A 913,002-nucleotide genomic window follows, 5' to 3' on the forward strand; every position below is an offset into this window, starting at 1 on the left:
AACAGCAAGTGGCGGGCCAAGTGCTGACGTCGCCAACGGTGATCTTCAGCGCGTCCGGCATGATGGTGGCGCTGGCCTTGATCCCGGGCATGCCGTGGTTCATGTTCATGACCTTTGCCGGCGTGCTGGCCTTCGTGGCCTGGCGCCTGACCAAGCGCGTGAAGGGGCCTGATACGGCCGGCATGGCGGCCATCGAGGCGGCCTTGCGCGAGGACAAGCCTGCCGAGATGGAGTGGCAGCAACTGCCTGCCGTGCAACCGCTGATGGTGATGCTCGGCTATAAACTGGTGGGCATGGTGGATAAGACACAAGGCGAACCCTTGACCAAGCGCGTCAAGGGCGTGCGCCAGAGCCTGTCCGAAGCGATGGGCTTGCTGCTGCCGAACATCGGCGTGCGCGACGACCTGGCCCTGAAGCCGTCGCAGTATGCCATCGTGCTGTCGGGCACCGTGGTGGCGCAGGCGGAAGTGCAGGCCGACCGCCTGATGGCGATCCCGTCGCCGAACGTGTATGGCCAACTCGATGGCATTCCCGGCATCGAACCGGCCTACGGCATGCCCGTCACCTGGATCGAACCCGGTGAAAAGGCGCATGCGCTGGGCCTGGGCTACCAGGTCATCGAGGCGCCCAGCGTGATCGCCACGCACTTGTCGAAAATGGTGCGTGAATACTTGCCGGAACTGTTCCGCCACGAAGACGTCTCGAACATGATGGAGCGCCTGACGGCCTTGTCGCCCAAGCTGGCCGGCGCGCTGGACAAGGCCCTCACGCACACGCAGCTGCTGCGCGTGTTCCGCGTCTTGCTGGCAGAAAACGTGTCACTGAAGGATATCGTGCCCATCGCCACCACCTTGCTCGACAGTTCGGAAACCACCAAGGATCCGATCCTGCTGGCGGCCGAAGTGCGCTGCGCGCTGCGGCGCCAGATCGTCAGCGGCCTGTTTGGGCAGAAGATGGAAATGCAGGCGTTTAATCTCGGCGGCGAGCTGGAAAACATGCTGCTCGGTTCGCTGAACCAGGCGCGCCAGTCGGGCAAGGTGACCCTGGATAATTACCCGATCGACCCGCACCTGCTGTCGCAACTGCAGGTGAACATGCCGGTGGCGCGCGAGCAGATGAAGCAGCAGGCCACGCCGCCGCTGCTGCTGGTGCTGCCGCAGATCCGTCCGCTGCTGGCCCGCTATGCGCGCCTGTTCGCGCCGGGCCTGCATGTGTTGTCGTATAACGAAATCCCGGAAAACCGCGAAGTGAGCATCATCGGCACGGTGGGGTAAACGGTGGAATAAACAAAAAACGGCGCTGCGGGCGCCGTTTTTTTATGCTGTATCAATTATGTTGTATCAATCTTGCCGTATCAATCCTGCTCGTCGATGGGCGGCAGCAGCTCGTGCTCCTGACCATTGGCCAGCAGCAGCACGGTGCGGCCTTGCGCCGTTTCTTCCTCTTCGCCATAGTCGTAACCGAGCGGCGCCGCCACTTCCTTCGAGGCGATGATGGGCTCCTCTTCGGCTTCGGCGGCGTGTGCCGCGGGCGCTTCGGGATCGGCCGCCACTTCCGCTTCCGGCTGCGTCAGCAGCAGTGCCACTTCGGCCATGGCGCGGAACAGGGGCAGCGACAGCGAGGCGGCGCCCGCCTGCATCGGATAGTTGCCGTGCACGCGCTGCGCGTGCAACTGGCGGTTCAGGCGGCAGCGCACCAGGCGCAAGCCCGCGCGCCGCACGGCGGCGGCAATCTCGGGCAGGGCCAGGCGCAAGTGGCGCAGCGCGGCTTCCTCGTCGGCCGCCAGTTCCAGCAGCACGCCGTCGCCGGACGGTTCCATCTGGATCACCACCCGGCCGATGCCGGCAATCAGCAGTTCGACGCGCAGCGCCACCTTGCCGCGCCGCCTCGGCGTTGCCTCTTCGTCTTCGTCGCTGGCCAGCACGCGCAGCAGCAGGCGTTGGCCGCCCCAGCCATACACGGCAAAGCGCCACGCTTCGCTGTCGACCGTCAACGGTGGACGGGCACCTTCGCGCAGCAGGGCCGGTTGCTGCTCGGCCATGAACAGATTGCCCGGCACGTGCTGGCCGCGCGCCTGTTCCTGCAGGGCGGCATATTGCTCGCCATACGTCTTGACCATCACGCGCCACGAGGCGGCCAGCTGCGCCGCGTCGGGCGGCTGCCACACCAGCTGGCGCGTAAAGAATAATTGATTGACCTGCATGGCGCTGCTGTCGCGCGGCATGGCGCCGCCCGTACCATCGGCATTCGGTTTGATCAGGGATGCCAGGCTGTCCTGGCCTTTTTGCGCCAACTGCGCGGGCAGGGTGCCGGCGTCGGGCGCCGGTGCCATGTAGGGGCCGATGGGCACCAGCGGCTGCACCACGCCCGGTGTCATCGGCGTAGCAGGGCTGACGTCGAAGCGCTGGGTAATCAGGGGCAGGGGATTGCCTGCGGACACACGCTCTATCGCCATTGCTGCTCCTCCCGCATGGGATGAATAAAAAAAAGCCAACTGCTTGCGCAGTTGGCTCTGGTCGGCCTGACCTGAGCCAGGTCAGGACGCGCTTACTATTATTGCAGCAGGGACATGACCATCGAGGACATGCTGTTGCTTTGTTTCAGCATTGCGGTACCAGCTTGCAGCAGCATTTGCGAAGCGGTCATGTTCGAGCTTTCGGTCGCGAAGTCGGTATCCATGATGCGGCCCGTTGCGCCCTGGGTGTTGGTGCTGACGTTGGCCAGGTTGGTGGCAACGTGGTCCAGACGGTTACCCGCTGCGCCCAGTGCCGAACGCGAGGTACCAACAGCGTCGATCGCCGCTTGCAGTTTGTCGATGGCTGCCGATGCGCCGCCGACGGCGGTCAGTTCGGTGCCAGGCGTCGATGCTGCCGCGCCGAAGGTGTTGTATTCCGAAGTCGCGCCTTTGATGGCGGTGTGCATGGAGTCCAGTTGCGACGACAGGTCGAAGCTCATCGATTCGCTGGTCGACGCGCCGATCTGGAAGTCCAGGTTGGCGGCGAACTTGCCGTCGCCTGTACCTGCAGGGCCGGCGTTGCTTGCCGTTGCCAGTGCTTTGAATGCGGTCGACGCGGCCAATTTGGCTACAGCAACATCGTGGGCTTTGTCGGCATTGACACTGGCCGTCGATGCATTGGTCAACGCCAGGGCAGTTGCGGTGGTTGGCGTGGCGGTGTAGGCCGCTTGTGCCGAGACCAGCGTGGCGGCTGCGGCAGCTTTGGCGCCGGTGGTACCGGTGGTGCCAGCGCCGACAGCGGTTGTGTCGTTGGTGACGGCAACGGTCGCGTTGGCAACGTCGGTCGCGGTGGCCTGTTTCGACATCAGTTTTGCGCCAGCGAACGAGGTGTTGCCCAGAACGTTGCTCAGTTCGTTGGTCAGCGTGTCGAATTCAGCTTGCATTGCATCACGGTCATCGGCCGTCGACGAACCGTCGGCAGCTTGCGTGGCCAGATCTTTCATGCGGACCAGGATATTGACGGTCTCGCCCAGCGCGCCGTCGGCGGTCTGGATCATCGAAGTAGCGTTCTGGGTATTGCGCATGGCCATGGCCATACCGCTGGTTTGTGCTTTCAGACGGGTTGCAATTTGCAGGCCGGCAGCGTCGTCCATTGCCGAGTTGATGCGGTAGCCGGTGGAGAGGCGCGTCATCGAAGTCGACAGCGATTGTTGGGTTTTCGAGATCGACGATTGGGCGGACAGGGCCGCTGCATTGGTGTGAAGGCTCAGCATGAAGGTGCTCCAGTTAGGTGGTTACGGTGCGGAGCAGCAGTTTTTGCGCTCTCACAAGTACAAGACGACCATTGCCACAAGAAAATTAAATTCTTTTAAGAAATTTTTGAATTTATTTTCAAGTTGCTGAAAACCCCCCTGTGCGCGCCAGTTGGTCCGCCGCCAGAAAACACGCGCTGGCCTCTTCCTCCAGCCCTTGCAGCTGCAATGCCGCACCCAGTTCGCGCTGCAATTGCGCATCGCCGGGAACCAGCGCCAGCGCCAGGCGGTAATGCGCGGTGGCACCCTGCAAGTCACCCATTGCCAGCAGGACCGTAGCCAGATTGGCGTGCGCCAGGGCGTAGCCGGGATCGATCAGGACCGCCTCGCGCAAGCTTGCCGCCGCGCCGGCCATGTCGCCAGTGGCATGCCTGGCGCTGCCCAGGTTGCCATGCGCCTCGGCAAAGCCGGGCTCCAGTTCGAGCGCACGCAGGTAGCAGGGGATGGCGGCGGCATGTTGGCCGGCACCTTGCCACGCATTGCCGAGGTTGGCGTGCGCCTGGGCATCTGCCGGCGCCAGTTGCACCACTTTCCCGAGCGCCCCCAGGGCATCTTTTCCTTGCAGTTGCAGCGCGGTGCCGAGCACGCTCCAGCCGAAAGCCGAGGCTGGATGCTGCGCCACCAGCGCATGCGCAGCCTGTTCCATCTCCGCATATAATCCGGCATGGAACAACTCGGCGATATGGTTTGCGCTGGCCTCGGGCACAGTGTCGGCTTGTGCTACTGGCGCGCCTTGGGCGCGCGCCAAGGCCGCCTGCATCGCCGGCGTGTCGAAGCCGCGTCCGATGGCGCTCGCCAGCACTTCGGCGGCCGCTTGCGCCTGCGCTGACTGCAGCAATCCCTGCGCGTAAGAAAGAATGAATTGCACCTCACCGGGGGCACTCAGCATCGCTGCGCGCAAGTAAGGCAGCGCCTTGTCGGGAAAACCCAGTTGCGCTGCCAGCAAACCCATGTTGTGATTGGCGATCGCATGGTCTGGCTGGCGATGGATAATGGCCAGGTACAGCGTTTCTGCTTCGACAAAACGGCTGGCCTGGTGATGTTCGATCGCCAGTACCAGCGCCGTATCGACATTTACCGAATGCAGCGCTTTCATGCTGTTCGCGCGCCGGGCCAGCGAGCTTTGCGCAGGGTCGGCTTCAAAAGTTGCGGTGGGCAAGCCGGCGCACCAGCGCTGCCATATGCTTCGCAGGGCGTTTTCCAGGCCTGCGGCGATCAGCGCCGGCTGGCCTGCGGCGGAGTTGTTCAGCCGCGCGCGCATGTCGGTTCGCAACTGGCCGAGTGCGGCAATGTCACTGGCGATAGCGACGCCTTTTTGCATGAAATCGGCCTCGTCCTGGGCGATGAACTGATCCAGTCCCAGGTGACCCAGAATGGCCGCACCGACCCGGCTCGGCAATGTCTGGCCGACCATGGTCAGCGTCGGCACGCCCATCCACAGCGCATGCAAGGTGGTGGTGCCGCCGGTATAAGGCCAGGTGTCGACGCAGACATCCACCAGCCGGTGCATGACGAGATAGTTTTGAATGTCGGTCACTGCATGAAAACTCAGGCGCTCGGCAGCGATGCCTTCTTCATCGAACCAGCCGCGCAGCATCGCCGTGATTTGCTCGCTGGGCATGCCGGCAACCAGCATCCTGGCTGTCGGCACGGCGCGCAGCAGGCTTGACCAGCGGGCGACCACGTCACGGCTTATCTTGTTGGCACGGTTGAAACTGCCAAACGTGACATGGCCGTTGACCAGCGCCGGCGCGGGCGAGATGGCTGGCGCCTCCGGTGAAGGGACATAGGGTGCGCAAGCTGGCAGTAACAGCAACTTTTCGGTAAATTGCTCATCGAGCAGGCCTGGCGGTGAAAAATGGCGGTCCGTCAGGTAGTAATCCATCGCCAGCATGCCGGTGGTCATCGGGTAGCCCATCCATGTTGCTTGCAACGGGGCTGGCTTGCGCGCGAATGTCAGCAGGCGGTTATAGCCGGTGTGGCCGGACAGGTCGATCAGGATGTCGATGCCATCCTGGCCGATCTGCCGTGCCAGTTGTTCATCTGATAAGGCCTGGACATTGTGCCACCGGCCCACCACGGCGCGCAAATGGGCGGTGATGTGATCGTCCACTTTGTTGTTGCAATAGATGAATACTTCCAGTCGTGTCGCGTGCATCAGGTTTTCCAGCACGGGCGTAATGAAATTGGCCATCGCGTGGTTGTTCAGATCAGCCGAAACAATGCCGATGCGTAAGGTGCGTTCCGGATCAGGCTGGTTTTGGTGGCGCGGCCACAGGGCGCGCAACGGTGCTTCGAATTGCTGGCCGAAACGCTGGTGCTCCTTGAACAGCGTGTCCGGATGGGTGCTGGCGCTGTGCGTGAGTGCGAACAACATATTGCTGTGCATCTCGTTCCATGCGGGATTGATGCCGATGGCATGGCGGCATGCCGCAACGGCTTCGTCGATCCGTCCCAATTTGCTCAATGTGGCACTGAGATTGTTGTGCGCCGCATAAAAGTGCGGATCGTACTGGATGGTATTGGAAAAATGGATCAGTGAATCGTCTAGCTTTTCCAGCAACAACTGGACCGTGCCCAGATTGAAATGGGCGGAGGCGAAATGCGGGTTGATTGCCAGCGCGCGCTGATATTCCTGCGTGGCCAGGTCGATTTGTCCTCGCGCCTGCAACACCGAGCCGATATTGTTGTGTGCGTGGGCATGATCAGGTTCGATCGCCTGCATCTGGCGGTAAGCCGCCATCGCTTCATCGAGTTGGCCCACCGCCTGCAATGCATTGCCCAGTTCGTTAAGGGTCTGCACATCGCATGCATCGAGCAGTAATGCGGCCTGGTAACTGTCGATGGCTTCGTCGTGACGTCCGCTCTTTGTCTGCAGTTCAGCCAGTTTTTTCCAGGCTGCCGGCGAGGCGGGCGCCAACATGATCGCACGCCGGTAAGCTGCCTCGGCGTCCGTCAGCTTCTCCATGGCCAGCAGTGCAGTGCCGATGCTGAGGTGGATGGCCGCGTCAGCGGGCAGCGTTGCCTGGACCGCCTGGTAGTCGGCCAGCGCCGCATCAATTGCCTGGTCTGCCTGGCGTTTGGTGGCGGAAGTGAGGTGCTGCTGGCGGCGTGTTACGGATGAGGCAAACTTCGGGCGCATAGTGGATTCAGTTGGAAGAAGGATAGGAGCTGTCGGCACTGATTGTAATGGATTAGTGTGCGCTAAAGAAACGCGCTACTGCGATTTCTGATAGCTGGCCTCTGATAAAAGGCGGTATGGCAAGGCATGTCGCTGGTTTGCATGTCGTTATGCACGAGCGCCAATTGCCGCGTATTGTCGCACAGCGGATGCACACAGCAAAAACAAGCTGAAAAATCCATTCGGGCGGCGGAGACGCCGCCACATGGTGGCTGGAGTGCCCATCATGAAGAATGTCTGGCGCGACAGGGCAGGGGCATTCGGACAGGCGAGAGGCAGGCGCCTGCCTTCGCACAGTCTGGCCTGCTGGATGCGTTTCAAGCGGTTCAGCGCAACTGCAGGAAGAGGGCGGTACCCATCACAAATGCCGAGCCGATCCTTTGTTGCTGTTGCGCCAGGAACTCATCGCCGGCACGCTGCGGCCCGTCGCCATACGGCCAGACATAATCATCAATGATGATCCAGCCGCCGGCCACCACATGCTTCTCCCAGGCGGCGATATCGGCCTGGGCTGCCTCGTAGGCATGGTTGCCGTCAATGTGTAGCAGTGCAATACTGCCGGCATAGTTGGTGGTGCCGAAGGACGGGCTATGCACGGCTGCCGTCTGGCGGTACTGCTGTTCCGCCGCGACCGAGGGCAGGCGCAGATAGTTGATATCGTTGGCGCTGTATGGCAGCAGGTTCATCTCGAACACGCGCAGCGCTTCATCGTAATCGTAATGGTGGATGCAGTTGTCGACCAGGCCGCCAGTGTCGTTCTGCACCACGTAGTCACTTTGCCAGGGGTCGATGCACAAAGTGTGGCCGATGTCATGCAGGCGTGCCAGGCGTGCCAGCACAAACGCCGACTTGCCCCATGCGCTGCCGATTTCCACCACGTCGCCGCGCACGCTGTGGCGGGCAATTTCGTAGAGGGCGCTGATTTTCTCGTCATCGCACATGCCTGGAATCACATTGGCATGGCGGAAAAGGGTGGCCAGTTGCAGTTCCGGCAAAGCCGGCTTTGTGTCGACCACCGAGGCGATCGGCAGTGGCGTAGCCAGGGTCTTGCGGGCATGCGCCATGGCAGAGCGGTAGCCGCTCATTTCATCATGTACCGGTGAAGCGTTGACCAGGGGAATGGTCGGTTGCAGGTCCTTGAGTACCTCATTCAGATAGCTCCAGACGACCGGATTTGGGGTATAAATGCCGCCAATGCCACGCTGCGCGATCAGCAGTTGCAAGGCCTCCAGGAAACCCGGATCATTTACATACGGCAGGAAGGCCCATTCCGGATAGGCCGGCTTGCTGACATCGTAAGCGAGCGACGAGGCGCCGATCACGCTTTGTCCATCGCGCTTGCAGCGCTCCAGATAGTCGAGCGAGCGAGGCATGCCTGCAGGAAAAATCAAGATCGGTTTGTTGAGGGCCGTGGGCGAGGCATGCATGGAGATTCCTTGTTGGGTAAATCGGACGTTACTGAAGGGCGCGGTCAGCCTAGGTGCGCGGCGGCAAGGCCGAGGCGCTCTCCTGTTGCCGCTTGATGGCGGCGATGTCGCGCAGCAGGGCGCGCATGCCGCGCGATGCCGGCGGCAGGTCGTGCTCAATCTGGCCGCGCAGCGCTTTCAGCTGGTAGAACGGTACCGCCGGGTACATATGATGTTCGATGTGGTAATTCATCTGCCAGTACAAAAAAGCCAGGAAAGGGTGCAGCAGGACCGTGCGGCTGTTCAGGCGGAAATCGTCGACATCGGGCTGCATGCCGAAGTGCTGCGCCAGCGCCAGGGTCTTGTTGAGCCAGTCCGCGATAAAGGTGGCGAATGTGACAAGCAATAATAGCGGCCAGTGGCCACTGGCAACAAAGGCGGCGGCCATGGCAAGATGGCCGAACAGGATGATGCGGGCAAACCGGATGACGGCACGGCGCGATGCCTGGTCCGGGAACAGTTGGGCACCCCACTGGCCGCGAATGATGCCCAGGCTGTTTTCCACCACGATCTTGATGGCCCGGTAGCAGGCCGGCAAGTCGAACGACAGCGCCCAGAACCATTCCCTGTAGCGCAGCGTCTGCGGCAAGCGGACTTCACCGTCCTGGCCGCTGAGCACGGTTTTCTGGTGATGGCGGATATGGCTGGCCCGGAAATACACATAGTTATTCCAGGTCAGGAACGCGAACAAGGCCAGGAAGACATCGTTGTACACACGCGTCTTGAAGACAGTGCGGTGTACCAGTTCATGCCCTGCCCCAGCCCAGCCCAGGAAGGAAAAAAAGCTGCCATGAAGGAAGAGTGCTGCCAGGGCCAAGCCATGATGGCCGTTCAGGAAGGCACAGTACGCCAGCGTTCCGGTGCCGCAGAGCAGCAGCAGATGGCTGGCGACATGCAATGCACCCTGCATGTCGCTGCGTCGCATCAAGGCCGACAGTTCGGTGCCTGTCAGCTTGCTGCGGTACCAATTGACACGGGTTGGTGGCTTTGCACCGATTTTTTCTGTCATGTTATTGTGTGAGCAGGTGCTTGAAGTTGCCATTCAGTATAAAGGCCAGCATGGTATTTTCAACATGGATCACGGCCCGGTCGCCACTGAAATCATCGACAAAGCGGGTCACGTCGCCATGGATCTTCGAGCGGTAGTCGTGCCACAGGATAACGGAGTCAGGCTTGGCCATGGCCAGTGCGTTGGCGGTATCGATCGTCACCGTCTCGTAATCATGGCCGCCATCGATGAAGATGAAATCGAATTGACCGCTCAATTGCTGCGCTTGCGGATCGAGCTTGCGGCTGTCCAGGTGCAGGCGGGTAATTGCGGACTGGACGTCGGCTGGCGCGCGGTCGATGTAGAACGCGCCTTTTTCCGCAAACTGGCGGCGCAGGTAATTGTCGTTTTCCGTGTCATTTTGCAGGATCAGGGCGGCCGTGTCGCCGCTGACGGCGGTCAGGTCGATCTCGGCAGGCGGCAGGTCCAGCGTGGTGACATGGGCGCCGGGCGGCGCGTTGCTCGCCAGTAAAACCGAGGTGGCGCCCATGTAGGTGCCGAATTCAAAAAAAGCCTGCGCCCCGGTCAGCTTCGCAAGGCTGACCAGGATCGAGCTTTCCAGCAGCGTCATGCCGCCGATGGCGCTGCTGGGGATGCTGACGCTGAACATGATGTTTGCGTCGGGAAAGGTCGTTTCAACCTTCTGGAAAAGAACTTTGGGGCGTATCGCGCTGACCTGGGGGGCGCTGGTGGTGGTAGGCATGATGGATCCTGTTATTGTTAAGCTGCTGATTCCGCGGTGGTTTGAGCGGTATTGCGGCGTGGCACGAAGTACATGATCGTTTCCGACCAGCCCTGCGTGTAATGGCGCAAATACAGGTCGTAGTCCTGGCGGATGCTGGCGATATAGTCGGGAATGCGATGGAAATCGGCGGCGCTATGGTAGACGGAAATGGCCAGCTTGGGATGCTCGTCGCGGATATGGCGCTGCGAGCCGGCCAGGGCCTGCATTTCCCAGCCCTCCAGGTCCATCTTGATGAAACTGACTGCCTGCGTGATGGCCAGGTCGAGGGTGGTTACCTCGATACTGCTGGAGCCGGCCGCACTGACTGCGCTGGCCGAACCTGCATCCGGATTGAACCACAAGGTACCGGCCTGGTCGGAAATGCCTTGTTCGATGAAGCTGATGCCGTGCCGCTGCGCCAGGCGCGTTTTTGCGTCCTGCATGTTCTTCGCTGACGGTTCGAATAGGAACACGGCCCGGTAGTCGGGATAGCGTTCGCAGAACAGCTCGGTCGTATCGCCGTCGAATCCGCCGGCGTCGACAAACACTTCGCCCGACAAGCACAGGAAGTCCTCGAAATACTGCTCCGAGAATCGCACCTCGTAGCTTGCCATGTGGCGCGGATCGGCAGTGAGCCGGTATTGCACCACATGGTCGAAGACCGCCCTTGACTCCTCATCGGCAAATTGGGCGCGCAAGTGGTCCCAGCGGGGACGGTTGGCGGCGACATCGGCACGCATTTGCGCGACGAAGGCGGGTACCGGCACCAGGTCGGGACGCGCTGCCAGCAGGTCGGCATAGCTGAGCCTAGCCTTCACCGGCTGCTGCGCCAGCTTGCGGGCGGCCGCAACCGGTGCAATCGACATGGCGCAATTGACCACCATGGCATCGGACGGGAGTTGCTGCATGGCGATGACCGGCTTGCCATGCCATTGCGTGCCACTGGCGCCGTCGTCGACGATGCCGTCAATCGGGATGTCCAGCGTCGACAGCAGGGCCAGCGCATGTTCATTGCGTCCCAGCAGGAAGCGCGGCGCGCTCACCAGGGCCGATAGAAACGCCTGTGCCTGTTCTTTCGCGACGGCGTGCCGCGTGATCGGTATTGCTGTAGCTGACATGGTTAATCTCCGTGCATGGGATGCTCGATGTGCATCTCTTCAGGCGGTTTTGTTGTCGATCAGGGCAAGCAAGCCCCGCACCGAGCGGAATTGTTGCGACTCGATATCATCGTCGTCCAGGGTGATATCGAAGCGCGCTTCCAGTTCCAGGATGAACTTGATGATGGCCATCGAGTCGATGATACCGGCGGCAAGGAAGTCGTCGTCGTCGGTGAAATCAGCAGGCAACGGTGATTTCCTGGCCAGCAGGGTGAGGATGAATGCACGGATATCGTCTTGCATGGTGTTGCTTTCTTTGTGGGTTCAGGCCTGGATGGTTTCCCAGCGGCGGCTTTGCGAGGATGCGACCATGGCTTCCAGGAAATGCATGCCTTCCAGGGCCAGTTCCGCACTGTACACAGCGCCGCCCTGCCATGGCAGGCCTTGTTGAAATTGCCTTACTCCAACGGCTATATCGCCGTACAAATTGGCGAAGGCTTCGATGAAACCCGCCGGGTGGCCGGCCTTGAAGCGGTTGTAGCGCAGGGCGTTGGTGACTTCGACCTGGCCTGCCCGGTCGATGATCTCGCGTCGGCCGTCGACATGCGACAGGGTCAGTTCCTCAGGTTGTGCCTGATACCACTCGGCAGCAGCCAAGTCGCCATAGATGCGGATGCGCAAGCCGTTGCGATGGCCCAGCGCCGACTTGCTGAACCAGAATTGGCCTTGAATGTTGCCGCTGTACTGGCACAGGCAGCCCGCGTTGTCGACCACCCCGGCGAACCAGCCATAGTGATTCTGGTCCGATACCAGTTCCAGCGGCTTTTCGCCTGTCAGGTAGGCTACCATCTGGTGCAGGTGGACGCCGAGATCCAGATGCAAGGTCGGGATGGCGCCATCGGCCAGTCGCCACGCCTGCGGTGTCGGCTTGTTGCCCCTGGCGTCGACGCGGACAAAGCCTTCCTGCGGCATTTCGGCCTGGAAGTGCAGGATCTTGCCCAGTTTTCCATCGCGGATCTTGCGCTCGAGTTCGCGCAACATCGGATAGCCAGCATAGTTATACGTCACTGCCAGGAAGGCCTGGTGTGCGTCGCGTACGGCGATGATCTGGCGCGCCTGCTCACTGCTGACGGCAAGCGATTTTTCGCAGATGACGGCGATGCCGGCACGCATGCAGGCCAGTACGCTGTCGACATGTGACGGGGTCGGGGTCAGGATCACGACAGCATCGATGTTGCCCTTTTCGCTGGCCAGCAATGCTTGCCAGGTGTCGTAGATGCGTTCCGGATGGACGCCGTACACCTGTCCGCTTTCCTGGTTGGACTCGGCATGGCGGCTGAAGCAGCCAGCCACCAGCGTCCACAGCCCATCCATGGCGCTCGACACAAAATGTGAATAGCCAACGGCGGAACTGCGCGAGCCGCCGATAAACGCCAGCCGCAGCGGTGCCAGGGGCACTGTGTTTGTATTTTCCATGTTCTATTCCCGCTCCGGGGAGCTTGCGTATGTCTGGACAAGTTGAAATTTCATCAGTTTGCCCATGCTGTTTTTCGGTAGCTGCTCAACAACAAAAAAGCGCCGCGGCTGCTGGAAGTCCGCCAGCGCATGGGCGCAGTGAAAGCGCAGCTGGCGCAGGTCGAAGCTGGCGGGATCGCTGGCGACCAGGGCCACGGCCACCACTTCGCCCAGCCTGGCGTCGGGAAAGGCAAAGGCGGCGCTTTCCGTGACGGAACCGTGCGAGCCGATCGCTGCCTCGATGTCCGCAGGATAAATATTGATGCCGCCGCTAATGATGACGTCTTTTTTTCGTCCCAGAAAGTACAGATAGCCGTCTTCGTCCAGCTTGCCGATATCGCCGGTACGGAAATATTCGCCACACATCGCCGCGCGGGTCAATTCGGGCAGTTGAAAGTAGCCGCCAAACAACATGGTGGTCTTGCAGACGATTTCGCCAGCCTGGCCGGACGGCAATTGCTCATCGTTTTCACCCAGGATGCGCAGTTCGACCCCGGGCGCAGGTCGGCCCACCGATTGCAGTTTGGTGCGCGCCGCATTGCCATCGAGATTGGTGGCGATAGCGATTTCCGAGGCGCCATAGCATTCATGGAAATCGCAGGAAAAGCGCGCCAGCAGATCGATTTTTACAGCGTTTTCCAGCAGGGCCGACGATGACACCAGGCAGCGCAAGCTGCTGACGTCGTGTTCGTCCTGCGCCATGTGGGCGGCAATCTGCTTGAGTTGTGACGAGACCGCAATCGTGAAGCTGACCTGTTGCGCCTGCACGCAGCGTAACCAGGCCTGGGCCGAGAAATGGGGCATCAGCACGGCGCTGCCGCCGGTCAGCAGTGGCAGCAGTACCAGGCGCTCGGCCAGGGAGTGATACAGCGGCGTGGCGGCCAGGGTGCGATCCTGCGCCGTGATGCCGTAAAGCTGTACCGCCGCGCGTAGACGGTTGAGTTTGGTGCGCTGGGTCAGCACGATGGGCTTGGGGCTACCCGTCGAGCCGGAGGTCATGGTCAGGATCAGGGCGTCATCTGCCCGGCCCGCGTACAAAGGCCGTGCATCGGCCGGCGCCGCCTGCAGCAGCTGCTCCAGCGTGATGGTGCCGGCGCCGGCGGCATCGATGCTGAGCCAACACCCATGCACAGCGTCGCTGCCTGGCTCTGCGCGCAGGGCCGCCAGTTGTGGTGACGTTGACACCAGGTGCCTGGCCTGCGCTGCCTGCAAGGAGTGCAGGGCGACCGCCGGCGGCAAGGCCGGACTGAGCGGTACCAGCCCGGCGCCAAGGTCGGCGGCCACCAGTATCAGGGCAACAAATTCCACATTGTTGGGCAAGATGACGCCGATCTGGTCGCCGCGTCGCACGCCGTTGGCCGCCAGCGCGTTCGACCAGCGCGCCACCAGTTGCGCCAGCGTCGCGTAACTGATTTCCCGGCCTTCGCAGGCAAGCGCGATTTTTTCCGGCGTGGCTGCGGCGTGGGCAAAGAAAATACCGCTGATGCTCTCCGGTACTGACTCTCGAGGCTGCATCATTCCTGTCCCGCCATGCCGGAAAATTTAAGGAAGGAACTGCTTTTCAGGCGGAACAGCTGGCCCGCTTCGGACAGGTAGACCTGGTCGTCGAGGGTGTCCCGGTTGATCAAGGTATTGGCGGCAATGAAATTGCGCGCACCCAGCCGCAAGCCGTGCGCGGTCGAGGAGTTGACGCCGAAAAAGCAGGCGTCACCAATGCTGCAGCCACCTGCGATAGCGATGCCGGCGTTGATCCAGTTGTAGGCGCCGATCACGCAATCGTGGCCGAGATTGACGTTGCTCGAAATAAAAGTGCCACGTCCGATGCGGCAGCCGGGATGGATAGACACATGGTCCAGGATGATGCAGCCGTCCTCGATCAGCACGTCATCGTGACGCAGCACGGAGGCGTGCACAAAACTGGCCAGGTGGTAGCCTTTTTCCTCGGCTTCGCGGTGCTTGCGCGCCCGTAAGGCATTCATTTCCAGGAATCCCACCGCGATCAGCATATCGTGCTCATCGGGTGGCAGCTGCAGCGCAACCTGGCTGAATGGCAGCAATGGCAAGCCCAGGAAGCTGGTCGTGGCGTCGTCGATACAGGCATCGTCGACTGTGAAGGCGACAATGTCCATGCTGTGGCGTGCGTAGGAATATAACAGTCTGGCAATGGCGCCATTGCCGTAAATAATGGTTTTCATGATGGCTTGGTCATGCAACTTGCCAGGCGAATGACGTCGACTACGCGATCTTGCTGCTCCGCCTGCAGCTCGGGATAGATCGGCAGACAGATGACCTGGCTGGCCACTTCACCAGCCAACGGCAGATTCGCGCGGGCTGCCGAGGGCATGTTGCGGTACATTGGAAAATCGCTGATCAGGGGATAAAAGTAACGGCGTGCAATGATGCCGGCCTGGCGCAAGGTGTCGAACAGGGCATCGCGCGACAGGGCGTAGCCCGGCTGCACCAGAATCGGGAAGTACGAGTGGTTGGCGCTCGTCTCGGGCGCATCGGGCGGGCAATAAATGCCGGCGATGCCTGCCAGCTGTTCGCGATAGCGGCGTGCAACCTTGCTGCGTTCGCGCAGCGCGGTGTCGATGTTTTTCAACTGCAGCAGCCCGAACGCGGCGCTGACCTCGTTCATCTTGCCGTTGATGCCGGCCGCGACCACCGTCACTTCATCGATAAAGCCGAAGTTTTTCAGATGGTCGATATGGCGCTTCATCTTGGCGTCGCTGCAGACGATGGCGCCGCCTTCGAAGGTATTGAATACTTTGGTCGCGTGAAAGCTCAGTACCGACAGGTCGCCATGCGTGAGCAGGCTGTTGCCCTGGTAGTTGACGCCGAATGCATGGGCCGCGTCATAGATCACTTTCAATCCATAATTGGATGCAATTTCATCGATCGCAGCGACGTCGCATGGCCTGCCGTAGCAGTGCACGGGCATGATGGCGGTGGTCTGTGGCGTGATCGCCGCTTCGATTTTCCTGGGGTCGATATTGAAGGTGCCTGGTTCAATATCGACAAATACGGGCTTGATGCCATTCCATAGCAGGGAGTGCGCAGTGGCGACGAAGGAATATGGCGTGGTGATCACTTCTCCCGTGATACGCAGCGACTGCAAGGCGGTCATCAGCGCCAGGGTACCGTTGGAAAACAGCGAAATGTATTTCACACCCAGATAATCGGCCAGCGCCTGCTCCAGCTGGCGATGGAAAGGCCCGCCGTTGGTGAGAATCTTGTTATTCCAGATCTGCTCCAGGTAAGGAATAAATTCCTCCAGGGGCGGCAGCGTGGGCTGTGTAATGTAGACAGGCGTATTTTTATCTTCTTGGGTCATGGTTGACCTTCCTCTTGCGGTTCCCCAACAATACCGCTACTTGTCGCTTCAAAACTAGCCGGCATCACTCCCGCACACCAGCGTTGCCACATATGACGCAGGGCGACTTCCAGCCCCTGGGCAATCTCGTCCGGCCGCCCGCTGGCCGCGTTGCGCATCCGTTCGCGCATTTCCTTGCGCATGCCGGCAAGCCGGCCGGGATCGCTGGCGTGCGCCACTCCTTTGGCGAGGAAATCTTCTTCTCCGTAGGCGATGAAATCCTGTAATCCCGCATGCGACAGGATGGCGGCACTGACGTAGCCTGGCAAGGTGGAACCCACCATGGTCAGGGTGGGCACGCCCATCCATAAGGCGTGAAAGCCGGTGGTGCCGCTGGTGTACGGGTAGGTGTCGAGGCAGAGGTCGACCTGACTGTGCAATGCCAGGTAGTCGTGCATATTGGTGTAGCCATGAAACGTCAGCCGCCCGGCGTCGATGCCCTCGTGGGCAAACCACGAACGCAGCTTGTCGCTGGCCTGCTTGTTGGGCATCGCTGCGAGCAGCATTTTTGCCTCTGGCACCATACGCAACAATGCGGACCAGCGGGCGATGACTTCGCGGCTCAATTTGCCCGCCCGGTTAAAACTGCCAAAAGTGATGTAGCCATTTTCGCTCGCCGGTGCCGGGCTGACCTCCGGCGCTTCGGGATATGGCAGAAAAGGCGCGGTAGCAGGCAAGCGCACCAGCTTCTCGGTGAACTGGTCGTCAAGTTCGCCGGGCGGTGAAAAATAGCGATCCGTCAGAAAATAATCCATCGCCTGCAAACCTGTCGTCCCTGGGTAACCGATCCAGGTAAGTTGCAACGGTGCCGGCTTGCGCGCGAAAGTGGGCAGGCGATTGAAGCCGGTATGGCCCGACAGGTCGATCAGGATGTCGATCGCGTCACTGGTGACCAGCTGCGCCAGTTCCGCATGGCTCAGTTTTTCAACCTGGCGCCAGACCGCGAACAGGCCGTGCAGGTGCCGGCTGACATGGTCATCGTGAAAGCTGTTGGCGTAGGCCACGATTTCCACTTGCCGGGATTGGCTCAAGTATTCGAGAATGGGCGTGATGAAATGGGCTACCGCATGGTTATACAAGTCGGCGGAAACGAAGCCGATACGCAGGCGGCGCTCGGGATCGCGCGTGTTGCCGTGCTGCGGCCAGGAGGCGCGCAACGGCGCCTCGAAATGCTCGGCATAGCGGACATGTTCCGCAAACAGGGATGCAGCATCGAGATCCTGGCTATGCGTCAGGTAGAACAGCAGGTTGCTGTGCAATTCATCCCAGTCCGGATTGATCTTCAGTGCCTTGCGGCAATGCACGATGGCTTGGTCGATACGGCCCAGGCGGTTCAATGCTGCACTGATATTGACATACGCCCGGCGGTGATGCGGATCGAGTTTGACCACGGTTTCAAAACTGTTGACGGCTTCGCTCAGGCGGCCCATCTCCATCAGGCAAGTGCCCAGGTTGACATGCGCGGCGGTCGATTTTGGCCCCAGCTTCACGGCGCGGCGGCAGCTTTCCAGCGCGGCTTCCCGCTGTCCCATATCGTTCAGGGCGGCGGCGATATTGCTGTGGGTGACAGGATTGTCCGGTGCCAGCAGGGCCACTTGCCGGAACGACGCCAGCGCCGCCTCCAGTTGGCCGTCTTCCTGCAGGGCCATGCCGAGGTTGTTGAGGGCGTCGATATTATCGGGTTCCAACAGTAGCACCGCCTGGTAGATGGCGATGGCTGGCTCCTTGCGCCGGGTTTCACGCAACAGGTCGGCGTAATGCAGCATGGGTGCGGCGAGCGAGGCGTCGAGCGCGATCGATTGCCGGTACGCGCTCTCGGCATCGGCCGTTGCGCCGAGCGCATGCAAACTGCGCCCCAGGCCATGGTAGTGTGCCGCGTTTGCCGTCGGCAACGCCGTGGCGCTGCGATAGCTGGCCGCCGCCTGCGCATTGCGATCCAGCCGGAACAGCACATTGCCCATGCCGCCATGCGCCATGGCGTTTTCAGGATCTATCTCCAGCGCTGCTGCATAACTTTGCAGTGCCGCATCCGGCCGGTTCAGGGCGACGTGCACGTCGCCGAGCTTGCGATGAATGTCGGCTGCGCCCGGTTCCAGTGTCAGCGCCTGGCGATAGCTCGACTGCGCCGACTGAAATTGTTGCTGCGCCACCAAGACATCGCCCTTGCCACGATGCGCCATGGCCAGTGCGGGATCGATCTCCAGCGCGCCGCCATAGCATTCCGCGGCTTCCTTCAGATGCCCTTGCGCTTGCAGCACGTCGCCCAGGCGGCTGAGCGCTTCGGCAAAGGCTGGCGCCAGTTCCAGGGCGCGCATGAAATACGGCATGGCCAGGTCGGGATGGCCGCCATCCATATGGGCATTGCCCAGGTGCAGATGGGCTTCGGCGTCGTCGGGTGCCAGTTCCACCGTCTTCTGCAGGGCTGGCAAGGCGTCCTTGCCCTGCAGCCGCAAGGCCATGCCCAGCACGCTCCAGGCCAGCGCCGATACGGGGTAGGCGTCCACCATGGCGCGTGTCGCCTCCTCCATTTGGACCTGCTCACCGCTTTCATACAGGCGCACGATGTGATCGATTTCCTGTTGACTCGGCTGTTGAACGTCGCTCGGCGGCGATGTTGCGGGATCGGTAGCGTGCATGAGAGGAGGGGAGAGTGTATGCCACCTTCAATTGTAACGGTTGGCAGTGCTTTATAGAAACATCTTCTTCAGAAAGTTCAGTTTGAAAAAAATGGCGTGGACATCTTGCGACGCCCACGCCATTTTACATAGCAGCTTGCCAGGAATCAGCAGTTTACATATTCGGATAATTCGGTCCGCCGCCGCCTTCCGGCGTCACCCACACGATGTTCTGCGTCGGGTCCTTGATGTCGCAGGTCTTGCAGTGCACGCAGTTCTGCGCATTGATCTGCAGGCGCTCGGCGCCGTCCTCATTCTTCACGAACTCGTACACGCCGGCAGGACAGTAACGCGCTTCCGGCCCCGCATACATGGCCAGGTTGACGTCGACGGGCACACTGGCGTTCTTCAACGTCAGGTGGATCGGCTGGTCTTCCGCGTGGTTGGTGTTCGAGATGAAGACGGACGACATCTTGTCGAAGGTCAGCTTGCCATCGGGTTTCGGATACGCGATCTTTTTCGACTGGGCCGCCGGTTTCAGGCATTCGTGGTCGCCATGCGTGTGGTGCAGGGTCCATGGCGCCTTGCCGCGGAAGAGCATCTGGTCGACGGCCGTCATCAAGCTGCCCAGGTACAGGCCTTTCGACAGCCAAGGCTTGACGTTGCGCGCCACGTGCAGCTCTTCATGCAGCCAGGATTGTTCAAACGCGACAGGGTAGCTGGCCAGTTCGTCGTGCTGGCGCTGTTCGCCCAGCGCGCCGAAGGCCGCGTCCGCCGCCAGCATGCCGCTCTTGATGGCGGCGTGGCTGCCCTTGATGCGGCTCATGTTCAAAAAGCCCGCATCGCAGCCGATCAGCGCGCCGCCGGCGAACACGAGCTTTGGCAGCGATTGCAGGCCGCCGGCCGTGATCGCGCGCGCGCCGTACGAGATGCGCTTGCCGCCTTCGAAGAACTTGCGGATTTCCGGATGCGTTTTATAACGCTGGAATTCCTCGTATGGCGACAGGTACGGGTTTTCGTAGTTCAGGCCCACCACATAACCGACCATGACCTGGTTGTTTTCCAGGTGGTACAGGAAGGAGCCGCCATAGGTCTTCGCGTCCAGCGGCCAGCCGGTGGAGTGGATCACCAGGCCCGGCTGGTGCAGGGCAGGGTCGATTTCCCACAATTCCTTGATGCCGATGCCGTACGATTGCGGATCCTTGCCGGCGTTGAGGTCGTATTTGGCCATCAATTGCTTGCCCAGGTGGCCGCGCGCGCCTTCGGCGAACAAGGTGTACTTGGCGTGCAATTCCATGCCCAGCTGGAAGTCGGGACCCGGTTCTCCATCGCGCTTGACACCCATATTGCCGGTTGCCACGCCTTTCACGGAGCCGTCGTCGTTGTAGAGGATTTCCGCGGCAGGGAAACCGGGGAAGATTTCCACGCCCAGGTTCTCCGCCTGCTGGCCCATCCAGCGCACCACATTGCCCAGCGAGACGATGTAGTTGCCATGGTTTTCAAAGCAGGCCGGCACGGCGAAGTTCGGCGTTTTATACGCTTTGGTTTCCGTCAGGAACAGGATGCGGTCTTCCGTCACCGCCGTGTTCAGGGGCGCGCCCAGTTCTTTCCAGTTCGGTATCAGTTCGCTCAGCGCTTTCGGGTCCATGATGGCGCCGGACAGGATATGCGCGCCCAGTTCGCCGCCTTTTTCCAGCACGCAGACGGACACTTCCTGGTTTTTTTCAGCGGCCAGCTGTTTCAGGCGGATGGCCGCCGCCAAGCCTGCGGGGCCGCCGCCGACGATCACCACGTCATACTCCATGGTCTCGCGCGGTCCGTACTGTTCAACTAAGTTATTAGGCTGTGTCATGGTCTCGATTGTTAGTCACTAAATGGGTGGGTGAGGAATCTTCGGATAAATTTAAGCACGAGTGTGCTTGTTTTTGGCGAGGATTGCAACTTTGGCGCCATTTTGCGTGACATTGCCCCTCGCCGCAATCTAAATCCAGCCATTTTGTGTAATGATGGCGTTTACCTTTGCTCAAGTGTGACGCGGGGTATTTTGCCCCTGTGCCAGTGGCACGGTGTAAAGTGTTGTCTAAAATAAAACAGGAGTAGCTCGTGGGCATAGAAGTCAATTTCGAGGGCAAGATTGCCCTGATTACCGGCGCATCGAGCGGCCTCGGCGCGCGCTTTGCGAAAGTGCTGGCCCAGGCCGGCGCACAGGTCGTGCTGGCGTCGCGCCGCACCGAACGCCTGAAGGAATTGCGCGCCGAAATCGAAGCCGATGGCGGCGCCGCGCACGTGGTGTCGCTCGATGTGACCGACTTCGCCAGCATCAAGTCGGCCATCGCGCATGCGGAAACGGAAGCGGGCCCCATCGATATTCTCGTCAACAATTCCGGTGTCTCCACCACGCAACGCCTGGTCGACGTCACGCCCGAAGATTACTCGTTCGTGATGGACACCAACCTGCGCGGCTCGTTCTTCGTGGCCCAGCAGACGGCCAAGCGCATGATCGCGCGCGCCAAGGGCGACCCGAAGAAACAGCACCGCATCATCAATATCGCCTCGATGGCGGGCTTGCAAGTGTTGCCGCAGATCGGCGTGTATTGCATGAGCAAGGCGGGCATGGTGCACATGACGCGCGCCATGGCCGTGGAGTGGGGCAAGTATGGCATCAACACCAACGCCATCTGCCCCGGCTATATCTCCACCGAGATCAATGAAGATTATTTCGCCACCGAGCAGGGCAAGAAGCTGATCGAGATGCTGCCGAACAAGCGTCCGGGCAAGCCGGAAGATCTGGACGGGCTGCTGCTGCTGCTGGCGGGCGAAGATTCGCACTTTATCAACGGCGCGATCATTTCCGCAGACGGTGGAATGAGCACGTTTTAAGCACCGCGCTGAAACCGGCAGCTGCGGTCCCTAGCGCTGCAGCTGCAGTCCCACCAGCTTGTGCACCAGCTCGGATGAGGTCGCGGCGGCGAATTTGCGCATCAGCTTGGCGCGGTGCATTTCCACCGTGCGCGGGCTGAGGTCGATCTGGCGGGCGATGACCTTGCTGGTCTTGCCTTCCACCAGCAGGGCGGCGATTTCGCGCTCGCGCGGGGTCAACTGGGCCGTCACGGGGCGTTTCTCGCTGACATCCTCAAACGTCCAGATGCCCGCTCCCAGTGGCTGGCCCGGCAGCATGGCGTGGCCCGTCACATGGCACCAGAACAATTCACCATTACTGCGGCGCATGATGCGCTCGTCCGAATAGCGGCCCTTGGTGTTCATGATGGGGATGATGCGGTCACCCGTGCGCAGGAATTCGTCGTGCGTGGGGTAGAGTACTTCGAAGGACTGGTCGTCGAGCTGGGCGCGTGCATAGCCGAACATGGATGCCAGCGCCTCGTTGCAGCTGCGCATGATGCGGTTTTCCGACATGCACATGCCCACGGGCGCGTGCAGGAAGATACTTTCATAATCGATGGCTGACGCGGCGTTCATCTGATACGTATCACTCTCACAGGGGGATTGCCGGCACGGCGCCGGTAGTTCTACGGTATTGTACTTTCCACTCGCGTATTTTATGCTGAGTCGCTGCCTGAGTCATGGACTCAAGACCAAAGCTTAACAAAAGATAGAGGGACACCCATGAATAAAGTTTATCCTGACGCCGCCTCTGCGCTGGCCGGTATCGTCCAAGATGGCCAGACCATCGCCGTCGGCGGCTTCGGCCTGTGCGGCATTCCCGAAGCCCTGATCGGCGCCTTGCGCGATTCGGGCGTGACGGGCCTGACGGCCATTTCCAACAACGCCGGCGTGGACGGCTTCGGCCTGGGTCAGCTCTTGACCACGCGCCAGATCAAGAAAATGATCGCCTCCTACGTGGGCGAAAACAAGGAATTCGCGCGCCAGTACCTGGCCGGCGAACTGGAACTGGAATTCACGCCGCAAGGCACCCTGGCCGAGAAACTGCGCGCCGGCGGCGCCGGCATTCCGGCCTTCTTCACCAAGACGGGCGTGGGCACCATCGTTGCCGACGGCAAGGAACTGCGCGAGTTCGACGGCGAACAATACGTGATGGAACGCAGCCTCGTGGCTGACGTATCGTTGGTGAAAGCCTACATGGCCGACCGCGCCGGCAATTTGGTTTACCGCAAGACGGCGCGCAATTTCAACCCGAACGTGGCCATGGCGGGCAAGATCACCATCGTCGAAGTGGAAAAACTGGTCGAAGTGGGCGAGATCGACCCGGACCAGGTGCACACCCCCAGCATCTTCGTGCACCGCATCGTGGTCAACGCGAACCCGGAAAAACGCATCGAGCAGCGCACCGTGCGCTCTGAAGCATAAAAAAGAATACGGAGATTATCATGGCTTGGACACGTGACGAAATGGCCGCGCGCGCGGCAAAGGAATTGCAGGATGGCTTTTATGTGAACCTGGGCATCGGCTTGCCGACCCTGGTGGCGAACTATGTGCCGGACAATATGGAAGTGTTTTTGCAGTCGGAAAATGGCTTGTTGGGTATCGGCCCGTTCCCCACCGACGCGGAAGTCGATGCCGACCTGATCAACGCCGGCAAGCAGACGGTGACGGCCTTGCCCGGCGCTGCCTACTTCAGCTCGGCTGACTCGTTTGGCATGATCCGCGGCGGCAAGATCAACCTGGCCATCCTGGGCGCCATGCAAGTATCGGAAAAGGGCGACCTGGCGAACTGGATGATTCCAGGCAAGATGGTCAAGGGCATGGGCGGCGCGATGGACCTCGTCGCCGGCGTCAAGCGCGTCGTCGTGCTGATGGAGCACGTGGCCACGGCCAAGGATGGCACGACGTCGCATAAATTGCTGAAACAGTGCGACTTGCCGCTGACGGGCGTGGGCGTGGTGGACGTCATCATCAGCGACCTGGGTGTCATCGACGTGACGGAAAACGGCCTGAAGCTGGTGGAATTGGCGCCGGGCGTGACCAAGGAGCAAGTGCAGGCGGCCACGGGTGCAGAGCTGGATGTTTCCGCCGTGTAAGCGGAACATAAGCGGATTGTCGTATTGAAGCAGGGCGGACAGCGATGTCCGCCTTTTTTTTATGCGCCCGCCTTGCCGCGCAAGCCGTCCAGGCTGCAGGCGCCGGCGCCCGCAGCGGCGAAGTACAGGAAGGTGAAGCAGTACATCACGGCCATTTCGCCGCCGTTCAGGATAGGCAGGAAACCGTTTGGCGCGTGCGCCATGAAATAGGCGGCCGCCATCTGGCCCGACAGGATGAAGGCGACGGGGCGCGTGAACAGGCCCACCAGCAGCAAGCTGCCGCCGACCAGCTCGATGACGCCGGCCGCGCCCATCACGGACAGCAGTTGCAAGCCATCGAACATGGCCACATGCGGCGCGCCGAACAGTTTTGCGGTGCCGTGCTGCAGGAAGAGGAAACCGAGGATGATGCGAAGCAGGCCCAGCAAGCGTGGGGACCAGGTGGCGTAGAGGGCGGGCGAGAGGGACATGGCGTACTCCATTCAAAAAGTGGATGGTTCGGTGTCAGGCTTGCATTAGCGCAATGTCATTATGCGGGAGCCTGGCGGCGAACAGGTGACAGCACTGTAATGGTTTTTTATTCATTGATCATCATGATAAATATTGATGCATGATTTACTACTGGTTAATGATGCGGTAAAACTTGCGCGTAATGAAAAAAGCCCCGCGGATCGCTCCGCGGGGCTTTTCCAGTGAATGAGGCGCTTACTTGACGATATTCACGGCCGGTGCGACGTAGGCGTCGTCGGTCGGGTGGGTGGGATGGGCCAGCTCGCTGTGCAGCTTGTCCATGTCCAGTTCTTTTTCCCATTTCGACACGACGATGGTGGCCACGCCGTTACCGACGAAGTTGGTCAGCGCGCGGCATTCGCTCATGAAGCGGTCGATGCCCAGGATCAGCGCCATGCCGGCCACGGGAATCGTCGGCACTACGGCCAGGGTGGCGGCCAGGGTGATGAAGCCGGCGCCCGTGATACCGGACGCACCTTTCGAGGTCAGCATCGCCACGCCCAGGATGGTCAGTTCCTGCCAGATGGTCAGTTCCGTGTTGGTCGCTTGTGCCACGAACAGAGCTGCCATGGTCATGTAGATGTTGGTGCCGTCCAGGTTGAACGAGTAGCCGGTAGGCACGACCAGGCCGACCACCGGTTTCGAGCAGCCCAGGCGCTCGAGTTTTTTCATCAGGGCCGGCAAGGCCGATTCCGACGAGCTCGTGCCCAGCACGATCAGCAGTTCTTCCTTGATGTACAGCAAGAAGCGGCCGATGGAGAAGCCCGTGTACCTGGCGATCAGGCCCAGCACGACGAAGACGAACAGGAAGCAGGTCAGGTAGAACGAACCCATCAGTTTAGCCAGCGGGATCAGCGAAGCCAGGCCGTATTTGCCGATGGTGAAGGCCATCGCACCGAACGCGCCGACGGGAGCGACTTTCATGATGATGTTGACCATGCCGAAGATGGCATGCGACAGCTCGTCGATCAGCTTGGTGACCGGACGGCCGCGCTCGCCCAGCAGGGACAGCGAGAAGCCGAACAGGATGGCGATCAGCAGCACTTGCAGGATGTCGCCCTTGGCGAAGGCGTCGACGAAGGTCTTCGGGATGATGTTCATCAGGAAGTCCACCGTCGTCAAGCCTTCAGCGTGCGTGTATTGCGCGATCGACTTGGCGTCCAGGTGGGCGGGATCGGCGTTGAAACCGGCGCCCGGTTTGAGAATATTGGCAACCAGCAAGCCGATGGCCAGCGCGAAGGTGGAGACCACTTCGAAGTACAGCAGCGCCTTGCCGCCGACTCTGCCGATCTTCTTGACGTCCTGCATGCCGGCGATGCCGGAGACCACGGTACAGAAGATCACCGGGGCGATGATCATCTTGATCAGTTTGATAAAGCCGTCGCCCAGCGGTTTCATGTCGACGGCGTTCGATGGGTAGAACACCCCCAGCAGCACGCCTGCCACGATGGCGAACAGCACCTGGACATACAGGATTTTATAGAATGGTTTTTTCACGAGTGGTCTCCTCTTGCGGGTTGATGCTGCGATCATCCGCCCATTGCCGGGCCGGCTCAATTGTGGATAACCGCAGATATGCAGTTTCGCTATATCGGGTATTGCGCCATGGCGAAGGTGCCAGTGCTGTGCTGCGGCGCAGCATTTCAGCCGTGCGCTTGGAGCATTGCCCGCGCTGCGCTACACTGCCGTAGCGTCGCGCGCGGGACACCCCTTGGCAGGCAGAAAGCGGTGCTCTTTTTATATCAAATAAGGAATTGGCATGATCGAAGCGAGCATCAAATCCGTCCAGTGCATCTCCCCCGCAGGCTTGCATACCATGTCGTACAAGGAGTGGGGGGCGCCCGACAATCCGAACGTGCTCGTCTGCGCCCATGGCGTGACGCGCGTGGCGGACGACTTCGACAACCTGGCACGCGCCATGGCCAGCGATTACCGCGTCATCTGCCCCGACGTGGTCGGGCGCGGGCGCTCGGGCTGGCTGGCCAATCCGCAGTTCTACCGCGTACCGCAATATGTGAGCGACATGGTGACCCTGCTGGCGCGCGTGCTGGCCAATGGCGAGCGCCAGACGGTGGACTGGTTCGGCACCTCGATGGGCGGCTTGATCGGCCTGGGCCTGGCCTCGTTGCCGGACAGCCCGATCAGCAAACTTGTGCTGAACGATATCGGCCCGACCCTGGCGCCGGAAGCCTTGCAGCGCATTGGCGACTACATCGGCCAGGACTTGCGTTTCGAAACCTTTGAGCAGGGCGCCAGGTTTGTGCGCGACGTGTCCGCCAGCTTCGGCCCGCACACGGACGCGGAATGGCATAAACTGGCGGTGGATGTGTTGCGTCAGGATAAGGATGGCCATTGGCGCCGCCACTATGATATGGGTCTGGCCATGCCGTTCCGTTCGGCCACGCCGGAATCGGCGGCCAGCGACGAAGCCATGCTGTGGGCCGCGTATGATGCCGTGCGCTGCCCCACCTTGCTGGTGCGCGGGTCGGAGTCCGATTTGCTGTCGCACGCGACGGCGCAGATCATGCTGGGCCGCGGCCCGAAGGCGCAGCTGGTGGAAATCGCCGGCGTGGGCCATGCGCCCACCTTCGTGCACGACGACCAGATCGCCATCGCGCGCAAGTTTTTGCTGGGCAAGTAATAATCAGTAACGCTGTACAGATTTTGAAACAACCGAAAGAAGAAGCATGGAAATTACACGACTGCACGTAGGCAAACGCCTCTCCGAAGTAGCCATACACAACAACACCATCTACCTGGCTGGCCAGATCGCCGAAGACACCACACAAGATATCGTCGGCCAGACGCGCGAAGTGCTCGGCCATGTCGACCGTTTGCTGGCGGAAGCGGGCAGCGACAAGACCTGCATCCTGTCGTGCCAGATATACATTGCCGACATGAAAGACTTCGATGGCATGAATGAAGTATGGGATGACTGGGTCGCGTCAAGCCACACCCCGCCGCGCGCCACCGTCGAGGCGAAGCTGGCCAATCCGGCATGCCTGGTTGAAATCGTCATCATCGCTGCAGAGCGCTAGGTTATTCAGTTATTTAGTTTATAAGGCATTACATGGTTTCCATCTCGGCCCCGAATAGCGTCACCTCGGAACAACTGGTAGAGGGCTTGAGTGCGCCGGACAGCGCGCGCGTGCTGGACGCGTTCGCGTATGCCACCGAAGCGTATGGCGACAAGCAGACCTTTGCCGGCCGTTCAGCGCTGGAATTCGCCATCGGCGTGGCCACTACCTTGGCTTTCCTGCGCAGCGATGCGGAAACGCGCATTGCCGGCCTGATGTTCGAGCTGACCCTGCTGGAGCCGGATACGGCGGCCGATATCGAGCCGCGCTTCGGCAAGCAGGTGTGCGACCTGGCGACAGGCGTGCGCCAGCTGATCCGTTTGCGCGCGCTGACCCAGGCGCAGCACGGCAGCGCTGCCGGTCGCGGCAAGAATGCGGCGCAGCAAGCCGTGGCCCAGGTGGAAACCTTGCGCAAGATGCTGCTGGCGATGGCTTCCGACATGCGTGTCGTGCTGGTGCGCCTGGCCGCTTGCGTGACGACCTTGCGTTACTTTGCCGAACTAAAACTGTTCAACGAAATGACGCGCGAATACGGCAAGGAAACGCTGGATTTGTACGCGCCGCTGGCCAACCGCCTCGGCATCTGGCAGCTGAAGTGGGAACTGGAAGACTTGTCGTTCCGCTTCATCGAACCGGAAGCGTATAAACGCATCGCCAAGATGCTGGAAGAAAAGCGCATGATGCGCGAGGGCTTTGTTTCCTCGGCGATTCTGCGCCTGCAGACGGAACTGGCTGCGGCCGGTATTCAGGCCGAAGTATTTGGCCGCCCGAAACACATTTACAGCATCTGGAACAAGATGCGCGGCAAGGAACTCGATTTCACGGCCCTGTACGATGTGCGCGCCTTCCGCGTCATCGTTTCCGACGTGAAAACCTGCTACACGGTACTGGGCGTGGTCCACAATATCTGGACCCCCATCCCGAAAGAATTCGACGATTACATTTCGCGGCCGAAACCGAACGGGTATCAGTCGCTGCACACGGTGGTGACGGCCGAGGATGGCCGCCCGCTGGAAGTGCAAATCCGCACGAATGAAATGCACAGCTTTGCCGAATACGGCGTGGCTGCGCACTGGCGCTACAAGGAAGAGGGCGGCTCGAACTTTGCCGGCCAGAAATACGACGAAAAGATCGCCTGGCTGCGCCAGTTGCTGGCGTGGAAGACGGAAGTGGCCGACGCTGTCGTGGGCCAGGAAGAAATCCAGCGCGAATGGGTGGAAAAGCTCAAATCGGCCACCCTGGACGACCGCATCTTCGTCATGACGCCGCAGGCGCGGGTGCTGGAATTGCCCGTGGGCGCCACGCCCGTCGATTTTGCCTATCACCTGCACACGGACGTGGGTCACCGCTGCCGCGGCGCCAAGGTCGACGGCATCATGGTGCCCCTGAATACGCAATTAAAGAATGGCCAGACCTGCGAAATCATCACAGCCAAGGGTGCGCCGGGTACGGCCGGTCCATCGCGCGACTGGCTGGGCGCCGGCTATGCCGTCAGCACGCGCACGCGCTCGAAGATCCGCGCCTGGTTCCACGCCATCGACATGCAGGAAACCCTGGCCCACGGCCGCGCGCTGGTGGAAAAATCCTTGCAGCGCGAAGGCAAGACGGCCGTCAATCTGGAAGCGCTGGCGCAAAAGCTGGGCTTTGCCAAAGTCGATGAGTTGTTCCTGTCGGTGGGCAAGGATGAATTCAGCCTGCGCCACGTGGAGCAGGCGCTGCACGACAATGGCGAAGTGGTGGTGCCGGAAGACGCCGTGCTGGTGGGAAAAAGCCGCGCTTCCAGCGTGGAGCAGGGCGCCAAGTCCGGCGTGCTGGTGGTGGGCACCGAGGGCTTGATGACGGTGCTGGCCAAGTGCTGCAAACCGGCGCCGCCGGACAGCATCGTCGGCTTCGTCACGCGCGGCAAGGGCGTGTCGATACACCGCGCCACCTGCAAGAATTTCGAGGAAATGCGCGCCAAGGCGCCCGAGCGCGTGATCTTCACGGAGTGGGGCAGCACGGGCGGCCACGATACCGTGTACCCGGTCGACATCTTTATTTTGGCCGGCGACCGCCAGGGCTTGCTGCGCGACATCTCCGAAATCTTTTCGCGAGAGAAAATCAACGTCATCGGCGTCAACACCCAAAGCGCCAAGGGCCAGGCCCGCATGACCTTTACGGCCGAGATCAGCTCGACGGCGCAGCTGTTGAAGGCGCTGAATGTGATTAAAGATGTCAGTGGCGTGTTAGAGGCGCGGCGTAGCTGACGCCTGACCAAACCTACTGCGCGTCGGTACAGGCGGCCTGCGATGCTCACCGTACTAGAGTACGGTTGCGCTTCTCGACCACCTCTACCTTCCGCTCGCTACGGTTTTGTCAGGCGTTGGGATGCTTGTTGAACCTGGTGTTAATGCGTCTTGTCACTCGCATGCAAGCCCGCCATCGCCGCCGTCTCCGGCTGCAAAGTAATATGATCGATGCCATGCTTGGCCAACAGCATCTTCTTGATCGCGCGCAAGACCTTTGGCCAATGGTCGAGGTGTTCGATTTCCACGTGGCCGATCAGGGCCGGCTGGCCCGGCGACATGTCCCACACATGCAGATCATGCACGGCAATCACGCCGTCCACTTGCTCCACGTCCGTGCCCACGGCGATGTAGTCGATGTGCATGGGTACGCCTTCCATCAGGAAGTGATACGACTCGCGCAGCACGCCGAAGGTCGATTTTAAAATCAGCAGCGACACCAGCACGGACAGCAGCGGGTCGATCTGCATCCAGCCCGTAAAGTAAATCACGGCGCCGGCGATGATGGCGGCAACCGAACCGAGCAAATCGCCCATCACGTGCACGAGGGCGGCGCGCGTGTTGACGCTTTGCTTGTCTTTCGACAATACCCACGCCACCACCACGTTGATCGCCAGACCGATGAAGGCGACGACGAAGACCATGCCGCCCTTCACCGGTTGCGGGGCGGAAAAGCGCAGCGCGGCTTCATAGCAGATCCAGCCCACCACGCACAGCATGGCCAGGCCGTTGACGAAGGCGGCCAGCGCCTCGGCGCGGCCGAAGCCGAACGAGTGGCGCGGCGACGGCGGGCGGCGCGCGATGATCTGCGCCAGCAAGGCCAGACCCAGCGCTGCCGCGTCCGTGACCATGTGTCCCGCGTCGGAAATCAGGGCCAGCGAATTGGACAGGAAGCCGGCGATGACCTCGATGCCGGCAAATGACAGGGTCAGCCCCAGCGCCCACGCGAGGATGCTCTGGCTGCGCCCCTCGAACGAGTGGGTGTGCTGGGCGTCGCCCTTCAGGTGGGCGTGCAAATGGGTGGCGTCGTGTTCGGTGTGCGTCGGCGGCATGGAATGCTTTGTGGAATGAGGTTGCCGTCAGTGTAATTGAAAAGCAACAACATAGTCGGCACGTAAAAAAACCTGCAGGCTTGATGGCGCTGCAGGTTTTTCCTTAAGCAAACATTTTTACTGTGCCGCCGTCTCGCCAAACTTGCCTTCACGGAAGTCCTGCACGGCCTGGAACACTTCCGCCTGGGTATTCATGACAAACGGACCGTACTGCGCGATCGGCTCGTTCAAGGGCTGGCCGGCGACGAGAATCACGCGGCCGCCTTGCGCCGCTTCGATACGTACGCCGTCGCTGCCCGGCGTGTTGGCGAAGATCGCCATGCGCAGGGCGGGCACGGCCTTGCCGTCCACCTGCACTTCGCCACGGAAAGTGTAGAGGAAAGCGTTATGGCCTGGCGGCAATGGCTGCTCGAAGCTGCTGCCGGCCGGCAAGTCGATGTCGAGATACAGCGGTTCCGTCAGCTCGCGCTGCACGGCGCCCGTCACACCATGGCTGGCGCCGGCGATCACTTGCACGGCCACGCCGTCGTCCGTCGTGTAGCGGGGGATTTCGGCGCTGGTGAAATCGCGGTACCACGGCGTGCGCATCTTGTCGCGCGCGGGCAGGTTCAGCCATAGCTGAAAACCTTCCATCACGCCTTCTTCCTGTTCCGGCATTTCCGAGTGGATCACGCCGCTGCCGGCCGTCATCCATTGCACGCCGCCCGAAGTCAGCAAGCCTTCGTGGCCCGCACTGTCCTTGTGGCGCATGCGGCCCGTGATCATGTACGAGACCGTTTCAAAACCCCGGTGCGGATGCTCGGGAAAGCCGGCGATATAGTCGTTCGGCTTGTCGCTGGCAAAATTGTCGAGCATCAAAAACGGGTCGAGGCGGCGCTGCAGCTGCTGCGTCAGCACGCGGTTGATCTTCACGCCGGCGCCATCCATGACGGCCTGGCCGGCGATCACGCGCTCGACGCCGCGTGGCTTGTTGACGGTGGTGGTATCGCTCATTGTGTTCTCCGGTTGGGAAGAACGGCGCTCGTGCGCCGCCCCGGTTTGATGCCCATCAATCTTTGACTTACACCAGGATCGCGTTGATTTCGGCGTCCGCTTGCGCCTGCGCCTTGGCCACGGCTTCCGGGCCCATGCCCATGCCTTCCGAATACACGTATTGCACGTCCGTCAGGCCCAGGAAACCGAACATGGTGTTCAGGTAAGGCACCTGGCTATCGTTGGCGCTATCGCGGTGCAAGCCGCCGCGGGACAGGCCCACGTAGACTTTCTTGCCGGTCAGGAGGCCCACGGGGCCGTTTTCCGTGTACTTGAAGGTGACGTTGGCGCGGGCAATCGCGTCGAACCAGCTTTTCAGTTGCACGGTGATGCCAAAGTTGTACATCGGTGCGCCGATGACGATCACGTCCGCTGCTTGCACTTGCGCAATCAGGGCGTCGTCCAGGGCGATGCGGGCCGCTTGCTCCGGCGTGCGCTTGTCGGCCGGAGTGAACAGCGCTTGCAGGGTTGGCTCGTCGAGCACGGGGTGCGGTGCGGCAGCCAGGTCGCGGCGCGCCAAGGCGGCGCCGGGGTTGGCGGCTTGCACGCGGGCAACGATGGCGTCAGCCAAACGGGTCGAGGCGGAACCGGTGCTGCGGGCGCTGGAATTGATTTGCAGGATGTTCATCTTGTTTCTCCGTGTGAGGTGTCTTGCGATGGATGAACTATAGCAATTCCAAAATTGATGCGGAAGCCGTTAAAATGGATAACATTAATCCACTCATGCAACAATCAAAAATATGGATATCGATCCCGGAGATTTGCTGCTGTTCGCGCGCGTCGTCGAGTGCGGCAGTTTTTCGCGTGCCGCCGAGCGCGTGGACTTGCCTAAGTCGACCCTGTCGCGCCGTATCTCGCTGCTGGAAGCGAAATTGGGCGAACGGCTGCTGCTGCGCACCACGCGCAAGCTGGCGCTGACGGAATTTGGCGCCAGCCTGCTCGAACATGCGCGCAAGGTGGTCGAGGAAACGGAAGCGGCCGGCGCGCTGGCTCAGCACCGCCAGGCGGGTCCCAGCGGCTTGCTGCGCATTTCCATGCCGGCCGACTTCGGCGACGCGCTGATGCGCCAGGTGCTGGCCGAGTTCGTGCGCCGCTACCCGGCCATTTCGCTGGAGCTGGACTTGTCGGCGCGCCGCGTGGATTTGCTGGAAGAAAATTTTGACCTGGCCATCCGCATGGGCAACCTGCCCGACGATGCCAGCCTGGCCGCGCGCCGCGTTGCCTTCAGCACCCTGGCCCTGTATGCCTCGCCGCAATACACGAGCGTGCACGGCTTGCCTGAGCATCCCGACGATTTATACGGCCATGATTTGCTCAGCTTGCCGCGCGCCGTGCATGGCCTCGTGCACTGGACTTTGATCCGTGGCAAGACGACGTGGGAGCGCGATTTACCCGTGCGCCTGCTGGCCAATTCGCCGGAATTGCTGGTGCGCATGGCCTGCACGGGCGTGGGCATCGCGGCCAGCACGGACCGCTTTGCCAAGGCCTATGTGGAGACGGGGGAATTGGTGCGCGTGTTGCCGGAGTGGAGTTTCCCGCTGGTCACGGGCTGGGCTGTGTTTCCCGGCCGGCGGCTGATGCCGGCCAAGACGCGCGCATTCCTGGACTTGATGGAGGAAATGTACCGCACGGACGCGCCCGTGTAGGCGCCCATTCCGCTCGCTTACTTGGGTGCGTTGCCCATGACTTCGCCCAGCTGCACGGGGCCGGCTGGTTGCCAGTTTGCATTGAATTGCACGGTGTCTTTCGGGAACAGCATGACGACGGTGGAACCGAGCAGGAAGCGGCCCAGCTCTTCGCCCTGTTTCAGCACCACATTGTCGTTCGCATAGCTCCAGTCGCGCACCTGGCCCGTGCGGGGCGGGTTGACGACGCCGTGCCAGACGGTGGCCATGCTGCCGACGATGGTTGCGCCGACCAGGGTCATGACGAAGGGGCCGTTGGCCGTGTCGAACACGCAGACGACGCGCTCGTTGCGGGCGAACAGGCCGGGAATGCCGCGCGCCGTCGTGGGGTTGACGGAGAATAATTCACCAGGGACATAAATCATGCGCGTCAAGCGGCCATCGCACGGCATGTGGATGCGGTGGTAGTCGCGCGGGCTCAGGTACAGATTGGCGAAGCTGCCGTGTTCGAACTGGGCCGCCAGGGCCGCATCGCCGCCCACCAGGGCCGTGGTGCTGAAGTTGTGGCCCTTGGCCTGGAAGATCTGGTCCTTGTCGATGCTGCCGAACTGGCTGATGCGGCCATCGACGGGGCAGACGTAGTCGGCCTGCGCCAGCGGACGGGCATCGGGGCGCAGCGCGCGCGTGAAAAAGTCGTTGAAGCTCGTGTAGTGCGTGATGTCCGGGTCCAGCGCCTCATCCATGTTGACGTTGTAGCGGCCGACGAACCAGCGGATCAAACGCGTGGTCATGGCGCCGCCTTTGGCGCCAGCGATGCGGCCGGCAAAATTGGTCAACGCTCCTTTTGGAAGCAGATATTGAGGCAAAACGGCAAGACGGTCAGACACGATGGGAAGCCTTTGACGGGGGGATGGGAACAATGGTGAAAACGCATTATAGCGGCGATGTGGCGCGCAATGATATGCGCCGTATGCAAGGGTGCGTATCACAGCCTGCCGCCGAATTTAATTTGCTATAGGAAATATTTTCAGGAAACTGTGCCAGTCGGAAAAAATTGCAGCACAATATAGCGGCCTGTTTTTTAGCATTTAGCCATTTTTATTCAGCCAACTTTTTTTAGCCAGGTCATGATGCCACGCCGTTGCCTCCGTCTTACCGTCCTTTGTTCCGCCGTTTTACTTGCCTTGAATGCCCAGGCCCAGCAATCCGAAACGCTCGCCACCGATAACGCCGCCGCGCCGCTGAAGGCTGAAAAGCCAGCTGCGCCCGCCATGCAGAGCGTCGAAGTCAAGGGCAGCGGCTATGATCCGCGCCGCGACGATACGGCCAGCAAGATGGTCGTCGGCAGCGAGGAAATCCTCAAGTATGGCGACACGAATGTCACCGACGTGCTCAAGCGCTTGCCCGGCATTACCGTGTCCGGCGCGGCCGGGCGCTCGGGCGGTGAAATCCGCATGCGCGGCCTGGGCAGCGGCTATACGCAGATATTGCTCAACGGCGAACGGGCGCCGGCCGGCTTCTCGCTCGACACCCTGTCGCCCGACGTGATCGAGCGCATCGAGATTTTGCACGCGGCCAGCGCCGAATACAGCACGCAATCGATCGCCGGCACCATCAACGTGGTGCTGAAAAAGGCCGTCAAAACAGCGCAGCGCGAGCTCAAGCTGGGTGTACAGGGCAGCGACGTGAGTTTCTCGCCCAGCGTCAATCTGCAATTGTCCGACCGAGACGGCAATTTCTCGTATTCGATGGCCGGCTCGCTGTTCCGCTACGATTACCACTACGACAATCCCGGACTGGAACTGGGCTATGCACCTGACGGCCGGCAAAACCTGCTGCGCCGCACGAATGGCACCGGCGATGGCCGTCCGGAGGGCATCAATCTGTCGCCGCGCCTGAACTGGGTGCTGGCCGGCGGCGACAATCTGACGGCGCAATTCTTCTTCAATGGCGGGCGCTCGAATCATCGCAATATCAGCCGCGCGCAAACAGAGCAGGGCTTGCGCCCCGACTACGACACGAATACGGGCAGCTCGAGCAACCACAACGCTTTCGGCCGCAGCGACCTGACGTGGATGCACAAGCTGGCTGGCGGCGCCAGGCTGGAACTGAAAATCGGCGCTTCGGCCGCCCGCAATACGTCCGACAGCCTGCAGCAGGGCTTTATCGACGGCAGCGGCCTGGCGCTCGAGCGCCAGGTGGGCGTGAAGGCGACGGAAAACGGCGTCAGTTCCACCGGCAAGTATTCCACGCCCTTGCTGCCGGGCCATGCCCTGTCCATGGGCTGGGATGGCGCGCACACGCAGCGCGACGAAACGCGCCGCCAGCGCGAAGCGGCCCTGGGCGCGCGCCCGCCCGTCAACAGCGACGAGGGTTTCGACGCCACCATCAAGCGCCTGGCCCTGTTTGTGCAGGATGACTGGGAAATCACGCCGCGCTGGTCCATGTATGCGGGCGTGCGCTGGGAAGGCATCGATACGCGCAGCGCGGGCGATACCTACGACGAAGTGAATCAGCGCACCAGTGTGTGGAGTCCGTTGCTGCAAACCCTGTGGAAGTTACCCGATACCAAGGGTGACCAGGTGCGCCTGGCCTTGACGCGCACCTACAAGGCGCAGCCTACGGCGAGCCTGATTCCGCGCCGCAATACCTCGACCAATAATAGCCAGACGGACCCCGATCGCGAAGGCAATCCGTATCTGAAACCGGAGCTGGCGCTGGGCATCGATGCTTCGTACGAACATTACTGGGCCGAGGGCGCCTTGCTCAGCGCGCGCGCCTCGGCCCGCCGCATCGACGGCTATACGCGCCAGGGCTTGCTGTTCATCAATGACCGTTGGGTATCGACGCCCGTCAACGATGGCCGTGCGAATACGCAGACACTGGAGCTGGAAGCGAAGTTTCCGCTGCGCGCCGTATTGTCCGCGCCCGTGCCGGCCATCGACTTGCGCGCCAGCGTCAGCCGCAACTGGTCGCAAGTGGAGCAGGTACCGGGGCCAAACAACCGGCTCGACCAGCAAACCCCCGTCAGCGGCAACTTCGGTCTCGACTACAAGACGCCCGATGGCGTGCTGACCACGGGTGGCAGCTTCAATTTCCGCAATGGCGGCCCGGTGCGCATCACCGAGCGCCAGAGCGCCTATACGTCGCCGCGGCGCGACCTCGATATTTATGCGCTGTGGAAATTCGATGCGAAGAACCAGCTGCGCCTGGCCGTGTCGAACTTGCTGGCGCAAGACTTCGAAAGCGACACCATCTACACGGATGCCAGCGGCACGATAGCCCGCAACAGCATTTCGCCGAGTTCGCCGCAGGCGCGCGCGACCCTGGAAATGAAGTTTTGACGCGTTTGTTTTAACGGTGAAACCCCGGCCGGCATCCCCGCTGGCCTATAATCTCGGCAATTGCGCGCACGGCCCGTCCGTGCGCGTCACCTTTTACTTTGCCAAGATTGCTTCCCCATGATGTTTTCCTCCCTCGGCCTGATCGATCCCCTGGTCCGCAAACTCGATGAGCTCGGCTATGCCAAGCCCACGCCCGTGCAGGCGCAAGCGATTCCTGCCGTGCTGGCCGGCCGTGACCTGATGGCCGCCGCCCAGACGGGCACGGGCAAGACGGCCGGCTTTGCCGTGCCGCTGCTGCAGCGTTTGGCCCTGGAAGGCGTGGTGGCGCCGCAGTGCGTGCGCGTGCTGGTGCTGGTGCCCACGCGCGAACTGGCCGAGCAAGTCTATGCCAGTTTCCGCAGCTATGGCGGCAACCTGCCGCTGCGCAGTTTTGTCGCCTACGGCGGCGTGCCCATCGAGCCGCAGATCAGCAAATTGCGCAAGGGCCTGGACGTACTGGTGGCCACGCCGGGCCGCTTGCTGGACTTGCAGACGCAGGGCGCCGTCAAGTTCGAGCAAGTGCAAACCCTGGTGCTGGACGAGGCGGACCGCATGCTGGACCTGGGCTTCGAGCGCGAGCTTGATATATTGCTGATGACGATGCCCAAGCAACGCCAGACCCTGTTGTTCTCGGCCACCTTCTCGGACGCCATCCGCGCCATGGCGAAAACCATGCTGAAGGACCCCGTCTCGGTGGAAGTGAGCGCGCGCAACAGCACGGTCAAGGCCGTGAAACAGTCGGTCATCGTGTGCGACAAAAAACGCAAGCCGGAACTGTTTCTGCACTTGCTGAAGAAAAAGCGCTGGGGCCAGGTATTGGTCTTCGTCAAGACGCGCAAGGGCGTCGAGCTGCTGGTGAATACCTTGCTGGAGCAGGGCGTGCGCGCCGATTCGATCCACGGCGACAAGACGCAGCCGAACCGCCTGCGTGCGCTGGCCCGTTTCAAATCTGCCGAGGTGCAGGTGCTGGTGGCCACCGACGTGGCCGCCCGTGGCCTGGACATCGAGCAATTGCCCGTCGTCGTCAATTTCGACTTGCCGACGGTCGCCGAAGACTATATCCACCGCATCGGCCGCACGGGCCGCGCGGGCGCTTCGGGTGTAGCGATCTCGCTCGTCTGTGCCGACGAGGTGGAATTGCTGTCGGCCGTGGAAGCGCTGACGCGGCAAACCCTCAAACGCAACGAGGAGCCCGGTTTCGAGGCCGAGCACCGCGTGCCGGGCACGTCCGCCGGCGGCACCATCGAGAAGAAGGCCGTCAAGGTGCTGGCGCCGAAGGCGGCCGAGCGGGCCAAGAAAAGGCGCTTTTACAAGTAATCGGCGCAGTCAGGCTGACTAGGCAAGCGCGCAGCACGGATATGCCATTCGTGCCATCATGCGCCTATGACCTCGATACCTTTGTTCCCGCTCAATACGGTGCTGTATCCCGATGGCTATCTGCCCCTGCAGATCTTCGAGGTACGCTACCTGGACATGATACGCAAGTGCATCATGGGCGAGCAGCCGTTCGGCGTGGTGCAGCTGCTGGACGGCGCGGAAGTGCGCAAGCCGGGCCAGCAGGAAACGCTGGCCCCCGTGGGCACGCTGGCGCGCGTCATCGACTGGGCCGCGCCCTTGTCGGGCTTGCTGCAAATCAAATGCATGGGTATGCAGCGCTTTCACATCGTGTCCAGCGAGCAGCTCAAGCACGGCTTGTGGATGGCGCAGGTCGAAACCTTGCCGCCCGATAAGACCATTCCCATTCCGCAAGAGCAGCAGAACGTCGCCGACGCGCTCGGCGCGCTGATCCGCACCTTGCAGGAGCAAAAGATCCCGCCCGAGCAAATGCCCCTGCAGCCTCCTTTCCGCCTCGACGAGTGCGGCTGGGTGGCGAACCGCTGGTGCGAGCTGCTGTCCCTGAGCGCCATGCAAAAGCAATTGCTGCTGAGCCAGGATAATCCCGTGCTGCGCCTGGAACTGGTGCAGGACATGCTGACGGAAAATGGCCTGCTCGAAGAGTAAATCAGCTGAAGCCGCATGTTTTCTCACGCTTGCGTTGTGCAATTGCAATCACTATTGAGAAATACTTTACGCTTTGCCCCCGCTGGCATAAGATAGTGCCCCTGGGCAAGATTGCCTCGGGCAACATTCAAGAGCACACGACATGGCAAAAGTAAGCGCGGAACAGATCAATGCGGCAATGGAAGCGATGGCGGGCGCAGACCAGGCCATCACGGTGCGCGCCTTGCGCGAACGGCTGGGTAACGGCGCCTGTCTCGGCACCATCAGCAAGCTCTTGCTGCGCCGCAAGGCGGGTGCGCAACGCCAGATCGCTGCCGCCGCTGAACTGTCGCCCGTGCTGCAGCAAGCCATCCTCGATTATGTAGGACAGGAATTAAGCGCCAGCCACAGCGCGCACGAAGCCGAGATGAACGACAATCAACAGGAATTGATGGACCTGGCCAGCGAGAACGAGCGCCAGCAAGAGTTGCTCGACCTGCAGGCGGGCGAACTGGAAACCTTGCGCGGGGAACTCGAACGCGAGCGGCAAGTGGCGAACCAGGCGCGCACGGACCTGGCCAAGGCGCAGCTGCGCCTGGAAGGCTTGCCACGCCTGGAAGAGGCGGCCGAGCAGGCGCGCATGGATCTGGCCAAGGCGCAATTCAAGCTCGAAGGTATCCCGCGCCTGGAAGAAGCGGCTGAAGCGGCGCGCGCCGAACTGATCCAGGCCCAGCTGAAGCTGGAAAGCCTGACCCGCGTGGAAACGGAACTGGCGGCCGCCCGCCTGGAACTGGAAGCGGAACGCGAAGAGCTGGGCGAAACACGCGCCGAGCTCGACGAAGAGCGCACCCTGCGCATCAAGGCGCAGCAGTTCATCGTCGATCCCATCTTCAAGACCCCTGTCTGAGGACACCTGACCAAACCTGCTGCGCGTCGCGCTTTGCGGCTTGCGATGCTCACCGCGCCTCAGTGCGGTTGCGCTTCTTAGCCACAAATCACTGCCGCTCGCGACGGTTTTGTCAGGTGTCGATGCGTCGTAGGGAATCTGTCATGCGTGCTGAACGGGCCTTGCTGGCTTAGAATGGCGCACTGTCGCGCCATGCCGCGCGACGCCCTGATCGCAAAGAAGGTTTATGTCCGTAGAAAAAGAAGTGCCGCCCGAGCTTGCGGCCACCCCCATCGCGCCGCGCGCCTTGCCGCCCAGGCCACCAGTCGAATTCAGTTCGCCCGAAGCGGCACTGGCGCGCAAGCAGGCGCGCGAAGACAAGGATGCGCAGGTGCGCGGCGTCACCTCCATCGATGCCATGCGCGAGGCCATCAAGCAGACGGCGCGTGACTTGCCTGGCATCACCGAAGTGCCGCGCCTGGGCATGCAGGGTGCCGCCGCCTTCCGCGCGCGCGCCGCGCTCGGTTTGCCATTCCTGATGCGCGGGCTGGTGCAGCGCTGGCCCTTGTCCGGGATGGCGCCCGACGTCTTGCGCCAGCAGTTCAGCCACGTGCCCGTGCGTGCGCGGGTGGGCGACTACGTCAACACGGCGTTTGCGGCCGACCGCGCCATGCAGGATATGTCGATGGGGCAATACCTGGACCTGGTGGCAGAGGGCAAGTATGCGCTGCCGCCGTACCTGGGCAACCTGGAATTGCGTGAGCTGAACCGCCTGTGCCACTGGCCCACGTATTTCGACAAGATGGGTCCGCCACGTTTCTGGGTCGGCCCGGCCGGCACAGTGACACCGTTGCACTGCGATTACGACGACAATATCTTCGCGCAAGTGTGGGGCCGCAAGCGCATCTTTTTATCGCCGCCGCACCACGATGTCTTCCTGTATCCCAGCGAGGCGAACGCCATCCTGTTCGGTTCGCCCTTCGACCCGGAAGCGCCCGACTTCGAGCGTTTTCCCCTGGCGCGCCAGGCCAGCATGATCGAATGCCTCGTCGAGCCGGGTGACATGCTGTACGTGCCCGCCGGCTGGTACCACCAGGTGCGTGCGCTGACGTTTTCGCTGTCGTCGAACCGCTGGGCCAGGGCCGTGCCGCTGGCGCTGCATGGAGATATGGCGCTGCGGCGGGCCGAGGCCTAGAACGCCTATCAAAACCTACTGCGCGTCGTAATTTGCGGTCTGCGATGCTCACTGACTCGGCGTCCCCGTACCTTCGTACAGTTGCGCTTCTCAAGCCAACGGGGGCGCCGAGCCTTCCTTCCGCTCGCTACGGTTTTGTTAGGCGTTGTTAATCTGCTGGTGCGATGGCCTTGCCATCGGCACGCAGGCGCTTCGGCCGCCACTCGCTGAGGATGCCAGCAGCGATGATCAATATCCCTCCCACGATGGCCAGCGCGGGCAGGCGTTCACCGGCAATGCGCCCGATCACCCCGGCCCAGACAGGCTCGCCTGCATAGATCAAGGTGGCCTTGGTGGCGGAAATGCGCTTTTGCGCCCAGTTCATCACATACTGGATCAGTGCACTGGCGCAGCCCAGGGCCAGCACGCTGAGGATGAAAGTCTGGCTCAGGGCTGGCGGCGCTTCGCCCATGACGGGCATCAGCAGCAGGGCGATCAGGGATGCGGTTGCCAGTTGCACGATGGTCACGCGCAAGATGTTCAGTTGCGGCGAGACGCGGCTGATCAAAATAATTTCCAGCGCGATCGCGATGGCGCCCACGGCCGTCATCAGCTCGCCTTTGCCCAAACTCATGCTCAAGCCATCCGTTCCCGTGAGCAACAGCAAGCCCACGAAAGCCAGCACCACGGCCGCCCAGACGGCGGCGCGGGGCCGCTGTTTGAAGACCAGCCATTGCACCAGCGGCACGATGGGCACATAGAAGGCCGTGATGAAGGCCGATTTGCTGCTCGTGATATGCATCAGGCCATAGGTTTGCAGCGCGTAGCCGCCAAAGATGCTCACGCCGATGGCCATACCCGTCAGCAACTCTGCCTTCGTCAACTGGCGCAGCTGGCCCCGGCAAACGAGGGCGCCGATGCTGGCGGCCACGGCAAAGCGGGCGGCGACAAAGGCCAGCGGCCCGCTGACCGTCACGGCATGCTGCACGACAAGAAAAGTGCCGCCCCAGATGAAGGTAATGGCGATCAGGGCCAGCTCGGGCAGGCCGAGAGCGGGCGGGGGACTTGCGTGTGTTTTCATGGGAGGCTATGCTATGAGCAAAATATTTCCCATCATGATAGGAGCAATATATTGCGCAGTCAAGCCGAGGCCGGTGGCGTGCTGGCACACCTGGCCGCAAATCTGCGGCGCTTGCGCGTCGCTGCCGGCCTCAGCCAGGAAGAGCTGGCGCGCCTGTCTGGCCTCAGCCGGCGCATGGTCAATGGCGTCGAGGCGGGCAGCACCAACATCAGCTTGGCCAACCTCGACCACGTGGCCGCCGCCTTGAAAGTAGCCTTTGTCGACCTGGTGCGGCCGCCGCAGCAGCCGCACGACAGCCTGCGCGTGCTGATGTGGCAAAGTGCATCGCAAGCGAGTCAGGCCGTGCTGCTGGGCGCGGCGCCCGCCAGCCGCCAGGTGGAACTGTGGTCGTGGACCCTGGCGCCGGGCGAGCGCTATGATGCGCAAGCCGATCCGGCGGGATTCAGCGAAATGCTCTACGTGCTGGAGGGGGAATTACAGCTGGTGCTGGCGGCGGAAACCAGGCTGCTGGCCATGGGCGACTTTTTCGTTTTCAGCAGCGCGCAAGCGTATGCCTACGTGAATGCGGGTGCATCCACCCTGCGCTTTACGCGCAACGTGGCCAGCTAAGAGTCAATGGAAACCATGAATACGTCAACTTTGCACAACCGTTATCTGGGCGCCATGCTGGCGCTGGCCTGTGGCGATGCCGTCGGCACGACCGTGGAGTTTTCTCCGCGCGGCAGCTTCGCGCCTGTGACGGACATGACTGGCGGTGGGCCATTCGGCTTGCAGCCGGGACAATGGACGGACGATACTTCAATGGCGCTGTGCCTGGCCGAAAGCCTGGTCCAGAAAGGGGCGTTTGATCCGGCGGACCAGATGGTACGGTATCTGAACTGGTGGCAATGGGGCTATCTGAGCTCCACCGGCACCTGCTTCGATATCGGTGGCACGGTAAGAAGCGCGCTGGCCAGTTTCCAGGAAACGGGCAACCCCTGGAGCGGTTCCACGGCGCCTGACACGGCGGGCAATGGTTCGCTCATGCGCCTGGCCCCGGTCGTGTTGTTTGCTTATCCTGATACCGAGGCGGCCGTGGCCTATGCCGCCGATAGTTCCCGCACCACCCATGCGGCACCCGAGGCGGTCGAAAGCTGCCAGTTGTTTGCCGCCTTGCTGTGCAGCGCGCTGGCGGGCACGGCGAAAGAAGAGCTGATCGCGAGTATCGCGTACCGGCCTGCCGAACCCAGGCTGGTGGAGCTGGCTAGCGGTAACTTCATCGCCAAAACTGAGCAGCAGATACGCGGCACGGGTTATTGCGTGGAGTCGCTGGAAGCGGCACTCTGGTGCTTCTTCCATACCGACTCCCTGGAAGAGGCGGTGTTACGCGCCGTCAATCTGGGCGAAGATGCCGATACGACTGGCGCCATCGTCGGCCAGCTTGCCGGCGCCTATTATGGGGTCCAGGCAATCCCGGCGCGCTGGCTGGAAGTGCTGGCCATGCGCGGCGATATCGAAGAGCTGGCGGGCAAATTGTTCGAGCGCGCCCATGGCTAGCGCAGGCTACAGCCCACCAGCAACAGCATCGGCCGTTCCAGCTCTTCCGCCAGGGCCGGCTGCTGTGCTACCTGTTCGTCTGTCGGCCCCCATTCTTCCACGTGTTCCAGCTGGAAACCGGCGTGTATCAATGCGTTCAAGGTCGTGCCGAGGGTGCGGTGCTGCTTGATCACGCCCGGCGCCAGCCAGTCCGAGACGCGCGGGCCTTGCTGCTGGTAACTGTCGACGGGCCAGCGCTTGCGGCCCTGCGCATCGGCCAGCCAGCCAGGCTGGCGCGGCGCCATGAAGACCGGATGCTCGATGGAAAACACCAGCTTGCCGCCCGGCTGTAAACTCTGGCGGATGGCGGCCAGCAGGTTGGTGTAGCCTTCGATGTAGTGGAAGGCCAGCGAGCTGTAGACGAGGTCGTAGCTGGCCGGCGGCAAAACCAGTTGCTCCAGGTCCCGCCGCACATACTCGACTACCGCGTACTCCCCTATGGCACGCTATCGAGGCCGCCTACGGAGCAGGGGGAAAGGCGCCGTTGCCGTAGATATTCTCGGTCATGGTCCGAGATCCTTGCTGGCCGTGCGCTTGGCGTGGCCGCTGCGTTGCGCCCGGTAAATGCCTGCGTGGCCGGAAAACAGGTAGGCCACGACGCAGGCGATGGCCGCGTAGACGCCGATCTCCGCGCCGAACAGTTCCATCGCCATCAGGGTCGAGGCGATTGGCGTGTTGGCGGCGCCCGCAAACACGGCGACGAAGCCGATGGCGGCCAGCAAGGCGACGGGCTGGTGCAGCAGCGGCCCCAGCGCATTGCCCAGGGTCGCGCCGATGAAGAACAATGGCGTCACTTCGCCGCCCTTGAAGCCGGTGCCGAGTGAAACAATGGTAAATGCCATCTTGCCGAGGAAATCCCAGGCGGGCAGCGGTTCCTGCAGCGCGTCGACGATGGTGGGAATGCCCAGGCCGATGTAGCGATCCGTGCCCAGCAGCCACACGGCCAGCGCGACGACGAGGCCGCCTATCAGCGGGCGCAGTGGTGCGTAGCTGATCCAGCGTTTCATCAAGGCACTCAGGCCGTGCGTGGCTTGCGCGAATATTTTGCCGGTCAAGCCGAACAGCACGCCGGCGATCACCATGGCGCACAAGGTCCAGGCGGAAAGGGCGGGGATCAAAGGCACGGCGTAATGCGTATGCTGAATGTTGAATAACTGCCCCCACAACAGGCCCACCTGGTCGGCGATGACGGCGGCAGCCAGGCAGGGCAGCATGGCTTCGTAGCGCAGGCGCCCGATGGCCAGCACTTCCAGGCCGAAGAGGGCGCCCGCCAGCGGCGTGCCGAAGACGGAGGCAAAGCCGGCGCTGATGCCGGCCATCAGGATGATGCGCCGGTCTTCATTGTTCAAACGAAACATGCGGGTCAGCTGGTCGGCCAGCGCGCCGCCCATCTGCACGGCCGTGCCTTCGCGCCCGACCGAGGCGCCGAACAAATGCGAGAGTACCGTGCCGCCCAGCACCAGCGGCGCCATGCGCAAGGGGATGATTTTTTTCGGGTCGTGGATTTCATCGATGAGCAGGTTCGCGCCGCCTTCCACCGAGCTGCCATAACGCAGATACAGCCAGCCGACGGCGAAGCCCGCCACGGGCAGCAGCCAGATCAGCCAGGCGTGCGCCAGGCGCGTGCGCGTGGCCCAGTCGAGGGCGAACAGGAAACCGGCCGAAGCCGACCCCGCCAGCGCGGCCACGATGCTCGCGAGCAGCAGCCATTTCAACAGATGCCGTAACAGGTCGGTGAGCGCGCTCAGGCGGTGCATAGTGCATCCAGTCAGGGCTGATGGGTGAGTGTTTTACAGGCCCAGTTCCGCCACCAGCGCCTGGCCGATGGCGCGCTGCTCGGCCAGGATGGCGCGCAGGTGGTGGGGGCGCGTCTTGACATTCGTCATGACCACACGCAGTACATTGGTCGGGCCGGGGTAGCGCGTCGATTCCAGCACGGTGCGCGAGACAAAGCTGTGGCCTTGCGCCTTTTGCCGGTTTTGCAGTTTGGCGGTCAAGGTGTTCAGCTGCTGGTTCAGTTCCGTCGCCGCATCCAGCTGGCCGCTGGCCAGCAAGCTTTCCATGCGCTGGCGCAAGTGCGCGGGCACGTAGCGGTAAGTCAGAATGAAGGTGTCGGAACGCGTGACGAGTTCAAAATCCTGCTGGTCGGCCAGTAAGTCCTGCAGCTGGCCGGACAGGGTGGCTGCCTGCTGCAGCAGGGTGGTGTAGCCGGACACGCCGAGCACCTTGAACGAAGTCCACAGTTTCAAGGCGTCGAAGCGGCGCGAGCCTTCCAGCGACGTCTGGCCCAGGTCGCCCGAGTTGTCGCGCAAGATGTAGTTGGCGTTGTGTTTCAGCACGTTCAGGCTGGCGCTGTCCTTGAACAGCACCATGCTTTGCGCCATCGGGACCCACAGCAATTTATGCCCGTCGATGACGACGGAGTCGGCCAAGGCAATCCCGTCGTACAGCGTGCGGTATTGTTCGGCGATCAGCAGGGCTCCGCCCCAGGCGGCATCCACATGGAACCAGATGCTTTCGCGTGTGGCAATCGCCGCCATGGCGGCCAGCGGGTCGATGGCGCCCGTTTCCGTCGTGCCGGCGATGCCGATCATGGCAACGACCTTGATCTTGCGCAGTTTTAAATCGGCAATCGTCGCTTCCAGCGCGGCGACATCGATGCGGTTGTCGCGGTCGACGGCCACCAGGTGCAGGGCGTTTTCGCCGAGGCCCAGGGTCGCCAGCGCCTTTTTCACGGAATAGTGGCTGCGGGCTGAGCCGATGACGGCCAGCCCCGCATGGCCAGAATCCTGCATGGCGGCAAACAGGCCCCGCTTGCGCGTGCCCGGTAATTGTTTTTCGAGCGCCACGGCCAGCGCCGTCAGGTTGCCCATGGTGCCGCCATTGACGACATTGCCCAGCGCGCCGCTGGTGGCGGCCATCGCCTGCGTGTAGACCGCATCCGGTTGCTGGTAGACCTGGCGGTGCAGCCAGCCGAGGATCTGCTTTTCGATCAGGGTCGAGACATACGCCGTCTCGATCTTCACCTGGTTCTGGTTCAGGGTGGCCGTAAACGCCTCGGCCAGCACGCTGATCCAGGGCAGGGCCTGCGTCATGTGGCCGATGTATTGCGGGTGGTTCAGCTGGGCCGTGTTGGCCAGCACGGTGGTATCGAGTTCTTGCAGGAATGCCGCCACGGGCATGCCGTGTGCGGGCAGGCAAGTGTCGGACAGTTGCGTCAGCAGTTCCGCGTACGGCGTGTGCGGATAGGCCGTGTCGCGCTCGGCGGCCAGCCAGCCGCCCAGCATGCGCAGCGCCTGCTGCAGGGGCGCAGGCGAGCGTTGCAGCGCATCGATGGAAAAATGCTGCTGCAGCAGCTGTTCGACAGGGGTATCGGTCATGGCGCTTTGTCTTCTCTACGGATTGCTGGTGCCACGGTGACAAACGAATTGCGCCCAGGCGAAAGCGGGATTTTACCCGACTCCGCCTGGGCGCATCAGTTTGCCATTACTGCCCGTGATCAGAAGTAGTTCAGGCCCAGTGCCGACTTGACTTCATCGGCCGTGCGGGCCGCCACTTCGCGTGCCTTGAAGGTGCCTTCTTTCAACATTTGGATGACTTGACCCTTGTCCTTGGCGAACTCTTCGCGGCGGGCGCGGATCGGCGCCAGCATTTCCTGCAAGACCAGGTCCAGGCGCTTCTTGACGATGCTGTCGCCCAGGCCGCCGCGCACGTAATGGGCTTTCATTTCGGCCAGCGCCGTTTTTTCCGGGTCGAACGCGTCCAGGTACGTGAAGGCGATGTTGCCTTCCAGGTGGCCCGGGTCTTCCACGCGCAGGTGCAGCGGGTCTGTGTAGACTTTTTTCACGGCAGCCGTGATTTCGGCCGAGGTCGCGCCCAGGTTGATGGTGTTGCCCAGCGACTTGCTCATCTTCGCCTTGCCGTCGATGCCGGGCAGGCGGCCGATGTCGGGCACCAGCGCCTTGCATTCCATCAGCACTTCGCGGTTGTACATGCGGTTGAAGCGGCGCACGATTTCATTCGTTTGCTCGATCATCGGGATCTGGTCTTCGCCCACGGGTACCACGCCGGCCTTGAAGGCCGTGATGTCGGCCGCCTGGCTGGCTGGGTAGGTCAAAAAGCCGGCCGGAATGTCGCGCTCGAAGCCGCGCAGGCGGATTTCTTCCTTGACGGTGGGGTTGCGCTCGAGGCGCGCCACGGTGACGATGTTCAGGTAGTAAAAGGTCAGCTCGGCCAGTTCCGGGATTTGTGACTGGATGAAGACCGTGGTTTTCGTCGGGTCGATGCCGACGGCCAGGTAATCGAGCGCCACTTCGACGACATTGCGGTGCACCTTGTCGATGTCATCCATATTGTCCGTCAGCGCCTGCGCGTCGGCCAGCATGATGAATTGTTTGTAGCTGTTCTGGTAGCGGACGCGGTCGCGCAGGCTGCCCACATAGTGGCCCAGGTGCAAGGGGCCGGTCGGGCGGTCGCCCGTGAGGATCACGGATTGCGAAGCGATGGCGGCAGCCGACAGCGGTGCTGCCGGGGTGTCGTTCTGGTCTTGGGTATCTGGGGTGTTAGGCAAGCTCATCAAGTTTCCTTTTGAGCCGCCTGCATCGGGGATGATCCAGGCTGGAGCCTGTTACGCCACCGATCGAGGCGGCGTGGATCAAATTCACATCACTATAGAGTGGCCGCGCGAAAGTGAGCGGGACCACCAATTCAAGCAGGCGTGTTGTGACGGGATAAATTTCATGGCGTTATGGTTGCAGTTCGTACGCGTTCTGTCAAGTTGCGTGCCGTTTTATCTGCTGCTGCGCGTCAGAGGCTTGCCTTATGCAAAACTTGCTTTCCGGGTACTATTGCCGTTCGGCCACTTTTACGTGGCATGAATCATTGGAGAACAGTATGCGCGTGTCGTCCCCCGTCCGGCTCACCGGTCTGGCCTTGGTATTGAGTACCACCTTCAGTTCCTTGTTTGCAGTACCGGCGCTGGCGCAAACGTCGCCGATGACGCCCGATATCGGCGCCAGGCTGGTGATGCCCGACGTCAATGATTACGTCAAGCGCGTGGTGATGATCCCCATGCGCGACGGCGTCAAGCTGTACACGGTGATCGTCGTGCCGAAAGGCGCGCAGCGCGCTCCCATCATGCTCACGCGCACGCCCTACAATGCGGCCCGCCGCGCCCAGCGCGCCGCCAGCCCCAGCATGCTGGCCACCTTGCCGCAGGGCGACGATACCCTGGTGGAAAACGGCTACATCCGCGTGTTCCAGGACGTGCGCGGCAAGCATGGCTCGGAAGGCGATTACGTGATGACGCGCCCCGTGCGCGGTCCGCTCAACCATACCAAGGTCGATAACGTCACCGATGCGTGGGACACCATAGCCTGGCTGGTGAAAAACGTGCCGGAAAGCAATGGCAAGGTGGGCATGCTGGGTTCCTCGTATGAGGGACATACGGTGCTGATGGCCTTGGTCGACCCGCATCCGGCGCTGAAGGTGGCCATACCCATGAGCGCTATGGTCGATGGCTGGCGCGGCGACGACTGGTTCCATAACGGCGCCTTCCGCATGCCCAGCTTGTCGTACATCGCGGGGCAGACGAGCGTGCGCGGCGGCGGCGAATCGCCGGTGCTGGGCGTCTACGACGACTACGACGCGTATCTGCGCATCGGCTCGGCCGGTGACTACGCGAAGAAATTTGGCATCGACAAGCTGACCTACACGAAAAAGCTGTTTGAGCACCCGGCCTACGACAGTTACTGGCAGGAACAGGCGCTCGACAAAATCCTCGCCAAGCGCCAGCTGATCGTACCCACCATGCACGTGGTGGGGCAGTGGGACCAGGAAGACATCTACGGCCCCTACGCCAGCTACACGGCGATGGAAGGGCGCGACACGCGCAACAACCTCAATTACCTGGCCATCGGCCCATGGCGCCATAGCGGCGTCAACTATGACGGTTCCAGCCTGGGCGCCCTGAAGTTTGACGGCGACACGGCGCGCCAGTTCCGCGAAAAAGTCATGCAGCCATTCCTCAATCAATACCTGAAGGATGGCGCGCCGGACGCGAACACGGCGCCCGTGGTGTCGTACCAGAGCGGCACGAACCAGTGGCAGCGCCTGCAGCAGTGGCCGCTGGCCTGCGAGACCTGCGACACCAAGCTGACGCCGATCTACCTGCAGGATGGTTACAAGCTGGGCTTTGCGGGGCCATCGGGCGCTGCGGATGCGGCGCAAGGCGCCTTCGACGAATACGTAGCCGATCCGGCGAAACCTGTGCCGTTCGTGGCGCGTCCCGTGCGCCTGAACGATGGTGACGTGTGGAAGCCATGGCTGGTCAGCGACCAGCGCGGCTATGCCGACCGCACGGACGTGCTCAGCTATGTTTCCGAACCGTTGAAGACGGCCGTGCGCATCGCCGGCGCACCGATGGTCAAGCTGTTCGCCGCCACCAGCGGCACGGATGCCGACTGGGTGGTGAAACTGATCGACGTGTATCCGGACGAAGTGCCGTCACAGCCGGCCATGGGTGGCTACCAGCTGGGCGTGGCGATGGACATCTTCCGCGGCCGTTACCGCGACAGCTTCGAGCACCCGACGCCGATTCCTGCCGGCAAGGTCGAGCGCTACCGTTTCGCCTTGCCGAACGCGAATCACGTCTTCCTGCCAGGCCACCGCATTGCCGTGCAGGTGCAGTCGAGCTGGTTCCCCCTGTACGACCGCAACCCGCAAACCTTCGTGCCGAACATCTTCCTGGCCCAGCCGGGCGATTATAAAAAGGCCACGCAGCGCGTGTATCACGCGGCAGGGGCGGCCAGCGCCATCGAGTTGCCGATCGCGCCGCTCGACGCCCGCTAGCCCACGCGCATCAGCATTGCACCTGCCGCGATCAGGGCGATGGCCAGGTAGCGGCGGGGGCTGATTTTTTCGCGCAGGAACAGCGCGGCAATGGCGATGGCGAACAGAATCGACGTCTCGCGCAGGGCCGCGATGGCGGCCACGGGCGCCTGCGTCATGGCCCACAGGGCCAGGCCATACGAAGCGAGGGTGCCGAAACCGCCAAACGCGGCCAGCCGCCATTGCGTTTGCGCATACGCCAGCAGGCCGGCGCGGCGGCGCAGCAAAGTCCACAGCAGCAGCCCCGCGCCGTTCAAGACAAAAATCCACATCGTGTAGGCGGCTGGCGCACCGGACAGGCGCACGCCGATGCCGTCGATCAGGGTATAGCTGGCGATGACGCAGGCGTTGCCCAGCGCAAAGGCAGTGGCGCGTCCCGTGTTTTGCGCGATGCCAGGCGTGGCGGGCGTGCGCGTGGCGAAATACAGGCCGAAGATGCCTGTGCAGATGCAGGCGACGGCGCCCATCTGCATGGCGGACAGACGCTCGCCGATCAGCGGCCAGCTGGCCAGCGCCACGAGCAGCGGCGCGCTGCCGCGCATCAAGGGGTAGGCGTGGCTCATGTCGCCCGCCTTGTAGGCGGCCGCCAGCAGCGAGTAATACGCCAGCTGCGCCACGGCCGAGGCGGCCAGGTAGGGCCAGCTGGCGGGGGAGGGAGCATGAACAAAGGGCAAGACGGCCAGCGAGATCAGGGCCGCGCCGACGGACACCAGCACGGTCGTGAGGAAAGTATCCTTGCCCGACTTGACGATGGCGTTCCAGCTGGCGTGCAGCAGGGCGGCAAATAAAACGACGGCGACGACCAGACCCGACATGCAAGCCTTAGCGCGGGCGTATGCTGAGCGAGAGCAGTTCCTGGCGGTGATGACGCTGGAAGGCGTCCATCACGGTGCCCGAGCGGCCCGCCTTGTCCAGCAATTCGCGCAGCGTGGCCTGGTCTTCCGCCGTCAGGGACTTGCGCGACAGGTAGACGCCGCTCATGCCCCACGGCAGCTCGGGCAGCGCTTCCAGGCGCAGGCGGTCGGCCAGGCCGTACACGCGCGCATCGTTTTGCGCCACGCCGGCGAGGATAGTCGGACTCATGATGGTGGCGTCGATGAAGCCGCTTTGCATCAAACGCGCCACGGAGAGTGCATCGACTTCGTAGAACAGGCGTCCCTGGCTGCTCAGCTCCTTCGCCAGCGCCTGGTACTGTGCGCCATAGTCGTAGCCGCGCACCAGCGCCACGCGCAATTCGCGCCGCTCGATGAGTTCCTGCATGGTGTTGATGGACGTGCGCGCGCCCTGCAGCGAGATCAGCAGGGGGCGGCTGCCCAGCATGGGGATGAACAGGCCATGCTGGTCGCGCCGCGGCGTGCTGCTGGCCGGAATCAGCAAGTCTGCCTTGCCCGCCTCGAACATCGCTTCCAGGCGCGCGCGCGGCACGGGCGTGAAGATGAAATTGCAGCCCAGCTTGGCGCCCATGCTGCGCAGCATGTCGGGATAGATGCCGCTGATGCTGGCGCCATTGACTACCACGCTGGCGCCGATGGCCGAGACGGGGACCTGGATGTCGCGCGAGCATTGCGCGCCTGCCAGCGATGGCAGCGCCAGCGCCAGCAGGGCTACGGTTCGGCGCCAGGCGCTGGAATAAAAGTCAGTCATACCCATCCTTGCTTGCCATCGAATCGCGGGCGTCGGCAACGCCCGCTTGATTCTCTCATTCTCGCCTATTTATTTCCTAAGTGCAATATTATCTTGCCGACTACTTTGTGGTGGAAACCGCAAGTCTGGCCTGGCGTTGTGCCTTGAAGTAGCGCCAGGCCACCACGATGCCCAGGGTTTGCATGATGGCGCACAGATAGAAGGTGCTGCCGATGCGCCAGTCTTGCGGCGGCAAGTGGCTCACTTCACCGAGGATCATGCTGCCGAGCAAAGGCATGATGATGATGCCCAGGCTGCTGATCGACTGCAGAGAGCCCATCAGTTCTCCCTGTTCGCTGGCGGCGGATGCCTTCGAGATGATGCCTTGCAGGGCCGGGCCGGCGGCAAAGGCCAGCAGGTTGCACAGGATCAGCGCATACATCATCCAGCCCTGGGTGGCCAGGCCGTACAGCAAATAGGTCAGGGCGCCCGAAGCCATGCCCAGCAAGGACAGGCGCACTTCGCCAAAACGCTTGATCAAAATGCCCAGCAAGCCCGCCTGCACCACAGCCGCGCACAGGCCCACGCAGAACAGGGCGATGCCGTTCTGGCGCGGCGTCCAGTCGAAGCGGAAATGCGTGTACAGCACCCAGGTGGTGTTGAGCATCATTTGCGCAAACGTCATCAGGCCGAAGGCCAGCACCAGCCCGCGGATCTCCACGCGGCGCACCAGTTTCAGCAGGGCGGCAAACGGATTGATGCGCGTCCAGGTAAATGGCGCGCGTGGCCCCGGCTGCAGCGATTCGGGTACGCAGAAATAGCCGTAGATGAAATTGGCTGCCGACAGGCCCGCCGCCACGTAAAACGGCAGGTGCAGATTGATCTCGCCCAGCAGGCCGCCCAGCATGGGGCCGCAAATGAAGCCCAGGCCAAAGGCGGCGCCGATCTTGCCGAAGCTCTTGGCGCGGTTGTCGTGCGTGGAAATGTCGGAAGCATAGGCGGACGCGACCGACATGCTGGCCGACGAGACGCCGCCGATGATGCGGCCGATGAACAGGCAGGCCAGGTTCGGCGCCCAGCCCGTGGCGAGAAAATTGACGCCCATGCCGGCCATCGAGTACAGCAGCACGGGACGGCGTCCCACGCGGTCGCTGATGGCGCCCAGCATGGGCATGAAGATGAACTGCAGCAAGCCGAAGACGGCCGCCATGATACCGTACCAGAACGCCTGCGCCTCCTTGCCGCTGACAAAGTCGCCGATCAGGATAGGCAATACGGGCACCACCAGGCCGATGCCCAGCATGTCGATGAAGACGCAGACGAGGATGAAATTGAGGTTGCCGGCGCTCTTTAGGGCGGGGGCTGACGGGGAATGGCTGTCGTGGCTGGTTTTATCGGACATGCATGCTTTCGGCGCGATAGCTGAGGCTTGCATTATAGACAGCATGCGCTCTGCTGGCTATCGCCACCAAGCTTATGCGCTTATTCCCCATTCGTCGGCAAAGGCGGCGCGAAAATCCGTCAGCACGGCCAGCCGCTGTTCGGCCAGCGCGCGGCCCGCCGCTGTCTGCATCTTGCCGGGCAGTTTGTCGAGCTTGGTGACTATATGGTCGAGCGCGTAGGCCTTGTCGTCGAGTTCACGATGCTGCGCCAGCGGGTCCGCGCCATGCGCCAGCGCGCTATCCATGCGCGCCGCTGTATAGAACAGGCGCGCCAGTCCCACGGCGCCCAGTGCGTCGATGCGGTCGGCATCCTGCACGATGCGCGCTTCGATGGTGTGCGGCGGCAGATTGGCAGAAAAGCTGTGCGTTTCGATGGCGTGGCCCACGCCAGCCAGTCTTTCTGCAGGGAAATCCAGCTCCGCCAGCCGGCGGCAAGCCAGCGCGGCTGCCTGGCGCGAAGCCAGGTGGCGTTCGGGATGGCTTTTCGGCAGGTTGACCAGGTCGTGCAGATAGCAGGCGGCCATCACGGTGAGGGCGTCGGCCTGCGCATGGTCTTGCAGCAGGACGCTGGCATTGCGCCAGACGCGCTGCAGGTGGTTGATGTCGTGGGCGCTGTCGTCGCCCAGGCCGGCCGTGGCCAGTGCCAGCAGGCGTGGTTGCCATTGAGAAAGCAAAGAATCCATGGTTCAAGGTCGTAAAAAGCAGGGGCCGCCAGTGTGGCATAAAACGCCGCCACAGGTGGCCGGGAGCGTGGCGCCCCGGCGTGCCGCGTTAGCCACATAAAAATGCATTTTGCAAAAGCATCGGCCCGGCGATCGCTCTTTTTTAGTGCATGTAAAATTTACATGGGGTAACATTGCCGCACGGAAATTAGAAACATAAGCTAATTGCTAGAAAGTATTTGCAAAAAACATACAAGTGTCGGCCATTCATTGCATTGTGGATGGCTCGTCACGTCCAGGCTCGCGTACAGCGTGTCCTGGCCTGCGCCCCAGGCGAGTTAACGAAAGGATTATCATGAACACCATTTCCAGCGACACTGGCGCAACCGTTGCCAAGGCTGCCGAATACCTGGCCTTTACCCTGGGCCAGGAAGAGTATGGCATCGACATCCAGAAAGTCAGCGAAATCCGCAGCTATGAAACGCCGACCCGCATCGCCAACGCGCCCGAGTTCGTCAAGGGTGTGGTCAACTTGCGCGGCATCATCGTGCCGATCGTCGACATGCGCATCAAGTTCAACCTGGGCACGCCCAGCTATGACCAGTTCACCGTCGTCATCATCCTCAATATCGGCAACCGCGTGGTCGGCATGGTCGTCGACCGCGTCTCCGACGTTACGACCCTGATGCCGGAACAGATCAAGCCGGCGCCGGACATGGGCCGCTCGATCAATACGGAATATGTGATCGGTCTGGGCACCATCGACGAGCGCATGTTGATCCTGGTCGATATCGACCAGCTGATGTCCAGCGCCGACATGGGCTTGATCGAGAAACTGGCGGCGTAATGCCGTAGTGATGAGAATTTCCCTGCATATTGTCAAAAACTATTGACATTAAGTATTGCATATCGTTTCCGCAGGGAGCACGCTAGCGCACTTTCCTGGCGCACGGTTCAACCGAACCGTGCGCCAGTTTACTTGGCGGGACAGATTTGGCGGCGTCCGCCATGCTGTTCCAGGCGCTGGCTGCAGGGCCTCTCTTCAGGATATTAGGATAGTCACATGAATTTGTTAAGAAACGTCAGCATCGGGGTCCGTCTGGGACTGGGCTTTGCCGTCATTTTGCTGTTTTCCATGATCATCACCGGCATCAGTGTCTGGCGTCTGCATGACGTGGCCAGCGCCACGCGCACCATGATGGAAGAGCCGCTGGCCAAGGAACGGTATATTTCCGACTGGTATACGCGCATCGACAGCGCCGTGCGGCGCACGATCGCCATCGCCCGCAGCAGCGACACCTCGCTGAGCGGCTTTTTCGCCGAAGAGTCGAAAGTGTCGAGCGCCAGTTCGGCTGTCCTGCAAAAGAAGATCGCGGCGCTGCTGAAGGACCCGAAAGAACAGGCCATGTTCGCCAGTTTGCTGGAATTGCGCGAAGTGTATGTCGGCTCGCGCGACCAGGTCTACAAGCTCAAGGGCGAGTCCCAGTCCGAGGCCGCCAATGAAGTGTTTGAAAAAACCTTCGTGCCCGCCGCAGCCAAGTACCAGAAGATGGTCTACGGCTTGCTGGAGCACCAGCGCGCCACCATCGACGCCACCGCGCGCCAGATTGATGACATCGCCAGCACCAGCCGCAACCTGCTGTTATTGCTGTCGACGCTGGCGCTGGCTTTTGGCGTCGTGTGCGCCTGGCTGTTGACGATGGGCATCGTGCGTCCGCTGCGCACGGCCGTGGCCATCGCCCGCAAGGTGGCCGATGGCGACCTGACCGCGCAGATCGACGCCAGCGCCAAGGATGAAACGGGGCAACTGTTGCTGGCACTGAAGGACATGAACACCAGTCTGCTCAACATCGTCGGCGAAGTGCGCAGCGGCACCGACAGCATCGCGACGTCCTCGACGCAGATTGCCGCCGGCAACCAGGACCTGTCTTCCCGTACGGAAGAGCAAGCCGGTTCGCTGGAAGAGACGGCGTCGTCGATGGAAGAGCTGACCAGCACCGTGAAACAAAATGCGGACAATGCGCGCCAGGCGAATCAATTGGCGGCGTCGGCGGCGCAAGTGGCCGTCAAGGGCGGCGCAGTGGTGGCGCAAGTGGTGGGCACCATGCAATCGATTAATACCTCGTCGAACAAGATCGTCGACATCATTTCCGTCATCGACGGCATCGCCTTCCAGACGAATATTTTGGCCCTGAATGCGGCCGTGGAAGCGGCGCGCGCGGGCGAGCAGGGCCGCGGCTTTGCCGTCGTGGCCTCGGAAGTGCGCAACCTGGCACAGCGTTCCGCTTCGGCTGCAAAAGAGATCAAGACCCTGATCGGCGCGTCCGTGGAGCAAGTCAACGCGGGCAGCATGCTGGTGGCGCAAGCCGGCTCGACCATGAATGACATCGTCGACAGCGTGCAGCGCGTGAGCGACATCATCACGGAAATCACGGCGGCGAGCAGCGAGCAAAGCGTGGGCATCGACGAGATCAACCGTGCCATCGGGCAGATGGATGCCGTGACGCAACAAAATGCGGCGCTGGTGGAAGAGTCGGCGGCCGCCGCCGAATCCATGCAGCACCAGGCGCACAACCTGGCGCAAGTGGTCAGCGTGTTCAAGCTCAATGGCCAGCAGGCCAAGGTGAGTGGCGCGAGCACGCTGAAGCAGCCGGCAGCGCCGCAAACTGCCTTGCGCCTCGGCGGACGCTGAATGCCGCTGCGGCTGCCCCCTGCAGCCGCAGCTTTCAGCTCCTTTTATATAGTCTGGTTCCGATTTTTCAGGATATTCACATGAATTTGTTAAGAAACGTCAGTATTGGTGTGCGACTCGGCCTGGGTTTTGCCGTCATTTTGCTGTTTTCCCTGGTCATTACCGGTATCAGCGTCTGGCGTTTGCACGACGTGGCCACCGCTACGCGCACCATGATGGAGCAGCCGCTGGCGAAGGAACGCTATATTTCCGACTGGTACAGCAAGATCGACAGCGGCATCCGCCGCACCACGGCCATCGTGCGCAGCGCCGACACTTCGCTGGGACCGTATTTTGCGGAAGAGGCGAAACAGTCGTCCGTCGTCTCGGGCGAGCTGCAAAAGAAGATCGAAGCCCTGATTTCCGGCCCACAAGAAACGGAACTGTTCCGCCAGGTCAGCGAAATGCGCAAGGTATATCTGGATGCACGTGAGCAAGTATCGAAGCTGAAGGCGGCCGGCCAGACGGAAGAAGCGGAAAAGGCCTTCCAGGCCGTGTTCGTGCCCGGCTCGACGAAATACCAGAAAGTCATCATGAACATGCTGGAGCACCAGCGCGCCAGCATCGACGCCACCGCGCGCGAGATCGATGCCGTCGCCAAGACCAGCCGCAACCTGCTGCTGGCGCTGGCCGCGCTGGCGCTGGCTTTTGGCGTCGTCTGCGCCTGGGTCTTGACGATGGGCATCGTGCGTCCGCTGCGCACGGCCGTGGACATCGCCCGCAAGGTAGCCGATGGCGACTTGACGGCGCAGATCGACGTCAGCGCCAAGGATGAAACGGGGCAACTGTTGCTGGCACTGAAGGACATGAATACCAGTCTGCTCAATATCGTCGGCGAAGTGCGCAGCGGCACGGACAGCATCGCGACGTCCTCGACGCAGATTGCCGCCGGCAACCAGGACCTGTCTTCCCGTACGGAAGAGCAAGCCGGTTCGCTGGAAGAGACGGCGTCGTCGATGGAAGAGCTGACCAGCACCGTGAAACAAAATGCGGACAATGCGCGCCAGGCGAATCAATTGGCGGCGTCGGCGGCGCAAGTGGCCGTCAAGGGCGGCGCAGTGGTGGCGCAAGTGGTGGGCACCATGCAATCGATTAATACCTCGTCGAACAAGATCGTCGACATCATTTCCGTCATCGACGGCATCGCCTTCCAGACGAATATTTTGGCCCTGAATGCGGCCGTGGAAGCGGCGCGCGCGGGCGAGCAGGGCCGCGGCTTTGCCGTCGTGGCCTCGGAAGTGCGCAACCTGGCACAGCGTTCCGCTTCGGCTGCAAAAGAGATCAAGACCCTGATCGGCGCGTCCGTGGAGCAAGTCAACGCGGGCAGCATGCTGGTGGCGCAAGCCGGCTCGACCATGAACGACATCGTCGACAGCGTGCAGCGCGTGAGCGACATCATCACGGAAATCACGGCGGCCAGCAGCGAGCAAAGCGTGGGCATCGACGAGATCAACCGTGCCATCGGTCAGATGGATGCCGTGACGCAACAAAATGCGGCCCTGGTGGAAGAGTCGGCGGCCGCCGCCGAATCCATGCAGCACCAGGCGCACAACCTGGCGCAAGTGGTCAGCGTCTTTAAATTGAATGGCCAGCAGGCCAGTGTCAGCGGCTTGAAGGGGATGCAACGCCCGGCGGCCAAAACGCCGCAAGATGCCTTGCGGATCGGCCGCGCCGCTTAAGTTGCTTACCCCGGTATTTAAGCCTCTGGGGTAAAGCCGGCGATCGCCAGCTGCGACAGCCGGTCCGCCTCGCCATTCCTGTGGCGCGGCAGCCAGCGCAAGCTCACATCATTGAATTGTTCCAGCAGGGCCACTACGGTGGCCCTGTGCGTTTCCAGCCCCTTGGCGCCGACCGGCGTCGTTCCCAGCACATCATTGATCACCACCTGGCTGTCGCCGAACAGCAGCAGTTGCTCGGGCGGCGGGCGCACGGCCTGCGCCGCCTGCAGCACGGCGATCAGGGCCGCATATTCCGCGTCGCTGCTGCTGCCATGGCCGGCCGCCTGACTCACTTCGATGCGCTCGCCCTCCGGCCCCAGCAGCAGGGCGCCTATGCCCAGCTTGCCGGGGTTCGGGTGGGCGGAGCCGTCGAACCAGCCGCGCCAGGCCTGCGGGCCGCCATGGTCCTGGCGGCTGAGCGCCAGTTGCGCGCGGCGCGCCTGCATCTTCGCTTCCTTGCGCAGTTTTCGCGCCTCTGCTTCCGCCGTCATGGCTTGAGGAACCATGTGTCGATCAGGCTGCCTATCCAGCAGGCCACCAGCACGCTCATGGCCACCGTCATGGCGGGGCCGTCGTTGGCGGACAGCGCATCGACTTTTTCCACGATCAGCTGCACGTCGAGGGGCAGGGCGCCACTGTCGATCTGTGCCATAACTTGGTCCAAACGTGCCATGATCTGGCGCAATACGAGCAGCAGCGCGACCAGCGCCGGCACGAGGAAGAGGCAGCCGCGCGCCTTGCGACCGAGTACGAAATGCCCGCTGCCGGGAAACACCAGCGCCGACAGCAGCAGGGCGAGATTACGCTTGGGAAGGCGGGAAACGCTCATGCGTGCCTTTGTGGGGAGAAAGAGCGTTCCATCATACTATTGCCAGCCGAATTTGCGCAGGTACACGCGTTTCATGAACGTCGTCAGCACGGTGTAGCAGACGAGGATGCCCAGCAGCCAGGGGAAGTAGCCCAACGGCAAGGCCTGCAGCTTGAAGTAGGTGGCCAGCGGTCCCATCGGCAGGAACACACCCACGGCCATGATGGCGGTGGTGGCCACCAGCAGGGGTACGGACGCGATGCTGTCGATGAAGGGCAGCTTGGGCGTGCGGATCAGGTGCACGATCAGGGTTTGCGTCAGCAAGCCCACGACGAACCAGCCGGACTGAAACAGGGTCTGCTGTTCTGGCGTATTCGCGCCAAACACATGCCACATCAGGATAAAGGTGCTGATGTCGAAGATCGAGCTGATGGGACCGAAGAACACCATGAAGCGGCCGATGTCGCGCGGGTTCCAGCTCAGCGGCTTCTGGATCAGTTCGGCGTCGACGTTGTCGAAGGGAATGGCGATCTGCGACACGTCGTACAGCAGGTTTTGCACCAGCAAGTGCAGCGGCAGCATCGGTAAAAACGGCAGGAAGGCGCTGGCCACCAGCACGGAAAACACATTGCCGAAGTTCGAGCTGGCCGTCATGCGGATATATTTGAGCATGTTGCTGAAGGTGCGCCGGCCTTCCAGCACGCCTTCTTCCAGCACCATCAGGCTCTTTTCCAGCAGGATGATGTCGGCCGCTTCCTTGGCGATATCGACGGCCGAATCGACGGAAATGCCGATGTCGGCCGCGCGCAGGGCGGGCGCGTCGTTGATGCCGTCGCCCATGAAGCCGACGATGTGGCCATTGCCGCGCAGGGCGCGCACCAGGCGCTCCTTGTGCAGCGGGCTGAGCTTGGCAAACACGGTATTCTCTTCAGCCGCGCGGGCCAGGGTGGCGTCGTCCATCTCGTCCAGTTGCGGGCCTTGCAGCACGCCATGCACGGCCAGGCCCACTTCGCGGCAAATCTTCGCCGTCACCAGGTGGTTGTCGCCCGTCAAAACTTTCACGGTGACGCCATGTTCCGCCAGCGCGCGCAGGGCGGGCGCCGTCGATTCCTTCGGCGGATCAAGAAATGCCACATAGCCGATCAGGGTCAGCGCCGTTTCATCGGCCACGCCGTACACGGTCTTATGCGGCGGCACTTCCTTGACGGCCACCGCCACCACTCTCAGCCCTTCCGCATTCAGGCCGTGCGTGGTTTCCAGCACCTTGGCCAGCAGGGCGGCGTCGAGCGGCACGTCCACGCCATTCAGGCGCAAATGGCTGCAGGAGGAGAGGATTTCCTCGACGGCGCCCTTGCAGATCAGCTCATGGTGGTCATTCTTTTCGGAAACGACGACGGACATGCGGCGGCGCACGAAATCAAACGGGATTTCATCGACCTTGACGTAATCGCGCGCCAGCTGCATTTCCGTCTGCAATTCGACATGGTCGAGCACGGCGCGGTCCAGCAGGTTTTTCAGGCCCGTCTGGTAATGGCTGTTCAGGTAAGCGAATTGCAGCACTTCATCGGACGGCTGGCCGAACACGTCCGTATGGCGCTCGAGCACGATCTTGTCCTGCGTCAAGGTGCCTGTCTTGTCCGTGCACAGCACATCCATGGCGCCGAAGTTCTGGATCGCATCGAGGCGTTTCACGACGACTTTCTTTTTCGACAGTTTCACGGCGCCCTTGGCCAGGGTGCTGGTGACGATCATCGGCAGCATTTCCGGCGTCAGGCCCACGGCCACGGACAGGGCGAACAGGAATGCTTCCATCCAGTCGCCCTTGGTCCAGCCGTTGATCAGGAACACCAGCGGCGCCATCACGAGGGCGAAGCGGATCAGCAGCCAGCTGACGCTGTTCACGCCCGCTTCAAACGCCGTCGGCGTGCGCTCGGTGGCCGTCACGCGCGTGGCGATGGTGCCGAAATAGGTGCGGTTGCCGGTCGCCAGGACCAGCGCCGTGGCTGCGCCCGAGATCACGTTGGTGCCCATGAACAGCAGATTGGCCAGCTCCATCGGGTCTTTACCATGGGCATCGGCGAGTTCCGCCATCTTTTCCACGGGCAAGGATTCGCCCGTCATGGCGGCCTGGCTGACGAACAGGTCTTTCGCGGAAAGCAAGCGGCAATCGGCGGGGATCATGTCGCCGGCCGACAGCACGATGATGTCGCCCTGCACCAGCTGGCGGATGGGCAGTTCGATCTGCTGGCCATTGCGCAGCACGGTGGCCGTATTGCTGACCATGGCTTTCAGGCGCTCGGCGGCCCGGTTCGAGCGGCCTTCCTGCACGAAGCGCAGCAGGGTCGACAAAATCACCATGGTGCCGATGACGATGGTGGCCTTCGGGTCTTCCGTCAGGTAGGAAACAATCGCCAGCACGGTGAGCAGCAGGTTGAACGGATTCTTGTAGCACAGCCACAGGTGCTGGTACCAGGCCAGCGGTTTTTCATGCTCGACTTCATTCGGACCCGTTTGCGCGCCGATGACTTGCGCCTCGGCATCGCGCAAGCCTTCCACCCGCGTATGCAGGCGGTTCAGGGCGCTGTCCAGGTCTTCGTGGGCGGCGGCCAGCAGCTGGCGCGCCAGATGGTCGGGCACGGGGCGGGCCGTGCTGTTTTCCAGCGGCATGGCGCGGCGGCGGAAATGGCCGGCCGTATGGCGCTTGCGCAGGAACGATTCGAATAAGCGGGTGAAGAGATTCATGGCTCTTCCTTTCACGGCGAGGTGTTGACGGGCGGCGCAGCCGCAGGCAAGACTTGCATGCCGCCAAGACACAATAGTGCTGGCGAGCAATCCGGGTCAGTAGCCGGTCGCGATCGGAAAGAGGGGGGAGAGACGCACGGCCAGACTGGCCGCGAGACACCGCACCTTGCTCAGCAAGGCACGGAGGAAAGAGTGTTCCGCGTTGCTTGCTGTTTAGCTGCCGAGGCAATCACCGATACAAGATCGGCTACTGTCACTAGAACAAGTACCCACGTGGGACTCCGTAAATGAATAATGGGGGCATCTTATGGATGGGCTGCGAGGGTGTCAACTGAAGAAACCTTAGGTTTCCAAAGTGTAATGTGGGTGTGGACGAAGACGAAAGTAAGTTGTCAAATAATAAGGCTTGATACCAATAGTGTGGGCGGACATGCTCTGCCAAACCGTTGATGCGCTACGCCCAATACGCCGCGCGATCTCTCGTATTCCGACGCCCTGGCACGAAAGAACTCCAATCTCTTCTCGCTCAGAAAACGACAAGTACCTTCCAGATATTGGGTTCAACATAGAAAGTGGCGTGCCGGCATTAAGACGAAACCAACGAGTCCCGACTGCCTGCGACACGCCGGTCTACCCATAAACACCTCCTCGATTAGAGGTGTTGCGAGGATCGGTTGAATCCGCCTTGGCTGCCACGGTCAGAGCGCAGAATCAATCCCGGCGCTGGCCGTTTTCCTCGAACGGCTCGCCACCGCGCCTGCACCGTCAACTCCTGCGTCATCCGCAGGCCGAGTGCGCAGCCCACCATCTCGCACGTGAAGACGTGCCCGGTAGAGTCATCCCTCGTCGGTGGCGACGTAAGTGGTATCGCTAATCCAGGCCGCGTTGGGGCGCGTCGGTGCGAAGGCCTGCTTCAACAGGTTCGGCGCCACCGGGAAGCTATGGTTCGAATTGCTCGTTGCCTTGAACTTGCGCTTTTGCTTGCAGCGCGGGCTTGATTGCCTCGGCCCGGAATTGCGGCGTGTATGTCGTTGATTTCATGTGTTCACTCCCTTTGACAAGTTTATCAAATGGAAGAGTCCATTAATGCCAGCTTACCTCAAGTCCTACAACCCCTCCTTAGTTGGGCATCAACGAAGCAAAATTTAGCCAGTGTAATGCCACCAAAAATCACCAAATATGTTACACAATGTAGGGATGGTCAGTGAAAACAGAATCATATTCCGACGAATCTTGTCATCCACCCAAGGATATAATGCAAGCACCCTCCGTTCCGGTCGATGAAATCGAACGCCTCGAAGCCCTCGTTGCTTTGGACGTCCTCGATTCGCCAAAAGATGAGCGTTTTGACCGTGTGACAAGACTGGCGCGCGGACTCTTTTCGGTCCCCATCGCCCTAGTTTGTCTGATCGATAGCGACCGCCAGTGGTTCAAGTCGCGGCAACGCCTGGCGGCCGCAGACACGGCGCGCGATATCTCGTTTTGCGCGAATGCGATCGCGTCCGACTCCCCGTTCGTAGTCGCCGATGCGCTCGACGATCCCCGCTTTGCTGACAATCCGCTGGTCATTGGTGCACCGCATATCCGCTTCTATGCGGGTATTCCCCTGCTCTCGCGCAAAGGTTTGCGAGTCGGGACATTTTGCATCATTGATCGGCGGCCGCGTACCATGTCGGGGCAACAGATCGCGCAATTGGCCGACCTCGCCAGCATCGCCCAAGACGAACTGCACCGCAGCCCCGACGATTTCACGGGGCCGCCGCCCGATACGATGTCGCCCCATTTGCCCGGCAGCGCTGACCTGTTCCGCACCATCGCGGAACATACCCCCGGCATGCTCGGCTACTGGACCAGCGAGCTGCGCTGCCTCTATGCCAATAGGGAATACCTCACCTGGTTTGGCCGAACTTCTGCGCAGATGCTGGGGATACGGATCGAAGACTTGATGGGTGAAGTCCTCTTCAAGAAGAACGAGCCGTACATCCGCGCCGTGCTCGCCGGCCAGGACCAGCAGTTTGAACGCACGCTGGTCAAGCCCGGTGGCGAAACGGGACACACACTGGCGCGCTATATCGCGCACAAGATCGATGGCCAGGTACGCGGGTTTTTCGTGTTGGTGAGCGATATCACGGCCATCAAGCGGGTCCATGACAAGCTACGCGAAAGCAAGCGTCGCGTCCACGCCATGATCAGCGCGATTCCCGATACGATTTACACCCATGGACGCCACGGGAAATTTCGGAATCGCCAGGCGGCGAGCAGGGTCCAGCTCGATTCCGAGCTGGACGCGCTCGATGAGAGTCCGGCCGCCGATCCGCTGCCGGCGGAAGCCATGGAGGTGCTCACTTCGGCGTGCCTGCGTGCCCTCGACGGGAAGGCCTTGCAGGAGGTCCGCTATTCGTTGCCGCAGCAAGACGGCGGCGAGCATCATTTCGAGGCGCGGGTGGTTCCCTTCTCGGACGCCGCCGTCATTTCTATCGTGCGCGACGTGACAGAGCGCGAGCGCGACCGCCGCAGCAGGGAAACCTATACGGCGCTGCTATCGAGTCGTTTGCGTCTGAGCGAGGCCGACGTGCGCGAACAGGAGCAGGTACTCGTACTGGCCGCCGATGCCGCCAACCTGGGAGTGTGGATACTCGATTGCCGTTCCAATGAAATGCGTCCGTCGGAGCGCTGGCGCACCTTGTTCGGTTTTTCCCCGATCGAAAGTCTCAATGCGGGCAGTCTGACGCTGCGCATACATGCCGACGATGCCACTCGCGTGGGTGACTTGCTTCGTTCTTCCCTGCGCTTACAGGTTTTTTGCGAATGCGTCTACCGCATCGTGATGCCCGATGGGCAGCTGCGCTGGATATCGTCGCGCTGGCGGGGCGAGTCCGATTTCGCTGGCACGGCGCTCGCCATTCGCGGGGTGTCGATCGATATCACCGTGCACAAGGTGGCCGAACTCGATCTGCAGCAAAAACAAACCGAGCTCGCCCATCTGTCGCGGGTGACGATGCTGGGGGAACTGTCCGGCGCGCTAGCCCATGAATTGAACCAACCACTGACGGCGATCCTAAGCAATGCGCAAGCGGCGCAGCGCTTCCTGGCACGGGATACGGTCGACCTGGAGGCAGTCAGGGAGATTCTGCAGGATATTATCGACGCAGACAAGCGGGCTGGCGAGGTGATACGGCGTCTGCGCAGGCTGTTCGACAAGAAGGCATCATTTCGTCAGGATATCGATGTCAACGCTGCCGTGACCGAAATAGGTCAAATCCTGCGCAACGATTTGCTTAACCGTGGCGTCACCTTCCATAACGCCTTGGCCGCTGACCTGCCGATGGCCTGCTACGACGGCGTGCAACTCCAGCAAGTGTTAATCAACCTGATCATGAACGGTTGCGACGCGATGCTTGGTTCGACGTCGCCCGATCGGCGCAGCCTCGTCCTCACCGCACGGGTGAACGACGGGTTTATGCAAATCAGTGTGAGCGACCGGGGCATCGGCTTGTCCCCCGAAGTCCTGGAGCGCGTCTTCGAGCCGTTTTACACGACGAAGAAAGATGGCATGGGCCTGGGTCTGTCGATCTGCAGGAACATCGTCGCAGCGACCGGTGGCCGCTTGTGGGGGGAGAACAATCCCGATGGCGGCGCCAGCTTCCATGTGCTGTTGCCGCTTTCGGCTACGGCGGCGAGCGGCGCATGACGGAACAAGTTTTTTTGGTCGACGATCAGGCCGCCGTGCGCAAAGCCATGAAACGCCTGCTCGCCTCGGCCGGCTACGACGTGGTGGCCTACGAATCGGCGCGCGCCTTCCTCGACAGTGGAATGGCCGATGCCGCCGGCTGCCTGGTGCTCGACCTGGAGATGCCGGACATGAATGGCCTGGCATTGCAGCAGGCGCTGGCGGGTAGCCTGTTGCCGGTCATTTTTCTAACCGGGCACGGTGACATTGGCAGCGGCGTGCGCGCGATGAAGGCCGGTGCCAGCGACTTTCTAACCAAACCGGTCGACGGCGCAATCTTGCTGGCTGCCGTGCAGGGAGCGCTCGACCAAAACCGCGTCGCGCGCGCGGAGCAGGCGGAATGCGATGAGCTGCGCGCCAGGCTGGACAGCCTGACCCCACGCGAGCGCGAAGTGCTGGCCTTGCTGGTTGAAGGCAAACTCAACAAACAAATCGCCGACCAGCTCGGCATCGTCGAAAAAACCATCAAGGTGCACCGGGCGCGCGTGCTGGCCAAGATGAAGGTACGTTCGTCGACCGCGCTGGTGCGCCTGGTCGACCGGGTGCAGCGCGCCGCCGGTGACCGAACGTAGGCCTAAGGTCCAATAGCGCCGCGATGGCCGTCACGTTACTGTGGCGGCCATGAATACACAACTTCCCTGGATAGCAATTGTCGATGACGATCTGGCCGTACGGCGGGCCTTGCTGCGCCTGCTGCTCTAGGTCGGCATTTGCTTGAAGAAGGGCGGGACGTCCTTGCGGTCGCCATGACCGCTCAGCATACGGCTGAAAGCCGGGTGCGCATGATGCTGGCTGGCCCGCCAGCGCTCACCGAAGAGACTGCACAAATGGATAGCGGTCGACTGACCGGATAAGAGGTGGATGGCGCGTGAGAGATGATTTCCCCTCCATCGTCAACTTCATAGTGAGTGAAGCAACAAAAATTGATACAAGGAAAATTACTGTGAACATTCGCAATTGGAAGATTGGAACCCGCTTGGGGGCTGGCTTCGCGCTCCTGCTGATCATGCTGGCCGCGGTTGCCATGCTGGGCATCCAAGGCTTGAACCGATCCAACGATGCCTTGCACCATATCGTGGACGTGAACCTCAAGAAGATCAATCTGATCGATGAGATGGAGACCTCGATCCACATCGTTGCGCGCGTCACCCGCACCATTGCCCTGTTGTCCGAGGACGCCGAGGCGGCCATACAGCATGACAAAGTCGACAGCGCCCATCTGAAGTTCAACGCCGACTACGAGACGCTGGACAAGATGCCGCTCGACGAGGCCGGCAAGGCCTTGATGGCCAGGATCAAGGACGAACTCGCCGCGACGCGCGCGGCGAACAAGCGCTTCTCTGCTCTTGCGAAGTCGAACAAGGACGAGGCTATCGTCCTGCTGCTCAGGGAGGCCATTCCGACCACGTCCAAATTGCAAAATACATTGGAAGAGTTTAGCGATGTGCAAAAGATGAAAAGCCGCAAGGACGAGGAGGCGGCCGAGGAAGCTTTTCACAGTGCGCGCCAATTGATGCTAGGCTTGGCGGCCTGCGCCCTGGCCTTGGGTGGCATAATCGCCTGGGCTTGTACCCGTTCGATCACCGTCCCCATGGCGGAAGCGGTGACGATCGCCAGGACTGTGGCTGCGGGCGACTTGACCGGGCAGATCGAAGTGCGCTCGACTGACGAAACGGGCCAATTGATCCAGGCGCTCAAGGAGATGAACGATAGCCTGGTTGGCATTGTTAGCAGGGTGCGCAGCGGCACGGACACGATCGCCACGGCATCGGGACAGATCGCCAGCGGCAACCTGGACTTGTCCTCCCGTACGGAACAGCAGGCCAGTTCTTTGGAGGAAACAGCGTCCTCAATGGAAGAGTTGACCAGTACGGTCAAACAAAACGCCGACAATGCCCGCCAGGCGAACCAGTTGGCGATCAGCGCCTCCTGGACCGCCGTCCAGGGGGGCTCCGTGGTGGCCGAAGTGGTTCAAACCATGGGGGCGATCAACGCCTCGTCGAAGAAGATCGTCGATATCATTGGCGTGATCGACGGCATCGCCTTCCAGACGAATATCCTGGCCTTGAACGCGGCGGTCGAGGCCGCGCGCGCCGGCGAACAGGGCCGCGGTTTTGCGGTCGTGGCCACTGAAGTGCGCAATCTAGCCCAGCGTTCCGCTACGGCGGCCAAGGAAATCAAGATCCTGATCGGCGACTCGGTCGACAAGGTCGACCTTGGCGCAAGGCTGGTCGATCAGGCTGGCTCGACCATGCAGGCGATCGTCCATAGCATAAAGGGGGTGGCCGACATCATGGGCGAGATCACGGCCGCAACGCAAGAGCAGACCGCAGGCATCGAGCAGATCAATCAGGCGATCACCCAAATGGACGAAGTCACGCAACAGAATGCCGCTCTCGTGGAAGAGGCGGCAGCAGCGGCAGGCTCCCTGGAGGACCAGGCCGCGAGCCTCGTGGAAACGGTCAGCGTATTCAAAATTCCCCACTCCCAGAAATCGCAAGCCATCGCCTCCACGTCGGCGCGGTGGGTGGACCCAATTGAGAGTGGCGTTGCCAAGCAAAAAGTCTGCCCCCCCATTCGTTTGGCGTATGCCGCAGCAACGGCGGGAGGCGACTGGGACGAATTTTAATTGGAATTTACGCATACAACAGACCAATGATCGCAAAAAGGTCTTGAGCATAATGTGCTCTGGTGCCAGAAACCAGCGGAGCCTGTTACGCGGTTCTCCATCTCGCTGCGTCAGTTGCAGGCACTGGTAGGCACGCTCAGTTGCAGTTAGTGCTGGTCGAATTCCGGCGGGTATGTGGTTGATTTCATGTTTTCACTCCGTTTGACAAGTTTATCAAATGGAAGTGTCCATTAATGCCAGCTTACCTCACGCATCAGGCCGATTGCGCCGCCATCGCCAGCGAATCGGACAGGATGTGCCACAAGGCCGCATGGCGCTGCTGCAGGGCGGCGCCGCCCGCGTAGATCAGTTCCACGTGCAGGCTGTCGACGATGCCCAGGTAGGCTTGCGCGTACAGGTCGACGCGCTGCGGCGCCAGGGCGGGGGCCAGGCGGCCCAGGCTGGCCACAAAGTGTTGCTGCAACTGTGCCAGCAAGGCTTCATAGCCTGTGCCAACTTCGATGCGCAGGGTGGCGGGCGGCAAATACGCCGTGCGCAGCAGGAAGCGCAAATGGGCTGAATCGGCATAGCGCTGGGCCATACGGTCGCAGTACAGGGCGCCAGCTTGCTGGCCGCCGGGCGCCGCCAGCGCCGCTTCATCGGCGAAGCAGGCGTCCATGAAGGCTTGCTCTTCGGCCAGCGCGTCGGCAAACACGTCGAGGAACAGGGCGTCCTTGCCGGCGAAGTGCGAGTACAGCGAAGCCTTGCGCATGCCGGCCTGCTCGGCGATGTCGCTGAGGGACGAGGCGTCGTAGCCATGTTCCGAAAAATGTACGACGGCAACGGCGCAGATGTTATCGGCCGAGGCCGAGCGTTTCTTCATATGAGGGTAGTGGTTGGGTGAAGCGTCAGTGCGCGCCCGGTCTCGTGGCGGGTGCCGGATGGACGCGCGCAGTGGCCAGGGTCAGCCATGATACCAGCAGGCCGGCCACGGTCAAGAACAGCAGCCAGGGCAACGGCCCCCATTCGGACAGGCTGGCCGCCAGCGGCGTGGCCAGCGATGACAAGGTCATCTGGATGGCGCCCAGCAATGCCGCCGTGGAACCGAGCGCACGCTGTTGCGAACCCATGGCCATGGCCATCAGCGCCGCTTCCGCGATGCCCAGGCCAAACAGGGCCACGAACATGCCGGGCACGACGGCGACGATGCCGAAGTCCGCCCACGCACCGAGCAGGGCCAGTACGGCACCGCCCAGCATGGCGGCGCTGCCTGCCACGCAGAGGCGCGCCACGCCGTACCTTTCCACCAGGCGGCCGCTGGCCATCGCGCCCAGCAGCACGGCCACGCCCGTGGCGCCAAACACCAGGCCGAAGCTGCCGGCGGACAGGCCGAAATCGCGCTGGTACACCAGCGACGCCCCGCCAATATACGCAAACAGGAAAAAGAAAGTGGCGGACAGGGCCAGCGCGGGCAGCAGGAAGGCGCGGTCCAGCGCGATGCGCGCATACGTGCGGTGCAGGCCGCGCGGCGAGACGCGGCGGGCAGGCGGTAGCGTTTCCGGCAGGAACAATGCGCTATTGAGCAGGGTCAAGGCGCCCAGCGCGGCCAGGGCCAGCATCACGGCGCGCCAGCCGTAGTGCGCATCGAGCAAGCCGCCCACGGCGGGTGCCAGCACGGGCGCCAGGCCCACGATGGTCATCAACAGGGCAAACAGCTGCGCCGCTTTAACCCCATCGGCCACGTCGCGCACCATGCTCATCACCACCACCAGGGTCAGCGCCGCGCCCAGGCCCTGCAGCAAACGCGCCAGCAGCAGGGTGGCCAGCTGGTCCGCCTGCGCCGCCCACATGGCCGCCACGATGTAGACGGCGATGCCGGCCAAGAGCGGACGGCGCCGGCCCAGCATGTCCGTCAGGGGGCCGCACAGCAACTGCCCTGCGCCCAGGGCCAGCAGGAAAACGGTCAGGCTCAGCTGCACGTTTGCATACGAGGTGTGCAGTTCGCGCGCCATGGCGGGCATCGAGGCCAGGTACATGTCGATGCCGGCTGGACCGAGCACGGCCACCAGGGCCAGGGAGGCCGCCAGCCCAAGACTGGCGGCGGGGAGAGTGGTTTGCTGCTGCATTGCGCTTCCTTCATGTCGTCAAAAAAACGGGGCATGGACGCCGCCGTGTTTTTTATTGTACACTTACTGCCTACCGGTAGGTAGCTTGTTCAATAATTTGAAAAGGATGAGAGCAATGAAGAAAGAAACAATGACGGGAGAACGGGCATGACAGAAGTGGGAATTTCGCTCAGCGGCGTGGCTGTCGCGTTGCTGTTTGCCGCCTGGAGCTCGCACCGCAGCCGCTGCGAGCGGCGCGATGTCATGTTGCTGACGATACTGGGCACCGTGCTGGGGCTGCCGGGTGCCGTCCTGCTGGCGTTGCCGGTTGCGTAGGTCGGATTAGCGTAGCGTAATCCGACAACATTGTTGGCGAGGCCGGTGGTGGTGTCGGATTACGCGCTCACGCGCTAATCCGACCTACCCTTGCGGGCATGAAAAAAGGCAGGCCGTCTGGCCTGCCTTCCTGTCGCTGGCACGCCCGCGAAAGCGGGCGCGTGGCGTTTACTCTTCTTCGTACGAACTGATGGGCGCACAGCCGCAGAACAGATTGCGGTCGCCGTAGACATTGTCGGCGCGGCCGACCGGTGGCCAGTATTTGCGCTGGCGCAGGGAAGCGACGGGGTAGGCCGCAATTTCACGGCTGTACTTACGTTCCCAGTTGTCCGACATCAACACCTGCGCCGTGTGCGGCGCATGTTTCAGCGGGTTGTCGTCGTGGTCGAATTCGCCGCTGGCGACCTTGGCGATTTCCGCGCGGATGGCGATCATGGCGTCGATGAAGCGGTCGATTTCCACTTTCGATTCGCTTTCCGTCGGCTCGATCATCAGCGTGCCCGGCACGGGGAAGCTCATGGTCGGCGCATGGAAGCCGAAGTCCATCAAGCGCTTGGCCACGTCTTCGTTGCTGATGCCGGTGGCGTCCGTGATCGGGCGCAGGTCCAGGATGCACTCGTGCGCGACCAGGCCGTCGTGGCCCGAGTACAGCACCGGGTAGTGCGGCGCCAGGCGGCGCGCGATGTAGTTCGCCGCCAGAATCGCCGTCTCGGTCGCTGCCGTCAAGCCTTCCGCGCCCATCATGGCGATATACATCCACGAAATCGGCAAGATGCTGGCCGAGCCGAATGGTGCGGCGCTGACGGCACCGATGCCGGCAGCGTCGCGCTGGTAGCCACTCGAACGCTGGTTCGGCAGGAATTTCGCCAGGTGCGCGCCGACGCCGATCGGGCCGACGCCTGGTCCGCCACCGCCGTGCGGGATGCAGAAGGTTTTATGCAGGTTCAGGTGCGACACGTCGCCGCCAAACGAGCCGGGAGCGGCCACGCCGACCAGCGCATTCATGTTGGCGCCGTCGATGTAGACCTGGCCGCCGTGCGAATGGATGATTTCGCACAGTTCCTGGATGCCTTCTTCAAACACGCCGTGGGTGGACGGGTAGGTGACCATCACGCAAGCCAGATTGGCGCTGTGCTTTTCCGCTTTCGCTTTCAGGTCGGCCAGGTCCACGTTGCCGTTGGCGTCGCAGCTGGTGACGACCACCTGCATGCCGACCATGTTGGCCGATGCGGGGTTGGTGCCGTGCGCCGACGACGGGATCAGGCAGATATTGCGGTGGCCTTCGCCGCGCGACTCGTGATACGCCTTGATCACCAGCAGACCCGCGTATTCACCCTGCGAGCCGGCGTTCGGTTGCAGCGAGACGGCCGCGTAGCCGGTCAGCGCGCACAGCATTTCTTCCAGCTGCGAGATCATTTCGCGGTAGCCGACCGTTTGCGCGTCCGGCGCGAACGGGTGGATGTTCGAAAATTCCGGCCAGGTGACGGGAATCATTTCGCTCGTCGCGTTCAGCTTCATGGTGCACGAACCGAGCGGGATCATGGTGCGGTCCAGCGCCAGGTCCTTGTCGGCCAGGCTGCGCAGGTAGCGCAGCATTTCGTGTTCCGAGTGGTAGCTGTTGAAGACGGGATGCGTCAGGTAGGCGCTCTCGCGTGCCAGGCTGGCTGGCAGTGCGCTGCTCACATTCGCTTCAACGGCGTCCAGGTCAGGCGCGGCAGGCGCGTTGGCCAGGCCGTGCGCGAAGACCTTCCACAGCAGCGCGATATCGTCGCGCGTGGTGGTTTCGTCGAGCGACACGCCGACATGGGTAGCATCCACTTTGCGCAGGTTGACGCCGTACTGCATGGCCGTCGCATGCAGTTGCGCCGCATCGGCGACATGGATGGTCAGGGTGTCGAAGTAGCTCGCATTGACGACGCCATAGCCGAGGGTTTTCAGGTTGGCGGCCAGCACGCCCGTGAAGCGGTGCACGCGCTGGGCGATCTGCAGCAGGCCGGCAGGGCCGTGGTAGACGGCGTACATCGAAGCCATCACGGCCAGCAGTACTTGCGCCGTGCAGATGTTGGAGGTGGCTTTTTCGCGGCGGATATGCTGTTCGCGCGTTTGCAGGGCCAGACGATACGCCTTGTTGCCTTGCGCATCGACGGTCACGCCCACCAGGCGGCCCGACATATTGCGCTTGAATTCATCGCGCGTGGACAGATAGCCCGCGTGCGGGCCGCCGAAACCGAGCGGCACGCCGAAGCGCTGGCTGTTGCCGACGACGACGTCGGCGCCCCATTCGCCCGGTGGCGTGAGCATGGTCAGGGCCAGCAGGTCGGCCGCGACGATGACCATGGCGCCATTTGCGTGCAGTTTTTCCACGCCGGCGCGGTAGTCGCGCACGACACCGTTCACGCCAGGGTATTGCAGCAGCACGCCGAAGCAGGCGTCCAGCGACTCGATTTCAGCCGGATCGAACGTGCGCACTTCGATGCCGATCGGCTGGGCGCGCGTCTGCACCACTTCCAGCGTTTGCGGCAGCACGTCGTTGGCGACGTACAGCACGTTCGACTTCGACTTGCCCACGCGCTGGATCAGGGTCATCGCTTCGGCGGCGGCCGTGCCTTCGTCCAGCATCGAGGCGTTCGAGATGCCCATGCCGGTCAAATCCGTGATCACTTGCTGGAAGTTCAAAATGGCTTCCAGGCGGCCTTGCGAAATCTCCGGCTGGTAAGGCGTGTACGCCGTGTACCAGGCCGGGTTTTCAAAGATGTTGCGCAGCACGACGCCTGGCGTGAAGGTGTTGTAATAGCCCTGGCCGATCAGCGATTTCAGAACCTGGTTCTTGCCGGCGATGGCTTTCAGGCGCGACAAGGCTTCCTGTTCCGGCATCGGCTGCGAGTAGGCGCCCAAGGGCAGGGCGCCCTTGTTGCGGATGTTGGCCGGTACCAGGGCGTCGATCAGCGCGGCGCGCGATGGATAGCCGAGGGTCGCCAGCATGGCTTGCTGTTCGGTGGCGGAAGGGCCGATGTGGCGGGCGATGAAGGCATCGCGTGCTTCGAGTTGGGTCAGGCTGGTGCGGGTCATGATATAGAGGCCAAAAAAGACTGAAAAACCGGGAGGCGGCGCGCGGGCGCTGCTGTAATTTATTGCAACTAAAGCAAACGGGCCGCAAACGCGGCCCGTGAGTCAAACGCGATTACGCGCTGGTGGTGGCGCCATAGGCGGCAGCGTCGAGCAAGCCGTCCAGGGCCGACACGTCGGCTGGCTTGATCTTGAACAGCCAGTTGGCGTAGGCGTCGGCGTTGATCGACTCAGGCGAGTTGACCACGTCGTCGTTGACGGCCACGACTTCACCGGCGATCGGCGCGTAGATGTCGCTCGCAGCCTTGACCGATTCCACCACGGCGGCGTCGTCGCCGGCGCCATAAGTGTTGCCCACGCTTGGCAGTTCGACGAAGACGATGTCGCCCAGGGCGTCCTGCGCGTACTCGGTGATGCCGACGGTGACGGTGCCGTCGCCTTCAAGGCGTACCCATTCGTGGGAGGCGGTGTACTTCAGGTCTGCAGGAATGTTCATGTGTGGCTCCAGATGGTAAGTGTTCGTTATTGATGATGGTTGTTCGGTCTTGCGGGCGGTGGCTCTCTATCGCGAATCGCTTACGCAACCAAGATTTTACCGTTACGCACGAAAGGCAGCTTGACGACGGAGGCGGCCAGTTGCTTGCCGCGGATTTCCACGTGCACGCTGTCGCCTACAGCTACGCCGTTGGGCACGCGCGCCAGGGCGATCGCTTCCTGCATGGTGGGGCTGAAGGTGCCGCTGGTGATTTCGCCCGTGGCGTCGCTGCCGGCGATGATGACTTTTTGATGGGCGCGCAGCACGCCGCCTTTTTCGCGCAGGATCAGGCCGACGAATTGCGCGTTCTGGCCTTTGGCCAGCAGGGCGGCCTTGCCGATGAAGTCACGCTCGCTGACCAGGTCGATGGTCCATGCCAGGCCCGCGTCGAGCGGGTTGACGCTTTCGTCCATGTCCTGGCCGTACAAGTTCATGCCCGCTTCCAGGCGCAGGGTGTCGCGTGCACCGAGGCCGGCGGGCTTGACGCCGGCGGCGATCAGGGCGTTCCACAGCGCTTCCACCCGGGTGGCGGCCACGCCGATTTCAAAGCCGTCTTCGCCCGTGTAGCCGGTGCGCGCCAGCATGACTTCGCCGAACGCGGTGTCCTTGACGATGACGACGTTGAACGGCTTGATGGCTTCGGACGCCGCTTGCGTTTCCGGCAGCACTTGCCACACTCTGGCGCGCGCGTTCGGGCCTTGCACGGCCACCAGGGCCATCGGCTCGTTGGCATTGCGGCGTTCGGTAATCGTCAGGCCGCTGTTGGTGGCGGTATTTTGCCGCTGCATCCAGGCCACGTCTTTTTCCGCCGTGCCTGCGTTGACGACCAGGCGGAACCAGTTTTCATTGAAGAAGTAGACGATCAGGTCATCGATGACGGTACCTTCGGCATTCAACATGCACGAGTACAGCGCCTTGCCCGACACTTGCAGCTTGTCGACGTTATTGGCCAGCAAGCCGCGCAGGAAGGCGCGCACGTTCGGGCCTTCGATATCGACCACGCACATATGCGACACGTCGAACATGCCGGCGTCGCCGCGCACGGCGTTGTGTTCTTCGATTTGCGAGCCGTAGTTGACGGGCATGTCCCAGCCGCCGAAATCGACCATGCGGGCGCCGAGGGCACGGTGGGCGTTGTTGAGTGGGGTCGCTTTGAGCGTCATGGATTCCTCGGGACGAAGGTAAAGGGGGAAGTTAACAGAACACAGAATATCGAGCGCCAAAACGGCACTCCATCGTGATCACTGACCCCCCTGTCCTTTGTACCTGAGAGATTACGGGGGCTTGCCCCGTGCGCCCCTTCGGTGGGCCGCCGGCAATAGCCGCGGCCGCTCTCCAGAGTTGAGCTAAAGATGTCGCCAAAGCAACAGCTTCAGTCCGCCTGATCGGTCCTTTTGCCTGAGAGTTTTTGGGTAGTGCCCCTTCGGCGGCAACGCTGGGTTGCCCTCTCCCGATCAAGTGTGAGGAATATATGTCAGCAGGGGTATTCTGTCAATCTGTAAAGACGTTGCCAAATTGCCGCAAACCCCCCGATTTGCGGGGCTGGGCAGGGGGCGGATCCGTTGCAAAAGGGCGCCCGGCCGCGCGGGAATGGACTATGATGAAAGCTCGGCTTTCTTGCGGGTGGCTGCCATGAACACGACACAGAGCGGGACACAACACGAGACACAAAACAACACCGAGCAGCACGGTTACTTTACCCTCTCGGGCGACGTCAACAGTGACATGGTGCGGCGCGTCTTCAACGCCGTGGCCGACATCACGGAAGACAAGCTCACCACCGCGCACATCCTGATTCAGTCGAACGGCGGCTATGTCAGCGATGGCATTTGTCTGTATAACTTCCTCAGTAAGTTGCCGCTCGACATCATTACCTACAACGCAGGCGCCGTGGCGTCCATCGCCGTCACCCTGTTTCTGTCGGGGCGACATCGCCATGCCAGCGACACGGCCCGCTTCATGGTGCACAAGTCGCATGCGACCGCCTCGCCCGGTTCGCGGCCCGATGCGCTCAGCATCATCGTCGAGGGCTTGCGCGCCGACGACATGCGTACCGAGCGCATCCTGCGCAGCCAGGTCAACCTGACGGACGAGCAATGGCAGGTGCATGCGTATTCCGACCTGCACCTGACGGCCGACCAGGCGCTGGAAGTGGGCATGATCGAATCGATCCGCGACTTTGCGCCGCCCAAAGGCAAGCGCCTGACGAATATCTGACGCGTGCCTCGTACTTGCCAAGTGGATAGTTTTGGCGCGGAAATTTTGTAATGGAATGTAATTCTTTGCTGCGGCACAGCAAAAGCCGCGCGAAACAGGGCCGAGTCGTGGCATAGTGCACGCTGATCATGAAATAAGCGCAGGCACGATGACTTGGTGGAATGGAATTTCTTTTGCGGCAGACATGTCCGTGATGGGGCCGGCTGGCGTGGCGATTGCCCTGTGGCTGCTCGTCTCGCGCCAGTGGCGCCTGGTGCTCAGCTGGAGCTTGTGGTACGGCGGCGGCCTGGCCCTCGTGGTGCTGTCGAAGCTGGCCTTCATGAGCTGGGGCGTGGGTAGCAGCACGCTCGATTTTACCGGCTTCAGCGGCCACGCCATGCGCGCCGGCGCCGTGTTTCCCGTGCTGATGTATGTGCTGCTGCAGCGGGCCGAACCGCGCTGGCGTCATGCTGGCGTGCTTGTCGGCGTGGCGTTTGCCGTGCTGGTGGCCATTTCCCGTGTCATCGTGCATGCGCACAGCGTGTCGGAAGCCGTCAGCGGCTGCGTGCTGGGCCTGGCGCTGGCGCTGGGCTTCATGTGGAATGCCCGCGGCGCCGTCAATTTTGCCGTCAGCCATGCGCTGGCGCTGGCCAGCCTGGTGCTGATGGTGGCGCTGAGCTTCAAGGCCGAGCCCATGCCGACCGAGCAGTGGCTGCAAAAACTCGCCATGGTGTTGTCCGGCCATGAGCGCGTTTTTTCCCGTGAAGACTGGAAACTGGCGCAGGATGGCCGTCCAGCCCCTTGAGCTGCTGCCGGCTGGCGCTCGATGCCGCTGTTTTTTGGCCAGAAAAGCATCAGGAAATGGTATGATGAACCACTTTTTTGCGGTGAGCGGCCAGACTGCCGTCGCCATGGTGCATTTGAACTGAATATGAGCCGGGTTCGCCGATCTCAACCGCCAGCATAGGCCAGGAACTCTAAAACACGTGCGTCTCTCTTCCATCAAGTTGTCGGGATTTAAGTCTTTCGTCGATCCCACCAATTTCCAGGTGCCAGGCCAGCTCGTGGGCGTGGTTGGGCCGAATGGCTGCGGCAAGTCGAACATCATCGATGCCGTGCGCTGGGTGCTGGGCGAATCGAAAGCGTCGGAATTGCGCGGCGAATCGATGCAGGACGTCATTTTCAACGGCTCCACGCATCGTAAACCAGCCGGGCGCGCTTCCGTGGAACTGGTGTTCGACAACAACGATGGCAAAGCCTCAGGCCAGTGGGGCCAGTACGCCGAGATCGCCGTCAAGCGCACCCTGACGCGCGATGGCACGTCCACCTATTACATCAATGGCCAGCCCGTGCGCCGGCGCGACATCCAGGATATTTTCCTCGGCACGGGCCTCGGCCCGCGCGCCTACGCCATCATCGGCCAGGGCATGATTTCGCGCATCATCGAATCGCGCCCCGAAGAGTTGCGCGTCTTCCTGGAAGAAGCGGCGGGCGTGTCGAAATACAAGGAACGCCGCCGCGAGACGGAAAACCGGCTGCAGGACACGCGCGAAAACTTGCTGCGCGTGGAAGATATCTTGCGCGAACTCAATGCCAACCTGGAAAAGCTGGAAGCGCAGGCGGCCGTGGCCACGCGTTTCCACGCCTTGCAGGCGGACCAGGAAGAAAAGCAGAAACTGTTGTGGCTGCTGCGCAAGAACGAGGCGTACAACGAGCAGACACGCTATTTCCGCGAAGTGGAACAGGCGCAGACCGACCTGGAAGAACAGACGGCCAAGCTGCGCAACGTCGAGCTGACCCTGGAACAGATGCGCCAGGCGCACTTTGCCGTGGGCGATCGCCTGCATACGGCGCAAGGCCATCTGTACCAGACGAATGCGGAAATCGGCAGCCTGGAAGCGCAGATCAAGTTCGTCATCGAATCGCGCGCCCGCCTGCAGGCGCAGCTGGCGACCCTGACGGCCCAGCGCGACCAGTGGACGCAACAGGGTGGCGAATACCAGGAGCAGATCGAAGAGGCGGAATTCCATCTCGAAGAACTGGCCGCCAAGGTGGAACAATCGCAAATGATGGCCGAGCAGAAGGGCGAGCAATTGCCCGAGCTGGATGCCGCCTGGCGCGCCGCGCAGAACAAGAGCACGGAATCGCGCGCGCGCATCATGCAGGCGCAGCAGCAACTGGAACTGGAATCGGCACACCAGCGCAACGCCTCGAACATCCTGGCCAGCCTGTTGACGCGCCGCGAGCGCCTGCAGCAGGAAAAGAACAGCCTCAGTTTGCCCGACAGCAGCCACCTGGAAAACCTGAAACTGCAGCTGGAAGAAAAGCAGCAGACGCTGGAAGAGCAGGGTTTCTACCTGGAAGAGGCGCTGGAGCAGCAACCGAAGCTGGAGCAGGAACGCGCTGAAGCCCAGGCGCAGGTGAATGCCGAAACGGCCGCCAACGCCCAGCTGGAAGCGCGTCTTTCCGCCTTGAAACAATTACAGGAACGGGTGCAAACCCAGGGCAAGGTCCAGCCGTGGCTGAAAAAGCACGAGCTCGACACCTTGCCGCGCCTGTGGCAAAAGCTGCAGATCGAGGCGGGCTGGGAAGCGGCCATGGAATCGATCTTGCGCGAGCGCACGTCGGCCCTGCAATTGTCGAATATCGACTGGGCCAAGGCATTCTTTGCCGACGCGCCGCCCGCCAAGCTGGCCCTGTACGCGCCGTCCACGGTGGCGCCGCTGCCGATGCCGGACGTGCCAGGCCTGAAGCCGTTCCTGAACTTGTTGAAACTCAATGATCCGGGCTTGCGCGGCTTGCTGCAGGACTGGCTGTACAACGCCTACGCCGTGGAAGACGCGGCCGAGGCGCTGGCCGAGCGCAGCAAGTTGCCGCCGGGCGGCTATTTCGTCACGCGGCTTGGGCACGTGGTCACGGCATCCAGCGTGCGCTTCTATGCAGCCGATTCGGAACAGGAAGGCATGCTGGGGCGTCAGCAGGAAATCGAAAATATCGGCAAACAATTGCGCGCCCAGCAATTGCTGGCCGAAGAGGCGCGCGCCCGTTCCGTACGGGCCGACGCGGCCGTCGCCACCCTGACGCGCAACCTGTCCGAGTTGCGCCTGCGCATACAGCAACTGACGTCGTCCGTGCATACTCTGCAACTGGACGTGGTGAAACTGTCCGAGGTGGAAGCGCGCTTCAACCAGCGCAGCACGCAGATCGGCGCGGATCTCGCCGAAATCGCCGCGCAGGAAGCGGAGCAAATGCAGACCAAGCTGGAATCGGAAGAAAAATTCGAACAGCTGGACATGGAACTAGGCAACTTGCAGGAAGCGCACGAAGACGGCCATACCGATTTCCTGTTGAAGGAACAGCGTCTGGCCGAAGCGCGCGAAGCCTTGCGCGACCTGGAGCGGGCTGCCAAGGATACGGAATACGCGGAAAAAGCCCACCGCGCGAAGATCGAGGAATTGCGCCGCAATATCGCCACGGCCAGTACGCAGGCGCAGCAAGTGACGGCCAGCCTGCAGGCCGGTGAACTCGAACTGGCGAATCTGGAAAGCGGCGCGGCGGCCGATGGCTTGCAGGACTTGCTCGAGCGCCGCACCACGCAGGAGCGGGCGCTGGCGGACGCGCGCCATGAACTCGATCAAATTACGCAGCAGCTGCGCCTGTCCGAAGATGCGCGCACGCAATCGGAGCGCAGCTTGCAGCCGCAGCGCGACAAGATCATGGAAATGCAGCTCAAGGAACAGGCCGCGCGCCTGAACCAGGAGCAATTCGCCCAGCAATTGCTGGAATCGGGTGCCGACGAGGCCGCCTTGACGGAAAAGTTGCATCCGGACATGCGTCCCTCGTATCTGCAGGGCGAAGTGACGCGCCTGACGAACGCCATCACGTCCCTGGGCGCCGTCAACCTGGCCGCGCTGGACGAGCTGGCGCAGGCGTCCGAGCGCAAGAATTTCCTCGACGCCCAGAATGCCGACCTGACGGAAGCGATCAATACGCTGGAAGACGCGATCCACAAGATCGACAAGGAAACGCGCGACTTGCTGCAAGACACGTTCGACAAGGTCAACCATCACTTTTCCGAGTTGTTCCCCATCCTGTTTGGCGGGGGGCAGGCCAGGCTGACCATGACGGGCGACGAGATTCTCGATTCCGGTGTACAAGTCATGGCGCAACCTCCCGGCAAGAAAAATGCCACCATCCACCTGTTATCGGGTGGAGAGAAGGCGCTGACCGCGACCGCATTGGTGTTTTCCATGTTCCGCCTGAATCCGGCGCCGTTCTGCCTGCTCGACGAAGTCGATGCACCGCTGGACGATTCGAACACGGAACGCTTCTGCCGCATGGTTAAGCGCATGTCCGACCAGACCCAATTCCTTTTCATTTCGCATAACAAGATTGCGATGGAAATGGCCCATCAATTGATCGGTGTGACGATGCAGGAGCAGGGCGTATCGCGCATCGTGGCGGTGGACATGGAGTCCGCCGCAAATTTTGCAACCGAGGCACAAGCAGCATGACAGACTTACAAATTACCTTGTTCGGCGCCGGCGGCGTCTTTATCGTCGGTGTTTTCTCGTACAACAAATGGCAGGAATACAAGGCCAAGAAAAGCGTGGAACGGGCCTTTTCCACCGATCACGACGATGTGCTGATGCGCGAGGGCGACGCCCCCGTGACGGATGCCCAGGAACCAGTGCTGCGCCAGGAGCCGCGCTTTGACGCCGCGCCAGCCGCCAAGGCCGAGCCGTCGTTCGGCGCGCCGCCAGCCGCCCCCGTATCCGATGCCCCCGTGCATGCGGAACCGTCGCTGGGGGATATCCCTGCCGAGACGGTCGCGGCACCAGCCGCCGAGCCCGTGCAAGAAGTGAGCGCCGCCAGCGAACAGGCGACCAGCCTGGTCGACCCGCTGATCGACTGCCTGCTGCCTTTGTCGCTGGAAGCGCCCGTGCGCGGCGACAAGATCCTGCCCGTGTTGCAAACCCTGCGCCTGGTGGGCAACAAGCCGGTGCACTTCATCGGTTTGCACGTGAATGGCGACTGGGAGCCGATCACGCATGGCGGTGTCTACACCAAGATGCAGGGCGGCGTGCAGCTCGCCAGCCGCAGCACGGCCCTGAATGAACTCGAATACTCGGAACTGGTCACGCGCTTGCGTGGCGTGGCCGACGAGATCGGTGCCGAGCCGGAAGTACCCGACATGATGGAAGTGATGGCCGAAGCGCGCAATCTGCACCGCTTCGTCGCCGGCCACGATGCGCAACTGGGCGTCAACCTGCACACGAACGGCGCGCCGTGGGCCATTTCTACCTTGCTGTTTGCGCTGGAAAAGCAGGGCTTCGACGTGCGTCCGGACGGCCGTTTTGTCATGCCCGACGGCGACGGCAGCTATCTGTTTTCGCTGTCGACGAATGTCACCCTGGCCGAGGAAACCACGTCCCGCCTGACCCTGTTGCTGGACGTGCCCTGCGTAGCGCCCGCGCGCGACGGCTTCGGCGCCATGGTCGCTTGCGCCAAGGCACTGGTGGGCCGCCTCGACGCCACCATCGTCGACGATTACAACCAGGCCTTGTCCGATGCGGCGCTGGCCGAGATCGCCGGCCAGGTGCAAGAGTTTTACCAGGAAATGGACGCGGCCGACATTTCGGCCGGTTCCACCCGCGCCCTGCGTTTATTTAGCTGAAGAATCCCGCAATAATGACTGATCTGACCAACCAGGACGCCGCTGCCCGCGTTCTGGCACTCACTGCCGAGCTCAATCGGCATCTGTACGCCTACCACGTGCTCGACAATCCCACCATTCCCGACGCCGAGTATGACAAGCTGTTTGTCGAACTGCAGGCGCTGGAAACGGCGCATCCTGAACTCCGGGCACCGGATTCGCCCACCTTGCGCGTGGGTGCGGCGCCTTTGCCGCAATTCGAGCAAGTCACGCACACGGTGCCGATGTTGTCGCTGAACAATGGTTTTTCCGATGACGATATCGTCAACTTCGACCGCCGCGTACGCGAAGGCCTGGACCTTGACGGTGCAGAAGTCGACTACGCCGCCGAAGTGAAATTCGATGGCCTGGCCATCAACCTGCGCTATGAAAATGGCCTGTTCGTGCAGGCCGCCACGCGCGGCGATGGCGCCACGGGCGAAGACGTGACGGCGAATATCCGCACCATTTCCGGCATCCCCTTGCGCCTGCATGGCGAGAATGTACCGGCGCTGCTGGACGTGCGCGGCGAGGTGATGATGTTCAAGGCCGATTTTGCCCGCCTGAACGAACGCCAGCGCGAGGCGGGGCAGAAGGAATTCGCCAACCCGCGCAATGCGGCCGCCGGCAGCCTGCGCCAGCTCGATTCGCGCATCACGGCGCAGCGCAAGCTGCGTTTTTATGCGTACGGCATTGGCGCCCTCGATGGCGCCGCCATGCCTGTGTCACATTCGGCCTTGCTCGACTGGTACGAAACCCTGGGCATACCCGTGTCGAAGGAGCGCCGTGTGGTGCCGGGCGCGCAGGGCTTGCTGGCCTACTACGCCGATATCGGCGCGCGCCGCCCCGCCTTGCCCTACGAAATCGATGGCGTGGTCTACAAGGTGAACGCGACGCAAGACCAGCAGGAGCTGGGCTTTGTCTCGCGCGCCCCGCGTTTTGCCCTGGCGCACAAGTTCCCCGCCGAAGAAGCCTTGACCGTGGTGCTGGGCATCGATATCCAGGTGGGCCGCACGGGCGCCATGACGCCCGTGGCGCGCCTGGCGCCCGTGTCCGTGGGTGGCGTGACGGTGACGAATGCCACCTTGCACAATGAAGACGAGGTGCTGCGCAAGGATGTGCGCGTGGGCGATACCGTCGTCGTGCGCCGCGCCGGCGATGTGATCCCGGAAGTGCTGTCCGTGGTGCTGGAGAAGCGCCCGGAACCGGCGCCGCTGCCGTTCAAGATGCTGGAGCGCTGCCCTGTCTGCGATTCCCACGTGGTGCGCGAAGAGGGCGAGGCGATTGCCCGCTGCTCGGGCGGCCTGTTCTGCTCGGCGCAGCGCAAGGAAGCGTTCCGTCACTTTGCCGGCCGGCGCATGATGGATATCGAAGGTCTTGGGGAACGTTATATCGATACCCTGGTCGAACTGGAATACGTGCATGGGCTGGCCGACCTGTATAGCCTGACCCTGGATAAATTGCTGGAAATGAAAGTGCGCGCCGACGAGCGCGATGGTTCGACGCCAGAAACAGTGCAACAAGGCAAGATTCCCACCAAATGGGCGGAAAACCTGCTTGCTGGCATAGAGGCGAGCAAGCGTCCACCGCTTGAACGTTTCCTGTTTGCGCTGGGTATTCGCCACGTAGGCGAATCGACGGCCAAGACCCTGGCCGAGTGGCTCGGCAGCCTCGATTATGTGCGCCGCGCGCCTGCGGCCTTGCTGCGTGTGTTGCCCGACATCGGCGGCACCGTGGCCGTGTCCATCGCCGATTTTTTTGCCGAAGAAAAGAACCAGCAGGCGCTGCAGGCATTGCTGGACGCTGGCGTCACGCCGCAAGGCGAACACGCGCCCAGCGCCAAGCTGCGTACGCAGCTCGAGCAAACGACGTTGCTGGCGGCCATCGGCATCCCCAAGCTGACGGAACCGCGCAGCAAGCAGCTGGTGGAGCGGGGCGTGACCCTGGCCAGCCTGGCGGCGCAAGGCGCCAGCTTCCACGCGGGCTTGCCCGCCGCCGTCGCCGAGTCGCTGGCGCAATGGCTGGCCGACGAGAGCAATGTCAAGCGGCTTGCTCAACTGGACGCCCTGCGCAATGAATTACTGTCACAATTGCCTGAAATGTCAGCCGCTGGCGGCAAGCTGGACGGCAAGACTTTCGTCCTGACGGGCACCTTGCCCAATATGAGCCGCGACGAGGCTGCGGAGCTGATCGAGGCGGCTGGTGGCAAGGTCAGCGGTTCCGTGTCGAAGAAGACAGGCTATGTCGTGGCCGGTTCTGACGCCGGCAGCAAGCTGGCCAAGGCGCAGGAACTGGGTGTGGCCATACTCGACGAGGCTGGTCTGCTGACCTTGCTCGCGCAAGACTAATCGTTCAACATATTACAGAAGACCCATGAAAAAAATCAGAAAAGCAGTTTTCCCCGTCGCCGGTCTGGGCAGTCGTTTCTTGCCTGCAACCAAGGCGCAGCCGAAGGAGATGTTACCGATCGTCGACAAGCCATTGATCCAGTACGCAGTGGAAGAAGCGGTGGCGGCGGGCATCACGGAAATGATCTTCATCACGGGCCGCAATAAACGCGCCATCGAAGACCATTTCGATACCGCCTATGAGCTCGAGTCGGAGCTGGAAGCGGCCGGCAAGCGTCTGTTGCTCGACATGGTGCAAAACGTCATTCCCAAGCACATCAATTGCATTTACATACGCCAGTCGGCACCGCTGGGCCTGGGGCATGCCGTGCTGTGCGCCCGTCCCGTGATCGGCGACGAACCGTTTGCCGTCTTGCTGGCCGACGATTTCATGGATGTGGAAGAGGGCATGCGCCCCGTGCTGGCGCAGATGACCGATGTCTTCCAGTATGAAAACTGTTCGCTGCTGGCGGTGCAGGACGTCCCGCGCGCGGAAACCAGGCAGTACGGTATCGTGTCGGCAAAGAATTATCAGCCTGACCTGGAACTGGTGTCGGCCATCGTCGAAAAGCCCGCGCCCGAAGAGGCGCCGTCGACCCTGGCCGTGGTGGGCCGTTATGTGCTGACCAGCCGTATCTTTAACCACTTGGAAAATATCGGCACGGGTGCCGGCGGCGAAATCCAGTTGACGGACGGCATCGCCGCCCTGATGCGCGAAGAGCGCGTGCTGGCTTACCGCTATCAGGGGCAGCGCTATGATTGCGGCTCCAAGCTCGGTTATCTGAAGGCAACGACGGCGATGGGCTTGAAGCATCCGGAAACGGGTGCCGCTTTCCGCGCTTACCTGCAACAACTGCAATCGACACTGGAAGCAAAATGACCGTACGCGAGATTCTGAAGATGGGTGATCCGCGCCTGCTGCGCATGGCCGAGCCCGTGCGCGAATTCGATACGCCCGAATTGCATGCGCTGATCGCCGACATGTTCGATACCATGCATGCGGCCAATGGCGCGGGCCTGGCGGCGCCGCAGATCGGCGTCAACCTGCAGCTGGTGATCTACGGCTTCAAGCAGAATCTGCGTTATCCCGATGCGCCGCAAGTGCCGGAAACCGTACTGATCAACCCTGTGCTGACACCGTTGACGGAGCGCAAGGAAGAGGGCTTTGAAGGCTGCCTGTCCGTGCCTGGTTTGCGCGGCAGCGTGCCGCGCTGGAGCGAGCTGCACTATGAAGGCGTGGACCAGTTCGGCCAACCCATCAGCCGCGATTGCGACGGCTTCCACGCCCGCGTGGTGCAGCATGAAGTGGACCACTTGCACGGCATTTTGTATCCGATGCGTATCGTCGACTTCACGCAATTCGGCTACACGGAAGTCATGTTTCCCGACCTGGACCCGAACGACGACTGATCGGCGCCTGAGAAAACGTCCATGGCGGCGTTGCATTGCCTCGCAGTACGATTCGTACCGTCTTCGGCAAGGCGCCTTGCCCTGAACGTTTTTCAGGTGCCTCGCGAGTTTGACTGTCAAAAAAAATGGCCGCGCAGCATCAGCTGGGCGGCCATTTTTTATGGGCGAAGCGAGTTTAGCGCACCTTGCGGCTGCTGCCCAGGTGATCCAGCAGCGCTTTCAATTCATCCTGCATGGCATCCGTCAGGTTCAGGAAGCGGCAGCCGATCTGCACCTGTTCGCCCAGCAGGAAGGAGCGGAAGGTGCGCGAGAGGCGGATTTCCAGGTCGGCGATCATGACCTTGTCCGGCCCCAGTTCCAGCCGTACGCGCGACAGCTTGCGCCCCACGTACAGGCCGACCGTATCGCGCGGGTGGGCACGCATGCCGATGCCGCCGGCCGAGAAATCATACAGCTGCAATTCATACGGTCGGCCCTCCAGCACAAAGGCGGCCAGGTAGTACACGCCCAGCGGCGTTTCCAGGCGCGCCGATTCGCGCCGTTCCAGCACCAGGCAATGGCTGGGGAAGTTCGTCAGGTAGACATTCGGCCGCTCGGGATACGCCTCCCATTCGCCATTGATGGTAAATTGCAGCTTGGCGTTTTGCACCCACGACACAAACGTGGCGCCGCCTTCGGGCAGGGTGGTCCCCTCATTGAGTTCCAGCACGAATTGCGGCAAGTCGTCGTCGACGGACAAGATGCGCGCCATGATGACGTCTTCGCCGCCTGTCGGGTAGATGGAAATGGCGTCGCCGTTATCAGCCAGGCTGCACAGGGTTTCGCCGATATCCCACGGATCGCTCATATGGTGCGGCTTGGTGCCTGGCTCCATCGGCTCGGCCACATCGGCCAGGCTGGGCGCGCCTTTGCGCAGGGGATTGGGGATGGGATCGTTCACGACAGCGTATCTCTTTTGTTCTAATGGGGAATAGTGTATAGGTTTAAGGCAATATTTGCTAACTAAATCACAATAATTACCTTTTTTGCACTATTTTTGTTGCCTGTTGGATATAGAACTCGGCACGCTTAAAACTGTTCGTCCGCGCTCAGGTAACGCCACTGGCCCGTCGGCAAGTCGCCCAGCTTGACCTTGCCGATGCGCACGCGTTTCAGGCCCAGCACTTTCAGGCCGACCGCTTCGCACATGCGGCGGATCTGGCGTTTCTTGCCTTCGCGCAGGGTAAAGCTCAGCTGGTCTTCATTTTGCCAGCGCACCTTGGCCGGCAGCAGCGGCTTGCCGTCGAGCCACAGGCCGTGGTTGAGCTTTTTCAGCTCGCTGTCGGGCAGGACGTCGCCCTTGGTGTAGCTCACGCGTACCAGGTATTCCTTGTCGATATCGGTATCGTGGCCGATCAGCTGCTTGGCCACGCGCCCATCCTGCGTCAGGACCAGCAAGCCGACGGAATCGATGTCCAGGCGCCCGGCGGCCACCAGGCTGCGCAGCTGGGTCGGGTGGAACTGTTCCGGGCTGCGGTCTTCCGCCCAGCGGTTTTCCGCCTTGATCAGAGCCACGGCGGGCGTGTAGCCATCTTCGGCCTGGCCGCTGACGTAGCCGACCGGTTTGTTGATCAGTACGGTGACGCGTTTCGATTGCTCGGCCGCCGCCTGGCGTTCCACGGTGACTTTCTGGCTCGGGTATACCTTGCTGCCCAGCTCGGACACCACCTTGCCATCTACGCGGACCCAGCCGCGCGCAATCCATTCATCGGCTTCGCGGCGCGAGCTCAGGCCCAGTTCGGACATGCGTTTGGACAAGCGTAATAATTCTTCGGTCATGTTGTTTCAGTTTCAGTAAGGGTAGGCGCTGCGCGCAAGGTTTACACCTTCAGCGCATCGAGTAAATCGGTTTCCAGCAATATCTGGTTGCGGGCATTGTTGAGCGCGGGACCGTCGACGAGGAAGACGTCTTCGACCCGCTCGCCCAGGGTCATGATCTTGGCCGTGTGCAGGTTGATGCGGTACTTGGTCAGCACATTGGCGATCGCATACAGCAGGCCCGTACGGTCGTTGGCGGCCACCGACAGCAGGTAGTACTGGCCCTTTTCATCGGGCCGCAAGTCCACCGTCGGCTGGAAAGGGAAGGTGCGCGACAGGCGCGACAGCCGTCCTTTGCCCGGCTGCGGCAGCGGCGTTTGCGACTGCAGCAGTTCGCCCAGCTCATGCTCGATCAGGCTGATGATGTCGCGGTAGCTCTTGGCGAAGTTCTGCTCGGTGACGAGGAAGGTGTCGAGCGCATAGCCATTCCTGGTCGTGTGGATCTTCGCGTCGAGGATGCTGAAATTCTTGCGGTCGAAATAGCTGCAGATGCGCGCGAACAGGTCAGGCTGGTCGGGAATGTACACGGCCACCTGCAAGCCTTCGCCGATGGGCGCCAGCCGGCATTTTACCACTGGCAACTTGCTGTCGAGTTTGTCATACAGCGAGCGCGTCTGCCAGGCGATGTCGGAGGCGTCGTGGCGCAGGAAATACGCCACATCGAGTTGCTGCCACAGTTTCAGGTGGGCATCGGGCGGCAAGCCGTACAGGCGCAGGGTGGCCAGTGCTTCCTGCTGGCGGTTCTTCAGCTCGCGGTCGGCCGTGTGCGGCTCGCCGCCCAGCACGCGCAGGGTGATCTTGTACAGGTCTTCCAGCAGCTTGCCCTTCCACGCGTTCCACACTTTCGGGCTGGTGCCGCGGATGTCGGCCACCGTCAGCAGGTACAGGCCCGTCAGGTGGCGCTCGTCCTTGACCACTTTCGCGAACGCGGCGATGACGTCGGGGTCGGACAGGTCCTGCTTTTGCGCCACTTGCGACATGGTCAGGTGATTTTCCACCAAGAAAGCGACCAGTTCAGTGTCTTCTGCCGACATGCCGTGGTCCTGGCAGAACTGGGTGGCGTCGGCCACGCCCAGCTTGGAATGGTCGCCGCCGCGGCCCTTGGCAATGTCGTGGAACAGGGCCGCCACGTACAGCAGCCACGATTGCGAGAAATCGGCCATCAGTTGGCTGCAGAACGGGTATTCGTGCGCATGTTCGCTCATGGTGAAGCGGCGCATGTTGCGCACCACCATCAAAATGTGCTGGTCGACCGTATACACGTGGAACAGGTCATGCTGCATCTGGCCCACGATGCGGCGGAAATTCGGCAGGTAGCGTCCCAGGATGCTCATCTCGTTCATGCGCCGCAGCGCGTGGATGATGCCCACAGGCGCCCGCATGATGCGCAGGAAGAGGGCGCGATTGACTGGGTCCTGGCGGAAGGCGGCGTCGATCTTGAAGCGCGCGTGCCACAGCGCCCGCGTGGCGCGCGAGGTCATGCCTTTCAGGGCCGGGCGCTCCGTCATCAGCACGAAGATTTCCAGCACGGCCGACGGGTATTGTTCGAATGTATCGTCGGCGCTGATGTCGATCAGGCTGTTGACTTCATTGAAGCGTTCGTTGATGGGTACGGCCACGTCGTCTTGCGGAAACAGCCGTGCCTCGATGTTTTGCAGCAAAATCGTGTTGAGCTGGGTCACCGTCTTGGCGGCCCAGTAATAGCGCTGCATCAGGTATTCGCTGGCGCGGCGCATGTGCGGCCCGCTGCCTGTGGCTTGCAGGCCCAGCGATTCGGCGATCGCCGTCTGCACGTCGAACACCAGGCGGTCTTCGCGCCGTCCCGCATGCAGGTGCAGGCGCACGCGGATATCCTTGAAGGCGCGCTCCTTTTCCATCAGCTGGCGCGCTTCCGTCAGGGTGATCAGGCCGCCTGTGGCCAGGGTGCGCCAGGAATTGGCCAGGCCGGCCGCCTTGGCCACCCACAAAATCACCTGCAAGTCGCGCAGGCCGCCCGGGCTTTCCTTGCAATTCGGTTCCAGGCTGAAGGCCGTGTCTTCGTATTTTGCATGGCGCTGGCGCATTTCCGCCGTTTTCGCCTGGAAAAACGCCTGCGGGTCCATGGCTGCCTCGTAGCGCTGCTGCAGTTGCGCGAACAGGTCCGCGTTGCCGCACACGAGGCGCGCTTCGAGCAGGCTCGTTTGCACGGTGATGTCGGCCTTCGATTCAACCATGCATTCATCGACCGTGCGGATGCTGTGGCCGATTTCCAGGCCCAGGTCCCACAGCAGTTGCACCAGTTCCTCGAGCTTTTCCTGCGTCGCCGCGTCCGGCGATTGTTGCAGCAGGATCAGCAGGTCGACGTCGGAATACGGAAACAGTTCCCCGCGGCCGTAGCCACCCACGCCCACCAGTGCCGTGCCGGGCGGCAAACCCGCTTCCTGCCAGGCGCGCGCCAGCACGCCATCGACGCTGTGGCGCAGACTGCGCAGCAGTTTTTCAGGCTTGCCGTCGGCCTGGAAGGCCGCAATGACGACCTGGCGGTCGGCTTTCAGTTGCTGTTTCAGCTGTTCCCGAATCTGCTTTTTCATCTGGGCCCTGGGGTGGCGGTGCGTGGGATGGAAGAATCAGGCTTTGTTCAGGATCAGGGCCGGCGGTGGCGGCATGCCTGGCGAGACGGTCAGCACTTCATAACCCGTTTCCGTCACCAGCACCGTGTGCTCCCATTGCGCCGACAGGCTGCGGTCCTTGGTTTTGATGGTCCAGCCATCGTTCATTTCGCGGATCTCGCGGCGGCCCGAGTTGATCATCGGTTCGACGGTGAAGATCATGCCTGCTTCCAGGCGTTCCAGGGTGCCTGGTTTGCCGTAATGCAACACTTGCGGCTCTTCATGGAAGACCTTGCCGATGCCGTGGCCGCAGAATTCGCGCACCACGCTGTAGCCGGCTTTTTCCGCATGTTGCTGGATGGCGTGGCCGATATCGCCCAGGTGGGCGCCCGGCTTGATCTGGTCGATTCCCAGCCACATGCATTCATAGGTGATTTCCGACAGGCGCTTGGCCAGTATGGTGGGCGTGCCAACGAGGAACATGCGGCTGTTGTCGCCGTGGTAGCCATCCTTGATGACGGTGATGTCGAGGTTGACGGAGTCGCCGCTCTTCAAGACCTTGTCGCCGGGAATGCCGTGGCAGATGACGTCGTTGACGGAGGTGCAGATGGCCTTCGGGTAAGGCGTGTAGCCTGGCGGGCAGTAGTTCAGCGGGGCAGGGATGGTGCCTTGCACGTTGACCATGTATTCATGGCACAGGCGGTCCAGTTCGCCGGTCGTGACGCCGACCTTGACGAAGGGGGTGATGTAATCGAGTACTTCGGCGCCGAGCTTGCCGGCAACGCGCATGCCTTCGATGTCGGCGGCGCTATTGATACGGATGGTGGACATGGTGTGATTCGCAATCTGCAAGATGTTCGGGTGAAAAGCACAGACGAATCTCAGCGTATGAGGAAACGTCTGCAAATATGTCGAAATTATAAACGAGGCGCCCGGCATCCGCCGCCTCCTTCCTATGGCAGGCAGGCGATTTTTGCGGGAAAGGCCATGGTGGATACGCCTTGCACCAGTGTGGTGCAAGGCTTGCCGTCGCTGCGCGCGCGATTTGCGCCGTGGACTTGATGGAATGGGCATTTCGGTGTAGAATCCCGGGTTGCTTGAATTCTCTTTTGGGCAATGCAGTAAAACAGTGTCTTTAATTTATATAAACACGCGAATCCGGTCGACAAGGGTGCCTGTATGGTGACTGATCGGATTCCAGACCCAACCCTGGAGTTAATAATGTCCGTAACAATGCGCGAAATGCTGGAAGCCGGTGTCCACTTTGGTCACCAAACCCGTTTTTGGAATCCAAAAATGGCACCGTTCATCTTCGGCCATCGCAACAAGATCCACATCATCAACCTGGAAAAAACCATGGCGATGTACCAGGACGCAATGAAGCACGTGCGTCAACTGGCTGCAAACCGTGGCACCATCCTGATGGTTGGCACCAAGCGTCAAGCTCGCGAAATCATCGCTGCTGAAGCACAACGCGCTGGCGTGCCTTTCGTTGATCAACGTTGGTTGGGCGGCATGCTGACCAACTTCAAAACGATCAAAACCTCGATCAAGCGTCTGAAAGACATGGAAGTCATGGTTGAAGACGGTTCGATCGAGAAGCTGTCGAAAAAAGAAGCGCTGATGTTCTCCCGCGAAATGATCAAGCTGCAAAAATCGATCGGCGGCATCAAGGACATGGGCGGCATTCCTGACGCAATCTTCGTCGTCGACGTCGGCTACCACAAAGGTGCGATCACCGAAGCAGCTAAACTGGGTATCCCGGTCATCGGCGTTGTCGATACCAATCACTCCCCAGAAGGCGTGAACTTCGTGATCCCAGGTAACGATGACTCCTCGAAAGCCATCATGTTGTACGCTCGCGGTGTTGCTGATGCAATCATCGAAGGCCGTGCAGCTGCCGGTAACGAAGTTGTTGAAATGGTTAAAGCAGCCGCTGGCGACGAATTCGTCGAAGTAAACGAACAGGCTTAATGGCCAGGCTATCGCGAGATAGCCGTTTGTAAGCACAGCAGTAAGGGAAAAGGGGTGGCAGCAGCTCCCCCTTTTTTTTAACAAAAAAACGATAGTGACCGCTGGCGAGGCAGATCTGCCCGGCCGCGACTGTCGACTCACCGAATCAGGAGAAACACATGGCAGCGATTACAGCAGCGATGGTAGGCGAATTGCGCGGCAAAACCGACGCACCAATGATGGAATGCAAAAAAGCACTGACCGAAGCCGATGGCGACATGGCGCGTGCGGAAGAGATCCTGCGCGTCAAACTGGGCGGCAAGGCATCGAAAGCATCGGCACGCATCACCGCTGAAGGCGTCGTGGCAACTTACATCGCCAATGGCGTAGGCGCCCTGGTCGAAGTGAACTCGGAAACCGACTTCGTTGCGAAAAACGACGATTTCCTGGCACTGGCCAACAACGCTGCCCGTCTGGTAGCAGAACACAACCCGGCTGACGTCGCTGCCCTGCTGGCCTTGCCACTCGATGGCAAGACCCTGGACGAAGTGCGCGCTGCCCTGATCGGCAAAATCGGCGAAAACATGACCATCCGTCGCTTCCAGCGTTTCGAAACCAGCAACAAGCTGGCGTCGTACCTGCATGGCGCGCGCATTGGCGTGATCGTCGAATTCGACGGCGCCGATGAGCAAGTCGGCAAAGACGTGGCCATGCACATCGCTGCCATGAAGCCAGTGTCGCTGTCGTCGAATGAAGTTCCAGCGGAACTGATCGAAAAAGAGCGTTCGGTTGCCCAACTGAAAGCCGAAGAAGACGCAGTCAAAGCGGCCGCCGAAGGCAAGCCAGCGCAATCGCCGGAAATCCTGGCCAAGCGCCTGGAAGGTTCCGTACAGAAGTTCCTGAAAGAAGTATCGCTGCTGAACCAGGCTTTCGTGAAAAACGACAAGCTGTCGGTTGAGCAAATGCTGAAGGCGGCTAACACCAGCGTCAAAGGTTTTGCCATGTACGTGGTAGGCGAGGGCATCGAGAAGAAACAAGACGACTTCGCAGCAGAAGTCGCAGCACAGATGGCTGCCTCCCAGGGAGCGTAAGTAAAGCGGGCCGAGAGGCCCGTTTTTTTGGCCCGCCCGCACCTGTCGTGCCGGGCGGCGGCATGGGCAGCCCCGCGCGCCTATCCGGCGCTGCAAGGCGCTGCGCCATGTCATACTCGAATAACCTCATTTATGGAGCCCCAGCTCATGTCAAAACCAGCCTACAAGCGCGTCCTCCTCAAGTTGTCCGGCGAAGCCCTGATGGGCGATGATCCCTACGGCATCAACCGTGCCACGATCGAGCGCATGGTGGCCGATGTGGCCGAGGTGGCGAAATTGGGTGTGGAACTGGCAATCGTGATTGGCGGCGGCAATATCTTCCGTGGCGTCGCACCTGGCGCGCAAGGCATGGACCGTGCCACCGCCGACTACATGGGCATGCTTGCCACCGTGATGAATGCACTGGCCCTGGCCGATGCCATGCGCCACGTCGGCATCGTCGCACGCGTCATGTCGGCCATCGGCATCGAGCAAGTCGTCGAGCCGTACGTCCGTCCGAAAGCCCTGCAATACCTGGAAGAAGGCAAAGTGGTGGTCTTCGCCGCCGGTACCGGCAATCCGTTCTTCACCACCGACACGGCAGCTGCCCTGCGCGGTTCCGAGATCAGTGCCGAGATCGTCCTGAAGGCCACCAAGGTCGACGGTGTCTACACGGCCGATCCGAAGAAGGATCCGAACGCTACCCTGTTCCACACGATTACCTTCGACGACGCCATCGCCAAGCACCTGCAAGTGATGGATGCCACCGCATTCGCCCTGTGCCGCGACCAGAAACTGCCAATCAAAGTGTTTTCGATCACCAAGCCAGGCGCGCTGATGCGCGTCATCATGGGCGAAGATGAAGGCACGCTGGTTCACGTATAGAAATAAGGAGCACCGAGAAACCGTCCATGGCTGCGTTGCAGCGCCTCGCCGTACATTAAGTACTGTCTTCGGCGCTGCGCCTTGCCCTGAACGGTTTTCGGCACTCCCGGCTGCGCGAACATTTACACTGCAGTGAATAATTGTAATACCCATTTATTATCAAGATATAGGAGGGCGTATGTCCTTAGCTGACGTTAAAAAGAACACCCAGGAACGCATGACGAAGTCGCTGGAAACACTGAAGGCCGACCTGGCCAAAGTGCGTACCGGCCGCGCCCATACGGGTATCCTGGACCACGTGATGGTCGATTACTACGGTTCGCCGACGGCGCTGACCCAGGTAGCCAACGTGACCCTGATCGACGCGCGCACCATCGGTGTGCAGCCGTACGAAAAGAAGATGGCCTCGACCGTCGAAAAAGCCATCCGTGACGCCGACCTCGGCTTGAACCCATCGGCACAGGGCGACATGATCCGCGTCCCGACGCCGCCGCTGACGGAAGAGCGCCGCAAGGAAATGGTCAAGCTGGTCAAGAGCGAAGCGGAAGATGCGAAGATTGCCGTGCGTAACATTCGCCGCGATGCCAACGAGTCGCTGAAGAAACTGGTCAAGGAAAAAGCATGCTCCGAGGACGATGAGCGCCGCTCGTCGGAAGAAGTGCAGAAACTGACGGACAAGTTTATTGCCGACATCGACAAGATGGTGGTCGACAAAGAAAAAGAAGTGCTGACGGTCTAGTTTTCACTCCTTTTGACGCTGCCCGGGAAAGCATGGCTTTTCCGGGCAGTGCTATTTGGCGCATAATAGTTATCTTTTATTTTTGGTATTCGTGTTTTCATGATCTATTCGAGTTCGACAACGGCAGTACCTGAGGTTGGCACTGTGCCGCGCCATGTGGCAATCATTATGGATGGCAATGGCCGCTGGGCAACCAAACGCTTCCTGCCGCGCGTGGCTGGCCACGTCAAGGGCGCTGACGCCGTGCGCGGTGTCGTCGAGACCTGCCTCGAACGGGGTGTCGAATATCTGACCCTGTTTGCCTTCAGTTCGGAAAACTGGCGCCGCCCGGAAGAAGAGGTGTCGATGCTGATGCGCCTGTTCGTTACCATGCTGGAACGCGAAGTTGTGAAGATGCATGCCAACGACATCCGCCTGAAAGTGGTGGGCGACCTGTCGCGCTTCAACGAACAGCTGCAGACCCTGATCGCCAATGCCGAGCGCAAGACGGCGCGCAACACGCGCCTGACGGTGACGATCTGCGCCAATTACGGCGGGCGCTGGGACATCATGCAGGCAGTCAACAAAATGACGGTCGAGGCCGCTGCCAACGGCCAGCCTGCCGGGCAGGCTTACACGGAAGAGCAACTGGCGCCGCACCTGGCCATGGCCTATGCGCCCGAGCCTGACTTGTTCATCCGCACAGGCGGCGAGCAGCGCATTTCCAATTTCCTGCTGTGGCAACTGGCGTACACTGAGCTGTTTTTTACCGAGACTTTCTGGCCCGACTTCAATGACGAGTGCCTCGACGCGGCAATCGCGTCTTACCAGCAGCGCGAACGGCGCTTTGGCCGTACCAGCGCGCAATTAACTGAAAAGACAAACTGATGCTGAAAACACGGATAATCACCGCCCTGGTCCTCTTGGCGGTCTTGCTGCCGGTTCTGTATCTGAATTATTTCCCCGCCTTCGCCGTGATCGCCACGGCGTTCTTCGGCGCCGCCGTCTGGGAAAGCTTCCGCATTTTCAAAAATCGCCAGGCGCTCTTGATTGCTGCCGTCTGGACTGCCGCCTTCGCGTATACGTTTTTTGTCGGTAACGGCATGGCGCAGCTCAATTTCTGGTTCGCCCTGTGCGTGGCCATCTGGCTGATCCGCTTCGTGCCCTCGCTGGCGACGGGCTTGCCGCCCACCGAAGGCCTGGGCAATACCTTGCTCAGCCTGGTGTACCCGGTGACCATCGTCGGCTGCTTCGTCGCCATCATCGCCTTGTTCCTGCATAGCCCCTTGTACCTGCTGTCCGTCATGGCGCTGGTGTGGATCGCCGATATCGGCGCGTATTTTTCGGGCAAGGCGTTCGGCAAGCGCAAGCTGGCGCCCAGCATTTCCCCGGGTAAATCCTGGGAAGGCGCCATCGGCGGCGGCATCGCCGTGCTCGTCATCGCCGCCATCACCATCGTCGCCGCGCCATCGTTGCCGGTGCTGCAAGACACCTTCGCCGTGCAGCTGCAATTGCGCCGCGGCTGGTTGGTGGCCCTGCTGGTGCTGCTGCTGGTCGTCGCGGCCAGCATCGTCGGCGACCTGTTCGAATCCCAATTGAAGCGCCGCGCCGGCATCAAGGACAGCAGCAACCTGCTGCCTGGCCATGGCGGCGTACTTGACCGTATCGATGCGCTGATCCCGGTCCTGCCATTTGCCGCCCTCGTGGCCAGCTGGCTTTAAGGAAACTCATGCAATACATCACCATCCTTGGCGCGACCGGCTCGATCGGCGTGTCTACCCTGGACGTGCTCGCGCGTCATCCCGAGCAATACAGCGTGTATGCGCTGAGCGCGCACAGCCGCGTGGCCGAACTGGCCGCCCAGTGCCTGCAGTTCCGTCCGCAGCGTGCCGTCGTCGGCACGGCAGACGGCGCCCTTGAGCTGACGCGCTTGCTGCGCGGGCAGGGCGTCGCTACGCAGGTCGAGTACGGCGTGGAAGCCCTGTGCGCCATCGCCAGCGCACCGCAGGTGACGGGCGTGATGGCGGCCATCGTCGGCGCGGCCGGCCTGGCGCCCACCCTGGCGGCGGCACGCGCCGGCAAGAAAGTATTGTTGGCCAATAAAGAGGCGCTGGTCATGTCCGGCCAGCTGTTCATCGATGCCGTGCACGATAACGGCGCCGTGCTGCTGCCTATCGACAGCGAGCATAACGCCATCTTCCAATGCATGCCGCACGCGCATGGCCGCGCGCCAGGCGCCGCGGGCGTGGCAAAAATCGTGCTGACGGCTTCCGGCGGCCCCTTCCTCACGCGCGACGTCGAGACGCTCGACACGGTCACGCCGGACCAGGCCTGCAAGCATCCGACCTGGGCCATGGGACGCAAGATTTCCGTCGATTCGGCCACCATGATGAACAAGGGCCTGGAAGTGATCGAGGCGCACTGGCTGTTCGGCGCGCCGGCCGAGCAGATCGAGGTGCTGATCCATCCGCAAAGCGTGATCCATTCGATGGTGTCGTATGTCGACGGTTCCGTGCTGGCCCAGCTGGGCAACCCGGACATGCGCACGCCGATCGCCCATGCACTGGCATACCCGCAGCGTATCGCTTCCGGCGTGGCACAGCTGGACCTGGCGCAAGTGGCCACCCTGCAGTTCGAACGTCCCGATTTTCGCCGTTTCCCCTGCCTGGCGCTGGCGTTCGACGCCTTGCGCGCTGGCGGTACGGCGCCGGCCCTGCTCAACGCGGCCAATGAAGTGGCGGTGCAAGCCTTCCTCGACGGGCAGATCGGCTTCCGCCAGATCGACAGAGTCATCGCCCACGTGATCGAGACGGTGCCGCATGGCGCCGCCTCCAGCATCGAGGCCGTGATGGAGCAGGACCGCCTGGCCAGAGCGGCCGCGCACGCGTATATCGCCCAGAGGCTGGCCGCATGACGCTGATTACTACCTTGCTGGCCTTTATCGTCGCGCTCGGTTCACTGATTACCCTGCACGAGCTGGGCCACTACCTGGTGGCGCGCTGGTGCGGCGTGAAAGTGCTGCGCTTCTCGATCGGCATGGGAAAAGTGGTGTATTCGCGCAAGTTTGGCAAGGACCAGACGGAATGGGCGATTTCCGCGCTGCCGCTGGGCGGCTATGTGAGCATGCTCGACAGCCGCGCGCAAGACCTCAGCGATTTGCCGGAAAGCGAATTGCGCCGCGAATTCACGCGCCAGAGCGTGTGGCGCCGCATCGCCATCGTGGCCGCCGGCCCGCTGGCCAATTTCCTTGTCGCCATCGTGCTGTACGCGGGCCTGTTCATGCATGGCATCGAAGAGCCGTCGAGCAAGCTCGGTCCCGTGGCCGAGCAGACGGCCGCCTACGCGGCCGGCTTGCGCAGCGGCGACACGGTTGAAACGGTGAATGGCAAGGCCGTAGCGAGCTGGTCCGAGCTGCGCTGGGAATTGATCCAGGCCACCCTCGACAAGCGGCCGGCGCGCATCGAAGTGCGCCGTCCCGACCGTGGCCAGCAGGAGGCGACCTTGCCGACGGCCAGCCTGACGGAGACGGACCTGGAAGGCGACGTGCTGGGCAAGCTGGGCCTCACCCTGGCCCGTTCCGCGCCGACCCTGATGGAAATCATGCCCGGTGGCGCCGCCGCGCGCGCCGGTCTGCAGAAAAACGACCAGATCCTGGCCATCAACGAGCAGCCCGTGCACGACGTGGCGGCCGTCATCGCCACCCTGAGCCAGGCGCCGGGCCGGACCTTGCAATTGCAACTCCTGCGCCAGGGCCAGGACCTGAGCTTGCCCATTACGCCGGAGGCCGTGCCGGGTGCGGGGGCAGAGGGAGCTGTAACAGTTGGTAAGATCCAGGCAAAGCTGGGGCAGGTGCCGGATATGATCAATGTGGCCTCCGGACCGTTCTCTGCCGTAGGCAAGGCGTCCACCAAGGTCTGGGATACCAGTGTCATGAGCCTGAAAATGCTGGGTAAAATGATTACCGGCCAGGTTTCGCTGAAGAATGTGACGGGGCCCATTACCATCGCCGATTATGCGGGCCAGACGGCGCGCACCGGCCTGGTAAGCTACCTGAGCTTCATCGCCTTCATCAGTATCAGTCTGGGCGTGATGAATTTGCTACCCATTCCTGTTCTGGATGGCGGGCATTTGCTGTATTATTCGCTGGAAGTTTTGACCGGACGCCCCTTGCCGGAGCGCGTAGGCGAGATTGCCCAGCGCCTGGGGATCGGTTTGTTGCTGACCTTGATGGTGCTTGCCGTCTTTAATGACGTGTTGCGATTGCTGAATTAGGGCGGTGGTTGATGCCATTGCGTGAGTCGCACAAGCAATCTTTTGTGTATGTTGTCCATTGATTTACCCATTGAATAACCCCAATGAAATTACATTCTGCTCGTTTTGCCTTGCCTTCCTTTCGTCGCAGCCTGATCGGCGCCGCCGTCATGGCCTTCTGTGCCGGCCATGCGCTGGCCGTCCAGCCATTTACTGTCAAGGACATCCGGGTCGAAGGGATCCAGCGTACTGAAGCGGGTACTGTTTTCAGCTATCTGCCGGTGCGCGTCGGCGAAACGTTCTCCGACGAGAAGAGTATCGCCGCCATCAAAGCCCTGTACGCGACGGGTTTTTTCAAGGACGTGCGCCTGGAAGTCGATGGCGACGTGCTGGTGGTGCTGGTCGAGGAGCGCCCGGCCATCGCTGCCGTGGAATTCACGGGCACCAAGGAATTTGAAAAAGATGTGCTGGTCAAGGCCTTGAAGGAAATCGGCGTCGGCGAAGCGAAGATTTTCGACAAGGCCTCGGTCGACCGCGCGGAGCAAGAGCTCAAGCGCCAGTATCTGTCGCATGGCCTGTACGGCGTGAAGATCACCACCACCGTCACGCCGATCGAGCGCAACCGCGTCAACGTGGTGTTCGCCGTCGACGAGGGCGACGTGGCCCGCATCAAGCAGATCAACATCGTCGGCAACAAGGCCTTCACGGACAAGGAACTGCGCGAACAGCTGGCCCTGAACACGGGCGGCTGGTTCAGCTGGTACACCAAGGCCGACCAGTATTCGAAGACCAAGCTGACGGGCGACATCGAGTCGCTGAAGTCCTACTACCTGGACCGTGGCTATATCGAGATGCAGGTCGACTCCACGCAAGTGTCGATCACGCCCGATAAAAAAGACATTTACCTGACGATCAATATCACCGAAGGTGAAAAGTACAAGATCGCCGGCACCAAGTTCGAAGGCGAGATGTTCGGCCGCGAAGAAGAGCTGAAAGCGCTGAACCTGATGCGCGAAGGCGAGATTTACTCGGGTGCGCGCCTGACGGCCACGAATAAACGCATCCAGGACCGCCTGGCCACGTTCGGCTATGCCTTTGCCAACGTCAATGCCAATCCCGAAATCAACCGTGACAAGCATGAAGTGGGTTTTACTTTCTTCATCGATCCGGGCAAGCGCGTGTACGTGCGCCACATGAATATCGCCGGCAACACCACCACGCGCGATGAAGTCATCCGCCGCGAATTCCGCCAGTTCGAATCGTCCTGGTACGACAGCAACAAGATCAAGCTGTCGCGCGACCGTGTCGACCGCCTGGGCTACTTCAAGGACGTGACCATCGACACGCCGGAAGCGCAGGGCACGACCGACCAGGTCGACGTCAACGTGACGGTGGTGGAAAAACCAACGGGTAACTTCCTGATCGGCGGCGCCTTTTCGCAGTCGGAGAAGTTCACCCTGTCGGCATCGATTTCGCAGGCCAACTTCGCCGGTAGCGGCAACACGGTTGGTATTGAACTCAATACCAGCCATTACAGCCGCACGATTGCGTTTTCGCAAACCAATCCGTATTTTACGGACGATGGCATTTCGCGCAGCTTTGAAGTTTACCTGCGTACGACGGAACCGCCGGCGCTGAACATCGGCAGCTACAAGATCAAGCAAACCGGTGGCCGCGTCAGTTTCGGCGTGCCATTCTCGGAAGTCGACACCGTTTTCTTCGGCATCGGCGCCGAGCGCTCGCGCATCGAAACCGACATCACCAGCCCGGTCCGCTTCAAGCAGTACGTGAAAGACAATGGTGGCCCGTCCGACGGTATCGGTTCGGCTACCACCAATTCCATCCCGTTGACGGCGGCATGGCAGCGTGACAGCCGCGACAGCGCCCTGACGCCATCGATCGGCCGCTACCAGCGCGTCAACCTGGAGGCTGACCTGATCGGCGACCAGAAGTACTTCCGTGCCATCTATGAGCACCAGTATTTCCGTCCGCTGTTCAGCAAGGTTACCCTGGCGCTGAAAGGCGAGATCGATTACGGCCACGGCATCGGCAATCACGTGTACCCGGTCTTCAAGAACTTCTACGGCGGTGGCATCGGTTCGGTGCGCGGCTACCTGAGTTCCTCGCTGGGCGCGGTAGAACCGAGCACCAACGATGCCCTGGGCGGCGCTTCGCGCCTGATCGGTAACGCCGAACTGCAGATGCCATTCCCCGGTTCGGGCAATGACCGCAGCCTGCGCTGGTTCGGTTTCCTTGACGGCGGCCAGGTTTACCAGGAAGGCGAAAAAATGCGGATCTCGCAATTGCGCTATTCTGCTGGCTTGGGCATCAGCTGGATTTCACCGGTGGGCCCGCTCAAGCTGAGCTATGCCAAACCGCTGAACGCCAAGCCGACGGACCGCCTGGAGCGCTTCCAGTTCCAGATGGGCACCGGTTTCTGACCGGCCATCTGAACCGGGCCGACAGCTTTTACCTTTTGACCATGGAGTATCATGAACACCGCATCCGCTACCCTGCCCAAGTCCCTTGCCGTGATCGCATTGTGCTGGAGTTCGCTGTTGCCGGTGCAGGCGCAGGCTCAGGAGTCGAAGATCGCCTGGATCAGCAGCGAACGTATTTATAACGAATCGAGGCTGGCCAAAGCGGCCAGCGCCAAGCTGGCCGAAGAGTTCCGCTCGCGCGAAAAAGCGGTGCAGGAACTGGGCAGCCGCTTCAAGGTGGCCAACGAGGCCCTGGAAAAGGATATGCCCACCCTGAGCGAGGCCGAGCGCGCCAAACGCCAGCGCGAATTCTTCGAGCTGGACAAGGAGCTGCAACGCCGCCAGCGCGAATTTCGCGAAGACCTGAGCCAGCGCACGAACGAAGAGCGCAGCGCCATCGCGGAAAAAGCCAACACCATCATCCAGCAGATGGCGCATATCGAAGGATATGACATCGTGCTGCAGGAAGCCCTGTGGGCCAGCCCGCGCATCGACATTACCGACAAGGTCTTGAAGGCGCTGGACAAGTAACAGTAACGGTTTTAAGCCTGACAGTGCCGTAGCGAGCGGATGTGAGTTGTGGTTGAGAAGCGGAGCTGTGCGAAAGCACGGGGCCGCCCGAGGCAGTGAGCATCGGAGACCGCAAGTCGCGCCGCGCAGCAGGCATAGTCAGGCGTTTTTATAAGGGTATATCGATGGGCACTCGACTAGGAGATTTGGTCGAACGCTTCGGTGGTCAATTGGCGGGCGATCCCAACCTGGAAGTCACAGGGATCGCGCCGCTGGCCGACGCCGGCGCTTCGCACATCAGCTTTCTCAGCAATAGCAAATTTCGCGCGCAGGCCGCCCAGAGCGGCGCTGCGGCGCTGATACTCACGCCGGCCGATGATGCGCTGATCGGTGCCGAGTACGCCGGCGCGCGCATCGTCACACCGAATCCCTATGTGTATTTCGCGCGCGCGGCGCAGTATTTCGCCGCCCTGCATGAGATCAAGGCACCGGTCGGCATACATCCGGGCGCCTTTGTCGACGCCAGCGCGCAGGTCGATGCCAGCGCCTCTGTCGGCGTGCACGCGGTAATCGAGGCCGGCGCCATCGTCGGTGCCGGCTGCGTCATCGGCCCTGGCTGCGTGGTGGGGCGCGACGCCGTCATCGGCGCGGGCACGCAATTGCTCGCCAACGTAACCTTTCACGCGCGCTGCGTGATCGGCCAGCGCGGCATCATCCATTCCGGCGCCGTGATCGGTACCGACGGCTTCGGCTTCGCCAACGAAGGCGGCGTGTACATCAAGATTCCGCAGACGGGCAGGGTGGTGATCGGTGACGATGTCGATATCGGCGCCAATACCACCATCGACCGTGGGGCACTGGCCGACACCGTCATCGAAGATGGCGTCAAACTCGACAACCAGATCCAGATCGGCCACAACTGCCGCATCGGCGCGCATACGGCCATGGCCGGCTGCGTCGGCGTGGCCGGCAGCGCCATCATCGGCAAGTACTGCACCTTTGGCGGCGCCGCCATGGTGCTCGGTCATTTGACGATCGCCGACCGCGTCCATGTCGGCTCGGGCAGCATGGTTTCGCGCTCGATCGCGGAACCGGGGCAGTACACGGGTTTTTATCCGCTGGCCAAGAATGCCGACTGGGAAAAGAGCGCCGCCATCGTGCGCAACCTGTCAAGCATGCGCGAGAAGATCCGCACGCTTGAAAAAACAATTAAAACACTGACCACGCAAGACGAAAAATGACTACTGAAAAAAAGACCCTCGACATCCTGGCTATCAAATCGCTGCTGCCGCACCGCTATCCGCTGCTGCTGGTTGACCGCGTGCTGGACTGGGAAGCGAACAAAACCATCACCGCCATCAAGAACGTGACGGTCAACGAAGAGTTCTTCCAGGGCCATTTCCCGCACAAACCGGTCATGCCCGGCGTGCTGATGATCGAAGCGCTGGCGCAAACGGCGGCCTTGCTGTCGTTCCTGTCGATGGGCGTCAAGCCCGACGAAAACTCGGTGGTGTACTTTGTCGGCATCGACAATGCGCGCTTCAAGCGTCCGGTCGAACCGGGCGACCAGCTGAAGATGGATGTGGAAATCCTGCGCGTCTCGCGCGGCATCTGGAAATACAAGGCAGTCGGCTCGGTCGACGGCAAAGTGGCGCTGGAAGCGGAATTGATGTGCACCATCCGTAGCGCCCAGGATGCGAGCCAGTCTGCGAGCCAGCCAGCGGTGCAGTGATGGCGGCCATCCACTCTACGGCAGTCATCGATCCGAAGGCTGAGCTCGATAGCTCGGTCGAGGTGGGTCCGTATACCATCATCGGTCCGCACGTGCGCATCGGCGCCGGCACCAAAGTTGGCCCGCACGTGGTCATCGACGGCCACACGACGATCGGCAGCGACAATCACCTGTTCCAGTTTTCCTCCATCGGCGCGCAGCCGCAGGATAAAAAATGGGCGGGCGAGGCGACGCGCCTGGACATCGGCGACCGCAACACCATCCGCGAATTCTGCACCTTCAATACGGGCACCGTGCAAGGTGGCGGCGTGACGCGCCTGGGCAATGACAACTGGATCTCGGCGTATGTGCACCTGGCGCACGACTGCCTGGTCGGCAACAACACGATTTTCTCGAACAATGCCCAGCTGGCGGGCCATGTGGAGATCGGCGACTGGGTCATCATGAGCGGTTTCGCCAATGTGCACCAGTTCTGCAAGATCGGCGCGCACGCCTTTGTCGGCATGAGCACCAGCCTGACGCAGGACGTGCCACCGTTTGTCCTGTTGAATGGCAATCCGGCGCAGGCGCATGGCGTCAATATCGAGGGCTTGAAACGCCGCGGCTTTACGCGCGAGCAGATCAACGGCATCCGCGCCGCGTATAAACTCATCTACCGCTCGGGACTGACCCTGGAAGAATCCAAGGCAGCCCTGTTCGAAGAAGAGCAGGCCTCGTCGCCGGAAGTGGCGCAACACATTCGCGCCATGCGTGAATTTTTGGGCGTGGCGTCGCGTGGCATCGTCCGCTGACCAGGCCAGCGGCCTGTCGGTCGCCAACGTCGCCATCGTCGCCGGCGAGGTGTCGGGCGACCTGCTGGCCAGCCGGCTGCTGTCCGGCCTGGTGCCGCAGCTGCCCGGCGCGCGCTTCCACGGCATCGGCGGCGAGCACATGGCCAAGCAGGGCTTTGTGTCCGACTGGCCGCTCGACAAGCTGACCGTACGCGGCCTGTTCGAGATCATTCCCCGCTACCGCGAAATCAAGGGCATCCAGAACGCGCTGCGCGACCAGCTGCTGGCCGAGCGTCCTGCCGTCTTCATCGGCGCCGACTATCCCGGCTTCAACCTGGGGCTGGAACAGCAACTGAAGGAGGGGGGCATCCCCACCGTGCACTACATCGGGCCGCAGATCTGGGCCTGGCGCGGTGGACGGATCAAGAAAATCATCAAGGCCGTCTCGCACATGCTGGTGATCTTCCCCTTCGAGGAAGAAATCTACCGCAAGGCGGGCGTGCCCGTCACCTATGTCGGCCATCCGCTGGCTGAAATGATCCCCCTGCAGCCTGACGAAGCGGCTGCGCGCCGCACCCTGGGCTTGCCGGAAGACGCGAATGTCGTGACCCTGATGCCGGGCAGCCGCATGGGCGAACTCAAATACAATACGGTGGCCTTTGTCGGCGCCTGCAAGCTGCTGCTGGCGCGCGACCGCTCCTTGCGTTTCGTCGCACCCATGGCCGGCGCGAAGCAGCGCCAGTACTTCCTGCAGCTGATAGCAGAAGCTGGCTTGCAGGACGTCGAGATATTGCTCACCGATGGCGGCTCGCACACGGCCATCTGCGCCGCCGATGCGGTATTGGTGGCATCCGGCACGGCGTCGCTGGAAGTGGCGCTGTACAAGAAGCCCATGGTCATCGCCTACAAGATGATGCGCGCCTCGTGGGAAATCATGCGCCACATGGGCTACCAGCCGTGGATCGGGCTGCCCAACATCCTGGCGCGCGATTACCTGGTGCCCGAGCTGCTGCAAAACGCGGCCAGCCCGGAAGCACTGGCCGAGGCCGTGTGGCAGCAGCTGAGCGACGTGCCGGGCCGTTTGCGCCTGGTGCAGCGTTTCACGGACATGCACCACAGTCTGCTGCGCGACAGCGCGCGCGAGAGCGCCAACGCCGTCATGCAAGTCATCGCCGCCAACCGCAAGTAACTCCGATCACCGCTTCAAGCGCATTACCAACCAAAGATTCAACGTGAAAAATATCTATCCCGGCCTGTTTGACGACTTGCCATTCTCGCTCGATGAAATCATCTGCGGCGTCGACGAGGCAGGCCGCGGTCCGCTGGCCGGCCCCGTGTTCGCCGCCGCCGTGATCCTCGACCCGAACCAGCCGATCGACGGCCTGCGCGACTCGAAAAAGCTCACTGAAGCCAAGCGCGACCTGCTGGCGCCGCAAATCAAGGCCAAGGCCCTGGCCTGGGCCATCGCCGAAGCATCCGAAGAGGAAATCGACCGCCTGAACATTTTGCAGGCGTCGATGCTGGCCATGCGCCGCGCCGTCGAGGCGTTGAGTACCGTGCCGACCCTGGCCCTGATCGACGGCAACCGCTGCCCCGTGATGCCGATACGCGGCATGGCCATCATCGGTGGAGACGACAAGGTCGATTCGATTTCCGCCGCCTCGATCCTGGCCAAGACGGCGCGCGACGCGGCCCTGGTGCACTTGCATGCGGCCTATCCCGAGTACTGCTTCGACCAGCACAAGGGCTATGGCACCAAGCTGCACCTGGAGCGCTTGCACCTGCACGGCGCCTCGCCCGTGCACCGCCGTTCGTTCGCGCCCGTGCGCAACGTGATCGCCCTGTTTGGCGCGCAGGAGGTGGTGGCATGAAGACGATTACCTCGCGCGACAATGTGCAATACAAGGAGCTGCTGAAGCTGGCGGGCAGTTCGCAGGCGCGCCGCAAGTCCGGCCGCACCTTGCTAGACGGCGTGCACCTGTGCCAGTCCTACCTGCAGCTGCGCGGCATGCCGGAGCAGTGTATCGTCAGCGAAAGCGCCTTGCGCAATCCGGAAGTGATGGAGATCGTCGGCCAGCTGGAAAGCCAGAGAGCGCACGTACTGGGCTTGCCCGATGCGCTGTATCACGCGGTGAGCCAGGTCGAACACGGCGTGGGCGTGATGTTCCTCATCGAGACGCCGGAACGGGCCGTCACGCAGCCCCTGAGCGTGTCGGCCGTGCTGCTCGATAACCTGCAAGACCCGGGCAATGTGGGCTCCATCCTGCGCAGCGCGGCCGCCGCCGGCATCACGCAGGTGTACTGCAGCGCCGGCACGGCCTTCTGCTGGTCGCCGAAGGTGCTGCGCGCGGCGATGGGAGCGCACTTCGTGCTCGATGTCTTTGAAAATGTCGACCTGGCCGCACTCGTTTCCGGCGCGAAGGTGGCGACGCTCGCTACCAGCGGCTACGCCACCCAGCGATTGTACGACGTCGACCTGCGCCAGCCCGTCGCCTGGCTGTTCGGCCATGAAGGGCAGGGCGTGGCCGACGACCTGCTGTCGATGGCGACGCACCAGGTGGTCATTCCCCACTTGGGCCAGATCGAATCGCTGAACGTGGCTGCCTGCGCCGCCGTGTGCTTCTTCGAACAGCTGCGCCAGGGCCAGGCCTGAACAGGGTCGCCATGTCTTTCCCTGTGCTCGCTGACGGTGCCGCACGTGACGAGGCCTGGTGGCGCCAGGTCGCCGCGTTTTATCCCGCGCCGCCGGACGCCATCGTCAATCTGGAGCATGGCTATTTCGGCGCCATGGCCGCGCCCGTGCAAGCCGCCTTCGAGCAGGCCGTGCGCTACACGAATGAGCAGCTGAGTCCATTCGTGCGCGGCGAATTCACGCGCACGCATGTGGATATTGTGCGCCGGCGCCTGGCCGCGCTGATCCACGCCGAGCCGCACGAGATTCTGCTGACGCGCAGCGGCACCGAGTCCATGCAGGTGCTGATCACGCAATACCATAGCCTGGCGCCCGGCGATACCGTGTTGTGGAGTAATCTCGACTATCCGGCCACGCGCACGGCCATGCGCTGGCTGGCGCAGCGCCGTGGCGTCACCAGCACGCAAGTCACATTGGGCTTGCCCATCAGCGATGACGAGATCATCGCCCGCTATGCGCAAGCCATGCGCCAGGCCGTCCGGCCGAAACTGCTGCTGTTGTCGCAGGTGACGCCTGCGAATGGCCAGCAGTTGCCGCTGCGCGCCTTGATTGCGCTGGCGCGCGAACACGGTATCGATGTCGTGCTCGATAGTGCACATGCCCTGGGGCAGGTGGCGCTCGATGTGCGGGCGATGGATGTCGATTTTGCCGGTTTTAATTTACATAAATGGCTGGGTGCTCCGCCGGGGCTGGGCTTTGTGTATATCCGCGCCGCGCAGCTGCACAAGATCGAGCCGCATTTCGGCGACGATGATTATCCATTGGACGATATCCGCTGTCGTCTGCACATGGGCATGCCGCCGATCGGCGCCATCCTTGCCGCGCCCGCCGCGCTCGACTTTCATGAACGCCTGGGCGGCACGCCAGCCAAGACGGCACGCCTGGCCTGGCTGAGGAATTACTGGGTCAGCCGCGCCGCGCAACTGCCTGGCGTACGCCTGCTGTCGCCGCAGGATGCGCTGCGTGGCACGGCGCTGGTGGCCTTTGCCGTCGATGGCATGGACGCACGCGCGCTGCAACAGGCCTTGCTGCACCGTTTCGGGGTCTTTACCGTGCAGCGCAATATCGGCGACATGGACGTCGTGCGCGCCACGGTGGCCGTCACCACCGCCACCGCTGAACTGGATCAACTGGTCGCCGCGCTGACGGTGCTGTCCAGCGAGGCGAACTCCAGCGAGAGGAACGCCTGACAAAACCGTAGCGAGCGGAAGGAAGAGGTGGCCGAGAAGCGCAACCGTACTTCTAGTACGGTGCGCATCGCAAGCCGCCTATACCGACGCGCAGCAGGTTTGGTCGGGCGTTCTAGTAATCGCGACGGTTCGGCTTGATCTCTTGCAGGATCGTGGTGGAGATCTCTTCGATCGACTTGGTGGTCGAGGAGAGCCAGCGGATGCCTTCGCGTTTCATCATTTTTTCCGCCTCGTTGACCTCGTAACGGCAATTTTCAATGGCCGCATACTTGCTTCCAGCGCGTCTTTCGTTGCGTATTTCCGACAAACGTTCGGGCGTAATGCTTAATCCGAAAATTTTATTCTTAAATTCCAGCAGGGCGGAAGGCAGCTTGTCGCGCTCGAAATCGTCGGGAATCAGCGGATAATTGGCCGCCTTGATACCGTATTGCATGGCCAGATACAGGCTGGTCGGGGTCTTGCCAGAGCGCGAAACACCCACCAGAATGACATCGGCCGAGGACAGGTTCTTGTGCGACTGGCCATCGTCGTGCGCCAGCGAATAGTTGATCGCCTCGATGCGATTTTTGTATTCTTCGCTGTCGACGATATTGTGCGAGCGCCCGATGGTGTGGGTCGACATCACGCCCAGTTCCTGCTCCAGCGGGGCGACAAAGGTCTGGATCAGGTCCATGTGCATGCCGCTGGACTTGCGGATCACGGCCGACAGGTCGTTCTTCACCAGGGTGGAGAAAATGATCGGGCGCTGGCCATCGGTGACGAAGGCTTCGTTGATCTTGCGCGCCGCCTCGTAGGCCTTGTCCATGGTATCGATGAAGGGCAGGCGGATCTGGCGGAAACGCAGATCGAACTGCGTCAGCACCGAGTGGCCGAAGGTCTCGGCGGTGATGCCGGTGCCGTCGGAAACGAAGAAGACGGTGCGCGCCGCGGAGGGCAGGGGGGGGCGTGGATCTTGTGTCATGGGTTTTCTGATCAAGATTGTGCGTCGTCAATTTGCGCCGCACAAGGTAAAATGGCTGCAACGGTATGATTGTGCTGCACGACGCCAAGAATAACAAGAAGACTGTCCGTGCACCGCGCGTAAAGATTTCTATCATCAGTAAGGGTGTCATTATGACCAACGCAGTATCGCAACAGCAGGAAGACAAGGACGCGGTGTATGTTGCCTCGTTCGAGCATTTGCGCATGACGGATGTCGAATCCGTCGGCGGCAAGAACGCCTCACTGGGCGAAATGATCAGCCAGCTGGCGGAAGCCGGCGTGCGCGTGCCCGGTGGCTTTGCCACCACGGCGCAGGCATTCCGCGATTTCCTGTCGTATAGCGCCAACGGCGGCTTGCCGCTGGCCGAACGCATCGCCCAGCGCCTCGAAGGGCTGAACATCGATGACGTGCGCTCGCTGGCGCAAGCCGGCGCCGAGATCCGTCAATGGATCGTGGAAACGCCATTCCAGCCACGCCTGGCCGCCGAAATCGACCAGTTCTACGCCAAGCTGGTGGCCGATTCCGACACGGAAATGTCGTTTGCCGTGCGTTCCTCGGCCACGGCGGAAGATTTGCCGGATGCGTCTTTTGCTGGTCAGCAAGAAACCTTCCTGAACGTGGTCGGCATCGACAACGTGCTCGACGCCATGAAACAGGTGTTCGCGTCGCTGTACAACGACCGTGCCATCTCGTACCGCGTGCACAAGGGCTTTACGCACGCGGAAGTAGCCTTGTCGGCCGGCGTGCAGCGCATGGTGCGTTCCGACCTGGGCGCGGCTGGCGTGATGTTCACCATCGACACGGAATCGGGCTTCAAGGACGTGGTCTTCGTCACCTCCAGCTATGGCCTGGGCGAGACCGTGGTGCAGGGCGCCGTCAATCCCGACGAATTCTATGTGCACAAACCGATGCTGGAAAAAGGCAAGTCGCCTGTGATCCGCCGCAATATCGGCTCGAAACTGCTGAAAATGGAATTTACGAACGAAGCGAAAGCTGGCCGTTCCGTGAAAACCGTCGACGTGCCCGTCGAAATGCGCAACCGCTACTCGCTGAACGACAGCGAAGTGGTGGAACTGGCAAAGTACGCCGTCATCATCGAGAACCACTACGGCCGTCCGATGGACATCGAGTGGGGCAAGGATGGCCGCGACGGCAAGCTGTACATCCTGCAAGCGCGTCCTGAAACCGTCAAGTCGCAGCAAAAGGCGACCGATGTGCAGGAACGCTTCAAGCTGAAAAGCACGGGCACCGTGCTGACCTCGGGCCGCGCCATCGGCCAGAAGATCGGCGCCGGCCCTGTGCGCGTGATTCACGACCCGGCCGATATGGAACGCGTGCAGCCAGGCGACGTGCTCGTTGCCGACATGACGGACCCGAACTGGGAACCGGTCATGAAGCGTGCATCGGCCATCGTCACCAACCGTGGTGGCCGTACTTGCCACGCGGCAATTATTGCGCGTGAACTCGGCGTGCCTGCCGTCGTCGGCTGCGGTAACGCCACCGATGTGCTGAAAGACGGTACCTTCGTCACCGTGGTGTGCTCCGAAGGCGATGAGGGCAAGATCTACGATGGCTTGCTGGAAACGGAAGTGTCGGAAGTGTCGCGCGGCGAATTGCCGAAGCTCGATACCAAGATCATGCTCAACGTGGGCAATCCGCAACTGGCGTTCGACTTCCAGTCCGTGCCGAATGCCGGCGTGGGCCTGGCCCGCCTGGAATTCATCATCAATAACAATATTGGTGTGCACCCGCGCGCGATCCTGGAATACCCGAACATCGACGCCGACCTGAAAAAGGCCGTGGAATCGGTGGCGCGTGGCCACGCTTCGCCAAAAGCGTTCTATATCGACAAGCTGGCCGAAGGCATCGCCACCATCGCCGCCGCGTTCTGGCCGAAAAAAGTCATCGTTCGCCTGTCCGACTTCAAGTCGAACGAGTACAAGAAGCTGATCGGCGGTTCGCGCTACGAGCCGGACGAGGAAAACCCGATGCTGGGCTTCCGCGGCGCGGCGCGCTACCTGTCGGCCGACTTCTCCGAAGCGTTCAACATGGAATGCGAAGCGATGAAGCGCGTGCGCAATGACATGGGCCTGACGAACGTGGAAATCATGGTGCCGTTCGTGCGCACCCTGGGCCAGGCCGAGAAAGTCATCGACCTGCTGGCGAAAAATGGCTTGAAGCGCGGCGAGAACGACTTGCGCGTCATCATGATGTGCGAAGTGCCATCGAACGCCATTCTGGCCGACCAGTTCCTCGACCATTTCGACGGCTTCTCGATCGGTTCGAACGACCTGACCCAGCTGACCCTGGGCCTGGACCGCGATTCCGGCATGGAATTGCTGGCCGCCGACTTCGACGAACGCGATCCAGCCGTCAAAGCACTGCTGTCGCTGGCCATCAAGGCTTGCCTGGCGCGCGGCAAGTACATCGGCATCTGCGGCCAGGGTCCTTCGGATCACCCTGACTTCGCCGTCTGGCTGATGGAGCAGGGCATCGAATCGATGTCCCTGAATCCGGACTCGGTGATCGACACCTGGCAAAAGCTCGCTGCGCTGAAAGCGTAAGCGTCTTTCCGGCCCTCTGAAAACCCGCTGCCTCACCCGGCAGCGGGTTTTTTTATGCCTTGCTCATTCACATCAAGCCCATGGCGGGCGGCGCACGCGCCTGAATGATGAGGTGGCGCAAGATCAGCTAAAATGATTCCACCAACACATTGACGGGAGTTCATATGGCAAGCAAGAAACCGAGCAAAGCAGCAAAGATCGACATCGGTATTTCCGAGGCGGACCGCGCGAAGATCGCGGAAGGCCTGTCCGGCCTGCTGGCCGACAGCTATACCCTGTACCTGATGACGCACAATTTCCACTGGAACGTCAAAGGACCGATGTTCAATACGCTGCACCAGATGTTCATGACGCAATACACGGAGCAGTGGGGCGCGCTGGACCTGATCGCCGAGCGCATCCGCGCCCTCGGCTATCCGGCGCCGGGTACCTACAAGGAATTCGTCAAGCTGGCCTCGATCAAGGAAATCGACGGCGTGCCGCCGGCGCTGGACATGGTCAGCCACCTGGTGGCGGCACAAGAAGCGACCGCGCGCACGGCGCGCCGCTTGTTCCCGCTGCTGGAAAAAGCCAATGACCAGCCGACGGCCGACCTGATCACGCAGCGCCTCGATTTGCATGAAAAGACGGCGTGGATGCTGCGCAGCCTGCTCGAGGAGTAAAGGCCGGGCCGGCGGCGCTAATTCGCCCCCGGCTATTGACGCCATCAGGAATTGCGTTAGACTGTTTGCATATAGGTGTTTGGCAAGAAGAATATCAGGCAGTACTGCGCATTAAACCCCGTCGCTTATATAGGCCGCGGGGTTTTTTATTTTTGGAATCGCAAGGGTGGAGGCATCATGGCTGAATGGGTAGGCTGGTTTGTAGCGGCTGGCGCGGTATTGATCCTGGAACTGTTTACGGGCACGTTTTATTTGCTGATGATCGCCATCGGTATCGCTGCCGGAGGACTGGTGGCGCTGGCGGGCGGCAATGGCAGCTGGCAGGCCGCGACAGCCGCCATCGTCGGCGTGGCGGCCACGCTGTTATTGCGGCGCAGCCGTTTTGGCAGGGCGGCGCGGCGCGATGCAGCACAGGATCCGAATGTGAACCTGGATATCGGCCAAAGCGTGGCGGTCGCGCATTGGGTTGATGGCGCGGCGCGCGTCATGTATCGCGGCGCCTTGTGGGATGTGGAACTGATTGCCGGCAGCGATACGCAGGCCGGTCATTACACCATACGTGCCGTGCGTGGCAGTCGTTTGATTGTTGGATAACCTGGAGAGTAGATTATGGAAGTAAGCATCGGAAGCATGTCGCTGATCTTGTTATTGCTGGCATTGGTATTTGTCTTCAAGACGGTCAATGTGGTGCCGCAGCAGCATGCCTGGGTGGTGGAACGCCTGGGCAAGTTCCACGCGGTATTGGGTCCTGGCCTCAATATCGTTGTGCCTTTCGTCGACCGCATCGCTTACAAGCACGTGCTCAAGGAAATTCCACTCGACGTGCCGCCGCAGGTATGCATTACGCGTGACAATACGCAATTGCAGGTCGATGGCATTCTGTATTTTCAGATTACCGATGCCATGCGTGCTTCGTATGGCTCGTCGAATTATATTGCCGCCATTACGCAGTTGGCGCAAACGACCTTGCGTTCGGTGATCGGTAAAATGGAACTCGACAAGACATTTGAAGAGCGCGACCATATTAATACTGCCATCGTGAATGCCATCGATGAATCGGCGGCGAATTGGGGTGTCAAGGTATTGCGTTATGAAATCAAGGATTTGACGCCGCCCAAGGAGATTCTGCATGCGATGCAGGCGCAAATTACGGCCGAGCGCGAAAAGCGTGCACTGATTGCCGCTTCGGAAGGACGCAAGCAAGAGCAGATCAATATTGCCAGCGGTGAGCGCGAAGCGAACATTGCCCGCTCGGAAGGCGAAAAGCAGGCATCGATCAACCGCGCCGAAGGCCAGGCTACTGCCATCGTCGCGCTGGCGCAAGCCAGTGCCGAGGCGCTGCGCCAGGTGGGCGCCGCCATCCGCGAGCCGGGCGGTGAAGATGCCGTCAATCTGAAAGTGGCCGAACAGTATGTGGGCGCGTTCGCGCAATTGGCGAAAACGAATAACTCGATTATCGTGCCGGCCAATCTGGGCGATATGAGTGGTTTGATCGCCACGGCGATGCAGGTGGTGAAAACGCAGAAGCCGAAAAGCAGCGTGACTATGCCCTGATTACCGTGCTGGCTGGGTGAATAGCAAGCTCGTAGCAATGTTTTGTCAATACTGCCCGCTGTATAGCGGGCAGTTTGCATTTGCGGGCCTGGAATAGCTGGCGGCGCCAGGGCTGGAGTATCGGCGACTGAATGAATGGCGTTGAAAATATTTTCTTCATGCTATGCTATGCGCACTTTCAGGATTATGTGCTGTCGTGCGGCGCTTATTTCTTTGATTGACGTAACATCTGCCGCGCAGGATCGCGGGTAGCGTTTGCAGGCGATGTGCAATTGGCGATAGTATTGAAGCCATGTATATTTTCAATTGCCATTTATAGTTGTTATAAATTGCAATGAAACAGAAAGTACTGCAAAATAAATATAGCCGGTGGTGCTGGATTGAATCGTCGCCGCACAAAGCAGGGGATCGCGCAGGCGGTCCATGGCCGATGTGCGCTCCCATGATTGAAGGCTTGCATCGTTTGACAGCCCGGAAAACGGAGTTTTTGGTAAAAGAATTGTAAAAAACAATCAAATCTTCAGAAAAATCACCTCAGCCGCGTTACAATTGGATAGAATTTAACTGTCCAGTTATATTTTTCAACTCACTCAAGGAAATACCATGGATCTGTCGAACTTATCCCTGTCCGAACTGCGCACCTTGCAGGACGACATCAAGAAGCAAATGAAGAAACGCGAACAGGATGATCTGTCCAAAGCACGCGAGCAAATCCTGGCGATTGCCCAGAGCGTCGGTGTTTCCGTAAAAGATCTGGTTGGTACAGGGATTCGCGCTAAAACGGGGACGGTCGCTGTGCGCTATCGCAATCCGGATGATGCGACGCAGCAATGGACTGGCCGTGGCCGTCAACCGAAATGGGTCAAAGAGTGGACCGATTCTGGCAAGTCGCGCGATCTGCTGAAGGTGTAATACTGAAGGTTTAAAAAACCGTTCATTCGGATGCTTGTCCTGTGAAGTGGTACAGGTGTAGTACAAGGCAGCATGCAAGCATCCGGAACTTTCCTGATTTATCGTCTTTGGCCAGACAGGCAAAGCTGATTCACATCGTTTATCTCCACGGTATTTTCACCAATACCCGTCTTATTCCCGCCGTATCTCTTCCTTTCCCTGTTTTTATCCCGTTGCGCTGTGCTTTTCCGCTTGCCGCAGGCACCGGCAAAAATAAAACCCGGCATATAGCCGGGCTTGTTGATATGCTCGCAGCACGCTGCGCTTCATGGCGGATCAACGGCGGTGTGACTTCATTGCCGCCTGCACTTCGCGCGCGCCATCGCGGTCGCGCTCGGCTGCCCGCTTGTCGTGCTGTTTCTTGCCCTTGGCCAGGCCGATTTCGCATTTCACGCGGCCGCCCTTGTAGTGCAGGTTGAGCGGCACCAGCGTGTAGCCGGAGCGTTCCACCTTGCCGATCAGTTTATCCATTTCCGTGCGGTGCAGCAGCAGCTTGCGCGTGCGTACGGCTTCCGGATGGATATGGGTGGAGGCGGTCGGCAGGGCGCTGATATGCGCGCCGAACAGGAAGAGTTCATCGCCGCGGACGACGACGTAGGCTTCCTTGATTTGTACGCGGGCGTCGCGGATGGCTTTGACTTCCCAGCCTTCCAGCACGATGCCCGCTTCGTAGCGATCCTCGATAAAGTAGTCGTGGAAGGCTTTTCTGTTGTCTGCTATGGTCATGAGATGGTAAATGTGCGCGGGTCGGTTAAACTACTGTCTCGCGCAAGCGCGATCAAATCAAATGTATCCAACATCATAGCAAATGGTTCTTCAATGGCAGTAGTACATAAATCAGTTTTTCTCGGTTATAGCGCCGAACAAATGTTCGCGCTGGTGGCGGCGGTGGAGGATTATCCCAAATTCCTGCCCTGGTGCGGTGCGGTCGAGGTTCGCGAGCGGGGCGAGAACACGGTTGTCGCCAGCGTGGGCATACATTACCACGGCGTGCGCCAAAGCTTCACCACGTCCAACGAGAACGTGCCGCCGACCTCCATCAAGATGAAGCTGGTGGACGGTCCTTTCAAGACCCTCGATGGCGTGTGGACCTTCAAGGCCCTGCGTGAAGATGCCTGCAAAATCGAACTGGACCTGCACTACGAGTTTTCCAGCCGCGTGCTCGAACAGATCATCGGCCCCGTCTTCGGCATGATCGCCAACAGCATGGTCGACTCCTTCTGCAAGCGCGCGGAGACCGTGTATGGCTGAAGCGGGCATCACGGTGCAGGTTTGCTACGCGCTGCCGGACAGCACCTTTCTGCGCTCCGTGTGCGTACCTGCAGGCACCACCATCGAGCAGGCGGTGGCGCAGAGCGGCTTGCTGCAGGCTATCCCCGGCATCGACCTGGCCGTGAACATGGTCGGCATCTATGGCAAGCGCAAGCCGCTCGATAGCGTATTGCACGAGCATGACCGGGTTGAAGTGTACCGTCCCTTGCAGGCCGACCCGAAAGAGGCGCGCCGACGCCGTGCCAGTGGCAAGTCAGCGAAGGATTGAGCGGGCAGGGCGGCGGCGTGCGCGCCGTCCGGCGAGCGCGATTTTTTGCTATTTTCAAATATCTTTTCTATGCTGCAAGGACGGAGGGTGCTTTTTTCTGTATAAGTTGCTTTTGTCCGTCGCAAGCAAGAATCCATGCGGGTTCCAGCCATTTCGCAATACGCATGGGCGAAACGTGGGCGAAAATCTAGGCAGCCCCTGCCTTTAGCCCATCAGTCATTTTGCAATACTGATCAGGCAACACGCCGCCTTCCTGCTCAACCCAGCGACCGTAAGTTCTTGTGATCATCGTCGTATCGGTATGCCCCATTTGCTTTGCCACGTACATTGCATTGGTGCCCGTCGATAGCAGCGTCGACGCGAATGTGTGCCTCGTTTGATACGGATTTCGGTAGCGGACCTGGGCCTTCTTGATCATTGCCGCCCAGAAGAGGCTCAGGCGCTGTGTGTTGTCCCAGCCTTGGCCTGTGGCCGGATCAAGGAACACAAGGCCACCAGCAAGGAAGCTATGTTGTTTCTGTGCAACCAGCGCCGCGACAGCGCCGCGCCGCAGGTCGACCAAGCGGCGCCCGGCGCGCGTCTTTAGTTCCTCGCGCGATTCACCCATCACGCGCGAACGCTCCACCTTCGCCTTGAATCCGGCCCAATCGATCGATTCCCAGCGCAGCGCGATGTATTCACTTGGGCGCATGCCCGTGTAGAAGGCAAACTGAAAGACATTGCGGGCCTGGCCCTGGGCGGCATCGAGAATGGCCGCAATCTCCTGCGCGGAAAAAGGATCCACTTCGTATTCAGCCTTGTAGGCGTCGCGGTCCAGCGTTTTTTGCAATTTCACCCGGTCGAGCGGGTTGGAATCAATCAGGTCGTCGTTTATCGCAAGCTCCAGCGCGCCGCGCAGCGGGATGAGAATTTGTCTGACGGAGGTGGCCTTCAGCGAAAGATCGACAATCCATGTGCGCAGCGCGGCGGGCGTAAGCTCAGTGAGCAGCGTGTCGCCCCATTGTTCCAGTAGTATTTTGTTGAGCACCCGTTTGTAGCTCTTCAACGTGCTGGGCGCGAGGATCCGCTCATAGATTTCGAACTGCTGTTTAAGCAGGTCGCCAACGGTTACATCCTTGCCCCGAGGTTGCAAGCCGAACTTCTTCAGTTGCGTCGATTCGGGGAAGTACTTGGCATAGCTAAAATTGCCCAGCGCAATTGCGTTCAGGATCTCGCCGCGCAGCCGCTCGGCGTATTTGATGTTTGCCTTGCTGTGCGCGAGCTTCAGCGTTTCCCTGCACTCAGTGCCCCGGTACATGAATTTTATGCGGATCGATTCGCTTTGGACGCCCGACCGGAGTTCGACGCCTGGCGGACTGGACTTGTTTGTTCCCATTTTGCTACCCATTCTTCTACTGCCGGCAAGTTGATCCACAGCCGACCATCCACAATTTTGCATTGATTGCCGTCGAGCCACTTGCCAGCCTTGCGGCGGGCCTGCACGGAATCGACGGAATCACCTGATATTTCGACGTAACGCTCAAGCTTTACCCAAGTAAGGGGCTGGTGCGCACGCTCGATTGCGGCAACCATCCTGGCCACCACGTCGTGCTCGTTCATGTTCATGGTGCGCTCCCGGCCGCCCTGCGGGCAGCGATAGCAGCCAAGCCAACAATTCGCGTTGGCGTCTTTATGTAGCCGCTGTTCATTTCCACGTTTTCCAGGTTCTCGTGGCTGTAGACGACGCGGCCATTCAGATCTAACGCGGCGTAAAGGACTGCATGCGGGTTTGCGTCGCACTGAATCGCTGGGGCGACCGGTGCCGCGGCGAGCATGGCGCGGAACACAGCATTACCGGTCCAGATTTTATTGAGTGCCATGGTGTCAATCCGTACCGCCTGCGCGCCAGCGGCTTGCATCGCGTCATTTGGCTCGGCCGGCACCGGCCTCCAACCATCCGGCACGGCGGCGGGCTGCTCCGACGGGGCAGCCATGCACGGAACGGCCAGGCCATCGCTGGTATAGCCGCGCTCTACGCAGGCCTGGCGCACGCTGGCCAGCAGTGGCGAGCCTTGGCTGCAGGGGGAGGGGTAGTGCTTGTTTTCGGCAGCGCGCGCCGCGGCGGCGGCAATGCTGCGGACAATGTCTAAGAGGTCGATCATTCTGCTTGCTCCACAAAGGTTACATCGCTGGGCTGGCGCGGTGTCGCGTCGCCCATCAGGTAAATCACGGACGACACGCCGCCGCCCAGCACCTGGGCGCCCATGGCGCGCAGATGGTGCTGTTTGCCGTCGAATAGCACGGGCTGGCAGGTGTGGATCGCGCGCAGCACGGCGCGGTCCAGCTTGTAGGCGGCCTCCGCCGGGGTTTCCGGCTGCGGCGCCGGGCTACGGCTATTCACGTCGCCGCCGGCGCTGGGCGGACGAAGTACGCCACGGGACCATCGTCCTCGGTGTCGAAGATGGCCAGCAGGAACCAGTCTGCGCCGGCTGGCGTGGTGGGCTGCCACTCCTTCAGTGCGTCGGTATCGTCGTCCATGTAGCGCCCGCAAAGCGGTGCGGCATCGATCTCCATCCAGACGCGGGTGACTTCGACGCCGCATTCCGCCAACCAGGCGCTGAAAGCTACGGCGCTGTCATCGTCCGGCGAATTGGCCAGGGCGGGGTGGAAGTAGCTGCCATCCTCACGGCGATCGACTTGCACGGCTTCGATAATTGTTTTCATATTTGCCTTTCAGGTTGTCGCGGCCAAGACGCCCGCCAGGGTCGCCGCCACGTAAATCAGGATCAGGGCTGCCGCCACGCGCGCGGCTCCGGGGCTGCGCTCGCTGTTCGGCACTTCGTCGTTGTCAGTCATGCTGCCTCCGTGGTTGGCGCCTGAATGCCGCGCCAGGTGTAATACGCAGGCAGGTCGACCACCGTTACCCGCATGCGATCTTCGCCAAACGTGAACGTTGCGCTGTGCTGCGCACCAGGGAACTTGAAATAGAGCAGCGCCTGCGCGTGGCCCAGCCTGTCCGGCCCCTGCAACGGCGCGCGGCTGACCCATACGCTTTCGATCAAGCAGTCTGGATATGTGGCCGAAAAGAACTCGATCAGGGCAACTTCGGCAGCCTTGCGGGTGCGCCGCTCGACAAACTCCCCCATTACGCAGCTTTGGCTGCAGTAGACGGCATCGCCATCGGTGACAACTTGCAGGTGCTCGTGCTCTTCACCTTCATCCTCGGCTTCTTGCAGCATGGTTTCGTTGACGCGCCGGCTGCAGTGGTGGCACTCGAACCACCAGCCATGTTCAATTAGCACGGTCTTCGGTACCGGCCCGGGCGCGTACTGATCGAACTGCGGGCGGCGGTTGCAGGATTCGACTTCGTTGAAGGAGCAGTTCAGTTCATTTCCACCCTCGCGCCGCGCGGTGGCGCTGTTGCTTGCGAAGGCGATGACGCAATGACCCTCGCCGGGCTCGCGCACTTCATAGGCAAGCAGGCGCTTCATGGCGTCACCCGCTTAAAGGTAATGGCCCAGCACCACGGATTTGCATCCCAGTCGCCGCCGGTCGATTCCCACAGCTCGCGCCAGGTCGAGCGCTCGGTTGCGCGACCGCTGGCGCCAGATCCTTTGCACACGATGTCATAGCGATCCTGCGACTCCGCCAGCGCTTCCATATCAATGCCCTCGGCAACAATGTCGGCATCGCTGATATCCTGCAGGCGCTCGACGCGCACAGACACGATTTCCAATTGGATCCGGCTGGCCCAGCGCGGCATGTGGATGCTTGGTCGCCAGCGTTCAACGTCGTATTCGCATTCTCGATCTGCTCGATAAACGGCGCGGCGCACCGTCTCCGGAAAGTCCGGGTGTGGCGCCCATGTTTCGCGTACCCACAGCCGGTCGCCATGCCCGCCATGTGGGCATGCATCGCCGGCCATGCCGTGGGCGCCAGGCGCACGCGTATTCGCAACGCTCACCATCGATTGGAACACGTTGCAAGGCCAATGGTGGTCGCCTGGACGATGCGGGACAGGCTGCGGCTGCGGCTTCATCACGCGCCGCGTCTGCGTCTTGCTGCCGTCGAGCACGGCGCGCACCATGGCTCCGTTCATGAGGATAGGGCGTTCTTTGGTCATGCTACTATTGCCTTTCAATTAATGGAGGTGGAATGCTGTCCAATTATTATTTTGATATTGCAAAGTTCGGGAAATGCATGGCTGTAGCGGAGCCAAAAAGCGCTCATTTCGGCATAAATATTTGGCACGGCCCCGATGATCGCCGTAGCAAGATCACCTACGAAATCACGGTCACAGGCGGCCCCGCGCAGAATCAGATCCCATTCGATGCCGCACTTGAAGATGCGGTCCGAATTGCCGTAGGTCATTTCGAACAAAGCAGCGGCTCCAATCACGCCGACTTCCGATTCCAATGCAGCCCCGTCACCCATCGATGGCAGGGTATTTTTGCGCGCCCGCTCGGCGGGTAGTTCAGGCGTGTAGCAGGCTACTTGCTGGCATTGAGATTGGCGGCGCTCATGTTGCTACTACCTGCTCCAGCACCTCGCGGTGGCCGTTCGGCTCCATCGCCCCGACAACTCCCAGTTGTTCCAGCGTTTCGATCAGCCGGGCTGCACGGTTGTAGCCGATGCGCAGGTGGCGCTGCACCAGCGATATCGATGCTCGCTGCTGCGTGCGCACGACTTCGACGGCTTGGTCGTACAGCGGATCGGTCGTGCTGCCGTCACCGGGAGGTACGGCGTCGGCGGCCCTGGGCTCCAGGTCGTGCATCGTGAGGCCTCGCTGTGCGAGTTGGCCGGCGATATGATCATTCAGCGACAGCACCTGGCGCTGTTCGCGCACGGGCTCATGGCCTTTGGCTGGCCGTGGGCTAGGTTCCATGATCTCAACGGCGGCTACCAGCAGCAGGTCGGCGGATTGCGAGCCGCCAGGCAGCTCCTTGGCCAGCGTCAGCGCCGATTTAATCGCGCCCTCGGCGGTTTCCGCCATGTGCTCGCGCACGCGGGCAACGGCCGGCTGCACGGTGCTGTCATACAGCTCGTTGAGCACATCGCGGTAACGGGTGCGAAGCTTGTACAGATCGGCAGTCAAGTTCACGGCGCGCTCGATCTTCTGCTGGCCGGCAGCAGCTGGGCCCGGCGCCTGCGTCTCCACGTCGGCCTCGCCACCCAGCGCCTCCACCAATTCGGCCAGCAGCTTCGCCAGTTCGCCCGACATCAAGGCGAAATCGCTGTCGAACCGCTCGTCGTCGTTACGTGTGGCGCTTTCCTTGATGATCTCCAGCGGCTTGACGGACTTGATGGCCAGCGACTCGTCCAGCACGAAGCTGATCTTGTCGCTCCACGTCATGGCCAGGCGTGTGCACTGCTTGCCGGCGGCGATGTGGCGGCGGATATCGTCCGCTTCCAGCGTATGGCGCTTGTACGCCACCTGGGCCTTGCTTTCGCCCGTGGCGCGCATGATCGCGTCCTGGTCGACCGTGAAGCCGGCCGGGGATTCGTCGGCCTGCAGCCATTCCGTCATCGCGCCCACTGGCGAGCGCTGCACGCGCAGGCTTTCCAGCGGCAGCTTGTCGACGGATTTCAGCAGCAGCTTGATTACCTCGTCGGCCTTGGCCGGGCTGGCCGCGTCCACCACCAGCCAGCCGTTGACCGGATCGATCCACACGGCCGTGGTGCTGAGGATGGCGAACGCGCGCGGCAGCAGCTCGTCTGTGACGCGCTCCTTCAGTTCTTTCATGGCTTTCTTGCCGGGCGCGAAGCCCTGGGTTTCTTCCATTTCCAGCGCGCGGGCGGCGGCTACCTGGTTGACCACGGTCGACGGCAGCAGTTTCTTCTCGGTTTTCAGCTGCAGCAGGAACTGGCCGCCGACGGCGTGCACCAGCGGCGCGCCGGCGCCGCGAGGTGCGGCCCAGCCCTGGCGTACCAGGTCCATGCTGGTCGCCGGCGTGAACTGTTGCGGCGCCAGCGCCTGCTCGAGCACTGCGGCCGTCATGGCCCAAGCGGCGGGCAAACGGTAAATCTGCAAATTCTTGAAAAACATGGCGCTTCCTTATTCTGAGAACACGACGCCGCGCGCGGCACCGAAGGCATACAAAAATTCAATGAACTGAGCGGCTTCCTTCACGTAGAAGTCGCTGGTCTGTACGCCCAGCTGCACGATGCGGCGCCCGTCGAAGCTGGGTGTCACGCGCCCGTCGTGGTGCAGTGGCGTGCCGGCCAGGCGCATTTCGTCGGCAAACTCGTCCACCAGCAGCCGCTTCATGTCGTCCGCATCCCACTTGCGCCCGATGTGCTCGACCTGCTTGGCGATCTCGCCGATCATCGCGTGGTACTTTTCTTCCTGGGCGCGCTTCTTTTTCGGCTCGGAAAACACCACCATCCAGCCGGGCGGCGCGGTTTTGGCAAATTCGACCGCCCGGCGCCGCGCTTCGTCGTGCACGAGGAAGTAGGTTTGCTTCGTCATGGCGGCGATCCTGCGGCCGTGCTGGTTGGCGCCAGCGGCGTCACGCGTTCCAGGTCATAGCTGCCTCTGATGCCATCCAGCCAGATGACTGCGGTGTGGCCGCTGAGAACCTGGGCTACGCTGACGGTGATCGTCTCGCGGACCTCGCCACTGTCCAGCTTGACGCTGACTGCGGCGCCGATCTGGTGCGCGGCGTTGAACTTGTCGCATGCGGCCTGGAGCTGCGCGGTCGCCTTTGCCTGGCGTTCGGCGCGGCTGCTCACGCTGCCCCGCCCAGGTCGGCCACGTCGATCACGATGCCGCGGCAGTACGGCTCGCCGCCTTCCACGATTTCGAAGGTGGCGTGCGGCACGTCGGTGCGGTAGGTCCAGCTGTAGCCGTCTTCCTTGGCCCAAAGGGCATCCACGGCGCGCACCTGCGGCGCCCGGGCGAAATAGTCTTTGAGCGCATCGTCGTCGTGCTGAACATCCTCGCGGAACGGCAGCAAGCCCTTGGCGTCAATCAGAGCGATGGTCGGCGCGCCGCGCTCGTCGTCCACGAAGCCACGGAACTCCATCAGGTCGTCGCTGGCGCCGAAGATCACGATCAGGCCGGCGGCCTTGGCCTGCATTTCTTCTTCCTTCGCCATTTCCTTGCCGTATTCGCGGCCAGTCAGCAGGCCGGCCAGCAGTTCTTTGCTCAGCTTGACTGGGGCGGCTTCGGCCAAGCTGGCCGGTTTGACGGCCGGCTGTGGCGCGGCGTGGTTGAAAGCCGCCTGATCGATCTTCGAGTAGGGAAACTGAGCAGCAAACTTCTTAATGCGCTGGATAAAGAACGAGCCTTGCGATTCGGCGCCCAAGAATTCGGCGAACAGATCGGCGCTGAAATTCTGGTAGTGGTAAATGTCGCTCTGGCCGGTTGACTTCTTCGGGTGGAACTGGATGGCCAGCACGTTCAGTTCTGGCACGTGGCCGATGGCTGCAAATTGGCTGGACTCGACCTGGTGCATGACGATTTGAGGTGTGGTGCTCACAATGTTCTCCTAGTAAAGGTTGGGGCGGTGGTTATGCGGCTTCGGTGACCAGTCCGGCGCGCGCGGCGGCAAAGTCGAACTTGGCCAGGCGATCGATGGCCTCGGCCGCCGTCAGGCCGAACTGGTCGAACATCACATCGAGGATGTCGCTGTCGGATGGGTAGAGGTCATCGGCAGCGGCGTCGAGCAGGTCAGGTGCTGGCGCTGGGCGGCTCGCGGCCGGCGCGATGGCGGCGGGCGCGCGGCGGATGCCGATAGGAGCCGAGGGGGCTGGCGCGGCAACCTGGGCGGCTTGCTCGGCTTGCACAGCTGCATTGGCCAATCGGTCGGCGTCGACCTGGGCCAGCCGTGCGGCTTCTGCTGCAGCGGTTTGCATGTCCAGCAGTTCCTGGCGCTGGCGTGCGATTTCCGCTTGCTCCAGCCGGTTCTGCTCTGCTTGGGCGTTTGCCTGCTTTTTCAATGCAGCGGCCTGCGCCTCGCGTTGGCGCAGCGCCTCGGCTTCCTGCTCGGCGACCAGCGCCGCGCGGCGGTCGTCTTCGGCTTGGCGTTCGGCAGCGATACGTTCAGCTTCCACCTGGGCGATGCGCCGGGCCTCGGCAGCCGCTTCGCGCAGCTGCGCCAGTTCGGCGCGCTCGGCGGCAATGCGGGCGGCCTCTTCTTCGTTGGCCAATGCTGCGGCGTGCAGGCTGGCCAGCTTGGCGCTCACTTCGGCAACGACCTTGGCAGCGTCCTTCTCGAATTCGGCAAAGCGCGCCTTGTCCACGACGATGGCAGCCACAGTTGCTGCGGCCACCTGGATATCGGCAGCGGACTTGCCCACCAGTTCCAGCGGCGTATCATGGATTGCCGCAATATCAGCCTGGATCGCAGTAATGCGTTCGCGCTCCTTCGCAATCGCAGCTTGCTTTTCGGCCTCGACCTTGGTGTCGTAGGCGTCGCGCAGCTCGAACACGCGATTTTCTTCGGGCGTGATCAGCGCAATCAGGTCTTTTTCCTTGGCAATCACCGCCTTGCTGAAGTCGGTTGCGTCTTTGCGTGCGGCCTCGCCGACGGCCTTGATGCCGGTGCGCAGTTTCAGCAGGTTCATTCCGATGCGGTGCGCCTGCTCGCGGCCGGCGGGATCGATGACGGTGGTAATATCGGTCGAGGCGGCAACCTGTTCCTTGATTTTTGCCTCATAGTCCACGGCGCCCAGCGCGACGGCAGCGCGCTGCGGCAGGGTGAGGGCGGTGGTAGCCGGCGTGGCCTGGGTGGCTTCGGTGATCATGCTGCCTCCTTCATTCGTAAAATTGTTTCGTTTTCAGTAACCAGTTTTTCAAAATCGACCAGGTCGAGCACCATCGCGTCGATGTAGGCGTCGTCGCGCTCGACGCGACGGAACCACAGCTCTTTGCCGACTGGAGCCAGAGCAGGGCAGTACAGGCAGAAATCCCACCAGCGGCGGCCCGTGATCCACATGCAGCCCTGCACCTGGTCCATGAATTCGCTGAAATCGCCGTTTATCAGAACGTCGCGGAGGCGTTCGGGTGAGATCAGGCATTTGTATTCGCTGCCTCCGTCATCGCCGATCAGCCCGTCCGCACTGGCTCCAAACAAGCGATCTTCGGTAAGGACAAAGCCAGCGCGTTCAACAACGTGACCGCTTTGCACCTCGTGCTCATGGCGTGCGGCCGGCTCCAAGTCATGGCCGCGTCGCATGGCATAGGTTTCGAATCCTTCGTCGAGCGGCATGCCGCTGATGCGCTCGATGGCCAGGCGGAAGGCGTAATCATTGGCTGCTGACGTGGGCTGGCCTTTGTTTGCACCCGATTTCAGCTTGGCACGCGCCACCACAAACATGCTGGCGGTGATTACCCCGGCTCGGGCGGCATGCCATTCGGGGCTTCCTTGCTCGCAGGTAAGGATGATCATTTGGACACCTCGACAGCTTCTGCGCGTGCCTTCATTGCAGGGTAGGCGCCGGCCAACTTGTCCTGCGTGGTCTTGGAGAGCCGATCCCAAGCGCCAACAAATGCTTCCAGGCCCTCGTCAGCGACCGCGCCAAGGTCGGCAGCCAACTCTTCCATTTCAGGCGAGAGTGGGGGAGGGGTTGCACTGGCCACCGGCGCCGCATCAACCGTACGGCTTTGATCGGCAGCCACAGCTTTTGCTTTCAGTCTTTCGTGATCGGCAGCCAGGGCTTTCCGGTTCGGTACGCCAGTGTCAGTCCAGAATTTTTGATACGCAGTTACGCCTTTGCCTGCGGCCGCTTCGGCCGCGTCGATCAATGCTTGCGATGCCTGGGCTGGCGCTGGTGCGCGCATGCCTCCGGTATCCGGCGTAATATCGCGCGCCTCGCGGTTGCCTTCGTCCAGCTCGTCGGGGGTGTAGACACCCAGGATCACATCGGGGGAGTAGAGGCGGGTCCAGCGTTTCACGGCCAAGTACGCCAGCTGCTGTTTCGGGTCGGTCGCCCACAGCGGGGAATTACGCACACTGGCCTGCACCAGCAGCAGTTCGAGCACGCGTGGCTCAGCTTCACCGCGTAACGTCGCCCAGATGCGCACGCCCAGGCCATCCTCATCCTTGAGGTCGTAGTCCGGCACGCGGAACTGATATTCTTTCTTGTAGTCAGCAGCGCCCTTCGTGCCCTTCGCCGGCGCGGTGCAGACCTTGGATTTACCGATGATCTTTTCCCAAGGGCCATACCATTCGTAGTTGAAGCGGTCCCGCGTGACACCGCTCGACTGAATCACGGCATTTACCAGCTGCGCCTCGTAGCCCAGCGCGCCGTTGACCAAGTGCGTTTTCTGCGCCACTGCAAAGGGATTCATGCGCCACTGGATGGCCTGCATGATGACGGCGGCGCAGTCGGCCGGGCTGCCGCGCAAGTGCTCCGGGATAGTGGCGCGGCCTTTGGCCATGATGTCGGCCAAGCGCATCATGCTGTCCATACTTGCGCTGTCCAGAATCAGCGCGGCGCTGCTGGTGGCCACTACGGGCATGTCGCCCTGATCGTATTGCGTTGCCTGCATGACGGTGCGGCTTTCTTGCGTAACTGCGTTCATGACTTTTTCCTTGTGAGTTTTATGATTTCTGCCTTCAATAGCGCCAGGCGAACGGCGTAGACGATGGCGTGGCCGGCATGCCAGTTGCGCAGGGCCTGGCTGGCCACGTCAATCACGGCTTGGCTGACGACGTCCACTGCGCCTCCCTGTGGGCGCGGCCCAGGCGCTGTGCTCGCGCGGCGGATGCGTCCAGGTCGATCAGTGCTTCGATCTGCGCGGTGATCAGTTCCTTGCGCATTTCTTCCAGCCCGGCCAGCTCGCGGCGCACGCCGGCCAGGCGCATCTTGTTCATGCGGTGCTGGTGCTGCGCCTGGTAGTGGCGATGTGCGGCCAGTAGGCGGTGGAAGAGGGCGATCATTGGCGCACCATTGCGGTCACGCCCAGGGCGCCGTCGTCGTAAGCGGCATCGATCAGCGCGCCCAGGTTGCCGATGGCGGCGAAGCTGTACACCGTGCTGGCGGTGCGGATGGTGATGATGTAGCTCATGTCCTGATCCTCTGGTTAAATGGGGTGCTGGCGACCCGGTCAATCCGTCGGGCGTGTGATTCCTGCGGCTGGTGAGCCGCCAACACATGACCATCGAGAATCCCTCGCGGGACGCCGACACCAGGTGATTAATCTGGCCGTACCTGCTCGGCAATCACCCCGGCAGATTCGATGGTCATGTCTTGGCCGCCGGTTACGCCGGCGAAACGGGCCAGGGCGACTGGCCGGGGTAAAACTAGGCTGCCGACACCTGCGAAGGGCGGAACTTGGCCGTTGCCGTCGAGCCGTCCAGCAGCACTTCCAGGAAGTCGCCGCGAGCGCCTGGGTGCGTCTGCACGAACTTGCCAGGGCGCGCCGCTGGGTCGGTCTTCGTGCCCTTCACATTCACCTTCTGATCTTTTTTGAAATTCGACATGCTGTATTTCCTTCAAGGTTGGTTGTGGCGCCGGGCTTCCCCGGGCGCCTGATCCTCACGAAGATCAATCGGGGCATGCTGATCCCACAGGGCATTTATCCGGCCCGCCGGCCTGTCCCGCCTTGAACTACGGCGCGGGCGACCGCTAAATCTGCAATTTCTCCAGCGCAGCAACTTGTGCGCGGGTCTTGGCCTGGAAGTTCGCCGGATCGTCGCGCGCCAGCTGCGCGGCACCGTCGATTTCCCGTGTCGCACTGGCCTGCGCATCGGCGTAGATTGTGCTGGCGACAAATTCCCGGAACGCGTTGCCAGCGGTGGCCGCATCGCATGCCAAGGCGGTGCGCGCCAGCACATTCATGGCGCCAGGCGCTGCCAGCCGTTCGAGCAGCAGGTTGGCGATCCCGCTGGCGCCGGCGCCGCCGGTCAGCAAGACGGTACGTGCGACTGCATTCTTCTCGGCTGCCAGGGCGGTGATCATTTCTTCGCGCAGTTCGGCTGCATGGTGGTCGCGGGCGCTCATGGCGATTCGCCGCGCGCTGGGATGGCGATTGCCGGGATCACTTCGCCGTGGGCGACGAGGACCGCTTCGAGTGCTGCGAGCTCTGCTGGGGACATGTCGTACTCCTGTGTTTGCTTTCGATGAATGAAGTATTACACATATTGTGTATTAATAGCAAACAGTTTGTGTAATTATTTTGTGTGTCGGGAGACGATAGGATTTGACGGACGAAAAAAAGCCTCGAATCGTCGAGGCTGGTGTGGATGCTTAGAATGGGAGTTCGGGCGCCGGTGGCGGCCGGTAGGCCTGCCATTCGATTTCGTCAGCGTTGATCTGGCCGATCAGGGGCGCGATATCGAAGGCGGCGTAACTGCGCGAGAATCCGCCGACGCGCGGGGATAATAGGATAATGGGGTAGGTAGGGAAGTAGCGCTGCGCCTGAAGGATCAGGCGAGCGCCCGGCGTCGGATAGGTCTGGTCTGGATCGACCAGGATCGCTGCGAGGGTGAGGCGGTTGACGCGGATGATCGCGGAAGTGTATTGCATCACACGCTAGTTAGAGCACAATCGAAAAATCCAGCGGTAATTGAATTATCGAAGCGCGAATTCCCAGAAAAAGCTGCGCTTTAATCAACTAAGCTCAAAACCGAATTGGCGGCCTGTTGAACTGACTCCACTAAATCGAGGGTCACCTTGCTCTCTAGTGACTCCTGCTCAAGTTCCTTAATGGCTCGCCGCGTTGCCTCCTGCTGTTTGTCCGACCACATAATATCGTCGGACCGCGGTATTCCTGCGACCAGCTTGGTCTTCAACAAACTCATAGTTTTAGATGCAGTTCGAAGCTCTTGCAACTTGCCACGTGCCAGGCGCATGCTATGAGAAATACTATGGGGTGCGAGGTTCGAAAAGTGTGCGGCGGCACTCGGCATCAAGAACCCGAATTTGGCTGTATCAGAATATAACATTCCGTGCTTTTCAAAATATGGGGCCAGATCAGGCCTAACTAACGTGACTTGCTCCCGTACTCTAGTACTCCAAAATCTAGAATCCTCCTCCGCTGAGACCGACTCCGCTGGCGCATCCGAATCTTCCATGTTATAGAATATAGTGGATTGTTGCGCCGCTGATCTCATGGCATCCAACCGGCCATGTAGCGCATAGGCAGTCTTCGTCTTTGTTACCGCAAACCCTTCAATCGGCACCAGCCACTCCTCTAGACTTCCATCGGCCGCGAGGTACGCAGTAAGCGACTCTTCAATAAACTCAAGGAGAGACTGGAAATGTTTGTGATGAATGCCAAACAGTGCCCTCATAAGCTGTGGGCGTATAGTCTGTTTTACAAGGAAGCCGTCAGGATCGACGCAAGCGATATGGCTTGTTACCCACTCGCCAGTGTGTGGGCGAAGTTCTAGCCGTATGGCACGCCACTTAGAGGAGTATGACGGTATGGCAGGAAATCCGTCCGGTATTTCGAAAAAATTGCGACGCTCACTCATATCGTTGCTCCAATTAATAATCCTTGCTGCCCAGGGAAACGATTCTGTAAGTGAGTGTTCAAATTGGAAAGCCTGTTTTCCACAAAATCGAAGAAACGCTCAGCTGAGACTGTGTGAGTGGCTATCCCTGTCGACTCCAAACTTGCACGGGTTACTTCTGCGTTCATGATATCAAATGCCGCACTTTCGCGGAAAAGAGTTCGCAACAGCGCGCGTACTTCCTTCGTGCTGGTGCAGTCTGCCGCAAGGAGGTTGCAAAGGACGTTTTGGCTGGGATAGCTAGGATCGATGTCCAATGCTTTACCGTGATCGATGATCGCGAACTCTTTTGGCCCAACGAAAAGCAAATTTCCTAGATTTCGATCCCTGTTGTCAATCCACTCATCGAAAGCAGCAACCTCATTGATCTTTGGCCATGCCAAGAGAGCTTGCTCTAAAATTTTTCGGGCGGCCGGATTATAAGTGGGCGGAGTTACATTAAAGGCCCTAAGAGAATTGGGATACTCGAGGTCCACGCACCCATAAAGGATTTCTCCTGCCACTGGGTCATAAAGCAAAATTGGTTCAGGCGCTGGCAAGCCAAGGTTTCTCGCTAAATCGGCACAGAAAATTTCAGCAGCCAACTCGGGTTCGGATAATTTTTTGAAGATAACCTGAATCTGGTCGGTGCGCGTCACTGCTAGACCTCGCCTTGCAGCATTAATCCCGGTGCCTACAGGCTCAGAATCGGGAAGTAGGGTGCCTTTTCGTATCTTCATTTTGACTTCCACGGGATAAATTTTGTGGCAAATTATAAACTTTATTAATAATTGGAAATATATCGAATTGTTGCGTTATTTTATCAACCTCAATCCGCTTGTTGGCGAAGCAATACCCATCAACTTACCCTTGCGGTAGAACATGATCTCCCGTGCAGCACCGCCTAGGCACGCATCCATATCTGCATAGGTCGCGACCATCTGCAGGCGCTTCGCCTCAGGCTGCTTCTCGATTGCGTAGACCCAATGAACGGCAAGGTGATCACCTTCGATGTGCCACTTGGCAAATTCTCGGATACCGAACTGCACGTCCTGGGCAGCCTCTTTGTTGCAGGACTGCTGCCTACGCATAGATACAGGAACTGGCTGCTCACTAACCGCTGGGCCTGTGAAGTGCGGATTCTTCAAGCTGCTGACCAGCTTGCAGGAGTCCGCTGGCACGGCCTGGCTGACGGTGTAGACGCGACCAGATGCTGCGTTCGTGCATTGCCAAGTCTCAGCGTGGGCCACCGGCGCAAGCATTGCGCCGAGGACGAATATCAAGACCTTCATTTATAGCCGATCCTTGAAATTGCGCGCCTCGAAGCGCACGACGCGACCGATGACGTCACAATCACCAGGGCGACAAGGCTCTTGCGGGAAGTCTGGATTTTCAGATGTTAGATACCACTCGCGGCGCTCATATTTGAGGCGCTTCACGACCGGCTCTCCCTTGAAATTCAGCGCAAATACGCTGCCGTTCACCCGATTCTTGTCAGTGACGTTCACGACAACTACGTCCCCCTCGAACATCAGCGGTCGCATGCTGTCGCCCCTAACTTTGATTGCCAGCAATGCGCCTGGTGCCAAGTCTCGCTCTTCCAGCCAAAGGCGCGGGATATGGAAGTGGCCGCCGTCCTCGAATATGTGATCTGCTCCGAAGCCCGTAATTCCGGCGCGCACATGCTCTGGCACCATGCGAATGGCGACCGTGGAAGGTGCCATGCTTTCATCATCGGTTACGGGACTGCCGTCGGCAATATGGGATGAGCTGTCGAGGCCCAACAGCTGATCTGTGGTCAGACCCAAGGCGCGTGCCACCGGCACAGCTTTGCCAACAGGCGCTCCCCGTGATTTCCAGTTCGTCAATACAGCGGGCGCAATGCCCAGCGTTTCGCGCAGCCATTGCTGGTCTTTTTGGAGTTCCACCAGTCGCGCTTCAATGCGCTCCCAAGGGATATTGTTTGCCTTTTTGTTCATCATCAAAGAATAGCTAAACATTCACAGAGTGTGTTACACAAAATGTTTGATCGAAATACACAAGTCGTGTAATATGATCTTCATGAATCCACTAGATAAAGCAATCCAGTTGTGCGGCGGCCTTTCAGCCTTGGCCAAGGAGATCGACGTCAGCTCCGCACGGCTCGGCAATTGGCGCTTGCGCAGCGTACCCATCGAATACTGCCTCGCTATCGAAACGGCAACCGCAGGGGAGGTTTCCCGCAAAGATCTGCGCCCTGACGACTGGCATAAGATTTGGCCTGACTTGGCTGCTGCGTCCGCACCGCGCCGCGCCACTGACCCGGCCCCAGCGTTAGGCCACGCCGGCCGCCAGCCGCCCACCACCAACGCCATCTTCGACACCGTACCGCTGCGGGCCGCCGTCGGCATCGACGGGGGCGCAAAACCATGATCCGCCTGATCCCAATCTCCCTGCCGCGTCCGGCGGAAGACTTCGTGCGCATCCCGCTGCTCGAACCGCACCAGTTGCCTTGCGGCGTGCCGCTTGAGGAGTGCGCATTGCCAGCCTGCGAGCGTCCACCGTAAAACAGCACCAAGTACCAACCTGCATTTCGCTGTACCCAAACCCTGTAACACCGACCACCAGGAGAAAACCATGAAACAGAAGCAAAAACGTACCGCGCTCGTCAAGGGCTACATCACGGACGACAACAAGGATGCCTTGCAAGCCGCGTGCACTGCGATGCGCAAGACCGTCAGCGACGTGCTGAACGAATGCACGATCGTAATCATCCGCAATCACCTGGACGCCAGGCCGAAACGGAATGATACGCCGCCGTTTTCCAGCGGAGCTAGGCCCAAATCAATAAATAACAGGGCCCAGTTTATCCCGGCACCGCGCCCGTGCTTCGGCGTCGTCCCGCGCGTCGTGCGGATGCGGGTTTAACGGCATGGAGGCAGCTATTGAATAAACAAGCCGAGGTCACAGCCGAGGAAAAGGAGCTGATCTTCCAGCGTTCGATGATCTACCGCCAGGCCGAGAAAGACTTGCAGGGCGCCAAGGACGGGGAGGGCGAAGACGCGGCGAAGGCCGCGCACAAGGAAGCGCGCCAGAAATGGCGCGATGCCACCGACAGGGTGGCGAAGAAATACGAGGTGCCGCGGCGCGAGCCGCCATAACGAACCCGCACCCGACAGCTACAGCATCGCATGGCTGGAATCTGCCACTTTATTCACCATCAATATGGAACATGACATGACGCAAACAACTGCAATTACGCCGTATCGCTCGCTGGACAACGCTGCTGGCAACAACGAATTGCTCGACATGCTGCTGGCCAAGGGCCCAAAGAACGACGCCGCCCTGGCCCGCGCGCTGGAAGTGGCGCCGCCAGTGATTTCCAAGATTCGCCACGGCCGCCTGCCGATCGGCGCCTCGTTGCTGATCCGCATGCACGAGGTGTTCGACGTGTCGATCCGCGAACTCAAGCGCATCGCGCGCGCCGAGGTGGCGGTCTGACCTGGACGACTATGCGGCCCGAAAGCGGCGCGCCGGCGCAGCCCGAGCAGGGCGCCCAGCAGCAAGAGCACGTCGAGCGCGAATTGCCGGTCGACCCCGGCCATGTCCGGACGCGCCAGCACTACGAAGCAATGCTCGAAGAGCAGCGCGCCAGCCAATAAAAAAAGCCCGCTGGCAGGCGGGCTTCCTTAAAACACTACGTGAGAACACACGATGGAAATGATTATACCGCAGTCATTGCTGATGACCAGCAGGGAGATCGCCGAGCTGACCGGGAAGGAACACCGGAACGTTGCGCGCGATACCAAGGCTATGCTCCAGGCGCTGAAATTGAACCCGCTCAGTTTTGAGCAGGTCTACAGGGCCGGAAATGGCCAGTCGCAGACGGAGTATCTGCTCCCGAAGGACCTGACGTTGACGCTGGTTTCCGGCTACAACGTAGTCATGCGCAAGCGTATTATCGACCGCTGGCTCGAACTGGAAGTGGCGCCTCAGCCGTTTGAGCTGTCGCGCATGGACCTGATCCAGCTGGCGCTGCGCGCTGAAACCGAGAACATCGCGCTGGCGGCCAAGATCGCCATCGACGCGCCGAAAGTCCGTTTTGCAGAAACCATTCGTGCCATTGATGGCGTGTGCCATATCGAAAAGGTAGCCAAGACCATCGGTATCGGCCGCACCAAGTTTTTCCGCCGCCTGCGCGAGGATCATATTTTGATCAGTGGTAGCAACCTGCCATATCAGAAATACATCGACAAGGGCTATTTCACAGTCATCGAAGGCAACCCCTTTCGCGACAGCAAGGGCGTCGAGCATCCCACCTTCACCGCCATGGTGACCGGTGCTGGCCAGGTCTTCCTGGTGCGCAAATACGCGAAAGCCGGGGAGGCGGAATCATGAATGACCGCTCAAATACTAAAGCGGCGTGCTTGCTTGGCGCGCAAGCTGACATAGCCTCCACGCGCAATTCCGCCAACGCCGACCGCGCCGCCGATATCCTGGCCACGGTCAAGCGCTGTGGCGCCGCAACCATTGGCGACATCGCCCTGGACCTGACTCTTCACCGGGAAACCGTGCGCAAGCGCCTGGCCAAACTGGTCAAGGCCGGGCACCTCGTGCTGATCGAGGCCGCAGCAACCCATTCGCGCGCCCTGTACGGCATGCCCGACCTGGACGACCAGGACGAATTCGACCTGTATAGAAATCGCAGCAGCAACTGGCCGCGCGGTGAGCACGGCCGTGATCCGCTCGTTGCGGCCATGTTTGGCGCGCCAGTGACAATGATCACCACCAGTCCGCCGTGCGCTCATTTTGCTCCAGAGTTTGCCGGGGTGCGCCCATGAAGCGCGACGCATTCACACTCTCCCTCGACCTGGGCACAGAGTTGATTATCGACAACTTTGCGGGTGGTGGCGGAACGTCGACCGGCTTGGAGCAGGCATTCGGCCGCCCGGTCGATATCGCAATCAATCACGACCCCGAAGCGCTGGCCATGCATGCGGCGAACCATCCGCACACCACGCACCTATGCGAAAGCGTATGGGACGTCGACCCGATCAAGGTCACGAACAACCGCCCTGTGGGCCTCGTCTGGCTGTCGCCGGACTGCAAGCACTTCAGCAAGGCCAAGGGCGGCAAGCCCGTCGAGAAGCGCATCCGTGGCTTGGCCTGGGTGACGCTGCGCTGGGCGGCCAAGTGCAAGCCGCGCGTGATCATGCTGGAAAACGTCGAGGAATTCAAAACGTGGGGCCCTCTGCTGGTCGAGGCTGATGGCAGCGCCAAGCCGGACCCGGCGAAGAAGGGCAAGACGTTCGATTCGTTCATCCGCCAGCTGCGCGCGCACGGCTACACTGTTGACTACCGCGAAATGCGCGGTTGCGACCACGACACGCCCACGATCAGGAAGCGCTTCTTCCTCGTGGCGCGCCGCGACGGCATCACCATCGAGTGGCCAGAGCCTACCCATGGCGCACCGGACAGCATCGGCGTGCGCGCGGGCAAGCTGCTGCCGTACCGCACGGCGGCCGAGTGCATCGATTTCAGCCTGCCATGCCCGTCGATCTTCGAACGCGACAAGCCGCTGGCACCAGCCACGCTGCGCCGCATCGCCAAGGGCATCATGCGCTATGTGGTCGACGCGGCCGATCCGTTCATCGTCGGCGCCGGCGGCCCAGCACGTGCTGGCGAACCGCGCCCGACGGCCCGGCCGTTCGGCACGCTGCTGGCTCGCAACGACAGCTATTTCTGCGCACCAACCATCGTCCCGGTCACGCACCAGGGCGGTGATCGCACGGAATCGATCGGTGAGCCATTCCGCACCATCACCGGCGCGCACCGTGGTGAGAAGGCGCTGGGCGTGGCCACGCTGGTGCAGGTGGGCTACGGGGAGCGCGAGGGCCAAGCGCCGCGAGCGCTGGACATTGAGAAGCCGCTGGGCACCGTCGTCGGCGAGAGCAAGCACGCGCTGGTATCTGCCGTGCTGGTCGATGCCGCCCATGGTGAGGTATCGCCTGGCGGTGTGAAGCGCTGGGGGACTGGTGCGCACGACGTCGAGGCACCGCTCGGTACCGTGACGGCCAGCGGCAACAAGGCCGTGGCCACGGCGTTCCTGGCCAAGCATTACACGGGCGTAGTGGGTTCCGACTTGACCGATCCTATCGGCACGGTCACCGCATGCGACCACCACAGCCTGGTGACGGCGTTCTTGACCGAGCATGCCAACGCGAGCAATCAGCGCGTGATGCCGGCCGACGAACCGCTGCGCACCATCTGCGCCCAGGTGAAGGGCGGCCATTTCAGCATGGTGTCGGCGCACATCACGAAGTTCCGCACCGGCGCCACCGGCAGCGCGATGACGGAGCCGCTGCCGACGATCACGGCCGGGCCGAAGGAAAAGCCTGCCGGCGCGCCGCATGCGCTGGGCATCGTAACCAGCAATCTGGTCAAGCTGCGCGGCACCAGCACGGCGGCCGGTACCGATGAGCCGCTGGGCACGGTCAGCGCCGGCGGCCAGCATCACGCCGAGGTGCGTGCCTTCTTGCTGAGCTATTACGGCACGGACCAGGCACCGGAGATCGACGGGCCACTGGCCACCGTCACGAGCCGCGACCGCTTCGGCCTGGTGACGATCCACGGCCAGGATTACCAGATCGTGGATATTGGCCTGCGCATGCTGCAGCCGCGCGAGCTGTTCCGCGCCCAAGGCTTCCCGGACGATTACATCATCGGCGACGACCCGGCCCAGGGCCTGAAACTGACGAAGAGCGCCCAGGTGCGCATGTGCGGCAATTCAGTTTGCCCGCCCATGGCCAAGGCCTTGATCCTCGCCAACTTCGCGCATGAACGCGAGATTGCGAGGGTAGCGTAATGCTGCTATCCCTGTTGATCCGGGAAGTTTACGACGCGCATTGGAAGCGCAACTTCACCTTTCAAAAGCTTGGCCAGTCCTATTCTAATTGCCTCTTGATCAAGTTCGATCGCTCCATGAGCAACTGGGCTATACACGGCGCGCCGCAGGTCAACAGAATCAAAGTCAAAATTTTGGGCTGTAGCAATTGCTGCAAGCAGCGCGTAAAACTTCTCATCTCTGTTATGTGCCCATTGGTCCGCCTTAGATTCGCTCAATGCTTTCACATCGACGTCCAAAGCATCGAAGTATGCACGACGGGCGAGACAAACCTGGCGCTCTCCGTTGGTTTGTCGCTGCCTACCGAACGACCGCTTCCCGTAGAACGCAATGTCAATCATGTTGAGTGCTTGGACGTGTTCTGGCGCGAGTCGAGCGGCTCGGGTCGCCATGAGCGTGCGAAAGATTCCGTCCTTCATCCCTTTTTTTGCTTGCCCGCGCTCGATCCATTTTTGCGCTTGTACCGCAAGAATGGGGCCGATCAAAACCGCTGCGATCGTAAGCCATTCGCCAATTCGAATTGCCGGTTCTTCTACAGCCATATTTTGTCCGTTATTGCAAAAAGGAAAATAATATCATGATGTACGACTTAGCAAGAGCTGATCGGCACCATCTGGCCAACCAGGCCGCGCCTGCCTATTCGCTGATCCGCAAGGTCTGCGCCTGCGGCAAGGCCAGCACTGCCAAGCAGCTGGCCCAGCACGGCAAATGCGCCACTTGCGCGCTGGCCGCCGTCCGCGACGCGATCATGCCTGGCGACTACGCCAAGCTGCAGCACATGCTCGGCGCCGTGCAGCAATATCCGAAGTCCAAGTGGGGATGGCGCAATTACTTTGCCGCCGGCAGCGGCCAACAGTACGAGGCCATGCAGCGCCTGGTGGCCGCCGGCTTGGCCACGGCTGGCCGCGCAACCGGCGACATGACCTATTTTTACGCTACCCGCTTGGGCTGCAAAGCTGCGGGCCTCGATGGCGCTGGCATCAAGCGCGCGATGGAAGTGCAATGACTTTCGCAAAAATTCATATGTTAATTATCCAGCCTGGGATCTTGGTTGTTACTCAGCTTTTCCACCCCTTTCAGATAAATAGAATAAGCAATTTTGCTTCGCAGCTTCGAGTATCCAGCCGCTCTAACGATTGCATCGACGTTCCATTGCTGGGGATCGGTTTGTCCGTTGTCAAAGATTGTTTTTGCTTCGTTGAGAAGATCGCTGAGCGTATTAGCGGCTTCCTTAATTTCCATGAACCCGCTCACCATTTGAGCGGATCCAAGAGCATGCACGGGGACTGTATTCAATACGTGGCTTGTCTCGATGAATATTTTCGCGTCCTTCCACTCAAGAAGGCTTTGCGCAGCTGTTTGACGATCCATAAGGGCGGGTGTGATGCTAGAAATCTCCGTAAGCATTTTGTCCAAAATAATACGGACGGAATTTGCTTGCCGCAGCAACGATCTGAGCTCGATATCCCTCGCAAGAGTTTCAGCCCGCGTAGCTTGCATATGCATTACAAAAATTGCCACCCCGAGTGCGGCGACGGAACCAATTGCTTGAGCCCAGCCCGAATCCAACTCGGTCCATGCGATGAAATTAATCGCCCAACGGATCGCGATCACGGCGCAGATAAAAATAATTACTGCCATGGCGCAGAGTCCGAGCCACTTGAGTATATTGTTGTGCATGAGTTTCCTTGTCAAAAGGAAATCTTATCATGATGCGCCACTCGCCCATGAAGCCAGGCAAGCCCCTGGCACGCACGCCATTCAAGCGCACCTCGCCGATGCCCAGCACCGGCATGCTCTCCCTGCAGTCCTACCAGCGCACGGCACCGAAGCGCAAGGCCGGCTTGAAGTCGAAAGAGCGCACTGTCACGGCCGCCGAGAAACTGCTGTGGACCCGCCTGGCCGCGCTGGGCTGCGTCGCCTGCAAGAAAGACGGCAAGTTCAATACACACGTCAGCATCCATCACGTCGACGGCCGCACGAAGCCTGGCTGCCACCAGCTCGTGTTGCCGCTTTGCGCCGGCCACCACCAGGACGGTACCGGCGAAGACAAAACCCTGATCGCGGTTCATCCATGGAAGGCGCGTTTCGAAGCGCGCTACGGCACGCAGGCCGAGCTGATGGATGAGTGCGCGCAACTCTTATTTGAACAGTGGGACGCTGCAGCAGCACCTGCCACCACACAACCTACATTGGAACACCCATGAGCGCCTTTAGCCCGCAAGAGCAAAAACACCTGAAAGAAGCCGCGTACAGCGATTTCCTGCGCGCCAAGATCAAACTGGCCCAGCGCAAGGGCTTCGACGTGCCGCTGGCCGATATCCACCCCGGCCTCAAGCCGCACACCCGCGACATCGTGCGCTGGGCCCTGGCTGGTGGCCAGCGCGCCATCTTTGCCTCGTTCGGCCTGCACAAGACCAGCACCAACCTGGAGGTGATGCGCCAGATCGGCATCCACCGGCCAGGCCTGCGCCTGATCGTGCTGCCGCTGGGCGTGCGCCAGGAGTTCATCCGCGAGGCCGCGAAGCGCTTCACCGGCGAATATGAGGTGCAAGTGCGCTTCATCCGCACGGATGTCGAGATCGATGGCCAGGACGTCGTCTACCTAACGAACTACGAATCGGTGCGCGAGGGCAAGATAGACGTGCGCAAGTTCCGGGCCGTCGGCCTGGACGAAGCCAGCGTGTTGCGCAGCTATGGCAGCAAGACCTATCAGGAGTTCCTGCCGCTGTTCGAGCAGGTCGAGTTCAAATTCGTCTACACGGCCACGCCGTCGCCGAACCGCTTCAAGGAACTGATCCACTATGCCGGCTTCCTGGGCGTGATGGATACGGGGCAGGCCCTGACGCGTTTCTTCCAGCGCGATAGCGAGAAGGCGGGCAACCTGACGCTGTATCCGCATAAGGAACAGGAATTCTGGCTGTGGGTGGCCAGCTGGGCCGTCTTCATCCAGCGCCCGAGCGACCTGGGCCATTCCGACGAGGGCTACGACCTGCCGGCGCTCGACGTGCGCTTTCACGAGGTGCCGAGCAATTACAGCACGGCCGGCGCCGAGAAGAACGGCCAGGGCCTGCTGATCCCGAACGTTGCCATGGGCCTGTCGGCGGCCGCCGGCGAGAAGCGCGACAGCATGGCCGCGCGCGTTGCCAAGGTGGCCGAGATCATGGCGGCGGATCCTGACGATCACTTCCTGATCTGGCACGACCTGGAAGACGAGCGCCACGCTATTCAGGCGGCGGTGCCGGGCGTGGTCAGCGTGTGGGGTACGCAGGACCTGGACCAGCGCGAGCAGCGCATTGCCGATTTCAGCGACGGCAACATCAAGTATCTGTCGACCAAGCCGGTCATTGCCGGCAGCGGCTGCAACTTCCAGGTGCATTGCCACCGCGAGATTTTCGCGGGCATCGGTTTCAAGTTTAATGATTTTATACAAAGTATCCATAGGGTAAAGCGGTTCGGGCAGACCCATCCTGTGCGCATCGACATCATCCACACCGAGGTCGAGCGCAAGGTGCTGGCCGACCTGATGGAGAAATGGCGCCGCCACGACGAAATGCAGGCCAAGATGGGCCAGATCATCCGCGCCTATGGCCTGGACCAGCTCTCCATGCAGGATTCGCTGGCGCGCACCATCGGCGTCGAGCGCGCCGTGGTGGCCGGCGAGCGCTTCTCGGTGGCCAATAACGACTGCGTGCTCGAAGCCATGCAGCAGCCGGACAACTCGGTGGGAATGATCATCACCAGCGTTCCTTTCGCCAACCATTACGAATACACGCCGAGCTATAACGACTTCGGCCACACCCAGGACAACGATCACTTCTGGGCGCAGATGGACTTCCTGACGCCCGAGCTGCTGCGCATCCTGCAGCCTGGCCGGATTTACGCCTGCCACGTCAAGGACCGTATCAACTTCGGCAACGTCACCGGCGCGGGCGTGCCAACGGTCAGCCCGTTCCATGCCGAGGCGCTGTTTCACGGCATCAAGCACGGCTTCGACTACATGGGCATGATCACGGTCGTGACTGACGTGGTGCGCGAAAACAACCAGACCTACCGCCTGGGCTATTCCGAGGTGTGCAAGGACGGCACGAAGATGGGCGTCGGCTCGCCGGAATACATCCTGCTGTTCCACAAGCCGCAGACGGACCGCAGCCGTGGCTATGCCGATACGCCCGTGACCAAGGCCAAGCCAATGTGCCTGGACGATGCCGGCGACCGGATCCCGTTTGACCGCAAGGCCGTGCCGATTCCTGGTACTGGCTACAGCGTGGCGCGCTGGCAGGTCGACGCGCATGCGTTCTGGCGCTCCAGTGGCGATCGCCTGCTGGGCGCGGCCGAGCTGGCCAGCTTCGGCCCGGGCAAGCTGGCGAAGCTGTTCACCAGCATGTCGCTGGAGAACGTCTACAACTATGAATATCACGTCGAGGTCGGCGAGGCGCTGCTGGCCAACAAGGCGCTGCCTGCGGATTACCTCAGCCTGGCACCAGGCAGCGCCGATCCGGCCGTGTGGCACGACATCGTGCGCATGCGCACCCTGAACGGCGAGCAGTCGGCGCGTGCTGTCGAAAAGCACGTTTGCCCCTTCCAGATCGATATCGTTGATCGCCTGATCGGACGCTACAGCAATTCGGGCGAGGTGATCTACGACCCGTTTTGCGGTCTGGGCACCGTGCCCGTGCGCGCGGTGAAGCTGGGCCGGCAAGGTCGCGGCAGCGAGCTGAACCCGGCATATTTCGCTGACCAGGTGCACTACTGTCAGGCGATGGAGCGCGAAGTCAGCATGCCCACGTTGTTCGATATGGAACTGATGGACGAGGAGAACGCCAAGTGACGCGCGCAAATTTCAGTGAATTCGTGCTGGGCGCCATGCCCGGTACCAAGGCCGAGATCGTCATCAAGTCGGGCGTCAGCCAGGCAGCCGTGTTGCGGTGGGTGGGCCTGCTGCACGCCGACCGCAAGATTTACATCGCTAGCTGGAAGCCGCACCCGCGCGCAGGCGCCGCTATGGCCGTGTATGCCGTCGGCGACCTTCCAGACGCACCATGCAAGCTACCGCACTTGAGCAAGCGCCAGATTCGCTTGCGCTTCGAGGCCAAAGCCAAGCAGGATGGCCGCTGGGACTCGATGAAGGCGCGCTGGCGCAGCAAGTACTGGATCCGCAAGGCGGGCGCCGTGGGCGACCCGCTGGTGGCGGCGCTGTTCGGCGCGGCGCGCGCGCAGGAGGCCCGACCTTGAACTACTTCGAGCACCATATTGGCGACTATGACAAGAATACCTCGCACCTTTCGGCCTGCGAGGACGGGATCTATTGCCGCATGATTCGACGCTACCTCGACAAGGAATTGCCACTCGATTCGGACGTCGAGGAGATAAAACGTGTCGTCCGCGCACGCAGCCGCGAAGAAAAAAAAGCGGTTGACGTCGTTCTCAAAGAGTTTTTTTCTCTCGCTGCCGATGGCTGGCACCACAAAACGTGCGACGAAATTATCTTCGCATTTCAGGCCGGCGAGCCAGAGCGAGAGGCAAAGAAAGCGAACGAGGAAACACGCATGAGGCGGCATAGAGACGAGCGTGCAGCCCTGTTTGCCCAGCTTACGGCTGCTGGACAGCACGCTGCTTGGAATATCGGAATCAAGGAACTCCGGGCGATGGCGGGTGCGTTGCAGGCCTCAAAAAGCCCGGAACCTGAAACGCCACCTGTAACGGCACCTGCAACGCCTGCAACGGCTACCCAAACACCAATACCCAATACCCAATCACCAATATATAAAACCTTGTCGGAGAAAATCCCCGACGCGGCGATTCCAACGGTGCCTGTGGTCGATATCAAGGAAGCCAGGGAGAAGCGCAAGCACAGCGCTGACGACGAGAAGTGCGCCCGTTGGCTGTTCGGCCGGGTGCTGGCGAACAATGCCGCTGCAAAGCAGCCGAACTTCGAGGGCTGGGCCGATGACGTGCGTCTGCTGCGCGAGCGGGACAAGCGCACCCACGCGGAAATCTGCGAGCTTTTCCAATGGGCCCAGGGAGACGCGTTCTGGTGCTCGAACATCCTCTCGCCGGCAAAGTTGCGCGAGAAGTGGGATCAACTGACGATGAAACGAACGCCTTTGGGCGGAAGGACGGCACAGCATGGAAACTTTGGCAAGCAGGATTACCACAAGGGCGTTGGGGCAGATGGCACCTTTTGAAGGCAAGAAGCGCTTCGTCAGCGCGCAGATCGAGCGCTGCCCGATGCACGGCGAGTACACGGCCATGCTGATTCGCGGCGCCTGGTCCGGCTGCCCGGATTGCATGAACGTCGAGGACCAGGTGCGCGAGGCAGAGCAGCGCGCCGCGTGGCGCCAGGAGCTCAAGGCGCGCGAATGGAGCGCAAAGCTCGGCCGTGCCGCTATTCCCGAGCGCTTCGCTGATCGCCGCCTCGAATCGTACCGGCCGGACTGCCCTGGCGCCGAGCGCGCGCTGGCCGTGGCCACCCGGTACGCCGAGAACTTCGAAGATGCACGGGCCACTGGCGCCTGCCTGATCTTCGCTGGGGATGTCGGTACCGGCAAGACGCACTTGGCCGTGGGAATCGCCCACCACATCATGGGGCACGGCCGCCAAGCGGTCTTCACCTCGGTGATGCGCGCCGTGCGGTCCGTCAAGGAGACCTACGCCAAGGGCGCGGGCCGCACCGAGGCGCAGGCCATCCGCGACCTAGTCGACCCTGATCTGCTGATCCTCGACGAGGTGGGCGTGCAGCACGGCAGCGACACGGAAAAGCTGATCCTGTTCGAAATCATCAACGGCCGCTACGAGGCGGCGCGCCCGACCATCGTCATCAGCAATTTGGACGCGGCCGGCCTGGAGCAGTTCCTGGGTGCGCGGGCGTTTGACCGATTGCGCGAGGGCGGCGGCAGGCTGGTGGTCTTCGATTGGGAGTCGCACAGGGGGAAACGCCCGAGCGTCCAGGCTGCGAATGCCGCTCAGGATTTGCCAGAGGCACCGCCGCACTGCGCAAGGGCCATGGCCGCTACGAAGTGACGTACCCATCAGAAAAATCGGCTTAAAAGGCTTCAAATGAAAAATCAAGAAAACGAAATCGCAACAAACAAACGCCTGGCCGAGCTGCTGGGCTGGACCAGGATTGTCGAGGTGGGCGGCGCCCTGGTCGGCACGCCGCCGGCCGGCGCTGCCGCAAGTCGCGGCCAGGCGCTGGTGCCGGACTGGCTGGGCGACTGGGCGGCGGCCGGGCCGTTGATCGGACAGTTCTCGATGAGCGTCGGCTTCACAGGGCTTGACGCGGTGGCGACCGCACGCGATTACGAAAAGGGCGCGGCATTTGAGGCGATCGCGGACCACGCTACAGCCGATGCGGCTGCGCGGGTCGCCATCGTGCGAGCAATTATCCGTGCGCTGGAGGCGGGCCAATGATGGCCCGTGGCTTGCAGGCGCTGGGTCGCCTCAAGGTCGGCGCCATGAACAAGACCGAAGCCGCGTATGCGCAGACGCTGGAACTGCGCAAGGCCGCTGGCGAGGTGGTCTGGTACAAGTTCGAAGGCCTGAAATTCCGCCTGGCCGACAACACTTTCTACACGCCGGATTTCGCCGTTCTCTTGGCTGGCGGCGCCTTGGAGGCGCACGAAGTAAAAGGCCACTGGCAAGACGATGCACGCGCGAAGATCAAGATCGCGGCCGACATGTACCCGCTGCGCTTTGTCGCCGTGCAAGCGCTGCCGAAGAAGGCGGGCGGCGGGTGGAAAGTTGAGGAATTTTGATGGGCGCGAACAAGAAGCCGCGTAAGCGGTATATCCCGAAGCCAGCCGTGCTGCCACCAGGCGCCCGCCCGGCCATGGCATTCGAAATGCCCGGCTTCCAGGCCAGCGAGGCGATGGGCAAGGAGCATTTTCAAGAGCAGCACGTCTATGACCTGCTTAGCAACGCCGACATGACGCGCCGTATTGCGCCAGCTGGGCATGCCATCCTGCCGGTGGCTCAGGCCATGGTCGAGGCGATTGCCGAGATCCAGGCGCGCGCCCAGCGCACGGGCACCTTCGGCGTCAACGGCGACGAGATGCGCGTGCTGCGCGAGGGCGTTGGAAAGACGATGGTCTTCCTGCGCTGCGCCTCGAATGTCGAGATTGCGCGCGCTGGCCTGGCCGCAGTGCGCGAATTCAACCGGACCGGCGTGCTGCGCGTATGAGTGGCGCAAGAGATTGGCAGGGCTAGCACAGGTCAAAAAAGGGTGTTAACGTTGACGTACGGAATGAAAGGGAATTCATGGGCTTCGCAGAAAAGTATATCGCATCGATCAACTCGTCCAACCTGAAAGACGATGAGCGGCATCACCTCACGGAGGCGCTTGCGGCTGCGGCACTGGCTGATCGGTCTGGCTCTGGCCTGGGCGCTTTGCTGTCGCGTGTGAAGTACGCGGACGGTGCAGCGCGCCAGCTCTTCGAAAGTGGCTCGTCGAATTTGGCTCAGCTGCTGCGCATCTGGACTGCGGCTGTAGCAGAGAAAGGTCGCTCGCGTGGCTGGGTGAAGGCGAATACTGCATGGGACCAACAAGCCGCCCAGGCTCTGTATCGCCGCGTCGCGCACGCGTCGCTTGCGCATTGGCTCGATGGTAAATGCGTTGCTTGCCATGGAACGGGCGTGACGAGCAATCGGCAGTTCTGCGTGCCTTGCAAGGGGGGCGGCAAGGGGGAAGTGGAATGTGCTGGCGGGTTTGAGCGCGAGCGGATTGTTGACATGGTCAGCGAACTGGAAGGGCTAGCGCAAGCTCACAATGCACGTGCGGCACGCCGATTAAGTAGCGCTTTAAAATATTAGGTGTTGTGCGTTAAATTTGATGGGTATAATGGCAATAGAAGTGGTTTTTTTATAATCCGGTATGAGGCTCAACTCCTAAGATTGGAAGTGACATGCTACCCACCACCCGCTTTATCATACTTGTTCTTCTTTCTGGCATGATCGGTCTTTTGCCAGCGCCCGCCACAGCAAGTGCTAAGTTGGCTTTTGATAAAAATTGTATGGCTTGCCACAAAGCAGTTGGGAGAATGATTGGGCCGGGCTTTGACCAAATTGCTCAAAAATACGCTGGACAGCCTGATATTGAAACATTTCTCGCCACCAAGATAATTGAAGGGGGCAAGGGTTCTTTCGGCCAGGTGCCAATGCCTCGGAGCCCCGGAGTTTCTCTATCAGAAGCCACTCAACTGGCACACTGGATTTTAACGGGCGAGGAGGGCACGCGTGGTGCCGCTTCACCGAGCGCACCAAGGGCGGTGCCGTCGCCAAATGAAGGGAGTAACGTTGCAGCGCTTTTACAAGAGGCTATTGTCGCGAGAAATGAGCTTAGGCATCCTAATGCTCGACAGCAAGCCCCATCATCTACTGCAAGTCAGCAGTTATCCACCACGCGGTCAGCATCCCCCTCTGGACCTGCAGACGCTGGCAGCGTCGTAATGGCATGTTTGCAGCATAGAGAGGCGCCTCGGAAGCAATCGCCTGATTATTATTATAATGTTGGTGAAATATTTACCAATGGATGTAACGAGCCAATACGTGCTAGGTGGTGCAATGCGAAGACTCGTGACACTTGTGACGATGCCGGTCATTATGGATATGACCTCCAGCCAGGTGCCTCAAAGACTTTCTATCGAAACTCCGAGAAGACGGTTGGGTTCATATTCTGGGCATGTAAACTGAGTGAAGGTGGGAGAAAAATCCGGATGGACTTTGAGGGAAGATGCCTGTTTGAGTAGTATCAACTGGTGATGTTTGTATGCTTTTCAAAATTCGTGTATTATTAATTACCACTCCCTGCACTCGTAATGATCGCGTAAGCGGCACCGATAGCAGGGATTCGCTTAGCATCCATAAGTTGATGGATCTGCTCGCGGTAAATTTGCATAGCTAACGATGCAGATTGTTATTGAAGAAAAATTAAGCCACCCTAGAGGTGGTTTTTTTTACACCTAAAGTTTTAATAATGCTAAGATTCTTAGCATTATTAAAACTTCTAGGGGTCTTCCATGTTTAAACGAATTGCTGGCGTCGTCGTCGCCGCTTCTTTGCTCTGCGGTGCTTCGGCGCAAGCGGCTGATTAGCGATTGGATTTCACGGCAACGAGCTTCGTCCCATTTTATGACGCAGCTGGTCCGGCGCCGTTCAATTTTGCCACGGGTTACGCCATCTTCTCGGCGGATTCACTTGGCTCGAATTGGACCGCAGTAAAAGATTTCGACCTTACGATAGGTAACGCGCACTACACTCGGTCCGATGTGGGTGTCGACCTCCGGGCTAGGGGCGCTTTCGTCGGTGGACTTCTGAATGACTTTCGCACAATAAACAATGGGACTAACGATTTTTGGATTGACTTAAATAATACGCAGTCGACCGGGCTTATATACGCGAGTGTGAGTAAATCCGGATACTGGGAAAGTTACGACATTAAGCAGACCGTGTCTGCCGTCCCTGAGCCGGAGACGTACGGCATGTTCCTCGCAGGCTTGGGTCTGCTAGGCGTTGTAGCGCGCCGCCGCAAGGCATAAACACCATTGCGGCCCTGGCCGCGCAATAAATCGAAGCCCGCCCCGAAAGGATCGCGGGCTTTTTTGTTTTCTGGCCACGTAGCGAGGCAATGATGGCTGTAGCCGAGTTGTTCAGCCGCCTTCGTTGGCGCCGTACGCCGCCGGAATTCAGCCGCCTTCGTTGGCGCCGTACGCCGCCGGAAATGACTGCCATCGTCACCGACATGGCGCCAGTCGAGCCACCCACGCAACAAGAAATTACCGACCAACTCGACATCGACGTGGTGCGCCAGTTTCAGCGCTTGCTGGACGTGGATGTCGATTGATCGATTTGGAATCTGACTCGGCCCTTCATGCAGGGATTAATTTACCAATTTGTAGCGGTAACCCTTGCCTTGCATGCATAAATCACGAAGCTCTTTCTGCTCGGAAGCTGGCGTCTTGTTGAGCTTGATTTGATATTGACACTCTGAAAGTGCGTCTGTTTTTTGGTCAAAAGTGGAGCCTTTTTTTACATAGTCATAGCTCGGAGATGCGCAGGCGCTAAGTATTAATGTCCCGAAAAAAACTGTGAATAGCTTAATCATGGTTATATCGATTTAAAGGATGATGTAGATGTGGATGTATGTTTATGCACGTGCATTGAGTGCACCGCATAAAATGTTACCACTTGACAAGAAAATATCGTAGCAAATTATGAATATTTCTTATTAATTTTTTAATTTCGGCGAGTAATATCAAATTCAGCTCAAATTCAAGGCAAGTCACTTGGCAGCTAACTTCGCCATTCATGGCAGTGCGGGTGTAGCTCAAGTGGTAGAGCGCGGGCCTTCCAAGCCGGCGACGCGGGTTCGAGGCCCGTCACCCGCTCCAGTTCTCCTCGCCTGGCATGCCGGGTTTCGCCGCCAGCCGCATCACTGCGCTGGCGGCTTTTCTATTTGAGGTGCAGCATGTTCGATATCGACTTTCGCCGGATGATCATCACCATCGCACTGCTGGGTGCGGTAATCGGTGGCGCCACTATCGCACTCGTGCTGCTGGCCTGGCCCTCGTTGTGGGCGCTGGCCAAGCCGACGCTACATTCCTGGACTACCTGACACTTGCGACTGCCAGCGCGCTCCAGTGGCAGGGCTTTGAAAAACGGGCGCAGTCACCGACGCATCATGGCCAAGAGGCTCCACCGCAATTCATCGCGGCCCTGCTTGGCACGGGCGGTGACACAGATTATCCGCGATAGGGGGAGTTGCGGGTGGGTGCCGGCTAACGCCTTGAGCTTGAAGGTATCCTTCTGCCGCGTCTAAGCCTTCCTCTATGACCAGTTGCACGGCGGTCTCGATAATTGCATTGAGCGCGCTGTCTGGATGGCAACTCCGGCCAGGCGTAAGCAGGTAGGTTGTCGGCATCACATCAGATCCTTGTTCGAAATCAAATGATGTCAAAGCCACCTGATTGGGTCTTGATTTGCGTCAACAAATTGGCGAATAAGTGAAATGAAAAAAATTCAACATCCGTCGAACAACGGCGTGCTCGGCGCGCCTGCAGGCTGGGATCAAGCCGAGTTGCCATGCAACGCGCTACCGATAACGCGCACGCAAGTGGGCGATCTGCCTGCCGTGGTGTCGTACTGGCACCCAGATGCCGTGGAGCTGGCAGCACTGAATGCCGGTGGTGCCGTCCGGCTGTGGGTGGTGGGTGCAACGATGACTCCCGTGATGCTCGACGTGGAGCCATCCCCGTAGCAAAGAAATGGAATACACATGGGGCGCAAATCAGCACTGACCGAAAAGCAGTGGGCAGCGGTAGGCCAGCGACTCCTCAAAGGGGAGGCGGCCCGGGCGCTTGCTCGGGAATTCGGCGTATCCGAAGCCGCGATCAGAAAACGCTTTGGTGCGCAGACGAAACAGATAAAAGATGTTGCAAATCAATTGGTTGCGGCAGAGTCGGCATTTAGTGCGCTACCGATAGGTGCGCAGATAAGTGCGCGCACTTTGGCCGATGAGTTGAAAGAAATCTCGATGCACCTGGCTGGAGCCGCACGATATGGCGCTGCCACCGCGCACCGGCTGTCCGGCATCGCGCACAACAAGGCTGGCGAGATCGATGACGCCGAGCCGCTGGACGACAAGAGCCGCTTGGCTTTGGGTGATATCGCCGTGCTGACCAGGATGGCCAACGGCGCCGCCGAGATCGGCATGAACCTGCTCAAAGCCAGCAAGGACGTGAAGCCGGACGACGACTCGCCCACACCTGTCGCCATCACCTTCGGCGTGAAAGACGCCAAGCGCCATGACGACAATCCAGTTTGACCTGAACGTCCCGCAGTCGAGCTTCCTGCAACTGCCGCACAAGTTCAAGGCCTACGTGGCCGGGTTTGGCTCCGGCAAGACGTTTGTGGGCTGCGCGGGCATCTGCGCCCACTTCTGGCAGTGGCCGGGCATCAACCAGGGGTACTTCGCGCCGACCTATCCGCAGATTCGCGACATCTTCTATCCCACGATGGAGGAGGTTGCCTATGCGATGGGCCTGCGCATCAAGGTGAAGCAGGGCGATCACGAGGTCGAGGTGTACGAGGGGCGGCGCTATCGCGGCACGGTCATTTGCCGCTCGATGGAAAAGCCGGAAACCATCGTCGGCTTTAAGATCGGCCACGCGCTGATCGATGAGCTGGACGTGATGCCGCTGAAGAAGGCGCAGATGGCCTGGCGCAAGATCATCGCCCGTATGCGCTACAAGGTGCCTGGGCTGATGAACGGCATCGACGTGACGACGACGCCCGAGGGCTTCAAGTTCGTCTATCAGCAGTTCGTCAAGGCTATTCGGGACAAGCCTGAGCTGGCCAGCCTGTACGGCCTGATCCAGGCCAGCACCTTCGACAACGAGCTGAACCTGCCCGACGACTATATCCCGTCGCTGATGGCCAGCTACCCGCCAGCGTTGATTGATGCCTACCTGCGCGGCAAGTTCACCAACCTGACCAGCGGCAGCGTGTATGCCGACTTTGACCGCGCGCTGAACCACACGAACGAGATCATCCTGCCCGGTGAGCCGCTGATGGTAGGCCTGGACTTCAACGTGCAGAACATGACTGCCTGCATCAATGTGGTCCGGGAAGGGCTGCCGCGCACCCTGTCCGAGCGCGTGCAGGTGCGTGATACGCCGGCCATGGCCAAGATCCTGAAAGAAGACTTCAAGGACAAGGGCCACCAGGTGAAGATTTTCCCGGATGCGTCCGGCCAGAACACCAGCAGCAAGAACGCGAGCGAGTCCGACCTGTCCATTTTGCGGCAGGCGGGCTTCTTGCTCGAAGTGAACCACTCAAACCCTGCGGTCAAGGACCGGGTCAACGCCTATAACGGGATGATCCTGAATGCCCAGGGCGAGCGCCGCTGGAAGATCAACACCGACCAATGCCCGACGACGACCGAGGCGCTGGAGCAGCAGGTGTGGGGCGCCGACGGCCAGCCAGACAAGAAATCTGGCCATGACCACCCGAACGATGCGAATGGCTACTTTCTCGTGAAGCGCTACCCGATTGTGAAGAGCACGACGACCACCGCGCCGCTGCGCATGTAACAACAAGGATTCCCATGACCGATGTACGCACACAATCAGCCGAAGCGGCCAAGCTGAACGAGGATTGCGCGCTGATCGCCGCGCTGCTGGGCGGCACGAAGACCATGCGGGCCGCTGGCAAGAAGTATTTGCCGCAGTGGCCAGGCGAGGACAGCGAAAGCTACGATCTGCGCCTGGCCGTCGCTACGTTGTTCCCGGCCTACGCCCGCACCATCGACGTGCTGTCGGCCAAGCCGTTCAGCAAGCCGGTGACGCTGGGCGAGGACGTGCCGGAACGGCTCAAGCTTTGGCTGCAAAATGTCGACCTCTCCGGCCGCGACCTGCACAGCTTCCTATCGGAGATCACGCAGGAGGCGATGGGCTACGGCTTCGCTGGCATCCTTGTCGACTTTCCCAAGGCGGGCAACCTGGTCACGAAGGCCGACGAGCAGGCCGCCGGCGTGCGTCCGTACTTCGTTCAGGTGCATGTGCAAAACGTCCTAGGCTGGCTGCCGAAGAATGCGACCAGCCTTGATGGGCTGACCCAGTTGCGGCTACTGGAAAGCGTGTCCGAGCCGAATGGCGACTTTGACACCAAGGAAATCGAGCAGGTGCGCGTCCTGGGGCGTGGCACTTGGCAGACCTGGCGCCAGAGCGAGACCGGCAGCAAGAAGGAGTGGGCGTTGTACGAAGAGGGCATCACCAGCCTGAAAATCATCCCATTCGTGCCCGTCTACGGCAAGCGCCTGGGCTACATGCAGGCCACACCGCCGCTGCTGGAACTGGCGCACAGCAACGTGGAGCACTGGCAGAGCAAGAGCGACCAACAGAACATCTTGCACGTTGCGCGCGTGCCAATCCTGTTCGCCAAGATGCTGGGCGAGGGCGGCATCACGGTCGGCGCCGGCAGTGCAGTTAAGTCGGAATCGCCTGATGGCGACCTGAAATTCGTGGAGCATGGCGGTAAGGCCATTGAAGCCGGTCGTCTGTCGATCCTCGACCTGGAAGACCGCATGCGCCAGGCTGGCGCCGAGCTGCTGGTGATCAAGCCAGGCAATGTGACCGAATCGCAAACCTTGGCTGACAACGAGCAGGGTGCGTGCGCGCTGCAGAAGATCGCGGGCAACGTCGAGGACGCCGCGGACCTGGCGCTGCAGTTCATGGCGCAATGGGTGGGTGAGGCCGAAGGCGGCCATATCACCATTTTTAAAGACTTCGGTGCCGCGTCGCTGGCCGAGGCCAGTGCCGAGCTGCTGTTCAAAAGCGTGGCCAACAACCGGATTTCCGACGAAACCTACTTCAATGAACTGCAACGCCGCGGCATCGTGTCGCCAGACCTGAAGTGGGAGGATGAGCAGGAGCGCATCCAATCGGCTCCACCTGACCTGGCGGAAGCATAAATGGGCGCGCTCGAAGAGTGGATTGCCGAGATGTTTCTCGTGCATTCGCTGAACCTGCTGCGATTTTCATCCGGCGCGCAAGAGAAGATCCTGCTGCTGATGGCCGCCATGTCGAAGGAATTGACGGCCAAGCTGAACGAAGGCGAGATATCGACCTACGGCAAGCAGCGCCTGGGGGCACTGCTGCGCGAGTCGAATGCGGTGATTTCGTCCCACTACACCGGAATGCAGGCGGAAATGACCCGCAACTTGACCGGCATGGTGCGCATCGAGGCCGATTACACGGCCAAGGTGTTGACGCAGGGCCTCAAGATCGAACTGGGCGCGAAGCTTCCGCCGGCCACCTACCTCGAAAAACTGGTCGGCGACACGCTGATCAAGGGCGCGCCGTCGGCCGACTGGTGGAAGCGCCAGGCACTTGATACGCAATTCCGCTTCGCCAGCCAGGTTCGGCTCGGCGCAGCGCAGGGCGAAACGACGTCGCAGATCGTGTCGCGTGTGCTGGGCAAGAGCGCCAAGGCGGCCGATCTGGCGCCCAGCACGCCTGCCACGCCACCGATGCCGGCCGGGACACCAGGCGCGTCAGCCGCCCCGGTAGCCAAGGGGCCTGCGCCTGCGCCGGATCCTGTTGCTCCGGGCGAGCAGGGCATTTTGAAAACGTCAGCCGCAAACGCGCGCGCGCTGGTGCACACCTCGGTGCAGGCCGTGGCCAATGCCGCGCGCCTGGCGTCGTTCCAGCAGAACGCCGACCTGATCGAGTGCCTGGTGTGGCTGTCGACGCTGGATTCGCATACCTGCCTGCTGTGCGCCATGCGCGATTTGCACGAGTACTCGCTGCACGACCAGGAACCGATCAACCACACGCGCGAATGGGCGGGCGGGCCCGGCGCCATCCATTTCAGCTGCCGATGTGTGCTCAGTACGCGCACCAAGTCTTTCAAAGACCTGGGCATCGAGCTGGACGAGCCGGGCGAGAGCACGCGCCCCAGCGACGGCGGCCCGGTCAGTAGCAAATTGAATTTCAAGGACTTCTTGGCCAGCAAGGACAAGGAGTGGCGGGCTGAGTACCTGGGCCCAGGTCGCGCTGAGATGTACGAGGCGGGCAAGATTACGCTGAATGACCTGATGAATCTGAAGGGGCGTAAGTTGACGCTGGAGCAGTTGCACTCCAAGTATAAGTGAAATTCTCTGTGAATATGTGCAAGATAAATGGTCAATATCCCAACATCGCGAGTATTGATAGTAAGATATGTTTTTTGAGATGGAATAATACCTATGCTCCGTATCGTAATTGCAGCTGTATTCGCCGCCTTTGTCTCCGGTTGCGCAACATCACCAGTTTCACCTTCGCAGGCTAAGCCTGTACCAAGGGAAAGGCTCTTCGCTTTCCAAGAAAAGTTGCCAAAATCTACGGCAACTATTTCTGTTACGCGTGATTCTGGGCTTCTAGGCAGCGGATGCTTCCTTGCGTTCAGTTTGGACGGTGTGCGCGCAGGGCGTTTCGATCCTAGTGAAACCGCTCGGTTCTATGTCGAGCCTGGGGAGCACCTGCTTTCAGTACGCCCTGATGCGGAAGGGAGTGGCCTCTGCCATTTCGCAACAATTCAAAATAACGCCCGGGAGACTATCATGCGGGAAAATGAGAATAAGAATTTCAGGATTATGATGGATCCAAACGGTACTGCCGATATTCAACGCGCCGAGTAGAACCAAACTCCATTCCTCATCGCTCGCTTCGGCGGGCTTTTTTTACGACCATTTCAGGCCGCCCGGGCAACCAGGCGGCTTTTTTATTGCCGCAAGCGGACGCGACGCGGTGCACGGCCGGAAGGCCATCGATAGGGCGGATGCCCGGAAAGAACGACCATGCCATTTAAATATGACGCAAACGGCAATATCGCCATGGATGCCGATAAGAAGCCGATCTTCATCAATGCTGATGGTGTCGAAGCGCCGTTCGACGCTGATGCTACCGTCGCCACCATTGGCCGCCTGAATGGCGAAGCCAAGGCGCACCGCATCGCCAAGGAAACCGCCGAAGCGGCATTGAAGCCATTTAAGGATGCCGGTATCGAAGATGCGGCAGCCGCAGCCCAGGCGATCACGTTGGCCAAAAACATCAAGGACGGCGACCTGGTCACCGCAGGCAAGGTTCAGGAAATCAAAGACGCCGCCACGCGCACCGCGCAAGAGCAAGTCGCAAATGCCACGCGGGCCGCAGAAGAAAAGCAGCGCGCACTGACCGAGCAGAACGAAAAGCTCACGCAGAACCTGAACAACCACATCATCGGCGGCAGTTTCGCCAGTTCCAAGTTTATTTCCGAAAAGCTGGCCATTCCTGCGGACATCGCGCAGAAGGTCTTCGGCGACCGCTTCAAGGTCGACAACGGCAAGCTGGTCCCGATGGGGCCGGATGGCAACCCGATTTTTTCCGCCACCCGCCACGGCGAACATGCCGATTTCGAAGAAGCACTCCAGGTCATGGTCGGCCAATACGCCAACAAGGACATGATCCTGAAAGGTAGTGGCGCCTCCGGTGGCGGCGCGACGGGGGGCGGTGCAGGCGGTGGCGCAGGCAAGACCATGACGCGCGCCGCTTTTGATGCAGCGACGCCGGCCGCCAAGGCGGAATTTGCCAAAGGCGGCGGCGCCGTTACCGATTAATTACTTCCGGCATTCCGCAAATGCCGGCGATACGCGCGTCCTTTCCATTTCTGTAGTACCGCAACGCATAGCCAACGCCTGGATGGGGGTTGGTGCTTTGGGCTGGATGGCCTGTCTGTTTTAAAAATTCCAAATCACCAACTTTTGAAGGCTCTACCATGAAGAAAACCTTGATGTCGGCCATGGCCCTGTGCGCCATGGCCCTGTTCTCGACCGCGTCGACCGCAACCGCGATGGCCCACAAGGCTGTCGAAATGTTGACGGCTGTGCCGGCAAAAGCCGATTTCGCCAGTCGCGTGCTGGTCGAATTGGCATATCGCTATATCACCAACTACGCTGCACGCACCGGCGTGATCCTCGGCGCCAACTCGCTGAACGGCCTGGTCACCACCATCTACAGTGCATCGGACCAGGTTGCACGCGAGCTGGTCGGCTTCATCCCGGCAGTTTCCGCAGATATGAACTTTACCCGAGCGGCGGTCGGGCAGGAGGTTACGTCGCCAGTCGCACCTGCCGCGACTGCTACCGATATCGCCCCCGCGGTGACGCCGCCGAATGACGGCGACCAGAACATCGGCAAAAAGGGCGTGGTCATCACCAAGGCGCGCCGCGTGCCGATCCGCTGGAATGGCGAAGAGCAACTTGCCCTGGATAACAACGGCGCGAGCTATAACGTGATCCTGCGTGATCAGATTTCGCAGGCCATGCGTACGCTGGTGAACGAAGTCGAGAGCGATCTGGCCGCGCTGTATGTCAAAGCGTCCCGCGCGTGCGGCACTGCCAACGTCGCTCCGTTCGCTACTGCCGGCGACCTGACCGACACCGCTGGCGCGCTGCGCATCCTGGAAGAGAATGGCGCTCAAGGCCTCGACTTCCAGTTGGTGCTGGGCTCGGCCGCCATGGTCAACCTGCGTGGCAAACAATCGGGCCTGTTTAAGGTGAACGAGGCCGGTCGTGAAGATATGCTGCGCAACGGTATGACTGACCGCCTGCAGGGCTTTGCACTGCGCAACAGCTCGGGCATCAAACTGCATGCCAAAGGCACCGCTGCCGCTGCAACCACCAATGCCGCAGGCTATGCAGTTGGCGCCACTGTCATCACCCTGGCGGCAGCTGGTACCGGCACTTCACTGGCTGGCGACACCATCACCTTCGCTGGCGATACCAATCAGTACGTCGTGTCGAGCGGCGATGGCGATGTCTCGAACGGCGGCACGATCACCCTCGCAGCACCAGGCCTGCTGAAAGCCATTCCGGCTGCCGCCACCGCCATCACCGTCGCTGCGTCGGGCTTCCGCAACATGTTTTTCGCGCGTTCGGCCATCCAACTTGCTACGCGTGCGCCGGCGTTGCCGAAGCAGGGCGACTCGGCCGTCGACCGCATGCTGGTCACCGACCCGCTGACCGGCCTGACCTTCGAGATCAGCATGTACGCCCAGTACCGCCAGATGCAGTACGAAGTGGCGCTGGCATGGGGCTGCGGCTCGGTCAAGGATGAATTCATCGGCATCCTGCACGGCTAACCATCAACCCGGCCCGGCCTGCACTGAGGTGCTGCCGGGCCTCACCTGGACTTCCCCATGGATACCATCAAAATCGTATCGACGGACCCGCACACGCAGGGCCCGTTCGTCGTCATCAACAAATCCGACTTCAACCCCGACGTGCACGAGCTGTACGGCGACGACCAAGACCTGGGCACGCCCACCGAGCGCGTGCCGACTATGGCCGAACTGCTGGCCGCGCGCGATCAGCTTATGGAGCGCGAGCGCTCACTGGACGCCGAGAAGGAGCGCATTGCCGCGCAGGAGCAGCGCCTGGCCGATCAAGCTCAGGCCAACGAAGTCGAAGCGCAGCGCCTGCGCGACGAAGCCGCGAGCCTCCAGGCTGCCAAGGACGCTGCTGCCGCACAGTCGCAAGTTGCACCAGCCACGGCTGCGGCCGAAAAGCCAGCGAAGGCCGCCAAGGCGTAATTTCTGGCCATCACCGCCCCGCGCGCCGGGGCATTCCATAAACCGCATTCCCGAAAGTCACTATGCCAACCATCACCGCCGGCGGTACGCCGCAAACCATCACCCTGCCTGAGGGCCAGGTCCTGAATATCAGTGGCTCGGTCGGTGTGGTTGGTGTCGTCTATCGTCTTGATCCGGCCCTGGGCGGCACGAACTCGCTGGAATCCTGGACTGTTGGAGCCGGCGCATTGGCAGCGATCGGCCCCTATGCTGGGGAGCAGCGTTTCCTGGCGACCTGCTCGACGGGGAGTATGGATCTGGCCATGAAAAGTGCTTTGTCCCAGATAAAGCCGCAATCTGCAAAGACACTGCCAGTAATCGTTTGGTTAGGTGATTCAACAACTGCGTACTCTAACGCGCAAAGTGGAAATGCGTCGTCGCTCGTCTACAACGGTAATGGCACTGCAACCATTACGTTCAGTGGCGATCAAGGCATCCGGGTCGGCGACCTGATGACCGTTCAGGGGGCCGCTGATGCCGCTTACAATACATCGCGCCCGACGGCATGTGTCGCGCAGGTAGGCAATGCATATACTTACGCGATCAACAACCCGACCATGCCGGTGACGACGCCAGATACCGGGACCTCGATTCTCTTGTGTTACCCACTCAAGGCGAGCGCTGCCGGCCCTATTGGCCTGACGCACAACATGACGGGACGCAAGCTTCGCCACATCAATGCAGGCCGGAACGGCGATACGATCCCGCAGATGCTCGCCCGTTTCGGGACTGACGTTGCCAGCTGGAACCCTGATCGCGTTGTCTTCTGCGGCGGCATCAACGACGCTTATGCTGCCAGCTACTCCTTGGCACAAATGAAAGCAAACGTCACAACTCTGCTGCAGTATTGCCAGCAAATCGGTGCAAAGCTGGACATCGTGACACCATTTCCACAAATTAACACGCGGGGAAGTTGGAGTAGCGCAAAGAACTTGGTGTTCCTGCAGTGGTGCCGGTGGCTGCCCCAGTTCGCCACGGCAAACAGCCTCATATGCGAGAGCTGGGGCGCGGCTGCAGCTGGAACTGTCCAGGTGCAGGACCCTGTCAGTGCTACGGGAAACCCGACGGCGACGATGTATAACTCGGACCTAGTTCACCCAAAAAATTCCGCAACCTATTGCCTTGCCAAGCGCATGGCGGCGGCCTACAACACCATTTACCCCACGGGCGGCAGCACCAGCGGCCGGATGGTGACCGATGGTGGCTTGCTCTCGAACCCTACGATGCTAGGTTCCGGCGGCACGCCCAGCGCTGGCACGGGCACCATCGCTGCCGGCCCCATCGCGAATGGGCTGGGACTGGCGATTACCGCAGGCTCTCCGACCATAACGCCGTACCAAACGGCGCGCACTGTTGCAGCTGATGGCGATCTCGGGGGGAACTGGCAGGGGTTTAGCATGGCCGCCGCAGCATCCGGGGATCAATTCACCGTCACGTTTCCGCCGATGCACACATTAGTGAGCAACGGCGACGTGGTGGACTTTAAAGTCCAAGCGCGCCTGGCGGTTGGCGGCAACCTTGTGAAAGAGTTTTACTTTTTCTGTAATAGTCAAACGGCTATATCGGGCAACAACCTGGTGACGGACATGCAGTTGGCGACAGGGCAGATGGCGCCATATCCTGAAAACTTTTCGGTATTGATGGGGGCCGACATTCCAGTCCGGGGTCCGCTTTCCGTGCATGGCGCCCCTCAAGTCTTCCAGCCCACGATCCGTATCACCGCGAATGTGACCGGGACGATGGCGCTGGAAATCGCCTGTGCATCCGCTGATAAATTGTGAACATGACTATTACAACCGAAACCAGCCAATGTCTGGCTGGTGCTCGCTTTGATTAAACCGATTTGGCGTTGCGACGCGCAGCAAAACCGATCAGGCCCAGGCCTGCCAGCAGCATGCCATATGTCTCTGGCTCGGGAACAGCGCTCACGCTGAGGGACCAGCGAGCTGCTATACCCGCCGGATCGCGATCGCGGTGGAAGCTGTTTATAAGTCGAAGGTCAGTGGAATCTGCGATTGTCGAAAATCGATTCAGCGGCGAGATTGAGAAATAACGGCTGACATTGTACGCATCGGAGTCGGCGAGAATAAAATTATTTAAACTTGCATCAAATGATGCGACCGCGTTATGTCCCCAGACAATGATGCCAGGCTCCGCTAAATTGTTATACGAATAGGCCTCTAAAGGGGAGCCTCTTGTCATGTTGATGCCATTAACGTACACCGAGATGTGGTTCAGTCCCGAGACTAGATTGCCATTGGGTGAACCATTAAACGTGCCTGTTACGGCTGTGCCATCTAACATGCTGTAAGTGAAACTGTAAGCTTCTGCATGTGCTGCGGCGCTGGCCATCAGGGCCGCGGTAATTGCAGCGGAAGCGATGATTTTTTTCATGATGCTCCTAATGTGATGTGGTTTTTTAAAAAACAAACTTATAACATAAATAACTGCAATATTTGCAATGAATTTGCCAAATAGCCCGTCGCGTACGGGCTTTTTCATAGGATAACCATGCTCATCATTGAAACCGGCACCGGCGCACCAGACGCCGAATCCTATGCCAGCATCGCCGCAGCAGACGCGCGTTGCGCCAGCCTGGGCCTGACAGCTTGGGCGGCGCTGGCGGAAGCTGATAAGGAAATCGCGCTGCGCAAGGGCATGATCTTCATGGCCACCTACCGCACGCGCTGGGCAGGCCGCCGGGTGTATCAGCACCAGGCGCTGGACTGGCCGCGCTACAACGTCGAGGTCGACGGCTTCATCGTGCCCAGCAAGATCGTGCCGGCAGACGTGGTCAATGCCTGCATCGACTTGGCCGTGCGAGCAGGGCGTGGCGAGGATCTGCTGCCCGACCTCGACACCGGCTCGAATGCTATTAAGCGCGACAAGGTGGGGCCAATCGATACCGAGTACTTCCAGAACACCACGGACGCGCGCGAGCGCTTCGTGGCCGTGGATGCGCTTCTGGTACCGTACTTCGGCTCGGCCGGCGGCGGTAATTCGATCAAGGTGACACGAGCATGAGCGCATATCCGGCAGTGAAGATCGACGGCTGTTTCGTCGCCGATAACACCTACAGTTCGGATGGAAAGGTATGGACCGTCACAAACCTGATCGCGCGCGCCAAGGATCTGGAGCCGTTCGATTTGCCGCTGGCGGCGATCTACTCCGGTACCGAGGTCTGGACGCCGGTCGGCTCGGCCTATGGCATCGCGCACCACGTGCGCCGCGCGTTGGACGTCAACACCGAGTATCCGATCATTCTGTGCCAGCAGGGTTTCATCATGGACGGCTGGCATCGCGTGCTGCGCGCCCTGATCGACGGCAAGACCACGATCAAGGCCGTGCGCTTCGTGGAGACGCCGCCGTATGACTACTTGAAAACGCCATAGGCTATGACCGATTACAGCAAAACCGCCGTGCGCGCCGATCAGTCCCTGCGCCGCAAGGGCGGCATCGTGGTGCTGCGCCAGGTAGTGACAGGCAATTACGATCCGGACCTGGGTACAGCGCCCAGCACCACCACGGACTACGAAGGCACGGGCGTGAAGATCGCCTACGAGGCCGAGAACATCGACGGCACGCTGATCCAGGCGGGCGACCAGAAGCTGCTGCTGTCGCCGCTGCAGCGGAATGGCCAGGCCATGCCGGCACCGACGGCGGCCGACCTGGTGCTGTTCGGCGGCGCCATCTACACGGTGAAGGCCATCGAAACTACGGCACCGGTCGATGTGGCCGTGCTGCACACGCTGCAACTGCGGGGGCTTTGATGGCGAACATGTCGTTTTCGATGCAGATTGCCGAGTTCATCGCCAAGACGAAGGCCAACCAGGATCTGGTGGTACGCTCCATCACGAAGAAGATTGACGACAAAATTGTAGGGAGATCACCGGTTGGTGACGCTAAATACTGGAAGAGCAAACCACCACCTGGCTACGCGGGCGGCCGCTTCCGCGCGAATTGGCAGCTTTCGATCGGATCGCCGACGGCCGGCGTGCTCGACCTGATCGACAAGGACGGCAGCGCCACAATCGCCGCCCACGGCAGCACGATCAGTGCTGCAAAGGCGGGCGACGTGATCTATCTCGTGAACAACTTGCCGTATGCGAAGCGCATCGAGGAGGGCTGGTCGCGCCAGGCGCCCGTCGGCGTGGTGATGCTGACGGTCGTGGAATTTCGCACCATTGTGGACAATGCTGTGAACGGCGTGCGCGACGGCACCACCGCAAGCGATTTCGCCCAAGGCTATTCGAGCTATAAATTATGAGCCAACCAACAATACGAGCGGCGCTGGAGGCGGCCTTGGACAGCCTCGCGCCAGCCATCGACACCGCTTGGCAGAACGTGCCGTACACACCAGTCACCGGCCGGCCTTATCAAGCCGCCTACCTGCTGCCGGCGGAGCCGAACAACCATTCCTTGGGCGACGGCTCGCGCCAGGAGCGCGGCATCTTCCAGGTCAGCTTGCTGTATCCACCGGGGCAGGGCACCGCCGCCGCCGGCGCGCGCGCTGAAATGATCACGGAGCTGTTCCGCCGAGGTGCAAGCTTCACGAAGGGCGATGTGACCGTGCAGATTGAGCGCACACCTGAAATCGCCGGCGGCCGCGAGGACGGGGACCGCTGGATGGTTCCGGTCAAGATTCGCTGGTTCTGCAACCTGTAACCCGCATCACCCCACACAGATCGCCTCGGCGGTCTTTTTTTTCGACCAAAGAAAGGCAATCCACACCATGACCACTGCAAACGGCATCGACAGCCTGCTCGTTATCGGCAAGCAAACAGCGGAAGGCACGAAGGCGCTGGCCGCCGCCGGCCGCCTCTATCCGCGCGTGACCGCGACGTTCGATACGGACGCCGACAAGTACTCGAGCAATGAGATCGACCCAAGCCAGCAGCAGAGCGATACGCGCCTGGGCAACTTCCGCACCTCCGGCGCCATCAAAGGCGAAGCCAGCTGCGGCACCTACGCCGCGCTGCTGGCCGCGCTGCTGCGCCGCGACTTCACGGCGGGCGGCGTCACTGCAGCGCAAAACACCATCGCATCGGGCGCAACGGGCCTGACGCGCAGCGCCGGTTCCTGGCTGGCCGACGGCCACCGCGCCGGTACCGTGGTGCGCATCGCTGGCTTCCTGACCACCGGCGCCGCCAACAACGGCAAGAACTTCTTCGTCACCTCGGCCACCGCGCTGAAGCTGACGGGCCAGTTCATGGACGGCAGCGCCATGACGGTGAAGGTCGAGGGCGACCCGGTGACCGTGACCGCGACCGGCAAGCGCAGCTTCACGCCGCTGACCGGGCACACCACGGACTGGTTCACCGCGGAAGTTCAGGATCCGGGCATCGCCGTGAATCGCTGCTTCATCGACCAGCTGGTCAGCAAAGTCGACATCTCCGTGCAGCCGAATGGCATCACGAGCATGGATTTCAGCTTGATGGGCAAACTGGAAGGCGCGACCATGCAGGCTGCCTACTTCAACGCGCCCGCCGCCACGCCCGGCACCGGCAAGTTCTCTGGCGCCACCGCGATGCTGTCGGTCGCCGGCATCCCCTCGCAAATTTGCACCGGCATGTCGCTGTCGCTGGACGGCCAAGTCAAGATCGATCCCGTGATCGGCTCCAAGTTCGCCACGGCCGCCTCGCGCGGCAAGGTATTGGGCAGCGGCCAGTTCACGGTGCTGATGCAGGACTCGACATACATCGACTACTTCAAGCAGGAAGTCGAACTGCCGCTGGCCTACGCCATGGCAGCCAGCACGGCGCCGCTGGCCGAAGTCATGGCGATCGCCATGGGCCGCATCAAGATCACCTCGGCCAAGGTCGATGATGGCGAGAAAAACAAGATCGTCACCTGCGCGTTCGACATCCTGCGCTATCAGGGCGCCGATGCGCAGCACGAGGCCACGACCGTGGCATTCCAGGACACGAGCCTGTAATTGTCAGGCCGTCAGTTTGGGAACGGCCTGACGGTACGCTATTTTTGCTTCATTTTCGCCCGGCCACGCGCCGGGCGTTCCTTTTGGCGCAAGCGCCACCCCAGCACCGACCGGTCGCTGTCGCCTTCGTGGGCGCAGCGGCCGGCACGGGCACTTATCAAAACCCACGAAAAGGCAATACACATGAATACCACCAACGCATCGCTGAATATCGCTCAAACCCTGGCCGTCGCCGGCTTCGACATCGCTAACCTGTCCGCGCCGGCCGCGCGCGTGACCTTCGACGTGCCTGTGATCTTCGACGCCGACGGCGAGCCCGTGGCCGGCATCAAGATCGTCGGTAAAAATTCCGACGAGTTCCGCAAGGAAAGCCACGCCGTGCGCGCCGAAGGCTACAAGAAGTCGGCCAAGCGCAAGACGGCCATCGACGCTTCCACCGACGAAGGCGCGGATCAGCTGGTACACGTCATCGATGAAAATCAGAAGCGCCTGGCGCTGGCCGTGGCTGTCGACTGGTACGGCTTCACCAGCAACGGCGCGGCGGTGCCGTTCGACAAGGCGCTGATCGCCACAGCCTTCGACAAATACCCGACCTGGCAGGACCGCGTCACGACCGCCCTGGAAAACGACGCCAATTTTTTGAAGGTCTAACCCAGGCCCTGCTGCTGTACGCCGATCACCTGTTTGATCGCGCTGCAGCGGCAGGCGACGGCAACGCCAAGGGCGATCACCTGGACACTGCCCGGCGGAACCCGCTTTATCGGGCGCCCGAGGCTTCGGCGGTACCACAGCTGCCGCCCGAGCTGGCCTATATCTGGACCTGGTTCACCCAGCTGAACCAGAAACGTCAGTGTGGCATGGCCGTGAATTCGCTGACCAGTGCCGAGATATTGGCCTGGCAGGCGCGCCACGGCATCCGCTTCGATCCGTTCGAAGAGGGCGTGATTGATCGCCTTGACGTGCTCTTCATGCACCATCAAAACAAGAAGGACAAATAAATGCCTGATATCGCCCAACTTGGACTTTCCATCGATACGCGCCAGGTAGTCGAGGGCAGCAAAGCCCTGGATTCCCTCGGCGAGGCGGCGGTGCGCGTCGAGCAGAAGACTGCTGGCGCCACTGCTGCTGTCGACAAGTTGGGCGAGGCCAGCGCTGGTGCCAAGGCCAAGGCCACTGAAGGCGCAGCGGCTGTCGATGCGCTGGGTGATGCTGGTGCGCGCGTTGCGCCAAAGGTTGGTGGCGCGACCACGTCCGTTGACTCGCTGAGCGCGGCGACGGCGCGCGTGCGCTCGACATCGACCGAGGGCGTCAGCGCGCTTGACAACTTCACCAATTCGTCGGCCGGTGTGTGGCGCCGCGGCAGCGATGCCGCCAAAAGCGTCGAAGCGCTCGGCGATGCCACGCAGCGCACCGGCCAACGTGCAGCCATCAGCAATGGCCAGATGGATGATACGTCCAAAATCATGCGCGCTCAGGCTGAGCAGGCGCGTCAGGCGGCACAGGCCACGACGGCGCTTGGCGGTTCCACCACGCAATTGACGCTCGGCCAGCAGCAGCTGATTGAGCGCATGCGCGAGCAGGCGGCCACAATTGGTATGAGCCGCACCCAGCTGCTTGCCTATCAGGCAGCGCAGATGGGCGTGACTCAAGAGACGCAGCGAGCAATTGCAACAATCAAGGCGCATGAGGATGCACTCAAAGCCGCCGCCAAGGCAAAAGAGGATGCGGCACGCTCGTCCAGCGTTCTCGCTGATGGACTCAAAATGCTTGGCGCGGCGTATGCAGCGTTGAAGGTATGGGATTACGTGAAGGAAACGGCTCTCCTGGCGGCTCGGTACGAGACGCTTGGTGTCGTGATGACAGTAGTGGGCCGCAATGCTGGATATACCAAGACGCAGATGATTACCGCCACGGAGGCAATCGCGGCGCAGGGCATCACGATGATCGAGTCGCGCGAGTCGGCCGTCAAGCTGGTGCAGGCGCACGTAGACCTGAAAAACGCCACCGTGCTGGCGCGCATTGCCCAAGATGCGGCGGTAATCGGACACCTGAATTCTTCCGACGCATTCGATCGCCTGGTCAATGGCATCGCGCGGGGCAACGTGCTGATCTTGCGGAATATCGGTATTAACGTGAACTTGCAAAGCGCATATCGCCAGATGGCCGATGAGCTGGGCAAGACCACCAAGGAGCTGACGGAGAACGAGCGCGTGCAGGCGCGCCTTAATGCCGTGATTGATCGCGGTTCCGATATTGCTGGGACCTATGCCGCAAGTATGGACACAGCCGGTAAGCAGATCACTTCGATGCAACGCTACGTGACGGACTTGAAAACACGCTTTGGCGAAACGTTCAACGAAGTGCTCACTGTTTCTGTGATGGCACTTACGCGCTCCCTGAAAGATGCTAACGGAGAGGTAAGTGAGTTATCTAAAAATAATCAACTAGAGGATTGGGGGCATAACCTTGCCGCGACCTTTGTTTGGCTTGCGAATACTGTAAGCAATGCAAATACAGTGTTGGTTAAAGCGTGGGCATGGGCAGATCACCGTGAGGCGCGCGACAACCTGGTGGGCAAGTTTCGCCTTCAGGCGCGGGCAAATGATGCCGACAGCTCAATTCAAGAGCCGGAGCGCGTGCGTCGCGCGGCGCGAATTGAGTCAGGCTTGCAAAGCGAGTTGGCGCAAGAGTATGTCGACTATGTGAGTCATCAGGCCAAACTAACAGGTGAGTTCGATAGATTTGCGATCGCTGAGACTGAGCGCAATGCAACCCGGACAGCGAGGCGCAAATCGGAAGCCGACGCGCGTTTGAAGGTAGATGCAGACTATGCCAAAGCCGCGTCAGACATTCTCCTGAAATCAGCCTCAGAAGGCGCGGTCGCTCAAGAATCGGCGCGCAAGAAAGTTCTCGCTCTTTACGAGAAAACCTATGTCGGCACGCCCACCTACCGCGACACCGAAGGTCGCGAGCCAAAGCCAAAGGCCGACCAGGTCGAAAACACGCAACTCGCCGACCAGATCAAGCAGTATGAGAAAGTGGCTGCGGTAGCCAAGGCGCACTATGACGCCTTGGGCAAGCTTGACGATATGTATCTAAAGGGCGGAGAGTTATCAGTTCAACAGGCATACGAGAACAAGCGCTCGTATGCAACCAAAACATATGAAGCCCAGATTGATGCGTATGACCTGGAGCTCGATGCATTGACCAGCCACAACAGCCGTACCAGCGGCGAGGCTGCGAAACACGAAAAGCAGATCAACGAGATCCTCGGGAAACGTGACGCGGCCGAGAAAGCCTTCTTTGACGAGAGTTTCCGTCGGGACGAAGAGGAGCGCTTGCGCCAAGCGGCAATCGCCACCGCCGCATCCGATGCTGCAAACAAGGAAATCGCCGCCATTAACGCCCAGGTCGCCGCTGTTGAGGAGCAAATTCGCACCTACGGCTTGTTGCCGGCGCAAAAAACCGCTTTGGCAGTCGCTGACCTTGAAGAGCAAAAGGCTGCTCTTGCAAACTTCGAAGGCAATGAGAAGGTCATCGATGGCATCAATCGCAAAATCGAAGCGATGAAACGCCTTGGCATTGTACAAGGCAAGGCTTCGACGCAAGAGCAGGGCGGCGACGTGGCCAAGGCCAAGGAGCTGCTGGACATCCTGACGGCTGTCGACACCGCAACGAAGTCGGCAGCGCAAGGCATGGCTGCGTCGTTCGGCGCGGTCGGCACCGCCATCGGCGGACTGACGACAGCATTGTCCGGCTATGCCGTGCAGCAGCAGGCTATCGTTGCCCAGTTGGCAGCTGCCACTAAAGATGCCTATGGTGACCCGACCAAGGTCGCCAAGGCCCAGGCTGCTGCGGCCCAGCAGGGCGCGCAGGCCCAGATCAAATCCTATGGCGACATGGCCAGCTCGGCCAAGGGCTTTTTCAAAGAGAACACCGCTGGCTATCGGGCAATGGAAGGCGCTGAAAAAGCTTATCGCGCCGTGGAAATGGCTATGGCGATTGAATCGATGGTCAAGAAGCTGTTTGCCGTCGAGGTCGTGACGACTGCAACATTGGGGGCGGAAGCTGCTAAAGCGGTGGCCGTCCAGGCCGGCACAGCAACGCAACTTGCTGCTGACACGGTGAAAGGCACATCCGCTGCCGCCGTGGCGGTCGCTACGCAAGCGCAGGGCGATCCTTACAGCGCTTGGATTCGCATGGCAGCGATGGCTGCGGCAATGGCAGCGCTGGGCTTTGCAGTATCTGGCGGCGGCGGCTCGGACACGACTGCCAGGGACCGCCAGGCCGCCACCGGTACCGGATCCATCCTGGGCGACTCATCCGCGAAATCGGAATCGATCGCCCACAGCCTGGCCATCATGGAGAAAAACTCCGGCCTGGGCCTGGCGCACACCATTTCGATGGATTCGTCCCTCAAGCAGATGGTGGCCGGCATCGGCAACTTATCCAGCCTGCTGGCGCGGTCTGGTGTGACTGCTGCTGGCGGCGGTGCGGCATCGGGGGTGCAAACTGGCACGACCACGCTGGGTGGCAGCCTGGGCATGGCTGCCGGCACGCTGGCTGGCGGCGTCGGCGGCGCGGCACTCGGCACTTATCTGGGGATGGGCATGGCGGCCATTGGCGGTCCGCTGGGCTTGGCAGTTGGGGCTGTGCTCGGTTCTGTGCTCGGTGGCGTCGTGTCGAAACTGTTCAACACCTCGACCTCGATCAAGGACCAGGGCATCACCGGCAAGGCCATGTCGCTGGGGAATGTCGATGCGCTGGGCTTTACGGCCCAGGCGTATGCCGACGTCAACACAAAGAAAAAGGCCTTCGGCATCAGCTACAGCAGCAAGGACAGCACCAAAACGGCTGCGCTGTCGGACGAAATGAACGACCAGTTCACCATGATCATCACCAGCATGGGCGACACCATCCGCAGCGCAGCTGACGTGCTGGGCCTGGGTGGTGCTGCGTTCAATGCGCACCTCAATTCGTTCGTGGTGGACCTGGGCAAGATCTCGCTGAAAGACTTGTCGGGCGAAGAGCAGCAGAAAGCCCTGGAGACGGCGTTTTCCAAGATGGGCGACGACATGGCCAAGTTTGGCGTGGCCGGCCTGGCGCAATACCAGGCGGTGGGCGAGGGCTATCTGGAAACGCTGGTGCGCGTCACCAATGATTTCATGCAGGTGTCCGACGTGCTGGCCGTGCTGGGCAAGTCCTTCAACACCACCGGCCTGGGCGCTGTGGCGCTCAGCGAAAGCCTGATCTTGGCGACCGGCGGCCTGGAGGCGTTGACGAACAATACCGGCTATTTTGTCGAGAACTTCCTGACGGAAGCGGAACGCATGGCGCCGATCACCAAGTCGGTGAACGATGCCATGGGCAAGTTGGGCGTTTCAGGCGTGACCACGGTCGACCAGTTCAAGGCTCTGGTGCTGGCGCAGGACCTGAACACGGCCGCTGGCCAGTCCATGTATGCGCAGCTGATCGCCATCGCTGAGCCGTTCAAGAAAGCAGCCGACTACGCGGCCGAACTGGCTGCTGCAACTGGCGATTTTGCTGCTGTGGCAAAAACCGCCAGCGAGATCGCCAGCGAACACCGCGACCTGCAGCAGCAGCTCAATGAATTGACGAAAAGCGAAACGGAACTGCTGGCCATCCAGCGCTCCAGCATCGCCGCCGTCAACCGTGCGCTGTTCGACCAGGTACAGGCGGCCAAGGCCGTGGTATCGGCCAAGGACGCACTGGGCAAGGCCTACGACAGAGAGGCGACAGCGGCCCAGACGGCGCTGGATAAGTCGAAGTCGTGGGTGACCACCCTCAACGGGCTGAACCCAAGCCTGGCCTTGGGCGCCCAGTCGACGCTGACGCCGGAGCAGAAGTACGCCGAGGCGCGCGCCCAGTTCGAGAAGACCCTGGCGGCGGCCAATGCCGGCGACACGACGGCGCAGTCCGGCCTGTCGGCTGCCGAGCAGGCCTTCCTGACGGCGTCCCAGGTGGTCAACGCCTCGGACGCCCGCTACGCGGCAGATTACGCCCGCGTGCTGGCGGCCAATGACGAGGCGTTGAAATGGGCTTCGGCCCAGGTCGACGTGCAGCAGGCCAGCCTGGATGCCCTCAAGGCCCAGGTGTCGGGCCTGATCACCATTAACGACAGCGTGCTGACGGTGGCGCAAGCCATCGCCAACCTGCATGCGGCGATGGGCACGGCGACCGGGCTGGGCGTCAAGTTCGACGGTTCCCATGCCGGCGGGCTGGTCAGCACTCCCTATGACGGCTATATCGCCGAGCTGCATGCAGGTGAGCCGGTGATTGATGCGCCGGCGGCCGCTGCGCTGCGCCGCTACTTTGGCGGTACCGGTCCAAGCCAAGGCGGCGGCAATACAGCTGCCTTGGTAGCTGAGATAAAAGGCCTGCGCGAAGAGGTGAAGGGCTTGCGCGCCGATCAGGCGAAGCAAACCGGCGCCACCATCCAGGCCACCGTCGAATCGAACGACAAAGCGGCCCAGACGGTCGTGGCTGGTGTCGACAAGTCAGCAAAGAGCTCAGCCTGGGCCAATACAGTGAAAGGTGAATACGCATGACTGATGCGCAATTTTTAGCATGGCTGCAAAGCCCGTCCGCCATTCGCATGGTGCTGATCGAAGCCCAGGTGAACGTGGCCGGCGAGGAGGTGACGCGGTATATCGCCTCCCGGCCGTATGTAACCGGCCCGACCGAGGTGCCGGCCAATACCGAGTACCTGCCGCTGGCCACCGACGGCCTGGCCTTCACGGAACAGGTCAGCTTGACGGGTGAAGCTGGCTTGTCGGGTGGCGACATCGAGCTGGACAACGGCGATGGCGCACTCGACAGCTGGCTGGACGACGTCTGGCGCAACTGCGTCATCAAAGCCTGGGTTGGCGACCCCAGTTGGCCGCGCGCCGACTTCCACCTGAGGTTTAACGGCACCATCGACGACATTGGCAGTTCCAGCCGCGAGACGATCAACCTGGTGCTGCGCGACAAGATGCAGCGCTTAAATACACCCATCACCGAGGTCAAGTTGGGCGGCACGACGCCGAACAAGGACGCAATCTTGCCGATTCCGTTCGGGGAATGCCACAACGTCACGCCGCTGCTGACCGATCCGGTCACGCTGGAGTATGGTTTTCTCGGTGCCGTCGAGTCGAGTTTCGAGGTGCGCACCAACGGCAAGCCGATTGCCGTGGCCTTGAATGACCAGGCCGGGCGCTTCAACCTGACCACGCCGCCGTATTCGGCTGCGATCACCGTCAGCGTGCAGGGCGACAAGGGCGGCGGCTATGCGCCGCGCATCGCGCCACTGGTGCAGCGCATCGCCACTGCCTACGGCAAGGATGCCGACCGCTTCACGCTGGCCGATCTCGACCTGGACAATCTGGCCGCCTTCGATGCCGCCCACCCGCAACTGGTGGGCCTGTACGTTGCGGACCGGACGAACCAGGCACAAGCCATCCAGCAGCTGGCGGCCAGCGTGGGCGCCCAGGCGCTGATGTCGCGCACCGGCCAGCTGCGGCTGGTGCAGATCGCGCTGCCCGCCGCCGGCGTGCCGGTGCAGATTGGCCCCGAACACATGAAACTCGATTCCTTGCGCCCGGTACAGCGCCTGCCGGTGGTGGCGGCCGTCAAGATCGCCTTCGACCGGAATTACACGGTGCAGGCCAGCCTGACCACCAGCATCCCGCCAGCGCATGCCGATCTGTACGCGACGGAATGGCTGACGGAAACCGCTGTCGATGCCGTGGTAAAGGCGCGTTACCGCCTGACGGATGACCCGCCGCAAATCGAAACCTGCCTCAAGACCAACGCGGACGCGCAAGCGGAAGCGGCGCGGCGCCTGGCTCTGAACAAGGTGCAGCGCACGATTTACGAATTTGACGGAGAGCCTGAGATGATGATGCTGGAACTGGGGCAGCCGGTGGTGCTGCGCGATGACCGCTTCGGCCTGCAGGACGGCGTGCCTGGTGTGGTGGTGCTGCTGTCGCACCAATGGCTGGCCGGGCGCGTGACGGTGGGGGTGCTGGTATGACCGCCATCGGCGGCGCGCGCGATACGCTGTTGCAGGCGACAGCGGAGCGTTTCAGCACGACGGCAGACGGCAAGGCGATCCTGCTGGCTGGCAGCACGCCTGTTTTCCGCGTGAACAGCGACGGCGCGGGTGCGCCCGGCTCGATCGCCATTACCGCCAAGCCGGTGAACGTGGTGGGCGATATCGTGTTTTCGGTATCCGCCGGCACGCAGATCGCAGTCGACGGCAACGTGGCCACGGTCGACTTTGCCAGCATGACTACGGATACGGCCCTGGTGCAGGCGCGTATCCGTGAATTTGGTGTCGATTACGTCGCCAACTACATGATCAGCAAGGTCTTCGACGGCGTCAGGGGCGACACCGGCCTGGCCGGCTTGAACACGGGCCAAGCGTTCGCCTACAAGCGCGCGGCAGTGGCGCCTGATGATTCGCCGGGTGACGTGATCTTTACTTTTGCCACGGGCAGCATCACGACGCCTGCCGGCAACGACCTGGCCAATGGCTGGTCAAAGAATATCCCGGCTGGTTCGACGCCCCTGTACGTGCGCGTGTCCGCCGCCAGCTCGCGCAATGCCACGGACAATATTGTCGCCAACGAGTGGTCGTCGGCCGTGCAGCTGGCCAGGGACGGCGCCACCGGTGCTGATGGCACGAACACGGCACAGGCCTTCGCTTATAAGCGGGCGGCATCCGCGCCCGTTGACTCGCCCGGCGATGTGGTCTACACGTTCTCCAGCGCAGCCATCACCACGCCGGTCGACAACGACCTTGCCAATGGCTGGACCAAGACCATCCCGGCCGGTACGGCACCGCTGTACGTGCGCGTAGCAGCGGCCAGTTCGCGCAGCGCCACGGATGGCATTGCCGCCAACGAATGGACGGCTGCCGTACTGCTGGCCCAGGATGGCACGCCTGGCCAGAACGGTGTGAACGTGGCGCCCGTTCGTATTTATCAGCGTGCCGCCGTCAATGTGGCGCCAGCGCTGCCAAGCGCTACTTGCACGCTCACCTTTGCAACAGGCGTACTCACAGGCTTGAATAATGGCTGGTCGACGCAGGTGCCGACAGCGGGTGGCGCTTATTTGTTTACGTCGGGCGCCGCAGCCGCGTCGAAGGCCGCTACCGATGATATCCCTGCCAGTGAATGGGCGGTGGCGACGCGCATGGCGGCTGATGGTGAAAATGGCATGGATGGCCTGAACGTGGCGCCCGTGCGCATCTACCAGCGCGGCGCGACCAGCATTGCGCCGGCGCTGCCGAGTGCGGCGTGCACGTTCACCTTTGCCACGGGAACGCTCGCCGGCTTGAACAACGGCTGGTCGACGCAGGTGCCGACGGCGGGCGGTGCATACCTGTTCACCTCGGGCGCCACAGCAGCGTCGCGCGGCGCCACCGATGACATTCCCGCCAGTGAATGGTCGGCGGCAGCGCGCTTGGCTGCCGATGGCGCCACCGGCCAGCGCGGTACCGTGACGGTGACGGCGCCCGGCTATTCCACTTGGTCGGATGCCTCGGCCGTGTATGAGTTGGGCCATGCCGGCTATGGTGCGCCGATCAACCGCGATGTGGTGACACTGTACGACGCCACGCATGCGGTGACGAAGTATTTTGACAACGGTGCATGGCTGGCCCTTGGTACGGTGCTAAACGGCAATCTGCTGGTCGATGGCAGCGTAGCGGCGAAGGCGCTGTCGGTGGATAACCTGGCGGCAATCACCGCGATTCTGGGGAATGTGAGGGCTGGCGATTTGTACGGAACGACGCTGCATGGCGGCCCAGGGTATCCGACCAATGCCTACAACTGGCCTGGCTCCGCCGAAGGCAGTGGATACCATTTGAGCGCTCAGGGGCTGCTTATCGGGAATCGCAATGCCCCAGGAGGATATTTCCAGCTGTCGAGTACTGGATATTTTGAGATGCCAGGACTTACCGTGACGCCTGGAACTGCAGGAACCCCTCCGGTTGCGAGATTCTCCGGCGTACTGTCGGGCGTTGTCGGCTCCTTTCAGTTGATCCAGAGCCCCAACCGCCTTGCCGGTAACAATGAAGGATACGACCAGGCCGGTACAGGTCTCTATTTTTACAATGCTGATGGCAGTATCTCCATGGCCTTGGGACAGTGGCCGCGACCGCTATGACAGGCATCTGGACTTTCAAACCCGACGGCAGGCCAGTCATCACGCCTACCGTGGCCGGCGGTGTATTCCTTGGGATGCATCAGCAAAAGAGCGGTGACCCGCTCATCAAGACGTTTCTTGGAGTGGCTGGTCTTAAGCTGCGTGTCTATCAAGTAGGTACCGGCAGTTTTGTCTGGGACACCGGGAACGACGCCGATGGAAACCCAACGATCACGTTCTACGAGCAGTCCACCCCCTTTGGCGAACGAGACGCGTTATTACTGGTATTTGCAGTATGAGTATTTTCTTTAATACAGCGACGGGCAATCGCCTGATTGATAACGTCAACATCGTGCCGGAGTTCATTGGCAAGGTGACCCTCAGCAACTCACCATCCGTCGGAGACGTAGGCTCAGAGTCTGGCTACAGGTTGCATCGCTACGCAGGCAGAATGCCTGCAACTAACGGGCGCCCCTACATGGTGTTTTGGAGTATTCCAGCATCATTTTCTGATGTTTGGTGGTTGCCTGTAGAGGTTGTTGGTTTTTCTGGCTCCGCTCAAGTATCAGCAGTCATCGATGCCTTTTTCGCGCCAGGAACGCCTATGCCTGCGGTATTGCCAGAGGCCTATGTTTTCTCTCTAGGCCCGGTCGAGATTTCCCCCTTGAAGATGGCCGCCCGTGTGTGGGATAACGCCGGGCGCCTGCTGTTCGACAGCGGAAAAATGCATCTTGCGTTGCAGCATGCAGTCGGCGGGATGCGCGTTGACTTCAGTACCTCAGTACTGGCGTTGCCCTCGTTGTCCAGCAAGGCCGCATTCCTGGTGCCATCGGTTTTCCATCGACGGGAGGTTTACGCGGAAGGTGATCAAGAGGCCATTGTCACGGACTGGTACGCCTGCGTGCGATTTACAGGGGGTGAAATGATTGCCCGTCTGGTGCAGGTGTATCGGACTGGCGTAACACCAAGTCAGGAATGGTCCTATCAACAGGATCATACCTACGGCAACACCACCGGCCTGGTGCTGCCAGTTATTGATGCCAGCATTTACGATTAGGAGTGGTATGCCCAATTTACGTATCGTCTACGACAACGCCGCCGACCGCGCGGCGCTCGCCGCATCCAGTCAGGCCGGCGCGTTGGGCCCGGCCAGCCTGCAGCGCGAACGCAAGTCGGCGGTGCTGCGTGCTACCGGCACGGCGCAAACGATCACCGCCACCTGGCCCACACAAGAGTCCATTGCCTGCGTGGCACTGATCTTCACCAACATGACCAGCAGCGCGCGCATGCGCGTGCGCGGCTACGGCCAGCCAGGCGACGCCGCGCCGGCGATCGACACGGGCTGGATGATGCCGTGCCCCGAGGCGCCGCTGGAATCCTACCCGTTCGGCGAACTGCCGTTGGGCTGGAATGCCTACAAGTGGGGCGGGACGAACACCTGGGCGCGCGGTGGCGGCGCTGACGCGGTGGCCTGGTTCGCTGCGGTATTCGTGCGCCAGCTGGTGGTCGAGGTGTACTGCCCGGACCTGCCGGAGGGTTATATCGAGATCTCGCGCTTGGTGGTCGGTAATTACTGGTCGCCCGAGTACAACGCTGAGTATGGCGCGTCGCTATTGCCGCAGGACAGCACGGAGAATTACCGTACCAGTGCCGGCGAACTGAAAAGTGCCATTGGCACCATGCATGACGGCATCAGCATCAACCTGCCCCACCTGACGCCGATGGACCGCGCCCGCTTCATGCGCATCCTGCGCGAGAACGGTAAAGAGCGCGCCATGCTGTTCAGCTTGTATCCGGAAAACGCCGACCCACTGCTGGAGCAGGACCACATGCTGTATGGCAAGGCAAGCAACCTGGACGCTGTGTCCACGCCGTACTACGAAACATATTCCGCACCACTCCAAATCGAAGGAATCTAAAAAATGGCAAGCAAATTTACGGCAGGCATGAAAAATGTGGTCGATGTGTTGAACCAAATGTGGGATGCATATGCGGCCGGGCCTTACAACGCTGTGCCATTGACGGGCGGCACGATGACCGGGTCATTGACGACGCCGCTTGTCCTGACAGATAAATTGGGCAATTACACCGGTCCGGTGGTGCTTTCATCGGGAGCTGGACAGGTCCGTCCGGACGGTGACGGAACCCATACCATGGGCACCGGCAATTTTCGTTGGTCTGTCCTCTATGCCTCCAGTGACACCATTGCGACCTCAGACGCCAACGAAAAGGAGCAATTTCGGCCATTCAGCGCCGACGAATTGGCGGTGGCCAAGGCGCTGGCCAGCATCATCGGTATGTACAAATGGCGTGAGGCAATCGCACGTAAGGGTTTGGATGCGCGCTGGCACGCTGGGCCGTATGCACAGGAGGTAATCGCGGTGTTTAGCGCCCACGGCCTCGATGCATTCGAGCATGGCGTGGCGTGCTATGACGAATGGCCAGAGGGCGCTATCGAGCACCCGGCAACCCCTGATCGAGCCGCGTGGACCGAGATTATTCCCGCTGGCAGCCGTTACGCCTTGCGCTATGCCGAGCTGAATTTGTGGCTGGCAAGGGGCTTCGATGCGCGCCTTGCGGCACTGGAGGCTGCAGCCAAGGCCTGATATATAAATTTCCTCACCACAAACCCGCTTCGGCGGGTTTTTTCATTTCCACCACCTGAAAGGCATTCATGGCCATCGAAACGACCGCCGCTGGCGGCGCACTGATTAAAATTTTTGGCATCCCGGTTCTTGCCGGCGCTGCCGCAACCTCACTGGGATTCATGTTCATGTGGCCAAAAACTGCAAAGGAAGCGGGCGTGCGCTTCTTCGTCACCATTCTCTTCTCCGCCCTGATGGGCCCGGCCCTAGTCGTGGTCGTGCGCAACTGGATGCCGGGCTTGTTCGACAGCGCGCGCGCAGTCGCCGTGCTATACGGCAGCGACCCGGCCCTGGGCTTCTTGTTCATCGCTGCGCCGCTGATGGTTGCCGCCGGCTTGCCCGCCTGGTGGGTGCTGGGCGCCACGGTGCGCTGGTTCGACAAGCGCCGTGACAAGGACATCGGCGAGCTGGCGCGCGATGCGGCTGCCGTCGTCAAGGATGTGCGGGGTGGCCTGTGAACCTGAGCCCGCATTTCAGCCTGGCCGAACTGGTCTCCTCGCAGGTGGCCACCCGTAAGGGCATCGACAACGCGCCGGCGCCCGCCATCGTCGCCAACCTCACGCGTCTGGCGGCGCTGCTCGAGCAGGTGCGCGCTCTGGTGGGCGCGCCCATCACCATTTCCAGCGGCTACCGCTCGCCCGCGCTCAACAAGGCCGTGGGCGGTGCCAGCAGCAGCGCCCACGTGCTGGGCCTGGCTGCCGATATCGGCACGGCCAAGCTGACGCCCAAGGCGCTGGCCCTGGTGATCCGGCAAAGCGATATCGCCTTCGACCAGCTTATCTACGAGGGAACGTGGGTGCATATCGGCTTATCGACGGGCGCGCCACGCCGCCAGGTGTTGACGGCCAAGTTTGCCGGCGCCGGTGTCAGCTACGTGGCGGGCATCGTATGAGCGCCCTTGGCACGCTGGCGGGCGCCGCCGTCAGCGGCATCTGGAAGGTGGCCGCCATCGCGCTGGCCGCCGCGCTGCTGTTGGTGGCCAGCTCCACCGGTACCGGCTGGTGGCTGGCCGCCGGCGACCGGGATGCCGCGCGCGCGGCGCTGGCGAAAGAGCAGGGCGTCAGCGCTGCGTTGCGGGCCTCTATCAGCGAGCAAAACCGCGCCATCGACGGCATGGCCAAGGCAACCCTGGCGGCGCAGGAGCGCGGCACAGCTGCGCAGGCGGCCGCCGCTGCCAAGGGCAAGAAGTATGACGCTGCCCTGGCGCAGATCGCGGGCGCGCGCGCCAATACCTGCGACGAAGCTATGTCGGCCGTCAGGCTACTGCTGGAGGGCGTGCGATGAAATGGATGCTTGTATTAATGCTGGCCGGCTGCGGCAGCGCGCCACTGGCGCTGCAGCGGGTCGAAGTTCCCGTCTTTACACCATGTGTAAAGTCGGTGCCGCAGCGGCCGGCCTATGAGTTTGCCCAGCTGGCGCCAGCGGCAACGGATGGTGAGATCGTCCTGGCGCTGGCGCGGGATTGGCCGCGCGGGCGGAAGTACGAGGGGGAACTGGAGGCGGTAATTGCAGGTTGCGCTCATTCAGCGGCCGATGTCGGTCACTGAGTGAATCCTGCCTATTCCGGACTCTCATCATGCGGTATATGCGTCCTGATCGCGTCCGTAAGTATTAGCTGATGCGCTAGGGCTGATGCCTCGATTCTTGCAGCTTGATCAGTTCGAAAATTGGTGGGGGTCGGGATCTTGATGGCTGGGGAGAACGGCGTTCCGGAAAATGCTACAAGAAAAATTAACCCTCGATGGCTGCCTTGTGGTGTTGGATATGCACCTAATTTGTAATCATATCCGGCTAGGCAGTACAACTGACTCGTCTCCATGAGCTTTTCCGTAAAATATGTTTGCACGACCTAATGTTGGTAGTCATTTGTTAATTATAGGTTACTTGATTGAAATTTCTATTGCAAACTATACGAGCGGCTTAATGCATATTTTCACGAAAGCCCATTGCCCGTGTTCGCCCGCCTTGCTGCTGATCGCATGCGCAAGCCCTCCTTCGGTGCCAGTGGCGCCGAAGGAGGCGCTGCGGCCGATACCGCCAGCGAGCTACTTCCTGACGCGGTGGCGCGAGATGCTTAAACCTTGATACTGCGCACGGAGGAGGCGGCCGCGACGGGGCGGGCGTGTCAGAGGTTCGTGCGAGAAAATGGCATGGCACCATAGAAGAGATGGCTGATCGTCGCTGCGCTAACAGCAGCAATCAGCCGGTGGAGCCTGGTGAGTAGGCTTGGATTGCCTCATGGGAGGAATTCGACTTTACCACTAGGAGGTACACATTTTGGCACTGCCCATCATTCCCTGGATCGGCGGCAAACGACGCCTGGCCGACCGCATCATCCCGCAATTTCCACCCCACACTTGCTACGTTGAGGTTTTCGCTGGCGGCGCCGCGCTTTACTTCATGCGGCCGCCGGCCGAGGTGGAAGTGCTCAACGACGTCAACGGCGAGCTGATCAACCTGTATCGCGTCGTGAAGTGCCACCTGGAGGAATTCGTGCGCCAGTTCAAGTGGGCGCTGTCGAGTCGCGAGGTATTCAAGTGGCTGCAGGACACGCCTCCGCATACCCTGACGGATCTGCAGCGCGCGGCCCGATTCTTCTACCTGCAGCAGCATGCCTTCGGCGGGAAGGTCGACGGGCAGAACTGGGGCACGGCCACCACCGCGCCGCCGCTCAACCTGCTGCGCATCGAGGAAAACCTTTCGGCCGCACACCTGCGCTTGTCCGGCGCCTACATCGAGAACCTGGACTGGTACAAATGCATGGAGCGCTACGACCGGCCGCACACGCTGTTTTACCTGGACCCGCCGTACTGGGAGACAGCCGGTTATGGCGTGGAGTTTGAATTCGCTCAGTACGAGAAGATGGCCGAGCTGATGGGCAGGCTGAAGGGCAAGGCCATCTTGAGCTTGAATGACCACCCGGACATCAGACGGGTGTTCGCGCGTTTCCAGATGGACACAACCGGCATCCAGTACAACGTGGGCGGCGGCGGCATGGCTGTTGAGCGAAAGGAATTAATCATTTACTCTTGGGATAGGGCTGCGGAGCCAGCTGGCCTATTCTAAGGACTGCTTCAGGACGGGGCAGCGGCCATGGACGGCGAGATCGTCCTGGCGCTGGAGCAGGATTGGCCGCTTGGCCGGAAGTACGAGGTGGAACTGGAGGCGGTAATTGCCGGATGCATTCCGCCAGATGAAAAAACAGAGCACTGATTGTCGCGGCGCCTGTTCACGCGCTTCCACCTGCGCTATAGAAAGAACGCAGACTCCTCCGGCCAAGAACTGGTTTTGCCATCCTCTGGCACAAGAGTAAGCATCGCGCCAGTTTCTATAAGGTGGTATGCGAGTGCCGAAGCCTCAATCGTCGCCCCTCGCTCAGTTTTGAATACACTAGGCGTCGGGATTTCAATAATCGGAGAGTACTGGAGGCCTGCATTAGCACAAAGCAGTATCATTCCCTGATACATTCCGTTCGCCTTTCTGTAACTGACTATCTGGTACTCATATTCACCATGTTGCATTTTTCAATTGGTCTCCATGCGCTTCTCCTTCAAGTCGGATGACAGTGAATAGATTCGCAGAGGTAGATTTTAGCTCCAACTTTGGCCAGCGAAAAGTATAGTTTTGCAATCATTGCGCAATCGAACCCTTCTATAAAACCATTATAGTAGCGGCATGTGTGCTGACCACACCTCTCGCCGTAAAGAGCAGATCGAAGCTCGTTTCGATGTTCGATCAGCTCAACTCGATTTGCCGCCAGAGGCATGGCCCGGCTATATGGCGCCGATCCTGCGAGGTTCGCAGGAGGCGCCCGGTGAACTGGAAGTGGCGCCGACCATGTTCGGCACGGTGCCCCATAGTACCGACCACAAGCTAGCTCTCAGACCTACGCGAGCACGGAGACAGTAGCTTGTATGCCGTCCTTCCGCAGCGCCTAACCCTTGCGCCCGCAGTCACCGCAGAAGCCGCCTTTGGGCCGGCTTCCTCACGTCCCGAGGAATGACGTTGCTATAGAACTAAGGAAAATCCTCATTTTGCCGTGGTTCAAGGTGGTGCGCCAAACGCTCTCCAATTTTTGGCCGGATTGGCCCCGTAACTCAATTTCAACAGGGGTGGGACCTCTCGGCATTCATTTATGACTGTGGCGAGGCAGTGTTGTTTTTTAACTTTTTCACATCTTATTTGTTACGATTCGTGAGTATTTTCGGGTGTATTCGGTGCACACTTTACACAATTAAAACCCGGAGATGTTCGATGAGTGCTTCAAACCAGCTGCTGCAGCGTCTGATGGGCACAAGCTTTAAGCGTTTTTCCTTATTTCCATTGGCGATTACATTTGTCGTCGTGGTTTGTCTGGCACTTCTTGCAACTCAGCTATGGACGATATGGCGTGCAAGAGAGGTGCAAATAAGCGAGGCAGGTCTGGCAAGCGCTAATCTGGCGCAGTCCGTGGCTCAACATGCCTACGACACGATCAAAGAGACTGATACCGCATTGGTTGGATTGGTGGAACGTTTAGAAAATGACGGACTCTCGGCCATTGAACTGTCGCGAATTCATAACTTGCTGGTTTTGCGTGTAGGTGAATTACCCCAATTGCAAGGGATTTTCGTCTATGCAAAAGATGGAAGCTGGCTGGTCAATTCTCAAAAAGTGTTGCTGAAGAATTTGAATAATTCCGATCGAGAGTATTTTAAGTACCATCAGAATAACAGCGACCGCAGCCCTTACATAGGCCCCCCTATACGGAGCAAGTCGACAGGGGACTGGATTATTACGGTGTCGCGTCGTTTTAATCTTTCCGATGGCAGTTTTGGAGGGGTTGTTCTTGCTACAATTAATATGAACTACTTTAGATCGTTTTATGATAGATTTTCTATAGGGGAGCGAGGTGCAATTTTCATTGCAAATGGGAGTGGAACACTTTTGCTAAGAAGGCCATTTGAAGAAAAAATGCTTGGACAAGATATATCGAAATTTCCGCTATTCAAAGACCACTTATCGAAGGCCCCTGTAGGCACCGCATTAATAAAATCAAAATTGGATGGAGTTACACGTATCAATAGCTATAGGAGAGTAGAAGAATATCCCTTGGTCGTCTCCGCCGCATTGTCCCAAGATGAGGTTTTGGCTAGTTGGCGGGCTGAGTCGTATTTGCAAAGTGTGGTGGGAGGAGTTTTGGCACTAGTTATTGGATTCCTTGGCTATCGTATGGTGAAACAAATAGATTTTCGATCAAGGGCCGAAGGAAAGCTCTTGGAGGCCAGCAAGGAATTGGAGCAAATCAATGAAACTTTGGCCCGTCTTGCCAGCCAGGACGGCTTAACAGGCCTAGGTAATCGGCGGCACTTCGACGAGTCGTTATTTTGTGAGTTTAGTCGTGCGCAGCGCGGTGAAACTTCTATCGGCTTGGCCATGATAGATGTCGATTTTTTTAAACAATACAACGACATCTACGGCCATGTTGCTGGTGATGAGTGTCTTAGAAAAATCGGCAAGGTGGTGTCCTATTGCATGCGCCGGCCCGGTGATGTTGCTGCTCGTTATGGTGGCGAGGAGATGGCCGTGCTGTTGCCCGGAACAGACCTTCTCGGCACCTCGGAGGTTGCTGAGAGTATTCGTAATGCCATTCAATCTATGGGAATTGAACATACTGGAAACCCGATCGGTGTTGTGACGGTCAGCATTGGCATCGAGGCTTTTTCCCCAATTTATTTAGAAAACCAGCCTATTGAATTGGTCGAGGCCGCCGACAAAGCATTGTATAAAGCGAAAGAATCTGGGAGAAATCAGGTTTGTTGTGCGACTTCGTGCCGGGGAGCTCGCGACGAGAGAGCCTCTCTTGTCCTTTAGTTGACAACTTTGCTTTTCAAATTTGATGGGAGTGTGGGAACGTTCGCAGATTATGATGGACGACAGCAATTCTTGCATATGGTTTAGTTGCTTAATGGTAAATATTTCAATCACGCCAAGCCATCCTTAAGATGACTGTCGTTAACTGTTCGCCAAGCAGTAAGATAAGCATGTCGACGATGCTGGTATCAAGCGAATGTACCGTAGCGCGAGGCGAGGGCGAAGTTGTCTATTTTTAGTAGATCACCTCCACGGTGTTCGATAATGCCGCTGGACTTGCAACTGCACAGTGCAAGCAAGAGGAGGGCGCACAGCGCGAGCTTCATTGCGACCCTTTTGTTTGGGTTATGCTTACGGATGGCGGTGCCTTCTATTATGTTGGGGCCTACTTACCTGATCTTGTGCAGCCGCAGAAAGAGGCGAAGAAGCCGGCAAAACAGGGGCGAAATTTGGGCGAAAACGTAGACATTTCCAGACTTTTCCAGACATTTATAGCAAAGCGGAAATGGCATTCCCACTATGTCTACAGAGGTTTGCGAATGTTTAAGACAGGAATCAAGAATTTCTGTATAATCTGCTTTTGCGCCAATAGGAAATGCTATGCGTCTACTTCAAAAAGCACTCACATTCGATGACGTGCTGCTCGTCCCAGCCTACTCCAACGTTCTGCCCGCCGATACGTCCCTCAAAACTCGCCTGACCCGCAATATCACCCTGAATATTCCCTTGCTGTCCGCAGCCATGGATACGGTGACGGAAGCCCGTCTGGCGATCGCGATGGCCCAGGAAGGCGGCATCGGTATCATCCACAAGAATTTGAATCCGAAGGACCAGGCACGTGAAGTGGCCCGTGTAAAACGTTTCGAAGCTGGCGTGCTGCGCGATCCGATCACGATTCCGCCGGACATGAAAATCCGCGACGTGATCGCGCTGACGGAACAATACGGCATCAGTGGTTTCCCTGTCGTCAAGGGCAAGGAAGTGGTCGGTATCATTACCAACCGCGATTTGCGCTTTGAAAAGGAACTCGACGCGGAAGCCTCCGCCAAGATGACCCCGCGCGAAAAACTCGTCGTCGTCAATGAAGATGCCGATACGGCCGAAGCCAAGCGCCTGATGAACAAGCACCGCCTCGAGCGCGTGCTGGTGGTCAACGACGCGTTTGAGCTGCGCGGCCTGATCACCGTCAAGGATATCCAGAAGTCGACTTCCCACCCGTTCGCGTCGAAAGACAGCCAGGGCAAGCTGCTGGTCGGCGCTGCGGTCGGCGTCGGTGCCAAGGATGAAGAACGCATCGACCTGCTGGTCGCCGCTGGCGTCGACGTGCTGGTGGTTGACACGGCCCACGGCCACTCGCAAGGCATCCTGGACCGCGTACGCTGGATCAAGACCAAGTACCCGCAAGTGGAAGTAATTGGCGGCAACATCGCTACCGCCGCCGCCGCCAAGGCGCTGGTGGAATACGGCGCCGACGCGGTCAAGGTCGGCATCGGCCCGGGCTCGATCTGCACCACGCGTATCGTTGCCGGTGTGGGCGTACCGCAAATCACGGCCATCTCGAACGTCGCCGAAGCACTCGAAGGCACGGGCGTCCCATGTATCGCCGACGGCGGTATCCGCTTCTCGGGCGATATCTCGAAAGCGCTGGCCGCTGGCGCCTCGACCGTCATGATGGGTTCCATGTTTGCCGGCACGGAAGAAGCGCCAGGCGAAGTGATCCTGTACCAGGGCCGCAGCTACAAGTCGTACCGCGGCATGGGCTCGCTGGGCGCGATGTCCGATGGTTCGGCTGACCGTTATTTCCAGGACGCCACCATGAAGGCCGACAAGTTCGTGCCTGAAGGTATCGAAGGCCGCGTAGCCTACAAAGGCAGCGTGCTGGCGATCATCTTCCAGCTGGTGGGCGGCGTGCGTCAATCGATGGGTTACTGCGGTTGCGCCACCATCGACGAACTGCGCGAAAAAGCGGAATTCGTGGAAATCACCTCGGCCGGCATGCGCGAGTCGCATGTCCATGATGTGCAGATCACGAAAGAAGCACCTAACTACCGTTCAGAGTAATTAGCGACAGACCAGACCGGCGCCTAGTGCGCCGGTTTTGTAATGACCTCAGATAAAGTCCCCATCATGCATTCTAAAATCCTCATTCTCGATTTCGGTTCCCAAGTCACCCAGTTGATCGCCCGCCGCGTGCGCGATTCCGGCGTGTTTTCCGAAGTCTTCCCGTATGACGTCAGCGACGAATTCGTGCGCAACTATGGCGCCGCCGGCGTGATCCTGTCGGGCAGCCACAATTCCACGCTGGACGGCGATTCGCCGCGCGCGCCGCAAGCCGTGTTCGAGCTGGGCGTACCTGTGCTGGGCATCTGCTACGGCATGCAAACCATGGCGGCCCAGCTGGGCGGCAAGGTGGAAAACGGCCTGGTACGCGAATTCGGCTACGCCGAAGTGCGCGCCCGCAGCCACACCAAGTTGCTTAACGGTATTGCCGACTTCGTCACCGACGAAGGTCACGGCATGCTGAAAGTGTGGATGAGCCACGGCGACAAAGTGCTGGAAATGCCGCCAGGTTTCAAGCTGATGGGCAATACCCCAAGCTGCCCGATCGCCGCCATGGCCGACGAAGAGCGCCAGTTCTACGGTGTGCAATTCCACCCGGAAGTGACGCACACGGTGCAGGGCAAGGCCATGATCGGCCGCTTCGTGCATGAAATCTGCGGCTGCAAGTCGGACTGGAACATGCCGGACTACATCAGCGAAGCGGTGGAAAAAATCCGTGCGCAAGTCGGTACCGACGACGTCATCCTGGGCCTGTCCGGCGGTGTCGATTCGTCCGTCGCCGCAGCCCTGATCCACCGCGCCATCGGCAACCAGCTGACCTGCGTCTTTGTCGACCACGGCCTGCTGCGCCTGGACGAAGGCAAGATGGTGATGGACATGTTCGCCAAGAACCTGGGCGTGAAAGTCATCCGCGTCGATGCGGAAGAGCAGTTCATGGGCCACCTGGCCGGCGTCACCGACCCCGAGCAGAAGCGCAAGATCATCGGCCGCGAATTCGTCGAAGTCTTCCAGGTCGAATCGGGCAAGCTGGTCAACGCCAAATGGCTGGCGCAAGGCACGATTTACCCGGACGTGATCGAATCGGCGGGCAAAGGCAAGAAGGGCCAGACCATCAAGAGCCACCACAACGTGGGCGGCTTGCCGGACACCATGAAGCTCAAGTTGCTGGAACCCTTGCGCGAACTGTTCAAGGACGAAGTGCGCAAACTGGGCGTGGCCCTGGGCTTGCCGCACGACATGGTCTATCGCCACCCGTTCCCGGGCCCGGGCCTGGGCGTGCGCATCCTCGGCGAAGTCAAGAAAGACTACGCCGACCTGCTGCGCCGCGCCGACGCCATCTTCATCGAAGAACTGCGCAACACGCCGTACGAGCCGGTAGTGGTTCCTGGCTTCGATCAGGACAGCGTGCCGACCAACTGGTACGAAGCAACCAGCCAGGCCTTCGCCGTCTTCCTGCCCGTCAAATCGGTGGGCGTGATGGGCGATGGCCGCACCTACGAATACGTGGTGGCCCTGCGCGCCGTGCAAACGCAGGACTTCATGACGGCCCACTGGGCGCACCTGCCGCACAGCCTGCTGGGCAAGGTCTCCAACCGCATCATCAATGAAGTGCGCGGCATCAACCGCGTCGTCTACGATATCTCGGGCAAGCCGCCGGCGACGATCGAGTGGGAATGATTTGATGTCTGGCAACTGCTGGCACTGATAGGCAGTAAACCACACCTAAGCCCGTGATTTCACGGGCTTTTTTGTTATTTCATCCGGCACTGTCTGGCAACGATTAGCATGGTTAAGCAAGGTTTTTTCATGGCATTCTTAATGGTATGATCTAGCAACGATGCCATGATCGGTAATCGATACCATGCGAGGGCGTTGGATGCTGTCATGGTATCGATTTTGTATAAAGGCTTTAAATTCAAGGCTTTACATGCAAATTTGACGCACTTTTTGATCATGGTATTTCTAGCCACTTATTGAACAGATGTCATGCTTACTGATACCAAACTTCGCAATCTCAAGCCTCAGGAAAAGCTCTACAAGGTGAATGACCGGGATGGCCTGTATGTAGCTGTCACAAAGGCCGGCTCGATCTCGTTCCGCTACAACTATTCAATCAACGGCCGCCAAGAGACTCTTACCTTCGGCCGCTATGGTGCCGGCGGCATTACGCTGGCGGAGGCACGCGAGCAGCTGGGCGAGGCAAAAAAGATGATCGCGGCAGGGAAGTCGCCGGCGAAAGAAAAGGCGCGGGACAAGGCCCGCGTCAAGGACGCGGAGACATTCGGTGCCTGGGCGGAAAAATGGCTGCGCGGCTACCAGATGGCAGACTCGACGCGAGACATGCGCAAGGCCGTCTACGAGCGTGAATTGAAGCCGAAGTTTGGCAATCAGAAGTTGGCCGAGATCACGCACGAGGACCTGCGGGCATTGACCGACGCCATCGTGGAACGCGGCGCGCCGGCGACGGCGGTACATTCCCGTGAGGTGGTCCTGCAGGTCTACCGATGGGCCATTGAGCGCGGCCAGAAGGTCGAGAACCCCGCCGATATGGTGCGACCTACCACCATTGCCAAATTCGAGCCTCGGGACCGTGCATTGACGCCAGATGAGATCGGGTTGATGTACCAGTACATGGAGCGGATCGGCACGACGCCTTCAATCAGGGCAGCGGCCAAATTGCTGCTACTGACACTGGTGCGCAAGAGCGAGCTGACCAACGCGACCTGGAGCGAGATCAATTTCAGCGAGGCTCTTTGGACGATCCCGAAAGAACGCATGAAGCGACGTAATCCGCACATGGTGTTCCTGTCGCGGCAGGCGCTGGACATTTTCATCGCGCTAAAGACCTTCGCTGGCGGATCGGAATTCATTTTGCCGTCGCGGTATGACACAGATTTGCCGATGAGTAGCGCTACACTCAACCAGGTACTGACGCTGACTTATAAGCTGGCGCAGAGGGAGGGGACGCAGCTCGGTAAATTCGGACCACACGATCTGCGTCGGACAGCCAGCACGCTCTTGCACGAGGCCGGTTACAACACTGACTGGATTGAGAAGTGCCTTGCGCATGAACAGCGCGGCGTGAGAGCGGTCTACAACAAGGCCGAGTACCGTGAGCAGCGCACGGCTATGCTGCAGGATTGGGCTGACATGATCGACGAATGGTCGATCAGGCGGCTAAAGCCGGCGGCATGAGCCCAGGGCGCGTTGCCTGAGCGCCGGATGATCGGCGAGTTTCGATCCATACTTCAATCTCGGCTAAGTCCCAAGCGACGTTTCTACTAGTCAGAGCAATGCGGCGCGGGAATTCTCCGCGCTGCTCCAAATTGAAAATGGTGCGATCAGAAAGCGGGATCATCGCCAACAGCCTCTTGCGATTAATGAGCGTCTTGCCCTTTGCTTGGATTTCCATACGGTGGCTTTCATTCGATTACGGATGTTGATCGAAGAATGCCTGATCGAGCCCGGATTAAGGCTTCAAAAATTTAGAATAATGTTGTCATAGTTCGGCGGCTTGTATCTAAAAAGAACGCGTGTACACGTTCTGGTTGGGGGGGGGGCTTGCTGGCTGAATCAGATTTCGCTGAATTTGCACATCCGCCCTTCAGCATCTGCAATTAGCAATCTGAGTGAAACCCCTGATTGCCGTGCTAAATCTACCGCGCCACTGCTATATCCGCTGGTTGTGACGACCATCCCGAGTGTGCCGGGTGGATAAGCTGCAAGCGCACCGATCAGTTCTCTGATAACCGAAGGTCCAACTTTTCTTTTGGGCGCATAACACTTGCACTGAATCGCCCAGAATTCGGTGCCCGTCGAATTGGCGGCGAACACGTCTATGCCGGCGTCCCCGTTTTTGGATGAGGCGACGTGATCTACTTTGAAGCCGGCGCGCATCATTGCGTCGTGAACGTCACGCTCAAATTGGAACCAGTTCGATGTCCCATTGCTTTCGATGGACGCCTCGATACCATACAAGGATTAAGTCGAGGGAATTTCATAGATCGATACCACCCTTGTAAGATTTAGGATCGAATTTCTAAGCTACAAAAGAAGGGGAGCGCCAGCTCCCCTTCCTTTCAGTTCCGCGAGATTTGTAAGGCGGAACTGGTGGGAGCATCACATCTTGTCACATCAGGCTCGTGTACGGCGAAATTCAAGATAGTTCAACGCCGAATTTCAGTTGCGTAAGCCACTCTCGAAAAATGGTCGGCGTCAGTTGGTAGCCTTTGAGAACGATGTCCTTTTCGTCGATAAAAGTTTCTGAATTCTTTTCCAGAGACTTTGCACTTGGCGCACCCTCATACGTGATTCCGACGTACGCATAACGATCCTCTGTGGCATGTGCGACCAATACTGGTCCTCCGCTGATTCCGCTAAATCCCCAGCCATGTTCGCTCGTCAAAGTTGAGCATAGCGTATAAGTGGGCTTGTCCGGTGAGGGAATGGATGACGCCAGCTCGACTGCTATGCGCGGCATGGGGGCAGCTATTTTGTCGTCCGTTTGGTACTTGTGGCCATCGGGGAAACCGTAGGCCATCCATACAGGCTGAATGACAGACCAGTCCGGTTCAACCCAATCATTTAAATTGATCGCATCTGCATTGCGTAGCGTGCTTATTGTGTTCCAGGTATCTGTCAGGTCCGCAATTGCAATATCGGGCCGCTCCAGGTTTCGGCGCTCTAGTTCTGCAAGTTTGCGCTGATCATTGATGTTGTCGTTTGACGGAAAGTCACGGCAGCTATTGAAAGTCCAACGATATTGCCCCTGAGGACCATAGGCGTGGAACTGATGAATGGATCGGCCAGAGTGGATCGAAGGAGCGATTCGACGGCCGGTTTTGAGTGCTTGGCTCAGGAATGCCGAGAGTACATGGTGACAGGTAACAGCGTAGATACGGGATTCAAATTTTACGAATGTCACCGTTGCGTTGATTGTCGCCTCGTTGTGTCCGTTTTGCAAGAATTGGCCGGTGGCAAACAATGGCGCACATACAGATTTGACCTTTTGATCGATCGTTGCGTCTATTGCATCAATGAATATCATATTGGTTTACCATCAAGTGTAATGTGGAGTGGTGATTGTGGCTGTAGCTCTTGCAGTGGCAATTCGTACCTGGTATCTACGTCGGCGCGACGCATTCAACGCGACGCATTCAAATTTCAGCGTCGCGTCCTCGAATCCAATCGTGATCGGGGATAACCAGCGATCCTATTAGGCCAGCCGTCCGCTGTGTCAAGCCTTGTTCGTGTTGCGAAATTGAAAGCGCGAGCATTTGGATCGCCGACCTAACAACACGCAAAGCACTCAATACTTCATGAACAAATGGCTCCCTTTGGTGATGTTCGATTTCTGCTGCCGGTCTGCTGCGGGCTGGGTCGCCAAAGTCATGTAGCACCACAAATCGATGTGTGCCTGCGTTCCGGAGGTCCTTTTGTGAACGCAGGATACCCGCGCTACTGTCATAGTCGTCGGCAAGCTCCACAAGGCCATAGAGGGCAAGGACTCCCCCGCGAATTGCCTTCTCCACCTTTTCGGCAAGTGGGCGTAGGCCAGTCGCCTTGTCAACGTTTCCTCGCCACAGTTTGCCAAAGTAGACTTTATCTGGCGGTTGTCCAAACTCGAAGTAATGATTCGCCGTTACTGCGATCTTGTCGAGCAAGTCTAGTGCCGTACGATGTGCCAGGATAAGCGCTGACGCATCTGGGCCGTAGGTAGCGTAGTCAAGAGTATCACCATATCGCCCTGTCGCTGGCCACACGGCGTCGTCGGCAGCCCGCCAAGCCAGGTCGCGCGCAAGGATGAAATCGCTCTTGAGCACGTTAAACATGGCGAATACGGGGGGAGGCATTCCGCGTGCGTCTGATTCGCGTTCAAGAATCCCAGGAAGCATGAGCCAGTCCAGCTTGCCCAAGGAGGGATCAACGAGTTCGACCGCTGGTGCAAGCGTCAGGCGCTGGCGCTCGACCCAACTGATGAATGGATCTGTGTGCGGTGATCTCGGTGGTGGATCTTCAAGTTCGTTGGCAAACGCTGCGGTCTTCTCAGCGGCCTGTGCGCCAGCATATTGAATGACCCGATCTCGACGCCGATGTGCAATTTTGGCCAACATGATCGCTTCGATCCGGGTAAGGTCTGAGCAGCCGCCTTGCTCATATAGCCATAACAAGTTACGGGCTGCGGAACTAGCTGCAACTCCATTTTCCGGATCGATTTCCAATGCGGCAAGCCACGCATCATGAGCTTCGCCAAGTCGATAGCTGCTACTGAATTGGTTAGCAAGGTTGCTCCAGGCCTGGGTTCTCAGCTCCGAATCGACATCTAGGTCTTGCGCTACTTTCCAAAAGCATCGACGCGCTTCGGCACGGTGCTCTCTAGTGCGTTCTTGATGATCAATCCAACTGGGGCCGCGAGGCGGAATGCCTGTCGCCGCAACCAACCCATTTGCCAGGTTGTAGGTGATGTCAGCAGTAGGGAATCGACTATGCAATTCACGAAACAACACCAATCCTTCTTCAATCGCGTCTTGCTGTTGAGTCAAGGCACCGCCATCCACCAAGGCGCTTGCTCGCAGAACCATCAGATTGAAGCGCTCGGGTTCAGAGGTATCAAGACTGATCTCCCTGGCCTGCTTTACTGCCTCTGCAGGATCGCTATCCAATAAGGCCCTCAAATGAGCCGACTGTTCGTGAAACCTGCCTTGCATTGACGACATAACTGGATTCCTTGTTTGTGCGGCTCTGGCCACCAGACCCTGCCTTAACCATGTCTAGCCTATTTTGTGTCGAGGTGGCAAGATTTCAAGTTGTCAGAATCCTGTTGGCAACAGGTTAAATATACTGTATAAATGAACAGTGTAAGAATGTTGCGTGTCTTCCTAGTTCGCCGGGACATCTAGACTCATCCAGTCGCGATGACCTGATCTAGTTCCCGCGCATTGATGAGATTGCTGTGGAGGATAAATGAAGGAAATCAAGTTTCGTACCATTGATGAAGCGAAGCAGTTGGTGTTGCCAGACGCATCTGCAGCTACAGTTCAACGATTTCGACAAACCACAGAGTTTGTCGTGAAAGACGGAGCGAGTCGCTGGTCAAAGTTGAAAGCAATCTATGAAGCTGCCGACGCGATAACAGCGGAAATTGCGCCCGTCATGGTTTGCCAAAAGGGCTGTCATCACTGTTGCAAGATCGATGTTGGTCTCCTGGATGTTGAGGCGGAATACATCGGGCGAAATATCAAGCGATCAGCTCGCGTGAATCCGCCAACCACTAACGGCTACAGCGAAAATCGGACGCCGTGCACCTTCCTCTCCTCTGATGGAACTTGCGGCATCTACGAGTACCGGCCGTTCGCGTGCAGAACGTTCTATACGTTGGACTCTCCCGCCTACTGCGAACAGGTGTCCGTCGAACATGCTACCTACGATTTTAAGGGTAACGGGATGCTTAAGACATTGGGGCAGTTGTTGGGGCAGTTGAATGGAGCGGGGCGTGGGCATGACATCCGTGACTATTTTTCAGCCGAGTAGCAAAATAAGTTCAACATGGTATTTTTCATGGCATTGAATCGCAATTCGTCCAGTATGCTTATGATATATAAGGAATTTTTCTCCTTGTTGATAACTGAATGGGAGTGACGAGCCCGCTTTAACTGATTGATTTAACGCGAAAAATATATGGTCGTTGATAATTAAAAAAGAATTATCAACGGCCATTTTCTTTCTTGCGTCCGGTTGATCATCTCAGCGCACAGGCACTGAACTGGGCCCAAGCATCGGTTTACCTGGTCTTGTCGACCTCAGGCCAACGCCAAGGCCGAACGCGACACTCCATTGGCGCTGCACGAATGGGTTTACGGTTTTGTCTGCCAGAACTCGCGGGCGCGTTTGCGTATGCTCACTGAAGGGAATCATCACTGCAACTGGCGCCGCCCACCTCTACTTCATCTGGTGCAACTGAACCAGCAAGCCATTGAGCGCACCTTGCGCCAGGGGGCTCAGTTCTGGTGAGCGCCGGTCGATTTCATTGGCCAGGTCGGATGCCAGCCACTCCAGTTCGTCGAGCATGCGGTGCAAGTCTCGCAACATATCGGCGTCGTCCTGGGCAATGACAAGCATGCCAGTTGCATTGCTGGCCAGGCGCATTTCCTGTGCGTCGTTTGTGGTGATGTGCAGCAGGTCGCGCAAGGCATTGACGATGCTGGCGTCAAAGCGCTTCTGACCTAGCCTGAACAGCATCTCGACACGCAGAAGATCAAAACGCCGGATGGCGGTCTCCGCAACGTCGGCGACAGCCAACACTCTTGCCAGCACCGTAATGCTGTCACCCTGCAGTGCATTGGGATAACCGCTGCCGTCGAGTCGTTCATGATGCTGCAATATGGCCAGTGTGGCATCGCTTGAAAAACCGAGCAAGCCTTGCACCAGTACTTGAGCTGTGATGGGGTGAACATGGATGTAGCGGCGTTCGTATTGCGTAATGTTATGCTCCGCAGCAAGTATTTCGGGGTCGGTATGCATCTCGCCGAAATCGTGGCAAAGTGCTGCCAGCAGTATCGAGTCACGTTGCCCCTCGGGCAGACCGAGGCTCTGCGCCAAGGCGAAGGCGATCAGTGCGGTGCGTATCGCATGCATGAAAAGCTCGGGCCGGCACTCGCGCATGACCGTCAGACGCAGCATGACTTCTGGTGCCAGCTGCACGCTGGCGGGGGCTTGTTTCATGGCGTGCGGGTCGCCCGTCCGCGTCAATATGCGCCGATAGACAGCTTCATGTCTGATGATGCTGTCCAGTTCCACTACAAGGCTGTGCGTATTGACCGGATGCTTCGCCGTGAGCATGCTGTCCAGCGGTGCCGCGAGTCGGTACTGGGCAAGCTGGTGAACAGGCGGCTGTCAATGCGCGCGCCCTTTGCAACCAACTTTATGCCATTGCTTTCGAAAATGTCCGCATGGGCGATCACTTCCTGCACATCGCCCACTTGCGTGACGGCGCGAATATAGTGAGGATTTTCGTCTGGCGGGTAGGCGAGGCGGATGTCAGGAACGTTTTTGTTCATCAAGGCATCCCCGTGTAGAAAGAAACTTACAATCCGGACACTTGCGAGTCTCTGCCTTGCATGGCTCCTGTAATTATTTCCAGTAGGACACAGTATGAGCTAGCAAGCGCTCTCCAGACACTGGATAAACTCCCAGCATTGTGTGGTCATTGCAGGGCGCTCAATGTTGGGGGAATCCCTGCATGCGGCAGAAACTTGTTGGAGGCAGTACCAGGGGGGGCCGTTCAAGGCGCCGTTGAATTTTCGTCAGATGCGGGCAGGGCTGGCTTGCCTGCGGATGCGGCGCAAGCCAAGGCCTTCTGGTGCATGGCTTCGAGTCCTTGATGCACGAGGTCCAGCAGTTCCATCTCGACGGTGCTGCCATTTTGCATGGCCAGCCGTTTCACGGCGAAGGCGAGCGCGGGGGGAAGTTCCAGGAATTTCAGGATCAGCCCCCCTCCGGCCGGCACTGGCGGGTCAATTTGCATTCCTCTGGCAACGGGTAATGTCCCATGCACAAGCCAGGCGGTGCTGACGCCGAGGGCCGCGGCAATTTTCTCTGCCGCTTCCGTACGAAGTTTTGTCTTTCCTGATTCGTAACGATACAGTTGCGTTGGATTGATGCCTGCCAGTTCGGCAAGCAGCACTTGCGAGATACGAAGATTTTCGCGGCAGTTCTTGATCCGCTCAGAAACATGGGTGTCGCCAGACATACATTTTGCCTTTCAATAGACAGCGTTCGTGAATGACCGGATGTCGCGCACTTGTCACCGCAGTGATGCACGGTAAGGACGCGTTTTTCCAGCGACAGCCTGGTCACCAGTATGGATTTTACCGCCTGGGCGTGCGACTGCGGCGTCCCCTTGTTTCAAACTCCATCCACTCAGCCTGGGTGGATGGAAACTGCTGGCTTGCCAGGAACAACTCATGGCCTGAGGCTGGGTACCAGGACGGCGGCGCCGTCGAAGCGCCCGGCGCGCAAGTCTGCCAGCGCCTCGTTGGCCTGCAGCAGCGGATAGGCCAATGGCGCCGTCTTGAGGTTGAAACGTTCCGCCAGCGCCATGAATGCCAAGCCGTCGGCGCGCGTCAGGTTGGCCACCGAGCGCACGCTGCGTTCTCCCCACAGCAAAGAGTATGGCATGGCGGGCATGTCGCTCATGTGGATGCCGGCGCAGACTACCGTGCCCCCTTTGGCGCAGGCGGCCAGCGCCAGTGGCACCAAAGCGCCATCCGGGGCGAACAGGATGGCCGCATCCAGCGCTACGGGGGCCGGCCCTGTCGATGCGCCCGCCCATGCGGCCCCCAACGAGCGGGCGAAACGCTGCGTGCGCATGTCTCCATCGCGCGTGAAAGCGTAGACCTCGCGCCCTTGGGCTAGCGCCAGTTGCGCCACGATGTGTCCGGCAGCGCCGAAGCCGTAAATGCCGAGCCTGCGCGCTGCACCCGTCATGGCATAGGCACGGTAGCCTATGAGTCCTGCGCACAGCAGCGGTGCTGCATGCACATCGTCATGACTATCGGGTAGCGGCAGGCAGTAGCGGGCGTCGGCCAACACGTACTCGGCATAGCCGCCATCGCGGTCGTAGCCGGTGAAACGGGCGGCATCGCACAGGTTTTCCCGGCCAGAGCAACAATACGCGCAGGCGCCACAACTGCCAGCCAGCCAGGGCACGCCCACGCGCGCTCCGATCCGCAGATTGTTTACTCCGGCTCCGACGGCAACCACCGCGCCGACAATTTCATGTCCTGGCACGACTGGCCTGCGGTGCGCGGGTAGTTCACCATCGAGCAGGTGCAGATCCGTGCGGCAGACGCCACAGGCCAGCACGCGCAGGAGCACATCTTGCCCCATTGGTGCGGGTACCGGGCGGTCCAGTGCCTGCAGCTGCGCGCCAGGGCCACCGTGTTCCAGCACCATTGCCCGCATGGCAGCTCCTTCCGTTCAATCTCAGGCATTGTGGACTTATTTCGGCATTGCCGACGCTTCGCTCAGCGCTTGTTGCAAGGGCAGGGCGTGCGGATCTTCAATGTTTCCTGCAGCAAAATCCTTTGGCGACAAGCTGCGTCCGTAAAAGGCATCGGTCAACTGCTGGTTGAATCGGATGTCGCTCAGTCCCACGGCCACGACATCGCCAAACAGGCCTTTTGTTCCGCTCCAGGCCACGACGTCGCCGATGCCGACCGTGCCCTGCGCCATTTTCCTCCAATTGACCACGGTCAGGCCCGCTGCGGCGTTGAGGGAAAAGTTATTTTTCTTCATGACCGCGTTGATGGCTTTATCATTGTTCAAGACCATCACGAGGGGGCCGCCTTCGGCGCCGGCCTGTAAACCCAGCGTCAAGCCGCCCAGGTTGTAGAAGGCGGGTCCGCCCCAGCTGCCATCGGGACGCCTGACGAGCAGCAGTCCGCCGCCCCCTTGAGCACCCACCCCCAGCGCGGCGCGGCCATACGACGGAATGATCAACATGCCCTTGGCTTGTTGCAGCAATGGCTGTATGCGCGCATCGGCCTGCAACTGGTGTACCACAGGAATGGCGGCTTCAACGCGCTTGTTGGCGCTCTCCATCGCCTTGCTGGCGAGATCGGGCGCACTGCTTTGCTTGCTGTCGCTTTGCGCCACAGCGCCCCCCGACGCCAGCAGCATGAACAAACAGGCAGCGGCGGCCTGGCGATAGTGATTCTCGATGGACATGGCAATTCCCTCCGTAGTGGGTGCTGATTTGTGCTCACGATGTGACCGTTCATCATGCTAGCGCCGCTTGTCCATCATTGACCATGATCCAGATCACTGTTCCTGGTCGAGCAAGGCCGTGCACCGCATGCGCCGGGGGCATTTCTCTAGATTGCAAGGTCTTCAGATCCGCTCGATATTCGAGCGTTCCGGATAGGCTTGTCAAGCGGTGTCATCCTGATAGTGGCGGTCTTCGCACTGCCAGTCGGAGACCGGTCACAAGCGCTACCGCATCTCGCATCATGACGATGCCCCTTGTGATCAGGGCCTTGAAGATTGCCCCATGCCGCCGCGTATTGCCCGTGCCGTCAGGCCGCGACCAGTCCATTTAGTCTGAGAGGGATTGATCTATGTCATACAGCGCCAGTGACGTGACTGCCCGCAGTCGCGTACATTGGATGGCAGTCGCTCCGTTTGCCTGCATGAGCGCGTCGAGCGAAGCTGGCCTAACATTGACCGGATTGCCTCCATGGGAGTAGTCTTCATGCAACGAACCGCACTCGTCACTGGTGGCACCCGAGGCCTGGGCAAAGCCATCTCCCTCGCATTGCAAGCGGGCGGCCACCGGGTCGCCGCCGTCTACCACTGCAATGCGGACGCTGCCAGCACCTTTTCCGAGGCGACAGCGATTCCCGTGTTCCGATGGGATGTCAGCGATTTCAACGCCTGCCGCGACGGCATCGCCACCGTGGAACAGCAACTGGGCCCCATCGATATCCTGGTCAACAATGCCGGCATCACCAGCGATGCACTGTTGCACCGCATGGACCCGGATCAGTGGTGGCAGGTCATCAATACCAATCTCGGCTCGATGTTCAATATGTGCCGCCATGTCATGGAAGGCATGCGGGCGCGCGAGTTCGGCCGTATTGTCAATATCAGCTCCGTCAATGGCGAGAAGGGGCAGCTAGGGCAGGCCAATTACGCCGCCGCCAAAGCCGGTATTCTCGGCTTTAGCCGGGCGCTGGCGCTGGAGGGGGCGCGCAAGCAGATCACGGTCAACGCGGTCGCTCCCGGCTATTGTGATACCGACATGGTGGCCGAGGTCGCCCCCGATGTCTTGCAAAAAATTATCGCTGGCATCCCCGTTGGCCGGCTCGGCACGCCCGAGGACATCGCGCGCCTGGTCGCATTCCTGGCCGACGACGCCAGTGGCTTCATCACGGGGGCAACCTTTGATGTCAATGGCGGCCAGTACATGGGCTAGCGTTAGCCGTCGCCGGGCAAGCGCCCGGACGCGCTGCAGCGGCATTCTTGCTGTGCGCGGGGAGTGGTTCGCATGATCTCGCTGACGGTCAATGGACGGCCTGTTGACGTCGAAGAAGGCGCGACCTGCCTCGATGCCGCGCGGCACGCTGGCGTGCATATTCCCACGCTTTGCTACTATCCGCGCTTGCCCACCCATGCCGTGTGCCGCATGTGCCTCGTGCATGTGGCCGGCCAGCCGCAGTCGCTGCCGGCCTGCATCACGCTGGCAAAAGCAGGCGACATTATCGAAACGGCATCGAACGACCTGCTCGCCTTTCGCGCCATGGATGCGCAATGGCTGCTGGCGCGCCATCCGAACGATTGCCTGCGCTGCGAAGTCAACGGGTCTTGCCGCTTGCAAAGCCTGATCAGTGAAAATCAATGGGAAGAGCGCTGGGAAAAGATGCCGCGCGGCTCGGTGACGCATCCCGGGCACCGCTTGATCGATCATACCTCGCCGAGTATCTGGCGCGACTTGTCAAAATGCATCGAATGCGGCCTGTGTGTGGAAGCGTGCGGCGCGTCGGGACAGCAGCAATACGTGATCGGCTTTGCCGAACGCGGCTCGGGGCGCTTGCCGGTGACGGTATTCGACCATACCCTGGCCAATACTCAATGTATTTCCTGCGGTCAATGTACGCTGGTCTGTCCCGTCGGGGCGCTCGTCGAGACGCCGCACTGGCATGCGGTGCTGCACACCCTGGATGCGCACAAGCGTGTTTGCGTGGTGCAAGTGGCGCCCGCCACCCGCGTTGCCATCGGCGAAGAATTCGGCATGCAGGCCGGCACGGTCAGTACGGGAAAAATGATCAATGCCTTGCGACAACTTGGTTTTGACTACGTGTTCGACACCAATTTCGGCGCCGACCTGACGATCATGGAAGAAGCCAGCGAGTTGCTGGCGCGCATCAAAGGGCAGGCAGGAAACGCGCAGCCCTTGCCCCTGTTCACTTCCTGTTGCCCGGGATGGGTGAACTGGGTGGAAATCAACCGGCCCGACCTGCTGGCGCACCTGAGCACGACCAGGTCGCCGCAGCAAATGCATGGCGCCCTGGCGAAGCGCAGCGCCTTCGCGCGTTCGCTCGGTCCCGCCTTTGCCGAGGGCAGGGAGGAGCCTTATGTGGTCAGCGTCATGCCCTGCACGGCCAAGAAGGACGAGGCGGTCCGGCCCGGCTTGTCCGGCGACGTCGACCATGTCCTGACCACGCGGGAGCTGGCCAGGATGATCAAGTCGCGCGGCATCGCCTTCCATGCGCTGGCCGACGATGGCGCATTCGACGATCCTCTGGGGGAAAGCACGGGCGCCGCGCAGATCTTCGCCGTGTCGGGTGGCGTGATGGAAGCGATGCTGCGCAGCGCCGCCCATTTGCTCGGCAGGCCGGAGGCGCTGGCGCTGGAATGGCAGCCACTGCGCGGCATCGGGCCGGGGATCAGGACAGCGCAGATCGCCGGCTTGGGGACGGTCGCCATTTGCAATGGCATCGCTGCGGCACAGCATCTGCTGGAGGGGGAAGCCTGGCGCGATCAATTCGTCGCCATCGAGGTCATGGCCTGCGTCGGCGGCTGTCTGGGGGGCGGTGGCGAGCCAAAATCGATGGATCCCCAGGTGCTGGACAAGCGCATGCGGGCGATTTACGAACTCGACAGGCAGGCGGCGCGGCGCAGTGCGCATGAAAACCGGGCCGTGCAGACCTGGTACGCCACTGAGCTGCAGGAACCGCATGCCGTCCAGGCGCGCGCGCTGCTGCACACAAGCTATGCCGCGCGCAATTCCCGGCGCCTGCTGCTGATGCAATTTCTCGATTGCGTGGACCGGCGTGACGGCGCGCAGGCGGCGGCCCTGCTGCATCCCGATGCGTCGTGGTCGACGGCGTCACCATTCGGCGACGTTCACGGCGCCAGCGCGATCCAGGCGCTGATCGAGACCCAGTTGCCTCCACGCAAGTTTGGACCGGCGTTCGCGCGGCACCGGATGGTAGCGGCTGCCGATGTGGACGACCTGGCCGTCATCACCCCGACGGGCGAGCTGTGCAGTTTCAGCGTGGAGGTCGATCGCAGCCGGTCACCGATGGTGATCAGCAGGCTGGTGCGCACTGTACTCTAAGGAACGATGGCGTTGCTAGTGCGGGTGCAGGCCATCGGCGGTATACGTATTGCGCGGGCTCCAGAGCATCCACCCATCGCTGCCGGCCGATTCGGCAGCGTCGATCTGTGCCCTTATTTCGGCCGCGCCGAACACGCGCTTGTCAAACGCATAGTCGCGGAAAGCCTGCCGCCATGGGCGGAACCGCAAGGGAGAGATGCGGGTGCGCGCGATGGCATGGCGCAAGGTCAGGTAGACGATTTCGCCCGGATGCGCGACGGGATCGGGATAGCCGGGAATGCCGAATTGATAGCCGGAGGGGTACCGCATCGGTGCGAGGTAGTCGACAACGCCGGCCAGGCTCGTCAATTCCTGGCCTATATTGGTGTCGTTCTTGTTCCACGCGACATAGCCGAAGATGTCGACCGAGAGGAAGACACTGTAGCGCGCCAGGCGCTTGCGGGCAGCTGTCACATCGACACCAGGAATGGTGGGACGACAGGCCAGTCTATCCATTCGCGTGGCGTGGCTCACTGACTTGAATCACGGTCTTGCGAGCGAAATGGTGGTATGCGGCATGCTCGTTGCACTCAAGCCATTGCCACGCAGGCAAGGCGTCAGCCGCATGTCCAGGTATTTCTTCACGGCATCGCACGTGACGAGCACCTTGCTGGGGTAGCAGAATGATACGCGCGCCGTTTGATGTGCATCATTCATTTTCCTGTGGAAAATCAATATCATAAGTTCACGCACCTATCCCGGTGCCGGTAACCACGGAGGGAACTTTATCATGGCTAACCATCTGACTCGATTCGATCCATTTTCTGACATCGCCCGCTTCGAAGCCCTGAACGGCATCGAGGACTGGTTCCGCGATTTTCAGCTTCGGCCCGCCCTGCGCGATTGGAACGTGGAGCCGCGTATCAAGCTCGATGTGTCGGAAACGGATGTGGCGTACACCGTGAAGGCGGAGATTCCTGGCGTGAAAAAGGAAGACATCAAGGTGGATGTGGAGGGCGGTGTCGTGTCGATCACGGCCGAATTGAAACACGAGAGTGAAGTGAAAACCGGCAAGCTGCTGCGTACGGAGCGCTCGTACGGCGAACAGCGCCGCAGTTTTACGCTGGCGCATGATATCGACGATGCCAAGGTGGTCGCCAGTTATGCCGACGGCGTGCTGAGCCTCAGTTTGCCGAAAAAGAGCGGCAAGGAAAGCAAGCACATCCCGATCAGCTAGTGCTGTTGCCCGGCTACCGCAGGACTATCCCGGCATGCATGCCAGCGCACATTCCTGTGACCAATGTGGCTACGGCTAGCCACCGTGCCCTTCGGATGATGCTCACTCCCGCCTTCGCCGCGTATCGTCACCGTCTTCGTGTTGCTGCATGTCCATACCGAGTAAAAAGGGCGAGTCTATGTCTGCTACGGTGCGTTCCGCCGCCCATCCAGGGTGGCTTGTTTTCCGGAGTTTTTCCCTGGTCGCGTTGGCGACTGGATGTGTAGTGCTGGCATGCCTGTTTATCCTGGCAATCCAGTTGTCGACGATATGGCACGCGCGCGAAGTGCGCTTGCACGAAGCGGGCGACGCGGCTGCGAATGTCAGCCAGGCTGTCGCACAGCATGCCTACGATACGCTCAAGGAGGTCGATACGCTGTTGCTTGGACTGGTCGAGCGCGGCGACATATTGGGGCCATCAGACGTCGATCGTTCCCGTCTGCAGGCGTTGTTGAGCAGCCGTGTCGCTGAACTTCCCCAATTGCAGGCAATCATCGTGTATGCCGATGACGACAGGGTGCTGATCAGTTCCGGTAGCGGCATGCCAGCCTATGCCGATAGCGCCGGCAATGAATATCTTGGCCACCATCGTCAGCATAGTGAGTTGCAGCCGTATATAGGGATGGGGGCGGGAAAGCAGGCAAATGGTGACTCGATTATGGGGGTGTCGCGCAGAATCAATCTTCCCGACGGGCGCTTCGGCGGCGTTGTGCTGGCAACCGTCCGCCTCGACTATTTCAGGAAGTTCTACGAGGAGTTTTCCATCGGTGAGCAAGGGGCGATCCTGATGCAAAGCGCTGCTGGCCGTATCGTGCTGAAAAGGCCATTTGATGGAGACGTGTCAGAAATTGAGACACGGCCATCGCCTTTTTTTTCGGAAGCCCTGGCGGCGGTGAAGATCAAGGAAACGCGCGCCAGCCAGGGACAAGATGGGAAATCAAGGATCATCAGTTATCGTAAAATCACCGAATATCCATTGGTCGTGTTGACTGCCTTGTCACAGGATGAAGCCTTGAGGGGCTGGCGTAATGATGGCTGTTTGCAAATTTCGGCGTTGAGCGCCCTGATCCTGCTCATCGGATTTTTGGGCTGCCGCATGATCAGGCAGCTGACTTCGCGCCTGATCATCGAGGAGGAATTCAAGGAGTCGAGCGATGAATTAAAAGAATCGAACCAGTTGCTGACGCACCTCGCCCTGCAGGATGGCTTGACGGGCCTGGCAAATCGACGCAGTTTTGATGACGCATTGCTTGTGGAGTTCAGCCGTGCCCAGCGCGCAGGAAATTCCCTGGGCCTGATGATGATCGATGTGGATTTTTTCAAGCAATATAACGACATTTATGGCCATGTGGCTGGCGATGAATGCTTGAAAAAAATTGCCCGCGTGGTCGCGACGGGCATGCGCAGGGCGGGCGATCTGGCGGCACGCTATGGCGGCGAGGAAATGGTCCTGTTATTGCCAGGATCGGATATCGACGGAGCCGTATCGCTTGCGGAAACCATACGTCATGGCATAGAGAATGTAGGCGTTCCCCATATCGGCAGTCCCCTGTGCAAGGTGACGGCAAGTATCGGGGTGGCGGTGTTCTCCCTGATCAAAATGGAAACGATGGCCGTTACGCTGCTCAATGCCGCCGACCATGCCCTGTACAAGGCCAAGGCCTCGGGGCGCAATAACGTCTGCACCTGCGATTCGCGCGAAAAGAAGTTCTCCCGCACAAATGCCGTTGAAATCAATGAGAACTGGTGCCAGGAATATGTGGGACAGGCAGACGCGCGCCTGGAGCATTAGCGACGGTTGCCAGGCTCAGTTATTCACCTCATTGATGTAGATCATTCATCCCCCGTGACTGTACCTGGTGGTAACGATACAGTACACATCAGCAAGCACCACATTCTCCCTTCGCCGGCAAAGGCGTGGGTCGACCCAAGGCAGCGTCCGGCTTACCGGGCAAATGCACAACGACAGGAAGCTCTCCATGCATGCAGATATCTGGATAGTTCGGAACGGTAGTGATTATCTCTTGTTGCACGGCCATTTGCGCCTGCATTCCACCTTGAACGGTAGCGGCGCCGCCTTTGTCGAGGTGGCGCACGAAGGTGTCGTCAAGATTACACGCGTCTCGGGCTGTCTTCAGGTCGATTCTGGCAATGCACTGTCGCCACTTTGTATCCAAAAAGCAACAGTCAATGCCATGTGGGAAAACTTGTCCAACGCTTGGTGACGGGCAGGGGCCTGGCGCCCCGCAGCGCCGGGCGATTGTCTCGATCCACGCTGCGCATTCTGGCTGCCTGTTGGGCAAAAAAAACGGCGTTTTTCTTTCGCTACTATTACTCAGCTCGCTATTGCGCTAATATAAATTATGATTGTTGGTTAGTACACACCATCCACGAGCCTTGCCAAGACGTGATGCTGCAGGGGGAGACAACTTGTTAATGATGGGTATGGTCAACTAATTATGGGTGCGAAGCGAAGAAAGTATTTTGCCGTACCGTTTCAGACTGAGCAATATTGGCTTTCATTGCGTCAGCATGCGGAGCAGCGGCTGAAAGTAAAACAGGGATCGTCCAGGCGTCTCTCGCATGAGCGTTATCCCGCGTCTCTGCAAGCAACGCAGCGCGAGATGAGCGTGCGCGAGATCGAGCTGGAAATGCAGAACGATGAGCTGCGCGTGGCGCAGGCTGCCTTGAAAAGTACTGGCGAATTGTATAACCGCTTGTATGACCAGGCGCCCGTCGGCTATGTCAGCATGGATGCCCGCGGCATCATCATCCAGTCGAATCTCACCGCCTCGGTCCTGCTGGACATTGCGCCGGAAATGCTGCCTGGCCAGCCGTTCACGCGATTCATTTTTCCTGATGACCAGGATATCTTTCACTTCTTGCGCCAGCGCCTGCGCGACGGCAGCGCATCGTGCTCGGCCGTACTGCGCATGAAAAAGGGCGAGGGTGCCACATTTTCAGCCATGGTGGAGGCCAAGCTGAGCCAGGAACATTTCGGGCCAGGCGTCGTGTTGTTGGTACTCACTGATATTACCGAGCGCACCGTGGCGGCGGCGCAACTGCATGCCAGCGAAGAGCGATTTCGCGGGGTGTTTGAAAACGCCACACTTGGCATGATCATTGCTGACATGCAAGGCAGCTGGGTGAACGTAAACCGTGCGCTGTGCGAGATGCTGGGCTACACGGGGCCGGAACTGCTGGAGAAGGGCTACCTGAAACTGACGCATCCCGACGACGTTGCCAACAGCGTGCAGTTCGGGCAACGCCTGTGCAGCGGCGAGATCGGCAGCTATCGCATCGAGAAACGCTACCTGCACAAGGATGGTACTGCCATCTGGACCGTGCTCAGCGCCACGACGGTGTGCGATGCAAGCGGGCTTACCCGGCAGTATGTGGGCATGGTGGAAGATATCAGCGCGCGCAAGCTGGCATTGGACACGCTGGAACTCTCGCATGAGAAACTGCGCCAGTTTATTGTCCACCAGGAGCGCGTGAAGGAAGGGGAGCGTATTCGCGTTGCCAGGGAAATGCACGACGAACTCGGTAGTGTCTTAACTGGGGTCAAGGCCCACCTTTCCGTTGCCCGGATACATGACCAGCGCAATGGCGGCACTTTGCAACCCCGGCTTGATGATGCCTGTTCCTTGCTCGATACGGCGACCGCCGCCGTGCGCAGGGTGATTACCGAACTGCGGCCCAGCGTACTCGACCAGCTTGGTGTCTGGGCAGCGCTGGAGTGGCACGCGGAGGAGGTCTGTGCCAGAGCGGGACTCATTCTCCACATCCGCATTCATCCTGACACGGCGCTGCTGGAGATCGACCCCGAGCGCAGTACCGCCTTGTTCCGTATCTTGCAGGAAGCGCTCACCAATGTCGTCCGCCATGCCTGGGCAACACGGGTCGATGTGCGTGTCAGCCATGCGTCTTCATCGATCCGCATGGAAGTGGAGGACGATGGCAAGGGCATGGATTGCGACAGTCTGTTGACGGCCAACTCCTGGGGATTGGCGGGCATGCGCGAGCGCGCCCATCATTTTGGCGGCGATATCCGTTTCATGGCCGTCGCGCATGGCACCTTGCTGGTCTTGCAGTTGCCGATACGGGAGGGCGCATGAGAAGCGGAAAAATCAGGGTGCTGCTGGTGGACGACCATGTCGTTGCCCGCAACGGCATTCGGCTGATGCTGGGCACGGATGATGGCATCGAAGTCGTGGCCGAGGCCGAAACTGCGCGCGCGGCCTTGTACATGCTGCAGGCACAGGCATTTGACGTTGCGATTGTCGACATCGGCCTGCCCGATCAGAATGGCTTGCAGTTGCTCAAGCAAATGCGCCGCGAACAGCCACGCCTTGCCGTGCTGATGCTGTCCATGTATGCCGAGACGGTATATGCTGTGCGAGCCCTGCAATACGGCGCCGCCGGCTATCTGACCAAGAACTGCAATGCGTCCGTACTGCTTGGGGCGGTACACAAGGCCGCCTCCGGAGGGAAATACGTCAGCTCGGCGGTGACGGAAGATCTCGCCGACATGATCAGTGGCAGCAGAATGGCCTGGCACGAGACACTGTCGGACCGCGAACTGGAAGTCCTGCGGCTGCTTGCCGCTGGAGAAGACCTGGCTGATATCGCGAAAATATTACATTTGAGCATTAATACCGTGGGCACTTACCGGACCCGCCTGTTGGAAAAGACGCGCGCCAAGAACAATGTGCAGCTGACGCGCTTCGCCATCGAGCATGGCGTCGGTCCGCCGATTCTTGGCGGCGCTTAGCCAGCGCTGCTCAAGCCTGGTTCGCTGTCCTTGACATGGCAGTCAGTATCGCCGTGGTCTGCTTCGTGAACGATTCCAGGCTCGCCACTGTTGCCATGCTTTCGCCGTTGGCCAGCGCCACGATGGCGGCATGGTTGAGGATATGCAGATCTTTGCCGTCCGTGCTGATCCAGCCCTGGCGGCGGAACTTCGACATCAGGCGGCTGACGCTTTCCATCGTCAAGCCTATATAGTTCCCGATGTCTTCACGCGACATCAGCACCGTGAAGTCATGGCGCGAGTATCCCCTGGCAGCGAAACGGCTCGACAGATCCAGCAGGAAGGTGGCAAAACGATGCTCGGCCGAGCTGCCCAGGAAGCGCATGACGCGCTGGTCGCGATTGATTTCCTCGCTCAATAGACGGTGGAAATGTTGTTGTAGCGCTGGAATGCTGGCGCATAGTATCTGCAGCTGGGCAAAGGGAACTTCGCAGACCTCGCTATCCTCGAACGCCATCGCATTGCTGTCATGAATGCCGGTACTGATGGCGTTCAATCCCAGAATTTCGCCTGCCATATGAAAGCCCATCACATGCTGTTTGCCATGGGCGTTATCGCGGAAGGTCTTGAACTGGCCGCCGTGAATAATGTACAGACAACGAAAAGGCTCGCCTACCCTTAGCAGCAACTCATTGCGCTCCACCCAGTGCCGTTTGCCTATTATTCTATCGACCTGAGCGACGCTACGCTCGTCCAGGCCGTATGGCAGGCAGCGCTGCTTGGAACTGCATTTCGTGCAGGTGTTGCCGCTAGTGTAATTTTTCGCTGGTACCGATTGACTGGTCGAGAGTTGGGTGTTCATGTCTTCCCCTTATTGTTGTTCATGGTTTGCATCAATGTTTTGTTTTTCTGACTACATGCTTAATAGTATGTGCGCGCACATGCACCGTGCATATCAGACTTACCCCCTGCCTTGCGTAGCAATTTCCTCACACGATTGTGCAGGGGAACCCCTACGCGCGTTCTTTGCCGGTACGCATGGGCTTTGTCCGCCGCGCAGTTGCGGCGGTTTCAGCCGTGCGTTGACGCCGCCAGCCGTTGGGCGCAGAATCAAATGCATGAGAATCATCGACTCGCGCTAGGTTAGGCATGTTCAGGACGTCAGTCATGGAAGCGAAAAACATTCGGGTGCTCTTGGTTGACGACCATGCCATCGCGCGCAATGGCGTGTCGCTGATGCTGGGCACGGCAGCGGACATTTGCGTTGCCGCCCAGGCGGCATCGTTTGACGACGCTACGGAACGCATTGCTTCCGAGGAATTCGATGTCGCCCTCGTTGACATTGCCATGCCCGGGAAGAGCGGTTTGCAACTGTTGCAAATGCTGCGCTTGACCAGGCCGCGCATGCCAGTGGTGCTACTCAGTCATTACTCGGAGGAAGTGTATGGCTTGCGGGCGCTGCATTTGGGGGCAGCTGGCTACCTGACCAAGGATGTTTCAGCCGAAGTGCTGGTGCAGGCCGTGCGCAAGGTGGGATCGGGAGGGAAATATGTCAGCGCGGCAATGGCGGAACGGCTGGGAGTGCTGGTTGCGCAGGGGGCGCTGGTTGCGCACGAAGAGCTGTCCGAGCGCGAACTGCAAGTGTTCCAGCGCATCGCTGCGGGGCAGTCGCTGGTGCAGATCGGCGCGGCATTGAATTTGCGCCCGAATACCGTCACGAGCTACCGCGCACGCGTTCTGAAAAAGATGAACATGGCATGTAACGCCGAGTTGACCCGCTATGCGCTGGAACTTGGCATGCTGTAGGTTGCCCAGGGCTCTGTGGGGAAAAGAACCCGCGTGACACGCGCGCCATGGGGCCGGACGTTCAGTAGCGACTGGACGTTGTGCGGGTAACTTGGGGGCGATGATGAAACTGACGTTTTTGGGCGCGACGGGGACGGTCACTGGTTCGAAATATTTGCTTACCAGCGGGAATGAGCGGATTTTGGTCGATTGCGGCCTGTTTCAGGGGTATAAGCAGTTGCGCTTGCGCAACTGGGCGGGCTTGCCGCTGGCGCCCGCCGAGATCAGTGCGGTCGTGCTCACGCATGCCCACCTGGACCACAGCGGTTACCTGCCGCTGCTGGTGCGCGACGGCTTTCGCGGCAAGATTTATGCGAGTGCCGCGACGTGCGACCTGTGCCGCATCATCTTGCCCGATAGCGGCCGCCTGCTGGAGGAGGAGGCCGAGTACGCGAATCGTCACGGCTTCAGCAAACATCATCCCGCCTTGCCCTTGTACACCGAGGCCGATGCCATGCTGGCGCTGGAGCAGCTCTCCCCCGTGGCGTTCGGCCAGCCCTTCTGCATCGGTTCATCCTTGCGCGTGGAACTGCAGCATGCCGGGCATATCCTGGGCGCGGCCAGCGTGCTGCTGCAGGGGGAGGGCATCCGGGTGGTCTTTTCCGGCGACCTCGGGCGTCCGAACGATGTGCTCATGGCGCCGCCCGAACCCTTGCCGCAGGCTGACTATCTGGTGGTGGAATCGACCTATGGCGACCGGCGCCATGACGCCAGCGACGCCATCGAACTGCTGGGCAAGACCATCAGCGAGACTGCCGCGCGCGGCGGCGTCACGATCATCCCCGCCTTTGCCGTCGGACGCGCGCAGACGATACTGTATGACGTGCATCTGCTCAAGCAGCGTGGCGTCATCCCGGCGCTGCCCGTTTACCTGAACAGCCCCATGGCGGTGGATGCCACCATGCTGTACCGCCGCTATCCGCACGACCACCGCCTGACGCCGGCGCAGTGCGAAGCCATGTCGCATGCGGCCACGATCGTCAACAGTGCGCAGGAGTCGATCGAGCTGAACCAGCGTCGCCTGCCGATGGTGATCATCGCCGCCAGCGGCATGGCGACGGGCGGGCGCGTGCTGCACCATCTGAAGGCGTTCGCGCCGGATCGCCGCAACAGCATCCTGTTTGCCGGTTTTCAGGCTGGCGGCACGCGCGGCGCCACGCTGGTCGCTGGCGCTGACGCCGTCAAGATCCATGGCGAGTATGTGCCTGTCCGTGCCACCGTGCGACAAATCAGCAACCTGTCCGCGCATGCCGATGGCGATGAATTGATCGCCTGGATGGCGCCATTGCGCCACGCGCCGCGCCACACCTTCATCACCCATGGCGAGCCGGATGCCGCCGAAGCGCTGCGCCGGCGCATCGGCGAGCAACTGGGCTGGGCATGCAGTGTCCCGGCGTATGGCGATGAAGTGACGTTGTCATGACGCGCCGCGCTCCGTCCCTGCGGCGCACAGCGGCGGCGGCATCGGCGTTGCGCTTGCGGCGCCTCGGCATCGACACCTACCAGGAAGCCATCGCCTATATCCGCAGCGATAGTCCTGTGTGCAAGGCGGAAGGCTTCGAAGCGCGTTCGCGGCTGGAACTGTGGTGCGGCGAGCGCCGGATCGTCGCGACCCTGAATGTCGTGCATTTCCCGTTGATCGACATGGATGAAATCGGCCTGTCGGAGGCCGCCTGGGCGGCATTCGGGCAGGCGGACGGGCAGTTGGTGCAGGTTGGCCATGCGCCGGCAGTGGAATCGTTCTCGGCCGTACGTGGCAAAATCTATGGCCGTCCCTTCGGCAACGAGGCTATCACGGCCATTATCAATGACATCGCCGCTGGCGCGTATTCGGACATCGAACTGGCGACGCTGATCACGGCGTGCTCGGGAAGCCGGCTCGACCTGGCCGAAACGGCGGCATTGACCATGGCCATGGTCCGCGCGGGGCAGCGCCTGCAGTGGGATGCCCCTGTCGTGGCGGACAAGCATTGCATCGGCGGCTTGCCGGGCAACCGCACCACGCTGCTGGTGGTGCCCATCGTTGCAGCCTGTGGCTTGCTGATACCCAAGACGTCCTCGCGCGCCATCACCTCGCCGGCAGGGACGGCCGATACGATGGAAACCCTGGCGCCCGTCGAATTGACGGCCCAGCAGATGCACCGCGTGGTGGAGCAGGAGGGCGGCTGCATCGCCTGGGGCGGGGCGGTATCGCTGAGCCCGGTGGATGACCTGCTGATCCGCGTGGAGCGGCCGCTGGGTCTCGACAGCGACGGCTTGCTGGTGGCGTCCATCCTGTCGAAGAAAGCGTCGGCGGGCGCCACGCATGTGCTGATCGACATGCCGGTGGGGCGCACCGCCAAGGTCCGCTCGCCCGAGGCCGCGGCGATCCTGGCCGCGCGCCTGGTGGAGGTTGCCCGCAGCCTGGGCATGGTGCTGCGCGTGCAGATGAGCGATGGCGCGCAGCCTGTTGGGCGCGGCATCGGTCCGGCGCTCGAAGCGTTCGACGTGCTGGCCGTGCTGCAAAATCACGGCGGTGCGCCGGAGGATTTGCGCCAGAGGGCCCTGGCGCTGGCCGCAGGCTTGCTGGAGCTGGCCGGCAAGGCGTCCCAGGGCGCTGGCATGGCCATGGCCTCCGCGGCCCTGGACAGTGGCGCCGCCTGGCGCAAATTCCAGGCCATCTGCGCCGCCCAGGGCGGGATGCGCGAGCCGCCGCGCGCAGCCTTTACGCAGCCATTGTGCGCGCTGCACGCTGGCACGGTCATGGCCATCGACAACCGCCTGCTCGCCCGGACGGCCAAGCTGGCCGGCGCGCCCAAGACGCCGGCGGCAGGCATGGTGTTTCATGCACCGCTGGGCACGCTGGTGGCCGTGGGGCAGCCGCTGTTCACCCTGCATGCCGGTTCCCCCGGCGAACTCGCGTATGCACTCGCCTATGCGCAGGCGCAGGATAATCTCGTCACGATCGGCGAAGCGGGGTAAGCGCCAGCCAGGCCGGCGCTGGACAAGGCTTCCGCCTGCGCTCAGGCGGCGCGAAAGACCAGTACCGGTAGCGGGCTGTGCACGAGGACCTTGTGTGTTTCGCTTCCCAGCAGCACACCTCTCAAGCCGAATTTGCTATGCGTGCCCATGGCGATCAGGTCGCAGCCGTTTGCCTCGGCCGTCTCGAGTATTTTTTCGTGGGGGTGATCGGAGCGCGTCAGGAAGGTACCGCATTCGACGCCGGCTTCGCGCGCCTGTCCGCAGACGAAATCGAGCACTTTCTTGCCGTTCTCCATGCTTTCTTCCTGATAAGTTGCGCGGGTCGCCTCCAGCATCTCCGTATCATGGCTGAGGACGTGAAATTCGGGCACCACATGTAAGGCAGTAATGCGCGCGCCGCACGAGCGCGCCAGCGCGATAGCCGACAGCAGCGCAGGCCGCGAGGCGGGCGAACCATCCGTTGGAACCAGTATGTGCTTGAACATGGTGCTCTCCCCGAACGTGTTGTGGAGCGTCCAGTGTGCCGTTGCTACTGCAGAGTAACCATGATCCAGATCATTCTGGCGATAGCAAATGTATGCCGGGCATGGTCTGTCATGCCGGCTGATGCGCGGCATTGTCGCTTGCGGTGCCCGCGCCTCCCTTCGATGCAGGATGCTGCCCTGCGGCAATCTGATGCAGGCCAGGGCGGTCGAGCAGGCGAAGCTGACGATATCGGACGCCGATGATGCCGAGTCCCTGCAGGCGCGAGATCATGCGCGTGACGGTGGCATGCGTCACGTCCAGGTAGTCGGCAATTTCCTGGCGTGACAAGTCCAGGTGCAATTCAAGCATGTGATCGTCCTGGTAGCTGCGTTTCCAGGCCTGGTGCGACAGGAACTGCGCGAATTTCTGTTCCGCATAATCACACCGCACCAGCAGCGCCTGCTGTTGCGCCAGTTGCTTGCTCAGCCGGCATTCCAGCGAACGCGCAAGGTCAGGAAAGTGCCGCGCCGCCTCAACGAGTTGCGGATAGGAAAACTCGCACACCGTGCTATCGCAGAGCGCCGTCGTTGAGTCGGTGTAGCGATCGAGGTCGAGGCTGTCGAGTCCCAGCAGTTCGCCTGCACTGGCGAATCTGGTAATGCACGGTTTTCCATGCTGGTCTGCCTGAAAGGACTTGAACTGGCCACTGCGAATGGCGTACCAGCGACCGTGCACCGGTTCATTGACACCTTGCAAGGCATCTCCCCGCACCAGGCGATGCTGCTGCAGCACCAGGCCGCTGACCCTGGCGCAATCCGCGTCGCTCATGCCTGCTGGCAAACATACGCCGCGCGCATTGCACTCGCAGCATGAAAGAGGAGAGGCCGCATCGCTGGCGGAACTGGAGGTCTCGTACATGATTAACTCGTCGAAGAGTGGCTGAAGGCCAGCGGATGCTGGGCGGCATGCAGGGGGGCGGGGTGCGCGGCAGTGGCGATCAGTTCCATTGCGCTGGCGTCGAGGAGCGCAATGTAGCGGTTTTCCAGCAAGATGAGGCCGGTCTGCTTGAAGTGATGCATGACCCTGCTGACGCTCTCCGGCGACAGGTGCAGGTGGTTGCCGATGTCACAGCGCGACATGGGCAAGCGATAGCGTGGCGGCGCGCCCTCCAGCCTGCTGTGCCGCCTGGCCCGGTCGAGCAGAAAGGCGGCCAGTCGCTGTTCGGCCGTGGTGTTATGCCATTGCACGGTGCTCGTGCGCATTTCCCGAATGCCGAGTGCGAGCAGGCGATGCAATATGGTCAGCTGTTGGCGCAAGACGGCGCAGCTGATCGCATACACTTCACTGTCTTCCAGCGCCACTGCAGTACAGGCATGCCTGTCAAGCCCGATACTGTCGAGCGCAAGGAAGTCCCCGCTGGCAGGGAAACCGGTGATTTTTCTTTCCCCCGTCTCATCCGTACGATAGTGCTTGAAACTGCCGGCGTGTATGAAAAACACATAGTCGGCGACGGGATCACCGGCGCGATACAGGCTGGCATTGCGCCTGAGCCACTGGCGCTGGCCACCGACGGCGTGATCGGGCAACAGCTGCGCATGGGGAAATGCGCGGGCGGCAAGTGTCGTGTCGTTATGCATCAGATCCTCGCATGCCAGGGCGCGCAACCCTGCGGCCTGAGCACCAAGATAGTGAGGGAAGTCATGGCCTCATGCTCCTGCCGCTAGCGGTCCGGCGCACTGGCTGTCGCAAGCGCTTGCTGCAGCCCTTGTGCCTGGTCATTGCTGACATGGTCCGCCAGCACGTCGCTGGCGGACAGCGTACGGTGGTAGTAGGCGTCGGTCAATTGTTCGTCGTAGCGGATATCGTCCACACTGACTGCGACCGCATCGGCGAACAGGCCTTTCGCGCTCGACCAGGCGATCACATCGCCCTTGCCAACGGTTGCGCGTGCCACTTTTTTCCAATTGCGGACAGTCAATCCTGCATCCGCACTGACGGAAAAGCTGCTGCGCTGCAGGAATTGCTGCATGGCACGGTCGTTGAGCAACACGAACACGAATGGTCCCGCTTCCACGCCGGCCTGCAGCCCGATGCCCAATGTGCCCAGTTTGAAGAATGCGGGAGCGCTCCAGCTGCCGTTCTCCCGCTTGCGCAGCAGCACGCCGGTGCCGCCGCTGGCGCCAATGGCCAGCGCCGCGCGGCGGTAGGAGGGCAGAATGAAGACTCCTTTCGACCAGCGCAGCGCTTCCGTCATCAGCGTATCCTTTTCCAGCAAGGCCACGGCAGTGCGCGCGTTGTCGACATGCTGATTTGCCATCGCTTGCAATTGCACTTTTGCGATTTCCTGGTCGGACGCAAGTCCCTCCTTCGGCTGGGTCAGGGCGAGCATGGGAGCGCAGGCGAGCAGGGTGCCGCACAGCAGGCTGCCAAGCGGTTTCATATGGGCAATCATGGCCTTACTCCTGTTTTAGAGGGACAACTGTCTTTCACACTACAGGCAGGCAGCCACCACTTGCCATGATCTGTATCAATCCCGTGCTCGAATCGTGTCGGGCAGCCGCTGTGCCATCGGCGATGGCTGTCAACTGCGCCCGGCCTGCGTCCGCAGATTAGCGTCGCTCTTGATATCGATCATTTTTCAAGCAGACAGGCGCAAGCTGGCCCTTTATAGTGACTTTGGGTACACGCTTGCCGCTGCCCGGATTTCACTTGCGGCATCAATTTTTTCAGGAGGCAAAGAGATGGCTCACCATATGACGCATTTTGATCCGCTCAGCGACATCGCAAGGTTCGATCCCTTGCGCAGCATGGATGATTTCTTCAAGGATATGGGTTTCAAGGATGCGCTCAAGGATTTCGCCCGCCCGTCGCCGATCCGGCTCGACGTCACGGAAAACGAGCAGGCTTACCTGATCAAGGCTGAATTGCCAGGCTTTAAGGTGGAAGACATCTCGGTCGATATCGATGGCAACCGCGTTGCGATTTCGGCCGAAGCGAAGCAGGAACACGCCGAGGGCAATGGCCAGAAAGTCGTGCGCCGCGAGCGCTATGTGGGACAGTATTTCCGCAGTTTCTCCCTGGGACAGGACATCGACACCGCCACGTCCACCGCCAGATACCGTGACGGCGTGCTCGATCTGGAGCTGCGCAAGCTGGTCGGCGGCAGTGCGAAGCGCCTGCAAATCAGTTAAGGCAAGAATGGACAGCCGATTTTCAGGTAAGGGAGGGAAAGTGAAAAAAAATGTACTCACAAGCGAACCTTTGCCGTTGATGGGGCCGGGAACGTTCGAACTCGATGCCGACATCAGTGCCCTGGGCATGGCCTTCATCGAGGTGTTGAAATTGCGCCAGTCGCAGCGCGATTTCAGCGAGCGCGAGCTGTCCTGGTACCGGCTGTCGCGCCTGCTGTGGGCCGCCGATGGCTGCAACCGCCCCGGCACGGGCCATCGAACGGCGCCATCGGTCTGCAATGCGCAGGAAATTGACATCTATGTCGCCATGTCCAGCGGCCTGTACCGATATGATCCGCTTGCGCCGTCATTGCGCCAACTGAGCGGCGTCGATATCCGGGCCGTAACGGGCAAGCAGGATTTCGTGGCGACGGCGCCCGTCACCCTGCTGTACGTCGCCGATTTGTCGCGCATGCCGCCCGAGGAGCAGGCCAGGCAGTTGCTGTTTGCCGCCCTCGATGCGGGCCACATCAGCCAGAACGTGTACCTGTTTTGCGCCGCCGAGGGTCTGGCGGTGGTATCGCGTGGCTGGTTCGACCAGGGGGAGCTGGCCGCGGCCATGGGTCTGACGGATGGACAGCACGTGATGCTGGCGCAATCGCTAGGCTATCCGCTGGCTGTCGCGGCGCCACCGCGCTACTCCTGAGTAGCGGGCCGGCTGGGGCGGGCATGCCGCCCAGGCCTAGGGCGCACCGATTTTCTGCCACTGTTTGTAGCCGTCATAGAGGGATGAACTGCCGCCTTCCACCATGTTGCGCTGCATGTCGAGCAGGATGGCGAGCAGATTGACGCGGTAATCGTTGCCCAGCGTACACTGCGCTTTCAGACTGGCCGGATCGAACGCGGACAAGTGGGTGGCGCCTTTCTGTTGCACGCACTGCAGCAGCGTGTTCATGTTGGCCTGTGACAGGTCCTGCAGATAACGCAGGGACAGGCGCGCTGCGTCGGCGCCATTGTCGAGCGTGTGCTGCGCCATCGCATTGTAGCGATCAAGCAAGCTGCTGCTGCCCGAAGTGAGCAGGTTGGCAAATTTGATGTTGATGTCGGGCATGTTGGCTCTCCGGCGTTGGCGTGTCGCGGCACGCAGGGTCTGCAGGAAACGCAGTGATGACGTCAGTGTAGTAAACGCCATCCTTAGCGGAAGGCAGGCAATTGATGCGTATCAAGCGCAGCAATAATCTGCAAGGCCCGGTGACGCACCATGTTTCAGCTGACGGCAAATAATTCGGTGTGGCCGAAACCCAGTTCATAGTTCAGCAAGGAAATGACGCTTGGCTTGATGCGCAGGAAGACGAGGCCCGGCCACGGCGCGGCTGTGCTGGCCCCCATGACGTCGCGCAGCTGCGGAAAGCGAAACAGCATCAGGTCGGCCACCTGCTCGGTTTCGCTGGCGCTGTCAACCAGGGCAGCCGTGCCCGCCATGGACAGGCCGCGGATATGCTGCCAGTCCTGGTACGCGGGGGTAATGGCCAGCGAGACCTTGTCATGCTGGCGGATATTGTGCGCTTTCTGGCTGTCCAGCCCGATGCAGCAATACAGCGTCAGCTTGTCGTGCACGTAACTGACCACCGTCGTCTGAGGATAGCCATCCGGACGCACGGTGGCCAGGGCCATGTCCGGCGTGGCAGCGAGGACATCGGCAATGAACTGGCGATGGGATGAGTCCAGCGGCATCATGGTAATTCCTTCACGCAATGCACGGTGGGCGCGTTGCGCCCGTACTTCCAGAGTAGGAAGTTGCACAGCGTTTGGCAATGCGCCAGATCATGTGCCTGCGACATTGTCCGCACAGAAATACCGCCGATGCCAGCGATTTGTAGCGCCTATGTTGATATGCCTCAACTGGCCCGGCAGACAACGTTATACGGACGCGCTACAGTGGACAGGTAGCAGCGTACACATGCTGCCCTGACTACATTGAGGTGCGGCAGCCATGACACAGCGTAATCGCGAACGGCAGGCGCGGATCGAGCAGCTGGAGCAGGCGCTGCGACACGATGGGCGGCAGCGGGAAACCGTAGCGCCGTGCGCTATGACGCACTGCCGTCTGCTCGATGCCAGTGTGCCGGCGCAGCAGGCGGAGCGTGTGCAAACGGGGCTGCTTGCCTATCTGTGGCATGCCGAATGGCGCCATATGCTGTCCGTGCCGTTCATTTACCTCGTTGCCGTTCCCCTTGGCATGCTGGACCTGTCCATCAGCCTGTACCAGCTGGTCTGTTTTCCGCTGTACCGCATCCCCCGTGTACGGCGGCGTGATTTTTTCGTGTATGACCGCGGCAGGCTGGCTTACCTGAATGTGCTGGAGAAACTCAATTGCCAGTACTGCGCCTATGCCACCGGCTTGCTCGCCTATGCCCGCGAAGTGGTAGGGCGCACCGAGCAATACTGGTGCCCGATCAAGCACGCCAGGCACGCGGACGGCGCGCTGCCAGGGCATGCCCATGTCTGCCGGTTTGTCGCCTTTGGCGATGCGGATGCCTATCGCCAGCAGCTGGAACCGCTGCGCCAGGAGCTGGCAGATCCCGGCAAGGTCGATAATGCATGACGCCGGCCACTGTGGCCAGGCGCCACGCCAAGCGTGCGGACGCTTCAGCTGCCAACCTGAAGCTGGTTCGTGACGGCGGTGATGCCGGGCGCCATCCAGGCCGCGCGCTCGACCTCGTCGCGCTCAGTCCAGGAACGCACCTTGCCGCTCAGGATGACCGCATCGCCTTCCGCCTCGACCTTGATGCCGCTGGCCTCGATGAGGGCGCTGCGCTTGAGGGCCGCCTGGATGCGCGCCTTGATATCGGCCGGGATGGCCTTGTGGCTGATCTCGATGGCGCTCTCGATGCTGCGTATGCCATGGACATGGCGCAGTGCCAGTTGCGCGTGCTCGCGCTGGTAGTTCCAGTCCACCGTGCCTTCCAGCCTGACATGGCCGTGTTCGACGATGACCTTGATCGTTTTCGACGATACGGGCAGTTGCAGCGCGATGGCGGCGATGGCATCGTGGGCAATTTCCGCGTCCAGCCGCGAGTGGGGGCGCACCTCGATGTCGTTGGCCACGCCCAGCACGCCAGACAGGCATTGCGTGTCGCGCTCGGCGTGCAGCTTGTGGCTGTAGGCGTGCACAAAGCCCGATAGCGTGACGACGTGGTCGTTGACCGAGACGCCGATATGAGTGGGATCAAGACGCGGGTCCCACAGCAGTTCCTGCTCGACTTGTGTCTTGATGTCGTTGTCGGTAATCATGAGTGCGCTCCCTGGCGGATAAAAAATTGTTTGCTGCTTGCGTCACGGCGTCAGCGGTGCGCAAGCAGCCTGGCGGCGACGCCGCTCAATGGCCCAGCAATAGCGGCAGGCGGGACTGGCTCAGCAGGCTGTGCGTTGTTCCGCCAAGCACCCATTCCTGGAAGCGGCTGCGGCCGAATGCCCCTGCCACGATCAGGTCTGCGCCGCTGTCCTGGGCCAGGCGGCATAGTGCCGTACCGCATTCTTCGCTGGTTTCGCTGCGGCTCACTTCCGCGCGCACGCCATGGCGTGCCAGGTAGGTGGCCAGGTCGGCTCCGGGCTCCTGTCCATGCTGTCCAAAATGCTGGCGCGGGTTCAGGACGACGATCTGCACGCGTTGCGCCCGCAGCAGCAGCGGCAGCGCGCCAGCGACCGCGCGGCTGGCCTCGGCGGTGGCATTCCAGCCGATGACGATGGAGCGGCCGGGGATGGTCACCGGGCCATCGCCCTCGGGTATGACCAGCAGGGGACGGGCGCTGTGCAGCGCGAGATAGGCCGGCAGGCGTGTCGACCAGATGAGCGACCGGTCGCTCAGATCGCTCTGGCCCGTGATGACCAGATCGCAGTACAGCGACTGCAGTATCAGCGCATCGGTCGCGCTGCTGTCCTGAAAGCGCGTTTCGTACGAGGCGACGCCCAGCTGGCGGCAGCGCTCGTCGAAGCGGGCCAGCTGTTCCCGCGCCGCGTCGCGCAATGGGTCGTAATCGATCGGCGGGGGCGGCGCCAGCGTGACCGCCCCGTAGACCAGGTAATCGAGTTGCGGCCCGCCGCTGGCGACCGTTCCTATCAGATGGGATTGAGCGTCGCTGGCGAGCGCCGCTGCCACTTGCAGGCGCCGTTCGAAACCGGAAAACTGGTCGGCATACATCAGGATGGTCTTGTACATGGTGGGCTCCAGAAAAGACTCACGATACGTGTTTCAGCCTTGCTTGTAACGAGCGCCAACTGATCCAGGTCAAGCCAGCCTTCAATTCATGGCTCAGGAAACTGGTGCCCGGCAAGCATTGATCCAGATCATATTTTCTTGCTGTATGGCCGTGCTAGGATCACCGCGGACAGGCAATGCACTGCAAGACGATGCGGTCTGTGCGTGGCGCCCGGCCCGAGGAGGAAAGCATGTTGAACGATGTTGAAGTAAGGCGGAATGTCGAGCATGAGCTCAGCTGTGTTGCCCAGATAGAGTCACCTGCCGTCGTGGTGTCCGTGCATCATGGAGTCGTCACCTTGTCGGGGCTGGTGCATGATTTCGTTGGCAAGATACGGGCCGGGCGTTGCGCCACCGGCGTGGCCGGGGTGGCTGGCGTGCTCAACAAGATCGAAGTGGCGCTCGTGGGGCAGGAGCGCTCGAATGCGGACCTGGCGCGCGCGGCGGTGGCGGCCGTCAAGGCGCAGTTGCCCAGCTCCGCCGATGCCATCACGGTGGCGGCGCAGGACGGCACGCTGCGGCTGGAAGGGACGCTGGGCTGGAACTATCAGCGCAAGCGGGCCGAGGAAGCGGTATATGCCTTGCGTGGGGTGCGCGGCGTCGAGAACCGCATTGCTCTGGAGCACGCAGGCCCCGCCGGTGAAATACGCTGGAAAAGGCGGCTACCTTCCCACATGAATGGCGTCATCCGCGCTGTCCGGCAGAACGCGGCCGCGCAGCCTGTCCCTGTGCGCGCCGGCGGCCACGCGGCAGGGCGGAAGGGAACGTTGCCGCCGCTTGCCCAAGGGCCGATGCCTGCGGCGCAAAGCGAGCAGCAGTGGCCTGACACCGGGCAGGGCATCGAGAAGCACGCGGTCTCGCGGCAGACCAGGCTATTGCACCGTCTGGCACGTCGCCTTGAAAGCGACGATGCGCGGGTGCGGCTCATCGTCACCGACATTTCACGCATCATGCTGGTGGGCGACCTGGCCTACAAGTTTAAGAAGGCCCTGCAGCGCGACGTGCTCGATTACAGTACCTTGTCGGCACGGCGGTATGCATGCGAGGAAGAGTTGCGCTTGAATCGGCGCCTGGCGCCGGAGTTGTACCTGGGCCTGGCAAGCATCACCGGCACGCGGGCATGCCCCGCCATTGACGGCGACGGGCCGGTACTCGAGTATGCCGTGCGCATGCGTCGCTTTGACCAGTCCGCCCTGTGGCAGGAGCGCCTGAATGCCGGCCAGCTTGGCGCGGATGAAGTCAGCGCCCTGGCGCTGTTGCTGGCGGATTTTCATGCCGGCGCTGCGCGGGCGACACCCGAGTCGCCCTGGGGCAATGGCGCCTTGATCGTTGCCCGCACCCAGGAGGATGTGGCCGGCATTGCCGCCGTGCTCGACAACACGCGCCAGCGTGCCATGCTCGACGAGATTGCGGCCTGGTTGACGCGGCAGGAACAAGCCCTGGCGCCGCTATTTGCCCGGCGCAAGGCCGACGGCTGGGTGCGCGAATGCCACGGTGATTTGCATTGTGGCAACATCCTGACCCTGGCCGGCCAGGTTCGCATATTTGACGGCATTGAATTTAACACTGCATTGCGCTGGATCGACGTGGCGCAGGACCTGGCCTTTGCCTGGATGGACCTGCAATGCCAGGGGCGCCGCGGCCTGGCCGCCCGCTTGCTGAACGATTATCTGGAGCGTTGCGGCGACTACGGCAGCCTGGCGCTGCTGCCATATTACCGGGTGCAACGGGCGCTGGTACGCTGCAAGGTGTTCCTGTTGCGCTCCCTCGCTGGCAGCCGCGGACGCTCTGCCGCATTGCTGCAGGCGCAGCGCTATCTGGCCTTCGCGCATGCATGCATCATACCCGCCGCGCCGGCGCTGCTGATTGCCTGTGGACTGGCCGGCAGCGGCAAGTCATGGCTGAGCAATGCGCTGGTCGAGCCGCTGGAGGTGGTGCGGCTGCGCTCGGATGTCGAGCGCAAGCGCCTGTTTGCCGGCCCTGCAGGCACTGGCACCAAAGCCTTGCCGGCGCAGGGGATATATGACCAGGCCGCTAACGTTGCGACCTACCGGCGCCTGGCGCGGCTCGCGCAGCAGGGGCTGGCTGCCGGTTTCGTGATGGTAGTGGATGCCACTTTCCTGGAGCGTCGACGGCGCCTGGCCTTGCGCGCCTTGGCGCGCCACAGCCAGGTGCCGTTCCTGCTGCTGCACGTCGATGCGCCGCTGCCGGTGCTGGCATCGCGCCTGGCCGCGCGGGCGCGTGCCGGCACCGACCCTTCCGATGCGGACATGGCCGTTCTCGCCTGCCAGATGGAGCGCTGGGCTAAGCAGGGCTTGCGCCCGGACGAAGCGGCAGATGTCATCGAGATCGCCAATGGCGCCGATTTCGGCGCCGAAGCGCTGGCATCGGTGCTGGCACAGGTGCGCCAGGCCTTGCAGCGGCGCGCCGCCGCAAGCGAGCCGCATCTGAATACGACATGAGTACTGCCGCCGAGGCTACGGCACGCCTGGCCGAAGATGGGCCCAAGGAAATGCCCGCCTCGCCGGCGCCGAGCCAGTGGCGCTTGCCGCGCGCGCAGGTGTTGGCGCGCTGCATCCCGGCCATCGAACTGCTGGGAGCGACGAAGCTGCTGTGCGTCGACAAGACGGGCACCCTGACCAGCAAACGCATGCAACTGCGCCGTCTGTGGATGGAAGGGGCGGCCTACGCGTGCGTCCAGGCGCAGCAGGCCAGGCGTGCTGGCGTCGCGTCCTGCCTCCTGACCCTGCCTCGCCGCCTCGGGGGGGAAAGGTGGTTATAATTATATTGCTACGCTGGCAAAGGACGCCTACCGTCTATTCACAATGGTGCGAAGTACTGACAGTCCCATTTTCACGGAAGCAACAATCATGGAAACCAATCGACTTCATCGCGGCCGCCTGATTGACCACATACAGCTTGTGGTACGCGATCTTAAGGCAAGCGAAAATTTTTACAAGGCGGTCATGTCCGTGCTGGATATACCGGTTTTCAGCACCGAAAGTGATTACTTCGTGGCCGATGAGCTTGTCGTATCCTCCTCAAGCAGCGTGACCGCTATGGGCAAGTTGACTGGGCGTCATCATCTGGCTTTTCAAGCGAAAGATCGCGCGACGGTCGATGCCTTCTACAACGCTGCGTTGGCGCACGGAGGGCAGGACAATGGCCCACCAGGCGTGCGGGCCTACCATCCAGGATATTACGCTGCCTTCGTACTCGACCCCGATGGGAATAATATTGAGGCCGTTTACCAAGGTGTAGCAAAGCGCAGCGCGCCGTCAGTTACCCTTGATTTCTAAATCCGGCATGGGGCATTTCGCCATACCTGCCTGGTAAAGCACGCCCATCAAACCGCCGTGTATTCAGGCCGTCTGCCCCAGGCTGACCAGGCGGGCCAGCGTCTCCTGTGCATTCATGGACTTGGCCAGCGAAACGGCAGTCATGCCGCGGCTGTCCACGGCATCGATGCGCGCGCCGTGCCGCAGCAGCAGCTCGAAGATGGCCAGACGGTTGAACATGGCGGCCATCATCAACGGTGTCTTGCCGTCCGGGCTGGCGCCTTCCACGCTGGCGCCATGCTTGAGCAGCAGTTCGGCGATCTCCAGGTAGCCCTTGTAGGCCACGCCGGCCAGCGGCGTCTGGCCCTGGTCGTTGGGCACGTTGGCGTCGGCGCCCGCTTCGAGCAGCAGGCGCGACGTTTCCAGGTGGCCGAGGTAGCTGGCCAGCATGATCAGGCTGTCGCCTTTTTCGTTGCGGAAGTTGACGGGCACCCCTTGCGCGAGCATGGCGCCCAGTTGCTGCGTGTCGCCTTCGCGCACCAGGGCAAACAGGCCCTGGATGAATTCCAGCGTTTCGGCATCCATCGTTGCCGGGATTTTTCGTGCATCGGTGTTCATCGTGATCTTTCCGCGAAGGTGGGCCATGCCAGCAGTCTACTATGCGGCCGGCGCCAGCGCCTTTTGCCGCGCGGCCAATGCGGCGCCGATGAAGAGGGCGATGGCCGAGGCGATCAAGCCCCGCTCCAGTCCTGCCGGGCCGTCCGCGATCCAGCCGACCGCGATGGGGCCGACGATCTGGCCCAGGGCGAACACCGTCGTGTAGGCCGTGATGCCAGCCGTCCACGATTGCTGCGGCAGATTATGCCGCACCAGGGCCGTCGTCGAGGCCACCACCGACAGGAACACGGCGCCGAAGACCAGGCCGGAGAGGAAGACGACGGGCACAAAGCTGGTCAGTGCGGGCAGGATGCTCACCGCGCCCAGCACGGCATTCAGGATCGCCAGCGATTCGCCGCCTTTGTAGCGGTCGAGCATGCGCGCCCAGATGCGCGACGACGCCACTACCGCCAGGCCCAGCAGGGTGTAGAACACGGTGATGCGCGCCGGTGGCATGCCTTGCTGCTTGAGCAGGGCGATGACGAAGGTCATGTAGCCGATATAGCCGACGCCAAACATGAAGTAGCCGGCCAGGCTGGGGGCGAAATCGCGCCAGGCGAAGCGCCGTGGCGTGTCGAGGGCGCGCGGCGCTTCGCCGATGGCTTTCGCCGGCACGGCCATGATGGCGGTGGCGAGCAGGCAGGCGATGCCCAGTGCCAGCCAGGGCCATTGCCAGGCATGCGCGGCGCCATGCTCCTGTGCGGCCACCAGCGCCGCCGGCACCAGCAGGGCCGACAGCGCAATACCGAAGCCCGTGCCGCCGTAATACAGGCCGATGTAGAAGCCGGCGCGCTGGCTGTGCATGGAACCGAGCCGCGCCGCCAGCACGCCGCCGGCGATGAAAATGAAGGCGCTGGCCACGCCCGCGCACACGCGCTGCAGGAACAGGGTGGTCGTATCGCTGACGAGGCCCGACATCAGCATGAAGACGCTGGCCAGCACGCAGCCGGCGATCAGCAAGCGCCACACGCCCAGGCGGCGCATCAGGGCCGGCGTGGCCAGGGCCCCCAGGAAATAGCCGAGCGCATTGAAGGTGTTCATGGCCCCTGCCAGCAGGTAAGACCAGCCCAGGTCGGCGCGCATGGGCGGCAGCAGCAAGCCATACGAAAAGCGCGACAGGCCCAGCGCAATGGCGGCGCCCAGCGAGAGTGCCAGCGCCGTGGCCAGCGGATGGGCCGGGGAATGATCGTGTGTCGGCATGGCCTTGGGACCCGTCTATGTGAAAAGCGTGGTGTTGGCGCCGGGGTGGAACAGGCCGGCGGGCGAGGTCTGTGTGGGACAGTGGCATAGGGCGCTGACGACACGCTTTTTTACTACTAAGTTAATGAATCTGCACTGGGAAGTCAAGCGGGGTCACACCTGTGCATGGCGGGCAATAGTGCAATCCCTGCCATCGTTACTTTTGGAGAGAATTATGAGACATGCAATACCATATAATTGCAATTAGGAAATTAACTTGCTTAAAATCAATTTCGCAGGTGGCTCCTGATCTTCCATCTCATAAGGGCACTATGAACAAGAATAAACCCGGCGCGTTGTTGATTGCAGCGCTGATTGGCGCGGCCTTGGCTGGCTGCGCTTCCGAATCCTCGCAAGCTTTGGCTGTCCCCACGGTTGCGAGTGCAGCCCGTCCCTACGTTGGTCCACGCACGCTGATCGCTGTCGGTAAATTCGACAACCGATCGAACTTCATGCGCGGTATCTTTTCCGATGGCGTCGACCGCCTGGGCAGCCAGTCGAAAACGATTCTGATTGCACACCTGCAGACGTCCAACCGTTTCAACGTGCTTGATCGCGACAACATGGCAGAACTCAAGCAGGAAGCCGAGTTCAAGAAGCAGGGCCAGAACATCAAGGGCGCGGACTTCGTCGTGACCGGCGACGTGACCGAATTCGGCCGCAAGGAAGTGGGCGACAAACAGTTGTTCGGCATCATGGGCCGCGGCAAGACGCAAGTGGCATATGCCAAGGTCACATTGAACGTCGTCAATATCGCCACCTCGGAAGTCGTGTATTCGGCGGCCGGCGCCGGCGAATACAGCTTGTCGAACCGTGAAGTGCTGGGCTTTGGCGGCACCGCCAGTTATGACGCCACCCTGAACGGCAAAGTGCTGGACCTGGCCATGCGCGAAGCGGTCGAGCGCCTGGTCGCCGGCGTCGAAGCGGGCGCATTGCGCAAACAATAAGGTATCCCATGAAAACAATGATGAACAAGGGCGCAGCCCTGCTGGCCATGCTCGCCTGTGCCGCCCTGACCGGTTGCGCCACGCAGTCGAAAACCCTGTACCAATGGGAAGGCTACCAGCCGCAAGTGTACGAGTATCTGAAAGGCGAAAGCCCCGAGCAGCAGATCGCCGCCATGGAAAAAGACCTGCAAGTTATCGCTGCGAAGGGCAATCACGCGCCGCCGGGCTACCACGCCCACCTGGGCATGCTGTACTCGATCGCGGGCAAGCCGGAGCAGGTCGCCGCGCAATTCGAAGACGAGAAAAAACTGTTCCCGGAATCGACGCCGTACATGGACTTCCTGTTGGGTAAAATGAAAAAAGGCGAGAAATTATGATGTCGCGCATGTTGAAAATGGCCCTGTGCCTGGGTCCCGCCATCTTCATGGTCGGTTGCGCCACCAAGCAGGCCGCGTATGACTACACGGCCTTCAAGGCGGCCAAACCCCGTTCCATCGTGGTCTTGCCGCCGTTGAACAACTCGCCGGAAGTCAATGCCGGCAACAGCGTCTACGCGCAAGTGACCTATCCGCTGGCCGAAGCGGGCTACTATGTGCTGCCGGTGGCCGTGGTCGGTGAAACCTTCAAGCAGAACGGCTTGACGAATGCCGCCGATATCCACGGTGTCGATGCGAAAAAGCTCAACGAGATCTTTGGCGCCGATGCGGGCCTGTACGTGACGATTTCCAAGTACGGCACCACGTATGCCGTGATCGACAGCGTGACCGTGGTGTCGGTCGATGCCAAGCTGGTCGACCTGAAGACGGGCGCCTTGCTGTGGCAGGGCGCGGCCAGCGCTTCTAGCAACGAAGGCAATAACAGCGGTGGCGGCGGCCTGGTCGGCATGCTGGTGACGGCGGCGGTCAAGCAGATCATCAACACCAGCACCGATGCCAGCCATCCTATCGCCGGCACGGCGAATGCGCGCTTGCTGTCGGCCGGGGTGCCGAACGGCTTGTTGTACGGCCCCCGTTCGGAACGCTACCTGGCGCAGTAATCGTCTGGTAAGCTGCCGCAACAGGCTCTGCATCCGCCAGTGCCTGTTGCGGACAGTGCCAGGCGAGCTCCGCCGCATCGTTTGCAGTGATGACCAGCGCCAGAGGAAATCGCGGACTCGTCGTCCGGCGCTGTTTTTCTTGAGTCCGGGCAGAGCCACAGCAGGGAGCAAACGATGGTTACGCAAATTAACATCAGCAACAACGTGGAATCGGACGAAATGCGAGGCAAGACCGTGCTGGTCTTCCTGAAACCGCAGAACCCGCAGAGCAATTACCAGATTCCTGCCTGGCAAGTATTGAAGGGCGTACCTGCCCCCACCGAAGCGTTCGTCTACGATCATCAAATCCCGTTCGACGTGTACAGCCATGGCGCCGGCGATAACATGAAGATGGCGCCGGAGCGCCACTCGCAGCAACCACAGGCCAGTCTGACGCCGCAGCAGGGCGGCGCGATCCCCAAGACCAATCCCTACCTCCAGTTCGACAGCGACTGGTACGTCAACGCCAGGCCCGTCGTGACCATGCAGCCTGCCGACGCGCATGCGGCCACGACGCAATCCGTGGTGCCGGCCACGGCCACCGAAGGGGACGTGACCTTGAACCGCAACCAGGATCTGTAAGAGATTGACTGCGGCGCCGGCTTTGGCTGACGTCAATTATCCGCGGGAGTCTGCTCAGGCGTACAGGAACGTTGGCAACCCTTGCCACCTGGTGTGGCTGGCCGCGGTAGCGCAGCCAGCGCCAAGCCGGCTTGCGCCAGCCGAGGTAAGATGTCGCTATTTTGTGCGATTGTGAGGACCCGGGTGCGCGTGTTGCTGGTGGAAGATGATCCGATGATCGGGGAAAGCCTGGTCGAGGGCTTGCGCGGCGAGTGCTATGCCGTGGACTGGGTACGCGACGGCCACGATGCGGAGCTGGCGCTGGCCGGCTTTGCCTACGATCTGATGCTGCTGGACCTGGGCTTGCCCGGCAAGGAGGGTATGGACGTGCTGCGCGCCACGCGCGCGCGGGGCGCCGAGCTGCCCGTGCTGATCATCACGGCGCGCGACGGCACGCGGGCCCGCGTCGAGGGGCTCGACAGCGGCGCCGACGATTACCTGGTGAAACCGTTCGACCTCGATGAATTGCTGGCGCGCATACGCGCGCTGCTGCGCCGCCGGGTCAGCCGTTCGCGCTCCGTCATCGAGCATGGCGCGCTGACCCTGGACCTGGCCAGCCACGACGTCAGCTACGAAGGCACACAGGTCAAGCTGGCGCCGCGCGAATTTTCCGTGCTGCGCGCCTTGCTCGACCATCCGGGCAGGGTGGTGTCGAAGCGGCAACTGAGCGAAAAGCTGTACGGCTGGGATAGCGAAGTGGAAAGCAATACCGTCGACGTGTACGTGTACCAGCTGCGCAAGAAGTTCGGCGCGGACTGCATCCAGACCGTGCGCGGCGTGGGCTACAAGATGCGGGAAGCATCTTGCTGACCATCCGCCGCCAATTGCTGCTCGGTCTGCTGGCGGCCACCTTGCTGTGCGTGCTCGGCGCCGGCATTTCGCTGTTCCGTTCGCTGTTGGAAGAGACCAATGAACTGGCCGATTTGCAGCTGCGCCAGCTGGCCGTGGCCTTGCCCGACGAGTTCGAGCCGCAGACGGGCTCGCCGGCCGCGCAAGAGCCGGAAGAGGCGTTCGTGCTGCAGGCGTGGGGCGAGGATGGCCAGCCCTTGCCCGTCTTGCCGGACCAGCCGGTAATGCCGCGCTATGCACTGGCCGGCTTTGCCGATGTCACGTTGCGCGGCGAAGACTGGCGCCTGTATGGCGAGACACGGCGCGGCCGTTACGTGCAGGTGGCGCAGGCGCAGGCCGTGCGCGACCAGCTGGCCTGGCAAATGACCATGCGTGCCGGCGCGCCCCTGCTGGCGTTCGCGCTGATCCTGGCGCTGCTGATCGTTGTCGTGGTGGGGCGCGCGCTGGCACCGCTGCACCGGCTGGCCGAATCCGTGGCCGGCCGTTCGCCGGACGCACTGACGCCGCTGGCGGCCGACGACATGCCGCCCGAGTTGCGGCCCGTGGCGCTGGCGCTGAATGGCTTGATGCGGCGGTTCGAGGTGGCGCTGACGGCGCAGCGCACCTTTGTCGCCGATGCCGCGCATGAATTGCGTTCGCCGCTGACGGCATTGAAACTGCAGCTGCAGGTGGCCGAGCGGGCCGGCAGCGAGGAAGATCGCCGCGTGGCGCTGGCGCGGCTGCACGAAAGGCTGGACCGCAGCACGCACCTGGTGCGGCAATTGCTCAGCCTGGCGCGCCATGAAACGGCGCTGACGGCCAGCCAGCTGCAAACGGTTGATCTGGGACAGTTGCTGGAAGCGGCCGTGGCCGACCACAGCGCGCTGGCCGACAGCCGTGAAATCGACCTGGGCGTGGTGGAAACGCTGCCGGCCCCGGTGCTGGTGCAGGCTGATCCCGACGGCTTGCAAGTGTTGCTGAATAACCTGATCGATAACGCCTTGCGCTACACGCAGCAGGGCGGCAGGGTCGATTTGCAGGCGGCGCTGGAAGAGGGCCGGCCCCTGCTGCGCGTGTCCGACAACGGCCCCGGTGTGCCGCGCCAGCACCATGCGCGCCTGTTCGACCGCTTCTTCCGTCCCGACGGCAACGACGCCTGGGGCTGCGGCCTGGGCCTGTCCATCGTGCGCCACATCGCCGAGCACCACCGGGCCGATATCGCGCTCGCCGATGGGGCGGCGGGACGGGGCTTGCAGGTGACGGTGCGCTTTCCGCAGCCAGCCTGACAGCAAAAAAAAGCGGCTGCCGTCGCCGGCAGCCGCTTTTCAGTCACGGGCAGGAGCTTACGCCAGCTCGGTGATGAATTGCTCGCGCGCAGGGCGCACTTTTTTCAGGTCCACCAGCCAGTCGCCTTCGTCGGCGCGGTAGCCCAGCGGCAGCATGACGACGGAGCGCAGGCCTTTTTCGCGCAGGTTCAGGATTTCATCGACCTTGGCCGGATCAAAGCCTTCCATCGGCGTCGAATCGACTTTTTCCTGCGCTGCGGCGATCAGGGCCGTGCCCACGCCGATATACGCCTGGCGCGCCGCGTGCTGGTAGTTGGTTTCCGCGTCGCGCTGCGGATACGTGGCCAGGATCTGCTGGCGGTACGCTTCCCAGCCTTCATTCTTGAAGCCGCGCACGGTATTGACCAGGTCAAAGCGCGCGTTGATGCGTTCTACCGTGTAATTGTCCCAGGCGGCAAACACCAGCAAATGCGAGGCGTCCGTCACTTGCGACTGGTTCCACGCGTGCGGTTTGATCTGCTCGCGCAGGGCCGGATTCGTCACGACGAACACTTCATACGGGTGCAGTCCGCTGGAGCTGGCCGTCAGGCGCACGGCTTCCAGGATGCGCTCGACCTTGTCTTGCGGCACCGTTTTCGTCGGGTCCATCTTCTTGGTGGCGTAGCGCCATTGCAGTGTTTCGAGCAGTGCGGACATGTAGATCCTTTTCATAGTGAATAGTTCAGATTGGAAATGATAGCGGATTCAGGCATTTCAAGTGCGCTGGACAAAAAAGTACCGGTATAGCGCACTCATGCACGGTTGTCTACAGGCCAAGCATGGCAAGCTCCACCGCCGGGTAGCGCGCGCCCTGCACGCTGGCCGGCGCGATGGCCGCACCGATGGCGGCCAGCTCGGCGTCGCTCAATTTGATCCGCGCGGCGGCGACATTTTCTTCCAGGTGCGCCAGGCTGCGGGCGCCGGGAATCGGCACGATGTCAGTGCCTTGCGCCAGCAGCCAGGCCAGGGCCAGCTGGGCCGCCGTGGCGCCGCGCGCGGCCGCCTGGCCCTGCAGTTCGGCCACCAGGGCCGCGTTGGCCGCCATCGCCTGCGGCTGGAAACGGGGCAGGCTGTGGCGGTAGTCGTCTGGCGCCAGCGCGGCGCCGGAGGTGAGCTGGCCCGTCAGGAAGCCCCGGCCCAGCGGGCTGTAGGGCACGAAACCGATTCCGAGGGCGCGGCAGACGGGCAGCACTTCGGCTTCCACGTCGCGGCTCCATAGCGAGTATTCGGACTGCACGGCCGCAATCGGGTGCACGGCGTGGGCGCGGCGCAGGGTGGCGGCCGACACTTCCGACAGCCCCAGGTGGCGCACCTTGCCCGCGCGCACCAGACCGGCCATGGCGCCGACCACGTCTTCGATGGGCACGGCGGGGTCCACGCGGTGCTGGTACAGCAGGTCGATACACTCGATGCCCAGCCTGGACAGCGACGCTTCCACAGCGCGGACGATGTGCTCGGGCCGGCTGTCCACGCCCGCCATGCGTTCCACGCCCTGGCCGTGGGGCAGGATCTTGAAGCCGAACTTGGTGGCGATGTTGACTTTGCCGCGCAGCTGCTTCAGGGCGCGCCCTACCAGTTCCTCGTTGGCGTAGGGTCCGTAGACTTCCGCCGTGTCGATCAGGGTCACGCCCAGTTCCACGGCGCGGTGCAGCACGCGCAGCGAGGTGGCCTCGTCTGCGCCGCCGTAGGCAAAGCTCATGCCCATGCAGCCCAGGCCGATGGGGGCGACGCGCAAGCCGGATTTGCCCAGTGTTCTGTGTTCCATTTTTCACTCCTCGTCAAAAAAAAAGATGCAAGGAGTATGGGTGAAGCAACAGCATGCGATAAGATCGCTAATCCTGCATGGATTACTGAATATGGCTCATGAATTTTTTCCTCAATAATGGCTGACCTCAACGAATTGACGGCCTTTGCCGCCGTCGCCCGCCTGCGCAGCTTTCGCCAGGCGGCCCTCGAACGGGGCGTATCCGCCTCCGCCCTCAGCCATGCGCTGCGCGCGCTGGAAGAGCGCCTGGGCGTGCGCCTGCTGAACCGCACCACGCGCAGCGTCACGCCCACCGAGGCGGGGCAGCAGCTCCTGGCGCGGCTGGCCCCGGCCATGCGCGAAATCGACGATGCCTTGCTGGACTTGAGCGCCTTGCAGGATGTGCCCGCAGGCAAGCTGCGCCTGAACGTGCCCCGTCCGGCCGCGCGGCTGCTGCTGGCGCCCATGCTGGCCGGTTTCGTCGCCCGTTATCCGCGCGTGCAGGTGGACGTGGTCACCGATGACGGCATGATCGATATCGTGCGAGATGGTTTTGATGCGGGCATCCGCTTTGGCGAGCAGGTGGCGGCCGACATGATCGCCGTGCCCGTGGGGGCGCCGCAACCGTTCGTGGTGGTGGCGTCGCCCGCTTACCTGGCGGCGCATGGCGCACCAAATACGCCGCGCGACTTGCTGGCGCATGCCTGCATAGGCCGGCGTTTTCCCAGCGGGCGCCAGTATGCGTGGGAGTTCGGGCAGGAGGGGGATGCCGTCAGCATCGCCGTCAGTGGCCCGCTGGTGTTCGACGACGATGCACTGATGCTGTGCGCGGCGCGCGATGGCGCGGGTCTGGCGTATGTGTACGCGGCCGATGCGCGCGCCGATCTCGCGGCGGGGCGCCTGGTGTGCGTGCTGCAGCGCTGCTTGCCGCCGCCGTCCCGTTACTTCCTGTACTACCCGAGCCGGCGGCAGATGCCGGCCGTCTTGCGCGCCTTTGTCGACATGCTGCGCGCGCCGGCGATATAGTCAGGCGGCCGGCACCGCCCCATGCTCGACCGGCCACTTGATGGTGAACAGGCTGCCGCCCGCCTTGCCACGCGTGCAGGCGGCGCTGCCGCCGTGGGCGCGCGCGATGGCTTCGACCACGGCCAGGCCCAGGCCGCTGCCCGCATGCAGGTCGCCGCCGTCGCTGTCGCCGCGGCGAAACGCCTCGAATACATGCGGCGCCAGTTCCTCGGCAATGCCGGGGCCCGCATCCTCGACGCTCAAGTAGTACTGGCCAGCCTGCACGCGGGTGCGCACGCGCAGCAGGCCCGGATGCGCATAGCGGCGCGCGTTGTCGAGCAGGGCCAGCACGATTTGCCGGATGCGCGCCGCGTCGCAGCAGACGGGATGGTCGGACAGCTGCAATTGCAGGCTAAAACCGGCTGCCTCCATTTCCGGCGCCAGCAGGCGGCGCACTTCCTCGATTTCCAGGGTCAGGTCCGTCCACGCCATGCGCAGCTGCATGTAGCCGCTGTCGGCCAGGCTCAGGGTGCGCAAATCCTCGATCAGGCGGCCCAGGTCCTCGACTTGCGCCAGCAGGCTGGAGAACGGTACTTCCTCGGGCTTGAAGACGCCATCGACGACGCCTTGCAAGGTGCCGCGCAGGATGGTCACGGGCGTGCGCAATTCATGCGCGATGGCCGCATTCCACGTTTCGCTTTCCTTGGCCGCCCGCTGCAGGCGCTCGGCCATGCTGTTGAAGTCATCGACCAGCATGGCCGTCTCGCCCAGGCTGCGGTCGCCCGCGAAGGCGCGCGCGGAGAGGTCGCCATGCGCCACGCGGCGCACGCTGTCCATCACGGAATTGATCGGTTTGAGGATGCGCGAAGCGAGCTTGATGGCGAAAAAGGCCGCCAGGCCCAGGCCGAAGATGGTGATGGCGAAGATCCACAGCCATTCGACGGTGCTGGGCGACCAGTCGTCCGGCTCGGACAGCATGTTGGGGTCGATCTTGAAGGCGACGGCAAAGAAGATCCATGAGCCCATCCAGATGATCAGGATGCTGCTGACCATCAGCACGGACATCGACAGCACGATCTGCCGGTTCAGGCCCGTGAAGCGCATCAGTCGCTTTCCAGCCGGTAGCCCACGCCGCGCAGGCTGGCCGGCATGTTCATCACGCCCGCTTCTTCCAGCTTCTTGCGCAGCTTGCTGACGTGGCTGTCCACCGTGCGTTCCATCGAATTGCTCTCGGGCATGCACGACTCCAGCAATTCCAGGCGGCTGCAGACGCGGCGCGGCGTGCGCGCCAGATGCGCCAGCAGGCGGAACTCCGTCAAGGTCAGGCTCAAGGGCACGGGCGCGCCTTCGCGCAGCACGCTGGCCACATACGTTTCCTGGTCGATCTCGATGGGGCCGCAGCGCAGGCGCTGGCCGCCCACCGGATGGTGGCGCACGCGCGAGCGGCGCAGCACGGCCGCCACGCGGGCCACCACTTCGGCCGGATTGAAGGGCTTGATGATGTAGTCGTCGGCGCCCACGCGCAGGGCGGCCAGTTTATCGGCATCCTGGTCGCGCGCCGTCAGCATGATGACGGGCGTCTCGCCGCGCCGCCGCACTTCCGCCAGCACGCCCCAGCCATCGACTCTGGGCATTTGTACGTCGAGCAGCAGCAGGTCCGGCGCCAGCGCCAGGTGCTGCTGCAGCGCTTCCTGGCCATCGACGGCGAAAGCCGTGCGGTAGCCGTCGCGCTCCAGGTAACCGGCGAGGATGCGGGCGATTTGCGGTTCATCTTCGGCGATCAGGACGAGGGCGGAAGGCGGCGTGGTGGCAAGGAAGGAGGGCTGGCTGGCGCTGTGATGATAGTTCATCTAAATAGTCTAGCATTCTTCGCTCTCTCCATCGAATCTCCACATTTCTTTGACGAAACATCCACCTTGACCTTTTATGCTGCGCGTATCTGTCGACCGGACCGCCGGTTGGGATCAGTCATAGAGAAAAGTCATGCCAGTAAAGTACCTCACCAGGAAAAACATGTTGATCGCCGCGGCACTGCTCAGCCTTGCCGCCTGTTCCAAACCCGCGCCGGAGGAAGCGGCCACGCCACCGGCTTCCGTGACGGTACTCAAGCTGCAAGCGGCGCCCGTGGTCCTCAGCGATGAATTGCCGGGCAGGGTGGCGGCGTTCCGCACGGCCGACATCCGCCCGCAGGTGGGCGGCATCGTGCTGCGCCGCCAGTTCGAGCAGGGCGCCGAGGTGCAGGCGGGGCAGAAGCTGTTCCAGCTCAACCCCGCGCCATTCCAGGCGGACGTCGATTCGGCCGCCGCAGCCCTGCAGCACGCGGTGGCCACGGCGAAGCGCGCCAGCAGCCAGGCCGACCGGTTAAAACCGCTGGTGGAAGCGGACGCCATCAGCCGCCAGGCGTATGACGATGCCGTCGCCCAGCGCGAGCAAGCCGTGGCCACCGTGGCGCAGGCGCGCGCCAGCCTGGCGCGGCGCCGCCTGGACCTGGCCTTTGCCAGCATCGAGGCGCCGATTGCCGGGCGCATCGGCTCCGAACTGGTGACGGAAGGCGCGCTGGTGGGCCTGGCCGATGCCACGCCGATGGCGCGCATCCAGCAGATCGACAAGGTGTATGTCGACGTGCGCCAGCCGGCCGCCGCGCTGGCCGCGCTGCGAGCCTCAGGTTCGGACAGCAACGGCGGCGCCGACAAGCTGCCCGTGACCATCCTGGGCGCCGACGGCCAGCCGCATCCCGTCACGGGCCGCATCCTGTTCTCCGGCATCAGCGTCGATGCGGGCACGGGCGACGCCGTCATCCGCGTGCTGGTCGACAATCCGCAGCGCCAGCTGCTGCCGGGCATGTTCGTGCGCGCCCGCATCGCGCGCGCCGTGCAAGCGCATGGCGTGCTCGTGCCGCAGCAAGCCGTCTTGCGCAGCAGCGATGGCCAGGCGCAGGCCTGGGTGCTCGATGGCACGCATAAAGCCAGCCTGAAACCGATTGCCGTGAGCGACGTGGTCGACCATCAGTACGTGGTCAACGGCGGCTTGAAGGCGGACGACACCGTCGTCATCGAAGGCCAGGAACGCTTGCAGCCGGGCGCCACTGCCGCGCCGCAGCCGTGGAAGCCGGCTGTCGTGGCAACGGCGGCTGCCGCCAAGGCCCGTTGATGCACACTTTGAATACAATGAAAGCTTAACGACATGCCTCAATTTTTCATCAACCGCCCCGTCTTTGCGTGGGTGGTGGCGGTCTTCATCGTCCTGTTCGGACTGATCGCCATACCGCAATTGCCGATTGCGCGTTTTCCTTCCGTGGCGCCGCCCAGCGTCAGCATCAGCGCCAACTACCCTGGCGCCACGCCGCAAACCATGAACGATTCCGTGGTGGGCCTGATCGAACGCGAGCTGTCGGGCGTCAAGCACCTGCTGTATTTCGAGTCGTCCACCGATACCTCGGGTTCGGCCTCGATCAGCGTCACCTTCCAGCCCGGCACCAACCCTGAAATGGCGCAGGTGGACGTGCAGAACCGCCTGAAAGCCATCGAGCCGCGCCTGCCGCAGGCCGTGCGGCAAAATGGCTTGACGGTGGAATCGGCGTCGTCCGGCTTTTTGATGATCGTCAGTTTGATCTCCGAGAATGGCCAGCATGATGAAGTGGCGCTCGGCGACTACCTGGCGCGCAACGTGACGGAAGAACTGCGCCGCATTCCCGGCGTGGGCAAGGTGCAGCTGTTCGGTTCCGAGCGGGCCATGCGCATCTGGGTCGATCCGGCCAAGCTGGTGTCGTACAACATCGCCATGGGCGAGCTGACGGCCGCCATCGCGCAGCAAAATGCGCAGATCGCGCCGGGCCGCCTCGGCGATTCGCCCGCCGTGGAAGGCCAGCGCGTGACCATTCCGCTGACGGTGCAGGGCCAGCTGCAAACGCCGGCCGAATTTGCCGCCATCGTGCTGCGCGCGAATGCGGACGGCTCGAAAGTGACCATCGGCGACGTGGCGAAGGTCTCGCTGGGCGCGCAAAGCTTCAACTTCAGCATCCGCGAAAACGGGCAAGCCGCGTCGGGCGCCGCCATCATGCTGTCGCCGGGCGCCAATGCCGTGCAGACGGCGGCCGCCGTGCGCGCGCGCATGGCCGAACTGGCGCACACCATGCCGGCCGGGATCAAGTATTCGGTGCCGTTCGATACGGCGCCGTTCGTGAAAATCTCGATCGAGAAGGTCATCGTCACCTTGCTCGAAGCGATGGTACTGGTGTTCCTCGTCATGTACCTGTTCCTGCAAAAGATACGCTACACCCTGATTCCCGCCATCGTCGCGCCGATTGCCCTGATGGGTACTTTTACCGTGATGCTGCTGGCCGGTTATTCCGTCAACGTGCTGACCATGTTCGGCATGGTGCTGGCCATCGGCATCATCGTCGATGACGCCATCGTGGTGGTGGAAGCCGTCGAGCGCCTGATGGCCACCGAAGGCTTGTCGCCGAAGGAAGCGACGTCGAAAGCGATGCGCGAAATCACCGGTGCAGTCGTGGGCATCACGCTGGTGCTGACGGCCGTGTTCATCCCGATGGCGCTGGCCAGCGGTTCCGTGGGCGCCATCTATCGCCAATTCACGCTGGCGATGGCCGTGTCGATTTTGTTCTCGGCGTTTCTGGCCCTGACCCTGACGCCGGCCCTGTGCGCCACCATGCTCAAACCCATCGGCCCGCACGATCATGACAAGAAGGGCTTTTTCCTGTGGTTCGACCGTTGTTTTGACCGCATGACGGCGCGCTATGAAAAGGGCGTGGTGGCGATGCTGAAACGCGCGGGCCGCTCGATGGTGGTATATGGCGCCATCGTCGCGGCGCTGGGCGTGGCCTTCATGCAGCTGCCGTCGGCCTTCTTGCCCGAGGAAGACCAGGGCTATTTCATCACCTCGATCCAGCTGCCGTCGGACGCCACCATGGAGCGCACGCTTGATGTCGTCAAGCTGTACGAGCAGCACGTGGCCACGCGGCCCGGCATCGAGGTGAACCAGTCGATCCTCGGCTTCAGCTTTTCCGGCGCGGGGCCGAACGCGGGCCTGGCGTTTACCATGCTGAAGGACTGGAAACAGCGCAATGGCGCCACGGCGCAGGAAGAAGTGGCGCTGGCGCAGGCCGCCATGGCGCAGGCGAAGGAGGGCGTGATCATGAGCCTGATGCCGCCCGCCATCGATGAACTGGGCAATTCGTCCGGCTTTTCGCTGCGTCTGCAAGACCGCGCCGGCCAGGGCATCGCCGCCCTGCAGGCGGCGCAGAACCAGTTGCTGGGCCTGGCCGCGCAAAGCAGCAAGGTGGCGGGCGTGTATCCGGACGGCTTGCCGCCCGGTGCCAGCGTGCGCCTCGATATCGACCGCACCAAGGCGGAAGCGCTGGGCGTGTCGTTTACGGCCATTGCCGACATGCTGACGGCGGCCATGGGCTCGACCTATGTCAACGATTTTCCGAATGCGGGCCGCATGCAGCAGGTGATCATCCAGGCCGACGCGCCGTCGCGCATGCAGCTCAACGACGTGCTGGCCCTGCGCATCCGCAATAACGCGGGCGGCATGGTGGCCTTGGGCGAACTGGTGCGTCCCGTGTGGAGCGAGTCGCCGCTGCAGCTGGTGCGCTACCAGGGCTATCCGGCGGCGCGTATTTCCGGCAGCGCGGCACCGGGCGTGTCGAGCGGCGACGCCATGCTGGAAATGGAACGGCTGGTGAAACAGCTGCCACCGGGCTTCGCGCTGGCGTGGACGGGCCAGTCGTTGCAAGAGAAGGAATCGGCGTCGCAGGCGCCGATGCTGATGGCGCTGTCGATGCTGGTGGTCTTCCTCGTGCTGGCGGCACTGTATGAAAGCTGGTCGATTCCCGTCTCCGTGATGCTGGTGGTGCCGCTGGGATTGCTGGGCGCGGTGCTGGCCGTGATGTTGCGCGGCATGCCGAACGATGTGTTCTTCAAGGTGGGCATGATCACCATCATCGGCCTGTCGGCGAAGAACGCGATTTTGATCGTCGAATATGCGCGCCAGTTGCAGGCGCAGGGCAAGGGCTTGGTCGAAGCGACGGTGGAAGCGGCCAGGTTGCGTTTGCGTCCTATCCTGATGACGTCCTTGGCCTTCGCCCTGGGCGTGGTGCCGCTGATGCTGGCCACGGGCGCCAGCGCCGAAACGCAGCATGCGATCGGCACGGGCGTGTTCGGCGGCATGATCACCGCCACCGTGCTGGCCGTGTTTTTCGTGCCCGTGTTCTTTGTCGTGGTGCTGGGCACCGTCGACAAGATGGGTAGCTATTTCAACAAACGCAGTAATCGCACCGCCATCAAGGCGGTGGAAGGAGAGTTGTGATGCGTTTGATTTTTATCACGCCGCTGGCCGCGCTGGCCTTGTCGGCCTGTTCATTGACGCCGCCGCTGGTCAAGCCGGCGCCGCCCATTCCCGCCAGTTACGAGGCGACGCCGTCATTCGCAGCCGGCAGCGCCGCCGATCTGGGCTGGCGCCAGATGCTGCTCGATGCGCGCCTGCAGCGCCTGGTCAGCCTGGCGCTGGAAAACAACCGCGACTTGCGCGTGGCGTCCCTCAACGTGGAAGCCGTGCGGGCCCAGTACCAGATCCAGGATGCGGGCCGCTACCCGGCCATAGCCGCGAATGCGGGCGGGGTGCGCCAGCGCGGCGCCGATGCTACTGTTCAAAACACGTTCACGGCCGGCATCGCCATGAGCGCGTTCGAAATCGACCTGTTCGGCCGTCTGCGTTCGCTGTCGGATGCCGCGTTTGCCCGCTACCTGGCCACGCGGCAGGGCCAGCGCGCCGCGCACATGGCCCTGATCGGCGCTGTCGCCGATGCCTACCTGGAACAGCGGCTGGCCGAGGAACAGCTGGCGCTGGCGCGGCAAACCCTGCTTGACTGGCGCCAGGCCTTGCTGCTGACGCAGCGCCTGCACGGCGCGCAGCAGGGCAGCGGCCTGGACGTGGCGCAAGCGCAAGGACAGGCGGCCACGGCGGAAGCGGACGTGCAGGCGCGCGAGCGGGCCAGCTTGTTGGCGCGCAACAACCTGGAATTGCTGCTCGGTGCGCCGCTGCCAGCGGACTTGCCCGCTGGCCGGCCGCTCGATGGCCAGCCCGTGCTGACGCAGCTGCCACCGGGCCTGCCGTCGGACTTGCTGGCGCGCCGGCCCGACATCTTGCAGGCCGAATATGCGCTGGTGGCGGCGAATGCGGAAATCGGCGCCGCCCGCGCCGCCTTTTTCCCGCGCCTGTCCTTGACGGCGCAGCTGGGCCTGGCCAGCCCGGAACTCGGTGACTTGTTCCGTGGCAGCGCGCGCAGCTGGTCGTTTGCGCCGCAGGTGACGCAGCCGCTGTTCCAGGGCGGCCAGCTGCGCGCGGAACTGCAACTGTCGAGGCTGCGCAAGGACGTGGCCGTGCTGCAATACGAGCAGGCGATCCAGGCGGCCTTCCGCGACGTGCGCGACGGCCTGGCCGGCAGCGCCACGTATGCGCAGCAGATCGATGCGCAAGAACGCGTGGTGGTGGCGGCGCAGCAGCGCCAGCGGCTGTCGCAGCTGCGATACAATGCGGGCCAGGACAGCCGGCTGGAATTGCTCGACGCGCAGCGCCAGTCGTATGCGGCGCAGCAAACCCTGCTCGACGCGCGGCGCGACCAGTTCAAATCGGCCGTGGCGCTGTACAAGGCGCTGGGGGGAGGGCTGGAGGAGTAACGGTGCCGCTCAGGCCCTGGCATGTGGCTCATTTTAGGAGAAAGAATGCGAGACAGCGATCTTTTAGGCAAGATCAACGACGGTGTATTTTTTGAAAAAATCTTTGGGCCAGAGCGCGATTGGGATGCGGCGCTCGATGCCAGGGACGCCATCGCATTCGATACTGCCTGGCGCGAGAGCTGTGACAAGCTCCCGCAAGACGATGCCGCGACGGCGCCGGTGAGGGAGGCCGCCTTCAAGGCGGTTTTCCGCTTGACGGGCAACCCGGACCTGGCCGCCTACGTCTCCGACGATTTCGGCCTGATCGCCCAGGCCCGCTTGCAAGCTGCCGATATCGCCTTCATCGACAGCTTGTGGGATTGCTATGCGCGCGGAGAGTTTCCCGCGTAGCAGGCGCGCAAGGATGTGATAGCACTGATCCGACATTGGTTTAATTCAATATTTCCAGTATTATGGAATGATTAAATGCACCAGTGACCGGAACTGACACCATGCTCATCGCTTTCCTGATCTTTCTCGCCACATTAACCCTGGTCATCTGGCAGCCGCGCGGCCTGGGCATCGGCTGGAGCGCCGTCATCGGCGCTGGTGTCGCCTTGCTGGCCGGCGTCATCCATTGGGGCGACATCCCCGTCGTCTGGCATATCGTGTGGAACGCCACCGGCACCTTCATCGCCGTGATCATCATCAGCCTGCTGCTCGACGCGGCAGGCTTTTTCGAATGGGCCGCCTTGCACGTGGCGCGCTGGGGCGGCGGCAGCGGCAGAAAACTGTTCGTGCTGCTGGTCTTGCTGGGCGCGCTGGTGTCCGCCGTGTTCGCCAATGACGGCGCCGCGCTGATCCTGACACCCATCGTCATCGCCATGCTGCGGGCCTTGAAATTTTCCGCCAGGGCCACCCTGGCCTACGTCATGGCGGCCGGCTTTATTGCCGACACGGCCAGCCTGCCGCTGGTGGTGTCGAACCTGGTGAATATCGTCTCGGCCGATTTCTTCAAGATCGGCTTTGCCGAGTACGCTTCCGTGATGGTGCCCGTCAACGTCGTCGCCGTGGCCGCCACCCTGGGCGTCTTGCTGCGCTTCTTCCGCCAGGATATCCCGCGCGATTACGATGCCTCGCAACTGAAGCGCCCGGACGCCGCCATCCGCGACTTGTCCACCTTCCGCGCCGGCTGGCTGGTGCTGGCGCTGCTGCTGGTGGGCTTTTTCTCGCAGGAACACCTGGGCGTGCCCATCAGCCTGATCGCCGCCGTGGGCGCCGCGCTGCTGCTGGGCGTGGCGGGCAAGGGCCACGTGATTTCCACGCGCCACGTGATCCGTCATGCGCCGTGGCATATCGTCGTCTTTTCACTGGGCATGTATCTGGTCGTGTACGGCTTGCGCAATGCGGGCTTGACGGCGTACCTGACGGGCATGCTGAACCACTTTGCCCAGTATGGCGTGTGGGGCGCGGCCATGGGCACGGGCGTGCTGACGGCCTTGCTGTCGTCCGTGATGAACAACCTGCCGACGGTGCTGGTGGGCGCGCTGGCCATCGACCCGACGACGGCGCAGGGGGCCGTGCGCGAAGCGATGATCTACGCCAACGTCATCGGCAGCGACCTGGGGCCGAAGATCACGCCGATCGGCAGCCTGGCCACCTTGCTGTGGCTGCATGTGCTCGACAGCAAGAACATCCACATTTCCTGGGGCTACTATTTCCGTGTCGGCATCGTGCTGACCGTGCCCGTGCTGCTGCTGACCCTGGCGGCACTGGCGCTGCGCTTGTCCTGAGTTCCGTGTATGGTGGTGGCTGACAGCAACTTGAACTGGAAAGCCATGAAATTACTTCTCGTGGGCGCCACCGGCCTGGTGGGCCGCGAAGTGCTGCGCCTGGCGCTCGCCGACACGCGCGTCAGCACGGTGGTGGCGCCCGTGCGCAAGGCCTTGCCGCCCCATGCGAAACTGCATGCACCCCTTGTTGATTTCGATCAATTGCCGCCCGATGCACCCTGGTGGCTGGCGGACGCCGTCATCTGCACCCTGGGCACGACCATGAAGGTGGCCGGCACGCGGCAGGCGTTCTTGCGTGTGGACCATGACTATCCGCTGGCCGTGGCGCGCCTGGCGCGGGCGGCGGGCACGCGCACATATGCGCTCAATTCGGCCGCCGGCGCCAACGCCGCTTCGCGCATCTTCTACAACCGCGTCAAGGGCGAGCTGGAACGCGACCTGGAGCAGCTGGGTTTTGCCTCGCTCACGCACGTGCGGCCGGGCCTGATCGGCGGCGAGCGCGACGTGGCGCGGGCGGGCGAGGGCGCCGCCTTGCGTCTGCTGCGCGTGTTGGGACCCGTGCTGCCGGCGCGCTGGCGCATCAATCCGGCGCCGCGCATCGCGCAAGCCCTGCTGGAAGCGGCACTGGCCGGCGCACCGGGCGTGCATATCGTCAGTTCGGAGCAGCTGGCATGAATGCGCATCGCCTATAATCGGCGTTCATGTTCATTTGAGTACGGAAAATGGAAACAGTACGTCCTTACGCGGCCAGCGACCGCGACGCCTGCCTGGCCCTCTTCGACGGCAACACGCCGCGCTTTTTCGACCCGTCCGAGCGCGCCGGCTTTGCCGCCTGGCTGGAAGCATCGGCGCAGCCGTATCTGGTCATCGAACGCGACGGTAACATCGTCGCCTGCGGCGGCCATGCGCTGGAGGCGGGTGGCACCGTCGCCAGCCTGTGCTGGGGCATGGTGGCGCAGGACGTGCATGGCCAGGGACTGGGCCGCGCGCTGACGCAGGCCCGCCTGGACGCCATCCGCGCCATGCCGCAGGTGGCCAGGGTCACCATGAATACCAGCCAGCATACGCAGCAGTTTTATGCACGCTTCGGCTTCGAGCCCGTGAAGGTGACGCCGGACGGCTTCGGGCCCGGCATCGACCAGTGGGACATGGTGTTGCAACTGCCGGTGTAGTCATTTCAGGCAGGTATGGCGTCAAGCAGCGCTCAGATACTGATTGAAATGCTAACGTTCATCGCTTACCATCGTTGAATGTTTCAACTAGGAAAGATTTCCATGCACCCTACGTTCTTGTCTGATTTTGCATTGCACACCTGCACCAGGCACGGAGGGCGGCATGGCTGATGGCCATCTGACGCCAGCGCCGCTCGTCATCGTTGCCAGCAACGGCACCGGCGGCGACATGCAACCGTTTATCGCGCTGGCGCAGGCCTTGCAGCAACGGGGGCGGCGCGTGCTGCTGCTGGTGCCAGGCTGGCAGGAAGCGGCGGCGCTGGCCTCAGGGCTGGCGTATCGCACCTTCGGCACGCAGGAAGAGGGGCAGGCCATGCTGGGCGATCCGGGCCTCTGGGATGAGCGCAAGGGCTGGGGCGTGGTGTGGCGCGGCCTCGTGCCGCACCTGGGCGCCGTGCGCGACGTGGTGCAGGGCTTGCAGGGCGGTGAAGAGTGCGTAGTGCTGTGCCACCCCTTCCTCGTGCCGATGGCCGCCCTGGCGCGGTCAGTGCGCCCGGACCTGCGCATCGTCGCGGCGTATCTGGCGCCATCGAACCTGTGCAGCAGCCATGATTTCCTGGCGGCCGGCTCGCTGCGCATTCCCGCCTGGGTGCCGCTGGCCTGGCGCCAGGCCCTGTGGCGGCTGCTCCACCGCAGCATGGTCGACCCGGTGCTGCTGCCTGGCCTGAACGGGGCGCGCGCGCAGCACGGACTGCCGCCCGAAGCGCATTTTTTTGCGCACATGCTGGCCGCGCCGGATGCCTCGCTGGGGCTGTTTCCCACCTGGTTCGCCGCCCCGCAGGCGGACTGGCCAGCGCATTTCGTGCAAACTGGTTTCCTCGGCGCCGCCCCGCATGGCGCTGCGGCGCTGCCGCCGGAGCTGGAACGCTTTCTGGGCGAGGGCGAGCCGCCCATCGTATTTACGCCCGGTACCGGGCACCAGCACGCGCAGCGCTATTTCAGCATCGCCCTGGAAGTGTTGCGGCGGCTGGGACGGCGCGGCCTGTTCCTCACGCCCCATGCGGCGCAGGTGCCGCAACACTTGCCCCCCAGCGTGATGTGGCAGGCGCACGTGCCGTTTGCGGCGCTGTTGCCGCGCGTGGCGGTAGTAGTGCACCACGGCGGCATCGGCACCAGCGCGGACGCTTTCCGCGCGGGCATCCCGCAACTGATCGTGCCGTTCGCCTACGACCAGTTCGACAATGGCTGGAGGATCAAACGGCTCGGCGTGGGCGATGTCTTGCTGGCCAGGCGTTTGTCGGCCGGGCGCATGCAACGGCAGCTGGCGCGCCTGCTGGCCGCGCCCGAGGTCCAACTGGCTTGCGGCGAGGTAGCCCGCCGGATGGGGCAGGGATTGGCGCCAGCACACTTGCTCGATCAGGTCGAAGCGGCGCTGGCCGCCCAGACTGCTTAGGGAATGTTGTGCGGCGTATCGTCGAGGGCGATGATGCGGTCGTTCGGGCCGGGCACGCAGCCGTCGGCGATGGGGTCCCAGCCCCGGTGCACCACCACCTGCTTGCCGTCGTGGCATATTTCCACGCGCTCGCTGGCGGGCAGGCGCTGGCGCGCGAACGCTTCCAGGCTGGCCGGCAGGCTCACTGCCAGCTGCATCGTGCCGATGGCCTCGGGCGGGTGGTCGTCCATGTGCACCAGGGGCACGAAGATCGATCCCAGCATCAGCCAGCGCGCACCCACGTCGACGGCAGCGGGGTTGTAAGGCGCGGCGCGCAGCCAGTCCTGGGCGCGCGCGCGCAAATCGCTGCCGGCGGCCAGTTCGCCCCAGGCCGAGGCCAGCAATTCCACCACCCACTGATTGCAATTCTGGTATTTCAGGCTGAATGCATAGGCGTTGGCGCTGTAGCGGCCCGCCAGCAATTGCTGCACGCGCACGGGGTCGAGCAGGGCACGGCGCAGGGGCGGTACGGTTTCCGCCGGCAGTTTCACCAGCGAGATGTAGCCGAGCGATGGGTTTTCCGTGCCCATGGCGAAACCGGCCGTGCCCTGGTCGAAGATGCGCGGGCGGCCTTCGTCGCAGGCGTAGTACAACTGGCGCGCGGACCAGCCGCTGTCATTGTCGTGGCGCCAGGCCAGCGCCGCGTGCGAATAGCGGATGCCGAAGCGGGCCAGGTCCAGGCCGGAGCGGCTGATCAGCGCCACGCTGCCTTCGCTGGCGGCCAGTTCCTCGCGCACCACGGCGGCAAAGCGCAACAGGCGATCCTGCTCGGTTGCCGTGAGTTCCTGGGCGCGGTCGCAAAAACGCGATGAGGCGAGCGAAGTACCTGCCTGGGCGGCGCCGGCCACGGCCAGCGCGGCGCAGCCGGCCAGCAGTCGCGCCAGCTTGCGCAGGGTCATACCTGGAATCAAAGGCTGACGGGACGCGTGGCCATTTCGCCGTACCAGTCGTCGGCCAGCACCAGGAAGAAGGCGGCGCGCGTGTCGTTGCGCGAAAATTCGATGCCGTAGGCGCGGTTTTGTGCATGCACCACGTCGCCCTGCGCCAGCTGTTGCTTGTCGAGCGCCGCTTGCGGCAAGTCCAGCACCAGCGGCGTTGCCGTGGCGTCGGCTTGCATGGTCAAACGCGTCATGCCGTCGCGGCCCGGCAGGGCGGCCACGTCGATGATGCGGTAAGGGCCATTGGCCACCTTGTTGTCGCGCGAGGAGCTGTTGCTCGAACCGTTGAGCGAATCGGAAATGCTGCCGCTCGACTGGGAGCCGGCGCTGGAGGCCGAGGAAACGAAGCTGTCGGCGTTGGCGTTGCACGCCATGGTCAAAGCTGCGGCCAGGCCGAGCATGCGTAGGGAGGTAGTCAAGGCAGTTTTCCAGTGCACATCAATGAAAGCGGGCCGGGTCCATCCCGGCCTGCGCCATGATAGCAGATCGGCTATCAGCTGAGCAGTACCTCGATCAGGCCCTTCGCTTCGGCCGACGGCTGCGTGCGCAGCACCTGCAGCACGGGATCATGCTCCAGGTAGGCTTGCAGCGGCGCGCTGACGGTGACGCTGGCCTGTGGCAGCGGCGAGGGCACGGGCGCCAGCGCCTTGGCCAGCAGCAGGGTGTCGCGCAAGCCTTCCGGTGGCAGCATGATGGTCGAGCCGGGCAAGGCGTTGACGGCATCGGCCACGGGCAGCGGCACATTCAGCTGGCGCATCAGCGCGCGGCCGATCACTTCCAGCGTTGACGCCATCTGCGTTTCCAGCTGGGCGTACAGGCCCGGGGTCTTGTCGGCCTGGGCCAGCATGTAAAAGCCGGCCACTTCATGCACGATGCCGGCGAACAGGGCCGTATCGGCATCCGTGTGCGTGACGGCGCCTGCCAGCGCGTGCGCCAGCGCCGCCACGTGCACGGTGTGCGCCCACAGCTGGGTGGCCCGGGCGCGCAAGGCCTCGTCGCGGATGCCTGCGTTCAGCTGGCGGATGACGGCCGCCGTCGCCAGCGCATACAGGTTGCGGTGCCCCAGCCGCTCGACGGCGGCGCGCACGCTGGTGATGGCGGGCGCCTGGCCGGGCGCGAACAGGGCCGAATTGGCCAGCGCCACGGCGCGCGCCGACAAGGTCGGTTCGCACAGCAGCAGGCGGCTGATGTCCGACGAGTGGCAATCGGGATTGGCCAGTTCCTTTTGCAGCAGCAGGGCCGTATTGATGCTGGTGGGAAATGCCAGGGTTTCCGTTTCGGCGCTGGCCAGGAGTTGTGCTAGGCTGCTGAGCGTGTTGACGTGCATGGATAGGGGAGCGAGAAGTAGCAATGCCCCCATATTATCAGGCAATCCGGCCCGCATGGCGTCCGGCAGCCGTTTCATCGATGGGCCTGTCAGGGCAGCAGCAATGCATGCTGGCTGGCCGTGTGAAAATCGCGCCACACGCGGTTAATGGTGCTGTCTTCGCGGGCCGCGTACAGGCCGCAGTACGGATACAAGCCATCGACGGCTGAGCGTGCGGCGGCCACCAGGGCCAGCGAAGCGGCCTGCACGGCCTGCATGGTGTTGTCGTCCAGCAACGCGCCGCCTGCCACCGTTGCCCAGCTATCGTCCAACACGGCGTAAAAACGCACGCGGGCGGCGCTAAATGCGTCTTTCTTGTCTTGCAGCATGGCGGCCACTTCCGGCACGTCCAGCAGCGGCAAGCCGGCGCGCGCATGGCGGCGGTGGCGCATGCATTCCTCGGCCAGTTGCATGAAATGCCCGGCCATGCCGGCCACGTTGGCGGCCAGGGTCACGTAGGCCAGTGAATAGAAGGGGTAGCGGTACAGGGGACCGTCGGCCGTTGCGGTGGTCGCATCGATGGTAAAACCGTGTTCCTTGGCAAGCCATTTTGCGTCGATGCGGTAGCTGTGCGAGGCGCTGGCGCGCATGCCGAGGCTGTTCCACGAGGGCAGCAGTTGCACCAGCGCGGCTGGCACGAGGAAGGCGCGGATGCGCGGCTGGCCTTGCGCATCGAGCAGGGGCTGGCCATCGCGCTGCAGCCGGGCGTTCAGGGTAAAGTGGGTCGCCATGGGCGCGCCGCTGGCGTAGTCCCAGCTACCGGTGATGCGGTAGCCGTCGCCTTCTTCCTCGGCAAAACCGGTGGCTGCGCCGCTGCCGCCCAGGCAGACGCGCGGTGTGCCGATGATGCTGCGCGCCATGTCAGGCGCCAGAAAGCCCGCGAACCAGCCCGCGCCCGCGCACAAGGTCAGCACCCAGCCCATGCTGCCGTCGACGGCGGCCACGGCTTCTTCCAGGCGCACCACTTGCGGCAGGGGCAGCTCGGCGCCGCCCGCGCTGCGCGGCGCCAGCATCGTCAGCCAGCCGCGCCGGTGCAGCAAGGCCTGCTGGGCCGGATGCAAAAAGCGGGCGGCGTCGGCCGCCGGCGCATGGCGCGCGATGCGGTGCGCGTCGCGTGCGGAAAGGGTAGCAATGGCAGCGTGCGGCATGGGTAAAGTCCGGCAATGGCAAAGGCGGGCATTTTCGCACAGCGGGGCCGTTTGCAGGCATGCGCCGTGCCCCTTTATCGCACCGTAGCATTGATCACTGCTCAACTTGACGCTGATTAAAAACGCTATTCACCTCGGCGGCAGCGGAATTGAGTAGTTCCCTTGCCATTGTTAATGGCTGGCGTGGAGATACCTTTATTCTCGATGTGCCATTGATTATTGGTTAAATTCTGGATTTTTACGATAGTGCGACATTAGTTGTCGCAGTACGTTTTATCTTATTAATTCTTCCGATGGGGGATGTTGGTTAGTTTCTGCCTGGAAAATATCGTTACAATATGCTTCGACGATTTTTCTGGCTCATATAAAGGCTATTTCAAGAATGAATTCATCTGTCAATGCCATTGAAAATGCAGCAATCAGTGCTGGCTTGCACTCCCGCCAGGAACGGATTCAAGAGGCGCAAGTTTTATTGCAGCGTACGCAGTCCATATTTGAACGGTTTGGCGGTGATGAATTGAAAAGTTCGCATGCCAAATTTGCTGAATTAAGCCGTTCACTGGAGGCTGACCGCAACGTGATGCTGGTATTCGTTGGTGAATTCTCGCGTGGGAAGTCCAGTCTGGTGAATGCACTGCTGGGTATCAAGTTGCTACGCCATGCACAAGAGGCGACTACGGCAATTAATACTTTTGTGCGCGCTTTGCCAGCAGGACGCACGGAACGGTTTATTCGCGTGCATTTTGTCGATGGCCAGTCGGCGCAGGAAATTGCATGGACGGATGCCAGCGCGCTGGAGCGCTGGAGTACTGAACTTGATGCACTCAATGCGGATGCCCGCTTATCTGTGGATCGCATCGAGATTTTCATGCAGCATCCCTTGCTCGATCTAGGGCTGGTATTGATCGATACACCAGGACTGGAATCGATGGTGCAGCACCATGAAGAAATCACGCGTCGCGCCATTGCGGAAGCGCATATTGCGGTATGGGTGCAAAGTGCGTTGCAATTGGGTGCGAATGCTTCTGAATGGAAATTTGTCGCCGGTACACTGCGCAAGGACTTCAGTAAATTCATTACGGTCGTGAATATGTGGGATGTCATCCTGGACACGCCGGAGGGTAAGTCCGAAGCCATGTCCGATGCCACACTTTCCGATTTGAAACTGGAACATGTGCGTGCCAACTTCCGCAAACAGTTGCATGATCAACCCGAAGCTGAACTGGCATTGATGACCGATCAGCAGCACTTGATGGGTGTCAGCGCCGCCTGGGCGCTGTCCGACGATGAGCATAAGCGGGCGCGTTCCGGTGTCGATTTGTTGTCCAAACGGATCAGTGACATGTTCTGCAATGGTGAGGCGCTGGAACAGATCTATCTGAAACCGCTGAAGCAGTTGGCGCACATTCAAGAGCAATTGTCGGAACGCATAGCCACGGAGCAGAGGCAACTGGCCTCGACGGACACAGAGGAGCAGCGCGCGCGCGATCTGGCGCTGCTGGACGAAGAAATCAAGAATCTGGAACTGGAAATGCGCACCCTGGCGAACGGGTCGGCAGTGGAGCATACGCGTGCCGCCAGGCACCGGGCCAGGGAAATTGAACATCAGTTGATCGCCCCGCTGGCCAATTTGAAGGCTCAGGTTGAAATTCACCTGACCGTTGGCTACATCGAATCGCAGGTCGCCAAGAAGGTCAAGAAGATAGGCTTGCCTGCCAATGTGGCGCGTGAGTTTGAGGACGTCGTCGGTACGGTGAATCAGCTGTGGCAAAAAGAACGGCAGTTGCTGGCCGAAAGCCTGGAAGGTTTGCGCGCAGAATATGAAAAAAGTATGGCGCAGCACGCGAAGCAATTGAATACGGCGCTGGGGGAGATGCATATCACTTTGCCCAAGCTGGACGTGGGGTTTGATCTGGACTTGTCCCTGATCGAGGACCATCATGCGCAAGCGCTGGAACTGGAGCAGACCATTGCCGAGCGCGAAGATGAACTGGAGCGCTTGAGACTGAAAGTCCAGCAAAATGCGCCGAACGAGCGCGATATTGAGATGGCACGCATAGCCCTGGAACGCGCTGAAAGCCAGCTGGACAGGCTCGGTGGGCAACCAGCGCCACGTACGGGGAACAAGAGTGTCAAGCGTAGCGGCGGGATGTACAGCAGTGATCGCCATGAAAATGAAGAGTATCTCGATTACAGCAATGTTAATTCATGGAAAGAGGATTTGGCGCGCCAGCAAGAAAACCTTGTTGACAAGGCCGCTCGAATGGAGTTCATCAAGCAACAGGAGTTACAAAAAACCGGCGTGCGCCTGTCTGCCGAGGCGGCACTGCGCAAGTATGAAAAAGAATTACAGACGTTCAACCGCAAGAAACAGGCGGCCGAGCAGGCACGCCAGGACGAGCAGCAGCATCTGGTTTCGGCAACCTTGGCGCAGTTGACGGCCGCTACCGTTGGCCAGTTGCAGCAGCGCATTTCTTATCTGCAAGAACATGTCAGCGGATCCGTACAGCAACTTTACGATAATCAGCTGGCCTTGCTGCACAGTTGCGTCAGCGAACAATTTGTCGAGCCCTTGAGCGACAAGCGCACCCAGCGAGAATCCGTGCATCAATTGTTACAACAAGGGCAAGCCGATGTGGTGCGCCGCGAACAGCAGTTACAGGCGGCGCAGCAGGAACTGGCGCAGTTGGTACAGCAAACCCAGGCCACAGGCCGCTGAGGAAACCACGATGGACAAAATTCAAGATACGCTAGTGCAACTGGCGCCGTTGTTGCCAACCGACTTGCAAGAGCAGGCCCGCGAACTGGCTGCATCCAGGCTGGTGGCCAGTGCGCCGCTGCAATTGGTCGTGCTGGGCGGTTTTTCCGTTGGCAAGAGCAGTTTGTTAAATATGCTGATGGGCGAGGCCTTGCTGCATACGGCGCCGGAAGAAGCGACGGCGCTGCCGACGTTTATCGAGCACGGCGCTACGCTGTCGATGGCACTGGTGGGGCCGGATGGCAGTACCTTGCCGCTGGATCTCGATGGTTTTCGTCAGGCGACCTCGCAGGCGCCGGACGGTGCGGTCTGCGCCACGCTGGCGCTGCCGCTGGAATGGTTGCGCGATGTGACGGTGGTCGACTTGCCTGGTCTGGGCAGCGTGTCGGCGGCCCGCCAGGAATACACCGCGGCCCAGGTGCAGCAGGCTGACGCGGTGCTGTATCTGCTTGAGCCGCGTGGGCCAACACGGCAGGATATGGAAGCATTGCGCATCGTGCGCCAGTACGGCAAGCGGGTAAAAGTCGTGGTCACGCGCTGGGATATGGTGGTGAACAGTGTGGCGCAAGGCGAGAAGGCGCCGGACCTGGGGCGCTGGTCAGAGCAGATCAAAGCTGAAACGGGTCTTTGCGTGGACTTGCAATGCGTCAGCGTGCACGGACTGGGGCGCGAACAATTGTTGCAATTCGTGGCGCAATCGCGGCAAGAACTGTCCACAATCCGCTTGCAACGTTTCCGTTCGGAAATGCGACCGCTGCTGGAGAACGCGATGGGCAGCAATGTGCAGGCACAGCACGCCTACCAGTTGCGGTCGGAAGATGCCGTGCGCCGCGCGCATGCGGAGGTACTGGAGAAGAAGCAGCAACTGTATGTCATGAAGACCGAGCTGTATGCGCGCCAGAAAGAGGAGACCATACAGCTTGAGCGTGATGCGGATGATGCCGCCACACGCCGCCGGCAGGCGCTGCAGCGGCAATTGCAGCAGTTGCTGCAGGTGCAGGCGGACAGTGGCGTGGTAGTGGACTGGGAGCACTTTGGTCTGCAGGGCGGCGAGCAGTTGCGCGAAGCGCTCGCGGCGCTGGCCGTTGATTTCAGCTCGCGTTCGGTGGCTTATGGCGCATTGCAGCTGCCCGATGCACAGGTCAGCAGCTTCAACTTGCGCCTGCCCGTTCCCGTCGCGGTGGATGTCAGCACTTTTCTCGAGACGGGGAAATTGTTGCAGCTGCAGCAGGCCTTATCGGAAAAGCAGCAGCTCGTCCTGGCAACGGAAAACCAGCTGCAGGCCTTGCCCAGCGTCGACCTTGCTGCCGACGAGCTGCAGCTCCATACGCTGGCGCAGCAACGGCGATACGTGATCGAGGAGCCGCTGGCGCGCGTCATCGAGCGTACGGAGGGCAACGGCGGTGCGCAGTTGGGACGCTTTTTTGGCGAGATTGCCGATCTGGCATTGATATGTGTCAACCCTGCGACCGTTGGCGCCAAGGTAGGGGCATTGGTTGGCCAGGGTGTCAAGATTCGTAACGTGGTCGTCAAGGCCCAGCAGATCAGCAAGATCGTCACGGAGACAACCAAAGTGGCGCAGGCGATCCGTACCGGCGATCCGCACCCGAACATTCCGCAACCCATATTGCAGAAACTGGGTGCGCTTGAGGTTCTTTCGCTCGCTTACTGGGGCGAGCGGATCGGCAATGCCTGTGGCGGTGCACCGAGCGAACGCAGCGTCGTCGATCCGCAGGCGCTGGCGGAGCAGCGGCGCGCAGTGGCCGAGCTGGATGCCGGACTGCAGCTCGCACGCAACGAATTGGTGCGCAAGGAACGTCTGGCCAGCGAGCGCGAGTTGACTGGTTGGGCGCTGGAGCAAAGCAACAAGGAAGCACTGCGCCTGCAGCAGGAAATCAGCGAACTGACCGTGCTGCTTGATGCACGCGCGGAACAGGCGCGGCAGGAAGCCCATGTGCAGCATCAGCGCACTGTCTTGCTGGCATTGGAGCGCGCTGTCGGCGATTGGCTGCGCAGCTACGAGCAGCAGGCGGCGGGCATGCAGCAATTGCTGATGGGCAAGGTGGATGCCTACTGGGCGCAGCATGTCGAATCGGCGCTCGCCGCCAGCCTGGAGCAGTTGCAGGTCCAGCTGGCACACCTCGATGCGGCGCCGCAGGAACGCGCGCTGGCGCTCACACAGTTAGAGCGTGAAGCGCAAGGCATCGAGACGGCGATCGCGGCGCTGGCATGAGTGAGGTGGACGAATCGCTGGCCGGTTTGCTGGCAATGGTCGCGCCCGTGCCCATGGAGCATTATGTGGAGCAATTGGCGCAGATGTCTGCCGGCAAACAGGGTATGGCGCAGCAATTGCGCGAATTGCAGCAACAAGTGCAGCGTCTTGAACGACTGCATGCGCCCAGCGCGCGCGAAATTGCGCAGGAAATCAGCACCGTCACGCGTATCGCTGCACGCCGGCGCGCCGGTACCATGTCGGACGGTACGGCAGCCTGGCGCAAGATCGGGCCGGCAGGTGAACTGTTGCCACTGGCTAGTGAGGAATGGAGCGCGGCGCTCGATCAGGGCTACGAACTGATGTGGACGGTGAACACGCGTTTGCAGGGCGAGTGGCCACACCGTAGTGGCCGCTGTCAGTGGCGCACGGTGTTACAGCAACTGGCCATGCTCAACTACAACGGCTGGTGCGGACACCGCGACTGGCGCTTGCCCACGCTCGATGAGCTCAAGACCCTGTTACAAACCGGAGCGCCGTCGCTGCATGCAGGGACGGTGCAGCAAGATTTTTGCATCAGCAGCCAGTTCTTTCCCGACTTGCAAGGAGAGGCGGAGTACTGGTCGTCGAACAGCGACCAGGAAAATGAGCAGCATATGCAGACGCTGAGTTTTTCGCAACGGACCGTCGGTACTTGCGGGCTTGGCGGTTATGCCCATCTGCGTTTAGTCCGGAGTGCACGTGGACATGGCTGATGAAGCATTGTTGGATAATCTGAGCGCAGTTTTGCAAAATGATATTGCCAGTTTCGCCATGTCCGCCAATACCGCAGGCGCCTCGCGCGCGTTGCGGCGGCTCAATGCGGTGGCCTGCTACTTCCCGCCTTTCCTGGCGCTGCTGGTGGAGCCATGGCAGGAGCGTACGGATCCCGAGTTCGCGACGACGTTGCTGCACTGCGCGCGGGTCCATCTGTATGCGCGCGTGCTCGATGATGCTCTCGACGAAAATCTGCCCATCGACCGGCAGCATCTGCTGCGCATGCAACCGCTGTTCTGGCGTACGGTGTTCGCGCTCGGCGCGTGCTATCCGGCATTGCAGGAGCCTTGCGCCGCGCTGATTGCCGAAACGGTACAGGCGGTGGCGCAAGATGATCGCCAGGCCAGGCCGAAGGATTGGGGGGCGAAAAATCACCACCTGCTGCTGGCACCGCTGCTTCTGTCTGGAAATAATGATGCTTTTCGCGCGGCACAACCGGGATTGTCCGGTTTGATTGCCGTCGCGCAGGCATGCGAGGAGCGCGAACAGGGAGAGCTTGCCAGGCGGCACATGCCGGGTGCCGTCCTGGCCTGCCTGCCAGGCTGGCTCGACGCACAGGCAGTGGCATCGCTGGCGCGTCATGGCTGGCAGTCGGCGGCGCGGCGCTTGTTGCGGGATGGACGCGGTTTACTGGACAGTCTTGAATATCAGTACACGGGATCAGTATGAATGCATCAAAAACACAGCCTGGCACGCTGCATGAAGCCATGGCGGCGTTTGCCTCGCAGATGACGGGCTGGCATGGCATCTGCGATGGCAGTCTGACGGCACGCATCGTGGGGGAGTTTTCCGCCGGAAAAACACGGCTGGTCAATGAATTGCTGGGGGATATGGTGCCACAGGCATTGAAACCCATCAGCTCGCGCGAAGTGCAAACCCGCTTGCCACTGGAAGTGACGTATGGCGCGCAGGCGGCGCTGCATCTGGTCGAGCGGGAGTGCGATACGGACCAAGCCACTGTCGTCAAGGCGCTGGCACATTTTCCCCAGCGTGGGGAAATCCTTGCCGCCGACTATGCGCCGCAGCGTTTCCGCCTGCGCCTGTCCTTGCCCATGCAGCAACTTGTCTTGCCTGAAGGCGATGGTTACATGGAAGGCAATGCACCCAAGCGTCTGTTCCTGATCGACATGCCAGGCTGGAATTCGAGCGAGGACACGCTGGCGGAGCAGCCTGCTGAGCTCATGCTCGCGGGAGACAATAATCTTGCGCTGGTGTACGTGGTCAGCGCCATGCGCCTTGAAAGCAGTGTCAATAGACAGCGGCTGCACGATTTCCTGGAGGCATTGAACGACGCTTATTTCCTCGGACAGAGCCAATTGCTGATGGTGATGACGCATTGCCCGGAAGAGGACCAGCAGCGCCTGCGTGCGCTGGCTGCGTGCCTGGTCAGCGATATATGGACGAAGTTGGGGCTCGATCCGGATGAGTTGGAACTGACAGTGCTCTGCGTGGAATTTGACAGCATGGATGCGTTGCAGTTGCAAGCCTTTCGTGCCCGCTTCTGGCAATGCCTGCTGGCGCCGCTGGGGCAGGTAGCGGACCCAGGTCATCCCTGGCAAAGCCGCATGCGTGCCTGGCCGGAGGCGTGGCAACTGGCGCCCAGAGTCGCCGCTTCCCATCGTGTGCTGGTGGCCGTGCGCGGCATGCTGGCTGGCATCTGCGACCAGGGAGTATTTTTGCCTGGCATGAACATGCGGCGCCTGGATGGGGCCGAGCAGGAGGAAATACAGAGCACATTGTTCCGGATGTGGAGCAAGCGAGCGCGCGTCAAGGAGTGGAATTCCTTGCTGGAAACATCTGAAGACTTGTTGCTGGCCGCCGACCATCCACTGGCGGCGTGGTGGAATCTGTTTTGGGTCAGCCAGACGAACAGTTTGCTCGATGCCGTCCACGACCTGATGCGCGGAGCTACCCAGGCGCTCGAAGACGTCAGCGCGCAGACCGTTGATCTGGAGGCACACCTGGCCCAGCGCTTGCGCACCTTGCATGCGGCGGCCAGCATGCTCGCCACTGGCAGTTTTGCGCGCCTCGTCGACGCCGTGCATGCCGCTGGCGAGCTACCGGCCGAACGCTTGCTTGCAAGCCTGTTCAGCCTGGCCACCGTGCAGACATACTATGAAAGCCAATGTGGTAAGTTGCTGCAGAAGCAACTGCAGGAGGAAACGCCATGACGGATGAGTATGAGCTGAACTTGTTGCGGGACTTTACGCTGGAGCAATCCTCTCCCGAGGTTCTCAGCGAGTATCTGGAACGCCTGGCGCACAGCGCGGTACAGGACCGCCTGGGCGAGTCCGAGGAGCAACTGACGATGCTGCGCACCGAAATCGCCATTCTTGCGCAAGAAAAAGCTGCGCTGGAAGAGGCATTGCACCTGCTGCGCATGCCTGCCATAGAACCTCTGCTGGTTTTTCTACCTGCGATTTTCCGCAATTTCTGGGGTGTCGTGCGCCCGGACGAAGTGGCCATGATGGCGATGACATGCCAGACCATTACCATACCGTCTCCGTATCCCGACCCTTCGCCCGAAACCGTGTTGTTCATGAAGCGGCGCTTGCAGTCGATGCCGCAAGATGAGCGTGACGCGATCCTGAATTTTTGCCGCAACTTGCCGCACCGCTTGCAAATCAGAGCTGAAATGCGCGGATTTTTCTCATAATGGAACAGGCACGTCAATCCCTCATGAACACTCTGAATGCAGTGCTGCAACAACTGATAAAAAATAAGAATGAGAATGTCGAGATGCAAATGAATACGGGTGATAGCAAGGCTGACTACCACCGCGACAAGCTGGCGGAGCAGGCGGCGAAACTGTCGGGAAAAGCCTTCTGGGTGGTCTGTGCCAATGGTGCGGAGAGCATGTTTTACGATGCCAGCACGCGCCTCTTGTGGAATGCCCAGCCGGATCTGCGCCGATGGAGCGGGGCGCAGGAAGCGACTGTTGGGATTGCCAAGAAGAAAATCGGAAACATCGGTTCCTGGCGCGTCCCGACGGAGCAGGAACTGCTGGAATTTCACAATGCGCCAGCCTGTCCTGGCAAGGCGGCTCCCTTTGATTTCTTCCTGCACCGCAGCCCCTGGCTGAATGTCAAGGGAACGGTGGCGGTCGGCACGGTTGCTGGCGATGGCGTCGCAGAAGGCAATGCGCGCCTGATCGAAGTCAATGATCTTGTCGGAGAAGCAAGCTACCCTGAGTTCATCGAGCAGTGTGTCCAGCGCGGCTGGTCTCTGTTTGATGCGGGGGACATGCGTGCCATCGACCTGCTGGCGCCGTTGCGCGCCGCCGTGCCGTTGCGTTTGCAGTGGCGCGATATCGATTATCGCGGCATGCGCCTGCCGATGCTGGAAGACACGCAATTCGACGATGCCGCCAAGGGCATGTGGGAAGCCTGGGGCATGGATGCGGATACTTTGCGCGCGGAAGCGGTGCGTGCGCGTAATCCGGCCGAAGATGTGCGCGATTGGGACGTCGCCATCGATTTTGGCACCAGCAGTACGGTGGTGGCGATCAACGAACATGGCAAGCGCAAACTGCTGCGCGTCGGTGTCGGCAATTTCCTGGACCAGGAAGAGGCCAGCAATTATGAGAATCCCACGATGCTGGAGTTCCTGGACTGGACCGGCTTGATGCGCGTCTGGCAAAACTGCGCTTATCGCCCGGATGTGGACTGGGAGCACGTGCGTTGTTCGCATGCAGCCTTGCAGGATTTCCTGTCCAGCGATAAGTCGCACCAGATGATTGGCAGTTTGCTGATGCATATCAAGCAATGGGTGCTTGACGCAGAAGCGGGAAAGCGTGTCTTCATCACCGACGGCCGCCAGGTCGAACGTGAATTGCTGGCGCCCTCCGTGCGCAATCCAGTACGGGGCATGCCGCTCGAGCTGTATGCCGGCGACGATTTCGACCCGGTCGAGTTGTATGCATGGTTTATTGGCATGAATATCAACTGGCGTGGGCGGGGTTTGTTTTTACGCTATTGCATGACGTTTCCCGTCGACTATCCGCAACTGGTGAAGGACAAGATCCTGGCCTCCTTCCGCCGCGGCCTGCAGCGCAGCCTGCCATCGACCCTCCTGACGGCGCCCGAGTTTCAGAACTTCCGAGTTGACGAAGTGGCTTCCGAGCCGGCTGCGTACGCGGCGGCGGCCTTGCCAAGCCTGGGAGTATTGCCGACAAGGGAAGGTGTGGCGTATAGCGTGTTCGATTTTGGCGGAGGTAGCAGCGATTTTGATTTTGGCCACTACCGCTTGCCGGCCGAACATGAAGATCCGGACCTCGAGCAGATCCTGGAGCGTCATGGCGCCGCGGGCGACCGCTATCTTGGCGGCGAGAACTTGTTGGCAAACCTGGCCTATCGTGTCTTCCAGGATAATCTGGCGGCGTGCCTGGAACTGGGTGCCGTGTTTACCCGGCCTCTCGATGCCGATGCTTTCCCTGGCCATGAGCGTATCGTCGAGCAGGGCCGCTATGCCCGCACGAATACATTGGTGCTCATCAGCATATTGCGCCCCTTGTGGGAAACAGGGCGCATGGAGACGCAGTGTCCGACCGTCCCCCTGTTTGACCGTAGCGGCAAGCGTAGCGCGCTGCAGTTGAAAATTGCGAAGTCGGCGCTACTCGATTATCTGGAGCAGCGTATCGGCCAGGGTGTGCTGGCCTTTTGTGTCGCCATGCAAAAAGCATATCAGGATGCCGTGCCCGACCATGTGCATGTGTTGCTGGCTGGAAATTCGAGCCTGTGCCGGCAGATTTCCGGCTATTTTGGGCTGGACGACGAGGACGCCGGCAAATCGCTGCATGCGAAAATGCAAGCATATATGGCGCAGGTATTTGGCGAAAAAGTCCCCGGGTTGACCGTGCATCCGGCCCTGGCGAGCAATCCGAAGGACCTGTTTCAACCCACCGCCAAAACCGGCGTTGCCTTGGGCCTGTTGCGCCTGTGTGACGGTGGCGTGGCCGCCGTGGTTGACCATTCTCGTGGCGAGGCGCCGTTTGCCTATTACGTGGGACGTATTCGGCAAGACAAATTTCAGCCAGTGCTCATGCAGGGACATGCTTATGGAGAATGGGTGGAGCTGGGGCGGCCACGTGCCGGGGTGTTTAAACTGAGTTACAGCCAGTCGCCGTTGGCCTACACGGGAGAGATGGCAGAGGGGGCACACGGATTATTGCAGATGCGCCTTGAGTTTGCGGGCATTGCTGATGGCCAGCGTGTGTTTGCGCGTGCCATCGAGCCCGCCGTCATCGACATCTGCACCGCTGCCGGCTTGTCGGACATCGATGCGGCACTGGAGGCGCGGCGTATTGTGTTAAAACAATAGTCCGATACGGCACGAATGGCTGGCGACTGCCGCGAACCTGCTGATCGGCAGACGAAGTGGCCGTTATCGGGCCTGACCCTGCTGCCGTATTTCACTGGGCAGCGCGACCACTTGCCGGTACTGGTGGCCATCGCCATCAGCCTGCTGCTGTCGCCGCCGGGGTTGTTGTAGAACAAGGCCAACAGCATGGTGTCATCCTTGCTGGCGAATCTGCATGGCTCGCGGGCCTTGCTGCTTGCCGGGCGCCGGAAGCAGGGTACAGTAGTGTCCTGGCGTTTTTCCTTGTTCCCTTTGAGAAAGCAAAGTATATGTCCCGTCTTCCCGCCCCGCACTTCGCCGAGAAAGTCCAAGCCAGTTTTGCGCTGCAGAACGCCATGACCCTGATCCAGGCCAGCCTGCCCGTGGTGGCGCACGGCAGCACGGAAATTCACGTGCCGCACTGGAGCGGCATCGAGCAGCAGCACGGCTTCGTGCATGGCGGCGTGGTGGGCATGATCGCGGACTCGGCCGCCGGCTACGCGGCCATGACCATGGTGCCGGATGGCGCGTCCGTGCTGACGGTGGAATACAAGATGAATCTGCTGGCGCCCGCCGATGGCGAGAAACTGATCGCGCGCGGCAAGGTAGTGCGCCCGGGCCGCACCCTGATCGTCACGCAGGCCGAAGTGTTCGCCGTGCGCGATGGCAAGGAAACACTGTGCGCGCTGATGCAGCAGACCATCATGGTGATGCACGGCAAGGCGGAAAAAACCTGAGCCGTGCACCGGGCCACGGCGTTCAAGCCGCCTTGGCCAATCCTTCCGCTTCCCAGGCAGCTTTGACGCTGTCGCGCTGGGCCATTCTGCCCAGGAAGGCCTGCACATTGGCCAGCGCGGACAAGTCCACGCCCACGCGCGGCGCCCAGCCCGTGATGACGAACAGGTAGGCGTCGGCCACGGTGAAGGTGTCGCCGGTCAGGTAAGCCCGGCCTTGCAGGCGGCTATCCACCCATTTGAATTTCTTGCCCAGTTGCTCAATGAACAAGGCCTTGGTGGCGGCGTCGAAGCGGGGATCGAACAGGGGACTGAACGATTTGTGCAGCTCGGACGTGATGTAGTTCTGCCATTCCAGCACCTTGTAGCGGGCAAAGCTGCCCACCGGCGGCAGCAGATCCTGCCTGCCCGCCTGTTCGGCGATGTACTGGGCGATGACGGGGCCTTCACTCAAGGTGCTGCCATCGTCGAGGGCCAGCAGCGGCACCTGGCCTTTCGGATTGAGTTCGTAGTAATTGCCGCCTTCCTGCGTCTGGTGCTGGCCCAGGTCGACCTTCACGAGGGTGAAGGCCGCCCCCGTTTCGCGCAGGATGATGTGTGGTGCCTGCGAGCAGGCGCCCGGCGAGTAAAAGAGTTTCATGGCGATCCTTGAACAGGTGGGAAAGCAGCCACTATAGTCCTGCTGCGCCGCACGGTAAACGCATGTTCGCGTGGCGACTATGTCTGCCCGGTCATGCGGCCCATCGCCCTGTACCGCAGCCATGCTGCCCTCGCTGCTGGTGCTGTCATGCCGCCGCCCCGGCTGACCACTCGCGCAGCAATTGCCCGAACGCTTCGGCCGCCGCCGTGCTGCCAGCGGCGCGCCAGACGAGCTGGAACTGGGCGGCGGGCAGGGCGGGCAAACCATGCTGGCCATCGATGACCACCATGCCTGGCTCCAGGTCGCCCTTTGGCAGGGCCGTGATCGCCAGGCCAGCCAGCACGGCGGCGCGCAAGCCCTGCTGGCTGGGCGAGGTGAACGCCACGCGCCAGTCGAGGCCGGCGCCGTCGAGGGCGTCGACGCCCACTTGCCGGTGCATGCACGGCGCCGGCGAAAACGCCAGCGGCAGCGGCAGCGCGCCGTCATGGCGAAAATCGTGCGCCGCCGCCCAGACGAAGCGCGTGCGGCGCAGCACGGCCGCGTCATCCTGGCCGCAAGTCAAGGCCATGACGACGGCCAGGTCCAGCGCATCGGCGGCGACCAGTTTCTGCAAGTCAAGATAGGTGCCTACCGTCACATCCAGGCGCACGGCGGGAAACAGGTGCGCGAACTGCGCCAGCAGGGCGGGCAGGCGCGCGCCCATGAAATTTTCCGGTACGCCAAAGCGCACGGCGCCGGCAATCGAGGAACGCTGGAAGCGCCGCGACAGGGCATCCTGGGCCGCCAGGATCTGCCGCGCGTGGCGCAGGAAATCCTCGCCATCTTCCGTCAGGCGCAGGCTGCGCGTGGTGCGCAGCAGCAGCGCGGCGCCCGCTTGCTCTTCCAGGCGGCGGATCTGGTGGCTGATGGCGGACTGGCTCAGATGCAGCCGTTCAGCGGCGCGCGTAAAGCCGCCCGTGTCCGCTACGGCGACCAAGGCGCGCAGCAGGGCGGTATCGAAGTCCATGAAGCTCCCGTGATTCATGATGAAAATGAATGAATTGTATAAAATTTTATCATTTCCTTCATGAGTCGAGGCTTTTTAGAATGCTGGCTCGCAGTGCGCCGTCTCCACGCGCGCTCCATGACTACCGACATCAAGGCTACGATGCACCTGACTACTTCGCAACAAAATGTACTGACCCTGGCCGCCGTGTGCCTGGCCTCGCTCATGTTCGGCCTGGAAATTTCCAGCGTGCCCGTCATCCTGCCCACCCTGGAAACGGTGCTGCATAGCGACTTCAAGGACTTGCAATGGATCATGAACGCCTACACCCTGGCTTGCACCACCGTGCTGATGGCCACGGGCACCCTGGCCGACCGCTATGGCCGCAAGCGCCTGCTGCTCGCCAGCCTGGCGCTGTTCGGCCTCAGTTCCCTCGTGTGCGGCTGGGCCGGCAGCACGGGCGTGCTGATCGCCGCGCGCGCGCTGCAGGGCGCGGCCGGCGGCGCCATGCTGATTTGCCAGGTGGCCGTGCTGTCGCAGCAGTTTCCGGCCGGCGCCGCGCGGGGCCGGGCGTTTGGCGCCTGGGGCATCGTGTTTGGCCTGGGCCTGGGCTTCGGCCCCATCATTGGCGCGGCCATCGTCGCGCTATCGGGCTGGCAATGGGTATTTCTCGTGCACGGGCCGCTGGCTGTCGTCGCGCTGCTGCTGGCGGGCCTGGGCGTGACGGAATCGCGCGACCCGCAGCAGCGCAAGCTGGACGTGGCCGGCATCGCCACCTTGTCGCTGGCTGTGTTCAGCCTGGCGTGGTGCATCACGCAGGGGCCGGCGCTGGGTGTCACCGACCCGCGCACCGTGGCCAGCCTGGCCGTGGCGCTGGCCGGTTTTGCCGCGTTTGCCGTCATCGAACGGCGCCAGCCTGAACCGATGATCGATTTCCGTGTCTTTCGCATCCGCCGTTTCTCGGGTGCGCTGCTCGGTTCGGCTGGCATGAACTGCAGTTTCTGGCCGCTCATGATCTATCTGCCCCTGTACGTGCAGCATGGCCTCGGCTACAGCAGCCTGGGCACGGGCCTGAGCCTGCTGGCCTACACCTTGCCCACCTTGCTCATGCCGCCGCTGGCCGAGCGGCTGGCGCTGCGCTACCGGGCCGATGCGCTCATTCCCGCCGGCTTGCTGGCCATCGGCGCAGGTTTTTTGTTGATGCTGTGGGGCAGCCATGCGGACGCCGCCAGCTGGTTGACGATCTTGCCCGGCTGCCTGCTGGCCGGCACGGGCCTCGGGCTGACCAACACGCCCGTCACCAACACGACGACGGCCGCCGTGCCCGGCGAGCGGGCCGGCATGGCGTCCAGCATCGACATCAGCGCGCGCATGGTCAGCCTGTCGGTGAATATCGCGCTGATGGGCTTTATCCTCGTCGAAGCCATCCAGTCCGCCTTGCGCCAGCATGTGCCTGCCGGGATTGATGCGGCGGCGCTGCGCGCCATGGCGGAAGGCTTGTCGGCAGGCAAGGGTGCCGGCGCGCTGCCGGCCGGCGTGGCGAAGCTGGCGCTGGCACAGGGATTTGGCGCCGTGATGCTGTATGGCGGCGTAGCCGCCTGCCTGTTCGCCGTGGCCAGCTGGCTGGTGTTTGGCGCCGGGCGGGCGCGGCAGACAGCCGGGCAGCCGATGCGCTGAAATCCGGGAGCAGGGGAGGCTATAATCTGGGCACGTTGGCAAGTGTTGCTCAACGTCATTATGAGGCCGCCCATGCACAAACTGATTTCCGAACTCACCCGCCTGTACCTGTTCGAGGAACAGCAGCACTACGTCGATGCGCAGGGTGGCGTGCAGCCTTTGATGCCGGCCGTGCTGGCGCGCCATCTGTCGGGCGAGCAGACGGTGGCCGTACAACTCGTGACCAGTAGCGGCCTGACGCGCGCGCTGGTGCTGGAGTTTGGCGGCAAGGGCGGCGGCGAAGCGCACTGGAGCGCGCTGTGCACGATCGCCAATGCCGTGCAGCATGAGCTGGACATGCCGGCGCCCGCCGTCAGCATCTCGGGCACGGCGTTCCAGCTGTGGCTGTCGCTGGCCACGCCCGTGCCCGTCGCCCAGGCGCGCCAGTTCGTGCAGTTACTGCGTTCGACCTTTTTGCCCGCTTCGACCGACATCCTCGCCAGCGCGCCGCCAGACTACGTGGAGCAGGTGGCGCTGCCGCCATGCTTGCAGCCGTCGGGCAAGTGGGCCGCCTTCATCCACCCCAGCATGGGCGCCGCCTTCGTCGACGAACCTGGCCTGGACATGCCGCCGCCGCCAGCCGCCCAGCTGGGCTTCCTGGAAAGCTTGCGCAGCATCAACCCGGCGCAGTTCGCGCAGGCGCTGGCGAAATTGCAGGGACATGCGGGGCTGGCTGTCGCCGTGCCCGCTCCCGTCGCCGCCGCATTGCCAGTGGCAACGTCCGTCAGTGCGCCGGGCTTGCTGCTGCAGGACGCCACGCTGGAAGACATTGTGCGCTGGCTGCATGCGCGCAATATCGAGCCGACTTTGCGGCACCGCCTTAGCGATTGAACTGGCCGCTTGAGTCCGCAGCCAGGAGCGGCCAGTCGTGAATACTCAATTGTGCTAACCGGGGGACCAGGCGTGAAATCAATAGTTGAACTGTCTGTGGGATGGAGGCGTTTTTGCCGTGTGCTGTGCCTCGGATTGACCTGTGTGTCAACGCATTCTTCCCTGCATGCGCAAGTCGCAGTTGGCCGGCCAATCGAGAATTTCATTTCCCCACCTCGCTTGTTCCCCTCGGAAGGAGCGTTGCGGGCGGCATATGAGCCTTTGCCGGCATTCGACCGCATATCAGGCAAGGTGATGGGGGAAATACGGGCGGATTTGTCGCCTTGTCCCCCTCGGCAAGGCGAAACCGCGTGTGGCATCCCCATTCTCTGGTACCTCAGTATGCGAGATGGACGCCGCCTTGCATTGAATACCGATGAAGTCAGCTATGAGCAGGCTGCGCTGATATCCTATGAAACTGCTGTATTAAAGGGCGGCTGGGCATGGTCGAATGTGGAATTTCAAGGTGGGAATTTTTGGATAAGAACGAAAATCGAGGATGTCACCAGTTTTGAAAAGCTCGCCTACGCAATTCATGAATTTGAAGTGTGGTGCAGTCGCCCGGGCGCGTGTGAGCCAGTTGCTACGGCCATGCAGAAAGAATTGAACCGCATGATGGCTGGTCAGTTTCAATTGCGTAGTTGTGGTAATCAAACTTATGCAATTGATGGCCTCGTCAAGCAAGGCGGCCGCCGGTACTACAAGGTTAGCCGTACGGAAGTGGAAGAAGGTACAGCCCAGCCCAAGCTGCCCATGACTGGCTATATTCCCACGCGGCGTAAGAATGGCACACATGTCGGCATGTTCTGGTCCAGGGGCTGCTGACTTTAGGGGGGAGTGCACGTTCGGCCAGAAGCACACGGTTTCATGAGTGTGACAATGTAAGCCTTTTTCTTACTGGCAATTTGTTATTCTCTACGGCTGCTCTCGACCAATGCCGGCAATGCAAAGTCAGGCCGAGCAACGCGTTAAGTCCAATGAAAATCCCCGTTGGGATCAGGCTTTTTCCAAGGACCAAGGAAGAACATGGGAAACGAACTGGACTATGGATTTTGTGCGCGCCACACAGGAAATGGCAGCCATTCAGCGTTGAAGACTGAGGTTGCCAGCGGCGGCAACCTCAGTCATTGAAGCGAAACTTGAGTAACTAAAATCAATGATAAAAATTATGGAATATGAAATACGACTTCAGTTGGGACAGAAAATTTCCCGCATGTCTCTATTTTTTTCTCATTAATTTTCTTTGGCTGCGCCTTTGCTCCTGAAGTTGTACCTGCTCATGTAAGGTTTTTTTCCTTGGCGCTATCGGCATTATTTTCTTGCGTAGGGGGCAATAAATCTGCCTTGATTTCACCGGCAAAGAGCTTGCAATGGAAGTTCATGCCATCGATACCACGAGCCTTGTTTCTCGCTTTTTTTCAGTTGCTAGCATTGTCGACTGTGATGATGTTCCTGGATGTTTAAATTGCCACGAGTTAACTAGACACTGCTGAACTGCTCATAAACTATGACTGAGCGGCAGTTGCAAACAGTCGGCAAAGCATGCAATGGGGCATAGCCTGTCAACGACGGCAACCGGCCAGGAGCAGACGAAAGCGGTACGGAGCAAAACGATGGAGCAGACGCAACGGAGAGTCTCAGCATGGATCACATGACGGGCAAGTTTTATGCAAGCTACGTGCAACATGGCACGGTCGATTCAGAGGCGTCGCACAGCGCTATCTCTAAATATTTTCAAGCTGCTTTTAAAGAAGGCGACAAGGTACTGGATGTCGGATCGGGCTCAGGCCGAGACTTGGCGGTTTTAATAAAAAATGGCGTTGACGCCTATGGCATCGAACCCAATGACTCGATGCGAACATACTCTCTGACTAAACATCCCGAGCTGGCGGGGCGCGTGAAGCCTGGTCTGCTACCTATTACTCGCGTGCCATTCGGCGGACGTTTCGATGGCGTGCTGTGTAGCGCAGTGTTGATGCATATTCACGAGGACTGTTTTGTAGAGTCGTGGAAATCCATTCTGCAGGTGCTCAAGCCGACCGCGAAGGTACTATTCTCATTACCTTCGATGCACTCTGGTTTGCTTCGAGATCGTCGTGATCGAGATGACCGTTTTTTTGAAAATCATCGCACTGACGTTGTCGGCTCTATTCTGAGATCTCTCGGTTTTAGTGAAATAGACCTGGGCGTAGAAGCCACTTCCGTGTATCCCGACATAACTTGGACCATTTATCTCTTCGAGTCCACGGCACCTGGTCCTGGTGGCATGCGCCACACCACCTGACTCCCATGACCAATGTCGCTTTTGGAGCATAAGCTGCCAACGACGGCAGCCAGTAGTGGACATTCGCGGTCGCGTGACAATGTGTGATTTTTTTTGCGTGGCAATCCGCTATTCTCTGGGGCCGCTTTCGTCCAGAAGCAGGACTTTCAGACGCTTATTTCTTCAGGGTTTTAAATGCGAATTAGATTTATCGGCGCCAGTGACGATCATGTAACAGGCTCATGCACACACTTTTCTTACGACCGCAAAGAAGTGCAATTCTTGGTTGACTGTGGTTTGCATCAGGGCGAAAACCATGCACTTTTCAAAAACCGGCAAAAATTTCCTTTCGATGCCGCCGACATCAAATTTGTGCTTCTGACGCATGCGCACATCGATCACTGCGGGCTCATTCCCAAACTTTATCGCGATGGTTTTCAAGGCGTCGTTTTTTGCACAACGGCCACGGCGCAGCTTGCACGGCTGTCACTGCTCGACAGTGTCCGTTTCTCTTCGGGCCTTTACTCTGAGGACGACGTCAAAGCGATTCAGTTCAGCTGCGTGGATCAGCGCCCTGATTTTGGCTTGTCACGCTATATTCCTGTCGATGACGATCTATTCGTGTCGTTCACACGCACTGCCCATATTCTCGGGGCGATGTCGCTCAATATTTCATGGAACCGCGACGATGGCACGCGTGGAGATATCGTTATGAGCGGCGACCTGGGAAACAACACCAAGGACAATCCTTGCCAGCCGCTGCTCGCCGGCCGGCAGGAGCCGTATGGTGTGCCTGAATATATGGTGGTGGAGAGCACCTATGGGTCACGGGTTCGCTCTCCGCATTTTTCAAATTATCTTGCACGCCTTGATGCGCTCACCGACGTGATCAAGGATGCTGCGTTCAATCGAGGCAAGATTTTGATTCCCGCGTTTTCGTTACAGCGGACGCAGGAAATTCTGTTAGATCTAGTTTGCATTCTTGAATCACCAAACGGCCGCTTGCCTGCCGATATTCCGATCTTACCGGTCTTTTCCATAGCCGATTGCATCGCTTCAGGTTCGTGGGACGAAGCCACCAATGGGCGCATCAAGCGGGCATTGGAAGCACAGTCCGAAGCGGTGCAAGAGCAATGGCGTGATGCGATAGAGGCGCGTGAACCGGATGAGAGTAACGCACCGCGCTACGGATTTGTCGACAAAGCAAAGGTGAATTTCGCTGAGTTCCGATCCATCATGATGGGATATACGAAACCACTGGCATTGAAAATCGATGTGGACTCTCCTCTGACTCTGAGGATGACCGGCGTTTTCGGTGCCGAACTATGCCGCAGGCAAAAACGCACTCCCGACGAGACGCTGTATCGCAACAGGCTTATGGCCGAACGCCTGCGACTGTCATCGGAAGCGGAAGTCGATGACAAGATCCGCACCATTTTCCCCATCAATAAAGAATTGACCGGCATCGAAATTGCGCTCGGGTCCCATCTGCTGCGCTACCAAGGACTGACTTCTTCGAAGAAAAGCGATTACAAGGGTAAGAAGCCAGTACTCAGGCCAAAAGTGCCGCCACTAGCTCACATTACGATTTCGGGCGGCGGGATGTGCGAGGGAGGTCGCGTGGTCGATCACCTTGAACATCTGTTACCGTCGAACCAGGCTGTGATCCTGATTACAGGTTATATGGCCAGCGGCACGCTGGGCGGAAAATTGGCACAGTTAGGCAGATGCCGTATCGAAGGAGCGCTTCCTGACTTCACGGAAATCCAGGTCAACGACAGGGTATTTCGCCTTGACGACATCCACGCGCAGATAATCGATGTGGGCGGCTATTACTCAGGTCATGCCGACCAGAGCGGATTACTGCAATACATTTTTACTGATCACAAACTTCCTGCGGAAGAAGGCGACAAAGCCACAACTGTGTTCTTGAACCACGGTACAAAACAATCGCGCGAGATGTTGAAAGAGGCGATCGAAGTGCATGTTCCCGGGGCTCTGGAGCGCAAGGTTGCGAAAGTCGAGTTTGCGGATTCTAGCCGGTGGTACAGCCTGGATCTGCATGAATGGATCGATCCGCCCGCACCAGAACCGGCATTTTCTGACAACGGTTGGCAGGTCCTGGTGGCCGAGCAGAAGCGCACGAATACGCTCTTGGAGCGGTTAATTGACCTCATGTCACCGCGGCAGTGAGCCCATGTATCACCAGCCTGCTGATTCAAATACCAAAGATGAGCAAGGCGGCAATCGGCCAAGAGCAGACATAGCGCTCTGGATCGCCCAAACGGAACTCAACGCAAATTTGAGACGTAAATATGACATCTAAGCTTGAACGGAAATGGTGGTTTGCCCTCCCAGTTGCTGCCTTGGCGGCAATCTTGACGCTACATTTTGTAAACAGTGCTGGAATCGAGCACCCTTACAATTTTTCGCAATGGGTACTGTACTTCCTGTGCTTCACAGGACTACAGCGCGGGCTTTCTTTTGTTGGTTGGCTTCTCGTTCTTATCCTGTCGCCACAAAGCAAGGCGCTTGAGCGCACCAAGTAGAAAAAACTTTATGACGACGATAGAGGATTTGAATGGGTCCTCATTGCCATTGTCCGCTTTGGGGCCGAAGTTGCCAATGACAGCAAGCGGCCAAATACCGACGTTGAGAAGAAAACTAAAACTGACCTGAACCTATGCTACCAAAGCGTACAAAAGCTCAACTAGCAGCCGAACTGGGGCGCTTCGTCCAGCAGTATGCCCGCAAGGCCCATAAAAATTGGGACCCTAATGACCGAAGCTATGACAGAAAGCTGGAAGAGAAAATGAAGAGGCTATCGCCAGAAGATTTGTCCGAACTGCTTTCTGGTGACGATATTGAACCAATAGTCCGCTCTCCTTTGCCGAAAGCAGATTAAGCCGTCTTCGGCCAGAAGCAGTCAGTCAGATAGAATGGCTGACTCTGATTTCGGCATTAAATTTTGTCGGTTCACCACGTCTTGAATGGAATTCTGTGAAATATCTTCTCAGTATTATTGCGGTGTTTGCTTGTACGAACGTGCACGCTGCTGCATGGCAGCCTCCCAGCGGACAGCAGCAATTGCCGATCTGGCCTGGAGTGATACCTGACGCGAAATCAGCCGCTGGACCGGAAGACGAGGTGACGCTACGAGAAGATCGGCTCATCGCAGGACGGCCCTGGCTGGAACTAAATAATGTCACGCGGCCTACGATGACAATTTACTCGCCAAAGGGAAGGAACACGGGCGCTGCCGTTATCGTTTTTCCCGGCGGAGGCTATTCGGCGCTGGCCATCGACCTGGAAGGAACGGAAGTTTGTGAATGGCTGACATCGATTGGTGTTACGTGCGTGCTGTTGAAATATCGTGTCCCCGGATCAGGTCCTCATTGGGACAAAATCCGTAATGTCCGTGTTATTCCCAAGACGCATACGGCGTTGCAAGATGCACAGAGAACGCTGGGCCTCGTTCGCCATCATGCTGCTGACTGGAAAATTGACCCGAAGAAGATTGGCGTGCTCGGGTTTTCTGCAGGCGGTCACCTGGTCGCGTCAATCAGTACGCATCATCAGCGGATATATGCGCCGGTTGACAAGGCAGACGAGGAAAGCTGTCGTCCCGATTTTGCAGTGTCTCTTTATCCTGGCCATATGTCGGTCAACTATAAAAATGACCTTTCAAAGTTGAACCCAAGCATTGAAGTCAGCAGTCAAACACCTCCGACCTTCCTGCTTCATGCGCAAGACGATCCGGTAGACCCGGTAGAGTTTTCTCTTCTCTATTATGCGGCCCTGAAGAATGCGAATATACCCGTGGAGATGCATTTGTTCGCCGAGGGAGGGCACGCGTTTGGACTCCGTCCTACGCAGTTTCCAATCACGAAGTGGCCCACGTTGGTTGAAACGTGGCTGGGTACGATGGGAATGACACCCAGGAAATGACAATGCAACACAGTTGGGAAGACCAACAATTCACAAATTTATCCTTTTCAACCTGGAACGGCAATATTGCAGTGCGATACAGCCAGAATGCGAACCTGAATACATGAAGATTGAAATTCGACGCGCCGAGTTCACGGAACGCCAGATAGTCAGAAACCTGATGGAACTGTATCAGCACGATTTTTCCGAGCTTGACGGCACGGATATGGACGAACATGGTCAATACGGGTATGACGATTTGGACAGCTTTTGGGTGAACCCGACGTGGTCAGCGTATGTCATGAAGGTTGACAGCAAGTGGGCGGGCTTTGTGTTGACAAACGATGAGGTCCATATTCAGGGAAATACGCGTGCAATCGTGGAGTTCTTCGTCGTTCGCAAGTACCGGCGTCAAGGACTGGGCAGGAAGGCTGCGGAAACCATCATGACGATGTTCCCGGCCAAATGGGAGGTTTGTGTCATTGAAGAAAATCCTGCTGCGCGGAAATTTTGGGAAACACTCATCAATACAGTCTGGTCGGGCAGACATCAGTTAGCCGTTCTGGACAATGAACAATGGCAGGGTCCGGTATTCTCGGTCGACACGCACGTCACAGCGCCACTGGTTTAAATCGAGTCAACTTCCAGCGAAACCGCATCATGCAATCTGGCCTATGAATATCAGCTACACATCCGATCAGCCATGCGCCGAGGCGTTCAAGGCACTGTACGACACGACTGGCTGGGGGCCGGTATCACGCGGGGCTGCATTCTATCAAGATGCACTTGACGGCTCCTGGTGTTCGCGATCCGCTTATTGTGGCGGCCAACTTGTTGGTTTTGTGCGTGTCATTTCGGATGGCCGCTTGCACGCGTTTGTCACCGAGATGATTGTTCACCCCGAATTTCAACAGCAGGGAATCGGAGCAGCTTTGCTCAGTTCCATTCTTGACGATTGTCGCGACGCTGGCATTGCGGATGTCCAGCTTTTCAGCGCCAAAGGCAAGTCGATATTCTACGAAAAGCTGGGATTTTCCTTACGACCGGAAGATGCGCCTGGCATGCAATTCAAGGCAGCCACCTGAGTACACTGCGGTCGCAGCGTCGAGCCAGATCTCTCTCTGGCCGGCATGCTCAAATCAGTGCGTCATTTCCCTGGCCAAGGTCAACACCAGTTCCTCCGCCCCCATTTCCCGCGCCAGCGGCGCGCCCTGGCCGGCCCATTGGGCGGCAAATTCGCTGTCGCCGTGCTGGCTAGCTGCCGCGTTCAATTGTTTTGCGGCATCGTAGGCGACGGGGTAATCGGCCGGCGGCGGGCTACCCGGCGCTTCGCCATGCTCGATCAGACGGTTCACCATGCCGCGCGCCAGGCGGCCGGAGAGGACGCTGGTCAAGCGCGTGGATGCCGCCCGTTCGTTTTTCAGGTTGGCGCGGTGGCTGGCATTGGCCGACGATTCCGGGCACAGCACGAATGCCGTGCCCAGCTGGGCGGCAACGGCGCCCAGGTCCAGCGCGGCGCGGATGCCTTGTCCATCCATGATGCCGCCGGCGGCGATCAGGGGTAGTGTTGTGCGGCCCGCCAGCAGGCGCAGCAGCACGCTGGTGCTGTGGCGCTCGTCCGGCGCTTGCGGGTCGAAGACGCCGCGATGTCCGCCTGCCTCCACGCCCTGCGCCACGATGGCGTCGACCCCCGCCTGTTCGATCAGCATCGCCTCGCGCAGATTGGTGGCCGTGGCCATGGTGTAGATGCCGGCCTGGCGCAGGGCGGCGATTTTCTCCGTCGCAGGCAAGCCGAAATGAAAGCTGACGACGGCGGGGCGCTGTTCCAGCAACAGGGCGAATGCCGCTTCATCGCCGACAAACGTTGGATAGATTTCATCGAGCTGCGTTGGCACGGGCGCGCCCAACTCCACAAACAGGGGCGCCAGATGCGCCAGCCAGGCCGCTTCGCGCCGCGCATCCCTGACCGCCGGCGCATGGCAAAACACATTGATATTGAAGGGGCGGTCCGTCAGCGCGCGCGTATCCATGATCATCTGGCGCGCCTGCGCCACGCTGCCGGCGCCGATGCCCAGAGACCCCAGGCCGCCCGCATGCGAGACGGCGGCGGCCAGGCGCGGCGTGGAGACGCCCGCCATCGGCGCCTGGATGATGGGCAATTGCAAGCCGAGGCGGTCGAGGAAGCGCTGGGACGTGGTCATGATGTTTCCTTCATCAAGTTGAGGAGGCTGCATTAAATTCTTGTTTTGAGAATATACTAGCACAATTATTCCAAAAGAAAGAACGTGATGGAGATGGAGTCATTGACGATTTTTTGTGCCGTGACCAGTGAGCTGAGCGTCACGCAGGCCGCGGCCCGGCTGGGCCGCGCGCCGTCCAGCGTCACCACGCGCATCCAGCAGCTGGAAGCCGATATCGGCGCACAACTGTTCGTGCGCACCAATAAACGCATGGCCCTGACGGCGGCGGGCGAGCGCTTTCTCGAGTACGCGCAGCGTTTGCTGGCGCTGGCGGCAGAGGCCAGGCATGTCGTCACGGGCGGGCGCGAAGGGGGCACCTTGCGCGTCGGCAGCATGGAAAGCACGGCGGCCAGCCGCCTGCCGGCGCTGCTGGCCGCGTATCACGCCCGTTATCCGGACACGCGGCTGGCGCTGAGCACGGGGCCGTCGCGCCCCCTGATCGAGCAAGTGCGCACGGGTTTACTCGACTGCGCCTTCGTGGCCTTGCCGCCAGCCTTCGGCGGCGCGGCCACGCTGGAGGAACTTGGCCTGGCATCGGCATCCGTGTGGCGTGAGGAATTATGTTTGCTGCTGCCGGCTAGCGAAGGGCCGGTGCGCCGCGCCGTGGACGTGCGCACGCGCTCGCTGGCGGCGTTTCCGCAGGGCTGCACCTACCGCAGCATCGCCGAAGAGGTGCTGGGCGTGGCCGGCAGCACGCAGTGGCGCGTGCAGGAGCTGAGCTCGTATCACACCATGATCGCCTGCGTGGCGGCCGGCGCGTGCGTGACCTTGTTGCCGGCCAGCGTGCTAGCGCTGTCGGACGCGCCTGCCACCCTGAAAACACTGTCGGTTGGGCAAGCCGACACCTTGCTGGTATGGCGCGCGGGATTCGACGTGCCTGCCTTTCAACACTTGCTGGTGCAGCTAAGTAATCCTCAGGAAAATATTGTGAATTTATGAAGAACAGAACCGGATGCTATGCAAGGCGCCCGTTGCTAGTAGTGCGAGCACTGCTAGCAGTGGGCAAGCCTCGTCGGCCACCTTGCAGAGCGCCGGTTATGGAAGTCAGAAATCACAATAATTTATTGGGGGTTACTTAGGTGTGAAGTTGCAAGAGCTTATTCGGACTGGATCTGAGCCGTGATATCGGGGTCTTGCCAGCAATGCCCTGATGCAACCGGTGCCAGTGTAATGATGGTTACATTCCTGGGCGTGTGGGCACGTTCCAGCGAATTGTTATAAATGAAGCCGTAAGCTCATTCATGCGTTTTCCTGGGTTTCAACAGAATAGAGGCAAATGACGCGAGCGGGCCAGCGCCAGGACTTGCTTGTCACCAGGTGTGTTTATCGGTCCGGGCGGTCGACCGGCGCGATGATGAATTGAACACATGATAATGCTCCGATACGCAGCGCTTCTTCAAGTTTATGCAGGCAGACTTCTCGGAAATGATGTTTTAATGTAACGAGTAACAAAAAATATATATGCATGCCCGTGGATTCTAAATTATTATTGGCAGCAGTTAATTTACTAGTTTCTCAAATAGATCGCGGGTAAATAATTATTAAATAAATAATAATAGCCAGCGCCACACATCATATCAAGGAGAGTAAGTTGAAATCATTCGTCAGGAATCGTGTTTCTAACGTCGCGCTGTTCGCTGGTGTGCTTGCGGCGGCCTGGAGTCCCGCCAGTATCGCCTGCTCCGATACGCCGGTGCTGGCGAGTATTTGCGTCATGGCCGTGCCGTTCACGTTTGGTTCTTTTAATCGCCAGTATATTCTCGCTACCGGGCAGGATTTATCGATTAATAACTATACGGCGCTGTACTCCCTGATCGGTACCACTTACGGCCAAACCAATAATACGAGCTTCAAGCTGCCCGACCTGCGCGGCAAGTTCGTGATCGCTGCCGACGGCGTCAATTACAACGCAGGCGCTACGGGCGGGAAAAGTGCCATCACCCTGACGACAGCCCAGTTGCCGCCGCATTTGTTCACCGTGACCGCGCTTCCGGTCGCCCTGGGTGCGGTGACCTTTTCCACGGTATTGCCTACGCTGAGCGCCACGGTCAGTATCGCCAGCAGCGTCGCCACCGGCACGGTGTCGGACTTGAAACTGAACGTGGTCGGTGGTTCGGGCGGTGCCACTTCGCCATCGGGTAACTATCTCGGCAAGAGTAGCAGCCCTCTCGTCAACGTCTATTCCAGCGCGACGCCCGATGCCGCGCTCAATGCCGGCGCCATCAGCGGCGGCAATGTGTCGGTAACGGTCCCTGCCAGTTCCTCAGTCGTGACCTTTCCGAGCTCAACCGTCGCCGGAACCGTGGGCGGCACTGCGACCGTCAGCGGCAACACCAATGTCGTCGGGACGGGTGCGGCGATTGATATCAGGCCGCCGTATATCGCATTGACGTATTACATCGCGGCGCAAAATGGCCTGTATCCGAGCCGCGATTAAGACTAAGTAATGCCGATGCTGTGCTGGTCGGCAACGAGGCGCACCAGTAGCGCCTCATTGCCTGCCGGGACAGCGCCTGCGTCCGTCACTGGAGATGCTGCAGTGGCTGTGCAGGCCACCAATAACGACTTTAGCCGGGATGCTGCTTTGCGTAATGTTGATGCAATGATCACTGCCGCGCTGTTTGCGGTCACGCTGAACGCGGGCGCCGCTCCGCGCGACCTTTCTGCCGAGTTGACGCGCGCTAACAAGGCCCTTGCAGCGCACGATTATGGGCTGGCGTACAAGGAATATGCGCGCGTTGCCGCCGGCAATCCTTTGGCGCAATTTAACCTGGGACTGATCGAACGCGAGGCCTGGGGACGCCCACGCGATGCTGTCGCAGCCTGTGCCTGGTTCGGCAAGGCGGCACAAGGCAATATCCCGGCCGCGCAACAGTTTTTTGGCGATTGCCTGGCCGCCGGCACCGGGCGTGCCGCCGATGGCAAGGCTGCCGTGGCGTGGTATCTGAAGGCGGCGCAATCAGGCATCGCGTATGCGAACTGCTCCGCCGGGGAACTGTATATCCGTGGCCAGGTCGTCGACAAGGATGTCGCGCGCGGCCTGGCCCTGTGTGCGCAAGCGGCGCAGGCCGGTTCGGCGCCGGCCATGTTGCGCCTTGCCGACTATTACAAAGACGATCAGGATGTGCCGCAAGACCTGGCGGCTGCGCGCTACTGGTATCAGCAGGCGGCGGAACACCGTATGGTGGTGGCCCAATACCGCCTCGGTGTGATGCTGGGCCAGGGCGAGGGCGGCGCCGCCAATCTGGCCCTGTCCTTGTTCTGGCTCGAGCACGCGGCCTCCGACGGGTATGCGCCCGCTTATTTGCCGGTGGCCATTTTGTATGGCAACAGCGCGCCGGACCCTGCCACCGGCGCGCTGACGCCGGACAGCCTGGCCAAGATTTACATGTGGAGCCGCGCGGCCAAAGCCAGCACCAGCAAGCCGGCGGACATCGCTGAAATCGAAGGTATTGAACAACTGCTGCAGCAAGTGATGCCACCGCAGTGGAAACCCGAGCTTGATCGCCGGGTGGCCGAGCATCTGGATAAATTTACTGTCAAATAAAATCAAACACAGGCGCCGCCGTTGCTGATGCAGCTTGCCTATCACCAGGGGAAACTACCATGCATGCTTCCATGAACAGAATCTATCGACTCGTCTGGAGTCATGTCCACCAAACCTGGGTGGCCGTCCACGAACGCGCCAGGGGCAAGGGCAAGTCGGCCAATCGCCGCCTCATCGCCAGCGTGTTGCTGGCCGCCTCACACTCGGCCATGGCGGGGCCTACCGGCGGCCAGGTTACCGCCGGCAACGGCACCATCAACCAGAACGGCGCCACCACCACGGTGACGCAAGCGAGCCAGAACCTGTCGTTGAACTGGCAGTCGTTCAACACCAGCAGCGGCGAGACGGTCAATTTTGTCCAGCCCTCGGCCAGCGCCATTGCCGTCAACCGCATCGGCGGCAATAGCGCCACCCAATTCTACGGCGCACTCAACGCCAACGGCCAGGTTTATCTGATCAATCCGAATGGCGTGCTGTTTGGCGCCGGATCGCAGATCAACGTCGGCGGCCTGGTCGCCTCGACGCTCGACACCGGCGACGCCGGCCTGGGCGGCGCCACGCGCCGATTCACGGGCAGCGGCAGCGGCAGCATCATCAACCAGGGTGCCATCAATACCGGCAACGGCGGTTATGTTGCCTTCATCGGCAACCAGGTCAGTAATTCTGGGACGATCAACGCCAGGGCGGGGACGGTGGCGCTGGGCGCCGGCAGCGACGTCACGCTGTCGTTTTCCGGCGATAGCCTGGTTCAGCTGCAAGTGAACCAGGGTACCCTGAACAACCTGGCTGAAAATGGCGGTCTGATCAATGCCGACGGCGGCGCGGTCTGGCTGTCGGCCGGCGCCAGGGATACCGTGCTGGCCAGCGTTGTCAACAACACGGGTATTATTCAGGCGCGCAGTGTCGAGCAAGTCGGCGGCACTATTGTGCTCGGGGCGGGCAGCGCGGGCACGGCCACCAACAGCGGCACGCTCGACGCTGTCGGCGTCACCGCCGGCGCCATTGGCGGCACCGTGAAAGTGCTCGGTGGCGCCGTCACACTGGCGGCAGGCAGTCTGACCGATGTTTCAGGCGACGCCGGCGGCGGCACCGCACTCATTGGAGGAAATTTCCTCGGCGCCGGCGCCGAGCAAAACGCGCACACCACGACAGTCGCAGCGGGCGCCTCGATCAAGGCCGATGCCATGACCGCTGGTAACGGCGGAAGTGTTGCGGTCTGGTCGGATGGCGCCACGCAGTTCAATGGCAGCATCACGGCACGCGGGGGCAGCACTGCCGGCAACGGCGGCCAGGTGGAAACTTCCGGCAAGAGCTTGAACATCAACGCCAGCGCCGCCGTCAATACAGGATCGCCCCATGGCGTGCCAGGCGACTGGCTGCTGGACCCCGATGATATTACGATAGGCAATAACAGTGTCTTTAATAACGGGTTGAATGCCGTTTCCTACCCGATCAATGTCGACACGCGCGTTTTGTCGGCTGCGCTCAATAATGGCAACGTGACCATCAAGACCACCGGATCTTCGGCCAGTTGCACGGGCACGCCGCCGTGTACGGGGGTGTCCGGCAATGGCGATATCATCGTGCTCGATTTGATTGGCAGCACGGCTGACTATAACAACGGCAATCTAGGCGTTCTTTGGGAAAGCGGTGACAAAACGCTCACGCTGAGTGCCTACCGTGACATTTATTTCAAAACAACAAGTAATGTGAGATATGGCAACGCGGGCAACCCCAGCATCGATACGTTTGAAGGGGGCATCTTCTCTTACGGCTCCGGCAACGTCGTGCTGAGGGCAGACAATACCGCCACAGGGACAGGCACGGTCAGGTTTGAAGGTCAACACCTGAACACCCTTTATTTGAATGATATTAGAAGCACCATCTCCATCTATTACAACCCGAGCAGCTATAACACGCCGACGGCCTATGGCGATTATATGGCCAGTGATCCCAGTCAGCTGACGGCCTATATGGCCATCAAGGTGGGCGGCACGGCTGCCTCAAAGATTTACGATGGCTCCACTACGACGTCCGTGTCAGGGCTGACTCCCGCAGTGGCCCTGCCGGGCGATTTGGCGCTCAGTACCGCCAGTGCGCAGGCCACCTTTGCCAACAAGAATGTCGGCGCCAACAAAACCGTCAACATCACCGGCATTTTCGCTACGGGCACCGGTGCCGCCACCACCATCACCAGCGATGGCGCCACCGTCATCAGCTACAACGGCAACAACTACTTCATCAGCGGTCTCGACAGCAAGACCGCCACGATCACGGCCAAAACCATCAACCTCACCGGCCTGACGGCCAACAGCAAAACCTATGATGGCACCACTTCGGCCACACTGTCCGGCAGCGCAAGTGTCGCCGCCGGTATCGTCAACGGCGACAGCGTCACGCTTGGTGCCGGTAGCGCCACCTTTGCCGACGCCAATGCCGACGTTGGCAAGGCAGTTACCGTCACCGGCTATGCGCTGACCGGTGTCGATGCCGGCAACTACGTGATCACCCTGCCGACCGGCCTGACCGCCAACATCAACAAGGCTGATCTGACCTTGGCGGGCACCAAGACCTACGATGGCACGACGTCGGTGGCGGGCAGCACCTTGACGGCGACCGGCGTGGCCGGCCAGACCTTCAGCGTCACCGGCGCCGGTAACGCCTCGAATTTGAGCAGCAAGAATGTGCAAAGCGGTGCGGCGCTCGCCAGCATCACGGGCCTGAGCCTGGGCAGCAGCAACGGCGGCCTGGCCAGCAACTACAATGCGATTGGCGTGGCCGGCAGCAGCTATACGGTCACTGCCAAAGGCATCACGCTGACCGGCATCAGCGCGCTCGATAAAATTTACGACGCCACCACCACGGCCGCGCTCAACACCGCCAGCGTTGGCTACTCGGGCCTGATTAACGGCGACTCGGTCTCGCTGGCAGGCAGCGGCACCGGCAGTTTTGTGACGAAGAATGTGGGTGTCAACAAGGCGGTGACCGTGAGCGGCTATACGCTGTCGGGGCTAGATGCCGGCAATTACGTGGTCACCCAGCCGACCGGCCTGACGGCCAGCATCAGCAAAGCCAGCCTGATCGTGTCGGGCATTGCCGCCGCCAATAAAACTTATGACGCCACCACCGGCGCGGCCCTGAGCGGCACGGCCGCCGTGACCGCGCTGGGCAGCGACAGCGTCTCGGTGATTGGCGCCGGCGCCGGCAGCTTTGCCGACGCCAATGCCGGCAGCAACAAGGCGGTCAGCGTGACCGGCTATACGCTCACTGGCGTTGATGCCGGCAACTACAACCTGGTGCAGCCGGCCGGCGTGAGCGCTACTATCCACAAGGCCGATGTCATCGTGTCCGGCAGCAAAACCTACGATGGCACGACGTCGGTGGCGGGCAGCACGCTGACGGCAACCGGCGTGGCCGGGCAGCAGTTCAGCGTCACGGGCGCCGGCGACGCCTCGAACTTGAGCAGCAAGAACGTGCAAAGCGGTGCGGCGCTTGCCAGCGCCACGGGCCTGAGCCTGGGCAGCAGCAGCAACGGCGGCCAGGCCAGCAACTACAACGCGATTGGCGTGGCCGGCAGCAGCTATACGGTCACTGCCAAAGGCATTACGCTGACCGGCATCAGCGCGCTCGACAAGACCTATGACGCCACAACCACGGCCACGCTCAACACCACCAACGTGGCGTACTCGGGCCTGGTTGGCGGCGACTCGGTCTCGCTGGCAGGCAGCGGCACGGGCAATTTTTTGACGAAGAATGTGGGTGTCAACAAGCCCGTGACGGTGAGCGGCTATACGCTGTCAGGGCTAGATGCCGGCAATTACGTGGTCACCCAGCCGACCGGCCTGACGGCCAGCATCAGCAAAGCCAGCCTGGTGGTGTCGGGCATTGCGGCCGCCAATAAAACTTATGACGCCACCACCGGCGCGGCCCTGAGCGGCACGGCCGCCGTGACCGCGCTGGGCAGCGACATTGTGTCGGTGGCGGGCACCGGTGCCGGCAGCTTTGCCGACGCCAATGCCGACAGCAACAAGGCGGTCAGCGTGACCGGCTATACGCTCACTGGCGTTGATGCCGGCAATTACGACGTGGTGCAGCCGAACGCGGTGACCGCTACCATCCACAAGGCGGATGTCATCGTGTCCGGCAGTAAAACCTACGACGGCGCCACGTCGGTGGCGGGCAGCACCTTGACGGCGACCGGCGTGGCCGGGCAGATCTTCAGCGTCACGGGCGCCGGCGACGCCTCGAACTTGAGCAGCAAGAACGTGCAAAGCGGCGCGGCGCTTGCCAGCGCCACTGGCCTGAGCCTGGGCAGCAGCAGCAACGGCGGCCTGGCCAGCAATTACAATGCGATTGGCGTGGCCGGCAGCAGCTATACGGTCACTGCCAAAGGCATCACGCTGGTCGGCATCAGCGCGCTCGACAAGACCTATGACGCCACCACCACGGCCACGCTCAACACCAACAACGTGGCGTACTCGGGCCTGGTTGGCGGCGACTCGGTCTCGCTGGCAGGCAGCGGCACGAGCAGCTTTGCGGACAAGAACGCCGGCGCCAACAAGGCGGTGACGGTGAGCGGCTATACGCTGTCCGGCGCAGACGCCGGCAATTACGTGGTGACGCAACCATCCGGCCTGACGGCCAGCATCAGCAAGGCCAGCCTGATCGTGTCGGGCATTGCGGCCGCCAATAAAACTTATGACGCCACCACGGGCGCGACATTGAGCGGCACGGCCGCCGTGAGCGCACTGGGCAGCGACAGCGTCTCGGTGATTGGCGCCGGCGCCGGCAGCTTTGCCGACGCCAATGCCGGCAGCAACAAGGCGGTCAGCGTGACCGGCTATACGCTCACTGGCGTTGATGCCGGCAATTACGACGTGGTGCAGCCGAACGCGGTGAGCGCTACTATCCACAAGGCCGATGTCATCGTGTCCGGCAGCAAAACCTACGATGGCACGACGTCGGTGGCGGGCAGCACGCTGACGGCAACCGGCGTGGCCGGGCAGCAGTTCAGCGTCACGGGCGCCGGCGACGCCTCGAACTTGAGCAGCAAGAACGTGCAAAGCGGTGCGGCGCTTGCCAGCGCCACGGGCCTGAGCCTGGGCAGCAGCAGCAACGGCGGCCAGGCCAGCAACTACAACGCGATTGGCGTGGCCGGCAGCAGCTATACGGTCACTGCCAAAGGCATCACGCTGACCGGCATCAGCGCGCTCGACAAGACCTATGACGCCACAACCACGGCCACGCTCAACACCACCAACGTGGCGTACTCGGGCCTGGTTGGCGGCGACTCGGTCTCGCTGGCAGGCAGCGGCACGGGCAGCTTTGCGGACAAGAATGCCGGCGCCAACAAGGCCGTGACCGTGAGCGGCTACACCCTGGCCGGGCTGGATGCCGGCAACTACGTGGTGACGCAACCGAGCGGCCTGACGGCGACCATCAACAAGGCCATCCTGGCCGTATCGGGCATCGCCGCCGTCGATAAAACCTATGACGCCACCACCGGCGCGGCCCTGAGCGGCACGGCCGCCGTGGCTGCCCTGGGCAGCGACAGCGTGTCGGTAACGGGCTCGGGCGTGGGCAGCTTTGCGGACAAGAACGCCGGCGCCAACAAGGCGGTGACCGTGAGCGGCTACACCCTGGCCGGGCTGGACGCCGGCAATTACGTGGTCGAGCAACCGGGCGGCCTGACGGCGACCATCAACAAGGCCAGCCTGGCCGTATCGGGTATCGCCGCCGTCGATAAAACCTATGACGCCACCACCGGCGCGGCCCTGAGCGGTACGGCTGCCGTGGCGGCACTGGGCAGCGACAGCGTGTCGGTAACGGGCACGGGCGTCGGCAGCTTTGCGGACAAGAACGCCGGTGCCAACAAGGCGGTCAGCGTGAGCGGCTACACCCTGGCCGGGCTGGATGCCGGCAATTACGTGGTCGAGCAACCGGGCGGCCTGACGGCGACCATCAACAAGGCCAGCCTGGCCGTATCGGGCATCGCCGCCGTCGATAAAACCTATGACGCCACCACCGGCGCGGCCCTGAGCGGCACGGCTGCCGTGGCGGCATTGGGCAGCGACAGCGTGTCGGTCACGGGCGCGGGCGTGGGCAGCTTTGCGGACAAGAACGCCGGTGCCAACAAGGCGGTGACCGTGAGCGGCTACACCCTGGCCGGGCTGGACGCCGGCAATTACGTGGTCGAGCAACCGGGCGGCCTGACGGCGACCATCAACAAGGCCAGCCTGGCCGTATCGGGCATCGCCGCCGTCGATAAAACCTATGACGCCACCACCGGCGCGGCCCTGAGCGGCACGGCCGCCGTGGCTGCCCTGGGCAGCGACAGCGTGTCGGTCACGGGCACGGGCGTGGGCAGCTTTGCGGACAAGAACGCCGGCGTGAACAAGGCGGTGACCGTGAGCGGCTACACCCTGGCCGGGCTGGACGCCGGCAATTACGTGGTCGAGCAACCGGGCGGCCTGACGGCGACCATCAACAAGGCCAGCCTGGCCGTATCGGGCATCGCCGCCGTCGATAAAACCTATGATGCCACCACCGGCGCGGCCCTGAGCGGCACGGCCGCCGTGGCTGCCCTGGGCAGCGACAGCGTGTCGGTAACGGGCACGGGCGTCGGCAGCTTTGCGGACAAGAACGCCGGTGCCAACAAGGCGGTCAGCGTGAGTGGCTACACCCTGGCCGGGCTGGACGCCGGCAATTACGTGGTCGAGCAACCGGGCGGCCTGACGGCAAGCATCAACAAGGCCAGCCTGGCCGTATCGGGCATCGCCGCCGTCGATAAAACCTATGACGCCACCACCGGCGCGACCCTGAGCGGCACGGCTGCCGTGGCGGCACTGGGCAGCGACAGCGTGTCGGTCACGGGCGCGGGCGTGGGCAGTTTTGCGGACAAGAACGCCGGCGCCAACAAGGCGGTGACGGTGAGCGGCTATACGCTGTCGGGGCTGGATGCCGGCAATTACGTGGTGACGCAACCGGGCGGCCTGACGGCGAGCATCAACAAGGCCAGCCTGGCCGTATCGGGCATCGCCGCCGTCGATAAAACCTATGACGCCACCACCGGCGCGGCCCTGAGCGGCACGGCCGCCGTGGCTGCCCTGGGCAGCGACAGCGTGTCGGTCACGGGAGCGGGCGTCGGCAGCTTTGCGGACAAGAACGCCGGCGTGAACAAGGCGGTGACCGTGAGCGGCTACACCCTGGCCGGGCTGGATGCCGGCAACTACGTGGTCGAGCAACCGGGCGGCCTGACGGCCAGCATCAGCAAGGCAATCCTGGCCGTATCGGGCATCGCCGCCGTCGATAAAACCTATGACGCCACCACCGGCGCGACCCTGAGCGGCACGGCTGCCGTGGCGGCACTGGGCAGCGACAGCGTGTCGGTCACGGGCGCGGGCGTGGGCAGTTTTGCGGACAAGAACGCCGGCGCCAACAAGGCGGTGACGGTGAGCGGCTATACGCTGTCGGGGCTGGATGCCGGCAATTACGTGGTGACGCAACCGGGCGGCCTGACGGCGAGCATCAACAAGGCCAGCCTGGCCGTATCGGGCATCGCCGCCGTCGATAAAACCTATGACGCCACCACCGGCGCGGCCCTGAGCGGCACGGCTGCCGTGGCGGCATTGGGCAGCGACAGCGTGTCGGTCACGGGCGCGGGCGTGGGCAGCTTTGCGGACAAGAACGCCGGTGCCAACAAGGCGGTGACCGTGAGCGGCTACACCCTGGCCGGGCTGGACGCCGGCAATTACGTGGTCGAGCAACCGGGCGGCCTGACGGCGACCATCAACAAGGCCAGCCTGGCCGTATCGGGCATCGCCGCCGTCGATAAAACCTATGACGCCACCACCGGCGCGGCCCTGAGCGGCACGGCCGCCGTGGCTGCCCTGGGCAGCGACAGCGTGTCGGTCACGGGCACGGGCGTGGGCAGCTTTGCGGACAAGAACGCCGGCGCCAACAAGGCGGTGACCGTGAGCGGCTACACCCTGGCCGGGCTGGATGCCGGCAACTACGTGGTCGAGCAACCGGGCGGCCTGACGGCGAGCATCAACAAGGCCAGCCTGGCCGTATCGGGCATCGCCGCCGTCGATAAAACCTATGATGCCACCACCGGCGCGGCCCTGAGCGGCACGGCCGCCGTGGCGGCACTGGGCAGCGACAGCGTGTCGGTCACGGGCGCGGGCGTGGGCAGCTTTGCGGACAAGAACGCCGGCGCCAACAAGGCGGTGACCGTGAGCGGCTACACCCTGGCCGGGCTGGACGCCGGCAACTACGTGGTCGAGCAACCGGGCGGCCTGACGGCGAGCATTGCCCGTGCAGCGCTGACGGTCAGTGGCATCACTGCAGCCGATAAAGCTTTCGACGGTAGCACTGCCGCCACGGTCAGCACCGCCAATGCGACGCTGGCAGGCAAGTTTGGCTCGGATGACATCACACTCGCGTCGACCGGCCAGTTTTCCGACGCCGCCGCTGGTGTTGGCAAGACGGTCAATCTGAGCAGCACTTATGGCGGTGCCGATATCGGCAATTACATCGTTACTGGACAAGCACAGGCAATCGCCAGTATCACGGGAGGGCCTGTCGTTGTGCCCGGCACGCCGACGCCGCAAGTTCAAAGCGCGGTGACGCAAATGCAGTCCTCCTTGCTACCACCGCAAGCCTTGGCGCAGTCGCAAGTATTGAGCCTGTCCACGACGCTGGTGGTGCAGCAGCTGACTGACTCCGGCAGCAGCAACAGCGACAGTAATGAGCGCTCGAAAGAAACGATGAGCCTGCCGTTAATCAATACTGCAACAGGATTTGGCACGCCCGCGCCGCTACTGAAAATTCAAAATGGCGGCATGCAATTGCCGCTCGTCGCTACCAGCAGCAAAGAGTGAAGACTATATGAATACCCTATCCAAACAGCCTTTCCTGATGAAACCCTTGCTCGCCGCGTTGTTGCTTGCGTCGCTGGAGGCCCAAGCCGTTGGTCAGCAAGTGCCTCCCAACGCCGGATCTATTCTGCAACAATTGCAACCACCAATTCCCAAGGCGGCGCAAGCGACAGCGCCGATCCTTGAGGTGCAGCCGAAAATCGATGTCGGCATGCCGCCTTCGCAGCCGTTCCACGTGAGCAAATTGCGTATCACAGGCAATACTGCGTTTGCTACAGCAACGCTGCATGCATTGATCGCCGATCAGGAAGGTAAAAATCTGACGCTGGCGCAACTCGAAGAGCTCGCCGGGCGCATTACCGCATACTATCAGGCTCACGGATTTCCAATTACACGGGCCATCATTCCGGTGCAGTCGATTACCGACGGCGTCGTTATTATCCAGGTTGTCGAGGCGCACTATGACAACGTCCGGCTCAACAATCAAAGCGAGGTGAGCGATGATTTACTCCAGTCCTTTCTGAAGCCGCTCGCTACAGGAAAATTAATTGTCGATGACGAACTCAACCATGCTTTGCTGTTGCTGTCGGATGTGCCAGGCGTGGGCGTGAATGCGGTGCTCAAGCCGGGAGCGACCACCGGTACGTCCGACATCGATATCGAGACGCGGTACATTCCGGCGACGCTGGCTAACTTGTCTCTGGATAACTACGGTAACCGCTATATCGGCCGCACGCGCCTGAGCGGCAATGTCAATATTATCAATCCATTCCATGCCGGTGACACACTGAGCGCCAACATGACCACCACCGGAGAAGGCATGAATTATCTCCGGGCGGCATATGACACGTTGCTCAACGGTCAGGGGACCCGGATTGGCACCGCATATTCTGCTCTGCGTTACAAGCTCGGCAGCACTGCCCGCGCCCTTGATGCGAATGGCACTGCGGCAGTCGGCAGCCTGTGGATAAGACATCCATTGATTCGTACCAGGCAATATAACCTCTATGCCCAACTGCAATATGAAGCCAAGACGCTGCATGATCGCGTCGATGTCACCGGCATCCGTACTGACCGGCAGCTCAGTAACTGGATAGCCAGTATCAACGCTGATTATCGCGACAGCCTGCTGGCAGGCGGCATGAGCACAGGATCGCTGAGTTGGACTAGCGGACGTACCAGTTTTGACGATGCCGCCGCCGCATCGGATGCCGCGACCGCGCGTTCGAGCGGTACATTCTCGAAGTGGAATGTCAATCTCGCCCGCTTGCAGGGACTGACGCCGCGCGACTCGCTGTATCTCAGTTTTTCCGGGCAATGGGCAGACCGCAATCTGGATTCCGCCGAGAAGATGGCCATTGGCGGCCCCTATACTGTCCGTGCTTATGACATCGGTGCGCTTTCAGGCGACACCGGTTATGCCGCCAGTGTGGAAATACGCCATGAGTTGGGACGGCTGTTGTCAGGATCATGGCAGGCGCAGGTGTTTATCGACAATGCTTATGTCAAGGTCAACCGCCAGCCTTGGGCCGTGACTGTGAACAGTGCAACCTTGTCCGGCGCCGGCGTCGGCCTGAGCTGGGTCGGCCCCGACCTGTGGCGCGCGAGTGCCGCCGTGGCAACCCGCGTGGGCGCGGTGCCTGCGCTGTTGTTCCGGCAGTCGTCGGCGCATGCCTGGCTGCTCGTAAGCAAGGCATTCTGATCGGGCAAACGGCCAGGTCAGAAAACGACCTGGCCGCCATCGTTGGCTTAGCCAGGTGCCGGCCCTGTGCCGAGCGACAAAATCATGCACCGCCTGCGTGAAAAAGGCCATGATGAATGTCTCCTGGCCGGGATTTTTCTGATGCATGAGTCATGCCAGGAGCAACGCTCAGTTGTGGTTGGCGGCGGGCGGGATGTTCCCTGGCTGTGGGGCCATCCGCCCCAGCCATTGCACCAGCGTGTCCGCCACCCAATCGCCATCGTCGAGCGGCAAGTCGTGGCCGGCGTCGGGGTGGAGCATGCAGGCGGCGTCCCATGCCTGCGCCAGTTGCTGCGAGCAGCGGTGGTCGACCAGGCGGTCGCGCGCGCCGGCCAGGATCAGCACGGGCATGGCGGGGCGGCGGGCCGGGGCGCGGTAGCGGGCGGCCGACAGGAGCTGGCGCAGCGCGTTGCGGCGGCTGACCGGGTATTCCTGCTGAAAACTGAGCCAATCGGCCAGCAGCGCGGGATTGCCATGGGCATTCCTGCGGCTGGTCAGGCGCAATATCAGCGCTTCCTGGCTACTTTTGTCGCCCAGCAGCAGCTGGCGCAGCAGCGCGCCGTAGTTTTGCCAGCGCAGGCGACGGTAAAACGGGCTGTGCGGGCGCATGCTGGTGTTGATCAGCACGCATAACGCGACTTCCTGCGGATAGCGCTGCGCCCATTCGACCGCTACCATGCCGCCCAGCGACAGGGCCAGCAGGCGGTAGGGCGGCGCGATGCCCCGTTCGGACAAATCCTGGCGGCAAAATTCCACCATCTCGGCCACCCGCGTGGGGCTGTCCATCGCGTGCCGCTCGCCATTGCCGGGCAAGTCGGGCGTGACGATGGCCGCGCCGGGAATCGATTGCGCCAGCCGGGCAGGAAAACCGCCCCAGTGGCGCTGTTCGCGCATCAGGCCGCGCAATAAAATCCAGGTGGGCGGCGTCATGACTCGTACCACTGCGCCAGGGCGCGCCGACGCTGCGCCTTGCGCAGCAAGCCTTCCGGCATCCAGCGGCCGTGGCTGCTGGCGGCGCGCATGAGGAAATCGAACCACACCAGATGCCGCCGCAGCACGCGCTGCAGCCGGTGCGCGGCCGTGGGGTTGAAGATGCTGACCCGGTTGAACAGCTGGCGCGGGTTTTTCTTGACCCATAGCCACGAGCCCATCTCCAGCGTCAGCGGCAGGAACACGCGCCCGCTGTAGCTGGTGCCGTTCAGGTACAGATAGTCCCACAGGTCGCCATGCGTGCGGTATTGCCGGCTTTGCGGCTCGAATACATAGTTGTGGTTCGGGTAGCTCTGGCTGAACAGCTCTTCCAGCGCGCCGATCTCGGCCAGGTGTTCGATCGGCACCTTGGTATGCGCATGGGGAAACCAGATGCGGTCGCGCAAGCCGAAGCCGGAATGGCAATCGAGGGCGATGCTGAACTGGCGCGACAGCAATTCGCGCTCGACCAGGTCGCACACGGCGGCGCTTTCCACTTCCATCGCCGCGTCTGGCGCGCCGCGGTACCAGGGCAGGCGGGCACTGTAGCGTTGTCCACCGAGCATGAACGGCACTTTTTCGCGCGCGCTCAGCGGCGCGTTGCGCATCAGGTCCACGCCGCGCGGATTGCAGCGCGTGGCTTGCCACATGCCGCCCGGATTGACCAGCGGCATGAACACGAGGCGCATGCTTTCCAGCTGCTGGTGCAGGGTGGCGTCCCAGCGCAGGCGGGCGATCAGGCTTTCCAAAAAGGACAGCAGCACTTGCGTGCCGATGCGTTCAAGGCCGTGGATGCCGCCGAAAAAGCCCAGCACGGGCACGTCGGGGCTTGGATTGCCCAGCGCAATCGTGTAGACGGGAAACTCGCGCCCATCCATGGCGATGCTGCAGGGCGCGGCCACTTCCAGGTGGCTGCCGCCCTCGTCGATGAGGCGCTTCAGCATGACCAGCTCGGGCAGATTCTTTTCGATCATCAGGCGTCTGAAAGGGAAAGTGACAGCCAGTGTAGCCGAAATAAGCAGCGCGCCCGACGTCCCGCATGGCGAAATTTATGCATGGCAAGCATGTCACGAAGCCGTCATGTTTGCTGTGTAGGCTATTGCAGTTGACGCAAGAATTGTTACTTGGCAATGCCCCGTTTCCACGCAGTTCCACCCTCACACGATAGCGACACGATAGCGATATGACAGGCAGCCCGGCATCCGTACATGTGCTTGCGCTGGCGGGATACCTGGTACTGCTGGGTTTCCTGACCGCGCTGGGACCCGTGCGGGCCCAACCGGCCGACGGCCCCGTGCTGCAATTCGATATCGCCGCGCAAAACCTCGGCGATGCGCTCGACCTGTACAGCCGCCGCACGGGCATCGCCGTGCTGATGGATCAGCGCCATGCGCAGCGCCAGTCGGCGGCCGTGCGCGGCGCGTATGCTGCCGGCGCGGCCCTGCAAGCCTTGCTGGCGGGCACGGGCCTGCAATCGCGTTTGTCCGACGCGCAAGCCGTCATCGTGTATGCCCCGGCCGCAGCTTCAGCGGCAGCAACTGCCGCCGCGGCGGACTTGCCGCCGGCCGCCGTGGTGGCCGCCGCCGATATTCCCGGCGCCAGGCAGGGCGGCGGCGACCATGCGGCCTATGTGAGCCGCCTGCAGCATGTGCTGCTGGGGCTGCTGTGCCGCGCGGCGCAGACGCGTCCCGGCGGCTACCGCCTGGCGCTGCAGCTGTATCTGGACCGCGCCGGCGTGGTGGACCGCGTGCACCTGCTCGACAGCACGGGACTGCGCGCGCGCGACACGGCCATCGCGCGCGTGGTGCTGGGCATGCGCGTGGGCGCGGGACCTTCGCCGTCGATGCCGCAGCCCGTTTCCATCCTGCTGCTGCCGCAAGGGCCGGGCAGCGAAGTCGATTGCGCCCCCGGCGCGCCGGGTAGAAACGCGCCATGAGCCTGCCCGACCTGCGCACCAGGCTGAAATGCCACCTCAGCTCGCGCTACGCCGTGCTGCGCTGGCGCCTCGAAAGGGTGGTCGGCTGCAAGCACCATGCGGCCGATGCGCTGCAGGAAACCTGGCTGCGCCTCGAAGCGATGGTGGCGCCCGGCCCCGCCGCCGCGCCCGTCCACAATCCCGACGCCTATCTGCTGCGCATGGCGGCCAATATCGCCACCGATGCCTACCGCCGCGACCGCATCATCGTCACCGAGCGCGAACGCGAAGAGCTGATGCACATGGCCGATGAGACGGGCGACGACATCAGCGACCCGGCGCGCATCGTCTCGGCGCGGCTCGATGTGCAGGCGCTCGACGCGGCGCTGGCTGGCCTGTCGCCGCGCCGCCGCGCCATCCTGACGGCGGCGCGCATCGACGGCATGCTCAATGCGGACATTGCCGAGCGCTTCGGCATTTCCGTGGCGATGGTGAAAAAAGAATTGCAGGCCGCCATGCAACACTGTAAAACGTGCATGGCCGACGCCGATGCCGCCCAGCGCAGCGATGTGTCGGGCCGCCGTAAATATTGATGAATCTGATGACTGCTCCTGACCGCGACCCACGCGCCCCTTTTACTAGTGCCGACAGCGATGCTGCCATCGGCCAGCAAGCCGCTGCCTGGTGGGCGCGCCTGCGTGCCGACGATTTTACGCAGGCCGACGCCGACGCCTTGCGCGCCTGGTGCGCGCGCAGCCCCGGGCATGCGCGCGCCTGGCGTGAACTGCAACAGCTGTGGCAGGCGCTCGATCCCGCCTTGACCCGCGCCGCCGCCGCGCCACAGCGGGAGAATGTGCTGGCGTTTCCCCTCCGGCCGGGACGGCGTGCCTTTCTCGGTGGCGCGCTGGCGGCCGGCGTGGCCGTGCTGGCCCTGCGTCCGCCGCTGGGCGCCTGGCCTTCGCTGCAAGAGTTCGCCGCCGACTACCGCACTGGCACGGGGGAGCAGCGGCAAGTGGCCCTGTCGCAGCAGATGTCAGTGCAGATGAATACGCAGACGCGCATCAATGTGCGCGCCCCCGAAGCGATCGAACTGCTGGGCGGCGAGGCGGAAATCCTCGCCAGCGGCGCGCGCCAGCCGGTGTCGGTGCTCGCGGGGGCGGGGCGCATGCTGGCGCAGTCGGCCCGCTTCAATGTGCGCCACACGGACGACGCCGTCTGCGTCACCTGCCTGGCGGGTGCCGTGGAAGTCGTCTGGCAGCAGAGGCGCCAGACCCTCGATGCCGGGCAGCAACTGGTGTACGACGAGCGGGGCGTGCAGGCGGCCACGGCCGCGCAGGCGGGCGAGGCCAGCGCCTGGCGCACGGGCGCGTTGTCGTTTGTCGGCAAACCGCTGGCTGACGTGGTCGATGAAATCAACCGCTACCGGCCCGGCCGGGTGGTACTGCGCAATGCCGAGCTGGGCCGGCGCCTGGTGCGCATGCGATTTTCCATCGGGCAAACCGATGGCGCGCTGGCGATGATACGCGACCTGTACGGCGCGCAAATGACCAGTCTGCCAGGTGGCATTGTGCTGCTCAGCTGATCCCGTGTTTCCCTTTTGCCCGCTGATTTAAAAATAGTTAAAAATATTTTTCAAAAACCATTATCCCTTCCGGCATCGAGCTACGTCATGGAGGCATGGACGCCTGCGCCACCGCCAGGCTCCGTTCCCTACTCTCTAGCCAGGAAACCATTGCCATGACCAAGCTTCACACTGCCCAGCGCCCAGTCCCAAACATTGACACGGGCGCGCAGCGGTCCTCCACGCTGGGCAGCCGCTTGCGGCTCACGCCGCTCGCTTACGCACTGACCACCATGCTGATGGCTGGTGCCTTTACCACGCCGGCGCGCGCGCAGCAGGCGTTCAGCGGCGGCTGGTTCGCGGCCAAGGGCGCGGCGCAGAATACGGCATCGACATCGGGGCGCCTGCCGAATGGCCAGCCGCTGCCGCTGGGCAGCCGGCCCGAGGGGCAGCAACAGCAAGCGAACCAGCAATTGCAGCGCTCGCTCAACAACCTGAACCTGGCTGCGCGCGCCATTGCTGCACAGCAAGCCTCGCAGGCGCAGGCGCGCCAGGCGGCAACCGGCGTGCCCGGTGTGCCGAATGGTCTCGTGCAAGGCGGCTTGCAGGTCGATACCAACAGCCTGACGGCCGGCTGGCTCAATGCCCAGGCGCCCGTGCAGACAGTCGCGAACGGCAAGACGGCCGTGGTGGTGCAGCAGACGGCGGACAAGGCCATCCTGAACTGGGAAACGTTTAACGTGGGCAAGGACACGACCCTGACGTTCCAGCAGCAGAAGGACTGGGCCGTGTTAAACAGGGTTAACGATCCGCAAGCGCGGCCCAGCCAGATTCAGGGCCAGATCAAGGCCGACGGCACGCTGCTGCTGGTCAACCGCAACGGCATCGTTTTTAATGGCACGAGCCAGGTCGACACGCGCAGCCTGGTGGCGGCCGCGGCGCGCATCAGCGATGAGCAGTTCCAGAAAAACGGCATCTACAGCCCCGGCACGGCCGGCGCCACAACGTTGACCGATGCGGCCGGCAAGGTGCAGGTGCAGGCGGGCGGGCGCCTGGCCAGCAATGCGCCCAAAGGCAGCACGGAAGGCGGCGGCTATGTGATGCTGCTGGGCAAAGAAGTCCACAACGGGGGCGAGATCACCACGCCCAAGGGCCAGGCCCTGCTGGCCGCCGGCGACAGTTTTACGATTAAAAAAGGCGTGGGCACGGATGGCAACCCGCTGTCGACCACGCGCGGCAGCGAAGTCACGCCGCAGTTCGCGGCCGGCAGCACGGCGGGCAAGGTCGTCAACACGGGCCTGATCCAGGCGCGCGAAGGCGATATCACCCTGGCCGGGCGCACGGTGCAGCAGGACGGGGTGCTGCTCGCCTCCACCACGACGGCCACGCGCGGCACCATTCACCTGAATGCGCTGGGCAGCGACGCGGCCGTCACCGTGGGACGCGGCGCCACCACGGCCATCCTGGTCGAGGACGACGGCAAGACCACGGCGCTCGACAGCCAGCGCGACGCCATGCGCGGCCCGGCCGTGACGTCGACGGAAAACATCGTTGCCGTGAACGACCGCCGCGATCAGTCGCGCATCGAGATCGGCAGCGCCGGCACGGTGGAATTCATGGGCGATTCCTTGACCCTGGCCACGGGTGGCCAGATCGCTGTCAACGCGGCCAGCCGCAGCCTCGTGCGCGACGGCGCCCAGCTTGACGTCTCCGGCGCCGTCGGCGTGAAGGTGGCGATGGCAGCGAATAATGTCGAAATCAATGTGCAGGGCAACGAGCAGCGCGATGCGCCCGTCAACCGCGATGGCAAGGCCTTGATCAACAACGATATCTGGGTCGACCGCCGCAAGCTGGTGTTGGTACCGAAAGGCACGAACGGCTATGACAGCGACCGCTGGTACACGGCGGGCGGCTTGCTGGAAGTGGCCGGCTATCTGGGCACGCAGGGCCATTCCGTCAGCGAGTGGATGGCGCAGGGCGGCACAGTGAGTTTCGGCGGCAAGGATGTCGTCACGCAGGCCGGCTCCGGCATCAACCTGTCGGGCGGCACCCTGGACGTGCAGACGGGCGCGCTGCGCCAGACCTGGCTGAAAGGCGCGGACGGCAAGCAGTATGAGGCGGGCAGCGCTCCCGCCGACCTGGCCTACCTTGGCGTGTACAAGGGTTACGAGGAAGAACACGCGCGCTGGGGCAAGGATGCCAGCGCGTTTTACGCCAATCCATTGATCGCCGCGCAACAGCGCCTGGAAAACGGCTACACGGTGGGCCGCGACGCGGGCAAGCTGGTCATCGCCACGGGGTCGGCCGTACTGGAGGGGGGCATCGCGGGCGAGGTCTTCCAGGGCGAGCGCCAGACGCAGGCGCCGCAGGCTCTGCTCGACGGCTACCAGCAGTCGCAGCTGGCGGCCGCGCAGCGGGGCCAGCTGATCGTCGGGCAATATCAGCCGATGTTCGACAAGCGCACGGGCGTGCTGCAGCATGTGCTGTCGGCCGTCATGGACGACGTGCGCCTGACGCGCGTGCAGGACGGCATCGCCGCCGGCCTGGCCGTGGCAGGCGCGCTGGCACCCGAGCGCCAGGGCAAGCTGCTGCTTGATACGACCTTGCTCAATGAGCAGCAACTGGGCGCCATCCGCATCGCGGCGAAAGGATCGATCACGGTCGACAGCGCGCTGCAGGTGGCCGACGGCGGCAATATCACCCTGTTCGGCAAGGACGTGACCATCAATAGCAGCCTGCGCAGCCATGGCGGCAGCATTGCGGCAGGCAATGTGCTGAACCAGATCAGCGCGCAGGGCATGCTCGATACGCTCGTCAACCCGGGCGGGCCACAGGGCAAGCTGCTGCTGGCCGATGGCGTCAGCCTCGATACCAGCGGCTTGCTGGCCAATGTGCTGCGCGACCCGCTGGCCGCCGCCGGCCTGCCATATATCAATGGCGGCAGCGTGTCCCTGCGCGCGTTTGGTGACGTGCGCATCGGCAATGGCAGCCTGATCGACGTCAGTTCGCGCGCAGCCATCCTGTCGCAGGCGAAACAGCAGGGCGGCAAGGGCGGCAATGTGACCCTGGCCAGCCATGGCGCGCAGGCCGATTTGCTGCTGGGCGAGGGCGCGCAAGTGCGCGGCCACGGCGTGGCGGGCGGTGGCAAGCTGGAATTGCAAGCGAACAAGATACTGGTCGGCCAAGCCGATACCGCACAGAAAGGCACCCTGCAGCTGGGTGCTGACTTCTTCGACAAGGGTTTTTCCAGCTACAGCCTGCTCGGCAGGCAGGGCTTGACGGTAGCGGACGGCGCGCAGGTCGATGTGCGCATGCCCGTGTTGCGCGTGGTGGACAATGAAAAACTGGCCTTGTGGATGCCGGAGCAATACACGGAAAACGCATTGAAGGGCGCCTTGACGCAGCGCAAGGGCGCCAGCCTGGCCCTGCAGGTGGGCGATGTCCAGTCCGGCGCGGCCGATATGGCCAGCGCCGAACTGCAGGTGGGCAAGAATGCCGTGGTGAATGTCGATGCTGGCCAGTCCATCAAACTGGCCAGCGTGGGCCAGCTGACGGTGGACGGTCGCCTGAACGCCTGGGGCGGCAAGATCAGCCTGGGCGGCGTGGGCGAGGGCCTCGACGCGAGTGTGTCCGAAGTCGTGGAAGCGGCCGGCCATGGCCGCTCCATCTGGATCGGCGAGAACGCCGTGCTGGACGTGGCGTCGCGCGCCGTCACGGCCACCGACGCGCAGGGCCGGCGCTACGGCAAGGTGGTCGATGGCGGCAGCATCGTTATCGGCGGCGAGATCAACCATGCGCAGGGCACTACTTCGGCGGCCAGCCTGTTTGTCGTCGTGCGCGACGGTGCCCTGCTCGACGCTTCCGGCGCGCACGCCGTGCTCGACGTGAACGGTGTGAACGGCGCGGCGGTCGACGTGGCCAGCGCGGGCGGCAGCATCGCGCTGGCATCGAACAACGGCTTGTACCTCGATGGCCAGCTGCTGGCCAGGGCGGGCGGCGCGGGCGCGGCGGGCGGCACCCTGTCCGTAGCCACCGGTACGCCTGTCTACCTGAAAGTACTGGCCACGGACAAGGTGCTGGCAGGACGCGAGCTGCGGCTGACGCAGCGCCAGGTCGCCAGCGACCTGGCCTCCGATGTGACTGCACGCGATGCGGCGGCGACGCTGAAGTATGGCTATGGTCGTTTTTCCGTGGAACAGGTGGAGGCGGGCGGTTTCGGCAACCTGGCACTGCTGGGCGCCGCGAGCTTCGATGGCGACGTGTCGCTGACGATGCGGCAAAGCTTCCAGCTGTACGGCGCGCCTGTGCTGTCGCCCGGCAGCAAGCCCGGCGCGCGCATCAACATCGCGGCGCCGTATGTGCGCCTGGCCAGCATCAAGCCGGCGGGCCGCGATCACTATACGACGCCAGGCAGTGCGGGCCAGTCGCCGCTCGCCAGCCAGATCAGCATGGCGGGCGAGCTGATCGACGTGCGCGGCATGGTCGACATCGGGGCCGACGACGTGCGCCTGAGCAGCCGCGGCGACCTGCGCTTCCTGCTGTCGCCGCTGGGCTGGAATGGCAACCAGCCCACGACAGTGCTCTCCTCGCCGGGCGACATGACACTCAGTGCGGCCCAGCTGTATCCGGAAACGGGCGCTGGCGCCGCCGTGCGCGCCGGTTATGGCTTGATCAACGGTAAGTTTGGCTACGATCCCGCGCACCGCCTGAACATTGCACGCACGACCGGCAGCGTGCCGGCCATGCCGTATTCCGCCTTCGGCTCGCTGGAGTTGGGCGCTGCGCATATCGAGCAGGGTGGCGTGGTGCGCGCACCGCTGGGTCACCTGTCGATCGGCGCGGCCGGCTATGACAATGACAAGAGCCTGACGGTGAATCTATCACCAGGTAGTATCACCTCCGTCAGCGGTGCCGGCCTGGTCATGCCGTATGGCGGCACCGTCGATGGCCTGAACTGGAATGTGGACGGCAAGCCGGCGGCCTTCATGGGCGTGGGCGGCGTCAATGCGCAGGGCGGCCTGCGCGTCGGCGTGGAAATGGCTGGCGTGGCCGTGAACGTGCAGCCGGGCGCGCTGCTCGACCTGTCCGGCGGCGGCGAGCTGACCGGTGCCGGTTTCATCGCCGGCCGCGGCGGCTCCACCGACGCGCGCTATCATCCGCTGGTGCAGGTGGGCGCGAACGGTGGTTTTGTCTTGCCGGGCCTGGCGACCAACCCTGTGTACGCCATCGTGCCGGGCGTGCAAGCGCCGCAATCGCCTTCTGGCGGAGACAAGGCGGCATCCGATACGGCCGTGGGCCGGCAGGTGACGATAGGCAATGGCGTGCCGGGCTTGCCCGCCGGTACCTACACGCTGATGCCCTCGACCTATGCCTTGCTGCCGGGCGCCTTCCGCGTGGAACTGAACGGCCTGGCGAGCCAGGGCAGCGCAGGCACGCTGGCGCAGCAGCTGCGTAACGGTTCCTGGGCCGCGCCTGGCACCCTGTCGATCGCCGGCACGGACATTCGCGCGCCGCTGGCCAGCCAGCTGATACTCACGCCGGCCAAGGTTTTGCGCAGCTACTCCCAGTACAACGAAACAGGCTATGCCGCCTTCGCCCTGGCCGATGCGCAAACGCGGGGCATTCCCCGCGCGCTGCTGCCGTCCGATGCGAAAACGCTCAAGCTGAAAATGGTGCCCGGTGGTGGCGTGGATACGTTCCAGTTCCAGGGCGCCGGCAAGTTCGCCGCGGCCGAGGGCGGCTACGGCGGCACCGTGGTGCTGATGTCAAACGATAGCTCCGCTGGCGACATCGAAATCCTCGCCGACGGCGCGCCGGCCACCGTTGGCGCGGGACAGGTCAGCATACGCGCTTCGAGCCTGAACAATATCGGCGCGGCGCGTATCCTGGTGGGCAATGTCCCGTCGGTGGAATATGGCCAGGGCGGCAACTACGTGAGCTTCGGCGCCAGCTCGGCGCGGGCCATCTACCTGCGACCGGGAGCCGTGCTGTCGGCACCCGAAGTATTCCTGGTTGCCCAGGATCCTGGAAATTACGAATTGGGCATAGGGTTGATCGATATCGCCGCCGGCGCCGGCATCAACACCCTGGGGCGCGGCAAGGCCGCGTATGACGCCAACGATGGTTTCATCTACAAGAAGAGCCGCGCGGACGTGCACATGGTGGCCGCTTCGAACGGCTTGCTCAATGTGGCACCGGTCAGCGGCACGGCGCTCGGCGGCATCCGCATCGGCATGTGCGGCAACGCTTGCGCCGGCACCAGTACAGCGAGCCTGTACTCGGAAGGCACCTTGCTGCTGTCGACCAACGGCAGCTTTGCGCTGGATGACACGGCGCGCTACGGCACGCGCAACCTGAGCCTGTCCGTGGGCGCCATCAACATGGGCAGCAGCGGGGCGCTGGCGGCGGCCCAGGCCAGCGGCACGCGTTCCAGCGGCCTGGCCATGAACCAGGGCGTGCTGGACCGCCTGCTGCGCGGCGATACCAGCACGGGCGCACCGGCGCTGCAGGCGCTGATGCTGAGCGCAGCCGACAGCGTCAATTTCTACGGCGACGTGGTGCTCGATACCTACGACAAGACCAGCGGCAAATCGACGCTGGAACGCCTGGTGCTGACCACGCCGGCCATGTATGGCCAGGGCGAGGCCGGCACGGTGGCCACCATCCGCACGGCCAACCTGATCTGGGGCGGCGCCCTGTCGCCGGCCGGCAATGTGATCGCGCACGGCGCCGGCACGGGCAGCGGTACCCTGAATCTGGAAGCGGAGCGCATCGATTTCGGCTTCGGCCCCTTCACGCAGCCGGCCGGCGTCGCCTCGTTCGATCGCCTGGCGCTGGGTTTTGCCAACGTCAACCTGAAAGCGTCGGGCCAGGTCACGGCCAACCACAAGGGCAGCCTGTCCGTCTACCAGGCGCAGGGCGCCTATGAAACGGGCAAGGGCTACCAGGTCAGCGGCGGCAACCTCAACATCAGCACGCCGCTGCTGACGGGCGACGCCGGTTCCGCGCACAGCTACACGGCGGGTGGCGCGCTGAAGGTAGCGGCGCCGGCTGGCGCGGCGCCAGCGGCTCCCGTCAAGAATAACGACGCACTGGGAGCCCAGCTGGCCTTGAACGGCGACAGCGTGACTGTGGCGACGGCCGTGGTATTGCCGAGCGGCAAGTTGACGATCAGCGCGCAGCACGACATCAGCCTGGCTGACGGCGCGCGCATTGACATGGCGGGCCGCAAGAGCACCTTCTTTGACGTGGATAAATACAGCTGGGGTGGCGACGTGACCCTGGACAGCCGCGCCGGCGATATCCGCGCAGCTGGCGGCAGCGTGATCGACCTGTCGGCCGAGAACAACCGTGCCGGCAGCCTGAAGGCCGTGGCGCTCGATGGCGCGGCCGGCATGGTGGACTTGCAGGGCAAGATCCTCGGCGGCGCCAGCGGCAGCTATGACGCGGGCGGCACCGTGGTGCAGTACAAGAAGGGCCGCGTGGACGTGCGCGCGCAAACCCTGGGCGCGGGCGGCAGCCTGGACAGCCAGTTCGCGTCGCTGAACACGCGCCTGACGGAAGGCGGCGTGACGGGCGGACGCAGCTTCCAGCTGAAACAGGGCGACTTGACGATAGGTAAGGAAATCAAGGCCGGCGAAGTACAGGTGTCCGTCGACAACGGCCGCCTCACCGTCGCCGGCGTGATCGATGCCAGCGGCGAGCGTGTGGGCAGCATCCGCCTGGCCGGCAAGCATGGCCTGACCCTGGCCGGCAACGCCGTGCTCGACGCGCATGGCACGCTCTTGCGCGTCGACAGTTATGGCAAGATCATCGACAGCCCGAACCGGGCCACGGTGGAACTGAATGCGGGCGAGGGCACCTTGGATCTGGCCGGCGGCGCGCAGATCGACCTGCGCCACGGCACGGCGGCCGTGGCCGGCAAGGGCAAGGGCGAACACGACGGCGCCGCGCGCGGCACGCTGGAACTGAATGCGCCGCGCCTGGGCAGCGGCGGTTCCCGCACGGATCTTGATGCGGCCACCTTTGGCGACGTTGCCATTGCGGCCGGCGGCGGTTTTACCGTGCGCGGGGCGAAATCGATCGCCGTCAACGCCATGCAGCGCTATGACGACGCGGCTTACGCCACGGACCTGTCGGCCAGCGGACGGCCGTACCAGGTGATCAACCAGGCCTATCTTGACAGCAAGCATGCGGACAGCACGGCCTTCATCGACGCGGCGCTGGCCAATACGAACTTGCGCAATATCAAACTGGCGGGCTTGAACACGGCCGCGTATGCCGATGCGCTGCATCTGCGTCCCGGCGTCGATATCGTCAGCAAGACGCCAGATGGCGACATGGTGGTGCGGGGCGATTTGGACCTGTCAGGCATGCGCTACGCCAGCCTGAATCCGCGCTTTCAAGCAACAAATGTGCGCGGATCGGGCGAGGTGGGCAGCCTGCTGCTGCGCGCCGGCGGCGACCTGAGTATCTACGGGAGCATCAATGACGGCTTCGCGCCGCCACCGGCCACCAAGGACGACAAAGGCTGGATCTTGTTGCCGGGACGCGACATCAACGGCAGCGACATCATCGTGCCGGGCAAGGGCGTGACCGTGGCCGATGGCACGCTGTTCCCGGGCGGTATCGCGCTCAATTACGATTTGCCCCTGAAAGGCTTCCATCTGAGCGCGGATACGCGCCTGCCCGTGGCCGTGACCCTGGACGAGGCCACGACATTGCCGGCCGGCACGGTGCTGGCGGCCGCCGTGCGCGACAGCGCCGGCAATATCGTCCATGCGGCCGGCAGCCTGCTGGCCACGGCGCAAACCCTGGACGCCGGCATGCGCCTCGATGCAGGCAGCGTGCTCAAGCAAACGGTGAAAGTGGGCGCCATGACCTGGCCCAAGGGCGTGCCGCTGCCTGGCGTGGCGGGCGAACGCTCGGTGTTCGCACTCAATGGCAACCTGGCGCTGGCCGTGGGAGCGCTGATACCGTCCGGCACCGACGTCAAGCTGCTGCCCAATGTGGCGGCTATCGAGCTGCGTCCGGACGTGGCGGGCAGCCAGGGCAAGCTGTGGGCCATCGCGCCCATGCTGGCCGAGGGCTCGCAGGCGTGGGGCATGCGCCTGGTGGCCGGCGCCGACCTCGATGCGGCCGACACGCGCAGCGTGCAGGCGCATCCCGCGCACGGCACCTTGCGCCTGGCCGACAGCCATTACGGCATGTATGGCGTGCTGGTGCCGCCGAAGGGCGTGCAATACTGGAGCCAGGCGGCTGCGGATCTGGGCATCGAGGGCATCGTGGCGGGTGAAATCATCACCGACGAGTTCCTCAGCAACTTCGGTACCAATATCGTGGACTTTTGTGCTGGCGATCCGACCATGTGCGTGCTGAAGGTGGCCTATGTGTGGACCAGGGTCGGCGCGGAAGAGTTCGCCGACCCGAGCGTCAAGGAGGGCGACCTGCTCGATCCCGTGGCGCTGGGCATGCCTACCCTGTGCGAGGAGTATCCCACCTGGTGCGGCACGTCGAACCCCACGTTTGACTACAAGGCGAGCAGTCTGCGCTACAGCGTGTTGCGCACCGGCACGGGCGACCTGGACCTGGTCAGCGGCGGCGACCTGCGCATGGACAGCCTGTATGGCGTGTACACGGCCGGCATGTCGTCTACGCCGACCTCCGCAGGCGACCCGTTCAACTTGCCACGCTCGCGCAATGCCGACGGCACGGTGCTGGCCAACCCCGATGGCGCGCATGAACGCCTGGTCGACGGCGGTGCCGAGAGCATATACCGCGCCTGGTACCCCGACCAGGGTGGCAACCTGCTGCTGGAGGTGGCGGGCGACTTGAGCGGCTCGCTGATCGACGCGGCTAGCGCCAGCAATCAGCGTCCCGTGAGCAAGGATGGCATGGCTGACTCGGTGGCAGTGGGCAACTGGCTGTGGCGCCAGGGCAGCGGTGGCGTGGCCACAGGCGGTGCGGCGCAGCCGGTGGCGTGGTGGATCAATTTCGGCAGCTACGTGGGCCGCGACACCCTGGCCGATACGGTGCTGGGCTTTACGGGTTTCGGCACCCTGGGCGGCGGCAATGTGCGCGCCGAGGTGGCGGGCGACGCTGGCGTGCTCGCGCCGCTGACTGGCAGCTCGTATAACGGCAGCATCAATCCCCGGTCGCAGGGCTTGCTGCTGGCCGTGGGCGGCACGGGCCGCGTGCTGGCCGATGGCAGCCTGCTGCAGACGGGCGGCGGCGACCTGGACCTGCGCGTGGGCGGCGCCCTCAATCCGGCCGGCATGGCAAGCCTCAAGCACTTGAATGGCGCGCTGGTCGATTTGCGCGGCCATGTGGAAGCGTCGGCCACGCAATTGGGCAGCGTGGCGCTGCAATACGGCACCCAAGCAAGCGATCACGTGCCGCTGGAAGCGCGCGCCTACGATGCTTTCCGCGCCACGCGCGCCACCTCGCGCGGCGGCATGACCCTGGTGCCTGGCGACGCGACGTTCAGCGTGGCGACGCTGGGCGACCAGGTAGTGCAGGATGTGGCCGACCCAGGCCGCGTGACCGCGTTCAATGCCACGCCGTTCACCGGCGCGGCGGGCGAGCAGGGCTACGGCTACAGCTGGTTCAGCCTGTGGACGCCGCGCACGGCGCTCGACCTGTTTTCCGCCGGCGGCAACATGACGCCGCTGACGGCCCCGGTTGGCACGGATACTGACCTGGCGATCGTCTATCCTTCCATCGTGCGTGTCGCGGCCGCGAATGGCAGCCTTTACTATGGCAAGACGATCGTCGAATGGGGCGCCGCGTCCGGCTATGCGGATCCTTTGCTGCTGGCACCGTCACCCAATGCACAGCTGCAATGGCTGGCCAGTGACTCCATCTATGCGGGCGGCTATGCCGTCAGCCAGTCCGGCGCCGCCGCCGAGAGCATGGTGACGCCGTTCAAGCCAGGCTTCACGGGCTGGGATATCAATCCTTACGTGAACAATCCCCTGGCCAGCAATGTCTCAAGCACGGGGGCGCCGGTAATGAAATGGAACCTCCCGCTGTTCGCCTTCGGCCCCAACTCCTCGGCCGGCCCCGCCAACAGCGGTACGCAGGCGGCCCGCATCTATGCCGTCACGGGCGACCTGGTGGGCGTGAACAGCGGCCGCATCCTCGAGTTTTTTGACGCCAAGCGTGCGGGCATCACCTGGTATGAGGGTGGCCAACCCGTGTGGATGAAGGCTGGACGCGATATCGTCGGCAGCGGCACGGCGCTGCTGGAAGAGATCGAAGGCACGGGCAGTGGCGGCGTCGGATTCAGGAATTTCAGCAATCTGTTCGTGCATAACAATGCGTATGACGTATCGGTGGTCTCGGCCGGGCGCGATATCCTGAACAGTTCCTTCAACGTGGCCGGTCCCGGCACGCTGGACATCAGCGCCGGACGCAACATCCTGATGCAGGACAAGGGCAGCGTCGTCAGCCTCGGCCCCGTCGTGCAGGGCGACAAGCGTGCGGGCGCCGGCATCGCCATGCAGGCGGGCGCGGGCGCGGCCGGTCTGGACTACCTGCGCTTCGTCAAGCCCTACCTGGACTCCTCCAACGTGGCGCAGACGGGTGTGCCGCTGGCCGACCAGGCTGGCAAGGTGGTGAAATCGTACGAAACCGAATTGGTGACCTGGCTAGTCGAGCGCTACGGCTTCAAGGGCACGGCCGCCGAGGCGCTGGCCTACTACCTGGCCTTGCCGGAGCCGCAGCAGCGCGTGTTCGCCCGCAATGTGTATTTTGCGGAACTGAAGGCGGGCGGGCGCGAGTACAACGATGCGGACAGTTCGCGCTATGGCAGCTTTTTGCGCAGCCGCAACGCCATCGCCGGCCTGGCGCCGGCCACCGACGCCAGCGGCAAGGCAATTTCGTATGCGGGCGACATCGTCATGTACCGCGGCACGTTTGCTCTCTTCAACTCGGGCTCGGGAAAATACGACCGCATCGTTCCCCGCAGCGCTTACGTGCATACCAACTTCGGCGGCGACATCCAGCTGCTGACGCCGGGCGGCAAGCAGGTGTTCGGCATCGAGGGCGAGGCGCCGCCGTCGACTTCGGGTGTCATCACCAAGGGCGGCGGGAATATCGACCTGTTCTCGCACGGCAGCATCCTGCTGGGCCAGAGCCGCGTCATGACCACGTTTGGCGGCGATATTTTTGGCTGGTCGTCGCAGGGCGACATCAATGCAGGGCGTGGTTCGAAGTCGACCATCGTCTACACGCCGCCCAAGCGTGTGTATGACAACTGGGGCAATGTGACCTTGTCGTCCAACGTGCCGAGCACGGGCGCCGGCATCGCCACCCTGGCGCCGATCGCCGAAGTGCCGGCCGGCGACGTGGACTTGCTGGCGCCGCTGGGTACCATCGACGCGGGCGAGGCGGGCATCCGCGTCTCGGGCAACGTCAACCTGGCCGCGCTGACGGTGATGAACGCGGCGAATATCCAGGTCAAGGGCGAAGCAAAGGGTATGCCGACGGTGGCGTCCGTCAACGTGGCCGCCATGACCAACGCCAGCGCGGCCGCCACGCAGGCCACGACAGCGGCGCAGGAGGTGGTACAGCGCGAACGCGCCGCCACCCGTTCGGCGCAGCCATCGGTGTTTACGGTGCGCGTGCTGGGTTTTGGCAGCGAAGCGCCGCCCGACAGCGCGCAAGCCGTCCCGGCCGACGGTGCGCGCATCGAGGCGGCCGATTACAACCCGCGCAGCGCCGTGCGCGTGCTGGGCCTGGGCCCGCTGCCGGAATCGGCCACGCGCCAGTTGACGGCGCAAGAGCGCAGCAGGTTGTCGCCATGATGGCCCGCCTGGCCGAACCCTTGCCCTTGCGCCTGGCCGGAGCCATGCGGCCTGCAGGCATGGCCCGTTACCGGGCCGCCATCCGGCCCCGTTTGCAGGCGGCCAACGACATGGCGGCGGTGCCAGGGCAGGGCGCCCAGCTGCAGGCGGTGCTGGAAAGCAATTATGCGGGCTTGCACCGGCGCCTGACACGCCACCTGGGTTGCGCCGAACTGGCCAGCGACAGCCTGCACGACGCCTGGCTGCGCCTGGGCGCGTGGACGGCATGGAGCGGCGCGGCGCTGGCGCACAGCCCCGTTGCCTATGTGTTCCGCGTGGCCTGCAATGCGGCCACGGACAGCCTGCGCCGCAACCGCGCCTGGCTGTATGCGGACGAGGGCGATGGCGGTGGAACTGGCGCTGGCGCCGCTGTCCTCGTCGATATCCTGGCCGATACGGCGGCGGGGCCGGAACGCCTGGCCGAACTGCATGCCGATGTGCGCCGGCTGGCGCAGGCCGTCGCGTTGCTGCCGCGGCGCCACCAGCAAGTGCTCGAAGCGCTGCGCGTGGATGAGCTGACCCGCCAGGAGGTGGCCGAGCGGCACGACATGTCACTGCGCAATGTCGATACGGCCTTGCGCCAGGCGCTCGACCACTGCGCGCGCCACACGGGCCATGCGGCGCTGGGCGGCACCGGCACGACCCGGCGCAGTCTGAGGCTGAAGGTACGTTCGCGTACAGACGCGTAACATTCCTGCCAGCAGACTGCTGCTTCGGGCCTGCATGCGCCCACCCAGCCAGTCCACAGCCAGGAGGAAGCGCGAGATGACAGAGTGTAATCACATCAATGCAGGCCGGCGCGGTTTGCTGATCGCCGGCGCGCTGTCGGCCACGGCCGTGGCCGTGCCCGGCGTTGCGGGCGCGGCGCAGGCCGTCAACACGGCTGGCCAAGCCGTTTTTTCTCCGCCGCCAGTGCTGATGAAAGTCAGCCTCGACGTCAATGGCCGGCGCCGCAGCCTGGAACTGGACACGCGCACCAGCTTGCTCGACGCCTTGCGCGAACACCTGCAGCTGACCGGCACCAAGAAGGGTTGCGACCACGGCCAGTGCGGCGCCTGCACCGTCATGCTCGACGGCCAGCGCATCAATGCCTGCCTGACCCTGGCCGTGATGCATGAGGGCGCCCGCATCACCACCATCGAGGGGCTGGGTACGCCCGACAAGCTGCACCCGATGCAGGCCGCCTTCATCGCGCATGACGGCTTTCAATGCGGCTACTGCACGCCGGGGCAGATCTGCTCGGCCGTCGCCGCGCTGGGAGAAATCCGCCAGGGCATCCCCAGCCACGTCAGCGCGGACTTGAACGCACCGCCCTCGGTGACGCCGGAAGAACTGCGCGAACGCATGAGCGGCAATCTGTGCCGCTGCGGCGCGTATTCGAACATCATCGAGGCCATTACCGAGGTGGCGGGGAGGCCGGCATGAGAGTGTTCAGCTACCAGAAGGCGGCCACGCCGGCCGAAGCGGCGGCCGCCGCCTTGCACACGCCGGGCGCGCGCTTCATCGCGGGCGGCACGAATCTGCTCGATCTGATGAAACTGGAAATCGAGACGCCCGCGCATTTGATCGACGTGAATGGCCTCGCGCTCGATACAGTGGAGATGACGGCAGACGGCGGCTTGCGCATCGGCGCCCTGGTGCGCAACACGGCGCTGGCCGCGCATGCCACGGTGCGCCGCGATTACGGCGTATTGTCGCGCGCCTTGCTGGCCGGCGCCTCGGCGCAACTGCGCAACAAGGCGACGACGGCGGGCAACTTGCTGCAGCGCACGCGCTGCGCGTATTTCTATGACACGCACCAGGCGTGCAACAAGCGCGTGCCGGGCAGCGGCTGCTCCGCCATCGCGGGTTTCAGCCGGCCGCTGGCGATTTTAGGCGGCAGCGAGGCCTGCATCGCCACGCACCCCAGCGACATGGCCGTGGCCATGCGGGTGCTCGACGCCGGCATCGACACGGTGCGGGCCGACGGCAGCACGCGCAGCATCCCCATCGCCGACTTTTACCGCCTGCCGGGCAACACGCCGCAGCTGGAAACGCTGCTGCAGCCCGGCGAACTGATCACCAGCGTGACCTTGCCCCCGCCCGTCGGCGGCACGCACGTCTATCGCAAGGTGCGCGACCGCGCTTCGTATGCGTTTGCGCTGGTGTCTGTGGCGGCCATCGTCTTGCCCAACGGCACGGGCAGGCTGGCCCTGGGCGGCGTCGCGCCGCAGCCGTGGCGAGTGCTTGCCGCCGAGCAGGCGATGCCCGATGGCGCGGCCGCCGTGAGCGAACGGCTGCTGGCCGGTGCCAAACCGACGGCGGACAATGCCTTCAAGCTCGTCCTGGCGCAGCGCACGATAGCCGCCGTGATGGCGCAAGCACCCGACCAGAAAGGCTAGCGCCATGAAATTCACGACACCTGCGACCACCAATCCCATCGACCAGCTGAAAGTCGTTGGCCGTCCTACGGACCGCATCGACGGCCCCCTGAAAACCACGGGCACGGCGCCGTATGCGTATGAGCAAAACGCCGCCGCGCCGCATGCCGCCTACGGTTACGTGGTCGGCGCGGCGATTGCCAAAGGCCGCATCGCCTCGCTTGACAGCAGCGCCGCGCGCCGGGCGCCGGGTGTGCTGGCCGTGGTGACGGCCGATTCGGCAGGCAAGCTGGGCAAAGGCAAGATGAACACGGCGCATCTGCTGGGGGGGCCGGACATTCAACATTATCACCAGGCCATCGCGCTGGTGGTGGCGGACACCTTCGAGCAAGCGCGCTCGGCCGCGCAGTTGCTTGACGTCAAGTATGCCGAGCAGCAGGGCGTGTTCGACCTGGCCAAGGCAAAGAATACGGCGAGCAAGCCGAAGGATGGCAAGCCCGACAGCAAGACGGGCAATTTCGCCAGCGCCTTTGCGAATGCTCCCGTGCGCCTGGACGCCACGTATACGACGCCAGACCAGTCGCACGCCATGATGGAGCCGCATGCCTCGATTGCCGCCTGGGAGGGCGATACATTGACGCTGTGGACGGCGAACCAGATGGTGGACTGGGGCCGGGGCGACCTGGCCCGCACCCTGGGTATTGCGAAAGAGCAGGTGCGCATCGTCTCGCCGTATATCGGCGGCGGCTTCGGCGGCAAGCTGTTCGTGCGCGCGGAAGCCTTGCTGGCGGCGCTGGGCGCGCGCGCGGCGCAACGGCCCGTCAAGGTCGCGCTGACGCGGCCCCTGATGTTCAACAACACTACGCACCGGCCCGCCACCATCCAGCGCCTGCGCATCGGCGCCACGCGCGACGGCAAGATCACGGCCATCGGCCATGAGTCGTGGTCGGGCGACCTCAAAGGCGGGCAGCCGGAAACGGCCGTGATGCAGACGCGGCTGCTGTATGCGGGGCCGAACCGCATGACGGCCATGCGCCTGGCCGTGCTCGATTTGCCGGAAGGCAACGCCATGCGCGCGCCGGGCGAGGCACCGGGGCTAATGGCGCTGGAAATCGCCATGGATGAACTGGCGGAAAAGCTGAACCTGGACCCCATCGTCTTGCGCATCCTGAACGATACGAAAGTGGACCCGGAAAAGCCGAGCAGACCGTTTTCGCAGCGCCGCCTGATCGATTGCCTGCGCACGGGCGCCGTGGAATTCGGCTGGAAAGAGCGCCAAGCGCGCCCCGGCATGCGGCGCGACGGCCGCTGGCTGGTGGGCATGGGCGTGGCGGCGGCCTTCCGCAACAACCTTGTCATGCAGTCCGCCGCCAGGGTGCGCCTGGACGGTGACGGCATCGTCACGGTGGAAACGGACATGACGGACATCGGCACGGGCAGCTATACCATCATCGCCCAGACGGCGGCGGAAATGCTGGGCGTGACATTGAACCGTGTCGTCGTGCGCCTGGGCGACTCGGACTTTCCCGTCTCGGCCGGTTCGGGCGGCCAGTGGGGGGGCAACAGTTCCACGGCCGGCGTGTATGCCGCTTGCGTGCGCCTGCGCCAGGCCGTGGCCGGCAAGCTGGGTTTCGATCAGGCAGAAGCGCGTTTTTCCGATGGGCAAGTCAGCCAGGGCGAACGCAGCGTGCCATTGGCGCAGGCGGCGGCGAACGGCGACATCGTCGCCGAAGACCATATGGAATATGGCGACCTGGACAAAAAATTCCAGCAATCCACGTTTGGCGCCCATTTCGTGGAGGTGGGCGTGGACGGCGACACGGGCGAAGTGCGCGTGCGGCGCATGCTGGCCGTCTGCGCGGCCGGCCGCATTTTGAATCCCAAAGCGGCGCGCAGCCAGGTGATCGGCGCCATGACCATGGGCGTGGGCGCGGCCCTGATGGAAGAACTGGTGGTCGACAAGCGCGACGGTTTCTTCGTCAACCACGACCTGGCCGGCTATGAAGTGCCCGTGCACGCCGACATTCCGCATCAGGACGTCATTTTCCTCGACGAAACGGACCCCATGTCCTCGCCCATGAAAGCCAAAGGTGTGGGCGAACTGGGCATCTGCGGCGTGGCGGCGGCCATCGCCAATGCCGTCTACAACGCCACGGGGGTACGCGTGCGCGACTATCCGCTGACCCTGGACAAGCTGCTGCGGGGGCTGCCCGAGCTCGCCTAGCCACCTTGCGCGTGACAATTCGTGTATTTTTGGTAATTCGCAAGTGTTATGCTCGAAAAGCATCTTGCAGGCCTGCCTCCGCTCCGCGAGGCGCAGGTGGGGCGCCAGGAGAATGCATGAACAGCTCATCAATGCCGCCGCGTATCCTCATCGTCGATGACGAGCTGGCGCACATGCGCGCGCTGTGCGACACCTTGCGCGGGCAGGCCTACGACACGACGGGCCTCGCTTCGGGTGAGGCGGCGCTGGCCCTGCTGGCCGCCGAATCGTTCGACCTGCTGCTGGTGGACCTGATGATGCCGGGCATGAACGGCATCGCCGTGGTGGAAGCGGCGCGGCAGATCGATCCGGACCTGGCCTGCATCATCATGACGGGCGAAGGCACGATCGCCTCGGCCGTGCAGGCCATGCAGGCGGGTGCGCTCGACTATGTCGTCAAGCCGTTCAAGGTGTCGGGCATCCTGCTGATACTGGCGCGCGCGCTGGAAACGCGCCAGCTGCGCATCGCCAATGCGCGCCTGGAACTGCTGCTGCGCCAGCATACGGACGAACTCGACGCCATGAACAAGGATTTGCAGCTGGCGCGCGAAGTGGCCGAGCGGGCGAACCAGGAAAAGACCACTTTCCTCTCCAGCATGAGCCACGAGCTGCGCACGCCGCTCAACGCCATCCTGGGCTTTTCGCAGATGCTGATGTCCGATTCCATCCCCTCGACGGCGCAGGAAAAGAAAATCTTTGCCTCGCACATCTTCGGCGCGGGACGGCACCTGTTGACTTTGATCAACGATATCCTCGATATCGCCAAGATCGAGTCGGGCAATATGTCGCTGTCGATGGAGCCCGTCGACCTGGCCGGCATCTACCACGAATGCTGGCAAATGATGGAACCGCTGGCGAAGAAGCGCGGCATCACCCTGACGTTCGTGGAAGCGGTCGGCCTGCATGTGCTCGCCGACCGTACGCGCCTCAAGCAGGTACTGCTCAACTTGCTGTCGAACGCCGTCAAGTACAACCGGGAACAGGGCGAAATCCACGTCGATTGCCAGCCACTCGATACGCGGCAGCTGCGCCTGTCCGTGCGCGACACGGGCGGCGGGCTGAGTGTCGCGCAGCTCGAAGCGCTGTTCCAGCCCTTCAACCGCCTGGGACGCGATGCGCGCGACGAGGAGGGCACAGGCCTGGGGCTGGTGGTCAGCAAGCGCCTGGCCGAAGCCATGCATGCCAGGCTGGGCGTGGCCAGCACGCCCGGACGCGGCAGCACCTTCTGGCTCGATATCGCCAGTTGTCCGGCGCGCCAGCCGCAGCAGGAAAGTGCGCGCCTGTCGGCCATTGCCCGGCCCGCAGAAACGGTACGGCTGCCGGACCGCAAGACGCTGCTGTATGTGGAAGACAATCCCCTGAACCTGGCCCTGGTGGCGGGCCTGATCCATTTTCGCCCCGACCTCGACCTGCTGTCGGCCGGCGACGGGCAAACGGGCCTGGATCTGGCGCGCCGCCACCTGCCGCAGCTGATCTTGATGGACAGCGACCTGCCCGACATCAGCGGCACGCAAGTCATGCAGCTGCTGCGCGCCGATGCCCGCACCGCGCACATACCCGTCATCGCGCTGACGGCCGTGGCCGGGCCGGGCGATATCCGCCAGGGGCTGGCGGCGGGTTACTACCGCTATCTCACCAAGCCGATCGACGTGCAGGCGTTTTCCGAGGCCATCAACAGCGCGCTGGAGTCGGCCACGGCGCAGCGCAGCGCATGAACGGCGCGGCGCCGGTGCGGTGGGCGCTCTGGCTGGCGGCCATCGCGCTGTTGCTGGCGCTGGCCGCGGCAGCCATCTGGCGCTTCAATGCCCGTCCAGCTGCGCCGCCCGGCCCGGTGGAAGTGCTGCGCCTGGCCGTGAATGCGGCATACGTGGGCAGCTGCCCCGTGCTGGCCGCGCACACACACGGTTATTTCGCGCGCGAGGGCATCGACGCGCGGCTGCAACCGTATTCGTCGGGCAAGGCGTCGCTGGAAGCCGTGCTGCAGGGCAGGGCCGACCTGGGCACCGTGTCCGATATTCCCGTGGTGCTGGCCAGCCTGAAAAACCAGTCCGTCGTCATCATCGCCAGCATCTTCGAGGCCGAGCGCGACCACGGCATCGTGGGACGCCTGGATCGTGGCGTGTCCACGCCCGCCAGCCTGAAGGGCAAGCGCATCGGCGTGACCCTTGGCACCTCCGGCCATTTCACGCTGGACGCTTTCCTGAACCGCCAGAAGCTGCTGCCCTCTGAGGTCACCTTGCGCAACTACGCGCCGGAGCAGCTGGCCGGTGCGCTGGCGCGCGGCGAGGTCGACGCGGCGGCCGGCTGGGAACCGTTCCTGACGGGCATGACGCAGGCCATCGCGGGCAAGGCGGCCATCTTCTATGGCGAGGACGTGTATGCGGGCCTGTTCAATGTGGCCGGCACGGGCGACTTTGTGCGCAGCCACCCGGCGACGGTGCGCAAGGTGCTGCGCGCGCTGCTGGCCGGCGCGCGCTTTTGCCGCGACGAGCCCGACGCCGCGCGCGCCCTGTTTACCACGGTGTCGGCCAGCGAGGCGGCGCGCCTGCAGGCGGCCTGGCACGGTTATCAGTTTGGCATCGTGCTCGACCAGGGCTTGCTGCTGGCGCTGGAAGACGAGGCGCGCTGGGCCATCAAGAACCGCCTGGTCGAACGCGGCGATATGCCGAACTTCCTCGATGCCGTGTACCTGGACGGCCTGGAAGCCGTGGCGCCATCGGCCGAGACGGTCATTCATTGAGAAAGCCACCGTGAAAATCGTAACGCGTTTCAAGCTGGCCGAACTGTTTTGCGTGCTGCTGGTGGCCATCATCGTCGCCGTGCTGTTCTCCACCACCATGGCGATGCAGCGCGAACTGGCGAAGAACAAGGCCGCAGGCGATATCCTGCAAGCGGTCACGTCGCTGCGCTACCTGTCGATCGAGTATGCGCTGCACCATGGCGCGCGCACGCGCGCCCAGTGGCAGCTGCGCAGCGAATCGCTGGGCACGGGCCTGCTGGCCACGCCTGCCTTCAGTACCGGCGAGGAGCGCGCGCTGCTGCGCAAATTGCAGGGCGAGCTGGCCGGCGTGGGCGCTCTGTTCGAGCTGTTTGTGGCAAATCACCGCGAGCTGGGACAGGACCCGCAGCGGCGCGAGGTGTTGGGCGAACTGGAGTCGCGCCTGTCCGGCCAGATCATGGGCAGGGTGCAGGGCATGATCTCGGACGCGATGCGGCTGTCGGAATTGAGCCGGCAAGGCGTCCTCGATGCGCAGCAGCGGGCCAACGTCGCCGTGATGCTGTTTGGCGGAGTGATCATCGCCCTCGTGGCCGGCTTGATCTACTTCACCATGACCAGCGTCACGGGACCGCTGGAAAAGCTGCGCCAGGGGACACTGATCGTCGGCGCCGGCAAGCTCGATTTTGCGCTCGGCGTGCACACGAAGAATGAAATCGGCGAGCTGGCGCGCGCCTTCGACGGCATGACGGAAAAGCTGCGCCGCACCACCGTCTCGCGCGACGAGCTGGTACACACGAATGCCGCCCTGGAAACGCAGATCGCCGAGCGCCAGCTGGCCGAGCGCAAGGTGCATGAGCAGCTCGAGCGCCTGAACCTGCTGCAGCAGATCACGCGCTCGATCGGCGAGCGGCAGGACTTGCGCAGCATCTTCCAGGTGGTGGTGCGCAGCCTGGAAGACCAGCTGCCCATCGATTTCAGCTGCATCTGCCTGTACGAACCGTCGCAGCACGCGCTGCAGGTGACGTGCGTGGGCGTGCGCAGCGAGGCGCTGGCGCAGTCGTTCATGATGGGCGAGCAGGCGCACATCCCCATCGACGAGAATGGCCTGTCGAGCTGCGTGCGTGGCAAGCTCGTGTATGAAGCCGACATTGCCGAGGTGGCGTTTCCGTTTCCGCAGCGGCTGGCGCAAGGGGGGCTGCGCGCTCTCGTCATGGCGCCGCTGCTGGCTGAAAACACGGTCTTCGGCATCCTGATCGTGGCGCGCCGCGCCGCACACAGCTTTACCAGCGGCGAATGCGAATTCCTCAGCCAGCTGAGCGAGCATGTGGCACTGGCCGCCAACCAGGCACAGCTCTACGGCGCGCTGCAGCGCGCGTATGACGATTTGCGCCAGACGCAGCAGTCGGTGATGCAGCAGGAACGCCTGCGCGCGCTGGGGCAGATGGCCAGCGGCATCGCACACGACATCAACAACGCCATTTCCCCCGTGGCCCTGTACACCGAGTCCTTGCTGGAGACGGAAACCAATCTCAGTCCGCAGGGCCGGCATTACCTGGAAGTGATCGAGCGCGCCATCGACGACGTGGCCGCCACCGTGGCGCGCATGCGCGAATTCTACCGCCAGCGCGAGCCGCAGCTGTCGCTGTCGCCCATCGACGCCAATCTGGTGGTGCGGCAGGTGCTGGATCTGACGCGCGCGCGCTGGAGCGACATGCCGCAGCAGCGCGGCATCGTCATCGCCCTGCGCACGCAGCTGGCGGACGCTCTGCCCATGCTGCCCGGCAGCGTGGGGGAAATCCGCGAAGCGCTGACCAACCTGGTCTTCAACGCCGTCGACGCCATGCCGGACGGCGGCACATTGAGCGTGCGCACCAGCTGTACCGGCGCAGCGGGAGAGGCGCGGCAGGTGCGCATCGAGGTGGGCGACACGGGCATCGGCATGGACGAGAACACGCGCCGCCGCTGCCTGGAACCATTTTTTACCACCAAGGGCGAGCGGGGCACGGGCCTGGGCCTGGCCATGGTGTACGGCATGATGGAGCGCCATGGCGCCAGCATCGACATCGTCACGGCGCCGGGGCAGGGCACGGCGGTGCGCCTGGATTTCCCCGCCTGCGCGGCGGGCGAGGGCGAGCCGGCGGCCGACGCGGCCCACGCCGTGCCGCCGCGCCTGCGCATCCTGGTGGTGGACGACGACCCGATGGTGCTCAAGTCCCTGCGCGACATCCTGGAAATCGATGGCCACGACGTGGTGTCCGCCGATGGCGGCCAGGCCGGCATCGACTGCTTCCAGGCCGCGTACGAGCGGCACGAACAGTTTGCGGTGGTCATCACGGACCTGGGCATGCCCCATGTGGACGGGCGCAAGGTGGCCAGCGCCGTGCGCCAGTGCTCGCCGGCCACGCCCATCATCATGCTCACGGGCTGGGGCCAGCGCCTGGCCGCCGACAGCGACTATCCCGAACACGTCGACTGCGTGCTGGGCAAGCCGCCCCGGCTGAAGGAGTTGCGGCGCGCCTTGAATGCGGTCATGGCGACGGGCTAGCGCTGCGTATCGTCAGAAGCGGTACGTCAAGGTCCCCCGCACGCTGCGCGGCAAGCCATACGTGCCTTGCGCATAGGTATTGATGTTGATGTACTTCTTGTCGAGCACATTTTCCACGTTCAGCTGGACCATCATCTGGCGCGACAGCTGGTATGTGGCCATCAGGCTCACCGTGCTGTAGGCCTCCTGCGTGACTCTTTCCTTGCCGTGCGGGCCTTCGTCGTCAAAGTAGAACTTGCTTTGCCAGTTGACGCCGCCGCCCACGGTGAGTGCGGGATGCACTTTCCAGGTGGTAAACAATCGAGCCGTCGAGCGGGGCGACAGGGTATTGATGTCCTGTTGCGCGCGATCCCTGGCGCGGAAGTGGCTGGCGCTGGCCGTCACGTTCCAGCCCGGCGCCAGGCGGCCCGACAATTCCCCCTCGATGCCGCGGCTGGTGGCGCCCCGTGCTGCGTAATACGCTTGCGTGGTGGTGCCGGGGACTCTGTGCGCGCCGTCCGGCTGGGCCAGCTTGTCCTGCCTGATCTCGAAGACGCCGATGGACGCATTGGCCCGGCCCTCTGCCAATTCCCCCTTCACGCCCACTTCCATGCTTTGCCCCGTCAGCGGGTCCAGCCAGGCGCCCGTGCGGTCCTGGTTTTCCTGCGGGCGGAAGATGTCCGTGTAGCTGGCATACATCGAATACGTGTCGTTCAGGTCCACCACCACACCCGCGTACGGCACGAACTTGCTCTTGGCAAAGGCGAAGCGGGCGCTGCCGTCAAAGCCGGTGCGGTCCTTGTCCCAGCGCGTCAGGCGCCCGCCGAGGATCAGCTTGGCATTCTCGGCAAGGTTCAGGCGCGCCGCGCCATACGCGCCATATTGCGTGGTCGTGTATTTTTCCGACAACACGGGTTCGCCCCAGGCCGGCTGCGGGTAGCTGCCATCCCAGGCGAGGAAATTGCCGATCGGTTCAGCGTCGAGCGCTTCCTTGACGCTGAATTCGGCGTGCTGCAGCGTGTAGTTGGCGCCGACGATGACTTCATGCTGGCGTCCGCCCAGGGTAAACGGGCCGGACAGCTTGACGTCGGCGCTGCTCTGGTCGCGCGAGCCGATGTAACGGTTCGGGTAGCCCAGCATGCCCAGGCCCGTGATGCGGTCGGGACGCTCGGCCAGGAACACCAGCGGCGTGTCTTCCGTATGCTTGCTGTACATGGCTTGCGCCTGCGCCTTCCAGCCCTGGCCCAGTGCGTGCTCCAGCGTGGCGTGCACGTTGGTCTGCTCGGTGGCCCAGGCGGCCCAGCGGGGCGCCGTGGTGACGGAACGGTCGAAATCGGTGCGCGTGCCGTCGCTGTACCACAGGGGGAAGCCGCCCCAGTTGCTGCCTTTCGGGTCGTTCTTCTGGTAGCTGGCCCCCAGCGCGGCGACGCTGCCGGGCGCCAGGTCCGCCTCGACGGTGGCGTAGACGAGCTGGCGCTGGTTCGAATAGCCATTGGTAAACGATTTGCGGTCCTGCCAGGCGCTTGCCACCCGGCCGCGCACGGAGCCGTCTGCGTTCAGCGGCGCGGCCAGGTCGACGGTGCCCCGATAGTCGCTCCAGGAAGCGGCCGCCAGCGACCATTGTCCCTCGAACTGCCTGGCGCCGGCCCGCTTGCGCACCAGGTTGATCGAGGCGGAGGGGTAGCCGGCACCCGTCAGCAAGCCCGTGGCGCCGCGTGTCACTTCCACGCGGTCGTAGATCAGCGAATCCATTTCCGATTCACCGCCCGAATACTGCACTTTATAGGTGGTAGGCACGCCATCGTACTGGAAATTGTCGACGTCGAAACCGCGCGCGGAAAAGGTGCTGCGTTCCGTGTCGAACTGGTTGACGGCGATGCCGGGCGTGTTGCGCAGCACATCGCGCACGGTCAGCAAGTCCTGGTCATCCATGCGCTGGCGCGTGATGACGCTGACCGATTGTGGTGTTTCGCGCAGCGACAGCACCAATCCGGTGGCGCTGGCCGTGGCCGGCGTCGTGTACGAATTTGACCCTTCCGTGCTGGTGCTGCGCTCGGCCGTGGCACGCACGGCGATGCCGGGCAGGGTGGCCGCATCGGCCGCTGCCGGCAGCCTGCGTACGGCGTAGTTGCCGCCGCCCTGGTCGACCGCGATGAGGCCGCTGCCATCGAGCAGGCGGGCAAAGCCGTCTGCCACCTTGTAATTGCCGCTCAAGCCGTGGCTGTTCAAGCCCGCGTACAGGCTGGCAGCGCCGGAAACGCTGACGCCCGCATCGGCCGCAAACGCGGACAGGGCCGTGCCGAGGGGGCCGGGTGCCACCTGGTAGTGGCGCGCGGGCGCTTGCTGATGCTGCTGGGCGAATGCGGGCGGCGTCAAGGCCAGGCTGCCCAGCAGGGCCAGGGTCATAGTGGTGTTGCGGTAATGCTGCATTGCTTGTTTCCCTTCGTTCATGTGTTGGTCCTGTGTGAATTGACGCGGCACATGCGTGAAAGGGACATTCTTTCTAGAAAATTTTATGCTGGCCCGACCGATATCCACCAACGGCTGTGGCGCCGCACGCGGATGGCTAGCGATGCTTGCAATAGTGATAATATTTTATCCGTATCATGCAGCTGGTACACGCCTGATACGCGCAGGCCCGCCACGGCCGGATCGCAGCGCACCACGCCGTGGCGGTAGCGGGCCAGTTGCGCCAGCACCTGGGCCAGCGGCGCGTCGTCCGCGTGCAGCAAGCCCTTGAGCCAGCCATCCTCATGCGGTGCGCGCAGCTGCGGTACGCCGGCGGCCGTTTCATCGAAACTGGTTTGCCAGCCTGCCTGCACGATGATGGGCCTGCCGTCGGCGGGCCGCACTTCCACGGCGCCCTGTGACACGGCCACGTGGGTGCGCGCGCCCGGCAGCCTGTCTTCCTGGCGCACCGTGAAGCGCGTGCCGAGGGCGCGAATGCTGCCATTGCGGGTGCGCACGATGAACGGACGCCCGAGGGCATCGGCACTGGTCGCCACGTGCAGTTCGCCAGAGCGCAGCTGGACCAGGCGCAGCGCGTCGCTGAAAACGATGTCGGCGGCGCTGGCCGTGTTGAGGCTCAGGCCGCTGCCGTCGGCCAAGGTGAGGTGGCGGATTTCACCCGTCGCCGTGCGCAGCCCGGCTGTCCATGCCTGCCATGGAGGCACTTTCAGCATGGCCCAGCCGGCCGGCCCGGCGACGATCAGCAGGGCCAGGGTTTTCAGGGCGGCGCGGCGCGCTGCTCCGGCCGGACGGTCGAGCACAGGCATGGCTAGCGGCGGGGGCAGCATGCCGAAGGTGCGGCACACTTGCTCGGCGCGTTGCCAGGCTGTTTCATGATCGGGGTGGGCGGCGCGCCAGCGGGCCAGCCCTTGCCGGGCAGCAGCGTCGAGTTCGCCACCTTGCAAGCGCATCATCCAGTGCGCCGCTTCGCGCGCGGCGCGCGCATCGATGGCCGTGCTCATGCCAGCAGCAGGATGCATTGCGTCAGCGCCTGCACCATGTAGCGCTTGACGGTGCGCTCGCTGACATGCAGGCGCGCGGCGATGTCAGCATACGCCATGCCTTCGAGCTGCGACAGCAGGAAGGCCGTGCGCACCTTCGCGCCGAGGCCATCGAGCATGGCATCGATCTGCTGCAGGGTTTCCAGGATCAGCAAGCGTTCCTCTACCGATGGCGCGGTGGGCGCGGGCAGTTGCGCCAGGGTGGCCAGCCAGGCTTGCTCCAGCGACTGGCGGCGGTAATGGTCGATCAGCAGGCGGCGCGCCACCGTCGTCAGGTAGGCGCGCGGCTCGCGCAGGTTGAAGGCCGGTTCTCCTGGCGTGGCCAGCAGCTTGACGAAGGTATCCTGCGCCAGATCGGCCGCGTGATCGGTGCACGACAATTTACCGCGCAACCAGCGCAGCAGCCAGGGATGGTGCTGGCCATACAGCAGTGCGACAGGATCGGCGGCAGGGGATACGGCATACGTCACGGCACACTCCAGGTTGGCGCGGAAGTCCCGTGCCGCTGGCGCATGCAGGCTCTTCTTAAATGCGAATGGTTCTCATTTTACATCGGCGTGCCTGAATGTCAATGTGCCAGCTGCGTTGGCATGGCTGTCATGGCATTTCCGCTATACTGGCCCCCCAATAATTTTGCCGCCATTCGCCGAAAATCACCATGGACCTGAGTACCCACGCCGCCGTCGTCAATTGCGAAGCGTATCGCGATGGCAGGAAGATCGCCCATTTCGACATCGACAAGGTGGGCGACTTCCTCGGCGACCCCGATTGTTTCGTGTGGATAGGCCTGGCCGGTCCCGACAGCATCGCCATGCAGGCGCTGCAATCGGCGTTTGGCTTGCACGAACTGGCCGTCGAGGATGCGCAGGGAGCGCACGAGCGACCCAAGCTGGAAGAGTATGGGGACACCCTGTTCATGGTGATGCACACGGCGACGCTGGACGGCGGCGCCATCATCTACGGCGAAACCCACGTCTTTCTCGGCCCCCGCTTCATCATCACGGTGCGCCATGGCGCCTCGGCCGGTTATGCAAAGTTGCGTGAGCGCAAGGAAAGCGTGCCCGAGAAACTCGCCAGTGGCCCTGGCTATGTGCTCTATTCCATCATCGACTTCATCGTCGACCAGTACCAGCCCTGCATCGACCATCTGCAGTCGCGCTTCCAGCACTACGAGCTGCAACTGTTCCAGCCCAGTCTCTCCGAAGACAAGCTGCAGGATTTCTACCAGCTCAAGACGGAACTGCTCAAGCTCGACGCGGCCGTCAATCCGCTGCATGACATCTGCACCCAGCTGATCCGTTTCCATGGCGACATCGTGCCCAAGGAAAACCGTATCTATTACCGCGACATTCTCGACCACGTCAAACGCGTCACGCACACGGCGGGGCAGATGCGCGAACTGGTCAATTCGGCCATGCAGGTGGCGCTGGGGCAAATCTCGATCCGCCAGAACGAGGTGGTCAAGCGCCTGGCCGCCTGGGCCGCCATCCTGGCCGTGCCCACCATGGTCTTCAGCCTGTACGGCATGAACTTCGAATTCATGCCGGAGCTGAAGTGGCGCGGCAGCTATCCTGCCGTCATCGTCGTCATCATCGCCGGCTGCTACTGGCTGCACCGGCGCCTGAAGCGCGAGGGCTGGCTGTAGCCAGCCGCCTTACGCGCAAGCCACCGCGCCAGCCGCTTCCAGTATCAGCGCCGCCACTTCCACGGGACGCGAGGCCAGCGAGGCGTGGCTGGCGTTCAGGCGCGCTGCCATGCGCTCCTGGTTGACGGGGGAAAGCATGCGGTCGGCGGCGGAAACCTGGTAGCAGCTGGTTTTATGCTTCCAGGCCGGGTCGCTGACGGTGTTGCCGAAGGTGCTGGCCAGGCGCAGCGGGCGGAAAACATGGAAAAACGCTTGCCCGGCCGCCACGATCTTGGGCTCGGACTGCGGCGACAGGCATGCCGGCAAGTTGCGCAAGGCGCCGGGGGCGACGCTGGAACTGCCGCCGGCGGGCATGCGCCTGGGGTGAGCAATGGCTGAGGGCGGCGGCCGGTCACGGCGTGTCACGATGGTGTCACTTTTGTCGTGTAGCCTGCTGCTGTCGATGGGCCATTCATCGGCAACAGCCCCATTTCGAGAACAGGACGATAGCGTGATGACAGCAAGCCCGGCGTCGCTCAGTGTGCTGGCGCTGGCCGGATGCCTGCTGTGGGCCGGCTTCGCCACGACAGGAATGGCGCACGCCGCGCCGCCGCTGTATGCGTTCCAGATTCCTGCCCAGCCGCTGGCCGACGCGCTCAGGGCGTATGGCCTGATCACGGGGATTTCCGTGCTGGCGCCCAGCGGCGCCTTGCGCCAGCGCTACAGCAATGCCGTGCAAGGCAGCCTGCCGGCGCCGGAGGCGCTGCAGCGCCTGCTGTCGGGCACCGGCCTGCAGGCCCATTTTCCAGCGGCGAATGCCGCCATCATCCAGCTGCCTGCCGGCGAGAGCCCGGCCACGCCGCCACTCTCACCGGAAAACGGTCCCATCGCTCTGGACGCCATCGATGCCGTGCATGCGGACGGTGCCGATTATGGCGCTTATGTCAGCGGCGTGCAGGCGCAATTGCTGCGTGTCCTGTGCCGCTCGGCCCTGACGCGCCCCGGCAGCTACCGTCTGGCGCTACGCTTGCGCATCGCCGCGTCGGGCAGCGTGGCGACGCTGAAACAGGCGGGCAGCACGGGACGCCCGGTGCGCGATGCCGTGATCTCGCGCAGCTTGCGTGCGCAGGTATTCGAGCCGCCGCCGCCGGCCATGCCGCAGCCGATCACCATTCTGCTGCGCCCGGATGGCGCGGGCGGCGCCTGCCAGCCGGCGCCTGCGGAGGACCAGGCTGATGCCCGATAGCTTGCGCGCGCGCCTGCGCGGTGTGCTGGTGACACGCTATGGCCAGCTGCGCCGCAAGCTTGAGTACATCGTCGGCACCGGGGAGCGCGCGAGCGATGCCCTGCAGGAGACCTGGCTGCGCCTGGAGTCGATGCCCGGCAATACCGCCGTGCGCAATCCCGACGCCTACCTGCTGCAGATGGCGGTCAACGTCGCCACCGACCAGTACCGCCGCGAACACCGGAAATTGAACGATGCCGATATCGACGCACTGTTCGACGTGGAAGACGAACTGGCCGATCCCGAGCGCATCGTCGCGGCGCGCAGCGAGATCGTCGCCCTGGAAGCGGCGCTGCGCCAGCTTACGCCGCGCCAGCGCGAGATCCTGCTGGCGGCGCATATCGATGGCCAGCTCAATCGCGAGATCGCCGCGCGCCTGGATATTTCGCTGAGCCTGGTGGAAAAAGAGTTGCGGCACGCCCTGCGACATTGCCAGCAATACGTGGGCGCGCCGGCCGACATGGCTGCCCGTGGCGGCCCGCGCCGCTTCTGATACGATTCTTCATCATGACCCAATACAGCAACGACAGCGACGGCGATATCGAGGAACAGGCGAGGCAATGGCTGGTGCGCCTGCGCTCGGGCCGGGCGAGCGAGGCCGATGCGCAGGCGTTCGCCCGCTGGCGCGCGCAAAGTCCCCACCACGCCCGGGCGGCGCGGGAGCTGGGGCAGCTGTGGCGCGGGCTGCGCATGGCGGCGCCCGCGGTGGCGCGCGAGCAGGCCATGCGCGCACCGTCGCGCGGCCGGCGCGTCTTCCTGGGCGGCGCGCTGGCCGCGGGCGTGGCGCTGCTGGCCTTGCGTCCGCCGCTGGCCCTGTGGCCGTCCGTGGGGGAACTGGCCGCCGACTATCGCACGGGCACGGGCGAGCAGCGCCAACTGGCGCTGGCCGGCGGCGCACAAGTGCGCATGAATACGCAGACACGCCTGAACCTGCGCGGCGCGGATGACGCCGCGTTCATCGAATTGCTGGCCGGTGAAGCGCAGATCTTCACGGGTGGCCGTGAGGCGTGCACCGTGCTGGTCGGCGGCGCGCGGCTGCAGGCGCGCGCCGCCAGTTTCAACGTGCGCTGCCTTCCGGATGGTGACGTGGAATTGAGCTGCCTGGAAGGCCGGGTCGAGGTCGACCACCCGCAGCGACGCACCAGCTTGTCCGCGTCGCAGCAGTTGCGCTACGGCCCGGACATGCTGCGCCTGGCCGCACCGGCCGATTCGAATGCCGTGCTGGCCTGGCGCCGCGGCCTGCTGCTGTTCAATGATACGCCGCTGGCGCAGGTGGTCGAGGAGCTCAACCGATACCGGCCCGGCAGGATCTTCCTGCAAAGCGAAGAGCTGGGCATGCGCCGCGTCCAGGCGCAGTTTTCCATCGATAAGCTCGATGTCGCGCTGGCGCTGATCCGCGACCTGTACGGCGCCCGGCTCACCTACTTGCCTGGCAATCTGGTCTTGCTCAGCTAGGCCCTGTCACACGCGCGCATCAAGCAGGGCGTGGACCCACAGTATCTCACCTTCAACTATGGGAACCCTCCCGGCGTTGTCTTCAATAGTGTTTGTGGAAAAAATAAAGGCTATGTCACCGTCAGATGTGGAAATGCTCCCAGCGTTGCTTTCAATAACGTTTCTGGTGAACGGATGCGCCCGGCGTCGAGTATCCAGCGCCATCCCAGGTAGTTCGGCAGGTAACGCGTCGCCACGCCGTGAAAGGGCCGTAGCCAGTCCCGCAGGCGGCGATGATACGCATTGACGTTCTGCACATGGGCCGCGCCCCGCACGCGGATGCCGGCGCGCAAGTTGACGGCCTGATGGCTGATACCCGCCTCCCTGGCGAAGGCCAGGTAGGCGGCATGGCCATCGGTCACTAGCAAAACATCCTTGTCGATGACGGGCAACAAACAATGGTGTAACTGCGCCTTCGTCAGCGCCCCTTTGCCCGTGACAAAATCGAGGGTTTGTCCCGTGCGGTCGCGCGCCACCAGGATACAGACCTGTTCATTGGAAATGCCGCGTTGGCGGGCATGGCCGCCCCGGCGGCGGGCTCGACGCGTCATTCGCCTGGATCCCTTTTCCGATTCCAGCAGATATAACTCGTCGGCCTCGGCGATGCCATGCAGGCCATGCGGCCGGTCCGTCTTGGCGACCGTTAAAAAACGGTGGCGCCAGCGAAAGGTGGTATTGCGGTGCACCCCCAGCTGCTGAGCGGCTTGGCGCACCGAGGCGGAGTCGAGCAGACAATCGGCATACTCGAGCCATAGCGCCTTGTGGCGCAAGCGGGCCAGCGGCGTGCCCGTCAAGGCATTGAAGGTACGCCCGCACGGCACGCAGCGGTAGCGTTGCAAGCCGTGTGCATGGCCATGCCGGTGCAGCTGAGGCGAGTGGCAGGCGGGACAGGCCAATCGCCGCTGCGCCACACTTTCCAGCAGCGCGACGGTCGCGTCGTGTGGGGCATTGCCACGCAGCAGGGCCATTCCAGCCTGCCGCTGGCGTCGGTTCAACTGCGCAAATTGCGCGATAAAGCTGATCCATTCGGCTGCCTGCATGATCTGCTCCTTGTCAGGTAAGTATGCAGAGTCAGACAGCACTGTCAAAGGAAGATTCCGGCATTTACCCTACTTACCGATGACAGAGCCAAAATAAATGCGGGTTAGGCGGGCAGCATGCGTCCCAGTCATGAGCAGCGCATTTTCAGCGCGCCTTCCCTGACCAACCAGCACGTTCATTTTTCCAGGAAATCATTGCCATGACCATGTTTCACACTGCCCGGCGCACGACCATGACACAGACGCTGCGCGTGCCCGCGCCGCAAGCGGCCATGCGGCTTACGCCCCTCGCGTATGCCGTGGCCGTGCTGCTGGCGGCGGGCGGCACGCTGCAGCAGGCGCAGGCGCAGCAGGCGTTCAGCGGCGCCTGGTTTGCCGGCAAGGGCGCGACGCAGGCGACAGCGGTGCAGACGGGGCGGCAGCCTGGCGGCGTGCCGCTGGCCGGCCGGCCGGCGGCGCCCGGCGCGCAGACTGGCGAGCAGTTGCAGCGTTCGCTCAACAACCTGAATCTGGCCGCGCGCGCCATCGCTGCTCAGCAGGCGGCGCAGGCACAGGCGCGCCAGGGAGCGGCCGCTGCGCCCGGCGTGCCCGATGGCCTGGTGAATGGCGGCCTGAAGATCGATGCCAACAGCCTGACGGCTGGCTGGCTCAACGCCCAGGCGCCCGTGCAGACGGTGCAGGGAGGCAAGACGACGGTGCTGGTGCGGCAGACGGCCGACAAGGCCATCCTGAATTGGGAAACGTTGAATGTCGGCAAGGATACGACCTTGTCCTTCCAGCAACAGAAGGACTGGGCCGTGCTAAACCGGGTCAATGATCCGCTGGCGCGTCCCAGCCAGATCCAGGGCCGCATCGAGGGCGACGGCACGGTGCTGCTGGTCAACCGCAACGGCATCGTCTTCCATGGCGCCAGCCAGGTCGATACGCGCAACCTGGTGGCTGCCGCCGCCGGCATCGGCGACGCGCAGTTTCGCGAGCGCGGCATTTACAGCAATGGCAGTGCGCCATCGATCAGCGATGCACTGGGCAAGGTCGACGTGCTGCGCGGCGCGCGCCTCGCCGCGCGCGCGCCCGCCAATTCCACCGAGGGGGGCGGTTATGTGCTGCTGGCGGGCGCCGAGGTGCATAACGGCGGCGAGATCCTGGCGCCGAAGGGACAGGCGCTGCTGGCCGCTGGCGACAGCTTCGTCATCCGCAAGGGCGTGGGCACGGATGGCAATGCGCTGTCCACCACGCGTGGCAATGAGGTCGTGCCCCGGTCCGGCGTGGCGGGGGCGACAGGCAAGGTCACCAATTCGGGGCTGATCCAGGCGCGCGAAGGCGATGCGACCCTGGCCGGGCGCGAGGTGCGCCAGGATGGTGTGCTGCTGGCCAGCACCAGCGTCAACGCGCGTGGCACGGTGCACCTGCAGGCGCTGGGCGAACAGGCCGCCGTGGTGCTGGGACAGGGCGCCACGACAGCCGTCCTGATCGAGGAAGATGCGAGCAATACGGCGCTCGACAGCCAGCGCGACGGCTTGCGCGCCCCGGCCGTGGCCGGCGCCGCGTCCATGCTGCCGCTGGCGGACCGGCGCGACCAGTCGCGCATCGCCATCGACAGCGCCGGCACGGTGGATTTCCAGGACGCGTCGCTGACGCTGGCCACGGGTGGGCAGATCAGCGTCAATGCGGCCGGCCGCAGCCTGGTGCGCGATGGCGCGCGGATCGACGTGGCGGGCGCGGCCGGCGTGCGGCTGGCCATGGAAAGCAATAACGTCAAGGTCAACGTGCAGGGTAACGAACAGCGCGACGCACCGGGCAACCGCGATGGCAAGGGGCTCAATAGCAGCGATATCTGGCTGGACAGGCGCAGCCTGGTGTTTGTTCCCAAGGGGGCGAACGGCTATGACAGCGACCGCTGGTACACGGCGGGCGGCTTGCTGGAGGTGGGCGGCTACCTGGGCATGCAGGGACACACGGTGGGAGAATGGATGGCGCAGGGCGGCACGCTCAGTTTTGACGGCAAGGACGTCGTCACGCAGTCCGGTTCCAGCATCAACCTGTCGGGCGGCACCTTGCGGGTGGAAGGCGGCTCGATCCGCCAGACCTGGGTGAATGGGGCCGATGGCCGCCAGTACGAAGCATCGCGCGCCCCCGGCGACCTGCTGTACACGGGCCTGTACCGGGGCTTTGAAGAGCTGCACGCGCGCTGGGGCGAGTCGGCCACGGCTTCCTACCGCAGTCCGCTGATCGCGCCGCTCCAGCGACTGGAAAACGGGTATACGGTGGGACGCGATGCCGGCAAGCTGGTGATCGGTACGCAGGCGGCCGTGCTGGAAGGGCTGATCGACGCCGCCGCCGTCCAGGGCCCGGGCCAGCAGCAGGCGGCGCAGGCCGGTGTCGATGGCTACCATCAGTCGCACAAGGCCGCCGCCACGCGCGGCCAGCTGATCGTCGGCCGCTCCGTGCCCATGTTCGAAAAGAGCACGGGCCTGACGCACGACAGCCTGGGCGCCGTCATGCGCGACGTACAACTGGCCGGCGGCGCGGACGATATCGCCGCAGGCCTGGACCTCGGCACGCTGCTGCCGACGTCGCGCCAGGGGCGCCTGGTGCTCGATACGGCACGCCTGAACGGCTTCGAACTGGGCGCCATCCGCATGGCCGCCACGGACACGATTGCCGTCAATGGCGCCGTGCGCGTGGCCGACGGCGGCAACGTGACCCTGTACGGCAGCGCTGTGGCGGTCAATGCCGACGTGACGGCGCACGCGGGCAGCATCCAGATCGGCAATATCCTGCGGCAGGCTGTCAACGACCGCATCGAGGACAGCTTGCTGAAGGCGCCGCCCGGCGGCAACGCCGGCGTGCAGGTGGCCGGCGGCGTGACGCTGGATGCGAGCGGCTTGTGGAGCCAGTCCCTGCAGGAGGAGGAATCATTGTCTGGCGCCAAGCTGGCCTACCGGCATGGCGGCAGTGTTTCCCTGCGCAGCAGCGGCGACGTGCTGCTGCGCCAGGACAGCCGCATCGACGTGCGCTCGGGTGCGGCGCAGCTGGCTGGCGGTGCGGTACGCGGCGGCAAGGGCGGCAACGTGACGCTGGAAACGCGTATGCAGGGCAGCGAGCGCGCGGCCAGCCTGGGTTTCGATGGCGCGCTGCTGGGCCAGGGCATGGAGGGCGGTGGCACGCTGCAGGTGCGTGCGGCGAAGGTGCAGATCGGCGCACCGGCGCAGGCCGCGGCCGACACGCTGCAGCTCGACAGCGGCTTTTTTGACAAGGGGTTTTCCCGCTACGATATCGGCGGCAACGGCGGCTTGACGGTGGCCGACGGCGCGCAGGTCGCGGTGACGATGCCGCTGCTGCGCCTGGCCGGGCAGGAGGTGGAAGCGTGGCTGTCGCCCGTATACCGCGAAGACGCGAGGAAGGGCGTGCTGACGCAGCGCCTCGGCGCCAGCTTGCGGCTGCAGGCCGGTGTGGCGGACGTCTCCGGCGGCGCGGACATGGCCAGCGTCCAGGCGCGCATCGGCCACGGCGCCAAGCTGGAAGTCGATCCCGGCCAGTCGATCACGGTAGCGGGCATCGGCCAGCTGACGCTCGATGGCCGCCTGAATGCCTGGGGCGGCAAGATCGTGCTGGAAGGCATGGCGGGTGATGTGCAGGCGGCCGAGGTGGCCAACGGCGCCGGGCATGGCCGCTCGATCTGGATCGGCGACGGGGCCGTGCTGGACGTGGCGGCGCGCGCCGCGACGGCCGTCGATGCACGCGGCCAGCGCTATGGCCTGGTGCGCGACGGCGGCAGCATCGTGGTCGGCGGCACGCTCGACCATGCCACGGGCAAGGCCGATGCGGCGCACCTGTTCGTGGCCATGCGCGAAGGCGCGCTGCTCGACGCTTCCGGCACGCAGGCGCAGCTCGACGTGGCGGGCCTGGGCGCCACGCAAGTGGCCAGCCGTGGCGGCAGCATCGCGCTGGCGTCGAACAACGGCCTGTACCTTGACGGCCAGATGAAAGCCGGCGCGGGCGGCGCCAGCGCGGCCGGCGGCACGCTCGCTCTCGCGCTGGAAACGCCGCTGTACCGCGATACCGCGGGCGCGCGCGTGCGCCAGGCGCGCGAATTCATGCTGCGCCAGCAGCCGGCCGGCGGCACGCTGGCCGCCACGCAGCCGGAACAGGCTGCCGCGCAGTTCGTGTATGGCCACGCGGCGCTGGCCGCCTCGCAGGTGGCCGCTGGCGGCTTCGGCAACCTGTCCATTCTCAGCAACGGCATGCTCGGCTTCGATGGCGACCTGTCCCTGTCGCTGGGCCAGAGCCTGCATCTGTACGCGCCCACCCTGGTACTGGCCGACGGCGCGGCGGCGGCCACGCGCGTGCTGCTGGCGGCGCCGTACATGCGCCTGGCCGGCATCGGCGCCGTCGGCACGGGCGATGGCCAGATACGTCCCACTGTGACGGGCGGCGTGTCGACGCAGCCGGCTGCGGGCACCTTGCGCCTGGAAGCCATGCAGCTGCTCGATGTGCGCGACGTGCTGACGACGGGTGCGCATGGCGGCAAGGAGCGCGCGCAAGGACTGCCGATGGTGCTCGACCGGCGTGCCTTCGACAGCGTGGAACTGGCCAGCCAGGGCGACTTGCGTTTCCTGGGCGCCACCGTCAGCGGCCAGAATACCGCCCTGAACACGCCGGCCGACCTGTCGCTGACGGCGGCGCGCATTTATCCGGCAACGGGCGCCAACGCCATCGTGCGGGTCGGCTACCTGGGTGGGGGCAGCGATTATGCGCAGCAGCGCCTGCTGCGCATAGGCCGCGCCGGCACGGATGGTCAAGCGCCGCCGCTGCCGCCATCTTCCGCCTTTGGCGCGCTGACCCTGGGCGCCGCCGCGATCGAGCAGGGCGGCGTGCTGCTGGCCCCGCTGGGTAGTATCGTGCTGGGCGCCAGTACGGGCGCCAGCATGTCGGACACGCGTTCCTTGCGCTTCCTGCCGGGCAGCGTGACGTCGGTCAGCGGCGCCGGCATGATGCTGCCGTACGGCGGCACGGCCGATGGCGTCAGCTGGAGCTACGATGGACAGGATGTGAGCCTGCTGGGCGCGGGCGGCACCTATGGCACGACGGCCAATCTGAAGGTGGGGCTGGCAATGAAGAGCCGCGCGGTCGACGTGCTGCCGGGCGCCGTGCTCGATCTGTCGGGCGGCGGCCAGTTGCTGGGCGCCGCCTTCGTGGCCGGCCGTGGCGGCTCCACCGATGCGCGCTACCATCCGCTGGTGCAGACGCGGGCCAACGGCGGCTTCATCCTGCCTGAACTGGCCAGCAATCCCGTGTACGCGATTGTGCCGGGCGCGCAGGCGCCGGTGGCCCCCGCCGATGGCGAGCGGGGCGCCAGTGTGCCCGTGCCGGGCCAGCAGGTGACGATAGGCGCCGGCGTGCCCGGTTTGCCGGCCGGCAGCTACACCTTGCTGCCGTCGACCTACGCCTTGCTGCCGGGCGCTTTCCGCATCGAGATCAATGGCCAGGCCGGCATCGCGCCGGCCGCGCCGAATGCCATGCGCAACGGTTCCTGGGCCGCCAGCGGCCGCCTGTCCGTGGCAGGCACGGGCATCGGCGACGCCTTGTCGCGACAGCTGATCGTGACGCCGGCCAGCGTGTTGCGTAGTTATTCGCAGTACCGGGAAACCAGCTATGCCGATTTTGTGCGCGCCGACGCGGCCAGGCTGGACGTGCCGCGCGCCATGCTGGAAGCGGATGCGCGGACCATGCTGGTCCAGCTGATGCCAGGCAATGGCGACGCCCTCGATTTCCGTTTCCAGGGCCAGGCCCGCTTTCAGCCCGCCGACAAGGGGCATGGCGGCACGCTGGCCTTCCCGATGGACGGAGGGCATTTGGAAGTGCTGGCAGCCAGCGGCCAGGCCAGCGCCGACATCGGCACCGCATCGCTGCGCGCCGTTGACGTCAACGCCGTGGGCGCGGCGCGCCTGTCGCTGGGCAGCTTGCCTGTGGTGCGCTACGGCCAGGGCGGCAATCTGCTCGACTTCTCCACTGGCGGGGCCGCCGGCGCTATCACCGTGCGTGACGGGGCGTCGCTGTCGGCAGCCGAAGTATTGCTCATCGCCAACTCAACAGTGGCAAACCAGGGCGCCGGCATTAAGGTCGAGCAGGGTGCGGCCATCAGCACGCTGGGGCGCGGCAAGTCCGCCTTCGATGCCGAGGACGGCTTCGTCTACCAGCCCGGCTACCGCGGCGTGCTGGCCGTGTCCAACGGGCGCCTGCAGATGCTGGCGCCGGAATACGATAGCGTGGGTACGCCGGCCAGCATCCGCATCGGCACTTGCGCGCAAGCCGCCTGCGCTGGCGCTACCTCGCTGTATTCGGAAGGCTCGATCGCCTTTGCCACCAGCAGTGCCTTCGAGCTCGGCGACGCCGTGCGCTACGGCACGCACCACCTGACCCTGGCGGTCGGCGGCATCAACGTGGGCAGTGCGCAGGCGCTCGATGCGGCCGCCGCGCGCGGCGCTCTGCCGCCGGGGCTGACCTTGAACCAGGAAGTCCTGGACCGCTTGCTGCGCGGCGATGCCAGCACGGGCGCGCCGGCTTTGCAGACCTTGTCGCTGACGGCCGCCCAGTCGCTCAATTTCTACGGCGACGCGACCCTGAGCACCATGGATGCCAGCGGCAAGTCGCTGCTGGACAAGTTGTCGCTGACGACGCCGGCCATGTATGGCGGCGGCAAGGCGGGCGAGGCGGCGCGTATCGTCACCGATACCCTCGTCTGGAATGGCGGCACGGCCGGCCCGGCAGCGCTGCCCGGCGCCGTGCTGGCCGGCGGCGCCGGCACGGGCAGCGGCACGCTGGACGTGAACGCGCGGCGCATCGAGTTCGGTTATGGCCCCGACACGCGCCCGGACACGCTGGCCGACGCCCAGCGCCTGATCCTGGGCTTTGCCGACGTCAGGCTCAATGCCAGCGAGCGCATCACGGCTAACCACAAGGGCAGCCTGGCCGTGCACCAGTCGCAGGGTGCCTATGCGGCGGGCAAGGGCTACGCCTACGCAGGCGGCGACCTGTACCTGAACACGCCGCTGCTGACGGGACAAGCCGGTTCCGTCAACCGCATCACGGCAGGCGGGGCGCTCTATATCGCGGGAGCGGGCGCTGGCCTTGGCGGGCCGGCGGCGCTTGCCGGCAGCGACGCGCTGGGCGCGGAACTGCTGTTGGCGGGCAATAGCGTGACGCTGGATACGGCCGTGGTGTTGCCTAGCGGCAAACTGACCCTGGCCGCCACTGGCGACGTGCGCCTGCTCGACGGCGCGCAGCTGGACATGGCGGGACGCAAGGTCAGCATCCACGATGCGGACAAATACAGCTGGGGCGGCGAGGTGATACTGACCAGCCGCAGCGGCAATATCGCGCAGGCGGCCGCCGCCGGCATCGATGTGTCGGCCCGCAACAACCAGGGCGGCAAGGTACAAGCCATCGCCCTCGATGCGGGCGCAGGCAAGGTCGACCTGCAGGGCCGGTTGCTGGGCGGCGCCAGCGGCCGCTATGACGCTGGTGGCACGGTCCTGCCCTACAAGGGCGGCGTCGTGGATATCCGCGCGCAGGACGTGGGCGATTTCGCGGCCCTGAACCGGCGCCTGAACGATGGCAAGGTCGATGGCGAACGCAGTTTCCAGATCAAGCGGGGCGATCTGACCATCGGCGACGAGATCAGGGCGGGCAGCGTCAATGTCTCGCTCGACAATGGCCGCCTGACGGTGGCGGGCACCATCGACGCCAGCGGCGAGCGCGTGGGCTCTATCCGCCTGGCGGGCAAGCATGGCGTGACGCTGGCCGGCACGGCCGTGCTCGACGCGCATGGCAGCGTGCTGCGCGTCGACAGCTACGGCAAGATCATCGATGCGCCGAACCGGGCGTTGATCGAAATCAATGCAGGCGATGGCGTGCTGGCCCTGGACAGCGGCGCGCGGCTCGATGTGCGCCACGGTACGGCCGCCGGCAGCGGCGCGGACAAGGGCCGGCATGACGGCAAGGCGCGCGGCACGCTGGACTTGCACGCGGCGCGCCTGGGCAGCGCCGGTGGCGCCAGCGACGCCGACGCGGCCACGCACGGCGACATCGCCATCGCGGCTGGCGCAGGCCTGCGCATCGAAGGTGCGCGCGAGATCGCCGTGCACGGCACGGCGCGCTACAGCGATGCGCCACAAGGCGTGCTCAAGGATGTCAGTGGCCAGGTCGTGCCGGGCCCGGACGGCTTGCCGCAGGCGGACCTGGCGGCGGGCGGCCGGCCATACCAGTACATCGACCAGGCTTACCTCGATAGCAAGCATGGCGACAGCACGGACTTCATGGCGGCGGCGCTGGGCAACGCCAATTTGCTGGAAAATAAGCTGGCAGGCTTGCGGACGGCCGCGCTTGCCGAGGCGCTGCATGTGCGGCCCGGCGTGGAAATCGTCACGCAGGGCGACCTGGTGGTCAGCGGCGACATCGACCTGTCCGCGCACCGCTATGCGGGCCTGAACGCGAAGGCGCCAAAAACCGCCGTGGCCGGCTCGGGCGAACCGGGCAGCCTGGTGTTGCGCGCGGGCGGCAATCTCGACATCTTTGGCAGCATCAACGACGGTTTTGCGCCGCCGCCCGCCACGCCGGACGACAAGGGCTGGGTGCTGACGCCGGGCCGCCAGGCCTACGGCGCAGACGTGGTGGTGCCGGGCCATGGCGTGGTGCTGGCCGAGGGAACGTTGTTTCCCGCCGGTAAGGTCTTGAATTATGCCCTGCCCATCCAGTCGGTGACGCTGGCCGTGGGCACCGTGCTGCCGGTGGCGGCCAGCCTGGCGGCGGCGCTGGAAGTGCCGCTCGATACGGTGCTGCGCGCGGACGTGCGCGACAGCGCCGGCCGCCTGCTGCATGCGGCCGGCACGCTGGTTGCGGGCCAGCCGCTGCTGCTGCCGAAAGGCACGCAGATGGGCGCCGGTTCGCAATTGCCCGGGACGGCCGCGCTGGAAGGCCTGACCTGGCCGGCCGGCGTGCCCCTGCCGAGCCTGGCGCAGTTTGATAACTACCTCAAGCCGAACGGGGTCATGCTGGCCAGTGCGCTGGCCTTGCGCGTCGGTGCGCTGATCCCCGCCGATACCCGCGTCAAGTTGCCGGGCGGCGCCCTCAGCGTGCCGCTGCGCGCCATCACGGGCGGTGTGCAGGGCCGTAACTGGGCGGTCGCGCCCATGCTGCCGGAAGGCTCGCTGTCGTGGTCGATGCGGCTCGTGTCCGGCGCCGATACCGGCGCGGCCGACACGCGCAGCATCCGTCCCGTGCTGGCGGGCGACTTGCGGCTGGCGGACAGCCACTACGCGCTGTATGAAACGTATGACCGGAAAATCATCCCGGGCACGCCGGCGCGGCCGGGCGGTGCCTGGTTCTGGAATGCGTTCGGGGGCGAACTGGGGTACGAGCCGGGCACGCCGGTAGCGCCAGATCTTGAAGACTGGTGCGACGCAGGCGCCTGCGACCGCTACAACTATGCCTGGAGCGACAGCGCCAGCCTGTATGATCCCGCCTGGCTGGCCGGCAAGCCGGTGCCGCTGGATGTGGAAGGACTGTGCGACGCGGACCTCTGCATCCCGCTGGGCAAGGCGATTCCCGGCACGCCGGACCGGGTGGAAATCGGCGCGCTGAAAAGCGTGACGCCAGCGACCCAGCATTTCAGCGTGCTGCGCACGGGGACGGGCGACCTGGACCTGATTGCGGCCGGCAACGTCAGTACCCTGTCGCCATATGGCATCTATACGGCGGGCACCTCCACCGCCAGCCTGGGCAATGCCGCCTACAATCAGGCGCGCGGACGCGCCGGCGACGGTGCGACGGTGCTGGGCAGCGGCGGCGCCGCGTATGAATCCCTGGTCGATGGCGGCGCGGCCAGCCCCTATGCGGCCTGGTACCCTGACCATGGCGGCAATGTGCTGCTGCGCGCGGGCGGCAACCTGACGGGCGACATCGTCAGTGCGTTCGGCGTTGCGCGCCAGGAAGACTTGCGCAGGCAGGCGGCCAGCGCCAACGTGGGCAACTGGCTGTGGCGCCAGGGCACGGGCGGCACGGCCGGCGTCGACCCCATACCCGCCAGCTGGTGGATCAATTTTGGCACATATATCAAGGAAGCCGGAGGCGCGAGCGTCTTGCAGCCCGACCAGGCGATCATCGACAAGCTGCCCATGCTGGTGGGCTTCACGGGCATGGGCACGCTGGGCGGAGGTAACCTGAGCGTCGATGTGGGCGGCCATGCGGGCATGCAGGCGCGGCGCGGCTCGGCCGATGGCAACCAGTCGCCGCGCAGCGAAGGACTGGTGCTGGCCGTGGCCGGCACGGGCCGTGTCGGCGCCGACGGCGGCATGCTGCTGACGGGCGGCGGTGACATGGACGTGCGCATCGGCGGCGACCTCAACCCTGGCCTGCAGGCCAGGGCGGCCGTCAACACCGGTTCTGGCATGCAGCTGGGCGTGGCGACGGATTACCAGAACCAGAACCTGAACCTGAACGGCGCGCTGAGCAATCTGCGCGGCGCCCTGGCCCTGCAAACGGGCAGCCTGGGCGGCGTCGCCTTCAATTATGGCGGCATGCCGCAGCAGCACGACAGCAAGGAGCAGCGCGCCTATGATCCCTATGGCGCCACGCTGGGCACGGCCACCGGTGGCGCGACGCTGATGCTGGGCGATGCGGCGGCGCGTGTGTCCACGCGGGGCGACCTGGTGCTGGCCGGCACGGGCGATCCGGGCCGCGTGAAGACGCCCCATTCATCTGCGTTCACGGCCAATGGCAAGGCCTATGCCCAGGGCGGCTATGGCTGGTTTTCGCTGTGGACGGACGGCACGGCGATCGACCTGTTCTCCGCCGGCGGCAGCCTGGCGCCGAGCGTGCAACTGGGCGATGTCGATTTTGGCAGGACACCGGCCAGCCAGGGCAACCATGCCGATTCGGACGGGCGTTTCCTGTTCCCTTCGCAGCTGGGGGCGGTGGCCGCGCATGGCAGCATCTTCCTGGGCAAGTCGGCGCTGGGCGGGCAAGACTACTACGCGCCCGGCTATTCCATGCTGCTGGCGCCATCGGCCAGCGGCCGGCTCGACTTGCTGGCGGGCGATTCGCTGTATGCCAGCGGCTATGCCGTGAGCCGCTCGGGCGCCGCCGCATCGAGCCTGGCCACGCCCGTTCATCCCGCCTTCGCCGGCTATGCGCAGCCGGCCACCTACGTGGCGGGCAATGGCGGCGTGGACGGCATCTTGTCGAGCCTGGTGCGCTTTCCCCTGTTCGCGTTTGGCAGCCCCAGCGCCGCGCCGCTCGGCGACATCGCCGGCACGCCGTCGCGCCTGTACGCGGGCAAGGGCGATATCGTCGGCTTGCGCAGCGGCGAGCTCCTGGCGTTTGCCAACGGCCAGCGGGCCGGGCAGACATGGTACGAGGGTGTCGCACCCGTATGGATGAGGGCCGGGCGCGACATTGTCAACTCCGGCACGCAGCCGGGCCAGCCGACGGCGCTGCCGAACACCATGGCCAATACCCGCGAGAACGTGTATGGCAATGGCGTCAGCACGGGCAACCTGTTCGTGCATGCGCGCGCCACGGACGTGTCCATCGTCGCGGCCGGCCGCGACATCCTGCATAGCAGCTTCAACGTGGCCGGTCCCGGCACGCTGGAACTGACGGCGGGGCGCCATATCCGCATGGAAGAGCAGGGTGCGCTGGTCAGCCTGGGCGCCGTGGTGGCCGGCGATCAACGCCCCGGCGCCGGCATCGTGCTGCAGGCGGGGCTGGGCGACGCCGGCGTGAATGGCGTCGATTTCGCCGCCTTCGCGCAGCGCTACCTGGACCCGGCCAACCTGGCCCAGGCCGGCGTGCCATTGGCACAACAGGCGGGCAAGGTCGCCAGGACCTATGCGCCGGATCTGGCCGCCTGGCTGGCGGCGCGCGAGGGTTTCGCCGGCACGCCGCAACAGGCGCGCACGCGCTTTGCCGCCTTGTCGCCCGAGCAGCAGCGGATCTTCGCGCGCCAGGTCTTCTTCGATGAATTGAAGGCGGGCGGGCGCGAATACAACGATGCGCAAGGTCCGCGTTTCGGCAGCTACCTGCGCGGCCGCAACGCCATCGCGGCGCTGTTCCCCGCGCAGGATGCGCACGGCAGGAACATCCGCTACCAGGGTGATATCAGCCTGTATGGCCCGTCTGGCGTGAATACGCTGTTTGGCGGCGACATCAGCATGCTCGCGCCGGGCGGCAAGCAGGTCTTCGGCACGGAGGGCCAGGCGCCGCTCGCTGTGCCTGGCCTGGTGCCCGGTGTGCTCACGCAGGGTGCGGGCGATATCGCGCTGTACGCCCAGGACAGCATGCTGCTGGGCCAAAGCCGCATCATGACCACCTTCGGCGGCGCCATCCTGGGCTGGTCGGCGCTGGGCGACATCAATGCGGGGCGCGGTTCGAAGTCGACCATCGTCTACACGCCGCCCAAGCGCGTGTATGACCAATGGGGCAATGTGACGCTGGCGTCCGACGTGCCCAGCACGGGCGCCGGCATCGCCACGCTGGCGCCGATACCGGAAGTGCCGGCCGGCGATATCGACCTGATCGCTCCCCTGGGTACCATCGACGCGGGCGAGGCGGGCATCCGCGTCTCGGGCAATATCAACCTGGCGGCGTTGCAGGTGGTGAACGCGGCGAACATCCAGGTGCAGGGGAAATCGAGCGGCATGCCGGTACTGGCCGCCGTGAATGTGGCCGCCCTGAGCAACGCCAGTGCGGCGGCATCGCAGGCGACGGGCGCGGCGCAGGAAGTGCTGCAGCGCGAGCGGGCGGCGGCGCGCGGCAGCTTGCCATCGATCTTTTCCGTGCGCGTGCTGGGCTTCGGCGACGAGCCGGTCGAAGACGGTGACAAGCCCGACAAGCGCGACAAGGCGGCCAGCTACCGGCCGGACAGCCCCGTCGCCATCCTGGGCCTCGGCGGCACGGGTGCCACTCAGCGCGCCCACCTGACGCGCCAGGAGCAGCAGGAGCTGGACCTGTGATGGCCAGCGTGGAAGCGTTTTCGCCGTGCCTGCAGGCGCACCTGGCCACGCACTACGCGCGCCTGCACCGGCGCCTGACGCGCTACCTGGGCTGCTCGGAGCTGGCCAGCGACAGCCTGCACGACGCCTGGCTGCGCCTGGCGGGCAAGCCGGCGCCGCCCGCCAGCAGCATGGATGCCTACGTCTGCCGCGTGGCGTGCAACCTGGCCGTGGACCGGCTGCGCCAGGCGCGGCCCTGGCACTACGCGGACGGCGCCGAAGCGGTGCTGGAACAGTTGGCAGATGGCGCGGCGGGACCGGCCACGCTGGCCGAAGTGCGCTCCGAACTGGCCGCCGTCGACCGGGCGGTGGCGTGCCTGCCGCGGCGCCACCGCCAGGTGCTGTTCGGCTTGCGCCTGGAGGACGCCACGCGCGACGAGGTGGCCGCGCGCCACGGCATCTCGCTGCGCAGCGTCGACACCCTGCTGCGGCAGGCGCTCGATCACTGCGCCGCGCAGACGGGGCAGACCGTCATCGGCGGCATCGGTACGGCGCGCCGGGCTTTGCGCACGGCGCGGGCTGGCTTCCAGCCGGGACCGCCATCGTTTGCTATTGCCACATAAGCATCATGGCACGCCAGCCGTCTATAGCATGCGCTGGAAGACACCATCCTTGTCCAGCAGCAGATGCTTGAGGCCGGCAAGGACGTGCAGGACGATCAGGGCGGCCAGGGTCCAGGCGCCCAGTTCGTGCAGTTCGAAGCATTGTTCGGCCAGCGCGTGGTCGGGCGCGAACCAGCGCGGCAGGGCCAGGCCGAAGAAGGCCACGCCGCTCTTGCTCAGCAGCGCACCGGCCAGGCCCGCGGCCGGCACCAGCAGCATGCCCGCGTACAGCAAGCCATGGCCCAGGCGCGACAGGCGCGCTTGCCACGGCGCCACGGACGCCGGCAGGCTTGCCGGCGCGTGGCCCAGGCGCCAGGCGGCGCGCGCGGCGAGCAGCAGCAATAGCAGCAAGCCCAGCGATTTATGCAGATTGAAATACACCTCGCTGCCGGGATCGTCCTCGACCTCCATCATATACCAGCCCAGGGCCAGCATGGCGGGGATCAGCACGGCCATCAGCCAGTGCAGCAGGCGCGCCGGGGATGCATAGCGCCAGCCTTGCGTCGTCAATTTCTCGGTGTTCATGGTGTTTCCTTCTCGGTCAATCGCGTGGATGAATCGTGTTGGCGCCGCATCAGTCGATGGACCAGATGGCGTGCGCGTCGAGTTGCAGGCGCGCCTGGGCCGCCAGCGCCTCGATCTGCGCCGTCTGCGCCGTGAGCGCCGCGTCGAGCGCCTGCCGCCTGCCGGCCAGCGCTACGGCCAGCGTGCATTCGCCCGCCTGGTAGGCGCGCTGCATCAGTTCCGCCTGGTGGATGGTTTGTTGTTGTACCTCTTGCAATGTAGTCCATATGGCGTGGCTATGCACGCTGTCGCTGGCGGCACGCCGGGCCGCCAGGGCGACGCGCAGCTGCGTCTGCGCCACCCGTTCGCGCGCCATCGAGGCCTTGATTGCCGCCGCCGACCTGTCCGCCGCACGTCCGGCGCCGGGTAGGGGAAACGACAGGCTGACGCCGAACACCCGCTCCTGGCCGTCGCGCTCGCGCGCGGCGCGCAGTGCCAGCGTCGGGTCAGGCATGGCGTCGCTGGCCAGGCGGCTGGCGCGCATGGCGTACAGGTCCGCTTCCGCCTGGGCCAGCTGCAGTTCGTGGTTGTCATGCACGATGCGCTCGGCCCAGCTGCTTGCGTCCTCGCTGCCGGCTTGCGGCAGTGGCAGCGAGTCGGCCTGCGGACGCGGCAAGCCGGGGTAGCTGATGGCCAGCAGCGTGAGCGACTGTTCGCTGCGCTGGCGTGCCTGTTGCAGCAGGGCCAGCACGCGCCGCTGTTCCGTCTCGGCTTGCAGCAAATCGAGGGCGGCGCCGTCGCCCGCCTGGACGCGGCGCGCGGCAATCGATTGCAAGCGCTGCGTCACGGCCAGCTGCTCTTCCAGCCGCGCTACGCCGGCCAGGTCGCGCAGCGCGTCGAACCAGTCGCGCAGCAGGGCGCGTCCCGCCTCGTGCCAGGCGTCGCCATGCAGCGCGCGCGCGACGGCCAGACCTTGCTCGCCCAGCGCCTGGTCCAGGCTGGCCTTGCCGAACCAGCGCAGGGGCCGCTCCAGCGCCACTTCCTGTTCCAGGTAGCGTTGCGCGCCGGGGGCGGTGCGCCGGCTGGCGCCCGCGCGCACCGTCCATTCATAGGGGCCGGCGGCCAGCTTGTCGCGTTCCGCGCCGGCCAGTTGCGTATTGAGCACCCCCTGGCGCAGCGCCGGCAGGCTGGCCAGCACGCGCCGCACCTCGGCTTCGGGCGGCAGCGCGGAAAGGACGCCTGGCGCCGCCTGCGCTCCCGCCGTCCACAGCAGCAGGGCCAGGGCGTGCGTCCTCATGCCAGCCTCCCGTGGCACAGCACGGGGCTGATCCAGTAGGCGATGTCGGGCTTGGGCAGCTGTGCCGCCAGCGCCTGCACCAGCAGGCGCAAGTCGGTGTCGGCGCCGGCGACCAGGACCAGCTTGCGCCGCCCCCGTCCCCGCACCTGTTCCAGGCTGGAAGGATAGGCGGCGCCCGGTCCCATGCCTTGCGCATCGAGCACGGAAAAACCGGCAGCCCAGGCCGGGTGCAGCAGCAGGAAATCGAGGACGTCCTCTTCGAGGGCTACGGGCATGGCCAGCGTCAGCATGGCGTCGCAGGGGGAACGGTCAGGGTGCTGCATGGTGGGCTCCAGTGAGGGCAGTGGTAGGGACAGATGGCTGCGCCACGCCGTAGCGGCGGAACAGCAGGGGCAGCAGTACGAGGGTCAGCACGGTGGCGCTGAGCAGGCCGCCGATGACGACGATGGCCAGCGGCTTCTGGATTTCCGAGCCGGGTCCGGTGGCCAGCAACAGCGGCACCAGGCCCAGGCCCGTGATACAGGCCGTCATCATGACGGGGCGGAAGCGCCGCACGGCGCCTTGCAGCACCAGCTCGCCGACCGGCACGCCGCGCGCATGCAGGTCGTTGAAACAGGTGATCATCACCAGGCCATTGAGCACGGCGATGCCCATCAGCGCGATGAAGCCCACCGAGGCTGGCACGGACAGGTATTCGCCCGTCAGGGCCAGCGCATACACGCCTCCCGTCAGCGCGAACGGGATGTTGACCAGCACCAGCAGGGTTTGCCGGATGCTGCGCAAGGTCGTATACAGCAGCAGGAAGATCAGCGCCAGCGCGATGGGCACGACCAGCGCCAGGCGGGCGGCGGCGCGCTGCTGGTTTTCGAACTGGCCGCCCCAGGCGATGCGATAGCCGGGCGGCAGCGGCACTTGCCGCGCCACCAGGGCCTTCGCTTCGTCGACGAAGCCGACCAGGTCGCGCCCGCGCACATTGGCGCGCACCACCACCAGGCGCGAGGCGTTTTCGCGCTCCACCTTGACGGGGCCGTCGACCGTGCGCAGGCCGGCCACCTGGCTCAGGGCGATGGCGGGGCCATCGGCCATGGGCAGGCGCAGCTGGCCGAACAGATCGGCCGACAGCTGCAGTTGTTCGCCGCCGCGCAGCAGCAGGGGCAGCCGCTTGCCGCCTTCGATGACGATGCCAGCCTGGCGCCCTTCGATCAGGGTGCGCAAATCGCCCTGGATCTGCTCCACCGAAAGGCCCAGGCGGGCGGCCGCCACCCGGTCGATATCGACTTGCAGGTATTGCACGCCCGAGTTTTGCGTCGTCAGCACATCCTCGCTGCCGGCCAGCGTTCGCAGCTGGGCCACGATGCGCGCGGCCAGCGCGCCCAGCGTCTTGCTGTCAGGGCCGTAGATCTTGACGGCCACGTCGCCGCGCACGCCGGACAGCATTTCCGAGGTGCGCATCTCGATGGGCTGGGTGAAGCTGATGTTGACGCCTGGAAAGCTCGCCGTGGCCGCGCGCAGGGCGTCGATCAGCGTTTCCTTGTTCGCGCTGTGCCACTGCGCGCGCGGCTTGAGCACCAGGAAGGAGTCCGTTTCGTTCAGGCCCATGGGATCGAGTCCCAGTTCATCGGACCCCAGGCGCGCCACGATGCGGCGCACGTCAGGCACTTGTTCCAGGATGCGGCGCTGGATGGCCATGTCCAGGCGCGCCGACTCTTGCAGGTTGACGGACGGCAGTTTTTCGATCTGCATGATGATGTCGCCTTCGTCCAGCGTGGGCATGAACGATTTGCCCACCTGCAGGAAGACGCCGGCGGCCAGCAGCAGGGCCGCCACGGCCACGCCGCCGATCAGGCGCTCGCGGCGCAGGGCGCGCCCGAGCAGGGCCAGGTAGGCCGCTTCCATTTTTTGTACCAGGCGCGGCGTGCCTGCGTGGCTTTCGGGCAGCAGCAGCGAGGCGAGCACGGGAATGACGGTCAGCGACAGCAGCAGCGAAGCGGCCAGCGCGAAGAGGATGGTCAGCGCCACAGGGGCGAACAGCTTGCCTTCCAGGCCCTGCAGGGTCAGCAGGGGCAGGAAGACGATCATGATCACCAGCATGCCTGCGCTGACGGGCAGCGCCACTTCGCGCACGGCCCGGTAGATGCGGTGCAGGCGCGGCACGCCCGGCTGCGCGTGGGCACCATGGGCCTCGATGTTTTCCACCACCACCACGGCCGCATCGACCAGCATGCCGATGGCGATGGCCAGGCCGCCCAGCGACATCAGGTTGGCGCTCAGGCCATACGCCTGCATCAGCAGGAAGGTGCCCAGCGCCGCCAGCGGCAGGATGCAGGCGACCACCAGCGCCGAGCGCAGGTTGCCCAGAAAGACGTACAGCAGCACGATCACCAGCACGGTCGCTTCGGCCAGCGCGCCCGTGACGCTGGCCACGGCCCGCTCCACCAGCTTGCCGCGGTCGTAGAAGGTGCTGATGGTGGTGCCCTTGGGCAGGCTGGGGCCGAGCGCGTCGAGCCGCGCGCGCACTTGCCGCACCACTTGCTGCGCATTCGCGCCGCGCATGGCCAGCACCAGCGCCTGCACGGCTTCGCCGCGCCCGTCCTGGGTGACGGCGCCATAGCGCGTCAGCTGGCCGATGCGCACCGTGGCCACCTGGCCCACGTTCACGGCCATGCCACCGCGCCGGTCGATGCCGATGGCGCGCACGTCGTCCAGCGTGCGGATGCCCGCGTCGCTGCGGATCAGCAGCGCCTCCTCGCCGCTGCCCAGGCGGCCCGCGCCGTCGCTGCGGTTGTTCGCTTCCAGCGCCTGCTGCAGCTGCGTCAGCGACAGGCCGCGCGCGGCCAGGGCGGCCAGGTCGGGCACCACTTCGAAGCTGCGCACCATGCCGCCGAGCGAATTGACGTCGGCCACGCCGGCGATGTTGCGCAGCTGGGGGCGGATGGTCCATTCGAGCAGCGTGCGCTTTTCCATCAGGCTCAAGGGCCCCTCGATGGTGAACATGAAGATTTCACCGAGCGGCGTGGTGATCGGCGCCAGGCCACCGCTGACGGAGGCGGGCAAGTCCTTGAGCACGCTGGCCAGCCGTTCGCTGACTTGCTGGCGCGCCCAGAAGACATCCGTGCCTTCCTGAAAGTCCAGCGTGATGTCGGCGATCGCATATTTGGACTGCGAGCGCAGCACGGCCTGGCGCGGTATGCCCAGCAATTCCTGCTCCACCGGGGCGACGATGCGCGCCTCGACTTCTTCCGGCGTCATGCCGGGTGCCTTCAGGATCAGCTTGACCTGGGTACCGGAGACATCGGGAAAGGCGTCGATGGGCAGCTCGCGGAACGCCTGCACGCCGGCCGCCGCCATCAGCGCGGTCAGCACCAGCACCATCAGGCGCTGCGACAGCGACAGGGCGATCAAACGGGCCAGCATCACTTGCCTCCCTGGACGGGGGCATCCGAGGCGGGCCCCAGGCCGCTCCAGCTGCCTTTCAGCGCCGCCAGGCCGCGCACGGCCACCGCGTCGCCCGGCACCACAGCACCGCGCACCCAGGCCATGCCGCCGCCGGCCGGCGTCGCTTGCACGGGCACTGCCGTGTAGCCCCTGGCATTGGCGACAAAGACGTACTCCTGGCGTGCTTCGCCCATGCGCCGCACCAGCGCCGCCGCCGGCACGGCCACGCCGCCCGGCGTTTGCGCCGGGCGCAGCAGGCGCGCTTCGACAAAGGCATTCACCTTCAGGCATGGCTCCTGGCCCACTTGCTGTGCGCGCAGCTGCGCGCTTTGCGTGGCGGCGTCAACGACGGGAGAGATGGCCGTCACGCGCAGCCTGGCGCAGCCGTCGACCTGCAGCAGGTCGCCCACGTGCAGCAGCGGCAGTTGCGCCCGGCTCGCCTGCAACTGCACCCACAGGGGCCCGCTGGCGGCCATGCGGGCCAGCAGCGCGCCGGCTTCGACGTGCTGCCCCGCTTCGACCGGCAAGGCCAGCACGCTGCCGGCGCGGCTGGCGCGCACCGTCAGCAGGGGCGACAGCGTGCGTTGTTCGCGCAGGCGCCGCAGCGCCACGCCATCGAGGCCGGCGCTGCGCAGCGCCTGTTCGCGTTCGCTGGCCGCCAGCGCGGCCAGCTGCGCCGCATCGCGGCTCTCATCGAGACGGGCACGGGCGATGATGCCGTCGCCGTACAGTCCTTCGTCGCGCGCCAGTCTGGCTTGGGCCAGGCGCGCCGCACTGGCCTTTTCCAGGTAGGCGCGCTGCCACTCCAGCCAGCCCTGGCTGTACAGGGTCAGCAGCGGCATGCCGACGCGCACCTGTTGCAGCGGCGTCACGTGCACCTGCTGTACCACGCCGGCGAGCAGTGCGCTGGCCACGGCTCCCGAGCCGGGCGGCGCCACCACGGTGCCCGACAGGAGCAGGTCGTTGCCCGCAGGCGTCCCATCGCCGGCCAGCGTGGCGAGCGCCGGCGTGGTGGCGATGCCGGCACGGCTGATTTGTTGCGAACTGAGCAGCAATTGCTGCGGCGCGGCGGCCGACAGCAGCGGCCAGCCGAGCAGAGCCAGTATTGGCCAGCAAGGCTGGCAGCGGTTAAGATGGGGGGAAGCGGGCATGGGAGGCAGCCGGAAGTGGACGATGGATCGATGGTCGCCAGCAGATGTTAAGAAGTTCTTAATGTCCGGCGCCTACGCTGCCAGCATGAAATTCCCCGACAGGACAGGCTACGATGCGCATATTGCTGATAGAAGACGACCCCCAGCTGGGGCGCGCCACGCAGATGGGGCTGGAGCAGGCCGGCTATGCGGTCGACTGGGTGCAGTCGGCTGAAAGCGCGCATATGGCCGTGCGCCTGCACCGCTATGGCTGTCTGTTGCTCGACCTGGCCCTGCCGGGCGAGGATGGCATGCAGGCGCTGGCGACCTTGCGCCGCGGCGGCTATGACGGGGCGATCCTGATCGTCACGGCGCGCGATCAGATCGTCGACCGCGTGACGGGCCTGGATGCGGGCGCGGATGACTTCATCGTCAAGCCTTTCGACCTCGATGAGCTGGCGGCGCGCATGCGCAGCGCCTGCCGCCGCGTGGCCGGGCGCACGCACGAGGAACTCGTGCACGGCGATATCGTCATCGACGTCGCCGCGCGCCAGGTGCGCCAGGGCGGCGTGGAGGTGCCCGTGACGGGCAAGGAGTTTAGCATCCTGCTGATGCTCGTCGAGCAGCGCGGGCGCATCCTGAGCCGCGTGCAGCTGGAAGAGGGCGTCTACAGCTGGGGCGAGGAAATCGACAGCAACGCGCTGCAGGTGCATATCCACCATTTGCGGCGCAAACTGGGCAAAGCGCTGATCCGCACCGTGCATGCCATCGGCTACAGCATCGACAAGCCCGCTGCGCCCGATGTGCAGGCGTGTCCGTGATGCCCGCCATCCCGGGTAACGCGGGCGCATGGTCGCTGCGGCGCACGCTGCTGGCCGTGTTGCTGGGACTGACGTTCATCTTGTGGGGCTTCAGCGCCGCCATCGTGTATCTGGAAGCGGGCCGCGAAAGCCAGGAACTGTTCGACCAGTCGCTGGCCGAGACGGGCCATTTGCTGCTCTCCCTGGCCGAGCACGAGGTGCAGGAGCATGGCGCGAACACATCGCTGGTGATGCCGGTGGCGCAGAACCGCAACCACCGCCAGTATCTGCTGTTCCAGGTGTGGGATGCGCAGCAGCGCCTGCTGTACAAGAACGCCGGCGCGCCGGACCGGGCGTTCGCCGCGCCGGCCGACGTGGGCTACAGCTGGCACGACAACGATGGCCGCCTGTGGCGCATCTACACGAGCTGGAATCACAACGCGCAGCTGCAGATCCAGGTGGCGGAACCGGCCAGCCACCGCCAGGAAATCAGCAGCCGCTTCGCCCTGAAGCTGCTGGCCATCGGTTTGCCGATGGCGGCCCTGGCGGCACTGGCCATCTGGTGGAGCATCAACCGCGTGTTTCGCGCCCTGCGCCGTAGCGCCGATGAAGTGGCGCTGCGCACGCCCGACGATCTCGCCAGTGTCAGTGTGACGGGCGCGCCGCTGGAAGTGCAGCCGCTGCTGCAGGCCATCAACCGCCTGTTCGTGCGCGTGCGTCAGACGCGCGAGCAGGAGCAGCGCTTCACGGCCGATGCCGCGCATGAACTGCGCACGCCGCTGGCGGCCATCAAGACCAACCTGCAGGTGCTGCAGCGCGCGCGCAGCGATGCCGAGCGCAAGGAATCCGTGATGGGCCTGGGGCTGAGCGTGGACCGCGCCACGCGCCTGGTGGGGCAGTTGCTGACCCTGTCCCGGCTCGACCCGCAGTCGCAGCCGCCGCCCGACCTGCCCGTGCTGGACCTGGCCGCCGTGCTGGCCGAACAGCTACCCGCCTGGATGGCACAGGCGCAGCGCCAGGATCTGCTGCTGCGGGCCGAGCTGGCCACGGCGCCATGCCGTCTGCAGCCGGACCATGTCCTGATCCTGGCGCGCAACCTGATGGACAATGCCATGCGCTACACCCCGGCTGGCGGCACGCTGGTGCTGGCCTGCCGTAGCGAGGCCGATGGCGTGCTGCTGCGCGTGAGCGACACGGGGCCCGGTATCGCCGAGCAGTTGCGCGAGCGCGTGTTCGAACGTTTTTTCCGCGCCGCCGGCGCGCACCAGCCGGGCAGCGGCCTGGGCTTGTCGATCGTGCGGCGCATCGCCGAAACGCATGGCGCCAGCGTGCAGCTGGCCGCCGGGCCGGACGGCACGGGCCTGGTGGTGACGGTGCGCTTTCCAGCGCCCGCCGACGCGCCCATGCATACATAAAGGAGCGAATATGCCATTGCGACACCGCGAGTTTCACCGGATGGACAACGTGGGCTGGCTGCGCGCCGCCGTGCTGGGCGCCAATGACGGCATCGTCTCGACGGCCAGCCTGGTGCTGGGCGTGGTCGCGGCGCACGCCACGCACGACAGCATTCTGGTGGCCGGCGTGGCCGGCCTGGTGGCGGGCGCCATGTCGATGGCCACGGGCGAATATGTCTCGGTGCAGTCGCAGGCCGATACGGAACAGGCGGCGCTGGAGCGCGAGGGCGGCGAGCTGCTCGACGATCCCAAGGGGGAGCTGCACGAGCTGACGCACATTTATGTGGCGCGCGGCCTGGAACCGGCGCTGGCCGCGCAGGTGGCCAGGGCGCTGACGGCGCACGATGCGATCGGCGCGCATGCGCGCGATGAACTGGGCATCACGGAGAGCATGCGCGCGCGCCCGCTGCAGGCGGCGCTGGCCTCGGCGCTCAGCTTTGCCGTCGGCGCGGCGTTGCCGCTGCTGGTGGTGCTGCTGGCGCCGCTGTCCATGCTGGCACCGGCCATCGTCGTGGCGTCGCTGCTATCGCTGGCCTTGCTCGGCGGCCTGGCCGCCAGGGCCGGCGGCGCGCGCGTGGGCCGGGGCGTGCTGCGCGTGGTGTTCTGGAGCGCGCTGTCGATGGCGGCGGCATCGGGCATTGGTGCGCTGTTCGGCACCCCGGCAGCTTGACGCCGTCAGTGCGACACCAGCACCGGCAAGGTCATGTCCTGCAACACCGTGCGCGTGACGCCGCCCAGCAGCGCTTCGCGCAGGCGCATGTGGCCGTAGCAGCCCATCACGATCAGGTCGCACTGGCGCTGCGCCGCCATGGCCAGCAGGGCCGCGCCCACGTCCTGACCGTGCGGCGTGTCGTGCTGCAGCACTTCGACGTTGACGCCGTGGCGCGCCAGGTACAGGGCCAGGTCGGCGCCCGGCTGCTCGCCGTGCGCGGCCGGCTGGGTGTGCGAATTGACGACGGCCAGGGTCACCTGCCGCGCGCGTTGCAGCAGCGGCAGCGCATCGGTGATGGCGCGCAGCGCTTCGGCGCTGCCGTTCCAGGCCAGCAGCGGGTGCTGCGCAATATCCGATAGCGCGGCGGACGGCGCGTGCGGCACCATCAGCACGGGCCGGCCACAATGCAGCATCAGGTATTCGGGCGTGCCGGCGATGACGCGCGAGGGCGTGTCCTGCGCGTCCGTCTGGCCGAGTATCAGCAAGTCGCAATAGCGCGCCTGCAGCAGCAGCGCGCCTTGCGCGTCGTCGTCGACGAAGCGCGTTTCGTAGGTGCCCAGGCCTTCTTCGCGGGCGATGCGCTCGAATTCATGCAAGGCCTCGCTGGCCTGGCTGCGCAGCGCCTGCATCTGCGCCGGCGCAAACTGCAGCGCGTTGACGCCGCCGCCATACGCATAGCGCGAGAGGCCGCTCATGGCCGAGCCGATCAGGTGGGCGCCTTCGGCAATGGCCAAGCGCACGGCCAGGCGGATGCGCTGGGCGCAGTGGCGGGAATTGTCGACGTGGACCAGCAGGGTAGTGTAGGGCATGGCGTTTTCCTCGGTTGTCGGAAGTCGGTTATCAAGTTTGCAGCACGTAGTTGCCTGGTGCGTCGCCCAGGTCTGGCCCCATGGCCGGCGGCGCCACCTGCGCGCCCGAGCGCTCTGCCAGCCAGGCTTGCCAGGCGGGCCACCACGAACCGTCGTGGTGCGGCACGTCGCGCTGCCAGCTGTCCGCGTCGATGTAGGGCGCGTCGTGGGGGTGCGTGGCCAGCTGGTAGCTGCGGCGCGCCTGGCCCGGCGGCGAGACCACGCCCGCATTGTGGCCGCCCGAGGTGAGCAGAAAGGTGACGTCCGTGTCGGTCAGCAGCTGCAGTTTATACACGGAGCGCCATGGCGCCACGTGGTCCGTCAGGGTGCCGACGGCAAAGATGGGGGCATCGATGTCGGGCAGGGCGATGTGGCGCCCTGCCGTGCGGTAGCGGCCTTCGGCCAGGTCGTTGTGCAGGAACAAACGGCGCAGGTATTCCGAATGCATGCGGCAGGGCATGCGCGTGGCGTCCGTATTCCAGGCCATCAGGTCGCTGTCCTGCTCATCGAGGCCGAGCAGGTAATGGCGCAGCCGGCGCGACCAGATCAGGTCGTTCGAACGCAGCAGCTGGAAGGCGCCCGCCATCTGCTTAGTGTCGAGATAGCCCTGCTTCCACATGGCCGCTTCCAGGAAGCTCACCTGGCTGTCGTCGATGAACAGCGACAGTTCGCCCGGTTCCTTGAAGTCCACCTGCGACGCCAGCATGGTAAGGCTGGCCAGGCGTGTATCGCCGTCGCGCGCCATGCTGGCGGCGGCAATTGCCAGCAGGGTGCCGCCCAGGCAGTAGCCGGTCGCGTGCACCTGCGGCGCGCCCGTGATGCGGGCAACGGCGTCGAGCGCATCCATCACGCCCAGCTGGCGGTAGTCTTCCAGCGACAGCTCGCGGTCTTCCTCGAGCGGATTTTTCCAGGAAATCATGAACACCGTGTGGCCCTGCTGCACCAGGTAGCGCACCAGCGAATTGTGCGGCGACAGGTCGAGTATGTAGTATTTCATGATCCAGGCCGGCACGAACAGCAGCGGCGTGGCATGCACGCTAGCCGTCGCCGGCGCGTACTGCAACAGCTCGATCAGGTCATTGCGGTAGACCACCTTGCCGGGCGTGACGGCCACGTTCTCGCCTGCCTTGTAGCTGCGCAGGTCGGGCGCATGCGCGCCCATGGCGACGCGGCGCAAGTCGTCGGCCAGGTGCTGCGCGCCGTTCGCCAGGCTGGCGCCACCGCTCGCCAGGGTTGTTTGCTGCACCACGGGATTGGTCAGCATGAAGTTCGACGGCGCCAGCATGTCGAGCCACTGGCGCACGGTGAACGTGACGACATCTTCGTGGTGCGGCGAGACGCCGCGCACGCCCGTGGTGGCGCGGTGCCACCACTGCTGCTGCAGCAAGAAGCCCTGGTAGGCCAGGTTGTACGGCCAGCGCTGCCATGCGGGATCCTCGAAGCGCCGGTCCTGCGGCAGCGGCGCGATGCACGGCGGCGCACCGGCGCCGCCGCTCTGCGCCGACTGCAGCACGTACTGTTGCCAGCGAGCGATCTTCTTCCACGCTTCTTGCAGCAAGGTCAGCTGCTTCGATGGCGCCAGCGCCAGGTGGCTGAGCCAGTCGGCATAGGCGTTGCCCAGTGCGGCCGGCGAAATGCCGCCCGTGAACTTGCCCAGCCAGGCGTTCAGCAGCAGGTCCAGGGTGGCGCCTTCGGGCGCGTTCTCCGGATAGTCGGGCACCGGCACGCCTTGCCAGGCGCTGCCCAGGCGCTCATGTTCAACTTTTTGCTCCACATTGCTCGCCTGCGTCTTGCTCATTCAGGACTCCTGTCATTTTTTTACAGGATAGCAAGAGCTTGTTCAAAAAATTATGATCTACATCAAGTTTGCCCCGATGCGTGCAGCGTCTGGCTTGTCACCTCGATGGCCGCGCCTGTTTCCTGGAGGAACAGCCGCGACTGTTCCTCCAGCGCAGCGAGGCGCGCCAGCAAGGCCTCCTGCGGGGCCTGTGCCGCCTCGCGCTCGATGGCTGCGGCGATGGCGACGGCGGGGATGGCATGGAAGTTGGCCAGCAAGCCGGCCAGGGTATGTGCCTGCCGGCTCGCGGTGGGCCGGTCGCCCGCCTGCAGGGCTGCGCGCAAGGCGGCCAGCTGCTCCGGCAAGCCGGCCAGGAAGGAGGCGCCGATGATGGCGATCACCTCGGCGTCGGCGTCGGCCAGCGCGGCGCCGTAGTCGAAGGGCGGCGCGCTGCGGGTGGCCAGCACTGCCACTTGCGACGCCATGGCGGGCGGCAGCGGCAGCTTGCTGATTTGCAATACATGCTGCTCGATCAGGCGCTGGAAGGCGGCGGTGCGGAAAGGCTTGGACAGGTAATCGTCCATGCCGCCGGCGATGCAGCGTTCGCGGTCGCCTTCGAAGGCGCTGGCCGTCATGGCAATGATGACGCTTTTCGGCATGCCTTGCGCTTCGCGCTGGCGTATCTGCGCGGTGGCTTCGAAGCCGCCCATTTCCGGCATCTGCAAGTCCATCAGGATCATGTCGAAATGGGCGGCGGCATGACGGTCGAGCGCCTCGTGGCCGTTCGCCGCATGCGTGACCCGGTGGCCCGCATTCGACAGCAGCACGGTGGCCAGTTCGCGGTTCATGGCGTTGTCCTCGACCAGCAGGACGTCCAGGCCAGGCATGCTTTCCCGCACGGCATGGCGCGTGATCACGGGGGTGGCACCGGGCATGCCGCGGCAGGTACCCAGCACGCTCATGGTGATGGCCAGCAATTCATCGGGGCTGGCCGGCTTGAGCAGATAGCCGTCGATGCCCAGTTCGCGGCAGCGCGCCGCGTCACCCAGGCTGCCGCTGGACGACAGCATGACGATGGGCACCTGGCTCCAGTGGGGCAGGGCGGCCAGCGCCGATGCCGTGTCGAAGCCATTCATGCCGGGCATGGCAAAGTCCATGATGATGCAGTCGGCCGGCAGGGCGCTGCGGCAGTGTTCCAGCGCCGCCTCGCCCGACTCGCAGGCGATGACGCTGGCACCGCTGTGCTCGAAGATCTTGCGCAGGATGGTCAGGCTGCTGGAATTGTCGTCGACCAGCAGGATCGCCCGCGCCGCCAGCGAGGTGCCCGGCGGCGGCAGGCAAGGCTGATTCTCGCCGATGGGCAGGGCCAGGTCGACGCTGAAGCTGCTGCCCTTGCCCAGTTCGCTCGACAGGCTGATGCTGCCGCCCATCATGCTGACCAGTCGGCGCGTGATCGACAGGCCCAGTCCCGTGCCGCCGAAGCGCCGCGTGGTCGAACCGTCTTCCTGCTGGAAGGCGTCGAAGACGGCCTCCTGCATGTCGGCGGCGATGCCGATGCCGGTGTCGCGCACGCACAGCTGCAGCTGGGCCATACCATCGCCGCTGGCGCGCAGCCGGGCACTGACAGTGACTTCGCCGCGCGGCGTGAACTTGATGGCGTTGCCCGCCAGGTTGGTGAGGATCTGGCGCAGCCGGCCAGGGTCGCCGAGCAAGGTGTGCGGCAGCGCGGGATCGATGTCGAGCACCAGCTCCAGGCCGCTGGCCTGGGCCCGCATGGCGAGTGCGCGCATGGTTTCCTGCATCAGATGGCGCAGTTTGAAAGGGATGCTTTCCAGGGTCAGCATGCCCGCCTCGATCTTCGAGAAATCGAGGATGTCGTTGATAATGCATAGCAGGGCGTCGGCCGAAGCCTTGACGATTTCCAGGTATTTGCGCTGGTGGACGTCGAGTTCGGAGTCGAGCACCAGGTCCGTCATGCCCAGGATGCCGTTCATCGGCGTGCGGATCTCGTGGCTCATGTTGGCCAGGAATTCGCTCTTCGAGCGGCTGGCCGATTCGGCCACTTCCTTGGCCAGCAGCAGCGCCCGTTCAGCCGCCTTTTGGCTGGAAATGTCGACGATGGTGCCGACCAGGCCGTGCAGGCTGCCATCGGACTTCAGCAGGGCAGCCTTGCTGAACAGCACATCGACCTGGCGCGCGCCGACGCTCAGCCGCTCTTCATACGTCTGGTTGCCGCGCTCCTGCAGCAGTTCCAGGTCGCGCTGCAGCACTTGCTGCGCCTCCTGCTGCGGCAGGATGTCGGCTACCGTCTTGCCCAGGATGTCCGCCTGCGCGCGCTGGAAGAAGGCGCAATAGGCGCGGTTGGCGCGCAGGTAGCGGCCCTGTACATCCTTCAGGTACAAAGGGATAGGAATGGTTTCGATCAGCGCGTCGACAAAATTGAGGTTGTGCCGCAGCTCGCGTGCCGCCAGGCGCCGCTCCGTGATGTCGGTCAGGCTGCCGGTGACGCCGGTCAGGCGGTCCTGGCCATCGCGTTCGGCGCGCGCGCACACGTCGACCCAGCGCACGTCGCCGTCGCGGGTGACGTAGCGCGCTTCATGGCGCATGCTGTCCACCTGGCCACTCAGTAGCTGGGACAGGCCGGCGGCGGCGCGCTCGCGGTCGCGCGCATCGATGAATTGCAACACATGCTTGCCCAGGCTGTCTGCGGTGTCGAAGCCGGTGATGGTGTGCCAGGCGGGGTTCAGGAAGGTCCAGGCGCCGTTCAGGTCGGTGCGGAAGACCACTTCATGGAGGCTGTTGACGACATTGCGGTATTCGCGCTCGCTTTTCGCGATGGTCTCGGCCATGCGTTTGCTGTCGCTGATTTCCGTGCGGATGGCGATGTACTGATAGGGTTCGCCGGCGGCGTCGAGGAAGGGTACGATGGTGGCGTCGACCCAGTATTGGCCGCCATCCTTGGCGTGGTTGCAGATCTCGCCATGCCAGACCTGGCCCGTGGTGATGGTTTGCCACATCTGCGCGAAGTAGGCGTCAGGATGCGTGTGCGAATTGATCAGGCGGTGCGTCTTGCCGACCAGCTCTTCGCGCGTGTACCCGCTGATGGCGCAGAACTTGTCGTTGACGTAAATGATGACGCCGGCCGTGTCGGTGATGCTGACAATGGCATGCTGGTCCATCGCAAAGCGCTGGTTCTGCAGTTCGATGCGGCGCAATTCCTGCTGCGATATCAGCTCGGCGAGCAGCACCGAGAGGCCCTCGATATCGCCTTCCTGCGGCAAATGCAGCCCGGAATCGTCGTTGTCGAGCAGGCGCACGGCCGCCACGCGCAGCGATTGCAGGACGCGGTTGCGGCTGGCCAGTTCCGTGCGCAGCAGGTCATTGGTCATGCTCAGTTCTGTCGAACTCAGTTCCAGGCTGCGCGAGCGCAAGTCCAGGTCGCGTTCGGCCTGTTCGTAGCTGCCGTCGATGCGCAGCAGCAGGGCCGGCAGGCCGGCCAGGAAAGCGGCCAGTTCGGGCGGCGTGCCCGCTTGCGCCGCCAATGCCTGGGCCTGTTCCAGCAAGGCGATGCAGGCGCTTTCCGAGTCGATATCGCAGACGCGGCTCAATTGGCGTGCCAGGGTGCGGTTCATGTTTCGCTCAGCACAGTCACGGTCATCGTCTGGTTATGCAGCTGGCATGCGCCATGCGGCTGCGTGATGCCGATTTCGCCGTTCGAATAAAAACCGGCGATACAGGTGGCGCCGCGGCCCAGCACCTCGGCCACCGCCTCGACCTCTTCCTCGACCCGGTCGCCCATGACCAGCTTGCGCCCCACGCAGCTGACCAGCAGGGCCAGCTGGTCGCCCAGCGTATCGGGGTGGAGCTTGACACCGCGCGCGGCCATTTCGGCTCCGTCGATCAGCCGGTTGGTACTGGAATGCATCAATTTCAGGTAGCCGTCGGCGAGGATGTCGCCGGCCAGGGTCAGCGAACCCTGTTCTTCATCGACGGCGAGGATGGTGCGAAACACATTGCTTTTTTCATGCGCCGCCGAGAGCATTTCAAACGGAAACAGCAGCCCCGAGCCGGGCAGGTCGCGCGCATGGTCGCCCAGGTACAGTTTGTAGATGTCCAGCGCGCGCGCGCCATCGAGGCCATACAGCACGTTGTCGACGCAGCGCGTCACCTTGCGCGCGGGGCCGAATGCTTCCCAGCCCGCATGGCTGCCATAGCCGAGGCGGATATGCTCGCCGTACAGGCCGACGGCGACGATGGCATTGTCGGCCGCGCCGCGCGGACCCAGGGTCCAGGTCTGGCGGAAGGCGCCGCCGTCGGCAGCCAGCCCGCCCGAGATGGTGACGCCCGGGGGCAGATGCGCCTGCAGGCCGGCAATCAGGGCGCTGCCGTTGATGGCCACGCCCGTGCCCAGCATGAAGACCGCCGTCAGGCCGTCCTGCGGCAGCGCCTGCGCCAGGCGCTGGCCCGCCTCGTGCGAGTCCGCCATGTCGCAGATGATGGCGTCGGCAATCGCCACTGCCGTGTGCGCGAAGCTGATGGCGGTGATGACGCAGCTGCCGTCGTAGACGCGCTTGCCGGCGATCTCGCCGGCCGTGGAACAGCCGGCGATCACGGCGCCGGGCAGTTGGCGGCGCAGCGCCGCCGTCAGTTCGGGGGTGGAAAAATAGGCGCAGGCGCCAAACACCAGCACCAGCTGCGGCTGCATGGCGGCCAGGGGCGCCAGTACGGCATCGATGTCGGCACGGTTTTTCAGGATCAGTTGTTGCACGCGCATGGCAGGGTCCTCGCTTACAGTGGGTGGGCAGGGTGCTGGACGGGGTCGGGCAGGCTGTTGCGGATATCGAGCACCTCGTCCCAGGCACCCAGGAAGGCGTCGATACAGTCCGGGCAGAAATGGCTGCCTTTGTTCTGCTGCAGGAACAGGCGCGCCTGTTCCACGGGCCAGGCCGGCTTGTACGGGCGTTCCGAGGTGAGCGCGTCGAAGACATCGGCCACGGCGACGATGCGCGCCGACAGCGGTATCTGTTCGCCCGCCAGGCCGCCCGGATAGCCGCTGCCATCGTATTTTTCGTGGTGGCCGCGGGCGATTTCCTCGGCCAGCTGGATCAGTGGGGCATCGCTGCCGGCGAGGATCTTGCCGCCGATTTCCGCATGCTGGCGCATGATGGCCATTTCCTGGGGGTCCAGCCGGCCCGGCTTGAGCAGGATATGGTCGGGCGTGGCCAGCTTGCCCACGTCGTGCATGGGTGCCGCCTTGAGCAGCAGTTCCTGCCAGTGCGCATCCATGCCCAGTTTCCTGGCGATCAGGGCCGAATAGCGCGCCATGCGCATGATGTGGGCGCCCGTTTCGGGGTCGCGGAATTCGGCCGCCCGCGCCAGGCGCGTGACCAGTTCCATCTCGCGCGCCGTGACGTTGGCGATGGCCTGGCGCACTTCATGCTCGAGCAGCTTGGCGCGGTCGGCCAGCAAGGTTTGCGCCATGCGCAGGGCCAGCAGATTGCGCACGCGCAGGCTGAATTCGATGGTATCGACGGGTTTGGTGAGAAACTCCGTGACACCGAGCGAAAAGGCCTGCTTGCGCACGGCGCGGTCGTTTTCGGTGGTGACCATGATGATGGGGATGTCGGCCATGCCCCGCATTTTGCGGAAGATGCTGAGAAATTCGTTGCCCGACAGGCTGGGCATCCGGTAGTCGAGCAGGACCAGGTCCGGCACATGCGACTCGCACCAGTACAACGCATCGATGGGGTCGTTCATGCAGACGGGCTCGATGCTGCTGGCCTTGCGCGCCAGGGTCGATAGCAGGTTCAGGTTGGTGTCGTTGTCATCGACGATCAGGATGCTCATGGTGTCTCCGGAGGTTGGCGGTCAGGTAGCTGACCCGATGGCGATGGCCGCCTCAGGCAGCCAGTTTGCCCGTGGCTTGCACGCCCAGGCCCGACAGCAGGCTGTTCATGTCGAGCACGATCAGCATGCGTTCGTCCAGGCTGCCGATGGCTGTTACGTGGCCGGCCATCGCCGAGCCATGCAGCTGCGGCGGCGGCTTGATCTGTGCCGGTGCCAGCGGCACCACATCGGCCACGCGGTCGACCACGATGCCGGTGGCGCCATGCGCGAAGATGAGGATGATCACCACGGTCGAGGCGTCGTACGCGGGCTCGGCCTGGCCCAGTGCGATGCGCAGGTCGATCAGCGGCACGATGTTGCCGCGCAGGTGGATGAAACCCTTGAGGAAGGCGGGCGCATTGGCCATATGGGTCACGGCGCCGTAGCCGCGGATTTCCTGCACCAGGCCGATGTCGATGGCGTACTCCTCATTGCCCAGGCCAAAGACCAGTAATTCCCGGGCGCCCGCTTGTGTCAGTTGGCTAGCTGCCGCGGCATGTGTCGTGGTGGTTTCCATGTGTTTGCTCCTGTCAGGTGATGCGTGATGCATGAAACTGCGAGGGTGACCGGCTGGTGCTCAAATCTGCTCGGTGCGGTTGCGGCCATTGCTCTTGGCCTGGTACAGCGCGGCGTCGGCTTGCATGAAACAGGCTTTCCAATCGCCGTTGTTGGGCAGCGACGCCAGGCCGATGCTGATCGTCGCCGTGATGGACGTGTGCTCGAAGTCGACGCACGTTGCGGCCACGGCAAGGCGGATGCGTTCGGCCACCTTGTACGCCATCGTCATGTCCGTATGCGGGAACAGCAAGCCGAATTCCTCGCCGCCCACGCGGGCGACGACATCGGATGCCCGTGCCTGGGACTGCAGCGCGGCCGCGATGGCTTGCAGCACGGCGTCGCCGGCGGCGTGGCCATGCCGGTCATTGACCTTCTTGAAGAAATCGATGTCGGCGATGCCGATGGTCATCGCACTGCCCGCGCGACTGGCCCGCGCGGCCGAACGCACGGCTTCGATCTCGAAGGCGCGGCGGTTCGGCAGGTGGGTCAGGGGGTCGCTCAGGGCGATGTGCTGCAACTGCTGCCAGCGGGCCATATTCTGCTGTTTGATGGCGCGTTCGTGGCGCTCGTCGATGAAAAAGGCGCCCAGATAGTTTTCGTCGTCCAGCTTGCCCAGGTCCATGGCCTTGAGCACGATGGGCAGCATCGTCCCATCGTGGTGGCGTATGGCGAAATGGCGCTTGTGCCCGAGTACCGTGGACTTCCTGTCGCCGGCCAGATAGGCGCCGATCTGTGCGCCATGCTGCTTGCGCACCGAATCGGGCAGCAGCGTCTCGATCTGCTGGCCCGACAGGCTGCCCGGGGCATAGCCGCTCAGCGCATACATGGCGTCGTTTGCATAGCGGATGCGTGAAGCCGCATCGATGATGATGGCGGCGTCGGCGGCGTTAAGCAGGCGCAAGGCCAGGATTTTGTTCATGTGCTTGTCCCCTACAAAGAAGGCAGAGATGCCGGGCGATCGAAGCAAAGAGCACCGCTGCATCGCCTTGATATTTCCTTAAGAATCATCATACATCAAATAAAAATGATTTCAACGAATATTATGATTTTCATGATTTATTTGGTTTTTTACGCACAAATAAATTCAAGTCTTGACGGAAGTGGCAGCGTGTTGTAGGTATTTTCGCTATCTGTCGGGGTGATTTTTCCCTTATGTCGTGTGTCTATTGATGGAAAACTATTTTCTTTGTGGATTTATTTATTGTATTTGGTAAATTTATGCAGCAAAATAGAAGGCATGCAGATCGGCACGCGTGTGGCGCGCACGGCCTGACATGCCAGGCGGATCACTGTGGATGGAGGAGACGGACATGCTTACGAAAATACGTGCAAGGCGCAGCGAGGCGCTGTACAAGGACCAGCCGCCGTCCGGCAGCGCGCGCCATCCGCAAGGACCGGGCGCGGGCGTGTTCCGCTCACCCGTGCGGCGCCTGCAGGCGATTGCCTGCCTGGCCCTGTTATTGGCTGTGATACCGGCCGTGACCTGCATCGCCACGGGGCGCGCCGGCATGCCGATGTTGTTCAGCACCGTGTGCGGTGTGGTGTCGTGCGCGGCCGCAGATGGGGCGCTTTAGCCGCCTGCGCCGGTGGCCTGCGCCTCCTCGCAGATCCATGCGATGAATGCCTGTATGGCGGGACGTGTGGCCGCATCGGGCCGCGCCACCAGGTAATAGGCAAAGCGCGCGGGCCAGGGCAAGTCCAGCACTTGCAGCAGGCGCCCGGCGGCGATTTCTTCCTGCGCGTACAGCTGCGGCACCAGGGCCAGGCCCTGGCCCGCTTCGGCTGCGCGGATCAACAGAAAATCATCTTCGAAGGCGGAGCCGCGCAGCGCCCGCGCCGCATCGGCACTGCCGTCCGGCGCGCCATGCGCTGCCAGCCACAAGGGCCAGTCGGCGCGGTCCGTATCGTGCAGCAGCGGGTAGCGCAGGCAATCGGCCGGCGTGGCGATGGGCGGCTGGTCCGCCATCAGGGCGGGGCTGGCAACGGGCACCAGCACGGGCGCCATCAGGCGCGTCACCTGCAGGCCCGGATAGTCGCCCAGGCCGTGGCGCAGCGCCACGTCGACCCGGTCGCGACGCAGGTCCACCAGTGCGGATGTCGCTTCCACGCGCACCTCGATATGCGGATGGCGCTGGTTGAAGCGGCCCAGCCGTGGCACCAGCCAGGCGGCCGCAAAAGTGGCCACCGTGCTGACGGTGAGCGTCTGTCGCCCACCCAGGTCTTCCAGTGCCTGGCTGGCGCTGGCGATCTGCGCGAATGCGGCCAGCAGGGCGGGGTGGACCATGGCACCCGCCTCGGTCAGGCGCAAGCCCTGGCGTTCGCGGGTAAACAGGGGCATGCCGACCCGCTCTTCCAGCAGGCGGATTTGCTGGCTGACGGCGCCCGACGTCACGTGCAGCGCCTCGGCGGCCGCCTTGATGCTGCCGCGCTGGCCCACTTCGACAAAGGCGCGCAGGGCCTGGAGCGGTAAAGGATGCTTCATCGATATAGTTTTTCTATAGTTGCGAGCGAAAAATCATCGTTTCAGTTTCGCTCTTAAAAAACGCATTATAGGGGGATGCGGCGTTGTTTTGACGCCGAGTAAAACTATATCGATAGGATCTCCATGTTACTTTCACATAGGCAACTTTGCCTGGTTTTGCTGTGCACCACGCAATTCGTCGCCTTGCTCGATTTCTCCATCACCATGATTCCCCTGCCACAAATCCAGCAAAGTCTGGGCTTTACGCCCGGCGGCCTGCAATGGGTGATCAATGCGTATGGCGTGGCCATCGCCGGCTTCCTGCTGCTGGGCGGGCGCGCGGCCGACATGTTCGGCCGCCGCCGCGTCTTTCTCATGGGCGTGGTCCTGTTTACGGCGGCGTCCCTGCTGGGCGGCTTTGCGCACAGCCCGGCCATGCTGGTGGCCACGCGCGCGCTGCAGGGCTTTGGCGCCGCCATGTTTTCGCCGGCCGCATTCTCCCTGCTGCTGGCCGTGTTTCCCGAACCGTCCCGGCGCAACCGGGCGCTGGGTGCCTGGACGGCCGTGGCGGCCAGCGGCTTTGTCGCGGGCCTGATCCTGGGCGGCTTCATCACGGATATGCTGGGCTGGCGCTGGGTGCTGTGGATTAATGTGCCCGTCGGCTTGCTGGTGCTGGCGCTGTCGCCGGCCTTGCCCCTGGGCCGGCCCGATGCCGATACCGCTGCGGCTGGCGGCACCCTCGACGTGTGGGGCGCGCTGCTGGTGGCGTCAGGCGCGGCAACGCTGGTGTTTGCCTTTGCCAATAGCGAGCATGTGGGACTGGCGCATCCGTTCACTTTTGCCCTGCTTGCGCTTGCGCTGGCCTTGCTGGCGCTGTTCGTGTGGGTGGAGGGACGCGTTGCCGCGCCGCTGATGCCGCTGGCCGTGTTCCGGCGCCGCTCCACGGGCGGCGCGAATATCGTGTCCCTGCTGGCCAATATGGCCCTGGGCCCTACCTTTGTCGTGGTGGCGCTGGCCATGCAGGAAGTGCTGGCGTTTTCCGCCACGCGCACGGGACTGGGCTTGCTGCCGATGGCCGTCGCCTTTACCCTGGCCAGCGCCTGGGCCGGACCGGCGCTGATCGCCCGCTGCGGCACCAAGCCCGTCATCGTCGGCGGCATGCTGCTGTTCATCGGCGGCCTGGCCCTGCTGGGCGCGTCGCTGGCCACGCTCGCCTCGTGGGGCTTTGCCATCCTGCCAGGCAGCGTACTGGCCGGCATCGGCTATGGCCTGGCGTTTCCCGCCTGGACCGTGGCCGGCATCGATGGCGTGCCGGAAGCGGACCATGGCCTGGCGGGCGGCATGCTGACCACCACCCAGGAAGTCGGATCGGCCGTCGGCCTGGCCGTGGGCGTGGCTGTCAGCATTGCCGTGCTGGCAGGCGGCGGAACGGCCGCACAAGGCTACAGCGCCGCCATCCTCGTTTCCGCCTGCCTGGTGGCAGCGGGCCTGGCATGCGCCATCGCCATCCTGCCCGGCAAGGCCGCGCGGCAGGAGGCGGCAGCATGATGGAACTCTACACCGACAGCTCGCCGAACGGTTTCAAAGCCACGATTGCGCTGGCCGAACTGGGCTTGCCGTACCGGCTGCGCCATGTGCGCATCGAACAGGGCGAGCACCGGCTGCCCGCCTTCCTGGCCCTCAATCCGCATGGGCGCATTCCCGTGCTGGTCGATCTCGACACGGGCATCGCCGTGTTCGAGTCGGCCGCCATCCTACTGTACCTGGCCGAGAAAACGGGGCGCTTGCTGCCCGCGCAGCCGCAGCAGCGCTGGGCCGCCATCACCTGGCTGGCCTTCCACGCGGCCAGCATGGGGCCGATGCTGGGCCAGCGCGTGCATTTCGAGATTGCGCAAGGGGGCGCAAATGCGGCCGCCACGGCGCATTTTCGCCAATTGAGCGAGGCCGCGCTGGCCACCATGGATGGCCGCCTGGCGGGCAACGCCTATCTGGCCGGCGACGAATATTCCATCGCCGACATCGCCAGCTTTGGCTGGCTGCATATCGCGCAGCTGGTCGGCTTTGATTTTTCCGCCTGGCCGCACGTGGGCGCCTGGTATGCCCGCGTGGCGGCTCGCCCGGCCGTGCAGCTGGGTGTCACGCTTCCCGCGCCCGCCACCGGCGCTTAAAACGCCTGGCTGACTGAATAAATCAGCAAGCCGGCCAGGCCGCCCACGATGGTGCCGTTGATGCGGATGAATTGCAGGTCGCGCCCGATGGCCAGTTCGATGCGCTCGCTCATTTCGTCCTTGCTCCACAGGTCCAGGCGGGCGGCGATGAAGGCGCCCACTTCGCCCCGGTAGCGGCGCACCAGCGACCCGCTGCCGGCGACGATGGCGTCGTTCAGCCATGCCCGCGCAGCTTTGTCCTCGCCCAGCACCTTGCCCGTGTTGCGCGCCAGGCTGGCGATGGCTTGCGCCAGCACGGGCCGGTCCGCGTGCAGGTCGGCCAGCAGGCGCGTGCGGATGTTGTTCCAGACGTCGCCCAGCATGGCTTGCACGGTATCGCTGGCGATCAGCTGCAGCTGGTAGTGGCGCACCGTCTCTTGCCAGTGCGGATCGGCTTTCAGGTGCAAGGCGCTGTCGGCGATCCAGCCGGCGATGCGCTGGCGTAGCGGGTGCTGCGCATCGACGCGCACGGCGACGGCAAACTTTTGCAGCGAGGCGATCATGCGCGGCTCATACGCTTTCACGGCTTTTTTCACCAGCGCGTTCTCGATCTGGAAGGCACCCAGCACGAAGTCGCCGATGGCGGCGTGATGTGCCTCGTCATCCAGGTAGGCGGCGCTGCGGTCGAGCAGGAAGTCCAGCAGTTCCTGCGGCTTGCCGTCGGCGATCAGCGCGTCGAGGCAGTCGGCCGCCACTTCCGACAAATTCAGTTGGCCCAGGTAGTTGCTGGCCTGGTCACGCAGCAGGCGGCCCAGTGTGTCGTGGTCGGCCATCGCCAGCAGCTGTTTCACCACGCCGGCGCTGGCCATGCCCAGTTGCTGCGCGTGGAGCTCGTCACTGAGCCAGTCTTTCATGCGCGCGGCGGGGTCGGCTTGCACGATGCGCTCGGCGATGCCTTGTTCGGTAATGAAATGGTTTTCCACGAAGGCGCCCAGGCTGCGGCCGATGTCCGCCTTGCTGTTCGGGATGATGGCCGTATGCCACAAGGGGATGCCCAGCGGGTGGCGGAACAGGGCGACCACGGCGAACCAGTCGGCGATCGCCCCCACCATCGCCGCTTCGGCGAATGCTTCCACATAGCCCCAGGCGGGGTGGCCGCCGCGCTGCGAGCGGGCCACGGCAAACACCAGCGCGGCGAGCAGCAGCAGGCCGACGGCCAGCCACTGCATGTTGCGCAGGCGCGCGCGCTTGAGCTGGTCCGTGCTCTGGTCCAGTTGTGCGATGAGGTCGGGGGAAGGTTGCATGGATGGCGGCCTGCGGTGGTTGCGAGACCGCCATCTTAACTGCGGCAGCGACAGGAGGTGTCGCTGCACGGGACTTTTTACTGCGGCGGGTGCAGCAGCGAACGGCGGCGCGCGTAGCCGAAGTAGATGACCAGGCCGATCACCAGCCAGATGGTAAAGGCCATCCAGGTGACCCAGCTGAGGAAAGTCATCAGGCCCACGCACAGGATCACGGCCAGCGCCGGCACATACGGCACGCCGGGGCAGCGGAAGGCGCGCGGCAGGTCAGGGCGCTTCTTGCGCAGCACCACCACGGCAATCGACACCATGGTGAAGGCGGCCAGGGTGCCAATGTTGATCAGTTCGGCGAGGATGTTGAGCGGGATCACGGCGGCGATCAGGCCGAAGACGATGCCCACCAGCCAGGTGGCGAAGAACGGCGTGTGGAAGCGCGGATGCACGGTCGACAGGCGCTTGGGCAGCAAGCCGTCGCGCGACATGGCGAAGATGATGCGCGTCTGGCCGAAGGCCATCACCAGGATCACGGTGGTCATGCCGAGGATGGCGCCCAGGTCGACGAAGCCGGCGATCCAGTTTTCACCCGCATATTGCAGGGCCAGCGAGACGGGATGGTCGACGCCGAGGAATTTCTGGTACGGCACGATGCCCGTCATGATGGCCGAGACCACCACGTACAGCACGGCGCACACGGCCAGCGAGCCGATGATGCCGATCGGCAAGTCGCGCGACGGCTTCTTGACTTCCTCGGCGGCCGAGGTGACGGCGTCAAAGCCGATGAAGGCGAAGAAGACGAGGGCGGCGGCGCTCAGCATGCCGTGGTAGCCGAACGGCATGTAAGGCTGCCAGTTGGCCGGCTGCACGTGGCGCGCGCCGAAGATGATGAACAGCAGCACCACGCCCACCTTGATGGCCACCATGATGTTGTTCAGGCGCGCCGATTCGCGCACGCCCCAGCCCAGCATGGCCGTCAGCAGCAGCATGATGACCAGGGCCGGCAGGTTGATGAAGGTCGTCACGCCGGGCAGGGCGCCCGGCGCGGCCGTCAGGGCCGCAGGCAGGGTGATGCCAAAGCCCGCCAGCAGCGACTGGAAGTAGCCGGACCAGCCGACGGAGACGGCGGCCGCTGCCAGGCCGTACTCAAGCAGCAAGTCCCAGCCTATCATCCAGGCGGCCAGCTCGCCCAGAGTCGCATAGCTGTAGGTGTAGATGGAGCCGGCCACCGGTACGGTGGAGGCAAATTCCGCATAGCACAGGGCGGCGAAGCAGCAGGCAACGGCGGCCACGACGAACGACAGCGACAGGGCGGGGCCGGCCGTCAGCGCGCCCGTGCCGGTGAGCACGAAAATGCCCGTGCCGACGATGGCGCCTATGCCCATGAGGACAAGGTCGAACGGTCCCAGCACCTTGGCCAGTCCTCCCGGCTTCTTGCTGTGGGCGATCATGTCATCCAAATTCTTGGTTCTAAATAAGCTCACTGTGTCTCCTGGTGGTTTTTGTCATGGCGCCATTGCCGCCTCGTGAGTAGCACGACGCAGCCAGATTCTAGCCCACACGCCCTTGATTCCAGAAGGAAAACTGTACAGTGCCGTGTGCGCCAGCCCCGTAAACTTGCAAAGCAGGCAAAAAAACAGCCCCGGACGGTGGTCCGGAGCTGGAAAGGAGATTGCTACAAATGGTTACTTTGGTTTACTTTGAAAAGTGCGCTTCAATTTCTTCCAACGTCTTGCCCTTGGTTTCCGGCAGCAGGAAGGCCGCGGCCAGGAAATACAGCACGGTGCAGCCGGCGCCGAAGAAGAACAGCGTGGAGTAGCCGTGCAAGCCCACCGTCGGCAGGAAGATGGCGGCGATCACCGTCGAGACGAACTGGTTCACCAGCAGCGCGATACTCATGCCGTTCGAGCGGATACGCGTCGGCATCAGTTCGGACAGGGCCAGCCACACGCATACGCCCGGCCCCACGGCAAAGCTGGAAACGAACACGCAGATGGCAATCGCCACCAGCCAGCCGTGCGAGGACGAGGGCACGGGACCCAGGCTGGCCTTCTCGATGCGCAGCGGCGCCTCGCGCCCGGCGGCCGGGTCGGCGAACGGGTTCAGGTGCAGCCTGCGGAAGAACACGCCGATCACGCTGTCGCCCTGCACGGCGTCGTCGCGCGCGATGGACACCTGGCGCAGCACGGGGTCGTCGCTGCGCAGGCTTTTCACGTTGGTGAAGGGGCCGTAGGCGTAGGCGATGGTCAGCTGCTGCGGCGTGCCGTCGGCCGCCGCGCCCAGGACCGTCAAGGTGGGCGCATCGAGCTGCAGGGTCAGGCCATCGGCTTGTACCTGGGCGGCGATGGCGGGACGCACATCGGCCAGGTGCGCTTCGGCGCTGCGGAACAGCAGCCCGGCCGCCAGCAGCGAGACGACGATGCCGCCCGTGCCCAGCATCAGCAGGAATTTGCGGCCCTTGCGGTCGACCAGCAGCACGGCCACCACCGTCATCACGGCATTGAGTACTTTCAATAACACGTCCGCCATGTTGGCCGAGGCGCCCGACAGGCCCGCCTGGTTCAAGATATTGACGACATAGGCGAGGATGGAATTGATGCCCGTCGCCTGCGTGCAGGCGAGGATCAGGCAAGCGAGCAGGAAGGGCAGCACGTAGCGGCGGCTCAGCAGCGGATCCCTGGCCTTGCCGCTGATCTTGGCCGCGTTTTCCGGCGTGTCTTGCATCTCGCGCAGTTCGATGTCGGCGGCGGCGGGCAGGCGCGTGCGCAGCAGCGACTGGCGCGCCTGCTCGATGCGGCCCCGTTGCGCCAGCCAGCGCGGCGATTCGGCCAGCAGCAGGGCGCCGATGGTAAACACCAGGCCCGGCGTCAAACAGACCCAGAAGATGCTGCGCCAGGCGTGGTCCTTGGCCGTGAAGATGGCGGCGATGCGGCCCGCTTCCGGCAAGGCTTGCGCCGCCTGCGTGGCCGTTTCCACCGTCTGCGCCTGCTGCAGGCCGATCAGGGCGGCGGCCACCAGGCCGATGGTCAGCAGCAGCTGGAACAGGGCCGCACCGCGTCCGCGCTGTTGCGCGGGCAGGCATTCGGCCAGGTACAGGGGCACGACGACGCCGATCAAGCCGCCGCTGATGCCTTGCAGCAGGCGGCCCAGCAGCAGCGGCGTGTAGCCGTCGGCCAGGGCGATCAGCGGGATGCTGGCGCTGAACAGGGCGCCGGCCAGGAACATCACCCAGCGCCGGCCGAGGATATCGGCCAGGGCGCCGGCGAACAGCGAAGACAGGACTGAGCCCAATAGCACGGCGGCGACGATAAAGCTCAGCTGCTGGGCCGTCAGTTTCCAGGCCACGGAGGCCGTCGATTCCAGGTAGGGAAGGGCGCCGGCGATGATGCCGATGTCTATGCCATACAGCAATCCCCCCATGCCGGCAATAAATAGCAGGTAGCGCATGGCCCACACGGGGGCCTTGTGTGAAGTGTCGTGCATGGTAACTCCGGGACGGGGTTGAGGTTGGGGGCTGGGTCTAGAGACTGAATCTAGCGGGTGGAAAGATCGATGGCCGCGCCTTCGACGAAGACGGACACTGGCTGTAATTGGGGATCGAGGACGACGATATCGGCCCAGGCGCCCGGCGCCAGGCGGCCCCGTGCGGATTCGCCCAGGTAATCGGCCGGGTATAGCGACAAGCGGTTCGAGGCGTCGGCCAGGTCCAGTCCCAGTTCGACGAAATTGCGCAGGGCCTGGTCCATGGTCAGCACGCTGCCGGCCAGCGAGCCCGTGGCCAGGCGCACGCAGCCCAGGCATTTGTAGACGCGCTGCGTGCCCAGGCCGTATTCGCCATCGGGCATGCCGGTGGCCGAGGTGGCGTCCGTCACGCCATACAGGCGCGGGATGGCGCGCAGGGCCGCGCGCAGGGCTCCCTTGGCCACGTGCTGCAGGTCGGGGATGATTTCCGCGTATTCGGCATGCGCCAGCGCCGCGCCCACCATGCCGGGGTCGTAGTGCGTCATGCCCGTCATGCCGTTGTACAGGTGGGTAAAACCGGAGACGCCGGCTTTCAGGGCCGCCACGCCTTCGTCATACGTGCCGGCGCTGTGGCCGATCTGCACGCGGATGCCCATCGCCGCCAGTTGCGGAATCAGTTCCAGGTGGCCGGGGATTTCCGGCGCCATGGTGAGTACCTTGATGGGCGCGATGGCGTGGAAGCGCTGCACCAGCGCCAGGCTCGCTTGCACCACGTCGGGCGGCTGCGCGCCCAGGCGGTGCAAGTTCAAAAACGGGCCTTCCAGGTGCACGCCCAGCATGCGCGCGCCGTTGGCCGGACGCTCGGCGATGACGCCGGCCAGGCCTTGCAGGGCGCGCAGGATCGACGGCTCCTTCGCCGTCAGGGTGGTGCCCAGGAGGGCCGTGGTGCCGTGGCGCGCGTGCACCTGCGCCACGCTGGCGCCCGCGTTGCCGCCTTCCATGATGTCGACGCCGGCCGCGCCGTGCACGTGCAGGTCGATAAAGCCGGGCAAAATGGTCAGCGCGCTGTCGGCGGCAGGGTCTTCTTGTATCTGGACGATGCGCTGGTCAAAAGTGATGGTGCCCGTGATCCAGCCAGATGGGGTAAGGATTCTGCCGCTCAGCATGTGTTATTCCGCTATAAAAAGTTCGATGCCCAGCTTTTGCAGCCCTTCGCGGTACTCCTGGCTGATGCTGGCATCGGTGATGACGGTATCGACGCGGTCCAGCTGCACGATGCGGTGCAGGCTGACGCGGCCGAACTTCGAGGCGTCCGTGAGGACGATGATTTTCTTCGCCCGTTCCACCATCTTGTGGTTCAGGCTTGCTTCCGCTTCGTGGTGGGTGGTGACGCCAAATTGCAGGTCGAAGCCATCCACGCCCAGAAACAGCTTGTCGAAGCTGTAGGCTTGCAAACAGGTTTCGGCCTGGCTGCCCTGGATCGACAGCGACTGCTTGCGCAGCAGGCCGCCCGTCAGGATCAGGTCCACGCCGGGCGCATCGGCCAGTTCCCAGGCGATATTGAGGCCATTCGTGGCCACCGTTACGCCCGTCGCGTCGCGCAGATGGCGCGCCAGAGAGATGGTGGTGGTGCCCGAGTCGATGATGATGTTATCGCCCGGCTCCACCAGCCGCGCCGCATAGGCGCCGATGCGCTCCTTTTGCTCGTGGTTGATGGCATCCTTCTGGCGTATCGTGTGCTCGGGTGGCGGCGTGCGCGTCAGGGTCGCGCCGCCGTGGCTGCGCGTGGCCATGCCTTGCGCTTCCAGCGCATTCAAGTCGCTGCGGATGGTGACCGCGGACACGCCGAGCTTTTCCACCAGATCGGTCACTTGCACCGAGCCCTGCTGGGTAAGCATTTGGAGGATGGATTCACGGCGTTGGCTGGTATTTCGCATGGTGGCGGGCTCAGTAAAAATGAAAATATCGAGCTTAACAGATTGCCGCTTCGGCAACGACGGGGACGGCCGTATTGCGGTTGCAGGCGCGCGCATATTGCGCCAGCAAGCTGCCGATCTTGTGCTCGATCAGGGCCGGTGCCTCGGCTGCCAGGCTGCCCTGCACCACGGCCAGGTACTGTTCCGGCAAATGCTGGCTCAGCAGCGGCAGCGGAATCGTCAGGGCGTCCAGGTTGGCCAGCAGCTTGTCGAAGGTGGCCGCCACTTCCGGCTCGCCCCAGTAATAGCGGCAACGGTCGCTCAAACCGTAGCGGCGCATCAGACGCTGTTCTTGCGGCGTGCCCAGGTAATGCTTGATCCAGTGCTTCGGCTTGGCCAGCATCACATCGTCGAGTACCTGCATCAGTTGCGAAGTGGCGTGCGCCGGCAGCAGTTCCTGCTCGATCTGGCACAGCGCGTACAGCGCCTCGCGCAGGGCGAAAGTGGCGGCCGGCCCCACTTTCAGGATGGCGAAATGGTCGCGCACCATGGCGTGCAGGGCCGATTCGCGCTGGTAGTCGGTGGAATGGGCTTCGAACACAAGGCCAGGCTGCTCGGCCACGAAGGCCGACAGTTCGGCGGCCGCCAGCGCATCGTAATGCTGGATGCTGCTCTGGTCGAAATCGACGCCAGGCTGCACCACTATGGCGATGACGCGGCGCCAGGCGCCATGCAGGTCGTTATCGAGGAAGGCGCGGCGGTGCACGTCCAGCGTGCGGCGCGCGGCCTGCGGGCTGGTGACGGCGCCAGCTTGTGCCAGCGATGCTTCACCGCCGGGTATCGGCACTTCCGTGCCGATCACGTAGACGGGCGGCGCGAAGCCGGCGGCGGCAGCCGCCGCTTCGGCGACGAGGCACAGGCGCGCCGAGCGGGCGGCCACGGTTTCATCGTCGAGCTGCAGTGGATCGTCGGCACAGCGCATGCTGCAATCGAGGTGGATTTTATGGAAACCGGCCGCCGCATACGCGGCGATCAGGGTCTCGGCGTGGGCCATGGCGGTGGCCGCATCGAGGTGCTGCCAGGCGTTCGGGCCAAGATGGTCGCCGCCCAGCACCAGGCGGCTGGCGGGGAAACCCTGTTCGCGCGCCAGTGCCAGCATGGTGTCGCGGAAAACTGCCGGCGTCATGCCCGTGTAGCCGCCGAACTGGTCGACCTGGTTCGAGGTCGCTTCGACCAGCAGCACGGTGTCGTACTCGCTGGCCACGCGCATGGCGGCGCGCAGCACGCTCGGGTGGCTGCAGCACACGGCGTACAGTCCCACGCGTTCGCCGCGGCGGTGCGCCTTGATCACTTGCTGGATCGGGGACAGGGTAAAGGTCGGGTTTTCCACTTGCTTCATCATGTTGACGCCTTCGTATGTTGTCGTATCAAAAGGGCCGCGCCGCGCGCGCCGCCGGCGTCGCCAAAGCGGGGCGGCAAAATGGGCGGCACGTGGACGCCGGGAAACAAATGGCGCTTCACGGCGGCCGGCAGCTTGTCGTACAGGTGCGGCAGCTTGGACAGGCCGCCGCCGAGCACGATGACGTGCGGGTCGTAGGCCAGCACCAGGCCGGCCAGCGCGTGGCCCAGCACGTCGAGGTGCACGGCCACCGTGCGCTGGGCCACGGCGTCGCCCATGTTGGCACGGGCGACGATGGCCAGCGGTTCGGCGCCGTCGCCGCCAAAGTGCGCGTGGATTTTGCGCATGGCGGGGCCGGAGACATAGCGTTCCAGGCAGCCCGTCTTGCCGCACGGGCAGGCGTATTCGGCCAGGCCATGCTGCGCCAGCAGGGTGGCGGGCAGGCTCCAGTGGCCCCATTCGCCGGCCACGCCGTTAAAGCCGCGCAGCAGCTGGCCGCCCACGCAATAGCCGCCGCCGGCGCCCGTGCCGAGAATGGCGCCGAACATGCTGGCGGCATTGTCGGCCGCGCCGCCTTGCGCTTCCGACAGGGCGAAGCACTGGCAATCGTTGCCGATGGCGACAGGGCGCTGCAAGGCTTGCTGCAGGGTTTGCGCCACGAGGCGGCCGTTCAGGGCCGGCACGTTGGAGCTCAGTTGCCGGCCGCTGGCGCTGTCGATCACGCCGGGTAAACCGATGCCGACAGGCGCTGTCGTGCCCAGGGCCGCGTCGCCGCGCGCCACCAGGTCGACGATGGCCTGCACGAAGGCGGCAAAATCGTCGCCCGGCGTGGCCACCCGTTCGCGGAACACCTCGGCCAGCGCGCCGTCGCGGTCGGCAAAGGCGACCAGCTCCATCTTGCTGCCGCCGATGTCGATGCCGTGAAAGCCCTGGATGGAATTAGAATTGGTCATGGCCATAGATGGTAACGCCCTGCACGACACGGTTGACGATGCCGCCGGCGAATGGATTGTCGGGGCGCAGTTGCAGCAGCGCGGACTGGTGCAGCGCATATTGCTGCGCCATCAGCAGCCACAGCGGGGCCAGCCAGGCGTCGGGCCAGGCTGGCGCGTCGGCCGACAAGTTGGCAGATAAGTTGGCAGATAAGTCGCCGCCGATGCCCACCGTCAGGCAGCGCTGCGCCACGCTGTCGCGCTGCAGTTCTTTCAATAGGTCGTCTTCGTACTGGCGCGCCAAGGGCTTGCTGCTGCGCAGCAGGATCACCAGGGACTCCGTGGTGACGGCCGATTTCGGGCCGTGACGGAAACCCAGCGCGGTATTCGCCATCGCCATCACGCGGCCACCCGTCAATTCCAGGATTTTCAGGGCCGCTTCCTTGGCCAGCGCTTCCAGCGGGCCGCTGCCCAGGTAGACCACGCGCTGTACGGGTGTCGAGCCCAGCTCCGCCACAGGCGCCGACCAGTCGCGCAACGCTTGTTCGCCCAGCTGCGCCAGGGTCTCCAGGCGCGTCAAGTCGACGTCCTGGCCCAGTACCGACAGGGCCGCCAGCAGCATGCTGCTAAAGCTGCTGGTCATGGCGAAGCCGCGGTCGCAGCTGCCTTCCGGCATCAGCAAGTTATACGTATTGCTGTCATTGGCACCCTGGCGCGCCAGCTTGCCATCGGCGTTGCAAGTGATGTTCAGGAAGCGCGCGCCGGGCACGACCTGGCGCAGCAGTTCCACGGCCGCCAGGCTTTCCGGGCTGTCGCCGCTGCGGGCAAACGAGACGAGCAGGGTAGGCGCATGCGCTTCCAGGTACAGCTCGTGGTGCGTCAGCAAAGTTGTGGTGGCGATGGCGCGGATCTGCGCTGGCCAGGCCGCATTCAGGGTGTCGGCGACGATTTCGCCCACGTAGGCCGAGCTGCCGGCACCCGTCAGGATGACGCGTTGCGCAGGATTGGACAGCGCGTCGCCGAGGAAGGCGGCCAGGCCGGCTTGTTGCTTGCGCAAGATGCCGGCCAGCGCGCGCCAGATGGCCGGCTGGTGGGCGATTTCCTCGGCCGTGTGCAGGCCGCCGATGTCGCGCCAGGTTTGAATGTCACGCTGAAGAAGGGTAGTCATGGAGTGTCAGTAAAGTGTTTGTTGGAGAAAGCATAAATACTAAATTTCGAAAAGTCAAATACGAAAGTAAAACGAAAGTAAATAGTTGCATGACTTGCGAAATAATGTCGTTTTATCCCCATCCAATCGTGTTGCGGTGCCGCATGAAACCGTGTGGCGCTGCCGCCTGTCGCTGAAATGCGACGATAACGAAAGTATGTTTTGTGACTTTTTGGTGAAACGTAAGAAAAATGCGCCAATTCTGGGCATTTTATTAATAAATTGGCGCTTTAACTTTCTTTTGATTGACGATATTTATTTTTCTTCTTAAAGTATTTCCATCACTTCGATTTTCTGAAAGCCGCCAGATGAAACCTCTCCCGCTTCCCCGCCGCGCCCTTGCCGCCTGTGTCCTCGCCGCCCTCGCCACATTGGCCGCGCCGGGCGTGCAGGCCGCGCCTGTCGGCAACCTGACCAGCCTGAGTGCCGTGCATGCGGCCGACGTGGCCAAGGGCGAGGCACTGGCCTGGGATCTGCGCAGCGACACAGGCATGCAGCTGCGTATCAGCCTGCCGCAGGCCGACGTGCTGCGCATTCAGGCGGGCGGCAAGGCCGGCTTGACGGGGCCGGGCGACAAGGCCGCGCCCATCGTCGTCGGCCAGCCTGCCGCGCAGGTGGCGTACCAGATCAATGAACAGCCCGACCATATCCTGATCAGCACCGATGCCCTGAACTTGCGCATCGACCGCAAGCCCTTGCGCTTTACCTTGTACCGCAAGGGCGACCTGGTGCCGCTGTGGCGCGAAGTGCAGCCGCTGTCGCTCGACGACAAGCAGGGCGTGCAAGTGCTATCGAGCCTGCCGGTCGAGCGTTACTTTGGCGGCGGCCAGCAAAATGGCCGCTTCGAATTCAAGGGCAAGCAGGTGCCCGTGTCGTACTCGGGCGGCTGGGAAGAGGGCGACCGGCCGAACCCCGCGCCATTTTTGATGAGCTCACGCGGATGGGGCATGCTGCGCAATACCTGGTCCGACGGCAATTACGATTTGCGCGACAAGGAGCAGATCTCGCTGCAGCACGCGGAAGGCCGCTTCGACGCCTATTTCTTTGTCGGCAAGGACCTGCGCGACGTCGTCGCCCGCTATACGGACTTGACGGGCCGCGCGCGCATGCTGCCACGCTGGGCGCTGGAATACGGCGACGCCGATTGCTATAACGATGGCGATAACGTCAAGAAGCCCGGTTCCGTGCCGAAAGGCTGGACCGATGGCCCGACGGGCAAGACGCCGGATGTGGTGGAAAGCGTGGCGCGCCAGTACCGCGAGCACGACATGCCGGGCGGCTGGATTCTGCCCAACGACGGCTACGGCTGCGGCTACACGAATTTGCCGGAAACGGTGAAGGGCCTGGCCGGCTATGGCTTCCGCACGGGCCTGTGGACGGAAAACGGCGTCGACAAGATCGCCTGGGAAGTGGGCCAGGCAGGCAGCCGCGTGCAAAAGCTGGACGTGGCGTGGACGGGCAAGGGCTATCAGTTCGCCATGGACGCAAACAAGTCGGCCTATGACGGCATCCTGAATAACTCCGACAGCCGGCCATTTTTGTGGACGGTAATGGGCTGGGCCGGCATCCAGCGCTACGCCGTGGCGTGGACGGGCGACCAGAGCGCCAGCTGGGACTACATCCGCTGGCATATCCCGACCCTGATCGGCTCGGGCCTGTCCGGCCAGGCGTATGCGTCCGGCGACGTCGATGCGATCTTCGGCGGCAGCCCGGAAACCTATCTGCGCGACTTGCAGTGGAAAAGCTTTACGCCCGTCCTGATGGGCATGTCCGGCTGGGCTGCGGCCGAGCGCAAGCATCCGTGGTGGTTCGAGCAGCCGTACCGTGACATCAACCGCCGCTATCTGAAGCTCAAGATGCGCCTGACGCCGTATATGTATACGCTGGTGCGCGAAGCGGAGCAATCGGGCGCGCCGCTGGTGCGCGGCCTGATGTGGGATTACCCGCAAGACCCGGCCGCCTACACGGAAGCCTATAAATACCAGTTCCTGCTGGGGCGCGACGTGCTGGTGGCGCCCGTCTACCGCAGTCAGGCCGTCAGCGGCGGCTGGCGCAAAGGCATCCACCTGCCGCAGGGTACGTGGTACGACTACTGGGATGGCCGCCAGGCCACGGCGGACGCGAAGGGGCGTGACCTCGATATGCAGGTGACGCTCGACAAGCTGCCCGTGTTCGTGCGCGCCGGCGCCATCCTGCCCATGTATCCGGAAATGCTGTACGACGGCCAGAAGCCGAAGGATCAGCTGACCCTCGACATCTACCCGCACGGCGAGTCCGACTACACCCTGTATGAAGACGACGGCAACACGCGCCAGTACCAGGGCGGCGCCTTCAGCCAGCAAGTCATCCGCATGCGCCAGACGGGCGCCGATGTGCAGGTCGACATCGGCGCCGTCGATGGCCAGTACCAGGGCCAGGAAGCGCGCCGCGGCTATGCGCTGCGCATGCTGGCGGGCCAGGCACCGGCCGCCGTGCGCGCTGGCGAACGGATGATCGCGGCAGTGGGCGAGCGCGCCGCCTACGACAAGGCGGTCGAAGGCTGGTATTTCGACGCGGCAGACCGGCAAGGCACCCTGCACGTGAAAGTGGCGGCGCAGGATATCCGCCAGGCCTTGATGCTGCGGGTCGCCGGTGCGCTGGCCGTGGCGAGAATCGACGCCGACTTCCCCGCCGCCCCCGTGCCGGGACGCGCCTTGCCGGCCGACGCCATGCAGGTGGTGGCGCGTCCTGCCGAAGAAAACGGCTATCCGCTGGAAAACGCCTTCGATGGCAAGCCGGAGACCTGGTTCCGCACCGTGCGCAGCCCGTCCGTGAAAAGCGGCCCGCACGAATGGGTGATCGGCTTTACGGAGCGGCGCCTGGTGGACGGCATCGAACTGGCGCCGCGCAACGACCAGCACTGGAAACATGGCCAGGTGCGCGACTATGAAATCTACATCGGCGACAACAACGGCGAATGGGGCGCGGCGCTTGCGCGCGGCACCCTCAAACTGCAGGAAGGCAGGCAGACGATCAATTTCCCCGCCACGGCCGGGCGCTTGCTGCGCTTCCGCGTCATGAGCACGCAAAATCCGGAAGGCGATGGCGCCGCGTCCCTGGACCCGATGGTGACGGCGGCGCAGGCAGGGCCGGTGGCGCGCGCGTACGACGCCGCGCTGGCGACCGACGTGGCGCCTGTCACCCTGTCCGAATTCCGCGTGCTCGAGCACCGCGTGGCCGAAGGCGAGGAGGTGCAGCGCTATCTGTCGGACCTGGTGCTGCCGAAGAACGTCGCGAAAGATCGGCCAGCCGGCAAGGCGGCCGAGATGCGCATGAACGGGCTGTGGTTCCGCAAGGGCCTCGGCGTGGGACCGGCCAGCCGCATCGACTTGCAGCTGGCGGGCAACTGGAATCTGCTGCGCGCCGACCTGGGCGTGGACGATAGCTGCCGCAGCGCGGGCGGCTTGCAATTCCAGGTCTGGAGCGGTGAGCGGCTGCTGTATGACAGCGGGCTGGTCACGGCTCCCGGGGTGGTCAAACCCGAAATCGATGTGCGCGGCCTGAGCCAGCTCAGTTTGCGCACCCTGGGTGCGCGCGGCGCCCACCCGGCCCAGGTCTGCGGTAACTGGGCCAACGCCGTGTTGACCGGCACGGAAGGCGCGACAGTCAAGCCGCGCTAAGCAATCAATCATTTCACTAAAAAAGAGCCCCTCTTCGGACCGGGGAGGGGCTCTTGCAAGCCGACGAAAACAAATCACTGATAACCACTGATAATAAGGGAGATGGGAATGCACTTGAAAAAACTGATGGCCGCCATGGTGGCGGTAGGCTTGGCGTCGACAGCGCTGGCAGCGGAGGAGGAAAAACTGCAGCGTGTCGAAGTGACGGGGTCCAGCCTGAAGCGCATCAACGCGGAAACGGCGTCGCCGGTACAGGTGATCAACGCCAAGCAGATCGAAAACATGGGCGCGCTCACCTTGCTGCAAGTGCTCGACAACCTGCCTGCCGCCCGTCCGGCGCAGCAGGACTTCCGCTCGATGTTCACGGGTTCCGATGGCGGTTCGCAAGCGAACTTGCGCGGCCTGGGGGCGCAGGGTACCCTGGTGCTGCTGAACGGCCGCCGCCTGTCGTTCTATGGCGCGCCGGCCGGTTTCCAGACCATGTTCGTCAATATCGATGCGATTCCCGCCGCCGCCATCGAACGCATGGAAATCCTGACGGACGGCGCGTCGGCCGTGTATGGCTCCGATGCCGTGGCCGGCGTCATCAACGTGATCACCAAAAAGTCGTATCAAGGCCTGGAAGCGCGCGCCAACGGCGAGTTTTCGCCCAGCGTGAAAGCCTATGGCGAGCGCCAGGCCAGCGTGCTGTATGGCCTGGGCGACCTGGCCAGCGACGGCTACAACATCTACGGTTCCGTCAACGTTTACCAGCGCGACCGCATCGCGCTGGCCGACACCTGGCAAAAGCGTCCCGCGTATTTTTATGCGAACAATCCCAATTTCATCCCGAACATGCGCGTGGGCGTCGGCAGCGAGCCGGGCGTGATGAACCCGGGAACCTTCTTTGTCTTCGACAAGGCGAAGAACAATGCGCGCACCCAGCGCGCCGCGCCCGGCTGCAACACCAGCATCACCGAGGCGTCGGGCACGCGCTGCGTATGGAATGCGCTGCCCAACCAGCTCGACACGGGTCCTACCTCGGAGCGCGCCACGGCTTACCTGAGCGGCCGGATGAAACTCGGCGGCGACATGGAAGCGTTCGCGGAAGGCGCTTTCACCCACATCAAGATGCGCGGCGAGAATGGCCCGTCCAGCTTCAACAGCGGCAGCACGAATAACTGGTTCGCGCGTAATACGGGCAATACCCTGAACACCTTCGCCACGCCTTTCCTGAGTCCCAACAACGTCTACCTGAAGGGCAAGCTCGATGCCGACATGCTGGCCAAGATGGGCGGCGCGGCCGGCTTGAATTACCTGCTGCAGGATGCGACGGGCCACTTCGGCCAGAAGAATGTCGATGAAAACTACCGCGCGCTCGTCGGCCTGCGCGGCAGCATCGGCGGCGGCTGGGATTTTGAAACGGCGCTCAGCGTGGCGGGCAGCCATTCAACCCTGTTCCAGACGGCGAACATCAACATCAAGGGCTTCGAGCAGGCTTTCGGCCCGTTTACGAAAGACCCCGTCAGCGGCCGCACGTATATCTCGGACAATCCCGCCTACAAGTTCGGCGAAATCAGTGACGCCAACGCGGCGCTCCTGCGTGCCGCCTATCCGACCTTTGCCATCGAATCCTGGACCAAGCTGATGACCTGGGACGCCAAGCTGGAAGGCACCCTGTTCAAGCTCGGCGAGCGCGAAGTGCGCGCCGCCGTGGGTACCAACATCATGCGCGAGAGCTTTCTCACGCCCGGCAACGCCGATGCGGCCAATGGCCTGATCACGCAGCAGGGCGGTTCCTGGTTCGACGGCAAGCGCACCATCGCCGCCGTGTTTGGCGAAGTGGTGGTGCCGCTTTCCGACACCCTGGAAGTTAATGCGGCCGCACGCCTGGACAAATATCCGCATTTCGCCGCCAACCTGGCGCCCAAGCTGGGCGTGATCTGGCGCGCGCGGCCCGACCTGATGCTGCGCGGGACGTATTCGGAAGGCTTCCGCGCGCCCAACCTGGCCGAATCGGGCACGGGCGGCGTCTTTGCGCAGGTGGGCGGCATCCGCGACACGGTGCGCTGCGACGAAACGAATGCCATGGCGCGCGCCTTGCTGAAGTCAAAAGTGGCGACGGATGCTGACCTGGGCAAGAGCCTGCTAAATTCGAATTGCTCGACGACGGTGGGCGGCCTGACGCCGCCGAACCAGAACCTGCGTCCGGAAAAGGCCAAGATTTCGACCGTGGGCCTGGTGCTGCAGCCGGCCAAGGACGTGAGCATTTCCATCGATTACTGGTTCATCAACCGCCGCGACGAAATCGTGCGCCAGGACTTCAACGAACTGTTTACAGAACTGGTCGGCAAGTACGGCCCGACTCTGGCCGGCACGCCTAACGCCATCCGCAACGACCTGACCGATACGGACCGGGCCAACGTGGCGGCGGTGGCGGCCATGTGCGCCAATCCTGCCAATGCCGGCGTGTGCGCGGGCGGCGTGCCTGGCTATTCGGTGGGCAACCTGGGCGGCTTGATCAACTCGTATTCGAACCGCGGCCGCACCCTGATGGACGGCGTGGACATCGATGCGCGCACGCGCTTTGCGCTCGGTGACTGGGGCAAGCTGAGCACCGGCATCGCCGCTACCATCCGCAAGCGCGATACCCATGACAGCGAAGACGGCAGCGACATCAAGGGCAATACCGTCGGCTACTACGATTCGCCGCGCTACCGCGCCACCGTGAATGCCGACTGGAGCTACCGCAACTTCGTCAGCAGCGTGTTCGTCAACTACTCGGGCAAGACGCGCTGGGCGTATGGCCCCTGGGACAAGGAAAACACGCCGGAGAACTGCACCGCCGCCTCGGTGGCGCTGCCGGCCGGCCAGTGCAAGGGCGCGCCGTCGTACACCACGGTGAACCTGGCCTTCAGCTGGAAGCCGGTCAAGAACCTGGACGTAGGCCTGAACGTGAAAAACGCGTTCAACAAGCAGCCGTACTACGACCCGAATGGCTGGGAGGGGTACAACCATAGCCAGGACCTGTTCGGCCGCCAGTTTGCGCTCTCGGCCAGCTACAAGTTCTTTTAATACGTGAGCTTGCCCCGGCCCGCCTGTGCGGGCCGGGGTTCTGCCATGGAAAAGAAAAGATAATATTCTGAAATATGTAATACGAAAGATAAACGTAAGTGAAAGCAGGCCATCAGGCCTGCTTTCGCGTTTTTCTCTCGGGGTTTTTGGGCCGTTTCACCATTCTCGCTCACCTCCCTGTATACGTGTGTATCTGCCACACCACGATAACGAAAGTTATCTGACGCGCCACCTATTTAAACGAAAGATAAATCGCATTTATTTACCCAATTAAGCAATAAATTTGCGTTATAACTTTCTTTTTGTTGACGATACTTATTTTTCTTTTTAAAGTAATCCCAAGAAAACGAAAATCAGCCGATACGGACTGATTTCTCGAAAGGTGGGGCCGTCTGGCGCTGCCTTCCGACGACCACCATAAAAATGGCGCCCCCCGACTCTGCCCCGGAGCGGGGAGGACGCGTATAACCCTCGATATAGACGGAGAGACAGCATGCATACCACCCGACTCAAATTGCGCGACATCAGCCGCGCCGCCGCGATCGTGATCGCACTGGCGGCCGGCGTGCCAGGCCAGGCCTGGGCACAGTCGAATGCCACCAGTACCATTTTCGGCGAAGTGAGCGCACCGGCCGGCGCCACCGTGGTGCTGGAAAACCTGGCAACGGGCGTGCGACGCAGCCTGACGCCGGATACGTCGGGCCGCTATGTGGCCAATTCCATGCCGCCTGGCCGCTATGCGGTGCGCGTGCTGCGTGCCGGTTCGGTGGAAGCGTCGCAGGAAGTCGAAGCCCTGATCGGCGCCGGTGCGGAAGCGAACTTCGGTCCGGCCAGCGTGGCCGGTTCCGTGGGCCAGGAGCAAACCGTCGTTGTGAAAGCGTCGCGCAACACGATCGACGTGTCGAACACGAACAATGGCGTGATCTTCACCGCCAAGGAACTCAAAGCGCTGCCGGTCGGGAATGATGTGGCTTCCATCGTGCAGCTGACGCCGGGCGTGGCGCGCGGCACCAACAGCGTGTATGGCAATGCGCCGTCTATCGGCGGCTCGGGCCAGTCGGAAAACGCCTTCTATGTCAACGGTTTCCCGATCACGAATATCCTCACCCAGGTGGGCGCGTCGGAGCTGCCGTTTGGCGCGATTTCCAACCTGCAGGTGCTGTCGGGCGGCTACGGCTCGGAGTTTGGCCGCTCCACGGGCGGCGTGATCAACATCACCACCAAGAGCGGCGGCAACAAGGTCGAATTCGGCGGCAAGGTCTCCATCATCCCCCGTTCGCTGAAGGGCACAACGGAAAACCGGTACTACCCGAACACGGGCGCCAATCCGATCACGGATGGCACCTTGAAGTACTGGAATCGCGATAACGGCAGCACCAGCAAGGTCGTCGGCTTGTACGGCAGCGGGCCGCTGATCCAGAACAAGCTGTTCGCCTTCGTGGCGCTGGAACAGACGCGCACGGACGGCGGTGCCGTCGCCGGTGCGCGCGACGACTCGGACAAGGTGCTGCCGAATGGCTGGCGCGAAAGCAGGAGCAAGGTTGACCGCATGATGGCCAAGCTGGACTACAACCTGACGGACGACCATCACTTTGAATATACCAAGCTGTATGACCGCACGACTACGGATAGCCAGAGCTATGGCTTCGACTATGCCACATTGAAACGCAACAACGTGCCTGGTGGCGGCAGCGAGACCACGATCAACTGCTGCGGTTCGTCGGCCGCGCCAGGCGCGAATGTCGACATCTTCAAGTACACGGGCTACCTGACGGATAACCTGACGGTGACGGCCATGATGGGGCAGTCGCGCACATCGCACCGCCGCACGCCGAATGGCTACGATCCGAGCCTGGCGCAGACGGTCTCGAATAGCGATACCCGTGTACCTGGACTGACGTACGCCAATCCGCAGGCGGTGACGGGGACCCTGGTCGACCCATCCTCGGAAGACCGCCAGAAAGCCAAGCGCCTGGACCTGGAATACAAGCTGGGCAAGCACTCGCTGCGCGGCGGCATCGACCGCATCGACGTGGAATCGAAGGTGGGCCTGAGCCTGGCCGGCGGCTACCGCTGGAACTACCAGCGGGCCGCAGATAAGAATCTGCCGATCAACGGCGCCTTTGAAACGCCGTACCAGGGCGACGGCTACGGCAAGCAGGGCTATTACGTCAGCAAGGAGCTCAATGCCAACCTGGCGCGTCCGACCAGCGTGCAATCGGCGCAGTACATCCAGGATCACTACCAGGTCACGGAACGGGTGCTGCTGGATCTGGGCCTGCGCCGGGAACAGTTCACCAACTACAGCAGCGATGGCGTGGCCTTCATTTCGCAGCGCAACATGATCGCCCCGCGCCTGGGCGCCACCTGGGATTACCTGGGCGACGGCAGCCTGAAATTCTTCGCCAACGGCGGCCGCTACCACCTGCCGGTGCCATCGAATTTGTCGAGCAACATGGCCAGCCCCTTCCTGGCCACCAGCGAGATGTTCACCTACACGGGCGTCGATCCCGTCACGGGCGCGCCGACGGGCCTGCACGCGATCAGCAAGCCGTATTCGGCCAACAACGCGTATGGCCAGAGCCGCGATGCGCGCGAAGTGACGGCCGTTGGCCTGAAACCGCTGTCGCAGGATGAATTCTCGCTGGGCTTCGAACGCGCCCTGAGCAAGAAGCTGGTAGTGGGCGCCAGCGTCCTGTACCGCAAGCTGAACGACACCAACGACGACACCTGCGACGCGCGTCCGCTGCAAGCCTGGGCCACACGCAACAGCGTCGATACGGCTAACTGGAGCGGCTTTCAGTGCGCCATCATCAATCCGGGCCGCGACAACAGCCTGATGGTGGACTTTGACGATGGCAAGGGCCTGCGCCGCGTGGATATTTCGGCGGCAGAGTGGGGCAACCCGCTGCCATCGCGCACCTACCGCGCCCTGAACATGTTCGTCGAGCACCCGTACACGAACGGCTGGTACGGCAAGCTGACCTACACCTTGTCCGGCCTGAAGGGCAATATGGAAGGCCAGACGGACAGCATCGGCGGCGGCGACGTGGGCCTGACGGTTAGCGACGACCACAAGGAACTGATGTACAACGCGTATGGCTACCTGCCGGGCGACCACCGTCACGCCTTCAAGGCGTACGGCTTCATGCAGGTCATCCCGGACGTGATGGTGGGCGCCAACCTGTCGCTGATCTCGGGTGCGCCGCGCAACTGCATCGGCGCGTTGCCCGATAATCTGAAGTTCGAGGGCAATTACGGCGATTCCTACTTCTATTGCAACGGCAAGCCGGCGCCGCGCGGCAGCCAGGGCCGCCTGCCATGGCAAGCCCAACTGGACATGAATGTGGCCTATACTCCCAGCGCCGTCAAAGGCCTGAGCCTGAAAGTGGACGTGTTCAACGTCTTCAACAGCCAGACCGTCACCCGTTATACCGAAACGCGCGAAGACCATGGCGCCATCTCCCGCAATTACCTGCAGGTCGATGGACGCACGGCACCGCGTTCCGTGCGCTTTACGGCTGAATACACCTATTAAACTGCAGCCGGCCTGCCGTGCGGCGGGCCGGTGACGATCCTTACCAACGGAAGCGAGAAGAGACCAATGACGACACAAATCAATCGACGCAATTTCCTGTCCGCCAGCGCAGCGCTGGCCGGTGGTGCCATGGCCGGCAGCGCCTTGCTGCCTGGCGAGGCCAACGCCGCAACCGCCACCGGTCGCGACAAGGTTCGCCTGGGCCTGATCGGCACGGGCATGCGCGGCCAGGTGCTGCTGGCCGAACTGGTGCGCCGCGATGACGTGGAAGTGGTCGCCCTGTGCGATATAGAACCGATCATGCTGAAACACGCGCTGGGCCAGGTGGCAAAAGCCGGCAAGCCGCGTCCGCGCACATATGGCGAAGACCGCGACCAGAAAGCCTACAAGCGCATGCTGGACGCGGGCGGCCTCGATGGCGTGATCATCGCCACGCCGTGGGAGTTCCACGCACCGATGGCGATCGCCGCCATGCAGGCGAAGATACCCGTCGGTTGCGAAGTGGTGGCCGGCATTACCCTGCAAGACCACTGGGATGTACTCAATACCCAGCTGAAGACGGGCACGCCCTACATGTTGCTGGAAAATGTGTGCTACCGCCGCGACGTGATGGCAGCGCTGCAGATGGTGCGCGCAGGCCTGTTCGGCGAACTGCTGCACCTGCAGGGTGGCTACCAGCACGATTTGCGCGCCGTCAAATTCAACAGCGGCAATCCGGCCAAGCCGTATGGCGGCGGCGTGGAATTCGGCGAAAAGGGTTGGTCGGAAGCCCATTGGCGCACGCAGCATTCGGTCGAGCGCAATGGCGAGCTGTATCCGAGCCACGGCATCGGCCCGTGCGCCATGTACACGAACATCAACCGCGGCAACCGTTTTACGCGCATCAACGCCTTTGCCACCAAGGCGCGCGGCTTGCACGACTACATCGTCAAGCAGCCGGGCGGCGCGCAGCATGCGAACGCCAAGGTGAAATTCAAGCTGGGCGACGTGGTCACCACCACGCTGGCGTGCGAAAACGGCGAAACCATCATCCTGCAGCACGATACGAGCCTGCCGCGCCCGTATTCGCTGGGCTTCCGCGTACAAGGCACGGACGGCCTGTGGATGGACTTGAACAACTCGATCCACATCGAAGGCGTCAGCAAGCCGCACCAGTGGGACGATTTCAAGGCTTACCAGGACAAGTATGAGCACCCGGTCTGGCGCAAATACGCGGCGCAAGCCGAAGGCGCGGGCCACGGCGGCATGGACTTCTTCGTCATCCACGCCTTTGTCGAAGCCCTGAAGGCCAACGCGCCGATGCCGATCGATATCTACGACGCCGTGACGTGGAGTGCCATCACGCCGTTGTCCGAGCAATCGATCGCCGCCAATTTCCAGACCCTGGACTTCCCGGACTTCACGGGCGGCCAGTGGAAAGCGCGCAAGCCGATCTTCGCCCTCGACGGCAAGTACTAAGCCTTAACGACCCGCTACCGCGCCTGCCGCCGTAGCGGGTTTTTTCCATGTCAGGAGACGTTGATGAAACACACAAGTTCATTGCTCTACGCAGTCCTTCCCGCCATGCCTTTACTTGCCGCCTGCGTGGCCGCCTGCGTGGCCGCGCCCATGGCGTGCGCGACGCCCGCCAGCGTGGAACTGGCCGGCAATGCCTTCATCACCAGTGCAGACAAGGGCGCCGTCATCGGCGAACATGGCCTGACCGGCTGGAGCAATCCCGCTACCGTCGCCAGCACGTATTTCCGCGTGGCTGAAGCCGGTCCCGTCCAGGTGGCGCTCGACGCCAGCCTGGCCGATGGTGGCAACAGCACCGTCCGCGTGAAGATCAACGGCACGCCGTTCGACGTCAGGCTGGCCGGCAAGGCGCGCAAGACCTACACCGTCGGCACGGTGCACGTGCCGGCGGCTGGCTATGTGAAGGTGGATTTGCAGGGATTGACGCGCGCCAAGGCCACGTTCGGCGACGTTTCGGCGCTGAAGGTGACGGCTGGTGCCACGCTGAACTATGCCAACGACCCGGCCAATTACTACTGGTCGCGGCGCGGGCCGTCCGTGCACATGGGCTATACGGTGCCGGCCAATACCGAGTATTTTTATAACGAGATGACGATCCCCGTCGGACAGGACACCATCGGTTCCTACTTCATGGCCAACGGCTTCGGCCAGGGCTACATGGGCATCCAGGTGAAGTCGCCCACCGAGCGCTGGATCCTGTTCTCCGTGTGGGACGCCGAGAATGGCGCGAAGACCACCCTGGTCAGCAAGGGCGAGGGCGTCATCGACAACGCATTTGGCGGCGAGGGCACGGGCGGGCAAACCTACCTTTCATATAACTGGGTGGCCGGCACCACGTACCGCTTCATCACGCGCGCGCGGCCCGACGGCAAGGGCGGCAGCGATTACTCAGCCTGGTTCTTTGCGCCGGAAACGGGCAAGTGGCGCTATATCGCCACCTGGAAGCGGCCGGCGATTTCCACGTATCTGACGCGCGTGCATTCCTTCCTCGAGAACTTCATCGATACCCTGGGCTACACGGAGCGCCGCGTCCAGTTCGGCAACCAGTGGGCGAGGAACGTTTCCGGCGCCTGGTCGGAAGTGACGGCAGGGCGCTACACGGGCGATGCCACGGCCACCAATGCGCAGCGCATGGATTACGCGGGCGGCCTGGAAAACGGCAAGTTCTACCTGCGTAACGGCGGCTTTTTTGCCGAGTACGTGAAAACCGGCCAGAACTTCACGCGCCCGGCCACGGGCCAGGCACCGGACGTCGATGTGGCGGCCTTGCCGATGCAATAGGCGTGGGGTCTCAGAACGGCCGCTTGCGCCGCAGCACCGCATAGATATAGAATGCGAATCATTATTATTTGCAAGCTAGGGAGTATGCGACGTGTCGGCTGCCCAACCCGGCGTCCACCAGGAGGTGGGTAGCCTGTATCACGAACACCATCGGTGGCTGCAAGGCTGGCTCAGGCACAAGTTGGGCAACGCCTTTGACGCGGCCGACGTGGCGCACGACACTTTCATGCGCCTGCTCAATCGCGACGAGGCCATCGCCGCGCGCGAGCCGCGGGCCTTCCTGACGACGGTGGCCAAGGGCGTGCTGGGCAATCTGTACCGCCGCCGCGACCTGGAAGCGGCGTATCTGGACACCCTGGCCAGCCTGCCGGCGCAGCATGCGCCCGATCCCGAAGCGCAGGCGATTTTGCTCGAAGCCCTGTTCGACATCGACCGCCGCCTCGATGGCCTGGCGCCGGCCGTGCGCCGCGCGTTTCTGCTGTCGCAGCTCGATGGCATGCCGCAGGCGGCCATCGCGCTGGAATTGAATATCTCGCTGGCCACCGTGCAGCGCTACCTGGTGAAAGCCATGCATCAGTGTTTCTTTGCCCTACCGGCGCCGTGATGGGCGCCTCCACGCCGGAAGCGGCCAGCCTGCAGGCTGTCGAATGGCTGGTGCGCCTGCAGGCCGGCGCCGCCACGCCGGAAGTGGAGCAGGCCTGGCGCGCCTGGCGCGACAGCGATCCGGAACATGAGCAAGCCTGGCTGCACGTGGAAGGCTGCATGGCGCGCATGCGTGCCTTGCCCGCGCCGCTGGCGCATGGCACCCTGGCGCGCAAACCGATCCATGCGCAGGCCAATGCCGCGCGCCGCCAGTCGTTGAAATTCCTGGCGCTGTTGGCCGTGGGCGGCGGCGCCTGGCTGGCTGGCGGCGAAGAGCAGGCGCGCTTCTGGCTGGCCGATTACCGTACCGGTACGGGCGAGCTGCGCCACGTCGTGCTGGACGACGGCACGCGCATCGTACTCAATACGGCCACCTCCATCGACGTGCGCTATGACGCGGGCCAGCGCCTGGTGACGTTATTAAGGGGCGAGATCATGGTCAGCACGGCGCGCGATCAGGCCGGCCGGCCATTTTTGGTGCACACGGCGCAAGGCCGGTTGCAACCGGTGGGGACGCGCTTTGCCGTGCGCGCCGGTGGCGAAGTCACGCGCCTGGGCGTGTTTGCGGGCGCGGTCGACGTCATGCCAATGCTGGCGCCCGGCGCCGTGCAAAGGCTGCACCCCGGCCAGCAAACGATGTTCACGGCGAACCGCATGGGGGCAATTGAGGCCTTGCCTGCCGGCGCGGACGCCTGGACGACCGGCATGCTGGTGGCGCACGATATGCCGCTGGCCGAGTTTATCGGCGAGCTGGCGCGCTACCGCCACGGGCGCCTGGCTTGCGATCCGGCCATCGCCCATCTGCGCGTGTCGGGCATCTACCCGCTGGCCGACACCACGCAAGTGCTGGACATGCTGACGCGCACCTTGCCCGTCGACGTGCGCCAGAGCACGCGTTTCTGGGTGAGCGTGGTGCCGCAGCGGCAGCATGCATAATTATTTTCTGAAAAACTGAGGGGTTTTCGATTTTCGCGTGACATAGCAAGTGAACCCTTCATTCACTTTCAGGAAAACAGTCCGCATGCCCAGCACAACTCCTATTTACGCTTCTTCCGCTTCCACCGTATGCCGCCGCCGCGTAGCGGCGCTGGCCGTCAGCCAGGCCCTGTGGTTGTTCGCCGCCAGCGGCGCTTCCATCCTGGCTCCTGCCGCGCAGGCCGCAAATGCGGCGCGCATGCCCATAGCGATACCTGCCGGCACCCTGGAACAGGTACTGGTGCGCTTCGGTCAGCAGACGGGCACCATGCTTTCTTACCAGGCCGCCGCCTTGGCGGGCAAGCGCAGCGCCGGCCTGACGGGCAGCTACAGCGTGCCTGCAGCGCTGGGTGCCATCGTCGCCGGCTCCGGCTTGCGCGCCGTGCCGCAGGCGAATGGCGGCTATGTGCTCGACGTGGCGCCCGCAGATGGCGGCCAGACCATGCCCGAGATGAAGGTCAGTGCCAGCTTTGATGCGAACGGCGCGACGGAAGGCAGCGGTGCCTATACGACGCAGACCATGCGCTCGGCCACGCGCCTGGGCCTGTCCGTGCGCGAGACACCGCAAGCCGTCAGCGTGGTCACGCGCCAGCAAATGGATGACCAGAACCTGCAAACGGTGGAAGAGGTGCTGCAAAACGCGGCCGGCATCGCCATCAACCGCTACGACAGCGATCGTACCTCGTTTTTTGCCCGAGGTTTTTCCATCGCCAGCTACCAGTACGACGGTATCCCCACCACGGTCGACAATGCCTACAACGTGGGCGACAGCACGCTGGACATGACGGCCTACGACAGGGTCGAGATCGTGCGCGGCGCCACCGGCCTGCTGACGGGCGCGGGCGAACCGTCGGCCACCATCAACCTGGTGCGCAAGCGCGCGTCATCGGGGCAGCTGGCCGGGAATGCGGCCCTGAGCCTGGGTTCATGGAACAATGCGCGCGCCAGTGCCGACCTCTCCACGCCGTTGACTGCGGACGGCAAGGTGCGTGGCCGTATCGTGGCCAGCTACCAGGACAGCGAATCGTATGTGAACCTGTACCACGGCAAGAAGGCCATGGCCTACGCCACCGTGGAAGCGGACCTGGCGCCCGGCAGCGTGCTGATCGCCGGCTATGAATACCAGGATAACCGCCCGCGCGGCGGCATGTATGGCGGCTTGCCGCTGTGGTATGCGGATGGCGAGCGCGCCACGTTTTCCCGCTCGGCCACCACGGCCACCACCTGGAGCCGCTGGTTCAGCACCAGCCAGACGGCTTTCTTGCGCCTGGAGCAAAGCCTGGGCAGTGGCTGGAACCTGACGGCCATGCTGAATCACGGCTGGGGCGATTATTCGGCGGCCGAGCTCTTCGCCAATACCTGGCCGGACAAGGCCACGGGGCAGGGCGTGACGGGCTACTCCGGCTTTTACTCGGGCACGCGGCGCCAGGACAGCGTCGACGCCTATGTCCAGGGACCCGTTCAACTGCTGGGGCGCACGCATGACATGGCTTTCGGCGTCTCGGGCAGCAACCAGTTTTCCAGCAATCCGGGCGTGGCCGGCGGCAGCGTCGACTACGGCAATTTCCATCAATGGCAGGGCGTGACGCCGGAGCCAGACTGGAATAACCCGAATTTCTCGCGCTGGCAACTGCTCGACACGGTGCAGCAGCGCGGCATCTATGGCACGGCGCGCTTTTCGCTGGCCGACCCCTTGAAACTGGTCGTCGGCGCGCGCTACAGCCGCTACAAGGCGGACCACGTCGATGACTGGGGCGGCAGCTACGCCTATGCCAAGCATGCCGTCACGCCGTATGCGGGGCTGGTATGGGATATCGATGCGCAGCATGCGCTGTACACCAGCTACAGCAAGATCTTCAAGCCGCAGGGCTATCAGGACCGGTTTGGCCGCTATCTCGACCCCGTGCAGGGCAAGAATGTGGAAGCGGGCGTGAAGGGCGAGTATTTTGCCGGCAGACTCAATGCGGCACTGGCCGTGTTCCGCATCGCGCAGGATGGCCTGGCGCAGGAAGACACGGGCCATTTTGTCGGCAATTCGCTGACGCAGGCGTATTTCGCGGCCTCGGGCACCACCAGCAAGGGTGTGGAACTGGACGTCTCGGGCGAACTGGCCAAGGGCTGGAACGTATCGGCCAGCGTGTCGCACGCGGCGGCAGAGGACAACACGGGCGCGCGCCTGAACAGCTATGTGCCGCAGACCCTGGCGCGCGTATTTTCCACGTATCAGCTGCCTGGCGACTGGCGCGCCTTGTCCGTGGGCGGTGGCGTGAACTGGCAGAGCGGCGCCTACCGCGATGCCACCGGGCCGAAGGGCACGGAGCGCGTGGAGCAGGGCGGCTATGCCGTGGCCAGCCTGATGGCCAAATATGCGCTGTCGCGCCAGCTGTCGCTGCAGGCAAACGTCAATAACCTGTTCGACAAGCATTACTACAGCCAGCTTGGCATGTACAACCAGGGTTACTGGGGCGCGCCGCGCAATGCCAGGGTCACCCTGCGCTACATTTTTTGATGCATCAGAGCGGCCAGGCCTGTTTGGTGACGGCCACGGCGACGATGTAGGCGAATACCAGCACGGCGAGCGCGAAGGCGCCGCCACGCACGGCCGGCGTCTTGCCCCGTTTGAGTGCAATGGTGCCCAGCACGATGTAGGCCAGCAGCGCGCACAGCTTGGCGGCCAGCCAGGGCTGGCTGCCCGGCGACTGGCCGCTCCACACGGCCAGGGCGATGGCGCTGGCCAGCAAGGCCGTGTCGATCAGGTGCGGCAGGATTTTTACCCAGCGCTGCTGCAAGGCGGGCGAGGCGCGTAGCATCCAGACGCCGCGCAAGAGGAAAAGACAGCCGCTGGCGGCGGCGCAGCCCATGTGGAAATGCTTGAGGCTCAGATAATCCATGCGTGATGTGGTGGGCGTTGATTGGCGGTGGCGCCAGCATAACCGCCTTTGGCGCGCCGCGCCATACGCCGTCGGGAGGACGCGCAATCAGCGGCACCATTTCACGTACACCAGCTCCGGATCGCCTTCATCGAGATGCTCGATCCGGCCGCTGCGCACGAAGCCCGCGCTGGCGAACAGCCGTTGGGCAGCGCCGTTGGACTGGTTCGTCGAGGTGAATAGCTTCTCTGTCTGGCATGCGTCTGCGGCGGTGGCCAGCAGGCGCAGTCCCACGCCGCGCCGCTGCTGGCCGGGAGCGACCACCACCAGCGAGACAAAACCGTGGCCGAAGAAGTCGTCGTGCGTGAGCACATAGCCGGCCACCTGGTCGGCGCGGATGGCGACCATGCATAGATCCCTGTCGACGGCGGTGCGCACGGCATCGCCACGCTCCGGGTGCGTCTGCGCATACGCGTCGCATGCCAGCATGGCTGCCACATCGCCAGCCTGGGCCACGCGGGTGACGATTTCATCTGCTTCCGTTCTGCTCTCCATGCCGCTCCCTGTTGTGCCGGTACCGGTGCCGAGTGTGCCAAAAATACCTGCGTTTGTAAAACGCCCGCCATCCAGCCTAGGCCCGCACCGCGCCATCTAGTCACTTTTGCCGATACGGCTATCCAGATTGCCTTTCCAGAATCACCCTGTGGCCGATAGTGCCTTTCGCCTCTGCCACGTAAGCTGGTCGGGACGGCTGGCCAGACGGCCAGTGCATTCATGGAGAAACATCGTGGCTACCCTAGATGGCACTAAGAACAACAGTAGTAACAAGGCAGTCGAACCCGGCATGCGGCGCAAGCAGTTTTCCGTGCTGGTCAGCAGTACCTTCGCGTTTACCATCTGCTTTGCGGTATGGATGATGTTTGCCGTACTGGGCATCCCCATCAAGACCAGCCTGGGCCTGACTGAAACACAATTCGGCCTGCTGGCCGCCATGCCCGTGCTGACGGGCTCCCTCGTGCGCGTGCCCTTGGGCATCTGGACGGACAAATACGGCGGACGCCGCGTCTTCTTTTGGCTGATGCTGGCCAGCGTGGTGCCGATCTACCTGATTTCCTACGCCACCGCCTACTGGCACTTCCTCGTGCTGGGCATGTTCGTGGGCCTGGCGGGCGGCTCGTTTTCCGTCGGCACGCCGTATGTGGCGCGCTGGTATGAAAAGGAGCGCCGCGGCCTGGCGATGGGCATCTTCGGCGCCGGTAACTCCGGTTCCGCGCTGACCAAGTTCGTCGCGCCGGGCATCGTCGCCGCTTTCGGCTGGCAAATGCTGCCCAAGGTGTATGCGGTGGCCATGCTGGCCACGGCCATCATCTTCTGGCTGTTTTCGTACACGGACAAATCGCACCTGGCGCCATCGGGCGAAAGTTTTTCGGCGCAGATGAAGGTGCTGAAGGACCCGCGCGTATGGCGCTACTGCCAGTACTACTCGGTGGTGTTTGGCGGCTATGTGGCGCTGGCGCTGTGGATGACGAAGTACTACGTGGCCGAATACGGTTTTGATTTGAAGCACGCGGCGCTGCTGGCTGCCTGCTTCTCGCTGCCGGGCGGCGTGCTGCGCGCGTTTGGCGGCTGGATCTCGGACAAATACGGTGCGGCAAAAGTCACCTGGGCCGTGATGTGGGTCTGCTGGGTGTGCTTCTTCCTGCTGTCGTATCCGCAAACGCAGATGGTGATCGAGACCGTCACGGGGCCGCTGGCCATCCATATCGGCCTGTCGCCGCTGTGGTTCACCGCGCTGCTGTTCATCGTCGGCATTGCCATGGCCGTGGGCAAGGCGTCCGTCTTCAAGTTCATCGGCGATGATTTTTCCGACAACATCGGCGCCGTCTCGGGCGTGGTGGGCCTGGCCGGCGGTCTCGGTGGCTTCATCCTGCCCGTGATGTTCGGCGCCCTGGTGGACTTCACCGGCGTGCGTTCGAGCTCCTTCATGCTGCTGTACGGCACCGTCTGCGTTTCCCTCGTCTGGATGTATTTCTCGTTCAAGCCGCTGCGTGCGGCACCAACTACTCAACCTGCAGGAGCAACGCTGTGAACAAACCAATGAGCCGCTATATGATCAATACCTGGGAGCCGGAAAGCCCCAGTTTCTGGCAAAACACGGGCAAGTCCACGGCTGCGCGCAATCTGTGGATCTCGATTCCCGCGCTGCTGCTGGCGTTCGCCGTGTGGATGGTGTGGAGCGTGGTGGTGGTCAACCTGCCCAACATCGGTTTCACCTACAGTAACAACCAGCTGTTCTGGCTGACGGCCTTGCCGGGCCTGTCCGGCGCCACCTTGCGCATCTTTTACTCGTTCATGGTGCCGATTTTCGGCGGCCGCCGCTGGACGGCCATTTCCACGGGCTCGCTGCTGATTCCCGCCATCGGCATCGGCCTGGCCGTGCAGGATGTGAATACGGGCTATCCGACCATGCTGATCCTGGCCCTGCTGTGCGGCTTCGGCGGCGGCAATTTCGCCTCGTCGATGGCCAACATCAGCTTTTTCTATCCGAAGGCGAGCAAGGGCTTTGCGCTGGGCATGAATGCGGGCCTGGGCAACCTGGGCGTGTCGGTGGTGCAGTTCGTCGTGCCGCTGGTGATCACCTTCGCCGTCTTCGGCGCCTGGGGCGGCGATTCGCTCACCTGGGTCAAGAATGGCGTGAGCAAGGACATGTGGCTGCAAAACGCGGGCTTCATCTGGGTGCCATTCATCGCCTTGAGTACCTTGCTGGCATGGTTCGGCATGAATGACCTGGCCTCGGCCAAGGCTTCGTTTTCCGAACAGGCCGTGATCTTCAAGCGCAAGCACAACTGGCTCATGTGCTGGCTGTACACGGGCACCTTCGGTTCCTTCATCGGTTATTCGGCCGCGTTCCCACTGCTGATCAAGATCCAGTTCCCTGACGTCAATCCCCTCGATTACGCCTTCCTCGGCCCTCTGGTCGGCGCACTGGCGCGCGTGGCCGGCGGCGTGATTTCCGATAAACTGGGCGGCGCCCGCGTCACCCTGTGGTCCTTCCTGCTGATGATAGGCGCCGTGCTGGGCGTGCTGTACTTCATGCCGCAAGCAGGTTTGGGCGGTAGTTTCAAGGGCTTCTTCTGGATGTTCATGCTGCTGTTCGCCGGTACGGGCATCGGCAATGCGTCGACCTTCCGCATGATCCCCGTGATCTTCTTGACGGAGCACCAGCGCGCGGCCGCCGGCAAAGGCAAGGCGGCGCAGGAGCAAGCCATCGTCGACGCCAACAAGGAAGGCGCGGCAGTCCTGGGCTTCACGTCGGCCGTGGCGGCCTACGGCGCCTTCTTCATCCCGAAAAGCTATGGCACCTCGATTTCGCTGACGGGCAGCCCCGACGCGGCCCTGTGGTGCTTCATCGGCTTTTATGTCAGCTGCATCGCGATCACCTGGTGGTGCTATGCGCGCAAGAATGCGGCTATGCCTTGCTAAAGTTGGAATGTCTGGCAAGTCGTTCTTGCCAGACGTTGAAGAAATGAGAGTATGTCATGGAAGAACTGGAAAAATTCGTCAACGGCTTCAGCCTGTTTCAGCAGCAGTACTTCAGCGAGCCGCAGACCTTGTACGACAGCCTGCGCGACGGGCAGCGTCCCACGACCTTGCTGATCGGCTGCTGCGATTCGCGCGTCGACCCCATGCTGCTGACGGGCAGCGACCCGGGTGACATGTTCGTGGTGCGCAATATCGCCAACCTGGTGCCGCCGTGCACGCCCGACGCGCCGCCCGGCGTCAGCTCGGCCATCGAGTTTGCCGTCTGCAAGCTCGAAGTGGCCAGGGTCATCGTGCTGGGACATGCGCGCTGCGGCGGCATTCGCGCGCTGCTGGAACCGCAGCCGCGCGCGGAAGGGCAGGAAACGGACTTCGTGGGACAGTGGATGCGCATCGCCGAACCGGTGGCGCAGCGCGTGCGGCGCGAGCTGGCGCACCGCTCATCGGAAGAGCAGCACCATGCGTGCGAGCTGGCCAGCATCCTGCAGTCGCTGGACAACCTGCTGACCTATCCCTGGCTGAAGCGCCGGGTGGAGCAGGGGGTGTTGAAACTGCATGGCTGGTATTTCGATATCGACAGCGGCGCCCTGATGGCGTATTCGGCGCGCCAGCAGCAGTTTTTGCCGCTCGTATGCCCAATCGAACGGGCGCGCCATCTGCATGAGCGCCCGTGGCCCGATGCGGCCAGGTAGCAGGTAGGTTGGATTAGCGTAGCGTAATCCAACAGGGCGCCGTCAACAATGTGTCGGATTACGCGTGGCGCTGCCCCGCTAATCCGACCTACATCGCATTCCCACCCCAGTTGCTTCGTCTGGTAGGTCGGATTAGCCCGCAGGGCGTAATCCGACAAGTTCCCTCAGCTGAACCGTAACAAATCGCCGCTGCGGTCAAACGCCAGCAGGCCGTCGATGCGGCCTTGCTCGATGGCCGTCACCATGGCGCGCAGCGGCGCTTCACATTCCTGCGCGGCGGGCGGCTGGCCGTCCTGGCCCGCCAGTCCCGCCACGAAGACCACGTCCCAGTGCGTCTGCATCTGTTTCGACTCCTCCATCAATGTCTCGAAGCTGCCCAGTTCATCGGGCAGCTTGTCGGCGCACATCACGGGCGTGAGGGACTTGCCCTGGCCGCCTGGCTGTGCCTGTGCCTGGGTAAAGGTGAACAGCAGGCGTTGCGGCTGTTCCTGGTCGCGGGCGCTGCGCAGCAGGCTGGCGTAATCGGTAATCGACATGGTGCTCTTTCTCTGTGTTGAACGATGACGACAGGTATACCGCAGCACGGTCGCGGCGCCCATAGGCAATAGTGACTACCCACCTATGCATTCCTGGTGCGCGAAACCGACTTCTTGCCAATACCGCCGGGCAGGGCACATCGATAGACTGTTTGTATCGACGCTTGAGCCATCCTGCTTGCAGCGTTTTTATGACCTGGCGCCGCTCCTGCGGCGCAATGTGGAGGTAGCATGAGTCACTTTCTGGACCGTCTTAAATTTTTTAGCAAGCCTGCCGAGCCGTTCTCGAACGGCCATGGCACCGTGGTCGACGAAGACCGCACCTGGGAAAACGCCTATCGCCAGCGCTGGCAGCACGACAAGATCGTGCGCTCCACGCATGGCGTGAACTGCACCGGCTCTTGCAGCTGGAAGGTGTATGTCAAGAATGGCCTGATCACCTGGGAAACCCAGCAAACCGATTACCCGCGCACGCGGCCCGACCTGCCCAACCACGAACCGCGCGGCTGCCCGCGCGGCGCCAGCTATTCCTGGTACGTGTATTCGGCGCAGCGCGTGAAATACCCGATGGTGCGCGGCCGCCTGATGGAAATGTGGCGCGAAGCGCGCAAGACCATGGACCCCGTCACCGCCTGGGACTGGATCAGCCAGGACCCCGTGCGCTCGCAGCAGTACAAATCCATCCGCGGCCTGGGTGGCTTCGTGCGCGCCACGTGGGACGAATCGAATGAAATCATCGCCGCCGCGAATGCGCTGACGATCAAGAAATACGGCCCGGACCGCATCGTCGGCTTCTCGCCGATTCCCGCCATGTCCATGGTCAGCTATGCCTCCGGCACGCGCTACCTGTCGCTGATCGGCGGCGTGGCCCTGAGCTTCTATGACTGGTACTGCGACTTGCCGCCGGCCAGTCCGCAAGTGTGGGGCGAACAGACGGACGTGCCGGAATCGGCCGACTGGTACAACTCGACCTATCTGATGGTGTGGGGCTCGAACGTGCCGATGACGCGCACGCCGGACGCCCACTTCTACACGGAAGTGCGCTACAAGGGCACGAAAACCGTGGCCATCTCGCCCGATTACGGCGAAATGGTGAAGTTCGGCGATATCTGGCTGGCGCCGAAACAGGGCACGGACGCCGCGCTGGCGCTGGCCATGGGCCACGTCATCCTCAAGGAATTCCACTCGGAAGGGCAGAGCGCCTACTTCCGCGACTATGCGCGCCAGTACACGGACTTCCCCATGCTGGTGCTGCTCAAGGAGCATAACGGCACCCTGGTGCCCGATTACTTCCTGCGCGCTTCGCACCTGGACAACAACCTCGACGAAACGAATAACCCGGAATGGAAAACCCTGGTCATCGACGAAACCACGGGTGCGATTACCGCGCCGGCCGGCTCCATCGGCTTCCGCTGGGGCGAGTCGGGCAAGTGGAACCTGGAACAGAAGGCCGGTGGCAGCGGCGTGCCCATCGTGCCGATGCTGTCCATGATCAACGACAGCGACGCCGTCACGGAAGTGGGTTTCGCCTACTTCGGCGGCAAGGATGCGTCCGACATGCTGCTGCGCAAGGTGCCGGTGAAAACCATCCGCCTGGCCGACGGCACGACCGCCCTGGTCACCACCGTGTTCGACCTGACCCTGGCCAACTACGGCATCGACCGTGGCCTCGGTGGCGAAAACGTGGCGGAAAGCTATGACGACGATGTGCCGTACACCCCCGCATGGCAGGAAAAGCACACGGGCGTGAAACGCGCCGACGTCATCACCGTGGCGCGCCAGTTTGCGCAAAATGCGGACCAGACGCGCGGCAAGAGCATGGTCATCGTGGGCGCCGGCCTGAATCACTGGTATCACATGGACATGACGTATCGCGGCATCATCAATATGCTGATGATGTGCGGCTGTATCGGCCAGTCCGGCGGCGGCTGGGCCCATTACGTGGGCCAGGAAAAACTGCGTCCGCAAACGGGCTGGACTCCCTTGGCCTTCGCCCAGGACTGGGTGCGCCCGATGCGCCAGATGAACGGCACCTCGTTCTTCTATGCCCATACGAGCCAATGGCGCCACGAAAAGCTGGAAACGGGCGACATCGCCTCGCCATCGGCGGCCGGCGGCACGGGCGACCTGACCCTGCTCGACTACAACGCCAAGGCTGAACGCATGGGCTGGCTGCCATCGGCGCCGCAGTTGCAAACCAATCCGCTGGAAGTGGCCAAGGCCGCCAAGGCGGCGGGGCAGGCACCGGCCGCATATGCGCTCGACCAGATCAAGGCTGGCCAGCTGCAGTTTTCGTGCGACGACCCGGACAATCCGGCCAACTTCCCGCGCAATATGTTTGTCTGGCGCTCGAACATCCTGGGCAGCTCGGGCAAGGGCCACGAGTACTTCCTGAAATACCTGCTGGGCACGCAGAATGGCTTGCTCAGCGACGAAGACGACTGCATCACGCCGAAACAGGTGAAAGTGCGCCCGGCCGCCGAAGGCAAGCTCGATCTGCTGGTGGTGCTGGACTTCCGCATGTCGACCACCTGTCTGTATGGCGACGTGGTGCTGCCGACGGCCACCTGGTATGAAAAAGACGACCTGAACACCTCGGACATGCATCCGTTCATCCACCCGCTGTCGGAAGCCGTGCAGCCGCTGTGGCAATCGAAGTCGGACTGGGAAATCTACAAGGGCCTCGCCGAAAAATTCTCGGAAATAGGCGGCGAACTGCTGGGCACCCAGCAAGACATCATCCTCACGCCGCTGATGCACGATACCCCCGGTGAACTGGGTCAGCCTTTCGATCCGAAGGACTGGCGCGCCGGCGAATGCGAAGCCGTGCCTGGCAAGACCATGCCGAACATGACGGTGGTCGAGCGCAATTACCGCGACGTCTACAAGAAGTTCACCTCGATCGGACCGCTGCTGGAAAGCATCGGCAATGGCGGCAAGGGCATTTCCTGGAAAACGGGGCATGAAGTCGAGATCCTGCGCGGCATCAACCGCACGGTGCTCGAAGAGGGCGTCTCCAAGGGCCAGCCGCGCCTGGACACGGCCATCGATGCGGCCGAGATGATCCTGACCCTGGCGCCGGAAACGAATGGCCACGTGGCCGTCAAGGCCTGGGCCGCGCTCTCAAGCATCACGGGACGCGAGCACACGCATCTGGCCAAGCCGCGCGAGCATGACAGCATCCGCTTCCGCGACGTGCAGGCGCAGCCGCGCAAGATCATTTCCTCGCCTACCTGGTCGGGCCTGGAAAGCGAAGAAGTCAGCTACACGGCCGGCTATACGAATGTGCATGAAATGATCCCTTGGCGCACCTTGACGGGCCGCCAGCAGTTTTACCAGGATCACCTGTGGATGCGCGATTTCGGCGAAGGCCTGTGCGTGTACAAGCCGGCCATCAACACGAAGACGACGGAAGCGCTGCTGGGCACTAGGCCGAACGGCAACAAGGAGCTGGCGCTGAACTTCCTGACGCCGCACCAGAAGTGGGGCATCCACTCCACGTATTCGGACAACCTGCGCATGCTGACCCTGTCGCGCGGCGGACCGCACGTGTGGCTGTCGGAGACCGACGCGAAGACGGCCGGCATCGTCGACAACGACTGGATCGAGGTCTTCAACGTGAACGGCAGCCTGACGGCGCGCGCCGTCGTCAGCCAGCGCATCCCGGCCGGCATGACGATGATGTACCACGCGCAGGAAAAGATCATCAACGTGCCTGGCGCGGAGATGACGGGCAAGCGGGGCGGCATCCATAACTCCGTGACGCGCGCCGTGCCCAAGCCGACGCACATGATCGGCGGCTACGCCCAGCTGGCGTACGGCTTCAATTACTACGGCACGGTGGGCTCCAACCGCGATGAATTCGTATTGGTGCGCAAGATGAACAAGGTTGACTGGCTCGAAGGCCCGTTGCAGGAAGAAGGAGCATAGTATGAAAATCAGAGCGCAAATCGGCATGGTGCTGAACCTGGACAAGTGCATCGGCTGCCACACCTGTTCCGTCACCTGCAAGAACGTATGGACCAGCCGTGACGGCGTCGAGTACGCATGGTTCAACAACGTTGAAACCAAGCCGGGCATCGGCTATCCGAAGCAGTGGGAAAACCAGGACAAGTGGAATGGCGGCTGGCGCCGCACGGACGCGGGCAAGATCGAGCCGCGCCAGGGCAGCCGTTTGAAAATCCTGGCCAATATCTTCGCCAACCCGAACCTGCCCGCGATTGACGAGTACTACGAGCCGTTCACCTACGACTACGAGCACCTGCAAAGTGCGCCGCTGTCGCAGACGCCGCCGACGGCCCGTCCGATCTCCGTGCTGACGGGGAAGAAGATGGAAAAAATCGAGTGGGGTCCGAACTGGGAAGATGACCTGGGCGGTGAATTTGCCCAGCGCAGCAAAGATAAGCTGTTCGATAACATGCAGAAGGAGATGTACGGCACGTTCGAGAACACCTTCATGATGTATCTGCCGCGCCTGTGCGAGCATTGCCTCAATCCGACGTGCGTGGCGTCGTGCCCATCGGGCTCCGTGTACAAGCGCGAAGACGACGGCATCGTGCTGATCGACCAGGACAAGTGCCGCGGCTGGCGCATGTGCATCTCCGGTTGCCCGTACAAGAAGATTTACTACAACTGGTCGTCCGGCAAGGCCGAGAAGTGCACCTTCTGCTTCCCGCGCATCGAGGCTGGCCAGCCTACCGTGTGCTCGGAAACGTGCGTGGGCCGCATCCGCTACCTGGGCGTGCTGCTGTACGACGCCGACAAGATCGAGGCAGCGGCCTCCGTGCCGCAAGAGCAGGACCTGTACCAGGCGCAGCTCGATCTGTTCCTCGATCCGCACGACCCGGCCATCATCGCCGAGGCGCGCCGCCAGGGCATCCCGGACCTGTGGCTGGATGCGGCCGTCAAGTCGCCCGTCTACAAGATGGCTGTCGAGTGGAAAGTGGCGTTCCCGCTGCATCCCGAATACCGCACCTTGCCGATGGTGTGGTACGTGCCACCGCTGTCGCCGATCCAGGCGGCCGCCGAATCGGGCAAGCTGGGTGTGAACGGCATGCTGCCGGACACGCAAAGCCTGCGCATTCCCGTGCAATACCTGGCCAATTTGCTGACGGCCGGCGACCAGCCGCCCATCGTCACGGCGCTGGACCGCATGCTGGCCATGCGTGCCTATATGCGCAGCAAAACGGTCGAGAAGGTGGAGAACCTGACCGTATTGAAGCAAGTAGGATTGACCCAGGCGCAGGTGGAGGACATGTACCACATCATGGCCATCGCCAATTACGAAGACCGCTTCGTCATCCCCAGCAGCCACAAGGAAATGGCCGAGGACAGCTTCAACGAGAAGGGTTCGTGCGGCTTCAGCTTCGGCAACGGCTGCTCGGACGGCAGCAGCGAGCCGACCTTGTTCGGCAAGAAAAAACACGGTTCGGCCATCTTCATGCAGATGCCGAAGTCGCGCAAAACGGCGCCTGGCGCTTAAGGAGCTGAGATGACACACGCTATGAATCAGTATCAAATCCTCTCGCGCCTGTTGCTGTATCCCGAGCCCGAGCTGATCGCTCACCTGCCTGAGCTGGACTCTGCGCTGGCGGCCGTGCCGGAACAGCAGGCGCTGTTGCGGCCCTTGCTGGCGCACCTGGAAAGCAGCAGCCTGATCGACCTGCAGCAGCAGTACGTGGCCACGTTCGACCGCAATCCGTCGCACTCGCTGCACCTGTTCGAGCATATCCACGGCGAATCGCGCGACCGGGGCCAGGCCATGGTTGACCTGATGGAGGAATACAAACGCCATGGCTTGCAGATGACGGGCGACGATTTGCCCGACTTCGTGCCGCTGTTCCTGGAATTTCTGGCGCAGCTCGACGAGGCGGCATCGGCGCCGCTGCTGGGCGACGCCGTCCATGTGCTGGCGCATATCGGCCGCAAGCTGACGGCCAACGGCAGTCCGTATGCGCCGGTCTTCACGGTGCTCGAACGCCTGAGCCCCGTGGCGGCCGAAATGCTGGCCGAACCGCCGATCCGCGATATGGATGAAGCGCTGGAAACCTTCGGTCCCGGTGCGGATGGCGTCGAGCCCTTGCTGCGTCAAGCCCCGGGCGGCGTCCATCCCGTGCATTTTCACCCGCAGCCGCGGCGCGCCGCTTAATTGGCCGTTTGCGCCCGCATGAGGAGAGTACATCATGAGTAATTACTTGCATCAATTTGTGTATGGCATTTATCCATACATCGCGCTGGCCATCTTTTTCCTCGGCAGCCTGATCCGTTTCGACCGCGAGCAATACACGTGGAAGTCCGATTCCAGCCAGCTGCTGCACCGTGGCAGCCTGCGCCTGGGCAATATCCTGTTCCACGTCGGCATCATCGGCCTGCTGTTCGGCCATGCGGCCGGCTTGCTCACGCCCGTCTGGGTGTGGGATACGCTGGGCGTGACGCACAGCCTGAAACAGGGCGTGGCCATGGCCGCTGGCGGCATCATGGGCGGCCTGTGCCTTGCGGGCCTGCTGATCCTGCTGGTGCGCCGCTTTTCCAATGACCGGCTGCGCGCCGTCACCACGGCCGGCGACAAGCTGGTGATGCTGTGGATTTTGCTGACCTTGCTGCTGGGCTTGTCGTCGATCTTTGTCTCGGCTTCGCACATGGATGGCCACATGATGGTCTTGCTGATGAATTGGGCGCAGCACATCGTCACCTTCCGCGGCGACGCCGCCAGCTTCATCGTCGATGCGCCGCTGGTGTTCAAGCTGCATCTGTTCATGGGCATGTCGCTGTTCGTCATCTTCCCGTTCACCCGCCTGGTGCACGTGTGGAGCGGCTTTGGCGCCATTGGCTATCTTGGCCGCGCCTATCAACTGGTGCGCCGCCGCTAAGGCGGTCATTGAAAGGAGAATCATCATGGGAATTTCCGTCAACGGCATCGATATCGACGATGCCGACATCGCGCAGGAACTGCCGCACCACCAGCAGGCGGGCAATCCGCTCAAGCAGGCGGTGCATGAACTGGTGTTGCGCCGCCTGCTGCTGGACGAGGCTCGGCGCCTGGGCTTGCAGGCAGATAGCGACGATGCCCTGGTCGAAGCGCTGTTCGAGCAGGAAGTGCGCGTGCCGCCGGCCGACGATGCGGCTTGCCGCACCTTTTATGCGCAGCGCCCGCAGCTGTTTCGCAGTGGCGCGCTGGTCGAGGCACGCCACATCCTGTTCCAGGTGACGCCGGAGGCGCCCCTGGAGCTGCTGCGCACGACGGCGCAAGCCGTGCTCGACGCCCTCAAACTGGCGCCGGAACGCTTCGCCGAACTGGCGGCGCAGTATTCGAACTGCCCGTCGGGCGCGCTGGGCGGCAACCTGGGCCAGCTGTCGCCGGGCCAGAGCGTGCCGGAATTTGACGCGCTGCTGTTCCGCCTGGAGGCGGGCGCGCTGGCCGGCCACTTGCTGGAAACGCGCTTCGGCTACCACATCGTGCAGGTGCTGCGCCGGGTCGAAGGCCAGGCCATCGCCTACGAGGCGGTACAGGCGCAGATCGCCGACCGCCTGGCGCGCGCCGCGTGGCAGCGCGCCGTGCACCAGTACCTGCACTTGCTGGTGGGGCGCGCCGACATCGCCGGCATCGAGCTGGAAGGTGCCAGCGTCGAAGACACAGGCAGCCCGTTGGTGCAATAGGCAAGAAGGCGTAGGCCGCTAGGCCTTCTGGGGCACAGCCAGATCGTGCCCCAGCCTTTACAATCACGGAAGAATCAGGAGTAGCGTCATGGGTAGCGTCAAGTTGCAGGACCGTTTTGGCCGTTCGATCGATTATGTGCGGCTGTCCGTTACCGACCGCTGCGATTTGCGCTGCAGTTATTGCATGCCCAAGGGCTTTCGCGGGTTCGAGGAGCCGAAGGCCTGGCTGACGTTCGACGAGATCGAACGCTTGCTGGGTATTTTTGTTCGTCTCGGCACGCGCCGCGTGCGCCTGACAGGCGGTGAGCCGCTGTTGCGGCGCAAGCTGCCCGAACTGGCGCAGCGGCTGTCCGCGCTGCCCGGTTTGCAGGATCTGTCGCTGTCGACGAATGCCACCCAGTTGGGCAAGCACGCCGTGGCCCTGCGCGCGGCGGGCGTGGACCGCATCAACGTCAGCCTGGACTCGCTGGACCGCGCCTGCATGCAGCAGATCACGGGACGCGACAGCCTGCAGCCTATCTTGGATGGCCTGATGGCGGGCAAGGCGGCCGGTTTCGACCCGATCAAGATCAATATGGTGGCCATGCGCGGTGTCAACGACGGCCAGATCGAGGCCATGGCGGCGTTTTGCATCGAGCAGCAGTTCATCCTGCGCCTGATCGAAGCCATGCCGATGGGCAGCACGGGCCGCAATGCCAGCTACATGCCGCTGGGGCCCGTGCGCGAGCGCCTGGCGGCCCGCTTTGGGCTGGTGCCGCAGGCGCAAGAACTCGGTGGCGGACCGGCACGCTATATGGCGACAGCCGATGGCCGCTCGAGCATCGGCTTCATTACGCCGATGTCGCAGCATTTTTGCGCCACCTGCAACCGCGTGCGCCTGTCCGTCGATGGTACCCTGTATCTGTGCCTGGGGCAGGAAGAGAAATTCGCCCTTGGCCCCATGCTGCGCGGCGGGGCCACGGATGCGGAGATTGAAGCGGCGATCCGCGCCGCCATCGAACTCAAGCCGCAGCAGCATGATTTCAATACGCAGCCGGACAAGATTATCCGGTTCATGGCACAGACGGGCGGCTGAGGCAGTTTGTATTTACACTCAAGGGCGGTATGAAATTCAAGGCGATGTTTTCCTCCTGGCAGAAGCTGTCGACCAAGATCGTCGGCGCGCTGCTGCTCATGCTGGTACTGGCCCTGAGCGCCATCGGCTGCACCCTGTTCCTGTCGTGGCAGCTCGAAGGCAGTTCCGCCGCCATCAATGAAACGGGCCGGCTGCGCATGCAGACCTACCGCCTGACCCTGCTGCTGGCCAGCGACGCGCGCGAGCAGGCGCGCCAGCAGGTGCTGCTGATCGACGAGACCCTGGCCAAGATCGGCCACGGCGACCCGCAGCGCCCCTTGTTCCTGCCCCCCAGCACTGCCATCAAATCGGAATTCGAGCGCATCAGCGCCACCTGGCGCGGCGCCTTGCGTCCGGCCGCCCTGGGCGCCGATTCCTCCGCGCGCGCGCGCCAGTTCGAGCGTGACGCCGATACTTTCGTCGGCCAGGTCGACCAGCTGGTGCGCCTGATCGAGCACGATAGCGAGCAGCGCACCTTCTGGCTGCGTGCCTCGCAGCTGATCCTGGTCGGCATGGCCGTCATCGGCACGGTGAGCATGATTTACCTGATGTTCATGCTCATCATCGAGCCCGTCACGCGGCTGCGCCTGGGCATGCAGCGCATGAAGGAGCGCGATTTCAGCGTGCGCCTGGCCGTCGAAAGCAATGACGAATTCGGCCAGCTGGCCAGTGGCTTCAACCAGATGGCCGACCGCCTGCAGGCGCTGTACGGCAATCTGGAAGAGGGCGTGCGCAGCAAGACGGCCACGCTCGAGTACCGCAACCGCGAACTGGCGCTGCTGTACGAAAGCGCCGCTTTCCTGCAGCGCCCGCAGCCGCTGGAAGACATCTGCGGCGGCTTCATGCAGCGCATCGTCGACTATTTCGAGGCCGATGGCTCCACCGTGCGCGTGCTCGACGCCGAACGGGGCAACCTGCACATGGTGGTACATACGGGTCTGTCCGAGGAACTGGTGGCGTCCGAGCATTGCCTGAAAGTGGGCGACTGCCTGTGCGGCACGGCCGTCGAGATGAAGGTGGCGAAGGTGCACGACATGCGCCGCATCGACAAGGCGCACGAGCTGCGCTGCCACCGCGAGGGTTTTGCCACCGTCTCCGTCTTCCACATCCATGCGCACGAACAGCACCTGGGCTTTTTCAACCTGCACTTCCGCCATGCACGCGTGTTTTCCGCGCGCGAGCTGGCGCTGCTGGAAACCCTGGGCCAGCTGCTCGGCATCGCGCTGGAAAACCTGCGCCTGGCCGCGCGCGAGCGCGAGATGGCCATTTCCGAGGAGCGCAACCTGGTGGCGCAGGGCCTGCACGACAGCATCGCGCAAAGCCTCAATTTCCTCAACCTGCAGGTGCAGATGCTGGACGACTCCGTGCGCAATGCGCGGTTCGATGAAGTGGCTGGCATCGTCCCGGCCCTGCATGCGGGCGTGAAGGAAAGCTACGAGGACGTGCGCGAACTGCTGGCCAACTTCCGCAGCCGCCTGATGGAGGACGACCTGATCGGCTCTCTGCGGGCGGCAATCGACAAATTCCGCCGCCAGACGGGCATCGAGGCCGAGCTGCTGGCCGATGTCGACGGCGCGCCATTCCCCCGCGAGCAGCAATTGCAGTTACTATTCATCGTGCAGGAAGCGCTGTCGAACATCCGCAAGCACGCCCAGGCCAGCCATGTCGAGGTGCGCCTCGCCGATCACCAGGACTTTACCTTGACGATCAGCGACAATGGCGTCGGCTTCGATGCTGCCGCCGTGCTGGAAAAGGGCGACAGCCATGTCGGCATCCATATCATGCGCGAGCGCGCACAGCGCATCGACGCGACGTTCGACGTGCACGCCTGTCCCGGTGGCGGCACGACCGTCGAACTGCACCTGTCGCGCGAACAGCGCCGCGCCGCCTAAGCCACTATCTGAAAGTACAAAAAAATGGAGACTCCCGATAAACCGATCACCGTCATGCTGGTGGACGACCACGCGCTGTTCCGCAGCGGCATACGCTCGCTGCTGCAGCGGCATGCCGAGTTTTCCGTGGTGGGCGAAGCGGCCGATGGCGTCGAAGGCATCAAGCGCGCCATCCAGCTGCAGCCTGACGTGGTGCTGCTGGACCTGAACATGGCCGGCATGTCGGGCGTGGAAGCGCTGCAGCTGATGCAGCACGACTGTCCCGACACGGCCATCGTCATGCTCACCGTGTCGGAAGACGCGGAGGATCTGGCGACGGCCCTGCGCGCGGGCGCATGCGGCTATCTGATCAAGAATATCGACGCCGACTACCTGGTGCGCGCGATCCGCCGCGCGGCCGCCGGCGAAGTCGTCATCGCCGAAGCCATGACGGGCAAGCTGGTGGCACAGCTGCAGGCGGGCACGCGGCGCGAGGAACCCGTGTCGGAACTTGACAAGCTCACGCCGCGCGAAAAGGAAATCATCGACTGCCTGTCGCGCGGCGAGAGCAACAAGGGCATCGCGCGCACCCTCGACCTGGCCGAAAGCACGGTCAAGATCCACGTGCAGAACGTGCTGAAAAAACTCAACCTCACCAGCCGCGTGCAGGCGGCCGTGTATGCGGTCGAGCACCGGCAAGGCAAGTAGCCGAGTAGTCAGGGTCTGACCCGCCGGGTCAGACCCCATGGGCACTTGTCGCTATCGCTCTAGTCCTTTATGCCGATGGCGGTTGTTGCGCTTTTAAAGTAGTATATTGGATATATCTTTATCGAATATACTTTTAAAAACGAGTCCATCATGGCCATTACTCCCATCAGCGAACCATCTTCTTCTGCCGCCGCCCACGGCGCCGCTCCCTGGCATGCCTGCCATGCCGTCTGGCAGCTGGGCTTTCGCCCGTTTTACCTGCTGGCGGCCGTGTTTGCGGCCATCAGCATTCCCTGGTGGCTGGCCAGTTACGCGGGCTTGCTGACGGGCGGCCTGCAGGTGGGGCTGGGCTGGCATATGCATGAAATGGTGTTCGGCTTCGCGCTGGCCGTCGTCGTGGGGTTTTTGTATACGGCGGGGCGCAACTGGACGGGCTTGCCCACGCCGCACGGCGCGCAGCTGATGGCGCTGGCGGCGCTGTGGCTGGCGGGGCGCATCGCCATGCTGTGCGGCCCCGGGCTGGTGCCGGCGCTGGTCGAGTGGCTGTTCCTGCCGCTGGCCGCCTGGCCCCTGTACCAGGTGCTGCGCCGTTCCGGTAATACGCGCAACCTGTTCCTGGTCGCTTTGCTGGCCTTGCTGGCGCTGGCCAATGGCCTGTTCCACGCGGCCGTGCTGGGCTGGCTGACGTTATCCCTGTTCGTGCCCGTGCAGGCGGCCATCTTCATCATCGTGCTGATTGAATCGGTGATCGGCGCGCGCGTCATTCCCATGTTTACCCGCAACGGTGCGCCAGGCAGCACGCCGGTGGCCAGTCCGCAGCGCGCGCTGGTCGCCGTGGCCTGCATGGCGGCCGCCGCCATCGCATGGCTGGCAGACGCGCCGGCCTGGCTGACGGCGCCACTGGCTCTCGTGGCAAGCGGCGTCTCGCTGGCCAATCTGCTGGCCTGGCAGCCGCAGCGCACGCTGCGCGTGCCCTTGCTGTGGATTTTGCACCTGTCGTATGCGTGGATAGGCGTCGGTTTTGCGCTGCTGGCGGCCGCCAGTATGGGGCTGCTGACGGCCAGCGCCGCATTTCACGCGCTGACGGTGGGCTCGATGGCGGGATTGATCATCGGCATGATGACGCGCACCACCCTGGGCCACACGGGCCGTCCTTTGAAGGGCGGCCGGGCGGAAGCGGCGATGTACTGGCTGATACAGCTGGGCGCGCTGGCGCGCCTGCTGGCCGCTGTCGGTCCCGCCTCGCTGTCCATGCCGCTGCTGCTGGCTGCCGGCGCGTGCTGGTCGCTGGCCTTTGGCTTGTATGCGTGCGTGTATGCGCCCTATCTGTGGCGTGTCAGGGTGGATGGGCGCGAAGGCTAAGCTGTCAGAAAGGGCGCCAGGCCAGCAGTTTTTTGAGTTCCGGCGTCCAGTAGGACAGCGATTCGCCCACGACGAAGAGCAGCATGCCCAGCATCAAGGCCCTCAGCAGCAAATCCCTGCACCAGATCATGGCATCCCCCGAGTTTTCATAGTGATCATTTTGTCATTGGCATGGCCGGCTGGCCGGGCGGCGTCTGTGCCGTGAGTGCGGCGGCCGCCTCGATGGCGCGCGCCAGCGCCTGTTCCAGCGTGTCGAGCGCGGCCGACGCATCGTCGCCGGCATGCAGTAGCTGTTCCGCTTGCTGCGCGGCTTGCAGGGTGGCGGGCAGGGCCAGGCTGCCAGCCTCGCCCGCCAGCTTGTGCGCCAGCGCGGCGGCATCGTCGCGCGCATCGGCTGCCAGCAGCGCGCGCATGGCGCCCACCGTATTGCGATAGTTGCTGCCAAAACGCGACAGATGTTGGCGGTAGGGCGCTTCATCGAGCCACTGCGCCATGCCCTGCTGCAGGTCGATCACGGCTGCTGCGCCGCACGGCGGCACGCACATCGTCGCTTCGGTCACGAACGGCGGCAGGGCTGGCAGACCTTGCGCGTGGCGCCGATGCGCGCGCGCGATCAGGGCGATGGTCTGCGGCACGTCGAACGGTTTGCTGATGAAATGGTTCACGCCCGCTTCCAGCGCCGCCGTGCGCTGTGTCTGGAACGCCCCGGCCGTCAGCGCCACCACGGGCAAGTCCTGAAACTGCGGCAGCTGGCGCAAGGCGCGCGTCGCCTGCAAGCCATCCATGACAGGCATCTGCACATCCATCAGCACGATGTCGACATCGGCGGGGTGGGCCAGCAGCCAGTCCAGCGCCTGCCTGCCATCGCAGGCGAACGATGGCACTGCCCCCTGATCGCACAGGATATGCTTGACCACATCGCGGTTGATTTCGCTGTCATCGACCACCAGCACGCGCACGCCGGCGAGTACGCGTTCTTCCAGCGGCACAAGAGTGGCGTCCAGGCCGGCGGCCCGGGCGCGCTGCTGGCGCGCTTCCATCGTCGCGTTGTACAGGCTGGAAGCGGTCACCGGTTCGTTGAGGATGGCGTCGGCCGGATCGGCCGGGTCGGTATCGCGCCGCGCCGGCCGCGTGGCCGGCACGCCGCCCGCTGCCAGGATGACGACGGGGCAATCTTGTGGCGGCAGGTATTCGCGCAGCGCGCGCGCCGTCGCTTCGCCGTCCAGCTCCGGCATGCGCGCGGCCAGCAGGACGACGCCGGGCCGCGCGTCTTCGGCGCAGGCAAGCGCATAGTCGAGGGCCGCCCGCCCGTCGGAGACGGCATGCACGCGCCAGCCCAGGCCCTGCGCCACGGCGGCAACGGCCTCGCGCGCGTCGGCATTGGCATCGGCCAGCAAGGCATGCAGGGCTTGCATGTCCGGCGAGGACAGGGTGGCGGCGGGCAGCAGTTGCAGCGGCACCGTGAAGCTGAATTCGCTGCCCTGGCCCTGGCGGCTTTGCAGATGCAGTGAGCCGCCCATCAGACTGACCAGCTGGCGGCAGATGGTCAGGCCCAGGCCCGTGCCGCCGAAGCGGCGCGTGGTGGACGTGTCGGCCTGGGCGAAGGCGGAAAAGATCGATTCCTGCACCTCGGGTGCGATGCCGATGCCCGTGTCGCGCACGCTGAAACGCAGCACTGCGGCGTCGCCGTCGCGGCTTTCCAGTGCGCTCGACAGCTCGACCGTACCCTGCGCCGTGAATTTGATGGCATTGCTGGTCAGGTTGACCAGCACCTGTTCCAGCCGCAGCGCGTCGCCCAGCACCTGGTCCACGCCATCGGGCAGCGGCCCGATCCGCACCTCAATCGGTTTGTCATGCGCGGCCACGCCCATGCTGGCGGCGATCTTCTCGATCACCTCGGCCAGGTGGAACGGCGCCTGTTCGATGCTCATGTGGCCCGCCTCGATTTTCGACACGTCGAGCACGTCGTTGATGATGCCCAGCAAGGACTGGCCGGCGGCGCGGATCTTGCGCGTCATCTCGAGTCCTTCCCTGTCCAGCTTGCCCCGTTCCAGCAGCCATGCCATGCCGAGGATGGCGTTCAGCGGCGAGCGGATTTCATGGCTCATGTTGGCGAGGAATTCCGCCTTGCTGCGGTTGGCCGCCTCTGCCGCATCGCGCGCCAGCAGCATGGCCTCTTCGGCCTGCTTTTGCGCGGAAATATCCTGTGCAAAGATCAAGGTGGCCGGTCCATCCTTGAGCATCACGCGCGTGGTGGTCTTGAAAACGGGCACGGGAAGGCCCTGCTTGCCCATACCGATGGCTTCGAACACCTGTTCGCTGGGCGAGTCCGCCTCGATCAGCGCTTCGTTGGTGGCCAGTGCCGCCTGCGATTGCGCGGAAATCATGGCGGACCAGGGCAGACCGTTCAGATCGTCTTCGAACGAGTAGCCATGCAGCCTGCGGTAGCGCGGATTCGAGTAGATGAAGCGGCCGTGGCGCAGGATGGCGATGGCCACGGGCGCATCTTCGATCAAGGTGCGAAAGCGTGTTTCGCTGTCGGACACGGCTTGCATGGCCTGGCGCTCCATTTCCTGTTCCGCATGCCAGGCGGCCTGCTGCCGGCGCCGCCGCTGGCTCCAGAACAGCAGGCTGGCCCCGGCCAGCGCCAGCGTGGCAAAGCACAGGACGTAGGCCAGCGCCTGGCGCCGCAACGGGGCGGCGATGGCCGCTTCTTCGCGGCTCAGGCCGATGATGATGGCACGGTCCATGTGCAGCGCGGGCGGCGCGATGGTCGCCATGGCCATGATGCGGGGTGTAGCGGCGCCGGCAATCTCGACGCCGCTCAGGACGCCAGCCTGATAGCCGCTGTCGCGAAATCGCCGCAGGAAGCTGCCGGGCAGGTCCACCTTGCCGCCATTCGCAGCCCTGGCGGGATAGTTCAGGAATTGCCGCCCGTCGCCATGCAGCACCACGGCCCAGACGTCGGGGGCATACATGGCGGTGCGGAACTTGGCCGTGAAGTATTCGGGATCGAGGGTGGCCACCACCACGCCGGCAAAGCGGCCCTGCTGGTCCTGCACCATGCGCGACGCCGTGATGACCAGGTCGCCCTTGTAGGACAGGAAGGGCGCCGAGATGTACAGCATGCGCGCATCAGGGGCGTCGCGCGCCGTCTGGAAGTAGCTGCGGCGCGAAAAATCCTGGTCGGCCAGTTCCGCGATATTGGTGGCGATCGGCTTGCCCTTCGCATCGATGACCAGCATGGTGCGCACGCCCGGCATGGCGTCGACCAGCGCTGTCAGGCGCCGGTGCAGGGCTTGCGCGGAGCCCGCCGCAGCACCATCGCCAAGATAGTCGCGGATCACGCCGCCGAGAACCAGGTTGGTCGCCGCCAGGTCGACTTCGATATTTTTTGCCAGCAGTGCCGTCAGCACGCTGAGCCGTTCACGCTCGGCCGCCTCGTGCCGCGCGGCTTCGGCCAGGTGCGCATAGGCCAGGGCGGCAGCCACGAGGAGCAAGCCGAGGAGTAAAAAAAGCCATTCGATCCATTGTCTGCGTACCGCCGCCGCATCTGTGTGATAGGTCATGGGGCGATGCTATACCCGATATGCACGCAGGACAACTTTTACGTACGACTATACATGCGAAAGTGTGGTCAATTTGCCGTCCTCCGCCATAGCACGGGCCGTGCCGCGCAGCGGCAGCCGCAAGCGGAAGGCCGCGCCGTGGCCCGGCGCGGATGTCACGCCGATGCTGCCGCCCATCAAGGTGACGAGCTGGCGCGCGATGGCCAGGCCCATCCCGGCGCCACCATGGGCGCGGCTCGGCGAGTCGTCCGCCTGCGAGAATTTGTCGAAGATGTCGGCTTGCTGCGCCTGCGCGATGCCGATGCCCGTATCACGCACCTCGATCTGCAGGTCCGCGCCACTCGCCATGACGTGGACATCGACCCGCCCTGCGGACGTGTAGCGGATGGCATTGTCGAGCAGGATGTCGAGCACGCGCACCAGACGCACGCGGTCGCAATCGATGCTGGGCGGCGTTCCTGGCGCGATGTGCGAGGCCAGCAGCAGGCCCTTGTGCGCCGCGCACTGCCGGTGCGGCGCCAGCGCCAGCGCCAGCAGCTGGTCCAGCGGCGCAGCGGCAGACTCCAGCCGCACCTGGTCGTTTTCGAGCGCGCTCAGTTCCATCGCCGCCTCGACCATGGCCAGCAACTGGCGGCCGCTGTCCTGTATCGTTTGCGCGTAGGCGGCCTGTTCCGGCTCGCGCAGCTGCTCCAGCAGCAGCTCGGAGAAACCGAGGATGCCATTGAGGGGCGTGCGCAATTCATGCGACATGTTCGACAGGAAGCGCGACTTGGCCTCGCTGGCGGCGATGGCCCTGGCGCGGCTGTCGACCAGGCGGCCGATCAGCAGCACCAGCGCCGCCCACGACAGCACGATCAGCACGCTCGTGACGGCGGCCATCAGCAAGGCCTGGTTGCGGCGCGAGACGTAGTCGGCCAATACCGTATTGCGGTCCAGTCCGACCAGCATGTAGAGCGGATAGTTTGCCAGTTTTTCGAAGGCGTAAATGCGCAGGGTGCCGTCGACGGGACTGCGCTCGATGAAGCTGCCCCGCGTGTTACCTTGCATCAGAGAAAATACCTTGCTGCCGTCGACATCCTGGCCGATGGTGTTGACGGCGCCGACCCGGCGCGCGCGCACCACGCCGTCACTGCCGACGAGCGTGATGGAGCTGTTGTCGCCCAGGTCGACTTCGTCGTACAGGCGGGTAAAGTAATACGGGTCCATCGAAACCACCACCACGCCCTTGAAGCGGCCATCGGCATGGTTGATGCGGCGCGTCATCTGGATCGACCATTTTTTCGACACGCGCCCCAGCACCGGCTTGCTGATATACAGTTCGCCGCTGTCGCGCTGCATGTGTACCCGGATGTGTTCGCGGTCGGCCAGGTTGGTCGGTTTGAAGGGGCGGCTTGACAGTACCGTGTCGCCCCGTTCGTCGACGATGGTAAACAGGTTGTACAGGGGGCCGGGATTGAGGCCTTGCTGCAGGTCCGCCACGATGTCGAGACGGTTGCCCAGCGCCTGGTAGCGGCCGCGCAGGTAGGTGACCGCCTGGTCCGCCGCCTCGATCGTGCGGATCGCGTGTTCGTCGAAGACGCGCGCCATGCTGCGCGCCTCGCGCCCGGCATCGGTGATGGCGGCGTCGTGCGCGCGCTGCAATTGCAGCATGGTGATGCTCCACAGCCCCGCCAGCAGGACCGCCATGAAGAGCGACAGCAGGATGCGCGTATCGCAGCGCTCCCAGGCCATGGCCTTCCAGTATCTGTACTGCCGCATGCTGCCTCCGCAAGGTCTGCCAGGTTGTCCATTCCGCGCGGATGTCCGGCGTCACTGGCACGTTGATTTGTCAATTATAGCGAATATAATTGATTTCATCGAATAAAATGATTTTTATGCGGAAGTTGTTGTATTCAGCGCCGGCCCGGCTTACTTAGCGCGTCAGCCAGCGCTCTACCATTGCGCGCAGCTGGGCGGCCGTAAAGGGCTTGGACAGATAGTCGTCCATGCCGGCCGCCATGCAGCGCTGCCGGTCGTCCTCGGTCACGCCAGCCGTCAGGGCGATGACGGGCAGGCGCGGCACACCGCTGGCCGCTTCGTGGGCACGCAGGGCCTGGCACGCCTGGTAGCCATCCATGACGGGCATCATGCAGTCCATCAGGACCAGGTCGTACTGCTGCCCGGCCAGGGCCTGCAGGCCCAGTGCGCCGTTCTCCGCCGTGTCGATGTGATAGCCGCGGGAGGCCAGCTGCAGGCACACCAGTTGGCGGTTCAGCGCCGTATCCTCGACCAGCAGGATGCGCGCGCCCGGCCCTGATGCGGGCGCGGGCAGGGGGGAGGGGGCCGGAGCGGGCGCCGGTTCCGCTTCCGCTTCCGGAGCCGGCGTGGGGGCGCCTGGCGCCTGGGCCACCTGGCAGGGAATGCGCACGGTGAAGCGGGAGCCGATGCCGGGCTCGCTGTTGCAGAAAATCTCGCCGCCCAGCAGCGCCAGCAGGTGCTTGCAGATGCTCAGACCCAGTCCCGTGCCGCCATACGCGCCGCTGATGCTGTCGTCGGCCTGGCAAAACGGCTCGAAGATGCGGCTCAGCTGCTGCTGGCTCATGCCGATGCCCTGGTCGTTGACGCTGGCGACGAGGCAGGCGCTGGTGCCGTTCGGCGTGGCCGCTTCCAGGTGCAGGCGCACGGTCACGCTGCCGGAGGAGGTAAACTTGATGGCATTGCTGAGCAGGTTGCCGAGGATTTGCGCGATGCGCGTGCGGTCCGAGCACACGCGTTGCGGCACGCTGTTGCCGATCTCGCTGGCAAGGTGCAGCTTCTTCCGGTCGGCTTGCGGGCGGTGCAGGGCCAGCACGTCATCGAGCAGCAGGCGCGGGTCGAAGTCGCGCAGTTCGATGTTCATCTGGCCTGCCTCGACCTTGGACAGGTCGAGGATGTCGTTCAGGATGCGCATCAGGTGCTGCACGCCATCGCCGATACGCTGCGCATATTGCTGCTGTGACGCCTCGAGTTCGGTTTCCTGCAGCAGTTCGGCCATGCCGGCGATACCGGCCATGGGCGTGCGGATCTCATGGCTCATGATGGCCAGGAAGCGCGACTTGGCGGCATTCGCCGCTTCCGCGCGCGCTTGCAGCGCCAGCGCCATGGCCGCGTCGCGTTCCTGGCGCCGCAGCAGGGCCATGATCAGCGCGATGGCCAGGGCCAGCACGAGCACGCTGATGACCGCCGCACCGCCCATGGTGCGCAGCATGCGCCGCCAGGCCGCCAGGTAGACCTCGTCCGTAATGGTCACGTTGATGGCCAGCGGATAGTCGCGCACCAGCCGTACGCCGGCCAGTCGGTCGACCGTGCGCCCCTGCTCGGCCGCGCGCGGCGAGTCCACCTGCAGCACGCCATGCGTCTTGCCCTGTTCCAGCAGGCGGTAGGTGCTGCCCGTCAGGTTGCGCTGGCCCATCATGGCGGGCACGGCCGGCCAGCGGGCCAGCAGCGTGTAGTCGTTGCGGTACAGGGAAAAGGCCGTATGTTCGCCGATGCTGGTGTTCTGGAAGAATTTGCTGAAGAAGTCGCACGACAGGCCCACCAGCACCACCCCCAGGAAGCGGCCGTCCGGGCTGTTGATGCGCCGGCTGATGTAGAAGGTCCAGGCGCCATTGCCCTTGTTTTGCACGGGCGCGCTGACATGCATGCCGCCGTCCGGGTGGCGCCGGTGATACTCGAAGTAATCGCGCTCGTCGAGGCGTATGGGCGGCGCGGGATAGGCGCGGCTGAAGACCAGTACGCTGGCGTCGCTGCCGACGACGGACACCACGTCCACTTGCGGTACGCCGCCGATCTTGTGCTGCAGCATCTGGTGCATGGCCGGGGTGCCGACGGTGGTGGCCAGCGCGTGCGCGTCCGCGGGGGCGGCGGCCTGGATGTCGTTGCTGACGCTGTCGAGCACCAGGCGGGCCGCCGTCATGCTTTGCGCCGTGTTTTCCGCCAGCAGCAGCGACAGATTGGACAGATCCTGCTTCCAGTCATCAACGGCTTCGCGGTACAGCAGCGCGCCGGAAACGACGATGCGCAGCGCCAGCAGGCACACCAGCACCAGGCCCACCACGGCGGCCGTGGTGCGCGGGCGATAGCGGTGCGCCAGGCGCAAGACAGCCTGGCGCAGGTTCATGGCTGCGCGCCCGTATACTCGCGCAGGCTGCGGTGTACTTCCTGCTCCACTGCGCCGACCAGCACTGCCGTTTCCGCCAGCCAGTCCGGTGCCGCCAAGCCCTGGTGGCGCACCAGCTGCTCCAGTGCCGCCAACCGCGCCACCAGGGCACCGGCGCCCAGCAGCGCCACGGTGCCGCGCAAGGTATGGCAGCTATGCACGATGGCTGGCGCCGCGCCGCTGCGCACGGCCTGCTCGACGCGCGCAAACATGGCTGGCGCCGTATCGAGGTAGGTCTGCGACAGGGCGCGGAACATCTCCAGGTCGTGGCCGGTGGCCTGGAACAGCACGGCTGGATCGATGTGGCGATAGGCTTGCATGGAGGCTCCGGAACGAGGGAAAAGCGGGGAAAGCGCTGGCGGACTAGGCGGCCAGGCTGTTGCGCCGCGCATGACCGGCGCAACAGGCGCGCAGATAGCCACGCAGCTCGTCGTAATTGACGGGCTTGGCAAAGAACACCACGCCGGGCGGCACGCCACCGCGTTCTTCCAGCTCTTCCGGCGTCAGGCTCGACAGCATGGCGATATGCATGTCCGCCAGCAGCGGGTCGGACAGGATGGTGCGGATCACTTCGTAGCCGTCGATGCCTTCCATGATGATGTCGGCCAGCAGGATGTCGGGCTGGTCGCGGGCGATTTCCATCAGCGCCTGGTAGCCGTTCTCGCAAAAGCGCAAGCTTGCCTGCAAGCCCCATGAGCCGATCTGCTTTTCATACAGTGCGCGTTCGATCGGATTGTCTTCGATCACCAGGATGGACGGCGGGCGGCCCGATGCAGCGGGGCGGCTGGCGCGTGCCGCGCGCTGATCCTGGCCTTGCTGGCCGGGATTGCCCTTGTAGGCCTCGACGGCCGCGAGGGGAATGCGCCGGTGGCCGCCCTTGGTCTTCCAGGCTTCGATAACGCCCGCCTCGACCAGTTGCTGCACCGATGTGACCGAGATGCCGAGTATTTCGGCAGCCTTTTGGGTAGTGCATACGTCTGCAGTGTGCATGATGGACTTTATGGTCGAGGATGAAGTTGAATGGAATGATACGCAATCACGCACAAAAAATCAATTTCAACAAATTAGATGAATTCATTAAAAACCTGCCGCGCGGTGGGCCCGATTCTGCTGCGCGTGCGGCCAAGGGCAATATGGGCGTGCGGTTCCAGGATTGCGCGCCATTCGCTCCACTCCGCGTTACTGTGGCGTAACAGCGTTTCCATTTGCTCCACCTCCAGACCCAGTACCCGCGCGGCGGCCGTGGCCGGCCCGCGCGGCCCCACGCCATTGCGCAGTATCAGGTCGGCGAAACTGCTGGCCAGTTGCAGCAGCCAGGCCAGCTCTGTCATGCGTCCGGCCTGCCCGAAGCCGGGCGGCGCGGCATGGCAGCGCACGGCGTCGCACAGGATGTCCGGCATGCCCCAGCCCCGCATGAGGCTGGCTGACAGCGCCAGTTGATGGTGGCCGAAGCGCTGCGATTCCTCGCACAGCAGCAGCGCCCTGGCAGCGCTGCCGTGCTGGCCCAGCAGTTCTCCATACGCTTGCGGATGCAGCACGGCCAAGGCCAGTTGGCCGATGTTGGCCAGCAAGCCGCAAGTGTACAGCTCTTTGGCCGGTGCCAGTTGCAGCGCGTCGCCCACCACGCGCGCGGCACAGGCCATGGCCTGCGAGTGCGACCAGAATCGCTGTTCGTCGAAGTGCGCACACGTGGCCGTCGGCCGGTCCGGGATGGCGAACGCCTGGCGCAGGGCGGGCAGGCCGATGGCGGCCAGCATCGCGGCGTCGACTGCCGCATGCTGGCGCGCGCCCGGTGGCACGGCCCCATTCGCCAGGCCGATGACCTTGCCGGTCAGGGCTGGATCGCAGCCCAGTTGTTCGGCCAGCTCATCGAACGGCACCTGTTGCTGTAACAAGGTCGCCAGCCAGTGGCGCCGCCAGGCGGGCGAGGGCAGGATGGCGCCGCCGAGCAGGCTCGCCAGATCGAGCGGCGCATTCATGGCCGGCTCCCGATACCGCTGCAGTCATCCACCTGCGCGGCGCCAGTTTGCAGGGCCGTGACCGCTTGCGACAGCACGTCGAGCGCCATCAGCAGGTCCGCATGCAGGCGGCGCAGCGCGCCGATATCGTTGGAAAAGCCCGCATGCACGGCCTGGCGCGCCAGTGCGTGCAAGGGGAGCAAGCCCATGGCGTAGCTGCTGTCGACAATTTCCTGGGCCAGTACGCGTGCCGGGGCCGGGCGTTCGCAGCGCAGCGCATGGGCGATGCCGGCCAGGCGGTCGCGCGTCTCGGCCACGAAGAGCGCCAGAATCTCACTTTGCAAGCGCCGGTCGTAGCCGAACATGGCGTCCAGGCGGGCCAGCTCGAACGGCGGCGTGTCCAGCGCCTCGGGCTGTGGCGGCGGTGGCGTGTCTGCCGTGTCTGCTGTCTTGGCCGGCTCGGTGGCCTTGCGCATTTGCAGCTGCTGATGCAGATCGGCAGCTGTCGTGCTGGCTGCCGCCCTGCTCTGGTGCCAGTGGAGGCGGCGCCAGAGCAGGGCGGCCAGCAGCAGCAACAGGCCCGCCAGCGCCAGCGCCGGCCGCATCAGCGAGACATCGTCGCAACGAAGGTAAGGATGGACCGCGAGGAAGGAGTTCATGGCTATGCCTGCATGCAGTGAGAGTGGTTGACAACGGATGTCATGGCGATGCTCCGGGATGATCGATGCAGGTGAGCCTGCATGACGACGGGTTCAGAATTCTTCCCAGTCGCCGCCGGCACCGGCGCTGGCCGTGCTGCGGGCAGGAGCGGGGTCGCGCTGTGCGACCAGCTTGAGCGGCGCCGCCTTGCGCGCTGCAGGCTTGGCGGCTGGGACTGGGGCGGGGCGCACCGGCGTACTGTGTTGCGCCGCGTTGGCCTGGCCCTGCGCCAGCTTGAAGGCGCCGACCACGCTGGACAGCTTGCTCGCCTGCTCCTGCAGCGATTGCGATGCCGCCGCCGCTTCTTCGACCAGCGCCGCATTCTGCTGCGTGACTTCATCCATTTGCGTGATGGCGCGGTTGATTTCGTCGATGCCCGTGCTTTGCTCGGCGCTGGCGGCCGAGATTTCGCTGACGATGTCGGTGACGCTGCGTACCGTATCGACCACTTCCGTCATGGCCGCACCGGCTTGCTGGACCAGCTTGCCACCTTGTTCCACCTGCTCCACGGAGTCGCTGATGAGTGTCTTGATTTCCTTGGCCGCCGCCGCCGAACGGTGCGCCAGGTTGCGCACTTCGGTCGCCACGACGGCAAAACCGCGTCCTTGTTCGCCCGCCCGCGCCGCTTCCACGGCCGCATTCAGGGCCAGGATGTTGGTCTGGAAGGCGATGCCGTCGATGACGCTGATGATGTCGGCTATCTTGTTGGACGCGCTGTCGATCGCTTCCATGGTGCGTATCACGTCGCCCATCACCTCGCCGCCCCGTACCGCCTTGTCTGAAGCGCTGACGGCCATTTGCTTGGCCTGGCGGGCATTGTCCGAGTTTTGCCGTACGGTGGCCGTCAGTTCTTCCATGGCCGAGGCGGTTTCTTCCAGCGAACCGGCCTGCTGTTCCGTGCGTGCCGACAGGTCGAGGTTGCCTGCCGCGATCTCGCTCGAGGCCGTGCCGATGGTCTCCGTGCCGGAGCGCACTTCGGCGACGATGCGCACCAGGCTCTCGCTCATCTCGGCCATGGCTGTCATCAGTTGTCCCACTTCATCCTTGGAGGTGGCGCTGATTTGCACGCTGAGGTCGCCGCCTGCGATGGTGTGAGCCACCTCGATGGCATTCTTGAGCGAAGCGGCGATGCGCCGCGCCAGCAGCAGGCCCATGCCGGCCACCAGTATCATCACGGCCAAGGCCAGGCCGCTGGAAATCCAGCGCGCGCTGGCAGCGGTGGCGGCGCCTTCGGCCGCGCCCGTGTTGCCCAGCTTTTCGTTGTAGCGGTGATGAGCGGTAAAGGCGTCGACCAGTTCCTTGATGATGGGCTGGTTCTGCATCAGCAAGTCTCGCGCCGCGTCGAGCTCGCCCGCCTTCGACAGGGCCAGGACCTTGCCGCGCATGGCATCGTAGCGGGCCAGTACGGCGCGGTCGGCGGCCAGCAGCGTACGGTCTTGATCATCGGTAATATCTTCTTTTTCATACACGTCGAGCGCCTTGCCGATGGCCGTCCGTGCCTCGACGATGTCCGCTTCCAGTTTGTCGCGCGCGGCGGCATCCTTGCTGGCCAGATGCTGCCAGACAGCCGCGCGTACTTGTGAAAAAGGCACGAATGCATCGTGCAGCGTCAGCAGGCTGGGAACGGTGTTGGCGGTGGCATAGCTGGCCGCCGTGTACACGCGGTCCATTTCATAGATGCTGAAACCCGCCAGGGCGACCAGTCCCAGGACGACGGAGAGTATCAATGCATACAGGCGTTTGGCGATGGTCATGATGGGTGCCGCTCCACGAGAAGGTTGAAAATCGGGAAATTCGGTTGTCAGGGTTTATGATTTTCATTTTACGATATAAATTTGATTTATTCGAGATATTTGTTATTTATTTGATTTATTTTGTATTTTTTTTTGAAATCACAGAGAGAAGGCGGGCTGGCGGTGATGGCCTGTGATGAAAAGCAACGCCACGCGGATAGCGCGTTCTCGCGTGTGCCATGCTTTGCCAAATAGTGAAAAAATGGAACTCCTTGATCGCCATCAACTACGGTGCGCAATCGCCTGTCTCCGACTGACTCTTGTAAAGGAGCATCATGACTGCCTCTGCCCGGCCTGGACCCTTGCTTATCCTCACTGCAGTCATCTTCATCTTGCCGGGCCTGGCGCTTGCGGGCGGCGGCGCCTGGCTCGTCAGCCTTGGCGGCTCCTGGTATTACGTCGTGGCCGGCATCGGCATGCTCATCACGGGTGTGCTGGTGTGGAAGGGGCGGCGCAGCGCCCAGCTGTTTCTCGCGCTGCTGCTGTTCGCCACCCTGATCTGGTCCGTCATCGAAGTGAAGTTCGACTGGTGGCAATTGCTGCCGCGCCTCGATATCTGGTTTGCCGCCGCCGTCTGGCTGCTGCTGCCGTTCGTCGACCGCCGGCTCGCTCCGTCGGTGAGCGCCGCAGCGAAACCGCGTCACGCTGGCAAGAGCGCGCTGGCCGCCGCCGTGGTGGCCACGGCCGCCGTGGGCGTGTTCTCGCTGTTCCAGGATTACTATACCTTGCACGGCGAAGTGCCGCCCGAGAGCATGGCGGCCGCGCCGCAAGGCGATATCGCACCGGGCGTGGCGCCCAACGACTGGGCCGCGTATGGCCGCTCCGGCTATGGCGACCGCTACGCGCCGGCCGCGCAGATCACGCCGGCCAACGCCGCGCAGCTGAAACAGGCGTGGGTGTACCACACGGGCGACTTCAAGGGCCCGAACGACCCGCACGAGATCGCCAACGAAGTCACGCCCCTGAAGGTGAACGGCATGCTGTACCTGTGCACGCCGCACAGCATCGTCATCGCGCTGGACCCGGACACGGGCAAGGAGCTGTGGCGCCACGATCCGAAGATCAACCGCGATGCGTCCAGCTACCAGCACATGATTTGCCGTGGCGTGGCGTACTGGGACGTCAATGCGGGCCGCGCCAAGGACGACCCGGCGCCCGAGGCGGCCGGCATGGAGTGCCCGCGCCGCATCTTCGCGCCCACCATGGATGCGACCCTGATCGCCATCAATGCCGATACGGGCGCAGCGTGCAAAAGCTTCGGCGACAATGGCGTGATCGGCCTGTACCACGGCATGGGCATGAAGAAGCGGGGCTTTCTGATGCCGACCTCGCCGCCGGCCGTGGCGCAAAACGTGGTGGTGATGGCCGCCAGCGTCACCGATAATTTTTCCACGGAAGAACCCTCGGGCGTGATCCGCGGCTACGATCCCGTCACTGGCAAACTGATGTGGAACTGGGATGCCGCGAATCCCGACGATACGGCGCCGATTCTTGACGGCAAGACCTATACGAACAATTCACCGAATTCCTGGGGCGTGTCCAGCGTCGATGAAAAACTGGGCATGGTGTACATCCCGATGGGCAACGAAACGCCCGATACCTGGGGCGGCAAGCGCAACCCGAACGGCGAGAAATACAATAGCGCCATCGTCGCGCTGGACCTGGCCACGGGCAAGGTGCGCTGGGTGTACCAGACCGTGCACCACGATATCTGGGACATGGATATCGGCGGCCAGCCCACCCTGGTCGACATCGACACGCCGAAAGGCAAAGTTCCCTCGGTTGTTGCCACGACGAAACGCGGCGACATCTACGTGATCGACCGGCGCGACGGCAGCCTGGTGGTGCCGGCGCCGGAAAAACCCGTGCCGACGGCCAACGCCGCGCCTGGCGACAAGCTGTCGCCCACGCAGCCGTTCTCGGCCCTCACTTTCCTGCCGGAGAAACATATCAGCGAAACGGATATGTGGGGCACTACGCCATTCGACCAGCTCGCTTGCCGCATCATCTTCCGCCAGCACCGTTATGAGGGGCCGTTCACGCCGCAAACGGTGGCCGAAGGCAAGATCAAGGGCGCCATCATCTCGCCGGGTCCTTTGGGCATCTTCGAGTGGGGCGGGGCGGCCGTCGATCCCGTGCGTCAGTTGCTGTTGGTGAACCCTGACTACATGGGCTTCCTGGAACGCCTGGTGCCGCGCGCGCAAGCCAATGCGCAGGGCGGCACGGGGTCGGAAATGGGCTTGCAACCGCAGACGGGCGTACCGTTTGCCGTGGAAATCAAGCCCTTCCTGTCGCCGCTGGGTTTCCCCTGCCAGGCGCCGCCCTGGGGCTATATCGCCGCCGTCGACTTGCGCACCATGAAAAAAGTGTGGATGCACAAGAACGGCACCACGCGCGACAGCGCCCCCGTACCCATCGCCTTGCCGCTGGGCGTACCTAGCCTGGGCGGCATGAGTACCACGGGCGGTGGCGTGGCCTTCCTCAGCAGCACGCTCGACTACACCATCCGCGGCTATGACGTGCGCAACGGCAAAACCGTATGGAAAGCCCGCCTGCCTGCCGGCGGCCAGGCCACGCCGATGAGTTACATCTCCGACAGGACGGGCAAGCAGTATGTGGTGGTGATGGCCGGTGGCCACGGTTCGCTGGGCACGAAGATGGGCGATAGCCTGGTGGCGTTTGCCTTGCCGGACGAGGCTGTGGAAAAGAAAAAGTAGAAAGGGGAGGGCGCCGGAAAGTGCCGGGATCGGACCCTGAGGGGTTGATCCCGGCACTTTGCTTTTGGCTTATTGCGCCGCCAGTCCCAGCTTCAAGCCCACCAGCTTGCCCGGTGCGGCCTGCGTTTTTTCCGGCGCACCGGCGCTGACCCTGGCCGCCGGCGTGCCGTCCTGCTGCAGGGCCGCCAGAATCGCTGCGCTGCGCTGGGCGCCCAGTTTATTCAAGGCATCGGCAGGCAAGGGTTGCCTGGCTTCCAGCTGCTCGCGCAAGCCGTTATAGAAGGCGCCCGTGTCGGCCACTTGCGGTTCGCCTTCGATCAGCTTGCCCAGGCGCTGCAGGACGGGGATTTTTGCCGCCGTCGCAGTGGAGGCGGCTGCCGCTGCCGCTGCGGTGGCTGGTACGGCCGACTCCGCCGCCTTTTTCTGATTGTCCAGTTCGGCCTTGCCGAAGCGTTCGCCGTACAGCTCGCGCAGGGCGCCCCGTACTTTGCGTTCGCCCAGGTTCAACGGTCCCGGTTCTTCGCCCGCTTCCAGCTTGATGCCAGCCTTGGCGGCCACGGCGCGGCGCACGGCCTGGGCGCGCAGAGCGGCCCCGTCCGTGTCGCTGTATTGGCCCGGCACGGCCAGCTTCAGCTGTTTGCGCTTGGCGAGGATTTGCGCCACTTGCTTGAGCTTTTCCCGCTCGGGCGGCAGCAGCACGGCGCTGCCCGCATCGAAGTCGATCGATTCGAGCTTGTCGGCGCTGATACCCAGCAAGTTGCCCAGTGCGCGGAACGGCGCCGTGACGATTTTTGTCAGCACATTGCCCACGGCTTTCCAGATCAGGGCGCCATAGCTGAATTGCGGGTCGTTCATGTCGCCCGACACGGGCAAACCGAGGTCGATGCGCCCGTCGCTATCCTTGAGGATGGCCAGCGCCAGTTCCAAAGGCAGTTTCAAGGCGTCCGGACTGTCGATGCGTTCACCCAGTGTCAGCTTGTCGAGCACGATCTGGTTGGTGCCGTCGAGCTGGCGGTTGCGCACCTTGTATTGCAAGTCCAGCGAAATCTTTCCTTCGGCCACCTTGTAGCCGGCGAACTTCATCGTGTACGGCGAGGCGGAGACCATGTCGACGTTCTTGAAAACCACGTTCAAGTCCGTGTTGTCGGTCGGCGCGAACGGATTTAATTGACCACGCACGCGGGCCAGGCCGAATTCGTCGATGCGGCCGTCGAGTTCGATCTGGCTGCGCGCATCGCGCTTGGTCGACAGACCCGTGATGACGCCATTGAGTTCATAAATCTTGGCGGCGAACTGGGGCCGCAAGCTCAGGTCGGCAAAGTCCAGCTTGGCGTTTTGCAGGCGCACGCGGCGCACGCGCACGGGGAAGGCGGCGTCCGGCGCTGCAGCGGCGGGCGCGCTGGCGGTTGCTGGAGCTGGCGCAGTCGCCGGCTCGGGCGCCTTCACCAGCAGGCGCTGGGCGTTCAGGCTGCGGTCGTTTTCGATGATCAGTTGGGCGTTCGGTTCCACCACGCGCAGCTCGGGAATGTCGACAAAATCGGGGCCCACGCTGGCCGTCAGCTTGTCGGCGCGCACGCTTTTCCACGAGGCGAAGCGTTTGCCATCCGTTTCATTGAGCACCAGGCCGGCGATATCCACGCCGCCCTCATAGCGTACTTTTGGCGCTTTCGGCGCGCCACCGCCCGTCGTCAGGCGGCCGCTGCCGGAGAGCGTGCCGCCTGCCAGCTTCAGTTTCACATGCTGCGCCAGCAAGGGTTGCACGGGCGCAAGGGTCAGCTGTTGCAGATTCAGCTGCGCATCGACGGCGCCCGTGCCCGGCACAAACTTGCCCTTGGCCGTGAGCAAGCCGCCTTCGCGCAAGCCCACGCCCAGCTCGAACGGCAGCGCCTGTTTCATATCGTTGCTGACCTTGTGCAAGGAGAGCCGCGCATCCTGCAGCGTGCCTTTGATGCCAGTGCCCGCGTCATCGAAACGGGCGCCGAACTTGCTCAGTTCTACCTTGTCTACCTTGGTGGACCAGGGCGCGGACGGCGTTTCCTTGCCTGCGTCGGCTTTGCGTGAGGCAAACACGGGCAGCTGTTGCGCAATCGCAAATTCTCCCTGGCGGTTGCGCGCCAAGTCGATCTGCGCGCCGCTGGCCGTCACGGCGCCCAGGTGCACGGTATGCGCGGCCAGGTCGATCTTGCCTTCCGTAAAACCCAATCGGGCCAGTTTGAACGGCGTTTGCGCGCCCCGCTGCATGGCCAGATCCGCCAGGCTGACATTCGCGCCGTCGATGACGGTGGCCATGCCCGATGGCCCCTGTTGCAAGGCCAGCTGCAAGTTCATCTGCAACTGCCTGGCGCTCAGCTGCAGGGCAGGCGAGACGGTTTCATCGATGACGGAGACGTCCACGTTGGCCAGCGCCAGTTGATGCAAGTCCACCTTCCACTTGCCCGGCCTGGCTGGTGCGGCAGGCACGGCGGCCGCTGCTGCTGGTGCGGGATTGCCAGGCAGCATCAGGTTCGCCACGTCGATCTCGCCCTTGCTGTCGCGCCGCACGGCCACCTTGCCGCCGTACAGATTGATTTTGTCCACCGTGACGCTTTGGCCTGCCAGGTCGGCGTTCACGCCGGCAATGCCCAAGGTAGTCAGCGACGTAAATGCTTCTCCCTTGCCATCGCGCACCAGCGCCAGGTCGCGCAAGGCCAGGCCCGCACCTTTGACGGTCGCTTGCAGTGCGCCGTCGGCATAGGAAAAGGCGTAGGGCAGGCGCGCCGACAGCTTGCCGCTGGTCACCGTGGCGCGCGTATACGCTTTCAAATACGCGGCCAGGCCGGGCAGGGAGGCGTCGTTCAGTATCAGTTCGCCTTCGCCGCGGATGGGGCTGAGCGAGGCCGTGCCGCGCCAGTGCAGCTTGCCGCCGCGCGCCGCATCGGCGCTGAGGCTGTAGCTGCCGTTGGTGTCAGGCAGGGTCGAAATATTGTCGAGCGTAAAGTTGATCGGCGTGAAGTTGTCCGCGTAGCCCGCCTTCTGGTCATGCCAGTCCACTTTGCCTTGTTCCAGCGCAAAATGGCCGATGACGAGGCGCGGCATGCCGCCTTCGCTTTTTTCAGGATGGTTGCGTTGCCAGGTGGCCAGCACTTCAGCCAGGTTGAACTTGCCATCCGGCGTGATCGTCAGCTGGGCTTGCGGCGCCGTGATACGGATTTCCGCCAGGCTCCAGGCGCGACGCACGATGGATTTCCATTCCAGCTGCACGGCCAGGGCGCCGATGGACAGCAGCGGCGCATTGTTTGCGCTGGACGCTTCCCTGAAAGCGATCTGGTCCGCTTCCAGGCGCAAGGTAAACGGGTTGAAGCGCACATCGGCGATGCTGGCCTGGCGCGCGAGTTCTTTCTCTGCAAATTTGGGTAGCTGGTGCTTGATGACGTAGGGCACCAGCCAGAAGCCGGCCGCGCTGTAGGCGGCCAGGGCGCAGCCTGTTCCAACGGCCCAGCGCTGCCAGCGTTTCCAGCGAAATGTTTTCGTCTGCACGCTTTTCTTGTCGATTGTGTTCACGAACTTACCTTTTGATCTTGTTGGGCGGCGCATCGGGTGCGCCGTGACTGTCAGTATGCCTCTTTGCGGCCTCGTCTGCAAAATGCAAACGTGTTCATATGATAACAGGCGCCATGGTGGCCTTGTTTCTTCTATAAAACTCACACAAACTCACCCTCACTTGATAATGATTCTCATTATCGGTATCATGGCCGCTAACCGTAAGTTTCCATTTGTACATATTCTCATTGAAAGCCCGATGTCATGCCTGTCGTCTCTCCTCGCACCCGCTTGCTTCCAGTCGCCGCCGCCCTGTCGCTGGCCTTCGCTTCCCATGCGGCCCATGCCGCCAGCGGCCAGGACGATCTGACGGCTGGCGATGAGAAAGTCATGCAAGCCGTGCAAGTGACGGGCGCGCGCGCGCAAGGCCTGGTGCCCGTCACGACGGAGGCGGGCAGCTTTCGTGGCGCCAACATCATGGACGTGCCCTCGACCGTCAACGTGATCACGCGCGCATTGCTGGAGCAGCAAGCCGTGTCCGGCCTGTACGACGCCGTGCGCAACACGGCCGGCGTGACGCGCCAGCAAAACGGCGGCGAAACGTGGGATCAGTTGGTGATACGCGGCATCGCCGTGGAAAACCGCACGAATTACCGCCTCAACGGCTCCATGCCCATCATGAATTTCTCGCAAGTGCCCATGGAAAACAAGGAAAGGGTGGAAGTGCTGAAGGGCGCCTCGGCCCTGTACTACGGTTTTACCTCGCCGGCCGGCGTCGTCAACTTCGTCACCAAGCGGGCGGGCAGCCAGCCCGTCACCAGCATGGGCCTGAGTCTCGACGACCGTGGCAGTGCCGTGGCAAATATTGACGTGGGTCGCCGCTTTGGCGCGCAGCAGGAATTTGGCGTGCGCATCAACGCGGCCGGCGGCACCCTGGGTTCCTGGCTGGACCATGTCGGCAACGGCAACCGCCGCTTCATTTCCACGGCGCTCGACTGGCGCGTGAGCAATAAACTGCTGCTGAAGGCGGACCTGGAATATGAGCGCCGCAAGGTGACGGAGCAGGCGGGCGTGGCCTTGCCCACGGCCGTGAAAGGCGTGATCAGCTTGCCGCGCGCCGTCGATCCGCGCCAGTTGATCGGCCCCGACTGGTCGGCTTTCGAAGCGCAGACGAAAAACGCGCAATTGCGCGCCGATTATGCCGTCACGGACGGCTGGGCCCTGACGGTGGAAGCGGGCCACTCGGAAACGGCGCGCGACCGCCGCCTGGCGATCTTTCGCCTGAATAACGCAGCAGCACTGGCCACGGGGGCGGGGCGTATCACGGGCAATATCCAGCACAGCGTGACCGCGTCGGACTTGCTGCGCGCGGAACTGGCCGGCAATTTCAGCACGGGTTTTATCTCCCATGAACTTACCCTGGGCGCCTCGCGCACGGACAAGTCGCAAGATCCTATTTACCAGAGCAATTACACGATTGCGTCGCAAAACCTGTACAACCCCGTGCCCGTGACGAATGTCGTGTTCGGTCCCAAGCCGGCTTCGCCGACGACGGCCGCGCTCGACACCCGTGACACGGGCTTGTACGCGCTTGACCGCATGGTCTTCAGCCCGCAATGGCAAAGTATCATCGGCGTGCGGCGCAGCAGCTACCAAAGCGACCAGGGCGGCAGCCACTATGACGTCAGCAAGACGACGCCGATGGCGTCATTGATCTACAAGGCCACGCCCGAGCTGTCGTTCTACGCGTCCACGGCGCGCGGGCTGGAAGAGGGCGAGACGGGCCCGACGGGCACCGCCAACCAGGGCGTCAAGATGGCGCCCGGCGTGAGCAAACAACAGGAAGTGGGCGCACGCTGGCTGACGCCGGGCGGCACCTTGGTCTCCGCCGCGCTGTTCGACATCACGCGCCCCGGCTATTACACGAATGCCAGCAATGTGTTTACGTCGGACGGCGAACAGCGCTACCGTGGCGTGGAACTGTCGACGCAAGGCAAGCTGACGCGCCAGCTGTCGTGGCAGACGTCGGCGCAGTTGCTCGCCCCCGAGTTTGCCCATATCAACGCCGACTACAATGGCAAGGCGCCGGAAAACGCGTCGAAACGCACGGCCAGCGCCTTTCTCGCCTACGCGTTTGACTTTGTACCGGGCCTGTCCGTCAACGGTGGCGCGTATTACTATAGCGCCCGTCCCGTCAATGACCTGAACCAGGCTTTCCTCGGCGGGGTGACACTTTTCAGCGCGGGCGCCCGCTATGCCAGCACGGTAATGAACAAGGCCGTCGTGTGGCAACTCAACGTGGAGAACCTTGCCGACAAGCGCTATTGGGCCGGCGCCGGCACGCGTTTGGCGTCCGGCGCGCCGCGCGCCATCAAGCTGTCGATGAAGGTGGATTTGTAAGAACGCCTATCAAAACCTACTGCGCGTCGTAATTTGCGGCCTGCGATGCTCACTGGCTCGGCGCCCCCGTACCTTCGTACAGTTGCGCTTCTCAAGCCAACGGGGGCGCCGAGCCTTCCTTCCGCTCGCCACGGTTTTGTTAGGCGTTGTAAGTCAGGTTTGACTTGCGCCCTGTGCACAGGGCGCTTGCTTTGATACAATGTTGCCATGTTCATCAGCAAAGGCAAGGCCAGCATCGTCCTGTGGATCGCGTGTATCGCCATCTTCCTGGCCACGCTCGCCCCTACGGTGTCGCGCGCGCTGACGGTCGCCAGCGGCATGGCCGTGCCCAGCCTGGAAATCTGTTCGGTGGCGGGCGGCATGCAAGCCATGCCCGCCCGCTACGATGCGCAAGAACCCTCCGCTCCTGAAAAGCAGGGCATGCGCATGGGCGATTGCCCGTGCTGCAGCATGCATGCGGACACCTTGTCGCTTCCGCCTACCTCCCTCGTGCTCGCTTCCGGAGAAGTCCTCACGGGCTTGCTGCCCGAGCTGTTCTACCAATCCGCCACGCCGCTGTTCGCCTGGACGCCCGCCCATCCCCGTGGCCCGCCTGCCGCTTTCTGATCTGTCCCTTTCCCTGAACTGCCTTGCGCCACGCGTGCCGTGCGCTTGCGTATGTTCGTCTTACCTATACAGAATCTGAAAGCAGCACCATGAAACATTTACCGTTATTGATTTCCCTCGCCATCGCCATGCCTGCCGTGGCCCAGTCGCGCGCTGAAGATGTTTTGCCCGAGATGAAAGTCATTGTGACAGCCATCGGTGACGGCTACCGTCCCGCCGCCGACACGGCCCTGATGCTCAGCAGCACACCCGGCTACAGCGTGGCGGCCGGCGGCGGCGTATCCGGCTTGCCTGTAGTGAATGGCTTTGCGGATGACCGCATCAAGATTCGCATCGACGGCATGGAATTGACCTCCGCCTGCGCCAATCATATGAATGCGCCGCTGTCGTACATCGACCCGCAGCAGGTGCAGCGCATCCGGCTGATCGCGGGTGTCACACCCGTCAGCGCGGGTGGCGACAGCATCGCCGGCACCATCGAAGTGCAATCGAACGCGCCCGTGTTCGCCCAGCCCGGCGCGGCGCTGCTGACGCAAGGCAGCTTTGCCGTCTCGGGACGCAGCGTCAACAACAGCGTGGCGACCAGCGTGAATGCCTCGGCCGGCAGCGACACGCTGAGCATCGGCTACAACGGCGCTTACACGCGCGGCCACAGCTATGACGATGGCCACGGCAACAAGGTGCTGGCCAGCATGTTCGAGAGCATCAACCAGGCCATCGTGCTGGCGGCGAAACGCGATGGACAGCAGCTGACCCTGCGCGCCGGCGTGCAGCATATCCCGTACCAGGGTTTTCCGAACCAGTATATGGACATGACGGACAACCACGGCCAGTTCGCCAATCTCGCCTACAAAGGCGAGTTCGGCTGGGGCGTGCTGGATGCGCGTGCCTACTGGCAGCAGACGGACCATGAAATGGGCTTCTTCTCGCCCGAGCGCACGGGCACGATGCCGATGATTACGCATGGACGCAACACGGGCTATGCGCTGATGGCCAGCTTGCCGATGGCTGCGGGCGAGTTGCGCCTGGGCCAGGAGTGGCACGGTTTCCGCCTCGACGACTATTGGCCTGCCGTGCCCGGTTCCATGATGATGGGGCCGCGCACCTATTTGAACATCAACGACGGCAAGCGCGACCGCACCGTGCTGTTCGGCGAGCTGGAAACGCGGCACGATGCGCGCTGGACTAGCGTGCTGGGCGTGCGCGGCGAATCCGTGCGCATGGAGTCGGGCGACGTGCAAGCGTATGGTACCAACATGATGAACATGCCGGACCTGATGGCCGCCCGGGCCTTCAATGCGCGCAGCCGCAGCCAGCGCGACACGAATATCGATGCGACGGCGCAAGCGACCTTCACGCCGGATACGGCCAGCAGCTATGAATTCGCGCTGGCGCGCAAGGTGCGCTCACCGAATCTGTACGAGCGCTATTCGTGGGGGCGCGGCTCGATGGCCATGACCATGACCAACTGGTTTGGCGATGGCAACGGCTATGTGGGCGATATCGACCTGAAACCCGAGACGGCTTACACGGCCGCGTTCACGGCCGACTGGCATGGCGGCGGCGAGCAGGGCTGGTTCCTGCGCGTCAACCCCTACTACAGTAAGGTCGACAATTACATCGACGTCGACGTGCTGGCGTCTTTCCACCCGTACATGAAAATGGGCGCGAATGGCAACTTGTTGCGCTTTGCCAACCACGACGCCAAGCTGTATGGCGTGAATCTGGCATTGCAGCTGCCGCTGGCGCGCAGCAGCCAATGGGGCAGCTTGATCGCCAGTGGCAATGCAGCTTACACGCGGGGCAAGCGCAGCGATGGCGGCGACCTGTACCGCATGATGCCGTTCAACGCCTTGCTGGCCGTCGAGCACAAGCTGGGCGCCTGGAGCAGCCGCATCGAAACGAAGATCGTTGCCCGCAAGGACAAGGTCGATGCGCGCCGCTTCGAACCGGAGACGGGCGGCTACGCGCTCGTCAACCTGCGCAGCAGCGTGGCATTGAGCAAGATGGCCAGCCTGAGCGCGGGCGTGAGCAACCTGTTCAACCGCGCGTATGCGGACCCGCTCGGTGGCGTGTATTTGTCGGGGCTTAAAGCGAATGGCGGGGCGTTGCAAGCCTTGCCGGCCGAGGGCAGGTCGATTGATCTGGGGCTGCAGCTGAAGTTCTAAGGCTGGCAATTGGCTATGGCGCCTTCCTCCTGCCGGTGGTGGAAGGCGTCTGCGGGAGTCACCGCATCGATCTAGTCAGGTGCTTGCGACGATGTGCGCCTGTTTCTTTTTACGGTCATTTGGTATTCTCGATGGCATCCTGGCTCTGGTATTTGCCGCACAGGCCTACGTCGGGCAGTCCTCTTGCCGATGCCATCGACAGGTCGCTGGTATTGGCAAATGAAGGGCTGGAAAATCTGGAGAGCGGGCGTGCCCGGCGTCGATTATCCAGCGCCCCAGGCCATCCGCCACAACGCCATCAATTTTCGCCGCCGCTCTTTTTTCGCCGTGACCCCGTCAGGACGCGCAGCGCGGTAGCAATCGGCACCTTGTTCCTGGCAAGGTAGGCGGCGGCCGTGGCAGTATCGAGCATTTCCTGGAAGATAATGCCGACCTCGACCTTTTGGGCTGTCAGATCGTCCTGCCTTGCGCAGTCGAGGATGTCCATATTCGTAGCATTGGCTTTGTCATTGTTGGAGCGCATTTTTGCCTCAGTAGAAAAGAGAAAAAATGTCCCCTTTGTTTGCCTTAAAGATAACTTATTTTTGTGCCTTTGTGGAAATTTTTCTTTAATCGATAGTGCATTCAGGAATTAAATTTAGCTATCGACAGGGATCAGGTGCAGGTTTGGATATTGCTTGCCGGAACATTTGACTGCATAGTAGGGACTGCACATACACTGCGGCTACCTGATTGGCCCGTGTGCATTGATATTGAGCCACCTCCGGAATCTCAACTTTTTGAAGCCCCAAAATTATGACAAGTAATGCCAAGCTGGCAGTCTTGATCGACGCAGACAATGCGCAAGCGTCGATTATCAAGGAATTGCTGACTGAGGTATCCACCTTTGGTACCGCATCGGTGAAGCGTGCCTATGGAGACTGGACCACGCCCAATTTGAAAGGCTGGAAGGAAACCCTGCATTTGATGGCCATTCAGCCGATCCAGCAATTCAGCTATACGACAGGGAAAAATTCAACCGATTCATCGTTGATCATCGACGCCATGGATTTGCTGCACTCTGAAAAGCTGGACGGCTTTTGCCTGGTATCGTCCGACAGTGATTTCACGCGCCTTGCAACACGGATTCGCGAATCAGGACTGGCCGTGTACGGCTTTGGTGAAAGAAAGACGCCGCCGGCCTTCGTTGCCGCCTGCGACAAATTTGTTTATACGGAGATTTTGCGGCCGGTAACACTGCCTCCATTGGCGGGAAAACAACAAAAAACGTTGCATGCGCTGGCGCCTGTCTCCCTCGACGCAGATACGCAGGAAGTGCTGCGCAAGGCCATCATCGCCGCAGCGCGTGACGACGGTTTTGCGTCCTTGGGTGGCGTTGGTAGTCTGATCGTAAAGAATAATCCGGCCTTCGATCCGCGCCACTATGGCTGCCAGAAATTGAGCGAACTGGTGCGTCGTCTTCCTTTCGTTGAAGTCAAAGAAGTTCAAAGTGAAAAGAATCCTGCCATGCATCTGTACATCAAATTGAAATAGGGAGCAGCCGGGTCATCATGACAGATGATCTTCCGTCACCTATTGCCTGATCAACCATCCTTTGCCAGCGGCGCCCGGATGCGGTCTAATCATGGCTTGTTCCTTGACGAGGTTGCCATGCTGCCCACTCCCGCCATCACCGCGCTGTGCGAAAAATTTCCCCTGATTACAGAATTGATGGCCTTGCAGCCCTTGAGCTGGTTCAATCCCCGCATCGCGCCAGCGGCCGAGGCCTTGCAGGACGTGGGCTTGACGGCGGCCGACGTGGCGGACGCCAGCGCGCGCCTGGCGCGCTTCGCGCCCTACCTGGCCAGGGCGTTTCCGGAAACGCAGGCCAGCGGCGGCATCATCGAGTCACCCGTCGTGCCGCTGCCGGCCATGCAGGCAACGTTGGGCATGACGAGCGGTCAGCTGTGGCTCAAGCAGGATAGCCATTTGCCCATTTCCGGCTCGATCAAGGCGCGCGGCGGCATCTATGAAGTGCTGAAACATGCGGAAATGCTGGCGCTGGACGCCGGCTTGCTGAAGCAGGGCGACGATTACAGCCTGCTGGCCAGTGATGCCGTGCGCGCGTTTTTCGGCCAGTATGCGATCGCCGTCGGTTCCACGGGCAATCTGGGCTTGTCGATCGGCATCATGAGCGCGCGCCTGGGCTTTCGCGCCACCGTGCACATGTCGGCTGACGCGCGGCAATGGAAGAAGGATAAATTGCGCAGCCACGGCGTCACCGTCGTCGAATACGCGACCGACTACAGCGTGGCCGTGGAAGCGGGGCGCAGGCAGGCGGAGAATGATCCGACTTGCCACTTCGTCGACGATGAAAACTCGCACGATCTGTTTCTCGGCTACGCGGTGGCGGGCCAGCGCCTGCAAGCCCAGTTCGAAGCGGCCGGTGTCGCGGTGGACGAGGAGCACCCGCTGTTCGTGTACCTGCCGTGCGGCGTCGGTGGCGGCCCCGGCGGCGTGGCCTTCGGCTTGAAACTGGCCTTTGGCGATGCCGTTCACTGCGTGTTCGTCGAACCGACCCATTCGCCGTGCATGCTGCTGGGCGTGCACACGGGCTTGCACGAGGGCATCAGCGTGCAGGAGATCGGCATCGACAACCTCACGGCCGCCGATGGCCTGGCCGTGGGCCGCCCGTCCGGCTTTGTGGGGCGCGCCATGCAGCGGCTGATCGACGGCTACGCCACCGTCACGGATGAAGAACTGTACCGCTTGCTGGCGCTGCTTGAGCAAACGCAAGGCATGCGCCTGGAACCGTCCGCCTTGGCCGGTTTCGCGGGCATTCCTGCCGTGCTGGCCGCGCCGCAATATCAGCAGCATCTCGATACCGCCACGCACCTGGTGTGGGGCACGGGCGGCAGCATGGTGCCGAAGCAAGAAATGGCCGCTTATGTGGCGCGTGGCCGCGCGCAGCTGAAGGCCGGAGCCGATTGATGCCGGCCGGCGTGGCGCTCACAGGTACGCTGACGGCCAGCCAGTTCGCCAACCTGTACACGTTTCTCGTGGCGGCACGCCATGCCAGCTTTGCGTTGGCCGCGCAGGAACTGGCGCTCACGCCCAGCGCCGTCAGCCACCGTATCGCGCGGCTGGAAGCGGGCCTGGGCCTGCGCCTGTTCGAACGGCTGACGCGGCAAGTCAAACTGACGGCCGACGGCGAGCGCATCTTCGCCGCGCTGCAAATTGGCTGGGACGGCTTGCAGGCGGCGCTGGCCGGCGGCGACACGCTGGAGGGCAGCGTCAGCGTGCATGCGCGCCCCTCGGTGGCGCAGTGCTGGCTGGTGCCGCGCCTGGCAAGCTTCGCTGCGCAATATCCGGATGTGTCGATCGATTTGCGCGTGGGCAATGATAGCGTGGACTTTCGCGCCGGCCAGGTCGACCTGGCCTTGCACTATGGCGATGGCCACTTTCCCGGCCTGGCCTCGCGCAAGCTGATGGATGAATGGCTGGCGCCCGTGTGCAGCCCGCAATATGCACGCGAGCACGGCTTGCAAGATGCGCCGCAACACCTGTCCAGCGCGACGCTGTTGCACGATACGCTGGCCTGGCCCGCCTGCGCGCCCGATGCCGAGTGGCGGCTGTGGCTGGACAGGCAGGCGCCCGAGGTGAACTTGCCCACGCGCAGCCTGCGCTTCGACCGCGCCGACCTGTGCGCGCAGGCGGCCATCCACCATGCGGGCGTGGCCATGGGCCGGCGCCAACTGGTGCAGCCGTGGATCGACAGCGGCCAGCTGGTCTTGCCGTTCGGCGAGGTTGCCTTGGCCAGCCCGCAGGCGTATTACCTCGTGCATGCTGCGCGGACACTGCCGGCGAGAGTCCACGCGTTGCTGGACTGGCTGGTGGGGCAGGCTATTTGATACACTGCGCCCCTTGTTCAAGAACGCGCACGAAGGAAGCACCATGCACGCAACATCCCCACTGACCTTCACCGCGCCGCAGGAATTGCGCACGTATGCGCTCGCCTGCCTGCTCGAACCGGACCCGGCCACCAAGGTGGCGATGGTGGCGGCCATGGCCGAGGCGCAACTTTCGCTCGATGCGCAATCGCCGCTGGCGCCCACCGGCCCCGTGCCGGGCCGGCCCGAGCGTCCGGAACTGGTGCCGCCGCGCCTGGTGGGGCGGCGCTCGATGATCACGCCGGAAGGGCGCGCCATGCTGGTCCATGCGCTCGCGCATATCGAGTTCAACGCGATGAACCTGGCGCTCGATGCCCTGTGGCGCTTCCCGGACCTGCCCTTTGACTACTACACGGACTGGCTGCGCGTGGCCAAGGAGGAAGCGACGCACTTTGGCATGTTGCAGGCGCACCTGCAAGTGCTGGGCCATACGTATGGCGACTTTCCCGGCCACGACAGCCTGTGGGAAATGGTCGACAAGACGCGCGGCGACGTGCTGGCGCGCATGGCGCTGGTGCCGCGCACCCTGGAAGCGCGGGGCCTCGATGCGATTCCACCGCTGCGCGCCAAGCTGGCCCAGGCGGGAGACCTGGCCGCTGCCGCCATCCTCGACATCATCCTGCGCGACGAAGTGGGGCACGTCGAGATCGGCAACCGCTGGTACGGCTACCTGTGCGACCAAAGGGGCCTGGAGTTGCGCGCCACATATGCCGAACTGGCGCTGCGCTACGAAGCGCCCACCCTGCGCGGCCCGTTCAACCTGGAAGCGCGGCGCCGGGCCGGGTTTTCGGAGCTGGAACTGGCCGATTTGCCATCCTGATTCCGCGCATCGTGAAAGGGCCGCAGCCATTCGCGCAGGCGGCTGTGATAATCGTTGACGTTCTGTACAAGGGTAGCGCCCCGCATGCGGATGCCGGCGCGCAAGTTGACGGTGCGCCCGCACGGCACGCAGCGGTAACGCTGCGGTCCGTGCGCATGGCCGTGCCGGTGAGCATGACTGCTGTGGCAATTGGGACACGCCAAATGCGGCTGTGCCACACTTTCAAGCGATGCGACGGTGGCGTCGTGTGGCGCGTTGCCACGCAGCAGGGCCATTCCTGCCTGCCGCTGGCGGCGTAACTGGGCTAACTGCGCGATAAAATGGCTCCATTTGGCGTGCTGCATGGAAGGATCCTGTTTGTCTGCTATGTACAATCAGACAGCCAAGGCAGAGCAAGATTCCTGGAAATCCCCTACTTAACGGTGACAGAGCCTTTATTTTTAGAAAAATAGATAAAAAGATGGATTAATAGGTTTCCCTTCCTTACTCTGGTGGTTTTCCAGATTGTAGGGACTGAGATGAAGTTGAATGATACAGGGCGGGACGGCCAATCAAACTATCTGTTGACATTGGAAGAAATCGTGTCTTGGCAAATTAACGATACATTGCCTCGGCGCGAAAATGGAAACAATGTGCCTATATACGCTGAATTGCCCGCATTGCAACGCGGAGCCGTCTGGAAGGCTGCCAAAGTGGAAGCATTCTGGGACTCGCTGATCCGTGGTTTTCCGATAGGATCGCTTTTGCTGTCTCCGTATGATGAGCGGCTCGGGCATGCCGAGTATAAATTGGGAAACAATACCGCGCAAATTAATCAGGGGAGCCGTTTTCATTTACTCGATGGTCAACAGCGCGCCACTGCTGTGGCGCTCGGCTTTCTGGATGTGTGGGCAAATCCGCAATATAGCGAAGGGCCGGCCTTATGGCTCGATCTGGGGAATAACAGCCCCGGCGGTGATCGTGCCTTCCTTTTTCGCTTGCTGACTCGTTCCCACCCCTGGGGCTACAGCGCACGGGATCCGGAAACGCGTCTGAAACACGCGCAAATTCGTTCAGCATTGGCATGTTTTCGCAAGGTGGCCCAGGACCCGGCTGCCCGAGGAGCAACCTTGCCGCTGCAATTGGCGTGGCCTTGGGACGCAGTGTGTCCCATGCCTGTTTCAATTTTATTGAAAGCTGCCGTGCACGCGGACTGGCATGCGGAATTGCTGCGATTATTATCGGCATTGCCCATGTGGCATGACGGTGCCATGGTAAATGACGGCAGTAGTCTAGTTGATCAATGGAAAAAAGCGTTGGAGGGTGAATTCCGCCCCCGCCTGGAATGGATCATTGATGCATTGAGCGCAGAATTGCGGATGAGAACGATCCCCGCCATTATTATGCGCGAGCGTGCATTGCCAATGGAAATGCAGGAAATTAATTCCCAGGAGCGCAGCGAACCATCCGTCGATGCGGTTGAAACTTTATTCGTGCGTATTAATACGGCCGGCGTTCCGCTCAGTACCGAGGACTTGATCTATTCTTCACTCAAGGCTGTGTGGCCCGGTGCGACACTGGCATTGGAAAGCCTGTTAGGCAAGCAACGTATCGTGGCGCCTGAACATATGGTGACCTTCCTGTATCGTTTGCACCTGGCATTTTCTGAAGACCGGAATAACGATAAAGCGCCGTCGATGCCCGATGTTGCCTCTTTTCGTTCCGCCTTGAAAGATCCGGCCAAGCTGGATGCTTTTCAAGACTTTGTTGTGGAGCGGGCACGCCTTGGCACTATCACGCAGTTGTTCGACCTGGTGCGCTTGACCGGCCCGGATGACAAGTCGGCGTGGAAATTGCCGCCTACGCTGGCGGCCAGTATTTTTTCGGGTGGAAAGGGTTTGGAGCTGCTATTTATCAGTGCCGCCTGGATTCTGCGCCTGGAAAAAGCTGGTATCCGCATTGCCCAGCTATCGACAAAGCAGCAGCGACGCTCCCTTGGGTTTCTGATGGCGATGGCAGAATTTGCCGAGTCGCCCGAACAGTGCGTGGCGCGTCTATGGGAAGCACTGCACTCGATTGCAGATGATAAGTTGTTGCCCGATTTTTTCAATGCCAAGCGCTATCAGCTTTTGTTACCGATACATAATGGCGGGCTGGTGATGTTGCCCCTGGTGCCGCCCGCTGTGCTGGCAGAGGTGATTCGTTGTCGCGTCACCGCGGGGCAGAAAGGCTTTCCGGGGCCAAACCATGCCGATTTCTGGCGATCCGAATCGCTGTGGACGCATTATTATTCGCGACTGGTGCCTGACAATTTTAGCCAGCTTGAATCCGGCTTGCGCGTATGGCTGCAAGAGCAGAAGCTGGACGGAACAGACACCCATGCCACGGACGCCGCGACGCTCACGGGGCGCCGCCACCTTGCCTGGCAGAGGTTCTTTGACAGGCTGTGGGACAAGCGCGCCCTCGTCGACTATGCGCAGCGTGGCTGGCTCATGCGATGGTTTCCCGATTACGATCCAACGCTGCCAGGGCAGATGGAAGACGTGAATCGGCCGTGGGACTACGATCATATCCATCCGCAAGCCTTGCGTTGCAATGAGGCGCCGGGCGCGATCCGCGACTGGCATCGCTCGCTGGGGAATTTGCGTGCCTGGCCGCTGGAGCTCAATCGCGCGGATCAAAAGGATGCACCCGCAGACAAGCTGGATGCGGCACCAGATCAGGATGACAGGAATTTCGGTATGAATGCCGGGACTGACGTGCGCAAGGCCAGTTTCATCGAAGAAGACCATGAATGGCCATTCTGGCGCGATAGCGTCCCTGCGGGCAGCCAGTTCGATCCACGTTATCTTGCCAAGTATCCCGACTTTGAGCACGCCGGCCGCGCACTGATCCTTGCGACGACGTCGCGCTTTTGTTCGATTTACGCACATTGGTTCGATCAATTGGCACTGGGGGAATTGCAGCGGGAATAAGTATCCGTGTTCAAACGGCCGGGCGATAAGGTGCTGTCGCCCACTCTCCGCTACTGCCGAGCCTGTCAGCTTTGTCCTACCCATCTTGTCGAAACTGTCTGATTGTATGCCTTGCGGAAACACGCGATGATCGTGTCTATGCTGCAACAACCAACCAGTCTGATGGAGTATGCGATGTCCAAGCCAGCCAAGCCTAGTCATGTGAACAAGCCGTTTCTGCTGATCTGCCTGTTCACCTTGTCGACCCTGGCGGCCACCTGGATGAATACGGGCGAGGCGCAGACGAGCGATGCCGTGCCGGCGCCCGTGGCGCGCGATGTGGGCCATGGCGCCTTGCCAGTTTGCAGCAGCGATGCCCTCACACTGTCGGCCCGGTGCCAGCCGCAGGCTGCGCGCCAGGCTTGACCGCAGCCTGCAGCCGCTGCTGCAGCAAGGCCAGCACGGCCGCCTCTTCCGGCGCCAAGGCCGGTAAATCGTCCTGCATTTGCTGCCGCGCCCGCGCGCGCATGCCTTCCCATAAACTGCCATCCAGATACGCTTCCAGCACGGCCGGGTGCACATAGCACTTGCGGCAGATCGTCGGCGTGTTGCCCAGCTTCTTAGCCACCGATTCGATCGCCTGCACGATGTTTTTCTTCGCCTGCGCCTCGGAATCGACCTGTGCGAACCCCTGCAGGGCCAGCGCGGCCAGCAAGGTACCGGACCAGGTGCGGAAATCCTTGGCCGTGTAGTCTTCGCCCGTCACTTCGCGCAGGTAGTCGTTGACGTCGCCCGAATCGACGCCGTGACGCTCGCCGTGCTCATCCACATATTGAAACAGTTCCTGTCCCGGCAGCTCGCGCATGCGCTGCAGCACCCTGGCCAGGCGCCGGTCGCTCAGGCGAATATCGTGGCGCACGCCGCTCTTGCCCTTGAAGTGGAAGGCCACGGCGCCGCCGTCGACCTGCACGTGGCGCGTGCGCAGGGTCGTCAGGCCGAACGATTTGTTGGTGCGCGCATATTCTTCGTTGCCGATGCGCATCAGCGTCAATTCCAGCAAATGCACGATGGTGGCCAGCACTTTTTCACGCGGCAAGCCCGGCAGCTGCATGCCGCGCGCGACGGCGGCGCGGATGGCGGGCAGGGCGCGGCCAAAGCTGAGCATGCGCTCGTATTTGACTTCGTCGCGCACCTGGCGCCAGCGCGCATGGTAGCGGTATTGCTTGCGGCCGCGCGCGTCGCGCCCCGTCGCCTGCAGGTGGCCGTTGGCGTGCGGGCAGATCCACACGTGCGTCCAGGCCGGCGGAATGGCCAGTGCCTTGATGCGCGTCAGGGTGGTTGCGTCGCGCAGGAGCCGGCCATCCGCGTCGCGGTAGCGGAATTTGCCGGGCTGGCCCAGACGCGTGATGCCGGGTTGATGGTCGCCCGTGTAGCGCAGGCCGGCGGCGCGGGCCGTGCTGGTGGCAGATATTTCCATGGTGATAGCTTACCTTGCACGCCGCGCACCCGGCGCGCCGTTATGCTAAGGTGCGCATTCGTAACGCCGTGCACGGCAGACAGGAGCAGCAGATGTTTGGCAGAAAAAAGAATCTGGAACAAGACCACGCCCCACAGGCCGACAAGCGGTATGAAAAGAAATACACGGAAGACAGCTTCTGGGACAAGGTCGTCAAGTTCGCCAAGACGGCGGGACGCGAAGTCATCGAGAAAGCCCTGTGGCTGTATTACGCGGCCCAGCAGCCGAATACCCCGCTGTGGGCCAAGACCGCCATCTATGGCGCGCTCGGCTATTTCATCTCACCCATCGATGCGATTCCCGACATCACGCCCGTGATCGGCTACGCGGACGACCTGGCCGTGCTGGCGGCGGCCGTCGCCACGGTCGCCACCTACATCACGGCCGACGTCAAGGAGCGCGCCGCCGAGAAATTGCGCGGCTGGTTCGGCGCCTAGCCTTTCTTGACAGCGGGTGCGCCGCTGCCCCCATGGGCGAGCAGGCGCAGCACGACTTCTTTCTGGAATGAACGAAACTCCTTGTCGGCGCTGACATTGGCGAAGGCCAGCACTGCTGTCCTGCTGGCGCGGTCGACGCAGACGACGGACGCGGCGCCCGGGTCTCCGCCGCTGTGCGTGGCCAGCGGCTTGCCGTCGACATCGCGCAGCAGCCACACCAGGGCCTGGCGCACGGACGAGTCGGCAGGCACGACGGGGGCCGCTTGCGGGGCAAAAAACAATTGCAGGGTGGCATCTTGCAGGTAGCGGTGGCCATCGACCCGGCCGCCATTGCTGAAAATGGCCAGGAAACGGGCAAAGTCATGCGCCGAGCTGCGCAGCAGGCCGGCCGGCCAGTCCGGATAGCCGACGGGCGGCAGCACTTGCAGTCCCGCCTCCTTGTGCGCATACGGCTGGGCAACGACGGCGCGCCGCGGCAAGCCGGCCAGGTTCCAGGCCGTGCTGTCCATACCCAGTGGTTCGAACAGGTGCTCCTGCGCAAAGGCGTCGAGGCCGTCGGGGTTCAAGCGGCCCACCAGATAGCCGAGCAGGGCGATACCCACATTGCTGTAGCGCCATTCCGTGCCGGGCCGGGCGGCAAACGACACATCCGCGTCGTACCAGGCGCCGCCGCGCGACAGATAGCCCTTGACGAAGTCGCGCAGCGGTAATCGCGGGTCGCCCTGCACGGCAAACGCCGTCGTCTTTTCGTACACGGCATCGGAAATGCCCGAGGTGTGATTGAGCAAATGGCGAAAGGTGATGGGCACGTCGGGAAACTTCGGATGCATGAGCGGGAAGTCCAGGTAGGCCGCCACCTTGTCGTCAAGCTGGAAGGCGCCTTGTTCCAGCAGCATCATGATGGCCGTGGCCGTGACGAGCTTGCTGACGGAGGCGACATGGAACACCGTATTGGCATCGGCCTTCTTGCCGGCCTGGATATCGGCCCAGCCATAGCCGCGCGCAAAGATGGTTTGCTCGCCGCGCACCACGGCCACGCTCATGCCCGGCGTTTCCGTGCGGGCCAGGCCATCGCGCATGAAGCCGTCAAATTCCGTTTCCCACGCCAACCGGGCCGGATCGGTGGCGCAGCCCGTTTGCAGCAGGGCCAGTGAGACGCCGAGTCCCAGCACGCTTCTTCGTTTCATTGATACTCTCTTTTGCCATTTTTTAATTATCTTAACAATATTTCCGCCCGCCATAGGGGCAATTGACAAAACATTGCTTTGCAGCAATGACAAAGAGGGCTGACCAGTGCTTGTTTGCACCCCTTATTTGCGCCAGTAGCGTTCCAGCAGGGGTTTGACGGTCAGGCCGTGCGCGACGATGGAGAGGATGATGACGACCACGGTGATGTCGGCCAGCTCGCGCGCCAGGCCGCGCGGCAAGCCGTGCGCGATGGCATAGCTGAGGTAGTACAGCGAGCCGATGCCCCGCACGCCGAACCACGCGGCCAGGCCCCGCAGGCGCACGCTGGTGCCCGACGCCAATAAACCGAGCATCACGCTGGCCGGGCGTGCCACCAGCAGCAGGAACAGCGCCACGCTCCACGCCTGCCAGCTCCAGGCCGCCGCCGTGACGGTGCCACCGAGCAACAGCACCAGGGTCAGTTCGGACAGGCGTTCCAGGTGTTCCTTGAAGACGAGCGATTCGCCGCTGACGGTCAGCGGCACTTCGCTGGCGTGCGGTTTGGCGGCGGACACGGCATGGGCTTCCTCGGCTTGCAGCAAGCCTTGCCGGTCTTTGGGCGCGCCGGCCAGGCGCAGTTCCGTCTGGCGCAGGGCCACGCCGGCAAAGAAGACGGCCAAAAAGCCCCACGCGTGCAGCCAGGTAGTCAGGCCGTAGACGAGGGCGATCAAACCCAGCGCCGCCAGGTCGTCCAGCATTGCGTGTTTCGGCTCCTTGGCGCGCACCTGCCAGCCCAGCCAGGCCAGCAGCGCGCCGCCGGCCGCACCCAGGGCGATGGCGGCGCCGCTGGCCCAGACCAAATCGCGCCACAGCCAGGTGGCGCCATGCGGTCCCAGTTCATGCAGGCCCAGCAGGCCCAGTCCCAGCATGACGAAAGGAAAGCCGCTGCCATCGTTCATGCCCGCTTCGCTGGTCAGGATGAAGCGCAATTGCTCGCTGTCGCCCGCATGGCGCAGCTGCACGTCGGTGGCCAGCACGGGGTCGGTGGGCGCGAGGATGGCGCCCAGCAGCACGCCCGCGCCCAGCGGCAAACCCAGCACCAGGTAGGCAAAGGCTGCCACCAGGGCCACGGAAATGGCCATCGACAGCCACGCCAGGCGCAGCGAGGGCAGCCAGCGCGCCAGGCTGAAGGGCACGGGCATTTTGACGCCGGCGGAAAACAGGGAGATGAGGACGGCGATTTCCGTCAGGGTTTCCAGCAGGGGCGCCTGCTGCAGCAGGTCAAACGCAAACAGGCCGAGGAACATGGGGCCCAGCAGCAGGCCCACGCCCAGGTAAGCCATGGCCGAAGTCAAGGGCAGGCGCGCGATGCGGTCGGCGCCCAGGCCGCGTGCCAGCATCAGGCAGCCGATCAGGATGAACCAGGCGGTGGTGCTCATGCGAACCATTGTAGCGGCGCGCGGGCAAGGGCAGCGCGCCGCAGGGAGTTGTTACACCTTGCAGAGCGTCACGCTGTCGTGCTGCGCCTGCATGCCATGTACCTCGATGGGGTCGTGCGTGGAGCGCAAGCGGGGCAGGCTGTGCGGATAATTGCTCGTGATAAAGGCCAGCATCTGCTCGCGCACGATGCAGCGCAGCTCGAAGGCCGTGCCCGAATCTTTCGCGCTGATGAGAAAGCGCACGCGCACGGCCCGCTCGTTCGAATCCGTCGCCTGCACGGTGCAGACGCGGCCATCCCATTGTGTGGCGGACGCGCAGATGCGCGTCAGTTCCGCGCGCAGCGGTTCGATCGGGACGCTGAAATCGAGCCACAGGAACACCGTGCCCAGGATGTCCGAGGAGGTATGCGTCCAGTTCTCGAACGGATTTTCGATGAACCACTGCAGCGGCACGATCAAACGCCGTTCATCCCACACGCGCACGACCACGTAGGTGCCCTTGATTTCCTCGACCGTGCCCCATTCGCCATTGACGATCAGCACGTCGTCGATGCGGATGGGTTGAGAAAACGCAATTTGCAGCCCGGCAATGAAATTGCCGAGCACGGGGCGGGCGGCGATACCGGCCACCAGGCCCGCCACGCCGGCCGAAGCGAGCAGGCTGGCGCCGATCTGCCGCGCGCCGGGCAAGGTCAGCAGCACGAAGGACAGGCCCAGTAGGACCACGATGGCGTGCGCGCTGCGCGTCAGCACGCGGGCCTGGGTGATCCGGCGCCGCGCGCGCAGGTTGTCGGCCGCGTCGACGGGGTTGATCTGGGAAATCGTGATGGAAAGCGACTCGATGCATTGCATGGCCAGCCAGGTCAGCGCGATGATCAGCGCCACGCTGGTGACATGCGACATGGCGACCAGGCCCGGCGTGTCGTCGGGCGCGCTGGCCAGCACCATGCGCAGGCCGAAGACGATCATGGACAGCTGGCTGGCGCGGAAGGCCACGCGCGCGAGGTTGCGGGTGAACGGGTGGCCATTGGCGAGTTTTTTCAGCAGGCCGATGCCGGCCCGGTGCACGCCGATGGCGACCAGGGTGACGAGCAGGGCGGAAACGAGCACGGTCAGCGCCGAGCGCAGCGGGCCTCCCATCAGCGAGTGAAACGTGCTGAGATCCATAGGCGAAAACTCCTTCGTTATTGGTGAAATGGATGTCGGAAGCGGGTATTTTACGGGCAGATGGCGTCACGGGGGCGTGCGTTGCCGAACGGATAAGACTTGGCTTAACGTGGATACTGGAAGAAATTGCTGCGCTGCGCCATGTCACGTTGACGTTTCACTACGCAAAGCAAACGCGCGCCGCCCTATTGGAAATATAGCCATACTTGCAATGGTTGTTTATGTCTGCAAAGGAAAACGATGATAGTACGATCACTCCGAATGTCCTTGCGCTTCATCCTGCCGCTGGCCCTGGTGCTGGGATTGTTTGCTTATATTGTGGTACCCCTGCTCGATAATATTACCTTGCGCTGGTATGTGCGCGACCTCGACAGCCGGGCGGAATTGCTCGCTGGAACCCTCCGCCCCTCGCTCACCGAATACCTGCCCGCGCAAGACGCCACCCGCATCGGTGAACTGTTCCAGGGCGCCACGCGCGACGAACGCCTGATCGCCATCGGCTTTTGCGACAATGCGGGCCACTTGCTGTACCAATCCGCGCAATACCCGGCCTCCATCGGCTGCTGGAGCACGCCTCCCACAGGCGGCCTGTATAAATCCCTGGCGCAACTGCCGCAAGGGCAAGTCCACCTCAGCGAAACGCCCGTCATGCAGGATGCGTCCCAGCTGGGCCGCCTGGTGCTGGTGCAGGACATGAGCTTTGTCGAGCGCCGCAATACCGATACCAAGCGCTTCATTTTTGCCTTCCTGGCCGTGCTGGCCGTGCTGATTTCCCTGATGACCGTGTTCGTGGCCCACCTGAGCTGGCGCGGCTGGCTGTCCGCCGTCAAGGATATTTTACGGGGTGAATTGCTGCCGAAAAGTAATGGCGCAGTGGCCACCGCCACGGCGCCCGCCGCCGCGCCCGCGCCGCCGCCGGAAATGCAGCCGCTGATCGGCGACTTGCGCGAACTGCTGCAGGAATACCATCTGGAACGCCAGAGCGACAGCGGCTGGTCATCCGACTGGACGCCGGACAAACTGCGCGCGTTGCTGGAAGCGGACTTGCAGGGCGACCAGGTGCTGGTGGTGTCGAACCGCGAACCGTATATCCACACCAAAACGGAAACTGGCATCACCGTGCAGCGTCCCGCCAGCGGCCTGGTGACGGCCGTGGAAGCGGTGATGCGCGCCTGCTCCGGCACGTGGATCGCGCATGGCGCCGGTTCCGCCGACCGCGAGACGGTGGATAAGCTCGACCACGTGCCCGTGCCGCCCGATAACCCCAGCTATACCTTGCGCCGCGTGTGGCTGACGCAAGAGGAAGAGCAGGGCTACTATTATGGCTTTGCCAATGAAGGCATGTGGCCGCTGTGCCATATCGCCCACGTGCGTCCCGTGTTTCGCTCGTCCGACTGGGAACAGTATGTGAAAGTCAACCGCCGCTTCGCAGACGCCGTGATCGCCGAGGCGAAGACGGACAACCCTGTCGTGCTGGTGCAGGATTACCATTTTGCCTTGCTGCCACGCATGGTGCGCGAAGCCTTGCCGAAGGCGACCATTATCACTTTCTGGCATATCCCCTGGCCGAACTCGGAATCGTTCGGCATTTGCCCATGGCGCGAGGAAATCCTCGACGGCTTGCTGGGCAGCACGATCCTCGGTTTCCACACGCCGTTCCACCGCAAAAATTTTCTCGAAACGGTGGACCGCTACCTGGAAACCCGCATCGAGCCAGAGGCTTCCACGATTTCCTACGGCGGCGAGATGACGCAGGTCGAGGATTACCCGATCTCCATCGCCTGGCCCGAGGATAATCCCGAACAGCCCGACGTGGCTACCTGCCGCGCGCAAATCCGCGCCGAACTGGGCGTATCTGCCGACCACTTGCTGGGTATCGGCGTCGACCGCCTCGATTACACCAAAGGCATCGTCGAGCGCTTCCAGGCCGTCGAGCGCATGCTGGAACAGCAGCCCGGCATGGTGGGTAATTTCACTTTCGTGCAAATCGCCGCCCCCAGCCGTGCTTCGCTCGATGAATATCAAAGTTTTGATGCCAGGGTGCGCAAGATGGTCGAGCGCATCAACCGCCGTTTCGGCAGCGGCAACTACGTGCCCATCTTGCTGAAAGCCGAACATCATGGCCAGGACGACTTGCAGCGCTATTTCCGCGCTTCCGAGGTATGCATGGTGACGAGCTTGCATGACGGCATGAATTTGGTGGCCAAGGAATTCATCGCCGCGCGCGACGACGAGCTGGGCGTGCTGGTGCTGAGCCAATTCACGGGTGCCGCGCGCGAGCTGCACGAAGCGCTGATCATCAACCCGTACCACATCGAGCAGGGCGCCGATGCCCTGTACCGTGGCCTCGTGATGCCGCCCGTGGAACAGCGCGAACGCATGAAAAGCATGCGGGCACGTGTCAAGCATTTCAATGTCTACCGCTGGGCCGGGCGCATGCTGCTGGACGCGGCCCGCTTGCGCCAGCGCGACAAGGTCATGACCAAGATCGACGCCCACAGCCGCATCAAGCGGCGCAAGGGGCTCTGATGACGCAGACTCTTGACGATAGCGCGGCCCTGTTGCAGCTGCTGAGTGCGCCCGGGGCAGCCGTCTTCCTCGACTTCGACGGCACCCTGGTCGACCTGGCGCCCACGCCCGATGGCGTCCATGTGGCGCCAGGTGTCATTGAAGCGCTGGCGCTGCTGGCCGAACGCCATGGCGGTGCGTTGGCGCTTATCTCCGGGCGTCCCGTGCCGCAGATCGATGCCATGCTGGCGCCCCTGGTCTTGCCGGTGGCGGGCGTGCATGGCGTGGAACGGCGCGGCGCCGATGGCGTGTTGCACGTGGCGGCCACGCCCGATGTCTCTCCCGTGCTGGCGCGTGCCCGGGCGCTGGCCGCTGTCCACCCCGGCTTGCTGGTGGAACAGAAGCGCGGCGCCGTGGCCCTGCATTACCGGTTGGCGCCCGAACTTGAGCAACTGTGCTTGCGTGAAATGACGGCCGCCGTGCAAGCGTGCCCGGGGGTGTTGCTGTTGCATGGCAAAATGGTCCTGGAAGCCAAGCCGGCGGCCACCGACAAGGGCGGCGCCATCGCCGCCTTCATGCAGGAATCCCCGTTTGCCGGCCGCCGGCCCGTGTTCGCGGGCGACGACACCACCGATGAGGCAGGCTTTGCCTTTGTACAACAAGCAGGCGGGCAGGGCGTGAAAGTGGGTCTCGGTCCCAGCGCCGCCACCCTGCGACTGGCCAGCCCGGGCGCCTTGCGCACCGCGCTGCTGGCCGCCTCCATATCCCCAGAAGGAGTAGATGATGACGAGTTCCCAAGAACAAGCGTATGACACGCCCAGCGGCGCCACCGCCTCGCAGGCCGCTTCCGCCACCGCGGCGGCCAGCGCGTCGGCACCCGCCACGCCCATCCAGGCTAGCCTGAACTGCGGCGTGGTGGGCAATTGCGCCTTCAACGCCCTGATCGACCAGGCCGGGCAGGTCGTCTGGTCCTGCCTGCCCCGCTTCGATGGCGATCCCGTCTTCAACAGCCTGCTGGACGCCACGGAAAACGGCAGCGTATGGGCCATCGACATCGAGAACTTCGCGCGCAGCGAGCAATTCTACGAGCCGAACACGGCCGTACTGCGCACGCGCCTGTACGACACCGAAGGGCGCGGCGTGGAAATCACGGATTTCGCGCCCCGTTTCCTCAGCCGCGACCGCATGTTCCGCCCGCTGATGCTGATCCGGCGCGTGCGCCCGCTCGACCACGCCGTGCGCATCCGCGTTCGGCTGCGCCCCCGCTACGACTGGGGCCGACTGGCGCCGCAGATCACGCAGGGCAGCCACCACATCCGCTACGTGGGACCGGAACAGACCTTGCGCCTGAACACGGATGTGTCGCTCAACTATGTGCTGAGCGAAACGTATTTCGTGCTGGGCGGCACGGCCAACTTCCTGCTGGGCCCCGATGAAACCCTGGCCGGCGGCATCGACGAGACGGCGCGCATCTTCGAAAAGGACACCATTAATTACTGGCGCACCTACACGCGCCGCCTGGCCGTGCCGCTGGAGTGGCAGGACGTGGTCATTCGCGCCGCCATCACCCTGAAACTGTCGCTGTATGAAGACACGGGTGCCATCATCGCCGCCATGACCACCAGCATCCCGGAAGCGCCCGGTAGCAGCCGCAACTGGGATTACCGCTACTGCTGGCTGCGCGACGCCTTCTTCGTCGTGCGCGCATTGAACAGCCTGTCCGAGGTGGGCACGATGGAAGAGTATTTGCGCTGGCTGACGAATATCGTCGCCCGCTCGAAGGGCGGCCACATCCAGCCCCTGTACGGCATCGGCCTGGAAGAGCAATTGCCGGAATCGACGCTCGACCACTTGCCCGGCTACCGGGGCAATGGTCCCGTGCGCGTTGGCAACCAGGCGCAGGAACACTTCCAGCACGACGTCTACGGCAATATCGTCCTGGGCGCGGCGCAGGCTTTCCTTGACCACCGGCTGTTCCACCGGGCCGGCAAGGCCGAGTTTGCCGCACTGGAAGCCGTGGGCGACCAGGCATTCCGCTTGCATGCGGAGCCGGACGCGGGCATGTGGGAGCTGCGCACGCGGGCCAGGGTGCATACCTCGTCCATGCTGATGAGCTGGGCCGCCTGCGACCGCCTGGCGAAAGTGGCCCATAAACTGGGCTTGCCGGACCGCGCCGACCACTGGAACAGCCGCGCCGTGCTGATCCGCGAAAGATTACTGCGCGAAGCGTGGAGCGAGGAGCGCCAGGCCTTCGCGGAAAGCCTGGGCGGGCGGGACCTCGATGCCTCCGTCCTGCTGATGGCGGAAGTGAACTTCATCGACCCCATGGACCCGCGTTTCATCGCCACCGTCGACGCGCTGGAAGCGTCGCTGTGCGACGGCCCCTACATGCGCCGTTACGAAGCGCCCGACGACTTCGGCAAACCCGAGACCGCTTTCAACATCTGCACCTTCTGGCGCATCGACGCGCTGGCGCGCATCGGCAGGAAAGATGAAGCGCGCAAAATTTTTGAGACGATGTTGATGGCGCGCAATCACCTGGGTTTGCTGTCGGAAGACACGCATCCCGTGACGGGCGAAATGTGGGGGAACTTTCCGCAGACGTATTCGATGGTGGGCTTGATCAATTGCGCGGTCAGGTTGTCGGCGCCTTGGGATAGCGCGATTTAAGTTTATCCCCAAAGTAAAGTCCGGGGTCGGACCCTCAAGGTCCGACCCCGGCATTTTTGAAGTTTGGGGTAATCATGCGCCAGCGCGCTTCTCGTCACGCCCATACAACCTGCACTCCGCCGCCAGCGCCAGCAAATTCGCATCGCGCTCGCGGCTGCTCAGCATCAGCAGGGTGATCTGCTGGTGCGAGCCGTAGCGCGCGTCCAGGGGCAGCAGTTCGATGCGCGAGCTGAAGGCGCGCACGCGGCCCGGCAGCAGGCTGTAGCCGATGCCGCCGCTGACCAGGTTGATCAGCGAGAAGATGTCGCCGACGCGCATGGCCGTGTCGGGTACAAATCCTGCCAGTTCAAAGGCATGGTTGAAGCTTTGCGAGGTGACGAAACCCTCGTTGAGCGTGACGAATTTATCATTGTGCAGCTGCTGCAAGTCCACCGATGCCGCCCCCGCATAGGGCGAGCCCAGCGGCGCGGCCAGGTAGACGTCGTCCTGGAACAGGGGCACGGACACCAGTCCCGCATGCTGTTCGTCTTCCTGCACGCCGATGATGATGGCGTCCAGCCGGCCGTCAGCCAGGCTTTGCAGCAGGTCGCGGTTCGAGCCCAGGGTCAGGTCGATGTCGAGCCCTGGCCTGCGCAGCTTGAGGGCGATCACCAGCTGCGGAATGCAGTGCAGGGTCAAGGAATACAGCGAACCGATTTTCAGGCGCACCGGGTTGATGCCCGACATTTCGCGCACCTTGCGCACGCCTTCCTCGCATTCGGCCAGCGCGCGCCGGGCCGATTCGGCAAAGGTGTAGGCCGCATGCAGGGGGATCAGGCTGCGCCCCTCGCGCTTGAACAGGGGGCAGCGCAAGCCGTCTTCCAGCGAGTGCAGGGCGCGGTGCACGCTGACCGTGCTCTGGCCCAGCGCATCGGCCACGCGCGCCAGGTTGTTCAATTCCATAAAGCTGAGAAACACTTCCAGCTTTTTCAAGGTGATTTCTTCGTTGATGGCCATGACTAGCCTCTTTCATGGAGGTTCATTAACTTCAGGGTAATGAACATGGTAGCAGGTTGATTGTCGCGGTGATGCTTTCGTTCTATCGTCAGGGTTCGATAGCTCACTTCGGAGGCATGATGTCAACCGCCACAGCAGCGCCAGCGCAGCGGCAAAAACAATGGGACACGCGGCGCACCGAGAAACGCCGCCGTCTCGACGCCGTGCGCCAATATGCGAACGGCCCCGTGCTGCAACAGGGCGATATGGTCGCCGTGCTCGAAGCCTTGCTCGCGCCGGGCGACCGCGTTGTTCTTGAAGGCAACAACCAGAAGCAGGCCGACTTTCTTGCCCGCATGCTGACCCAGGTCAATCCCGACAAGATCCACCATCTGCACCTGATCATGCCCAGCGTCAGCCTGCCCGAGCACCTGGACCTGTTCGAGCGGGGCATCGCCCGCAAGCTCGATTTTTCCTTTGCCGGCACGCAAAGCCTGCGCATCGCCCAGTTCCTGCAGGATGGCTTGCTGGAAGTGGGCGCCATCCACACCTATATCGAACTGTATGCGCGCCTGTTCGTCGACCTCACGCCCAACGTCGTCATGGTGGCCGGCTACATGGCCGACCGCCAGGGCAATCTGTACACGGGTCCCAGCACGGAAGACACGCCCACTCTGGTGGAATCGGCGGCCTTCCGCGACGGCATCGTCATTGCCCAGGTGAACCAGATCGTCGACGACGTCAGCGACTTGCCGCGCGTCGACGTGCCCGGCTCGTGGATCGATTTCGTCGTGCAGTCCGACAAACCGTTCTTCATCGAGCCGCTATTTACCCGCGACCCGCGCGTCATTAAACCTGTGCACGTGCTGATGGCCATGATGGCGATCCGCGGCGTATACGAAAAACACCAGGTGCAGTCACTCAATCACGGCATCGGTTTCAATACGGCCGCCATCGAGCTGATTTTGCCCACGTATGGCGAGCAGCTGGGCTTGAAAGGCAAGATTTGTCGCAACTGGGTGCTCAATCCCCATCCGACCCTGATACCGGCCATCGAAACGGGCTGGGTCGAGAGCGTGCACTGCTTCGGCGCGGAGCTGGGCATGGAAGGCTATGCGGCCGCGCGGCCCGACGTCTTTTTCACGGGCCGCGATGGCTCGATGCGCTCGAACCGCGCTCTGTGCCAGCTGGCGGGCCAGTACGCGGTCGACCTGTTCATCGGTTCGACCCTGCAGATGGATGGCCTGGGCAACTCGTCGACCGTGACGAACGGCCGCCTGGCGGGCTTTGGCGGCGCGCCCAACATGGGCCACGATCCGCATGGCCGGCGCCACCCGACACCCGCCTGGCTGGACCTGATCGAGACGGACGATCCGCTGGCGCGCGGCAGGAAGCTGGTGGTGCAGATGGTCGAGACGTTCCAGGACGGCGGCCAGCCGACGATCGTCGAGTCGCTCGATGCCGTGGCCGTGGGCCAGGACAGCGGCATGCCGCTGGCGCCCGTGATGATCTATGGCGACGACGTCACCCACGTGCTGACGGAAGAGGGCATCGCCTATCTGTACAAGGCCCGTTCGCTCGACGAGCGCAAGGCCATGCTGGCGGCGGTGGCCGGCGTGACGCCCATCGGCCTGCGCCATGACCCGAAGACCACGGCGAAATTGCGCGCCGATGGCCTGATCGCGCTGCCCGAGGATATCGGCGTGCAGCGCGGCGCGGCGAACCGCTCGCTGCTGGCCGCGAAAAGCATCGCCGACCTGGTCGAATGGTCCGACGGCCTGTATCAACCCCCCGCCAAATTCAGGAGCTGGTAATGACCACGATGATGACAATGACTATCGCGCTGCCGGTGCGGGAACGCTGCGCCGCGCTGGCGCGGCAGGTGTTGCAGGCGCTGCTCGACGAAGTGACCTTGACGCCGAAACCGGGCCTGGTCGATTTGCGCAGCCGTGGCGCCCACGCGGACTTGAACTGGGCCTTGATGTGTCATTCGGCCTGTGTGCTGCAGCCCGTGTTTGCCGCCATGGCTGACGCTGGCGCGCAGAGTGAAGACGACGACCTGCTGCGCCAGCGCATCGGCGCCATCGGCCGCGATGGCGAAGCGCTGATGCTGACAGCCACGGGCGGCGTCAATACGCACCGGGGCGCCATCTGGGCGCTGGGCTTGCTGGTGACGGCGGCGGCGCAGCAGGGCGCGCGAGGCGCATCGCTGGCGCCGCAAGCCGTGGCGGCGCGGGCCGGTGCGCTGGCCCGCTTGACGGACCACGCTGCGCCTGTCGCCACCGGCAACAAGGGCGAGCTGGCCTGCCTCCAGTATCAGGTGGACGGTGCGCGGGGGCAGGCCCGCGCCGGTTTTCCACTGGTGACGTGCGCCGGGTTGCCGGCTTTGCATGCCTCGCGTGCGCGCGGCGACAACGAAACGACGGCGCGCCTGAACGCCTTGCTGGCAATTATCAGCCAGCTGGACGACACCTGCGTGCTGTCGCGCGGCGGCGAGGCGGCTTTGCTGGCGCTGCAGGCAGGGGCGGCGCGGGTGCTGGCGGCCGGCGGCGCGGCCACTGCCGCCGGATCGCAGGCGCTGCTGGTGCTCGAAGCGGTGGCGCTGGCGCGCGGCGTGTCGCCGGGCGGCGCGGCGGACCTGCTGGCGGCCACCCTGTTCCTGGATCGATTGACAGAAGGAGACGCGCATGGAAACGCGTAACTACGAATTTCCCGCCGGGCCGGCGGCGGCAGGGCGGGCCCTGGCCGGCGTGGTCGGTTCGGGCGACCTGGAAGTGCTGCTGCAGCCCGGCGACGATGGCGTGATCCGCATCGTCGTCAACACCTCCGTCGACGGCAAGGGCGCCGTGTGGGATGCGCTCTTGCAGCGCGTATTCGGCGGCGAGCCGCTGCCGGCGGCGACCATCGTCATCAACGATTGCGGCGCCACGCCGGGCGTGGTGCGCATGCGCATCGAGCAAGCTTACGAAGAATTGCAAGCGGGGAGGGCGGCATGAGCACATTGAAGGAATTGCTGGAGCGCGACAGCTTCATCGAACGCGGTGCGCGCAGCCGGGCCAAAGCCTTGCTGGACGCGGGCAGCATGCGCGAGTTGCTCGACCCGTTCTGCGGCATCGCTTCGCCCTGGCTGCCGCGCCAGGGCGTCACGGCCCAGGCGGACGATGGCGTGGTGGTGGCCAAGGGCTTGTTCGACGGCCAGCCGGCCGTGGTGCTGGCCATCGAAGGCGCCTACCAGGGCGGCAGCATGGGCGAAGTGGGCGGCGCGAAGATCGCCGGCGCGCTGGAACTGGCGGCGCGCGACAACCGCCAGGGCGTGCCGACGCGGGCCGTGATCCTGTTCGAGACGGGCGGCGTGCGTCTGCAGGAAGCCAACCTGGGTCTGGCGGCGATTGCCGACATCCATGCCGCCATCGTCGACCTGCGCCGCTACCAGCCCGTGATCGGCATCACGGCCGGCACCGTCGGCTGCTACGGCGGCATGTCGATCGCAGCGGGGCTGTGCAGTTATCTGGTCGTCACGCGCGAGGCGCGCCTGGGCCTGAACGGCCCGGCCGTGATCGAGCAGGAGGCGGGCGTGGACGAATTCGACTCGCGCAACAAACCGTTCATCTGGAGCCTGACGGGCGGCGAACAGCGCTTCCACAGCGGCCTGGCCGATGCCTACGTGGACGACGACACGGCGCAGATGCGCGCCACGGTGGCTGGCTTGTTCCGGCGCGGCCTGCCGGCGCAGCACCGTAGCGATCAGGCGGAAGGCTACCTGGCGCGCCTGGCCAACGTCGATGCCAGCGTGCAAGCCACGCCGGACGCCGTGCGCGTGACCTACAGCAAAGGAGAAGCAGCATGAACGCCATCACCGACACGAGCCGCGGCGCCACCTGGCTGGCGGCACTGACGAATAACACTGCGCCGCTGGACGGCTATCCCGCTTCCGTGAGCGTGGTGGACGCGCCGCTGGCGGGCGAACTGGCGCGCTACCTGGCCGTGCTGCCCGACCCGGACAACCGTTTTACCCGTGCGCGCACGGGTGAAATCGGCCTGATCGAGGCGTGGCAGCTGGCGCGCGCCGTGCAGCAGATAGTTTTTGAGGACCGCGAGTTGGCGGTAAAACGGCCCATCGTCGCCGTCATCGACGTGGCCAGCCAGGCGTATGGCCGGCGCGAAGAAGCCTACGGCATCCACCAGGCGCTGGCCGGCGCGGCGGGGGCGTATGCCGAGGCGCGCCTGGCCGGCCACCCCGTGATCGGCCTGATTGTGGGCAAGGCCATGTCGGGCGCTTTTCTCGCCCACGGCTACCAGGCCAACCGCCTGATCGCGCTCGACGATCCGCAAGTGATGGTGCACGCCATGGGCAAGGCGTCGGCGGCGCGCATCACCTTGCGCACGGTGGAGGCACTGGAAGCGCTGGCCGAGACCATCGCGCCCATGGCTTACGACATCGGCAACTACGCCACCCTGGGGCTGCTGTGGCAAACCTTGCCCGTGGCGCAGCCGGATGCGCCGTCGGAGCTTGATCTGGCGCAGGTGCGCGCCAGCCTGCAGGCGGCCCTCAGCGATATTCGCGCCGACCCGCAGCGCGACCTCTCCAGCCGCCTGGGCGCGCCGCACCGCCAGGCGTCGGCAAGAGTCAGGGAGGTGCTGGGACAGCAGTGGTAGGTGAAACAACAGAGAAGACATCAAGTCATTCCTATTCCTATAACGGAGACAATCATGATCATTTACGGAACCGCATTACTGGCCCTGTGCCATTTGCTCGGCATCTTCCTGGGCGACCTGCTCGGGCAGTTGATGGGCGTCAAAACCAACGTGGGCGGGGTGGGCATTGCCATGCTGCTCTTAATCTGTGCCCGGCTCTACATGCAGCGGCGATCCTGGCTGCCGCAGATGACGGAACGGGGCGTCGAATACTGGGGTGCCATGTATATTCCCGTGGTGGTGGCGATGGCGGCGCAGCAGGATGTGGTCGCGGCGCTGCGCGGCGGGCCGGCGGCCGTGCTGGCCGCCATCGGTTCCGTCGTCGTTTGCGGCGCCGTGATTTCTCTGATTAACAGGATGGAAAGCCCGGCCGCCATCGCGGCTGCCGAAGCCGAGTCGATTCTGATCAAGGAGCACCGTCATGCTTGAACTCTTTGAAAAAGCCGCCGCCCACAATGGCCTGGTGACGGCATTCGCCGTAGTCGGACTGATCATGCTGGTATCGGTGGCGCTGTCGAAGTATCTGACCCTGGGCCGCGTGCATGGCTCGGCCATTGCCATCGTGATTGGCCTGGGCCTCGCTTACTGGGGCGGCGTGCATAGTGGCGGCCATAAGGGACTGGCCGATTTGTCGCTGTTCGGTGGCATCGGACTGATGGGCGGCGCCATGCTGCGCGACTTCGCCATCGTCGCCACCGCCTTCGAGGTGCAGGCCACCGAGGCGCGCAAGGCCGGCTTGATCGGCCTCGTGGCACTGATGCTGGGCGTGGTGCTGCCGTTCCTCGTCGGCGCTGGTGTCGCTTATGCGTTTGGCTATTCGGATGCCGTCAGCATGACCACCATCGGCGCCGGCGCTGTCACGTATATCGTCGGCCCCGTCACGGGCGCGGCCATCGGCGCCAGTTCGGACGTGATGGCCCTGAGCATTGCGGCGGGCTTGATCAAGGCCATCCTGGTGATGGTGGGCACGCCCGCCGCGGCGCGCTTCCTGCGCCTGAAAACACCGCGTTCGGCGATGGTGTTCGGCGGCCTGGCCGGCACCGTCAGCGGCGTATCGGCCGGATTGGCCGCCACCGACCGCAAGCTGGTGCCATATGGCGCGCTGGTGGCCACGTTTCACACGGGCCTGGGCTGCCTGCTGGGCCCATCCTTGCTGTTCTTTGCCGTCAAGGCGGTGGTGGCCTGATGCAAAATCTTCGCGCGCATGATCTGCTATGGGCATCCGGCCTGCCTGAGGGGGCGCCGTTGCCCGCCTGGCTAGACGCTGTCTGGCTGCGGGCGGCGCCGCTGGTGGTGCGGCGCGCCAGCTGCGCGCCCGGACGTATCCCCGTGGGCGTGCGCGGCATGCTGCGCAGCGAGCGGCACGCATGCGAAGTGGAGGCCGCCGCCGTGCTGCACCGGGTGACGCCGGAAATGCTGGCGCGGCTGGCGCGCACGCCGCTGCCTGGGCCTTCCTGCGCCGCGCTCGATGCGCTGCGCCAGGTGGCGCCCTTGCTCGACGCCACGGGCTGGGCCTGGGGGCCGACGGGCGGCGTTGGGTTCGCGCTGGCGAGCGGCTTGCCCGTGCTGCGCGCCGACAGCGACCTCGATCTCGTGCTGCGCATCGCCGCGCCACCGGACGCCGACCAGGCCGACGCCCTGCGCGCCATCGCGGCGAGTGTCACGGCGTGCCGGCTGGACCTGCAGATCGACACGGGCCTTGGCGGCTTTGCGTATGCCGAATGGGCAGCGGGCCGGGGCAGGGTGCTGCTGAAAACGGATCGCGGCCCGCTTCTGACGGCCACGCCATGGGAGCTTGCATGAGCGTGTTATTTACCTTTCCCGGCCAGGGCGCCCAGACTCCGGGCATGCTGCATGCGCTGCCGGACGATGCGGCGGTGAGAGATTCCCTGGCTGAAGCGGCGGGAGCGCTGGGCCACGATCCTTTGGCACTGGATACGGCCGCCGCACTGGCATCGACGCGGGCCGTGCAACTGTGTCTGCTGATCGCCGGCGTGGCGATGGCGCGTTCGCTGGCCGCGCGTGGCGCGCTACCGGACATGGTGGCCGGCTTTTCCATCGGCGAGTATGCGGCGGCGGTGGTGGCTGGCGCGCTAGATTTCACCGATGCCCTGCGCCTGGTGGCGCGGCGCGGGCAGCTGATGGAACAGGCGTATCCCACCGGCTACGGCATGGCGGCCATCATCGGCCTGGATCTGGCGCAACTCGAACCCTTGCTGGCCCGGGTGCACGGCGCCGCCACGCCAGTATATGTCGCCAACCTGAACGCTCCGCGCCAGATCGCCATTGCCGGCAGCGAGCCCGCCCTGCAAGCCGTGATGGCGCTGGCCCTGGCGCACGGCGCCAGCAAGGCCAAGCGCCTGGCCGTCAGCGTGCCGTCGCACTGCCCGCTGCTGGACGCCGCCGCGCTGGACTTGCGCGCCGCCTTCGACAGCGTGACCGTGCGCCGCCCGTCGCTCGTCTACCTGAGCAGCAGCGCGGCGCGCACGCTGTTCGATGCTGCCCGCATCCGCGACAGCCTGGCCGCCAACATGGCACAGCGCGTGCAATGGGCCGCTACCTCGCGCCTGGCGTGGGAACGGGGCGCCCGGCTGGCCCTGGAAATGCCGCCCGGCAGCGTCCTGACGCGCCTGACGGCGCCTGACTTCACCGATGGCGTGGCCGTCTGCTGCGACGGCAACCGGGTCGACAGCCTGCTGGCGCTGGTGCGGCGGGAGCGGAACGGGCCTTGATACAGCGCAATATGGCGTAGCGCTTTCCGGTAAAATCGGTGCACCCGCATTCTACGGAGCCGCCATGCCACTGTCCCGTCCAGCCGCTGCAGCCTTGCTCGCTTTTACCATGTGCTGCGGGACCGCACGGGCGGAAATGCCCGTCCTTGATGCCGCCACGCGGGGGCAGTTGATCGATACCCTGCGCCAGCAGCTCAATGACTATTATGTGTTTCCAGAGGTGGCCGCCAGCATCGATGCGGCACTGCGCGCCAAGCAGCGCGAGGGCGGCTATGACGGCATCACCGATGCGACGATATTTGCCAACGTGTTGACCGCCGACCTGCGCACGTTCGGCCACGACAAGCACTTGCGCGTGAATGCCAGCGATACTGCGCTGCCACGCAGCGCGGCGCCATCGCGGGAGCAACAGGACGAAATACGCCGACAGATGGCCGCGCGCGGCTATGGCGTGGCCAAGGTCGAGACACTGGCGGGCAATGTCGGCTACCTGGATTTGCAAGGCTTCTCCCGCATCAAGGACGCGGCGCCCGCGATTGCCGAGGCGATGACGCGGCTGGCAGACAGCGATGCACTGATTCTTGATATGCGGGCCAATGGCGGTGGCGACCCGGCCGGCGTCGCCTTCCTGAGCAGCTATCTCTTCGACCAGCGTACGCATTTGAATGACCTGTATTGGCGCGAAGGCAAGCGCACGGAACAGTTCTGGACCGACACCGGCGTGCCGGGCAAGCACTATGGCCAGCACAAGCCGGTCTACGTGCTGACGGGGCCCCGTACTTTCTCCGGCGCGGAAGAATTCAGCTACAACCTGCAGCAACTCAAGCGCGCGACCCTGGTGGGCGAGACAACGGGAGGCGGCGCCAATCCCGGCCGCATGCGTGAACTGGGTCCGCATTTCGCCGCCTTCATTCCGAACGGGCGTGCCATCAATCCGATTACCAAGAGCAACTGGGAAGGCAGTGGCGTGACGCCCGATATCGGCGTGCCGGCCAGCGAGGCGCTGGAGAGGGCCCATCAGCTGGCGCTGGAACGATTGGCGGCGGCGAGCGCTGCTGCGCGGCAGGGGCCACAGCCGGGTGAATTGAAGCCCTAGTGTGACGCCTTGACACTATGAACGGGTTTCCACTGCCCTCAATTTATGCGTCTGCAGCCGGCGCGCGCGGCGTTTGCGCTCCCAGATGACGATGCCCGTCACCGACAGCATGGCGACCATGATGCCCATGAGGGACATCAAGATGCGTCCCGGTAAGCCGAGGATGCGGCCCGAGTGCAGGGGGAATTGCAGTTGCACGAAGACGTCGGCGGCCGTGCCTTCCCACGGCTTGTGCTGGCCGATGATGCTGCCGTCCATGCCGTCGACGTACAGGTTCGACAGGCCCATGCCGGCCGCGCCGAATTCGTCGGCGGGGTCGAAGAACGAGACGTTGTAGAACGAATAATTGCCGCCATAATAAATGCCGCCGATGGGCGCCGTGATGCCGCGCTGCACAGCCGCCTGTTTGGCAATGTCTACCGCCTGCTCGAAGCCGATCACGGGCTTAATATACGTGCCGTAGGGCGCCGGCGTCTGCGTTTCGTACGGTCCCGGCGTGGTGGTGGACACCAGCGACATGACGGGATAAAACACTTCGCGGTACAGGTTCAGCGAGAACGAGGTGAACGCGACGACGATGATGATGGCCCACACCCACAGGCCGCCCGCGCGGTGCAGGTCGAAATTGAGCTTGTAGCCGCCCGCCGCCCAGCGCACCACCCACGACGGTTTCCAGCGCCGCCACCAGCTGGCGGCGTCGCGGTGGCGCGGCGCCTCGTCCAGGGCGCGTGGGCGAAGGCGGCGTGGCGTGGTCAGGTAAAACGCCACCATGCTGTCGAGCAGCCAGATCAGGGCGACCGTGCCCATCAGCCAGTAGCCCCAGCGGTCCGTGCCCCAGAAAGCGGGCACGTGCAGGCTGTAGTGCAAGTGGCGCAGGAACGGCATCAGGCTGCGGCGCGACAGGGAAATGGCCGTCGAATCGCGCGCGCCCGTGATCTGCGCCGTGACGGGGTCGATGTACACGGTGTCATAGTCGAGCACGAACGGCTTGTTGGTCGCCGGATCGGTTAGCGGGCGCACCATGAAGGCGGCCGCATGGCCTGCTTCCAGGCCCAGGGTCATGTAATTGACTGCCACGCGCGGGTCGGCGGCAGCAACCTTTTGCGCCAGCACAAATGGTTGCTGCAGGGGGCCGCGGCCCGGCGTGTCCATGATGTCGGCGTTGAGCCATTCATCGAGTTCATGGTCCCACGACGTGACGGCGCCCGTGAGTCCCGCAACGATGAGGAAGAGGGCGATGGTGAGACCGGCCCAGCGGTGTATGACAGTCCAGAAAGCGCGCATGCGGTACAAACCTTCAACATGAAACCGGCTTGTTGCCGCCAGCAGGCGCCACCGGGGCGCACAGGGAAAAGCCAGGCACGGGCCTGGTATTTTGATAATGGGAATCGTTCTCATTATCCGCTGTGGCCAGTCGTTTGTCCAGCGCCATTGGTGTTGGCCCGGGGCAAACCGCGCATGCTAAGATGCTAGCAAGAAGTTAATTTACATTCCACATGGAAATAATCAAGGCTGAAGCGGCATGCGCATAGAAGATCGGAACAATATCCGCGTGAGCGAATGCAGCGCTGCGCCGCAGGCGGGCGCGGCAACCACCATGGTGTTCATGCATGGCTTTGGCTGCGACCAGACCATGTGGCGCTACCTGGAGCCGCTGTTTCGTCCCCGCTACCGCACGGTGCTGTTCGACCTGGTCGGCAGCGGCGCGTCCGACCTGGACGCCTATGATGTCGATCGCTACGTGCGCCTGGACGCGCATGGCGCCGATTTGCGGCAAGTCATCCATGCCGTCGGCGGCGGCCCCGTGATTTGCGTGGGCCACTCCGTCAGCGCCATGAGCGCCTTGCTGGCCAGCATCGCCGAGCCGGACTTGTTCGCCGCGCAAATCATGCTGGCACCGTCACCTTGCTATATCGATGACGCGGCGGCCGGCTACCGGGGCGGCTTCAGCCGTGCCGATATCGACGACTTGCTCGGTGCCATGGACAGCAATTACCTGGGCTGGTCCGCCAGCATGGCGCCGGCCATCATGGGCGCGCCCGGGCAACCGGCGCTGGGCGACGACCTGGCCAGCAGCTTTTGCCGCACGGACCCCGCCATCGCCCGGCATTTCGCGCAAGCCACGTTCTTGTCCGACCACCGCGCCATCTTGCCGCATAACCGCACGCCGGCCCTGATCGTGCAATGCAGCGACGACTTCATCGCGCCACCGCCCGTGGGCGAGTATTTGCGCGAGATGCTGCCGCACAGCAGCCTGCACGTGGTCGAAAATGTGGGCCATTGCCCGCACATGAGCGCACCCGATGCCAGCTACCGCGCCATCCGCCACTTTCTCGACGGCTTGCACCTGTAATGCGCGACACGCTGCCTTCCTTGCCTGATGCCAACACCCTGTTCCAGCACGCGGCCTGCGGCTTGCTGCTATGCACGGCCGACGGCACCATCGTGCAGGCGAACGCCACCTTTTGCGGCTGGCTCGGCTATGGCGCGGGAGAATTGCTCGGGAAAAAGAAATTGCAGGACTTGCTGACCATCGGCGGGCGCGTGTTCCACCAGACGCACTGGCTGCCGCTGATGCAGGTGCAGGGCAGCGTGTCGGAAATCCTGCTCGATATGCGCCAGCGCCAGGGGCTATCGATCCCCATGCTGTTCAATGCCGTGCGGCGCGTGCACGAGGGCGTGCGTTATGACGAGGTCGCCGTCTTTGTCGCCAGCGACCGGCGCAAATACGAACAGCAACTGCAGCTGGCGCGCAAGGAGGCTGGCGAACTCAACGAGCAGTTGGCGGCCGCCGACCAGCGCAAGGACGAGTTCCTGGCCACCCTGGCGCACGAGCTGCGCAACCCGCTGGCGCCGATCCGCAATGTGCTGGAAGTGCTGCGCCTGGCGCAGCTGGACGACCCGCAGCTGCGCTGGGCACGGGACGTGCTGGGCCGGCAAGTGGGACACATGACGCACCTGGTCGACGACTTGACTGAAGTGTCGCGCATCACGCGGGGGCGCCTGGAGTTGCGCCGTGCCAGTGTGGAACTGGCGCCCGTGGTGGACGCGGCCCTGCACAGCGTGGCCGAGCTGGCGGCGCAGTCCGGCCACAAGGTGCACTTGGAGCAATGGCCGCGGCCCATCTGGCTCGACGCTGACGCCACGCGCCTGGCGCAGATGATCGCCAACCTGCTGACCAACGCTGTCAAGTACACGCCCGCCAATGGCGTCATCTGGCTGGACGTGACATGCACGCAACACGAGGTGCGCATCAGCGTGCGCGATTCCGGCATCGGCATCGCGCACGAGCATCTGGACAAGGTATTCGACCTGTTTTCGCAGTTGCCGCCGGCCTTGTCGCTGGCCCAGGGTGGTCTGGGCATCGGCCTGTCGCTGGTGCGCGGCCTGGCCGAATTGCATGGCGGCAGCATCAGCGCGCACAGCGATGGCGTGGGGCAGGGCAGCACCTTCACATTGCGCCTGCCGCTGCCGGCCGTGCCTTTGCCGGCGTCTGCGCCCGCCAACCGCCGCTTGCTGGCCGGCACGCGCGAAGGCAAGGTGCTGGTCATCGACGACAGCGCCGACGCGGCCGAAAGCCTGGCGCTGGCGCTCGACATCCTCGGCTATGACGTGCGCACGGCCTACGATGGCGCGGCCGGCATGGCGGCCGCGCAAGCCTTCATGCCGCGCGTGATCCTGCTCGACATCGGCTTGCCGCACATGAATGGCTATGACGTGGCGCGCCTGCTGCGTTCCCAGCCGTGCGGCCAGCATGCCATCCTGGTCGCCGTGACGGGCTGGGGCCAGGACAAGGACCGCCAGATGGCGTCCGACGCGGGTTTTGATTTGCACCTGACCAAGCCCGTGGATTTTTATGAGCTCGATGCGGTGCTGCAGAAGATGCTGCAGGCGCAGTGAGGGACATATGCTGTATCAACAATCATCGCGCAGCGTGATCCAGGAAGAATGGCATCTGCCTGACTTGCTGGATGGCGCCCGCGCGCTTCACGATGCCTTGCTCGATTATGCAGGCGATGGCGTGTATGCCGACCTGCTCCTTCCCTGGTTGCGCGCCAATCCGCATGCGCTGGCCTGGCTGCGCTCATTTGCGCAAAGGCAAGGAAATCCTGTTCCGCCAGCAAGCAAAGAGGAATTGTGGGTACTCCACGCGTTCAGCCGCATAGGCCAGGTGCTGGTCTTGCCCTTGCAACAGGGGCGCGGCAATGGGGAAGGCTGGGCCGGGCCGCCGCTGTCGCTCGCCGAGTATGAGGCTTTCGTCGAGGCGATGGGCATGACGGTGCTGCGGCCGGCACAATTTTCGCCTTTCTATCACGAGATAGTCCAACTTAAGCCCGCTGAGTCTGCGCATGCGCGTGCCGCGATCATGGCGTGGCGATGGCCGTGCGTGATGCTCGGCAACATGCTGTTTGCGCGTGGTGGCGTGGATGTCTGCGCTGGCAAGATAATTTTCAAGCCAGGTATTGCCGACGCATCGACGCTGTACTGGGCGGACCGCCGCAAGGGACGCCCTGTCAACGACCTGTCGCATGGGTGGGGTAGTAATTCGCAATGGCGCACGTCTTTCCGCCGCGACTATGTCGTCGGCGATACGCGGCTTTACAATGTGGATGGCAAGTATGATCTGGCGGCGAAGGCGGCCGAGACGGCAGATGACGGCCTGTTTCCGGTGCTGACCCTGGCGGAAAGAATTGAGTTGCTGACACAGCGATGCCTGGTCAGTAGCACGACAGCGCACGATGATCTGTTCCCCTATGACGACTGCTGGCGCGAAGCTGCGGACAAGGGCCGCTTGCACAGTTGGTGGCCGCGCTGGCTGCCAGCCTTGCGCGGCAGTGGCAAGCGGGAAACAAAGGCGTGAAACCTGGGGTGCGCATTGACGCTGAAGCACGCTCGGGGACGACATGGCCGTCAGCGGCATTGGATGGAAAGATATGGAACAATTGACAGAACTTGACAACGCCGTTTTCCAGCTGCGCATGGGATTGGACCAGGCCGACCGCTGCGTCGACTGGGCCGTGGAGCGTTTGCGCCTGGACCAGGAAGGCGACGACCTGGAGGTCGTGCTGCTGGCCAGCGCCCGGGGGCGTGATGAGGTACTGGCGCTGGCCGACGTGATCATCGAGCGCTACCGGGGCGCGCAGCGGCTTGACGAGCAGTTCCTGGCCGGCAAATACATCGTCGAGTTGCGTGCCGCTTACCTGGCGGGGCGGGAAAGCGTATCTTCGCTCGATGCCATCTTTACCCGCTTGTACCCGGCGCTAGATTATCCCGACTGGCTGACGATGCTGAGCCGCAATTGCGAGTATGCGATCGACGTACCCGATTTCGAGCGGCCGTTCGAGGATGAATTTCGCTATATCGCCAGCCTGTGGGCACAGGCGGAAGGTTTGGCCGCGTTTGAGGGGGAATACCGCCGGCAAATCTCCAATGGCCACGCTATAAGGTAATGGCCCGCGACTGCTTTTACTCCAGGCGGTAGCGGTTGGGACCAAATGGCGTGTAGGCCATGCCGTGCAGCAATTGCATGCGTTCCGGCAAGCGGCTGGCGATAAACAGTACCAGCACGCACAGCGTCGGATTCAGCCATTGCCAGCCCGCCAGCACGGTTTGCACGCCGGCCAGCAGCACGGCGCCCGCAATGATGGACCAGAGCCCGAATCTTTTCAGCACCAGCACCATGGCAAACAGGACGATGTACGGGTACATGGAAAAATCCTGAGTCGCAAACGATGCTTGCGTCGCCACCAGCAAGGCGCCGCCGACGCCGCCAATCAGGCCGGCAGCCACGTGGTTGCCGGCACGCGAGGCGGGAGCCATTTTATGGATCAGGTACAGCAAGCCGGACGCGGCTGCCGCCACCAGCATGCCAACCAGGAAGATGGTGGATGACGTGGTCTCCACCAGCGGGCGGATCATTGGTTGCGCCAGCGCAGCGCCGCCCGGATAGGCGGAATCGTTCAGTTGCGCGATGAATGGCATGGCGGCACCGTACACGGCCAGCGACACGATGGCGCAAGCTTCGGGCTGCAGCGTGCGTGCCCAGAAAGACATCAGGGCGGCAAGCGTGGCAGCGACGGCTCCCCCTGCCACGAGCAGTAGCCATGGCGGCAGATGCTGGACCATGGCATCGGCGCCGCCAGCGCTGCCACGTCGGCAATCACCACGCCGGCCATCTGCAGTTTGTCTTTCAGGCTGCGCAGCATGCGCTGCATTCCTTCGGGCTGTGTCTTGCCGGAGCGCACCATGTCAGCCATGGCTTGTGTTTCCTGATTAACAATGGCCGCCGCACCTGCATTCAGGGGCAACTGAGTGATCGCTTGTTCAAGCTGGGCGATGGCATCCTGCAAAGCCTTTTGCGTGGCGCTATCGAGGCCGGTGACCGTCTTGTTGGCGATCGGATTTTGGCCAAAGGCAAAGACGTCCGTAGTGACGCTATCGGCGTGCAAGGTATAGCTTTCCGAGACAGGGGGCGCAGCAGGTTCCTTCATGATCTTTCTCCTGGCAAAGGAAAAATACATTAAAAGCATATTTAACAATAGGACAGAACATGGGTGCGATTTGCGCTAGAACAAACGCGATGTGGAAAGGGCGGGACTGCGAAAGGGAATGCTGCGGGGGAGAAAGAGCGGAGTGCTGGGCAATGCGGCCGCCGTCATCGGCGGCCGCATCCGGGTGCGCATCAGGCCGGCTGCGCGCCGCCCACATTGCGGCTGCGGTTTTCCACCAGCACGGAAATACCGAGCACGACGATGCCGCCGCAGGCCAGCATGGCGCCGACCCAGCCGGTCGAGCGCAAGCCCATGCCCATGGCGATGGCGATGCCGCCGGCCCAGGCGCCCAAGGCGTTGGCGATGTTGAAGGCGGAATGGTTGAGGGCTGCGGCCACCGTTTGCGCGTCGCCGGCCACGTCCATCAGGCGCGTCTGTACGGCGGGAGCGACGGCGATGCCGGCGCCGATGGCAAACAGGTTGATCGCCGTCAGCCAGACATTGCTGCTGGTATAAGTAAACGCGGCAAGCGCGGCCACGTTCCACAGCAGCACGCCGAAGATAGTCCACAGGCGCGAGCGGTCGGCCAGCCAGCCGCCGATCAGATTACCCAAGGTCATGCCGACACCGATGATGGCCAGCAAGATGGAAATGACCAGCGGGGACACTTTCGTAATTTCCAGCAAGGTTGGCGTGATGAAGGTGTAGACGGCGAACATGCCGCCGAAGCCGATCGCCACCATCAGCAGGGTCAGCCACACTTGCAGGCGGCGGAACACGCCCAGTTCGCGGCGCGGGCTGGAATCACCGGCGGCCACCATGGGCACGAAGATGCGCACCATCAGCATGGTCAGCACGCCCAGCGCGGCGACCAGCAAGAAGGCCGAGCGCCAGCCCAGGGTCTGGCCGATATACGTGGCCAGCGGCACGCCGAAGATATTCGCGACAGTCAAGCCCATCAGGACACGGGCGACAGCTTGTCCCCGTTTGTCCGGTTCGGCCAGGGCGGCCGCCACCAGCGCTGCCACGCCAAAGTAGGCGCCATGCGGGATGCCGGCCACGAAGCGGGCCACCACCAGCAAGCCGTAGTTCGGAGCGATGGCGCTGAGCAAGTTGCCGCCAGCGAACATCAGCATCAGGCAGATCAGCATCAGCCGGCGCGGCATGCGCGCCAGGAAGATGGTGATCAGGGGCGCGCCGACGACCACGCCCAGCGCGTAGGCGCTGATCATGTGGCTCATCTGCGGCAAGGTCGTGCCCAGGTCGTCGGCGACCACGGGCAGGATGCTCATGGAGGCGAATTCGCCCGTGCCGATGGCCAGGCCGCCGAGGGCCAGGGCCAGGTCGGCATAGCCAGCGCCAAAAGGCGCAGTGACGCGCGGAATCAGGGGATCTACGGAGGCGTGCATGTTCTTGTTAGTTGGGTAAAGAATGACAGGGTGGAGAGGCGTGCTGTGGCCCGGCCGGAAGTGGCAATGCGCCACCAGAGTCGACGGATGGCCGGTATTTTCGGGCTGTAACAACTGCCCAAGGACAACATTGTAAAAGATTCGGGCAAGCTCTGCAGGGCGACGGCTAAAATCTGCTGCACTGCACACACCCGTGTTTGCTCTTGTTGTTAACGATAACACGGAATGTATCCGCTGTTGGGAATCTTCCTCGTGACCTTGCTTGAGCAGGCTGGCCTTGCCGTCTAGATCTTTCTGGCGTGCTTCAAGTGCAGGGGCAGCCACCACCACATGCAAATGATGAGTGTGCCCATCAGTACGCAGGCGACGATGCCGGCGATGTGGCCGAACACTTCCGACATCACCAGATTGGTGCCGAGGATGAACGCCAATGCCAGCGAAAAGGCGCCGCACATCATGATGCGGTCGGCCACGCGCTTGAAGCGCTCGCGGTCTTGCAGGGGACGCATCACGCGGTGCTGGATGGCTGGCGCGCTGAGCAGCACCAGGCTGGTCATGGACAGGAAAAACGTCAGCAGGAAGACGATTTTTTCCGCCTGCACGATCTTCGCGAAGCCGCCGTTGAAAGGCAGGATGATGAGGAAGGCCGTCAGCATCTGCGCGCCCGGCAGCAGGATGCGCAATTCGCTGAGCAGGTCGGACAAGTCGCCTTCGTCGCCGGGCTGGCCATCTTCATCCTGGTGTTGCGCGTGTGGCATGGGGCCGTCCTCGTGGTGGTGATGGCGCCAGTCTACGCACAAGCGACCAGGTCGACTGTGGGCGGGCGCACCTTCAGGAGCATTGCGTGATGTCAGCCGCTAAGCGGCCGGAATGAAAAAGCCCGCCGACATGGGCGGGCTGTGCTGACAGGCGTGCCTGGGGCATGGCCCCGTCTATTCTTCCGTATCTGCCAGGGTGACGATGGCGCGCGCCCACTTCGAGTATTTCAGGTTTGCCAGGTCGCGCACGGTCTTGATATTGAACGCTTGCTTTAGCAGCTCCGCATCTTTCTCGCTCACGCCTTGCAGCGCATCGACGGGGGCATCAGCGATTTCCTTGAACGTTTTTTTCTCGTAGGCTTTGTCTACCGCTTTATTGATGTTCATGTATTGATACTCCTCAGTAAGTAGGAAAATTAATTTTACACGTTTCTGCGAACCGTCAATTTACGCTTGCAAGTTGTGCTGAACTAAATATGATGGAGGTGGGCGGCTCGGCATTGAGCCTGTCTGTGCATTCATCTTGAAATTGCAATTATAGCACTGTTATTATTCATAGTATAATGATTTCCATGGCGGAGAATAGGCTGCGCCATGCCAGACGCCGCAGTCACGCGGCATGAATCGACAGCGTTCAGGAGAATACGATGAGTTTGCTAGATCAACTTGCAGGACAGGCGATGAGCGCTTTGGGCAACAAGGGCGCGGATGGGGAAGCGCCATCGGGGCTGATGGCCAGCGTGATGGACCTGGTCAACCAGCATGGCGGCTTGCCGGGCCTGCTGCAGAAATTCCAGGAAAGCGGCCTGGGCGACCAGGTGGCCAGCTGGATCGGCACCGGCGCCAATGCGCCCGTCTCCGGCGAACAGATCAAGGATGCGCTGGGTGCCGACACGATCACCGAGATCGCTGAAAAAGCGGGCGTTGCACCGGACGCGGCCTCGGGCGGCCTGGCAGACTTGCTGCCCCAGCTGATCGACAAGCTGACGCCGAACGGTCAGGTACCGGAAGGCAATGACCTCGTCAGCCAGGGCTTGAATATGCTCAAGGGCAAGATCTTCGGTTGATATTCATTGCAGCAGAACGCTAAAACCTTGCAGCGATGCGAGGTTTTTTTGTTTTCAGGCGGCGGCCATCATGCCGAAACGCTGAGGTTCGCTGGTCAGCCTCGCCGTACTGCCCTCCACCAGATAGGAACAATAGCGGCGCCGTTCGGCGTTGCCGCCGCGCCGTTCCATTAATTCTCCCAGCATGGCGACGGCGTCGGTGGCCATCTTTTGCACGGGCTGGCGCAGTGTGGTGATGTCGTAGCTGAGCCAGCCCGACGCTTCCAGCGCGTCGAAGCCGGCCACGGACATTTGCAGCGGCACCTGGATGCCCATCTGGTGGCGCGCCGTGTCCAGGCAGCCGATGGCCATGATGTCGTTGCCGCAAATGACGGCGTCCGGCACGCGGCCCAGGCGGTCGATGACCTTGCGCAAGCCCCGTCCGCCGCTGGCGTAATCGTAGTTGCCGCTGACGACGATGGGGGCGGGCAAGCCCAGCGTGAACAGCCTGTCCAGCACGCCGGCCTTGCGTTCCTGCGCCACGGCCGAGTCGCCGGGGCCGTCGATGACGGCGAACTGGCGGTGACCTGCCTCGGCCAGGCGCGACACGAGCAGGCGCGCGGCTTCCCCCTGATCGCACAGCACGGCATGCACGGCGTGCTCGCGGGGGCTGCGGTTGAACAGCACCAGCGGCACATCGCGCCGGCCAAACTCAAGCATTTGCTCGTCCGACAGGCCGGTGGCCACGACGGCGCCATCGACCTGGTATTGCCACACATCGCTCAAGACTTTGCCGATATCGGCTTCGCGTTCCAGGGTAAACAATAATAAACGCTTGCCCTGGCGGGCGATTTGCTGGCTCAGGTCGGACAGCACTTGCGGATAGTACAGGTTGGCCAGGTTGGAAATGATGACGGCCACCAGGTTCGAGCGCCGCGTGATCAGGCTGCGCGCGGCCGCGTTGGGGATGTAGTCGAGACTGAGGGCCGCCTGCATGACCTTGGCCTGGGTGGCGGGCGAGATGCTGGCGCCCGGCTTGAAGCAGCGCGACACGGCCGATTGCGACACGCCGGCCAGCAGGGCCACGTCATACGAGGTCACGCGCCGTCCGGCGCCGGGTACGGGGCGGGCGGTGGTGCCGGGTGTCCAGGCTACAGTATTCTTTTTTCGCATATTGGTCTGGCAAGCAATCTGTCTCAAAGTATTCCTGCAGGCCCGGCCGCTTGTGGCGGCTTGGGCGGAAAAAATGAGCATAGCGAAAATATTTCCATGTGGCAAGACTGTTTTCTTGTCCATGTTGCAAATAATTTGATTGAATGGCAAGTGGTATGCTTGCACCTTCAGTCGGGGCTGTCGCAGGGGCCGCTGCCATAGGGACTGGTGCGTCCTGGCGGGTCCACGCGGCGCGCGCTGAAATCGCTGGCCAGCGTGGGTAATGGAAAATCCGTCGTGGCGCTCGCTTCCGTGCCGCTGACCGTGCCGCGCACCGTCAGGGCGACGTGCACCCAGGAACCATGGTTGCGCGGATAACTGAGGGTGACGGTGGCCATGCCCAGCGCGTCGCTTAGGCCGCTGGCGCTGACGGTCAGGGGGATGCCCGGATCGAGCACGCCATTGCCGTTGCGGTCGTAGGCGGCGTCAAAAATGCCGTTTCGCAAGACATCTTCATTGGCGCAGCTGTAGCGGGGCAGGGCCAGGCGCCAGACGCCAGTGTCGGGGAACTCGGGCTTGTCCGCCTCCCACACATAATATCCCTTGGCATAGCGGCTGGGCCAGGCGGCAGCCGTGATGGCGACGCCGGACACGGCGTTGCCTGCGCTGTCGGAAACGAACACGGTAAAGTCCTTTTGCAGCACGCTGGTCGAGTATTCGCGCAGCAGGCTGCCCGTGCCCAGCTTGATCGACAACGCTTGCCGCGCCACCGTCAGGCGCACGAGGGCCGTGGCCGCCGCTTGCGCTGCGCCCTCGATGCGGGCCTGGATCAGCACGCCGTCGCGCCCGCTGTCGGCCGGCCCCGCCACATACACGGCGCGCGCCAGGCCGTCGCTGCCCGTCAGCACCCGGCCCGCCTGCCGCAAGTAGCCACCGCTGGGGTCGCTCAAGATGGTAAACACGACGGGCGCATTCTTGACCAGGTTGTTCGCTGCGCCATCGCGCACCACGGCGCTGATTGTGCTGATACTTGTGCTGATACTGCTGCTGGCGTTGTCGGCCGAGGCCGCCGAAGTGCTCGTATTCGCGCGCAGCACGGCCGGCTCCGCCTGCACGGCCAGCTTGCTGGTGCCGCTCAGGGGCGCGACGAATTCCAGCCGTGTCTGCGCCGAGGGCCCGCCCGCCACGGCCGCCGTGATGCTGGCCACGCCCGCGTTGGCCGACTGTACATAGCTGCGCGGCAAGTTGCCATTGTTAAAGATCAAGCTGGCAGGCAAGGCCTGGCTGCAGGCGCTGTCCGCAAACAGGTTGCCGCGCGAAGTCGACAGGCTGGCGCTGCCCGTTTGCGCCACGCCCGCCTTGTCGTAGCGCACGTCGATGGCCTGGCAGGCCAGGATCGCCACTTCCGGCAGCACGTCCGCGCCGCTGGCGTCCTGGCCCACGGCCGGACTCAGGCGCAGTTCGCTGCCGGCCACGGCATATGCTTGCGCGGCGGCGGCGCCCAGCGCGCTGACGGAGACGGCATCCTTGCCCAGGCTGCCTGCCGTCAGGCGCAGCACCAGCTGGCCCTGCGCATTGCTGAGCGCTGCGCCGCCATCCTTGACGCGCACGCCATTGCCGGCGCCCGTGCTGTAGGCAATGGCGGCGCCGGCCACGGGCCGCTTTGCCGAGTCGCGCACGGTGACGGTGAGGTCGGCGCCCTGGCCCAGCATCAAGGCTGCCGGTCCCAGCAATTCCACGCTGCTGCCCGTGACCGCCACCGTGCCCTTGCCGCTGCGCGCGCCCACATTGGCCGTCACGGTGATGCTGCGGTTGCTGTTCGCGCCTCCCGTGCCCAGCAGGGCCCGCGCCTGGCCGTTCTTGTCCGTCACGGCATCGACGCTGCCGAGGATGCCGGAATCGGCTGCAAAGGAAATCTTTGCGTTCGGCAAGGCCAGGTTGGCGCCATCCTTGACGAGGGCCGTGACGGCCACTTCGCTGCCGGCCAGGCCCGCCGAGGCCAGTTCCGTGCTGGAAAACACCAGGTTGACGGCGCTGGCCAGGCTGGCAGGCTCGGGCGGCGTGACGGGCGGAATCACGGGTGGCGTCACGGGCGGGGTGACAGGCGGCACAATGGGCGGTGGCGGGCTGCCGCCGCAGCCCGCCGTGCTGTGCAGAGAGCAGCCGCCGGACACCTGCGTCTCGGTACCGCCCCCGCCGCCGCAGCCGGCCAGGGAAACGAGGAGGGCAGTCAGCAATGCAGCGGGCAGGCGGTGCAGGGGGGCATGGGGCACGATGGGTCTCCGGGAGCTGGCCGAGTTGCTCGGCATCAATCCCAAGAGTAGCTTGTGCACGCCGTCGCTACTTGATGCAAAGCAAGCTTGTTGTCTTGGCCGTGCCGGAAGTATTTTTCTGGTGCAATGGCGTGCATTCTGATAAGATAACGCCCCTTTATTCAGGGAAGGGTCGACATGGCCAATGCTTGCGGCGTCGATTTCGGCACGTCAAATTCCACGGTAGGCTGGGCACGTCCCGGGCAGAGCACCATGCTCGGCCTGGAAGATGGCAAGACGACCTTACCGTCCGTTGTCTTCTTCAATGCGGAAGACGAGGAAGTCAGTTTTGGCCGCGCGGCGCTGGCCGGTTATCTGGCCGGTTACGAGGGGCGTTTGATGCGCTCGCTGAAAAGCTTGCTGGGCACCAGTCTCATCGATGGCCAGACGGAAGTGGGCGGCCGCGCGCTGCCATTCCGCATGTTGCTGGCGCAATTCATCGGCGAAGTGAAACGCCGCGCCGAGCAATCGGCAGGCCGCGAATTCTCGTCCGCCGTGTTTGGTCGTCCCGTTTTCTTTATCGACGACAATGCGCAAGCCGACCAGCTGGCGCAAGACACGCTGGCCGACGTGGCCCGTTCCGTCGGTTTCAAGGATGTCGCCTTCCAGTTCGAGCCGATTGCCGCCGCCTTCGACTACGAGTCGCAGATCGACCGCGAAGAGCTGGTGCTGATCGCCGACATCGGCGGCGGTACTTCCGACTTTTCGCTGGTGCGCCTGTCGCCCGCGCGGGCCAAAAAAACCGAGCGGCGCGACGACATCCTCGCCACGGGCGGCGTGCACATCGGCGGCACGGACTTCGATAAATACCTGAGCCTGTCTTCCGTCATGCCTTTGCTCGGCTATGGCAGCCGGCTGCATAACAATAGCGAAGTGCCGTCCAGCTATTATTTCAACCTGGCGACCTGGCACACGATCAACCTGGCCTACACCAAGAAGATCTGGGTACAGCTGGCCGACGTGTGCCGCGATGCGCGTGAGCAAGACAAAATGGGGCGCTTGCAAAAGCTGATCGACGAGCGCGCCGGCCACTGGCTGGCCATGAAAGTCGAAGAGGGCAAGATTGCCCTGTCCGACGCGGCCGAAGTGCAGCTGGAGCTGGAGCGTTTGTCTCCTGCGCAGAGCCTGTTGCTGAAACGCACGCAATTCGACGACGCCATCGGCCATTTGTGCGGTTCCGTGGAAGAAACCGTGCTGCGGCTGCTGCGCGACGCGGGCGTGGCGCCGGAAGCCGTCGACACCGTGTTCTTCACGGGCGGATCGAGCGGCGTGCGCTTGCTGCGCGAAAAGATCGCCGCCCTGGTGCCGGCCGCGCGCAAGGTCGAAGGCGACCTGTTCGGCAGTATCGGTGCGGGATTGGCGCTGGACGCGGTGCGCAAGTTCGGCTAAGCTGGCCCACCGCAGCATCGCAGAAAGAGCCTGACTTCATGAATGTGTTTGACAAACCGATCGTCATGATCGACTTCGAGACGACCGGACTGTCACCCGACATGGGCGACCGCATCACGGAAGTGGCGGCCTTGCGCATCGAGGGCGGGCGGATCACGGACCGCTATGTGACCCTGATCAACTGCAATGCGCGCATCCCCTCGTTCATCACGGGCTTGACGGGCATCACGCAGGCGATGGTGGACAAGGCGCCGCCCGTGGCCGAGGTGGTGCCGCAGTTACTCGATTTCATCGGCAGCGATGCCTTGTCGGCGCACAATGCCAGCTTCGATGAAAAATTCCTGCGCGCGGAAAGCGCCAGGCTGAACCTGACACCCGCGCACCAGTCGCTCGTGTGTTCCTTGAAACTGTCGCGCCGCGTGTTTCCCGGCATGGCCAGTTACAAGCTGGGCTTGCTGTCGAGCCAGCTGGGCATCGCCTTCAAGAGCGCCGCCCACAGGGCCGAGTCCGATGCGGAAGTGGCGGCGCAAGTGCTGATCCATATCGGCCGCCATTTGCGCAGCAGCTACGGCATCGCCGATGTCGACGCCGACCTGCTGGTGTCGCTGAACAAGCTGGCGGCCGCGAAAGTGCCGCAATTCCTGCAAAAGCATCCATCACGCCGCTGATCTTCGCATCGCCTCTAAGCGGGCTCATCAAAACGATATAATTTTGTTATTTCGTTTGAGCCTGCTCAAGTCCTTCCCCTGCATCGAATTTAAAATTTAGGCAACACACACGATTTCGCCGCCCTGGGCCGCCGTTTTGCGCGTGCTGCCGGCAAGCGCAATGTGGATGGGGGCGCACATGGACAAGCACCATACTGCCAGAGACAGCCACCAGGCGTATATCTGGTTCCGCACGGCTGCCGAACAGGGCAATGCCTATGCCCAGTTCAACCTGGGCTTGATGTACAAGAAGGGTGAAGGCGTGGCGCAGGACGATGCGCGCGCCTTTGTCTGGCTGCGCCTGGCAGCGCTGCAAGGGCTGGCGTTCGCGCAGAACCACCTGGGCGCCCTGTATTACCACGGCCGCGGCGTGGCGCAGAGCGACGCAGACGCCGTGCTGTGGTTTCGCCGCGCCGCCGCCCAGGGCGATGCCTCGGCCCAGCAAAACCTGGGGCAGATGTACCGCAAGGGACGGGGCGTGCTGCAGAGCGACGAGCTGGCCCTGGCGTGGTTTTACCGCGCCTCCGAGCAGGGCGTGGCCAGTGCGCAATCGATGCTGGGTGTAGCGTATGCCCAGGGGCTGGGCGCGAAAAAGAACGATGCGCTGGCCCTGGCCTGGTTCCGCAAGGCAGCCTTGCAGGGCGATGCGCAGGCGCAGCTGAACCTGGGACTCGTCTACAAGCGGGGGCAGGGCGTGGCGCAAAGCGATGCGCAGGCGCTGGCCTGGTTCCGCCAGGCCGCCGCCCAGGGCTTGGCGGTGGCGCAGCGGCAACTCGGCGTGGCGTATGCGGAAGGCCTGGGCGTGGCGCCCGACCAGTTGCGCGCCTATGCCTGGCTGCAGCGGGCGGCCGAGCAGGACGATGCCGACGCCCAGTTTAACCTGGGCCTGATGCTGGCGCGCGGCCAGGGCGTGGACAAGGACGAGGCGCGCGCCGTGGTCTGGTACCGGCGTGCCGCCCTGCAGGGCCATTGCATGGCGCAATACAATCTGGGCGGCATGTGTGCGGGGGGGCGCGGCATCGCCCGCGACTTGCATCAGGCGCTGGACTGGTATGCCAGGGCGGCGGCCCAGGGCGCGTCGAATGCGCAGTTCAACCTGGGCGTGATGTATGCCAATGGCCAGGGCGTGGAACGCGACGATGTCTGCGCCGTGCGCTGGTACCGTACGGCCGCCGAGCAGGGCGATGCCAGCGCGCAAAACAATTTGGGCGTCATGTATGCCAACGGCCATGGCGTGCCGCAAGACCACGGCCTGGCCGTGCAATGGTATGCGCGTGCGGCCGGCCAGGGCCATGCGCTGGCCCAGTACAACCTGGGCGGCATGTATAACAGCGGGCGCGGCGTGGAGAAAGATGTGCTGTGCGGCTACATGTGGCTGGCGCTGGCGGCCGAGGGCGGCGATGGCGGGGCGGCCAGGGCCAGGGAAGCGGCGGCCGCCAGGCTGGAGCCGGCACAGTTGCAAGAGGCGCAGCAGCGCATGCGGCAATGGTATCAGGGGCATCAGGGGCGTTCCCCGCCGCTGCCGCCGCCAGACTGAAGCGCCGGCAGCGTGCGCGCACGGACGCGCACTGCATGCGATAATTGCCGAAGAGCATGTCGCGAAGGCGGCGCGGGTTTCAGGCACAGTGAAAGGTGAAGCATGGTAAGGCAGGCAAGTGAAGATGCATCCGAGCAAAAAGTCATCGACGACATCGCCACGCATGGCTGGCATGGTGTGCATATCAGTGCTGATGAAGTCGGTCCCGGCTATGCCTTCACGATAGGCGCTTGCCACAGCTTTGGCCAGCCTGAATTTCTCATCATGGGTTTGCCGCGCGCCATGGCCCAGCAGATACTCGACGTGGCGCTGGACGCCGCGCGCAGCGGCGCCATCACGGATTTCACGGCCACCACGGACGCCTTGCTGGAAGGCCATCAGTGCGCCTTCGTGCGTGTGCCCGTCGAGCAATACCGCAACTATGTCGGCTATGCGCGCTGGTATTACCAGGGCGATGATTTTATGCTGTACCAGATCGTCTGGCCGTCGCGCGATGGCCATTTCCCGTGGCAGGCGCAAGCCAGTGCGCAGTACGTGGAGAGCCAGCCCCTGCTGGGTCCGGCGCCGCTGGCGGCATGACGGCAGGCAAGCTCGTCACCATTGTGACCGGCACGGCCACCGTGTGCGTGTTCGACCCGGCGCTGGTGCGTCACAAACTGGACGATGACTGCGACTGGTGGAGTCTCCCCGGCGCGGAGCTGGCGGCCGTGAATGCGGGGCAAGTGGCGTTTTTCAACGTGGGTGGCGACGGCGCATATGACATCGCGTTGTACGCGGAACTTGCCGAGCCGCACGCGAGCGTGCATCTGGCTGTCGCCTCGGGCCGCGTCTTTATCGGCGCCGGGGAAGACGTCACGGGCGGCGGCCTGCAACCGGACACGGCCTGTGGCGGCCTGTTCGTGGACATGCCTGCGGGCCGCTACCGCGTGCAGGCGCGTCGCGATGGCGCGCACATCAGCCTGGCATTTATGCCCGATGCGCGCAGCAGCAATGCGTTTTGCGGCCTTGTGCGTATTTGATCGTGCGTATGCTATCCCCGTTCAACTTCTGACTATTGCCCCTGGTTACGCATCCATGCGCACCACGCCCGTGCCTTGCCGCCGGTCCAGGAACAGGCTGTTGCCATGGATTTTCTTCGCCTGCTTCTTCGCTTCGGCCGCCTGCGTGGCAATCTGATGGTGCGTGTAGTACTGGTGCGCCTCGACCTTGATGACGCCCAGCGACAGGCTGATCAATGAATAAAACACTTTCTTGCCTTGCCGGTCTTCGCTGATGTAGCCGCCCCGTTCGCAGTCGCCCGTGCTGTAATAGGCGAGGATGGCGGCGGCAAAGCGCTCCAGTATGGCCTGGCAGCGCGTTTCCCAGTCTTCGCTCTGGAACAGGATCATGAAATCGTCGCCGCCGATGTGGCCGATGAAGTCGCGGTTCGGGTCGCAATGGCTGCTGAGGATTTCTCCCGTCAGCTGGATCACGTCGTCGCCCTTGCGATAGCCGTACACGTCGTTGAAGGGCTTGAAGTGGTCGAGGTCGCAATAACAGACCCAGAAGCGGCTGCCGCTGTGCAATAAACGGTCGATATGCTCGTTGATGGGCACGTTGCCAGGCAGTTGCGTCAGCGGGTTGGCATAGCGGGCGGCATTGATCTGCATCTGCGTGATTTCGCGCATCAGGTCGTGGCCCGTGCCCATGCCCAGGTAGCGGCCGTGCTCGGTGATGATGAAGCCGTTGAACAGATGGTGGGCATCCGATTGCACCATGGTATAGCTGAGTTCCTGCAAGCTCGTCTCGTGGTCGGCGATCAGGGGCGTGCCATCCATGAACAGGCTGCACGATTTCTTGCCATACAGTTCGCGCTGGTAGGGGCGGGCGAAGTGGTCGATCATCTCGAAGCGGCTGATCAGGCCCAGCGGCACGCCGTCATCGACGACGGGGATGATCATCAGCTTCGGTTCCTTCAGGAAGATATCGTACACCTCGTTATTATTGAGTTGCGGCGAGACGGCCGCCACCTTGTTCAGCAGCTTGCGGATGCTGGCGCCGTTCTTTTCCAGGCTGCTGCGCTGCGGATACACGGCTACGCCATTGCGTCCCAGCGCCTGCACCACTTCGGCCGGCAGGGCACGCGCCGGCACGGCATTGGGCCGGCCCAGGTGATAGCCTTGTCCAAACGCCACGCCCAGGTCGCGCAAGACCAGCAATTCCGTTTGCGCCTCGATCCCTTCGGCGATCACCAGCGTACCCGATTTTTCCGCGATTTCCTGGATCGAGCGCACGAACTGCAGTTTCACGGGGTCATGATTGATGCCCTGGATGAAATGCATGTCGATTTTCACGTATTCCGGGCGCAGTTCCGACCACAGGCGCAGGCTGGAAAAGCCTTCGCCCAGGTCGTCGATGGCGATCTGGAAACCCATGTTGCGGTAATGCAGCACCGCTTCGCGCATCAGCTCGTAATCGTAGGTGGGCTGGTTTTCCGTCAGCTCGATGATGACACGGTCCGGATTGATGCCGATGTGCTCGATGTATTCCAGGGTTTCGCCATGGCGGGCATTGCGCAGCAGCAGGCATTCGGGGCTGACGTTGAGGAACAGTTTTCCGGGCAACTGCAGTTCGGCAAAGCGTTCGAGCACCACTTGGCGGCACAGGTGTTCCACTTCCAGGGTCAGGTCATGTGCGCGTGCCACCTTGAACAGATTCATCGGCGCGTGCAGGGGGCTGTCGGACGGTCCCCGTATCAAGCCTTCATAACCGATGATGTCGCCGCTGTGCATGTGGATGATGGGCTGGAACAGGGCACTGAGCTTGCGGCCTGCCAGGATCTCGTGCAAGGCATCCGTTCCTTCGAGGGACATGTGGACAGACGGCGGCTTCAGGTAAGCCACATTCGATGGCATCGCGCCGGGCGGCGCGGCGGTGGTGGAAGGGAGGGCGAGAGTGTGCATAGGAGGATGTGGCGGCACGGCCTCTGGACGGGCCATGAACATGTTGCCTATAGTAAAGAAGATTTATGACAGCTTGATGAAACGTATTAGCTTTTGACAATGTTTCTTGCCTGCCCGTCAGTTTGCCGATACTCGCCAAAAACGCGATTTATCACGGTGATTCATGCAAATTACCCAAACAAAAGACGGCAAATTCATCAGATAACTGTGCTTTAAAAGTGGCAATTCGCGCTATGATTTCTCTTGGCGAAAGTCAACATGGGCAGCCGCAGCGTGAGTGTGAACGGCCTGCTTTCTTCGACATCCAACAATGAGACAACAACCCATGCAATTACGTAGTGCAACCCTCATATTCAGCTTGCTCGCCGCTTTCGGTGGCAATGCCCTGGCACAATCCTGCCCGGCCGGCGATGGCGCCCCCGTGACGTATCCGGTCAGCAAAAAAGTCGATCAGCAAGACAGCTATTTCGGCACCACCATCGCCGACCCGTACCGCTGGCTGGAAGACGCCAACAGCGCCGAGACGGGCGAATGGGTCACGGCGCAAAACAAGCTGACGCAGTCGTACTTGGGCACCATCCCCGAGCGCGCCGCGATCAAGCAGCGCCTGACCAAGCTGTGGAATTATGAGCGTTTCTCTACGCCAACGAAGCAGGGCGGCCGCTACTTTTACAGCCGCAACGACGGCTTGCAGAACCAGGCCGTGCTGTACACGGTAAAAAAACTGACGGACGAGCCGCGCCTGCTGCTCGACCCGAACACCCTGTCGACCGACGGCACGGTGGCGCTGGCCGGCACCTCGATCAGCCCGAACGGTAAATACCTGGCCTACGCCACGTCCGCCTCCGGTTCCGACTGGAACGAGTGGAAAGTGCGCGATATCGAATCGGGCAAGGATTTGACGGATCACATCAAGTGGGCCAAGTTCTCGGGCGCCTCGTGGACCAAGGACAACAGCGGTTTCTTCTACAGCCGCTATGACGCGCCGAATGAAGCCACCAAGCTGGCCGATATCAATTACTTCCAGAAATTGTATTTCCACAAGATCGGCACGCCGCAAAGCGACGACGTGCTGGTCTTCGACCGTCCCGACCAGAAGGAATGGGCGTTTGGCGGCAGCACCGTCAGCGACGACGGCAATTATCTGATCATCACGGCCACGCAGGGCACGGAACGCAAGAACCGCGTGTTTTACAAGGACTTGCGCCAGAAAAACGCCAAGGTCACGGGCTTGCTGGAAGCGTTCGACGCTTCGTACTCGTTCATCGACAACGACGGCCCCGTGTTCTTCTTCAAGACGGACAAGCAGGCGCCGAAATCGCGCGTGATTGCCATCGACACGCGCAAACCTGCGCCCGCCGACTGGAAGGAAATCGTGCCGCAAGCGGCCGAAACCCTGGTCGCCGTCAACCTGATCAACAACCAGCTGGTGCTCGATTACCTCAAAGATGCGCAAACGCAAATCAAGATCGTCGACCTGAAAGGCAAGCTGGTACGTGAAGTGGCGCTGCCGGGCATCGGTTCGGCCGGCGGCTTTGCGGGCAAGCGTGGCGATACGGAAACGTTCTACTCGTTCACCAGCTTCACGACGCCGGCGACCATCTATCGTTACGACATGAAATCGGGCAAGAGCAGCGTATACCGCCAGCCGAAGGTCGATTTCGACCCGAACGCCTTTGAAACGCGCCAGCAATTCTTCACCAGCCGCGACGGTACCAAGGTGCCGATGTTCATCGTCTCGAAAAAAGGCATGAAGCTCGACGGTTCCAACCCCACCTATCTGTATGGCTATGGCGGCTTCAACGTATCGCTGACGCCGAGCTTCTCCGTGGCCAACTTGGCTTGGGTGGAAATGGGCGGCGTCTACGTGATGGCCAACCTGCGCGGCGGCGGTGAATACGGCGAAGCCTGGCACCAGGCTGGTACCAAGCTGAACAAGCAAAACGTGTTCGACGATTTTATTGGCGCGGCGCAATGGCTGGTGGACAACAAAGTCACCTCGCCATCCAAGCTGGCGATCGGCGGCGGCAGCAATGGCGGCCTGCTGGTGGGCGCGGCCATGACGCAGCGTCCCGACCTGTTCGCCGCAGCCATCCCGCAAGTAGGCGTGCTCGACATGTTGCGTTTCCACAAGTTCACCGTGGGCTGGGGCTGGGTGCCTGACTATGGTTCGTCGGACGACGCCGAGCAGTTCAAAGCGCTGGTGAAATACTCGCCGCTGCACAACCTGAAGGCGGGCGGCTGCTATCCGGCCACCATGATCACCACGGCCGACCATGACGACCGCGTCGTGCCCGCCCACAGCTTCAAGTTCGCCGCCGCCGCCCAGGCAGCGCAAGGCGGCCCGGCACCCGTGCTGATCCGCATCGACAGCAAGGCGGGCCATGGCGCCGGCAAGCCGACGACCAAGCAGATCGAAGAAGTCGCCGACCGCTGGGGCTTCCTCAGCCGTTCGCTGAAGATGACGCCAGTCGCGGCGCCGGAGCCGGCCAAGGTGGCGGCGCAGTAAAACACGGCAGGTCGGATTAGCGCGGCATCGCCGTGCGTAATCCGACACCGCCAGCGCCAACAATGTGTCGGATTACGCGGCGTGCCGCCGCTAATCCGACCTACGCCGGCCTGCCTCCGTAATCCTCGCCAGCACCCCCTCCCCAAACACCGCCTGAAACGGCAAATCCTTGCGCTGCGCATAGCCGATATAGCAGTCGCACTTGAAGCGCGGGCAGGTGCGTTCCTGCAACATGTCCGCCAGTTCATCCACGTACAGATTACCCAGCCGCTCGGGCACGAAGTGGCAGCGCGCCAGTTCGCCATCGCCATCGACGGACAGCGACGCTTCGCCCGCCAGGCACGGTTTATTGCGCGAGGGTGACGGACGGCGGTTTTGCGCGAACCACGGGTCGACGGCGTCGAGCCAGGCCAGGTCTTGTTCGCTGTAGTAGCCGGGGCCGCGCCGGTCGTACGCGTTCAGCCACAGGTACACGTGCTCCGGCAGCGCCGCGCGCAGGGCGCCGATGGCCTCCAGATGTTCGTTCATCGCCACGACGCCGACGGAATAGCGCACGCCGATGGCGTCCAGGCGTGCGCAGCGTGCGAGAAAACGGGCCAGGGTCGTCTGGTCAGGGTGGTAGGTGCACCACAGGCCGATCTTGTCCAGCCCGTCCATGTTCTCCAGCCAGCCCAAGGGGCCGGACAGGTTCGTCTGCAGCGCCACCTGGCGCACGTACGGCAAGGCTGCCAGGGTTTGCATGGCCGCGCGGTAGTGGCGCCGCACCAGCGCTTCGCCCCAGGGCGTGAACAGCACACTGATGTTCCGGTCTTGCGCCGCCACCCAATCCGTAAAACGCGCCACTTCGCGCGCGTCGCGGGCCAGTGTGGCGCGGTTGTCGCGCTTCTTGGCGAACGGGCAGTAGCCGCAGGCGTAGTTGCAACTGGCCAGCGTGCCGCGGTACAGCAGTGACAGCACGCCTGGCTGCGCGGTCAGCACGCCTGGCCGCCTTCGGCCATCAGCGCGCGCACCGTATCGGAGGCCAGCCAGGGGCCGATGGTGTCGGCGTAGCTGTAGCCCCGCTCGTTCAAACGCAGCAAGGGGCCATTTTCTTCCGCCAATTCCAACGCGTGCAGCTCGGCCAGCTGTGGCAGATCAAGCTCGCAGCGGCTGCCGAAGCGCGCCGCATAGGCGTCGCGGTCCAGGCCCGGTTCGGTCAGCAGCGACTGGATCACGTAGCGCCGGCGCTGTTCCGCATCATCGAGTACATAGCCGTGTTCGGCCTGCGCAAAGCGCGCCTCATCGAGTGCCAGGTAGTTGTCGATGATGTTGATGGTATCAAGCCGCGCCACGGCGTACTGGCTCGAGTAGTGCAGGCGCGAAGTGTAGGAGCGGGCGCCCGCACCCAGGCCCACCATGCCGTCATTCTGGCAGCAGTACGAGGGACCGTTCTGTTCCGGTGCATGCGGGGCGCGGAACATCCGCATCGAGACCTGCTCATAGCCTTGCGCGCGCAAATGGTCGCGCGCTGCCGCGTACAGCGCCAGACGGCTGTCGCCGTCCTGCGCCAGCATGATGGGGTTGAGCGATTGCGCGCCCTGGCGGCGCGCCACCTTGCCCAGGCCTGTTTGCTCTCGTACGTACAGTGGATACAGATAGATCTCCTCGGGCGCAAACGTCAGCGCGCTGTCGATGGAGGCGAGCAGGCTGGCGACGGTTTGCCCCGCGATGCCATAGATCAGGTCCAGGTTCAGGGTGGGAAAGCCGGCTGCGCGTATCAGGCCGATGGCGTGATGCACGGTGGCGTTTTGCTGGGGACGCGCCAGCGCGCGCATTTCGCCGGCGGCAAAGCTCTGGATGCCCAGGCTGACCCGGTCGATGCCGTGCGCGCGGCAGACGGCAAGGCGTTCTGCCGTGATGGTTTCCGGCGACGCCTCGATGCCGGCCGGCGTGGTTTGCAAGTCGATGCCGAGGATGTCGCGCGCGCCGCACAGCAGGGTGTCCAGCTGCGCCTGTGACAAATAGGTGGGCGTGCCGCCGCCCAGTGCGAAGCGGGCGAAGCGCCGTTCGCCCAGCGCGCCGTTGAGTGCGCGCATCTGCAGCAGCACTTGCTGCACGTAGCGCTCGACCATGTCGGCGCTGGGGCGCGCCATGGCGAACAGGTTGCAAAAGCCGCAGCGCATCTCGCAAAACGGAATATGGATATACGCGAACAGGGCGGAGCGGTCTTGCTGCGCCCACAGGGGCGCCAGCGGCGCCGCCTGCGGCAAGGCGCGGTAGGCCGCCTTGTGCGGATACGAATAGGAATACGCCTGGTAGGGCGTGTGGCGCATGCGCTGCGCCAGGGTGCCAGGCTGTTCGGAAGGGTTCACGGTGGGGATTCCTTGGGAGGTGTATCGGTATCGGGGGTGATGAAAAAGTGCGCATACGGCACGTTCCACACGCTGTCATGGGCCACTCTATGGCCCCGGTAGCCGTCTTCGCCATACGCGCTGCCGTGATCCGAGCAGACGATGGCAAACGTCGGTGCGCGCGCGGCGCAGGCGGCAAACAGGGGCGCCAGCGCGCTGTCCACATAGCGCAGGGCCGCCGCATGGCTGTCCAGGTTATCGGCACGGCAGCCAGGCAGGTAGGCGCGGTTCGGCGTGTGCAGGGCGGCGACGTTGATGAACAAAAAGGTGCGCTGGTCGCCGTCTGCCAGGCGGGCTATGGCCAGCGCTACCTGTTTTTGCGTCGAATGGCGGCTGGCCACGCCCATGCCGGCGCTCCAGTGGCTCTCCTGGAATAGCGACGGCAGCACGGTGCCCAAGGCGGTTTGCTTGTTGAAAAAGCCCACGCCGCCGATGCAGAGTGTGCGGTAGCCGCGCGCGGCCAGTGCGGCGGGCAGATCCGCTTCCTCGAAAGTGCAGGTGTGCGGCGAGGTGGTTTCGCTGCCCGCAAAAGCGCTGGCGAACAGGCGCGGGTGGCGGCCCGGCGCGGCCGGCGTGGGCAAAAATCCCGCGAAGAAGGCCTGGTGCGCCGCGTAGGTGAACGTGGCGGGCGAGTGGCGCCGTTCCCAGCCGCCCGGTGGTAAAAAACGTCCCAGCACGGGCAGTTCGCCCGCCTCGTACAGCGCTTGCGCCACGTCGTAGCGCAGGGTATCGAGCGTGATGAAGACGATGTCGTGGCTGCCGACGATGGCATGCATGTCGGGGATGGGCGGTGTTTCTTTAAGCATGGGCCAGTTGCGCCGTGTAGGTATCGATGCCTTGCCAGAGAAGGCGGGGCAGCAGGTCGCCGAAGGCATTCGCTTCCAGCACATGGGCCTGGCCCTGGCGCACCACCAGGTCGTAGCCCGTGACGTGGCTGTGGGGGAAGGCACGCGCGGCCTGGGCGCTGGCCGCTTCCAGCGCCGCCAGGTCGGCTGCGTTCAAAAGGCCGGCCGCATCGCCGCGCCGGTTGTCGAGGTGCAGATTCGTCATCATCTGCTTGCCGATGCGCGCCACCCGGTGCGCGGGCTGGCCGGCCAGGGTCACGACGCGCAGGTCGTAGTGGCTGTCGCCGCAGCGCGGCTTGTTCAGCCACGCTTCCGCATACAGCTCTTGCGCGGCCAGCGCGTCGACCAGGGCGGCGATGTCGTGTTCGGATTCGTAGCGCGCCATGCGCTTGACGTTGAGCAAGCGGGTCTTGCCATCCGCGCGCGGCAAGGTGGCCAAGGTGGCAGAGGTGGTGGCTTGCTGGCGGCCAGTCTTGTTCCTGCGGTAGGCGACGACGCCGGACGCGGATGATCCGTAGCGCGGTTTCAGATACACGCGGTCGAGGTCATGCTGGTGCAGCAGCGACTGCAGATGCTCGTAGCCGAGCACGGGGCCGAGCAAGGCAGGTATGGGCACGCCGTGCGTGGCCAGGTGGCGCTGGCAGTCCAGTTTGTCCGTCATGCGGAGAATCTCGGCCGGCGCATTGAAGACGCGTATTGCTGGCAAGGCCGCCAGTTGCCTCGCCAGGCCCTGCATCGCGTTGGAAAAGCCCGCAAACCAGGCATCCATGGCCAGCAGCTCGCCATGCGCGGGCGCAGCGACGGGCGGACGCTCCAGCAGCCGGCAGCCCGCCTGCAGCAACAGCAGGTGGGCGGCGGGATCGTCGCCGGGCGGTTCGATTTTCAGCCAGCCGGGCTGGCGCAGGGCGGCTTCCGGCAGCGCCGGCTGCGCCAGCCAGTCGCGCCATTCCAGCACTTGCGCGGGCGGCAGGCGCAGCTGCGCGCGCGCCGCCTGCATCAGGCGCACGCGCTTGCTGCCCTGTGTCGCCAGCAGGGTGAGAGGCATCAGCAAAGGGGAAATCCGCTTATTCGCCGACCGCCACGTAGCGGTAGCTTTCGCCGTCGTCCTCGTCCGCTTCCTGCGGGTCGTCCAGCACCACCTCGAAGGGCAGCGCCTTCAGCTTGGCCTGGTTTTCTTCCGAGATGTAGTGGTGCGACAGGTCCAGGCGCTTCAAGCCGCCCAGCTGCGTGTGATGGAGCACGGCCACGGCGCCCAGGTCGCCGATGGTGCCCAGCGACAGGTCGAGAATATCGAGCTGCGCCACCAGCGGTTCTTCCGCCAGCCAGACGGCCAGGTCGTCGGCGATTTCCGCGTCGCGCAAGCCCAGGTAGCGCAGGGTCGGCACGGTCAGCTGCGCCAGCACCTTGCGGTACAGGTCCACGTCGCCCGAGAAGCCATAGTCGTCCGTGCCCAGCCACAGTTCCAGGTGTTCCAGCTGCGGCATGCTCGATTGCGCCAGCGCCTCGGCGATCTTTTGATCGAGGCCGCCCGCCTCGATGGTGAAGCGGCGCAGGTGCTGGTGGGCGAACGGTTCGATGACCAGCTCATTGCCGCCGCGGATGCGCAATTCCTGCAGCAGCGGGAAGGCGTCCAGCAGGGGATTGTAGCTGCCTTGCACGATCCACGAGATTTCGCATTCCTCGTACGTCATGTCGCCGATGAACAGGGCGCGCAAGTTGGGCAGCTGTGGCGCGTGGGCGATCAGCGCGGCCATCACTTCGTCGGCGCCCGATTCGTAGGGGTCGCCCCACATGCCGATGATCAGCGCCTCGAGCGCGTTCTTGTCGGCCTTGGCGAGGAAGCCGCCAATCAGCTCGTCCATCTTGCGTTCATCGTCATACTCGAGCGACAAACGGTAGACGATGCCGGGTGAGGCGTCAAACGGCAGGTCCGGGTCGTACTGGACGACTTTCTTGTCGTGGAAGGTGGTGGTGCTGTCGGAAATGGTCATCGCTGTGGCTCCGTGTAGGCGGTGGAGGCCTGGATGCCGCGCGCGGTGCGGCGGAGGGACGAGCCGGGATGTGCCGCGACGCTCTGCGAAGACATCCAGGCCTGGAAATCTTGTCTATACTAAAATCTTAGCATAGCCATATGGACATATTGCGCACTGCAGGCGTGCCTTATCGATGGATCACCACCAGCAGGGCCTTGCCCTCGGTCTTGCCCAGATTGCGTATCGTATGCGGCTGGTCGGCCGGATAGCGGGCCGTGCCGCCATTCTTGACCTTTTTCTTTGCCGTGCCCACTTCCAGCTCCAGGTTGCCGTGGATCACGGTCAAATGCTCGGTGGTGCCCGGGTCGTGCGGCTGCGACGCCAGTTCGCCGCCCGGCGCCAGGGTCACTTCATACCATTCATATTTGCCGGCCAGTTCCATCGGCCCCAGGATGCGCAGCACGTAGCCCGCGTGGTCGCCGGGCAAGGTGGGGGTTTCGTGGGCGTCCGTGATGCGGATGGTTTCCACGGCTTTCTCCGCGCTGGAGAGCAATTCGCCGATCTGCACGCCCAGGGCGTTGGCCAGGCGCCAGGTGATAGCGATGGTGGGATTGGCTTTTTCGCGCTCGATTTGCGACAGCATGGACTTCGACACGCCCGCGATGCGCGACAAATCCTCGAGTGTCAGGCCGCGCGCCAGGCGCAGCCGTTGCAGGGTGGCACCCACTTCAGGGGGAGAATTGGTCGAAACGCTGGTTTTCATCGGCAGGTGGCTTGCAAAGTTCAATAGGCTTGGGTAATATCCACTATATTGAATTTCAGTTCGACATAGTGGATTTTGAGGAGAAACACGGAAACGTGTAGACTTCAAACAGCGCTTCACGGTACAGCATTGTGCGCGCACCGGTCAAGCGACGGCTTTTCCCCTATGGCGGCCAATACAACACGTATACAACAGGGACACACAAGGATCATCATGAGCGAGCAAGCGAAGAACACCTTTTTCAGCGGTCTGCAACAGAATCTCGATCAACTGCGCCAGCAGGGCTTGTACAAGCCCGAGCGCGTGATCGCCTCGCGCCAGGGCGCTGAAGTGGTGTGCGACGATGGCCGTACCCTGATCAATATGTGTGCGAATAACTACCTGGGCCTGTCCGGCGACCTGCAGACGCAGGAAGCATCGATTGCCGCCACGCAAAAGTACGGCTACGGCCTGTCGTCCGTGCGCTTCATCTGCGGCACGCAAACCGTGCATAAAGAGCTGGAACAGGCGATTTCCGCCTTCCTCGGTACCGAAGACACGATTCTGTACGCGGCGGCCTTCGACGCCAACGGCGGCGTGTTCGAGCCCCTGTTCGATGAAAACGACGCCATCATCTCGGACGCGCTGAACCACGCGTCCATCATCGACGGCATCCGCCTGTGCAAGGCTGGCCGCTACCGCTATGCGCACAACGACATGGCCGACCTGGAAGTGCAGCTGCAAGCGGCGATTGCCGCCGGCAAGCGCCATAAAGTCATCGTCACGGACGGCGTGTTCTCGATGGATGGCACGATTGCGCAACTCGACAAGATCTGCGACCTGGCCGACAAGTACGGCGCGCTGGTGATGATCGACGAATGTCACGCTTCCGGCTTCATGGGCGCGACGGGCCGCGGCACGCACGAACACCATAATGTGATGGGCCGCATCGACATCATCACGGGCACCCTGGGCAAGGCCCTGGGCGGCGCCATGGGCGGCTTCACCTCGGCGCGCAAGGAAGTCATCGACACGCTGCGCCAGAAATCGCGCCCTTATCTGTTCTCGAACACCCTGGCGCCATCGATCGCCGGCGCTTCGCTGTCGGTGCTCGAGCGCCTGGCCAAGTCGACGGAATTGCGCGACCGCCTGCATGAAAACACGGCTTTCTTCCGCAGCGAAATCGAGCGCATCGGCTTTACCATCAAGCCGGGCACGCATCCGGTGGTTCCCGTGATGCTGTTCGACGCCCCCGTGGCGCAGAAGTTTGCCGCCCGCCTGTATGAACTGGGCGTGCTGGTGACGGGCTTCTTCTATCCGGTCGTGCCGATGGGCCAGGCCAGGGTCCGCGTGCAGCTGTCCGCCGCGCATACGCGCGAACAGCTGGTGCAAGTGCTGGCCGCCTTCGAGCAGGCAGGCAAGGAACTCGGTCTGCTGACCACTACCACTACCAACTAACAAGAATTCAGGAAAAAAGCATGGAACGCATCTTAGTCATTGGCGCAAACGGCCAAATCGGTAGTGAGTTGGTGGGCGCACTGGCGCAGCAGCACGGCGCGGACAACGTCATCGCCAGCGACATCGGCACGAATAACCTGTACCAGGCCAAACGCTACGCGCAATTGAATGTGCTGGACAAGGACGGCCTGGCGAAGCTCATCGCCGATGAAAACATCACCCAGGTGTACCAGCTGGCGGCCATGCTGTCGGCCACGGGCGAAGCGGCGCCATTGAAGGCGTGGAGCCTGAACATGGATGGCTTGCTCAATATCCTGGAACTGGCGCGCGAGCGGGGTGTAGCGGGCAAACCGCTGCGCATCTTCTGGCCATCGTCGATCGCCGCCTTCGGCCCGAACACGCCGCAAGTGAACACGCCGCAAATGACGGTGATGGACCCGACTTCGATGTACGGCATCAGCAAGCTGGCCGGCGAGCGCCTGTGCGAGTATTACTTCAACAAGTATGGCGTGGACGTGCGCAGCATCCGCTACCCGGGCATCATCAGCTACAAGTCGCCTCCGGGCGGCGGCACCACCGATTACGCCATCGCCATCTTCCATGCGGCCTTGCGCGGCGAGCGCTATGACTGCTTCCTCGATGCGACGACCACCTTGCCGATGATTTACATGCCCGATGCCATCCGCGCCACCATCGAACTGATGGACGCTCCCGTGTCGCAGATCAAGATCCGTTCGTCCTACAATGTGGCCGGCGTGTCGTTCAACCCGGAGCAACTGGCGAAAGCCATCGTGCACATGGTGCCGGACTTCAAGATCAGCTACAAGCCGGACAGCCGCCAGGCCATCGCCGACAGCTGGCCGCAAAGCCTGGACGACAGCAAGGCCAGCGCGGACTGGGGCTGGAAGGCGCAGATCGGCGTCGAGCAGATGGTCACCGACATGCTGGCCAATGTCGACGTGGGCCATGCCGCCAAGGCAGCCTGAGTCCCATACAAGCATTCATAAAAACATACTAATTAAAGAGACACTACATGGATATGAGCGTATTTGACCTGTTCAAGATCGGCATCGGGCCATCGAGTTCCCACACGGTGGGGCCGATGGCGGCGGCGCGGCGTTTTCTGGTCGAATACGGTCCGCTGGACCAGGTAGTGGGCGTCGAGGCGGCCCTGTATGGCTCGCTGGCGCTGACGGGCGTGGGCCATGCCACGGACAAGGCCGTCATTCTGGGCTTGATGGGCGAAACGCCGCAAGACGTGGCGCCCGATGCGGTCGATAGCAAGCTGGCCGCCATCGAGGCGGCCGGCGAAATCGCGCTGCTGGGCACGCACGTGGTGCCGTTTACGGCCGCCACGGGCCTGATCTGGCACAAGAGCGAATCCTTGCCCGAGCATCCGAACGGCATGCGTTTTACCCTGAAACTGGCCGATGGCAGCCGGGTGGACAAGGTGTATTACTCGATCGGCGGCGGTTTTATCCGCGAGGCGGGCGAGGCGCAGGCCGAAGCGGCGGTGGAATCGGCCGCCAGCGCGCGTGTCGTCTTCCCCTTCGACACCATGCAGCAGTTGCTGGCGCATGGCGTGGAAAGCGGCCTGTCGATCCCGGAAATGCTGCGCGCGAACGAGTGCGTCAAGCGCAGCGAGACGGAACTCAATGAAGGCCTGGACCGCATCTGGCACGTCATGCGCGACTGCATCGCGCACGGCCTGGAAACGACGGGCAACCTGCCGGGTGGTTTGAACGTCAAGCGCCGCGCCGCCAAGTTATGGCGCTTGGCGCAGGAGGCGAAGGCGTCGGACAACCGCGCCAACGACTTGCCGCACGACGCGGTGCATCTGGTCAGCCTGTACGCGATGGCCGTCAACGAAGAAAACGCGGCCGGCGGCCGTGTGGTGACGGCGCCAACCAACGGCGCCGCCGGTATCATCCCGGCCGTGCTGCGCTACTATGCGCAGGATTGCCGCCCCAGCGATCCTGTCGGCGGCGTGCGCCGCTTCATGCTGACGGCAGCGGCCATCGGCATGCTGTGCAAACGCAATGCCTCGATCTCGGGCGCCGAAGTGGGCTGCCAGGGCGAAGTGGGCGTGGCCTGCGCCATGGCGGCGGCCGGCCTGGTGGCGGCCCTGGGCGGCACGAATGAACAGATCGAAAACGCGGCCGAAATCGGCATCGAGCACCACCTGGGCATGACCTGCGACCCCATTGGCGGCCTGGTGCAGATTCCCTGCATCGAGCGCAATGGCATGGGCGCCGTAAAAGCCATCACGGCCGCCTCGCTGGCGCTGAAGGGCGACGGCACGCACTTCGTCAGCCTCGACGAAGTCATTGAAACCATGCGCCAGACGGGCGCGGACATGCAGGACAAGTACAAGGAAACCTCGCTGGGCGGGCTGGCAGTTCACGTGATTACGGTGAACCACGCCGCTTGCTGATGCGCTGGCGGTGGCGTCGGATTACGCGCGCAGCGCTCCCGACCTACGCCATGACGCAAGCAACGTAGATCGGCGTGGGTCGGCGTAGGTCGGCTTAGCCCGCAGGGCGTAAGCCGACATCACCAAGGAAGCAAGCCAACATCACCAAGGAAGCAAGCCACCACCTCACTCCTCCTCGAACAGCTGCTCCAGCCTTCTCGGGTAGTTGTTCAGGAAATCGCGCGTCACGGCATAGTGTTCCGTATCTTCATACGCCACTTCGTGGATGCCGCCGCCTGTAAACATCAAAATCTTTGCGTTTGGATAGGCGAGTAAAATAGGCGAATGCGTGGCGATGATCAGCTGCGAGTCGTCCTGCACCAGCTGGTGGATCACCGATAATGCCGCCATCTGGCGGCTGGGCGAGAGGGCTGCCTCGGGCTCGTCCAGCAGATACAGTCCCTTGCCCCGCAGCTTGTTGATCAGGGTTGCCATGAACGCTTCGCCGTGCGATTGCGCGTGCAGCGACTTGCCGCCGTAGCTGCGAAGGTACTCGGGCATGTCGTCCATGTAGGTGGCGACATTGAAAAAGCTCTCGGCGCGCAGGAAATAGCTGTCGTCGGGTTTCTTGTAGCTTTTGCTCAGGCGCAGATGCGCATGCAAACCCGATTCCTCATCCGACGGCAGGGCGATGCGCACATTGCGCGTGCCGCCGTCCTTGCCGAAGCCCAGCCCCACGGCCAGCGCTTCGAGCATGGTCGACTTGCCGCTGCCGTTCTCGCCCACGAAAAACGTCACATCGGGGTGGAAGTCCATGTGCACGAAGTCGCGGATGGCGGGGATGGTGAACGGATAGTGGTCCAGGTCGACGACGGCGTCGTGGCGCAGCGCGGCGCTTTGCAGATACGGTTTTTTACTCAGCGACATGGCCGGTTCCATGAATGGCCCGGAAGCGGGCCGACAAACACCAGTGTGGCGCAAATCAGGCGCACGCGCCAGCACGGGCGCCTGATTTTTTGACTTAAAGCTCGCGCATGCAATCGCCGAAGTACTCGTGGTAAAAGGCGGTAGGCCTGTTATCCTTGTCGAGCAGGCCGAAATGACGGCCGACCTGGCGTCCGACCGTCATCAGGGTGCCGGCAGCACTTTTCGTTCCCGCATAGCCTTTTTTCAGTAGCCAGGCTGTGCGCACCGGAGCCGACATATCCGCTGTGCGTCCAACCAGCAAAGCGTCGACCAGACAAATTCGTTCCCGCTCGGCGCTCTCCACATAAGGCTCCGCGCTGCCCACCGCGGCATACAGTCCGCTCTTGCCACCGGCCAAAACTTCATTCAGACGCTCTTCGCTGCTGCCAAACAGATCAAATTCGCCCGCGGAGTATGGAAAGCAGTAGGCATTGGCGGTTTTTACCGCAGCACCCTGAGTCCTGGTGTACCACCTGGCAAAAGTGGCAAGATCGTCTTTTTCCTGGCCACGGCGGAACTGTGCGTACAGAGGGAGGACTTTTTCAAAAGAACAGCCAGTCGGTACCCAGCCAAATTGCGGCACCTCGTCTTCCTCGACCGGCGCTGCGACGGCCACCGCTTCCGGGACACGTGTCGCAGCAAAACACCGCAAGTCATACCCCAGCATGAACAAACACGCTTCGAAGGCATGGCAGCGGGCGGCCATGTCGGCGCTGTCCGCCTTGAACCAGTCGCATTGTTCCAGCACGGCGCGCAGGATCCAGCCCAGCCTGACCTGCCATTGCGCCCAGTCCTGGCACGACACGGCCTTGCCGAAGAATTGCGGTGCACCGGCAAAGCCGCTGTCGATCCCCTTGGGATTACGGATTTGCTTGCCGCGCGCGGCGCCCGAAGGGAAGGCCAGCCAGTGTTTTTTTGCCAGCTTCTTGCCCGTCTGGCTGCGGTATTGCGCGTACAGCATGGCCATGGCGGCGCCCACGCGGCTGTCGTAGATGGGCGAGCCGCTGTCATCAAACAGGGCGTGGATCTTGGTCAGGCCCGCGTCGAAGCGTTCCACGCTGTCGGTATCGAGCGCATCGAGCGAAGCGTCCGAGTCGAGCGACATCAATGGCGCCAGGCGCGTGAAGTAGGCGACCAGGCGGCCTTGTGCGTGCAGGCGCTTGAGGAAGACGATGGCGCCGCGCACGCCGCCCCATTCGAGGATGGCCAGGCAGGCGGCCAGCGCCTGGTCTTCATCCTGCCGCGCGATGGCGTCTTTCAGCCAGCCGCGCAGCATGGCCAGCGAGGCGCGCGTCTCGTGCCAGTTGCCCGAGACGACAGCCTTGCCTTGCGCATCGGTCCAGCGCGTGCTCCACATATAGTGGCCCAGCACCGCTTCCAGCCCCGTCGTCTGCACGTCCAGGCCGCCCGGCACGAAGCGGCTGCGCGCCATCTTCAGGTGAAAGGGCTTGACTGGCAGTTCGGCCGCCAGCCAGTCGATAAAGCCCCGTACATCGTCCTGCTTGAGAAAATCGTCACGCTTCATGTGGCCTTCCTGTTCATTGCTGTGTTGTTAAAGTGGGGTAAAAACGGAGCCCGACCTACAGATCTTGCGCCCAGCGGTCCCAGAAGCCGGGTTCGTCATGGGCCGCGTTCTGCATGGCGAGATCGAGGGTGAGCAGGTAGAAGCGCACGCCCGCATGGCGCATGCTGCCGTCCGCATGCTCGAGGTAGTCCCGCAGTTGGCAATACGCGGGCAGCATTTCGTCATACGGCAGCTCGAAGCAGATCTGGCCGCGCCACGACGAAAAGCCCGACAGTTCGGCATAGGGACCGCAAGGCTGCCAGGCGATCGCCTGCGCGTCAAACCAGTCGAGCATGCTGGTGCGCACGGCATCGTCGTCATGGCGGTAGAGGCGCGACTCTTCGTAGCTTTTCGGGTGAAACTCCAGGTACAGCACGGCACGCTGGCGCTTGCGTGCGATGGCGTCGATATGGTCGATGAGCTGTGGCATGGTCGTCGTGGGCGGGCTGGCGTGCCCGGCTAGTCTGTAAAGCGGCCATGATACAGTTGCCGTGCGACAAGGTGTGTCGTTTGACAACAGACGCGCCCTGCGCCGGGCGGGTGCTGCCCGGGCAAACGCGACGGATTCGCCTTGGGGCGCGGCTGGCACTATAATATCCGCTGCCATTCATGATCAACCGCACTCAGCTCAACTGGACTCTTCAAATCTATGCATTACGTGTCTACCCGCGCTGATAAAGCGCCATCGCAATCGCAACAAGCATCTTTGCAGCAATTCTCCGACATCCTCCTGGGCGGCCTGGCCCCCGATGGCGGACTGTATCTTCCAGAACACTACCCGCAAGTCACTGGTGCCGAGCTCAACGCCTGGCGCACATTGTCGTATGCCGACCTGGCATTCGAAATCCTGAAGAAGTTCGCCACCGATATCCCGGCCGCGGACCTGAAGGCACTGACGGCGAAAACCTATACCAAGGCAGTCTACAAGAACGCCCGTGCCGGCGAAAACGCGGCCGACATCACGCCGCTGCGCGTGCTCGAAGAAAACCTCGTCAAGGGCGGATCGACCACCCTGATGCTGCAAGCGCTGTCGAACGGCCCGACCCTGGCCTTCAAGGACATGGCCATGCAGCTGCTGGGCAACCTGTTCGAATACACCCTGGCCAAGACGGGCGCCGAACTCAATATCTTCGGCGCCACCTCGGGCGACACGGGCAGCGCGGCCGAATACGCGATGCGCGGCAAGAAGGGCATCCGCGTCTTCATGCTGTCGCCGCACAAGAAAATGAGCGCCTTCCAGACGGCGCAGATGTTCAGCCTGCAAGACCCGAACATTGTTAACATCGCCGTCGAAGGCGTGTTCGACGACTGCCAGGATATGGTGAAAGCCGTGTCGAACGACTTGCCGTTCAAGGCGAAGCAGAAGATTGGCACCGTCAATTCCATCAACTGGGCGCGTGTCGTGGCGCAGGTGGTGTACTACTTCCGCGGCTACCTGGCGGCGACCACCAGCAATGAGCAAAAAGTGTCGTTCACGGTGCCGTCTGGCAACTTTGGCAATATCTGCGCCGGCCATATCGCCCGCATGATGGGCTTGCCGATCTCGAAACTGGTGGCGGCCACGAATGAAAATGACGTGCTCGACGAATTCTTCCGCACGGGCGTCTACCGCGTGCGCAAGTCCGCCGAGACCTATCATACGAGCAGCCCGTCGATGGATATTTCGAAAGCGTCGAACTTCGAGCGCTTCGTGTACGACCTGGTGGGCCGCGACAGCGAGCGCGTGCGCGCACTGTTCACGAAAGTGGAAACGCACGGCGGCTTCGACCTGTCCGGCAAGCCTGGCAGCGATGGCGACGAATTCAAGCTGGTGGCCAAATACGGCTTCAAGTCGGGCAAGTCCACGCACCAGGACCGCCTCGACACCATCCGCGACGTGGCCGATGACTACGGCATCACCATCGACACGCATACGGCCGACGGCATCAAGGTGGCGCGCGAGCACCTGGAACCGAATGTGCCGATGATCGTGCTGGAAACGGCGCTGGCTGCCAAGTTCAACGAAACCATCCTGGAAGCGCTGGGCGTGGACGCCGAGCGCCCGGCCGGCTTCGAGAACATCGAAGACTTGCCGCAAAAGTTCGTCGTGATGGATGCCGACGTCGAGAAAATGAAGGCGTACATCGCCGCCAATACGGGCTTGTGATGAGCGATCCGACTGCACCACGCATGCTTTCGGTGGCCGAGGCGCAAGCCTTCATGCTGGGCGCGGCGCGTCCGGTGGCCGAAGTCGAGCTGGTCGACACCATGCGCGCCAACGGCCGCGTGCTGGCCACGGCGCAGACGTCGACCCTGAACGTGCCCGAGCGCGACAACACGCAGATGGATGGCTATGCCGTGCGCGCCAGTGACTGCGCCAGCGGCGCGGCCATCCTGCCCGTGTCGCAGCGCATCGCGGCCGGCCACGTGGGCCTGCCATTGCAGCCGGGGACGGCGGCGCGCATCTTTACCGGCGCGCTGCTGCCGGACGGCGCCGATTGCGTGGTGATGCAGGAGCAGTGCACCTTGCTGGACGGCGTGGTGACGGTGAACCACGTGCCGCATGCGGGCGAATGGGTGCGCCGCCAGGGCGAGGATATCCGCGCCGGCGGCGTTATCCTCGGTGCGGGCCGGCGCCTGCGCAGCCAGGAAATGGGCCTGGCTGCCTCCGTGGGCCTGGCGCAAGTCCCCGTGCTGCGCAAGCTGCGGGTCGCCGTCTTCTTCACGGGCGACGAGCTGGCCATGCCGGGGCAGCCATTGGCGCCGGGCGCCGTCTACAACTCGAACCGGTTTACCCTGCGGGGACTGCTGGAAAATCTCGGTTGCGAGATCACGGACCTGGGCATCGTGCCAGACAGCCTGGAAGCGACAAAAACTGTGCTGCGCCAGGCGGCCCAGGGCAATGATCTGATCATCACCTCGGGCGGCGTGTCGGTGGGCGAGGAAGACCATATCAAGCCGGCCGTGGAAGCGGAAGGGCGCTTGAACATGTGGCAGATCGCCGTCAAGCCGGGCAAACCGCTGGCGTTTGGCGAAGTGCAGGAGGCCTTCTTTATCGGCTTGCCCGGCAATCCCGTGTCCAGCTTTGTCACCTTCCTGCTGTTCGTGCGTCCGTTCATTTTGCGCCTGCAAGGCGTGACGGGCAAGCTGGCGCCGCGCAGCTACCAGCTGCCGGCCGCGTTCGAACGCCTGAAGGCGGACAAGCGCAACGAGTTCTTGCGCGCCAAGGTCAATGACGACGGCGAGCTGGAACTGTTTGCCAACCAAAGCTCGGGCGTGCTGACCTCCACCGTGTGGGGCGACGGCTTGATCGATTGCCCGCCGGGGCTGTCGATCGCGCGCGGCGACATGCTGCGTTTTATCCCGTTTAACGAATTGCTGTACTAAGGAAGTATCGATGAAGATCAATCTGCGTTTTTTCGCCAGCGTGCGCGAGCTGGTGGGCACGGGCCAGGAAGTGCTGGAAGTGGCCGCGCCGCTGACGGTGGGCGAGGTAAGAACCCTGCTGATCGCCCGTGGCGGCAACTGGGAATACGCGCTGGCGCAGGGCCGCGCGCTGCGCATGGCGCATAACCAGGTGATGTGCGATGCCGATACCGCGATTGCGGAAGGCGACGAGGTGGCATTCTTCCCACCCGTGACGGGCGGCTGATCCCGCTTCCCAGTGAGACGGCCACTTCATCGAAGTGGCCGTTTTTTCATGACGACTTGGTTTTTGGTTTGCTGGCCGTGGTATCGCTGCAGGTGGCGCAGGCGATGGCTTTCTTGTAGCGCCAGTATTTCGAGCCGATGAAGATGGCCGACGCCACCAGCGACCAGGCCAGCGCGCTGAGGATGTCGGCGTTGCTGGTGGTGCCCTTGCTGTATTCGACCACCGTCAGGATGATGAATAAAATCGAACTGGCCAGCAAATAACGGGAAATCCAGAATCCTGCACCCATGTGTTTCTCCTCTTGTCGTCGCGTTGTCTGGTGAAGTCAAAGTACTGAGCGCTGCAGCATGTCCGCGCAGTATGCATCATTTTTCGGCATTCTTGCCATCTCCGGGTCTTATCTCGACTAAAATGCCGGGGTTTTCACCGTCTTTCCAGCTTGCCATGACCCATTCCAGTTCCCCTCCGTTTCACATCGCCGTCATCGGCGGCGGCCCCGCCGGCCTGATGGCCGCCCAGGCGGCTGCCGACCAGGGGGCGCAGGTGGAATTGTTCGACGCCATGCCGTCCGTCGGCCGCAAATTCCTGCTGGCAGGGCGCGGCGGCATGAATATCACGCACGCGGAAGGCTACCAGGCCTTCGTCACGCGCTACGCCAGGCAAGCGCACCGGGTGAAACCGGCGCTGGACCAGTTCGGCCCGCAAAAGGTGCGCGACTGGGTGCACGGCTTGGGCGTGGAGACCTTCGTCGGCTCCTCGAACCGCGTCTTCCCGACCGATATGAAGGCCGCGCCTTTGCTGCGCGCCTGGCTGCACCGCCTGCGCGAAGCGGGCGTGCAATTTCACATGCGCCACCGCTGGACGGGCTGGCACGATGGCCAGCTGGCGTTTGCCACGCCGGACGGCGAACGCCTGCGCTCCTTCGACGCCGTGATCCTGGCGCTCGGTGGCGGCAGCTGGGCGCGACTGGGTTCCGACGGCGCCTGGGTGCCGCTGCTGCAGGGGCAGGGCGTGGCCGTGGCAGCGCTGGCGCCGGCCAATTGCGGCTTCGACGTGGACTGGAGCGAACATTTCAGCAGCCGTTACGCGGGCGAGCACCTGGCCACGCTGGCCATCACGGCGCATGACCTCGATGGCTTGACGGTCAAGCGCCAGGGACAGTGCGTCATCACGGCGGGCGGCATCGAAGGCGGCCTGATTTATGCGCTGTCGGCCGCGCTGCGCGAGCAGATCGCGCGTGACGGCCACACCACCATCTGGCTGGACCTGGCGCCCGATCACAGTCATGCACGCGTGTTCGAGGAAGTCACGCGCCCGCGTGGCGCCCGCTCCATGTCCAGCCACCTGCAAAGCCGGCTGGGCATCAAGGGCGTGAAATCGGGCTTGCTGCGAGAATGCCTGGGCGCGGCCGACTTTGCCGACGAAGCCAGGCTGGCTGCCGCCATCAAGCTGCTGCCCGTCACCTTGCAGCGCCCGCGTCCCATCGATGAAGCCATCAGCAGCGCCGGCGGGGTGGCCTTCGACGGCGTCGACGGCAGCATGCTGCGCGCCATGCCGGGCGTGTTTGTTGCCGGTGAAATGCTGGACTGGGAAGCGCCCACGGGGGGCTACCTGCTGACGGCCTGCCTGGCGCAAGGCAAGGCGGCCGGCGAGCAGGCGGTCAGTTGGCTGGAAGGGAATTCTTGAAATTACTGATCGTTAGCGCCACGACGCTGTTCACAATCGTAGCGAGCGGCTCCGAGTTGTGGCTGAGAAGCGCAGCTGTACTCTAGTACAGCGAGCATCGCCGGCCGCAAATCGCGCCGCGCAGTAGATTGTGAACTGCGTCATCATTAATGCCAGATAATATCGCCTGACCCGCTTTTCTGCGCATCGCGCTGGCGCGGGTTGCCGTGGATGTGGATGTCGCCGCTGCCGCGCAAGGTCAGGTTGGCGGCGTCGCGCACGAAGACGGTGCTCGTGCCGGAGCCTTGCAGGCTGACGCTGGCCTTGTCGGCCGCCAGGTGCTCGGCATCGATATCGCCTGAGCCGCTCAGGTCGGCGCGCAGGAATTTCGTGTTGCCGCTGGCGGCGATGCGCCCGGAACCCACCATTTCCAGCACCACGCTGTCGCTGTTGCCGGCATTGATGTCGAGGTCGCCACTGCCGTTGACGGTGGCTTGTACCTGCTTGTAGCGTCCCGTGAAGCTGACGTCGCCCGAACCCGTCAATTCCAGGATGAAACTGTCGCCGGAAAATCCCGTGATCTTGCTGTCGCCATTGCCGTGCACTTCCAAGCGCGCGAGCGATGGCAGCACCAGTTCCACCTGCAGTGGCTGGCGATGGTGGAACAACATGCCTTTCGGGCCGATATGCAGGGTAGTGCCATCGGCCGTGGTGTCGACATTCGACAGCAGACGCTGTTCGCCGCTGACCTTCATCGATGGCGTGGCGCCGCGGCGCAGCACCAGGTCGATGGGCCCGGCCAGGTCGATGCTATTGATGTTGGCGGAAATGGGGCGCGTTTCGCTGCGCACGGCGCGGCCGGCAGCGCTGCTGGGATTGCTGATTCCCTTGGCGCGCAGCGCCGCATACGACATGGCGATCAGGACTATGGCCAGCAAGAGCATGGACAGGCCAACTTTGAGCAAGCGTTTCATGGCAGCCTTTCTAGTGACCTTTGAGCAGGGAGACATTCATGGCGATGTAGCGTTTGATACCGATCAAGGTATAGCGCGTGACCACCAGACTGAGCAGGAAGATGGCGATACCGCCGAGTAGCATGCCCACGCCGAAGACGGTTTGCGTGGTGCGCGCATCGCGGTCCATGTCGGTGGAGATGCGGATGCCGCCGCCGGCCAGCGCTTCGGCCCGCTCCATCATGCGCGATGAAACGCCCGGCCCCTGGGGTTCGGCTGGTTCACGCTGCAAGGGGCCGGGCACGTGGTCGATTTCGATGCCCGTGTCGCCGATGGTGATGCGCGTTTCGCGCCGCTCGCCGCCTTCGCCGCCGTCATCGTCATGGATGAAGACGTGGCGCAGCGGGCCATCGAGCACCAGTTCGTTGGCGCCGGACAAGCCGCTGGCCGTGATGGCGATGCCGGCCAGGTAAAAACTCAGGCCGACGGCATACAGGGTAGCCAGCAGGGCCGCGTAGACGGCGGCAGGCACGACCATGAACAGGTTAAAGATGGCCAGGCCCACCAGCGAGACGAGCAGGCGCAGCAGGTTGACGGGGGTTTTCTTCTGTTCGAAGGCCTGGCGGTGCGTGCTGCTGCGCAAGGTGAGGGCGATTTTTTTCGGCTCGCCCAGGTCCTCGGCGATTTCGTGCTCGCTGCGGCCGGCCGCAGCGCCTTCGATGAAGGTCTGTTCGTAATAATCGAGCGTCTTGGCCACCAGGTCCGGTGGCAAGCCTGCCAGCGCGCGCCGCAGCGCGTCCAGATAATCTTGTTTGTTCATCATATTCTTCCTGTGCGTCCGCTTTGCCGCTTCAGCCCATGGCCGGCAGCAGCATGCTTGCCTGGCTCAGCATCAGTGGTGCTTGTGGCGTTTGCTGTCCGTGAATGACGATCAGGGTGGCCAGTGCCACACAAGCGAGCAGCGCCAGGGCTTTCAAGCTATTTTTCAAGTGCAAGGTGGTGTGCATGGTATTCCCCGTGGCATGGCCGTTGTCGATGATCAGACTGTACCCAAGCGCGGCCTAGCGCACCAGCGCGGTGCGATAGAATGCAATTTCGCGGGGGCGAGCGACACCAGGGCAGGATGCAGCGTCAAGTCTGTTGTGACGCCTTGCCCGTGTTCAGCATCCTGGCCGCCGCCACGCCGCTGCGCACGGCCGCCTCGATGGTGGCCGGATAGTCTTGCTTCCGGTCAGCATTGGCCGTGTAGTCGCCCGCCAGCAGCAAGCCCGGCACGCCGCTGGAGTTGTCGGGACGCAATAAATCGGGCGTGCAGGCAAAGGTGGCGCGCTTTTCCGTGATCAACTGGGTCCAGACGGGCTGCGCCAGTTCCGGACGCTGCAATACTTGCACCAGTTGTGCCGCGATCGCTTGCGCCAGCGGACCATGGCCTTGCTCGGCGGCAGGGCCGGAGGCGCTGATGACGACCGCCAGCAAGCCTGCCTGGCTGGCGTCAAGCTGGCCCCGGTCGAAGACGAACTGGCCCCAGTGCTGCTGCTCCGGCGCATCGACGAGCGCGTAAAATGGCAAGTCCAGGCGCACGCTGGCGTCGTACTGCAGGTAGCAGGTGCTGATGGCTTCCGGCGTGAACGCCTGCATACGACTGATGACGTCGGCGAGGCGTGCGTCGTGCAAGTCTTGCAGCAGGCTGGCGGCCTGCACGGATGAGGTGGCGACGATCACGCCATCAAAGCTTTCCCCGTCATCGACGCCGTCATCGAGTCTCCAACGGCCATCGGGCAAGGCGTGCAAGGCAGACACCTTGGCGCCCGTGCGCACTGCGCCGCCATGCTGTTCCACATAGCGGGCAGCCGCCTCGGGCAACAGGGCGCTCAGGTTCGCCTTCGGGATCAGCATGTCGGAGGCGCGCCGGCGGCTCGCCCCCAGGCTGTCGCGCAGCACGTTGAGGAAGACGCGGGCCGAGGCCCGCTCGGGCGGGGTATTCAGCGCCGCCAGGCACAGCGGGTGCCACATCAGCCGGTTCAAACGATCCGTCTGGTCGAAGCGCTGCAGCAACTCGGTCACCGAGCAATCGTTGTACAACTGCCAGCCCATCGTCCGCATGGCGGTGGAAAAGCGCATCAGGGCCAGCTTGTCGGCGCGCTGCAAACCTTTGGCGCGCAGCAGGGCCCACGCCAGGTGCAACGGCGCGGGCAGGCGCGGCGCGATGAAATCCATGCCTTCGGTGCCGGCCGGGTAGCGCATCTGCAGGGGCAGGGTGAGGATCAGTTCGCTGGGGTCTTGGCCCGCGAGCTTGATCAGGCGCAAGGTTTCCGTGTAGGCGCCCAGCAAGATATGCTGGCCGTTGTCGAGTACAGTACTTTCCCGTTCGACGCGGCGCGCGCGCCCGCCCAGGGTGCGCGCCGCCTCGAAGACGGTGACGGCATGGCCGGCGCGCGCCAGTTCCATGGCCGCCGCGCAGCCCGCCCAGCCGGCGCCGATCACGGCGTAGCGTTGCTTCACGCTACTGTCAGCCACGAACCCAGGTCTTCCAGGCCAGCCACAGTTTGCGGATCGGCGTGAGCGAGATGCGCTGGTTCAGTACGTGATAGCCATCGCGCTCGACTTCGTTGAGCACGGTGCGGTAGATGGCGGCCATGATCAGGCCTGGGCGCTGGGCGCGGCGGTCTTCCGCCGGCAGCAGGGCGAACGCTTCGTCATACGCCTTTTGCGCGCGCGCCACCTGGAAGCGCATGAGGTTTTCAAAGTTCTCACTGTGGCGCGCGTTCAGCAAATCGGCCGCCGTCACATTGAACTGCTGCAATTCGCTGATCGGCAGGTAGATGCGCCCCTTGCGCGCATCTTCGCCCACGTCGCGGATGATATTGGTCAGCTGGAAGGCATGGCCCAGTTTTTCCGCGTAGAGCAGCGTTTCCGGGCGGGTCGCGCCGAAGATGCTGGCCGACAAGATGCCCACCACGCTGGCCACATGCCAGCAATAGCGGCTCATGGCCTGGTAATCGAGGTAGCGGGTCTGGTTCAAGTCCATTTCCATGCCGTCGATGATGGCCTGCAAATGCTTTTCTTCCAATTTATACACGGCCAGGTGCGGCTCCAGCGCGCGCATCACGGGATGCGTGGGGATGCCCTCGTACATGGCCTTGACTTCCTTGCGCCACCAGACCAGCTTGGTGCGTGCCACGGCTTCGTCCGTGCAGTCATCGACCGTGTCATCGACTTCGCGGCAGAAGGCGTACAGGGCGGTGATGGCCTTGCGGCGTTCGGCCGGCAGGAACAGGAAGCTGTAGTAGAAGCTGGAGCCGCTCTGGGCGGCCTTTTGTTGGCAGTATTCGTCGGGAGACATAGTCAAAAGAGCAAGGGTTGCAGATCGAAGCCGCTATTCTATCGTCTTACAGAGTGGGCGACGGGGGAAAAGCCGTTTTTACTTGCGTCTCTTGATGCAGGCTTTTGCGCGACATGCGCAGCGCGCGCCAGAAAATGATCAGCCAGTCGCGCTTTTCCAGTTTCGGGCGGCGCCGGAACACGTCGTAATTGACCGCTTCGATGGCTTCGAGGATGCGCAAGCCCCCTTGCACCACGAGACGCAGTTCCCAGCCGATGCGCCCGCGCAAACGCAGGGCCAAGGGCGCGCCGGACAGCATCAGGGCGCGCGTGCGGGCCACTTCGAAGCGCATCAGGGCGCTCCACTTGCCGTGCGCCTCGGGCCGCTCGAAGGCGGCGGCGGAGACGGCAAAGCGGCTCAGGTCTTCCATCGGCAGGTAGATGCGCTCTTTTTGCTGGTCGATGGCGACGTCTTGCAGGAAATTAATTAGTTGCAAAGCTGAACATATGGCATCGGAATCGCGTACATTCTGTTCATCGGCCGCGCCGTACAGGTGCAGCATCAGCAGCCCCACGGGGTTGGCGGAACGGGCGCAGTAATCGAGCACGTCGTCGTAGCTGGCGTAGCGCGTCGTTTGCACATCCTGCTTGAAGGCCGACAATAAATCGTGGAATGGCTTCAGCGGCAACTGGTGTTTGGCGATGACGGCGGCCAGGCGTTCGAACATGGCGGCGTTCTCGCCAGCATGGCCTTCGTGGCGCTCGATGCGGCCCAGCGCCTCTTCGTAGGCGTGCAGGGAGGCCAGGCGTTCGGCCGGCGTGGCGTCGCCTTCATCGGCCAGGTCGTCGGCGCTGCGCGCGAAGGCATAGATGGCTTCGACGGCGGGCACCAGGCGGCGCGGCAGTAAAAATGATGCAACAGGAAAATTTTCGTAATGGTCTACAGGCATTGAACACGCTTCTCTAGTCTTGCGTTTGTCCGGCACCCCTCAAACGCTGGAATGTGGCCGGACGTTGTACGTCTCAAGATTAATGACGCAAAAGTCACTAAAAACTTTTACGCACGATTATAATTAATAACCAGAAAGTCATTAGGGGAAGTCACTCCCAGCCATGATCAAGCTGATATTGTCACAAATTTAAGGATGTCGCGTGCGAAAAAATTTGGCTTATCCCAATCGGCAAGCAAAAAGTTTCTCCGCATAAAAATATTACAGCCCGCATAGTAAAGGAAAATATCTTGTTTGCCCTGAAAACCCTGCGCCGCGAGACCGGCGCACCCGCACTGCCCGCCCTGCGGCTGATTGCCGCCGCCGCCCTGGCGCTGACCCTGGCGGCCTGTTCCAAGCCCGCCGTCAAAGTGGAAGACGTGCGCCCCGTGCGCGCGATGGTATTGTCTAGCAGTAATGTTGATGTGAGTGCCGAGCTGGCGGGCGAGGTCGTACCCCGCGTGGTGTCGCAGCTGGGTTTCCGCGTGGGCGGCAAGATTGTCGCGCGCAAGGTCGAGGTGGGCGCCAGCGTGAAAAAGGGGCAAGTGCTGATGCAGCTTGATCCCGTCGACTTGCAGCTGTCGCAGGCCCAGGCCAAGGCGTCGCTGGTCAGCGCGGAAACGAGCCGCGACCTGGCGCGCGCCGAACTGAAGCGCTACCAGGATTTGCGCGAGAAAAATTTCGTCAGCCAGGCCGTGCTCGATGGAAAAAATGCCACCTACAAGGCGGCGCAGGCGAACGTGGAAGCGGCGCAAGCCCTGTACCGTGGCCAGGCCAACCAGTCCGGCTATGCCAGCTTGCTGGCCGACGTCGATGGCGTCGTCACGCGCATCGAGGCCGAAGTGGGGCAGGTGGTGGCGCCCGGTGCGCCCGTGGTGGAGGTGGCCAAGAGCGGCGAGAAGGAAGTCGTGATCGGCATTCCCGAAGACAAGGTCGAGACCTTGCGCGGCGTCAAGGATGTGGTGGTGCGCCTGTGGGCCGACCCGAAGCAGGCGCTGCCGGGCAAGATACGTGTCGTGTCGCCCGTGGCCGATGCCGCCACGCGCACCTACCTGGCCAAGGTCAGCATCCCGGACGCGCCGCAAGCGCGCCTGGGCATGACGGCCGTGGTGCAGTTCGCTTCGCAGACGGCCACGCCGCAAATCAAGGTGCCGCTGACGGCCCTGTTCAATGAAAAGTCGCAAAGCTCCGTCTGGGTGGTGGAAAACGGCGCCGTGAAGCTGGTGCCGGTGACGGTGGGTGGCGTGGCGGGCAATGATTTGCTGCTGACCTCGGGCGTGAAAGCGGGCCAGACGGTGGTCACGGCCGGCGTCAACCTGCTCAAGCCTGGGCAGAAAGTGACCATTCTCGGCGCCGAACTGGCCAGTAAACCCGATGTCGCCGCAGCCGCCGTCAGCGTGGGGGCCGTCAAATGAAGGGCGGTTTCAATCTGTCGCGCTGGGCCCTCGAACACATCCCGCTGACGCGCTACCTGATGGCCGTGCTGCTGATCGGCGGCATGCTTAGCTATGCCAGCCTGGGCCAGGATGAAGATCCCCCGTTCACCTTCCGCGCCATGGTCTTGCAAGCGTACTGGCCCGGCGCCACGGCACTGCAGATGGCCGAGCAGGTGACGGACAAGCTGGAAAAGAAGCTGCAGGAAACGCCGTACATCAATGAAATCACCAGTTATTCGAAGCCCGGCGAAACCTTGATCTTGCTGGAGCTGCGCGAATCGGCGCCGCCCAAGGAAACGGCGGCCGCCTGGTACCAGGTGCGCAAGAAGATCGGCGACATCAAGGGCACCTTGCCGGCCGGCGTGGTGGGCCCGTTCTTCAATGACGAGTTCGGCGACACGTACGGCTCCATCTTTGCCCTGTCCGGCGATGGTTTTACCTATGCCGAAATGAAGGATTACGCGGACAAGGTGCGCCAGGAACTGCTGGCCGTGGGCCAGGTATCGAAGGTGGAACTGTTTGGCGTGCAGGATGAAAAGATCAATATCATCTTTTCGCACAAGAAATTTGCCCAGCTGGGCATTCCTTTTGACGCCATCGTGCAGCAATTGTCCGAGCAAAACAGCATCAACGCCACGGGCGTGCTGGTGACGCCGACGGATAATCTGCAAGTGCGCGTAACGGGCGCCATGGTGACCGTCAAGGATCTGGAAAACCTGGAGCTGCGCGCCAACGGCACCACCTTCCGCCTCGGCGACTTTGCCACCGTGAAACGCGAATTCGTCGATCCGCCGAAGGACAAGATGCGTTTCAACGGCAAGGAAGTGATCGGCCTGGGCGTATCGATGGAAAAGGGCGGCAACATCATCGACATGGGCAAGGCCTTGCAGGCCACGGTGACGCGCATGAAGAGCGAATTGCCGGTCGGTATAGAGTTGCAGCGCGTGTCGAACCAGCCGGAAGCCGTGTCCGCCTCCGTGGGCGAGTTCGTGCATACCCTGATCGAAGCCATTCTGATCGTGCTGGCCGTCAGCTTCGTCGCGCTGGGCTTGCATACAAAACCGCTGCGCATCGACGTGCGGCCGGGCCTGGTGGTGGCGCTGACCATCCCGCTGGTGCTGGCCGTGACGTTCCTGTTCATGCGCCTGCTCGACATCGACTTGCACAAGATATCGCTGGGCGCCCTGATTATCGCGCTGGGCTTGCTGGTCGATGACGCCATCATTGCCGTCGAGATGATGGTGCGCAAGATGGAAGAGGGCATGTCGCGCTTCGACGCGGCCACGTTTGCCTACACCTCGACGGCCATGCCCATGCTGACGGGCACATTGATTACGGTGGCGGGCTTTTTGCCCATCGGCCTGGCCAAGTCGGCCGCCGGCGAATACACGTTCTCCCTGTTCTCCGTGAATGCGCTGGCCCTGATCATTTCCTGGGTGGTGGCCGTCGTCTTCACGCCCTACATCGGCTACGTCTTGCTGAAAGTGAAGCCGCACGCGCATAACGACCATGAATTGTTCGATACGCCAAACTTCCGCCGCTTCCGCCGCGCCGTCACCTGGTGCGTGGAATGGCGCAAGACAACGATAGCGGCCACTCTGGCCATCTTTGCGCTGGGCATTTATGGTTTCAATTTTATCGAAAAGCAATTCTTCCCCGATTCCAGCCGTCCTGAACTGATGGTGGAACTGTGGTCGCCCGAAGGCACGACCTTTGCCGCGAATGAAAAGCAGGTGAAGAAATTCGAAGCCTTTGTGGGCAAGCTCGACGGTGTGGACAGCGTCACCAGCTATGTGGGCACGGGCAGTCCCCGTTTCTACCTGCCGCTGGATCAGATCTTCCCGCAGACCAATGTGTCGCAAGTGGTGATCCTGCCGAAGAGCCTGGCGGATCGCGAGCAGCTGCGCCAGAAGATCATCGATGTCTTCAAGAAGGATTTCCCGGAAGTGCGGGGCAGGGTAAAACTGTTGCCGAACGGACCACCGGTGCCGTATCCCGTGCAATTCCGTGTCACGGGGCCGGAAGTGGCGGGTGTGCGCGCCATCGCCGACCAGGTCAAGGACATCATGCGCGCCAATCCGAACACTCTGGGCGTCAATGACAACTGGAATGAGTCGGTGAAAGTGCTGCGCCTGGACCTGGACCAGGACAAGATGCGCGCGCTGGGCGTCACCTCGAAAACCGTGATGCAGGCGGCCAATACGATACTCTCGGGCACCGTCATCGGCCAGTTCCGCGAAGACAACAAGCTGATCGATATCCAGGTGCGCCAGCCGCTGGAGGAGCGGGCGACGATATCCGTGCTGAATGACACGAATATTCCGACGGCAACAGGCAAGTCCGTGCCCATCTCGCAGCTGGCCCGCGTGCATTTCGTGTGGGAACCGGGCGTGGTCTGGCGCGACAAGCGCGAATGGGCCATTACCGTGCAGTCGGACGTGGTCGACGGCATCCAGGGCGCGACAGTCTCGACGCAGCTGGCGCCGCAGCTCGACGCTTTACGGGCCAAGATGCCGGACGGCTACCGCATCACCGTGAAAGGCGTGGCGGCCGACAGCGGCGAGGCGGAAGCGTCGATTGCGACCAATCTGCCGCTGGCCATCTTCATCATCTTCACCTTGCTGATGCTGCAGCTGCACAGTTTCTCGCGTTCCTTGCTGGTGTTCCTGACGGGGCCGCTGGGCGTGGCGGGCGCTGCCTTTGCCTTGCTGGCGCTGGGCCGGCCACTTGGTTTTGTGGCCAACCTGGGCATCATCGCGCTGTTCGGCATGATCATCCGCAATTCGGTGATCCTGGTCGACCAGATCGAGCAAGACATCAACGATGGCTCGGCGCCATGGGATGCCATCATCGACTCGGCCGTGCGCCGCTGCCGCCCCATCGTACTGACGGCTGCCGCCGCCGCGCTGGCCATGATTCCCCTGTCGCGCTCCGTCTTCTGGGGGCCGATGGCCGTCGCCATCATGGGCGGCCTGATCCTGGCGACGGCGTTAACTTTACTGTTCCTGCCGGCTCTGTATGCGGCCTGGTTCCGGGTCAAGAAGCCGGTGGCGGTGACCGCAAAAGAGGGCTAGAAATCGGCATCAAGGTGTTGGCGTAAAAAAGGCGGCATTCCTCTGGGAAATCCAGTAGAATGCCGCCTTTGCTTTGCCGAGGGCTTGCTCTATCAGTCCACGGTAGCCAGATCGTTCCCGAGTTGTTAAAATCAGGGGCGCAAGCTGTGGCAAATAGCACAAAGTAGTACCAAATGCGGATGTGGTGGAATTGGTAGACACGCTGGTCTTAGAAGCCAGTGCTTCGGCTTGGGAGTTCGAGTCTCCCCATCCGCACCAATCCGGGTTGTTCCAGCCCGGAGGTGCAGCACCATCAAGTTGTTCTTTAGCCTCGTTGCAGGCATCTTTCTTGTTTTTCCTGTTGCTATTGCTGTATTTGCGTCATTCGTGATGCCTTTGTTCGCGCTATTTTTTGCCAGAGATCGGGCGGCAGGGCAGGGGCAGGGCGGAGATTTTGCTGAAAAATGGCCAAATTGAGGTAAATCAAAGGTTTTTTGACTGAAATCTTCGTCAAGAGCGCATTTCTTTGTTTCGGACGGAGCGACAGTTCGCATATACTAATGAACGAAGCAGGCTGGAAAGCCTGTCTCGGGCGAAATAAGAAAAGCCGGGGCAAGAGTAAAGACAGGGCAATCCAGGCTGTGGCGATTCATTCGCCGCCGCTGGCATCCTCTGTGGCCGGGCTGCAAAGCCAGCCACTTTCCCGAAGTCCTTTGTTATAATGCCACGCTTTACCGAATGATGGCCGGCCTTGCATTTACCTGGAAGCAAGGCTGGACGCTCGGAGCCCTGTCGCAGTACTGGAAGCGGCGGATTGTTTGGTGCCTGGTGCGGGTTTTTCCCTCAGCCGGGTAGACCAGGTCCATCGTCCTGTTTTCAGTACTTTTACAGATGAATATGCGAGCGAGTGAAGCTGGACCCATGTCTTGCCGCCAGTGATGGCGCAAGGGGTCGGGTCTTCTTTTCTCGCACCAACAGTGTTTATTTTTTGGACGATTTTTTACATGGCAACTGCAGTCGAAACCTTGGGCAAACTCGAACGTCGTATCACGATCTCCTTCCCGCTGACGGACGTCCGCACGGAAGTTGAGAAGCGCCTGAAAGTGCAAGCCCGTACGGCTAAGGCACCGGGCTTCCGTCCGGGCAAAGTGCCGTTGAAAATGGTCGCAGCACAATACGGCTACCAAATTGAATCCGAAGTGCTGAACGACAAAGTCGGCCGCGCGTTCAACGACGCCGCCAACGAAAACAATCTGCGCGTGGCCGGTTTCCCGAACATCGTGCCAAAAGAAGAAGCAGCCGAAGGCCAGCTGGCTTTCGATGCAACCTTCGAAGTGTATCCGGAAGTCGTTATCGGCGACCTGACGGCCGTTGAAATCGAAACCGTGCAAGCCGAAGTGTCGGAAGCCGAAATCGACAAGACCCTCGATATCCTGCGCAAGCAGCGCGTGCACTTCCACACCAAGGGCGAAGCTGGCGAACACGGCGACGGCGGTGAGCCGATCGCTGCCAACGGCGACCGCGTGACCGTCGACTTCGTCGGTGCTATCGACGGCGTTGAATTCCCAGGCGGCAAAGCTGAAGGCTACGCTTTCGTGCTGGGCGAAGGCCGCATGCTGCCAGAATTCGAAGCAGCGACCCTGGGCCTGAAAGTGGGCGAGTCCAAGACTTTCCCATTGTCGTTCCCTGAGGATTACCATGGCAAGGACGTGGCCGGCAAAACCGCCTCGTTCACCATCACCCTGCAAAAGCTGGAATGGGCGCACCTGCCGGAAGTCGATGCCGAATTCGCAAAGTCCCTGGGCGTTGCCGATGGCGACCTGGCCAAAATGCGCGAAGACATCAAAGTCAACCTGCAGCGCGAAGTCGCTGGCCGCGTAAAAGCACGCAACAAGGAAGCCGTCATGGACGCGCTGATCAAAGTTGCTGAGCTGGACGTGCCAAAAACCCTGATCGCTCAAGATTCCGAGCGCCTGGCCGAAATGACGCGTCAAGACATGGCGCAGCGCGGCATGAACGTCAAGGACGTGCCTTTCCCAGCAGAACTGTTCGCAGAAAAAGCCGAGCGTCGCGTACGCCTGGGCCTGATCCTGTCGCAACTGGTAGGCGACAACAACCTGCAGGCGACGCCTGAGCAAGTCAAGGCGCAAATCGAAGATTTCGCCCAAAGCTACGAAGATCCACGCGAAGTGCTGAAGTACTACTACAGCGACCGTCGTCGTCTGGGTGAGATCGAAGCCCTTGTATTGGAAGAAAACGTCGTCACTTACGTGTTGGGCCTGTCGAAAGTCACGACGAAAGCAGTTGCTTTCGACGAACTGATGGGAAGCAACGCACAAGCGTAAACCAGTTGGTATCCGGACACCGCTCCCGGCCGCAAGGCCGAGGCGGCGCCCTCTAACTGCTTCACAAGGAAATGAAATGACAGGTATGAACCGTAATCCGGCGCTGGACACAGAGATGCTCGGCCTGGTGCCGATGGTGGTGGAACAAAGCGGTCGCGGCGAGCGCTCGTATGATATTTACTCGCGCCTGCTGAAGGAACGCTTGATTTTCATGGTCGGCCCGGTCAATGATCAGATGGCCAACCTGGTTGTCGCCCAGCTGCTGTTCCTGGAAAGCGAAAATCCGGAAAAGGAAATCTCGCTCTACATCAACTCGCCAGGTGGTTCGGTCTCGGCCGGCATGGCCATCTACGACACCATGCAGTTCATCAAGCCGGACGTCTCGACCCTGTGCACGGGCATGGCTGCTTCGATGGGCGCTTTCCTGCTGGCCGCTGGCGCCAAGGGCAAGCGTTTCTCGTTGCCGAACTCGCGCATCATGATTCACCAGCCGTCCGGTGGTTCGCAAGGCATGGCATCCGACATCGAGATCCAGGCAAAGGAAATCCTTTACCTGCGCACCCGCTTGAACGGCATCATGGCCGAGCGCACGGGCCAGTCGATCGAACAGATCGCCAAGGACACCGACCGCGACCGTTTCATGTCCGCCGACGAGGCCGTTGAGTATGGTTTGATCGACAAAGTGTTGACCAGCCGCGCTTGATGAGCCCCTACCGGTATTGCTAAGTACGTAAGTTAACGCCCGGGCGATCAAACGTTCGGGCGTTTCGCTTTTATTTCGGGTAGCATGGAGCTTGTGCACGTTGTTGGCTTGCGCCATGGGTGGCTGCCTTTGCGGGCAACTACCGCACTCCGGCTTGCGATTTTGCAATATTGTTAATGCAGTTCCAACCAAAATGCCTTATGTCAGACAAAAAATCCTCTAGCGGCGAAAAATTACTGTATTGCTCGTTCTGCGGCAAAAGCCAGCACGAGGTGAAGAAACTCATCGCCGGTCCGTCCGTGTTCATTTGCGACGAGTGCATCGACCTGTGCAACGACATCATCCGTGATGAAACGTCGAGCATCGAGACAGTGACCGGTACCAAATCCGACCTGCCAACGCCGCAAGAAATTGCCGCCTTGCTCGATCAGTACGTGATCGGCCAGCAGACTGCCAAGCGCATCCTGTCGGTGGCGGTGTACAACCATTACAAGCGCCTCAAGCACCTGGGCAAGAAAGACGACATCGAACTGGCCAAGAGCAACATCTTGCTGGTCGGTCCTACCGGCTCGGGCAAGACCCTGCTGGCACAGACCCTTGCGCGCATGCTCAACGTGCCGTTCGTGATCGCCGACGCCACCACCCTGACCGAAGCCGGTTACGTGGGTGAAGACGTGGAAAACATCATCCAGAAGCTGCTGCAAAGCTGCAACTATGACGTCGAGAAAGCCCAGCGCGGCATCGTCTATATCGATGAAATCGACAAGATTTCGCGCAAGTCCGACAATCCGTCCATCACGCGCGACGTGTCGGGCGAGGGCGTGCAGCAAGCCTTGTTGAAACTCATCGAAGGCACGATGGCTTCCGTGCCGCCACAAGGCGGCCGCAAGCACCCGAACCAGGATTTCGTGCAGATCGACACGACCAACATCATGTTCATCTGCGGCGGCGCCTTTGACGGCCTGTCGAAAGTGATCGCCAACCGTTCCGAAAAGAGCGGCATCGGCTTCTCGGCCACGGTGCGCAGCAAGTCGCAAAGCTCGGCCAGCGAACTGATGCTGCAAGCGGAACCGGAAGATCTGGTCAAGTTCGGCCTGATCCCGGAGCTGGTGGGTCGTCTGCCCGTCATCGCCACCCTGGCGGAATTGACGGAAGAGGCGCTGATCCAGATCCTGGTCGAGCCTAAGAATGCGCTGATCAAGCAGTATTCGAAGCTGCTCGAGATGGAAGGCGCGGAACTGGAGATTCGTCCGGCCGCCCTGCATGCGATCGCCAAGAAGGCGCTGGCGCGCAAGACCGGTGCCCGTGGCCTGCGTTCCATCCTGGAACATGCTCTGCTGGACGTCATGTACGAACTGCCGAGCGAACAAAATGTGGTGAAGGTCGTCATCGACGAAAATACCATCACCAGTGGCGCCAAACCTTTGTTGATTTATCAAGAGACTGCCAAGGCCTCCGGAGAAAATTGATTACTGCCGAGACAAATGCATAAAAAGGGTTTTGATTCCTTAATGCATGGCAGTACAATTTAAATCAATGAGTGCAGGCTTCAATCGTAAAGCCACTCGCGGCGCTTAGCTGCGTGTGGCTTTTTTACTGTGAAAACTGCATTTGTTACAGTCATGCGGGTGTGTTTTGCGAAATAGACTCTATGTTTGTTTCACAGAATTATTTATTCTCGCCGGTCTTGTGTTTTGGCAGCGAGCGCCAACATCGTAAACACGCTTTCTATAAGGTACGCCATGACAACTTCCAAATTAACTGAGCAAACTCAACTGCCGTTATTGCCGTTGCGGGATGTCGTCGTTTTCCCGCATATGGTGATACCGCTGTTCGTTGGCCGTCCAAAGTCGATCAAGGCGCTGGAAGCTGCGATGGAGAACGGCAAGAGCATCATGCTTGCCGCTCAAAAAGCAGCCGCGAAGGACGAGCCGTCCCCTTCCGATATCTATGAAATTGGCTGTGTCGCCAATATTCTGCAAATGCTGAAGCTGCCCGATGGCACCGTCAAGGTGCTGGTCGAAGGCGCGCAGCGTGCCCGTATCAACCACATCAGCGATGCGCCGACGCACTTCATCGCCGACCTGACGCCGCTCGAGTCCGAGCCGGGCGACGAGTCGGAAGTCGAAGCCATGCGCCGCGCGATCGTGCAGCAGTTCGACCAGTACGTCAAACTGAACAAAAAGATTCCACCGGAAATCCTCGCGTCTCTGTCGGGCATCGATGATGCCGGCCGCCTGGCCGACACGGTGGCTGCGCATCTGCCCCTGAAGCTGGAGCAAAAACAAGTCATCCTGGAAATTTTCAGCGTGGCCAAGCGCCTCGAGCACCTGCTGGGTCAGCTCGAAGGCGAGCTCGACATCTTGCAGGTGGAAAAACGCATCCGTGGTCGCGTCAAGCGCCAGATGGAAAAATCGCAGCGCGAGTACTACCTGAACGAGCAAGTCAAGGCGATCCAGAAAGAGTTGGGCGAGGGCGAAGATGGTGCCGACCTCGACGAGCTGGAGAAAAAAGTCGCTTCGGCCAAAATGCCGAAGGAAGCGCTCGACAAGGCTACCAACGAGCTGAAAAAGCTCAAGCTGATGTCGCCGATGTCGGCCGAAGCCACCGTCGTGCGCAACTACATCGACACCCTGGTCAACTTGCCTTGGAAAAAGAAATCCAAGGTCAATAACGACCTGGCGAATGCGGAAAAAGTGCTCGAAGGCGACCACTACGGCCTCGACAAGGTCAAGGAACGCATCCTGGAATACCTCGCGGTGCAACAGCGCGTCGACAAACTCAAAGCGCCTATCCTGTGCTTCGTCGGTCCTCCGGGCGTCGGCAAGACCTCGCTGGGCCAGTCCATCGCCCGCGCGACGAACCGCAAGTTCGTGCGCATGGCCCTGGGCGGCGTGCGCGACGAAGCCGAGATCCGCGGCCACCGCCGCACCTACATCGGCTCGATGCCGGGCAAGATCCTGCAATCGCTGTCGAAAGTCGGCGTGCGCAATCCCCTGTTCCTGCTCGATGAAGTCGACAAGATGGGCGCCGATTTCCGTGGCGATCCTTCGTCGGCCCTGCTGGAAGTGCTCGATCCGGAACAGAACCACACGTTCTCCGACCATTACATCGAAGTCGATTTCGACTTGTCGGACGTGATGTTCGTGGCCACGTCGAACTCGTACAATATTCCGCCAGCCTTGCTTGACCGCATGGAAGTGATCCGTCTGTCCGGTTACACGGAAGATGAAAAGACCAGCATCGCGCAGCGTTATCTGCTGCCGAAGCAGATCAAGAACAATGGCTTGAAGGAAGAGGAAATCTCGGTGGCCGAGTCGGCCTTGCGCGACATCATTCGCTACTACACGCGGGAAGCCGGTGTGCGTTCGCTCGAGCGTGAAGTGTCGAAGATCTGCCGCAAGGTGGTGAAGATGCTGCTGCTGAAGAAATCCGACAAGAAAGTCATCGTCAACTCGAAGAACCTGGATAAATTCCTCGGTGTGCGCCGCTATGATTTCGGCGTCGCAGAGAAAGAAAACCAGGTGGGCCAGGTGGTCGGTCTGGCATGGACGGAAGTGGGCGGCGATCTGCTGACCATCGAAGCCGTGTCGATGCCGGGCAAAGGCGGCATCATCCGCACCGGTACCCTGGGCGACGTCATGAAAGAGTCGATCGAGGCAGCCCGCACGGTGGTGCGCAGCCGGGCACAGCGCCTGGGCATCAAGGCGGACGTGTTCGAGAAGAGCGACATCCACATCCACGTGCCGGAAGGCGCGACACCGAAGGACGGTCCTTCGGCTGGCGCGGCCATGACGGTGGCGATGGTGTCGGTCTACACGGGCATCCCCGTGCGTGCCGACGTGGCGATGACGGGCGAGATCACCTTGCGCGGCGAAGTGTTGCCGATCGGCGGCCTGAAAGAAAAGCTGCTGGCGGCCCATCGCGGCGGCATCAAGACGGTCCTGATTCCAGAACAGAATGTGAAAGACCTGGCCGAAATTCCGGACAACGTCAAGAACAAACTGGAGATCGTGCCCGTGCGCTGGATCGATAAAGTGCTGGAAATCGCCCTCGAGCGCATGCCGGAACCCTTGGTGGAAGTCGCTGCGGTGGAGGCTGTCACGGCTGCTGCGGCCAAGCCTGACGCGGCTGGCGAGGTGGTAAAACACTAACGTTTTACCCCTGTTTTCCCCAAACAAGCGCTTTTAGAGCGCTTGTTTTATATTGAAACGTGAATTGCGCCCCCAAAGCGCTTGACACATATACAGTGTGGCTTGTTTAATACGCCTGCACATTTTTTTCGCCGGACAGCTGTGGTGCCAAAAGTGCCGCAACGATACGGTAATCGTTTTATACCTTTGTAATTGGGGATGCTAGTGAACAAGACTGAATTGATCGACCACATTGCTGAAAAAGCTGACATTTCCAAAGCCGCCGCTGCGCGCGCACTCGACGCTGTTATCGGCGGCGTGACGGAAACTTTGAAAAACAACGACAGCGTAACGCTGGTTGGTTTTGGCACTTTCTCGGTCAGCGAACGCGCTGAGCGTACCGGCCGCAATCCGCGTACGAAAGAAGCGATCACGATCGAAGCAGCAAAAGTTCCAAAATTTAAAGCTGGTAAAGCTTTGAAGGATGCTGTAAACTAACGGACTTCGGTGAGGTGACAATCACCGGAAACATTTGGCGGCGCTTTCGGGTGCCGCGATTTCAGGGTTGAAGTTCTGCGAATCGCAACCCTGGATACAGATGCAAGCAGTACTGTGTATTTTTCGGAGTGGTAGTTCAGTTGGTTAGAATGCCGGCCTGTCACGTCGGAGGTCGCGGGTTCGAGTCCCGTCCGCTCCGCCAAAAAAATACGCTCTTAAGGAGTGGTAGTTCAGTTGGTTAGAATACCGGCCTGTCACGTCGGGGGTCGCGGGTTCGAGTCCCGTCCGCTCCGCCAGAATATAGAAGCCCGCGCTGCTGAATAAGTAGCGCGGGTTTTTCTTTTTCAGCGCCAGATTATCTCGGCGCGCCTGCTTTTAAAATCCCGTCCTGCCGTTCTGAATAAAAAAGCCTGCGTTTAAATCAGCTTTAAGCTGCGTCCGGTTAAATGCGCGAGCCCGGCGCCTTGCCGTCCGCGCGGCGCCAGGGCAGGGCGCGCGCCCTGATTTACTCTTGCTATAGCGCTATGGGCATTGTAGAATCAGGAGATAATGGCTTGGGCGTCAGAATCCTGCTTTAGTTCCAGCGCCAAGTTGTTGAATCTAAAGGGGAAGTGGACATCTGTCCCGTCCATTCCGCCGAAGAAATCAAGGCGAACGCATGTTCGCCTTTTTTTATAGTGATCCACTCATCCCGAATTGGCTGACCATGTTTGAATTTATTCGTACCCATCGACGCTTGATGCAGTTTCTCTTGATGCTGGTCATCGTCCCGTCTTTTGCACTGGTCGGTATCAGCGGCTACCAAAGCTTCGGCGATGGCGCGAACACCATCGCCAAGGTCGGCGACCAGGTCGTTACGCAGCAGCAATATGAAGAAGCGCAACGCCAGCAGATCGACCGCTACCGCCAGATGATGGGCGAGCAGTTCGACCAGAAAATGTTCGACACGCCGGAAGCGCGCCAGAGCATCCTCGATAACCTGATCGCCGAGCGCGCCGTGGCTACCGAAGTGGGCCGTAGCCACCTGGTCATCAGCGATGCCGTACTGCAAAAGGAAGTGCTGGAAATCCCAGGCCTGACCTTGCCGGACGGTAAATTCGACCTGGAACGCTACAAGGCCATGCTGGCCGCGCAAGGCATGACGCCGCAGATGTACGACGCGCGCCGCCGCAGCGATATGGCCCTGCAGCAACTGGCCGGCGCCGTGCAAGGCACCGCCTTCGCGCCGAACACCGTCTCCAAGCGCCTGTCCGACATCACCTCGGAAGAGCGTGAAGTGCAGGAACTGCTGTTGCCGATCGCCCAGTACGTGTCGGAAGTCAAAGTGACGGACGCCATGATCAAGGCTTTCTATGACAAGAACAGCAAGTTCTTCGAAATTCCGGAGCAAGCGAAGATCGAATACGTCGTGCTCGACGACAGCGCTGCCGGCGAGCAAGTCGACGTCACCGAGGCCGACGTCACCGGCTACTACGCGAAGAACCAGAAAGCCTACACGACGCCAGAAGCGCGCCAGGCCAGCCACATCCTGGTAGCCGTCAAGAAAGACGCCTCGGCCGCCGACAAGGCCGCCGCCAAGGCCAAGGCTGAAGCCATCCTCGCTGACGTGCGCAAAACGCCTGCCAGCTTTGCCGCTGTGGCGAAAGCCAAGTCGGAAGACCCGGCCTCCGCCGAACAGGGCGGCGACCTGGGCGTGATTGGCAAGGATGGCTTGCCAGCACCACTGCTGAGCGCGGTAAGCAAGCTCAAGCAAGGCGAAATCAGCGATGTCGTCGCCTCCGATTTCGGCTTCCACATCCTGACCGTCACCTCGCTCAAGCCACAGCACGTCAAGGCACTCGATGAAGTACGCGGCGAAATCACGGCTGACTTGCGCAAGCAATTTGCCGCCAAGAAGTATTCGGAAATGGCTACCGTCTTTACCGAGACTGTGTATGACCAATCGGACAGCCTGAAACCGGTGGCCGACAAGCTGAAACTGAAAGTGGAAAGCGTCGCCAACCTGTCGCGCACGCCGTCGCCAGCACTGGGCAAGGCGCCGTTCAACAACGCCAAGTTCCTGACCGCCATCTTCTCGAACGATTCCTTGAAGGACAAGCGCAACACGGAAGCCGTCACCATTGCACCGAACGTGCTGATCGCCGGCCGCGTGGTGGAATTCAAGCCAGCAAGCAAGCGTCCGCTGGCCGAAGTCGAAGCGATGATCCGTCAGCGCGTGACGATGGAAGAAGCGGAAAAGCTGGCCAAGAAAGCGGGCGAGACCAAGCTGGCCGCCTTGAAGGCTTCGGGTGACGCGACCGGTTTCGGCGCAGCACAATGGGTGTCGCGCAGCAAGCTCGACGGCATCAACCGCGCCGCCATCGCGCAAGTCATGAAAGCCGACACGAGCAAGCTGCCAGCGTACGTGGGCGTGGACCTGCCAGCCCTGGGCTACGGCATCTACCGCATCGGCAAGGTGCAGCAGCCGGCACAAGTGGATGCGGCACGCCGCCAGCAAGAGAAAGACCAGATCAGCGGCATCCTGGCGCAACAGGAAATGTACGACTATGTCGAATACCTGAAAGCCAAGGCCAAGGTGAAGATCGTCAAGCCGGTCACCGCCCCAGCGGCCCCAGCGCCAGCACCGTAAGATTTAGTTTCCACGCATAAAAATAGCCGCTCTCGAGCGGCTATTTTCTTGTCTGTAGCATGTGAAGCCTTGGCGCAGACTTACTTGGCCTTCAACAACGGCGCCAGTTGCGGCCAGATATTTTTCAAAATCGTCGGATGCGCCTGCGCATTCGGGTGCATGCGGTCGGCCTGGAACAGCTGCGGCTGATCGGCGATGCCTTCGAACATGAAGGGCACGAGCGGCGCCTTCCATTCCTTCGCCAGCTTGCCGTACACGCCATAAAACTGCTCGCCATAGGCGCGGCCATAGTTCGGTGGCATGCGCATGCCCACCAGCACCACTTGCGCACCCGCTTTTTTGACTGCCTCACCCATGGCGCGCAGATTTGCTTCGGCAGCTGCCACGGGCAAGCCGCGCAAGCCGTCGTTGGCGCCCAGTTCGATCAGCACGACGTCGGGCTGGTGTTTGCTCAGCAGGGCGGGCAGGCGCGCGCGGCCGCCGCTGGTGGTCTCGCCGCTGATGCTGGCGTTGACGATGCGCGTGTCGTTCTTTTGCGCGGCCAGCCGCTGTTCCAGCAGCGCCACCCAGCCCGTGCCCCGCGCCAGACCATATTCGGCCGAGAGGCTGTCGCCGAGCACCAGCAGCGTTTTTGGTGCAGAATAGGCGTTCGTCATGCCTGACACCAGCAGCAGGGCTGCCGCAGGAAGCAGGGACAGCGTGCGCCGCCGCATGCGGCTGCTGTCCTTGACACTCATATGTTCACGAATTTTTTTAAGATAGATCAGCATGCCCGAATTCCCTAAAGCGACTTCCACCAGTTTTATTCCATCAGACGCTGCGGTCCAGCGGCCCGCCGCACTCAACAGTCAAAACAGCCAAAATGCCCGGCCGGCCATCGAAGTGGTCCAGCTGGCCAAGCGCGTACCCGATGCCGATGGTGAGCTGACCATCCTGCATCAAGTCGATTTTACCGTGCAAACGGCGGAGACGCTGGCCATCGTCGGCGCCTCCGGTTCCGGCAAGTCCACCTTGCTGGGCTTGCTGGCCGGCCTGGACACGCCCAGCGAGGGCAAGGTCATCCTCGACGGCACCGATATCTTCGCCCTCGACGAAGACGGCCGCGCCGGTTTCCGCAAGGAAAAGCTGGGTTTCGTCTTCCAGTCGTTCCAGCTGCTGGCCCACCTGACGGCGCTGGAAAACGTCATGCTGCCGCTGGAATTACGCGGCGACCCGGACGCGAAAGAGAAGGCGCAAGCCATGCTGGGCAGAGTCAACCTGGGCAGCCGCCTGAAGCACTATCCCAAATATCTGTCCGGCGGCGAGCAGCAGCGCGTGGCGCTGGCGCGCGCCTTTGTCACGCAGCCGCCGCTGCTGTTCGCCGACGAGCCGACGGGCAGCCTGGACGCCGCCACGGGCGAGGCCGTGATCCAGCTGATGTTCGAGCTGAACCGCGAACGGGGTTCGACCCTGGTGCTCGTCACGCATGACAGTTCCATTGCGGCCCGTTGTGGCCGCACCATCACGATTGCTGCGGGCAGGCTGGTGTGATTGCAGGTGGTGATTGTCGGATTACGCGCTGCGCGCTAATCCGACCTACTTTCCTGCCATCATCGCAGCCGTAGGTTGGATTAGCGCAGCGTAATCCAACACCACCGCACCGCATACCTATGCCGACAAGGCATTGATCAGCTTGCGTATCGCCGGGATCAATTCCCCGGCTGTCAGCCCGATGGGACCGCTGCCTGCGGCCACCAGCGCGTCAGCGGCCGCCCCATGCAGCCAGACGGCGCCAAGCGCCGCTTCCCACTCGGGCCAGCCCTGCGCCAGCAGGCTGCCGCACAGGCCGGACAGCACGTCGCCCGTGCCGGCCGTCGCCAGCGCGGGGCCGCCCGTGTTGTTGACCACCACGCTGCCATCCTGCGCGGCGATCACCGTGCCAGACCCTTTCAATACCACGATGACGCCCAGCTGCGCCGCCAGCTGGCGCGCCGCGCCCAGGCGGTCGGCTTGCACCTCGGCCACCGTCATGTCGAGCAGGCGCGCCGCTTCCAGCGGATGCGGCGTCAAGATTGTCGCGCCCGCGCCCGTGCGCACGGCCAGCGCCGATTGCAGTTCCGGCTCGGCCGCCATCAGGTTCAGCGCATCGGCGTCCAGCAGCAGCGGGCTGTCGCTCTCGAACGTGCGCTGCAGCAGTTCCACCGTATCGGCGTCGTCGCCCAGGCCTGGCCCCGCCACCAGGGCGGCAAAGTGCAGGCCCGAGAAATCCACGTCCTGGGCACGGCGGCACATCAGCTCCGGCTGGCCGCTGTCAAACGCGGGCGGCGTGTCGGGAAAGGCGATATACACTCTTCCCGCGCCCGCGTGCAAGGCCGTGCGCGCCGCCAGGATGGGCGCGCCCGCCATGCCGTGCGCGCCGCCGATGATGGCCACGCTGCCGTAGCTGCCCTTGTGCGTGTTCTGCTGGCGCGGCTGCAGCTGGCGGGCGAACAGGTGCATTCCGCCCAGCTGGGCTTTGGCGGCCGGCAGCAGCGTAGGGTCGATGGCCAGCGCCGCCACTTCCACCTCGCCCGCATGGTCGCGGCCATACGCCGTGTGCAGGCCCGGTTTGTCGCCGATGAAGGTGAGCGTATGCGTGGCGCGGATGGCGACGCCGTCGATGGCGCCCGTGTCCGCGTGCAGGCCGCTGGGCACGTCGAGCGCCAGCACGGGGCAATCGAGATTGTTGACCAGCTGCGCCATGTCGCGGCATTCGCCGTCCAGCGGGCGCGACGCGCCGATGCCGAACAGGCCGTCGATGACGAGGTGCCATGGCGCCGCGCCCACCGCGGCCGACGCCGTGGACGTTGCCGCTTCCATCAGGCGCGCGGCGCTGTTGCGTGCGCGGCTCAGCGCCTGCTCGCGCTCGGGCGAGGTGGCTTGCGCCTCGGGCGCCAGCCAGACGAGCACCTCGGTGCCGCTGGCGGCCAGGTGCGCGGCCGCTTCCAGCGCATCGCCGCCGTTGTCGCCGGGGCCGGCCAGCACCAGTACGCGCCGGTGGCCCGCGTCGCCGTCTTCCGTGGCGTGCAGCAGCTTCAGGGCGGCACTGGCGGCAGCCTGGCCCGCGCGCTGCATCAGCAGCCCTTGCGGCAGGTCGCGCATGGCGGCTTGTTCGATGGCGCGCAGTTCGGCGATGGAATACAGGGGAAGGGCGGTGGGGGTCATGGGGCGTTCCATTTATTGATATGCCTTCAACATACGGCCGATCCACGCGGAAGGCAAGGCGCGCACGCCTGAAACGCGCCCCTGTTTGGCGGCTACAATAGCCATCTCACATAGGATCACACACAGGCACGGGGGGCAGGACGATGGATTGGCAATTCTGGATCGACCGGGGCGGCACCTTTACGGACATCGTGGCGCGCCGTCCTGACGGCAGCCTGGCCACCTACAAGCTGCTGTCGGAGAACCCGGGCCAGTACCGCGACGCGGCGCTGGCCGGCATGCGCCGGCTGATGGGCATTGCAGCCGGCGCGCCGCTGCCCGTGGATCAGGTGGGCGCCATCAAGATGGGCACGACGGTGGCCACCAATGCGCTGCTCGAACGCAAGGGCGAGCCCACCGTGCTGGCCATCACGCGCGGTTTTCGCGACGCCTTGCGGATCGCCTACCAGAACCGCCCGCAGCTGTTCGCGCGCCAGATCATCTTGCCGGAACTGCTGTACGGCGAGGTGATCGACATCGATGAAAGGATGGGCGCGCATGGCGAGGTGGTCACGCCGCTCGACGAGTCGGCTGCGCGTACGGCGCTGGCACAGGCGCATGCGCGCGGTGTGCGCGCCATCGCCATCGTGCTGATGCACGGCTACCGCTACCACGCGCACGAGGCGCGGGTGGCGCAGCTGGCGCGCGAAGCCGGTTTTACGCAGGTCTCCGTGTCGCACGAGGTCAGCCCCATGATGAAATTGGTGGCGCGCGGCGACACCACGGTGGTCGACGCCTATCTGTCGCCGATTCTGCGCCGCTACGTCGACCAGCTGGCGATGGAGCTGCCCGGCGTGCACCTGCAATTCATGCAGTCGAACGGCGGCTTGACCGATGCGCGCGCCTTCCAGGGCAAGGACAGCATTTTGTCCGGCCCCGCCGGCGGCATCGTCGGCATGGTGCGCGCCAGCGCGCTGGCCGGTTTCGATAAAGTCATCGGCTTCGACATGGGCGGCACCTCGACGGACGTGTCGCATTACGCGGGCGAATTCGAACGCGTGTTCGAGACGCAGATCGCCGGCGTGCGCATGCGCGCGCCCATGATGAGCATCCACACGGTGGCCGCCGGCGGCGGCTCGATCCTGCACTTCGACGGCGCCCGCTACAAGGTGGGGCCGGACAGCGCGGGCGCCAACCCCGGCCCCGCCAGCTACCGGCGCGGCGGCCCGCTGGCCGTCACCGACTGCAACGTCATGCTGGGCAAGCTGCAGCCAGCCTTCTTCCCCCGCGTTTTCGGCCCCGACGCCGACGAAGCGCTGGACGCGGCCACCGTGCGCGCCCAGTTCGAAGCGCTGGCCCGCACGGTAGATAGCACGCCGGAACAGGTGGCCGAAGGCTATGTCGCCATCGCCGTGGGGAACATGGCCAACGCCATCAAGCAGATTTCCGTGCAGCGCGGTCATGACGTCACCGAATATACGCTTACCAGCTTTGGCGGCGCGGGTGGCCAGCATGCCTGCCTGGTGGCCGACGCGCTGGGCATGCGCACGGTCTTCATCCATAGCCTGGCGGGCGTGATGTCGGCCTACGGCATGGGACTGGCCGACCAGAGCGCCATGCGCGAGCAGGCCGTCGAGGCGGCACTGGGCGCGGATCTGGCCGCCGATTTTGTGCAACTGGGCGAGCTGGCGCGGGGCGACTTGCTGCGCCAGGGCGTGGAGCTTGACCGCATCGCACTGGTGCAGCGCGTGCACCTGCGCTATGAGGGCACGGATACTGCCCTCGTCGTGCTGTTCGATACGCTAACGGGCATGCAGGCGCAGTTCGAAGCGGCGTACAAAAAGCGCTTTTCCTTTTTGATGCCGGCGCGCGCCTTGATCGTCGAAGCCATTTCCGTGGAAGCCATCGGCGCGTCCGACGCGCCGGCAGTAGCCACGCCGGCCCATGCGCCACGTGCGGGCGCGCTGGCGCCTTTGGCGACGGTGGCCATGTACTGCGCCGGCGCGTGGCGCGACAGCGGCCTGTATGGCGCGGATAGCCTGCGTCCCGGCGACGCCATCGATGGCCCGGCCATCGTCAGCGATGCCAACGCCACCACCGTGATCGAGCCGGGCTGGCGCGCGGACGTGACGGCGCACGGCCATCTGATCTTGCGCAGAGTCGTCGCCTTGCCGGAGCGGCGCGCCATCGGGACGGATGCCGACCCCGTGATGCTGGAAATCTTCAATAACCTCTTCATGTCGATTGCCGAGCAAATGGGCCTGCGCCTGCAAAATACGGCCCATTCCGTCAACATCAAGGAGCGGCTCGATTTCAGCTGCGCCATCTTCGACGCGCAAGGCCAGTTGATCGCGAATGCGCCGCACATGCCCGTGCACCTCGGTTCCATGGGCGAGAGTATCCGCACCGTCATGACGCGCAACGCGGGCGCCATGCGGCCCGGCGACGTTTTCATGCTGAACGATCCGTATCACGGCGGCACGCATCTGCCCGACGTGACGGTGATTTCACCCGTCTTCGATGCAGCGGGCGTGGCCATCCTGTTTTACGTGGGTTCGCGCGGCCATCATGCCGATATCGGCGGTACGACACCGGGCTCGATGCCGCCCGATTCGACGCGCATCGAGGAAGAGGGCGTGTTGATCGACAATTTCAAGCTGGTCGACGGCGCCACTGGCGTGATGCGCGAAGACGCAACCCTGGCCCTGCTGGCGGGCGCCAGCTGGCCGGCGCGTAAGCCGCAGCAGAATTTGGCCGACCTGCGCGCCCAGGTGGCGGCCAACCAGAAGGGGGCCGAAGAACTGCACAAGATGGTCGCGCATTTCGGTTTGCCGGTCGTGCAAGCCTACATGGGCCACGTGCAGGACAATGCCGAGGAAGCCGTGCGCCGGGTCATCACGACCCTGAAAGATGGCAGCTACGCTTTGGCGCTGGACAACGGCGCGCAGATCCAGGTGGCGATCAGGGTCGACGTGGCGGCACGCAGCGCCACCATCGACTTTACGGGCACGTCCGCCCAGCTGCCGAACAACTTCAACGCGCCGTCCGCCGTCTGCATGGCGGCCGTGCTGTACGTGTTCCGTACCCTGGTCGACGACGACATTCCCCTGAACGCGGGCTGCCTGAAGCCTTTGAGCGTGATCATCCCGCCCGGCTCCATGCTCAATCCGCAGTACCCGGCCTCGGTCGTCTCGGGCAATGTGGAAACCTCGACCTGTATCACCAACGCCCTGTATGGCGCGCTGGGGGCGATGGCCGCTTCGCAGGGGACGATGAACAATTTCACGTTCGGCAGCGAAAAGTACCAGTATTACGAGACGATATCGGGCGGCTCGGGCGCCGGTCCCGGCTTCGACGGCACGGATGTGGTGCAGACGAACATGACCAATTCGCGCCTGACCGACCCGGAAATTCTGGAATGGCGCTTCCCCGTGCGGCTGGACAGCTACAGCATCCGCGCCGGTTCGGGCGGGGCGGGGCGCTGGCACGGCGGCAATGGCGGCGTGCGCCGGGTGCGCTTTTTGGCGCCGATGACGGCGGCGATCCTGTCGAACAACCGTATCCATCCTCCTTTCGGCATGGACGGCGGCGCGCCGGGCGCGCTGGGACGCAACTATGTGGAGCGGGCGGACGGCACGGTGGAGCATCTGGCGCATATCGGCAAGACCGAGATGCAAGCAGGCGACCTCTTTGTCATCGAAACGCCGGGCGGTGGCGGTTACGGTAAAACGGAATAGGCCGTGCCGCCATTGGCGCCGCTCAGTTGCGCGCGCACCTGGCCCACGTCGCGCATGGGCGCGCGGCCAAACTGGCGGCTGTATTCGCGGCTGAACTGCGATTCGCTGGCGTAGCCAACCCGGTAGCCGGCCGTGCCGGCGTCGATCTGCTCGACCAACATGAGGCGCCGCGCTTCCTGCAGGCGCAGCAGCTTCTGGTACTGCATCGGCGTCATCGCCGTAATCGCCTTGAAGTGGTGGTGCAGCGACGACATGCTCATGTTCGCCATGCCGGCCAGGTGCTCGATGCGCAGCGGCTGCGCGTAATGGTGCTTGATCCAGTCGATGGCTTGCCCCACCTGGTGCGACTGGCTGCTGGCCAGCGCCATGTGGCGCAGGCGCGCGCCGACGGGGCCATTGAGCAGGCGGTAGGTCAGTTCGCGGCGGATCAAGGGCGCCAGCGCGGCGATTTCCCCCGGTTTGTCGAGCAGGCGCACGAGGCGCAGCATGGCATCGAGCAGCTCGGGCGAGACGTCGCTGACGGATATGCCGCGCGTGGCGGGCAGGATTTTCTGCTGCGCGCTGCCAGCTGCGCCGCTGGTGCTTTCACTGTCGAGCAGCGCCGCCACGTCGGCGATGTCGATGCCCAGCACCACGCATAAATGCGGCTGTTCTTCGCTCGCTTGCGCCACGCGCACCTGCACCGGCAGGTCGACGGAGGTCAGCAGATACTGCATGCGGCTGTAATGGAAGGTTTCCGTGCCCAATGTGACGTCTTTCGCCCCCTGCGCGATGATGGCCACGCTGGGGCGCGCCGCATGGAACAGCGATTCCGTGACCGAGGACTGGCGGTGAAACGTCAGGTTGCCGATGGCCGTGGCGTAGTCGCCATTGCGCGGCGCGTGGCGGCTGATCAGGGCGGCGATTTCATCTTGCGGGGGGATCTGTGTGGACAGGGTGGACATGTGGGCCAGTATGCGTCAGGTAGGGAAGGGCAGGGCTCGATCTTACGCAGATTTGGAGGATCGTGCAAAGGTCTTGCAGGATCGCGGTAACGGCTGGCGGGCTTCTCGGGCACACTTGTGCAATCGCATGCAAGGCACGCGCTTCTCTCGCAACACTACTCAAGGAGTTTTCATGACCACCATCGCCAAAGGCTACGCCGCACTGGGCCCGACTTCCGCACTGCAACCGTTCACGTTCGAGCGCCGCGCCCCGCGCGAAGACGACGTGGCCATCTCGATCAAATACTGTGGCGTATGCCATTCCGACATCCACCAGGCGCGCGATGAATGGGGCGGCGCCGCCTTCCCGATGGTGCCCGGCCATGAAATCGCCGGCGTCGTCACGGCCGTTGGCGCCAATGTGACCAAGTTCAAGGTGGGCGACCACGTGGGCGTGGGCTGCTTCGTCGACTCGTGCACCACCTGCAAGACGCGCAACGTGGACCTGGAACAGTACATGCCTGGCCTGATCCAGACCTACAATGGCGTCGAAGCCGATGGCAAGACGGCCACGCAGGGCGGCTACTCGGACAGCATCGTCGTCAAGGAAGGCTATGTGCTGTCGATTCCCGACAACCTGCCGCTGGACGCCGCCGCGCCGCTGCTGTGCGCCGGCATCACCCTGTATTCGCCGCTGAACCACTGGAAAGCCGGCCCTGGCAAGCAGGTCGCCATCCTGGGCATGGGTGGCCTGGGCCACATGGGCGTCAAGATTGCCCACGCCATGGGCGCTGAAGTGACGGTGCTGAGCCAGACCCTGTCGAAGCGCGAAGACGGCCTGCGCCTGGGCGCGAACCACTACTACGCCACCAACGACGCGGAAACGTTTACAAAGCTGGCTGGCACCTTTGATTTGATCATCTGCACCGTGGGTGCGTCCATCGACTGGAACCAGTACATCAACCTGTTGAAAGTCGATGGCAGCATGGTCATCGTCGGCATCCCCGACGGCGCCGTGCCGCCGATCAGCGCCTTCGGCCTGGTGGGCGCGCGCCGCAGCCTGTCCGGCTCCATGATCGGTTCGATCAAGGAAACCCAGGAAATGCTGGATTTCTGCGGCAAGCACAATATTGTGTCGGACATCGAGATCATCCGCATCCAGGATATCAATGAGGCGTTTGAGCGCGTAGTGAAGAGCGATGTGCGCTATCGCTTCGTGATCGACATGGCCTCTTTGTAACGCTCGAGAAAAAGCCCAGGGCGTTGTTGCCGCGTCTCGCCGTACATTCGTACTGTCTTCGACGCGGCGCCTAGCCCTGGGCTTTTTCGAGCGTTCCATGAACGCTACCCGAAAAGCCAGGACCGGATTCGGTTCGCCAGACTTTCCTCATCCCCGCCAAAAATCAAGCTCCCGCGTCAATTTTTCTTTCCTTGCGTCAAAAATCGGCATAAAATGAAACCGTACAGTACAGTTTTACTACGTAGATTTAAAAAAATCAGCCATCCCCGGCCTGCTGGCCTGGGCAGGGGAGGCGTCATGGATAAAAAATGGACACTACAACAAAGAATGGAGCGGCGGCGATCCCGGCGGTCTCCAGGGGCAAGCGCATTGCGCTGGCGGTTTTCGGCATTTTCCTTATATTTTCCGGCCTCACCCTGGCGGCGGGCGGCATCGAACTGATCACCCTCGGCGGTTCCTGGTACTACCTGCCGGCCGGACTCGGCCTGATATTGTCTGGCGCGCTGTATTTGCGCCGCAAACCGATGACCAGTGCCGTCATCGCCGCGCTGGTCATCGCCACCCTGGTCTGGGCCGTGTGGGAAATCGGGTTCGCGTTCTGGCCCATGGTGCCGCGCCTGGCGCCGTTCCTCGTCATCGGCCTGCTGGCCGCCTTGCTGCATCCATGGCTGACGGGGCCTAGGCACACGGGGCAGTCGCGCGGTTTCGCCGCGCTGCTTGCCGTCGTGCTGGCAGCCGGTTTCGCCTCCATGTTCAAGCCGCATGGCGTGCTGGATGCCACCGCGCAGCCGCAGCAGGATGCCGTGACGGCCATCAATGACGGCAGCGCCAACTGGGCGCATTACGGCTATGGGCCGAAGGGCACGCGCTTCGCGCCGTACACGCAGATCGACAAGGCCAATGTCGACCAGTTGCAGGTGGCCTGGAGCTACCGCACGGGCGAGGTGGCCGAAGGCGCGTCCGAAGCGCAGAATACGCCGCTGCAGATCGGCGACACCATCTATACATGCACGCCGACCAGCAAAGTGATTGCGCTCGACGCGGATACGGGCAAGCAGCGCTGGAGCTTCGACCCGAAGCCGGCCAACATCAAGACCTGGAACCGCTGCCGGGGCGTCGGCTACTATGAGCCGGCGAAAGTGACAAAACCGTTCCAGTTCGAGGGCATGCAGGCGGCCAGAGCGCCGGTGGCGGGCGTGTGCGCCAAGCGCATCGTGCAAGTGACCATGGATGCGCGCCTGATCGAGATCGATGCGCAGACTGGCAAGCAGTGCGAGCGTTTCGGCGACAAGGGCTCCGTCGACCTGACGGTCGGCCTGGGCAAGGTCAAGATGAATGTACCGTACTACGCCTACACGTCGGCGCCCACAGTGGCGCGCAACCTGATCATCCTTGGCGGCTGGGTCTTTGACGGCCGCTCCACCGATGAACCATCGGGCGTCGTGCGCGCCTACAGCGCCGACACGGGGGAACTGGTGTGGGCCTGGGACCTGGGCAATCCGGCCATCACCAAGCTGCCGCCGGAAGGGCAGACCTACACGCGCAGTACGCCGAACATGTGGTCGGCGCCCGCTTTTGATGATGCACTGGGCCTGGTGTACCTGCCGACGGGGAATGAGCAACCCGACTTCTGGGGCGGCAAGCGTCCGCCGCTGACGGAAAAATACGCGTCGGCCATCGTCGCCCTCGACATGGCCACGGGCCGCGAACGCTGGACATATCAAACCGTCCACCACGATATCTGGGATTACGACGTCGCCGCGCAGCCGGCCCTGTACGATGTCCCGGACGGCAAGGGCGGCACAATCCCCGCGCTGGTGCAGCTGACCAAGCGTGGCCAGATCTTCATGCTGGACCGCCGCACGGGCAAACCGATTGCCGATGTGGTGGAAAAAGCCGTGCCGCAGGAGCACGCGGCCGGCGACTGGGTGTCAAAAACGCAGCCATACTCCACCGGCATGCCGGCCCTCGGTGCGGATACGCTGACGGAGCGCGACATGTGGGGCGCCACCTTCTTCGACCAGCTGGCGTGCCGCATCAGCTTCCGCAAGCTCAATTACCAGGGCGAGTTCACGGCGCCCAGCACCCGCGAAACGCTGATTTACCCGGGCTACTACGGTGGCTTCAACTGGGGCGGCGCGGCCGTCGATGAAAGCAATGGCTATATGTTCGTCAACGACATCCGCATGCCGCAAGTGGTCAAGCTGGTGCCGCGCGAAACGGTGGACGTGGCCAAGCTGACGGCTGGCCACGGCGTGGGCAGCACCTATCCGATGGACGGCACGCCGTTCGTCATCGACCACAAGGCCTTCAATTCGCCGCTGGGCATTCCCTGCCAAAGCCCGCCCTGGGGCGTGTTTGCCGCCATCGACCTGAAAACCCGCACGAAAGTGTGGGAGCGTCCGGCCGGCACGGTGCAGGACGCCGTCATCCACGGCGTGCGCGCGCGCCTGCCCATCCCGCTGGGCATGCCGACCCTGGGCGGCGGCATGAGCACGGCGTCAGGCCTGGTGTTTTATGCGGGCACGCAGGATTACTATCTGCGCGCCATGGATATCGCCACGGGCCGTGAAGTGTGGAAAGCGCGCATGCCCGTCGGTTCGCAAGGCACGCCGATGACGTATGTGTCGCCCAGGTCGGGCCGCCAGTACGTCGTGGTGGTGGCGGGCGGCGCCCGCCAGAGTCCGGACCGGGGAGATTACGTGATAGCATACGCGCTTCCCAAGACACAGTAAGAGTTTGCTTCATGTCCCAGTTGCGCACCGTTCGAGCTTCCCCGAGTACCCGAAGCGAGGAGCGGCGGCGCAAGCTGCTGGTGGCGGCAGCGGATCTCTTTCTCGCCTCCGGCTACGATGGCGTCAGCATGGACGCCATCGTGGCCGTGGCGGGCGGCTCGAAAGCCACCGCCTACCGCTACTTCGGCAGCAAGCAGGAGCTGCTGGTGGCGGTGGTCGAATATCTGTGCGCCGACTTCATCATCGCGCTGCGCCAGCTCGATACCTCGCAAGTCGGCCTGGAACAGGGCTTGCAGCTGATCCTCGATGAACTGGTGGCCGTCGTCACCAGTCCCCGCCACGTGGATTTCTACCGCCTCGTCGTCACGGGCGCCGCCGCCGTGCCGGCCGTGGGCCTGACCTGGTACGAGCACGGCCCGCAAGTGTGGCACGCATTGATTCTGCGTCTGCTGGAGCAGCAGCGCGCCCAAGGCCGCATCGCGCCCGATACTTCGTTTTCCAACCTGCCGCAGATCCTGTTCGATGCTGTCTTCTCGCACCTGACCACGCGCACCGTCATGCTGGGGCAGGGCGGCGATGCAGCCACGTTCCGGCCGTTGATTGCGGAGTTGATTGAACTGGTGGTGGCGAGGGTGGCGCGTAGGTCGGATTAGGTCCGGTAGGGCCGTAATCCGACTGTGCTGAAAGCCATCGGCAGCATTGCTTTAGCCGTGGCATTAGTCCTGCCAGGAAAACCTGCGCCATCTTATCCCTGGCCGTCGTGTACGTCTGCTTTCGCCCCATAGCGGACTCACAGGGCATAGATGACCAAAGTAGTCGTGACCTGCGCTGTGCGGCTTTATCGCCCAGCGTACAGTGTGTGCAGGACACGTGGTCGACCGCCGGGTTAACGCCCCCCCTATCATTTACTTTTTGGGGGATTGCTAGATTTGCTAGGTTTGAGGGATGGTGTATTCCCTGGTGTGGTTTTGTTATCACGGCGGCGCTGATCCGGCTGCCCTGTTGATTTTGCTATCGGCTTTGGTCCTGGTTTAAGCGCCATGAATGCTCTCCTTTGTGGCTCAAAAATTACAGTTTGTGCTTACATTCCAACGTAAAGCGGACCTCAAAATGACGCCTTTGAGATTTCCAGTATGACGCAATAACACACTTTAAGCTAGCTTCACTGGGCTTAACTGGACTGTCGTGAACTTTAGGCGTCCCAATGTCATGAGTATTGTCTGCTTATGGCCGATTGAAGACTTCGCATCGCTTCCAGCAAGCGGCCAAAGCGATTAATCGAGCCACACAATGGTTCTGCCCACGCCTGGCATGGATTCCGCTGCCGCAATGGCTTCCTGAATTGAGTCCCCACCACCGCTCCCTGCGTTAAAGACACCTCGCGAAGTCGTACTGCCCCATTGCACGCCGAAAAAATCGCCAACCTGGTCGTCGGCCAATTGCGGCGGGTCTTCCCAATCACCCGAGCCGGGGCTAATTGTACTGTAGACAATTCGCACATCGCACAGCACTGTATCGTCGTACAAAAAGGTTCCGGTCTTAACGACCGTTTCGTTTGAATCGAACAAAAACATATATCCGCTCCATTAGATTTCCCCAAGACCACTGTCTGCTCCTGGCCGGTTGGAGTCACTCTGCTGATGTCATTGGGGCTTCACGGAGTATGAACCTGCTCGCCATCTGGTTCCAGCTAGCAGCCCGCCCTTGAAGAAATAACAGCTGTCCATACTCATCCATATTTGAATCTCGGTGAGTTAAGCGTAGCCATTTTTCATAAAATACGTCAAAGTCTTCCTGAGTCATTTGAGGTAAAAACTTATCGGAATAATCAAAGAGGGCAAGGAACTCAGTGTTAGGCCGCAACGATATTGAGCGCAATGGTTCAATGCCGAGCAAACCCATCAGCAACTCCAATTCGTCGTCACTGGCGAGCATAACCGAGAAAAACTCGGCACAGGCCGCCGCCATTAAGGCTTCAATCGACAAAGACGCTGTTGCACTTGGTTCGTTTGACGATGCGAATAGATAGCTTTGAATTCTCGCCTCCACTACAGTTGAGATGATATCGACGTCCAGTAGTCCGTCTGCTTCTGGCCGTTCGCGGCCCAAACTTAACCCGAAAATATTTGTTCTTTAAACACCGTGAACTTGGTCTCTCCAGCTACCGACTCTATGGACCAAGGCTTATCAGTGCTCACCCGTACCAGGCTTCGTCCCAGTTCATCAGCCCATTCCTCTTCAATGACGCAGGCGATGTGCCCGGGGTGGGGGTAATGGCTCCCGGACATTCGTTCCCCAATTCCTATGACGGGCTCTTTTTCTACGAATTCATGTCGTACGCCGTCGGAATCGGTAAGCACGCATCCTACCCATACCGGAAAGTGGTCGTCAACAACACGCTCTATCTGCACTACCAAACTAATCATTGGCCGTATCCGCGTCTATAAACCTATTTTGTTCAGTGTCCGCTTCTGGCCGGTAGCGGCACCAGAGCATAGCGGATTGCTAAGCAGAAAAACTCACAAATTGTCACGCTGCCGCGAATGACCGCTCCTGGCCGGCAGCAGGCGGTGTAGGTCAGGCTTCCAGAGGCTTGCCGTCGATGAGTACGCGAAATCGCTCACCTGAAAACCCCGCCCGGTGGCTACCGTAAATGGCCTTTCCGATAGACTCATACCATTTGGAATCGGTGGCCTCGACAGAAACGGTCATCCGGGTTTTCGGCACCGATTTTCTCAAGAGCTTCCGCGACCTCACTTGTTGAGCGTAGTTTGACACCATTCAAGTCTACGCCGTCATTGTCGGAAATCCGCAATACAACTAGCTTTTCCAAATCGATGCTCCAAAAATAAAAGAGGTGATGCTTCAGTTCTTACATGGGCGAACGGCGGCGGATGGCCGGCTGCTACCATTGGCAATTCAGCTCGGCGGGTCACTCCGCAAGATGCAACACTCTACCCTAAACGCAGGCAAGCCAGGCACCTGCCAGGCTCAGCAAAGGGGACTTCGTCACCGTACTGCGCAAGCTGCTGCAAAAAGAAGGAAAGGCCGGCAAGGCCAGCGTGGACGTACGCGCTGCGAACCTGCACACCGAAGTTGGCGTTTATCCGGCGCGCGGCCACTCGATGCCGACCTGTCGCACGGTGATGTATGAAGAGATGCCGCCGGATGGCGAGATACTGCTGACGCCACCCGGCGGCAGGGGACCTACGCTGCTGGTACGGTATAAATTACCGCGCTGAAAATCGCGAATCACAAGTTTTCAAATATGGAACATTTTTATATAAGCTCTTATGTAAATGGTGCTACCATGGCTACATGAAACTTGGACTCGGCACACAATTACGACATCTCATCGAACTGCTGGACGGCGCGGTCGAGCAGGCCTACGTGGAAGCGGGGCTCGATTACCGGCCCCGCTACACGCCGGTGATGCGCGTGCTGGCCGAGCAGCCGAGTGCGACCATTGGGGAGCTGGCGGCCGTGGCCGGCCTCACGCAGCCCGCCGCGACGCAGACAGTGGCCTTGATGGTGAAGAAGGGCCTGCTGACGGTGGCCGCCGGCGGCGAAGACGGCAGGCAGCGCGTGGTGCGCCTCAGCGCCGCAGGCGCAGCGATGCTGCCGCGCCTGCGGGTGTGCTGGCTAGCGACCAAATCCGCGGCCGACAGCCTCGATGCGGAACTGGCGTTTCCCTTGTCCACCTGCCTCGCACAGGCGATCGCCGTACTCGAGACGCGCTCCTTCGGCGCGCGCATCCGCGACGGCAGGCCGCTCCCGGATACCCGCTCTGACGCAGGCACGGCAACCCCTGACGCTAAATCCGAATGATGTCGCCACGCACACTTTTTCACACAACAATCAATCGCTTCGTAGTCCAAGTTGGAGGAATGTATGTCAGGTAGAAAGAAGTTTGTCTCGGCAGTCGTGCTGAGCAGCATGTTGTCGTTTTCCGCCTTTGCGGCGGAGGATACTCCGTTGAACGCGTCCGCCCGCGCTGCGATCGTGCAGACACTGGTGACGAAAATGAATGCGAACTACATCGAGCCAGCGGTGGCTGAACGGGTCGGCAGTGCGATCGCCAGGAAAAATACCGAAGGAGGTTATGCGAGCGCCGCCAGCGTGAAGGCGTTCAGCGAGGCGCTGGCGAAGGACTTGCGCGAATTGAGCGGCGACTTGCATTTCGGCGCCGCGTTTTATGAAGGTCTTCGCGAGCGCAGCGCCACCCCCGAACTGCCCAGCCGGGCCAAGATGGAAGAATGGCGCGAGCAGACCGCGCGGCGAGGCTATGACATCGAGAAGATCGAACGCCTTCCCGGCAACATCGGCTATATCGAGCTGCGCGGCTTCGGCGGCCCGGAATTCGTCGGCGCGGCGTACACGGCGGCGATGTCGCTCATGGCGGGGACGGATGCGCTGATCCTCGACCTGCGCCGTAACGGCGGCGGCAGCCCGGCCAGCGTGGCTTACCTGATGAGTCATTTCTTTCCGCTCGGCGACGAGCGCCACCTGATCGACATGTACGACCGCCCGACAGGTGCGACGCGGCAGTTCTGGACCGTGAAGACGATCGCACAGCGTTACGACAAGCCCGTGTACGTGCTGACCTCGGCCCGCACGTTTTCCGGCGGCGAGGATTTTTCCTATGGCATCCAGGCGCAGAAGCGCGGCACGGTGGTCGGAGAAACCACCGGCGGCGGTTCCAATCCCGTGAGCTGGTTCAACGTGGGACAGGACATCATAGTCGCGATCCCGACCGCGCGCGCGACCAATGCCGTCACCAAAACCAACTGGGAGCACGTCGGCGTGAAACCGGACATCGCCGTGCCGGCTGCGCAGGCGCTGCAGACGGCGCACGTCGCCATCCTGCGCATGCTGGCGTCATCGGCCAAGGAGGGCAACGAGCGCAAGGAACTGCAGCGCGTGCTTGTGATGGCTGAGAAAGGGGAGTCCGAGAAGCCGGTCTACACGCTCAGAGGCGAGCGTTAATCGAAGCTGTGCGGCTTGCCTTCGCGCCGGGCCTGCCAGCAAACTGTGCAGACATAAAAGCTGCCGATTTATGCGCAGAGCATTTCCGAGCTGGCAAGCGTGCAGCCACGCCCCTGCGACTTGGCTTTGTAGAGGGCGACGTCGGCACGCTGAAGCATATTCTCCATGGTGTCGGTATTGTGCATGCGCATGGCGATGCCTCCGCTGTAAGAGAGTTCAAAACCCAGTTCCTTGAGCGAATGCCGCGCCAGCCACTGCCGCAGGCGTTCGTCGTACGCCATGATCGACGCAAAGTCGGCACAGTTGAGTAGCACACAGAATTCCTCGCCGCCGTAGCGGCAGAAGAGATCGCCGACACGGCTGACAGCCCGTAAGCCGGCGACGAAAACTTGCAGCGCCCTGTCGCCGCCGGCATGGCCATGCTGGTCGTTGATTTGCTTGAAATAGTCGAGGTCAAGCATTAACACGCCGAGCGGCTGCTTGTATCGCAAACTGCTGGCAAGGTCGATCTCGGACTTCAATACCCAGGCGCGGCGGTTCAAAGCGCCGGTCAGACCGTCCAGCGTCGCCAACCGTTCCAGTTCCCGGGCTGCCTCGTCGCGGTGTGCCAGAAGAATGGCCACCACCGACATCATCATCATCGAGTTCGATGACAAGGCAAACACGCGGTTGATCAGATACGGTCCAAAAAAATTCGGAAACTCGGCGGTGTAGAACGCGCCCAGCACGGCGCGGCCGGCAAGTACCAGCATCTGAACTGTCAGGCAGATGATTAATAGCCAACGCCAGCGTCCGACCGCCAACTGTGGCTTACGGCACAAGGGAACTATGATGGTTGCAATCTGTAATGCCAGCAGGCCATTCGCCCAGCCCACCCTGAACGGATAGTTGGAAAAGCCGATGCTGTAACCTACTGTCATCAGTATGGCGATGGCGGCCGGAGCGCGAGCACTCGCCTTGCGGCCGTACCACAATTGAAAGGCCATGGCGTTGAATACCATGCCGCCCGAGACGCTGCCCATTGCCATCGTTGACAGCAGGTGGTCGGCCCAGCCGCCCCGTTCAAAGGTGTTTGAGCACAGCAGGAAAACCCACCCCAACGTTTGCAGTATGATACCGGTCTGTGCATACCGTGCAGCACGGTTCACACGCCCCATGAAATAGGGTAGCGCCACGGCCATGATCGACATGTTTAGTGTCATGCCAAAGAATAGGGTCGATACATCCGTTATAGCCACTATCGCACTTTCAAAATAAGCCAGGAAACGGCATTATCCCAATAAACCTGCACGCAGATGGAAAATCGATACTAACTCGGCTGCTCCCGGCCGGCTGCCGTCGCCGGGAGTGTTCGCGCCGAAGCAGACGTCTCCGAAAATCGGTTTCGGGAAAGTGCGCCTATGCGTAGATCGCACGCACCCGCATTACGTTCACACATGGCATCGCGACTGTCGATGAAGCTGGTCTTGCCGAGACGCGGAAAAACAACCGTCATTCCGCCAGGCAGGTCCTCAATAAGTGCAACGACGAAAATCGTTAACTAGGTCGCGATACCGTATTTGTGTTGCGTGGCTTCGTATTGCTGCTTGAGCGATTCCAGCTGCGGATGCCTTGGATCGATCTTGCGGATCACCTGCATCTGGTGCTGCGCCTGTTCGGCCAGCTGGGCTTCCCAGCCCAGCATGTTGAGCTGGCGCAGGATAGCGTCGACGGAGGCAAACAGCACGGGCAGGTTGCCCGGCGTCTTGCGCAGGGCCTGGCGCAGCACGAAGACGGCGCCCTTGAGCTCGCCGCTTTCCGACTTGCTGGCCGCTTCCTGCATCAGTTCCTGCACCTGGTACGTGATCTGCTGGCCCATGCCTTGCGCCAGGTCATGCCGGCCCGCTTTTTCAAACACGTCGACGGCCGCTTCCATCGTCACGTCGCTGTCGGCTTCGTTGACGAGTTTCATCATGACCTCGGAGGCGGCCTGCTCCAGGTTGTTTTTCAGGCAGCTTTGCACCAGGCCTACCTTCAGCTGCGTCGACAGGCCGCGCGCCGTGTCCAGGGCGGCGGCGGCCAGGTGCAGTTCGGCGGCGGCGGCGATGTCGTTGCCCGACAATTCATGCAGCATGGCGGCCGAGATGGCGCGGCACGCTTCCACGTTGGCGCTGCCCCGCAGGGAGCGTTCCATATCGCGCAGCACGCCGCTCGCCTGCGGCGCATCGCCCTTTTTTACCAGCGTTTTCACCAGGTTGACGTGGTCTTCCGGGTCGCGGAATTCCGAGTACTTGGCTTTGCTCACCACCTGCTTGTAGGCCCGTTCGGCCGCGCCGATATCGCCCGTGTCGTAGGCGATGCCGCCCAGGTGGCGCAGGCGGGCCACCATGTGCGGCGAGATGGCCACCGCGTCTTCGAGGACGTTCTTCGCCTGTATCTGCTGGCCCATGGCTTCATGGTTTTGCGCCAGCAAATCGTAGGCGGCCATGAAGCGGGGATAAGTTTCCACCAGTTGCAGCAGCGCCTCCTGCGCCTCTTCATGGCGCTGCTGTTCGAACAGGGTGCGCGCCAGTCCCAGGTGTGCCCAGGCCATGGGCCGCGTGGCCAGCATGTCGGCGTACAGCTGTTCCGCTTCCTTCCATTCATCGAGGGCAATGTGCAGCTCGGCGCGCAGGCGGGTGAAATCGGCCGCCAGGCGCGGGTGCTGCAGTTCGGCCGCGCGGCAGCTTTTCACGGCTTCGCGCAAGTCGCCTTTGTCGATCAGCTGATAGGTAGGCAGGAAAATGGCGCGCCGTTCGATGGCGCGCGCGATGCGTCCGCTCAGTACATCGACGGTAAACGGTTTTAATATGTAGTCGGACGGGGTCAGTTCGGCCGCGCTGATCACCTTGCTGTGGATGGCTTCGGAGGTCAGCATGATGAAGATCGTCCACAGGCCGATCAGCTTGTGGTGCCGCAAGTCTTCCAGCAATTGCTGGCCATCCTGGCCGTCCGTGCCACTACCAAGATCGTATTCGCACAGGATGATGTCGAACGGTTTCTTCATCAGCAAGCGGATGGCCGTACCGGAATTGACGGCATATTCCACCTTGCTGATGGCCGCCTGGTTCAGCATATTGTGCAGATTGCCCCGCATGCTGGGGTTCGGGTCGACGATCAGGACAGATAAGTCGCTAGTTTCTGGCATTGTTCAGCTCTCGTTCATCTGTTCGGTCATTTGCGGGAACTCTTCTTATAGGTATCTGTCTGGCAGTAATATTTCCTATCAGCATACTGCAAAGCCGGTCGACACTGCCAGCAAAATGCATGCAATCGGGTGCGCCGCGCGAGGGCAGGGACGCCCGGTGCCGTCCGGCGTTGTATTTCATGACGCGGGGGCCATCGCGGCGGTACCCGCGCCTGTTTTTCCGTCCATTCCTTGACTGGCATGATAGTATTTTAAAAATGCAACACTTGTTGCATGCCGCGCCATGCCGCGGCCAGGCATGCGCAAGGCTTTACCGGGCGCTTTATCTCTCTCTGGTGTCGATACCCGTCATGCGCGTTCCTGATCTGTCTACCTTGCGGCGCGTTGCCGTTCCGCTTGCATTTGGCGGCAACAGCGAACAGCAGCATACCTATTTTGCGGAGTTGCACCGGGTCGGCCTCGTCACGCAAGTGATGGGCATCATTGCCTACAGCCTGACCTGGCTGATGATGCCCGATCCCTATCATCCGAACCTGTTGCACGCCGTGCTGGCGCTGCTGGGCATGCTGGTCAGCCTGGTGGCGCGCTACCGCTGCACCACCTTGCCCGTGCTGACCATTTCCGGCGCCTGCGCCGTGCTGGCCCTGACTTTCGGCCTGCGCACCATGGCCGACGCCGTCCAGCACGCCAGCTTCTGGGTCTTGCCCGTGGGCGTCTTCATGACCCTGGCCATCGCCTCCATCTTCAATGGCGGCCTCAGCTACCTTGCCGTGGTGGCCGGCATCTGGTGGAACGTGGGTCACGGCCTGTACCCCGTCAACGCGGGCCTGCCCGACCAATCCTGGGTGTCATTGATGATCGCCGTCAGCGTGCTGTTCGGTCTGGCGCTGAATGTCAGCTTCAGTTTATTGCGGTTGCGCAACTATCACTCCAAGGTGGAATTGACGCGGCTGGCCTTCCAGGACAGCCTGACGGGCTTGAACAACCGCCGCATGTTCACGCAGCGCGCCCAGCAGATGCATGGCGCGGCCCATGGCGGCATGCTGCATTTCCTGATGATCGACATCGACGATTTCAAGATCATCAACGACCAGCAGGGGCACGATGCAGGCGACGAGGTGCTGGTGCGCACGGCCGCCATCATCGCGGACAAGGCGCAAGGCCATCTGTGCGGGCGCCTGGGCGGCGAAGAGTTCGGCATCGTGTATGCGGGCAGCCGCGAAGAGGCGCGCGCCTTTGCCGGTGGTCTGGTCGAGGCCGTCAGCCAGGCTTTCCATGCGACACAGTTCGTGTCGATCAGCGTGGGCGTGGTCGAGCTGGACCGGGGCAAAGAGCTGAGCCACAGCTACCGGCTGGCCGACGAAGCGTTGTACCTGGCCAAGCGCCAGGGCAAGAACCGCTATGTGTTCGCCGGATGATTGCCTGAGGGTGTTGTTGGCGTGTCAAAAACTGCCGCTGTGCTGGGCAAAAGGGGGGCAAAACCGCAAGTTCCGGTCATAAGGCAGGGGCAAAACGGGTATAATGCGCGCAAAGGAAATTTGCCGTACGAAAGATATTGTCATACCTACCTTTAACCCGCAGCCACGCTGCATCAACCACCTTCCAATCATGTTGATACTGCCGGGTTCCAATGCCCTGTCCCATTTCCGTAGCCACCGTCTGTTAAGCCAACTGCAAGTCGTCTCGCCTGCGATTGTTGCCGTACAAGCACGCTATGTCCATTTCATCGATGCCAGCGCGCCTCTCACCGACGACGACAGTACGCGCCTTGGCGCCTTGCTGACGTACGGCGAGCCGGCCCAGGCTGACAATACGGAAGGCGCTGCCGAAGAATTCTTCGTCATCCCCCGTTTCGGCACGATCTCGCCGTGGGCCTCGAAAGCCACCGACATCGCGCACAACTGCGGCATGGCGCACATCAAGCGCGTCGAACGCGGCATCGCTTTCCGCATCAACCTGAAATCGGGCATCCTGGGCAGCGCGATTGGCGCCGGCAAATTGACGGACGAGCAGGTACAGGCCGTGGCCGACCTGCTGCACGACCGCATGACGGAATCCGTGCTGCGCAGCGCAGACGACGCCAAGGACTTGTTCCGCACCCTGGAAGCGCGTCCGCTCGAATCGATCGACTTGCTGGGGCAGGGCAAGCGCGCGCTGGAAACGGCGAACACGGAACTGGGCCTGGCGATGTCGGAAGACGAAATCGACTACCTGGACGCCGCCTTCACCAAGGCCGGCCGCAACCCGACGGACGTGGAACTGATGATGTTCGCGCAGGCGAACAGCGAACATTGCCGCCACAAGATCTTCAACGCTGACTGGACCATCGACGGCGTGGCGCAGCCAAAATCCTTGTTCGGCATGATCAAGAACACGCACGAACTGCAGCCGAAGGGCACCGTCGTCGCCTACAGCGACAACTCGTCCATCATGGAAGGCGCCACCGTGTCGCGCTTCTACCCGCGCGGTGACAGCCACGAATACGCGGCGTCGACCGAACTGACGCACACGCTGATGAAGGTGGAGACGCATAACCACCCGACGGCCATCTCCCCATTCCCGGGCGCCTCCACGGGCGCGGGCGGCGAGATCCGCGACGAAGGCGCAACGGGCCGCGGCGCCAAGCCAAAAGCTGGCCTGACCGGTTTCACCGTCTCGAACCTGTCGCTGCCGGACGCCGTGCGCAGCTGGGAAACGGCCGCTTCCGTGACGGCGCCGCTGGCATCGCGCTCTGATGCGGAGCAATACGGCAAACCGGAACGCATCGCTTCGCCGCTGCAAATCATGATCGACGGCCCACTGGGCGGCGCCGCGTTCTCGAACGAATTTGGCCGTCCGGTACTGGGCGGCTACTTCCGCACGTATGAACAGAACGTCGGCGTCGACAGCGATGCCGTGTTCGGCTACCACAAGCCGATCATGATCGCGGGCGGCATCGGCAATATCTCGGCGCAGCACACGCACAAGAACGACATCCCCGTCGGCAGCCTGCTGGTGCAGCTCGGTGGCCCGGGCATGCGCATCGGCATGGGCGGCAGCGCCGCCTCGTCGATGACCACCGGCAGCAACACGGCCGACCTGGACTTCGATTCCGTCCAGCGCGGCAATCCGGAAATGGAACGCCGCGCCCAGGAAGTCATCAACGCCTGCTGGCAAATGGGCGCAGACAATCCGATCATCTCGATCCACGACGTGGGTGCGGGCGGCTTGTCGAACGCTTTCCCGGAAATCACCAACGACGCCAAGCGCGGCGCGATTTTCGACTTGCGCAAGATGCCGCTGGAAGAATCGGGCATGGCGCCGAAGGAAATCTGGAGCAATGAGTCGCAGGAACGCTACGTTCTGGCCATCGCGCCGGAAAGCCTGCCACTGTTCAAAGCCATGTGCGAACGCGAACGCTGTCTGTTCGCCGCCGTGGGCGTGGCCACCGAAGAACGTCAACTCAAATTGATCGACCCGGAACTGGGCAACGAGCCGGTCGACATGCCGATGGATGTCTTGCTGGGCAAACCGCCGAAGATGCAGCGCGACGTGGTCCACGTGGCCAACGATTTCCCGGCGATTGACCTGACGGGCATGGACTTGAAGGACGTGGCGCAAAAAGTGCTGCTGCTGCCGACCGTGGCCGACAAATCCTTCCTCATCACTATCGGCGACCGCAGCGTGGGCGGCATGACCGTGCGCGACCAGATGGTGGGACCATGGCAAGTGCCGGTGGCCGATTGCGCCGTCACCACCATGAGCTTCGAAGGTTATCTGGGCGAAGCGATGGCCATGGGCGAACGCACGCCGCTGGCCGTGATCGACGCCGCCGCCTCGGGCCGCATGGCCGTGGGCGAAGCCGTCACCAACATCGCCGCCGCGGCGATTGCCGACATTTCCGACATCAAGCTGTCCGCCAACTGGATGGCCGCCTGCGGCCAGCCTGGCCAGGATGCGGCCCTGTACGACACGGTGAAAGCCGTCGGCATGGACCTGTGCCCGGCGCTGGGCATCAGCATCCCCGTCGGCAAGGATTCGCTGTCGATGCGCACGACGTGGAAAGACGAGAGCACGGGCGCGGCGAAATCCGTCACGTCGCCGGTGTCGCTGATCGTCTCCTCGTTCGCACCAGTGACCGACGTGCGCAAGTCGCTCACGCCGCAGCTGAAAACCGACAAGGGCGACACGTCATTGATCCTGATCGACCTGGGTCGCGGCAAAAACCGCTTGGGCGCTTCGGCGCTGGCGCAAGTCATGGGCCAATTGGGTAATGAAACGCCGGACGTGGACAGCGCGGAAGACCTGAAAGGCTTCTTCGCCGCCATTCAAAAGCTCAATAGCGACGACAAGCTGCTGGCCTACCATGACCGTTCGGACGGCGGCCTGTACGCCACCCTGACGGAAATGGCCTTCGCCGGCCACACGGGCATGTCCGTCAACCTGGACATGCTGACCATGGAAGGCGAGCATTCGAGCGACTGGGGCGACGCCAAGAACTGGACCGGCCAGGTAGCGGAACGCCGCAACGAACTGACCCTGCGTGCCCTGTTCAGCGAAGAACTGGGCGCCGTCATCCAGGTGCGCGCGGAAGAAAAGTCGCTCGTCATGGACGTGCTGCGCACGTTTAATTTGGGCGCCTGCAGCCATATCATCGGCAAATTGAACGACCGCGACGTCATCGAATTCACGCGCGACGCCAAGTTGATTTACACCCAGCCGCGCGCCGAACTGCACCGCCTGTGGAGCGAAACGAGCTGGCGCATCGCCCGCCTGCGCGACAACCCGGCTTGCGCCGAGGCCGAATACGACCGCCTGCTGGACGTGCAAGATCCGGGCATGTCGCCGATCGTCACGTTTGACCAGAACGAGAACATCGCCGCGCCATTCATCGCCACCGGCGTGCGTCCGCGTGTCGCCATCCTGCGCGAGCAGGGCGTCAACTCGCACATCGAGACGGCCTACGTGATGCACCAGGCAGGCTTTGCCGCTGTTGACGTGCACATGAGCGACCTGATTGCGGGCCGTGTCAAGCTGGACGACTTCCAGGGCGTCATCGCCGTGGGCGGTTTCTCCTACGGCGACGTGCTGGGCGCCGGCGAAGGCTGGGCGAAAACCATCCTTTTCAACGCCAGCCTGGCGGAACAGTTCGCGCGCTTCTTCAACCGTACGGACAGCTTTGGCCTGGGTATCTGCAACGGCTGCCAGATGATGAGCAATCTGAAATCGATCATCCCCGGCGCCCACGCCTGGCCCAAGTTCACGCGCAACAAGTCGGAGAAATTCGAAGGCCGCTTTGCCATGGTCGAAGTGATGGACTCCCCATCGATCTTCTTCAACGGCATGGCCGGTACGCAAGCCGGCATCGCCATCGCCCACGGCGAAGGCTACGCCGACTTCTCGCAAACGGGCGACATCACCCAGGTCAGCAAAGCCATGCGTTTTGTGGACAACAAGGGCGCCGCTACCGAAGCGTACCCGTATAACCCGAACGGCTCGCCGGAAGGCATCACCTCCGTCACCACGCCAGACGGCCGCTTCACCGTGCTGATGCCGCACGCTGAACGCGTGTTCCGCTCGGTTCAGCAGTCGTATCACCCTGAAGCATGGGGCGAGGACTCGCCGTGGATGCGCATGTTCAGGAATGCACGGAAGTTTGTGGGGTAATTTTTTTATCTGCGGCGCGGCGTCTTTGTTCAAGGCGCTGCTGCTGGGGTGGGAATGAGAAAGCCGCTGTCGGGAGACAGCGGCTTTTGTTTTTTAAAATATCTCATTTCATGTTTTTAATAATAAATTGCAAACTCTGAAATCGTTGTTCATTAAGGAATTTTATTTCACCTATACTTCCAAGGTCAAAAATCTCGTCAGCTTTTTTTAGGCGACTAAGTAAAGGTATTGCAATCCCATCTACCAAATCTGCAAAAACTATCATGTCGGCATAACTAGATGGTATTTTGTAGCCCTTAGTCGAGCTGGCTATTACAACATTATGATCTCTAAGTTTTGCAATTATATTTGAGCGTAGATACTGCTTAGTGATCTCATGAAATCCTTGATTTTTTAAATGTTCAAGAATTTCATTTGTTGATGTGAATATTTTTTCAGAGGGGAATCTGGCGCAAAAAAGTAAGTAGCTTAGCGTTGCGTATTGAATTTCTATTTCCGGGTCTGACGAATTAAAATTATTCCTTAAAAATTCAGATGCTCTAAGAAGTGAGATGTTGGAAATTTTCGAGTCAATGTCAGCGGATGAGTTGTTGGCTGCTAGATCTGTTTCGAATTTTGGTGGCCACTCATCTATCCTTATTCTTCTATTTTGAATGAAGCTTAGGAAGCTGTTTCGTACGTTTCCAGAAACTTTTTCCTCGTATAGTTTTGCGGTGGTGCCAACCAAAAAATCAGCAAGCTGAACTAATATTTGGGTTCTGCTATCCACAATCTCAATTTTTGATTCGAAAAAAAGATCGGGAATATGATTTTTGGCAATGTAATTTTTAAAGCCGTTAATGAAATCTGAACCCCCGTGGCCATCAGAATAAATCGTTATATTTTTTACTGATTTGAAAAGCTGATTGTATAGGAGTCCATTTATGAATTTAATGAAGGTTTTTTTGTATTGCAACCCGCTATCTTTTATTATTCGTGATTTGTCTACGCAAACTGCATAAAACCTGAAATTCAAGGGTGATATTTCATTGATTATTTTCAGTCTTTTTCTGTTGCTTAGTTTGTTTGATTTAATTTCGCTGGAGTTGAAATGTTTTATTCTAATTTTTTCCATCGATGCTTCAAGTTCCGATCTTTCTTCGGTCGGAATTATTACTGCTAGTACTATAAAGTAATTTGACGCACCATCCTTCTCGGTTGCTAAATCGTGGTTTCCGGATTCATCGACGAAGGCAACGTAATCGCTCATTGGTAGTCCATTTTAAGTTTGTACTTTTGGATATTCTTGAATATTCACAACCCCTTCGCCACCCCCACAATCACCACCGCCGACGGCACCAGCAAAAATTGCGCAATCAGCGTCCCCGCCAATCTGCTTCCCACCAGCCACACCACCGCGCGTCGGAATTGCGATTCTTCGATCTTGCCTTCGATGACGTCATCCGTCATGCCCGACACCACGTGCCGATGAAGACGGCCATCATGATGGTGGCGCCGCCGTTGATGATCGATGAAAGCGTGCTGGAGGTGACGCGCACGCTGGGATCCAGCACGCCCGCGTACCGCGCCGCGGTGTAAGGTGGACAACGATGCGCCCACCGTCCACAGGGCCGTGGCGATGACGATGGAGACGGAGATGCCCGATTTTTGGCGCAGGCCCGTGACGTTGGCGGGCTTGGGCAGGCTGGAGGAGGTCTTGAGGTAGGACAAGCCGCCCTTGAAGACGGTGTGCAACAGCAGTTTCGGCACCGACCTGTGTACCTGGAAGTGCTCGACTGCGCGGCAGAAGGCGCGCTGGAAGGTGGGGATAAGGATTGCGCCCAGTATCGTCGCCAGGCTGGCGGAGAATAGCAGCCAGCGGAAGTCTACCAATAGCGTGCTGGCGGCAACATGCTGGTCTATGCCTGTCTCGACTCGCTTGGCGAGGAATGGTCCCAGGAATGAGTTCGACGTCCGCGACAGCAGCATCAGAATGCTGAACAGGGCCAGCGACACGGCGATGCGCCGCGTGCGGATGCCGGCGATGCGCACGGAATAGGCGAGGGTGCCGATAATGTGGATGATGAACGTCAGTGCGCAAATCAACAGCAATTGCTTGTCCATCACAACCTTGCAGTAAAGAAAATGTAATTCCATGCTGCCATGGAGTTACTTATTTTTCAACTGCGAATATGACAATTTTCAAGTTAATTCGTTTTCGTCGTGTGTTTGTATGCAGTTGGCAGTTTTTCACCCCAAGGCAGAAACTGGGGTCAGACCCCGGCCCTTGCTCTGGGTTTGGCGATGCTTTCATAGGAGGCAAGGCTCGTTCCCGCCGCTTGCATTTCAGACATGTGCCCTCATCTGTGTGGCAATGGTAGCCTGTAGCGCTGCCTCATCCGAACCAACCAGGAGAACCACCATGAGTTTCGATTCCTTTCTGTCCAAACTGAAGACCAAAGCAAGTGAACTGAAAACGGAAGCGCTGAAGTACAAGAACAAGGATTTCCTGAATGCCGCGATGGCGGGCTCGGCCCTGATCGCCATGGCGGACGGCAGCGTCAGTGCGGAAGAGAAGCAGAAGATGGTGAAGTTTATTGAAAGCAATGATGCGCTGTCGGTGTTTACCACCACGGACGTGATCAAGGCTTTCCAGGACTATGTCGGTCAGCTGGAGTTCGACAAGGATATCGGCGAAGCCAAGGCGTATCAGGCGCTGGGCAAGATGAAGCCGAATGTGGAGGCGTCGCGCTTGCTGGTGCGCATGATTATCGCCGTCGCTTCGTCGGACGGCAATTTCGACGCCAACGAGCAGCGCGTGGCCAGCAAGATCGCGCGCGAGCTGGGCTTGACTCCGGCGGAGTTCGAGTTGCAGTAACTTTCAAGCCAGCCGGCCACGGCTGGCCAGCCTTAGCTCTTGTCCCACCACGGCGGCGTGCCCGACGACCAGGGGCACGCCATTTCCACTTCGCGTATCCTGTAGCGGATCTCGATCACCTGGCCGGGGCTGAAGGGACCGCGTTTCCAGTCGCCGGAATCAAAGACGTAGCCTTTGCCCTTGATGCAAAGACTGGTTGGGTTGTTGCCGATGGGACCGGTCGAGTGCAGGGTGACGCGCACTTCGCCGTTGGCGTCCAGCGGGGCGTCGCCACCCGTGAACAGTGGATCCGAGCCAATGTCGCAGACAGTGGTGCTGCCTATCTTGCTGCAGTGCTTGATATACGTTTGCTGGCGCGCATTGGCCAGGTAATCGTCATGCCGCATCGGCTTGCCGTCGTCATAGGTAAAGCGCAGGGTCACTTGCGTGGGCTCGCTGGCCGGATGGCGCGTGGTGCTGGTGCAGGCGGCGCTGACCAGGGCCAGCAATGGCCAGGCCAGCAGGCGCAGGCTACGGCGCAGCAGGCGTGCTGGAATCTTTTCAGTCTGGGACATGGTGCTCCACGGAGAATGGCTGCGGCGGCGTCGCGCCGAAGGCGGCGATCATAGCACGCACCTATTTCCCCCCGGAGCACGCCTGCAGCAACGCTAGCGCGCCGCGATCGGCGGCGCCGCCACCCGTTCCAGCCGCATGCTGCCGTCGGCCACGCGCTGCGGCGGCACCATCATCACCAATTCCCCTGTCACCGTGCCGTCGCTGCGGCGGTCGATGCGCACCTTGAGCTTGCCGTCGAGGGCGACAAATACCTTGGGCGCGGCGGCGACGATGCGGTGTTCCTCGCCGTCGCCCACCTTGGCGTACAGCAAGCCGTCGTATTGGCGCAGGCGCAGGCTCTGGCCATTGGCCAGGGTGTACTCGCCCGCATATGGCTGGAAGTCTTCGCGGCTGAGGTAGCGGGGCTGGGCGGGCGGCGTGATGCGCAGCGACAGGGCCGGCACTTCGACCGTGCGTTGCGGCGGCAGCACCTGGGCCGTGGCCAGGGCGCTGGCGGCGATGACGATGATGGAAATCACGGTATTTTTCATGGTGAATACTCCTTTCTGGTGAATGGGCTGGCGCTCCGGTGGATCCTGGCGATCAGTTCGCCCTGGCGCGCCGTGCCCGTCTTGTCGTAGATGTGGTGCAGATGCGTCCTGACGGTGTTGATGGAGACGCCCGTATCGGCGGCGATGCGGTCGATGGCGGCGCCTTGCGCCAGCGCCTGGGCCACTTGCGCTTCGGCCTGTGTCAGTTCAAACAGCTGCTGCAGCGCAGGCACGGCGATGGCCGGCGCCTGCGGGTCGCGCGCCAGCACCAGGGCGCATGGGCGCTGGCTGGACTGGCCTTGCTGCGGCTGGAAGGGCGCCACCGTCAGGCACAGGTCGGGCGCGCCCGTGCGCGGCAGGCGCAGGGCGCTGGCCGCGGGCGCGGCGACCCGCCTGCCTTTGCCGGTGCCGATGGCTTGCCGCACGGCTTGCGCCAGTTGCGGCAGCGCGCACCAGCGGGGGCTGCCGCCAGCCGGGCAATGCAGGCTGCGTTCCAGGCCGGGACCGAACAGGGCCAGTGCGCTGGCATTCGCGTAGAGCACGTCGAGCCGGCTATCTAGCAGCAGCACGGCCGTGTCGAGCGCATCGAGCGCCGCGCGCGTGGTGCGTGCCTGCATGCCGCTCTGGGCCAGGCGGGCGCGGATGCGCAGGGCGCGCTGCAGGTGCGGAAGCAGCGCTTGCAGTTGCGCCTGCACCAGTGGGCTGTCCGCAAACGGCCCCTGCGCGTGCTGGCGGTGCACACCCAGCAGGGCAGTTTCCCCGGGCGCCAAGGGCAAGACCGCGCCGATGACGTGGTAAAGATCATGCGGGCGGCAAAAGTCGGCATAGAATTCCGTGCGCTCGAAATCGCGCGGACGAATGTGCTCCGCGCTGCCGTGTACCTGGCTCACGCCCAGGCGGTAAGCCAGTTTCGCCCAGATATCGTGCTGCCAGTAATACGCTTCATAGGCGCTGGTGGTCTCTTTGCCGAAGCGCCCCGCAGGATTGAGCAGCTGCGCGCCGCTGTCGCTTTGCAGTATCAGGCTGGTGTCACTGGCGCCGCCGAAGGCATCGGCCAGGTCGCGGCACAGCTGCGGCCACAGCGCATCATCGAGCGCCGCGTCATACAGGCGGGCGATCAATGCCTGCTGCGGCGCTGTCATCGGCATGTCCATGGCGTCCGCCAGCTCGTGCCACGCGATCAGCGGCCTGGAAAGCCCAGCGTGGCCAGATGCTCGCCCTGCGCGCTGCCATCGGCCAACTGGCGTGCCGGCACCACCATCACCAGTTCGCCGCCCACGCTGCCATCGTCGTGATGGTCGATGCGTACCTTCAGTTGGCGATCCAGCGCGACGAAGGCATTGCGGCTGGTGGCGACGATGCGGTGTTCGGGCTGGTTGCCGATGCGCGCATACATGATGGTGCCGGCGCGGCGCAGCTGCAGGGTGTCGCCATTCGACAGGTCGTAGGCGCCCGCGAATTTCTGGAAGTCTTCGCGCAGCATGTAACGTGGCTGGTCCGGAACGTCGATGCGCAGCGAGTGCGCCGCCACGTCCACGGTCTTGTCTTGCGGCAGGGTTTGCGCACTCGCCGCAAGGCAGGTGGCTGACAGGCCCAGCAATGTGCTCAGGATGATGGTTTTCATGATGTCGTCCCTCGATGGTTGAGTGCCCCTGGCGTGGCGCCCGGTCGGGCTGGCGTGAGGCTGAAGCCAGTCTAGGCAAGGGTGCTGCGCGGCGCATCATTCATCCGAATGAGATGGGGATTGATATTTTGCGGGGTGCGGCTATCAGGCATGGCCCCAAGGCCATCCGGGCATTCATCAAGTCAGGCCCGATTCTGGCGTCAGGCAAAATCGACCAGGGCGCCGCGTCAGCAAAAATCTTTCATCAACGCAATCTCGCGCGGCATGTCGCGGCGCGTGATGTAAGATTCGCACTATGTCCGATTTCACATTTTCCGATTGCCCATGAGTTCAATAATGATTCCCGACGTCGCCCTGGTCGACAATACCGAACAACGCACGCCGCTGGTGCTGGTGCTGGACTGTTCCGGCAGCATGGATGGCGAACCCGTCTCGCTGCTCAACGAAGGCCTGGCCTTGCTGGAACAGGAACTCAAGTCCGACGTGATCGCCGCCAAGCGCGTGCGCATCCTGGTGATTCAATATGGCGCCCACGATGAAGCCGTGGTCGCCAGCAACTGGTGCGACGCGATGGATTTCACGTCGCCCCGCCTTGAGGCGAACGGCACCACGCCGACCGGCGCGGCCGTGGAACTGGCGCTGGCGGAAATCGAGCAGGAAAAGCAGCGCTTCCGCGCCGCTGGCGTGGCGTACACGCGGCCATGGCTGTTTTTGATGTCGGACGGCGAGCCGACGGACCAATGGCAGCACGGCGCCGAACAGGCGCGCGCGGCCGAGCAGGGCAATAAAGTGGCGATCTTCCCCATCGCCGTGGGCGACCATGCGAATATCGATACGCTGGGGCAGTTTTCCAGCCGTGGCGAGCGCGGCGTGAAGCAGCTGAAAGGCTTGCAGTTCCGCGAATTGTTCCTGTGGCTGAGCGCCAGCATGCAGGTGGTGTCGCAGTCGCGTCCCGGCGCGCAGGCGCAGCTGGCCTCGACGGACGGCTGGTCTGTCGTCAATACGTGAAAGCCCGCTGATCCATGACTGCGGTAAAGGATACCTGGCGCGTGTTTGGCGCCTCCGTCACGGGCAAGGCGCACCTGGATAAAGCCATCCCTTGCCAGGATGCGCACGCGCACGCCGTAGTCAGTGGCGTGCTGGTGGCCATCGTTTGCGATGGGGCCGGTTCGGCCAGGCTCAGCGAGCAGGGCGCACAGTTTGTTGCCGCACAAAGCGTGCAGGCGCTGGCCGGCCGCCTGGAGCAGGGCGCCACCGTGCAGGACTTGCACGACGGCGCGCTGGCGGGCACGCTGGCGCAGATCCGCGCCGCGCTGGACGACATCGCCCGCGCCGCCAACGCCAGCTTGGACGACTACGCTTCTACTGTGGTGGGCGTGGTCATGGGGCAAGATGCCGGCTTCTTTTTCCACCTGGGCGACGGCCTGGGCGTGGCGCAGCTGGCCGACGGTAGCGAGCTGATCTCGCTGCCCGCGAATGGCGAATACGCCAACGAAACCTATTTTCTGTCGGGCGAGCGCTGGCGCGAACAGTTGCGCCTGTTGCCGATTCCCCAGTCCGTGCGCGGCGTGGTGCTGATGTCGGACGGCTGCATGCCCTTTGCCATGAGCAAGAACAATGCAGCCTTGTACGCGCCCTTCATGGATGCCGTGCAAGGCTATCTGCGCACGGTCGAGAGCGTGGAGCTGGGCAATGCGGCGCTGGCATCCACCCTGGCCGACCCGCGCACGCACCAGATCACGGGCGATGACAAGACCCTGCTGCTGGCCTTGCGCGCATGAGCCGGAAGCAAGGCGTGACGCCGGGCCTGAGTCCGGGCGGCAAGATCTGGCTGGATAAAGTCCGGACGCTGGTGCTGGGAAAACTGATTAAAAGCGGCGGCGCGGGCAGCGTGTATCTGCTGCCCGGCGCGCCCGCGCAGGTCGCCAAGCTGTACCACCCGCACCTGGACCGGGCCGCCAACCGGCGCAAGCTCGAAGCGATGCTGGAATTGTCGCCCGAGTTGCCCGATCAAGTGGAAAACGGCAAGCGCTACGTGCAGATTGCCTGGCCGCAAGCGGCCGTGTTCGACGGGCAGGGCGGCTTCGCGGGCTTCGTCATGCCCCTGCTGGACATGGCGCAGACGGCCGAGCTGGAACAGATCATGCAGGAGCGGCAGGCGCGCGCGGCCGGCTTGCCCACGGGGCTCGGTCCCAAGCTGACCCTGGCCGCCAACCTGGCCGCCGTCATCGATGCGCTGCATCAGCAGCAGCATTACGTGGTCGACCTGAAACCAGTGAACTTGCGCTTTTATCGCGATTCGCTGTACATCGCCATGCTCGATTGCGACGGCTTCAGCATCCAGGGCCATGCGGAGCGTTTTCCTGCCGAGCAATTCACGGCCGACTACCTGGCGCCGGAATTCCAGCGCAAGGGCATGCCGGCGGGCACGGAAATGGCGCAAGACCGTTTTGCGCTGGCCGTCGTCATCTTCCAATTGCTCAACTTCGGCATCCACCCGTACAGCGGGCGGCCCGGCAATGTCCAAGTGGCGACCGATATTCCCGGGCGCATCCGCGACGGCTGCTATGCGTATGGCGTCAAACGCCACAAGCAGCTGGCGCCGAACGCCACCAGCGGCCATGCGCTGATGCCGCCCGAACTGCGCGCCATGTTCGACCGCGCGTTTTCTCCATCCCCCAAACCGCAGCGGCCGTCGGCGGCGGACTGGGCGCAGTTGCTGCGCGCTTATGCACAGCGCAGCGGCGGCAAGCTGGTCGTTTGCGCCGTGAATCCCGAACACCAGCATTTTGCCGGCCATGGTTGCGCCGCCTGCGCGCGCGACAAGGTCATCGTCGCGGCCGGGCAAGCGTCCGTGCAGGCGCAGCAGATGCAGCTGCAACAGCAATCGTTGCCGCAGCAGCGCAGCGCGCGCCGCACGCACCATACGGCGCCGGGGCAGGCGCCGGTCGCCATTCCCGCCGCCAATGCGGCCGGAAACACTGGCGGCGGCATCACCGGCAAGGGCTGGGCCGTGGTGGTGCTGCTGATCGTCCTGTTCCTGATCGGCTTTACGGCCTGGACCTCGTCGCCCGATGAAGCCAAGGCCAAGGCTGAGATGCAGGCGCAAGCCGAGCAGGCGGCTGGCCTGGAAGTGTTTCGCTGGCGCACGCGCAAGGCGGCCGGTTTCCAGCCGTCCGATGCGCGCAAGGCTGTGCGCAGCCTGTCGCAAGCGATCAGCAAGGGCGACGATGACGCCGTCACGCGCGGCTTGCAGCTGTTGTACCGTTCCGGCCAGGAAAAGCCGTCCGGCTACGGCGTCGACCGCACGCAGGCGCAGCTGCGCGCCTCGTTGCTGGAGGGCCTGGGCTGGGTGCCCGGCTATGAGCCGGGGCTGGTCGCAACCTATCTTGACCTGCTACAAGCGAACCCGCGCGACCATCTGGTGGCGGCGGCCATGGGCCGCATGCATCTGAGCCTGAACGAACCGCAGGCGGCGCGCCAGTACTTCGAGCAAGCCGTGTGGGCGCACCCGACGGATGGCACGGCCTGGCTGGGCATCGCGGCTGCGGCGCAGCTGCGTGGTGGCGACGAACGCGATGCCGTCAACCTGGTGGCGCTGGCGCAACTGACGGCTTACCGCTACGCCGTCGAGCATGCCTTGCCGGCCGAACCGGGGCAGCCGGCCGACAATGGCGTCGCGCGCATGACGCAGCGCATGGATCTGAACGCCAAGGTGCTGCGCCTGGCGCAGCCGGGCGCTTACCAGAAGCGCTGGGACAAGGTGCTGGCCGAGGGCGCGCTGCTGGCGGCCAAACTGAAGGCCATGCCGCCCTTGCGGGACCAGGTCGGCGGCGTACAGCGCGAGACGATGACGACGGTTGCGTATGGCGTGCTGGACGAGAAGCATGCAAGGGGTGAAAACCGCCTGACCCTGACCATCGCGGCAGATGGCAGCCTCAGCTATGCGGCGGCCGAGTTGCCGATGGAGCCGATGCTCAACAAGGTGCTGCTCGATAGCGTGAAGCGCTGGACCTACCTGCCGGCCGTGCAGCACGGTCAATTGCGCGATGCCGAGGTGGTGGTGCTGGTGCGCTACCGCGATGGCCGGGTCAGCTTCGTGCCGGGCGGCGTGGCCGCCACGACGGAAAATTAAAGGAATAGCATGAAAATCAAGACCCTATGCGCCGTGCTGGGCGCCTGCTTGCTGAGCCCAGGCATGGCGCAGGCGGACATCGTGCAGCGCCTGGTAGTGACAGCCATGGCGGCCGAGCCAGATAGCGAAGGCGGCGATGTGTTCAGTATTGCGGGCACGACGGCCTGCGGCGGCAAGCAGATACGCATGGATGCCCGCTCGGTGAACCTGGACGACGCGCCATACGACGCGCTGAAAGCCGGGCTGGCCAAGCAGATCCGCAGCAAGACGCCGATGCTCATCACCCTGAAAAAATGCCCGGACGATGCGAGCGTGCCCATCGTGCGCCACATCGCCGCCTGCACGCCAGCCACCTGCACCGATGGCCGGGCGCGGCTGTACCTGCACGAACGTTTCTTCCCCATCGAGCAAGAAAAAGCACCGAATGTGCTGCTGTTGCCCTTGCCGAAAGGCAAGCCGCCTGGCACATGGAAGGTGGATATTGTCAGCGTGGCCGGCGACAAGCTGCGCCTGTCCGGGCACGTCAACAAGGCCGATTATGCCTCCGGTGAGCTGGTGGGCGGCTATGTCACGTATTACCCGAACGGCAAGATCGAGAAACAGGTGGCGCAGGATGGGCAGGGCCGGCAGGATGGCGCCACCAGCCTGTATCGTGCCGATGGCAGCCTGGAATCGCGTGGCAACTGGCGTCACGGTTTGCCGGAAGGCACGCACCAGCAATATCACGCCACGGGCAAGCTGCGCGAGGCCAGCGTGTACCGCGAGGGCAAGCGCGTGGACGGTCCCGTGCAGACGTTTGACGCAAATGGCAAGCTGAGCACCAGTTTTGTGCTGCGCGATGGACGCATGGAAGGCGAGCTGCTCGCGTATTTCCCGGATGGAAAAGTAGCGGGCCGCACGCAAGTGAGCAAGGGCAAGTTCAATGGCAGCAGCGCCGAGTACTATCCCGATGGCGCCGTGCGCGCCAGCATGACGCTGGTCAACGACCTGCCGGTCGGGGAAGCGCTGGAGTTCTATCCGGACGGCAAGGTGCAAAGCCGCCAGCAGTATGGCGACAAAGGCGGGCTGCTGAGTATCCAGCGCTACAGCCCGCAGGGCGTGCTGGTGCTGGAGCGACGCTGGGATGCGCAATGGCGCGAGCAGGGCACGTCGCGCTCGTGGTACGAAAGCGGCAAGCCCGAGCAGGCCATCGACTACGTGAACGACCGGCGCGACGGCTGGAGCCGCAGCTGGCGCGAGGATGGCAGCCTGAAGAATGAATGCCGGTATGTGGCCGGCAAGGCACAGGGCGACTGCGGCGAAGCGCCGCCAGCGCCGGAACTGCAGCGCAAGGAGCAGGCATGGCGGGCACTTTGAAACATTTGTTTGGCGCCATGCTGCTGTTGCCGGCGCTGGCCCACGCCGAGATCGTGCAGCGCCAGGTGATCACGGCGATCCAGGCCGCGCCCGGCAGCGGCGATGTGCTGACGGTGGCCGACGACACGGGCTGCGGCGGCAGGCAGCTGCGCATGGATGCTGCATCGCTAGGATTGAGCGAGGAGCAGTATGGCGTCATGAAGGCCGAGCTGGCCAACATGATACGCGACAGGAACCCCTTGCTCGTGCGCCTGCGTGCCTGCCCGGCGCCAGACCGCGCTGGCGTCGATGCCATTCCCGTCATCCACATGTTGCGCGGCTGCGATGAGCACTGTGCCGATGGCAAGGCCCGTCTTTACCTGAACCACAACCTGTCGCGCGGCGAGGTGATGGAAGAGGCGCGCTATGCGCTGCTCCTGCCGCTGCCGCCAGGCAAGATGCCGGGCACCTGGCAAGTCGAGATCTATCACGTGCGCGAAGGCGAACCGAAGCGGCTGATCGGCCAGGTCAACGCTCCCGATTACCTGCGCGGCAAGCTGGTGGGCAACTACAGCATGTATTACCCGCACGGACAGGTCGAGATGCAGGTGGCGCGCGATGGGCGCAGCGTGCAGGAGGGTGTGCAGACCCTGTATTACCCGGACGGCAAGGTTTCCATGCGCAACACGTGGCGCAATGGCGTGCAGGAGGGGGAGGAGCAGACTTATCACCAGAACGGCAAGCTGATCGAGTCGCGCACCTACCGTAACGGCACCCGCGCCGATGGTCTGGTCGAAACGTTCAACCAGGACGGAAAGCTGCGCACGCGCATGACCCAGGTCAAGGACCAGACGGAGGGCGAACTGCTGCTGTTCTATCCGGATGGCACCGTGGAAAGCCGCAGCCAGTATGTGAACGGCATCCAGACGGGACCGAGCATCGGCTATTTCCCGGATGGCAAGGTACAGCGCACCGCCACCTACGTTGACGGCAAGCCCGCTGGCGAGAGCGTCGAATATTATCCGGACGGCAAGGTCGCCAGCAAGCGCACGCACAGCGACCATTATGTGTTGCGCAGCGAGCAGCGCTTCAGCCGGGCCGGCGTCTTGCTCGTGCACAAACTGTGGAACGCGGGCGGACGCGAGGAGGGCGCCTTGCGTTCGTGGTATGCCGATGGCAAGCCGAGGCAATTGATCGAATACGTCGATGGCGAGCGCCAGGGCTGGACGCGGCACTGGCGTGCAGATGGCGGCCTGGAGAGCGAATGCCGCTATGTCGCCGATGTGGCGCAGGGGGAGTGTAACGGGGCGTCTGCCAGGATGTCGTACACGGAGGATGGGATTGAGTTTGAGATGCCGAAGGCTTGATACTTGACGTGTATTCCAACGGTGCTGCGGCAGTTTGATAAATACTGTAGTTTTCTGGATGGTTGCATATTTGCTACAGAAAGTCAGTCAATTGGCTCTATTAGTAGTGGAAAGATAGGCTTTATCTCTGGTCTACGGGAATTGGCCTATAGTCAGCATACCAAAAAATATAGCCTCAAGGAAACGGCAATCTTTTTTGCGGGCGCAACGACACGCCACGATGCCGGAACTTGAAAGAAGTAAATGATTAAATACTTAGCGATATCAATGGTGTTCTTCACCAGCATTGCGAGTGCCCAAGTGCATGTAAATGGGTACACGAAAAAAGATGGAACTTATGTGGCACCTCATCATAGAACCGCACCTGACAGCACCATTTCGAATAATTACAGCACTCAAGGCAATGTCAATCCCTACACCGGTAAGGCTGGAACTGTTCCCAATCAAGCAGATAGCTCTTACGGATATCAGCCTCAGGCAAAGCCAGCACCACGCCAAGAGATTCAACCACTGCAACCGCTACCATCGTTTCAACCAACGCAGCCGCTGCCACAGCCGTCTGTATGGGGAACGCAAAAATAAACGAGAAGCGTGGTCTGACGAGCCGCCAGGGAGTATGCCAGTGAGGCATCTCCCCGATCACGAATAAGTTTACCGGTGCGGCGGCGTCAGCACGCTAGCTATCGCCTTCGGCAAGGTTTCCGGATAATCGCGGCTGAAGTGCAGGCCGCGGCTTTCGCGGCGGGACAGGGCGCTGTTGACGATCATCGAGGCCACGTCGACCAGGTTGCGCAGTTCCAGCAAATCGTGCGTGATGCGGAAGTTGCGGTAGTACTCGTCGATTTCTTCCTTCAGCAGGGCGATACGGTGCTGGGCCCGTTCCAGGCGCTTGGTGGTGCGCACGATACCCACGTAATTCCACATGAAGCGGCGCAGCTCGTCCCAGTTGTGGGAAATCACCACTTCCTCGTCCGCATCGGTGACGCGGCTTTCATCCCAGTCGGGCAGGTACGGCGTGCCCAGCTTTTCCTTGCTTTCGATATCCTGCGCGCAGGCGCGGCCGATGACGATGCATTCCAGCAAGGAATTGCTCGCCAGGCGGTTCGCGCCATGCAGACCCGTGCAGGCCGTCTCGCCGACGGCATACAGGCCCGGCAAGTCGGCGCGGCCCGCCAAGTCTGTTACCACGCCGCCGCACGTGTAGTGGGCGGCCGGCACGATGGGGATAGGCTGCTTGGTGATGTCGATGCCCAGTTCCAGACAGCGCGCGTAAATGGTGGGGAAGTGCTCGATGAGAAATGCGGCCGGCTTGTGGCTGATGTCCAGGTGCACGTAGTCGAGGCCGCGCTTCTTGATTTCGAAGTCGATGGCGCGCGCCACCACGTCGCGCGGCGCCAGTTCGGCCCGCTCATCGTGGGCCAGCATGAAGCGCGTGCCGGCTGCCGCGCCCGCTTCGGGCGGCAGTTTCAGCAATCCTCCTTCGCCACGGATGGCTTCGGTGATCAGGAAAGACTTGGCATACGGGTGGTACAGGCAAGTCGGGTGGAACTGGATGAATTCCATGTTCGACACGCGGCAGCCCGCGCGCCAGGCCATGGCGATGCCGTCGCCGCTGGCCGTGTCCGGGTTGGTGGTATATAAATACACCTTGCCGGCGCCGCCCGTGGCCAGCACGGTGTGTTCGGCGGCGAAGGTGTGCACCTTGCCCGTTTGCTCATCCTGCACGTACAGGCCGTGGCAATGCGGTTGCGCATTACGCTGGGTGGGCTTCATGCCCAGCTTGTCGGAGGTGATCAGGTCGATGGCGCAATGGTGTTCGAACAGGCTGATGTTCGGGTGGGCGCGCACCTTTTCTTCCAGGGTCACCTGCACGGCGTGCCCGGTGGCATCGGCCGCGTGGATGATGCGGCGCTGGCTGTGTCCGCCTTCGCGGGTCAAATGAAAACCCAGCTCGGCCGAGGCATCGCGCGTAAATGGCACGCCTTGCTCGATCAGCCATTCGATCGCTTCGCGGCCGTGCTCGACGATGTAGCGCGTGGCGCTTTCGTCGCACAGGCCGCCGCCGGCGATCAGGGTGTCTTCGATGTGCTGCTGGTGGCTGTCGCCCGAGTCCAGCACGGCCGCGATCCCGCCCTGCGCCCAGTTGCTGGCGCCATCGAGCAGCGCGCGTTTGGAAATGATCGCGACAGTGCGCGTTTCAGCTAAATGCAGTGCAACCGATAAACCCGCCAGGCCACTGCCGACAATCGCTACATCAAATTTCATGACATTCATCTCTTTTAGGGGAAGCATACTATATGCCATTTCCCCTCATTCGGTAATGTGTTGAGATAAATTATGCAAGCGAAAGATAGCTGGGGCCGTAGCTTGTGACGCATCAATGTCTTCTTGGAACAGTTCGCCATCATGGCAAGACAGCAGCAAGCCGCCCTGTGCGCGGCGTGATGTTTTTTGCCGCAGGAGGAACCATGATCCGCATCTTCAGCCATTATGTCTCGAAAACAGCGTTTATCTTGCTGTTGCTGGAAATCCTGATCCTGCTGCTGTCGGCCACCCTTACATCGATGCTGTGGCTGGCGGACGGTAGCCGCGTGCTGCGCGTGGGCGAGATTTACCTGTCGTCGACGATCTTTGCGCTGGTCATCGTGCTGAGCATGAGCGCGCTGGGCATGTACCAGCACCGCTCGCGCGAAGATATCCGCAACACGCTATTGCGCATCCTGCCATCGTTCGCGCTGGGCTTTGCCCTGCTCAGCGTCTTGATCCGCTTCGTCCCGTCCCTGCATTTCGGGCGCGGCAGCGTGCTGATCTTCGGCCTGGGCGCCATCGGCGTGCTGCTGGCGCGCCTGGTGGTGTTCAAATCTTCGCAATCGGCGCTGATGGAAGGCAGGCTGATCCTGGTGGGCGGCGGGGCGCTGGCGCGCGAGTGCATGGACTTGGCGGCCAGCAAGATCGGTTTCCACCAGTTTACGGTGGTCGGCTGCATCGATGTGGCAGGAGAGCAATGCTGCGTGCCTGCCTCGGCCTTGCTGCCGGCCGAACCGTCGCTGCTGGCCATGGCCCAGCGCCATGCGGCGCATGAGATCGTCGTGTCCGTCAGCGACCGGCGCAATGGCGCGTTTCCTGCCAAGCAACTATTGGAATGTGCGCTGGGCGGCGTCAAGGTGATCGACGCGGCCACGTTTTTCGAGCGTGAAGCGTGCCAGATCCGCATCGATTCCTTGCAACCGAGTTATCTGATCTACGGCGGTGGCTTCGACCAGAGTTTTTTCCGCGCAGCCTCGAAGCGGCTGTTCGACCTGGCGGCCAGCGGCGTCATCTGCCTGGCCGCGCTGCCCGTGATGCTGGTGACGGCCCTGTGCATCCGCCTGGAAGACGGCGGCCCCGTGTTTTACCAGCAAGAACGGGTGGGACGCGACGGCTTGCCCTTCAATGTGCTGAAATTTCGCAGCATGCGCTGCGATGCGGAGCGCGACGGCAAACCCATCTGGGCGCTGGCCAACGATGCCCGCATCACGCGCGTGGGTAATGTCATTCGCAAGCTGCGCATCGACGAGTTGCCGCAGATGCTCAATGTGTTTCGCGGCGAAATGAGTTTTGTCGGGCCACGCCCCGAGCGCGCCTATTTTGTCGAGCAACTAAAGCAGCAGGTGCCGTACTACAACATCCGTCACAGCATCAAGCCGGGCATCACGGGCCTGGCGCAGGTGCGCTACCAGTATGGCGCCTCCGTCGACGATGCCGTCAAGAAGCTGCAATACGATTTGTATTATGTGAAAAATAACAGCCTGTTCCTCGACTTGCTGATCTTGCTCGACACGGTGCAGGTGGTGCTGTTTGGCAAGGGCAGCCGATGATGCGGTCGCAGTCAGACTGGCTGGCGGCGGCCGACGCGGCGGCCCTCAGCCATGGCCTGGCGTCGCTGGCCTTCTTTGTGCTGGCGCTGCTGCTCATCAGCAACTGGCGCGCGCGGCAAAATGTGCGCGCCTTGCTGGTCGCTTGCCTGGCGACGGGCGGCTGGGCCACGGGCACGGTGGTGCTGGTGCTGCTGGGGCAGCGCATCGCGCTGGCCGGCGATGCGCTGGAACTGCTGCGCACCCTGGCCTGGCTGGTGTTCTTGCTGTTGCTGCTCGAACCGTCGCGGCCCCGCTTGCGCCTGGTGCTGGTGGGCATCGTCCTCACGGCGCTGGCGCCAGCGTTGTCTGCGCTGGCCTCGTCGTGGCTGGCGTTGCCTTTGCCGGCGCGCATCATCGCCAGCGTCAGCCGTTTGCTGCTGGCCGTGCTGGGCATGCTGCTGGTGGAACAGTGGTACCGCAACACGCCGCCCCTGAAACGCTGGGGCATCAAGTTCGCCTGCCTGGGCGTGGGCGGCCTGTTCGCCTACGATTTTTATCTGTACAGCGACGCCTTGCTGTTTCGCGCGATCAACGATGACATCTGGGCCGCGCGCGGCATCGTCGACGCCCTGTGCGCGCCGCTGCTGGCCGTCTCGGCCGCGCGCAATCCCGGCTGGGCGCTGGGCTTGTCCGTCTCGCGCCAGATGCTGTACCGCTCGGCCGCCTTGCTCGGTTCGGCAATCTATCTGCTGGCCATGGCGGCCAGCGCCTATTATTTGCGCTATTTCGGCGGTACCTGGGGCTCCTTGATGCAAATGGCTTACCTGGGCGGCGCGGCCCTGTTGCTGGCGGGCGTGCTGTTTTCCGGCAGCTTGCGCGCCAAGCTCAAGGTCAGCATTAATAAACATTTTTATAATGCCATCTTCGATTACCGCGAAGAATGGTTGCGTTTTACCCGCGCCTTGTCCGAAGATGGCCCGGCCTTGGGCGAACGCACGATACAAGCGATGGCGCAGTTGGTGGAAAGCCGCGCCGGCGCGTTGTGGATCTTGCGCGAGCAGGGGCAGTTTACCCCGGCCGCCAGCTGGAACTGGCCACCGAGTACATGGAGCGAGCCGGCGTCCGGCCCCCTGTGCCAGTTCCTGGAGGCAAGACTATGGGTGATCGATGTGCCCGACTGCCAGCACAACCCGCTCCAGTACGGCGGCTTGCAGTTACCGCCGGCACTGCTGGCGCTGCCCGACGTATGGCTGCTGGTGCCCTTGATGCTGCATGGCCAGCTGTTCGCCTTTGTCGCGCTGGCGCGGCCCCGCACGCGTATCGGCCTGAACTGGGAAATCCGCGACGTGCTGAAAATAGCCGGCAGCCAGGCCGCCAGCTACCTGGCGCACCGCGAATCGCTCGATACCCTGACGGTGGCGCGCCAGTTCGACTCGTTCAACCGCATGTCCACCTTCATCGTGCACGACTTGAAAAACCTGGTGTTTCAATTGTCGCTGCTACTGAGCAATGCGGAAAAGCACCGCGCCAATCCCGCCTTCCAGGAAGACATGCTGGGCACGCTCGACCATTCCGTGCAGAAAATGAAGACCTTGCTGCAAAAACTGGCGCGTGGCGAGGCGCCGGAAGCACCGGCACCGCTGCTGCTCGATGGCTTGCTGCGCCAGGCCGTGGCCGCCAAGGCCAGCCTGGCGCCGGCGCCCCGGCTGGAAATCGTCGATGGCGAGCTGACGGTACTGGCCAACCGCGCGCGCCTGGAGCGCGTGCTCGGTCATTTGATCCAGAACGCCATCGAGGCGACGGCCAGCGATGGCACGGTGGACGTGCGGCTGCGGCGCGTACAGCATACGGCCGTGGTTGAACTCGACGATACGGGGCAGGGCATGAGCGAGCAATTCATCCGCGAACGCCTGTTCAAACCGTTCGACACGACGAAGACGGCGGGCATGGGCATCGGCGTGTTCGAAAGCCGCGAATACCTGCGCGAAGTGGGCGGCAGCCTGGAAGTGCGCAGCGAGCCGCAAGTGGGCACGACGTTTCGCGTGATCCTGCCGCTGCATGCGGCATAGCAAAGGAGTGCCATGGGCAAACAAAAACTGCTGGTCATCGAAGACGATCCCGGCCTGCAAAAGCAGCTGCACTGGAGTTTTGACGGCTATGACGTCTTGCTGGCGGGCGAGCGCGAAACGGCGCTGGCGCTGGTGCGGCGCCACCAGCCGGCCGTGGTGACGATGGACCTGGGCTTGCCGCCCGACCCGGACGGCGCCACGGAAGGCCTGGCCACCCTGCAGCAAATCCTTGCGCTGGCGCCGGACACGAAAGTCATCATCCTCTCGGGCAACCAGGAACGCGCGCATGCGTTGAAAGCGATTGCCCTGGGCGCCTATGATTTTCACCAGAAACCGTTTGACGCCGACATGCTGGGCCTGGTGATCGCCCGCGCGTTCTACTTGCACGCGATGCAGCAGGAAAACCGGCGCATGCTGCAGACGCAGGCGGACTCGCCGCTGGCGGGCATCGTCAGCCGCGACCCCGGCATGCTGAAACTGTGTCGCAGCGTGGAAAAAGTGGCGCCCTCGTCGGCAAGCGTGATGCTGCTGGGCGACTCGGGCAGCGGCAAGGAGCTGATTGCGCGGGGCTTGCATGCGCTGTCGAGCCGTCATACACAGCGCTTCGTCGCCATCAATTGCGCGGCGATTCCCGAAAACCTGCTGGAAAGCGAGCTCTTCGGCTATGAACGGGGGGCATTTACGGGCGCGGCGCGACAAACCCTGGGCAAAATCGAGCTGGCCCACGGCGGCACCTTCTTTCTCGACGAGGTCGGCGACATGCCGATGGCGCTGCAGGCGAAACTGCTGCGCTTCTTGCAGGAACGGGTCATCGAAAGGGTGGGCGGGCGCGCCGAGATCGCCGTCGATGTGCGCATCGTCTGCGCCACGCACCAGGACCTGAAAGTGCTGGCGGAACAGGGACGTTTCCGCGAAGACCTGTTTTACCGGCTCAGCGAAATCGTCTTGCGCATTCCTCCGCTGCGCGAGCGGGCCGGGGATGCGGCCTTGCTGGCTCACCACTTCAAGAACAAGTTCTGCGCCAGCGAAGGACGCAGCAACCTGCATTTCAGCGCCGGTGCGCTGCAGCTGATCGAAAGCTATGGCTGGCCCGGCAATGTGCGCGAGGTGGAAAACTGCATCAGGCGCGCCGTCATCATGAGCGACGGGCCGCAGATCGCCGCTGACGACCTGGGTTTGCCCGCCAGCGCCCAGGCGGCACCCGTGGACGAGGCCATCAACCTGCGCCAGGCCCGCGAAGCGGCCGAATACAAGGTGATGGTGCGCGCGCTGGCGCGGGCCGACGGCAATATCGCCCGCGCGGCCGAACTGCTGGGCGTGAGCCGGCCCACCCTGTACGACCTGATGGGGCATCACGGCATCAAGTAGGCAGCTAAATAAGTAAATGTATTAAAAATCAATATTGTGTATGGCGTCGCACATACGTGGCGGCGCCGGCGCGGCATGCTTCCCCCAGCAACTTAATCAAGTCAACAGGGAGAATTCCATGCAAGCTACACAACTGTCCGCGTCGGACCTGAACAATCCTGGCGTGTCCTGGGGCGCCGTGCTGGCGGGCGCCGCCGCGGCCGCCGCCTTGTCCTTCATCCTGCTGATCCTCGGCGTGGGCCTGGGCCTGTCGTCCGTGTCGCCATGGTCGTTCAACGCCACGGCCATCGGCGTGTCGACCATCGCCTGGCTGGCCTTCATGCAGCTGGCCGCGTCCGGCATCGGCGGCTACCTGGCGGGCCGTCTGCGCGTGAAATGGAGTTCCATCCACACGGATGAGGTGCATTTCCGCGATACGGCGCATGGCTTGCTGGCCTGGGCCGTGGCCACCTTGCTCACCGTGGCCGTGCTGGCCGGCGGCACGCGCGCCGTGCTCAGCGGCGCCATCGATGCTGGCAGCGGCGTGGCGGCGGCAGTGGCACCGGCCGCAGCGGCTGGGGCCGGTGCGGCCGGTGCGAAGGCCGGCGAGGGTGGCGGCAGCGCCAATCCGCTCGATTATTTCTCGGACATGCTGCTGCGCGCCGCACCAGCGGCTGGTACGGGCGAGGCGGGTGGTACTGTTGCCGACCAGCGCGTGGAAATCGGCAAGATCTTCGCAACAAGCCTGTCCACGGGCAGCCTGGCCGCCGATGACCGCGCCTACCTGGGCCAGGTCGTGGCCAGCCGCACGGGCTTGACGCAAGCTGAAGCGGAAGCGCGCGTCGACGCCGTCTACGCCCGCGCCACCAAGGCCGCCGCAGATGCCAAGGCGAAAGCACAGCAGGCGGCCGACACGGCCCGCAAGGCCGGTGCCCACACGGCATTGTGGATGTTCGTCGCCTTGCTGCTCGGTGCTTTCGTCGCCAGCCTGGCGGCAACGTTTGGCGGCCGCCAGCGCGACCATGAGCGCGTGCTGCGCCACGTGACCATTTAAATCATCCATTTCAATCTAGGAGACTGCCATGCGTTCCATCCTCTTGCTGCTGCTGGGCATCCCATTGCCCATCGTCATACTGATCGCCCTGTTCGTGCATTAATATGATGTTGACGTAAAAAAACGGCGCCCGCCGCAAGCCGGGCGCCGTTTGTGTTGAAGCAGGCGCATGTGTAAGATGGCGCCATCTTTCCACCGAGACTATCCATGACTGTGACCGCCATCCGTCCCTTGCTGAAAACCGCCGCCATCGCCGCTTTTGCGTGCGCCATGCTGGCCTCGTGTTCCACCCTGATCGGTCCACGCGACGTGAATGTGTCGCTGAGCAAGATGCAGCAAGGCCTGGAGCGCCGCTTTCCCATCGACAAGCGTGTGCTGTCCGTGCTGGACGTCAAGCTGACGCATCCGCAACTGTCCTTGCAGCCCGAGCGTGAAAGAGTCGCCCTCAGCGTCGATGCCAGCGTCCTGCCGCCGTTCATACGCCAGAGCTGGCGCGGCAGCCTGGCCATGTCGGGCCGGCTGGTGCTCGACGCCCGGCGCAATGCCGTCTACCTGAGCGAAGCGAGCGTGGACAAGGTCAGCATTGACGGCATGGACGAGTCGCAGCAGCGCCAGTTCGCCAAGGTGGCCAGCCTGGTGGCCGACCAGCTCATGCATGAAACGCCGATCTACACCTTCAAGCCTGACGAATTGCGCTATGCGGGCGTGCAATTCGTGCCCACGCAAATCAGGACGACAGGCAATGGCTTGACGGTGACGTTTGAGCCGGTGAAGTAGGCTAAGTAAGCCCTAGGCCTCGAACGCGGGCGAGCTGATTTGCGTGGCCGTGTTGTTGCGCGGCGTCGCCTCTTCATGGAACAGGTCCGCCAGGTATTCGCACAGCGCATCGGCTTCAATATCGTCCGGAATAATGAAATCGGCGGGGCGGCGTTTGCCTTCCGCACCGAGATAGAATGCGCGCCATGCTCCCGGATTTCCCCGGACGGCAATCAGCGTGCCGAAAATATTGAATCTGCATTCCTGCATCAAGCTGCTCCATTCCCTTGCTCAGGCTTGAGCATTTATTGTGCTATAGTAATATTTACTTATATAGTAACATTTACTGATTTGGGGCGGGCGATGATGAATATCAGCACTGCGGGAATCCGGTCTGGGACGCTGTCTGGCTCAGAAGGCAATAAAACGTCATCGGATAAGGCACCGGCCACGCAGGCGCCAACCACCGTCGGCGCCGTGGCCGACGAGGTCGTGATTTCGACCCTGGCCGGGCGTTTGTCGGCGGCCTCGACGGCCACCAGCGCCACCATCCGGGGCTACGATCATGCGGCGCTGGGTGCCTGGGTGAATGACAATACCACCGACATCCTGTATCCGCTGGACGCCGAACACAAGGCGGCCGCCGCCAGTCAGGTGCCGCAACCGAATGACGCGGCAGCCGCAAAGTCGGCTGCTGCCGCCACAGCGTTTGTCGACAGGAAGGGCCCCAATCCGTTTGCGGGCTTGTCGCGCGAGCAATTGTCTGCCATTTCGAACGATGACAGCGGCACATTCACCATCAACGAGCGGCGCGCCGCCTTTACGCAGGCCTATGATGAAGAACAAGCCTGGCGCACCCAGGTCGTGGCGCAAGCCATGCAGGAATACAATACCACCGGCAAGATGACCAGTTTCTTCAAGTCGGTGCTCGCGCATTTCAATACATTGCCGCAGCTGGAGCAGTCGCAATATCCGGCCAATTATGCGAGCGACCTGGAAGACAAGATCAAGCTCGATTTCAATTATTTCAATCACGCGGCCGGCAATGGCGGGCCAACGCCGGGTTCGCTTGCAGACATGCTGAAAAATCAGGATAAAAAAGACCTGGACCTGTTCGATCTGCTGATCCGCTAATCCCTGGGATTGTTCAACTGTCATTGTTGCCCACTGGCAGGCCGACTATAATTCGGCCTCCCATGCCTGGACACAGCATGTTCCCCAACATGAAGTTAAAACAATTAAAGGAATCTTCGTGAAACGTTCACTCATCAGCGCCGCCTGCTGCGCCTTGCTCGCCTTATCTTCGCCATCGCTGTACGCCCAAGCCACCAACGCTACCGCGTTAGTCTCCGGCATCGACCTGAAAACCCTGGACCCGGCAGTGAGCCCCCGCGATGATTTCTATGGCTACGTCAACGGCGTCTGGACCCGCAATACGGATATCCCGGCCGACAAATCCGTCTGGGGCACGTATATCGAACTGCGTGAAATCGCGCAAGGCCAGCTGCGCGGCCTGATCGATGCTACCGTCAAGAACCCCGGCAAGCCCGGCAGCGAAGCGCACAAGATCGCCGACCTGTACACGAGCTTCATGAATGACAAGGCGCGCAATGCTGCCGGCTTCAAGCCCCTGCACGCCGAACTGGCCCGCGTCGCCGCCGTCAAGGACAAGAAAGACTTGCCGGCGCTGTTCGCCTACCTGCAGGGCAATGGTGTCGCCACGCCGTTTTCCGCCTATGTGGCGCCCGACGCGCAAGACCCCGAGCGGTACACGGTCAACATCAGCCAGTCCGGCCTGGGCTTGCCTGACCGCGATTATTACCTGAAGGAGGACGACGCCAAGCTGCAAGCCGTGCGCGCCAAGTACCTCAAGCATATCGAAACCATGCTGGCCATGAGCGGCGACAAGGCCGCTGCCGACCACGCGGCGCAAATTCTCGACATCGAAACGCGTTTGGCGGCAGTGCAGTGGACGCGCGTGCAGATGCGCGACCCCGTCAAATCGTACAACCGCGTCGACTTCGACAAATTTACGGCACTGGCGCCGGCCTTCGACTGGAACGCTTACTTTACCGCCGCCGGCCTGGCGCCGAAAGCCTCTTCGGCCGTGGTGCGCCAGCCCAGCTTCATGACAGGGTTTTCCGAGACCGTGGCCGCCGTGCCGCTGGCATCTTGGAAGAGCTACCTGAACTGGCGCATCATCGAAAGCTATGCGTCTTACCTGGACAGCGCCACCGTCAAGGAGCGCTTCGCTTTCGACGGCACGGTGCTGCGCGGCGTGCCGCAAAGCGAACCGCAGTGGCAACTGGCGCTGCGCTTCACGGATGGCGCCATCAGCGACGCCGTCGGCAAGCGCTACGTGCAAATGTATCTGCCGCCGGAAACGAAGCCACGCGTGATGGCCATGTTCGACAATTTCGTCGCCTCGTTCAAGGATGGCATCGAGCAACTCGACTGGATGGGCCCGGAAACCAAGAAGGAAGCCCAGCTCAAGCTGGCAGCGCTGAAGCCGAAGATCGCCTACCCGGATACCTGGCGCGACTACAGCAGCATGCAGACGCGGCCGAACGATCTGATCGCCAACGTGCGCGCCGCGCGCGCATGGAGCCGCCAGCAAAACCTGGGCAAGCTGGGCAAGCCTGTGGATCGCGACGAATGGTCGATGACGCCGCAAACCGTCAACGCCAGCTACAGCCCGGCCCTGAATGCCATCACGATCCCGGCCGCGATTTTGCAGCCGCCGTTTTTCAACGTGAAAGCGGAAGATGCCGTCAATTATGGCTTGCTGGGCATTACCTTCGGCCATGAAATCAGCCATGCCTTCGACGATTCCGGCAGCCAATATGATGCCAAGGGCCGTCTGCGCAACTGGTGGACGGCGCAAGACCGCACGGCCTTCAAGGCGCTGGCCGCCGGGCTGGTCAAGCAATACGGTGCCTACAGCCCCGTGCCTGGCTACCATATCAATGGCGAGCTGACCCTGGGTGAAAACATCGGCGACAATTCCGGTCTGTCGATCACCTACAAGGCCTACCAGCGTTCCTTGAACGGCAAGCCGTCGCCCGTCATCGATGGCTTGACGGGCGAACAGCGGCTGTACATCGGCTTTGCACAGAAGTGGCGCGCCAAACTGCGTCCGGAAGCGGCCATCGCCCAGATCAAGAGCGACCCCCATTCGCCGGGCGAATTTCGCGCCAAGGGCACGGTGAAAAACCAGCCCGGCTTTTACGAAGCGTTCGGCATCAAGCCGGGCGACCCGATGTATCTGCCACCCGAGCAGCGCGTGATCATGTGGTAAGCATGGTCAGATAAGCCGGCCGCCACGCCAGGGACTATTCCTTGGCGTGGTTGAGGGTGTACCTGGGCAGCTCCACCGTCAGGTCTTCCTGCGCCAGGCGCGCCTGGCACGACAGGCGCGAGTGGGGCTGCAAGCCCCAGGCCTGGTCGAGCATGTCTTCTTCATTGTCGCCCAATTCATTGAGCGACTCGAAACCCTGCAGCACGACCACGTGGCAGGTGGAGCAGGCGCCCACCTGACCGCAGGCATGTTCCATGTCAATCTTGTTGAGCAGCAAAGCGTCGCAAATACTCATTTTCTCGGGCGCGTCGAACACGGCGCCCTCGGGGGCCAGCTCGGGATGGGGCAGGACGGTGATGGTGGGCATGCGGGATTCTCCTTGAGTTCCTTGAATACCGTTAGCTTGGACCTTCCCGCCTTGGCAAGGTCAAGCCCCCGCGCAATCCTGCGCGGTGATGCACTCGTCCAGATGCTCGAGCAATTGCAGGAACACGCGTTTATCGGCAAAGTGATTCATCGTGGCACTCGTCAATACATCGCTGGCAGCGGCCGTCACGGCCTCCTTGGCTGCCATGCAGGCGGCATGTAGTTGTGCGCGATCCAGTTCCAGCAGCGCCGTAGCGACACCTTCGCGCGTGAAGTCGTAGGCATCCATGCCGCAGCAGCCGGCCACGCAATGCGTTTCCAGGCGGCAGATCAGCGGCCACAGCCCATCGAGCAAGGCATCGATGTCGATCGCCTGGGCATAGCGGCCGTCAAGATCGATGAATTCGATCCAGGCGTCGTCGCCGATCTGGATATCGTACTGGCGGTCGCGTTCGGTCATTTTCTAAAATTCTCCTGGTCAGTGGCATTGCACTATAAAAAAACCGCCCGAAGGCGGTTTGATCAAACAGGCAAGGCCGGTTGCTAGATAAAGTAGATCAGCGCGATGACGCCCACCACCAGGACCACGCGGGTGAGCTGGTAGGCTGTCTTGTTCCACGCCTTGAAGCGGCGGCGGTACTGGCCCATGGTCCAGGAAATCTGGAACAGTTTGCTCACGCCACCCACCTGGTCGCCCAGTTCGTTGGGCGAGGCGGCGGCCGTCATCAGGGTGCGCCCCAGCCAGCGGTTCAGTCCTTGCGCCCAACGGTAGCGCATCGGGCGCTCGATGTCGCAGAACAGGATGATGCGGTCGCTGTCCGCATCGTTGCGGGCCCAGTGGATATACGTTTCATCGAACATCACGGCCTGGCCGTCGCGCCAGCTGTGGCGTTCGCCATCGACGTCGATGAAGCAGCGGTCGTCGTTCGGCGTCTGCAAGCCCAGGTGGTAGCGCAGGGAACCGGCGAACGGGTCGCGGTGGGGGTTGAGCTTGCCGCCTTGCGGCAGTTCCGCGAACATGGCCGCCTTGATCGAGGGAATCGATTGCAGCAGCGCATAGGTTTGCGGACACATCTGCTGTGCCGAGGGGTGATTCGCGTCATACCATTTCAGGTAGAAACGCTTCCAGCCATATTTGAAGAAGGAGTTGAAGCCCACGTCATTGTTCTTTTCCGCCGCCTTGATCTTTTTCATTTCCTGCATGCGCAGCGCTTCATCACGGATGATTTGCCAGTTCTGCTGCAGCGGCGCCAGTTCCGGAAATTGATCGACGGAAAGATATGGCGTGGCCGGTACCTTGGAAAAGGTGTGCATGAACAGGTTCAGCGGCGCCATGAACGAGGAGTGATCGAAGATCTGGCGGCGAAACGGCAGGCGTACCTTGCCACGAAAATGAATATGTAAAACAGAAAACACAAAAATGCCCAGCAAGGCCCACTTCATACACAACCTCGTTTTGAAAGAATGGGGCAATTATAACCAGTTAATGCCTTCGCCACCCCGTGCCACGGTGAAGGAAGGATGAAGCAGCGCGTGCGCGCCGGCTGCCCTACAATGGTTTTTTCTCTACACATATCCGAGGTAATCATGGAAATCTGGCACGCACCGCTCGACCTGGCCACGCTCAACGCCGCCAGCGAGGGCACGGCCATGCGCCACCTGGGCATCGAATTCACGGCCTTCGGCCCCGACTGGATCGAGGCGACCATGCCCGTCGACCGCCGCACCATGCAGCCGTTCAAGCTGCTGCATGGCGGCGCTTCCGTCTTGCTGGCCGAAACCTTGGGCAGCATGGCCGCGAATGCCTGCCTCGATAATCGCCGGCATGTCAGCGTGGGGCAGGAAATCAACGCCAACCACGTGCGTGGCGTGCGCGGCGGCCTCGTGACGGGGCGCGCCACGCCGATACACCGGGGCCGCAGCAGCCAGGTCTGGGAAATTCGCATCGTCGATGACGGCGGAAAACTGTGCTGCATTTCGCGCATCACCATGGCCGTCATCGACGCTCCTTGACTTGCATCAAAGCATTAAAAGTGAACGCGTGGAATCATCCACAACGCTGTTCGCTTATAATTCAGTGTGCTGTTGTGCCTGTGTGGGAGTTTTTCCGCGCGCATTCACATTGCCCGAAATAGAAGCTGACTGCCCAAAAAACGCCAGTTGGATACTGATATTGCTCTCTATGCAATATCGGCAAGTGACGGTGAGCAGATCGCTGGTTTTTAGATGACCGGCAACAATCAACTTTATTACAGGGCAATAACAATAATGATGTCATTCAATCGTTTGACGATAGGCGCGCGCCTGAGCGCAGGCTTCGGGCTGCTGGTGGTACTCATGCTGGTGCTGGCCGCCTTCGCGCTGCTGCGCATGGGTGCCATCTCCGGCGCCATGGATGCGCAAGAAAAAGTTCAACTGGAAAAACTCGACCCGCTGTACGTGGCGCGCGAAGCGCTCGATCAGACCGGCATGGCCGCCCGCAACGCGTATATCTTCCACGACCAGGCCGCCGCTGAAAAAGAGCTGGCCATCCTCGACAGCCAGAAGGCGCTGTACCTGGAAGCGCTGGCCCGGCTGGCGCCAAAGTTTGCCGGCGATGCCCAGTTCGAGAAAGTCAGCACGGGCCTGAAAACCATGGCGCAGGAACTGCAGCGTCCGCGCCAGTTCCGTGCCACGGGGCAGATGGAGCAGTACGGCACCTTCCTCGTCGACGAGTGCAGCCCGTTGCGGCGCCAGATCGTCGCCGACATCGATGCTGTCCTGAAAAACGTGCAGCGCGAATCGGAGCAGGCCAGCGTGGCCGCGCGCGCCATCTACGGCCAGTCGCTGCGCTGGATCGGCGTGCTGGCCGCGCTCAGCGTGCTCATTTGCATTGCGGTCGCCACCGTCATCACGCGGGGATTGCTGGGCCAGCTGGGCGGCGAACCCGCGTATGCGGCCTCGATTGCCGGCCGCATCGCGCTCGGTGAACTGGCCATCGACGTGCACACGCGCGATGGCGACGACAGCAGTTTATTGTTCGCCATCAAAACCATGCGCGATAACCTGGCTGCCATCGTCGGCAAGGTGCGCCTCGGTACGGAAAGCATCGCCACGGCCTCTACCGAGATCGCTTCGGGCAACCGCGACCTGTCGCAACGCACGGAGCAGCAGGCCGGTTCGCTGGAAGAAGTGGCCTCGTCGATGGAAGAACTGATCTCCACCGTGCGCCAGAATGCGGACAACGCGCAGCAGGCGAATCATTTGGCGCGTGAAGCGTCGAAGGTGTCGGAGCAGGGCGGCAAGGCCGTAGCCGAAGTGGTGCATACCATGGGCCTGATCAATGCCTCGTCGAACAAGATCGTCGACATCATCGGCGTGATCGACAGCATCGCCTTCCAGACCAACATCCTGGCCTTGAACGCGGCCGTGGAGGCGGCGCGCGCCGGTGAGCAGGGGCGCGGCTTTGCCGTGGTCGCCACCGAGGTGCGCAGCCTGGCACAGCGTTCCGCCGCCGCCGCGCGCGAAATCAAGACCCTGATCGACGATTCCGTCAGCAAGGTGGGCACGGGCACGCTGCTCGTCGAGCAGGCGGGCGCCACCATGCATGAGGTGGTGGCCGGCATCGGCAGGGTGACGGGCATCATGGCCGAGATCAGCCACGCCACGCAGGAGCAGGGCGCCGGCATCGAGCAAGTCAACCGCGCCATCGTCGACATGGACCGCGTGACCCAGCAAAACGCGGCCCTGGTGGAACAGGCGGCCGCCGCCGCGCACGAACTGCAGCAGCAGGCGGCGCAGCTGGAACAGGAAGTGGGGATTTTCAAACTGGCCCAGCCGGCCAGCGGTCCTCTGCGCCTGGCGGCCTGAGGCCGATCTTGCAGCAGCGCGGCGCGCCAACAGGCATGTTCCGCGCTACAATGAGAGCTGGATCACCGCCAGGACTTCTCATGCAAGTGCGCAGCAGCCACGATCTATCCAGCCCGGACGACGAGCAAGCGGCGCCGCCCGTGCTGCGACTGGCCCTTGCCGGCCTCGGTTGGGGCTTGCTCACCTGCATGCTGTGCTTTGCCATCCTGTTCCTCACCAAATGGCTGCTGCCGCCCGCCTACTGGGGCGCGCACACGGGCCTGGCCAAGTTCAAGCACGAAATGTCGCTGCCCCTGCTGGTGTTCTGGGTCGTCATCTATTCTCCCATCCTGGAAACCTTCCTCGGCCAGCTGCTGCCGCTGGAAATCCTCAAGCGCCTGGGCGCCAGCCGCCAGCTGAGCATTTTCATCGGCGCCCTCCTGTGGGCCATCGTGCATTTCATCAGCGGCGGCTTGCTGCACGCCATCGTCGCGCTGGGCTCGGGCGCCATGTTCAGCTTTGTCTACCTGCGCTACCGTGCTCCCGGCGTGGCTGTTGCCTATGCGACAACGACATTTTCCCGCGCCTGCAATAACATCGCCGTCCTTGTTGCTGTTTTCTACGGCCTGGATACATAGACGCCTTCTTTATTCCTGAGCAAATACGGCACCAGCGCCGCCAGCGCCACGGCCAGCCAAGCCAGGCCGTTCAGTAGCAGGCGGAAAGCGGCGTCATAACTGGCGCGCAGCAGCGTTTCGTGGCCGCCCAGCAGCTGTGTCGCTTGCGCGATATCGCCGAGCGCGGCGCGGCTGGCGGCCGCCAGCACGGGCAGACCGGCGGGCAGCTGGCGCGCCAGGCCTGTGCCGATCAGGCCGGCCAGCATGGCACCCGCCAGGGCCAGCGCCAGCCCATCGGCGCTGATGCGCACCGTATTGAAGATGCCCGTCGCCATGCCGGCCCGCTCTGTTTCCACCACGTTCAGGGCCATGCCATCCATCAAGCCCCACGGCAAGCCGATGCCCGCGCCGATCAGCAGCAGGGGGCCGGCCAAAGTGCCAGCGTCACCGCCACCGAGCACCTGCGCCAGCCAGGCCAGGCCCGCCGCTGCCAGCAGCAAACCCGCCGCGCACACGCTGCCGGCCTTGACCCAGCGCAACAGCAGCGCCGCCAGCATGGGCACGAGCAGCAGCGGCGCGGCCAGGGCGATCATCAAACGGCCCGCCGCCAGCGCGGACATGCTGTCGATGCCGATGAAGCGCCCCGGCAGCATGACGATCAGCACGATGAACAGGAAGGCGGGCGAGGCGGCCAGCACTTGCACCGCGATAAAGCGGCGCTGGCGGAACAGCGATAAATCGAGCAGGGGCTGCGCCGTCCGGCGCTCGATCGCGCCAAAGGCGAGGAACAGCAGCATGGACGCGGCGACGGACAGCAGCACGGCCCCGCTGCGCCAGCCGTTTTCGGGCACCAGCAGCATGCCCAGGGTCAACAGGGCCAGCGCGGCGCTGAAGCTGAGGGCGCCAAGCCAGTCCAGCCGGCTATTGCCGCGCGGCGGATCGGCCGGCACGCTGCCCCAGACCAGCAGCATGCCGATGGCGCCCAGCGCGGCCGTGGCGTAAAAAATGGCGGGCCAGCGGGCCAGCGCCAGCATGGCGCCGGCCGCCAGCGGACCGAAGGCCAGGCCCAGGCCGAACGTCGTGCCCAGCACGCTCATCACGCGGCTGCGCGCCGCGCCGTGGAACAGCGGCGCCAGCGACGACATGGCGGCGGCGAATGCGGCCGCGCCACCGAGGCCCTGCACGAAGCGCAGCGCGGCGATCCATGCCACGGAGGGCGCGTGGGCAATGGCCAGGGTCGCCACGCAAAACAGCGCCAGCCCCGCCAGCCAGACGCGGCGCCGTCCCAGCACGTCCGTCAGGCTGCCCGCCACCATCATGGCGCTGCCGTAGCTGAGGATATACGCATTGATGACCCAGTTCAGCGCGGCGGCGCTGCCGTGCAGTTCGGCGCCGAGGGCGGGCAGCGCCACGGCGGGGCCCGTAAAACACAGGGGTATCAGCAAGCCTGTCAGGCAGGCGGCCAGTACTTGCAGGGGGAGTGACAGTGGTGAGGAAGAGGGCATGGGATCGGCTCGGAAAGAAGGAGCGGCGAGTATGGCGCGCCCGTCATTGAAGAAAAATGGGCTAAACTGACGAACATATCGGACAAAAATGTCGTGAATGGAGCGCGGATGGATAGCTTGGGTGGCATCGCCATGTTCGTGCAGGTGGCCGACAGCGGCAGTTTTTCAGCCACGGGCCGGCTGCTGGGCCTGTCATCGTCGGCCGTGGGCAAGAGCGTGGCGCGCATGGAAGTGCGACTGGGCGGCGCCTGTTCCAGCGCAGCACGCGGCATCTGGCGCTGACGGCGGAAGGAGAAAAATTCCTGCAGCGCTGCAAGCGCATCCTTGCGGAGGTGGCAGCGGCCGAGCGGGAATTGAGCGAGGCCAGCAGCGGGCCCAGCGGCCGCCTGCGCATCAGCCTGCCGCGCTACAGCGGCCTGTTCGAGCCGGCCATCGGCGCCTTCATGCAAGCCTATCCCACCATCGAACTCGACTTGGATTTCTCCGACGCCATGGTCAATATCGTCAGCGATGGCTTTGACGCGGCCGTGCGCACGGGCGAATTGGCCGACTCAGGCTTGATGCGGCGCAAACTGTGCACATTCCGCCGCCTGCTGGTGGCGTCGCCCGCCTATCTGGCGCGCCATGGCCGGCCCGTCGATGGCGCCGCGCTGCTGCGCCACGCGCGCCTGGATTACCGTTTTCCCGCTACGGGCCGCCTGGAACAGTGGCCCTTGCTGGACGAGGCTGTCCAGCCGGCGCCCGGTATGGTCTGCAACAGCGTGGAAATGCGCGTCTTCCTGGCCGTGCAGGGACAGGGCATCGCCTATCTGCCTGCTTTTGCCGTGCAGCGCGAGCTGGCGGCCGGGCAACTGGTCTCGCTGCTGGACGAGCATACGCAGGCGCATACGGCATTCTGGCTGCTGTGGCCGGCCAGCCGCCACCTGCCGCCGCGCTTGCGCGTGTTTATTGATTTCCTGGTGGAGCAGTTGCAGGATCGTAATTTTGGCGGCTGATGCCCGCGCCTTGGCCGCATTGCGCGCCATGGCCGCGCAATAGTGACTATATTGGTGGCTGTCCTTCCCGCGCGGGAAGGCATTCCTGTTTCGGACTAGGGAGACATCATGCATAGCGTACAAAAGATTACCCCATGTTTATGGTTCAACGGCAACGCCGAGGCGGCGGCCCGGTTTTATACGGAAATTTTTCCCAATTCCAGGATCGGCCAGATCCTGCGCTATGGCGAGGAGGGCAAGGAAATCCACGGCCAGGAGCCGGGCAGCGTGCTGACGGTGGCCTTCGAACTCGATGGCCAGACTTTCACGGGTTTGAATGGCGGCCCTTTGTTCCAGTTTTCCGAGGCGATCTCGTTTCAGGTCAATTGTGAAACCCAGGACGAGGTCGACCACTACTGGAAGCAGCTGTCTCAGGGCGGTCCCCCGGAAGCGCAGCAGTGCAGCTGGCTCAAGGACCAGTTCGGCGTGTCCTGGCAAATCGTGCCCACCCTCATGATGCGCCTGCTGACGGACCCCGACCCCGTCAAGGCCGGGCGCGTGATGAAAGCCATGATGGGCATGAAGAAAATCGACATTGACGAGATCAAGCGGGCGTACGCCGGTTAGTGCGGCCCGCTGGGCGCAGGGGGACGGCCGCACGCCAGCGGGCGCGCCCTGTCCAAGAGGGCCGGCATTTGTTATAGTCCCAGCCATCTTTCCATCCGCCTACAGATCCTGCCATGACCACTAGCACCATCACCAGCAGCACTATCGCGCCACGTACCTTCGGCACACCGCTGTCTTCCACCGCCATCAAAGTCATGCTGCTGGGCTCCGGCGAACTGGGCAAGGAAGTGATCATTTCGCTGCAGCGCCTGGGCGTGGAAGTGATTGCCGTCGACCGCTATCCGAACGCGCCGGGCCACCCGGTGGCGCACCGCTCGCATGTGATCGACATGAGCGACGGCGTGGCCCTGGCCGCGTTGATCGACCTGGAAAAGCCGGATCTGATCGTGCCGGAAATCGAAGCCATCGCCACCGAGACCCTGGCGGCGCTGGAAGCGGCCGGGCAGATCACCTGCATCCCGAACGCGCGCGCGGCCGTGCTGACGATGAACCGCGAAGGCATCCGTACCCTAGCGGCCGAAACGCTCGGCGTGGCCACCTCGCCATACCGCTTCGCCAGCAGCCTGCAGGAGCTGCAGCTGGCGTGCCAGGAAATCGGCTTTCCATGCGTGGTAAAACCCGTGATGTCGTCGTCGGGCAAGGGCCAGTCCAAGCTCGATGGCGCAGCTGACGTGGACGCGGCGTGGGCGTATGCGGCCAGCGGCAGCCGGGTCGACACGGGCCGCGTGATCGTCGAGGGCTTCATCGATTTCGATTATGAAATCACCCTGCTGACGGTGCGTGCTGTCGGCGCGTCGGGACAGATCGAGACGCAGTTTTGCGAGCCGATCGGCCACTTGCAGGTGCACGGCGACTATGTGGAATCGTGGCAGCCGGCCCGCATGGCGCCGCTGGCCCTCGAGCGTTCGCGCGAGATCGCGCGCAAGGTGACCGATAACCTGGGCGGCCTGGGGCTGTTCGGCGTGGAGCTGTTCGTCAAGGACGACATGGTGTGGTTCTCGGAAGTGAGCCCGCGTCCGCACGACACGGGCATGGTCACCATGGCCAGCCAGGTGCAGAGCGAATTCGAGCTGCACGCGAAAGCCATCCTGGGCTTGCCCGTCAACGTGGCGCTGCGTTCGCCCGGCGCCTCGGCCGTCATCTACGGCCAACTGGAAGCGAAAGGCATCGCCTTCGAAGGCGTGGCCGACGCCTTGAGCGTGCCGGGCGCGGACCTGCGCCTGTTCGGCAAGCCGGAATCGTTCGCCCGCCGCCGCATGGGTGTGGCCCTGGCCACGGCCGACGATATCGACACGGCCCGCGCGCGCGCCGTGCTGGCCGCGTCGAAGGTCAAGCCGGTGGCGAAATAGTGGCGGACGCCAGCCTGCCGCTGGCCGACGCCGGCGGCGACGACATCAAGCGCAAGCTGCGCGGCCACATCGCGCGGCGCAACCTGGCCGGCGCCGCCAACGACTGCAAGTGGAACGAGCTGCTGGCCTTCATGCGCGGGCGGACTGACTGGGTGCCGTCGTACCGCTACGGTTCCGTGTCCGGTTACGTCTCGCGCTGGGATACGGAATGGGACTACCACCCGCCGTTCCCCTTCATGGGCGTGGAATGGTTCGACATCGGCCTGACCTCGGAAGAACACGTGGCCATGCTGCTGCCAAAGAAAATCATCGACCATGGGGTGTGGATCGTGCCCGAACTGGAACGCATCGGCTTCGATTTCGAGGTGCGTGAGCGGGTAGCGCGCATCTGGGGCTATCTGCCCCGCAATTATCATGACTTCCCTCCCGCTGATTAATTCAAAGACCAATCTCATGCCTGAAAACGTTATCCCCCAAGTACCGCAACCTGACGACGCCGTCGTCGGCAAGGACGCAGGCGCACAGATGCTGGCCACGGCCTGCGCCGCGCGCGACGCCTTTTATGCCAGCCTGGGCACCGTAGATGCCGACGTGCTGGTGCCGCTGGTCAATCCCGCCTTCATGGGAGGCCCGCGCTGGCCATCGCTGCGCCAGGCCTGGCGCGTGATCCGCCGTGCCGATTCGATCATCATCGCCAGCGACGGCTTGAGCGATCCTTTTGAAGATGACGACGACGTGTTCGTGCCGCGCGGCCACCTGCTGGAAGTGTGCATCGAAGCGCCGCTGGCCGCCTTCGACAGCGCTCCCGCGCAGGCATCGTGGCTGTTCGACGTGATTTATCAAGTCAGCCAGAACGTGGCCGACCACGGCTCCATCGACTTGCTGCTGCAGCGCCACGGCAGCGTCTCGATGGCGCTGGACGTGCAGCATGCGCCAGAAGGGCTGGAAGACGAAAACGAACAGGTGGGCGTGCTGCTGGTCCAGGGCACAGCCACGCTTCCCCCATCTTTCGACACGCCCTATGGCGAGGTGATGCTGCTGACCGCCACCGTGCTGCAGCCGGCCGAACTGGCGCACATCGGCGAAGCCGCCGACAAGGCGCAGTCGCGGCGCGACCTGGCCGCCGCGCTGGCCGCCTCGCCGACCGGGCATTGGAGCGTGGCCGAGCGGCCCGCCGTCATTGTCCGCTAGCTAGCGTCATCCTTTGACGGCGGGTGGTGCCAACTTTCCGTCCCACCCTATATTGCCGCGCTTTTGCCGCGCTTGCCATCTTTGAATAATCCACATCTCTAAATAGTATTCAAATATTCAAATTAACTTGTTTCTTATTTATAAAGACAAGGTATAATTTCCACATGGAAATTTTTTGAATATAATTAAAGGCGCTATTCATGAAGAGTTGGCTGTCGAAGAAAATCCAGGATGCTGGCATTTCTGAAAAAATGCAAAGCGCGGTTGCTGGTGGCAAGGGATGGATATCGGAGAAAGTGGATAATTCCGAAATTCTGGACAAGGTCCAGGGGAAAATTACGGAAGGCAAGGAATGGGCCGCTGATAAACTTGATTCTTCCGATGCCTACGCGGCGATGCAGCAAAAGCTGGCGGCGAGCATTGATGGCGCCTTTGAGTCCGTGATCGAATCGAAACGCAAAGCCCTGCCATCGGCTGAGTCTGCCATGAGCACGGATGTGGATTACATTATCAAGAAGTGTGCAATGGAAAATGCCGCCATTGCTGGTGGTTCCAGTCTGATTCCCGGGCCGTGGGGCATGGTTGCCGTGGTGCCAGAAATTGCCTTGGTGATCAGGAATCAAATTTCCATGGTGTACGATATTGGCGCAGCCAATGGCAAGGCGGCCGAGATCAATAAGGAATTGCTCGCGGCAATAGTATTAAGTGCCATGAGTAATGGTGTCGCAGGCTTGATGGTAATGCATGGCGGGAAAGTACTGATACGGCGCTCGTCGTTGAGAGTATTCAAGAAGATCGTTACATTACTTTCAGGGAAAGTCACGCAGCAGGCTTTGAAATCCTCTATCAGCAAATGGTTGCCTGTGATTGGCGCTGCTTTCATGGCCTGGATTACCAACCAGATGACCCAGAATATAGGCCGGCGTGCCAATGAGATTTTTCAGAAAGAAATAGAAATCTCGGACGTGGAAATCGCCGAGGCCGACGTGGTTGACGTCTGATGGGCATGGCGGCCCGATACCGGCCAGCCGGGATTTTAAGCGGCCTCCAGGCCATCATTCTTCGCCAGCGGGCGTTTCGTCCGGTGGCACCGGTTCGGCGGCGGGCGTAACGGCCGCGGCCGGTACCGGTACCGGTACCGGCGCCGGTTCTTTCCACTTGCCCGCCGCCTTCAGCTTGTTCTTCAGCCCCGGCAGGGGAAAACCCAGCGCATAGGCTTTTTGCGCGTGCGCGCTGGCCTTCTCGTATTCCTTCTTTTTCACATACATCAAGCCCAGGTTGTACTGGATGGTGGCCTGCTCGGGCGCCAGGCGGCTGGCCGCGTCCAGCTGTTCCAGCGCCATGGCATCCTGGCCCGTGGCCAGCAGGTAGCTGCCATACACCATGCGCGCCGTCACGTCGTGCGGCGCGAAGGCGATCGCCCGTTCGAAGTAGCAGCTGACGGTGTAGCGTGCGCCATGTGGCTGCGCGCTTTTCAGGCGCAAGCCCAGCTTGGCCATCGAGGCCAGCGCCCGGTGGTGGTTCGGGAAGTGTTCCAGGGTGTAGCTGATGTCGCCGCCCAGGCTGCCCGTCATGCCTTGCGTGAGCGTTTCCACGGCGCGCGAAAAATGGAATTGTTCGACCACGGACAGGTCCTTGCGGTCTTCCGCGTTCGTGTAGTCGCCGCCCGTGGTGCCCTTGACGTAGGGCGGGCAGTCGGCGGCGCCGGCGCCGGCGCAGCAGGCTGCCAGGGCGCAGGCAAGTATCAGGTGTTTCATGCTGTTCTCCTGTGGCTGACCTGGTCCAGCAAGTCGGCCAGGGCGTTGCTGCGGGCTTGCCGCGATTGCAGGGCGATGGCGGCGGGACTGGCCAGCGGCGCGCGGCCCTGGCGCGCCAGTTCCAGGAAGCGCAACAGCGCGCGCGCGCAGTCGGCGCTGGACGCCAGCTGGCCGATGGTGTCGATGCCGCTGTGGCGCAGCTTGGCCGCGCTGTCGCCCGCCAGGTCGGTCAGCGCCAGGATGGGCCGGCGGCAGCGCAGGTATTCATACAGCTTGGCGGGAATCTGCGCATTGCAGTTGGCCGCCTGCAGCAGCAGCAAGCCGTCAGCGGCCAGCATTTCCTGCAGCGCCGCGCCGTGCGGCTGCAGCGGCTCCAGGCGCACCAGATCGAGGATGCCGTATTTCGCCAGCAGGCAGGCCAGCCATGCGTCGTGGCCCGTGGCGCGCAGCACCAGCTGGAAATTGCGCGCATGCAGTACGCCGTCGTGACGCAGCTTGGCCAGCGCCTCGAACAGCGCTTGCGGATCGCGCTCGGACGGGTAGATCACGCCGCTGTGCAGCAGCAGGAAGCGGCTGCGGTGGCCCGTGCGCGCAGGGCTGCCGTCATGGCCGTCTTCGTCGTAGCCGTTCTCGATCAGGCAGAAGCGCTCGCGCCCCACCTGCGCCAGGCGCCTCCGGTGCGCATCGATGGCGCCCGGCGTGGTGCAGACGATGGCCGCGCTGCGTGCCGCAATGCGCTGTTCTATCCACGCATGCATGCGGTGCAAACGCACTTCGGACGGATACGGCGCCAGCGGGTCGCTGTCATCGAGCATGGGGTCGCGCTGGTCGGCGATCCAAGGCAGGCCGCTGAGTTTTTGCAGGGTCAGCGCGATCAGGTGCGCCGTGGCGATCGGGTACGTCGACCAGATGGCATCGGGGCGGTATTCGCGGATCATGCGCAGGCCGGCCGGCACGGCGCTCAGCCACCAGGAACTCCAGCGGTCGGGCAGGGCCAGGCAGCGCGGATAGCGCCCACCGATGGAGAAATGGCGCGCCGCGTCCAGCGCCAGGGTGCGCCGCACGGTGGCGCGCTCCCCGATCTGCGCCAGCTGGGACACGCCTTTCTGCGCATACGCGGCAGGGCTGGGACTGAGCACCAGCGGCTGCCAGCCGCAGTCGGGCAAATGGCGCGCGAAGCCCAGGGTGCGCAGGATGCCGCTGCCGCCGGCGAGCGGCGGAAAATGGTAGGCGACCATCAGCACCCGTTTTGGTCGGGCCGCGTTCGGTCGGGCCGCGTTCGGCGTGAGCGCTACCATGACTGCAGCCAGCGTGCGCACAGCTGTTCGACTTCGCCGCGCCAGGCGGCGCTGGCGAAGGTGTGGTTGGCGCCATCGACCTGCGCCTGCGTCCATTGCGCGCGGGCGGCGACGGCGCGCCAGGCCCCGTCGCCATGGAGCAGGGCTTGCCACTCGCGCGCACCGAGGTCGTCGCCGCTGAGGATCAGCAGCACCTTGCCCTGGAATTGCGTCAGCGCCCGCAGCAGGGCCGGCGCGGGCGCATCGTCTTCCTGCGCTTCCTGCGTCTGCGCCAGCGTGGCGGCGGCCGCCTGCCGCAGCGACGCCAGGCTGGCGCCCGTGCGTACGCCGCCGCTGGCCAGCTTGCGCCAGAACGCGCCTTGCAGCAGGCGCGGCAAATAATAATGGCGCAAGGTGGCGCGCGCCAGGCCGGCGCTGCTGCGCACCCACGGATTGAGCAGGATCAGGGCATAGACGCGCGCATCGCGTGGCGCATGGCAGGCGGCCGCCGTGGCGCCGTCGCACAAGCCCCACAGCACCACTTCGCGCAAGGTTGGCACGGCGTCAAAGAATTGCGCCAGCGCGCCGGCGATGTCGGGACCGGCGGCGCGGTAATCGCGCGCGCTACCCTCGCTGTCGCCCATGCCGCGCAAGTCGAAACGCAGCACGGGCCAGCCTTGCGCGGCCAGGGCGCGGGCCAGCAGGACGAACTGGCGATGGCTGCCGACCCGGTACTGCGGGCCGCCCGTGACGATCAATATGCCGCGTGGGCCCGGTGCGGCGGGCAGGCTGAGGATGCCGACCATGCGCGCCTGCGCTTCAGCGTCTTCGGCCGCGCTGCGAAAGCGCAGGGGCAGCTCGCGCACGCCGTGTCCTGCGAGGTGCTGCTGACTGCTGTCGCGCTTCATGGCGGCGTCCTTTCCTCGTCGAGCCAGTCGCGGCACAGGGTGCGCGTGGCGGCCAGCAGTTGCGGACACGCCAGCAGCTCGCCGCTGTGCCAGAACGGGCCGTCGCCGAAGCTGGCCACGTGCACGGCGGCGCCCTGTTCGCGCCAGTGCCGCGCCAGCGGCGGCAACGGTGCGCCGGCTTGCTCCGGTGCCTGGTAATCGAGCCAGTAGACTGGCACGGAGGGCGGCAGCGCCGCTGCGCTGGCGCCATCGATGGCCAGCGCCAGCTCGGGCGCCAGCAGGTAGCCGGCCACTTCCACAGATTCACCCTGCGCCAGGGCGGCGCGCGCATGGCCCGGTGCTTCGCGCATGCCGCCGGCCAGCATGCTGGTCGCCAGGCGCAGGCGCAGGAAGCGGTCGATGCTGCGCCGTCCATCGGTTTCCGGCTGCCATAGCAGCAAACGCGCCAGCGGCAGCGGCGCGCGGCTGGCGAAATCGAGGGCCAGCAGGGCGCCCAGGCGCAAGCCCCACATCGTCAAGGGGCCGTCGACGCGCTGCGCCAGCCACGCGCAAGCCAGGTGCAGGTCGTTGTGCCAGATGTCCCAGCGCGCTTCGCTGAAGTCGCCGCAGCTGTCGCCGCAGCCAAACAGGTCGATCTGCAGCACGCTGTAACCCAGGGCGGCAAAGGCGCGCGCCTGCGCGGCGGCTACGTGGCGGCTTTTATTGAGTTCTTCCGCGAACGGATGCACGTAGAGAATGCCGCCGCGCGCGCTGCGGCCCGGCGGCGGCAGGTGCAGCAGGCAGTAGCGCTGGCCGCCGCTGGCGGGCAGGAAAAAAGGCAGCAGCGGCAGTGCGTCGACGGCGGCGCTGTTCATGGCCGCAGCTGTGCAAACACGAAGTCGTGCAGGGTGCCCACGGTGGCGAAGTGGCGCGCGTGGATGTCGTCGTCGGCGACAATGATGCCGAAATGGTCTTCCAGCGCGGCGATCACGCCGATCACGGCCATCGAGTCGAGTTCCGGCACGCTGCCCAAGAGCGGCGTGTGCTCTTCCAGCGCGCGCCCGTTCAAGCCCAGGGTGGTGTCGAGGATGCGTTTTACTGCTTCAAGATGCGGCATGTCAGCTCCAGGGAAGGGTAGTGCGGCAGGGACGACGTATCGAAGGCCAAGCAGGGGATGTCGTCCGGGCGGCGCGACAGGTGGACATATGGCGGCAGGCTGGCGGCCATCCATTGCCAGCGCCCGCAGCGGATAAAGGTGGCCGTGCCCAGCGCGTGCGTGCCCAGGCGTGCATGGGCGCCCAGCGAGGCGCGGTTGAAACGCGAAATGCGGCTGCACGACCAGCGCACGCCCTGCGCGTGCAGCACGGCGTTGGCTTCTTCCCACAGCCGGGCGAAGACCAGGCCGGCGCGCTGCTCGGGATGCACCCACACGTCCAGATCCCACGACGACTGCTGCGAGGCCAGCGCATAGCGGGCGCGCACCTCGTCTTCCTGGCAGCCGTGGCGCAGCAGCCAGATCCAGCCGGCCATGCCTGACTTGTCACGCGCCACCAGGCATTGCGCACCTTGCCGGTAGCGTTCGCGCAGCGCGCCGGGGCGGCGCTCGGGACCGGGCGGCAAGTCCGCCTCCGCCAGGCAGCGCATGACGGTGATGGCCTGGCCGCGGCCGCGGCATAGCGAACCGGGCGCCACTGCCTGCGCGACGAATTGATAACGATATAGCGCGCAGCGCCCGCCCGGCACGCGTGCCAGCAAGCGTGCCACGGCCAGCCAGGCGCTGTCGCGCCAGCCCAGCTGATCGAGGCTGGCGCTCAGCCGTTGCAGCAGGGGAAATTGTGGAAACAGGGCCATGGCAGTAAGGGATGAGGCGGCTATGCAGCCAACGCTGTCCATTAGAGCGCAGCGGCCAGCGGCGGTCTTGCGCCGGCTCAAGCTGTGTTGCTGAAACTGTTAATTGATCAAAATCAAGACCGTTGTGGCCGTTTGTCTGAATCATAGGGGAATGCATGGCAATCATGGCAACCCGGGGACGACACGATGGCGACACTGATACATGACCTGATCTTCGAGACGGCGCAGCGCGCGGCCCACGCGCCGGCCCTGGCCTGGCAGGGCGAAGAAACAAGCTATGGCGCGCTGGCACAATCCGTGCGCGAAGTGGCTGGCACCTTGCTGACCCTGGGCTTGCGGCGTGGCGCGCGCGTGGCCGTGTACCTGGAAAAACGCCCGGAAAACGTCAGCGCCATGTTTGGCGCGGCGGCGGCCGGCGGCGTGTTCGTGCCCGTCAATCCGCTGCTCAAGCCGGACCAGGTGGCGTATATCCTGGCCGATTGCAACGTGGCCATCCTCGTTACCTCGCGCGAACGCCTGGCGCAGCTGGGCCCCGCGCTGGCCGCCTGCCCGGAATTGCAGACGGTGCTGCTGACAGGCGAAGGGGAGACGGAATCGCAACTGGGCAAGGTACGGCTGCTGGCGTGGCGTGGCCTGTCCGCCGCGCCCGCACTCCCACTGCTGTGGCATACGGCGATCGACACGGACATGGCCGCCATTTTATATACCTCGGGCAGCACGGGGCGGCCGAAAGGCGTGGTGCTGTCGCACCGCAACATGCTGGCCGGCGCGCTCAGCGTGTCCGGCTATCTGCGCAACACGCCGGACGACCGTATCCTGTGCGTCCTGCCGCTCAGTTTTGATTACGGCCTGAGCCAGCTGACGACGGCGTTTGCCAGCGGCGCCTGCGCCGTGCTGATGAATTATCTGCTGCTGCGCGACATCGTCGAAGCCGTGGAGCAGGAAGCCATCACGGGCCTGGCCGCCGTGCCACCGCTGTGGGTGCAGCTGTCGCAGCTGAGCTGGCCGCTGTCCACGCCCTTGCGCTACATCACCAATTCGGGCGGCGTGATGCAGCGCTCCACGCTGGACAAGCTGCGCGAATCGCTGCCGCGCACGCAGGTCTACCTGATGTATGGCTTGACGGAAGCGTTCCGTTCCACCTATCTGGCGCCGGAACAGCTGGAGCGGCGCCCCGATTCCATCGGGCAAGCGATCCCGAATGCGGAAGTGCTGGTGCTGCGCCCCGACGGCAGCGTGTGCGACGCCGATGAGCCGGGCGAACTCGTGCACCGTGGCGCGCTGGTGGCGCTGGGCTACTGGAACGATGCGGCGCGCACGGCCGAGCGCTTCAAGCCGCTGCCGCCGCAGGCCAGCGGCCTGGTGCTGCCGGAACTGGCCGTCTGGTCGGGCGACACCGTGCGCCGCGATGCGGATGGCTATCTGTACTTCGTGGGCCGCAGCGATGACATGATCAAGACCTCCGGCTACCGGGTCAGCCCGGCCGAGATCGAGGAAGTCGCGTATGCAAGCGGACTGGTGGGTGAGGCGGTCGCGCTGGGCCTGCCCCATGCCGTGCTGGGCCAGGCCATCGCCTTGCTCGTCACACCCGCGCCGGGCACGCAATTGTTGCGCGACAAGGTGCTGGCCGCCTGCCGCGCCCGCTTGCCCAGCTATATGGTGCCGCTGTGGGTAGATATCCGCGACGGCGTGCTGCCGCGCAATCCGAATGGCAAGATCGACCGTCCCTTGCTGGCCAGGGAACTGGCGCGTGCGTATGCGGTCCAATCAGGAGAGGTGGCATGAAGGATTTGATACGCTCGAACAGTACGCCATTGCCGTTGCACTCGTCCCTGGGCCAGCAGTTTGCCGTGGACAACGACATGCTGCAGGTCGGCGGCGTATCGTTGCAGCGGCTGGCCCAGAGGGTGGGCAGCACGCCGTTCTATGCCTATGAGCGCGCGCATATCATGCGCCGCGTGGCCGAACTGCGCGCCGCCTTGCCGGCCGGAGTGCACCTGCATTACGCCATGAAGGCCAATCCCATGCCGGCCGTGGTGCAGTCGCTGGCGGGCCTGGTCGATGGCATCGACGTGGCCTCGGGCGGCGAACTGGCCACCGCGCTCGATACGCCCATGGCGGCCGAACGCATCAGTTTTGCGGGACCGGGCAAGCGCGACGGCGAGCTGGCGCGTGCCGTGGCGGCGGGCGTCTTGATCAATGTAGAGTCCGGCGGGCAGCTGGAAAGGACGGCGCTGGCCAGTGAACGGCTGGGCGTGACGGCCAGGGTGGCCGTGCGCGTGAATCCCGATTTCGCCCTGCGCCGCACGGGCATGCGCATGGGCGGCGGCGCGCAGCCGTTTGGCGTCGATGCGGCCCTGGTGCCGGCACTGCTGGGCCGCATCGGCCAGCTGGGCCTGGATTTCCACGGCTTTCACCTGTATGCGGGCTCGCAAAGCCTGTCGGCGACGGCCCTGGCCGAAGCGCAAGCCCTCAGCGTGCAGCTGGCGCTGCAGCTGGCCGACAGCGCGCCGTCACCCTTGCGCACCCTGAATATCGGCGGCGGCTTCGGCGTGCCGTATTTCCCCGGCGACCAGGCGCTGGACCTGGCGCCAGTGGCGGACGGCTTGCAGCGGCAGCTCGGTCTCCTGGCGCAGGCGGCGCCCGGCGCGCGCCTGAACCTGGAACTGGGCCGTTATCTGGTGGCCGAGGCCGGTATCTATGTGTGCAAGGTCATTGAGCGCAAGCTATCGCATGGGCAAGTGTTTCTCGTCACGGATGGCGGCTTGCATCACCATCTGGCCGCTTCCGGCAATTTTGGCCAGCTGATCCGCAAGAATTACCCGGTCGCCATCGGCAACCGGCTGCACGGCGGGGTGCGCGAAGTGGCATCCGTCGTGGGACCGCTGTGCACGCCGCTGGACGTGCTGGCCGACCAGATGGAGCTGGCGCGCGCCGAGGAGGGCGACCTGGTGGTGGTGTTCCAGTCGGGCGCCTATGGCTTGACGGCCAGCCCGACGGCCTTTCTCGGCCATCCTTTGCCGGCCGAGGTGCTCGTATGAGCGGCCTGTGCGGTTGGCTGGCGCCGGCGCAGAGTGTTGCGCCAGCCGATGGCGCGGCGCGGGTCGCCCTGGCCGGCATGGCCGCGCCCCTGTCGCGCTTCGATGGCGCGCCCCTGGCCGCCAGCTTGAGCGAAGTGGGCGGCGTGGCCGTGGCCGCCATCGACGGCAGCCGCCATGTATATCAGCAAGATGGCTTGCAAGTGGCCATCTGGGGCCGGCCCGTGCTCGACGGCTCGGCCGACGACGTGGCGTCCCGCCTCGCGTCCCTGTGGCTGAGCCGGGGCGTGGCCGCCTGCGCCAGCCTGTCCGGACCTTTCTGTTTGACCATCCTCGACGCCTTTTCCGGCTCGGCCCTGCTGGCCGTGGACCGTGCCGGCATCCACCCCCTCAGCTATGCGAGCAATACGCAAGGCCTGTTTTTTGCCTCCTCGATGGATGCCTTGCTGGCCCATCCGTCCGTGCGCGGCGCGCTCGATCCGCAAGCGCTGTATCACTACCTGTATTTCCACATGGTGCCCGGCCCGGGCACGGCTTACCTGGGCCAGCAGCGCTTGCTGCCCGGCGAATACCTGCATGTGCGCGGCGGCAGGCAATGCAAGGGCAGCTACTGGCAGCTGGCCTTCCAGGAGCCAGGCGCGGCGCGCACGCGAGCCAGCTTTGCCGCCAACAAGCAGGAATTCCTGCGCCTGCTGCGCCAGGCCGTGGAAAGCAGCCTGGGCAACGACAGCGCCAGCACGGGCGCGTTTCTCAGCGGCGGCACCGACAGTTCCACCCTGGCCGCCATCATAGGGCAGGTGACGGGCCGGCCCGCGCGCACGTATTCCATCGGTTTTGACGCTCCCGGCTATGACGAAATGGCGTATGCGCGCCTGGCCGCCAGCCACGCGGGCAGCATCCACCACGAACGCTACGTGACTCCAGACGACGTGCTGGCCGCGATCCCCGCCATGGCGGCCATCTTCGACCAGCCTTTCGGCAATGCCTCGGCCATTCCCGCTTACTATTGCGCGCAGATGGCGCGCGACGATGGCGTGACGCGGCTGCTGGGCGGCGATGGCGGCGACGAATTGTTTGGTGGCAATGAGCGCTACGCGCACCAGGCCTTGCTGTCGCAGTACGAGCGCTTGCCCGTCATGCTGCGCCAGGCCATCATCGAGCCGCTGCTCTTTCGCCAACAAAGGGGCAAGCCGTGGCGCTTGGGCGACAAGGCGCGCCGCTACATCGAGCAGGCGAGCCTGCCGCTGCCAGCCCGCCTCGACGGCTACAACCTGCTGCTGCGCCATGGTCATCGCACGGTGCTGGAAGCGGGCTTTATCGATACCATCGAGCCGGGCATGGCGCCCGGCTGCGTGAATGGCGCGTATTGGGAGCGCCAAGGCCAGGGCTTGAGCCAGATCAATCAGTTGCTGGCGCTGGACATGCGCTTTACTTTGGCCGACAACGACCTGTTCAAGGTGCGCAAGGCGTGCGAGCTGGCGGGCGTGGAAGCGGCCTTTCCCTTTCTGCACGACGCGATGGTGGCGTTTGCGTCGCGCCTGGCGCCGCGCGACAAGCTCGACGGCAGGCAGCTGCGGCCCTTCTTCAAGCGGGCGCTGGCGGAAATCCTGCCACCGGCCATCGTGCGCAAGAAAAAGCACGGCTTCGGCTTGCCTTTTGGCCAGTGGCTGCACAGTCACGCGCCGCTGCGCGAATTCGCCTTTGACAACCTGACGCAACTGCGCGGGCGCGGCATCGTGCGGCCCGCCTTCATCGACGATTTACAAGGACGCTTGCTGGCGGAACACCCGGCCTATCACGGCACCATGGTGTGGTTGCTGCTGATGCTGGAACAGTGGCTCAGCCAGCATCCGGGCGCGCTGGGTGCGCTTGCCGGCGGTTTTGCCGCAAGCGCCACAGAAACGCCAGCCGTCCTCGATCCCACGGCGTAAAGCGGGGCAGTTGCAGCAAGTCCAGTCCCGCACCGGGGCGCGCCACGCCCCAGTCCGTCGCCACGGCCGCCGTGAAACCCAGGCTGCGCACCATCGCCACGTGTGGCGCGCCATAATCGCGCCCGGCCTTGCCGTTCGGATACGCAAACGCGGTGACGGGCGCCTGTATCAAACTTTCCAGCTGATGCTTGCCGTTGGCGATGTCGAGCCACGCCTCCCGCTCCGGCAAGGTGGACAATATCGGGTGGCTCATCGTATGCGCACCCAGTTCCATGCCTGCCGCCTGTAATTGACGCAGCTGCGCCGTGCTCAGCATGGCTGGCGCTCCGGCCGTGGCGCCCGCCTGGCGGCGGATCTGCATGGCTAGCTGCTGGCGCCGGTCGAACGGCAGGTACTTGAGCTGGCCCAGCAAGGTGGCAATGGCCGCTTGCCGCTGCGCCAGATTGGCGACGGGCAGGCAGTCCAGCCCGAGTTCGCGCAAGTCGAGCACAGGAGCTGGCGCCTGGCGCACGGCCTCGATCACCGTGTCGTTCCACATTTGTCCGCCGTCCAGGTAGCCCGTGGCGATAAAAAACGTGGCGTGCAAGCCGTGGCGCTGCAGCAGCGGCAGGGCCACTTGCGCATTGTCGGCATAACCGTCGTCAAAGGTGATGCAGGCGGCGCGCGCGGGTAGGCTGCCATCTTGCAGCCGCTGCACCGCCTCGGCAAGGGGCAGCGGCGTATGGAAACGTTTTACAAGGCGCAGCTGGCGCCCGAACAGGGCCGCATCGACTTCACCGGGAAACAGCGGGTCGGGCCGCGCCAGCACGCGGTGATAGATCAGGATGGACAAGGTGGCGCTCATGGCTGTTCCGCGACGGCGGCCCGGGCCTCGGCCTTGGCCCGGGCCTGGCGCGATGTCGGGGCCGGTGCCTGCCGCTCGACGATGATGCGCGTGGCGATCAGGGCGGCCATCAGGTAATACGGCATGTCGAAATACAGCAGGCTGAGGAAGGCGCCGCCCACGGCAAAGCCGATCAGGCTGGCCTGGCTCATGGTGGCCAGGCCGTGCGCCCAGCGCAGTTCCGGCTGGCCCCGCGTGCGGCGGATGATGACGGCCGCCGTGCGCCAGGTGGCGACGCCCAGCGCCAGGTAAATCAGCAAGCCGACGAAGCCGTGTTCGCCCAGCACCTGGAAGTAGATGCTGTGCGCCGCGTGCACATCCATGGGGTTGGGCGCGTAGCGGGCAAAGATGGCGGCATCGGACACGTCGAAGCCGCCGCCAAGAAAACGGTCGCGCGCCAGGTTCCAGGCCATGCGCCAGGCATTCAGGCGGCCCATGGCGGACACGTCATCCTGATAGGTGTTGATGGTGTCCATGCGTTCGGTCCAGCGCTCGGGCATGAAGGCCAGCAGCAGGGGCGCGACGGCGCCGAGCAGCGCGCCCAGCACCAGCTTGCGGTCGCTTTTCAGCCACATGAACAGGCCCATGGCGGCAATGGCCAGCAGGCCGCCGCGCGAATACGAGCCCAGCGCGGCCAGCGCCGACAGCAGCATCGCCGCCGACAAGCCATGGCGCAGCCAGCGTTTGTCCGTGTTTTGCTGCAAATAGTACATGAGGGGGATGGTGATGATCAGGGCCAGGGCCAGCGCATTGTTATCACCAATGAACGTATCTTCCGGTCCCCAGACCCGTTCCGTGCCGCCGCTGCGGATGGTGAAGATGCCGCCTTTCACGCCGTAATAGCCGATCGAGCCCACCAGCACCCAGATCAGGCGCACGATGTCGCGCCGCGTGCGTATCACCATCATGATCACAAAGCTCATCAGCATGATCTTCATGACCTTGTTCCACTGCACCCACGACGCTTCCGGCAACAGGGCGAACGGCGCCGTGACATTCATCCACCCGACGAACAGCAGCAGCAGCACGCTGACGGGCGTCAGCGGCAGGCTTTTCGGCTCGCGCGTCATCACGAGGCTGAGCATGGTGGCGATGGCGATGATGAAGGCGAACGGCAAGTGGGTGGCAAAGCCCCAGGCTTGCGTGTGCGGATTCATCACGCTGACCCATACCCACATCAGGCCGCCGATGGCCGGTGACTTCAGGATGAAGGGCAGCGAACCGAGGATGATGATGGTAATCAGTATGTCGCGCATGAAGGGGGACGCTCCTGGTTTTGCCCGGCTTGGCAAGCTCTTGATGCCTGTCAACGGGCTGGCGGGCAGGCTCAGTACACTGGATCAATACTGCTTGATGCATAGTTTTGTCATGGTAAGACCAAGGAGGCATGTCCTTGTTGACCGTTCTCATGGCGACCTACAATGGCGCCGGCACTTTGCCCCAGGTCTTGCGCGCCTACATGGCGCTGCGTTCGCCCGCTGGCGGCTGGCGCCTGGTCATCGCCGACAATGGCAGCACGGACGCCACGGCCCAGGTGATCGCCGCCTTTCGCGGCCGCTTGCCCTTGAGCTATATCTACGTGGCGCGGCGCGGCCGCAGTCCCGCCCTGAACGGCGCCGTCGAACACGCCTTGCGCTCAAACGGCGATGGCGGCGAGCTGTTCGTGTTTGGCGACGACGACGCCATGCCCGTATCCGACTGGCTGTGCCGCTTGCAGGACTGCGCGCGCGATCACCCCGGCTATGCGCTGTTCGGCGGCGCCATCGTGCCCGCCTGGCGGGAAAAGCCGGCCGACTGGCTGCTGCGCCTGACGCCCGTTGGCTTGACGTGGGGCATTACCAGTCCCGACCTGCGCGACGCCCCCATCTATCCGGGCCTGGTGTGGGGCGCCAACATGGCGATACGCCGCCGCATCTTCGAGGCGGGCGCCCGCTATGACGAAAGCATCGGCCCGCAGGGGGCCAATTACGCCATGGGCAGCGAAACCCGCCTCAACCTGGAAATGCATGCGGCGGGCAATCCTTCCTGGTTCTGTCCGCAAGCCAGGGTGGCGCACATCATCCGCGTCCCGCAAGTGCAGCGCGCCTGGATACTGCGCCGCGCCATGCTGTTTGGCCGGGGCCAATGCCGGCTTGCGACCTTCGCGCCCAGCGTGGAGTTTCTCGGCGTGCCGCGCTGGATGCTGGGCCGATACGTGCGCGAGTCGCTCGGCGCCGTGCGGGCCTGGCTGCGGCGCGACCGGGCCGAGCTGTTCCTGCGCCAGTGGGAACGCGCTTGGCTGCGCGGTTTCTTTCATGAAGCGTGGCGGGGACGGCGCAAACGCCTGCCGCGCATCGTCATCAGCAGTTATTCGGGCGAGCTGGGCGGCATGGAGCTGCGCATGGCGCAAGAGGCGAAGATGCTGGGCGCGAGCGGCTATGACAGCGTGCTGGCGCTGCGGCGCTTTCCCGGTTTTGCTGCCTGGGCGCAAGACTTGCGCGCAAGGCAGATGCAAGTGCGCGTGTACGAGCCGCCCTTGTTTCTCGAACACTGGGCGTGGCGCCGCTGGAATTGGCTGCGCGCCAGAGTCACGGGCGCCTGGCGGCTGCGGCGGCTGCGGCCGGACCTGGTCCACGTGGCGTTTTGCTGGACGGCATATGGCGCTTCCATCCTGTGGCTGGCGCGGCAATGCCGACTGCCGGCCGTGATCAGCGTGCACAACGCGTTTCCCCTGGAAACCTTCAGCGACTGGCAGCGGCCCCGGCTGGAAGAGGCGTTTCGCAGCGTCAAAGGCGTGTATGCCGTGTCGGACTCGGCCATGCGGCATTTCCTCGACCTGTACCGCGACATGCTGGCGCCGCAAACGCGGCTGGCCGTGATTCCCAACGGCGTCGATACGGACACTTTTACTGTTTCGCCCGAACGGAGAGTCTTGGCGCGCAAGCAGCTCGGGCTGCCGCCGGATGCGCTCGTGCTCGGCTGCGTGGCCAGACTCTCCGCGCAAAAGCGTCCGCAAGCGCTGCTGGCCCTGTTCGCCAGGCTGGCGCCGCAGTTCCCCAACTTATATGTAGTGCTGGTGGGCACGGGGCCGCTGGACGCCATGCTGCGGCTGCAGGCGCAGCAATCGGGTTTGCAGGACAGAATCGTGTTTGCCGGCTTCCGGCAGCGCGTCGAGTTGCTGATGCCCGCCTTCGACCTGCACGTGCTGCTGAGTAAAAACGAGGGCTTCGGCATCGCCACGATTGAGGCCATGGCGTGCGGCGTGCCGGCCGTGGGGACGGATGTGCCGGGCACCCGCGATATTCTGCACGATAGTGAAGGCGGCTTGTTGCTGCCGCTCGATGACGAGCACGCCGCCTGCGCGGCCGTGGCCAGGTTGCTGGTCGATGCACCCCGGCGCGCCCGCATGGGACGGCTGGCGCGCGAAGAAACCGTGCAGCGCTATTCGATGCCGCGCCTGGAACGCCAGTTGCGCCAGTTCTATGCCGGCCTCGTGTAGGCGCGGGCGGCCCGCATGAGCGCCACCCGTCATTCGTTTCTGTTTTCGTTTGCCGAGAAATACACGGTGCTGCTGCTCGGCATCATCGCCACCATGGTGCTGTCGCGCCTGTTGACGCCGGCCGAGGTGGGCGTGTATTCGCTGGGCGCCGTGCTGGTGGCGCTGGCGCAAGTGGTGCGCGATTTCGGCGTGGGGCAATACCTGATCCAGGAAAAGCAGCTCGATGCCGTGAAACTGCGCGCCGCGCTGGCCACCAGCCTGCTTGTCGCCTGGCTGCTGGCGGGCCTGGTGCTACTGGCCAGTGCGCCGCTCGCGCATTTCTATGGCGAACCCCGGTTGACCCACGTGCTGCGTTTGCTGTCGATTAACTTCCTGCTGATCCCGTTCAGCGCCTTGACACTCCCCATGTTGCGCCGGCAACTGCGCTTTCGCGCCATTTACGCCATCAATGGGGCCAATAGTGTGGTCAACCTGCTGGTGGCCGTGCTGCTGGCGCTGCAGGGCTACAGTTATATGAGCATGGTATGGGCGGCGCTGGCCGGTTCCTGCGCCTCGCTGGCAGTCAGCCTGCTGGTGCGGCCCCGCGAACTGCCGTGGCTGCCGGGACGGTGCGGCGTGGGCGATATCGCCCGTTTTGGCGCCTATGCGACGGGTGGCAGCCTGGTCGATGAGGCGGGGGTGGCGGCGCCGGACCTGATCATCGGCAAGCTGATCGGCATTGAAAGCCTGGCCCTGTTCGGCAAGGCGCAAAGCGTACTCAATATCTTCAACCAGGCCATCACCAGCGCCATCTCGCCTGTGGTGTTTCCCCTGTTCGCGGCGCGCGCGCGCGAAGGGGGAGGACAAGGGGAAAAGGGCGGGGCGGAGCTCGTGTATTTGCGCACGATCAGCTACATGACGGCGCTGGCCTGGCCGTTTTTTCTCTTCCTCGCCTGCATGGCTTTGCCCCTGGTCAAGGTGTTGTATGGCACGCAATGGCTAGGATGTGTGCCCTTGATCCGCATCATGTGCCTGTCCTCGGCCGTGTATAGCATGTTCAGCATGGCCCGCTACCTGTTCGTGGCGACGGGCCAGCTGCATGCGCAGGTGCGGCTCGATGCTTGGGCGGGCGCAAGCAAAGTGGCGCTGCTGCTGGCTGCGGCACCATTCGGCCTGGTGGCCGTGGCCTGGGCCGTGGTGCTCAGCAATGTGCTGCGCAGCTGGCTGGTGTATGGCTGCCTGCGGCGCTTGAGCGCGCTCGACTGGCGCACCCTGGCGCGGGCCGTGCGCAAAAGCCTGCTGCTCTGCGGCGTGAGCGGCGTGGCGCCCCTCGCTGCGCTGCTGTGGCTGCCTGTTGATACGCCGGCGCTGCTGGCGCTGACGGGCACGGCGCTGGCTACCTTGTTGTGCTGGCTGGCGGGCCTGTTCCTGTTGAAACATGAACTGGCCGGAGAATTCTTGTTGTTGCAACGCAAGCTGGCCGGCCGCTGGCTGGCCGTCAAATGCACGAAAGGATGACCATGCGTGTCGGTATCTTGTCCTACCCGATGCTGTTCCAGCGCGACGGCGGCTTGCAGATCCAGGTACGCGAAACCATTGCCGCGCTGAACCGACTGCCCCAGCAAGCTGCGCGGCCCCTGGAAGTGCAGCTGGTCGACGCCAACCATCAGCGACTGGCCGATTTCGACGTACTGCACGTGTTTTCGGCGAGCAATGGCACCTACCGCATCATGGAAATGGCCAGCGAGCAAGGCGTGCCCGTGGTGCTGTCGCCGCTGCTGTCGCCCGGCTGGGGCCGTGCCAGCGCCTGGCGCGCGCGGCTGGCCGACCGGCTGGCAGGGCGCCTGACGGAGTGGATGGTGCAAACGAGCTATGCGCAAACGCGGCGCGCCCTGCAACTGGCCGACGTCGTGATCGCCCTGGGCGAGGCTGAGCGCGACGCCATCGCGCAAGGTTTCGGCATGGAGGCGGAGGCCATCCGCGTCTTGCCGAACGGGGTCAATCCGCATTTCTTCACGGCCAATGGCGACCTGTTCCTGCGCGAAACAGGCATCGCCGGGCCATTCGTGCTGATGACGGGCAGCATTTCACCATATAAGAACCAGCTGGGGCTGGCCCAGGCGCTGGCAGGGGCCGGCTTGCCCCTGGTGCTGATCGGCGCCGCGCCGCGCGAACAGCAGGCGTATCTGCAGCAGTTGCTGGACTTGCCGCACGTCAGCTGGCTCGGCGCGCTCGACCACGCCGACCCGCTTCTGGCCAGCGCCTACCATGCGGCGGCCGTGGCGGCCTTGCCCAGCCAGGGCGAAGTGTTTCCGCTATCCGTGCTGGAAGCGCTGGCGGCCGGCACGCCCGCCGTCATGACGGCGCAAAGCGCGCTGGACTTGCCCGATTCCGCGTTCGCGCTGCGCAAGGTGGCCTGGGACGATGGCCCCGCGCAGCGCCAGGCCATCCTCGACTTGCTGGCGCTGCCGCCCGAGCGCGCCCGCGTGCAAGCGCTGGTGGAACGTTTTACGTGGGAGCGGGTGGCGGCGCAGATTGCCGAGTGTTACTACCAGCTGCAGTCCTTGCCTGCCAGGAGGCAACATGCTGTTTAACTCCTTCGCCTTCCTGTTCGGCTATCTGCCCATCGTGCTGGCCGGCTATTTTCTGCTGGACCGATTGACGTCCTCCGCCAGCTGGCGCCTGGCGCCAGCCGTGTGGCTGGCGCTCGCCTCGCTGTTCTTCTATGCCTGGTGGGACGTGCGCTATTTGCCGCTGCTGCTGGCGTCGATCTGCGTCAATTACGGCGCCGGCCGCCTGATCGGTGCGCGTGCGGGCGCGGCCCGCAAGCGCGTGCTGGTGGCGGCCCTGGCGCTGAACCTGGGCTTGCTTGCCTACTATAAATATGCGAATTTCTTCATCGACAGCGTCAACGCAGTCGCCGTGGCCGCCGGTGCTGGCGCTGGCAGCCTGCCGTGGTCCGGCCTCGACATCATCCTGCCGATCGGCATCTCGTTTTTCACCTTCACGCAGATCGCCTTCCTCGTCGATTGCTACCGGGGCGAGGTGCGCGAGTACCGTTTCATTCATTACGTGCTGTTCGTCAGCTATTTCCCCCATTTGATCGCCGGCCCCGTGCTGCACCACCGCGACATGATGCCGCAGTTCGCCGATCCGGCCAACGCCCACCCGCGCGCCGCCAATTTCGCCATCGGCCTGTCGATCTTTACCATCGGACTGGCCAAAAAAGTGCTGATCGCCGACAACCTGTCGCCACTGGCCATGCCCGTCTTCGCGGCCGGGGCCACACCCACCCTGATCGAGGCCTGGATCGGCGTGCTGGCCTACACCTTCCAGCTGTATTTCGACTTTTCCGGCTATTCGGACATGGCCATCGGCCTGTCGCGCCTGTTCGGCGTGAAATTGCCGCTGAACTTCAATTCGCCGTACAAGGCGGCCAATATCGCCGATTTCTGGCGCCGTTGGCACATGACCTTGTCGCGTTTCCTGCGCGATTACTTATATATTCCCCTGGGCGGCAGCCGCCACGGCGAAGCCATGCGCTACCGCAACCTGATGCTGACCATGCTGCTGGGCGGCTTGTGGCATGGCGCCGGCTGGACCTTCGTCATCTGGGGCGGCTTGCACGGCCTGTACCTGGTGCTGCAGCAGGCGTGGCAACGGGTCTTTGGCGCGGCGCCGGGGTACTGCTGGCTGCGCTGGTGGCCCGGCGTGTTGACCTTTCTTGCCGTCATGCTGGCCTGGATCTACTTCCGCGCGCCCGACGTGGCCACGGCCTGGGACATCAGCGGCGCGCTGGTGGGCGCGAATGGCGTGAGCCTGCCGCGCGGCCTGGCCAGCCATGCGGCCAGCCTGGCGCAATGGGGCTTGCACCCCGCGTTCGACGGCATCCGCTGGATCGAACTGGCGGGGCCGGGCTTGCCCGTGCTGCTGGGCGCCATGTTGCTGGCTTTCAAGGCGCCCAACACGCAAGAAATATTCTTTCTGTACGAGCCTGCCATTGAAAGAATATTTCAACCTTCAGGGCACTGGGCCTTCAGCTGGCGCCCCACGCGCCGCTGGAGCGTGGGCTTTGCCGCGCTGTTCGTCGCCTGCATCTTCGGGATGAACCGCGTTACCGAATTTCTCTACTTCCAGTTCTGAGCATGGACACTGCCGGCCGCCGCTATCTTGTCTGCTTCCTCGCCTGCGTCGCCCTGGTGCTCGGCGCCGTCTCGTTCATGAATTACCAGGTCGACCCCTACCTGCTGCACCAGTGGGACAGTCCCTTGCTGCAGCGTCCGCGCCAGCTGAACGAAAAGCTCGGCGCCTGGGCCAAGACCTATGCCGTGGCGCGCTACCGGCCGGCCATCATCTACATCGGCAATTCGCGCACGGAAATGGGCTTGCCGACGGGCGTGCGTGCCATGTTCGACGGCAAGAGGATCTTCAACAGCGCCGTCTCTGGCGCCTCGATCGGCGACGCTATCCGCCTGGCCGAGCATGCGGCCAGGGTCAGCCGCGTCGAGACCATGGTGTGGGGCATCGACGCGCCCACTTTTTCCCTGGACATGGGCGCGGCGCGCGTGGAAGACAGCCTGACGGGCGCCCGGCACGGCTTTTTCGTCCAGCGCGCCTTGGTCAACCTGAAGCGCGGCCTGACCTTGGACATGACGCAGGACAGCGTGCGCATCCTGACAGGCCATGCCGGCGATACCTGCCGCTCCAACCTGGCCGTGTACGGGCAGCGCGACGAGACGTGCACCCTCAAGGGCATCAAGCACTGGCTCGGCACCAAGGACGCCATTCCCGTGCGGTTGCAGGAATTCGGCGACGGCCTGGGGCCGACACCGCCCTCGACACCAGCGCTCGACGCCAGTATCGGCAAGCTGTGCCGGCCAGGCATGCGCCTGCGCCTGTACATCAACCCCACGCACGCGCTGACCTTGTACGCGCTGCACTTGCGCGGCAAGTGGGATGCCATGCAGGCCTGGCAACGCGCCCTGGTGCAGGTCATCGAACGCCACCGCAGGCAGGGCTGCGACGTGCGCCTGCATGATTTTTCCGGCTTCAACAGCATCACGAGCGAAGCGACCCCGCTCGTCAGCGGCAAGCCCGACATGCATTATTACTGGGAAGTGTCGCATTACCGGGACAACGTGGGCCGCTTGATCCTGGCGCGTCTGTTCGGCGGCGGCACGCCGCCGCCGGCCGATTTCGGCGTCGAGCTGACGCAGGCCAACATCGACGCCCACCAGGCGGCCACGCGCGCCGCGCGCGAGCGCTATCGCGTGGAACACGCGCGCGAGGCGGCCTATGCGCAGCGGGTGCTGGACGGGCCGCTGATCCGGCGATGATGCAAAGCCACACAAATACGCCATTTTTCACCTTCCAATGCTGATCATGGACACTTCCGCCCGCCGCTACCTCGCCATCTTTTTTGCCTGCGTACTGGCCGCGCTGGCCCTCGTTTCGGCCGTGAATTACCACGTCGACCCGTACTTGCTGCACCAGTGGGACAGCCCGCTGCTGCAGCGATTGCGCCCGACGACGGAAAAACTCAGCGTGTGGGGCAAGACATATGCCGTGGCGCGCTACCGGCCCGCCGTCGTGTATATCGGCAACTCGCGCACGGAAATGGGCTTGCCGGCGAACAGCGCGCGCACCTTATTTGAAGGCAAGAGCGTCTTCAACAGCGCCGTCTCGGGCGCCTCGATCGGCGAGGCCATGCGCCTGGCCGAGCACGCGGCCAGGGTCAGCCATGTCGACACCATGGTGTGGGGCATCGACGCCCCCTCGTTCTCGCTGGAACTGGGCTCGGCCGGCGTGGAACCGGGCCTGACTGATGGCGGCCCCGCGTTCTTCGCGCGGCGCGCCTTGCTCAATATCAAGCGCGGCCTGACTGTCGACATGACGCGCGACACCTGGCGCATCCTCAGCGGCAGCTATGACGGCGTTTGCCTGTCCAGCCTGGCGCTGCACGGCCAGCGCGACGAGTCCTGCCTCACCAGCCGCAACCGTACCTGGACCGGTACGGCGCGCGCCTTCACGCCGCGTCTGCAGGAATTCAGTGACGGCCTGGGGCCGACCGAACCTGCGCTGCGCGCCTTCGACGCGAGTGTCGGCAAACTGTGCCGGGGCGGCACGCGCTTGCGCCTGTACATCAATCCCACGCATGCGCTCACGCTCGACGCCCTGTACTGGCGCGGCAAGTGGGACGCCATGGAAACATGGCAGCGCGACCTGGCGCAGATGGCCGGGCGCTACCGGCGCCAGGGCTGCGACGTGCGCCTGTTTGATTTTTCCGGCTTCAACAGCATCACCAGCGAAGCTATCCCGCAGGTGACGGGCGCGCGCGACATGCGCTATTACTGGGAAGCATCGCACTACCGCGACAATGTCGGCCGCTTCATCCTCGCGCGCCTGTTCGGCGGCCCTGAGCCGGTGCCGGCGGACTTCGGCGTCGAGCTGACGGAAACGGGCATCGCGGCCCACCATGCGGTCACGCGCGCCGCGCGCGAGCGCTACCACGTGCAGCACGCCGAGGAAACGGCGTATCTGCGCCACGTGCTGACCTTGCCCCGCGAACCCAGATAGGCGATCAACGGTGCCAGGCGTACGCCGTGGGGCAGGGCGCGTGCGCTATGATGCTGTTTTGCCATTCAGCAAGTTCCAGGACTCACCATGAAAATCGCCTTCTTTGCCAGCCAGCCCTACGACCGCCGTTTCTTCGATGAAGCCTTGCCATCCCAACCCGACTCTGCCGGCATCGAACTGGTCTACCACAGCGCCTTGCTGAGCCAGGAAACCGTGGTCCTGGCGCAAGGCGCCGAGGCCGTTTGCGTGTTCGTCAACGACGTGCTCGACGCGCCCGTGCTGGAAGCCCTGCACGGCTATGGCGTGCGCGCCATCCTGCTGCGCTGCGCCGGCTACAACAACCTCGACCTGGAAGCGGCCAGGCGCCTTGGCTTTTTTGTCGCCCGCGTGCCCGCGTATTCGCCGGAAGCCGTGGCCGAATACACGCTGGCCCTGGTGCAAACGCTGAACCGCCACACGCACCGCGCGTATGCCCGCGTGCGCGAAGGAAATTTTTCGCTCGATGGCTTGCTGGGCTCTACCTTGCACGGCAAGACGGTGGGCATCGTCGGCACGGGCAAGATTGGCCTGGCCACGGCGCGCATTTTTAAAGGTTTCGGCTGCACGGTGCTGGGCCACGACCCGTATCCTGCACCCGCGTTCGCGCAGCTGGGCACGATGGTGGAACTGCCGCAGCTGCTGGCCGAGTCCGACATCGTTTCCCTGCATTGCCCCCTGATGGAGAGCACGCGCCACATGATCAGCGAAGCGACCTTGCCGCTGATGAAGAAGGGCGCCATGCTGGTCAACACTTCGCGCGGCGGCCTGATCGACACGGGCGCCGTCATCGAAGCGCTCAAATCGCGCCAGCTGGGTTCCCTGGCCATCGACGTGTACGAACAGGAAAGCAATCTGTTCTTCCAGGACCGCTCGTCCGACATCATCGATGACGACATCTTCCAGCGCCTGATGACCTTCCCGAACGTGCTAGTGACGGGCCACCAGGGCTTCTTCACCATCGAAGCGCTGCGCGAGATCGCCGCCATCACCTATCATAACCTGCAATGTTTCCTGCAGGGCAAGGCATGTGAAAACAGCGTATTAGCTGCTTGAAGCCGGTTTTTTGGGCTTGGGCGGCGGCTTCGGTTTCGGCAGCGGCAAGGCGTCCGCCGTGCGCCGCGCCAGCTGACTGAGCCACTCACGCTCGTCCCACAGGCCGCCATCGATGAGGAAATACGGCTTGGCTTGCGGATAGGGCGGCGCCTCCTGCAGCGTGCTCATCGTACTGATCCAGGCGCGGCCCGCGTCCGTCGGCTTGATGAACAGCTGGTCGTCGGCGACGATGGCGAACATCTTGCCGTCGCAATACAGGCCATATTCGCCAAACATTTTTTTCGCGTTGACGCTGCCCACGCCCGCCAGTTGATCGAGCAAAAAATCCACCGTGCCTTGCTGTGATGCCATGTTGTCCTCCGTTTGAAACAGCAGTGTAGCGCACTGGTCAGGAGTCGCCGGCAAGGCTACACTACATCTATTGATTTTTTCGCATGACGTATTTTCCTATGACACCCGAGCCTATTATTCACCGCGGCATCAGCATCGCCACCCTGGCCGCCGGCCAGTCCGTCGAAACCCATTGTGCACCGGGCCAGACCGCCATCCGCGAGCAGGCCGATGGCTGGTGGCTATATTTTGTCGACGAAGACGGCAAGGTCGACGGCTATGACAGCCCGTTCGCCAGCCACGCCGAGGCGCTGTGGGCGGCCAAGGCCGCGGCCGAGTTCAGCGCGCAATGAAGGCCAGTCCATGGGCCTTCCTGGGCTTGCCGCAAGCGCCCGTGCCGGAAGCGGAAAGCGCGGACTACGGCGCCTGCCGCGCTATGTTCGATGGCAAGCGGCTGGTCTTGCGCGTGGCGAAAACCACGCCGACGAAAACAGGCCAGTTCGTCACCGTCTGGAAGCGCCCCCATCCCGATGCCGAGATCGCCCCGCTCGATGAAGCGGACCCCGTCGATATCGTCATCATCGCCGTGGACGACGGCGCGCAGCACGGCTTTTTCATTTTTCCGCGCAGCGTGCTGCTCGAACGCGGCGTGATGTCGCGCGCGGGCAGCGGCGGCAAGCGCGCGCTGCGCGTGTATCCGCCCTGGTGCCTGCCAGAATCTGCCCAGGCCCTGCGCACGCAGTGCTGGCAGGTGGCGTGGTTTGTGGCGGCGGGCGACCAGCAAGGGCTGGATAGATTGTTTTATTGAGGAAACAAATGATTTTTATGAAAATTGATAAGCCTGTGTTCTTTCCCTCTGCCCGAACGTCTTGCGCATGGGTGCGAGCAGTGCGGGAAGTGCGAATGATGTTGTGTCTGAGCGTAGCGCTCTGTCCGCTGGCCGTGGTCGCGGCCCCGCCCGATCCGGGCGCCGACGCGTGGCGCGCGCGATTCGCACGCGAAGTCGATCATCGGCTGGAGGTGCCAACGGCTGACCAGGCGCGCTATGTGGCGCTGTTGAAACAAGCGCTGGCCGATGCCAATGTCACCGATACGTCAGCACAGACTTTGCTGCTGGTGGACCGCAGCCCGCAGGTACAGGCCGCCTTTGTGATCTTGCATACAGAGCCAGATGCATGGTCGTTCATCGGCGCCACGGCCGTCTCGACCGGCAAGGTGGGAAGCTATAATCATTTCTTGACGCCGTTGGGGGTGTTTCCACATACCCTGGAAAATCCCGACTTTCGCTCCGAAGGCACGTTCAACGACAATCACATTCGTGGCTATGGACGGCGCGGCATGCGCGTCTTCGATTTCGGTTGGCAACAGGCACAGCGCGGCTGGGGCACGGGCGCCATCAGCCAGATGCGCTTGCAAATGCACGCTACCGATCCGGATGTGCTGGAAGCTCGCTTGGGCAATGTTGCTTCCGAGGGCTGCATCCGCATTCCAGCCACATTGAATGTTTTTCTCGATTCACACGGTTTGCTCGATGCAGTCTATGAACAAGCCGTCAAGGACGGCCGCCATTTGTGGGTGCTCAAAGCGGATCGCGATATCATTGAATGGCCGGGGCAGTATATGGTCATCGTCGATTCGCTGACGGAAGTGCGGCCTGTATGGTCGCCCGCGCCCAAACCCTAATGCCGCAATCACGACCAGGACCTACTTAGCCACTACACGCTGCCTCTCAGGAAAAGGATGAATGCCATGTCGGAGCCGCAGGGTAGTGAAGGGCTGACAGCCGCGCAGGCCGCGCAGCGCTTGCTGGAAAACGGGCCAAATGCCTTGCCCGCCTCCCGTCCCTTGAGTGCCGGGCGCCTGCTGCTCGATGTCGTTTCCGAACCGATGTTTTTGCTGCTGGTCGCCTGCGGCGTCATCTACCTGCTGCTGGGCGACCGCAATGAAGCGCTGATGCTGCTGGGCTTTGTTTGCATCGTCATGGGCATCACTTTTTTTCAGCGCAGGCGCACGGAACGCTCGCTGAATGCCCTAAGCGACCTCTCCTGTCCGCGCGCCCTGGTGATACGCGACGGGAAGCAGGAGCGCATCGCTGGCAGGGACCTGGTGCTGGGAGACCTGGTGCTGCTGGCCGAGGGCGACCGCGTGCCCGCCGATATGGAACTGCTCAGCGCATCGAATTTGACGGCCGACGAGTCCATGCTCACGGGCGAGTCCGTGCCGGTCATCAAGCATGGCGCCTCCGATGCCGGCGGCAGTCCGGACAGTCTGGTGTATTCCGGCACCCTGATCACGCAAGGCACGGCCAGCGGCCTGGTGGTCGCCACCGGCCCGCACAGCGCGCTTGGCCGCATCGGCGCCTCACTGGCCAGCATGGGGAGCGAGCTGACGCCGATTCAACGGGAAACGCGGCGCGTCGTCAGGCATGTCGCCATCGGCGGCTTGTGTCTCGCCGCCGGCCTGGCATTGGCGTATTGGTGGCTGCGCGGCGACGCCTTGCAAGGACTGCTGGCAGGCCTTACGCTGGCCATGGCGATCCTGCCTGAAGAATTGCCGGTGATACTGACGCTTTTCCTGGGCCTGGGCGCCTGGCGCCTGGGGCGCGAAAGCATCCTGGCGCGCAGCATACCCGCAATCGAATTGCTCGGTGCAACGACGGTGCTGTGCGTTGACAAGACAGGTACGCTGACGGCCAACCGCATGGACGTGGCCCGGCTCTGCTCGGAAACTTGCACCCACGATTGTCAGGGCAATCCTGCCACTGCCTTGCAGGAAGAGCTGCACGGCTTGCTCGAATATGCCGTCCTGGCAAGCCATCGTCGGGCGTTTGATCCGATGGAGTCGGCCATCGGCCAGACCGGCGCCCGCCTGCTGGCCAATACGGAGCACCTGCATGCCGACTGGCAGCTGATCGACGATTATCCGCTGTCGCGGCAGATGCTGGCCATGTCGCGGGTGTGGCAATCGCCGGACCGTTCCGAGTTCCTGGTGGCTGCCAAGGGTGCGCCCGAGGCCATCATCGATCTGTGCCATCTGGCACCAAAGCGCGCCGCCGCCATCGCGGCCCAGGTGCAGGCCATGGCGAACGACGGTTTGCGCGTGATCGGCGTCGCCCGCGCCACGTTTGCCGCGCCGCCCCTGCCTGACAACCAGCACGTCTTTGATTTTGAATTCCTGGGCCTGCTTGGCTTGCACGACCCGGTGCGCCCGGAAGTGCCCGATGCGGTGGCGCAATGTCACGCGGCGGGCATCCGCGTGGTGATGATCACGGGCGACCATCCCGCCACGGCACTGGCGATCGCGCGGCAGGCCGGTATCGCCGGCGTGGCCAGCGCTGTGATGTCCGGCATGGACCTGGCCGCGCTGGACGACACGGCACTGCGCGCGCGCCTGGCCGACACCGACGTCTTTTGCCGCATCGCGCCGGAACAGAAGTTGCGCCTGGTACAAGCTTTTCGCAGCCGTGGCGATATCGTCGCCATGACCGGCGACGGCGTCAACGACGCGCCCGCATTGAAGGCGGCCAACATCGGCGTGGCCATGGGCGCCCGTGGCACCGACGTCGCGCGCGAGGCGGCAGCGCTGGTCTTGCTCAAGGATGATTTTTCTTCGCTGCTGCTGGCGGTGCAACATGGCCGCCGCCTGTTTGCCAATCTGCGCAAGGCCATCGTCTTCATCGTCGCGGTGCATGTGCCCATCGTTGGCCTGTCCATCCTGCCCGTGCTGCTGGGCTGGCCCATGCTCCTGATGCCCGTGCACATACTGTTTTTGCAAATGGTGATCGACCCCGCCTGCTCGATCGTGTTCGAGGCCGAGCCGATCGAAGCCGATGCCATGACGAGCAAACCGAGAAGGCCGGACATGCATTTGTTCGACCGTGAAATACTGCTGCGCGGCTTGCTGCAGGGGGCAGGGCTGTTGGCCATGCTGGTCGGCTTCCACGTGCTGGTGCGCTGGGCCGGCCATTCCGACGAAGTGGCACGCACGACGACCTTCCTCAGCCTGGTGCTGTCGAACCTGGGACTGATCTATGTCAACCGCCAGTGGACCCAGCCGTCATGGAGGAGGGGGATCAAGTCGAACCGGGCGTTCGCCTGGATCAGCATGGCGGCCTCGCTGTTGCTGTTGCTGGTGCTGGGCGCGGCGCCTGTCCGCGAATTGTTTGCCTTCGCGCTGCCGGACATGGCGCTGCTGATGCAGTGCGCATTCGTCGCCGTGCTCGGCATCGCCTGGTTCGAGTGCGTCAAGTGGGCGCTATCGACATGGCGATGGCCGCGCCGCGCGGCGGCGGCGCAGTGATGCACGGCAATGCAGATCAGACCATCTTGCCGTCGATGAGCAGAATTTCTTCGAGCAGGGCGCCGTGACGCAGGACGAACAGCACATCCATGCCGCGTTTCCTGGCCAGCGCGACACCGTCGACCTCGCCCAGGACCATGAACGCCGTGGCCCAGGCGTCGGCCAGCATGCAGCTGGGGGCCAGCACGCTCACGGCGGCGAGACGGTTCGCTACCGGTTGGTGCAAGGCCGGATGCATGGTGTGGGCATGGCGCGTGCCGTCGATCTCGACCCAGCGGCGATAGTCGCCCGAGGTGGCGATGGCCACGTCGTGCAGTTCCATCACGCCACCGATTTCACGCATGCCATGTGTCGGCTTTTCTATCGCCACGCTCCAGGCCTGGCCATCGGGTCTGGTCGAGCGCGCGCGCGTTTCGCCATCGATGCCGACCAGGTAGCTGGCGATGGACCAGCCATCGAGGCAATGCGCCAGCTGGTCGACGCCAAAACCCTTGGCGATGCCCGACAGGTCGAGCGTCAGCGGCGCGCGCTTGCGCACCTGCAGAGCCGCCAGATCCACCTCCAATGCCTTGGTGGCGGGGCAGTACGTTTTGCCATGCCGGGCCGCGATCTGCGGCGATGGCGCGCATTGCGACGGCCCGAATCCCCAGTCCTCCACCAGCTGGCCAACCGCCATGTCGAAGGCGCCGCCCGATTCGCCGCTGACCTGCAGCCCCGCAGCGAGCACCTGCGCCAGTTCCCGCGGCACAGGAATCCAGGTATTTTCCGGCGCCGCGTTCAGGCGGCACAGGTCCGAGGCGACATTCCAGGTCGACATCTGCCGGTCGACCCTGTCGACGGCGGCAAACAGGCTGGCGCCGATGGCGGCCAGGTCCGCTTGTCCGCCCGCATAGAATACGGCCGTATAGCGGCTGCCCATGGTTTCGCCATTCAGGCTGTAGCGCCGCAGCGCGGGTTCAGAAGACGTCTTCACGATACCTTCCTTTTTCCCGCAGCGCCGCCACATCGAGCTTGAGCGGCGCGAGTATCTGGTCCATGGCCTGCCTGACGCTGGCAGCCATGGCGCGGCTGCCGCAGACGAGCACCTGGCCATCGTCGGCGATCAGGCGGCGCATATTGTCGGCATCCTCCATCAGCCGGGTCTGCACGTGGACGCCGTTCGTGACTCTTGAGAAGGCCGTGTGCAGCTGCGTCAGCCGGCGGTCGGCCAGATAGTTGCGCAGCTCGGGCTCATACAGAAAATCGGAGTCGGGATGGCGCCCGCCCCAGTACAGGTACATCGGATGCTGGCCCGTATTGTTGCGGATGAAACCGGCCAGTGGCCCGATCCCGGTACCGGCACCGATCAGGATGACGGGCGCCTTGCCCAGGGCTGGACGAAATTGCGGATTGGGCTGGATAAAGGCCTCGATGCGGTCCCCCGGCAGCAAGTTGTAAAGGTAGCTTGAACACACGCCCCCGGGCTGCTTGCGCACGCAAATTTCCAGCACGCCGTCACCCGATCCGCTCGCCAGCGAATAGAAGCGCGGCATGGAACTGCCGGGCGCCATGACACCCGCGAGGTCGCCGGCCTCGAAGCGGGGCAGTCGGTGGGAGGCAAGCCGGCTTTTCAGCCAACCGGCGCTGGCCGGCGGCGGGGCGGCTATAAAGCGCAGCACCACGGTGGGATCGTGCTCCTCCTCGCCGTAGGCGATGCGCTCACGCAACTGCAGCGCATGCGTGTGCGGATGTGCGGGCGCATAGTCGAGTACGAGCTCGTGGCCCAGCAGCGCGCCGACCTGGCTCCCCCAGCGCGCGAATTCCTGCGGCGACTGGCGGTCGATCAGGGCCAGTTCCAGCGACCGGCGCCATCCGCGCGCCGCCATCGCCGCGTCGACCTCGTGTGCGAACTGGCAGAACGTGGGGAACTGGCGGTCGCCGAAACCGAGTACAGCGTAACTTGCCTCCTGCTTGGGGGCAATACCGGCCAAATTGGTCAGAAAGTGCGTGGCGCAGGCGGGGGCGTCGCCATCGCCATACGTCGCCGTCAGGATGAACAACTGGCGCGCGGCGTTGTGGCGCGACGAGAACTGATTCATCGGCGCCGTGTGCACGCGTTGTCCGGCCTGTCGCAAGGCATCATGCAGCGCGCGGGCAAAGCCCCAGGTACTGTTGTTTTCGCTCCCCACCAGGATCACGCTGTCGGCCGAAGCCGGAGCCGAGTTGTTGGCGATGCGCGGTTTGGCGCGCTGCCGCTGCCACCATACGGCGATGCCCGTTACCGCCAGCCAGGGCGCGCCGAGCGCACTCAGGCCGAGTATCAGACCCAGCCACCACAGGCCTTCGCCCGTATGCAACTGATAGATCAGTTCAAAGGCTTCCCGGACATTGCTGTGCGCGCGGAAGGCCAGCAGCGCGCCGCTGGACTGGTCGACATAGGCGTCGCCTTGCCGGGTGCGCAAGGTATAGACGGCGCTGCTGTCACCGGCAAGCGGAAAGGAAAGCTCGCGCAGATCGACCAGCCTGGTGGCCAGCAGGGCTGGCAAGCGGGCAGCAGGCAGCGGGGTTCCGCCGGAGGTGGTGGCGGGGATATCGGGTTCGTCCTGGCTGCCATCGGCAATGAGGGCGAAGGTCGCCGCCGACATGTAGCTGCCGGTCACTGCGGACAACAGCAGGCCGGCGACAGCAAAACGGGCCACCGCGGCGTGCCAGCGCTGGCTGCGATTGCCATGCAGTGGACGTGCCAGCTGGCGCCAGCCGCCCACCCGCTTGAGCAGCAGGAATAAGCCTGAGCTTGAGACCAGCAGCATCAGCAGGGCGGTGATGCCGACCGCGGCGCTGCCTGGCGTGTCGAGGAAGAGTGACCTGTGCAACTCCTTGAACCAGCGCGCGTAGGCCGGCGGCGCATAGGGCGCGATCGCCTTGCCGCTGGATGGGTCGACCCGGTCCACGCCCGAGATGTCACCGGCGCTGTAGTAGACGATGATGGTTCCGGAGGCCGTGCGCTGGATCTGCTCGGCTCCCGGATAGTGGCGCGCCACCCGGCCCGCGAGTTCGGCAACGCTGACGCCCGCCGGCACGCTGGTGGCCAGCCGCTCGATCGCGGGGTTGATCGACAGCACGGCGCCCGTCAAGCCGATGAGCATAACCAGCAGTGCGCTGATCAGGCCAGCGAGCGAATGTATCTGTCGTAACATGCGGCGGTGGCTACATGTCGTAAATGAAGGACTTGACGTAGCCGCGTCCACCGACGGGTTTGCCGGCGCCCTGTTTGCTCAGTGGCGTGCGCACGTCGGCCGGATTGTCGCGCCCGTCCTCTGCCGCGCTGTCAACCCGGATCTCGTAACCTGCATCGATCAGGGTGTCGGCCAGTTCGACTGTCACCTTGAGGGTTTTGCCGCTGCCGACGCTCGCTCCGCTGATCCCGTCAAATTCGCGCGCGTTCATGCCGCTACCGCGGGCCCAGTCGCTCAGGTGCTTGTAATACTTGGTCTTCTTTCCAGCTACCCACAACGTTTTCTTGTACTTGCCGGCGGCATCCGTGACATATACCGCCAGGTAGGCGCCGTTGCCGGCGTAGTTCTTCAGTTGCGCGGTGAGTGTGACCGGGCGTGCCTGGACGAAGCCGGGCAGCGCCAATGCACCTGCAAGGCAGGCGCAGGCTGTGATGTGTTTCATTTCTTTTCCCCTTGGAATGTCGGACCTGCAGGCCGCCTGACGGGAGCCTGTGGTACAGGGCCGAGGTAGTCGGCGGCGTCGCCGTTGTTGCCGAAGTCCACCGCCATGCTGCGCATGCGCAGCGACGCCGGGGAGTATTTGGCCTTGACTTTGTTGCCGTTGCGATCAATGGCTCTGAGCTCGTAGCAGCCATCATCGATCTTGATGCGCTGGACCGTCCAGCCGCGCTGTTCGGCTTCCCGCTGCAATTGCTCGCGAGGTTTCCAGTCGGCAATCGGATCCGTGCAGTGGACATCCGCATGGACCGCATTGCTGAAAACCAGGGCAGACAACGCCATGCATGTGCGCGCTAAGAACATCGCTTGCTCTCCTTGATAACCACCTGAGCATGGCAGTTCATGCTGACATGATACTGACCTGCCAGGCATCGCGCGATGACAAATCCGGGTATTTGCGGGTCAACCATCGTGAGATCAATTTTTTTGCAAATATAGGCGGCACACTGCGCCACCGCGCTTGTTTCCGGGCCATAGAGGGCCTATTGTCTGGTGACAGGAACGACAGGAGGGCGTGCAAATGACAATCATTCAGGTATTTGAGCCCGCCATGCCCGACGCCTGTGCCACAGCCCCAACCGGCGGCTCCTGCTGCGGCGGAAAAACCTGCTAAGGAGTTCTTCCATGCCAGCCGCCTTCCACTTTCTCGACCATCCTCCCGCGTTCATGTTTTTTACGGGCAAAGGAGGCGTGGGCAAGACCTCGCTGGCCTGCGCCCATGCCGTGCTGTTGGCCGACCAGGGCCGGCGCGTCCTGTTGGTCAGCACGGATCCCGCTTCCAACGTCGGCCAGGTGTTTGACATGGCGATCGGCAACCGGATTACTCCCATCCTGGCCGTTCCCGGCCTGAGCGCGCTGGAAATCGATCCGCAGGCCGCCGCCCAGCTGTATCGCGACAAGATCGTTGGGCCGGTGCGCTGCGTGCTGCCGGAAGCGGTGGTCAAATCCATCGAAGAGCAGCTTTCCGGAGCGTGCACCACCGAAATCGCGGCCTTCGACGAATTTACCGCGCTGCTCACCGATGCGCATATCCTCAAGGACTATGACCACATCGTATTCGATACGGCGCCTACCGGCCATACCATACGGATGCTGCAATTGCCGGGCGCCTGGGATGCCTTCCTGGAGGAGGGCAAGGGCGATGCATCCTGTCTGGGGCCACTGGCGGGACTGGAAAAGCAGCGCGACCGCTACCATGCGGCCGTCGCGGCGCTGGCCGATCCTGCGCGCAGCCGTTTGATTCTGGTGGCGCGGGCACAAGGCGCCACCCTGCGTGAAGCGGCCCGCACGCATGATGAGCTCGCCGCCATTGGCCTGACGCAACAATACCTCGTCATCAATGGCGTGTTGCCAGCGTCAGAGGGGGCAAGCGATCCGCTGGCCGCGTCCGTCGTGCAGCGCGAGCAGCGCGCCCTGGCCGCCTTGCCTGAGGCTCTGCTGTCACTGCCCCAAGACCGGATCCCGCTGATGCCGTTCAACCTGGTCGGCCTCGACGCCTTGCGCCGCCTGCTGCTGGCCGAGGGCGGCAGGACGCCTCCCGCCGTCGCGGTGCTGCCGGAGATCGCCACGCCGGCCCTTGCCAGCTTGGTCGACGAGATCGCCCGTAACGGTCACGGTCTGATCATGCTGATGGGCAAGGGCGGCGTCGGCAAGACCACCATTGCCGCCGCCGTGGCGGTGGCGCTGGCCAGGCGCGGCCATGCGGTGCATCTGACGACCTCGGATCCTGCGGCGCACCTGTCCGAAACGCTCAGCGGCTCACTGGAGCATCTGACTGTGAGCCGCATCGATCCGCATGCGGAAATCGAGCGTTACCGCCGGGAGGTGATGGAGACAAAAGGCAAGAAACTCGATGCGGCCGGACGCGCATTGCTGGCGGAGGACTTGCGCTCGCCCTGTACCGAAGAAATTGCCGTCTTTCAGGCGTTCTCGCGCGCGATACGCGAGGCTGGCAGACAATTTGTCGTGATGGATACCGCCCCCACGGGCCACACGCTATTATTGCTGGACGCAACGGGCGCCTATCACCGGGAAGTGCTGCGCCAGATGGCCGACACGCAGCTGCACTTCACTACGCCCATGATGCAGTTGCAGGACCAGGCCCAGACCAAGGTATTGATCGTCACGCTGGCCGAGACGACCCCGGTGCTGGAAGCGGCCGGCCTGCAGGCCGACCTGCGCAGGGCGGGTATCGAACCGTGGGCCTGGGTCATCAACAACAGCCTGTGCGCGGCCAGCCCGCGCTCGCCGCTGTTGCGCCAGCGCGCCCTGAACGAACAGGTGCACATTGCCACAGTGGCCCGGCAGCTCGCGCATCGCTACGCGGTAGTGCCACTGCTGGCGGAGGATCCTGTGGGTATCGCCCATCTGGAGCAATTGAGCATGCCGGCTGTAGCGGCTGAGCGCCAGGTATTCTGATGGGCGCCATCCAGCGCAATTTTCCGCGCCTGGCGTCGAACTGGCAGGGCGGCGCGCGTTTGCCAGTTGCCGCAGTATCGGCCGGTTCGGACTGCGCCGCGCCAGCCACAGGCCGGAAGGGGTTGGCCTTCCGGCCACTGGGACAGCTCGCGCAACTTTACGACACTGGGCTGGTCCTCCAGGGTAGCAGGCCTACCCTAAAAGTTGATTCTGAAGCTATATCTTCAACGGCACGATTGCTAGTTTAAGGCGACAAATAATATAACTATACATATTATATTTTTTCATATAATATAAGTTCTGTCTAATTTCTATATTTAATCTATGAGCGACTTGGAAAATGGGCTTGATTTGCGAGCTATGCGTGCGGCGGCAACTCAGGCATGCGGCATACTGAAGGTCCTCGCGAATCCGGACCGGCTGCTTCTCCTCTGCCAGCTGACGCAGGGGCCTCACTGTGTACGTGAGCTTGAAAATGTCCTGGGTATACAACAGCCAACCCTTTCTCAGCAGCTTGGCGTGTTGCGCGATGAAGCGCTGGTGACCACGCAGCGCGAAGGGAAACAGATTTTCTACAGCATTGCCAGTAGCGAGGCAAAGGCTGTCATGCAGGTGCTATATCAACTCTATTGTGAAAAAGCAACGGGAGCAACATCATGATGATCGATTGGGTCAATTTCACGCCTTGGACCTCCCTGGCCGGCGGCATGCTGATCGGCTTGGCAGCAGCAATGTTTTTGCTTTTCAACGGCCGTATTGCCGGGATCAGCGGCATCCTCGGCGGTTTGCTGCAATGGCCGACTGGCGACCTGGCGTGGCGCATCGCATTTCTGCTCGGTCTGGTTGGCGCACCACTAGTGTATGGCCTCTTTGCGCCGCTGCCCACGGTTCAAGTGGACGCGGGAGCCATAACACTGGTCGCGGCCGGTTTATTGGTCGGCATCGGTACGCGTTATGGCTCAGGTTGCACCAGCGGCCACGGGGTTTGTGGCCTGTCGCGAAGGTCGCCGCGCTCTCTGGTAGCGACCGGGGCCTTCATGGTGGCCGGCTTCCTCACCGTTTTCATCGTTCGTCACGTCATTGGATAAGGAGCGCACCATGCATAGCATCACGGCACTTATTGCAGGGATCGTTTTTGGCCTCGGTTTGATTCTCTCCGGCATGACCAATCCAGCCAAGGTCGTCGGCTTTCTCGACCTGGCAGGACGCTGGGATCCTTCACTCGCGATGGTCATGGGCGGCGCCATCGTTGTCGGGCTGGTGGCGTTTCGCTGGGCAGAAGGGCGCACACGGGCACTGACCGGCGCCATCATGCGCGTACCGACGGCCTCGCACATCGACAGGCGGCTGATACTGGGCGGCCTTGCCTTCGGCACCGGCTGGGGACTGGCAGGCTATTGCCCTGGACCGGCGCTGGCGTCACTGCTCAGCGGTGGTGCCAAGCCCCTCATTTTTTTCGCCGCAATGCTTGCTGGCATGGTGGTATTTGAATTGCTGGAACGCCTGCCAATCCGCCGAAAGCAAATTGCTTGAGCAAAAGATGACATTGCATCTCTTCCGCGCTTTGCGCCAGCACCGTTGTGACCGTGTCGACGCGAATGGAGGGGATGCCTGAACTGCAGCCGATTGACCTTGCCATACCCGTGAACGAAATTTAGGGATGTCCACATGACGCATGACAATTCTTTCAATGATGCAGCACAAATCTGGGACAAGCGCTTTCGCCGTGCCGATTTCCTATTTGGCACTGAGCCGAGCGCCTACCTGGCGGCGCATCGCTGTTTGCTGGAAGCGGGTAAAACGGCACTGGCAGTCGCCGATGGTGAAGGTCGGAACAGCATCTGGCTGGCCAAACAGGGCCTGCAAGTCGATGCCTTCGATGTTTCTCCGGTGGGCGTGGCGAAGGCTGCGGAGCTTGCTCGTCATCACGACGTCACCGTTAATTTGCGCGTCTGCGATTGTGACGCGTGGGATTGGCAGCATGAGGCATACGATGTGGTTGCCGCAATATTTGTGCAATTTGCAGGGCCAGAAATGCGGCGCCGCATGTTTGCCAACATGATCGGCACGCTCAAGCCCGGCGGTTACCTGATCATCCAGGGCTATACGCCAAAGCAGCTGGAATACAAAACCGGCGGCCCGGGCCTACTCGATCACTTATATACCGCCGACATGATGCGTGTAGCGTTCTCCTCCCTCCAAATCGCGGAATTGTGCGAATACGAAGAAGAACTCAATGAAGGTATCCAGCACGTAGGCCGCTCGGCTTTACTCGGCATGGTTGCGCGCAAACCGCTTATGTGAACATTACTACCGTGTGCAGTATTCAGCGATTTTCTCACTCGCCCAATTTACCTACTCAGAAGGAACAATCATGAAAAGAAATATTGGAAGTGTCGACCGCACAATTCGCATTGTGGCGGGCCTGGTCCTGATCGCCGCAGTGTTGTTGGGCCTAATTGGCCCATGGGGATGGATCGGTGTCATCCCTTTGGCTACCGGAATCTTCCGGTTTTGCCCTGCATATTTACCGTTCGGGATAAGCACCTGCGGGATCAAACGATAACCCCACCAACAAGGTACATAAAATGACAACAAATCCGAACGCCTACGGTGAACTGACTACTGCCATATCGAAACAACTGAGCACATTGCGCAACGATATTCCTGATGTGATGAAGGGTTTTGGCGAATTGGCGAAGGCGGCGTCGCGTGACGGTGCCCTCTCCCGGAAAACCAAAGAGCTCATTGCATTGACTTTGGGCGTGGCAGCCCATTGCGACGCCTGCATTGGCTTTCATGTGCAGGCACTTGTCAGGCTTGGCACCACAAAGGCTGAACTCGAAGAGGCTTTGGGAATGGCAATCTACATGGGCGGAGGTCCATCCGCGATGTATTCGGCAAACGCCTTGGCCGCATTCGAGGAATTCTCGGCGGCGTAAACATTGCGAGCAGGCAGTTTACAAGAATTAAAAAAATACAGGAGATAGTGATGTCAAAAAAATACATGTCGAGCAAGGTTGACCGGCCGCTGTGGGGGGCGCAAATCCTTGTAACAATCTGCGCCGCAGTTTTTGTCATCGGCAACTCTCATGCGCAAGGCGCCGATTTCAATCCGCCGCTCGATGCCAGCATCCCGTCTGGCCCCAAGGGGGATGCTATCAAGCACGGCAAACTGCTGCTGACAGACACACGTCAGCGCCTGCCGAACAATGTCGGCAACGGTCTCAATTGTACCAGTTGCCATCTGGCTGGCGGCGCCACACCGAACGCCTCGCCGTGGGTCGGCATCTGGGGTGTTTTTCCGGAATACCGCGCGCGCAGCGGCAAGCTCATTTCACTGCAAGAGCGCGTCAATGATTGCTTCGAGCGCTCGTTGAATGGCAAGCCGCTGCCTATCGCCTCGAACGAGATGAACGATATCCTCGCTTACATGCAGTGGATATCGACGGGGGTGCCAACCGGCGTCAATGTCAAGGGGCGCGGCTTCGGTCCGTTCGACCAGAAGCTCAAGCCCGATGGCGCGCAAGGCAAGCAAGTGTATGCCGCCAAGTGCGCCAGCTGCCATGGTGCCGAGGGACAGGGCCTGCCGAATGGCGCTGGCGGCTATGTCTTTCCACCGGTGTGGGGCAAGTACTCGTTCAACGATGGCGCCGGCATGGCCCGCACCTATACCGCCGCAGCCTTCGTCAAGTACAACATGCCATTAGGGCAGGGCGGCAGCCTGAGCGATCAGGAAGCGCTCGATGTCAGCGAGTTCTTCACCAAGCAAGTGCGTCCGGTCTATCCAGGCAAGGCCAAGGACTGGCCAAAAGGCGACAAACCTAAGGATGCGCGTAGCTAAAATCGGTTGAAATGCGTTGCCACGCACTCGCGCGCCATGCGTGGTAACGCTGTTCAACGATAGATAGCCTGCAATATCAATCCCTGGCGCGATAAGCCTTCAACCCGCCTGCGATGAGGCGTACATTGCGGTAACCCATGGCGCGCAGTGTATCTGCGGACAATGCTCCCCGATTGTAAGCATTGCAATAACAAAGGATGACGGCATCAAGATCAGGTATTGCCTGCTCGATGTTCATTTCGAGCTTGCCCCGGCTGATGTTGAGCGAGCCTGCAATATGGCCGATGTCGTGCTCTTCCTTGTCGCGTATATCAAGTGCAATGGCACCGTTAGCCATCAGTTTATCGACATCACACGGCGATACTTCAATAACCCGTTCACGTGCGGAATCGGCGAGCTGCTGGAATTTTTTTGTGTAAGTCATGCGAACCTTTCTGATTAAATCGAGGAGGGAATAGCTGGAACGCCCGGGGCGCCAGCGCCGCCATCCACGGCTCAACGCAGGGCCTTGACCAGCAGCGCTACCGCGACCAGTGCCGAGACGATTGCGAAGCCCTTTTGCAAGAGCGAACCGGACAGCCTTGCCGCGACCAGGCGGCCGGCGATCATGCCCGCCAGTGCACCGCCAGAAAATGGCAATGCGATCGTCCATTGCAAGTGACCAGACAGCGTGCTGGCCACGACCCCTGACATTGACACCAGGGCGATGACCGCCAGAGACGTGGCCAGTATCGATTGGGTTGCCAGGTTCGTGTAGCGCTGCAGCGCCGGCACCATGACGAAGCCGCCGCCGACACCCAACAGGCCTGACAGACCACCTGCGGCCACGCCGGCCAGGGCTAGCGCGCGCGCGCACGGAGCAGTCCAGATCAACTTGCCTTTGCCCGAATCGATCTGACATGGAGGAATACGTTGGGCTGTTTGATCTTGTCCGGTGCTTGGCATCGATTTCTGAAACACGCGCCAAGCGACGAACAGCAGCACGAAGGCAAACACTATGGTCAAAGGCCGGTTAGGCATGCGTTGGGCCAGCCATAGCCCCAGCGGAGAACACAGTATTCCCGTCACCGAGATCAGCAGCGCCGCCTTGTAACGCACGGTGCCGGCCTTCAATCCCATGATGGTGCCAAGCAGCGCCGCCAGGCCAACGGCCAGAAGGCCGATAGGTCCGGCCTCTGCCATACTGAGACCTGCGCCGAACACCAGCAGCGGTACGGCAAGAATGCCGCCGCCGGCGCCGGTTAGTGCCAGAATGATACCGACGGTAAAACCTAGCAGCAGTATCGTTGTCATGACTACAGATCCTCCAGTTCCGGCTTGGCCATCCACTCGCGTCCCTTGAGCATGGCTTTCCAGTACAGCGGCGGCAGAATACGCTCCTTCAGCAGCCAGGCCAGACGCGATGGCTTGGTGCCATCGATGAGCCAGGAGGGAAAGCTGGGTGCGACCTTGCCGCCATAAGTGAATTCGGCCAGCACAATCTTGCCGCGCTCCACCGTGAGCGGGCACGAGCCATAGCCGTCGTACTGCGCGCTACCCTTGATCTTGCCCAGCGCAGCGAGCACATTGTGCGCCACCACCGGCGCTTGCTTACGCGCCGCTGCGGCGGTCTTGGCATTGCTGGAGTTGCCGGCATCGCCCAGCGCGTGGATATTCTCGTAGACCTTGTGGCGCAGCGTGGCCGGATCGATATCGATCCAACCGGCGGCATCGGCCAGGGGACTGACGCGAATGAAATCCGGCGCGACCTGTTGCGGTACCACATGCAGCAGGTCGAATTCGCGCGTCACGACCTCCTTGCTGCCATCAGGGGTGGCGCGGCTGAAGGTGGCGGTCTTGCGCGCGCCATCGACACTGGTCAATGTGTGGCCAAAATTGAGCTTGATGTCATAGCCGCGCACGTATTCCATCAGCGCCGGCACATAGGCGGGGACGCCGAACAGCACCGCGCCGGCGTTGTAAAACTCGATCTCGATCTGCTCCAGCACGCCGCTGCGCTTCCAATGGTCAGCTGACAGATACATGGCCTTTTGCGGCGCACCGGCGCATTTGATCGGCATAGGCGGCTGCGTAAAAATTGCGTGCCCGCCTTTCAATTGTTGCACCAGTTCCCACGTGTATGGCGCCAGATGGTACAGATAGTTCGATGTGACGCCATTGCGTCCCAACGTCTCTGACAAGCCTTCGATCGCACTCCAGTTCAGCTTCAGGCCAGGACACACCACCAGTTGCTGGTATTTGACGACGCGGCAACCATCAAGGATCACGGCATTGCGTTCCGGTTCGAATGCGGCAACGGCAGACTTGATCCAATGCACGCCGCGCGGAATCAGGGACGCCATCGTGCGCGCCGTGCTGGCGGCATCGAACACGCCGGCGCCCACCAGCGTCCAGCCGGGCTGATAGTAATGGATGTCGGCCGGATCGATGATGGCGATGTCGAGCCCGGGCCAGCGCGCCAGCAGGCTGGCTGCGGCCGCGATGCCGGCAGCGCCGCCGCCGATGATCACCACCACATGCTCTGCTTCGGCGACTTCGACCGGCGTGCGGCCAAGATTGACGATGCGGCGGATCACGCCCTTCAGGTCGAAGCCGGCATTTTTCGCCGATTCCAGGAGGGCCGGCAACGCTTGCGAATTGGCTTGCGACAGAGCCCACATCGTCGTCGAGCGCATACCGGTGCGACAGTACGCCAGCACCGGCTTGGGCAAACTGTCGAACAATTGCCCAAACGCGACACCTTGCTCATCGCTCACCTTGCCCGATTCGGCCGGCAGATAATGCGCTTCGATGCCGACGGCTTGCGCCGCATGGGCAATCTCGGCAAAGAGCGGTTGATCGGCGCCTTCGCCGTCGGGACGATTGCAGATGATGGCGCGATAGCCTGCCCGCTTTAATTCTATGAGTTCGGCTGCGGTGATCTGCGGTGCGACCGCCAGTCCCGGCACGAGTGGGCGAATATCCATGTTGTCTCCGTGTATTTTTTATAGGATGGTTCAGGCTGCGTTGAGCGGAATTTTCAGATAACGCACGCCGTTGTCTTCCGGTTCGGGCAAGTGGCCGGCGCGCATGTTCACCTGCACCGCCGGCAGGATCAGCGTCGGCATGTCAAGTGTCGCGTCACGCTTTTTGCGCATCGCCACGAAACCGGCTTCGCTAATGCCGTTGCGCACGTGAATGTTGTGGGCGCGCTCGTCGGCAACGCTGCTGACGAATTGCACTTCGCGCCCGCCGGGCAGGTAGTCGTGACACATATACAGCAAGGTGTCAGACGGCAAGCTCAGTACCTTGTTAATCGAGTGAAACAGCGTGTGCGCATCGCCACCGGGGAAATCGCAGCGCGCGGTGCCGTAGTCGGGCATGAAGAGGGTATCGCCGACAAACGCCATTGCGTCATCGCCTACGACATAGGTCATGCAGGCCGGCGTATGGCCTGGCGTGTGCAGCGTGCGGCATGCCAGGGAGCCGATCGCAAACGTTTCATCGTCCGCGAACAAGTGATCGAACTGGCTGCCATCGCGCGCCATGTCGGCACCGGCATTGAACAGTTTGCCGAACACTTGCTGCACCGTCGTGATGTGCATGCCGATGCCAATCTGGCCGCCGAGTTGTTCCTTCAGATAAGGTGCCGCCGTCAGATGATCGGCATGAACATGGGTTTCCAATATCCATTGCACGTTGGCGCCAAGTTCACGCACGCGCGCGATCAATTTATCCGCCGAGCGGGTGGCTGTGTGACCCGACTTCGGGTCGTAGTCGAGCACGCTGTCGATCAATGCGCATTGCCCTGTTGTCGTATCGAGCACCAAATAACTGACGGTATTGGTGGCGGGGTCGAAAAAGCCTTCGACCTGTGCGTGTACGGTGTTTGCCATGATGATGGGTCTCCTGTGGAAGCTGGCCTGTTGCGACAGGCATGCCGGTATATTGCAATAATCATGCCAATCAATTTATTTTCATGAATTTTTATAAGCAATTGATTTGATGCATATTTTTATCACGTCGTTGCGCTAACGCCGCGCTATGCGCTGACATTGGCAGCTAAATGACACTCAGGTGGCAGTATTTCTGGTGTCGATGGCAGTCCTGTGGCAAGGTGACTGTCTTGCCAGGAGAGACCATGCCCATCACAACGCCTATCGTCATCGCTTTGGAGCCACATTCGCCGCAAGTCCAGGCGCTGGTTTCCTTCCTCGAACACGAGCCAGATCCAATGATTGTGCTCGATCCTGAATACAACATCCTGGCAGCCAATACCGCCTATCAGCGCCAGTTCGCCAGCGTCGACAAGCCGTACATCGGCCACAAGTGTTACCGCGTCTCGCATCACTACGATGTCCCGTGCGACCAGGCTGGCGAACATTGTCCGATGAAAAAGGCCCTGGAACTGCGCGGACCGGACCGGGTCTTGCACATCCACCACACGCCGCGCGGCCCCGAGCATGTCGAAGTCGAATTGCGTCCCATCCTCGATGAGCGCGGCGTGATCGTCGCCTACGTCGAGCGGCTCACCGTGGTGCGCAGCGCGTCGGCGCGCCCCAGCGGAGATGGCCTGGTCGGTCGCTCGCCAGCATTCAATCTGGCATTGTCGGCGTTGCAGCGGGTCGCCCCGTCGATGTTGCCGGCGCTGCTGCTGGGAGAATCCGGCACCGGCAAGGAATTGTTTGCCCGCGCCGTGCACGAGGGCAGTGCGCGTGCCAGTGGACCGTTCGTTGTCGTCGATTGCTCTGGTTTGACCGAAACGCTTTTTGAAAGCGAACTGTTTGGCCATGAAAAAGGCGCGTTCACCGGCGCTACCGCGCGCAAGCCGGGCCTGGTTGAAACGGCACAGGGCGGCACGTTGTTCCTGGATGAGATCGGCGATGTGCCGCTGGCCATGCAGGTGAAATTGTTGCGTTTGATCGAGTCTGGCACCTATCGGCGCGTCGGCAGCATCGAGACGCAGCATGCCAATTTTCGACTGGTGGCGGCGACCCACAAGTCGCTGGAAAAAATGATGGCGGAAGGCGCCTTTCGCACCGACTTGTATTACCGTATCAGCGCCTTCCCGATTCACTTGCCGGCGCTACGCGAGCGCAGCGATGACATCGCGCTCCTGGTTCATTCGTTCTTGCAGCATAGTATCTCCGGCCAGCGCCGCCTGACAATTGAACCACAAGCGCTGCTGCAACTACAGTTGCGCGCATGGCCGGGCAATATCCGCGAATTGCGCAATGTACTCGAGCGCGCGCGCCTGTTTGCCGACGATGGCGTGATCCGCTGCGAACATTTGCCATCCGCGTTGGGGCCGTCTACGCCACTACCGGCGCTGCCGATCGACACCATTCCGATCGGCGCCTCGTTGACGGAGGCTATCGCCACCTTCACCGGCACCCGCAGCGAACTGGCGACGAAACTCGGCATCAGCGAACGCACGCTATACCGGCGCCTGAAGAAGCTAGGTCTGGCTTGACAGCGCCGGAGGACTGCCAGTGGCGGTCAGCTTTTGGCAGCAAGTTCTGCCAGAATTGACTGCCATGCGGTTTCTGCAAGGCAGAATAGCTGCGGGGGATATTACAAGTCATTGATTGCATGATGGAATATTTATTCACAGCGGATATGGCGCGCATATTGCTATGTATGAAATTACGGGGCGTCCGTTGCGCGCCAGTCAGCGTGTGATGTTTTGTCATTCGCGCTGCTGGGCAAACAGGCATCTTTCCTTTGGCTGGTCTGCTATGCAGGTAATTTTTACAGGAGTTCGCATGAAAAAACCGATGTTGGTGGGTGCTGGTTTGTTGGCGGTATCGTTGTCTGGTCAAGCTGCCGAATTATTTTTGACGATCAATAGCGGCAGTCCCATGACGCAAGCTGCCGGCTTGGTACTGGCCAGTCAGGCGATCGAGCAAAAAGCCACGGTACGCGTGCTGTTATGTGATGCCGGCGGCGACATTGCTGTCATCGGTAAGGTCATGCCAAGCCTGAAGCCCCGCAATGTGACGCCCCAGCAAATGCTGCAGGGCTTGATCAAGAGCGGCGCCAAGGTCGAGGTCTGCGCATTGTACTTGCCAAATGCCGGGCGCCAGGCTAGTGACTTGCTGGACGGTGTGACAGCGGCCATACCTGCCGACGTGATTGCCTATTTGCTCAGGTCCGAGGTGAAAACGCTGGCGTTCTGACTACCTGGTCAAACAGTTTCAGGGAATGCATTCGCAATCCCGATGAAAAGCTTCCCTCCGAGGAAGCTTTTTTACATAAAAGCACTGTGTTCATGCCCGAGGCGCATCGGTACCGATTAGCCATGTGAAATTACCCTCGCTGGCAAGGGGGGGCGCGCTTTTGCCATTTACGGCGACATGGCAATGCAGTTGCCAGCCAGAAAAAACAGCAACCGCCGGTTTCACACCGTCGCGCAATCATGACAGCGTCTGTCAGTCATGGCAGTGACTGACAGTGTGACGGTAAATTGCGCTGCCATATTTCAGCACTGTTTTCAATAAAAATGTTCAAGTCCTTGTTTTTAATTGATTAATTAAAAAAAATTTCATTGGCATGAAACCTGCTCTAAAGATGTTATGCCCCCTGTCGACCAACGCCTCCTGCGCCAGTTAATCATCGCTGTGCTGATCAAGATCATTGTCTTGACTGCACTGTGGTGGTCATTCGTGCGCGACGCCCGCGTCAGCGTCGATGGAGATGGCGTCTCAGACCGGATCAGTGGCATAACATCTTCTCAAGGAGCAAGAAAGTGATTTCAGAACAATTGGTGGACTTGTCGAGGCTACAATTTGCCGCCACGGCGATGTACCACTTTCTTTTCGTGCCGCTCACCGTTGGTATGGTGTGGTTGCTGGTGATAATGGAAAGCGTCTACGTGATGACCGGCAAGGTGATCTGGAAAGACATGACGCGCTTCTGGGGTAAGTTGTTCGGGATCAATTTTGCGCTCGGCGTCACCACCGGCATCACGCTCGAATTCCAGTTCGGCACCAACTGGGCGTATTACTCGCATTATGTCGGCGACATCTTCGGCGCGCCGCTGGCGATCGAAGGCATGATGGCGTTCTTCCTCGAGTCGACGATGATCGGCCTGTTCTTCTTCGGCTGGAACCGCCTGAGCCGGCCGCAGCATCTGCTGGTGACGCTGCTGATGGCGATCGGCACCAACTTGTCGGCGTTGTGGATATTGATTGCGAATGGCTGGATGCAAAATCCGGTCGGCTCCGAATTCAGTTACCTGACGATGCGCATGGAAATGGTCGATTTCTGGGCCGTGGTGTTCAATCCGGTGGCGCAGGCCAAGTTTGTGCATACGGTATCGGCCGGCTATGTCACCGGCGCGATGTTCGTGCTGTCGATTTCGAGCTGGTACTTGCTCAAGGGCCGCAATATCGAATTCGCCAAGCGCAGCTTCCGCGTGGCGGCCGCGTTCGGCCTGGCGTCGGTGCTGAGCGTGATCGTTCTCGGCGACGAGTCCGGCTACACCGTGGGCGAAGCCCAGCAAACGAAGATGGCGGCGATCGAAGCGATGTGGGAAACCAAGCCAGCGCCCGCCAGCCTGACCCTGGTGGCCAGCATCAATGAAGCTGAATCGAAGAACAATTGGGAAATCGAGGTGCCGTGGGTCATGGGATTGATCGGCACCCGCTCGGTGAGCAAGCAAATCCCCGGCATCCACGACATCAAGAGCAAGAACCGCGAGCGCATCATCAACGGCATGCTGGCCGTGACGGCGTTGGAAACGCTGCGCAAGCATCGCCTTGACACCGTCGCGCTGCAGGTGTTCGAGCGGCATAAGGCAGATCTCGGTTTTGGCCTGTTGCTAAAAAAATATGTCGTCGATGTCAATCAGGCCACCCCGGAAATGATCGCGCGCGCCGTCAACGACACGATGCCACGCGTGACGCCGATGTTCTGGGCTTTCCGCATCATGGTGGGCCTGGGCGTGGCGATGCTGCTGCTGTTTGGCCTCGCGTTCTGGAGTACGCTGAAATCGACGTGTTCGAAAAAGCCGTGGCTACTGAAGTGGGCGTTGTGGATGCTGCCAGCACCGTGGATCGCCTGCGAACTGGGCTGGTTCGTCGCCGAATATGGCCGCCAGCCGTGGACTATTTATGGCGTGTTGCCAACCCACATGAGCGTCTCCACGCTCAGCGTCAATAACCTTTATGGCTCGCTGGCCGGCTTCATCGTGTTCTACACGGTGCTGCTGATCGTCGAGATGTTCTTGATGGTCAAGTTCGCGCGCCAGGGACCGGGCAGCCTCGGCACCGGCCGCTATCAGCAAGATGTTGCTCGTCATTCGCCCATACAGGCATAAGGAGAACCAAGATGCTCGATTATTCCACTCTTAAAATCATCTGGTGGCTGCTGGTGGGCGTGCTGTTGATCGGCTTTGCGATCATGGATGGGCACGATATGGGCGTGGGCACGCTGCTGCCATTCGTCGGCAGGAGCGACATCGAACGGCGCGTCGTCATCAACACGGTCGGCCCGCACTGGGATGGCAACCAGGTCTGGTTCATCACCGCCGGCGGCGCCTTGTTTGCTGCCTGGCCGATCGTGTATGCGACCGCGTTCAGCGGCTTTTATTGGGCCATGATGCTGGTGCTGTGGGCGCTGTTTTTCCGCCCGGTCGGCTTCGATTACCGTAGCAAGATCCACAATGCTGCATGGCGCAGCACATGGGACTGGGGTTTGTTCATCGGTGGCGTGGTGCCGCCCCTGGTGTTCGGCATCGCGTTCGGCAACCTGCTGCAAGGCGTGCCATTCCACTTCGATGACTATCTGGTGTCGACCTACACAGGCAGTTTCTGGCAGCTACTGAACCCGTTCGCGTTGTTGGTCGGCGTCGTCAGCAGCGCGATGATCACGCTGCAAGGCGGCACCTATCTGGCGCACCGCACAGAAGGCGTGCTCCAGCGTCGCGCGATCCAGGGTGCCATCGGCGCAGCCATCTTGCTGACGGTCACTTTCATCGCAGCCGGCTTCTGGCTGCAACACATTGAAGGCTTCCGGATCACATCGGTGATCGATATGGGAGCGCTGCCTGATCCGCTGGGCAAGACGGTCGTGCGCGAAGCTGGCGCGTGGATGGGCAATTATGCCAAGCAACCGCTGTTGTGGCTGCTACCTGCGCTGGGTATCGCGGGCGCGCTGCTGGCAGCAAGCTTGTTGCTGGCACGTTGGACATTGACTGCATTTGTTGCGTCCTCGCTGGCGGTAGTCGGCGTGATCGGCACGGCCGGGGCGTCGATGTTTCCGTTCATTATGCCATCGTCATCGATGCCAGATGCCAGCCTGACGCTGTGGGACAGCGTTTCCAGCCATCTGAGCCTGGCCATCATGCTGTGGGCCACATTGATCCTCCTGCCGTTGATCGTGATGTACACATCGTGGACTTATCGCGTGATGCGCGGCAAGGTCACTGTAGCGCACATCGAGGCCAATGAACATTCGGCGTATTGAAGCGTTCAGCCGTTGACAGATTCGGCTCATGACCTGGTTTGACTTGTTAATCAATTAAGGAAACACATTATGTGGTATTTCGCCTGGATGCTGGGAGTCGGCTTTGCGCTGCTGCTGGCCATCATGAATGCAATGTGGGGAGAAAACGAAGCCGCGCGCGCGCAGCAAGATGATGAAGAAAGTGGCGAACGCCACGAAAGCCTGCCATGAGCGTTACGAAAACCATCAAAACCACGAATGCCACGCAAGTATCGGCGGCGCCATCGCACATCCATGTGCCCAGCCTGACAATGGCAATTGTCATCATGCTGGTGGCGACCGTGTATCCACCTTTGATGGTGGATACCACAGGCAAGGCTGACCATGGGTTGATGACGGCGCTGTTTTTTGCGATGAGCGCTGGCTTCGTGCGCGGCGTCGGCTTTGTGCCGCAGGCGCTGGCCTGGCGGTGCCTATTTTCAAGCTGGGCCTGCATGGCGGCGCTAGCCGTGGCGCTGTGGATAAAATTTTTGAGTGGCAATTGATGAAAGGGAATGACATGAAAGAAGAGTCCGCTCTGGCGCCAGACAGCGTCTATCTGCGTTTGGGCGGCGAGCAAGCCATGCATACGCTGGTCGATCGTTTTTACGCGCTGATGGATGAGCTGCCCGAGGCTTGGTCGGTGCGCTGCCTGCACCCGGAGAGCCTGGCCGGCAGTGCCGATAGCCTGTTCAAGTTTCTCAGCGGCTGGTTCGGCGGGCCGCCGCTGTATATCAACGAGCGCGGCCATCCGCGCTTGCGGATGCGCCATGCACCGTATGCGATTGGCATTGCCCAGCGCGATGAATGGATGCTGTGCATGCGCCAGGCATTGGCCGAACAAGTGCGCGATCCGGTCCTGCATGCGACGGTATTGCGCGCCTTTGGCGACATGGCCGACCATATGGTCAATACCGATGGCCGCAGCGCATGTGCTGCGGCGAACGGCTGATGCGCCGGCAATATATTGGATTGGAGCAGCTTACGTAGGAATTGGCACGACCGCTGAACTGACCATTTGCATCACATCCTTTCTATATTCTTCAATTTCAGGAGTTCACCATCATGGATAACACTCAAGCAGCAAGCTTTCCACAACTCAACTCGCCGGCACCCGACTTCAATGTCAAAACTACGCATGGCGACCGTACATTGGCGCACTACCAGGGCAAGTGGCTGATTCTGTTTTCCCATCCTGCCGATTTCACGCCGGTCTGCACCACCGAATTTATCGGTTTTGCCAAGGCAGCGCCACAATTTACCGAAATGGGTTGCGAACTACTTGGTTTATCGATCGACAGCTTGTTTTCGCACCTGGCGTGGGTACGCAACATCCAGGAAAAATTTGGCGTCGCCATTCCGTTCCCTATCATCGAAGACATCAAAATGGAAGTTGCACGTGCCTATGGCATGGTGCATCCGGGCGCTGCCGACACCCAGGCTGTGCGCGCGACCTTCTTCATTGATCCCAAAGGAATTCTGCGCGCGATGGTGTATTACCCAATGAGCAATGGCCGCAGCATCGACGAATTCGTTCGTTTGTTGACCGCTATGCAAACCTCCGATGCCAATGCAGTTGCGACACCGGAAAACTGGCGCCCAGGCCAGGCTGTCATCGTGCCGCCACCTAAAACTGCCGAAGCAGCTGACAATCGCGCCTCCGAAGGTTATGACACCGTGGACTGGTATTACTCGACCAAGTCGCTGTAATATCAGGGCGGCAGGCATGAAGGCTTGCCGTCTTTTCATCCAACCATTTTTCACAAGGAATTTTGATGAAGACTGCCCACGATCTGGTTGCCGCCGCCAAGGCGCGCATCCAGGAAATATCTCTGGATCATGCCGAGCAAGCGATCCTCGATGCCGATGTGCTGATCGATGTGCGCGAAGCCGACGAATATGCTGCAGGTCACATTGCCGGCGCCATCCATGTGTCGCGCGGCTTGTTGGAATTCAAGCTTGGCAATACGCCCGAGCTATCTTCGCGGGATCTGAACATCGTGCTTTATTGTAAAAACAGCGGACGCTCAGCGCTCGCAGCCTGTTCCTTGCACGACATGGGCTATCTGAACGTGCTTTCGATCACCGGCGGTATTGATGCCTGGATTGATGCCGGAAAACCGGTCGCCAAACCAGCATTGCCATCCTTTGATTGATTATTTTTCGCCTGTTTGCCGATGATGGCGTGATCCGCGTCGAGCACCTGCTGGCGGCGTACCTGGGCCTCAGCGAGCGTACCTTGTAGCGCCGCCTGCAAGCGCTGGGCGTCGCCTGGCAGGAGCCTGGCGGCACTGCCATGCTGCCAGAGTGGCAGTGCCACCCGTCGGCTGGCAGCGCGCTGCTGCCTGCCGCAGCGCTCTAAGTCCCTGTTTTATATCTATTCCTCCGCTCGTGCAACGCTGGCACGAAATATGCTGTGATAAAAGCGTGACGCGTGCCTGAAACTTGGGCGTGTATCTCGTGTTGTCATCGCAACGCTTAAGCAGATTAACCATTGAGGAGCAAGACCATGAACGCGAACGTCGGCAATATTGATCGTGCCATTCGGATACTGCTGGGGCTGGGCCTGATCGTGGCCACCCTGGCCGGTGCCATCGGCGCCTGGGGCTGGCTGGGCGTGATTCCCCTGGCGACAGGCATTTTCCGCTTCTGTCCCGCGTATCTGCCGTTTGGCTTCCGTACCTGTGCGGTGAAAAAATGACGCGGGCAACGGAGGCGACAACATGAGCATGCAAGCTGGCAGCTACCGCGCCTTGACGCAATCGGTATCGCAACAACTGGCGACCCTGCGCGCGGATATTCCCGACGTGATGAAAGGCTTTGGTGATCTGGCGCGCGCGGCAACGCGCGATGGTGCGCTGGACAAGAAAACCAAGGAGTTCATCGCGCTGGCCCTGGGCATCGCGGCCCATTGCGATGCCTGCATAGGCTTTCATGTGCAGGCCCTCGTCAAGCTGGGCGCCACCCGGGCCGAATTCGAAGAAACCCTGGGCATGGCCATCTACATGGGCGGCGGGCCGTCGGCGATGTATTGCGCCAATGCGCTGGCGGCATTCGAGGAATTCTCGGCCCCGGCCTGAGGGGCGTCGAGTTGGCACAGGATGAATAGCACATCAGAATTGGAGAAGTCGCGTGCAGATAGACTGGAATAATTTTACGCCATGGGCCTCATTGGCAGGAGGGATGCTGATCGGCTTGTCGGCTGCGGTGTTCGTCCTGTTTAACGGCCGTATTGCCGGCATCAGCGGCATCCTGGGCGGCCTGCTGGAATGGCCGAAAGGCGATATTGCCTGGCGCGTCGCCTTCCTTGCCGGCCTGATTGGCGCACCTTTGGTGTATGGCGCAGTACTGACGTTGCCGGAAGTACGGATAGACGCCGATTTCCCCACCTTGATCATTGCCGGCCTCCTGGTCGGCGTGGGGACGCGCTATGGTTCAGGCTGCACCAGCGGACATGGCGTCTGCGGTTTGTCGCGCATGTCGCCACGTTCGCTGGTGGCGACAGTCGCCTTCATGCTTGCCGGCTTCGCCACTGTTTTTGTCGTCCGACACCTCATCGCTTAAGGCACTCGTCATGAAAAACATACTGGCGGGGCTGGTGGGTCTGGTCTTTGGCATCGGACTGATCGTATCGGGCATGACGGATCCATCGAAAGTGCTTGGTTTCCTCGACGTGGCGGGGCATTGGAATCCGTCGCTGGGCCTTGTCATGTGTGGCGCGATAGGCGTTGGCATCGTGGCATTCCGTTTTGCATCGCGCAGGGAGCGCAGCTTGTTGGGCGATGCGATGCGCTTGCCGACATCGAGGCAAATCGACCGGCGCCTGGTCTTTGGCGGCCTGGCATTTGGTGCCGGCTGGGGACTGGCTGGTTATTGCCCCGGTCCGGCCGTGGCGTCGCTGGCGTCAGGAGGGGCCAAGCCGCTCGTTTTCTTCATCGCCATGCTCGCGGGCATGGGGGTCTTCGCGGTTGCAGAGCGTCTGAATTCCCGATAGACAAGACTGAAATCTCGGCACTTGGCCGGACGCCATATCCTGGTGACAAAGAACAGCGCCTGGATCAGGCTGGCGCCACTCAACATTTGTTCGGTCGCAACAGCACTGTGGCGACCAGGCCGCCTTCGGGGGCGTTGTATAAGGTGAGCGTGCCGCCTTGTCTCTCTATGGCTTCGCACGCGATCGATAATCCGAGGCCCACGCCACCACTGGCTTTGTTACGCGACGACTCCAGGCGGTAGAACGGCTGCATGACGGCGGTCAGTTCGGCGGCCGGAATGCCTGGGCCCTGGTCGTGGATCGTGATGGACAGTCCGGATGGGTGCATGGCGCACTCAACCTTCGTCATTCCGCCGTAACGCAGCGCATTTTCCATCAAATTGGCCAGGGCGCGCCGCAACGCGATCGGCTGCGCCAGAATGGGCGCGACGACGCCAGCGCATTCGATGGCGTGTCCCTGCTCCTGATAATCTTCAGTCATTGAACTCACCAGGGCTTGCACATCGAGCATGGCCGGGACCTCGATGGCCGCTTCGCCGCGCAGATACTCCAGTGTGGCGTCGAGCATGGCGGCCATCTCGGTGGCATCGGCGTGCAGTTGGGCGCGCACATCGGGCTCGGCCAACTGTTCCACGCGCAGCCGTATTCGCGTCAGCGGGGTGCGCAGGTCGTGCGAAACGGCGGCGAGAAAGTGGCCGCGGGCAGCCAGTTGCTGCCGCAGATCGGCTTGCATGCGGTTGAAAGCGCGCGCCGCCAACTGCGCCTCGACAGGGCCGCTTTCCGGCAGGGCCGAGCGGTTCACGTCGTTGCCGAGCTCAACTGCGGCGACCGCCAATTGCTGGATCGGACGCGCGATGCTGCGCGCACCCAGCCAGGCGGCCGTGGCCAGTGCCAACAACTCCGTGACGACTCCAATGACCACGCCGCCCACCGGCGGCTGCGGGTGGCAGCGAGCCGCGTCGTGATAGAGCATGAAAAACAGGCCAAAGGCGATGGCGTGGCTAGCCACGATGGCGCCCACTGCCAAGGCGAACAGGCGAGAGAACAGCGTGTCTACGAACTTGAACCTCATGCGTCGAATGCCACGTCGAGCAGATAACCCTCGCCGCGGATGGTGCGCAACAGCGGCTTGGCCGTGCTGTCGGTGTCGAGTTTCTGGCGCAGCCGGGACACCAGCAAGTCGATGGTTCGGTCGTACGCCTCCATGCTGCGCCCGCGCGCCGCACTCAACAGATAGCTACGGCTGAGGACACTTTGCGGCTTCTCGATGAACGCAGACAACAGCCGGAATTCACCGTAGGACAGGGGGATCAGCAACTGCGCCGGCGAGGTCAGTTCGCGAGTGGCGCGGTTCAGCCGCCAGCCTCCGAAGCAGATGTCGTTGGCCGGCGGCGGCCTGCGTTCTGGCGTCGGCGGCGCTCCCACGCCGCGGCCACGAATGCGCCGCAAGATTGTGTGCAGTCGCGCCACCAGCTCGCGCGGGTCGAACGGTTTAATCACGTAATCGTCGGCGCCAGCCTCCAGTCCGGCCACCTTGTCGCCGCGTTCGCCCCGCGCCGTGAGCATGAGTATGGGAATATCAGACAGGAAGCGGATGCTGTGACACAGAGACAGTCCATCTTCACCCGGCAACATCAAATCCAGGATGATGATGTCGAAGCGCTGCCGGGCAAGAGACGAGCGCATCGCGGTACCGTCATGGACCGCCTGGGCGCGGATGCCGAAATCACCCAGATAGGCGACTAGCAGGGTACAGATATCGGGATCGTCGTCGACGATGAGCACTTCGGCAGTTGTTGGCATGGTCTACTTGAAACAGGAACGAAACGGAAAGCGGGAGCAGTTTAACTGATACCCGCCATTGTAGTATCAGGCCTGTGTCGCAATGGCGGAGCGTGGTGGTTCGGCAAAGGATGCCGCGCCATTCACGTAGGCATCGACCGCGACCTTGACTTTTGCGTTGGCAGCGGCTTCGGGATGCTTGTTGAGATAGGCGTCGGTTTCCTTGTAGTCCGCGCGCTCCTGCTCGGTGACCTCGCCGTTTTCGTTCTTGTCTTCGGCTTCGTAAGTCTCGCTGGAACTCGCCGTGGCGGTGAGGCTGGTGTCATCGCTGACGGCCGACGCGTCGGCCGCGCCGGCCTGTTCGGTACCGCCAGCTTCGGCTGTGTCGGCGCTGCCGGTATCAGTCTTGGCGGCGCGTCCATCGACAGCCGACGTGTCTACGCGCGAGGCGTCGTACTGGCTCTGCAGCGTGTTCGACAACGCTGCCGCGCCGTTCGGCGCCTTGCTGGCCGTGGCGCCAGCAACTTCCGCATTGGCACCCTGCGGCGGCTCGCTGACCGGCGCGGCGACCTTTTGCTCTGCCGCACTCGCCGCGCTGGTGACGTCTTTTTTGCTTTGCGTAGGGATAAATCCCGTACCGCCGCTGACTGCTGATATTCCTGCCATACGATCTCTCCTGTTGGTGCGGCAGAACGTTGTTGTTCATGCCATGCATAGGTAAACGGCAGGAATCCGCCAAACTATTGAACAGCTTTGTAGCATGTTTGTATCATTTGAAATAAAACGGAGTTGTTTACTCGCCCTGGCGCGTGGTCGGTCGGCAGAAGTATCAAGAATACCTGGAACGACACTTACACGGCACGGCGTCGTGTATTTCCAGATGGACAGTGCGAAGTTACTGTCGTCAAGGAACGTTTCTTTATCGGTCCAGCGCTGCAGCGCAAACCACGGGAAAACGCGGCGAGTCGAGCCAGCGCGAAGCGAATGACGACGATGCGGGCAGGCGCGCAAAGAAGAATGTGCGTCTTTGCTGCAAGCAAGTCGGCGCTGATCGCATGGTGACGTTGACCGACAGAGAAACATGCTGGACCGCGAACTTGCATTAAAACACTGGAAGGCATTTTGTCGAAAGCTTGGCAAGCATAAACAATTTCATTATGTAGCGGTCATTGAGGAACCGGCCCGTGGTGCCTTGCATTTTCATGTGGCTGTCGCTGGGCGGCAAATGTATGCACTGCTGCGCTCCATCTGGCAGGGCATCCTGGGGCGTGGCCCGAACGGTGAACAAATGGGATAGGTCCACGTCCGCGACCCGCACCGTTTCGGCGTGGCCGGAGCGCACAAGATCGCCAGTTACATAGCAAAGTACTGCGGAAAGGAAATGCAGTGCAGGGCGCTTGACCAGAAACGCTACTTCCGCTCCAAGGGCATCGTGGTGCAGGAATTCGATGTATGGCGGGTGCCGTTTTGTACAAACATGCTGCGCGCTGCGCAGGTGGCATTCCAGGCGATTTCCGGCCATTGCATGGACGACTTGCAGATCTGGTGCAATAACAATCTCGGCGTCGTGTATCTGGCGACCGCGCCGGGATTGCCACAGGTTGTCCGTTCTGACAGTTACTCCACCTTGATTGACGGGGAGGGGGACGTGACATGGCAAATTTTGACGCTAATTCACTGCGGGTACTTGAGCAGATAGAAGATGAGTTTCGCAATCAGTACTGGATAATCCGCAAATCTAGGCGTACCAACTGGCGTGCAGTCAATCGAACTAGGATGCTTGGCGACTTTATGTACATGCTAGGTGTGCCTAAATGGGCCGTTCAACAACCTAGGTATTGTCTGCGTTTACGGGTTTGTGAGCGATGCTTTAAAGATGAAATTTGTTGTCATGGGCTATGTGGTAGAGCCAAGCGTGGAGACTTCGACTAATTAGAACTATAAGTTAAACTATTTTGGCGCAAACCTAAAACCTAAAGTAGTACAATAAGAAGAATTTTTGTGAGGTCGAAAATTCAGCAAGCAATCGCTTTCAACTAACAAGGGCAAACTAAATGTTGGGAATGCAGCACCAAAATAATGATTGTAAGCTTTGCGGAAGAGTTTGTAAAAATGGCGAAAAGCTTGCAAATTCTCACATCATTCCGAATTCTTTCTTTAGGAAATATCAAGGTGAAAAGAAGCCAGCTATCATATTGTCAAACACGAAAGGGGCATTCCCAAAGAGATCTCCTAACGGAATATATGATCCTACAATTTTATGTCTAAATTGTGAGGCAAAATACTTTCAGGAGGTTGATGATTATGGAGCATGCATTCTATTGAACGAAACTTCATCATACTTTTCAGATGAAGTTAGCGTTACAGGACATAGATTTATACAGTCCGAGAAAGTTGATCAGATTCTATTGTTTCGTTTTTTTATTTCCGTCCTGTGGCGTGCATCCGTTTCGAAAGATCAATTTTTTAAAAGAGTGAAGCTAGGGCCATATGAAAAAGCAGCGGCGGAAGTTATTTTACATCCCGAATTAGAGGTACCAGTAACTTTCGGAGCCGTATTATCGATATGGGGCGGTTTAGCTGACGAATATAACGGAATTATGATGGATCCGTTTCGTGAAAAGTGGGATGGGGTAAATGCATATCGCTTTTACTTTGGTCGATTTGTCGCATATATAAAGGTTGATCGTCTGGACTTCAATGGTGTTTTAGCAGGAAAAGGATTAGGTCAAAGCAGCCAACTTGTAGTAATTGAACGTGATATTTCCCAAAGTAAAGATGGTTTTGCAATGAAGCAAACGGCAATTGGGGCACTGCTCAATAAGTACAGGAACATTAAGCGGCGATAGCAACCTTGGAGTCAAGGTGTCATTAATGTCTTGGATTGTTTGTTGATGTGAGAGCAAGGGAGGCAACATGAACATTAGTGCTGCCAAGCTGGGTTAGCAGAAAGCTGTGAAGGATGGGTAGTTCTCTTGCCTGTGCAAGCGAAGGTGGAGCCGCTTCGTAGGACAAAATTGTGTGGTGATTATTTTTTCACGGCGCCTCCGAATGCTCTTGGCCTATTGTTACCAATGTTTTCTTCCTCCTACCATTTTGTTATTTTGGGGTTTTGAGGGCGATCCAGTAGACGTAGCTACAGCGGGGGTGCTACGCTAAAGTGAACTTTTTAAGAATGTCAGAAGGATGGGGTACGATGCAACAAAAGTAGGTTCGTCCTCCGTCTCTAATTTTACATAATATAAATTATGCGAAGTTATGAATGAATTCGTCAAATGCCCCTTTTTGCAACTTGTACAATCGCAAATGCGATTTTAGCCCTTTGCGCGCCGCCTGGCGCCCGGACTTTTTCGTCATGGGTTCTCGCGCAGTCCCTTTGCGCTTCGATACGCTGGCCGGCTCCAGGCTGGCGCGCAGGATTCCCAGCGGTTGCTGCCGCGCGCTGCGCTGCGTGCCTGTCTCCCGGTGCACTGCGTGCCTGCTGGCCTGCAACGCCGCAGATCTGGCGCTTCCGTTCGGCTGCTCGTGTGGCCGCGCAACTTCGGCCGCGTTCTGCCACGGCTACCGTGTGTCGGCTTATTTGGCTGGCGACGTGCGCCAAACTGTCCATGCGGACCACTGCGATGGATTTGACCAGGCATTGGCGGCCAGGCATGGCTCAACGGACGCGGCGAGTTGACAGCACAGTGCTTGCCGCACCAGATCTCTTTTGCCGGGCATGCCTTGACTTCCTCAACGATTTTCTCGGTGAAACACAATTATGAAATCAAGGGTTTACAGGCGATTATGAAGGCAAAGTCTCAAGATATTTCGCGCCGGCATTACGGGACGCATCGCCTACCTGGCGCCCAATACCAGGCCCGATGCCAGCCAGGCGGGCAAGCTGGTGCTCGTCGAAATGCCTGAAGTGGCGTGGACGGGCCAGGTTTTCCACCAGAGGGCCGTGCACGTCCACGACCCGGAGCACGCCATGGGGCCGGACACGCCGTATGCGCACCCGTTCCAGATGCTGGGGCCGTTCATTTCGCTGCTGGACAGCCTGCAGGCGGCCGGTGCGGCGAACGTGATCGTCATTCTCGATACGCCTTCCTTGGCGGCGGACGGCCTGTATGCGCCCTGCGACGGCGTGGTGCGCCAGTTGCCGGGCGTGTTTATCGACCGCGGCCGGGGCCTGCGCCTGCGCGACCGCGTGCTGGCGGGCGCGGCGCCTGTCTTGCGGCTGACCATGGCGGCCACCGTGCGGCAGGTGCAGACGCGCAACCTGGTCGGCATCCTCCCCGGCAAGTCGGATGAATTGATGGTGCTGGCTAGCTACACGGATGGCACGAACGGGCTGGAAAACAATGGACCGAACGCCATCGTCGACATGGCTCAGTACCTGGCGCGCCTGCCGCAGGACAGCTTGCCGCGCAGCGTCATGCTGCTGCTGACGGGCGGTCATCTCGCGGGCGGCGCGGGCATCGCGCAATTTATGGATCGCCACAAGGACGATGGCTTGACGCAGCGCATGGCCGCGATGCTCGGCATCGGGCAACTGGGCGCGCTGGAAGTGCTGCCCGACAGCAACGGCTACTTGCATCTCACGGGCAGGTCCGAGCCGGCCGCCCTGTTTTCACCGCGCACGCCTGTCCTGAGGGCGGCATCCTACGCCATGCTCAGGCAGGCCGGCGTGGCCCCCGCGTTCGTGCTGCCGCCTGCCAATACCGGCGGCGATGGCAGTGCGCAGGGGGCCGCCTGGCCCGTTGCAGGCCAGACGTTCCGGGCTGCGCAACGTCTACCCACGCTAAATTATGTCAAGGCGCCGACCTATCAGCTCAGCTATGGCATCGGCACGGTGACCCAGATGGACTACCGGCTGATGCAGCGCGAAACCGTGGCATTGACGCAGATGCTGCTGCAGCTGTCGCGCGTGCCGTATGCCGATTTGCGCAAGGAGACAGCGCCGTAGCCGTCGCGAGAGTACTCCGCCCTTCCCCGCCCTGCTCCCGGCGCTCTTCCGTACACCATACCAGCACACGGGCAAACAGACACTGGTATGGCCCGCATCGCCCATCCTCTGGGACAAGACTTCGACTGGTATTGTGATCTTGCGCAAAGAATAAAACCAGTTGACTACCATTTGCAATGCTTGCACTCTGAAACAGCGGACGGTGTCCAGCCGCCCGACCATGATAAAAACATACAAGGAGATGCGATGCACCGGACAGTCATGAATAGCCTCATCATTACCCTCTTCGGCGGGACCCTGGCCGCCTGCGGCGGCGGCAGTGACGGCGCCAGCGGGGGCGCGAGCCAACTGTTGGCCGGCGCCGCCGAAGCGGTGGCCTGCTACACGCCGTGGAACAGTGGCACCGCCTACAACGGCGGCGGCCAGGCCAGCTACAACAACGTCAATTACACGGCCAACTGGTGGACGCAAGGCAATAATCCAGCGACCAGCAGCGGCGGTGCCGGCAGCGGCCAGCCCTGGACGGTGGTGGGAGACTGCGGCACGCCGACACCAACACCAACGCCTACCCCAACTCCTACGCCGACTCCCACCCCGACGCCGACACCCACTCCTACCCCGACACCTACCCCGACTCCGACGCCTACTCCGACACCAACGCCCACCGGCCTGGCGAAGCACGCGCTGATCGGCTACTGGCACAACTTCACCAATCCCAGCGGCGCCACCTACCCAATCAGCCAGGTCAGCGACGACTGGGATGTGATCGTCGTCTCGTTCGGCGACAATGCGGGCGGCGGTAATGTCAGCCTGACCATCGATCCGGGCGCGGGCACGGAAGCGCAGTTCATCGCCGATGTGGCCGCCAAGCGGGCCAAGGGCAAGAAAGTCATCCTGTCGCTGGGCGGGCAAAACGGTTCCGTTTCCGTCGGCAACACGGCCGAAGCGACGAATTTTACGAACAGCCTATACGCCATCATCACCAAGTATGGCTTCGACGGCATCGACCTGGACCTGGAAAATGGCGTGGCGCAAGGCGCGGCCATCCAGACCTATCTGCCGATCGCCGTGAAAAACCTGAAAACCAAGGTCGGCAGCAGCTTTTATCTGTCGATGGCGCCGGAATGGGTGTATGTGGAAGGGGGATATACGAGCTACGGCAGCATCTGGGGCGCCTACATTCCCATTATCAATGCCTTGCGCAGCGAGCTGACGGTGCTGCACCCGCAGTACTACAACAATGGCGACATCTACACACCGTATGCCACGGGCGCCATCAAGGCCGGTTCGGCCGACCAACTGGTGGCCACGGCGCGCATGCTGATCGAAGGTTTTAACTATGGCGGCAACACCTTCGCCGGCCTGCGTCCGGACCAGGTGGGCTTCGGCGTGCCGTCCGGCCGCAGCTCGGCCGGCTCGGGTTTTACGACGAATGCCGACGTCAGCAACGCCCTGAATTGCCTGACGCGTCTGCTCAATTGCGGCACCATCAAGCCGCTGCAGGCGTATCCGGACTTCCGCGGCGTGATGACGTGGTCGATCAACTGGGACCGCCACGACAACTATAATTTCTCCGTGCCGACCAAGAATGTGCTGAAGACCCTGCCGTAAGCGCCTTGGTCCGACTGCGCATGGGAGCCGCGATGCTCACATGTGCAGCAGCGCCGCGCCCAGTACGCGCATCTGCAGTGCTATGCCCTGGCGCAACGCCTCCCCTCCCCCTTGCGTGTGCTTGATGCCATCCATGCTGGCCACCAGCAGGGCGGCCACTTGCGCGGCAGTCGCATCCACCCGCCGCAGCGCGATATCGCCCGCCGCTTCGGCCTGTTCCAGCGCCCCGGCCAATGACGCCACCAAGCTTGCCCGCGCGCTCAAGGTGATGTCGGCAGCCAGGGTCATGTTGACATCGAACAATTCCTGTCCATGCGCGCTGGCTGAAATGTCCGCCATCAAGCCTTGCTGGAAGGCCAGCAGCGCCGTTTCGATGCGCGTGAACACGGGAACGGACTGGGCCAGCGCCGCCGCCACTTGCGCCATGACGCTGGCATGCGCCCGTTCGGAGCCGGCGCGGAACACGTCTTCCTTGTTCTTGAAGTGCAGGTACAGCGCGGCGCGCGACATATCGGCCGCCTGCGCGATGTCGAGCATGGACGTCTTGCGGTAGCCGTAACGGCAAAACACGGCCAGCGCCGCATCGAGTATCCGCTGGGTTTTCAGGGTGTGGAGTGACATGCTGGCATATTGACACTATGGATATATAATGTCAATATGACTTTTAGACAAATTACGTCAAAGTGTCTAATTTGCGGAGGATAGCAGCATGGAAGAACTGGACCCTGGCCGCCAGGCGGCCTTGCAGGAAGAATTGCGCGACATCGAACGCAGCCGCCTGCGCGCGCTGGTCGATGGCGACCTGGTAGTGGCGCGCAGCTTGCACGCCGATGATTTTCAGCTGGTCACGCCCATCGGCAGCATGCTGTCCCGGGAAGAATATCTGGGCGCCATCGCGGCAGGCCACATGCGCTATCTGAGCTGGGAACCGGGCGAGATCGCGGTGCGCCTGCATGACGACGCGGCTGTCCTGCGCTATCAGGCCCAGCTTGAAATCAATTTCGGCGGCCAGGCCGTGCCCCGGTCGCGCTACTGGCATATCGATAGCTATGAACGGCGCGATGGACGCTGGCAAGCCGTCTGGTCGCAGGCGACGGCGATACGCTGACGGCGGTGGCTGCAGATGGATGCGTCGGCAGTAGGGGCAATTGATTTTTCTCAATCCATAGTTTCAATCTATGGATTCAGTTAAAATATATTACTTCCTTTTGTAAATGAGAATCGTTACTATCTAAATCAAGGATAAGCGAATTCAACAGAAAGGAGCCTCCCTTGTTCACCGCCATCAAAACATTCAGCCAGGTCTGCACGCACATGTCGATCGCCTTCGGCCTCGCCTATTTGCTGACGGGGTCGCTCGCGCTCGGTGGCTTGGCCGCCATCATCGAACCGATCATCAATGTGGGCTTACTGCCATGGCATGAAAAAGCCTGGCACGCGATCCGCCGCCGCCATGCCGCCAGCCGCCTGGGCTTTGCCGCCCTGGCCGGCGAAAAGCTGAGCCAGACGGCCCTGCACATGGGCGTGGCCTTCAGCGTCATGTACTGGGCCACCGGTTCCATGGCCTTCGGCGGCTTGCTGGCCGTGGTCGAGCCGATCTGCAACGTGATCGTCCTGCCCTTCCACGACCGGCTGTGGGAAAAAGTCCGCTTGCGCCTGGAAAACCGGGGCGCGGCCCGCCTCGCCGCGCTGTAGGCCTCCTCCTCTTCTTAATTACCTGCCCACACGGGCGGCCGCCTTGGAAGCCACGGCGCCGCCCGCTCCAGCTGCCCTGCCAGGCGCAGCAGCGTTCCATCCTGAGCATAGCCCGCCATGAACTGCATGCCGATCGGCAACCCTTCATTGGACATGGCCAGCGGCACGGACATGGCCGGCAAGCCCGCCACGTTTGCCAGCGGCGTGTAGGGCGAGTGCTCGAACAGGCGCGCCGTCCAGCCCGGCCCATCAAGCTGTGTCTCGTCTTTGCCATAACGGCCAAGTTGCCATGGCACATCCGGCATGGTGGGTGTCAGCAAGCAGTCGTACTGCTCAAACAGGGCGCCGGCGTGACGTGTAACGGTATTGCGCACGTCGAGGGCGGCGACGAAATCGACGGCCGACACCGTCTGTCCGTACTGGTAGCAGGCCAGGGTGGCCGCTTCCAGGGTGTCCAGCGACGCGGCGCGCCCGCTTTCCTGCGCCAGGGCCGCTATCCACGGCACCAGGTTGGCGCACCAGATGCCGGCATTGGCGTGCACGAAGGCTTGCCATGACACGCCCAGCGCGGGTGCTGCTTCTTCCACGTGGTGGCCCAGGCTTTCCAGCAGGCGCACGGTGTCTTGCAGCGCGATATCGACAGCAGGCACGGGTCGGGCGCCATTGGGAGCCATCCGCTGTACGCCGATGCGCAACTTGCCCGGCGCCACGTCGACCTGCGACAGCCAGGTGAAATTGGGCGCATGCGTCACATAGGGTTCACCTGCCATTACACCCTGCACGCAGTCGAGCAAGGCGGCGCTGTCGCGCACGGTGCGGCTCACGCCCAGTTGCACGCCCAGGCCGCTGAAGATTTCGTCCATGGCGGGGCCATTCGAGACCCGGCCCCGGCTCGGTTTCAAGCCGAACAGGCCTGTCGAGGCGGCTGGCACGCGGATGGAACCGGCCGCGTCCGTCGCATGCGCCAGGGGCACGATGCCGGCCGCCACGGCCGCCGCCGCGCCGCCGCTGGAGCCGCCCGCGCTCACGCTGACGTTCCACGGGTTGCGCGTGGCGCCATATAGAACGGGTTCCGTGGTGGTGGCAAAGGCCATTTCCGGCGTGCTGGTGCGGCCAAACGTGAGCAGGCCAGCTGCGCGGAACTGCGTCATCAGGTGGGAATCAAGCGTAGCGACATGCCCGGCGCCCAGGCGGCTGCCCGCTTCGCTGCGCTGGCCCGCCATGGTGACGGCCACGTCCTTGATCAGAAACGGTACGCCGGCGAACGGCGCCGTATGGTCCAGGGTGGAAAAATCGGCCGGCCACAGCTCGACTACGGCATTGATCTGCGGGTTGACGGCGGCGCAGGCGCGCAAGGCGGCGTCGTGCAGTTCGGCCGCCGATACGGCGCCAGTGCGCAGCAGCTGGGCCAGTCCCAAGCCATCAAAGCTCGTATATTCATGCAGTTGCATCAGTTATCTCCTGTAAAAGGTGAAGAGTGAAAGTCACAGGAACAACTGTAGGGCTTGCGCTATCATAGTAGAAATGAATAGTTGATATACTAGGTATAGCCATGAACAATTTGCACAAGCTGGACTTGAACCTGCTGTTGACCCTGAACGCGCTGTTGATTGAACGCAACGTCACGCGGGCGGCGGCGCGGCTGCACCTGAGCCAGCCTTCCGTCAGCGTGCAATTGGGCAAGCTGCGCACGGCCTTCGACGATCCGCTGCTCTTGCCCGGTCCGCGCGGCATGCTGCCCACGGCCCGCGCGCTGGCGCTGTTTGCACCCTTGCAAGCCGTGCTGGTCCAGCTGGAGCAAGTCTTGCAGCCGGAATCGGCCTTCGATCCGGCCACGGCCGAAGTGCGCTGGAATCTGGCGGCGGCCGATGCCACCGAGTATGCGATTTTGCTGCCCCTGCTGGCATCCCTGCGCGCGCAGGCGCCCTTGTCGCGCATGGCCGTGTTCGAAGCCGTGCCGGCGCGCATGGCGCATGACCTGGAAAGCGGCCAGGTCGACCTGGGCTTTTTGGCGCAGGAAGAGGCGCCGCCTGGTTTACGCCACCGTACCCTGTTTACCGAGCATTACGTGCTGGCGGGCCGGCGCGACCACCCGCTGCTGCAGGCGGCGCCCGACCTCGACCAGTTTTGCGCGCTGGAATTCATCGTCGTCTCGCCAAACGGCGGCGGTTTCCGCAGCAATGTCGACACGGCACTGGAACAGCTGGGCCGCGCACGCAAGGTGGCGCTGTCCGTGCCGCATTTCCTGATCGTCCCGCCCTTGCTGGCAGCGTCCGACATGGTGGCCCTGCTGCCGTCGCGCCTGCTGAAGAATGCGCTGGGCGCGCTGCGCACATGGGAGCCTCCCGTCACCTTGCCCGACTACGAAATGGCCATGGTCTGGCACGAGCGCATGCACCTGGACGCGGCGCACCGCTGGCTGCGCGAACGCATCATGGCCAGCTTGCAGACTGCCGTACACGACTTTCCCATGTAAAACACTAGGGAAGATTACCTAGTTATTCGAAAGAAATTCCCAATTTTCAGCGTGGTGACGACTGCGTAAGCTTGGCCCCAATAATAAAGGGTCACCATGAGCGCCATTTCCATCCTGCAGCGCGGTTCGCGCCGCCCTCCCGCCTTCTTCTTTTCCATATGGCTACTGCTTCTGGGCATGCTGGTTTGCTGCGCCAGCGCCTGGGCCGCGCCCACGGCGTCGGCCGAACTGATCAAGCGCGGCGAATATGTCGCGCGTCTGGGCGACTGCGTGGCCTGCCACACCAGTCCGAACGGCGCCGCCATGGCCGGCGGCCTGGAACTGAAAACGCCGTTCGGCACCATTTACAGCACGAATATCACGCCCGATACGAAGACCGGCTTGGGCCGTTACTCGTTCGCGCAATTCGACCGCGCCATGCGCAAGGGCGTGGCGGCCGATGGCCACAATCTGTATCCGGCCATGCCCTACCCTTCCTACGCGAAGATCACGCCCGACGACATGCAGGCGCTGTACGCCTACCTGCAGCGCGGCGTGGCGCCCGTGGCGCAGCAAAACCGCGAAACGGACATGAAATGGCCGTTCAGCATGCGCTGGGGCTTGTCGCTGTGGAATGCTGTCTTCCTCGACGATGCGCCGTTCAAGCCCGACAGCGCCAAGTCGGCCATGTGGAACCGGGGCAGCTACATCGCCCAGGGCCTCGGTCATTGCGGCTCCTGCCACACGCCGCGCGGCGTGGCCTTCCAGGAAAAAACCATGGGTCAGGATGGCGGCAGCGGCAAGCTCTACCTGTCCGGTTTTACTTTTGACGGCTGGCATGCGGTGAACTTGCGCAATCTGTGGACGCCGGGCGACATCGTGCAATTGCTCAAGACGGGCCGCAACAGCTTCGGCACGGCGGCCGGCAGCATGACGGAAGTCATCACGCACAGCACGCAATACTTCACGGATGGCGACCTTGATGCGCTGGCGTATTACCTGCACGGCTTGCCGGCCAGGGACGGGGCAGCAGCGCCAGCAAGGAAACTGGCGCCCGTCGTGGCCGCCAGCAACGACGCCTTGTACAACACGCGCGGCGGCCTCGGCTACCTGCAGTTTTGCGCCACCTGCCACCGCCGCGACGGCCGTGGCGTGGAAAACATCTTCCCGCCGCTGGCGCAGAACGACTCGGTACAGTCGAAAGATGCTACCTCCGTCATCCATATCGCGCTGACGGGCTGGCAGTCGGCCGTCACGCAGCACTCGCCCCGCTCCTTTGGCATGCCCGCGTATGACCGCCTGTCGGATACGGAACTGGCGGAAATCCTCACTTTTGTGCGCGGCAAGTGGGGCAATCATGGCGCGCCCGTGACAACTGCGCAGATCGCCAAAGTGCGCAAGGAGCTCAAGCTCAAGGCGCCGGACGCGGGTGGCTTCGTCACGCCCCGCTTCGCCGCCCTGACGGCCGATCCGAATGCCAATCAATTGATCCACGGCATGCAACTGATGACGGAAACGCGTGCCCGCCTGCCGCACAACGTGGGCAACGACCTCAATTGCAGCAGCTGCCACCTGAATGGCGGCACCGTGGCCAACGGTTCGCCCTTCCTCGGCATTTCCGCCTTCTTCCCGGCGGAAGCGCCGCGCGCCGGCAAGGTGATTAACTTGGGAGAGCGCATCAATGGCTGCTTCCGCCGCTCCATGCACGGCAAGCCACTGCCCGTGGACGGCCCCGACCTGCAGGCCATGGTCGCCTACATCGACTGGATGAAGGGCGCCACGCAGGCGAACGACAAGGTGGCGGGACGCGGCGTGGCAAAGATAGCCCGCAGCCTGCTGCCCGATCCCGTGCACGGCAAGAAAGTGTATGCGGAGCAATGCGCCGTCTGCCATGGCGCGAATGGCGAGGGCATCCGGGGCGCCAATGGCGTGGTGGCCTTCCCGCCGCTGTGGGGAGAGCGCTCGTTCAATATCGGCGCCGGCATGGCCCGCACCTACACGGCGGCCGGCTTCGTCAAGGCCAATATGGTGATGGGCCACGGCCAGAAGTTCCCGCTGGGGCAAGGCAACCTGTCCGACCAGGACGCCGTCGACGTGGCCGAGTATTTTACGCACATGCCGCGTCCGGACTTCCCCGACAAGGTCAAGGATTGGCCGAAGGGTGGCAAGCCCAGGGATGCGCGCTACTGAAGCGCGTGTTTCCCGGGCGGCGCCCTTCTTGGCGCCGCCCGCCTGTGCTACCCTGCTCGCTCCACCACACAGGAGTGATGCATGCAGATCGACAGCGGCCGCGCGGCCCCCTCCGACACCTGGCTGGGCAAGCTGGGGCCGGGCCTGATCACGGGCGCGGCCGACGACGACCCCAGCGGCATCGCCACGTATTCGCAGGCGGGCGCCCAGTTCGGCTTCGGCATGCTGTGGACGGTGTGCCTGACGTTTCCCCTGATGCTGGGCATCCAGGTCATCAGCGCCAAGATCGGCCGGGTCAGCGGCCACGGGCTGGCGACGAATATCCGCCGTCACTACCCCCGTTCCTTGCTGTACGCCATCGTCGGCTTGTTGTTGCTGGCCAATGTCATCAATATCGCCGCCGACGTGGCCGCCATGGGCGATGCCCTGACCCTGATCATCGGTGGTCCCACCCATTTGTACGCCGTGGGCTTCGGCTTGCTGTCCCTGCTGCTGCAAGTGTTCATTCCGTATCAACAGTACGTGCGTATCCTGAAATGGCTGACCCTGGGCTTGCTGGCCTATGTCGCCACCGTGCTGACCGTGCATATTCCGTGGGGAGAAGTGGCGCTGCGCACCGTCTGGCCGCAGTTCGCCTGGTCGGCCGCCTCGGTCACCATGATCGTCGCCGTGTTCGGTACCACCATCAGCCCATACTTATTTTTCTGGCAAGCATCACAGGAAGTGGAAGACTTGCAGGCCGATTCCAGCGCGCAAGCCTTGCGCCGCGCGCCCGAGCAGGCGCCCCGGCAATTCCAGCGCATCAAGATGGACACGGCCATCGGCATGGGCTTTTCCAACCTGGTGGCCTTCTTCATCATGCTGACGACGGCCGTGACCCTGGGCGCGCAAGGCATCACGCATATCGATACGTCGGCGCAAGCCGCCTCCGCCCTGCGTCCCATCGCGGGCGAGTTCGCGTTTGCCCTGTTCAGCCTGGGCATCATCGGCACGGGCTTGCTGGCCATTCCCGTGCTGGCCGGCTCGGCCGCCTACGCCATGGCCGGTGCGTTCCACTGGAAAAACAGCCTGGAACTGGCGCCCAAGGCCGCCAAGAAGTTCTACGGCATCATCGTCACGGCCACCGTGATCGGCGCCGCCCTGTGCTTTTCGCCGCTCGACCCCATCAAGGCCCTGTACTGGAGCGCCGTCATCAATGGTGTCATTTCCGTGCCCATCATGGCGCTGATGATGCTGATGGCGTCGCGTCCCGCCATCATGGGCACATTGACCATTTCAAGGCGCCTGCGGGCGCTGGGCTGGCTGTCGACCATCGTCATGGCGACGGCCGTGCTGGCCATGTTCGCAAGCATGGCGTTCTGATGCCTACGCCGTCTTCGGCTTGAGCATGCCTTCCACGATACCGAGCACGGTCTGGCGCGGCAGCAGTCGCGGCAGCCAGGCCAGCAGGCGGTTCGGCCGGCCCGCCACGTGGCTGCTACGGCCACGGTCCAGCGCCAGCAGCGCTTCATCGACGACGGCTTGGGGATCCATGCGCTTGCCCACGGCCGCTTCGGGCGCGGCCACCACGTCAAAAAAGGCCGTTTCCGTGGCACCCGGACACAGAGCCAGCACGCGCACGCCGCGGCTGCGGTTTTCTGCCCACAGCGCTTCCGAAAACGACAGCACGAAAGCCTTGCTGGCGCCGTAGACCGCCATATAGGGATCGGGCTGCAGGGCTGCCGTGGACGCCACGTTGATGATGGCTCCCCGCCCTTGCGCCAGCATGTGCGGCAAGGCGCAGTGCGTCAGTTCCATCAGGGCCGTGCAATTGACGGTCACCTCGGCCGCCTGGCGCGCGAGAGTGATGGTTTCGAACCTGCCATGCGTGGCGAAACCCGCGTTATTGATCAGCACGTCGGGCGGCATGCCCAGCGCGCAAGCCTGTGCATGGGCTTGCGCAGCGGCACCGGGCAGGCTCAGGTCGGCCACCAGCGCATGCGCGCGGATGCCGTGGCGCTGGGAAAGTTCCCTGGCCAGGCTGTCGAGCACGGCGCCGGAACGAGCCAGCAGCAGCAAATGCGCGCCGCGCGCGGCCAGGGTTTCCGCAAAGACGCGGCCGATGCCGGACGAGGCGCCCGTGATCAGCACGGTCTGGTTGGTATAGTTGAAGGCGGTCATGGCAATTGAATCGAAGTGGAGAGAATTTCACTGTAAACTGTGGTCTTTAGTCCACGGTCAAGCGTGGAACGCAAAAAACTGCGCATGGCTGCGTTGCATTGGCTTGCCCTGCACATTTTTCGCGTTCCACAAATTAGTAGAAAGTCAAAAAAATATGCGCATCGGAGAAATTACCCGCCTGACGGGCGTCAGCAAGGACACGGTGCGCTTCTACGAGCGCCAGGGGCTGCTGGATGAAGCGCCGCAGCCGGGCATGACGAACAACTATAAAGAGTACTCGGCGCGAGCCTTGCGCCGGATCGAGCTGATCGGCCATGCCAAGGCGCTGGGTTTTACCTTGAAGGAAATCGCCGAAGTCATTGCCGTCTGGCAGGAAAATGCGCTCGATGCGGCTACCAAACGGGTCATGCTGGAAACGAAAATCGCCCAGATCGACGACAAGGCCCGTTCGATGGCCGTGCTGCGCGCCGGACTCGTCGATGCGCTGGCAAAGGTGGAGACGGGCTGCGAAGATGGCGTCGCGGTCGCAAGAAACTTACAAGGATAATCAATGACTTATTACACGCAATACCGCCATCTGGCGCTCGAGGGCGCCAAGCCTGCCCCCACGGCGCAGCAGATCTCCGCCATCGAAACCCTGCTGGAAGCCCCGTTGCCGCCCGCCTTCCTGGCTTTCTTGCAAGTGGCCAACGGCGCCTGGTTCGACTACACCACGGATGTGCCGGACGGTAATGGCGGCGTGGAAAAAATGGGTTTCAATACCTTCTTCAGCGCCGACGAGGGCGATTTCTGCGATGAAACCCTGGTCGGCGAGATCCGCGCCGCGCGCCAGCATACGGACATGCCGGTGCGCATCCTGCCCTTCGCCCGCGATGGCGGCAATTCCATGGTCTATCTGGACTTGACGGAAGACGGCGGCGGCCGCGTGCTGGCCTATGTACAGGAGTTGCCGGAGTGGACGGGCAAGCGCGCCCACGGTTTCATCGAACTGGCGCCCTCCTTCGATGCCTGGCTGGACAGCCTGTATATCGACCGCGACACGGTGCTCGACGAACTCGAACACAGCGTCTCGGAGCCCTCCCACCTGGACGCGATGGAAGAATGGCTCGATATCGGCATGCCCGCCTGGCGCCGCGATGCGGGCATCGCCGCCCTATTTGCGCTGAAACAAGTCGAACTGTGCGCTAACGAACAGGACTAGTCCTACGGGGATCATCGTGCCTGTCCTATGGGTGTGCGCAGGCTGAGGGCTTAACATTGCCATCAGCTTGCAGAAAAAACCATACTTGAAAGGCATCCCATGCGCATCTCGACCACCAGTTCCCGTACCCCATCCCTGAAAAGCGTGGCCATCGGCGCCGCCGTGGCGCTGCTCGGCGGCATCGCCATCAACAGCATCGCCGCCGCCGCGCCGGGCGCGTACGACAAGCAATTCCTCAGCAAGGCCGCCGACGCGGGCAGCACGGAAATTGCCGCCAGCAAAGTGGCGCAAAGCAAGAGCAGCAATCCCGAGGTGAAGAAATTCGCCGACGCCATGGTTGCCGATCACACGAAAGTGGCGGACGAGCTGAAACAGCTGGCCAGCAGCAAGCAGATCGAGGTCAGCGACCAGCCCGGCGCCAGGCACAAGGCACAGATCGACAAGCTGGGCCGCCTGGAAGGCCTGCCCTTCGACAAGGAATATGCGGCCAGCATCGGCGTGGCCGCGCACAAGGACGCCGTGAAGCTGTTTACGGATGCCAGCCAGAAGGCCAGCGATCCCGACATCAAGGCTTTTGCCACGAAAACCTTGCCAGCGTTGCAACATCACCTGGACATGGCGAACGCGCTGCAGGCGGCATTGGCGAAATAGACCACCATACGCGGTGAAATGCTTGCTGTACGTGCTGTACAGCAAGCATTTCCGCTCTTGACATACAATGCGGCAACTTCGTTTTCGGCCATGCCATGACCTCATGCAGCTACTCAAGAAAACCGGCCTGATCGCCGCCGCCCTCCTGCTCCTCATCCTGCTGGCAGGCTGGCTGTTCATCAAGGTGGCGGCCGCCCGCAACGCCACCGTGTACGCGCAGCAATGGAACGACCAGCGCACGTGCGTCATCAAGACCTATGTGCCACACTACGGCAACGGCGTGCCGCACAATATCGTGCGCGCCCTCAGCACTTCCAGCTTCTTCCGCGTGTACCACAAGGACGGCACCCTGCTGGAAAGCACGGAATGGGTGCTGGACATGCATGAAGACGGCATCCTCGACCATGCCCGCTGGGGCCAGAACCGCGCCATCTACCCGACCGACATGGGCTACGAAGGCTGGACCTTGCCCGAATGCGCGTGATCCGCCAGCCTTGATGCCGAAACCTGCGCCATCAGGCCTGCGCAGCCCCTGGGGCGATATGCCATATGAACCCACGCTGTACCATTTCCTGGGCCCCTTCGACGTGTATGACCGCGAACACACGCTGGGCGTGGAACTGGCCGCCTGGGACATGAACGATCCCGACCAGCGTGCGGCGCTGATACGGCGCGACATCACTTCGCAATACAAAGAACTGGACTACCGCCACCGCCATGCGCTGGTGGCCGTGCTGGCGCAGGCACTGCAAGACCCCGCCTATGACTTCGGGGGCATCCTCGAACATGACCCCGAAAGTAGCTACGCCCTGCTCGCCCGCTGGGATGAGATGGCCGACCCGCGCGCCTTCTTTGCCGATATCTACCGCCTGGTGCAGCAAGACTGGCGCGATGGCCTGGCGCGCGCGGCTGCGGAAGACCCATCCGGCTGCTAGTGCAGTGCGGATGCCAGGCTATCGTCTCGATAGCAAGTGACACCATTTCCTCTCTAAATACTGCATTTTTTCAATTTGCACGCGGCGTTGCAAAAACGCCCGTTTTGAAAAAATATTTGTTGCACCAGTGCATGTGTGCTGGCATCGCGCTACTATGAATCAACAGCACTTCCCCCACCGTACCGGTACTCTGCCGGCTTTCCCTGCCGCAATGTGAAGGAGATTTTCATGTCCAAGTTCGCCCCTGCCGTTTGCCTGTCGCTCATGCTTGCCGCCGCCACCCTGCCATCCATCTCCAGCGCGGCCGAAGGCGGCGCCACGCGCCCCGATGCCGAAGCCATGGTCAAGAAAGGCGTGTCGTATATCAAGAGCGCCGGCGATGCCAAGGCGTATGGCGAGATCACGGCCAAGTCGCCGCAATTCATCCTGCACGACCTGTACCTGGTCGTCTACAAGCTCGACGGCACGGTGGTCGCGCATGGCGCCAACCCGAAAATGGTGGGCAAGAACTTGATCGAATTGAAGGATATCGACGGCAAGGCCTTCGTCAAGGAGCGCGTCGACTTGGCCAAGAGCAAGGGCACGTTCTGGCAGGAATACAAATTCACGAATCCGGAAACCAAGAAGATCGAGCCGAAGGTAATGTATTGCGAAAAGCTGGCCGAGACCGTCGTCTGCGGCGGCATCTACCTGTAGCCAGCCGCCGCCAGCGCCGGGATGGTACGCCGATCTCTGAACGAATTTCTCAACGGTTTTTTCAACGACATGGGCCCTAATGAAAATCGCACAGAAGATGTTGATCGTCCCGGTGGTCGCGCTGGCTTGCCTGCTGGCCATGGGGGCCATGTCCTACTTCGCCATGCAGCAGAACGAGCAGCGCATGCGCGAGCTGAAAGATGTCACCCTGACAGCCGAGCGGCTTGCCAACCAGCAAGCTATTGCCCTGGGCCAGGTGCATGCCGACGTGTATGCGAAGATTGCCATCGCCGCCAGCCTGACGGACGAGCAGTTCAAGCAATTCGGCGCGCAAACGGATGGCCAGCTGAACGCCATCGCGCAAGGTTTGACGGAACTCAAGAAATTTTCGGGCGCCGCCACGGAAGCGGCCCAGGCCCTGCCCGGCGTCGAGCGCTACCGGGCCAGCGTGGCGCAGGCACTGGACCTGGCCTCGATGGACCCGAATACGGGCGTGGCGGCGATGCAAAATGCCGCCGGACACTACCAGCAAGTGCGCGGGCAGCTGCGCCAGGTACTGCTCAACCTCGACAATCGCACCGCTGACGCGTTGCAGGAAACAAAAAATGCGGGCCAGCGCGCCGGCTGGCTGTCGCTGGGCACCATGGCCATCGGTTTTGCCTTGCTGGCCCTGATCGCCACCTGGGTGGCCCGTTCCGTCGTGCGTCCCATCGACGAAGCGTGCCGCGCCGCCGAAAGCCTGGCCGCCGGCGACCTGACCATGCGCATCGATGCCCGTGGCGACGACGAGGTGGGCAAGCTGTCGCGGGCGCTGGCCACCGTGGTGAAAAACTGGAATACTTTATTGGGCGAGATACGCCAGGCAGGCTCCACCATCACGGTGGAAGCGAGTGAAATCGCGCTGGGCAATGCGGACTTGTCGGCCCGCACGGAGTCGCAAGCCCATTCCTTGCAGGAAACGGCAACGTCCATGCATGCCTTGACCGATACCGTGCGCGAAAACGCCAGCCATGCGCACCAGGCCAACCAGATGGTGCTGTCGACCTCGAACGTGGCGCTGGAAGGCGGCCGCGTGGTGGGCCAGGTGGTCGAAACGATGGGCTCGATCAAGGCCAGTTCCGGGCGCATCGTCGATATCATCGCCGTTATCGACGGCATTGCCTTCCAGACCAATATTCTCGCCTTGAATGCGGCCGTGGAAGCGGCGCGCGCGGGCGAACAGGGACGCGGCTTTGCCGTCGTCGCCACGGAAGTGCGGGGCCTGGCACAGCGTTCGGCCACGGCGGCGCGCGAAATCAAGCAGCTGATCGAGGATTCCGTGGCCCGGATAGAAACGGGCAGCGAGCTGGCCGACAGCGCCGGGCGCACCATGGGCGATATTGTCGCCTCCGTCAAGCAAGTGACGGAAATCATGAACGACATCACGGCGGCCAGCCAGCGCCAGAGCAAGGGCATCGAGGAAGTCAACAATGCCATCACGGAAATGGACGAATTGACCCAGCGCAATGCCGCCCTGGTCGAGCAGTCGGCCGCCGCCGCGCAAAGCATGCAAGACCAGGCGCATGATTTATTGCGTGTGGTCGACGCCTTCCGCTTGGGCGATGGCGGCCCGCCGTTGCTGCCGCGTTAGGGTCGTTGCGGCAACGCGGCCTTGGCGCAGGCCAGCATTTGATTGCCCGCTTCGGCCAGTGCCGTATCCGATTCCGCCTGCAAGACCCTGCCCCTGGTGTTCTGGTCATCGTAACTGCCCAGCATGGCTGCATACAGCGAGGCCTGGTCCTGCACGCTGCGGGAATTGCCGGGCGCGGCAGGGATGCCGATGCTGAAGTAGCTGTACAGTCCGCCAACCTGTTTCTTGTGCAGCCATTCCATCAATTGCACGATGCGGTACTGTTCCAGCAGGCTCAGCTCGCTGACATTCACGCTGGACAAGGTGTAATACAGTTCCAATCGGGCCATCCAGTTGCCCTTTGCGCCGGCCGCCACCAGCGCATCCCAGGCGGGGCCGGAGCGCACCTTGCGCACGTCGCGCGGCGCGCCTATCCAGGCGTCAACAGCCGCCTGGTCCGGCACGGGACCGTAGTGGTCCGGCGCGCGGCAGACGAACTGGCGCGCATCTGGCCCGCCATCCTTGAGCGCGTTGCTAATCTGCGCGGCTACCTTGTCGCCGATGCGCAGCAGGCGCGTGCCATAGCTTTCCAGGGTCCAGCTCGAAGGTACGCGCCCCAGCCAGGCCAGTGCATCGTCGTTGGCCCTGGCCGCCACGGCATAGGCGGCGATTTTGGCCTGCATCTTGACGTCTTTCTGCTGCTCCGCCAGCTTGAGCGCATCCTGCTCTTCATCATAGCGGCTCGTGGTTTTGGCCAGTTGCATGCATTGCTGGAAGGCGTCAGGCGCACCCTGCCAGCATTCGGCGGGCACCTTCAGTTGCCAGCGCATGCTGACGGTTTTCAAGATATAGTTTTCTTCGCCCTCTTCCCCCTTGACGTAGGCGCGGCCGTCCGCCTTCGTCACGCCTTTTGTCAGCTGCTTGCCGCCAACCGTGCTCCAGGTATACGGGTCATCGTCTTGCGGCACGCCGGGCACGGCGTACAGGGTCAGGTAGTGGCCGGTAGCGGCAGGCGCATCGGCCGCATGGCACAGCGGCGACAGCAGGGATAAGGTCAGCAAAGTACTTCCAGGTATCAGTTTCAGCATGCAGCAATCGTCAATGAAGGTCGGTATGGCAGGCGCAGTCGTGGCCGCTGGCGGCCTCGGACAGGTTTTGCAGAATCGCGCAGTCTTGCGACGGCTGCGGCTGGTCACACTGGTGGCGCAGGGTCACCAGTTGCTGCTGCAGGGTTTGCAAATTCGCCATCTGCTCGGCAATGCGCAGGATATGGTGGTCGAGCAGCTCATTGACGCTCTGGCAGCCTTCGGCCGGGTTGTTCTTAAATTCCAGCAAGGCGCGGATATCGGTCAAACCGATCTGCAGCGAGCGGCAATGGCGGATGAATTGCAGCCGCTCCTGGTGTTCTTCGCGGTATTCGCGGTAGCCGGCGCTGTTGCGCCCCGGTTCCTGCAGCAAGCCCGCCTTTTCATAGTAACGCACGGTTTCGACGTCACAATCTGTCCGTTTGGCTAGTTCTCCGATACGCATGGCATCCCCTTTTCATTCTTTCTTGCACATTCCGCTTGACCCTGTAGCGACTACAGGGTTTCTAATGGAAGCATACACGAAACCGGAAGGACGAATGCGATGCCGCACGATAGCCACGATCACACCCACGAGCATAAGCATGACCATGCGCAAGACGCCAAGCCCAGCCACGGCGGCTGTTGTTCGCACAGTCACGCCGCCCCCGCTGGCGACACCGCGCCAGTGCTGCCCAGCGCCCCCATCGCCGGCGCGAGCACGGCCAAATACCGCATCGCCAACATGGATTGCCCCACGGAAGAGCGCTTGATCCGCAACAAGCTGGCCACGATGGCGGGCGTGGTGGGCCTCGATTTCAACTTGATGAACCGCGTGCTCGACGTGCACCACACCCTGCCTACACTGGCCACGGTGGAAGCGGCCCTGCACGGCATCGGCATGCAGGCCATTCCCATGGAAGCGGACGCGGTCGTCGCGCGCGACCCGAATGAAGGCAGCCTGAGCAGCGTGCAAAAAGGCATGCTGGTGGTCTCCGGCCTGGCTGCGGCGGGCGCCGAGGCGCTGGCGTGGACCACGCATGTAGACAGTTCGCCCCTCGTCATCGCCCTGGCCCTGCTGTCGATCGCCACGGGCGGCTGGCCGACCCTGAAAAAGGGCTGGATCGCCCTGAAAACCTTCACACTGAACATCAACTTCCTGATGAGCCTGGCAGTCTTCGGCGCCATCGCCATCGGCCAGTGGCCGGAAGCGGCCATGGTCATCTTCCTGTTCGCCATCGCCGAGCTGATCGAAGGCTTGTCGCTGAACCGCGCGCGCAACGCCGTGCACAGCCTGATGCAACTGGCGCCCGACACGGCGACGGTCGCCGACGCCAGTGGCGCCTGGCAGCCAGTACCCGTCGCCACGGTGGCCATCGGCGCGACTATGCGCGTGAAACCGGGCGAGCGCATCGCGCTCGACGGCGTGGTGGCCAGCGGCGCATCGTCCGTCAACCAGGCGCCGATCACGGGCGAAAGCATGCCGGTGGACAAGGCCGTGGGCGACGTCGTGTATGCGGGCACCATCAATGAACGGGGCTTGCTCGACGTCACCGTGACGGCCAACAGCGGCAACAGCACGCTGGCGAAAATCGTCAAGGTCATCGAGGAAACCCAGGGCAAGCAGGCGCCCACGCAGCGCTTTGTCGACAATTTTGCGCGCTACTACACGCCCGCCGTCGTCGTCTTCGCCATTCTGGTGGCCGTGCTGCCGCCGCTGCTGCTGGGCCAGCCCTTCATGGCCTGGGTGTATAAAGCGCTGGTGATGCTGGTGATCGCCTGCCCGTGCGCGCTGGTCATTTCCACGCCCGTGACCGTGGTCAGCGGCCTGACGGCGGCCGCGCGCCGCGGCATTTTGGTGAAAGGCGGACAATTCCTGGAAACCGGTTATCGGATCAAGGCCATCGCCGTCGACAAGACGGGCACCCTGACCATGGGCAAACCGGCCGTGACGGACGTGGTGGCCTTGGAAGGCAGCGACCGCGACGCCATCTTGCTGCTGGCCGCCAGCCTGGACGCCAACTCCGCCCACCCGCTGGCCGCCGCCATCGTCAAGGCGGGTCCGCCCGCCGGCAGCCACTTGCCCGTGACCCAGTTTGCCGCCCTGCATGGGCGCGGCGTGCAAGGCACTATCGATGGCCAGACCTATTATCTGGGCAATGCGCGCCTGATGACGGAATTGAAGCTCTTGACGCCTGAGCTGCAAGCCATCCTGGCGCGGCTGGAACAGCAAGCGTACACGGCCATGGTGCTGGCCAGCCCGGCCGGCGCGCTGGGCGTGATTGCCGTGGCCGACGTGCTGCGTCCCACGGCGGCGGCGGCCATCGCCAGATTGAATGCGCTGGGCGTGACCACCGTGATGCTGACGGGAGACAACTTGCTGACGGCGCAGCGCATCGCGGCCGAGGTGGGCGTCAGCCTGGTCAAGGCGGAATTGCTGCCGGAAAACAAGCTCGATGAAATCAAGGCCTTGCAGCAGCAGTTCGGCGTGGTGGCCATGCTCGGTGACGGCGTCAACGACGCCCCGGCCCTGGCGCAGGCCGACATCGGCTTTGCCATGGGTGCGGCCGGCAGCGACACGGCCATCGAAACGGCGGACGTGGCCCTGATGGATGATGAACTGGGCAAGTTGCCCGAATTCATCAGCCTGAGCCAGCGCACGCGCAGCATCCTCGTGCAAAACATCAGCTTTGCCATCGGCATCAAGGCCGTCTTCTTCGGCCTGGCCCTGGCCGGCATGGCGACCCTGTGGATGGCCGTGTTCGCGGACGTGGGCGCCAGCCTGCTGGTGGTGGCCAACGGGCTGCGCTTGCTACGCAATAACAAGCAAGCATAGTCCCACGCAGAAATATTTCCATCTGGACAATTGCTGTAAAAAACGCTACTTTGGCGGCTGATCTCCAACTTCGCCAAAGTAGCCGATGACCTTCCTGCCCCGTTTGACCCTGCTGGCCACTCTGCTGGCTGGCACCTCCCTGCACGCCGAACCGATGTTTTTCACGCCCTGCTCCGATACGGCCGCTCCCGGCAGCCTGTGCTCGGGCTTGAACGTGCCCGGCAGCTACGATGCCCAGGGCCGCGCCGTCGGCGAGGCGGACGCCATGCACGTCTTCGTGCGCAAGTTTGCCGCCGACGTGCCTGCCGGCAAGCCCGTCAAGGGCACTGTGTGGCTGGTGGCGGGCGGTCCGGGCGAATCGGGCGCCTCGTTCTACAGCCTGCTGCCCACCTTGCGCCGCAGCTTTCCCGGCTTTGAATTCCTGATCCCCGACCATCGCGGCACGGGCCATTCGTCACGCCTGTGCAAGGTGGAGGAATCCGAACAAAGCCCCGGCGGCCGCGCGCTGGCGGGCGCCGAATGGGCCAGCTGCTTTATGGGCATCAATCTGATGCCGGAATACGCGGCGCAGTTTTCCATCACGACGGCCGCGCGCGACTTGAAGGCCTTGATCGAAGGCGAACGGAGCAAGAACAAAGCGCCCGTGTATGTATACAGTGTGTCGTACGGCACGCAGCTGGTCTTGCGCACCTTGCAGCTGGGGCCGCTGCCCGTCAAGGGCGTCATTTTTGATTCGCTGGTGCCGCCGCAAACGGATGCGCGCTGGGACTTGAGCCAGCGCTCGCAGGTGGTCAATCAGGTCGGCATGCAGGTGCTGTCCAACTGCGATGCGGACCCGGCTTGCCACGCGGCACTGGGTGAACCGGCCGAAACCTTGTACCGGCGCGTGCTGGACAAGGCGCAAGCCGACCCCGCCGCGCTGGCGAAGATTCCGGGCAAGAACCTGAAAAACTTCCTCGGTGGCATGCTCGACGTGCCGGCCGCGCGCGCACGCATCGCGTATCTGCTGCGCGACCTGGACCAGGGCGGCGAAACGGAACTGGCGGCCGTGCGCGCCACGCTGACGCAGGCGGCGGCCGGGCTGGGCAGCTATCCCCAGTCGCCGCTGTCGATACCGCTGGTCAGCATCATCAGCAATTCGGAAAACAATCTGCAGCCATCGTTGCGCCCTGGCTGGACGACCGCCGACCTCGACCGCGAAGAGGCGGACTTGCTGTTTACCAGCCCCCTGCCGCGTATCCTGCTCGGCGGCGGCTTGCCGACCTACGCGCGCGATAGCTACTTCGGCGCTTTGCCGGCGAAAGTGCCGCCGATGCTGGTGCTGCAGGGAACCCTGGACCCGAAGACGCCGTACGCGGGCGCGCAGGCGCAAGCGCAGGCTTTGACGCAAAGCAAGGCCGGCAAGGTGGCCCTGTCCACCGTACACAACGCCCCGCATTTCATTTTATGGACGGCGCCCGCCTGCTTTGAACAGGCCAGCACCCGCTTTATTGCCGGCAAGACGGCGCAGGATTGCACGCTGTAGTTTTCAGCCACTAGATAGAAGAGGACGATATGCGCATCCCAGGCCTGGCATTGCTGCTGTTATCTTGTTTCGGCGTGGCGCAGGCGGCCTCGCCCGACGTCCCTTCCATCTGCGCCTCGCCCGCGCAGCCCGTGCGCGAACAGGGTTACGTGCCAGTCAACGGCATCGAGCAATGGATCACGCTCACGGGCGCCGCCTGCGGCAATCCCGTGATCCTGTTCATCCATGGCGGTCCGGGAAATGCCTTAAGTCCGTACGCGGATGCCATCTATGCCGGCTGGGAACGCCACTACACGCTGGTGCAATGGGACCAGCGCGGCGCGGGCATGACGTATGCCAAACAGCGCCCGACGGACGATGTGCCCTTGACGGTGGAACAGATGCGCGACGACGGCATCGCCGTGGCCCGCTATATCGCGCAGCATCTGGGCCAGCAAAAAGTCATTTTGATGGGCAGTTCCTGGGGATCGATTCTGGGCGTGCACATGGTCAAGGCGCGCCCCGACCTGTTCCACGCGTATGTCGGCACGGCGCAGGTGGTCAATGCGCGGGACAATGAGAGCGGCATGTACCGGGAAGTGATGGCGCTGGCGCAGGCGGCCGGCGATACCTCCACGGTGGACAAGCTGACGGCGCTCGGTGCGCCGCCATGGATGGACCCGCGCAACTTCGGCATCTTGCGCCGTTTCGACCGCAAATATGAAGGATTGGCAACGGATGCACCACCCAGGCACTGGTGGCAGCCGGCGCCGTTCTACGCCACGTCGCAAGCGCTGGCCGCCGCCGAGGCGGCCGATGACTATTCGTACATCCAGTTCATCGGCCTGCGCGGCGACGGCATGTTCGCCAAGGTCGACCTGCCCGCGCTGGGCACGCGCTTTGACTTGCCCGTGTTTTTCATCATGGGCGAAGCGGACTTGCTGACCTCGCCCGCCATCGCGCGCACGTATTTCGACAGCATCACGGCGCCGGCCAAGGATTTTACCCTGGTGAAACGCGCCGGGCACGACCCCAACCAGGCCGTGCACGACGCCCAATGGACCGTCTTGCGCGACAAGGTGGCGCCGCTGCTGAAGCGCTGATCCGTTAAACCGAGATCGCCCTGCGCGCCCGCAGATGCAGGTGGCGAATCGCCATGGCCGAGACCATCAAAATGCCGGACGCCGTGGCCAGCACGACAATAAACGCCTTGTCGAAGGCCGAACGGGCCAGTTCCGACACTTGCAAGCCCAGTTCGGCCGGCAATTGCTCGGCGGCCAGCAGCGCCGCATCGAGGGTGTCATGGGCATTCGGCAACAGGCCCGCGCTTTCCGGGATCACCAGGGTGGCGCTGTAGACGGCCGACAGAATCGTGCCCAGCACCGTGACGCCGATGACGGCGCCCAGCTCGTACGACACTTCCTCAATCGAGGCGGCCATGCCGGCTTGCTGCGGCGCCACGTTGAGCATCACGGCGCTCGACGCGGCCGTCATGACGGCGCCCAGGCCCAGGCCCAGGATCATCAGGCTGGCCACTTGCGCCGACACGGCGGCGTCATGCAGCACCAGATACGAGGCCATGCCGATACCGGACAGCAGCAGCGAACCCCACAGGACCTTGGCCTTGTCGGCGCGCGGCAGCATGAAACCCGTCAACGGACCGGCAAACACGGACGCCAGCGGCAGCGGCAACAGCAGCAAGCCCGCCTCCAGCGGCGACAATTCCCGCACCAGCTGCATGTGCTGGCTCAGCGCCAGTTCCATGCCGATCAGGGCGGCCGAGGCCACCATGGCGGCAGCGACGGCGCTGGAAAACGGCAGTTCGCGGAACAGGGCGAAGTCGATCAGCGGCTTGGCCTGGCGCTTCTGGCGGCGCACGAATTTGAGCATGAAGAAGGCGCCCACGGCGAACGAGGCGGCCGCCAGCGCATACGACGGTTGCGACTTGCCCAGCTCCTTGATCGCATACACGCCACCAAGCAGACCCATCATGATTTGCAGCGAACCCTTCAAGTCCCACGGCTTGTCGCGGTTACCAGCCCGTTTCGGCAGGACGACGGCGGCCAGCACCAGGGTCAGCAACACGATGGGCACGTTGATCAGGAAGACGGAACCCCACCAGTAATGTTCCATCAGGAAACCACCGAGCACGGGGCCAAACGCGGCGCCGCCCGAGGCAATCGCCGCCCACACGCCGATGGCGAACGAGCGCTCGCGGTTATCGGTAAACGTCAGGCGGATGATGGACAAGGTGGCCGGCATCATCAGCGCGGCGCCGATGGCCAGCAGCACGCGGGCAAAGATCAGCCATTCCGGCGCGGGCGAAAACGCGGCGCACAGCGAGGCGATGCCGAACACGGCCAGGCCGGCGAGGAAAACGGGTTTGTGGCTCAAACGGTCACCGAGGGTGCCGAGGCCGGGCAGCAAGCCGGAGACGACCAGCGCGTAGACGTTGATGATCCACAATTTTTGCGAAGAGGATGCCTGCAAGTCGCGCGTCAGCGCGGGCAAGGCGGTGTAGAGCACGGTCATGTCGACCACGATCAGGAATAAGGCGCTGGAGACGATGGCCAGCGTCAGCCATTTTTTCATTGGATGCATAAACAACTCATGGATTTTAGTGTAACTTTTAACAACTATCGGTATGGATAAATTTGGTGCTGCGCAAATATTTACGTTCCAGGCTGCAACGGGCCTGGGCTTGTCGGGGGCGGCGGGCGTCAGCCACGGTCGCCATCCTTGTCATCCACCGCGGCGGACATTGCGTCAAGTTCGCGCAGCATGACGACGGACACTTGTTTGAAACCGCGGCCCTGGAAGAATTGTTGCGCCGTCAGGTTGTGCGCGCCGCATTCGAGGAACAAGCGGGCGATGCCGTGGCTGCGCAGCTCGTCGGCCACCCACTCCACCAGCTGGCTGCCGATGCCGCTGCCGCGCACGGCGGGCAGCAAGACCAGGTCGTCCAGCGCGGCGAACGATTTCGAGGCGCGCTGGCGCGTGTCGATGGACACCAGGGCCATGCCGACGATGGCGTCACCGGACATGGCGACAGCCAGCAGGGTCGAATCACCATGCGCCCAGTCATGCGACAGGGCGGCGCGGATTTCGCCACGGATGACCTCAGGCAAGTCCGCGCGCCAGTTGCCGGGCGCATCGGCGCGTTCACCCTGCAGCTCCGAATGGGAGATATAGTCGGCGCTGACGTTATCAAGATATAACTGGCACAGCGCATCTTCGGCGCTGGCGTCGTGACACCAGGCAAAGCTGATGGCGGGGGAATTGGCTTGGGCGTTTTGCATGGCGGATCTCATGTTATTGAAGTAGTAAAGGCATTTTATGTCGCCCCTGAATGGCATTCAAGTTAAAATCCATCTGTAAAACAGATAGGTGGATGCCATGCAATGGACTTTGGAACAAATGCGCTACTTTGAAGCGGCCGTCGCGGCCGGTTCTTTCTCGGGCGCGGCGCGCCGGCTGGGCCGCGCGCAATCGGTGGTCAGCACCTCGATCGGTCTGCTGGAAGCGGAATTCGGCGTGGAACTGTTCGACCGCTCGCGCCGCAGCGCCGTGCTGACGGAAGCGGGCAAGGTCATGCACCTGGAAGCGTGCGAACTGCTGCGCCAGGCCGAGCGCTTGCAACTGCGCGCACAACTGCTGAGCGAAGCGCCCGAAGCACAGCTGACCCTGGCCCTGGACGAAGCCCTGCCCTATTTGGCCATCAGCAAGCTGGTCAAGGAACTGGCGGCGCGCTACCCGGCGCTGGAACTGGTGATGCTCAACGCCACGGCGTCCGAGGTGGCGCAATACGTGGAGCAGCAGCAAGCCGACGTGGCCTTTCACTTCGACCGCGGCCCCATCTCGCCCGTGCTGGAACAGCAGCACATCGGCAGCGTGGCGCAAGGCGTGTTCGTGGCCAAAGGCCACGCTATGGCGCACGGCCAGGAAGTCAGCCGCAACGAGCTGACCCGCTACCGCCAGCTGATCATGGATTCCGACCTGAACCGCGAACACGCTTTCAGCCCCGCCGTCTGGTTTTCCGACAGTTTTTACAGTATTGCCGAGATGGTCGCCGATGAGCTGGGCTGGGCGATTTTGCCGCTGAATATCGCCAATTACGATAACTACAAGGGGTTTTTGCAGGAAGTACCCTGCCCGGCGCTGGCCTTGTCGCGCTTGCCTGTGCGGCGGCTGTCGATCCACGGCAAGAAGCTGAGCGAGACGAGTTTGTGGCTGACGACGAGGCTGGCGGAGTTGTTGTTGGATGGGCCGAGGGGGTGAGTCAAGGAACCGGAGCTTAAGGGTCAATAAGGGGCGAGGTATGGCACAATCCGCAATGGGCTGAACTTGAATGATTGAAAACAGCTGTATGAAATGACGAACGCCGGCATCTTTATCGATACTGGCGGTATTGGCGAGCCAAGGGAAATGATGAGTATTAACGCCAAACTGAAAAAACTCGAAGATAAGGCCATGGCCAAAGGCGAGTATGCGGTCGCCGCAGCTGCAGCCCATCTGTTGCACGATATTGGCTGCGTGGACAAGCAAATCAACCTGGTCGGGGCACTGCACGAAGTCGGCTACCTGCAAAATTCCTTGTCTCCATACTGGAAAGAATTCAGGGCTGATGAATCGGCATGGATAGAACGCTGCTTGGCCAGGCTTGTCACTGCTGATCATGACTATTGGGCGCTTGCCGCGCTTCTGGGCTGCAATGGTCCAACGACCGTCAGCATCGCCATTGGCCAGGGTTTCAAATCCGCTGCAACAAGGCTTTACGAACGTTTTGACAAACCCAAGGTCCATGTCGATACTTTATATTTGACAGCCAATGGAAAAGTACTGCATCCCGTACTGGAAGTCGGCTATGACATAAATGCAATGACAAATGTCGACGTGGGAAGAGCACGGGCACTCTGTCTGGACAATGCAGAATGGCAGCCAGGTGATTGTTTGGGTGCGGGCGCACTGTCACTTTCCATGCAGGCCAAGCTTCCGCATGGCGCATGGCGGTCGGTATCCACGGCTTTTGAAACATGGGACGCATAATCACATGATGAATTGCAAGACAGTCAATGCATGGCTGGAAATGGCGCAAGACGATGAGGTGCTCGTCGATTCCGACGACATCAATCACGAAGCCCGAACCAATATGTGGCGCTTTTCACCCACGGACGAGGAAACGCCGCAGATTCATGCGGCCGATATCGTTGAATTCATCGGCCAGGTGATCGAGGCGCGGCGCAGCGCGCTCGTTGGAGAGGATATGCTGTTGTATTGCTGGCACGATGCGCAATGCCGCCAGTTGCGCTTCAGTCTGGTGTCGCGCTCGCATGGGCGGTTGCCGTTTCGCTGCGCACTGCGCGAAACGCAGGATTTATCTCTGATCGCCGACCGCGTGGTGAACGGTGACTGGCGCAACGAGCATTATATGCAGGCGCCGTCGGAGCAAGGCGATGAGCAGGAGATCGCGCCGTTCGTCCTGCCCGTGTTTGTCGTGCCTGTTCCATAGGAATCAGCACGCCACAATCAGGCCTGAAAGCGCGCGGGCCGGCAAGCCGCCAGGGCTGATGCTGGCTCATCATCGACGATTTCCCCGCTGGCCAGTTGGCCCACGATGGCCGCCAGCACCACGCCCGGATGCATGGCGCATACGTACACACCGCTTACTTGCGGCAAGTAGCCGATGACGGGCACGCCGTCAATGGGTATGGGGCGCAGGCCGATGCAGGCGAATGCCGGCGCAATGGCGTCGGCGCCTTCAAGTTCTTCCCGGATTGCGCTGGCCGTGCGTTGCGCGATGGCGGCGGGCTGCTTGTCCGGGGCGTCGTCCACATAGTCTTCCGCTGCCAGCATGGTGCCATCCTCGGCTTGTCGCACTTCCATTGCATGGCTGGAAATGATGCCACGCACCAGGCCGGGCGGCGCCTGGTAGCGCAGGAAGATGGCGGGCGAGGCGTGAATCGGCAGGTTGACTCCCAGCTGCGCGGCCAGTGTGGCCGTGCCGGTGCCCGCTGCCAGCACGACCATATCGGCCTCGATGAGGCCCGTGGCCGTTTCCACGCCAGTTACCCGCGCGTCGCGGACGGTAAAGCCCAGCACGGGCGTGTGCGTGCGGACGGTTGCACCCAGCGCCTTGGCCGCTGCCAGCAAGGCGTGCGTGGCGGCAACGGCGTCGAGGGCGCCCTGCTCCGGTTCGTAGACGGCCTGTTGCGGCGGCTGCCGCAGCTGCGGTTCAAGCTGGGCGATGCGCGAGCGGTTTATCAATTTGGATGACGAAGACACGCGCCCATCCTGCGTGCCGTACGACAAGGCGCCATGCCAGCGCAGCGTCAAGCCGGGAACCTGCGTTTCCAGCCGGCGCCAGGCAACGATGGCGCCGCCGCGCAGGGCCGCTATGGGGTCCGGCCCGGCGCAGGACGTGTTAATCCAGGCAAACGAGGTGCCCGTCACGCCGGAAGCGATGCCGCCCGCCTCTACGACGGTGACTTTTGCACCCTTGCTGGCCAGGTGGTACGCGAGCGACGCGCCGACGATGCCGGCGCCGATGACGACGATGCGGTGGGGGGCTGCCCGCAGCTCCAGCGCATACGCATGGCCATCGACAACGTTGCCTGCCACGATGGCAATATCGGGCACGGCCACTCCCTGCACGAAACCGCAGCGCTCCAGCACACGGATCGACGCCGCATTGCCGTCGATGGCGCAGGCGCACAGGCGTTGCAGCCGCCACTCGTCTTGCGCCAGCGCGATCAGATACTGCAGCGCGGCCGTGGCCAGGCCCTTGCCCGCCTGCTGTTCGCCGATGCGGTATCCGACTTCAGCCACGCCTTGCTGCCGGTCAATGTCCTTCAGGTTGGCGCGGCCGATCAATTGTCCGTGTTCGTCCAAGATGACGCAGGGGTGCATGCGTCCCTGTGCGTGCTCGTCCAGGAATTGCGCGACGTGCGCGTGGACGCCGTCAATGCTGTAAAAATCGTCGGGGCGCCCGTCGATATGGCGCTCGAACCAGGCCCGGTTGGCTTGCTCGAAGGCCAGCAATGGCGCGGCGTCGTCGGGACGCAGGGTGCGTATGGTGTGTGTGCTCATGCAGGCTCCTGGAAAGGCATCAGTCTAGTGACACGCCGCCCGGCCCGTCAATATTGATTCGATCAATCAATATAAAGTGACAGCCGCTACAATGGCCGCCATGAACAACGATCTGTCCGCTCCTGAAGCGGCGCGCCTCCTGGGCGTCAGCCTGCCCACCCTGTATTCGTATGTCAGCCGGGGCTTGCTCGCTTCTGTCAGCAACGGGCAATCGCGCCGCAAGCGCTATCCGCGGGAAGACGTGCTGCGCCTGGCGGCACGCAAGAACGACGCCAAACGAGGCGGCCAGACGGCCGTGGCCGCCATGCACTGGGGCTTGCCCGTGCTGGAAACGCGGATTTCGCATATTGCTGACGGACGATTGCTGTATCGCGGCTGCGATGCGACGGCATTGGCCGCGTCCGCGACGCTGGAGGCGGCCGCCAGCCTGCTGTGGGACGATGGCGCGAGTGACTATTTCCGGCAGGATGCACCTGTCCAGCAGCAAGAGCTGGCCAGCGCGCCCGATGCGCCGCCGCTGGCGCGCGCCATGCTGGCCATGGCCATGCTGACGCCAGCGGACATTGCGCACTCGCTGCAGTCCGGCCCCGCCTTGATGCGCCTGCTGGCCGCCGCCCTGCTGCAGACGGCACCGTCCGCCCTGCCGCTGCACTTGCAACTGGCCCAGGCGTGGCAAGCCGACGAGGAGCAAGCGGAATTGCTGCGCGCCGCCCTCGTGCTGCTGGCCGACCATGAATTGAATACGTCGACCTTTGCCGTGCGCTGCGTCGCCTCGACCGGCGCCAGCCTGCCCGCCGCATTGGGCGCGGGCTTGGCAGCCTTGTCCGGCGACAAACACGGCGGCGGCAGTGCGGCGGCGCGGCGCATGTTGATGCAGGCGCTGGCCGCGCCGGACGCCAAGTATGTCAGCACCGCCATCGGCAAATACTACGCGACCGTCGCGCCGGAATTTTTCGGCTTTGGCCATCCGCTGTATCCGCACGGCGATCCGCGCGCCGCGTATCTGCTGGGAATCTTGGCAACGCTGTCGCCCGGGTACCCGCAGCTGGACGCCATCCTGTCCATCTGCGCCACCGCAGGCGAGTTGCTCGATGTCAAGCCGAATGCCGACCTGGCGCTGGCGGCCATGGAACTGGCGTTTGATTGGCCCGAGGGCGCAGCACTGAGCGTGTTTGCGCTGGCCCGTTCGGCCGGCTGGATCGCGCATGCGGCCGAGCAAGCCGCCAGCGCAGCGCTGATCCGTCCGCGTGCCCGCTACATCGGACGCCACCAGCGCGACTGAAAATAGTCGCTTGATTTATTACGCATACGTAGTAGTATACTCCGCATGCGTACCAATACCTCTCCCCAATCCGACCTCCCCGATGCCGCCGCCTGCCCGCTGGGCGAGCGTTCGCCGCGCCTGTTCAATCTGCTTAACCTGGCGCGCCAGAACCTGTTTCGCTCGGCCGATGCCGTCTTCACCAGCGAACTGGGATTTTCCGGCACGCAAGTCGTCGCCCTGTTTGCCCTGAAGGGCGAGGAAGGCTGCCAACTCAAGGATCTGGGGAGATTGTTGCAACTGAAAAACTCGGCCGTGACGGGCCTGGTGGCGCGCATGGAAGAAAACGGCCTGATCGTGCGCGGCCAGTCGGCGCTCGATGCGCGCGCCGGCACCCTGCACATGTCGCCCAGGGGCGGCGAGGTGCTGGCCGCCGCCCTGCCCCTGCTCGACAGCCTGAATGCACAACTGAAAGCCGGTTTCAGCGAGGAAGAACTGGCCGTCGTCGCCCGCTTCCTGCTGCATGCCTCGCGCCTGCGTTTTGCGCAGGACGTCTGACTCATCCCCTCATCACCACCACAGGAGTTACCCCATGCACCCCAACGACATGACCGGCTTGCAACTGATGCAAGCGTTCGCGCAAGGCCTGTTCCCCCGGCCCGGCATTTCCAAGACCATGCCCATGGACGCGCACACGGTGGAGCATGGCCGCGTGATCTTCACGGCCACGGCGAATGAAACGCACACCAATCCCATGGGCGGCGTGCACGGCGGTTTCGCCGCCACCGTGCTCGACACGGTCACGGGCTGCGCCACGCACACGGTCTTGCCTGCCGGCGAAAGCTACGGCACCACAGACCTGAACATCAAGATGTGCCGCCCCCTGCCCTTCAACGTGACGGTCTATGCCGAAGGCAAGGTCATCAATGCGGGACGCAACCTGGTCATTTCCGAAGGCACGATCCGCGATGAGGCCGGTAAAGTGTACGCGCACGCGACAGCCACCTGCATGATCATCCGCCCCCGGGAGCAGGCGGCCGCCTGATACGGTCCGGCACCTCGACCTGATCCGGGGCGGGGACGTTGACGCGCTGTATGCCGCCGCCCTGTGAGATCCTGCATGTGGCGGGGCGTAGCGGCCGGCATCCCCCTGTAGCAGTCGTTCGACTGATACAGCATGTGCCGCTACGCGGCACCTTGTGTCTTGTCCCTGCCGTGTCGCGCTTCTAGACTGGGGCCTTCTCCACGCTGCGACTGCCAACCATGACCGACCTCCTTCCCCTGATGAGCTATTGCTTTGTGATGTCCGCCACGCCGGGGCCGAATAACGTCATGCTGGCCACCACCGGCGCCAATTTCGGCTATCGCGGCGCGCTGCCGGTCATCCTCGGCATCCAGGCCGGTATCTTTGTGCAGACCATGCTCATGTGCGTGGGGCTGGGCAGCGTGTTCGTCGCCTACCCGATGGCGCAGCAGGTACTGCGCATCGCGGGTGCGCTGTACCTGATGTTTTTGGCCTGGAAGCTGGCCGGCGCCTCGGTGGCGGGAAGCAGTGCACCGAAGGCCGTATCGTTTGCGCAGGCGGCGCTGTTTCAGGCGCTGAACCCCAAGAGCTGGCTCAAGGCGATCACCATGGCGTCAGTCTTCATGCCGGCGCACAGCAACATGCTCGCCAGCGCGCTGCTGGTGTCCGTGACCGGCACCGTGGTGGGCATGCCGTGCAACGCCATGTGGGCGCTGTTCGGCATCTCGATCCGCAGCGTACTGAAAGCACCGCGCAACCAGCGCATCTTCAATCTGGTGATGGGCGCCATCCTGCTGGTCCTCGCCATGACGTTTTTACGCTAGACTGCCACCCATGTTCGCCATCGACCGCTCCTCCCCCATCGCCCTGTTCAAGCAGATCGAGGCCGCATTGCGCCTGCAGATCGCGCAACGCGTCCTGCCTGGCGGGACCAAGCTGCCGTCGATCCGCCAGCTCGCCACGCAGCTCGCGGTCAGCACCAACACCGTGGTAGTGGCGTATGACAGGCTGGTGGCCGCCGGCGTCATCGATACGCACGGCACGACAGGCTTCTTCGTCTGCGCGCCAATGGACGCCAGCCGCGCCATTCCCGACGAGGTGGCGCTGGAAGCGGGCCAGGAGCAGGAGCCGGTCTGGCTGAGCCAGCAAGTGAACGACCAGCGGCCGGGCGTGCTGCTGGCCAGCAGCGGCGCCCTGCCGCCCACCTGGCTGCACGATGCGCTGCCGGCGGCGGCCGTGCAACGTGGCCTGGCGCGCAGCGCGGCCGGCATGGCCTCGCGCTGTCCGCCGCAAGGGCTGGCCGAACTGCGCGAGCAGATCGCGCTGCTGATGCGCGGCATCGGCATCGCTGCGGACGCCAGCCACATCCTCACCACGTTCGGCGGCACCCATGCCATCGATCTGATCTGCCGCACCTTCCTGCAGCCCGGCGATACGGTGCTGGTGGAAGACCCCGGATACTTCCTGATGTTCGGCCGGCTGCGCCAGGACGGCGTGCGCCTGGTACCGATCCAGCGCCGCCCCGATGGCCTCGACCTGGACGAGCTGGAAGCGGCCTGCCGCGTGCACCGTCCGCGCCTGCTGTTCATGCAGACGGCCTTGCACAATCCCACCGGGTGGAGCAGCAGCGCCGCCAACCTGCACAAGGTACTGATCATGGCGCAGCAGTATGGCTTCCTGATCGCCGAAGACGACGTGCACGGCCATTTCCAGCCGGGCCACAGCACGCGGCTGGCGTCGCTGTCCGGACTGGACGGCGTGATTTACTACTCCAGCCTGTGCAAGGCGCTGAGCCCGGCCCTGCGCATGGGCTACCTGGCCGCGGCGCCCGCCCTGCTCAAGCCGCTGATGCGCACCAAAATCCATTCCATCATGACCTTGCCTGCGCTGAACGAATACGTGCTGCTGGAAGTGCTCAAGGCCGGCAACCTGCGCAAGCACATGGAGCGGTTGCAACGCAAGATCATGGTGGCGCGCAACGCCAGCACCCGGCAACTGAGCGCGGCCGGCGTGCTGTTCGAGCAGCCCGGCGACGCAGGCATTTTCCTGTGGGGCAGCATGCCCGAAGGGCTGGACGTAGACTTGCTGGTGCAGGACGCCTACCGCAACAAGATCCTGCTGATGCGCGGCGCCGCGTTCTCGGCCAATGACACGCCCGACCAGCACATCCGCTTCAACGTCGCCTTCAGCCAGCATCCGCGCGTGAGCGCCTACCTGGAAGAACGCCTGCGCGCGGTGGCCGGCGCGCGCTCAAGCCTGGCCCGCGCCAGCGCCGCCGCCAGCATCGCGCGCAAGGATGCTTGACAGGATTTGTTGTCCCCGGATTCCTGGCAGGCGTCGCCTTCGATAGGCTGCCTCATGCGGCTGAGGTCGGTGCAAGGACCGGCGTTTGTCGTATTCTCTCTGCTCATGGCAGTATTGACCTGCCTGCTCTACAAGCAGCAACACCCATGATTTTCTAGCTCAATGCTTTTTTGAGGGCCGCCTCAAGCTGGGGTATGGTGCCGAGGATGGCTCTTTACCGCAATGGCTATCGGATACCTGCCGTGGAACACTTTGGCGACCGGCCCCAGGAGCGCATTCACTTCATTAATCCCCTAGCTTAAAGCGCCTTGCAAAGCCACTGGCCTGCCTGCTTCTTGCCAAAGGAGTAACAACGCCATACACTGAAGCATTCAGGACGTCCGCTATCGGCCGAGGAGCGACCGTTCGCCCTACGACTGCAACCGGCCAGAAGCCGCCGTTCACTAATGTAAGTACTGAAGTATCGCTTCTTTGAATTTTTGGAGCAACGATTGTGGATAAGATAATTGTTTTGCAAATTTCCGATAATGATGGCGTGGACTTGAATGGTGCAAAACTACGGTCAGCAAGTGATGTTGCGGAAGCTCTTGAAAAAATGTGTCCCGAAAACTCTGGTGTGACCGTTTCTATCGAGGCCAGCGAATCCATATATTACGAGTCTATCGGCAAGGCTATTTACGGAAGCCAGCGGGCTGGATTTTCAGGTGAACGATTACGCATACTTGTCGATGGCAAGCCTTTGGAAATCTGACCTCAATCGTCGTTGCGCCAGTGCCTGCTGCTAGTGGCCAGAAGCAGACCTATTCACGCTTTCGCATATACTGCGCTGAACGAAGTGCCCCGGGAGAAGATGATGACTGAGCATAATGCACGACGACTTGCCTTCGCTGGAGCGTCGTTGATCGCAAGTTTGATTTTGTTATGTGTGATGTTGAACTTCACTTTTCCGGAAGAAAGCATCTATAGAAATAGCTTTTGGATCTGCTTAGGCCTACTTTTTCTCTACGTGCGCGCCGTGCCGAAAAAAATTTGGGTTCCCGATTGATTCGTTCGACTCAACCGCTCATGCTCCCGGCGAAGACAGCATACGGCCAAGAGCGGACGGCCCTTGGCACGAAATGCATCTGTACTGATGTAAAGATTTACGAGGAACGTGGTGCTGACTGGCAGCCGAGTGATGAAGAAGTGCAGCACTTGCTTTTGCTCGACGAATGTGAAGAATAACGGCCGAATTCGGCCTATTGTGTTGAAAGAGTCGAGCGGCAACAATTCGCGGAGGTCTCAGGTCTCCAATCAATCGGTGATCGTTCAATAGCGGCGGTTCTGGCCAGTCTAGGCTGGCAGGACTTCTATCTAAACGTTAACGTACCCGCGTTTTTCAACACGACAGGCCCAAAGCGGACGGACAGCCCCTTGGAGAATACTTTGGCGATACGTCAGCGAATGAATCACGTTGCGGCGGGCTTGCTTGACTCGTTCTACAGCCGATGCAATGACCTTGATGGTTTCTGGGCTTTGGGCATGCTCTATGCGGAAGTGCAGACAGCGCCTTACTGCGTCGAACTCGATCTGTTGAAGCAAACTGCCACGCCCGGTGGGCAAAACGCCGTTCGAATTGCAGTGCGTTATGCTGACTTCCTACGGTGTGCATTGTTAAAAAAAAATCTGCAAGTGGAGGATCTGACTGAAGCCTCGGTAACGGTGCAGTTTAAAGCCAACGTTCCATCAACGCACTTCCAGCCCCATTGGATCGGGGACGCATTCACTTGCACTGTGAGACTACGAAGATTGGATGACCAGGTGACGTTTATGGCACACGGCAAATGCATGCCGAATGACACTCGCGTGTTTACTCAGGGCGGTTCACATAGCACACGCAGGCCCGCGCTCCGTTAGACAAGTGGAGGGCGCAGGATAAATATCAATCTCCGCTTTGGGACTAAAGCCATGGTGCGAGCGTCAGACTGGCCGTCCTGTTCGCCGCCAGACCGATGCCAGCAAGGCGCTGTCGGGCGCCATCAGCCCGCCGGCTTCCTCTTCGCCTTCAATAAACTGCCGGCCGCATTTTCCTCGAAGCGGCCCGCCTCTTCTATATAGCCATGCACGGTGCCGTCGTGGCGCCAGCCGCCCTGGCGCTTGATGGCCTGAAAATCGGCGCCCGCGCGGTGCGCGCTGGTGGCCATGCCGCGGCGCAGGCTGTGGCTCGACAATTCCGGCACGTAATCAAGCGCCGCCAGCCTGGCGCAGCTTGCCAGGATGGTGTTGATGCTGCTGGCGTGCAATCCCTTCGCTCCCACATGGCCCCACTGGTTGACGGTACGCAAGAGCGGCCCCGTGCGGATATGCGCCACGGTGAGCCATGCGCGCACGGCTGTTGCCGGACAGCAGACGCCGTCGCCGAACGGGATCGCCTTGACAATGCCCTCCCCCAGTTGATCCGTTTTCGAGCGCGGCAAGGTGATCACCATGCCCTGCGGCTCCCAGCTCACGTCTTCCAGTGTCAATCCCGCCAGTTCGCTGCGGCGGAAACCGCCAAAAAAGCCCAGTTGCAGCAAGGCGCTGTCGCGCAGGGCCTTGACGTTGCCCAGCTCGGCCAGTTTGGCGACGATCACTTTCAGGTCTTCCAGAGGCAGGGCCTTGGCCTTTTTTTTCGGCTTGCCGTGCAGGCGGGCGATGCCGGCCAGGGTCTTGCGCACGGTGGGCGTGGAGGCGGGGTCGGCGAAGCCCTGATACACATGCCATTGCGACAGGGCCGTCAGGCGCAGGGCCAGGGTGCGCGCGTTCAGGCTGTCCGCGTAGGCCATCAGGTAACGGATGATGGTCGACTCATCGGCAGGCAGCGCCCCGCCCCACGCCCGGAAGTGGCGGATGGCGGAACGGTAGGTGCGGCGCGTGTTGTCGGAGGTGGCGGCGGCGAGAAACGCCTGGTGGCGCGCGGCCAGCTCGGCATCGATCAGGGCGCCGTGTAACGGTGCAACGGCGATGGCGGTGCTTTTTGGCACTTTTGGCACGCCAACACGGCGTTTCGGGAGGGGCAAATCGGGCATGGCGGTGGCGAAATCGTGGTTTTGTACTGGGAGACACGCAGAATACCATGCCAAACACCCCCATAACACGCGATAAGCGATCTTATCGCAGTTTATATTTTTCAAAAACCATCAAAATTTATATCGTAATATTATGTGATATTACGTATCATGTAATACGTTACTAAATTTCGTTCATAGGTGGTTTCATGGCCCGCACCGGCATTCTGTACTCTGATGTTATGAAAGCAGCCCAAATCGTCGCTGCCGATGGGCGCAATCCCACGGTCGACAGCGTGCGTGAGGCGCTGGGCAGCACGGGCAGCAAGAGCACCATCGCTCCCCTGTTAAAACGCTGGAAGGAAGAATTTCAGGGTGCGGGTGCCATGAAAACGGAGTCCGGCTTGCCGGCCGAGCTGATGGAAGCGATGCGCGGCGTGTATGACAAGCAGCAGCGTGATGTGGCGCAGCAGCTGGAAACGGGCATGCAGCAGAATCGCGCCGAACTCGATGCGGCGCTGGAAAAACTGAAGAAGACGGAAAGCGAACGGCTGAAGCTGACGGAGGCGCGCGCCGCCCTCACCCAGGAATTGCGCGCCACGCAGCACGCGCTGGCACAACTGAAGGAAGAACATCATTTTCGCGCCGTCACGCTGGCCACCTTGCACAGCGACAACGCGGGCCTGACGCAGCGCCTGGCCGACCGGGGCGAGGAAATCGCCGCCCTGAATCGTCAGCTGGCGCAGGTGCGCTCGCAGTTCGACCATTACCAGGAGGCGGCCGCTACCCAGCGCAGCGAGGAACGCGCGCAGGCGCAGCAACGGATCAGCCGGCTGGAACAGGACAACGCCCAGTTGCAGCAGCGCCTGCAAGGCCAGCAAGCGACTTTGGTACAGCAAGACATGCGCCTGGCGCAGCTGCAGGCGGAGCAGACACGCTTATCCAGCGAAGCGTCCGCCGACCGCGCAGCGCTGGCCACCGTGCGCCCCGAGCGCGACCAGTTCGAATTTCAGTATCTGCAGGCGGCCGCGTCCGCCGATGCCTTGCTGGCCAAGCTCGATACGGCCCTGCTGGCGCTGAACGACGCGAAGGTGGCGCTGGCCGCGCAAGACCGCCAGCTCGACATGCTGGCGGAACATGGGCAAATAGCGCAGCAGAAAATGGACGCATTGGCGCAGGAGCGCGATGGCTTGTTGCGCGACCATGCCGGCATGGCGGCCAGGCTGGCCCTGCTCATGGATAGCCAGGAGAAACGCGATGTTTGAAACCGTCTACACCTGGTCTGGGATCTATATGATGGCCCCAGGACGGGGATCGCCGGTGGGGACGAGATGCGCAGCATTTCACCCTGACGCCAATCGGCGCGCCGCTGCAGGCGCTGGCAGTTGATCAGCGGCAAATCTTCCGGTGCTGGGAGCTGCAATAGCAGTGTCAAACAGGTTTGCGGCGCGCCAGCACCAGGCCGAGCGCCGTATCGGGAAATTTGCGCCATCGCCTGGGTGGCGTGGCGCGCACGCGGTTCTCGACAGCGGCCAACTGCTCGGCGCCACCCGCTGTCAGGGTGGCCGCCAATAGTTGCTCTTGCGTATGTCGCTCCTTGCGATTCGCCCGTGCCTTGGCGCCGCGGATCGCCGTGCGCGAGGATTTACTGTTTTCGCCATACGTGTTGCGGCGGTCTTGGGCGTAACTGAGGTGTTTCTTTTCTTGCGGTGTTTTCATGGGCTACAGGCGGCGATTCAGCACGCTGTCGATGTCGTGGGTGCTCAGTTCAAGGTTGACCACGCCGTCTTGCAGCCAGTAGCCGTCGCCTCCCCGTTGCAGTGCATCCATGTCGAGCGTGCCCAGTGCTGGCGCGATGGCGCCGGCGAGCAAGGCCGCCACATCGTCCCATGCCGCATACAACAGCTTCAGATACCAGCCGTCGTCGTGGGCAAAGGCAAGAAAGCGGCTCCCCAAGGCGGGCAGCGGCGTCAGCGCACCACGGTGGCCGAGCAGCGCGGCCACCTCCGCATCGCCGGGGGCCGGCGGCGCGCCCCGGTAATCGGCCCAGGCATGGCTGCCGCAGGCGTACAGGTCTTCCTGGGCCAGGGCCGCCAGTTGCTGCCGCGCCACCGTCTGGCAGGCGGTAGGTTTCCTGGCCGTGCCGGCGCTGCCCTTGCGCAGCACGATGCCGTCCGCGCCCTGGAGCGCGGGGATCACATCCTTCAATTCGAGGCCGGAAGCGACAATCATGCGCGCCACCGGGTCATGCCAGATATACAAATAGTGTCTCAAGTGTTCGTCCGCTTTGGTTTGGGTGCCGTATTCCATGCCACGGCGGCGCGTATCAGCGCCTTGAACGCCGCGGCATCGAGGTGCTCGCCTTCGTGCAGGTCGATGGCCCGGCGCGTGCTGCCCTCCAGGCTGGCGTTGAACAGGCCGGCAGGGTCGGGCAAGGCGGCGCCCTTGGCGAACGTGAGCTTCACGGCCAGTTGATAGGTTTCGCCTGTGCAAATCATGCCCGCATGCGACCAGACGGGCACGCCGCGCCATTTGACTTCCTCGACCACGTCCGGGTCCGCCTGGCGGATCAGCGCGCGCACGGCGGCCAGGGTTGTGCCGCGCCAGTCGGCCAGCGAGGCGATTTTAGCGTCGATCTGGCAGGTAGCGGACGCGGCGCTCACCGCGCCGTCCTCGGACTGCGTGTCTGGCTCTGTTTTTTTCATGGCTGCGTTCTCCTTTCCTGGCCTGTCTGTGCCCGTGTGCGCCTGCGCGATGCCGGGGGTGCCCAATGCTAGCACTTCTGCGTCCAGGCGCGTGTTGCGCCGCGTTTGATGTATCGCCAGCTTCTTAACATGAAATTCACCTTGCCCGCGTAGCATTCAAATTGGCAAGGCTCTCATTGTGCAGCGCCTGCCATTTTCCGGCAGAACCATGAATGACATCGCTTTAAGCTTGCGCCACGGCGCCGCCGTGCCGCCCGCAGTGCCCCAGCCGCCCGCCAGCGGCCACCGCCTGAAAGCGGCGCTTGGCGCCCTCTTCTTTCCCCGCCAGCGCACGCGCTGGCAAGCCTTCCTGGATAGCATGCCCGGCTTGCATTCGCTGGCGCAGCTGCATCCTTGCCTGCGCTTCAAGATTTACCGGCCCTACGCCTCGCGCCAGCTCGGTTGCACGGATCGCCTGGCCTTGCTGGAAGGGCATTACCGCTTCCTGTGGCAGGCCGGGGCGCGTGCCCTGGTCGAGCGCGCCGCGCGCCAGCCCGTCGTGCTGGCCGCGTTCGAAGGCAAGGATGGGGCGCTGTACCGTTTGCAGCTGACGGCCATCCACGACAGCTACCGCGAAGGCGAACTGTGCCTGCGCCTGACGCGCGATGGCCAGCCCCTGTACCTGGCCAGTTTTTTGTTCCTGCCGCGCGCCGATGGCGTCTCCCTGCAACTGGGCGCGCTGCAAGGCTTGCGTTCGGACGCGGGAGCGCAAGCCGTGAAAGCTGCCACGCGGGCGCTATACGGTTGCCGTCCGAAAAACCTGATGGTGACGGCCTTGCGCGACTTCGGGGATTTTTTTGCCTGCAATAACCTGTTTTTGATCAGCAATGACAACCGCATCGCCCTGAATGCGCGGCGCCGGCGCCATATCGCCGCCGACTACGATCTGGCGTGGCAGGAATTGCACGCCCTGCGCATGCGCGACGGTAATTATCACTTGCCTTGCCTGCCCTACCGGGTGCCGGACCTGGCCGAGGTGCCGTCCAAGAAACGCGCCGATGCGCGCCGGCGTGGCGAATTGCTGCTCAGCATGACCGCCGACATGCGCGCGCAGCTGGCGGCCATGCTCACCGCGCCATCTTGCCAAAACGGCCATCTTGTCAATGAAACTGTTATGCTGTATTCACATCAATCACTTACCTGACGGAATCGCCGATGCTCCCGCGCTTACCCACCTTGCTGCTATCCATGCTGTCCCTGTCCAGCGCCGCCGCCCTGGCCGCCCCCGTCCTCGATGCCGCCGTGCGTGAACGGGCAGAAACATTGGTGCGTGACGGCAAGCATGCGAGCCTGGTCATCGCCGTGATCGACGGCAAGGACAGCGCCGTGTACGGCTTCGGCCGCGCGCGGCCCGGCGACAAGGGCGTGCCCGATGCGGATACCGTGTATGAAATCGGCTCCGTGACGAAAACCATGACGGGCTTGCTGCTGGCCGACGCCATCGTGGCAGGCAAGGCGCAGCTGGAACAGCCGGTGGCCGAACTGCTGCCCGCCTACGCCATCCCCGCACTGGCGAGCCAGCAAATTACGGTAGGCCAGCTGGCCACGCATTTTTCCGGCTTGCCCCGCCTGCCCGCCAACCTGGCGCCGGCGGACATGCGCAATCCCTACGCCGACTATGCCGAACCCCAGCTGCGCGCCTTTTTGGCCGGCCATGCCTTGGCGCGCGCGCCCGGCGCCGCGTATGAATACTCGAACCTGGCGTATGGCTTGCTGGGCACGGCCTTGTCCACGCAAGCCAATGTGTCTTACGAAGAACTGCTGCAAGCGCGCATTTTCCGTCCGATGGGCATGGCCAGCAGCTCGGCAGTGACGACGCCCGCCCTGCTCGCGCGCCTGGCGCCCGGCCACCTGGCCGACGGCAAGCCGGCCGCGAACTGGGACTTCCAGGCCATCGCAGGGGCCGGCGCCGTGCGTTCCAGCGCGCGCGACATGATTGCCTACATGCAATCGTATATGCGCGGCACCAGTCCCGCGCAGCAACTGGCCGTCCAGCCGCGCCAGGTGCTGGCCGGCACTGGGGTTGGCGACGGCGTGAAAAAGATCGGCCTGGCGTGGATGCTCGACCAGGTCAAGGGCCAGCCTTTCGCCTGGCATAACGGGCAGACGGGCGGCTATGCCAGCTTTGCCGGCTACACGCTGGACGGTAAACGGGGCGTGGTAGTGCTGAGCAGCACGGCACGCGACGTCGATGGACTGGGCGTGGGCGTGCTGCTGCCCGGCAGCCTGCCGCCGCCGAATGCCCCGGCGCCGAAGGAAATCGCCATCGCCCCGGCCGAACTGGTCCAATATGCGGGCCAGTATGCGCTGGCGCCCACGTTTGTCCTCAGCGTGCGCCAGGGGCCGGACGGCTTGCTGGTGGGCGCCACGGGCCAGGGCGAAGCGCCCGTGTACGCCAGCGCGAAAGACACCTTCTTTTACAAGGTGGTCGAAGCGCAACTGGTATTCCAGCGCGACGCCCAAGGCGCCATCACGGGCGTCGTCCTGCACCAGAACGGCCAGGCGCTGCCGGGCAAGCGCAAGCCTTAGCAAAGCGGCAAAAGTGGCATAAAACTCAGGCGCCCTTCATATCGGCGCCGTATCCTTCCCAGGGCATGCCAGCCATCTTATCCAGGCGCCGGCGTGCATTCGGCCCACCCTGGACAAGGTTCCCATGACACCCACTTTCGCCCTCCTCCCCCTTTGCCTGCTCGGCACCGCTGCACTGGCCGCTCCTGCCCTGGCCGCGCCCATCCTCGACGACGCCGTGCGCCAGCGCGCGGAAGAACTCACGCGCACCGGCATGCACGCCAGCATCGTCATTGCCGTACTCGATGGCAAGCACAGCGCCGTTTACGGCTTTGGCGGCGTGCAGCCAGGCAAGAACATGAAACCGGGCGCCGATACCGTCTATCAGATCGGGTCCGTCACCAAGACCATGACGGCCTTGCTGCTGGCCGACGCCGTCGCCGAGAACAAGGTCAAACTCGACGAACCGGTGGCGACATTATTGCCGGGCTATACGCTGCCCGCCTTCGACGGCAAGAAGATCAGCCTGCTCGACCTGGCCACGCACTATTCTTCGCTGCCGCGCCTGCCGGACAACTTCAGGCCGAAAGACCCGGCCAATCCGTATGCCGATTACACGCAAGCCAAACAGCGGCAGTTTCTCGCCGCCTACCACCTGCCGCGCGCGCCGGGCACGGCATTTGACTATTCGAACATCGGCTATGCCGTGCTGGGCACGGCCCTGGCGGCGCAGGCCGGCAGCAGTTATGAAGCGCTGCTGCAAAAGCGCATCGCCGTGCCGCTGGGCATGCGCTCGACCTCGAACACGCCCAGCCACGGCATGCTGGCGCGCCTGGCGCCCGGCCATTTGCTGTCGGGCGAGCCCACACCGGCCTGGGAGCTGAACGTGGTGGCGCCAGCCGGTGGCGTGTATTCGAGCGCGCGCGACATGGTCGCCTACCTGCAGGCGTACATGTTCAAGCCGCTGCGCCCGTACGCGCTGGCGATCCAGCCGCAGCGTCCGCTGGCGCCGGATAGCGCAACGAAAGTCGGCCTGGCCTGGCTGCTGGAGCAGCAACAGGGGCAAAGCTACGCCTGGCACAGCGGCCAGACGGGCGGCTACACCAGCTATGCGGCGTTTACCACGGACGGCAAGCGGGGCGTGGTGGTGCTGACGAACACGGCGCGCACCGTCGATGCGCTGGGCTTGTCCGCCTTGCTGCCTGGCACGCCCTTGCCGCCGCTGAAAAAGCCGCAAGCCGCCATCGCGCTGCCGCACGCCGCGCTGGCCGAGTACGTAGGCGAGTATCCGCTGGGCGAGGAATTCACGTTGACGGTGACCTTGGGCAAGAACGGCCTGGAAGCGGCCGGAACCGGTGTCGGTTCGGCGCCCCTGTTTGCCAGCGCGAAAGACCAGTTTTTCTTCCGCGCCATCGACGCGGAACTGGCGTTTACGCGCGCTGCGGCAGGCAAGATCATCAGCGCCGTACTCACGCAAGGCGGGCAGGACGTGGTCTTGCCGCGCAAGCCGTAGCGCTCAGGCGGCCGGGTCTTGCATGAATAGCTCGACCCGGGCGATAAACGCCGCCTTGCTGCGCGTGCGAAATTCGCCCAGGAAGGCGTCGCTGCCCCGGACGATCTTGCCGTGGCGGTCATATTGCACCTTGCCCATCTCCAGCACGAATTCGCCATCGGGATCGTCTTCCGGCTCGAAGTGCGAATTGAAGCAGTAGCCCGTGTCGCGGCAGCTGCCCCACAGTAATAGCGCGCTGCTGAACCATTGCATGGTATCCGGGCCTGGCTCCACCTCGAACAGGGTGTTGACGGTGATGTGCCAGCCGCCAGGCACGCGCAGCGGCTGCAAGGGATAGGGAAAGCGTGGCTGGCTCATGTGGAAGTCGGCATGCGCCGGGTTGCGTAAAAACCGAGGAATTCTGCCGCCGGCAGCGCCTTGGCAAACAGCCAGCCCTGGCCAAATTCGACCTTGCGTTCGCGCAAATAGTCGGCCTGGGCCTGGCTTTCGATGCCTTCGGCCACGATCAGCATGTTCAAGGTGCGGGCCATGTCGATGATGTGCGGCGTGACGCTGCTGGTGGCCGCGTCCGTGCCGATGGTGTCGACGAACGATTTGTCGATTTTCAGGGCGTCGAGCGGCAGGTTTTGCAGGCTCGACAGGCTGGAATAGCCCGTGCCGAAGTCGTCGATGGCCACCGCGTGGCCGCGCGCCCTGGCCTTGTCGATGGTGGCGCGTGCCGCTTCCACGTTGATGAAACCCCGTTCCGTCGCTTCCAGCCAGATCTGCTGCGCCTCGATGCCCGTGCCGTCCAGTGCACGCTCGAGCACGCCGAGCACCCGGCCCGTTTCGATATCGCTGGCGCACAGGTTGATTGCGATGTGCAACTCGCGGTCGGCCAGCAGCGCGGCGCGCATGTCGGCGATGACGCAAGCGATCACCTGGTCGGTGATGGGCAAGATGAGCTCGCTTTCCTCGGCCACGGGGATGAACAGGTCGGGCCGTATCATGCTGCCGTCGGGACGGCGCCAGCGTATCAGCGCCTCGGCGCCCACGCACACGCCCGTGTCGAGCGCGATGATAGGTTGATAATGGACAAAGAATTCGCGCCGCTCGACCGCCGTTTCCAGTTCGCCGCGCAGCGACAGGCGCCGGCGCGACAGCCAGATGACGATGCCGACAATAAAGGCGGCCATCAGCAGGCCCAGCGGCAGGAGCAGCAGCTGTTCGCGCCGCAGCCTGTCGTTCAGCTTGCTGCGCGGCTCGATCATGACGGCCGTCAAGCCATCGCGGTACAGCAACGCATGGATGCTGTCCTCGTGCGCCAGCTTGTCCTCTGCCCCCGTGCCGGCAAGCAAGGCTTGCACCTGCGCGGGGTCGGGATGGTGCAAGGTGTCGAGCACGCCGCGCTTGCCGATGGCGACAGCCATCTGGATTTCACTGTCGACGATGACGTCGGAAAAGCGCACGGGATCGATCAGCACTTTGTACGCGCGGTAAGTCAGCCCTACCATGCGCTTGCCGCCGCTGACGACGGGGCGCAAGTTGAAATCGAGGCCCATGCCATTGGCCAGGGTGAAATCGGCGGGCGTGATGGCGATGCGTGTCTCCTCCATGCCCGTGGACGTGCATTTGAGCAAGCCGTTTTCGATATAGCCGATATCGTCGATGCTGCGCGTAGTCATGGTGATGCGGCGCAGCTGCTGGATATGCGCTTCCGAGCACGGCGCCAGGTCCAGCGCATCGGCGCTGCGCAGGGCCATGCTGGCCGAGGCGATCGAACGGTGGGCGCGCTCGAGCGCGTAGCCGGCCAGCAGGCGCAGGCGTTCCTGCTCGCCCTGCTCTGCGCGCACGGACGACAAGTAGAAGGCCAGACTCAGGGGAGCGGCCACGCCGATGACGGCGACCAGCACGCTCGTAATAATAATTCGTTTTCTGCGCATGTGCGCCTCCCGCACCGTGACCGAGGATTACCTGCGGTAGTTATATGAATGCCATGTATTGCTCGTTGGCATCATATTACAAGCAGAGGCGGCGCACGCGGAACTTGCTGAACAGTTACACTTTTTCCGCTTGTTGCACGGGCCTTGCCAGCACGAACACCAGCGCCGCCACCACGGCCGCCAAGCCGCCAGCCAGGTAGAGCACGCTGGCAAAGCCGTCGATGAAGGCGTGGCGCGCCGCTTCCTGCGCCACGGCCTGCATGGCGGGCGGCAGCTGGCCGAAGGCCTCGGCCGCGTTGCCGGCGACGATGCGCCCTATCATCTCGGGCGAAGCCTTCAAGCCATGCAGCCACGCCAACTTGTCGAACGAGTCCGCCGTGCGCATGGCCAGCGCGGCGCCCAGCGCGCCCACGGCCAGCACGATGCCGACAAAGCGCGTGGTGGTGCTGATGCCGGAGCCCATGCCCGTGCGCTCGCGCGGGATGCAGGCGAGGATGGCTTTTTGCGTGGTGCCGTTCAGCAATCCCGCGCCCGCGCCCGTGACGACCATGCCGGCCGCCACCCAGCCGTATTGCAGGCTGGCGGCGGCAAAAGCCGTGGCCACGTTGCCCACGGCGACGATCAGCAAGCCTGTCACCAAAATGCCGCGGTCGTCCAGAACCCGCATGGCGCGCGGCGCCAGCCGCGACAGCAGCACCATGGCGACGGCAAACGGCAGCATGGCGCAGCCGGCCAGCACGGCGGAAAAGCCGAAGGCGTTCTGCAAATACAGCGGCAAAAACGTCATCATCACCTGGGCAGCGATGGCGTAACCGAACATGCCCAGCACGGCGCCGACAAACACGCGCCGGCCAAAGAGCGACAAATCGACCATCGGCGCGCGCTGGCGCCGTTCCACCAGCACGAACACAAGCAGCAGCGCCGCGCCGGCCGCAAAGCGCAGCATGGTGGCGTGACTGGACCAACCCGCCACGCTGGCGTCGATCAAGCCCCAGATGATGCAGAACAGGCCTGCGGAGAACAGCGCCGCGCCCGCCGGGTCGAAGCTGGCATTGGAGGCATCCTTCGATTCGTCCACGTGCTTGCCCACCAACCACATCAGGATGGCGACGACGGGCAGGTTCAGGTAGAAAATCCAGCGCCAGTTGATGGCGCTCGTGATCAGACCGCCCAACAGCGGTGCCACCGTCATGGCCACGCCCATGGCCGCGCCCCACACGGACCAGGCGCGCGCCCTCTCCTTTTCCGCATGGAACGTGTGGCCGATGACGGCCAGCGCGGAGGTGAGCAGCAGCGCCGCACCGAGGCCCTTGATGGCGCGCGCCACGTTGAGCACGAACGGCGTCCACGCCTGGCCGCACAGCAGGGACGCCAGCGCGAACACGGCCAGGCCATACAGCATGACCCTGCGCCGTCCCAGGCGGTCGGCGATGCTGCCGGCGGGCAAGAGGAACGAGGCGAACGCCAGCATGTAGGCGCTGACCACCCATTCCACGTCGACGAAGCTGGCGTTGAGCGAGCGGGCGATCGAGGGCAGCGAGACGGCCACCACGTTGGTGTCGAGCATGATCAGCGCGCACACGCCCGAGCACGTATATAAAGTCCAGTTGGTATTTTTCATGCCTGTATTTTAAGCAGTCTTGTATTATTTTCTGTTATAAGACAAGCGCCTTATAATTCACCCATGGTGAATACAGACAAAGACATGGAATTGCGGCATTTCCGCTGCGTGCTGGCCGTCGCGCACAGCCTGCATTTTGCGCGGGCCGCTGCGGAACTGGGCATTTCGCCGCCCGCGCTGACCAAGCAGGTGCAGGAAACGGAACAGTTGCTGGGCACGCGCCTGTTCCAGCGCAGCAAGCGCGCCGTGTCCCTGACGGCGGCCGGGGAATTGTTCGTGCTGGAAGCGGCGCGCGCGCTGGACCAGCTGGCGCAGGCGCAGGACGTGGCGCGCCGCGCCGGGCGGGGCGAACTGGGCCGGCTGGAAATCGGTTACGTGGCCTCGGCCGCATACTCAGGCGTGCTGCAGGACCAGTTTTCCCGCTTTCGCGTCAGCCATCCCGGCATTCATATCGGTGCGCGCGAATACGCGATGGATGCCCTGCCCGGCTTGCTGGACCAGGGCCGCGTCGACCTGGCCTTCGTGCGCCCGCCCCTGCACTTGCCGGACGGGCTGGACAGCGTGGTCTTGCTGCGCGACCGCTTCGTGCTGGCCGTGCAGGCGGACAGTCCGCTCGCCCGTCTCGATATGGCGGAACCTGCCGCGCTGGCGCAGCAGGCGTTCATCGTGCCGGAACAGGAATTGGGGACGCTGGAAGTGAGCCGGCGCGGCGGCTTTGCGGCGCAGGTGGTGTCGCGCCCCGGCAGCCTGGTGGCCGTGCTGACGGAAGTGTCGCTGGGCGTGGGCTGCGCCATCGTGCCCCACTCCGTGATGGCCAGTGTGCAATTGCCCGGCATGGTATTCCGCGAACTGGCCACGCCGCAGATCAGCTCGGAAATCGCCGTGGCCTTCCGCCGCCACGAACAGGCGCCGGCCGCGCGCGCCTTCATTGCCCAGCTGCGCGCTGTAGCGCTGTAACGCTGGCGTAGCCTCAGTTCTTCAGCACGGCCACGGCGTAGGTGCAAGCGGTCGCCGTTTCGTTCCTGAACACGCAGTCGGCCGGCGGCCCCAGTTCCAGGCAGTCGCCCTCATCCAGCACGTGGCGCGTATCGCCTTCGATGAACACCAGGCTGCCGCTGAGCGACCATATCAGCTGGCGCCGCGCCACATAGGCGGCCGCCGGCATGGCCACCACGGCGCCGGGCGGCAAGCTGATATGCACGAGGTCGAGCGGCATGTCGGACGCGGGCGACACGTGGCGCCGCACATAGCCGCTCTGCGGGTCGATCCACACGGGCTGCTCAAGTTTGCGCAGCAAGCGCCCTGCGCGCATCTCGGCGCGGGCGATCAGTTCGGACATGCTCAGGCCGAAGGCGCCCGACAGCCGCGCCAGCAAGGTAGCCGTGGGGCTGCAATCACCGCGTTCCACCTTGTGCACCATCGCGCGCGAGACGCCCGAGCGGGCCGCCAGCTGCGTCAGCGACCAGCCCAGGTTTTCCCGCTCAAGGCGCACCCTGGCACCGATGCGCTGGTTCAATTCGTCTGGTTTAGTGGACATATATTAGCTTCCATTCGGATTCTATTGGACAAGGCGTGGGCGGCAATCTATGATTTGTCCATTATAGTAGACGACCAGCAAGGAGAACAACATGCACATACGCGACGCCCATGCGGGCGACATCGAGGCCGTCACGGCCATCTACAACGATGCCGTCAGCAATACCCTGGCCATCTGGAATGAACGGACGGTCGATGCGGCCAACCGCGCGGCCTGGCTGGCCGACCGCCAGCGGGCCGGCTATCCGGTGCTGGTCGCCATCGATGCGCAAGGAACTGTCGCCGGCTACGCCTCGTTCGGCGACTGGCGCCCGTTCGAGGGTTTTCGGCATACGGTCGAGCATTCCGTGTATGTGCGCGCCGATCGCCGCGGCGCCGGCATCGGCAAGGCCTTGATGGGGGAATTGATCGCGCGCGCGCGCGGCCTGGGCAAGCATGTGATGGTGGCGGGCATCGAAGCGGGCAATGCCGGCTCGATCGCCCTGCACAAGCAGCTGGGCTTCGCGGAAGTGGGCTTGATGCGGCAAGTCGGCACCAAGTTCGGCGCCTGGCTGGACCTGGCGTTCCTGCAGCTGCAGCTCGACACGCGCAGCGATCCGGACGGCATTGCGCCGCCCGGCTAAGGCCAGGCAGGCGTCAAGGATCGATCTCCGGCGGCGGGCGGCGCAGCGCCATATGTTCCCACACGGCCACCAGAACCAGCACGCAGCTGGTGATGCAAGCCAGGGTCAAAGGTGAATACAGGCGACCGTAGGCCATCGGGATCAGCGCCAGGATGATCAAGATGCCCAGCAAATGCGACAGCGGCGGCGTGGCGCGGTCATTGCTGACCCATTTAAATAAGGCATTCCCCAGCAGATACAGGATCGGGCCGCCCAGCAAGGCACTGATGCCGGCAAAACTTGCTTCATCCGGATGCACGAGGGCCAGTTCGTCGGCCACGGCGGAAACGATCACGCCGCCCACGATCAGCACGTGGATATACGTGTAAGCCTTGCGGGCGATGCGGCCCGGGTCCTTCGAATGGGCGATGCGATGGTGGCCCGCCTCGGCGCCTGTGTCGAAATAAATCCACCACATGGCGATGCTGCCGACCAGTGCTGACAGGAAACCGAGCCAGTTGCCGGGCGTCCATTCCAGCCCGGCAAACGTGGCGCCCGTCACCAGCAGGGATTCACCGAGGGCGATGATGACGAACAGGCCGCAGCGTTCGGCCATATGACCGCCATCGACATCCCAGTCGGCCGTCGAGGAACGGCCCAGGCCCGGCATGCCGAACTGCATCCATGGACCGGCCAGGTCGATCAGCAGGGCCGCGCCCCACCAGAAGAGGCGCTGCTCGGGCGACGCCACGCCGCCGGCGATCCAGAAGATGCCGGACAGCACTGCCCACAGGGCGATGCGCTGGAAATTGCGGCGGCGCGCGAGTTCTTCATGGCGCACGGCCCACCAGGCGAACAGGGGCCTGCCCACCTGCATGGCGACGTAGGCGAGCGCAAAACCCAGGCCGCGCGTACCGAACGCTTCGGGGATCGAGGCCGACATGATGAGGCCGCCCAGCATCAGCGCAAACAGGCTGATGCGTACGGGAATGCGCTCGGGATCGAGCCAGTTGGTGATCCACGACGTGAAAATCCACACCCACCAGACGGCCATCAGCAGCAAGCCCGTCTGCAGCCAGCCCATGGCGGTCAAATGCGCCAGCAAGCCATGCGACAGTTGCGTGACGGCAAACACAAACACCAGGTCGAAGAACAGCTCGATCATGCCCACCTTGCCGCTGTCTTGCCCGCCGCGCGTGCGCAACAGCGATTTTCTCAATTCCATAGCTACTCTTTCATTCAAGCTTGATTAAAACGTTTAACTGGCGACTTTTATAATGTGATTGGCGTCAACAAGGGCAGGCCGGCGAAGTGCGCCGCCAGGTTATCGACCACCAGTTGCCCCATTGCATGGCGGGTTTCCACGGTCAGGCTGCCCACGTGGGGCGTCAGCACGACGTTCGGCAAGGCGCGCAAGGCGTTTGGCACGCGCGGTTCGTCGGCGAATACATCGAGACCGGCCGCGCCCAGGCGGCCATCCTGCAAAGCGGCGATCAGGGCGTCTTCATCGATCAGGGCGCCACGGGCGATATTGATCAGGGTGCCTTGCGGACCGAGCGCGTCGAGCACGCTGCGGTCGATGCTCTGGCGCGTGGCCGGCGTGCCCGGCGCGCAAACGAAGAGGTAATCGCTTTCCTGCGCCAGGGCCAGCAGGGATGCGGCGCGCGGCACGGACGTGCCCATGATGACGCGCGGCTGGAAGTAGCGGACGTGGACGCCGAAGGCGGCCAGGCGCAGCGCGATGGCTTGCCCGATCTGGCCGAAGCCGAAGATGCCGGCCGTCTTGCCGCGCAGGCTGGAAGCTGGCGCGATCGCTTCACGGCGTTCCCAGCCGCCGTCGCGCACGAAACGGTCGAGCGCCACGATGTGCCGCGCGCTGGCCAGCAGCAAGGCTAGCGCCACGTCGGCCACGTCATCGGTCAGCACGTTCGGCGTAGTGGTGACGGCGATGCCGCGCGCGCGCGCCTGGTCGAGCGCCACGCCGTCGAGGCCCACGCCGTTGACGGCGATGATTTCCAGATGCGGCAGCAAGGCCATGTCGCCGGCATTCAAGCCCAGCGCGCCCGTGGTGACGACAGCGCGGATGGCCGGCGAGCGCTGGGCCAGCCAGGCGTGGCGCCCGTCCGCCGGCACTTGCCAGGCGTGGTGGCAGGTGTATTGCTGCTCCAGCTGCGCGTTGACGGCAGCCGAGGGACTGGGGGCGAGAATGAGGAGTTCGGGTGGCATGGGCGTCCGGGTCGGTGTCGGCAAGATTTGCAGACGCAACTTAGCATATTTGCGACCCTGCGGGGGATGGCATCGCCTGTTACCGCCCCTAAAACCCTGCCCGCCGCGCGGTTTTTGCCTGGCATGGATCACCCTTGCATCATGCGTAGGTCGGCTTAGCCCAACGGCCGTAAGCCGACAAGCACCGCCACAACGATTGTCAGATCGCCTCAACCCGGACAAGGCACGCGTTTTACCTTGCCGCCCGTCTTGAACGGGTCGGCGCCCGCGCCCGGGTTCGCATCCAGGCCATAGCAGGTGGCGCCGACGGCGCTGACGACGCGCGTGGCGGGGCGGCCATCGGCCGTCAGGTATTCCTCCACGCGGATGATCGGGCCGCCGCGCCAGGCGGAGGCGACCAGTTTCTGGAAGCTGCTTTCGCTTTTCAGATCGGCCGCGGCCAGCCAGGGCTTGTCTTGTTTCAGTTCGCCACGCAGGGCCTTGTCGGCGGCGCCTGCCGCCAGCCGGGCGCGCGTGCGCAAGTCTGCGGTGGATGGCGCCGTGGACGGCGCGGCGGGCAATTCTTCGGCCGGCACGGTGATGGTTTCCGCTGCCACCGCAGGCGGTGCGAGGATGGCGGACGGCGTGGCAGGCACCACACTGGCGCGCGCGCGCGGCAAAGGAATCGGCATGGGCAACGGCAAGGCCATCGGCGGCGTCTGCGGCACTGGCCGTGGCGGCAACAGTGTCATGAAAGCCACTTCCGTGTATTGCTTGAGCTGCCGCGCCGGCAGCAAAAGGAAGTACAGGCCCAGCGCGTGCATGGCCAGGATCAGCGCGACGGCCGCGCCTTTCAGGCTCAGGCCGTCCCGTATGCGCACGCGCATGGAGACGGACGGTAGATGGCGGAGCAATGGCATGCGGTTTCCTGTGGGCGCCGGGCGCGATGGCCCATTCTAGCGAAATGGTGCGGCAAGCATTGATAAATCCACAAGGTATCGTCTGGCGCGCCCTTTCCCGCCAGATTCCAGTGCCTGCTCCGGCAGTTGTTGTACGAATGGCGACTTTCTTTTCAACATTCTCACACTTTCCCACGCACCGCGCCGCGCTGGAATATAATGATAATCATTCTCATTAATATCCGGATAACTCCATGCGCACCTTCCGCCTTGCCCCTACCCCGTTCGCCCTGGCCGCCTTCCTGCTGGCCAGCAGCGCCGCCCATGCCCAAACCACGCCGGCCGGCGACGCGCAAACCATGCCGACAGTGGTCGTGAACGCCTCCGCCGATGCCTCGGCGGAAGGTTTGTCGAAGGCGTATGCGGGCGGCCAGGTGGCGCGCGGCGGGCGCATGGGCATACTCGGCGCCGTGGACATGATGGACTCGCCATTCGGCAGCACCAGTTATACGCAGCAATTCATTGCCGATCAGCAAGCGCGCAGCGTGGGCGACTTGCTGCAAAGCGATCCGGCCGTGCGCATGTCGCGCGGCTATGGCAATTTCCAGGAAGTGTATGTGATCCGCGGCTTCGCCCTCGATTCCGATGATGTGGCGTATAACGGCCTGTACGGCGTGCTGCCCCGTCAATATGTATCGCCGGAACTGCTCGAGCGCGTGGAAGTGTTCCGTGGCGCCAGCGCCTTCCTGAACGGCGCCGCGCCGGGCGGCAGCGGCATCGGCGGCGCCATCAACCTGATGCCCAAGCGCGCAGGCAACACGCCGCTGACGGAATTGACGGTGGGCGTGGAATCGGGCGGCCACGCCTATGCGGCCATCGACGTGGCGCGCCGCTTTGGCGAGAACCAGGAGTTTGGCGTGCGCGTGAACGCCGCCAAGCGCCAGGGCGAGACGGGCATCGAGCATGAAGACCACGACGTGGGCATGTTTTCCGTGGGCCTCGATTATCGCGGCCGCGGCTACCGCCTGTCGGCCGATGCCGGCTACCAGAATTTCAACCTGACGGCGCCCCGCCCATCCGTTGGCATTGGCAGCGTGGCCGTGCTGCCTGGCGCGCCCGATGCCTCGAAGAACTTCGCCCAGCCCTGGAGCTATTCGAAGGAACACGATGTGTTCGGCACGGCACGCGCCGAGGTGGACCTTGCCAAGGATGTGGTGGGCTGGGCCGCATTTGGCTCCCGCTCGACCAGGGAAGCCAACAGTCTGGCCGAGCCGTCATTGACCTCGATCAATGGCAATGCCACGGTGTCGCGCTTCGACAATGCGCGCAAGCAGGAAATCCGCACGGGCGAAGTGGGCATTCGCGGCAAGCTCGTCACGGGTGCCGTCAAGCACACGCTGGTGGCCAGCTGGTCCGGGCACTGGAATGAAGCGAAGAATGCGTATGCCATCGGCGACGCGTTTGCCACCAATATTTACGCGCCCGTCAATGTCGCCGCGCCGGCAACCCCCTACACGGGCGGCAACATGAGCGATCCGCGCATCACCCAGAAAACCATCCTCAGCAGCTATGCCCTGGCCGACACCATGGCCTTCCTCGACGACAAGCTGCTGCTGACCGTGGGCCTGCGCCGCCAGCAGATCAAGGATGCCGGTTACGACTACAACACCTCGGTGCTGCAAGGCAAGGCCTATGACGAGAGCGCCACTACGCCCGTCGCCGGCATCGTCTTCAAAACCAGCAAGAACGTGTCGCTGTACGCCAACTACATCGAGGCGCTGGTCAAGGGGCCGGCGGCCACGGGAACGTATGTGGAAAACGGCCAGCGCTTCAATGTCGAGAACATGGGTGAGGTGTTTGCGCCGTACAAATCGAAGCAAAAGGAAATCGGCTTCAAGTATGACGGTGGCAAGCTGGGCATGAGCGCCGCCCTGTTCACCACGGCCAAGCCCTTGCTGGCCGTGGTCGGCAAGCGCGCCGAACTGGCTGGCGAGCAGCGCAACCGAGGCCTGGAATTGTCGATTTTCGGCACGCCGACGCAGGGCGTGCGCCTGCTGGGCGGCTTGACGTGGCTTGAGGCGCAGCAAAGCAAGACCGACGTGGCCGCCAACAATGGCAAGCGCCCCATCGGCGCACCGGAAACACAGGTGAGCGTGGGCGGCGAATGGGACGTGCCCGGCGCGCCAGGCTTGAGTCTGAACGCCCGCAGCATCTACACCTCGACGCAATATGCGGACCTGGCCAACAGCAAGCAACTGCCATCGTGGACGCGCCTCGACATCGGCGCGCGCTACCTGACGCAATTGGCGGGCCATGACGTGACCTTGCGCGCCCGCGTGGACAACGTGACGGACCGCAACTACTGGTCGTCGGCCGTGTCGTCTTTCAACATCGGCTCCCTGGTGCTGGCTGCGCCGCGCACCGTGGTCGTCTCGGCCTCGGTCAACTTCTAAACGGCAATTCCATGCCCGGCAGGGGCGCCGCGCCGCGTGCGCCCCTGTGCAATCGTTTGTGCTTCGGCGACAATGCGCGCATGACACTGCGCCCCGCCCTCCTCTCCCTGTTGCTCTTCGCCACCGCCAGCGCCGCCCTTGCCCAAAAGCAAGCCGCCTGCCCCTACGCCGCCTGGAAGAGCGGTTTCAAGGGCGATGCGCGGGCGCAAGCCACGTGTTTGCTGCGCCCGGTGAAACTGTATGCGCGCCTGGGCGACAGTGGGCCGCTGCCGGATTTCCTTGCCAGTCACGTCGGTCAGCGCACGGGCATTGCCCCGGCCCGCCTGCGCGCCTGGCTGGCCGCGCAATCGATCAGCGAAGCGGACGTGGGCGGCGCCGTCGATGCGCCATTGTCGCGCGCCGTGGGCCGGCTGGCCGCGCCCATGGCCCGCTTTTTCGTCATCCACGACACCAGCTACCCGAATTTCTTGTTAGAAACGATTCCAGGCCACATCAACGACGCCAGCTGGGACTTCAACGATTTTACCGTGCGCAATCCGGCGCCGGGCGGCGGGCCGAAAGGCCATGTCTACGTGAACCGCCTCGGCAATTCCCTGGCAGTGCGCAACTTTGGCACGCCCGGCTATGCCAGCAAGCTGGAAAAGGACAAGCCGTCGCTGACGGGCCTGTTCCTGCACGTGGAGCTGGTGCAGCCGCGCCGCTCCGTGCCCGGTGGCGGCAGGGGCAACGACGGCCTGGCGCCCGATCCGGGCTTTACGCCCGCGCAATACGACCGGCTGGCCCTGCTGTACTTCGCCGCCAGCGTGCGCAAGGGCACGTGGCTGATCCCTGCCTTCCACGCCGTGCTCGATACGGGCTTTGCGAACGGTCATGATGACCCCCAGAACTTTTCGCTGGCCGACTGGTCAGCCTCGCTTTCCCGCCTGCAGGCGGCCCTGCAGCAGGCAGATACTGGTCAATAAGGCATTTTCCTGACGGCGGATTAGGTGCATACTATGATGAGCATAGTCATTCCTGTCAGGGAGTTCAGGTGAGTATTGCCACGGATCATCAGGCGGATCGCCAGGCCAGCGCGCGTCAGCCACTGCAGCGCGCGCAGCGCCTCTGCGCCATGCGCGACGCCGTCCTCAGCGCCTGGGAACAGCGCGTGCGCGCCAGCGTGCGCGGCGCCGACCAGCTGCTCACGCCCATACTCATCAATACTCTGCCCGCCTTTTTCGATAACCTGGCCGAAGCGCTGACGCCGGGCCATCCGCGCGAAAACGCCGCCAGCAACAGCAACGTGCCCGCCGTGCATGGCAATGAACGGGCGCGCATGACCAATTACGGGCCGGAACAGGTGATCCAGGAATACCAGATCTTCCGCGACTGCTTCGCCGCCGTTGCGCATGCGTCCGGCATCACCCTGCGCCGCAAGGATTGGCAGGTGATCAACGCCTCGATCGACGTGGGCATCCGCGAATCGATACGCGAATTTACCAGCATGCACGAAGGCTTCCGGCGCCGCATCGCGGCCGGCCTGTCGCACGACATGCGCAATCCCCTGGCCGTGATCAGCACCAGCGCCCAGTTGCTGCTGCGGCCAGCCGACCCGGAACGGGTGGTCTTGCTGGCGCACAAGATTGCCGAGCACAGCAAACGGCTCGACAGCATGATCGAGGAATTGCTCGATAGCCTCAGCTACCACCGGGGCCAGCAGCTGCCGCTGGCGCTGAGCCAGTTCGACGTGCTGCCGCTGGTACACGCCGTGGCCGGCCAGGTCAACCTGCAGCGGCCCGGCAAATGCCAGGTCAGCGGGCAAGCCGTCACCGGCTGGTGGTGCGAGAACTCGTTGCGGCGCGCGCTGGAAAACCTGCTGAGCAATGCCATCAAGTACGGTGACGACGCGCCCGTCAAGGTGCACGTGGAAGCCGTGCACGAACGCCTGATCCTCACCGTCCACAATGGCGGCCACGCCATCGCGCCGGAACAGGCCGAGCGCATCTTCGACTACCTGCGCCGCGAGAACGACAGCCCCGCGCCCGGCTGGGGCATCGGCCTGCCCTTCGTGCAGAACGTGGCCGAAAGCCACGGCGGCAGCATCGCCGTCGACAGCGCACCCGAAACGGGCACCAGCTTCATCTTCGACGTCCCCGTCGATTGCCGTCCGTTCGTCCCGCCCGCCGGCGCTCCCAAGAGTGACAGCTAGCGCACCGAATTGGTGCGAACGGCGGCGTGACGCCACAAAAGTGCTCATGTTTCCACCTTCCTGCAGCCGCGCTGTTGGCACGCTTCCTGCTGAGCTATACATAGACACGGCTCAAGGGAAATCACAACATGGCAAATTTTTTCAATGAAATGACTGCGGATGAGGTGGGTACGGACAGCAAGGTACGTGAACACTATCGTGAATTTGACAACTGGCTGGCGCAGCAATCGCCCGAGACCATCGCCCGCAAGCGGGCCGAAGCCGACCTGACGTTCCGCCGCGTCGGCATCACCTTCGCCGTGTATGGCGACGATGCCGGCACGGAACGCCTGATTCCGTTCGACACCATCCCGCGCATCATTCCCGCCGCCGAATGGGCGCAGATGCAGACGGGCCTGGTGCAGCGCGTACAAGCCTTGAACATGTTCATCCATGATATTTATCATGAGCAAAACATCATCAAGGCGGGCATCATTCCCGCCGAGCAAATCTACAAGAATGCCCAGTACCGCCCGGAAATGCAGGGCATTTCCGTCGCTTCCGACATTTACGCCCACATCGCGGGCGTCGATATCGTGCGCGCAGGCCAGGGCGAATTCTATGTACTGGAAGACAATTTACGGGTGCCGTCGGGCGTGTCTTACATGCTGGAAGACCGCAAGATGATGATGCGGCTGTTCCCGGAACTGTTCGCCCGCAACCGCATCGCCCCCGTCGACCATTACCCGGACATGCTGCTCGACAACCTGCGCTCCGTCGCGCCCATGGGGGTGGACGACCCGACGGTGGTCGTCATGACGCCCGGCATGTATAACTCGGCCTACTTCGAGCATGCGTTTCTGGCTCAGCAAATGGGCGTGGAACTGGTCGAAGGCAAGGATCTGTTTGTCAACGACAATTCCGTGTATATGCGCACCACGCGCGGCCCCAAGCGCGTCGACGTCATTTATCGCCGCATCGACGACGATTTCCTCGACCCGCTGGCATTCCGCTCGGACTCCTCGCTGGGCGTGCCGGGCCTGCTGTCCGTGTATCGCGCGGGAAGAGTGACGTTGGCGAACGCCATCGGCACGGGCGTGGCCGACGACAAGTCGATCTACCCGTTCGTGCCCGACATGATCAAATTCTACCTGTCGCAGGAACCGATCCTCAACAACGTGCCCACCTACCAGTGCCGCAAGAGCGCCGACCTGTCGTACGTGCTGGCCAATTTATCGAAACTGGTGGTCAAGGAAGTGCATGGCGCGGGCGGCTACGGCATGCTGGTGGGGCCGGCGTCCAGCCTGGCGCAGATCGAGGACTTCCGCCAGCGCCTGCTGGCCAATCCGGGCGGCTACATCGCCCAGCCGACACTCGCCCTGTCCGCCTGCCCCACGTATGTGGACGCCGGCATCGCGCCGCGCCACATCGATTTGCGCCCGTTCGTGCTGTCCGGCAAGACCATTTCCATGGTGCCAGGTGGCCTGACCCGCGTGGCGCTCGGGGAAGGCTCGCTGGTGGTCAATTCCTCGCAAGGGGGCGGCACCAAGGATACCTGGGTACTGGAAGATACATCCGCTTTTGCAGGAGAGAAAACATGCTGAGCCGCACCGCCGATCATTTGTTCTGGATGGCCCGCTACACGGAGCGGGCGGAAAACACGGCGCGCATGCTCGACGTCAACATGCAAACGTCCATGCTGCCGCAGTCCGAGCAGGACGCGGAACAGGGCTGGCGCGCCACCCTGGGCATTTCCGAGCTGCAAAGCGCCTACGACCATAAGTATGGCCGCTTCCACACGCGCGACGTGCTCGACTTCATGGTGCGCGACCCGAACAATCCGTCGTCCATCCTCGCCTGCCTGACGGGCGCGCGCGAAAACGCCCGCGCCGTGCGGGGGACGTTGACGACGGAAGTGTGGGAAATCCAGAACGCCACCTGGCTCGACATGCAGAAGCGATTAAACAGCAATCTGCTGGAAACGGACCCCAGCGCCTTCTTCGAATGGGTCAAGTACCGCTCGCATTTGTCGCGCGGCGTCACATTGGGCACCATGCTCAAGGACGAGGCGATCCACTTCATTCGTCTCGGCACCTTCCTGGAGCGGGCCGACAACACGGCGCGCATCCTCGACGTGAAGTTCCACGGCGCGCGCGACACCTCGAAAGACATCACCCAGCGCGACTTTTACTACTGGGCGGCCCTGCTGCGCTCCGTTTCCGGCTTCGAAATCTACCGCAAGGTCTACCGCGACGTCATCACGCCAGCACGCGTGGCGGAACTGCTGATGCTGCGCGGCGACATGCCCAGGTCTTTACTTGCCTGCATGGATGACGTGGTGGAAAACCTGAAACATATTCGTAACGATGTGTCGGCCGATACAGAAAGGTTTGCGGGCAAACTGCATGCGGAGCTGAAATTCGGCCATATCGACGACATCATGAAGGCCGGTTTGCACCTGACCTTGACGGAGTTTCTGGAAAACATCTACGACCTGGGCAACCGCGTCAGCCGCGACTTCCTCGTTCCCCTGGCGGCCTGATGCAGCTCACTATCCGCCACGAAACCCATTACGCCTACAGTGCGCCGCTGGCCTACACCATCCAGCAGCTGCACCTGACGCCGCGTATCGAGCCGCAGCAGCGGGCCCTCTCCTGGCAAATCAGCACGCCGGGCCGGTGCCATGCCTATACGGATGCCTACGGCAATTTGTCGCACATGCTGACGATCAACGGCAGCCACCAGTCGCTGAGCCTGGTGGCGCACGGCGTGGTGGAAACCATCTACCCTCACAAGGGACGCCTGAATCTGATCGATACCTTGTCGCCGCTGCTGTTTACCATGCCGACGGCCCTGACACAGGCCAACCCCGCTATTCTGGAACTGGCGGCCGCCAGCCTGCCCGACCAGCGCGTCACGGCAGGCACGGGGCATCTGCTGCGCCTGGCCGAGCACATCGTCGGCAAGGTGGCGTATGAAAGCGGCGCCACGATGGTCACCACCACGGCTGGCGACGCGCTGGCGCTGGGGCGCGGCGTGTGCCAGGATCACGCGCACCTGTTTTTGGCCTGCTGCCACGCCTGGGGCATCCCGGCGCGCTATGTCTCCGGCTATATCGATCCGGGCACGACGGGCCATGCGGCCAGCCATGCCTGGGTCGATGCCTGGACGGAAGACCCGGATTTCGCGGGTTGGGTCAGCATCGACGTGACCCACGCGCGGCTGATGACGGACGCGTATTGCCGCCTGGCCATCGGGCGCGACTACGATTCGGCGGCGCCCGTGCGCGGCGTGCGCCAGGGTGGCGGCACGGAAACCTTACGAGTCGATGTGCAGATCGTGCCCGTGTAGTGGCAAGAATGAGGCTGGCCGGGCCTTGCCAGCAGGTGGTACGGCCCGGCTGGTGTAGAATGCTACCCCTTTTGACTTGATTTACGACGATGACTTATTGCATAGGCATGCGCCTCAACGAAGGCCTGGTCTTCCTGTCCGACTCCCGCACCAACGCCGGCGTGGACCAGGTGGGCACCTTCCGCAAGATGAGCGTGTTCGAAAACCCGGGCGACCGCATGCTGGTGCTGATGACGGCTGGCAACCTGTCGATCTCGCAAGCGATCCGCCAGATCGTCTCCGAACATGTGGATGCGGATGGACGCAGCATCTGGAACGTGGCCAGCATGTACGATGCGGCGCGCATCGTGGGCGACGCCGTGCGCACCGTGCACCAGCGCGAAGCGAAGGCCCTGGCCGAGTGCGGCATCGATTTCAATGTCAGCTTCATTTTAGGCGGCCAGATAGGCGCCGAGCGCTGCCGATTGTTCCAGGTGTATTCGGCCGGCAATTTCATCGAATCGCACGATGAAAACACGTATTTCCAGATCGGCGAAGCGAAATATGGCAAGCCCATCATCGACCGGGTCATCAACCCGGCCACGCGCCTGGACGAGGCGGCCAAGTGCGCGCTCATTTCCATGGATTCGACTCTGCGCTCGAACATTTCCGTCGGCTTGCCGCTCGACTTGCTCGTCTACGAGACGGGCAGCCTGGCCGTCACGCGCTTCGTCACCATCGATGAAAAGAACCAGTATTTCCGCATGATCCGCGATACCTGGGGCGAACAATTGAAACATGTGTTCGAAGGCATCGTCGATCCCGTGTGGAACGCGGCGCCCGAAACGACGAGCAACGTGCTGTCGACCGCCAACATGCACAGCAAGCCCGTGCGCGTGGCCATCCCCGAGCACGTGAGCCGCGGCGGCCTGACCGTGGCGCCCCTGCAATCGCTGGCGCAGCAGTTCAGCGACGACAAGCAGCATTGACCGGTGACGCTACCGCTGCGCAAGGCGCTGGACAAATCGCTTTGCGCGTGCTTTTATGGCGATGGGTTGACATTCAATCCAGATTAACCTGAAAGGCAGGTGGCGCATGGACTTGATCACTTCCGCTGTCGTGGCAGCCATCGGGCGTGGCGCACCCGGCCACGCGCCCGAGGCCGTCGCCAGCCACTATCAACGCCTCAAGCTGGCCATCGCCAGGTTCGACAGCGCCGCCGCCATCCTGGCCGCCATCGCCGCGCTGGAAGCCGATCCTGCCAATATCCGCCTGCAACTGGCCCTGTCGGCCGCCCTGGCCTCGGCGAACGCGCCGGACGACATGGCAACCCTGTTTGGCGCGCAAGGCTTGCTCGATGCGCTGCAGCGGCCTTTTCTCCAGGCGCCCGAGGTGGAAGCCGTACCCGCGCCAGCCGATAAAAGCGCCGTCGTGTCCAATTATGCGGTCGTCAAAGTGTATTTCGCCACGGACCGCCAGCGCGACGTGGGCAAGCCGCCGACGCAGCGCTTCAGCGGCGAACGCAGTATGACAGGCGGCAATGGCGGCGGCGCTGGTCCGCTCAGCTATGGCAGCTGCGACATCAGCATCCCGCGCGACCACCGCATGGGCCAGCTGGAATCGCCGTCGCTGTGGCGCCTGGAATTTCGCGACGACCCGGCCAAGCACGTGGTGCTGCTTTCGGCCGAGGTGCAGGACCGCGACAACTTCTTTGCAGCGCTCAAAACGCAGATCCGCGCCTCGGCCGGCAAGAGCGCCTTTGTCTTCGTGCACGGCTACAACGTGAGTTTCGAGGATGCGGCGCGGCGCACGGGGCAGATGGCTTACGACCTGGGTTTCGACGGCGCGCCCGTGTTCTACAGCTGGCCGTCGCGCGGCGACCTGGCCGGCTATACGATCGATGAAAACAATATCGAATGGAGCACGCCCCACATCAGCGGCTTTCTGGCCGACTTTCTCGCCAACACGCAGGCGGCGCAAGTGTATCTGGTGGGCCACAGCATGGGCAGCCGCGGCCTGGCGCGGGCCGTGGCCGACTTGCTGGCCACGCAGCCGCAGCTGGCGCAAAAAATCACGGAACTCATCCTGTCCGCACCCGACATCGACGCTGCCGTCTTCAAGCACGATATCGCGCCCAAACTGGCCGGTGCGCGCAACCCCGTCACCCTGTATGCCTCGTCGCAAGACCTGGCCCTGGCCGCCTCGAAAGCCGTGCACGGCTACCCGCGCGCGGGCGACAGCGGCGCCGGCATGCTGATCGTGGCGGGCGTGGAAACCATCGACGCCACCGGGGTCGACACCAGCTTCATGAAGCACGCCTACTTTGCGGAAAAGCGCTCCGCCCTGTCCGACATGTTTTATCTGATACGCGACCAGGCGCGCGCCGACCAGCGCTTTCTCGACCCCGTCGATACGCTCGCCGGCCGCTATTGGACGTTCAAAGCATGACACCGTTTCATCCGGTGCGGCACGCATGCTAAGATACGGCCCATAGGGTGGCAACGGGCACGGCGATGACGCCGCCAGCCGGTCCCCCGCAAGCAGGCCTATCATGTTGACATCATCTTCTACACCGCACGCCGAATCGCTGATCCGTAACACCAACGCCCGCGTCACCAAGACGCGCGTGAAGGTGCTCGACTTTTTAATGGCGCAAAGCCGTTCGCTGACCCACCATGAAATCCAGCAGGCGCTGTCGCAGGACAGCGATATCGATTCCGTCACCCTGTACCGGGTACTGGAATGGCTGACGGAAAATGAACTCGTGCACCGCATCGCGGGCGCCGACCAGGTGTGGCGCTTCAGCGCGGGCGCCGGCCACCAGGCGCACGAACACGCGCACTTCCAGTGCACCAAGTGCGCCAACGTCACCTGCTTCAATGAAGTCAAGCTGCCGCCGCCCGTGCTCTTGCCGGAAGGTTTCAGCGGCGGCGAGGTCGATTACCTGATCAAAGGCCTGTGCCCGCGCTGTAAATAATTCCCCCGAAACATCACTTGAGCAGCAAGGCCAAGTGGTGTTCGTCATAAAACAAGTCGCCCACGCGCATCGAACGCGGTTCCGTGCCATACGCGATAAATCCCAGCGATTCATACAGTTGCCTTGCAGCATTATTTTCCGCATTCACGCTCAAATGCACTTGCATGATGGCAGGGTCCGTCTCGGCCTGTTCGATGCAGGCGTTGACGAGACGCCGCGCCACGCCTTTCCCGCGGTGCGGCGCATCGACGAAGACGCCCCACAGCAAGGCCTTGTGCCATAGCTGGCGCAGCGGTTCGCGCCGCAAGCCGGCAAAGCCGACCAGGCGTGCGCCATCGAAGGCGCCAAAGCCGCGCTGCATGGGGCCGGCGATGCGCTGAACGTGTTCTTCCGGTGTGCGCGCCAGTTCATCCTCGCGCGACGAGGAAAACGCGCTGGGCGAGTCAAGGATGGCGCGCAGGCGCAGCGCGCAAAAGGCGGCGGTGTCGGCTGGTGTCAGCAGGCGGATGACGATATCGGGTGCGTGCATGGGAAGACTCGGGAGTTTTTTTCCATTATACCCACGCCCCGTCTCAGGCACGCACGCGCCGCAAGCCATGCAACGTCCAGCCGTACAGGGCCGCCATCAGCAATACCATGGCCCCGCCCAGTGCCGCCATCCAGCTTTCGGGCAGCGACCAGGTTGCCGGTGCGCATGACTTTCGCCGTGACCCAGCCATCGAAGGTATCCGTCACGCCCATGCCCACGGCAAACACCGTACCCGTGAGCAAGGCCGGCCCTAGGCCGCCCAGGGCCACGGCCGCATAGCCCCAGGCCGCCGCCTGCAGGGCCGTGTCGAACACCAGCGCGAACAGCATGCCGACAAGGATGGCGCCCAGCGGCCCGGAAGCGCCCCGCAGCCAACTAGGCAGAAGCCGGCCGCGCACCTCGGCCAGTTGCGCACCGGCCAGCAAGCTGCGCGCATTCATGGCGGCTATCATCAACAGCAAGGCGATGGGCAGCCACTCCAGCCAGGCGAACAAGTTCGGCGACGGCGTAAATTGCCGCGATGCCAGGGCGGCAACGGCCACGATGGCCAGCACGCAGACGCCATGCCCCAGTGCAAACAGCGCGCCCATCCAAGGTGTCCAGCGCGCATGGGTGGCCTGGCTGCGCAAAGTGAGACCGTCGACGGCGGCCAGGTGGTCCGGTTCCAGCCCATGCCGCATGCCGAGCAGGAAAATCAGCGCCAGCGCGGGCATGCCCGCTTCCATGCTCATGCGGCCGCCTTGGCCACGCAGCGGTCCAGGCCACGGATCAGCATGTCCTGCGGCAAGTCGCGGCCGATGAAGATGATCTTGCTGGCGCGCGTTTCATCATCACGCCACGGCGCGCCAAGTTCCGAGCCCATCAGCATGTGCACGCCCTGAAAGACGGCGCGGCATGGCAAGTCGGCAACGTACAAAATGCCCTTGTAGCGCATCAACTGGTTGCCAAACAGCTGCACCACGGCATCGAGAAAGTTCTCCACCTGCAGCATATCGAGGGCTTGGGCCTGGTGATACACGAACGATTGCACGCCGTCGCCATGGCGGTGGCCCAGTTCCCCGAGGAAATCCGGCTCCAGTTCGACGATGGCGTTCAAATTGAAACCGCGTATGTTCAGGATGTCGCGCAGCGGCACATTGCCGAAGCGCACTTTCTGGATGCCGGCGCGGCCATTGATGGCGACCAGGCGCTGGCGCAGCGCGGCCAGCGCGTCCTTGCCGACCAGGTCCGTCTTCGACAGCAGGATGCGGTCGGCAAAGCCCACCTGCTCCTGCGCTTCCCTGTGCGCCGTCAATTGCTGCTGCGCATGGCGCGCATCGACCACCGTCAAAATCGCGTCGAGCAGGTAGCACTCGCTGATTGACGGCTCCGCAAAAAAGGTTTGCGCCACGGGTCCCGGTGCGGCCAGGCCCGTCGTTTCGATGATCACGTGGTCGAAGGCGATCGTCCCGGCTGCGCGTTTCGCGTGCAGCTCGCCCAGGATGCGGATCAGGTCGCCGCGCACGCTGCAGCAGATGCAGCCATTGTTCATTTCCACGATCTGCTCGTCGCTGTCCTGCACCAGCAAACCATGGTCGATGCTTTCGGCGGCGAATTCATTTTCGATCACGGCGATGCGCACGCCGTGATCGCCCTGCAATATGCGCTTGAGCAAGGTGGTTTTCCCGCTGCCGAGAAAACCCGTGATGATGGTGACGGGGATCAGTTCTGTCATGGTGTGTTCCTGTTCAGGGTTAGTCTTCCAGTTCTTCCATGCGCTGCCATAGTGGAAACGGATCGGGCAGCTGGCGCCAGGCAGCCATGCCCTGGAGCGTTTCCGTGTAGTTCAATTGACATTTTTTCAAGTCCGACTCAATGGCGGCCTGGTCCATGTCCTGGCCGATGAAGACGAGTTCCTGGTAGCGGTCGCCGTATGGCTCGCTCCAGCCCGCCTTGACTTCCGCCAGAGAGGCGGCATCCGTGGGCCAGCGCTGCTTCGGCACGGACGCCCACCACAGGCCCACGGGTTCGATATTCATCAGCTTGCCCGCACCGGACAGGCTGGCCACCCATTCGGGACGGCTGGCCAGCCAAAAGTAGCCCTTGCTGCGCACCACGCCTGGAATCGGCTGCGAAATATACTCATGCAGGCGCTGCGCGTGGAACGGTTCCCTGGCCCGGTAGACGAAGCTGCTGATGCCATACGTTTCCGTCTCCGGCGTGTGCTCGCCAGCCAGTTCCTGGGCCCAGCCCGGCATGGCGGCCGCCTGCTCCAGATCGAACAAGTTTGTGCCGAGGATGGCATCGAGCGGCACGACGGACTGGTTGGTTTCGATGATGCGCGCGCCGGGATTCAACGCTTTTAAAATGGCCAGCACGCGCAGGCGCTCGGCCGCCGCCACCATGTCGACCTTGTTGAGGACGATGACATTGGCAAATTCGATCTGTTCCGTGAGCAAGTTGGCCAGCTGCCGGTCGTCACCCTCGCCCGCCGTTTCTCCGCGTTGCTCCAGGCTGTCTTCGCTATGAAAGTCCATCAGCAGGTTGGCGCAGTCGACGACGGTGACCATGCAGTCGATGCGCGCCACGTCGTTCAGGCTGTCGCCGTGCTCGTCCTCGAAGTCGAAGGTGGCGGCCACGGGCATCGGCTCGCCCACGCCCGTCGATTCGATCAGCAGATAGTCGAAGCGGTCTTCGGCTGCCAGGCGCCGCACTTCCAGCAATAAATCGTCGCGCAAGGTGCAGCAGATGCAGCCGTTCGACATTTCCACGAGTCTTTCTTCCGTCCGCGACAGGGCCGCGCCAGCCGCCGCGGCGCTGTCTTTCACCAGCGAAGCATCGATATTGACTTCGCTCATGTCGTTGACGATGACGGCCACGCGCTTGCCTTCGCGGTTGCGCAGTATGTGGTTGAGCAAGGTGGTCTTGCCGGCGCCGAGAAAGCCGGACAGGACGGTGACGGGGAGATTGCGCTGGAGTTGCGACATGGGATTCCTTCGGAGTGGAGTCAGGTATGGGAGGCAATGGCACTCGGACCATCAAATGCAAGTTGATTGCGTTTGCAATTATAATGCAACTAATTTGCATTTGTGCGGCAATCGTTGACGGCTGCCCCGGCCTCCGGGCTGCTGCTCACGATCATGGGGTACTCCGTGGAAGGCAGACTGTCGTCGTCATGGCCATCGACGTCAATCAGAATGGCAGACCGATAGCGCGGTATTTTTTTAATAATGGCTGAGGTACAATCCCGGCGTAAAAGAATCCTGCAAGCCTTTGGCTTTTGTATGCAAGCGGTTTCCTGGCCCTGCCAAAACGATGACAACATGAGAAACAAGATGAAATTAAATCTGATTGCGATGGCCCTGGTCTGTGGTGGATTATCAGCGTGTGGCGGCGGTGACAATGTCAGCGCGAACGATGGCGATGTCATTGCCAATATCAAGTCCAGTAATATTGAATTTTCAAGCGCGAATCGCCCTGCCGGCACCTGGCGCTGGCCTGGGACGCCGCAACAGCACGTTAGCGTGTATGTCACGCCGCCGGCGGCTGGCAATGCCACCGAGCTCGATTACTCCAGCAAGACGCAAAACGCGATCGCGCAGATTAATACGAAGTTGCGGGGGCTTTTGGTGCTCGATGCGGTCAATTCCATCCCTGCCAGCGGCAATTACATTCACGTCAGTTATGGCACGTCATATGTTCCACCGAATTCCACGGATTACGCCAGTTACTGTGCCAATGTGGCGACAGGAAAAAATATGGGCAACCCGATTCAACCAAGCAGCCAGAATGGCATCGCCTCGAATCCCGTGTATCTGAATCTGGGGAATGGACATTGCAATGTCACCCAGGATATCGTGACACATGAATTTGGCCATGCGCTTGGGCTGGCCAACCATTTCAATGGATTTGGCAATGGTCCCGCGATTTCCGCAGCCTATTGGGATGTGCTGGCGACGCTATACGCGAATCCGCAATCGACTACTGCGCCAAATCTGTCAGTTCGCCGGGTAACGGATTAATAGCCGGGTCTGCCGCCCAGCTGGCGGCAGACAAGCTGGATCCATGCGCCCTGCACGTCTGTCATCGCCGCGTCATATGGCGGCGTTACAGTCGCGTCCTTTGAATCTTTCCGAGGGCGGTAATGAAAACAAATTGGATCATGCTGGCGGCGCTGGCAAGTGCGGGTCTCGTCGGTTGCAACGGCAGTTCAAACACGGCGCAAGTCATTCCCGAGGGCACGACGGTCAGCGTGGCATTGCTGGAAACCACGGATATCCACTCGAACGTCCTGAGTTACAACTATTACGCGCTGGCCGAAGACACCAGCCTGGGCCTGGAGCGCACCTCCACACTGATCCAGGCGGCGCGCGCGGAAAACCCGAACAACGTCTTGCTCGACGATGGCGACGTCATCCAGGGCACCCTGCTCGCCGATTTACAAGCCGTAGCCGCGCCCGTGCCCTGCTCCGGCACGCTGGCCGTGCACAAGGCGATGAACGCGCTGAAATACGATGCGGGCGGCATGGGCAACCACGAATTCAACTATGGCTTGCCTTACCTGAGCCAGATCACCAACACGGATTTCGGCATACCCGGCGTGGCCAAGCCGACGGGTACCTGCGGCGCGCCCGCCTTCCCTTCCGTGCTGAGCAATGTCGTCGGCGTGTCCAGCGGCAAGCCCATCTTCCAGCCGTATACGCTGCTGCCCCGCGATTTCACCGCCACGGCGCCCGATGGCAGCAAGCTGAGCGTGAAGATCAATGTGGGCGTGCTGAGCTTTGTGCCGCCGCAAATCCTCGAATGGGATCAGAAAGTGCTCGCTGGCAAGGTCAGCGTGACGGGCGTGCAGGAGGCGGCGAAACAGTATGTGCCGGAATTGCGCAACAAGGGCGCCGACCTCGTCGTGGCCCTGTCGCATGGCGGCCTGGACACCAGCACCTACAGCCCGAAAATGGAAAACGGCAGCTATCACTTGACCAGCACGGGCATCGACGCGCTGATGATCGGCCACTCGCACTTGATCTTCCCGAAAGGCAAAGAAGAAGGCGCGGCCGCGCTGGACGCCTCGTTTGCCGCCTTCCCGGCCAGCGCGAAGATCGACGCCGTCAACGGCTTCGTGAACGGCGTGCCGACCGTCATGGCGCAAAGCTGGGGCCGACGCCTGGGTATCATCAAGCTGACGATGGTGTATCAGGCCGGAAAGTGGGTAGTGCAGCCGGCCAAGACCACGGTGGAATCGCGCGGCTTCAAGTACACGGACGGCAAGACCCTGGTGAAAGCCGACCCGGCCATCGCACCGCTGGTGGCCACCGAGCACGCAGCCACCATCGCCTACGCCAAACAGCCGCTGGGCATCAGCACGGATTTCGAAATGTCCGCCTATTTTGCGCTGGTGGGCGACGTGAGCGCCATCCAGCTGGTGAACCAGGCGCAGCTCGACTACGTGAAGAACTTCATCGCCACCAGCACGGATGCCACCTTGTCCGGCTACAAGAACATCCCCGTCATCTCGTGCAGCGCGCCATTCAAGGCAGGGCGCAACGGGCCATCGGACTTCACGGACGTGGCCGCAGGTGCGACGCCCGCCGCGCCAATTGGCTTGCAAGTGCGCAATCCGGGCGACCTGTATTTATATAGCAACAACAACCTGCAAGCCGTGAAAATCAAGGGATCGGACTTGAAGGCCTGGCTGGAAACGTCGGCCAAGCAATTTGGCCAGATCGACCCGGCCAGTACTGCCGAGCAGGACCTGGTGCCGTCGTATGGCACGATTTATAACTACGACGTGTTCTATGCGGAAAACAATGCGCTCACGTACCAGATCGACGTGACGAAAAAGCCGGGCAGCCGCATCGTCAACCTCACGTACAAGGGCGCAGCCGTCGCCGATGGCGATGACTTCATCGTTGCCACCAACGACTACCGCGCCGGTGGCGGCGGCGCCGTGCCTGGCATCGATGGCAGCAAGACCATCATCAAGTCGCCCGATGCGAACCAGGCCGTGGTCAGCAATTACCTGGCGTCGCTCAGTACCAAGGCCGGCAAGGTGACCCTGGCGGCGAATGGCAGCGCGCGCAGCTGGAGCTTCGTCAAGACGGCCACGGCCGGTCCCGTGATCCTGCGTTCGGCACCCGGTCACCTGGCGCTGGCGCAAGGCAGCGGCATCGCCAACGTGGCGGCTGAAGGCGGCCTCGACGCCAGCGGTTTCGCCAAGTACCGCATTGACCTGAGCAAATAAGGTCCATGGGCCGGAACTGCCGCAATTCCGGCCCCTCATTCTGCAAGGTGATCCAGATGAAACACGCACTCTCCCTCCCCGCCGTCGTGCTGGCCGCCGTCCTGGCCGCCTGCCAGGCCTCCCCGCCGCCCACGCCGGCGGAAATCGAAGCCGTCGCCATGCACGCGCGCCAGGCGGGCGACCAGCAGGCCGAGCGCAAGGTTCGCAACTGGGCCGGCAAGGACATGCCCGTCGCCGAGCGCGAACTGGCGCTGATTTACCAGGCCCGTCCGGAACGCCGCGCCGAAGCGCTGAGTCTGTTCGAGCAGGCGGCCCGCGCCGGCGACACGGAAGCGGCCTTCGAACTGGGACAAATGCTGCGCGCGGCCACGCCCGGCCAGGCCTGGCTGTGGTACCGGCAAGCGGCGCAGCAAGGCCATGCCAAGGCGGCATTGATGCTGGGCCTGCTGGCAGCCAACGGCGAAGGCGTGCCGCAAGATCCCGTGATAGCGGCGCGCTGGCTGGAAAAATCGAGCGAACTGGGCAATCCACATGCCATGTTCCTGCTGTACAACGCCTACCGCGAAGGCCGCGGCGTGCCGCGCGACCTGGCCAAGGGCCATGCGCTGCTGGAAGAAGCGGCCCATCACGAATACCCGCCCGCCATCCAGGAGCTGGCCATGACGGTGCAGGCGGACGACGCCCTGCGCGCGGGCCACCTGATGAAGGAAGCGACGGAACACCGGCACAATAACTGGAACAGGTTTTAAGCCCATGCGCTGGCGCGCCAGAAAATCACGCTGCACTTTACGCCAGATCAATCGTGTTGGACTAGACATTGCCGAGGGGCTATGATGGTCTAGCTGCGTCCCTGGACGCGGCGAGGCTGTCGCCAGCCTCGAAATCGCACACTGAATTTGCTTTTTAGAAATTTGTTACTCTGGACCAGCCTCGGTGAGTATGTCGCATACGCTCAGCCCAGCCAGTGTTTGGGTAGGCCCTGGCTCGTCCGTCGACCTCCCTATAAAGAAAGAGTCCAATGAAAAAGCTGACCACCGCCTTTGGAGCGCCTGTCGTCGACAACCAGAACATCCAGACGGCCGGCCCGCGTGGCCCTGCCCTGCTGCAAGATGTGTGGTTCCTGGAAAAGCTGGCCCACTTCGACCGCGAAGTCATCCCCGAGCGCCGCATGCATGCCAAGGGTTCCGGCGCACACGGCACGTTTACCGTCACGCACGACATCACGCGCTACACGCGGGCGAAAATCTTTGGCGCCGTGGGCAAGCAAACACCCATGTTCGCGCGCTTTTCCACGGTCGCTGGCGAGCGGGGCGCGGCGGATGCGGAGCGCGATATCCGCGGCTTTGCCCTGAAGTTCTACACGGAAGAAGGCAACTGGGACCTGGTTGGCAACAACACGCCCGTGTTTTTCATGCGCGACCCGCTGAAATTCCCCGATTTGAACCACGCCATCAAGCGCGACCCGCGCACGGGACTGCGCAGCGCCAACAGCAACTGGGACTTCTGGACCTCGCTGCCGGAAGCACTGCACCAGGTGACGGTGGTGATGAGCGACCGGGGCTTGCCGCGCAGCTTCCGCCACATGCACGGCTTCGGCAGCCATACCTTCAGCTTCCTGAATGCGCAAAACGAGCGTTTCTGGGTCAAGTTCACCTTTAAAACCCAGCAAGGAATTGAAAACCTGACGGATGCCGAAGCCGAGGCGCTGGTGGGCAAGGACCGCGAAAGTTCGCACCGCGACCTGTACGAGAGCATCGAAAACAAGGATTTCCCCCGCTGGACGCTGTACGTGCAGATCATGCCGGAAAAAGAGGCAGGCACGTATCACCTGAACCCCTTCGACCTGTCGAAAGTGTGGCCGCACGGCGATTATCCGCTGATCGAGGTGGGCGTGCTGGAACTGAACCGCAATGCCGACAACCACTTTGCCGAAGTGGAACAGGCGGCCTTCAACCCGGCCAACGTGGTGCCCGGCATCAGTTTTTCGCCGGACAAGATGCTGCAGGGGCGCCTGTTTTCATATGGCGACGCGCAGCGCTACCGCCTCGGTGTCAACCACAGCCATATCCCCGTCAACGCGCCGAAATGCCCGTTCCACAGCTATCACCGCGACGGCCAGATGCGCGTCGACGGCAACCAGGGCGGCACCCTGGGCTATGAACCGAACAGCGAGCAGGAATGGGCCGAGCAGCCCGATTTCCGTGAACCGCCGCTGAGTATCGAAGGCGCGGCCGACCACTGGAACCACAGGGTCGACGAGGATTACTATTCGCAGCCGCGAGCCCTGTTCCGCCTGATGACTGCGGCACAGCAGCAAGCCTTGTTCGACAACACGGCGCGCGCCATCTCGGGTGCCTCGGAGCAAGTCAAGCAACGCCACATCGGCAACTGCACCCTGTGCGACCCCGCGTATGGCGCGGGCGTGGCCGAAGCGATAGCCCGCCTGAGCAAATAGGGTCAGCGCACGCAGGGCAAGGAAGGCCCGCAAGCGGGCTTTTCTTGCTTTCCATCTACGCCACCCCTACCAGCGCTGGATATCGATCTGGCCCGTGATGCTCGTTTCCACCGGATAACCGTCGACCTGCGACGGCACGCGCCGCTTGACGGACGCATCGCGCAAATACACGACGAGGGCTTCGCCGCCGATGGCAGTCTGCCCCAGGCTGACGCCTTCGACGCCATCGATCGCCATCAGGGCCCGCTCATTGCGCCGCTTTGCCGCTTCCAGCCGGCCGGGCGGCGGTGCGGCATGCGCGAGGCCCGCCACCGCGTGGCTACTCGCCTCGTCCGGCACATACGGCATGGCCGCATCCTCGAAGACGGCGTAAGGCGCTGTTACAAATTTACTGTTTGACATGACACATCCTCCTGATGCTGCCCATGGCACGCGTTGAACAAGGAGGCACGGCGCGCCTCTTGCCCGCCAGGCCATGCATGGCAGCCACACTTGACCCTATCATCATCGTGCAAAAGGTGGCGCAGTGCAAGGAAGCATCACGCCGCCGCACCGTTTTCTGTGACCCTGCTCAAGTATATAAATTGATATCGAGCGCCACCACCACACGCCGCATCTGGTTGGCAAACGTGATATTGCCGCCGCCGGCAAACAGCAGACCGACGGGATTGCGCTGCTGGTTCCAGGTCCAGATGGACGAGCCGGAGTCGCCACCCGCGCTGAATGCCCCGCTGACGCCCGTAATGGCGATCTGGTCCTGGAACAGCGCGATCCTGCCGCCGCCATAATTGACGTTGATGGTGGCGCCCAGACCCGTGATGCGGCCCTGCGTCAATTGCGTCGTGCGTCCGGATTTGCCGACCAGCATGCCCAGCGCGGGCGCTGCCAGCGCGTTGCTGATGCGGAAATAGGCCGGCACGCCACCGCTCAGGTAGACCAGTTCGCGACGCACGCGGTCTGGCCAGGCCCAGCCGGTAGCGCAATCGACAAAATTGACGCCGCCACTGAAATTGATGGGCACGAAGCGCTCGAGCACGGCCACCTGGTCTTGCGGGCAGCGCCCGCCATCGATGGGGCCCGGCTGCACGATGCAGTCGTTGAACGCGCCGCCGTTGGAATTGGCCAGCACGTGATTATTGCTCAGAATCATCAAACGGCTGTTGCGCGGCGCGCTGCGCCCCACGGCCAGGCAGCCGATGGTGCCGGCCGTGATGCGGAAATGCCCGACCGAGACGCCGCCCGGCGCCGGACGCAGCCGGAAACGGTGCGGCTGCGCGTCGATCACGCCCGTGACGACAATATTGACGGGCACCCTGTCGCTGGCCACGGCGCGCACGCCCATGGCTCCCACGATGGCAGCCTTGGCGCGGTCGACGGAAGTCGGTTCGGCCACGTACAGGGTCAGGGCTGGCAAGCCCGGCTCGCCGGACGAGCTGTCGCTGGCGCCCTCGCCCAGGCCGATGGACACGCCCTGGATATTGCCGCCGTCGCTGAAGGCGTCGGCGGCGCGCACGCCGCCCGCCTGGGAAATCGACTGGCGCATGCCGTCTTCGATACTGCGCTTAATTTCCAGCAATTCCATGCTGACACCGCTCAAGGCGTCGGGCACGTCCGAGACGGATGCGCTTTCGATCGTATTGTCGTCCTCGCCGGGGGTGGAAAATTGGCCGATGGCCTCTTCATCGTCCGCGCTTTGCCCCTGGCCACTGCTGCCGGGTGGGGCACTGAAACCGTTATCATTGCCGATCATCATGTTCTCCTCGTGGGGTGCTCCGGATATCCAGTGTGGACGGGCCGCGCCGGCCGGTATTGATCTGGATTGAATTGCGCAGGCGCGTGGCAGCCCTGCGCCAAAGGGGCCAAAGGAGGGCAAAAATAGTTCCCTCGTCAAGGTTGAGCGAGATCAGGCGTGCGGGCAGAGGCACCGCCGTATACTTGGCCGACAGGCTGGAACCGGGCCTGCTCCACGACAGCAAGGTTAGCAACGCCAGCAACGGCATGGATGGGGAAACAATGACGAGCCCTGGTATGACACGCCACGACGACGCGCCTGCGGGCGAGCAAGCAGGCCAGCATGCCGGCTTTCTGCACGGCATGGCGGCCTGGGCGGAAAAACACAACATCAGCCCCTGGCGCGGCAGTTTTGCCGACTTTATCGAGCAAATCCTGCCCGCTCGCGCGGCCCTGCTGACGCGCAGCGCGCACCAGTACCTGTGGGACATGATGCGCTGGAACGGCCAGACCGATGACAGCGGGCGCTTCCGCTGTCGCCTGTTCGACAACGAGCTGTTCGGCATCGACGAGGCGATTGACCGCGTGGCCGCCTACTTCAAGGCGGCCGCCGCCGGCTCCGAAGTGGGCCGGCGCATGTTGCTGCTGCTGGGCCCGCCGTCGGGCGGCAAGTCGAGCCTGGTGATCCTGCTCAAGCGGGGGCTGGAAGAATACAGCCACAGCAGCGAAGGCGCCTTGTACGGCATCGCCGGCTGTCCCGTGCATGAATCACCGCTGCACCTGGTGCCGCACAGCATGCGCGCCGACTTTCGCGCCAGCTATGACGCCGAGCTGCATGGCGAACTGTGTCCCCATTGCCGCGCGCGGCTGGAAGAACAGTACGCGGGCGACTTCCTGCGCATGCCCGTCGAACGCATCCACCTGTCCGAGGCGGGCCGCTGCGGCATCGGCACGTATGCGCCGCACGACCCCACCACGGCCGACCTGGCCGACCTGGTCGGTTCCGTCGACCTGTCGAAGGTGACGCAGTATGGCGACGAAGGCGATCCGCGCGCCTGGTCCTGGTCCGGCGCCGTGTATGCGGCCAGCCGCGGCATGCTGGAAATGATCGAAATCCTCAAGGTCAAGCGCGAATTCCTGTACTTGCTGCTGACTTTAACGCAGGAAAAGAATGTCAAGGTGTCGCGCTTTCCCCTGATTTACCTCGACGAAACCATCCTCGCGCACACGAATCTGGCCGAATTTCGCAAATTCCTGCAAGAAAGCGAAAACGAGGCGCTGCTCGACCGCATGGTCATCGTGCAAGTGCCGTATACGCTCAATTACCGCGAAGAAGCGCGCATTTACCGCAAGCTGATCCTGGCGGCCGCGCCCGCCTTCCGCGACGTGCATCTCGATCCGCACGTGCTGCATGCGGCGGCCGTGTTCGCCATCCTCAGCCGCCTGCCCGAAGGCGAGGACAAGGAAGCCGAACTGGTCAAGAAGCTGCGCGTGTATGCAGACGAAGACGTTGACGACTTGCAGCATGCCGACATCCGCCGCTTGCGCGCGCGCGACAAGTCGCCCGACGAAGGCTTGTCGGGCGTGTCGCCCCGATTCGTCATCAATGCCCTGTCGCACGCCATCATTTCCGCCCAGCGCAACAGCCTCTCCACCATGGATGTGCTGCTGGCCCTGAAGGATGGCATCGAAAGCGATGCGCGCATCGAACCGCGGCGCAAGCGTCAGTGGGTCGATTATCTGGTGCTCACGCGCAAGGATTTCTATAACCGCTGGGTCAAGGCCGACGTGCACAAGGCCCTGTTCGTGTCGTTCGAGCAAGAAGCGCAGGACTTGCTGAGCAAGTATCTCGATGAAGTCGAAGCCATGCTCGACAACCGCCAGATCCGCGACCCCATGACCAGCGAAGAGCGCCGCCCCGACGAGCGCTTCCTGCGCGCCGTGGAAGAGAAAATCCATATCAGCGACGCGGGCAAGCAGTCGTTCCGGCAAGAAGTGGTGCGCAAGGCCATGGGCGCCTTCAAGCGGGGCGAGCCCTTCGGCCTGGCTAGCCACGCGCAATTGCACGATGCCATTCAGCAATATCTGTTCGAGCAACGGCGCGACGTGCTGCGCCTGGTCGGTTCGGCCAAGCGCCCCGACGATGACGTGCGGGCCAGGATCTCCGCCGTCGAGCAGCGCCTGGTGGACGAATACGGTTATGACGCCCATAGCGCGCGCGAAGCGCTCAACTACGTGACCACCTTGCTGGCGCAGGAATAGCCATGTCCGCCACGACTTCGCCAGTGTCCACCGCCCCAGCCCTGGCCCAGCCCTGGTACGGTTTGTTCTCGCGCGGCGCGCGCGACTGGCTGCGTCACAACCAGAAAGTACGCGATGCCGTGCAGGCGCACTTGCCCGAACTGATCGCCACGCCTGACCTGATCGGCGGACCGCAGCAGCGTACGGTGCAAGTGCCCATGCGCCTGCTCGAACACGCGCATTTTCGCCTGGCGCCGGCGCGCAACAGCGTGGGCGCGGGCCAGGGCGAAGGCCAGCCCGGCGATCTCCTGCGCGCGGCGCGCCCTGCCGCCACAGGCGAGGGCGGTGCGCCAGGCGGCGATGGCGAGGGGGCGGTGCGCCTGCTGCTGGAGTTTCCCATCGACGACATCCTCGACTGGCTGTGGGACGCCTTCGAGCTGCCGCACCTGAAGCCGCGCCACCTGGGCGCGATCGACGACGTGCGGCTGGTACGCAGCGGCCTGGACCGGCATGGCGCCCGCTCGCGCCTGGACCGGCGCCGCACCGTCAAGGAAGCGATCAAGCGGCGCGCCCTGCAAACGCAGCCCGTGCCCTTCACCAATGATGACTTGCGTTACCGCCAGGTGCTGGCACAGCCCCGCCCCAGCACGAATGCCGTCGTGTTTTTCGTGCTGGACGTGTCGGCCAGCATGGCGCAAGCCGAGCGCAAGTTGGCCAAATCCTTCTTTTTCTTTGCCTTGCAGGGCTTGCGGCGCAGGTATGCGCGCGTGGAAACGCGCTTCATCGCCCATACGACGCGGGCCTGGGAATTTTCCGAGGCCGAATTCTTCCAGGTCAGTGGCATGGGCGGCACCATGGCGTCCACCGCCTTTCGCCTGAGCCGCGAACTGCTGCAGGAACACTACGCACCGGGGCGCTATAACGCCTATCTGTTCTATGCCTCCGATGGCGAAAATTTCAGCGAAGACCGGGCGGCCGCCAGCCTGGGCCTGGGCGAACTGGCCGCCTTGCTCAACTATATGGGCTATGTGGAAACCTTGCCCGGCGTGCCGCGCAGCCTGGAAACGGAAATGCACAGCCTGTGCGCCGAGCAGGAACGGCGGGGCTTGCCCTTGCACAGCAGCATCCTCAGCAAGCCTGACGATGTGTGGGCGGCCATCCGCACCTTTTTCCAGCACGAAGCGGCCGACACGGAGGCAGCATCATGACACGGCCTGACGCGCAGAGCCACGGCGGTGCGCCAGACCAGGCCGGCAAGGCTGACAGAGTCGAGACCATGGGCCTGGATGGCTACGCGGCGCGCATCGAAGCACTGGCGCGCGAGCTGGGCCTGGCATTTGCGCCCGTCGAGTTCGAACTGGTACCGGACAATTTCATGAACGAGATCGCCAACTATGGCTTGCCCGTGCGCATGCGCCACTGGTCGTTCGGCGTGCGCTACATCCACCAGCTCGTGCATCAGAAGATGGGCAATTCGCATATTTTCGAAGTCATGTTTCCTGGCGACCCTTGCCATGCCTACATGGCGGAACACAATTCCGTGGCCGAAAACACCCTCGTCACGGCGCATGTGCTCGGTCACGCCGATTTTGCCAGTCGCAATGCCCTGTTCCTGCGCTTCGGTGCCATGGCGGGCCAGCACATCCTGCAACAAAGCGCAGCGCGGGCGCGGCGTTTGGAAATAGCGCTGCAACGGTACGGGCAAGAGCAGGTGGAAGCCGTGCTCGACGCGGCACTGGCGCTGGAACAGCATGTGGACATCCATGCCGAGCTGCACCGCCTACCCTATGCTGCGGCATCGGGGCCAGCCGGCGTCGCGGGTACGCCAGACCAAGCCGCCGCAGACGATTCGTTTGACCGGCGCTACCGGCGCTTGCCCGGTGAAGCCGCCAAGCTGGCGGCGCGCGAGGCGGCCAGCGCGCGGCTGGCGCAGCGCCCGCTCCTGCCGCCGCAAGCCGAGTACGACTTGCTGTGGTTCATCGCACAACATGGGCCGGAGCTGGCCGACTGGGAACGCGACATTTTTTTGGCCGTGCGCGAAGAATCGTTTTACTTCTATCCCGTGTACGCCTGCCAGATCATGAATGAAGGCTGGGCCTCGTACTGGCATGCGCGGCTGCTGCGCGAAGCCGACTTCCTGCCGCCCGCATTGTATCTGTCCGCCATCAAATCGCATTCGGACGTGGTGCGCCCTTACGCGGGCGAGCACCAGCAGGCGCTGGCCGTCAATCCCTATCACCTGGGCTTTTGCATGTGGGAACACATCATCGAGCGCGAAGGACTGGCGCGGGCGCGCCAGATTTGCCGCGACGACGATGACTGCAGTTTCATCCGCAACTATCTGGACGGGGAACTGGCTGACCGCCTGGGCCTGTTCGTGCATGAAAGCCGCCGCGACGGTGAAACGCGCCTGGCCAGCCGCGACTTGCGGGCCATCCGCGAAGCCATCCTGGCGCCCAAATACAACTATGGCGTGCCGTGCATCGCCGTCACCCTGCTCAATGACGACGGCAGCCTGGTGCTGCGCCACGATCACCAGCGCGATGGACGCGGCCTCGACCTGGAGCGGGCGGAACAGGTGCTGGCGTATTTCGCCCGCATCTGGCGCCGCCCCGTCACCCTGCATACGGCCGATTTTCGCGGCACGCCCCGTGTCCTGCACAGCAAGAGCGACGGCGTGCCCGAACCTCCCAAGCCGGCAACACCGCCCGTACCGGCAGCGGCGCCCGTGCAGCATTAAGCGGCGAACCTGGCGCAGGGCCTGTGCAGTAGCAATGCGCGCCTTGCGCAGCATGGACGATGGCCGCCAGTGCGGGCACCTGGCAGGCTCCCCATGCGGACATCATGCGCAACTGATGCGTACTTGATGCGTACTTGATGTACATTGAATGTGTACCTGATGCACAACTGCTGTACAACTGATGCCCCCTTCAGGCCAGGTTCGCCTGCTCCACATACCAGGCGATGGTGTGCCGCAAGCCTTGCGCCAGGTCGTGCGTGGGCACATAACCGAGCAAGCGGGCCGCCTTGGCGATGTCCGCCTGCGAATGGCGCACGTCGCCGGCGCGAAATTCGCCATATTCGGGTGCCAGCGGCACGTGCTGCGGGAGGGTGGCCAGCAACATCTGCTGCATGCTGGCGTGCAATTGGGTCAGACTGGTGCGGGCGTTGACGGCCACGTTGTAGACCTGGTTGACGGCTGCCGGGTCGGTGCCGGTGGCGGCCAGGATATTGGCTTGCACGGCATTGTGCACAAAGCAGAAATCGCGGCTGGTGGCGCCGTCGCCATGGATGTGCACGGCCTGGCCGTCGAGCATGGCGGCGATCCAGCGGGGAATGACGGCCGCGTAGGCGCCCAGCGGGTCTTGCCTGGGGCCGAAGACATTGAAATAGCGCAGCCCCACCGTCTGCATGGCGTAGCAGCGCGCGTACACCTGCGCATACAGTTCATTGACATATTTACTCAAGGCATACGGCGACAGGGGAGCGCCGATGTGCTCTTCCACTTTCGGCAAGGCCGGATGGTCGCCATAGGTGGCGCTGGACGCGGCATACACGAAGCGCTGCACGCCTGCCTCGCGCGCGGCGGCCAGCATGTTCAGGAAACCGCTGACATTGACGGCATGGCACAGCAGCGGGTCTTCCAGTGAACGCGAGACGGAACCGAGCGCCGCCTGGTGCAGCACAAAATCGACGGCGACGGGGCCGCCAGGATCGGCACGGCCGTGCTCGCTCAAAGTGCCGCCGCCATCTGCCCCACCGTCGCCACTACTGGTGGCAGGCACCGGCGCGCCGCACGCGCGCGCGCACGCCTGCGGGTCGCGGATATCGCCTTCGATGAAGGTGAAGCGCCGCCATGCCGCTTCGCCCACGCTGGCGCGCACCTGCTCCAGGTTATGCCGGTGGCCCGTCATAAAGTTGTCCAGGCCGCGCACTTCCTGGCCCAGTTGCAGCAAGGTTTCCAGCAGGTGCGAGCCGATGAAGCCTGCCACGCCCGTCACCAGCCAGCGGCGCGGTTCGCTGGCCAGTTGCGCGCACGCTTGCGCGTAGGCGCCGGCAGCCGGGCCCGCCACGTCACCGGCTGACCCCAGCGCCGTGTCTGCTGCGGCATCGAGAGCGCCGGCCGCCATCACAGCCGCCACACGTGCAGGCCGCCGTCCGCCAGCGGACGGGGGTCGAAATGCGACTTGATGTCGATGAAGCAGCCGTTTTCCAGCACCTTGGCCTGGAAGTCGGCCAGCGGGCGGGCCAGCAAGGCCTGGTGCGAAACGGCGCTGATGATGGCCTCGGCCCGCGGCAGCTGTTCCCAGCTTTCCAGGGTCAAGCCGTACTCTTCCAGCGCTTCGCGGCCATCGGCGACGGGGTCATGCACATGCACCTGCACGCCGTACGATTGCAGTTCGTGGATCATGTCGACCACTTTCGAGTTGCGCAAGTCCGGACAATTTTCCTTGAAGGTCAGGCCCAGCACGTTGACGTGCGACCCTTTCAATTTGAAACCGGCGCGCACCATTTCCTTGATGGTCTTTTCCGCCACGAATTTGGCCATGCCGTCGTTGATGCGGCGCCCGGCCAGGATCACATGCGGATGGTAGCCCAGCATTTCCGCCTTGTGCGTCAAATAATACGGGTCGACGCCGATGCAGTGGCCGCCCACCAGGCCGGGACGGAACGGCAGGAAATTCCATTTGGTGCCCGCCGCCTGCAGCACTTCCAGGGTATCGATGCCGATGCGGTCAAAGATGATGGCCAGTTCGTTCATCAGCGCGATGTTCAGGTCGCGCTGCGTGTTTTCGATCACCTTGGCCGCTTCGGCCACGCGGATGCTCGACGCCCGGTGCACGCCGGCCGCGACTACGCCTTCGTACAGGGCGGCCACCTTGTCCAGGGTGGCGTCGTCGTCGCCCGAGACCACCTTGCGGATGCTGTGCAGGGTGTGGTCCTTGTCGCCGGGGTTGATGCGCTCGGGCGAAAAACCCACATGAAAATCTTCCTTCCAGCGCAGGCCAGAATGCCGCTCGAGGATGGGGATGCAGATTTCCTCGGTGGCGCCCGGATACACGGTGGACTCGTAGATGACGGTGGCGCCGCGCCGCATATGGCGGCCGACGGCCGCGCTGGCGCCGGCCAGGGCGGAGAAATCGGGATTGTGCGCGCTGTCGACGGGCGTGGGTACGGCCACGACGATGAAATCGGCCAGTTGCAGCTCGGCCGGATCACAACCCACGCTCAGCCACTGCGCCGCGCGCAGCTGTTCCGTACTCACTTCGCCCGTGGGGTCGACATGGTTGCGGTAACTTTCTACCTTGCGTGCCGACAAGTCGATGCCGATGGTGCGCTGGCGCATGCCGAACGCCACGGCCAGCTGCAAGCCGACATAACCGAGCCCCATCACCGCCACCACGTCCGCTTTGTGATTCACATTGCCATCCAGCTTGCTGTCCATATGCATGTGCTCCCAATGTTTGCGGCCTGAGCATCGCCGTCCGGGAAATTCTACGGTCGCCGGGCTGGCCATTCTTGAGCAGGAACAAGGAACACGGAGCGGCGCCAGGCAGGCGCGCGGACAATCGGCGGCTTGTTGAGCGCAATCAAGGAGAGCGGCGCCCATCTTTTTAAGCTAGGCCATGCCCATCTTTCATGCACGCCGCTACCGGAGACTTCCATGGCCCGTACCCTGCCCCGCCCTTTCCCCGGCTTGCCGGCCGCCGCGCTGTGCTGCACCCTGCTGCTGCCCTTGCTGACGGGGTGCCACGGCACGCAGAGCAGCGCATCGCTGCTGGCCGACGCGCAGCAGTACCGCCAGAAGGGCGAGGCGCGCGCCGCCATCATCCAGTTGAAGAACCTGCTGCAACAGGAGCCGGACAATGCGGCGGCGCGCTTGCTGCTGGGCAGCATCTATATCGACACGGGCGAAGCGCTGTCGGCCGAGAAAGAATTGCGCAGAGCAAAGTCGCTGGGCACGCCGGCGCAGCAAGTGATGCCATTGCTGGGCAAGGCCTGGCTGATGCTGGGCCAGTTCGACAAGGTACTGGCCGAGATCGCCGATGATGCGGCGCAGCCGGCCAGCCTGCTGGCCCTGCGCGGCGATGCCTTGCTGGCCGTGGGCCGCCGGGACGAGGCGCGCGCCGTGTTTGCGCGCCTGCTCGAAGCCCGTCCCGGCCAGGTTGAGGCCTTGCTGGGCCTGGCGCGGCTGGCGGCGCTGGAGCAGCAGGTGCCGGCGGCCGAGCTGCTGCTGGCCCAGGCGTTGAAGAGCGCGCCCGCCAACCTCGACGCCTTGCGGCTGCAGGGCGACCTGCAGCGCCTGCAAGGCAAGAACGGTGCTGCGCGCCTCGCCTACATGCAGATTCTCAAGCTCAAGCCGGACAATACCCAGGCCCATATCGACCTGGCCAACCTCGATCTGCTGGAAAACCGCTACCTGGAAGCGGCGGCCCAGCTGGCCACGGCGCGCAAGACGGCGCCCAACAGCCTGGGCTTGCTGCAGGCCCAGGCGCTGCTCGATTTCCGCCAGGGCAAGAACAAGGCGGCCCTGCAATCGTTGCAACTGGTGCTCAAGGTGGCGCCCGAGCACATGCCGTCCATCCTGCTGGCCGGCGCCGTGCAGCTGAAGCTGGGCTCGCCGCAACTGGCGGAAAGCTATCTGCAGCGCTTCCTGGCCGTCTATCCCAAACATGTGTACGCGCTCAAGATGATGGCGTCGATCGAACTGATGCGCGGTAAGACCGATGCGGCCCTCGACTTGCTGCTGCCCGTGCTGGCCACCGCTCCCGACGACGTGGAACTGCTGTCGCTGGCGGGCGAGGCGCATTTGCGCGCGCGCCGCTACGACAAGGCCGCAGCATATTTCGAAAAGGCCAATACCCTGGCGCCGGACACGGCCAGGCTGCATGCGGCGCTGGGCATCAGCCGCCTGGGCTTGGGCGAGAACAGCCGTGCCATCGACGAACTGGAACGCGCCAGCATGCTCGACAAGAGCACGCCGCAGGTGGGCTCCATGCTGGTGCTGACCTTGCTGCGCAACAAACAGAATGACAAGGCCCTGGCCACCGTCAAGATGCTGGAACAGCAGCAGAAAGGCACGAATCCCCTGCTGCTGAACCTGAAAGGCGGCGTCTACATGGCCTTGCGCGACGTCCCCGCCGCGCGCGCCAGTTTCGAGCAGGCGCTGGGGATGGACCCTGTCTATCTACCGGCGCTGAACAACCTGGCGCAACTCGACCTGGCCGGGAAAAAGCCGGAACAAGCGAAACAGCGCTTCGAGCGGGCGCTGGCGAAAGCGCCAAAAAATGCCGACTTGTGCGCGGCGCTGGCCAAGCTGGCCGCTTCGCAAGGCAAGACGGACGAGGCGCGGCGCTGGCTGGAACGGGCCCACCGCGACAATCCCGACGCCGTCGCGCCGGCCCTGCTGCTGAGTAACTTTTACCTCCAGACAGGCGCGCCCGACAAGGCGCTGGAACTGGCACGCACCCTGCAGTCGGGCCACCCGGACGACGCCGATGCGCTGGCCCTGCGGGCGCAGGTCGAATACGGCGCCGGCCAGACGCAGGCGGCGCTCGACAGCTACAGCAAGCTGGCCAGCATACAGACGACGTCGGCACCGCTGCAGATGCGCATCGCCAGCTTGCACCTGGCGCTGGGCGACCGCCAGAATGCGCTGCAAGCGGCCAAGCGGGCGCAATTGCTCGATCCCACCCTGCTCGAAGCGCGCGTGGTCGAAGTGTCGCTGCTGCTGGGCCTGAACCGCCAGCACGACGCGCTGGCCGTGGCGCGCCAGGTGCAGCAACAGCAACCGACGCTGGCCGCCGGCTACAAGCTCGAAGGCGACGTGCTGATGGCGCAGAAACTGCCGCAGGAAGCCGTCAAGCTGTACCAACACGCCATCCAGCTCAGCAATATCGGCCCCATGCAGGTGCAGTTGCACCGCGCCATGCTGGCCGCGGGCCAGGTGCGCGAGGCCGATACGCGCATGGCGGCCTGGCTGAAGGACAAGCCCGATGACCTTGGCGTGCGCAGCTACCTGGCCGGCGCCAGGCTGGCGGCAAAGCAATACGGCGCGGCCATCGAACAGCTGCAGTACATCGTGACCAAGGATACGGCCAATGTGGCGGCGCTGAACGACCTGGCGTGGGCGTACCAGCAGGAAAAAGATCCGCGCGCGCTGGCGACGGCCGAGCAGGCGCTCAAGCTGGTGCCGGACAACCCCATCGTGCTCGACACCCTGGGCTGGATCGTGCTGGAACAGGGCGACGTCAAGCGGGCGACCACCCTGCTGCGCAAGGCGGCCGGCCTGGCGCCGAAGTCGCCCGACATCCAGTACCACCTGGGTGCGGCGCTGGCGAAATCGGGCGACAAGCCGGGGGCGCGCAAGCAACTGGAACAGCTGCTTGCCGCCAACAAGGAGTTCCCGCAGCGGGCCGAGGCGCAGGCCTTGCTGACCCAGCTCTAGGCCATGCTGGCGTACACGGCCCTGCCCGGCCTGGCAGCACGGCTGCTGGCCTTGCTGGCGGGCGTGGCCTGCATGCTGGGCCTGCGCCATTATCCGCTGGGCCACGGCTGGCCTGGCCTGCTGTTTGCCGCCCTGCTGCCAGCCTATTTCCTGCTGCTGTGCTGGCGTCCCGCCTGCTGGCTGTTCTGCGTTCCCGCCCTGCTGCCCGTGCTCGACCTGGCGCCGTGGACGGGCTGGTTCTTCCTCGAAGAAATCGACGTGCTGCTGTTGCTGACGGTAGCCTGCGGCTATTGGCGCCTGGGCGAACCGGCCCGGAGCGCGGCGGCGCAGCTTTCGCCCGCCGCCCGCGCCTGCCTGCTGCTGTGCAGCCTGGCCTGGCTGGCAGCGCTGCTGCGCGGCGTGCTGCCGCTGCCGCCCCTCGATGCGTATGCCTGGGATAATTACCTGAGCCCCTACAACAGCTTGCGGCTGGGCAAGGCCTGGGCCTGGAGCATGCTGCTGCTGCCGCTGCTGCTGCGCGACGGGGATCCGTCCGCCCTGCGCCGCTATGCGCTGCCGGGCATGCTGGCCGGGCTGGCCATGGTGTCGCTGTTCGCGCTGTGGGAGCGGGCCGTGTTTCCCGGTTTGACGAACCTGTCCAGCGACTACCGCATCACGGCGCCGTTTTCCGCCATGCACACGGGCGGCGCCGCGCTGGACGGCTATCTGGCCCTGAGCCTGCCATTTGCCGGCCTGTGGCTGGCGCGCGCGCGCAGCCGCTGGCAGGCTGCGCTGGCCTTGCTGCTGCTGGCACTGGCCCTGCACGCGGCATGTACCACCTTTTCACGGGGCCTGTACGCGGCCCTGGCGGCGGCCGTGCTGCTCGTTTTGTGGCAGACCTTGCGGACAATCCCCGGCGCGGCGCTGCGCCCGACGGGCCGGCGAGCCATGCGCAAACCCTTGCTGATGCTGCTGCTGGCCGGCCTGGGCACCGTCCTGCTCGGCTACATGTTCAGCCTGGCCGGCTACCGTGGCTTGCTGGCCGCCGTCATCCTGCTCACGGCCAGCTTCGTGCTGGCGGCACGGCCCTTGCCGTGGCGCCTGGCGCCGGCCAGCCTGCTGTGTGCGCTGTGCCTGCAGGGGCTGCTGGCCAGCTGGTGGCCGGAAGGGGCCGGCCAGCCGGCTGCCGGCTGGCTGAAAGGCCCGTATTTCCTGTTCCTGCTGGCCGCCGTGCTGCTGGCGGGCGCGCTGCTGCCCTGCACCCTGTGGCCGGGCAGCGCTGCCGGCAAAGGCCCTGCCAGGCTGGTCCTGGCGATGATGGCGTGGACCATGCTGGCGTGCAATCTCGTCTGGATAGGCTGGCACTGGGCCGGTGCTCCCGCCCTGGCGCCGGCCGGGCTGGTCGTGTTGCTGGCCATGCTGATGCTGTGCAATGGACGCTTGCGCGCGCCGCTATGGCGGCTGGACCGGGCCAGCCTGAGCATCGCGGGCGCGGCCGGCATCCTGCTGCTGCTGGCCATCCCCGTCTCGGCCAGCTATTACGCCACCGAACGCTTCGCCACCACGGCCTTCGACCTGCAAGGCCGCCTGCGCCATTGGCGGCAAGTGCTGGCCATGCAGCCGTCCGACTGGGACGATCAGCTGTTCGGCATGGGCATGGGCAGCTTTCCCGCCACGTACTACTGGCACAATCCGGGGCGCGAAGTGCCGGCCAGCATCGCCTATGCGCAAGAAGAGGGCGAGCCTGGCACTGCCGGCAACACCTATGTGCGCCTGGCCAGTCCCGGCTACAGCGCCGGCTATGGCGAACTGCTGCGGCTGCTGCAACGCCTGCCGCTGCAGCCGGCCACGCACTACGCGCTGGCGCTGGACGCGCGCCGAAGCGGACCCATGCCCGTGTTGCTGGTGCGCTTGTGCCAGAGACAATTGCTGTACGCACAAGCTTGCGTGCCTGTCCCCCTGCGCCTGCAGGCACCGCCGCCTGGCAGTCCCGTGCCGGCCTGGCAGCACTATGAAGTGCCGTTTGACAGCAAATGGCTGGGCGCGGGCGCCTGGCTGCTGCGCCCGCCCGTGCAGCTGGAACTGGCGGCCAGCGGCACGGCCACCTCGTCCGTGATCGACGTCGACAATCTGAGCCTGCGCGCGCCGGGCGGCGAGGAATTGATCGCCAACGGGCGCTTTACGCAGGCCAACAATTACTGGTTTTTCAGCAGCGACCACCATCACTTGCCGTGGCATATCAAGAGCCTGGCGCTGCATGTGCTGGTGGAAATGGGCTGGTGCGGGGCACTTTCCCTGCTGGCCCTGCTTTCCCTGGCCGGCCTGCGCCTGCTGCGCCAGGCCACGGGGGGCAACCAGTGCGCGCTAGCCTGCGCCGCCGCCCTGCTGGGTTTTCTCGTCGTCGGCCTGTTCGACAGCCTGCTCGACGTGCCGCGTATCGCCCTGCTGTGCTATCTGATGCTGCTGTGCGCATTGCTGCAGCCCCCGCAACCTCCTCCCCCTGAAAGCACGCCGCCATGAAAGCCCTGCCGTTGACATTCTCCTCTGCCCTGCTGTCCGGCCTGATCCTGGCTGTGGCCAGCGCGCCTTGCCGTGCCGACCAAGACCTGGCGCAAGTCATTGCGCGCGTGAAGCCGTCCATCGTCGGCGTGGGCAGCCTGCAAGCGACGCGCACGCCACCGATGAATTTCTTCGGCACGGGTTTCGTGGCAGGCGACGGCTTGAGTGTGCTGACCTGCGCCCATGTGATTCAAAAACTGCTCGATGCCAATCCCAACGAAGTGATCGGCATACTCACGGGCCAGGGCGAGGCGGCGCAATTTCGCCCTGCCAAAATCCAGGCGCTGGACACGGAGCACGACCTGGCCTTGCTGCGCCTGGCCGGCGCACCCCTGCCGGCCCTGGCGCTGGGCGACGCGGGCACGGTGCGCGAAGGCCAGGCCATGGCCTTTACCGGCTTCCCGCTGGGTACCTTGCTGGGTCTGCACCACGTGACGCACCGCGCCACCGTATCGTCGCTGACGCCGGTGGTCAGGCCCAGCGCAACGGCGCAGCGCCTCGACACCCGGCGCCTGGCGCAACTGCAAAAAGCGCCGTACACGGTGTTCCAGCTGGACGCGACGGCGTATCCGGGCAGCAGCGGCAGCCCCCTGTTCGATCCCGGGACGGGTCTCGTCTATGGCATCGTCAACATGGTGTATGTCAAGGGCCTGAAAGAGGCGGCCATCACCGCGCCCAGCGGCATCACCTACGCGATTCCGGGCAGCCACATGCAGGCGATCCTGCTGAAAAACAAATGAATCAGTTGCGCCCCTGCCTGAGCCGGTCGGTAATGCCTGGTTCATCCCATGTCGGAAAAAAAAAGGGGTAAAACGATCGTTCACCCCCATGCTGTTCCATCATGCCGCCGTATTTGCGGATCTGGGCCCCCATGTAGTCGAGGTCCAGGCGCAGCAATACGGCCGGCGCCCCCACGCGCGTGCACTCTCGCTCGCCGCCAAAATCCTTGAAACCCAGCATGCGCTTGTAAAACACCACATGACGTGGATTGACTTCGATCACGTAATCCGTAAAGCCGTGAATATTGTGGGCATAGATATAAGAAATATGAATCAGTGCCGCGAACACGCGCTTGCTCACGCCCTTGTCGATGGCCAGGCGCGACGGTTCGCACAGGCGCCGGCCCTGCTCGCGCAGCACGTCGAGCTTGTCGCGAAAGTTTTCATCGGCGGGCAAGCCCGTCTCGTCATTGTCCAGGCACAGGGTCATGGTGCCGACGGTGGTGCCTGCCGTTTCCGCAAACAGGGTAATTTTATTCAGCGCATGCGCGATGCCGGGATCGACAGCATAGCCGCGCCAGCCATACATCTTGCGGATCAGCAAACTGGCCGCCTCGCGGCGGCCACGCGAATTGGCCATGCGGATATGAAAGCGCTGCAGGTCGAGCTCGTGCTCCATGGCCGGGTCGATCTGGCCCTCGCCCACCACCAGGTCACTGAAAGCACCGGGCGTGTCGAAGGAAATAATAGGTTCATCTTGAAAGCTCATCTTGTCCTCACGTTCATTGGGCAGCCGTCAAGACGGACTGAAGCCAATGCCTTGTGACAAGATAAAAAGCAGAGAAGTTCCCGCGTCAGGCAAAAAAAACAGAAGAAATATACTATTCAATAGCAAAATTGCATGCTGAAATTTGCCCGCAAGTACAAATTGACAAATATAAGTGCTGTTTTGATATTGCCGAGCCTGCTGCTAAAAAAAGCTCTCCGGTATCAGCAGCACGTCGCCCGGCCGCATCATGACGTTGGCGGAAATATCGCCACTCTTGAGCAGATCGTCCAGACGCACGCGCAGCTGCTGCTGGCTGCCGTCGCGCATGCGGATGATGCTGGCCTTGTTGCCGGCGGCAAAGTCAGTGATGCCGCCCACGGCGATGAGCACGTCCATCAGCGACATGCCGAGGCGGTACGGCAGCGCCTGCGGCTTGGCCGCCTCGCCGATGACCCGGATCTGCTCGCCATACGGGCCCGAGAAATTGGTGACGATGACCGTCACCACCGGTTGCTGGATAAACTTGCCCAGGGCTTGCTCGATATCGCGCGCCAGCTGGGTCGAAGTCTTGCCGCTGGCGGCCAAATCCTCCACCAGCGGCGTGGTGATCTTGCCATCGGGCCGCACGGCCACCGTCAGCGACACTTCCGGATTGCGCCAGACGATGATGTTGACGGAGTCGCCCGGGCCGATCAGATAGTCGTGCATGGGGGCGCTGTCGTCGGCGGGCGCCAGCGGATAGCGTGTGCGGCAGCCCCCCAGCAAGCTGGCGCTACCGGCCAGGAGCAGCGTGTGGCAGACAAAAGCACGGCGAAACGGATTCATGCGGGGCCTCTTCGAGTCGATGGCGCGTCCATGGCAGGCCCCGCAGAACCAGCCTGGGCCGCGAACTTCCTATGATTATTAAAACCCGGCAAGGGAACCTTGAGGCGTATCAAGAAGCAATCATCTTGGGAAATCTTGCTTCACAGGCGCCCTATACTTTGCTTACTCAACAGGCAAGCATTTCTTGCAAGACGCCGTTGTCCGCGCCGCCCAGCCATCGACCGTGCAGCACCGTCACCAGAAGGAAGCGACATGGAACAATTGATACAGCAACTGCTTTCCAGCCTGAAAGGCATCTGGAAGTACCGCTGGCATGCGGTGCTGGTGGCGTGGCTGGTGGCAATAGTCGGCTTCATCAAGGTCATTACGCTACCCGACGACTTCCAGACGTCGGCGCGCGTGTTTGTCGATACGCAAACCATCCTCAAGCCGCTGTTGGCCGGCATGACCAGCGTGCCGAACACGGAACAGCAGGTGGCCATCATGAGCCGCACCCTGCTCAGCCGCCCGAACGTGGAGCGCGTCATGCGCATGGTCGACCTCGACCTGAATTCGAAGACCGTGCGCGAACACGAAGCCCGGCTCGATGAGCTGATGAGCCGCATCAAGATCAGCGGCACCAGCGCCTACGATATCTACACCATCAGCTACAGCGGGCGCGACCCGAAGCTGGTGCGCGACGTGGTGCAAAGCCTGCTGACCATCTTTGTCGAAGGCAGTTTCCAGGGAAAAAAGGGCGATTCGCAGAAAGCCGTGCAATTCATCGACGAGCAGATCAAGAATTACGAGGACAAGCTGAGCGCGGCGGAAAACCTGGTGAAGGAATTCAAGATCCGCAACAACCTGCTGCTGCCGCGCCAGGGCATCGACTATGGCAGCCAGCTGCTGATGTCATCCGATAGCCTGAACAATGCCAAGCTGGAACTGGTCGAGGCGGAGCAGGCGCGCAAGGCCATCCTGAGCCAGATAGAAGGCGACGAACCGGTGCTCGACCTGGAGCCGAACGCTTCGGCCATCACGAACCCGGAACTCGATGAGCGCATCGGCTCGCTCAACAAGAATCTGGACAGCCTGCGCATGCAATTTACGGAATTGCATCCCGACATCATCGCCTCGAAGCGCCTCATTGCGCAGCTGGAAGAGCGCAAGATCGAGGAGAGCAAGCTGAAAACGGCGTCCGGCGATCCGGGCAAGAACTACAGCCCCATGCTGCAGCAGCTGAAGGTGGCGCTGACGGACGCGGACGCCAAGGTGGCCGCCATCCGCGCCCGCGTGCAGGAATACAACGCGCGCAATGAGCGCCTGCTGGCGCAAAGCAATGCCGTGCCCGAGGTGGAATCGCAGCTGGCGCAACTGAACCGCGACTACATCATCAACAAGGAAAACTATGAAAAGCTGATCGGCCGGCGCGAAGCGGCCAAGCTGTCGGGCGAACTCAGTTCCACCACCGAGATGATGGCCTTCAAGATCATCGACCCGCCCACGGTGCAATATGCGCCCGTCGGCCCGAACCGTCCGCTGCTGTTTTCCGCGGCGCTGGGCGCGGCCCTGGTGGCCGGCATCGCCACGGCACTGCTGATCAGCCAGGTGCGCCCCACCTTCCTCAGCCCCGCCGAACTGCGCGATGCCACGGGCTTGAATGTGCTGGGCACGGTATCGATGAACTGGACGCCGCTGCAGCAGGTGCGCCGCCGCCGCGCCCGCTATGCCTTTGCCGGCTGTCTGGGCAGCCTGTTCCTTCTGTACGGCGGGGTCATGACGGCCGCGCTGCTGAAATTCTAGAGCCACCAAGGGAGCGACGATGAGCAGCAAGGACAGCGGCAAGCAGGAACCCACGATCCTGGGCGTGGCCGAGGCCAGCGTGGCTTATGGTCCAGATGTTGCGGATGGTGCGGATGATGGCGCAACGGCGGCCGGCAACCCCCGCTACCGCCCCCTGAACCTGGCCCGGCTGGCGGAGCAAGGCATGCTCACGCAGGAAGGCGGGCGCAGTTCGGTGGCCGAAGATTTTCGCATCATCAAGCGCCCGCTGCTGCGCCAGGCGCGCGCCAGCGGCGCCGAGGCCATCCGCCACGGCAACCTGATCGTCGTCACCAGCGCCATGCCCGGCGAAGGCAAGACGTACTGCGCCATCAACCTGGCCATGAGCATCGCCATGGAAATGGATATCACGGTGCTGCTGGTCGATGCCGACGTGGCGCGCCCGTCCGTGCTGAAAGTGCTGGGCCTGCCGCCCGAGCCTGGACTGATGGACGTGTTGCTCGACCCGCAGCTGGCCATGGGGGACGTGATCCTGAAAACCAACGTGGCCAACCTGCGCATCCTGCCCGCCGGGCGCAGCAACAAGCACGCGACGGAATTGCTGGCCAGCCGGGCCATGAGCCGCCTGCTGGCCGAGATCGCCAGCCGCTATAGCGACCGCATCGTCGTCTTCGATTCGCCGCCCCTGCTCATTACCAGCGAAGCGCACGCGCTGGTGGGACAGATGGGCCAAGTGGTGATGGTGGTCGAGGCGGAAACGACGACCCAGCACGCCGTCAAGGAAGCGCTGCGCCAGATCGAAGCGTGCGAACACATTCATTTGATCTACAACAAGACCAAATCGTTCCCCGGCAACGACTACTACGGCTATGGCTATTACGACTAGCCGCCGGGTGTCGCTACCGCTGGCGCTGCCGCCATTGCTGCCTTTGCTCTCTTTGCTGCTGCCCCTGCCGGCCTTTGCTGTCGACTGGCTGGTGAAACCGTCGCTGCGTCAGCGTGTAAGCTATACGGACAATGCGCTGCGCGCGCCGCCAGGCCAGGCGCAATCGGACTTCATCACGGAAATCGCGCCCGCCATCGCCCTCATCGGCACGGGACCGCGCCTGCGCGTGAACCTCGATTACAGCTGGCACAAATACCTCTCGGGGCAGCGCGGCAATAGCGACAACCACGACTTGCACGCCGCAGCCGACGCCGAGCTGGTGCAGGACTGGTTCTTCATCGATGCCAACGCCAGCGTGAGCCGGCGCAACATCTCGCCGTTCGGCCCGCAACTGATCGACGAGCTGCCCGACACGGACAATACCAGCACGGTGCGCACCACCAGCATCAGCCCCTACCTGCGCCACCGCTTCCGCGGCGTGGCCACGGCCGAGCTGCGCTATACGCGCAATACGGTCGCCAGCGGCGGCGATCTGCTGTCCGTACATAGCGACGAGATGGAATTGCTGCTCAGCGGCGAACCGCGCGGCCAGGGCTGGACCTGGAACGCCAGCCACGATGTGCGCCGCACGCAGGACAGCAAGCTGACGCCCGTGCGCATGCAGCGCAGCAGCGTGGGCCTGCGCTATCCGTTCAGCCGAAAATGGGCGGCCACGGCCAGCGGCGGCATGGAAAAGGAAGGCTATCTGTCGAGCAGCGGCAAGGCGCCGGAAGGCCGCTTCTGGTCGCTGGGCGGCGTGTGGACGCCGTCGCCGCGCACCAGCCTGGCTTTCAGCACGGGCAAGCGTTTTTTTGGCACCACCTACAGCCTCGATGCCAACTTCCTGCAGCGCCATACCAACTGGCAACTGAGCTACAGCGAAGACATCACCACCATGCCCACGCAGTTTGCGCGCCTGGGCGACCGCGACGCGGGCCAGTTGCTCGATCAATTATGGCGCGGCATCTTTCCCAACGCGCGCGACAGGCGCTTGCGCATCAATGCCTTCCTGCGTTACGCCAACAGCCTGGGGCCGGAACGGGGCGCCATCAATTACTTCAGCCACCGCTATTTCCTGCAAAAGCAGCTGAAACTGACAATGGCGCGCGCCACGGGCAAAAGCACGCTGGTCGCCGGCGTCACGGCCGTCGACCGCACGGCGCAAACGGCCAGCGGCATCGACAGCGCCTTGCTGCCCGGCATGGAGTTCGGCAGCGAAGACCGCACGCGCCAGATCGGCGCCAATGTGGGCTGGAGCTGGCAAGCCAATTCGCGCACCAGCGTGAATGTCAATGCCGGCTACGCTGGCGTGCGCTCGCTGAGCGTGCCCCGGCGCGACAACAACATCACCGTGACGGCCGGCTACAGCCGCATCCTGCAGCCCAACATGACGGCCAGCATCGATGTGCGGCACATGCGGCACACCAGCAACCGGGGCGGCAACTACCGCGAAAACGGCGTCAGCGCCACGCTCACCATGCAATTCTAAGGAGGTAGCAGCATGTCCAGCATGTCCCATCCTTCGCTACCGTCCGCCGCGCCCGCGCACCTGCTGTGCGTGGTGGCCGCGCGCCCCAACCTGATGAAAATGGCGCCCATCCTGGCCGCCCTGACGCGCCAGGCGCCCGCCGTGCGCGTGACGCTATTGCATACCGGCCAACACTACGATGCGGCCATGAATAGCCAGCTGTTTTCGGATCTGAATCTGCGCGCGCCCGACATCAGCCTCGACGTCGGCTCCGGCAACCATGCGCAGCAGACCGCCGAGATCATGCGCCGCTTCGACGCCGTGCTCGACACGCATCCGCCGCTGGCGCCCGACGCCGTGCTGGCGGTGGGCGACGTCAATTCCACCCTGGCGTGCGCGCTGGTGGCGGCCAAGCGGAACATTCCCGTGATCCACGTCGAGGCGGGCCTGCGCAGCGGCGACCGGCGCATGCCCGAGGAAATCAACCGCGTGCTGACGGATCAATTGTCCGATCTGCTGCTGACCAGCGAGGAAGGCGCGCGCGGCAACCTGCTGCGCGAAGGCATCGCCCCCGAACGCATCCACTTCACGGGCAACGTCATGATCGACAGCCTGCGGCAGCAACTGCCGCGCGCAGTCAAGCCTGCCACCACCGTGCGCGCGCACGGCCACGCCTGTCCGCCCGCGTATGGCCTGTTGACCTTGCACCGGCCGTCGAACGTCGATGATGCGGCGCAGCTGCAAGCGCTGCTGCAGGCGCTCGGGCAATTGGCATGCCAGCTGCCGCTGCTGTTTCCCATCCACCCGCGCACCCTGGCCGGCTTGCGCCTGGCGGGCCTGGAACCCTTGCTGGCGCGGCAAGCCATCGTCTGCCTGCCGCCGCTGGGCTACCTGGAAATGCTGGGCCTGATGCAGGGCGCGCGCCTGGTGCTGACCGATTCCGGCGGCATCCAGGAAGAAAGCACGGCCCTGGGCGTGCCTTGCCTGACCCTGCGCGCCAATACGGAGCGCCCCGTCACCGTCAGTGCCGGCACGAATACCCTGGCCGGCACACAGCCGGCAACCATTCTCGCGCTGGCACGCGCCATCCTCGAGACGGGAGGCAAGCGGGGCCGCATTCCGCCCCTGTGGGATGGCCACGCAGCCGAGCGCATCGCCGCCGTCATCGCGCCCTGGCTGGCGGCGCGCCGGGGACCGCCATGACGCCGCCACCGGTAACCTTGTGCAATGCGCTGACCATCGACGTGGAAGACTATTTCCAGGTGTCCGCCTTCGCGCCGCACATCGCGCGCGCCGACTGGCCCCGCCTGGAATGCCGGGTCGAGGCGAACATCGAGCGCATCCTGCTGCTGCTGGAAAGCCGGCGCATCCACGCCACCTTTTTCACATTGGGCTGGATCGCCGAGCGCTATCCGGCCATGCTGCGCCGCGTGGCCGGCGCGGGGCACGAAGTGGCCAGCCACGGCTATGCGCACCTGCGCGCCTGCGACCAGCCGGCCGCGCAGTTCGCCGACGATGTGCGCCGCAGCAAGACCATCCTGGAGCAATTGACGGGGCTGCCCGTGCACGGCTACCGGGCGCCCAGTTTTTCCATCGGCGCGGCCAATCTGTGGGCCTTCGACGTACTGCAGGAAGCGGGCTACCGCTACAGTTCCAGCATCTATCCGATCCGCCACGACCATTACGGCATGCCCGATGCACCCCGCTTCGCCTGGCGCCCACGCGGGCCGCAAGGCATGCTGGAATTGCCTGTCAGCACAGTGCGCTTGCGCGGGCGCAACCTGCCGGCCGGCGGCGGCGGTTACTTCAGATTGATGCCGTATGCACTGTCGCGCTGGCTTTTGCGACGCATCAATTCGCGCGACGGGCAAGCTGGCATATTCTACTTTCATCCCTGGGAACTCGATCCCGGCCAGCCGCGCCCGCCGGGCCTGAGCGCGAAAACGCGCTTTCGCCACTACCTGAACCTGGGACGCATGGAAGCACGGCTGGCGCGCCTGACGGCCGACTTCACCTGGGACCGCATGGACCGTATCTTTTTGGAAAGCACATGATGCACGAGGCCAGCCTTCCTGCCGACCGGGCGCCGTCCAGCGCCGCCATTGCCGTGCGGTCCCTGCAGGCGCACGAGCATGCACGCTGGGATGCCTTTGTCGAGGCCTGTCCCGAAGCCACCTTCTTTCACCGCGCCGGCTGGCACACCATCCTGCAGCAAGGTTTTAAACACGACAGCCATTTCCTGTATGCGGAACAGGACGGGCGCATCGCCGCTATCTTGCCGCTGGCGCATGTGCGCAGCCGACTGTTCGGCTCCTCCCTCGTCTCGCTGCCGTTTTGCGTGTACGGCGGCATCGCCGGCGGCAGCCCTGCCGTGCGACTGGCCCTCGACGAAGCGGCGCTGGCGCTGGCGCGGCGTCTCGGCGTGGGGCACCTGGAATACCGCTGGCGCGAAATGAAAGGAAATGCACACGCTGCCTGGCTGCATAAACCGCTGTACGCGACCTTCCGCCGCCACCTGCATCCGGATGCCGAACAGAACCTGCTGGCGATACCGCGCAAGCAGCGCGCCGTCGTGCGCAAGGCCGTGGCCGGCGGCCTGCATAGCGCCATCGACTATGACTTGCAGCACTTTTACCCGATCTATGCGGCCAGCGTGCACCGGCTGGGCACGCCCGTCTTCGCGCGCCGCCATTTTGCCCTGCTGCGCACGGTGTTTGGCGACGATTGCGACATCCTTACCGTCTACCACGGCCAGCAGGCGCAGGCCAGCGTGCTGCTGTTCTATTTCCGCGATGAAGTGCTGCCGTATTACGGCGGCGGCACGCCGCTGGCGCGCAGCACGGGCGCCAACGACTTCATGTACTGGGAAGCGATGCGCCGCGCCTGCGAACGCGGCTACCGCCTGTTCGATTTCGGCCGCAGCAAGCTCGGTACGGGGGCCTGGGACTTCAAGAAGAACTGGGGGTTTGCGCCGCAGCCGCTGCCGTATGCCTACCAGCTGGTGCGTGCCACGGCCTTGCCGGAAGTCAATCCTCTGAATCCCAACTACGCGCTGTTCATCCGCGCCTGGCGCCGCCTGCCGCTGCCGCTGGCCAACCTGCTGGGACCGCACATTGTGCGGCAACTGGGCTAAGCAAGGGGACACACCATGCGCGAACTATTATTCCTCGCCCACCGTCTGCCGTATCCGCCCAACAAGGGCGACAAGATACGCTCGTGGCACATGCTGCAGTACCTGAGCCGGCATTTCCGCGTGCACCTGGGCTGTTTCATCGACGATGACGACGACTGGCAGCACGCGAAAACCGTGGCCGCCCTGTGTGCCAGCACGCGCTTCATTGAATTGCGGCGCGGCACGGCCCGCTGGCGCGCCCTCCAGGCGCTGCTCTCGCGGCAAGCCATGAGCGTGCAGTACTACCGCGATGCACGCCTGCTGCAATGGGTCGATGGCTTGGTGTCTAGCGGCAAGGTGCGCCACGCGCTGGCCTTTTCCGGGCCCATGGCGCAATACATCGACGGCAGCGCGGGCCGCGCCCTGCACCGCGTGATCGATTTCGTCGACGTCGATTCCGACAAATGGCGCCAGTACGGCGACAGCAAGCCCTGGCCCCTGTCGCTGCTGTACCGGCGCGAAGCGCAGCTGCTGCTGCAGTACGAGCGCCATATCGCCCACCAGTTCACGGCGGCCAGCTTCGTTTCGCCCGCCGAAGCGGCCCTGTTCCGCCAGTGCGCGCCGATGGCGCGGCGCAAGACGGGGTATGTCAATAACGGCGTCGACACCGCGTATTTCACGCCCATGCCGGCGCAGAGCGCAATCTATCCGCCCGGCGTGCAGGCGCTGGTGTTTACGGGCGCCATGGATTACTGGCCCAACATCGACGCCGTGCAATGGTTCGTGCGCCACGTCTGGCCCGCCCTGCGGCGCCAGTTTCCCCAGTTGCAGTTCTATATCGTCGGCAGCGCACCCGTGCCCGCCGTGACGGCGCTGACCAAGGTAGCCGGCGTGGTGGTGACGGGCAAGGTGCCCGACATCCGGCCCTACCTGGCCGGCGCGGCGCTGGCCGTGGCGCCCCTGCGCATCGCCCGCGGCGTGCAAAACAAGGTGCTCGAAGCGATGGCGATGGGCAAGATCGTGCTGGCCACGCCGCAGGCGCTGGAAGGCATCTCCGCCCAGCCGGGCCTGGAACTGCTGCTGGCGCGCGACGACGCCGAATTCATCCACCATGCGGCGCGCGTGCTGCGCAACGCCCGGGGCGGCGGTGACGAAGGCAGCGGCGCGGCCATCGGCGCGGCGGCGCGCCAGCTGGTGTTGCAAGATTACAACTGGGAACGCAATCTGCGCGGCCTGGGCGCCATGCTGGGCCTGCCGGCCGAGGCCGAGGCCGAGGCAGATACCGGATCCGGTACTGCCGCCATGCCGACGCTGCCCGTGCGGGAGATATCCACATGAGCGTGCAGCTCGACCAGGTCGCCCGCTTGCCGGACGCGGCCATCCTGCCGCATGCGCAGGGCCAGCAGCAAGCCCTGGCGATCCTGTTGCTGGCCCTGGCCGCCGTCGTGCTGCTGTACCACGCCACCTTCTGGTCGATGCTGGAACTATGGTCGCGCTCGCAGACCTTCGCGCACGGCTTCCTGATCGTGCCCATCAGTTGCTGGCTGGCCTGGCGCCAGCGCGCCCGCCTGGCCGCGCTGGCCCCCCGGCCGTCGTGGCAAGGCTTGCTGCTGCTGGGGGCGCTGGGCCTGGCCTGGCTGCTGGCCGACGCCGCCAACGTGCCCGTGGTGGAACAATATGCGGCCACGGCCATGCTGCCCGCCTGCGTGCTGGCCATCCTCGGCTGGCCGGCCGTGCGCCTGCTGGCCTTTCCCCTCGCGTATCTGTTCCTGGCCGTGCCGTTTGGCGAAGTCTTCCTCGATCCCCTGATCGACTTCACGGCCGCCTTCACGGTGACCGCGCTGCAATGGACGGGCGTACCTGTATTTCGCGATGGCAACAATTTTTCGCTGCCTACCGGTAACTGGTCGGTAGTGGAAGCGTGCAGCGGCTTGCGCTACCTGATCGCCGCGCTGGCCCTGGGCGCCCTGTACGCCCATGTGCACTGCCACAGCGCGCGACGGCGCCTGGCCGTCATGGCCGCCGCCCTGCTGGTGCCCGTCCTGGCCAATGGCGTGCGCGCCTACCTGATCGTGATGCTGGGCCACCTGAGCAACATGCGCCTGGCCGTGGGCGTCGACCACCTGATCTATGGCTGGCTATTCTTCGGCCTGGTGGTACTGCTGCTGTTCTGGCTGGCCGCGCGCTGGCGCGAATTGCCGCTCGCGCGCGCGGTGCCATGCGCGGCCGGGCGCGGCGCCAGCCCGCAGGCCGTCGTGCGCGCCAGCCTGGCTTGCGTGCTGCTGGCGGCGCTATGGCCGGCGCTGGCCCTGGCCAGCCAGCGCCAGGATGGCGCAGCGGCGCCCGGTTCCCCCGCTGTGCTGGCCTTGCCCGATCCGCCCGCCTGGCAGCGCCTGCATGATGCGGCTCCAGCGTGGCAGGCGCCGTATGCGGGTACGCCCGCGCGGTTTGCCGCCATGTATGCACGCGGCGATGGCGCGCCGGTGGGACTGCAACTGCACTGGTATGCACGCCAGGCACGCGATGCCGAACTGCTGACGCACCAGTCCTCGCCATATGGCGCGCGCTGGCTGGCACTGGCGCAACGCGTGCAAGACATCACCCTGGCCGGCGGCACCCTGGCCGTGCGCGAAAGCGTGCTGGGGCGCGGTGGCGAACGCCTGCTGGTGTGGCGCATCTACCGCCAGGGCGGCATCGTCACGGCCCGACCCGTGCTGGTAAAGCTGCTGCTGGCGCAAGCCAAGCTGCTTGGCTTGCGCCAGGATGGCGCCGACATCCTCGTCTTTGCCGCCTACGACGAGCTGGCGCCGCCGCCGCGCGCGCGCCTGCGCGCCTTCCTGCAGGCGGCGCTGCCCGTCATCGAACAACGCCTGCAGGAGCTGCCGCATGGCCCCTGACACCGATGCTGGCCACACACGCGAGACCGCTGTAGCGGCCAACAGCGCCCCGCTGATCGTGCATGTGATCCACCAGCTCGACGTGGGCGGGCTGGAAAACGGCCTGGTGAACCTGATCAACCATCTGCCGCCGGAGCGCTACCGGCACGCCATCGTCTGCCTGAAGAACGCCACCGCGTTTCGCCAGCGTCTGACCACGCCCGGTGTCGCTGTCATCAGCCTGGACAAGCACGAAGGCAAGGACTGGCGCCACTACCTGCGCCTGTACCGCGTACTGAAACAGCTGCGCCCGGCACTCGTGCACACGCGCAACCTGGGCTGCCTCGAAGCGCAACTGCTGGCCTGCCTGGCCGGCGTGCGCCTGCGCGTGCATGGCGAACACGGGCGCGACATGAGCGACTTGCACGGCACCCGGCGAAAATACCGGCTGCTGCGCAAATGCATGCTGCCGCTGGTGCAGCACTTCATCGCCGTCAGCGCCGACCTGGGCCACTGGCTGGTGGACAGCATCGGCGCGGCGCCCGCACAGGTATCGCACATCGGCAATGGCGTCGACAGCGTGCAATTCCATCCCCGCCTGGGGCCGCCGGCCGCCGTCGGGCCGCCCGGCTTCCTGTGCAACGGCGCCTTCGTCATCGGCAGCGTGGGCCGCATGGCCGCCGTCAAGGACCATGCCTCGCTGGTGCGGGCGTTCCTGCTGTTGCTGGCGCAGCCGGGTGCCCGCGCGCGCCTGCGCCTGATCATCGTCGGCGACGGGCCGTGCCGCCAGGCTTGCCTGGAGCTGCTGCAGCAGGCCGGCGTGGCCCATCTGGCCTGGCTGCCCGGCGCGCGCGACGACGTGGCGCAGCTGCTGCGCGCGATGGATCTGTTCGTGCTGCCCTCGCTGGCCGAAGGCAGTTCGAACACCATCCTCGAAGCGATGGCGACGGGGCTGCCCATCGTCGCCACGCAGGTGGGCGGCAATGCGGAACTGGTGCAGTCTGGCTGGAGCGGCACCCTGGTGCCGCCCGGTTCTGCCGAGATGCTGGCCGACGCCATGCTCGACTACTACAGCATGCCCGAACTGGGCCCGCGCCACGGCGCGCGCGGGCGGCGCCAGGTGCTGGCCGAGCACAGCCTGCCCGCCATGGCGGGAGCCTACCTGGCCGTGTACGACCGCCTGACAGGCGCGCGCCAGCCCTCTCCCCTGTCCACTTATCCCTGAAAGGCCTCCCATGTGCGGCATCAGCGGCATCTTTGATTTGCAGGGCCAGCGCGACATCGATGTGCTGCTGCTGGCGCGCATGAACCACAGCCTGCGCCACCGCGGGCCGGACGAAGGGGGATTGCACCGCGAGCCGGGCCTGGGCCTGGCGCACCGGCGCTTGTCCGTGATCGACCTGGCCAGCGGCCAGCAGCCGCTGTTCAACGCCGAGCGCAGCATCGCCATCGTCTTCAACGGTGAAATCTATAATTACCGCAGCCTGATGGCCGAGCTGCGCCAGTTCGGCCACACTTTCCGCACCAGCAGCGACACGGAAGTCATCGTCCACGCCTGGGAACAGTGGGGAGAACAATGCGTGCGGCGCCTGCGCGGCATGTTCGCCTTCGCCCTGTGGGACCGCCGGCGCCACCTGCTGTTCCTGGCGCGCGACCGCCTGGGCGTGAAACCGCTGTACTACGGCGAGGCGCAGGATGGCACCCTGCTGTTCGGCTCCGAACTCAAAGCCCTGCTCGCACATCCGGCCATGCCGCGCGTGCTCGACCCGCTGGCCGTGGAAGAGTATTTCGCCTACGGCTACGTGCCTGAGCCGCGCAGCATCTTCCAGCACGCGCGCAAGCTGCCGCCCGGGCATACCCTCTGCATCCGCGCGGGCCAGCCGCTGCCCGCGCCGCAAGCGTACTGGGACATTCCATTCACGCCGAATCCGCCCGCCAGCGAGGCGCAGGCGGCCGACGAACTGCTGGCGCGCCTGCGCGAAGCGGTGCGCATCCGCATGGTGGCCGAAGTGCCGCTCGGTGCCTTCCTTTCCGGCGGCGTCGATTCCAGCGCCGTCGTGGCGCTGATGGCCGGCGCCAGCGCCACGCCCGTCAACACCTGCTCCATCTCGTTTGGCGACCCCGCGTACAACGAAGCGCGCTACGCCGACCTGGTGGCGCGCCGCTACGCCACGGCGCACCACGCGCGCCAGGTCGAGCAGGACGACTTCGGGCTGATCGACCTGCTGGCCAATCTGTACGACGAACCGTTCGCCGACAGTTCCGCCATGCCCACCTACCGCGTCTGCCAGCTGGCGCGCCAGCGCGTCACGGTGGCCCTGTCGGGCGATGGCGGCGATGAAAGCCTGGCCGGCTACCGGCGTTACCGCCTGCACACGCGCGAAGAAAAAGTGCGCAAGGCGATGGACCCCTTGCTGCCGGCCGGCCTGCGCCAGTCGCTGTTCGGCACCCTGGGGCGGCTGTACCCGAAGGCCGACTGGGCGCCGCGCTTCCTGCGCGCCAAGACCACCTTCGAGGGCCTGGCGCGCGACACGACGGACGCGTATTTTCACGGCGTCAGCCTGCTGGGCGACGCCATGCGCGCGCGTTTGTTCAGCCCCGAGCTGCGGCGCAGCCTGCACGGCTACCGCGCCGTCGAAGTGCTGCGCCGCCACGCGCTGGCCAGCCCCGCGCAAGATCCGCTGTCGCAGGTGCAGTACCTGGACCTGAAAACCTACCTGCCCGGCGACATCCTGACCAAGGTGGACCGGGCCAGCATGGCGCATGCGCTGGAAGTGCGCTCGCCCCTGCTCGACCATGAACTGGTGGCGTGGATGTCCGGCCTGCCGCCGCAATTCAAGCTACGACGCGGTGTCGGCAAATATCTGCTGAAAAAAGCCCTGCGCCCGCTGCTGCCCGACACCCTGCTGTACCGCCAGAAGATGGGTTTTTCGGTGCCGCTGGCCGACTGGCTGCGCGGCCCGCTGCGCCAGCGCCTGCAACAGCGCCTGCTGGGCCCCACCCTGGCGCAATGCGGCCTGTTCGACATGGACTACGTGCGCCTGCTGCTCGAGCAGCATGCCAGCGGGCGGCGCGACTACAGCGCGCCCCTGTGGGCGCTGCTGATGTTCGAAGCGTTCCTGCGCCAGGTGCTGCCCGTCGACGGCCGCCAGGCGCCGGCGCCCGCGCCAGCCATGGCGGTGGAGTAAAGCCATGCGCATCCTGCACATCCTCGACCATTCGCTGCCCCTGCACAGCGGCTACACGTTTCGCACCCTGGCCATCCTGCGCCAGCAGCGCGCGCTGGGCTGGCACACGACGCAACTCACGAGCGCCAAGCAGGGGCCGTCCGACAGCGCGCAGCAGCTGATCGACGGCTGGCATTTCTACCGCACGGCGCCCGATGCACGCTGGTGGGCGCGCCTGCCCGTGCTGCGGCAGGTGGCCGTCATCATCGGCCTGGCCGTGCGCCTGCGCCAACTGGCGCGGCAAGCCAGGCCGGACATCCTGCATGCGCATTCGCCCGCCCTGAACGCCATCGCCGCCCTCAACGCGGGCCGCGCGCTGGGCATTCCCGTCGTATATGAAGTGCGCGCCTTCTGGGAAGACGCGGCCGCCGACCATGGCAGCAGCCGGCCCGGCGGCCTGCGCTACCGGCTCACGCGCGCGCTGGAAACCTATGCGCTGCGCCGCGCCGACGCCGTCACCACCATCTGCGACGGCTTGCGGCGCGAACTGTGCGCGCGCGGCGTGCCCGCGCATAAAATTACCGTCATCCCGAACGCCGTCGATACGGGCACCTTCAAGGCCCCTCATAATCCAGCATTGGCCCGCACGCTGGGTCTGGATGGTCATCCTGTGATCGGCTTCATCGGCTCGTTCTATGCCTACGAGGGACTGGCGCTGCTGCTGCGCGCCATGCCGCGCCTGCTGGCGGCGCAACCGGCATTGCGGCTGCTGCTGGCCGGCGGCGGCCCGCAGGAAGCGGCGCTGCGCGCGCTGGCGACGCAGCTGGGCATCGAGTACGCCGTGGTCTTCGCGGGCAGGGTGCCGCATGCGCAGGTGGCCGCGTATTATCAGCTGGTCGACATCTGCGTGTATCCGCGCCTGCCCATGCGCCTGACGGAACTGGTGACGCCCTTGAAACCGTTAGAGGCGATGGCGCAGGGCCGCCTGGTGGTGGCGTCCGACGTGGGCGGCCACCGGGAACTGGTCGAACATGGCAAGACGGGCATGCTGTTTCGCGCCGGCGATGCCGAAGCGCTGGCGCTGGCGGTATTGCACCTGCTGCTGGCGCCCGCCAGCTGCGCGGTACTGCGGCGCCAGGCGCGCACCTTCGTCGAGACGGAGCGCAGCTGGAGCGCCAGCGTGGGCCGCTATGCGCCCGTGTATGCGCGCCTGGCCGCGGCGCGCAGGGTGGCGGGAGTGGCGCCATGATCTTCTCTGGCCTGCGCATCGCCCTGGTCGGCCCGCTGCCGCCGCCGGCCGGCGGCATGGCGAACCAGACGGCGCAACTGGCGCGCAAGCTGCGCGACGATGGCGCGCAAGTGCAGCTGCTGGCCGTCAACGGCCCCGTGCTGCCGCCCTGGCTGGAGCGCATCCGCTATCTGCGCGCGGCGCTGCGCCTGCCCGTGCACTTGTGGCGCCTGTGGCGTACGGCCAATACGGTGGACCTGTTCCACATCATGGCCAATTCCGGCTGGTCCTGGCATCTGCACGCGGCGCCGGCATTGTGGATCGCCAGCCTGAAAGGCAAGCCGGCCCTGCTCAACTACCGTGGAGGCGAAGCGGCCGCCTTTTTTGCCCGTTCGCCGCGCCTGGTGGCGTTCAGCCTGCGCCGCGCCAGCGCCATCGTCGTGCCCTCGGCCTACCTGGCCGGCATTTTCGAACAATATGGCCATACGGCCCACATCGTGCCGAACGTGGTGGACTTGCAGCGTTTTACAAGGGCTGCGCCGCGTGCGACTGGCGACGCTGGGCCGTGCATCCTCGTGGCGCGCCACCTGGAACCGCTGTACGACAACGCCAGCGCCGTGCGCGCCTTTGCCCTCGTGCGACCAAGCTATCCCGCGGCGCGCCTGGTGCTGGCCGGCGGCGGACCGCAGCGCGCGGCGCTGACACGCCTGGCCAGGTCGCTCGGCGTTCTTGCCTCCGTGCGCTTCGCCGGCCCCGTCGACAATGCCGCCATGCCGGCCCTGTACCAGGCCAGCGACATCGTCCTCAATCCTAGCCTGGCCGACAACATGCCCATTTCCGTGCTCGAAGCGCTGGCCTGCGGCGTGCCCGTCGTCAGTACCAACGTGGGCGGCATCCCCGCCCTGCTGCAGGACGGCGTGACGGCGTTGCTGGTGCCGCCCGGCGATCCTGCCGCCATGGCGCAGGCCATCCTGGCGCTGCTGCGCGATCCGAGCCGCGCGCATAGGCTGGCAGACGCGGGCCTGGCGCACGCCGCCACTTTCGGCTGGCCCGGCATCGCGCCCGGCCTGGCCGCGCATTACCGCCGCATCCGTGCCGCGCCGCGCCCCGGCTTCTACACGCGCTGCGTGGCCCGCTGGCTGTTTCCACTGCATGAATGGCTCAAGGGCCACCACAGCGTACGCCTGCTGCGCCGGCTGGAACGCTCGCAATGGTGGAGCGCGCAGCAGCTGCAGGAGTGGCGGCTGGCGCGCCTGCGCGCGCTGCTGCGCCACGCGGGCGCGCACGTGCCCTACTACCGCGCGCTGTTTTCCAGCCGCGGCTTCGACCCGGAACAGGTGCGGCAACTGACCGATTTAGCGCGTCTGCCGCTGCTGCGCAAGGCGGATATCGCTGGCGCGCGCGACAGCTTCAAGTCCGCCCGCGCCGTGGGTTTGCGCCCGTTCGCCACGGGCGGCTCCAGCGGCGAGCCGCTGCAGTTTTTCCTGGGACGGCGCAGGGTCAGCCACGACATCGCCGCCAAGTGGCGCGCCACGCGCTGGTGGGGCGTCGATATCGGCGACCGCGAAGCCGTCTTGTGGGGCTCGCCCATCGAGCTGCAGGCGCAAGACCGCCTGCGCCGCCTGCGCGATGCGCTGCTGCGCACAACCCTGCTGCCCGCGTTTGCCATGTCGCCCGCGCGCCTCGATGGCTATGTGCAGCAATTGCGCCGCTGGCGTCCGCGCATGCTGTTCGGCTACCCGTCCGCGCTGTGCCGCATCGCCAGCCACGCGCAAGCGCGAGACCTGCCGCTCGACGGCCTGGGCGTCAAAGTGGCGTTCGTCACGGCCGAGCGACTGTACGAGGAGCAGCGCGCGCAGATCGCCGCCGTCTTCGGCTGCCCCGTGGCCAACGGCTACGGCGGGCGCGACGCGGGCTTCATCGCCCACGAATGCCCGGAAGGCGGCATGCACATCACGGCCGAAGACATCATCGTGGAAATTGTCGATGGCCAGGGCCGGCCGCTGCCGCCAGGGGCCACGGGCGAAATCGTCGTCACCCACCTGGCCACGCGGGACTACCCCTTCATCCGCTACGCCACCGGCGACGTGGGTGCGCTGGGCACGCAGCCTTGCGCCTGCGGACGCGGTTTGCCCCTGCTGCACAAGATCGAAGGGCGCAGCACGGATTTCCTCACGGCGGTTGACGGCACCGTCATGCATGGCCTGGCTCTCGTCTACATCGTGCGCGAGCTGCCGCAAGTGCGCAGTTTTAAAATCATCCAGGAAAGCCTGCTGCGCACGCGCGTGCTGCTGGTCTGCGTGGCGCGCCTGGACGACGCCACGCACAGCGCCATCGTGCGCGGTTTCCAGGCCAGGCTGGGCGCGCAGGTGGACATCGTCATCGAGGAAGTCGACGAGATCGCGGCGGAGGCGTCGGGCAAGTACCGCTATGTGGTGAGCAAGGTGGCGTAGGCCGGCGGCTCAGCTGCCCAGGTCCCAGAGTGAAGGTATGTGCCAGAATGGCATGTACTCGTGCCAGCCGGCGAAGAAGGAGAAGGCAACATGGATTAGCGGCGACGAGGCAAAGGCTGACAATACATACCAGGCGAACTCGCTGCGCTGCATGCGGAACGCCAGCGGAGGAAGCGCCAGGGTCACGGCGGCAGGGACGCCATAGTAGAGCGGCCATGGAAGGCCGGCGGTCGCCGCGAATTTGGCAAAGCACATGCCGCCAACGACGATGATGAAAGCAACGCCGCCAGTGAGGCTGGCTGCCGGCGCCACCGTCCTGGCGCGTAACGTCCAGCGCAGGATGCCGATGAAGACGAGCAATGAGACTGCGATAAAGACGAAGAAACGTATCGGTGGCAAGTTGATTCCTTCCAGAAGGTGTCCGTCAAGGCCGGCTTCCGGCCGGCTGGCACTATTGCGTCGATGCCGTTGGGCTACACGCATTATGAACCTGCTGGCCAGCTTGTTCCAGCCAGCAGCCCGCCCTTGAAGCAACGGCAGTTGTCCATACTCATCCATGCATCTTGCCACATCGCTTGCAATGAGCGCACTGTCGACAAGCGCGATCTCGCCTGCGAAACCATATCCGATTGCAGGCACGCTACGGATCGCGATAGCAACGCCGGTCTGGCTGGCGATTTCCGCACGCAAGTCGCTGCTCTTGAAGTTTTAGGCACCGTGCGCTCACACATTGATGTAGATCAATCAATTATCGAATCGCATGCAGCAGAATATGATCATTCGCAAGTGTCTGTTGACCAGCCCATGGCAGGGCGCGTGACTGACGCCACCTCAACTTCATAAGGAATAACATGATCCCCACTACCATGAAAGCCGCCGTCGTCGAACAACTGGGCCAGCCCCTGGTGCTGCGCGACGTACCCGTGCCGGTTCCCGGCCCCGGCCAGATCCTGGTCAAGACGGAGGCTTGCGGCGTGTGCCACACGGACTTGCATGCGGCGCGCGGCGACTGGCCCGTCAAGCCTGCACCGCCGTTCATTCCCGGCCACGAAGGCATCGGCCTGGTGGTCGCCATGGGCACGGGCGTGACCGAAGTACAGCTGGGCGACCGGGTCGGCGTGCCCTGGCTCTACTCGGCTTGCGGCCATTGCGAACATTGCCTGGCCGCCTGGGAAACCGTGTGCGCCGAGGCGCAGTTCGGCGGCTACACCAAAAATGGCGGCTTTGCCGAATACATCCTGGCCGACCCGCGCTACGTCGCGCATATTCCGGCCGGGCTGTCCGCCGTGCAGGCAGCACCCATCATCTGCGCCGGCGTGACCAGCTACAAGGGCATCAAGGAAACGGGGGCGCGGCCGGGCCAGTGGCTGGCCGTGTCCGGCATCGGCGGCCTGGGCCACCTGGCTATCGAATATGCGGTGGCCATGGGCTTGCGCGTGGCGGCCGTCGATATCGATGAAGGCAAGCTCGAACACGCGCGCGCCCTCGGTGCCGAAGTGACCATCAACGCGCGCCAGGGTGACCCTGTGGCGGCCCTGCGCGAAGCGACCGGGGGCGGCGCCCACGGCGTGCTGATCACGGCGCCGTCGATCGATGCCTTCCAACAAGGCGTGGCGATGACGCGCAAGCGCGGCACCTGCGTGCTGGTGGGCTTGCCGCCGGGCGACTTCCCGACGCCGCTGTTCGACGTCGTCGCCAATTGCGTGACGATACGCGGCTCTTTCGTGGGCACGCGCCAGGACATGGCCGAGGCGCTGGCCTTTGCCGCCACCGGCAAGGTCAAGGCCGGGATCGAATTGCAGCCGCTGTCGGCCATCAATGAGATCTTCAGCCGCCTCGAGCATGGCAAGGTGGCCTCGCGCGTGGTGCTCGATTTCAGCGGCAATTGAGTTACGGCTGAGCAGAGCGCCAACTGCGCCGGTGTGTCGTGCGACGGCAATTACATTTTTGTTGCCATAATTGCATATTACAAAGGACACACCGATGAAAATATCTCTTGCTGGCTGGCTGGCCTGCGCCGCCCTCGCCTGCTCCGCTCCCGCCAGCGCGGCCGAGCCGGCCGCGTCCGCCTTGCCCGGTCACTATTACCTGCAAGGCGTCATGGAAACGGGCTCCGAACTGCTGCTGAAAAAGGATGGCACGTTCGAATGGATGCTCAGTTATGGCAATACCGATGAGCAAGCCAGCGGCGAGTGGCGCGTTGCCGGCGACACAGTGACCCTGGAGGCGGGCAATGGCGGCAAGGAGCCGCAGTTCCGCGTGTTCGAGGAGGCGGAAATGCGCATCCGGAAACCCGCCGAAGCGGGCCTGTGGGTGGCCATCGTCGGCTTTCCCCAAGTGGGGCCGATGCCCGGCGTGGAAGTGAAGTTCGAGGCGCACAGCGGCAAGACGGCCACGGCCGTCAGCGTGGCGAACGGCGACGCCATCGTGCGCATGCCGGCGTCGGAGCGCTGGGTGCGCGCCGGCTTGCGCCGCCAGGGCTCGAAAGCCGACTATCAATGGCTGGCCGTGCCGCCCGAGCGCGCGCAGCAACGCATCGCCGCCTTCGCCGTCAGCGACCCGCAATGGCTGAGAGGCCAGGCATTCCAGAAGCTGGCCTTGCGCGTCGTCAAAGGCGGGCTGCAAGTGAACGATGCGGACAGCAGCCTGGCCAGAGGGTTGTACGCCAAACCGGCATCGAAACAGTAGCCCTCAATCTATCTCGCTCCATTTCCCAAACACGCCGCCCTGGTCAGTATTCTTGACCAGGGCGGCGCCGTTTGCGCCCACGCGCAGCCGTGCGCCGTTGACACCCCGCACGGTCTGTCCTATAGTCGCCGGGTTAACAAGAAATGAGAATGAGAATCATGTTCATTAAAGTGAAAAAATGGCTCGTCTGCTATCCGCTCGTCGCTGCCAGCCTCAGCCTCAGCCTGCTAATGGCCGGTGGCGCGCAGGCGCAAGTGGCCGATCCTGGCGCCGGTGCCAAGCAATTGTGGCAATTGATTGATTACGTGGCCGTCGATTACAGCGGCGCCGTCGAGCACGGCAAGGTGGTCAGCGAAGCGGAATACGCGGAAATGCTCGATTTTACCGACAACGCGGCGACGCAAATCGCCGCGCTGCCCGCCCACGCGTCGCAGCCGGCCATCGCCGCCGCCATCGCCGACCTGCGCAAAGCCGTCGTGGCCAAGGCCGACGGCGTGGAAGTCAAGCGCCTGGCGCACCACGCGAACGGCTTGCTGATCGCCGCCTACCCGATCCCCGTGGCGCCGAAAGTGCTGCCGAACCTGGCGCGCGGCGCGGCCCTGTATGCGGCCCAGTGCGCTTCTTGCCACGGCGTGGCCGGCGGCGGCGACGGTCCGCTGGCGGCCAGTCTGGAACCGAAACCGATCGCCTTCACGGATGGCGAACGGGCCCAGTCGCGCAGCGTGATGGCGCTGTACCAGGTCATTTCGCAAGGCGTGGCGGGCACTTCGATGGCCAGTTTCGGCCAGCTGTCCGACAACGAACGCTGGGACCTGGCCTTCTTTGTGGGCGGCATGTCACACGGCGCGGCGGCGCGCGCACACGGCGAAAAGCTGTGGCAGGACGATCCACGGGCCAAGACACTGTATGCGGACCTGGCTGCCGTGACGACCCTGACGCAGGAAGCCGCTGCCGCCAAGCTGGGCGCGGACGAGGCGCAAGCCTTGACGGCGTACCTGCGCAGCGCCCCTGGCAAGGCCGAGGCGCACAAGCCCACGGGCCTGGCCCTGTCACGCCTGCGCCTGGAAGAAAGCCTGGCCGCCGTGCACGCGGGCGACCGCGCGGCCGCCACGCGCCTGGGCCTGTCGGCCTACCTGGACGGTTTCGAGCCGATCGAGCCGATGGTCGGCGCGCGCAACAAATCCCTGCTGCTGGCCGTGGAAAACGCCATGCTGGCCTACCGTTCCGCCGTGGCCAAGGGCACGGTGGCCGACGCCGAAGCGGCGGGCGACAAGCTGCAGCAACTATTTACCCACGTGGAAGCGGAGCTGGGCGACGCCAAGGCCGAGCCGATGACGACCTTTATCGGCGCCCTGACGATCTTGCTGCGCGAAGGCGTGGAAGCGCTGCTGATCGTGATCGGCATCATCGCCTTCCTGCGCAAGGCCAAGCGCAGCGATGTCATGCCCTACGTGCATGGCGGCTGGATCAGCGCGCTGGTGGCGGGCGGCCTGACATGGGTGGCGGCAACGTATTTGGTCACCATCAGTGGCGCCAGCCGGGAAGTGAGCGAAGGGCTCGGTTCCGTGTTCGCGGCCCTGGTCCTGCTCAGCGTGGGCTTGTGGATGCACCAGAAGAGCAGCGCCGGACGCTGGCAGGAATACCTGCACGAGAAACTCACGGCGGCCATGACGCGCCGCTCCGCCTGGGGCCTGTTCGCCCTGGCCTTCATCGCCGTCTACCGCGAAGTGTTTGAAACCGTGCTGTTCTATTCCGCCCTGGCGGCGGACGGCAATGGCGGCGCCCTGCTGGGCGGCTTCCTGGTGGCCATCGTGCTGCTGGTCGTGATCGCCTGGGCCTTGCTGCGCACCAGCGCCCGCATGCCGATCGGCAAGTTCTTCTCGTGGACGTCCGCCTTCGTGGCCGTGCTGGCCGTGATCTTGATGGGCAAAGGCGTGGCCGCGCTGCAGGAAGCGGGCTGGGTCGGCGTCACCCCCGTCGACTTCATGCGCATTGATCTCTTGGGCATCCTGCCGACCGCGGAAACCCTGCTGGCGCAGGCCGCCATCCTGGCCATCATCGTCACCGGCTATGGCTGGAACCGTTATTCGGCAGGCAAGCACAAGCCGGCCTGAGCTTGAAACATGCCGGCCCGGCCAAGCTGCCCGGGCCGGCACTCCCACCTTTTTCCCACCATCCATCTGTTGCCATGCCGCTCAAGGAGCGGCATCGCGCGCATCCACATAGGCCCAGGCCTGCATGCCCGACGCCAGTGTCACGCGCTCGCGCCGGTAAGCGGCCACCTCGTAGCCGTCCGCCTGGCGCAATTCCTCCAGCGAAATAGCCAGCACGGCGCCCGGCACGCTATCGGTCGGCATGGCGCTGCGCGAGGCAATCGGATGATGCGTCTTGCCGCTGGTCGCCACCACTTGCGCATCGTCGATGGCCAGCATGGCCAGACAATAGCCGGGCAATTGGTCGGGCCGGCTGTCGAGCAGGCGCCCGAAGGTGGCCAGTTGCACCTCGGGCTGCTGCAAGGTGCCGTAGGAAAACAGCTGTTCTGTCGCTGCCGCTGGAATAGTTGCCATTTTTCGCCCCTCGTTGATTGTCGATAGCGTGCATGGTAGCGCCGTTTGCGGACACAGATCCTGCACGGATCTAAAAACTGCGATATGATGACCATCATGCAGAACTCATCCGACCAATTACTTGACAAGAAATCCCCGGCGAAAACCCGCAAGGAAGCCACCCACGAACGCATCGTCGAGGTGGCCACGCGCGCCATCCGCCGCAGCGGCTATGCGGGCACGGGCGTGGCCGACATCATGAAGGAAGCGGGCCTGACGCACGGCGGCTTTTATGCGCACTTCGCCTCGCGCGACGCGCTGCTGGCCGAAGCGGGCGACCGCGCAGGCGCCGAATCGGTGGCGCTGGCGGCCAGGGTGGCGGCTGCCGCCCCTCCGGGCCAGGCGCTGCAGGCCATGCTGGCGGCCTACCTGTCGCCCGCCCACATCGCCGCCATCGAGGTGGGCTGCCCCGTCTCGGCGCTGGGTTCGGAAATGCCGCGCCAGGCGCCCGAGGTGCGGCGCGCCGCCACCATCCACATCAAGGAAATGATCGACCTGTTCGCGCGCCAGCTGCCGAACTGGGGCCAGCCCGAAGCGCACGCGCAAGCCATGGCGACGGTGTGCGCCATGATCGGCGCCACCATCCTGGCACGCGCCGTCGACGAGCCGGCCCTGTCGGACGCCCTGTGTGCGGCCACCCTGGCGCAGTTTCAAGACACCAACCAGCCGTAACGCCCATGGCCCGGGTCCGTCCCGGTTTTTTTTTCAAACACCAATATGACGACCGTCATATTCATTATTATCAACCACTGAAGGACTGCCATGAAGAACAACAAGATTGCCCTGGTCACCGGCGCCTCGTCCGGCATCGGCGCGGCCACGGCCCGGCGCCTGGCGCAAGCGGGTTACACGGTGTATGGCACCAGCCGCCGCGGTAGCCAGGCGGCCGCAGCCGGTTATGCGATGCTGGCGCTCGACGTCACCAGCGATGCATCTGTCGCTGCCGCTGTGGCCGAGGTGATGCGGCGCGAAGGCCGCATCGACCTGCTGGTAAACAACGCCGGTTTCGGCGTGGCCCCGGCGGGCGCCGAGGAAAGCAGCATGGCGCAGGCACAAGCCATCTTCGACACGAATTTCCATGGCGTCGTGCGCATGACCCTGGCCGTGCTGCCGCACATGCGGGCCCAGGGCGGCGGGCGCATCCTCAATATCGGTTCCGTCGTGGGCTTTTTGCCCATGCCCTACGGCGCGCTGTATTCGGCCACCAAGCACGCGATCGAGGGCTACACGGAATCGCTCGACCATGAAGTGCGCGGCTGGGGCATCCGCGCCAGCGTCATCGAACCGGCCTACACGAAGACCACGTTCGAAGCCAACCTGCTGGCGCCAGATACGCCGCTGTCCGCCTACCGGCAAGTGCGCGCGGCCGTCACAAGCCGGCTGCAAGCGCTGATGGCCGGTGCCGATGACCCGGCCATCGTGGCTGACACGGTATTGGCGGCGGCGCAGGCAAGCCAGCCGAAATTGCGCTACACGGCCGGGCCGCTGGCGGCACGCTTGCGCCTGATGCGCCGTTTCCTGCCCGCCGCGCTGCTGGACGCCGGCCTGCGCAAGGACCTGCGCCTGGCCTGAACGCCAGGACTTCTTCCGACATCCAGAGAGAACACCATGCAAGCATTGCAACTCAAACAGTACGGCGGCCTCGATCATGTGGCGTTTGCCGAACGGCCCCGCCCCACACCCGGCCCCGGCGAACTGCTGGTGCGGGTGCATGCCGTTGGCCTCAATCCCATCGACAACCTGATCCCCAAGGGCGACTTCAAGCCTATCTTGAAACTGCACTTGCCGGCCACCCTGGGCAGCGACCTGGCCGGCGTGGTGGTGGAAGTCGGCAGCGGCGTCACGCGCTTTAACGTGGGCGACGCCGTGTATGCGAGTATTTTCGATACGCCACATGGCAGCCTGGCCGAATTTGCCGTCGTGCCCGAGCAGGCGGCCGCGCTGAAACCGGCGAACCTCGATTTCGTGCAAGCGGCGTCGATACCCATGGTGGGCTTGACGGCATGGCAAGCGATGCACGAGCGCATGCGGCTGCGGCCTGGCCAGAAAGTGTTCATCCCGGCCGGTTCCGGCGGCATCGGCACGTTTGCCATCCAGCTGGCCCGGCACCTGGGCGCCCGCGTGGGCACCACCACCAGCACGGCGAATGTGGAGCTGGTGCGCAGCCTGGGGGCCGATGAGGTGGTCGACTATAAACAACAGCCGTTCGAGGACGTGCTGCGCGATTACGATGCCGTGCTGGGCACGCTGCGCGGCGACGGGCTGGAAAAGGCCTTGCGCATCGTCAAGCCCGGCAGCCATATCGTCTCGCTGATCGGCCCGCCGGACGCCGCTTTCGCCCGTGCGCGCGGCATGAACGTGGTGCTGAAGCTGGTGTTTGGTTTACTCAGCCGCAAGATCATCGGCCTGGCGCGGCGGCGCGGCGCCAGTTATGCCTTCCACTTCGTGCGTCCCGACGGCGGCCAGCTGGCGCAGATCGCCACTTTGGTCGAAGCGGGAAGCATCCGCCCCGTCATCGACCAGGTATTTCCTTTTCTTGAGGCGAAACAGGCGCTGGCCTGCCTGGCGCGAGGCCGCGCGCGCGGCAAGGTGGTGGTGCGGATGCCCGTTCCCTGAGTTGCCTTTGGAACTGTGACTATGTGTGAGTTTTGCGTTGGCAATTTCCTCCATACTCGTTGTCAAGCCCGTACCTGTTGATACCGGTCAACCTCGATAAAGGTAGCTCATGCGCTTTTTTCCGCGCTTTTTCCCGCAATGTTGCTGCTTCGCCATCACCCTCGCGGCCGGCATAGTCCATGCCGCCGAACCGGGCGTGAGCGATACGCACATCCGGCTCGGCATGGTCAATGCCCAGACCGGGGCGGCCTCCGGGCTGGGACGGGCCATGCGCGATGGCGCGACGGCCGTTTTCCAGGAAGCGAACCGGCGCGGCGGCATCCATGGCCGCAGCATCGAGCTGGTGGTCGCCGACGATGGCTACGATCCGGACCGGGCCATCAGCGAAACACTCAGGCTGGTCGAGGAAAAACAGGTATTCGCCCTGTTCGGCAACGTGGGGACGCCCACGACCAACGCCGTCATACCGATCGTCGAGGAAATGAAGGTACCGCTGGTGGGCGCGTTTACGGGCGCCATGACCTTGCGCCGCCCCGTGGTGCATGAAATCATCAACTTTCGCGCCAGTTATGACGATGAGTCCGATGCCCTGGTGCAGTATTTCGTCAGCCGGGGCATCAAACGCTTCGGTGTTCTGTACCAGGACGATGGCTTCGGCAATGCCGTGCTCGACGGCACCGTGCGCGCCCTGCAGCGGCGCGGCATGCAACTCGTCGCCAAGGGCGCCTTCCAGCGCGGCACCACGGCCGTCAAGGCGGGACTGGCGGCCCTGATCGGCCACGACTTGCAGGTGGTCATCATGGCCGGCCCCTACACCCCGGTGGCGGCGTTCGTGCGCGAGGCAAGCCAGGCCAAGCTGAAAGCGGCCCTGGCCACGGTATCGTTTGTCGGCACGGACAGCCTGCTGCAACTGCTGGGCACGGAAGGCAACAATATCCTGATTTCGCAGGTGGTGCCCCTGCCCGAGGAACGCACGCTGCCCATCGCCGCCGAATGCGCCGACCTGCTGGCCCGGCATGTGCCAGCGGCCAGGCTGTCGTTTGTGAGTTTCGAAGGCTGCATCTCGGCCACCCTGATGGTGGCGGCGCTGCGCCGCACGGGCGCGGACCTCACGCGCGAACGCCTGATCCGGAGTTTCGAAACCTTCGAGCGGCTCGATCTCGGCGGCTTGCAAGTGACGCTGCGAGCAGACGACCACCAGGCATCGACGGCCGTTTTCCTGACCCGCATCGCCGATGGCAGGATCGTCCCGGCCGACCTGGCGCCTGGCGCGAAGTGATGCGCACCACCTCCCCTGGAGCATGGCGTGAAAATCAAGACCAAGCTGATCGTCAGTAGCACCGTCCTGCTGGCGGGCGTGGCAGCCATGGCGGGGACCGGCCTGCTGCTGGTAAAGGGTATCGAAACCCATGTGCATGGCTTGACCGACGAGACGGTACCGCTGTACACGGACGTGTTGCGCCTGCGCTATACCGTGCAGGATATGGCCTCGGACTTCTTCGAGCTGGGCAAGGCGCAAGACCTGGCGCAGCTGGAGCAGGTGTCGAACAAGATCGTCGCCAATATCCAGACTGCCGAGAGCATCAGCGACGATTTGCGGCGCCATGGCCAATTGCAGGCGCCCCGCTACCACGCGGCCTTCGAACGGGAATTCCAGCGCATGCGCGTTGCCGTGCGCAAACGCCTGGAAAACGAGGCGTATTACAAGGCGCAGGCAACGGAGATGCGCCAGCTGCTGGCGCAGATCAAGGCGGCCGCCAAGGGGGCACGCGGCAATATCCGCCTGGTCGACAGCCAGGCCCAGGCCACGGCCGCCGAGGTGCAGCTGCAAAGCCAGCGTCTGAACCAGAACGCCCGCTACCTGACGGATTTGCGCCAGAGCATCTACGACATGCAGATTGCGCTGGCCGAAACGCAGGCCGTGCAGAGCCGTTTCCGCATCGCCCCCTTGCGCGAGCGCCTGGCCGCGGCCGTGGCGCACCTGGCGGGCACCAGCGAGCGCGACATCAGCCCGTCGCAGCTGACCCTGCGGGCGAAGCTGCTGGCCACGACACGCCAGCTGCTCGATCCTGGCGCCGGCTTGCTGGCGTTGCGCGCGGGGCTGCTGGCCGAGGGTGGCGCCAGCGCGGCGCAGCAGGCCGCCTATCTTACCCTCAAGGAACAAATCAGCACCGCCCTGGCCACCGCCCACCTGCGCCTGGCCGAGGAACTCGATCCCATCGAATTGCAACTGGCGATAGGGCGCGACCGGCTGGCGCAGGCCAGCCGCTACATGCACACCTCGGCCCGCATCGAGGATGCCAGCGGCGAAATCAACCTTGCCGTCGACGCCATCAGCATCGACGTGGGCGAAGTCATGCTCGCCACGGCCGCCAGCGACGTCACGCACCTGGGCCACGATATCGCCCGGCGCATCAGCGCCCTGCACCGCGACATGGCCACCATGCAAACCTTGCTGCAAAGCATAGGCCAGCTGGGCTTGCTGGCAGAAACGCGCACCGTCAACACCTACCTCGAAGCGGTGGAGCGCTCGGGACAGCGGCTGGTGCAAGCCAAGGGCAGCGTGCTCGACAGCCAGACGGCGCTGGACGAGGTCATCGACCATGTGCGCGCCTTCGAACGCGAACAGGCCGCCTATTCCGCACAGCAAGTGGCGCGCATCACGGGCCAGCAACAGGAGGCGGTGGCCACGGTGCGCGATGGCGTGCGGCGTGCCTTCGTGCTGATCCTCGGCATCGCGCTGGTGCTGCTGCTGGCCTGCGTGGCCATCACAGGCCTGATCAGCGCGTCCATCGCCAGGCCGCTGGCGCGCCTGTCCTACGCCATCGCGCATATCCGCGACGGCAAGGCGCTGTCGGTGCGCGTGGCGCAGCACGGCAGCGATGAACTGGGACAGCTGATCACGGGCTTCAACGGCATGCTCGAACACGTGGAACAGCGCGACCTGGCGCTCACGCAGGCCAAGGCCGAGGCCGACGCCGCCAACCGCGCCAAATCGGAATTCCTGGCCAAGATGAGCCATGAAATCCGCACGCCGATGAATGGCGTGCTGGGCATGACGGAATTGCTGCAACGCACTGAACTGAGTCCCAAGCAGCAGCGTTTCGTGCACACGGTGCACCGCTCGGGCGAAAGCTTGCTGAGCATCATCGACGACATCCTCGACTTTTCCAAGATCGAGGCGGGCAAGCTGGTGCTCGAACACATCCCCTTCGACCTGCGCCAGATGATCGACGACGTGGTGGCACTGTTTGCCAACGGCATCCAGCGCAAGGCCATCGAATTTACCTGCCGCATCGCTGCCGACGTGCCGCAGCATGTGCGCGGCGACCCCGTGCGCCTGCGCCAGATCCTCACCAACCTGCTCAATAACGCCACCAAATTTACCGAACGGGGCGAAATTTCCGTCGATGTCAGCTGTCCCGCCGCCGGCCAGCTGCGCCTGGAAGTGCGCGACACGGGCATCGGCATGGCGCCGGATGCGGCGGCGGCCGTCTTCCAGCCATTCCGCCAGGCCGACAGCACCACTTCGCGCAAATACGGCGGCACCGGACTGGGCCTGGCCATCATCAAGCAGCTGGTGGAGATGATGGGCGGCAACATCGTGCTCCATTCCGTGGCGGGCCAGGGTTCCAGCTTCGCCGTGACCGTCGTCGTGGGCACCGTGGCGCCCGCGGACGCGCCGCAAGTGCCGGCGCCGCGCGTGGCGCTCGATGCCTTGCACGTGCTGATCGTGGACGACAATGCCACCAACCGCAATATCCTGCTGCAGCACGCCATCGAGTGGCAGATGGCCGCCGCCAGCGCCGCCGACGGCGCCGAAGCGCTGGGCCTGCTGCAAGGCGCGCTGCGCGGCGGGCATCCGTTCGACCTGGCCATCATCGACATGCGCATGCCCGTCATGGATGGCGCCGAACTGGTGCGGGCAATCAAGGCCGACGCCGGCATGGCGGCGCTGAAAATCATCATGCTCAGCTCACTCGACGCCTCGGCCGAGCTGCACCAGGTGACGGCGCTGGGCGTGGAATACTGCCTGACCAAGCCCGTGCGGGCGCTGGAACTGCGCCACTGCATCGAAGCCGTGGGCGGCTTTGGCACGCCGCTGGCAGCGCTGACGCCTGCCCTGCCCGCTCCGCCTGACACTGCGGCCGCAGGCCAGGCGCCGCTGCGCATGCTGCTGGTGGAAGACAATGCGATCAACCAGGAAATCGCCCTGGCGATGCTGGAAGATAGCGGCTATGACGCCACGCCGGCCGACAACGGGCGGCGCGCGCTGGCCCTGTGGGAGCGCTACCCGTTCGATGTGATCCTGATGGATTGCCAGATGCCGGAAATGGACGGCTTCGAAGCGACGCGGCGCGTGCGCCGCATGGAAGCCCAGCAAGGCCGTGACCGCACGCCCATCATCGCGCTGACGGCCAATGCCATCCTGGGCGACCGCGAACTGTGCCTGGAAGCGGGCATGGACGACTACCTCGCCAAACCGTATACGCGCGCCGCCCTGCTGGCCGTGCTGGCCCGCTGGCGCCCGGCGTCCGCCGCACCAAAGGCAGTGCAGACGCCGGCAGTGACGGCGCAGGCTGTCCAGCAGGCGCCGGCCGAACCGGCTGCCCTGCTCGACGCGGCCGCCCTGCAAAACCTGCGCGCCATGCGCCGTCCCGGCCGTCCCGATGTGCTGGGTCGCATCATCGACCTGTTCAACAGCGACGCCCCGCGCCTGCTGGGCCAGCTGGAAGTGGCGGCCGAGGCCAGCGATACCGCGGCGCTGCAACTGGCGGCGCATACGTTCAAGTCCAGCTGCGCCAACGTGGGCGCGCTGGGCTTGTCGGCCACCTGCCGTGAAATCGAACAATACGCGCGCGGCAATGACGTCGCCAGCGCACTGCGGCATATCCGCGGCATCCAGCAAGAACTCGACCGTGTCCTCGCCGCCCTGGCCATTGAAAAGGAAGCCATATGAATACCGCACTGCCCCTGCAAGCACGGGTCCTGGTGGTCGATGACGACACCATGACGCGCTTCCTGGTGACGGAAGCGCTGGAGCCGGAAGGCTTCCGCATCGAGGAAGCGGCCAGCGGCCTGGAAGCGCTGGCCGCTTTCCAGCGTGCCGTGCCCGACCTGATCCTGCTCGACGTCGCCATGCCCGGCATGAGCGGCTTCGAATGCTGCGCACAGCTGCGCCGGCTGCCCGGCGGCGCGCACGTGCCCATCGTCGTGCTGACCGGCAACGATGATGATGACTCCATCAAGCAGGCGCTGGAAGCGGGCGCCAGCGATTTCATCTCCAAGCCGATGCAATGGCGTTTGCTGGCGCACCGGCTGCGCTACCTGCTGCGCGCCAGCAGCGCGCTGACCGAGCTGAACCGTATCCAGGCAAGCCTCAGCCACGCGCAGGCACTGGCCCGCCTGGGCAACTGGGAATACCGGCTTGCCGATGGCGACGGCTACTGGTCGCCGGAATTGTTGCGCATCCTGGGCCTGGACGCCGATTCCGGCCCCACCAGCTTCGAACGCCTGTTGCAATGCCTGCCGGAAGACCAGCGCCCCATGCTGCTCGAGGCCTTCATGGAACTGCATGCCAGCGGCACCGGCTACAGCCTGGAACACAAGGTGCTGCAGCCGGGCGGCGGCGAGTGCATCGTCTTCCACCAGGCCGAGGCCGTACGCGAAGGCCAGCAGGTGCTGCTGATGCGCGGTACGATGCAGGACATCACGGAACGCAAGCGGCAGGAATGGCGCATCGAATACCTGGCCAACCATGATGCGCTGACGGACTTGCCCAACCGCCAGTTGCTGAACGACCGCATCGGCCAGGCCATCGTCCACGCCCGCCGCACCCATTTGCACCTGGCCACGCTGATGCTGGACCTCGATCGTTTCAAATTCGTCAACGACAGCTACGGCCACCCGGTGGGCGATGCGCTGCTGCAGGAAGTGGCGCGGCGACTGCAGCACGCGGTGCGCGAAGGCGACACCGTGGCCCGCCAGGGCGGCGACGAATTCGTCATCCTGCTGACGGACTTGCCCGATAGCGACACGGCCGAGGACATCGCCAAAAAGGTGCTGGCGGTGTTCGCCGAGCCCTTTTTGCTGGGCGAACATACCTTGCATGTCAGCACCAGTATCGGCGCCAGCCTGTTTCCCTCCGATGGCGACAGCGGCGACATGCTGCTCAAGACGGCCGATGCGGCCCTTTACAGCGCCAAGGACAAGGGCCGCAACGTTTACCAGTTCTACAACCACAAGATGGGCGTGCTGGTGGAAGAGCGGGCCGAGATCGAACACGCCTTGCACCAGGCGCTGGCGCAGGGCGAACTGGAATTGCACTACCAGCCCAAGGTCAACCTTGTCACTGGCCAAATCTATGGCATGGAAGCGCTGCTGCGCTGGCGCCGGCCCGGCATCGGCCTGGTGCCGCCGGACCGCTTCATTCCCCTGGCCGAGGAAACGGGCATGATCATTGCGATCGGCGAATGGGTGCTGCGCACGGCCTGCGCGCAACTGGGCGTCTGGCATGCCTACGGCTTTGCGCATCTGACGATGGCCGTCAACGTCTCGGCGCGCCAGTTCCGCCAGGTCGACATGCCGCAACTGGTGCGCGCAGTGCTGGCCGACAGCAGCCTGCCGGCCCGCTGCCTGGAACTGGAGCTGACGGAGAGCGTGCTGATGCAAAACCGCGACCTGGTGGTGCGGGCGCTGGAACAGTTGAAGGAAATCGGCGTCACCCTGGCGCTGGACGACTTCGGTACCGGCTATTCCAGCTTGTCCTATCTCAAGCAATTCCCCATCGACGTGGTGAAGATCGATCAATCGTTCATCCGCGACGTGACCGACAGCGTGGACGGCGCTTCGCTGACCCGCTCCATCATCGCCATGGCCAAGTCGCTGCACCTGACCACGGTGGCCGAGGGCGTGGAAACGGAGGAACAATTGGGATTTCTCAATACCAATCACTGCGACGCCATGCAAGGCTATTACTTCAGCCGCCCCCTGCCCGGCGCCGAGATGGATCTGATGTTGTATGCCGGCACCCATTTGCCGCCCGAAAGCTGCCATGCCGTGGCGCCGCAGCGCGTGCTGCTGCTGGTGGACGACGAGGAGCATATCCTGTCCGCCCTGCGCCGCTCGCTGCGCAAGGAGGGCTACCAGATACTCAGCACCACCAATCCGCAGGCCGCGCTGGAACTGGTCGCCTCCCACGCGGTGGGTGTGATCCTCACGGATGCGCGCATGCCGGGCATGTCCGGCAACGAACTATTGCGCCGCATCAAGGGTATCTATCCGGAGATCGTGCGCGTGATGCTGTCCGGCTATCCTGAGCTGCATTCGGTCACGGCGGCCATCAACGAAGGCTCGGTGTACAAGTTCATCACCAAGCCGTGGGACGAAACCCTCTTGAAAGACCACTTGCTGGAAGCCTTCCTGCGTTTCGAATCGGGCGTGCAACGGCCGCCACGGGGTCCCCATGGCATCGAGATCGGCAACCGTGCCGCCTAGCCGGCCTTGCCACTTACCAGTAACCGAGCACCTTCCACCATGTCGTGCCGACGACGGCGAAGATCAGCAGTTCCACCACGCACATGATGAAGCCGACGCGCCACCAGTTACCCATCGTCACGAAGCCGCTGCCGAAGATGATCGGCGAGGTGCCCGTGGCGTAGTGGGTCAGCGTCATCATGATGGCCGAGCCGGCCGTCATCATCAGCATGAACGGTACATGGTATTGGGCGGGAATCAGGTGCAGGCCCACCGTCAGGAAGGCCAGCAGCATGGCGCTGATGTGGGCCGTCGTGCTGGCAAAGAAATAATGCGAGAAGACGAACACCAGCACCAGGACGCCGGCGATCGGCAGCCAGTCCATGCCGCTGGCGACGATGGCCGCCTTCATGCCGGCCGAGAACCAGGCGATCACGCCCGTCTTGTTCAACTGCTCGGCCATCATGACCAGCGCGCCGAACCACACCAGGGTATCCCAGGCGCTCTTCTCGGACAGCACGTCGTCCCAGTCGATGGTGCCGGTAATGATCAGCACGAACAAGCCGACGAAAGCAACTACCGTCGCATCGAGCGAAAACGCGGGGCCGAACAGCATGGCAGGCACATTGGCCCACAGCAACAGCAGCAGGGCAAAGGTGCCCAGCATGACTTTTTCCGACGGCGACAGCGGACCCATGCTTTTCAATTCCGCCTTGGCGTAGGTGACGGCGTCGGGCGTGACTTTCAGTTCCGGCGGCGACAGCCAGTAGATAATCAGGGGCATCACCAGCAGGCAGACCAGGCCCGGCAGCAGCATGCACAGGGCCCAGGTGGTCCACGTCAGATGGAAACTCTGGCCGCTGGCCTTGGCCACGAAATCGACCACCAGCGGATTGGGCGCCGTGGCCGTGAGGAACATGGCCGATGTGATCGGGTTGGCGTGGTAGTTGACGAGGGCCAGATACGTGCCCACTTTGCCTTCCGTGCCCTTGGCCGGGTCCGAATCGAAGGCGTTGGCAATCGATTTCATGACGGGATGGACGATGCCGCCGCCGCGCGCGGTGTTACTCGGCGTGAATGGCGCCAGCACCAGTTCGCAAATCGCCAGGCCATAGCCGATGCCCATGGTGCGCTTGCCCAGCAGGGAGATGAACAGCAGGCCGATGCGGCTGCCCAGCCCCGTCTTTTTCAGGCCGCGCGATATCAGAATCGCCACGACGATCAGCCAGATCAGGGGATTCGAAAAACTGCTGAGCGCATCCGTGATGGCGCCCTTGGACGAGGTCGACGTCACTTGCGACAAGGACACGATGACGATGGCCATCATGGCCATCACGCCGATGGGCATGACTTTCAGAATGATCGCCAGGATGGTGGTAAGGAAAATCGCCACCAGGCCCCAGGCCTTGGGCGTCAAGCCGTCGGGCGCCGGCAGCAATAGCATGCTTACCAGCAAGGCCGTACAAATTAAGGCGGGGACGAGGCGGAATGGGACGGCTTCCTTGAAATGCAGGAACATGTCGCGCACTGTTTTATACATAGGTTTTCCTTTACTGGACAGGCATCCTGGCGGGCAGTGGCGCCCGCGTGGATTGGTGATAGTTCTTTTTAGCAACATCATACAACCTCATACGCCGGTGCCCTGCTCCATTACGCCAGCGCGTGCCGGTAAATTCCAGAATCGTTGACTTGCGCGGTATCACATGGCCGGAATATATTCGCAGCAAGTGACAATAGGTGACTTTTTTGTTAATTTTTCTCTGTATCTTTCCCGGTAGCTGCCGCCAGATATGCCACCAGGATTGCCAACCTTTCAGGGGAAAACTTGATGAATAGCACGGAACAGTACTCGATACACCCATCGATCGGCATTGCCCGCGTGGGCAACAGCCATGATTCGTTCTACCTGGCGCCGGAAGCGATCGGCGGGCTGCCGATCGAAGCGGACGGCAACAACGATCCGCAACTGGTCGATGGCAAGCCGGTCCGCGTGACCCAATTCAAGGATGCGGCCGGCCGCGTGCGGCGCCAGGCCGCCAGCTTCCGCATTTACAAGTCGGTAGCGGGCCGTCCCGGCGAAAAAGTCCTGGTCGACCTGCAAGACCCGAGCATTGCCAGGATCGAGTGGACAGTGCACGTGGCAAACAAGAAGGCAGCGTGGTGGAACTTCATTCCCCTGCTGGGCGACCTGATGTTTGGCCCGTACAACAGCTATGAAACCTGGGAAAACACCCCGCCAGCCTGGAATCTGACGCCCACGTCCTGGACCAATCTGCGCAATGGCGATGTGACGGGCGAGGCGGCCCGGCAAAAACTGATCGTCGACCCGGGACCGCGCATGCTGGACGCGCCGCTGGGCAAGGCCCATTTCGACAAGGATGGCGCCGGTTCCTATGCGCACGTGTCCTTCCCCGATCCGCAGGCCATCACGCAAGGCTATCCCGTGCGTACCCTCGGTGAAATGCGCACGGATTCGCGCGGCAACCTGCTGGTGATCGGCGCCTATGGCCGCGCCGGCGGCTCCGAAAGCATCACGGGCTTTGGCGGCGGCGATACGTGGAATGACGACGTGGGCGACGGTCCCGTCAGCGCGACCCTCCATTTCAAGGATGGCAGCACGCCCGTCGTGCTCAAAGCGTGGGTGGTCATCGGTTCGCCGAAGTTCGCGCCCGAGCTGGTGAATATTTCCACCTGGGATGATGTCGTGGCCGACATGGCCATCAAATACAAGAACGCGCTGCCCGAAGCCTATGACGCGGCCCGCTGGAGCGCCAGCGATGGCTGGAACCCCGACTATGTCGTCAATTACGCGCAGGACATCCAGCCATTCCTTGCCAGGATAGGCGATTACCAGTGGGTGGCGACGGTGCCCTCGATGACGGCCTTCATCCGCCCCAGCTTCGACGTGGCCGATGCATCGGAAGCGAACCGGCCGCAGCGCGAAAAATTCTTCAGTTACTTCAGGAAGCCGTCGGCCATCCGCCCCGGCACGCAGGAACAGGTGCCGGGATTCACGGGCGGCCAGGGCGGCCAATTGTTCAGTGAAGCCAGCACGGAGAACCCCGGCGCCGGGATTCCCCTCGTGCCCCTGAATTCGGGCAGCAATTCCGTGCGCAACAACGTCATCAGCAAGTTTTCCGTGCTGACGGATACGCAATATTTTGCTTTGCAGCAATGGGCTGCCGGCAAATTCGCCCCCGATGCGCCGGGCCTGGCCTTGCCGGGCATCGACCCGCTCGATCAGGCGGCCATTGGCAATTGCGTGGGCGAACCCATGTGCCCGGGCATCGAAGTGACGTGGAGCGTGCGCAATCCCATCATCTATGCGAAAGCGTACGCCATCCTGCACCGCGTGGATGCCGACTACGCAAAAAACGGCCTGTCGGCGGGCCGCGACGAGTGCGAACCGCTGGACTGGAACGACCCGACCGTCGGCACCGGCTGCGAACCGGGCGACCTGACCAAGCGCATGGCCATCCCGTGGCAGGCCGACTTCTATGACTGCTCCGTGCAGATGATCAACTTCGACAATCCGGACCTGGTCAAGAATCCCGACACGCTCATTCCCGTGCCGCCCACCTACTACGCCTACTGGTGGCCGCCGCAAAGCCCGTGGAACGTGATCAATGGCGCCACCACCAAGGAAGAACAGGCGCTTGCGGGCGTGCCGGCCGGCATGCAGGTGATGTACAGCCGCGGCATGAACAGTTTTTCGCAGATGATCAGTTCCTGGCACTACCTGGGTTTCATCGTGAACCAGAACCACGATGCCGAGTCGGGCCGCCAGTACCCGTATTTTGTCGAGAAGGAGCGCAATCACGCCAAGTTCGTGGCCGCCAGCGTCGGTGTCGGCAATGCCAGCAGTTTCATCACGGGCGACGATTCGAACTACCTGCCCGCGTGGTTCCTCAAGGACGAGGATCCGCAGACGGCGCCCGAGAAGGCATCGCAGCTGTTTGCCACCGGCGGCGCACAAGTGGCCGTGCATGACACGCCGAAGAAAATCCAGCCGGCCAACCGGCGCCGGTTTTCCCATTGAGTGTCGCGCCAGGCATGTCGTCATCGCGCCACTACGACGTCGTCATTGTCGGCGGTGGTGCCGCCGGCACTGCCGCCGCCCTGACCCTGGCCCGCTACACGGGCTTGCGCGTCGCCTTGCTGGAAAAGCAGCTGTTCGACGATTACAGGGCTGGCGAAACGGTATCGTCGTCCATCTTTTCGATGCTCGATTTTCTGGGCGTTGGGCGCGACCTGCTGGACGGCGCCCAGCTGCCCGCGTTTTCCCACGCGGCCGCGTGGGGCAGCGCCGATCTGATGTCGCGCGACGCCGTCTTCAGCAGCCACGGCCACGGCTTGCACCTGGACCGCAGGCGGTATGACGCCATCCTGCTTGAGCAGGCGCGGCTGGCGGGCGTGGCGCTGCTGCGTCCCGCGCAACTGGTGCAGCTCGAACACGGCGACCCGTGGCGTCTGCGCGTGGCGAGCGAGGGGCAGGAAACGGACCTGACGGCCCGTTACCTGATCGATTGCAGCGGCAAGCAGGCGACCATCGTGCGCCAGCGCAAACGCCCCATCCACACGGAAGACTCGCTGGTGGCGCTGTACGCCTATTATCAGCTGGCAGAGCCGCAATTCCTGCCGCACCGCACACTGGTGGAAACGACGCGGCACGGCTGGTATTACGCGGCGCCCCTGCCGGGCGAGCGCGTGGCGCTGGCCTTCATCACGGATGCCGACATCCTCAAGCGCCTGCGGTTGAAGGAGCCGGCGCCCTGGCGCGAGGCCGCCGCGGACACCTCGCACGTGCGCGATATCGTGGCGCGCCTGCCAGCGCCAAGCGCCCTGCGCCACTACGCCATCCACAGCCGGGTGGCGTCGCTGCCGGCCGATGAAAACTGGACGGCGGCGGGCGACGCGGCCGCCTGCTTCGACCCGATCTCCTCGCTGGGCATCGGCCAGGCCATGGCGTCGGGCATCCATGCGGCGCGCGTGGCGGAGGCGTTCCTGGCCGGCGACCGGGACATGGCAGCGGGCTACCGGCGCAGTGTCTTCGCCGCGTTTGAAACCTATCTGCAGATGCGGCGCGGCTTCTACGGCGCCGAGCAGCGCTGGCGCGATGCTCCGTTCTGGCAGCGCCGGGCCGCGTCCTGACGCCGCCGGCAAAAAACTGAGCCAGGTCAAGAGTCCGCATGCCCACAGCCCGTTTCCGGGCGATTTTCAGCCCCGCCTTGCCATTCGCACTATAATGTCGGCACCGCGTGCGGCAGCAATGGCGGCGATAGACGGTAACAATTTCGTGTGGACGCCAGTACAATAGCGTCTGGGCCTACACAGGGTTTCACTTTTGCCAGCAGTTGCCAGCAACTAACCATTTTTTTGACCAGCCAACAAATACTATGAGTTCGATGAATGAAGAGCGCGTTTTAAGCGTGCACCACTGGACGGATACCCTGTTCTCCTTTACCACCACGCGCGACCCGTCGCTGCGTTTCTCGAATGGCCATTTCACCATGATCGGCCTGCGCGTCGATGGCAAGCCCTTGCTGCGCGCCTACAGTATCGCCAGCGCCAATTACGAAGAGCACCTGGAATTTTTCAGCATCAAGGTGCCGGGCGGCCCATTGACGTCGCGTTTGCAACATTTGCAAGTGGGCGACACCGTCATCGTCGGCCGCAAGCCGACGGGCACCCTGGTGTCCGACTACCTGCTGCCAGGCAAGCGCCTGTACATGCTGTCGACGGGCACGGGCCTGGCGCCATTCCTCAGCATCGTGCGCGATCCGGACATCTACGAGCGCTTCGACCAGCTGATCCTCGTGCACGGCGTGCGCCAGGTCGATGAACTGGCCTACCGCGAGCTGCTGGAAGAGCACCTGCCCAAGCATGAATTCCTGGGCGAAATGGTCAGCGACAAGCTGCGCTACTACCCGACCGTCACGCGCGAAGATTTCCGCAATATGGGCCGCATCACGGCACTGATCGAGAACGGCAAACTGGCCGCAGACCTGGGCTTGCCGGCGCTGAACCCGGCCGAAGACCGCGTCATGATCTGCGGCAGCTCGGACATGCTGCGTGACCTGAAGGAAATGCTGGAAGCGCGTGGCTTCAAGGAAGGCAATACCTCGACGCCTGGCGACTTCGTCGTCGAGCGCGCGTTCGCCGAAAAGTAATCCAGCGTGTTCGCCAGGGGCCCGGTCCCGCCGCAGCTTGCGGCGGGACCGGGCCTTTTTCATTGGCGGCTCAGCGCACCAGCGCCGGCGTGCCGCGCTGGTATTGCAAGCCATTCATGAAGCGCTGCACGGGCTGAAAGGCGCCGCTGAGGATATCGTCATGCGCCGCGTAATAGCGCGTCTCGATCTTCAGCAAGCCCAGCACGGTCGCATCGAGCTTGTCGGTCTGATACGGCCGGCTTTCCAGCGCGGCGCGCGCGGCCGTCGATTGCGGCGCTTGCTGGTTATCCCAGATTAACATGGGAATTTCATAGCCGCTCTTGTCGGAGGCGGAATGGCCCGCGTGATTGCGGCTGTAGCCCACTTCCTGGCCATGGTCGGAGACAAACAGCAGCGAGGCGGCGCGCCCGGCCTTGGCTGTGTCGGCCATGCCGATCAGGGTGCCCAGCACATAATCGCCATAGCGGATGGCGTTATCGTACTCATCGCGCTGGTGGCGTATCCAGCTGGACCTGCCCTGGCTGGCCATCTGCGCGCTGACGGCGTCCTGCACCTGATCGAAATGCGCAAAACGGCTGGGATAGCGCATGTCATAGCTGGGATGGGCGCCCAGCAAATGCACGACGATGAGCTTTTTCGGCGCGCTATCGGCCAGCGCGTGGGCGAATGGCTGGAACAGGTTGCCGTCGAAATTGTTTTCGCCGCGGCCAGTACCGTAGTTGATGAAGTCGCTTTCATCGGCCTGGCCCGCCAGCAGACCGATCCAGCCGTCGTTGCGCGTCTGGTTCGAGACCCAGAACGTCTTGTAGCCGGCCGCCTCGGCCAGCATCAGCAAATTCGGCTTGGCCATCCACGCATCGGGGCTGCCGATATCGGCCGGCGTGAGCATCGTCATCATCGATTCCACCGTGCTGGACGCGGGCGAAATCACATCATTGAACACCAGCAGCTTCGCCCGCATGGCATCGAGCCGGGGCGTGGTGGCGCGAGGGTAGCCATACAGCGACATCGAGGCGCGGTTGGTGCTCTCGCCGATCACCAGGATGACGGTGCGCGCATCCTCGCCCGCATAGCGCACATGCCAGTCGCCCGGCGCGGCCATGGCCGCCGTCAGCGCCTGCTGCATGGATTTCATCGCTGCCAGCTGCGCGCTGTACTGCTGGTAGCGCAGCGGCCAGAACAGGGCCGGATTTTCACGCCGCATGGTGGTATTAACGTGCAGCAGCACGAGAAAGATGGCCATGCTGACGGCAAAGCATTTTTGCGCCAGGCCCGGTGGGCGACTGGCGCGCGCCGCTTGCCGGCGCAGCAACTGGCGGTCGGCCAGCAGCACCGCCGCCGTCACGAGGACAAACCAGCCCGCCGCTTGCGCCAGGGCGACGCTGTTGTGCAGGAAGAATTCTCCCGTCTCGGCTTGATCTGTCGCAAACATGGCCTGCAAAACGGCATTCGGATTGGGCCGCATGCCAAAATAGTCACGCAAGAAGCCCTTGATGGCAGCGTCGAGGTAAAACACGGGCACCACGATGCGCAGCAGCAAGGTGACCGCGCTGGCGCTGGAACTGCCACGCCACGCGTGCAGCATGCCGCCCACGCCCAGCAGGAAGGCCGCCAGCAAGACGCACAATTTCAGGCATTCGTTCGCACTTAACTGATCGAAGAGGAAGAACAGCAACAGGCCAGCAATGCTGAACAGGACACGGCAAAACAGAATCAGCATGGAGGCGACAGGGAGTAAGTATTGAACAGGGGCAAGCCCGCGCGAACGGGCCAGCGATTGTAGCGTAGTCCCTTGCTGTTTGTGCCATCATTTCACGCGTGCTCCTGACAGAAATTGTCAGTACTTTTTATTATGCTTTCGGCACCAGCAGGCCAGCCAGCCTGTATTCAAATTGATATCTCCACCTGCGACAGGACTTTTCATGACACGTGCCATTACCATACTGACCGAGAACTTTGCCGATTGGGAAACCGCCCTGATCAATTCCACGGCGCGCCTGTATTACGGCTTTTACACGCAGTTCGCCACGCCGGGAGGCCTGCCCGTCACCTCGTCCGGTGGCATGTTGGTCACGCCGCAACTGGCACTGGAAGAGATTGTGCTCGATGAACTCGATTTGCTGATGGTGTGTGGCGGCAGCCACTGGCAAAGCGGCAAGGCGCCCGACCTGGGCCCCTTGCTGCGCGCCGCCCGCGACAACAATACTGTGCTGGCCGGCATTTGCGACGGCACGCGCGTGCTGGCGCAGGCAGGCGTGCTCGACACCGTGCGCCATACGTCCAACAGTGCGGACAACCTGTTACAAACGGGCTATGCGGGCGCGGCCCTGTACCAGGACGTACCGTGGGCCGTGGCCGACCAGCGCATCGTTACGGCACCGGGCACGGCGCCCGTCAGTTTTACGCGGGAAGTGCTGCGCAGCCTGGGCATTGACGACGACAACCTGACGGCCTACCTGACCATGCACGGGGCCGAGCACGGCCAGGCAGAACGCTAGTCGGGGGCCAGCACGCGCAAGCGCGCCGCGGCGTGCGTGTTGCCGGGGTCCAGCTCCAGCGAACGGCGGTAATGCGTGACGGCCAGCGCCGTGGCGCCATCGGCCTCGTACGCTTCGGCCAGGCTGTCGTGGCCGTTCGCCCCTTGCGGGTACAGTTGCACGCCCAACTGGAAGACGGCGAGCGCCTGTTTCGGCTGCTGCCGGCCCAGCAGGCGGTAGCCCCAGGCATTCAAATCGTCTTCAGTGGGCGCAGACAGCCCGTGCTGGCGCCGGATGGCCGCCAGTTTCTTGTCCAGCCCGTCGAAACCAGCGCTGGCGGCCTGCTGGCGCAGCAGGTGCGCGGCATACGCGCCGCCGCGCTGCTGGCGCAGGGCGGGAATATAGAAGCCGGCGACGGTATCGATCAGCTGTTCCGGCTGGCCACCTGCAAGGTTGCTGAGAATAATGATGGCAAGGCCATCGTCCGGATATACATAAAAGGCCGAGCGGGCGCCGCCGATGCCGGCCACGGCGCGGTGGCCAGCGCGGCCGATGCTGGGCCAGCCCAGCGCCCACGGCGCCGGCTTGCCGTCATTCAAGCTGGTCGGCTGCCACAGCCGTGCCAGACTGGCGGGCGCCAGCAAGCGTCCCGACTGCAGCGAGATGAGCCAGTTGGCCAGTTCGCCCGCATTGCTATTGATACCGGCCCCCGCGCGCATGAAGACGGGAAAGTCTTCGATCACGTTGCGGTAACCGTTGCCGCCCCGGTCCAGCACGTAGGAACTGGCCTTCTTGGCGACCACGTCCTTCGCATCACCAAAGCCGCTGTGCGGCATGCCGGCCACGTCAAACTGCCGGCGCTGGATGAAGGTAGTAAAGGACTGGCCGCCTTGCCGTTCGATCAATTGCGCCAGCAGCACGTAATTGGTCTGGTTGTAGCGGAAGCGTTCACCCGGTTTTGCCTCCACCGGCAGCGCCTGCACCGCCGTCCACGCCGCATCGGCATCGTCCGGCTGCGGCCCCACCAGCTTGCCGCTGCGCTGGTCCAGCACATCGGGCAAGCCCGAAGTATGGTTGAGCAATTGCGTCACCGTCACGGCTTGCCATGCCGATGGCAGCCCCGCCAGGTACTGGCCGATGGGCGCCGCCAGATCGATCTTGCCCTCCTGCACCAGTTGCATCACGGCCACGCCGGCAAACGCTTTCGTTGCCGAATTGATGGAAAACAGGCTGGCGTCCGTCACGGGCACCTGGTATTGCAGGCTGGCCAGGCCAAAATTGTGCTTCAGCACGACCTTGCCACGCTGGATCACCGCCAGTTGCAGTCCCGGAATCTGGCGCTCCCGCATTTCGCTGCGCACGAAAGCGCCAATCTCCTGTGCCGCGCGCGATGCCTGGGATGGGCTGGCAGGGGCGGCTATCACACCAGCGGGGATGGCGGCTAGCGCCATGACGAGCAGGACGGAAGGAAGGCGTGGAGTCACTATGCGGCTTTCGACAGTTGAAAACGGAATCGCAGCATCCCATACCTGTTTATCAACGTCAATGACAATCTTGCTGGTAAGAAAGCTACTCTTCCAGCCACACGTCTTCATAGCCTTCGCGGTCGAGAATGAATTTGGCGCCGCTGGGCAAGGCCAGATAATCGACCACTTGCGGCAGCATCTCGTGCAGGTGTTGCGCATGCAGGGGCTGGTAAAAGCCGCTGGCGTCGTCGTGTTCGCCGCAGTGAATAAACCAGCTGATGGTGCCGTTTTCCGGCAGCACAATGCGCGTGCCGTAGATGGGCGATTGGTCCAGGCTGCCGATGGCCAGGGCCACCATGGGCTCGGGCGCCTGCGCCTGCAAGCCGAATTTGTCGCAGATGCGCTGCTGTGTTTTGCTGATCGGTACGGTCATGCTGCCCTCAGGATCCGATGTATTGATAATGGAGGCGCAGCGCGCCATCATGGCCCGACATTTCCAGGTGCAAGATCGCTTCGCCCGGCTTGCCATCGGCCAGCAACAGGCATTCCAGACCCAGCGGCCCGCGATCGGTGGCATACACATCGACGGCGGGACGGCCACCCTTGCCCGGCACAAAGGCCTCGGCCAGCGGCGCCAGGGACAGCGCCTGGTTCGCCGCAAAATAGCTGTCGAGCATCTCGATGATCTCGTCGGCCACGCCCGGCGCCAGCGACCAGACGCGTTGCAGCGCCACCGGATCGCGCAGGTCGAGCGTGTGCACGAAGGCCGCCGCCTGTGCATAGGCCTGTTGCCGCAGGCTGTCGGTCATGCGCATGTCCATGCTGCGACTCCTCTCTCTTGAACAGGCGCCATTATAGTGCGCGGCCTGGCCGATGCCGCACTCTCGCCATGCCGGCAGTTGCATGACAGTACGGCAACCCTGTAAAGTAGGCTACGATGAAAAAAACCTACCATGGCAGTTGCCACTGCGGCGCCGTGCGCTTCGCGGCCGAGATCGACCTGGCGGCGCCGAGTTTGCGCTGCAATTGTTCCTATTGCCTGAAAATTCGCTGCTGGGCCAGCCTGGTGCCGCCCACGGCTTTCCGCCTGCTGGCCGGAGAAGCGGACTTGAGCGAATACCGCTTCGGCGCCGGCCGCGAACGCCACTATTTTTGCCGCCATTGCGGCGTGCGCCCATTTGGTCGCGGCGATTCTCCCCGCGGCGGCCCGTTTGTCGGTATCGGCGTGAACTGCCTCGACGATGCCGCGGTGGCCGAACTGGCCCAGGTGCCCGTCACCTTTGTCGACGGCTCGCATGACGCGTGGCACACGCCGCCGCAGGAAACGCGGCATCTGTAAGGGCGGAAGGACGGCAAGGAAAGGAGATACGGGGGGCGCCATGTCGCGGGCGGCCAGATAAGCATGCACTTCCCGTTGTCTGGATTGGCATTCTGGGCGATAATTACGCCCATGAACGATACCACCACCTTACCCCCATTGCCCGATCGCCTGTCGATCGACCCCAGCAGCCCTTACCACGTTGCAGCCGTGTTCGAGAACGACGTCGGCATCCGCTTCAACGACAAGGAACGTCTTGACGTGGAAGAATATTGCATCAGCGAACGCTGGATCAAGGTCGCTTCCACCAAGTCGCTGGACCGCCGCGGCCGTCCACTGCAGATCAAGCTGAAGGGCAAAGTCGAAGCGTTTTACCGCTAAGCAACGCCTACAGCTGTCATCGAGGCCGATTTCCATCGGCCTTTTTTACGTCTGCAGGTATTGCTCAGCCCCGTGCCGGTTCAGCGGCCGGCGGCGGCTGGTAAGCGCAAAAGCCGGGCCACTGGTCGCGGCTGTCGCACACTTTCAGGCAGCCCTTGTTATCCTTGAAGGTGGCGACAACCTTGATGGGGAAGCCATATTTGGGCGTGCTGGCCAGGAAGGCGGACGGGCAGCTTTGCTCGTTGCTGAAGCGAAAAGTGATGTCTTCGCGGCGGCCCTTGCGCTCAAAGCTCAGCATGAAAGTTTCATTGCTGTTCCATTGCGCCTTGCCCGGCACGCGGAAGCGGTAGCGCGGGTTGCCCGGCTGCTGGCCTTCAAGTTTCAGGCCGAAGACGCGGCTGCTGGCCGTGGCCGTCTCGACCTTGGCAACCGGATACACCACGGCAAACATGTAAGTGCCGGCGAAACCCTGGTCGAAACCGAGGCCCTTCTGGTAGAACGGCACGACGATGTGCGGCGCGCCCGCGTATTCCACGGTATTGCGTGCCGTCACGCGCGACGTCAGCTTGTCATCGGGCGCTTGCCCGAAAACCACGTCCAGTTCCAGCAACGCTTCTTGCTTGTCGATATCTTGTGCCAGATAATCCTTGGGGAACATTTCGCCGTGCACGCAGCCGGCCAGCAAGGAGGCGGCGAGGCAGCCGGCGAGGAGTTTGGGTATTGTCATGGCTGTTTTCCTTCTGGCGGCGTTGAACTGAGGCCCAGCCCCGACACTTGCCAGCCATTCTTGCCTTGTTTCCATTGAAATTGCTGGCCAAACCAGGCCAGTTCCAGCTCGCGCCGGATGCGGTTTGAATCGGTGCGGCCTTGGCGCGCCTTGATGGCGGCGCCCGCCTGTTCGGAAGCGGCCTCCGACAACGGTTTCAGCCACCGTTGATAGGTATCGGGCGGCAAGGCCAGCACGCCGGCCACGCCGTCGTCGCGCGTGGCAACGAGCACTTGCAATGTGGTCAGCTTCCTGGCGAGATAGGCGCCGCGCCGCCCGTCGGGCGACACGGAGACCAGCATGGCGGGCGCATAATCGCCCGTGACTCCACCCGGCACGTCAAACCACAGCAGTTCGCCCGTGCCCGTATCGAGCGCGCGGCCGTCGCGGGGAAACAGCAGCATTTCGCTGCGGCCCGGCTGCGGCACGCCCCATTCGGGGTCGCGCTCCGTGCGCACCATGCTGTCGCGCTGCAGGGGACTGATGGGGCGCATCAGCGGTTCGCCATTCTGCACGCCGATGAGGATGGTGCCCTGCCCCGTATAGCCCTTGGTAAACGCCAGCAGCATGGGCTGGCCCTCGCGCGTGGCTTTGAGGGGGCGCACTTCCACCACTTCGCGCGCGCCGCCGGGGTAATAGCCCTGCTTGCGGAAAGACAAGGTGACGAGCGAGTCGAAGCGGTCATTCGTGACGACGAAGTCGCCGTACTGTTTGGTCACCGGCACGTAGGGCGTTGGCGTTTGCGCCTGCGCGGCGGGCCAGATGGCGGCGGCCAGGCTGGTGGCCGCCGCCAGGCGGCGCAGGGGGAAAGAAAGGGACAGCATGGCATCCTGTAAAGGTCGCAAGGTGCGAAGGAGGCATATCATAGACGATTCCCCCCTGGCAACGCTGTCCGATAACCAATATCAACGGCGCTGGATTTCAATCAGTTCGATCTCGAACAGCTTGGGCCACAGCTTGCCCGTGACAAACAGGCGCTTGCCGCGCGCATCCCAGGCGATGCCGTTGAGCACGGCGTCGGGATTGGCCGTGCCCCGCTGTTCCGGCGGCAGCAAGCCCGTCAGGTCGATCCAGCCCACGACCTTGCCGCTGGCCGGGTCGATGCGGGCGATCACGTCCGCGCCCCACACATTGGCAAACAGTTCCCCGTCGACCATTTCCAGTTCGTTCAGGCGGTCGATGGAACGGCCTTCCGCCTTGACCTCGAAGCGGCGCACCTCGGCCAGGGTTTTCGGATTCAGTACGCGGATGGCGGAGGTGCCGTCGCTCATGTAGACAAATTTACCATCGCTGGCCAGGCCCCAGCCTTCGCCCTGGTAGCTGAAGGTGCGTTTCAGTTTGAACGTCTTCTGGTCGAAGACATAGCCGGTCTGCGAAATCCACGTCAGGCCCAGGATCTCATCGCCCACGTCCGTGATGCCTTCGCCGAACACTTTTTTGTCGAGCATGCTTTTCTGCAAGATCTTGCCCGTCGTCAATTCCACCTTGCGCAAGGAGGACTGGCCATTCTGGCCCGTGCTTTCATACAGGTGACCGTCTTTGAACAGCAAGCCCTGGGTAAATGCCTGCGGATCGTGCGGATAGGTATTCTTGACGAAATAGCCATACACGGGGAGCGCGGCCTGGGCGTAGCCCATTTCACTCATCAGGCCCACGGTACATAGCAATCCCAGCAGCAGCGAGCCTGCCGTGCGTTTCAGACTTGTTTTACCGATATTCTTCATATTCTTGGCGGTGGTTGGCGAGCAGCTATTGTAAACGGGCCGCGTCCGCCATGCGCGCCCTGACGAGGTCCAGCCAGGCACGCGCCGCAAACGACAGCCGCCCGCCACGACGCCAGGCCAGCATCAGATTCCACTCCACGGGCGGGCCGGCCAGGGGAATCACGGCAAATTGCGCGGCATTAAGCGTATCGCAATACATCTTTGGCAGCAGGCAAATGCCCACGCCCAGCCGCACCAGCGAGGCGATGAAATCCCACTGGCCGCTGCGGCCTGTGATGCGCGGCGCGAAACCGGCCCGCTGGCAGGCATCGAGCACGATGTCATTCAAGGCGAAGGCGGCGCCGTAGAAAATGAAGGGGCTCTCGGCCAGCTCGGCCAGGGCCACGGACGAGCGTCCCTGCCACGGCGAGCCGGGCGCTGCCAGCAGGCACAGCGGTGAGCGCACCAGGGGCAGCGCTTCGAAATCCTGCCAGGTGGCCGCGTTGCCCGGATAGTCGAGCATGGTGCCCAGTTCCACCGTGCCCGTGCGCAAGTCGCGCTCGATCGCCTGCGTGCCGCTTTCGTACATTTTCAGTTCGATGCCCGGATAGCGCTGATGGTATTCGGCCAGCCATGGCGCCAGCGTGGAATGCGTCTGCGGCGACACGCCGACGCGCAGCTCCCCCCGCTCCAGATGTTGCAAGTCGCGCAATTCGACCTTCAGTTCCGCGTGCAGGGCCAGCAAGGTATGCGCGCGCGACAGCACCACCTTGCCCGCGTCCGTCAGCGTAAAACGTTTACCGGCGCGGTCCAGCAAGGCCAAGTCCAGCGACTGTTCCAATTGCTGGATCATTTTGCTGACGGTGGGCTGCGTCACGTGCAGCTTGTTTGCCGCGCGCGTAAAACTGGCTTGTTCGACCACTTCGACGAAGTAGCGCAGGGAGCGGATATCCATGATGCATTCCAATATCGAATGATAATGATGAGTTTAAGTCATTTTATCTTTTGATGTGCGGTCACTACAATGAAAACTTCCCCCAGCCGTTTGAAAGCCTGCCGTGAAAGCCTTGCACTGTTCCACCGCTACCCTGCCCTCCATCCCCGTCTGGCGCCAGCCCGCGCAGACCGCATGGCAAGTAGGCGTACTGATCGCCGCCTGGTGGCTGGCCGACGAAGCCGCTTCCGCCCTGCACTTGCCGTTTTCCGGCGGCGTGGTGGGCCTGTTCGTGCTGGTGGCCCTGCTGCTGTCGGGCTGGGTGCGTCCGACCGCCATCGAACTGGGCGCGAACTGGCTGCTGGCCAACATGCTGCTGTTCTTCATTCCGCTGGTGGTGTCCGTGGTGCAATTTACGCAACTGCTGAAGGCGCAAGGTCTGATGCTGTTCGTGAATATCGGCCTCGGCTTTGCCAGCGTGATGCTGGCCACGGCGTTGACGGTGGAATGGGTGTGCCGTTATGAACGCAAGTTGCGTCTGAATAAGCTGCTGCGCCAGCGCACAGCCAGGGCGGCAGCATGAGCACCCTGGTCCTGTCGTTGCTGTTTCTGCTGCTGACCCTGGTCTTGTTCTACGCCAACCAGGCCGTGCACCGCCGCCATCCGCACTTCTTGCTCACGCCCGCCATCTGCACCTCGGCGATACTGATCGTCATCGTGCAGGCGACCTCGACGCCGTTCGCCACGTATTTCGGCGAGACGCGCTGGCTGCCTTGGCTGCTGGGGCCGGCCACCATCGCCTTCGCCCTGCCCATCTTCCAGGAGCGCAAGCTGATCCGCAAGCACTGGCTGGCCTTGTCGCTGGGCAGTTGCGCCGGCATCGTCGCCTCCGTGGCCGCCACCCTGCTGCTGGACCGGATATTTGGCGTGCACGGCGACATGGCGCGCAGCCTGTTGGCGCGCTCCGTCTCGACGCCGTTCGCGCTGGAAGCGTCGCGCCACATGGGCGGCTCGGCCCAGCTGACGGGCATCTTCGTGGTGATGACGGGCTTGTTCGGCCTGATGCTCGGTAAACCGCTATTAAAACTGCTGCCCTTGCGCATGCGCATCGCCCGTGGCGCCCCGTATGGCGCGGCCGCGCACGGTTTTGGCTTGTCCGTGGCGCGCCGCGTAGGCACGGAAGAAGGCGCCGTGGCCAGCCTGACGATGATTTTTTCCGGCGTCGTGACGGTGCTGCTGGCGCCGCTGCTGGGGCATCTGCTGGGCTAACGTCGCGCTTGCAGCGCCTGCACGCCATGCACGATCAGGTCGATTCCTGCCAGGAAATCCTCGCGGTCATCGTGCGTGCGCAACTGCCCCGCCACCTTGCGGGCAAACGGAAACGCCTGCGCGTCGAGACGTGACCAGGCGCCCGCCATGGTATCGAGGAAGTGCGCGCGCTCCAGGCCTTTTTCCCGGGCGATGACGGCATTGGCGGCATTTTGCCCGCTTACTCCCAGCAAATAATTCAACAGCGTGCATGCCGCCAGCCATTGCCTGTCCTGCGGCACGCCCAGGGCATCCACTTGCCGGCCCAGGCGTTCCAGAATGCGCACGCTGGGCAACTGGCCCGGCGCGCGCGACAGGGCCGAGCCCAGCCACGGATGTGCATCCATCGCCTCGAACATGGCCAGCGCCACGGCGCGTATGCCTGCCTGCGGCGTATCGCCGTGCAGCGTGGCATCCATGGCCGCCTGCATGGCGCGCACGACGATGGCGTCACTGGCGGCCGTGAACAGGTCATCCTTGTCGGCCACGTGCCAGTAAATGGCCCCCGCCCCCGTCGCCAGGCGCGCGGCCAGGGCACGGAAGGTCAAGCCGCCCTCGCCGGCCGTATCGAGCAGGGCAATGGCGGCATCGATGATGGTGTCGCGCGTCAGCGAGTCTGCGCGTCGTGGTGGGTTCGCTACATTATTCGGCATCGCTTATCTTGACACAGATGCTGGCCTGCCGCAAAATTCCGATGGAACAGTGTTCCAATGCCATTCTAAAAACCACCCTCAAGGATCACCATGCATATCACCATCATCGGCGCGGGCCTGGGCGGGCTGATGCTCGCCCGCGTGCTGCACGTCCACGGCATCGCCTCCACCGTGTATGAAGCGGACGCATCGCCGCAGGCGCGCCACCAGGGCGGCATGCTCGACATCCACGAGGAAACCGGCCAGCAAGCGCTGCGGGCGGCCGACCTGCATGACGCCTTCCGCGCCCTCATCCATGCGGGCGGCGAAGCGAGCCGCGTGCTCGACCAGCACGGCACGGTCTTGCTCGATCAGGGGGACGATGGCACGGGGGGCCGTCCCGAAGTGGCGCGCGGCGAACTGCGCCGCATCCTGCTCGATGCACTCCCCCCGGGCAGCGTGCGCTGGGGCCATAAATTGACAAGCGCCGCAATGCTCGACCGCGGCCAACACCTTTTACACTTTGTCAATGGCGCCACGGCAACAAGCGACCTGCTGGCAGGCGCGGATGGCGCCTGGTCCAGGGTGCGGCCCCTGCTCTCCAGCGCGCAGCCCGCGTATAGCGGTATTTCCTTCATTGAAACGTACCTGTTCGACAGCGACCGCCGCCACCGGGCCACCGCGCAAGCCGTGGGCGATGGCGCCCTGTTCGCGCTGGCGCCCGGCAAGGGTATCCAGGCTCACCGCGAAGCCGATGGCGTGCTGCATGCGTATGTGGCCCTGAGTAAACCTGAGGAGTGGCTGGCCGGCATCGACTTTGCCGATCCGCCTGCCGCCCGGGCCTGCATCGCCGCGCAATTTACCGGCTGGGCGCCGGTGCTCACGGCCCTGATCACGGACGCGGACACGCCGCCCGTGCCCCGTCCCGTGCATATGCTGCCTGTCGACCACCGCTGGCGGCGCGTGGCGGGCGTGACCTTGCTGGGCGACGCCGCCCATCTGATGGCGCCGGCCGGCGAAGGCGCGAACCTGGCCATGTTCGATGGTGCCGAGCTGGCACAGGCGCTTGCCGCACACCCAGGCGACATGGAAGCGGCCCTGCTGGCGTATGAAACGGCGCTGTTTGCGCGCAGCAGCGCGGCCGCCGCCGAATCGGAGCGCATCCTGCGCCTGTGCTTTGGCGACGACGCGCCGTACAGCCTGGTGCAGTTCTTCACGGGCATGCAGGACGCAGGCGCGGCGCGGGAAGTGTGAGCGGCAGCGCCAAAGCCCCACGCCGGTGGCCTTTATCGGGGATAATACGTCTTTCCCAACTCCAAGCAGCCGCGCCACGATGAAATACCCTGCAGTCCTGCCTTTCAGCGACATCCTGCCCCGCTTGCATGAGTTCGATGCCATCATCGACGTGCGCAGCCCGTCCGAGTTCGCGGAAGACCATTTGCCGGGCGCAATCAACCTGCCTGTGCTGGACGACGAACAGCGCGTACGCGTCGGCACCTTATATAAACAGACGAGCGCCTTCGAAGCGAAGAAACTGGGCGCGGCGCTGATCGCGAAAAATATCGCGCGGCACATCGAAGACGGTTTTATCGCGCATCCGCACTCCTGGTCGCCGCTCGTCTACTGCTGGCGCGGCGGCAATCGCAGCGGCGCCATGGCGCACATCCTGGCGCGCATCGGCTGGCCCGTCACGCAACTCGACGGCGGCTACAAGGAATACCGGCGCCACGTGAATGCCGAGCTGGCCACCCTGCCCGAACGTTTCGACTTCATCAACGTGCTGTGCGGTCCCACGGGCAGCGGCAAGAGCCGCCTGTTGCAGGTGCTGGACAAACAAGGCGCGCAAGTGATCGACCTGGAAGACCTGGCGGCCCACCGCGGCTCCGTGCTGGGCGGCTTGCCGGACGCGGACCAGCCCTCGCAAAAGGCGTTTGAAAGCGCGCTGTGGCAGCAACTGCGCCATTTCGACCCGACGCTCCCCGTCTTCATCGAGTCAGAAAGCAAGAAAGTAGGCCGGCTGCGCGTGCCCGATGCGCTGATGGAAAAGATGCGCGCGGCCGCCTGCACCGACGTGCAGCTGGACATTGGCGAGCGCGTGCAATTGCTGATGCAAGACTATGCGCATTTCGTCGGCGACCCGGCGCGCCTGAACGTGCAACTGGCCCTGTTGACGCAGCTGCATGGCAAGGAGAAAATTGCCCACTGGCAGCAACTGGCGACCGCGGGCCACATGGCCGAGCTGGTGGAAGAGTTGCTGGTGCAGCATTACGACCCCGTCTACCGGCAATCGATCGCCCGCAACTTCAGCCGCTACGCCCAGGCGACGCCGCTGGTCTTGCCCGACATTTCAGAACATGCCTTTGAGCAAGCCGCGCGCGCATTATGTGCTATCGTCGGCGAACCGCGTACCGCCAGCGCCGCGTAAGTGCCGGCGCAGCTTCCCATGACCTTTTTGAGCAGGATGACGACCATGTCCGATAGCATTCCCACCCCCATCCGATTGACCGAATTTGCCCATGGCGGCGGCTGCGGCTGCAAAATTGCGCCCGGCGTGCTGGCCGACATTTTAAAGGGCAGCGGCGGCTTTCCCCTGCCGAAAGAATTACTGGTCGGCATAGAAACCTCGGATGACGCGGCCGTGTACCAGCTCAACGACGAGCAGGCGCTGATCGCCACCACGGATTTCTTCATGCCCATCGTCGATGACCCCTTCGATTTTGGCCGCATCGCCGCCACCAACGCCATTTCCGACGTGTACGCCATGGGCGGCACGCCCATCATGGCGCTGGCCCTGGTGGGCATGCCGATCAACAAGCTGCCGGTGGAAACCATCGGCCTCATCTTGAAAGGCGGCGAAACCATCTGCGCCCAGGCCGGCATCCCCATCGCGGGCGGCCACACCATCGATTCCGTCGAGCCGATCTACGGCCTGGTGGTGCTGGGCCTGGTCCACCCCTCGCAGGTGAAACGCAACGCAGGCGCGCGCGCCGGCGACAAACTGGTATTGGGCAAACCGATCGGCGTGGGCATCCTGTCGGCCGCGCTGAAGAAAAATGCGCTGGACGCGGCTGGCTACGCGTCCTTGATCGACAACACCACCAAATTGAATACCCCGGGCAAGAAACTGGCCCTGCTCGATGGCGTGCATGCGCTGACGGACGTGACGGGCTTCGGCTTGCTGGGCCACACCCTGGAACTGGCGCGCGGTGCCAAGTTACAGGCGCGCATCACCATGGCTGACGTGCCGCTGCTGCCGCAAGTGCAGCAACTGGCGCAAAACGGCAACATCACGGGTGCTTCCGGCCGCAACTGGCAGGGGTACGGCACGCAAGTGGCACTGGCCGACAGCCTGAGCGCCATCGACAAGGCGATCCTGACGGACCCGCAAACGGCCGGCCCCTTGCTGGTGGCCTGCGCGCCGGAAGCCGTCGAGCAAGTGCTGGCGATTTTCCGCGCCGAAGGCTTTGGCGACGCCGTCGTCATTGGCGAGATGCAGGAAGGCAGTACCGGGGTTTCCGTATATTAATGAACAATTTTTCTAAAGGCAGTCCCATGACCAAATTCTCCAAACTCCCCGCCATCCTGGCCACCGTTGCCGCCACGCTGGCCATCCACAGCGGCCTGGCGCAAGCGCAGCAAGTGTTGCGCGTGTCCGCCATCCCCGACGAAGCGCCGACGGAATTGCAGCGCAAATTCAAGCCGCTGGGCAGCTACCTGGAAAAGAAGCTGGGCATGAAGGTGGAATTTACGCCCGTCACCGATTACGCGGCGTCCGTGGAAGGCTTGATCAATAACAAGCTCGACATGGTCTGGTTCGGCGGTTTTACTTTCGTGCAAGCGAACGTGCGCAGCGGCGGCAAGATCGTGCCGCTGGTGCAGCGCGAGGAAGACACGAAGTTCCGCTCCGTGTTCGTCACCACCAGCAAGGACATCAATCAATTGTCCGACCTGAAGGGCAAGAATTTCACGTTCGGTTCGGAATCGTCGACCTCCGGCCACTTGATGCCACGTTACTACTTGCTGGCCGCCAAGATCAATCCGGACACGGACATGAAACGCATCGCATTTTCCGGCGCACATGACGCCACCGTGGCGGCCGTGGCCGGCGGCAAGGTCGATGCGGGCACGCTGAACATTTCCGTGTGGGAAAAGCTAGTCGAAGCGAAAAAAGTCGACCCAGCCAAGGTGCGCGTGTTCTACACGACACCAGGCTACTACGATTACAACTGGAGCGTGCGCGCCGACATGAACCCCGTCGTGCGCAAGAAGCTGACGGACGCCTTCTTGGCGCTGGACCCATCCACGCCCGAAGGCAAGGAAATCCTCGACCTGCAGCGCGCCACGAAGTTCATCCCGACCAAGGCCGAGAACTACAAGGATATCGAAGCGGCTGCGCGCGATGCGAAGTTGTTGAAGTAATTTACGCCGACGCGTTTCACCGTAGGTCGGATTAGGCCGGAGGCCGTAATCCGACAACATTGTTGGCTTCACTGTGTCGGATTACGCGGCTTCACCGCTAATCCGACCTACGTTGCCCTTGCATGGCGTAATCCGACACCGCCCCAAAAAACCGAAACATCGCATGACATTCCAACTTCACAAGATCTGCGTCCACCACGCGGGCGCCGCCGGCAATGCGCTGGCCCTGCGCGAGCTGGACCTGGACGTGGCGCAAGGTGAACAGATCGCCCTGATCGGCCCCTCCGGCGCCGGCAAGACCAGTCTGCTGCACACGCTGGCCTGCGCGCTGCGCCCCGAGTCCGGCACCTTGAGCGTCCTCGGCAGTTCTCCGTGGCTGATCGGCAGCGCCGAGCGCCACGCCTTGCGTGCGCGCCTGTTTTTGGCGCCGCAAACGCCGCCGCTGCCGCCGCGCCAGCGCGTCGTCAACGCCGTCCTGGCGGGCCGGCTGCCGCAATGGAGCTTGTGGACGGCGATGCGTTCCCTGCTGGCCCCCGTCGACCCGCGCACCGCGTGGGAGGCTTTAGGCAAATTCAATCTGCAGGACAAACTGTATGCGCGCGTCGACCGCCTGTCCGGCGGCGAACGCCAGCGCTGCGGCATGGCGCGCGCGCTGGTGTCGAATGCGCAAGCGTTCCTCGTCGACGAACCGCTGTCCGCGCTCGACCCCACGCTGGCCCTGCAAACGATCCATGTGCTGCAAGCGGAAGCAAGAGCGCGCAACGCCACCCTGATCTGCAGCCTGCACCAGGTCGATATCGCGCGCGCCTGTTTTACGCGCATCGTCGCCCTGCGCGACGGCAAGATCGTCTTCGACTTGCCCAGCAGCGAGGTCAGCGACGCCATGATAGAGCGGCTGTACCGCAACAAGGCCGATCCGGCGCCGCAGTTCGAGGCAGTGGACGCGAAACTGGACGCCGCGAGGCCGCTTTGCTGAAGAGCGCCAACGCCGCCCTGCCGCGCGATCCCGCCTGGCGCGGCCGCCTGACCGGCGCTGCCATCGTGCTGCTGGTGCTGTGGCCGATGCTGGTGCAAGCCGAATTCAAGCCGTGGATACTGTTCGATGCGCAAAGCCTGGCCGCCACCTGGCAATTCCTTGCCAGCTTCGTGCCGCCCGCTCACTCGCTGGAATTTTTGCAACTGGTGGCCATTTCCAGCTGGGAAACCATCGCCATGGCGACGGCCGGCATGGCGCTGGCCATGCTGGGGGCCATACCGCTGACTTTATTGGTGACGGAGCGATTGTCGATTTCGCGCATCGGCAGCGGCACCGTTTCGCCGCTGGCCGCCAGCGTCCGCCACAGTGTGCGTGCGGTGCTGGTGCTGCTGCGCAGCGTGCCGGAACTGGTCTGGGCACTATTGCTGGTGCGCATAGTCGGCCTGGGGCCGACGGCCGGCGTGATCGCCATCGCCCTCACGTATTGCGGCATGCTGGGCAAGGTCTACGCGGAAATCCTCGAATCGTCGGATGCGTCCGCCTGCAACGCGCTATTGCACAACGGCAGCGGCAGATTAAAGGCCCTGCTGTACGGCGCCCTGCCCGAATCGGCCGCCGAACTGGTGTCGTACACGATTTATCGCTGGGAGTGCGCGATCCGCGGCTCCGTCGTCATGGGTTTTGTCGGTGCGGGCGGCCTGGGCCAGCGCATGGATGAATCGATGAAGATGATGGCCGGCAATGAACTGGCCACCATGCTGATGGTGTTCGTGCTGCTGGTGGCGGGCGCCGATGCGGTCTCGGCCATGCTGCGCCGGAGGCTGGCATGAAGGGCGACACCTCCATGCTGCCGGTTGCCCCTCCCGTGCGCTGGTCGACCTGGGCCTTGCTGGCCGGCCTGGTGCTGCTGGTCGTCGCCAGCTTCGCCACCCTGCCCTTGAAATGGGGCGAGTTCTTCAGCGCCGATGCCGTGCGCACCAGTGCCGATTTCCTGCACGGCTTCGCGCCGCCCGAACTGGCGCCCGCGTTTCTCATCAAGGTCGGCATCGCTACCTTTGAAACCCTGGCCATGTCGGCCATCGGCACGGTCATCGCCGCGCTCCTGGGTGCGCTTCTGGCCCTGCCCGCCAGCGGGCGTTTCGGCAAGCTGGCGCGCAACGCCACGCGCGCGGTGCTCAACGTGCTGCGCTCGATCCCCGAACTGGTGTGGGCCTCGATTTTGCTGATCGCCGCCGGCCTGGGCCCGTTCGCGGGCACCCTGGCGCTGGCGCTGCATACGGTGGGCGTGCTGGGTCGCTTGTTTGCCGATGCGTTTGAAAATTGCCCGCCCCTGCCCGCCGCCACCTTGCGCATCAATGGCGCGCGCCCTGCCGAGGCCTTCTTGTACGCCACCTTGCCGCAATGCGGGCCGCAGATGATGTCATATACGCTGTACCGCTGGGAAAACAATATCCGCGCCGCCGCCATCCTCGGCGTCGTCGGTGCGGGCGGCCTGGGACAGATGCTGAAATACCATCTGTCGCTGTTCCAGATGCAGAGCGCCGCGACCGTCATCGTCGCCATGCTGCTGATGGTGGCCGCCGTCGATGGCCTCAGCTATGTGCTGCGCCGCGCGATGACCCGCTGATTTTTTCACTTTTCACAAGGAATACCCATGTCAGGCTGGTGGACCATTATCTCGACGCAAACACCGGAACAGATGGCCGATATGACGAAAGTCAACAAGGAAGCGTTTCTCGCTACCTGGGAAGCGGGCCTGTTCGGCGCAGACTGGATCGCGCAGTTGTGTCAACAAGGCAAGGCGACCCAGCTGACCTGCAACGGCTTTCCAAACCGCTACACGGCCTCGGCGGACGTCATCGCGCCCCTGCTGCTGGCGGGCATCGCCGAGGCGCAGGATGGCGATTTCCCCCAAGACCAACTGACGGGCTGGCCTGGCTGCATCACCGTGCATCGGGAGCGCATCGCCGCCTGTGCGCCGGGACAGCCGCTGACGATTGAAGTGTGGGACCAGTCCTGACGCGGCAGACTGGATCGCTCGTCCGGCAGCAGGGCTGGACAGCGTTCCAGCCGGCCAGCCCCAGGCATGGGCTTGCAATAGCTTGTTGCCAATAGGAAATGTGGCTTATCATGCAGGTTTTCATGCAAAGAAATAAAGTCATGCGTTTGATACCAAAGCATTGGATCGCCATCGCTTCACTGCTCGCCTTGCCATTGCACGGCGTGGCCGCCAAGGAGCCACTGCCATTCAACGAGTTCCGGGTCGGCCTGATCGAAACGGTCATGAACAGTTGCATGCGCTCCCAGACGGAACCGGCGATCCAGATATACATGGACAAGGCCAATACCCAGGGTGCCAATTTCACCGATCATGCGCAAACGCTCGCGCATCTGGAAAAGATGCCGGAATGGACCCAGAGCATCGTGCCCAAGATGAAAAACCTCTGCGCCTGCGCTTTGGGGCCGAGCATCGAGGAAATGCGCGCCACCACGTCGCTGGACGAGCTCGAAGCCGTGCTGCGTGCCACCAAGGCCGCGGGCAACAAGCGCGGTGCCGATAGCGCGTACATGAGCACCTGCCTGCAGGTACAGAAGACCTTGCGGGACGCGGGCTAGACCCACACCGCGCCGGCGCCATCGCTACACCCACTCCGGATAGACGACCATGCACATCCGCCCCACCACCGGCGCCGACTGGCCGGCCCTGAAAGCCACGCGTCTGGCCGCCCTGCTCGACGCCCCCACCGCCTTCGGCGCCAGCCACGCCAGCGCGGCCGGTTTTTCCGATGCCGACTGGCAGCAGCGCGCCATCAGCACGCCGCAGCGCACGTTTTTCCTCGCCTTTGACGGAGAACACCCCATCGGCCTCGCCGCGCAAGTGGTGGCCGGCAATGGCGAGTGCCACCTGATCGCCATGTGGGTAGCGCAGCAATATCGCGGCCTGGGCGTGGCGCAAGGCTTGGTCGAGGCCGTGAAACAATGTGCCGTCGGGAATGGCCACGCGCGGCTGGTGCTCGACGTGGCGCCCGAGAATGCGCGTGCTGCCGCCTTTTACCAGAAGCAGGGTTTTGTATTCCTGCCGGAATGGGAGCCGCTGGAAAGCCATCCGCATATCCAGGTGCAGAAGATGGAATGGCTGCGGCGGCATTGAAGCAAATACAGATGCGCATAGTGTAGAAAAACAGCGATCTCAAGCACCTCATTCATCCCCATTGACATTCAGCCTTAACAGCCTGCCCCCACCTCTGTTTTTTCTACACTCACGTTTTCATTCATGAATAGAAAGATGGGTATGCGTGCAATCGCTGGACTTCTGCCGTGTCTGTGCGGCGCTGCGGTACAGGCCTATGCTGGTACGGATCACGCCAAGGAGCGAGCGGGCCAGGAGGCGACTGCGTCGGTCAGCGTAAAGGGCATGCGGGATCCGGACTCGAGCGACGACAGCGTGCTCGAGCTGACGTTCGACAACAACCAAACTGCGCGGTGATTATTTCACCCGCTGCTTTTCCAGCTTCCTCGCCAGCGTGCGCCGGTGCATGCCCAGCCTTCTCGCCGTTTCCGAGATATTAAAATCCGTCTCTGCCAGCATTTCGTGGATGCGTTCCCACTCCAGGGTCTTGATGTTGGTGGCGCGGTTGCTCAGTTCGATGTCGGCGCTGCCGGCCACGTGGCCGAAGGCCGCTTCGATGTCATCGGTGTTGGACGGTTTCGCCAGGTACTGGCAAGCGCCCAGCTTGATCGCTTCGACGGCCGTGCCGATGCTGGCGTAGCCCGTCAGCACGACGATCAGCATGTCCGGGTCGTGCTGGTGCAGCATCTGCACGCAGGCCAGGCCGGACGTATTGCCATTGAGTTTCAAATCGACCACGGCATAATCCGGGCAATGCTGTTCCAGCAAGGCGCTCGCTTCGTCGAAATTGGTGGCCAGGATGACCTGGTAGCCGCGCCGCTCGAACGAGCGGCCCAGCGTGCGGGCAAACGCGGCGTCGTCTTCGATGATCAGTAACAGACGGTCATCCTGCATGGTGGTCGCTTTCTCTTTCCAGTTTGATGGCCGCCAGCGGCAAGGCCAGATGCACCACCGCCCCGCCCTGCACCCGGTTGCGCGCCGTCACCGTACCGCCCAGGGTACGCGCGACATTCACCACCAGGAACAGACCCAAGCCGCCACCGGGCTTACCCTTGCTGCTTTGATACGGTTTGCCCAGGTGCGTCAGCATCGACGGCTCGAAACCGGGGCCCGCATCGGTAATGACCAGGTGCAAGGCATCCGCCTCCCGCGTGGCTTCGAAGCGCAGCCAGTCGGGCGACGCTTCCAGCGCATTGTCGAGCACATTGCATATGGTTTGTTTCAAGGTCGAATCGAAGACGACGGGCACGTCATGCTCGATGCGGTTATCGTACTCGAAACTCTGGATCGGGCGGCTGCTGCGCCACTCATCGACCAGGTCGTTGAGGAAGGTGTTGATCGTCGTCTTCACGGACGATTCGCCGCGCGCCTCGCCCGCCGACAACAAAATGCCGCTGACGATACTCTTGCAGCGCCGCAACTGCGCCTGCATTTCCGTGATTTCTTCCAGCAGCTCGCTGTTCTTGCTCAATTCCGGCATGCGGCGCCAGTCACCGAGGATGACGGAGAGCGTTGCCAGCGGCGTGCCCAGCTCGTGCGCGGCGCCCGAGGCCAGCAAGCCCATGCGGATGATGTGCTCTTCTTCCGCCGCGCGCTGGCGCAAGTCCGCCACCTTGGCGTCGCCGGCGCGCTGGTTGCGGTTGATGCGCGTGATGAACACCACCAGCAAGGCGGCGTTCAGGATAAAACAGATCAGCAAGCCTTGCACGTACAGGCTGGAAAAGCCCCGCTCGGGGTCGATCGGCAGAATCAGGGGGCCGGGCAGCAAGGCCAGGCCCGCCAGGCACAGGCTGGTAATGGCCACCATGATCCAGGTCGACCACACTTCCAGCAGCACGGCGCTGAGGATGACTTGCAATAAGTACAGGAAGGCAAACGGGTTGCTGATGCCGCCGCTCAGGTAGAGCTGGGCCGTCAGCACGGTGACGTCGACCAGCAAGGCGAGGAACAGGGCCGTGTTGGACACGGGCTGGCGTTCGTGCCAGCGCAGCAGGCTGGCCAGGTTGAAAGCGATGAGGCAGGACAGCACTTCGAGCATGTAGGGCACGGGCAAGGCGATGCCCAGTCCCACGCCCACACCGAAGATGGTGCTGATCTGGCCGATCACGGCAAGCCAGCGCAGCTGGATCAGCAGCTTCATGTTCTGGTGGCCGGCCGGATGTTCCATCTCGGCCGCCACCGCACCGCGCTCTAAGACTTCGCGGTTGGGCAGGATCTCAATCCTGCCCGGCATGGTCGCTTTCCTGGCGCTGGGCGCCACGGGCGCGGCGGCGCTTGTCTTCGCGCACGATCCACCAGCTGATGCCGGCCACCATCAGGGCCAGCGCAAACCACGTCAAGGCGTACACCAGGTGGTTGTTGGGGAACGAGATCACGGTCAGGCCGCCGACGGGCGCATCAACGGCCGTTTCCGATTTGGCCTTCGCATCGACAAAGTATGGCGCCACATTGGTGAGCATGTGCGAGGCGCCGATGGCGGCCACGTCGCGCGAATACCAGTGCTGGGTGGCAGGACTGTTTTCGCGCAGGAATCCGCCGCCCGTCTCGCTGATGCGCAGCAAGCCGTCGACATTGACGATGCCGGCCGGCGTGCTGGCGGCGATGCCTGCGCGTTTCGGCACGAAGCCGCGGTTGACCAGCACGGTGCTGCCATCGGCCAGGCGCAAGGGCGTCACCAGCCAGTAACCGCTGCCCAGTGCCGTCGTTGCCTGCACCAGGGTATTGAAAATCGGGAGATAGGTACCGGAGAGTCGCACGTGGCGGTATTCATCCGTTTGTGGCGTAATGCTGGCCCAGGCTGCGGGGCCAGGTGCGTCCGTTGCGGGCGCATGTACGCGTTGTTCGACGCGCTCGATCAGGTCAAGCTTCCAGAACAGGCGCTTGACTTGCCAGGTGCCCAGGGCACAGAAACCGGCAAACAAGATCCCCGCCAGCAAGGCCAATGCATATCGCACGACCATGCCGCGTGGGCCTGGCGCAGCATCTTGCGATGCGGCGCCAGGGGCGCGCCCGGTGTTGCTTGGGCGCGGTTGACTCATCATGGAGCCGTTTTCGTATGCATGTACTCAGGCATCAGATCCGGCATCATGTTGTGGTTCATGTGGTACATGACCCACAGGGAACCGGCCATGGCAATGCCCACGATCATGATCGTGAAGATCAGCGCCATCATGTTCCAGCCGCCTTCGGACTTGGTGTTCATGTGCAGGAAGTACACCATGTGCACCACCACTTGCACCGCCGCGAACGCCAGCAGGACCAGGCCCATGGTGCCCGAATTGGTGATGACTTTCGCCATCACCAGCCAGAAAGGAATGGCCGTCAGGATCACCGACAGGATGAAGCCGATGGTGTAGCTTTTCAGACTGCCATGATCGTGTTGGTCATGGTGGTGGCTATCGCCGTGTGTGTGGTGGTCGCTCATGGCAGCACTCCCATCAGGTAGACAAAGGTGAAGACGCCGATCCAGATGACGTCCAGGAAATGCCAGAACAGCGACAGGCACATCATGCGACGGCCGTTTTCCGGGGTCAGGCCATGCTTGTTCAACTGGAACATCAGGGTCACGAGCCAGATCACGCCGAACGTCACGTGCAAGCCGTGGGTACCGACCAGGGCGAAGAACGACGACAGGAACGCGCTGCGCTGCGGACCGGCGCCTTCGTGGATCAGATGAATGAATTCATACATTTCCAGCGACAGGAAGGCCAGGCCGAACAGGCCCGTGATGCCCAGCCAGACCAGGGTGCTGCGCAATTGCTTGCGCTGCATGGCCAGCATGGCGAAGCCGTAGGTGATCGACGACAGCAGCAGCATGGCCGTGTTGACAGCCACCAGCGGCAGGTCGAACAGCGCGGCGCCCGTCGGGCCGTCCGCGTAGTTGCGGCCCACCACGGCGTACGTGGCGAACAGACAGGCGAAGATCAGGCAATCGCTCATCAGGTAGAGCCAGAAACCCAGCAAGCTGCCGTTTTCCGGGTGGTGCTCGCGCACAAAGTAGCTGCGCGTGCTTGGTGCGGCGCCAGCGGCGCCGGTGTTATGGGCGATGGTATCAGACATGGCTGCTCAGCAATTTAGTGTAAGCGTCTTCGGTACGGACCACTTCTTCCACAGGAATGTAGTAATCGCGCTTGTAGTTAAAGGTATGGACGATGATCGCAATCATCATGATCACGAAGCCGATGCTGGCGACGAGCCACATTTGCCAGATCAGGCCAAAACCGACCAGTGCGGACAGTGCGGCGATCACGAAACCAGCCCAGGTGTTCTTCGGCATGTGGATCTTCGTGAAACCGGACGTCGGACGCTGGTAACCGTGTTTCTTCATGTCAGTCCATGCATCGAGTTCGTGCACTTGTGGCGTGAAGGCGAAATTATAGTCTGGCGGAGGCGACGACGTCGACCATTCCAGCGTACGGCCACCCCATGGGTCACCGGTGACGTCGCGCAGGGCGTGACGGTTGCGGTAGCTGACGACGAACTGGATCAGCATGGAAGCGATACCGAGCGCGATCGAGACGGCGCCAAACCAGGCGATGATGGTCCAGATTTGCAAGGATGGATCTTCAAAGTGATTGACACGACGGGTCACGCCCATCAGGCCCAGCACGTACAGCGGCATGAAGGCCAGGTAGAAGCCGACGAACCAGAACCAGAACGAGCACTTGCCCCAGAACGCGTCGAGCTTGTAGCCGAAGGCTTTCGGGTACCAGTAGTTGATCGCAGCAAACACGCCGAAGACCACGCCGCCGATAATCACGTTATGGAAGTGGGCAATCAGGAACAGGCTGTTGTGCAATACGAAGTCAGCTGGTGGTACGGCCAGCAGCACGCCGGTCATGCCGCCGATGGTGAAGGTGACCATGAAGCCGATCGTCCACAGCATGGGCAACTCAAAACGGATACGGCCGCGGTACATGGTAAACAGCCAGTTGAAGATCTTCGCGCCCGTCGGGATCGAGATGATCATCGTCGTGATGCCGAAGAAGGAGTTGACGCTGGCGCCCGAACCCATGGTGAAGAAGTGATGCAGCCATACCAGGTACGACAGAATCATGATGACGCAGGTGGCGTACACCATCGAGGCGTAGCCGAACAGGCGCTTGCTGCTGAACGTGGCGACGACTTCCGAGAACACGCCGAACAGTGGCAAGATCAGGATGTAGACCTCTGGGTGACCCCAGATCCAGATCAGGTTGACGTACATCATGGCGTTGCCGCCCAGTTCCGTCGTGAAGAAGTTAAAGCCTGCAACGCGGTCCAGCGACAGCATGGCCAATACCGCCGTCAGTACCGGGAAGGCGGCGACGATCAGAATGTTGGTGCACAGTGCGGTCCAGGTAAACACGGGCATTTTCATCCAGGTCATGCCTGGCGCACGCATCTTGACGATGGTGGCGATCAGGTTGACACCGGACAATAGCGTCCCGACCCCGGCAATCTGCAAGGACCAGATGTAATAGTCTACCCCCACGTCCGGACTGCCGACGATGCCCGACAGCGGTGGATAGGCCAGCCAGCCCGTGCGGGCGAATTCGCCGACGAACAGCGAAGCCATGACCAGGGCGGCGCCCATGGTGGTCATCCAGAAGCTGAAGTTATTGAGGAAAGGGAAAGCCACGTCGCGCGCGCCGATTTGCAGCGGCACCACGTAGTTCATCAGACCCGTCACGAAAGGCATCGCGACGAAGAAGATCATGATCACGCCGTGGGCGGTGAAGATCTGGTCGTAGTGATGCGGTGGCAGGAAGCCGGCATTGTCGCCGAAGGCGATCGCCTGCTGGGTACGCATCATCAGCGCGTCGGCAAAGCCGCGCAACAGCATGACCAGGCCCAGGATCATGTACATGATACCGATTTTTTTATGGTCGATACTGGTGATCCAGTCGCGCCACAGGGTACCCCAGACGCGGAAATACGTCAGTGCCGCAACGAGTGCGATACCGCCCAGGGCAACCATCGCAAAGGTCGCCAGCAGGATAGGTTCGTGAAATGGAATTGCATCCCAAGTCAGACGGCCGAAGATAAGCTTCGTCAGATCAATATGGTCTAGCATTGTTACTCTCAGAGAAAAAAGGGAGGCGCCAGGCAAGCGGCGCCAGTATCTGCAGCGCAATGCGCTGCGGGATTCATGCAGTTGTTACTTGGCTTGAACGCCCTTTTCAACCACTGCATCGCTAGCGACTACTGCCGTTACGGCCGCTACCGGGCTATTTGCCATCGACAATTTGTATGGCTCGACCGGCGTCACGCACAGGGCGTCGGAAACGATGGTGCGGTTCAGGATTGCCTTGTACAGATCGGTCGGCACATTGCTGTAGCGGCGCACCGGATCGCGTTCGCTAGGCTGGGCCAGCGACAGGTAGTCGTCGCGGTTCAGCGCGCCGCCACCGGCACGTGCCGATGCCACCCATTTGTCAAAGTCCGCATCATTCACGCCGTGGAACTTGAAGCGCATGCCCGAGAAACCGGCACCGCTGTAGTTCGCCGAGAAGCCCTTGTAGACACCAGGCTTGTTGATGACGGCATTCAACTGCGTTTCCATGCCCGGCATGGCATAGATCTGACCTGCCAGTGCGGGGATGAAGAACGAGTTCATGACGGACGAGGCGGTGATCTTGAAGCGGATCGGACGATCGACGGGCGCGTACAGTTCATTCACGGAAGCGATGCCTTGCTCCGGGTAGATGAACAGCCATTTCCAGTCCAGCGCCACGACTTCGACGATCATCGGCTTGTGGCTGGCAGGAATCGGGCGGTTGGCGTCGATACGGCTCAATGGGCGGTATGGATCGAGGGTGTGGGTGCTGATCCAGGTCAGCAGGCCCAGCACGATGATGATCAGCAGGGGCGCACCCCAGATGATCAGCTCGAGGCGAGTCGAGTGGTCCCAGTCCGGCTCGTATTTGGCCGCGGTATTGTTTTTTCTATAGCGCCATGCAAACAGCAGGGTCAGGGCGATTACCGGAACGATAATCAACAGCATCAGCAATGTCGAGATGACAATCAGATTGCCTTGCTGAACTGCGATGTCACCGGACGCATTCAGTACAACCGTATTGCAACCAGCCAACAATGCGAGAGGTAAGAGTAGCAGTCCGCGACGAACTTTTAATGAAAACATACAGGAAAGTCCAGTACAGGGGATGAAGATATGGTACTGTATTCTCACTGGAGCGCGTTGGCAATTGGACGTTTTGTCCTACCCCTTGCTCGGACTTTCACTGCGTAGGCGCGGAGTTTTCCTACGACTACCTGATGAATAGTCCTACTCCGGGCGTGAGACACCCGGAGTATGTTACGCGTTGGCCGAACTCGAAACTATATTGGAGACGATCATCATGTCCAGCACGCGCACACACAGCGGCGATGTACCCGCCGACTTTTCCCCCCACTCCCTGCGCGACGCAAGCGGGGCCGGCACGGTCGAATCGCATATCGACCCCGGTGAGATCGCCGTCGGCGTGATCATCGGCCGCGCTTCCGAATACTTTGACTTCTTTGTCTACGCCATCGCCTCGGTGCTGGTGTTTCCGCGCGTCTTCTTCCCGTTCGAAGAACGCCTGGAGGGCACATTGTATGCCTTCCTGATTTTCTCGTTTGCCTTCATCGCCCGCCCGTTCGGCACCGTGATCTTCATGGAGATCCAGCGCCGCATGGGGCGCAGCGCCAAGCTGACGATCGCCCTCTTCCTGCTGGGCGTGTCGACGGCCGGCATCGCCTTCCTGCCGACCTACGCCCACCTGGGCTTTGCCGCCATCATCTGGCTGTCCGTGCTGCGCATCGGTCAGGGCGTTGCGCTGGGCGGTTCGTGGGATGGCTTGCCATCGCTGCTGGCCCTGAACGCGCCGGAAAACAAGCGCGGCTGGTATGCCATGCTGGGCCAGCTGGGCGCGCCCTTCGGCTTCCTGCTTGCCGCCGGCCTGTTCTGCTTCATGCTGACCTCCCTGACCGATGAAGAGTTCCTCGACTGGGGCTGGCGCTATCCTTTCTATGTCGCCTTCGCCATCAACGTGGTGGCCCTGTTTGCCCGCTTGCGCCTGGTGTCGACGAATGAATATGCGCGCCTGCTGGACGAACGCGAACTTCAACCCGTGAGCGTGTTTGAAATGGGCCGCGGCCAGGGTCGCAACGTGCTGATCGGCGCCCTCGCCGCGCTGGCCAGCTACGCCCTGTTCCACCTGGTCACCGTGTTCCCGCTGTCCTGGATTTCCGTCTACCAGACGCGTTCCGCTTCGGACTTCCTGCAAGTGCAGATGCTGGGCGCCGTGCTGGCTGCCGTCGGCGTGGTGATTTCCGGCTTGCTGGCCGATAAAGTGGGCCGCCGCACCACCCTGGGCGTGCTGGCCGTGCTGATCGCCATCTTCAGCGCCTTCGTGCCGACCCTGATGGGCGGCGGCAATGCGGGCCAGGATGTGTTCATCCTCGTGGGCTTCAGCCTGCTGGGCCTGTCCTACGGCCAGGCAGCCGGTGCCGTGACGGCCAACTTCCCTGCCCGCTTCCGCTACACGGGCGCGGCCCTGACATCCGACCTGGCCTGGCTGGTGGGTGCCGGCTTTGCCCCGCTGGTGGCGCTGGGCCTGTCGGCCAACTTCGGCCTCGCCTATGTCAGCTTCTACCTGCTGTCGGGCGCCGTCGCCTCGCTGGCTGCCCTGAGCCTGAACCGGGCACTGGAAATACGCGACTGACATATATAGAGGCAATCTGGGTGGCAGCGCGCTGCCACCCCAGAACACCCCAAGAAACGCCGGCACCGTCCGGCGTTTTTTCGTAGGTCGGCTTAGCCCGTAGGACGTAAGCCGACAGGCGCCGCCACGAAGATTGTCAGATTACGCTGCGCTAATCTGACCTACGCACGGCCCGGCTCACTGTATCGCCAGTTGCCGCCCGCCCTTGCCCTCCTTCTTCGGCAAGTCCAGCAGCAGCACGCCATTCTGGTAGCGCGCCTGCGCACCGGCCTCGTCCACCTCATGCGGCAGCATGAAGCTGCGGTATTGCTGACCGTACTCGCGTTCGCTGCGCACGATCTTGCCACCGCCGTCGCGCGTCACTCTTTCATCCTTGAGTTCGGCACTGATGGAGACGCGGTTGCCGTCGATGGAGACGTGGATATCGTCCTTGTTGACGCCGGGAATGTCCGCCTGCACCTGATAGGCTTGTTCGGTTTCGGCGATGTCAACGCGCATGCGTGACGAAGCTCCCTCGCGCAGGCGCAAGGCGGGCGCGAAAAAGTCGTGCATGAATTCTTCCATGTCGCTGAAGGGATCGAGGCGTCCCAAGAGGTGCTGCGGATCGCGATGGATCAAATGATTGGCCATAATGTCCTCCTGCGTGGGCTGGCTTGCACATGGCGACGTTTACAGGACGCCACCACCACCTGCATCTTAGGATGCGAACAGCCAATCTCTTTGATCTATCTCAATCGTAAAAAGCTTGATTTTTCTTAAATTTTATCTGTGTGCTATCGCGCTTTGCAGCGTCTTGCGAGTCGGCAAGTGAGCGCAAGGCTGTTATGCTAGCGCACGCTTTGCTTGATCTCCAGAAAACTTGCATTTCAATTAAAATTGCTTTTTCGCGACAGCCTACCACGGACATGATGAATACCAAGACCCCGATCGATTCCTTCAGCTTTCGCCGCATCCTCGCCCGCAATGTCACCTTGCCGCTGGTCATCGGGGTCGCTACAGCCCTCGTGTTTGTCGGCCTGATCGCCTACCTGCTCTCGGCTCTGCGCTCGGTCGAGCATTCGGAACGGGTGATCGGCAATGCGAATGAAGTCATGAAGCTGTCGGTCGACCTGGAAACGGGCATGCGCGGTTACTTGCTGACGGGCGACGAAACGTTTTTGGCGCCGTATAAATCGGGCAAGGCCAAGATCGCCGTGGAAATGACGACCCTGCTGGACCTCGTGTCCGACAGTCCCATCCAGACGGACCGCCTGCGCCGCATCCGCGCGCTGCAAAACCAGTGGATGGAGTATGCGGAAGGCGTGATCGCGCAGCGTCGCAGCAACCAGGATTTCCTCGCGCGCGTGCGCCAGGGTGAAGGCAAGCTGGAATTCGATGAAATCCGCCGCGAATTCCTCGCCTTCCTGTCCATGGAACAACGGCTGCGCCAGGAACGGGCCGACACGGCCGAGGGCCGTACCATACTGGCCGTGGTGGTGTTCCTGATCCTCAGCCTGGGCATGTCCGGCTTGCTGGCCTACCTGGGCCGGCGCGAACTGCTGCGCCTGTCCGGCATCTACAACGATGCGCTCGAGCAGCGCGGCAAGGATAACGAGGTGCTGCAGGAGCAAGCCTGGCTGCGCACGGGACAAACGGAGCTGGCGGCCCATACGAGCGGTCAGCTGGGCCTGCCGCAACTGGGCCGGCACGTGCTCGATTTCCTGGCCGACCGGCTCGACGTGGCCGTCGCCACCCTGTACGTCGTCGACGAGGATGGCAGCCTGCGCCGCACGGCCGTGTACGGTTTCAATGAACATGGCGTGAAGGAAAAACAGGTCTTCAAGCTGGGCGAAGGCCTGGTGGGCGAGACCGCGCGCGAGAAAAAGCTCAAGCATGTGCAGCAAGTACCCGACAATTATCTGACCGTGACCTCGAGCCTGGGCAGCGGCGCGCCGCTGGAACTGATCCTGGCGCCCGTCAACAATGAAGGCGTCGTCAACGGCGTCATCGAACTGGGCTTTACGCATCCCGTCAGCGCCCGCACCAAGGAATGGCTGAACCTGATTGCCACCAATATCGGCACGTCGCTGGAAGCGGCCCTGTACCGCCAGCGCCTGCAAAATGTGCTGGAAGAAACCCAGCAACTGAATGAAGAGCTGGAAGTGCAGCAGGAAGAATTGCGCACGGCAAATGAAGAGCTGGGCGAGCAGTCGCGCGTGCTGGAACAGTCGCAAGCCCACCTGGAAGAGCAAAAAGCGGCGCTGGAGCAGTCGAACGAACAGCTGGCCGTGCAGGCGCTGTCGCTGGACCAGAAGAACATGGCGATCGGCCAGGCGCACGCCCAGCTGGAAGCGCGCGCGGAAGAGCTGCAGCGTGCCAGCCGCTACAAATCCGAATTCCTGGCGAACATGTCGCACGAGCTGCGCACGCCGTTGAACAGCTCGCTCATTCTGTCGAAGCTGCTGTCGGACAACAGCAGCGGCAACCTGACGGCCGAGCAAGTGACGTTTGCACAAACCATTTATTCGGCCGGTAATGATTTGTTGACCCTCATCAACGATATCCTCGACATTTCCAAGGTCGAGGCGGGCAAGCTGGAATTGACGCCGGAAGCCGTGCCCTTCGACGAGCTGCTCAGCAGCATGAAGATGCTGTTCGGCGCCCAGGCGCAGCAAAAGAAACTGGCGTTGAATATCAGCGTGGCGCCGAACGCGCCGCCGTCGCTGGTCAGCGACCGCCAGCGCCTGGAGCAAATCCTGAAAAACCTGCTGTCGAACGCCATCAAATTCACCGATACGGGCACCGTGTCCTTGCACGTAAGCACCGATGCGGCGGGCCAGGTGCGCTTCCAGGTGCAAGATACCGGCATCGGCATCGCCGACGACCAGCAGCAAAAGGTGTTCGACGCCTTCCACCAGGCCGACGGCACCACCAGCCGCCGCTATGGCGGCACGGGCCTGGGCCTGTCGATTTCGCGCGATCTGGCCGCCTTGCTGGGCGGCAGCATCGAGCTGGCCAGCACGCCAGGCCAGGGCAGCACGTTTACCTTGGTGCTGCCGGCCGTCATGCCGGAACGCGCCGGGGAAGCGGCGACAGTGCCGGCAGCGGCGCCACAAGCGCCCGCAAAAATCGCCGCGGCGCCCAAGGCGGCGCCCGCCGCAAAACCCGTGCCGCTGCCCACCTTCCAGGATGACCGGAACAGTGCGCCCCCAGGCAAGACGGGCCAGCGTTCCGTGCTGGTGATCGAGGATGAGCCCTCGTTTGCCGGCATCCTGTTCGACCTCGCGCATGAAATGCAATACCGCTGCCTGGTGGCGCACGGCGCCGACGAAGGCTTGCGCCTGGCGCAAGAGTTCCTGCCCGACGCCATCCTGCTCGACATGGGCTTGCCGGACCGCCCGGGCTTGCTGGTCTTGCAACAATTGAAGGAAAACCCGTTGACGCGCCACATTCCCGTGCACATCGTGTCCGGCAATGACCAGATGCAGGAAGCCATGCAGCTGGGCGCCATCGGCTATGCCACCAAGCCGCGCACGCGCGACCAGCTGAAGGAAGTGTTCCGCAAGCTCGAATCGAAATTCACGCAAAAGATGAAGCGCATCCTGCTGGTTGAAGATGACGAACGCCAGCGCGAAAGCGTGGTCCACCTGATCAGCGACAACGATGTGGAAATCACCGCCGTGGCGCTGGGCGAGCAGGCGCTGGAATTACTGAAGACGCAGATTTTCGACTGCATGATCATCGACTTGAAGCTGCCCGATATCCAAGGCAACGAATTGCTCGAACGCATGGAACATGAAGAACTGTGCTCGTTCCCGCCCGTCATCGTCTACACGGGCCGCAACCTGAGCCGCGAGGAAGAGGCGGACCTGATGAAATACTCGCGTTCGATCATCATCAAGGGCGCCCGCTCGCCCGAACGCCTGCTCGACGAAGTGACCTTGTTCCTGCACAAGGTGGAGTCGGAACTGTCGAGCGAGCGCCAGGGCATGCTGCAGCAGGTACGCAGCCGCGAACGCGTGTTTGAAGGCCGCAAGATTTTGCTGGTGGACGACGACGTGCGCAATATCTTTGCGCTGACGAATGCGCTGGAACAGAAAGGCGTGGTGGTGGAAATCGGCCGCAACGGCTTTGAGGCCATCAGCAAGCTCAACAGCGTGGACGATATCGACCTGGTCTTGATGGACGTCATGATGCCGGGCATGGATGGCCTGGAAGCGACGCGCTTGATCCGCGCCGATGGCCGCTACAACAAGCTGCCCATCATCGCAATTACCGCCAAGGCCATGAAAAATGACCAGGAAGAATGCCTGCAGGCGGGCGCGTCCGATTACCTGGCCAAGCCGATCGACCTGGACCGCTTGTATTCGCTGCTGCGCGTGTGGATGCCGAAGATGGAACGCATGTGATGTCCCTGCGCTACACGGACGCGCAACTGCATGCGCTGATGGAGGCGATCTGTCAGCGCTACAGCTATGATTTTCGCGACTACTCGTTACCCTCGCAGCGCCGGCGCCTGCATCAGGCGCTGGAGCGCTTGCATTGCGCCGACCTGCCCTCCTTGCAGCAACTGGTGCTGGACGACCCGGCCGCCTTTGGCAAGCTGCTGCAGATTTTGACTGTACCGGTCACGCAAATGTTCCGCGACCCGGCGTTTTTCCGCGCCTTGCGCGAACAGGTGGTGCCCGTGCTGAAAACCTATCCGTCGCCGACGCTCTGGGTGGCCGGCTGCTGCACGGGCGAAGAGGCGCTGTCGCTGGCCATCGTGCTGCACGAGGAAGGCTTGCTTGAGCGCAGCACGATTTACGCCACCGACATCAACCCGCAAGCGCTGGCCACGGCCGCGCGCGGCGTGTATCGGCTGCACCGCATGGCCGACTACGGCGACAACTACCTGGCCGCGGGCGGCCTGGGCCAGCTGGCCGAGTACTACACGGTCGAGCATGCGACCGCGCATTTCCAGCAACGCCTGCTCGACAGGATCAACTTTGCCGACCACAGCCTGTCCACGGACAGCGTCTTTATTGAAACGCAATTGATTTTGTGCCGTAACGTACTGATTTACTTCAATAAAACCTTGCAGGAACGGGCCCTGGGCCTGTTCCACGACTCGCTGTGCCACCGGGGCTTTCTGGGCCTGGGCAGCAAGGAAAGCACGCATTTCACCCGCTTTGCCGCCGACTTCGAGCCATTGCCGGGTCCCGAAAAGCTCTACCGCAAGCGTGCGCCGTCGCACGCCGCTTCCCATTACGCTGGACGGCACATGCCAGGAATGAAACATGATGAATGAAACAAGCACCAAACTGCTGATCGTCGACGATTTGCCGGAAAACTTGCGCGCGCTCAATGCGCTGATCCGCGAGAGCGACCGCAGCGTCTACCAGGCCTCCTCGGGCGAAGAAGCGCTGGCCCTGCTGCTGGAACACGATTTCGCGCTGGCCATCCTCGACGTGCAAATGCCGGAAATGGATGGTTTTGAGCTGGCGCAATTGATGCGCGGCACGGAGAAGACGCGCCACATCCCCATCGTCTTCGTCACGGCGGCCGGCAAGGAAATGAATTTCGCCTTCCAGGGCTATGAAAGCGGCGCCGTCGACTTCCTGCACAAGCCGCTCGATATCAATGCCGTGCAAAGCAAGGTCAACGTCTTCGTGGCCCTGCACCAGCAGCGCAGCGAGTCGCGGCGCCAGGTGCAGGCGCTGGAACACAGCCGCCAGCAGCAGGAAGCCCTATTGAAAGAATTACGCGCCACCCAGGCTGAGCTGCAGCGTTCGCTGCGCCTGCGCGACGAATTCATGTCCATGGTGGCGCACGAACTGCGCACGCCCCTGAACACGCTGTTCCTGGAAACGCAGATGCGCACCGTCAACCTCGAACGGGGCAACCTGGCCGCCTTCGAGCCGGACAAGCTGAACAAGATGGTGGCGCGCGACGGGCGGCAAATCCGCAGCATGGTGCGCCTGATCGACGACATGCTCGATGTGTCGCGCATCACCAGCGGCAAGCTGTCGATCCGCCGCGAAGCCGTCGACCTGACCAGCCTGGTACGCCGGGTGGCGGACGACCTGGCACCGTATGCGGCGACGACGGGCAGCGTGCTGGAAGTGATGGCCTTCGAGCCGATCCAGGGGTTCTGGGATGCCTTCCGCGTCGAGCAGATCGTTGTCAACCTGATCAGCAACGCCGTGCGCTACGGCCAGGGCCAGCCCGTGGAAATCAGCCTGGCGCACACGAAGAACAGCGCCGTCATCGAAGTGCGCGACCATGGCATCGGCATCAATGCGCGCGATCAGGAACGCATCTTCGACGCGTTCGAGCGCGTCATGCACCAGGACCGCACGGGCGGGCTGGGCCTGGGCCTGTTCATCACCAAGCAATTGGTCGATGCGCATGGTGGCGCCATCACCCTGCAAAGCCAGCCCGGCAATGGCGCCCTGTTCAGCGTCACCCTGCCCCTGGCCGGCAGCTGAGGCCGGCATGAACCGCACACCTGCCCCCCGCAGCCAGGCCGGCACCAGCGGCGTGGCCTTTTTGCTGCAACTGGAACGCCGGCTGCGCCTGCTGCACGACACGGGCGAAATCCTCTCGCTGTCGGCGCAGCTGCTGGGCCAGCGCCTGGGCGCACAGCAAGTGGCTTGTTTCGATATCGACCAGACCCTGCAATGCCCCACCCTGCAGCATGCGTGGAGCGACGGCCTGGCGCCCGGTGCTGCCGGCGAATATTTTCTCGGCGATTATGCGGCCCGCCTGGCCGATGCGCTGGCCGCCGGCCAGGCGCTGGCCGTCAGCGATGTGGCCAGCGACCCGCGCACCGCCACGCCGGCCGCGCTGGCCACGTTTGCACGCCTGGGCATCCGTGCCTTCCTGAACATTCCCATCGCCAAGGAGGGCCGGCTGGGCGCCCTGTTCGTCGTGCACAGCCGCGCGGCGCGCCTGTGGCACGCGGACGAGATCGAACTGGCGGTGCAAGTGTCGGAACGGGTCTGGTCAACCATCCTGCGGGCACAGGCGGAATCGCGGCTGCGCGCGCTCAGTGCCAGCATGGAAATGCAGGTGGCCGAGCGCACGCGCGAATTCGGCCGCACCTGGAACGTCAGCCCCGATTTGCTGGGCGTGCTTAACCTCGACGGCTATTTCGAGCACTCGAATCCCGCCTGGCAAGCCACGCTGGGCTGGTCCAGGGAAGAAATCCGCACGACGCGCTTCCTGGAACTGGTCCACCCGGACGACTTGCCGCGCACCCATGCGGCCTGGGAGGCGGCCAACCAGGGCCAGCCGGCGCTGCGCTTCGAAAACCGCTACCGCCACAAGCTGGGCGGCTGGCACTGGCTGTCGTGGGTCGCCGTGCCCGAGGGCGAGAAGGTGTATTGCAGCGCGCGTGACATCACCGTGGAAAAGAAGCTGGAAGCGGAACTGGCCGCGCGCAACAGCGAGCGCGAGCGGCTGTGGCGCAGCGCGCAAGACCTGATGGTGGCCATCGATGCCGAAGGCTGCTTTGCCGCCGTCAACCCGGCCTCGGCCGCCATCCTGGGCTGGCTGCCCGAGGAAATGCTGGGCCGCAGCCTGTTCGACTTCGTGCTGCCCGAGGATGCCGCCGCCACGCGCCTGGCGCTGGCGCAGGTGACGCAGGAAGCCATGCCCAGCTTTGAAAACCGCTACCGGCACCGCGAGGGCGGCCACCGCTGGCTGTCGTGGGTGGCGGCGCCCGAAGGCGACCTGGTGTTTGCCACCGGGCGCCATGTCACGCTGGAAAAGGAAGCGCAAAGCACCTTGCGCAGCATGCAGGAATCGTTGCGCCACAGCGAGATGGCCCTGCTGCAATCGCAAAAACTCGAAGCGCTGGGCAAGCTGACGGGCGGCGTGGCCCATGATTTCAATAACGTGCTGCAAATTATCTCCGGCAATCTGCAACTGCTGCAAATGACCCTGGACGACGACGCGCTGGCCGCCAGGCGCATCGCCAGCGCCTCGGCCGCCGTGGAACGGGGCGCCAAGCTGTCGGCCCAGCTGCTGGCTTTTGCGCGGCGTCAACCATTGAAACCGCTGGTGACGGACCTGGCGCAACTGCTGCGTTCGACGGAAGAGCTGCTGCGGCGCGCCACGGGAGAAAGCATCGAGACGCGTTTGCTGCTGGCCGACGATTGCTGGCGCGCCCTGGTCGACCCGCACCAGCTGGAAAACGTCATCCTTAACCTGGCCATCAACGCGCGCGACGCCATGGATGGCCAGGGCCAGCTGACCATCGAACTGGGCAACAGCGTGCTGGACAGCGACTTTGCGGCGCGCCATGCGGACGTGGCGCCCGGCGATTACGTGCAGCTGACCGTCTCGGACACGGGCTCGGGCATTCCCGCCGACTTGCTGGACAAGATTTTCGAACCATTCTTCACGACGAAGAAGGAAGGCGAAGGCACGGGCCTGGGGTTAAGCATGGCGTACGGCTTCCTGCGCCAGAGCGGCGGCCACCTGACGGTGGACAGCGTGCCCGGCCATGGCAGCACCTTCCGCATCTACCTGCCGCGCTCGCTCGAAGCGGAAACGGAATTGCCGCTGCAATTGAGCGGCCCCGTGCTCGGTGGCAAGGAAACCATACTCGTCGTGGAAGACGACGTGCAGGTGCAGACGACGGTGGTCGACATGTTGCGCGGCCTCGGCTATGGCGTGCTGCGCGCCAGCGATGGCGAAAGCGCGCTGGCCATCGTCAGCAGCGGCGTCCCCATCGACCTGCTGTTTACGGATGTGGTGATGCCGGGCAAGGTCGCCAGCACGGAACTGGCGCGCCAGGCCCGGCTGCTGCTGCCGCATCTGGCGGTACTATTTACCTCGGGCTACACGCAGGACGCCATCATGCAGGGCGGCCGCCTGGAGCCTGGCGTCGAGTTGTTGAGCAAGCCGTACCGGCGCGAAGACCTGGCGCGGCGCATCCGCCACCTGCTGGCCAACGGCCGCCACGTGACGGCCCTGCAGCAGTACCGCGCGCAGCTGGCGCCGCAACCTGCGCCGGCACTGCCGGCAGGACGCCATATCCTCCTGGTGGAGGACAATGCGGATGCGCGCGCCATGACGAGCGAACTGCTGGCCATGCTGGGACACACGGTGCTGGCCGTGGGCACGGCCGAGGCAGCCTTGCCCCTGCTGGGCACGCCGGGACTGGAACTGCTGCTGACCGATATCAGCCTGCCGCAGATGTCGGGCGCCGAGCTGGCCGAGCTGGCGGCGCGCGACTATCCACAGCTGGAAGTGGTATTTTCCACCGGCCATGCACCCGCCAATTCCGGCGTGCTGGACCCGGCCGCACGCTTCCTGGTGAAACCATTTACCGTCGAGCAATTGCAGCACGCCCTTCAGGCGCCAACCTAGTAAACGTCCTGCCGGCGCGCCTTCAGTGCGCCGGCCAGCTCTTCCAGGCCAAACGGTTTGCGCAGGAAGCGCGCGCTGGCGTCCTGCATCAGGCTGGCGCCCCAGTCGTGGCCGGACGCAAACACCACCTCCAGCTGCGGCCAGTGGGCGCGCGCATGGCGCGCCAGTTCCAGGCCGGACATGGTGGGCAGGCTGATGTCCGTCACCAGCACCTCCAGGCCCGGCATGGCCAGCAGGGGCAAGGCTGCCTCGGCGCTGGCCACGCCATGCACGGTATGCCCCAGCATATTGAGCATCTCGGTCGTCATTTCACGCGCATCGTCATTGTCTTCCACCAGCAGGATGCGCCGCCCGGACGGGTCGGGCGCGCCCACCAGGCGGCGGTCGGCCAGCACATGGCGGATGCGCCGCGCCAGGTCTTCGCGCTGGTAAGGTTTGCTCAACAGCTCGACGCCCGGGTCCAGGCGCCCGCCCTGCATGATGGCATTGTGCGTATAACCCGAGGTAAACAGCACGGCCAGCTCCGGCAGCAGCAGCCGGGCTTGCTGCGCCAGCTCCTTGCTGCTGACGGGACCGGGCATGACCACGTCCGTAAACAGCAGGTCGACGGTCACGCCCGTGCCCAGCAGGGCCAGCGCCGAGGCGCCGTCGTCCGCATGCAGCACGTCGTAGCCGAGGCCGCGCAGCATGTCGACCACCGTGTGCTGCACGGGCGCATCGTCTTCCACCACGAGGATGGTCTCGCCGCCGCCCAGCACCGGGCCCGTCAGGCCCGCTGGCGGTTCGGCCAGCTTTTCCAGCGAACGGGGCAGGTAAATTTTAAACGTCGTGCCGGCACCGGGCGCGCTGTGTACCTTGATGTGGCCCGCGCTCTGGCGGATGAAGCCGTAGGCCATGGACAGGCCCAGGCCCGTACCCTCGCCTTCGCGCTTGGTGGTGAAGAACGGTTCGAAAATCTGGTCAATCACGTCGCGCTCCATGCCATGGCCCGTGTCGGTGATGGTCAGCAGCACGTATTGCCCCTCCAGCACGTCGGCATGCAGGCTGGCGTAGGCCGCATCGAGCGTGACATTGCTCAAGGTGAACGTCAGGCGACCGCCCTTGTCCATCGCGTCGCGCGCATTGATGGCCATGTTCAGCAGCACGTTTTCCATCTGGTTCGGGTCGACCAGGGTATGCCACAAGCCGTCGCTGATGAAGGTTTCCTCGGTGACCGCTTCGCCCAGGGCGCGGCGGATCAGCTCATGCATGCGGCGCAGCAGGCGGCCCAGGTCCGTCACCAGCGGCTTCAACGGTTGACGCCGCGCAAAGGCCAGCAGTTGCGACGACAGCTTGGCGCCCCGCTCGACGGCCGAGGCCGCCGAATCGAGGCGTCTGGCCGCCTGTGGATTATCGGCCACCGTCAGCTTCAGCAACTGCAAATTACCGGAGATAATTTGCAGCACATTGTTGAAATCGTGGGCCACGCCGCCCGTCAGCTTGCCGATCGATTCCAGCTTTTGCGCCTGCAACAACGCTTGCTCGCTGCGCACCAGCGCCAGCCGCGCCTCTTTTTCATCGGTGACGTCGCGGCCGATGGCGTGGATCAGCTTTTGCGCCGGCACGGCCGTCCAGGAAATCCAGCGGTAGCCGCCATCGCGGCGCCGGTAGCGGTTTTCCATGCGCAAGGTGGGCGCGCCATGGGCCAGGCGCGACAAATCCTGCAAGGCCGCCATGCGGTCGTCCGGATGCACGAGGCTGATGAAATCCATGCCCAGCGATTCGATTTCCGGCCGCTCCAGGATCTTGCTCCAGGCGGGATTGACGGCGATGATCATGCCGGCCAGGTCCGCCACCAGCATGATGTCGGTCGACAGCCGCCACATGCGGTCGCGGTCGGCCGTGCGGTTGGCCATTTCCACTTCCAGCGAGGAATTCAGGTAGGCCATCTTTTCCAGCACGTTTTTCTGTTCCTGCACGTCCGTATTCGTGCCCACCCAGCGCAGCACCGTGCCCGCCTCGTCGAACAGGGGCAAGGCGCGCGCCAGGAACCAGCGGTAGGCGCCGTCGCTGGCGCGGCGCATGCGGAACTCGTGTTCGTAGGCGCTGGCCGTGGCGACGGCCCGCTCCCAGCTTTTCTGCGTGGCCTGCACGTCGTCCGGATGCACGCAGTGGCGAAAGCCGCTGGTGACCAGCGACTTCAGCGATTGCCCCGTGTACTCGCACACCTGCTCATTGACCCAGTAGGTAGCGCCGCTGCCATGCGCCAGCCAGGCCTGGTTGGGCATGGTCGAGGCGAGCGAACGGAATTGTGCCTCGCTGTCGAGCAAGGCATTGCGCGCCTGCCAGTGCTCGTCGATGTCTTCGCACGAGCCATACCATTTCACGGGCTGTCCCCGCTCGTCGAGCCGGCAATACGCGCGCGAGTGCACCCAGCGGTAGCGGCCGTCCTGGCGGCGCACCCGCATCTCCTGGTCCAGGGGCTGGCCGCTGCCCAGCGCTTCGCTCCAGGCCGCCAGGGAATGGGGCACATCGTCGGGGTGGATGGCGTCCAGCCAACTGGTGCCCAGGCCATTGCCGCCCGTCCATTCGCGCCAGCGCTGCGCCACATAGTCGAGCTTGCCGTCGATGTCAGCCGTCCACAGCACTTGCGTGTTGAGTTCTATGGAGTAATGAAAGTGTTCGCGGCTGTCGTGCAGCGCTCTTTCCAGCTGGCCCCGCTCGATGACATGCGCGGCCACGCGCGCGGCCAGCGCCAGCAGTTCGATTTCGGGTTGCGTGGGATGGCATGACGCGGGGAAGAACAGGCCCAGCACGCCCAGGATATGCCCCTTGGCACCGAACACGGGGGCGACCCAGCAGGCGCGGTAGCCGTGCAGCATGGCTTCCTTGCGGCCCGCGCTCCAGTGCACATCGCGCGTGATGTCGCCGCAATAGACGGGCGCGCCGGAAAAGGCCGCCATGCCGAACGGCGAAGGCTGTTCGCCGCCGTGGCGCAGGGCCAGACACAGGTCTTGTGGCAGGCTGGGCGCGGCCAAGCCGCAAAAGCAGTCGGCCTCGTCGATGAGCAGCAGGCAGGCATGCGCGCCGCCATCGGCCAGGTCTTGCAACGCCAGCAACAAATGCTCCAATGCATGGGCCAGGTCGGCACCTGCCGCGATACTGCCCAGCGCACTATGCTCGGCGTCCAGCAAGGAAAGAATGTTGTTTGCGTGCACCGTGTCGATAAGGAGGGGAAACTGATGCCCGGAATATACCATGGGGCACCCCTCTTGCAGGAGGAAAACAGCGTGCCGCTTGATCCCGGCGTCCACGCGGCCCTATGCTAAAGTGTTGCTCTCTTCTCAAGCGAAACCAACGATGCCCACGTCCCTGCCATCCTCCCTGATCGCCACCGCCCTGCTCGCCTGCGTGCACGGCGCCGTCGCCGCCCCCATGAGCCTGGACGACTACCTGGCCCTGAACGGCCCAGCTCCCACGGCGCAGATCGCGTATGGCTCCGCGCCGTCACAATACGCGCAGCTGTTCCGGCCAGAGGGCAGCGGACCGTTCCCCGTCGTCGTGCTGGTGCATGGCGGCTGCTGGACGGTGGCCTTTGGCGGCATCAAGCAGATGCGCAACGTGGCCGGCGCCCTCGTGGCGCAAGGCATCGCCGTATGGAATGTCGAGTACCGCCGGGTCGACGAGCCGGGCGGCGGTTATCCCGGCACGTATGAAGACATGCACGCGGCGCTCGACAGCCTGCAGCAGCACGCGCCCCGGTACCAGCTGGACGTGAAGCGCATCGTCGCCATGGGCCATTCGGCCGGCGGCCAGCTGGTGCAATGGATCGCAGGCAGGGACAAACTGCCGAAGAGCAGCCCCCTGTACCGCGACACCTTCCTGCCAATCAAGAATATCCTCAGCCTGGGCGGCCTGGCCGACCTGCGCCATGAAAAGGACTTGATCAAGAGCAGTTGCGAGCGCGACATCGCGCAACTGGCAGGCAGCGCCAGCACTGAGCGTCCCGACATCTACAGCGACACCAACGCGGCCGACCTGATGCCCAACGGCAGCCGCACCGTGCTGGCCACGGGCGAGCTCGACACCATCTCCCCGCCCAGAGTCGCGCATGACTATGCGGCCAAAGCCAAGCTGGCCGGCGACCATGCGGAAGTGCTGATCTTGCCCGGCGCCAGCCACTACGACGAGATCGCGGCGACGTCGAATGCGTGGCGGATGATCTTGCCGGTAATCAAACAGATGCTGGCAGTGGAGGCGAAATGAAACGCGCCATCGCCCTCACCCTGCTTGCCGCCTGCTCCGCCGTGGCGTTCGCCGCCGATACCGTGTCACTCGAAAACGGCTTGCTGCATGCCATGCAGCTCAAAAAGGGCACGACCGAGCGCACGGGCACGTCCGGCCGGGCCATCCGCGCCTACCAGCACGCGGGCCTGGTCAGCAAGACGCCCCGCCAGCGCTTCGACTACACCGACTACTACCTGCTGGACAAGCCCGTGCCCTTCATGGGCCACGAACTGGTGCTGATCGAAGAAGAATACCGCAGCAAATACATAGGCTGCTGCGCCAGCCCCGGCGTCGGGATCACGCTGAAAGTCCATGGCAGCATCAAGAATCTGCAACAGTTCGCCCGCGCCAGCCGCTGCACCCTGACCGATCATGTCGATTTTGCACAGGCATTGCGCGAAGTGGCGATCAAGAACAAGGTGCCCAAGGCGCACTATGCGTCCCTGAGCTGCCGCGAGCGCGATGCCGAGCGCGATGAGTCGTGACGCCAGTAGCGGCCAGTCACGTTGACGTGACAATGCGTGACTTTTCTCGCTCACTAATTCGTTATGCTCATTGCCGCAGTCGGTCATAAGTAGGTCGTGGGAAATTATTGTGAAGATTTATTACGACCTACTTACCGGCCAAACGAGGTCGTTGCCAAATTCCTGCGCTTGGAGTGCTAAATCTGCGGTCTCCTTTAAGAAAGAGATGCCGCAGTGCTTATTGAAATAGTGGCGATTCAGATCGCATCATTCAGGGAACATATGAAAAAAAAATTTCCACAGTTCGTCAGTGTTGGTTTGGGAGTTGCTACTGGAACCTTGCTTTACACTCGCTTCCTTGGGGCCGCTCATGAGTTCGATTGGGGGCGTGCTGCCTTTGTCGGTATATTTTGCGCAACAATAGCTTTTATCTGGCCATCAAAAAAGAATTAAGTTCAAACCTCACTTCGCTCGATAGCGCATCAATACGCTTCAGGGCAGAACCAGCCAGTGACGGCAACTGCCCGGAAGCCGACGTTCCTGGCGACAGTTTAGACTTTCGACTCACTCACTGACCGCCCTGATCGGCCCACACCACTATGTTCTTCCGTCTCGCCTTCCTTGCCACCACCCTGACGCTCGGCTTCGCCGATTCGGCCGTCGCCGATACCGCCGTCCTTGAAAAACTCACCGCTAGCCGGCTCGCTATCACCGTTGACAAAGGCACGTTATCGGGACCCGGTGCGGCACTGCTGCTGCAGGCTTCGCGCCAGGCGCAGTACGTCCTCCTCGGCGAGGATCACGGTGTCGCCGAGATCGCCCAGTTTTCATCCGCCTACTTCAATGCCTTGCCCCCTGCCGGCTTCACGACTTTGGTAACTGAAAATGGCCCAGCCGTGACGAGCGCGCTCGAAGCGATACTCAAGGGCGCCGACGCGGTTGCTGCTATCGGCAGATTCGACGCCACCTATCCGGACTCCATTGCTTTCTACACCATGCGCCAGGAAGCAGAGATGCTCGCCGGCTTTGCCCTGGCCGCAGGACCGCGCTTCGAGCACTGGGGCATCGATCAGGAATTCATCGGGGCGGCCAAATACCTGATCACCCAGATGCTGGCCCAGCCGGTGAATCCGGCCGCCCGCGCGAAGCTGGAAGCCTTGCGTCAAATGGAAGCTGTCGCGTCTCAAAAGGCGGCAGCCACCGGCAATCCCTTCGAGTACTTTATACTGTCGGCCTCAACCGAGGAACTGACCTCGTTGCGCCCGCTACTTGCCGGCCCCAAAGAGCAAACCGCGCTAGGCCTGCTCGATGCATTGCTGGCCACCCGCGCCATCTATCAGAAAAGCGCCTCGAAGGTGCCCGGCGATCGCGCCCTATCCAACCGCTTGCGTTTGACGCTGTTAAAGCGGACCCTGGAAACCCGGCTCGGCATGCAAGAGCAAAAGCTGCTGGTCAAGGTCGGCGCCAATCACGCATACAAGGGCATTAATCCACTCAACAATCGTGACATTGGCAACTTTCTGGCTGAACGCGCCGAAGGCCAGGGCCACACCTCGCTGCACCTGATCGTCCTGGCGGCGAAGGGTACGCAACTGAGATTCGCGGGAGCGGGCAAGCCATATCAGCCGGCACAAATCGAACTTGACAGCTCGGCCTTCAAACTGCTGGCCAGTGCAGGCGCCACCGACGGCAGTTGGTCTCTGTTTGATCTGCGGTCACTGCGGCCAGACTCGCGCAAACTGGCGGGGGGCGACATTGAAATGTTCAACCTGATCAACGGCTACGACTTTGCCCTGCTTATCCCCGAAGGCAGCGCTTCTGCGCAGCTCGTGACACCGTAGAAGGGGTGGAGGGCATTTCAATAATTGTAATTTTTCAATTAGACCGATTCCCCGCCGCGAAACGGCCACGCATGCATGGAAATGCGCCCCTTTCGCTCCAGGGCGGCGCCAGCCACTATGACGAGATTGCGGCGACGTCAAATGCTTGGGGGATGATTTTGCTGGTGGTGCGGGAGATGTTGGGGATGGAGAGCGAAAATAGGCTATATCAGTACAAATGACCTAATGCAACATTAAAACATGGAGGGAAAAATTAACATGAAAATCCAATAATTCATAAAACACAAAAATATATGCTAGAATAATTTTATTATTTTTTATTCAAAAATTACTTTATGATTACTGAAAAGAGATATCCAGGCGGCTCCAAAAAACGTGTCACTCGGGCAGGTGCCGCAATCCGAGAAGGGACACCTACACCAGAGGATATTGCAGTAATCGAAGAATGGAGAGCAGCGCATCGCGGTGTACTTAACACGTTCCAAGCAATTTTACGTTTTAGAACGAAGGACAAAAAAGTAACTGTTGCTCAGCGCCACAAACGAAGAAATACAATTTTCAACAAACTCCAACGACTTCCAGGCATGCAACTTGCACGTATGGATGATGTTGCCGGCTGTCGCCTTATATTTGGAAACATTAAGGATTTGGAAAATTTCCGCAAGGATTTTCATAAAGCACGATTTAATCACAAATTAAGAAATGAACCAGATAAATACAATTATATCAACAAGCCAAAAAAGACCGGCTATCGAGGAATTCACGACGTTTATGAATATGATGTCCGCTCCGAAGCAGGGAAAGATTTGGCCGGATTGTACATTGAGATACAATATCGAACTCTTGTTCAGCATGCTTGGGCTACAGCCGTAGAGGTCATTGGTTTTGTTACTGAGAGCCAACCGAAATTTCAGCAAGGTGATAATCGTTATGCTACAGCAATGGTTCTTGCAAGTGAAATTCTAGCCAGAGCGCATGAAGGCAGGAAAGGACCCATTCCAGAAATTTCAGATGCAGATTTGTTGACTAATTTTTTAGCCATAGATAAAGAATTATCACTAATGCAGACATTGGCGGGACTGTCTCAAGCAAAAACAGACATATCTGACAAGCGCAATACAATTTTGAACTTTTCGGAGGATGGGAGTCTTGAAATTAAAAGTTTTCGCGATGCGACTGACGCTCTCAGAGCATTATTTGAATTAGAGCGAAAGTTCCCCAATAATGACATCGTTCTTGTGAAAGCAGATACAAGTGCCGAAGTACGCCTGGCATTTAGAAGCTACTTTAGTGATGCAAAAGAATTTATTCGGCTTATCGAAACGGGTTGCACAAAAATTAGTGGCGTTAAAAGAAGAATTAATTTTTAGAATTAGTCATGCGCAATGACTGTAAATTGAGGCTTTAACTCAGGCTCCCCGGGCCCAGCGGGCCTGAAAAATGGCCAGGGCAAGGCGCGCGGGCGAAGACAGTACGCATGTACGGCGAGCCCAAGCAACGCAGCCATGGCCATTTTCTCAGGCCCGCGGCTCTGGCCCGCCATTCACATTCAATACAACCTTACTGAACACGCGCCAGGTACTGTGCCAGCTGGCCGAAAGTAGCCTTGAACCCCTGCTTCATCGACTCAAACCCCTGCTTGAAAGTCTCATGCTGCTCATCCGTCGCCTTGTGCGGCGTGGAGCGCAAGGTCATCGTCGTCTTGCCGTTTTCCTCGGTGAGGGTCATGGTATTGAACGATTCCAGCGGCCAGGTGTCGCTGACGGGGTGCTGCACGGCATTGCCATGCTTGTCGGCGAATGACAAAATCGAGACGATCTTTTCCGGCGCTTCGATCTGCTGGTAGGTGAACTTGCCCCACATTTCGTAGCCATTGTCGGCACGCATGCCGTAGTGGAAAACGCCGCCCGGCTGCAAGTCCAGCGCCAGCACGCTCAATTCAAAGCCGACGGGGCCCCACCACTGGGCCAGGCGCTCCGGCTCCACCCACGACTGGAACACCAGTTCGCGCGGCGCGTCGAAAGTTTGCGTGATGACAAAGTCGCTGCTGTCGCGGTGCTGTCCTTCCTGCTTCTGTTCTGCGGTGGCCATGCTCTCTCCTGTGTTGGTGAACTGGCAGATAATGTAACAGTGCCGCCGAAAATGGGAAAGCCCTGTACGCCAGCCCATTGAGCGTAGGTCGGGTTAGCGCGCAGCGCGTAAGCCGACACCATCACCAGCGGCTCAGGGCAACAATGGTGTCGGATTACGCGGGGCTTTGCCCCGCTAATCCGACCTACCTGGCTTGACCAGCCGATGCCACCTGATCGAGGATATGCTTGGGCACGGCCGCATAGTGCTTGAATTCCATCGTGTAGGTGGCGCGGCCCTGGGTCAGCGAACGCAAGGTGGTGGAATAGCCGAACATTTCGGCCAGCGGCACCAGGGCCTTGACGATGCGCCCCGCGCCGCCGGGGATGTCGTCGACGCCCTGCACCATGCCGCGCCGGGCCGTCAAATCGCCCATGACGTTGCCCATGAACTCTTCCGGCGTTTCCGCCTCCACCTGCATCATCGGTTCCAGCAGCACGGGTGACGCTTTGCGCATGCCATCCTTGAAGGCGATGGAGCCGGCCATGCGAAACGCGTTTTCATTCGAATCGACGTCGTGGTAGGAGCCGAACGTCAACGTGGCCTTGACGTCCACCACGGGGTAGCCGGCCAGCACGCCGGCCTTCAAGGTTTCGATGATGCCCTTGTCGACGGCGGGGATGAATTCGCGCGGCACCACGCCGCCCTTGATGGCGTCGACGAACTGGTAGCCCGTGCCCGGCTCCAGCGGTTCGAGTTTCAGCACCACGTGGCCGTACTGGCCCCGTCCGCCCGACTGCTTGACGAACTTGCCCTCGATATCGTCCACCGTGCGCGTGATGGTTTCGCGGTACGCCACCTGCGGCTTGCCCACATTGGCTTCCACGCCGAATTCGCGCCGCATGCGGTCGACCAGAATTTCCAGGTGCAATTCACCCATGCCCGACATGATGGTCTGGCCCGATTCCTCGTCCGTGTGCACCCTGAACGACGGATCTTCCTGCGCCAGGCGATTCAGGGCGATGCCCATCTTTTCCTGATCCGGCTTGGTCTTCGGTTCGACCGCCTGGGAAATCACCGGTTCCGGGAAGACCATCTTTTCCAGCACGATGATGTGGTCGATGGCGCACAGGGTATCGCCCGTGGTCACGGCTTTCAGGCCCACGGCGGCAGCGATGTCGCCCGCATACACTTCCTTGATTTCCTTGCGCTCGTTCGCATGCATCTGCAGGATGCGCCCCAGCCGTTCGCGCGCGCTCTTGGTCGGGTTGTAGACCATGTCGCCCGAGTTCACGACGCCCGAATACACGCGGAAGAAGGTCAGTTGCCCCACGAACGGGTCCGTCATGATCTTGAAGGCCAGCGCGGCAAAGTGCTCCTCGTCCGTCGGATGGCGCTCCACCTCGTTGTCGTGCTCGTCGTGTCCCATGATGGGTGGCACTTCCATCGGCGACGGCAGGTATTCGATGACGGCGTCCAGCATCGCCTGCACGCCCTTGTTTTTAAAGGCACTGCCGCACAGCATGGGCACGATCTCGTTGCGGATGGTGCGCGCGCGCAAGGCTTGCTTGAGTTCCGCTTCCGTGAACGTGTCGCCATTCAGGTAGCGTTCCGTCATGTCGAGGCTGGCTTCGGCCGCGTGCTCGACCATGTGCTCGTGCCATTCCTGCGCCTGTTCCTGCAGTTCGGCGGGAATCTCGCCATAGCTGAACTGCACGCCCTGGCTGGCGTCGTCCCAGGTGATGGCGCGCATTTTCAACAGGTCGATCACGCCCGTGAAATGCTCTTCGGCACCGATGGGAAGCTGGATGGGCACGGCCACGCCTTTCAGGCGCTCGCCGATCTGCTTGCGCACGCGCAAGAAATCCGCGCCCACCCGGTCCATTTTGTTGATGAAGGCGATGCGCGGCACCTGGTATTTATTGGCTTGCCGCCAGACGGTCTCCGATTGCGGCTGCACGCCGCCAACGGCATCGTAGACCATCACGGCGCCGTCGAGCACGCGCATCGAGCGTTCGACTTCAATCGTGAAATCCACGTGACCGGGCGTGTCGATGATGTTGATGCGGTGTTCGGGGAAGTTGCCGGCCATGCCTTTCCAGAACGCCGTGGTGGCGGCCGAGGTGATGGTGATGCCCCGTTCCTGCTCCTGCTCCATCCAGTCCATGGTGGCGGCGCCATTGTGCACTTCGCCGATCTTGTGATTCACCCCGGTGTAGAAAAGGATGCGCTCGGTGGTGGTGGTCTTGCCGGCGTCGATATGGGCGCTGATGCCGATGTTGCGGTAGCGCTCGATAGGTGTTTTGCGGGTCATCACAATCTCCATGGCTAGCCCCCGGTGCCCGGTTTTCCAGTGTAGCAGACATCGATTTGCAGGGCGTCCAGTGACCCGTTTTTACCGTTCGCGCAACACTCATACTAACGCGCACGCGCGTTGCACAGGACAAACAAGAGTTTCGGCTATACTTTCAACTTTATTAATCCAGTAAAGATTAATAAAAATCAACACGCACCGTAAATTATCGTGCAAGGCGACACCGCCGGCATGCCAGCCCAGGTGCGCACCGAATGACATGCCCCACTCAGCCTATGACTACCCGACTAAGAAAAATAATCCTCTCCTCCCTGCTGGCGTCGCCAGCGCTGGCCATGGCCGGCGAACTGGAACAGCAAATGCAGCGTTGCGCCGTGCTCGGTGACGCCAGCGCCCGTCTGGGCTGCTTCGACACCCTGGCCAAGGCGGCGGAAAAGGCCACCATCGCCGCCGGTGGCGATCCCGCTACCGCTGCCGTGACCCTGGCAGCGGCCGCCGAGGTTGCCCCCCTCACGCTTGTCAGCCCGCCTGGCGTGGCCACGCCGGACGCCGTCAACGCCGCCATTCCCGCCATCGCCCAGGCTGGCGCGGCGCCGCCGGAAGCGCCGATTTCGCGCACGCAGCAATCGTGGGAACTCAACGATGCCTCGAAGCGCGGCCTGTTCAACTTCCGCCCGCACCGCGACACCTATCTGCTGCTGGCCAACTACAGCGACGCTTCGAACGACGAGCCGTTCCAGGATTTCACGCCTGGCGGCGTCAAGAGCCAGCATGTGGAATTGACCTTCCAGCTGAGCTTCAAGATGAAGTTGCTGGAAGACATAGCCGGCACGCCCATCGACATGTGGTTCGGCTACACACAGCAAAGTTTCTGGCAGGCATATAACCGCAAGGCTTCGAGCCCCTTCCGCGAGACCAACTATCAGCCGGAATTGATGCTGGTCTTGCCGATCAACAAGAACTTTGCCGGCGTGGAATTCAATTACCTGAATTTCGGCCTGGTGCACCAGTCGAACGGCCAGACCTCGACCCTGTCACGCAGCTGGAACCGCGTGTATGCCGAGCTGGGCGTGGAAAAAGACAATCTGGCCGTCACGACGCGCGTCTGGCACCGCCTCGACAATGGCAAGACCGACAATGACAATATCGACATCACCGATTACATGGGACATGGCGACTTGCGCGTGAGCTACCGCAACAAGGGTCACGAGTATGCCGTGACGGCCCGCCGCAATTTCAGCAAGAAACATGGTTCCATGCAGGCCAGCTGGGCTTTCCCATTGAAAGCCAACCTGAAAGGCTATCTGCAACTGTTCTCCGGCTATGGCCAGAGCTTGATCGACTACAACTATTCGCAGAAATCGATCGGCGCCGGTTTCATGGTCGACCTGTAAGCAGCACAGTGACAGAAACGAAAATGGCGCCTATGGCGCCATTTTTTTATTACGGGAAAGTAAGTCTCAACGCCGGCCGCCGCCCAGCACGCGGGCCGGCAGCATGACGATGGCGCGCAGCAGTTCGAACACGCCTTCCACGCCGATGCCAATCAGGCGCAATGGCAGCAACAGCAGCCAGGCCAGCGGATACAGCACGAGCGCCAGCAAGGCCAGGGGCCAGCACACCAGCAAGAGCAGCAACCACAGCACAAATCCCAGCATCGCGTTCCCCTCGAATAAAATGTGCGGAGCAAGCCGTGCTTGCCCCGCTACCGTGACAGCACTATAGTAAAGCGCCGCCACGGCGGCAACGGGCATGCGATGAACTGCACCATGCGGGGATGGACTGGATAAAAACGGGGATGAGCGGTAGTTGGCGCGCAGCTTACTGGCCGACGCAAATCACTTTCGTGATGTACTCATGCGCATTCGGCTTCTTGCTGCCGGCCCATTTGATGGCCTGGTTGGCCTCTTCGATGGTCAGGATGGAAGCCTTTTCCTTCGACTTGATGAAGGACACGCCTTCAAACACGCCTTCCTTGCTGCGCATTACCTTGGCAAACACGGGCGGCTTGGTCTCGCCATCGCTGATTTTGTTCTGTTGCACGAGGTAACGCTGATCGATCTGTTCCATGATAATAAAGCTGTCCAGTGGGTAAAACACGGAATATACCCTGAATGGACAAACGCCGCAGGACGAAATGCCCGCAGCGTTGCCTTTACATTAATGATACTTAGGCGTAGACGGCGTTTTGTACTACCGGTTGCAAGTTGACATCGTAAATCACCTGGGCGCGGATCGACGCTTCCAGCGAAGGGATCGAGCCGCCCGCGCGGTACTGGAAACTCACTTGCAGCACGTCGCCCGCCTTCACGGCCACCGGCGCGGCCAGCGGCAGACACATGTAATGGTTCAGCCAGTCGATGGTGGTCGAGCGCTCGGGCACGACGGCCAGGATGTTCTTGGTGACGAAGCGCAAGGCGTTCAGGGTGCCGCTGCGCTCGACAACAAACTTGCCGTCGAAACCGAATATGCTGTCCGTCGGCTGGCTGAAGTCGATGATGCTGTACACGGCCGGCGGCGCCAGTTCCTGCACGCCCGGGTGGATGGCCGCGGTTTCCTGGAATTGCACGATGGGGGCGTAAAAGCCCTCGAAGTCGTATTCCTGCTGCATCGGCTGCACGGCCATGATGACGGCTTCAGGCAGGAAGATGGGCAGCGGACCGCCGAAACGGGCCAGGTAGCGGCGCTTGAACGATTCGATCACTTCCACCTGCTTTTCGCGCAGCATGCCCACATGGATCATTTCGCAAATGACCACGTCGACGGGCTCGGGCGGCAGGAATTCAAAGGCGTCCGCGTGCACGACTTCGACTTTTTCCCCGTTGGGATTGAGCGCCAGCATCTTGCGCGCTTCCTTGACCATGTCCGGATTGAATTCCACGCACCAGACCTTGTCGGCGCGCGCGGCCGCAAACCACGACAGCACGCCCGTGCCGCCGCCCAGCTCCACCACCTTCATGCCGGGTTTTACCGCGTAATCGATCGCCGACTTGAAGCCGTGCATGCGGTTCTGGTCCATCAACATATTGTGGTGGTAATGGACGGGTATAAATTGCCCCAGGTAACAACTCTCGATTTCTCGTTCATTCAGCATGTCTGTCCTCTTGGAGTCTGGCTCCGATGGCCGATCGGTTTTGTCATTCCAGAAAGCAGTGATATCGCACGGGCCGCGCGCGGGGCGGCGACAATACAGCCGGCGCCTGACGGTGGTGTGACGGCCCATGCGAAAGATCTCCTGATTAATGCGACACGATCATTATCGTTAATCGGCAGGGAGAACAAAGGGCTGAGGTGAGAGGCAATTCCATGCCAGTTTCAGCGCTGGCATGGAAGATATTGCTGGAAAGACTACTTAGAGGTACTTATTTACGTCCCGCGCGCGCCTTCTGTGCCGCTTCGATGATGGCCACCACGCCGGGCTTGTCGCCCGCCTGGGCGAACTGCGCGGCCGTCCAGCCGTGATCGCTTTTCAGACTGGCGTCCGCGCCCCAGGACAGCAGCAGCTTGACGGCGCCCTCCTGTCCTTCGCGGGCGGCGAACATCAGCGGCGTGACGTTGGCGGGTGCGCGCGCATCGACCACGGCGTCGCGCTCCAGAAAAATCTTCATGATGGGCAAGTCGCCGGCCGAGGCCGCATAGTGCAGCGCCGTCCAGCCGCTCTGGTTGACCTTGGCGCCCTTGGCCAGCAAGGCGTTGACCGCGTCCTGCTTGTGCTTGTAGGCCGCCATCATCAGCGCCGTGTTGCCATTGGCCGAACGCGCTTCGATGTCGAGGCCGGGCGTGTCGAGCAGCAGCTTGAACACTTTGTCCGCATCGTCGCGCAGGGCCAGCACGAGGGGAATGTCGCCGCGCTGCGTATCAGCCTGGTTCGGATTCATGCCGTCCGCCAGCATGCTGCGCACGCCGCTGGCGTTGTTGACGGACACGGCGCGGAAGAAGGCATCCGGTTCCGGTGCCGCGTGGCTGGCGGTGGAGCAGCACAGCAGCATCGCCAGCGCGAGTTTTTTCATCATGGTAAACCTTAAGAAATTATGGCAACTGATTGAATAGCTTGAAGAAATTATCCGTCGTCTGCTGCGCCACCTGGGCCAGCGGGATGCCTTTCAGGGTCGACAGGTATTCCGCCACGTGGGCCACGTAGCCAGGTTCGTTCATGCGGCCGCGGAACGGCACGGGCGCCAGATACGGCGAATCCGTCTCGATCAGGATGCGCTCGAGCGGCACTTCCAGCGCCACGGCTTGCAAATCCTTCGCGCTTTTGAACGTGACGATGCCGGAAAAGGAAATGTAGAAACCCATGGCTATGGCGGCGCGCGCCACTTCCAGGGATTCCGTAAAGCAATGCATGACGCCGGCCACGCCGCCGTCGGATACGCCCGCGCCCTCTTCGCGCATGATGCGGATGGTGTCTTCACTGGCCGCTCTGGTGTGAATAATCAAGGGCTTGCGCGTGATTCTTGACGCCTTGATGTGCGTGCGAAAACGCTCGCGCTGCCATTCGAGGTCGCCCGTCAGGCGGAAATAGTCGAGGCCCGTCTCGCCGATGGCGATGATCTTCGGATGGTCGGCCAGCCGCACCAGGTCTTCCACGGACGGTTCAGGCGTGTCTTCGTAGTCGGGATGCACGCCGACGGAAGCGAAAATATGCGGATACTGCTCGGCCAGGGCCAGCACCTGCGGGAAGTCCGGCAAGTCGACGGACACGCACAGCGCGTGCGTCACCTTGTTCTCGACCATCTTGGCGAGGATCTCGGGCATGCGAGCAGCCAGCTCGGGGAAATTGATATGGCAATGGGAATCGATATACATAAGGCGGGATTGTACCGGAGGGAGCAAAAACTGGCAGGGGAAGCGCTGGGCGCAGCCCCCTGCCGTGGCGGTGCGGATGCTGGCAGCCGATTACAGCTGAGAGGACGGGTGTTCCGCCAGCGGAACGAAGTTGCCGGTCGCCTCGTCGAGCGCGTCGAGCGAGCCATTCTCGATGTCATACACCCAGCCGTGCAGGGTCAGCCGGTTTTGCGCCATGGCCAGCGCTACCGAGGGATGGGTACGCAGGTTATTCAGTTGCGCCACCACGTTGGCGCGCACCATGCCGTCGATGCGCGACTGTTCCGTCGGATGCTCGATCGACTCGTTGATCATGCGCGCCGCATCGGCATGGTGCAGCCAGCTGCGCACGGCCGGCATGTGGTCGAGGCAGGCGCAGGTGGCGATCGCCTTCATCGCGCCGCAATCGGAATGGCCGCAAATGACGATATCGCTCACGTTCAGGGCCGACACGGCAAATTCCACCGTGGCGCTGACGCCGCCCGGTTCCGGGCCGTACGAGGGCACGATGTTGCCCGCGTTGCGGATCACGAAGAGTTCGCCTGGCTCGCGCTGCGTCACCAGTTCCGGCACCATGCGGCTGTCCGAGCAGGAAATGAACAGGGCCTTCGGGGTTTGTCCCGTGGCCAGGGTCTTGAATAACTCGCGGCGCGCGGGAAAAACCTCTTTTTGGAAGCGTAGAAATCCAGCAATAATGTCGCGCATAAATAAATAGAATGGTTGGCAGAGCCGATATTATCGCTGATCTGGCGCCTGGCTGGCCTATTGCCCCTCGGGCGGCTGCCACAGCTCCACCTTGTTGCCCTCGGGATCGATGACCCAGCCGAACTGGCCGTATTCCGAATCGGGCGCCTTGTCCAGCACCGTGCAGCCTTCGTCGCGCAAGGCTTGCAGCAGCGCATCGAGGTCGTCGACCCGGTAATTGACCATGAAGGCCGCCTTGCCGGGCGCGAACTGCCCGCTGTCCGCTGATGCCACGGACCAGATGGTGGTGCCGCCCGTGGGCTGGCCATCGGCATCCGTCCAGCTGAAGGCGGCCCCGCCCCACGGCTGCACGTCCAGGCCCAGGTGGCGCTGGTACCAGGCGCGCAGCGCGGCCGGGTCTTGCGCGTGGAAGAAGATGCCGCCGATGCCAGTGACCCGTTTCATGCCCGCCTCCGTTGCTGTCCAGTGCAGTGACTGTAACACCGGGTTTCGGGCGTGGCAAACGGACATGGCGCCCTGGCCAAAAAAGTTATCAAGATATATAGTGAGCGGCCGGTGCGCAGCCATGGGGTAGCGCGCGGAAACGTGGAGAGTGTTCATGCTGAAAGTTGCCGGCCCTTTGATACTGCTGGCCTGCCTGGCCCTGACAGCGCCTGCGCATGCACAAGTACAGGTGCAAAACAAGCGCGACGCGCCCAAGACCATCCCCGAGGCGGGCTTGTGCGCACCCATGTGTGCGTCGGCACGCCAGGATTGCCGCGCGCAAGCGCAAGGCGCGACGGAAAACGACACCAGCCCCATCTTGTCGATGAAACCCAGCAGCAATCCCTACGTTGCCGCCGGCAGGAATGTCGACGCGCAAGCGGAGCAGCTGCGCCCGACCGAAGCCCAGGCCTTCCGTGCCCGGCGCGCCGAACGCCAGCAAGCGTGTGAAGTACGCTACCGCAGTTGCACGCGCGCCTGCGGCTGAGTCACTCCAATCGCCAAGCGCGCCAAGCACCAAACAATCTGGATGAACTTGGCAACGCAAGTACTTGATTTTATTGACAGCTTGATGCGTAGTCGAGCAGCATGTCTTCCAGGAACAGCTTGGGCGACAAAGGATGCTCGGCGATTGCCCGGCGATCGTTGGCGGCCTTGATGGCGGCCATCAAACGACTGACGTTGATGCGTCCTGCCAAGGCTTCCAGCTCGCGCCGGTGGCGCGGGTAGTAGCGGATGGTGCCGGACAACTTGACGGAAAACACGTCGTACAGCCAGCGCTGCAACGATGCCACCAGCGGCGCCAGCGGGGCCTTCTGCAATTTGTCCGCCGCCTTCAACGCCGCTTCCACGCCGGGATTGGCCAGCACTTGCAGCAACTGTTCCGTTTCCTCGCGGCCACCCGATTCGGACTGGGCCAGCGCGGCCAGCGGCGCGCCGCCCTGCTCGCGCAGCCAGCTGTCCGCATCGTTCAAGCCCTGGCCCTTGAGCCAGGTCAAGGCCTGCTCGTGGCTGGGCATGGGCAAGGCAAACTTGCGGCAACGCGACAATATCGTCGGCAGCAGTCGGTCCAGGCTGTTCGATGCCAGCAGGAACACGGTGCCCGGCGGCGGTTCTTCCAGGGTTTTCAGCAAGGCGTTCGAGGCGGGCGTGTTGAGCGCCTCGGCCGGGTACAGCACCACCACGCGCAAGCCCTGGCGGTGCGTGGAAATGTTCATGAAGTCGGCCAGGTTGCGGATCTGCTCGATCTTGATGTCTTTCGACGGCGTCTTGGTCTTGGCGCTTTTCTTCGCGCCCTCGCCCTCTTCGCCGTCGTCCGCCACTTCATCTTCCAGCGCTTCCGGACGGACCCGGCGGTAATCGGGATGGTTGCCCTGGCTAAACCAGCCGCACGAGGCGCACGCACCGCAGGCGTGGCCGTCGGCGCGCACGTCCTCGCACAGCAAGGCCTGCGCGAAATGCTCGATGAAGTCGGCCTTGCCGATGCCTTGCGCGCCATGGAACAAGATGGCGTGCGGCATGCGCGGGCGCAAGGCTTGCAATTGCTGCCAGGCGTCCTGCTGCCAGGGATAGAGAGAACTGATCATTCTTTATTTCTATAAAATCATACGGTTGCGACGCTTTGCTCAAGCAAGACATCAAGCAGTTGCGCAAGCTGCACTTGAATATCGGCAATGCTTTGCGTGGCATCGATGATGCGGAAGCGTTCAGGGAACTGGGCTGCGCGGCGCAGGTACTCGTTGCGCGTGGCGGCAAAGAAGTCCGATCGCTCCTGCTCGAACTTGTCGAGCTCACGCGTGGCGTCCAGGCGGGCTCTGGCCACGGCCAGCGGCACGTCGAACAAAAACGTCAGGTCCGGCTGCAGGTGCGGATGCACCCACGCTTCCAGCGCTTCCATCTTGCGCAAGTCCATGCCGCGCCCGCCGCCCTGGTAGGCGAAGCTGGCATCGGTAAAGCGGTCGGAAATGACCCACTCGCCCCGCGCCAAAGCGGGGGCGATGACTTGCGCGATGTGTTCGCGGCGGCTGGCGAACATCAGCAAGGCTTCCGTTTCCAGGTGCATTTTTTCATGCAGCAGCAGTTCGCGCAGCTTTTCGCCCAGGCTGGTGCCGCCCGGTTCGCGCGACGACACGAGGCTCACGCCCCGTTGCTGCAGGTAGTCGGCGACAAAGCCGATATGCGTCGACTTGCCCGCGCCATCGATGCCTTCGAAGGTGATGAAACGGGGTTGATGGTGTTGTGTCATGAAACTTCTTACTTAATCAGGAGAAATTAGCAGGTGAAATTAGCAGGTGAAATTACCGCTGGTACTGGTTCACGGCGCGGTTATGGTCGGGCAAGTTGGCCGAAAACTGGCTGGTGCCGTCACCGCGCGCGACGAAATACAGCGCTTGCGTGCGGGCCGGCGCCAGCGCCGCCGTCAGCGATTGCGCGCCAGCCAAGGCGATCGGCGTGGGCGGCAAGCCGCCGCGCGTGTAGGTATTGTACGGGGTGTCCGCTTCCAGGTCGCGTTTGCGGATCTTGCCCTGGTAGTTGTCGCCCATGCCATAGATCACGGTCGGGTCCGTCTGCAGCAGCATGCCCGTCTTGAGGCGGTTGACGAACACGCCGGCGATCATGGCCCGTTCGGACTTTTGCCCCGTTTCCTTTTCCACGATGGACGCCATGATAAGGGCCTCGTACGGATTCTTATATGGCAAGGCCGGATCGCGCTTGTCCCACGCTTCGGACAGGCGGCCTATCATGGCCGTGTGCGCCTGCTTGAAAATCTGCATTTCGCTGGCGCCCTTGGCGAACAGATACGTATCCGGGAAGAACAGGCCTTCCGGCAGCACAAACTCGGGGCTGATTTTCGCCATCAGCTCCTTGTCGGACAAGCCCACGGTATCGTGCTTGAGGCCTGGATGGCTGGCCATGGCCATGCGCATCTGCTTGAAAGTCCAGCCTTCGATGATGGTCAGCGACTCTTGCGCGAACTCGCCGCGTGCCAGTTGCGTGATCAGGCGCTGTGGCGTCGTGCCCGGTTTCAGCTCGTAGGAACCGGCCTTGATCTTCGACGTCTTGCCTTCGACGCGCGCCAGCAGGTTGAACAGTATAGGCACGATGGGCACGCCCGCGTCCGCGATCTGCTGGCCGGCCGCGTGCGCGCCGCTGCCCGGCGTGATCGTAAACGGGATCGCCTCGCCTTCCGTGGTGATCGGCTGCTGCGCCCAGTACACAAAAGTACCACCGACGCCGATGGCGGCGATGACCGAGCTGACTACAAGTTTTTTAAAGAAAGCCATTGTTCCGATTCTTGTGATGCGTGCGCTGATGGCCAACGTCCGCTTGTTATGATCGTTCATTTGTGAAGCAAGCGCGTGCAAAGCGGCGCCAACACTGGCAATTTTGCCGCTGCCGACGCGATCTGCGCGACATCACTATAATGAACCCGTAATGATAATGCTTAATCGCTGATCTAATGGAAATTATGAATAACTGGAATCAATTTTTAACCGCACAAGGCGCCCGCCCCGCTGCCACCGAGGGTGCGCCTGACAGCACCGCCCCCATCGCCGCCGCCCCTATCGCCGATTTCGGCCAGTCCCTGACAGTGCCCCAGCTGCAAGAAGGTTTTGTCGCCGCCATCACGGACCAGGGCTTGATCGGCTTGAACGGCGACGAGGCAGCCAGTTTCCTGCACGGCCAGCTGACCAACGACGTGGAACACCTGGACCAGCAGCAAGTGCGCCTGGCAGGCTACTGCACGCCGAAGGGCCGGCTGCTGGCCAGTTTCCTGATGTGGCGCAACGCCACCACCATCTATCTGCAATTGCCGCGCGCCATACAGCCAGCCATCCAGAAGCGCCTGCAGATGTTCGTGCTGCGCGCCAAGGCCAAGCTGCACGATGCGTCCTTTGATGAGGCCAATCAAGTCATCCTGGGCCTCGGCGGCAAGCAAGCCAGCGCCGCCCTGGCCGCCTGGTTCCCTACCCTGCCCGCCACTCCGTTCAGCAAGGTCGACCATGCGTTGGGTACGCTGCTGCGCGTGGCCGATGCCTTTGGCAGCGCCCGCTATGAATGGCTGACGTCGGCCGCCACGGCGCGCGACGTGTGGCCGCCATTGACGGCACAGCTGGCCAAGGGCGGAACTGACGCCTGGCAATTGTCGGACATCCATGCGGGCATCCCGCAGATTACGGCTGCCACGCAAGAGCAATTCGTGCCGCAAATGGTCAACTTCGAGCTGCTGGGCGGCGTCAATTTCAAGAAAGGCTGCTACCCGGGCCAGGAAATCGTCGCGCGCAGCCAGTATCTGGGCAAGCTCAAGCGCCGCACCACCCTCGTCAGCATCGCTGACGCAGCGGCAGTGGCCGGTGGCGAACTGTACGCCGTCAGCGACCCCGAGCAGCCTTGCGGCATGCTCGTCAACGCCGCGCCCAACGGCGTAGGCGGCATCGACGCCCTCGTTGAAATGAAGCTGGGGGCGATAGCCGAAGGTTCAAGCGCCGCTGGCGCCGTGCGCTACGGCTCGGCCCAGGGCGCCGCCGTGCAATTCCTGCCCATGCCTTACGTGCTCGACGCACTCGATTTGTGAGAATGCCATGAAAGATTTGTACATTTACTATCAGGTAAAGGAAGAGCACGCCCAGGCGCTGGAAGCGCGCGTGCGTGCCTTGCAAGCGAAACTGGCGGCCGCCTCTGGCGTGGCGCCGCAACTGAAGCGCCGCCCGGAAGTCAAGGATGGCTTGCAGACGTGGATGGAAATCTATCCCGTCGTCGGCGAAGGTTTTGCCGAACTGCTGGCCGCTGCCGCCGACGAGGCGGGCCTGCTGTCATTGACGGCCGGCGCGCGGCATACGGAAGTGTTCATGGATTTGCCTCCATGTGCCTGATCGTTTTTGCCTGGAAAGTCAATCCGCACATCCCGCTGATTGCCGCCGCCAACCGCGACGAATTCTATGAACGCGCCAGCGCCCCCGCCGGTGCCTGGCCCGAGCACCCGCAAGTGTATGCGGGCCGCGACCTGCAGGCGGGCGGCAGCTGGATGGGCATCACCCAGGCCGGCAGCGGCAGTTCGCGCTTTGCCGCCATCACCAACATCCGCAGCCCGCAAGACCGCAACCCGGACGCCCCCTCGCGCGGCGCCCTGGTGGCCGACTATCTGGCCGGCACTATGTCGCCACAAGACTACATCGCGCAGATTCGCCCCGGCTGCAAAGCCTACAACGGTTTTAATCTGGTGCTGGGCGACGCGCAGACGCTGATCTGGTTTTCCAACCGCGGCGATGGCGACGCGCGCAATGGCCTGCCTCTGGAACCGGGCATCTACGGCCTGTCGAACGCCCTGCTGGACGCGCCGTGGCCGAAAGTCCTGAAAACCAAGGCCCAGTTCGCCAGCCTGCTGTGCCAAGGCGCACCCGACGACGCGTATTTCGACATGCTGGCCGACACCACGCGCGCGCCCGACTTCCGCTTGCCCGACACAGGCGTGCCGCTCGACCTCGAGCGCGTGCTGTCCGCCGTCTGCATCGAAACGCCGGGCTACGGCACGCGCACCTCCACCGTCGTGAAACTGTTCCCCGACTCGCCCGGCGAATTGCATGAGCTGGTGATACAGTAGGTCGGGTTAGCGCGCAGCGCGTAACCCGACAACACCACCACACTCAACCAACATCACCACCGTCCCCGATGTCCGATTACGCGCGCCTCTGGCGCGCTAATCCGACCTGCGTACGCTTCCCCTCTCTTCATCGAAAAGCCACTCGGCAGGTGTCCGCACAAAAAAGAAAGCGCTTGCGCAAGCGCTTTCTTTTGTTTACGATAGATTCAAGCGCGGCGACACAGCCGCACACTATCGCAGCACACAATAATAAAAAAACCATCAGGAGACACCATGGCCACCATGGAAGATGTAGCGCGGGCGGCGGACGTATCGCTGTCGACCGTTTCGCACGTACTCAACGGCACCCGCAAGGTCAGCCCGAAAACCGTCGCCGCCGTCAACGCGGCCATGCAGCAGATCGGCTATGTGCCGAACATGCTGGCGCGTGCGCTGGCCGGCTCGTCCTCGGGCACCATCGGCGTAGCCATTTCCGCCTTCACCAATCATTATTTCAGCGAAACGGTGCGCGCCATCGAGGCGGCCTGTACGCGCCACGGCTTGATGATGCTGTTTTCCGATACGCATGACGATCCCGCGCAGGAACTCAAGGTGGTGCAGAACTTGCACCAGCGCCGCGTCGACGGCATCGTGCTGGCGCCGTCCGGCGATCCGCACAACCGCACGCTCGACTATTTGACCAGCAACAAGATCGCTTCCGTGCTGGTCGACCGCATGTCGCCGCAACCGTTCGACCAGGTCGGCGTGGAAAACACCGAGGCGACGGCCGAACTGGTCAGCCACTTGATCGCTGCTCACGGCCACCGCCGCATCGGCTTCATCGCTGGTGCGCCCGGCCTGTCCACGACGGACGAGCGTATCGACGGCTACCGCCTGGCCTTGCAGCGCGCCGGCATCGTCTTTGATCCCGAACTGCTGCGCTCGGGCGACTCGAATCTCGAGCGCAGCGGCGCGGCCACGCGCGAACTGCTGGCCCTGCCACCTGGGCAGCGTCCGACCGCCATCGTGGCCGGCAATAACCTGATGACCATCGGCACCATGCATGCCTTGCGCGACGCACACATTGCCGTACCGCAAGACGTCGCGCTGGCCGGCTTCGATGATTTCGACTGGGCCGATTACTTCAGCCCCCGCCTGACGGTGATGGCCCAGCCGCTCGAAGAGCTGGGCGCCATGGCCGTCGACCTCTTGATCGAACGTATCGCCCATCCTGAGCGTGTCCAGCACGTGCAGCGCTTGTCGCCGACCTTGCGCGTACGCAACTCCTGCGGCTGCCCCTGACTTTTTACTCTACACACTATGCATCCAGCGATTTCCCTCGGTATCGACCTCGGTACCTCCGAACTGAAAACCGTGCTGATGGACAGCACGGGCGCCGTGCGCGGCCAGGCGTCCGTGCGCCTGGACGTGAGCCGCCCGCAGCCGGGCTGGTCCGAACAAGCGCCGCAAGACTGGTGGGCCGCCTGCGTCAACGCGCTGGGCCAGCTGCGCGCCGGCTGGCCGCAGGACTATGCACAGATCGTTTGCATCGGCCTGTCGGGCCAGATGCATGGCGCCGTGCTGCTCGATAGTAACGACAACGTGATCCGTCCCGCCATTCTGTGGAACGATGCGCGCGCCGAAGCCGAGGCGGCCGCACTGGCGCGCGACTATCCAACGTATGCGGACGTGACGGGCAGCCTGCCCATGGCGGGCCTGACGGCGCCGAAACTGCTGTGGCTGCAACAGCACGAGCCGGATGCCTTTGCCGCCATCGCCTGCCTGCTGTCGCCGAAAGACTATCTGCGCCTGCGCTTTACGGGGATCAAACTGACGGACATGTCCGACGCGGCCGGCACCCTGTGGCTGGACGAGGCCAAACGCGCCTGGTACACCCCCATGCTGGCCGCCTGCGGCTTGACGCTGGAACAAATGCCCGCGCTGGCCGAAGGCGACGCCGCCACCGGCACCGTGCTGGCCGCCATCGCCGACCAGCTGGGCTTGCCAGCAAACGTGGTGGTGGCAGGTGGCGGCGGCGACAACCCCGTCTCGGCCGTGGGCATCGGCGCCGTCAATGGCGGCGACAGTTTCATTTCGCTGGGCACCAGCGCCGCCATCGTCAGTGTGACCGAAGCGCCGCTGGGCAACCCGGCCGGCGGCGTGCACAGCTTTTGCCACGCCCTGCCCGGCCGCTGGTATGCGATGGGCGCGATTTTGTCCGGCGCCAGCTGTCTGCGCTGGGCCACGGGCGTGCTGGGCCAGCCCGACGAGGCAGCCCTGCTGGCGCTGGTGGCAGCGGGCTTGCCGCTCGATGCCCCCATCGCGCCATCGGCACCGCTGTTCCTCCCGTACCTGTCGGGCGAGCGCACGCCGCATAACGACCCGCAGGTGCGCGGCGCCTTTTTGCAGCTCGGCCATGACAGCACGCCGGCGCAGCTCGGCTACGCCGTGCTCGAAGGCGTGGCGTTTGCCTTGCGCGACGCCATGGCGGCCGTCACCTCGACCGGTGCAGTGGTACCCCACTGCATGCTGGTGGGCGGCGGCGCGCGCAGCCAGTACTGGGCGCAATTGCTGGCCAATGTGCTGGGGCGCGAAATGCGCACCCTGCACAACAGCGAACTGTCGGCCAGCCTGGGCGCGGCCAAGCTGGGCTTCGCCGCCATCGGCGACACCAGCCTGCTGACGCAGGGCTTGCCCATCAAAAACACTTTCCTGCCCGATGCCGCGCACAGCGCAGCCTTGAGCATCCGTTATGGCCGCTACCGTAGCCTGTTTCCCGCCGTGCAAGCCTTGCACCAACTCAGTGATAAGGAATAGTAATGAATCAGCTGCAACAATTAAAACAGACCAGCACCGTTGTCGCCGACACGGGCGACTTTTTGCAACTGGCCCGTTTCGCGCCGCAAGACGCCACCACCAACCCGTCGCTGATTTTAAAAGCCGTGCTGCAGCCCGATTACGCGCCCTTGCTGGAAAGCACAGTTGCCGCGCATCAATCCGCCAGCCTGGACGATATCGTCGATGCAGTGCTGGTGCGCTTCGGCCTGGAAATCCTGAAAGTCGTGCCGGGCCGCGTCTCGACGGAAGTCGATGCCCGTTTGAGCTTTGACCGCGACGCCACCGTGGCCCGGGCGCGCCGGCTGATCGCCCTGTACGAGCAGGCTGGAGTAAAACGCGAGCGCGTGCTGATCAAGATCGCCGCCACCTGGGAAGGCATCCAGGCGGCGCGCGAACTGGAAAAAGATGGCATCTTTTGCAACCTGACCCTGCTGTTCGCGTTTTGCCAGGCCGTCGCCTGCGCCGACGCCAAAGTACGGCTGATTTCGCCATTCGTGGGCCGCATCTACGACTGGCATAAAAAATCGCTGGGTGCGGCATGGGACGAAACGGCCCGCAGCCTGTCCAACGATCCAGGCGTGCAATCGGTCACGCGCATTTTTAATTACTACAAGCAACATGGCATCGCCACGCAAGTGATGGGCGCCAGCTTCCGCAACGTGGGACAGATCACGGCCTTGTCCGGCTGCGACTTGCTGACCATCAGCCCCGACTTGCTGGCGAAACTCGAAGCATCCGATGCGCCGTTCGAGCGCGCGCTGGGCGGCGACCTGGGCGCGGCGCAGCCGGCCATCACGTATGACGAAGCCGCTTTCCGCTACGCCCTGAACGACGATGCGATGGCCACCGAAAAGCTGGCCGAAGGCATCCGCGGCTTTGCCGTCGATGCGGGCAAGCTCGATGCCATGATCGAAAAATTACGTACCAACTAAGTTTTCACCCGTAACACCGTTTGTTTTTACAATAAAAACCCTTGGAGATCCTCATGAAAAAAGTCATTACCGCCACCCTGCTGCTGTCCGCCGCCTGCGGCGCCTTTGCTGCCGACAAGCCATTGAAATCGATCGGCGTGAGCGTGGGCGACCTGGCCAACCCGTTCTTCGTGGCGATTGGCCGTGGCGCGGAAGAAAGCGCGAAAAAGCTCGGTGGCCCCGGCGTGAAAGTCACGACTGTTTCCAGCAAGTATGACCTGAACACCCAGGTGGACCAGATCGAAAACTTCATTGCCAACAAGACCGACATCATCATCCTGAACGCCGTCGATTCCAAGGGCATCGCACCGGCCATCAAGAAAGCGCGCAATGCGGGCGTGGTCGTGATCGCCGTCGACGTGGGCGCCGTGGGCGCTTCGGCCACCGTGATGTCCGACAACACCATGGCCGGCGACGTGTCGTGCGCCTACCTGGCCAAGCAGATCGGCGGCAAGGGCAATGTGGTGATCCTCAACGGCCCGCCGGTGACGTCCGTGATCGACCGCGTGAACGGCTGCAAGAAAACCCTGGCCGCCTTCAAGGATATCAAGATCTTGTCCGACAACCAGAACGCGGGCGGCAGCCGCGATGGCGGCATGACCGTGATGTCGAATTTGCTGACGGCCTATCCGAAGATCGACGGCGTGTTCGCCATTAATGACCCGACCGGCATCGGCGCCGAACTGGCGATCAAGCAATCGAAGCGCACGGATGTCAAACTGATCACGGCCGTCGATGGCGCGCCCGATGGCCAGAACGCCCTGAAAAACAAGGCCGGCCTGTTTGCCGCCACCTCGGCGCAAAACCCGTACCGCATGGCCACCGACGCCGTGCAGATGGGCTACGACATCATGAACGGCCGCACGCCGAAACAGACCATGGTGCTGTTGCCGACCCCGGCCATCACCAAGGAAAACGTCGCCACCTACACGGGCTGGGTAAAGAACTGATCTGCCTGACCTGAACCACGTGGCGCCGCCTGCCAGTTGGCCGGCGGCGCCAGTTTCACCAGCAAGGAAGGACAGTCATGAGCGACGATATTATTTTTGAAATGCGCGGCATCGAAAAGCGCTTTGGCGCCACACGCGCGCTGCGCGGCGTGCACCTGACGGTGCGCAGCGGCGAAATCCATGCCGTGATGGGCGAGAACGGCGCCGGCAAGAGCACCCTGATGAAAATCCTCTCGGGCGTGTACACCCCCGATGCGGGCGAAATCATCCTCGACGGCAAGCCAATCCGCATCCGCAACCCGGGCGAGGCCCGCGCGCTGGGCATCAACCTGATTTACCAGGAACTGAGCGTGGCCAAGAACATGACGGTGGCGCAGAACGTCTTCATGGGCAGCGAGCCGCAGGGACCGTTCTGGACCGTCAAGGGCGGCGAAATGCGCGCGCGCACCAACGCCATCCTGGCCGACCTCGGTTCCCGCTTCGACGCGGACACCATGGTGTCCAGCCTGTCGATCGCCGAGCAGCAGCAGGTGGAAATCGCCCGCGCCCTCGTGCACGAAAGCCGCATCCTGATCATGGACGAGCCCACTGCCGCCCTGTCCGACCGGGAAACCGAACAATTGTTCCGCATTATCGAAGAACAGCGTGACAAGGGCCTGGCCGTGCTCTACATCAGCCACCGCATGGCCGAGGTGGAACGCCTGGCGCGCCGCATCACGGTGCTGCGCGACGGCGCCTATGTGGGCGAACTGGGCAAGGATGAACTGGATCAAAAGAGAGTCGTGCAAATGATGGTGGGCCGCCCTGCCGACGACTTTTATGCACACCAGCGGCGCACCACGCGGGGCGCCGAGCGCCTGCGCGTGGAAAACGTGGGCGGCGGCAAGGTCAAGCCCGCCTCGTTCACCCTGCATGCGGGTGAAGTGACGGGACTTGCCGGCCTGGTCGGCGCGGGCCGCACGGAACTGGCGCGGCTGATCTTTGGCGCCGACAAGAAGCAATCGGGGCAAGTGTGGCTCGACGGCCAGGAAGTGCACATCCACCGGCCGCTGACGGCGATACGCCACGGCATCGGCTATTTGCCGGAAGACCGCAAGAGCCTGGGCTTGTTCATGCAATTGTCGGCCATGGAAAACATGTCGATGAACATCCTGTCCAAACATTCCACGGCGGGCGTGGTCAACCGTGGCGCCCTGACGCAGCTCACGCGCGAGGCGATTGCCAACCTCAACGTCAAGGTATCTGGCCCGGACGGCATCGTGGGGGGATTGTCTGGCGGCAACCAGCAGAAAGTCTTGCTGGCGCGCTGGCTGGCCATCGCACCGAAAGTGCTGATTCTCGACGAACCGACGCGCGGCGTGGACGTGGGCGCGAAGAGCGAAATCTATAAAATCATCCACCAACTGGCGGATGCGGGCACGGCCGTGCTGTGCATTTCCAGCGAACTGGCCGAGCTGGTCGGCATTTGCGACCGCGTGATGGTGATGTGCGAAGGACGCCTGACGGGCGAAGTGACGGGCGACGACATTACGCAGGAAAACATCCTCGCCTATGCCACCCATCTGGACGCCGCTTAAAAAATCAATACAGGGAGAACTATCATGACTACCACCACCACCGGCGGCGCCGCAAGCGCGCGCCAACCCTTCAATGCCTCGAACCTGATGCGCCGCCTGGGTATGCTGCCCGTACTGGTCGTGCTGTACCTCGCCATGTACGGTCTGACCGTGTATTTCTCGGCCGACGGCACGTCCACCTTCATGACCAGCAACAACACCATGAACATCTTCCGCCAGGTCTCGATCAATATCGTGCTGGCCTCCGGCATGACCTTCGTCATTCTGACCAGCGGCATCGATTTATCGGTCGGCTCCGTGCTGGCCGTCTCGGCCGTGGCGGGCATGCTGATGTCTTTATCGGCCCAGTTCGCCGGCTTTTCGATCCCCACGTTTTTGATCGTCGGCCTGCTGCTGGGCGCGCTCAATGGCGTGCTGGTGGCCCTCGTCGGCCTGAACCCCTTCGTCGTCACCCTGGGCACCATGACGGCCCTGCGCGGCGCGGCCTACCTGTTCGCCGACGGCACCAGCGTGCTGAACACGGAAATCCCGAGCTTCGAATGGATGGGCAACGGCAGCTTCCTGGCCATCCCCTGGCTGATCTGGCTGGCGGCGGCCGTCGTCTTGCTGACGTGGTTTATTTTGCGCAAGACGACCTTGGGTCTGCACATCTACGCTGTCGGCGGCAATATCCAGGCGGCCCGTTTGACGGGCATCAAGGTCGGCCTCGTGCTGATGTTTGTCTACACCATCAGCGGCCTGTTCGCCGGCCTAGGCGGTGCCATGTCGGCCAGCCGTTTGTATGCGGCCAACGGCAACTGGGGTACCGGTTATGAACTCGATGCGATTGCGGCCGTGGTGCTGGGTGGCACGAGCCTGATGGGCGGAGTCGGTTCCGTCTGGGGCACCGTTATCGGCGCCCTGATCATCGGCGTGATGAACAATGGCTTGACGATACTGGGACTGTCGTCGTTCTGGCAGTATGTGGCCAAGGGTGTCGTGATCGTGCTGGCCGTGATTCTGGACAAATGGCGCCAGTCGCACGCCCAGAACTGATGGTGCTGGTGGTGTCGGGTTACGCGCTGCGCGCTAACCCGACCTACCGTTGACGTCGTAGGCCGGATTCGCGCTACGCGCGTAATCCGACAACACCCTGGAACACCAGCCGCATCTCCACATGCGCAATCCCCGCCTCGTCGAATACATCCCCGGCTTGCACGAAACCGTGGCGCGCATAGAATGGCGCGGCCACGGTTTGCGCGTTCAGCACCACGGCGGCATCGCCGCGTGCGCGCGCCTTGTCCATCAGCAAGGTCAAGATGGCGCCGCCCACGCCCGTGCCGCGGCCCGGCTGGCGCACGGCCATGCGGCCAATATGGCCGTCCGGCAATAGCCGGCCCGTACCGATGGCCTTGCCGGCCTCGTCATAGGCGACGGCGTGCAGGCAGACGGCATCCATGTCGTCGAGTTCGATCTCGGCCGGCACTTTCTGTTCATCGACGAAAACTTCAAAACGGATGGCGGTGGCGTCCTGGCCCAGGGTGGCCCAGTCGCCGAGGCGGATGGTGTGCTTGGTCATGATGTAATGTAGAAAGAGACAAGCCGTTATTGTCGCACGGCCTGCCTTTCCACAGAGAGATCAGCTGAGCTTGACCAGCTGCTTGCCGAAGTTGCGGCCTTTTAACAGGCCAATGAAGGCTTCCGGTGCGCTGGCCAGGCCGTCGGCCACGGATTCGCGGAATTTCAGCTTGCCCGTCGCCACCAGGGTGCCCAGCTCCGCCAGGCCTTGCGGCCAGAATTCCGGCTGCTCCGAGACGATGAAGCCGCGCACGGTGAGGCGGTTGGTGAGGATGAAGCGGGCATTGTCGAGCGGCGTCGGTTCGCCGTTGTAGCCGGCGATCCAGCCGCACACGGCCACGCGGCCAAACGCGTTGGTGCGCGCCAGCGCTGCATCAAAGATAGCGCCGCCCACGTTTTCAAAGATGGCGTCGATGCCGTCCGGCGTGGCTGCCGCCAGGTCGGACGCCAAGCTGCCCGCCTTATAGTCGATGCAGGCGTCAAAACCCAGCTCCTCGACGACATACGCGCATTTTTCCGCGCCGCCGGCGATACCGACCACGCGACAACCTTTCAGTTTCGCCAGTTGCCCCACCACGCTGCCCACGGCGCCGCTGGCGGCCGACACGACCACGGTTTCGCCCGCTTTCGGCGCCATGATCTGGTTCAAGCCATACCAGGCTGTCATGCCCGGCATGCCGACGGCACCCAGGTAGGCCGAGGCAGGAATATGCGTCGTGTCGACCTTGCGCAGCATGGTGCCGTCCGATACCGCCACTTCCGTCCAGCCCAGGGTTCCCACCACCGTGTCGCCCACGGCAAACTTCGGATGCTTCGATTCGAGCACCACGCCTACCGTGCCACCGATCATGGTGTCATCGAGCGCTTGCGGCGCCGCATAGCTTTTATTCGCGCTCATGCGCCCGCGCATGTAGGGATCGAGCGACAGGTACTGGTTACGTACCAGCAATTGCCCCTCCGTGATGGCGGGAATGTCTTTCGTTTCCAGACGGAAGTTATCTGGCTGCACTTCGGCCGTGGGACGCGAGGCGAGGACGATGCGTTGGTAAGTGATCATGATGCTCCTGTCAATAAAGTTGATAGCTAACATTGATATTCACGACACCGAACAAAACCGTAGCGAGCGGAAAGGAGAGGTGGCCGAGAAGCGCAACCGTACTGTAGTACGGTGAGCATCGCAGGCCACCTATACCGACGCGCAGCAGGTTTGGTTCGGTGTCACTACACTTCGTAATCCATGCACTGCCTTGCTTCCCGCACGGCCCCAAAAAACGGCTTGATTTTCACGTGCTCTGGATGGTTCTGGTAAGCGTCGAGCGCTGCGCGGCTGGCGAACTCGCTGTACAGCACGATGTCGTAGGTCGCTTCCAGGCCGGGCTGGGCCACGGCCGCCTCGAATGTCAATATGCCGGGCACCAGGTCGGAACAGGAATCGAGCAAGGCTTTCAGCTTCAAGGCATTGGTGGCACGGTCGGCGCCTTCGGCGTGGTCTTTGAGTTTCCAGAAAACGATGTGCTTGATCATGGTGGCAGGCTGCTTGTTTATTAATGAAGCATGACTGTACCCGCTATCGGCGTATTTTGCAGAGCACACCGGTGGAATGCAAACGGGCGGCCCTGGAAGCAGCCCGCAGAGGGGATGACAGATTAAAGTACTTCGAACAGGCCGGCCGCACCCTGCCCGCCGCCGATGCACATGGTCACTACCACGTATTTGACGCCGCGGCGCTTGCCTTCGATCAAGGCGTGGCCCGTCAGGCGCGCGCCCGACACGCCGTACGGATGGCCGACGGCAATCGCCCCGCCGTTCACATTCAGGCGCTCCATGGGAATGCCCAGGGTGTCGGCGCAATACAGCACTTGCACGGCAAATGCTTCATTGAGTTCCCACAGGCCGATGTCGGCCACCGTCAAGCCCGCCTTTTTCAGCAGTTTCGGAATCGCGTAGACGGGGCCGATGCCCATTTCATCGGGTTCGCAGCCGGCCACGGCGAAGCCGCGGAAGATGCCCAGCGGCTGCAAGCCTTTCGCTTCGGCCACTTTCGCATTCATGACGATGGCCATCGAAGCGCCATCGGAAAACTGGCTGGCATTGCCAGCGCTGATGACGCCGCCCGGCATGGCGGAACGGATCTTGGCTACGCCTTCGTAGGTAGTATCAAAGCGGATGCCTTCGTCGCTGGAAATCGTCACTTCGCGCGACACCAGCATGCCGCTGGCCTTGTCGGCCACGCCCATGATGGTGGTCATCGGCACGATTTCCGCGTCGAACAGGCCGGCCGCCTGGGCGCTTGCTGCGCGCTGCTGGCTTTGCGCGCCATACACATCCTGGCGCTCGCGTGAAATCTGGTAGCGCTTGGCCACGGTTTCAGCCGTCTGCAGCATGGGCCAGTACACTTCCGGCTTGTGCTGCTGCAGCCAGACGTCGCGATACATATGCGTATTCATTTCATTTTGCACGCAGGAAATCGATTCCACGCCGCCCGCCGCATAGATGTCGCCTTCGCCGGCGATGATGCGCTGTGCCGCCAGGGCGATGGCCTGCAAGCCCGAGGAACAAAAGCGGTTGACGGTCATGCCGGCCGTCGTGACGGGGCAGCCGCCGCGCAAGGCCACCTGGCGCGCGATGTTGCCGCCCGTGGCGCCTTCGGGGAAGGCACAGCCGACCAGCACGTCTTCCACTTCCTCCGCCTCGATGCGCGCGCGCTCGACGGCAGCCGCCAGCACGTGGCCGCCCAGGGTGGCGCCGTGCGTCATGTTGAACGCGCCCTTCCAGGACTTGGCCAGGCCCGTGCGGGCGGTCGATACGATGACGGCTTCATTCATGCTGTGTCTCCTTGTGGGAATGTTATGTGGTCAATGATGGGTCATTCATGCTGTCTCGGAAGCAGAATAGCACATTTAAGTACGGTCGTTCGCAAAGTTCTGATGGATGGCAATTTGTAAGCATGGTGTAAGTTTCAAGCAAGCATGACGTAAGGTTCGGAGAACACACTCGGCTCCAGCTGTTGCAAGAATGGTCAAAAAGACCTCGGCAATGGTTCACTATAAAACATAGGGAGACAAACCATGGCAACACCATCCGGCTCGGCCGACGTACGGAAATTTTCCACCAAGGGAACTCCGATCACGCCCGAGGAACGCAAGGTCATCTTTGCATCCTCGCTCGGCACCGTCTTTGAATGGTACGATTTTTATCTGTACGGTTCGCTCGCTTCCATCATCGCCAAGCAATTTTTCATCGGCGACCCTACCACCACCTTCATCTTCGCGCTGCTGGCCTTTGCCGCCGGCTTCATCGTGCGTCCGTTCGGCGCGCTGGTCTTCGGCCGCCTCGGCGACATGATCGGCCGCAAGTACACTTTCCTGATCACGATTTTGATCATGGGCGGCTCCACCTTCATCGTCGGCTTGCTGCCGGGCCATGCCTCCATCGGCATCGCCGCGCCGATCATCCTCGTCATCCTGCGCATCCTGCAAGGCCTGGCACTGGGCGGCGAATACGGCGGCGCAGCCACCTATGTGGCCGAGCACGCGCCTGAAGGCAAGCGCGGCGCATTCACGGCGTGGATACAGACGACGGCAACCCTGGGCTTCTTCCTGTCGCTGATGGTCATCCTGGGCACCCGCCTGGCGACCGGCGAGAAGGATTTCGAGGCCTGGGGCTGGCGCATTCCCTTCCTGGTTTCCGTCATCCTGCTGGGTATTTCCGTCTGGATCCGCCTGGCAATGAATGAATCGCCTGCGTTTTCCAAGATGAAAGCCGAGGGCAAGACCTCGAAAGCGCCGCTGACGGAAGCGTTCGGCAAGTGGAAAAACCTGAAGATCGTCATCCTGGCCCTGATCGGCCTGACCGCCGGCCAGGCCGTCGTCTGGTACACGGGCCAGTTTTACGCCCTGTTCTTCATGATCCAGACCCTGAAAGTGGACCTGGCAACGGCCAACGTGCTCGTCGCCATCGCCCTGCTGCTGGCCACGCCGTTCTTCCTGTTCTTCGGCAGCCTGTCGGACCGCATCGGCCGCAAGTACATCATCCTCGGCGGCTGCCTGATCGCCGCCCTGACCTACTTCCCGATCTTCAGCGGCCTGACCCACTTCGCCAATCCGCAGCTGGAAGCGGCACTGAAGAACTCGCCAGTGGTGGTGGTGGCCGATCCGGCTTCCTGCCACTTCCAGTTCAACATGACCGGCACCAAGAAGTTCCCATCCTCGTGCGACATCGCCACGGGCTTCCTGTCGAACAGCTCGGTGAACTACACGAAAGAAGATGCGCCGGCCGGCTCGATCGCCAAAGTACGCATCGGTACGAAGGAGTTTTCCTCGTTTAACGCCGTCATGACGGCCGACGGCCTGAACTTCGATGCCGAAAGCAAGACCCGCGAAGCGGCACTGAAGAAAGAAATCGGTGCCGGCATCAAGGAAGCGGGCTACCCTGCGAAAGCCGATCCGGATCAGATCAACAAGCCGATGGTGGTCTTGCTGCTGTTCATCCTGGTGCTGTATGTGACCATGGTGTATGGCCCGATCGCCGCCATGCTGGTGGAAATGTTCCCGACGCGTATCCGTTACACCTCGATGTCCCTGCCCTACCATATCGGTAACGGCTGGTTCGGCGGCTTGCTGCCGACCACGGCCTTCGCGCTGGTGGCCTTCAAAGGTGACATCTATTACGGCCTGTGGTATCCGATCGTCGTCGCCCTGGCCACTGTCGTGATCGGCACCCTGTTCGTCAAGGAAACCAAGGATAACAATATCTACGCCGACGATTGATCCGGCGCCAGCCCCGGCCGCAACGCCGGGGCCCGCAATGCAAAACGCCGCTGACTGGTCAGCGGCGTTTGTTTTTATACGGCGTATGCGGCGGCGAGCTTACTTAGTGCCCTGTTTCACCTGGTCGCGCTGTTGCACGTATTCCTGGTAGCTGGTCTGGTTGCGCTTGCGGCAGGCATTGCGGTCGTCAAAATTATTGAGGCTGTTGCAATACTCACCGATCTTGTCCCGGTTCGCGTCATACAAGACTTCACAGCCAGTCATGGCCAGCAAGAAGGGAACGATCAGATATTTCATTGCTACTCTCATGGATAGGGACGGATTGCGCGTAAAAACACCAGATTGCCCACTGGATAAGCGAGCAAGCTTTATCTTAACGCGATCCTGACGGAAAGTACAAGCGCTCGGTATTACTGATTAGAAAGGATCAGGGCAGTGCGGCGCCCTGCCCATCCAACGCGTCGTTCAACAGCGGATTGCCCGCCGCAAACGCCGCCAGGTGTTCCAGCAGCACGCGCACGCGGGCCGGCAGGTAGCGCCGCTGCGTCCAGACGGCGTACACATGACGCGGCTGCGGCATCCAGTCGGGCAGCACGCGCACGAGGCTGCCACTGGCCACTTCGTCGCGGCACTGCAGTAGCGGACACAGCAAGATACCGATGCCCGCGTCCGCCATCTCCACGGCCAGGCGCATTTCATTGACGCGCAGGCGTGCCTGTGGTTCGATCACCATTTCGGCGCCATCGCCGGGACGCCGCAAACGCCAGCTGCGCAGCGGTTCGGCCACGATCAATTCATGTCGGGCCAGCTCCTGCAAGTCGCGCGGCACGCCCGCGCGCGCCAGGTAGGCGGGCGCCGCCACCATCACCAGCGCGGCGCTGCCCAGCCGGCGCTGCATCAGCGAAGAATCGTCGAGCGCGCCCACGCGGATGGCCAGGTCGGCGCCGCTGCCCACCAGGTCTTGCAGCAGGTTCGACAGTTCCAGCTCCAGGCGGATATCCGGGTACTGCTGCATGAAGCTGACCCAGGCGGGCGTCAGCAAGCCGCTGGCGAAATTCACGGGCGCCAGCACGCGGATACTGCCCGAGACGGCCGACAGGCTGGCGTCGAGCTGCTGCGTCGCTTGCCGCAAGGCGTGCACCAGGGGACGGCACTGCTCGTAGTATTGCCAGCCTTCCGCCGTCGGCTGCAAGCGGCGCGCGCTGCGGTTGAGCAAGCGGTAGCCGAGCTGGCTTTCCAGCTTTTGCAGCCGGCGCGTGACGGTGGCGGCAGGCAAGTCTTCCTTGACGGCCGCCGCATGCAGGCTACCCGCCTCGACGATGGCGACGAACAGGGCTAAATCATCAAGCATGATTGCATTTATGGAATTTGAAATTAAAAATATGGCTCTAGTATAGATTGCTGCAAGTCGTTACGCTGGCATCTTTCCACTATTTTGAAAGCACGCCATGTCCGATGCCCTGCGCCTGCGCTGCACGTTTGCCTTCCTGATGTCGCTGGTGATGACCCTGCTGATGAGCGCCTGGGTCACCTGGCTCAATATCGGCCTGCAGGCGGACTTCCTGCCCCGCTGGCGCCATGCGTTTTTTGCCGCCTGGCCCGTGGCCTTCTGCGCCGTGATGTTGTTCGCGCCCCGCGTGCAGCTGATGAGCCGCAGCATCGTGGCCCGGCTCGCCAACCGGCCTTAACCGGCAGTCGGCCGCCGCCAGTATCACTCGGTTACTTCGTCCCACGGCCGTCCTGATCCGGGCTATGCTATGGCCGTCCTTGTTTTTACAGTGGAATGCCCATGCTCGATCACGTTTCCCTTACCGTTGCCGACCTGGAGCGCGCCGAGCGCTTCTACGATGCCATCTTCGCCGCGCTGGGCGTGCCCAAGGTGGGCAGCGACCATGCCCATGCATGGATAGGCTACGGCGAGCGCAGCGATGCCGAACACCCCGAACGCAGCTATTTTTCCGTGCGCCTGGGTCCCAGGCCCGACGACGCGCCGCGCCGCCATTGCTGCTTCAAGGCCGCCTCGCGCGCGGCCGTGGAAGCGTTCTGGCATGCGGGCCTGGCGCACGGCGGCATCGACCTGGGCGCGCCCGGCCTGCGCCACTATCACGCCAGCTATTACGCGGCCTTCCTGTTCGATCCGGACGGCAACCGCATCGAAGCCGTCTGCCATCGCGCCGACGTTGGCTAGCACGACGGGAAATCCCGTTCTGTTCAGCATTTTCACTTTTCCATGATTTGCCTATAATGGCTGGCACGCCATACCGGTCCCTGCACCAAGAAGGAGATTCATGCATCATCTATTCGTCGGCCGCCCCGCGCGCACCATGCTCCTCTCCAGCGCCGGCTTGCTGCTGGCAGGCTGTTTTTCCGGCTGTTCTCTGTTGCCCTCTGCCCCGGTCACGCCGGGCGTGCCCGCCACGGCCGCCCTGCCCGACGCCAGCATCGCCTATGCCTTGAGCGGCCAGGGCGGCATGCCCGTGGTGTTTCAGTCCGCCATGGGCGACGGCAAGGATGTGTGGGCCAAGGTGGTGCCCGAAGTGGCCAAACAGCACCGCGTGCTCGTCTACGACCGTCCCGGTTACGGCGACAGCCGCAAAACCACCACGCCGCGCGACCCGTGCACCATCGCCGCCCAGCAGCGCGCCCTGCTGACGCAAGCGGGCCTGAAACCGCCGTATGTGCTGGTCGGTCATGGTTTGGGCGGGCTGTACCAGTATGTATATGCCAGGCTGTACCCGCAGGACGTGGCCGGCCTGGTCTTGCTCGACCCCACGCACCCGCAGCAATGGAACCGCATGCAAACGGACGCGTCCACCTACGCCATGCTCGTGAAGACGCGGCGTAAACTCATGTTCAACAGTACGGAATCGGCCGAATTCGATGCCCAGACGCAATGCCTGCAGCATGTCGACATGAGCAGCCCCCTGCGCGTGCCCGCCATGCTGCTGGTGCGCGACAAGTTCAGCATCGAGGAAATGGGCTCGTTTGAAAACGTGGTGCGGGCCCAGGAAAAAGATTGGCAGCGCCTGTCCGGCGCGCCAGCCATCGAGCGCATCACGGGCGCCGGCTACTACATCCAGAAAGACAACCCCGTCATCGTCAACGAGGCGATCAAGATGGTGGCGAAGAAGAAGTAAACATGCTTGCTGGCGTCCGTGGTGGTGTCGGATTACGCGCTTGCGCGCTAATCCGACCTACCCGGCTATTGAGTCCTCGCAGAGGCGTAGGTCGGATTAGCGGGGCCGCCGAGGTGCGGCAAAGCCGCGCGTAATCCGACAATATTGTTGGCGTCGGATTAGCTATTGAAACCCTTGCCCTCGCCCGCCAGCTTCACCAGCAGCGGCGCCGGCGTCCACGCTTCGCCGTGGCGGCCTTTCGCGTAACCGGCAATCGTATCGAGCACGTTCGGCAAGCCCACCGTGTCCGCATAGAACATGGGCCCGCCACGGAACAGCGGGAAGCCGTAGCCCGTCAGATACACCATGTCGATATCCGAAGCGCGCAGGGCGATGCCCTCTTCCAGGATGCGCGCGCCCTCGTTGACCAGCGCATACACGAGCCGTTCGACGATTTCCTGGTCGCTGATCTTGCGCCGCGTCACGCCGATGTCGGCGGAGTGCTGGATAATCATGGCGTTCACCTGTTCCGACGGATACGCCTTGCGGTCGCCCGCCTTGTAGTCATACCAGCCGGCGCCCGTCTTCTGGCCGTAGCGTCCCAGTTCACACAGCAAATCGGCCGTCTTCGAATACGTCACTTCCGGCTTTTCCACAGTGCGGCGCTTGCGGATGGCCCAGCCGATGTCATTGCCGGCCAGATCGCCCATGCGGAACGGGCCCATGGCGAAGCCGAATTTCTCCACCGCCTTGTCGACTTGCTCCGGCAAGCAGCCTTCTTCCAGCAGGAAACCGGCTTGCCGGCTGTACTGTTCGATCATGCGGTTGCCGATGAAACCGTCGCACACGCCCGAGACGACGCCCGTCTTTTTCAGCTTTTTCGACAGCGCCAGCGCCGTGGCCAGCACATCCTTTCCCGTTTCCTTGCCACGGACGATTTCCAGCAGTTTCATGACGTTGGCCGGGCTGAAGAAATGCGTGCCGATCACGTCTTGCGGGCGTTGCGTAAACGCGGCGATCTTGTCCAGGTCCAGGGTGGACGTGTTCGAGGCGAGGATGGCGCCCGGCTTCATGACGGCATCGAGCTGCCGGAACACGGTTTCCTTCACGCCCAGCTCTTCGAAGACGGCTTCGATGACGATGTCGGCCTGCGCGATGTCGGCATACGCCAACGTGCCGCTGACCAGAGCGATGCGCTGCTCGGCCTTCTCTTGCGTCAGCTTGCCCTTCTTCACCGTGTTCTCGTAATTCTTGCGGATGGTGGCCAGGCCCTTGTCCAGCGCTTCCTGTTTTGTTTCCAGCAGCATCACGGGAATGCCCGCGTTGGCGAAGTTCATGGCGATGCCGCCGCCCATGGTGCCGGCGCCCACGATGGCCGCGCTGGCGATGCTGCGCACGGGCGTGTCGGCCGGCACGTCGGGCACCTTGCTGGCGACGCGTTCGGCAAAGAAGGCGTGGCGCAAGGCTTTCGACTCGGGCGACTGCACCAGCTGCATGAACAGTTCGCGCTCGTACTTCAAGCCCTCGTCGAATTTCATCGTCACGGCGGCCGCCACCGCATCGACGCATTTCAGCGGTGCAGGGAACGGGCCGGACATGGCTTTGACCGTATTGCGCGAAAACTGCAGGAACGCTTCATGGTTCGGGTAGTCAACCTTGCGCTCGCGCACCTTCGGCAGCGGGCGCACATCGGCCACCTTGTTGGCGAAGGCCACGGCGGCTTGCAACAAGTCGGCGCCGGGGGCGATGACTTCGTCGAACAGGGCCGTACCGGCCAGCTTTTCAGACGCCACGGGCGTGCCCGAGACGATCATGTTGAGGGCCATTTCCAGGCCCAGCACGCGCGGCAGCCGCTGCGTGCCGCCCGCGCCCGGCAAGATGCCGAGCTTGACTTCCGGCAAGGCCATCTGCGCGCCAGGTGCGGCCACGCGGTAGTTGCAGCCCAGCGCCAGCTCCAGGCCACCGCCCATGCAGACGCTGTGGATGGCCGCCACCACCGGCTTGGTGGCTTGCTCGACGACGTTGATCAGGGTGTGCAGGGTCGGTTCCGTGAGCGCCTTGGGCGAATTGAATTCCTTGATGTCGGCGCCGCCCGAAAAGGCCTTGCCGGCGCCCGTGATGACGATCGCTTTAACGGCCTCGTCCGCCAGCGCCTGGCGGATGCCGGCCACGGCGGCCGTGCGCGTAGCCAGGCCCAGGCCATTGACGGGCGGATTGGCGAGGGTAATGACGGCAACGGCGCCGTTCACTTGATATTCAGCACTCATGTCTCTTCCTTACTGGTGTATTGGTGTTTACTTGGCGATGAAGTGGTTGCAAGGGATGAAGCTTCACTATACCGCACAAAAGAACGCTCGTATTATTTTAGTCGCGGCGCGCAGTGCCGGTGCCGGTGCCGGCCATTATGGTACAACACCGTGCCCTCCTTGCGCGCCGCTTCGATTACATGCCGGGCAGCTGGTGCCCCTTGAATTGATCGCGCAGCTTGTTCTTCTGGATCTTGCCCGTGGCGCCCATGGGCAAGGCGTCGATGAACAGCACGTCGTCCGGCGTCCACCACTTGGCGATCTTGCCTTCAAAAAATTGCAGCAAGGCGTCTCGCGTGACCGTCATGCCGGGACGCAACACCACCACCAGCACGGGGCGCTCATCCCATTTTGGGTGGAATACGCCGATGCAGGCGGCCTGCAGCACGGCCGGATGGGCCATGGCCAGGTTTTCCAGGTCGATGGTGCCGATCCACTCGCCGCCCGACTTGATCACGTCCTTGCTGCGGTCGGTGATCTGCATGTAGCCATCCGTGTCGATGGTGGCCACGTCGCCCGTGGGGAACCAGCCATCCTGCAGCACGTCGCCGCCCTCGTTCTTGTAGTACGAAGAAATGATCCACGGCCCTTTCACCAGCAAATGGCCGTAGGCGACGCCATCCCACGGCAATTCCTTGCCATCGTCGTCGACGATCTTCATGTCCACGCCGTAAATGGCATGGCCCTGCTTTTGCAGGATCTTGCGTTGTTCGTCCTTCGGCAAGTCCAGGTGCTTGGTCTGCAAGCCGCCCGCCGTGCCCAGCGGCGACATTTCCGTCATGCCCCATGCGTGGATGACTTCGATGTCGAACTTGTCGATCAGGGTATCCATCATGGCCGGCGGGCACGCCGCGCCGCCGATCACCGTGCGGCGGAAAGTGGAAAATTTCAAGTTATTCTGCAAGGCGTGATTCAGCAGCCCCAGCCAGACGGTGGGCACGCCGGCCGAGAACGTCACTTTTTCCGCCTCGAACAGTTCGTACAGCGACTTGCCATCGAGCGCCGCGCCGGGAAAGACCATGCGCGCGCCGGACAGGGGCACGGAATACGGCAAGCCCCAGGCATTCACGTGGAACATCGGCACCACGGGCAGCACCGTATCGGAGGCACGCACGTTCAGTGCGCTGGGCATGGCCGACGCATACGCGTGCAGCACGGTCGAGCGGTGCGAATACAGGGCACCCTTGGGGTTGCCCGTCGTGCCAGACGTATAGCACAGGGTGGCGGCCGCATTCTCATCGAACAGGGGCCAGGTGTACTCGTCGGAATGCGTGGCGATCAAGTTTTCATAGCACAGCAGGTCGGGGATGCTGCTGCTGGCAGGCATGCGCTCGCGGTCGCACATCAGGACGAAATGACGCACGAAGGTGCAGTCGGCGGCGATTTTCTCCACCACGGGCAAAAAGGTCAGGTCGAACAGCAAGACCTGGTCTTCCGCATGGTTCGAGATATAGGCGATCTGGTCGGGAAACAGGCGCGGATTGATCGTGTGCAGCACGGCACCCGAGCCGGACACGGCATAGTAGGCTTCCAGGTGGCGGTAGCCATTCCAGGCCAGCGTGGCGACCCGGTCGCCCATGCCGACGCCGAGGCCATGCAGGGCATTGGCCAGCCGGCGCGCGCGCTGGTGGCAATCGCGGTAGGTATAACGGTGCATATCGCCCTCCACCCGCCGCGAAATGATTTCGCTGCCTCCATAATGACGCGCTGCAAACTCGATAATGCTGGAAATCAGCAGAGGCTGATTCATCATCTGGCCCATCACTGGACTCAAGGGAAATGCCGACATCGTGTCTCCTGGGGTGGCTACTCGGTTATGGTAGGAATTTAAAGATTTTCCTTAGTTTCGTACGGTCGTGCGGAAATCGTCAACGCATTTCGATATTGCAATGCAGCATGGAATTTTCGATTCCGTTTTTTGCAGTGCCGGCGTCCGGTACGGACCTTCGCGCCGTGCGGTAAAATCGTGTTCCAGCCTGGCGCACCTTGCCGGCGCATCTACTTGAATGGAATCGCCATCACCGCTCATACCTTACCACTGGACAATGCCTTTGCGACATTGCCGCCCGCGTTCTATACGCGGCTGATGCCCACGCCCCTGCCCGCGCCCTACTTTGTCGCCGCCAGCGCGTCGGCGGCAAGCCTGATCGGCCTCGATGCCGCGCGCCTGGCGCAAGCCGATTATGTGGAGCTGCTGATCGGCAATACCGTTGCCGAGCGCTCGCTGCCCCTGTCGGCCGTGTATTCGGGCCACCAGTTCGGCGTCTGGGCCGGCCAGCTGGGCGATGGCCGCGCCATCTTGCTGGGCGATATCGCCACCGAACACGGCCCGATGGAGCTGCAGCTGAAAGGCGCCGGCGCCACGCCGTATTCGCGCATGGGCGACGGACGCGCCGTGCTGCGCTCGTCCATCCGCGAATTCCTCTGCTCGGAAGCCATGGCGGCGCTGGGCATTCCCACCTCGCGCGCGCTGTCCATCATGGGTTCGCAGCAAGGCATCATGCGCGAAACGGTGGAAACGGCGGCTGTCGTCACGCGCATGGCGCCCAGTTTCGTGCGCTTCGGCTCGTTCGAACACTGGTTTTACCGCAAGAAGCCGGACGAGCTGAAAATCCTTGCCGATTACGTCATCGACGGTTTTTATCCCCATTTGCGCGCCGCATCAAATCCGTATCAAGCCTTGCTGGCCGAGGTTTGCGTGCGCACGGCGCACATGATCGCGCAATGGCAAGCCGTGGGCTTCATGCATGGCGTGATGAACACGGACAATATGTCGATCCTGGGCCTGACGCTCGACTACGGCCCCTTCGGCTTCATGGAAGCGTTCGATACCGAGCACATCTGCAACCATACGGACCAGCAGGGCCGCTATTCCTACGCCAACCAGCCGCAGGTGGGCCACTGGAATTGCTACGCGCTGGGCCAGGCCCTGCTGCCGCTGATCGGCGAAGTGGAGCTGACGCAGGCGGCGCTGGACAGCTACCAACCCGCCTTTGCGGAGAAGATGAATGCCTTGCTGCGCGCCAAGCTGGGCTTGCAGACCATTCAGGACGACGATACGGCGCTTTTCGACAGCATGTTTGCGCTGATGCAAGCCAATCACGTGGATTTCACCAACTTTTTCCGCGCCCTGGCGACACTGCAGGTGGCCGCCCCCGAACACGACACGGCGCTGCGCGACCTGTTCATCGACCGCCCCGCCTTCGATGCGTGGGCGGCACAATACCGTGCGCGCCTGTCGCAGGAGCACAGCGTCGATGCCGAGCGGCAGGCGGCCATGAACGGCGTCAACCCGAAATACGTGCTGCGCAACTACCTGGCGCAAGTGGCCATCGAAAAAGCCCAGCAGCAGGACTACACGGAAGTGGCGAAATTGCTGGAAATACTGCAAAAGCCATTTGACGAACAGCCCGAACACCAGCACTATGCGGCCCTGCCGCCCGATTGGGCCAGCCACCTTGAAGTCAGTTGCTCATCCTGAGGAGTCATTATGACCACCAATAAAGTCAAGAAAACCGACGCCGAATGGCGCGCCATGCTCGATTCCATGCAATATGAAGTCACGCGCCATGCGGCCACGGAGCGGGCCTTCACGGGCAAGTTCTGGGACCACCATGCACACGGCGTCTACACCTGCGTCTGCTGCAACACGCCGTTATTTGCCTCGGACACGAAGTTCGATTCCGGCTGCGGCTGGCCCAGCTATTTCCAGGCCCTCGATCCGGCGAATGTCACGGAGATCGTCGACCGCAGCCACGGCATGCTGCGCACGGAAATCGTCTGCGCCGTCTGCGACGCCCACCTGGGCCACGTCTTCCCGGACGGCCCGCCGCCGACCGGCTTGCGCTATTGCATCAATTCGGCTTCCTTGCGCTTCGATCCGCATCCTTGAGACGCCGGTATGGCCTGGGAGCGCCCCGGTTGCTCCTAAGCCATTCCTAAGATGATTTTAATAAGACCAGTGTAAAGTCTCGCCATGAAATTTCTATTCGACCTATTCCCCCTGATCGCCTTCTTCGCCGCCTTCAAACTGGGCGGCATGTATGAAGCGGCCACGCATGATTTCGTGCAGCAATATTTGTCCGGCTTCGTGTCTGGCGGCCTGATCAAGGCTGACCAGGCGCCATGGATACTTGCCACCCTGGTCGGTATCGTCGCCACCGCCTGCCAGGTCAGCTATCTGCTGCTGCGCGGGCGCAAGGTGGACGGCATGCTGTGGCTGTCGCTGTTCATCTTTGTCGTGTTCGGCGGCGCCAGCATTTACCTGCATGACGATTTCTTCCTGAAATGGAAGCCGACCCTGATCTACTGGCTGTCCGGCCTGGCCCTCTTGATCGCCCATGTGGGCTTCAAGAAAAACCTGATCCGCAAGACCATGGAAGCACAAGTGCAATTGCCTGATGCCGTCTGGAACCAGTTGCTGGCGGCATGGATCATTTTCTTTGGCGCCATCGGCGCGCTCAATTTGTTCGTCGCCTTCGTGCTGTACAAGGGCGACATGGCCGCCTGGGTCAGTTTTAAAGCGTTTGGCGCGACGGGCATCTTCTTTGCCTTCATCGTGGCGCAAACCCTGTTCCTCGCCAAACATATCAAGGAAGACGCATGATGACGAACGACACGACAACGCGCATGCAGCGCATTCGTACCCGCCTGGAAACGGCACTTTCCCCTCTGGAATGCGTACTGGAAGACGATTCGGCGCGCCACCGGGGCCATGCGGGCGCCGCCTCGGGCGGAGGCCATTACAATCTACGCATTATTTCTAGTCAATTTGAGGGGCTCAGGCTCGTCATGCGCCATCGACTGGTGTATGATTCCGTGCACGATATGATGCATAATGAGATACATGCATTGGCGATTGTGGCCCTGGCGCCGTCCGAAGTAGTGTAAGGATGGCGTTTTGGTGTACCCCAGCCATGTTATCAATTTCTTTCCATGCGTTTTTTACGAAACTTTCCCTAACAGGATTTAATAATGACTTTTAAGCCAGCCCGCTTGCTGATCGCACTACTCGCCGTTGTCGCGGTACCTGTTTTTGCGCAAAATGTTGCCGTTGTTAATGGCAAGCCTATCCCATCGTCGCGCGTTGATGCAGTCGTCAAGCAAGTCGTCGCCCAAGGCCAGCAACCGGATTCGCCGCAGTTGCGCGAAATGATCAAGAAGGACTTGATCGGCCGTGAAGTGCTGATGCAAGAAGCGGAAAACAAAGGTTTCGGTAAAGATGCAGCCGTCAAGCAGCAAATCGAGAACGCACGTCAGGCCATCGTCATCAACGCCCTGGTCGGCGACTACCTGAAAAAGAACCCCGTCAACGACGCTGAAATCAAGGCCGAATACGACAAGTTCGTAGCCCAGACGGGCGACAAGGAATACCATGTGCGCCACATCCTGGTGGCCACCGAAGCCGAAGCGAAAGACATCATCGCCAAGCTGAAAGCCGGCGCCAAGTTCGAAGACCTGGCCAAGCAATCGAAAGATACCGGTTCGGCCGACAATGGCGGCGACCTGGACTGGGCGGCCCCATCGTCGTTCCCGAAAGTGTTCTCCGACGCCTTCGTGAAACTGCAAAAAGGCCAGGTCACCGACACCGCGGTACAAACGCCTAACGGTTTCCACGTGATCAAGCTGGACGACACCCGCGCGGCCAAGCTGCCGACCCTGGAAGAAGTCAAGCCACAGATCGCCGAAGCGCTGCAGCAAAAGAAACTGCAAGCGTATCAGGAAGAAATGATCAAAAAAGCAAAAGTTCAGTAAGAACTGACCTCCCCGGCGCCCTTTTCGGCGCCGGTCGTGTATTCTGCGCCTGAATGCGCACTGCGCGACAGTTGCGATCTTTTGTACCGGTTTTTGTATACTTATTAGGAATAAACATGATTTTGAAGCCAGCCCGCCTGATCTTAGCCCTGGTCGCCGTCGTCGCGATCCCTGCCTTCGCGCAAAACGTCGCCACCGTAAATGGCAAGGCCATCCCATCGTCGCGCGTTGACCAGGTCGTCAAGCAAGTCGTCGCCCAAGGCAAGCAAGCCGATTCGCCACAATTGCGCGAAGCCATCAAGAAAGACCTGATCGGCCGTGAAGTGCTGATCCAGGAAGCCGACAAGCAAGGCTACGGCACGCGTGCGGAAGTCAAGTCGCAGATCGACAATGCCCGTCAAAGCATCATCATCAATGCCCTGCTGGCCGACTACGTCAAGAAGAACCCTGTCAAGGACGCTGAAATCAAGGCCGAGTACGACAAGTTCAAGGCACAAGCGGGCGACAAGGAATACCATGCACGCCACATCCTGGTGGCCACCGAAGCGGAAGCGAAAGACATCATCGCCAAGCTGAAAGGCGGCGCCAAGTTCGAAGAACTGGCGAAAGTATCGAAAGACGGTTCCGCAGCCAATGGCGGCGACCTGGACTGGGCTAGCCCAGCTTCGTACGTGAAGCCATTCTCCGACGCCATGGTGGCCCTGAAACCAGGCCAGGTCACGCAAACGCCCGTGCAATCGCAATTCGGCTTCCACGTGATCAAGCTGGAAGAAACCCGTCCGACGAAGCTGCCGGCACTGGAAGAAGTCAAGGGTCAAGTGGCCGAGTCGCTGCAACAGAAGAAACTCGCGGCCTACCGCGATGAACTGATGAAGAAGGCAAAAATCCAATAAGATTGGATGAAGATGAAAAGGCGCTCCACGGAGCGCTTTTTTTACGCTTGGAGATGCGATGAATCTACATGAAGAATTAAAAATCGCGCTGGAAGCGGTTGCCGAACCGGGCCGTGCGGCGCCCATGCAGGCGTATATGCGCGACCAGTTCGTGTTCCTGGGCGTGGCGGCACCGCAGCGGCGGCTGGCCGCCAGGGACTTGCTGGCGGGTTTGAAAGGCATCGATGCCGATGTGCTGCTGGAACATGCGCAACTGCTGTGGCAGCAGCCGCAGCGCGAATACCAGCACGTGGCGCTCGACATGCTGGCCCTGCACCGGCGCCAGCTGGGCGTCGAACACCTCCCCGCCCTGCTCGGCCTGGCGCGCCAGCGCGCCTGGTGGGACAGCGTCGACGGCATGGCGGGCATCGTGGGCGACGTGCTGCAGGCGGAACTGCGGCGCGGCGGCGACGGCCATGCGCACATGGACGCAGCCTTGCAGCACGAAGATTTCTGGCTGCGCCGCATCGCCATGCTGCACCAGCTGGGCTGGCGCGCCGACACGGATGCCGGCTGGCTGTTCGACGCGGCCCTGGCACTAGCCCATGAAGAGGAGTTTTTCATCCGCAAGGCCATCGGCTGGGCCTTGCGCGATTACGCGCGCCACGCGCCGGCAGAGGTGCTAGCTTTTGCTACGGAGCACCGCCTGCAACTATCGCCGCTCAGCTACCGCGAAGCGCTGAAGCACCAGCTACCTTGACGGCCTGGCCACCCAGCAATCGCAGCGCCGCGTCAATGCGGGAAGTGGCATCCCAGGCGGGCACAGGCGCCAGCAAGCCCAGCGCCATCTGCCGCAGCGGCTCGGCAATCACCATGGCCAGCAGCAAGCCGGCCAGTTCCTGCCCATCGTGCAGCACCAGATGACCGCGCGCGGCCTGGCGAGCCAGCCACTCTGCCAGCAAGGCCGTGCCCCGCTCGATGCCGTTGCGCTGATACACGGCAAGTAACTGCGCGCGCGCGGGAAACTCCGTGCACAGCAGGCGGAACAGGCCGACGGCGTCCGCCGTCAGCACGCGCGCCGCCATCGTCTGCAAGATCTCCTTCAATAAGGGCAGCACTTCGCCGGGCGCGGCCGCATCGTGCGCCATCGCCGGCAAAAATGCATCCGTCCAGCCGCGTACCACCAGAGCGACCAGTTCCTCGCGGTTGGCCGCATATTGATACAGCGACTTCTTTGCCATGCCCGCGTGGCGCGCCACCGCTTCCATGGTCGTGGCCGCATAGCCTTCGTGCAGCAGCAGCCAGGTGGCCGCCTGCACGGCCGCCTCGCGCGCTTCCTCGGGCGGACGCGCCGGACGGCCCCGTCCACGCACAGCCTTGCTCTCTTCTTCCTGCATGCCGGCTCCAGTCTTGATCGATGGGCAATTCTACACTGAAACATATTTAGGAAACGCTATCCGTTTCTTTAATATATAATTGTCTCACCCCAACAAAGGAGAACGACATGACGAAGCCTATTGAATTCCCATGGAGCATCACCAACACGGGCGACTTGCTCGACCCGTTTCCCCTGCACCTGGAAACGGGTATCACGCGCCTGGAAGACGGTTGCCTGCTGGTGGCGGCGCGCACGGAGCTGCACGGCTGCAGCGGGCGCATGCTGGACTGGTGGTTTACGTTTTTCGAGACGACGCAGCACATCAAGTGGTGGCATCCGCACGATCACGTGGCCCATCACGGCTGGAACAGCGCGTGGAAAAAGGGAGAGAGTTATTACGGCGCCTCGATCGAGGCGGTGGAATCCTTGGGCGACATTGCGCCCGTAAAAGCCAAGCTGAAGTTCCATGATCCGAAGGAGGTCTTTGACCCGGCGCAACTGCAACTGGCCAAGGACAGCGGCGCCCTGTCGGCCGCCATCTGCGCGCGCATCGGCTTTGGCGACCACGTGGTGCTCGATCCGCACGGTGACCCGCTCGACGGCGAAATGCTGCACCTGACACGCGACACGCCCACGGGCTGCGTACTGCGCAGCCGCTTCTTGCTGGGCCGCAACAGTCTCGATCCCGTGCGCGAGGTGCCCGACGTGCTGGGCCTCAATTTGCTGCGCCATTGCTACAGCGAATTTACCTATCTGTCGCGTTTCCTGCCGTCCTTGTACTACGGCGAGCACGCCAACGGCGAAAAGGCGCCGCTGCCCTGGTAAGCAGCCTTACAGCCGCTTGTGCATGCGCGCCAGCGGCAGTTTGATGTCATCGGGCAAGTCCAGGTGAAAATCTTCCGTGACGGCAAAACCGCTGGCCCGGTACAACGGCACGCCGGGCAAGGTGGCGGCCAGTTCCAGTGCAGTAAAACCGGCGGCCAGCGCCTGGCGTTCGCAATGGCGCATCAACATGCTGCCCAGGCCCTGGCGCGCGGCGCTTGGCTCGACAAAAAAGGCGCGGATGCGGCCAGGCTGGCTGGCCGGGTCGAGCAGCGGGTCCGGCCCGCTCTTCGCACGGTCGGCGCCATACAGGGTGGCGCGCCGGCTCCAGCCGCCGCAGGCCAGCATGGCGCCGTCGCGCTCGATGACGAAATACGTCTGGTCAGCCACCAGTTGCGTATCGACGCCGAACACGTGGCGCGTCACGGCCTCGGCCTGTTCCTGCGTATAAAACCCCGCGCTCAATGCCACGCCGGAACGGGCGATCAGTGCATTCATGGCGGGCACATCGGCCGGCAGCGCCACGCGCAGGCGCGTCAAGGCGCCAAAGCTGAACCAGGCACGCGCGATGCGCCCCTGTTCCACCTCATATGTTGCCACCAGCTCCTGCGCGGAAACACCGTCCGGCGTGTCGCCATGCACGATCTCGTGGTCGATCACCAGCTTGCCGCAAGCGATGCGGTTGAGCAACTGCGCCTGTGGCCGGCTGGCGGCGAAACGCGCCGTGAAACGGGGGCCGATCTGCGCACTGCCCGTGGCCAGCAAGGTATCCGGGTGCTGGAATTGCTGCGCATCATCGGCATAGATGGCCAGCAAGGCGGGCACGTCGTGGGCGTTGTAGGCGTCCAGTTGTGCCTGGACCACCGCCGTGGGCGAAATGCGTGTATCGTTGGCAAGCGCCATGCGTGCACCTGTTGTGATGTGGTTGGAAAGTTGCAAAGCGTAACATTGTCGCCCCTGTCGCGGCGCGGTTTACTGCGATAATAACAAGATTCGCCTCAAGCAGCATGTTGAGACGTCACCAATCAATCGCAGCAGGAGTAAAGATCATGAAATGGGAAGGCAATCGCGAAAGCGACAATGTGGAAGACCACCGTGGCGAAGGAGGCAGTGGTGGTAGCGGTGGCGGCGGTTTCGGTTTTGGCGGGCGCTCGATCGGCATCGGCACCATCGTCATCGCCCTCGTCGGCTCGTATGTGCTGGGCGTCAATCCCCTGACCTTGCTGAATCTGCTCAGCGGCGGTGGCGGCCAGGTCAGCACCCAGCAAAGCCAGTCGCCGGCGCGCCAGCCGCCCGAATCGGACGACATGGCCCGCTTCGTGAAAACCGTGCTGGCCGATACGGAAGACACGTGGGGCGCCCTGTTCAAGGCCGAAGGGGGCACCTATGTGCAACCCAAGCTGGCGCTGTTTTCGGGCAGCATCCCCACAGCCTGCGGCACGGGCCAGAGCGCCAGCGGCCCCTTCTATTGCCCCGGTGACCAGAAAGTCTACCTGGACCTCGATTTCTTCAAGCTGATGCAGCAGCGCTTCAAGGTCTCGGGCGAATTTGCCGAAGCCTATGTGATCGCACATGAAGTGGGCCACCACGTGCAAAACCTGCTGGGCTTGTCCGAGAAGGTCGACAAGGCGCGCCGCACGCAATCGGAGCGCCAGGCCAACGCCATGTCCGTGCGCCTGGAATTGCAGGCCGACTGCTTTGCCGGCGTATGGGCATTCCACGCGAACCAGGATCGCAAGATCCTGGAACAGGGCGATGTGGAAGCGGCACTGAAAGCGGCCACGGCCATCGGTGACGATGCGCTGCAGCGCCAGTCGCAAGGCCATGTCGTGCCCGACTCATTTACGCACGGCACCTCGGAACAGCGCGTGCGCTGGTTCAGCAAGGGCATCGAGAGCGGCCAGATTTCACAGTGCAATACGTTTGAGGCACGCCAGCTGTAATGCAGGCAAAGCCAGCATGCCGCCTGGTCGGGCGGCATGCGCTCAGGGCACGCCGCCTGGTCGGGCGGCATGCGCTCAGGGCACGCCGACGTCGTAGCGCTTGCCCAGCCGCTTCAGTTCGCCTGTCTCGATCAGGTTAGTCAATTCCTGGTCGAACTGCAGGCGCAGCTTGTCGAAAGTCGGCGAGCGGGGGAAGGCGAAATAGCCATTCTGTACTTCGATGACCTTGGGCAAAGGTTTCACCTGGCGAGCATAGCCCAGGCGGGCGATCACGGGATCGGTATTGCGGCGGTTGCTGACGAACACGTCGACGTGATTGTGCACCAGCATCTTCAAGCCATTTTCCACATTGTTGGCCACGCTGACCTGCAAGCCGGGCCGCACGCGCTCCCAGTCCGCGCCATACGCCCAGCCATTGAGCAGCACCACTCTGCGGTTCTTCAGCACGCTATAGTCGCCATCCCAGCCGAAACTGGCGTCCTGGCGCGTATAAAAGACCATCTGGTCCTGGTAAAACGGCTTGTCGGAAAACGCCATGCTGGCGATGCGCTCGGGCGTCTTGTAGGGGCCGATCAGGATATCGGCCTGGCCCTGCACCAGCATGGCTTGCGCGCGCGCCCACGGCACCATGCGAAAACGCACGGTGTTACCCGTGCGCGCCGCCATCAGGCGCAGCAGTTCCGCGCCCAGGCCGCCATACTCGCCGCTGTTCTGGTACTCGAACACGCGCTCGAACTGCGCGCCCACGGCCAGCAGTTCCCGGGCTGGCGCCTGCGATGGCACAAGCAACACCGGCCACAGCAGCGCCAGGGCCAGCAGGCGCCGCCCGCTTTTTCGCATCAGCCGACGATGCGCAAGGAGTAATCGGTGGCCCGCACGTCCTTGGTCAGGCTGCCGATCGAGATGCGGTCCACGCCCGTTTCGGCAATCGCCCGCACGGTATCGGCATGGATGCCACCCGACGCTTCCAGCAAGGCACGGCCGTTGGTGAGGGCCACGGCGTCGCGCAGCATGTCGTTGCTGAAGTTATCCAGCAGCACGGAGACGGCGCCCGCATCGAGCGCTTCGCGCAATTGTGCCAGGGTTTCCACCTCGATCTGCACGGGCACGCCCGCGTCGAGGTTACGCGCGTTTTCCAGGGCCTGGCTGACGCCGCCCGCCGCCGCGATATGGTTTTCCTTGATCAGGATGCCATCGTACAGGGCCAGGCGCTGGTTCTTGCCGCCGCCGACGCGTACCGCATACTTTTGCGCCAGGCGCAGGCCCGGCAAGGTCTTGCGCGTGTCCAGGATGGAAGCCCTGGTGCCGGCGATCACATCGACATACTGGCGCGTGGCGGTGGCGACCGCAGACAGCAGCTGCAGGAAATTGAGGGCGCTGCGCTCAGCCGTCAGCAAGGCGCGCGCGGGCGCCTGAATCGTGCAGACAACGCTGTCGGCCGTCATCATGTCGCCTTCGGCGTAATGCCAAACGATATCGATGCTGCGGTCCAGGCTTTTCATGATGCCTTCGAACCACGGCGCGCCGCACAGCACGGCCGCTTCGCGCACGATGACGCGGGCCGTGACGATGTGGTCGGGCGGCACCAGTTCGCCCGTCAGGTCGCACTGGCCCACGTCTTCCAGCAAGGCGGCCAGCAGATTGCCTTCGAACGCGCGCGCCAGGGCCGGATCGAAAGGAGCGAAAGAATTAACGAGGGTACTCATGCTGGACCGATTCCTTGGAACAATGTGGTTTCTTTTGCCAGGTCCGCACCCGGCTTGAGGCCCGCCTTCTTGGCGGCGGCGAAGTCGAGCATGCGATTGATCGAGCGCACGGCCAGCTGGCCGACGGCGGGATCGACGTGGATTTCATTGTGCATGTTTTCCAGCGTTTGCGCCAGGTTCAGCAAGCCGTTCATGGCCATCCACGGACAGTGCGCGCAGCTTTTGCAGGTGGCGCTGTTGCCGGCCGTGGGCGCTTCGATGAAGCGCTTGCCCGGCGCGGCCGCGCGCATCTTGTGCAGGATGCCATTGTCGGTGGCGACAATAAACGTGTCCGTATCCATGGTTTGCGCGGCCGCAATCATTTGCGACGTCGAGCCCACCATGTCGGCCAGCGCCACCACGTTGGCGGGCGATTCCGGATGCACGAGGACCTTGGCTTGCGGATACTCTTCCTTGAGCAAATCGAGTTCGATGCCCTTGAATTCGTCGTGCACCAGGCAGCTACCCTGCCACAGCAGCATATCGGCGCCCGTTTCCTTCTGGATATACGAACCCAGGTGTTTATCGGGTGCCCAGAGGATTTTCTTGCCCTGCGCATGCAGGTGGGCGACGATGTCGAGGCCGATCGACGACGTCACCATCCAGTCGGCGCGCGCCTTGACGGCCGCGCTGGTGTTGGCGTAGACGACGACCGTGCGGTCCGGATGGGCATCGCAGAAGGCCGTGAATTCGTCCACCGGGCAACCGAGGTCGAGCGAACAGGTCGCGTCGAGGTCAGGCATTAATACGGTTTTCTCGGGGCTGAGGATCTTGGCCGTTTCGCCCATGAAGCGCACGCCGGCCACGACCAGGGTCTTGGCCGGATGGTCGCGCCCGAAGCGGGCCATCTCCAGGGAATCGGAGACGCAGCCGCCCGTGGCCTCGGCCAGGTCTTGCAGGTCAGCATCAACGTAATAGTGGGCAACGAGCACGGCTTCGCGCTCGATCAGCAGGCGCTTGATGCGCGTGATCAGTTCGGCTTTTTCAGCCGGGGAAGGCGTCGCTGGCGTGCGTGCCCATGCGTGGGCAGTGCAGCTGGCTCCGTCTTGTGGATGTTCATACTCGACGGATTTGATGGCTAAAGTTTGCATGGCTGTGTCAAACAAAAACGGGATAGACCGGCACGAACGCAATGAAGCTGGTGCGCCGGAACGAAAGGACCGCGGCGCGTCGGTGTGGGGCTGGGTGGCTGGCGTTGTCATATCGGACTACGCTGCGCCTCGGCGGCCCCGCTAATCCGACCTACGCGACCTACGCGACCAACCCGGGCAACTCACCCTGACGTAGGTCGGATTAGCGCACAGCGCGTAATCCGACACAACGTTACCCTACATAATTAATCAATCCCTTGGCTTCTGAGGTAATCCTCATAGTTGCCGCGGTAATCGACCACTTCATCTTCCTTGATCTCGATGATGCGGTTGGCCAGCGAGGACACGAATTCGCGGTCATGCGAGACGAAGATCAGGGTGCCCGCGTATTTTTCCAGCGCGATGTTCAACGATTCGATCGATTCCATGTCCATGTGGTTGGTCGGCTCATCGAGCATCAGCACGTTGTGGCGGCCCAGCATCAGCTTGCCGTACATCATGCGGCCCTTTTCACCACCGGACAGTACCTTGACGGCCTTTTTCACATCGTCGCCGCCGAACAGCAGGCGGCCCAGGATGGAGCGCACGGCCTGGTCATCGTCGCCCTCTTTCGTCCACTGGCCGATCCAGTCGGTCAGGTTAGTGTCCTTGGCGAAATCTTCCGTCGGATCTTGCGGCATGTAGCCCACGTTGGCGTTTTCCGCCCACTTCACGCGGCCCTGGTCCGGCTGCAGGCCGGCGATGTCGCCCGCAATGCAACGCAGCATGGTGGTCTTGCCGGCGCCGTTGGCGCCGATGATGGCGATGCGCTCGCCCGCTTCGACCATGATGCTGAAATTCTTGAACAGCTGGCGGTCAAAACCTTTCGAGATGTTCTCGACTTCCACAGCCAGGCGGTGTAATTTCTTTTCGCCGTCGAAACGCACGAACGGATAGGCGCGCGACGATGGCTTGATGTCGTCGACCTTGATTTTTTCGATCTGCTTGGCACGCGATGTCGCCTGGCGGGCCTTCGATTTGTTGGCGGCGAAGCGGCGCACGAATTCCTGCAGCTCGGCAACCTTGTCTTTCGCTTTCGCGTTGTTGGCCAGCTGCTGGTTGCGCGCCTGGGTCGAGGCGAACATGTATTCGTCGTAGTTACCCGGGTAAATCTTCAGGGTGCCGTAGTCCATGTCGGCCACGTGGGTGCAGACCTGGTTCAGGAAGTGGCGATCATGGGAAATGATGATCATGGTGGAGTTGCGCTCGTTGAGCACGTCTTCCAGCCAGCGAATCGTGTTGATATCCAGGTTATTCGTCGGTTCGTCGAGCAGCAGGATGTCCGGATTCGAGAACAGCGCCTGCGCCAGCAGCACGCGCAGCTTCCAGCCTGGCGAGACATTGCTCATCGGGCCTTGATGCAACTCGATGGCGACACCGGCGCCCAGCAGCAGTTCGCCCGCGCGCGATTCGGCCGTGTAGCCGTCGTATTCGGACACTTTGCCTTCCAGATCGGCCGCCTGCATGTAGTCGTCGTCGGTCGCTTCCGGGTTCGCGTAGATCGCGTCGCGTTGCTGGATGGCGGCCCACATTTCCGTGTGGCCCATCATGACCACGTCGAGCACGCGCATGTCTTCAAACGCGAACTGATCCTGGCGCAGCTTGCCCAGGCGCTCGTTGGTATCGAGCATGACATTGCCGCCCGATGGGTCCAGGTCGCCGCCCAGGATCTTCATGAACGTCGACTTGCCGCAGCCGTTGGCGCCGATCAAGCCATAGCGGTTGCCGTCGCCGAACTTGACGGAGATATTCTCAAACAATGGCTTGGCGCCAAACTGCATCGTAATATTTGCGGTTGATAGCATGTGATATTGGGTCTTTATTCAGTTAAAACAGCTAGTTAAGTACTTTTCTCCCATTATACAGCACCCACCCTCTTCCACTCTATAGTAGCCCGGCGAGAGCACTCTGAGCAAATGTGGAGAAATACAGGCAGCAGATGATGGCAAGAAAATACCATTGCCGCAGTTCCATTTAGCAGATACCCTGCGCGGTATCCGTTTCCCACTCATCACCTCGCAGGCATCACTTGAAAAAAATCACCATCGCCGCCGCCGTGGCCGTCATTGCCGTCGCCGCCACCGCCTACGCTTCGCCGTACTACGCCTTGCACCAGATCAAGACCGCCCTGGCCGAACGCAATGCCGAAGCCCTGGCCGGGCACGTGGACTTCCCCGCCCTGCGCGCCAGCGTCAAGGCGCAGCTGGAGGCCAGCATGGCGCGCAGCATCGAGGCGACAGCCGGCAGCGGCAACCCGCTGGCCGCCCTGGGCCAGTCGATCGCCAGCGCCATGCTGGGCAAGATGGTCGACACCATGGTCTCGCCCGCCGGCGTCGTCGCGCTGGTCAACAAAAGCGCCGTCAGCCCGCAAGCAAGCGACACGGCAGATGCGCCGGCCGATGGCGCACGGAAGAAGGCCGACTATTCGGCAGGCTATGCCGGCGTAAACACCTTCGTCGTGCGCGCCAAGGATGGCAATGCGCAGGAAGGTGCACTGGTCCTGCAGCGCCATGGCGTGTGGGGCTGGAAACTGAGTTCGATCGAGATTGCGTCGGCGATGGCCGGCCGCTAGCAGCGCGGCAGTGGCAGCCTGCGGGGGCTACCCTGCCCGCCCCCCCCCGATCAGAAGGTCATCGGCAACCTGACCGAGATGGAAACATCGGGCGTATCGCGCGTCAGACCGGCGCCCACCGACACATTCAAGCTCCGGTCCTTGCCAAGGCGATACGAAAACCCCATCAGCAGGGTACCCAGCTGCGTACGCACGGAACCGGGCACGGTCATGCCATTTTGACGCGTGCGTCCAACGCTGCTGTGATCGTAGCCCAGACTGAGCGAGGCCTTTTCATTCAGCGCCAGACCGATGCCGAAATTCACGCCGAAAATCTTCCCTGGCTCGATGGTGCCGAGCGGTTCGCGCACGCCATTGAGCACCAACCGGCTCACATCAGTGCGCTTGAAGCCGTGCAGGTAGCTGATGCTGCCAAAGAATACGGCTGGATCGGAGGGAAACAGCCAGGTCAGGCTGGGCTGCAGTGAATAGAAACCGGAGCCGGTGGGCAAGTCCAACGGCAAGCCCGTCCCGGTCGCGTTCTCGCCCACGCAGCGCTGCGTACAGTCCGTGATGACCTCGAACGGATCGCGTCCTGTGCGCGACTTGAAGCGCAGGCCGGCCACGTAGTATGGCTTGTCGGCGCCGCCATTGTTCAGTTGGTAGCGGGCGGCCACCTCGACATCGCCCAAGGCGCGGCCACTGGTGTCGAACACCCGCTCCGAGGCCGTGCCGGTAAACAGTTCGCGACTGACGGTGGCATCGGAGCGATAGACATATGGCACCCTGGCTTCGACTTCAAGACGGTTGCTCAAGCCGGTGCGCACGGTCAGTGCGCCGGTCAGGGTATTGCGCTTGACTTCGCGCACATCGATCAAGCCGATCAGCAAGGCGGGAATAATGGTGTAGCCGACCAGGGCGACCCGATTGCTGGACGAGTAACCGAATTGCATCGACGGTTCCAGCACGTAGCGTCCCTTGGGCGTCAGCACGCCGGGCTGTTCGAACAGGGGAGCCACTTCGGGCGGCCGGACAGGCGGGCTTGGCGCCTGCCCCACCGGCTGGGGCGTCGGCGGTGGCGCCTGTGGCGCGGAGCCGGCGTCCTGGATGTCCGCCAGCGACAAGTACGCCGCCCGCAAACCCGTGCCCCGCTGCCGGGCCAGGCGGTTATTGTCGACAGGTTCATTGCCCTGCAGCACATCGATGCGGCGCTGCTGTTCATGCATCGATGCGCGCAGCGCCTCCAGCAGGTGCCGCTGTTCGGCCAATTGCGCTTTCAGGCTTTCCAGCTGCGCCGCCAGATCGTCCTGGCTGGCGCCCGGCGCTTGCTGGGCCTGAACGGCTGCACACAGCAGGATAGCCGACACACCTGCCGTACCAAATCGCAATAAGTAAAGATGCCGCATAGTCTCTCCCGATGACAAGCCCTGCCTATCAGTAGCCGGCCCTGGCAGCCCAACCGCAATGACCCGGTGCTACTGCACGATGCCGCCAGGGGAATCCGGGCGGCTTGCTGAAAACCCTATCTGGGACCTGCAACACTGCCCAGTGCATTTTGCAAGGTGTCCTGGAAGTTCGCCAGCTTCAGCAATTGCAGACTGTTCACGCTGCTATTGATGATCGTCTGGGTACGCAAGACCTGGTCATTCAAGCTGTTCTGGATCACGGTGCCGGCCATCGTTTGCGCCATCGGGCCTGGCGAAAACACGTTGCCGGCGCCGTTCTGCAGGACAGTCATCGAGGCGACTGCCGTACGCGCCAGATTCGCTTCCTCGACGCTCAGGTGCGCCAAGTCGGCAATCGTGAACGCCACGCTCGATACCACGCTGCCATTGACGCTGACCAGGCGCTCTATCCCCAACGACAGGCTCAAGCCACCTGGCATGTCGAAACCGCCCCGTGCCTGCTCCAGCGTTTCCTCGCTGACCGGCGTCCAGCCCGCTGTTGGCGGCTCGGCGCCGGCATTCTGCGCGGCAGCAAGCAGGCACGCCAGGCTGGCAGCGGCAAACCGCTCTTTCTTGTGCATATATCCTCCAGCGTGGCGTTTGCCCGCCATTAAAAATTCCCGCCGTCATTCTTCGGCATGGTGAGCTGATCGAGCCCGCTGCGGCTGATCGCCAGTCCCAGTGGCGCTTGCGGCGCCGCGCGCCAGTCATCGGCATCATTGAAGCGGGCCGCCTGCATTGCCCCCTCGGTCGCCACCGGGCCAGGTGCGGACGGCGTCACGCGTCCATGGATCACGAACAGCAAACGGCCCTGCCAGATCGCCTCGAAACTGGCGCGCGGCATGGCCCGCGTGCCGCCGGCCGGATCGCCGATCAGCACGCGGCTCTGGCCCAGCCCCTTGACCACGACAAAATGCCGGTAGCCTTGCTCGGCCACCAGCACGATGGCGGGAAAGCCCGCCTCTGCCAACTTATCCAGCGGCAACTGAAACCCGTCGGCCAAAAAGCCACGACTGGCAAGAAAACGCTTGATATCAAGCAAGGAAAATCCCTCTTTGCGTATCTTTTGCTGATCACCTTGCTGGTACATTTGCTCAAAAACAAACTCTTCCGTCACTGGATCGGCATAATGATGGGTCAGCAAGGTGGCCACCGCGGCGGAACCGCAACTGAAGTCGTATTGCTGGTGCAAGGTGCGCTGGAAACGCGCTTCGCGCATGCTCACCAGCGGCACCTCGAAGCGCGTGCCAAAGGCACCGATATCGGCCGCGCTGGCGCCTGGGGATGCCACGCCGCCCAGCAAGGGCAGGCATAGCATGAGCAACGAGCATGTGCTGGGCGTGGCCATGCCTAGCGCAACTGCAAATTGATGATGGTGGCGTTCTGGATCAGCACATTGGCGCCCGAATTCTGAATGACGATCGGGATGCCGGAAGCGTTGGCAAATGCGGCGCCATCGATCGTGTTGGCGCCCGTACTGACGTAGCTGGCCGAGTTGCCAGTGACAAAGCCACTCAGCCGCGCTTCATTGCTAACCGTCTCGGTGCCGCCACGCGCCTGGTCCAGGGCGGATGCGCCAGCGGCCCGGCCAAGCCCCCCCGCAAAAATCCCATCGACCGTCAACGGCATCAGCGCGGTCAGCGCCGTGGTCGGAGCAGCAATCGGCAGACTCAACTCTGGCCCGGCAAGCAAGGGCAGCGCCCTTGCTTCCTGTCCAGCCATGGCACCTGTGGAAAGACAGGCCAGGCTGGCACAGCATATCGAATGAAAAAAAAGGCGCATGCTCATCCCCTTGTTCATGACTTGCGATGCTCCGCCGCGGCATTGCCACGGCGGAGCCTGACACTAGACTGACAAGCAGCCTAGTGTCCCACTGCCAGATTGGCCTGCACCGTCACACTTTGCTGTATCAGCGAAGAGATGCCGCTGTTCTGGCTGATGACCAGCAAGCCTGCCGCCGACTGCGCGGTACCGCTCATGGTGTTGGACATATCGAACGCACCGGCATTGACGGCCACCGCACCGCCGGCACCACCCGAGCCGCCCGCGCCGGAACCGCCGGTTGCCGCGCCGCCCGTGTTGGTGCCACCGCTACCGGCGGCGCCACCACTATTGCTGCCACCGCCAGCACCGCCAGCACCGCCAGCGCCAGCAATGGCGCTGCCGTTTGATGGCGAGCCATTGCTGGCGCTGCCATTGCTCGAACTGCCGCCAGCCGCACCGGCGCCACCCGTGTTTTGCGCCATCCCGCTGCTGCCGCCATTGCCGCCCGCAGCACCAGCGGCACCATTGCCGCCCGTGCTGGTGCCGCCCGCGCCGGCGCCACCGGCACCACCGGTACCACCAGTTGCAGCGGCCCCGGCGCCGCCCGTGCTCGTCAACGCGGCGCCAGCACCACCGGCACCGGAGCTACCGGCACCGCCTGCGGCCCCCGCGCCACCGGTATTGGTGCCACCGGCACCGCCGGCACCGCCCGTCGCCGCACCACCGTTGGCTGTGGCGGCACCACTACCGAAGTTCTTGGCCAGGCTACCGGTACTGCCGCTACCGCCGGAGCCGCCAGCGGCACTGTGGGTGTTGCCGCCATCGCCGCCTGGACCGCCGAAGGCTTTGCCGCTATCGCCACCGTTACCGCCTGTCGTGCGACCAGTATCGCCGCCGGAGCCGCCCTTGGCCGCACCAGCCAGGCCGCCCTTGCCACCGTTGCCGCCATAGACATCGCCGCCGGCAGCACCACGACCACCTGCACCACCCTTGCCGCCAGCGCCAGCGTCCCCGCTGCTGGCGTTCTTGGCCAGTCCGCCCGCGCCACCGGCCCCGGCAGTGCTATCCCCCACCATCGCCGCGCCATTGATGGCACTGCCATTCCTGGCGCTGCCCCCTTTCGCACCCGATGCGCCGTCGCCACCGATGGCCGCGCCGCCCGAGCCGCCCTTGCCATAGGCATCGCCCCCCTGTGCGCTGCCGCCTATGCCCCCCTTGCCAGTGCCACCGTTGGTATTGCCATTATTGGTGGCGACATTGCCGATATCACTGACCTTGTTGCCCGACACCGCGCCACTCAGGGTGCTCGCTGCCGTCGCCGTCGATGTATTGAAGGCATTTGCCACGTTACTGGTGCTGGTACCGCCATTATTTGCCGCAGATGCGCCCAGCGCCGTGGCTTTCGCGTTGCCGCTGCTATTGTTTTGCCCCGTGCTCTTGTCGTTATTCTGGTCCGAGTTATTGTCTTGCGAGGCGCTGGAATGCGCGCTCGCCCCGGGTCCGGAACCAGACTGTGTCGTGGTGTTGCTCGCCGTCTGGGTATTGTTGCCATTGACATCGTCGACCTTGGTCGAGCCACTGTTCTGGGCATGAGCGCTGAATCCGAAGGCCAGCGCGATCGCTGCCACGATGAGAGTTTTTTTCATTGCAGTTTCCTCTTTAAAAGTTAATCAGGATGCTGGCACCAGACAAAAGCGTCGGGTCCACAGCTACACTGCAAATTTAGTGCCAGCAATAAAAAATTTGGCCAAGTCATTGAATTACAAAGCCTTATTCGATGCTCTTCGGCTTGCATGGCATTCCCCTCGGAAACTTGGCAAACAAAACACGGAAAACTGTCACAGTCGTGCGCCACCGGCTTTTCCGTCACGGCTTGCCAAAATAGAGATATCTGCGCAAAATCAAGCACTTGCAAGATGCCATGCCGCTCCCGCGCCTGTCTCAATGCTGTTACACCGTTACAGCTGCGACTATCCGCACGCAGGGCAAAGGACTTCCTCTTGGGCGCCAGGTTCAACATTCAATATTGAGCTTCTTGATCATCCGGTACAGCGTCATGCGCGACACGCCCAGGTCGCGTGCCGCCTTGCTGATATTGCTGCCGGCACTGGCCAGGCTGGCCTGCACGGCGTCACGGTCCGCACGCCAGCGAATACTGCCGAGTGCGACATCGGCGCCCGGCGCGTGCGCAACTGACAGGCCCAGGTCCTCCGGCAGGATCGCCCTGCCTTCCGCCATCACCATGGCGCGCCGCACCCGGTTGATCAATTCGCGCACATTGCCCGGCCAGCTATGGCTGCAGATCGCTTCGACGGCGGCGTTGCTGAAGCCGCGCACCAGCGGCGCCCGTTCCGATACATAGGTGGCAAAAAAATGGTTTGCCAGCAACATCAAGTCTTCCCTCCGTTCGCGCAAGGGAGGCACATCGAGCGCCAGCACGTTGAGCCGGTAGTACAAATCTTCCCGAAACGTCCCTTGCTTCACCGCCTCCAGCAAATTGACATGCGAGGCTGCAATGACGCGCACGTCGACCGGAGTACTGTGCGTGGCGCCGACACGGTAAATCGTTTTTTCCTGCAGAAAGCGCAGCAAATTGGTTTGCAAGGAGAGTGGCAGGTCGCCTATTTCGTCGAGAAATACCGTGCCTCCGGCCGCCGACTCGATCAGGCCCCGCTTGTCGCAGGTGGCTCCCGTGAATGCGCCCCGTTGATGGCCGAACAACTCCGATTGCGCCAGGCCAGCCGGAATCGCGCCGCAGTTGATGGGCACAAATGGACCTGCCGCGCGCGCGGAATGGACGTGTATGGCTTGCGCTGTCAACTCCTTGCCGCTACCCGACTCGCCCCAGATCAGCACCGGCGCGCTGACACCGGCAACCTTCAGGATCTGGTGCCGCAGACGGCCAATGGCGACGCCACTGCCCTTGAGCGACATATCGGCCTGTTCCAGCGCACACAGAGGCACGTCCGGCATCTCGCGCAAAGAGGCGTAGCCATAGGCATGGCCCAAGGTATGCCGCAGGCGCAGCATATCGACAGGCAAAGTGTGATAATCATAGCAATGGTCGCGGACCAGGCGCCGGCATGCGGCCGTCTGCAAGGCGCGTGATGGGAAAATGCCCACCCATTGCATCTCCCAGTGCTGATGCAAGAAACTGTCGATTTCTCCCAGTCCGTCGAGCGGCGAAATCAGGATACCAACCGGAAAAGCCTGCGTGCGCAGCGCGCGTGCCGCAGCCGCCAGGCCGGTCACGCTGCAGACTTTCCAGCCTTCCCATGCCACCCCAAACTGCCGCATGTCTGCCTCATGCAGCAAACCATTGCCACTCAAATCGATACACAATAACTGTCGTTTCAACATCCAGCCTCCAAATTGACTGTGATCATCAGAAAACATCACGCCACCGCGTCGCGCAAGAAGAAGCGCCCTGCCGGGCAGCCAGATAGGCTGTCGCACTCATGCAAGCCTGTCTTGCTTTCCGGAATGATAAAAGCCGATGAGCAGACTACTGCGGATGCGACACCATCACTGCCACCTGACTGCAGTAAATGGAAGCCTTAACAATCAATGACTTAAGATAAGGAGTGGCAAAGAAACACCCGCGATGGAACAGCCCTCAGGCAGGGTAGCGAGATTTGTGTATATGTGTGACAATCTTATTGATGTATATCACTGCGCTACTAAAAAATACTTTCTTTTATAGAGAGTTTGTATCTTCTGCCACACTGAATTTTCCACAGTCATCAAAGGTGCGGCTAAGCCGTTCGACATCTTTCTTATCAAGCAAGATGCACCTCCACGAGATCCCATGCCGACAAAACATGCTTTGATGCTGGCCATCGCCGTCTTGACCAACACGGCCCTGGCTGCCGCCCCGCTTGAGCAAGCCGGGCGCAGCCACTCTGTCGCCGCGCGCATGCAGGCGGAAACGTCCAGCGCCGCCGATCCCGATGCTCCCGCGCCGCTGCCCGTGCCCAGCGACATTTCGCTGGCCGAGCTGGAGCGCCGCTGGGCGCTGGGACAGGCGCAGGCCGCCGAAAAACACTTGAGCAGCGCGCTCGACCCGGCCGCGCTGACGGCCCTGGCGCAGCAGATGCAATGCATGGATATCGTCGGCGTGCAGGCATTTGGCTACCCGCTGGAGCAAACGCAGCCCACCGTGCTGAGCGGCGCGCACCTGCTGGCGCGCTGCCCGGACAGGGCCTATGTGACGATCACGGCGATGTCGATGGCGGGCAAGTCTGGCAAGCGCGTCACGATTTCGCCGCAGTCATTCAACCAGACCATGGATGGCAAGCCCGCGCGGCGCCTGTATTACAAGGCGCCCAACGGCCGCCAGAAGGAAACGCTGACCATCATCGATGGCAGTTATGTGTATGCGCTCGAGTACTGGTCGCTCGATGACAGCCAGCAGAGCGGCATGGTCGGCATGCGCCGCATGGAAACATTGACGTTGCCATAACAACAGGGGAAGTTATCTTGCAGGGACGCGCCCGGAGCAAAGCCTTGTCGGCTGTAAACGGCAGTGGCCGGCGGCAAAGATGCCGCCGGCCACGTTCAGACACCGCTGCTTACATGCCCAGCGACTTGAGCAGGTCGGCGTTGTCGTCGTCTTCCGGTTCCACTGCAGGCGCCGGGGCAGCGCCGCGTTCGCGGTTCGCGTATTCCGTATCCATCAGCGAGTCGGCATCGACTTCGCGCGAATCGAAATCGTGCAGCTTGATGAACTCGGTACGGTCGATCGCCAGTTCCAGATAGAAAATGTTGTTCTTTTCCGTGTAGAAGGTGACGCGACGCATTTCCGGGCGGTCCAGCGGCGTGTCTACACTGAGCATCACCTGCTTGTTCAGCACCAGCATCTTCGGCTGGCTCTGGGTGATGTTCGTTTGCAATTCGCGCCGCACCTTGCCCGTGAAGTCGCCCACGATCTGGTTCATCAGTTCGCCCATGATGTTCGACACTTCGTCCGACGTGTAGAAATTGGCCAGTTCCGACTTCGGCATACCCATGTGCAACATGTAGCGCTCGTAGATTTCCATCGCCGTATCGGCGGCAAAATTGAGCACCACCAGACCCGTGAAACCACCATCGAACATCACGAAGCAACCGATGTCCGGCTTCAGGCCGGTCTTGGTAATGCGCTGCACCATGCCTGAATAATTGACTCTGCTTTGCGTTGCAACGTTGAGCACCCGAACCACCGAGTTGCACAAACTCATCAACAAATCTTCTGTACCGTACACAACATCCTTTTCTGCATCCATGAGCAACCTCTCCTACTATTTTAAAGATGACAGCACTGTTTCCCTGCCCGTCGCGAGCCGAAATATGACCGTTTCGCTCAGCAAGCGGACGACTTCACCTTTGCATGCCTGACCTTGCCTGACCGTGCGAGCCGCGTTGCCGCCAGCACGAACCGCCCTCTTACTTTTTTCTGTATAGAAATAAGTATCAGATGCGCAGAATACCCAGATGTAACATTTCCGTCCAGCCATACCTGCATTTACTTGACGATCTGTGCGGAAATGTCATGCGCCGCCGCCTGCGGCGCCACGCTACGGGTGCCTAGCCGCGCATGGTCAAGGCCAGGGGCCGATGCCCGGCTGCCCCTGCCGCACCGGCCTGCGTGGCCGGTGGCGCGTCCTTCAGGCGGAACACTTGCACCGCGTGCGACAGCTGCGCCGCCTGATCCTGCATGGCATTGGCCGCGGCCGCCGCCTCTTCGACCAGGGCCGCATTTTGCTGCGTCACCTGGTCCATCTGACTGATGGCTTCATTCACCTGCTCGATGCCGAGGCGCTGCTCTTCGCTCGCATCCGTGATCTCGCCGATGATGGCGCTCAGGCGCTGGACGCTATCGACCACCTCCTGCATGGTGGCACCGGCCTGATCGACCAGCTTACTGCCCGCGCCCACCTTCTCCACGGAATCATCGATCAAACCCTTGATTTCCTTGGCGGCGCTGGCCGAACGCTGGGCCAGGTTGCGCACTTCCGTGGCCACCACGGCAAAACCGCGTCCCTGTTCGCCCGCGCGGGCAGCCTCCACGGCGGCATTCAGGGCCAGGATATTCGTCTGGAAGGCGATGCCGTCGATCACGCCGATGATATCGGCAATCTTGCGTGAGGAATCATTGATCGAGCCCATGGTCTGCACCACTTCGGATACCACCGCGCCGCCCTTGACAGCCACGCTGGACGCCGCCGACGCCAGCGAGCGCGCCGCCAGCGCATTGTCCGCATTCTGCTTGACGGCCGCCGTCAGCTCTTCCATCGACGATGCCGTTTCTTCGAGCGAACTGGCCTGCTGTTCCGTGCGCGATGACAAGTCCATGGTCCCGACGGCGATCTGCGCCGAAGCAGTGGCGATGGTATCGGTGCCGCCGCGCACTTCGCCCACAATGCCAACCAGCGCCGTGTTCATGTCGCGCAGGGCGGCCATCAGCTGACCCGTTTCATCTTGCGAACGCACGACGATATCGCTGCTCAGGTCGCCCTGCGCCACGCGCTGGGCCAACGCCACCGCCTCGACCAGTGGGCGCGTAATGTTACGGGTCAGCAAGATCGCCAGCATGCACGCCAGCAGCGCGGCGATGACGCCGCCGCCCAGCAAGACCCACGTCGTGCGCGACTGCAAGGCGGCCGCTTCCTGGCCGCGTTGCCCTAATAACATACTTTCCGTCTTGCCTATGTCGGCGAGCAAGATACGCATCGCATCCATGGCCGCCTTGCCCTTGCCGGCCTGCTCCGCCGCCACCACGGCGTCGAGGCTGCCATCGACGGCCGCCGCGCGGCGCAAGGCGATCACGGGATTGATCGCCGTCGCCAGCCATTGCTGCTGAGCACCTTCCAATGCCTTCAGCCGCGCCAGCTGGGCAGGGTTGTCGGCAGTCAAAGCGCGGATCTTTTGCAAGTGTTCGGCAAAGCCGCGCTGGCCGCTTGCCAGCGGTTCCAGCGAGCTATCCTTGCCGGTCAATGCAAAGCCGCGCTCGCCGGTCTCGATGTTGATCAGGCTTTCGAGCAAGGCATTGGCCTCGCCCATGACCTCGTACGTATGGATATTCAGTCCATTGGCCTCACCCAGGCGGGAAAAATTCGCTTGCGCAGACGCGACCAGTATCGCCAGCAAGGCGATGACGGCGCCAAAGGCCAGGTAGAGGCGGGTGCCGATCTTCAAGTTGGACAATGCCATTTTCGTACTCCAGTAAGAACAAACATCAAGGCGCCATCATAGCGATAAAAAAGGAAACATTTGTTGCTTATGGGATACAATTTATATCTTATCGTCTTTTTATAATTTCCATGGATCGCTTGTCTGCCCTATTGCTGCGCTTTGGATTCTCAGCCGACACCTTCTTCCAGGGAACGTTTTGCGGCAACAACCACTTTCCCGCGCAGCCGGGAAGGGGCCATCTGCATCTGGTGCGCGAAGGGCCGGCGACCTTCGTCCACGCAGACGGCACCCGGCTGCACGTCGATGCGCCCACGCTGATTCTCTACCCGCGCCCGCAGGCGCATGGTCTGCATACGGGTGCCGGCACGGCGCAGCTGTTATGCGCCAGCGTGCATCTGGCGGGCGACGGCGAGGCTGCGATCGACAGCCTGCCGGCCTGCCTGCAGGTGCCGCTGGCGCAACTGCCGGCGATGGCTGGCGTGCTCGAGCTGCTGTTCGACGAGGCGCAGCATGGCGGGCTGGGACAGAAACTGGTGCTCAACCGCTTGTGCGACGTGCTGATCGTCCAGCTGCTGCGCCATGCGCTGGCCAACCATCTCATGTCGGCCGCATGCCTGCTCGACCCGTCCGATGCCGTCCTCGCCAACGCCATGACGGCCATGCGCGACCATCCCGGGCGCCACTGGACGGTGGCATCACTGGCCACCCTGTGCGGCATGTCGCGCAGCCGCTTCGCGCGCCAGTTCCACGCGGTCATCGGTTGCCCGCCGGCCGCATACCTGACGGGCCAGCGCATGTTGCGCGCCCAGGCGCTGCTCCAGCAAGGCCGGCTGGTGCAGGATGTCGCGCTGGAAGTGGGCTATGCCAGCCAGCCGGCTTTCACCCGTGCCTTCCGCGCTTGCACCAGGCTGTCGCCGCGCGACTGGCTGACACAGGGCAACAGCTAGAAATCGAGCGCCCGCAAGACCACGCTGCTGACCCGCAGGTCGCGGCTCAGATAAGCGAAGGCGCGCTGGCCGATGCGCAGGCGGTGGGCGTCGAAGATGAGCAGCCAGTCGCCGCCCTGGCCCTGGTCCAGGCTGCGCAATGCCGTCACGCTGATACGGCAAGTCTTTTCCACGCCGAAGACGGTCAGATGAAAGCGGATGACGTCGCCCGCCGGTTCGAGCGCGATGCTGTCGCGCAGGATGTCATAGGGCATGACCGCCGCCGTTCATGTGGCGGCATTGGCCATAGCAGCGGCATGCCGTGGCAAGTCGATGATGAAGACGCAGCCATGGCCAGGCGCGCTTTCCACGCTCAAGGTACCGTCATTCGCTTCCACGCTGCGCCGGGCAATCGACAGGCCCAAGCCCAGGCCCGTCTTGTTGGCGCCGCCTTGCGTGAAAGGCAGAAACATGTCATCCACAGCCTGCGGCGACAGGCCGGCGCCATTGTCCTTCACTTCGATCCTGATCCGTTCGCCGTGCGCATACGCGCGCAGCATTACCGTGCCCTTCGGCGCACCAAATTTGAAGGCATTCTGCAGCAGGTTGCCTACTGCCGAAAGCAGCAAATCCTGGTCCGCATTGAGCTGCAGCAAGGGTGCAACCTCGTCGACGATCAAGGTGCAGCGCAGTAACTCCGCTTCCAGGCTGGCCGAATGGCTCAGTTCACTGATGAAATTATCCAAGGAAAATACCGAGCGTTGCAGGGTCAGGCCCGCCTCCACCCGCACTTCAGCCAGCGAGCGGTCGATCAGGGTACGCAAACCGACGAGGCTGCGTTCGAGCACTGCGCCAGTGGCGCCCGTCACGCCCATGCCGCCCTGCTTGATCGCCGCGACGGCCAGGCCTGCCGTGCTGAGGTGATTGCGCAGTTCATGGGCGAAAAAGCCGATACGCTGGCTCAGTGCCAGTGCCTGCTCATTGGCGATGAGCACGTCGCGCCGCTGGGTAAATTCGGACACGGCCTCGGCAATGCCGTTATCGAGGCAGCGGTTCAGCGTCCTGAATTCCTCGACGGCAAATTGCTCGCCCAGCGCCACGGCCAGATCGCTGACAGCCTGGCACAGGTCGCCATAATCGTGCACCACCTGGCTGACGGAATAGCCGAGCGCCAGCAATTTCCCGCCGTGCGTGCTGGCGCTGTCGGCCAGTTCCGACGTGCCCTGCGCACTGCCGTCGGCGGGGCCGGAAATGGCCAGGCTTTGCGCCAGCTTGCCCGCCTCTTCCGCCTTCAGGGTGCGGATCAGCTGATCGAGGAAGATGGGTATGCCTTCCCTTAACTGTATTTCAGTCGAAAAACGCAGGGGCCGCTTGGCCACTTTGTCACGACAACGGCGCTCCAGCTCCGCGCGATTTTCCGCTAGGAATACATGCATCATGGCGTTTTCGGCAATCTCAATGGTTAAGAACAAGCAAGCCTAGCGCGATGACCCGTCAAGCACCGTCTGTTACCGTACATACCTAGATACTTGCGCGCACGCAGCGGCCATCCCCTGTGCTATTGTCATCGCATACATAACTTAAGCAGGTGCCCCAGATGCAAAACATCGTTACCAGCGTTTCATTCCGCTACATCGATCCGCGCCACAAAGAGCCGGGCCCGAGCAAGCAATTCATCAACCAGAACATCCTGCTGCCGTCGGGCGCCCATCTGCCGCGCATGGGCGAAGCAATCGAACTGATGCACTGGGACTTGAACCGCGACATGAAATCGGGCGTGTATTCCGTCCTGTTCATCCACACGCGCATCGCCTTGTTTGACGGCAACGACAAGCCTTCCGGCTGGCACACCACGATCACCGTGGGCCCGCAATCCGATGAAATCGACGTGCGCTTCCTCACTGCCCCGTCCTGACGCCCGTGCGGCCCTTGTTGCGGCCAGGCCCGGCCACCTAAAATAGTGCCTTATATCAAACATGACCGTGACGGCAGCCGGTGGCGCTGTCATGTGCAAGGCAAGGAAAGACGACGATACTGATGAGTACTCTTGTAGAGCTGGTAACACAGGAAATGACGGCGGCCATCCACGCCTGGTTCGATGAGCGCCTGCTGCGCACGGACCTGGAGCAATCCGTCAGGCGCACGACCTTGCAAGCGGGCATCTTCAATGACTTGCTGCTCGACTACAAGCCAGGGCGCGCGATCGCCGACGATCTCGACCTGGGCTTCGACGACGACGCGCGCCCCGGCACGGCAGCGCGCCTTGACGATGCGCAAATGCGCGAGCTTGTCGTGCCACAACTGACGGCCGTGGTCAAGGCCCGCCTGGCGCCGCTGGTGGACACGCCGATGATCGACTACCGCTTCACCTGCCGCGGCAAGTTCCAGACGGCGCAGGGCAAGCTGCACCTGACGTTGCTGGAATACGTCAACGAAGATAAACGCCAGGCCTTGCTGGAAAACATACACGCGTACATCGGGCAAAAGCTCACACATGGCAAGCATCCGACGAAGCCGCTGGAAACGTTTTTCCTGGCGCGCCACCTGCTCGACCCGCAGCTGTTCCCGCAGCTCGACGTGGCCTGGAGCATCGCCCAATACGGAAGCATCCAGGCCTTGAACAAGAGCCAGCCGGACGCCTTGGCCGAGCACCGCGCCGACATCATCCGCGCCATCACGCAATGGGCGGAAAACGTTTTCCTGCCACAATTTTATGACCGCGCCCTGTCTGCCTACCGCGCCACCGACTACACGCTGAAAGCGGGCGCGGCGCCCGATGCACAGACACAGCAGCCGATCGACCTGCTGCTGTATGGCGCCGTGATGATCTTGCGCCATGACGCCAGCTACGCCAAACCCAAGGGCCTGAAGTTGCTGGAAATCGCGCGCGAACTGGGCAGCGAACGGGCCGTGCGCATGCTGCAGGAAGGCAGCGGCACCTTCCCCGATGCCGACATCCACCTGAAAAATGCGCTGCTGGAATGCCGCGCCAACGATGTGTTTGCCACGATCAGCATCACGATTGCCCGGGAAGAGCCAGACGCGTATGCGCAGGCGCTGGCGTTCGTCACGCATTTGCTGCAAAACGGTTTTCCGAAAAGCTACCAGATCAAGCTCAAGGCCAAGGCCAAGGAATATCTGCCCATCAAGGGACTGGCCAAATCCGACACGCACCGCTTCTTTGCCAACGCCCTCGCCCATGCCTCCCTGCAGCCGCAACTGGAAGCCTATGCGCGCGCGGCCATTGAAGAATTCGAATTCTATGCCGACACGGAAGGCGAAAAGAATTGCATGCCCGGCAGCTACGCCACGTTTGGCCTGGGTTTACTCGATGCGCGCTATTTCCCCCTGGTGCAGCACTACATGGAGAACGTCGACGAGGAACACCAGTGCGTGCAGGACCAGTTCACGGCGGCTTTTGCCGAGCAGCATGGCGTGACGCGCGAATCCGTCCCCGTGCTGGCCGCATGTCTGCGCGCCTGCACGGATAGCGCCAAGGTGAAAATCCAGGCGGAACTGGACGAGGTGGAGAAGCTGGAACTGTTCTGCCAGCAACTGCAAGGGCTGGAAGGCTATCTGGTCGAGCACATGCTGTATCCGGTCTGGGGCAAGCTGGAAAAACTGGCCACCCTGGCGCGCAAGGCGGACGGCCGGCGCAAGGAGCTACTGCTGGCCTTGCTGGAAGCGGCCAGCAAGACCGCCGCCTAAAGTGCGCAACGTTATGACTTTCACCATTTATAATGCGGGCGCTAGAATTGCCGAAAAGCATTTTTTGGCGCCTGACATTGAATTGTGGAGAAATTACATGCACCAAACACAAGAAACATCGCGTGCCGCCCTGCTGGCCGCAGCCTTTGCCGCCGCGGTGGCGCTGGCGCAGCCCGCCATCGCCGCAGAAACCGCCGTGGAACTCGCACCGCTGGACGTCGCCAATCTGTACATCAAAACCATCATCAACCAGGATGAAGTCAGCGTCGCCAAACTCAACGCCTACCTGCGCCCAACGCGCCTGGCGGGCCATCAAAGCGCCGAATACGCGTCGTACAGCGGCTTGAAGGAAGCGGACGCCAAGTTTCCAACGGAAACCGGCAAGCTGATCGCCGACCTGTTCCCGGCAGCCATGCGCGCGGCCGTGACGCCGGCCGCCGAATTGCTGGCCGCCAACGTCATCGCTGCGAAGAATGGCGCCGTCTGCCTAGCCACCAAGGCGGACCCGGTGACCGTGGAAAACGGCATGCAGACGGCTGCCGTCAGCTTCGAATGCCAGCTCGTCAAGGTGCCCGTGGCATGGGCGGCGGCGGCCCAGCAACTGGCGAAGAGCGGCTGCAAGGTCGAGCAATGCAAGGCCGGCCTGCAAAAGATCGCCGCCACCTATACCAGCTCGCCGAAGCAAACCTGGCGCGCCGTGTTTGCCGTCAGCCGCGAAAAGAATGCGGAAGCCTGGCGCAACGATTTCGCGCGCGAAACCTTCGATGAAATCTGGGAATACCTGTAATCCTGGCGTCGTTTAGAATGGCCGGATGGATACCCTGATACCGCAGCCTGCAGGCCTGGCCTTGCTGCGCCTGCTCGACCCCGACCATGTGGAGGGCGCGGTGGTCGAGCAAGTGCTGGCGCAAGACTTGCCTGCCCTGCACGGCAGGCAACTGCTGGCGCTGCTGCGCCGGCTGCGCGCCGCCCAGTCCAACCGGCAGCACTATGCGGGCGCCAGCGCCGAGCAGGCCGAACAGCTGTTTGGCGCCGCCATCGCCGCCGTCAAGGCGGAGCTGGCCACGCGCCCGCACCTGCCCAACAAGCAGGAAGCCAAGGCCCTGCGCCAGGCGGCGGCAAAGAAGCGCTGAACGGGTCTGCGGTGCGCGGGCGGGCACGGCCCTCCTTCTATAATCGGCGACGATACATTGTTTCCCGCATTGAAAGGATTCCCCATGCCCACACGCTTTTCCCGCCACGCAGCCGGCTGCGCCGCACTTGCCCTCTCCGCTCTGGCCACCATGCAGGCGGCCCATGCCCAATCCCAGCCGACGGGCCCCATCGACGCGCGCGCCGTGTGGCAGGAACGCTCGCTGTCGGCCTGCCGCAGCGAACAATCCCAAACTGCACCCGACGTCTGCCTGCTGCGCACCATGCAGCGCTCCGGCGCGCGCCCGCAAGCCGTCGCCGCCGCCAGGATGCTGGTCAGGGCGAACAAGGCGGGTTTCATCTCCGCCTGGCGCCCGCTGAGCAAGGCGGCCCTGGCCACCGTCACCTATCCGTTTCGCGCCAACACGAATGAAGGCAGCTTGCTGATCGGCAGCGATGGCGCCGCCATCGACGTCGACGAGGACGCCGTGCGCGAGGAAGACCGCGCCACTGCGGCCTGGCGCGCGTTTTCCGCCGCCCATCCGGACGCCGCGCCGTTCGCCCCCGCCGACTTTATTGGCGGCACGGCCACCGATGATGGCGGCCAGCGCCTGCTGTTTTCCACGCCCCTGAAGAGCTGCCATGCCTGCGCCGACGATGGCGCACTGCTGGTCGCCTATACGGTGGACAAGGCGGGGATCGTGCGCGAACGGCAACTCTTGACGATCAAGTAAGACTGCATCAAGGATAAGATAGAATTGCCCGATGGCATGTCCATACGCGTACATGCCATCGATCCGACTTACTTATCCTTTATCATGGGAAATCATGCGCCGCTCTTGCCTTGCACTGCACCTCACCGCCGCCCTGCTGCTGTCCAGCCCCTTCCACCTCGCCCATGCCACGCCCGCCGCCAGCGCGGCCACCCCGCTGGTCATCGGCGAAAGTTTCAGCATCGATTCGCAGGCGCTGCAGGAACAGCGCCATATCAATGTCTACCAGGCGCGCGCCTGGGATACGCCGCCCGATGCGCCGCTGCCTGTGCTGTACATGCCGGACGGCGGCGTGGCGGAAGACTTTTTGCACGTGGCGGGCTTGCTGCAAGTGTCGGTGGCGAATGGCACGATGCGCCCCTTCATGCTGGTTGGCATGCAAAACACGCAGCGCCGGCGCGACCTGACGGGGCCGACCGATAATGCGCAAGACCGCAAGATCGCCCCCGTGGTGGGCGGCTCGCCAGCCTACCGGGCCTTCATCCGCGATGAACTGATGCCGGAAGTCAAACGGCGCTACCGCACGACAGGCGAAACGGCCATCGTCGGCGAATCGCTGGCGGGCCTGTTCGTGGTGGAAACATACTTGCTGGAACCGCAGCTGTTCGACCACTATTTGGCGTTCGACCCCAGCCTGTGGTGGAACCATGGCGCCCTGCCGCGCCAGACGGCGGCCCTGCTGGCCAAGGGCAAGCCGGGCAAGCGCAGCCTGTACCTGGCGTCCAGCAGCGAAGCGGGCATCGCCGTCGAAGTGCAGCGCCTGTCCCAGGTGCTGGAAAAACAGGCGCCGCCGGGCTTGCAATGGCATCTGGAAAAGATGCCGGAAGAAACCCATGGCACGATCTACCATCCGGCCGCCTTGAAAGCGTTCCGCGCCGTGTTCAAGCCTGTTACCGCGCCGCAATAAGCGGCACGGCTACGGCCTCGGCAGCGCCTGGCCCATCTGCTCGCGCAGCCAGTGCAGCAAGGTGGTGCGGCGCGCATCGCCGTCGAACGGCAGCGGCGACAGCAAAAAATAGCCGCTGCCGTCGCGCCGGAAACCCAGGGGCGCGACCAGGCGCCCGCTGTCGATATCTTCGCGCGCCATGAAGACGGAACCGATCGCCACGCCCAGGCCGGCGCAAGCGGCTTGCAGACTCAGATAGAAATGCTCGTAGGTCTGGCTGTTGCCATGGCCGAGGCTACTACTGCCGTCGTCCGTGCCGGCGCCGCGCCAGTGCGCCCAGGCGGCCGGGCGCGACGCCGTGTGCAGCAGGCGTTGCGCGGACAAATCCAGCTGGCCTTGCCCCAGCAGAGCCGGCGCGCACACGGGCGCGATCCATTCGTCGCACACCTTTTCCGCATGCAGTACCGCATCCCACGCAAAATCGTTGCGCCGCAGCGCCACGTCCACCGCGTCGCGCTGGAACGCCACCGGCCCGCCCGAGGCGAACAGGTGCAGCGGCACTTCCGGATGGCGCTGGTAAAAGTCGCCGAGGCGCGGGATCAGCCATTTCATCGCAATCGTCGGCTCGCATGACACCACCAGCGGCGCCGGGCGCACCGGCTGGCGCACCGCATCGAGGGCGGCGTCGAGCCGTTCGAATACCTGCCCGACGGCATCGCGCAACTGCGCGCCCGGTGCAGTCAGGAAGACGCCGCGGTTGCGGCGTTCGAACAGGGCCGTGCCCAGCGACGTTTCCAGCAGGCGGATTTGCCGGCTGACTGCCCCGTGCGTCACGTGCAGCTCGTCTGCCGCCTGGACAAAACTGCCCAGCCTGGCAGCCGCCTCGAAGAAACGCAAGCTACCGAGTGCCGCCCGCCTAGTCATGATCTGTCATTTTTTCTCACACATATCGGCAAGATATCATCGTTTTTCATCGGCCACTATTATACGGACAATGTGCCTTCTGGCCAACGGCATGGGCGCAGTGTCTTGCCCATACAGGCGACGAATACTCACCGATTGCCATGCGGCCGCCACTCTCCAAGGAAGATACATGATTGCATTGCTTGCCGTTGCATTGATTACCCTGCTGGCCTCCATCGTCCCCGGCCCCGATTTCGCGATGGTCACGCGCAACAGCTATCTGCATGGACGCCGCGCGGGCTTGCTGGCCGCGCTCGGCATCGCGCTGGGCGTGCAAGTGCACGTGTTCTATACGATGTTTGGCGTGGGACTGATCATTGCCAGTGCACCGGCCCTGTTTACGGTGATCAAGACCGTGGGCGCCGTGTACCTGATCGTCATCGGCTGGAAAACCTGGAGCAACCGCGCGGGCCTAGTCATCGACCTGCATGGCGGCGCCAGCGTGCCCCGGCACACGATCCTGCTGAACGGCTTCCTGACGAATGCCCTGAACCCGAAAACCACCTTGTTCGTCATCAGCACCTACACCCAGGTGGTGCAGCCGGGCACGCCATTGAGCGTCCAGTTCGGCTACGGGCTGTGCATGTCCGCCATCCACCTGACCTGGTTTGCCCTGGTGGCCATCTTTTTCTCGCAAGCAAGCTTTCGTTTGCGCATGGTCAAGCACCAGCGGACCCTCGACCGGCTGATCGGTACGCTGCTGATGGCGCTGGGCGTGCTGCTGGCCTGCGCCAACATGGACAAACTGTAATGGCGCGCACGGCTCAGGCACACGCCACGGCGGGTAAAATCGGCGGCCCATCGTCCCCCGCCCGAGTCCCGTCCCCATGAGCTTTTTGCAATTATTGATTCTTTCCATCGTCCAGGGCTTCGCCGAACTGCTGCCCGTCTCCAGCTCCGCCCACGTCATCATGGCGGAAAAATGGATGGGCCTGGACCCCACGTCGCCCGAGCTGACCATGCTGCTGGTGATGCTGCACACCGGCACCATGTTCGCCGTCATCGTGTATTTCTGGGCATCCTGGCGCGCCACGTATTTCAGTTCGACCGCCGCCTTCCGCAGCAATGTGCTGCTGCTGGCGGCCGCCACGGCGCTGACGGGCATCGTCGGCTTCGGCTTGCTGAAAGCGATTACGCACGTCATGAGCAAGGATGCGCCCGGCTTTGAAATCGAGCACCTGTTCGGCAACGCGAAACTGATGGCCGCCGCGCTGGCCGCCGCTGGTGTGCTGATCATCGTCTCGTCGCGCCTGCAAGCGCGCCAGCATGGCACCTTGTCCATCGGCAAGGCCATGCTGATCGGTGCCGTGCAAGGCCTGTGCCTGCCCTTCCGGGGCTTTTCCCGCTCGGGCGCCACCATTTCCGCCGGTATCGCCATGGGCGTGCCGCAACGCCGCGCGGAAGAATTCAGCTTTGCCCTGGCCGTGGTGCTGACGCCGGCCGTGCTGGCCAAGGAAGGCTGGCGCTTTTACCAGGCTGTGGCAAATGGCAGCCTGGACCATCTGGAACACGGCAACAGCCTGCTGCACCTGCTGGGCCCCAGCCTGCTGGGCATGCTGCTGTCATTTCTGGCCGGCTTGCTGGCGCTGCGCTGGCTGTCGCGCTGGCTGGAACAGGGCCGCTGGCATTTCTTTGGCGCGTATTGCCTGCTGGCCTCTGCCGTGGTGCTGTACGTAGGGTAAAATCGCCGGGTTTCCAGTTTATACACACGTCCCAGCCAGGTTTTACAGAAAGCCAACGATGAATTTCGCCGCCACCGCCGCCCTCTCCCTTGCCATGTCCACCGATGCCTTCGCGGCCGCCGTGGGCAAGGGCGCCGCCCTGCACAAGCCGCAATGGCGCGAGGCGCTGCGCACGGGCCTGATCTTTGGCGTCATCGAAGCCATCACGCCCATCATCGGCTGGGCCCTGGGCAGCGTGGCCGCGCCCTACGTGGAAGCGTGGGACCACTGGATCGCCTTCAGTCTGCTGGGCATCATCGGCCTGTTGATGATACGCAATGCCCTGTCCGACGCCGACGAGGACGAAGCGCCGGCCCAGTCGCACTCGTTCTGGGTGCTGGCCGTCACGGGCCTGGCCACCAGCATCGACGCCATGGTGGTGGGCGCGGGCCTGGCCTTGCTAGGCGCCAACATCGTCGTCACAGCCGCCGCCATCGGCTTTTCCACCTTCGTCATGGTGACCTTGGGCGTGATGCTGGGCCGCGTGCTGGGCACAGTGGCAGGCCGGCGCGCCGAACTAGTGGGCGGCCTGGTGCTGATCATCATCGGCTGCGTGATCTTGTACGAGCATATCGGCCATCCGGCCTGACGATGGGCCGGCCAACGGGCGCGCACGCCACAGGTGCCGGCATGGCCGGCGACGCGCTTTGTGCTACATTCATTGCTCTGCATTCCTGTCTCGCAAGGTGAACACCATGGAAACTCTGGAGCTGCTTTTTTCCGCGCTGGTGCGCGAAACGGCCGTGTCGATACGCGACCACCATGTCCCCTTTGCCATCAAGCACGACGAGCGCGCCTATTTCGAGTGGATGGACGGACACCCGATCAATGGTTATGTCCAGGAAGCGTATCGGGAGATCGAAGAGACAGCCCAACAGATCCGCGCCATTCGCGCTGGGTGATGACGGCTGCCGCAAGCTACTGCGCGGGGGGGGCGTTGCGGCCGGCGATGCTCACCGTACTCATGTACGGTTGCGCTTCTCGGCCATACATCCCCTCCGCTCGCTACGCTTGCAGCAGCCGTCGTGACGTGCGTTGGATCGCCGTCAAATATTGAGTATTGAGCGAGATCAATCACTCAACTGTTCGATACGCGTAAGAAGGTCTGGGCCACGACAATCAGGTCTGGAGGCGGGAGACATGGATCAGCAACAAAAACACCGGATCAGGGGTTACGAATTTCATGTGACGGGGGCGCTGGAGAAGGATGGCCGCTATCGGGGCATGATTTTAATCAGCAAGCGCGGCGATACGCAGCAGGTGTATGCCAAGCCCGTACTGATAGAAACGCCCAGCAGCTTCAAGTCCGCGCATGCGGCCTTGATCGAGGCATCGGCGTACGCCCAGGAACTGATCTATAACGGCGCCATCAAGGCGCTGCTGCCGGACGATGCGCCGGCGCAGAACAGGCAGGCGCCGCAGCCGCCGGATTTCGTCGGCAACTGACGCTGGCCTGCCCATCCGATCACCGAGGGCGGCGCGTATAATGACGCGCTTTCCCGGATGAAAACTCAACACCATGGAACTTGTGAATCTACCGCTGGTCTTCCTGATCGGCTGCGCGCTGATTGCCCTGCTGGCCAAGAAGAATGGCTACTCGTGGTACCTGTTTTTCTTTGCCATCGCCGTGCCGGCGCCCCTGCTACTGCTGGCCTTGCCGCATGTGCTGGGCGCGCACGCCGCTTCGCTGACCTCCGTACGTCTGGGCACGGCCCTGCTGTTCCCGTTCGCAGGCCTGCTGCTGGCCTTGCGGCGCCAAAGCTGACGCAGCGCGCAGCTTAACGTGCCTGCATGCCATCGGCCAGGCGCCAGCCGACGGACAGCGCCAGTTGCTGCGCCTCTTTTTCATTGCTGCAATCGTCGTAGTCGCAGGTATCCGCATACGCGCCGCGCGCCTGGTTCTGGCTGACATACGAGCCGACCCACCGGCCATCGCGGCGCTGGCAAGCCGTGGCGCTGATGATAAAACCTTTGTGGATGGTGGGATTTTCAAACGACATAATTCCTCCGATGCAAGAAGCGTCAGCCACCTGACTGGCTTCCACTGTGCGCCATATCCCGCCCGCAGTCTGTACGCTGGCCCACACCCACGCCTGCGTGCCATGGCGCGCGCACCAAGGCGATCAGGTATGATTTCGCCATGTGTGGACGATTCGATCAAAATGACACGGCGCGCGTGCTGGCGTCGTCCTTCGGCTGGACCGACGCGGTGTTCGACAGCGAGGCCGAGCCGCACCTGAACGTCTCGCCCGGCACCTACCGGCCCGTGCTGCATATCGAGAATGGCGTGCGCCGGGTCGACGACTTGTTCTGGGGTTACCGTCCTGCCTGGGCCGCACAGGCCGTACCCGCGCCCGGCAAGAAGAAAATCCCCATCGCCATCAATGCCCGCCTGGAAAAACTCGCGGGCGCCTACTGGAAGCCGCTGCTGCGCGCGGGACGCGGCATCGTCTGCGTGTCCGGCTGGCATGAATGGACGGGAGAGAAAGGCACGAAGCAGCCGTGGCACATCCACCGCCGCGACCGCGCGCCCCTGTTCCTGCTGGCGCTGGCCCATTTCGGCCCCTACAAGCACAGCCGCGAGGAAGCGGGCTTCGTGCTGGTGACGGCCGACAGCCTCGGTGGCATGGTCGACATCCACGACCGCCGTCCCGTGGCCGTCAGCCTAGAGGACGCACACCGCTGGCTAACCCCCGAGCTTTCCCCCGAGCAAGCACTGCACCTGGCGCGCAGCTGCATGCTCGACGTGGAACTGTTCGAATGGCATGCCGTCGACAATCCGCTTGTGCCGTCCGCCAAACCCAAGGCGCCGCCGGTGACGCCGCAAGGCGCGTTCGACTGGGGAACGGATTAAGAGCCTATCCCAGTAGATGAATACATCCCCTGCTGGTGCCCCTCAGAAGCGGGGACGGCGTTGATCGTCGTCGCGTGGCTCGCCACGCGTCCTCCTCACGCCTTGTCCGCGCTCCTGATGAACTGCCAACAGAAGACGCTCCCAACCGGGATAGGCTCTAAGACACACCCCTTTAAAGGTGCGTCGTCACAGATGAGATAAAACCTGCACTCTTTGTAGCAAACATCATCTAACTGGGACAGGAGGAAACTGCCATGATGATGAATGCTGTGGTATCGCACTGCGCAAAAATCAGCCCGCTGACTGTAATGGCAAGGCTGGCGCTGCAACGTGCCCTCGATCCTGCTTGGGTCGATGCACTTTTCGAGCGCGAACGTGGCGCCCAGTACCAGAGGGAGCTACTGTTCTCGACGACAGTCGAACTGATGTCCGTGGTCGCAGTTGGGCTGCGGCCATCGCTTCACGCTGCAGCGCAGGCTTACCCTGATTTGCCTGTTTCGGTGCAAGCTTTATATGACAAGGTCAAGCGTACCGAGCCGAACCTGGTACGGGCGCTGGTCACCGGCAGCGTCGAGCGCCTTGGAGATGTGATCACGCCATTTTTGCAGGGGAATGCACCGCTGGTTCCAGGTTACCGCACCCGAATCGTGGACGGTAACCATTTGCCTGCAAGCGAAAAGCGGTTGAAGCCTTTACGCGCCTTTCGCGGCGCCGCAATGCCTGGCCAGTCCCTTGTGGTGTATGACCCTGATTCGGGCCTGGTCGTCGATATGGAGCCTTGCGAAGATGCACACTCGCAGGAACGCGCCGTGATGCCGCCGTTACTGGAGCGTTCGCATCCGGGCGACCTGTGGATTGCTGATCGCAACTTCAGCACGCGCATGATCCTGTCCGAATGGGATCGCCGTGGGTGTGCCTTCATCGTGCGTGAGCACGGTCGTACGCCCAATCCGGCACCGCTCGACGAGCTGACATATCGAGGGAGAATCGCGACCGGCGCCGTCTTTGAACAGTGCGTTGCCATCCCTGGAGCTACAGGACAGAAGGTAGCATCACGTCGCATTGAACTGCAACTTTACAAGCCCACTGACGATGGCGAAATGATTCTCCGATTACTGACGAATCTACCAAAAGAGCATTTCAGCGCACGCGCCATTGCTCGCCTATACAGCAAGCGCTGGCGGATCGAGACAATGTTCCAGCGGCTCGAATCGGTCTTGCACAGTGAAGTCAAGACTCTCGGACACCCGCGCGCAGCCTTGTTCGCGTTCGGTATCGCGATCCTGGCCTATAACGTGCTGACTGTCTTGCAGTGCGCGGTAAGCGCCGCGCACGACCTAGTTGCCAGCGGCATTGAGCTATCGCCGTTTTATGTGGCCGTGGAGGTGCGAGCGCACTATGCCGGCATGGTGATGGCTGTGCCAACCAAAGCATGGCAGCGTTACGACGCCATGTGTGCATCAGAGCTGAGCAAATTACTGCTTCAGATTGCCGCTTACGCCAAACCAAAAACGCTGCGCAAACACCCTCGCGGCCCGAAAAAAACAGTGAAAAAAGGCTACGTGGCCGGCGCTGTTGCGCGACGCCACGTATCAACGGCACGGGTATTAAAAGACGGGGCTGTCAATGTACACCTTTAAAGGGGTGGCTCTAAGACAGCCGCGCCAGGCGGCGCCACAGCGCCTCCATGGGACCTTGCCTGAAATGGCGCAGCCAGTAACGGCTTAATAGCACCTGCCCCGCCATGATCGCTACTGCCAGGCCCAGCATCTCGGCCGGACGCAGTGTTGCGCCCCAGCCCAGGCCCGGCCCCTGCAGCAGCCAGGTGCCGATCAAGGATTGCAACAGATAATTGCTCAGCGCCATGCGTCCCACGGGTGCCAGCCATGCGCCCAGCCAGCGCAGCATGCAGGGACCGGCCAGCATCAGCGCGGCCACATAGCCGGCCGCCAGCAAGGGGCCACCGGCGAACAGGCCCACTTCGAACAGGGCCGCGTCCAGCACGATTTGATACGGATCGGCTACCTGCCACGCGATGGCGCCCGCCGCCAGCAGGTTGAACGGCAAGCCCACGCCCAGCCCTACGGCGCACACGCGCCGCCACAGCCGCTGGTGGCGTTGCGGCTGCGTCAGCCAACCGCAACGCACGGACAAGATGCCCAGCAAGAACAGCACGATGATATGCGGCAGCATGACGATGGCATACAGCAGCGAGACGAGAAAATCGTTGGCGCGCAGCCTGGCCACGGCCCACGCGCTACCCTGCGTGTAAATCGCGTAGCGCTCCGCAAAGCCATGCAGGTCGCGCGCGATGTCCGGCGCGCCACCCTGCTGGCCCACGGGAATCAACAAGCACATGAATAATAGAAAACCGGCCGCCACCAGCCAGGCGCGGTTGCGCACGCGGCTGAGCCTGGCAGATGCCAGCGGCAGGACCAGCATGCCGGCGACGGCATACGAGGTCAGCACGTCGCCGCTCCAGATGAGGAAACCGTGCAGCAGGCCAAACACCAGCAACCAGCGCAAACGGCGTTTATAAGCCGCTTGCGCCGCTTCCCAGCTGCCCAGCTGGCGCTGCAGGGAACGTGTCTGCAGGGCAAAGCCGGCGCCAAACAGAAACGCAAAGATGGGATAGAACTTGAATTGCGCCAGCGCCGCGACCAAAAAAATGACAAGCTGGTCCAGCACGGGCGGCTGCGCCGGCAAGGTGCCGTAACGCAAGGAAAGCGTGCCCCAGGCAAAGCCCCAGATATTCACCAGCAAGATGCCAAACACGGCGATGCCGCGCAGCACATCGAGCTGCAGCAGCCTGCCAGATTTGGCGTGAATGGCGTTCGGGGAGTTCAGGGCCGCGCCAGGGTCGGGTAATCGCTCAGCTGCAGGCTGAAGCCGGACGCATCCGATTGCAGGCGCGCCTGGCCGCCGAACGGCAAGGTGACTCGGCGGCGGATGTGGCCAAATTCCAGCCCCGTCAGCACGGGCACGGGCGAACGCTGGCGCACATATGCCAGCATGACGTCAAAATCGTAGCCCCTGTCCATGGGGCTCAATTTATAGGCGGAAAAATCACCGAGCACGATCGCGTTCTGGCGCTGGAGCACGCCCGCGTGCAGCAATTGCAGCAGCATGCGCTCGACGCGGTACGGGTGTTCGTTGACGTCTTCCAGAAACAAAATGCCGCCGTCGACCTGGGGAAAATATGGCGTGCCCAGCAGATGCACCAGCATGGCCAGGTTGCCGCCCCACAAGGTGCCCGTCAGCTCGACCTGCGGATTGCCCGCTGCCCTGCCCTCTACCTCATGCGTGGGTCCCGCCAGGCAGGACCACAGCTGATCGAGCGTAAACTGCTCGGGCTCGTCGCGTGTAAAATCGTCGCAGATCATGGGGCCGGCAAAGCTGGCGCGGCCCGTTTTCGCGAGCAAGCCCATGTGGAAGGCCGTGAAGTCGCTGTAGCCGACAAACAGCTTGCCGCTGGCGGCCATGCGGTCGAAATCGATGTCGGGCAGGATGCGGCTGATGCCGTAGCTGCCGCGCAAGGCAAGCACCACCTGCACGTCCGGGTCGGCCGCCGCCGCGTTCAGCTGCGCCAGCCGGCCCGCATCCGTGCCGCCGAAGCGCTGGAAGGTGTGTTCGGGGTCGTAGTAACTGTGGACGGTGGCGCCTTGCGCCTGCAGGCGGGCGATGCCGCGCGCCACGGCTGCGTCATCGGGCGCGCAACCGCCGGGCGCCACGATGGCGATGCCAATCTCGGGTGTCTTCAAAATATGCCTGGCTAATCAAATGGTGGGCGCGCCAGATTACTTTCAAGCTGGCTGGGAGCGCATCTGGGGCGCCATCTTACCTTGCAGATGCACATCGATCAAGGCGAGCAGGCGCTCGATCAGCTGGGGCGGCATGTCGTGCCCCATGCCTTCGATCACTTCCAGCCGGGCGCCCGGGATCAGCGCCGCCGTATCGATGCCGCAGGCGACAGGGATCAAGGGGTCGGCCGCGCCATGGATCACCAGCGCCGGACAGCTGATGCTCGGTAGCAAGGCCGTGCGTTCGCCCGAGGCGGCAATCGCCACCATTTGCCGCGCCACGCCTTCGGGGCAACTGCCCCGCTGCAGCGCCGCGTCGATGCGCTGGTACAGCAGTCTTTCCGAAACGGGATAGGCGGGGCTGCCGATGACGCGCACGGTGGCCGCCATGTGCGCCATCAGTTCGGCGCGGCTGGCATTGCGTTTCGGACGTTGCAACAAGGCGTTGCGCGCCGCCCGCGTGGGGCCGGGCAAGCCGCGCCGGCCGCTGCTCGACATGATGGAAGTCAGGCTGAGCACATGCTGCGGCGCGCGCGCCGCCATCACTTGCGCGATCATGCCGCCCATCGACACGCCGATCACGTGCGCCTGGGCAATACGCAGGGCCGTCAGCAAGCCCAGCGCATCGTCCGCCATGTCATCGAGGGTATAGGAAGTCTTCAGGGGCCAGCCGATGAGGTTTTTCACGTAAGCCAGCGGCAGATACGGTTTACCCGCCAGCGCCATCTTGCTCGACAGGCCACTGTCGCGGTTGTCGAAACGCACCACCCGAAAACCTTGCTCGACGATGCCTTCGACGAAGTCCGCCGGCCAGGCGATCAGTTGCATGCCCAGGCCCATGACCAGCAGCACGCACGGATCGTTGGGGTCGCCGTGGCTTTCATAAGCTATGTTGAGGCCGTTCGCCATGATGGTTGCCATGATTGCCTCTCTTCCAGGAACCGGCACGCAGGCACGATCTGCGGCCCTGGAATCAGCATACCACTATTGTGATAGTACCATCGTGACTCATGCGGAAGTCGAACTCAAGTGTTGCCGCGCCGGTACGCCGGGCGGCAACGGCGCAGCTACTTACTTAGCCTTAGGCAAGGAATCGGCCAGGTCGACCCACGCTTGCGGCTGCGGCTTGCCGCGCTCGCGCACGCCGAAGAAAGAGACCACTTGCGTGCCATCGTTATCGAAGAACTCGACCGAGGTGACGCCGCCGCGCTTGACGACCCAGCCGCTGCGCAGGGCCGTGTCGCGGATGTGCAGATTGAAATCCGGGTCCAGCACGTTGAAGAAACCGCCGGCGGCCATGGTTTTCTCGATCTTGCCGCTGTAGATCTGCGTCAAGCCTTCATTGCCCAGGAACACCATGATGGCGACCTTGTCCTTCGCCGCGTTTTCCAGCAGCGTGCGCAGCGCTTGCGGCGTCACGCGCTCGACCACGCCGGCCGGCGCCAGGCGCAGCGCCTGTTCGCGCGTCAGATGGAATTCGCGCATGATTTGCGCAAACTGATGCACGTCCGTCATATCTTTCCAGGCCAGCTGGAATTCCTTGACATCGATTTCGCTGTCGGGCTTTTCCACCGCCTTTGGCGCCACAGCCAGCACGTTCAATTCCGCGCTTTGCTGGGGCAGGCGGAAGTTTGCCACCAGCTTGTCGTAGACGGCCACGCCCGGCTCGTTGCGCAGGTAGATTTTGTGCACGGCCGTACCGTTGGCATCAAAAAATTGCAGGCTGCGCGTGGGCTTGCCGTCGCGGCCCGCTTGCTCCACGGCAAATGCATATTTCCAGTTTTCAAAGTGAAAACGCAGGTCGATCTGGCCGCCCAGGTAGCCGCCGGCGATATTGCGCTGGCGCGCCTCCGTTTCCGGGTCCTTGGCATCGGCCTGCTCGGACTTGTCGCCCGCCTGCTTGAACTTGCTGGCGACGCCCGTCGTTTCGATGACGCCGTTTTCATTGCGCGTAATCGCTTGCACCAGGCCCAGGTCTAGCGCGGCGCGCATGATTTCGCGCGGTTGATTGCCATCGGCCTGCAAGCGCGTCACGCCCTTGCTGATGTTGGTGGCTAGCAATTGCGCTTCGGATACACCCAGCGCGCGCGCCGCGTCGCGAATCTGCAGCTTCGGCTGCTCCGCGCGCAAGGTGGACCAGCGTTCCGCCAGGGGAGCTGGGGCCGCGCTTGCGTTTGCAATCAGCAGGCCGCCTAGCAGGGATAGAACGAGTTTGGATAACTTCATAGAGAGACCATTCAATCAAACATGGAAAAAAGAGGGGCAAGCACCCCTCCCCGGTAAAAACTTAGAAATTGACGCTGAGGCTGGCGGCGACGTTGCGGCCCGGCTTGGCATAGCGCTCGATCTCGGCGCGCGTTGCCGCCGTGGTGCCGGCGGACAGGCTGCGCGCAGCGGCGTAGTCCCAGTACTTGCGGTCCGTCAAGTTGTACACGCCGACGACGATCTTCGCGTTCTTGTGCGCGTTCCAGTAGGTCGACAGGTCGAAAATCGTGTATGACGGCACGCTGAAGCGCGGCGCGGTCGTACCCGTCAGCAAGTCGTTCGGCGCCTGTTTGTCGCCCGCATGCACGGCCGTCAGGGCCAGGCCGAACAGCTCGTTTGCATGGTCGTAGCCGAAGGTCAAGGCCGTCTTGGCCGGCGCCACCGAGGCCAGGCCGCCGCTGTCGCCCGTCAGGGTATTGAAGGAGCGGCCCTTGGCCACGCCCGTCGCCAGGTCGATGCGGTAACCCTGCATGGATGGCGCCCAGGCGCCCAGCTCCGCGCGCAGGGTCAGCTCGGCACCCCAGGTGCGCGCATTGCCGATGTTTTCCGGACGGAACAGGCCCTGGGTGATGGTGGGATAGTTCACCGGGTCATCTTCCTGCATTACATATTCGATCATGTTTTTGTATTCCGTCTGGTAGACGGAGGCGTGCATGCTCAAGCCTTTGACGACGTCGCCCTTCAAGCCCAGTTCATAGGCCTGGCTGGTTTCCTTGCGCAAATTCGCATTGCCCAGCACGGCATAACCCCTGCCCGTGCCCGTATAGCTGATGGAATCATAGGTGCCCGTGCGTTCGGCCGCCGTCGGCAGGCGCGTGCCGCGCGTCACGGTGGCGTAGGCGTTCATTTGCGGCAAGACTTCCACGGACAGGCTCAGGCTGGGCGTGAAATACGTGTCGCTCTGCTTGCGTATTTCCTTGGACGCGCCCGGTACGCCGATAGCGTAGTGTTGCAGGTTTTTCGGCGCGTCCTTGCGGTAATCGGCACGCAAGCCCGGCGTCAACACGGCCTTCTTGCCTGCAAGATCAAAGCTGAGGTCATCGCGCACATACAGGGCCAGCTTGCTCGTATCCATGTCGGCCATGCGGTTCTTGTTGGTGATCTGATGCTGGCCAGTGGCGATGATGAGACGGTCTTCACGCCACGGACGGCGCGTTTTCAGCTGTTCCAGCTGCACGCCGTACAACAGCGCATTGTCGGCGTTGAGCTGCTTGAACGCTTCGGACGTGACGCCGATGCTGTCATTCTGGAAGCTCGTTTCAATGGAACGCTGCGCCGGGCTGCCAAAGGTGTAGCGACCTTGCGTCTTGTCGTCGGTGTTCGCATTCTGCAGATAGACCTTCGACGTCAGGCGGTCGAACAGGGCGAAATCCTTGAGCGCCACGTCGTGGCCCAGGCTGACGCGCGTGCGCCTGGTGGTGGAATCCTGCTGCACGCCCGTCGGATAATACGTGCTGACCTTGCTGCGCAGATCGCGCTTGTTCTTGCGCTCGAACATGTCGACCGTCAAGTCGAGCTTTTGTTCGCCAGGCAAGGTCCACACGAGCTTGGACAGCAAGGCGTTCGAATGCCAGTCGTCCGGGTTGACGGGGGTGCTGCCGCGGCTGTCCATCTGCTCGCCGTCGCGGCGCACGTAGACGGCCAGGCCCTGCAGCTTGTCGCCCATCCTGGCGGCACCCGTCAGGGTGTGCGCATTGCTGCGGTCGGCCGTGGCGCGGCCGTATTTATAGGCGACATAATGATCCCGCCCCTCGCCCAGGTAATCTTCGGGCGACTTGGTGATGAAAGCCACGCCGCCGCCCAGGCCGGGATTGGCGCCGCTGGCAGCCGTCGTACCCGAATCGATGCGCACTTCGCGGAACGTTTCCGGGTCAAAATAATCACGGCCCGTGGCGAAGGCGTTGAGGGTGTTGCCGTCCGGCTTAGGTGCCGCGTCGGGCAGCGCAATGCCATCGAGTTCCAGGCTGACCCGGTTGCCTTCCAGGCCGCGGATGTTGTAACCGGTATTGCCCGAACCATCCCACACACTGCCGCTGCCCGAGGCCGCCGCTGGCGCGGTAATCAAAGGCAGGTAGCGCACGATGCCGCCCATGTCGGTGACATTGCGGCGCTCCAGGTCGTCCGCCGTGACGACCGTCCTGGTGCCGGCGCGGCGTTCGTAATCCTGCTTGGCGTTGACGACGATTTCCGGGAAGACAGGCAGCCTGGCCGGTTCCTGCGCAGCCGTGCCCGCGTTGATGGCGGCCGTTTGCGCCATGGCAGGCAGCAGCGGCGCGGCGAACAGGCCCAGCAAGGCGGCGCGCAACACCAGGTTGTGGCGACGGGCAGGAACGGGAGATACGACGGGCGCAGCGGAGCGCTGCAGAAGCACTGTAGTCATGATGATCCGGTTTAAGAGTGGAAGCTGGCTCTTGAACCTGGATCGATAACGATGCGCAAGGGAAGTTTGCTGGCGAAAACAATACTGTAACACGAATCATTCTCATTTGAGAATGGCAGTTGGTCTGGACAGATGTTATTTCGCAACAGTTACAAAAAATGCCAGCCGCGATGGCTGGCAAGACCAGGCTAACAGGCCGGCGGATTGGCCAGCTTGCGCGCTTCCGACTGCGCGCGGCGGCGCTCGACAAAGAAACGCTTGAGGAAAGCGCCGCACTCGTCGGCCAGCACGCCGCCAACGATGGCCGTCTGGTGGTTCAAGGCTGGCTGCTCGAACAGGTTCAGCACGGAACCGCAGGCGCCCGTCTTCGGGTCGCCCGCGCCGTACACCACGCGCGCCAGGCGCGCATGCAGCATGGCGCCCGAGCACATCACGCACGGTTCCAGGGTCACGTACAGTTCGCAGCCGGGCAGCCGGTAGTTGCCCAGCTTTTCGGCGGCCGCGCGCAAGGCCATCACTTCCGCGTGCGCCGTGGGGTCGTGACGGCCGATGGGCTGGTTGTAGCCCACGGCGATGACTTCGCCATCCTTGACGACGACGGCGCCCACGGGCACTTCCCCCAGGTCCCACGCGTGCTGGGCCTGCTCCAGGGCCAGCTGCATGTAGCGCGCGTCCTGCGCGCCAGCGTGCGTTTCAGTCATCGGTCACTTCTGCCCAGCAATTCGGCGTTTCATGCAACACCAGTTTATGCAGGTGCAAGCCGGTGCCGAAATGGTCGGTAAATGCCGCTTTCAGGATCTCGAAGGCGATGCGCGCCAGGTTTTCCACGGTCGGGATGCGGTCGATGACGACAGTTTTATGGTCGGGCAGGCTGGCCAGGAAGTCGCGCACGGCCACATCCTTTTCATACACAAGAAAGGCGTGGTCCCAGACATCGACCAGGTGCTGCTTGGCCAGGGTTTTCACGTCGGAAAAGTCCATGATCATGCCGTTGTCGGAATTGCCTTCCGCTTCGATGACCTTGCCGACCAGGGTGATTTCCACCGTGTAGCGGTGGCCGTGCAGGTTGCGGCACTGGCTTTTATGGTCGGGAATGCGGTGGCCCGCGTCGAATTCGAGCTTGCGTGTGATAGTCAGCATATTGTTTTGTTAAGGTATTTGCAGGAGTTTATGGGTTTGCAGGCTCAGCTTCCACTTCGGGTTGCTTTTGCACGTCTCGATGGCCAGTTGCATGTTGTGCGCGGCCAGAGGGCCGTCCATCGCCTGCACGAAGAAGTTCTCGAAGTCCAGTTGTTCGTAGGCGGCCAGGTCTTGCTGGAACTGGGGAATGACCACCTTGATTTCATTGCCTTTGTGTACGACCAGTGTCGAACCCATCTTCGGGCTGACGCAGATCCAGTCCACGCCGGGCGGAACGGGCAAGGTGCCGTTGGTTTCGATGGCGATGGTAAAGCCCACCGCATGCATGGCGTCGATCAGGGCCGTGTCCAGTTGCAGCAGCGGCTCGCCGCCCGTAAACACCACGTATTTGCTCGGCGCGTAGCTGGCCGGCCACAGGCTGTCGATCAGCGCGGCCAGTTCCTCGGGCGTCTTGAACTTGCCGCCCCGTTCGCCATCGGTGCCGACGAAATCCGTGTCGCAGAACTGGCACACGGCCGTGGCGCGGTCACTTTCGCGGCCCGTCCACAGATTGCAGCCGGAAAAGCGGCAAAACACGGCCGGACGGCCCGCGTGCGCACCTTCGCCCTGCAGGGTATAAAAAATCTCTTTGATGCTATAAGTCACTGTATTTCCTAAGAGCTGGCTGGCGTCATCGCGCAAGGCGACCGCAGCGATGCCCGCGCACAACGCCGGAACCGCAAATGCCGATTGACAACCCTCTATTATATGCCGCCACGATACTTCCCGTGCAAATGCCGTGGCCGCCACCTGGCGCCGCGGTGTCAACCGGCAAGAAAGCCACAGGGGCAGGCATAACTGCGTAGCTTTTGCGTTTAGACAATATAAATAACCCAAAGTTAATATATTTTCTGTAAGAACATTGCCCGTTGGAAAACTTTTGGGGAGCAAGGACATGCTGCAACGCTGGATACGCCTGCCGTACCGCCTGAGCATTCTGGCCTGCCTGACGGCCGCCGCACTCGCCGCCGCACTCGCCGCCTTGCACGCCGGCTATGCGGCCGGGACGATGCCGCGAGCCAGCATCCCCTCCCCTCTGCTGGTGGCCTGCGCCCTCCTGCTCCTTGCGCTGGCGCTGTTGCTGTGGCGACAGCACCGCCTGGCGCTGCGCCAGCGGGGGCTGGAACAGCTGCGCGCCGACGCCGAGCAGACGCGCCTGGCCAGCGGGCAGCGCAAGGCGCGTGAACAGGAACGCCTGCGCATCGGGCGCGATATCCACGACGACCTGGGCCAGCATCTGCTGACCCTGAAAATCGACCTGTCCATGCTGCAGGCCAGCACGCAGGGCGCGACGCCTCAGCTGGCGCGGCAACTGGCCGTGATGGCGCGCAATGTCGACCTCAGCATCGCGGCGCTGCGGCGCGTCATCCACGACCTGCGCCCGCCCGCCCTCGATGCCGGCCTGCAAGCGGCGTGCGACGGCTTGCTGACGGACTTCCAGCGCAGCACGGGCATCGATTGCAGCTGCGATTACCGGCTCGACGCCGCCGCCGGCAGCATACATGGCCCCCTGCTATACCACGCGCTGCAGGAAGCGCTGGCCAATATCGCCCGCCATGCGCGCGCCACGCATGTCCAGCTGAGCCTGCAACAAGCGGGCGACACCCTCGCCTGCCGCATCAGCGACGACGGCGTCGGACTGACCGGTTCGCCGCCGCGCCTCGGTTGCGGCCTGTCCGGCATGCATGAGCGCGTGGCCGCCGCCGGCGGCAGCCTGCACATTGCCAGCCACAGCGGCGCCGGCACCACCTTGCACCTGTCGCTGCCCCTGCCAGGCTGCGGCCACGATGAAGCAATGGCCCATCGCTGAAAATATTGCTCTATATCAACACCATCGCTACTCCACGCTGCATCATGGCCAAGGAGCCAGCTCCCCCCATTCACGCCCAGGAAGGATGCATTCATGCCGGATAGTCACGCACATGCCAGCGCATCGCCGTATGGCGAAGCCCAGGGTTTCGCCGTCAAGATGATGGAATTGCTGGTGGTGCCCACCTTTGTCCTCGATGTGCATGGGCGGGTGATGATCTGGAACCGCGCCTGCGAGCAGCTGACGGGCGTGCCGGCGGCCGAAGTACTGGGCACGTGCGAGCCGGGCCGCTGCTTTTACAACGACGAGCGCCCCACCCTGGCCGACCTGCTGCTGGCCGGACGCGGCGGCGACATGCGCGCGCTGCACGCGCAGCAGCAATACCGCAGCAGCACGGGCAGCAATCTGTGTGCAGAAAACTGGTGCGACATGCCGCGCACGGGGCGGCGCCGCTACCTGGCCGTCGATGCCAGCCCCATCTACGGCAATCACGGCGAACTGATCGCCGTGGTGGAAACCCTGCGCGACATGACGGAAGAAAAACGTGCGCAGGTGGAACTGGAACGCCTGGCCACGCGCGATGGCTTGACGGGGCTGGCGAACCGGCGCTGCTTCGACGACACCATGCTGGCCGAATGGCAGCGCGCCCAGCGCCAGGGCCAGCCCCTGTCGCTGCTGATGGTCGATGTCGACAATTTCAAGGAATACAACGACAGCCACGGCCACCAGGGCGGCGACCTGTGCCTGCGCAAGGTGGCCGGTGCCGTGGCCAGCGAAATGCGCACGAACGACCTGGTGGCCCGCTATGGCGGCGAGGAATTTGCCGTCATCCTGCCGAACCAGTCGCTCAAGGGTGCGGCCATCGTGGCCGAACGCATCCGCCAGCGCGTGGAGCGGCTGCAACTGCCGCGCAAGCGCTCCGACGGCGCCTGCGTCACCGTCAGCATCGGCGCCGCCACGGCCCTGCCCGGCCCCGGCACGCAACTGGGACAGCTGATCCACACGGCCGATTGCGCCCTGTACCGCGCCAAGCACCTGGGACGCAACCGCATCAGCCTGCCGGAAACCACGCTCACGTAAGCAATAAAGAAGCAAGACCAAATTTGGTGTATATTTGGTCCTATCGTAGTTTATCTCATTCGGAGACGCCGTGAACCTCAAGGAACGCATCAAGCCGATCTCCTATCTCAAGGCCAATACGACCGAAATCGTCAACAGCTTTGACGCTGGCCAGGACGAGCCCATCATCATTACGCAAAATGGCGAAGCGAAGATGGTCGTGCTATCGATGCACGCTTACCAGGAAGGCAAGCGGCAGGCGCAGCAGATGCAGGAACAGCATGCGTTCATGAAGCTGATCGCCCTGGGCAACCAGGACATCGCGCGCGGCGACGTGGTGTCCGAAGAAGACTTCCTGGCCAGCCTCGACCAGGCTTGAGATGGCGCGCCTCGTCGTGCTGAAAAGCGCCGCAGCCGATTTCAAGGAATTGCGCAGCGACTTCCAGGCGCGCCATGCGGCAGCGCCATGCGAGCAGTTCACCTCGGACTTTCGCCAACTCTTTGCCGATCTGAAGGCCTATCCCGACGGCGGCGCACCCATCGAAGCGGCCCGCGACCTCGGCCTGGACGTGCGGCAGCGCCTGTGCCACGACATCCGCGTCGTGTACCACCATGATCGCGCGCACGGCATCGTGTACATCCGCATGTTCCTGCCGACCCGGCGCGACTTTCTCAGCCATCTGACGGCACGCATCCTGCGGCCCGACTTTTAATCTCGCCCCTATGCACGGCGGCCTGAATATTCTATGCTGCGGCGTTGCACTTTCATAACATCCAAAAAAGAAGGAGCCCTCGTGTCAAGAATCATGCCCGCTTTATTACCCGCTTTCGCCCTGGCCCTGTCGGCCATGGCCTCGTCGAACCTGGGCGCCGCGCCCGTCAAACCGGCCGCCACTCACAGCGCCACAGCCAGCAAAGCAGATTTGCTGCCATTCAAGGCCACCGAAAAGACCCTGGCCAATGGACTAAAAATCATCATCGTGCCAACCGGCTTCCCGAACCTGGTCTCGCTGCAAATTCCTGTGCAGACGGGCTCGCGCAATGAAGTCGAGCCGGGCAAGTCCGGTTTCGCGCATTTTTTTGAACACATGATGTTTCGCGGCACCAAGGCCTATCCGCCCGAGAAATACCAGGAAGTCATCACCCGCGCCGGCGCGCGCCAGAACGCGTATACCAGCGACGACCTGACCAATTACCACACGACGTTTGCCAAGCAAGACCTGGAAACCGTGCTGAAGGTGGAGGCGGACCGCTTCCAGCACCTCGACTACGCGGAAGACGCGTTCAAGACGGAATCGCGGGCCGTGCTGGGCGAATACAACAAGAACAGCGCCAATCCCGTCTCGAAACTGTTCGAAGTGATGCGCGACAGCGCCTACACCACGCATACCTACAAGCACACGACGATGGGTTTTATCCAGGACATCGAAGACATGCCGAACCAGTACGCGTATTCGAAGCTCTTCTTCGACCGCTGGTACCGTCCTGAGCGCACCACCATCATCATCGCCGGCGACGTCGAGCCGCAGCAAGCCATCGCGCTGGTGGAAAAATACTGGAGTCAGTGGCAGCGCGGCAAGCAGCAGGCGGCCGTGCCCGTGGAACCCGCGCCGCATGGCCCCGTCTACAAGCACGTGGCCTGGCCGACGCCGACCCTGCCATGGGTGGCCGTGGGCTTCCACGCACCCGCGTTTTCCGTGAAGGACAAGGACCAGGCAGCACTGGCAACGTTGCTGTCGCTGTCGTTCGGCCGCACTTCGCCGCTGTATAAACGCCTGGTGCAAAATGAGCAAAAGGTCGACCAGTTGTTCGAGATGACGCCGGACCGGGTCGACCCGACGCTGGCCGTGCTGGGCGCGCGCGTGAAAAACATCGATGACGCCGTCTACGTGCGCGACGCCATCCTGGCCACCGTGGCGCAGCTGCGCGATACGCCAGTGAGCGAAAAAGACCTGGCGGATGCCAAGTCGGCCGAAAAATACGGCCTGATCCGCTCACTCGACAACACGGAGCAGATCGCCGGCACCCTGGCGTCCTTCGTGCATTTCGACCGCTCGTATGCCACCATCAACCAGTACTACCGCCTGATCGATACGCTTACGCCGGCCGACCTGCAGGCCGCCGCGCGCAAATACCTGACGGACGACGGCCTGGTGGTAACCACCCTGTCAAACCAGCCGATGGCAGCCGCCATCGCCACCACGCCGAAGCTGGCCAGCCTGCTGCCGCCCGCCTCGAACGCAAAATTTGACGTCTTGGTGCAAAAGTCCGCGCTGCCGCAGATCCGCTACAAGCTGCTGTTTACGGCCGGTTCCGCGCAAGACCCGAAAGGCAAGGAAGGCCTGGCCGCGCTGACGGCCGCCATGGTGGCGTCCGGTGGCTCGTCCGAACGCAAGATCGACGAAGTCAACCAGGCCCTGTTCCCGCTGGCCGGCAGTTTCAGCCAGCAGACGGACAAGGAAATGACGACGTTTACGGGTTCCATCCACCGCGATAACTGGACGCAGTTCAACGCCATCGCCCTGCCCCTGCTGCTCTCGCCGGGTTTCCGCGAAGACGACTTCCGCCGCCTGAAGGATGCCCAAAAGAACGCGCTGCTGCTGGACCTGAAGGACAATAACGAAGAGGAATTCGCCAAGGAACGCCTGCAAACGAATGTGTATGCAGGCACGCCGTATGGTCACCCTGTGCTCGGTACGGTGGCCGGCATCGACGCCATCACCCTCGACGATGTCAAACAGTTCTGGAAGAGGGCGTATGCGCAAGGCGCCGTCAAGGTGGGCCTTTCCGGCGAGGTGTCCGACGCCATGACGGCCTCGCTGACGCAGGCACTCGGCAAACTGCCGGCCGGCCCAGGCTTGCCGGCCACCGTCAAACCCGCGGGCCGCAAGGCGCAGGGCCTGGAAGTGGAAATCATCGAGAAAAATACGCGCGCCACGGCCATCTCGTTCGGCCTGCCTTTGGAAGTGACGCGCACGCACCCGGACTTCCCCGCCCTGTGGCTGGCGAAGACGTGGCTGGGCGAGCACCGCGCTTCGAACTCCTACCTGTACCAGCGCATCCGCGAAATCCGCGGCATGAACTACGGCGATTACGCCTACATCGAAGCTTTCCCGCGCGGCATGTATCAGTTCTTCCCGAACCCGAACCTGGGCCGCAAGGCGCAGCTGTTCGAGATCTGGATCCGCCCCGTGGCGCCGGACAACGCCCACTTCGCCCTGCGCGTGGCCCTGACGGAATTGGGCAAGCTCATCGACAACGGCCTGACGCAGGACGACTTCGCCACCACGCGCGACTACCTGATGAAGAACGTCTTCGTCATGACCTCGACGCAGGACCAGCAACTGGGCTATGCGCTCGACTCGCAATGGTATGGCACGCCGGAATTTACCAAGCTGATGCGTGACGGCCTGTCGAAACTGACGGTGGCCGATGTCAACCGCGCCATCAAACAGCATTTGTCGGCGAAAAACCTGTCCGTGGTGATCGTCGCCAAGGATGCGGCCGGCTTGAAGGATAAGCTCGTCAGCGACGCGTTTTCTCCCATCAAGTACGACGGCAACAAGCCGCAGGCGCTGCTCGATGAAGACAAAGTCATCGGCGCGATGAAGCTGAACATCAAACCGGCAGCCGTTACCGTGACGCCAGCGGCGCAGGCGTTCGCGAAGTAAGCAGGCGCTGTGTCAGTCCCATCCGATGCTGGCCGTCGGATGGGGTTGCCTCCGAGGATGAGCAGGCTTGAACACATCAACGATGCTACGGTGAAGGATCTGCAGTGACATGCTGCCACATTGACCATATCGCCATCACGGCGCCAACGCTGGAAGCGGGTGCCGAGCTGGTGCGGCTGGCGCTAGGGGTGGAACCTCAGGCTGGCGGAGCGCATGCCCACATGGGGACGCATAACCTTCTGCTGCGGCTTGGCGATTCTGTCTACCTGGAAGTGATCGCGCCCGACCCCACGGCGCCGCCACCATCCAGGCCCCGCTGGTTCGCGCTTGACACCCTGGCCGCCAATGCGGCACCGGCACTCGCCACCTGGATAGCCCGCACTACCGATATCGAGGCAAGCGTTGCGGCTTGTTCGGAGCCACTTGGCAATATCGAGGCGATGAGCCGAGGTGCCCTGAATTGGCTGATCACCATTCCCGATGATGGCGCGTTGCGCCTGCATGGCGTTGCCCCGGCACTCATCGAGTGGCAAGCGGCAGCGCACCCGGCGGCCAGGCTGCAGGACCATGGACTGTCCCTCATCAAGCTTGACCTGTTTCATCCCGAACCGGAACGCATTGCGCGCTTGCTGCTATCGCTGGGCCTTGATAGCCAGGTGGCTGTGCACCCGTCGACAGGGGAACGCGGCCCCCGCCTGGTGGCCCACATCAACACGCCGCAGGGGCCGCGCCAACTGTAAGACCGGCGGACAATCAAGCGCGCCCGCGTTTGCCAACTCACTCGAAGGGATTGGCCACCGAGGTCACCTCGGGCGGCGGCAACTGGTCGGGCAGTTCCTGCTTTTCCAGCTGCGCCACCACGTCGGCCAGCAGTTTTTGCAGCTGTTTCGCCAGGGCCAGGCCCGGCTTGTCCAGGGTCAGGTCGATGTCGCCGCTGAGGCTGATGCGGTCGATGCGGTTTTCGATGCTCAGATTGCCGATTTCCAGCACATCGCTTTCATTGGCGTAGGGGACGAATTTCTTTGCGCACATGGGATTTCCTCTCAACGGTTTTTGGACTTGCTACTGATCTTCGGCAAACTCAGCATGCGCAGCTTTTGCTGGCGCGTCAGCGACGGTAACAGATCGATGCCTATCCTGTCTTCCAGTTGCGCAATGCTCAGCATTTCATATTGCTTGGTATCGACGTTTTCGATGAAGTAGGCGGCGCCGGCGCGCTGGCGCGGGCTGTACACGGCCTTGTACAGGTGGCTGGGCACAATGACTCTTCCCACCTTGCGCAAGTTACCGCCAATGAACGCCGGCCCCGTGATCACGTACAAATCGCCCTCCTTCTTGGCCATCTTGCGCACGGCACCCTCGATGCCGGCCCACACATAGCGGTTGTTGCGTGCATCCTGCGGCACCATGTTGGCCAGGGTAAAGCTGTCGTGCTGGCTCTGGCGATCCGGCATGTCGCCGTTGGGCGCCATGTGGCCACGGTCGAAGCCGCTGCGCGCATAATCGGCCAGTTCCGCGCGCTGGGCGGCGGGCAGCTTGCGTTCGGCGTGGAAGGAGTTTTCGCGTGACAAGTCCTGCGCCGCTTCCAGATTGTTCGCCGTCAGGTGTTCAGCCGACCATAGCGGCGTGCGCGTGATCCCCGAGTGCATCACGCCAAACACGTTGTAGCACAGCTCCCTGGTCGCCACGTCCAGCTTGGGGTTGGTGATTTCCGGCTTGCGGCCATCGACATAATGGGCGGGACAGGCATCGGCATGCGCCAGGTTCGCGGCAAAGGCGGACGCCAGCAAGCCGCACGCCAGGGTCAGCCTGGCGATCGATCGTTGAATCATATTTCCCTAAGTGAAATCGTTGCAGGCCAGCATTCTAGCGGACGCCGGCCCGCACCACAAACCTGCACACACCTGGCGTGCGCGGGTGCGCGCGGCGGCGAGCGGGCGTGCAGGCGGCCCTGCGCAGAGCTGGCGCAAATAAAGGCCAAGCGGCTGCGCACAGCCATTCATATCTGCTAAGATTGCCTTGATTCGTTCGCATCGACCATTCAAGATCTGGAGAGCATATGATCAAAAAAACCCTGCTGCTGATCGTCGTCGTCGTCGCCGCCATCCTCGGCTATGCCACCACCAAGCCCGACACCTTCAGTGTCCAGCGCGAAATCACCATCAAGGCCCCGCCCGAGAAAATCGCCGGCCTGATCACGGACTTCCATTACTGGGCCGCCTGGTCGCCGTGGGAAAAACTCGATCCGGCCATGCGCCGCACCTTTGCGGGCCCGGCCAATGGCCTGGGCGCGCAATATGCGTGGCAAGGCAATGACAAGGTGGGCGCCGGCCGCATGGAAATCACGGAAGCGGCCCAGCCCGAGCGCACCGTCATCAAGCTGGACTTCCTGAAACCGTTCAAAAGCCATAACACCACCACGTTTACCATGACACCCGAGGGCGACGGCACCAGGGTGAACTGGACCATGACGGGCCCCAGCCCTTACGTCAGCAAGGTCATGACGGTGTTTGTCAGCATGGACCGGATGATCGGCAAGGATTTTGAAAAAGGCTTGAACAACCTGAAAACGGCGGCGGAGCGCTAAGCTCTGCTCGCAGCATGCAGCAACAGGGCCCGCGCGGCCCTGTTTTCTTTGGCGCCGGCCCCTTGAGGACCGCCCTGCTCAGAACTGCTCGATCCAGGCCGCCAGGTGGTCCGGCGTGAGCGCCGGTTCAGCCTGCACCACCTTGCCCTGCAAGCCCAGTTCCGTCTTACTCAGCTGCAAGGACCAGCCGCGCCGCGCCAGCCACAGCAAGCTGGCCAGCCAGAATGCGTGGATGGACGAGACGGGCGTGGTGGTCGGCGTTTCCAGGAATTCCGTCAGCAGGCGGCCATCGAGGAACAGGGCAGTGCCGCCCTGGTTTTGCAGCGCCGCGCCAAACACGGGCAACAGCATGTCGATCGATTGCTCCACGCCGCGCCCCGGGTGCTCGCGCTCGAGCGTGTCGAGCTGCTGGCGCACGGCGGCGGCAAAGACGGTGCCGCGGAAGGCTTCCGAACTGACCAGATCGGCATAATCCATCAGCAGCCAGTCCGGCTCGGGCGGCGTGACGCCGGCCGTCAGGGCCGCCGACAGATACGCTTCCACGGGCAGCTGCTGTTCCGGACCGGCCAGGCTGGCGCACAAGGCGTACAGGGTGCCGATACGGTTGGCGACGGCTTGCCGCTGGCGCACCATCAGCTTTTCGCGCAGCAACTGCGCGTGTTCATTGCGCAGCCGCGCCAGTTCCAAAGCCTGCTTGAGTTCCATGCGCAGCGCCGCGATATCCCACGGCTTCTGGATATAGCGGTGGATCTGCCCCTGATTGACGGCTTCCACCGTGTGCTCCAGCTCGGAATACGCGGTGGTCAAAATGCGCACGATGTGCGGGTAGCGGTCCCAGGCATAGGACAGCAATTCGTTGCCATAGGCGCCAGGCATGCGCTGGTCCGACACCAGCACGGCGATGCGCTCGGCTTGCGCGTCGAGGATGCGCTTGCCCTCCTCGACCGAGGTCGCCGTCAGCACGTTGGCCAGCGGCGCGATGGCGCGTTGGAAATATTTGAGGGCGTTGGCCTCGTCATCGACATAGAGTATCGTCGGCAAGCCTTGCGCCGGCTCAAGCTGAGCCGGCAAACGCAGATTGGCGTCAATCATGCTCGTTCCTTATATGTACTGGAAAATTCAGGGTGACTGTGGTGGCACTGCCAAATTCGGTGGCGATATCGAGGTTGCCGCCGAACGATTGCATCATGCGGTGGCAAAATACCATGCCCCAGCCCTTGCCTTCGTTGCCGCTGGCACTGACGGGGTCGAGCAACAGCTGCGCGACAATCTCGGGGGCGATGCCGGCGCCATTGTCGCGCACCGTGATGCGGCCCGCATCGATGCGGATGCCGATCGCAGGATGGGCTTGCTCGCCGGCCGAACGCAGGGCATTCGCCAGCACGGACGATAAAATCAGCGCGACGCAATTGGGCGACTCGGCAATGGCGAAATCCTCGCCCTGCTCGACCGTGATGGCGGCGCGCTGGGCCGTACTCAAGGGATAGCTGTCGAGCAAGGCGGCCAGCAACTGGCGCGCGCTGCCGGCGCTGCGTCCACCCTGCATGCCCGGCCCGGCGCTGGCCAGGCGCACCGTGTCGACAAAACTGGCCAGCACGGACAAACAATAGCGCGCATTGTCGTGCATCAAAGCGGCCGCTTCGCCGATCTCGGCCTGTGGTGCGGCGTCCGCCTGCGCGCGCCGCGCGATGCCGCGCGCAAAGTTGGCGATGGCCGCCAGCGGCGTGTTCAATTCGTGCGCCAGGAAGGCCAGCGATTCCTCCATCGCCACCAGGCCCTGGCGGCGCGCGGCGCGCTCGCGTCCCGTCTGCACGGCCAGCTGCAGCGCCGTTTGCATGGCGACCATGTCAAGCGGCTTTTCCAGCAGGCGGAACAGCGCGCCGCCGTTGATCAGTTCGAGCAGCACGTCCTTGTCCGCATACGCCGTCACCAGCATGCTGACGATGTGCGGATAGCATTGCGCCACTTCCTGCAGCAGCTCGCTGCCAAGGCGGTCCGGCATGCGGTAATCGGTGACGAGCACATCGATGTTGGCGGCCTCATCTTTCAGCAAGGCCAGCGCCGCATCGACGCTGTGCGCCGTCAGCACGCGGTAGTGCGCACCGATGGCGCGCGCGAAGTACTTGCAGGCGAGCGCTTCATCGTCCACGTACAGCACGCTGGCGCGGCTATCGTTGTCCATTAACGGCCCTCCCAGTCGGAGCGCTGCAAGTCGAAATTCATGCTGGCCCATACACCCAGCTCGCTTTCGGCGGAGAGGGTGCCGCCGTGGCGCTCGATCACGCCATAGCTGATGCTCAGGCCCAGGCCCAGCCCCTGCCCCACTTCGCGCGTGGTGAAGAACGGTTCGAACACGCGCGCCAGGTTTTCCGGGGCGATGCCGGGGCCGTTGTCGCGCACGCTGATGCGCAGGCGGTTCTCGTCCCAGCGGGCCGTGATGCGGATCTCGAATGGCGGCGCATTGCCCTTGCGCATGGACAGCACGGCATTGCCCAGCAAATTGATCAGCACGCCCACGATGGCCGCCTCGTCGCCGCGCACCAGGGTGTCGACCGGCAAGTCGTGGCTGATGCTGACATTCTTCGTTTCATGCCCCACCAGGCGGATGGCCGCGTCGAGCGCGCTGCGGAACTGGAAATGGCCCGTTTCGAGCTGGTTGCCGCTCTTGCGGTAGGCAAAGGTTTTTAAATCGGACACGATGTGCTGCACGCGCAGCATGCCCTGCTTGGCGTCGGCCAGGCATTCGCTCACCAGCGCGCTTTGCTTGGCGGCCGGGTCTTCAATGGCCACCTCGATGGCCATCATGCAGAAATTCACGGGGTTGTTGACTTCATGCAGCATGCCGGCGGCCAGGGTGCCGATGGCGGCCATTTTCTCCTGCTGCAGCATCTGCCCCTTGATATCGGCCAGGCTTTTGTTGGTTTCTTCCAGCTGGGTGTTCTTTTGCGCCACTTCCGCCTTCAGCTGGAACAGCATGAAGCGGGCGCGCTCATTGAAATAGGTAAACACGGCGCTGATGCTGGCCGACATGATCAGGAACAGGCAATTGACGACAAACGTGGCCGGCAAGTCGAAGCCGCCCGCATGCCAGGCGCAGGCGGCCACGTACAGCAGGCAGGAGATGGCGCCGAAGACCATGTTTTGCCACAGGCCGAAGGCCAGCACGATGCCCGAGGAATAGATGGCCAGGGTCATGCCCACGTAATAGATCGAGGTGGCGCCTTCCGTGATGGCGATCATCCAGGCGATCATGATTTGCGGCAGGATCAGCCAGACAAAAGTCAGTCCCTGGATACGGTCTTGCGCCCAGCGCGTGCGCATGGCCAGCACGACGAAAAAGATCAGCACGGACACAAGGATGCGCGCACTGGTAAACGCCGACTGCTTGTCCGGATACAGCGCCGAATCGAGGCCCATGCCCAGCAGGATCAGCACGATGCCCGTGTAAGCGCCGCCGCGGCTGAATTCCAGGCGGAAGTCGCGCAAAACGGCCGTGTAGCCGGCGTGCAGGCCTGGAGTATCCATCAAGGAATGCTCACTTCCGCGAACACATTCACGCCCGTGGCGTCGACATAGATTTTCGGCGCCGTCGCATGTTCGGGCAGCAAGGCCGACAAGCCCGCCTCATTGCGATAGATCAAATGCCACTCCAGCAAATGCTCCATGCCGAACTTGCCCGGATTGTCGGCGTGCACATTCGTCACCAGCAGGCGCCCGCCCGGCCCCACGCGCGAGGCGAAATGCAGCAGCAGGCGCGCGCACACCTTGTCGGACAGGTAGTCGAACAGGCCGGCGCAATACACGGCGTCGAAACTGCCGGGCAAGCCCGTGATGCCCGAGCCGTGACGGCGCTTGAGCAGGTTGTGCACGGAGTCGTGCACATAATCGATTTCCACCACGCTTCCCGTGCGCTGCATGATGGTGGTCAGGCGCGCGCGCGTCCAGTCCAGCGTTTCGCTGCTGAAGTCGACCAGCTCGAAGGCCAGCCACTGCGCATCCGGGCACGTTTCCAGGAAACGCTGCACCTCGATGGCGGGGCCGCAGCCCACGTTGAGCACTTTATACACGCGCCCGGCAACACGCGCCTCGGCCGCCTTGTGCGCCAAAAACTCCGTCAGGATATCGATGCGGTTGCGGTGCGCCGTGGCGACAGCCGCCTGCAAGAAGGCTGCATTGACAATCTGAAAATACGTGCTCGGACCCTGGCGCGGATCGTCGAGCAGCTGATTGACCATCTGGTAATCGCCCGCATAGCCGAGCGGTTTGGTAAACGTGCGGAAGACGAACGGCGCGCGCAGGATCAGCGGGTGCAGCGCCGTCTGGGCAAAGGCCCGGTGGGCCGGCGCCCGTTCTTCCTCGACCAGCGAGGCTTCCACCTCGAGCTGGCGCAAGTACAGCTGGGTTTGCTCCATCAGCGGCAAGGCCAGCTCGTCGAAGATGTCGGCGCGCAGGCGGCCGTTTTCCTTCGGCAGCGAGTCGGACAAGTCGACTTGCTCGACCCAGCGCGCCACCTCCGACAAAAAGGCGCGCATTTCGTTGACGACGATCTGGTAATCGCGACGGATGCGGAAGCGCTCGCCCCAGCCCGCGACAAAGGCGCTGGACTCTTTCGCCACGGCGCCCTTGACCACCACCACGTCGCTCAGCTCGCGCCACTCGTCGATCAGGGTGACGGAAACGATGGCGGTCAGGCCCGTGTTGACGCTGCTGATGACGACGGCCTTGCCCACATAGGCGTTCTTCGCCCCCATGCGCACCGTCACGTCATTGAGCACCTCGCTGACCTGCACAATCGAGTAGGGATTGTAGATTTCCATGACCAGCGAATTGCGCTGCAAGTTGAAAATCGTGCCGCGCACCGCCTCACCCTGGGTGTTACGGAAACTGACGACTGGATCGATCTGCGATTGTGAATACACGATTGGGCATTATCAAGTTGCCCGGCTGCCGGCGCACCACGCTGGGCACGCCAGTTTCCAGGCTGGGTTAAGGCACGGCACAGCGGTCGTCGCCGCCGCACCGGAGCGCCTCAAAGCGCGTCTGTTCGCTCTCTGATCGAGTGTACTATGGATGTAGTAGAACGGGCAATTGTTCCCACTGGAATGACTGCCCGTGGCGCTGGCGCGCAACGCCGCCATTCAACCGGCCACGAACAGTGCCAGCGCATGACGCAACAACTGCGGCGTTTGCCCCGTCCAGCGCTTGAACGAGCGGCGAAAGTTGGTGGCATCATGAAAGCCGAGGTAGGCGGCCACGGCGTCGTTGTCGTAGCCATGCGCCTGGAACAGGTAGATGGCCTTGTGCGCGCGCACCTGGTCCAGCTCGGCCTGGAAATGCGTGCCATGGCGTGCCAGGTGGCGCTTGAACGTGGCGGGACTGACGCCGAATTCCTGTGCCGTGCGTTCCAGCGTGGGTGCGCAGCGGATATTGGCCAGCAGGTAGTCGTACAGCGCACCGAGCAGGCTCGTTGCCGGTACAGGTGCCAGGGCGGCCGCCCGCAAGGCCAGCGCGGCCGCCGTGGCATTGCCGCGCGGCCAGGGTTTATCAAGCCAGCTGGAATCGATGAGCATGGCATCGACCTGGCAATCGAAACGCAGCGCCTGGCCCAGGTGCACCTCGTGCTGCTCCACGTGACGTGGCCGCGCGCGGTTGAAGCAGAAGCGCCACGGCAACGCCTCGCCGGCCAGCCAGCGGCACATGGCCGCCAGCGCCGTCATGTGCATTTCCACCAAAAAAGGCAGCTGGCTCGGCGCGCCGAACGCATCGACCCAGTACAACACGTGCAGCTCGCCCGCCTCGCGCAAGCGCGGCTGCAGCAGCGGACACAGCAAGGTGTGGAAGCCGCACAGGATGGTCAAGGCCTGGCGCAAGTTCTGCGCCTGCAGCAAGGCATGGCTGGCGGCGCCGTAATGACCGGGCAGCATTTGCTGGCCCAGCATGAAGCTGGTGTCGGCACTGTCCAGGCCGCGCGCCACATTGGCCAGCAGTTGCAGGTATTGCGCGGCGCTGACCTGGCTTTCCGCACACGGCAGCGCACCACCGTCGAGGCCCGTGCCCTTGAGTAGCGGCGCCACAGCCAGTTCGCGGCTGCGCGCGTAGTCGAGCACCAGCGCCGGCTGGTGATGGGCCGCGATGCTGGGGTCGCCTTGCTGGTTCAGCGGCATCAGGCAGGCGCGGCGGAACTGATCCCGGCACCGGAGCGCGGCGTTTCCACGGCACGGCTCAGTTCGGCCAACACCACTTCCGGCACGCCATCGGTAAGCGAGCAGGCATGCCGCAGGCTCAAACGGATTTCGCGGTTGTCGTTGGCATGGTGGCGCATCTGCCCCACCATGGCGCACAGGTGGCGCGCCTTCACGGCCGCATCCTCGCGCGACACGCCCGGCATCAGCACGGCAAAGCGGTCGCCCGCATAGCGGCACAGCAAATCGTCATTGCGCAAGTTCAGCAGCAGCATGTGGCCCACGGCTTGCAGCACGCGGTCGCCTTCGCGGTGGCCGTATTCGCGGTTAATCAGGTGAAAACTGTCGATGTCGAGCAAGACCAGCGCGCAATCGAGACCGGGCCGGCGTTCCTGTTCCAGGCGCATCTGCGTGCGCAGATAGCTGGCGTCGGCCAGCTGCGTGATGCGGTCGAAGGCGCGGTGGTCGCGGAACAGGCGCTCGCGCTTTTGCAGGTGTTCGTTCAGGCGAAACTGCTCCTGGCGCCAGTAATACATGCCGATGGTCAGCACCAGCATGCCAAACGGAATCAGCGCTTCCAGCCAGTTGTCCCACACGGCGCTCTTATCGACGGCAAAGAATTCATCCAGGCAATCGGCCCAGGAGCCCAGCATGATCGCGCACAGGCCGCCGGCGATCAGGCTCGTCACACGTCCGCGTGGACGGCTGCTGAGGGTAAACAAAAACCAGATGCCCGCCATGACGGCCGTGCCGCCTTCGCAGACGATATCCATCCACTTCCAGATGGCAAACGGTTTAAGGTGGCCTAGTGTCGCGTACAGGAAAAAGAACAGGGGCAATGCCAGCGCGGCGGCAATCAGACTGTTACGGTGCAACGGCAGCATGTGGGGAACCTTTAAAAGTGGTGCTGTCGCCACGATAGCGCCCGCCCATGACGGCACGATGACATACGCCACACCCCTGCGGCAGGTGCAAACGGCTCATCATGAGCAACGCAACTGATGCAAATCCAGCAAGCCATTGCCCGTGCGCCCTGCGCTGGCAGGTCATTTCAGCTCACCACCCTTCATTTCCGGCCGGAAAGCGTTCACAGGCCGTTGTTTTCAACGCGGCCAGCCCTTGCCTGTCACGCAACCGTCATATTTGCTGCCTAGAATCCGCCCGGTTCCCTACCCCTAACCGAGCTCTTCATGAAAACCTTGCACACTTCCTTCCCCTCCCCGCTGCGCCTGACTGCACTGTCCCTGGCCATCATGGCCGTCTTCAGCGGTCCAAGCCATGCACAAGCGCAGGATGCAGATGGCTTGCCGGCCGCCACCGTCGTCGTCAGCGGCCAGCGCGCCAGCCTGCGCAACGCCATCGCGGCGCAAGAGAAAGCCGACAACATCATCAGCGTCATCAGCAGCGATGATATCGGCGGCTTGCCCGATAAAAACGCAGCCGAAGCACTGGCCCGCTTGCCGGGCGTATCGGTGCAGCGCGACCAGGGCGAAGGCCGCTACATCACGGTGCGCGGCCTGGGGCCGGACCTGAACGCGGTGACCATCAACGGCGCGCTGGTGCCGTCGCCGGAAGCGGGCCGCCGCGCCGTGGCGCTCGATATCCTGCCTGCCGGCCTGATCCGCACGCTGGAAGTCTCGAAGACCCTGCTGCCGGAAATGGATGCCAATTCGCTGGGCGCCACCATCGAAGTCAAATCGCTGTCCGCCTTCGACTTGCCCGGCAAGCTGCTGTCGGCCAACGTGGGCGCCAGCCATGATGAAAAGACGGGCAAGACCAGCCCCAGCGGCGGCGCCCTGTGGGCCCAGCGCTTCCTCGATGGCAAGCTGGGCGTGGCCGCCGGCCTGAGCGCGGAAAAGCGCTCGTTCGGCTCCGATGACGTGGAAACGGGCGGCGCCTGGAGCAAGGGTAAATTATCTAGCCTGGAGTTGCGCGACTACCTGCCCGTGCGCAAGCGCGGCGCGCTGGCCGTCAACCTCGATTACCGCCCGGAAGCGGGCAACAGCTGGTTTTTGCGCTCGTTCGTCAGCGAATTTTCCGACGATGAAGTACGCGACCGCCTGACCATCAGCAATATCGCGGGCGGCAGCCTGGCCGAAAGCCAGACGGCTGGCGCGCGCGCCGAGCGCCGCATCCGCCAGCGCAAGTACACGCAGCAAGTACGCTCGCTGGTGCTGGGCACGCAGCAGAAATCGGGCGACTGGACGCTGGACGTGAAAGGCGGCATGAGCCGCGCCACGGAAGACACGCCAGAGTCCTTGAACGACGGCCGTTTCCGTGGCACCAGCAATTTTGCCGGCATCAGTTTCACGGATACGCAGGAGCCGAAATTGAGCGGCCCCGCCTCGCTGTACGATCCGGCCAGCTACGCGCTGAACGCCATCACCCTGCAAAAGCGCTACTCGAAGGACAATGAACACCACGCGCGCATCGACCTGGCGCGCAAGTTCGACATCGCCACCCTGAAATTCGGCGCCAAAATCAGCCGCCGCGAAAAAACCAATGACACGGATCAATGGGCGTATAACAGCAACAAGGCCAGCAGCGGCAATTACTGGGGCGCCGGCTCGACCTCGATGAGCAACTTCGTGCAGGGCCACACGCTCGACTATGACCTGGGCAACATCGGCGTGGCTCTGGACCCCACGCTGATACGCGCCCGTGTGGCGGGACTGGACCGCGACAAGGCGCGCCTGGCCACCGAGTCCATCATCAACGACTACCGCATGCATGAAGACATCAACGCCATGTATGTGCAAAACAGCTACGACTTCGACGCCTGGCACATCCTCGGCGGCGTGCGTCTTGAGCGCACCAGCTTTGAAGCGGCCGGCTCGCAAGTGGACAGCACCGGTTTGGCCACGGCCTTGACGCGCGAACGCTCGTACACCAACTGGCTGCCGAACCTGCAAGCCCGTTATGACGTCGATCAACATACCAGCGTGCGGGCCGCCTGGACGCAAGCCGTCGTGCGCGCCAACTTCAGCCAGCTGGCGCCGGGCATCAGCCTGGCCAGCAACACGGAAGCCGTGATCGGCAACCCGGACTTGAAACCGCTGAAAGCAAACAATTTGGACCTCGGTATCGAGCGCGTGCTGGGCAATGACGGCGTGATGTCCGCCTACGGTTTCTACAAGGACATCAAGAATTTTACCTACACGACGAACCTGGCCGGCACGGGTCAGTGGGCCAATTACACCTCGGCGACCTCGTATGCGAACGGCGACGCGGCCCAGGTCAAAGGCATCGAACTGGCCTACATGCAGCCGCTGCGCATGCTGCCGGCGCCGTTCAACAAGTTCCTCGTCGGCGTGAACGGCACCCTGAGCACCTCGAGCGCGCAAATCGGCCGCTACGACAAGGCCAGCAAGCAGCAGATGAACCGCGACATCCGCCTGCCGGGCCAGTCGAACCAGGTCATGAACTTGATGCTGGGCTATGAAACGGGGCCGGTGAGCGCCCGCCTGGCCCTCAACTACAAGTCGCCGTATCTGCTGGAAATGGGCAACGACATCCTCGACCAAAGTCAGGACCACATCGTCGACAGCCAGAAGCAGCTTGATTTCTCGCTGTCGTACCAGATCAACAAGCAGTTCCAGGTAACGTTTGAAGCGGCCAACCTGAACAACGAGAAATACTATGTCTACCAGGGCACGAAGCAATACAACGTGCAGAACGAACAATACGGCCGCACTTTCAAAGTGAGCCTGAAAGCCAGCGCCTTCTGATGATGATTGTAAATACCATGAAAAAAACCGTACTCTGCAGCGCTTTGCTGGCCGCCTTTTGCCTCTCGGCTACAGCGCAAGCCGCGCCTGTCCAAGCTGTTCCTTCCTTCACGCAGGAAGCGGAAGAACTGGCCCGCCTGCCCGGCGGCGGCTGGCTGACCCTGGATAAACACGGCTTGCGTTTGGTCAATGCGGCCGGCCAGGAACAGGACCGCATCGCCGTGCGCGCCAAGCAGCTCGACACGCGCATCGATGGCAATCGCGTGCTGGCCGTGTTCCTGGAAGCGGACACGCAGCGCCCTCTGCCCGTGACGGTCGATGTGCAGGCCGGCAAGCTGGTCAAGCTGGCGCCGTTCCCCGTGCCCACGTTTTCCGTGGAAGCATCGTGTTTGTACCGCGACGCGCAGCAGCTAGCTCATCTGTTCCTGATCGGCAAGGATGGGCAAGCGGAACAGTGGGTGATGCAGGGAGAACAGCGCAGCCTGGTGCGCAAACTGGCTTTGCCGCCGCACGCGAAGCATTGCCGGGTCGACGACGGCGCCCGGCGCCTGCTGGTGAGCGAGGCTAACATGGGTGTGTGGGCGTATGACGCCGATTCGGAGGGCATGGGCAAGCGCGAAGTGGTGGCGCTGCGCAAGCCGTATGGCCAGCTGGACGGCGGCGCCGGCGCGCTGGCCGTGCTGCCCGGTGGCGTGGCCGTGCTCGACGGCAAGGCGGAAAAGCTGCACCTGTACACCCATCAGGGCGGGCAGTGGACGGCACTACCGCCGCAAGCGGTGGCCTTGAACGTACGCAAAGGCGACAGCCAGCTGACGCTGGACAAGGAGTCGCTACTGCTGCGCGGCAAGAGCGGTTGGCAAACGCGACCCTTGAAATGGAATGGTAAGGCGGAAACACAGCCTGCGGTAGCCATCATCGCCCCGCAAGCGCAGACGGCGCCGATGGCGCGCCAGGGCGACGCGGCCGACGACCCGGCCATCTGGCTGGCCAGCGATCCTGCCAACGCGCGCATCCTCGGTACCAACAAGAAACAGGGACTATTGGTCTACGACCTGCAAGGCAAGCAAACGCAGCTGCTGGAAGTGGGCCGCTTGAACAACGTCGACGTGCGCCAAGGTATCCGTTTTGGCGCCAGCACGGTCGACCTGGCCGTGGCTACCCAGCGCGACGACAACAGCGTGATGCTGTTCACCATCAATGACAGCGGCGACGTGGCGGAAGCGGGCCGCTTCCCTACCGGACTGAAAAGCATCTACGGCATGTGCTTGTACCAGCCGGCCAGCGGCGGCGTGCAAGCGTTCATCAACGACAAGGATGGCACCTTCCAGCAATACAAGATCGAGATGAGCGGCTTGAGCGGCAAGCAGTTCAGTGCGACTCTGTTGCGCAGCTTCAAGGTTGCCACGCAACCGGAAGGCTGCGTGGCCGACGACGCCAACGCCCGCCTCTTCCTGGGCGAGGAAACGCGCGGCATCTGGACCACCTCGGCCGACGCCGCCAAGCCCGATGCCCTCGCCATGGTCCTGCCCGTGGGCGCAAACCTGACGGCCGACGTGGAAGGCATGGCCATCTACCGCAAGCCGGGTGGCAAGGCTGACACTGGCTACCTGATCGTCTCCAGCCAGGGCGACAGCAGCTACGTGGTGCTCGACGCGCAAGCGCCGTATAAAGTGCGCGGCCGCTTCAAGGTGGGCTTCAACTTGACGGCCGGCATAGACGGCACGTCGGAAACGGATGGCCTCGACGTCACCTCCGCCAACTTGGGCGGCGTGTATGGGCAAGGCATGCTGGTGATTCAGGACGGCTACAAGCGCCTGCCCGATGGGCCGCAAAATTTCAAATATGTGGCGTGGGGGGATGTGGCGAAGGCGCTGGGATTGAATTAAGTTAGCAACAGCCGGGGCCAGTCCCTTTGGGAGCGGTCCCGCCACTATGTGCGCGGCATATCGATATGAAATGGCAGCCGCTTACCGCATAAGTCCACCATGCCCGACACAAGCAGGCGCCGTGCCGACAACTCAATGATATTGACGGCCGATACGTCGCCGTACTCCATCATATACATACCCGACTCCTCCGCCTCGCGATGCGTATCGAGCATCCCGATCGCAAACGCTCCTTCCTGCCCTTGCGGTATGCGCAAACCGTGCAGGAAAAATGCAGGCGGATACAGCGCCCACGACCATTCCGCGTCATCGGACTCGGTCAAGCGCATAAACACATCGTCGTCCCCATGGATATCGATGTTCAGTTCCACCATGCCAGTGCCATCGTCTTCCAGGCTAATGCTTGATTTCGCGAAATCCACGTCAAAATTGGTGTCGCCGATACTAAAAACAGTCATTCAATACTACTCCGGGTTACAGGTAAATATGCGGCGCGACAGGCAGCAAGGAATACAGGACAGTCCCGTCGATCAGCAAACCAGAAGGACGAGCTGGCAATCACGGCTAACGTGCCAACGCCCTATTTTTATCCTTTGGACCATGTTCGTGCCATCATTGTCAACGCGCGCCGAAATGGCGTCAACGTTCATCGCCTTTATTAGTGCCGGTGAGCGCAAGAAAAGGCCGCTTACTCCGCAAAACAGGCAAAACCTGTTACGTCCGCTTCCGCCCTATTGTGTTGAAAAAGTTGAGCGGCAACAATTTTTGGGAGGTCTCAGACTCCCAAGCAGCCAGTGATTGTTCACTAGCAACGGTATTGGCCAGTTTTGGCTGGCAGGATTTCTATCTAAAGGTCAACGCACCTGAGTTTTTCAACACAATAGCCTGCGGATTCAATCGGTCAACGCAACACACTGTTCAAATCGTTGAGCCGGTGTTTGGTAGTGTAGCGTCTTCCTGGGGCGCTCGTTGAGTCTTCTGGCTACCGCATCGAGTTGCTCTTGCGAGTAAGTGGAAATATCCAGTCCTTTGGGGAAATACTGCCGCAACAGGCCGTTGGTATTTTCATTTGAACCGCGCTGCCACGGATTCTGTGGATCACAGAAGTAGACCTGGATGTCAGTGGCCAAAGTAAAACGCTTGTGGCCAGCCATCTCTTTGCCTCTGTCCCAGGTCAGTGATTTATACAGTTCGTGGGGTAGCCTGCGGGCATTGTCGATCAGCGCATTGACAACCGTCTCGGTGTCCTTGGCGGCAACTTTCACCAGCATGACGTAGCGCGTCTGGCGCTCGACCAAGGTCACGATCTGGCTATTGTGGCTGCCGAACAGCAGATCACCTTCCCAGTGCCCGGGCACCGCTCGATCCGCTGCCGTCGCTGGACGCTCGCTGATCGGCACGGCGTCGACAATTCTGCCGTGGTTGTCAGTCTTTTGGGTGTGATGACGTGAGCGGCGCATGGCGCGCGTCCGGCGCAAGTGCTCCAGCAGTTCCTTCTTTAAGGCACCTCGGGCCTGGATGTAGAGGCTGCGGTAAATGGTTTCGTGCGACACGTGATACTCCTCGTGGCGCGTGAACAGCTGCTTGAGCCAGCCAGCAATCTGTTCCGGCGACCACTGCAATTGGAGCTTGCTGGCAACCATGTTGGCCAGCATGCGGCTCTCCGTCAGCTTACAAGGTTTGGGGCGACGCGCCTGATCCCAAGCATGCTGATCCGCCTGAGTCGCACGATATGCTTCGCGGCCACCATTGCGCCTGAGTTCCCTGCTGATGGTCGATGGTGCGCGTCCGAGGCGTCTGGCAAGTGCGCGGATGGATACGCCGGAAACGACGGCACGCGATATCTCCTCGCGCTCAGCCAGCGTCAGCGCCAGTCTGGAACGGCATCGCTGTGCTGGCTGTATGCCACCAGATTCAGCCAGAATCCGCTGTATCGACGAGTGATTCCGATCAAATAGTTGGGATATCATCTGCAGGGAGTCGCCTTGCTTCCAGCGTTCCCACATCAAGGCCTTCTGGCTCTCGGTGTAATAAATGCGTGGTTTCTGTTTCATCTTCAACACTCCTGTAACCTGGGCGTTTAGGTTAGAGTGTTGCGACCACCGATTGAATCCGCAGCCGGCTGCCGTCGTTGGCAGGCTCCGCCCCATTGCGGACACTTGGCGTCAATCTGAGTCGCCACTAGTAAACAATTCCACAACTGTAGCGTATTTTGCAAAAAAAATATCAAAAAAGAAGCCGCGATACGCCAGTCATGCCAGCAACTGTCCAGTTAAATCTCCCCTGCTTTCCAATCTGCCAGCGACTGCCAGCCTCAGGCATATTAAAATACCGCCCCATGACCTCCCCCGCCTCGACCTCCCCTCTCCCCGACAGCATTTTGCTCCCTTCCCTGGCCGTCCTGGGAGGGCAGATTTCTGTCAATCTGGGGGCGGCGATTGCGAAGAATCTGTTTCCTGTCATCGGGGTCGAGGGGATTACGGCGTACCGGGTAGGGTTTTCGGCCTTGATTTTGCTGGCCATCTTCCGGCCCTGGCGTTTCCGCCTGACGCGCAAGGATGTGCTGAACCTGCTGGTCTACGGTTCCGTGCTGGGATTGATGAACTTGCTGATTTACCGGGCGTTTGCGCTGATACCGATCGGTATCGCCGTCGCCATCGAGGTCACGGGGCCGCTGGCCGTGGCCATGCTGTCGTCGCGCCGGCCGCGCGATTTGCTGGCAGTCGCTTGCGCCGTGTTCGGTCTATATCTGCTGCTGCCGCTGCAGGGCAGCCCGGGCAGCCTGGACCCCGTTGGCGTGGCCTATGCGCTGGGCGCGGCGCTGTGCTGGGCGCTGTATATCATCTTCGGCAAGCGCGCCTCGACCTTGCAGGGCGGGCAAGCCGTGGCCTGGGGCATGACGGTGGCGGCCATGGTGACGGTGCCCATCGGCGTCGCGTACTCGGGCACGGCTCTGCTGGCGCCATCGATTGCGCTGATGGGCCTGGCAATCGCCATGCTGTCCAGCGCCCTGCCTTACTCGCTGGAAATCTTTGCCCTGCGCCGCTTGCCGCAAGGCGTGTTCGGCATGTTCAGCAGCGCGGCGCCCGCCGTCAGCGCACTGGCCGCCATGGCCGTGCTGGGAGAACTGCTGAGCCTGACCCAGTGGCTGGCCATCGCCTGCATCGTGTTCGCGTCGGCCATGGCGGCGCTGGGCGCCCAGGGCGGCAAGCGCTAGCGGCATCCCCCCCCCCCCGCTCCTGGACCGCTGCCTGCACCGCTTCCTCGCATGCATGTCCGTGCTGGCGGGCAGGATTTGATGTGCGCCTGTAAAATGCGTCATCGTTTGCCACACATTGCCACACATCGTATGCCCGCCTCACCGATGACATCCACCTTACGCTCTCTCTTTGCTCTTGCCTCCGCAGGTCTGCTGCTGACGCACGCTGCCATTACGCACGCAGCCGCCGCTCCTGCCGCCCTCACGGGCAATGCCGAAGCGGGCAAGACGGCGTTTCGCAAGTGCGCCTCCTGCCACCAGGTGGGGCCATCGGCGCGCGGCGGCTTCGGCCCCAAGCTGACGGGCGTGATTGGCCGCAAAGCCGGTGCCACCACCGATTACAAGTATTCGGCAGCCATGAAAAACGCGAACATCGTCTGGACCGAGCAAAACCTGGCCGGCTTCCTCAAGGCACCCAGCGATTTCATTCCCGGCAATAACATGCGCTTCTGGGGCATCGGCAACCCCCAGCAAGTGGCCGATCTGCTGGCCTACCTGCGCACGCAGTAAGCTCCTGCAATTAGCACAGGCAGCAAAGCATGCACTACCGACGCATGCACCGGTGCTTGCGCCGTCCGGCCAGGCGACCACGCACAGGCCTGCCCGCCCCCACATGCGCGTACATGCAAGCAGGCACCGCCCTATCAAAACCCTGACAACTGCCAGCGATGGGCAAGTCTGGCGCTGACGCGCCAGGGGCTTCCCCTAGGACTTGGCTGGCAGCTTGCGCACGCACAGATAAATGGAATACAGCGCCGCCAGCCCCACCAGCACATACACGCCGCGCGACGCCGTCGTCATGGCGCCGAGGATGCGGGCCACGATGTCGATGTCGAACAGGCCCACCAGCGCCCAGTTCAAGCCGCCCACGATCAGCAGGATCATGGAGATCCAGTCGACCACGTTCAGGCGCTTTGCCGTCATTTCCTCGTTTGCCGCACCGTCCGATCCTGCCTGGATATTCGCCATCTCAGCCTCCTGTAAGAAGATAGGACCCGCCGCCGGGTCTGTGCAAAGATCAGTGTAGGCGCGACACCGCCATATACCAGTCGGACGATGCCGGGGTTCGAGGTAGGACGAGTCTGTAATAAGGCGGGTGATTTTATCTGGCAATCATTTCGACAATAGTTGCCCGCTGTTGCTAAACAAGCAGTGACCAATTCCAATATGGAAATATTTATAGATTACTTAGTATTGCACTGCTACACTCATTTCACCCCAGCAACATCAGGGGAAACAGCGCCGCTCCGTGCCGCCCGCATGGGGTGCGGCCACCATGAGACAACAGCTGAGGGGACATGAATATTTCAAACATACGCATCGGTGTACGCCTGACAACGGGTTTTTTGCTGGCATCGCTGTTGCTGGCCGTGGTCGTCGGCATCAGCACGTGGCAGCTGTCCACGGTAAGCGGGGAAATCGACAGCAGCGTGAACCAGCGCTATGCGCGCATCGAGCAATTGCAGGCCACGCGCAACCGCACGCAGGAACAGCCCGCCCTGCGCGACATCGACCAGCAGATCGCCACCCAATCGGCGCAGATGCGCGCGGCGGCCGAGACGGCCATGGCCCGTGCGCACGATACCAGCGTGCTGATCATCGCGCTGGGCCTGATCGGCGGCGTGCTGAGCCTCGTCACGGCCTGGTTCATCAGCAGCGGCATCGTGCGGCCCCTGCGGCATGCCGTCAAGGTGGCGCGCAAGGTGGCCGGCGG

General features: G+C 62.9%; 805 protein-coding genes, 4 tRNA genes, 9 pseudogenes and 2 riboswitches (2 of these 820 cut by a window edge). Of the genes and pseudogenes, 488 read left to right on the forward strand and 330 right to left on the reverse strand.

The features are described 5' to 3' along the window. A protein-coding gene (locus FJQ89_RS01805) for a flagellar biosynthesis protein FlhA (RefSeq protein WP_141168795.1) crosses the window boundary here: on the forward strand, nt 1–1,274 show its 3' portion. The gene continues 814 nt to the left of window position 1, outside the view; 1,274 of the gene's 2,088 nt are visible here — the last part of the coding sequence; the start codon falls outside the window, past its left edge; its stop codon occupies nt 1,272–1,274. Nucleotides 1,275–1,354: 80 nt separating this feature from the next. Here the strand turns inward: FJQ89_RS01805 and FJQ89_RS01810 are convergent, their stop codons facing one another. The 14 genes from FJQ89_RS01810 to FJQ89_RS01875 form a co-directional block, all read right to left on the reverse strand. After that, nucleotides 1,355–2,455 carry a hypothetical protein gene (locus FJQ89_RS01810; RefSeq protein WP_205704553.1) on the reverse strand — a complete coding sequence of 367 codons (1,101 nt, stop codon included), beginning with the start codon at nt 2,453–2,455 and terminating at the stop codon, nt 1,355–1,357. Between the two features lie 98 nt (nt 2,456–2,553). Beyond that, nucleotides 2,554–3,729, reverse strand: a complete 1,176-nt coding sequence (locus FJQ89_RS28255; RefSeq protein ID WP_141168796.1) for a flagellin N-terminal helical domain-containing protein — start codon at nt 3,727–3,729, stop codon at nt 2,554–2,556. 118 nt (nt 3,730–3,847) lie between these two features. Further along, nucleotides 3,848–6,910, reverse strand: a complete 3,063-nt coding sequence (locus FJQ89_RS01820) for an O-linked N-acetylglucosamine transferase family protein (RefSeq protein WP_141168797.1) — start codon at nt 6,908–6,910, stop codon at nt 3,848–3,850. 365 nt (nt 6,911–7,275) lie between these two features. Beyond that, entirely contained in the window at nt 7,276–8,376 is a 1,101-nt protein-coding gene (locus FJQ89_RS01825) for a class I SAM-dependent methyltransferase (protein ID WP_141168798.1), read from the reverse strand. A gap of 49 nt (nt 8,377–8,425) precedes the next feature. Beyond that, nucleotides 8,426–9,424, reverse strand: a complete 999-nt coding sequence (locus FJQ89_RS01830; protein WP_168208330.1) for a fatty acid desaturase — start codon at nt 9,422–9,424, stop codon at nt 8,426–8,428. A gap of 1 nt (nt 9,425) precedes the next feature. Next, nucleotides 9,426–10,166 carry a class I SAM-dependent methyltransferase gene (locus FJQ89_RS01835; RefSeq protein WP_141168800.1) on the reverse strand — a complete coding sequence of 247 codons (741 nt, stop codon included), beginning with the start codon at nt 10,164–10,166 and terminating at the stop codon, nt 9,426–9,428. Between the two features lie 17 nt (nt 10,167–10,183). Further along, nucleotides 10,184–11,305: an FkbM family methyltransferase gene (locus tag FJQ89_RS01840; protein WP_141168801.1), complete on the reverse strand. Its 1,122-nt coding sequence runs from the start codon at nt 11,303–11,305 to the stop codon at nt 10,184–10,186. Nucleotides 11,306–11,344: 39 nt separating this feature from the next. Beyond that, nucleotides 11,345–11,587 carry an acyl carrier protein gene (locus FJQ89_RS01845; RefSeq protein WP_141168802.1) on the reverse strand — a complete coding sequence of 81 codons (243 nt, stop codon included), beginning with the start codon at nt 11,585–11,587 and terminating at the stop codon, nt 11,345–11,347. Nucleotides 11,588–11,608: 21 nt separating this feature from the next. Continuing rightward, nucleotides 11,609–12,760, reverse strand: a complete 1,152-nt coding sequence (locus tag FJQ89_RS01850) for a Gfo/Idh/MocA family protein (RefSeq protein ID WP_141168803.1) — start codon at nt 12,758–12,760, stop codon at nt 11,609–11,611. Between the two features lie 3 nt (nt 12,761–12,763). Continuing rightward, on the reverse strand, nt 12,764–14,317 hold the full coding sequence (locus FJQ89_RS01855; RefSeq protein WP_141168804.1) for a class I adenylate-forming enzyme family protein: 1,554 nt from the start codon (nt 14,315–14,317) through the stop codon (nt 12,764–12,766). After that, nucleotides 14,314–14,994: an acetyltransferase gene (locus FJQ89_RS01860; RefSeq protein WP_141168805.1), complete on the reverse strand. Its 681-nt coding sequence runs from the start codon at nt 14,992–14,994 to the stop codon at nt 14,314–14,316. Before FJQ89_RS01860 ends, FJQ89_RS01855 begins: the two co-directional genes overlap by 4 nt. Continuing rightward, a complete protein-coding gene (locus FJQ89_RS01865) occupies nt 14,991–16,133 on the reverse strand; it encodes a DegT/DnrJ/EryC1/StrS family aminotransferase (protein WP_141168806.1) in 1,143 nt (380 codons plus the stop codon). The genes FJQ89_RS01860 and FJQ89_RS01865 overlap by 4 nt, the downstream gene beginning before the upstream one ends. Next, nucleotides 16,130–18,700, reverse strand: coding sequence for a tetratricopeptide repeat protein (locus FJQ89_RS01870; protein ID WP_168208331.1), 2,571 nt, complete (start codon nt 18,698–18,700; stop codon nt 16,130–16,132). The genes FJQ89_RS01865 and FJQ89_RS01870 overlap by 4 nt, the downstream gene beginning before the upstream one ends. Nucleotides 18,701–18,962: 262 nt before the next feature. Continuing rightward, nucleotides 18,963–20,639: an electron transfer flavoprotein-ubiquinone oxidoreductase gene (locus FJQ89_RS01875; protein WP_205704554.1), complete on the reverse strand. Its 1,677-nt coding sequence runs from the start codon at nt 20,637–20,639 to the stop codon at nt 18,963–18,965. Between the two features lie 251 nt (nt 20,640–20,890). On the opposite strand from FJQ89_RS01875, the gene FJQ89_RS01880 reads away from it, so the two are divergent. Further along, nucleotides 20,891–21,667: an SDR family oxidoreductase gene (locus FJQ89_RS01880; protein WP_034752351.1), complete on the forward strand. Its 777-nt coding sequence runs from the start codon at nt 20,891–20,893 to the stop codon at nt 21,665–21,667. Between the two features lie 30 nt (nt 21,668–21,697). Here the strand turns inward: FJQ89_RS01880 and FJQ89_RS01885 are convergent, their stop codons facing one another. Beyond that, nucleotides 21,698–22,264 (reverse strand): LuxR C-terminal-related transcriptional regulator, encoded by a 567-nt coding sequence (locus FJQ89_RS01885; protein ID WP_099759549.1) that lies wholly within the window; start codon nt 22,262–22,264, stop codon nt 21,698–21,700. Nucleotides 22,265–22,411: 147 nt separating this feature from the next. On the opposite strand from FJQ89_RS01885, the gene FJQ89_RS01890 reads away from it, so the two are divergent. Both FJQ89_RS01890 and FJQ89_RS01895 read left to right on the forward strand, forming a co-directional pair. Continuing rightward, on the forward strand, nt 22,412–23,113 hold the full coding sequence (locus FJQ89_RS01890) for a CoA transferase subunit A (RefSeq protein WP_141168808.1): 702 nt from the start codon (nt 22,412–22,414) through the stop codon (nt 23,111–23,113). Between the two features lie 20 nt (nt 23,114–23,133). Then, on the forward strand, nt 23,134–23,784 hold the full coding sequence (locus FJQ89_RS01895) for a CoA transferase subunit B (protein WP_071077802.1): 651 nt from the start codon (nt 23,134–23,136) through the stop codon (nt 23,782–23,784). Nucleotides 23,785–23,843: 59 nt separating this feature from the next. Here FJQ89_RS01895 and FJQ89_RS01900 read toward each other — a convergent pair whose 3' ends face one another. Then, nucleotides 23,844–24,254: a DoxX family protein gene (locus FJQ89_RS01900; RefSeq protein WP_141168809.1), complete on the reverse strand. Its 411-nt coding sequence runs from the start codon at nt 24,252–24,254 to the stop codon at nt 23,844–23,846. Nucleotides 24,255–24,489: 235 nt separating this feature from the next. After that, a complete protein-coding gene (locus tag FJQ89_RS01905) occupies nt 24,490–25,827 on the reverse strand; it encodes a dicarboxylate/amino acid:cation symporter (protein ID WP_243136359.1) in 1,338 nt (445 codons plus the stop codon). Nucleotides 25,828–26,053: 226 nt separating this feature from the next. On the opposite strand from FJQ89_RS01905, the gene FJQ89_RS01910 reads away from it, so the two are divergent. From FJQ89_RS01910 to FJQ89_RS01920, 3 genes are read left to right on the forward strand one after another with little or no spacing between them, the layout of a single operon-like run. Beyond that, entirely contained in the window at nt 26,054–26,935 is an 882-nt protein-coding gene (locus FJQ89_RS01910; protein WP_071077799.1) for an alpha/beta fold hydrolase, read from the forward strand. Nucleotides 26,936–26,981: 46 nt separating this feature from the next. Then, nucleotides 26,982–27,332 (forward strand): RidA family protein, encoded by a 351-nt coding sequence (locus tag FJQ89_RS01915; RefSeq protein ID WP_099759545.1) that lies wholly within the window; start codon nt 26,982–26,984, stop codon nt 27,330–27,332. Between the two features lie 32 nt (nt 27,333–27,364). Then, on the forward strand, nt 27,365–29,617 hold the full coding sequence (locus FJQ89_RS01920; protein ID WP_141168811.1) for a RelA/SpoT family protein: 2,253 nt from the start codon (nt 27,365–27,367) through the stop codon (nt 29,615–29,617). A gap of 140 nt (nt 29,618–29,757) precedes the next feature. On the opposite strand, the gene FJQ89_RS01925 is transcribed toward FJQ89_RS01920, so the two are convergent. The 3 genes from FJQ89_RS01925 to FJQ89_RS01935 form a co-directional block, all read right to left on the reverse strand. Further along, nucleotides 29,758–30,708: a cation diffusion facilitator family transporter gene (locus FJQ89_RS01925; protein ID WP_141168812.1), complete on the reverse strand. Its 951-nt coding sequence runs from the start codon at nt 30,706–30,708 to the stop codon at nt 29,758–29,760. Nucleotides 30,709–30,825: 117 nt separating this feature from the next. Beyond that, nucleotides 30,826–31,701, reverse strand: coding sequence for a pirin family protein (locus FJQ89_RS01930; RefSeq protein ID WP_141168813.1), 876 nt, complete (start codon nt 31,699–31,701; stop codon nt 30,826–30,828). Nucleotides 31,702–31,768: 67 nt separating this feature from the next. After that, nucleotides 31,769–32,368, reverse strand: coding sequence for an FMN-dependent NADH-azoreductase (locus tag FJQ89_RS01935; RefSeq protein ID WP_141168814.1), 600 nt, complete (start codon nt 32,366–32,368; stop codon nt 31,769–31,771). Between the two features lie 112 nt (nt 32,369–32,480). On the opposite strand from FJQ89_RS01935, the gene FJQ89_RS01940 reads away from it, so the two are divergent. After that, nucleotides 32,481–33,386, forward strand: coding sequence for a LysR family transcriptional regulator (locus tag FJQ89_RS01940; protein WP_141168815.1), 906 nt, complete (start codon nt 32,481–32,483; stop codon nt 33,384–33,386). A 17-nt stretch (nt 33,387–33,403) separates the two neighbouring features. Here FJQ89_RS01940 and asd read toward each other — a convergent pair whose 3' ends face one another. Further along, entirely contained in the window at nt 33,404–34,252 is an 849-nt protein-coding gene (gene asd / locus FJQ89_RS01945; protein ID WP_141168816.1) for an archaetidylserine decarboxylase, read from the reverse strand. A gap of 297 nt (nt 34,253–34,549) precedes the next feature. Here asd and FJQ89_RS01950 point away from each other — a divergent pair, with 297 nt between their 5' ends. The 5 genes from FJQ89_RS01950 to FJQ89_RS01970 all read left to right on the forward strand — a co-directional run bounded on the left by FJQ89_RS01950 (nt 34,550) and on the right by FJQ89_RS01970 (nt 40,809). Beyond that, nucleotides 34,550–36,709 carry a TonB-dependent receptor plug domain-containing protein gene (locus FJQ89_RS01950; RefSeq protein WP_243136360.1) on the forward strand — a complete coding sequence of 720 codons (2,160 nt, stop codon included), beginning with the start codon at nt 34,550–34,552 and terminating at the stop codon, nt 36,707–36,709. A gap of 117 nt (nt 36,710–36,826) precedes the next feature. Beyond that, nucleotides 36,827–38,065: a DEAD/DEAH box helicase gene (locus FJQ89_RS01955; RefSeq protein WP_141168817.1), complete on the forward strand. Its 1,239-nt coding sequence runs from the start codon at nt 36,827–36,829 to the stop codon at nt 38,063–38,065. A 66-nt stretch (nt 38,066–38,131) separates the two neighbouring features. Then, on the forward strand, nt 38,132–38,749 hold the full coding sequence (locus FJQ89_RS01960) for an LON peptidase substrate-binding domain-containing protein (RefSeq protein WP_099759537.1): 618 nt from the start codon (nt 38,132–38,134) through the stop codon (nt 38,747–38,749). Between the two features lie 142 nt (nt 38,750–38,891). After that, entirely contained in the window at nt 38,892–39,635 is a 744-nt protein-coding gene (locus FJQ89_RS01965; RefSeq protein WP_141168818.1) for a DNA-binding protein, read from the forward strand. A 226-nt stretch (nt 39,636–39,861) separates the two neighbouring features. Then, nucleotides 39,862–40,809 carry a cupin-like domain-containing protein gene (locus FJQ89_RS01970; RefSeq protein ID WP_141168819.1) on the forward strand — a complete coding sequence of 316 codons (948 nt, stop codon included), beginning with the start codon at nt 39,862–39,864 and terminating at the stop codon, nt 40,807–40,809. Nucleotides 40,810–40,957: 148 nt separating this feature from the next. Here FJQ89_RS01970 and FJQ89_RS01975 read toward each other — a convergent pair whose 3' ends face one another. Next, the gene (locus FJQ89_RS01975; protein WP_141168820.1) at nt 40,958–41,869 is read right to left on the reverse strand and encodes a DMT family transporter; all 912 of its coding nucleotides are present in this window, start codon (nt 41,867–41,869) and stop codon (nt 40,958–40,960) included. 51 nt (nt 41,870–41,920) lie between these two features. Here FJQ89_RS01975 and FJQ89_RS01980 point away from each other — a divergent pair, with 51 nt between their 5' ends. After that, the gene (locus tag FJQ89_RS01980) at nt 41,921–42,478 is read left to right on the forward strand and encodes a helix-turn-helix domain-containing protein (RefSeq protein ID WP_141168821.1); all 558 of its coding nucleotides are present in this window, start codon (nt 41,921–41,923) and stop codon (nt 42,476–42,478) included. Between the two features lie 15 nt (nt 42,479–42,493). Then, nucleotides 42,494–43,405, forward strand: a complete 912-nt coding sequence (locus FJQ89_RS01985) for an ADP-ribosylglycohydrolase family protein (RefSeq protein WP_141168822.1) — start codon at nt 42,494–42,496, stop codon at nt 43,403–43,405. Here FJQ89_RS01985 and FJQ89_RS01990 read toward each other — a convergent pair. The 4 genes from FJQ89_RS01990 to trpS form a co-directional block, all read right to left on the reverse strand. Further along, the gene (locus FJQ89_RS01990; RefSeq protein WP_243136362.1) at nt 43,402–43,857 is read right to left on the reverse strand and encodes a methyltransferase domain-containing protein; all 456 of its coding nucleotides are present in this window, start codon (nt 43,855–43,857) and stop codon (nt 43,402–43,404) included. The genes FJQ89_RS01985 and FJQ89_RS01990 overlap by 4 nt on opposite strands. A 90-nt stretch (nt 43,858–43,947) precedes the next feature. After that, complete coding sequence (locus tag FJQ89_RS01995) at nt 43,948–45,201, reverse strand: voltage-gated chloride channel family protein (protein ID WP_141168824.1); 1,254 nt, start codon at nt 45,199–45,201, stop codon at nt 43,948–43,950. 33 nt (nt 45,202–45,234) lie between these two features. Beyond that, nucleotides 45,235–46,824 (reverse strand): pyridoxal-dependent decarboxylase, encoded by a 1,590-nt coding sequence (locus FJQ89_RS02000; RefSeq protein WP_141168825.1) that lies wholly within the window; start codon nt 46,822–46,824, stop codon nt 45,235–45,237. A 119-nt stretch (nt 46,825–46,943) separates the two neighbouring features. Then, nucleotides 46,944–48,020: a tryptophan--tRNA ligase gene (gene trpS / locus FJQ89_RS02005; protein WP_243136364.1), complete on the reverse strand. Its 1,077-nt coding sequence runs from the start codon at nt 48,018–48,020 to the stop codon at nt 46,944–46,946. Between the two features lie 317 nt (nt 48,021–48,337). Between trpS and FJQ89_RS02010 the strand changes: the two genes are divergently transcribed. Further along, nucleotides 48,338–50,293: a CocE/NonD family hydrolase gene (locus FJQ89_RS02010; protein WP_141168826.1), complete on the forward strand. Its 1,956-nt coding sequence runs from the start codon at nt 48,338–48,340 to the stop codon at nt 50,291–50,293. On the opposite strand, the gene FJQ89_RS02015 is transcribed toward FJQ89_RS02010, so the two are convergent. From FJQ89_RS02015 to FJQ89_RS02030, 4 genes are all read right to left on the reverse strand, one after another. Beyond that, on the reverse strand, nt 50,290–51,147 hold the full coding sequence (locus FJQ89_RS02015; RefSeq protein ID WP_141168827.1) for a DMT family transporter: 858 nt from the start codon (nt 51,145–51,147) through the stop codon (nt 50,290–50,292). The genes FJQ89_RS02010 and FJQ89_RS02015 overlap by 4 nt on opposite strands. 7 nt (nt 51,148–51,154) lie before the next feature. Continuing rightward, complete coding sequence (locus FJQ89_RS02020; protein ID WP_141168828.1) at nt 51,155–51,976, reverse strand: substrate-binding periplasmic protein; 822 nt, start codon at nt 51,974–51,976, stop codon at nt 51,155–51,157. A 100-nt stretch (nt 51,977–52,076) separates the two neighbouring features. Further along, nucleotides 52,077–53,357 (reverse strand): TCR/Tet family MFS transporter, encoded by a 1,281-nt coding sequence (locus FJQ89_RS02025; protein WP_141168829.1) that lies wholly within the window; start codon nt 53,355–53,357, stop codon nt 52,077–52,079. Between the two features lie 72 nt (nt 53,358–53,429). Continuing rightward, nucleotides 53,430–54,080, reverse strand: a complete 651-nt coding sequence (locus tag FJQ89_RS02030; RefSeq protein ID WP_141168830.1) for an HD domain-containing protein — start codon at nt 54,078–54,080, stop codon at nt 53,430–53,432. A gap of 334 nt (nt 54,081–54,414) precedes the next feature. Here FJQ89_RS02030 and FJQ89_RS02035 point away from each other — a divergent pair, with 334 nt between their 5' ends. The 3 genes from FJQ89_RS02035 to FJQ89_RS02045 all read left to right on the forward strand — a co-directional run bounded on the left by FJQ89_RS02035 (nt 54,415) and on the right by FJQ89_RS02045 (nt 58,469). Continuing rightward, nucleotides 54,415–54,906: a chemotaxis protein CheW gene (locus tag FJQ89_RS02035; RefSeq protein ID WP_035818113.1), complete on the forward strand. Its 492-nt coding sequence runs from the start codon at nt 54,415–54,417 to the stop codon at nt 54,904–54,906. Nucleotides 54,907–55,122: 216 nt separating this feature from the next. Further along, nucleotides 55,123–56,751, forward strand: coding sequence for a methyl-accepting chemotaxis protein (locus tag FJQ89_RS02040; protein ID WP_141168831.1), 1,629 nt, complete (start codon nt 55,123–55,125; stop codon nt 56,749–56,751). 80 nt (nt 56,752–56,831) lie between these two features. Then, entirely contained in the window at nt 56,832–58,469 is a 1,638-nt protein-coding gene (locus FJQ89_RS02045) for a methyl-accepting chemotaxis protein (protein ID WP_141168832.1), read from the forward strand. A 17-nt stretch (nt 58,470–58,486) separates the two neighbouring features. Here FJQ89_RS02045 and FJQ89_RS02050 read toward each other — a convergent pair whose 3' ends face one another. From FJQ89_RS02050 to FJQ89_RS28260, 5 genes and pseudogenes are all read right to left on the reverse strand, one after another. Further along, a complete protein-coding gene (locus tag FJQ89_RS02050) occupies nt 58,487–59,014 on the reverse strand; it encodes a ribonuclease HI family protein (RefSeq protein WP_141168833.1) in 528 nt (175 codons plus the stop codon). Beyond that, complete coding sequence (locus FJQ89_RS02055) at nt 58,996–59,337, reverse strand: DUF6677 family protein (RefSeq protein WP_141168834.1); 342 nt, start codon at nt 59,335–59,337, stop codon at nt 58,996–58,998. Before FJQ89_RS02055 ends, FJQ89_RS02050 begins: the two co-directional genes overlap by 19 nt. A 36-nt stretch (nt 59,338–59,373) precedes the next feature. Continuing rightward, nucleotides 59,374–62,058 carry a magnesium-translocating P-type ATPase gene (gene mgtA, locus FJQ89_RS02060; RefSeq protein ID WP_141168835.1) on the reverse strand — a complete coding sequence of 895 codons (2,685 nt, stop codon included), beginning with the start codon at nt 62,056–62,058 and terminating at the stop codon, nt 59,374–59,376. A 426-nt stretch (nt 62,059–62,484) separates the two neighbouring features. After that, nucleotides 62,485–62,682, reverse strand: a pseudogene (locus FJQ89_RS02065) (helix-turn-helix domain-containing protein); the annotation flags it as partial. A 61-nt stretch (nt 62,683–62,743) separates the two neighbouring features. After that, nucleotides 62,744–63,047 (reverse strand): annotated as a pseudogene (locus tag FJQ89_RS28260) (IS3 family transposase); the annotation flags it as partial. 266 nt (nt 63,048–63,313) lie between these two features. Here FJQ89_RS28260 and FJQ89_RS02070 point away from each other — a divergent pair. The 3 genes from FJQ89_RS02070 (at nt 63,314) to FJQ89_RS28535 (ending at nt 68,417) form a co-directional block, all read left to right on the forward strand. Continuing rightward, entirely contained in the window at nt 63,314–65,749 is a 2,436-nt protein-coding gene (locus FJQ89_RS02070; protein ID WP_141168836.1) for a PAS domain-containing protein, read from the forward strand. Next, nucleotides 65,746–66,360, forward strand: a complete 615-nt coding sequence (locus FJQ89_RS02075; protein ID WP_141168837.1) for a response regulator transcription factor — start codon at nt 65,746–65,748, stop codon at nt 66,358–66,360. The genes FJQ89_RS02070 and FJQ89_RS02075 overlap by 4 nt, the downstream gene beginning before the upstream one ends. Nucleotides 66,361–66,731: 371 nt before the next feature. After that, entirely contained in the window at nt 66,732–68,417 is a 1,686-nt protein-coding gene (locus FJQ89_RS28535) for a methyl-accepting chemotaxis protein (RefSeq protein ID WP_141172582.1), read from the forward strand. 253 nt (nt 68,418–68,670) lie between these two features. On the opposite strand, the gene FJQ89_RS02085 is transcribed toward FJQ89_RS28535, so the two are convergent. Then, nucleotides 68,671–69,279 (reverse strand): TetR/AcrR family transcriptional regulator, encoded by a 609-nt coding sequence (locus tag FJQ89_RS02085; protein WP_141168838.1) that lies wholly within the window; start codon nt 69,277–69,279, stop codon nt 68,671–68,673. A gap of 25 nt (nt 69,280–69,304) precedes the next feature. Then, nucleotides 69,305–70,522 carry a Bcr/CflA family efflux MFS transporter gene (locus FJQ89_RS02090; protein WP_141168839.1) on the reverse strand — a complete coding sequence of 406 codons (1,218 nt, stop codon included), beginning with the start codon at nt 70,520–70,522 and terminating at the stop codon, nt 69,305–69,307. A 147-nt stretch (nt 70,523–70,669) separates the two neighbouring features. Here FJQ89_RS02090 and FJQ89_RS27920 point away from each other — a divergent pair, with 147 nt between their 5' ends. After that, nucleotides 70,670–70,837, forward strand: a complete 168-nt coding sequence (locus FJQ89_RS27920; RefSeq protein WP_168208332.1) for a hypothetical protein — start codon at nt 70,670–70,672, stop codon at nt 70,835–70,837. A gap of 168 nt (nt 70,838–71,005) precedes the next feature. On the opposite strand, the gene gcvP is transcribed toward FJQ89_RS27920, so the two are convergent. The 3 genes from gcvP to gcvT form a co-directional block, all read right to left on the reverse strand. Beyond that, on the reverse strand, nt 71,006–73,906 hold the full coding sequence (gene gcvP / locus FJQ89_RS02095; protein WP_141168840.1) for an aminomethyl-transferring glycine dehydrogenase: 2,901 nt from the start codon (nt 73,904–73,906) through the stop codon (nt 71,006–71,008). A gap of 112 nt (nt 73,907–74,018) precedes the next feature. Continuing rightward, complete coding sequence (gene gcvH / locus FJQ89_RS02100; RefSeq protein WP_071077771.1) at nt 74,019–74,399, reverse strand: glycine cleavage system protein GcvH; 381 nt, start codon at nt 74,397–74,399, stop codon at nt 74,019–74,021. 80 nt (nt 74,400–74,479) lie between these two features. Further along, nucleotides 74,480–75,601, reverse strand: a complete 1,122-nt coding sequence (gcvT, locus tag FJQ89_RS02105) for a glycine cleavage system aminomethyltransferase GcvT (RefSeq protein WP_141168841.1) — start codon at nt 75,599–75,601, stop codon at nt 74,480–74,482. Between the two features lie 80 nt (nt 75,602–75,681). After that, a riboswitch (glycine riboswitch) is annotated at nt 75,682–75,787 on the reverse strand. 27 nt (nt 75,788–75,814) lie between these two features. Further along, nucleotides 75,815–75,901: riboswitch (glycine riboswitch) on the reverse strand. 169 nt (nt 75,902–76,070) lie between these two features. Here gcvT and FJQ89_RS02110 point away from each other — a divergent pair. From FJQ89_RS02110 to def, 7 genes are all read left to right on the forward strand, one after another. Further along, nucleotides 76,071–76,655 carry an ATP-dependent Clp protease proteolytic subunit gene (locus FJQ89_RS02110; protein ID WP_243136366.1) on the forward strand — a complete coding sequence of 195 codons (585 nt, stop codon included), beginning with the start codon at nt 76,071–76,073 and terminating at the stop codon, nt 76,653–76,655. Between the two features lie 184 nt (nt 76,656–76,839). Further along, on the forward strand, nt 76,840–77,439 hold the full coding sequence (locus FJQ89_RS02115) for a phosphatase PAP2 family protein (protein WP_141168843.1): 600 nt from the start codon (nt 76,840–76,842) through the stop codon (nt 77,437–77,439). A gap of 181 nt (nt 77,440–77,620) precedes the next feature. Further along, entirely contained in the window at nt 77,621–81,148 is a 3,528-nt protein-coding gene (smc, locus tag FJQ89_RS02120) for a chromosome segregation protein SMC (RefSeq protein WP_141168844.1), read from the forward strand. Next, nucleotides 81,145–82,311: a cell division protein ZipA C-terminal FtsZ-binding domain-containing protein gene (locus tag FJQ89_RS02125; protein ID WP_141168845.1), complete on the forward strand. Its 1,167-nt coding sequence runs from the start codon at nt 81,145–81,147 to the stop codon at nt 82,309–82,311. The genes smc and FJQ89_RS02125 overlap by 4 nt, the downstream gene beginning before the upstream one ends. A gap of 14 nt (nt 82,312–82,325) precedes the next feature. After that, on the forward strand, nt 82,326–84,677 hold the full coding sequence (ligA, locus tag FJQ89_RS02130; RefSeq protein WP_141168846.1) for an NAD-dependent DNA ligase LigA: 2,352 nt from the start codon (nt 82,326–82,328) through the stop codon (nt 84,675–84,677). 25 nt (nt 84,678–84,702) lie between these two features. Further along, a complete protein-coding gene (gene galU, locus FJQ89_RS02135; protein WP_141168847.1) occupies nt 84,703–85,596 on the forward strand; it encodes a UTP--glucose-1-phosphate uridylyltransferase GalU in 894 nt (297 codons plus the stop codon). Then, nucleotides 85,593–86,126, forward strand: coding sequence for a peptide deformylase (gene def / locus FJQ89_RS02140; protein ID WP_141168848.1), 534 nt, complete (start codon nt 85,593–85,595; stop codon nt 86,124–86,126). Before galU ends, def begins: the two co-directional genes overlap by 4 nt. Before the next feature lie 175 nt (nt 86,127–86,301). Here def and FJQ89_RS02145 read toward each other — a convergent pair whose 3' ends face one another. The 4 genes from FJQ89_RS02145 to map all read right to left on the reverse strand — a co-directional run bounded on the left by FJQ89_RS02145 (nt 86,302) and on the right by map (nt 91,402). Next, on the reverse strand, nt 86,302–87,066 hold the full coding sequence (locus FJQ89_RS02145) for a flagellar brake protein (RefSeq protein WP_141168849.1): 765 nt from the start codon (nt 87,064–87,066) through the stop codon (nt 86,302–86,304). 128 nt (nt 87,067–87,194) lie between these two features. After that, nucleotides 87,195–87,944, reverse strand: coding sequence for a pseudouridine synthase (locus tag FJQ89_RS02150; RefSeq protein WP_100872714.1), 750 nt, complete (start codon nt 87,942–87,944; stop codon nt 87,195–87,197). 41 nt (nt 87,945–87,985) lie between these two features. Beyond that, nucleotides 87,986–90,553, reverse strand: coding sequence for a [protein-PII] uridylyltransferase (locus tag FJQ89_RS02155; RefSeq protein WP_141168850.1), 2,568 nt, complete (start codon nt 90,551–90,553; stop codon nt 87,986–87,988). Nucleotides 90,554–90,589: 36 nt separating this feature from the next. Continuing rightward, complete coding sequence (gene map / locus FJQ89_RS02160; protein WP_096238442.1) at nt 90,590–91,402, reverse strand: type I methionyl aminopeptidase; 813 nt, start codon at nt 91,400–91,402, stop codon at nt 90,590–90,592. 390 nt (nt 91,403–91,792) lie between these two features. Here map and rpsB point away from each other — a divergent pair, with 390 nt between their 5' ends. The 17 genes from rpsB (at nt 91,793) to FJQ89_RS02245 (ending at nt 108,822) form a co-directional block, all read left to right on the forward strand. Beyond that, nucleotides 91,793–92,545: a 30S ribosomal protein S2 gene (rpsB, locus tag FJQ89_RS02165; protein WP_071077760.1), complete on the forward strand. Its 753-nt coding sequence runs from the start codon at nt 91,793–91,795 to the stop codon at nt 92,543–92,545. A 158-nt stretch (nt 92,546–92,703) separates the two neighbouring features. Then, the gene (tsf, locus tag FJQ89_RS02170; protein WP_071077759.1) at nt 92,704–93,615 is read left to right on the forward strand and encodes a translation elongation factor Ts; all 912 of its coding nucleotides are present in this window, start codon (nt 92,704–92,706) and stop codon (nt 93,613–93,615) included. Between the two features lie 147 nt (nt 93,616–93,762). Further along, the gene (gene pyrH / locus FJQ89_RS02175) at nt 93,763–94,479 is read left to right on the forward strand and encodes a UMP kinase (protein ID WP_071077758.1); all 717 of its coding nucleotides are present in this window, start codon (nt 93,763–93,765) and stop codon (nt 94,477–94,479) included. 178 nt (nt 94,480–94,657) lie between these two features. Further along, the gene (gene frr / locus FJQ89_RS02180; RefSeq protein ID WP_141168851.1) at nt 94,658–95,218 is read left to right on the forward strand and encodes a ribosome recycling factor; all 561 of its coding nucleotides are present in this window, start codon (nt 94,658–94,660) and stop codon (nt 95,216–95,218) included. 99 nt (nt 95,219–95,317) lie between these two features. After that, nucleotides 95,318–96,085: a polyprenyl diphosphate synthase gene (gene uppS / locus FJQ89_RS02185; RefSeq protein WP_141168852.1), complete on the forward strand. Its 768-nt coding sequence runs from the start codon at nt 95,318–95,320 to the stop codon at nt 96,083–96,085. Next, nucleotides 96,085–96,918, forward strand: coding sequence for a phosphatidate cytidylyltransferase (locus FJQ89_RS02190; RefSeq protein WP_141168853.1), 834 nt, complete (start codon nt 96,085–96,087; stop codon nt 96,916–96,918). Before uppS ends, FJQ89_RS02190 begins: the two co-directional genes overlap by 1 nt. A gap of 8 nt (nt 96,919–96,926) precedes the next feature. After that, a complete protein-coding gene (ispC, locus tag FJQ89_RS02195) occupies nt 96,927–98,111 on the forward strand; it encodes a 1-deoxy-D-xylulose-5-phosphate reductoisomerase (RefSeq protein ID WP_141168854.1) in 1,185 nt (394 codons plus the stop codon). After that, nucleotides 98,108–99,469: an RIP metalloprotease RseP gene (gene rseP, locus FJQ89_RS02200; RefSeq protein WP_141168855.1), complete on the forward strand. Its 1,362-nt coding sequence runs from the start codon at nt 98,108–98,110 to the stop codon at nt 99,467–99,469. Before ispC ends, rseP begins: the two co-directional genes overlap by 4 nt. A gap of 83 nt (nt 99,470–99,552) precedes the next feature. After that, nucleotides 99,553–101,889 (forward strand): outer membrane protein assembly factor BamA, encoded by a 2,337-nt coding sequence (gene bamA / locus FJQ89_RS02205; RefSeq protein WP_141168856.1) that lies wholly within the window; start codon nt 99,553–99,555, stop codon nt 101,887–101,889. A 51-nt stretch (nt 101,890–101,940) separates the two neighbouring features. After that, entirely contained in the window at nt 101,941–102,459 is a 519-nt protein-coding gene (locus tag FJQ89_RS02210) for an OmpH/Skp family outer membrane protein (RefSeq protein WP_071077751.1), read from the forward strand. Between the two features lie 164 nt (nt 102,460–102,623). Beyond that, nucleotides 102,624–103,679, forward strand: coding sequence for a UDP-3-O-(3-hydroxymyristoyl)glucosamine N-acyltransferase (gene lpxD, locus FJQ89_RS02215; protein WP_141168857.1), 1,056 nt, complete (start codon nt 102,624–102,626; stop codon nt 103,677–103,679). Continuing rightward, entirely contained in the window at nt 103,676–104,170 is a 495-nt protein-coding gene (fabZ, locus tag FJQ89_RS02220; RefSeq protein WP_100872727.1) for a 3-hydroxyacyl-ACP dehydratase FabZ, read from the forward strand. The genes lpxD and fabZ overlap by 4 nt, the downstream gene beginning before the upstream one ends. Continuing rightward, nucleotides 104,170–104,961 (forward strand): acyl-ACP--UDP-N-acetylglucosamine O-acyltransferase, encoded by a 792-nt coding sequence (gene lpxA, locus FJQ89_RS02225; RefSeq protein ID WP_141168858.1) that lies wholly within the window; start codon nt 104,170–104,172, stop codon nt 104,959–104,961. Before fabZ ends, lpxA begins: the two co-directional genes overlap by 1 nt. Continuing rightward, the gene (gene lpxB, locus FJQ89_RS02230) at nt 104,945–106,129 is read left to right on the forward strand and encodes a lipid-A-disaccharide synthase (RefSeq protein ID WP_141168859.1); all 1,185 of its coding nucleotides are present in this window, start codon (nt 104,945–104,947) and stop codon (nt 106,127–106,129) included. The genes lpxA and lpxB overlap by 17 nt, the downstream gene beginning before the upstream one ends. 43 nt (nt 106,130–106,172) lie before the next feature. After that, complete coding sequence (gene rnhB / locus FJQ89_RS02235) at nt 106,173–106,811, forward strand: ribonuclease HII (protein WP_096235118.1); 639 nt, start codon at nt 106,173–106,175, stop codon at nt 106,809–106,811. Then, a complete protein-coding gene (locus FJQ89_RS02240; RefSeq protein WP_141168860.1) occupies nt 106,808–107,593 on the forward strand; it encodes a TrmH family RNA methyltransferase in 786 nt (261 codons plus the stop codon). Before rnhB ends, FJQ89_RS02240 begins: the two co-directional genes overlap by 4 nt. Before the next feature lie 11 nt (nt 107,594–107,604). Continuing rightward, nucleotides 107,605–108,822 carry an aminotransferase class V-fold PLP-dependent enzyme gene (locus FJQ89_RS02245; protein WP_141168861.1) on the forward strand — a complete coding sequence of 406 codons (1,218 nt, stop codon included), beginning with the start codon at nt 107,605–107,607 and terminating at the stop codon, nt 108,820–108,822. Nucleotides 108,823–108,934: 112 nt separating this feature from the next. Here the strand turns inward: FJQ89_RS02245 and ppsR are convergent, their stop codons facing one another. Next, entirely contained in the window at nt 108,935–109,783 is an 849-nt protein-coding gene (gene ppsR, locus FJQ89_RS02250) for a posphoenolpyruvate synthetase regulatory kinase/phosphorylase PpsR (RefSeq protein ID WP_071077743.1), read from the reverse strand. 152 nt (nt 109,784–109,935) lie between these two features. Here ppsR and ppsA point away from each other — a divergent pair, with 152 nt between their 5' ends. From ppsA to FJQ89_RS02275, 5 genes are all read left to right on the forward strand, one after another. Beyond that, nucleotides 109,936–112,368, forward strand: coding sequence for a phosphoenolpyruvate synthase (gene ppsA, locus FJQ89_RS02255; RefSeq protein WP_071078407.1), 2,433 nt, complete (start codon nt 109,936–109,938; stop codon nt 112,366–112,368). Nucleotides 112,369–112,532: 164 nt separating this feature from the next. Then, entirely contained in the window at nt 112,533–113,030 is a 498-nt protein-coding gene (locus FJQ89_RS02260) for a Dps family protein (protein WP_141168862.1), read from the forward strand. Between the two features lie 177 nt (nt 113,031–113,207). Next, nucleotides 113,208–113,624 (forward strand): NfeD family protein, encoded by a 417-nt coding sequence (locus FJQ89_RS02265; RefSeq protein ID WP_141172583.1) that lies wholly within the window; start codon nt 113,208–113,210, stop codon nt 113,622–113,624. A gap of 15 nt (nt 113,625–113,639) precedes the next feature. Then, a complete protein-coding gene (locus FJQ89_RS02270) occupies nt 113,640–114,584 on the forward strand; it encodes an SPFH domain-containing protein (RefSeq protein WP_141168863.1) in 945 nt (314 codons plus the stop codon). A 603-nt stretch (nt 114,585–115,187) separates the two neighbouring features. After that, nucleotides 115,188–115,496, forward strand: coding sequence for an H-NS histone family protein (locus FJQ89_RS02275; protein WP_071077739.1), 309 nt, complete (start codon nt 115,188–115,190; stop codon nt 115,494–115,496). 315 nt (nt 115,497–115,811) lie between these two features. Here the strand turns inward: FJQ89_RS02275 and smpB are convergent, their stop codons facing one another. Then, a complete protein-coding gene (gene smpB / locus FJQ89_RS02280; RefSeq protein WP_034752217.1) occupies nt 115,812–116,261 on the reverse strand; it encodes an SsrA-binding protein SmpB in 450 nt (149 codons plus the stop codon). A gap of 93 nt (nt 116,262–116,354) precedes the next feature. On the opposite strand from smpB, the gene FJQ89_RS02285 reads away from it, so the two are divergent. Beyond that, nucleotides 116,355–116,786 (forward strand): type II toxin-antitoxin system RatA family toxin, encoded by a 432-nt coding sequence (locus FJQ89_RS02285; RefSeq protein WP_071077738.1) that lies wholly within the window; start codon nt 116,355–116,357, stop codon nt 116,784–116,786. After that, complete coding sequence (locus tag FJQ89_RS02290; protein ID WP_141168864.1) at nt 116,779–117,075, forward strand: RnfH family protein; 297 nt, start codon at nt 116,779–116,781, stop codon at nt 117,073–117,075. The genes FJQ89_RS02285 and FJQ89_RS02290 overlap by 8 nt, the downstream gene beginning before the upstream one ends. Nucleotides 117,076–117,262: 187 nt before the next feature. Here FJQ89_RS02290 and FJQ89_RS02295 read toward each other — a convergent pair whose 3' ends face one another. The 8 genes from FJQ89_RS02295 to FJQ89_RS02325 are packed head-to-tail and all read right to left on the reverse strand — an operon-like array spanning nt 117,263 to nt 121,177. Continuing rightward, the gene (locus tag FJQ89_RS02295) at nt 117,263–118,372 is read right to left on the reverse strand and encodes an Arm DNA-binding domain-containing protein (protein WP_243136368.1); all 1,110 of its coding nucleotides are present in this window, start codon (nt 118,370–118,372) and stop codon (nt 117,263–117,265) included. Nucleotides 118,373–118,377: 5 nt separating this feature from the next. After that, complete coding sequence (locus tag FJQ89_RS02300) at nt 118,378–118,680, reverse strand: hypothetical protein (RefSeq protein WP_205704555.1); 303 nt, start codon at nt 118,678–118,680, stop codon at nt 118,378–118,380. Then, nucleotides 118,677–119,216, reverse strand: coding sequence for a hypothetical protein (locus FJQ89_RS02305; RefSeq protein WP_141168866.1), 540 nt, complete (start codon nt 119,214–119,216; stop codon nt 118,677–118,679). The genes FJQ89_RS02300 and FJQ89_RS02305 overlap by 4 nt, the downstream gene beginning before the upstream one ends. Further along, a complete protein-coding gene (locus FJQ89_RS02310; protein WP_141168867.1) occupies nt 119,213–119,455 on the reverse strand; it encodes a hypothetical protein in 243 nt (80 codons plus the stop codon). Before FJQ89_RS02310 ends, FJQ89_RS02305 begins: the two co-directional genes overlap by 4 nt. Continuing rightward, entirely contained in the window at nt 119,452–119,778 is a 327-nt protein-coding gene (locus tag FJQ89_RS02315; protein WP_141168868.1) for a hypothetical protein, read from the reverse strand. Before FJQ89_RS02315 ends, FJQ89_RS02310 begins: the two co-directional genes overlap by 4 nt. A gap of 9 nt (nt 119,779–119,787) precedes the next feature. After that, complete coding sequence (locus tag FJQ89_RS28540; RefSeq protein WP_257224801.1) at nt 119,788–119,910, reverse strand: hypothetical protein; 123 nt, start codon at nt 119,908–119,910, stop codon at nt 119,788–119,790. After that, entirely contained in the window at nt 119,907–120,545 is a 639-nt protein-coding gene (locus FJQ89_RS02320; RefSeq protein WP_141168869.1) for a hypothetical protein, read from the reverse strand. Before FJQ89_RS02320 ends, FJQ89_RS28540 begins: the two co-directional genes overlap by 4 nt. Then, the gene (locus FJQ89_RS02325; protein WP_141168870.1) at nt 120,542–121,177 is read right to left on the reverse strand and encodes a hypothetical protein; all 636 of its coding nucleotides are present in this window, start codon (nt 121,175–121,177) and stop codon (nt 120,542–120,544) included. The genes FJQ89_RS02320 and FJQ89_RS02325 overlap by 4 nt, the downstream gene beginning before the upstream one ends. Before the next feature lie 32 nt (nt 121,178–121,209). Here FJQ89_RS02325 and FJQ89_RS02330 point away from each other — a divergent pair, with 32 nt between their 5' ends. Next, nucleotides 121,210–121,527: a hypothetical protein gene (locus FJQ89_RS02330; RefSeq protein WP_141168871.1), complete on the forward strand. Its 318-nt coding sequence runs from the start codon at nt 121,210–121,212 to the stop codon at nt 121,525–121,527. 46 nt (nt 121,528–121,573) lie between these two features. Here FJQ89_RS02330 and FJQ89_RS28640 read toward each other — a convergent pair whose 3' ends face one another. The 18 genes and pseudogenes from FJQ89_RS28640 to FJQ89_RS02410 all read right to left on the reverse strand — a co-directional run bounded on the left by FJQ89_RS28640 (nt 121,574) and on the right by FJQ89_RS02410 (nt 132,478). After that, nucleotides 121,574–122,047: a DNA translocase FtsK gene (locus FJQ89_RS28640; protein ID WP_341474486.1), complete on the reverse strand. Its 474-nt coding sequence runs from the start codon at nt 122,045–122,047 to the stop codon at nt 121,574–121,576. 168 nt (nt 122,048–122,215) lie between these two features. After that, a pseudogene (locus FJQ89_RS28280) lies at nt 122,216–123,100 on the reverse strand (recombination-associated protein RdgC); the annotation flags it as partial. Between the two features lie 9 nt (nt 123,101–123,109). Then, nucleotides 123,110–123,523: a recombination protein NinB gene (locus tag FJQ89_RS02340; RefSeq protein WP_099376061.1), complete on the reverse strand. Its 414-nt coding sequence runs from the start codon at nt 123,521–123,523 to the stop codon at nt 123,110–123,112. Then, complete coding sequence (locus FJQ89_RS02345) at nt 123,520–123,786, reverse strand: hypothetical protein (RefSeq protein WP_141168873.1); 267 nt, start codon at nt 123,784–123,786, stop codon at nt 123,520–123,522. Before FJQ89_RS02345 ends, FJQ89_RS02340 begins: the two co-directional genes overlap by 4 nt. Further along, nucleotides 123,783–124,535 carry a KTSC domain-containing protein gene (locus tag FJQ89_RS28170; protein WP_243136370.1) on the reverse strand — a complete coding sequence of 251 codons (753 nt, stop codon included), beginning with the start codon at nt 124,533–124,535 and terminating at the stop codon, nt 123,783–123,785. Before FJQ89_RS28170 ends, FJQ89_RS02345 begins: the two co-directional genes overlap by 4 nt. Before the next feature lie 31 nt (nt 124,536–124,566). Then, entirely contained in the window at nt 124,567–125,802 is a 1,236-nt protein-coding gene (locus FJQ89_RS02360; protein WP_141168874.1) for a hypothetical protein, read from the reverse strand. Then, a complete protein-coding gene (locus FJQ89_RS02365) occupies nt 125,799–126,446 on the reverse strand; it encodes a lambda exonuclease family protein (RefSeq protein ID WP_102293746.1) in 648 nt (215 codons plus the stop codon). The genes FJQ89_RS02360 and FJQ89_RS02365 overlap by 4 nt, the downstream gene beginning before the upstream one ends. Continuing rightward, nucleotides 126,443–127,582 (reverse strand): RecT family recombinase, encoded by a 1,140-nt coding sequence (locus FJQ89_RS28545; RefSeq protein ID WP_279239620.1) that lies wholly within the window; start codon nt 127,580–127,582, stop codon nt 126,443–126,445. Before FJQ89_RS28545 ends, FJQ89_RS02365 begins: the two co-directional genes overlap by 4 nt. Then, nucleotides 127,579–127,719 carry a hypothetical protein gene (locus FJQ89_RS27930; RefSeq protein WP_165829471.1) on the reverse strand — a complete coding sequence of 47 codons (141 nt, stop codon included), beginning with the start codon at nt 127,717–127,719 and terminating at the stop codon, nt 127,579–127,581. Before FJQ89_RS27930 ends, FJQ89_RS28545 begins: the two co-directional genes overlap by 4 nt. After that, nucleotides 127,695–127,940 (reverse strand): hypothetical protein, encoded by a 246-nt coding sequence (locus FJQ89_RS02375; protein ID WP_141168875.1) that lies wholly within the window; start codon nt 127,938–127,940, stop codon nt 127,695–127,697. Before FJQ89_RS02375 ends, FJQ89_RS27930 begins: the two co-directional genes overlap by 25 nt. Continuing rightward, nucleotides 127,937–128,068 carry a hypothetical protein gene (locus FJQ89_RS28550; RefSeq protein WP_279239621.1) on the reverse strand — a complete coding sequence of 44 codons (132 nt, stop codon included), beginning with the start codon at nt 128,066–128,068 and terminating at the stop codon, nt 127,937–127,939. Before FJQ89_RS28550 ends, FJQ89_RS02375 begins: the two co-directional genes overlap by 4 nt. 235 nt (nt 128,069–128,303) lie before the next feature. Further along, the gene (locus FJQ89_RS02380; RefSeq protein WP_141168876.1) at nt 128,304–128,483 is read right to left on the reverse strand and encodes a hypothetical protein; all 180 of its coding nucleotides are present in this window, start codon (nt 128,481–128,483) and stop codon (nt 128,304–128,306) included. A gap of 145 nt (nt 128,484–128,628) precedes the next feature. Then, nucleotides 128,629–129,003: a hypothetical protein gene (locus tag FJQ89_RS02385; RefSeq protein ID WP_141168877.1), complete on the reverse strand. Its 375-nt coding sequence runs from the start codon at nt 129,001–129,003 to the stop codon at nt 128,629–128,631. 246 nt (nt 129,004–129,249) lie between these two features. Continuing rightward, the gene (locus FJQ89_RS02390) at nt 129,250–129,528 is read right to left on the reverse strand and encodes a hypothetical protein (RefSeq protein WP_141168878.1); all 279 of its coding nucleotides are present in this window, start codon (nt 129,526–129,528) and stop codon (nt 129,250–129,252) included. An 80-nt stretch (nt 129,529–129,608) separates the two neighbouring features. Then, the gene (locus tag FJQ89_RS02395; protein ID WP_141168879.1) at nt 129,609–130,478 is read right to left on the reverse strand and encodes a hypothetical protein; all 870 of its coding nucleotides are present in this window, start codon (nt 130,476–130,478) and stop codon (nt 129,609–129,611) included. Continuing rightward, nucleotides 130,475–131,236 carry a HipA family kinase gene (locus tag FJQ89_RS02400; protein ID WP_141168880.1) on the reverse strand — a complete coding sequence of 254 codons (762 nt, stop codon included), beginning with the start codon at nt 131,234–131,236 and terminating at the stop codon, nt 130,475–130,477. The genes FJQ89_RS02395 and FJQ89_RS02400 overlap by 4 nt, the downstream gene beginning before the upstream one ends. 75 nt (nt 131,237–131,311) lie before the next feature. After that, entirely contained in the window at nt 131,312–131,788 is a 477-nt protein-coding gene (locus tag FJQ89_RS02405; RefSeq protein WP_141168881.1) for a hypothetical protein, read from the reverse strand. Next, on the reverse strand, nt 131,789–132,478 hold the full coding sequence (locus FJQ89_RS02410; protein WP_165829470.1) for a S24 family peptidase: 690 nt from the start codon (nt 132,476–132,478) through the stop codon (nt 131,789–131,791). 43 nt (nt 132,479–132,521) lie between these two features. On the opposite strand from FJQ89_RS02410, the gene FJQ89_RS02415 reads away from it, so the two are divergent. The 9 genes and pseudogenes from FJQ89_RS02415 to FJQ89_RS02445 all read left to right on the forward strand — a co-directional run bounded on the left by FJQ89_RS02415 (nt 132,522) and on the right by FJQ89_RS02445 (nt 137,340). Next, complete coding sequence (locus FJQ89_RS02415) at nt 132,522–132,908, forward strand: transcriptional regulator (protein WP_243136372.1); 387 nt, start codon at nt 132,522–132,524, stop codon at nt 132,906–132,908. After that, a complete protein-coding gene (locus FJQ89_RS27935; protein ID WP_168208333.1) occupies nt 132,905–133,042 on the forward strand; it encodes a hypothetical protein in 138 nt (45 codons plus the stop codon). The genes FJQ89_RS02415 and FJQ89_RS27935 overlap by 4 nt, the downstream gene beginning before the upstream one ends. 70 nt (nt 133,043–133,112) lie before the next feature. Next, the gene (locus FJQ89_RS02420; protein WP_141168882.1) at nt 133,113–133,403 is read left to right on the forward strand and encodes a hypothetical protein; all 291 of its coding nucleotides are present in this window, start codon (nt 133,113–133,115) and stop codon (nt 133,401–133,403) included. 17 nt (nt 133,404–133,420) lie between these two features. Continuing rightward, on the forward strand, nt 133,421–133,636 hold the full coding sequence (locus tag FJQ89_RS02425) for a hypothetical protein (protein ID WP_141168883.1): 216 nt from the start codon (nt 133,421–133,423) through the stop codon (nt 133,634–133,636). 76 nt (nt 133,637–133,712) lie between these two features. Beyond that, nucleotides 133,713–133,952 (forward strand): annotated as a pseudogene (locus FJQ89_RS02430) (helix-turn-helix domain-containing protein); the annotation flags it as partial. Between the two features lie 35 nt (nt 133,953–133,987). Then, a complete protein-coding gene (locus FJQ89_RS27940) occupies nt 133,988–134,137 on the forward strand; it encodes a hypothetical protein (RefSeq protein ID WP_168208334.1) in 150 nt (49 codons plus the stop codon). Nucleotides 134,138–134,189: 52 nt separating this feature from the next. Beyond that, nucleotides 134,190–134,873: a phage regulatory protein/antirepressor Ant gene (locus FJQ89_RS02435; RefSeq protein ID WP_141168885.1), complete on the forward strand. Its 684-nt coding sequence runs from the start codon at nt 134,190–134,192 to the stop codon at nt 134,871–134,873. Beyond that, nucleotides 134,870–135,316 carry a MarR family transcriptional regulator gene (locus FJQ89_RS02440; RefSeq protein WP_141168886.1) on the forward strand — a complete coding sequence of 149 codons (447 nt, stop codon included), beginning with the start codon at nt 134,870–134,872 and terminating at the stop codon, nt 135,314–135,316. Before FJQ89_RS02435 ends, FJQ89_RS02440 begins: the two co-directional genes overlap by 4 nt. Continuing rightward, nucleotides 135,313–137,340 (forward strand): DNA cytosine methyltransferase, encoded by a 2,028-nt coding sequence (locus FJQ89_RS02445; RefSeq protein ID WP_141168887.1) that lies wholly within the window; start codon nt 135,313–135,315, stop codon nt 137,338–137,340. The genes FJQ89_RS02440 and FJQ89_RS02445 overlap by 4 nt, the downstream gene beginning before the upstream one ends. Before the next feature lie 5 nt (nt 137,341–137,345). Here the strand turns inward: FJQ89_RS02445 and FJQ89_RS02450 are convergent, their stop codons facing one another. Continuing rightward, nucleotides 137,346–137,921: a DUF6680 family protein gene (locus tag FJQ89_RS02450; RefSeq protein ID WP_141168888.1), complete on the reverse strand. Its 576-nt coding sequence runs from the start codon at nt 137,919–137,921 to the stop codon at nt 137,346–137,348. A gap of 35 nt (nt 137,922–137,956) precedes the next feature. Here FJQ89_RS02450 and FJQ89_RS02455 point away from each other — a divergent pair, with 35 nt between their 5' ends. After that, on the forward strand, nt 137,957–138,385 hold the full coding sequence (locus tag FJQ89_RS02455) for a hypothetical protein (RefSeq protein ID WP_141168889.1): 429 nt from the start codon (nt 137,957–137,959) through the stop codon (nt 138,383–138,385). 20 nt (nt 138,386–138,405) lie between these two features. Here the strand turns inward: FJQ89_RS02455 and FJQ89_RS02460 are convergent, their stop codons facing one another. After that, nucleotides 138,406–139,059 (reverse strand): hypothetical protein, encoded by a 654-nt coding sequence (locus tag FJQ89_RS02460; protein ID WP_141168890.1) that lies wholly within the window; start codon nt 139,057–139,059, stop codon nt 138,406–138,408. 29 nt (nt 139,060–139,088) lie between these two features. Between FJQ89_RS02460 and FJQ89_RS02465 the strand changes: the two genes are divergently transcribed. The 12 genes from FJQ89_RS02465 to FJQ89_RS28555 all read left to right on the forward strand — a co-directional run bounded on the left by FJQ89_RS02465 (nt 139,089) and on the right by FJQ89_RS28555 (nt 148,219). Then, nucleotides 139,089–139,586, forward strand: a complete 498-nt coding sequence (locus FJQ89_RS02465) for a Ref family recombination enhancement nuclease (protein WP_243136374.1) — start codon at nt 139,089–139,091, stop codon at nt 139,584–139,586. After that, on the forward strand, nt 139,583–142,210 hold the full coding sequence (locus tag FJQ89_RS02470; protein WP_141168891.1) for a DNA methyltransferase: 2,628 nt from the start codon (nt 139,583–139,585) through the stop codon (nt 142,208–142,210). Before FJQ89_RS02465 ends, FJQ89_RS02470 begins: the two co-directional genes overlap by 4 nt. Further along, entirely contained in the window at nt 142,207–142,614 is a 408-nt protein-coding gene (locus tag FJQ89_RS27945; protein ID WP_168208335.1) for a hypothetical protein, read from the forward strand. Before FJQ89_RS02470 ends, FJQ89_RS27945 begins: the two co-directional genes overlap by 4 nt. Further along, nucleotides 142,611–143,567 carry a YdaU family protein gene (locus FJQ89_RS02475; protein ID WP_168208336.1) on the forward strand — a complete coding sequence of 319 codons (957 nt, stop codon included), beginning with the start codon at nt 142,611–142,613 and terminating at the stop codon, nt 143,565–143,567. The genes FJQ89_RS27945 and FJQ89_RS02475 overlap by 4 nt, the downstream gene beginning before the upstream one ends. Next, on the forward strand, nt 143,554–144,402 hold the full coding sequence (locus tag FJQ89_RS02480; protein WP_141168893.1) for an ATP-binding protein: 849 nt from the start codon (nt 143,554–143,556) through the stop codon (nt 144,400–144,402). Before FJQ89_RS02475 ends, FJQ89_RS02480 begins: the two co-directional genes overlap by 14 nt. Before the next feature lie 36 nt (nt 144,403–144,438). Then, nucleotides 144,439–144,792: a hypothetical protein gene (locus tag FJQ89_RS02485; protein ID WP_141168894.1), complete on the forward strand. Its 354-nt coding sequence runs from the start codon at nt 144,439–144,441 to the stop codon at nt 144,790–144,792. Continuing rightward, a complete protein-coding gene (locus FJQ89_RS02490; RefSeq protein WP_243136376.1) occupies nt 144,789–145,136 on the forward strand; it encodes a DUF1064 domain-containing protein in 348 nt (115 codons plus the stop codon). The genes FJQ89_RS02485 and FJQ89_RS02490 overlap by 4 nt, the downstream gene beginning before the upstream one ends. Then, nucleotides 145,136–145,561, forward strand: a complete 426-nt coding sequence (locus tag FJQ89_RS02495) for a hypothetical protein (protein WP_141168895.1) — start codon at nt 145,136–145,138, stop codon at nt 145,559–145,561. The genes FJQ89_RS02490 and FJQ89_RS02495 overlap by 1 nt, the downstream gene beginning before the upstream one ends. Nucleotides 145,562–145,638: 77 nt before the next feature. Next, complete coding sequence (locus FJQ89_RS02500; protein ID WP_141168896.1) at nt 145,639–146,190, forward strand: hypothetical protein; 552 nt, start codon at nt 145,639–145,641, stop codon at nt 146,188–146,190. A gap of 92 nt (nt 146,191–146,282) precedes the next feature. Then, complete coding sequence (locus tag FJQ89_RS02505; RefSeq protein WP_141168897.1) at nt 146,283–147,125, forward strand: c-type cytochrome; 843 nt, start codon at nt 146,283–146,285, stop codon at nt 147,123–147,125. 519 nt (nt 147,126–147,644) lie between these two features. Further along, complete coding sequence (locus tag FJQ89_RS28285) at nt 147,645–147,914, forward strand: FxDxF family PEP-CTERM protein (RefSeq protein ID WP_243136551.1); 270 nt, start codon at nt 147,645–147,647, stop codon at nt 147,912–147,914. 182 nt (nt 147,915–148,096) lie between these two features. Then, nucleotides 148,097–148,219 carry a hypothetical protein gene (locus FJQ89_RS28555; protein WP_279239622.1) on the forward strand — a complete coding sequence of 41 codons (123 nt, stop codon included), beginning with the start codon at nt 148,097–148,099 and terminating at the stop codon, nt 148,217–148,219. A 36-nt stretch (nt 148,220–148,255) separates the two neighbouring features. On the opposite strand, the gene FJQ89_RS02515 is transcribed toward FJQ89_RS28555, so the two are convergent. Further along, nucleotides 148,256–148,480 (reverse strand): hypothetical protein, encoded by a 225-nt coding sequence (locus FJQ89_RS02515; RefSeq protein WP_141168898.1) that lies wholly within the window; start codon nt 148,478–148,480, stop codon nt 148,256–148,258. A 211-nt stretch (nt 148,481–148,691) separates the two neighbouring features. On the opposite strand from FJQ89_RS02515, the gene FJQ89_RS02520 reads away from it, so the two are divergent. The 9 genes from FJQ89_RS02520 to FJQ89_RS02555 all read left to right on the forward strand — a co-directional run bounded on the left by FJQ89_RS02520 (nt 148,692) and on the right by FJQ89_RS02555 (nt 155,509). Beyond that, nucleotides 148,692–148,766 (forward strand) — tRNA-Gly (locus FJQ89_RS02520). Nucleotides 148,767–148,843: 77 nt separating this feature from the next. Further along, a complete protein-coding gene (locus tag FJQ89_RS27950; RefSeq protein ID WP_168208337.1) occupies nt 148,844–148,990 on the forward strand; it encodes a hypothetical protein in 147 nt (48 codons plus the stop codon). Between the two features lie 393 nt (nt 148,991–149,383). Continuing rightward, nucleotides 149,384–149,632: a hypothetical protein gene (locus FJQ89_RS02525; RefSeq protein WP_141168899.1), complete on the forward strand. Its 249-nt coding sequence runs from the start codon at nt 149,384–149,386 to the stop codon at nt 149,630–149,632. Nucleotides 149,633–149,650: 18 nt separating this feature from the next. After that, nucleotides 149,651–150,199, forward strand: a complete 549-nt coding sequence (locus FJQ89_RS02530; RefSeq protein WP_141168900.1) for a helix-turn-helix domain-containing protein — start codon at nt 149,651–149,653, stop codon at nt 150,197–150,199. Continuing rightward, on the forward strand, nt 150,180–151,466 hold the full coding sequence (locus FJQ89_RS02535; protein ID WP_141168901.1) for a terminase large subunit domain-containing protein: 1,287 nt from the start codon (nt 150,180–150,182) through the stop codon (nt 151,464–151,466). The genes FJQ89_RS02530 and FJQ89_RS02535 overlap by 20 nt, the downstream gene beginning before the upstream one ends. Nucleotides 151,467–151,480: 14 nt before the next feature. Further along, nucleotides 151,481–152,845: a DUF4055 domain-containing protein gene (locus tag FJQ89_RS02540; protein WP_141168902.1), complete on the forward strand. Its 1,365-nt coding sequence runs from the start codon at nt 151,481–151,483 to the stop codon at nt 152,843–152,845. Further along, nucleotides 152,846–154,027 carry a structural protein gene (locus tag FJQ89_RS02545; RefSeq protein WP_141168903.1) on the forward strand — a complete coding sequence of 394 codons (1,182 nt, stop codon included), beginning with the start codon at nt 152,846–152,848 and terminating at the stop codon, nt 154,025–154,027. Between the two features lie 93 nt (nt 154,028–154,120). Beyond that, nucleotides 154,121–154,552, forward strand: a complete 432-nt coding sequence (locus tag FJQ89_RS02550; protein ID WP_141168904.1) for a hypothetical protein — start codon at nt 154,121–154,123, stop codon at nt 154,550–154,552. A gap of 159 nt (nt 154,553–154,711) precedes the next feature. Beyond that, nucleotides 154,712–155,509 (forward strand): DUF6651 domain-containing protein, encoded by a 798-nt coding sequence (locus FJQ89_RS02555; RefSeq protein ID WP_141168905.1) that lies wholly within the window; start codon nt 154,712–154,714, stop codon nt 155,507–155,509. Here FJQ89_RS02555 and FJQ89_RS02560 read toward each other — a convergent pair. Next, the gene (locus FJQ89_RS02560) at nt 155,499–155,693 is read right to left on the reverse strand and encodes a hypothetical protein (RefSeq protein ID WP_141168906.1); all 195 of its coding nucleotides are present in this window, start codon (nt 155,691–155,693) and stop codon (nt 155,499–155,501) included. The two genes, FJQ89_RS02555 and FJQ89_RS02560, sit on opposite strands and share 11 nt — an antisense overlap. Here FJQ89_RS02560 and FJQ89_RS02565 point away from each other — a divergent pair. The 3 genes from FJQ89_RS02565 (at nt 155,668) to FJQ89_RS02575 (ending at nt 159,302) form a co-directional block, all read left to right on the forward strand. Continuing rightward, nucleotides 155,668–157,032, forward strand: a complete 1,365-nt coding sequence (locus FJQ89_RS02565; protein ID WP_141168907.1) for a major capsid protein — start codon at nt 155,668–155,670, stop codon at nt 157,030–157,032. The two genes, FJQ89_RS02560 and FJQ89_RS02565, sit on opposite strands and share 26 nt — an antisense overlap. A 57-nt stretch (nt 157,033–157,089) precedes the next feature. Next, entirely contained in the window at nt 157,090–157,482 is a 393-nt protein-coding gene (locus tag FJQ89_RS02570) for a hypothetical protein (RefSeq protein WP_141168908.1), read from the forward strand. A 62-nt stretch (nt 157,483–157,544) separates the two neighbouring features. Then, nucleotides 157,545–159,302 carry an SGNH/GDSL hydrolase family protein gene (locus tag FJQ89_RS02575; RefSeq protein WP_141168909.1) on the forward strand — a complete coding sequence of 586 codons (1,758 nt, stop codon included), beginning with the start codon at nt 157,545–157,547 and terminating at the stop codon, nt 159,300–159,302. A 52-nt stretch (nt 159,303–159,354) separates the two neighbouring features. On the opposite strand, the pseudogene FJQ89_RS28680 reads toward FJQ89_RS02575, so the two are convergent. After that, nucleotides 159,355–159,447: pseudogene (locus FJQ89_RS28680) on the reverse strand (PEP-CTERM sorting domain-containing protein); the annotation flags it as partial. Between the two features lie 585 nt (nt 159,448–160,032). Between FJQ89_RS28680 and FJQ89_RS02585 the strand changes: the two are divergent. The 15 genes from FJQ89_RS02585 to FJQ89_RS02655 all read left to right on the forward strand — a co-directional run bounded on the left by FJQ89_RS02585 (nt 160,033) and on the right by FJQ89_RS02655 (nt 176,214). After that, the gene (locus tag FJQ89_RS02585; protein ID WP_141168910.1) at nt 160,033–160,545 is read left to right on the forward strand and encodes a DnaT-like ssDNA-binding protein; all 513 of its coding nucleotides are present in this window, start codon (nt 160,033–160,035) and stop codon (nt 160,543–160,545) included. Beyond that, nucleotides 160,542–160,913 (forward strand): hypothetical protein, encoded by a 372-nt coding sequence (locus FJQ89_RS02590; protein ID WP_141168911.1) that lies wholly within the window; start codon nt 160,542–160,544, stop codon nt 160,911–160,913. Before FJQ89_RS02585 ends, FJQ89_RS02590 begins: the two co-directional genes overlap by 4 nt. Before the next feature lie 3 nt (nt 160,914–160,916). Next, nucleotides 160,917–161,291 (forward strand): hypothetical protein, encoded by a 375-nt coding sequence (locus FJQ89_RS02595; protein WP_141168912.1) that lies wholly within the window; start codon nt 160,917–160,919, stop codon nt 161,289–161,291. Continuing rightward, complete coding sequence (locus FJQ89_RS02600; RefSeq protein ID WP_141168913.1) at nt 161,291–161,788, forward strand: hypothetical protein; 498 nt, start codon at nt 161,291–161,293, stop codon at nt 161,786–161,788. The genes FJQ89_RS02595 and FJQ89_RS02600 overlap by 1 nt, the downstream gene beginning before the upstream one ends. Next, nucleotides 161,785–162,186: a DUF4128 domain-containing protein gene (locus tag FJQ89_RS02605; protein WP_141168914.1), complete on the forward strand. Its 402-nt coding sequence runs from the start codon at nt 161,785–161,787 to the stop codon at nt 162,184–162,186. The genes FJQ89_RS02600 and FJQ89_RS02605 overlap by 4 nt, the downstream gene beginning before the upstream one ends. Nucleotides 162,187–162,253: 67 nt before the next feature. Then, nucleotides 162,254–163,456: a phage tail tube protein gene (locus FJQ89_RS02610; protein WP_141168915.1), complete on the forward strand. Its 1,203-nt coding sequence runs from the start codon at nt 162,254–162,256 to the stop codon at nt 163,454–163,456. A gap of 183 nt (nt 163,457–163,639) precedes the next feature. Then, nucleotides 163,640–164,107 carry a hypothetical protein gene (locus FJQ89_RS02615; protein WP_141168916.1) on the forward strand — a complete coding sequence of 156 codons (468 nt, stop codon included), beginning with the start codon at nt 163,640–163,642 and terminating at the stop codon, nt 164,105–164,107. A 161-nt stretch (nt 164,108–164,268) separates the two neighbouring features. Further along, entirely contained in the window at nt 164,269–164,454 is a 186-nt protein-coding gene (locus FJQ89_RS28685) for a phage tail assembly chaperone (protein WP_423245208.1), read from the forward strand. Then, nucleotides 164,455–170,025 carry a hypothetical protein gene (locus tag FJQ89_RS02625; protein ID WP_141168918.1) on the forward strand — a complete coding sequence of 1,857 codons (5,571 nt, stop codon included), beginning with the start codon at nt 164,455–164,457 and terminating at the stop codon, nt 170,023–170,025. Next, the gene (locus FJQ89_RS02630; protein ID WP_141168919.1) at nt 170,022–171,491 is read left to right on the forward strand and encodes a hypothetical protein; all 1,470 of its coding nucleotides are present in this window, start codon (nt 170,022–170,024) and stop codon (nt 171,489–171,491) included. Before FJQ89_RS02625 ends, FJQ89_RS02630 begins: the two co-directional genes overlap by 4 nt. After that, the gene (locus FJQ89_RS02635) at nt 171,488–173,629 is read left to right on the forward strand and encodes a hypothetical protein (protein ID WP_141168920.1); all 2,142 of its coding nucleotides are present in this window, start codon (nt 171,488–171,490) and stop codon (nt 173,627–173,629) included. Before FJQ89_RS02630 ends, FJQ89_RS02635 begins: the two co-directional genes overlap by 4 nt. Then, nucleotides 173,626–173,907, forward strand: coding sequence for a hypothetical protein (locus FJQ89_RS02640; RefSeq protein ID WP_141168921.1), 282 nt, complete (start codon nt 173,626–173,628; stop codon nt 173,905–173,907). The genes FJQ89_RS02635 and FJQ89_RS02640 overlap by 4 nt, the downstream gene beginning before the upstream one ends. Next, nucleotides 173,904–174,665 (forward strand): hypothetical protein, encoded by a 762-nt coding sequence (locus FJQ89_RS02645; RefSeq protein WP_141168922.1) that lies wholly within the window; start codon nt 173,904–173,906, stop codon nt 174,663–174,665. Before FJQ89_RS02640 ends, FJQ89_RS02645 begins: the two co-directional genes overlap by 4 nt. Before the next feature lie 7 nt (nt 174,666–174,672). Then, nucleotides 174,673–175,527, forward strand: coding sequence for a hypothetical protein (locus FJQ89_RS02650; RefSeq protein WP_141168923.1), 855 nt, complete (start codon nt 174,673–174,675; stop codon nt 175,525–175,527). Nucleotides 175,528–175,530: 3 nt separating this feature from the next. Further along, nucleotides 175,531–176,214 carry a tail fiber domain-containing protein gene (locus FJQ89_RS02655; protein WP_141168924.1) on the forward strand — a complete coding sequence of 228 codons (684 nt, stop codon included), beginning with the start codon at nt 175,531–175,533 and terminating at the stop codon, nt 176,212–176,214. Nucleotides 176,215–176,227: 13 nt separating this feature from the next. Here FJQ89_RS02655 and FJQ89_RS28295 read toward each other — a convergent pair whose 3' ends face one another. Then, the gene (locus FJQ89_RS28295) at nt 176,228–176,383 is read right to left on the reverse strand and encodes a hypothetical protein (protein ID WP_243136379.1); all 156 of its coding nucleotides are present in this window, start codon (nt 176,381–176,383) and stop codon (nt 176,228–176,230) included. Between FJQ89_RS28295 and FJQ89_RS02660 the strand changes: the two genes are divergently transcribed. From FJQ89_RS02660 to FJQ89_RS02700, 9 genes are all read left to right on the forward strand, one after another. Further along, complete coding sequence (locus FJQ89_RS02660) at nt 176,382–176,711, forward strand: hypothetical protein (RefSeq protein ID WP_227742029.1); 330 nt, start codon at nt 176,382–176,384, stop codon at nt 176,709–176,711. The genes FJQ89_RS28295 and FJQ89_RS02660 overlap by 2 nt on opposite strands. After that, entirely contained in the window at nt 176,708–177,145 is a 438-nt protein-coding gene (locus FJQ89_RS02665) for a D-Ala-D-Ala carboxypeptidase family metallohydrolase (protein WP_141168925.1), read from the forward strand. The genes FJQ89_RS02660 and FJQ89_RS02665 overlap by 4 nt, the downstream gene beginning before the upstream one ends. Continuing rightward, entirely contained in the window at nt 177,142–177,537 is a 396-nt protein-coding gene (locus FJQ89_RS02670; protein WP_141168926.1) for a hypothetical protein, read from the forward strand. The genes FJQ89_RS02665 and FJQ89_RS02670 overlap by 4 nt, the downstream gene beginning before the upstream one ends. Next, entirely contained in the window at nt 177,534–177,800 is a 267-nt protein-coding gene (locus FJQ89_RS02675) for a hypothetical protein (protein ID WP_141168927.1), read from the forward strand. Before FJQ89_RS02670 ends, FJQ89_RS02675 begins: the two co-directional genes overlap by 4 nt. Nucleotides 177,801–178,530: 730 nt before the next feature. Beyond that, the gene (locus tag FJQ89_RS02680) at nt 178,531–179,319 is read left to right on the forward strand and encodes a DNA adenine methylase (protein ID WP_141168928.1); all 789 of its coding nucleotides are present in this window, start codon (nt 178,531–178,533) and stop codon (nt 179,317–179,319) included. Between the two features lie 1,188 nt (nt 179,320–180,507). Then, nucleotides 180,508–182,106, forward strand: a complete 1,599-nt coding sequence (locus tag FJQ89_RS02685; RefSeq protein ID WP_243136381.1) for a sensor domain-containing diguanylate cyclase — start codon at nt 180,508–180,510, stop codon at nt 182,104–182,106. 600 nt (nt 182,107–182,706) lie between these two features. Beyond that, nucleotides 182,707–184,167: an IMP dehydrogenase gene (gene guaB, locus FJQ89_RS02690; protein ID WP_071077665.1), complete on the forward strand. Its 1,461-nt coding sequence runs from the start codon at nt 182,707–182,709 to the stop codon at nt 184,165–184,167. Between the two features lie 66 nt (nt 184,168–184,233). After that, complete coding sequence (guaA, locus tag FJQ89_RS02695; RefSeq protein WP_141168929.1) at nt 184,234–185,844, forward strand: glutamine-hydrolyzing GMP synthase; 1,611 nt, start codon at nt 184,234–184,236, stop codon at nt 185,842–185,844. Nucleotides 185,845–186,153: 309 nt separating this feature from the next. Then, nucleotides 186,154–187,362 carry a tyrosine-type recombinase/integrase gene (locus FJQ89_RS02700; protein WP_141168930.1) on the forward strand — a complete coding sequence of 403 codons (1,209 nt, stop codon included), beginning with the start codon at nt 186,154–186,156 and terminating at the stop codon, nt 187,360–187,362. Here the strand turns inward: FJQ89_RS02700 and FJQ89_RS02705 are convergent. From FJQ89_RS02705 to FJQ89_RS02720, 4 genes are all read right to left on the reverse strand, one after another. Then, nucleotides 187,337–187,579, reverse strand: a complete 243-nt coding sequence (locus tag FJQ89_RS02705; RefSeq protein ID WP_205704556.1) for a helix-turn-helix transcriptional regulator — start codon at nt 187,577–187,579, stop codon at nt 187,337–187,339. The two genes, FJQ89_RS02700 and FJQ89_RS02705, sit on opposite strands and share 26 nt — an antisense overlap. Nucleotides 187,580–187,740: 161 nt before the next feature. Next, the gene (locus tag FJQ89_RS02710) at nt 187,741–188,145 is read right to left on the reverse strand and encodes a restriction endonuclease (RefSeq protein WP_141168931.1); all 405 of its coding nucleotides are present in this window, start codon (nt 188,143–188,145) and stop codon (nt 187,741–187,743) included. A gap of 178 nt (nt 188,146–188,323) precedes the next feature. Then, a complete protein-coding gene (locus FJQ89_RS02715) occupies nt 188,324–189,214 on the reverse strand; it encodes a hypothetical protein (protein WP_141168932.1) in 891 nt (296 codons plus the stop codon). Nucleotides 189,215–189,323: 109 nt separating this feature from the next. Beyond that, on the reverse strand, nt 189,324–190,883 hold the full coding sequence (locus FJQ89_RS02720; RefSeq protein WP_141168933.1) for an LA2681 family HEPN domain-containing protein: 1,560 nt from the start codon (nt 190,881–190,883) through the stop codon (nt 189,324–189,326). Nucleotides 190,884–191,130: 247 nt separating this feature from the next. On the opposite strand from FJQ89_RS02720, the gene FJQ89_RS02725 reads away from it, so the two are divergent. Further along, nucleotides 191,131–191,697: a YkgJ family cysteine cluster protein gene (locus FJQ89_RS02725; RefSeq protein ID WP_141168934.1), complete on the forward strand. Its 567-nt coding sequence runs from the start codon at nt 191,131–191,133 to the stop codon at nt 191,695–191,697. A gap of 408 nt (nt 191,698–192,105) precedes the next feature. On the opposite strand, the gene FJQ89_RS02730 is transcribed toward FJQ89_RS02725, so the two are convergent. The 5 genes from FJQ89_RS02730 to FJQ89_RS02745 form a co-directional block, all read right to left on the reverse strand. Further along, nucleotides 192,106–193,005 (reverse strand): HD-GYP domain-containing protein, encoded by a 900-nt coding sequence (locus FJQ89_RS02730; RefSeq protein WP_141168935.1) that lies wholly within the window; start codon nt 193,003–193,005, stop codon nt 192,106–192,108. After that, nucleotides 192,963–193,223, reverse strand: a complete 261-nt coding sequence (locus tag FJQ89_RS27955) for a hypothetical protein (RefSeq protein ID WP_168208339.1) — start codon at nt 193,221–193,223, stop codon at nt 192,963–192,965. Before FJQ89_RS27955 ends, FJQ89_RS02730 begins: the two co-directional genes overlap by 43 nt. A gap of 224 nt (nt 193,224–193,447) precedes the next feature. Then, complete coding sequence (locus FJQ89_RS02735; protein ID WP_141168936.1) at nt 193,448–193,915, reverse strand: helix-turn-helix domain-containing protein; 468 nt, start codon at nt 193,913–193,915, stop codon at nt 193,448–193,450. Between the two features lie 212 nt (nt 193,916–194,127). Next, the gene (locus tag FJQ89_RS02740) at nt 194,128–195,129 is read right to left on the reverse strand and encodes a zinc-dependent alcohol dehydrogenase family protein (protein WP_141168937.1); all 1,002 of its coding nucleotides are present in this window, start codon (nt 195,127–195,129) and stop codon (nt 194,128–194,130) included. 36 nt (nt 195,130–195,165) lie between these two features. Continuing rightward, nucleotides 195,166–195,846 carry a lipid-binding SYLF domain-containing protein gene (locus FJQ89_RS02745; protein ID WP_243136552.1) on the reverse strand — a complete coding sequence of 227 codons (681 nt, stop codon included), beginning with the start codon at nt 195,844–195,846 and terminating at the stop codon, nt 195,166–195,168. A 571-nt stretch (nt 195,847–196,417) separates the two neighbouring features. Here FJQ89_RS02745 and phbB point away from each other — a divergent pair. Both phbB and FJQ89_RS02755 read left to right on the forward strand, forming a co-directional pair. After that, the gene (gene phbB / locus FJQ89_RS02750) at nt 196,418–197,140 is read left to right on the forward strand and encodes an acetoacetyl-CoA reductase (RefSeq protein ID WP_141168939.1); all 723 of its coding nucleotides are present in this window, start codon (nt 196,418–196,420) and stop codon (nt 197,138–197,140) included. Between the two features lie 72 nt (nt 197,141–197,212). Next, the gene (locus tag FJQ89_RS02755) at nt 197,213–199,285 is read left to right on the forward strand and encodes a [FeFe] hydrogenase, group A (protein WP_141168940.1); all 2,073 of its coding nucleotides are present in this window, start codon (nt 197,213–197,215) and stop codon (nt 199,283–199,285) included. Nucleotides 199,286–199,300: 15 nt separating this feature from the next. Here FJQ89_RS02755 and FJQ89_RS02760 read toward each other — a convergent pair whose 3' ends face one another. Beyond that, nucleotides 199,301–199,780, reverse strand: a complete 480-nt coding sequence (locus tag FJQ89_RS02760; protein ID WP_141168941.1) for a putative glycoside hydrolase — start codon at nt 199,778–199,780, stop codon at nt 199,301–199,303. A 274-nt stretch (nt 199,781–200,054) separates the two neighbouring features. Here FJQ89_RS02760 and FJQ89_RS02765 point away from each other — a divergent pair, with 274 nt between their 5' ends. The 5 genes from FJQ89_RS02765 (at nt 200,055) to FJQ89_RS02785 (ending at nt 205,314) form a co-directional block, all read left to right on the forward strand. Beyond that, entirely contained in the window at nt 200,055–200,501 is a 447-nt protein-coding gene (locus FJQ89_RS02765) for an Hsp20/alpha crystallin family protein (protein ID WP_141168942.1), read from the forward strand. Between the two features lie 178 nt (nt 200,502–200,679). Then, on the forward strand, nt 200,680–202,332 hold the full coding sequence (locus FJQ89_RS02770; RefSeq protein WP_168208341.1) for a sensor domain-containing diguanylate cyclase: 1,653 nt from the start codon (nt 200,680–200,682) through the stop codon (nt 202,330–202,332). 187 nt (nt 202,333–202,519) lie between these two features. Further along, entirely contained in the window at nt 202,520–202,765 is a 246-nt protein-coding gene (locus FJQ89_RS02775; RefSeq protein ID WP_141168944.1) for a hypothetical protein, read from the forward strand. A gap of 234 nt (nt 202,766–202,999) precedes the next feature. Continuing rightward, the gene (locus tag FJQ89_RS02780) at nt 203,000–204,658 is read left to right on the forward strand and encodes a PAS domain-containing sensor histidine kinase (protein WP_141168945.1); all 1,659 of its coding nucleotides are present in this window, start codon (nt 203,000–203,002) and stop codon (nt 204,656–204,658) included. Nucleotides 204,659–204,675: 17 nt separating this feature from the next. Next, complete coding sequence (locus FJQ89_RS02785; RefSeq protein ID WP_423245185.1) at nt 204,676–205,314, forward strand: response regulator; 639 nt, start codon at nt 204,676–204,678, stop codon at nt 205,312–205,314. 10 nt (nt 205,315–205,324) lie between these two features. Here FJQ89_RS02785 and FJQ89_RS02790 read toward each other — a convergent pair whose 3' ends face one another. After that, nucleotides 205,325–206,155 (reverse strand): helix-turn-helix domain-containing protein, encoded by an 831-nt coding sequence (locus FJQ89_RS02790; RefSeq protein ID WP_141168947.1) that lies wholly within the window; start codon nt 206,153–206,155, stop codon nt 205,325–205,327. A gap of 305 nt (nt 206,156–206,460) precedes the next feature. On the opposite strand from FJQ89_RS02790, the gene FJQ89_RS02795 reads away from it, so the two are divergent. The 3 genes from FJQ89_RS02795 to FJQ89_RS02805 all read left to right on the forward strand — a co-directional run bounded on the left by FJQ89_RS02795 (nt 206,461) and on the right by FJQ89_RS02805 (nt 210,099). Continuing rightward, the gene (locus tag FJQ89_RS02795) at nt 206,461–207,099 is read left to right on the forward strand and encodes a response regulator (RefSeq protein WP_141168948.1); all 639 of its coding nucleotides are present in this window, start codon (nt 206,461–206,463) and stop codon (nt 207,097–207,099) included. Nucleotides 207,100–207,202: 103 nt separating this feature from the next. Further along, nucleotides 207,203–208,561 carry an MBL fold metallo-hydrolase RNA specificity domain-containing protein gene (locus FJQ89_RS02800; protein ID WP_141172591.1) on the forward strand — a complete coding sequence of 453 codons (1,359 nt, stop codon included), beginning with the start codon at nt 207,203–207,205 and terminating at the stop codon, nt 208,559–208,561. Continuing rightward, on the forward strand, nt 208,558–210,099 hold the full coding sequence (locus FJQ89_RS02805; protein ID WP_141168949.1) for a thymidine phosphorylase family protein: 1,542 nt from the start codon (nt 208,558–208,560) through the stop codon (nt 210,097–210,099). Before FJQ89_RS02800 ends, FJQ89_RS02805 begins: the two co-directional genes overlap by 4 nt. Nucleotides 210,100–210,140: 41 nt before the next feature. On the opposite strand, the gene FJQ89_RS02810 is transcribed toward FJQ89_RS02805, so the two are convergent. The 4 genes from FJQ89_RS02810 to FJQ89_RS02825 form a co-directional block, all read right to left on the reverse strand. Continuing rightward, nucleotides 210,141–210,584: a universal stress protein gene (locus FJQ89_RS02810; protein ID WP_071077645.1), complete on the reverse strand. Its 444-nt coding sequence runs from the start codon at nt 210,582–210,584 to the stop codon at nt 210,141–210,143. A 109-nt stretch (nt 210,585–210,693) separates the two neighbouring features. Continuing rightward, nucleotides 210,694–211,482: a Crp/Fnr family transcriptional regulator gene (locus FJQ89_RS02815; RefSeq protein WP_141168950.1), complete on the reverse strand. Its 789-nt coding sequence runs from the start codon at nt 211,480–211,482 to the stop codon at nt 210,694–210,696. A 2-nt stretch (nt 211,483–211,484) separates the two neighbouring features. Further along, on the reverse strand, nt 211,485–212,201 hold the full coding sequence (locus FJQ89_RS02820; protein ID WP_141168951.1) for a Crp/Fnr family transcriptional regulator: 717 nt from the start codon (nt 212,199–212,201) through the stop codon (nt 211,485–211,487). An 83-nt stretch (nt 212,202–212,284) separates the two neighbouring features. Then, nucleotides 212,285–213,016, reverse strand: a complete 732-nt coding sequence (locus FJQ89_RS02825) for a lipid-binding SYLF domain-containing protein (RefSeq protein ID WP_141168952.1) — start codon at nt 213,014–213,016, stop codon at nt 212,285–212,287. Between the two features lie 289 nt (nt 213,017–213,305). On the opposite strand from FJQ89_RS02825, the gene FJQ89_RS02830 reads away from it, so the two are divergent. Both FJQ89_RS02830 and FJQ89_RS02835 read left to right on the forward strand, forming a co-directional pair. Then, nucleotides 213,306–213,755, forward strand: coding sequence for an Hsp20/alpha crystallin family protein (locus FJQ89_RS02830; RefSeq protein WP_243136383.1), 450 nt, complete (start codon nt 213,306–213,308; stop codon nt 213,753–213,755). A 40-nt stretch (nt 213,756–213,795) separates the two neighbouring features. Then, nucleotides 213,796–214,440, forward strand: a complete 645-nt coding sequence (locus tag FJQ89_RS02835) for a SagB/ThcOx family dehydrogenase (RefSeq protein ID WP_205704557.1) — start codon at nt 213,796–213,798, stop codon at nt 214,438–214,440. A 36-nt stretch (nt 214,441–214,476) separates the two neighbouring features. Here the strand turns inward: FJQ89_RS02835 and FJQ89_RS02840 are convergent, their stop codons facing one another. Beyond that, nucleotides 214,477–214,845 (reverse strand): hypothetical protein, encoded by a 369-nt coding sequence (locus FJQ89_RS02840; protein ID WP_141168953.1) that lies wholly within the window; start codon nt 214,843–214,845, stop codon nt 214,477–214,479. Between the two features lie 155 nt (nt 214,846–215,000). Then, complete coding sequence (locus tag FJQ89_RS02845) at nt 215,001–215,471, reverse strand: pyridoxamine 5'-phosphate oxidase family protein (RefSeq protein WP_141168954.1); 471 nt, start codon at nt 215,469–215,471, stop codon at nt 215,001–215,003. 256 nt (nt 215,472–215,727) lie between these two features. On the opposite strand from FJQ89_RS02845, the gene FJQ89_RS02850 reads away from it, so the two are divergent. After that, complete coding sequence (locus FJQ89_RS02850; protein ID WP_141168955.1) at nt 215,728–216,339, forward strand: hypothetical protein; 612 nt, start codon at nt 215,728–215,730, stop codon at nt 216,337–216,339. Between the two features lie 44 nt (nt 216,340–216,383). Here the strand turns inward: FJQ89_RS02850 and FJQ89_RS02855 are convergent, their stop codons facing one another. Together FJQ89_RS02855 and FJQ89_RS02860 are read right to left on the reverse strand one after the other, a co-directional pair. Further along, on the reverse strand, nt 216,384–217,028 hold the full coding sequence (locus tag FJQ89_RS02855) for a BON domain-containing protein (protein WP_141168956.1): 645 nt from the start codon (nt 217,026–217,028) through the stop codon (nt 216,384–216,386). A gap of 85 nt (nt 217,029–217,113) precedes the next feature. Further along, nucleotides 217,114–217,953: a universal stress protein gene (locus tag FJQ89_RS02860; RefSeq protein WP_141168957.1), complete on the reverse strand. Its 840-nt coding sequence runs from the start codon at nt 217,951–217,953 to the stop codon at nt 217,114–217,116. Nucleotides 217,954–218,183: 230 nt separating this feature from the next. On the opposite strand from FJQ89_RS02860, the gene FJQ89_RS02865 reads away from it, so the two are divergent. The 3 genes from FJQ89_RS02865 to FJQ89_RS02875 all read left to right on the forward strand — a co-directional run bounded on the left by FJQ89_RS02865 (nt 218,184) and on the right by FJQ89_RS02875 (nt 221,291). Then, on the forward strand, nt 218,184–220,454 hold the full coding sequence (locus tag FJQ89_RS02865) for an AAA family ATPase (protein WP_168208342.1): 2,271 nt from the start codon (nt 218,184–218,186) through the stop codon (nt 220,452–220,454). Further along, on the forward strand, nt 220,451–220,774 hold the full coding sequence (locus FJQ89_RS02870; RefSeq protein WP_141168959.1) for a hypothetical protein: 324 nt from the start codon (nt 220,451–220,453) through the stop codon (nt 220,772–220,774). The genes FJQ89_RS02865 and FJQ89_RS02870 overlap by 4 nt, the downstream gene beginning before the upstream one ends. Nucleotides 220,775–220,862: 88 nt before the next feature. Beyond that, nucleotides 220,863–221,291, forward strand: coding sequence for a VOC family protein (locus tag FJQ89_RS02875; RefSeq protein WP_141168960.1), 429 nt, complete (start codon nt 220,863–220,865; stop codon nt 221,289–221,291). Between the two features lie 63 nt (nt 221,292–221,354). Here the strand turns inward: FJQ89_RS02875 and FJQ89_RS02880 are convergent, their stop codons facing one another. After that, entirely contained in the window at nt 221,355–221,888 is a 534-nt protein-coding gene (locus FJQ89_RS02880; RefSeq protein WP_141168961.1) for an ankyrin repeat domain-containing protein, read from the reverse strand. Nucleotides 221,889–221,927: 39 nt separating this feature from the next. Then, nucleotides 221,928–223,127, reverse strand: a complete 1,200-nt coding sequence (locus FJQ89_RS02885; RefSeq protein ID WP_141168962.1) for a YbfB/YjiJ family MFS transporter — start codon at nt 223,125–223,127, stop codon at nt 221,928–221,930. Nucleotides 223,128–223,438: 311 nt separating this feature from the next. Between FJQ89_RS02885 and FJQ89_RS02890 the strand changes: the two genes are divergently transcribed. The 6 genes from FJQ89_RS02890 to FJQ89_RS02915 all read left to right on the forward strand — a co-directional run bounded on the left by FJQ89_RS02890 (nt 223,439) and on the right by FJQ89_RS02915 (nt 227,923). Then, complete coding sequence (locus tag FJQ89_RS02890; RefSeq protein ID WP_141168963.1) at nt 223,439–224,113, forward strand: CsgG/HfaB family protein; 675 nt, start codon at nt 223,439–223,441, stop codon at nt 224,111–224,113. Between the two features lie 8 nt (nt 224,114–224,121). Continuing rightward, nucleotides 224,122–224,490, forward strand: coding sequence for a DUF4810 domain-containing protein (locus FJQ89_RS02895; RefSeq protein ID WP_416054704.1), 369 nt, complete (start codon nt 224,122–224,124; stop codon nt 224,488–224,490). Then, a complete protein-coding gene (locus FJQ89_RS02900) occupies nt 224,487–225,149 on the forward strand; it encodes a DUF799 domain-containing protein (protein WP_071077628.1) in 663 nt (220 codons plus the stop codon). The genes FJQ89_RS02895 and FJQ89_RS02900 overlap by 4 nt, the downstream gene beginning before the upstream one ends. Before the next feature lie 174 nt (nt 225,150–225,323). Next, the gene (locus FJQ89_RS02905; RefSeq protein ID WP_141168964.1) at nt 225,324–225,770 is read left to right on the forward strand and encodes a hypothetical protein; all 447 of its coding nucleotides are present in this window, start codon (nt 225,324–225,326) and stop codon (nt 225,768–225,770) included. 183 nt (nt 225,771–225,953) lie between these two features. Beyond that, a complete protein-coding gene (locus tag FJQ89_RS02910; protein WP_168208343.1) occupies nt 225,954–226,619 on the forward strand; it encodes a response regulator transcription factor in 666 nt (221 codons plus the stop codon). Continuing rightward, nucleotides 226,613–227,923: an ATP-binding protein gene (locus tag FJQ89_RS02915; RefSeq protein ID WP_141168966.1), complete on the forward strand. Its 1,311-nt coding sequence runs from the start codon at nt 226,613–226,615 to the stop codon at nt 227,921–227,923. Before FJQ89_RS02910 ends, FJQ89_RS02915 begins: the two co-directional genes overlap by 7 nt. 57 nt (nt 227,924–227,980) lie before the next feature. Here the strand turns inward: FJQ89_RS02915 and FJQ89_RS02920 are convergent, their stop codons facing one another. Both FJQ89_RS02920 and FJQ89_RS02925 read right to left on the reverse strand, forming a co-directional pair. Then, entirely contained in the window at nt 227,981–228,619 is a 639-nt protein-coding gene (locus tag FJQ89_RS02920; RefSeq protein WP_099764086.1) for an NAD(P)H-dependent oxidoreductase, read from the reverse strand. Nucleotides 228,620–228,728: 109 nt separating this feature from the next. Next, a complete protein-coding gene (locus FJQ89_RS02925) occupies nt 228,729–229,727 on the reverse strand; it encodes an aldo/keto reductase (RefSeq protein WP_141168967.1) in 999 nt (332 codons plus the stop codon). A 117-nt stretch (nt 229,728–229,844) separates the two neighbouring features. Here FJQ89_RS02925 and FJQ89_RS02930 point away from each other — a divergent pair, with 117 nt between their 5' ends. After that, complete coding sequence (locus FJQ89_RS02930; protein ID WP_141168968.1) at nt 229,845–230,732, forward strand: LysR family transcriptional regulator; 888 nt, start codon at nt 229,845–229,847, stop codon at nt 230,730–230,732. Here the strand turns inward: FJQ89_RS02930 and FJQ89_RS02935 are convergent, their stop codons facing one another. Both FJQ89_RS02935 and FJQ89_RS02940 read right to left on the reverse strand, forming a co-directional pair. Next, a complete protein-coding gene (locus FJQ89_RS02935; RefSeq protein ID WP_141168969.1) occupies nt 230,733–231,815 on the reverse strand; it encodes an ATP-binding protein in 1,083 nt (360 codons plus the stop codon). Beyond that, a complete protein-coding gene (locus FJQ89_RS02940; RefSeq protein ID WP_141168970.1) occupies nt 231,815–232,561 on the reverse strand; it encodes a response regulator in 747 nt (248 codons plus the stop codon). Before FJQ89_RS02940 ends, FJQ89_RS02935 begins: the two co-directional genes overlap by 1 nt. A 163-nt stretch (nt 232,562–232,724) precedes the next feature. Between FJQ89_RS02940 and FJQ89_RS02945 the strand changes: the two genes are divergently transcribed. From FJQ89_RS02945 to FJQ89_RS02980, 8 genes are all read left to right on the forward strand, one after another. Further along, nucleotides 232,725–233,861 carry an efflux RND transporter periplasmic adaptor subunit gene (locus tag FJQ89_RS02945; protein ID WP_243136385.1) on the forward strand — a complete coding sequence of 379 codons (1,137 nt, stop codon included), beginning with the start codon at nt 232,725–232,727 and terminating at the stop codon, nt 233,859–233,861. 33 nt (nt 233,862–233,894) lie between these two features. Continuing rightward, on the forward strand, nt 233,895–237,041 hold the full coding sequence (locus FJQ89_RS02950) for an efflux RND transporter permease subunit (protein ID WP_141168972.1): 3,147 nt from the start codon (nt 233,895–233,897) through the stop codon (nt 237,039–237,041). Beyond that, complete coding sequence (locus tag FJQ89_RS02955) at nt 237,041–238,411, forward strand: efflux transporter outer membrane subunit (RefSeq protein WP_141168973.1); 1,371 nt, start codon at nt 237,041–237,043, stop codon at nt 238,409–238,411. Before FJQ89_RS02950 ends, FJQ89_RS02955 begins: the two co-directional genes overlap by 1 nt. A gap of 45 nt (nt 238,412–238,456) precedes the next feature. Continuing rightward, nucleotides 238,457–238,801: a hypothetical protein gene (locus tag FJQ89_RS02960; protein WP_141168974.1), complete on the forward strand. Its 345-nt coding sequence runs from the start codon at nt 238,457–238,459 to the stop codon at nt 238,799–238,801. Nucleotides 238,802–238,902: 101 nt separating this feature from the next. Continuing rightward, nucleotides 238,903–240,183, forward strand: a complete 1,281-nt coding sequence (locus FJQ89_RS02965; RefSeq protein WP_141168975.1) for an arsenic transporter — start codon at nt 238,903–238,905, stop codon at nt 240,181–240,183. 45 nt (nt 240,184–240,228) lie between these two features. After that, nucleotides 240,229–240,858 carry a Rossmann-fold NAD(P)-binding domain-containing protein gene (locus FJQ89_RS02970; protein ID WP_141168976.1) on the forward strand — a complete coding sequence of 210 codons (630 nt, stop codon included), beginning with the start codon at nt 240,229–240,231 and terminating at the stop codon, nt 240,856–240,858. Nucleotides 240,859–240,905: 47 nt separating this feature from the next. Continuing rightward, nucleotides 240,906–241,355, forward strand: coding sequence for a GNAT family N-acetyltransferase (locus FJQ89_RS02975; RefSeq protein WP_141168977.1), 450 nt, complete (start codon nt 240,906–240,908; stop codon nt 241,353–241,355). Between the two features lie 163 nt (nt 241,356–241,518). Then, complete coding sequence (locus tag FJQ89_RS02980) at nt 241,519–242,808, forward strand: glycosyltransferase (RefSeq protein WP_141168978.1); 1,290 nt, start codon at nt 241,519–241,521, stop codon at nt 242,806–242,808. Here the strand turns inward: FJQ89_RS02980 and FJQ89_RS02985 are convergent. The 4 genes from FJQ89_RS02985 to FJQ89_RS03000 all read right to left on the reverse strand — a co-directional run bounded on the left by FJQ89_RS02985 (nt 242,805) and on the right by FJQ89_RS03000 (nt 246,299). Continuing rightward, nucleotides 242,805–243,746 (reverse strand): DUF2145 domain-containing protein, encoded by a 942-nt coding sequence (locus FJQ89_RS02985; RefSeq protein WP_141168979.1) that lies wholly within the window; start codon nt 243,744–243,746, stop codon nt 242,805–242,807. The genes FJQ89_RS02980 and FJQ89_RS02985 overlap by 4 nt on opposite strands. A gap of 8 nt (nt 243,747–243,754) precedes the next feature. Continuing rightward, a complete protein-coding gene (locus FJQ89_RS02990) occupies nt 243,755–244,186 on the reverse strand; it encodes a hypothetical protein (RefSeq protein ID WP_099764075.1) in 432 nt (143 codons plus the stop codon). A gap of 92 nt (nt 244,187–244,278) precedes the next feature. Further along, nucleotides 244,279–245,112, reverse strand: coding sequence for an HDOD domain-containing protein (locus FJQ89_RS02995; protein ID WP_243136386.1), 834 nt, complete (start codon nt 245,110–245,112; stop codon nt 244,279–244,281). Between the two features lie 89 nt (nt 245,113–245,201). Continuing rightward, entirely contained in the window at nt 245,202–246,299 is a 1,098-nt protein-coding gene (locus FJQ89_RS03000) for an acyl-CoA dehydrogenase family protein (protein WP_141168980.1), read from the reverse strand. Nucleotides 246,300–246,681: 382 nt separating this feature from the next. Here FJQ89_RS03000 and FJQ89_RS03005 point away from each other — a divergent pair, with 382 nt between their 5' ends. From FJQ89_RS03005 to FJQ89_RS03040, 9 genes are all read left to right on the forward strand, one after another. After that, entirely contained in the window at nt 246,682–249,018 is a 2,337-nt protein-coding gene (locus FJQ89_RS03005) for a dynamin family protein (protein ID WP_141168981.1), read from the forward strand. Nucleotides 249,019–249,028: 10 nt separating this feature from the next. Then, entirely contained in the window at nt 249,029–251,290 is a 2,262-nt protein-coding gene (locus FJQ89_RS03010) for a dynamin family protein (protein ID WP_168208344.1), read from the forward strand. 5 nt (nt 251,291–251,295) lie between these two features. Beyond that, nucleotides 251,296–252,024: an Lcl C-terminal domain-containing protein gene (locus tag FJQ89_RS03015; protein WP_168208345.1), complete on the forward strand. Its 729-nt coding sequence runs from the start codon at nt 251,296–251,298 to the stop codon at nt 252,022–252,024. Continuing rightward, nucleotides 252,017–252,754, forward strand: a complete 738-nt coding sequence (locus tag FJQ89_RS03020; RefSeq protein WP_141168984.1) for a hypothetical protein — start codon at nt 252,017–252,019, stop codon at nt 252,752–252,754. Before FJQ89_RS03015 ends, FJQ89_RS03020 begins: the two co-directional genes overlap by 8 nt. Beyond that, nucleotides 252,751–254,256 carry a dynamin family protein gene (locus FJQ89_RS03025; RefSeq protein ID WP_141168985.1) on the forward strand — a complete coding sequence of 502 codons (1,506 nt, stop codon included), beginning with the start codon at nt 252,751–252,753 and terminating at the stop codon, nt 254,254–254,256. The genes FJQ89_RS03020 and FJQ89_RS03025 overlap by 4 nt, the downstream gene beginning before the upstream one ends. Further along, the gene (locus FJQ89_RS03030) at nt 254,253–254,741 is read left to right on the forward strand and encodes a hypothetical protein (RefSeq protein WP_141168986.1); all 489 of its coding nucleotides are present in this window, start codon (nt 254,253–254,255) and stop codon (nt 254,739–254,741) included. The genes FJQ89_RS03025 and FJQ89_RS03030 overlap by 4 nt, the downstream gene beginning before the upstream one ends. After that, nucleotides 254,741–257,404, forward strand: coding sequence for a DUF1566 domain-containing protein (locus FJQ89_RS03035; protein WP_141168987.1), 2,664 nt, complete (start codon nt 254,741–254,743; stop codon nt 257,402–257,404). Before FJQ89_RS03030 ends, FJQ89_RS03035 begins: the two co-directional genes overlap by 1 nt. Nucleotides 257,405–257,419: 15 nt before the next feature. Continuing rightward, complete coding sequence (locus FJQ89_RS27960; protein WP_168208346.1) at nt 257,420–257,575, forward strand: hypothetical protein; 156 nt, start codon at nt 257,420–257,422, stop codon at nt 257,573–257,575. Between the two features lie 137 nt (nt 257,576–257,712). Continuing rightward, the gene (locus FJQ89_RS03040; protein WP_141168988.1) at nt 257,713–258,159 is read left to right on the forward strand and encodes a PaaI family thioesterase; all 447 of its coding nucleotides are present in this window, start codon (nt 257,713–257,715) and stop codon (nt 258,157–258,159) included. A 22-nt stretch (nt 258,160–258,181) separates the two neighbouring features. Here FJQ89_RS03040 and gstA read toward each other — a convergent pair whose 3' ends face one another. Next, nucleotides 258,182–258,796, reverse strand: coding sequence for a glutathione transferase GstA (gene gstA, locus FJQ89_RS03045; RefSeq protein ID WP_141168989.1), 615 nt, complete (start codon nt 258,794–258,796; stop codon nt 258,182–258,184). A gap of 145 nt (nt 258,797–258,941) precedes the next feature. Next, complete coding sequence (locus tag FJQ89_RS03050) at nt 258,942–259,802, reverse strand: LysR substrate-binding domain-containing protein (protein WP_141168990.1); 861 nt, start codon at nt 259,800–259,802, stop codon at nt 258,942–258,944. Nucleotides 259,803–259,919: 117 nt separating this feature from the next. Between FJQ89_RS03050 and FJQ89_RS03055 the strand changes: the two genes are divergently transcribed. From FJQ89_RS03055 to FJQ89_RS03100, 9 genes are all read left to right on the forward strand, one after another. Further along, entirely contained in the window at nt 259,920–261,458 is a 1,539-nt protein-coding gene (locus FJQ89_RS03055; RefSeq protein WP_243136388.1) for an MFS transporter, read from the forward strand. Nucleotides 261,459–261,530: 72 nt separating this feature from the next. Beyond that, the gene (locus FJQ89_RS03060) at nt 261,531–262,328 is read left to right on the forward strand and encodes a TOTE conflict system archaeo-eukaryotic primase domain-containing protein (RefSeq protein WP_141168991.1); all 798 of its coding nucleotides are present in this window, start codon (nt 261,531–261,533) and stop codon (nt 262,326–262,328) included. 405 nt (nt 262,329–262,733) lie between these two features. Continuing rightward, nucleotides 262,734–263,192: a hypothetical protein gene (locus tag FJQ89_RS03065; protein WP_141168992.1), complete on the forward strand. Its 459-nt coding sequence runs from the start codon at nt 262,734–262,736 to the stop codon at nt 263,190–263,192. 817 nt (nt 263,193–264,009) lie between these two features. Continuing rightward, entirely contained in the window at nt 264,010–264,651 is a 642-nt protein-coding gene (locus tag FJQ89_RS03070) for a class I SAM-dependent methyltransferase (RefSeq protein ID WP_141168993.1), read from the forward strand. Between the two features lie 174 nt (nt 264,652–264,825). Beyond that, nucleotides 264,826–266,823 carry an MBL fold metallo-hydrolase gene (locus FJQ89_RS03075; protein WP_141168994.1) on the forward strand — a complete coding sequence of 666 codons (1,998 nt, stop codon included), beginning with the start codon at nt 264,826–264,828 and terminating at the stop codon, nt 266,821–266,823. A gap of 122 nt (nt 266,824–266,945) precedes the next feature. Then, nucleotides 266,946–267,179, forward strand: coding sequence for a hypothetical protein (locus FJQ89_RS03080; protein ID WP_141168995.1), 234 nt, complete (start codon nt 266,946–266,948; stop codon nt 267,177–267,179). A 451-nt stretch (nt 267,180–267,630) separates the two neighbouring features. Continuing rightward, the gene (locus FJQ89_RS03090; protein WP_141168996.1) at nt 267,631–268,578 is read left to right on the forward strand and encodes an alpha/beta hydrolase; all 948 of its coding nucleotides are present in this window, start codon (nt 267,631–267,633) and stop codon (nt 268,576–268,578) included. A gap of 103 nt (nt 268,579–268,681) precedes the next feature. Next, nucleotides 268,682–269,188: a GNAT family N-acetyltransferase gene (locus FJQ89_RS03095; RefSeq protein WP_141168997.1), complete on the forward strand. Its 507-nt coding sequence runs from the start codon at nt 268,682–268,684 to the stop codon at nt 269,186–269,188. 43 nt (nt 269,189–269,231) lie between these two features. Further along, the gene (locus FJQ89_RS03100) at nt 269,232–269,642 is read left to right on the forward strand and encodes a GNAT family N-acetyltransferase (protein ID WP_141168998.1); all 411 of its coding nucleotides are present in this window, start codon (nt 269,232–269,234) and stop codon (nt 269,640–269,642) included. A gap of 54 nt (nt 269,643–269,696) precedes the next feature. Here FJQ89_RS03100 and FJQ89_RS03105 read toward each other — a convergent pair whose 3' ends face one another. After that, nucleotides 269,697–270,758 carry an NAD(P)H-dependent flavin oxidoreductase gene (locus FJQ89_RS03105; RefSeq protein WP_141168999.1) on the reverse strand — a complete coding sequence of 354 codons (1,062 nt, stop codon included), beginning with the start codon at nt 270,756–270,758 and terminating at the stop codon, nt 269,697–269,699. A gap of 120 nt (nt 270,759–270,878) precedes the next feature. Between FJQ89_RS03105 and FJQ89_RS03110 the strand changes: the two genes are divergently transcribed. From FJQ89_RS03110 to FJQ89_RS03130, 5 genes are all read left to right on the forward strand, one after another. Continuing rightward, nucleotides 270,879–271,736, forward strand: a complete 858-nt coding sequence (locus FJQ89_RS03110) for a LysR substrate-binding domain-containing protein (RefSeq protein ID WP_423245186.1) — start codon at nt 270,879–270,881, stop codon at nt 271,734–271,736. Nucleotides 271,737–272,388: 652 nt separating this feature from the next. Continuing rightward, nucleotides 272,389–273,234 carry a phage tail protein gene (locus FJQ89_RS03115; RefSeq protein WP_243136390.1) on the forward strand — a complete coding sequence of 282 codons (846 nt, stop codon included), beginning with the start codon at nt 272,389–272,391 and terminating at the stop codon, nt 273,232–273,234. 165 nt (nt 273,235–273,399) lie between these two features. Next, nucleotides 273,400–274,344: a tetratricopeptide repeat protein gene (locus tag FJQ89_RS03120; protein WP_141169000.1), complete on the forward strand. Its 945-nt coding sequence runs from the start codon at nt 273,400–273,402 to the stop codon at nt 274,342–274,344. A 71-nt stretch (nt 274,345–274,415) separates the two neighbouring features. Then, a complete protein-coding gene (locus tag FJQ89_RS03125; RefSeq protein WP_168208348.1) occupies nt 274,416–283,226 on the forward strand; it encodes a YDG domain-containing protein in 8,811 nt (2,936 codons plus the stop codon). Nucleotides 283,227–283,233: 7 nt separating this feature from the next. Then, entirely contained in the window at nt 283,234–284,925 is a 1,692-nt protein-coding gene (locus FJQ89_RS03130; RefSeq protein WP_141169001.1) for a ShlB/FhaC/HecB family hemolysin secretion/activation protein, read from the forward strand. 168 nt (nt 284,926–285,093) lie between these two features. Here FJQ89_RS03130 and FJQ89_RS03135 read toward each other — a convergent pair whose 3' ends face one another. Both FJQ89_RS03135 and FJQ89_RS03140 read right to left on the reverse strand, forming a co-directional pair. After that, complete coding sequence (locus FJQ89_RS03135; RefSeq protein ID WP_141169002.1) at nt 285,094–285,894, reverse strand: alpha/beta fold hydrolase; 801 nt, start codon at nt 285,892–285,894, stop codon at nt 285,094–285,096. Beyond that, nucleotides 285,891–286,907, reverse strand: a complete 1,017-nt coding sequence (locus FJQ89_RS03140; RefSeq protein ID WP_141169003.1) for a M14 family zinc carboxypeptidase — start codon at nt 286,905–286,907, stop codon at nt 285,891–285,893. The genes FJQ89_RS03135 and FJQ89_RS03140 overlap by 4 nt, the downstream gene beginning before the upstream one ends. A gap of 209 nt (nt 286,908–287,116) precedes the next feature. On the opposite strand from FJQ89_RS03140, the gene FJQ89_RS03145 reads away from it, so the two are divergent. The 11 genes from FJQ89_RS03145 (at nt 287,117) to FJQ89_RS03195 (ending at nt 312,141) form a co-directional block, all read left to right on the forward strand. Beyond that, nucleotides 287,117–287,869 carry a hypothetical protein gene (locus FJQ89_RS03145; protein WP_141169004.1) on the forward strand — a complete coding sequence of 251 codons (753 nt, stop codon included), beginning with the start codon at nt 287,117–287,119 and terminating at the stop codon, nt 287,867–287,869. Next, nucleotides 287,866–288,441 (forward strand): RNA polymerase sigma factor, encoded by a 576-nt coding sequence (locus FJQ89_RS03150; protein ID WP_141169005.1) that lies wholly within the window; start codon nt 287,866–287,868, stop codon nt 288,439–288,441. Before FJQ89_RS03145 ends, FJQ89_RS03150 begins: the two co-directional genes overlap by 4 nt. Nucleotides 288,442–288,449: 8 nt before the next feature. Further along, nucleotides 288,450–289,430: a FecR family protein gene (locus FJQ89_RS03155; RefSeq protein ID WP_141169006.1), complete on the forward strand. Its 981-nt coding sequence runs from the start codon at nt 288,450–288,452 to the stop codon at nt 289,428–289,430. 155 nt (nt 289,431–289,585) lie between these two features. Further along, complete coding sequence (locus FJQ89_RS03160; RefSeq protein ID WP_141169007.1) at nt 289,586–302,215, forward strand: filamentous haemagglutinin family protein; 12,630 nt, start codon at nt 289,586–289,588, stop codon at nt 302,213–302,215. After that, nucleotides 302,212–302,943: a sigma-70 family RNA polymerase sigma factor gene (locus tag FJQ89_RS03165; protein WP_141169008.1), complete on the forward strand. Its 732-nt coding sequence runs from the start codon at nt 302,212–302,214 to the stop codon at nt 302,941–302,943. Before FJQ89_RS03160 ends, FJQ89_RS03165 begins: the two co-directional genes overlap by 4 nt. 76 nt (nt 302,944–303,019) lie before the next feature. Next, the gene (paoA, locus tag FJQ89_RS03170; RefSeq protein WP_141169009.1) at nt 303,020–303,679 is read left to right on the forward strand and encodes an aldehyde dehydrogenase iron-sulfur subunit PaoA; all 660 of its coding nucleotides are present in this window, start codon (nt 303,020–303,022) and stop codon (nt 303,677–303,679) included. Continuing rightward, a complete protein-coding gene (locus FJQ89_RS03175; RefSeq protein ID WP_141169010.1) occupies nt 303,676–304,635 on the forward strand; it encodes an FAD binding domain-containing protein in 960 nt (319 codons plus the stop codon). Before paoA ends, FJQ89_RS03175 begins: the two co-directional genes overlap by 4 nt. A 4-nt stretch (nt 304,636–304,639) precedes the next feature. Further along, nucleotides 304,640–306,838: an aldehyde oxidoreductase molybdenum-binding subunit PaoC gene (paoC, locus tag FJQ89_RS03180; RefSeq protein WP_141169011.1), complete on the forward strand. Its 2,199-nt coding sequence runs from the start codon at nt 304,640–304,642 to the stop codon at nt 306,836–306,838. Between the two features lie 116 nt (nt 306,839–306,954). Continuing rightward, entirely contained in the window at nt 306,955–308,592 is a 1,638-nt protein-coding gene (locus FJQ89_RS03185; RefSeq protein WP_243136392.1) for a response regulator, read from the forward strand. After that, nucleotides 308,589–309,617, forward strand: a complete 1,029-nt coding sequence (locus tag FJQ89_RS03190; protein WP_141169012.1) for an ABC transporter substrate-binding protein — start codon at nt 308,589–308,591, stop codon at nt 309,615–309,617. The genes FJQ89_RS03185 and FJQ89_RS03190 overlap by 4 nt, the downstream gene beginning before the upstream one ends. Before the next feature lie 10 nt (nt 309,618–309,627). After that, nucleotides 309,628–312,141 (forward strand): ATP-binding protein, encoded by a 2,514-nt coding sequence (locus FJQ89_RS03195; protein ID WP_141169013.1) that lies wholly within the window; start codon nt 309,628–309,630, stop codon nt 312,139–312,141. A 12-nt stretch (nt 312,142–312,153) separates the two neighbouring features. Here FJQ89_RS03195 and FJQ89_RS03200 read toward each other — a convergent pair whose 3' ends face one another. From FJQ89_RS03200 to FJQ89_RS03210, 3 genes are all read right to left on the reverse strand, one after another. Next, a complete protein-coding gene (locus tag FJQ89_RS03200) occupies nt 312,154–314,571 on the reverse strand; it encodes a TonB-dependent siderophore receptor (protein ID WP_243136394.1) in 2,418 nt (805 codons plus the stop codon). 62 nt (nt 314,572–314,633) lie between these two features. Then, the gene (locus FJQ89_RS03205) at nt 314,634–315,608 is read right to left on the reverse strand and encodes a FecR domain-containing protein (protein WP_141169014.1); all 975 of its coding nucleotides are present in this window, start codon (nt 315,606–315,608) and stop codon (nt 314,634–314,636) included. Next, complete coding sequence (locus tag FJQ89_RS03210; RefSeq protein WP_141169015.1) at nt 315,587–316,099, reverse strand: sigma-70 family RNA polymerase sigma factor; 513 nt, start codon at nt 316,097–316,099, stop codon at nt 315,587–315,589. Before FJQ89_RS03210 ends, FJQ89_RS03205 begins: the two co-directional genes overlap by 22 nt. Before the next feature lie 188 nt (nt 316,100–316,287). On the opposite strand from FJQ89_RS03210, the gene FJQ89_RS03215 reads away from it, so the two are divergent. After that, nucleotides 316,288–317,274, forward strand: a complete 987-nt coding sequence (locus tag FJQ89_RS03215) for a magnesium and cobalt transport protein CorA (RefSeq protein WP_141169016.1) — start codon at nt 316,288–316,290, stop codon at nt 317,272–317,274. Between the two features lie 9 nt (nt 317,275–317,283). Here the strand turns inward: FJQ89_RS03215 and FJQ89_RS28300 are convergent. After that, nucleotides 317,284–317,496, reverse strand: a pseudogene (locus FJQ89_RS28300) (alpha/beta hydrolase); the annotation flags it as partial. 268 nt (nt 317,497–317,764) lie between these two features. Between FJQ89_RS28300 and FJQ89_RS03225 the strand changes: the two are divergent. From FJQ89_RS03225 to FJQ89_RS03235, 3 genes are read left to right on the forward strand one after another with little or no spacing between them, the layout of a single operon-like run. After that, entirely contained in the window at nt 317,765–318,499 is a 735-nt protein-coding gene (locus tag FJQ89_RS03225) for an STN domain-containing protein (protein ID WP_141169017.1), read from the forward strand. Beyond that, nucleotides 318,489–319,031: an RNA polymerase sigma factor gene (locus FJQ89_RS03230; protein ID WP_141169018.1), complete on the forward strand. Its 543-nt coding sequence runs from the start codon at nt 318,489–318,491 to the stop codon at nt 319,029–319,031. Before FJQ89_RS03225 ends, FJQ89_RS03230 begins: the two co-directional genes overlap by 11 nt. 14 nt (nt 319,032–319,045) lie before the next feature. After that, nucleotides 319,046–319,993 (forward strand): FecR family protein, encoded by a 948-nt coding sequence (locus tag FJQ89_RS03235; RefSeq protein WP_141169019.1) that lies wholly within the window; start codon nt 319,046–319,048, stop codon nt 319,991–319,993. A 110-nt stretch (nt 319,994–320,103) separates the two neighbouring features. Here FJQ89_RS03235 and FJQ89_RS03240 read toward each other — a convergent pair whose 3' ends face one another. Further along, a complete protein-coding gene (locus tag FJQ89_RS03240) occupies nt 320,104–321,072 on the reverse strand; it encodes an IS1595 family transposase (RefSeq protein ID WP_141169020.1) in 969 nt (322 codons plus the stop codon). Between the two features lie 200 nt (nt 321,073–321,272). Between FJQ89_RS03240 and FJQ89_RS03245 the strand changes: the two genes are divergently transcribed. Continuing rightward, on the forward strand, nt 321,273–334,085 hold the full coding sequence (locus FJQ89_RS03245) for a filamentous haemagglutinin family protein (protein WP_243136396.1): 12,813 nt from the start codon (nt 321,273–321,275) through the stop codon (nt 334,083–334,085). Beyond that, entirely contained in the window at nt 334,085–334,687 is a 603-nt protein-coding gene (locus FJQ89_RS03250; protein WP_243136553.1) for an RNA polymerase sigma factor, read from the forward strand. Before FJQ89_RS03245 ends, FJQ89_RS03250 begins: the two co-directional genes overlap by 1 nt. 21 nt (nt 334,688–334,708) lie before the next feature. Here the strand turns inward: FJQ89_RS03250 and FJQ89_RS03255 are convergent, their stop codons facing one another. From FJQ89_RS03255 to FJQ89_RS03275, 5 genes are read right to left on the reverse strand one after another with little or no spacing between them, the layout of a single operon-like run. Continuing rightward, nucleotides 334,709–335,251, reverse strand: coding sequence for a cytochrome b (locus tag FJQ89_RS03255; RefSeq protein ID WP_141169022.1), 543 nt, complete (start codon nt 335,249–335,251; stop codon nt 334,709–334,711). A gap of 49 nt (nt 335,252–335,300) precedes the next feature. After that, on the reverse strand, nt 335,301–336,527 hold the full coding sequence (locus FJQ89_RS03260; protein WP_141169023.1) for a TolC family protein: 1,227 nt from the start codon (nt 336,525–336,527) through the stop codon (nt 335,301–335,303). Next, on the reverse strand, nt 336,524–336,850 hold the full coding sequence (locus FJQ89_RS03265) for a DUF3240 family protein (protein ID WP_096235206.1): 327 nt from the start codon (nt 336,848–336,850) through the stop codon (nt 336,524–336,526). Before FJQ89_RS03265 ends, FJQ89_RS03260 begins: the two co-directional genes overlap by 4 nt. After that, nucleotides 336,837–339,941, reverse strand: a complete 3,105-nt coding sequence (locus FJQ89_RS03270; RefSeq protein ID WP_141169024.1) for an efflux RND transporter permease subunit — start codon at nt 339,939–339,941, stop codon at nt 336,837–336,839. Before FJQ89_RS03270 ends, FJQ89_RS03265 begins: the two co-directional genes overlap by 14 nt. Continuing rightward, nucleotides 339,941–341,113, reverse strand: a complete 1,173-nt coding sequence (locus FJQ89_RS03275; protein ID WP_243136398.1) for an efflux RND transporter periplasmic adaptor subunit — start codon at nt 341,111–341,113, stop codon at nt 339,941–339,943. Before FJQ89_RS03275 ends, FJQ89_RS03270 begins: the two co-directional genes overlap by 1 nt. 113 nt (nt 341,114–341,226) lie before the next feature. On the opposite strand from FJQ89_RS03275, the gene FJQ89_RS03280 reads away from it, so the two are divergent. From FJQ89_RS03280 to FJQ89_RS03290, 3 genes are read left to right on the forward strand one after another with little or no spacing between them, the layout of a single operon-like run. Beyond that, nucleotides 341,227–341,913 (forward strand): response regulator, encoded by a 687-nt coding sequence (locus FJQ89_RS03280; RefSeq protein WP_141169025.1) that lies wholly within the window; start codon nt 341,227–341,229, stop codon nt 341,911–341,913. Next, nucleotides 341,913–343,307: an ATP-binding protein gene (locus FJQ89_RS03285; protein ID WP_243136399.1), complete on the forward strand. Its 1,395-nt coding sequence runs from the start codon at nt 341,913–341,915 to the stop codon at nt 343,305–343,307. The genes FJQ89_RS03280 and FJQ89_RS03285 overlap by 1 nt, the downstream gene beginning before the upstream one ends. Nucleotides 343,308–343,317: 10 nt before the next feature. After that, nucleotides 343,318–344,016, forward strand: coding sequence for a VIT1/CCC1 transporter family protein (locus tag FJQ89_RS03290; protein WP_141169027.1), 699 nt, complete (start codon nt 343,318–343,320; stop codon nt 344,014–344,016). 5 nt (nt 344,017–344,021) lie between these two features. Here the strand turns inward: FJQ89_RS03290 and FJQ89_RS03295 are convergent, their stop codons facing one another. The 7 genes from FJQ89_RS03295 to FJQ89_RS03325 form a co-directional block, all read right to left on the reverse strand. Then, a complete protein-coding gene (locus tag FJQ89_RS03295; protein WP_141169028.1) occupies nt 344,022–344,867 on the reverse strand; it encodes a universal stress protein in 846 nt (281 codons plus the stop codon). A 31-nt stretch (nt 344,868–344,898) separates the two neighbouring features. Continuing rightward, the gene (locus FJQ89_RS03300) at nt 344,899–346,704 is read right to left on the reverse strand and encodes a PHA/PHB synthase family protein (RefSeq protein WP_141169029.1); all 1,806 of its coding nucleotides are present in this window, start codon (nt 346,702–346,704) and stop codon (nt 344,899–344,901) included. A gap of 62 nt (nt 346,705–346,766) precedes the next feature. Beyond that, on the reverse strand, nt 346,767–350,315 hold the full coding sequence (locus tag FJQ89_RS03305) for a PAS domain S-box protein (RefSeq protein WP_141169030.1): 3,549 nt from the start codon (nt 350,313–350,315) through the stop codon (nt 346,767–346,769). After that, nucleotides 350,312–351,457 (reverse strand): FIST signal transduction protein, encoded by a 1,146-nt coding sequence (locus tag FJQ89_RS03310; protein ID WP_141169031.1) that lies wholly within the window; start codon nt 351,455–351,457, stop codon nt 350,312–350,314. Before FJQ89_RS03310 ends, FJQ89_RS03305 begins: the two co-directional genes overlap by 4 nt. 14 nt (nt 351,458–351,471) lie before the next feature. Continuing rightward, the gene (locus tag FJQ89_RS03315; RefSeq protein ID WP_141169032.1) at nt 351,472–352,530 is read right to left on the reverse strand and encodes an HD domain-containing phosphohydrolase; all 1,059 of its coding nucleotides are present in this window, start codon (nt 352,528–352,530) and stop codon (nt 351,472–351,474) included. Between the two features lie 52 nt (nt 352,531–352,582). Then, entirely contained in the window at nt 352,583–353,086 is a 504-nt protein-coding gene (locus FJQ89_RS03320) for a chemotaxis protein CheW (protein ID WP_141169033.1), read from the reverse strand. Between the two features lie 60 nt (nt 353,087–353,146). Next, nucleotides 353,147–354,046, reverse strand: a complete 900-nt coding sequence (locus FJQ89_RS03325; protein WP_168208349.1) for a GGDEF domain-containing protein — start codon at nt 354,044–354,046, stop codon at nt 353,147–353,149. A 391-nt stretch (nt 354,047–354,437) separates the two neighbouring features. On the opposite strand from FJQ89_RS03325, the gene FJQ89_RS03330 reads away from it, so the two are divergent. Continuing rightward, on the forward strand, nt 354,438–354,701 hold the full coding sequence (locus tag FJQ89_RS03330) for a hypothetical protein (protein WP_141169035.1): 264 nt from the start codon (nt 354,438–354,440) through the stop codon (nt 354,699–354,701). On the opposite strand, the gene FJQ89_RS03335 is transcribed toward FJQ89_RS03330, so the two are convergent. After that, nucleotides 354,698–355,609: a LysR substrate-binding domain-containing protein gene (locus FJQ89_RS03335; RefSeq protein ID WP_141169036.1), complete on the reverse strand. Its 912-nt coding sequence runs from the start codon at nt 355,607–355,609 to the stop codon at nt 354,698–354,700. The genes FJQ89_RS03330 and FJQ89_RS03335 overlap by 4 nt on opposite strands. A 123-nt stretch (nt 355,610–355,732) precedes the next feature. Between FJQ89_RS03335 and FJQ89_RS03340 the strand changes: the two genes are divergently transcribed. Further along, nucleotides 355,733–357,136: an MFS transporter gene (locus tag FJQ89_RS03340; RefSeq protein WP_141169037.1), complete on the forward strand. Its 1,404-nt coding sequence runs from the start codon at nt 355,733–355,735 to the stop codon at nt 357,134–357,136. Beyond that, a complete protein-coding gene (locus tag FJQ89_RS03345; RefSeq protein ID WP_141169038.1) occupies nt 357,133–357,756 on the forward strand; it encodes a glutathione S-transferase family protein in 624 nt (207 codons plus the stop codon). The genes FJQ89_RS03340 and FJQ89_RS03345 overlap by 4 nt, the downstream gene beginning before the upstream one ends. On the opposite strand, the gene FJQ89_RS03350 is transcribed toward FJQ89_RS03345, so the two are convergent. From FJQ89_RS03350 to FJQ89_RS03385, 8 genes are all read right to left on the reverse strand, one after another. Then, nucleotides 357,753–359,039: a DUF445 domain-containing protein gene (locus FJQ89_RS03350; protein WP_141169039.1), complete on the reverse strand. Its 1,287-nt coding sequence runs from the start codon at nt 359,037–359,039 to the stop codon at nt 357,753–357,755. The genes FJQ89_RS03345 and FJQ89_RS03350 overlap by 4 nt on opposite strands. A gap of 77 nt (nt 359,040–359,116) precedes the next feature. After that, nucleotides 359,117–360,514, reverse strand: coding sequence for a branched-chain amino acid transporter BcaP (gene bcaP, locus FJQ89_RS03355; protein WP_071077564.1), 1,398 nt, complete (start codon nt 360,512–360,514; stop codon nt 359,117–359,119). A 211-nt stretch (nt 360,515–360,725) separates the two neighbouring features. Continuing rightward, nucleotides 360,726–362,513: an MFS transporter gene (locus FJQ89_RS03360; protein WP_141169040.1), complete on the reverse strand. Its 1,788-nt coding sequence runs from the start codon at nt 362,511–362,513 to the stop codon at nt 360,726–360,728. Between the two features lie 50 nt (nt 362,514–362,563). After that, nucleotides 362,564–363,658, reverse strand: a complete 1,095-nt coding sequence (locus FJQ89_RS03365; RefSeq protein ID WP_141169041.1) for an N-acetylglucosamine-6-phosphate deacetylase — start codon at nt 363,656–363,658, stop codon at nt 362,564–362,566. 3 nt (nt 363,659–363,661) lie between these two features. Beyond that, a complete protein-coding gene (agaR, locus tag FJQ89_RS03370; protein WP_243136400.1) occupies nt 363,662–364,390 on the reverse strand; it encodes a transcriptional repressor AgaR in 729 nt (242 codons plus the stop codon). A gap of 73 nt (nt 364,391–364,463) precedes the next feature. Continuing rightward, on the reverse strand, nt 364,464–365,807 hold the full coding sequence (locus tag FJQ89_RS03375) for a D-tagatose-bisphosphate aldolase, class II, non-catalytic subunit (protein ID WP_205704615.1): 1,344 nt from the start codon (nt 365,805–365,807) through the stop codon (nt 364,464–364,466). Then, the gene (locus FJQ89_RS03380; protein ID WP_205704560.1) at nt 365,807–366,760 is read right to left on the reverse strand and encodes an ROK family protein; all 954 of its coding nucleotides are present in this window, start codon (nt 366,758–366,760) and stop codon (nt 365,807–365,809) included. The genes FJQ89_RS03375 and FJQ89_RS03380 overlap by 1 nt, the downstream gene beginning before the upstream one ends. Beyond that, nucleotides 366,747–367,907, reverse strand: coding sequence for an AgaS family sugar isomerase (locus FJQ89_RS03385; protein WP_141169043.1), 1,161 nt, complete (start codon nt 367,905–367,907; stop codon nt 366,747–366,749). Before FJQ89_RS03385 ends, FJQ89_RS03380 begins: the two co-directional genes overlap by 14 nt. A 347-nt stretch (nt 367,908–368,254) precedes the next feature. Here FJQ89_RS03385 and FJQ89_RS03390 point away from each other — a divergent pair, with 347 nt between their 5' ends. The 8 genes from FJQ89_RS03390 to FJQ89_RS03425 all read left to right on the forward strand — a co-directional run bounded on the left by FJQ89_RS03390 (nt 368,255) and on the right by FJQ89_RS03425 (nt 385,119). Then, a complete protein-coding gene (locus tag FJQ89_RS03390; protein WP_141169044.1) occupies nt 368,255–371,605 on the forward strand; it encodes a TIM-barrel domain-containing protein in 3,351 nt (1,116 codons plus the stop codon). 108 nt (nt 371,606–371,713) lie between these two features. Beyond that, complete coding sequence (locus FJQ89_RS03395; RefSeq protein ID WP_141169045.1) at nt 371,714–374,659, forward strand: TonB-dependent receptor plug domain-containing protein; 2,946 nt, start codon at nt 371,714–371,716, stop codon at nt 374,657–374,659. 493 nt (nt 374,660–375,152) lie between these two features. Further along, entirely contained in the window at nt 375,153–378,197 is a 3,045-nt protein-coding gene (locus FJQ89_RS03400; RefSeq protein WP_141169046.1) for a TonB-dependent receptor, read from the forward strand. Nucleotides 378,198–378,263: 66 nt separating this feature from the next. Further along, nucleotides 378,264–379,655: a Gfo/Idh/MocA family protein gene (locus tag FJQ89_RS03405; protein WP_205704561.1), complete on the forward strand. Its 1,392-nt coding sequence runs from the start codon at nt 378,264–378,266 to the stop codon at nt 379,653–379,655. 63 nt (nt 379,656–379,718) lie between these two features. Next, nucleotides 379,719–380,993 carry a DUF3472 domain-containing protein gene (locus tag FJQ89_RS03410; RefSeq protein WP_141169047.1) on the forward strand — a complete coding sequence of 425 codons (1,275 nt, stop codon included), beginning with the start codon at nt 379,719–379,721 and terminating at the stop codon, nt 380,991–380,993. A 91-nt stretch (nt 380,994–381,084) separates the two neighbouring features. After that, the gene (locus FJQ89_RS03415) at nt 381,085–381,597 is read left to right on the forward strand and encodes a sigma-70 family RNA polymerase sigma factor (RefSeq protein WP_141169048.1); all 513 of its coding nucleotides are present in this window, start codon (nt 381,085–381,087) and stop codon (nt 381,595–381,597) included. Continuing rightward, entirely contained in the window at nt 381,597–382,571 is a 975-nt protein-coding gene (locus FJQ89_RS03420) for a FecR domain-containing protein (RefSeq protein WP_141169049.1), read from the forward strand. The genes FJQ89_RS03415 and FJQ89_RS03420 overlap by 1 nt, the downstream gene beginning before the upstream one ends. An 85-nt stretch (nt 382,572–382,656) precedes the next feature. Then, nucleotides 382,657–385,119, forward strand: coding sequence for a TonB-dependent siderophore receptor (locus FJQ89_RS03425; RefSeq protein WP_141169050.1), 2,463 nt, complete (start codon nt 382,657–382,659; stop codon nt 385,117–385,119). A gap of 4 nt (nt 385,120–385,123) precedes the next feature. Here the strand turns inward: FJQ89_RS03425 and FJQ89_RS03430 are convergent, their stop codons facing one another. Together FJQ89_RS03430 and FJQ89_RS03435 are read right to left on the reverse strand one after the other, a co-directional pair. After that, nucleotides 385,124–385,501, reverse strand: a complete 378-nt coding sequence (locus FJQ89_RS03430; protein WP_141169051.1) for a SirB2 family protein — start codon at nt 385,499–385,501, stop codon at nt 385,124–385,126. A gap of 87 nt (nt 385,502–385,588) precedes the next feature. Then, nucleotides 385,589–386,035, reverse strand: a complete 447-nt coding sequence (locus tag FJQ89_RS03435) for a GNAT family N-acetyltransferase (RefSeq protein WP_141169052.1) — start codon at nt 386,033–386,035, stop codon at nt 385,589–385,591. Between the two features lie 289 nt (nt 386,036–386,324). Between FJQ89_RS03435 and FJQ89_RS03440 the strand changes: the two genes are divergently transcribed. From FJQ89_RS03440 to FJQ89_RS03450, 3 genes are read left to right on the forward strand one after another with little or no spacing between them, the layout of a single operon-like run. Further along, nucleotides 386,325–387,569, forward strand: coding sequence for an MFS transporter (locus FJQ89_RS03440; protein ID WP_141172608.1), 1,245 nt, complete (start codon nt 386,325–386,327; stop codon nt 387,567–387,569). A gap of 8 nt (nt 387,570–387,577) precedes the next feature. Beyond that, nucleotides 387,578–388,963, forward strand: a complete 1,386-nt coding sequence (locus FJQ89_RS03445; protein ID WP_141172607.1) for a NarK family nitrate/nitrite MFS transporter — start codon at nt 387,578–387,580, stop codon at nt 388,961–388,963. A gap of 56 nt (nt 388,964–389,019) precedes the next feature. Beyond that, nucleotides 389,020–389,712, forward strand: a complete 693-nt coding sequence (locus FJQ89_RS03450; RefSeq protein WP_071077551.1) for a carbonic anhydrase — start codon at nt 389,020–389,022, stop codon at nt 389,710–389,712. 164 nt (nt 389,713–389,876) lie between these two features. On the opposite strand, the gene FJQ89_RS03455 is transcribed toward FJQ89_RS03450, so the two are convergent. Continuing rightward, nucleotides 389,877–390,248: a ribonucleotide reductase subunit alpha gene (locus FJQ89_RS03455; protein WP_071077550.1), complete on the reverse strand. Its 372-nt coding sequence runs from the start codon at nt 390,246–390,248 to the stop codon at nt 389,877–389,879. A 231-nt stretch (nt 390,249–390,479) separates the two neighbouring features. On the opposite strand from FJQ89_RS03455, the gene FJQ89_RS03460 reads away from it, so the two are divergent. The 9 genes from FJQ89_RS03460 (at nt 390,480) to FJQ89_RS03500 (ending at nt 402,959) form a co-directional block, all read left to right on the forward strand. Continuing rightward, nucleotides 390,480–394,178 (forward strand): nitrate reductase subunit alpha, encoded by a 3,699-nt coding sequence (locus FJQ89_RS03460; protein WP_141169053.1) that lies wholly within the window; start codon nt 390,480–390,482, stop codon nt 394,176–394,178. Nucleotide 394,179: 1 nt separating this feature from the next. After that, nucleotides 394,180–395,730: a nitrate reductase subunit beta gene (gene narH, locus FJQ89_RS03465; RefSeq protein ID WP_141169054.1), complete on the forward strand. Its 1,551-nt coding sequence runs from the start codon at nt 394,180–394,182 to the stop codon at nt 395,728–395,730. A 21-nt stretch (nt 395,731–395,751) separates the two neighbouring features. Further along, nucleotides 395,752–396,396 carry a nitrate reductase molybdenum cofactor assembly chaperone gene (narJ, locus tag FJQ89_RS03470; RefSeq protein WP_141172609.1) on the forward strand — a complete coding sequence of 215 codons (645 nt, stop codon included), beginning with the start codon at nt 395,752–395,754 and terminating at the stop codon, nt 396,394–396,396. 34 nt (nt 396,397–396,430) lie between these two features. Next, nucleotides 396,431–397,117 (forward strand): respiratory nitrate reductase subunit gamma, encoded by a 687-nt coding sequence (gene narI, locus FJQ89_RS03475; protein WP_141169055.1) that lies wholly within the window; start codon nt 396,431–396,433, stop codon nt 397,115–397,117. A 25-nt stretch (nt 397,118–397,142) separates the two neighbouring features. Then, nucleotides 397,143–397,904: a peptidylprolyl isomerase gene (locus tag FJQ89_RS03480; RefSeq protein ID WP_141169056.1), complete on the forward strand. Its 762-nt coding sequence runs from the start codon at nt 397,143–397,145 to the stop codon at nt 397,902–397,904. An 88-nt stretch (nt 397,905–397,992) separates the two neighbouring features. Next, nucleotides 397,993–398,979, forward strand: coding sequence for a GTP 3',8-cyclase MoaA (moaA, locus tag FJQ89_RS03485; RefSeq protein ID WP_141169057.1), 987 nt, complete (start codon nt 397,993–397,995; stop codon nt 398,977–398,979). A 44-nt stretch (nt 398,980–399,023) separates the two neighbouring features. Next, nucleotides 399,024–400,910 (forward strand): type IV pili methyl-accepting chemotaxis transducer N-terminal domain-containing protein, encoded by a 1,887-nt coding sequence (locus FJQ89_RS03490; protein ID WP_243136402.1) that lies wholly within the window; start codon nt 399,024–399,026, stop codon nt 400,908–400,910. A 24-nt stretch (nt 400,911–400,934) separates the two neighbouring features. Beyond that, on the forward strand, nt 400,935–401,597 hold the full coding sequence (locus FJQ89_RS03495; RefSeq protein WP_141169059.1) for a response regulator: 663 nt from the start codon (nt 400,935–400,937) through the stop codon (nt 401,595–401,597). A gap of 150 nt (nt 401,598–401,747) precedes the next feature. After that, entirely contained in the window at nt 401,748–402,959 is a 1,212-nt protein-coding gene (locus tag FJQ89_RS03500) for an NnrS family protein (RefSeq protein ID WP_141169060.1), read from the forward strand. Nucleotides 402,960–402,963: 4 nt separating this feature from the next. Here the strand turns inward: FJQ89_RS03500 and FJQ89_RS28560 are convergent, their stop codons facing one another. From FJQ89_RS28560 to FJQ89_RS03540, 9 genes are all read right to left on the reverse strand, one after another. Then, nucleotides 402,964–403,089, reverse strand: a complete 126-nt coding sequence (locus FJQ89_RS28560) for a hypothetical protein (protein ID WP_279239623.1) — start codon at nt 403,087–403,089, stop codon at nt 402,964–402,966. A 25-nt stretch (nt 403,090–403,114) separates the two neighbouring features. Then, entirely contained in the window at nt 403,115–406,528 is a 3,414-nt protein-coding gene (locus tag FJQ89_RS03505) for a response regulator (RefSeq protein ID WP_141169061.1), read from the reverse strand. Between the two features lie 48 nt (nt 406,529–406,576). Beyond that, a complete protein-coding gene (locus FJQ89_RS03510; protein ID WP_243136403.1) occupies nt 406,577–408,286 on the reverse strand; it encodes a sensor histidine kinase in 1,710 nt (569 codons plus the stop codon). 154 nt (nt 408,287–408,440) lie between these two features. Further along, nucleotides 408,441–410,666, reverse strand: coding sequence for a hybrid sensor histidine kinase/response regulator (locus FJQ89_RS03515; RefSeq protein WP_141169062.1), 2,226 nt, complete (start codon nt 410,664–410,666; stop codon nt 408,441–408,443). Further along, nucleotides 410,663–411,025: an Hpt domain-containing protein gene (locus tag FJQ89_RS03520; RefSeq protein ID WP_168208350.1), complete on the reverse strand. Its 363-nt coding sequence runs from the start codon at nt 411,023–411,025 to the stop codon at nt 410,663–410,665. The genes FJQ89_RS03515 and FJQ89_RS03520 overlap by 4 nt, the downstream gene beginning before the upstream one ends. Nucleotides 411,026–411,068: 43 nt before the next feature. Then, nucleotides 411,069–411,695: a response regulator gene (locus FJQ89_RS03525; RefSeq protein ID WP_141169064.1), complete on the reverse strand. Its 627-nt coding sequence runs from the start codon at nt 411,693–411,695 to the stop codon at nt 411,069–411,071. Between the two features lie 74 nt (nt 411,696–411,769). Beyond that, a complete protein-coding gene (locus FJQ89_RS03530) occupies nt 411,770–412,684 on the reverse strand; it encodes an HDOD domain-containing protein (RefSeq protein ID WP_141169065.1) in 915 nt (304 codons plus the stop codon). Beyond that, nucleotides 412,681–413,322, reverse strand: a complete 642-nt coding sequence (locus tag FJQ89_RS03535) for a hypothetical protein (protein ID WP_141169066.1) — start codon at nt 413,320–413,322, stop codon at nt 412,681–412,683. The genes FJQ89_RS03530 and FJQ89_RS03535 overlap by 4 nt, the downstream gene beginning before the upstream one ends. Nucleotides 413,323–413,415: 93 nt before the next feature. Continuing rightward, complete coding sequence (locus tag FJQ89_RS03540) at nt 413,416–415,116, reverse strand: methyl-accepting chemotaxis protein (RefSeq protein WP_141169067.1); 1,701 nt, start codon at nt 415,114–415,116, stop codon at nt 413,416–413,418. A 314-nt stretch (nt 415,117–415,430) separates the two neighbouring features. Between FJQ89_RS03540 and FJQ89_RS03545 the strand changes: the two genes are divergently transcribed. Then, entirely contained in the window at nt 415,431–417,872 is a 2,442-nt protein-coding gene (locus FJQ89_RS03545) for a membrane-bound PQQ-dependent dehydrogenase, glucose/quinate/shikimate family (protein ID WP_141169068.1), read from the forward strand. A gap of 69 nt (nt 417,873–417,941) precedes the next feature. On the opposite strand, the gene FJQ89_RS03550 is transcribed toward FJQ89_RS03545, so the two are convergent. Beyond that, on the reverse strand, nt 417,942–421,412 hold the full coding sequence (locus FJQ89_RS03550) for a DUF748 domain-containing protein (protein ID WP_243136404.1): 3,471 nt from the start codon (nt 421,410–421,412) through the stop codon (nt 417,942–417,944). A gap of 243 nt (nt 421,413–421,655) precedes the next feature. Here FJQ89_RS03550 and FJQ89_RS03555 point away from each other — a divergent pair, with 243 nt between their 5' ends. The 3 genes from FJQ89_RS03555 (at nt 421,656) to FJQ89_RS03565 (ending at nt 426,565) form a co-directional block, all read left to right on the forward strand. Then, nucleotides 421,656–423,791: a TonB-dependent siderophore receptor gene (locus FJQ89_RS03555; RefSeq protein ID WP_141169070.1), complete on the forward strand. Its 2,136-nt coding sequence runs from the start codon at nt 421,656–421,658 to the stop codon at nt 423,789–423,791. 207 nt (nt 423,792–423,998) lie between these two features. Next, on the forward strand, nt 423,999–424,397 hold the full coding sequence (locus FJQ89_RS03560; RefSeq protein WP_141169071.1) for a DUF2946 domain-containing protein: 399 nt from the start codon (nt 423,999–424,001) through the stop codon (nt 424,395–424,397). An 89-nt stretch (nt 424,398–424,486) separates the two neighbouring features. Then, nucleotides 424,487–426,565 carry a TonB-dependent receptor gene (locus FJQ89_RS03565; RefSeq protein WP_141169072.1) on the forward strand — a complete coding sequence of 693 codons (2,079 nt, stop codon included), beginning with the start codon at nt 424,487–424,489 and terminating at the stop codon, nt 426,563–426,565. A gap of 298 nt (nt 426,566–426,863) precedes the next feature. Here FJQ89_RS03565 and FJQ89_RS03570 read toward each other — a convergent pair whose 3' ends face one another. Next, nucleotides 426,864–427,052 carry a hypothetical protein gene (locus FJQ89_RS03570; protein ID WP_141169073.1) on the reverse strand — a complete coding sequence of 63 codons (189 nt, stop codon included), beginning with the start codon at nt 427,050–427,052 and terminating at the stop codon, nt 426,864–426,866. Nucleotides 427,053–427,360: 308 nt separating this feature from the next. Here FJQ89_RS03570 and FJQ89_RS03575 point away from each other — a divergent pair, with 308 nt between their 5' ends. The 4 genes from FJQ89_RS03575 (at nt 427,361) to FJQ89_RS03590 (ending at nt 431,314) form a co-directional block, all read left to right on the forward strand. Next, entirely contained in the window at nt 427,361–428,098 is a 738-nt protein-coding gene (locus FJQ89_RS03575) for an NYN domain-containing protein (protein WP_141169074.1), read from the forward strand. 117 nt (nt 428,099–428,215) lie between these two features. After that, complete coding sequence (locus FJQ89_RS03580) at nt 428,216–429,535, forward strand: D-serine ammonia-lyase (RefSeq protein WP_141169075.1); 1,320 nt, start codon at nt 428,216–428,218, stop codon at nt 429,533–429,535. Beyond that, nucleotides 429,535–430,455: a DNA-binding transcriptional regulator DsdC gene (gene dsdC / locus FJQ89_RS03585; protein WP_141169076.1), complete on the forward strand. Its 921-nt coding sequence runs from the start codon at nt 429,535–429,537 to the stop codon at nt 430,453–430,455. Before FJQ89_RS03580 ends, dsdC begins: the two co-directional genes overlap by 1 nt. Nucleotides 430,456–430,498: 43 nt before the next feature. Further along, complete coding sequence (locus FJQ89_RS03590; protein ID WP_141169077.1) at nt 430,499–431,314, forward strand: ferritin-like domain-containing protein; 816 nt, start codon at nt 430,499–430,501, stop codon at nt 431,312–431,314. Nucleotides 431,315–431,325: 11 nt separating this feature from the next. Here FJQ89_RS03590 and FJQ89_RS28690 read toward each other — a convergent pair. Then, nucleotides 431,326–431,424 (reverse strand): annotated as a pseudogene (locus FJQ89_RS28690) (IS1595 family transposase); the annotation flags it as partial. Continuing rightward, a pseudogene (locus FJQ89_RS03595) lies at nt 431,407–431,658 on the reverse strand (IS1/IS1595 family N-terminal zinc-binding domain-containing protein); the annotation flags it as partial. The pseudogenes FJQ89_RS03595 and FJQ89_RS28690, both read right to left, overlap by 18 nt. A gap of 174 nt (nt 431,659–431,832) precedes the next feature. Between FJQ89_RS03595 and FJQ89_RS03600 the strand changes: the two are divergent. Both FJQ89_RS03600 and FJQ89_RS03605 read left to right on the forward strand, forming a co-directional pair. Further along, nucleotides 431,833–434,268, forward strand: coding sequence for a DUF262 domain-containing protein (locus FJQ89_RS03600; RefSeq protein WP_141169078.1), 2,436 nt, complete (start codon nt 431,833–431,835; stop codon nt 434,266–434,268). 174 nt (nt 434,269–434,442) lie between these two features. Beyond that, entirely contained in the window at nt 434,443–434,673 is a 231-nt protein-coding gene (locus FJQ89_RS03605; protein ID WP_141169079.1) for a hypothetical protein, read from the forward strand. On the opposite strand, the gene FJQ89_RS03610 is transcribed toward FJQ89_RS03605, so the two are convergent. Continuing rightward, nucleotides 434,627–435,724, reverse strand: a complete 1,098-nt coding sequence (locus FJQ89_RS03610) for a DNA topoisomerase IB (RefSeq protein WP_141169080.1) — start codon at nt 435,722–435,724, stop codon at nt 434,627–434,629. The two genes, FJQ89_RS03605 and FJQ89_RS03610, sit on opposite strands and share 47 nt — an antisense overlap. A 92-nt stretch (nt 435,725–435,816) precedes the next feature. On the opposite strand from FJQ89_RS03610, the gene FJQ89_RS03615 reads away from it, so the two are divergent. Then, nucleotides 435,817–436,200, forward strand: coding sequence for a YkvA family protein (locus FJQ89_RS03615; RefSeq protein WP_141169081.1), 384 nt, complete (start codon nt 435,817–435,819; stop codon nt 436,198–436,200). Here the strand turns inward: FJQ89_RS03615 and FJQ89_RS03620 are convergent. The 3 genes from FJQ89_RS03620 to FJQ89_RS03630 form a co-directional block, all read right to left on the reverse strand. Then, a complete protein-coding gene (locus FJQ89_RS03620; RefSeq protein ID WP_168208351.1) occupies nt 436,197–437,387 on the reverse strand; it encodes a serine hydrolase domain-containing protein in 1,191 nt (396 codons plus the stop codon). The genes FJQ89_RS03615 and FJQ89_RS03620 overlap by 4 nt on opposite strands. 123 nt (nt 437,388–437,510) lie before the next feature. Further along, nucleotides 437,511–438,806: a cation:proton antiporter gene (locus FJQ89_RS03625; protein ID WP_141169083.1), complete on the reverse strand. Its 1,296-nt coding sequence runs from the start codon at nt 438,804–438,806 to the stop codon at nt 437,511–437,513. Between the two features lie 51 nt (nt 438,807–438,857). Next, a complete protein-coding gene (locus FJQ89_RS03630) occupies nt 438,858–439,973 on the reverse strand; it encodes a mechanosensitive ion channel family protein (protein ID WP_141169084.1) in 1,116 nt (371 codons plus the stop codon). Between the two features lie 261 nt (nt 439,974–440,234). Here FJQ89_RS03630 and FJQ89_RS03635 point away from each other — a divergent pair, with 261 nt between their 5' ends. From FJQ89_RS03635 to FJQ89_RS03645, 3 genes are read left to right on the forward strand one after another with little or no spacing between them, the layout of a single operon-like run. Continuing rightward, nucleotides 440,235–442,502, forward strand: coding sequence for an alpha,alpha-trehalose-phosphate synthase (UDP-forming) (locus tag FJQ89_RS03635; protein WP_141169085.1), 2,268 nt, complete (start codon nt 440,235–440,237; stop codon nt 442,500–442,502). Next, nucleotides 442,502–443,293, forward strand: coding sequence for a trehalose-phosphatase (otsB, locus tag FJQ89_RS03640; RefSeq protein ID WP_141169086.1), 792 nt, complete (start codon nt 442,502–442,504; stop codon nt 443,291–443,293). Before FJQ89_RS03635 ends, otsB begins: the two co-directional genes overlap by 1 nt. Beyond that, the gene (locus tag FJQ89_RS03645) at nt 443,265–445,151 is read left to right on the forward strand and encodes a glycoside hydrolase family 15 protein (protein ID WP_141172611.1); all 1,887 of its coding nucleotides are present in this window, start codon (nt 443,265–443,267) and stop codon (nt 445,149–445,151) included. Before otsB ends, FJQ89_RS03645 begins: the two co-directional genes overlap by 29 nt. 72 nt (nt 445,152–445,223) lie before the next feature. On the opposite strand, the gene FJQ89_RS03650 is transcribed toward FJQ89_RS03645, so the two are convergent. After that, a complete protein-coding gene (locus tag FJQ89_RS03650; protein WP_141169087.1) occupies nt 445,224–446,147 on the reverse strand; it encodes a LysR family transcriptional regulator in 924 nt (307 codons plus the stop codon). Nucleotides 446,148–446,266: 119 nt separating this feature from the next. Between FJQ89_RS03650 and mdcA the strand changes: the two genes are divergently transcribed. The 10 genes from mdcA to FJQ89_RS03700 all read left to right on the forward strand — a co-directional run bounded on the left by mdcA (nt 446,267) and on the right by FJQ89_RS03700 (nt 454,649). After that, nucleotides 446,267–447,940 (forward strand): malonate decarboxylase subunit alpha, encoded by a 1,674-nt coding sequence (gene mdcA / locus FJQ89_RS03655; RefSeq protein WP_141169088.1) that lies wholly within the window; start codon nt 446,267–446,269, stop codon nt 447,938–447,940. Nucleotides 447,941–447,948: 8 nt separating this feature from the next. Then, complete coding sequence (locus FJQ89_RS03660; protein WP_423245187.1) at nt 447,949–448,827, forward strand: triphosphoribosyl-dephospho-CoA synthase; 879 nt, start codon at nt 447,949–447,951, stop codon at nt 448,825–448,827. After that, the gene (locus tag FJQ89_RS03665) at nt 448,814–449,122 is read left to right on the forward strand and encodes a malonate decarboxylase subunit delta (protein ID WP_141169090.1); all 309 of its coding nucleotides are present in this window, start codon (nt 448,814–448,816) and stop codon (nt 449,120–449,122) included. The genes FJQ89_RS03660 and FJQ89_RS03665 overlap by 14 nt, the downstream gene beginning before the upstream one ends. After that, entirely contained in the window at nt 449,119–449,973 is an 855-nt protein-coding gene (locus tag FJQ89_RS03670) for a biotin-independent malonate decarboxylase subunit beta (protein ID WP_141169091.1), read from the forward strand. The genes FJQ89_RS03665 and FJQ89_RS03670 overlap by 4 nt, the downstream gene beginning before the upstream one ends. Continuing rightward, nucleotides 449,970–450,782 (forward strand): biotin-independent malonate decarboxylase subunit gamma, encoded by an 813-nt coding sequence (gene mdcE / locus FJQ89_RS03675; RefSeq protein ID WP_141169092.1) that lies wholly within the window; start codon nt 449,970–449,972, stop codon nt 450,780–450,782. The genes FJQ89_RS03670 and mdcE overlap by 4 nt, the downstream gene beginning before the upstream one ends. A 54-nt stretch (nt 450,783–450,836) precedes the next feature. Continuing rightward, complete coding sequence (gene madL / locus FJQ89_RS03680) at nt 450,837–451,250, forward strand: malonate transporter subunit MadL (RefSeq protein ID WP_141169093.1); 414 nt, start codon at nt 450,837–450,839, stop codon at nt 451,248–451,250. Next, nucleotides 451,243–452,007: a malonate transporter subunit MadM gene (madM, locus tag FJQ89_RS03685; RefSeq protein ID WP_141169094.1), complete on the forward strand. Its 765-nt coding sequence runs from the start codon at nt 451,243–451,245 to the stop codon at nt 452,005–452,007. The genes madL and madM overlap by 8 nt, the downstream gene beginning before the upstream one ends. After that, nucleotides 452,007–452,624 (forward strand): malonate decarboxylase holo-ACP synthase, encoded by a 618-nt coding sequence (locus FJQ89_RS03690; RefSeq protein WP_141169095.1) that lies wholly within the window; start codon nt 452,007–452,009, stop codon nt 452,622–452,624. The genes madM and FJQ89_RS03690 overlap by 1 nt, the downstream gene beginning before the upstream one ends. Continuing rightward, entirely contained in the window at nt 452,621–453,553 is a 933-nt protein-coding gene (mdcH, locus tag FJQ89_RS03695) for a malonate decarboxylase subunit epsilon (protein ID WP_141169096.1), read from the forward strand. The genes FJQ89_RS03690 and mdcH overlap by 4 nt, the downstream gene beginning before the upstream one ends. A gap of 64 nt (nt 453,554–453,617) precedes the next feature. Beyond that, nucleotides 453,618–454,649 (forward strand): S41 family peptidase, encoded by a 1,032-nt coding sequence (locus tag FJQ89_RS03700; protein ID WP_168208353.1) that lies wholly within the window; start codon nt 453,618–453,620, stop codon nt 454,647–454,649. Nucleotides 454,650–454,664: 15 nt separating this feature from the next. Here FJQ89_RS03700 and FJQ89_RS03705 read toward each other — a convergent pair whose 3' ends face one another. Beyond that, on the reverse strand, nt 454,665–455,933 hold the full coding sequence (locus FJQ89_RS03705) for a PepSY-associated TM helix domain-containing protein (RefSeq protein WP_141169098.1): 1,269 nt from the start codon (nt 455,931–455,933) through the stop codon (nt 454,665–454,667). Nucleotides 455,934–456,171: 238 nt separating this feature from the next. Here FJQ89_RS03705 and FJQ89_RS03710 point away from each other — a divergent pair, with 238 nt between their 5' ends. The 4 genes from FJQ89_RS03710 (at nt 456,172) to FJQ89_RS03725 (ending at nt 460,099) form a co-directional block, all read left to right on the forward strand. Beyond that, the gene (locus FJQ89_RS03710) at nt 456,172–457,002 is read left to right on the forward strand and encodes an alpha/beta fold hydrolase (RefSeq protein WP_141169099.1); all 831 of its coding nucleotides are present in this window, start codon (nt 456,172–456,174) and stop codon (nt 457,000–457,002) included. After that, complete coding sequence (locus FJQ89_RS03715) at nt 457,002–458,549, forward strand: ATP-binding protein (protein ID WP_141169100.1); 1,548 nt, start codon at nt 457,002–457,004, stop codon at nt 458,547–458,549. Before FJQ89_RS03710 ends, FJQ89_RS03715 begins: the two co-directional genes overlap by 1 nt. Nucleotides 458,550–458,556: 7 nt before the next feature. Then, nucleotides 458,557–459,510, forward strand: coding sequence for a hypothetical protein (locus FJQ89_RS03720; RefSeq protein ID WP_141169101.1), 954 nt, complete (start codon nt 458,557–458,559; stop codon nt 459,508–459,510). 73 nt (nt 459,511–459,583) lie between these two features. Next, the gene (locus FJQ89_RS03725; RefSeq protein ID WP_141169102.1) at nt 459,584–460,099 is read left to right on the forward strand and encodes a hypothetical protein; all 516 of its coding nucleotides are present in this window, start codon (nt 459,584–459,586) and stop codon (nt 460,097–460,099) included. A gap of 16 nt (nt 460,100–460,115) precedes the next feature. Here FJQ89_RS03725 and FJQ89_RS03730 read toward each other — a convergent pair whose 3' ends face one another. The 5 genes from FJQ89_RS03730 to FJQ89_RS03750 all read right to left on the reverse strand — a co-directional run bounded on the left by FJQ89_RS03730 (nt 460,116) and on the right by FJQ89_RS03750 (nt 463,694). Continuing rightward, nucleotides 460,116–460,703 carry a hypothetical protein gene (locus FJQ89_RS03730; protein ID WP_141169103.1) on the reverse strand — a complete coding sequence of 196 codons (588 nt, stop codon included), beginning with the start codon at nt 460,701–460,703 and terminating at the stop codon, nt 460,116–460,118. Further along, nucleotides 460,703–461,140 carry a hypothetical protein gene (locus FJQ89_RS03735; RefSeq protein WP_141169104.1) on the reverse strand — a complete coding sequence of 146 codons (438 nt, stop codon included), beginning with the start codon at nt 461,138–461,140 and terminating at the stop codon, nt 460,703–460,705. Before FJQ89_RS03735 ends, FJQ89_RS03730 begins: the two co-directional genes overlap by 1 nt. A gap of 191 nt (nt 461,141–461,331) precedes the next feature. Continuing rightward, the gene (locus FJQ89_RS03740; protein WP_141169105.1) at nt 461,332–462,549 is read right to left on the reverse strand and encodes an MFS transporter; all 1,218 of its coding nucleotides are present in this window, start codon (nt 462,547–462,549) and stop codon (nt 461,332–461,334) included. Between the two features lie 284 nt (nt 462,550–462,833). After that, entirely contained in the window at nt 462,834–463,307 is a 474-nt protein-coding gene (locus FJQ89_RS03745) for a DUF6328 family protein (RefSeq protein WP_071077507.1), read from the reverse strand. A gap of 174 nt (nt 463,308–463,481) precedes the next feature. Then, entirely contained in the window at nt 463,482–463,694 is a 213-nt protein-coding gene (locus FJQ89_RS03750) for a hypothetical protein (protein ID WP_034751103.1), read from the reverse strand. 260 nt (nt 463,695–463,954) lie between these two features. Between FJQ89_RS03750 and FJQ89_RS03755 the strand changes: the two genes are divergently transcribed. Beyond that, entirely contained in the window at nt 463,955–464,374 is a 420-nt protein-coding gene (locus FJQ89_RS03755; protein ID WP_141169106.1) for a YidB family protein, read from the forward strand. A gap of 54 nt (nt 464,375–464,428) precedes the next feature. Here FJQ89_RS03755 and FJQ89_RS03760 read toward each other — a convergent pair whose 3' ends face one another. Both FJQ89_RS03760 and FJQ89_RS03765 read right to left on the reverse strand, forming a co-directional pair. Beyond that, the gene (locus tag FJQ89_RS03760; protein ID WP_141169107.1) at nt 464,429–465,526 is read right to left on the reverse strand and encodes a LacI family DNA-binding transcriptional regulator; all 1,098 of its coding nucleotides are present in this window, start codon (nt 465,524–465,526) and stop codon (nt 464,429–464,431) included. Nucleotides 465,527–465,693: 167 nt separating this feature from the next. Then, nucleotides 465,694–467,778 (reverse strand): Ig-like domain-containing protein, encoded by a 2,085-nt coding sequence (locus FJQ89_RS03765; RefSeq protein WP_168208354.1) that lies wholly within the window; start codon nt 467,776–467,778, stop codon nt 465,694–465,696. A 177-nt stretch (nt 467,779–467,955) separates the two neighbouring features. On the opposite strand from FJQ89_RS03765, the gene FJQ89_RS03775 reads away from it, so the two are divergent. The 5 genes from FJQ89_RS03775 (at nt 467,956) to FJQ89_RS03795 (ending at nt 472,469) form a co-directional block, all read left to right on the forward strand. After that, nucleotides 467,956–469,206, forward strand: coding sequence for an Hsp70 family protein (locus tag FJQ89_RS03775; RefSeq protein WP_071077503.1), 1,251 nt, complete (start codon nt 467,956–467,958; stop codon nt 469,204–469,206). Between the two features lie 38 nt (nt 469,207–469,244). Next, complete coding sequence (locus FJQ89_RS03780) at nt 469,245–469,874, forward strand: 3'-5' exonuclease (RefSeq protein WP_170846245.1); 630 nt, start codon at nt 469,245–469,247, stop codon at nt 469,872–469,874. 178 nt (nt 469,875–470,052) lie between these two features. Next, a complete protein-coding gene (locus tag FJQ89_RS28565; RefSeq protein ID WP_141169110.1) occupies nt 470,053–471,450 on the forward strand; it encodes a tetratricopeptide repeat protein in 1,398 nt (465 codons plus the stop codon). Nucleotides 471,451–471,552: 102 nt separating this feature from the next. Further along, a complete protein-coding gene (locus FJQ89_RS03790; RefSeq protein ID WP_141169111.1) occupies nt 471,553–472,029 on the forward strand; it encodes a DUF4262 domain-containing protein in 477 nt (158 codons plus the stop codon). Continuing rightward, nucleotides 472,026–472,469 (forward strand): DUF6386 family protein, encoded by a 444-nt coding sequence (locus FJQ89_RS03795; RefSeq protein ID WP_141169112.1) that lies wholly within the window; start codon nt 472,026–472,028, stop codon nt 472,467–472,469. The genes FJQ89_RS03790 and FJQ89_RS03795 overlap by 4 nt, the downstream gene beginning before the upstream one ends. Before the next feature lie 45 nt (nt 472,470–472,514). Here FJQ89_RS03795 and FJQ89_RS03800 read toward each other — a convergent pair whose 3' ends face one another. After that, the gene (locus FJQ89_RS03800; protein WP_141172612.1) at nt 472,515–474,302 is read right to left on the reverse strand and encodes a GGDEF domain-containing protein; all 1,788 of its coding nucleotides are present in this window, start codon (nt 474,300–474,302) and stop codon (nt 472,515–472,517) included. A gap of 415 nt (nt 474,303–474,717) precedes the next feature. Between FJQ89_RS03800 and FJQ89_RS03805 the strand changes: the two genes are divergently transcribed. Then, nucleotides 474,718–476,901, forward strand: coding sequence for a prolyl oligopeptidase family serine peptidase (locus FJQ89_RS03805; protein ID WP_205704562.1), 2,184 nt, complete (start codon nt 474,718–474,720; stop codon nt 476,899–476,901). 90 nt (nt 476,902–476,991) lie between these two features. On the opposite strand, the gene FJQ89_RS03810 is transcribed toward FJQ89_RS03805, so the two are convergent. The 6 genes from FJQ89_RS03810 to FJQ89_RS03835 all read right to left on the reverse strand — a co-directional run bounded on the left by FJQ89_RS03810 (nt 476,992) and on the right by FJQ89_RS03835 (nt 482,872). Beyond that, nucleotides 476,992–477,879: an STM4011 family radical SAM protein gene (locus FJQ89_RS03810; protein ID WP_141169113.1), complete on the reverse strand. Its 888-nt coding sequence runs from the start codon at nt 477,877–477,879 to the stop codon at nt 476,992–476,994. Further along, the gene (locus tag FJQ89_RS03815; RefSeq protein ID WP_205704563.1) at nt 477,873–479,252 is read right to left on the reverse strand and encodes an STM4012 family radical SAM protein; all 1,380 of its coding nucleotides are present in this window, start codon (nt 479,250–479,252) and stop codon (nt 477,873–477,875) included. The genes FJQ89_RS03810 and FJQ89_RS03815 overlap by 7 nt, the downstream gene beginning before the upstream one ends. Beyond that, a complete protein-coding gene (locus tag FJQ89_RS03820) occupies nt 479,249–480,097 on the reverse strand; it encodes an STM4013/SEN3800 family hydrolase (RefSeq protein WP_141169114.1) in 849 nt (282 codons plus the stop codon). The genes FJQ89_RS03815 and FJQ89_RS03820 overlap by 4 nt, the downstream gene beginning before the upstream one ends. Further along, nucleotides 480,090–481,181: an STM4014 family protein gene (locus FJQ89_RS03825; RefSeq protein ID WP_243136555.1), complete on the reverse strand. Its 1,092-nt coding sequence runs from the start codon at nt 481,179–481,181 to the stop codon at nt 480,090–480,092. Before FJQ89_RS03825 ends, FJQ89_RS03820 begins: the two co-directional genes overlap by 8 nt. Nucleotides 481,182–481,200: 19 nt before the next feature. Further along, nucleotides 481,201–482,127, reverse strand: coding sequence for an STM4015 family protein (locus tag FJQ89_RS03830; protein WP_141169116.1), 927 nt, complete (start codon nt 482,125–482,127; stop codon nt 481,201–481,203). Nucleotides 482,128–482,296: 169 nt separating this feature from the next. After that, entirely contained in the window at nt 482,297–482,872 is a 576-nt protein-coding gene (locus tag FJQ89_RS03835) for a helix-turn-helix domain-containing protein (RefSeq protein ID WP_034751403.1), read from the reverse strand. A gap of 213 nt (nt 482,873–483,085) precedes the next feature. Between FJQ89_RS03835 and kbl the strand changes: the two genes are divergently transcribed. The 3 genes from kbl to FJQ89_RS03850 are packed head-to-tail and all read left to right on the forward strand — an operon-like array spanning nt 483,086 to nt 486,743. Next, the gene (gene kbl / locus FJQ89_RS03840) at nt 483,086–484,309 is read left to right on the forward strand and encodes a glycine C-acetyltransferase (RefSeq protein WP_101481154.1); all 1,224 of its coding nucleotides are present in this window, start codon (nt 483,086–483,088) and stop codon (nt 484,307–484,309) included. A gap of 20 nt (nt 484,310–484,329) precedes the next feature. Further along, nucleotides 484,330–485,295: an NAD-dependent epimerase/dehydratase family protein gene (locus tag FJQ89_RS03845; protein ID WP_141169117.1), complete on the forward strand. Its 966-nt coding sequence runs from the start codon at nt 484,330–484,332 to the stop codon at nt 485,293–485,295. 47 nt (nt 485,296–485,342) lie between these two features. Further along, nucleotides 485,343–486,743 (forward strand): L-serine ammonia-lyase, encoded by a 1,401-nt coding sequence (locus FJQ89_RS03850; RefSeq protein WP_141169118.1) that lies wholly within the window; start codon nt 485,343–485,345, stop codon nt 486,741–486,743. Between the two features lie 165 nt (nt 486,744–486,908). On the opposite strand, the gene FJQ89_RS03855 is transcribed toward FJQ89_RS03850, so the two are convergent. From FJQ89_RS03855 to FJQ89_RS03865, 3 genes are all read right to left on the reverse strand, one after another. Continuing rightward, on the reverse strand, nt 486,909–487,649 hold the full coding sequence (locus FJQ89_RS03855) for an AAA family ATPase (RefSeq protein WP_168208355.1): 741 nt from the start codon (nt 487,647–487,649) through the stop codon (nt 486,909–486,911). A 94-nt stretch (nt 487,650–487,743) separates the two neighbouring features. After that, entirely contained in the window at nt 487,744–489,213 is a 1,470-nt protein-coding gene (locus tag FJQ89_RS03860; protein WP_141169120.1) for a hypothetical protein, read from the reverse strand. A 55-nt stretch (nt 489,214–489,268) separates the two neighbouring features. After that, nucleotides 489,269–489,682, reverse strand: coding sequence for a hypothetical protein (locus FJQ89_RS03865; RefSeq protein ID WP_141169121.1), 414 nt, complete (start codon nt 489,680–489,682; stop codon nt 489,269–489,271). Nucleotides 489,683–489,901: 219 nt separating this feature from the next. Here FJQ89_RS03865 and thrC point away from each other — a divergent pair, with 219 nt between their 5' ends. From thrC to moaD, 3 genes are read left to right on the forward strand one after another with little or no spacing between them, the layout of a single operon-like run. After that, complete coding sequence (thrC, locus tag FJQ89_RS03870; protein ID WP_141169122.1) at nt 489,902–491,398, forward strand: threonine synthase; 1,497 nt, start codon at nt 489,902–489,904, stop codon at nt 491,396–491,398. Beyond that, a complete protein-coding gene (locus FJQ89_RS03875) occupies nt 491,398–492,618 on the forward strand; it encodes a molybdopterin molybdotransferase MoeA (protein ID WP_141169123.1) in 1,221 nt (406 codons plus the stop codon). The genes thrC and FJQ89_RS03875 overlap by 1 nt, the downstream gene beginning before the upstream one ends. 10 nt (nt 492,619–492,628) lie before the next feature. Then, nucleotides 492,629–492,883 (forward strand): molybdopterin converting factor subunit 1, encoded by a 255-nt coding sequence (gene moaD, locus FJQ89_RS03880; RefSeq protein WP_141169124.1) that lies wholly within the window; start codon nt 492,629–492,631, stop codon nt 492,881–492,883. A 46-nt stretch (nt 492,884–492,929) separates the two neighbouring features. Here moaD and FJQ89_RS03885 read toward each other — a convergent pair whose 3' ends face one another. After that, nucleotides 492,930–493,172 (reverse strand): hypothetical protein, encoded by a 243-nt coding sequence (locus FJQ89_RS03885; RefSeq protein WP_141169125.1) that lies wholly within the window; start codon nt 493,170–493,172, stop codon nt 492,930–492,932. 155 nt (nt 493,173–493,327) lie between these two features. Between FJQ89_RS03885 and FJQ89_RS03890 the strand changes: the two genes are divergently transcribed. After that, nucleotides 493,328–494,569, forward strand: a complete 1,242-nt coding sequence (locus FJQ89_RS03890; protein WP_141169126.1) for a TIGR03862 family flavoprotein — start codon at nt 493,328–493,330, stop codon at nt 494,567–494,569. A 146-nt stretch (nt 494,570–494,715) separates the two neighbouring features. On the opposite strand, the gene FJQ89_RS03895 is transcribed toward FJQ89_RS03890, so the two are convergent. The 6 genes from FJQ89_RS03895 to hpnC all read right to left on the reverse strand — a co-directional run bounded on the left by FJQ89_RS03895 (nt 494,716) and on the right by hpnC (nt 499,772). Next, complete coding sequence (locus FJQ89_RS03895) at nt 494,716–495,522, reverse strand: head GIN domain-containing protein (protein WP_141169127.1); 807 nt, start codon at nt 495,520–495,522, stop codon at nt 494,716–494,718. A gap of 10 nt (nt 495,523–495,532) precedes the next feature. Beyond that, nucleotides 495,533–496,324 (reverse strand): DUF1700 domain-containing protein, encoded by a 792-nt coding sequence (locus FJQ89_RS03900; RefSeq protein ID WP_243136405.1) that lies wholly within the window; start codon nt 496,322–496,324, stop codon nt 495,533–495,535. 28 nt (nt 496,325–496,352) lie between these two features. Next, nucleotides 496,353–496,508, reverse strand: coding sequence for a hypothetical protein (locus FJQ89_RS27965; protein WP_168208356.1), 156 nt, complete (start codon nt 496,506–496,508; stop codon nt 496,353–496,355). 124 nt (nt 496,509–496,632) lie between these two features. Further along, entirely contained in the window at nt 496,633–498,003 is a 1,371-nt protein-coding gene (hpnE, locus tag FJQ89_RS03905; RefSeq protein WP_341474475.1) for a hydroxysqualene dehydroxylase HpnE, read from the reverse strand. Nucleotides 498,004–498,010: 7 nt separating this feature from the next. Then, nucleotides 498,011–498,844: a presqualene diphosphate synthase HpnD gene (gene hpnD, locus FJQ89_RS03910; RefSeq protein ID WP_141172616.1), complete on the reverse strand. Its 834-nt coding sequence runs from the start codon at nt 498,842–498,844 to the stop codon at nt 498,011–498,013. A gap of 46 nt (nt 498,845–498,890) precedes the next feature. Further along, nucleotides 498,891–499,772: a squalene synthase HpnC gene (hpnC, locus tag FJQ89_RS03915; RefSeq protein WP_141169129.1), complete on the reverse strand. Its 882-nt coding sequence runs from the start codon at nt 499,770–499,772 to the stop codon at nt 498,891–498,893. A gap of 290 nt (nt 499,773–500,062) precedes the next feature. Here hpnC and FJQ89_RS03920 point away from each other — a divergent pair, with 290 nt between their 5' ends. From FJQ89_RS03920 to FJQ89_RS03970, 11 genes are all read left to right on the forward strand, one after another. Then, the gene (locus FJQ89_RS03920; RefSeq protein WP_141169130.1) at nt 500,063–501,226 is read left to right on the forward strand and encodes an efflux RND transporter periplasmic adaptor subunit; all 1,164 of its coding nucleotides are present in this window, start codon (nt 500,063–500,065) and stop codon (nt 501,224–501,226) included. Then, nucleotides 501,223–504,321, forward strand: a complete 3,099-nt coding sequence (locus FJQ89_RS03925) for an efflux RND transporter permease subunit (protein ID WP_141169131.1) — start codon at nt 501,223–501,225, stop codon at nt 504,319–504,321. Before FJQ89_RS03920 ends, FJQ89_RS03925 begins: the two co-directional genes overlap by 4 nt. Before the next feature lie 175 nt (nt 504,322–504,496). Continuing rightward, nucleotides 504,497–504,579: transfer RNA gene (locus FJQ89_RS03930), tRNA-Leu, on the forward strand. A 725-nt stretch (nt 504,580–505,304) separates the two neighbouring features. Then, complete coding sequence (gene tig / locus FJQ89_RS03935; protein ID WP_141169132.1) at nt 505,305–506,645, forward strand: trigger factor; 1,341 nt, start codon at nt 505,305–505,307, stop codon at nt 506,643–506,645. An 85-nt stretch (nt 506,646–506,730) separates the two neighbouring features. Next, nucleotides 506,731–507,348, forward strand: a complete 618-nt coding sequence (clpP, locus tag FJQ89_RS03940; RefSeq protein ID WP_374106865.1) for an ATP-dependent Clp endopeptidase proteolytic subunit ClpP — start codon at nt 506,731–506,733, stop codon at nt 507,346–507,348. Between the two features lie 200 nt (nt 507,349–507,548). Continuing rightward, the gene (clpX, locus tag FJQ89_RS03945) at nt 507,549–508,817 is read left to right on the forward strand and encodes an ATP-dependent Clp protease ATP-binding subunit ClpX (protein WP_010398446.1); all 1,269 of its coding nucleotides are present in this window, start codon (nt 507,549–507,551) and stop codon (nt 508,815–508,817) included. Between the two features lie 273 nt (nt 508,818–509,090). Further along, on the forward strand, nt 509,091–511,502 hold the full coding sequence (gene lon, locus FJQ89_RS03950) for an endopeptidase La (RefSeq protein ID WP_116744313.1): 2,412 nt from the start codon (nt 509,091–509,093) through the stop codon (nt 511,500–511,502). 204 nt (nt 511,503–511,706) lie between these two features. After that, on the forward strand, nt 511,707–511,979 hold the full coding sequence (locus FJQ89_RS03955; protein ID WP_010398442.1) for an HU family DNA-binding protein: 273 nt from the start codon (nt 511,707–511,709) through the stop codon (nt 511,977–511,979). Nucleotides 511,980–512,104: 125 nt separating this feature from the next. Continuing rightward, nucleotides 512,105–512,181, forward strand: a tRNA-Asp gene (locus FJQ89_RS03960). A 17-nt stretch (nt 512,182–512,198) separates the two neighbouring features. Next, a tRNA-Asp gene (locus tag FJQ89_RS03965) sits at nt 512,199–512,275 on the forward strand. Between the two features lie 410 nt (nt 512,276–512,685). Then, complete coding sequence (locus tag FJQ89_RS03970; protein ID WP_168208357.1) at nt 512,686–514,608, forward strand: SurA N-terminal domain-containing protein; 1,923 nt, start codon at nt 512,686–512,688, stop codon at nt 514,606–514,608. 80 nt (nt 514,609–514,688) lie between these two features. Here FJQ89_RS03970 and FJQ89_RS03975 read toward each other — a convergent pair whose 3' ends face one another. Further along, complete coding sequence (locus tag FJQ89_RS03975) at nt 514,689–515,378, reverse strand: arylesterase (protein WP_141169134.1); 690 nt, start codon at nt 515,376–515,378, stop codon at nt 514,689–514,691. 112 nt (nt 515,379–515,490) lie between these two features. Here FJQ89_RS03975 and FJQ89_RS03980 point away from each other — a divergent pair, with 112 nt between their 5' ends. After that, complete coding sequence (locus tag FJQ89_RS03980; protein ID WP_139174615.1) at nt 515,491–516,138, forward strand: ABC transporter ATP-binding protein; 648 nt, start codon at nt 515,491–515,493, stop codon at nt 516,136–516,138. 117 nt (nt 516,139–516,255) lie between these two features. Here FJQ89_RS03980 and FJQ89_RS03985 read toward each other — a convergent pair whose 3' ends face one another. Beyond that, nucleotides 516,256–517,791 carry an NAD(P)H-hydrate dehydratase gene (locus tag FJQ89_RS03985; RefSeq protein ID WP_141169135.1) on the reverse strand — a complete coding sequence of 512 codons (1,536 nt, stop codon included), beginning with the start codon at nt 517,789–517,791 and terminating at the stop codon, nt 516,256–516,258. A 143-nt stretch (nt 517,792–517,934) separates the two neighbouring features. Here FJQ89_RS03985 and FJQ89_RS03990 point away from each other — a divergent pair, with 143 nt between their 5' ends. After that, nucleotides 517,935–521,507 (forward strand): hydantoinase B/oxoprolinase family protein, encoded by a 3,573-nt coding sequence (locus FJQ89_RS03990; protein ID WP_141169136.1) that lies wholly within the window; start codon nt 517,935–517,937, stop codon nt 521,505–521,507. Here FJQ89_RS03990 and FJQ89_RS03995 read toward each other — a convergent pair. Then, nucleotides 521,489–522,451: an AraC family transcriptional regulator gene (locus tag FJQ89_RS03995; protein WP_168208358.1), complete on the reverse strand. Its 963-nt coding sequence runs from the start codon at nt 522,449–522,451 to the stop codon at nt 521,489–521,491. The two genes, FJQ89_RS03990 and FJQ89_RS03995, sit on opposite strands and share 19 nt — an antisense overlap. Before the next feature lie 172 nt (nt 522,452–522,623). Here FJQ89_RS03995 and FJQ89_RS04000 point away from each other — a divergent pair, with 172 nt between their 5' ends. The 3 genes from FJQ89_RS04000 (at nt 522,624) to FJQ89_RS04010 (ending at nt 527,058) form a co-directional block, all read left to right on the forward strand. Then, a complete protein-coding gene (locus FJQ89_RS04000; RefSeq protein WP_141169137.1) occupies nt 522,624–523,670 on the forward strand; it encodes an NAD(P)-dependent alcohol dehydrogenase in 1,047 nt (348 codons plus the stop codon). A 308-nt stretch (nt 523,671–523,978) separates the two neighbouring features. After that, complete coding sequence (locus FJQ89_RS04005; RefSeq protein WP_141169138.1) at nt 523,979–526,405, forward strand: membrane-bound PQQ-dependent dehydrogenase, glucose/quinate/shikimate family; 2,427 nt, start codon at nt 523,979–523,981, stop codon at nt 526,403–526,405. Between the two features lie 11 nt (nt 526,406–526,416). Then, the gene (locus FJQ89_RS04010) at nt 526,417–527,058 is read left to right on the forward strand and encodes a TetR/AcrR family transcriptional regulator (RefSeq protein ID WP_141169139.1); all 642 of its coding nucleotides are present in this window, start codon (nt 526,417–526,419) and stop codon (nt 527,056–527,058) included. 621 nt (nt 527,059–527,679) lie between these two features. Here FJQ89_RS04010 and FJQ89_RS04015 read toward each other — a convergent pair. Beyond that, nucleotides 527,680–527,979 carry a hypothetical protein gene (locus tag FJQ89_RS04015; protein ID WP_141169140.1) on the reverse strand — a complete coding sequence of 100 codons (300 nt, stop codon included), beginning with the start codon at nt 527,977–527,979 and terminating at the stop codon, nt 527,680–527,682. Nucleotides 527,980–528,034: 55 nt separating this feature from the next. Beyond that, entirely contained in the window at nt 528,035–528,391 is a 357-nt protein-coding gene (locus FJQ89_RS04020; protein ID WP_141169141.1) for a hypothetical protein, read from the reverse strand. A 1,332-nt stretch (nt 528,392–529,723) separates the two neighbouring features. On the opposite strand from FJQ89_RS04020, the gene FJQ89_RS04030 reads away from it, so the two are divergent. Both FJQ89_RS04030 and FJQ89_RS04035 read left to right on the forward strand, forming a co-directional pair. Beyond that, nucleotides 529,724–530,233, forward strand: a complete 510-nt coding sequence (locus FJQ89_RS04030; RefSeq protein WP_141169142.1) for a MarR family winged helix-turn-helix transcriptional regulator — start codon at nt 529,724–529,726, stop codon at nt 530,231–530,233. A 63-nt stretch (nt 530,234–530,296) separates the two neighbouring features. After that, the gene (locus tag FJQ89_RS04035) at nt 530,297–531,391 is read left to right on the forward strand and encodes a S41 family peptidase (RefSeq protein WP_141169143.1); all 1,095 of its coding nucleotides are present in this window, start codon (nt 530,297–530,299) and stop codon (nt 531,389–531,391) included. Between the two features lie 68 nt (nt 531,392–531,459). Here FJQ89_RS04035 and FJQ89_RS04040 read toward each other — a convergent pair whose 3' ends face one another. Then, nucleotides 531,460–532,581 carry a GGDEF domain-containing protein gene (locus FJQ89_RS04040; RefSeq protein WP_243136407.1) on the reverse strand — a complete coding sequence of 374 codons (1,122 nt, stop codon included), beginning with the start codon at nt 532,579–532,581 and terminating at the stop codon, nt 531,460–531,462. A 350-nt stretch (nt 532,582–532,931) separates the two neighbouring features. Continuing rightward, nucleotides 532,932–534,557, reverse strand: coding sequence for a response regulator (locus FJQ89_RS04045; RefSeq protein WP_141169145.1), 1,626 nt, complete (start codon nt 534,555–534,557; stop codon nt 532,932–532,934). A 350-nt stretch (nt 534,558–534,907) separates the two neighbouring features. Between FJQ89_RS04045 and FJQ89_RS04050 the strand changes: the two genes are divergently transcribed. Together FJQ89_RS04050 and purL are read left to right on the forward strand one after the other, a co-directional pair. Further along, nucleotides 534,908–535,975, forward strand: coding sequence for a GGDEF domain-containing protein (locus tag FJQ89_RS04050; protein WP_168208360.1), 1,068 nt, complete (start codon nt 534,908–534,910; stop codon nt 535,973–535,975). A 190-nt stretch (nt 535,976–536,165) separates the two neighbouring features. Beyond that, complete coding sequence (gene purL / locus FJQ89_RS04055) at nt 536,166–540,203, forward strand: phosphoribosylformylglycinamidine synthase (protein WP_141169147.1); 4,038 nt, start codon at nt 536,166–536,168, stop codon at nt 540,201–540,203. A 103-nt stretch (nt 540,204–540,306) separates the two neighbouring features. Here the strand turns inward: purL and FJQ89_RS04060 are convergent, their stop codons facing one another. Continuing rightward, nucleotides 540,307–541,452, reverse strand: a complete 1,146-nt coding sequence (locus FJQ89_RS04060; RefSeq protein ID WP_141169148.1) for a DUF3800 domain-containing protein — start codon at nt 541,450–541,452, stop codon at nt 540,307–540,309. 44 nt (nt 541,453–541,496) lie between these two features. After that, entirely contained in the window at nt 541,497–542,339 is an 843-nt protein-coding gene (locus FJQ89_RS04065) for a lipid II flippase family protein (protein WP_243136408.1), read from the reverse strand. 265 nt (nt 542,340–542,604) lie between these two features. Between FJQ89_RS04065 and FJQ89_RS04070 the strand changes: the two genes are divergently transcribed. Continuing rightward, the gene (locus tag FJQ89_RS04070; RefSeq protein WP_141169149.1) at nt 542,605–543,060 is read left to right on the forward strand and encodes a tellurite resistance TerB family protein; all 456 of its coding nucleotides are present in this window, start codon (nt 542,605–542,607) and stop codon (nt 543,058–543,060) included. 32 nt (nt 543,061–543,092) lie between these two features. On the opposite strand, the gene FJQ89_RS04075 is transcribed toward FJQ89_RS04070, so the two are convergent. The 4 genes from FJQ89_RS04075 to FJQ89_RS27970 all read right to left on the reverse strand — a co-directional run bounded on the left by FJQ89_RS04075 (nt 543,093) and on the right by FJQ89_RS27970 (nt 545,769). Beyond that, entirely contained in the window at nt 543,093–543,614 is a 522-nt protein-coding gene (locus FJQ89_RS04075; protein ID WP_141169150.1) for a hypothetical protein, read from the reverse strand. 93 nt (nt 543,615–543,707) lie between these two features. Beyond that, nucleotides 543,708–544,145, reverse strand: a complete 438-nt coding sequence (locus FJQ89_RS04080) for a hypothetical protein (protein ID WP_141169151.1) — start codon at nt 544,143–544,145, stop codon at nt 543,708–543,710. After that, nucleotides 544,142–545,299, reverse strand: a complete 1,158-nt coding sequence (locus tag FJQ89_RS04085) for a helix-turn-helix transcriptional regulator (protein WP_168208361.1) — start codon at nt 545,297–545,299, stop codon at nt 544,142–544,144. Before FJQ89_RS04085 ends, FJQ89_RS04080 begins: the two co-directional genes overlap by 4 nt. Nucleotides 545,300–545,325: 26 nt before the next feature. Next, complete coding sequence (locus FJQ89_RS27970) at nt 545,326–545,769, reverse strand: hypothetical protein (RefSeq protein ID WP_168208362.1); 444 nt, start codon at nt 545,767–545,769, stop codon at nt 545,326–545,328. 324 nt (nt 545,770–546,093) lie between these two features. Here FJQ89_RS27970 and FJQ89_RS04090 point away from each other — a divergent pair, with 324 nt between their 5' ends. The 6 genes from FJQ89_RS04090 (at nt 546,094) to FJQ89_RS04115 (ending at nt 553,188) form a co-directional block, all read left to right on the forward strand. Next, the gene (locus FJQ89_RS04090) at nt 546,094–546,777 is read left to right on the forward strand and encodes a vWA domain-containing protein (protein WP_141169153.1); all 684 of its coding nucleotides are present in this window, start codon (nt 546,094–546,096) and stop codon (nt 546,775–546,777) included. 14 nt (nt 546,778–546,791) lie between these two features. Then, nucleotides 546,792–547,550, forward strand: a complete 759-nt coding sequence (locus tag FJQ89_RS04095; protein WP_141169154.1) for a PP2C family serine/threonine-protein phosphatase — start codon at nt 546,792–546,794, stop codon at nt 547,548–547,550. Then, entirely contained in the window at nt 547,547–549,904 is a 2,358-nt protein-coding gene (locus tag FJQ89_RS04100) for a hypothetical protein (protein ID WP_141169155.1), read from the forward strand. Before FJQ89_RS04095 ends, FJQ89_RS04100 begins: the two co-directional genes overlap by 4 nt. A gap of 9 nt (nt 549,905–549,913) precedes the next feature. Beyond that, nucleotides 549,914–551,260: a toxin-antitoxin system YwqK family antitoxin gene (locus tag FJQ89_RS04105; protein WP_141169156.1), complete on the forward strand. Its 1,347-nt coding sequence runs from the start codon at nt 549,914–549,916 to the stop codon at nt 551,258–551,260. Then, entirely contained in the window at nt 551,245–552,606 is a 1,362-nt protein-coding gene (locus FJQ89_RS04110; protein ID WP_168208363.1) for a toxin-antitoxin system YwqK family antitoxin, read from the forward strand. Before FJQ89_RS04105 ends, FJQ89_RS04110 begins: the two co-directional genes overlap by 16 nt. Nucleotides 552,607–552,849: 243 nt before the next feature. Next, nucleotides 552,850–553,188, forward strand: a complete 339-nt coding sequence (locus FJQ89_RS04115) for a hypothetical protein (RefSeq protein WP_141169158.1) — start codon at nt 552,850–552,852, stop codon at nt 553,186–553,188. Nucleotides 553,189–553,257: 69 nt separating this feature from the next. Here FJQ89_RS04115 and nadB read toward each other — a convergent pair whose 3' ends face one another. Then, nucleotides 553,258–554,871 carry an L-aspartate oxidase gene (gene nadB, locus FJQ89_RS04120; RefSeq protein WP_096235333.1) on the reverse strand — a complete coding sequence of 538 codons (1,614 nt, stop codon included), beginning with the start codon at nt 554,869–554,871 and terminating at the stop codon, nt 553,258–553,260. Between the two features lie 203 nt (nt 554,872–555,074). Here nadB and FJQ89_RS04125 point away from each other — a divergent pair, with 203 nt between their 5' ends. The 5 genes from FJQ89_RS04125 to FJQ89_RS04145 all read left to right on the forward strand — a co-directional run bounded on the left by FJQ89_RS04125 (nt 555,075) and on the right by FJQ89_RS04145 (nt 561,689). Further along, entirely contained in the window at nt 555,075–556,463 is a 1,389-nt protein-coding gene (locus tag FJQ89_RS04125) for a TIGR03013 family XrtA/PEP-CTERM system glycosyltransferase (protein ID WP_141169159.1), read from the forward strand. Further along, a complete protein-coding gene (prsK, locus tag FJQ89_RS04130; RefSeq protein WP_141169160.1) occupies nt 556,460–558,511 on the forward strand; it encodes an XrtA/PEP-CTERM system histidine kinase PrsK in 2,052 nt (683 codons plus the stop codon). Before FJQ89_RS04125 ends, prsK begins: the two co-directional genes overlap by 4 nt. Nucleotides 558,512–558,523: 12 nt before the next feature. Next, the gene (prsR, locus tag FJQ89_RS04135) at nt 558,524–559,879 is read left to right on the forward strand and encodes a PEP-CTERM-box response regulator transcription factor (RefSeq protein ID WP_141169161.1); all 1,356 of its coding nucleotides are present in this window, start codon (nt 558,524–558,526) and stop codon (nt 559,877–559,879) included. 118 nt (nt 559,880–559,997) lie between these two features. Then, on the forward strand, nt 559,998–560,912 hold the full coding sequence (locus tag FJQ89_RS04140) for a hypothetical protein (RefSeq protein ID WP_141169162.1): 915 nt from the start codon (nt 559,998–560,000) through the stop codon (nt 560,910–560,912). Between the two features lie 207 nt (nt 560,913–561,119). Further along, nucleotides 561,120–561,689 carry a DUF1439 domain-containing protein gene (locus tag FJQ89_RS04145; RefSeq protein WP_141169163.1) on the forward strand — a complete coding sequence of 190 codons (570 nt, stop codon included), beginning with the start codon at nt 561,120–561,122 and terminating at the stop codon, nt 561,687–561,689. Between the two features lie 12 nt (nt 561,690–561,701). Here FJQ89_RS04145 and FJQ89_RS04150 read toward each other — a convergent pair whose 3' ends face one another. Continuing rightward, complete coding sequence (locus FJQ89_RS04150) at nt 561,702–561,938, reverse strand: DUF7661 family protein (protein WP_141172618.1); 237 nt, start codon at nt 561,936–561,938, stop codon at nt 561,702–561,704. 222 nt (nt 561,939–562,160) lie between these two features. Here FJQ89_RS04150 and FJQ89_RS04155 point away from each other — a divergent pair, with 222 nt between their 5' ends. After that, nucleotides 562,161–562,802, forward strand: a complete 642-nt coding sequence (locus FJQ89_RS04155; RefSeq protein ID WP_141169164.1) for a hypothetical protein — start codon at nt 562,161–562,163, stop codon at nt 562,800–562,802. A gap of 118 nt (nt 562,803–562,920) precedes the next feature. Further along, the gene (locus FJQ89_RS04160; RefSeq protein WP_141169165.1) at nt 562,921–564,966 is read left to right on the forward strand and encodes a M13 family metallopeptidase; all 2,046 of its coding nucleotides are present in this window, start codon (nt 562,921–562,923) and stop codon (nt 564,964–564,966) included. Between the two features lie 34 nt (nt 564,967–565,000). On the opposite strand, the gene fdx is transcribed toward FJQ89_RS04160, so the two are convergent. From fdx to lpxO, 3 genes are all read right to left on the reverse strand, one after another. Continuing rightward, entirely contained in the window at nt 565,001–565,333 is a 333-nt protein-coding gene (fdx, locus tag FJQ89_RS04165; RefSeq protein ID WP_141169166.1) for an ISC system 2Fe-2S type ferredoxin, read from the reverse strand. Between the two features lie 60 nt (nt 565,334–565,393). Beyond that, nucleotides 565,394–565,792, reverse strand: coding sequence for a DUF6331 family protein (locus FJQ89_RS04170; protein ID WP_141169167.1), 399 nt, complete (start codon nt 565,790–565,792; stop codon nt 565,394–565,396). Nucleotides 565,793–565,875: 83 nt separating this feature from the next. Then, the gene (lpxO, locus tag FJQ89_RS04175) at nt 565,876–566,775 is read right to left on the reverse strand and encodes a lipid A hydroxylase LpxO (protein ID WP_141169168.1); all 900 of its coding nucleotides are present in this window, start codon (nt 566,773–566,775) and stop codon (nt 565,876–565,878) included. Nucleotides 566,776–566,919: 144 nt separating this feature from the next. On the opposite strand from lpxO, the gene FJQ89_RS04180 reads away from it, so the two are divergent. The 3 genes from FJQ89_RS04180 to FJQ89_RS04190 all read left to right on the forward strand — a co-directional run bounded on the left by FJQ89_RS04180 (nt 566,920) and on the right by FJQ89_RS04190 (nt 569,798). Next, a complete protein-coding gene (locus tag FJQ89_RS04180; RefSeq protein WP_141169169.1) occupies nt 566,920–567,345 on the forward strand; it encodes a hotdog fold thioesterase in 426 nt (141 codons plus the stop codon). A 255-nt stretch (nt 567,346–567,600) separates the two neighbouring features. Then, nucleotides 567,601–569,181, forward strand: a complete 1,581-nt coding sequence (locus FJQ89_RS04185; RefSeq protein ID WP_141169170.1) for a methyl-accepting chemotaxis protein — start codon at nt 567,601–567,603, stop codon at nt 569,179–569,181. 80 nt (nt 569,182–569,261) lie between these two features. Next, a complete protein-coding gene (locus tag FJQ89_RS04190; RefSeq protein WP_168208364.1) occupies nt 569,262–569,798 on the forward strand; it encodes a CPBP family intramembrane metalloprotease in 537 nt (178 codons plus the stop codon). Here the strand turns inward: FJQ89_RS04190 and FJQ89_RS04195 are convergent. Continuing rightward, complete coding sequence (locus tag FJQ89_RS04195; protein ID WP_141169172.1) at nt 569,780–571,282, reverse strand: MFS transporter; 1,503 nt, start codon at nt 571,280–571,282, stop codon at nt 569,780–569,782. The two genes, FJQ89_RS04190 and FJQ89_RS04195, sit on opposite strands and share 19 nt — an antisense overlap. 108 nt (nt 571,283–571,390) lie before the next feature. Here FJQ89_RS04195 and FJQ89_RS04200 point away from each other — a divergent pair. The 6 genes and pseudogenes from FJQ89_RS04200 to FJQ89_RS04225 all read left to right on the forward strand — a co-directional run bounded on the left by FJQ89_RS04200 (nt 571,391) and on the right by FJQ89_RS04225 (nt 576,424). After that, nucleotides 571,391–572,277 (forward strand): annotated as a pseudogene (locus FJQ89_RS04200) (LysR family transcriptional regulator). A gap of 108 nt (nt 572,278–572,385) precedes the next feature. Continuing rightward, on the forward strand, nt 572,386–572,883 hold the full coding sequence (locus tag FJQ89_RS04205; RefSeq protein ID WP_141169173.1) for a VOC family protein: 498 nt from the start codon (nt 572,386–572,388) through the stop codon (nt 572,881–572,883). Between the two features lie 113 nt (nt 572,884–572,996). Next, a complete protein-coding gene (gene purT / locus FJQ89_RS04210; RefSeq protein ID WP_141169174.1) occupies nt 572,997–574,232 on the forward strand; it encodes a formate-dependent phosphoribosylglycinamide formyltransferase in 1,236 nt (411 codons plus the stop codon). Beyond that, the gene (locus tag FJQ89_RS04215) at nt 574,232–574,669 is read left to right on the forward strand and encodes a DUF6678 family protein (protein ID WP_243136409.1); all 438 of its coding nucleotides are present in this window, start codon (nt 574,232–574,234) and stop codon (nt 574,667–574,669) included. Before purT ends, FJQ89_RS04215 begins: the two co-directional genes overlap by 1 nt. A 16-nt stretch (nt 574,670–574,685) precedes the next feature. Next, nucleotides 574,686–575,423, forward strand: coding sequence for a hypothetical protein (locus FJQ89_RS04220; protein WP_141169175.1), 738 nt, complete (start codon nt 574,686–574,688; stop codon nt 575,421–575,423). A 200-nt stretch (nt 575,424–575,623) separates the two neighbouring features. Next, nucleotides 575,624–576,424 (forward strand): hypothetical protein, encoded by an 801-nt coding sequence (locus FJQ89_RS04225; RefSeq protein ID WP_141169176.1) that lies wholly within the window; start codon nt 575,624–575,626, stop codon nt 576,422–576,424. 54 nt (nt 576,425–576,478) lie between these two features. Here the strand turns inward: FJQ89_RS04225 and FJQ89_RS04230 are convergent, their stop codons facing one another. The 6 genes from FJQ89_RS04230 to FJQ89_RS04255 are packed head-to-tail and all read right to left on the reverse strand — an operon-like array spanning nt 576,479 to nt 581,195. Next, on the reverse strand, nt 576,479–577,180 hold the full coding sequence (locus FJQ89_RS04230; RefSeq protein ID WP_141169177.1) for an ABC transporter permease: 702 nt from the start codon (nt 577,178–577,180) through the stop codon (nt 576,479–576,481). Next, on the reverse strand, nt 577,177–578,478 hold the full coding sequence (locus tag FJQ89_RS04235; protein WP_243136410.1) for a glycosyltransferase: 1,302 nt from the start codon (nt 578,476–578,478) through the stop codon (nt 577,177–577,179). Before FJQ89_RS04235 ends, FJQ89_RS04230 begins: the two co-directional genes overlap by 4 nt. After that, nucleotides 578,472–579,365: a hydrolase 1, exosortase A system-associated gene (locus FJQ89_RS04240; protein ID WP_141169178.1), complete on the reverse strand. Its 894-nt coding sequence runs from the start codon at nt 579,363–579,365 to the stop codon at nt 578,472–578,474. The genes FJQ89_RS04235 and FJQ89_RS04240 overlap by 7 nt, the downstream gene beginning before the upstream one ends. After that, the gene (locus FJQ89_RS04245) at nt 579,362–580,219 is read right to left on the reverse strand and encodes a hydrolase 2, exosortase A system-associated (protein ID WP_141169179.1); all 858 of its coding nucleotides are present in this window, start codon (nt 580,217–580,219) and stop codon (nt 579,362–579,364) included. Before FJQ89_RS04245 ends, FJQ89_RS04240 begins: the two co-directional genes overlap by 4 nt. Continuing rightward, nucleotides 580,216–580,461, reverse strand: coding sequence for an acyl carrier protein (locus tag FJQ89_RS04250; protein WP_141169180.1), 246 nt, complete (start codon nt 580,459–580,461; stop codon nt 580,216–580,218). The genes FJQ89_RS04245 and FJQ89_RS04250 overlap by 4 nt, the downstream gene beginning before the upstream one ends. Then, entirely contained in the window at nt 580,440–581,195 is a 756-nt protein-coding gene (locus FJQ89_RS04255) for a GNAT family N-acetyltransferase (protein ID WP_141169181.1), read from the reverse strand. Before FJQ89_RS04255 ends, FJQ89_RS04250 begins: the two co-directional genes overlap by 22 nt. 186 nt (nt 581,196–581,381) lie before the next feature. On the opposite strand from FJQ89_RS04255, the gene FJQ89_RS04260 reads away from it, so the two are divergent. From FJQ89_RS04260 to FJQ89_RS04270, 3 genes are read left to right on the forward strand one after another with little or no spacing between them, the layout of a single operon-like run. Then, nucleotides 581,382–582,980: an acyl-CoA ligase (AMP-forming), exosortase A system-associated gene (locus FJQ89_RS04260; RefSeq protein ID WP_141169182.1), complete on the forward strand. Its 1,599-nt coding sequence runs from the start codon at nt 581,382–581,384 to the stop codon at nt 582,978–582,980. Then, entirely contained in the window at nt 582,977–584,236 is a 1,260-nt protein-coding gene (locus tag FJQ89_RS04265) for a pyridoxal-dependent decarboxylase, exosortase A system-associated (RefSeq protein WP_141169183.1), read from the forward strand. Before FJQ89_RS04260 ends, FJQ89_RS04265 begins: the two co-directional genes overlap by 4 nt. Then, entirely contained in the window at nt 584,233–586,164 is a 1,932-nt protein-coding gene (locus FJQ89_RS04270; RefSeq protein ID WP_141169184.1) for an asparagine synthetase B family protein, read from the forward strand. Before FJQ89_RS04265 ends, FJQ89_RS04270 begins: the two co-directional genes overlap by 4 nt. Here FJQ89_RS04270 and FJQ89_RS04275 read toward each other — a convergent pair. Together FJQ89_RS04275 and FJQ89_RS04280 are read right to left on the reverse strand one after the other, a co-directional pair. Next, nucleotides 586,073–587,008 (reverse strand): polysaccharide deacetylase family protein, encoded by a 936-nt coding sequence (locus FJQ89_RS04275; RefSeq protein WP_141169185.1) that lies wholly within the window; start codon nt 587,006–587,008, stop codon nt 586,073–586,075. The genes FJQ89_RS04270 and FJQ89_RS04275 overlap by 92 nt on opposite strands. Next, nucleotides 587,005–588,303 (reverse strand): putative O-glycosylation ligase, exosortase A system-associated, encoded by a 1,299-nt coding sequence (locus tag FJQ89_RS04280; protein ID WP_141169186.1) that lies wholly within the window; start codon nt 588,301–588,303, stop codon nt 587,005–587,007. The genes FJQ89_RS04275 and FJQ89_RS04280 overlap by 4 nt, the downstream gene beginning before the upstream one ends. Before the next feature lie 137 nt (nt 588,304–588,440). Between FJQ89_RS04280 and FJQ89_RS04285 the strand changes: the two genes are divergently transcribed. The 7 genes from FJQ89_RS04285 (at nt 588,441) to FJQ89_RS04315 (ending at nt 598,172) form a co-directional block, all read left to right on the forward strand. Beyond that, nucleotides 588,441–590,525 carry a glycosyltransferase gene (locus tag FJQ89_RS04285; protein WP_243136411.1) on the forward strand — a complete coding sequence of 695 codons (2,085 nt, stop codon included), beginning with the start codon at nt 588,441–588,443 and terminating at the stop codon, nt 590,523–590,525. Nucleotides 590,526–590,540: 15 nt separating this feature from the next. Continuing rightward, on the forward strand, nt 590,541–592,022 hold the full coding sequence (locus tag FJQ89_RS04290) for a lipopolysaccharide biosynthesis protein (RefSeq protein WP_141169187.1): 1,482 nt from the start codon (nt 590,541–590,543) through the stop codon (nt 592,020–592,022). 2 nt (nt 592,023–592,024) lie between these two features. Then, complete coding sequence (locus FJQ89_RS04295; protein ID WP_243136412.1) at nt 592,025–593,098, forward strand: glycosyltransferase family 4 protein; 1,074 nt, start codon at nt 592,025–592,027, stop codon at nt 593,096–593,098. Continuing rightward, complete coding sequence (locus FJQ89_RS04300; protein WP_141169189.1) at nt 593,088–594,647, forward strand: MBOAT family O-acyltransferase; 1,560 nt, start codon at nt 593,088–593,090, stop codon at nt 594,645–594,647. The genes FJQ89_RS04295 and FJQ89_RS04300 overlap by 11 nt, the downstream gene beginning before the upstream one ends. Before the next feature lie 2 nt (nt 594,648–594,649). Then, nucleotides 594,650–595,840 carry a hypothetical protein gene (locus FJQ89_RS04305; RefSeq protein WP_141169190.1) on the forward strand — a complete coding sequence of 397 codons (1,191 nt, stop codon included), beginning with the start codon at nt 594,650–594,652 and terminating at the stop codon, nt 595,838–595,840. Nucleotides 595,841–595,886: 46 nt separating this feature from the next. Then, nucleotides 595,887–597,080 (forward strand): hypothetical protein, encoded by a 1,194-nt coding sequence (locus tag FJQ89_RS04310; RefSeq protein ID WP_141169191.1) that lies wholly within the window; start codon nt 595,887–595,889, stop codon nt 597,078–597,080. An 87-nt stretch (nt 597,081–597,167) separates the two neighbouring features. Next, nucleotides 597,168–598,172, forward strand: coding sequence for a 2-hydroxyacid dehydrogenase (locus FJQ89_RS04315; RefSeq protein WP_141169192.1), 1,005 nt, complete (start codon nt 597,168–597,170; stop codon nt 598,170–598,172). On the opposite strand, the gene FJQ89_RS04320 is transcribed toward FJQ89_RS04315, so the two are convergent. Next, on the reverse strand, nt 598,161–598,523 hold the full coding sequence (locus tag FJQ89_RS04320) for a TfoX/Sxy family protein (protein WP_141169193.1): 363 nt from the start codon (nt 598,521–598,523) through the stop codon (nt 598,161–598,163). The two genes, FJQ89_RS04315 and FJQ89_RS04320, sit on opposite strands and share 12 nt — an antisense overlap. A gap of 83 nt (nt 598,524–598,606) precedes the next feature. Here FJQ89_RS04320 and FJQ89_RS04325 point away from each other — a divergent pair, with 83 nt between their 5' ends. From FJQ89_RS04325 to FJQ89_RS04340, 4 genes are read left to right on the forward strand one after another with little or no spacing between them, the layout of a single operon-like run. Next, on the forward strand, nt 598,607–598,855 hold the full coding sequence (locus FJQ89_RS04325) for a hypothetical protein (protein WP_243136413.1): 249 nt from the start codon (nt 598,607–598,609) through the stop codon (nt 598,853–598,855). Beyond that, nucleotides 598,852–599,310, forward strand: a complete 459-nt coding sequence (locus tag FJQ89_RS04330) for a MepB family protein (RefSeq protein ID WP_141169194.1) — start codon at nt 598,852–598,854, stop codon at nt 599,308–599,310. Before FJQ89_RS04325 ends, FJQ89_RS04330 begins: the two co-directional genes overlap by 4 nt. An 8-nt stretch (nt 599,311–599,318) precedes the next feature. Next, nucleotides 599,319–600,185, forward strand: coding sequence for a L,D-transpeptidase (locus FJQ89_RS04335; RefSeq protein ID WP_141169195.1), 867 nt, complete (start codon nt 599,319–599,321; stop codon nt 600,183–600,185). A 57-nt stretch (nt 600,186–600,242) separates the two neighbouring features. Then, nucleotides 600,243–602,801 carry a cation-translocating P-type ATPase gene (locus FJQ89_RS04340; RefSeq protein WP_168208365.1) on the forward strand — a complete coding sequence of 853 codons (2,559 nt, stop codon included), beginning with the start codon at nt 600,243–600,245 and terminating at the stop codon, nt 602,799–602,801. Between the two features lie 16 nt (nt 602,802–602,817). Here FJQ89_RS04340 and FJQ89_RS04345 read toward each other — a convergent pair whose 3' ends face one another. The 4 genes from FJQ89_RS04345 to FJQ89_RS04360 are packed head-to-tail and all read right to left on the reverse strand — an operon-like array spanning nt 602,818 to nt 606,817. Next, a complete protein-coding gene (locus tag FJQ89_RS04345; RefSeq protein WP_243136414.1) occupies nt 602,818–603,774 on the reverse strand; it encodes an FAD:protein FMN transferase in 957 nt (318 codons plus the stop codon). After that, complete coding sequence (locus FJQ89_RS04350) at nt 603,758–605,977, reverse strand: PepSY domain-containing protein (RefSeq protein WP_141169197.1); 2,220 nt, start codon at nt 605,975–605,977, stop codon at nt 603,758–603,760. The genes FJQ89_RS04345 and FJQ89_RS04350 overlap by 17 nt, the downstream gene beginning before the upstream one ends. A 10-nt stretch (nt 605,978–605,987) precedes the next feature. Next, complete coding sequence (locus FJQ89_RS04355; protein ID WP_141169198.1) at nt 605,988–606,458, reverse strand: DUF2271 domain-containing protein; 471 nt, start codon at nt 606,456–606,458, stop codon at nt 605,988–605,990. Further along, nucleotides 606,455–606,817: a PepSY domain-containing protein gene (locus FJQ89_RS04360; protein ID WP_141169199.1), complete on the reverse strand. Its 363-nt coding sequence runs from the start codon at nt 606,815–606,817 to the stop codon at nt 606,455–606,457. The genes FJQ89_RS04355 and FJQ89_RS04360 overlap by 4 nt, the downstream gene beginning before the upstream one ends. Before the next feature lie 321 nt (nt 606,818–607,138). Here FJQ89_RS04360 and arsA point away from each other — a divergent pair, with 321 nt between their 5' ends. The 8 genes from arsA (at nt 607,139) to FJQ89_RS04400 (ending at nt 612,776) form a co-directional block, all read left to right on the forward strand. Beyond that, nucleotides 607,139–608,932, forward strand: coding sequence for an arsenical pump-driving ATPase (gene arsA, locus FJQ89_RS04365; protein WP_141169200.1), 1,794 nt, complete (start codon nt 607,139–607,141; stop codon nt 608,930–608,932). A 324-nt stretch (nt 608,933–609,256) separates the two neighbouring features. Further along, on the forward strand, nt 609,257–609,592 hold the full coding sequence (locus FJQ89_RS04370; RefSeq protein ID WP_141169201.1) for an ArsR/SmtB family transcription factor: 336 nt from the start codon (nt 609,257–609,259) through the stop codon (nt 609,590–609,592). Then, nucleotides 609,589–610,020, forward strand: coding sequence for a YeeE/YedE family protein (locus FJQ89_RS04375; protein ID WP_071080474.1), 432 nt, complete (start codon nt 609,589–609,591; stop codon nt 610,018–610,020). The genes FJQ89_RS04370 and FJQ89_RS04375 overlap by 4 nt, the downstream gene beginning before the upstream one ends. A gap of 10 nt (nt 610,021–610,030) precedes the next feature. Next, the gene (locus FJQ89_RS04380; protein ID WP_141169202.1) at nt 610,031–610,465 is read left to right on the forward strand and encodes a YeeE/YedE family protein; all 435 of its coding nucleotides are present in this window, start codon (nt 610,031–610,033) and stop codon (nt 610,463–610,465) included. Nucleotides 610,466–610,600: 135 nt separating this feature from the next. Beyond that, on the forward strand, nt 610,601–611,236 hold the full coding sequence (locus FJQ89_RS04385; RefSeq protein WP_141169203.1) for a class I SAM-dependent methyltransferase: 636 nt from the start codon (nt 610,601–610,603) through the stop codon (nt 611,234–611,236). Nucleotides 611,237–611,306: 70 nt separating this feature from the next. After that, nucleotides 611,307–611,498: a YgaP family membrane protein gene (locus FJQ89_RS04390; protein WP_141169204.1), complete on the forward strand. Its 192-nt coding sequence runs from the start codon at nt 611,307–611,309 to the stop codon at nt 611,496–611,498. A 22-nt stretch (nt 611,499–611,520) separates the two neighbouring features. After that, a complete protein-coding gene (locus tag FJQ89_RS04395) occupies nt 611,521–611,874 on the forward strand; it encodes a carboxymuconolactone decarboxylase family protein (RefSeq protein WP_141169205.1) in 354 nt (117 codons plus the stop codon). Nucleotides 611,875–611,924: 50 nt separating this feature from the next. Next, a complete protein-coding gene (locus tag FJQ89_RS04400; protein ID WP_243136415.1) occupies nt 611,925–612,776 on the forward strand; it encodes a c-type cytochrome in 852 nt (283 codons plus the stop codon). Nucleotides 612,777–612,852: 76 nt separating this feature from the next. Here FJQ89_RS04400 and FJQ89_RS04405 read toward each other — a convergent pair whose 3' ends face one another. The 4 genes from FJQ89_RS04405 to FJQ89_RS04420 form a co-directional block, all read right to left on the reverse strand. Next, nucleotides 612,853–613,200, reverse strand: a complete 348-nt coding sequence (locus FJQ89_RS04405) for a rhodanese-like domain-containing protein (RefSeq protein ID WP_141169206.1) — start codon at nt 613,198–613,200, stop codon at nt 612,853–612,855. Nucleotides 613,201–613,271: 71 nt separating this feature from the next. Continuing rightward, entirely contained in the window at nt 613,272–614,069 is a 798-nt protein-coding gene (locus FJQ89_RS04410) for a sulfite exporter TauE/SafE family protein (RefSeq protein ID WP_141169207.1), read from the reverse strand. A gap of 2 nt (nt 614,070–614,071) precedes the next feature. Next, nucleotides 614,072–615,742 (reverse strand): bifunctional protein tyrosine phosphatase family protein/NAD(P)/FAD-dependent oxidoreductase, encoded by a 1,671-nt coding sequence (locus FJQ89_RS04415; protein WP_141169208.1) that lies wholly within the window; start codon nt 615,740–615,742, stop codon nt 614,072–614,074. A 30-nt stretch (nt 615,743–615,772) separates the two neighbouring features. Then, the gene (locus tag FJQ89_RS04420; protein WP_141169209.1) at nt 615,773–616,651 is read right to left on the reverse strand and encodes an MBL fold metallo-hydrolase; all 879 of its coding nucleotides are present in this window, start codon (nt 616,649–616,651) and stop codon (nt 615,773–615,775) included. Between the two features lie 245 nt (nt 616,652–616,896). On the opposite strand from FJQ89_RS04420, the gene FJQ89_RS04425 reads away from it, so the two are divergent. The 14 genes from FJQ89_RS04425 (at nt 616,897) to FJQ89_RS04485 (ending at nt 626,235) form a co-directional block, all read left to right on the forward strand. After that, on the forward strand, nt 616,897–618,228 hold the full coding sequence (locus tag FJQ89_RS04425) for a sigma-54 interaction domain-containing protein (protein ID WP_141169210.1): 1,332 nt from the start codon (nt 616,897–616,899) through the stop codon (nt 618,226–618,228). A gap of 292 nt (nt 618,229–618,520) precedes the next feature. Next, entirely contained in the window at nt 618,521–618,934 is a 414-nt protein-coding gene (locus FJQ89_RS04430) for a DsrE family protein (RefSeq protein WP_141169211.1), read from the forward strand. Between the two features lie 396 nt (nt 618,935–619,330). Then, on the forward strand, nt 619,331–619,507 hold the full coding sequence (cydP, locus tag FJQ89_RS28645) for a cytochrome oxidase putative small subunit CydP (protein ID WP_341474476.1): 177 nt from the start codon (nt 619,331–619,333) through the stop codon (nt 619,505–619,507). Next, nucleotides 619,504–621,075, forward strand: a complete 1,572-nt coding sequence (locus tag FJQ89_RS04435; RefSeq protein ID WP_141169212.1) for a cytochrome ubiquinol oxidase subunit I — start codon at nt 619,504–619,506, stop codon at nt 621,073–621,075. The genes cydP and FJQ89_RS04435 overlap by 4 nt, the downstream gene beginning before the upstream one ends. An 11-nt stretch (nt 621,076–621,086) precedes the next feature. Continuing rightward, nucleotides 621,087–622,223 (forward strand): cytochrome d ubiquinol oxidase subunit II, encoded by a 1,137-nt coding sequence (cydB, locus tag FJQ89_RS04440; protein ID WP_141169213.1) that lies wholly within the window; start codon nt 621,087–621,089, stop codon nt 622,221–622,223. A gap of 69 nt (nt 622,224–622,292) precedes the next feature. Then, complete coding sequence (gene cydX / locus FJQ89_RS04445; RefSeq protein WP_141169214.1) at nt 622,293–622,433, forward strand: cytochrome bd-I oxidase subunit CydX; 141 nt, start codon at nt 622,293–622,295, stop codon at nt 622,431–622,433. An 80-nt stretch (nt 622,434–622,513) separates the two neighbouring features. Then, a complete protein-coding gene (locus FJQ89_RS04450) occupies nt 622,514–622,747 on the forward strand; it encodes a cyd operon YbgE family protein (protein ID WP_243136416.1) in 234 nt (77 codons plus the stop codon). A 14-nt stretch (nt 622,748–622,761) separates the two neighbouring features. Then, entirely contained in the window at nt 622,762–623,193 is a 432-nt protein-coding gene (locus FJQ89_RS04455; protein ID WP_141169216.1) for a group II truncated hemoglobin, read from the forward strand. 113 nt (nt 623,194–623,306) lie between these two features. Beyond that, a complete protein-coding gene (locus FJQ89_RS04460; protein ID WP_071080430.1) occupies nt 623,307–623,951 on the forward strand; it encodes a peroxiredoxin in 645 nt (214 codons plus the stop codon). Nucleotides 623,952–624,016: 65 nt separating this feature from the next. Next, the gene (locus tag FJQ89_RS04465; protein ID WP_141169217.1) at nt 624,017–624,397 is read left to right on the forward strand and encodes a rhodanese-like domain-containing protein; all 381 of its coding nucleotides are present in this window, start codon (nt 624,017–624,019) and stop codon (nt 624,395–624,397) included. Nucleotides 624,398–624,750: 353 nt separating this feature from the next. Continuing rightward, nucleotides 624,751–624,942: a YgaP family membrane protein gene (locus tag FJQ89_RS04470; RefSeq protein WP_099763846.1), complete on the forward strand. Its 192-nt coding sequence runs from the start codon at nt 624,751–624,753 to the stop codon at nt 624,940–624,942. A 28-nt stretch (nt 624,943–624,970) separates the two neighbouring features. After that, entirely contained in the window at nt 624,971–625,321 is a 351-nt protein-coding gene (locus tag FJQ89_RS04475; protein ID WP_205704621.1) for a carboxymuconolactone decarboxylase family protein, read from the forward strand. Nucleotides 625,322–625,373: 52 nt separating this feature from the next. Next, entirely contained in the window at nt 625,374–625,805 is a 432-nt protein-coding gene (locus FJQ89_RS04480; protein ID WP_205704564.1) for a YeeE/YedE family protein, read from the forward strand. Between the two features lie 10 nt (nt 625,806–625,815). After that, nucleotides 625,816–626,235, forward strand: a complete 420-nt coding sequence (locus FJQ89_RS04485; protein ID WP_141169219.1) for a YeeE/YedE family protein — start codon at nt 625,816–625,818, stop codon at nt 626,233–626,235. 79 nt (nt 626,236–626,314) lie between these two features. On the opposite strand, the gene FJQ89_RS04490 is transcribed toward FJQ89_RS04485, so the two are convergent. The 3 genes from FJQ89_RS04490 to FJQ89_RS04500 form a co-directional block, all read right to left on the reverse strand. Next, entirely contained in the window at nt 626,315–627,307 is a 993-nt protein-coding gene (locus tag FJQ89_RS04490) for an ATP-binding protein (protein ID WP_141169220.1), read from the reverse strand. Beyond that, nucleotides 627,304–628,038: a response regulator gene (locus tag FJQ89_RS04495; protein ID WP_141169221.1), complete on the reverse strand. Its 735-nt coding sequence runs from the start codon at nt 628,036–628,038 to the stop codon at nt 627,304–627,306. Before FJQ89_RS04495 ends, FJQ89_RS04490 begins: the two co-directional genes overlap by 4 nt. Nucleotides 628,039–628,104: 66 nt before the next feature. Continuing rightward, nucleotides 628,105–628,683 (reverse strand): hypothetical protein, encoded by a 579-nt coding sequence (locus FJQ89_RS04500; RefSeq protein WP_141169222.1) that lies wholly within the window; start codon nt 628,681–628,683, stop codon nt 628,105–628,107. A gap of 415 nt (nt 628,684–629,098) precedes the next feature. Between FJQ89_RS04500 and FJQ89_RS28185 the strand changes: the two genes are divergently transcribed. The 5 genes from FJQ89_RS28185 to FJQ89_RS04520 all read left to right on the forward strand — a co-directional run bounded on the left by FJQ89_RS28185 (nt 629,099) and on the right by FJQ89_RS04520 (nt 634,576). Then, complete coding sequence (locus FJQ89_RS28185; protein WP_205704565.1) at nt 629,099–629,314, forward strand: rolling circle replication-associated protein; 216 nt, start codon at nt 629,099–629,101, stop codon at nt 629,312–629,314. Between the two features lie 84 nt (nt 629,315–629,398). Continuing rightward, entirely contained in the window at nt 629,399–629,716 is a 318-nt protein-coding gene (locus FJQ89_RS28190; protein ID WP_205704566.1) for a hypothetical protein, read from the forward strand. A gap of 355 nt (nt 629,717–630,071) precedes the next feature. Then, nucleotides 630,072–630,866, forward strand: a complete 795-nt coding sequence (locus tag FJQ89_RS04510; protein WP_141169223.1) for a hypothetical protein — start codon at nt 630,072–630,074, stop codon at nt 630,864–630,866. A 1,037-nt stretch (nt 630,867–631,903) separates the two neighbouring features. Then, nucleotides 631,904–632,965 carry a hypothetical protein gene (locus tag FJQ89_RS04515; protein ID WP_141169224.1) on the forward strand — a complete coding sequence of 354 codons (1,062 nt, stop codon included), beginning with the start codon at nt 631,904–631,906 and terminating at the stop codon, nt 632,963–632,965. A gap of 261 nt (nt 632,966–633,226) precedes the next feature. Continuing rightward, nucleotides 633,227–634,576, forward strand: a complete 1,350-nt coding sequence (locus FJQ89_RS04520; protein WP_243136417.1) for a chitinase — start codon at nt 633,227–633,229, stop codon at nt 634,574–634,576. Between the two features lie 36 nt (nt 634,577–634,612). Here FJQ89_RS04520 and FJQ89_RS04525 read toward each other — a convergent pair whose 3' ends face one another. Next, on the reverse strand, nt 634,613–635,197 hold the full coding sequence (locus FJQ89_RS04525) for a TetR family transcriptional regulator (protein ID WP_141169225.1): 585 nt from the start codon (nt 635,195–635,197) through the stop codon (nt 634,613–634,615). 88 nt (nt 635,198–635,285) lie between these two features. On the opposite strand from FJQ89_RS04525, the gene FJQ89_RS04530 reads away from it, so the two are divergent. After that, complete coding sequence (locus FJQ89_RS04530) at nt 635,286–635,684, forward strand: nuclear transport factor 2 family protein (protein ID WP_141169226.1); 399 nt, start codon at nt 635,286–635,288, stop codon at nt 635,682–635,684. Between the two features lie 164 nt (nt 635,685–635,848). Next, complete coding sequence (locus tag FJQ89_RS04535) at nt 635,849–636,271, forward strand: DUF2061 domain-containing protein (protein WP_141169227.1); 423 nt, start codon at nt 635,849–635,851, stop codon at nt 636,269–636,271. 14 nt (nt 636,272–636,285) lie between these two features. Here the strand turns inward: FJQ89_RS04535 and FJQ89_RS04540 are convergent, their stop codons facing one another. Then, nucleotides 636,286–637,722: an amidase gene (locus FJQ89_RS04540; protein WP_141169228.1), complete on the reverse strand. Its 1,437-nt coding sequence runs from the start codon at nt 637,720–637,722 to the stop codon at nt 636,286–636,288. 101 nt (nt 637,723–637,823) lie between these two features. Here FJQ89_RS04540 and FJQ89_RS04545 point away from each other — a divergent pair, with 101 nt between their 5' ends. The 3 genes from FJQ89_RS04545 to FJQ89_RS04555 all read left to right on the forward strand — a co-directional run bounded on the left by FJQ89_RS04545 (nt 637,824) and on the right by FJQ89_RS04555 (nt 642,278). After that, entirely contained in the window at nt 637,824–638,747 is a 924-nt protein-coding gene (locus FJQ89_RS04545) for a LysR family transcriptional regulator (RefSeq protein WP_141169229.1), read from the forward strand. Between the two features lie 177 nt (nt 638,748–638,924). Beyond that, nucleotides 638,925–640,916 (forward strand): c-type cytochrome, encoded by a 1,992-nt coding sequence (locus FJQ89_RS04550; RefSeq protein ID WP_141172626.1) that lies wholly within the window; start codon nt 638,925–638,927, stop codon nt 640,914–640,916. Between the two features lie 81 nt (nt 640,917–640,997). After that, on the forward strand, nt 640,998–642,278 hold the full coding sequence (locus FJQ89_RS04555) for an NRAMP family divalent metal transporter (protein ID WP_141169230.1): 1,281 nt from the start codon (nt 640,998–641,000) through the stop codon (nt 642,276–642,278). A 3-nt stretch (nt 642,279–642,281) separates the two neighbouring features. Here the strand turns inward: FJQ89_RS04555 and FJQ89_RS04560 are convergent, their stop codons facing one another. Further along, nucleotides 642,282–643,076, reverse strand: a complete 795-nt coding sequence (locus FJQ89_RS04560; protein WP_141169231.1) for an SDR family NAD(P)-dependent oxidoreductase — start codon at nt 643,074–643,076, stop codon at nt 642,282–642,284. Here FJQ89_RS04560 and FJQ89_RS04565 point away from each other — a divergent pair. The 7 genes from FJQ89_RS04565 (at nt 643,075) to FJQ89_RS04595 (ending at nt 648,189) form a co-directional block, all read left to right on the forward strand. Then, complete coding sequence (locus FJQ89_RS04565) at nt 643,075–643,623, forward strand: MerR family transcriptional regulator (protein WP_341474477.1); 549 nt, start codon at nt 643,075–643,077, stop codon at nt 643,621–643,623. The genes FJQ89_RS04560 and FJQ89_RS04565 overlap by 2 nt on opposite strands. 3 nt (nt 643,624–643,626) lie before the next feature. Beyond that, a complete protein-coding gene (locus FJQ89_RS04570) occupies nt 643,627–644,277 on the forward strand; it encodes an SMI1/KNR4 family protein (protein ID WP_141169232.1) in 651 nt (216 codons plus the stop codon). A gap of 99 nt (nt 644,278–644,376) precedes the next feature. Beyond that, nucleotides 644,377–644,928, forward strand: coding sequence for a DUF4142 domain-containing protein (locus FJQ89_RS04575; protein WP_141169233.1), 552 nt, complete (start codon nt 644,377–644,379; stop codon nt 644,926–644,928). A gap of 103 nt (nt 644,929–645,031) precedes the next feature. Beyond that, nucleotides 645,032–645,412 (forward strand): hypothetical protein, encoded by a 381-nt coding sequence (locus tag FJQ89_RS04580; RefSeq protein WP_141169234.1) that lies wholly within the window; start codon nt 645,032–645,034, stop codon nt 645,410–645,412. Between the two features lie 58 nt (nt 645,413–645,470). Beyond that, nucleotides 645,471–645,863, forward strand: coding sequence for a hypothetical protein (locus FJQ89_RS04585; protein WP_141169235.1), 393 nt, complete (start codon nt 645,471–645,473; stop codon nt 645,861–645,863). Nucleotides 645,864–646,091: 228 nt separating this feature from the next. Next, nucleotides 646,092–646,559: a cache domain-containing protein gene (locus FJQ89_RS04590; RefSeq protein WP_141169236.1), complete on the forward strand. Its 468-nt coding sequence runs from the start codon at nt 646,092–646,094 to the stop codon at nt 646,557–646,559. 79 nt (nt 646,560–646,638) lie between these two features. Then, nucleotides 646,639–648,189: a methyl-accepting chemotaxis protein gene (locus FJQ89_RS04595; RefSeq protein ID WP_243136418.1), complete on the forward strand. Its 1,551-nt coding sequence runs from the start codon at nt 646,639–646,641 to the stop codon at nt 648,187–648,189. Here the strand turns inward: FJQ89_RS04595 and FJQ89_RS04600 are convergent. After that, nucleotides 648,186–649,256 (reverse strand): hypothetical protein, encoded by a 1,071-nt coding sequence (locus FJQ89_RS04600; protein ID WP_141169237.1) that lies wholly within the window; start codon nt 649,254–649,256, stop codon nt 648,186–648,188. The genes FJQ89_RS04595 and FJQ89_RS04600 overlap by 4 nt on opposite strands. A gap of 10 nt (nt 649,257–649,266) precedes the next feature. Further along, entirely contained in the window at nt 649,267–649,698 is a 432-nt protein-coding gene (gene cadR / locus FJQ89_RS04605; protein WP_071323636.1) for a Cd(II)/Pb(II)-responsive transcriptional regulator, read from the reverse strand. Between the two features lie 99 nt (nt 649,699–649,797). Between cadR and FJQ89_RS04610 the strand changes: the two genes are divergently transcribed. The 3 genes from FJQ89_RS04610 (at nt 649,798) to FJQ89_RS04620 (ending at nt 654,675) form a co-directional block, all read left to right on the forward strand. Then, nucleotides 649,798–652,068: a heavy metal translocating P-type ATPase gene (locus tag FJQ89_RS04610; RefSeq protein ID WP_141169238.1), complete on the forward strand. Its 2,271-nt coding sequence runs from the start codon at nt 649,798–649,800 to the stop codon at nt 652,066–652,068. Between the two features lie 85 nt (nt 652,069–652,153). Further along, a complete protein-coding gene (locus FJQ89_RS04615) occupies nt 652,154–653,593 on the forward strand; it encodes an alpha/beta hydrolase (protein WP_141169239.1) in 1,440 nt (479 codons plus the stop codon). A 29-nt stretch (nt 653,594–653,622) separates the two neighbouring features. Next, nucleotides 653,623–654,675, forward strand: coding sequence for an alpha/beta hydrolase (locus FJQ89_RS04620; protein ID WP_141169240.1), 1,053 nt, complete (start codon nt 653,623–653,625; stop codon nt 654,673–654,675). A 4-nt stretch (nt 654,676–654,679) separates the two neighbouring features. Here FJQ89_RS04620 and FJQ89_RS04625 read toward each other — a convergent pair whose 3' ends face one another. Then, nucleotides 654,680–656,164: an MFS transporter gene (locus FJQ89_RS04625; protein ID WP_279239661.1), complete on the reverse strand. Its 1,485-nt coding sequence runs from the start codon at nt 656,162–656,164 to the stop codon at nt 654,680–654,682. Between the two features lie 128 nt (nt 656,165–656,292). Then, nucleotides 656,293–656,871, reverse strand: coding sequence for a GNAT family N-acetyltransferase (locus FJQ89_RS04630; protein ID WP_168208366.1), 579 nt, complete (start codon nt 656,869–656,871; stop codon nt 656,293–656,295). 97 nt (nt 656,872–656,968) lie between these two features. Here FJQ89_RS04630 and FJQ89_RS04635 point away from each other — a divergent pair, with 97 nt between their 5' ends. From FJQ89_RS04635 to FJQ89_RS04645, 3 genes are all read left to right on the forward strand, one after another. Beyond that, nucleotides 656,969–657,850 carry a LysR family transcriptional regulator gene (locus tag FJQ89_RS04635; RefSeq protein WP_168208367.1) on the forward strand — a complete coding sequence of 294 codons (882 nt, stop codon included), beginning with the start codon at nt 656,969–656,971 and terminating at the stop codon, nt 657,848–657,850. Between the two features lie 93 nt (nt 657,851–657,943). Next, nucleotides 657,944–658,618 (forward strand): hypothetical protein, encoded by a 675-nt coding sequence (locus FJQ89_RS04640; RefSeq protein ID WP_141169244.1) that lies wholly within the window; start codon nt 657,944–657,946, stop codon nt 658,616–658,618. A 4-nt stretch (nt 658,619–658,622) separates the two neighbouring features. After that, nucleotides 658,623–659,081 (forward strand): hypothetical protein, encoded by a 459-nt coding sequence (locus FJQ89_RS04645; protein WP_243136419.1) that lies wholly within the window; start codon nt 658,623–658,625, stop codon nt 659,079–659,081. 17 nt (nt 659,082–659,098) lie between these two features. Here FJQ89_RS04645 and FJQ89_RS04650 read toward each other — a convergent pair whose 3' ends face one another. Further along, on the reverse strand, nt 659,099–660,658 hold the full coding sequence (locus FJQ89_RS04650) for an FAD-dependent oxidoreductase (RefSeq protein WP_141169245.1): 1,560 nt from the start codon (nt 660,656–660,658) through the stop codon (nt 659,099–659,101). Between the two features lie 100 nt (nt 660,659–660,758). On the opposite strand from FJQ89_RS04650, the gene FJQ89_RS04655 reads away from it, so the two are divergent. The 6 genes from FJQ89_RS04655 (at nt 660,759) to FJQ89_RS04680 (ending at nt 665,998) form a co-directional block, all read left to right on the forward strand. Next, a complete protein-coding gene (locus tag FJQ89_RS04655; RefSeq protein WP_141169246.1) occupies nt 660,759–661,940 on the forward strand; it encodes a citrate synthase in 1,182 nt (393 codons plus the stop codon). 45 nt (nt 661,941–661,985) lie between these two features. Further along, nucleotides 661,986–662,477: a MarR family winged helix-turn-helix transcriptional regulator gene (locus FJQ89_RS04660; RefSeq protein ID WP_141169247.1), complete on the forward strand. Its 492-nt coding sequence runs from the start codon at nt 661,986–661,988 to the stop codon at nt 662,475–662,477. A gap of 34 nt (nt 662,478–662,511) precedes the next feature. Further along, a complete protein-coding gene (locus tag FJQ89_RS04665; protein ID WP_034748275.1) occupies nt 662,512–662,964 on the forward strand; it encodes a PaaI family thioesterase in 453 nt (150 codons plus the stop codon). Nucleotides 662,965–663,182: 218 nt separating this feature from the next. After that, nucleotides 663,183–663,767, forward strand: a complete 585-nt coding sequence (locus FJQ89_RS04670) for a LysE family translocator (RefSeq protein WP_141169248.1) — start codon at nt 663,183–663,185, stop codon at nt 663,765–663,767. A 10-nt stretch (nt 663,768–663,777) separates the two neighbouring features. Then, nucleotides 663,778–665,247, forward strand: a complete 1,470-nt coding sequence (locus tag FJQ89_RS04675; RefSeq protein WP_141169249.1) for an aminotransferase-like domain-containing protein — start codon at nt 663,778–663,780, stop codon at nt 665,245–665,247. A 493-nt stretch (nt 665,248–665,740) separates the two neighbouring features. Beyond that, nucleotides 665,741–665,998 carry a hypothetical protein gene (locus FJQ89_RS04680; RefSeq protein ID WP_141169250.1) on the forward strand — a complete coding sequence of 86 codons (258 nt, stop codon included), beginning with the start codon at nt 665,741–665,743 and terminating at the stop codon, nt 665,996–665,998. A gap of 1,267 nt (nt 665,999–667,265) precedes the next feature. Here the strand turns inward: FJQ89_RS04680 and FJQ89_RS04685 are convergent. Continuing rightward, nucleotides 667,266–668,249: a tyrosine-type recombinase/integrase gene (locus FJQ89_RS04685; protein WP_243136420.1), complete on the reverse strand. Its 984-nt coding sequence runs from the start codon at nt 668,247–668,249 to the stop codon at nt 667,266–667,268. A gap of 266 nt (nt 668,250–668,515) precedes the next feature. On the opposite strand from FJQ89_RS04685, the gene FJQ89_RS04690 reads away from it, so the two are divergent. Next, nucleotides 668,516–669,538 carry a DNA-binding protein gene (locus tag FJQ89_RS04690; RefSeq protein ID WP_243136421.1) on the forward strand — a complete coding sequence of 341 codons (1,023 nt, stop codon included), beginning with the start codon at nt 668,516–668,518 and terminating at the stop codon, nt 669,536–669,538. 166 nt (nt 669,539–669,704) lie between these two features. Here FJQ89_RS04690 and FJQ89_RS04695 read toward each other — a convergent pair whose 3' ends face one another. Genes FJQ89_RS04695 through FJQ89_RS04705 form a run of 3 tightly spaced genes read right to left on the reverse strand, consistent with a single transcriptional unit; the run spans nt 669,705 to nt 670,978 of the window. After that, the gene (locus FJQ89_RS04695) at nt 669,705–669,992 is read right to left on the reverse strand and encodes a hypothetical protein (protein ID WP_141169253.1); all 288 of its coding nucleotides are present in this window, start codon (nt 669,990–669,992) and stop codon (nt 669,705–669,707) included. Nucleotides 669,993–669,995: 3 nt separating this feature from the next. After that, nucleotides 669,996–670,547 carry a hypothetical protein gene (locus FJQ89_RS04700; RefSeq protein ID WP_141169254.1) on the reverse strand — a complete coding sequence of 184 codons (552 nt, stop codon included), beginning with the start codon at nt 670,545–670,547 and terminating at the stop codon, nt 669,996–669,998. Continuing rightward, on the reverse strand, nt 670,544–670,978 hold the full coding sequence (locus tag FJQ89_RS04705) for a DUF1801 domain-containing protein (RefSeq protein ID WP_141169255.1): 435 nt from the start codon (nt 670,976–670,978) through the stop codon (nt 670,544–670,546). Before FJQ89_RS04705 ends, FJQ89_RS04700 begins: the two co-directional genes overlap by 4 nt. Before the next feature lie 208 nt (nt 670,979–671,186). Between FJQ89_RS04705 and FJQ89_RS04710 the strand changes: the two genes are divergently transcribed. The 3 genes from FJQ89_RS04710 to FJQ89_RS04720 all read left to right on the forward strand — a co-directional run bounded on the left by FJQ89_RS04710 (nt 671,187) and on the right by FJQ89_RS04720 (nt 675,038). After that, nucleotides 671,187–672,161 (forward strand): VirK/YbjX family protein, encoded by a 975-nt coding sequence (locus FJQ89_RS04710; RefSeq protein ID WP_141169256.1) that lies wholly within the window; start codon nt 671,187–671,189, stop codon nt 672,159–672,161. An 11-nt stretch (nt 672,162–672,172) separates the two neighbouring features. Beyond that, nucleotides 672,173–673,546, forward strand: coding sequence for a serine hydrolase (locus tag FJQ89_RS04715; protein WP_141169257.1), 1,374 nt, complete (start codon nt 672,173–672,175; stop codon nt 673,544–673,546). A gap of 124 nt (nt 673,547–673,670) precedes the next feature. After that, nucleotides 673,671–675,038 (forward strand): serine hydrolase, encoded by a 1,368-nt coding sequence (locus FJQ89_RS04720; protein ID WP_141169258.1) that lies wholly within the window; start codon nt 673,671–673,673, stop codon nt 675,036–675,038. Nucleotides 675,039–675,041: 3 nt separating this feature from the next. Here the strand turns inward: FJQ89_RS04720 and FJQ89_RS04725 are convergent, their stop codons facing one another. The 3 genes from FJQ89_RS04725 to FJQ89_RS04735 form a co-directional block, all read right to left on the reverse strand. Next, nucleotides 675,042–675,395 carry a hypothetical protein gene (locus FJQ89_RS04725; protein ID WP_141169259.1) on the reverse strand — a complete coding sequence of 118 codons (354 nt, stop codon included), beginning with the start codon at nt 675,393–675,395 and terminating at the stop codon, nt 675,042–675,044. Then, entirely contained in the window at nt 675,392–676,960 is a 1,569-nt protein-coding gene (locus FJQ89_RS04730) for an EAL domain-containing protein (RefSeq protein ID WP_141169260.1), read from the reverse strand. Before FJQ89_RS04730 ends, FJQ89_RS04725 begins: the two co-directional genes overlap by 4 nt. Before the next feature lie 115 nt (nt 676,961–677,075). Next, nucleotides 677,076–678,581: an MFS transporter gene (locus FJQ89_RS04735; protein ID WP_141169261.1), complete on the reverse strand. Its 1,506-nt coding sequence runs from the start codon at nt 678,579–678,581 to the stop codon at nt 677,076–677,078. Nucleotides 678,582–678,644: 63 nt separating this feature from the next. Between FJQ89_RS04735 and FJQ89_RS04740 the strand changes: the two genes are divergently transcribed. Then, nucleotides 678,645–679,538, forward strand: a complete 894-nt coding sequence (locus tag FJQ89_RS04740; RefSeq protein WP_243136422.1) for a LysR family transcriptional regulator — start codon at nt 678,645–678,647, stop codon at nt 679,536–679,538. 13 nt (nt 679,539–679,551) lie between these two features. Here the strand turns inward: FJQ89_RS04740 and FJQ89_RS04745 are convergent, their stop codons facing one another. Then, a complete protein-coding gene (locus tag FJQ89_RS04745) occupies nt 679,552–680,118 on the reverse strand; it encodes a helix-turn-helix domain-containing protein (RefSeq protein ID WP_141169262.1) in 567 nt (188 codons plus the stop codon). A gap of 91 nt (nt 680,119–680,209) precedes the next feature. On the opposite strand from FJQ89_RS04745, the gene FJQ89_RS04750 reads away from it, so the two are divergent. Next, nucleotides 680,210–680,740 carry a GNAT family N-acetyltransferase gene (locus tag FJQ89_RS04750; protein WP_141169263.1) on the forward strand — a complete coding sequence of 177 codons (531 nt, stop codon included), beginning with the start codon at nt 680,210–680,212 and terminating at the stop codon, nt 680,738–680,740. A gap of 13 nt (nt 680,741–680,753) precedes the next feature. On the opposite strand, the gene FJQ89_RS04755 is transcribed toward FJQ89_RS04750, so the two are convergent. From FJQ89_RS04755 to FJQ89_RS04765, 3 genes are all read right to left on the reverse strand, one after another. Beyond that, the gene (locus FJQ89_RS04755) at nt 680,754–681,938 is read right to left on the reverse strand and encodes a low temperature requirement protein A (RefSeq protein ID WP_423245209.1); all 1,185 of its coding nucleotides are present in this window, start codon (nt 681,936–681,938) and stop codon (nt 680,754–680,756) included. A gap of 53 nt (nt 681,939–681,991) precedes the next feature. Beyond that, nucleotides 681,992–682,945, reverse strand: a complete 954-nt coding sequence (locus tag FJQ89_RS04760) for a 2-hydroxyacid dehydrogenase (RefSeq protein ID WP_141169265.1) — start codon at nt 682,943–682,945, stop codon at nt 681,992–681,994. A gap of 209 nt (nt 682,946–683,154) precedes the next feature. Then, entirely contained in the window at nt 683,155–683,844 is a 690-nt protein-coding gene (locus FJQ89_RS04765; RefSeq protein WP_141169266.1) for a hypothetical protein, read from the reverse strand. A gap of 233 nt (nt 683,845–684,077) precedes the next feature. Here FJQ89_RS04765 and FJQ89_RS04770 point away from each other — a divergent pair, with 233 nt between their 5' ends. The 9 genes from FJQ89_RS04770 (at nt 684,078) to FJQ89_RS04810 (ending at nt 694,750) form a co-directional block, all read left to right on the forward strand. Further along, entirely contained in the window at nt 684,078–686,276 is a 2,199-nt protein-coding gene (locus FJQ89_RS04770) for a TonB-dependent receptor (RefSeq protein ID WP_141169267.1), read from the forward strand. Nucleotides 686,277–686,287: 11 nt separating this feature from the next. Then, nucleotides 686,288–687,238: a hypothetical protein gene (locus tag FJQ89_RS04775; RefSeq protein ID WP_141169268.1), complete on the forward strand. Its 951-nt coding sequence runs from the start codon at nt 686,288–686,290 to the stop codon at nt 687,236–687,238. A 68-nt stretch (nt 687,239–687,306) separates the two neighbouring features. Next, nucleotides 687,307–688,464 carry a sensor histidine kinase gene (locus FJQ89_RS04780; RefSeq protein ID WP_141169269.1) on the forward strand — a complete coding sequence of 386 codons (1,158 nt, stop codon included), beginning with the start codon at nt 687,307–687,309 and terminating at the stop codon, nt 688,462–688,464. Between the two features lie 128 nt (nt 688,465–688,592). Then, entirely contained in the window at nt 688,593–690,047 is a 1,455-nt protein-coding gene (locus FJQ89_RS04785; RefSeq protein WP_141169270.1) for a circularly permuted type 2 ATP-grasp protein, read from the forward strand. Continuing rightward, a complete protein-coding gene (locus tag FJQ89_RS04790; protein WP_141169271.1) occupies nt 690,041–690,985 on the forward strand; it encodes an alpha-E domain-containing protein in 945 nt (314 codons plus the stop codon). Before FJQ89_RS04785 ends, FJQ89_RS04790 begins: the two co-directional genes overlap by 7 nt. Continuing rightward, the gene (locus FJQ89_RS04795; RefSeq protein WP_141169272.1) at nt 690,985–691,794 is read left to right on the forward strand and encodes a transglutaminase family protein; all 810 of its coding nucleotides are present in this window, start codon (nt 690,985–690,987) and stop codon (nt 691,792–691,794) included. The genes FJQ89_RS04790 and FJQ89_RS04795 overlap by 1 nt, the downstream gene beginning before the upstream one ends. A gap of 89 nt (nt 691,795–691,883) precedes the next feature. After that, nucleotides 691,884–692,762 carry a proteasome-type protease gene (locus FJQ89_RS04800; protein ID WP_141169273.1) on the forward strand — a complete coding sequence of 293 codons (879 nt, stop codon included), beginning with the start codon at nt 691,884–691,886 and terminating at the stop codon, nt 692,760–692,762. Between the two features lie 106 nt (nt 692,763–692,868). Further along, nucleotides 692,869–694,221: an alpha/beta hydrolase gene (locus FJQ89_RS04805; RefSeq protein ID WP_141169274.1), complete on the forward strand. Its 1,353-nt coding sequence runs from the start codon at nt 692,869–692,871 to the stop codon at nt 694,219–694,221. A gap of 103 nt (nt 694,222–694,324) precedes the next feature. Next, complete coding sequence (locus tag FJQ89_RS04810) at nt 694,325–694,750, forward strand: Fur family transcriptional regulator (protein WP_070218730.1); 426 nt, start codon at nt 694,325–694,327, stop codon at nt 694,748–694,750. Between the two features lie 13 nt (nt 694,751–694,763). Here the strand turns inward: FJQ89_RS04810 and FJQ89_RS04815 are convergent, their stop codons facing one another. From FJQ89_RS04815 to zigA, 4 genes are read right to left on the reverse strand one after another with little or no spacing between them, the layout of a single operon-like run. Then, entirely contained in the window at nt 694,764–695,279 is a 516-nt protein-coding gene (locus tag FJQ89_RS04815; protein WP_141169275.1) for a GNAT family N-acetyltransferase, read from the reverse strand. Then, nucleotides 695,246–696,010 carry a HoxN/HupN/NixA family nickel/cobalt transporter gene (locus tag FJQ89_RS04820; protein WP_141169276.1) on the reverse strand — a complete coding sequence of 255 codons (765 nt, stop codon included), beginning with the start codon at nt 696,008–696,010 and terminating at the stop codon, nt 695,246–695,248. Before FJQ89_RS04820 ends, FJQ89_RS04815 begins: the two co-directional genes overlap by 34 nt. Further along, entirely contained in the window at nt 696,007–696,993 is a 987-nt protein-coding gene (locus tag FJQ89_RS04825) for a CobW family GTP-binding protein (protein WP_141169277.1), read from the reverse strand. The genes FJQ89_RS04820 and FJQ89_RS04825 overlap by 4 nt, the downstream gene beginning before the upstream one ends. Nucleotides 696,994–697,012: 19 nt before the next feature. Beyond that, nucleotides 697,013–698,245 carry a zinc metallochaperone GTPase ZigA gene (gene zigA, locus FJQ89_RS04830; RefSeq protein ID WP_141169278.1) on the reverse strand — a complete coding sequence of 411 codons (1,233 nt, stop codon included), beginning with the start codon at nt 698,243–698,245 and terminating at the stop codon, nt 697,013–697,015. A gap of 348 nt (nt 698,246–698,593) precedes the next feature. On the opposite strand from zigA, the gene FJQ89_RS04835 reads away from it, so the two are divergent. The 4 genes from FJQ89_RS04835 to FJQ89_RS04850 all read left to right on the forward strand — a co-directional run bounded on the left by FJQ89_RS04835 (nt 698,594) and on the right by FJQ89_RS04850 (nt 703,954). Beyond that, a complete protein-coding gene (locus FJQ89_RS04835; RefSeq protein ID WP_141169279.1) occupies nt 698,594–699,280 on the forward strand; it encodes a zinc metalloprotease in 687 nt (228 codons plus the stop codon). Between the two features lie 122 nt (nt 699,281–699,402). Beyond that, nucleotides 699,403–701,499 carry a bifunctional 2',3'-cyclic-nucleotide 2'-phosphodiesterase/3'-nucleotidase gene (locus tag FJQ89_RS04840; RefSeq protein WP_141169280.1) on the forward strand — a complete coding sequence of 699 codons (2,097 nt, stop codon included), beginning with the start codon at nt 699,403–699,405 and terminating at the stop codon, nt 701,497–701,499. Nucleotides 701,500–701,555: 56 nt separating this feature from the next. Next, nucleotides 701,556–702,248 (forward strand): tetratricopeptide repeat protein, encoded by a 693-nt coding sequence (locus FJQ89_RS04845; protein WP_141169281.1) that lies wholly within the window; start codon nt 701,556–701,558, stop codon nt 702,246–702,248. A gap of 269 nt (nt 702,249–702,517) precedes the next feature. Next, nucleotides 702,518–703,954, forward strand: a complete 1,437-nt coding sequence (locus FJQ89_RS04850; protein WP_116744432.1) for a catalase — start codon at nt 702,518–702,520, stop codon at nt 703,952–703,954. A 66-nt stretch (nt 703,955–704,020) separates the two neighbouring features. Here the strand turns inward: FJQ89_RS04850 and FJQ89_RS04855 are convergent, their stop codons facing one another. Then, entirely contained in the window at nt 704,021–704,356 is a 336-nt protein-coding gene (locus tag FJQ89_RS04855; protein ID WP_099763779.1) for a hypothetical protein, read from the reverse strand. 169 nt (nt 704,357–704,525) lie between these two features. After that, on the reverse strand, nt 704,526–705,707 hold the full coding sequence (locus FJQ89_RS04860; RefSeq protein ID WP_243136423.1) for a S1 family peptidase: 1,182 nt from the start codon (nt 705,705–705,707) through the stop codon (nt 704,526–704,528). Nucleotides 705,708–705,982: 275 nt separating this feature from the next. Between FJQ89_RS04860 and FJQ89_RS04865 the strand changes: the two genes are divergently transcribed. From FJQ89_RS04865 to FJQ89_RS04875, 3 genes are read left to right on the forward strand one after another with little or no spacing between them, the layout of a single operon-like run. Next, complete coding sequence (locus FJQ89_RS04865; RefSeq protein ID WP_141169282.1) at nt 705,983–707,947, forward strand: serine protein kinase; 1,965 nt, start codon at nt 705,983–705,985, stop codon at nt 707,945–707,947. A 2-nt stretch (nt 707,948–707,949) separates the two neighbouring features. Continuing rightward, complete coding sequence (locus tag FJQ89_RS04870; RefSeq protein ID WP_141169283.1) at nt 707,950–709,134, forward strand: DUF444 family protein; 1,185 nt, start codon at nt 707,950–707,952, stop codon at nt 709,132–709,134. Further along, complete coding sequence (locus FJQ89_RS04875; protein ID WP_243136424.1) at nt 709,131–710,666, forward strand: SpoVR family protein; 1,536 nt, start codon at nt 709,131–709,133, stop codon at nt 710,664–710,666. The genes FJQ89_RS04870 and FJQ89_RS04875 overlap by 4 nt, the downstream gene beginning before the upstream one ends. Before the next feature lie 190 nt (nt 710,667–710,856). Here the strand turns inward: FJQ89_RS04875 and FJQ89_RS04880 are convergent, their stop codons facing one another. Beyond that, nucleotides 710,857–712,056, reverse strand: coding sequence for an SDR family oxidoreductase (locus FJQ89_RS04880; RefSeq protein WP_141169284.1), 1,200 nt, complete (start codon nt 712,054–712,056; stop codon nt 710,857–710,859). Beyond that, a complete protein-coding gene (locus tag FJQ89_RS04885) occupies nt 712,056–713,372 on the reverse strand; it encodes a nucleotide sugar dehydrogenase (protein ID WP_141169285.1) in 1,317 nt (438 codons plus the stop codon). The genes FJQ89_RS04880 and FJQ89_RS04885 overlap by 1 nt, the downstream gene beginning before the upstream one ends. Nucleotides 713,373–713,591: 219 nt before the next feature. Between FJQ89_RS04885 and prsT the strand changes: the two genes are divergently transcribed. From prsT to FJQ89_RS04900, 3 genes are read left to right on the forward strand one after another with little or no spacing between them, the layout of a single operon-like run. After that, nucleotides 713,592–716,375, forward strand: a complete 2,784-nt coding sequence (gene prsT / locus FJQ89_RS04890; protein ID WP_141169286.1) for an XrtA/PEP-CTERM system TPR-repeat protein PrsT — start codon at nt 713,592–713,594, stop codon at nt 716,373–716,375. Nucleotides 716,376–716,378: 3 nt separating this feature from the next. Beyond that, nucleotides 716,379–718,874, forward strand: coding sequence for a hypothetical protein (locus tag FJQ89_RS04895; RefSeq protein ID WP_141169287.1), 2,496 nt, complete (start codon nt 716,379–716,381; stop codon nt 718,872–718,874). After that, nucleotides 718,871–719,653 carry a S1 family peptidase gene (locus FJQ89_RS04900; RefSeq protein WP_141169288.1) on the forward strand — a complete coding sequence of 261 codons (783 nt, stop codon included), beginning with the start codon at nt 718,871–718,873 and terminating at the stop codon, nt 719,651–719,653. Before FJQ89_RS04895 ends, FJQ89_RS04900 begins: the two co-directional genes overlap by 4 nt. Before the next feature lies 1 nt (nt 719,654). Here FJQ89_RS04900 and FJQ89_RS04905 read toward each other — a convergent pair whose 3' ends face one another. After that, nucleotides 719,655–720,401 carry an N-acyl amino acid synthase FeeM domain-containing protein gene (locus tag FJQ89_RS04905; protein WP_141169289.1) on the reverse strand — a complete coding sequence of 249 codons (747 nt, stop codon included), beginning with the start codon at nt 720,399–720,401 and terminating at the stop codon, nt 719,655–719,657. A gap of 201 nt (nt 720,402–720,602) precedes the next feature. Further along, the gene (locus tag FJQ89_RS04910) at nt 720,603–721,226 is read right to left on the reverse strand and encodes an XrtA/PEP-CTERM system exopolysaccharide export protein (protein WP_141169290.1); all 624 of its coding nucleotides are present in this window, start codon (nt 721,224–721,226) and stop codon (nt 720,603–720,605) included. Between the two features lie 252 nt (nt 721,227–721,478). Here FJQ89_RS04910 and FJQ89_RS04915 point away from each other — a divergent pair, with 252 nt between their 5' ends. From FJQ89_RS04915 to FJQ89_RS04970, 12 genes are read left to right on the forward strand one after another with little or no spacing between them, the layout of a single operon-like run. Next, nucleotides 721,479–723,008 carry an XrtA system polysaccharide chain length determinant gene (locus tag FJQ89_RS04915; RefSeq protein WP_141169291.1) on the forward strand — a complete coding sequence of 510 codons (1,530 nt, stop codon included), beginning with the start codon at nt 721,479–721,481 and terminating at the stop codon, nt 723,006–723,008. A 19-nt stretch (nt 723,009–723,027) separates the two neighbouring features. Then, nucleotides 723,028–723,873, forward strand: a complete 846-nt coding sequence (locus FJQ89_RS04920) for an XrtA-associated tyrosine autokinase (RefSeq protein ID WP_141169292.1) — start codon at nt 723,028–723,030, stop codon at nt 723,871–723,873. Beyond that, nucleotides 723,857–725,401 carry a TIGR03016 family PEP-CTERM system-associated outer membrane protein gene (locus FJQ89_RS04925; protein ID WP_141169293.1) on the forward strand — a complete coding sequence of 515 codons (1,545 nt, stop codon included), beginning with the start codon at nt 723,857–723,859 and terminating at the stop codon, nt 725,399–725,401. The genes FJQ89_RS04920 and FJQ89_RS04925 overlap by 17 nt, the downstream gene beginning before the upstream one ends. A 21-nt stretch (nt 725,402–725,422) precedes the next feature. After that, nucleotides 725,423–726,583, forward strand: coding sequence for a non-hydrolyzing UDP-N-acetylglucosamine 2-epimerase (wecB, locus tag FJQ89_RS04930; protein WP_141172632.1), 1,161 nt, complete (start codon nt 725,423–725,425; stop codon nt 726,581–726,583). Beyond that, a complete protein-coding gene (locus FJQ89_RS04935; protein ID WP_141169294.1) occupies nt 726,580–727,434 on the forward strand; it encodes an XrtA system polysaccharide deacetylase in 855 nt (284 codons plus the stop codon). The genes wecB and FJQ89_RS04935 overlap by 4 nt, the downstream gene beginning before the upstream one ends. Further along, on the forward strand, nt 727,434–728,513 hold the full coding sequence (locus FJQ89_RS04940; RefSeq protein WP_141172633.1) for a FemAB family XrtA/PEP-CTERM system-associated protein: 1,080 nt from the start codon (nt 727,434–727,436) through the stop codon (nt 728,511–728,513). Before FJQ89_RS04935 ends, FJQ89_RS04940 begins: the two co-directional genes overlap by 1 nt. Nucleotides 728,514–728,528: 15 nt before the next feature. After that, a complete protein-coding gene (locus FJQ89_RS04945) occupies nt 728,529–729,830 on the forward strand; it encodes a TIGR03087 family PEP-CTERM/XrtA system glycosyltransferase (protein ID WP_141169295.1) in 1,302 nt (433 codons plus the stop codon). Then, the gene (xrtA, locus tag FJQ89_RS04950) at nt 729,827–731,389 is read left to right on the forward strand and encodes an exosortase A (protein ID WP_141169296.1); all 1,563 of its coding nucleotides are present in this window, start codon (nt 729,827–729,829) and stop codon (nt 731,387–731,389) included. The genes FJQ89_RS04945 and xrtA overlap by 4 nt, the downstream gene beginning before the upstream one ends. Then, nucleotides 731,379–732,593, forward strand: a complete 1,215-nt coding sequence (locus FJQ89_RS04955; protein WP_141169297.1) for a TIGR03088 family PEP-CTERM/XrtA system glycosyltransferase — start codon at nt 731,379–731,381, stop codon at nt 732,591–732,593. Before xrtA ends, FJQ89_RS04955 begins: the two co-directional genes overlap by 11 nt. 10 nt (nt 732,594–732,603) lie before the next feature. Then, entirely contained in the window at nt 732,604–734,556 is a 1,953-nt protein-coding gene (locus tag FJQ89_RS04960; protein WP_141169298.1) for an XrtA/PEP-CTERM system amidotransferase, read from the forward strand. 4 nt (nt 734,557–734,560) lie between these two features. Then, nucleotides 734,561–735,784, forward strand: coding sequence for a TIGR04063 family PEP-CTERM/XrtA system glycosyltransferase (locus FJQ89_RS04965; protein WP_141169299.1), 1,224 nt, complete (start codon nt 734,561–734,563; stop codon nt 735,782–735,784). After that, the gene (locus tag FJQ89_RS04970) at nt 735,781–738,216 is read left to right on the forward strand and encodes a glycosyltransferase (RefSeq protein WP_141169300.1); all 2,436 of its coding nucleotides are present in this window, start codon (nt 735,781–735,783) and stop codon (nt 738,214–738,216) included. Before FJQ89_RS04965 ends, FJQ89_RS04970 begins: the two co-directional genes overlap by 4 nt. A gap of 9 nt (nt 738,217–738,225) precedes the next feature. Here the strand turns inward: FJQ89_RS04970 and FJQ89_RS04975 are convergent, their stop codons facing one another. Beyond that, nucleotides 738,226–738,906: a hypothetical protein gene (locus FJQ89_RS04975; protein WP_141169301.1), complete on the reverse strand. Its 681-nt coding sequence runs from the start codon at nt 738,904–738,906 to the stop codon at nt 738,226–738,228. 164 nt (nt 738,907–739,070) lie between these two features. Between FJQ89_RS04975 and FJQ89_RS04980 the strand changes: the two genes are divergently transcribed. The 3 genes from FJQ89_RS04980 to FJQ89_RS04990 all read left to right on the forward strand — a co-directional run bounded on the left by FJQ89_RS04980 (nt 739,071) and on the right by FJQ89_RS04990 (nt 743,018). Further along, nucleotides 739,071–740,105, forward strand: a complete 1,035-nt coding sequence (locus tag FJQ89_RS04980) for a zinc-dependent alcohol dehydrogenase (protein ID WP_205704624.1) — start codon at nt 739,071–739,073, stop codon at nt 740,103–740,105. 94 nt (nt 740,106–740,199) lie between these two features. After that, nucleotides 740,200–740,904: a copper resistance protein NlpE gene (locus FJQ89_RS04985; RefSeq protein WP_141169302.1), complete on the forward strand. Its 705-nt coding sequence runs from the start codon at nt 740,200–740,202 to the stop codon at nt 740,902–740,904. A gap of 158 nt (nt 740,905–741,062) precedes the next feature. Next, nucleotides 741,063–743,018, forward strand: coding sequence for a cytochrome c/FTR1 family iron permease (locus tag FJQ89_RS04990; RefSeq protein WP_141169303.1), 1,956 nt, complete (start codon nt 741,063–741,065; stop codon nt 743,016–743,018). 81 nt (nt 743,019–743,099) lie between these two features. Here FJQ89_RS04990 and FJQ89_RS04995 read toward each other — a convergent pair whose 3' ends face one another. Next, nucleotides 743,100–743,471 (reverse strand): gamma-glutamylcyclotransferase family protein, encoded by a 372-nt coding sequence (locus FJQ89_RS04995; RefSeq protein WP_141169304.1) that lies wholly within the window; start codon nt 743,469–743,471, stop codon nt 743,100–743,102. 84 nt (nt 743,472–743,555) lie between these two features. Between FJQ89_RS04995 and FJQ89_RS05000 the strand changes: the two genes are divergently transcribed. From FJQ89_RS05000 to FJQ89_RS05025, 6 genes are all read left to right on the forward strand, one after another. Next, nucleotides 743,556–744,182 carry a TetR/AcrR family transcriptional regulator gene (locus FJQ89_RS05000; RefSeq protein WP_141169305.1) on the forward strand — a complete coding sequence of 209 codons (627 nt, stop codon included), beginning with the start codon at nt 743,556–743,558 and terminating at the stop codon, nt 744,180–744,182. Between the two features lie 90 nt (nt 744,183–744,272). Next, a complete protein-coding gene (locus FJQ89_RS05005) occupies nt 744,273–745,082 on the forward strand; it encodes an oxidoreductase (protein WP_141169306.1) in 810 nt (269 codons plus the stop codon). Nucleotides 745,083–745,118: 36 nt separating this feature from the next. Next, on the forward strand, nt 745,119–746,126 hold the full coding sequence (locus tag FJQ89_RS05010) for an NADP-dependent oxidoreductase (protein WP_141169307.1): 1,008 nt from the start codon (nt 745,119–745,121) through the stop codon (nt 746,124–746,126). Nucleotides 746,127–746,235: 109 nt separating this feature from the next. Next, entirely contained in the window at nt 746,236–747,405 is a 1,170-nt protein-coding gene (locus FJQ89_RS05015) for an ABC transporter substrate-binding protein (RefSeq protein ID WP_141169308.1), read from the forward strand. 27 nt (nt 747,406–747,432) lie between these two features. Continuing rightward, nucleotides 747,433–751,086: a response regulator gene (locus tag FJQ89_RS05020; RefSeq protein WP_141169309.1), complete on the forward strand. Its 3,654-nt coding sequence runs from the start codon at nt 747,433–747,435 to the stop codon at nt 751,084–751,086. After that, the gene (locus FJQ89_RS05025) at nt 751,083–753,623 is read left to right on the forward strand and encodes an EAL domain-containing protein (protein ID WP_141169310.1); all 2,541 of its coding nucleotides are present in this window, start codon (nt 751,083–751,085) and stop codon (nt 753,621–753,623) included. Before FJQ89_RS05020 ends, FJQ89_RS05025 begins: the two co-directional genes overlap by 4 nt. Before the next feature lie 13 nt (nt 753,624–753,636). Here the strand turns inward: FJQ89_RS05025 and FJQ89_RS05030 are convergent, their stop codons facing one another. Continuing rightward, nucleotides 753,637–755,142, reverse strand: a complete 1,506-nt coding sequence (locus FJQ89_RS05030) for a DASS family sodium-coupled anion symporter (protein ID WP_099763747.1) — start codon at nt 755,140–755,142, stop codon at nt 753,637–753,639. Between the two features lie 288 nt (nt 755,143–755,430). Here FJQ89_RS05030 and lodA point away from each other — a divergent pair, with 288 nt between their 5' ends. The 3 genes from lodA to FJQ89_RS05045 all read left to right on the forward strand — a co-directional run bounded on the left by lodA (nt 755,431) and on the right by FJQ89_RS05045 (nt 759,772). Continuing rightward, a complete protein-coding gene (gene lodA / locus FJQ89_RS05035; RefSeq protein WP_141169311.1) occupies nt 755,431–757,641 on the forward strand; it encodes a CTQ-dependent lysine 6-oxidase LodA in 2,211 nt (736 codons plus the stop codon). Nucleotides 757,642–757,655: 14 nt separating this feature from the next. After that, complete coding sequence (locus tag FJQ89_RS05040; protein ID WP_141169312.1) at nt 757,656–758,753, forward strand: FAD-dependent oxidoreductase; 1,098 nt, start codon at nt 757,656–757,658, stop codon at nt 758,751–758,753. A 245-nt stretch (nt 758,754–758,998) separates the two neighbouring features. Then, nucleotides 758,999–759,772, forward strand: coding sequence for a ferredoxin--NADP reductase (locus tag FJQ89_RS05045; RefSeq protein WP_071077292.1), 774 nt, complete (start codon nt 758,999–759,001; stop codon nt 759,770–759,772). A gap of 70 nt (nt 759,773–759,842) precedes the next feature. Here FJQ89_RS05045 and FJQ89_RS05050 read toward each other — a convergent pair whose 3' ends face one another. Next, nucleotides 759,843–761,492 carry a phosphoethanolamine transferase gene (locus FJQ89_RS05050; RefSeq protein WP_141169313.1) on the reverse strand — a complete coding sequence of 550 codons (1,650 nt, stop codon included), beginning with the start codon at nt 761,490–761,492 and terminating at the stop codon, nt 759,843–759,845. Between the two features lie 202 nt (nt 761,493–761,694). On the opposite strand from FJQ89_RS05050, the gene FJQ89_RS05055 reads away from it, so the two are divergent. Further along, entirely contained in the window at nt 761,695–762,270 is a 576-nt protein-coding gene (locus FJQ89_RS05055; RefSeq protein ID WP_141169314.1) for a type 1 glutamine amidotransferase family protein, read from the forward strand. Here FJQ89_RS05055 and FJQ89_RS05060 read toward each other — a convergent pair. From FJQ89_RS05060 to FJQ89_RS05070, 3 genes are all read right to left on the reverse strand, one after another. Then, on the reverse strand, nt 762,267–763,733 hold the full coding sequence (locus FJQ89_RS05060) for a serine hydrolase domain-containing protein (RefSeq protein WP_205704568.1): 1,467 nt from the start codon (nt 763,731–763,733) through the stop codon (nt 762,267–762,269). The genes FJQ89_RS05055 and FJQ89_RS05060 overlap by 4 nt on opposite strands. Nucleotides 763,734–763,818: 85 nt before the next feature. Further along, nucleotides 763,819–764,148, reverse strand: coding sequence for an immunity protein Imm33 domain-containing protein (locus FJQ89_RS05065; protein WP_141169315.1), 330 nt, complete (start codon nt 764,146–764,148; stop codon nt 763,819–763,821). A 7-nt stretch (nt 764,149–764,155) separates the two neighbouring features. Then, nucleotides 764,156–764,536, reverse strand: a complete 381-nt coding sequence (locus FJQ89_RS05070) for a hypothetical protein (RefSeq protein ID WP_141169316.1) — start codon at nt 764,534–764,536, stop codon at nt 764,156–764,158. Between the two features lie 116 nt (nt 764,537–764,652). Between FJQ89_RS05070 and FJQ89_RS05075 the strand changes: the two genes are divergently transcribed. After that, a complete protein-coding gene (locus tag FJQ89_RS05075; RefSeq protein WP_141169317.1) occupies nt 764,653–765,054 on the forward strand; it encodes a GFA family protein in 402 nt (133 codons plus the stop codon). Nucleotides 765,055–765,165: 111 nt separating this feature from the next. Next, a complete protein-coding gene (locus FJQ89_RS05080) occupies nt 765,166–765,414 on the forward strand; it encodes a DUF3297 family protein (RefSeq protein WP_010398340.1) in 249 nt (82 codons plus the stop codon). Nucleotides 765,415–765,478: 64 nt separating this feature from the next. Here the strand turns inward: FJQ89_RS05080 and FJQ89_RS05085 are convergent, their stop codons facing one another. The 4 genes from FJQ89_RS05085 to FJQ89_RS05100 form a co-directional block, all read right to left on the reverse strand. Further along, the gene (locus tag FJQ89_RS05085; RefSeq protein WP_141169318.1) at nt 765,479–766,141 is read right to left on the reverse strand and encodes a hypothetical protein; all 663 of its coding nucleotides are present in this window, start codon (nt 766,139–766,141) and stop codon (nt 765,479–765,481) included. Next, complete coding sequence (locus tag FJQ89_RS05090) at nt 766,138–767,004, reverse strand: hypothetical protein (protein ID WP_141169319.1); 867 nt, start codon at nt 767,002–767,004, stop codon at nt 766,138–766,140. Before FJQ89_RS05090 ends, FJQ89_RS05085 begins: the two co-directional genes overlap by 4 nt. An 81-nt stretch (nt 767,005–767,085) precedes the next feature. Continuing rightward, nucleotides 767,086–767,904, reverse strand: a complete 819-nt coding sequence (locus FJQ89_RS05095) for a glutaminyl-peptide cyclotransferase (RefSeq protein ID WP_205704569.1) — start codon at nt 767,902–767,904, stop codon at nt 767,086–767,088. A gap of 25 nt (nt 767,905–767,929) precedes the next feature. After that, nucleotides 767,930–768,838, reverse strand: coding sequence for a LysR family transcriptional regulator (locus FJQ89_RS05100; RefSeq protein WP_141169320.1), 909 nt, complete (start codon nt 768,836–768,838; stop codon nt 767,930–767,932). Nucleotides 768,839–768,941: 103 nt separating this feature from the next. On the opposite strand from FJQ89_RS05100, the gene FJQ89_RS05105 reads away from it, so the two are divergent. Next, nucleotides 768,942–769,400: a CidA/LrgA family protein gene (locus FJQ89_RS05105; protein ID WP_141169321.1), complete on the forward strand. Its 459-nt coding sequence runs from the start codon at nt 768,942–768,944 to the stop codon at nt 769,398–769,400. Further along, the gene (locus FJQ89_RS05110) at nt 769,397–770,086 is read left to right on the forward strand and encodes an LrgB family protein (protein ID WP_141169322.1); all 690 of its coding nucleotides are present in this window, start codon (nt 769,397–769,399) and stop codon (nt 770,084–770,086) included. Before FJQ89_RS05105 ends, FJQ89_RS05110 begins: the two co-directional genes overlap by 4 nt. On the opposite strand, the gene FJQ89_RS05115 is transcribed toward FJQ89_RS05110, so the two are convergent. After that, complete coding sequence (locus FJQ89_RS05115) at nt 770,083–770,778, reverse strand: TetR/AcrR family transcriptional regulator (protein WP_141169323.1); 696 nt, start codon at nt 770,776–770,778, stop codon at nt 770,083–770,085. The two genes, FJQ89_RS05110 and FJQ89_RS05115, sit on opposite strands and share 4 nt — an antisense overlap. 90 nt (nt 770,779–770,868) lie before the next feature. Between FJQ89_RS05115 and FJQ89_RS05120 the strand changes: the two genes are divergently transcribed. From FJQ89_RS05120 to FJQ89_RS05165, 10 genes are all read left to right on the forward strand, one after another. Next, on the forward strand, nt 770,869–772,011 hold the full coding sequence (locus tag FJQ89_RS05120) for an FAD-dependent oxidoreductase (protein WP_243136425.1): 1,143 nt from the start codon (nt 770,869–770,871) through the stop codon (nt 772,009–772,011). A gap of 79 nt (nt 772,012–772,090) precedes the next feature. Then, nucleotides 772,091–773,182, forward strand: a complete 1,092-nt coding sequence (gene mnmH / locus FJQ89_RS05125) for a tRNA 2-selenouridine(34) synthase MnmH (RefSeq protein ID WP_141169325.1) — start codon at nt 772,091–772,093, stop codon at nt 773,180–773,182. Between the two features lie 45 nt (nt 773,183–773,227). Continuing rightward, nucleotides 773,228–774,283, forward strand: coding sequence for a selenide, water dikinase SelD (gene selD / locus FJQ89_RS05130; protein WP_141169326.1), 1,056 nt, complete (start codon nt 773,228–773,230; stop codon nt 774,281–774,283). 26 nt (nt 774,284–774,309) lie between these two features. Continuing rightward, nucleotides 774,310–775,176 (forward strand): putative selenate ABC transporter substrate-binding protein, encoded by an 867-nt coding sequence (locus FJQ89_RS05135; RefSeq protein ID WP_141169327.1) that lies wholly within the window; start codon nt 774,310–774,312, stop codon nt 775,174–775,176. Nucleotides 775,177–775,339: 163 nt separating this feature from the next. Beyond that, nucleotides 775,340–776,152 carry a phosphonate ABC transporter ATP-binding protein gene (locus FJQ89_RS05140; RefSeq protein ID WP_141169328.1) on the forward strand — a complete coding sequence of 271 codons (813 nt, stop codon included), beginning with the start codon at nt 775,340–775,342 and terminating at the stop codon, nt 776,150–776,152. After that, nucleotides 776,146–776,982 (forward strand): PhnE/PtxC family ABC transporter permease, encoded by an 837-nt coding sequence (locus FJQ89_RS05145; RefSeq protein ID WP_141169329.1) that lies wholly within the window; start codon nt 776,146–776,148, stop codon nt 776,980–776,982. The genes FJQ89_RS05140 and FJQ89_RS05145 overlap by 7 nt, the downstream gene beginning before the upstream one ends. After that, a complete protein-coding gene (gene phnE, locus FJQ89_RS05150; RefSeq protein WP_141169330.1) occupies nt 776,979–777,779 on the forward strand; it encodes a phosphonate ABC transporter, permease protein PhnE in 801 nt (266 codons plus the stop codon). The genes FJQ89_RS05145 and phnE overlap by 4 nt, the downstream gene beginning before the upstream one ends. A gap of 27 nt (nt 777,780–777,806) precedes the next feature. Next, on the forward strand, nt 777,807–778,172 hold the full coding sequence (locus FJQ89_RS05155) for a hypothetical protein (protein WP_141169331.1): 366 nt from the start codon (nt 777,807–777,809) through the stop codon (nt 778,170–778,172). A gap of 140 nt (nt 778,173–778,312) precedes the next feature. Continuing rightward, nucleotides 778,313–778,768, forward strand: coding sequence for a hypothetical protein (locus FJQ89_RS05160; RefSeq protein WP_141169332.1), 456 nt, complete (start codon nt 778,313–778,315; stop codon nt 778,766–778,768). Between the two features lie 49 nt (nt 778,769–778,817). After that, nucleotides 778,818–779,303 (forward strand): GNAT family N-acetyltransferase, encoded by a 486-nt coding sequence (locus FJQ89_RS05165; protein ID WP_141169333.1) that lies wholly within the window; start codon nt 778,818–778,820, stop codon nt 779,301–779,303. Nucleotides 779,304–779,639: 336 nt separating this feature from the next. Here FJQ89_RS05165 and FJQ89_RS05170 read toward each other — a convergent pair whose 3' ends face one another. The 7 genes from FJQ89_RS05170 to cyoA form a co-directional block, all read right to left on the reverse strand. Continuing rightward, the gene (locus FJQ89_RS05170) at nt 779,640–780,176 is read right to left on the reverse strand and encodes a response regulator transcription factor (RefSeq protein ID WP_099763725.1); all 537 of its coding nucleotides are present in this window, start codon (nt 780,174–780,176) and stop codon (nt 779,640–779,642) included. Then, a complete protein-coding gene (locus tag FJQ89_RS05175; protein ID WP_141169334.1) occupies nt 780,166–781,515 on the reverse strand; it encodes an ATP-binding protein in 1,350 nt (449 codons plus the stop codon). Before FJQ89_RS05175 ends, FJQ89_RS05170 begins: the two co-directional genes overlap by 11 nt. After that, nucleotides 781,499–782,323, reverse strand: a complete 825-nt coding sequence (locus FJQ89_RS05180) for an SURF1 family protein (RefSeq protein WP_141169335.1) — start codon at nt 782,321–782,323, stop codon at nt 781,499–781,501. Before FJQ89_RS05180 ends, FJQ89_RS05175 begins: the two co-directional genes overlap by 17 nt. Then, nucleotides 782,320–782,706, reverse strand: a complete 387-nt coding sequence (gene cyoD, locus FJQ89_RS05185; protein ID WP_071077270.1) for a cytochrome o ubiquinol oxidase subunit IV — start codon at nt 782,704–782,706, stop codon at nt 782,320–782,322. The genes FJQ89_RS05180 and cyoD overlap by 4 nt, the downstream gene beginning before the upstream one ends. Then, nucleotides 782,703–783,341 carry a cytochrome o ubiquinol oxidase subunit III gene (gene cyoC, locus FJQ89_RS05190; protein WP_071077269.1) on the reverse strand — a complete coding sequence of 213 codons (639 nt, stop codon included), beginning with the start codon at nt 783,339–783,341 and terminating at the stop codon, nt 782,703–782,705. Before cyoC ends, cyoD begins: the two co-directional genes overlap by 4 nt. Next, the gene (cyoB, locus tag FJQ89_RS05195; RefSeq protein WP_071077268.1) at nt 783,334–785,337 is read right to left on the reverse strand and encodes a cytochrome o ubiquinol oxidase subunit I; all 2,004 of its coding nucleotides are present in this window, start codon (nt 785,335–785,337) and stop codon (nt 783,334–783,336) included. The genes cyoC and cyoB overlap by 8 nt, the downstream gene beginning before the upstream one ends. An 84-nt stretch (nt 785,338–785,421) precedes the next feature. After that, on the reverse strand, nt 785,422–786,405 hold the full coding sequence (cyoA, locus tag FJQ89_RS05200; RefSeq protein ID WP_243136426.1) for a ubiquinol oxidase subunit II: 984 nt from the start codon (nt 786,403–786,405) through the stop codon (nt 785,422–785,424). Between the two features lie 217 nt (nt 786,406–786,622). Here cyoA and FJQ89_RS05205 point away from each other — a divergent pair, with 217 nt between their 5' ends. After that, the gene (locus tag FJQ89_RS05205; protein ID WP_141169336.1) at nt 786,623–787,969 is read left to right on the forward strand and encodes an MFS transporter; all 1,347 of its coding nucleotides are present in this window, start codon (nt 786,623–786,625) and stop codon (nt 787,967–787,969) included. 177 nt (nt 787,970–788,146) lie between these two features. On the opposite strand, the gene FJQ89_RS05210 is transcribed toward FJQ89_RS05205, so the two are convergent. Then, complete coding sequence (locus FJQ89_RS05210) at nt 788,147–788,599, reverse strand: Hsp20/alpha crystallin family protein (protein ID WP_141169337.1); 453 nt, start codon at nt 788,597–788,599, stop codon at nt 788,147–788,149. Between the two features lie 278 nt (nt 788,600–788,877). On the opposite strand from FJQ89_RS05210, the gene FJQ89_RS05215 reads away from it, so the two are divergent. Genes FJQ89_RS05215 through FJQ89_RS05230 form a run of 4 tightly spaced genes read left to right on the forward strand, consistent with a single transcriptional unit; the run spans nt 788,878 to nt 797,308 of the window. Next, nucleotides 788,878–792,357 carry a response regulator gene (locus FJQ89_RS05215; protein ID WP_141169338.1) on the forward strand — a complete coding sequence of 1,160 codons (3,480 nt, stop codon included), beginning with the start codon at nt 788,878–788,880 and terminating at the stop codon, nt 792,355–792,357. After that, nucleotides 792,357–793,238: a CheR family methyltransferase gene (locus tag FJQ89_RS05220; RefSeq protein WP_141169339.1), complete on the forward strand. Its 882-nt coding sequence runs from the start codon at nt 792,357–792,359 to the stop codon at nt 793,236–793,238. Before FJQ89_RS05215 ends, FJQ89_RS05220 begins: the two co-directional genes overlap by 1 nt. Beyond that, nucleotides 793,228–794,418 carry a hybrid sensor histidine kinase/response regulator gene (locus FJQ89_RS05225; RefSeq protein WP_243136427.1) on the forward strand — a complete coding sequence of 397 codons (1,191 nt, stop codon included), beginning with the start codon at nt 793,228–793,230 and terminating at the stop codon, nt 794,416–794,418. Before FJQ89_RS05220 ends, FJQ89_RS05225 begins: the two co-directional genes overlap by 11 nt. Nucleotides 794,419–794,425: 7 nt before the next feature. Continuing rightward, a complete protein-coding gene (locus FJQ89_RS05230) occupies nt 794,426–797,308 on the forward strand; it encodes a PAS domain-containing protein (protein ID WP_168208368.1) in 2,883 nt (960 codons plus the stop codon). Here FJQ89_RS05230 and FJQ89_RS05235 read toward each other — a convergent pair. Further along, entirely contained in the window at nt 797,305–800,547 is a 3,243-nt protein-coding gene (locus FJQ89_RS05235) for a PAS domain-containing protein (RefSeq protein WP_243136428.1), read from the reverse strand. The two genes, FJQ89_RS05230 and FJQ89_RS05235, sit on opposite strands and share 4 nt — an antisense overlap. Nucleotides 800,548–800,647: 100 nt before the next feature. Between FJQ89_RS05235 and FJQ89_RS05240 the strand changes: the two genes are divergently transcribed. The 5 genes from FJQ89_RS05240 (at nt 800,648) to FJQ89_RS05255 (ending at nt 805,249) form a co-directional block, all read left to right on the forward strand. Next, on the forward strand, nt 800,648–801,553 hold the full coding sequence (locus FJQ89_RS05240; protein ID WP_141169341.1) for an alpha/beta hydrolase: 906 nt from the start codon (nt 800,648–800,650) through the stop codon (nt 801,551–801,553). After that, entirely contained in the window at nt 801,550–802,059 is a 510-nt protein-coding gene (locus tag FJQ89_RS05245; RefSeq protein WP_141169342.1) for a hypothetical protein, read from the forward strand. The genes FJQ89_RS05240 and FJQ89_RS05245 overlap by 4 nt, the downstream gene beginning before the upstream one ends. Nucleotides 802,060–802,320: 261 nt before the next feature. Next, on the forward strand, nt 802,321–802,491 hold the full coding sequence (locus FJQ89_RS27980; RefSeq protein WP_168208369.1) for a hypothetical protein: 171 nt from the start codon (nt 802,321–802,323) through the stop codon (nt 802,489–802,491). Nucleotides 802,492–802,637: 146 nt separating this feature from the next. Further along, nucleotides 802,638–803,879, forward strand: a complete 1,242-nt coding sequence (locus FJQ89_RS05250) for a hypothetical protein (RefSeq protein ID WP_141169343.1) — start codon at nt 802,638–802,640, stop codon at nt 803,877–803,879. Nucleotides 803,880–804,214: 335 nt separating this feature from the next. Beyond that, entirely contained in the window at nt 804,215–805,249 is a 1,035-nt protein-coding gene (locus tag FJQ89_RS05255) for a RelA/SpoT domain-containing protein (RefSeq protein WP_141169344.1), read from the forward strand. A 190-nt stretch (nt 805,250–805,439) separates the two neighbouring features. On the opposite strand, the gene FJQ89_RS05260 is transcribed toward FJQ89_RS05255, so the two are convergent. Together FJQ89_RS05260 and fusA are read right to left on the reverse strand one after the other, a co-directional pair. Next, nucleotides 805,440–805,970: an SRPBCC family protein gene (locus FJQ89_RS05260; protein ID WP_141169345.1), complete on the reverse strand. Its 531-nt coding sequence runs from the start codon at nt 805,968–805,970 to the stop codon at nt 805,440–805,442. 184 nt (nt 805,971–806,154) lie between these two features. After that, entirely contained in the window at nt 806,155–808,263 is a 2,109-nt protein-coding gene (gene fusA, locus FJQ89_RS05265; RefSeq protein WP_141169346.1) for an elongation factor G, read from the reverse strand. Between the two features lie 275 nt (nt 808,264–808,538). Here fusA and FJQ89_RS05270 point away from each other — a divergent pair, with 275 nt between their 5' ends. Next, nucleotides 808,539–809,657: a phospholipase A gene (locus FJQ89_RS05270; protein WP_243136429.1), complete on the forward strand. Its 1,119-nt coding sequence runs from the start codon at nt 808,539–808,541 to the stop codon at nt 809,655–809,657. A gap of 66 nt (nt 809,658–809,723) precedes the next feature. Here FJQ89_RS05270 and FJQ89_RS05275 read toward each other — a convergent pair whose 3' ends face one another. The 7 genes from FJQ89_RS05275 to FJQ89_RS05305 all read right to left on the reverse strand — a co-directional run bounded on the left by FJQ89_RS05275 (nt 809,724) and on the right by FJQ89_RS05305 (nt 814,239). Then, nucleotides 809,724–809,921: a hypothetical protein gene (locus FJQ89_RS05275; RefSeq protein WP_096235523.1), complete on the reverse strand. Its 198-nt coding sequence runs from the start codon at nt 809,919–809,921 to the stop codon at nt 809,724–809,726. A 163-nt stretch (nt 809,922–810,084) separates the two neighbouring features. Then, entirely contained in the window at nt 810,085–810,363 is a 279-nt protein-coding gene (locus FJQ89_RS05280) for a hypothetical protein (protein WP_243136430.1), read from the reverse strand. Nucleotides 810,364–810,433: 70 nt separating this feature from the next. Next, a complete protein-coding gene (locus tag FJQ89_RS05285) occupies nt 810,434–811,357 on the reverse strand; it encodes a class I SAM-dependent methyltransferase (RefSeq protein WP_141169347.1) in 924 nt (307 codons plus the stop codon). Nucleotides 811,358–811,625: 268 nt separating this feature from the next. Further along, a complete protein-coding gene (locus FJQ89_RS05290; RefSeq protein ID WP_141169348.1) occupies nt 811,626–812,276 on the reverse strand; it encodes an ankyrin repeat domain-containing protein in 651 nt (216 codons plus the stop codon). A 16-nt stretch (nt 812,277–812,292) separates the two neighbouring features. Next, nucleotides 812,293–813,072, reverse strand: a complete 780-nt coding sequence (locus tag FJQ89_RS05295) for a TatD family hydrolase (protein WP_141169349.1) — start codon at nt 813,070–813,072, stop codon at nt 812,293–812,295. Between the two features lie 90 nt (nt 813,073–813,162). Further along, the gene (locus FJQ89_RS05300; RefSeq protein ID WP_141169350.1) at nt 813,163–813,795 is read right to left on the reverse strand and encodes a carbonic anhydrase; all 633 of its coding nucleotides are present in this window, start codon (nt 813,793–813,795) and stop codon (nt 813,163–813,165) included. A gap of 57 nt (nt 813,796–813,852) precedes the next feature. Next, entirely contained in the window at nt 813,853–814,239 is a 387-nt protein-coding gene (locus FJQ89_RS05305) for a VOC family protein (protein WP_141169351.1), read from the reverse strand. A gap of 154 nt (nt 814,240–814,393) precedes the next feature. Between FJQ89_RS05305 and FJQ89_RS05310 the strand changes: the two genes are divergently transcribed. Further along, nucleotides 814,394–814,765: a hypothetical protein gene (locus FJQ89_RS05310; RefSeq protein WP_141169352.1), complete on the forward strand. Its 372-nt coding sequence runs from the start codon at nt 814,394–814,396 to the stop codon at nt 814,763–814,765. Nucleotides 814,766–814,835: 70 nt separating this feature from the next. Here FJQ89_RS05310 and FJQ89_RS05315 read toward each other — a convergent pair whose 3' ends face one another. The 3 genes from FJQ89_RS05315 to mltG are packed head-to-tail and all read right to left on the reverse strand — an operon-like array spanning nt 814,836 to nt 817,562. Next, the gene (locus FJQ89_RS05315) at nt 814,836–815,864 is read right to left on the reverse strand and encodes a DNA polymerase III subunit delta' (RefSeq protein WP_141169353.1); all 1,029 of its coding nucleotides are present in this window, start codon (nt 815,862–815,864) and stop codon (nt 814,836–814,838) included. Nucleotides 815,865–815,881: 17 nt separating this feature from the next. Further along, complete coding sequence (gene tmk / locus FJQ89_RS05320) at nt 815,882–816,523, reverse strand: dTMP kinase (protein ID WP_141169354.1); 642 nt, start codon at nt 816,521–816,523, stop codon at nt 815,882–815,884. A 52-nt stretch (nt 816,524–816,575) separates the two neighbouring features. Next, nucleotides 816,576–817,562 (reverse strand): endolytic transglycosylase MltG, encoded by a 987-nt coding sequence (gene mltG, locus FJQ89_RS05325; RefSeq protein WP_141169355.1) that lies wholly within the window; start codon nt 817,560–817,562, stop codon nt 816,576–816,578. A gap of 176 nt (nt 817,563–817,738) precedes the next feature. On the opposite strand from mltG, the gene ygfZ reads away from it, so the two are divergent. The 9 genes from ygfZ (at nt 817,739) to FJQ89_RS05370 (ending at nt 827,230) form a co-directional block, all read left to right on the forward strand. Then, nucleotides 817,739–818,854 carry a CAF17-like 4Fe-4S cluster assembly/insertion protein YgfZ gene (ygfZ, locus tag FJQ89_RS05330; protein ID WP_141169356.1) on the forward strand — a complete coding sequence of 372 codons (1,116 nt, stop codon included), beginning with the start codon at nt 817,739–817,741 and terminating at the stop codon, nt 818,852–818,854. Between the two features lie 7 nt (nt 818,855–818,861). Continuing rightward, nucleotides 818,862–819,152 carry a DUF4936 family protein gene (locus tag FJQ89_RS05335; protein WP_071077248.1) on the forward strand — a complete coding sequence of 97 codons (291 nt, stop codon included), beginning with the start codon at nt 818,862–818,864 and terminating at the stop codon, nt 819,150–819,152. Continuing rightward, nucleotides 819,143–819,880 (forward strand): NRDE family protein, encoded by a 738-nt coding sequence (locus FJQ89_RS05340; RefSeq protein WP_141169357.1) that lies wholly within the window; start codon nt 819,143–819,145, stop codon nt 819,878–819,880. Before FJQ89_RS05335 ends, FJQ89_RS05340 begins: the two co-directional genes overlap by 10 nt. Nucleotides 819,881–820,153: 273 nt before the next feature. After that, nucleotides 820,154–821,161: a LacI family DNA-binding transcriptional regulator gene (locus tag FJQ89_RS05345; protein ID WP_141169358.1), complete on the forward strand. Its 1,008-nt coding sequence runs from the start codon at nt 820,154–820,156 to the stop codon at nt 821,159–821,161. Between the two features lie 30 nt (nt 821,162–821,191). Then, nucleotides 821,192–822,676 (forward strand): xylulokinase, encoded by a 1,485-nt coding sequence (xylB, locus tag FJQ89_RS05350; protein WP_205704625.1) that lies wholly within the window; start codon nt 821,192–821,194, stop codon nt 822,674–822,676. A 2-nt stretch (nt 822,677–822,678) separates the two neighbouring features. Continuing rightward, a complete protein-coding gene (gene tal, locus FJQ89_RS05355; RefSeq protein ID WP_141169360.1) occupies nt 822,679–823,629 on the forward strand; it encodes a transaldolase in 951 nt (316 codons plus the stop codon). 53 nt (nt 823,630–823,682) lie between these two features. Then, on the forward strand, nt 823,683–824,618 hold the full coding sequence (locus FJQ89_RS05360) for an ABC transporter substrate-binding protein (RefSeq protein ID WP_099763695.1): 936 nt from the start codon (nt 823,683–823,685) through the stop codon (nt 824,616–824,618). Between the two features lie 77 nt (nt 824,619–824,695). Then, nucleotides 824,696–826,195: a sugar ABC transporter ATP-binding protein gene (locus tag FJQ89_RS05365; RefSeq protein WP_141169361.1), complete on the forward strand. Its 1,500-nt coding sequence runs from the start codon at nt 824,696–824,698 to the stop codon at nt 826,193–826,195. Between the two features lie 24 nt (nt 826,196–826,219). Further along, entirely contained in the window at nt 826,220–827,230 is a 1,011-nt protein-coding gene (locus tag FJQ89_RS05370; RefSeq protein WP_141169362.1) for an ABC transporter permease subunit, read from the forward strand. A gap of 73 nt (nt 827,231–827,303) precedes the next feature. Here FJQ89_RS05370 and FJQ89_RS05375 read toward each other — a convergent pair whose 3' ends face one another. The 4 genes from FJQ89_RS05375 to FJQ89_RS05390 form a co-directional block, all read right to left on the reverse strand. Further along, a complete protein-coding gene (locus tag FJQ89_RS05375) occupies nt 827,304–827,753 on the reverse strand; it encodes a GNAT family N-acetyltransferase (RefSeq protein ID WP_141169363.1) in 450 nt (149 codons plus the stop codon). 60 nt (nt 827,754–827,813) lie between these two features. Beyond that, nucleotides 827,814–828,809, reverse strand: a complete 996-nt coding sequence (locus tag FJQ89_RS05380; protein WP_423245189.1) for an NADP-dependent oxidoreductase — start codon at nt 828,807–828,809, stop codon at nt 827,814–827,816. 164 nt (nt 828,810–828,973) lie between these two features. Then, nucleotides 828,974–829,276, reverse strand: coding sequence for a Dabb family protein (locus tag FJQ89_RS05385; RefSeq protein WP_141169364.1), 303 nt, complete (start codon nt 829,274–829,276; stop codon nt 828,974–828,976). Between the two features lie 122 nt (nt 829,277–829,398). Then, a complete protein-coding gene (locus FJQ89_RS05390) occupies nt 829,399–830,577 on the reverse strand; it encodes an acetyl-CoA C-acyltransferase (protein WP_141169365.1) in 1,179 nt (392 codons plus the stop codon). 243 nt (nt 830,578–830,820) lie between these two features. On the opposite strand from FJQ89_RS05390, the gene FJQ89_RS05395 reads away from it, so the two are divergent. Then, nucleotides 830,821–832,521, forward strand: a complete 1,701-nt coding sequence (locus FJQ89_RS05395) for an MFS transporter (protein ID WP_141169366.1) — start codon at nt 830,821–830,823, stop codon at nt 832,519–832,521. A gap of 99 nt (nt 832,522–832,620) precedes the next feature. Here the strand turns inward: FJQ89_RS05395 and FJQ89_RS05400 are convergent, their stop codons facing one another. Both FJQ89_RS05400 and FJQ89_RS05405 read right to left on the reverse strand, forming a co-directional pair. Beyond that, complete coding sequence (locus tag FJQ89_RS05400; RefSeq protein WP_141169367.1) at nt 832,621–832,818, reverse strand: hypothetical protein; 198 nt, start codon at nt 832,816–832,818, stop codon at nt 832,621–832,623. A 130-nt stretch (nt 832,819–832,948) separates the two neighbouring features. Next, entirely contained in the window at nt 832,949–833,872 is a 924-nt protein-coding gene (locus FJQ89_RS05405; protein ID WP_141169368.1) for a LysR family transcriptional regulator, read from the reverse strand. 97 nt (nt 833,873–833,969) lie between these two features. Here FJQ89_RS05405 and FJQ89_RS05410 point away from each other — a divergent pair, with 97 nt between their 5' ends. The 3 genes from FJQ89_RS05410 to FJQ89_RS05420 all read left to right on the forward strand — a co-directional run bounded on the left by FJQ89_RS05410 (nt 833,970) and on the right by FJQ89_RS05420 (nt 835,658). Continuing rightward, nucleotides 833,970–834,209 (forward strand): DUF2798 domain-containing protein, encoded by a 240-nt coding sequence (locus FJQ89_RS05410; protein WP_141169369.1) that lies wholly within the window; start codon nt 833,970–833,972, stop codon nt 834,207–834,209. Nucleotides 834,210–834,304: 95 nt separating this feature from the next. Continuing rightward, on the forward strand, nt 834,305–834,709 hold the full coding sequence (locus tag FJQ89_RS05415; protein ID WP_205704570.1) for a VOC family protein: 405 nt from the start codon (nt 834,305–834,307) through the stop codon (nt 834,707–834,709). 100 nt (nt 834,710–834,809) lie between these two features. After that, on the forward strand, nt 834,810–835,658 hold the full coding sequence (locus FJQ89_RS05420) for an alpha/beta fold hydrolase (RefSeq protein WP_141169371.1): 849 nt from the start codon (nt 834,810–834,812) through the stop codon (nt 835,656–835,658). A 158-nt stretch (nt 835,659–835,816) separates the two neighbouring features. On the opposite strand, the gene FJQ89_RS05425 is transcribed toward FJQ89_RS05420, so the two are convergent. After that, nucleotides 835,817–837,904, reverse strand: a complete 2,088-nt coding sequence (locus tag FJQ89_RS05425; protein ID WP_141169372.1) for a 3-hydroxyacyl-CoA dehydrogenase NAD-binding domain-containing protein — start codon at nt 837,902–837,904, stop codon at nt 835,817–835,819. Between the two features lie 175 nt (nt 837,905–838,079). Then, complete coding sequence (locus FJQ89_RS05430; protein WP_141169373.1) at nt 838,080–839,732, reverse strand: 3-(methylthio)propionyl-CoA ligase; 1,653 nt, start codon at nt 839,730–839,732, stop codon at nt 838,080–838,082. A 213-nt stretch (nt 839,733–839,945) separates the two neighbouring features. On the opposite strand from FJQ89_RS05430, the gene FJQ89_RS05435 reads away from it, so the two are divergent. From FJQ89_RS05435 to FJQ89_RS05465, 7 genes are all read left to right on the forward strand, one after another. Continuing rightward, a complete protein-coding gene (locus FJQ89_RS05435; RefSeq protein ID WP_423245190.1) occupies nt 839,946–841,424 on the forward strand; it encodes a protein adenylyltransferase SelO in 1,479 nt (492 codons plus the stop codon). 9 nt (nt 841,425–841,433) lie between these two features. Next, nucleotides 841,434–841,835: a peptide-methionine (R)-S-oxide reductase MsrB gene (gene msrB, locus FJQ89_RS05440; RefSeq protein WP_141169374.1), complete on the forward strand. Its 402-nt coding sequence runs from the start codon at nt 841,434–841,436 to the stop codon at nt 841,833–841,835. A gap of 84 nt (nt 841,836–841,919) precedes the next feature. After that, nucleotides 841,920–842,549, forward strand: coding sequence for a septation protein A (locus FJQ89_RS05445; RefSeq protein WP_046682773.1), 630 nt, complete (start codon nt 841,920–841,922; stop codon nt 842,547–842,549). Further along, entirely contained in the window at nt 842,546–842,833 is a 288-nt protein-coding gene (locus FJQ89_RS05450) for a BolA family protein (RefSeq protein WP_099763678.1), read from the forward strand. The genes FJQ89_RS05445 and FJQ89_RS05450 overlap by 4 nt, the downstream gene beginning before the upstream one ends. Before the next feature lie 84 nt (nt 842,834–842,917). Continuing rightward, a complete protein-coding gene (locus FJQ89_RS05455) occupies nt 842,918–843,697 on the forward strand; it encodes a peptidylprolyl isomerase (RefSeq protein WP_141169375.1) in 780 nt (259 codons plus the stop codon). Nucleotides 843,698–843,813: 116 nt separating this feature from the next. Beyond that, a complete protein-coding gene (locus tag FJQ89_RS05460) occupies nt 843,814–844,590 on the forward strand; it encodes a peptidylprolyl isomerase (protein ID WP_141169376.1) in 777 nt (258 codons plus the stop codon). 58 nt (nt 844,591–844,648) lie between these two features. Next, on the forward strand, nt 844,649–845,329 hold the full coding sequence (locus tag FJQ89_RS05465; protein WP_141169377.1) for a DNA alkylation repair protein: 681 nt from the start codon (nt 844,649–844,651) through the stop codon (nt 845,327–845,329). Here the strand turns inward: FJQ89_RS05465 and FJQ89_RS05470 are convergent. Beyond that, the gene (locus tag FJQ89_RS05470) at nt 845,292–845,966 is read right to left on the reverse strand and encodes a TetR/AcrR family transcriptional regulator (RefSeq protein WP_141169378.1); all 675 of its coding nucleotides are present in this window, start codon (nt 845,964–845,966) and stop codon (nt 845,292–845,294) included. The two genes, FJQ89_RS05465 and FJQ89_RS05470, sit on opposite strands and share 38 nt — an antisense overlap. A 107-nt stretch (nt 845,967–846,073) precedes the next feature. Between FJQ89_RS05470 and FJQ89_RS05475 the strand changes: the two genes are divergently transcribed. Continuing rightward, nucleotides 846,074–846,772: a DAPG hydrolase family protein gene (locus tag FJQ89_RS05475; protein ID WP_141169379.1), complete on the forward strand. Its 699-nt coding sequence runs from the start codon at nt 846,074–846,076 to the stop codon at nt 846,770–846,772. 6 nt (nt 846,773–846,778) lie between these two features. Here the strand turns inward: FJQ89_RS05475 and FJQ89_RS28315 are convergent, their stop codons facing one another. Next, nucleotides 846,779–847,672: a GNAT family N-acetyltransferase gene (locus tag FJQ89_RS28315; protein ID WP_141169380.1), complete on the reverse strand. Its 894-nt coding sequence runs from the start codon at nt 847,670–847,672 to the stop codon at nt 846,779–846,781. A 146-nt stretch (nt 847,673–847,818) separates the two neighbouring features. Here FJQ89_RS28315 and ypfJ point away from each other — a divergent pair, with 146 nt between their 5' ends. Further along, nucleotides 847,819–848,712 (forward strand): KPN_02809 family neutral zinc metallopeptidase, encoded by an 894-nt coding sequence (gene ypfJ, locus FJQ89_RS05485; protein WP_141169381.1) that lies wholly within the window; start codon nt 847,819–847,821, stop codon nt 848,710–848,712. Nucleotides 848,713–848,787: 75 nt separating this feature from the next. On the opposite strand, the gene FJQ89_RS05490 is transcribed toward ypfJ, so the two are convergent. From FJQ89_RS05490 to FJQ89_RS05505, 4 genes are all read right to left on the reverse strand, one after another. Continuing rightward, the gene (locus FJQ89_RS05490) at nt 848,788–849,552 is read right to left on the reverse strand and encodes a substrate-binding periplasmic protein (protein ID WP_141169382.1); all 765 of its coding nucleotides are present in this window, start codon (nt 849,550–849,552) and stop codon (nt 848,788–848,790) included. Next, a complete protein-coding gene (nadC, locus tag FJQ89_RS05495) occupies nt 849,552–850,418 on the reverse strand; it encodes a carboxylating nicotinate-nucleotide diphosphorylase (protein ID WP_141169383.1) in 867 nt (288 codons plus the stop codon). Before nadC ends, FJQ89_RS05490 begins: the two co-directional genes overlap by 1 nt. Then, nucleotides 850,415–851,548: a quinolinate synthase NadA gene (gene nadA / locus FJQ89_RS05500; RefSeq protein WP_070218383.1), complete on the reverse strand. Its 1,134-nt coding sequence runs from the start codon at nt 851,546–851,548 to the stop codon at nt 850,415–850,417. The genes nadC and nadA overlap by 4 nt, the downstream gene beginning before the upstream one ends. Nucleotides 851,549–851,793: 245 nt before the next feature. Further along, nucleotides 851,794–853,392, reverse strand: a complete 1,599-nt coding sequence (locus FJQ89_RS05505) for an ABC-F family ATPase (protein ID WP_071077220.1) — start codon at nt 853,390–853,392, stop codon at nt 851,794–851,796. 224 nt (nt 853,393–853,616) lie between these two features. Here FJQ89_RS05505 and FJQ89_RS05510 point away from each other — a divergent pair, with 224 nt between their 5' ends. Continuing rightward, nucleotides 853,617–854,159 carry a DUF2939 domain-containing protein gene (locus FJQ89_RS05510; RefSeq protein WP_141169384.1) on the forward strand — a complete coding sequence of 181 codons (543 nt, stop codon included), beginning with the start codon at nt 853,617–853,619 and terminating at the stop codon, nt 854,157–854,159. Between the two features lie 50 nt (nt 854,160–854,209). Here the strand turns inward: FJQ89_RS05510 and FJQ89_RS05515 are convergent, their stop codons facing one another. The 6 genes from FJQ89_RS05515 to FJQ89_RS05540 all read right to left on the reverse strand — a co-directional run bounded on the left by FJQ89_RS05515 (nt 854,210) and on the right by FJQ89_RS05540 (nt 860,644). Then, entirely contained in the window at nt 854,210–855,544 is a 1,335-nt protein-coding gene (locus FJQ89_RS05515) for a GPO family capsid scaffolding protein (protein WP_141169385.1), read from the reverse strand. A gap of 116 nt (nt 855,545–855,660) precedes the next feature. Then, nucleotides 855,661–856,164: a hypothetical protein gene (locus FJQ89_RS05520; RefSeq protein ID WP_141169386.1), complete on the reverse strand. Its 504-nt coding sequence runs from the start codon at nt 856,162–856,164 to the stop codon at nt 855,661–855,663. Between the two features lie 29 nt (nt 856,165–856,193). After that, nucleotides 856,194–856,901 (reverse strand): C39 family peptidase, encoded by a 708-nt coding sequence (locus FJQ89_RS05525; RefSeq protein ID WP_243136432.1) that lies wholly within the window; start codon nt 856,899–856,901, stop codon nt 856,194–856,196. 32 nt (nt 856,902–856,933) lie between these two features. Beyond that, nucleotides 856,934–857,383 (reverse strand): hypothetical protein, encoded by a 450-nt coding sequence (locus FJQ89_RS05530; protein WP_141169388.1) that lies wholly within the window; start codon nt 857,381–857,383, stop codon nt 856,934–856,936. 62 nt (nt 857,384–857,445) lie between these two features. Beyond that, a complete protein-coding gene (locus tag FJQ89_RS05535; RefSeq protein WP_141169389.1) occupies nt 857,446–858,993 on the reverse strand; it encodes a hypothetical protein in 1,548 nt (515 codons plus the stop codon). A gap of 367 nt (nt 858,994–859,360) precedes the next feature. Beyond that, entirely contained in the window at nt 859,361–860,644 is a 1,284-nt protein-coding gene (locus FJQ89_RS05540) for a sigma-54 dependent transcriptional regulator (RefSeq protein WP_243136433.1), read from the reverse strand. A 511-nt stretch (nt 860,645–861,155) separates the two neighbouring features. Between FJQ89_RS05540 and FJQ89_RS05545 the strand changes: the two genes are divergently transcribed. Next, the gene (locus FJQ89_RS05545) at nt 861,156–861,809 is read left to right on the forward strand and encodes a hypothetical protein (protein WP_141169391.1); all 654 of its coding nucleotides are present in this window, start codon (nt 861,156–861,158) and stop codon (nt 861,807–861,809) included. Nucleotides 861,810–861,918: 109 nt separating this feature from the next. Here FJQ89_RS05545 and FJQ89_RS05550 read toward each other — a convergent pair whose 3' ends face one another. Together FJQ89_RS05550 and FJQ89_RS05560 are read right to left on the reverse strand one after the other, a co-directional pair. Further along, nucleotides 861,919–862,611, reverse strand: a complete 693-nt coding sequence (locus tag FJQ89_RS05550) for a DUF3334 family protein (RefSeq protein WP_099763664.1) — start codon at nt 862,609–862,611, stop codon at nt 861,919–861,921. 301 nt (nt 862,612–862,912) lie between these two features. Beyond that, nucleotides 862,913–864,538, reverse strand: coding sequence for a methyl-accepting chemotaxis protein (locus FJQ89_RS05560; RefSeq protein ID WP_141169393.1), 1,626 nt, complete (start codon nt 864,536–864,538; stop codon nt 862,913–862,915). A 119-nt stretch (nt 864,539–864,657) separates the two neighbouring features. Between FJQ89_RS05560 and FJQ89_RS05565 the strand changes: the two genes are divergently transcribed. Beyond that, entirely contained in the window at nt 864,658–865,467 is an 810-nt protein-coding gene (locus FJQ89_RS05565) for an AraC family transcriptional regulator (RefSeq protein ID WP_168208371.1), read from the forward strand. On the opposite strand, the gene FJQ89_RS05570 is transcribed toward FJQ89_RS05565, so the two are convergent. Both FJQ89_RS05570 and FJQ89_RS05575 read right to left on the reverse strand, forming a co-directional pair. Beyond that, a complete protein-coding gene (locus FJQ89_RS05570) occupies nt 865,464–865,721 on the reverse strand; it encodes a DUF1488 family protein (RefSeq protein ID WP_141169395.1) in 258 nt (85 codons plus the stop codon). The genes FJQ89_RS05565 and FJQ89_RS05570 overlap by 4 nt on opposite strands. Nucleotides 865,722–865,733: 12 nt before the next feature. Beyond that, nucleotides 865,734–866,885 carry a sensor histidine kinase gene (locus tag FJQ89_RS05575; protein ID WP_205704571.1) on the reverse strand — a complete coding sequence of 384 codons (1,152 nt, stop codon included), beginning with the start codon at nt 866,883–866,885 and terminating at the stop codon, nt 865,734–865,736. 158 nt (nt 866,886–867,043) lie between these two features. On the opposite strand from FJQ89_RS05575, the gene FJQ89_RS05580 reads away from it, so the two are divergent. The 6 genes from FJQ89_RS05580 (at nt 867,044) to FJQ89_RS05605 (ending at nt 871,965) form a co-directional block, all read left to right on the forward strand. Continuing rightward, a complete protein-coding gene (locus FJQ89_RS05580) occupies nt 867,044–867,361 on the forward strand; it encodes a hypothetical protein (protein WP_141169396.1) in 318 nt (105 codons plus the stop codon). A 122-nt stretch (nt 867,362–867,483) separates the two neighbouring features. Then, the gene (locus tag FJQ89_RS05585) at nt 867,484–869,154 is read left to right on the forward strand and encodes a DUF6138 family protein (RefSeq protein ID WP_141169397.1); all 1,671 of its coding nucleotides are present in this window, start codon (nt 867,484–867,486) and stop codon (nt 869,152–869,154) included. A gap of 97 nt (nt 869,155–869,251) precedes the next feature. Then, nucleotides 869,252–869,941: a hypothetical protein gene (locus FJQ89_RS05590; RefSeq protein ID WP_141169398.1), complete on the forward strand. Its 690-nt coding sequence runs from the start codon at nt 869,252–869,254 to the stop codon at nt 869,939–869,941. A 25-nt stretch (nt 869,942–869,966) separates the two neighbouring features. Beyond that, complete coding sequence (locus FJQ89_RS05595; RefSeq protein ID WP_141169399.1) at nt 869,967–870,287, forward strand: hypothetical protein; 321 nt, start codon at nt 869,967–869,969, stop codon at nt 870,285–870,287. A gap of 84 nt (nt 870,288–870,371) precedes the next feature. Continuing rightward, nucleotides 870,372–871,019: a hypothetical protein gene (locus tag FJQ89_RS05600; protein WP_141169400.1), complete on the forward strand. Its 648-nt coding sequence runs from the start codon at nt 870,372–870,374 to the stop codon at nt 871,017–871,019. Nucleotides 871,020–871,113: 94 nt separating this feature from the next. Beyond that, nucleotides 871,114–871,965 carry an alpha/beta hydrolase gene (locus tag FJQ89_RS05605; RefSeq protein WP_141169401.1) on the forward strand — a complete coding sequence of 284 codons (852 nt, stop codon included), beginning with the start codon at nt 871,114–871,116 and terminating at the stop codon, nt 871,963–871,965. A 9-nt stretch (nt 871,966–871,974) separates the two neighbouring features. Here FJQ89_RS05605 and FJQ89_RS05610 read toward each other — a convergent pair whose 3' ends face one another. After that, a complete protein-coding gene (locus FJQ89_RS05610; protein WP_141169402.1) occupies nt 871,975–872,868 on the reverse strand; it encodes a LysR substrate-binding domain-containing protein in 894 nt (297 codons plus the stop codon). A 169-nt stretch (nt 872,869–873,037) separates the two neighbouring features. Here FJQ89_RS05610 and FJQ89_RS05615 point away from each other — a divergent pair, with 169 nt between their 5' ends. From FJQ89_RS05615 to FJQ89_RS05640, 6 genes are all read left to right on the forward strand, one after another. Then, the gene (locus FJQ89_RS05615) at nt 873,038–873,658 is read left to right on the forward strand and encodes a LysE family translocator (protein WP_141169403.1); all 621 of its coding nucleotides are present in this window, start codon (nt 873,038–873,040) and stop codon (nt 873,656–873,658) included. 76 nt (nt 873,659–873,734) lie between these two features. Then, nucleotides 873,735–874,589, forward strand: coding sequence for an undecaprenyl-diphosphate phosphatase (locus FJQ89_RS05620; protein WP_141169404.1), 855 nt, complete (start codon nt 873,735–873,737; stop codon nt 874,587–874,589). A gap of 58 nt (nt 874,590–874,647) precedes the next feature. Then, nucleotides 874,648–875,217: a manganese efflux pump MntP gene (mntP, locus tag FJQ89_RS05625; protein ID WP_099763654.1), complete on the forward strand. Its 570-nt coding sequence runs from the start codon at nt 874,648–874,650 to the stop codon at nt 875,215–875,217. A gap of 106 nt (nt 875,218–875,323) precedes the next feature. After that, nucleotides 875,324–875,530: a hypothetical protein gene (locus FJQ89_RS05630; RefSeq protein WP_141169405.1), complete on the forward strand. Its 207-nt coding sequence runs from the start codon at nt 875,324–875,326 to the stop codon at nt 875,528–875,530. A 238-nt stretch (nt 875,531–875,768) separates the two neighbouring features. Then, a complete protein-coding gene (locus tag FJQ89_RS05635) occupies nt 875,769–876,074 on the forward strand; it encodes a hypothetical protein (RefSeq protein ID WP_141169406.1) in 306 nt (101 codons plus the stop codon). A 73-nt stretch (nt 876,075–876,147) separates the two neighbouring features. Next, nucleotides 876,148–876,393 carry a hypothetical protein gene (locus FJQ89_RS05640; RefSeq protein ID WP_141169407.1) on the forward strand — a complete coding sequence of 82 codons (246 nt, stop codon included), beginning with the start codon at nt 876,148–876,150 and terminating at the stop codon, nt 876,391–876,393. 13 nt (nt 876,394–876,406) lie between these two features. Here FJQ89_RS05640 and FJQ89_RS05645 read toward each other — a convergent pair whose 3' ends face one another. Next, nucleotides 876,407–876,628 (reverse strand): hypothetical protein, encoded by a 222-nt coding sequence (locus FJQ89_RS05645; protein ID WP_141169408.1) that lies wholly within the window; start codon nt 876,626–876,628, stop codon nt 876,407–876,409. A 140-nt stretch (nt 876,629–876,768) separates the two neighbouring features. Here FJQ89_RS05645 and FJQ89_RS05650 point away from each other — a divergent pair, with 140 nt between their 5' ends. Continuing rightward, nucleotides 876,769–877,482: an SOS response-associated peptidase gene (locus tag FJQ89_RS05650; RefSeq protein WP_141169409.1), complete on the forward strand. Its 714-nt coding sequence runs from the start codon at nt 876,769–876,771 to the stop codon at nt 877,480–877,482. A gap of 308 nt (nt 877,483–877,790) precedes the next feature. Continuing rightward, complete coding sequence (locus FJQ89_RS05655; RefSeq protein WP_141172643.1) at nt 877,791–879,122, forward strand: IS4 family transposase; 1,332 nt, start codon at nt 877,791–877,793, stop codon at nt 879,120–879,122. Between the two features lie 10 nt (nt 879,123–879,132). Here FJQ89_RS05655 and FJQ89_RS05660 read toward each other — a convergent pair whose 3' ends face one another. From FJQ89_RS05660 to queE, 8 genes are all read right to left on the reverse strand, one after another. Then, the gene (locus FJQ89_RS05660) at nt 879,133–880,275 is read right to left on the reverse strand and encodes a DUF418 domain-containing protein (protein WP_243136434.1); all 1,143 of its coding nucleotides are present in this window, start codon (nt 880,273–880,275) and stop codon (nt 879,133–879,135) included. A gap of 50 nt (nt 880,276–880,325) precedes the next feature. Continuing rightward, nucleotides 880,326–881,243, reverse strand: coding sequence for a muramoyltetrapeptide carboxypeptidase (gene ldcA / locus FJQ89_RS05665; protein WP_141169411.1), 918 nt, complete (start codon nt 881,241–881,243; stop codon nt 880,326–880,328). Nucleotides 881,244–881,285: 42 nt separating this feature from the next. Then, the gene (locus FJQ89_RS05670) at nt 881,286–882,203 is read right to left on the reverse strand and encodes an alpha/beta fold hydrolase (protein WP_141169412.1); all 918 of its coding nucleotides are present in this window, start codon (nt 882,201–882,203) and stop codon (nt 881,286–881,288) included. A 150-nt stretch (nt 882,204–882,353) separates the two neighbouring features. After that, nucleotides 882,354–883,508 carry a hemin-degrading factor gene (locus FJQ89_RS05675; RefSeq protein WP_141169413.1) on the reverse strand — a complete coding sequence of 385 codons (1,155 nt, stop codon included), beginning with the start codon at nt 883,506–883,508 and terminating at the stop codon, nt 882,354–882,356. 61 nt (nt 883,509–883,569) lie between these two features. Further along, entirely contained in the window at nt 883,570–885,927 is a 2,358-nt protein-coding gene (locus FJQ89_RS05680; protein WP_141169414.1) for a TonB-dependent hemoglobin/transferrin/lactoferrin family receptor, read from the reverse strand. Nucleotides 885,928–886,115: 188 nt separating this feature from the next. Beyond that, nucleotides 886,116–886,628 carry a tRNA adenosine(34) deaminase TadA gene (tadA, locus tag FJQ89_RS05685; protein ID WP_141169415.1) on the reverse strand — a complete coding sequence of 171 codons (513 nt, stop codon included), beginning with the start codon at nt 886,626–886,628 and terminating at the stop codon, nt 886,116–886,118. Next, nucleotides 886,621–887,067 (reverse strand): 6-carboxytetrahydropterin synthase QueD, encoded by a 447-nt coding sequence (queD, locus tag FJQ89_RS05690; RefSeq protein WP_071077189.1) that lies wholly within the window; start codon nt 887,065–887,067, stop codon nt 886,621–886,623. The genes tadA and queD overlap by 8 nt, the downstream gene beginning before the upstream one ends. Before the next feature lie 9 nt (nt 887,068–887,076). After that, the gene (queE, locus tag FJQ89_RS05695) at nt 887,077–887,712 is read right to left on the reverse strand and encodes a 7-carboxy-7-deazaguanine synthase (RefSeq protein WP_141169416.1); all 636 of its coding nucleotides are present in this window, start codon (nt 887,710–887,712) and stop codon (nt 887,077–887,079) included. A gap of 289 nt (nt 887,713–888,001) precedes the next feature. Here queE and FJQ89_RS05700 point away from each other — a divergent pair, with 289 nt between their 5' ends. From FJQ89_RS05700 to FJQ89_RS05725, 6 genes are all read left to right on the forward strand, one after another. After that, on the forward strand, nt 888,002–888,916 hold the full coding sequence (locus FJQ89_RS05700) for a sensor histidine kinase (RefSeq protein ID WP_141169417.1): 915 nt from the start codon (nt 888,002–888,004) through the stop codon (nt 888,914–888,916). A 93-nt stretch (nt 888,917–889,009) separates the two neighbouring features. Continuing rightward, nucleotides 889,010–889,996: a sensor domain-containing diguanylate cyclase gene (locus tag FJQ89_RS05705; protein WP_243136435.1), complete on the forward strand. Its 987-nt coding sequence runs from the start codon at nt 889,010–889,012 to the stop codon at nt 889,994–889,996. Nucleotides 889,997–890,066: 70 nt separating this feature from the next. After that, nucleotides 890,067–890,354, forward strand: a complete 288-nt coding sequence (locus FJQ89_RS05710; RefSeq protein ID WP_141169418.1) for a type II toxin-antitoxin system Phd/YefM family antitoxin — start codon at nt 890,067–890,069, stop codon at nt 890,352–890,354. A gap of 1 nt (nt 890,355) precedes the next feature. Then, a complete protein-coding gene (locus FJQ89_RS05715) occupies nt 890,356–890,688 on the forward strand; it encodes a type II toxin-antitoxin system RelE/ParE family toxin (RefSeq protein WP_141169419.1) in 333 nt (110 codons plus the stop codon). Nucleotides 890,689–890,769: 81 nt separating this feature from the next. Then, nucleotides 890,770–893,646, forward strand: a complete 2,877-nt coding sequence (locus tag FJQ89_RS05720) for a M16 family metallopeptidase (protein WP_141169420.1) — start codon at nt 890,770–890,772, stop codon at nt 893,644–893,646. Nucleotides 893,647–893,750: 104 nt separating this feature from the next. Next, nucleotides 893,751–894,386 (forward strand): VOC family protein, encoded by a 636-nt coding sequence (locus tag FJQ89_RS05725; RefSeq protein ID WP_141169421.1) that lies wholly within the window; start codon nt 893,751–893,753, stop codon nt 894,384–894,386. Nucleotides 894,387–894,423: 37 nt separating this feature from the next. Here the strand turns inward: FJQ89_RS05725 and FJQ89_RS05730 are convergent, their stop codons facing one another. Beyond that, nucleotides 894,424–894,678, reverse strand: a complete 255-nt coding sequence (locus FJQ89_RS05730) for a nucleotidyltransferase family protein (protein WP_100873196.1) — start codon at nt 894,676–894,678, stop codon at nt 894,424–894,426. Nucleotides 894,679–894,689: 11 nt separating this feature from the next. After that, complete coding sequence (locus FJQ89_RS05735) at nt 894,690–895,478, reverse strand: DNA/RNA non-specific endonuclease (RefSeq protein WP_141169422.1); 789 nt, start codon at nt 895,476–895,478, stop codon at nt 894,690–894,692. Nucleotides 895,479–895,705: 227 nt separating this feature from the next. Between FJQ89_RS05735 and FJQ89_RS05740 the strand changes: the two genes are divergently transcribed. Next, nucleotides 895,706–896,233, forward strand: a complete 528-nt coding sequence (locus FJQ89_RS05740; protein WP_141169423.1) for an SRPBCC family protein — start codon at nt 895,706–895,708, stop codon at nt 896,231–896,233. Between the two features lie 78 nt (nt 896,234–896,311). Here FJQ89_RS05740 and FJQ89_RS05745 read toward each other — a convergent pair whose 3' ends face one another. From FJQ89_RS05745 to FJQ89_RS05770, 6 genes are all read right to left on the reverse strand, one after another. Further along, complete coding sequence (locus FJQ89_RS05745; protein ID WP_141169424.1) at nt 896,312–897,325, reverse strand: response regulator; 1,014 nt, start codon at nt 897,323–897,325, stop codon at nt 896,312–896,314. Then, on the reverse strand, nt 897,318–898,415 hold the full coding sequence (locus FJQ89_RS05750; protein WP_141169425.1) for a hybrid sensor histidine kinase/response regulator: 1,098 nt from the start codon (nt 898,413–898,415) through the stop codon (nt 897,318–897,320). The genes FJQ89_RS05745 and FJQ89_RS05750 overlap by 8 nt, the downstream gene beginning before the upstream one ends. After that, nucleotides 898,415–899,758 carry a sensor histidine kinase gene (locus tag FJQ89_RS05755; protein WP_141169426.1) on the reverse strand — a complete coding sequence of 448 codons (1,344 nt, stop codon included), beginning with the start codon at nt 899,756–899,758 and terminating at the stop codon, nt 898,415–898,417. Before FJQ89_RS05755 ends, FJQ89_RS05750 begins: the two co-directional genes overlap by 1 nt. Then, nucleotides 899,758–901,152, reverse strand: coding sequence for a class I SAM-dependent methyltransferase (locus tag FJQ89_RS05760; RefSeq protein WP_141169427.1), 1,395 nt, complete (start codon nt 901,150–901,152; stop codon nt 899,758–899,760). Before FJQ89_RS05760 ends, FJQ89_RS05755 begins: the two co-directional genes overlap by 1 nt. Before the next feature lie 219 nt (nt 901,153–901,371). Continuing rightward, nucleotides 901,372–902,397 (reverse strand): AraC family transcriptional regulator, encoded by a 1,026-nt coding sequence (locus tag FJQ89_RS05765; RefSeq protein ID WP_141169428.1) that lies wholly within the window; start codon nt 902,395–902,397, stop codon nt 901,372–901,374. Continuing rightward, a complete protein-coding gene (locus FJQ89_RS05770) occupies nt 902,397–903,299 on the reverse strand; it encodes a GGDEF domain-containing protein (RefSeq protein ID WP_141169429.1) in 903 nt (300 codons plus the stop codon). Before FJQ89_RS05770 ends, FJQ89_RS05765 begins: the two co-directional genes overlap by 1 nt. Before the next feature lie 306 nt (nt 903,300–903,605). Here FJQ89_RS05770 and FJQ89_RS05775 point away from each other — a divergent pair, with 306 nt between their 5' ends. Together FJQ89_RS05775 and FJQ89_RS05780 are read left to right on the forward strand one after the other, a co-directional pair. Then, nucleotides 903,606–906,143 carry a TonB-dependent receptor gene (locus FJQ89_RS05775; protein ID WP_141169430.1) on the forward strand — a complete coding sequence of 846 codons (2,538 nt, stop codon included), beginning with the start codon at nt 903,606–903,608 and terminating at the stop codon, nt 906,141–906,143. A gap of 17 nt (nt 906,144–906,160) precedes the next feature. Continuing rightward, nucleotides 906,161–908,029 carry a phytase gene (locus FJQ89_RS05780; RefSeq protein ID WP_141169431.1) on the forward strand — a complete coding sequence of 623 codons (1,869 nt, stop codon included), beginning with the start codon at nt 906,161–906,163 and terminating at the stop codon, nt 908,027–908,029. Between the two features lie 44 nt (nt 908,030–908,073). Here the strand turns inward: FJQ89_RS05780 and FJQ89_RS05785 are convergent, their stop codons facing one another. Further along, the gene (locus FJQ89_RS05785; RefSeq protein WP_141169432.1) at nt 908,074–908,487 is read right to left on the reverse strand and encodes a hypothetical protein; all 414 of its coding nucleotides are present in this window, start codon (nt 908,485–908,487) and stop codon (nt 908,074–908,076) included. Nucleotides 908,488–908,922: 435 nt separating this feature from the next. Then, nucleotides 908,923–910,083 carry an IS30 family transposase gene (locus FJQ89_RS05790; RefSeq protein ID WP_141169433.1) on the reverse strand — a complete coding sequence of 387 codons (1,161 nt, stop codon included), beginning with the start codon at nt 910,081–910,083 and terminating at the stop codon, nt 908,923–908,925. A 284-nt stretch (nt 910,084–910,367) separates the two neighbouring features. Here FJQ89_RS05790 and FJQ89_RS05795 point away from each other — a divergent pair, with 284 nt between their 5' ends. Continuing rightward, nucleotides 910,368–911,246, forward strand: a complete 879-nt coding sequence (locus FJQ89_RS05795) for an EamA family transporter (protein WP_166674772.1) — start codon at nt 910,368–910,370, stop codon at nt 911,244–911,246. Nucleotides 911,247–911,393: 147 nt separating this feature from the next. Continuing rightward, the gene (locus tag FJQ89_RS05800) at nt 911,394–911,798 is read left to right on the forward strand and encodes a c-type cytochrome (RefSeq protein WP_243136436.1); all 405 of its coding nucleotides are present in this window, start codon (nt 911,394–911,396) and stop codon (nt 911,796–911,798) included. A gap of 195 nt (nt 911,799–911,993) precedes the next feature. Here FJQ89_RS05800 and FJQ89_RS05805 read toward each other — a convergent pair whose 3' ends face one another. Continuing rightward, on the reverse strand, nt 911,994–912,257 hold the full coding sequence (locus tag FJQ89_RS05805; RefSeq protein WP_205704572.1) for a DUF378 domain-containing protein: 264 nt from the start codon (nt 912,255–912,257) through the stop codon (nt 911,994–911,996). A 329-nt stretch (nt 912,258–912,586) separates the two neighbouring features. On the opposite strand from FJQ89_RS05805, the gene FJQ89_RS05810 reads away from it, so the two are divergent. Next, nucleotides 912,587–913,002: the beginning of a methyl-accepting chemotaxis protein gene (locus tag FJQ89_RS05810; protein ID WP_141169434.1), read on the forward strand. 970 nt of this gene lie beyond the right edge of the window; 416 of the gene's 1,386 nt are visible here — the first part of the coding sequence; its start codon is at nt 912,587–912,589; its stop codon lies beyond the right edge, outside the window.

Origin of the sequence: Janthinobacterium tructae, assembly GCF_006517255.1 — a bacterium.
Classification (GTDB): domain Bacteria; phylum Pseudomonadota; class Gammaproteobacteria; order Burkholderiales; family Burkholderiaceae_D; genus Janthinobacterium; species Janthinobacterium tructae.

Excerpts from the sequence above, each read along its gene's own strand:
- FJQ89_RS01810 (WP_205704553.1), bottom strand. The coding sequence starts at position 2,455 with ATGGCGATAGAGCGTGTGTCCGCAGGCAATCCCCTGCCCCTGATTACC.
- FJQ89_RS28255 (WP_141168796.1), bottom strand. The coding sequence starts at position 3,729 with ATGCTGAGCCTTCACACCAATGCAGCGGCCCTGTCCGCCCAATCGTCG.
- FJQ89_RS01820 (WP_141168797.1), bottom strand. The coding sequence starts at position 6,910 with ATGCGCCCGAAGTTTGCCTCATCCGTAACACGCCGCCAGCAGCACCTC.
- FJQ89_RS01825 (WP_141168798.1), bottom strand. The coding sequence starts at position 8,376 with ATGCATGCCTCGCCCACGGCCCTCAACAAACCGATCTTGATTTTTCCT.
- FJQ89_RS01830 (WP_168208330.1), bottom strand. The coding sequence starts at position 9,424 with ATGACAGAAAAAATCGGTGCAAAGCCACCAACCCGTGTCAATTGGTAC.
- FJQ89_RS01835 (WP_141168800.1), bottom strand. The coding sequence starts at position 10,166 with ATGCCTACCACCACCAGCGCCCCCCAGGTCAGCGCGATACGCCCCAAA.
- FJQ89_RS01840 (WP_141168801.1), bottom strand. The coding sequence starts at position 11,305 with ATGTCAGCTACAGCAATACCGATCACGCGGCACGCCGTCGCGAAAGAA.
- FJQ89_RS01845 (WP_141168802.1), bottom strand. The coding sequence starts at position 11,587 with ATGCAAGACGATATCCGTGCATTCATCCTCACCCTGCTGGCCAGGAAA.
- FJQ89_RS01850 (WP_141168803.1), bottom strand. The coding sequence starts at position 12,760 with ATGGAAAATACAAACACAGTGCCCCTGGCACCGCTGCGGCTGGCGTTT.
- FJQ89_RS01855 (WP_141168804.1), bottom strand. The coding sequence starts at position 14,317 with ATGATGCAGCCTCGAGAGTCAGTACCGGAGAGCATCAGCGGTATTTTC.
- FJQ89_RS01860 (WP_141168805.1), bottom strand. The coding sequence starts at position 14,994 with ATGAAAACCATTATTTACGGCAATGGCGCCATTGCCAGACTGTTATAT.
- FJQ89_RS01865 (WP_141168806.1), bottom strand. The coding sequence starts at position 16,133 with ATGACCCAAGAAGATAAAAATACGCCTGTCTACATTACACAGCCCACG.
- FJQ89_RS01870 (WP_168208331.1), bottom strand. The coding sequence starts at position 18,700 with ATGGAGGAGGCGACACGCGCCATGGTGGACGCCTACCCCGTATCGGCG.
- FJQ89_RS01875 (WP_205704554.1), bottom strand. The coding sequence starts at position 20,639 with ATGACACAGCCTAATAACTTAGTTGAACAGTACGGACCGCGCGAGACC.
- FJQ89_RS01885 (WP_099759549.1), bottom strand. The coding sequence starts at position 22,264 with ATGAACGCCGCGTCAGCCATCGATTATGAAAGTATCTTCCTGCACGCG.
- FJQ89_RS01890 (WP_141168808.1), top strand. The coding sequence starts at position 22,412 with ATGAATAAAGTTTATCCTGACGCCGCCTCTGCGCTGGCCGGTATCGTC.
- FJQ89_RS01895 (WP_071077802.1), top strand. The coding sequence starts at position 23,134 with ATGGCTTGGACACGTGACGAAATGGCCGCGCGCGCGGCAAAGGAATTG.
- FJQ89_RS01900 (WP_141168809.1), bottom strand. The coding sequence starts at position 24,254 with ATGTCCCTCTCGCCCGCCCTCTACGCCACCTGGTCCCCACGCTTGCTG.
- FJQ89_RS01905 (WP_243136359.1), bottom strand. The coding sequence starts at position 25,827 with ATGATCGCAGCATCAACCCGCAAGAGGAGACCACTCGTGAAAAAACCA.
- FJQ89_RS01910 (WP_071077799.1), top strand. The coding sequence starts at position 26,054 with ATGATCGAAGCGAGCATCAAATCCGTCCAGTGCATCTCCCCCGCAGGC.
- FJQ89_RS01915 (WP_099759545.1), top strand. The coding sequence starts at position 26,982 with ATGGAAATTACACGACTGCACGTAGGCAAACGCCTCTCCGAAGTAGCC.
- FJQ89_RS01920 (WP_141168811.1), top strand. The coding sequence starts at position 27,365 with ATGGTTTCCATCTCGGCCCCGAATAGCGTCACCTCGGAACAACTGGTA.
- FJQ89_RS01925 (WP_141168812.1), bottom strand. The coding sequence starts at position 30,708 with ATGCCGCCGACGCACACCGAACACGACGCCACCCATTTGCACGCCCAC.
- FJQ89_RS01930 (WP_141168813.1), bottom strand. The coding sequence starts at position 31,701 with ATGAGCGATACCACCACCGTCAACAAGCCACGCGGCGTCGAGCGCGTG.
- FJQ89_RS01935 (WP_141168814.1), bottom strand. The coding sequence starts at position 32,368 with ATGAACATCCTGCAAATCAATTCCAGCGCCCGCAGCACCGGTTCCGCC.
- FJQ89_RS01940 (WP_141168815.1), top strand. The coding sequence starts at position 32,481 with ATGGATATCGATCCCGGAGATTTGCTGCTGTTCGCGCGCGTCGTCGAG.
- FJQ89_RS01955 (WP_141168817.1), top strand. The coding sequence starts at position 36,827 with ATGATGTTTTCCTCCCTCGGCCTGATCGATCCCCTGGTCCGCAAACTC.
- FJQ89_RS01960 (WP_099759537.1), top strand. The coding sequence starts at position 38,132 with ATGACCTCGATACCTTTGTTCCCGCTCAATACGGTGCTGTATCCCGAT.
- FJQ89_RS01965 (WP_141168818.1), top strand. The coding sequence starts at position 38,892 with ATGGCAAAAGTAAGCGCGGAACAGATCAATGCGGCAATGGAAGCGATG.
- FJQ89_RS01970 (WP_141168819.1), top strand. The coding sequence starts at position 39,862 with ATGTCCGTAGAAAAAGAAGTGCCGCCCGAGCTTGCGGCCACCCCCATC.
- FJQ89_RS01975 (WP_141168820.1), bottom strand. The coding sequence starts at position 41,869 with ATGAAAACACACGCAAGTCCCCCGCCCGCTCTCGGCCTGCCCGAGCTG.
- FJQ89_RS01985 (WP_141168822.1), top strand. The coding sequence starts at position 42,494 with ATGAATACGTCAACTTTGCACAACCGTTATCTGGGCGCCATGCTGGCG.
- FJQ89_RS01995 (WP_141168824.1), bottom strand. The coding sequence starts at position 45,201 with ATGCACCGCCTGAGCGCGCTCACCGACCTGTTACGGCATCTGTTGAAA.
- FJQ89_RS02000 (WP_141168825.1), bottom strand. The coding sequence starts at position 46,824 with ATGACCGATACCCCTGTCGAACAGCTGCTGCAGCAGCATTTTTCCATC.
- trpS (WP_243136364.1), bottom strand. The coding sequence starts at position 48,020 with ATGAGCTTGCCTAACACCCCAGATACCCAAGACCAGAACGACACCCCG.
- FJQ89_RS02010 (WP_141168826.1), top strand. The coding sequence starts at position 48,338 with ATGCGCGTGTCGTCCCCCGTCCGGCTCACCGGTCTGGCCTTGGTATTG.
- FJQ89_RS02015 (WP_141168827.1), bottom strand. The coding sequence starts at position 51,147 with ATGTCGGGTCTGGTCGTCGCCGTCGTTTTATTTGCCGCCCTGCTGCAC.
- FJQ89_RS02020 (WP_141168828.1), bottom strand. The coding sequence starts at position 51,976 with ATGACTGACTTTTATTCCAGCGCCTGGCGCCGAACCGTAGCCCTGCTG.
- FJQ89_RS02025 (WP_141168829.1), bottom strand. The coding sequence starts at position 53,357 with ATGTCCGATAAAACCAGCCACGACAGCCATTCCCCGTCAGCCCCCGCC.
- FJQ89_RS02030 (WP_141168830.1), bottom strand. The coding sequence starts at position 54,080 with ATGGATTCTTTGCTTTCTCAATGGCAACCACGCCTGCTGGCACTGGCC.
- FJQ89_RS02035 (WP_035818113.1), top strand. The coding sequence starts at position 54,415 with ATGAACACCATTTCCAGCGACACTGGCGCAACCGTTGCCAAGGCTGCC.
- FJQ89_RS02040 (WP_141168831.1), top strand. The coding sequence starts at position 55,123 with ATGAATTTGTTAAGAAACGTCAGCATCGGGGTCCGTCTGGGACTGGGC.
- FJQ89_RS02045 (WP_141168832.1), top strand. The coding sequence starts at position 56,832 with ATGAATTTGTTAAGAAACGTCAGTATTGGTGTGCGACTCGGCCTGGGT.
- FJQ89_RS02050 (WP_141168833.1), bottom strand. The coding sequence starts at position 59,014 with ATGGTTCCTCAAGCCATGACGGCGGAAGCAGAGGCGCGAAAACTGCGC.
- FJQ89_RS02055 (WP_141168834.1), bottom strand. The coding sequence starts at position 59,337 with ATGAGCGTTTCCCGCCTTCCCAAGCGTAATCTCGCCCTGCTGCTGTCG.
- mgtA (WP_141168835.1), bottom strand. The coding sequence starts at position 62,058 with ATGAATCTCTTCACCCGCTTATTCGAATCGTTCCTGCGCAAGCGCCAT.
- FJQ89_RS02070 (WP_141168836.1), top strand. The coding sequence starts at position 63,314 with ATGCAAGCACCCTCCGTTCCGGTCGATGAAATCGAACGCCTCGAAGCC.
- FJQ89_RS02075 (WP_141168837.1), top strand. The coding sequence starts at position 65,746 with ATGACGGAACAAGTTTTTTTGGTCGACGATCAGGCCGCCGTGCGCAAA.
- FJQ89_RS02085 (WP_141168838.1), bottom strand. The coding sequence starts at position 69,279 with ATGAAGAAACGCTCGGCCTCGGCCGATAACATCTGCGCCGTTGCCGTC.
- FJQ89_RS02090 (WP_141168839.1), bottom strand. The coding sequence starts at position 70,522 with ATGCAGCAGCAAACCACTCTCCCCGCCGCCAGTCTTGGGCTGGCGGCC.
- FJQ89_RS27920 (WP_168208332.1), top strand. The coding sequence starts at position 70,670 with ATGACAGAAGTGGGAATTTCGCTCAGCGGCGTGGCTGTCGCGTTGCTG.
- gcvP (WP_141168840.1), bottom strand. The coding sequence starts at position 73,906 with ATGACCCGCACCAGCCTGACCCAACTCGAAGCACGCGATGCCTTCATC.
- gcvH (WP_071077771.1), bottom strand. The coding sequence starts at position 74,399 with ATGAACATTCCTGCAGACCTGAAGTACACCGCCTCCCACGAATGGGTA.
- gcvT (WP_141168841.1), bottom strand. The coding sequence starts at position 75,601 with ATGACGCTCAAAGCGACCCCACTCAACAACGCCCACCGTGCCCTCGGC.
- FJQ89_RS02110 (WP_243136366.1), top strand. The coding sequence starts at position 76,071 with ATGAACACGACACAGAGCGGGACACAACACGAGACACAAAACAACACC.
- FJQ89_RS02115 (WP_141168843.1), top strand. The coding sequence starts at position 76,840 with ATGTCCGTGATGGGGCCGGCTGGCGTGGCGATTGCCCTGTGGCTGCTC.
- FJQ89_RS02125 (WP_141168845.1), top strand. The coding sequence starts at position 81,145 with ATGACAGACTTACAAATTACCTTGTTCGGCGCCGGCGGCGTCTTTATC.
- ligA (WP_141168846.1), top strand. The coding sequence starts at position 82,326 with ATGACTGATCTGACCAACCAGGACGCCGCTGCCCGCGTTCTGGCACTC.
- galU (WP_141168847.1), top strand. The coding sequence starts at position 84,703 with ATGAAAAAAATCAGAAAAGCAGTTTTCCCCGTCGCCGGTCTGGGCAGT.
- def (WP_141168848.1), top strand. The coding sequence starts at position 85,593 with ATGACCGTACGCGAGATTCTGAAGATGGGTGATCCGCGCCTGCTGCGC.
- FJQ89_RS02150 (WP_100872714.1), bottom strand. The coding sequence starts at position 87,944 with ATGACCGAAGAATTATTACGCTTGTCCAAACGCATGTCCGAACTGGGC.
- FJQ89_RS02155 (WP_141168850.1), bottom strand. The coding sequence starts at position 90,553 with ATGAAAAAGCAGATTCGGGAACAGCTGAAACAGCAACTGAAAGCCGAC.
- map (WP_096238442.1), bottom strand. The coding sequence starts at position 91,402 with ATGTCCACCATCCGTATCAATAGCGCCGCCGACATCGAAGGCATGCGC.
- rpsB (WP_071077760.1), top strand. The coding sequence starts at position 91,793 with ATGTCCGTAACAATGCGCGAAATGCTGGAAGCCGGTGTCCACTTTGGT.
- tsf (WP_071077759.1), top strand. The coding sequence starts at position 92,704 with ATGGCAGCGATTACAGCAGCGATGGTAGGCGAATTGCGCGGCAAAACC.
- pyrH (WP_071077758.1), top strand. The coding sequence starts at position 93,763 with ATGTCAAAACCAGCCTACAAGCGCGTCCTCCTCAAGTTGTCCGGCGAA.
- frr (WP_141168851.1), top strand. The coding sequence starts at position 94,658 with ATGTCCTTAGCTGACGTTAAAAAGAACACCCAGGAACGCATGACGAAG.
- uppS (WP_141168852.1), top strand. The coding sequence starts at position 95,318 with ATGATCTATTCGAGTTCGACAACGGCAGTACCTGAGGTTGGCACTGTG.
- FJQ89_RS02190 (WP_141168853.1), top strand. The coding sequence starts at position 96,085 with ATGCTGAAAACACGGATAATCACCGCCCTGGTCCTCTTGGCGGTCTTG.
- ispC (WP_141168854.1), top strand. The coding sequence starts at position 96,927 with ATGCAATACATCACCATCCTTGGCGCGACCGGCTCGATCGGCGTGTCT.
- rseP (WP_141168855.1), top strand. The coding sequence starts at position 98,108 with ATGACGCTGATTACTACCTTGCTGGCCTTTATCGTCGCGCTCGGTTCA.
- bamA (WP_141168856.1), top strand. The coding sequence starts at position 99,553 with ATGAAATTACATTCTGCTCGTTTTGCCTTGCCTTCCTTTCGTCGCAGC.
- FJQ89_RS02210 (WP_071077751.1), top strand. The coding sequence starts at position 101,941 with ATGAACACCGCATCCGCTACCCTGCCCAAGTCCCTTGCCGTGATCGCA.
- lpxD (WP_141168857.1), top strand. The coding sequence starts at position 102,624 with ATGGGCACTCGACTAGGAGATTTGGTCGAACGCTTCGGTGGTCAATTG.
- fabZ (WP_100872727.1), top strand. The coding sequence starts at position 103,676 with ATGACTACTGAAAAAAAGACCCTCGACATCCTGGCTATCAAATCGCTG.
- lpxA (WP_141168858.1), top strand. The coding sequence starts at position 104,170 with ATGGCGGCCATCCACTCTACGGCAGTCATCGATCCGAAGGCTGAGCTC.
- FJQ89_RS02240 (WP_141168860.1), top strand. The coding sequence starts at position 106,808 with ATGAAGACGATTACCTCGCGCGACAATGTGCAATACAAGGAGCTGCTG.
- FJQ89_RS02245 (WP_141168861.1), top strand. The coding sequence starts at position 107,605 with ATGTCTTTCCCTGTGCTCGCTGACGGTGCCGCACGTGACGAGGCCTGG.
- ppsR (WP_071077743.1), bottom strand. The coding sequence starts at position 109,783 with ATGACACAAGATCCACGCCCCCCCCTGCCCTCCGCGGCGCGCACCGTC.
- ppsA (WP_071078407.1), top strand. The coding sequence starts at position 109,936 with ATGACCAACGCAGTATCGCAACAGCAGGAAGACAAGGACGCGGTGTAT.
- FJQ89_RS02260 (WP_141168862.1), top strand. The coding sequence starts at position 112,533 with ATGGCAAGCAAGAAACCGAGCAAAGCAGCAAAGATCGACATCGGTATT.
- FJQ89_RS02265 (WP_141172583.1), top strand. The coding sequence starts at position 113,208 with ATGGCTGAATGGGTAGGCTGGTTTGTAGCGGCTGGCGCGGTATTGATC.
- FJQ89_RS02270 (WP_141168863.1), top strand. The coding sequence starts at position 113,640 with ATGGAAGTAAGCATCGGAAGCATGTCGCTGATCTTGTTATTGCTGGCA.
- FJQ89_RS02275 (WP_071077739.1), top strand. The coding sequence starts at position 115,188 with ATGGATCTGTCGAACTTATCCCTGTCCGAACTGCGCACCTTGCAGGAC.
- smpB (WP_034752217.1), bottom strand. The coding sequence starts at position 116,261 with ATGACCATAGCAGACAACAGAAAAGCCTTCCACGACTACTTTATCGAG.
- FJQ89_RS02285 (WP_071077738.1), top strand. The coding sequence starts at position 116,355 with ATGGCAGTAGTACATAAATCAGTTTTTCTCGGTTATAGCGCCGAACAA.
- FJQ89_RS02290 (WP_141168864.1), top strand. The coding sequence starts at position 116,779 with ATGGCTGAAGCGGGCATCACGGTGCAGGTTTGCTACGCGCTGCCGGAC.
- FJQ89_RS02295 (WP_243136368.1), bottom strand. The coding sequence starts at position 118,372 with ATGTACCGGGGCACTGAGTGCAGGGAAACGCTGAAGCTCGCGCACAGC.
- FJQ89_RS02300 (WP_205704555.1), bottom strand. The coding sequence starts at position 118,680 with ATGAACATGAACGAGCACGACGTGGTGGCCAGGATGGTTGCCGCAATC.
- FJQ89_RS02305 (WP_141168866.1), bottom strand. The coding sequence starts at position 119,216 with ATGATCGACCTCTTAGACATTGTCCGCAGCATTGCCGCCGCCGCGGCG.
- FJQ89_RS02315 (WP_141168868.1), bottom strand. The coding sequence starts at position 119,778 with ATGAAAACAATTATCGAAGCCGTGCAAGTCGATCGCCGTGAGGATGGC.
- FJQ89_RS28540 (WP_257224801.1), bottom strand. The coding sequence starts at position 119,910 with ATGACTGACAACGACGAAGTGCCGAACAGCGAGCGCAGCCCCGGAGCC.
- FJQ89_RS02320 (WP_141168869.1), bottom strand. The coding sequence starts at position 120,545 with ATGAAGCGCCTGCTTGCCTATGAAGTGCGCGAGCCCGGCGAGGGTCAT.
- FJQ89_RS02325 (WP_141168870.1), bottom strand. The coding sequence starts at position 121,177 with ATGACCAAAGAACGCCCTATCCTCATGAACGGAGCCATGGTGCGCGCC.
- FJQ89_RS02330 (WP_141168871.1), top strand. The coding sequence starts at position 121,210 with ATGCTGTCCAATTATTATTTTGATATTGCAAAGTTCGGGAAATGCATG.
- FJQ89_RS28640 (WP_341474486.1), bottom strand. The coding sequence starts at position 122,047 with ATGGCGGAAACCGCCGAGGGCGCGATTAAATCGGCGCTGACGCTGGCC.
- FJQ89_RS02340 (WP_099376061.1), bottom strand. The coding sequence starts at position 123,523 with ATGACGAAGCAAACCTACTTCCTCGTGCACGACGAAGCGCGGCGCCGG.
- FJQ89_RS02360 (WP_141168874.1), bottom strand. The coding sequence starts at position 125,802 with ATGATCACCGAAGCCACCCAGGCCACGCCGGCTACCACCGCCCTCACC.
- FJQ89_RS02365 (WP_102293746.1), bottom strand. The coding sequence starts at position 126,446 with ATGATCATCCTTACCTGCGAGCAAGGAAGCCCCGAATGGCATGCCGCC.
- FJQ89_RS28545 (WP_279239620.1), bottom strand. The coding sequence starts at position 127,582 with ATGAACGCAGTTACGCAAGAAAGCCGCACCGTCATGCAGGCAACGCAA.
- FJQ89_RS02375 (WP_141168875.1), bottom strand. The coding sequence starts at position 127,940 with ATGATCGCCCTCTTCCACCGCCTACTGGCCGCACATCGCCACTACCAG.
- FJQ89_RS28550 (WP_279239621.1), bottom strand. The coding sequence starts at position 128,068 with ATGAGCTACATCATCACCATCCGCACCGCCAGCACGGTGTACAGCTTC.
- FJQ89_RS02380 (WP_141168876.1), bottom strand. The coding sequence starts at position 128,483 with ATGTCGAATTTCAAAAAAGATCAGAAGGTGAATGTGAAGGGCACGAAG.
- FJQ89_RS02385 (WP_141168877.1), bottom strand. The coding sequence starts at position 129,003 with ATGAGCGCCCGCGACCACCATGCAGCCGAACTGCGCGAAGAAATGATC.
- FJQ89_RS02390 (WP_141168878.1), bottom strand. The coding sequence starts at position 129,528 with ATGCAATACACTTCCGCGATCATCCGCGTCAACCGCCTCACCCTCGCA.
- FJQ89_RS02395 (WP_141168879.1), bottom strand. The coding sequence starts at position 130,478 with ATGAGTGAGCGTCGCAATTTTTTCGAAATACCGGACGGATTTCCTGCC.
- FJQ89_RS02400 (WP_141168880.1), bottom strand. The coding sequence starts at position 131,236 with ATGAAGATACGAAAAGGCACCCTACTTCCCGATTCTGAGCCTGTAGGC.
- FJQ89_RS02405 (WP_141168881.1), bottom strand. The coding sequence starts at position 131,788 with ATGAAGGTCTTGATATTCGTCCTCGGCGCAATGCTTGCGCCGGTGGCC.
- FJQ89_RS02410 (WP_165829470.1), bottom strand. The coding sequence starts at position 132,478 with ATGATGAACAAAAAGGCAAACAATATCCCTTGGGAGCGCATTGAAGCG.
- FJQ89_RS27935 (WP_168208333.1), top strand. The coding sequence starts at position 132,905 with ATGATCCGCCTGATCCCAATCTCCCTGCCGCGTCCGGCGGAAGACTTC.
- FJQ89_RS02420 (WP_141168882.1), top strand. The coding sequence starts at position 133,113 with ATGAAACAGAAGCAAAAACGTACCGCGCTCGTCAAGGGCTACATCACG.
- FJQ89_RS27940 (WP_168208334.1), top strand. The coding sequence starts at position 133,988 with ATGCGGCCCGAAAGCGGCGCGCCGGCGCAGCCCGAGCAGGGCGCCCAG.
- FJQ89_RS02435 (WP_141168885.1), top strand. The coding sequence starts at position 134,190 with ATGGAAATGATTATACCGCAGTCATTGCTGATGACCAGCAGGGAGATC.
- FJQ89_RS02440 (WP_141168886.1), top strand. The coding sequence starts at position 134,870 with ATGAATGACCGCTCAAATACTAAAGCGGCGTGCTTGCTTGGCGCGCAA.
- FJQ89_RS02445 (WP_141168887.1), top strand. The coding sequence starts at position 135,313 with ATGAAGCGCGACGCATTCACACTCTCCCTCGACCTGGGCACAGAGTTG.
- FJQ89_RS02450 (WP_141168888.1), bottom strand. The coding sequence starts at position 137,921 with ATGGCTGTAGAAGAACCGGCAATTCGAATTGGCGAATGGCTTACGATC.
- FJQ89_RS02455 (WP_141168889.1), top strand. The coding sequence starts at position 137,957 with ATGATGTACGACTTAGCAAGAGCTGATCGGCACCATCTGGCCAACCAG.
- FJQ89_RS02460 (WP_141168890.1), bottom strand. The coding sequence starts at position 139,059 with ATGCACAACAATATACTCAAGTGGCTCGGACTCTGCGCCATGGCAGTA.
- FJQ89_RS02465 (WP_243136374.1), top strand. The coding sequence starts at position 139,089 with ATGATGCGCCACTCGCCCATGAAGCCAGGCAAGCCCCTGGCACGCACG.
- FJQ89_RS02470 (WP_141168891.1), top strand. The coding sequence starts at position 139,583 with ATGAGCGCCTTTAGCCCGCAAGAGCAAAAACACCTGAAAGAAGCCGCG.
- FJQ89_RS02480 (WP_141168893.1), top strand. The coding sequence starts at position 143,554 with ATGGCACCTTTTGAAGGCAAGAAGCGCTTCGTCAGCGCGCAGATCGAG.
- FJQ89_RS02485 (WP_141168894.1), top strand. The coding sequence starts at position 144,439 with ATGAAAAATCAAGAAAACGAAATCGCAACAAACAAACGCCTGGCCGAG.
- FJQ89_RS02490 (WP_243136376.1), top strand. The coding sequence starts at position 144,789 with ATGATGGCCCGTGGCTTGCAGGCGCTGGGTCGCCTCAAGGTCGGCGCC.
- FJQ89_RS02495 (WP_141168895.1), top strand. The coding sequence starts at position 145,136 with ATGGGCGCGAACAAGAAGCCGCGTAAGCGGTATATCCCGAAGCCAGCC.
- FJQ89_RS02500 (WP_141168896.1), top strand. The coding sequence starts at position 145,639 with ATGGGCTTCGCAGAAAAGTATATCGCATCGATCAACTCGTCCAACCTG.
- FJQ89_RS02505 (WP_141168897.1), top strand. The coding sequence starts at position 146,283 with ATGCTACCCACCACCCGCTTTATCATACTTGTTCTTCTTTCTGGCATG.
- FJQ89_RS28555 (WP_279239622.1), top strand. The coding sequence starts at position 148,097 with ATGACTGCCATCGTCACCGACATGGCGCCAGTCGAGCCACCCACGCAA.
- FJQ89_RS02515 (WP_141168898.1), bottom strand. The coding sequence starts at position 148,480 with ATGATTAAGCTATTCACAGTTTTTTTCGGGACATTAATACTTAGCGCC.
- FJQ89_RS27950 (WP_168208337.1), top strand. The coding sequence starts at position 148,844 with ATGTTCGATATCGACTTTCGCCGGATGATCATCACCATCGCACTGCTG.
- FJQ89_RS02525 (WP_141168899.1), top strand. The coding sequence starts at position 149,384 with ATGAAAAAAATTCAACATCCGTCGAACAACGGCGTGCTCGGCGCGCCT.
- FJQ89_RS02530 (WP_141168900.1), top strand. The coding sequence starts at position 149,651 with ATGGGGCGCAAATCAGCACTGACCGAAAAGCAGTGGGCAGCGGTAGGC.
- FJQ89_RS02535 (WP_141168901.1), top strand. The coding sequence starts at position 150,180 with ATGACGACAATCCAGTTTGACCTGAACGTCCCGCAGTCGAGCTTCCTG.
- FJQ89_RS02540 (WP_141168902.1), top strand. The coding sequence starts at position 151,481 with ATGACCGATGTACGCACACAATCAGCCGAAGCGGCCAAGCTGAACGAG.
- FJQ89_RS02545 (WP_141168903.1), top strand. The coding sequence starts at position 152,846 with ATGGGCGCGCTCGAAGAGTGGATTGCCGAGATGTTTCTCGTGCATTCG.
- FJQ89_RS02550 (WP_141168904.1), top strand. The coding sequence starts at position 154,121 with ATGCTCCGTATCGTAATTGCAGCTGTATTCGCCGCCTTTGTCTCCGGT.
- FJQ89_RS02555 (WP_141168905.1), top strand. The coding sequence starts at position 154,712 with ATGCCATTTAAATATGACGCAAACGGCAATATCGCCATGGATGCCGAT.
- FJQ89_RS02565 (WP_141168907.1), top strand. The coding sequence starts at position 155,668 with ATGAAGAAAACCTTGATGTCGGCCATGGCCCTGTGCGCCATGGCCCTG.
- FJQ89_RS02560 (WP_141168906.1), bottom strand. The coding sequence starts at position 155,693 with ATGGCCGACATCAAGGTTTTCTTCATGGTAGAGCCTTCAAAAGTTGGT.
- FJQ89_RS02570 (WP_141168908.1), top strand. The coding sequence starts at position 157,090 with ATGGATACCATCAAAATCGTATCGACGGACCCGCACACGCAGGGCCCG.
- FJQ89_RS02575 (WP_141168909.1), top strand. The coding sequence starts at position 157,545 with ATGCCAACCATCACCGCCGGCGGTACGCCGCAAACCATCACCCTGCCT.
- FJQ89_RS02585 (WP_141168910.1), top strand. The coding sequence starts at position 160,033 with ATGCTCATCATTGAAACCGGCACCGGCGCACCAGACGCCGAATCCTAT.
- FJQ89_RS02590 (WP_141168911.1), top strand. The coding sequence starts at position 160,542 with ATGAGCGCATATCCGGCAGTGAAGATCGACGGCTGTTTCGTCGCCGAT.
- FJQ89_RS02595 (WP_141168912.1), top strand. The coding sequence starts at position 160,917 with ATGACCGATTACAGCAAAACCGCCGTGCGCGCCGATCAGTCCCTGCGC.
- FJQ89_RS02600 (WP_141168913.1), top strand. The coding sequence starts at position 161,291 with ATGGCGAACATGTCGTTTTCGATGCAGATTGCCGAGTTCATCGCCAAG.
- FJQ89_RS02605 (WP_141168914.1), top strand. The coding sequence starts at position 161,785 with ATGAGCCAACCAACAATACGAGCGGCGCTGGAGGCGGCCTTGGACAGC.
- FJQ89_RS02610 (WP_141168915.1), top strand. The coding sequence starts at position 162,254 with ATGACCACTGCAAACGGCATCGACAGCCTGCTCGTTATCGGCAAGCAA.
- FJQ89_RS02615 (WP_141168916.1), top strand. The coding sequence starts at position 163,640 with ATGAATACCACCAACGCATCGCTGAATATCGCTCAAACCCTGGCCGTC.
- FJQ89_RS02625 (WP_141168918.1), top strand. The coding sequence starts at position 164,455 with ATGCCTGATATCGCCCAACTTGGACTTTCCATCGATACGCGCCAGGTA.
- FJQ89_RS02630 (WP_141168919.1), top strand. The coding sequence starts at position 170,022 with ATGACTGATGCGCAATTTTTAGCATGGCTGCAAAGCCCGTCCGCCATT.
- FJQ89_RS02635 (WP_141168920.1), top strand. The coding sequence starts at position 171,488 with ATGACCGCCATCGGCGGCGCGCGCGATACGCTGTTGCAGGCGACAGCG.
- FJQ89_RS02640 (WP_141168921.1), top strand. The coding sequence starts at position 173,626 with ATGACAGGCATCTGGACTTTCAAACCCGACGGCAGGCCAGTCATCACG.
- FJQ89_RS02645 (WP_141168922.1), top strand. The coding sequence starts at position 173,904 with ATGAGTATTTTCTTTAATACAGCGACGGGCAATCGCCTGATTGATAAC.
- FJQ89_RS02650 (WP_141168923.1), top strand. The coding sequence starts at position 174,673 with ATGCCCAATTTACGTATCGTCTACGACAACGCCGCCGACCGCGCGGCG.
- FJQ89_RS02655 (WP_141168924.1), top strand. The coding sequence starts at position 175,531 with ATGGCAAGCAAATTTACGGCAGGCATGAAAAATGTGGTCGATGTGTTG.
- FJQ89_RS02660 (WP_227742029.1), top strand. The coding sequence starts at position 176,382 with ATGTGGCCAAAAACTGCAAAGGAAGCGGGCGTGCGCTTCTTCGTCACC.
- FJQ89_RS28295 (WP_243136379.1), bottom strand. The coding sequence starts at position 176,383 with ATGAACATGAATCCCAGTGAGGTTGCGGCAGCGCCGGCAAGAACCGGG.
- FJQ89_RS02670 (WP_141168926.1), top strand. The coding sequence starts at position 177,142 with ATGAGCGCCCTTGGCACGCTGGCGGGCGCCGCCGTCAGCGGCATCTGG.
- FJQ89_RS02675 (WP_141168927.1), top strand. The coding sequence starts at position 177,534 with ATGAAATGGATGCTTGTATTAATGCTGGCCGGCTGCGGCAGCGCGCCA.
- FJQ89_RS02685 (WP_243136381.1), top strand. The coding sequence starts at position 180,508 with ATGAGTGCTTCAAACCAGCTGCTGCAGCGTCTGATGGGCACAAGCTTT.
- guaB (WP_071077665.1), top strand. The coding sequence starts at position 182,707 with ATGCGTCTACTTCAAAAAGCACTCACATTCGATGACGTGCTGCTCGTC.
- guaA (WP_141168929.1), top strand. The coding sequence starts at position 184,234 with ATGCATTCTAAAATCCTCATTCTCGATTTCGGTTCCCAAGTCACCCAG.
- FJQ89_RS02700 (WP_141168930.1), top strand. The coding sequence starts at position 186,154 with ATGCTTACTGATACCAAACTTCGCAATCTCAAGCCTCAGGAAAAGCTC.
- FJQ89_RS02705 (WP_205704556.1), bottom strand. The coding sequence starts at position 187,579 with ATGGAAATCCAAGCAAAGGGCAAGACGCTCATTAATCGCAAGAGGCTG.
- FJQ89_RS02715 (WP_141168932.1), bottom strand. The coding sequence starts at position 189,214 with ATGATATTCATTGATGCAATAGACGCAACGATCGATCAAAAGGTCAAA.
- FJQ89_RS02720 (WP_141168933.1), bottom strand. The coding sequence starts at position 190,883 with ATGTCGTCAATGCAAGGCAGGTTTCACGAACAGTCGGCTCATTTGAGG.
- FJQ89_RS02725 (WP_141168934.1), top strand. The coding sequence starts at position 191,131 with ATGAAGGAAATCAAGTTTCGTACCATTGATGAAGCGAAGCAGTTGGTG.
- FJQ89_RS02730 (WP_141168935.1), bottom strand. The coding sequence starts at position 193,005 with ATGCTCACGGCGAAGCATCCGGTCAATACGCACAGCCTTGTAGTGGAA.
- FJQ89_RS27955 (WP_168208339.1), bottom strand. The coding sequence starts at position 193,223 with ATGAACAAAAACGTTCCTGACATCCGCCTCGCCTACCCGCCAGACGAA.
- FJQ89_RS02735 (WP_141168936.1), bottom strand. The coding sequence starts at position 193,915 with ATGTCTGGCGACACCCATGTTTCTGAGCGGATCAAGAACTGCCGCGAA.
- FJQ89_RS02740 (WP_141168937.1), bottom strand. The coding sequence starts at position 195,129 with ATGCGGGCAATGGTGCTGGAACACGGTGGCCCTGGCGCGCAGCTGCAG.
- FJQ89_RS02745 (WP_243136552.1), bottom strand. The coding sequence starts at position 195,846 with ATGCTGCTGGCGTCGGGGGGCGCTGTGGCGCAAAGCGACAGCAAGCAA.
- phbB (WP_141168939.1), top strand. The coding sequence starts at position 196,418 with ATGCAACGAACCGCACTCGTCACTGGTGGCACCCGAGGCCTGGGCAAA.
- FJQ89_RS02755 (WP_141168940.1), top strand. The coding sequence starts at position 197,213 with ATGATCTCGCTGACGGTCAATGGACGGCCTGTTGACGTCGAAGAAGGC.
- FJQ89_RS02760 (WP_141168941.1), bottom strand. The coding sequence starts at position 199,780 with ATGGATAGACTGGCCTGTCGTCCCACCATTCCTGGTGTCGATGTGACA.
- FJQ89_RS02765 (WP_141168942.1), top strand. The coding sequence starts at position 200,055 with ATGGCTAACCATCTGACTCGATTCGATCCATTTTCTGACATCGCCCGC.
- FJQ89_RS02770 (WP_168208341.1), top strand. The coding sequence starts at position 200,680 with ATGTCTGCTACGGTGCGTTCCGCCGCCCATCCAGGGTGGCTTGTTTTC.
- FJQ89_RS02775 (WP_141168944.1), top strand. The coding sequence starts at position 202,520 with ATGCATGCAGATATCTGGATAGTTCGGAACGGTAGTGATTATCTCTTG.
- FJQ89_RS02780 (WP_141168945.1), top strand. The coding sequence starts at position 203,000 with ATGGGTGCGAAGCGAAGAAAGTATTTTGCCGTACCGTTTCAGACTGAG.
- FJQ89_RS02790 (WP_141168947.1), bottom strand. The coding sequence starts at position 206,155 with ATGAACACCCAACTCTCGACCAGTCAATCGGTACCAGCGAAAAATTAC.
- FJQ89_RS02795 (WP_141168948.1), top strand. The coding sequence starts at position 206,461 with ATGGAAGCGAAAAACATTCGGGTGCTCTTGGTTGACGACCATGCCATC.
- FJQ89_RS02800 (WP_141172591.1), top strand. The coding sequence starts at position 207,203 with ATGAAACTGACGTTTTTGGGCGCGACGGGGACGGTCACTGGTTCGAAA.
- FJQ89_RS02805 (WP_141168949.1), top strand. The coding sequence starts at position 208,558 with ATGACGCGCCGCGCTCCGTCCCTGCGGCGCACAGCGGCGGCGGCATCG.
- FJQ89_RS02810 (WP_071077645.1), bottom strand. The coding sequence starts at position 210,584 with ATGTTCAAGCACATACTGGTTCCAACGGATGGTTCGCCCGCCTCGCGG.
- FJQ89_RS02815 (WP_141168950.1), bottom strand. The coding sequence starts at position 211,482 with ATGTACGAGACCTCCAGTTCCGCCAGCGATGCGGCCTCTCCTCTTTCA.
- FJQ89_RS02820 (WP_141168951.1), bottom strand. The coding sequence starts at position 212,201 with ATGCATAACGACACGACACTTGCCGCCCGCGCATTTCCCCATGCGCAG.
- FJQ89_RS02825 (WP_141168952.1), bottom strand. The coding sequence starts at position 213,016 with ATGATTGCCCATATGAAACCGCTTGGCAGCCTGCTGTGCGGCACCCTG.
- FJQ89_RS02830 (WP_243136383.1), top strand. The coding sequence starts at position 213,306 with ATGGCTCACCATATGACGCATTTTGATCCGCTCAGCGACATCGCAAGG.
- FJQ89_RS02840 (WP_141168953.1), bottom strand. The coding sequence starts at position 214,845 with ATGCCCGACATCAACATCAAATTTGCCAACCTGCTCACTTCGGGCAGC.
- FJQ89_RS02845 (WP_141168954.1), bottom strand. The coding sequence starts at position 215,471 with ATGATGCCGCTGGACTCATCCCATCGCCAGTTCATTGCCGATGTCCTC.
- FJQ89_RS02850 (WP_141168955.1), top strand. The coding sequence starts at position 215,728 with ATGACACAGCGTAATCGCGAACGGCAGGCGCGGATCGAGCAGCTGGAG.
- FJQ89_RS02855 (WP_141168956.1), bottom strand. The coding sequence starts at position 217,028 with ATGATTACCGACAACGACATCAAGACACAAGTCGAGCAGGAACTGCTG.
- FJQ89_RS02860 (WP_141168957.1), bottom strand. The coding sequence starts at position 217,953 with ATGTACAAGACCATCCTGATGTATGCCGACCAGTTTTCCGGTTTCGAA.
- FJQ89_RS02865 (WP_168208342.1), top strand. The coding sequence starts at position 218,184 with ATGTTGAACGATGTTGAAGTAAGGCGGAATGTCGAGCATGAGCTCAGC.
- FJQ89_RS02870 (WP_141168959.1), top strand. The coding sequence starts at position 220,451 with ATGAGTACTGCCGCCGAGGCTACGGCACGCCTGGCCGAAGATGGGCCC.
- FJQ89_RS02875 (WP_141168960.1), top strand. The coding sequence starts at position 220,863 with ATGGAAACCAATCGACTTCATCGCGGCCGCCTGATTGACCACATACAG.
- FJQ89_RS02880 (WP_141168961.1), bottom strand. The coding sequence starts at position 221,888 with ATGAACACCGATGCACGAAAAATCCCGGCAACGATGGATGCCGAAACG.
- FJQ89_RS02885 (WP_141168962.1), bottom strand. The coding sequence starts at position 223,127 with ATGCCGACACACGATCATTCCCCGGCCCATCCGCTGGCCACGGCGCTG.
- FJQ89_RS02890 (WP_141168963.1), top strand. The coding sequence starts at position 223,439 with ATGAACAAGAATAAACCCGGCGCGTTGTTGATTGCAGCGCTGATTGGC.
- FJQ89_RS02895 (WP_416054704.1), top strand. The coding sequence starts at position 224,122 with ATGAAAACAATGATGAACAAGGGCGCAGCCCTGCTGGCCATGCTCGCC.
- FJQ89_RS02900 (WP_071077628.1), top strand. The coding sequence starts at position 224,487 with ATGATGTCGCGCATGTTGAAAATGGCCCTGTGCCTGGGTCCCGCCATC.
- FJQ89_RS02905 (WP_141168964.1), top strand. The coding sequence starts at position 225,324 with ATGGTTACGCAAATTAACATCAGCAACAACGTGGAATCGGACGAAATG.
- FJQ89_RS02920 (WP_099764086.1), bottom strand. The coding sequence starts at position 228,619 with ATGTCCGCACTGCTCGAAACACTGCAATGGCGCTACGCCACCAAGAAG.
- FJQ89_RS02925 (WP_141168967.1), bottom strand. The coding sequence starts at position 229,727 with ATGGAACACAGAACACTGGGCAAATCCGGCTTGCGCGTCGCCCCCATC.
- FJQ89_RS02930 (WP_141168968.1), top strand. The coding sequence starts at position 229,845 with ATGGCTGACCTCAACGAATTGACGGCCTTTGCCGCCGTCGCCCGCCTG.
- FJQ89_RS02935 (WP_141168969.1), bottom strand. The coding sequence starts at position 231,815 with ATGCGCTTCACGGGCCTGAACCGGCAGATCGTGCTGTCGATGTCCGTG.
- FJQ89_RS02940 (WP_141168970.1), bottom strand. The coding sequence starts at position 232,561 with ATGAACTATCATCACAGCGCCAGCCAGCCCTCCTTCCTTGCCACCACG.
- FJQ89_RS02945 (WP_243136385.1), top strand. The coding sequence starts at position 232,725 with ATGTTGATCGCCGCGGCACTGCTCAGCCTTGCCGCCTGTTCCAAACCC.
- FJQ89_RS02950 (WP_141168972.1), top strand. The coding sequence starts at position 233,895 with ATGCCTCAATTTTTCATCAACCGCCCCGTCTTTGCGTGGGTGGTGGCG.
- FJQ89_RS02955 (WP_141168973.1), top strand. The coding sequence starts at position 237,041 with ATGCGTTTGATTTTTATCACGCCGCTGGCCGCGCTGGCCTTGTCGGCC.
- FJQ89_RS02960 (WP_141168974.1), top strand. The coding sequence starts at position 238,457 with ATGCGAGACAGCGATCTTTTAGGCAAGATCAACGACGGTGTATTTTTT.
- FJQ89_RS02965 (WP_141168975.1), top strand. The coding sequence starts at position 238,903 with ATGCTCATCGCTTTCCTGATCTTTCTCGCCACATTAACCCTGGTCATC.
- FJQ89_RS02970 (WP_141168976.1), top strand. The coding sequence starts at position 240,229 with ATGAAATTACTTCTCGTGGGCGCCACCGGCCTGGTGGGCCGCGAAGTG.
- FJQ89_RS02975 (WP_141168977.1), top strand. The coding sequence starts at position 240,906 with ATGGAAACAGTACGTCCTTACGCGGCCAGCGACCGCGACGCCTGCCTG.
- FJQ89_RS02980 (WP_141168978.1), top strand. The coding sequence starts at position 241,519 with ATGGCTGATGGCCATCTGACGCCAGCGCCGCTCGTCATCGTTGCCAGC.
- FJQ89_RS02985 (WP_141168979.1), bottom strand. The coding sequence starts at position 243,746 with ATGACCCTGCGCAAGCTGGCGCGACTGCTGGCCGGCTGCGCCGCGCTG.
- FJQ89_RS02990 (WP_099764075.1), bottom strand. The coding sequence starts at position 244,186 with ATGCTCGGCCTGGCCGCAGCTTTGACCATGGCGTGCAACGCCAACGCC.
- FJQ89_RS02995 (WP_243136386.1), bottom strand. The coding sequence starts at position 245,112 with ATGCACGTCAACACGCTCAGCAGCCTAGCACAACTCCTGGCCAGCGCC.
- FJQ89_RS03000 (WP_141168980.1), bottom strand. The coding sequence starts at position 246,299 with ATGCCGCACGCTGCCATTGCTACCCTTTCCGCACGCGACGCGCACCGC.
- FJQ89_RS03005 (WP_141168981.1), top strand. The coding sequence starts at position 246,682 with ATGAATTCATCTGTCAATGCCATTGAAAATGCAGCAATCAGTGCTGGC.
- FJQ89_RS03010 (WP_168208344.1), top strand. The coding sequence starts at position 249,029 with ATGGACAAAATTCAAGATACGCTAGTGCAACTGGCGCCGTTGTTGCCA.
- FJQ89_RS03020 (WP_141168984.1), top strand. The coding sequence starts at position 252,017 with ATGGCTGATGAAGCATTGTTGGATAATCTGAGCGCAGTTTTGCAAAAT.
- FJQ89_RS03025 (WP_141168985.1), top strand. The coding sequence starts at position 252,751 with ATGAATGCATCAAAAACACAGCCTGGCACGCTGCATGAAGCCATGGCG.
- FJQ89_RS03030 (WP_141168986.1), top strand. The coding sequence starts at position 254,253 with ATGACGGATGAGTATGAGCTGAACTTGTTGCGGGACTTTACGCTGGAG.
- FJQ89_RS03035 (WP_141168987.1), top strand. The coding sequence starts at position 254,741 with ATGGAACAGGCACGTCAATCCCTCATGAACACTCTGAATGCAGTGCTG.
- FJQ89_RS27960 (WP_168208346.1), top strand. The coding sequence starts at position 257,420 with ATGGCTGGCGACTGCCGCGAACCTGCTGATCGGCAGACGAAGTGGCCG.
- FJQ89_RS03040 (WP_141168988.1), top strand. The coding sequence starts at position 257,713 with ATGTCCCGTCTTCCCGCCCCGCACTTCGCCGAGAAAGTCCAAGCCAGT.
- gstA (WP_141168989.1), bottom strand. The coding sequence starts at position 258,796 with ATGAAACTCTTTTACTCGCCGGGCGCCTGCTCGCAGGCACCACACATC.
- FJQ89_RS03050 (WP_141168990.1), bottom strand. The coding sequence starts at position 259,802 with ATGGACTTCGATACCGCCCTGCTGCGCGCCTTGGTCGCCGTAGCGGAC.
- FJQ89_RS03055 (WP_243136388.1), top strand. The coding sequence starts at position 259,920 with ATGACTACCGACATCAAGGCTACGATGCACCTGACTACTTCGCAACAA.
- FJQ89_RS03060 (WP_141168991.1), top strand. The coding sequence starts at position 261,531 with ATGCACAAACTGATTTCCGAACTCACCCGCCTGTACCTGTTCGAGGAA.
- FJQ89_RS03070 (WP_141168993.1), top strand. The coding sequence starts at position 264,010 with ATGGATCACATGACGGGCAAGTTTTATGCAAGCTACGTGCAACATGGC.
- FJQ89_RS03075 (WP_141168994.1), top strand. The coding sequence starts at position 264,826 with ATGCGAATTAGATTTATCGGCGCCAGTGACGATCATGTAACAGGCTCA.
- FJQ89_RS03080 (WP_141168995.1), top strand. The coding sequence starts at position 266,946 with ATGACATCTAAGCTTGAACGGAAATGGTGGTTTGCCCTCCCAGTTGCT.
- FJQ89_RS03095 (WP_141168997.1), top strand. The coding sequence starts at position 268,682 with ATGAAGATTGAAATTCGACGCGCCGAGTTCACGGAACGCCAGATAGTC.
- FJQ89_RS03100 (WP_141168998.1), top strand. The coding sequence starts at position 269,232 with ATGAATATCAGCTACACATCCGATCAGCCATGCGCCGAGGCGTTCAAG.
- FJQ89_RS03105 (WP_141168999.1), bottom strand. The coding sequence starts at position 270,758 with ATGACCACGTCCCAGCGCTTCCTCGACCGCCTCGGCTTGCAATTGCCC.
- FJQ89_RS03120 (WP_141169000.1), top strand. The coding sequence starts at position 273,400 with ATGATCACTGCCGCGCTGTTTGCGGTCACGCTGAACGCGGGCGCCGCT.
- FJQ89_RS03125 (WP_168208348.1), top strand. The coding sequence starts at position 274,416 with ATGAACAGAATCTATCGACTCGTCTGGAGTCATGTCCACCAAACCTGG.
- FJQ89_RS03130 (WP_141169001.1), top strand. The coding sequence starts at position 283,234 with ATGAATACCCTATCCAAACAGCCTTTCCTGATGAAACCCTTGCTCGCC.
- FJQ89_RS03135 (WP_141169002.1), bottom strand. The coding sequence starts at position 285,894 with ATGACGCCGCCCACCTGGATTTTATTGCGCGGCCTGATGCGCGAACAG.
- FJQ89_RS03140 (WP_141169003.1), bottom strand. The coding sequence starts at position 286,907 with ATGATCGAAAAGAATCTGCCCGAGCTGGTCATGCTGAAGCGCCTCATC.
- FJQ89_RS03145 (WP_141169004.1), top strand. The coding sequence starts at position 287,117 with ATGACAGGCAGCCCGGCATCCGTACATGTGCTTGCGCTGGCGGGATAC.
- FJQ89_RS03150 (WP_141169005.1), top strand. The coding sequence starts at position 287,866 with ATGAGCCTGCCCGACCTGCGCACCAGGCTGAAATGCCACCTCAGCTCG.
- FJQ89_RS03155 (WP_141169006.1), top strand. The coding sequence starts at position 288,450 with ATGACTGCTCCTGACCGCGACCCACGCGCCCCTTTTACTAGTGCCGAC.
- FJQ89_RS03160 (WP_141169007.1), top strand. The coding sequence starts at position 289,586 with ATGACCAAGCTTCACACTGCCCAGCGCCCAGTCCCAAACATTGACACG.
- FJQ89_RS03165 (WP_141169008.1), top strand. The coding sequence starts at position 302,212 with ATGATGGCCCGCCTGGCCGAACCCTTGCCCTTGCGCCTGGCCGGAGCC.
- paoA (WP_141169009.1), top strand. The coding sequence starts at position 303,020 with ATGACAGAGTGTAATCACATCAATGCAGGCCGGCGCGGTTTGCTGATC.
- FJQ89_RS03175 (WP_141169010.1), top strand. The coding sequence starts at position 303,676 with ATGAGAGTGTTCAGCTACCAGAAGGCGGCCACGCCGGCCGAAGCGGCG.
- paoC (WP_141169011.1), top strand. The coding sequence starts at position 304,640 with ATGAAATTCACGACACCTGCGACCACCAATCCCATCGACCAGCTGAAA.
- FJQ89_RS03185 (WP_243136392.1), top strand. The coding sequence starts at position 306,955 with ATGAACAGCTCATCAATGCCGCCGCGTATCCTCATCGTCGATGACGAG.
- FJQ89_RS03190 (WP_141169012.1), top strand. The coding sequence starts at position 308,589 with ATGAACGGCGCGGCGCCGGTGCGGTGGGCGCTCTGGCTGGCGGCCATC.
- FJQ89_RS03200 (WP_243136394.1), bottom strand. The coding sequence starts at position 314,571 with ATGAACGAAGGGAAACAAGCAATGCAGCATTACCGCAACACCACTATG.
- FJQ89_RS03205 (WP_141169014.1), bottom strand. The coding sequence starts at position 315,608 with ATGCATCCTGCTGCTGGCATGAGCACGGCCATCGATGCGCGCGCCGCG.
- FJQ89_RS03215 (WP_141169016.1), top strand. The coding sequence starts at position 316,288 with ATGGACCTGAGTACCCACGCCGCCGTCGTCAATTGCGAAGCGTATCGC.
- FJQ89_RS03230 (WP_141169018.1), top strand. The coding sequence starts at position 318,489 with ATGCCCGATAGCTTGCGCGCGCGCCTGCGCGGTGTGCTGGTGACACGC.
- FJQ89_RS03235 (WP_141169019.1), top strand. The coding sequence starts at position 319,046 with ATGACCCAATACAGCAACGACAGCGACGGCGATATCGAGGAACAGGCG.
- FJQ89_RS03240 (WP_141169020.1), bottom strand. The coding sequence starts at position 321,072 with ATGCAGGCAGCCGAATGGATCAGCTTTATCGCGCAATTTGCGCAGTTG.
- FJQ89_RS03245 (WP_243136396.1), top strand. The coding sequence starts at position 321,273 with ATGACCATGTTTCACACTGCCCGGCGCACGACCATGACACAGACGCTG.
- FJQ89_RS03250 (WP_243136553.1), top strand. The coding sequence starts at position 334,085 with ATGGCCAGCGTGGAAGCGTTTTCGCCGTGCCTGCAGGCGCACCTGGCC.
- FJQ89_RS03255 (WP_141169022.1), bottom strand. The coding sequence starts at position 335,251 with ATGAACACCGAGAAATTGACGACGCAAGGCTGGCGCTATGCATCCCCG.
- FJQ89_RS03260 (WP_141169023.1), bottom strand. The coding sequence starts at position 336,527 with ATGAGGACGCACGCCCTGGCCCTGCTGCTGTGGACGGCGGGAGCGCAG.
- FJQ89_RS03265 (WP_096235206.1), bottom strand. The coding sequence starts at position 336,850 with ATGCAGCACCCTGACCGTTCCCCCTGCGACGCCATGCTGACGCTGGCC.
- FJQ89_RS03270 (WP_141169024.1), bottom strand. The coding sequence starts at position 339,941 with ATGCTGGCCCGTTTGATCGCCCTGTCGCTGTCGCAGCGCCTGATGGTG.
- FJQ89_RS03275 (WP_243136398.1), bottom strand. The coding sequence starts at position 341,113 with ATGCCCGCTTCCCCCCATCTTAACCGCTGCCAGCCTTGCTGGCCAATA.
- FJQ89_RS03280 (WP_141169025.1), top strand. The coding sequence starts at position 341,227 with ATGCGCATATTGCTGATAGAAGACGACCCCCAGCTGGGGCGCGCCACG.
- FJQ89_RS03285 (WP_243136399.1), top strand. The coding sequence starts at position 341,913 with ATGCCCGCCATCCCGGGTAACGCGGGCGCATGGTCGCTGCGGCGCACG.
- FJQ89_RS03290 (WP_141169027.1), top strand. The coding sequence starts at position 343,318 with ATGCCATTGCGACACCGCGAGTTTCACCGGATGGACAACGTGGGCTGG.
- FJQ89_RS03295 (WP_141169028.1), bottom strand. The coding sequence starts at position 344,867 with ATGCCCTACACTACCCTGCTGGTCCACGTCGACAATTCCCGCCACTGC.
- FJQ89_RS03300 (WP_141169029.1), bottom strand. The coding sequence starts at position 346,704 with ATGAGCAAGACGCAGGCGAGCAATGTGGAGCAAAAAGTTGAACATGAG.
- FJQ89_RS03305 (WP_141169030.1), bottom strand. The coding sequence starts at position 350,315 with ATGAACCGCACCCTGGCACGCCAATTGAGCCGCGTCTGCGATATCGAC.
- FJQ89_RS03310 (WP_141169031.1), bottom strand. The coding sequence starts at position 351,457 with ATGCGCGTGCAACAACTGATCCTGAAAAACCGTGCCGACATCGATGCC.
- FJQ89_RS03315 (WP_141169032.1), bottom strand. The coding sequence starts at position 352,530 with ATGAGCATCCTGATCGTCGATGACAACGACACCAACCTGAACCTGCTA.
- FJQ89_RS03320 (WP_141169033.1), bottom strand. The coding sequence starts at position 353,086 with ATGGAAACCACCACGACACATGCCGCGGCAGCTAGCCAACTGACACAA.
- FJQ89_RS03325 (WP_168208349.1), bottom strand. The coding sequence starts at position 354,046 with ATGAACAAAATCCTGGCCTTGCGCCTGCTTAACGCCGCCGACGCCGCC.
- FJQ89_RS03330 (WP_141169035.1), top strand. The coding sequence starts at position 354,438 with ATGCTTACGAAAATACGTGCAAGGCGCAGCGAGGCGCTGTACAAGGAC.
- FJQ89_RS03335 (WP_141169036.1), bottom strand. The coding sequence starts at position 355,609 with ATGAAGCATCCTTTACCGCTCCAGGCCCTGCGCGCCTTTGTCGAAGTG.
- FJQ89_RS03340 (WP_141169037.1), top strand. The coding sequence starts at position 355,733 with ATGTTACTTTCACATAGGCAACTTTGCCTGGTTTTGCTGTGCACCACG.
- FJQ89_RS03345 (WP_141169038.1), top strand. The coding sequence starts at position 357,133 with ATGATGGAACTCTACACCGACAGCTCGCCGAACGGTTTCAAAGCCACG.
- FJQ89_RS03350 (WP_141169039.1), bottom strand. The coding sequence starts at position 359,039 with ATGCAACCTTCCCCCGACCTCATCGCACAACTGGACCAGAGCACGGAC.
- FJQ89_RS03360 (WP_141169040.1), bottom strand. The coding sequence starts at position 362,513 with ATGCACGACACTTCACACAAGGCCCCCGTGTGGGCCATGCGCTACCTG.
- FJQ89_RS03365 (WP_141169041.1), bottom strand. The coding sequence starts at position 363,658 with ATGCTGAGCGGCAGAATCCTTACCCCATCTGGCTGGATCACGGGCACC.
- agaR (WP_243136400.1), bottom strand. The coding sequence starts at position 364,390 with ATGCTTACCCAGCAGGGCTCGGTGCAAGTGACCGATCTGGTGGAAAAG.
- FJQ89_RS03375 (WP_205704615.1), bottom strand. The coding sequence starts at position 365,807 with ATGAAGCAAGTGGAAAACCCGACCTTTACCCTGTCCCCGATCCAGCAA.
- FJQ89_RS03380 (WP_205704560.1), bottom strand. The coding sequence starts at position 366,760 with ATGACCAATTCTAATTCCATCCAGGGCTTTCACGGCATCGACATCGGC.
- FJQ89_RS03385 (WP_141169043.1), bottom strand. The coding sequence starts at position 367,907 with ATGACTACCCTTCTTCAGCGTGACATTCAAACCTGGCGCGACATCGGC.
- FJQ89_RS03390 (WP_141169044.1), top strand. The coding sequence starts at position 368,255 with ATGAAACCTCTCCCGCTTCCCCGCCGCGCCCTTGCCGCCTGTGTCCTC.
- FJQ89_RS03395 (WP_141169045.1), top strand. The coding sequence starts at position 371,714 with ATGCACTTGAAAAAACTGATGGCCGCCATGGTGGCGGTAGGCTTGGCG.
- FJQ89_RS03400 (WP_141169046.1), top strand. The coding sequence starts at position 375,153 with ATGCATACCACCCGACTCAAATTGCGCGACATCAGCCGCGCCGCCGCG.
- FJQ89_RS03405 (WP_205704561.1), top strand. The coding sequence starts at position 378,264 with ATGACGACACAAATCAATCGACGCAATTTCCTGTCCGCCAGCGCAGCG.
- FJQ89_RS03410 (WP_141169047.1), top strand. The coding sequence starts at position 379,719 with ATGAAACACACAAGTTCATTGCTCTACGCAGTCCTTCCCGCCATGCCT.
- FJQ89_RS03420 (WP_141169049.1), top strand. The coding sequence starts at position 381,597 with ATGGGCGCCTCCACGCCGGAAGCGGCCAGCCTGCAGGCTGTCGAATGG.
- FJQ89_RS03425 (WP_141169050.1), top strand. The coding sequence starts at position 382,657 with ATGCCCAGCACAACTCCTATTTACGCTTCTTCCGCTTCCACCGTATGC.
- FJQ89_RS03430 (WP_141169051.1), bottom strand. The coding sequence starts at position 385,501 with ATGGATTATCTGAGCCTCAAGCATTTCCACATGGGCTGCGCCGCCGCC.
- FJQ89_RS03435 (WP_141169052.1), bottom strand. The coding sequence starts at position 386,035 with ATGGAGAGCAGAACGGAAGCAGATGAAATCGTCACCCGCGTGGCCCAG.
- FJQ89_RS03440 (WP_141172608.1), top strand. The coding sequence starts at position 386,325 with ATGCGGCGCAAGCAGTTTTCCGTGCTGGTCAGCAGTACCTTCGCGTTT.
- FJQ89_RS03445 (WP_141172607.1), top strand. The coding sequence starts at position 387,578 with ATGAGCCGCTATATGATCAATACCTGGGAGCCGGAAAGCCCCAGTTTC.
- FJQ89_RS03450 (WP_071077551.1), top strand. The coding sequence starts at position 389,020 with ATGGAAGAACTGGAAAAATTCGTCAACGGCTTCAGCCTGTTTCAGCAG.
- FJQ89_RS03455 (WP_071077550.1), bottom strand. The coding sequence starts at position 390,248 with ATGTCGATTACCGATTACGCCAGCCTGCTGCGCAGCGCCCGCGACCAG.
- FJQ89_RS03460 (WP_141169053.1), top strand. The coding sequence starts at position 390,480 with ATGAGTCACTTTCTGGACCGTCTTAAATTTTTTAGCAAGCCTGCCGAG.
- narH (WP_141169054.1), top strand. The coding sequence starts at position 394,180 with ATGAAAATCAGAGCGCAAATCGGCATGGTGCTGAACCTGGACAAGTGC.
- narJ (WP_141172609.1), top strand. The coding sequence starts at position 395,752 with ATGAATCAGTATCAAATCCTCTCGCGCCTGTTGCTGTATCCCGAGCCC.
- narI (WP_141169055.1), top strand. The coding sequence starts at position 396,431 with ATGAGTAATTACTTGCATCAATTTGTGTATGGCATTTATCCATACATC.
- FJQ89_RS03480 (WP_141169056.1), top strand. The coding sequence starts at position 397,143 with ATGGGAATTTCCGTCAACGGCATCGATATCGACGATGCCGACATCGCG.
- moaA (WP_141169057.1), top strand. The coding sequence starts at position 397,993 with ATGGGTAGCGTCAAGTTGCAGGACCGTTTTGGCCGTTCGATCGATTAT.
- FJQ89_RS03490 (WP_243136402.1), top strand. The coding sequence starts at position 399,024 with ATGTTTTCCTCCTGGCAGAAGCTGTCGACCAAGATCGTCGGCGCGCTG.
- FJQ89_RS03495 (WP_141169059.1), top strand. The coding sequence starts at position 400,935 with ATGGAGACTCCCGATAAACCGATCACCGTCATGCTGGTGGACGACCAC.
- FJQ89_RS03500 (WP_141169060.1), top strand. The coding sequence starts at position 401,748 with ATGGCCATTACTCCCATCAGCGAACCATCTTCTTCTGCCGCCGCCCAC.
- FJQ89_RS28560 (WP_279239623.1), bottom strand. The coding sequence starts at position 403,089 with ATGATCTGGTGCAGGGATTTGCTGCTGAGGGCCTTGATGCTGGGCATG.
- FJQ89_RS03505 (WP_141169061.1), bottom strand. The coding sequence starts at position 406,528 with ATGACCTATCACACAGATGCGGCGGCGGTACGCAGACAATGGATCGAA.
- FJQ89_RS03510 (WP_243136403.1), bottom strand. The coding sequence starts at position 408,286 with ATGCGGCAGTACAGATACTGGAAGGCCATGGCCTGGGAGCGCTGCGAT.
- FJQ89_RS03515 (WP_141169062.1), bottom strand. The coding sequence starts at position 410,666 with ATGAACCTGCGCCAGGCTGTCTTGCGCCTGGCGCACCGCTATCGCCCG.
- FJQ89_RS03520 (WP_168208350.1), bottom strand. The coding sequence starts at position 411,025 with ATGCAAGCCTATCGCCACATCGATCCAGCCGTGCTGTTCCAGGCCACC.
- FJQ89_RS03525 (WP_141169064.1), bottom strand. The coding sequence starts at position 411,695 with ATGCACACTGCAGACGTATGCACTACCCAAAAGGCTGCCGAAATACTC.
- FJQ89_RS03530 (WP_141169065.1), bottom strand. The coding sequence starts at position 412,684 with ATGAATGCGCCGCTCGATCTGGCGAGCCTGCTCGGCGGCGCCATCCTG.
- FJQ89_RS03535 (WP_141169066.1), bottom strand. The coding sequence starts at position 413,322 with ATGAACTCCTTCCTCGCGGTCCATCCTTACCTTCGTTGCGACGATGTC.
- FJQ89_RS03540 (WP_141169067.1), bottom strand. The coding sequence starts at position 415,116 with ATGACCATCGCCAAACGCCTGTATGCATTGATACTCTCCGTCGTCCTG.
- FJQ89_RS03545 (WP_141169068.1), top strand. The coding sequence starts at position 415,431 with ATGACTGCCTCTGCCCGGCCTGGACCCTTGCTTATCCTCACTGCAGTC.
- FJQ89_RS03555 (WP_141169070.1), top strand. The coding sequence starts at position 421,656 with ATGCCTGTCGTCTCTCCTCGCACCCGCTTGCTTCCAGTCGCCGCCGCC.
- FJQ89_RS03560 (WP_141169071.1), top strand. The coding sequence starts at position 423,999 with ATGTTCATCAGCAAAGGCAAGGCCAGCATCGTCCTGTGGATCGCGTGT.
- FJQ89_RS03565 (WP_141169072.1), top strand. The coding sequence starts at position 424,487 with ATGAAACATTTACCGTTATTGATTTCCCTCGCCATCGCCATGCCTGCC.
- FJQ89_RS03570 (WP_141169073.1), bottom strand. The coding sequence starts at position 427,052 with ATGGACATCCTCGACTGCGCAAGGCAGGACGATCTGACAGCCCAAAAG.
- FJQ89_RS03575 (WP_141169074.1), top strand. The coding sequence starts at position 427,361 with ATGACAAGTAATGCCAAGCTGGCAGTCTTGATCGACGCAGACAATGCG.
- FJQ89_RS03580 (WP_141169075.1), top strand. The coding sequence starts at position 428,216 with ATGCTGCCCACTCCCGCCATCACCGCGCTGTGCGAAAAATTTCCCCTG.
- dsdC (WP_141169076.1), top strand. The coding sequence starts at position 429,535 with ATGCCGGCCGGCGTGGCGCTCACAGGTACGCTGACGGCCAGCCAGTTC.
- FJQ89_RS03590 (WP_141169077.1), top strand. The coding sequence starts at position 430,499 with ATGCACGCAACATCCCCACTGACCTTCACCGCGCCGCAGGAATTGCGC.
- FJQ89_RS03600 (WP_141169078.1), top strand. The coding sequence starts at position 431,833 with ATGAAGTTGAATGATACAGGGCGGGACGGCCAATCAAACTATCTGTTG.
- FJQ89_RS03605 (WP_141169079.1), top strand. The coding sequence starts at position 434,443 with ATGTCCAAGCCAGCCAAGCCTAGTCATGTGAACAAGCCGTTTCTGCTG.
- FJQ89_RS03610 (WP_141169080.1), bottom strand. The coding sequence starts at position 435,724 with ATGGAAATATCTGCCACCAGCACGGCCCGCGCCGCCGGCCTGCGCTAC.
- FJQ89_RS03615 (WP_141169081.1), top strand. The coding sequence starts at position 435,817 with ATGTTTGGCAGAAAAAAGAATCTGGAACAAGACCACGCCCCACAGGCC.
- FJQ89_RS03620 (WP_168208351.1), bottom strand. The coding sequence starts at position 437,387 with ATGAAACGAAGAAGCGTGCTGGGACTCGGCGTCTCACTGGCCCTGCTG.
- FJQ89_RS03625 (WP_141169083.1), bottom strand. The coding sequence starts at position 438,806 with ATGAGCACCACCGCCTGGTTCATCCTGATCGGCTGCCTGATGCTGGCA.
- FJQ89_RS03630 (WP_141169084.1), bottom strand. The coding sequence starts at position 439,973 with ATGGATCTCAGCACGTTTCACTCGCTGATGGGAGGCCCGCTGCGCTCG.
- FJQ89_RS03635 (WP_141169085.1), top strand. The coding sequence starts at position 440,235 with ATGTCCTTGCGCTTCATCCTGCCGCTGGCCCTGGTGCTGGGATTGTTT.
- otsB (WP_141169086.1), top strand. The coding sequence starts at position 442,502 with ATGACGCAGACTCTTGACGATAGCGCGGCCCTGTTGCAGCTGCTGAGT.
- FJQ89_RS03645 (WP_141172611.1), top strand. The coding sequence starts at position 443,265 with ATGACGAGTTCCCAAGAACAAGCGTATGACACGCCCAGCGGCGCCACC.
- FJQ89_RS03650 (WP_141169087.1), bottom strand. The coding sequence starts at position 446,147 with ATGGCCATCAACGAAGAAATCACCTTGAAAAAGCTGGAAGTGTTTCTC.
- mdcA (WP_141169088.1), top strand. The coding sequence starts at position 446,267 with ATGTCAACCGCCACAGCAGCGCCAGCGCAGCGGCAAAAACAATGGGAC.
- FJQ89_RS03660 (WP_423245187.1), top strand. The coding sequence starts at position 447,949 with ATGATGACAATGACTATCGCGCTGCCGGTGCGGGAACGCTGCGCCGCG.
- FJQ89_RS03665 (WP_141169090.1), top strand. The coding sequence starts at position 448,814 with ATGGAAACGCGTAACTACGAATTTCCCGCCGGGCCGGCGGCGGCAGGG.
- FJQ89_RS03670 (WP_141169091.1), top strand. The coding sequence starts at position 449,119 with ATGAGCACATTGAAGGAATTGCTGGAGCGCGACAGCTTCATCGAACGC.
- mdcE (WP_141169092.1), top strand. The coding sequence starts at position 449,970 with ATGAACGCCATCACCGACACGAGCCGCGGCGCCACCTGGCTGGCGGCA.
- madL (WP_141169093.1), top strand. The coding sequence starts at position 450,837 with ATGATCATTTACGGAACCGCATTACTGGCCCTGTGCCATTTGCTCGGC.
- madM (WP_141169094.1), top strand. The coding sequence starts at position 451,243 with ATGCTTGAACTCTTTGAAAAAGCCGCCGCCCACAATGGCCTGGTGACG.
- FJQ89_RS03690 (WP_141169095.1), top strand. The coding sequence starts at position 452,007 with ATGCAAAATCTTCGCGCGCATGATCTGCTATGGGCATCCGGCCTGCCT.
- mdcH (WP_141169096.1), top strand. The coding sequence starts at position 452,621 with ATGAGCGTGTTATTTACCTTTCCCGGCCAGGGCGCCCAGACTCCGGGC.
- FJQ89_RS03700 (WP_168208353.1), top strand. The coding sequence starts at position 453,618 with ATGCCACTGTCCCGTCCAGCCGCTGCAGCCTTGCTCGCTTTTACCATG.
- FJQ89_RS03705 (WP_141169098.1), bottom strand. The coding sequence starts at position 455,933 with ATGCGCGCTTTCTGGACTGTCATACACCGCTGGGCCGGTCTCACCATC.
- FJQ89_RS03710 (WP_141169099.1), top strand. The coding sequence starts at position 456,172 with ATGCGCATAGAAGATCGGAACAATATCCGCGTGAGCGAATGCAGCGCT.
- FJQ89_RS03715 (WP_141169100.1), top strand. The coding sequence starts at position 457,002 with ATGCGCGACACGCTGCCTTCCTTGCCTGATGCCAACACCCTGTTCCAG.
- FJQ89_RS03720 (WP_141169101.1), top strand. The coding sequence starts at position 458,557 with ATGCTGTATCAACAATCATCGCGCAGCGTGATCCAGGAAGAATGGCAT.
- FJQ89_RS03725 (WP_141169102.1), top strand. The coding sequence starts at position 459,584 with ATGGAACAATTGACAGAACTTGACAACGCCGTTTTCCAGCTGCGCATG.
- FJQ89_RS03730 (WP_141169103.1), bottom strand. The coding sequence starts at position 460,703 with ATGTCTTTCTGGGCACGCACGCTGCAGCCCGAAGCTTGCGCCATCGTG.
- FJQ89_RS03735 (WP_141169104.1), bottom strand. The coding sequence starts at position 461,140 with ATGAAGGAACCTGCTGCGCCCCCTGTCTCGGAAAGCTATACCTTGCAC.
- FJQ89_RS03740 (WP_141169105.1), bottom strand. The coding sequence starts at position 462,549 with ATGCACGCCTCCGTAGATCCCCTGATTCCGCGCGTCACTGCGCCTTTT.
- FJQ89_RS03745 (WP_071077507.1), bottom strand. The coding sequence starts at position 463,307 with ATGCCACACGCGCAACACCAGGATGAAGATGGCCAGCCCGGCGACGAA.
- FJQ89_RS03750 (WP_034751103.1), bottom strand. The coding sequence starts at position 463,694 with ATGAACATCAATAAAGCGGTAGACAAAGCCTACGAGAAAAAAACGTTC.
- FJQ89_RS03755 (WP_141169106.1), top strand. The coding sequence starts at position 463,955 with ATGAGTTTGCTAGATCAACTTGCAGGACAGGCGATGAGCGCTTTGGGC.
- FJQ89_RS03760 (WP_141169107.1), bottom strand. The coding sequence starts at position 465,526 with ATGCGAAAAAAGAATACTGTAGCCTGGACACCCGGCACCACCGCCCGC.
- FJQ89_RS03775 (WP_071077503.1), top strand. The coding sequence starts at position 467,956 with ATGGCCAATGCTTGCGGCGTCGATTTCGGCACGTCAAATTCCACGGTA.
- FJQ89_RS03780 (WP_170846245.1), top strand. The coding sequence starts at position 469,245 with ATGAATGTGTTTGACAAACCGATCGTCATGATCGACTTCGAGACGACC.
- FJQ89_RS28565 (WP_141169110.1), top strand. The coding sequence starts at position 470,053 with ATGGACAAGCACCATACTGCCAGAGACAGCCACCAGGCGTATATCTGG.
- FJQ89_RS03790 (WP_141169111.1), top strand. The coding sequence starts at position 471,553 with ATGGTAAGGCAGGCAAGTGAAGATGCATCCGAGCAAAAAGTCATCGAC.
- FJQ89_RS03795 (WP_141169112.1), top strand. The coding sequence starts at position 472,026 with ATGACGGCAGGCAAGCTCGTCACCATTGTGACCGGCACGGCCACCGTG.
- FJQ89_RS03800 (WP_141172612.1), bottom strand. The coding sequence starts at position 474,302 with ATGTCCCTCGAAGGAACGGATGCCTTGCACGAGATCCTGGCAGGCCGC.
- FJQ89_RS03805 (WP_205704562.1), top strand. The coding sequence starts at position 474,718 with ATGCAATTACGTAGTGCAACCCTCATATTCAGCTTGCTCGCCGCTTTC.
- FJQ89_RS03820 (WP_141169114.1), bottom strand. The coding sequence starts at position 480,097 with ATGCTTAAAGAAACACCGCCCATCCCCGACATGCATGCCATCGTCGGC.
- FJQ89_RS03825 (WP_243136555.1), bottom strand. The coding sequence starts at position 481,181 with ATGCCTCTCACCCTGCTGGCGACACAGGGCAGCAAGCGCGTGCGCCTG.
- FJQ89_RS03830 (WP_141169116.1), bottom strand. The coding sequence starts at position 482,127 with ATGACCATTTCCGACAGCACCACCACCTTCCACGACAAGAAAGTCGTC.
- FJQ89_RS03835 (WP_034751403.1), bottom strand. The coding sequence starts at position 482,872 with ATGAAAACCAGCGTTTCGACCAATTCTCCCCCTGAAGTGGGTGCCACC.
- kbl (WP_101481154.1), top strand. The coding sequence starts at position 483,086 with ATGAGCGAGCAAGCGAAGAACACCTTTTTCAGCGGTCTGCAACAGAAT.
- FJQ89_RS03845 (WP_141169117.1), top strand. The coding sequence starts at position 484,330 with ATGGAACGCATCTTAGTCATTGGCGCAAACGGCCAAATCGGTAGTGAG.
- FJQ89_RS03850 (WP_141169118.1), top strand. The coding sequence starts at position 485,343 with ATGGATATGAGCGTATTTGACCTGTTCAAGATCGGCATCGGGCCATCG.
- FJQ89_RS03855 (WP_168208355.1), bottom strand. The coding sequence starts at position 487,649 with ATGTCGCTGAGTAAAAAACCGTATCTGCAAAGCGCCGCGCTGCGCCAC.
- FJQ89_RS03860 (WP_141169120.1), bottom strand. The coding sequence starts at position 489,213 with ATGAAGCGTGACGATTTTCTCAAGCAGGACGATGTACGGGGCTTTATC.
- FJQ89_RS03865 (WP_141169121.1), bottom strand. The coding sequence starts at position 489,682 with ATGCCACAGCTCATCGACCATATCGACGCCATCGCACGCAAGCGCCAG.
- thrC (WP_141169122.1), top strand. The coding sequence starts at position 489,902 with ATGCATTACGTGTCTACCCGCGCTGATAAAGCGCCATCGCAATCGCAA.
- FJQ89_RS03875 (WP_141169123.1), top strand. The coding sequence starts at position 491,398 with ATGAGCGATCCGACTGCACCACGCATGCTTTCGGTGGCCGAGGCGCAA.
- moaD (WP_141169124.1), top strand. The coding sequence starts at position 492,629 with ATGAAGATCAATCTGCGTTTTTTCGCCAGCGTGCGCGAGCTGGTGGGC.
- FJQ89_RS03885 (WP_141169125.1), bottom strand. The coding sequence starts at position 493,172 with ATGGGTGCAGGATTCTGGATTTCCCGTTATTTGCTGGCCAGTTCGATT.
- FJQ89_RS03890 (WP_141169126.1), top strand. The coding sequence starts at position 493,328 with ATGACCCATTCCAGTTCCCCTCCGTTTCACATCGCCGTCATCGGCGGC.
- FJQ89_RS03895 (WP_141169127.1), bottom strand. The coding sequence starts at position 495,522 with ATGAAACGCTTGCTCAAAGTTGGCCTGTCCATGCTCTTGCTGGCCATA.
- FJQ89_RS03900 (WP_243136405.1), bottom strand. The coding sequence starts at position 496,324 with ATGATGAACAAACAAGATTATCTGGACGCGCTGCGGCGCGCGCTGGCA.
- FJQ89_RS27965 (WP_168208356.1), bottom strand. The coding sequence starts at position 496,508 with ATGCACACCACCTTGCACTTGAAAAATAGCTTGAAAGCCCTGGCGCTG.
- hpnD (WP_141172616.1), bottom strand. The coding sequence starts at position 498,844 with ATGTCTCCCGACGAATACTGCCAACAAAAGGCCGCCCAGAGCGGCTCC.
- hpnC (WP_141169129.1), bottom strand. The coding sequence starts at position 499,772 with ATGCCTGTAGACCATTACGAAAATTTTCCTGTTGCATCATTTTTACTG.
- FJQ89_RS03925 (WP_141169131.1), top strand. The coding sequence starts at position 501,223 with ATGAAGGGCGGTTTCAATCTGTCGCGCTGGGCCCTCGAACACATCCCG.
- tig (WP_141169132.1), top strand. The coding sequence starts at position 505,305 with ATGGCAACTGCAGTCGAAACCTTGGGCAAACTCGAACGTCGTATCACG.
- clpP (WP_374106865.1), top strand. The coding sequence starts at position 506,731 with ATGAACCGTAATCCGGCGCTGGACACAGAGATGCTCGGCCTGGTGCCG.
- clpX (WP_010398446.1), top strand. The coding sequence starts at position 507,549 with ATGTCAGACAAAAAATCCTCTAGCGGCGAAAAATTACTGTATTGCTCG.
- lon (WP_116744313.1), top strand. The coding sequence starts at position 509,091 with ATGACAACTTCCAAATTAACTGAGCAAACTCAACTGCCGTTATTGCCG.
- FJQ89_RS03970 (WP_168208357.1), top strand. The coding sequence starts at position 512,686 with ATGTTTGAATTTATTCGTACCCATCGACGCTTGATGCAGTTTCTCTTG.
- FJQ89_RS03975 (WP_141169134.1), bottom strand. The coding sequence starts at position 515,378 with ATGCTGATCTATCTTAAAAAAATTCGTGAACATATGAGTGTCAAGGAC.
- FJQ89_RS03985 (WP_141169135.1), bottom strand. The coding sequence starts at position 517,791 with ATGACCCCCACCGCCCTTCCCCTGTATTCCATCGCCGAACTGCGCGCC.
- FJQ89_RS03990 (WP_141169136.1), top strand. The coding sequence starts at position 517,935 with ATGGATTGGCAATTCTGGATCGACCGGGGCGGCACCTTTACGGACATC.
- FJQ89_RS03995 (WP_168208358.1), bottom strand. The coding sequence starts at position 522,451 with ATGTCCACCCTGTCCACACAGATCCCCCCGCAAGATGAAATCGCCGCC.
- FJQ89_RS04000 (WP_141169137.1), top strand. The coding sequence starts at position 522,624 with ATGACCACCATCGCCAAAGGCTACGCCGCACTGGGCCCGACTTCCGCA.
- FJQ89_RS04005 (WP_141169138.1), top strand. The coding sequence starts at position 523,979 with ATGGACACTACAACAAAGAATGGAGCGGCGGCGATCCCGGCGGTCTCC.
- FJQ89_RS04010 (WP_141169139.1), top strand. The coding sequence starts at position 526,417 with ATGTCCCAGTTGCGCACCGTTCGAGCTTCCCCGAGTACCCGAAGCGAG.
- FJQ89_RS04015 (WP_141169140.1), bottom strand. The coding sequence starts at position 527,979 with ATGTTTTTGTTCGATTCAAACGAAACGGTCGTTAAGACCGGAACCTTT.
- FJQ89_RS04030 (WP_141169142.1), top strand. The coding sequence starts at position 529,724 with ATGAAACTTGGACTCGGCACACAATTACGACATCTCATCGAACTGCTG.
- FJQ89_RS04035 (WP_141169143.1), top strand. The coding sequence starts at position 530,297 with ATGTCAGGTAGAAAGAAGTTTGTCTCGGCAGTCGTGCTGAGCAGCATG.
- FJQ89_RS04040 (WP_243136407.1), bottom strand. The coding sequence starts at position 532,581 with ATGTCGATCATGGCCGTGGCGCTACCCTATTTCATGGGGCGTGTGAAC.
- FJQ89_RS04045 (WP_141169145.1), bottom strand. The coding sequence starts at position 534,557 with ATGCCAGAAACTAGCGACTTATCTGTCCTGATCGTCGACCCGAACCCC.
- FJQ89_RS04050 (WP_168208360.1), top strand. The coding sequence starts at position 534,908 with ATGCGCGTTCCTGATCTGTCTACCTTGCGGCGCGTTGCCGTTCCGCTT.
- purL (WP_141169147.1), top strand. The coding sequence starts at position 536,166 with ATGTTGATACTGCCGGGTTCCAATGCCCTGTCCCATTTCCGTAGCCAC.
- FJQ89_RS04060 (WP_141169148.1), bottom strand. The coding sequence starts at position 541,452 with ATGAGCGATTACGTTGCCTTCGTCGATGAATCCGGAAACCACGATTTA.
- FJQ89_RS04065 (WP_243136408.1), bottom strand. The coding sequence starts at position 542,339 with ATGGAATTACATTTTCTTTACTGCAAGGTTGTGATGGACAAGCAATTG.
- FJQ89_RS04070 (WP_141169149.1), top strand. The coding sequence starts at position 542,605 with ATGAGTTTCGATTCCTTTCTGTCCAAACTGAAGACCAAAGCAAGTGAA.
- FJQ89_RS04075 (WP_141169150.1), bottom strand. The coding sequence starts at position 543,614 with ATGTCCCAGACTGAAAAGATTCCAGCACGCCTGCTGCGCCGTAGCCTG.
- FJQ89_RS04080 (WP_141169151.1), bottom strand. The coding sequence starts at position 544,145 with ATGAAAAATACCGTGATTTCCATCATCGTCATCGCCGCCAGCGCCCTG.
- FJQ89_RS04085 (WP_168208361.1), bottom strand. The coding sequence starts at position 545,299 with ATGGACATGCCGATGACAGCGCCGCAGCAGGCATTGATCGCCCGCCTG.
- FJQ89_RS27970 (WP_168208362.1), bottom strand. The coding sequence starts at position 545,769 with ATGAAAACCATCATCCTGAGCACATTGCTGGGCCTGTCAGCCACCTGC.
- FJQ89_RS04090 (WP_141169153.1), top strand. The coding sequence starts at position 546,094 with ATGAGTTCAATAATGATTCCCGACGTCGCCCTGGTCGACAATACCGAA.
- FJQ89_RS04095 (WP_141169154.1), top strand. The coding sequence starts at position 546,792 with ATGACTGCGGTAAAGGATACCTGGCGCGTGTTTGGCGCCTCCGTCACG.
- FJQ89_RS04100 (WP_141169155.1), top strand. The coding sequence starts at position 547,547 with ATGAGCCGGAAGCAAGGCGTGACGCCGGGCCTGAGTCCGGGCGGCAAG.
- FJQ89_RS04105 (WP_141169156.1), top strand. The coding sequence starts at position 549,914 with ATGAAAATCAAGACCCTATGCGCCGTGCTGGGCGCCTGCTTGCTGAGC.
- FJQ89_RS04110 (WP_168208363.1), top strand. The coding sequence starts at position 551,245 with ATGGCGGGCACTTTGAAACATTTGTTTGGCGCCATGCTGCTGTTGCCG.
- FJQ89_RS04115 (WP_141169158.1), top strand. The coding sequence starts at position 552,850 with ATGATTAAATACTTAGCGATATCAATGGTGTTCTTCACCAGCATTGCG.
- nadB (WP_096235333.1), bottom strand. The coding sequence starts at position 554,871 with ATGAAATTTGATGTAGCGATTGTCGGCAGTGGCCTGGCGGGTTTATCG.
- FJQ89_RS04125 (WP_141169159.1), top strand. The coding sequence starts at position 555,075 with ATGATCCGCATCTTCAGCCATTATGTCTCGAAAACAGCGTTTATCTTG.
- prsK (WP_141169160.1), top strand. The coding sequence starts at position 556,460 with ATGATGCGGTCGCAGTCAGACTGGCTGGCGGCGGCCGACGCGGCGGCC.
- prsR (WP_141169161.1), top strand. The coding sequence starts at position 558,524 with ATGGGCAAACAAAAACTGCTGGTCATCGAAGACGATCCCGGCCTGCAA.
- FJQ89_RS04140 (WP_141169162.1), top strand. The coding sequence starts at position 559,998 with ATGCAAGCTACACAACTGTCCGCGTCGGACCTGAACAATCCTGGCGTG.
- FJQ89_RS04145 (WP_141169163.1), top strand. The coding sequence starts at position 561,120 with ATGACTGTGACCGCCATCCGTCCCTTGCTGAAAACCGCCGCCATCGCC.
- FJQ89_RS04150 (WP_141172618.1), bottom strand. The coding sequence starts at position 561,938 with ATGCAGGAATGCAGATTCAATATTTTCGGCACGCTGATTGCCGTCCGG.
- fdx (WP_141169166.1), bottom strand. The coding sequence starts at position 565,333 with ATGCCCACCATCACCGTCCTGCCCCATCCCGAGCTGGCCCCCGAGGGC.
- FJQ89_RS04170 (WP_141169167.1), bottom strand. The coding sequence starts at position 565,792 with ATGACCGAACGCGACCGCCAGTACGATATCCAGATCGGCGACGACGCC.
- lpxO (WP_141169168.1), bottom strand. The coding sequence starts at position 566,775 with ATGAAGTGGGCCTTGCTGGGCATTTTTGTGTTTTCTGTTTTACATATT.
- FJQ89_RS04180 (WP_141169169.1), top strand. The coding sequence starts at position 566,920 with ATGGAAATCTGGCACGCACCGCTCGACCTGGCCACGCTCAACGCCGCC.
- FJQ89_RS04185 (WP_141169170.1), top strand. The coding sequence starts at position 567,601 with ATGATGTCATTCAATCGTTTGACGATAGGCGCGCGCCTGAGCGCAGGC.
- FJQ89_RS04190 (WP_168208364.1), top strand. The coding sequence starts at position 569,262 with ATGCAAGTGCGCAGCAGCCACGATCTATCCAGCCCGGACGACGAGCAA.
- FJQ89_RS04195 (WP_141169172.1), bottom strand. The coding sequence starts at position 571,282 with ATGCCCTCTTCCTCACCACTGTCACTCCCCCTGCAAGTACTGGCCGCC.
- FJQ89_RS04205 (WP_141169173.1), top strand. The coding sequence starts at position 572,386 with ATGCATAGCGTACAAAAGATTACCCCATGTTTATGGTTCAACGGCAAC.
- purT (WP_141169174.1), top strand. The coding sequence starts at position 572,997 with ATGACCACTAGCACCATCACCAGCAGCACTATCGCGCCACGTACCTTC.
- FJQ89_RS04220 (WP_141169175.1), top strand. The coding sequence starts at position 574,686 with ATGCCTGAAAACGTTATCCCCCAAGTACCGCAACCTGACGACGCCGTC.
- FJQ89_RS04225 (WP_141169176.1), top strand. The coding sequence starts at position 575,624 with ATGAAGAGTTGGCTGTCGAAGAAAATCCAGGATGCTGGCATTTCTGAA.
- FJQ89_RS04230 (WP_141169177.1), bottom strand. The coding sequence starts at position 577,180 with ATGAAACACCTGATACTTGCCTGCGCCCTGGCAGCCTGCTGCGCCGGC.
- FJQ89_RS04235 (WP_243136410.1), bottom strand. The coding sequence starts at position 578,478 with ATGGTAGCGCTCACGCCGAACGCGGCCCGACCGAACGCGGCCCGACCA.
- FJQ89_RS04240 (WP_141169178.1), bottom strand. The coding sequence starts at position 579,365 with ATGAAGCGCGACAGCAGTCAGCAGCACCTCGCAGGACACGGCGTGCGC.
- FJQ89_RS04245 (WP_141169179.1), bottom strand. The coding sequence starts at position 580,219 with ATGAACAGCGCCGCCGTCGACGCACTGCCGCTGCTGCCTTTTTTCCTG.
- FJQ89_RS04250 (WP_141169180.1), bottom strand. The coding sequence starts at position 580,461 with ATGCCGCATCTTGAAGCAGTAAAACGCATCCTCGACACCACCCTGGGC.
- FJQ89_RS04255 (WP_141169181.1), bottom strand. The coding sequence starts at position 581,195 with ATGGCCCTGTTTCCACAATTTCCCCTGCTGCAACGGCTGAGCGCCAGC.
- FJQ89_RS04260 (WP_141169182.1), top strand. The coding sequence starts at position 581,382 with ATGGCGACACTGATACATGACCTGATCTTCGAGACGGCGCAGCGCGCG.
- FJQ89_RS04265 (WP_141169183.1), top strand. The coding sequence starts at position 582,977 with ATGAAGGATTTGATACGCTCGAACAGTACGCCATTGCCGTTGCACTCG.
- FJQ89_RS04270 (WP_141169184.1), top strand. The coding sequence starts at position 584,233 with ATGAGCGGCCTGTGCGGTTGGCTGGCGCCGGCGCAGAGTGTTGCGCCA.
- FJQ89_RS04275 (WP_141169185.1), bottom strand. The coding sequence starts at position 587,008 with ATGAGCGCCACCTTGTCCATCCTGATCTATCACCGCGTGCTGGCGCGG.
- FJQ89_RS04280 (WP_141169186.1), bottom strand. The coding sequence starts at position 588,303 with ATGCGCGACATACTGATTACCATCATCATCCTCGGTTCGCTGCCCTTC.
- FJQ89_RS04290 (WP_141169187.1), top strand. The coding sequence starts at position 590,541 with ATGAGCGCCACCCGTCATTCGTTTCTGTTTTCGTTTGCCGAGAAATAC.
- FJQ89_RS04295 (WP_243136412.1), top strand. The coding sequence starts at position 592,025 with ATGCGTGTCGGTATCTTGTCCTACCCGATGCTGTTCCAGCGCGACGGC.
- FJQ89_RS04300 (WP_141169189.1), top strand. The coding sequence starts at position 593,088 with ATGCTGTTTAACTCCTTCGCCTTCCTGTTCGGCTATCTGCCCATCGTG.
- FJQ89_RS04305 (WP_141169190.1), top strand. The coding sequence starts at position 594,650 with ATGGACACTGCCGGCCGCCGCTATCTTGTCTGCTTCCTCGCCTGCGTC.
- FJQ89_RS04310 (WP_141169191.1), top strand. The coding sequence starts at position 595,887 with ATGGACACTTCCGCCCGCCGCTACCTCGCCATCTTTTTTGCCTGCGTA.
- FJQ89_RS04315 (WP_141169192.1), top strand. The coding sequence starts at position 597,168 with ATGAAAATCGCCTTCTTTGCCAGCCAGCCCTACGACCGCCGTTTCTTC.
- FJQ89_RS04320 (WP_141169193.1), bottom strand. The coding sequence starts at position 598,523 with ATGGCATCACAGCAAGGCACGGTGGATTTTTTGCTCGATCAACTGGCG.
- FJQ89_RS04325 (WP_243136413.1), top strand. The coding sequence starts at position 598,607 with ATGACGTATTTTCCTATGACACCCGAGCCTATTATTCACCGCGGCATC.
- FJQ89_RS04330 (WP_141169194.1), top strand. The coding sequence starts at position 598,852 with ATGAAGGCCAGTCCATGGGCCTTCCTGGGCTTGCCGCAAGCGCCCGTG.
- FJQ89_RS04335 (WP_141169195.1), top strand. The coding sequence starts at position 599,319 with ATGATTTTTATGAAAATTGATAAGCCTGTGTTCTTTCCCTCTGCCCGA.
- FJQ89_RS04340 (WP_168208365.1), top strand. The coding sequence starts at position 600,243 with ATGAATGCCATGTCGGAGCCGCAGGGTAGTGAAGGGCTGACAGCCGCG.
- FJQ89_RS04350 (WP_141169197.1), bottom strand. The coding sequence starts at position 605,977 with ATGTTACGACAGATACATTCGCTCGCTGGCCTGATCAGCGCACTGCTG.
- FJQ89_RS04355 (WP_141169198.1), bottom strand. The coding sequence starts at position 606,458 with ATGAAACACATCACAGCCTGCGCCTGCCTTGCAGGTGCATTGGCGCTG.
- FJQ89_RS04360 (WP_141169199.1), bottom strand. The coding sequence starts at position 606,817 with ATGTTCTTAGCGCGCACATGCATGGCGTTGTCTGCCCTGGTTTTCAGC.
- arsA (WP_141169200.1), top strand. The coding sequence starts at position 607,139 with ATGCCAGCCGCCTTCCACTTTCTCGACCATCCTCCCGCGTTCATGTTT.
- FJQ89_RS04370 (WP_141169201.1), top strand. The coding sequence starts at position 609,257 with ATGAGCGACTTGGAAAATGGGCTTGATTTGCGAGCTATGCGTGCGGCG.
- FJQ89_RS04375 (WP_071080474.1), top strand. The coding sequence starts at position 609,589 with ATGATGATCGATTGGGTCAATTTCACGCCTTGGACCTCCCTGGCCGGC.
- FJQ89_RS04380 (WP_141169202.1), top strand. The coding sequence starts at position 610,031 with ATGCATAGCATCACGGCACTTATTGCAGGGATCGTTTTTGGCCTCGGT.
- FJQ89_RS04385 (WP_141169203.1), top strand. The coding sequence starts at position 610,601 with ATGACGCATGACAATTCTTTCAATGATGCAGCACAAATCTGGGACAAG.
- FJQ89_RS04390 (WP_141169204.1), top strand. The coding sequence starts at position 611,307 with ATGAAAAGAAATATTGGAAGTGTCGACCGCACAATTCGCATTGTGGCG.
- FJQ89_RS04395 (WP_141169205.1), top strand. The coding sequence starts at position 611,521 with ATGACAACAAATCCGAACGCCTACGGTGAACTGACTACTGCCATATCG.
- FJQ89_RS04400 (WP_243136415.1), top strand. The coding sequence starts at position 611,925 with ATGTCAAAAAAATACATGTCGAGCAAGGTTGACCGGCCGCTGTGGGGG.
- FJQ89_RS04405 (WP_141169206.1), bottom strand. The coding sequence starts at position 613,200 with ATGACTTACACAAAAAAATTCCAGCAGCTCGCCGATTCCGCACGTGAA.
- FJQ89_RS04410 (WP_141169207.1), bottom strand. The coding sequence starts at position 614,069 with ATGACAACGATACTGCTGCTAGGTTTTACCGTCGGTATCATTCTGGCA.
- FJQ89_RS04415 (WP_141169208.1), bottom strand. The coding sequence starts at position 615,742 with ATGGATATTCGCCCACTCGTGCCGGGACTGGCGGTCGCACCGCAGATC.
- FJQ89_RS04420 (WP_141169209.1), bottom strand. The coding sequence starts at position 616,651 with ATGGCAAACACCGTACACGCACAGGTCGAAGGCTTTTTCGACCCCGCC.
- FJQ89_RS04425 (WP_141169210.1), top strand. The coding sequence starts at position 616,897 with ATGCCCATCACAACGCCTATCGTCATCGCTTTGGAGCCACATTCGCCG.
- FJQ89_RS04430 (WP_141169211.1), top strand. The coding sequence starts at position 618,521 with ATGAAAAAACCGATGTTGGTGGGTGCTGGTTTGTTGGCGGTATCGTTG.
- cydP (WP_341474476.1), top strand. The coding sequence starts at position 619,331 with ATGCCCCCTGTCGACCAACGCCTCCTGCGCCAGTTAATCATCGCTGTG.
- cydB (WP_141169213.1), top strand. The coding sequence starts at position 621,087 with ATGCTCGATTATTCCACTCTTAAAATCATCTGGTGGCTGCTGGTGGGC.
- cydX (WP_141169214.1), top strand. The coding sequence starts at position 622,293 with ATGTGGTATTTCGCCTGGATGCTGGGAGTCGGCTTTGCGCTGCTGCTG.
- FJQ89_RS04450 (WP_243136416.1), top strand. The coding sequence starts at position 622,514 with ATGGCAATTGTCATCATGCTGGTGGCGACCGTGTATCCACCTTTGATG.
- FJQ89_RS04455 (WP_141169216.1), top strand. The coding sequence starts at position 622,762 with ATGAAAGAAGAGTCCGCTCTGGCGCCAGACAGCGTCTATCTGCGTTTG.
- FJQ89_RS04460 (WP_071080430.1), top strand. The coding sequence starts at position 623,307 with ATGGATAACACTCAAGCAGCAAGCTTTCCACAACTCAACTCGCCGGCA.
- FJQ89_RS04465 (WP_141169217.1), top strand. The coding sequence starts at position 624,017 with ATGAAGACTGCCCACGATCTGGTTGCCGCCGCCAAGGCGCGCATCCAG.
- FJQ89_RS04470 (WP_099763846.1), top strand. The coding sequence starts at position 624,751 with ATGAACGCGAACGTCGGCAATATTGATCGTGCCATTCGGATACTGCTG.
- FJQ89_RS04475 (WP_205704621.1), top strand. The coding sequence starts at position 624,971 with ATGCAAGCTGGCAGCTACCGCGCCTTGACGCAATCGGTATCGCAACAA.
- FJQ89_RS04485 (WP_141169219.1), top strand. The coding sequence starts at position 625,816 with ATGAAAAACATACTGGCGGGGCTGGTGGGTCTGGTCTTTGGCATCGGA.
- FJQ89_RS04490 (WP_141169220.1), bottom strand. The coding sequence starts at position 627,307 with ATGAGGTTCAAGTTCGTAGACACGCTGTTCTCTCGCCTGTTCGCCTTG.
- FJQ89_RS04495 (WP_141169221.1), bottom strand. The coding sequence starts at position 628,038 with ATGCCAACAACTGCCGAAGTGCTCATCGTCGACGACGATCCCGATATC.
- FJQ89_RS04500 (WP_141169222.1), bottom strand. The coding sequence starts at position 628,683 with ATGGCAGGAATATCAGCAGTCAGCGGCGGTACGGGATTTATCCCTACG.
- FJQ89_RS28185 (WP_205704565.1), top strand. The coding sequence starts at position 629,099 with ATGCTGGACCGCGAACTTGCATTAAAACACTGGAAGGCATTTTGTCGA.
- FJQ89_RS28190 (WP_205704566.1), top strand. The coding sequence starts at position 629,399 with ATGCAGTGCAGGGCGCTTGACCAGAAACGCTACTTCCGCTCCAAGGGC.
- FJQ89_RS04510 (WP_141169223.1), top strand. The coding sequence starts at position 630,072 with ATGTTGGGAATGCAGCACCAAAATAATGATTGTAAGCTTTGCGGAAGA.
- FJQ89_RS04520 (WP_243136417.1), top strand. The coding sequence starts at position 633,227 with ATGAATAGCCTCATCATTACCCTCTTCGGCGGGACCCTGGCCGCCTGC.
- FJQ89_RS04525 (WP_141169225.1), bottom strand. The coding sequence starts at position 635,197 with ATGTCACTCCACACCCTGAAAACCCAGCGGATACTCGATGCGGCGCTG.
- FJQ89_RS04530 (WP_141169226.1), top strand. The coding sequence starts at position 635,286 with ATGGAAGAACTGGACCCTGGCCGCCAGGCGGCCTTGCAGGAAGAATTG.
- FJQ89_RS04540 (WP_141169228.1), bottom strand. The coding sequence starts at position 637,722 with ATGCAACTGCATGAATATACGAGCTTTGATGGCTTGGGACTGGCCCAG.
- FJQ89_RS04545 (WP_141169229.1), top strand. The coding sequence starts at position 637,824 with ATGAACAATTTGCACAAGCTGGACTTGAACCTGCTGTTGACCCTGAAC.
- FJQ89_RS04550 (WP_141172626.1), top strand. The coding sequence starts at position 638,925 with ATGCTGGTTTGCTGCGCCAGCGCCTGGGCCGCGCCCACGGCGTCGGCC.
- FJQ89_RS04555 (WP_141169230.1), top strand. The coding sequence starts at position 640,998 with ATGCAGATCGACAGCGGCCGCGCGGCCCCCTCCGACACCTGGCTGGGC.
- FJQ89_RS04565 (WP_341474477.1), top strand. The coding sequence starts at position 643,075 with ATGGCAATTGAATCGAAGTGGAGAGAATTTCACTGTAAACTGTGGTCT.
- FJQ89_RS04560 (WP_141169231.1), bottom strand. The coding sequence starts at position 643,076 with ATGACCGCCTTCAACTATACCAACCAGACCGTGCTGATCACGGGCGCC.
- FJQ89_RS04570 (WP_141169232.1), top strand. The coding sequence starts at position 643,627 with ATGACTTATTACACGCAATACCGCCATCTGGCGCTCGAGGGCGCCAAG.
- FJQ89_RS04575 (WP_141169233.1), top strand. The coding sequence starts at position 644,377 with ATGCGCATCTCGACCACCAGTTCCCGTACCCCATCCCTGAAAAGCGTG.
- FJQ89_RS04580 (WP_141169234.1), top strand. The coding sequence starts at position 645,032 with ATGCAGCTACTCAAGAAAACCGGCCTGATCGCCGCCGCCCTCCTGCTC.
- FJQ89_RS04585 (WP_141169235.1), top strand. The coding sequence starts at position 645,471 with ATGCCATATGAACCCACGCTGTACCATTTCCTGGGCCCCTTCGACGTG.
- FJQ89_RS04590 (WP_141169236.1), top strand. The coding sequence starts at position 646,092 with ATGTCCAAGTTCGCCCCTGCCGTTTGCCTGTCGCTCATGCTTGCCGCC.
- FJQ89_RS04595 (WP_243136418.1), top strand. The coding sequence starts at position 646,639 with ATGAAAATCGCACAGAAGATGTTGATCGTCCCGGTGGTCGCGCTGGCT.
- FJQ89_RS04600 (WP_141169237.1), bottom strand. The coding sequence starts at position 649,256 with ATGCTGAAACTGATACCTGGAAGTACTTTGCTGACCTTATCCCTGCTG.
- cadR (WP_071323636.1), bottom strand. The coding sequence starts at position 649,698 with ATGCGTATCGGAGAACTAGCCAAACGGACAGATTGTGACGTCGAAACC.
- FJQ89_RS04610 (WP_141169238.1), top strand. The coding sequence starts at position 649,798 with ATGCCGCACGATAGCCACGATCACACCCACGAGCATAAGCATGACCAT.
- FJQ89_RS04615 (WP_141169239.1), top strand. The coding sequence starts at position 652,154 with ATGACCTTCCTGCCCCGTTTGACCCTGCTGGCCACTCTGCTGGCTGGC.
- FJQ89_RS04620 (WP_141169240.1), top strand. The coding sequence starts at position 653,623 with ATGCGCATCCCAGGCCTGGCATTGCTGCTGTTATCTTGTTTCGGCGTG.
- FJQ89_RS04625 (WP_279239661.1), bottom strand. The coding sequence starts at position 656,164 with ATGAAAAAATGGCTGACGCTGGCCATCGTCTCCAGCGCCTTATTCCTG.
- FJQ89_RS04630 (WP_168208366.1), bottom strand. The coding sequence starts at position 656,871 with ATGCAAAACGCCCAAGCCAATTCCCCCGCCATCAGCTTTGCCTGGTGT.
- FJQ89_RS04635 (WP_168208367.1), top strand. The coding sequence starts at position 656,969 with ATGCAATGGACTTTGGAACAAATGCGCTACTTTGAAGCGGCCGTCGCG.
- FJQ89_RS04640 (WP_141169244.1), top strand. The coding sequence starts at position 657,944 with ATGACGAACGCCGGCATCTTTATCGATACTGGCGGTATTGGCGAGCCA.
- FJQ89_RS04645 (WP_243136419.1), top strand. The coding sequence starts at position 658,623 with ATGATGAATTGCAAGACAGTCAATGCATGGCTGGAAATGGCGCAAGAC.
- FJQ89_RS04650 (WP_141169245.1), bottom strand. The coding sequence starts at position 660,658 with ATGAGCACACACACCATACGCACCCTGCGTCCCGACGACGCCGCGCCA.
- FJQ89_RS04655 (WP_141169246.1), top strand. The coding sequence starts at position 660,759 with ATGAACAACGATCTGTCCGCTCCTGAAGCGGCGCGCCTCCTGGGCGTC.
- FJQ89_RS04660 (WP_141169247.1), top strand. The coding sequence starts at position 661,986 with ATGCGTACCAATACCTCTCCCCAATCCGACCTCCCCGATGCCGCCGCC.
- FJQ89_RS04665 (WP_034748275.1), top strand. The coding sequence starts at position 662,512 with ATGCACCCCAACGACATGACCGGCTTGCAACTGATGCAAGCGTTCGCG.
- FJQ89_RS04670 (WP_141169248.1), top strand. The coding sequence starts at position 663,183 with ATGACCGACCTCCTTCCCCTGATGAGCTATTGCTTTGTGATGTCCGCC.
- FJQ89_RS04675 (WP_141169249.1), top strand. The coding sequence starts at position 663,778 with ATGTTCGCCATCGACCGCTCCTCCCCCATCGCCCTGTTCAAGCAGATC.
- FJQ89_RS04690 (WP_243136421.1), top strand. The coding sequence starts at position 668,516 with ATGAAAGCAGCCCAAATCGTCGCTGCCGATGGGCGCAATCCCACGGTC.
- FJQ89_RS04695 (WP_141169253.1), bottom strand. The coding sequence starts at position 669,992 with ATGAAAACACCGCAAGAAAAGAAACACCTCAGTTACGCCCAAGACCGC.
- FJQ89_RS04705 (WP_141169255.1), bottom strand. The coding sequence starts at position 670,978 with ATGAAAAAAACAGAGCCAGACACGCAGTCCGAGGACGGCGCGGTGAGC.
- FJQ89_RS04710 (WP_141169256.1), top strand. The coding sequence starts at position 671,187 with ATGAATGACATCGCTTTAAGCTTGCGCCACGGCGCCGCCGTGCCGCCC.
- FJQ89_RS04715 (WP_141169257.1), top strand. The coding sequence starts at position 672,173 with ATGCTCCCGCGCTTACCCACCTTGCTGCTATCCATGCTGTCCCTGTCC.
- FJQ89_RS04720 (WP_141169258.1), top strand. The coding sequence starts at position 673,671 with ATGACACCCACTTTCGCCCTCCTCCCCCTTTGCCTGCTCGGCACCGCT.
- FJQ89_RS04725 (WP_141169259.1), bottom strand. The coding sequence starts at position 675,395 with ATGAGCCAGCCACGCTTTCCCTATCCCTTGCAGCCGCTGCGCGTGCCT.
- FJQ89_RS04730 (WP_141169260.1), bottom strand. The coding sequence starts at position 676,960 with ATGCGCAGAAAACGAATTATTATTACGAGCGTGCTGGTCGCCGTCATC.
- FJQ89_RS04735 (WP_141169261.1), bottom strand. The coding sequence starts at position 678,581 with ATGAAAAATACCAACTGGACTTTATATACGTGCTCGGGCGTGTGCGCG.
- FJQ89_RS04740 (WP_243136422.1), top strand. The coding sequence starts at position 678,645 with ATGGTGAATACAGACAAAGACATGGAATTGCGGCATTTCCGCTGCGTG.
- FJQ89_RS04745 (WP_141169262.1), bottom strand. The coding sequence starts at position 680,118 with ATGTCCACTAAACCAGACGAATTGAACCAGCGCATCGGTGCCAGGGTG.
- FJQ89_RS04750 (WP_141169263.1), top strand. The coding sequence starts at position 680,210 with ATGCACATACGCGACGCCCATGCGGGCGACATCGAGGCCGTCACGGCC.
- FJQ89_RS04760 (WP_141169265.1), bottom strand. The coding sequence starts at position 682,945 with ATGCCACCCGAACTCCTCATTCTCGCCCCCAGTCCCTCGGCTGCCGTC.
- FJQ89_RS04765 (WP_141169266.1), bottom strand. The coding sequence starts at position 683,844 with ATGCCATTGCTCCGCCATCTACCGTCCGTCTCCATGCGCGTGCGCATA.
- FJQ89_RS04770 (WP_141169267.1), top strand. The coding sequence starts at position 684,078 with ATGCGCACCTTCCGCCTTGCCCCTACCCCGTTCGCCCTGGCCGCCTTC.
- FJQ89_RS04775 (WP_141169268.1), top strand. The coding sequence starts at position 686,288 with ATGCCCGGCAGGGGCGCCGCGCCGCGTGCGCCCCTGTGCAATCGTTTG.
- FJQ89_RS04785 (WP_141169270.1), top strand. The coding sequence starts at position 688,593 with ATGGCAAATTTTTTCAATGAAATGACTGCGGATGAGGTGGGTACGGAC.
- FJQ89_RS04790 (WP_141169271.1), top strand. The coding sequence starts at position 690,041 with ATGCTGAGCCGCACCGCCGATCATTTGTTCTGGATGGCCCGCTACACG.
- FJQ89_RS04795 (WP_141169272.1), top strand. The coding sequence starts at position 690,985 with ATGCAGCTCACTATCCGCCACGAAACCCATTACGCCTACAGTGCGCCG.
- FJQ89_RS04800 (WP_141169273.1), top strand. The coding sequence starts at position 691,884 with ATGACTTATTGCATAGGCATGCGCCTCAACGAAGGCCTGGTCTTCCTG.
- FJQ89_RS04805 (WP_141169274.1), top strand. The coding sequence starts at position 692,869 with ATGGACTTGATCACTTCCGCTGTCGTGGCAGCCATCGGGCGTGGCGCA.
- FJQ89_RS04810 (WP_070218730.1), top strand. The coding sequence starts at position 694,325 with ATGTTGACATCATCTTCTACACCGCACGCCGAATCGCTGATCCGTAAC.
- FJQ89_RS04815 (WP_141169275.1), bottom strand. The coding sequence starts at position 695,279 with ATGCACGCACCCGATATCGTCATCCGCCTGCTGACACCAGCCGACACC.
- FJQ89_RS04820 (WP_141169276.1), bottom strand. The coding sequence starts at position 696,010 with ATGAGCATGGAAGCGGGCATGCCCGCGCTGGCGCTGATTTTCCTGCTC.
- FJQ89_RS04825 (WP_141169277.1), bottom strand. The coding sequence starts at position 696,993 with ATGACAGAACTGATCCCCGTCACCATCATCACGGGTTTTCTCGGCAGC.
- zigA (WP_141169278.1), bottom strand. The coding sequence starts at position 698,245 with ATGTCGCAACTCCAGCGCAATCTCCCCGTCACCGTCCTGTCCGGCTTT.
- FJQ89_RS04835 (WP_141169279.1), top strand. The coding sequence starts at position 698,594 with ATGAAATTAAATCTGATTGCGATGGCCCTGGTCTGTGGTGGATTATCA.
- FJQ89_RS04840 (WP_141169280.1), top strand. The coding sequence starts at position 699,403 with ATGAAAACAAATTGGATCATGCTGGCGGCGCTGGCAAGTGCGGGTCTC.
- FJQ89_RS04845 (WP_141169281.1), top strand. The coding sequence starts at position 701,556 with ATGAAACACGCACTCTCCCTCCCCGCCGTCGTGCTGGCCGCCGTCCTG.
- FJQ89_RS04850 (WP_116744432.1), top strand. The coding sequence starts at position 702,518 with ATGAAAAAGCTGACCACCGCCTTTGGAGCGCCTGTCGTCGACAACCAG.
- FJQ89_RS04855 (WP_099763779.1), bottom strand. The coding sequence starts at position 704,356 with ATGTCAAACAGTAAATTTGTAACAGCGCCTTACGCCGTCTTCGAGGAT.
- FJQ89_RS04860 (WP_243136423.1), bottom strand. The coding sequence starts at position 705,707 with ATGATGATCGGCAATGATAACGGTTTCAGTGCCCCACCCGGCAGCAGT.
- FJQ89_RS04865 (WP_141169282.1), top strand. The coding sequence starts at position 705,983 with ATGACACGCCACGACGACGCGCCTGCGGGCGAGCAAGCAGGCCAGCAT.
- FJQ89_RS04870 (WP_141169283.1), top strand. The coding sequence starts at position 707,950 with ATGTCCGCCACGACTTCGCCAGTGTCCACCGCCCCAGCCCTGGCCCAG.
- FJQ89_RS04875 (WP_243136424.1), top strand. The coding sequence starts at position 709,131 with ATGACACGGCCTGACGCGCAGAGCCACGGCGGTGCGCCAGACCAGGCC.
- FJQ89_RS04880 (WP_141169284.1), bottom strand. The coding sequence starts at position 712,056 with ATGGCGGCCGGCGCTCTCGATGCCGCAGCAGACACGGCGCTGGGGTCA.
- FJQ89_RS04885 (WP_141169285.1), bottom strand. The coding sequence starts at position 713,372 with ATGGACAGCAAGCTGGATGGCAATGTGAATCACAAAGCGGACGTGGTG.
- prsT (WP_141169286.1), top strand. The coding sequence starts at position 713,592 with ATGGCCCGTACCCTGCCCCGCCCTTTCCCCGGCTTGCCGGCCGCCGCG.
- FJQ89_RS04895 (WP_141169287.1), top strand. The coding sequence starts at position 716,379 with ATGCTGGCGTACACGGCCCTGCCCGGCCTGGCAGCACGGCTGCTGGCC.
- FJQ89_RS04900 (WP_141169288.1), top strand. The coding sequence starts at position 718,871 with ATGAAAGCCCTGCCGTTGACATTCTCCTCTGCCCTGCTGTCCGGCCTG.
- FJQ89_RS04905 (WP_141169289.1), bottom strand. The coding sequence starts at position 720,401 with ATGAGCTTTCAAGATGAACCTATTATTTCCTTCGACACGCCCGGTGCT.
- FJQ89_RS04910 (WP_141169290.1), bottom strand. The coding sequence starts at position 721,226 with ATGAATCCGTTTCGCCGTGCTTTTGTCTGCCACACGCTGCTCCTGGCC.
- FJQ89_RS04915 (WP_141169291.1), top strand. The coding sequence starts at position 721,479 with ATGGAACAATTGATACAGCAACTGCTTTCCAGCCTGAAAGGCATCTGG.
- FJQ89_RS04920 (WP_141169292.1), top strand. The coding sequence starts at position 723,028 with ATGAGCAGCAAGGACAGCGGCAAGCAGGAACCCACGATCCTGGGCGTG.
- FJQ89_RS04925 (WP_141169293.1), top strand. The coding sequence starts at position 723,857 with ATGGCTATTACGACTAGCCGCCGGGTGTCGCTACCGCTGGCGCTGCCG.
- wecB (WP_141172632.1), top strand. The coding sequence starts at position 725,423 with ATGTCCCATCCTTCGCTACCGTCCGCCGCGCCCGCGCACCTGCTGTGC.
- FJQ89_RS04935 (WP_141169294.1), top strand. The coding sequence starts at position 726,580 with ATGACGCCGCCACCGGTAACCTTGTGCAATGCGCTGACCATCGACGTG.
- FJQ89_RS04940 (WP_141172633.1), top strand. The coding sequence starts at position 727,434 with ATGCACGAGGCCAGCCTTCCTGCCGACCGGGCGCCGTCCAGCGCCGCC.
- FJQ89_RS04945 (WP_141169295.1), top strand. The coding sequence starts at position 728,529 with ATGCGCGAACTATTATTCCTCGCCCACCGTCTGCCGTATCCGCCCAAC.
- xrtA (WP_141169296.1), top strand. The coding sequence starts at position 729,827 with ATGAGCGTGCAGCTCGACCAGGTCGCCCGCTTGCCGGACGCGGCCATC.
- FJQ89_RS04955 (WP_141169297.1), top strand. The coding sequence starts at position 731,379 with ATGGCCCCTGACACCGATGCTGGCCACACACGCGAGACCGCTGTAGCG.
- FJQ89_RS04960 (WP_141169298.1), top strand. The coding sequence starts at position 732,604 with ATGTGCGGCATCAGCGGCATCTTTGATTTGCAGGGCCAGCGCGACATC.
- FJQ89_RS04965 (WP_141169299.1), top strand. The coding sequence starts at position 734,561 with ATGCGCATCCTGCACATCCTCGACCATTCGCTGCCCCTGCACAGCGGC.
- FJQ89_RS04970 (WP_141169300.1), top strand. The coding sequence starts at position 735,781 with ATGATCTTCTCTGGCCTGCGCATCGCCCTGGTCGGCCCGCTGCCGCCG.
- FJQ89_RS04985 (WP_141169302.1), top strand. The coding sequence starts at position 740,200 with ATGAAAATATCTCTTGCTGGCTGGCTGGCCTGCGCCGCCCTCGCCTGC.
- FJQ89_RS04990 (WP_141169303.1), top strand. The coding sequence starts at position 741,063 with ATGTTCATTAAAGTGAAAAAATGGCTCGTCTGCTATCCGCTCGTCGCT.
- FJQ89_RS04995 (WP_141169304.1), bottom strand. The coding sequence starts at position 743,471 with ATGGCAACTATTCCAGCGGCAGCGACAGAACAGCTGTTTTCCTACGGC.
- FJQ89_RS05000 (WP_141169305.1), top strand. The coding sequence starts at position 743,556 with ATGATGACCATCATGCAGAACTCATCCGACCAATTACTTGACAAGAAA.
- FJQ89_RS05005 (WP_141169306.1), top strand. The coding sequence starts at position 744,273 with ATGAAGAACAACAAGATTGCCCTGGTCACCGGCGCCTCGTCCGGCATC.
- FJQ89_RS05010 (WP_141169307.1), top strand. The coding sequence starts at position 745,119 with ATGCAAGCATTGCAACTCAAACAGTACGGCGGCCTCGATCATGTGGCG.
- FJQ89_RS05015 (WP_141169308.1), top strand. The coding sequence starts at position 746,236 with ATGCGCTTTTTTCCGCGCTTTTTCCCGCAATGTTGCTGCTTCGCCATC.
- FJQ89_RS05025 (WP_141169310.1), top strand. The coding sequence starts at position 751,083 with ATGAATACCGCACTGCCCCTGCAAGCACGGGTCCTGGTGGTCGATGAC.
- FJQ89_RS05030 (WP_099763747.1), bottom strand. The coding sequence starts at position 755,142 with ATGTATAAAACAGTGCGCGACATGTTCCTGCATTTCAAGGAAGCCGTC.
- lodA (WP_141169311.1), top strand. The coding sequence starts at position 755,431 with ATGAATAGCACGGAACAGTACTCGATACACCCATCGATCGGCATTGCC.
- FJQ89_RS05040 (WP_141169312.1), top strand. The coding sequence starts at position 757,656 with ATGTCGTCATCGCGCCACTACGACGTCGTCATTGTCGGCGGTGGTGCC.
- FJQ89_RS05045 (WP_071077292.1), top strand. The coding sequence starts at position 758,999 with ATGAGTTCGATGAATGAAGAGCGCGTTTTAAGCGTGCACCACTGGACG.
- FJQ89_RS05050 (WP_141169313.1), bottom strand. The coding sequence starts at position 761,492 with ATGCTGATTCTGTTTTGCCGTGTCCTGTTCAGCATTGCTGGCCTGTTG.
- FJQ89_RS05055 (WP_141169314.1), top strand. The coding sequence starts at position 761,695 with ATGACACGTGCCATTACCATACTGACCGAGAACTTTGCCGATTGGGAA.
- FJQ89_RS05065 (WP_141169315.1), bottom strand. The coding sequence starts at position 764,148 with ATGACCGTACCGATCAGCAAAACACAGCAGCGCATCTGCGACAAATTC.
- FJQ89_RS05070 (WP_141169316.1), bottom strand. The coding sequence starts at position 764,536 with ATGGACATGCGCATGACCGACAGCCTGCGGCAACAGGCCTATGCACAG.
- FJQ89_RS05075 (WP_141169317.1), top strand. The coding sequence starts at position 764,653 with ATGAAAAAAACCTACCATGGCAGTTGCCACTGCGGCGCCGTGCGCTTC.
- FJQ89_RS05080 (WP_010398340.1), top strand. The coding sequence starts at position 765,166 with ATGAACGATACCACCACCTTACCCCCATTGCCCGATCGCCTGTCGATC.
- FJQ89_RS05085 (WP_141169318.1), bottom strand. The coding sequence starts at position 766,141 with ATGACAATACCCAAACTCCTCGCCGGCTGCCTCGCCGCCTCCTTGCTG.
- FJQ89_RS05090 (WP_141169319.1), bottom strand. The coding sequence starts at position 767,004 with ATGCTGTCCCTTTCTTTCCCCCTGCGCCGCCTGGCGGCGGCCACCAGC.
- FJQ89_RS05095 (WP_205704569.1), bottom strand. The coding sequence starts at position 767,904 with ATGAAGAATATCGGTAAAACAAGTCTGAAACGCACGGCAGGCTCGCTG.
- FJQ89_RS05100 (WP_141169320.1), bottom strand. The coding sequence starts at position 768,838 with ATGGATATCCGCTCCCTGCGCTACTTCGTCGAAGTGGTCGAACAAGCC.
- FJQ89_RS05110 (WP_141169322.1), top strand. The coding sequence starts at position 769,397 with ATGAGCACCCTGGTCCTGTCGTTGCTGTTTCTGCTGCTGACCCTGGTC.
- FJQ89_RS05115 (WP_141169323.1), bottom strand. The coding sequence starts at position 770,778 with ATGCCGAATAATGTAGCGAACCCACCACGACGCGCAGACTCGCTGACG.
- FJQ89_RS05120 (WP_243136425.1), top strand. The coding sequence starts at position 770,869 with ATGCATATCACCATCATCGGCGCGGGCCTGGGCGGGCTGATGCTCGCC.
- mnmH (WP_141169325.1), top strand. The coding sequence starts at position 772,091 with ATGAAATACCCTGCAGTCCTGCCTTTCAGCGACATCCTGCCCCGCTTG.
- selD (WP_141169326.1), top strand. The coding sequence starts at position 773,228 with ATGTCCGATAGCATTCCCACCCCCATCCGATTGACCGAATTTGCCCAT.
- FJQ89_RS05135 (WP_141169327.1), top strand. The coding sequence starts at position 774,310 with ATGACCAAATTCTCCAAACTCCCCGCCATCCTGGCCACCGTTGCCGCC.
- FJQ89_RS05140 (WP_141169328.1), top strand. The coding sequence starts at position 775,340 with ATGACATTCCAACTTCACAAGATCTGCGTCCACCACGCGGGCGCCGCC.
- phnE (WP_141169330.1), top strand. The coding sequence starts at position 776,979 with ATGAAGGGCGACACCTCCATGCTGCCGGTTGCCCCTCCCGTGCGCTGG.
- FJQ89_RS05155 (WP_141169331.1), top strand. The coding sequence starts at position 777,807 with ATGTCAGGCTGGTGGACCATTATCTCGACGCAAACACCGGAACAGATG.
- FJQ89_RS05160 (WP_141169332.1), top strand. The coding sequence starts at position 778,313 with ATGCGTTTGATACCAAAGCATTGGATCGCCATCGCTTCACTGCTCGCC.
- FJQ89_RS05165 (WP_141169333.1), top strand. The coding sequence starts at position 778,818 with ATGCACATCCGCCCCACCACCGGCGCCGACTGGCCGGCCCTGAAAGCC.
- FJQ89_RS05170 (WP_099763725.1), bottom strand. The coding sequence starts at position 780,176 with ATGCAGGATGACCGTCTGTTACTGATCATCGAAGACGACGCCGCGTTT.
- FJQ89_RS05175 (WP_141169334.1), bottom strand. The coding sequence starts at position 781,515 with ATGCCGGGCAGGATTGAGATCCTGCCCAACCGCGAAGTCTTAGAGCGC.
- FJQ89_RS05180 (WP_141169335.1), bottom strand. The coding sequence starts at position 782,323 with ATGATGAGTCAACCGCGCCCAAGCAACACCGGGCGCGCCCCTGGCGCC.
- cyoD (WP_071077270.1), bottom strand. The coding sequence starts at position 782,706 with ATGAGCGACCACCACACACACGGCGATAGCCACCACCATGACCAACAC.
- cyoC (WP_071077269.1), bottom strand. The coding sequence starts at position 783,341 with ATGTCTGATACCATCGCCCATAACACCGGCGCCGCTGGCGCCGCACCA.
- cyoB (WP_071077268.1), bottom strand. The coding sequence starts at position 785,337 with ATGCTAGACCATATTGATCTGACGAAGCTTATCTTCGGCCGTCTGACT.
- cyoA (WP_243136426.1), bottom strand. The coding sequence starts at position 786,405 with ATGTTTTCATTAAAAGTTCGTCGCGGACTGCTACTCTTACCTCTCGCA.
- FJQ89_RS05205 (WP_141169336.1), top strand. The coding sequence starts at position 786,623 with ATGTCCAGCACGCGCACACACAGCGGCGATGTACCCGCCGACTTTTCC.
- FJQ89_RS05210 (WP_141169337.1), bottom strand. The coding sequence starts at position 788,599 with ATGGCCAATCATTTGATCCATCGCGATCCGCAGCACCTCTTGGGACGC.
- FJQ89_RS05215 (WP_141169338.1), top strand. The coding sequence starts at position 788,878 with ATGAATACCAAGACCCCGATCGATTCCTTCAGCTTTCGCCGCATCCTC.
- FJQ89_RS05220 (WP_141169339.1), top strand. The coding sequence starts at position 792,357 with ATGTCCCTGCGCTACACGGACGCGCAACTGCATGCGCTGATGGAGGCG.
- FJQ89_RS05225 (WP_243136427.1), top strand. The coding sequence starts at position 793,228 with ATGATGAATGAAACAAGCACCAAACTGCTGATCGTCGACGATTTGCCG.
- FJQ89_RS05230 (WP_168208368.1), top strand. The coding sequence starts at position 794,426 with ATGAACCGCACACCTGCCCCCCGCAGCCAGGCCGGCACCAGCGGCGTG.
- FJQ89_RS05235 (WP_243136428.1), bottom strand. The coding sequence starts at position 800,547 with ATGGTATATTCCGGGCATCAGTTTCCCCTCCTTATCGACACGGTGCAC.
- FJQ89_RS05240 (WP_141169341.1), top strand. The coding sequence starts at position 800,648 with ATGCCCACGTCCCTGCCATCCTCCCTGATCGCCACCGCCCTGCTCGCC.
- FJQ89_RS05245 (WP_141169342.1), top strand. The coding sequence starts at position 801,550 with ATGAAACGCGCCATCGCCCTCACCCTGCTTGCCGCCTGCTCCGCCGTG.
- FJQ89_RS27980 (WP_168208369.1), top strand. The coding sequence starts at position 802,321 with ATGAAAAAAAAATTTCCACAGTTCGTCAGTGTTGGTTTGGGAGTTGCT.
- FJQ89_RS05250 (WP_141169343.1), top strand. The coding sequence starts at position 802,638 with ATGTTCTTCCGTCTCGCCTTCCTTGCCACCACCCTGACGCTCGGCTTC.
- FJQ89_RS05255 (WP_141169344.1), top strand. The coding sequence starts at position 804,215 with ATGATTACTGAAAAGAGATATCCAGGCGGCTCCAAAAAACGTGTCACT.
- FJQ89_RS05260 (WP_141169345.1), bottom strand. The coding sequence starts at position 805,970 with ATGGCCACCGCAGAACAGAAGCAGGAAGGACAGCACCGCGACAGCAGC.
- fusA (WP_141169346.1), bottom strand. The coding sequence starts at position 808,263 with ATGACCCGCAAAACACCTATCGAGCGCTACCGCAACATCGGCATCAGC.
- FJQ89_RS05270 (WP_243136429.1), top strand. The coding sequence starts at position 808,539 with ATGACTACCCGACTAAGAAAAATAATCCTCTCCTCCCTGCTGGCGTCG.
- FJQ89_RS05275 (WP_096235523.1), bottom strand. The coding sequence starts at position 809,921 with ATGCTGGGATTTGTGCTGTGGTTGCTGCTCTTGCTGGTGTGCTGGCCC.
- FJQ89_RS05285 (WP_141169347.1), bottom strand. The coding sequence starts at position 811,357 with ATGCTGAATGAACGAGAAATCGAGAGTTGTTACCTGGGGCAATTTATA.
- FJQ89_RS05290 (WP_141169348.1), bottom strand. The coding sequence starts at position 812,276 with ATGATGAAAAAACTCGCGCTGGCGATGCTGCTGTGCTGCTCCACCGCC.
- FJQ89_RS05295 (WP_141169349.1), bottom strand. The coding sequence starts at position 813,072 with ATGTATATCGATTCCCATTGCCATATCAATTTCCCCGAGCTGGCTGCT.
- FJQ89_RS05300 (WP_141169350.1), bottom strand. The coding sequence starts at position 813,795 with ATGCGCGACATTATTGCTGGATTTCTACGCTTCCAAAAAGAGGTTTTT.
- FJQ89_RS05305 (WP_141169351.1), bottom strand. The coding sequence starts at position 814,239 with ATGAAACGGGTCACTGGCATCGGCGGCATCTTCTTCCACGCGCAAGAC.
- FJQ89_RS05310 (WP_141169352.1), top strand. The coding sequence starts at position 814,394 with ATGCTGAAAGTTGCCGGCCCTTTGATACTGCTGGCCTGCCTGGCCCTG.
- FJQ89_RS05315 (WP_141169353.1), bottom strand. The coding sequence starts at position 815,864 with ATGATCAGTTCTCTCTATCCCTGGCAGCAGGACGCCTGGCAGCAATTG.
- tmk (WP_141169354.1), bottom strand. The coding sequence starts at position 816,523 with ATGACACAACACCATCAACCCCGTTTCATCACCTTCGAAGGCATCGAT.
- mltG (WP_141169355.1), bottom strand. The coding sequence starts at position 817,562 with ATGGCTTTCTTTAAAAAACTTGTAGTCAGCTCGGTCATCGCCGCCATC.
- ygfZ (WP_141169356.1), top strand. The coding sequence starts at position 817,739 with ATGGAAATTATGAATAACTGGAATCAATTTTTAACCGCACAAGGCGCC.
- FJQ89_RS05335 (WP_071077248.1), top strand. The coding sequence starts at position 818,862 with ATGAAAGATTTGTACATTTACTATCAGGTAAAGGAAGAGCACGCCCAG.
- FJQ89_RS05340 (WP_141169357.1), top strand. The coding sequence starts at position 819,143 with ATGTGCCTGATCGTTTTTGCCTGGAAAGTCAATCCGCACATCCCGCTG.
- FJQ89_RS05345 (WP_141169358.1), top strand. The coding sequence starts at position 820,154 with ATGGCCACCATGGAAGATGTAGCGCGGGCGGCGGACGTATCGCTGTCG.
- tal (WP_141169360.1), top strand. The coding sequence starts at position 822,679 with ATGAATCAGCTGCAACAATTAAAACAGACCAGCACCGTTGTCGCCGAC.
- FJQ89_RS05360 (WP_099763695.1), top strand. The coding sequence starts at position 823,683 with ATGAAAAAAGTCATTACCGCCACCCTGCTGCTGTCCGCCGCCTGCGGC.
- FJQ89_RS05365 (WP_141169361.1), top strand. The coding sequence starts at position 824,696 with ATGAGCGACGATATTATTTTTGAAATGCGCGGCATCGAAAAGCGCTTT.
- FJQ89_RS05370 (WP_141169362.1), top strand. The coding sequence starts at position 826,220 with ATGACTACCACCACCACCGGCGGCGCCGCAAGCGCGCGCCAACCCTTC.
- FJQ89_RS05375 (WP_141169363.1), bottom strand. The coding sequence starts at position 827,753 with ATGACCAAGCACACCATCCGCCTCGGCGACTGGGCCACCCTGGGCCAG.
- FJQ89_RS05380 (WP_423245189.1), bottom strand. The coding sequence starts at position 828,809 with ATGATCACTTACCAACGCATCGTCCTCGCCTCGCGTCCCACGGCCGAA.
- FJQ89_RS05385 (WP_141169364.1), bottom strand. The coding sequence starts at position 829,276 with ATGATCAAGCACATCGTTTTCTGGAAACTCAAAGACCACGCCGAAGGC.
- FJQ89_RS05390 (WP_141169365.1), bottom strand. The coding sequence starts at position 830,577 with ATGAATGAAGCCGTCATCGTATCGACCGCCCGCACGGGCCTGGCCAAG.
- FJQ89_RS05395 (WP_141169366.1), top strand. The coding sequence starts at position 830,821 with ATGGCAACACCATCCGGCTCGGCCGACGTACGGAAATTTTCCACCAAG.
- FJQ89_RS05400 (WP_141169367.1), bottom strand. The coding sequence starts at position 832,818 with ATGAAATATCTGATCGTTCCCTTCTTGCTGGCCATGACTGGCTGTGAA.
- FJQ89_RS05405 (WP_141169368.1), bottom strand. The coding sequence starts at position 833,872 with ATGCTTGATGATTTAGCCCTGTTCGTCGCCATCGTCGAGGCGGGTAGC.
- FJQ89_RS05410 (WP_141169369.1), top strand. The coding sequence starts at position 833,970 with ATGTCCGATGCCCTGCGCCTGCGCTGCACGTTTGCCTTCCTGATGTCG.
- FJQ89_RS05415 (WP_205704570.1), top strand. The coding sequence starts at position 834,305 with ATGCCCATGCTCGATCACGTTTCCCTTACCGTTGCCGACCTGGAGCGC.
- FJQ89_RS05420 (WP_141169371.1), top strand. The coding sequence starts at position 834,810 with ATGCATCATCTATTCGTCGGCCGCCCCGCGCGCACCATGCTCCTCTCC.
- FJQ89_RS05425 (WP_141169372.1), bottom strand. The coding sequence starts at position 837,904 with ATGAGTGCTGAATATCAAGTGAACGGCGCCGTTGCCGTCATTACCCTC.
- FJQ89_RS05430 (WP_141169373.1), bottom strand. The coding sequence starts at position 839,732 with ATGTCGGCATTTCCCTTGAGTCCAGTGATGGGCCAGATGATGAATCAG.
- msrB (WP_141169374.1), top strand. The coding sequence starts at position 841,434 with ATGACCACCAATAAAGTCAAGAAAACCGACGCCGAATGGCGCGCCATG.
- FJQ89_RS05445 (WP_046682773.1), top strand. The coding sequence starts at position 841,920 with ATGAAATTTCTATTCGACCTATTCCCCCTGATCGCCTTCTTCGCCGCC.
- FJQ89_RS05450 (WP_099763678.1), top strand. The coding sequence starts at position 842,546 with ATGATGACGAACGACACGACAACGCGCATGCAGCGCATTCGTACCCGC.
- FJQ89_RS05455 (WP_141169375.1), top strand. The coding sequence starts at position 842,918 with ATGACTTTTAAGCCAGCCCGCTTGCTGATCGCACTACTCGCCGTTGTC.
- FJQ89_RS05460 (WP_141169376.1), top strand. The coding sequence starts at position 843,814 with ATGATTTTGAAGCCAGCCCGCCTGATCTTAGCCCTGGTCGCCGTCGTC.
- FJQ89_RS05465 (WP_141169377.1), top strand. The coding sequence starts at position 844,649 with ATGAATCTACATGAAGAATTAAAAATCGCGCTGGAAGCGGTTGCCGAA.
- FJQ89_RS05470 (WP_141169378.1), bottom strand. The coding sequence starts at position 845,966 with ATGCAGGAAGAAGAGAGCAAGGCTGTGCGTGGACGGGGCCGTCCGGCG.
- FJQ89_RS05475 (WP_141169379.1), top strand. The coding sequence starts at position 846,074 with ATGACGAAGCCTATTGAATTCCCATGGAGCATCACCAACACGGGCGAC.
- FJQ89_RS28315 (WP_141169380.1), bottom strand. The coding sequence starts at position 847,672 with ATGGCGCTTGCCAACGATACACGCATTTCGCCCACGGCGGTGGTCCAG.
- ypfJ (WP_141169381.1), top strand. The coding sequence starts at position 847,819 with ATGAAATGGGAAGGCAATCGCGAAAGCGACAATGTGGAAGACCACCGT.
- FJQ89_RS05490 (WP_141169382.1), bottom strand. The coding sequence starts at position 849,552 with ATGCGAAAAAGCGGGCGGCGCCTGCTGGCCCTGGCGCTGCTGTGGCCG.
- nadC (WP_141169383.1), bottom strand. The coding sequence starts at position 850,418 with ATGAGTACCCTCGTTAATTCTTTCGCTCCTTTCGATCCGGCCCTGGCG.
- nadA (WP_070218383.1), bottom strand. The coding sequence starts at position 851,548 with ATGCAAACTTTAGCCATCAAATCCGTCGAGTATGAACATCCACAAGAC.
- FJQ89_RS05505 (WP_071077220.1), bottom strand. The coding sequence starts at position 853,392 with ATGCTATCAACCGCAAATATTACGATGCAGTTTGGCGCCAAGCCATTG.
- FJQ89_RS05515 (WP_141169385.1), bottom strand. The coding sequence starts at position 855,544 with ATGCGGCATCTTTACTTATTGCGATTTGGTACGGCAGGTGTGTCGGCT.
- FJQ89_RS05520 (WP_141169386.1), bottom strand. The coding sequence starts at position 856,164 with ATGCACAAGAAAGAGCGGTTTGCCGCTGCCAGCCTGGCGTGCCTGCTT.
- FJQ89_RS05525 (WP_243136432.1), bottom strand. The coding sequence starts at position 856,901 with ATGCTATGCCTGCCCTTGCTGGGCGGCGTGGCATCCCCAGGCGCCAGC.
- FJQ89_RS05530 (WP_141169388.1), bottom strand. The coding sequence starts at position 857,383 with ATGAACAAGGGGATGAGCATGCGCCTTTTTTTTCATTCGATATGCTGT.
- FJQ89_RS05535 (WP_141169389.1), bottom strand. The coding sequence starts at position 858,993 with ATGAAAAAAACTCTCATCGTGGCAGCGATCGCGCTGGCCTTCGGATTC.
- FJQ89_RS05540 (WP_243136433.1), bottom strand. The coding sequence starts at position 860,644 with ATGCGGCAGTTTGGGGTGGCATGGGAAGGCTGGAAAGTCTGCAGCGTG.
- FJQ89_RS05545 (WP_141169391.1), top strand. The coding sequence starts at position 861,156 with ATGCCGACAAAACATGCTTTGATGCTGGCCATCGCCGTCTTGACCAAC.
- FJQ89_RS05550 (WP_099763664.1), bottom strand. The coding sequence starts at position 862,611 with ATGGATGCAGAAAAGGATGTTGTGTACGGTACAGAAGATTTGTTGATG.
- FJQ89_RS05560 (WP_141169393.1), bottom strand. The coding sequence starts at position 864,538 with ATGGCATTGTCCAACTTGAAGATCGGCACCCGCCTCTACCTGGCCTTT.
- FJQ89_RS05570 (WP_141169395.1), bottom strand. The coding sequence starts at position 865,721 with ATGCCCTATGACATCCTGCGCGACAGCATCGCGCTCGAACCGGCGGGC.
- FJQ89_RS05575 (WP_205704571.1), bottom strand. The coding sequence starts at position 866,885 with ATGATGCATGTATTCCTAGCGGAAAATCGCGCGGAGCTGGAGCGCCGT.
- FJQ89_RS05580 (WP_141169396.1), top strand. The coding sequence starts at position 867,044 with ATGCAAAACATCGTTACCAGCGTTTCATTCCGCTACATCGATCCGCGC.
- FJQ89_RS05585 (WP_141169397.1), top strand. The coding sequence starts at position 867,484 with ATGAGTACTCTTGTAGAGCTGGTAACACAGGAAATGACGGCGGCCATC.
- FJQ89_RS05590 (WP_141169398.1), top strand. The coding sequence starts at position 869,252 with ATGCACCAAACACAAGAAACATCGCGTGCCGCCCTGCTGGCCGCAGCC.
- FJQ89_RS05595 (WP_141169399.1), top strand. The coding sequence starts at position 869,967 with ATGGATACCCTGATACCGCAGCCTGCAGGCCTGGCCTTGCTGCGCCTG.
- FJQ89_RS05600 (WP_141169400.1), top strand. The coding sequence starts at position 870,372 with ATGCCCACACGCTTTTCCCGCCACGCAGCCGGCTGCGCCGCACTTGCC.
- FJQ89_RS05605 (WP_141169401.1), top strand. The coding sequence starts at position 871,114 with ATGCGCCGCTCTTGCCTTGCACTGCACCTCACCGCCGCCCTGCTGCTG.
- FJQ89_RS05610 (WP_141169402.1), bottom strand. The coding sequence starts at position 872,868 with ATGACTAGGCGGGCGGCACTCGGTAGCTTGCGTTTCTTCGAGGCGGCT.
- FJQ89_RS05615 (WP_141169403.1), top strand. The coding sequence starts at position 873,038 with ATGATTGCATTGCTTGCCGTTGCATTGATTACCCTGCTGGCCTCCATC.
- FJQ89_RS05620 (WP_141169404.1), top strand. The coding sequence starts at position 873,735 with ATGAGCTTTTTGCAATTATTGATTCTTTCCATCGTCCAGGGCTTCGCC.
- mntP (WP_099763654.1), top strand. The coding sequence starts at position 874,648 with ATGAATTTCGCCGCCACCGCCGCCCTCTCCCTTGCCATGTCCACCGAT.
- FJQ89_RS05630 (WP_141169405.1), top strand. The coding sequence starts at position 875,324 with ATGGAAACTCTGGAGCTGCTTTTTTCCGCGCTGGTGCGCGAAACGGCC.
- FJQ89_RS05635 (WP_141169406.1), top strand. The coding sequence starts at position 875,769 with ATGGATCAGCAACAAAAACACCGGATCAGGGGTTACGAATTTCATGTG.
- FJQ89_RS05640 (WP_141169407.1), top strand. The coding sequence starts at position 876,148 with ATGGAACTTGTGAATCTACCGCTGGTCTTCCTGATCGGCTGCGCGCTG.
- FJQ89_RS05645 (WP_141169408.1), bottom strand. The coding sequence starts at position 876,628 with ATGTCGTTTGAAAATCCCACCATCCACAAAGGTTTTATCATCAGCGCC.
- FJQ89_RS05650 (WP_141169409.1), top strand. The coding sequence starts at position 876,769 with ATGTGTGGACGATTCGATCAAAATGACACGGCGCGCGTGCTGGCGTCG.
- FJQ89_RS05655 (WP_141172643.1), top strand. The coding sequence starts at position 877,791 with ATGGCAAGGCTGGCGCTGCAACGTGCCCTCGATCCTGCTTGGGTCGAT.
- FJQ89_RS05670 (WP_141169412.1), bottom strand. The coding sequence starts at position 882,203 with ATGGCAACCATCATGGCGAACGGCCTCAACATAGCTTATGAAAGCCAC.
- FJQ89_RS05675 (WP_141169413.1), bottom strand. The coding sequence starts at position 883,508 with ATGAAGTTATCCAAACTCGTTCTATCCCTGCTAGGCGGCCTGCTGATT.
- FJQ89_RS05680 (WP_141169414.1), bottom strand. The coding sequence starts at position 885,927 with ATGACTACAGTGCTTCTGCAGCGCTCCGCTGCGCCCGTCGTATCTCCC.
- tadA (WP_141169415.1), bottom strand. The coding sequence starts at position 886,628 with ATGACTGAAACGCACGCTGGCGCGCAGGACGCGCGCTACATGCAGCTG.
- queD (WP_071077189.1), bottom strand. The coding sequence starts at position 887,067 with ATGCTGACTATCACACGCAAGCTCGAATTCGACGCGGGCCACCGCATT.
- FJQ89_RS05700 (WP_141169417.1), top strand. The coding sequence starts at position 888,002 with ATGCTGCAACGCTGGATACGCCTGCCGTACCGCCTGAGCATTCTGGCC.
- FJQ89_RS05705 (WP_243136435.1), top strand. The coding sequence starts at position 889,010 with ATGCCGGATAGTCACGCACATGCCAGCGCATCGCCGTATGGCGAAGCC.
- FJQ89_RS05715 (WP_141169419.1), top strand. The coding sequence starts at position 890,356 with ATGGCGCGCCTCGTCGTGCTGAAAAGCGCCGCAGCCGATTTCAAGGAA.
- FJQ89_RS05730 (WP_100873196.1), bottom strand. The coding sequence starts at position 894,678 with ATGTGCGCAAAGAAATTCGTCCCCTACGCCAATGAAAGCGATGTGCTG.
- FJQ89_RS05735 (WP_141169422.1), bottom strand. The coding sequence starts at position 895,478 with ATGATTCAACGATCGATCGCCAGGCTGACCCTGGCGTGCGGCTTGCTG.
- FJQ89_RS05740 (WP_141169423.1), top strand. The coding sequence starts at position 895,706 with ATGATCAAAAAAACCCTGCTGCTGATCGTCGTCGTCGTCGCCGCCATC.
- FJQ89_RS05745 (WP_141169424.1), bottom strand. The coding sequence starts at position 897,325 with ATGATTGACGCCAATCTGCGTTTGCCGGCTCAGCTTGAGCCGGCGCAA.
- FJQ89_RS05750 (WP_141169425.1), bottom strand. The coding sequence starts at position 898,415 with ATGGACAACGATAGCCGCGCCAGCGTGCTGTACGTGGACGATGAAGCG.
- FJQ89_RS05755 (WP_141169426.1), bottom strand. The coding sequence starts at position 899,758 with ATGGATACTCCAGGCCTGCACGCCGGCTACACGGCCGTTTTGCGCGAC.
- FJQ89_RS05765 (WP_141169428.1), bottom strand. The coding sequence starts at position 902,397 with ATGCCGCTGAACCAGCAAGGCGACCCCAGCATCGCGGCCCATCACCAG.
- FJQ89_RS05770 (WP_141169429.1), bottom strand. The coding sequence starts at position 903,299 with ATGCTGCCGTTGCACCGTAACAGTCTGATTGCCGCCGCGCTGGCATTG.
- FJQ89_RS05775 (WP_141169430.1), top strand. The coding sequence starts at position 903,606 with ATGAAAACCTTGCACACTTCCTTCCCCTCCCCGCTGCGCCTGACTGCA.
- FJQ89_RS05780 (WP_141169431.1), top strand. The coding sequence starts at position 906,161 with ATGAAAAAAACCGTACTCTGCAGCGCTTTGCTGGCCGCCTTTTGCCTC.
- FJQ89_RS05785 (WP_141169432.1), bottom strand. The coding sequence starts at position 908,487 with ATGACTGTTTTTAGTATCGGCGACACCAATTTTGACGTGGATTTCGCG.
- FJQ89_RS05790 (WP_141169433.1), bottom strand. The coding sequence starts at position 910,083 with ATGAAACAGAAACCACGCATTTATTACACCGAGAGCCAGAAGGCCTTG.
- FJQ89_RS05795 (WP_166674772.1), top strand. The coding sequence starts at position 910,368 with ATGACCTCCCCCGCCTCGACCTCCCCTCTCCCCGACAGCATTTTGCTC.
- FJQ89_RS05800 (WP_243136436.1), top strand. The coding sequence starts at position 911,394 with ATGACATCCACCTTACGCTCTCTCTTTGCTCTTGCCTCCGCAGGTCTG.
- FJQ89_RS05805 (WP_205704572.1), bottom strand. The coding sequence starts at position 912,257 with ATGGCGAATATCCAGGCAGGATCGGACGGTGCGGCAAACGAGGAAATG.